This is a genomic window from Streptomyces sp. V4I23 (genome assembly GCF_030817975.1).
Classification (GTDB): domain Bacteria; phylum Actinomycetota; class Actinomycetes; order Streptomycetales; family Streptomycetaceae; genus Streptomyces.
Window position 1 is genome coordinate 4960563 of record NZ_JAUSZW010000004.1, and the last position, 912991, is coordinate 5873553.

Here is a 912991-nt window from a genome sequence, read left to right on the forward strand (position 1 = left end):
AACAGCGAATTCGGCCAAGACCTGAAGGAATCCATGCGCATCGGTTACGGAACCGGCAATGACCGGGAGAACCAGCAGGGCAACGACCCCGAGACCGGCTGACGTCGTCGTGGGCAACGAGGGAGAAGGTACGTGGGATCTGCGTGGATGAGCCGCCGCTCGCTGGGAGCCGTCGGGTTGGTTCTGCTGCTCGGGGCCGGGACCGCGGCGTGCGGTGAGGAGCCCGAGGAGAAAAGCCCCTATGTCGCCACCAACGAGCTGTGCGACGGGCTGTTCGAGGGGGCGGCGGCCGGGGCGGTGGAGACTGTCATGGGTGCCACCTCATTCGATCGCACGGGGCCTGGCGGCATGGGCCGTGTCGTCGAGTCTCTCGAGGAGGGCTACGCGAGCGACCGCAGCTGGTCCCGCGCAACGGAGCTCTGCGAGCTGAGCCCCAGGGGGAGCGGCGGCATCGGCGGCGACGGCAAGCTCAGTTTCTCGCTGTACGCACCGGGTGACATCGGCACCGGTCGCCTGGCAGCGGGTGAACGGGCCTACGGCATGGGCACGGAGGCGGAGGCGGGCCCGCGAGGAGCCCGGCTGTACTTCGAGTGCGTCAGCCCGACGTTCAAGGGCTCTCAGGGACGTCCCGCACGGGTGCACGGCTCTCTGCGCCTCGAAGGCGACCTCGAGAAGGATTCGAAAGAGCACCGCGAGGCCGGGCTGACCGTGGTGCATGCCGCGTCACTCGCCGTCGCGAAGCAGCTCAAGTGCGAGGACAACGGCGGACTGCCCGAGAAGCCCGTTCTGTCGGAGTCCGGGTCTTAGCCCGTACGCACGGCGGTGGCCGCCCCCTCTCGGGGAGCGGCCACCGCCCATCCGTGCGTACGGAGGCCGTGACCGGAATCGAACCGGCGTAACTCGCTTTGCAGGCGAGCCCCTCAACCACTCGGGCACACGGCCGTGCGTTCCAACTCCTCGACCGTAGGCGGATTTCGGGCGGTCGCTCAAGCATGTGGCCGGGGCCGCAACGCGACTGCCATACGCCGTTCACGGTCGCGCGCCCGGTCGTACGGGGTCGTACGACCGAGGGACCAGGCGGGTCCCGTCGAATGACAGGGCCCAAGGTCTGCCATGCCCCTTACTCTGGAGCCCATGACCGCCCCCGAACCGCGTGACACCGATGTCACGCACCTGCCCGCCGACCCAGCCCACAGCCCCGGGGAACCGGACGGCGGGGGCGTTCTCGGTCCGTCGTACCGTGCGCTCAGCATCGGCATCGTCTCCGTCGTCTTCCTGATCGCCTTCGAGGCGACCGCCGTCGGCACGGCGATGCCCGTGGCCGCGCGCGAACTGCACGGCATCCCGCTGTACGCCTTCGCCTTCTCCGCGTACTTCACCACCAGCCTCTTCGGCATGGTCGTCGCCGGGCAGTGGGCCGACCGCAGAGGTCCGCTGGGCGCGCTCGCCGGCGGGATGACCGCCTGGGCCGCCGGGCTGCTGCTGTCGGGGACGGCGGGCGCGATGTGGGTGTTCGTCGTGGGCCGTGCCGTCCAGGGGCTGGGCGGCGGTCTCGTCATCGTCGCCCTGTACGTCGTCGTCAGCCGCGCCTATCCCGGAAGGCTCCAGCCGGCGATCATGGCGGCCTTCGCGGCGAGTTGGGTGGTCCCGTCCGTGGTGGGCCCGCTGGCCTCCGGCACCGTCACCGAACAGCTCGGCTGGCGCTGGGTCTTCCTCGGCATCCCCGCGCTCGTCGCCGTACCGCTCGCCCTCGCGCTGCCCGCGATCCGGCAGCGCGCCTCGGGGCCGGCGGACGCCGCCGCGCCCCTGCCGCCGTTCGACCGGCGCCGGATCAGGCTGGCCCTCGGGATCGCGCTCGGTGCGGGGCTGCTCCAGTACGCGGGCCAGGACCTGCGCCCGCTGTCGTTGCTGCCCGCGGCGGCGGGCGCGGTGCTGCTCGTCCCGTGCGTTCTCGGCATCCTGCCCAAGGGGACGTACCGGGCGGCCCGCGGGCTGCCGTCCGTCGTCCTGCTGCGCGGCATCGCCGCGGGGTCGTTCATCGCCGCCGAGTCCTTCGTGCCGCTGATGCTCGTCACCCAGCGCGGGCTGTCCCCGACCCTGGCGGGCCTGTCGCTCGCGGTCGGCGGAGCGACGTGGGCGCTCGGTTCGTACGTGCAGTCCCGGCCGCGGACCGAGCCCTACCGCGAACCTCTGGTCGTCTTCGGCATGCTGCTGGTCGCCGCGGCGATCGCGACCGCGCCGAGCGTGCTGATCGGCGCCGTCCCCGTGTGGATCGTGGGCGTGGCGTGGGGCTTCGGCTGCTTCGGCATGGGGCTCGTGATCGGCTCGACGAGCGTGCTGCTGTTCAAGCTCTCGGCCCCCGAGGAGGCGGGCACGAACTCGGCCGCGCTGCAGATCTCGGACGCCCTGTCGAACATCATGCTGCTGGCGGCGGGCGGTGCGGCGTTCGCCGCACTCGGCGGCGGCGCGGTGGGCGCCCACGCTGCCTCGGCCGCGTCCGCGTCACACCCGGCGGCCTTCGCCGCGGTGTTCCTCCCGATGGCGGGGGTGGCGCTGGTGGGGGCGTGGGTCGCGACGCGGTTGCGGGTGAAATCCGCGTGAGGCCGCGATCCGAGCTCTCTACGATCACGGCATGCAGTCGAAAGACGAGTTCGCCGTCCGCCTGACCGAACCCGAGCAGCAGGCCGTGCGGGACCTGGCCGACGCCCGCGGCGCCGCTGTCGAGGACCTGCTCGCCGAGGCCGTCCGCCACTACCTGCACGCCGAGGGCGAGCTCGTGCGCGCCGTAGCGGCGCGGTACGCGGCGGACCACGCCGATCTCCTGAGGAGGCTGGGCGAGTGACACGACACCTCACGGTCGCCGAGGTGACCGGCATCGCGACGCTCGCCTTTGGCGGGACGCCGCCGGGGCTGCGCGCACCGGGCCTGCTCGAATCCGCCGTACTCCGGCCCAGGGCCCGGATGTTCGGCGTGTCCGCGCACCAGGGCCTGTACGAGCAGTCCGCGGCGCTGCTGCACGCGATCGCCGCCAACCATCCCTTCGTCGACGGCAACAAGCGCACGGCCTGGCTCGCCGCCGTCACGTTCCTCGCCCTCAACGGCGCCGACCTCGCCGACGCCGACCAGGACACGGCGTACGACCTCGTCGTCGACGTGGCCTCCGGAGCGGCGGACGACCTGGCCGGCATCGCGGGCCGGCTGCGTCAGCTCGCGGCGCGTGCTGTGAGCTGAGTCGCACCCGGCGTGGTCACGGCGTCGCGTCGTCCGGACGACGGCCGGGCCACCGATAGGGTGGCCCGGTTGTCGTACCAGAGCCCCCCCGTCCCGTGAACCGGAGACCGTGACTACTACCGCCTCCCACCACCTCTCACCCGCCTTCCCCGGCCGTGCCCCCTGGGGCACGGCCAGCAAGCTGCGTGCCTGGCAGCAGGGCGCCATGGAGAAGTACATCCAGGAGCAGCCGCGCGACTTCCTCGCCGTCGCCACGCCCGGCGCCGGCAAGACGACCTTCGCGCTGACCCTCGCCTCCTGGCTGCTGCACCACCACGTCGTGCAACAGGTGACGGTCGTCGCGCCGACCGAGCACCTGAAGAAGCAGTGGGCGGCCGCGGCGGCGCGGGTAGGGATCAAGCTGGACCCGGAGTACAGCGCCGGCCCGCTGAGCAGGGAGTACCACGGGGTCGCTGTCACCTACGCCGGTGTCGGCGTGCGGCCCATGCTGCACCGCAACCGCTGCGAGCAGCGCAAGACGCTCGTCATCCTCGACGAGATCCACCACGCCGGTGACTCCAAGTCCTGGGGCGAGGCGTGTCTGGAGGCGTTCGAGCCGGCCACCCGGCGGCTCGCGCTCACCGGCACGCCGTTCCGCTCGGACACCAATCCCATTCCCTTCGTGACGTACGAGGAAGGGAACGACGGGATCCGGCGCTCCGCCGCCGACTACACGTACGGCTACGGCAACGCGCTCGGTGACGGCGTCGTCCGGCCCGTGATCTTCCTCAGCTACAGCGGCAACATGCGCTGGCGCACCAAGGCCGGCGACGAGGTGGCCGCCCGGCTCGGCGAGCCGATGACCAAGGACGCGATCTCGCAGGCGTGGCGTACCGCGCTCGACCCCCGCGGCGACTGGATGCCCAACGTGCTCCGCGCCGCCGACCAGCGGCTGACCGAGGTCCGCAAGGGCATCCCGGACGCGGGCGGGCTCGTCATCGCCTCCGACCAGGACTCGGCCCGCGCGTACGCCAAGCTGATCCGCGAGATCACCGGCACCAGGGCCACCGTCGTGCTCTCCGACGAGGCCGCGGCCTCCCAGCGCATCGAGGAGTTCAGCGGCAACCAGGACCGCTGGATGGTCGCCGTCCGCATGGTGTCCGAGGGCGTCGACGTGCCGCGCCTGGCTGTCGGCGTGTACGCGACGACCATCTCGACGCCGCTGTTCTTCGCGCAGGCCGTGGGCCGTTTCGTACGGTCCAGGCGCCGCGGCGAGACCGCGTCCGTGTTCCTGCCGACGATTCCCAACCTCCTCGGTTTCGCCTCCGAGATGGAGGTCGAGCGCGACCACGTGCTCGACCGGCCGAAGAAGGACGGCGAGGAGGACCCGTACGCCGAGTCCGAGAAGGAGATGGCGGAGGCCGAGAAGCAGCAGGACGAGGACACCGGCGAGCAGGACATGCTGCCCTTCGAGGCGCTGGAGTCCGACGCCGTCTTCGACCGGGTGCTGTACGACGGCGCCGAGTTCGGCATGCAGGCCCACCCGGGCAGCGAGGAGGAGCAGGACTACCTCGGCATCCCCGGTCTGCTCGAACCCGACCAGGTGCAACTGCTCCTGCAGAAGCGGCAGGCGCGGCAGATCGCGCACAGCCGCAAGAAGCCCGACGAGGAGGCCGACCTGCTGGAGCTGCCGGCCGAGCGGCGCCCGGTGGTCTCCCACAAGGAGCTGCTGGAGCTGCGCAAGCAGCTGAACACCATGGTCGGCGCGTACGTGCACCAGAGCGGCAAACCGCACGGCGTCATCCACACCGAGCTGCGCCGGGTGTGCGGCGGGCCGCCGAGCGCGGAGGCCACGGCCGGGCAGATCCGCGAGCGGATCAAGAAGGTGCAGGAGTGGGCGACGCGGATGCGGTGACCCCGCTCACAACCGCAACGGCAACCGCACCCTCGCCCGTACGCGCAAAGGCGATCGACCTCGCCCGCACGCGCAGCCGCGACCGCAACGGCGCCCGCACGCGCACTTTCACCGCCCCGGCCCCCCGGGGCCGCCGCCTCCACCTTTCCCAGGTCCCGTATGGGGACCAAAAGCCCGTCGTCGGCGGAAGATCGCCCGGATTCTGGACGAGCCCTTCCGCTGAGCGGTGCCGGTCGCTAATGTCCCCGCAATGCAAACGCCCCGTGGCAGCGCCGCCGCGGAGCGCAGTCGGTGCGCCATGGCCTGCCGGCGGCCTCTGGGTGCGTCGCCGATGGGACCGGTGTCGCGACATCTCTTCGAGGACCGCCGTCACTCACTCCGAAAGAGAGGGCGTCGTGACCGCGGAAACCTCCCAGACGCTCGACAGGGGACTTCGTGTCCTCAAGCTGCTCGCCGATACCGACCACGGGCTGACCGTCACCGAGTTGTCCAACAAACTCGGCGTCAACCGCACCGTCGTCTACCGCCTGCTCGCCACCCTCGAGCAGCACGCCCTGGTCCGACGTGACCTCGGCGGCCGGGCCAGGGTCGGCCTCGGCGTGCTCCGGCTCGGCCGGCAGGTGCACCCGCTCGTGCGCGAGGCGGCGATGCCCGCGCTGCGTTCGCTCGCCGAGGACATCGGGGCGACCGCCCACCTCACCCTGGTCGACGGCGCCGATGCCCTCGCGGTCGCCGTCGTCGAACCGACCTGGACCGACTACCACGTCGCCTACCGGGCGGGCTTCCGGCATCCGCTGGACCGCGGGGCGGCCGGCAAGGCCATTCTCGCCGCGCGCCAGAACGGTCAGGCGGAGCCCGGCTACACCCTCACGCACGGCGAGCTGGAGGCCGGCGCGTGCGGCGCGGCCGCGGCGCTCGTGGGCGTGACCGGGATAGAGGGGAGCGTCGGTGTGGTGATGCTGGCCGACGCCGTTCCGGAGCGGGTGGGTCCGCGCGTACTGGACGCGGCGCGCGAGGTCGCGGACGCCCTGCGCTGACGGACCTTCCCCAGGGGCGTCCCCGCCCGGCGGGGGCGGGGGAGCACGGGCAGATAGATTGGCACCGTGCTCTCCAGTCTCACGCGCCCCCGCGCCCTCGCCGTCTGCGCCTTGCCCGTCGTCGCGCTGCTCGCCGTCGCCGGGCTCGCGCCGCTGCCGTACGTCGTCGCGCAGCCCGGGATGACCGCGGACGTGCTCGGCAAGGACCAGGGGCGGCAGATCATCACGATCTCCGGCGCTCCGACGCGCGAGACCGAGGGCGCCCTGCGCATGACGACGATCGTGGCGAGCGGTCCGTCCGCCGACGTCGGTATCGGCGATGTCGTCGACGGGTGGTTCCGTACGGACCGCGCGGTGCTGCCCCGCGACGCCGTCTACCCGGCGGGCAAGTCCGACCGGGAGATCGAGCGGCACAACGTCCGCGACATGGAGCAGTCGCAGAACGTCGCCACCCGCGCGGCCCTCGGCCATCTCGGTGAGGACCCCGCGAAGGTGAAGGTCTCGCTGCACCTGGCCGACGTCGGCGGGCCCAGCGCCGGGCTGCTGTTCTCCCTCGGCATCGTCGCCAAGATCGACGGCGACGGCGCGGGCGGCGACCTGACCGGCGGCCGGAGCATCGCCGGTACGGGCACGATCACCGCCGACGGCAAGGTCGGCCCGGTGGGGGGCGTGTCGCTGAAGACCCAGGCGGCCAAGCGGGACGGCGCGACCGTGTTCCTGGTCCCGAAGGACGAGTGCGCGGACGCCCAGGCGGAACTGCCCTCCGGGATGCGTCTGATCCCCGTCACCACGCTCAAAGGCGCGGTGAACTCCCTGCGGGCGCTGGACCGGGGCGGCAAGGTCCCGAGCTGCTGACGCCCACGGCGTCGTCCGTCACGGCCCCGCCCGGTCCGTCCGAGCCCGGTCCGTCCGAGCCCGGTCCGTCCGTGCCCTGTCCCGTGTCCTTGTCGCCCGCGTCCGCGTCCGTTCGGTCCAGCTCCCGCCAGGACGGGAACACGGCCGGTGCCAGCGTCGCCAGGAAGTACAGCCCGCCGAGGGCCAGCAGCGCCGTCGCGAGTCCGGCCCGCTCGACCAGGTAGCCGGCCGCCAGACCGCCGAGCGGCATCGTCATCAGCACCCCGGCCGTCGTCGTGCTCGCGACCCGGCTGCGCAGCTCCTCGGGGATCCGCTCGTAGATCACGGTCGTCAGGATCGGGTTGAGCATGCCCGCCCCCAGCCCGCCGACCGCCATCGTGGCGGCGAGCGGCGGAGTCCCGTCCACCAGCGCGGCCACCACGAACCGCGGCAGCCCGCACAGCAGGAACGCGACCGTGAACAGGACGCGCCGCGGGAAACGGTGCCCGACCGCTGCGTACAGCAGGGCGCCGAGCAGCGCGCAGCCGCCGAAGACGGCGACGAGCAGGCCGAGATCGCGTGCGCCGCCCAGATTCTCGCGTGCGTGCACGGGCAGCAGGACCGAACTCCAGCCCTGGTCGAGGCCGTTGGTGAGCATCACCATCAGGACGACGCCGAGCAGCAGCCTGCTGCGCAGCAGGAACGCGTACCCCTGCCGCAGTTCGGCCCGGTAGGCGGCGAAGGAGATGCGGGGCGCGTTCCGCAGGGGCTCGGCGGCGCGCAGGCCGCGCAGGCCGACGGAGACCAGCAGCGCCGAGCCGCAGAACGTCGCCGCGTCCACGTAAAGGACGGCCTCCGCGCCGATCAGCGCGATCAGTACGCCGGCCAGCGCCGCCCCGGTCATCCGCGCGCCGCGCGAGACCGCGTCGAACAGGCTTGCGGCCCGAGACAGGCTCGTACCGGCCCGCTCGGCGAGGTCGGGCACCAGGACATGGCGCGCGGTCTCGCCGGGCGCGTGGAACAGGCCGGTGACGGCCATCAGCGCGCACAGCATCCAGAACCGCAGCGCGCCCGCATGGTGCAGGAGCGGGATCGCGGCGAGCGCGACGGCGCAGACCAGGTCGGTGGCGACGCTGACGCGGCGGCGGCCGACGCGGTCGATGACCGGGCCGCCGGTGATCGCCGAGACGACCACCGGGAGGGTCGCGCAGAAGGCGACCAGTCCGGCCTTCGCGGGGCTGCCCGTGGTCTCCAGGGCGAACCACGGGACCCCGATGAGAGTGAGTGAATTGCCGCTGATGGACACGGCGTTGGCCGCCAGGACGGCGGCCAGCGGCCGGCGGTCGCGCCGCCGGCCGGCTTCTGTTCCCCCCTGCCCGCTCATGCGAGACGGGCCCTCGGCCCGGTGCAGCCGGGCGGCTGGCGCAGCAGTCGCAGCCCCAACTCGACTAAGACCCAGCCGAGTTGCGTCCGCAGACGCTCGCGCGGCACATGGCGGGCGGCTTCCGCGCGCAGCTCCTCGGCGCGCAGGTCGTGCAGTCTCAGGTGTATGTCGGCGTGCATGTCCTTCGGTCCCCTCAGTCGGTGGCGCGTGGGAATGCGTGCGTGTGCAGCCGGACCTGGGCGACGCCCTCGGTGCCGGGGGGCGGTGCGAGGTCCCGGTAGTTCTGGATGAGCGCGTGGATCTTCTCGTTGAGCTCGACGGCCTGCGCGGCGGTCAGCCGCAGCGTGAAGTCGCTGAGGTCGGAGCCGCGCCGCCACTCCTCGGGCCAGTCGCGCCGGGTGCCGAGCCAGGTGGCGACCTCCTGGGTGTGCTGGGTCGCGACCTCGTGGATGAACAGGTCGGCCGCGCCGCGCACCGCCGGGTCCGGATCGGCGAACAGGGTGTCGTCGAAGCGTGTCCCGTCCTCCGCCGCCTTCCACCAGCGCTCCCGGCCCTTGCCGCGCCCCGGGTCGTCCTCGACGAAGCCGTGGGCGGCGAGCTGGCGCAGGTGGTAACTGGTGGCGCCGCTCGACTCGCCGAACTTCTCCGCCAGCTGTGACGCGGTGGCCGGGCCGTCGTGCCGCAGCGACGACAGCAGGCGCATACGCAGGGGATGGGCCAGACCGCGCAGCGAGTGCGGGTCGAGGGTGCGGACCTTGGGTGCCGGGGGCTCGCTCATGCATGCAAAGGTAGCGTTGCAAAGAAATCCTTGCAACGCTTTTTTTGCAATGACTCCTTTGCAGCGTCGGCGCCGTGCCCCGGGTCACCTGTCGGCCGGGTCCTCCGCCGCCTGCTCCACCAGCGGGATGATCCGCAGCGGCACCGGGTTCTCCATGACGATCGCCGTCGACGCGCGCACGATCCCCTCGAAACCCACGACCCGGTCGATCACCCGCTGGAGGTCGGCGTTGGAGCGCGCGACGAGCCGGCAGAGCATGTCGCCGTGGCCCGTGGTCGTGTGCAGTTCCAGGACCTCGGGGACCGTCGCCAGATGCGCCCGTACGTCGGAGCCCTGTCCCTGCTTGATCTCCAGCGTGGCGAACGCCGTCACGGGATAGCCCAGCGCCGCGGGGTCGACGTCCGGCCCGAAGCCCCTGATCACGCCGTTCGCCTGGAGCCTGTCCATGCGCGCCTGCACGGTGCCGCGCGCGACCCCCAGCCGCCGCGATGCCTCCAGCACCCCGATGCGCGGCTCCCGTGCCAGCAGCACGATGAGCCGCCCGTCCAGATGATCGATCGCCATGACGCCTCCCCAATGGTCATCCTGTACACAACGCCCGACAGTCGGCCCGATCGGCTGGTCAGATTGTCCAGTCGATACGCAAACTATTGCGCACCTTGCGGCCCAGGGGGAGCCTGCTGTCATGGCAGATAACTCGATGACCATCGATCACACCCCGGAGACCGCGCGCAAGGCAGACCCCTTCCCGGTGAAGGGAATGGACGCGGTCGTCTTCGCCGTCGGCAACGCCAAGCAGGCCGCGCACTACTACTCCACGGCCTTCGGCATGAAGCTCGTCGCCTACTCCGGTCCGGAGAACGGCAGCCGCGAGACCGCGAGTTATGTCCTCGCCAACGGCGCCGCCCGCTTCGTCCTCACGTCCGTGATCAAGGCGTCCACTGACTGGGGCCGCTTCCTCGCGGACCACGTCGCCGCGCACGGCGACGGTGTCGTCGACCTCGCCATCGAGGTTCCGGACGCGCGTGCGGCCTACGCGTACGCCGTCGAGCACGGTGCGACGGGCATCGCCGAGCCGTACGAGGTCAAGGACGACCACGGGGTCGTCGTCCTCGCCGCCATCGCGACCTACGGCAACACCCGCCACACGCTCGTCGAGCGCAAGGACTACGACGGGCCCTACCTGCCGGGCTTCGTGGCCGCGGACCCGATCGTCGAGCCGCCGGCGAAGCGCACCTTCCAGGCGATCGACCACTGCGTGGGCAACGTCGAGCTCGGCCGGATGAACGAGTGGGTCGCGTTCTACAACAAGGTCATGGGCTTCACCAACATGAAGGAGTTCGTGGGTGACGACATCGCCACCGAGTACTCCGCCCTGATGTCGAAGGTCGTCGCCGACGGCACGCTGAAGGTGAAGTTCCCGATCAACGAGCCCGCGGTCGCGAAGAAGAAGTCGCAGATCGACGAGTACCTGGAGTTCTACGGAGGCGCCGGCGTCCAGCACATCGCGCTCGCCACGAACGACATCGTCGCCACCGTGCGCACCATGCGGGCCGCCGGTGTCCAGTTCCTCGACACGCCCGACTCGTACTACGACACCCTCGGCGAGTGGGCCGGCGAGACCCGGGTGCCGGTCGAGACGCTGCGCGAGCTGAAGATCCTCGTGGACCGCGACGAGGACGGCTACCTGCTGCAGATCTTCACGAAGCCGGTCCAGGACCGCCCGACGGTCTTCTTCGAGATGATCGAACGACACGGGTCGATGGGCTTCGGCAAGGGCAACTTCAAGGCGCTGTTCGAGGCGATCGAGCGCGAGCAGGCGAAGCGCGGCAACCTGTAGCCCACGCCCGGCGCGGCGGCGCGCCCCCGCGCCGCACGCGCCGGGCTGCCCGGTTCCGAGCCCTGTCAGGGCCGGGCAGCCGGTTCAATGGCCGGACTCGGCATGAGCGCCGTGGTCGCCGAGCTGGGCTTCGAACCAGTCGTGCAGGGCGTCGACCGGCACGGGATCCTGCGTGGTGTAGGTCACCCCGACCGGGGAGGCGGTGCTCATCACGACGAGGGCGTCCATGGCCCGGCAGCGCAGTGAGCACCCCTCCCAGGCAGTTTTCAGCCCGTCCGGCGTGTGAGGACACCGCGCGGAGCGCGGTACGGGGGTCCCGGGGCCTGCCCCGGTTTCGGGATCGGGGTACCGCCCACGGCCGCCAGGCCGTAGGGGGATGGCGGGGTGGGGGAGATCAACCCGCCCCGGACACCCGCGGCGAGGGCTCCACCGACACCACCCCCGGCGAGGCCGACGCCGACGCCGAGGGTGACCACGAGGGCGAGGCCGGCGCCGGCACCGACGGCTGCGCCACCGGCTGCGAAGGCGCCACAGACGCCCCCGCGGACGGACCCGTGGACGGCCCCGCCGACGGAGCGGAGGACGGACCCGCCGACGGCACCCCCGTCCCCGCGGCCGCAGCCGGCGGCACCGCCGGCGGCTCCCACGGCTCCTTGTCCGGCAGCCCGTCCCCGTCCACGTCCACCGGACCCCCCGCCGACGGCTCGCCCAGCGCCTCCAGCGCCTCGCGGGCCGCCGGCGCGTACAGGGGCGAGAAGTCCGGGTTCGTGCGCAGCGCCTCCTCCATGTACCGGCGCGCCCGCCCCTCGTCGCCGAGTGCCTGCTCGATCTCGCCCCGGTGGTACGAGAACAGCGCGTTCCGCGCCTCCTGCCTCGTCGCGAGCTTCGCGAACGGCAGCGCGTCCTCCGCCCGGTCCGCCCGGTACAGCGCCCAGCCCATCGCGTCCGCGACGTGCACGCTGCGGTGGCCGCGCCACCATTCGTCCTGGAGGCGCCGCACCGCCGACTCCGGGTCGCCGTGGTCCGCCTCGTACCGCGCCAGCACCAGGTCCCCGTCGACCCCGTGGGCGTGTGCCTCCTCGACCAGGGTCCGCACCCGGGCGTACTGGGTCGCCGCGTCCCCGTCCATGCCGAGCGACTCGGCCAACTCGCCCGCCTCCAGCGCGTACTCCGGCAGCGGCGCCATGTCGAGCGCCTCCTCGTAGTCCCGCTGCGCCTCATCCGTGCGGTCCAGTGCCACCAGGGCGCGGGCACGTCCCGCCAGGGCCCGGTGGCTGCCGGGGTCGGCCGCCAGCGCCGCGTCGTAGTGGTCCACGGCCTCGGCCGCCTCGCCCCGCTCCCAGGCCAGATCACCCTGCCGCACGAGCGCCACGGCCTTCTCGTGGCGCGTGCCGGCCCGAACCGTCGCGTCGTACGCGAGGGCCGCGGCGTCCTCGCGCCAGCCCCTGTCCCGGTAGAGCTGCGCCTCGCGGTCCTTCACCTGAGGCCCCGAGTGCAGTTCCTGCAGCGTGTCCATCGCCTTGCCGGCGGCCTCGAGGTTCCCCAGCCCGGTGTAGGCGTCGACGAGCACCGGGTACACCGTCCACGCCTTCGGGGCCTGGCTGCGGGCCCGCTCGCCCCAGGTGCGTGCGGTCACGTAGTCGTGCCGGGCGTTGGCGAGCGCCGCCGTCCCCACCAGCGCGCGGACGTCGTCCCGCTCCTTCGCCGTCCTGAGCTCCATCGAGCGTCTGAGCGCCTTCTCCGCCTTCGAGAAGTCCTGCGGCCGCGCGAACCGCGTGCCCCGCTCCACGTAGGCCGCGCCGAGCGCCGCCCATGACGGCCCGTCACTCGGATAGCGGCGCAGCCAGTTCTCGTAGTCGCTGATCAGCGCCTTCAGATCCGCCGGCGCGGCCGGCGCGCCCGCACCGGCAGCGGCCACCGCGCGGACCGCGGACCGCTGGGTGACCGGCCCGGTACTCGTCTCCTCCCCCCACCCGGGCGCGAGCAGGATCACCCCGGTGACCAGCGTCGCGCCGACCAGCGTGCTGACAGCGGCGTTTTTCAGGGTTTCGCTCTTCATGGCGCTCACTGTGCGTCAGCGGGCAGCTCATACGAAGTACACACTCGGTTGTGCGAAGGGGAACGCAGACGGGTTCACACCGATGGCCCCCGGTGCGACGCTGGGATCATGGACGATCTCCTGGAACGGCTGCGTGCCGGACTGCCCGCCGAGGCACTGATCACGGACCCGGACGTGACCGCTTCGTACGGGCGTGACATGGCGAGTTTCTGCGACGCGGGCAGTCCCGCCGTCGTGGTCCTGCCCCGGACCGTCGAGCAGGTCCAGCACGTGATGCGGACCGCGACCGCTCTGCGCGTGCCCGTGGTGCCGCAGGGCGCCCGGACGGGCCTGTCGGGCGCGGCCAACGCGTCGGACGGCTGCATCGTGCTGTCGCTGACCAAGATGGACCGGATCCTGGAGATCAACCCGGTCGACCGGATCGCGGTCGTCGAGCCGGGGGTCGTCAACGCGGTGCTGTCCCGCGCGGTGAACGAGCACGGCCTGTACTACCCGCCGGACCCCTCCAGCTGGGAGATGTGCACCATCGGCGGCAACATCGGAACGGCGTCCGGCGGACTGTGCTGCGTCAAGTACGGGGTGACCGCCGAATACGTGCTCGGGCTGACGGTCGTCCTCGCCGACGGCAGGCTGCTGACCACCGGCCGGCGCACCGCCAAGGGCGTCGCGGGCTACGACCTCACGCGTCTGTTCGTGGGCTCCGAGGGCAGTCTCGGCATCGTTGTCGAGGCGGTGCTGGCGCTCAAGCCGCAGCCGCCCGCCCAGCTCGTGCTCGCCGCCGAGTTCCCCTCCGCGGCGAGCGCCTGCGATGCCGTCTGCGCGATCATGGAGCGCGGCCACACTCCGTCGCTGCTGGAGATCATGGACCGCACCACCGTCCGGGCGGTCAACAAGCTGGCCAACATGGGTCTGCCGGAGACCACCGAGGCCCTGCTGCTGTGTGCCTTCGACACCCCCGACCCGGCCGCCGACCTCGCCGCGGTCGCGGCGCTCTGCGAGGCGGCGGGTGCGAGCGAGGTCGTGCCCGCCGACACGGCCGCCGAGTCCGAACTGCTGCTCCAGGCGCGCAGGTTGTCCCTCACCGCGCTGGAGACCGTCAAGTCGGCGACGATGATCGACGACGTCTGCGTCCCGCGCTCCAAGCTGGGCGAGATGATCGACGGCACGGCGGCGATCGCCGACAAGTACGACCTCACCATCGGCGTCTGCGCGCACGCCGGTGACGGCAACACCCATCCCGTCGTCTGCTTCGACCACCTCGACCCCGACGAGTCGCGGCGGGCCCGCGAGTCGTTCGACGAGATCATGGCGCTCGGTCTGGAGCTGGGCGGCACCATCACCGGCGAACACGGCGTCGGCGTGCTGAAGAAGGAATGGCTGGCACGCGAACTGGGGCCGGTGGGTCTGGAGTTGCAGCGCGGCATTCGCCGCACCTTCGACCCGCTCGGGATCCTCAATCCCGGCAAGCTGTTCTGAGACCTCACCCTCTCGCTCCGCTACGCGTCCTCGGTCCTGGTGGGGGAGAGCAGCTCGGCCAGGCCGTCGTCGATGCCGAGCTGCTCCGTCTCCGAGCCGGGCGGCACCACCTTCAGGGTCCGCTCCAGCCACCCGGACACCACCGCCGAGGACGCCTCCAGCAGCGCATCGCCGTCGGGTGAACTGAGCGCCATCAGGACGACGCTGCGGCCCCCGGACTTCGTCGGCCACACGCGTACGTCACCGCCGCCGCACGGCCGGAACACCCCCTCGACGAGGAGGTCGCGGGCGAACGTCCAGTCGACGGGGTGGTCCGAGCCGATGTGGAAGGTGATGTGGACGGCGTACGGGTCGTCGGCGCGGTAGGTCAGCCGGGCCGGCACGGGCACGCTGCGCTCCGGCGACAGCACCAGATTCACCTGCAGTTCGCGTTCCACCACGGTCTTCTTCATCGTCGTCTTCCTCTCTCCTGTGCTGCGGTCGGGCCCGCCCGGAGCGGCCCTCACAGGAGGAGAGGGGCTTCGCCCGCGGCTCTTACGCGACTTCGGGTGACAACTTTCCGTGACCGCCCCCTTACCGGAAAGTGGTCGTTACCGAAGGACCGGCCCAGGTGCGGGCGAGGGTCTGATAGATGTGGAGCCTTGAATTGAGGCCTCGAAGAGATACGGGACCACGGTGATGAGCGCGCCAACCCCGGCAACCGGCGACAGCAGCCCCACGCCCGGCTACTACCCGGACCCTTCCATCCCCGGATATGTCCGGTACTGGAACGGTGCCGCGTGGGTGCCCGGTACGAGCAGGCCCGCCCCCAAGTCGGGCGAGGAGATGCCCGCGCCGCCCGCGTCGGCGGCGCCCGCGCCCGCCCGTGCGACGCCCGCGCCCCCGCCGGCGGCCGTGGAGGAGACCGGCCCGGTCTTCCTCGACGAGGAGCCCGACGCCGAACCGTCGCGCCCCGAACCCGCGTCCGCCTGGCACGCGGACGCCGCTCGCCAGTCCGGCTTCGGCGGCGACCTGGACAACCGCGTCTCGTGGGGCGGCGCCCAGGACCCGCGTGCCGCCGACCCCTCCGGCGCGGGCGCGTCCGACCCGCGCCGGCCGGCCGAGCCCTCGGGAACCGTCGACCCGAGCGGCGGCCAGTTGCCCGGCATGCGATCGGTCACGCCGCAGAGCGGCACCGGCCGCGGCGACGCTCCCGGCGACGCCCGCCCGCTCGCTCCGTCCGCGGCCGACGGGCCCCTGACGGACGGCACCGTCGGCATCGGCGCCCCGCGCCCCGGCGCCGACGACTCCGGCGACGCCCCTGCGAGCCGTCAGCCGGCCGAGCACACGGTCACCATCCGCGCGCAGCGGCCGGGCGGACCGGCCGCCGGCGGAGAGCCCGACGGCACCATGACGATCCGCTCGCTCGGAGCCGGAGCCGGAGCCGGAGCCGGAGCCGCCGCGCCCGCCAAGCAGCCGCAGCCGGGCGTCCCCGCCCCGTCCCCGTTCCCTTCCCCGTCACAGCCACAGCCCCAGGCCCCGTCGCCCGCACCGCAGCAGCGGTCGCCGCAGCCGCAGGCACCGGCCGTCCAGGCCCCCGCCGCACAGACGCCCGTCACCAACGGCCCCGGCGGCGGCGCCGCCTCGTGGGCGCAGCAGGTCCACCAGCTCGCCCAGTCGGCCCCGGCCTCCGACGCCGGACAGCCGGTCCTGCCGTGGAAGCCCCCGGTCGACGACCCGTTCCTGGCGGCCGCGCAGGCCCAGGCGAACGCCCGGCCCGCGTCCCTCGGCAAGCGGTTCGCCGCCCGGCTGATCGACACGCTGGTGCTCGGGGCGCTGGTCGGCGCCGTCGCGGTCCCGGTCGTCCTGAGCGCGCTCGCCCACATCGACGAGAAGATCGAGGCGGCGAAGCTGTCCGGACAGACGGTCACGGTCTGGCTGATCGACGGGACCACCGCGGGCCAGCTCGGCATCGTCCTCGGCACGCTCCTCGTCCTCGGCGCGCTGTACGAGGCGCTGCCGACCGCCAAGTGGGGCCGCACCCTGGGCAAGAAGCTGTGCGGGGTGAAGGTGCTCGACATCGAGTCCCACGAGCCGCCGACGTTCGGTGCGGCGCTGCGCCGCTGGCTGGTCTACAGCGTGCTGGGCGTCCTCGTCCTCGGTGTGCTCAATGTGCTGTGGTGCCTGTTCGACCGCCCGTGGCGGCAGTGCTGGCACGACAAGGCGGCGCACACGTTCGTGACCGGCTGATCCGCTTCGTACGCCGTGTGGCGCGCGTTCCCCCGAACGCGCGCGAGCCGTTGCGAGGCCCTTTGTGCCGGTATGCACTGCCCCCATGAGCAACGATCAGCCGCCGCCCGGCCCGCCGCCCGATGACGACCCGTTCCGCAAGAGGCCGCAGGAGCCTTCGCCCGGCGAGGGCGGCGGCGAGGGGCAGGGGCCGCCGCCCGGTTCTCCGTACGGCGGGGCCGGGGGGCAGGGCGGCCCGCCGCCCGGTGGCGGCTCCCCGTACGACACGCCCGGCGGTGGCGCGGGCGCGCCCGGCGGCCCCTACGGCGGCGGCGGTCCGTACGGCGGCGGCGGTCCGTACGGCGGCGGCGGTCCGTACGGCGGCGGTCCGTACGGCGGCGCGGATCCGCTCGCGGGAATGCCGCCGCTCGCCGAGTTCGGCAAGCGCTTCGTCGCACGGCTCGTCGACATCCTGATCATCGCGATCCCCCTCGCGGTGATCTCTCTGCTGACCGGCGGCTGGGATGTGACCACGCAAGGCGACGACTGGGAGGAGATCACCGACCAGGTCAACACGGGCCGGCAGTGGCTGTGGACGCTCATCTCCCTGGTCGCGTACATCGGTTACGACACGATCATGACGAAGAGGAACGGCCAGACCGTGGGCAAGCGGCTGATGAAGCTGCGGGTCGCGATGCTCGACGACGGGCGGACGCCGGACACGAGTTCCGCGCTGATGCGTGCCATCGTGCTGTGGGTGCCCGCACTGGTGTGCTGCTACTGCATCTGGTGGCTCGTCATCCTCATCACCGTGCTGACCGACAAGCCCTACAAACAGGGCCTGCACGACAAGGCGGGGAAGACGATCGTCGTCTCAGCGGCGTAGCGAGTGCCCGGCGACCCCTGCCCCGGCTCGGGGCGCCGGCATGCGGGTGGTCAGACCGTCGGCGGCGGCCGAGGCTGTCGGCTCGGGCCTGCGGCCCGCCGCGACGAGGTCCGCCGCACGGGACGCGGCACGCTCCCCGGACGGCCCGGTCACACGGCGCACGGGAAGGGCGAGCGCGACCGCGAGGCCGAGAGCGAGGGCGAGGACGCCGATCGCGGCGACGGCGATGCCGTCCGTCGTGCGGGTCAGCAGCAGCAGGGCGACGGTCGAGAAGACGACGGTGGCCGAACCGTAGGCGTACTGTGCGGCAGTCGGACGCGGCATCACGGTATCCGTCCTCGGGGCAGGGGCGGGGAGAGACTTGGGGCCGGTAGTCGCACCGCCGCAAGACTCTACGATCCTGAATGCCCGTGAGGAACCGGCAGTAAGCGTGACCTAACCCACGGTGCCGGTGCATGGGGGGCGCACGGAGTCATTCCTCCCGGCCGAGGGGCTGGAAATCCGCGCCCCTTGTCCAGAATCGCCACTGTCCGGATAGCGGAACTCCGCTCCTGCATAGTGCAGTTGGTCTGTTCAAGTCAAGGTCTGTCTTTTCTTCTCCAACTCCGGTCAAATGTCGTCACTTGAGACGCGTACACCGCGCGCGCGGACGACCCCACACTCCTGTCCGCAGCGGCGACGGGACGCGGGGGAGGAACCATCAAGTGACCAGCAAGCGACGGACGTTCAGAGCGTCCGCGGTCGTCGTCGCGCTCGCCGCCACGACCGCGACGGCCTCGGCGTTCACCTTCGCCCAGGCCGACCAGAAGTCGTCGGACCCGGCCGCCATCGAGCGCCACGACCCGGCCGCGCACAAGGCCCATGTCGACCACGACCTCGAAGGCCCCTTCAGCAAGCAGCAGGAGGCGCAGCGCGACGCTGCGATGGAGCAGCTGATAACCGGCGACGCCACCGTGCAGAAGCGCGGCGGCTCGAATGTCGTCAAGCTCGACGACAAGAAGTATGTCGAGCTCGCCCGGGAGAAGACCGACAAGATCTTCACCATCCTCGTGGAGTTCGGCGACAAGGTCGACGACACGACGATGTTCGACCCGGACGGCGCGGACGGACCCAAGCCCCCGGTCAAGAAGTACGGCGGCACACCCGGCCCGCAGCACAACAAGATCGCCGAGCCCGACCGGTCGCAGGACAACTCGACCGCCTGGCAGGCCGACTACAACCAGAAGCACTTCGAGGACCTCTACTTCGGTACCGGCAAGGACGAGAACGGGCAGCCGAAGCACTCCCTGAAGACCTACTACGAGAAGACCTCCTCGGGCCGCTACTCGGTCGACGGCATGGTCTCCGACTGGGTCAAGGTCGACTACAACGAGGCCCGTTACGGCTCCAACTACTGCGGCCAGTCCAACTGCGCCAACGCCTGGGACGCCGTCCGCGACGGCGTCAACGCCTGGGTCGCCGACCAGAAGGCCAAGGGCGCGTCGGACGCCGAGATCAAGGCGACGCTCGCCGAGTACGACAAGTGGGACCGTTACGACCACGACGGCGACGGCGACTTCAACGAGTCCGACGGCTACATCGACCACTTCCAGTTCGTCCACGCCGGCGAGGACGAGTCCGCGGGCGGCGGCGCCGAGGGCCCGAACGCCCTGTGGGCCCACCGCTGGTACGCGTACGGCACCGACGCGGGCAAGACCGGCCCCGCGAACAACAAGGCGGGCGGCACCCAGATCGGCGACACCGGCATCTGGGTCGGCGACTACACCGTGCAGCCAGAGAACGGCGGCCTCGGCGTCTTCGCCCACGAGTACGGCCACGACCTCGGTCTGCCCGACCACTACGACACCTCGGGCAAGGGCGAGAACTCGACCGGCTACTGGACCCTGATGTCGGCCGGCTCCTGGCTGGGCACCGGCAAGGACTCCATCGGCGACCTCCCCGGCGACATGACCGCCTGGGACAAGCTGCAGCTGGGCTGGCTCAACTACACCAAGGCCAAGGCGGCGACGAAGTCCACCCACACGCTGGGTGTGGCCGAATACAACACCAAGAAGCCGCAGGCGCTCCTCGTCGAGCTGCCGAAGAAGAAGGTCACCACCAATGTCGTGAAGCCCGCCGAGGGCTCCCGGCAGTGGTGGAGCGACATGGGTGACGACCTCAAGAACACCCTGGCCCGCACGGTCGACCTCTCCGGCAAGTCCAAGGCCACGCTGGAGCTCACCGGCTGGTGGGACATCGAGGCGGACTACGACTACCTCTACGCCGAGGTGTCGACGGACGGCGGCGCCAACTGGACGCCGGTGGACGGCACCGCCGACGGCAAGGCCATCACCCGCGACGCGAGCGACAAGCCGGCGCTGACCGGCCCGTCCGAGGGCCACAAGAAGCTCGTCTACGCGCTGGACGCCTACGCGGGCAAGAAGGTCGACGTCCGCTTCCGCTACCAGACGGACGGCGGCGTCGCGGGCAAGGGCTTCGCGGCCGACTCCATCGTGATCAACGCCGACGGCGCCCCGCTGTTCTCGGACAACGCCGAGGGCGAGGTCCCCGGCTGGACCGCGAAGGGCTTCTCCCGCATCGGTGAGGGCTTCACCAAGGAGTACGAGCAGTACTACATCGCGGAGAACCGCCAGTACGTCTCGTACGACAAGACCCTCAAGGTCGGCCCGTACAACTTCGGCTGGAAGGCGCCGAAGGACGGCTGGGTCGAGCACTACCCGTACCAGAACGGTCTGCTGATCTGGCAGTGGGACACCTCCCAGAAGGACAACAACACCAGCGCCCACCCGGGTGAGGGGCTGGTCCTTCCGGTCGACGCCCACGCCAAGCCGCTGAAGTGGGCCGACGGCACGCTGATGCGCAACAAGATCCAGACGTTCGACTCGACGTTCAGCCGTTACCGGACGGACGCCTTCCAGCTGCACAACGCGGGCGTCCCGTTCTCGCTGGCGTCGCAGCCTGGCACCTCCGTCTTCGACGACCGCAAGGGCGTCTACTGGTACGCGGAGAACCCGACGGCGGGCGTCAAGGTAACTGACACCAACACCAAGATTTCGATCGTCAAGGGGCCGCGCAGCGGCCGGACGATCACGGTCCAGGTTGGTCCGTCGACCAAGTAATTCGTAAAACTGCAGGTCACAGGGGTATCGGCCGTCGCCCTCTAGCGGGCGGCGGCCGATCGTGTTTAGGTGCGGAGGACGAAGCCCTTATTGACAGTGAACTCACGGGGGAGTGGTTCCGCATGCCCGGTGGAGGTTTTTGCAAGCTGCCCAACGGCAGCGTGGTCGTCGCGCTCAGCCTGCCCAGCCCGGCCGGCGACGGGACCACCGTCAGGTTCCTCGTGCACGCCGCGAACCGGGCCAGGGCGCTGACGCGGCTGCGCAATCTGGGTCTCCGCGCGGTCTACCTGCGCGGCAACGCCGAGCCGCCGACGCCGGACGAGGTGACCGCCGTGCTGCACCACCCGGACGGGCTGCTGTGGCGCGCGGACCAGGGCACGGCCCAGGGGCTCTGGCACCCGATACGAGCCCTGCTCAGAACCGCACGCCCCGCCTGACCGGCGGCCACGACCCGGCGGGGTCAGACGACCACCGGCTTCCCGCTCAGCTCCACACCCGCCGTGCGCAGCTCCTCCAGGGCGCGCTCGGTCGTCTCCTTCGCGACCCCTGCGGTCAGGTCGAGCAGCACACGGGTCGTGAAGCCCTCGCGGGCTGCGTCCAGCGCCGTGGCCCGCACGCAGTGGTCGGTCGCGATGCCGACGACGTCCACCTCGGTGACGCCGCGGGCCCGCAGCCACTCGGCCAGCGTGGAGCCGTTCTCGTCGGTGCCCTCGAAGCCGCTGTACGCCGCCGCGTACGCGCCCTTGTCGAAGACCGCGGCGACGGCGCCCGAGGCGACGGCCGGCGCGAAGTTCGGATGGAAGCCGACGCCCTCCGTGCCCGCGACGCAGTGCCGCGGCCAGGAGTCGACGAAGTCGGGGTGGTCGGAGAAGTGGCCGCCCGGCTCGATGTGGTGGTCGCGCGTGGCGACCACGTGGCGGTAGCCCGGCTGGGCCTGGCCGATCAGTTCGGTGATGGCGGCTGCGACGTCGGCGCCCCCCGCCACCGCGAGGCTGCCGCCCTCGCAGAAGTCGTTCTGAACGTCCACGACGATCAAGGCGCGGTGCATGACGGGTGTCCTTCGTGGCTGGGTGGCGGTCGGCGCGGTGGCCGGCGGACTCGTCCTGCCGGGCGGGCCGGACGACTGGCGAGGGTTCAACTACTCAGCGTAGAGACTCGCAAGGCCCTGCGGGAGGGGGCGTCGGACGCTCTCGCCCCGCCCCCCTTCGCACGGATCTACGCGTACTCGGTCGGGATCACCGGCTCGCCGCGCGAGAGCTGCATCGCCGACATCGGCAGCCCGGCCCGTGCCGCCATGTGCCGCTCGCGCGCCGCGTCCAGTGGCTCGCGGGCCACGATCTCGCCGCCCTTGACCAGCTCCGCCAGCAGCTGCCGGTCCACCAGCGCGGGCGGTACGTCGCCGAGCCCGACGACCTCGGCCTCGGCGACTCCGTGCTCGTCCAGCCGGCGCGCGGCCCACTTGCGGCCGCCGATCGACAACTTCCCGCCGAGCGACTTCTTCGCCACCGGCTCCAGCGGGGCCTTCGGGTCCGCCGAGCGGGCCCGGGCGACGAGCTTGTAGACCATCGAGCAGGTCGGGTGACCGCTGCCGGTGACCAGCTGGGTGCCCACGCCGTACGCGTCCACCGGGGCCGCGGCGAGCGACGCGATGGCGTACTCGTCCAGGTCGGAGGTGACGACGATCCTGGTGTTCACCGCGCCCAGCTCGTCCAGCTGCTTGCGCACCCGGTGCGCGACGAGCAGCAGGTCGCCCGAGTCGATCCGTACGGCCCCGAGCTCGGGGCCCGCGATGTCGACCGCGGTGCGCACGGCCTCGGCCACGTCGAAGGTGTCGACCAGCAGGGTCGTGCCGCGGCCCAGCGAGTCGACCTGGGCCCGGAAGGCGCCGCGTTCGCTGTCGTGCAGCAGGGTGAAGGCGTGGGCGCTGGTGCCGACCGTGGGGATCGCGTAGCGGAAGCCGGCCGCCAGGTCGGAGGTGGAGTCGAACCCGCCGACGTACGCGGCGCGGGAGGCCGCGACGGCGGACAGCTCGTGCGTGCGGCGGGCGCCCATCTCGATCAGGCCGCGTCCGCCGGCGGCCGCGGACATGCGCGAGGCGGCCGCCGCGATCGCCGAGTCGTGGTTGAGGATCGACAGGATCACGGTCTCCAGCAGCACGCATTCGGCGAAGGAGCCCTCGACCCGCAGGATCGGCGAGCCGGGGAAGTACACCTCGCCCTCCGGGTAGCCCCAGATGTCGCCGCGGAAGCGGTAGCCGGCGAGCCATTCGAGGGTGGGCTCGTCGACGATGTGCCGCTCGCGCAGGAAGCGGAGCACGCCCGCGTCGAAGCGGAAGTTCTCCACGGCGTCCAGGACGCGGCCGGTACCGGCGACGACACCGTAGCGACGGCCCTCGGGCAGCCGGCGGGTGAAGACCTCGAAGACCGAGCGCCGCTCGGCGGTTCCGGCCTTGAGCGCCGCCTGGAGCATCGTGAACTCGTACTGATCGGTGAAGAGCGCGGTCGACGGCACGTCCACCGGCAGCCCAAGGTCTGCAGTGTTCATGACCGCGATGCTAGCGCACATTTCGTCAGTCTGACGAGATGTCGTTTTTCCCGGCGGGGTCGTTTGTGCGACGAGGGGGCTCAGGTGGCAGCATGGGTGGAGTGACTGTGCCACTGGAGATCGAGCAGACAGAGTCGGCCGAGGAGAGTGCGGCCGTTCCCGAGCCCGATGTGCCCTGGGTGACCCTGGTGCACAACGACCCGGTCAACCTGATGAGCTACGTCACTTACGTCTTCCAGGCCTACTTCGGCTACTCCAAGGACAAGGCGCACAAGCTGATGCTCGACGTCCATCACAAGGGACGCGCCGTCGTCTCCAGCGGCAGCCGCGAGGAGATGGAACGGGACGTGCAGGCGATGCACGGATACGGACTGTGGGCCACGCTCTCCCAGGACCGTGGCTGATGAGCTCTCACTTCGAGCCGCTGAAGGGCGGCGGCGCCGCCGTGGCGCTGGACGAGGTCGAGATCTCCATCCTGCGCTCCCTGGTCGTGCAGATGCTGGAGCTCATCGGCCCGGGTGACGAGCCGGCCCAGGGCGAGGACCCGCTGGCCGCCCTGTTCGTCCAGGGGCCGAGCGAACCACCCGCCGACCCGGCGCTCGCCCGCCTCTTTCCCGAGGCGTACGCGGACCCGGAGGCCGGCCCCCAGGACGAGGAGATGCGCGCGGCCTCCGCCGAGTTCCGCCGCTTCACCGAGAACGACCTGCGCACCCGCAAGCGGGACGACGCCCTCGCGGTCGTCCGCAGCCTGGACTCGCTGACCGCCGCGGGCGACGGCGGCGCCGTGCTGGAGCTCGGCGCCGAGGACTGCCTGCACTGGCTGGGCGCGCTCAACGACCTCCGGCTGACCATCGGCGCCCGGCTCGAGGTCACCGACGAGGACGAGAACGACGACCTGTACCGGCTGCCGGACTCCGACCCGCGCAAGCCCATGGTGATGGCCTACCTCTGGCTCGGGGCGCTTCAGGAGACGCTCGTCGAGACCCTGATGCCCTGAAGACCCGCCCTCCGGAACCGCTGTGTCCTGGAACGTTGGCATCCGCCCCTGTGGAGCGTTCGCTCAACGGACGCTCAAATCCGGATAACGATCGCGTCACCACGACGCGACACTTCGAGGCTTCGCATGCCCTTTGTCCCCTTCTTCCTGTGGGGTGCGTCACTCTCGCCTTAGTGGATCACTGTTGCGGCCGTGATAAATCTTCACGACCGCTCGGGGACGCCACCCCTGTCCCCGAGGGCGCTTGAACCGGCAGACCGCCGGTAGCACTCCATCCATATCCGGGGGGATCAGGACCTGATCCGTTACCGCGCAGCGGTCGCGGCGGATCAGCATGGAGAAAGGGCGCATCACCATGACCTCGGTGCAGGTCGACAAGCACACCGGCGACGAGGCCGGGGGCAACACTTCGCAGGAAGGCTACGAGCGCGGGCTCGGCAGCCGGCAGGTCCAGATGATCGCCATCGGCGGAGCCATCGGCGTCGGACTCTTCATGGGGGCCGGCGCGAACATCGCCAAGGCCGGTCCCAGCATCATCCTGATGTACGCCCTCGCGGGCGTCGTCATCTTCTTCATCATGCGCGCGCTCGGAGAGCTGCTCCTCTATCGTCCGGTCTCCGGTTCCTTCGCCGAGTACGCCCGTGAGTTCCTCGGCCCGTTCTTCGGCTTCGTCACCGGCTGGACGTACTGGCTGATGTGGATCGTCACCGGCATGGCCGAGCTGACCGCCGCGGCCATCTACATCCACTTCTGGTTCCCCGAGATCCCGCAATGGGTCAGCGCCCTGGTCTTCCTGGTGGTGCTCTTCGGCGTCAACCTGATCTCGGTGAAGATCTTCGGCGAGGTCGAGTTCTGGTTCTCGATGATCAAGGTCACCGCGATCATCGGCATGATCGTGATCGGTCTCGGCGTCCTCACCCTCGGCTTCTCCGACGCCGGTGACACCGCCTCCGTCTCCAACCTCTGGTCCTACGACGGGATCTTCCCCAACGGCATCGGCTCGAGCCTGATGACGCTCCAGGGCGTCATGTTCGCCTACCTCGCCGTGGAACTCGTCGGTGTCACGGCCGGCGAATCCGAGAACCCCGAGAAGACCCTGCCCAAGGCGATCAACACGCTGCCCTGGCGCATCATCATCTTCTACGTCGGCGCCCTGGTCGTGATCCTCTCCGTCGTCAAGTGGACGGAGTTCTCCGCGGGCGAGAGCCCCTTCGTGCACGCCTTCGAGAAGATCGGCATCCCGCTCGCCGCAGGCATCGTCAACTTCGTGGTCCTCACCGCGGCCCTGTCCTCCTGCAACTCCGGCATGTACTCCACCGGCCGGATGCTGCGCGACCTCGCCTCCAACGGCGAGGCCCCCCAGGCCCTCGGCAAGCTCAACGCCCGTCGCACCCCGGCCGTCGGCATCGCCGTCTCCGTGACCCTGATGGGCATCGGCGTGGTCCTCAACTACATCGTCCCGGAGAAGGCCTTCGGATACGTCGTGTCCGTGGCCACCGCGGCCGGCATCTGGACCTGGATGATGATCCTCGTCAGCCACATCCGCTACCGCTCCGCGGTGGACGCCGGACGGCTGCGCGCCTCGTCCTTCCCGGCACCGGGCGGCGCGCTCTTCAGCTGGGTCGCCCTCCTCTTCCTCGTCGGTGTGACCGGCATGGTCGCGCTCGACGAGGCGGGCCGGATCTCGCTGTACGTGGCGGCCGTCTGGGCCGTCGGCCTGGTCGTCGGCTGGCAGGTGCTGAAGCGGAGCAACCCGCGGATCGCCGAGCACACGCAGCGGGAGTACGCGACGAAGTCCGACTGACGCGGCGGTGGTGTCCACCACCCGTCTCACGTGATGGCCTCCGGATCTCGGATCCGGAGGCCGTCTGCCTATCCTGTCGCTCATGCTGACCATCACCCGGGCCCTGTTCGACCAGATCGTCGCCCACGCCCGCGAGGACCACCCCGACGAGGCCTGCGGAGTCGTCGCGGGCCCGGAGGGCTCCGGCCGTCCCGAGCGCTTCATCCCGATGCTCAACGCCGCCCGGTCGCCCACGTTCTACGAGTTCGACTCGGCCGACCTCCTCAAGCTCTACCGCGAGCTGGACGACAACGACGAGGAGCCGGTGATCATCTATCACTCGCACACCGCGACGGAGGCGTACCCCTCGCGCACCGACGTCAGCTACGCGAACGAGCCCGGCGCCCACTACGTCCTCGTCTCCACCGCCGACACCGACGACGCGGGCCCCTTCCAGTTCCGCTCGTTCCGCATCGTGGACGGCGAGGTCACCGAAGAGGACGTCAAGGTCGTCGAGGCGTACTGAGACGTACGGGGCAGTGCACGGGCGGGCCGTCCGACAAGGGGTTCCGCCCGTGCGGTTCACATCCTGAGCGACTCCCGTCCGATATGCGAGATCACACTCAAGGATCGGGACCGGGAATCGATACGATGACCGCATGGTTCTTCACGACGTGAGCGACAAGACGCCGGGCACCCTGCTGCTCGTTGCGCGGCTGCACGTCGACCTGTGCCGCCTCGCCAGCGCGATGTGTACGGCCCGCGCTGCGTTCTGACGTACGAGCGCACCACGCCAGCAGCACCCCCTCGCGCGGGGGCCACAGCCGCGCGCCCCTACGCCACCTTCCGACAGGAGCCCACGTCATGGCCATCGAGGTCCGCATCCCGACCATCCTCCGCACCTACACCGGCGGAGCCAAGGCCGTCGAAGGCAGTGGAGACACCCTCGCCGAGCTGTTCGCAGACCTCGAGTCCCGGCACAGCGGCATCCAGGAGCGCATCGTCGAAGGCGACCAGCTGCGCCGCTTCGTCAACGTCTACCTGAACGACGAGGACGTCCGCTTCCTGGACGGCATCTCCACCAAGCTCTCCGACGGCGACAACGTGACGATCCTGCCGGCCGTCGCCGGCGGCATGGTCTGATCCTGATGCGTTACGACTCCCCGCTCGCCGCCGTCGGCAACACGCCGCTGGTGCGGCTCCCGCGGCTGTCCCCGTCCGAGGACGTCCGCATCTGGGCCAAGCTGGAGGACCGCAACCCGACCGGCTCGATCAAGGACCGCCCCGCGCTCCACATGGTGGAGCAGGCGGAGAAGGACGGCCGGCTCACCCCCGGCTGCACCATCCTCGAACCGACCAGCGGCAACACCGGCATCTCGCTGGCGATGGCGGCCAAGCTCAAGGGCTACCGCATCGTCTGCGTCATGCCGGAGAACACCTCCCAGGAGCGCCGGGACCTGCTCGCGATGTGGGGTGCCGAGATCATCTCGTCCCCCGCGGCGGGCGGCTCCAACACGGCGGTACGCGTCGCCAAGGAGCTCGCCGAGCAGAACCCGTCGTGGGTGATGCTCTACCAGTACGGCAACCCGGACAACGCGGGCGCGCACTACGCGACGACCGGCCCCGAGATCCTCGCCGACCTGCCGTCGGTCACCCACTTCGTGGCGGGCCTCGGCACGACGGGCACGCTGATGGGCGTCGGCCGCTACCTGCGCGAGAACAAGCCGGACATCAAGATCGTCGCCGCCGAGCCGCGCTACGACGACCTCGTCTACGGTCTGCGCAACCTGGACGAGGGCTTCGTCCCCGAGCTCTACGACGCGTCCGTGCTGACCACCCGCTTCTCGGTCGGCTCCGCGGACGCGGTCACCCGCACCCGCGAACTCCTCCAGCAGGAGGGCATCTTCGCGGGCGTCTCCACGGGCGCGGCCCTGCACGCCGCGATCGGCGTCGGCAGGAAGGCCGTCAAGGCGGGAGAGCAGGCGGACATCGTGTTCGTGGTGGCGGACGGCGGGTGGAAGTACCTGTCGACGGGCGTCTACACGGCGAAGACGACGGAAGAGGCGATCGAGACGCTGCAGGGCCAGCTCTGGGCCTGACCGGGGCCTCGCCCGGGGCTTTCGGGGGCTCCGCCCCCGGGCCCGCGGGTCTCGGTCGTGAGGGCTCCGCCCCCTGGGGCCCGCGCCTCAATCGCCGGCGGGGGCTGAGATCGACCGACCCGCTTGTGGGGGCTTCGCCCCTCGCCGGCGGGTCCGGCTTGTGCGACGCGTTGGTCGGGCTGCGCTGAGGTTGCACGTCGGGTTCGGCGGGGCCCGGCTGGGACTGCCCGTCGCTCGTCGAGGCTCGGTTCGTCGGGGCTTCGCCCCCGCCTGCGGGTCTGCGGTTGTGGGGGCCTCGGCCTCTAGGGCCCGCGCCTCGATCGCCGGCGGGGATGAGCTGCCGGACCCGTTCGTGGGGCTCGGCCCCTCGTCGGCTCGGCTGTACTGAGACGGTCATCGGGTTCGGCGGGGCTCCGCCCCGGGGCCCGTGGCTTGCGGGGCGCGCCGCCCCTCAGGATCCCGCGCCGCAATCGCCGACGGTGCTCAGCGCGTCGCCGCGCTCGTCGGGGCTTCGCCCCGGTCGGCGCGGGTTCACCCGTCGGGCTCGGGGGGCTGGCCGCAACCCAGGCCGGGTTTGCCCGACGCGCCCGTCAGGGCTGTGGCGCGACATCAGTCCGGCCAGGGCATGCCCACGGCCGTCAGGCCGTGGGGGCGCTCGGAGACCGCGCGAGCGCGGAACGGGCCCGGGGGCTGGGGCGGAGCGCCAGTTGAGGGAAGGGGCGGGGCGGGGGCTCACACCGCCAGGTGCCGGACCTGGTCCCAGACCGCCGGATCCACCGTGCCCACCCGCCTGCGGAACTCGCCCACCCGCACGTCCCGCAGCTCGTCCGTCTCCAGGAAGCTCGGCCGCCCCCGCGCGTCGCCCACCGTGCCCGGCGGCAGCGCGATCATCCCGGGGCTTTCGTCGCGGTACCGGCTCGTGATCTTCGCGACCAGCGCCGTCCCGCCCCGTACCGACAGCACCAGGCACGGGCGGTCCTTCGACCCTGGACCGTCCTCGTAGGGCACATCCGCCCACCAGATCTCGCCCGGCGACGGTCGCCCCTTCGGCCTGCCTACGCGCTCGCGTACGCGCTCGCCCGGTCGCGCCGGTGGCCGCCTGCGACCGGTCGGCCGCCGCGTGCCGCGGCCGAGCCCGTCGGAGACGGCGACCACGAGAGCGACCACGACGACGGCGATCACGGCGAGCCACCACGACGTGTCCATACCGGAGACGTTACCTGCGCCCCCGTGCCCCCGCCCGCGCCCCCGCGAGCCTGCGCCCGCACCGGTGTTCGGGGCCCCGGATAAGGGTGAGTTCTCCCACAACACAGCGCTGCTGAGGAGCGACCGGCCCTTTCGCGCCTTACGCTCGACGCACCGCACGACCTTCCCCCAGCCCTCCTTCGTCCACGGAGGTTCCAGCTCAATGAAGCTCACCGTCGTCGGATGCTCGGGGTCGTTCCCGTCCGCGGATTCGGCCTGCTCGAGCTACCTCGTAGAGGCCGACGGCTTCCGGCTGCTTCTCGACATGGGCAATGGCGCCCTCGGCGAGCTGCAGCGCCACTGCGGTCTCTACGACCTCGACGCCATCTTCCTCAGCCACCTCCACGCGGACCACTGCATCGACATGTGCGGGTACTTCGTGGCCCGTTACTACCGCCACGACGGAGGCCGCTGCGCGCCCATGCCCGTCTTCGGCCCCGAGGGCACCGAGCAGCGGCTGACGACGGCCTACGCGGACACCCCCTCCGCGTCGTCGATGAGCGAGGTGTTCGACTTCCACACGCTGAAGTCCGGCAATTTCGAGATCGGCCCGTTCTCCGTGCGTACGGAACGGGTGGCGCATCCCGTGGAGACGTACGGGATCAGGGTGGAGCACGGCGGGAAGGTGCTGACGTACTCGGGTGACACGGGCGTGTGCGACGCGCTGGACGAACTCGCCGCCGGTGCGGACCTCTTCCTGTGCGAGGCGTCGTTCGTGCACGGCAAGGAGGACATCCCGGACCTCCACCTCAACGGCCGCGAGGCGGGCTCCTGCGCGCAGCGGGCGAACGCGCGCCGGCTGGTGCTGACCCACATCCCGCCGTGGACGGACGGCGGGCGGAACCTGTCGGACGCGCGCGCGGTGTACGACGGTCCGGCGGAGATCGCGGTGCCGGGCGCGGTGTACGAGATCTGAGCCGGCCGCCAGACGCGGGAAGCCCCCGGACAAGGGCGGGGGCTTCGGCGTGGGCGAGGGGCTACTTGGCCTCGGCCTTCTGCAGTTCGGCGAGCTCCTCGTCGGACTCGCGGCCCGGCGTCGGGAGGTCGAACTTGGTGATCGCGAAGCGGAAGACCGTGTAGTAGACCGCCGCGAAGCACAGGCCGACCAGGGCCAGGCCCCACGGATTGGACGCGATGCCCAGGTTGAGCACGAAGTCCACCGCGCCGGCCGAGAAGCCGAATCCGTCCTTCATGCCGAGCGCCCAGGTCAGGGCCATCGAGACACCCGTGAGCACCGCGTGGATCGCGTACAGGACCGGCGCGATGAACATGAAGGTGAACTCGATCGGCTCGGTGACACCCGTGACGAAGGAGGTCAGAGCGAGCGAGAACATCATGCCGCCGACGACCTTGCGGCGCTCGGGGCGGGCGCAGTGCACGATGGCGAGGCAGGCGGCCGGGAGCGCGAACATCATGATCGGGAAGAAGCCGGTCATGAACTGTCCGGCGGACGGGTCACCGGCGAGGAAGCGGGCGATGTCGCCGCTCTTGCCCTCGTAGGAACCGGCCTGGAACCACGGGAACGAGTTGAGCAGGTGGTGCATGCCGACCGGGATCAGCGCACGGTTGGCGACACCGAAGATGCCGGCTCCCACGGCCCCGGAGCTGACCAGGCTCTCGCCGAACCAGTGCAGACCCGAGCCGAGCCACGGCCAGATCAGGCCGAAGACGATGCCGGTGAGCAGACCCGCGAAGGCCGACAGGATCGGGACGAGGCGGCGGCCGCCGAAGAAGCCGGCCCAGTCCGGCAGCTTGGTGCGGTAGAAGCGCTGGTAGAGCAGGGCCACGATGAGGCCCATGACCACGCCGCCGAGCACCTTGGCGTCGACCGCCTGCTCCACCATGACGATCTTGCCGTCGACTATGGCTTCCTTCTTGGGCAGGCTGCTGTCCGTGAAGGTGCCGAGCACGCTCTTGAAGACGAGGTAACCGGCCACCGCCGCGAGGGCCGTCGATCCGTCCGACTTCTTCGCGAAGCCGATCGCGATACCGACGGCGAACAGCAGCGCCATGTTGTCGAGCAGGGCGCCGCCACCGGCCGCCATGTACCCGGCGATCTTGGTGACGAAGGTCGGGAACGACTCCCTGCCGAGCATGTCGGGCTGGCCGAAACGCACGAGCAGCGCGGCCGCGGGCAGCACGGCGACCGGCAGCATCAGGCTGCGGCCGATGCGCTGCAGGACAGCCATCGCACCCGCGCCCGTCTTCTTCTTGTCCGCCCCGGGGGCGGCGCTGGCCGTGGACATCAACTTCCTCCTGGGGGTCCCCCCGGCGGGAGGCCGGGGGAGGGCAAGGCGCCGCCGAGACAGAAAAGAGGGGGAGGGCGGCGTCTCAGGGGAGAGCGGCCGTGGTCTGGACCGCGTGGTCTACACCACTGAGTGGTGTAGACCTGTTGTAGCACGGTGAGGGTTGGATAAGGAACCTGCGAAATTCGCGGGCCCGGTAACAATCCGGTGAATGCGCACAAACGCCCCCGGGCTGCTGGGGCCGGGGGCGTCGCGTCCTCGTTCGCTACGGCGTCATTTCGTCGCGTCCCGCTCCAACTCCTCTTGGACCTCCTCGGGCTCGCGGCCGGGTGTGGGGATGTCGAACACCGTGATCACCACGCGGAACACGAGGTAGTAGACGACCGCGAAGCACGCGCCGATCGGCAGGATCAGCCACGGTTTGGTGTCCAGGTGCCAGTTCACGACGTAGTCGATCAAGCCCGCCGAGAAGCTGAAGCCCGCGTGGACGCCGAGTGCCCACGTGATCGCCATCGAGGCGCCCGTGAGCAGCGCGTGCAGCCCGTACAGCAGCGGTGCGGCGAACATGAACGAGAACTCGATCGGCTCGGTCACGCCCGTCACGAACGACGTCAGACCGACGGAGAACATCAGGCCGGCCACCCGCTTGCGGTGCTCCGGGCGGGCGCAGTGCGTGATGGCGAGGGCCGCCGCCGGCAGGCCGAACATCATGATGGGGAAGAAGCCGGACATGAACTGGCCGGCGGACGGGTCCTCGGCGAAGAAGCGCGTCAGGTCGCCCTGCACCACCGTGCCGTCCGGCTTGGTGTACTCGCCCGCCTGGAACCAGAAGAACGTGTTCAGGAACTGGTGCATGCCGATCGGGATGAGCAGCCGGTTCGCGACGCCGAAGATGCCCGCGCCCCAGGCGCCGAGATTGATCAGATGCTTCGAGAACGAGGTCAGCGCGTCGCCCACCGGGTCCCACAGCAGCCCGAACAGCACGCCCAGGACGCAGCAGACGAAGGCCATGATGATCGGCACGAGCCGCCGGCCGTTGAAGAATCCGAGCCAGTCCACCAGCTTCGTGCGGTGGTAGCGCTGCCAGATGACCGCCGTCAGCAGGCCGATCAGGATGCCGCCGAGGACCCCGGGGTTCTGGGGCGTGCCCTCGGGCATCTCCTCGGTGACCGACCCGTCGACGGGAAAGGCCTTGAGGACGTTGTGGTAGACGAGGAAGCCCGCCACGGCGGCGAGCGCGGTCGAACCGTCGGACTTCTTGGCGAAGCCGATCGCGACGCCGATGCAGAAGAGCAGCGGGAGGCCGAGGTTGCCGTCGAGGATGCCGGTGCCGCCCTTGATCAGGACGTCGGACGTCTTGTCCCAGAAGTCGCCGTCGAGATACGCGGCGAACAGGTTGCCGAGACTCACGAGCAGGCCGGCGGCGGGCAGGACGGCCACCGGGAGCTGGAGGCTGCGGCCCACCTTCTGGAGCCCCTGGAAGAGTCCGCTCCGCCACTTGTGCCGCGGCGCGGCCGCGCTCTCGGTGCTCATCGGCGTCCTCCCGGAACAGCCCCTGTTTGGCAGGCGTCGCAGACTGGTGTAGACCAGTCGCCATGCGGTTCCGGCGCCTCGCGAAGGGCAGGGCGCCGGTGATCGTCATCATTCGGTACGAGACGGTTACTCGCCCGTGAAGATGGGCCAACCGTGCGTTACCGTGACAAAGCGGACCGACGAGGCTCAACGGTGGGCCGAGACAGCGCTCAGCGCGCTCGAACGCAGGGAGAATCACATGGCCAGCAAGGCTGAGAAGATCGTCGCCGGGCTCGGCGGGATCGACAACATCGAAGAGATCGAGGGCTGCATCACCCGTCTCCGCACCGAGGTCGCCGACCCCAGCCTGGTCGACGAGGCCGCGCTCAAGGCCGCCGGCGCGCACGGCGTCGTGAAGATGGGCACCGCGATCCAGGTCGTCATCGGCACCGACGCCGACCCGATCGCGGCCGACATCGAAGACATGATGTGAGCGACGCACGCGAGGCCGCCGGGCGCGGTTGACGACGATGCCCGAGGCTTCGCCGAGCGGGCGGAGAAGCGAACGGGGGCACGGCGCGAGCGACGCACGCGAGGCAGCCGGGCGCGGTTGACGACGATGCCCGAGGCTTCGCCGAGCGGGCGGAGAAGCGAACGGGGGCACGGCGCGAGCGACGCACGCGAGGCCGCCGGGCGCGGTTGACGACGAGGCCGCCGGTGCTGGAGCCGCGCTGTCCCGGGCCGCCCGGCGCCGGACCCCGAGGGGCCTGATCCGCACCACCGGAACGGGCCCCTCACTCATGTGCCGATAGGCTCGGCACCATGTCACGCATCGACGGCCGAACCCCCGAACAGCTCCGCCCCGTCACCATCGAACGCGGCTGGAGCAAGCACGCCGAGGGCTCCGTCCTCATCTCCTTCGGCGACACCAAGGTCTTCTGCACCGCCTCCTTCACCGAGGGCGTGCCCCGCTGGCGCAAGGGCAGCGGCGAAGGCTGGGTCACCTCGGAGTACTCGATGCTCCCGCGCTCCACCAACACCCGCGGCGACCGCGAGTCCGTGCGCGGCAAGATCGGCGGACGCACCCATGAGATCAGCCGGCTCATCGGCCGCTCCCTGCGCGCCGTCATCGACTACAAGGCCCTCGGCGAGAACACCGTCGTCCTCGACTGCGACGTCCTCCAGGCCGACGGCGGCACCCGTACCGCCGCGATCACCGGCGCCTACGTCGCCCTCGCCGACGCCGTCACCTGGGCGCAGGGCAAGAAGCTGATCAAGCCGGGGCGCAAGCCGCTCACCGGTACCGTCGCCGCCGTCAGCGTCGGGATCGTGGACGGCACCCCCCTGCTCGACCTCTGCTACGAGGAGGACGTGCGCGCCGAGACCGACATGAACGTGGTCTGCACCGGTGACGGACGCTTCGTCGAGGTCCAGGGCACCGCCGAGGCCGAGCCCTTCGACCGCAAGGAGCTCAACGCCCTCCTCGACCTCGCCACCGGAGGCTGCGCCGACCTCGCCGCGCTCCAGACCGAGGCGCTCGGAACCGGACAGCCGGCGTAGCACTTCGCGTAGCGCCTTTCTCCCGGTGGCGCAGCAACCGGGAGCGCCCGCCGGGCGTCGTTAGAGTCACGGGCGCACGGCCGAACCGTGCGCCCGTCCGTACCTGGGAGGACCCGCATGTCTGCGCGCCGCCGCATAGCCATCACGATCGCCACAGCCGCTCTGCTGGTGCCCGCAGCCGTCGGCTGCAGCGCACTCAACACGGCGATGGACTGTGTCGAGACCGCCGACGCCATCGCCACCAGCGTGGACAAGCTCCAGCAGGCCGCCTCCAGCGCCGCCGAGGACCCCACCCAGGCGCGGCAGGCCCTCGACGACATCGACCGCGAGCTGGAGAATCTCGGCGACAAGACCGACAACGCCGACCTCAGCAAGGCCGTCGACGACCTCGCCGCCGGTGTCGACAACGTCCGCAAGTCCATCGACGGCGGCGACACCACCCCCGACCTGAAGCCCGTCACCGACGCGGCCGCCGAGATCGGCAAGGTCTGCACCCCGTAGATACTGGGGTCATGACGCGCCTGATCCTCGCCACCCGCAACGCCGGGAAGATCACCGAACTGAAGGCCATCCTCGCCGACGCGGGCATCACCCACGACCTCGTCGGCGCCGATGCCTACCCCGACGTCCCCGACGTCAAGGAGACCGGCGTCACGTTCGCCGAGAACGCGCTCCTCAAGGCCCACGCGCTCGCCCGCGCCACCGGCCTGCCCGCCGTCGCCGACGACTCCGGCCTCTGTGTCGACGTCCTCGGCGGCGCGCCCGGCATCTTCTCCGCCCGCTGGGCCGGCACCCACGGCGACGACAAGGCCAACCTGGACCTGCTGCTCGCCCAGCTCGCGGACATCGACGCCCCGCACCGCGGCGCCCACTTCGCCTGTGCGGCCGCGCTCGCCCTGCCGGACGGCACGGAACGCGTCGTCGAGGGCCGCCTCCGCGGCACCCTGCGCCGCTCCCCGCACGGGACCAACGGATTCGGCTACGACCCGATCCTCCAGCCCGAGGGCGAGACGCGGACATGCGCGGAGCTGACGCCGGAGGAGAAGAACGCGATCAGTCACAGGGGGAAGGCGTTTCGCGCGCTGGTGCCGGTGGTGAAGGAACTGCTGGGCTGAGCCCGGTCACAGCCGAGGGGCGCGCCACCGATCCGGTGTCGCGCCCCTCGCGTATGTGCGGCCGGAGGGACTCGAACCCTCACGGGTGTTACCCCACTGGGACCTAAACCCAGCGTGACTGCCAGTTCCACCACGGCCGCGTGTGCGCTCATCGTAGTGGGCGACGACCGGGCGCCCGCTGTCCGGTCAGAATTTCGGCTCCGCGGCCGTCTGCGCGATCGGGGCATCCGCAAACCGAAGCCCCGGGCGCATGGGGCTTCGGTCACACAGCGTGCGAGGGCGGAAAAGGGCCGCGCCTCAGATGCCGAGATCCTTGATGATCTTCGCGACATGGCCGGTCGCCTTGACGTTGTAGAGGGCGCGCTCGACCTTGCCCTCCTCGTCGACGACGACCGTGGAACGGATGACGCCCGTCACCGTCTTGCCGTAGAGCTTCTTCTCGCCGAAGGCGCCGTACGCCTCCAGGACCTCCTTGGAGGGGTCGCCGACCAGCGTGACCCTGAGGCTCTCCTTCTCGCGGAACTTCGCGAGCTTCTCCGGCTTGTCGGGCGATACGCCGATGACGTCGTAGCCGGCGCCGGCGAGCAGCTCCAGGTTGTCGGTGAAGTCGCAGGCCTGCTTGGTGCAGCCGGGCGTGAGCGCCGCCGGGTAGAAGTAGACGATCACCTTGCGGCCCTTGTGGTCGGCGAGCGACACCTCGTTGCCGTCGGCGTCGGGCAGGGTGAAGGCGGGGGCGGTGTCGCCGGGCTGGAGTCGCTCGCTCATGGTTCTCCTCGTCAGACACGTGGGTGTACGCCGTCGAGCGTAATGGGGGTGCCGTGGGGTGCCGGCGACGGCGAGCTGACAGACTGTCGATGAAGGACTACCGGACACGACGACGGAGGCGGCGCGGTGTCGGACACCAGGACCCCAGCGCAGATCGAGGCGGACATCGTCCGCCGACGCGAGCAGCTCGCCGAGATGCTCGACGAGATCGGTGTGCGCATGCACCCCAAGACGGTCATCGGCGACGCGAAGGCGAAGGTCGCCTCCAGCGTGGACCGTACGGCGGGTCGTGCCTTCGTCGCCGTGAACCGCGCCGTGTCGGACGTGAAGGCTCAGTTCGTCACGGACGACGGCGCGCCGCGGCTGGAGCGTGTGGTGCCGGTGGCGGTCGTCGCCGTGGGCCTGGTGGGACTGCTGGCCGTGTCGGCCCGCAGGCGACGGGCGTGACCCTGCGGCGCACGAAGGGCTGAGGGGCAGGTAGGTTCGAGGCGTGAGCACCAACAGTCATGAGCACAGCACCCAGCACGACAAGCTTCCGATCCGGATGCTGCACGACCGCGTGCTGGTCAGGACGGACATCCCGGAGGGCGAGCGGCGCTCCAGCGGCGGCATCGTGATTCCGGCCACCGCCGCGGTGGGCCGGCGGCTGGCCTGGGCCGAGGTGGTCGCGGTGGGACAGAATGTGCGCACGGTGGAGCCGGGCGACCGGGTGCTGTACGACCCGGAGGACCGGGCCGAGGTCGAGGTGCGGGGCGTGGCGTACGTCCTGATGCGCGAGCGCGACCTGCACGCGGTGGCGGCGGACCGGTTCCAAGGGTCGGAGGACTCGACGGGCCTGTACCTGTAGGCGACCGGAGCCCCGGACGGGGCCGCAGGGGCTGGTGGCGGAGGTCACCAGCCCTTTTTGTACGCCCTTTGCTACGTTGGAGGGCCCGACGAGACGCGCCGTACCGGGTTACGCAAAGACGACGCACCCCGTGTTGTTCCGCGTCTCGGAGGTGCCGTCATGGCCTGGGTTCTGCTTGTTGTCGCCGGTCTGCTCGAGGTCGGCTGGTCGATCGGGATGAAGTTCACCGACGGGTTCACCAGGCTCTGGCCGAGCGTGTTCACCGGTCTCGGGATCGTCGCCAGCATGGTGCTGCTGTCGCATGCCGCGAAGACGCTGCCCATCGGTACGGCCTACGGCGTCTGGGTGGGCATCGGCGCCGCCGGCGCGGCCGTGGTGGGCATGCTGGTGCTGAACGAGCCGGTGACGGCGGCCCGGATCTTCTTCGTCTGTCTGCTGCTGGTGGCCGTCGTGGGGCTGAAGGCCACCTCGGGTCACTGAGGCGCGCCGGAGGGGCGGACATCCGTGGGGCTGCCGGGGGCGGAGGTCCCGCCCGGGCCGCCCGCGGTGGGGCCGCCGGGGCCGGGGGTGCCGCTCGGGGTCTCGCCCGGGCTGCCCGCGACGGGACCGCTGGGGCTGGGCGGAGCGCTCGGGGTCCCGCTCGGGCCGCCTGCGGTGGGGCTCGTCGTGACCGTCCCGCCGGCGCCCGGGCCGGTGGTGCCCGTCACCGGCCCGCCCGTCACGGGCCCGCCGGCGCCCGGGCCGCCCGCCGAGGGGCCGGGGCTCGCCGGGCCGCCGCGCCCCCACGACCCGCCCTCGCTCCGGCCGTCCGTGCCTCCGGGGCCTCCGGGGTCCCGGGGCCCGGTCGGATCCTCGCCGTCCTGCGGGTCGAACGGGGGCCGGTTCCTCTCGATCTCCTCAACCACCTTCAGCTCGAAGTCCCGTGCCGGGCTGCCCTGCAGTGCCGCGGCCGTGTACCGGGCCCAGATCTCGGCGGGAGCGCCGCCGCCGTTGATCCGGCTCTGCCCCAGCGCCCCGTACAGCGGCGTCTGCGCGCCGGTGTCGGGGTTCTGGCCCATCACGGCGACGACGGTCACCAGATCGGGCGTGTAGCCCGCGAACCAGGCGGCCCGGTCCTCCTCGGCCGTGCCGGTCTTGCCCGCCGCCGGCCGGCCGGCCGCTCCGGCCGCCGTCCCCGTGCCGCCGTCGACGACGCTGCGCAGGATGGCGGTGGTGGTGTCGGCGGCCTCACGGGAGACGACGCGGCGCATCCGCTGCGCGGGCAGATCGAGCTCGGTGCCGTTCTTGGTGACCTTTTCGACCAGCGTGTACGTGCTGTGCCTGCCGTGGTTGGCGAGCGTGGCGTACGCCTGCGCCATGTCGAGGACGCTGGCGGTCGCCGTGCCCAGCGCGATCGACGGCGCGGCCGTCAGGTCCGGCGTGTTCGCGGGCAGGCCGAGGGCGACCGCCGTCCGCCGGACCCTGGCCGGGCCGACGTCCACGGCCATCTGCGCGTAGACGGCGTTGACGGACTCGTCGGTGGCGCGGCTGACGGTGACCCGGCCGTAGGACACGTCGTCCTCGTTGGCGGGCGCGTACGGCGCTCCGGTCCAGCCCTGGACGCGACGCTTGTTCGTGCCGTCGTAGACGGTGTTGGGGGTGATGGGGCGGCCCTCCTGGGTGGTGGAGCCGTTCTCGACGGCCGCGGTGAAGACGAACGGCTTGAAGGCGGAGCCGACCTGGTAGTCGCGGCGGGTGGCGTTGTTGACGAACTGCTTGGTGTAGTCGACGCCGCCGTACATGGCGAGGACCTTGCCGGTGGCCGGGTCGATGGAGACGCCGCCGACACGGACGTTGCGGTCGGCCTCGCGGGCGGTGTCGAGCCGGGAGGTGACCTGCTCGTCGACGGCGTCGGTGAGGGCGTCCTGCTTGCCCGGCTCCAGGGTGGTGGTGATCCGGTAGCCCCCGGTGGCGAGGGTGTTCTCGTCGACGATCCCCTTGCGGGCGAGGTACTCCTCGACCGCCTGGACGACGTAGCCGCGCTGTCCTGACAGGCCGTCGGCGGCTCTGTCGCGCCGCGGCGCGGGGAAGTCCATCACCGCTCGCGCGGCCGGGCTCAGCCACTTCTCCTTGACCATGCCGTCGAGCACGTAGTTCCACCGGCCCTCCGCCGCGGGCCGGTTGCCGGGGTGGGTGGCGACGTCGTACGCGCTGGGCGCCTTGAGGAGAGAGGCGAGGTAGGCGCCCTCGGCGGTGTCGAGGTCGGTGACGTCCTTGCCGTAGTACGCCTGGGCGGCGGCCTGGATGCCGTAGGCGTTGCGGCCGAAGTAGCTGGTGTTCAGGTAGCCGCGGAGGATCTCGCTCTTGCTCACCTCGCGGCCGAGCTTCACCGCGATGAAGAACTCCTTCACCTTGCGGGTGACGGTCTGTTCCTGGCCGAGGTAGTAGTTCTTGACGTACTGCTGGGTGATCGTGGAGCCGGACTGCTTGCCCTTGCCGGTGACGGTGTTCCAGGCGCCGCGGAGCATCGCCTGGGGATCGACCGCCGGCTTGGAGTAGAAGTCGCGGTCCTCGGCGGCGAGGACCGCTTGCTGGACGCCGAGCGGGACCTGGGAGAGGGAGACGTTCTCCCGGTTGATCTCGCCGTCGCGGGCGATCGGCGTGCCGTCCTTGTAGAGGTAGACGTTGCTCTGGGCGACCGCGGAGGCGTTGGCCGGGGGGATGTCGACGAGCAGGTACCCGGTCAGGAACCCGCCGATGAGGAGGAGCGCGCAGAGCAGGAAGGCGCCGAGCGTCATGCGCCAGGTCGGGATGACGCGGCGCCAGCCGGTGCGTCGGCGGCGGCTCTTGCCGCGGTCCTCCGTTTCCTCCGCCCTCTCCGCCCTCTCCGCCCTCTCCGGCTTCCCCGCCTTCTCCGTCTTCTTCGCGGGTGCTGCCGGCGTCGGAACTGTCGCGTCGCGGGGTGTCCAGCCCTGCTGCGGCTCGTCGCTCATTCCCTCATAGTGCCCTTTTTGTCCCGATAATCATCGCAACCCGGTGCTTCCGGCCGAAAAAGCACTCGCACCCCGCCGGCGAGCTCGGCTAGGGTCGTGCGCTTTGGCGTCCGGAGGGGCAGGACGCATCGTCCGCGTGGGGAGGAGCTGTTGTGCGGCTGTACGCGGTCGTCGCGGCGGGTGGGTTCCGGCGCTATGCGACGTACCGGGTGGCGACGGCGGCGGGTGTGTTCACCAACACCGTCTTCGGCTTCATCGTGGCCTACACCTATATCGCCCTGTGGGACGAGCGTCCTCAGCTCGGCGGATACGACCTCTCCCAGGCCCTCACCTATGTGTGGCTCGGCCAGGCGCTGCTGATGACCTGCGCCATGATGGGCGGCGGCTTCGAGGACGAGCTGATCGAACGCATCCGCACCGGCGACATCGCCGTCGACCTCTACCGCCCCGCCGACCTCCAACTGTGGTGGCTCGCGGGCGACGTGGGCCGGGCCGCCTTCCACCTGCTGGGACGCGGCATCGTGCCCATGGTGCTCGGCTCGCTCGCCTTCGACCTGGTGATACCCGCGTCCCCGCTGACCTGGCTGGCCTTCCTCCTCGCGGTCACGCTGGGCGTGATCGTGAGCTTCGCCGTCCGCTTCCTCGTGGCCCTGTCCGCGTTCTGGCTGATGGACGGGGCGGGGGTCATGCAGATCTGCTGGCTGGCGACGCTCTTCTTCTCCGGGATGCTGCTGCCCCTCAACCTCTTCCCCGGCGTCCTCGGTGAGGTGGCGCGGGCCCTTCCCTGGTCCTCGCTGCTCCAGGTCCCCGCCGACGTCTTCCTCGGCAGGTACACCGGCTGGGACCTGCTGGGCGCGTACGCCTTCCAGGCCGGCTGGGCGCTCGCGCTGCTCGCCGCCGGACGCCTGCTGCAGTCGGTCGCGACACGACGGGTGGTGGTCCAGGGTGGCTGAGGCGCTGCGGGCGTACGGCCTGATCGTGGCCATGTGGGTCCGCTCCACGATGGCGTACCGCGCCTCGTTCGCGATGACGACGTTCGGCAACTTCGCCGCCACCGGCTTCGACTTCGTGACGATCCTGCTGATGTTCTCCCACGTCGACGCGCTCGGCGGCTACTCGCTGCCCGAGGTCGCGTTCCTGTACGGGACCACCAGCGCGGCCTTCGGCCTCGCCGACCTGGTCATGGGCTCGATGGACCGGCTGGGCCGGCGCGTGCGCGACGGCACGCTGGACACGCTGCTGGTGCGGCCCGTGCCCGTCCTCGCCCAGGTCGCGGCCGACCGGTTCGCGCTGCGCAGGCTCGGCCGCGTCACCCAGGGGCTGCTGGTGCTCGGCTACGGGCTCGCGTCCCTCCAGGTCGAGTGGACGGCCGTGAAGGTGGCGATGGTGCCGCTGATGGTGCTCAGCGGCGGGGCGATCTTCGCGTCCGTGTTCGTGGCGGGCGGAGCGTTCCAGTTCCTCGCGCAGGACGCCTCCCAGGTGCAGAACTCCTTCACGTACGGCGGGAACACCCTGCTCCAGTACCCGCCGTCGATCTTCGCGAAGGACCTGGTGCGCGGCGTGACGTTCGTCGTGCCGCTGGCCTTCGTCAACTGGGTGCCGTCGCTGTACGTGCTGGGCCGCGAGGACCCCCTCGGGCTGCCGGGCTGGCTGGCGTTCCTACCGCCCCTGGTGGCCGCGGGCTGCTGCGGGCTCGCGGCACTGGCCTGGTGTGTGGGCCTTCGTTCGTACCGCAGCACGGGAAACTGAGGGGCTGGTCAGGTCATGGATTTCATCGAACTCGACGGGGTCGAGAAGGTCTTCGACGTACGCCGCAAGGTGGGGCGGCTGCGCCGCGAGCGGCACCGGGTGCGCGCCGTGGACGGCATCAGCTTCACCGTGCCGCGCGGCGAGATGGTCGGCTACATCGGCCCGAACGGCGCCGGGAAGTCCACCACCATCAAGATGCTGACCGGGATCCTCACCCCGAGCGGCGGACGCCTGCGGGTCGCGGGCATCGACCCCTCGCGGGAACGCACCCGGCTGGCACAGCGGATCGGCGTGGTGTTCGGGCAGCGCACCACCCTGTGGTGGGACCTTCCGCTGCGCGACTCGTACCGGCTGATGCACCGCATGTACCGGGTCCCGGACGCCGTCTTCCGTGAGAACCTCGACCGCTGCGTCGAACTGCTCGATCTGGGCGAGCTGTTGGACGTGCCGGTGCGTCAGCTCTCCCTCGGCCAGCGGATGCGCGGCGACATCGCGGCCGCCCTCCTGCACGACCCCGAAGTGCTCTACCTGGACGAGCCGACCATCGGTCTGGACGTGGTCTCCAAGGCGAAGGTGCGGGAATTCCTGCGTGACCTGAACGCCGAGCACGGCACGACGGTGCTGCTGACCACGCACGATCTCACCGACATCGAGCAGCTGTGCAAGCGTGTCATGGTCATCGACCACGGAAAGCTGATGTACGACGGCGCGCTCGCCGGACTGCACGAGGTGGGCGAGAGCGAGCGGACGTTGGTCGTCGACCTGGAGCGGGAGCTCCCGCCCATCGCCCTGGACGCGGCGCGGACGGTGAAGGTGGAAGGCCCCAGACAGTGGCTGGCGTTCCCCGCCTCGATGTCGGCGGCGCCCCTCGTCGCGGCCCTGGCGGAGCGGTATCCGCTGGTCGACCTGTCGGTACGGGAGCCGGACATCGAGGCCGTGATCGCGAAGATGTACGCGGATCGATCCGCCTGACTAGTCTGGCGACATGACGAGCGAACCCTCCGAGATGCGTGCGTCCGACTCCGAACGGGAGCGCGTGGCCGAGCGGCTGCGCGAAGCCGTGGCCGAGGGGCGGCTCGACATGGAGGAGTTCGGGCAGCGCCTCGAGGCCGCGTACAGCGCGCGTACGCACGGCGAGTTGGTGCCGCTGGTGCGCGACCTGCCCGCCCCCGGGACGGTCGTGCCGGTCGGCGCGGCCGCTCCCGCCACGGCCTCCTCCGGCGGCTGGGCGGAGCGCATCGGAAGGCCGGCGACCTCGAGGGGGGCGTTCGCCTTCTGGGGCGGGTTCGGGCGCAGGGGGACCTGGACCGTCGGCCGCCGGTTCACCGCGGTCACCCTCATGGCAGGCGGCGAGCTCGATCTGCGGGAAGCCCGGTTCGAGGACCGCGAGACGGTGATCACCTGCTTCGCGATCATGGGCGGCGTGCAGGTCGTCGTCCCGCCCGACCTGCACGTCGAGGTCAAGGGCATCGGCCTGCTGGGCGGCTTCGGCGAGCACGGCAGCGTCGACGGCGCACCGGACCCGTCCGCGCCGCGCGTGATCGTCAAGGGGCTGGCCCTCATGGGCGGCGTCGGGGTGGAGCGCAAGCGCACCAAGGCCGAGAAGCAGCGCCTGAAGGCCGAGCGGGCCGAGCGCGCGCGGCTGGAGAAGGACAGGAAAGGCCGAGGCCACCTGGGGCACCACGGCCACCAGCGCCGCAAGGAACTGGGCGGCTGACGGCTCCCCGCGCGGGGCCACGGCGACCGGGTCACCAAGCCCGCGCGGGTCAGCGTGTCCGCGCGGGCGTCGCGTCGTCCCCGTCCGGCGCCCGGGTCACAGCGCCTTGACGTCCACCGAGGCGCCCATCCGCGCGTAGCCCGCGTCGCTCGGGTGCAGGTGGTCACCGGAGTCGTACACCGGGCGGAGCCGCTGCGGTGCGTACGGATCGCGCAGCGCCCGGTCGAAGTCGACGACCGCGTCGAAGATCCCGCCCGCGCGGATCGCCGCGTTCACCTTGAGGCGCTCGGCCTCCACGGCCGGGGTGCAGCGCAGGTGTCCGGCGCACGGCAAGAGGGTCGCGCCGATCACACGCAGCCCCTGGGCATGGGCGCGGCGGGACAGCTCGGTCAGGCCGGTGACGACGCCGTCGCCGGGCGGCGCGTACGGCGCGCGCAGCAGGTCGTTGATGCCGATGGCGACGATCACGGTCCTGGCGCCGGAGCGCGAGAGCACGTCGCGGTCGAAGCGGTCGAGGGTGCTGGGGCCCCGGTCCTGGCTGAGCAGCCGGTTGCCGCTGATGCCCTCGTTCAGTACGCCGTACCGTCCGGCCAGCCGGTCGGCGAGCACGTCGGGCCAGCGGCGGTTGGTGTCGGGCGTGGACGACACCCCGTCGGTGATCGAGTCCCCGACGGCGACGACGGCGCCGCGCGCCTCCGCGGTGAGGACGTCGACGGCGGTGACGTGGTGCCAGGAGCGGGTCTCCGTCCGGTACGCGCCGCCCGCCTCGTCCCGCGTGTGGTCGCCCTCGGCGACGTAGGAGGTCTGCCGGGCGTGGGTGTGGGAGGTCACGGGTCCGCCCGGAGCGGGCGTGTGGACGGTGACCAGGAGATCGCCGTCGTAGGGGATGCGGAGTACGACCGGGTCGCTGACCAGTTGCCCGCCGGGGGCGACGGTGGCGCCGGTCGCCCGGCCGAAGGTGACGGGCCGCAGGGTTCCCCGCACGGCTTCCGGGCCGTCGTCGCCGGCACGCACGGCGAGGGACACGGCGGAGATGCGCAGCGGCAGGGTGCCGTAGAGGTTGGAGACGGTGACGCGCGCGGCGGTGCCGCCGATGCTGGTGTGCACGACGTTGCGCACGGACCGGCCGTGCGGCCCGCTGGGTGCGCCGGCAACGGTGGCGACGGGCGCGATGCCGACGGGGCTCGCCGCCCAGGTGCCGATCCACAGGGGCGTGGCCGCCGGGGGTTTGCGAAGGGCCGGCTTGGCCTTGACGGCGCCGACCCCGAGGTAGATAGCGCCGCAGATCAGGACGACTGCGGACACGAGGGCAGCGAGACCCGCATACCCCGAACGCTTGCTCATGAACACATCATCGGGCATGCCCCGGGAACTCGACGTGCCGCCCAGGAGTACACGAGGTAGGGACAATGCGTACGGTACGCACGCGCGGACGGGTGGAGCGGATGGAACGTACAGAACCGGATGAGCCGGACGGCTCGGAGCGCGCCGGAGGCGTGAGGCCGGGGGACGCGGCCGGGTCCGGCGCCTCGGGCCCCGGGCACCGCGGGCCGGACGCTTCGGGTGCCGCCTCCACGCCGGGCTCCGGCGGGGCTTCGGGAGCCGTGCGAGCCGGCGACGGTGCGGATGCCGCGCTGCCGGACGCTTCCGGCGGCGCCGGAGCGGCCGCGGCCGCGCGGGCCGACGGGGTGCGGACGGCCGTCTCGCCTCCGGCACGGACCGCCCGGCCCGAGGCCCGCCCCCGCGCGGGGCTGCCCGGCTTCGCGTACACCGCCGCCGACGAGGAGAAGCGGCGGGGCGTGCGGCGCATGAAGGCCACCGCCACCGGCCTGCTCCTCCTCGTCGCGCTGATCTTCGTCCTCGCCACCTGGGCGAAGAACGAGGGACTCGGCCCCTGGGCCGGATACGTCGCGGCCGCGGCCGAGGCCGGCATGGTCGGCGCGCTCGCCGACTGGTTCGCCGTCACCGCGCTCTTCCGCCATCCCCTCGGCCTGCCCATCCCGCACACCGCGATCATCCCGAACAAGAAGGACCAGCTCGGCACGGCGCTCGGCTCCTTCGTCGGCGAGAACTTCCTCTCCGAGGACGTCGTACGCGCCCGCCTGCACGCCCTCGGCATCGGCGGCCGCCTCGGCACCTGGCTCGCCGAGCCCGCCCACGCCGACCGCGTCACCGCCGAACTGTCCACCGCCCTGCGCGGCGCGCTCACCGTCCTGCGCGACGCCGACGTCCAGGCGGTCGTCGGCGAGGCCATCACCCGCCGAGCGGAGGCCGCCGAGATCGCGCCCGGCATCGGCAAGACGCTCCAGAAGGTCGTGGCCGACGGCGCCCACCACCGGGCCGTCGACCTCATCTGCGTCCGCGCCCACGACTGGATGGTCATCCACTCGGACTCCGTCATGGACGCGATCGAGGGCGGCGCCCCCGGCTGGACGCCCCGGTTCGTGGACCGGAAGGTCGGCGAGCGCGTCTACCGGGAGCTGCTGCGCTTCGTCACCGAGATGCGCGACATGCAGGCCCACCCGGCGCGCGGCGCGATCGACCGTTTCCTCGGGGACTTCGCGGCCGACCTCCAGTCGGACACGCAGACGCGGGAGCGCGTCGAGCGGATGAAGTCGGAGATGCTGTCGCGCTCGGAGGTGCAGGACGTGATCGCGTCGGCCTGGTCCTCCGTACGCGGCATGATCATCTCGGCGGCCGAGGACGACCGCAGCGAACTCCGGCTGCGCGCCCGCGCCTCCCTGCTGTCGCTGGGCGCCCGACTGGCGACGGACAGCAGGCTCCAGGCGAAGGTGGAGGGCTGGGTCGAGGACGCGGCGGTGTACCTGGTCACCACCTACCGCACCGAGATCACGTCGCTGATCTCGGAGACGATCGCGAGCTGGGACGCGGAGCACACCTCGCGCAAGATCGAGGCGCACATCGGCCGTGACCTTCAGTTCATCAGGATCAACGGCACGGTGGTCGGCGCGCTCGCCGGTCTGCTGATCTACACCGTCGCGCATGCGCTGGGCGCCTGACGGTGCGTCTGCGCCGTGGGCCGGATGCCTGACGGGGCCGTCTCCGTCGTGCGGATGTGCGGGGGGCTTACGTGGCTCGTCTCCGTCGTGCGGATGTGCGGGGGGCTTACGTGGCCCGTCTCCGTCGTGCGGACGTGCGCTGGGCGCGTGACCGGTCCCTGCCGACGGTCACGCGCCCAGCGCTTCTAGGGGAGGTGTCAGGTAATACGTACGGCGGGCCGGAAGCGTTCAGCGCTCCCCTCACCGGCTCCGCGGGCTCAGCGGCTCCGGCGGGTGACCGCCACGGAGGCGAGGGCCACACCGGCCGCGACGGTGAGGACGGCCGGCCAGGCGCCCACCTTCTTGGCCAGGGGATGCGACCCGGCGAAGGCGGCGACGTACGCGGCGCTCAGCCCGACGGCGGCCTTCGGCCCGGCGTCCTGATGCCACTGGCGGGCGGCGAGGGCACCGGCCGCGGCGAGGGCGACGCCGCCGAGGGGACGCTTCCCGCTGAAGCGGGCCACCGAGTACCCGCCCACGAGTCCGCCTGCCGCCACCGCTGCCGCGGGAACCTTGGCCATGGTGCTGCCGCCTTTCACTGTCGATCACTGATGCACCGAGCGTAGAACGTCCCCGTCGCGAGGGCCTGCCTCCTCAGTGGAAGAGCTGGCCGCGCACCGCGCCGTCCGGGAACTTCTTGGTGTGGATGTTCGAGTAGAACGCCCACGGGTTGTGGCGTATCTCCTTCAGCAGCCCCTTGTGCTGGTCCTCCAGCCGCCCGGAGACGGCGAACAGGCCCTCGGGGACGGGCTTGTTCAGGAGCCCCAGCACCACGTCCCCGTTCTTCCCGAAACCGCCCTTGTGGATGTGCGCGGCCTGGGGCGCCTGGATGTCGACCCAGGCGAGCGAGAAGTCGACGCTGCGGCCGGCGGGGTGCAGGAAGGTCACCGCGTACCCGTCGTCGTCCCCCACCTTGTGCGGGTCCGTGACCGGCACCTCCTGTGCGCCGTTCGCCAGGGCCCGCAGCTTGCCGCCCTTGATGATGTGGAGCGGGTTGATGTTCCGCTTCAGGCGTTTCAGCTGCCCGCGCACGGCGCCGCCCGGGAACTCCTTGCTGTGCAGGTTCAGGTAGAACCCCGACGGGTGCTCGCGGATGCTGTCGGCGAGCGCGGCGTCGGTGAGGACCGTGTGTCCGGCCGCCGAGTGGATGGTGTCGGGCATCTCGGTGCCGAACAACGGGACCTTGACGTCGCCGTTCTGTCCGGCGGCGCCCTCGTGGATGTGCCCCTGGCTCGGCACGAACCCCTTCCACTGCATGGCGAAGACGACGCGGTCGCCCTTCACCTTGACGAGCGCGACGGCCTGGCCGTCGGGGTCGTTCACGGCGGGCCCGCCCTTCTCGGCGACCTCGTGCGCGCCGGTGAGGACGGCGGCGAAGGTGACGGCGTGGCCGTGGGCCGGTTTCGTGAACGTCACCGCGCCGCCCTTCGCCGTGCCGCCTCCGTGGCTGCCGTGCGCGGATGCGGGGACGGCGCCTGCCGCGGCGGCGAGCACGAGGGCGGCGGCGGCCGAGACGGAGACATGACGCTTCTGCATGACGGATGAACCTCCCGTTGGGGGCCGACCCGGTCGTGGCCGGTCGGCGTCAAGTACGGGGTTCCCCGGCGCCCCGTTCAATGGAAGTCACCGCCAATCGGAGTGAACAACCGGTCGGTCGGGCCCGTACATCCCGCCGTACGTTCCTTCCCGCAGACCGGAATCCGAGGGGATCTCACCATGCGCGGCACCCGCACCACAGCCCGGACCAGAACTCTGCTCGCGGCCCCGCTGATCGCGTTGGCGCTGCTCACGGTGACGTCGTGCGAGGACTCCGGCGGTTCGGGCTCCGGGTACGGGGCGGGGCCGGTGTCCCCGAGCGCCGAACAGCCGTCGCCGGAGCAGCCGCCCGCCGACGCACCCGCCGGTACGGAGGCCCCGGCCGACGCCGCCCCCGACCCCGCGCCGGAGCCCGCCCCCGCGACCGTCACGGTCAAGACGGCGGAGTCCGAACTGGGCACGATCCTCGTCGACGGCAAGGGCCGGACGCTCTACGGCTTCACCAAGGACAAGCCGGGCCAGGCCACCTGCGACGCCGACTGCATCGCGGTCTGGCCGGCCCTCATCTCCGCGACCGACGTGACGGCGGGCCCGGGCACCGAGGCCGCTCTCCTGAAGGAGACCAAGCTGGGCACGGGCGCCGAACAGGCGGTGTACGGGGACTGGCCGCTGTACTACTACGTGGGCGACGTGACCCCCGGGGACGTCAACGGCCAGGGCCTGGACGGCGAATGGTTCGTGATCGCGGCGGACGGCAAGCTGATCAAGAAGGAGGCCGAGACGGTGGTCTGAGCCGATCGCCCCGCCCCGCCGCGCCCTAGGATCGGATCGCCGCTGATCCAGGGGGAGTTGTGCGCACGAACCGAAACGGACCTACCCGGCTCGTACGTGCCGTGACGGGGGCCGGGGCGCTCGTGGCGGGGCTCCTCCTGCTCGCCGCGACCGTCTGGTACCTGCCGGGCGTCGTCGTGGACCACGACCTCGCGGGCGCGCGCGTGGAGCCGAAGGAGCGGCTGAGCGCCGTCAACAACGTCCGCACCACGCTGCTGCAGGCCGTGGGCGGGCTCGCCATCTTCGCCGGTGCGTACGTCACGTGGCGCCAGATGCGGGTCGGGCAGGACTTGTCCGGCGCCCGAGCGACCCGGACAGCCTTCCACCGTGCCGACCTGCGCCTGGCCGACCTCCGCGACGCGGACCTGAGCACCGCGGACCTGCGCGAGACGCGCCTGGAGGGGGCGCACGCGAACGCCGCGACGCGCTGGCCCGAGGGCTTCGACCCCGAGGCCCGGGGAGTGACGCCGACCGGGGACCCGGGGGACGACGGGCCCACCTCCGCGACCGTGTCGGGCTTCACCCTCCGTACGGATCTGCCGGAGCTGCGGTCGTACCCGTGAGGCGGGCCGGGTGCCTCACAGGCGCAGGCTGCCCAGGAAATCCCGTACCGCAGCGCCGAATCCCGCCGGGTCCGTCTCGTGCACCGTGTGTCCGGCAGGGAGCCGGACGAGCGTGGTGCCGGGGCGGCGCGCGGCCATCTCCTCGGCGTGTGCGGCGCTCAGGACGTCGCTGCGGGCGCCGTGGACCAGCAGCGCCGGGCAGTCGCTCGCCAGCCAGTCCTCCCAGTGGTCGCCGACCAACTGCTGCTGCGAGCGCACCAGTCGGCGGCCCAACCGGCGCGCAGCGCCGCCTCGATGTCGGTCAGCGTGATCGCGGTCATGGCAGCCAGCATGCCGGTACCCACTGACAACGGCCCCGCCGTGTGGACGTCGCCAGGTCCGCCCCCCAAGGGCGCCGGCGTCCGACCTCCCTTCAGGCCGCCGTGATCGCGGCCGCGCCGCTCATGACCTGCACGCTCTCGTCGAGTACGTCCGTGGCGGGGATGCGGTCCGGACGGTAGCCGGCGAGTTCCTCGCAGGCGCGTCCGCCGACGATTTCCTGCGCGGCGAGCAGGCCGAGCGCCGGTGCCAGGGTGACACCGCTGTGCGTGACGACCGTGTAGAGGCCGGGAGTCGCCTCTGCGCAGCCGACCAGGGGCAGCCCGTCCGCGGGCACCGGACGCACTCCGAGCCGTACGCCCGCCATCCCGGCGGCGCGCAGCGGCGTGAACACCTCCCGGCCCAGGCGGTGCAGCTCCTGCTCCAGCGCCGGGCCGGCCCGCCGCGCCGCATCCGCCGTGTCCTTCGTGTCCGCCGCGCCCTCCGCATCCGGCGGCAGCATGGCGTCCACCGGCCACGAGATCGACACGACCCGGCCGTCCGGCGCCGGCCGCAGGTCGACACCGGGCGCGGCCAGGATCGCGCCGAGCTGGTCGTGTTCCGGCAGCCGCGTGCTCTCGCCCACGAGCCCGGGCACCCGGTTCAGCGGCAGCGACGCGCCCGCCAGCGCGGCGACGCGCCCCGCGTCCGGGCCCGCGCAGTTGACCACCCAGTCCGCCTCGAACCGGCGCCCCTCGGCCATCACGCCGGTGATCCGCTCGCCCGTGCGCAGCACCTCCGTGACACGCAGCCCGAAGCGGATGTCCGCGCCGCCCAGAGCCGCCCGGTCGAGCAGCCGCCGCGTGAACAGCGGGGCGTCGTACCAGCACGCGTGCTCATGGACGACGAGTTCGTCGGCCCGGCAGGCGTCCGGGGAGACGCCCGGCGCCAGTTCGGCCAGTTCGGCGGGGTGGGCGGAGCGGCAGACGTGGCCCCAGCCCCGCAGCCGCTCGGCCCGCTCGCGGATGACGCGCTGCTCCTGCTCGGTGTGGCCCCACTGCACGAGCGGAGCCGGGTGGCGCCAGTCCGCTCCGCCCAGTTCCTCGCCGAGCCGCTGGTGCAGTTCGGCGCCGCGCCGGTTCAACGCGTAGTAGCTGAACGGCGTCTTGAGGTGGGAGACGTCGATGGAGAAGGTGGCGCTGGACGTTCCGGCGGCCGGGCCGCCGGCGTCGATCACGGTGACATGGGCACCGGCCTGAACCAGATGGTGCGCCACGGAGGCGCCGAGCACGCCGGCTCCGACGACGAGGACACGAGGCATGGGTCTTTCCTTTGCGATACGGGAAGGAAGGGCGGCCGCCGGGCAGCGGGCGGTACCGGGCAAGGGGCGTACCCGAAGCGGGCGGCAGCGGAGAAGGGCGGCACGGCAGAGGACGGCGGTATGGGGAGGGCCGACCGGCGCGGGAAGAGCGGGCCGGTGCCGGAAGAGCGACCGGCGCCGCACGAGCCGACCGGCACCGGACAGCCGACCGGCGCCGGACGAGCCGGTCGGCGTCAGAAGAGCCGACCGGGGGAAGGGCGCGGTACCGGTCAGCGGACCTTGCCGAGAAATGCCCGGGTGCGGGCGTGACGTGGGGAGCCCAGCACATCGGCCGGGTCGCCCGACTCGACGACGACACCGTCGTCCATGAACACGAGCGAGTCGCCCACCTCGCGGGCGAAGCCCATCTCGTGAGTGACGACGATCATCGTCATGCCGTCCTCGGCGAGCCCGCGCATCACATCGAGGACCTCGCCCACGAGCTCGGGGTCCAGCGCGGAGGTCGGCTCGTCGAACAGCATCAGATCGGGCCGCATCGCCAACGCCCGGGCGATCGCCACCCGTTGCTGCTGGCCGCCCGACAGCTGCGACGGGTAGGAACCGGCACGATCGGCCAGTCCGACCCGGGCGAGCAGGGACCGCGCACGCTCCCCGGCCTCGGCCCTGGACTCCTTCCTGACCTGGACCGGCGCCTCCATCACGTTCTCCAGCGCCGTCATGTGCGGGAACAGGTTGAAGCGCTGGAAGACCATGCCGATCCCACGCCGCTGCCGCGCGATCGCCGCGTCGGTGAGCTCGTGGACGCGACCGTCGCGCTCCTCGTAGCCGATGAGCCTGTCGCGCACGTACAGCCGTCCGGCGTCGATGGTCTCCAGGTGGTTGATGCACCGCAGGAAGGTCGACTTGCCGGATCCGGACGGGCCGACCAGGCACATCACCTCGCCGGCGGCGACGGTCAGGTCGATGCCCTTGAGCACCTCCGTCCGGCCGAAGCTCTTGTGGACACCCTCGGCTCGCACCACGGGTGATGCGGTGGTCGTCGTCATCGGTCCTCCTGCGGCGCGGGCTTCGGGCGTACGGGCTCCTGCGGCGAAGTCCTGCGACCGGCGAGGGTGCGTACGCGCTGCAGCGGTGTCGGCGGCAGATCGCGGCTCGCGCCGCGTCCGTACCGGCGTTCCAGGTAGTACTGGCCGACGCTGAGCACCGAGACGGCCAGCAGGTACCAGGCACAGGCCACCGTCAGCAGCGGGATCTGCTGGAAGTTCCGGGAGTAGATCGCCTGGATGGAGGTGAGCAGTTCGGGCACGGCGATCACCGAGACCAGAGACGTGGTCTTCAGCATGGAGATCACCTGGTTGCCCGTGGGCGGGATGATGATGCGCAGCGCCTGCGGCAGCACGATGCGCCGCAGGGTCTGCCGGCGCGTCATGCCGAGCGCGTGCGCCGCCTCCGTCTGTCCGTCGTCCACGGAGGCGATGCCGGAACGGACGATCTCCGCCATGTACGCGGCCTCGTGCAGCCCGAGGCCGAGCAGCGCGGCCGACGTCTGGGTCACCAGCGTGTTCGTGTCGAACGCGACGAACGTCGGCCCCCACGGCACCCCGAGTCCGACCTCCGGCACGATCGCGGCGAGGAAGTACCAGAACAGCAGCTGGACCAGGAGGGGTGTGCCGCGGAACGCCCAGACGTAGACCCAGCTCAGCCGGGACAGCAGCGGGTTGGCGGACCGGCGCATCACGGCCAGGACGACGCCCCCGGTGACGCCGATGGCCATGGCGGCCGCCGTCAGCCAGAGTGTCGTGGCCAGGCCTTCGAGGACGACGGGGGCGAAGAGATGGTCGCCGACCGTCGCCCACTGCATCCGCTCGTTCGCGGCCCACCCCTCGAGGAGGAAGACCAGGAGGAAGACGAGCGCGGCGGAGGCGAACCAGCGGCCCGGCCGGCGCACCGGCACCGCGTCGATCTCCCTGCGCCCCGCGCTCGTCTTGATCACAGGGGCGGTGCGGAGCGTGGACTCGCTCATGCCGTCGCGCCGCCGTTCACCGTGACCCGGTCGAGAGCGCCCGACTCGACGTCCCAGCGCCCCAGGATCTCGCCGTACGCACCGTTGTCGATGAGCTTCTGCAGGGCCTGCCGCACGGCGTCGACCAGGTCCTTGTCCTGCTTGTTCACCAGGATTCCGTACGGCAGGAAGCGGTACGGCTCGCCGACCTGGCGCAGCTGGCCGTTCGACTGCCCGGCCTGGTACGCGACGGTCGGGGTGCCGCCCACGAAGGCGTCGGCGCGGCCGGTGGACAGCGCCTGGAAGCAGCCGACGGAGTCGGGGAAGACCAGCGCCTTCGCGGCGGGCTTGCCCGCGGCCTCGCACTTCTTCGCCTGCGCCTCGATGTCCTCGACCTGGGCGGTGCCGTTCTCGACGGCCGCCGTTCTGCCGCACAGATCGTCCAGGGAGCCGATCGACTTCGCGTTCTTCTGCTGCACCAGGATCGCGCTGCTCGTCCTGAAGTAGTCGACGAACGTGACGTGCTGCCGGCGTTCCGGCTTGTCGAGCATGGCCTGGATGGCGAGGTCGTAGCGGCGCGACTGGACGCCGCCGATGATGCTGTCGAAGCTGGCCTTGGAGAACTTCACCTCGACGCCGAGCACCTGCCCGATCGCCCGCATGAGTTCCGGCTCCATGCCGACCAGCGTCTTGTTGTCCGGACCGAGGGACACCAGAGGCGGATAGTCGTCGCCCTCCGCGACGACCAGCTCGCCGGAGTCCCGCACCTTCTTCGGCAGCAGCGCCGCCAGCTCCGGGTCCTTCTCCTGCGCGGCGGCCTGGCCGGATGCCGCTGCGGATCCCGGCCCGGTCGCACCGGCCGACGTCGTGCCGCCGCACGCCGCCAGCAGCGGAAGAAGTCCGGCCAGCGCCACGCCTGCAGCTGCGGCGCGCCTCGTCCGGTGGGCTCGGAGCCCCGGGAGCCGTATGTCCATGGCAGTGCCTTTCGCTGGTGGGACGGCCAGATTCGTGGCCGGTTCCTGCCGCTCGATGCCGCTCAATCTGCGACAGTCGAACCGGCGACACAAGATGAAACAGAATGAACATTGCCGCACACATCGTTCAGTTGACCTGTTGCTCGGCTCCGTCGGCGCACCCCCGCCCACCTGCGCAGCGAACCGCCGGGCGGCCGACACGCCCGCACAGCAGGGAACTTCGTCGAGGGCGACCTCTGGCGGCGACACCGGAGCCGTTGTTAAGTTCGGCTGATGCTGACCCCGACGCAGTTGCAGGCGATCCGCGATGTGGTCGCCACCGGTTCACTGCGCACCGCCGCCCGCCGCCTCGGCTACTCCCCGTCCGCGGTCTCCCAGCAGATAGCCTCGGTGGAACGGGCCCTCGGCGTGCCCCTCTTCGAGCGCTCGCCACGCAGTGTCAGGCCGACTGCCGCCGGCGCCCAACTCGCCCGGCGGGCAGCACGGCTGCTCGCCGACCTGGAGGCCGCCGAGGACGAGATGCGGTCCTTCGCGGCGGCCGAACGCGGCCGGCTGCATCTCGGCAGCTTCTGGTCAGCGGGCTTCCGCCTGATGCCGGCCGTGCTCACCGAGTTCCTGCGCGACCGCCCGCACGTCGACGTCCGCTACGAGGAGGGCGACCCGCCGGTCACCCTGCCCGCCGTCGCGGAGGGCAGGCTCGACCTCGCCGTGATCTTCGAGTACGGGACGGTGCCGCGCAACGACCCGCCCGACCTGGAGCGGACCCTGATCCTGGAGGAGCCGCTGTACGTTCTCGTGCCCAAGAGGCACCGGCTGGCCCGCCGCAAACGCATCCAGGTCAGCGACCTCTCGGCGGAACGCTGGATCTGCTACCGCGAGGACACCGACGCGGCCCGCTCCCTCTTCCACATCTGCGCGGCGGGAGGCTTCCGTCCCGAGGTCATCTTCCGCACGAACGACTACAACCTCCCGTTCGAGCTCGTACGGAACGGGCTCGGCGTCGCGATCGTCCCGGAACTGGCGCTCAGCAAGTCGGAGGACGTCCACCTGATCCGTCTCGCCAACCCCACGCACGTACGCCGCGTGTTCGCGGTCCGCCGCTCGGGCGACCCGAACCCGTTCCTGGACCAGGCGGTCGAGGTACTGCGGGCGGCGGCGACGACGATCGACGAGGAGCTGTCGGAGGCGGGGGACCTGCCGACGGCGGTGTGAGCGCGCTGCTGCGGGGGCGTCGGAGGCAGGTTTCGCTTCACGTGGAGTCGTAGTGACCGTGCGCCGGATCGTCCCCGTGTCCCAGGCGAGCTTCGCGACCGGCGACCGCACCGCGCCGGTCACCCCGGACAGGAGCATCGAGGTGGACGACGTGGACGCGGCGTACGCGGTGATGCGCGAGAGCGGGGCCGAGATCGTGTACCCGCTGAACGACGAGGAGTGGGGCGTACGCCGCTTCTTCGTACGGGACGCCAACTGGCGGGTAGTCAACGTGCTGAGCCACCGGGGCGCCGGGAGCGCCGGCTGACTAGTTCACGCCGGGGCCCTGGTCGCCGAGACGCCGCCTTTCGTGGCTGATCGCCCTCTTACTGGCGCAGCTATCGTGGGCGATGCCTCTACTTCGAGGGAGGGCGCACATGCGTGGGCTCGGAGATCATCTGACCGTCGGTGAGCGGATCGCATTCCACCGGAGGCGACGCGGCTACACACAGCAGGTCCTGGCGGGCCTGGTCGGGCGCAGCACCGACTGGTTGGCGAAGGCGGAGTCGGGTCGGCGGAAGCCTCCTCGTATCGACATGCTCGCCGAGCTGGCCCGTGTGCTCCGGGTGCCGCTTGGCGACCTGCTTGGTAAACCGGTCCTGATGGAGGACGAGAGGCAGCAGGACGACGTACCAGCGGTCCGGGACGCGCTGATGAGCCCGCGCCGCCTGTCGCGGCTGCTGTTCGGGCCTGAGGCCGAGAGCCAGCTTCCGAGTCCCGGTCCAGTGGCTCTGCATGTCGAAGCGGCGTGGGACGACTACCAGGCAGGTCGGCTCGGCAAGGTGATCGCTGCGCTTCCAGGACTCCTTCAGTCCGCGCAGGGGCTGGAGGATCACGCGGTGCGTTCCGCCGCGGAGCGCATGGACTCCTGGGCAGTCTCAGCACGTGTCCACCATCTTGCCGCCACGGCCCTCGCCAAGGTGGGCGAATCCGACATCTCGTGGCTCGCCGCGGAGAGGTCCATGAGGGCTGCCGACGAGTCGGGGGACGCGCTGGTATTGGCCTCCGCCGCGCGGTCCGGCACTCATGCCCTGCTGGCCAATGGCCGGTATGACGATGCACTGGAACTGGCGGTCACGGCGTCGAGATGGCTCTCCAGCCGGATCGAGCAGAGCGATCCGGCTGCACTGAGCTTGCTGGGCATGATCCATCTTCGGGCGGCCATTGCCGCGGCCCGGCACCAGGACCGCTCGACAGCCATGAGTCTGCTGGGCCGCGCCGGCGAGCTGGCCGACCAGCTCGGCTCGGACGAGAACTACTGGCATACGTGCTTCGGCCCCACGAACGTGCTGCTGCACCGGCTGTCAGCAGAGTTGGACCTCGACAACGTCTCGTATGTCATAGAACACGGCGAGATCGATGTGGATCACATTGCGGCCGAGCGAGGCGTCTCCCACCGTATCGATCACGCCCGAGCGCTGTCCCTGGCCGGGCGGGTGGACGACGCGTTCGCGGAGCTCCGCACGGCCGAGTCTGCGTCACCGCAGCTCGTGCGGAACAATCCTCGTGTCCGTGACACGCTACGAGACCTGATCAAACAATCTCCGGTCACGGGCGGCGCTCGTTCGTCGGAGTTGTTCGTGATGGCCCAACGGTGTAGGGCGGTGCAGTGAGCATAGGCAAAGACCGGACCTTGGGAGTGGTGGGTTCTGGTGCCGGAGGTGTTGAGACCTTGCGGACCGGGCTCGTGGAGCCGGCTCTCGCTCGGGGGTGGCGGGTGGCTGTGACACTCACGCCGACCGCCGCGCACTGGCTTCGCATGAGCGGCGAGGTCGACCGCTTGGAGGAGCTGACCGGCCTGCCCGTCCGATACGAAGCACGGTTGCCCGGTGATACGAGTCCACATCCGAAGGTGGACTGCTACGTGGTCGCCCCTGCGAGCGCTAATACGGTGGCCAAGCTGGCGACCGGCATCGCCGACAACCAAGCACTGACGCAGGTCGGGGAAGCCATCGGCACGCTCGGTCTGCCCGTCGTCGTGTTCCCCCGGATCAACGCGGCACACGCCAGGCACTCCGCATGGAAGCATCACCTTGCGGCACTGCGAGACGCCGACGTCCGTCTCGTCTACGGGCCGGACGTCTGGCCGCTGTACGAGCCCCGGGAAGCGCCCGCAGGGCGTGAGTTGCCGTGGGCGGCTGTGTTCGACGCTGTCGACCGAGCCATGCAGCGCGGGCCCGGCAGGGGCTGAGCGTGACGTGCTCCAGGGTGCACCGTCGCGGAGCTCGGCGGCGGTGCGCTCGTTGAGGGCAGCAACCTGAGGTCAGCGTTTGACACGGCCCCGGACGGCGAGCACGGCGAGACCGAGCAGCACAGGCTCGGCGAGGCGGGAGACCATCTCGGTGTAGGTGCCGGTCGTGGTCAGGTTCTGCCCGGAGGACCGGAAGATCACCGAGTTGACCACGACCCGCAGGCTCTTCTCGAACCTGTCGGACGAAAGCCGGTCCACGTAGGCGCTGTCGGGGTTGACCGGCTTGGGGGTGTCGGTGATCAGCCGGACGTCCTGCCCGGTGACCGTCCCCGTCGACTCGGGTTTCGGGTCGTCCTTCGGCAGCCCCCAGAGCATCATCACGACGAGGGTGATGGCCGTCGACAGAAGCAGCCAGCTCATGGCCCGCAGCGCCCGAAGCCCGTAGCCGGACAGCGCCCAGTAGGCGTGGAGCAGGCCGCGTTCAGCGCTAGGGGTTTGCGGATCGTGGCGGCGCATCTCCATCTCGCCGTAGTAGAAGTCGGCGGCGCCGGGCTCGTTCTTGCTGTCCTCGAAGGACTTCCGGAGCTGGCGGTAAACCGGTGCCAGCGACGCCGGCCGGGCGTCAGGCGCGCCACACACGGACACGTCCCAGCCTCGGGTCGGCGACCGATGACCGGCGCGCCAGTGCTGTTCTTCGGCGAGGGTGCGGCGTGGAGTGAATGTCATGGGCCGCCAGGGCCGCCACGGGCGCGAGGGGACCTCGGCGAAGGTGCAGCTGCCTTCCAGACGTATCTGGTCCAGGTGCACGGTCCCGGTCAGCAGGCAGCGCGACAAGTCGATGTTGGCGAGGACGAGGTGGGCTGCGTCGACACCGCGGAGGGAGGCGATGCGCACTGCCGGTCCCGCCCCGCCGTCGAGCACGGACTCGTCCACCGTCGTGCCGCTCGGTAGCACGAAGGGCTCGGTCTCGGCGGAGATGCTGAGCGGGTACTCGAACACGGCATGAGAAAAGTCGACTGTCGCGTACCTCAGTTGTAGTGCGGCTGTCGACGACCACCGCGTCCGCCTGCACACCAGCCGACGGGCCGCGACCGCGATGGTCACGGGGCTGTCGAACATGGCCCCTGACATGTCCACATGGCCCGCACACACTAGCGGCCCCAAGCTCGCAGCCTCTGTGAACCTCGCCGACTCGAACTCGACGTCGCCCTTGAACATCGCTGAGTCGAACCCGGCGTTGCCGTTGAACGTCGCCGACTCGAACAGGGCAGAGGCGTTGAACGTCGCCGACCCGAACCAGGCGTCGCCGTTGAACGTTGCCAACTCCCACCCGCCATAGCCGTTGAACGTCGCTGAGTCGAACCCGGCAAAGCCGTTGAACGTCGCCAACTCCCACCCGGCATAGCCGTTGAACGTTGCCTCCTCGAATCCGGCGTCGCCGGTGAACCTCGCCGACCTGAACCCGGCGTCGCCGTTGAACGTCGCCGAGTCGAACCGGGCGATGCCGGTGAACGTCGCCGAGTCGAACCAGGCACCACCGGTGAACGTCGCCGAGTCGAACCGGGCGATGCCGTTGAACGTCGCCGACCCGAACCGGGCGTAGCCGAAAGAAGGATCACCGGATGACTGATCGCGTACAGCATCGAGAAGTCGCCGTAGCAGCGCTTCGTCGAACGTCGTGCCCTGGTGGTACACGTCGCTGCCAGCGCTGAGGGTGGCGAAGTAGGCGGCGCGGTCGGAGTCGGCAAGGTGCGCGAGACACGGGGTGTGCGGGTCGACGGAACGGCCGATGCATCCGACCGGATCGGCCGCATCGGCGCCGTGCCCGCAGCGGGGCCAGGACGGGGGCGAGGGGACGGGTGCCATGCCGGACATGATCCCCGACGCCGGTCGGGTACTGGGAGGGCTTCGGTCTCTGACGACGGAACCGGGGACCCGGACAGTTTGTCAGGGCTCTTGGCCCTTCGGGCATCGAAGCTTCTTGCCATATTGCAGGTGCCCTGGAACCGAAGCGTGGGAGCAACGCTCAGACACGGCAGCGATTCGCTTCTTGAGACAGCAGGCGATGGGCATTTGAAGCGCTCGTCGGAACTGCTGCTGGTCTGATGCTCTGCCGGCCAACCGATCCTCGATCGGGACCTCACAGGGCAGCGTGACGTCACCACGTGCCGAGCGGGGCACGGTTCCCCGCCGGAGTCCGGCGGATGCAATGGGTTGTGTCAGGACGTACAGCACACAGGAAGGATCAGCCATGCCGCAAGCCAGGCGAGAGAAGAAGGACCACTTGATCTACGCAGACGTCGTGGACTCCAAGGCCAAGGCGGGCGTCTGGATGGGGGAGCGCGCCTCGTTCCAGGAGAAGCAGGACCGCATCATTGAGGCGCTCAAGGAGCGGACCGACTGGGTCGCGCTGAAAGACGCGATCATGGTCATCGGTACCGACCCGGCCGGCATCACGGTCATTGCGCCGAACCCGACACTGCCCGGTGTGATCGTCCTCGCTGACGGCGGCTCCCCGGCCACCTCCACGAAGCTCCAGGCCGCCGCCGAGGAGAAGGTCCGCGCTGTCATGGGTGAACTCGGTATTGCCGAAGAGGAAACGGCGGCCTGAGCACCATGGCCGTCCCCCGGATGCTGTGGGGGAAGTACTTCCAGTTCGAGCGGGACGGGGAAGCGGTTCTCCTGGACCCGGTCGCACTGGACAGTGTGTTCATCGACCCCGGCGAGGTCCGCGACCTCGCCGGGGTCCCCCCGACCGCGACCCACGAAGCCCTCGCAGGGCTCGGCTTCACCCCAGACTGCCCCGCGGCCGACCGGCGCGAAGCGCTCCGTGACCGTCTGCACCACCTCGGCCTCGATGCCGCCCCTCGCCGCATCAGCGGCCTGCGCGTGGTCCTCACCGACCGCTGCAACATGGCGTGCACCTACTGCTTCGTCGATACGAACACCGGCAAGCCGGACATGACGAAGAAGGAGCTGTCGGAGGGCCTGGAGTTCCTGTTCGAGCAGAACGCCGGGCAGGACGAGGTGTCCATCCAGTGGTTCGGCGGCGAGCCGGCCATCCGCTTCGACCTCATGCGGTACGGCGATCAGCTTGCCGACACCCTCGCCGACCGCTACGACGTGGCGCGGGTGCGGCGCACGGTAGTCACCAACGGCGCCCGCCTGACCGACGAGGCCCTCGACCACTTCATCGCGTACGAGTACGGGGTCGGCATCTCCGTCGACGGCCCGCCGGGCATCAACTCGGCGAACCGCCTCCTGCTCGGAGGCCAGCCCGCCGACGACCGGATTCGCCGTAACGTCGCCCGGTTCGTCGCGGCAGATGGGCTGCACGTGGGCTGCAACCTCACGCCGACGGCAGCGAACATCGGACGCCTCGCCGAGACCGTCCGATGGATCATCGACGACCTCGGGCTGGGGTTCATCTACGTCAACACCCCCATCCCGACCGGGGGCCGCTGGCAGGTCGACGGCGCTGACCTGGCCCGCGAGCTGTACGGGGCACGCCTGGCCGCGCTCGGACGGGGCGGGATGCTGTTCTCCGTCCTGGACCGTGCCTTTCAGGCCCTCGACACCCGTCGACCGATGCTCTTCGACCACATGCAGGGCGACCGCAGCCTGAACGCGGCTCTCCTGCCAGGCAACCAGGTCAGCCTGTGCGACATCAACTTCACCGAGCCGTCGTTTCTGCACACCCTCGATGAACTGCGTGCCGATGCCGGCCTCCTGGCCGGCGTGGCGAAGAGGGTCGCTCCGATCCCCGAGTGCGGCAACTGCCCGGCGCTCGCCATCTGCGGGGGGCCGTCGCGCAACGAGCAGGCACTCGTCGGTGGCAGCACCCCGGACCCCGAGATGTGCGCGTTCTACACGAGCACGGTGGAGATCGCAGTGTGGGACAACTCGGGGGTGCAATGAGTACCCACGTCCGTACGGCCCTGGTGTCCACGGCTGGACACTGCAAGGTGGCCTGCGGCTTCTGCTTCCGGGCCGACCGTGCCCACGGCTTTCTCGGCACCGCGACCTATGCCCGCACTCTGTCGCGGCTGAAGGAGGCAGGGGTGGAGGGAGTGTGCCTGACCGGCGGCGAGCCGACCCACCACCCACAGCTCAGGCAGCTCATACGGCTGGCCCATCAGTTCGGCATGTCGGTGTCGATGGTGACCTCGGCGCGCACCCGGGGAGAGGTCATCGCCCTCTCCCAGGTGGCTCATCTGCTGGCCAACGTGACCGTCTCTGCCGACTCGCAGGGCGCCATGATGCTGGGGCGCACCGCCCGCACCGCGGCCTCGGGCGTCGACACCCTGCGCGCTATCAGCACCGAGACGAAGATCCTGCATCTCACCTGCTGGGACTTGAACGACGACGAGTGCCATGACCTGGCTTGCCTCGTCTCCGGGGCAAGGGTGGAGGTTCAGTTCAGCCCCGTCGTCCTTGACGAGCGTGCCCTGCACCGCAACGGGATGGTGGTCCAGGACTACCTGGTGCAGCAGCACCTCGACGCTGATCGGCTGGGGCACTATTTCAACGTGTCCGGCAGGTACCGGGCATACCTCGGTGAGCTGCGGGATCTGCAGTTCCCCGCGACCGGGGGCGAACGGTGGTCGTGCCGCTCGGGCGCTGCGTACATAACTGCCGACGGCCACATACGGCGTTGCCCCTACAGCCAGGCATCGGTCAGCGTCCACGCGCCCCGTGCCGCGATCAGGCACTTCCTGACCGCCCCGGCGCAGGACCGGGTGACCCCGGACTGCGCCGCCATCTGCCGCCCCTCGGCCACATCCGACGACCGCAGCACGTCGTGCGCCGCGCCGGCGTGAGGGCGGCTCGACACACGCCAACCCCATGGACCGCTTTATGACGATCACGACACCAGACGACTTCACCCAGCGTTGGCGCCAGCCACCGAACTTCCCCCTGGACGTCCTCTTCGACTACACGTTCCTGCCGGCCGTCGACATCCTCGACCACATCCGCAGGGATGAGGAGGTCCGGTTCACGATCCTCGGGGACGACGACTGGCAAGTGCGCATGGACCGCACTGCCGCCTTCCGTACGGCCCCGCTAGAGGAGCTCGTCACCTGGCCGTTCCGGCTGGTGCACTTCAATCTCAGCCGCTTCTACGACCTCCTCCTGGACGGCTTCCAGGAGGAGGTCATGGTCCCGTGGCGCACGCACCTGTCCGTCAAGGGCTTCACCTGGCACCGCCTCGCGCCGATCCTGTTCCTGTCCACTGAGGGCGCCTCGTCGACGTACCACAACGACAACTCGCACGGCCTGGTCTGGCAGGTCCACGGCGTCAAGACCTTCCACAGCTACCTGGACCCCGACAAGCATCTGCCAGCAGATGCGGCGGTCATCGGCGAGACCACTGGCGAGGACCCGCCCGAGCATGATGAGACCGATCGCCAGTCCGTCACCATGCAGCCCGGAGACCAGCTCTGGAGCCACGCGCTGACACCCCACTGGGTCACCACCGAGTCGGCACTCGCCATGAGCGTCACGCTCTCCCACGGCGGCCTGTGCCACCAGGGTGGCTTCTCCGAGCGGGAGCTGGCGCTGCGCGCCTACTGGGACAAGAACCCCGGCGAGGCGTGGATGCATGACTTGCGGAATGTCCGCTACTGAGACCGCGTCCCACGACACGAGGCACTGGCCCGTGTCGTGGGACGCAAATCCATAGCGGTTACGGAGTGAGCCGGTTCGGCCCACGGAACAGGAAGGTGGCCTCGCGGATGGAGTCGAGGCCGAGCATGACCATCAGCACCCGCCCGAGCCCCATGCCCAGCCCGCCGTGCGGCGGGCACCCGTACCGGAACGCGTTCAGGTAGTCCTGCAGCGGCGCCGGACTCATGCCCTTCTCGGCGGCCTGCTTCAGCAGCACGTCGTACCGGTGCTCACGCTGGGCGCCTGTTGTGACCTCCAGCCCGTTCCACAGCAGGTCGAAGCTCAAAGTCACGCTCGGGTCGTCGGCCGGCCGCATGTGGTAGAAGGGCCGGATGCCGACCGGGTAATGCGTGATGAACACGAACTCGTGCCCGGTCGCCTCCTTGATGTGAGCCGAGATGCTCCGCTCGCCCTCGGGGTCCAGGTCCTCCTTGATCCCCGCCGGGTCCCAGCCGCCCCTGCGCAGGATCTCGTGCGCCTCGGCCATGGTGACCCGGGGGAAAGGCGTCGTGGGGACTGTGACCTCGACGCCGAAGTATGCGGTGATCGCCTCACCGTGCGCGTCGGCGACCTTGGCGATCGCGTACGCGAGCATGTGTTCCTCGAACGCCATCACGTCCTCGACGCCGTCAATCCAGGCCAGCTCCACGTCGACGCCCGTGAACTCGGTGGCGTGCCGGGAGGTGAACGACGGCTCGGCGCGGAAGACTGGCCCGATCTCGAAGACCTTGTCGATGCCGGCAGAGATCGCCATCTGCTTGTAGAACTGCGGCGACTGCGCCAGATAGGCGCTGCGGTCGAAGTAGCCGAGCTTGAAGACCTCCGCGCCGGACTCCGAAGCGGTGCCCATGAGCTTGGGGGTGTGCATCTCCGTGGCGCCCTGCGCGTAGGCGTACTCGCGCATCCCCTGCTCCAGGGTGGTCTGCACGGCGAACATCAGCTGCGTGGCGGGTCGGCGGCGTACATCCAGGAACCGCCAGTCCAGCCGCTGCTCCAGGCCGGTGTGCTCGTCGATCGGCAGAGGTGTGGCGGCCGGGTTCAGGACCTCGACCTGCTCAGGGACGATCTCCAGACCGCCGAGTTTCACCTGGGCGGCGTCGACGACGCGGCCGGTGATACGGACGGCGGACTCGGGAGTGAGGGCTTCGAGCTGGGCTTCCAGGGGCCCGCCGTCGCGCTTGTGGGTCACCTGGGCCATGCCGGTGCTGTCCCGCACGATGACGAACTGCATCTTGCTCTGCAGGCGGAGAGCGTTCACCCACCCGCAAACGGAAACGGTACGGCCGACGTGTTCTCGCAGGTCGGAGACGTGTACGCGGCTGTGGATCATTTCGGTCCTCCGAAGGACATCGTCATGATCCCTTGGGAGTGCGGGCGAGAAGGGCAACTCGCGGTACCACCGCACTTTCGCCGCCACCAGGTGGCGGCCTCATTCGAGCCCGGTGACGGGGGCCGGCCGGCGGGGCATTGGAACCCCTAGCGGGGCCGTTCCTCCCCGCGCTCGGGAGGGTCTTCACCAAGGGGCGCGAGACCGCCTTTCCAGCTTCCGGCGGCTCTCTCGGCTCGCGAGATCCCTGGCTACTCGTCTCCGTCAACGCGTTGCCCAGCAGGATACGGAGCGTGTGGCGACGGTGGCAATCAAGAAACTCATTCCTGCATGGGAGAACCTGCTGTGAGCGTGCCCGTCGGACGGGCGGTGGCCGCCAATGCACGGGCTGGAATTCCGGGAAGCTCTCCCGGTCATCGCGCCCTGCGCGATGACCGCCCCGAACATGGCCGCGATGGTATGCCCCGGCACCTCAGCCGATCCGCTCGGGTCGCGTACTCCCGGCCCCGCCTACGAGGAGGCATGGATGCTGATCGGAAAATCGATCTTCGGGAGGGCAGGCGGCAGCATCCGGGCCGCTTGCGGACCGGATGTCGGGATGGGGTCGGTCAGGCGGCCGCGGGTTCGAAGGTGACCTGGTGGCCGAGGGCCTGGAGCTGGCGGACGAGGTCGCGGGTCTTGCGGGCGGGGTTGAGATGGCGCTGGTGCCAGTCGGAGCCGAGTTCTTGGTAGGAGGCGTCGGGGTCGTTGATCAGGTGCCAGGAGATGACGAGTATCGAGCGGGCGACGGCGACCAGGGCTTTGGCGTGGCCACGGCGTTTGACGATGCGCCGGTAGCGGGCGCCGAGGAAGGTGTCGGTGCGGGCGGCGGCGTTGGCGGCCTCGCCGAGGGCGCCCTTGAGCCAGGGATTGCCCTGCCCGGCCGGGCCTGTGGTGTTCTTCGCGCCGGACTGGACCGTGCGGGGGCACAACTTGGCCCAGGACACCAGGTGTTCGGGGGTGGGGAAGTGGCGCATGTCCGCGCCGATCTCGGCGAGGATGATCTGCGCGGTGGCCGGACCGATCCCGGGGACGGCGTCCAGCTTCTCGGCCAGGGCGCGGGCGCTCACGCCACCGGCGGACGATTCTGCTCCTGGGCCGTCGTGGGGGGTGGTGATCTCTTCCAGCGTGCAGGCGATGAGCCGGTCGAGTTCCTGGATCTGTGCGGTGAGATGGTCGACGGTGCCCAGCAGCACCCTGAGCAGCCGGGCGTGGTGGTCTTCGAACTGCCCGGTCAGGGCCTCGATGAGGGCGGCCTTCTTCTTGACCAGGTTGCCCTTGGCGAGGTCGGCAAGGGCGCGGGGGTTGCGTTCACCGGCGACCAGGGCGTCGAGCATGGCCCGGCCCGACCTGCCGAACAGGTCCGAGACGACGTCGGACAGTTTGATCTGCGCGTCCTGGAGGGCCTTGTCCACCCGGTGCTTGTGGCGAGTGCGTTCCTGGACGAACACGGTGCGGGTGCGGGTGAAATCCCGCAGTTGCCGGACGGCCTTCGGCGGGACGAACGAGGCCCGGACCATTCCGCGTTCGGCGAGCTTGGCCAGCCAGACCGCATCCAGCTTGTCGGTCTTCGGGCGTCCGGGGACGTTCTTCACATCGCGCGCGTTGACGAGCCAGCAGTCCAGGCCGCGGGCCTCCAGCAGGTAGAAGAACGGGCGTCAGTACGATCCCGTCGCTTCCATGACGACCCGTTCGACGCCCTGGCAGACCAGCCGGTCGCCGAGTTCCAGGATCGCGTTGGTGGTCGAGGCGACCGTCCAGACCTGCTGGACGCGCCGGCCCTCGATGGTGTCGTGCGGGACGCGCAGGCAGACCATCCCGGATGCCTTGGCGATGTCGATCGCCGCGACCCGCGCGACCGTCCCGTCGTCGTGGTCTTCTCTCAACTCCTCCATCAGGTGCCCCCCTGTTGTGCTGGTTCGGGCAGGGGCTGCCCGGGGAGCCTGAGGGGATCGGAGAAGCTGATCGGCGTGCTCAAGACGACAGTGTGCGGCCCCTCGGACGGCTCCCTCACCAGACTCCTATGCGGGCTCGCAGCCCAAACATCAAGCGGCGTCGGCGGACAGCCCCTGTACCGATTTTCACGCCCGCGGGGCGTCACCGCAGGTGAACGGTCGACTCCTATAAGGTCACAAACGCCCGTCCGGCCGCGTGCGTGATGACGCCCGGCGGGCCGACAAATCCCAAACAGGACAGTCGAAACGTCAGTCAGTCGATGGGTCAGACCCACCCGCAGCGTCACCACGTCACATCCTCACTGTCAGTCGAGGCGCTGCCTGGCCACCGCGGCAACGAAGCCTCCCCAAGCCGGCGCGGAGAACGCAAGGCGCGCCCCGTGTGGATCCTTGCTGTCTCGCACCACCGTGGTGGCGGCCATGCGCGCAGTCTCAACGCACTCGGTACCGCTGCCGCCGCTGTACGAGGACTTGATCCAGTGGAGGTCGTCGCCGCTGACCATCACAACTCCTTGCAGGCCCGATTGAGGAGCGCGACCGACGTAGGCATGTCCAACGCCTGGGCGCGCAAGTAGTCGAACGCCAATTGATAGCGTTCCAGTTCCTCGGGTTTCTCCATGAACAGGCCGCCTCCGATGATGTCCACGTACACGACGTCGAGTTCAGGACTTGGACCACCAAGGACGACGAAGCTGCCAACGGCTGCCGCATGAGCGCCGCTCGCGAACGGCAGGATCTGGACGGTGATGTGCGGTGATTCTGTCAGCGAGATCAGGTGCTCCAACTGCTCGCGCATGGCCGCGCGGCCTCCGACCACACGTCGGATGACCGCCTCGTCGATCACCGCCCAGATGTGGGGCGGGTCCTCGCGGGACAGAAGTTCCTGCCGCTTCATGCGGATGTCGACCATATGCGCGATCTCCGTCTCGCTGCACCGCATCTCAGAGGCGCGGTGAACGGCCTCCGCATACGCACGTGTCTGCAGCAATCCGGGGACGTACATGCATGCGTAGTGATCCTCGCGTACGACCTCGTCCTCAAGGGTCAGCATGAGGTTCATCGACTCGGGGATCGGGTCTGCGAGAGATCGCCACCAGCCCTGAATCTTTGCCCCCTTGGCGAGACCGACGAGCGTTAGCCGTTCCTCGTCGGTGGCCCCGTACTCGCGGCACAGGGCTTCCACGGCAGGCCACTTAACTGAGCCTTCCTTCCGTTCGTAGCGGCTGAGTGTGGCCTTCGAGATGCCGACCCGCGCTCCTGCCTCCTCGAGGGTCAGCCCCTTGCGCTCTCGCAGACGCCGGAGGTCCGCCCCCAACTGCCGCCTACGGGTGGTCGGTCCAACTGCCATGGTCAAGCCTCCGTGTCGGTATGTGAGAGAGCTTGCATGTGACGTGACATGCCGGACAACCCGGCGTGCGCCCCTGGCGCGCGGACTAGGTTCATGCTCCCGGTGGAGCCTTCTGAGAGTTTCATTTTGAGAGTTTCACTGCCACTCTCAGTATCGGTGCGACTACGTATGGAGTGGTTGCATGTTCAGGAGGAGGCTTCGTGAGCACAAGTGCGTGCCGAGTGGAAGTGATGCGCAAGTCGTGGGAACTCCCGTTCCTGGCCGAAGCGGCAGAAGTGGCGACAATCCGTAGGGTCCTGCACAACCGCTTGAGCCTCTGGGGCCTGCCGAACGTCGTCGAGACGGCACAGCTCTGCGTCACGGAGCTGGTCGCCAATGTGATCCGCCATGTCGGCGACGGAACCCCGGCCACGCTCGCGGTGTCCATGAGCGGTTCCTGTCTGCGCATCGAGCTGCGCGATCCCGACAGCCGAGCGCTGCCCACCCTGCTGCGCGCCCAGGAGTACGACGAGACGGGCCGAGGCATGGCTCTGGTGGACGCGATGACCGAGCGATGGGGTGTGCTCCTCCGCGGCGACTCGAAAGTCACGTGGTGCGAACTGGAGACCGGACTTGCGTCGGACGACGGGCACATCGGTGGCGAGAGTGTGGAGCGGGCCGAGGCCCTGCTCGGGCTCTGCGGCCTCACCCGCGGTCTGCACGCCCGCGCCGGCGGCCCGCTCGTTGTGGCCGTAGCCGAGGAGGTCGCTATCGACATGATCGCCGACCTCCTGCTGTGGCTGCGTGCGCACGGGTGTGATCCGGACGAGGCTCTCGACCGGGCGCAGATGAACTTTGAGGCGGAGGCGGCGTGCTGATCGGATCGGGGGAGCGCGGGTCGGGAGTGAGGCCGGCGTGGATTGTGAAACCTGCAGACGAGCGAGGCGAATCGTGCGAGGCTTCCAGTCGGGGCGGCGACGTGCCGGCGAGTGGGCGACAGTCCGGTGGCTTGAGGGGCTCGCTGTTGCAGGGTCCCCCCGCGGGGAATGCTCGTGACAGTGCCCGCTTAGGTCGGAGGCGGCGTGTGAAGGATCGTGCCGGTGGGGGACCGGTAGGTGCTCCTGCCACCCCCCACGCCCACGGGCCATCGACGACGGTAGACTTCGCCGAGCCCGTTCCCCGTCGCGTTTTCGCCCTGCAGCCGAGAGAGCACGTGTCCGAAATCAACATTGTTGATCTGTTCGCCGGTCCCGGCGGGCTCGACATCGCCGCGGTCAAGCTGGGCCTCTCGGTGACTGGCATCGAGAAGGACGCGAACGCCTGCGCCACACGTGCTGCTAATGGGTTGATCACCTGGCAGGGCGACGTCCGCGGGTACGCCCCGCGCGAGTTCTCCGGAGGCACACGGGTTCTCACCGGGGGGCCGCCGTGCCAGACGTACACAGTGGCCGGGTCGGGTGTCGGGCGTCATGCTCTCGATGACGTACTGCGCTGCGTGGACCTCATGGCCGCGGGGAAGCAGCTTTCGTCGTCGGAGCTGGACGAGCTCGGGGACGAGCGAACGGGGCTGGTGCTGGAGCCTCTGAAATGGGTATTGCAGGCCCTGAAGGACGGGGATCCGTACACGGCGATTGTCCTGGAGCAGGTGCCTGCGGTGCTTCCCGTGTGGCAGGCCTACAGAGAGGTCCTGGCCGACATCGGCTACGAAGTGAAGTGCGGAGTCCTCCGTGCCGAGCAGTACGGAGTGCCGCAGACCCGCAGGCGTGCCATCCTCGTGGCCCGACTTCACGGGAAGGTCGAACTTCCGGCCCCCACGCACCGCTCCTACCGCAAGGGTGTCCCTCGCAACGAGGGTGACCCCGGTCTGAAGCCCTGGGTGAGCATGAGTGACGTGCTCACGGAACGCGACACGCCGTATGTCGTGGTCTCGAACTACGGGAGCGGCGGCGACCCCAAGGCACGCGGGCGTCGGCGTCACGATCAGCCGGCCGCCACGGTGACGGGCAAGGTATCTCGCAATCGTGTGGTGGGCCCGGGTGGCCGGGAGGGGCGATTCACCAACGAGGAGGCGGGGATGCTGCAGACCTTCCCTGCCGACTTCAAGTGGTCCGGAAGCGATGTCGCCCAGCAGATCGGCAACGCCATTCCGCCGGTTCTGGCCGCTCATGTCCTCAGCGCCGCGCTTGAGCTCGGCCGGGAGAGGCTTGCCGACGCCGTGAAGTCACTGTCCGGCGGCACGATCACCGTCTGATTCTCAAGCGCATGTCCGAATCTGTGGGCCGCTCGTCGTCGGCCCACAGAATCGCGGGTTACGTTCCCTGCCCCGTGGAGACGCCGGTTCTCAGCTCCCGAGTGCAGCTGCGATCGCCCGCCCGACGGCTGCCGCGAGAGGCGGAGGCATGGCATGCCCGATCTGGCGGTAGCTGGAGGTCTTGCGGCCGGAGATGTGCCAATCGGCGGGGATCGACTGGATCATCGCGGCCTGGTCGACGGTCAGTTTGGGCACACCGTCCGCGGGAAAGTCCGCGCCGGGCGGCTCGTCGCCGAGGCTGTTGCCGTCCACTCCGAGCGACGCCCACGCCTTCTTGCTCCCCGTGGGGCCGAGGTCCGCGCCACCTCTCCTGTCCGAGCCCCCGACGAGCGCGGGCGCGATGCGATCGGCGTTCTTGATCCAGCGCTCCGCGCCGGTCCAGCCGCGCTCGGACATGGAGGTGCCGAGCACCTGACCGACGGTGGGAGGCGGTGTCCCGTCGGGCTCGGGCCAGGAGAACCGGGAGAAGGCGCTCTCCTGCATGGCGACCAGGAAGCCGCTGCTGCGGTTCTGCGGCACCCCGAAATCCGCTGCATTCAGAACACGCCAGGCCGAGCGGTAGCCCGCCTTCCCGAGTTCGTCCTCGACCCAGGACCGGTCGTCGTCGAAATGCGGGCTCTCGACAAGGTCCGGAACGTTCTCGAGCAGCAGGGCCCGCGGTCTGATGGCGAGTGCCAGGGCGATCGCAGCCCTGAGGACGCCACGCTCCTCGCTGTCCTCGTCCCGACCGACGGTTGCCGAGGACTTCACACGGGGAAGGCCGCCACTCAGGAGGTCGACGCCCAGGATGTCGGGGCGCTGACCCGGATCGAAGTGCACGAGATCCATGCACACCACATTCCAGTCCGGCCTGTTGCGGTCGATCGTGAAGCAGGCGTCGGCCTTGCTGTCGATGAGCAGTACGGGGTCGAATCCTGCCTGCTCGAGCCCGAGGGCCTGTGCTCCTGCCCCGGCACATATCTCCACGGACCTGAATCGCCCGGGGCGGAGCGACTCGGCCGGAGCCGTCGTCGTCGCTTCCACCAAATGCGTCGCTTCCACCGACGGCGGTACGACACTCTCGACGGCTGGGCTCCCCGTCTTCCCGTCGTGCCCTGCAAGTGAGTCGACGCCAATGGCAGCCTGCTGCGACGGGCCGCGCTGCGCATCGACGGACTCCTGGGCGACCGCGCGGAGTTCTTCGTCCAGGGACGCCTCCTCGACTCCGTCGAAAAGCACGAACGGGGCGAGACGGAGCAGGCGCTTCAGGAAGTCTTGAAGGGTCTCGCGCTTGTTGAGCCCCTTCAGGTCGAGATCGTTCCAGACACGGAGAATCGACCTCACCAGATGAGGGCTGCCCCCGAGCGCAGCACGCCGCGCATAGATCTGGTCGAAGGCGCCCTCCCCGAGAATGCTGAGCGCGTCGTACGGGGCCGACGGGTCGGAGGAGCGCACGAGCTGTGCCCGCCACCACAGCCTGCCGAAGACGTGTCGGGTGAGGTCGGTGCCGAGGACCCGGTCCTTCGGCGGCTGGGGATAGCGCCAGAAGGCCACGTCCGGGAGCAGGACGAGCGCGAGGAAGGCCCATACGTCACGAGAGGCGGCCTCGGCCGGCACCATTCCCATCTCGCCGTGCAGCAGTGCGGCGAGCTCGAGGTCGAAGTCGGCATTGCGCGCGCGGTCGGAGTCATGAGGGAAGCCTGCGCGCTTCGCCAGCGCCAGGACGCCTTCCCGCAGTTCACGGAGTTGCTCGGCGGACACCCGATCTCCACCGGTGGCCACGTACACCGCGGACTCGTGGGCCGTGTCGAATCGGCCCGTGAGCTCGGTGACCGGCAGATCCCTGTACTCGGCGAAGAGCGGTGCCGCCTGCGCGGCGAGCAGCCGGGGATAGAGGAAGCTCATCACGAAACCTCGAAGATCTTGACAGCCGCCTGCAGATCCGAGGCGAAAAGAGCGGGGGACCGTTCTCGGCGCAGTCGGACATCCGTGATCGACTGCTCCGGGAAGAGTTGGTCGAACAGACTCATGAGCGTGGCGCCCAGCGAGCCGTCGGGAAAGTCGGCGCCGTCGGCGAAGTCGTCGGAGGCAAGGGCGTGTTCAAGCATGATGCGTGCGGCATCCGCGTACACGGCGGAGAGCACGATGTGGTCCACCACCCGTGGCTTGCCCGCGTTCTGGAACGCAGTGGCGGTGACCGTGTTCCGCTCGTTGACCAGCAACAGAAGTGCGCCCATGGTGGCGCTCTCCAGGCCTCCGCTGATCTGCAGGTGCCAGGCCGCGTTGTCGGGAAACGACGTCCTGCTGAAGTCGATCACGGCCATGGGGAACTGAGGCGCGTCGCCCTGGAGCCGAAGGGACTCGCGATCGCTCCACAACACCGAGCCGGCGCGCCGAGGAGACGAGGGGCGGGCATCGGTCCGGCGCTCGGCCAGGACCAGCGCCGTGTCAAGGAGGAGGAGCCCGCCCAGATCGGCTCCCGGCAGGCTCACATCCAAGATCACGGCGGCCATGCCGTCGCCGGTCAGGCGCAAATGCTGTGCCGGTCCGCTGAGGTTTGACCCGGTGGCCGTCCACACAGCGGAGAGCATCAGTGCCGCGCTCGGGGGAAGTCCCGACTGCGATCGTGCGCGATCCAGGTCGACCCGGACGGTTCTGCGCAGATGCACGTCCATGCGATAGTCCCAGTCCGGCAGGGCGTCCGGCAGGGGAAGTTCCCCGTCCTCGGTCACCAGAGACCAGGCTTCAACCTCGACCACGTCCTCGGACGGGACGCGGTAGGGGAGAACACGACGGGTCACGAGGCCTTCACCGCCTCGACCTTGATGCCGATCTCGGTCATGGTGTCCGGTGCCGGACGCACCAGCGCACGCCAGACGGACTCGCCGCCCTCGACCACGCACGCATCGGAGTCGTACAGACGGCCGTGGTCGTCCTCCCAGCCGATGAGGACGGGCATGTCCGCCCCGATCGGTGGATCCGTCTCCCGCCCCCCGCTGCCGGGAAGGGTGACGGCGAGGTCGATGCGGATCCGCTGTGGCCCGGGCACCGGCAGTCGGAACTCCTGGACGAGGACGTCCGAGTCCTGGCGTTCCTCGTAGTACGGGTCTCCGACGTACTGCACCCGTGGGCGACGGCGGGGTGTGTGCCCCGGTGTACCCGCGGCCGCGAGCCCGTCTGTGGCGAAGTCGTCCCCACCGGCCACAGGAGACCGCGTGCCCGAAGTCGTGCCACGAGCGTCAACGCCCGAGGAAGTACGGGACGCGTCCTCGTCGACGGCATCGTGCTTCCGCGTGCGTGCAGCAGTGCTGCCCGGCTTGGAGTACGCCGTGGCTCCGCCGATTCCCCAGGCTCCGCCCACGAGTCCGGAGAAGAGCGAGCTGGCCGCCCCCAGCGCAACGGAGCTGGACCCGGCGCGGGCGACGCCACCGAGGGAGAGCAGGGCGTCCAGGGACTCGTCGATGCGTCGGAATGTCGTCTGCACGAAGGTGCTCTCCGGCCGCTCGAGCGACTGGGGGTGCCAGGCGTCGTGCGTGGGCGGCTCGGCCTTCGCGTAGATCTCGTCCATCGATGTGTCCGCTCGGAACACGCCGGCGTAGCCCTGGTTCGCGCTCGGGGGCTTCGGTCCCGCGTAGTAGGTGACGACGAGTTCGGCAGGTCGCATCAGACAGACGTGATGGACGACACTCTCGATGTCGAGCATGCGCGATGCACGAGTCGGTTCCAGAGGCGGCATGATCCGTTTCACCAGCCCGATGCGGCCCAGATGGCGCATGGGCCTCATGCAGTGAAGGTCTTTCCCGTTCTGGCCGGTCATCGCCTCGTGCGCGGCGACGAACAGGTTGAGCGGGCGGGTCTCGCGCGGATCCGGCACGGGGTGTCGGACACCGTCGCAGGTGACCGTGAAGCGCATGGCCGGCGGTCTGCCGTCAGTGGAGATCATCTTCGGCCAGAGATGCCAGGTGATCGTCTCCGCCAGGTAGTCGGCAGCGTCGGACGGCTCGAGTTCGTCCAGGTGGGGATCCACGACGACGACGGTCGTCCCGGTCTCGTCCGGGCCGAAGGGCGCGAGCCCAAGTCGGCGCGCCACGGACTCCGCCTCCTTCCCCACGAGGGGCTCGACGACGTCTCCCCAGGTGTCGCCCCACCAGTGGCGACCGGTGTAGCGACGGTCGCCGTCCTGCTCGGCGGACGTGTAACTTTTCCACAGGGCGCAACCGATGAGGCGCGTCTCGAACTCCCCGTCTGCCGTCCGGCATCGGGAGTGCACGAGGATGGTTCCCGACTGGGACATCAGGTAGAAGATGCCCTTGCCGAAGCCGTAGGTTCCGCCTCCCAGCGGGGTGTCCCGCGGTTCACCGATGTTGCGGATGAACGAGACGAAGTCGCGCTCCGGTCCCACTGCCTTGTCGGCGCGGGTGGGCCCTCCCAGTCCTCGGGTGCCACGGTCGGAGACGGCGAGGAGCCGGACGGAGCCGCGCCGCAGCGTGCTGTGCAGGGGGAAGTTCTCCGCCCGCGTGGGCGCCCCGTCGAGAAGGAGCTCCCGCCATGCACCCGTGTGCGCGGGGCCCACCGTCCACATGTCTATGCGGTAGTCGACGGGAGCGGAGGCGTCCTTGAGACGGGCGTCCCAACTGTTCTGCGCGGACTCGCGCACCAGCATGGTGAGCAGGTCGAGTTCCGGGCGTCCGAGCTGATTGCGGATGCCCTCGGCGGCGCTTGCGCCCTCCGGAGGATAGGGCTGGGAGAACCAGCGGGGTGCCGTCACGCGGACTCCTGGATCAGGGATTCGACGAACTCTGCCGCCTGCCCGGGGGTGATCGGCGCGGGCGCCTCGCCGGACAGGTCGATGGTGTACTCGACGTCCATGGCCGATACCGGCACCCCTGCTGCCGTCAGGGCCCGACCTGTCAACCCGGGGAAGTCCGGGCCGACTCGGTACCACCTCTCCTCGCCGATGACGAACCGCACATCGTGGTAATGGTCGGCGTCGGAGAGGCGATATCCGGCTTTCGCGAGCAATTCGAGGAGCGCACCCTCGTCGTCGCAGAGGCGAAGGGCCAGCTCGACCTGTTCGAGAAATGACGTGCCCGCCCTCGAGTCGGAGCGGTTCAGGCGGAACCAGGCGAGGCAGAGCGTCCCACCCTCCGGCGCCTCGAGTTGATCAAGCCCGTGGATGCGAGGCCGGCGCCCTTCGCCGGCCGTGCTCGACTTCACCTCGACTGCCGTCACTCCGGCACCGAAGTCGTGACGGTGCCCCTCCGGGCCGTGCCACAGGCGGTGCGCGCTCGAATCCTTCTCCAGAAGCCGGTTGAGCAGGAGCAGTTCACCGAAAAGGCCGGCGAGTTGATCCGGCCCGAGTGGTGCTCCCTGCGCCCGGAAGAGCGCCTTCCACCGGTCGAGAACACGGTAGAGAGCCTTGATCGGGTTCTCGGGTAGATCTTCAGCGGCTTGCAGCACGTCCACGCAGAGCTTCGTGAACAGATCGCTCACGTCGTCACGGAGACAGACCAAATCGGCGTAGTTCTGGTACGTCTCCTCGTCCTCCAGCGCCCGTTTGCGCAACTGGAGCACCGGCCCGTCCAGGCCGGGACGTACCTTGCGGTTCGCAGGTATCGGGAGCAACACATGGCGGTGTCCGTCATGGTCGACAGCCACGGCCAACGAGCCGTGGACCGTGACGACCGGCAACGAGGACACCCGGAAGCGACGTTCACTCGTCGTGTGCTCGGCCTCCAGTGCGGTCCAGCGTTCCTCGATGCACTCGCGGAGCGATCGGTCGTTCATGCGTCCTCGCTGACGAGAAGGCTGAAGTCCTCTTCCTCGAGTCGAACGTTGGACAGGTCGGCGGAGATGTAGCCCTTCACCGTGGAGTCCGCGTCAGGGGGCTCGGGGAACACCAGACCGACACCGATCACGTGTTCCTCGGCGTGCAGCGGAGCACGCAGGTTCCCCGCCTTGTTCGAAGCGCTCGGTTCCGACACCTTGTCGATCGGATACAGCACCAGAAGGCCCGTGTCCGGAAGCTGGAGGCGACGAGCGGCCTTGATCTCCTTCTCGGTGAGCTTCGACGTGTCTCCGCTCAAGTCCACCGCTGCATCACGACGGCTCATCAGAGTCTTGATGTCCGCGAAGTTCGCGGACGGGTTCGTGAGTGAGAGACGGGCGCGGATGTTGCGTCCGACGGTCACACCGGTGGCGAAGGTGAAGGTGTCCCTGTTGTTGGGGTTGCCGACGATCGCGACGTTCCATCGGCGCAGGGAGCCGGCGCTGGAGATCCGTTTCCGGATGTAGTCGATGATCAGGTCCGCGTCGTTCTCCGGGGACTTCTCGTGGAACCTGTACCGCGACAGAAAGTCGGTCACGACGTCGTGCGGTACCCCGCGGAATACGAACCGGCCTTCGGCGGAGCGGTCCGACACCTGGACCGCGGTCGCGACGGAGTCCGCGACCAGAGCACGCGCGGCGTCGATATTGCCACGCAGCCACTCTGCATCGGTGCGGAAGTAGTGGGTCTGGACCCTCATGCCGCCGTACGACGAGGCCGCTGTGACGGCATCACGCATCTTGGCGGCGGCGGTCACCCGCAGCGCCGGGTGTGTACGCAGGCGAACGGCGAACGTGAGGGGGGTCTCGTCCTCGGTCATGTAGATGTCGATGTCGCGACGCATCTCGGTCTCTACGGTGGCCAGGTGTCGGAACCACTCGGCCAGTTCGTCCGTCATCCAGATCCGCGGCAGGTCGGCGTAACCGTTCCTGAAGCCGAACCAACGGCCCATTTGCAGGAGCGTGTCGTAGGCCGACACGGCACGGACGAAGTAGCTGACCGACAGGCCTTCGAGTGTCAGTCCTCGCGAAAGGGTGTTGCCGCCCACTGCGATCGCCACGACGGGGCCGTTCTCGTAGTCGAGTCGGTCCTCACTGCTGGAGTTGTCCATGATGACGCGGCAGCTGTCGAGGACGCCCGGCAGCTCGGGCATGAGCTGCTCGAACGGAACCTTTGTCTCGCCGAAGTCCTCGGCCGGCACGCGGGTGGTCTCGTGGTCCCACAGACGACGCAGGCGGGCGAGGGAGTCTGCGTCCTGCAGTGACCGCGCGAGTCGGTCGCGCAGATGCTTCAGCGGCCTCTCGAAACTGTTGTGCACAGCGGTGTTGACACTGGTGTGGATCAACATGGTGTTGTGCGGATTGCCGGCACCGCGTACCCGTCGGGCAGCAGTGACCAGCCAGAAGTATTCGACTGCCTTGCGGAGGGTCTCGGTGATGACAGGCTCGAAGCCTTCGACGTCGGCCCTTGTGTCGGGTCGTACGCAGGGTATGTCGTCCTCGGGGATCGATCGGACCATGTCGTAGCCGTCGTCGACCTGCTCCGGGTCCTCACCGTCGAGTGCGTAGCGCCCGAAGAGCACCTCGGTCCCGAAGTGCCCGACGGGCTTTGGGAGGTTGACGACGAAGTCCTTGGGATACAGATCCTCGGCGCTCGGGTCGATGAGGAGATTCGCGAACGGTGAGGCTGTGTATCCGACGTAGGCACTCCGGGGCAGGCTGCCCATGATGTCGAGGATCAGGGGATTGATCGAGTTCGTGGCCACAGTTGCCTGATCGGCCTCGTCGTCGATGATGAGGGCGGGGCAGTCCTTGAGGTAGTCGGACGCCTTGTCCAGCCATCGGGCCAGCTTCCGCAGCACGGTGGCGTTCTTCTTCACCACGCACAGGACGCGGGTCCTGTTGCTCTTGCCGAAGTAGGACGCGGGGTTCTCCTGCGGCGTGAAATCCTTGTCGAGCCCGGTCAGTTGGGACCACATCGACGGGTTGGGTTCCACGAGTTGCTGGACCAGCCGGGCCTGCGTCTGGCGCCGGAGCCCGTTGTGGATGCCTGCCAGGACGATGAACAACTTGTATCCGCGGTCTGCCGCCTTGGCCATGACCGAGGTGAAGTTGGTCGTCTTTCCGGACTGGACGTATCCGACGACTAGGCCCCGGGTGGAGAACGACTTCTCCTTCGGGTGGTTGAGCAGCGAGACGACCCGAGTGGAGGAGTCGTCCAGGCTCTTGATCGCCGGATCCTCCGGCCAGCCGTCCTTTCGCAGCAGGTCGACGATCGCGGGCCAGCATTTGTCCTTGAGGTGTGGACCCGTGTACCAGGTGTCACGGTTGCCGAGAACGACTGCGTGCGGCTCCTCGAGCTCCTTGATCCGGACGGTCTGTTCCTCGTGGCGACCACGGATCCGCTCGACGAACTCGGGGTTGGTGCCGAGCTGTTCGAGTCGCTTGACGGCCTCGGCCGGCGGGAAGGCATCCAGGAGAGCCTGGAACGTCTCGTACACATCGTCGAATTCTTCGGTCATGGAGTCGACCGTCTCCCACCCTCGCTAGCCGAGACCGTCCCGTAGAGCTGTGCGTCCCCGTGGGGGTACGCACGCATCCGCGGGCCGACCCACCCCTCAAATGCACTGCCTACACACTATCTACACACTTGGGTGATGCCTGTACCAGTACGGAATCGAGGCGACGGGCTGTTGTTCCGCAGCGAACGGCGACGCGTCACCCCTGATCTGCCCGTACGGGTCCGGCGGCCCGGTATTGAGCCTGCCCACGGCCTTTCAAGCCGAACCGGTCGGGAGCGACCTCCGGCGCGCGACGATATCTGTGATTCGGAGTGCCACGGCCTCGGCCGACTCGTGTTCCCAGAACCTCAGGACCGTCCAGCCCTCGGACTCGAGGCGCTCCGTCGTCTCCCGGTCGCGGGTCATGTTCTTGTCCAGCTTGCTCCGCCACCATTCGGCGTTGACCTTGGGCTGTGTCGCGTGCTCTGGGCATCCGTGCCAGAAGCAGCCGTCCAGGAACACGGCGACCTTGGTTCGGCTGAACGCGATGTCGATCTTCCGGCGCGCCATGCCCGGGACCGGGTAGTGCACGCGGTACCGAAAACCCTGCGCGTGGAGAATCCTGCGCACTGCGACCTCGCACCCGGTGTCCTGGGACGCCTGCCGACTCATACGCGCCGAGACGGCGGCGGAGGAAGGAACGGGTCCTGGGGCCGGATTGCTCATGAGGCGTTCTCCACCCCGTGACACTCCCTGTACGCCCGCCCCGACCCGCACCAGCACCCCGCCCCCCGCGCCGGCGGCCACGCCACCGCACGCCCCCGGGCCGCCAGCGTCGTGGCGTACTGGGGGAGCAGGGAGGCGTTCGACGGGGAGGACGCCTCCGAGGCCGCGAAGGCCTCGTAGGAGGGGACTGTGGCCGTCACGATGCCCAGGTTCTCCGTGCCCGTGGCGGCGAGGTCGCGCAGAGAGGACTCGATCGTCGCGAGGTGCGTCTCGTGCGAGGGGTACTCCGCGGTGAGGTCGGGATACGCCTCCGCCAGTTCGGCCAGTTCGTCCGCCGGCCAGTGCAGGACCGCCACCGGGAACGGGCGCGACAGGGCCGAGCGGAACGAGCCCAGCTCCGAGCGCAGGCGGGCGATCTCGGCCTTCAGTTCCGCCGGGTTGTCCGAGCCCAGCGCCCACAGGCGGTTCGGGTCGTGGAGTTCGTCGAGCGTCACGTCCGGGGTGTGGGCCGTGTGGACCCGGTCGGCGAGGGCGTCGTGGTCGTCGTGGGGCAGGCCCAGCAGGCGGCGTACGCGGTGGCGGCCCGCGAGGAGCGAGCGCGTCGCGTACGGGACGTCGTCGTCCTCGGGCAGCAGCAGGGTCAGCGCCTCGGTGAAGCACTCGTGGGACGCCTCGAGCTCGTCGTGCGACTCCAGCGTCTCGGCGATGATCTCCCACGGCGCGGCCTGCTCCGGGGCCGCGATGCGGATGCCGGCGATCAGGGCGCGGGCCTCCGCCTCGTGGCCGTACTCCCACAGGTTGGCCGCCTGGAGGGCCTTGATCAGCTGCGGGTGCTCGGGCTCCGCGGCCAGGAGGCGGTCGTAGAGGCCGGACGCGCGGTCGCGGTCGCCGGCCAGTTCCAGATGGGCCGCTGCCTGGAGCAGCAGCTGTTCGTCGTCCTCGGGATACCGCGCTGCGGTGCGCAGCAGGCGCTCGGCTTCGGCGGTGTGGTCGGCAGGCGTGTCGGGGCGCATGCACCACACCGTACTGCGGTCGGGTGTACGTGCGGTGTGCCGTATCGCGGCAAGCGGTACGGAGTCGCCCTCGGTACTGGTGAGTTGACGCCCCCGGCCCTACTCTGCGCCCGTGCGGCAGAGGCGCGGGGCAGGACGGCGGCGGGCGCGGGCGGCGCTCGCCCGCGGGCTGTGGGCCGCCGCCGAGGTGACCGTCACCCTCGGGGTCGTCGTCCTCCTCCTCGTGGTTCACCAGCTCTGGTGGACCAACCAGCAGGCCAGGCAGGGTGCGGAGCGCCAGGTCCGGGCACTGGAGCGGGACTGGGGGCGGGAGGCCGCGGCTCCGGGCGGGGCGCCCGCGCCGGCGCGACGAAACCCGCAGGAATCGCCTGAACCGCGCAAAACGCCCCGCTGGGACCAGGCTTACGCCGTGCTGCGCATTCCCCGCCTCGGCGTCGTCGCCCCCGTCGCGCAGGGCATCGGCAAACGAGGCGTCCTCGACAAGGGGTACATCGGGCACTATCCCGGGACGGCGCAGCCCGGTCAGGCCGGGAACTTCGCCGTCGCCGGGCATCGCAACACCCACGGCGAGCCCTTCCGGTACATCGACCGGCTGCGCTCCGGCGACACCGTCCGGATCGAGACCCGTGAGGGGGTCTTCAACTACGCCGTGGACCAGCGGCTCCCGCAGACGACGCCCCGCGACACCGGCGTCGTCGCGCCGGTGCCGCGCAGCCTCGTGCGGCCGTCCGCCGGGTACGGCGAGCCCGGTTACTACCTCACCATGACGACGTGCACCCCTGAGTTCAGCTCCCGGTACCGGCTGGTGGTCTGGGCGAAGCTGACCTCCATGCGGCCCCGCTGACGGGGTCGGGGCGGGGCGGGTCCCGGCGTCGGTACGCCGGGCCCCGGGCGTCGGCCGGTACGCCTCCCGGTACGCCGGGCTCGCGTCGGCCGTACGCCTTCGGTACGCCCCCGACGTCAGCCGATGGCCAGCTCCGCGCACGCGGCCGCGAACTTCGGGGTGCAGATCTCCTCGGCCGTGTAGATGCCGTCCCTGATGACCGTCTCCTCGATGTTGGCCTGGGTCAGGGCGATGACCGGGACCAGGACGGAGGGGATGTCCTTGGTGGTCGGGCTGTCCACGTGCGTCTGGGCGACGGTGTGGAGCGACTCGCCCTTGGCGAGCGCCACGGCCATCTCGGCCGCGGCGGCGGCCTCCGGCGCGTACGGCTTGTAGACGCTCATGTGCTGCTCGCCGGAGATGATGCGCTGTACGGCGGCGAGCTCGGCGTCCTGGCCGGTGACCGGCGGGAGCGCGGTGACGCCCGCGGCCTTGAGGGCGGCGATGGCGCCGCCCGCCATGCCGTCGTTCGCGGAGTAGACGCCGTCGATGGCGTCGGCGCCGAGTTCGTCGATGGCGGCCTTCATGTTGGCCTCGGCGTTCTCGGGGCTCCACTCCTCGGTGTCGTACTCCTTGCCGACCGTGACCTTGCCGTCGAGTTCGGCGTGGGCGCCCTTCTTGAACAGCGCGGCGTTCGGGTCCGTGAGGGCACCGTTCACCATGACGATCCGGCTGTTCCCGGCCTTGTCGCCGAGGGCCTTCAGGAGGGCCTTGCCCTGGACGTGGCCGACCTCTTCGTTGTCGAACGAGGTGTAGGCGTCGATCGGTCCCTCGGCCAGGCGGTCGAAGGCGACCACCGGGATGCCGGCCTCCTCGGCCTTCTCGACGCTGCCGGCTATGGCCTTGGCGTCGACGGCGTCCAGGATCAGCACGTCGACCTCGTCCTCGATCATGTTCTCGACCTGGAGGGCCTGGAGCGAGGCGTCCTGGTTGGCGTTGGCGTAGACGACCTTGCCCTCGCCGATCGTCAGCCGGTCGACCTTGTCCTCGATGACCGGCCGGTCGAACTTCTCGTAGCGCGCTGCCTCCCGGTCCGGGAGGAGCAGGCCCACGACGATGTCGTTGCTGATCACACCGCTGTGCTCCTCGCTGCCGCAGCCGGACAGCGAGAAGGCGAGGACAGAGGCTGAAGCGGCCGCCACGGCACTACGCACACTTCTGTTCATTTGTGGAAACCAACCTCCAGAACAGGCCGCCAGTTTTCGGCCGAGGTGGCGCAAAGCCAACTCTCTGCCACTGCTGGGCGTCAAGAGCCGCACACGTAACGTGATGGCAACGGTGTTGCGTGTTGAACAAGTGGCGAAGGTGTGGTGAAAGCGCTGTCCGTCGGCTTTCGGGGCGGGCGGGAACCGAGCCGCGCCGCCGCTCGTGTAGAAGTACGGAAGAGTCGGACGTCAGGTACAGGAGAAGGGGGAACGCATGCCCGGTCGCACGACAAGCGTGTTCCGTCCCGCCGTGCTCCTGCTCTTCCTCCTCGTCGAGGTGCTCGTCGAGGCCGTTCTCGTCGACGGCGACGGCCTCACCGCAGCCCTCGCGCTCGCCGCGACCGCCACCGCCGCGGCCGGTTCCGCGCTCGTCGTCTGCGCTGTCATCAGCGCGCGCTGCGTGCCCGCCGTGCCGCGCACCCGGGTGCGCACGGCGATCCGCGACCGCGAACAGCGCACCGCCTTCCTCCCGCAGCGCGATCCCGACGCCCGGGGCCGCACGCGCCCCCGCGCCCCCGGCCGCCTCCTTCCGGCGGCCGTGTAGCGACAGATCCCTGCGAGGTCCCTCCACGGGCCGTCATGCCGCCATGCCCCGCATGACCCGTTCCCCGGCACGACACGACCCCTGGAGGGGGCCCACCCATGTCCGTATTCGCCGATCTCGTCGAGCGCCTCGCCGACCTGCTCCACCCGCTGTTCGCCGCCTCGGCCACCGCCGCCGCCATCGTCGTCTTCACCGCGCTCGTACGGCTCGCCGTCCATCCCCTGTCCCGCTCCGCCGCCCGGGGTCAGAAGGCCCGCGCCCGGCTCGCGCCCGAGCTCGCCGCGTTGCGCGAGAAGCACGGGGGCGACCGGGAACGGCTGCAGAAGGCCACGATGGAGCTCTACGCGCGGCAGAAGGTGTCGCCGCTCGAAGGCTGCCTGCCGTCCCTGCTCCAGCTGCCGGCGTTCTTCCTCATGTACCACCTGTTCTCCAGCGCGCGGATCGGCGGCGAGCCGAACGGGCTGCTCGACCACACCCTCTTCGACGCCGCGCTCGGCGGGCGCTGGGCGGACGCGCTGTCCGACGGCGGCGTGCTCGGCGGCGCCGGGCTCGTGTACCTGGCCCTCTTCGGGATCGTCGCCGCCGTGGCGACGTTCACCTACCTGCGCACCAAGCGGCAGATGGCGGCCGCGCCCACGGCGGCGGGGGAGCAGATGCCGGGCATGGGCGCGATGCTCAAGGTCATGCCGCTGATGCCGTTCGCCACGCTGATCACCATCGCTGTCGTGCCGCTCGCGGCCGCGCTGTACGTCGTCACGAGCACGACGTGGTCGGCGGTGGAGCGGGTGTTCCTCTACCGGGACATGCCTGCGGCGGGGGCGCTTGCTACCGCCCCGTAAAGGTCCAGGTTGTGAACAGGGTCTTGCAGGGTGGTCGGATGTCTTGGAGGATCAGCCAACCCTCCGATCCTCCGACGGCCGCACCTGTCGGGCCGGGTCCGCACTCGACGCACTCGACCAGGGGAGACAAACCATGAAGCTGCTGCGTGTCGGTACGGCGGGCGCCGAGCGCCCCGCCCTGCTCGACGGGGACGGGCTGACCCTGCGCGACCTGTCCGGTCTCGTCGCGGACATCGACGGCCCGCTGCTCGCGGACGCCGCCGCCCTCGACCGGATCCGCGCCGCGGCCGAAGCCGGTGACCTGCCCGTACTCGACGCCGCCGGGCTCCGGATCGGGCCGCCGCTGGCCCGTGTCGGCAAGGTCGTGTGCATCGGGCTGAACTACCACGACCACGCCGCCGAGACCGGCGCCCAGCCCCCGGCCGAGCCCGTCGTGTTCCTCAAGGCGGCGGACACCGTCGTCGGCCCGGACGACACCGTGCTCGTGCCGCGCGGCAGCCGCAAGACCGACTGGGAGGTCGAGCTCGCGGTGGTGATCGGACGTACGGCGCGCTACATCGCCGACGACGAGGACCCGCTGTCGTACGTCGCCGGGTACGCGGTCGCCCACGACGTCTCCGAGCGCGAGTTCCAGATCGAGCGCGGCGGCACCTGGGACAAGGGCAAGAACTGCGAGACGTTCAACCCGCTCGGGCCCTGGCTCGTGACCGCCGACGAGGTGGCCGACCCGCAGGCGCTGCGGCTCAGGCTCTGGGTGAACGGCGAGCTCAAGCAGGACGGCACCACCGCCGACCAGATCTTTCCGGTGGCCGATGTCGTCCGCTACCTGAGCCGGTTCATGACCCTGTACCCGGGCGACGTCATCAACACCGGTACGCCGGCGGGTGTCGCGCTCGGGCAGCCGGAGCCGAAGCCGTTCCTGCGCGCCGGCGACGTGGTGGAGCTGGAGATCGACGGGCTCGGGCGGCAGCGCCAGGAGCTCAAGGACGCGTAGCGGCCGACCGGGGCCGGCGGCATCGGTGAGTGCCGCCGGCGGCGGGTTTCCGCGCGGCTCGCCTCGCGCTGCCGGGACGGACGGCTGCCGGGACTGTCGCGGCGGGCGGTGCGGCGGGTCAGGAAGGCGGCCCGGCCGTACCGCTCGAACCGTTGGCGTGCGCGGCGAACCGCTCCAGCGCCTCGACCACCATCGCGTGGTCGTCGGCCTGCGGCAGGCCCGAGACCGTGACCGAGCCGACGACGCCGACCCCCTCGATCGTGATCGGGAAGGAGCCGCCGTGGGCCGCGTACACGTCCGGGTCCAGACGCGAGGACTCCTCGAACGTCGTGCCCTTGGCGCGGTGGCGTGCCCCGACGAGGTACGAGCTCTCGCCGTAGCGCTCGACGACGCGTCGCTTGCGGTCGATCCACGCGTCGTTGTCTGCGCTGGAGCCCGGCAGGGCGCAGTGGAACAGCTGCTGGGCGCCGCGCCGGATGTCGATGGCGACGGGCGCGTTGCGCAGGTGCGCCATCTCGACGAGCAGGCTGCCCAGCTTCCAGGCGTCGTCGTGCGTGAAGCGGTGCAGCGTCAGCCGGCGCTCCTGCTCGACGATCTCGTCGACGGTGAGGTGCTGGCGGTGGGTGCTCATGCGGTGATCTCCACGGTGACGCCGTCGCGGGCGGAGCGGCGGGCGGCTTCCAGGACGTCGAGGGTGGCGGCCGCCTCGAGCGCGGTCACCGGCGGGGCTGTCTTGTCGCGCACGGCGGCGGCGACGGCCGCGTAGTAGGCGGGGTAGTCGCCGGGCAGGGTCTCGACCGGGGCGCCACTGCCCGTGACCGGGGACTCCCCGGCGCCGATACGGCCCCACAGTGCCTCCGGCTCCACGCCCCAGGGCTCGCCGGCGGTCGGCAGCCTGCCGTCGCGCAGGTCGGCCTCCTGCGGGTCCAGCCCGTACTTCACGTACCCGGCCTTCGAGCCGAGAACCCGGAAACGGGGACCGAGCTGGGCGGTGGTCGCGCTCACGTACAGGTGCGAGCGGACGCCGCCCTCGTGCGTGATCGCGATGAAGGTGTCGTCGTCGGCCGCGGCGCCGGGGCGGCGCACATCGGACTCCGCGTACACCCGCGCCGCGGGGCCGAACAGGGTCAGCGCCTGGTCGACGACGTGGCTGCCCAGGTCGTACAGCAGGCCGCCGATCTCCGCCGGGTCGCCCGACTCGCGCCAGCCGCCCTTGGGCTGCGGGCGCCAGCGCTCGAAGCGGGACTCGAACCGCTGGACGTCGCCGAGCTCGCCGTCGGCGACGAGGCGGCGGAGGGTGAGGAAGTCGTTGTCCCAGCGGCGGTTCTGGAAGACGGAGAGCATCAGGCCGCGCTCGTCGGCGAGAGCCGCCAGAGCGCGCGCCTCGGCGGCGGTGCCGGCGACCGGCTTGTCCACGACGACGGCGAGACCGGCCTCCAGGGCGGCGGTCGCGATCGGGACGTGCGTCTTGTTCGGCGAGGCGACGACGACGAGGTCCAGCTCGTCCGCCCGCTCCCACAGCTCGTCGGGGGCCGCCGCGAAGCGCACGCCGTCGCCGAGGGCGGCGCGGGCCTGCGCCCGGCGCTCCTCGCTCGACGTGACCACCGTGTCGACGACGAGTCCGTCGGTGGTGGCGATCAGCGGGGCGTGGAAGACGGAGCCCGCCAGGCCGTAGCCCACGAGTCCGACGCGGAGGGGGGAGCCGGATCCAGTCATGGCTCCACTTAAGCAACGCTGTTGCCAAAGTGCAACCGCTGCGGAGAATGGGAGGGTGACGAGGGTGGAGGCGGGCATGAAACGAGGCGACGGCGCCGATCCGAGGGGCAGTGGGGCCGGAGTGAACCTTCCCGCTCTGCGCAGCCACAACGCGGCGCTGGTGCTCGACCTGCTGCGTACGGCCGGAGAGGCGGGCATCAGCCGTATCGAACTCGCCGAGGGCACCGGGCTGACCCCGCAGGCCGTCAGCAAGATCGTCGGGCGTCTGCGCGAGGAGGGCCTGGCCGCGGAGGCCGGCCGGCGCGCCTCCACGGGCGGCAAGCCGCGCACGGTGCTGCGCCTGCTGCCGGCGGCGGGCCACGCGGTGGGCCTGCACCTGGACCGCGACGAGCTGACGGCGGTCCTGCTGGACCTGGCGGGCGCGCGTGTCGCGGCGCGCACGGCCCCGCTCGACCTGGGCGCGGACGCGGACGCGGTGCTGGCGGGGGCGGCCGGGGAGGTACGGGAGCTGATCACCGGGGCGGGGCGCCGCGGCGGCGGGCCCCGGGTGCTCGGCGTCGGCGTGGCCATGCCCGGGCCGCTCGACCACGCCACGGGAGTGCCGCACCGCGTCACCGGCTTCCCCGAGTGGGACGGCTACCCGCTGCGCGACGAGCTCGCCGCGCGGCTGCGGCTGCCCGTGGTCCTCGACAAGGACACCAACGCCGCCGCGCTGGGCCTGGCGCTGCGCGGCCCCGGCGACTCCTTCGCCTACCTCCACCTCGGTACGGGACTCGGCGCCGGACTGGTGCTCGGCGGCGAGCTCTACCGGGGCGCGCGGACGGGGGCGGGGGAGTTCGGGCACCAGGTCGTCCAGCTCGACGGGCCGGAGTGCGGCTGCGGCAACCGCGGCTGCGTCGAGGCGCTGTGCCTGGCCGCCGTCGCCCGCGGCGACATCGCGGGCGCGGCGCGCGTGCTCGGCGTCGGCGCCGCCAACCTGGTCGAGCTGCTCGACATCGACCGGGTGGTGCTCGGGGGCCGGGTGGTGGACGCGGCGGAGGAGGAGTTCGTCCGCGGGGTGGGCGCGGTGCTCGCGGCGCGCAGCCGGGTGCCGGTGACGACGGCGGGCGGCGGGGGGCGCACGGTCGCGGAGGGGGCGGCGCAACTGGTGCTGGCTCCGGTGTTCGGCCGGGCGCGGGCGGCGTTCGCCGCGAACGAGGGTGAATGAGAAAGCGCTGACGGGAGGGGTGCGGGGCCGCTGTTCGGCGGTACGCGACCGTACACAGCGGGCCGCCGCGGGCAACGATGGCAGAGCCCGCGCCACGGCGCAGGTGTCCCCCGGCGGTACGCGAGCAAGCAAAGGCCTCTCATGCGACTGCGCAACGCCCTCGCCCTCACAGTCTCGGCAGCTGCGCTGACGGCCGTCTGCCCCGCGACGGCCCTCGCCGCGTCCGCCGCCCACCACGCGGCACAGACCGCTCCGGCGGCGGCCGCTCCCGTACGGGGCGTGCCCCGCGCCGAGGACGCCGCTCGCGTCGGCGGCGCGCCCGTGGGGGAGGACCGGTCCGGGGAGCTGCCCGCCGACCAGCAGCCCACCTGTGGCAACGAGGCCGACCCCGACTTCCCCATCCGGACCCGGATCCACGGCGGCCCGCGCACCGTCCACCCCGGGGGCGGATTCCAGAGCGTCGGGCTCGATCTCACCAACACCACCCCGGAGTTGTGCCACCGCATCCACCCCGTGGTCGTTCTCACCGGCCGCGGCCCCGGCCTCACCGCCGACAAGGTCCGCGTCCAGTTCCGCGACGAGGACGCCGGACGCTGGCGGCCCGTCACGCTGGAGCGCTCCAGCGAGGACGAGATCATCGGCGCCTTCGACGACGGCTTCCGCGGCTTCGTCGTACCGGCCGGGAAGACCGTCACCGTCAAGGTCCGCCTCGCGCTCGCCGCCGGCACCGCGCCCAACACCGTCATCGTGAACGCCGCCGTCGTCCAGCGCAGGGGCAGCGACGGCGACTGGGTCGGCGCGTCCGGCGACTACCGCTTCGACGTCACGGAGGCCCCCGAGGACTCGGTCCTCGCCCGCTCCCTCGACCAGCTCGCCACCACCGGCTCCCGGACAGCCGTCCGCGTCGCCGCCGCGGGCGCGGTCATCGCGCTCGGCACCGGGCTGTTGCTGCTGGTGTCCCGCCGCTTCCTGACCCGTCGGCGCTGACCGTTCACCCACGTCCGCAAACACCCGTACTACGCCGTCGAGGCCCGTATCTCGCAGGTGATGGACGCATTGGGCGAGGGCGGGCCGGTGCCCACCGAGCGTGATCTCGCCGTGCGCCAGGAGGTCTCGACGAGACGGCCCGTCAGGCGCTGCCGCCTCCGACGTGAGCTTCCGCTTCCACCGCACCGGTTCCGACAACTGGTACCGGTGCATCGACGGGGTCAAGATCCAGGCTTCCTGATTAGGCTGGGGGGCCGTCGCCACAGTGCTGTCGCGGCGCCCCCAGCACGCACGTTTGCACGGCAGGAGTCCGCCACATGGCAGAGCGCAAGCCGATCGAATCCTGGCTCACCGACATGGACGGTGTCCTCATCCACGAGGGCGTGCCGATCCCGGGCGCGGACGCCTTCATCAAGAGGCTGCGGGAGACCGGGAAGCCGTTCCTGGTGCTCACCAACAACTCCATCTACACGGCGCGCGACCTGCACGCCCGGCTCGCCCGTATGGGCCTCGACGTACCGGTCGAGAACATCTGGACCTCGGCGCTCGCCACCGCCCGGTTCCTCGACGACCAGCGCCCCGGCGGCACCGCGTACGTCATCGGCGAGGCGGGCCTGACCACGGCGCTGCACGACATCGGCTACGTGCTCACCGACCACGAGCCGGACTACGTCGTGCTCGGCGAGACGCGCACGTACAGCTTCGAGTCGCTGACCAAGGCGATCCGGCTGATCAACGCGGGCGCCCGGTTCATCTGCACCAACCCGGACAACACCGGACCCTCCACCGAGGGCCCGCTGCCGGCGACCGGCTCCGTGGCCGCGCTGATCACCAAGGCGACCGGCAAGGAGCCGTACTTCGCGGGCAAGCCCAACCCGCTGATGATGCGGACAGGGCTCAACGCGATCGGCGCGCACTCCGAGACAAGCGCCATGATCGGCGACCGTATGGACACCGACGTGCTCGCGGGCCTGGAGGCCGGCATGGAGACGTTCCTGGTCCTCACCGGGTCCACGACGCCCGCCCTGGTGGAGCAGTACCCCTTCCGGCCGTCGAAGGTCGTCGACTCGATCGCCGACCTCGTGGATCGTGTCTAGGCAGGTCAAACGCCCCTTCGGGTATCTGGCGACCACCTCTGCGGATGCGGGATCGGCCCGCGCGCGTGACTCTTGGCCTATCAGGAGGTTCACGATGCGTGCAGGTTCGATTGCTCTCCGTTCCGCCGGGGTGGCCGCCGCGCTGATCCTGGCCCCCGCACCGGCGGCCGTCGCGGACGACTCCGCCAAAGCGGTCCTCGCCCCTGCCACGACGGTGCCCGGAGCCCGGGTCGGCATCAGCGCCACCGGCTGCACGGGCTCGACCGCCACCGCGAGATCCGACGTCTTCGTGACGGACGTGGAGCTGACGGCCCGACGGGGGTCCCGTGGCCTGACCGGTGAGGCGAGCGTGCGGTCGGACGTCCGGCCCGGCGCCTACGACGTCCGCGTCCGCTGCGACGGCCGCGAGTACCCCTCCTCCGGCCGCCTGGAGGTCGTCGGCCGGCTGCCGGGGACCGCCGAGCCCGTGAAAGCGGTGCACGCGTCCCCCGTGGCGCCCGTCCGCGCGGGCGGCGGCGGGACGGTGGCGATCGCCGCGCCCGTCGCCGCCGTCGACCAGGAGGACGCCGGTCCCAGCGCCACCCAGACCGTGATCGGCCTCGTGCTCGCGGGCGCCGCCGCCGTCGCGGTCGCCGTCCGCAGCGTGCGCCGCCGCCGTACGGACTCCGACTGAGATGTCCGGCACACGGCCGCGCGCACGGCTCGCCATCCGAGGCTCGGGCACCGTCCGGGCGGTCGTCGGCGTGCTGTGGGCGTTCCTCGTGCTCGTCCTGTGGCTCTGGGGCGGCGGGGCCCCCGGCGGAGCGGCCGGCAGGTCGGCGCTCACCACGGGCGACATGGCGGCGGTCGGCCGTCCGCCCGGTGTCCCGATGCCCCCCGCGCACGCCCCGCTCGACGCCGCCGAACCGCGCCGCGTCGAGATGCCCGCTCTCGGCCTGTCCGCCCCCGTCGTCGTGCGCGGTCTCGACGAGCGGGGCGCCGTCGCACCGCCGCCCCTGGAGGCGCCGGACACCGTGGGCTGGTACGGCGGGGGCGCGCGGCCCGGCGAGCGGGGCGCGGCGCTGCTCGTCGGTCATGTGGACACCGAGACACGGCCCGCCGTCTTCTACGACCTGAGCACGGCCAGGCCCGGCGAACTGATCCGGGTGACGGGGGCGGACGGCAGGATCGCCGAGTTCACCGTGGACGACGTGCGGGTCTTCGGCAGCGAGCGGTTCGACGCGCGCGCGGTCTACGGGCCCCGCGAGCAGGGGCGGGCCGAGCTGCGCCTGATCACCTGCGGCGGCGCCTTCGACCGGGCGACCGGCAGCTACACGGCGAACGTCGTCGTCTCCGCGTACCTGACGGGCACGCGCTAGCGACGCGACAGGCCCCCGGCGTCACCGTTGGTTCTAGTGGTCGTTGCAACACCCCAGTTCAAGGGGTGCGATGGACTTCAAGATCCGCAAGGACCGTATGACCGGGGGCAGGAAGCTGACCGCTGAGCGGGCCGCATACTTCCAGCTCATGGAGCAGGGCTACAGCACCCGGGAAGCGGCCCGGATCGTCGGGATCAACCTCCGCACGGGCAAGCGGTGGCGCAATGGACGCGCCGCCTCGGGCAAGGACAAGGCGGCACCACCAGTGAATGCGGTGGTGCCGCTGTCCGTTGGGACGACGCCTTTCGTGCCCTCGCGATACCTGGGCGAGGCAGAGCGCATCCACATCGCCGACCGGCTGCGTGAGAAGGCATCCATCCGGCAGATCGCCGCCGAGCTGGGCCGCAGCCCTTCCACCATCAGCCGCGAGATACGCCGCAACCGCCGGGCCATGCCCAAGGGAGGATGGACCTACCAGCCCTTCCATGCCCACCGCCGTGCCGGACGGCGCCGCCCCCGGCCCAAGGTCGGCAAGATCGGCCAGAACCCCGAGCTGCGGGACTTCATCCAGGACCACCTGACGATGCGGTGGAGCCCCGAGCAGATCTGCCAGGCTCTGCGGGCACGCTTCCCCGACCGGCCGGAGATGCACGTGACCCACGAAACGATCTACCAGGCCCTCTACGTCCAGGGCCGCGGTGAACTGCGCCGGGAGCTGACCCGTGCCCTGCGCACCGGACGTGCCATGCGCCGCCCGCACCGCCACGCGGCCAAGCGGATCTCCCGGCCGATCAAGAACATGGTCATGATCAGCGACCGGCCGGCCGAAGCGGAGGACCGTGCCGTTCCCGGCCACTGGGAAGGCGATCTCATCATCGGCAAGGACGGCCGCTCCGCCATCGGCACCCTCGTCGAACGCTCCACCCGCTACGTGATGCTCGTGCATCTGCCCCACGGCCACAGTGCCCTCGCGACCCGCAACGCGCTCGCCACCACCGTCCAGACCCTCCCGCCGCACCTGTGGCGATCCCTGACCTGGGACCAGGGCTCGGAGATGGCCGCCCACCGCGCATTCACCGTCGCCACCGACATCCCGGTCTACTTCTGCAACCCCGCCAGCCCCTGGCAGCGCGGCTCGAACGAGAACACGAACGGCCTGCTGCGGCAGTACTTCCCCAAGGGAACCGACCCTGAGCAGCCACACACCCGAGCACTTGGAGACCGTGGCCGCCGAACTCAACAGCCGCCCACGCAAAACACTCGGCTGGGAAACCCCAGCCGAGCGCCTCGCTAAGCTACTGGGCCTAGCCAGCTGACCAGCAGTGTTGCAACGACCCCTCGAATTCGCCTGATCGGCTGGGGGCCTGCGGTCACACGGTCACACGGTCACGCCGTGCGGACGGTGAAGCCGCACCAGGCGGTCCACTGCGAGACGGCGTCGCCGTCCTGGACCCGTACCCGCCAGCGGTAGTCGCCGTCGGCGAGCCGGCCCTCGGCCACTTGGAGCGCGGCGTTCTGGCTGGTCTCGCTGACCGTCTGCCGGCGCAGCACCGGCTTTCCGTCCGCCTCCTCGACCTCGAAGACCACCTTCCGGCCGGGTGCCGCCTCGCCGGGCTTCTCGACCGTTCCGGGCGGGGCCACCGACTCCAGCGTCGCGGCGAGCGTCGCCGAGCCCGAGGTGACGACCGGCTGCTGCGGCGCGCCGCAGAACTGGAAGCCCGCGTACGGGCCGTCGGACACGCGCGGGTTGTCCGGGGTACCCAGCAGGTCCCCGGGCGTACCGGCTTCCGCGCCGGCGGCGGTGGTCCGTGTCGCCGGGTTCGGGTCGGCCATGGACAGCGGCGCCGCGACCGCGGCGGCGGCCAGCGCCGCCACGACCGCCGTGACGAGCCGCGTGGGCCGCACGCCGGACACTGTGTTGAACAGACGCATCGCTTCTGTCTCCTCCTCGGCTACTTGACGTAGAGCACGTGGTCGGGGCTGGTGGCGGGCGAGACCGCCACGCACTGGTACGCGTTCCAGCGGTGCTCGGCCACGAGCCGCTTGCCGACCGCTTCACAGCCGCCGAGGTTGTGCAGATCCGCGAACTTCACCCAGTCCGCGGCCGTGTTGGCCTTCAGCCTGTTCGCCGCGACCTGCTCGGCGATCTGCCGGCCGGAGGCGACTCCGTCCGTACCGTCCCACCGGTAGTGGACACCCAGCCACACGCGGCCGACGGCGTTCTCCTCGGCGGCGGCGGAGAAGCTGGTGAAGGTGCGGGTCACGCCGAGGGCATTCGGGTCCTCGGTGGTCGCGGTGAAGGTCATGTTGTCCGTGCCGAACCACTTCTCCATGGCCTTGGCCCACGCGCCGCCGAAGGTGGCGTGCCCGGAGACGTACGCCGGGAAGTTGGGCGAGAAGTGCGTGCCGGTCCGGTCCTGCGACAGAGGCTGCCAGTTGGGATCGGCGACCGTCCCCGCGTTGCCGTCCCCGTCGACCCGGATCGCGGACTCGGGCCGCCACAGGTCGATGTCGGTCCGGTACTTGGCGTCCCAGGCCGAGACACCGGCATCGGCCATGGAGAAGGCGGCGAGCGCGAACAGCTTGGCGTTGCCGGCCACGGTCAGGCGCTGGTCCCGCGAAAGGATCTGGGTCAGCTCGAAGAGCTGGCCCGGCGGCTTGTAGGTGCCGTCGAGGTCGTTCGCCCAGAACAGGGCGGCCTCGCGCTGATCGGCCGTGCGGACGGTGGAGTCGCTCTTGCCGAGGTCCTTCACGTCCTTGACCTGGGTGGCGTACGCGGTGCTCTTCAGGAGGCTGTCCATGACCGTGTGTCCGGCGGGCCCGGCGGGCCGGAACTGCGAACCGGAGGTCATGGCGAACGGCTTCACGAGGCCCCAGTCGGGCGTGGCACCGGGCTTGCCGTCCGTCGGACGCCAGTAGCCGGGGGTCTGGCTGCCGGTGTACTGCGTCGTGGACGCCGAGCCGTCGCCCTGGCGGGCGCTGATCATGGCCGCCGCGGCCTGCTGCCCGACGGACGTGCCGGCCGCGCGCTGTTCCGCGCTCACCGCGGCCGGGATGGTGGCGCGCGCCGCGGCGATCTCGTCGTCGAAGTTCGCCCCCGGGTAGACACTGCGCAGCACGTCGAAGGCCGCGTGGTCGATGGCGCTGTTGACGTCGGGCACGGCGCCGTTGCTCGCGGTCGCCTTGATCAGATAGGGGTCGCCGAGGCACTGGACCGAGCCCTCGGCGCACTTGGCCGAGTTCACCGCGTCGTAGATCGCGCCGTGCATCATGGCGCCGGCCCGGGCCAGCGGACCGGGGGCGCCGCCGACCTCACGGAAGGTCTGCTGGAGGACGTCGTTCCAGTACACGACGTGGTCCTTGACCGGGTCGGCCGGGGTCTCGTACGTGACCAGGACCGACGGCGCGTGGGCGGCGTCATCGGCGGACGCGAAGATCTTGAACGCCTTGTAGTCGGTCTCGTCCGTGGCGCGCAGGCCGACGGTGTCCACCGTCCGGTCCACCTGGGACCACTGCTTGACGATCGGGGTGATGTCCTGGGAGACCCAGCGCGGTCCGCAGTCGGTGTGGCCGTGCGTCGCGGTGGAGGTGCCCGCCTTGGTGCGCCAGGCCGGCTGGTTGCTCCAGCGGGTGGCGGTGGAGACGGTCCCGGTGTCCCACACCTCCCAGGCGCGGGCCTCGCACGAGTCGGACCACACCGCGTAGAGGTTCAGCTCGGCGTTGAGGATGTCCTGGCCGGTGACCGAGGCGTCGCGCGGGAACTGGACGAACGAGCGCGCCTCGTTCTTCTGCCACTCGCGCCCGACCCGCAGGCCGACGTCGCCGGAGAGGTCGGCGGTCCCGCCGTTGACAACGGTCGTGTCGAAGTTCGTGCCGAAGTAGATCGCGGGGTCGATGGTGACCGGGTACGTCGTGTCCTTGTCGGCCAGGAAGCCGCGGTCGGCGCTCACGTCGAGCCTGTAGCCGCCCTTGGCGGCGCTCAGGTCGAGACCGACCGGTGCCCGGTTGCTCGCGGACAGACCGCGCGCGTCACGCGAGGCGTCCCACATCACGGGCGTCGGCAGCTTGCCCACGGTCCTGTTCGTCGCCGTGTCCGTGAAGGTGACCGAGGTGTCGGCGCCCTTCTCGGCCTTCAGGCCCTCGGTCCGCAGCGGCATGCTGACGTCCGCGGCGCGCTCGGCGGCCGCCCGGTTCTTGACGACGAGGAACTGCTCGAACCCGGTCCGGGTGGCCTCGACCACGAGGTCGGTGCCCGGCAGCGCGTCGGCGTAGGTGGCCTTGCCGCCCTTGAGTACGGGCCGGGGCAGGGCGCCCTGCCACCCGAGGGCGACGGACCGGTCCGTGCCGCCGAGGGTGACCAGGGTGCCGCCCTGTGCGCCGGCGCCGCCCGCGAGCCGGAGCCCGCGCGGATGGGCCTTCGGGCTCACCGAGCCGTCGGCGTTGCGCACGAGCGTGGTGTCCACCGCGACCCACGCACCGTTCTTGCGGAAGCGGACGGGGCCCGAGTGGGTCTCCAGCGACATGGTCCCGTCGGGGTTGGCCCACAGGGTGGTGTTCTCCGTACGGGCCCCGGTCACCTCGATCCGGCGGTCCTGCGCGGCGGCGGTGAGCCGGGCCGCGGCCTCCTCGGTGATCCGTGTGTCGTTCTGCTGTGAAGGAGCGGCCTGGGCGGCCGCGGCGGGCGGTTGGGGTGCGGCTTCGGCAGGAGAGACGGCCGCTGCGATCAGGCCCGCCTCGGCGACAAGGACCAGGGACAGCGGGACGGCGAACCGTCCGGGCCGCTTGCGGGAGCCGGCGCGCCTCCCTGTTCTGCCGTCGGGCAGGTGGGTCGATCTGTGCACGTGGTTCAGCCTCCAGAACAGTTGCTGCATGAGAACTGCCTTAGAACTGGCATACGAATCGTGACAGTCGACGCCTCGCCGTGTCCCGGATCTTCACGAGTGGGGGATGTGAGGGTGATCATGGCCGGAATGAGGAACTCCGGTGCCCGCGGCGGCAGTTGAAAGAAGATCATTTTCGGTGGTGGTCACGTGCCGGCCGAGCGCGCCGCGGGCTCCCGAGGGGGAGTGGCAGCACGAGGCCCTCGTCCGTCGGACGAGGGCCTCGTGTGTGTCGGTGCGCCGCCAGGGACTCGAACCCCGGACCCGCTGATTAAGAGTCAGCTGCTCTAACCAACTGAGCTAGCGGCGCCTGCTGACCTGGAGAACTCTACCCGATTCCCCGGGGTGCTCCGTGCGTCGCACTCTCGTTCCCTCGCCGCGCCCGGCCTGTCGGATCATCGCTTTTACCCTTCTATCGGTCAAAATGCATCAGGTCATGTCATTGAGGACACTGTCCCCGTGAGGGACGGTCAGAAGATCTTGTCGACTGCAGCTGCGGAGGGGACGCGTATGGCCGTGCCGGTCTTCGAGGAGTACGAGCCCGCCGGTGACTGCGCCTGCGCCGGATGCGTCGCTCGGCGGCGCAGGGCGCCCGCCGCCGGAGCACACCGGTCCGCCCACGGCTGCCGCCGCGCACTGGCGCTGATCACCGCACTCGGGCTGGTCCTCGGCGGAGCGGGGACGGCGGCGGCAGCCGAGTACGTCCCCGGGGCCGCGCGGTCCGCGCCCTCCTTTGAGCCCGGGCCGTCGACCGAGCAGGGGGCCGAAGGTCCCCTGTACGGGCCGTCGGGCAAGCCCGCTCGGGGGCAGGCCCTGCGGGCGTCGACCCGGGCGCAGATCATCAACCGCGCGAAGAAGTGGGTCGGCGCCAAGGTGCCGTACAGCATGTCGAAGTACTGGTCCGACGGCTACCGCCAGGACTGCTCCGGCTATGTGTCCATGGCCTGGAACCTCGGGAGCAACGAGTGGACCGGCAGCCTCGCCGAGTTCGGCGACCGCATCCTCCGCGAGGACCTGCAGCCCGGCGACATCCTGCTCTTCCACAACCCCGAGAACCCCACCAAGGGTTCGCACGTCACGATCTTCGGCGGCTGGACCGACTACACGCACTCCTACTACGTCGCGTACGAGCAGACCAAGCCGCACACCCGCAAACAGGCCACACCCATGGCGTACTGGAACAACTCCGCGAGCTACGTCGCCTACCGCTACAAGGGCGTCGTCACCTCGGCGCCGACACGGGGCTCCGCGAGCTCGGCCACGCCCTACCCGGGTGATGCCTCCTTCGGCCCCGGCGCCGTCAACAAGTACGTCACCGAGCTCGGGAAGATGCTGATGGCGCGCGGAGGCAAACGCTTCTACGCCGACGGCCCAGGACCGCGCTGGTCCGACGCCGACCGGCGTGCCACCGAGGCGTTCCAGCGGGCCCAGGGCTGGCGGGGCGCCGAGGCGAACGGACTGCCCGGCCCCCACACCTGGCGGCTGCTGGCGAAGACGCAGGGCAAGGACATTCCGGCCGCGGTGACCGGCGGCTCCAGAGCGGCGCGGCCGCCCGCCTTCCCCGGGCGCGACCACTTCCGCCCCGGCCGGTCCAGCGGTCACATCAGCCTGCTCGGCAGGCAGCTCGTCCAGCGCGGCTACGGCAGGTACGACACCTCGGGCACCTCGTCGCGCTGGAGCGAGGCCCACCGGCTGGGCGTCCAGGCGTTCCAGCGCGCACAGGGCTGGCGGGGCGGTGAGGCGGACGGCTACCCGGGCCCCGATACCTGGCGGCGGCTCTTCGCCGCCCGCTGACCGGGCGGGCCGGTCCCGCCACCGATGCGTCATGAGTACGAGCTGACACGAGCAACGAGCGAAAGCCGAGGCGGCATGAACAGCACGATGTCGGAGCCGGAGGGCACGGTCCCGTCCGACGGCCAGCGGCGCAGCCCCGTCATCGCGGGCGAGACGACGACCGAGATCCCGGTGCACCTGCTCTTCCGGGACGACAACGGGCCGCTCAAGCTGCCCCCGGACCTCAGACCCGCCGTCGTCCCCCGGCGGCAGGGCACCGGCGAGCAGCCGAGGATCGGCCGCTCCACGCCGCCGCCGGCACCTCAGCCGCCGGCTCCCGAAGCGTCCGTGCCGCCGGTCGACCCGTCCCTGGCCGAGCGTCCCGGACCCGTGCTGCCCGGCTGGACCGGGCTCGTCGCCGGGACCTTCTCGCTCGCCGGGATCGGCGCGGTTCTGTGGGGGACGGGGGCGGTGCCGGATGTGGTCGCGGCCCTGTTCGGAGTGACCCCGCCGCCGTACCGGGGCATCGGCATCGGCCTGTGGTGCCTGCTCGCGCTCGGTGTCCTGCTCGCGCTGTTCGGGCTCGGCGGACTCGGCCGCGGGAGCGTCGGCCACGCCTGGGTCCTCACCCTCTGCGGCGACTACCGGGGCACCGTGCGCCGTACGGGACTGTTGTGGATGAGCCCGCTGGTGCTGCGCCGCCGCGTCGACGTACGGCTGCGTCACTGGCGCAGCGAGCCGATGCCCGCCCGCGACGCCGAGGGCACGGCACTGCGGGTGGTGGTGCTCGTCGTGTGGCGCGTCAAGGACGCCGCGCGGGCGGTCCTCGGTGTCGAGGACCACGAGGCGTACCTCAGGGAGCAGGTAGAGCTGGCCACCACCCGGGTGCTCTCGCAACTGCCCGCCGACGCTCCCCCTGTCTTCGACGAGGGGACCCCCATCGGGGAGGCGGTCCCCACGCTGCGCGACGCCGAGAAGGTGGGGGCCACGCTGACGAAGGCTCTCGCGGCCGAGTGCGCCCCGGTGGGCATCGAGATCTTCACGGCCCAGCCGACGGCGATCGACTACGCACCCGAGGTGGCGGACGCCATGCAGCGCCGCCGGATCGCGGCGATCGACGAACGCCACCGCGACAGCGTCCTCACCTCGGTGGTCGACGCGGTGGACGACACGGTGAGCCGGCTCACCTGCCGGGGGCTCATCGAGCCGGACGACTACGAGCGCAAGGCGCTGGTGAAGGACCTGACCGTTGCCTTCTACACAGGCCGGGCCGGGGGCGCGGACCGGTGGCACGCCTCTTCGTGATTGGTCTGGACATGGCGAACTCGCGTCAATACATTGGGACTTGGTCTAGACCGGAATAGGTACGACCGCGCGCGTGCCGTACGTCCCACGGAACTCCCCCACGTTCTTCCTGGAGCCAGCATGCGAAAGAAGATAGGCGCGGCCGTGGTCGGCCTCGCCGTGACGGGCGCCACCCTGCTCGCCACCGGCAGCGCCAGCAGCCACGGCTACACCGACTCACCCATCAGCCGCCAGAAGCTCTGTGCCAACGGCACCGTGAGCAACTGCGGTCCCATCCAGTGGGAACCGCAGAGTGTCGAGGGCCCCAAGGGCTTCCCCGCCGCCGGCCCCGCCGACGGCAGGATCTGCTCGGCGGGCCTGTCGCAGTTCGCCCAGCTCGACGACCCGCGGGGCGGCGCCTGGCCCACGACCAGGGTCAGCTCCGGCCAGAACTACACCTTCCGGTGGCAGTTCACCGCCCGGCACCGCACCACCGACTTCAAGTACTTCATCACCAAGCCCGGTTGGAACCCCGGCCAGCCGCTGACCAGGGCCGCCCTCGAGTCGCAGCCCTTCCTGACCGTGCCCTACGGCGGTCAGCAGCCGCCGGCGACGCTCTCCCACTCCGGCAACCTGCCCCAGCGCAGCGGACGCCATCTGATCCTGGCGGTGTGGACCGTCCACGACACGGCCAACGCGTTCTACGCCTGCTCCGACGTCCAGTTCTGAGGGCCGGACGCCGCCTGACGGTCCGTCACGGGGGTAGGGCAGGCCCTACCCCCGTACACCCCCTGGGCACATGGCCCGCGCCGCCGCGCCCCGCCTACCGTGTGCGCCATGGACGGTGTGCGCACCCCTGGCAGGCCCTGAGCCGGCGGGACTTCCTGCTGAGCGGATGGCCCGGGCGGGCCGCCGCGTACCTGGCGAGCAGCGCCGTCACCGGCGTCGTCGCCCTCACCGTCCTCGTCGTGCTCGCCGCGTTCTCGCTCGTCCTCGTCGGACTGCCGCTGCTCGTCCTCGGCGGGACCGCCCTCGCCGTCGTCGAGCGGCGCAGACTGCGGATCGCCGACCGCGAGAACGCGCCCAGCCCGCACCGCACTCCCGGTGCGCCCGGCCTCGCCGCCTGGCTGCGGGTGCGCCTCGGCGAACAGGCGACCTGGCGGGAGCTCGCCTACGGGCTGCTGCACGCCCTGGTCCTGTGGCCGCTCGACGTGCTGGCCGTGTGCGTCGGGGTCGGCTCCCCGCCGGACTGGCCGCGGCGCCCCTGCAGCTGGCGCTCGACGGCGAGGAGGCGCGCGTGGTGAAGACCGTGCTGGTCACCACCTACCCGCAGGCGTTCGCGGCGGCCGCCGCCGGGCTGCTGCTCCTGCCCGTCCTGCTGTACCCGCTCGCCGCACTCGCCGGGGCGCGCGCCCAGCTCACCCGGCTGCTGCTCGCCCCGAGCGAGGGTGAGCTGCGGGAGCGGCTGACGGAGGTGACCCGGTCGCGGGCCCGGCTCGTCGTCGCCTTCGAGGCACTCGCCAACGTCGGCAGGCACAGCGGCGCGTCCCGCGCCCGCGTGGACGCGCGGCACACCGGCGAGCGGCTCGTCGTGGAGGTGCACGACGACGGCCGCGGCGGCGCCGAGCCCGTGCGGGGCACCGGACCGACCGGTCTGGCAGACCGGCTCGCCGTCCTCGATGGCACACTGACCGTCGACAGCCCGGAGGGCGCGCCGACCATGCTGCGAGTGGAGATCTCTTGCCGAGCGCTCTCCGGATAGTCCTGGCCGAGGACGGTGTCCTGCTGCGCGAGGGGCTGATCGCGCTGATCGGCCGCTGCGGCCACGAGGTCGTCGCCGCGGTCGGGGACGCAGGCGCGCTGCGCGACGCGGTCGCCGACCATGATCCGGACCTCGTCGTCACCGACGTCCGGATGCCTCCCGGCTTCCAGGACGAGGGACTGCGCGCCGCCGTCGCCCTGCGCGCCGAACGCCCCGCCCTGCCGGTGCTGGTGCTCAGCCAGTACGTGCAACGGGAGTAGGCGGCCGAGCTCCTCGGCACCGGCGACGGCTCGGGCGTGGGCTACCTGCTCAAGGACCGCATCGGCCAGGTCGAGGAGTTTCCTGGCTGCCCTGACACAGGTCGCCGCGGGCGGCACGGTCGTCGACCCCGAGGTCGTGCGGCAGCTCCTGCGCCGCCGCCGTGATCCGCTCGCCGCTCTCACGCCGCGCGAGCGGGAGGTCCTCGCGCTGGTCGCGGAGGGGAAGTCGAACGAGGCGATCGCGCGGCAGCTCTTCGTCACCGAGGCGGCCGTCGGCAAGCACATCGGCAACATCCTCGCCAAGCTCGACCTGCCGCCGGCCGAGGACACCCACCGCCGGGTGCTCGCGGTGCTCGCCCACCTCCGCTGACGCCGCGTCCCGCCCCTTCCCGAACAGCCCCCGCGTGACGGCCGTCGGGCGAAGTTCACCCTTTCGACCGGCGCGTACATGCTGTGCGGGACGTGCGTCGAGCGGGACTCTGGATCCGCCGTGGACAGGCCACGTGCGTGCATCAACTCCCGCTCCTCGCCCGGAGGTTCTGCATGCGTCGCCGACTTGCCCCTTCCCTCGTGGCCACCGCTCTCGCGGTGCCCGCCGCGCTCCTGCCGGCATCCGCCGCGTCGGCAGCGCCGGCCGACAAGCCCCAGGTCCTCAGCGCCTGGACGCAGACCAGCCTCACCAGCCACCACGCCTGGGCGGCCGCCCGGGCGAACCAGAGCGCCTGGAGCGCGTACGGATTCAACTGGTCCACGGACTACTGCTCCTCGTCCCCGGACAACCCGTTCGGCTTCCCGTTCAGGGCGGCCTGCGCCCGCCACGACTTCGGCTACCGCAACTACAAGGCGGCAGGCACGTTCGCGGCCAACAAGACGCGCCTGGACTCTGCGTTCTACGAGGACATGAAGAGGGTGTGCGCCCGGTACGCGGGCGCGACGCGCACCTCGTGCCGTTCGACCGCCTGGACGTACTACCACGCGGTGGCCGTCTTCGGCGTGACGGCGCCGGCCGGCGCCCCCGTGACCTGAGCATGCCGAAGGACCCCTCGCTTGGGCGAGGGGTCCTTCGGCATGTGTGCGCCGCCAGGGACTCGAACCCCGGACCCGCTGATTAAGAGTCAGCTGCTCTAACCAACTGAGCTAGCGGCGCCTCTTTGCCTGCCGCTCGGAGCGGCTGACTCATTAATAGTACCTGGTCCCGGGGGGTGCTCCTGACCACCTGGGACCGGAGGCGGGTCGCGGCCCTAGATCGCCAGCGAGAGCACCACCGGAGCGGCCCTGCGGTTGAGCGTGTACGCCGCCGAGCGCAGCCGGTGGGCGTGCTCGATGGGCAGGGAGAGCGCCAGGCAGCCCACGGCCGAGCCCGCCGTCAGCGGCACCGCGGCGCAGACCGTGCCCACCGCGTACTCCTGCAGGTCGAGGACGGGGACCGTCGGCGGCTGGGCGTCCAGCTTCGAGAAGAGCAGCCGCTCGCTGGTGATCGTCCGCGAGGTCAGACGCGCGATCTTGTGGCGCGAGAGGTGGTCGCGGCGGCCGTTCACGTCGAGCTGGGTCAGCAGGCACTTGCCGACCGCGCTGGCGTGGGCGGCCGAGCGGAAGTCCACCCACTCGTTCACCTTCGGCGTGCGCGGGCCGTCGGCGAACTGGGTGATCTTGACCTCGCCGTCGATGTAGCGGCTGATGTAGACGGCGGCGCCCACCGAGTCGCGCAGCTCGGTCAGGGTCTCCTGGAGCTTGGCCTCCAGGGCTTCCTTGCGGGTGGCGCCGGAGCCGAGCAGGACCAGGGAGTCGCCGATCACGTACGCGCCGTCGGTGACCTGCTCCACGTATCCCTCGCGGCGGAGCATGGCGAGCACGGGAGCGAGATGACCGGCGGGCAGGCCGGTCTCGCGTGCGATCTGGACGTCGGAGACACCGCCACCGTGCTTGGAGACCGTTTCCAGGACGCGCAAGACGTATTGCACCGAGTGGAACGGCGCGGTCGGCTCAGGCTTCAGCGCCACGGTTTCCCCCTAGCAGGTTGTGACCGCAAGCTTCGGTACCACGATACCGGCCAAGAGCCGTTTCGGACTGGGCTGTTGGCGTAAATGCCGGGGCGCCCCAGCGGCCTGTGCTGGGGCGCATCACTTTGGCATATGCCAGAGTCAAGCCTCACCGACAGAGTGAATGGTCAGAGCACCGCACCGAGGAATTCGCGCGTGCGTTCGTGCTCCGGGTCGGAGAAGATTTTTTCCGGCGGGCCCGACTCGATGACCTTGCCGGAGTCGAACATCAGGACATCGTCAGAGATGTCCCGGGCGAAGTTCATCTCGTGCGTGACGCACACCATCGTGATGTCCGTCGTGCGGGCGATGTCCCGCAGGAGATCCAGTACGCCGGCCACGAGCTCGGGGTCGAGCGCCGAGGTCACCTCGTCCAGCAGGAGCACCTGCGGCCGCATCGCCAGCGCGCGGGCGATCGCCACCCGCTGCTGCTGGCCGCCCGACAGCTGCGTCGGCTTCGCGTCGGCGCGGTCGCCGAGCCCCACGAGGTCCAGCAGCTCCCGGGCCCGGGCCTCGGCCTCGTCCTTGGACAGGCCGAGCACCCGCACCGGCGCCTCGGTGATGTTGCGCAGCACGGTCATGTTCGGGAACAGGTTGAACTGCTGGAAGACCATGCCGATCTTCTTGCGCGCCTCGCGGCGCTCCTTCTCGGCGGCCGGGAAGAGCCGGCTGCCGTTCACCTGGATCGTGCCCTCGTCGGGCGTCTCCAGCGTCATCAGCAGCCGCAGGATCGTCGTCTTCCCGGAGCCGGACGGGCCGATCAGGGTGACGTGCCTGCCGGACCTCACCGAGAAGCAGAGGTCGTCGAGGACCGTGGTGTCGCCGAATCTCTTGGTGACGTTCTCGAAACGGATCAGTTCTTCGGGCGTGGTGTCGTGGGTGTCAGCGGACAAGGCGGCGCTCCAGGGCTCGTACGAGAAGAGATGCCGGATAGGCGATGAGGACGAAGGCGAGACCGATCACGGTCAGCGGCTCGGTGTACTGGAACGTCGAGGCGCTCTCCAGCCGCGACTGCTGGAGCATCTCCAGCACGCCGATGGCGGCGAGCAGCGGAGTGTCCTTGAGCATCGCGATCACGTAGTTGCCGAGCGCGGGGGTGATCCGGCGGACCGCCTGCGGCAGGATCACGGCGAACCAGGTGCGGTGGGCGGGCAGGCTCAGGGCCGTCGCCGCCTCCCACTGCCCGGGCGGCACGGCGTCGATACCGGCCCGGTAGACGTGCGCGGTGTACGTCGAGTAGTGCAGCCCGATCGCGATCGTGCCGGTGGTCAGGGCGGAGAACTGGATGCCCCACTCCGGCAGCACGAAGTACAGGAAGAACAGCTGCACCAGCAACGGGGTCGTGCGGATGAACTCGGTGACGAGATTCACCGGCCACCGCACGAAGCGGCTCGGCGCCCGGAAGGCGATGGCCCACACGAGGCCGAGCGTGAACGAGATCAGCGAGCCGAGCACCAGCACCTGCAGGGTGACCAGCACACCGTCCCAGAAGCGTGGCATGAAGTCCGCGACCGCGGACCAGTCCCAGGTCACTTGGCCGCACCCCCCGTCACCGTGGCGCCGGCGGTCTCGGCCCCGGCGCGCCGGGAGAGCATGCCGCCCAGCAGACCGGGTTCCGGCTCGATGCCGATGTTCCGCTTCGTCCTGCGTTCCAGGGCCTTCATGGACCGGGTCACCGCGAGCGCGAGCAGGAAGTAGATCACCAGGCTGATCGTGTAGATCTGCGCGCTCTCCTGGGTGGCGAGCCGCACCAGATACGCGGCGAACGACACGTCGCCCACCCCGAGCAGCGACACCAGGGCGGTGCCCTTGAGCAGCTCGATCAGCAGGTTGCAGAACGGCGGGATCATCTCGGGCACCGCCTGCGGCAGCAGGATCAGCCGCATCCGCTCCCAGGGCGTGAGGCTGAGCGCGACCCCCGCCTCGCGCTGCGCCTTGGGCACCGCGTTCAGCGCGCCGCGCACGATCTCGGCGCCGTACGCGCCGTACGACAGGCCGAGCGCCAGCACCGCGGCCCACATGGGCACCAACTGCCAGCCCATGAGCGGCGGCACCACGAAGAACAGCCAGAACATCAGCACCAGCGCCGACGTCCCGCGGAAGATCTCGGTGTACGCGCCCGCCAGGAAGCGGACGGTGCGCGAGCGGTGCGTGCGGGCCGCGCCGACGCCGAAGGCCACGACCGCGGCGAGCACGGTGCTGTAGACCAGGAGTTGAACGGTGATCCAGATACCGGGGAGCACCCAGTTCTGCCAGAGTCCGGCTGTCATTTCTCGCACAGCTCCTCGGCAGTCAAGGTGGTCATCTCGCTCTCCGTGAAGCCGAAGGGCTTCAGGATGCGGAGGAGTTCACCGCTCTTCTTCATCTTGTGGATCTCGACGTTGAACGCGTCGCGCAGGTCGCTGTCGGTGGGGCGGAAGGCGAAACCGCCGCCGTCGATCTGCTTCTTGCCGTCCACGACCGCGGCGAACGGCTCGGTGGCCTCCGCCCGGGTGCTCTTGCGGACCACCTCGCGGGCGGTGAGCGCGGTCCCGGCGAAGACGTCGACGCGGCCGGACTCGACGGCGTTCAGCCCGGCCACCTGGTCCTGAAGGATCACGATGTCCTTCTCGGGTATGCCGGCCGCGACCGCGTACCCGATCTCCGCGTAGCCCGTACCGGACGCGAGCCTCGCCTTGGCCCGCACCACGTCCTCGTACGTCCGCAGGTTCTTGGGATTGCCCTTGCGCACGATGAACGAGTCGAGCATCTGGTACTCGGGGTCGGCGAAGACGACCTGCGCGCACCGTTCCTTGTTGATGTACATCCCGGCCGAAACCACGTCGAACTGCTGGGAGTTCAGCCCGGGTATGAGGGAGGCGAAGTCGGTGGCGACCGGCTGCACCCGGTCGATGCCGAGCCGCTTGAAGATGACCCGGGCGAGCTCGGGCGCTTCGCCCGTGAACTCGCCCTGGTCGTCCACGTAGCCGTACGGCACCTCCCCGGCGATGCCGAGGCGCACCGTGCCCTGGGACTTCAGGCGGGCCAGCGCGTCGCCGGACGGCACGCGGCCGCAGCCCGCGGCGCCGACGGCGGTGAGCGCGCCCGCCGCCGCGGTGCCGAGCAGCAGGGAGCGTCTGCTCATCGATCGTGGTTGTCTTCTACGAGCCATGGGCGCGCGGCTACCCGGGCCGCTCGTGGGTATGCGTAGGAAATGGCCGACCGATACCTGACCGTTGCTCTGGACCGGCGCGGAGTGCGGTGCACCGCCCGGCTCCTGACCGACAAGGCTCCGCTGACCTGCGCGGCGGTGTGGGACGCGCTTCCGCTGTCCGCGGACGTGTACCACGCGAAGTATGCGCGCAATGAGATCTATGCCCTTTTCCCGGCTTTCGCGCCCCAGGAGCCGCCGTTGGAGAACCCGACGGTGACGCCGATCCCCGGCGACCTGTGCTACTTCACCTTCACCGACGTGCAACTGGGCACGTCGTCGTACGGCTACGAGAGCCGCGCCGCCCCCGTGACGGTGGACCTGGCCCTGTTCTACGAGCGCAACAACCTGCTGCTGAACGGGGACACGGGGTGGGTGCCGGGGATCGTGTGGGGCACGGTGGTGGAGGGCCTGGAGGAGATGGCCTCGGCCTGCCAGGACCTCTGGCGCACGGGCGCGTCGGGGGAGACGCTGAGCTTCCGGCGCGCCTGACGCCCGGGGCGCTGCCCCTACCCCAGGGCCCCCGGCCCCGGGACCCCTGCCGCGCCCGACTCGTACAACGCGTGGGCCACCCGCAGCACCAGGCCGTCCGCGTACCGCGGGCCCACCAGCTGCGCGCCGATCGGCAGCCCCTCCGCGTCCAGCCCGCACGGCACCGTCGCCGCGGGCTGCTGCGTCATGTTGAACGGGTATGTGAAGGGCGTCCACCCCGTCCACCGCCGGTGGCCCGACCCCGACGGGACCTCCACGCCGGCCTCGAACGCCGTAAGCGGCAGCGTCGGCGTGACCAGCAGGTCGTACGCCGTGTGGAACCGCGCCATCCGCCGGCCCAGCTCCGCCCGGACGTCCACCGCCGCCAGGTACTCCAGCGCGCTGCGCCGCGCGCCGATGTCGCAGATCTCCCGCAGGCCCGGGTCCAACTGCTCCCGCTGCCGCGGGCCGAGGTGCTGCACCAGCCGGGCCGCGCCGGTGAACCACAGGGTGTGGAAGGCCTCGACCGGGTCCGTGATGTCCGGATCGGTCTCCTCGACGTACGCGCCGAGGTCGGCCAGCGCCGCGACCGTCCGCCGCACCGCCGACGCGACCGCGGGGCGGACCGCGACCTGACCGCCGAGCGTGGGGGAGTACGCGATCCGCAGGCCCTTCACTCCCTCGCCGAGCCCGTGCCGCACCTCGCGTGCCGGCCCCAGATGGGACCAGTCCCGCCAGTCCTCGCCGCTCATCACGTCGAGCATGAGCGCCGCGTCCGCCGCGTCCCTGGTCATCGGTCCGATATGGGACAGGCTGCCGAAGGGGCTCGACGGATACAGCGGCACGCGCCCGTACGTCGGCTTCAGCCCGAAGATCCCGCAGAAGGACGCCGGGATGCGGACCGACCCGCCCCCGTCCGTGCCGACCGACAGCGGGCCCGCGCCGAGCGCCACCGCCGCCGCGCCGCCGCCGCTGGAGCCGCCCGCGGTGCGCGAGGGGTCGTACGGGTTGCGCGTCACGCCGTGCCGCGGCGAGTCCGTGACCCCCTTCCAGCCGAACTCGGGCGTCGTCGTTTTCGCGAGGAACACCGCGCCGTGCTCCCGCAGTCGTGCGACCGACGGGGCGTCCTCGTCCCAGGCCCGGTCCGCGCGCACGGTCAGGGAACCGCGCAGCGTGGGCACACCGCGCTGGAGGACGAGGTCCTTCACGGTGACGGGCACCCCGTCGAGCAGCCCCTGCGGCTCTCCCCGGCGCCAGCGTTCCGCCGACGCCGCGGCCGCGGCGAGTGCCGCGTCGGCGTCGGTTCGTACGAAGGCGTTGACCAGCGGCTGAACGCTCTCGACGCGTTCCAGCGCCGCGCGGGTCGCGTCGACGGGGGAGAAGTCGCCCTGTGCGTAGCCGGCCAGCAGTTGACGAGCGGTGAGGTCAGTCAGGCGAGTGGTCATGCATGGGGACGTACCCACGTTTCTTGTCGACCACGTTCGGCAGGGGCTCTCCGGCCGCCCACAGCTCGTACATCCCGACGAACTGCTCGCTCAGCCGGTCCCGCCAGCCGATCGTGTCACCGCTCATGTGCGGGGAGACGATCAGCCCCGGAGCTTCCCACACCGGGCTGTCCGGTGCGAGCGGCTCCGACTCGAAGACGTCGAGGGCCGCGCCCGCGATCCAGCGCTTGTGCAGGGCGTCGAGGAGGTCGGCCTCGACGACGAGCGGTCCCCGGCCGACGTTGACGAAGCGGGCCGAGGGCTGCATCAGGCCGAAGCGGCGTGCGTCGAACATCCCCGCGGTCGTCTGGGTGAGCGGCGCCGCGCAGACCACCCAGTCGGCGCGGGCGAGCAGCGGGTCGAGGTCCTGCTCGCCGTGGATGCCGGGGCGGGCCTGACGGCCCACGACCGCCGTGGTGGCGCCGAGCGCCCGCAGGGCGCCGGCGACCGCCCGCCCGATGGGCCCGGCGCCGACCACCACGGCGCGGCTGCCCGCGACCGCGAGGCCCTCCCGGTGCCGCCACTCGTGGCGGCGCTGGAGCTCCAGCGTCACCGGCAGGTCCTTCGCCATCGCCAGGACGAGCGCCGCCACGTACTCGGCAATAGGCTGCTCGAAGATGCCGCGCGCATTGGTCACCACGGTGTCGGACACGGCAAGTGCTGGACAAAGGACGCGGTCGACGCCGGCGCTCGGGGTGTGCACCCACCGGGGCCGGGGACCTTCGCCGGGCCAGGCCCGACGGACCGCGTCGGAGGCGAAGTCCCACACCAACAGGACGTCCGCGTCGCGGAGTCGGGCCGCGAGCGTCTCCTCGTCGGCGTACTCCACCCGCACCTTGCCGGTCAGGCGGCCGAGGCGCGGCGGGGGGTCCGCGTTCAGCACGAGCAGAGTGGGTTCGGCCATCGGTCGGAGACCACCTCGTCACGTCGTAGATGTACGGATTGACCCACGCTCGCACCGGAACCTACCGTCGTCAACAAGACGCCAAGGGGGCTGAGCGCATGGATGTCGTCTCCTTTCTCGCCGGGCCGCAGCCGCAGCACGGCATCGGTGTGGTGGCACCCTTCGACTTCGCTCTGGACCGGGAGCTGTGGCGCTGGGTCCCCGACGACGTCTCGCTGCGTCTGACGCGCACCCCCTTCGTGCCCGTCGGGGTCTCCCTGGACCTGGCGCGGCTGGTGAGCGAGCACGAGACGCTGCGGGACGCGGTGCGGGCGCTGGGCGCCTCCGAGCCGGAGGTCGTCGCCTACGCGTGCGCATCGGGCAGTTTTGTCGGCGGCCTCGCCGGGGAACGCGCTCTGTGCGAGGTGATGCGCACGGCCGGCGACGTGCCGGCCCTGACGACGTCCGGCGCGCTCCTCGAAGCGCTCGGCGAGCTGGGGGCCCGGCGGATCGCGCTGCTGACGCCCTACACGGAATCGGTCACCCGGTCATTGGAGGACTATCTGGCGGAAGCGGGAGTGACGGTGGTGGGCCGGGCCTTCCTCGGGCTGACCCGGCACATCTGGAAAGTGCCGTACCGCGCGGTGGTCGACATGGCACGGGAGGTGTCGGTCGAGGGCGCCGACGCGCTGTTCATCAGCTGCACGAACCTGCCGACGTACGACGTGATCCCGCAACTGGAGGCCGAGCTGAGGGTGCCGGTGGTCTCCGCCAACCAGGTCACGATGTGGTCGGCCCTGCGCGCCGTCGGCGCCTCGGCGGTCGGCCCCTATCAGGCTCTGCTGATGGACGCCACGGCGGCGACGGCGGAGCCGGAAGGACAGGAGGGCGTGACATGACGACGGTGGGCCTGCTCTACCCCGGGCATGCGGCCGAGGACGACTACCCCCGTATCGAGACGCTGCTGACCGGTGTCAACCTGCCGGTCGTCCACACCGACATCGGCGAGGACGCGCACCGCGAGGACGCTCTGCGTGAGATGGGCTCGGCCGAGCGGCTGGCGGCCGGCGTGGAGGAGCTGAGGCTGTCGGGCGCCGAGTCGGTGGTGTGGGCCTGCACCAGCGGCTCGTTCGTGTACGGGTGGGAGGGGGCCCATGAGCAGACCCGGGCCCTGGCGCTGGCGGCCGGGCTCCCGGCCTCCAGCACGTCGTTCGCGTTCGCCCACGCCGCACGGGAGGTCGGGGCCACGCGGGTGGCGATCGCCGCGACGTATCCCCAGGACGTGACGGACCTGTTCGCCCGCTTCCTCGAGGCGGCGGGGCTCGAGGTGGTGGCCGCGCGGGCGAGCGGGATCGTGACGGCGGCCGAGGTGTCGACCTGGGGGCGCGAACAGGTGCTGGAGCTGCTGCGGAAGGGGGACGACCCGAGGGCCGACGCCGTCCTGCTGCCGGACACCGCCCTGCACACGGTGGCCCACCTGCCGGAGCTGGAGGAGGTGACAGGCAGGCCCGTGCTCACGGCGAACCAGGTGACGGTGTGGGAGGGGCTGCGGCTGGCGGAGCGCAGGGGCGCCTGGTCGGACGAGCTGGGCAGGCTGTTCGCCCGCAAGGACTGACCGCCCGTCGCCCGCAAGGACTGACCGCCCGGTTCACGGGTCTGCCGGGAATAAAACGGAGATGGCCTCCTGTTTTGGGTCGGGACACGTACGACTCATCCAGGAGGGCCCCACCCGTGAACGCAGTGGACGAGATCCGAGGCACGGCGGCCGGCACCGCCCCCGTCCCCCTGTCCGTGCTCGACCTGGTCACGGTCGGCAGCGGCCGCACGGCCTCCGACGCGCTGCGCACCAGTGTGGCCATCGCCCGCCTCGCCGAGAGCCGGGGCTACCACCGGCACTGGGTCGCCGAGCACCACTCCATGCCCGGCGTCGCGTCGTCCTCCCCGGCCGTGATCCTCGCCCACCTCGCCGCCCACACCGAGCGCATCCGCCTCGGCTCCGGCGGCGTGATGCTGCCCAACCACGCCCCGCTGGTCATCGCCGAGCAGTTCGGCACCCTGGAGGCGCTGGCGCCGGGCCGCGTCGACCTCGGCCTCGGCCGCGCGCCGGGCACGGACGGTGCGACGGCAGCGGCCCTGCGCCGTTCCGACACCCTCCACGAGGGCGCCGACGACTTCCCGCAGCAGCTCGCCGAGCTGATCCGGTTCCTCGACGACGACTTCCCGGACGGGCACCCGTACGCGCGCATCCACGCCGTGCCGGGACCGGTGCAGGCCACCGCGCCCGGCGGCGTCCAGTCCCCGGCCCGCCCGCCGGTCTGGCTGCTGGGCTCCTCCGGGTTCAGTGCCCGTCTCGCCGGGGCGCTCGGGCTGCCGTTCGCCTTCGCCCACCACTTCTCCGCGCAGAACACGCTCCCCGCCCTGGAGCTGTACCGGGAGAGCTTCCGGCCCTCGGCCGTGCTGGACGCTCCCTACGCCCTGATCGGCGTCTCGGCCCTCGCGGCGGACGACGAGCGGGAGGCCCGTCGCCAGGTGCTGACCGGAGCGCTGTCGATGGTGCGGCTGCGCACCGGCCGGCCCGGGCTGATCCCGACGCCGAAGGAGGCGGAGGAGTACGCCTTCAGCACGATGGAGCGGGAGTTCGTCGACAGCTGGCTGGCGAACATCGTCCACGGCACGCCGGACGCGGTGCGGGCGGGGCTGGACGACCTCCAGAAGCGCACCGGGGCGGACGAGCTGATGATCACGGCCAACGCGCACGGCGGTGATGTGCGCCTGCGCAGCTACGAGTTGATCGCGGACGCGTACGGTCTGCCCGCCTGAGTGGTTCGCCGGTGAACCTCTCGCGCGTGGCTCATTAAGGAGGACTTAAACCGCTCGTCACCCCGTGTGGCGAGCGGTTTTTCGCAACCGGCGCAGGTCCGGGGCGATTTCCGTAGCGGGGCCGGCCCCCGGTGCGTACCACGCTCCGCGCGGTGTCCCGTTCGGGGTTCCGCCCCGGGTCCGTGGTCCTGCGCCCTGGCGGGCTCGGGCTTCGGGGTCCGGCCCCGGGCTCCGCCCGGTTCTCCCTGCGCCTGCGCGCGTGCGGGGACCCAGCACCTCAATCGCCGGCCCGTTCGGGGACTTCGCCTGGCTTCGCCGACGGGGACCACACCCACGGCGGCCAGGCCGTAGGGGAGCTCGAGGACACCGCGCGAAGCGCGGTACGGAGTCCGGGGCTTGCCCCGGTCCCGGGGTGGGGTATCGCCCACGGCCGCCAGGCCGTAAGGGGAGGGCGGGGAGGGGAACGGCCGCGCGCGGCGGCCCCGTCACCCGGCGGCGTCCCCTCAGCCCGACGCGCCCGCAGGCTCCGCGCGCGTACCCGTGCCGAGCATCTCCGCGATCCGCTCCGGCGCCACCGCCCGCGAGTACAGCCAGCCCTGCCCCGTGTCGCAGCCGATGCGCCGCAGCCGGGACGCCTGTCCCGAGGTCTCCACGCACTCGGCGGTGACCGTGAGCCCCAGCCGGTGGGCCAGTTCGACCAGCGCCTCGACGATCGTCTCGTCCGCCGGGTTCGCGTGGGCCTCGTCCTGGAACCCACGGACAAACGTTCCGTCGAGCTTCAGTGCGGACACCGGAAGCCGGCTCAGGTACGCGAGGTTCGAGTAGCCGGTCCCGAAGTCGTCGATCGCGATCTGGACGCCCATCTCGCTGAGCGCCTTCAGCGCCTGGAGCGGCCGGCCCGCCGAGCCCATCACCGCCGACTCTGTGAGCTCCAGCTGGAGCAGATGCGGCGGCAGTCCCGTCTCGGCCAGGATCTCCGCGACATCCGCCACCAGGTCGGAGTCCCACACCTGCCGTACGGCGACGTTGACGCTCACGAACAGCGGTTCCACGCCGGGGTGGTCGAGCTGCCAGCGGCGCGCCTGACGGCACGCGGTGCGCAGCACCCACCGCCCGAGCTGCACGATCGAGCCGTCCTCCTCGGCGATGGCGACGAACCGATTCGGCGTCAGCGTGCCGAACTGCGGGTGGTTCCAGCGCACCAGCGCCTCCACTCCGCGCGTCACCCCGTCCGCGAGTCCCACCAGCGGCTGGTACTCCAGCGCGAACTCGCCGCGTTCCACGGCCGGGCGCAGCGTGGAGGAGAGCGCCTGGCGCGTCATCCGGTGCGCGTTGCGCTCGGGATCGAAGAGGGTCCAGCGGGCCCGGCCGTCCTCCTTGGCCCAGTACAGCGTCGTGTCCGCGGCCTGCATCAGCCCGGTGGCGCTCGTGCCGGTCACCGCGCGCTCCACGACGCCGATGGAGGCCGACACCGACAGACGCCGGCCGGCCAGGTCGAACGGCTGCTGGAGCGCCGCCAGTACGGCCCGTGCGAGATCGGCGAGCTGCTCGGTGCCCGTGGAGTCCTCGACCAGGATGGCGAACTCGTCCCCGCCGAGCCGGGCGACGAGGTGGCCGCAGCCGCGCGCCCCGCTGTTGTCGGCGCACTCGGTCAGGCGGTCGGCCACGGCGGCCAGGAGCCGGTCGCCGACCCGGTGCCCGAGCGTGTCGTTGACGGCCTTGAACCCGTCGAGGTCCAGGTAGCACAGCCCGATCCGGCCGGTGGAACCGTGGTCGTACGGTGAGGACTCCAGCGCGGCGGTGAGCCGTTCGAAGAACAGCGTCCGGTTGGGCAGCCGGGTCACGGGGTCGTGCAGCTGCAGATGGCGCAGCCGTGCGTGCAGCTCGCGCCGGTCGCTGATGTCGGCGACGGACAGCAGCACGTCGCCGGTTCCGCACACGGGGGCGACGGTGACCTCGGCCCAAAGAGCCCGCCCGTCGGGGTGCTTGAGCCGCCGGGTGCAGCGGAACCGCGAGCGCCGGCCGCGCAGCACCTCGCGGTAGGCGTGCCAGGTGCGGGCGTCGGAGGCGAGGTCGATGAGGTCGGCGGCGCACTGGTCGCGCAGTTCGGCGGGACGGGTGCCGAACAGGGCCGCGAACGCCTCGTTGGCGCCGACGACGAGTCCTTCGTGGTCGACGACGGTCATGGCGAGCTGTGCGGCGTTGAAGGCGGCACGGTAGTCGCACAGCTCGGCGGAGCTCCGGCCCACGCCGTTACGCTCGGTGACGGACTCTCGGACGTTTCCGGGGACTGCGACGCCCGCGGGCCCTTGTCCCTCGGAGGTTCCGCTCACCGCTCACTCCCGCATGCAGTGTGTCGTACAGGGTCGTGCAAATGTGGTCGGGGGCTGGCCGCCCGAGACATTCACCGAAGAAATCCCGCAAGGACTCGGGGAAAGTGTGCCGATCATAGAGGCTGGCGCGGCGGCCGTTCCAGCGTCACCGACCCGGCGCGGGCCCCCGCACACCGCGGCCGATCGTTTCTGCGCGGGTGGCGACCGGTGTCGGAACCAACCTGACCGGATGTGACGTTCCGTGAACCTTCGGAGTGTCGCCGCATCTCGGGTCGGCATCGGGCCGGTGTCAGGTCGGTCACCCGAGTGGGGCACCGGAACAGGGCAAACATCCGTAAAACATCACAAGGTGGGTGAGGCATCCAGCATTCCCGAGCCGGAGGTCTACGTGGAGGGTCAGCAGTCGCCCGAGGGAACACCCGTGAGAGTGGAAGGGGCACGCCTGCGCAGTGTTGCCGCGGGGCTCACCTCTCTCGTGGCGTTCACGGCAACGTCCCTCGTGGCCGGGCCCGCCGTGGCCGTCTCCTCCGCCGGTCCCTGCGCCCTGCCCCGCACACAGGCCCACCACTCCCTCGGCCTCGACTCCTGGAACTCCGCCTATCCGCAGCCCGTCGACCGGCTCGACGCCGTCATGATCTTCCTGTCGTTCCCGGACTCCGTCCCGCTGAACAGACCTCAGGAGCTCGCCGCCGACCACTTCCCCGCCACGAGCGACTTCTTCCGGCGCGCCTCGTACGGCAAGTTCCTGCTGCACGCGCACCCGCAGAAGGAGTGGGTGCGCATGCCGAAGGCGTCCGTCGTCTACGACATAAGGCGTGACTGGGACCCCGAGCGGCGCGCCACCTACCTCCAGGACGCGATCGACGCGGCCGACGACGACGTCGACTTCTCGCGCTACGACGTGGTCTACCTGGTCGCGGACCCGGACGCCCCCGGGGTCGACTCCGACGCCACCAAGGTCGTCAACTTCGACCGGCCGCTGTCCGCGGACGGCGCCGAGATCCGGCGGGTCGTCACCGTCTTCGAACGCCACCCCCCGGACCGCAACGTCCTGGCCCACGAGACCGGGCACGTCTTCGATCTGCCCGACCTCTACCACCGGCCCGAGGACGGCGGCTACGGCGACTGGGACACCCACGTCGGCGACTGGGACGTCATGGGCAGCCAGTTCGGCCTCGCGCCCGACCTGTTCGGCTGGCACAAGTGGAAGCTCGGCTGGCTCGGCCGGGCGGAGGTCCGGTGCGTGAACGGCGCGGACGAGGCGCCCGCCTCAGCCGGCCCACCGGGCGGCGCGGAGATCGTCACCCTGGAACCGCTCGCCGCCGCGCCCGTGCGCGGCGGCAGCGTCGGTACGCGACTCGCGGTGGTGCGCACCGGCCACAACAGCGTGCTCGCGATCGAGGCGCGCAGCGCCACGGGCAACGACGAGCTCACCTGCACCGAGGGGGTGCTCCTCTACCGGGTCCGGGGGGAGGCCGCGTCTGGGGACGGGCCGATCGAGGTCGTCGACACGCACCCGGAGACCGAGGCGTGCGGCGACGAGTCGGTCTACCCGCCGCTGGCGGACGCACCGCTGCAGGTGGGTGAGACGTTCACGGTGCCCGGTCCGCCGGGCGGGCGGGCCCGGGTGGAGGTGGCGGACCGTACGGCCACCGGGGCGTGGACGGTCAAGATCACGACCGCGTGAGGGCGCGTGCGGGTGGGGCTGCGCGGCGCGTGCGGGTGGTCTGCGTGGACGGATACGAAAAGCCCCTCGCTCTCGCGAGGGGCTTTTCCCGTCTGTGCGCCGCCAGGGACTCGAACCCCGGACCCGCTGATTAAGAGTCAGCTGCTCTAACCAACTGAGCTAGCGGCGCCTGCTGACGTCGTAGACCTTAGCACCCTGGTCGGCGGGAGGAAAAATCGATATGCGGACACCCGGCCGCGCCCCGTCGCGAGCGGCCCGGACACAGGCCCAGAGCAGCACCTCGGGCCCCGGCAGCCAGGGGCGACGTGTGCCGGGGGCCACAAGCCAGCGCGGCGCCGAGGGGGTGGCGGAGGGCGTCAGGGCCGGGACGGTCACGGCGTCGCCGATGCCGTGGCAGATGAGCGGCGGGACGGCCTCGCCCCACTCCTCCCAGTCGAGCAGCGACGGCAGGCGCTGGGCTGTGCCGGGGGCGGTGAAGAGCATCATGCGCCCTCGGTGCATGGCGACGGGCCCGGAGCCGGGGCCCTCGTCCCACAGCCGGCCGAGCATCCGGCGTCCGAAGACGGTGGGCACGTTCACGACGTCGAAGACGGTGCCGCACGGGAGGACGGCGGGGGCGGTGGGCCGGTCCTCCCACTGCGCCAGCGCGGAGCGGGGATTCGCCTGGGCGGAGGCGAGCCACCCGGCGCCGGGCGGGGTGACCTCGGCGACGTGATCGCGGCTCTCCTCGCGCAGGAGGGCGAAGATGTCCGTGGTGTGCTTTCGGTCTCGCGGCCATGCGCTCATGTGTCCAAGGTCTACCGGCAGTAACGATCCGGTTCCCCAGGGTTGGTGAAATCGGGGACAGGGTGGGGCGGAGGGGAGTATCTTGCGCCTGGCCGCGTGTGGCTGGCATATGCGGGGCCGTGGCGCACGCGGACGTGCGGGCCCGGACCGGGGGCCTTTCCCTCACCCCGCCCCTCCCCGAAACCGGGGCTTCGCCCCGGACTGCGTGCGGGCCGGGGGAGCGTAGGGGCTGACGCCCCCACGCCCGTTAGCGGCAGCTTCGCGCCGCGGGATGGCGGGCACGCCCCCGGGGCGCGGCTTCGCGCCCTGGATGGCCGCATCCCCTACGCGGCACCTTCGCGTCGAGGGCATGGGGCCCGCTGGAGGCGGCAGCTTCGTGCTGCCGGCGCGGGCACGCGCCCATGTGGCGGCTCCGCGTCGCGGCATGGTGCGCCGGAGCCCGCCATCTCCACGGGTCGCGGCGAGGCACCCCGGGGCGCAGGGACACGCGAGCGTCAGCGAGCCCCGCGGAGGAGGTCGCGGCCGAAGTCGATCATTTTCTGCGCGTAGTCCTCCGTCCAGCCCGCCCGTTCCCCGACCTCCGCCGGCGTCAGCCGGTCGAAGCGGCGGGGGTCCGCCAGCTGGGCCGCGGCCATCGCCTGGAACTCCATCGCGCGGTCCGTCGCCGCCCGGAAGGCCAGCGTGAGCTCCGTCGCGCGGGACAGCAGCTCCTGGGGGTCCTCCAGGGACTCCAGGTCGAAGAAGTGCTCGGGGTCGGCGGCAGCCTCCGAGGGCTCGAAGAGCAGCGGGGCCGGCCGCATCCTGCGCTCGGTCGTCCGCTCCGGTTCTGCCATGTCCGTTCTCCTCCTCGCACCACGGCCCGGGCCCCGGGCCGTCATCCATTGTCCCGCTCGCCGCAAGAGGGCCTCACGGCCGCCAGCTCACCCGGTGCTCGGCCAGGTGCGCCAGCACCGCGTGGTTCGCCTCCCAGCCGTCCGGGAACTTCACGGTCACGCCGAGCTGCACCGGCTCCGTCGAGGGGTGCTCGTCCAGCAGATCGCCCACACCCGCGCGGCACACCACGATGCACGCGTGCCGGTGGCGCGAGGCGAGGACGCACAGGCGGCCCGTCTCCAGGTGGAACGCCGTCGCGTCCGGGCGGCCCGACAGCGGGTGCAGCACGACGGTCACGTCGTACTCGCGGCCCTGCAACCGGTTCGCCGTGTCGACCGTGACGCCCGAGACCCCCAGGCCCCCCAGCGCCGCGCGGACCGCCGCCGCCTGGTCGCGGTGGGCGGTGCCGACCGCGATCCGGTCGGCGGTCAGCGGCATGGGCTCGGCGGAGACCTCGGAGACCGCCGCCCCGCCCCGGTCCAGCAGCCGCCGCACCACCAGCGCGACCGCCCCGACCGCCTCCGGGTCCGTACGGGGCGTGCGGCGCGCGGGCAGCTCCAGCAGGCCCCAGCCGGACTCGGCCGCCTCGTCCAGCACCCGGTCCGGGCCCGAGCCGTCGGAGGGGACTCCGAAGGCGAGCCGCCGGTCGCCCGCGCCGGTGCCGCTGCGGAAGGGCGTGAACGGGTAGAAGGCGTCGGACACCAGCGGCGCCGCCGACGCCGGCAGCCGCCACGAGACGGGCAGCCGGTGCTGCGGCAGGTCCGGGTTGTGGGCGAGGAGCGTGGAGACCGCACTCGCCGACGGGTCGTACGACAGCCCCGCCCACTGCTCGGAGCCGACGATCGAGAACGGGTCGAGCTGGCCGGGATCGCCGACGAACAGCGCACGCTCGAACAGTCCGGCGACGGCGAGCAGCGCGTCCGAGCGCATCTGGTAGGCCTCGTCGACGATCGCGTGCCGCCACGGCTCGGCGTTCTGCACGTGCGCCCACTTCGCCGCCGTCGAGATGACGACGTCCAGGCCGGCGAGATCGGCGGCCTTCGCCGACGTACGGACGTTGTCCAGGGCGTCGAGCGCCTTGTCGTACGGGTCGGAGTCGTTGGAGTGGAGGCGGCCGACGGGCAGCTCCGGCTCCTTGTCGGCGAGACGGAGCACCAGGTCGTCCACCTGCGCGTTGGTCTGCGCGACGACCATCAACGGGCGTCCTGCTCCGGCCAGTTCGAGCGCGGCCCGCACCACGAGCGTCGACTTGCCCGCGCCGGGCGGCGAGTCGACGACGACGCCCCGGGCGTCCCCGTGGAGGGTGTCGTGCAGGATGCCGGCGGTGGCGCGCGCGGCCTCCGCCGAGGGGTCGAACGTCACGGGAGACGTCACAGGAGATCCTCCGGGGTGACGAGGTCGGGGCTCTCGGCGCTGTCGGAGCGGGGAGGTCCGCCGTGTGTCCACGGCGTCTCCTCCGGGTCGGGCAGCTTCGGGCCGCCCCGCTGGTCGTGCTCGAACAGGGTCCAGTCGATCAGATCACCCTTGGCCGGCACCGACCCCTCGGCGGGCTCCTTCGCGCGGCCCATGCGGTCGGTGACGCGCAGTACGAGGACGCCGTCCCCCTCGTACCGCACGAACTCGGCGGTCTGCGGCTTGCCTTCGAGCGAGCGGTACACCTTCGCCCGCTCGCCGAGGTGCGGGCGGTCGTCCGTGCGCACGGTGACCAGCGGGCGCGGGCTCGGGCGCTTCGACTCGGACCAGGCCATCTCCACGTCGAGCACCTCGGCGGTGAACGCCTGGCCCGCGAGCCGGTGACCGGCCAGCACCAGCGGATCGTCCAGCGCCTCGTGCGCGTCCAGCTGGGCCTGCGCGCTCTCCCGTGCGGCGAGCTTGTGCGCGGCGGTCACCGCGTCGTCGCGCCTGGGCTGCGGAGGCTCCCCGGCCCGCACCCGGTCGCGATGCGCGGTGAACGACCAGCGGTCGCGGGTCCAGCGGTCTGCCACCCGGGCGCCCTCGGGCAGCTCGCGCATCAGCTCGACCATCCGCCACACCGCCTCCCACGTGGGCCGCAACTGGCTCGCGATCAGGCGGCGGATCTCCCGCTCGGCGTCGTGCAGTTCGCCCAGGCGCTCGTCCGCGCTCGCCCCGTCCTCCGCGGCCGCCAGCAGCTGCCGCGCCCGGTCGAACCGCTCCATCGCGGGCGCCAGCAGCCGGTTGTCGAACGCCGGGTCGGTCGCGGGACCGGCCGGCGGACACAGCAGCTGCCCGTCCCGGCCGCGGGCCAGCTCCGCCCGCAGCGCGGCCTCGGCCCCCGACTCGCCCTCGCCCGCGTCGATCCACGCGAGCACGGCGCCCAGGTGCTGGTCCTCCAACGAGGACTGGCCCGTCGCCCAGTGCCGGTTGAGCAGGTCGGTCGCCGCCAGCAGCAGCGAGGAGCCCGGCACGCGGGCCCGCTCCCCGTAGTGCGTGAGCCAGCGGCCCAGCAGCGGGACGCGCGGCGGCGCGGGGTAGGGGGTGTCGGGGTCCTGCTCGGCCGTGCGCCGGAAGCGCATCGAGCGGCCCAGGAGCCGCACGTACTCGATGCCCGCGCGGCTCGGCACGATCAACTGCGGGGCGTCAGCGCACAGTTCGACCTCGACGGTGACCTTCTTGCCGGTCTCCGCGTCGGTCTCCTTGCGTTCGACGTGCTCGACGTCGTCGCCGAACCCGTCCATGTACGGAAGGACGGCGTCGGCCAGCTCCGTGAGGAAGGCCGACCGCAGGTCGCGGTCGCGCGGCTGGGCCACGACCAGCAGCCGCGGCCGGCCGGGGTCCGTGCCGACCAGTGCCCCGAGCGGGGCGCCGGCCTCGCCCGCGGTCGTGAGCGGGACGAACACCAGGGGCCGCTGCGACAGATGGCGGTGGCGGACCGTCGCGAGGGGCTGGGCCCGCCCGGACTCGACGGCCTCCAGCCGCGCGAGGGTCGAGATCAGCGACATTCGACGCCCTCCTCGGCCAGGGCCCCGCGCGGCGCGGCCAAGCTCGCGCGCGCGGCGTCGGCCTCCCTCACGGGGGCGGTCTCGCGGCCGGCGGCAGCCGCCTCGGCCACGGCGGGCCTGTCGGCGGCGGTCCGGCCGGTCGTGGTGGGACGGCCGGCCGCGCGGTGAGTCCCCGGACCCGGGACCCGGTCGGCGGCGGTCTCCGTCACCGCGGCGCTCCGGCCGGCCGTCCGCAGGGACTCCGCCGCCCGCAGCGACTCCGCCCGCAGGGCCGCCGCCCGGCGCAGCGCGCCGACCGCCGGGTCGTCGGGGTCGCCGGCCTCACCACGCGCGGCGGCGAGGACGTCCCCGATGGTCGTCAGCCCGCCGAGCTCGCCCCGCACCGACCGGCCCAGCGCCTCCACCGCACCCGCGAGCCGGGCGCGGTCGCGGCAGTGGAACGCCAGCTCGCAGGCGGCCAGACACTCGGGCGCGTACGCGTGCGGCACCTGCTCGACGGCGTCGGCCAGCTCCTCGGCCGAGCACGACTCCACGTCGAACGTCACGCCGTCGGGCAGCTCCGCCGCGATGTCCTCCAGCCGAGCCAGCCGGGTCAGCTGGCGCCGGGTCACCGACAATTGCTTGCGCACGTCCACCACGGACGCGGTCGGCATGTTGGTGAAGTCCTTCGGGCAGACCAGCAGAACACTGTGGGACACGGAGGCGCCCTCGGTCAGCGCCGCGAGCCGCTCCAGCGCCAGCACGTACACCGCGGCCTGCCGCGCCGCCGCGCCCACCTTCGCGGCGTCCGCGGCCGCGTCGATCATCGGGAACGACTTGATCTCCACGACCGTCCACCGGCCGTCGGGGTGCACCACGACCGCGTCCGGCTCCAGATACGCCGGGGAGCCCGCGACGTCCAGCGCCAGCATCGGGTGGTCGAGCAGCGCGAAGCCCCCGGCGCCGGTCGCCTCGCGCAGCGCCAGCGCGGTGCGGGCCGTGCGGCCCTCGGGGCCCGTCGCCGAGAGGTCGGGAACATGCACCTCGTGCGGATCGTCGAGACCGAGCAGCCGCATCAGCTCCTTGCCGCCGTCGGCCTTGACCTTGGCCTCGAAGGCGTTGCCCCGCATGAACGCGAACTGCGACTGGCCGAAGGACGCCGGAGAGCCGAGCGCCGAGGCCAGTGCGGCCTTGTCCACGCCGGCGCCGTCCAGCAGGGCGCGCCGCTTGCAGCCGGGGTTGGCGGCGAGGGCCGCGAGCGCGCGGGCGTCCAGCGGGTGGGGCTGCGCGGCGGGGCCGCGCAGCTCAGCGAGCCGCTGCCTGAGTGCTGTCGTCGGCGCCTTCGGAGGAGGTGCGCTGTCCGGGGATTCGCTCACCCGCCGAAGTCTCGCATCCGCCACCGACAACGGGGGGAACGGCGGGCGTCGCGTGATGCGCGAAGCGGCCGGTGACCCGGTCGGCGAGCCGCATCGCGTACGGCCCGAGCAGCGCGCCGACGCCCATCACGGCGGCTCCGGCGACGGCGTCGAGGAAGTAGTGGTTCGCGGTGCCCATGACGACGACCGTGGTCAGCAGCGGGTAGGCGACGCCGAGGGCCTTCATCAGCGGCGTACGGCCGTGCCGCCAGAGCATCACACCGCACCACAGGGCCCAGCCGACGTGGAGGCTGGGCATCGCCGCGTACTGGTTGGTCATGCCGCCGAGCCCGCGCGGCGCGCTCGCCTCCCCGCCCCACCAGCCGTACGCGCTGTACTGGGCCATCGTGTCGACGAAGCCGTGGGCCGCGTCGAGCAGCCTCGGCGGACAGGTCGGCATCAGCGTGAACCCGGCCAGGCCGAGCAGGGTGGAGACCATGAGCCAGGTCCGGGCGGCCCGGTAGTGGGCGGGGCGGCGGCGGAAGAGCCAGACGAGGATCGCCGGGGTCACGAGGTAGTGCAGGGTCGCATAGGCGAAGTCGGCGGGTATGCCGATCGCCGGGGTCTCGGTGAAGAGACGGTTCAGCGGGTGCTCGGCATTGACGAGGAGCGCCTTCTCCACGCGCAGGATCGCCAGTCCGTGGTCCACGGCCGTCGACACGTCGCCGCGGGCGAGGAGCCGTCCTGCGGAGTATGCCGCGTACACCACGGCGATCAGCATCAGTTCGGTCCACCAGCGGGGCCGTTGGTGCTGCGCGGGGAGCGGCATCCGGTCGGTCTCCGTCTTCAGTTCGAAGGATCACTCGTCCTGGAAGGGGACGCCTTCCCCGTCCCGGAGGTTGCCTCCCGATGGGGTGCGGGATGATGGGACGACAAGCACTCGTGAACACCAGGGAGCGCCCATGGCACCGCGGATCCTCCTCGCACGGCACGGTCAGACCGAATGGTCGCTGAGTGGCCGGCACACCGGCAGGACGGACATCCCGCTGCTCGACGAGGGCAGGCGCGGCGCCAAGCTGCTGGGCGAGCGGCTGCACCGGGCTCCGTGGTCCGGGCTCCCCGGTGTCGAGATCCGCACCAGCCCGCTCGTGCGGGCGAGCGAGACGTGCTCCCTGGCCGGCTTCGGAGACCGGGCGCAGCCGTGGGACGCGCTGATGGAGTACGACTACGGGGCGTACGAGGGGCTGACCCCGCCCGAGATCCAGGCCCGGCAGCCCGGCTGGCTGCTGTGGCGCGACGGCGTCCCGGAGGGAGAGACGCTCGCCCAGGTCTCCGCCCGCGCGGACGAGGTCGTCGAGTGGGCGCTGTCCGCGGACCGTGACGTGCTCGTCTTCGCGCACGGCCACATCCTGCGCGCGATCGGGGCGCGCTGGCTGGGACAGGACATCTCGTTCGGCGCGCGCATCCGCCTCGATCCGACGAGCCTGTCGGTCCTCTCGTGGGCGTACGGGGAGCGCGCGTTCGAGCGCTGGAACGACCTGGGGCACCTGGAGGTCTGAGCAGCGGCCGGAGTCCTACGGGTGTCCGGCCGTCCTGCGCACCTCCCGCGGGCCCGCGCCTTACGCGCGGGCCACCACTCGGGTCGCCGCCGCATGGTGGTCCAGGAAGGCCGCGACCCCCTCGGCACGCCGGTGCGGCGCCAGCACCCGCGCGGTGTCCGCCAGCATCGTCCGGATACGCGACGACCGGACGTCCCCGAGCAGCGCGAGCACCTGCTCACCTGCCGCGGCCGCCTCGTCCGGGACGCCGGCGCGCGCCAGGTCGGCGGCGAGTTCCGCGCGGTAGAGCGCGAGGTTGCGGGTGAAGCGGTGGTCCTGGAGCGCCGCCGCGCGGCGCGCGTGGTGCGCGGCGCGCGTGAAGTCGCCGAGCGCCGCCCAGCACTGCGCCTGCAGCGCCTCCCGTTCGGGCTCGGCGAAGAACGACATCCACTCCGGGTCGTCGGGCGACGCGCCCTGCTCGAAGTACGTGTGCGCGCGGGCGAGCGACTGCTCGCAGCCCGCGCGGTCCCCGAGCCCGGCCCAGCCGCCCGCCTCCCGCAGCGCGAGCAGCGACAGCAGCCGCGGCGAGGCGACCTGCCGGGCCGCGCGCCGGCCGGCCTGCGCGGTGCGCACCGCCTCCCGGAACCGGCCGGCATCCCTGGCCAGGAACGACGTGTTGCAGAACGCGTGCGCCTCCAGGGCCGGGTCGCCCGCCACGCGCGCGGTGGCCAGCGCCTCCGCGTAGTGCGAGCGCGCGTCGTCGAAGCGGCCCGAGTCATGGGCCAGCCAGCCGACGGAGATGGCCAGTTCTCCCGCCCCGGCGTGCAGCCGGTCCGCCGTGGACCTGCGGGACCACGTCCCGGCGTCGAGCAGCGCGTACGCGGCGCGCAGGGGCTGGGCGGCCCGCCGGTAGAGCCCGTCGGCGCCGTGCCGGTCGTCGAGGAGGCGGATGCGTCGCACCGCCTCCTCCACGGCGCCGACCTCGGCCTCGCCGACCCGGCGCTGCGCGGGCACGGAACCGGATCCGGAACCGGATGCGAAACCGAGTCCCAGGGAGGCGGCCGCCACCGTGACGGAGCCGCTCGTCATGAATGCGCGACGCAGCACGTCGCTCTCCTCGTCGATGTCACTGTCGCTGCTGGGCCGGCCGCCGCCGAAGGGACGGCACGGCGGGAACGGGGGTGCCGGGGGGCGGGACTCCGGCGCATCGGCGGCCGCGCGGCGGCCGCGGCCGCGCACGTCCTCCCGGGCGGTGAAGCCCAGATCGGTCAGGGTGAGACCGGGGAACATGTGCAGGAACACCCGCTCGTAGGCGTAGTTGGGGCAGCGGATCTCGCCCGCCTCGACCCGGCCGATGTAGCGGGCGTCGCACGAGACCTGCTCGCCGATCTCGCGGGCGGCCCTGCGGACGGCCGCGGCGAACTCGCCCGCGGAGCGAGATCCGCGCAGTCGGCGGAAGGCCAGGTTGGGGTGCGCGGGGTGCGCCCTCGATGCCTGTGACGACGACGCCATGGCCGAGCCCTCTCTTGGTGCAGCCGTGTTCCGGCGGAGCAAGAACGTACCTGCTGTGACAGGGAACTCACACAGGGTTTGGCTACAAAAGGGACATGTCGTCGGCGATCTGCCATGAACTGCCATCCTTTGCGGCGGCGTGCCGCCGTAGCCGTTGACGCGCGCGGCCGTTGAACCGTAAGGAGACCGGCTACGTGTCTCCCTATGGGACTCGGCGAGGAGGGGGATCCCCTTGTTGGAGGTCGGCATGGAGACCGGTGCGACGCCCGCGACCACGGTGGCCCACGGGCCCACCCCGGACAGCAGCGTGCCGCCTGCCGCGCCGTGCGACCTGGTGACGGTGCCCGCGCGCCAGGGCCTGGAGGCCGTCGACATCCTGCGCCGCGCGGCGGCGGCACCGGGGGTGGGGCCGGTGCTGCACGACGGGGCGTGCGACACGCTCGGCTTCCTGGTGCCGCCGGGCACGGCCGACGGGTGGGACGTGCCGGGGAGTGCGTGTACGCAGACGTCGGGTCGGGGCCTGCGGATCCCCGGCGTTCCCGCCGTGCCGCCGGTGCTGGGCTCGGGCTGGCTGCTGCCGCCGGAGGGGGCGGAGGCGGTGACGGACCCGGCGGTGCTGAGGGAGGCGCTGGGGGAGGCGGCGCGGCTGATCGAGGCGGCGGACAACTGCTGCTGAGGCGCGCGCAGTGCGGGTCGTCCGCGGGGGGATGCCCCCACCCCGCCCCTCCCCGAAACTCTGCCGAGAGCTGGGGCGCTGCCCCTGCGCCTGCCGCGCGGCGCGAGGACGGACCGGGGCTCCGCCCCAACGCACCTACCGCGCCTGCTTCGCGGCGCGAAGAAGTGCGAACGCACTCCCGCCGCCTGCTGCTCGGCTCCGCCCACGCACCTGCCGCGCTCGCTTCGCGGCGCGCGAAGGCATCCTCGGGCCGGTGCTCCGGCCATGCGTCTGCTGGCCGGTGCGGCGGGTCCACCCCCGAGACCGGCCCTGCTGCGCCTGCCGCGCCTGCGGGGCGCGAGGAAATGCGGACCGGGGCTCCGCCCCACGCACCTACCGCGCTCGCTTCGCGGCGCGAAGAAGTGCGGTCGCAAACCCGCGGCCTGCTGCGCGCGCGGCCCCGACCCTGCCGCGCTCGCTTCGCGGCGCGAAGAAACGCGGACCGGGGCTCCGCCCACGCACCCCTGCCGCGCCCGCTTCACCGCGCGCGAAGGCGCCGTCGGGCCGGTGCTCGGGCCATGCGTCTGCTGGGCCGTGCGGCGGGTTCACCTCCCGGGTCGGGTATTTCGCGGCGCGGTGGGGCACGCGCTTGGACCGGGCCCACGGGCGCCTGCCGCGCGGCGCCGGCGACCACCGTTGTGAGCGGTCGTTCCGCGGGAGGGGGCACAACCTCACGAGGGCGGGCGGGGGAGGCCCCCGGCGCGCTCGTGTGGGCGCCGCGGCGATAATGGAGGCGTGGGCAGGCGCAGACAGCGGGAGCGGGACGGCGGGGGGCTCGTCGAGCGCGTGGACGGCGGCGTCGCCGAGCTCGTCGAGGACCGCGAGCGGCCCCGTGGCTGGACCCTCCTCATCGACGGCGCGCCCCAGTCGCACGTCGACCTCGACGACCCCGGCCACCTCTCCTTCGAGTACCAGCGCAGACTCGGCCACGTCATCGACCTGACCGCCCCACCCGGCCGCCCCCTCCGCGTCGTGCACCTCGGCGGCGGCGCCTTCACCCTCGCCCGGTACGTCGCCGCCACCCGGCCCCGTTCCACGCAGCAGATCGTCGAGGTCGACGCCGCCCTCGTCGAACTGGTGCGCACCCGGCTCCCGTTGGACCCCGGCGCCCGGATCCGGGTCCGCGCGGCCGACGCCCGCGCCGGACTCGCCAAGGTGCCGGACGGCTGGGCGGACCTCGTCATCGCCGACGTGTTCAGCGGGGCCCGCACGCCCGCCCACCTGACCAGTACGGAGTTCCTCGCCGAGGTGAGAAGGGCGCTGCGCCCCGGCGCGTACTACGCGGCGAACCTCGCCGACGGCCCCCCGCTCACGCATCTGCGCGCCCAGATCGCGACCGCCGCCGCCGTCTTCCCCGAGCTCGCGCTCGCCGCCGATCCGACCGTGCTGCGCGGCCGCCGCTTCGGCAACGCCGTACTCCTCGCCTCGGACTCCGAGCTGCCGGTCGCCGAGCTGACCCGCCGCGTCGCCGGCGACCCGTTCGCGGGGCGCGTCGAACACGGCCGGGCGCTCGCCGACTTCACCGGAGGAGCGGCGCCGGTCACGGACGCGAGCGCCAAGGACTCGCCCGTACCGCCGGCCGCCGTCTTCAAGAGCTAGTGCGGTGACCGCAGTTCACCGGGTTGTTGATCCAGTAGAGCTTGCGGGGACGGGAAGAAGGCGACGATGCCGGCTGGGATCGCCAAGGCACTGCAGGGCGCCAAGAGCTACGTCTACCGCTGGTCCGCCGACTGTCGACGTGTGCGTCGGACGAGCATGACCACGGTCGCCATACCGAGGACGACGAACCCGAGTGCCCCAGCCACCCCGGCTTCGAACGGCGGGCCGGAGATCGGCACGACGAGGGTCTCACCAGAAGTCGTTGTCACCTCACAACCCCGCCCGGTGATCGTGGCACCGTTGAAGTCCGGATGCAGCTGCCCCTCCAGGCACTGTTTCGCCTTGCGCCCAGCCGCCGCCGCCCAAACGAACAGACCGCCGCAGAGCAGCATCCCGATAAGCAGGACTCTGCCGATCGGTAGTTTCATGGCAAGAACCTTTCCCATCGGGGGCGCGATCGCAGCATACGTTTGCGGAGCGGCCTGGCCTGGCCTGGGGTGAGGTCGGCGAGGCTGCTTCCCGCTCTCCACGGTGCGACGCGCCTTTGGACCCTGACAGGCTCTCTACCGCTCGTCGAACTGGACCATCGGCGGGTGTCCGTTCCAGGTGCAGAACACCGACACCTCGTGGCCGTCCCGTGTGAACGTCACCCGGATCCACGCCGGTTGCGTCCACACCTGCATCTGCCAGCCCGACGCCGGGGTCGCCGAGACCAGTTCGGCCGAGCTCTCGCCGATGTCGAAGACGACCCGGCCGCCCTTGACCGTGTAGCCCTTGACGTTCCCCGCGGAGGCGGAGGGCGACGGAAGCTTCGACGGCTCGGCCGGCGACGGCCGCGATGGCGGGGGCGTGGCGGACGGCTTCACCGGCGACGGTGTGGGAGACGGGCTCGGCGGCGGCGTCGGCTCCGGCGACGGAGCCTGCGGGGCCGAGGTCTGCGCCGTGATGGGCAGCGCGCGCGGGCGGTCGTACGCGGTTCCGGCCATGACCGTGTGGACGCCCCACCAGGACAGCGTCACCGCGGCTCCGGTGGACAGCGACCATGCCAGGGCATGCACCAGTCCTCTGCTCATCCGGGCCATAGTGCACCACTCGGTCCCCGGCTGTCCCGCCTGCCCGTCCACGGGGCCGGTGTCCTCCGGATGGCGTACGGTGCGGCCCATGGCAAGTGTGCTCGTGGTCGAGGACGACCAGTTCGTGCGTTCCGCCCTCATCAGGCACTTGACCGACGCCTCCCACACGGTACGGAGCGTCGGCACGGCCCTGGAGGCCCTGCGTGAGGTCGCCCATTTCCGTTTCGACGTGGTCATTCTGGACCTCGGTCTGCCCGATCTGGACGGCGCCGAGGCCCTGAAGATGCTGCGCGGCATCACCGACGTACCGGTGATCATCGCGACCGCGCGGGACGACGAGGCCGAGATCGTGCGGCTCCTCAACGACGGCGCCGACGACTACCTCACCAAGCCGTTCTCCGTGGAGCACCTGTCCGCGCGGATGGCCGCCGTGCTCCGCCGGGCGCGCGCCGGCACCGGTGACGCCCCGCCGAGTCGTGTCCTCCAGGTCGGCGGGCTGTCCATCGACCCGCTGCGCCGCCAGGCGGAGTTGGACGGGGCCCCGCTCGACCTCACCCGCCGCGAGTTCGACCTGCTGGCCTTCCTCGCCGGCCGGCCCGGCGTCGTCGTCCCGCGCAAGGAGCTGCTGGCCGAGGTGTGGCAGCAGAGTTACGGCGACGACCAGACGATCGACGTCCATCTGAGCTGGCTGCGCCGCAAACTCGGCGAGACGGCCGCTCGCCCCCGGTACCTGCACACCCTGCGGGGAGTGGGAGTGAAGCTCGAGCCGCCGAAGGCCGTGCGGCCATGAGATGGGCCCTGGTCAAGGTCTCCCTGGCCGTCACGGTGATGGTCGTGCTCGCCTTCGCCCTGCCGCTCGGCATGGTGATCAAGGAGATGGCGCGCGACCGCGCGTTCTCCAACGCCGAGCGGCAGGCCGCCACCATCGGCCCCACGCTCACCGTCACCACCGAACGCGGGCCGCTGGAGCGGGCCGTCGAGTCCACGCCCGCCGGCGCGGCCGGCCGGATGGCCGTGCACATCCCCGCCTCCGGCGAACTCCGCGGCGTGCCGCTGGAGATCGGGAGCCGGCGCGCGGCCGCCAAGGACCTCGCCACCGTGCAGCGCATCGGGCGTGCCTCGATCACCGAGGTGCCGGGCGGTTCCGCGCTGCTGCAGCCCACCGCCATCGGCACCGGGCAGATCGCCGTCGTCGAGATCTTCGTGCCGGAGGGCGAGGTGTCCAACGGCGTCGACACCGCCTGGCTCGTCCTCGCGGGCGTCGGTGTCGCGCTCGTCGTCGGGTCGGTCGCCGTCGCCGACCGGCTCGGCGTCCGCATGGTGCAGCCCGCCCAGCGGCTCGCGGGTGCGGCGCAGGAGCTGGGGGAGGGCAGGCTCGGGACCCGCGTCCCCGAGGAGGGGCCGCCCGAACTGCGCTCCGCGGCCGTCGCGTTCAACTCGATGGCCGACCAGGTCGTCCAGCTCCTCGCCAACGAGCGCGAACTGGCCGCCGACCTCTCGCACCGGCTGCGCACCCCCCTCACGGTGCTGCGCCTCAACGCGGCCTCGCTCGGCGAGAGCGCCGCCGCCGAACAGACCAGGGCGGCCGTCGCCCAGTTGGAACGCGAGGTCGACACCATCATCCGTACGGCCCGGGAGGCGAAGCCGCAGACCGCGGCGGCCGGGCCCGGCGCGGGCTGCGACGCCTCGGAAGTGGTGCGCGAGCGGATGGAGTTCTGGTCGGCGCTCGCCGAGGACGAGGACCGCACGGTGCGGCTCGCGGGCGTGGACCGGCCCGTGCGCATCCCCGTCGCCCGCCCCGAACTGGCCGCGGCCCTCGACGCGCTGCTCGGCAACGTCTTCCGGCACACCCCGGAGGGCACCGCGTTCTCCGTCGACGTCCACAACAGCGACGACGCCGTCATCGTGCTCGTCTCGGACGCGGGCGGGGGCATCGCCGACCCGGCCGCCGCGCTCGCCCGCGGCAACAGCGGGGTCAAGGAGGGTTCTACCGGTCTCGGCCTGGACATCGTGCGCCGGGTCGCGGAGTCGACCGGCGGTGACGTGCGCATCGGCCGCTCGGTGCTCGGCGGTACGGAGGTCCGCGTGTGGATCGGGCTCGACCCGCGCGAGTCGGCGCGTGGCGAGCGCCGGCGCAGCCACCGCGGGCGGGTGCAGCGGCGCCGCAGGGCGACCGTCTGAGAGCGCTCCACGCCCGGCCGGGCCCTGATCATTAATCGGCCCCGATGCCGTCCTTAAGCGCGTCCTAAGGAACCCGACGCCCGCCTGTGATCGGACGATTGTCCGTTTCACGGTCGCTAGCGTGCTGCCGCATCCACCCCCACTTCCGTAACGCAGAGGCAGGACGCGATGGGCAGCAGTACGCACCGGCGCAGGGCGAGCGTCAGGACCAAGGCCGTCGGCGCGGTCGTCGTGGCGGCCGTGATCGGAGGCGCGGCGGTCGTCCTCACGGGCACCGCGCAGGCCGCGGCGGTCGGCGCCGCGTACACCAGGACCAGCTCCTGGGACGGCGGTTACACCGGTCAGTACGTCATCACCAACGAGACCGGCACGGCACGGTCCGGCTGGACGCTGGAGTTCGACCTGCCCGAGGGCACCACCATCGGCTCCCTGTGGAACGGTGAGCACACGGTGGAGGGGCGGCACGTCACCGTGAAGCCCGCGAGCTGGAACAAGGAGCTCGCGCCCGGCGCCTCCGTCACGGTCGGCTTCGTCACCTCTGCGACCGGCAAGGCGGCCGACCCGGCGTCCTGCCTCATCGACGGGGCCGTGTGCTCGGCCGACGGCGGCCCGACGCCGCAGCCCAGCGGCCGTCCCACCGAGCAGCCCACACCGACGCCGACCCCCACGCCGACCCCGAGCGTCCCGAGTTCCACGCCCACCCCGACGCCGACGCCGACGCAGACGGGTGCGCCCAAGCCGGACGCGTCCGCGCGGTTCGCGCCGTACATCGACACCTCGCTGTACCCGGCGTACGACATGCTGGACACCGCCGCGAAGACGGGCGTCGAGGAGTTCCACCTCGCCTTCATCACCGCAGGCGGCGGCTGCGTGCCGCTGTGGGGCGGCGTGACCGGACTCGGCGACGACAAGGTCGCGGCCCAGATCGGCGACCTGCGCGCCAAGGGCGGCGACGTCCGCGTCTCCTTCGGCGGCGCGGCCGGCCGCGAACTGGCGCTGAACTGCGCGACGGCGGACGAGCTGGCGAAGGCGTACGGCAAGGTCGTCGACACGTACGAGTTGACCAAGGTCGACTTCGACTTGGAGGGCGCCGCACTTCCGGACACGGCCGCCAACTCCCGGCGTGCGCAGGCCATCGCGCAGCTCCAGAAGTCGCACCCGGACCTGGACGTCTCCTTCACTCTGCCGGTCATGCCGGAAGGGCTGACCCAGCCCGGCGTGGACCTGATCGCCGACGCGAAGAAGAACGGTGTGCGCATCGACGCGGTCAACATCATGGCGATGGACTACGGGCCGGCGTACAGCGGCGACATGGGCGAGTACGCGATCCAGGCCGCCACGGCCACGCAGGCGCAGATCAAGGGCGTCCTCGGGCTGTCGGACGCGGACGCGTGGCGGACCGTTGCGGTGACGCCGATGATCGGCGTCAACGACGTCGTCACCGAGATCTTCAGGGTGGAGGACGCGACCCAGCTCGTGCGGTTCGCCGAGTCGAAGAACCTGGGGTGGCTGTCGATGTGGTCCTCGACGCGCGACAAGCAGTGCGCGGGCGGGGAGAAGCCGGCGGCGGACGCGACGTGCAGCTCCATCCTCCAGGACCCGCTGGCCTTCACGAAGGCGTTCGCCGCCTACAAGTGACCCCGGGGCCCGCCCCGGGGAGCCCCGTGCCTCAGAGGCCGGCGGGGCTTCCCGGGGCGTGGTGCCGCCGTTGGGGCTCCGCCACAAGCCCCGCGCCTCAAACGCCGACGGGGCTGAATTGCACTCCGGGCCGTCCGGGGCTCCGGGATGGGGCGCCTTCCACGGCAGCCAGGCCGCAGGGGAGTTGGAGGACACCGCGCGAAGCGCCGTATGGGCCCAGGGGCGGAGCCGCCCCTGGCCCCGCGCAGGACATGATCGGCGGCCCGCCCGCCGCATGGATCCGGCGCTGACGAGTGTGCGCCGGCGCACGGAGGAGGGCCCGCGCCCTGCTGCACCGGATCGCCGAGCCGGACGCCGGACGCCCGCCGATCGTGCTGCCGACGCGCCTGGTGGTCCGGGAGTCCTCGTAGCCGCCCCGTGTGGGGCACGGCACACAGGACCCGGCAACGCCAAGGGCCCCGGTCCGAAGACCGGGGCCCTTGATCATTCAGGGTGAGTGACGGGACTCGAACCCGCGACATCCTGGACCACAACCAGGTGCTCTACCAGCTGAGCTACACCCACCACGACCGGTCTTTTTCCCGACCGGCCGAGAAAAAGTGTACAGGGTCCCGGAGGGTGCTCGCGCCAGGGTTTCGGGGGCCGCCCACGGGGGGGGTGCTGCTAGGTCGCGGGCTCCGCCGGCTCCGCGGGCAGCACGTGCTTCGCCGCGATCGCCCGCGCCGTGTCCGAGTCCGGCCCGGGCTGCGGGACGAAGACCGCCTCGCGGTAGTAGCGCAGCTCGGCGATCGACTCGCGGATGTCGGCGAGCGCCCGGTGGTTGCCGCTCTTCTCCGGACTGTTGAAGTACGCCCTCGGGTACCAGCGGCGCGCCAGTTCCTTGATCGAGGAGACATCGACGATCCGGTAGTGGAGGTAGCCCTCCAGCGTCGGCATGTCACGGGACAGGAAGCCGCGGTCGGTGCCGACCGAGTTCCCGCACAGCGGGGCCTTACCGGGCTCCTTGACATGTTCGCGGACGTACGCGAGGACCTGCTCCTCGGCGTCCGCCGGCGTGGTGCCGCCGGCGAGCTCGTCGAGGAGGCCCGAGGCGGTGTGCATCTGGCGCACGACCTCCGGCATCGTCTCCAGCGCCGCCTCCGGCGGGCGGATCACGATGTCCACGCCGTCGCCGAGCACGTTCAGTTCCGAGTCGGTGACCAGTGCGGCCACCTCGATGAGTGCGTCGTCCGTCAGCGAGAGCCCGGTCATCTCGCAGTCGATCCACACCATGCGATCGTTCATGCGCCCTACCTTATGGGGCGCGTGAGGATCGGGCCCCGGGCGTGCGCACACGCGACCGGGCCGGGCGCTCACGCGCCCGGCCCGGTGCTCACGAACAGTGCCGTGCTAGCCCATGCTCCGCTGCCCCGGCACGCCGGCGCGGCCGTACATCTCGGCCCCGCCCCGGACCGCCTCGGGCGGCGCGGAGGCGGTGGCCGTCGGTCCCGGCAGGCCCGCGGCCGCGCGGCGCATCCCCGCCGTGGCCTGGGTCGGCATGACCGCGTCCACCATCGACGGCTGGCCCGGCTCGGCCTGGGGCCTGCGTGCCCGGTACGCGGCCCGGTAGGCCGCCGGGGAGGACCCCAGCTGCCGCCGGAAGTGGCCGCGCAGTGCCACCGGTGACCGGAATCCGCAGCGGCCCGCGACCTCGTCGACCGAGTAGTCGGAGGTCTCGAGCAGCCGCTGCGCCTGCAGCACCCGCTGGGTGATCAGCCACTGGAGCGGCGCCGAGCCCGTCAGCGAACGGAAGCGGCGGTCGAACGTCCGGCGGCTCATGTACGCCCGGGCAGCCAGCGTCTCCACGTCGAACTGCTCGTGGAGGTGCTCCAGAGCCCAGGAGACGACCTCGGCCAGCGGGTCGGAGCCGATTTCCTCAGGTAAAGACCTGTCGAGGTAGCGCTCCTGCCCGCCGCTGCGGCGCGGCGGCACGACCAGCCTGCGGGCGAGCGCTCCGGCCGCCTCGGCGCCGTGGTCGGTGCGCACTATGTGCAGACAGAGGTCGATGCCTGCGGCCGTGCCCGCCGACGTGAGGACGTCGCCGTCGTCGACGAACAGCTCCCGCGGATCCACGTGCACGGACGGATAGCGCTTGGCCAGCGTCGGCGCGTACATCCAGTGGGTGGTCGCCGGGCGGCCGTCGAGCAGGCCGGCCGCGGCGAGGACGAACGCCCCGGTGCACAGTCCGACGATGCGGGCGCCCTCCTCATGTGCCCGGCGCAGCGCGTCGAGCGCCTCGGGCGGCGGCGGCGAGGTGATCGAGCGCCAGGCGGGCACCACGACGGTGCCTGCCCTGCCGATCGCCTCCAGGCCGTACGGCGCGGTCAGTTCCAGGCCGCCGGTGGTCCGCAGCGGCCCCTCCTCACCACCGCACACCAGCAGGCGGTAGCGGGGAACTCCGGCGTCCTGACGGTCAATTCCGAACACCGAGAGCGGGATGGAACTCTCGAAAATGGGGCCGCCGCTGAACAGCAGCACCGCGACGACTTCCCGGCGCCGGCGGCCGGAAAGTTTCCGTGCTGCCTCCGGTGCAGCGGAGTCCTGACTCATGACGCTAAGCCCCCCTCGAAGTGCGCGTCTCCCCGTTCTTTTCGGGCCTTTCGCTCCTGCACGTTTCCCCTCGGTTCTGCACGAGTCCCCCGGCCTTCGATACTCATGATCGAATCTACTGCGTCGCGCGGTGCCGCCGTGACAAGTTCGGCATGCCCCGCTATGTCGACTTGGCAACTTGGCGCGATGCTGTCGATCACGAAGCGTTCCACTCGACGGGCCCGCAGGGAAGTCCGCATTCCGGGCATGGCCCGTCCCCGTAGGGTGCGAGCGCCGTCTGCGGTCCTTTCTTGCCTGGTGAGCAGCGGGTTGGCGGGCGCTTTCGGCAAGGTCGGGCCCGTTGTGTGAAGTTGGCTGAAAACTGCCGGTGCGGGGATACGAACTCGTCAGTTGCCAGGCGTACTTACCGGACCGCGGTGAGTGCCCCGGCGCGTCCCCTCGGGGCAGCGGACGCGCCGGCCTGCCTGCGGTGCGCCGCTCCGGGCGCGCGCGTGGGCGGCCTCCCGCTCCGAGTGGCGCAGCAGCACCTGGCACGCGGCCGTCATGGCCGTGAGCCCCAGCGCTGCGGCCGCCGCCCCGCCGACGGACGTCCCGTACACCACGAGCACGACCGGGACCAGCAGGCACGTGAAGGCCGCCCAGCGCACGACGTCGCTCACCGCGTCGGCCGCCGGACGGGGGGCGGGGACGGGCAGCGGGGCGACCCGGCCGGGGGCGGCGGCCGGATTCGGGATCCGGCGCCGTCCGCGCCGTGGGACCGAGGGGGGCGCGGTGTCACGGACGGGCGGACGTGCGGGCACTCGGAACTGCGCTCGGAACTTCGGGCGTGCGGGCACTCGGGACTCCTGGGGCGCGGCGGGAGGTCGGGTCCGGTCCGGCGGATCCGGTGCCTTTCCGGCGGATCTCGACCGGCCTGTGGGCCAACGAGCAGCGCAGTCGTCCGGTCACTGTACGCAGCGGCAGACGGCTGTAGTGGCCACCCGGCATTGCCATACGGGTCGGGCTGGGGCATGCTCCCTGGAACGCCGCGCATGGCACGGCGAGGCCTGGGCAGGGAAGGAGTGCCGCCGTACCCTTGGGGGTATGGGCTTGGGAAGATGATTCCCGGACACGGCTCCGCACCCATCCCAACCGACGCACCTTCTCAGACCCCTCCCAAGAGGATCTTCTTCGCCGAGACATCGATGGCCGGTCACGAATTCCCCGATCCCGCGGACCGCAAGCAGGTAGCCGATCCACTGTCGGACCTGCGGGCGGCCGAAGAGTCATGCCACTCCTGCGATCCCGCCTTCCGGCACGGAGTCGTCGTCGGATTCGACGGATCGACCTCCAGCGAGCGGGCGCTCGCGTACGCCATCGGAATGGCCCGCAGATCCGGTTCGGGCCTGATCATCGTGCATGTCGCCAACCGGCTGCCGACCACTGTCTGGGCCGGCTGTGAGCCCCCCGTCTTCGTGGACGTCCCCGACCACCGCACCGAGGTCCTGGGTCTGGAACTGGCCTGTGCCGACTACCTGACCGAGGTCCCCTGGATCCTGGTCGAGCGCGGCGGCGACATCTGTCATGAACTGGAGGAGGTCGGCCGCGAGTACTCGGCCGACGCCATCGTCGTCGGCTCCACGCACGGCATCGTCGGCCGGATCTTCGGCTCGGTCGCCGGCCGGCTCGCACGGCGCGCCCAGCGCCCGGTGATCGTCATCCCGTGACCCCGCGGGGCACGCCCCACACGTCACTCCACTTCCCTCTGTCTCCGCAGGTGAGGCGTCGTCAACTCGCCTCGCACATACGGAAATCTACCCATCCGTAGCAGGTGGATTGTGTGCTTGTGAAGGGTACATAACGGTCGCTGGGTCCGCAGCACTGGGCAGCACCACTGCAGCACAACTGCACAGACAGGAAGGGAGCCCGCCGTGGACAACGGAGTCTCTGCGGGAAGCGCCGGATCGACCAACACCCTCGGCCGTCTCGCACTCGGACTGACCCTGCTGGCGTTCGGCGTCGGCAACACCCAAGTGATCGACAATGTCACCGCGGCCGACGCCGCGGCCCTCGCGACCTGGGTCGGCGGCGTCGCACTGTTCGTCGTCGGTCTGCTCGAGTACCGGGCGGGCGACGGGGCTTCGGGCACGGCGTTCGCCGGGCTCGGCGCGTTCTGGTTCACCTGGGGCACCGGCGTGGGCAGCGAGGTGTCGGCCGAGGCGGCGGGCCTGTTCCTGCTGCTGTGGGCCCTGCTCGCGCTGACGCTGACGGCCGCGTCCTCCGGCAGCGGGATCCTCGGCCAGGGCGTGTACGGCCTGCTGTGCCTGTCGCTGCTGCTCGGCGCCATAGCCGCCTTCGCGGGCAACGAGGGTCTGGCCAAGGCGGGCGGCTGGGTCGGCGCGGTCGCGGGCCTCGTCGCGTGGTACGGGGCGACGGCGGCGCTCGCCAAGTGGCCCACGTTCAGCGGACGCGCTGCCGGCCGGGGAGTGACGGCCACCGGCTGAGCGGCCGGGGGTGCCCCGCGGGAGGCGTCAGGCACCCCCCGAGGCCGGCGTGACGGGTTGCGCGCCGGCCGGCACCACAGAACGCCCCCTGTGCGCCGGTGGCACGCACAGGGGGCGTTCTCTCCGCATTTTTTGGCTCGGTTCGCCCCGACGGGCGCAGGCGGACCTACTCGACGGTGACGGACTTCGCCAGGTTGCGCGGCTTGTCGATGTCCCGGCCGAGGGCCAAGGCCGTGTGGTAGGCGAGGAGTTGCAGCGGGATGCCCATCAGGATCGGGTCCAGCTCGTCCTCGTTCTTCGGCACGACGATCGTGTGGTCGGCCTTCTCCTGCTCGCGGTGGGCGACGGCCAGAATGCGGCCGGAGCGGGCCTTGATCTCTTCCAGCGCGGCCCGGTTCTTCTCCAGCAGCTCGTCGTCCGGCACGATGGCGACGGTCGGCAGCGCGGGCTCGATCAGCGCGAGCGGGCCGTGCTTGAGCTCGGAGGCGGGGTACGCCTCGGCGTGGATGTAGGAGATCTCCTTGAGCTTCAGGGAGGCCTCGAGCGCCACCGGGTAGCCGCGCACCCGGCCGATGAACATCATCGACTTGGCGTCCGCGTACTGCTCGGCCAGCTTCTTGATCTCGGCCTCGGACTCGAGGATCTCGCTGATCTGTGCAGGCAGCTTGCGCAGGCCGTCGATGATCCGCCGTCCCTCGGAGACGGACAGGTCGCGGATGCGGCCCAGGTGCAGGGCGAGCAGCGCGAAGGCGACGACCGTGTTGGTGAAGCACTTCGTGGAGACGACGCAGACCTCGGGGCCGGCGTGGACGTACGTGCCGCCGTCGGCCTCGCGGGCGATCGCCGAGCCGACGACGTTCACCACGCCGAGGACGCGGGCGCCCTTGCGCTTGAGCTCCTGGACGGCCGCGAGCACGTCGTAGGTCTCACCGGACTGCGAGACGGCGATGTAGAGCGTGTCGGGGTCCACGACCGGGTTGCGGTAGCGGAACTCGGAGGCCGGCTCGGAGTCCGCGGGGATACGGGCCAGGGACTCGATCAGCCCGGCGCCGATCAGGCCCGCGTGGTACGAGGTGCCGCAGCCGAGGATCTTCACGCGGCGGATGCCACGGGCCTCGCGGGCGTCCAGGTTCAGACCGCCCAGGTGCACGGTGTTGAACCGGTCGTCGATCCGGCCGCGCAGCACGCGGTCGACCGCGTCGGGCTGCTCGAAGATCTCCTTGTGCATGTACGTGTCGTGACCGCCCATGTCGTAGGAGGCGGCCTCCCACTCCACGGTCTCCGGGGTGGCGGTGGTGGACGCGCCGGAGGTGGTGTACGTGCGGAAGTCGTCGGCCTTGAGGGTGGCCATCTCGCCGTCGTCGAGGGTGACGATCTGGCGGGTGTGGGCGACCAGGGCGGCGACGTCGGAGGCGACGAACATCTCCTTCTCGCCGATGCCGAGGACGACGGGGGAGCCGTTGCGGGCCACCACGATGCGGTCGGCGAAGTCGGCGTGCATGACGGCGATGCCGTACGTGCCCTCGATCACCTTGAGGGCCTCGCGGACCTTCTCCTCCAGGGTGGTGGCCTGGGAGCGGGCGATCAGGTGGGTGATGACCTCGGTGTCGGTCTCGGAGGCGAAGACGACGCCGTCGGCCTCCAGCTTGGCGCGCAGCTCGGCGGCGTTGTCCACGATGCCGTTGTGGACGACGGCGACCTTGTTCTCCGGGTCCAGGTGCGGGTGCGAATTGATGTCGCTGGGCGCGCCGTGCGTGGCCCAGCGGGTGTGGGCGATGCCGGTGGTGCCGGCGAAGCGCTTGGGGACGCGGGCCTCCAGGTCGCGGACGCGGCCCTTGGCCTTCACCATCTTCAGGGCGGCGGCCTTGGGGCTGTTGATCACCACGCCCGCCGAGTCGTATCCCCGGTACTCCAGCCGCTGCAGACCCTCCAGCAGCAGCGGAGCCACGTCACGCCTGCCGATGTAACCGACAATTCCGCACATGAAGTCTTGCCCCTCCGTAGATCAGATGTGTGCCCGGTGCGAACGACCGGCCGGTCAGCCGTAGACCATGCGGCGCAGCTGGCGGAGCGAGAGCTCCGGCGGCGCCACGGCGCGGTGCGGCAGCTCGGCCGCGATGCGCTCGAAGATCGCGGCGTTCACGGCGCCACCGGACTGAAGCTCGCGGTGGCGGCGGCGAACGAATTCCTCGGTCGTCTCGTCGAAGTACGCCAGCACGTCGAGCACCACCCGGACCGCCTCACCGCGCTGGAGCGCGGTGCTGCGCACCAGATGGTCGACGAGGTCGTCGTGGGACGACGGGCGGTGTTCGAGCACCCGTAGATATTGAGGGGTGAAGGAGCGGCTTTGCAAGAATCCTGCCCGATTCCGGGCAGCGGGCCCCTTCGCCGGTGTGATGCGGGTCGTCTCGGCGCCGAACGCCCGGCCCCACCTTTCTGATGATTTCCGGCGGGGGAGGGGATTCTTTCCCCGCTCGGGACGAGTAAGTGGTCTACACCTTGACCGCAGTTGAGGCACGAGGTACGCATGGTGACAGTTCGGTTGCTCTGCGCACAGTCGAGAACCCCATCGAAGGGACCCCTGTGAGTCAGCCCAGACCGATTCCGCGACTGCTCGGTTCGTTGTTGCTTCTCGCGGCGGCCGCCTTGTCGGGCGTCGCGGCCTCCGGGCTCGCGGCCACGCCCGCCGAGGCCGCCGAGGCCGCCGTCCGCCCGCTCGGCCAGACCGTCCCCGTCCCCGCCTCCGTCGAGCCGGGCGGCACGCCCTTCACGCTCACCGCCCGGACCGCCATCCGCACCGACGGCTCCGCCGCGGCACGCGCCGTCGGCGACCGGCTCGCCGAGGTGCTGCGCCCCTCCACCGGTTACGCCCTGCCCGTCACCGACCGTCCCTCGGCCGGCGCCATCCGGCTGCGGCTGAGCGGCGGGGACACCACGCTCGGCGAGGAGGGCTACCGGCTCCAGTCCTCGCGCGGCTCGCTCACCATCACCGCCCACCGCCCCGCGGGCCTCTTCCGCGGCGTGCAGACCCTCCGCCAGCTGCTGCCCTCGCGGGTGGAGAAGGACACCCGCCAGCCCGGTCCCTGGCAGGTCGCCGGCGGCACCATCACCGACAGCCCGCGCTTCGCCCACCGCGGCGCCATGCTCGACGTCTCGCGGCACTTCCTCACCGTCGACCAGGTCAAGCGCTACATCGACAACATCTCCCTGTACAAGATCAACAAGCTGCACCTGCACCTCTCCGACGACCAGGGCTGGCGCATCGCCATCGACTCCTGGCCCCGCCTGGCCACCTACGGCGGCTCCACTCAGGTCGGCGGCGGTCCGGGTGGCTACTACACCAAGGCCCAGTACAAGGAGATCCTGCGGTACGCGGCGGACCGCTACATCGAGGTCGTGCCGGAGATCGACATGCCCGGCCACACGAACGCCGCCCTGGCCTCGTACGCCGAGCTCAACTGCGACGGCGTCGCGCCGCCGCTCTACACGGGCACGGCCGTCGGGTTCAGCTCCCTGTGCGTGCCCAAGGCCGTGACGTACGACTTCGTGGACGACGTCATCCGGGAGCTCGCCGCGATCACGCCCGGGAAGTACCTCCACATCGGCGGCGACGAGGCCCACTCCACGAGCCACGCGGACTACGTGACGTTCATGAACCGGGTGCAGCCCATCGTCGCGAAGTACGGCAAGACCGTCATCGGCTGGCACCAGCTGACCGGCGCCACTCCGGCCGAGGGCGCGCTCGCCCAGTACTGGGGCCTGGACGGCACCAGTGCGGCGGAGAAGGCGCAGGTCGCCAGGGCCGCGCAGAACGGCACCCGGCTGATTTTGTCGCCCGCCGACCGGATCTACCTCGACATGAAGTACAACAAGGACACCGAGCTGGGCCTGTCCTGGGCCGGGTACGTCGAGGTCCGGCGCTCCTACGACTGGGACCCGGGCACGTATCTGCCGGGAGCCCCCGCGAGTGCGATCGCGGGCGTCGAGGCGCCGCTGTGGACGGAGACGATCTCCACGAACGCGCACATCGACCACATGGCGTTCCCGCGCCTGCCCGGTGTGGCCGAGCTCGGCTGGTCGCCCGCGGCGACGCACGACTGGGAGGACTACCGGCTCCGGCTCGCGGCGCAGGGGCCGCGGATGGAGGCGCTCGGGATCGACTACTACCGCTCGGCGCAGGTTCCCTGGCCGGCGGAGTAGCGGACAGAAAAGGGAGCGGCGGCGCGTGTCGTGGGGGTACCCCCACGACACGCGACCGCCCGGTCCGTTCGGGCCGAAGTGCCGCGCCCTCGGCGCCTACGCGGAGTCGGCCTGCTCGCGCAGACCGTCCTCGCTCAGGCCCTGCTTCCAGTAGCCGACGAACGTCACGCGCGTGCGGTCCATTCGAGGATCGCCGCGGCGGCGGGCAGCGCCGTCTCGTCGCCCGACACGAGCACCCAGTCGGTGTCCTCGGGCGGGCGGCAGCGCACCGGCGTGTTGTCCGCGACGGCCGGTCCGAGCACCATCACGCGGTGGCCCGGCTCGGCCGCGAGCGCCCAGCGGCACGCCGGGCCGCCGTCCTCGTGGACGGCGAAGTCGATGTCGACCTCGCCGGCGTCCGCGCGCTGCTCCCGGACGGTGTACGAACGCATCACGGCCCGCACGTCGTCGGGCAGCGCCCGCCACGCGGCGAAGACCGCGCTGGCGTCGCCCGCGTCGACGGGGACGACAGGGGCGTCCTGGCCGGGGTGGGGGAGGAAGAGCGAGAGGGACTGGTCACGGCCGCCGGCCGTGAAACCGTCGAGACCGCCGTCGGCTCCGGTGAAGGTGACCCGGACGAACGACGAGCCGAGCCGCCGGGTCCGTACGACCTTCAGGCCGAAGAAACGGAAAGGGGCGGACTCGGCCTGCGTCGTCATCGTCAGGAGACCTTCTCGGCGTTCTCGATCGCCTTGGCCAGGTCCTCCAGGATCGGCGCGCACTTGGCGTACGAGTAGATGGGCTCGGTGACGCGCGGGATGACCTGACCGGCCTTGACGGCGGGGAGCTTCGCCCAGGTCGGCTTGGACTTGTCGAGGTCCGCGGGCTGCAGCGTGCCGGTGCGGTTGTCCATCATGATGATGTCCGCCTCGTACTTGGCGGCGTTCTCCCAGCTGAGCTCCTCGAACCAGCCGGTCGTGTCGAGCTTCGACGGCGTGATGATGTCGACGCCGAGCCCGAGGGCGCCGCCGGCGGCGAGGATGCCGCGGCGAGTGAGGTGATGCGCGCGGGCGTTGGGCATGATGGTGTCCGCTTTCGTACGTGCTGATTCGGCCACTGGCAGGTTCGAAGGTAGGTTAGCCTAACCTCAGTACGTATCCAGGTCCCCTCCTCGTACGGCATCGGGCGAGGGCGTGATCCTGGACATGACGGACCGGCGGCCGATACGCGAACGCGCGCGGCCCGCCGTCCGGCAGGTCGCGCGCGCTCGGCGCGGCGGGTCAGCCGCCGAGGCCCAACTCCCGTGCGATCAGCATCCGCTGGACCTCGCTCGTGCCCTCGCCGATCTCCAGGATCTTGGAGTCGCGCCACATCCGGGCGACCGGGTACTCGTTCATGAAGCCGTAGCCGCCGTGGATCTGGGTCGCCTCGCGGGCGTTGTCCACCGCCACCGTCGAGGAGTACAGCTTGGCGAGCGCCGCCTCCTTCTTGAACGGCTCCCCCAGCACCAGCCGGGACGCCGCGTCGCGCCACCCGACCCGCGCCATGTGCGCGCGCATCTCCATGTCGGCGATCTTGAACTGGATGGCCTGGTTGTCGCCGATCGGCCGCCCGAAGGCGTGACGTTCCTTCGCGTACTTCACCGACTCGTCGACACAGCCCTGCGCGAGACCCGTCGCCAGCGCCGAGATGGCGATGCGGCCCTCGTCGAGGATGCGCAGGAACTGGGCGTAGCCCCGGCCCTCCTCGCCCAGCAGGTTGGAGAGCGGGACGCGGACGTCGGAGAACGACAGCTCGCGGGTGTCCGATGCGTTCCACCCCACCTTGGAGTAGGGGGCGGCCACCGTGAAGCCCGGCGTGCCGGACGGGACGATGATGGACGAGATCTCCGGACGGCCGTCGGGCTTGCGGCCCGTCACGGCCGTCACCGTCACCAGGCCCGTGATGTCCGTGCCGGAGTTGGTGATGAAGCACTTGGAGCCGTTGACGACCCACTCGTCGCCGTCGCGCACGGCCGTCGTCCGGGTGCCGCCCGCGTCCGATCCGCACTCCGGCTCGGTCAGGCCGAACGCGCCCAGCATTTCGCCCGAGCACAGCCGCGGCAGCCACTCCCGCTTCTGCTCCTCGGTGCCGAAGCGGTAGACCGGCATGGCGCCCAGCGAGACGCCGGCCTCCAGGGTGATGGCCACGGACGAGTCGACGCGGGCCAGCTCCTCCAGGGCGATGCCGAGGGCGAGGTAGTCACCGCCCATGCCGCCGTACTCCTCGGGGAACGGCAGCCCGAACAGGCCCATGCGGCCCATCTCGCGGACGATCTCGTAGGGGAACTCGTGGCGCTCGTAGAAGTCGCCGATCTTCGGCGCTATCACGTCGTGCGCGAACTCCTCGACCGTGCGGCGGAGTTCCTCGTGCTCGGCGGAGAGCCGGTGGTCCAGGGACATCAGGGAGTCACTCCTTGTGGGAGAGGGCGCGGACGGTACGGGACGGGCTGGGACGGCCCAGCTGTTCGGCCATCCACACGCTGGTGGCGGTGAGCCGGCCGAGGTCGACCCCGGTCTCGATGCCGAGGCCGTCGAGCATCCACACGAGGTCTTCGGTGGCGAGGTTTCCGGTGGCGCTCTTCGCGTACGGGCAGCCGCCGAGGCCGCCCGCCGAGGCGTCCACCGTGGTCACTTTGCACTCGAGCGCGGAGAGGGTGTTGGCGAGGGCCTGGCCGTAGGTGTCGTGGAAGTGCACCGCGATCCTGGTGCTCGGCACGCCCTTGTCGTTCAGCGCGGTGAGCAGCGCGCGCACGTGGCCGGCGGTGGCCACGCCGATGGTGTCGCCGAGGCTGAGCTCGTCGCAGCCCATGTCGATCAGGCGCCGGGACACCGCGACGACCTGGTCGACCGGGACCGGGCCCTCCCACGGGTCGCCGAAGCACATCGACAGATAGCCGCGCACCCGCAGGCCGTGCTCGACGGCCCTGGTGACGACCGGCTCGAACATGGCGAGCGCCTCGTCGACCGTGCGGTTGAGATTGGCCTTGGCGAACGACTCCGTGGCGCTGGCGAACACGGCGATCTCACGGGCCCCGAGGCCCAGGGCCCGGTCCAGGCCGCGGTCGTTCGGCACGAGGACGGGCAGCCGCACCCCGGGGAGGTCGGCGACCATCGGGAACAGCTGCTCCGCGTCCGCCAGTTGGGGCACCCACGTGGGACGGACGAAGCTCGTCGCCTCCACGGTGGTGAGACCGGCGCCGGCCAGCCGGCGGATGAACTCCGCCTTGACCTCGACCGGAACCACCGACTTCTCGTTCTGCAGGCCGTCGCGGGGGCCGACCTCGTGGATGCGCACCCGCGGCGGCAGGCCGGGGGCTCGCACCGTCATCGGCAGTCCTTCGGTGCCGGTCATGCCCGCGCCTCCTCGTCGGTCTCGTCCGGGGTGACCACGGCGAGCACCTGGTCCATGGCGACGGTCGAGCCCGCGGTGACGTCGAGCTCGGTGACCGTGCCCGCGTGCGGGGCGGAGATGACGTGCTCCATCTTCATCGCCTCCACCACCAGCAGGCTCTGACCGGCCGCCACCACGTCGCCCACCGCCACCTTGACGACGGTGACGGTGCCGGGCATCGGCGCGGCCAGGGTGTCCACGCCGCTGTGCGCGGTCCCGCTGAGGGCCGCCTCGACGGGGTCGTGGTCCAGCACGTGCCAGGAGTCGCCGTCCCGGCCGAGCCAGTCGCCCGCGCGGTGGAAGGTGTGCGCGACGCCGTGCACCTCGACGGCGACCGTGTCCTCCTCGACCCGGGGGGCCGCCTGGCGCCTCACGGTGTGGGTGACGGGGCCGAGTCCCGGCACACGCAGCGAGAAGGCGAGCGGGGCCGCCTCGCCGCCCATCCGCCAGCCGCTCGGCACCGAGAACGGGTCCGTCCAGCCTCCCGTCGCCGGGGGCGCCAGCTCGGCGGCCCGCACGGCCGCCGCCGCCTCGTACACCTCGTCCGGCACCCCGTCGGGAACGAGCGCGTCCGCCTCCCGCTCGACCAGGCCGGTGTCCATCTCGCCGGAGACGACCGCCGGATGGGCGAGCAGCCGGCGCAGGAACCCGGCGTTGGTCGGGACGCCCAGCGTCACCGTCTCCGCGAGGGCCGCGCGGAGCTTGCGCAGCGCGGTGGCCCGGTCGGGGCCGTACGCGATGACCTTGGAGAGCATCGGGTCGTAGAGGCTGCCCACCTCCAGGCCCTCGGTCAGGCCGGAATCGGTGCGCACTCCGTCGCCCTGGGGCTCGTGGAGGCGCAGCACCGTGCCGCCGGAGGGCAGGAAGCCGCGCGAGGGGTCTTCGGCGCAGACACGCGCCTCGACGGCGTGGCCCGTGAGGGTGATGTCGTCCTGGGCGAACGGCAGTCGCTCGCCGGCCGCCACCCGCAGCTGCCACTCCACCAGGTCGAGACCCGTGATGAACTCGGTGACCGGGTGCTCGACCTGGAGACGGGTGTTCATCTCCATGAAGTAGTACCGCGAAGGGTCGGTGCCCGGGACGATGAACTCCACCGTGCCCGCGCCCCGGTAGCCGCAGGAACGGGCCGCCTGCACGGCCGCCTCGCCCATCGCGGCCCGCGTCGCCTCGTCCAGCAGGACGGACGGCGCCTCCTCGATGATCTTCTGGTGCCGGCGCTGGAGCGAGCACTCGCGCTCGCCGAGATGGACCACGTTGCCCTGCCCGTCGGCCAGCACCTGGATCTCGATGTGGCGGGGGCGGTCGATCCAGCGCTCGACGAGCAGTGTGTCGTCGCCGAACGAGGCGCGCGCCTCGCGCCGGGCCGCCGCGATCTCGTCGAGCAGCGCCGACTCGACGCGGGTGAGGCGCATGCCCTTGCCGCCGCCGCCCGCCGAGGGCTTGAGCAGCACCGGCATGCCGATCTCACGGGCGGCCGCGGCCAGTTCGTCGTCGGTGAGCCCGCTGCCCGAGGACCCGGGGACGACCGGGACGCCGGCCGCCCGCACGGTCTCCTTGGCGCGGATCTTGTCGCCCATCAGCGAGATCGCGGACGAGGGCGGGCCGATGAAGACCAGGCCGGCCTCGGCGCACGCCTGGGCGAAGCCCGCGTTCTCCGCGAGGAAGCCGTAGCCGGGGTGGACGGCCTGGGCGCCGGTGCGCACGGCCGCGTCCAGCAGGCGGTCGATCGAGAGGTAGCTCTCGGCGGCCGGCGCGGGCCCGATGCGCACGGCGGTGTCCGCCTCGCGCACGTGGCGGGCGCCGGCGTCCGCGTCGCTGAAGACGGCCACGGAGCGCACGCCGAGGGACCGCAGGGTGCGGATCACGCGTACCGCGATCTCGCCGCGGTTGGCGACCAGAACGGTGTCGAACATCGTCATCGTGGAAGGTCCCTCACATCCGGAAGACGCCGAAGCCGGGCTCACCCAGCGGGGCGTTGGCACACGCGGTCAGGGCCAGACCCAGCACCTGCCGGGTGTCCATCGGGTCGATCACGCCGTCGTCCCACAGGCGGGCCGTCGCGTAGTAGGCGTTGCCCTGCTGTTCGTACTGGGCGCGGATCGGGGCCTTGAAGGACTCCTCCTCCTCGGCGGACCACTCCTCGCCGCGGCCCTCCAGCTGGTCGCGCTTGACCGTGGCCAGCACGGACGCGGCCTGCTCGCCGCCCATCACCGAGATCTTGGCGTTGGGCCACATCCACAGGAAGCGGGGGCCGTACGCCCGGCCGCACATCGAGTAGTTGCCCGCGCCGTACGAACCGCCGACGACCACCGTCAGCTTGGGCACACGCGTGCACGCCACGGCCGTGACCATCTTGGCGCCGTGCTTGGCGATGCCGCCGGCCTCGTAGTCCTTGCCGACCATGAAGCCGGAGATGTTCTGCAGGAAGAGCAGGGGGATGCCGCGCTGGTCGCACAGCTCGATGAAGTGGGCGCCCTTCTGGGCGGACTCGGCGAACAGGATGCCGTTGTTGGCGACGATGCCGACCGGGTGCCCGTGGATCCGGGCGAAGCCGGTGACCAGCGTCTGCCCGAACTCCGACTTGAACTCGGCGAACCGGGAGCCGTCGGTGATCCGGGCGATCACCTCGCGGACGTCGTAGGGCGTGCGCGAGTCGACCGGGACCGCGCCGTACAGCCCGGCCGGGTCGGCCTTGGGCTCCTCGGCGGCCTCGACGGACCACGGGAGCGGCCCGCGCTCCGGCAGGGTCGCCACGATGTTCCGCACGATCCGCAGCGCGTGCGCGTCGTCCTCGGCGAGGTGGTCGGTGACGCCGGAGATCCGCGAGTGGACCTCGCCGCCGCCGAGCTCCTCGGCGGTGACGACCTCGCCGGTGGCGGCCTTCACCAGCGGCGGGCCGCCGAGGAAGATCGTGCCCTGATTGCGCACGATCACGGCCTCGTCGCTCATGGCCGGCACATACGCCCCGCCGGCGGTGCAGGAGCCGAGCACCGCGGCGATCTGGGGGATGCCCGCGCCGGACATGCGGGCCTGGTTGTAGAAGATCCGGCCGAAGTGCTCGCGGTCGGGGAAGACCTCGTCCTGCATCGGCAGGAACGCGCCGCCGGAGTCGACCAGGTACACGCAGGGCAGCCGGTTCTCCAGGGCCACCTCCTGGGCGCGCAGGTGCTTCTTGACCGTCATCGGGTAGTAGGTGCCGCCCTTGACGGTGGCGTCATTGGCCACGACGACGACCTCGCGGCCGCTGACCCGGCCGATCCCGGCGATCACCCCGGCCGCCGGCGCCTGCCCGTCGTACATCCCCTCCGCGGCGAGGGGCGCGAGCTCCAGAAACGGTGAGCCGGGGTCGAGAAGGGTGTCCACGCGGTCGCGCGGAAGCAGCTTCCCGCGCGCGGTGTGGCGGGCGCGCGCCTTCTCGCCGCCGCCGAGGCGGGCCGCCGCCAGGCGTGAGCGCAGACCGTCGGCGAGCTCCTGGTGTGCCGCCTCGTTGGCCTGCCAGGCCTCGGACGCCGGGTCCGCGGCGCTCGCCAGCACTGGTGCCTGCTGCATTGCTCGAGCTCCCTTGCTCGGTTAATGAGCGTTAACGTGTTTCTCCAAGGTTAACGACCGCTAACAGCCCTGTCTAGAATGAATTCCCATGAGCACCAGGACCTCGGCCCCGACGCGCCGCGAGCAGATCCTCAAGGAGGCCGCGCGCCTCTTCGCCGAGCGCGGCTTCCACGGCGTGGGCGTCGACGAGATAGGGGCCGCGGTGGGCATCAGCGGACCCGGTCTCTACCGCCACTTCCCCGGCAAGGACGCGATGCTCGCGGAGCTGCTCGTGGGCATCAGCGAACGGCTCCTGAGCGGTGGCCGCCTGCGGGTCGAGGAGGCGTCGGCGGGCCCGGACGCGGTCCTGGAGTCCCTGATCGACGGCCACATCGACTTCGCGCTCGACGACCGCCCGCTGATCACTCTGCACGACCGCGAGCTGGACCGCCTGCGGGACAGCGACCGCAAGCTGGTCCGCCAGCTGCAGCGCCAGTACGTGGAACTGTGGGTGACGGTGGTGCGCGAGCTGCACCCGGCCGTGGCGGAGTCGGAGGCGCGGGCCGCCGTGCACGCCGTGTTCGGCCTGCTCAACTCGACCCCCCACCTCGGTGCGAACGGGGGAGGCCCGCTCGGCCGCGCGGCCACCGAGTCACTCCTGCGGCGGCTGGCGCACGGGGCGTTCGCGTCCCTGGGCGGCTGAGGGCACTCTCCGGGCGGCCGGCCGAAGGCCCGCAGGCTCCCGTCGCCCGGACGGGCGCCACGTCCGCAGGACAAGACGGTGCGTACGCTCCGCGCACCCCACGGCACAATGGGCTCATGCCGATACCCAGCCGCGCCGCTCTGGTCGACCACCTCGTCCGCTCACGTATCGCCGGAGACGTCGCCACCCCCCGCGACAACAACCTCTCCCACTACCGCAGGCTCGCCAACGGCGACCGTCACTACTGGCTGGGGCTGGAGCTCGGCGACCGCTGGAGCGACGAGCAGGACGTGCTGGCCGTCATGGCCGAGCGGTGCGGCGTCAACGACGACCCCGAGCACCGGCAGGGCCAGGACACCATCGACCCCGAGCTGACCGTCGACGCCCTGGAGCGCATGGCCGCGCGCCTGCGCAAGGCCGCCGACGCGCAGGAGCGCGTGCTGTTCGCGACCGGGCACCCCGGCGGCCTGCTGGACGTGCACCGGCAGACCGCGGAGGCGCTGCGGGCCGCCGGATGCGAGATCGTACGGATCCCGGGCGGGCTGATGGCCGACGAGGGCATGGTCTTCCAGTTCGCCGACGTCGCCGTGCTGGAGCGGGGCGCGACCCTGTGGCACACCCACTCGCCCGCGCCGATGGCCGCGATCCTCGACGGTCTCGCGCGCGAGGGCCGGCCGCTGCCCGACCTGGTGGTGGCCGACCACGGCTGGGCGGGCTGCGCGGGCCAGCGCGGCATCGACGCCGTCGGCTACGCGGACTGCAACGACCCGGCCCTGTTCATCGGCGAGGCCGAGGGCACGCTCCAGGTGACGGTCCCGCTGGACGACCACGTGACCGACCCGCGCTTCTACGACCCGATGACGGCGTATCTGCTGGACGCGGCCGGGCTCGGCCCGGCCGCGTGACGCCGGGGCCGCGGGCGCTCAGTCGCGCCAGGTGCCGCGCACGACGCCGTACGCGCCGCCGAGCAGCATGACCATCAGCGCGCCCCGCACCGCGAGTCCGAGAGCGTGACGGACCCCGCCGGTGAGACCGGCGGACCAGTCACGCAGGACCATCAGGAGCACCACCGCGCCCAGGATGAGCGTGCCCCCGCCGACGGTCCACAGCACCCGTGCGGCGGGAGACGCCGTCGCCCATCCGGTGGTCCCGGCCGCGTCGTACGACGGTTCGTCGTACGACGGTTCCTCCTCGGCCGGCGGCTGAGCGCTCACGGTGTCCGTTCCCTTTGACGGTCCCGGCGCGCTGCCCGGGCAGGCATGGTCCCGGGGGGTGGTCGGCCCCCGGGGATCCGCACCGGGCGCTTGTGGCGCCCCGGGGCAGTGACCGCGAGCCGCCCCGTGCGTGTGGGGCGCACGGGGATGCCCTGCGGGTACTGCCTAGGATCTGCATCCAGACTCCCAGCAGCCGCTGCCGCATCGCTCAGACCACAGGACGACCTTTGCCCTACGACTTGAGGCCGGTGCGTGTCCTCGTCGTCGACGACGAGGAACTCGTACGCACCGCGCTCCAGCAGGTTCTCGGCTCGGCCGACGGCGTGACCGTCGCCGGGACCTGCGACGGCCCGGACGCCGTCGACGCCGTGCGCGCGCTCGTGCCCGACCTGGTCCTGCTGGACATCGACATGCCGTCCGCGCACGGCTTCGACGTGCTGCGCGCCCTGAAGGCCCTGCCGCGGCCGCCCGCCGTCGCGATGCTCACCGCCCTCGACACCGCGGCCGACGTGGAACGCGCGCTGCGCGAGGGGGCGTCGGGCTTCCTGCTCAAGACCACCGAGCCGCGGATGTTCACCGAGGCGGTGCGGCTCCTGGCGGCGGGCGGGGTGGTCTGCACACCGTCCGGCAGCGCCGAGGCGCTCTCCCGGTACGCGGCCGCGGCCCCGGCGCCCGCCCCCTGCGCGCCCGAAGCCCTCGACCACCTCACGGCCCGCGAACGCGACGTCCTGGCACTGATCGCGGCCGGCCTGTCCAACGCCGACATCGCGGCCCATCTCGGCATGGGCGTGACGACGGTCAAGACCCACATCGGCGCCCTCAAGCGGAAGCTGTCGGTCGGCAGCCGTGTCGCGCTGGCGACCGTGGTCCACCGGTCGGACACGCCATGAGCGCGGGCGCGCGGGGACGGGGGCGCGAGGGGGTGACGCGTCCAGGGACCGACGGGCCGGGATCCGACCGGCTCTCGTCCGGCCGTGCGGGGGCCGGCGGCCGGGGATCCGACCGGGCCGGGGCCGGCCGCCCGCGGCTCCGCCTCCCGCGCCCCGGCCGTCCCCGGCGCGGGCCCGAGCCGGGGACCGTCGCCGTCGAGGCCCTGGTCGTGGCCGCCGCCCTCGCCGAAGCGCTGGCCACCGGGCACTGGCTCCCCGGCTGGGCGGTCTGGGCCGCGCCGGTCGTCGCGTGTGTGCTTCCGCTGCGGCGGCGCTTCCCCCGCGCCTTGATGCTCCTCGCCCTGCCGACCCTGGCCACCGGCGTGCTGTGGATCCCGGCGATGGCCGCGCTGCACGCCGTCGCCGCGTCCGAGCGGCGCCGCGTCGAGGTGGTCGCCTCGGCGGCGGCCGTGGCCGTCGTGTCGTTCGTGCCGTGGCAGAACATGGACGACTATCCGTGGTCCCTCCCCGACGTCACCCTCGGGGTCCTGCTCTCGGGGCTGCTGGCCGTCGCTCCCGCCGCCCTGGGCCTCCTCGGCCGGGCCCGCCGGGAACTGGCCGCCCGCCTCGCCGAGTTGGCCCTGTCGCGGGAGCGTGAACGCCTGTACGCCGCCGAACAGGCCGCGCTGCGGGAGCGGGAACGGCTGGCCCGCGACGTGCACGACACCGCGGCCCACCATCTGAGCCTGATCAGCCTGCGGTCGTCGGTGCTCGCCGCGTCCGTGGAGTCCCCCGCCTGCCGGGAGGAGGCGGAGACACTCGGCGAGCTGGCCCGGCGGGCCGCGGCCGACCTGCGCCGGACGATCCGCCGCCCCGGCCAGGGTCTCGCGCAGCTCCCGGAGCTCGTCGAGGCGGCAGGCGACGGTGTGCGGGCCGAGCTGGACCGGCTGGAGGCGGCCGAGTGCCCGCCGGAGGTCCAGCACGCCGCGTACCGGATCGTGCAGGAGGGGCTGGCGAACGTCCGCCGTCACGCGCCGGGGGCCGAGGCCACGGTCTCGGTCCGCCGTACGGACGACGGCCTGGGCATCACCGTCCGCAACACTCCGCCCGCCGGGCCGCCCCGCCCGGCTCCCGACCGCGGCGGCCAGGGTCTGCCGGGTCTGCGCACCCGCGTGGCGGCGCTGGGCGGCACGCTGTCCGCGTGCCCGACACCGGACGGCGGCTACGCGCTCGACGCGCTCCTGCCCCTGCCCGGCCCGTCCGGTTCGCCGGCTCGGGACGCCTGAGAGCGCATCCGCGCTCCAAGCTGGAACTCGGCGGCACCATGCCGACGTTGCCGCTGCTCGCCCGCCTCGCGCGGGCTCTCGACGCCGTGCTCAGCCTGGAGCTGGACGGCGACACCTCGCGTGTGGCGTTCCACGCACACACGCCCGCTGCCTGAGCAGCGGGCGTGCGAGTGGGGTCGCTCTCAGTCGCGAGGGACGCGGACCACGCCCTCCTGGATGACCGTGATCGCCAGGCGCCCGTCCTGCGTCCAGATGCGGGCCTGGCCCAGACCGCGTCCGCCCGAGGCGGACGGCGACTCCTGGTCGTACAGCAGCCATTCGTCCGCGCGGAACGGCCGGTGGAACCACATCGCGTGGTCCAGCGAGGCGCCGACCACGTCGCCGACCGCCCAGCCGCCGCGCCCGTGCGCGAGCAGGACCGAGTCCAGCAGCGTCATGTCGGAGACATACGTGGCCAGGCAGACGTGCAGCAGAGGGTCGTCGGCGAGCTTGCCGTTCGCGCGGAACCATACCTGGGAGCGTGGCTCGCGCGGCCGGCCCGCAGTGGCGTACGGCGGCTCGTCCACATACCGCAGGTCGACCGCCGCCCGCGCCTCGAGCAGCCGGTCGACCACGCCCGGGTCGACGAACCGGTCCGCGTACCGCGGCAGCATCTCGGCCGCCGTGGGCAGCGTCTCCGGGTCCGGGGAGTCCGGCATCTCCTCCTGGTGCTCCAGGCCCTCCTCGTACGTCTGGAACGACGCGGAGAGGTGGAAGATCGGCTGCCCGTGCTGGACCGCGACCACGCGGCGGGTCGTGAAGGACCGGCCGTCGCGGATGCGGTCGACCGTGTAGACGATCGGCGCGCCCGGGTCGCCCATGCGCAGGAAGTACGAGTGCAGGGAGTGCGCCGTGCGGTCCGCCGGGACCGTACGGCCGGCGGCGACCAGCGCCTGGGCCGCGACCTGACCGCCGAAGACCCTGGGGACGACGGCGGACCGGGAGCGCCCGCGGAAGATGTTCTGCTCGATCTGCTCCAGGTCGAGCAGATCGAGCAGACCTTCGAGTGCTGAGCTCATGTCAGGAACGTACAGCTCCGGTTCTGCCGGCCTCTTACAGGCCCATGTCCTTCGCGATGATCGACTTCATGATCTCGCTGGTACCGCCGTAGATGCGGTTGACGCGGTTGTCCGCGTACAGGCGGGCGATCGGGTACTCGTTCATGAAGCCGTAGCCGCCGTGCAGCTGCAGGCAGCGGTCGATCACCCGGTGCGCGACCTCGGTGCAGAAGAGCTTCGCGGACGCGGCCTCGGCCGGGGTCAGCTCGCCCGCGTCGAGGGCCTCCAGCGCGCGGTCGGCGACGGCCTCGGCGGCGTCCACCTCGGCCTGGCAGGCGGCCAGCTCGAACTTGGTGTTCTGGAAGGCGGCGACCGGCTTGCCGAAGACCGTGCGCTCCTGGACGTACTCCTTGGCGAACCGCACGGCGGCCTTGGCCTGCGCGTAGGCGCCGAAGGCGATGCCCCAGCGCTCGGAGGCCAGGTTGTGGCCGAGGTAGTAGAAGCCCTTGTTCTCCTCGCCGAGCAGGTCCTCGACCGGGACCTTGACGTCGACGAAGGCCAGCTCGGCGGTGTCGGAGGTCTTCAGGCCGAGCTTGTCGAGCTTGCGGCCGACGGAGTAGCCCTCGGACTTGGTGTCCACGGCGAACAGGGAGATGCCGTGGCGGCGGTCCTCGGCGCTGGGCGCGTCCGTGCGGGCACAGACGATCACGCGGTCGGCGTGCACGCCGCCGGTGATGAAGGTCTTGGCGCCGTTGAGGACGTAGTGGGTGCCGTCCTCGGAGAGCTTGGCGGTGGTCTTCATGCCCGCGAGGTCGGAGCCGGTGCCCGGCTCGGTCATCGCCAGTGCCCACATCTCCTCACCGGAGACGAACTTCGGCAGGAACCGCTTCTTCTGCTCGTCGGTGGCGAGCATCTTGATGTACGGCAGGCCGAGCAGCACATGCACGCCGGAGCCGCCGAACTGGACGCCGGCACGGGAGGTCTCCTCGTACATCACGGCCTCGAACTTGTACGAGTCGATGCCGGCGCCGCCGTACTCCTCGTCGACGCGGATGCCGAAGACGCCGAGCTCGGCGAGCTTGTAGTAGAAGTCGCGGGGCGCCTGGCCCGCCGCGAACCACTCGTCGTAGACGGGGACGACCTCGGCCTCGATGAAGGCGCGGATGGTGTCCCGGAACGCCTCGTGGTCCTCGTTGAATACGGTCCGGCGCACGGACGCCTCCTCGTGACTGGGTACGACAATGTCTAAGCGCTTGCTCAGGCACAAGTTACCGGGCGGTTGTTGAAACTGTCCAGAGTGATGCTGCGCACGCAGAGGGCCCGCCGTCGGCCTCGCCCCCCGAAGGGGGGCTTTGTCCCTGGTGGCTACGCTCGAACCGGAACGCCTTCGCGGCCCCGGCCGCTCAGGCCGACGGCTCGTCGCCGTCGTAGGCCGCCAGGGCCGCCTGGCGGTACTCCAGCAGTTCGGCCAGGTCCTCGTGGGTCAGGTGTTCCTGCGTCAGCTTCACCGTGGCCCGGCCCTCCGTCGCCGCCCACGCGTGGCGGGCCCGCTTGTTGGCTCTGCGGCGGTGGTCGCTGCGGAGGAAGCCCGCGCCCGCCGCGAACCCGGCCGCGGCGAGGGCCGCCAGCGCCGCGGGGATGCGGGCGTTCGCCGTGGCCAGCCCCGTGGCGCCGGCCGTCGCGGCGAGGAGGGCCGCGGGGAAGCCGAGGGCGATGTCGACCTTGGTCCAGAACTCCGCCCTGCGGTGGGCGAGCCTGCGCTGCCGCTCCGCCTCCTCGCGCAGCCGCGTGATCTCGGCGCGCAGACGGCGGGCGGGCTCGTCCGGTGTGGACCGGGTGGTGCCGTCAGGGGCGATGGTCATGCAGAAATTCCAACACACTTGACCCTCAAGGGACTTGGCTTTGTCCCGACAGTCCTGGCAGGGGTTCGTGGTGGGCTTCCCACCCATCCGTGGACGTCCGGCTTCTCACCCGTGCCGCAGTGCGAACCACAGCTCCATCCGGACGTCCGGATCGTCCAGGTCCTCGTCCAGCAGCGTGCCGACGCGCGCGATGCGCTGGCGGACGGTGTTGCGGTGGATCTCCATCGCCGCCGCCGTCCGGTCCCAGTTGCCGTGCAGCGAGAGCCAGGTCCGCAGCGTCTCGACGAGCGCGGGGGAGCCCGCGAGCGGGGCCAGGCGCGCGCGGGCGGCGTCGGCGGAGAACGGGCCCGCGTCGCGGTGGCGCACCAGGGGTTTGCGGGTCGTCAGCGCACGGCGCACGGCACGGGCCGCCTGCGTGTCGGCGGCGGCCAGGTCCCGCGCCTCGACGGGGGCGCTGATTCCGAGCGTCCAGTCCGGCTGGGCCACGACGGCCGTGCTCGCCGGCAGCAGCAGCCGCACCGCCGTGGCCTCCGGTGTCTCGAACAGGGGGGTGCCCAGCGCCGCCGCCAGCGCCGCCGCCGCGAACGGGGTCCCGTCGCCGCCCCGGGCGTGGACCACCGTCCAGGGGCCCGGATCCAGGATGCGCGCCGTGTCGGCCGGGGAATCGCCGAGGAGCAGACGGACCAGGGCCGCGTCGCGTACCGCCGAGTCCGCGGCCTGTCGCGGGGCCGTGAGCAGGGAGAGCAGAACGACCGCCACTCCAGCGATCGTGTGGTTCCCGGGCTCGTGGTGCTCGGACGCCACCCCGAGCGTGAGGGCGTCGGCGCCGCCGAGTGCGTACGCGGCGAGCCGCAGCCCGCCGCTGTTCCCGCTCGCCGTCGCCGGTCCGCCCGGGCGCGGGCCCACCACGCCCGCCAGATCCGCGAGGGCCCGGCTCGCCGCGTCGGGGATCGGTCGGCCCGCCGCCGCCGACTGAGTACCGTCCGGGGCGAAGAGCACGGCACGTCCGCCGAGCCGCGAGGCCAGTGCGCCGAGCACCGCCGGGACCGGGGCGGGCCGGGCCGCCGCCGTCGCCAGTGACTGCTGGGCCTCGGTCACCCGGCGCAGCTCCTGGAGGCGGGCCTGTGCCATCAGCCGCCACAGCGCCCTGGCCACCGCCGTGAACGGCGTCTGCGGCGGCACCTCGATCAGCGGCAGGCCGTGCCGTGTGCACGCCTCGACGAGCTCCGCCGGGACGGTGTCGTACACCGGTGTCACGCCGAAACCGAGTGCCGCCGCGCCCGCCTCCACGACCCGTTCCACGTACCGAGCCGGGTCGCTGAGCTGCACGCCCGCCGTCATCAGCAGCTCACCGCCCAGGAGGTACGGATAGGGGTCCGCCATCTCGGAGGTGTGCACCCAGTGGAGGGCGGCGTCCTCGGGACCCGCGAGCAGGCGCAGCCCGAGGTCCCGGCGGGCGAGCAGTGCGGCGAGCGGGACCGGTGGCGCCGGTGGGGTGGATGCGGGCTCCTGTGCGGACATGACCGTGGACCCTTCGTACATCCATCGTAGGAACAGTGGAGGAAACGTACACTTCAGCGTCGCTTTCCGGCCACCTACTGTCGTGCCATCCAGCGGCAGCGGGTACGGGCGGATGTCCCCGCGAACGGCCCTGGCACCTTTCCCCGCACGACACGCCACCGAGGTGAGCAGAGGAGGGCCCCATGGCCGTCGACTACACAGTGATCGTCCTGTATTTGGCCAGCATGCTGGCGATGGGCTGGTGGGGCATGCGCCGCGCCAAGTCCAAGAGCGAGTTCCTGGTCGCGGGCCGCCGCCTCGGACCCTGGATGTACTCCGGGACCATGGCCGCCATCGTCCTCGGCGGCGCGTCCACCATCGGCGGCGTCGGGCTCGGCTACAAGTACGGACTGTCGGGCGCCTGGATGGTCTTCACCATCGGCCTCGGCCTGCTCGCGCTGTCCGTCTTCTTCTCCGCGCGGATCGCCCGGCTCAAGGTCTACACCGTCTCCGAGATGCTCGACCTGCGCTACGGCGGCAAGGCCGGTGTCATCTCGGGCCTCGTCATGTGGGCGTACACGCTGATGCTGGCGGTCACCTCGACCATCGCCTACGCCACGATCTTCGACGTCCTCTTCGACCTGCCCCGCACCGCCGCGATCGTCCTCGGCGGCACGATCGTCGTCGCCTACTCGACCCTCGGCGGCATGTGGTCCATCACCATCACCGACATGGTGCAGTTCGTGGTGAAGACCATCGGCGTACTGCTGCTGCTCCTGCCCATCGCCGTCGTCAAGGCGGGCGGCTTCGCCGAGATGAAGGCCGCGCTGCCGACCGCGTACTTCGAGCCGCTCGGCATCGGCGGCGAGACGATCTTCACCTACGTCCTGATCTACACCTTCGGCATGCTCATCGGTCAGGACATCTGGCAGCGGGTCTTCACCGCCCGCACCGACAAGGTCGCCAAGTGGGGCGGCACCGTCGCCGGTACGTACTGTCTCGCGTACGCCCTGGCCGGCGCCGTCATCGGCACGGCCGCCAAGGTGCTCTACCCGAAGCTGCCCAGCGCCGACGACGCCTTCGCCACCATCGTCAAGGACGAGCTGCCGATGGGTGTGCGGGGCCTCGTGCTGGCCGCCGCGCTCGCCGCCGTCATGTCCACCTCCTCCGGCGCGCTCATCGCCTGTGCCACCGTCGCCAACAACGACATCTGGTCCCGGTTGCGCGGTCTCACCGCGAAGAAGGAGGAGGGCGAGCACGACGAGGTCAAGGGCAACCGCGCCTTCATCCTGATCATGGGTGTGGCCGTCGTCCTCATCGCCATCGCCCTCAACGACGTCGTCCAGGCCCTCACCGTCGCGTACAACCTGCTCGTCGGCGGCCTGCTGGTGCCCATCCTCGGCGGCCTGCTGTGGAAGCGCGGCACCGTGCAGGGCGCGCTCGCCGCGGTGACCGTCGGTGGTCTCTCGGTCGTCGGCCTGATGGCGACCTACGGCATCCTCGCCAACCAGCCCGTCTACTACGGCCTGCTGGCCTCGCTCGCCGCGTACGTGGTCGTCAGCCTGGTCACCCGGCCCACCGACCCGGCCGTGCTCGCCAACTGGCGTGAGCGGCTGGCCGGCCGCGGTGGCGACGAGGCCGAGCCGGAGACCCCGGCCGCCGAGCCCGCCCCGGTCCACAGCTAAAGTCGCACAAACGTCCTCAAACGGATGAATACGCAACGAAGCGCAAGAAGGAAGGCATCACACATGAGCAGCAACGAGCAGCCGCGCGGTCCGATCGACTCGTCCCGCATCCCGCGGTACGCCGGACCCGCCACGTTCGCCCGGCTGCCGCGGCTCGACGAGGTCGGCACCGCCGACGTCGCCGTGGTCGGCGTGCCTTTCGACTCCGGGGTCTCCTACCGTCCCGGTGCGCGCTTCGGCGGCAACGCCATCCGTGAGGCGTCGAGGCTCCTGCGCCCCTACAACCCGGCGCAGGACGCCTCGCCCTTCGCGCTCGCCCAGGTCGCCGACGCGGGCGACATCGCGGCCAACCCGTTCAACATCAACGAGGCCGTCGAGACGGTCGAGGCCGCGGCCGACGACCTGCTCGCCACCGGCGCCCGGATGATGACGCTCGGCGGCGACCACACCATCGCGCTGCCGCTGCTGCGCGCGGTCGCCAAGAAGCACGGCCCGGTCGCCCTGCTGCACTTCGACGCGCACCTGGACACCTGGGACACCTACTTCGGCGCCGAATACACCCACGGCACGCCGTTCCGCCGCGCCGTCGAGGAGGGCATCCTCGACACCGAGGCGCTGTCCCACGTCGGCACCCGCGGCCCGCTGTACGGCAAGCAGGACCTGACCGACGACGAGAAGATGGGCTTCGGCATCGTCACCTCGTCCGACATCTACCGCCGTGGCGCCGACGAGGTCGCCGACCAGCTGCGCCAGCGCATCGGCGACCGGCCCCTCTACATCTCCATCGACATCGACTGCCTCGACCCGGCGCACGCGCCCGGCACCGGCACCCCCGAGGCGGGCGGCATGACCTCCCGCGAACTCCTGGAGATCCTGCGCGGCCTGTCCTCCTGCAACCTGGTCTCGGCCGACGTCGTGGAGGTGGCCCCGGCGTACGACCATGCCGAGATCACCGCGGTGGCCGCCTCGCACACGGCGTACGAGCTGACCACGATCATGTCGCGCCAGATCGCCGCGAACCGCGCCTCCGGCGCGGAGCAGACCGCGAAGTGACCGCGCCGCCGGTCCCGTCACCGGGACCGGCACCGGCCTGTCGGCCGGGGCGCGCGTAACGTCGAGCCGGGAGGCCGTAAGGCCCCGACGCCGGGCACACACGCCCGGAGGCAGACGTACGCAACGATCGAGACGCTAAGGACGCCACGGTGACCCACGACCACGACCTCGTCCTGCGGCCCACCGCCGCGCAGACCGAGGCCGCGCTGAACCCGCCCGCCGGGCGCAACGGCGGCGACCTCGTCGTCGAGACCCTGCGGGGCCTCGGGGCGACGACCGTCTTCGGGCTGCCCGGACAGCACGCGCTCGGCATGTTCGACGCGCTGCGCCGCTCGACCCTGACCTACGTCGGGCTGCGCGTCGAGAACAACGCGGGCTTCGCCGCCGACGCCTACGGCCGCGTCACCGGCGAGGCCGCGCCGCTGCTGCTGTCCACCGGCCCCGGCGCGCTGATGTCGCTGGCCGCGCTCCAGGAGGCCGCCGCGGCGTCGGCGCCCGTGCTGGCGATCGGCAGCCAGATCCCCGTGGCCGGGCTCGGCGGCGGACGCCACGGCTACCTGCACGAACTGCGCGACCAGCAGGCGTCGTTCCGCGACATCGTGAAGTCCGTGCACACCGTGCGCACCGCCTCGCAGATTCCGTCGGCGATCGCGGCGGCGTGGGAGTCGGCGCTGACCGCACCGCACGGACCCGTGTGGGTCGAGATCCCGCAGGACGTCCTGCTCGCCGAGACCGCTGTGCCGGTCGTCACGGCGGTGGACGCCACGCCCGAGGACGTCGTGCCGCGCCCCGAACTGACCGCCGTGGCCGCCCACCTGCTGTCCACCGCCGAGCGCCCCGTGATCATCGCCGGCGGCGGCGTGGTGCGCTCCGACGCCTCGGGCAAGCTGCGCGCGCTCGCCGAGAAGATCGACGCGCCGGTCGTCACCACCTTCGGCGGCAAGGGCGCCTTCCCCTGGGAGCACCCGCTGTCCCTCCAGTCCTGGCTGGAGGACCGTCACACGACCGACTTCCTGGAGTCGGCCGACGTGCTGCTCGTCGTCGGCTCGGGCCTCGGTGAACTGTCCTCGAACTACCACACGTTCGCCCCGCGCGGCCGCGTGATCCAGATCGAGGCCGACCTCGGCAAGCTGGAGTCCAACCACGCCGGCCTCGGCATCCACGCCGACGCGCGCCTCGCGCTGTCCGCCCTGCTGGAGACGGTGGAGGACCGCCGCGACCCGTCGGCGGCCGACGCCGTGCGCGAGGTCCTCGCGGCGGTCCGCGCCCGGATCGACTCCCAGGAACTGACCCTGGAGCAGCAGGTCCTGGCCTCCGTGCGCGAGGCCCTGCCGGACGACTCGCCCAGCTTCTGGGACATGACGATCCTCGCGTACTGGGCGTGGTCCGCCTTCGACGCCCGCCGGCCCAACACGATGCACTCCGCCCAGGGCGCCGGCGGCCTCGGCTACGGCTTCCCGGCGGCGCTCGGCGCGGCCGCCGCCGACCCCACCCGCCCGGTACTTGCCGTCTCGGGCGACGGCGGCGCGATGTACTCGATCGCCGAGCTGGCCACGGCCCGCCAGTACGACCTGCCGGTCACCTGGCTGATCGTGGACGACGGCGGCTACGGCATCCTGCGCGAGTACATGACGGACGCGTTCGGGCAGGCCACGGCGACGGAACTGGCACGCCCGGACTTCGTCGCGCTGGCGGAGTCCTTCGGCGTCCCGGCGACCCTGACGAGCCCCGAGACGCTGTCCGAGGACCTGGCCAAGGCCCTGGCGCAGCCCGGACCCTCGGTGGTCGTGCTCCCCGCCCTGCTGCGGATGTTCGCCCCGACGCACCTGTGATGCGCGCGGCGTGACCCGCGGCTCCCGGCCCCGCCGCCCACCCTCCCCGGGCGGGGCCGGGCTCGTCTCCGGAGCGCCCGTCAGGTCGTGCCGGCGAACGAGTGGTGCTCGTGCGCCACCGCCCAGCGGACCCGCTCCTTGCGGAGCCCGACGGTGAGCCGCAGCCGCGTCTCGGGACGCTCGGCGAGTTCGGACCCGGCCGCGAGCCGGATCCCATCGCTCACGCCGGTGTGACGAACCCCGACTCGTACGCCGCGATGACCGCCTGCGTCCGGTCCCTCGCACCCAGTTTGGGCCGTACAGGAGGCATGAACCATGTCCGTCGTTCCCGCCCCGACCGCCCCGAGCGCCTCGGCCACCCTGTCCGTCCGGCCCGTCCTGCGCTCCGAGCCCGGGTTCGACCCCGTCCACTCGTCGTTCTTCGGTCTCAACTTCGGCCGGATCGCGGCGATCTGCTTCGGATCGATCGCCGTCGCGGGTGAGTACCGCGACGGCGGCATCCGCGTCTCGCTGGCCGCCGTTCCGCGCAGGGGAGTCTTCTGGGCGGGCAAGATCGCGGTGGTCGGACTGCTGTCGCTCACGGTCGGCCTGGCCACGGGCGCGGCCTGCTTCGCGCTGGGCCAGACGCTCCTCGGCGACCACGGCGTGGACATCGGCGCCCCCGGGGCGCTGCGGGCGGTCGTGGGGTGCGGGCTCTATCTGGCGCTGATCACCCTGTTCGCCGCCGGGCTCGCCGCCCTGCTGCGCAGTGCCCCCGCGGTCATGGGCATCCTCATCCCGTTCCTGCTGATGCTGTCGTTCGTCCTCGGTGACGTGTCGCAGGGCGGCAGCTGGGTCGACTTCCTGCCCGACAGGGCCGGGCAGCAGATCCTCCTCCAGGAGCCGGACGGCCCGCTGGGCCCCTGGACCGGTACGGGCGTCCTGGTGCTGTGGGTGGCGGCGGCCCTGAGGGCGGGCGGCCGGCGGCTGATGCGCCGGGACGCGTGAGGCGCTCCCCGGTCACTCCAGCAGTGCGCCGTGAGCGGCCGTGTACGCGGCCATCCGCAGCCGGTACCCCTCGTCGAACCTGTCCGGCTCCCCGTCCTGGAGGAAGCCGGGCAGGTTTCCCTTGGGCGGCAGGCAGTCCGGTATGGCCCGGAACAGCTCGTCGGCCGCCGCGCCGTGCGCGGGTCCCCGGCCCCGGGCCCTCACCAGGTGCTCGCCCGCCTTGCGCAGCATGTCCGGCAGCCACTTCAGCGGGCTGGTCCGCACCTTGTCGTTCGGGCGCAGGTCCTCCAGCTTCCGGTGGGCGGCGCCGAGGGCCTCCAGCGCCCGAAGGGTCGCGTACAACTGGCCGCAGAGATGACCACGGCTCGGCGGAGCGTCGGGCATGTCCCCTCCCTCGCAAGGGCCCGGGCGATGCCCGCCCGCGCCGTCAGTGACTACCCACGGCCGCGTCCGGCGAACCGGCGCCCGCCCGCGGGCCCAGTCCCTCCGGCAGGCGCGGCGGGGTCCCCCGCGTCCACACGACGCGCAGGGCCGTCGCCGAGATGCGCCAGCCGTCCGCCGTCCTGACCAGCTCCGTCTCCGAGAGGCCGGCGGAGACGAAGACGTCCTTCGAGCCGTCCGCCAGGACGTGGGTGCTCAACTGCGGCCCGCGGGCCGTGGCCCGGTCGCCGGCGATCTCGATCACGGGGCTGCCGCCCAGGTGCACCGTCCGGTCGAACAGGGCCATGGCACGGCCGACCGTCGCCGGCACGGCGTCGCGTCCGTGGACCGTGCCCACGGGCATCTCGGCGGTGACGTCCTCGGTGTGGAAGGCGCGGGCCCACTCCTCGTCGAGGGCGTCCTCGTCCAGGGAGCGGAGGTAGCGGGCGAGGAGGTCGGTGATCTCGGCCCGGTCGGTCAGCGTGCGCAGCTCGAGCCGCATCTGGGTGATGTCCATGACCGCGATCCTGGTACCTCGAGCATGATTGAGGTCAAGGGTGGCGCCGGCGCCCTTCGTGGCGTGGGCGCGCCCGTCCCGCATCCGGTCGGTCCTGGGACCAGGGACGGGGATTTGTTGCGGAGGGATGAAATCCGTTCCGGTCCGCGTTGGTGCCTTCCGGAAGATCAGATCGTCGGGATCAGCGGGATCCGAGTATGCGGACGGGGAGGCCCAGGTGGCTGCGGCGGCTCGAAAAGAGGACGGCTGGGCGCGGCGTCTGGCCGGTTACGCCTGGCGTTACCGGCGCAATGTGGTGCTCGCGCTCGGGTCCTCGCTCGGCGGCATGGCCGTCATGGCGCTCGTACCGCTCATCACCAAGGTCGTCATCGACGACGTCATCGGGGCCAAAACCCTCCCCCAGACTCCGTCCGGGGGTGCCCCCAGGCTCGCCGTGTGGACCGGTCTGCTGATCGCCGCGGCCGTCGCGGTGTACGTCCTCACCTACATCCGCCGCTACTACGGCGGCCGGCTCGCGCTCGACGTCCAGCACGACCTGCGCACCGATATGTACGGCACGATCACCCGGCTCGACGGGCGGCGCCAGGACGAGCTGTCGACCGGCCAGGTCGTCGGACGGGCGACCAGCGACCTCCAGCTCATCCAGGGCCTGCTCTTCATGCTGCCGATGACCATCGGCAACTTCCTGCTGTTCGCGATCTCCCTGGCCATCATGGCGTGGCTGTCGCTGCCGCTCACCCTGATCGCCCTCGCCGTCGCCCCCGCCCTGTGGATCATCGCCAAGCGCAGCCGTACCCGGCTCCATCCGGCCACCTGGTACGCGCAGAGCCAGGCCGGGGCCGTCGCCGGAGTCGTCGACGGGGCGGTGTCGGGCGTGCGGGTCGTGAAGGGGTTCGGGCAGGAGGACCAGGAGACCGGGAAGCTGCGCGAGGCGAGCCGGAAGCTGTTCGCGGGCCGGCTGCGGACGATCCGGCTCAACGCGCGGTACACGCCGGCCCTGCAGGCCGTCCCCGCGCTCGGCCAAGTGGCCATGCTCGCGGTCGGCGGGTGGCTGGCGACGAAGGGCGAGATCACGCTCGGCACGTTCGTCGCCTTCTCGACGTACCTCGCGCAGCTCGTCGGGCCGGTCCGGATGCTGGCCATGGTGCTCACCGTCGGTCAGCAGGCACGGGCCGGTGTGGAGCGGGTGCTGGAGCTCATCGACACCCGGCCGTCCCTGAGCGAGGGCACGAAGGAGCTGCCGGCGGACGCCGAGGCGAGCGTCGAGTTCGACGACGTGAGCTTCGCGTACGCGGACGGCAGGCCGGTCCTGGACGGCTTCTCGCTGGAGATCCGGCCCGGCGAGACCGTCGCGGTCGTCGGGGCGTCCGGCAGCGGCAAGTCCACCGTCTCGCTCCTGCTGCCGCGCTTCTACGACGTCACCCGCGGCGCCGTCCTCGTCGGCGGCCACGACGTGCGCGAGCTGACCTTCGACTCGCTGCGTGCCGCCATCGGAATCGTGCCCGAGGACAGCTTCCTGTTCTCCGACACCGTCCGCGCGAACATCGCGTACGGGAAGCCGGACGCGACGCAGGACGAGATCGACCGGGCCGCCCGCGCCGCCCAGGCCGACCGGTTCATCGCCGAGCTGCCCGACGGCTACGACACCAAGGTCGGCGAGCACGGACTGACCCTCTCGGGCGGCCAGCGCCAGCGCATCGCGCTGGCCCGCGCGATCCTCACCGACCCGCGCCTGCTTCTCCTGGACGACGCCACCTCGGCCGTCGACGCCCGCGTGGAGCACGAGATCCACGAGGCGCTGCGGCAGGTCATGGCCGGCCGGACGACCCTGCTCATCGCCCACCGCCGCTCCACTCTGGGCCTCGCCGACCGGATCGCCGTCCTGGACGGCGGCCGGCTCGCCGACATCGGCACGCACGAGGAGCTCCAGGAGCGCTCCTCGCTCTACCGCCGGCTGCTGACCGACCCGGACGAGCTCGGCGGCGTCTCGCCCGGCCACGTGCTTCCGCAGCCCGCGCCCGATCCGGATGAGGACCGCACCGTGCGGGACGAACTGGACGCGGAGTTCGACGCCGAGCGCGGCATCACCCGTCGGCTGTGGGTGCGCGACGAACGAGCCGACGAGGCCAGGGAGGCCAAGGAGGACGCGAGCGCCACTCCCGAACTGCTCGCCCAGGTCGAGGCGCTTCCCCCGGCCACGGACACGCCCGACATCGACGAGGCACGGGCCGTACGGGCGGAACCGGCCGGCGCCCGCGCGGGGGAGGGCGGCCGGCTCCGATCGCTCCTGCGCGGCTTCGGCCTGCCCCTGCTGGTCAGCCTGCTGCTCGTCGCCGTCGACGCGGGCATGGGCCTGCTGCTGCCCGTGCTGATCCGGCACGGCATCGACGAGGGCGTCGAACAGGTCGCACTCGGCGCGGTGTGGACGGCGTCCCTCCTCGCGCTCGGCACCGTCGTCGTCCAGTGGGCCGCCCAGACCGGCGAGATCCGCAAGACGGGACGCACCGGCGAGCGGGTCCTGTACGCCCTGCGCCTGAAGATCTTCGCCCAGCTCCAGCGGCTCGGCCTCGACTATTACGAGCGGGAGCTGACCGGCCGGATCATGACCCGGATGACGACGGATGTGGACGCGCTGTCCACGTTCCTGCAGACGGGCCTTGTCACCGCGTTCGTCTCGGTGGTCACCTTCTTCGGCATCATGGTCGCGCTCGTCGTCATCGACGTGCAGCTGGCGCTCGTCGTGTTCGCCACCCTGCCGGTCCTGATCGTCGGCACGTACTTCTTCCGCAGGAAGAGCGTGAAGGCCTACGAACTGGCCCGTGAGCGCATCAGCGTCGTCAACGCCGATCTCCAGGAGTCCGTCTCCGGGCTGCGGATCGTGCAGGCGTTCCGGCGCGAGCGCGACGGCGTGGCCGACTTCACGGCGCGCAGCGACAGCTACCGCGAGGCCCGTGTCCGCGGCCAGTGGCTGATCTCCGTCTACTTCCCCTTCGTCCAGCTGCTGTCGTCGGTGGCGGCCGCGGCCGTGCTGATCGTCGGCGCGGGGCGGGTGGAGGCCGGGACCCTCACCACGGGTGCGCTCGTCGCCTACCTCCTGTACATCGACCTCTTCTTCGCGCCCGTACAGCAGCTCTCGCAGGTCTTCGACGGCTACCAGCAGGCCTCCGTGTCGCTGGGCCGGGTGCAGGAGCTGCTGCGGGAGCCGACGTCGACAGCCACCGCGGAACGGCCGCGGGAGGTGCGCAAGCTGCGCGGCGACATCGCCTTCGAGAACGTGTCGTTCGCCTACGGTTCCGGCGGCGACGAGGAGGAGGCGCTGACCGGCATCGACCTGCGCATCCCGGCCGGACAGACCGTCGCGTTCGTCGGAGAGACCGGTGCGGGCAAGTCCACGCTGGTCAAGCTCGTGGCCCGGTTCTACGATCCGACCGACGGCCGTATCTCGGTCACTCTCGACGACTCCTCCCCGGGCGACCAGGGCGACGGCCCCGGGGGAGGCCATGACCTGCGCGAGCTGGACCTGACCGCCTACCGGCACCGGCTCGGCGTCGTCCCCCAGGAGGCGTACCTCTTCACCGGCACGGTCCGCGACGCCATCGCCTACGGCCGGCCCGGCGCGAGCGATGCCGAAGTGGAGGCCGCGGCCAGGGCCGTCGGCGCGCACGACATGATCGCCACCCTCGACGGCGGCTACCTGCACGAGGTCTCCGAGCGCGGGCGCAATCTCTCGGCCGGACAGCGCCAGCTGATCGCCCTCGCCCGCGCCGAACTGGTCGACCCCGACGTGCTGCTGCTCGACGAGGCGACCGCCGCCCTGGACCTGGCGACCGAGGCGCAGGTCAACCAGGCCACGGACCGGCTGACCGGCCGCCGCACCACGCTGGTGGTCGCGCACCGGCTCACCACCGCGGCCCGTGCGGACCGGGTCGTGGTGATGGACCACGGGCGGGTCGCCGAGGACGGCACGCACGACGAACTCCTCGCGCGCGACGGTCACTACGCCGCCCTGTGGCGCACCTTCATAGGGGAGGACGAGCCCGCGACCGTGTGAGGGGCGGGTGCGGGGCACGTACAACCTTTCGGTGCGGGCGGTTGTCCTGTGTACCGAACGCGTTCAACGGCGCGTTCTCGTCCGTTCACCGTCTTGTGCAGAGGGACCCCATGCCCACATCTCGTGCCCGCCGCCGTGCCGTCCTCGGCGCGGCGAGCGCCGTCGCCCTGATCGCCCTCGGTTCCGTGCCCGCCGCCGCGGAGGGCGGCGAAGGACTCGTCCTGGGGCCGATCGCGCCCGTCGAGGGGGTGAAGCCCGGCAGCGGCTTCGAGCTGCCGGTCACCTTCCGGAACGAGGGCACCGAAGCACTGGACAAGGTCTGGCTCACGTACGCCGTCACCCAGGGCCTCGCCCACACCGAGCTGCCCTCCAACTGCGTGCGCTACGACATCCCTTCGGCCGACGAGTCGCCGCGGTACTCCGAGGCGCAGTGCGAGTACGTGCAGCCGATCGAGGCGGGCGCCGTGTACACGCCCGAGAAGCCGCTCGGGCTGAACGCCCTGGACTGGGCGCTGCACGACGTGGTGCACGTGTCCGTCGCGCGCTACGGCGAGGGGCCCGGCGACAGCGGCGCCCAGCCCGTGCGGGGCACGGGACCGGCGCAGAAACTCGTCAAGCAGACGTCCGACGGGGCCGGCTTCTCGCAGCGCGTGGTCACCGTGCCGGTGAACACGGACAGCACGGCCGACTTCCAGGTGACGGGTGCGCGGCTGAAGGCCCGCGCGGGTGACACGGTCCCCGCCGAGCTGTCGTTCCGCAATGCCGGGCCCGGCTGGGTGCTGGGCGAGGCGGGCATTCCCGCGCACGAGGTCACCGTCACCCTCCCCGCCGGCACGAAGGCCGCGAGGGTCGCCGACCTCTGCACGGCCACCGACGATCCGCGGCGCTTCACCTGCGGCAGCTGGAACCACTGGGTGGAGGTGGACCGCGTCGAGCGGCTCACCTTCCAGCTGAAGGTCGAGAAGCTGGTGCCCGGGGCCAAGGGCACGGTGGCGCTCACCGGCGGACCGCGGCCGTTCGACAAGAACGCGGCGAACGACACGGCGGAGATCGTCGTCGAGGCGGCGGACGGGAGTTCGGGCGGAGGCTCGTCCACGGGCGGATCGGCCACGGGCGGCTCCGGCGGCAGCGGCGGCTCCGAGTCGGGCGGCGGCTCCGCGACGGGCGGCTCCGGCGACGCGGGCGGTTCCGCCTCGTCGACGGGCGGCAGCACCGGATCGGCCTCGGCGGGCGGTTCCGCCTCGTCGACGGGCGGCAGCACGGGATCGGCCACGACCGGCGGCAACCTGGCCTCCACCGGCTCCGGTTCGGCCCTGCCGGTCGCGGTCGGCGCGGCAGCGGCTGTGGTCGCGGGCGCCGGCGTCGTCGTCGCGATGCGCCGCCGCGCGGCCCGCACGCAGTAGCCCGCGCGAGGCCCGACGCGGAGGTCCGCGCGGTTGCCCGACGCGGCGCCTCGCAACCAATCCCGCCATGTGTGCGTCGTACGCGTGTACGGAGCAGTGGCAGTGGGGAGCGGACGTGGTCGATCGGGTGGGGAACGGGAACGAGCACACACGGCGGGCGGCCCGGGCACTCGTCCGGGCGCTCGCCGTCCTGGCGGCCGCGTCCGCCATGGCGCTGGCGGGCCCCGGCCTCCAGAGCGCCCAGGCGGCGGCGCCGTGCGCCGGACGCCTGGCGAAGTCCCTCTCCTTCGCCACCGGGGAGCTGAGGGTCTATCAGAACAGGCAGCAGGTCTGCGCCGTCACCCTCGCCAGGAACCCAGGCGCCAGGCGGCCCATGTCCGTCTCCCTCCAGGTGCGCGGCGACCGTGCGGAGACGGACAGCGGGAGCTTCAGGCGCCAGGCCGGACCGGTCGCCGTGCCGGCGCGCGGCCGCTGCGTGAAGGCCACCGGTTCCGTCTCCGGCACCTCCCGCTCGACCGGCTGGATCCTGTGCTGAGCGCTCCTCCGTCAGCCACGCCGTGGCCAACTGGGGGTGGTGGGACGGGGGTTGGCACCGCTAGGTTCACCGCGACCGTTTGATCTCAAGGGGAGATCTTCAGGGGAGGGTGAATGCGCAAGGCGTTCAGATGGCTGCTGTCGCTGGTGGTGCTCATAGGCACCGTGAGCGCGGCCGGAGCGACGGCCGGTGCGGCGACCGCCGCCGAGCCGACGGCCGGCACGGACATCAAGGACCGGATCCTGGCGATTCCGGGCATGAGTCTCATCGAGGAGAAGCCGTACCCGGGTTACCGGTTCTTCGTCCTCAACTACACGCAGCCGGTCGACCACCGGCACCCGGACAAGGGCACCTTCAAGCAGCGGATCACTCTGCTGCACAAGGACACCAACCGCCCCACCGTCTTCTTCACCTCCGGCTACAACGTGTCCACCACGCCGCGCCGCAGTGAGCCGACGACCATCATCGACGGCAACCAGGTCTCCCTGGAGTACCGTTTCTTCACGCCGTCGCGGCCCGCTCCCGCGGACTGGTCCACGCTGGACATCCGGCAGGCCGCCAGCGACCAGCACCGGGTCTTCGCCGAGCTGAAGAAGATCTACACCAAGAAGTGGCTGTCCACCGGCGGCTCCAAGGGAGGCATGACCGCCACGTACTACGAGCGCCACTACCCGCGCGACATGGACGGTGTTGTCGCCTACGTCGCGCCCAACGACGTCGTCAACAACGAGGACAGCGCCTACGACCGCTTCTTCGAGAACGTCGGCACCAAGGAGTGCCGCGACAGGCTGAACGCGGTGCAGCGCGAGGCCCTCGTGCGCCGTGAGCCGCTGGAGGCCGTGTACGAGAAGTACGCGGCGGACAACAAGCTCACGTTCGACACCGTCGGCGGCCTGGACCGCGCCTTCGAGGCCGTCGTCCTCGACTACGTGTGGGCGTTCTGGCAGTACAGCCTGCTCGCCGACTGCGACTCGATCCCGGCCGCGGCCACCGCCACGGACCAGGAGATCTGGGACAGCATCGACGCGATCTCGGGCTTCTCCGCCTACGCGGACCAGGGTCTTTCGACCTACACGCCGTACTACTACCAGGCGGGCACCGAGCTGGGCTCCCCCGACATCGAGCAGCCGCACCTCGACGGCCTGAGCCGCTACGGCTACCAGCCGCCGCGGAACTTCGTGCCGCGTGACATCCCGATGCGGTTCAAGCCGTGGGTCATGAAGGACGTCGACACCTGGGTGCGCCACAACGCCACCCGGATGATGTTCGTCAACGGCCAGAACGACCCGTGGAGCGCCGAACCGTTCCGTCTCGGTGCGGGCGCGCGCGACAGCTACGTCTACACCGCGCCGGGCGCCAACCACGGCGCCAGTGTCGCCCGTCTCGCCGCTGACGAGAAGGCGAAGGCCACCGCCACGATCCTGACATGGGCGGGTGTCGCCTCGGCCGCCGTCCAGGAGGACCCGACGAAGGCCAGGCCGCTCGCGAAGGCGGACGCCAAGCTCGACAAGCGGGACACGGAGCGCACGCTGCGTCCGTGACCCCCGTGCGACAGGAGGGGCTGTGTCCGCGGTACGGCGGACACAGCCCCTTCGTGCGTCAGCTGTACGACAGCCCGTGGCCGATCGGGAACAGCACCCGCGACGGGTCGTCGGCGCGCTGCACCGGGACCGGCAGCCGGCCCTGTGGTTCGGCCGGGCCCGCGACGACCCGGGCGGCGGCGCGGAGTTCGACGTCGGTCCACGAGTAGCTCGTGAGCGCCGCCTTCACCCCGCTGAGCCGGGCGATGTCGTACGGATTGCGGATCGCGAGCGCGACGACCGGCACCCCCGTGGCGACCAGCCGGTCCACCAGCGTGCGCTGCGAACTGGTCGCCGAGACGTTGTAGGTGCCCACGACGACGACGTCCTTGCCCTGGGCGGCGGCCACCGCCTCGGCGATCCTGGCGCTGCTGGGTGCGGTGCCCGTGGACAGGGCGCTCGCCCGGAAGCCCAGCTCGGTGAAGGCGTTCGCCAGCACGGTCGTCGGCGGGCCCGTCGTGCCGCTGGGGGACGCCGGGTCGGCGCCGACGACCAGCAGGTTCGGCCGGCTGCGGCGGCTGAGCGGCAGCAGCCCGTCCGGGTTGGTCAGCAGGGTGGTGGTGCCCTCGGCGATCCGGTCGGCGGCCGCCAGGTGCGGGGCCGTGCCGACGGCGAGGTCCACGCCCCGGTGGGTGACGAACGGGTCGCGGAACAGCCCGAGCTTCTCCTTGAGCAGCAGGATCCGCAGGATCGATTCCTCGATGCGGGCGACGCTGAGCTCGCCGCTCCTGACCGCGCCCATCACGCCGTGCCAGGCGACCGCCAGATCCGGCGGGTTGAGGAGCTGGTCCACGCCCGCGAGCAGCGCGAGCACCGGCACCCGGTGGTCGCCGTACTTGTCCCGCACGCCCTGCATGTTGAGCGCGTCCGTCACGACGACGCCGTCGTAGCCGAGCTCCTCGCGCAGGATGCCGGTGAGGATCGGGCGGGAGAGCGTGGCCGGGTCGTTGCTCGGGTCCAGCGCGGGGAACTGGATGTGCGCCGTCATGATCGAGTCGATCCCTGCGTCGATCGCCGCCCGGAAGGGCGGTGCGTCGATCCGCTCCCATTCCTCACGGGTGTGGGTGATGACCGGGATGCCGGTGTGGCTGTCCACGGTGGTGTCCCCGTGGCCCGGGAAGTGCTTGGCCGTCGCGGCGATGCCCGCTGCCTGGTAGCCCGTCACCTGTGCGGCGGCCATCCGGGCGACGGCGGCCGGATCGGCGCCGAAGGACCGTACGCCGATGACCGGGTTGGCCGGGTTCACGTTCACGTCGGCGTCGGGCGCGTAGTTCTGCACGATGCCCATGGCGGCGAGCTCGGTCCCGGCGATGTGCGCGGCGGTACGGGCTGCCGACCGCGAGCCGCCGGCCCCCAGCGCCATCGCGCCCGGCATCAGCGTGGCCGGCTTGCCGACGCGGGCGACGATCCCGTGCTCCTGGTCGGTGGAGATCAGCAGCGGCACGGGCGTGGGCTGGGCGAGCCCGGCCCGCTGGATCCCGTTCGACAGGTCTGCGATCTGGTGCGGGTCACGGGTGTTGTGCGCCCAGACGAAGTAGATGACGCCGCCGACGTGGTACCGGGCGACGAGTTCGGCGGCCGTGCGGACACCGATCTCCTTGAGGTTGGCGTCGATGTCGGCCTGGTCGGGCGCGGTGGCGGAGTGCCCGTAGACGCGCATCACGAAGAGCTGGCCGACCTTCTCCTCCAGGCTCATCCGGGAGATGAGGCGCTTGAGGCGGTCTCGGGTGCCAGAGGCGGCGGGCGACGCGACGGCGGGCGACGCCACCGCCACCGTCCCGGCGGCGACCGCGGTCGCGGTGAGAAGGGTGCGTCTGGAGAGGTTCCGGTCGTGCACTGGTGCTCCTTCCGGCCTTGCTCGACAAGGGAGTTGCACAAGGGGGGTTGAAGGAAACTTCCAAGGTGCCACGGATATCCGGAAAGTAACTGCCAGGTCAAGGCCCCGCGCAGAACCGGCACGAATGGCGCCTCCGGCCGCGGCTGCACCGCCTGCGGCGGATCGCCCGGCTCCCGCCGCCCGGCCGGCTGCTCACCCCTGGGCGGCGACCCGCGGCCACAGCCGCTGCAACGTGCGGACCGTCTCCGTGATCGCGGGCCGCCTTGCCGCCCCCGCACGCCACAGCGCGCACAGCCGGCGTCTCGGCACCGGTTCCAGCCGTACGGCCGTTACCTGGGGCGGAAGCGGCCCGCGGCCGAGCCGTGGCACCAGTGCGATGCCGAGCCCGGCGGCCACCAGGGCGACCTGAGTGTGGTTCTCCTCTGCCTGATGGGCGATCAACGGCTCATGGCCCGCTGCCCGCAGGGTGCGCATCAGCCAGTCGTGGCAGACGGTGCCGGGCGGCTGGGTGATCCACCGTTCGTCCGCGAGATCCGCACGGCGTACGGACTCCTCGGCGGCCAGCGGATGACCCGCCGGGACGAGCACGTCGCACAGGTCGTCACCGATCACGGCCTGCTCCACGCCGGGCGGGGCCGGCATCGGGGCGATGTCCCAGTCGTGCGCCACGGCCAGGTCGATGGCGCCGCGGGCGACGAGGTCGACCGACAGGTGCGGATCGAGCTCCTGCAGCCGCGCGTCCAGGGCGGGATGGCGGCGGGCGAGATCGGCGAGCGCGAGGGGCATCAGGCCCCGCGCCGCACTGGCGAAACAGGCGACGGCGAGCCGCCCGGACGGCACGCCGCGCTGCTCCTCGAGGCGCACCTCGGCCTCCTCGACGAGGGACAGCAACTGCTGTGCCGTCGCCGCGAGTTGCTGTGCCTCGTCGGTCAGCCGCACGCCGCGGCCCTGCCGCTCCAGCAGCGTCGTACGGGTCTCCCGCTCCAGTTTGGCGATCTGCTGGGAGACCGCCGACGGCGTGTAGCCGAGCGCCGCGGCGGCAGCGCCGACCGTGCCGTGGACGGAGACGGCGTGCAGGGCGCGCAGTCGGCCGAGATCGAGCACAGCGCCTCCTTTCGTAAGCAGCGCTTCATCCAACCATGAAGAAATCCGCGCTGGTCCTGCACGGTCCCCGGCGGCGATGCTCGATGCCATGCCTCCCGCTCGGGTCATGCCACCCGCCCACATCGCCCTCGCCGCCCTGGTCGCCGCCGTCTGGGGCGTCAACTTCGTCGTCATCGAGATCGGTCTCGACCACTTCCCGCCGCTCCTCTTCTCCGCGCTGCGCTTCCTCGCGGCGGCCCTGCCCGCGGTCTTCTTCGTCGGCCGGCCCAAGGTCGCCTGGAAGTGGATCATCGGCGTGGGACTGGTGCTGGGCGTGGCCAAGTTCGGCCTGCTCTTCACGGGCATGGACCAAGGGGCGCCGGCCGGTCTGTCGTCGCTGATCCTCCAGGTGCAGGCGGTCTTCACGGCGCTGTTCGCCTTCGTGGCCCTCGGCGAACGTCCGGGCCCCGTACGGATCGTCGGCATGGCCGTCGCTCTCGGCGGCATCGCGGTCGCGGCGGTCGACGAAGGCGCGTCGGGCCCGCTGCTGGGCTTCCTGCTCTGCATCGCCGCGGCCGCCTGCTGGGGCGTCTCCAACGTCATGACCCGCAAGGCGTCCCCGCCCGACTCCCTGAACTTCATGGTGTGGGTGAGCCTCGTCCCGATCCTCCCGCTGCTCGGGCTCTCCTTGCTCATGGAAGGCGTGGACCGCGACATGGCGGCCCTCCGCTCCCTGGACTGGACCGGCGCCGGCGTCGTGATCTACGTCGCCTGGATCACCACGATCTTCGGCTTCGGCGCCTGGGGCTACCTGATGCGCCATCACCCCGCGTCCTCGGTCGCGCCGTTCTCCTTGCTGGTCCCGGTGTTCGGCATGTCGTCGGCGGCCCTGTTCCTCGACGAGTCGGTCAGCCCGTTGCGCTGGTGCGCGGCGGCGCTGCTCGTGGGCGGTGTGGCCCTGACGTCGCTGTCCGGCGGCCGCAAGGCGGTGCGGTCGAGCCGACAGGGGGAGGCGGAGCCGGAGCCGGATCCGGTCGCGGCCGGCCGGACCTGAGGTTCTAAGGTGTCCTCCGGCTGACCAACCGGGGGAGTACATCGTGTCCATGCCGCCGCCCCACCATCAGGGCTTCGTCCAGCAGGGCCCCACCGCCCAGCACCTCTACCAGGCGCACACGGGCGCGGGTCCGCGAGGCGAGACACCGTGCCAGGTGTGCGGATCGCTGCCCGCCGTGCGCGCGGTGGTCCGCGGGCACCAGGGACTCTTCCTGATCATGCGGTTCCTCAGGCGCGAGGGAGTCTTCTGCCGCTCCTGCGGCACCGCGACCTACCGGCAGATGACCACCGACACCCTGTGGCAGGGCTGGTGGGGCTTCCTCTCGCTCTTCATCACCCCAGTCACCGTCCTGACCAACCTCGGGCCGCGCGCCCGGTTCCGCAGGCTGGCGCAGCCCTACGGGGGCTGGCGCCCGCCGCTGGATCCGGGCAAGCGGGTACTCGCCCGTCCTCCCGCCCTGGTGGTCTTCGTCCCGATGGTGCTGTCGGTGAGCGTGATCGCCTTCGGCATCATCCGCGCCGCGGTCTCCGACGACGGCGCGGGCCGTCCGGTCATCGGCGTCGGGGACTGCGTGCGCAACCTGAGCGCGTGGCCGGAGCAGAACATCCAGCCGGTCGACTGCGGTTCACCACTGGCGCAGTACCGCACGGCGAGGATCGAGGACTGCACGGGCGACGAGTACCTGATGCGCGTCGAGGACGCGCCGGACGCGGTGGCCATGTGCCTCAGGCCCCTGAGGAACCGGTGACATGGTGACGGCAGGCATGTCGGCGGGCGGCTGGCTGGCACCGACGGACGTCGAACGCAGGCTCTACGAGGCGAAGATGCGGGGCGACTGGGCCGCGTTCTTCGACGTGCTCGCCGGGACGTATCTCTACTGGCCCGTGTCCCGCGCCGAGGCCGAGGCGGGCAGGACGCCGCACGTCCCCTTCCGCAGCCCGGTGACCGGCACCTGGTGCTTCGCCTACTACACCGAGGGCGTCCTCCCGGTGCCGCAGCCCGACCCCGTGTTCGAACCGCGGCCTTTCTCCTACGTGGTGCGCACCTGGGGCAACGACAACCGCTGGCTCGCCATCAACCCCGGCACACCGGGCGAGGCGTACTTCCCCGCGAACCCGCAGACGCTCCACCTGTGGCGGCAGCACGCGGAGCGCATTTCGCCCGCCGAATGCGGCACGCTCCGCACCCTGCGGGTCGGCGGGCCTCTCCAGGGGGCGGTTTGCTCACGGACTGGGCTGCGGAGCCCTCTTCGCGGTGAAGAACGGCGAACTGTGGAACGCCTTGGCCTTCCACGGCTCCGGCTTCGTCGACGAGCGGAACTCGCTCGAGAAGTGGTGGGGGGTGAAGAGCCCCGAAGACTGGCGGGAGGCCCTGCACTCCCTCCTGAACGCGGAGTACGTCAGCCGGGTCTGGGAGTTCGCCCTGTCCGTCCGCCAGTCCCTCGCGCGGCAGTACGGTGGGACGGTCGACACCTCGCTGTGGCGGGAAGCCGCGGCCCGCGTCATGCGCCGCAACGCGGAACCCGAGACGGTGCCCGAGTCGGCCCTCAACGGTGTGCAGCAGTTGATCGGCCGCATCATCCGCTACGAGGCCCGCTTCCGCGCGGACGGCCTGCTGCCGGAGGGCCGTCATGTCCGTTCCGTCCTGGCCTGGGACTACGGCCGGGCGGTCAGCATGGCCCGGTGGGGAGTGGCCGCCCGCTTCGGCGACGTGGCGGAGGCGGAAGCCGCGGTCCTGCGCGGCGGCCAGGCCGCCCAGGTCGCGTACCGCTCCTGGGAGGACTTCGGCGCCGGGTTCGTGCTGGGAAGGTGTCTCCACTTCGACGAGGAGGAGTTCGGCCCCTGGTACAGGGAGGTCGCGGAGAGCTACAAGGTGCTCACCTCCGACCCGGAGAGCCCCTGGCTCACGCTCCCGTGGCGATAGCCGACCCGGGACGCGGGTAACGCGCCCGCATCGCGTCGATGCACACGTCACGCGAGGTGGGGCCGCCGAAGCGGAGGCGGTCGTAACCCGTGAACGCCGGCTCCAGCGCGTCCAGTTCGTCGATGAGCGCGTGCAGCCGGGCCGTCCACCCGGCCGATCCCGCGTCCGGCGCGGACGGGGCCGCCGTGATGGCCGCCGTCAGACGCTCCTTGCGCCGGATCGTGGCCGGGCTCACCTCGTGCAGGCACACGTACTGCCCGCTCAGGTACGCCTCCCACTCCCGCCGTCCCGTCGCCCTGTCCGTCCAGTGCGCCGTGAACCACGCCTCCAGCCGCTCCGGCCCGCCGGCCCGCTCCGTCAGAGCGAACAGGTCCCGGGGGACCATCTGCGCGCCGTCGGAGCGCAGGTAGCCGGGCAGCGGCAGCAGTCCCGCCAGCATCGTCAGGCTTACGGCTCCCAGATCGCGGCCCTCGGTCGCGCACAGCTCGTCCAGTACGGCGAACTGCGCGGTGACATACGCGTCGTCCGCGGGTGTCATCGGATGGTCGCCGTTGATCCGCCGGAATCGGTCGGCTACTTCCTGCTCGTACATGGGACCTCGTTCCTCGGTGAGACGCCGTCCCCCACATGCTGGGCGCTCATCCCTTCGGCCCCGGCCGAACCGTCCTCGCGCGCCCCCTCAGATCAGTCCCTGCAGATGCTCCCGGCCCGCCGCGAGCAGGCCCGGCAGCTCGGCCGCCCCCTCGTACCAGCGCTTCTCGTACTCCCAGCACACCCAGCCGTCCGGGTCGGCCAAGGACAGGCACTCGGCGAGCGGAAGCAGACCGGCGCCGAGCGGGAGCGGGGTGAGGTCGCCGCGCGAGGCCACGTCCTTGACCTGGAGGTAGCCGAGGAACGGGCTCAGGCCGGCGTGCGTCGTCCGGGGATCCTCGCCGCCGAGCCACGGGTGCATCACGTCCCACAGCGCGCCCGCGTGCTTGTGGCCGACGGTGCCGAGGACGCGCGAGACATCGGCGCCTGTGCGGTGCGAGTCGTGCGTCTCCAGCAGGATCCGCACCCCCGCGCTCGCCGCGGTCTCCGCGGCTGCGCCCAGCCGCCGCGCCGCGATCGCGTCGGCCTGCGACGGGTCCTGGTCGCCGCCGCCCGGGAACACCCGGACGAACGCGGCCCCCAGGTCGCCGGCCAGGCGGACCAACTGGTCCAGCTCCTGCAGGACGGGACCGTCGTCACCCGCCGCCGCGACCCGCGCATACCCGGCGACGGTCAGGATCTCGACACCCGCTTGCCCGAACTCCTTCACCACCGCCTGCCGTTCGGGCGTGGTGAGGCCCAGGTGCACCGGCTCCTCGGGGTGCGTGCGCAGCTCCACGCCCTGGTATCCGGTCGCGGCGGCGAGCGCGGCCACGTCCGCGACGGGCATGCCGGGAACGCCGAGGGTCGAGAAAGCGAACTTCATGGGGTCTGTCCTTCCTGCAGGAGCGGTTCGCGCAGGGGCAGCCGCCAGTCCTGGCCGACCAGCTCCGCCCCGTACGAGCGATGCGGTATCTCCGCGACGAGCGTGAAGCCCGCCCGCTGGTATATCCGGCGGGCGCTGTGCAGCACGTCGTTCGTCCACAACACCATGTCCCGATATCCGGCCCCCCGCGCGAAATCCACGGCCGTGCGCACGAGCCGGTCGCCCAGGCCGTGCCCGCGGGCCTCCGGCTCGACGAGCAGCAGGCGCAGCCGCGCGGTGGCCGGGGCGTCGTCCCGTACACACATCACGGAACCCACCGGACGGCCGTCCAGCTCCGCTATCCACACCCGCTCCCGGCTCGGGTCGTGGCCCTGCGCGAAGTCGGCGACGATCTTCGCGACGAGGCCCTCGAACTTGGTGTTCCACCCGTACTCCGCCGCGTACAGCACGCCGTGACGCTGCACGATCCAGCCGAGATCGCCGGGGCCGGGGTCGCGCAGCACGGGCTCCGGGCCGCCGTCGGGCCGGGTGTCGGACAGCACCTCGCGGACCGTGCGCATCGCCTCGGCGAGCCGCTTGCGCTCCGGCTCCGGCACCCCGTCCAGCAGCGTCCCGACGGCCCGGCGCGACCGCTCGTCCAGCAGGGCCGCGGCCTCCCGCCCGCGCGAGGTGAGCGTGATCCGCTGCCGCCGCGGATCGGCCTCGGACGGCGCCCGCTCGACGAGCTCGTCCCGCTCGAACTTGCCGAGCAGCCGGCTCAGATATCCCGCGTCGAGCGACAGCTCCGCTCGCAGGTCGGCGGCGTCGGTGCGAGGGCTGTGGGCGAGCTCGTAGAGCACGCGGGACTCAGTGAGGGTGTACGGCGTGTAGAGGTGCTTGCCGTAGTCGAGGGCGCCGATGAGGTTCGTGTAGAAGCGGTTGAAGGCGCGGATTTCGTGGACGGACATAGCGGCCTCCGGAGGCGTACCTTTGACTGAGTCAAAGCTATGCCCGCGCCGTGACCGGCCGCAAGAGCCTGCGGGTGGTGCGGACGGGGCGCGCGAGTCACGGGGCGGCTTGCGCCCGCCGCCCGTGCGCGCCCCCCTGTGCCGCCGCTCCTGACGTGCTGCAGGCTTCCCCCGGGTGCCCCGACTCCGCCCCGGGCTCACCCCGGTCCGCGCCTCACCCCGCAGCCGCAGCCCCCACCCGCCGCCCGCCCGAGTCCCCGGCCGGGGTGGACCGTCGACTCGCCCGCCGTCAGCCCTCGTCCGCCGTCCGCCCCAGGCCCCCGCCCGGGCGGGCCGTCGACGCGCGCACCATCAGCTCCGCCGCGATCGTCGCGATGCCTCCCGGAGGCGGGGCCTCGTTCCCCATCGCCAGCCGCCCCGCGCGCGCCCCCGCCTCGAACAGCGGCAGCCGCACCGTCGTCAGCGCCGGCACCGCGTCGATCGAGAACGGCAGGTCGTCGAAGCCCGCCACCGAGATGTCGTCCGGTATGCGCAGACCCTGGTCGCGCAGCGCCGCGCAGGCGCCCAGCGCCACCGTGTCGTTCGCGGCCACCACGGCCGTCAATGCGGGCTCCCGCCGCAGCAGTTCGAGCGTGGCCTCGTATCCCGAGCGCCGGTCGTACGGTCCGTGCACCGTCAGCCGGTCCTGTTCGGCCTCCCCGCCGGCCAGCCCCGCCGCGGTCATCGCCGCACGGTGCCCCTCCAGCCGGTGCCGGGTCGTCGTGCGCTCCACGGGCCCGGCGACGTATCCGATCCGCCGGTGCCCGAGCGAGATCAGGTGCTCGGTGAGGCGCCGCCCGCCGCCCCGGTTGTCGAAGGCGAGGGCCGCGAGGACCGCGTCGCTCCCGGGCAGCGGGGGCCGCCCGCAGAGCACCACGCGCGTCCCGGCGTCCGCCAGCTTCGTCAGCTTGGCGCTCATCGCCGCGATGTGCTCCGGGTCCTCGATCGCCCCGCCGGTCAGGATCACCGCCGCGGCCCGCTGGCGCTGGAGGAGGGTCAGGTAGGTCAGTTCACGCTCCGGGGAGCCGCCGGTGTTGCACACCACGGCCAGCTTCTCGCCGCCGGCCCGCCCCGAGCCCTCCTGTCCGCCGATCTCGGTCTGGGCCGCCCCGGCCATGATCCCGAAGAAGGGGTCGGCGATGTCGTTGACGAGGATGCCGACCAGGTCGGACGTCGCGGCGGCGAGCGAGCTCGCCGGGCCGTTCAGCACATAGTCCAGTTCGTCGACCGCACGCAGGACCCGTTCCCGGGTCGACGCCGCGACCGGGTAGTTGCCGTTCAGCACGCGAGAGACGGTCGCCGGGGACACCCGGGCGCGCGCCGCCACATCCGCCAGGGTGACTGTCATCGCTTCCTCCGCAGGAGATGAACCGGCCCCCCTTGTCCGGGCCGCTGTCGGCAGGCTAGCTTCATACCGCGTAGAAAGCGCTTGCTACGCTCATATCGGGGATCTCGGGAAAACCGAGCGGAACATGGAGGTACCTTCGTGACACGCAGGACAGTGCGGATCGCCATGAACGGCGTCACCGGACGGATGGGCTACCGCCAGCACCTGGTCCGGTCCCTCCTCGCGATCCGCGAACAGGGCGGTCTCGACCTCGGGGACGGCGACGTCCTGTGGCCCGAGCCCGTCCTCGTCGGCCGCCGCGAGCACGCGCTGCGTGCCATCGCCGACCGGCACGGACTGACGGAGATCTCCACCGACCTCGACGCCGTACTCGCCGACGACACGATCGACGTCTACTTCGACGCCCAGGTCACCTCCGCCCGGGTGGAGGCGCTCAAGAAGGCCGTCGCCGCCGGCAAGCACCTCTACACGGAGAAGCCCACCGCCACCGATCTCGCGGGCGCCCTCGAACTGGCGCGTCTCGCCGCCGCCGCGGGCATCAAGCACGGCGTGGTCCAGGACAAGATCTTCCTGCCGGGCCTGCTGAAGCTGAAGCGCCTGATCGACGGCGGCTTCTTCGGCGAGATCCTGTCCGTGCGCGGCGAGTTCGGCTACTGGGTCTTCGAGGGCGACTGGCAGGAGGCGCAGCGCCCGAGCTGGAACTACCGCGCCGAGGACGGCGGGGGCATCGTCGTCGACATGTTCCCGCACTGGGAGTACGTCCTGCACGAGCTGTTCGGCCGGGTCACCTCCGTCACCGCGCAGGTCGCCACGCACATTCCGCGGCGCTGGGACGAGGACGGCAAGCCGTACGAGGCGACCGCCGACGACGCCGCGTACGGCGTCTTCGGGCTGGAGGGCGGCGCGATCGCCCAGATCAACTCGTCCTGGGCGGTCCGCGTCAACCGGGACGAGCTGGTCGAGTTCCAGGTCGACGGCACCCACGGATCGGCGGTCGCGGGCCTGCGCAACTGCCGCGTCCAGCACCGTTCCGCCACGCCGAAGCCGGTGTGGAACCCGGACCTGCCCGTCACCGAGTCCTTCCGCGACCAGTGGCAGGAGATCCCGGACAACACCGAGTTCGACAACGGCTTCAAGGCCCAGTGGGAGCTGTTCCTGCGCCATGTCGCGCTGGACGAGCCGTACCACTGGGACCTGCTGGCCGGCGCGCGGGGCGTGCAGCTCGCCGAGCTCGGACTGCGCTCGTCCGCGGAGGGCCGCCGCATCGACGTTCCGGAGCTCGCGCTGTGACGATCCGGCTCCCGCACCCCGACGGCACGCTCCGCGCGTACGAACCCCGCACGGAGCCGCTGACCTTCACCACGGGCGCGCCTCTCACCTCCCGTACGGTCTTCTCCGCCGCCCATGTGGTGGCCGACCCGTACGCCGACACCACCCCCGACGCTCCCGCCGCCGTCGACTGGGACGCCACCCTCGCCTTCCGCCGCCACCTGTGGTCGCACGGTCTGGGCGTCGCGGAGGCGATGGACACCGCGCAGCGCGGGATGGGTCTGGACTGGTCGGGCGCGGCCGAGCTGATCCGCCGTTCGGCGGCCGAGGCGAAGGCGGTCGGCGGCACGATCGCGTGCGGGGTGGGCACGGACCAGCTGACCGGGCCCGCGACGCTCGGCGAGGTCCGCGCGGCGTACGAGGAACAGCTCGCCCTCGTCGAGTCCACCGGCGCCCAGGCGATCCTGATGGCCTCCCGCGCGCTGGCCGCCGCGGCCCGGTCGGCCGACGACTACGTCACCGTCTACACGCACCTGCTGCGCCAGGCGTCGGAGCCGGTGATCCTGCACTGGCTGGGCCCCATGTTCGACCCGGCCCTGGAGGGCTACTGGGGGTCTTTGGACCTGGACGCGGCCACGTCGGTCTTCCTCGACGTGATCGCCGCCCACCCGGACAAGGTCGACGGCATCAAGGTCTCCCTGCTGGACGCCCGGCGCGAGGTCGACCTGCGCCGCCGTCTGCCGCAGGGCGTGCGCTGCTACACGGGCGACGACTTCAACTACCCGGAACTGATCGCAGGCGACGAACAGGGCTTCAGTCACGCGCTGCTCGGCATCTTCGACCCGCTGGGCCCGCTGGCGGCGGAAGCGGTGCGGGTGCTGGACACGGGCGACACCGCGGGCTTCCGCAAACTCCTCGACCCCACGGTCGAGCTGTCCCGCCACCTCTTCCAGGCGCCGACGCGCTTCTACAAGACAGGCGTCGTGTTCCTCGCCTGGCTGGCCGGCCACCAGACGCACTTCTCGATGGTGGGCGGCCTGCAGTCCGCGCGCTCGCTGCCGCACCTTGCACGGGCGTACGAACTGGCCGACGGCCTCGGGCTGTTCCCCGACCCCGCGACGGCCGAGTCCCGCATGAAGTCCCTGCTGACGGTCTACGGAGTCCCGCGGTGAATGCCCTCTCGCGCTTCAGCATCAACCAGATGACGGTGAAGCAGCTGTCGCTGCCGTCGCTCGTCGAGGCCTGCGCCCGCCTGGGCGTGCCGGCCGTCGGCCTGTGGCGTGAACCGGTCGCGGCGTACGGCCTGGAGGCGACGGCCAAGCTGGTACGCGACGCGGGCCTGACGGTCACGTCTCTGTGCCGCGGCGGCTTCCTCACCGCTTCGGACCCGGCCGAACGCACTCGCGCCCTGGACGACAACCGCGCGGCGATCGACGAGGCGGCCGCCCTGGGCACGGACACCCTGGTCCTGGTCTCGGGCGGCCTCCCGCCGGGCAGCCGCGACCTGGTCGCGGCGCGAGAACGGATCGCGGACGCGCTCTCGGTGCTGGCGCCCTACGCCGGCGAACGCGGCGTCCGCCTGGCCATCGAGCCGCTCCACCCGATGTACGCGGCGGACCGCTGCGTGGTCTCGACCCTGACCCAGGCCCTGGACCTCGCGGAACGCCTCCCGGCAACGCAGGTGGGCGTGGTCGTGGACACGTACCACATCTGGTGGGACGACCGGGCCCCCGCCGAGGTCGCCCGCGCGGGCGCACAGGGCCGCATCCACTCCTTCCAACTGGCGGACTGGACGACCCCCCTTCCGGCGGGCGTCCTCAACGGCCGTGGCCAACTGGGCGACGGCGCCATCGACATGCGCGAGTGGCGCGAGCGCGTGGAGGCGACGGGCTGGACGGGCAGCATCGAGGTGGAGCTGTTCAACGACGGGTTGTGGGCGCGGGACGGGGTGGAGGTACTGGAGGAGACGGTGGCGAGGTTCGCGGGGGAGGTGTTCTGAGCGCCGGGCCGCGGGGGAAACCCCGCGGCCGGCACGTGGTCGGCGGGTGCCGGCCGGCGAACGGGGTGTCGAGCGGTGGCGTGGCGTCGAGCGGGCGTTCCCGCGAGCGGCGACGGACGACGGCGCGGACCCGTGAACCGCGCAGTTGTCCACAGGCCTCCCGCGCTGTCCGACCCCGGCGATACGGTCGCCTCATGTCCAACCAGGTCATGCCACGCCTCGCCGTCCTCGAAGGCGTTCTCGAGCGGATCACGTACGCCAACGAGGAGAACGGCTACACGGTCGCCCGCGTCGACACCGGCCGGGGTGCCGGTGAGCTGCTCACCGTCGTCGGGTCGCTCCTCGGCGCGCAGGTCGGGGAGTCGCTGCGCATGGAGGGGCGTTGGGGATCCCACCCGCAGTACGGCAAGCAGTTCACCGTGGAGAACTACACCACCGTCCTGCCCGCCACCGTCCAGGGCATACGGCGCTACCTCGGCTCCGGGCTGATCAAGGGGATCGGGCCGCGCATCGCCGAGCGGATCGTCGACCACTTCGGCGTCGACACGCTCGACGTCATCGAGCAGGAGCCGAAGCGGCTCATCGAGGTGCCCGGTCTCGGGCCGAAGCGGACGAAGCTGATCGGGACCGCCTGGGAGGAGCAGAAGGCCATCAAGGAGGTCATGGTCTTCCTCCAGGGCGTGGGCGTCTCGACGTCCATCGCCGTGCGCATCTACAAGAAGTACGAGGACGCCTCGATCTCCGTCGTCAAGAACCAGCCGTACCGCCTCGCCGCCGACGTGTGGGGCATCGGCTTCCTGACCGCGGACAAGATCGCGCAGGCGGTCGGCATCCCGCACGACAGCCCGGAGAGGGTCAAGGCGGGCCTGCAGTACGCGTTGTCCCAGTCCACGGATCAGGGGCACTGTTTCCTGCCGGAGGAGCAGTTGATCGCGGACGCCGTGAAGCTGCTCCAGGTGGACACGGGGCTGGTCATCGACTGTCTCGCGGAGCTCGCGGCCGACGAGGAAGGGGTCGTCCGGGAGCAGGTGCCCGGTCCCGACGGCGGTGAGCCGCTCACGGCGGTCTACCTGGTGCCCTTCCACCGGGCCGAGCTGTCCCTCGCGGGCCAGCTGCGCAGGCTGCTGCGCGCCGAGGAGGACCGGATGCCGGCCTTCCGGGACGTCGACTGGGGCAGGGCACTGGCCTGGCTCGCGGAGCGTACGGGCGCCGAGCTGGCGCCCGAGCAGGAGGCCGCGGTCAGGCTGGCGCTCACGAGCCGGGTGGCCGTACTGACCGGCGGCCCGGGCTGCGGGAAGTCGTTCACGGTGCGGTCGATCGTGGAGCTCGCGCGGGCCAAGAAGGCGAAGGTCGTGCTGGCGGCGCCCACCGGCCGGGCGGCCAAGCGGCTCGCCGAGCTGACCGGGGCCGAGGCGTCGACGGTGCACCGGCTGCTGGAGCTCAAGCCGGGCGGGGACGCGGCGTACGACCGGGACCGGCCGCTCGACGCGGACCTGGTCGTCGTCGACGAGGCGTCGATGCTCGATCTGCTGCTCGCCAACAAGCTGGTCAAGGCGGTGGCGATGGGCGCGCACCTGCTGCTCGTCGGGGACGTGGACCAGCTGCCGAGCGTCGGCGCGGGGGAGGTGCTGCGCGATCTGCTGGCGGACGGCGGGCCGGTGCCGAGCGTGCGGCTGACGCGCATCTTCCGGCAGGCCCAGCAGTCGGGCGTCGTCACCAACGCCCACCGGATCAACTCCGGTATGCAGCCGGTCACCTCGGGGATGACGGACTTCTTCCTCTTCGTGGCGGAGGAGACGGAGGACGCGGGCAGGCTGACCGTGGACGTGGCGGCGCGGCGGATTCCGGCGAAGTTCGGGCTCGACCCGCGGCGGGATGTGCAGGTCCTCGCGCCGATGCACCGCGGTCCGGCCGGCGCGGGCACGCTCAACGGGCTGCTGCAGCAGGCCATCACCCCGGCCCGGCCGGACCTGCCGGAGAAGCGGTTCGGCGGGCGGGTGTTCCGCGTGGGCGACAAGGTGACCCAGATCCGCAACAACTATGACAAGGGGCGCAACGGCGTCTTCAACGGCACGGTCGGGGTCGTCACCTCGCTCCAGACCGACGACCAGCGCCTGACCGTCCTGACGGACGAGGACGAGGAGGTGCCGTACGACTTCGACGAGCTGGACGAGCTGGCGCACGCGTACGCGGTCACGATCCACCGCTCCCAGGGCAGCGAGTACCCGGCCGTGGTGATCCCGGTCACCACCGGGGCCTGGATGATGCTCCAGCGGAACCTGCTCTACACGGCCGTCACCCGCGCCAGAAAACTCGTCGTGCTGGTCGGCTCCCGGAAGGCGATCGGGCAGGCCGTGCGTACGGTTTCCGCAGGCAGGCGCTTCACCGCGCTGGACCACCGGCTGGCGGGCGGACCGCCGGTCGGCTGAGCGGCCCGGCAGCGGTTCGGGGGCCTCGCCCCGAGGGAAGGTGCCGGTAAGGGTGGGAAACACCACGCCTGCCCCGCCCCGGCTTTCAGAACCAGGGCGAAGGGGGCAAGATGAGCAGGTTGGCGGCACTGAGTGCCGCCGATGGGCCCAATGGTCGACCCCGAGTGCACTCTCCTGAGCCAAATGGGGGATGGTAGAGACAGTCAGGGCACCTCGAAGTAGAGGCACTACGTCGGTGAGGGATGACGTGAGCGACAACTCTGTAGTACTGCGGTACGCGGACGGTGAATACACCTACCCGGTGGTCGAGAGCACCGTCGGTGACAAGGGCTTCGACATCGGGAAGCTCCGAGCCCAGACCGGTCTGGTGACCCTGGACAGTGGATACGGCAATACCGCCGCCTACAAATCCGCGATCACCTACCTCGACGGCGAGCAGGGAATTCTGCGCTACCGCGGCTACCCGATCGAGCAGCTGGCCGAGCGCTCCACCTTCCTCGAGGTGGCGTACCTGCTGATCAACGGTGAGCTTCCCACGGTCGACCAGCTGGCGGGGTTCAAGGGCGAGATCACGCAGCACACCCTGCTGCACGAGGACGTCAAGCGGTTCTTCGACGGCTTCCCGCGCGACGCCCACCCGATGGCCATGCTCTCCTCCGTGGTCAGCGCGCTGTCGACGTTCTACCAGGACAGCCACAACCCGTTCGACGAGAAGCAGCGCCACCTGTCCACGATCCGGCTGCTGGCCAAGCTGCCGACGATCGCGGCCTACGCGTACAAGAAGTCGATCGGCCACCCCTTCGTCTACCCGCGCAACGACCTCGGGTACGTCGAGAACTTCCTGCGCATGACCTTCTCGGTCCCCGCCCAGGAGTACGAGCTGGACCCGGTCGTGGTCTCCGCGCTCGACAAGCTGCTGATCCTGCACGCGGACCACGAGCAGAACTGTTCCACCTCGACGGTGCGCCTCGTCGGCTCCTCGCAGGCGAACATGTTCGCCTCGATCTCCGCCGGCATCAGCGCCCTGTGGGGCCCGCTGCACGGTGGCGCCAACCAGTCCGTCCTGGAGATGCTCGAGGGCATCCAGGCAGGCGGCGGCGACGTCGACTCCTTCATCCGCAAGGTGAAGAACAAGGAGGACGGCGTCCGCCTGATGGGCTTCGGCCACCGCGTCTACAAGAGCTTCGACCCCCGGGCGAAGATCATCAAGGCGGCGGCGCACGACGTCCTCTCGGCCCTCGGCAAGTCCGACGAGCTGCTGGACATCGCCCTGAAGCTGGAGGAGCACGCGCTCTCCGACGAGTACTTCGTCTCGCGCAACCTCTACCCGAACGTGGACTTCTACACGGGTCTGATCTACCGCGCGATGGGCTTCCCGACGGAGATGTTCACCGTGCTCTTCGCCCTCGGCCGTCTGCCGGGCTGGATCGCCCAGTGGCACGAGATGATCAAGGAGCCCGGCTCCCGCATCGGTCGTCCGCGTCAGATCTACACCGGCGAGGTCCTGCGCGACTTCGTCCCCGTCGAGGCCCGCTAGCCGCGCCGAAGGCGCGCGCAGACCGGTCGCCGCGGGCGCCCCTTCCCGGACCGGGCCCGGCCCGGTCCGGTGGGCTGCGCCCCGGTCCGGAGTCTGTTCCTCGGGCCCCGCTGCCCCTCAGGGGGGCCGGGTGTGTCCCCCGGATGAGCGAGCCACCAGGCGAGCAAGCGCGGAAAGCGCCCCGCTGCCGATCCCCCCACGGGTCGGCGACGGGGCGCTTCCCATATCCCCGAGCGGATTCCCCCCACGGGATCCGGCCGGGCGTCTGCTGGGCAGCAGAAGCTCCTCGTGCGGTCTGCCGGGGTACGTACGCACGGGAGGGCCGCTCAAAGCTCCCCGGGCACGTGCCCCGGCCAACGCTTGCCTGGAACGTCCCCCAAGACATTCCATGAACGTCCCCCAAGACGTTCTCGGCATCGCCCACTTAGACTCGCGAGGAGCCTTAATGGTTACCCCCAAATATCTGTGATCTAGGTCTCCTTGTGAAGGTCTTGTGACCTGTTTGTAGTCACGAGAAGGAGCGCAGGCGCAGGCTGTTGGTGACGACAAACACGGACGAAAAGGCCATGGCGAACCCCGCGATCATGGGGTTGAGCAGGCCGAACGCCGCCAGAGGCAGGGCCGCGACGTTGTAGCCGAAGGCCCAGTAAAGATTCCCTTTGATCGTCGCCAGAGTCCGACGGGCGAGACGGATCGCGTCCGCGGCGACCCGCAGATCACCCCGCACCAGGGTCAGGTCCCCGGCCTCGATCGCCGCGTCCGTGCCGGTGCCCATCGCCAGGCCGAGATCGGCGGTCGCGAGCGCCGCGGCGTCGTTCACACCGTCGCCGACCATCGCGACCGTCCGGCCCTCGGCCCGCAGCCTCTCGACGACCCGCACCTTCTCCTCGGGCAGGACCTCCGCGTACACCTCGTCCACGCCCACCTCGGCGGCCACCGCCTCCGCCACGGCCCGCCCGTCGCCGGTCAGCAGCACCGGGGTGAGCCCGAGGGCCCGCAGCTCCCGTACCGCCTCGGCGCTGGTCTCCTTCACCGCGTCCGCGACGGTGAGCACCCCGAGCGCCTTGCCGTCCCGGGCGGCGTAGACGGCGGTACGGCCCCGGTCGCCGGCCGCGGCCGTCACGAGCGCCTCGGGCAGCTCCACACCGGCGTCCCGCAGCAGCGCCGCGCGCCCGACGAGCACCTCATGGCCCTCGACCGTTCCGCGGACCCCGAGGCCGGGGACGTTCGCGAACGTCTCGGCGGCGGGCAGCGGGCCGACGCGCCCCTCGGCGCCCTCGGCGACGGCGCGTGCGATCGGGTGCTCGGAGGCGTGCTCCAAGGCGCCCGCGAAGCGCAGCAGTGCCGACTCGTCGGCGTTTTCGGCGGGGTGCACGCCCTGAAGGGTCATCCGGCCGGTGGTGACCGTTCCGGTCTTGTCCAGGACGACCGTGTCGACCGTGCGGGTCGACTCCAGGACCTCGGGCCCCTTGATGAGGATCCCGAGCTGCGCGCCCCGGCCGGTGCCCACCATCAGGGCCGTCGGGGTGGCGAGGCCGAGGGCGCAGGGGCACGCGATGATCAGTACCGCGACGGCGGCGGTGAACGCGGCGGTCGCGTCGTCGGTCGCGAGCAGCCAGACCACGAGCGTCGTCAGCGAGATCAGCAGCACGACGGGCACGAAGACCGCCGACACCCGGTCCGCGAGACGCTGGACCTCGGCCTTGCCGTTCTGCGCGTCCTCGACGAGCTTCGCCATGCGGGCGAGGCGGGTGTCGGCGCCGACACGGGTGGCCTCGACGACGAGCCGGCCGGAGGCGTTGAGGGTGGCGCCGGTGACCTGGTCGCCCGCGGTCACGTCCACCGGCAGGGACTCGCCGGTGAGCATCGAGACGTCCACGGCCGACGCCCCCTCGACGACCGTGCCGTCGGTGGCGATCTTCTCCCCGGGGCGTACGACGAAGCGGTCGCCCACCGCCAGACGGTCGACCGGAACGCGTACCTCCGCGCCGTTCCGCAGCACGGCCACGTCCTTCGCGCCCAGCTCCATCAGCGCGCGCAGGGCGGCACCCGCCCGGCGCTTGGAGCGGGCCTCCAGGTAGCGGCCGAGCAGGATGAACGTGATCACCCCGGCGGCCACTTCGAGATAGACCGCCGAGCTCCCGTCCGTGCGGGAGACGGCCGGATCGAAGGCGTGACGCATGCCCGGCATGCCCGCCTGCCCGAAGGACAGCGCCCACAGGGACCAGCCGAACGCGGCCAGTGTGCCGGTGGACACCAGCGTGTCCATGGTGGCCGCGCCGTGCCGCAGGTTCGTCCAGGCGGCGCGGTGGAAGGGCAGTCCGCCCCAGACCACGACGGGAGCGGCGAGGGTGAGCGAGAGCCACTGCCAGTTGTCGAACTGCAGGGCGCCGATCATCGACATGAGGACCACGGGCGCGGAGAGGGCGGCGGAGACGACGAGACGCTGCCACAGGGCGCGCTGCTCCGTGTCCGTCCCGGCCTCGTTCCCTTCGCCGGTCCCGGCCGACGGGGTCGCGTCCTGCGGCTCGGGGGCCGGAGGCGGCGGCTCCGCGGCGGTGTAGCCGGTCTTGACCACGGTGGCGATGAGGTCGGCGACCGGCATGTCCGGCGGGTAGCTGACGTGGGCCTTCTCGGTCGCGTAATTGACCGTGGCGCTCACGCCGTCCATGCGGTTCAGCTTCTTCTCGACGCGGGCCGCACAGGAGGCGCAGGTCATCCCGCCGATGGTGAGCTCCACCTGGACTGTTTCCACGTTCGGGACTCCATGCGTACCGAGGGCCGGGCCTTACCCGACCAGTATCGGACCGATCGGGAGGGACCCGGTCCCCGGTACGTACGGTGCGACGCGCCGACAGCTCCTGGCGCGCTCGGTTCCGGCGGCGTTCAGGCCCGGCCGACCAGCTCGTAGCCCGCCTCGTCGACGGCTGCGCGCACGGCGGCCTCGTCGAGCGGCGCGTCGGAGACCACGGTCACCGTGCCGGTGGCCGCGACGGCCTTCACCGAGCTGACCCCCGGGATCTCGGAGATCTCGCTGCTGACCGCGCCTTCGCAGTGGCCGCAGGTCATGCCGGAGACCTGGTACACCGTGGTGACGCCGCCGGCCTGGGCGTCCGCCCCGGTGTCGTGGCAGGAGCCGTCGGCCGAGCAGCAGGAACCGGAGCCCTGGACGGTCTCGATCTCGATCTTCGTCTCGGTGGTCATCGCGTTCTCCTCATGAGCGGAACGTACACGTGCATGATGCGCCAGGAGTCCACGGGAAGGCCGAAGCTCCCTGACACAGAGCACTTTATACCCCTAGGGGGTATGACGCCAACAGGTCGGTGACACCTTGCCGGGGAATCGGTGGGTCCGGGCTCCGAACCGCTTGCGGGAGTCTCACCTTCTGCGGCCTCTGTTCCCGGGCCTGTTGGCCACCCAGAGGCGGATGGTGTCGGCGAACCAGTACGGTTTGCCGGCCTCCACATGGTCGGGGGGCGGAAGAAGGCCGTGCTTCCGATAGGAACGGACCGTGTCCGTCTGCACCTTGATGTGCACGGCGATGTCCTTGTAGGACCAGAGCTTTCTGTCCGTCATGTGTCCGGCACCTCCCTGCGCGCAGCAGCGGCCGGCGGGATGCCGTCGGGGGTGCTGCCGCGCGGACGCTTGGCGACGCTGAGCCTTTGCCCCGTGAACGACGGTGGGAGGGGGAGGGGCAGGGCTGTCGACCGCCTGTGACATAACGCGTGCGTAATGGCGACATGCGTGATCAGGCGGTGACAACCGTGACAGATGTGCAGCAGGCGCTCAGACGCCGCAGGACCGCAGGAATCCGCGCGTGCGTTCGGCGATCGGGAAGGGTTTGTCCGGCGGGCAGGGGTACATGTCCTGTTCGACGATGGCGAAGAGTTCGACCCCGAGAGCCGAGGCCGCGTTCAGGACGGGCTCCAGCGCGGGCACGCCGGCCGGGGGTTCGCACATGACACCGCGGCCGACCGCCGGGCCGAAGGGCACCTCGTCGGCCACCACTTGGGCGAGCACCGCGGGGTCGACCTGCTTGAGGTGGAGGTAACCGATCCGCTCGCCGTACGTCTCGATGAGCTTCACGCTGTCACCGCCGCAATAGGCGTAGTGGCCGGTGTCGAGGCAGAGGGAGACGAGGTCGGGGTCGGTGGCGTCGAGGAAGCGGCTGACGTTCTCCTCGGTGTCGATGTGGGTGTCCGCGTGCGGATGGACGACGATCTTCAGCCCGTGGCGTTCGCGCACCTCGCGGCCGAGGCGCTCGCTCTGGGCGGTGAGGTCGCGCCACTGCTGAGAGGTCAGCGTGCGGTCCTCCAGCACCCGGCCCGTCTTGTCGTCGCGCCAGAAGGAGGGGATGACGACCAGGTGCTCCGCGCCCATGGCGCGGGTGAGCGCGGCGATGTCCGAGACGTGGGCCCACGTCTGCTCCCAGACGGCGGGGCCGTGGTGCAGTGCGGTGAAGACGGTGCCGGCCGAGACCTTCAGCCCCCTTCGGGCGGTCTCCTCGGTGAGCCGCGCGGGGTCGCTCGGGAGATAGCCGTAGGGGCCGAGCTCGATCCACTCGTAGCCGGCCCGGGCGACCTCGTCGAGGAAGCGCTGCCAGGGGACCTGCTGGGGATCGTCGGGGAACCACACCCCCCAGGAGTCGGGGGCCGAGCCGACCCGGATGCGGTTCAGGGCGGGGACGGAGGAGGTCATGCCGGTCAGCTTTCCGGCCGCCGGAGAAGGGTGTCAAGGCTTGGTCCGAATGTCCGGACAAAACATTGACAGGGTTCATGGGTGAGGGCTAGACCTGAGGGCACCCCCTGACCGAAGGGACGCGCATGTCTTTGCCGTACGACGTGATCACGATGGGCCGGATCGGGGTGGACCTCTATCCACTGCGTACCGGGGTCCCGTTGGCGCAGGTCGACACGTTCGGGAAGTTCCTCGGCGGCTCGGCGACGAACGTCGCGGTCGCGGCGGCCAGGCTGGGCCGGCGGACGGCCGTGATCACCCGGACCGGGCAGGACCCCTTCGGCGAGTATCTGCACCAGGCGTTGCGCGAGTTCGGCGTGGACGACCGGTGGGTGACGCCGGTCGAGGAGTACCCGACGCCGGTCACCTTCTGCGAGATGTTCCCGCCGGACGACTTCCCCCTCTACTTCTACCGGCAGCCCAAGGCGCCCGACCTGGAGATCCGGGAGAGCGAGCTGGAGCCGGAGCCGATCCGGGCGGCGCGGATCTTCTGGATGACCGGCACGGGACTGTGCGCGGAGCCCAGCCGGACGGCGACGCTGGCCGCGCTCGCGCACCGGGCGAAGTCGGGGACGACCGTGTTCGACCTCGACTGGCGGCCGATGTTCTGGGCCGACCCGCAGTCGGCCGGCCCGCACTACGCGAAGGCACTCGCCCTGGCGACCGTCGCCGTGGGCAATCTCGAGGAGTGCGCGATCGCGACCGGCGAGCGTGAGCCGGACGCGGCCGCCGAGGCGCTGCTGGCCGCCGGCGTCGAGCTCGCCGTGGTCAAGCAGGGCCCCAAGGGGGTGCTCGCCGTGCACCGGGACGGCACACGCGCCGAGGTGCCGCCCGTGCCCGTGGAGGTGGTCAACGGGCTGGGGGCGGGGGACGCGTTCGGCGGGGCCCTGTGCCACGGGCTGCTCGCGGGCTGGGAGTTGGACCGCGTGATGCGCTTCGCCAACGCGGCGGGAGCGGTGGTCGCCGCGCGACTCGCCTGCTCGACGGCCATGCCGTACGAGGAGGAGGTCGCCCAAGTCCTCGCTGGCGGCCCCGTACCCCCGGACCCCAGCCACATCGACCAGGCGCGGGGGGTGTCGTGAGCCGCGTCGACATCGGCGAGCTCGTAGGGATCCGGACCCGGCACCCCGAGGCCGTCGCCGAGGCCGCCACGCGGCGGCGCAGACGCACGCGTCTCGTCGGCGACAGCGGACGGCTGATGATCGTCGCGGCCGACCACCCCGCCCGCGGCACGTTCGCCGTCGGCGACCGCCCGCTCGCCATGGCCAACCGGCTCGACCTGCTGGAGCGGCTCTGCCTCGCCCTCTCGCGCCCCGGGGTCGACGGCGTCCTCGCCACCTCCGACATACTCGACGACCTGCTGCTCCTCGGTGCGCTCGACGACAAGGTCGTCATGGGCTCCATGAACCGCGGCGGGCTCGCGGGCGCGTCGTTCGAGCTCGACGACCGGTTCACCGGCTACCGCGCCCGCGATCTGGACCGGCTCGGTTTCGACGCGGGAAAGCTGCTGCTGCGCATCGACTACGACGACCCGGCCTCGCTCGACACCCTGGCCGCGGCCGCCCGCGCGGTCGACGAGATGGCAGAGCGTCAGCTCCCCGTCTTCGTGGAGCCGTTCCTCTGTCACCGGATCGACGGCCGGCTGCGCAACGATCTCGGAGCCGAGGCCGTGACCCGGTCCATCGCCATCGCCTCCGGGCTGGCCGGCACCTCCGCGTACACCTGGCTCAAGGTGCCCGTGACCGAGGACCCCGACGACATGCGATCCGTGATGGAGACCTCCACCCTCCCCGCGGTGCTGCTCGGCGGCGACGCGGGCAAGGATCAGGACAGGGCGTACGAGAGGTGGCGCGCCGCACTGCAACTGCCCACGGTCCAGGGACTGGTGGCCGGCCGCGCGCTGCTCTATCCGGTCGACGGCGACGTGGCGGGCGCGGTCGATACGGCCGTGGGCCTGCTGTAGGGGGTACGGAGAAAGCATGAGCCACGACCAACCGCACCGGGGCACACCCCACGAGGGCGCGCCGGGCGCCGGCGCCGCACCGCGCAACGGCACACCGCGCGGCGGCGGGACGACGGCCGGCAAGCTGCCCGGCCTGCACGTCCCCGCGGGCAGCGCCGCCCACGGACCGTACGCCCTGAGCATCACCCCCGAGCAGGCCGGCTGGGGCTATTCCCAGCTGCGCGTGCTGGAGCTGGAACCGGGCGGTTCGCATCCGCTCACCACCGGCGACAGCGAATGGATCGTGCTGCCCCTCAGCGGCGGTTGCACGGTGCAGACGCAAGGCGAGATCTTTGAACTGCAGGGGCGGGACGGCGTGTTCGGCGGAGTGAGCGACTTCGCGTACGTGCCGAGAGACGCCCATGCCCAGATCGCCTCCGGCGCGGGAGGCCGCTTCGCCCTGGCAGGAGCGAGGTGCGAGCGCCGACTCCCCGCTCGCTACGGCCCCGCGCCGGAGGTACCCGTCGAGGCCCGCGGCAGCGGGATCCAGGCCCGCGAAGTGCGCAACTTCGCGGCGGCCGGCGCGTTCGCCTGCGACCGGCTGATCGCCGTCGAGGTGCTCACCCCCGGCGGCAACTGGTCCTCCTACCCGCCGCACAAGCACGACGAGCGGGTCCCCGGCGAGGAGAGCGAGCTCGAGGAGATCTACTACTTCGAGATCGACGGCGGCGGCGTCGGCTTCCAGCGGGTGTCGCCCTCGCGTCCCGGTGGCGCCGATGTGCTCGCCGAGGTCCGCAGCGGCGACGCGGTCCTCGTCCCCGACGGCTGGCACGGGCCGTCCGTCGCTGAGCCGGGCCACGCCATGTACTACCTCAACGTGATGGCGGGACCGGCCGCCGAGAGGGAATGGCTGATCCGCTTCCACCCCGACCACGCGGAGGGTTACCGATGACGCGGCTGACCACGGCCCAGGCTCTGGTGCGCTTCCTGTCCCACCAGTACACCGAGCGCGACGGCCGCCGCCGACGGCTGATCGCCGCCACCTGGGGCATCTTCGGGCACGGCAACGTGGCGGGCATCGGCCAGGCCCTCGTCGAGTCCTGCGCGGACATGCCCTTCGTCCAGGGCCGCAACGAGCAGTCCATGGTGCACGCCGCCGTCGGCTACGCCCGCCAGTCCCGCAGGCTGTCCGCGCACGCGGTCACCACCTCCATCGGCCCCGGCGCCACGAACCTGGTCACCGGCGCCGCGCTCGCCACCGTCAACCACCTGCCGGTCCTCCTGCTGCCCGGCGACGTCTTCGCCACCCGGCCCGCCGACCCCGTGCTCCAGCAGCTCGAAGTGCCGTACGCGGGCGACGTGTCGGTCAACGACTGCCTGCGCCCCGTCTCCCGCTGGTTCGACCGGGTCACCCGCCCCGAGGCCCTGGTCCCGGCCGCGCTCCAGGCGATGCGCGTCCTCAGCGACCCCGCGCAGACCGGCGCCGTCACGCTCGCGCTGCCGCAGGACGTGCAGGCGGAGGCGTACGACTGGCCGGAGGAGTTCTTCACCGACCGGGTGTGGCACGTGCGCCGCCCCCGCCCCGACACGGACGCGCTCGCGCAGGCCGCGGACGCGGTGCGCCGCGCACGCCGGCCGCTGATCGTGGCGGGCGGCGGCGTCCGCCACAGCGAGGCCGAGCAGGCGCTGCGCGCGCTCGCCGACGCCACCGGCATCCCCGTCGCCTCCACCCAGGCGGGCAAGGGATCGCTGCCCCACGACCATCCCTGCGACATCGGCGGCATCGGCCACACCGGCACCGCCACCGCCGACGACCTGGCCCGCACCGCCGACCTGGTGATCGGCGTCGGCACCCGCTGGACCGACTTCACCACCGCGTCCTCGACCCTCTTCGCCGCCCCCGGCGTCCGCTTCGTCAACATCTCCGTCGCCGCCTTCGACGCCCACAAGATGTCCGGCCTCGCACTCGTCGCCGACGCCCGCGCCGCACTCGCCGAGCTGGCCGCCGCCCTCGCGGGCCACCGCGTGGACGCGGCGTACGAGAAGGAGTACGCGCGGGGGAAGGAGCGCTGGGAGCAACGGGTCGACGCCGCGTACGCGGCGGGTGACGAGGACGCGGCGCCCACCCAGCCCCAGGTCCTCGGCGCCCTGGACGCCCTCGTGACCGAGGACGACATCCTGATCAACGCCGCCGGCTCCCTCCCGGGCGATCTGCACAAGCTGTGGCGCACCCGCTCCGCCGACCAGTACCACGTCGAATACGGCTACTCCTGCATGGGCTACGAGATCCCGGCCGCGATCGGCGTGGCGATGGCCGCACCGGGACGCCCGGTCTGGGCGCTGGTGGGCGACGGCACGTATCTGATGAACCCCACCGAGATCGTCACCGCCGTGCAGGAGGGCGTCCCGATCCGGATGGTGATCCTGCAGAACCACGGGTACGCGTCCATCGGAGGCCTGTCCGAGACGGTCGGCGCCGAGCGCTTCGGCACGGACTACCGGCAGCGGACAGGCCCCGGCCGCACGTACACCGGACCGCCGCTGCCCGTCGACCTGGCGGCGAACGCCGAGTCGCTGGGCATGCGGGTGATCCGCGCCAGAACGGTGCGTGACCTGCGCGAAGCACTGGCCGAGGCACGGGCGGCGGACGCCCCCACATGTGTCTACGTGGAGACCGGAACGGCAGACATTGTGTCGGGCGCGCCCGGGGCACAGGCGTGGTGGGATGTTCCGGTGGCCGAGACCGCGACCCGCCCGTCGGCGGCCTCGGCCCGGGAGGAGTACGACCGGCAAGTCGCATCCCGACGCCGCCATCTCTGAAGGAGTTTTTCGCCATGACGAAGACCGTCAACCACTGGATCGGTGGCAAGACCGTCGAGGGTGCGTCCGGCAACTGGGGCCCGGTGACCGACCCGGCGACGGGAGAGGTCACGACCCGGGTCGCCCTGGCCTCCGTGGAGGAGGTCGACGCGGCCGTCTCCGCGGCCAGTCAGGCGTACGCGACGTGGGGCACGTCGTCGCTGGCGCAGCGCACTGCGGTTCTGTTCCGGTACCGTGCGCTGCTCGACGCCCGCCGCGACGACATCGCCGCCCTGATCACCGCCGAGCACGGCAAGGTCCACTCGGACGCACTGGGCGAGGTGGCCCGCGGTCTGGAGATCGTCGAGCTGGCCTGCGGCATCACCACCCAGCTCAAGGGCGAACTGTCGACCCAGGTCTCCCACCGTGTCGACGTCGCCGCCATCCGCCAGCCGCTCGGCGTCGTCGCCGGCATCACGCCGTTCAACTTCCCGGCGATGGTGCCGATGTGGATGTTCCCGCTGGCGATCGCCTGCGGAAACACCTTCGTCCTCAAGCCCAGCGAGAAGGACCCGTCCGCCGCGAACCTGCTCGCGGAGCTCGCCGCCGAGGCCGGCCTGCCCGACGGCGTGCTGAACGTCGTCCACGGCGACAAGGTCGCGGTCGACGCGCTGCTCGCGCACCCCGACGTGGCCGCGGTCTCCTTCGTCGGCTCCACCCCGATCGCCCGCTACATCCACACCACCGCCTCCGCCAACGGCAAGCGCGTCCAGGCGCTCGGCGGCGCGAAGAACCACATGCTGGTCCTGCCGGACGCGGACCTGGACGCGGCGGCCGACGCCGCGGTGTCGGCCGCGTACGGCTCGGCGGGCGAGCGCTGCATGGCGATCTCCGCGGTGGTCGCCGTCGGCGCGGTCGGCGACGAGCTGGTCGAGAAGATCCGCGAGCGCGCCGAGAAGATCAAGATCGGCCCCGGCAACGACCCCGCCTCCGAGATGGGCCCGCTCATCACCGCCGCCCACCGCGACAAGGTCGCCTCCTACGTCAAGGGCGCCGCCGACCAGGGCGCCGAGGTCGTCCTCGACGGCACGGGCTTGCGCGTAGACGGCTTCGAGGACGGCCACTGGATCGGCCTGTCCCTGCTCGACAAGGTCTCCACCGACTCCGACGCCTACCGCGACGAGATCTTCGGTCCGGTGCTGTGCGTGCTGCGCGCAGAGACGTACGAGGAGGGCGTGGCGCTGATCAACGCCTCGCCGTTCGGCAACGGCACCGCGATCTTCACCCGTGACGGCGGCGCGGCCCGCCGCTTCCAGCTGGAGATCGAGGCCGGCATGGTCGGCGTCAACGTGCCGATCCCGGTCCCCGTCGGCTACCACAGCTTCGGCGGCTGGAAGGACTCGCTCTTCGGCGACCACCACATCTACGGCAACGACGGCGTGCACTTCTACACCCGCGGCAAGGTCGTCACCACCCGCTGGCCGGACCCGGCCGACGCCCCGGCGGGCGTGGACCTGGGCTTCCCGCGCAACCACTGACGCACAGCACCGAGGGCGGGCCCGTCGCCGGGCCCGCCCTCGGTGTGCTTACGGCTCGTTCAGGGCGCGCCTAGAACAGCGAGTACAGCAGCTTGTTCGGGGAGCCCGTGAGCGCGTTCTGGACCTTGCCGCTGGTCGCGTTGGCGACCAGGGCGTCCCTGACCTGGGCCGGGGTCGCCGTGGGGTGGGTGGACAGGTAGAGCGCGGCCGCGCCCGTGGTGTGCGGGGCCGCCATCGACGTGCCCGAGATGGTGTTCGTGGCGGTGTCGTTGTCCTTCCACGCCGAGGTGATGGACACGCCCGGTGCGAACAGGTCCAGGCAGGTGCCGTAGTTGGAGAACGACGCCCGGCGGTCCGCGTTGTCCGTCGCGCCGACCGTGATCGCCTCGGGGACGCGGGCGGGCGAGTAGTTGCAGGCGTCGGCCGGCAGGCCCAGGACGGGAAGGCCGTTGCCCGCGGCGATGGAGTAGCTGACGCCGGAGGCGATCGACTTCTTCACCGCGTTGTCGAGCGAGGTGTTCACCGAGCCGCCGAGGCTCATGTTGGCGACGGCCGGCTTCCTGGCGTTGGCGGTCACCCAGTCGACGCCCGCGATCACACCGGCGGTGGTGCCGGAGCCGTTGCAGTCCAGGACGCGTACGGCGACCAGGTTGACGTTCTTGGCGACGCCGTAGGTCCTGCCGCCGACCGTTCCCGCCACGTGCGTGCCGTGGCCCTGGCAGTCCTGGCCGTTCTGGCCGCCGCCCACCGTGTCCGTGCCGACGCGTGCGCGTCCGCCGAACTCGCTGTGCGAGGTCCGGATTCCGGTGTCGATGATGTACGCGTTCACGGTCGACGCGGTCGTGTTGTACGTATATGTCTTCGACAGCGGCAGGCTGCGCTGGTCGATGCGGTCGATGCCCCAGGTGGCGTTCGGCTGGGTCTCGTTGAGGCGGACGATCGAGTTCTGCTCGACGTACGCCACCCGCGGGTCGGCCGCGAGCTCCTTGGCCTTCTCCACGGACATGGAGGCGGAGAAACCGCTCAGGACGCTGCGGTAGGTGTGCTTGGGCGTGACGCCGAGATCGGCGGCACGTGTGCTGCCGTCCTTCAGGACGACGATCCAGCTGTTGTGTACGGCGGTTGCAGTGGGGGCGAGACGAAGATCGCCGAGGGTCACGCTCTGCGCGGTGGGGGATATGGCGAACTGGAGACCGGTCGCGGCGGCGACTGCTGATATCAGCGCCGCCGCGCGACGGGCAGTGGGTCCCATCTCGTGCACCTGTACCTTTCGTTGACCGGTTACGGGCAAGTACGGGCGTGCATGGTGCCAGGACGTGCGGTTCCGTCCACCAGAGTCGTGTGACGTGACCTGCGACACAAGGGAGCGGGAGGTGGATGGCCCCGCATGAACAAAGGGATCTGACTACCAGTCAGTAAGTGTGGGTCTTGTGTACCCCTGTCTCGTGCCCGGAATGTCCGGTGCTCGTACCGCGTCCGGTGTACGCGGACCAGCCGCGTACTCCTCAGGAAGGTCCGTGAGTTCCGCCTGGCGGCAGCCGAGCTCGCACAGGCTGTCCGCTTAGGGTTTTCCCCATGGAGATCCGACTTCCCCGGTCCCTGGGCCGGCTCAGGACCGGACCACGCGGCCGATGGCTCGCGGGTGTCGCGGCCTTCGCCGTCCTCGCGGGCGCGGGCACCTGGACCGCGGTCGCCGACGACGGCCCGCCCGCCGTGCACCGCGAGGACCGGGCGCTGGACATGCCCGGGGCGCAGATCGACACCTCGTACTTCACCGCCGGCGGTGACGGGCGCCGGCCCGCCGTGCTCATCGGCCACGGCTTCGGGGGCAGCAAGGAGGACGTACGGGCCCAGGCGGAGAAGCTGGCCCAGGACGGGTACGCCGTCCTGACCTGGTCGGCACGCGGCTTCGGGAAGTCCACCGGACGCATCGGCATCAACGACCCCCAAAAGGAGGTCAAGGACGTCTCCCGGCTGATCGACTGGCTGGCGCGGCGGCCCGAGGTGCGGCTCGACGAGGACGGCGACCCGCGCGTCGGCATCACCGGCTCCTCGTACGGCGGCGCGATCTCGCTGCTCGGCGCCGGGTACGACAAGCGCGTCGACGCCATCGCCCCCCGGATCACGTACTGGAACCTCGCCGAGGCCCTGTTCCCCGACGACGTGTTCAAGAAGCTGTGGGCCGGCATCTTCTTCTCCACCGGGTCGGCACCCGACCCCGGCCGGCGAGTGGCCCCGCCGCCCGCCGGGGAGGCCCCCGCGGGCGAGGCCGGCGAGCAGGGCGCCGCGGACGCCCCCGGCGGCCGCAGCGCCGCCGGCCCCGTGAACCCGGCCGGCTGCGGCCGCTTCGAGCCGCGGCTGTGCGCCATGTACGAGCGCCTCGCCGTCGCCGGGAAGCCCGACGCCGAGGCCCGGGCGCTCCTCGAGGAGCGCAGCCCCTCGGCGGTGGCGGACCGGATCGCGGTTCCCGCGCTCATCGTCCAGGGCCAGTCCGACTCGCTTTTCACGCTCTCCCAGGCCGACGCCATGGCCCGGGCCGTCAGCGGCAACGGCGCACCCGTCGCGGTCGACTGGACCGCCGGCGGGCACGACGGCGGAGACCGTGAGACGAGCCGCGTGGAAGCGCGGATCACCGCCTGGTTCGACCGGTACCTGGGGCAGGACAAGGGCGCGGACACCGGGCCCGCCTTCCGCGTCAGCCGCACCGGAGGCGTCGACTCGACCGACGGGCAGGCACTGCTGCGCGGCGCGACCGCGGACCGCTACCCGGGCCTCACGAGCGGCCCCCGCACGTTCCCGCTCTCCGGACCCGAACAGCGCATCGCCAACCCGGCGGGCGCCAACCCGCCCGCCATCTCCGCCGTCCCCGGACTCGGCGGCGGGGCCGGATCGCTGTCGTCGCTGGGCGTCGGACTCTCCCTCGACTTCCCCGGCCAGTTCGCGAGCTTCACCTCCGCGCCGCTGGGCCGCGCCACCCGGATCACCGGCTCCCCGCAGGTCACCGTCGAGGTGGCCGCCGACCGGGGCGACGCCGTGCTGTTCGGGAAGGTGTACGACGTCGGGCCCGACGGCAGGCAGCAGGTGCTGCCCGCCCAGCTCGTCGCGCCCGTCCGGGTCGAGGACGCCGCGCGGGCGCAGAAGGTGACCCTCACCCTGCCCGCCGTGGACCACGAGGTCGACGCGGGACACCGGCTGCGTCTCGTCCTGTCCGCGACCGACCTCGGCTACGCCTCCCCGGACGAACCGGCCACGTACACCGTCTCGCTCGCCGGAGCGCTCACCGTGCCCACGGCCCCCGCCGTGCGCACCCAGGCCGCCGGTCTGCCCTGGTGGGTGTGGGCGCTGCCGGCCGCCGGAGCCCTTGTCGCGGCTGCCCTGCTGTTCACCGCCCGCCGCCGGGCCGTCGCACCGGCGCCCGACCCGGAGCGCGCCGGCGTACCGCTGGAGATCACCGGACTGACCAAGCGCTACGCGAAGTCCGCGGACCGGTACGCCGTACGGGACCTCTCCTTCCGCGTCGAGAAGGGCCAGGTGCTCGGACTGCTCGGGCCCAACGGCGCCGGCAAGACGACCACCCTGCGCATGCTGATGGGCCTGATCCGGCCCGACGACGGCGAGATCCGCGTCTTCGGCCACGCCATCAGGCCCGGCGCCCCCGTGCTCTCCCGGGTCGGCGCGTTCGTCGAGGGCGCGGGTTTCCTGCCGCACCTGTCGGGCCGCGAGAACCTGGAGCTGTACTGGCGGGCGACCGGCCGCCCGGCCGCCGACGCGCACATCGAGGAGGCGCTGGAGATCGCCGGCCTCGGTGACGCGCTGGCCCGCGCCGTACGCACCTACTCCCAGGGCATGCGACAGCGTCTCGCCATCGCCCAGGCCATGCTCGGCCTGCCGGATCTGCTGATCCTCGACGAGCCGACCAACGGGCTGGACCCGCCGCAGATCCGCGAGATGCGGGACGTGATGATCCGGTACGCGGCCGGGGGCCGGACCGTCATCGTCTCCAGCCACCTCCTGTCGGAGGTCGAGCAGTCCTGCACCCACCTCGTCGTCATGGACCGCGGCCGGCTCGTACAGGCCGGTCCCGTCGCCGAGATCACCGGCGAGAGCGACACCCTTCTCGTCACCACGGCGGGCGAGGTGCCCGAACCGGTCGTCGAGAAGATCGCCGCGCTGCCGGGCATCGGCTCGGCCGTGCGCACGGACGAGGGCCTGCTCGTACGGCTGGACGGCGCGAGCGCCACGGCGATGATCACCGAACTGGTCCGTCTGGACGTGCCGTTGACGGGCGTCGGACCGCACCGCCGCCTGGAGGACGCGTTCCTCACCCTGATCGGAGGCTCGGCATGAGCGCGCCCGTGCAAGACGCCACGCCCGTCGGGTCGGCCCCCGGCTACCGGGCCGGACGCACCCTGCCCCTGCGGGTGGAGGCGGTCCGGCAGCTGAGGCGGCGCCGGACCCTGGTGATGGCCGGGATCCTGGCCGCGCTGCCGTTCGTCCTCATCGCGGCGTTCGCGATCGGCGGCAGCCCGGACGGCCGCGACAACGGCCGCATCACCCTGATGGACACGGCGACCGCGTCCGGCGCCAACTTCGCCGCCACCTGCCTGTTCGTCTCGGCGGGCTTCCTGCTGGTGGTGCCCGTGGCGCTGTTCCACGGCGACACCGTCGCCTCGGAGGCGAGCTGGTCGTCGCTGCGCTACCTGCTCGCCGCCCCCGTGCCCCGGACGCGTCTGCTGTGGTCCAAGCTCGCCGTGGCGCTCGGCTTCAGCGCGGCGGCGATGGTGCTGCTGCCGCTGGTGGCGCTGGTGGCGGGCACGGTCGCCTACGGCTGGGGGCCCCTCGAACTGCCCACGGGCGGATCGCTCGGCGCCGGGACGTCACTGGGGCGGCTGGGGCTCGTGGTGGCGTTCGTCTTCGTCTCCCAACTGGTCACGGCGGGCCTGGCGTTCTGGCTCTCCACCAAGACCGACGCACCGCTCGGCGCGGTCGGCGGCGCGGTCGGTCTGACCATCATCGGCAATGTGCTGGACGCCGTCACGGCGCTGGGCGGCTGGCGCGAAGTGCTCCCCGCGCACTGGCAGTTCGCCTGGATCGACGCGCTCCAGCCACAGCTGGAGTGGACGGGCATGGTGAAGGGGGCGTCCGTGTCCCTCACGTACGCGCTGGTGCTGTTCGCGCTCGCCTTCCGGAACTTCTCCCGCAAGGACATCGTGTCGTAGGGGTCCGCCGGCCCTGCGCCGTTGCCGCATTGAGATCCTTCCGCAACCCCTTCGTCTGCTCCTTCCGGCGGTCTCGGACGTCACATTCACAAGTGCCGTTCGATGCGAGGGGGAGAACCGGATGACGTTCACTGCATGGGGCAGTTCCCGGGGGAGAAGGGGCGGACGGGCGGCCAGGGCGGCGGTCGTCGCCGTGCTGGCCGGCGGCGTGCTGCTGACGTCGGCCTGCTCCGGCTCCGGGAACATCGCCACCGACCAGGCCGACAGCCGCAGGCCGGACGGCGCGCTGCCCGCCCCGGCCGTCCCCGACGGCGGCCAGGGCGCGCCGGGCGAGGGAGCCGCCGAGGGAGAGGCGGACAAGGTGCGCGAGTCCGCACCGCCCGCGGACTACCTGTCCACATTCGCCCTCGACGTCGACACCGCCTCCTACGGCTACGCCCGCCGCACCCTGAAGGAGGGGCGGCTGCCGCAGGCGAACGAGGTGCGGCCCGAGGAGTTCGTCAACAGCTTCCGCCAGGACTACGAACGCCCCGAGGGCAACGGTTTCTCCGTCACCGTCGACGGCGCGCGGCCGCAGGCCCCGGAGGGAGAGGTGCACGGGGACGGCGGCGGCGAGGACTGGTCGCTGGTCCGCGTGGGACTGTCCACGGCCGCGCCCGCGCGCACGAGCGAACGGCCGCCCGCCGCGCTCACGTTCGTCATCGACATCTCCGGCTCGATGTCCGAGCCCGGCCGCCTGGACCTCGTCAAGAAGTCGCTCGGCACCCTCACCGACCAGCTGCGCGACGACGACTCGATCGCCGTCGTCACCTTCAGCGACGAGGCGGAGACCCGGCTGCCCATGACGCGGCTGGACGGCAACCGCGACCGGATCCACGACATCGTCGACGAGCTGGAGCCCACCGACTCGACCAACGTGGAGGCCGGGGTCACCACCGGCTACGAGGTGGCCGTCGAGGGCCGCAGGAAGGGCGCCACCAACCGGGTCGTGCTGCTCTCCGACGCGCTCGCCAACACCGGGCGGACGGAGGCCGACGCGATCCTCGACCGCATCGACGACGCCCGCCGCGAGCACGGCATCACCCTCTTCGGCGTCGGTGTCGGCAGCGACTACGGCGACGCGCTGATGGAACGCCTCGCCGACAAGGGCGACGGGCACACGACGTACGTCTCCGACGAGGAGGAGGCGAGGAAGGTCTTCGTCGACCAGCTGCCCGCGCACGTGGAGCTGCGCGCCCGCGACGCCAAGGCCCAGGTCGCCTTCGACCCGCAGACCGTCAAGCAGTTCCGGCTCATCGGCTACGAGAACCGGGCCGTCGCGGACGAGGACTTCCGCGACGACCGCGTCGACGGCGGCGAGGTCGGCCCCGGCCACACGGTGACCGCGCTGTACGCCGTATGCCTCCGGGAGGGCGCGAGCGGCCATGTCGCCACGGCGACCGTGCGCTGGCTCGACCCCGCGACGCGGGCGCCGCACGAGCGGTCGGGCTCGGTGGAGACCGGCGCGATCGACGGGGCGCTGTGGGACACGGCGTCCAAGCGGCTGCAGGTGACGGCCGTGGCGGCGTACTTCGCCGACGAACTGCGCGACGGCTCCGTGCCGGGCTCACCCGGCCTTGCCCAACTGCGCGACCGGGCACGGGCGCTGGCGGACTCGACGGAGGACACGGCCGTGCGTGAGCTGGCGGACGCGATCGGCCGGGCCGTGCGCCTGAAGGGCTGACGGCGGAGCGCCTGAAGGGCCGAGGGAAGGGGCGGCGGGGCCGGCGAGGGGCGCGGGAGCGTCCACTCGGCTGCACCGCCCACCCCGCCGCGCCATGATGTGGCCCATGCCGACCCTCCTGCTCGCCCTCGCCGTCATCTCCACCGGTCTGTACGCGGGCTTCATGCTCATCTTCCTGACCGGCATCATGCCCGGCTTCGCCAGGTTGTCCGACGAGCAGTTCGTGGCCGCGATGCGCCGCGTCAACGAGACCGTGCCGCGGGCGGTCTTCCTCCTCGTCTTCGTCGCGATCGTCGCGTTCCCGGCCGCCGCGCTCGCCGTCCCCGTCGAGGGCCGCACCGCCACCGAGCGGTGGCTGATCGTCGCCGGGCTCGTCTGCGCCGTCCTCAACCACCTCGTCACCGTCGCCGGCAACATCCCCCTCAACAACGCGCTCGCCGCATCCGAGAACGCCACCCCGCCCGTGTCCGACAGCCGGGTCCGCGCGGCTTTCGAGACCCGGTGGAACCGGCTGCACCTGGTCCGTACGCTCCTGACGCTGGCGGCCTTCGTCCTGCTGGTGTGCGCCGCACTCCCCTAGCCATCGGGCCCGACGCCGCGGAAGCAGGCCGGCCCGGAGTCCGCGTCCCGCGCCTGACCGGGGACCGGCGATGGCGCGGCCGGGACCGCGCGGTAGAAAGATGGCATGAACCAACCAGCGCGGTCCGCAGGGGACATGGACGACGTCGACGCCGTGACCCGCGCGGTGCTCACCGCGTCAAGGCTCCTCGTCGCGGTCTCCGCCCGCTCGCTGGCCGCCGTGGAGGACCGGGTCACGCTGCCCCAGTTCCGGCTCCTGGTCGTGCTGTCCACGGAGGGGCCCGCGAAGCTCGTCGTCCTGGCCGAGCGGCTCGGGGTGAACCCGTCGACCGCGCTGCGGATGATGGACCGGCTGATCGCCGCCGGTCTGGCGGACCGGCAGGTCAACCCCGACAACCGCCGCGAGACCGTGCTGCGGCTGACGGACGACGGCCGGCGCATCGTCGAGGACGTCACCGGCCGCCGCCGCGAGGAGATCGCCGCGATCGTGTCCCGGCTCGACCCGCAGCAGCGAGCGGCACTCGTCGACGCACTGGGGGCGTTCACCGAGGCGGGCGCGGAACCCGCCGTCGGGGGCCGCGAGGCGGAGCTGTATCCGCTGGGCTGGTCGGACATGCCCCAGGGCGGCCACCGCTGACGCCGGCCGCGGCGCCCGCGCGGGCCACGCACATGGCGGTGAGCGCGGTGACGAACGCCGCGGCCACCAGCAGGGCGCTGCCCCACAGGGGTGAGCGGCAGCCGAAGCCGGCCCCGATCGCGGCCCCGCCGAGCGACGGGCCGAGCGACGGGCCCACGTTGAAGGCCGCGGTCGCGCAGGCGCCGCCCAGTGCGGGGGCGCCGACCGCCTCGTACAGCACGCGGGCGATCAGGGTCGAGGCGACGGCGAACGACAACGCCCCTTGGCGAGCTGTTGACGCTGGCGATCCAAATCGCTCCTTACGCTGGCCTGTTGGGCGGGTAATCAACGCCACCGTCTTCTGCCTGAAGCGCCGCATGCTGGCGTCAGTTTCGATCGAGTTGGGAGGAGATCGCCTTGAACTTCGCGGCCCGTGGTCGCAGGACAAGCAGGCCGTGATCGATAAGTGGATCGAAGCTCACTCCAACGGAGTTGAAGAAGACGAAGAAGCCGACTGACGCAGATCATGGGCAGGAAGCGCGCGCTACTGATTGGGGTAGCCGACTACGATCCGGCCGGCGGCTTCACCAAGCTCAAGGCCCCGCTGAACGACATTCGCCTGCTCCGCACCGTCCTGGAAGACCCAAAGCTCGGCAATTTCGATAGCGTCACATCATGTGACAACCCTGACCGCAAAACGCTTGAATTGGCGATCGAGCAGTTCTTTCGAACGGCAGATGCAGACGACTTATGCCTACTGTATTTCTCGGGACATGGTAAATTCCCGCAAGAGGCTGAGGATGCCCATCTGGCTGCCGTCGACACGCATCAAGATTGGATGCAGTCGACGGGAACCTCCGCAGGTTTCGTGCGTCGCCAACTCGCAACAGCAATCTGCGAATCCAAGGTGGTAATCTTGGATTGCTGCACATCTGGCGCTTTCGCCAAGGATATCCTATCGAAGTCCGGGGTCAATCAGCCGAAGATCACCGAGCGGCATTTCGGCAAGGGTACGTGGGTCCTTTCCGCGTCATCGGCATTTAAGAACGCATACGAGCGCCCCACAGATACGGGTTCATCCTCAGATTACGTCTCATATTTCACCGAAGCTATAGTTCATGGGATTCGCACGGGTGCAGCTGACGTAGATGGGGACGGTCGCGTCACCGTCGGCGAGTTGTTCAACTACGCCAATAAGCGAGTGCTCAAGGAAACCCGGTCTTCGGTAGGAGTTCGCCAGAAACCGACCCTATCCCGCGTCGCATCCGACGGGGAACTCCTCCTCGCTGCAAACCCCTCTCCTCCGCCCGTCGAAGAGATGCTTTCAGTGCGGACCGGCGCGAGCAAGAAGATGGCGCGCGCCCTGATCTCAGTTACGGCTGCCGTCGCGGTAATCGCTACTGCTGCGACGGTGGCCGCCCTCAATTGGCCAGGCGCCTCTAAGAAGTCACCATCCTCGCCTCCCACATCATCTAATACGCCGGTAAAGATGCGGTCTTGGAAACGGGACACTGGGACCTCGGTTGGGCCTTGTGCCGCACAATCGGGATCCATTTATTGCGTCGGTCATTCGGAAGAGAAGCTGTACGCTTTCAATGCCGACAACGGAAAGATGAAGTGGGAATATGAGCTTGACGGCCGCCCTTCAGTCGAGGGTGTCCCGTTGCTGGCCGAAGGTGCAGTCTATATTGGCGTGAGCGTCCCAAAGGTCGAGACGAGCCGCATCCATGCGATCGATGCAGCATCAGGGAAGCGTCGCTGGGTGCGCCCACTCGGGAGGCTTGCACTGGAAGCATCTGCAACATACTCCGACGGAATGATCTTTACTTCCGATGCCAGTAATGCTTACGGAATTAGTTCGAAGACCGGCCGGATTGCATGGAAACGGCAAATCGGGGGCGGAAACATGGCGGCCCCAGTCACCGACGGCGGCGGCTTCCTGTATGTCGCAAGCGGAGACGGAACCATGTACGCCTTGGATTCAAGCGACGGCGCGGTGCGGTGGAAGAAAAAGGTGACCGGCGGCGTTCCCACCACTGCCGCTATCGCAAACGGGGACGTGTACGTTGGCGCCTCAAATGCGCTGGGAAATGGAAAGATCCACGCGCTCGACTCCACCACTGGGGCACAAAAGTGGTCGTACTCGCTGGGCGAAGTCGAAGACACCCCTATCGTCGTTGGGGACTTGCTGTATACCCGCACCGAGGACGGCAAGGTGTACGCAATCAGCACTCAGACGCACAAGCCGAAGTGGGTATATCAATCGGGTAAGGGCTTCGGCCCTCGTCTAACTTTCTCCGCGGAGTCCCTGTACGTCAGTGGTGACGACCGTACGGTCCGCGCCATCGACTTTCAGTCTGGTAAGGAGAAGTGGACTTTCCGTGCTGCCGAGGCTGCTGACTTGCCAACTGTCTGGGATGGAACGGTCTTTTTCGGTGCGAGTGGAACGTTGTATGCGGTCAATGCCTCCGACGGGAAGCTTAGGTAGGGGACTACAGACTGAGGTGGCGCCAGCTTTCATTTCAGTTTGACGCTGTGTTGAGAACCTGCAATGCACCTTGCAAGCCAATCTCTCTGACCTACGTCCCGGAACGCGGGCCGTACTGCCAGTTCTGTCCCGAGCCCCTGTACTCGGCCACCGAGATCGTGCTGTCGCCCGGCGCCATCCGGGCGACATACAACATCCCTTCCAAGTGATCGACTTCGTGTGCGACCAGCCGGGCGAGCCCATCGGTAAAAGTGGTCGTCCGCAATCCCCTTGCCGAATGTGTGCACAGATGTCGCACGGTCCGCAGCCGCATAGAGCGCCGCCACAACCTCCCGCGCCTCCGCAGCATCTCGTGGCAGCCTCATGTACCTGATATCGCCGCACCGATCCACCTGCGCAGATGCTTGACAGCTGTAGATAAGGCCGGTGCCCCGATACTCGGAAACCGGGATGGGCTCGGCATCGGGACGCATGCGGGCTGTGTAGACAACGCCCTCCAGGTGGTCGATCTCGTGGGCCACGAGCCGGGCCCTGCATCCGCGAAGGTGGTGGTGCCGCGATTCCCATCGATGTCCTGGTGCTCCACGCTGATGCTGAGCGGTCGGGGCACCATGCCGCGCACGTCGAAGAAGCTCCAACACCCCTCGTACTGCTCGTCGGTCTCGCTGGACCGCTCGATGACCCTTGGGTTCAGGAGGGTGATGATTTCTCCCTCGGCAGTGCGGACGATGGCTGCTGCTCGATCGATGCCAAGCTGAGGTGCGGCCACTCCCATGCCCTTGCTGAACTGGTGGATGTCCTCTGCCCGTTTGGCTGCTGAGTTCAACTCTGCCACGACTCGCCGCGCGTCCTCGGCTTCGCTGGGCAGGTCGAACGTTCGCGCTGTCTCGGTGAGGATCGGGGTCGCCCGCCTGGACGACCCCGATGGATCGCACCTTGTCGCTGGCGCTGGTGGGCATGGTCGGTGCGGGTCTCCTCGTGCTCAGGTCGGGGCCGGGGCCCGCCGTGTACCGGTGCCCTACGTGGCTGCTGTAAGTCGCCGTCGTCCGTGGTCGTTGATGTCAATGTTGGAGGTCAGCGAAACAGTTTCGGCACAGACTTGCTATGGCTCGCTTGGCCGGCGGCCCAGCCCCACCAGACATGCCGACCGGCGCACATCCACAGCAATCGACGGCTCTGCGGAAGTGCGCTTGCGGCGATCTGCTTGGATGCCGCGATGACGACGAGTTCTCCTCTCACCCGCGCGGATGACGCCGATTCCGACCGCCTGAGGGCCCTGCTGGAACGTGCCGCCAAGGGGCGGGACAGTCAGGCCTGGAGCGACCTTTGGACCGAGCTTTACCACAACGGTTCCCTGGATGTTGCCAATCCGTTGGTGCTGCACACGCTGACCGACATGGCGGAGGGCGACCATGCCGACACGGCAGCTTCGGCCCTGTTCCTGGCCGGCGCACTTCTCGTCCAGGCGGATCAGCGGTACGAGACCCGGGACCTGCGCGACCGGCATGCGCCGGAGGTCGCACGCCTGCTGGCCGCCGCACACCGGTGGCGGCAGGTCACCGCCGACCGGAATGACTACTGCCACCTGCTTGAGGCGGTCCTGAACCTGGAGGGCGACATCCACTGGGCACAGGACTTGATCTGGGGCGTCGTCAACGAGGAATACGAACTCGAGTGCCCCGATCCCGACGGGTGCGCGTCGCTGTGGGTGATCACCGGAGAGCGGGGCTTCTTCAGCGCGGCGGAGGACAACGCCCTCTCCGACGACGTCGAAACCTACCCTCTTCATCCGGCCGACCCCCGCGCCCTGGAAGGTGTCGGCCGCCGTCTCTACGACCTTGCCCTGGCCGACGGCCACGAGGACGTCGCGCGCGCCCTGACTTACGCCTTCGGCGAGGCGACCTGCCCGGAGTACGAGCAGCGCCTCTCCGTCGTCGGGCAGGTCATGGCCAGTTCTGGCTGATAACCGCGTCGGGGTGGCGGGGCCGGGTATTTGTGCGATCGAGTCGCGCCAGCGGCGGTCTCCGTCGGATCGGGCACGCGACGGACACGGCAGGTCGGCCGAGGAGGGGACGTGCTGGGTCACTGCCCCGCCGTTGCCGGGCCGATCAATGCCGACAGTAGGGTCTTCCCGGGAACGAACCGATCGACAGGGGGGCCATGTCGGGACAACTGTTCACGTTGATAGGCGTGCTCGTCGGCGCGGCAGCGTCGTACGTGGGCGGAGCCCTCATGGAAAGGTCGCGCTGGCGTCGCCAACTCTCGACGCGATGGGATGAACGTCGCCTGGAGTCCTATCTCCGGTACGCCGACGCGATCAAGAGATTCACCTCCTTGGCAGGGCGCTTGGCGGCAGGCAAAGGGCTGTTCGATCTCCCTCAGCCACTCGCGCAGGAAGACGGCTTGACGATGTTGGCTGACGCCGAACTGGAGCGCGGCTACGCGTTCGAGGCTGTCCTCCTCGTGGGAGACGCTGAAACCATCTCGGCGGCCAGGGCGCTGCAGCGCCACGCCTGGGTCCTGGAGCAGTTCGCTCGTGACCAGCGCTCGGGAACGCCGGAGGACTGGACGCAGGCCTTCAGGCAGTTTCAGGAGAAGCGTGACGTGTTCTACCTCGCCGCTCGAAAGAGCTTGGGCGTAACCGCAGAGTTTCGACTCCGGACCGAGGACCCGGCCCTCCTGGGGGCAGATCCGCGGCAGGTGTAGAGGTCGCTGAGACGAGCGTGGCCGGCCGGGGGCTGGAGCACTTGTTCGGAAGACGCCGTATGCGGATGCCTGACGGCTCGCGTCGGAACACCAGGGCGACGATGCCGCGTGTCGTGTTCTTCAAATCCCGGTGAGTTCGTCGGCCTCGACCCGGATGCCGGTCTCTTCCCGGACCTCGCGGGCTACGCCGGCCTCCGGGGCCTCGGTGAGCTCGAGTACGCCGCCCGGGAGAGTTCGGCGGCATGCTGGCCGGCTCGGTCTTCCGTCGAGCCTGGCGAACGGCGCGACAAGAGGTGCTGACCCCCGAGGACGTCGCCTCACCGCTCGGCAAGCGGGTGTACGACCTGCGACACACCTGCCTGACGACACGGCTCGACGCGGGGATCCCGCAGGTCGCCGAATGGGGGGCAACAGCGTGCCGGTCCTGCTCGCAACCTACGCTCGCTGCATCTCGGGTCAGCTCAAGGATCACCAGCGGCGGATCGAGGCCGGGGGAGACCTGCCCGACCTGTCACAAGATCGCTGACCCGCCCCGCGAAACTTCGACACGTATGCGACAGGGCCGCCCGCAGAAAACCCGGTGACCGCGTACAGCGCCGGATCCTCCTCGTGATCGTCCGAGGGCGGTCCGGCGCTTACGCGCCCTCTACGCCCCGCCCGCTAGCCGCCCCCGGCAGGATTCGAACCTGCGGCCAAGCGCTTAGAAGGTGTCAGGGGTTGAGCGACGTGCTCACCTGCGTCTTCGCTGGTCGCTCTCGCACGAATGCCGTCAAAGCGCTTGCTGTCATTTCCGGGGGTCTTTGGCTGATGACCGCCCCTCGTGCCTTCGCTCTGGCTCATGAGGGCAGGGCGAAGGCACGTTCGCGGCCTCTCAGTCGATGCAGAACTCGTTGCCCTCGATGTCCAGCATCGGGATGCACGAATCATTGCCGTCGTACAGCGTGCGCACGTGCACCGCACCGAGCGGGACCAGTCGCGCGCATTCCGCCTCAAGGGCGGCGAGGCGCTCTTCCCCCACGAGTCCGGTGCCGACCCGCACATCAAGATGCAGCCGGTTCTTGGGGGCCTTCCCCTCGGGGACACGCTGGAAGTACAGCCGCGGGCCCACCTTTGAGGGGTCGACGCAGGCGAACCAGGAATCCCGCTGCTCAGGTGGCTGCGAGCGCTTGAAATCGTCCCAAGTGGCAAACCCCGCCGGCGGCGGCGGTTGACGTACCCCAGCACCCCACACCAGAAACGAGCGAGCCGCTCGGGTTCTGCGCAGTCGAAGGTCACTTGGAACTTCTTGATCGGCGTCATCGGGTAACTGTACGGGCGCGTGCCGGCACCGAGGCTCCGGGCGCCATCTCCGCGCCATCGAGGTCTCGCGTGACGTGAGTTGGTGAAGAGCGGTGGTGTCCGCGACCGGGAGTGGAACCACCCTGGCTTCCGGCGCAGGGCGGGACCGACGGGTACTACCGGTCGTGCAGGATCTCGGGCCGGGTGACGGGCACGATGGTGATCAAGTCGTCGAGGCCCTTGAAGTCGTCGGGGTTGGTGGTGAACAGGGGGAGTCCCTCGGCGGCCGCGACGGCGGCGATCATCAGGTCGGCCACACGGCGACGGGGCTTGCGGCCTGTGGAGACGACGGCGGCGCAGATTCTGCCGTAGATGCGGGCCGCCTCCACGTCGAAGGGGATGGGGTCGAATTCGTTTTCGGCGCGCTGTAGCACGTCCATGCGGCGGGCCCGCTCGGCGTGTTCGTCGTAGTCGCTCTGCTCGCCGCCGCGCACCTGGTGGGGGCCTGCGGAGAGTTCTGCGAGGGTGATGGCGCTGATGGCCATCTCGGCAGGTAGCTCGTCGGCGTCGATCCACTTGCGCAGGATCATGATGTTGGTGTCGAGCAGGCCTTGCTCGTGCTCAACGGGCATACGGGTCGTCCAACTCCTGCTCGACGACGGCGTCCTGGTCGTCGCGGAAGGCGTCCAGCGAGATGTCAGGGGCGGTACGTGACATGGCCGCGAACTCGGCGCGGGGTACGAAGCGGCGACGGCGGCGGAGCGGGATCAGCTCGCCGACACGATGCCCGTCGCGGGTGACGGTGAACGCCTGTCCTCCCTGGACGGCGTCCATGATCTCTTTGGAGCGGGTGCGCAGATCGCGCTGAGTGATCTCCGGCTGCGCTGTCATGCTATCCACGATAGCGAAGGTGTGCTACCCGGTGCTACACCGTTACCCGCGATGGCGGACAGGCGAAGGTGCCTGCTCTAGAGCGATGTGCATCCGGACGCGAAAAAGCCCCTCACGCGTTTCCACTGGTGAGAGGCTGTATGCGCCCCCGGCAGGACTCGAACCTGCGGCCAAGCGCTTAGAAGGCGCCTGCTCTATCCACTGAGCTACGGGGGCCGGAAGCGGCCTTGCGGCCAGAGCCCCGTTCGGGTGTCCGACCTGCCGGGGTCAAGGATAGGGCTCCGATCGCCTTGGCCCGGTTGCCTCACCTGCGTGGCACGATGTGGAGGTTCGGTGAAGCGAACCGATAATCGCAGGCAGGTGCGATTCGTGCACCGCTTTTGACGCCTGGCGTCCCGGGTGTTGTGCACTCGTTATGCCTGCGTCCCACTCGTCCCATGTGTTCCGTCTGTCCTACCGGCGCGCAGAGAGGCCCATACGCTTCAAAAAGCCGATCAAATTGGGCATTCTTCGCATGTGGTGACCTTGGATGCACGGCCTCAGCTGATCGACGCACTTTCCGCCCTGCGCGACCGTGTCGCCGCCGTGCGTCTGCCGCTTCCCCTTCCCGGCGCGCCCCGCGCCCGGCAGACGCGTGTCGAGCTGCTCGCGCAGCTCGACGACTATCTGGTGCCCCGCCTCAAGGACCCGGACGCCCCGCTGCTCGCCGTGATCGGCGGATCCACCGGTGCCGGGAAGTCCACCCTCGTCAACTCCCTTGCGGGCAGGAAGGTCAGCGAGGCCGGTGTGCTGCGGCCCACCACGCGGACGCCTGTCCTCGTCTGCCACCCCGACGACCACCACTGGTTCGCCGGTATGCGGGTGCTCCCGGAGTTCACCCGTGTCTGGATGCCCCCCGCCGAGGAGCAGGGGGAGCGGGACGGGGCCGGGCGGCACGGCAGTCGCGGGAATCAGGCCGCGGACGAGAAGGCGCTGCGGATCGAGACCGCGTCCACCCTCCCGCGGGGCCTCGCCCTCCTCGACGCGCCCGACGTCGACTCGCTCGTCGTGGAGAACCGTCTGCTGGCCGCCGAGTTGATCTGCGCCGCCGACGTATGGGTCTTGGTGACCACCGCCTCGCGTTACGCGGACGCCGTTCCGTGGCATCTGCTGCGTACGGCGAAGGAGCACGACGCCACGCTGATCACCGTGCTGGACCGGGTGCCGCACCAGGTCGTCGACGAGGTCTCGCGCCAGTACGCGGCGCTGCTGACCAAGGCGGGGCTCGGCCATGTGCCGCGCTTCACCATCCCCGAGCTGCCCGAGTCCGCGGGCGCCGGAAACGGGCTGCTGCCCACCACCGCCGTCGCGCCCCTGCTGTCCTGGCTGGCCCACCGGGCGCAGGACCCGGCCGCCCGCCAGCAGGCGCTCGGGCGCACCGCGGGCGGCGTTCTCGCCTCCCTGGACGCGCGGATGCCGGAGCTCGCGAGCGCGGTCGCGGCCCAGTACGCGGCGGCCGTACGGCTCACGGGCGCGGTGGAGGAGGCGTACGAGAAGCAGCGCGAGCGCGTGCGGGAGCAGCTGCGTGCCGGTGCCGTGCTCGCCGGGGACGCGCGCACCCGCTGGCGCGGCTACCCCCGCGACAGCACGGCGGCCGAACTGCTCGACGCGCTCGTCGCCAGCCTGTCCGCACTCCTGCAGTGCGCCGTGGCCGCCGCCGACGAGCAGGTGCAGAGCGCCTGGCGGCGCGAGCCCGCCGCGGCGGCCTTCACCCCGCACCGCCGCGTCGACCTGGAGACGAGCGAGCGGATCGGGATGGCCGTGCGCCGCTGGAGACGGGTGCTCGAGGAGATCGCCGAGGAGGAGGTACGGGGGATGGAGCGCAACGCCGCCCCCGACGCCGAGACCGTCGCCGCGCTGCTCGCCACCGCGCTGCTCGGCGGCCGCCGCGCCCGCGGTGCGGGGGAGCGGCTGGCCGAACGGATGGGCGCCCAGGGTGCGCTGAGGCTGCGTGACAAGGGCGGTGAGCTGGTCTCGACGTCCATCGACGCCGTACTGCACGGCGAACGGGACCGCCGCCTGGCGCCCCTGGACGCCCTGGAAGTGACCCCCGAGCCGCAGGCCGAGCTGATCGCCGCGCTGTCCCTACTGCAGAAGGAGAGGTGAGCGCGGGTGACCGCCGTCACCGACGACCACAACGAGACGGGGAACGAGGCCGTCGCCGGAACCCCGAACGGGGCTGTGCACGAGAAGGCGGGCAGCGCTGCGGAGGGGGCAGGGGCCGCAGGCGGCAAGGAGGCCGGTGACCGCTGGGACGACGGGCTCATCGCGCGCCGTGCCGAGCCGAGGTCCGACGCACCCGACCCGGACGATGCGGAACCCGCCGAGGACGAGCCCGGTCATCGTGGCGGTGCCGCCTCGGGGGAGGGGCACCTGCCGATCGGCGGAGCCTACGGCGGACCGCTGCGCGACCGCCTGAACGCGCTGCGTGAACTGCTGGGGCTGTCCCAGACCCGCCTGGACGGCCGCACCCTCGCGGAGGCGGGCCGGGTCCTCGACGAGGCCGCCGCCCGCCAGCGGCTCTCCTCCCGTCACACGGTGGTCGCCATCGCCGGCGCGACGGGCAGCGGCAAGTCGACCCTCTTCAACGCGCTCGCCGGAGTGCGCATCGCGGAGACCGGGCTGCGCAGGCCGACCACGTCGGCTCCCATCGCCTGTACCTGGTCGGACGGCGCCGCCGGGCTGCTGGACCGGCTCGCCATCCCGGGCCGGCTGCGCCGCAGGCCGCTCGCGGGCGGCGACGGCGACGAGCAGTTGCATGGGCTGGTGCTGATCGATCTGCCCGACCACGACTCGGCTCTCGTGCAGCACCGGGAGCAGGTCGACCGGGTGCTCGCACTCGTCGACGCCGTGATCTGGGTCGTCGACCCCGAGAAGTACGCGGATGCTGCCCTGCACGAGCGCTACCTGAGGCCGCTCGCCGGGCACGCCGAGATCACGTTCGTGGTGCTCAACCAGATCGACCGGCTCCCCGGCGAGGCCGCCGACCAGGTCCTCGACGATCTGCGGCGGCTCCTGGACGAGGACGGCATGGCTCTGGGAGAGCACGGGGAACCGGGCGCCCGGGTCCTGCCGCTGTCCGCGCTGACGGGCGAGGGCGTGGGCGAACTGCGCGAGATGATCGGTGAGTTCGTGCAGGGGCGCGAGGCGGCGGCGCTGCGGCTGTCCGCGGACGTGGACGCGGCAGCGGCGAAGCTGCGCCCCGTGTACGTCGCCGAGGGCCGGACGGGTCTGGGCGAACGCGCCCGCGACGACTTCTCGGCTCGGCTCGCGGACGCGATCGGCGCGACGGCGGCCGGGGAGGCCGCGGAGCGGGAGTGGCGCAGGAACGCGTCGCGGGCGTGCGGGACGCCCTGGCTGCGGCTGTGGCGCTGGTACGAGCGCAAGCGCATGCCGGGGGCGGCACTGGAGCCGCGCGCCACTCCGGTGGAGGAGGAACCGACCGCGCGCCAGCGGGTCGAGCAGGCGGTCCGCACGGTCGCCGGCGAGGCGTCGCGCGGGCTGCCCGCCCCGTGGGCGCAGGCGGTGCGGGAGGCGGCGGTACGGGGCGCGCAGGGGTTGCCCGAGGCACTGGACGAGCTGGCGACGCGCGAGGCCGCGGCGACGAGCGGGCGGCCGCAGCGCCCGGCGTGGTGGCCGGCCGCGGTGCTGGCCCAGGCGTCGATGACGCTGCTTCAGATCTTCGGCGGCCTGTGGCTGGTGGGCCAGATCGTCGGCGTGCTGGAGCCGGGGCTGATCCCGCCGGTGCTGGTGATGCTCGCGGGCATCGTGGGCGGCCCGCTGGTGGAGTGGGCGTGCGCGGCGGCCGCCAAGGGGCCGGCCCGGAGATACGGCCAGGACGTCAGACGCGCGCTGCAGGAGGCGGCCGCGGGCTGCGGCAGGGCCAAGGTGCTCGACCCGATCTCGGCGGAGCTCATGCGCTACCGCGAGGTGCGGGAGCAGTACGCGACGGTGTCGGGGACGACACGGCCGGGGGCGGGGCACGGAAGGGTGCGCACCCGTATCGGGTGACGGAGTTGTCCACAACGGGACGCCCGTCCACAGGCGTCCGCGGGTCTTCTCCGTCCGGTCCAGCATGGAGCCCGGAAGACAGCGATCGGGCAATGCGACCGGACGGGGAGGTGACCGTCATGAACGACACCATGGTGACGGTGGTCGGGAATGTGGCCACGAATGTGGAGTACCGGGAAACGGCGACGGGAGGGATGGCGCGATTCCGTTTCGCGGTGCCGTCGCGGCGGTGGGACCGGCAGAACGGCACCTGGACGGACGGGCCGACGAGCTTCTACACCGTCTTCGCCTGGCGGTCGCTCGCGGCGAATCTGGCCGGTTCCGTTTCGGTGGGTGAACCGCTCGTGGTGCACGGCAGGTTGAAGGTGCGCGAGGAGGACGGGGACGGCAGGCGGCGGACGTTCGTGGACATCGATGCGCTGGCGGCGGGGCACGACCTGACGCGCGGGACGGCGGCGTTCCGGCGGGTGGCGAGGGGCGAGCCGGTGCCGGCGGCCCGGCGTGGCGAGCCGGAGGAGCCGGGCGCGACCGGGCGGGCGAGGGAGCCGGTCGCCGTCCCCTGAAAGGGAGTTGGGGGCGGGCCGACTACGCCGCGCAGGGGCGCGGCCCGGTAAAACGGGTGATCAGGGGGTGAATTGACCGACCGTGATAACGATTACGAGTCGGAATGGTTATCTGATGACATGACGGGGGACCGGGCTGCGCGCCGTCCATAGGATTCCCGCGTACTCACGGGGCACTTGAGTTAGCTGGCGAGACACTTCCCCCACGCGTCACACGCGAAGTTCTCGCCCAGAGGGGAATTCTGCTGTGTTTGCTGTGTTCTCTGCGTCTGCTGTACGCAGGCGGCGCGCCGCGCGTCTTGCCGCGGCGGCCCTCGTCTCGGGCCTGATCGCCACAGGCTCCCTCGCCGGCGCGGGCATGGCCGCCGCCGACGACGGCACCCAGCACCAGGGGGGCGCCGTCGCCACCCTCGACGGGCTGAAGACGTTCGACAAGGCTCTTCTGCACAACGACGGCAAGAACGAGGAGATCTCCGCCGGGCTCTTCGAGATGACCGTCGACGGCGGCGGTCAGCTCAAGACGTACTGCATCGACATCCACAACCCGACCCAGTCCCAGGCCAAGTACCTGGAGACCCCCTGGGACCAGACGTCGCTCCGCACCAACAAGAACGCGGGCAAGATCCGCTGGATCCTGCAGCACTCCTACCCGCAGGTCGACGACCTGGCCGTGCTGGCCAAGGGTGCGGAGGCCGGGTCGCTGACCGCCGAGACCGCGGCGGCCGGCACTCAGGTCGCCATCTGGCGCTTCTCGGACGGCGCCGATGTCACGGCGGTCGACCCCGCGGCCGAGAAGCTGGCCGACTGGCTGGAGGAGTCCGCCGAGGACGTCGCCGAGCCCACGGCCTCGCTGAGCCTGGAGCCGAACGCGGTCTCCGGCAAGGCGGGCAGCCGGCTCGGCCCGGTGACGGTGCGTACCGACGCCGGCCAGGTCACCGTCACGCCGCCGGTCGACGCCGCCGCCAGCGGCGTCAAGATCACGGACGAGGCGGGCAAGCCGCTCACCTCCGCGGTCGACGGCAGCAAGCTGTACTTCGACGTTCCCGCGGGCGCGGCCGACGGGACGGCCTCGCTGACCGCCCAGGCGACCATGTCGGTTCCGGTGGGACGCGCGTTCGCCAGCGCGAGCAAGAGCCAGACCCAGATCCTGGCCGGCTCCAGCCAGTCCACGGTCTCCGCGACCGCGACCGCGACGTGGGCGAAGACGGGCGCGATCCCGTCCGTCACCGCGGAGAAGAACTGCGCCAAGGGCGGCGTGGACATCACGGCGGGCAACAAGGGCGACTCCCCGTTCACCTTCGAGCTGGCCGGCATCAAGCACACCATCCCGGCCGGGGAGTCCCGGACCGTGACCGTGCCGGTCGCCGAGGACCAGGCGTACGACTTCACGATCACCGGCCCCGGTGGCTTCGAGAAGAACTTCAAGGGCGTCCTGGACTGCAAGACCACGGGCACGCCGCAGCCGGGCACCGAGACCCCGTCGTCCCAGCCCAGCCCGGCGTCGGCCGGCGGCACGTCCGCGGGCTCCGAGGGCCCCGAGGGCGACCTGGCCGAGACCGGCGGCTCCAGCGCCACGCCGATGATCGCGGGCATCGCGATCGTGCTGGTGCTGATCGGCGGCGGTGCGGTGTTCTTCCTCCGCAAGAAGGCGTCGGCCGCCGGCGAGTGAGTGAACGACCGCGCACTGTGACACAGCGCTGAGGAGGGGCCCGGCACGGGAGACGGACGCTGCGTCCGGGGAGACGTGCCGGGCCCCTCGCGCGTCGCGGGCGGGGGCCGTCTCCCGGCGTGTGCCGGGGCCTTCCCGCGTCGGCCGGGGCGCGGTTTCCGTCCGGGGGGCGGCGTACGGCAAGATGGGTGTATCTGCCCACCCACTGCTTGCCGGACGGTTTCTCTTGGCTGAGTACATCTACACGATGCGCAAGACGCGCAAGGCGCACGGCGACAAGGTCATCCTCGATGACGTGACGCTGAGCTTCCTGCCCGGTGCGAAGATCGGTGTGGTCGGCCCCAACGGCGCCGGTAAGTCCACCGTGCTGAAGATCATGGCGGGTCTGGAGCAGCCGTCCAACGGTGACGCCTTCCTCTCGCCCGGCTACTCCGTCGGCATCCTCCTGCAGGAGCCGCCGCTCGACGAGTCCAAGACCGTCCTGGAGAACGTCCAGCAGGGCGTCGCCGAGGTCAAGGGCAAGCTCGACCGCTTCAACGAGATCGCCGAGCAGATGGCGACCGAGTACACGGACGAGCTGATGGAGGAGATGGGCAAGCTCCAGGAGGAGCTGGACCACGCAGGCGCGTGGGACCTCGACGCCCAGCTCGAGCAGGCCATGGACGCCCTCGGCTGCCCGCCCGCCGACTGGCCCGTCACCAACCTCTCCGGTGGTGAGAAGCGCCGCGTCGCCCTGTGCAAGCTGCTCCTGGAGGCCCCCGACCTGCTGCTCCTCGACGAGCCCACCAACCACCTCGACGCCGAGTCGGTGCAGTGGCTGGAGGCGCACCTCGCCAAGTACGCCGGCACTGTCGTCGCCATCACCCACGACCGCTACTTCCTCGACAACGTCGCCGAGTGGATCCTCGAGCTGGACCGCGGCCGCGCCCACCCGTACGAGGGCAACTACTCCACGTACCTGGAGAACAAGTCCGCCCGTCTCAAGGTCGAGGGCCAGAAGGACGCCAAGCGGCAGAAGCGTCTCAAGGAAGAGCTGGAGTGGGTCCGCTCCAACGCGAAGGGGCGGCAGGCCAAGTCCAAGGCACGTCTGGCGCGTTACGAGGAGATGGCCGCCGAGGCCGACAAGATGCGGAAGCTGGACTTCGAGGAGATCCAGATCCCGCCGGGCCCGCGTCTGGGCTCCGTCGTCGTCGAGGTCGAGAACCTGAACAAGGCGTTCGGCGACAAGGTCCTCATCGACGACCTGTCCTTCACGCTCCCGCGCAACGGCATCGTCGGCGTCATCGGCCCGAACGGCGCCGGCAAGACGACCCTGTTCAAGATGATCCAGGGCCTGGAGAAGCCGGACTCGGGCACGATCAAGGTCGGCGAGACCGTCAAGATCTCGTACGTCGACCAGAGCCGCGCCAACATCGACGCCAAGAAGACGCTGTGGGCCGTCGTCTCCGACGAGCTGGACTACATCAACGTCGGCCACGTCGAGATGCCGTCCCGCGCCTACGTCAGCGCCTTCGGCTTCAAGGGCCCGGACCAGCAGAAGCCGGCCGGGGTCCTCTCCGGCGGTGAGCGCAACCGCCTGAACCTCGCGCTCACCCTCAAGCAGGGCGGCAACCTGCTCCTCCTCGACGAGCCGACCAACGACCTCGACGTGGAGACCCTGTCCTCTCTGGAGAACGCGCTGCTGGAGTTCCCCGGCGCGGCCGTGGTCGTCTCCCACGACCGCTGGTTCCTCGACCGAGTCGCCACGCACATCCTGGCGTACGAGGGCGACTCCAAGTGGTTCTGGTTCGAGGGCAACTTCGAGTCGTACGAGAAGAACAAGATCGAGCGTCTCGGCCCGGACGCGGCTCGTCCGCACCGTGCCACCTACAAGAAGCTCACCCGGGGCTGAGGCAGCGCATGGCTCGCCACATCTACCGCTGCCCCCTGCGCTGGTCGGACATGGACGCCTTCGGGCACGTCAACAACGTCGTCTTCCTGCGGTATCTGGAAGAGGCGCGGATCGACTTCATGTTCCGGCTGGCGCCGGGGGACGGTTCGCCGTCCTTCTCCGGCGGATCGGTGGTCGCCCGCCACGAGATCGACTACCTGCGGCCGCTGGTCCACCGGCACGAGCCGGTGATCATCGAGTCGTGGGTGACCCGGATCGCGGCCGCGTCGCTGACCATCGCCTACGAGGTGAAGGAGGCGGACGACCCCGCGCAGGTCTACGTGCGGGCCTCGACCGTCGTCGTCCCCTACAACCTGGCCGAGGGCAGGCCGCGCCGGATCAGTGCGGAGGAGAAGTCGTTCCTCCAGAAGTATCTCGACGACGGCGCCCGGAGCGACACCGCCCGGAGCGACACCGCCCGGAGCGACGCCGCCGGGGACGCTCGGGACGAGAAGCCCGAGGACGCCCTCGTCGTATGACCGTGCCCATGTCCGTACCCGTGCAGAGCCTGCACCTCGCCGACGCGAGGGAGGCGGACGATCTCGCCGCCTTCCTCGCCCGGCTGATCCACTACGATCGCGCCGCCGCGGTCAGGCTGCAGGCCGGCAGCGGTGCGCTCGCCGTCTTCGGACGCCCGCCCTCCTTCGAGGTGCTCGCGATCCGTACGGCGCGGCTGGCCGAGCCCGTCGAGCTCGACGTCACCGTGTCGGCGGGGGAGCTGCTGGAGTCGCTGGGCGGCGCGGAGTTCACGGTGCCCGGCGCGGTGACCGGGCCGCCCTGGGCCGGCGTGCTGCCGCCGCGCGGCGGCTGGCGCGAGCTGGCGGGGCTGCCGGACGTGCAGGCGATGCGGGGCGCGGTGGCCGCGGCCGTCGCGGAGTTCCGCGCGCGGGACGAGGCGCTGCCGGCGGAGCGGCGCACGCGCGCCGAGCGGGACCGTATCGGCCGCGAGATCTGGTCGCGGACGGTGGGCGGCACGGGCCTGACGCTGCGCGCCGTGCACGCGGCGCAGGCGCTCGGCTTCCTGCGCCCGGGAGTGCCGGTGGCGCTGCTGTCGGCGGGTACGTGGCTGAGGCTGCGGACGCCGTTCGGGTCGGTGGCGGTGCGGACGAACGGGCTGGGCGGGTTGAGTGTGACGCCGGTGCGACCGACGTCCTGACGCCGGGGTCGTCCCTGACGGGACCGGGGGCCTGGCCCCCGTGACGCGCCCCGGGGCCCCGCTGCGCGCCGCGTGGGCAGCACTGGGGCGCTGTGTGGTGCGTGTGGTTTCCCCCGGCCCGCCTCTTCCCGAAACCCTGGCGGGCCCCGGGGGCTTGGCCCCCGTGACCCCCGGTCGCGGCCGCTTCGCGGCGCGTGGGCTGCCCAGGGGTGGGCCCTTCCTCGCGTGCCCGCTGTGCCGGCGCGGGCGCCGGCTTCGCGTGGCCGCGGCGCGGCACAACCTCTCCCCGCGTGCCCGCTGTGCCGCTGCAGGGGCGCCGCCCCGCGCCCGCTTCGCGGCGCGTGTGCGTCAGGGGGTTGGCGTCGTGTCGTCCGGCCAGATGGCGATGTGGTCCCGTTCGAGCTCCAGGGCCACGCGGTCCGCCATGCCCAGCGCCGACGTGTACTCCGCGGGGAGCTGGAGGCGGCCGGCGCGGTCCAGCGTCGCGTATTCGCGGGCCACCACCGATTCCTCGCCCGTTGCCGCGTCGACCTCTGTGCGGCGCAGCACCTCGGAGGAGGTGCGGCCGTCGCGGATGGCGACCGTGCGGCGGACCTCGCTCGCGACGGCCTGGTCGTGCGTGACGATCACGATCGTCGTGCCCAGCTCCTCGTTCGCGCGGCGGAACGCGGCGAAGACCTGTTCGCCGGTCGCCGAGTCGAGCTCGCCCGTGGGCTCGTCCGCGAGCAGGACCGAGGGGGAGTTCGCGAGCGCCACGCCGATCGCGACACGCTGCTGCTGGCCGCCGGACAGCTGTTGCGGACGGCGGTCCGCGCAGTCGGCGACGCCCAGCATCGTCAGAAGCTCCTGGACGCGCTCCGCCTTGCGCCGGCTCCGGCCCCGCAACTGCATCGGCAGGGCCACGTTCTGCGCCGCCGTCAGGTACGGCAGCAGGTTGCGGGCCGTCTGCTGCCACACGAAGCCCACCACCTCGCGGCGGTAGCGCAGCCGGGCCCCGGCGTCCATCGCGAGCAGGTCGCAGCCCGCGACGCGCGCCGCGCCCGCGGTGGGCACGTCGAGACCGGCGAGGATGTTCATCAGGGTCGACTTGCCGCTGCCCGACGCGCCGACCAGGGCCATCAACTCGCCCTCCTTCACCAGGAGGTCGAGCCCCTGCAGGGCCTGCACCTCGACGCCGTCCGTGGAGAACACCCGGACCAGCCGGTCGCAGGTGATCAGCGCGTCGTGTCCGTACGAGGGCCTCTCGCGCCGGGCCGCGACCCGGCGTTCGAGTTCCTCCAGGGTCGTGTCGGTCATCGCATGTCTCCTGCCCTGAGTTCGTTGACGGATCCGCGGCGCCCCGTCCACCAGGCCTGCGTCCCGGCGACCGCCGCGGTCAGCAGCACCACACCGGCCGCGGGCAGCGCCAGCGACCAGGCGTCGGCCCGCAGGGTGGCGCCGTCCACCGGCGCGACGCCCGGTGCGGCGGCCAGCGCCAGGCGGACCAGGTCGACGCCGGGAGCGAGCAGCCGGATCGTGGCCAGGCCGACGAGTACGCCGCCGGACGCGGCGAGCAGCGCCGGGGGAAGCGCTTCGAGGCCCAGCAGCTGCCGCCCCTGCCGGGTGGTCAGCCCCATGGTGCGAAGCCTGGCGAGGAGCGTGGTGCGTTCCGGTGCCGACTGCAGCAGCGACAGCAGCAGCGCGAGGACGGCGTATCCCGCGCCCGCGCCGATCGCGGCCGCGTAGATGCGCTCCGCGCCCGACTGCAGGGGCGAGTCCGTGAAGGAGGCCCGTGCCTCGGCGCGCAGCCGTACGGTGAGGTCCTCGTCCAGGTCGCGTACGGCGGCCCTCAGCGCCCGTCCGTCCACCGCGTCGCCGGTGGCGAGCAGGGCGGTGGGCGCGCGGTGGGCCAGCCGGGAGCCGTCGACGATCAGGAAGTCCGCCGACGCCACGGCCGGCGTGCGCTCCCGTACGGCCGCGACCTCCACCGTGAACTCGCCCGCCAGCGAGTTGATCCGGTGCGGTCCCCTGCCCAGCCACTCGGCGACGCCCGGGGAGGCGACGGCCCGCAGCACGGGCGACGCGCCGCCGGTGGCGCGCAGCGTGTCCGCGGGGAACGGGCCGAGGTCCAGCCCGTGGGAGAGCGCCGCGTATGCCTTCGGCTCCACGCCGACGAGCGACGCCGCGGGCGGGGCCGTCAGGGCGTCGTCCCTGGCCGGCAGCCTGAGCGCGTGCTCGATCTGCACGGCGGTCACCGTCCGCACGCCGGACACCTCGCGCACGGCCCGCTCCGCGCCCTCCGGCAGCGCCACCGCGTCGCCGTCCCCGGAGATCCGGGCGTCCGCGCCGGTGGCCAGCAGCGCCGCCCGCGCCCGCGCGTCGTCGACACCCGCGAGCACCGAACCGCCGAAGCCCGCCGTCGTCAGTGCCACCAGCAGCGCGAGCAGCGGGAGCGCGCCGATCGCCGACGAACGTCCCGCACGGGCCAGCGACAGGAACCCGACCGCGCCGCGCAGCCGTGCGGCGGGGCGCGCGGCCCAGCGCAGCGGCAGCGGACACAGCCGTACGAGAACGAGCGCGGCGATCAGGGCGACCAGGACCGGCGCGGCGCTGACCAGGTGGTCGCCCGCGTCGGAGGTGCCGCGGCGGCGCAGCGCGACCACCGCTCCCACCGCCAGGACGAGCAGGGTCACCTCGGCGACCTTGCGGCGGCCGGAGGGCCGCGCCAGCACCAGGTCGTCGCGTCCCCCGTGGGCGCGCGCCACCCGGTGCTGCGCCATCGCGCGGACGGGGAGCGCGGCGCAGGCGACCAGGGCGACGGCCCCGGAGCCGAGCGCGGCGTACGGCAGGCGGGCGTCGTCGACCGCGAGGACCGCGGCCAGGAGTCCGGCGGCCGCGGCGGGCACGGTGACGACGGCGGTCTCGGCGAGCAGCCGGCCGCCGATGCCCCGCAGCGATCCGCCGCGCGAGCGCAGCAGGGCGATCTCACTGCGTCGGCGGGCGGCGAACAGCCCGCCCGTCATGAGCACCACGACCGTGGCGACGGCGCCGACGCCGATCGCGGCGACGGCGACCACCGGCGCGATGGCGGACCGCATCGAGCCGTAGGACGCGAGGATGCCGTCCAGGTCCGTCGTCAGCTCGGCGTTATTGTCCACGGCCTCCTTGAGTCTCAGCAGATCGGGGCCGTCCTCCAGGGAGGCGACACGGCTGGTCAGCCGGGGCACGTCGGCGGCGGTGAGATGCGCGGTGGCGGGCGCGATCCGCCAGTAGGGCTGCGGATCGCCGGTGGTGCCGAGCAGTGCGGGCGCCGCCTCGGGGGCGATCAGGAGCGCGCCCTTCCAGTAGACCTGGGGCAGGGTGGTCGGCGTGGAGTCGAGTCCGGGGGTGCGCAGCAGCGAGTCGTGGGACCAGTAACCGCCCCCGGGCTCACGGGGTTCGACGATTCCGGTCACCCGTGCCGACAGGACCGTCCCGGCCGGGTCGCCGAGATGGACGACCGAACCGGTCCTGATGTTCAGCGTCTTCGCCGTCTGCACGGTGACGGCCGCCTCCACCTCCCTCGTCGCGGCGGTCACCTTGCCCGTGACGCGGGGCAGCCGGCCCTCGCGCACGGTGGCGTGCTCGGCGACGCCGCTGTGCGCGGCCAGCGTGAACTCCGGGTCCTTGGTGTCGGGGCGCGGCAGCCACCGGTCGCTGGCGACCAGGGTTTTCGTGGTCCGCACCCCGTACGCCGACTGGCCGGGATCGGCGCGCAGCGGATCGGGGAGCAGACCGAGCACCCGGCGGTGGAGGGGGCCGAGCCGCGTGGGAAGCAGTGACGCCTCCCGCGCGGCCTCGGGCAGTTCGATGGGAGGCGGGGGCGTGGTCAGTTCCAGTCCGCTCCGGGACGGCGCGGCCGCCGTGACGTCATGGCGCAGCCCGCGGTTCTCGTAGGCGTCCACGGCACGGGGGAACGCGGCGGCCAGGAACGACGTGAGCAGCACGAGGAGGCCGAAGGCGAGGGCCGCCCCGGGTGCTGTGCGCAGCCGGGTCCTGACCCAGGGGGCGACGAAGCGGCGCTGCGGGCCCACGGGGGATGTCTCCTTCGGCTGCGTCCCGGGCGGCCTGCCGACGGGGTTCGTGGTCATGTCAGTTGTCCCCCCTGGTGGCGCAGCGTCACCGCGGGATCGGCGCGGCGCAGGGCGATGACGGCGACGGTCACCAGCGGCAGCGCGGCGACGGCGGCGAGCAGCAGACCCACCCGGTCCGCCGGCAACTCCACCAGGACCCGCGGAACGGGCTGCGTGGCCTGCGCGGTCAGGACCAGAAGGGGCACCACCGCCCGGGTCAGCACCGTGCCGAGGGCCAGGCCCACCAGCAGCGCGATGCCGATCAGCACGCTCTGCTCGGCGGCCACCAGCCGGGCCGGCCGGCGTCGCGGCGTGCCGAGTGCGCGGAGCACGGCGAACTCCGCCGCCCGCTCGCGCAGCGACCCCGCCGCGCTCACCGCGAAACCGACCGCGGCCAGCGCCACCGCCACCACGGCGACCGCGAGCAGAGCCGACCGCGGCCCGGCGCCGAGCGGGTCGCCCAGCAGTTCACCGGCCGTCTCGTCGCGTACCAGCACCTGGCCCGGCTCCGCGTCGGGGCGGGCCCGCAGCTCCGCGGCCGCCGGGGCGGCCTTGCCCGCAGCGGTGCTCAGCCACCACTCGGTGGGCCGCAGCGACGTGCCCGAGAGCCGGGCGAGGGCCTCATTGACCGTACGGAGGTCGAGCAGCAGCCCGCCGCCGTCCGCGGCCCGGTCTCCGTCCTGCCCGGACGGGACCCGGCCGCCGGCCGTCACGGCCGCTGGACCGGTCGTCGGCAGCTGCCGCACGGCCCGGATGATCGTCACGCGGACTTCCTCACCGCCCAGGGTGACGTCGACGCTGTCGCCGCGTCTCGCACCCGACGCGTCGAGGAACGCGTCCGTCGCCACCGCCGGGATCCGCTGCGGCGCCGCCGGGCGCATCGCGCCGACCTGGACGGCGAATTCGGCCACGGGACTCCATTGGTCGTCGGTCACCGGTTCCGGGCCGGCCCCGTACACCACGCTCAGCGGCTTCGCCCCCGGCTCGTCGGCGCGCACCGGAACCGGCTTCCGCGCCTCGCCGCCCCATGTCTCGGTGTACGTGCCCGCCCAGCGCAGCCCCGAGGGGACCTCGACGGGGCGGAAGCCCCCTTCCGGGCCCGCCGCCAGGACCCGTTCGACGTTCAGGCGGTGCCGCTCGGCCTTCGTCGGGACCGGGGCGTCGAGCAGCCGCAGGCCGGTCAGCGCGAGCGGCCCGGCGGGAGCGGCCCGCCCGCCCGAGGCGGTCCCGTCCAGGTCCAGGGTCACCGGATGGACGCGGCCGTCGACGGGCAGTTCGCCGGCGGACGTCCGGTAGGCCGTCCCGTGACGGTCCTCGAAGACCGCGACGGCCCTGAGCGAGAGACCGCCGGGCGACGTCCCGGACGGCGTGTCCTCGTTCGTGAGACGCAGGTCCAGCGTGACGCGGCGGGTGTCGTCCGGCAGGAGCAGGCCCGCCCTGGCGCGCTTCGCGGGGGCGAGGGCGGCCAGCAGCGCGGCTGGTTCCTCTTCCGCCAGGTCGCCGCGCATCAACAGCCCCTCGTCCGCTCCGGCCGTGTCCAGCGCGAGCACGGTGGCCGTGCGGTCGCCGGACAGCGGGAGCGCCGCGCGGTGCGCAGGAGCGGCCGCACGCACACCGGCCAGGGATGCGTACCGGCCGGCGTCCCCCGGCCCGCCCGTCCCGTCGTCCGTCACACGGACCGACGCGCCCGCCCGGAAGTCGGCCTGGTCGCGCTGCGAACGGTCCCACGACGCGCTCTGCCCGACCGCCAGCATGCCCATCGCGACCGCCAGCACCAGCAGCAGGACGGGGCCCGCGCCGCGCAGTGGCCTGCGGCTGAACTGCCAGCCCGCCAGCGCCACGGACAGACCCCGGCCGCCGGCCGCCCGGCGTTCGGCGAGCCTCGCCACGGGCGGCAGCAGACGCAGTGTCAGCACCGTGCCCGCGAGGAGCGCGAGGGCGGGCGCCGCCACCAGCAGCGGGTCGACGCCGAGGTCGCCCTCACGGTCGCCGCTGAGCGCGCCCCCGCCGGTGGCGCCGGTCCGGCGGTCGAGCTGCCAGTACGCCACCACGGCGACGGCCAGCAGCGCCACATCGGCTCCGGCCCTGACCGGCGCGGGCAGTGCGCGGCCGCGCCCGCGCCGCGGCCCGTCACCCGTCGCGGCCAGAGCGGGGGCGACCACCGCCGCGGCACAGCACACCGCGACCGCACCGGCCACCAGCCAGACCTGCGCGGTCGGGGCCTCGCCGAGGCGCAGTCCGGCACGCGTCAGCGCCGAGTGCTCGGCCAGCAGCCGCGTCAGGGGGCCCGCAAGCAGCGGCGCGCAGACCGCGGCGGGCAGCGCCAGCAGTGCCGCCTCGATCGCGGCGAGCGCCGCGATCCGGCCCCGGGACGCGCCCCGGGCGCGCAACAGGCCCGTCTCGCCCGCGCGTTCGCTGCTCAGCGTCCGGGCCACCAGCAGCAGGGTGTACCCGGCGAGCACCACCAGCTGCACGGCGACGATCAGCAGGGTGGAACGCGCCACCAGCAGCGCGCGCTCGCTCTGTGCCAGGACGGTCGGCAGCTCCGTCCGCACGGTCGGCGCGCCCCCGAACGCCGGGGCGTGGGCGAGCTGGTCGGGTCCGCGCTCGGCCGCCGAGCGCAGAGCGCCGATCCGGTCGGTGCCGACCGTGCGGAAGTCCGCGGTGGCCAGCCACGCCGTCTCCCCGGCGGTGGCGCGGCCGGAGGCGAGCACCGACGGGTCGGCGAGCAGGGGCCCGTAGGTCGTGAAGACGACGGTGCGCACGCCGCGCCCGCCGAGCGAGTCGAGCTGCCAGTACGGATCGGCCGGATCCGTTGCCCGGTACACGCCGGTCACCCTGACCTTCAGCGGCTTCTCCGTGAGCCGGTCGGTGAGCGTGAGCAAGGCCCCCGGCCGCACATCCAGCAGCTCGGCGGCCGTCTCGGGCAGCGCCACCGGGGCAGGGCCGTCACCGGCGGGGCCGGGCAGCGCACCGGCCACCGCCCTGACGCGGGTCGCGTCGAGGGCGGCGAAGTGCGTCAGGTCCGGTTCGCCCTTGCGGGCCTCGGGCGCCTGGAGCGAGCGCGGCAGCGCGTACGGCCCCGAACGCTCCAGCTTCCGTACGGTGACCGGCAGCCCGCCGAACGACGTCCGCGCGCCGCGGACGACGGCCTCGTGGGCGGACGCGCGCCGTTCGCCGGGGACCGGGGCGGTGACGACGAGCGAGGCGTTCGCCGCTTGCCGGCCGCCGAGCGTGTGGCGCAGCGCGGCGTCGCCGACCGAGCCGGAGAACGCGGTGAGCGCGGCGAGGACGCAGGTCGTCAGGACGACCGCGAGCAGGGCCGCGGCGAGAAGCAGACGGTGTGCTCCGACGCGCAGTAGTACGAACCCCGTCACACGTCCCCCACCCAGCCGGATTCCCCCGAAGCCACCCTTGGCGAAATGCTTTCAGAGGACACCGGCCCGTGGAAACCGCTTGCAGCCCGACCTTGATCTGATCGTGACCGTTATCCGGCGACGGACGATCGGATTCCGCGCGGAAAGGACCCCCGGTGGCTCGGTGAGTTACTGGTCCGGCGTGTTGACCATGGAGGCCGCGGCGTAGGCGAGGTAGCTCCAGAGCTGCTGCTCGTGCTCCTCGGACAGGCCGAGCTCGTCGACCGCCACCCGCATGTGCCGCAGCCACGCGTCGTGCGCCGCCCGGTCGACGGTGAACGGGGCATGCCGCATCCGCAGCCGGGGATGGCCGCGGTTGTCGCTGTAGGTGCGCGGCCCGCCCCAGTACTGGATCAGGAAGAGCGCGAGCCGTTCCTCGGCGGGACCGAGGTCCTCCTCCGGGTACATCGGACGCAGCAGCGGGTCCTCGGCGACGCCCTGGTAGAACCGGTGGACGAGGCGCCGGAAGGTCTCCTCGCCGCCGACCTGCTCGTAGAAGGTCTGCTCCTGAAGCGTCCCGCGCGGAATCTCGTTCACCTGGATGAGCCTCGCAATGTGTCTCTGGCACGCCCCGAGTGGTGTCGGCCGGGGGCCGGGGGGCCGTCCCCCGGAGAATGCGGCACCGTCCATGCTCTCAGACGCACCGGCCGAGGACGGAGGCCCTAGGTCCGCCCCTTCCGGCCCGCTCGACCGTGCGGGACCCGCCGCCGCTCGACCGTGCCGGACCCGCCGCCGCCCGACCGTGCCGGACCCGCCGCGTCCTTGCGGGCAGCGCGAACGCGCCGGGTCCGCGACGCCGCGCCCGGCCGGGACGCTCGCCTCGCCGCCACGGGCGCAGGACAGTGGAGGCATGGCTGCACACGCGGACCGATTCGCCGAGCCGGGCGCCGAGGCGCGCTCCGCTCTCGTGCGCCGCATCGTGGCCGCCGGCGAGCTGACCGATCCCGCCTGGCGGACCGCGTTCGAGGAGGTGCCGCGGCATCTGTTCGTGCCGTACTACTTCATCGGCCGGACCGGCACGTACGAACGCCTGTGGTGCGAGGACCCCGACCCCGAGCAGCAGGCCCGCTGGCTCCGCGGGGCCTACGCGGACCAGCCGCTCGCCACCCGGGTCCGGGACGGCGAACTGGTCTCCTCCTCCAGCCAGCCCTCGCTGATGGCCGAGATGCTCCAGGCCCTCGGCGTACGCGACGGGGACAGGGCCCTGGAGATCGGCGCGGGCACCGGATACAACGCGGCCCTGCTCGCGCACCGCCTCGGCGACGAGGCGGTCACCACCGTCGACCTGGACCCCGAGATCACCGAGGCCGCCCGCACGCATCTGGCGGCGGCCGGCTACCGGCCCACCGTGGTCACCGGCGACGGAGCGAGGGGGTGCCCGGAACGCGCGCCCTTCGACTGCGTCATCGCGACCTGCACGCTGCCGTCGGTGCCGCGCGAGTGGCTGCCGCAGTGCGACCCCGGCGCCCGGATCGTCGCTCCGCTGTCGACCGGGGTCATCAGGCTGCGGGTGCGCGAAGGTCCGGAGGGGCGCAGCGCCGAGGGGCGCTTCCTGCGGACGTCGGCCTTCTTCGTACCGCTGCGCGGCGGGGCGGCGCCGCCGGAGACGCGAGCGGGCGGACTGCCCCGGCGCGCGATCGAGAACGATTTGTTCCGCTTCCTGCTCAGTCTGACCGCGAACAGCCTGGACCCCCGCGAGGCCATGTCGCTGTGGGAGCGCGAACGCCGCCCTGAGCGCAACCGCTTCGGGATCACCGTCACCGCCGACCACCAGTGGGCCTGGCTGGACGACCCCGAGGGCCCGTACGTCTGGCCGCTCGGCCCGTCCGCCTGACGGCAGGGGACCGGCAGCACGTGGCCGCCCCCGGACCGGTGGCCCGGTCCGGGGGATCTGCACCGGGCGCACTAGCTGATGACACGCTTCATGATCCGGGCCACCTATGGTGACGTGAACGACGCCCAGCAGGCCGGCCTCCTGGCCCGTAACCGCAGGATCGGGGTCGGCCGCCTGGGCGTGCAGGGCTTCCTCGCCAAGCAGGGCATCCGCTACTCGAAGGCCCCGTACAACGAGGCGTTCCACGCCCCGCTCATGGACCTGTACGACACGGTCCGTGAACAGGCCCGCAAGTACGCCTTCGAGCTGCGCATCCCCGAGCCGGTGAAGGTCACCACGGTCGCACTGACCGGCTCGATCGCGAAGCTCCCCGGAGTGAGCGAGGGTATCCACCCGATCTACGCCCGGCACTTCATTCGCCGAGTCCGCTTCTCCATGCCGGACCCGGCGCAGGCCAAGACGGTCAACGGCGCCATGCTCGCCGGCCACCTGGTCGAGAAGTGCGTCTGCGACCAGAGCGGCAACACGATGGTCGTGGCCTACCCGACGAAGGAGAAGCTCGTCGCCGAGGCCGAGTCCCTCGGCCTGGACCCGGCCATCGTCGAGTCCGCCGACGAGCTGGACCTGCACCAGACGCTCGCCTTCCAGGCGATGTACCAGGAGTGCTGGGCCGAAAACGCCGTCTCGTTCACGGTGAACTTCCCCGAGGGCAAGTACGCCGTCGAGGAAGCCGCCGAGATCATCAGGCGCTGGCTGCCCGAGCTGAAGGGCGCCACCCTGATGCCGGATGGCACCCGCCCGCAGAGCCCCTACGAGCGGATCACCGAGGAGGAGTTCAACTCCTACGACGTGCCCTCGATCGAGGACTCCACGGACGAAGACTGCGCAACCGGAGCCTGCCCGGTGCGCTGAGCGGTAGTGCGGGCACTGCCGAGCCGCAACATGAGCGAAGCCCCCAGCGAGCCGACTGGGGGCTTCCTCGCGTTGCCAGGCGCTCAGTTCAGGGCAGCTGCTGCAACGAACACGCCCATAAAGGTCCCGCTTACCAGCAGGCTGGCGACGAACGCCTTCCCCCGTACGTCGCTATTTCCTTCTTGTCTCCGCCCATGGTGAAGCCCACGAGCACGGCTATCCAGGTGGAGAGCAGTGCGGCGGCAAGAGCGGCCACCCACACGTATGGATTCACTTCCAAGGCTCCTCGCCAAGTCAGGGGGTGACTCGGCCAGGTCCAGCAGACGTCGACCGGCCACCCCAACTTCGGGTGGTCACACGCACTCCGGCCACGGGGACAGACGCTCCCCGCATGTCCGTGCCGGGAGCACCCCTGGTGAGAGGAGTCGTGCGGTCGAGGTCTGCCGATCGGCCCACAGCAGCACTCTCGCGTAGCAGATATCAGTGCGATGCGACGAGTTAAGGCAACGAGCTGTCAGACGGCGGGCCGATAACCGTCCGACACATACAGTGAAAAACCAAAAAAAGGGACAAACTTCATCCCATAGATTCGTGACTACACGATACCTAGACGGGCGCGCACCTGCGCACTGTCGAAGTTGCCGTCGCAGCACGGCGGTTGAGCGCACCACGAAGATCCCCAGGCCACAGGGCTGGGGATCTTTCGTGCGTTACGGGGCCTACTTCAGGCTGTCCTCGACGGCCTCGAAGATGTCCGAGTCGGTCTCCTTCTGCCAGTCCGGCAGGTCGGGCCAGTCCGCCACGTACCCCGGCTTCGGGTCCTCGAAGTGCTTGAACATCTGCGCCGTCCAGCTCGTCGCGACGAAGCGGCCCTTCTGCTCGCGTGTCAGGCGGGAAGCGTGACCGCCGCTCAGTTCGAGGAACTGGCGCACCTGCTCGAACACCGCGCCGGCCGCCGCACGTTCCCAGTCGGGCGTCTCTTCCCACGGGGTCACGTAGCTCGGCTTCGGCTCGCCGGGGAAGTGCTTGTGCACTCCCGCGATCCACGCCTCGCGGAAGACTCGAGCGCCCTCGGTGGTCATGCCATCCCCTCTCGTCATACCGTCAGGGTGCCGATCTCGGCCCTCAACTCGGCTACACGCCGGTCGCGCCCGAAGGAGCCCAGCTCGGCAGTCAGGGTCTGGAGTCTACGGGCGACGTAGCCGGACCCGGAGGCCCGCGCCAGACGGATAGCTTCGCCCCCGTAGTGCATGACCTGCTCGGAGTCCTTCTGCTTGGCACCGATGGCCGCTAGGCCGGCGAGCACAGCACCACGACGCCGGAAGGAGTGTCCAGGAGCGAGCGGCGCAAGCGTCAACGCATCCTTCAGAGCAGCCTCTGCCAGGTCCAGCCGGTCGAGCTGCAAGTACCGGGCCCCGCGCTCCTCCGCCAGACGTGAGCCATCGAAGCGCAGCCAGCCGCCGTTGGACACCTGCCCCCCGATGTCGGCCACCTTCTCGGCCTCGTCGAGCGCCTCTTCGCAGGCATCGAAGTCGCCGAGCCACGCGTACGCCTCGGCCTGGACTGCGGCAGCCCAGTGTTTCGTCGCAAGGCTGCCATCCCCGCGCAGCGCGACGCGGCGAGCCGCTCCGAGGGTGTCCGCGGCCTGCTGGTAGCGACGCTCCGAGAGGTCTACATAGGCACTGCGGATCAGGGCGCAGGCCCAGAGGTCGTACGCGCCGGCCTCCTTGCTCGCGCTGGCCGCCAGCGAGTACGAGGCGGCGGCATCGTCGTACCGGTTGGCGTCGAAGGCCAGCTCGCCCGCGAGCTGGAACAGGTCGCCGGCTGCGATGCACAGCGGGCTGGTCTGGGCTCGCCCGTCGCGCAGCGCATCGTTCAGCGCGGTGAGCTGAGACTGGACCACGGGATACACCGAGTGCTTGGCCCGCGAGAGCTGGTAGACCTGCCACAGGTGGCTGTTCATGCGCCCGAAGTCATCGGGGCCTCCCTGGGCGTCCGCCTCGTCTATCGGGACGGCGGCGAGCGCGCCCGCGACCGCCATCAGGCGCAGAAACTCGCGTCGGATCATCTTGTCTGTGTCCCCTGGGCCGTCGTCGGCGCTCGACCCTAACTGCTCTGGCTTCAGCGGCACCTGGGCCGGGGCGAGCAAGGCGTCGAGTTCTTCGAGGTCCATCTGTAGCACCTCGGCAACTCTCGGCCGCTGGGGAGGCTGGGGTCTGGACGTACCCCGCTCCCAACGGCCCACGGTGCGCCGGTCGACGCCCACCGCGAAGGCGAACCCCTCTTGGGTGAAGCCCAGAGCCCTGCGCCTCTCGGCGATGCTCATACAGGCCCCCTTCCCCTGACCGTGCCGCTCTCAACCATGGTGCTGTCCCATGTCCCAGAGGTGTCCCAACACTGACCCATGAACGCCGTGGCCCACACGCCTTTCGCGCGGAACGCTTGTCTCCATTCGGTGAAACCGCCGTCAGCCAGCGAGGGAAACGCCGTGAAGACCGAGACGAGCAGATTTGAAGTGACGAGGGCCGAACACGGTGACGGACCGATCGACGTCGAGCTGATCACTGACAGCACCGACGCAGCGCTCGCCATGAGGCTGGGCACTTCGACCCGCGAGCACATCGACGCCAAGACGCCGGTCCTGGTCGGGCACCTACAACTGCTCCTTGCCGAAGAACTGGGCTCTGACGAGGACGAGATGGTCAGGCAGCAGTGCCGCAAGGCGTACAGGGTGCTCGACCTGAAGAACCGTCCCACCGAGAACGCCCCGACCTTCACGGCCTACTTCTTCATGCGCGAGGTCGCCGACCTGACGCGCCGGCTGCTGTGGATCTACACCCAGAGGAGCGGGACGGGTGCAGCGTGAGCCCCAGAGCGCAACAGGTGGTTTACGTACTCACCCTGCTCGGCCTCATCGTTGCTCTGGCGGTCGGCCTCCTCACCGGCCAGGAGGTCGGCACAGACGCCCGCCCGGCTGGCGTCAGTGCGGGCTGCGTCGACTTCGCCGCCATCCCCGGCGCGGCCGACTCGTTCATCGTCCGCGACTCCAAGCCCGAGGGCGCTGGCAAGGAGCTGCGCTACACCGGGTCCGAGCTGGACGACTTCGCCCTCGGCTGGGTGAAGCGGCGGGGCCTGACCGCCTGACCCTGCTACACATCTCAACCCCGGTGGGTCGTCCTCGAACTGGCGAGGGCGGCCCGCCTTCTCTCCCAGGAAGGCGCGCATGACCTGGACAGGACACTTCCACGCCTACGGCCCGTGGATCGGATCGCCCGACAGCTACCACCGGGAAGGTGACCGGCGGCCTCCGCATCCTGACCCTCCCGAGCCTCCTGCTTCCGACGAGGACAAGACGGCCATCCGCATCCTTCAGCGGTATCGCGAGGTCGCAGCCGAGTTCCCGGCCTCGAACCTGCCGCCCATGATGTCGGGGTACTGGCTTTTGAAGCGCAAGCAGGCGTCGCATGAGCGGACGTGGACTGACACCACCGCGCCCCTCGACTGGATGACGAAGCACTTCCTCGACAACCCGCCGATGGAGCGCGACGACGGGCAGCAGGCGTACGCGAGTCTGGAGACGAAGCGGGAGTATGCGCTCGAAGTCCTGCCGGTCGGCGTCGACGTGAGCTGGGTGTACTACAACCGGTCGGGCAGCATCGTCTCGCTGAACGTGGTGTGCTGCCCCAACCGGCACCATCCCGATCTTACCTGCCCGCTCGCCCGACCTGCGGTTACGCGTCGAGCGTTTGAGGCTCAGGATAGGCCGTCACCACAAGGGTCGGTGCCTCGGCAGACGCGAACTCGTCGAGGTCGCTGGGCGGGGAGGGGGCGGGCGTGGGGGCGGCCGGCTCGGGGTCCATGAATCGAGGGGTGATACAGGTCACGTTGGGCCTGAAGTCGAACGCGCGGGAGCGAAGGAGAAACAGGTCGGACGGAAGAAGTCGATGAAGTCGTCGAGGTGGTCCAGGACGCCCCCTCCTTGGGCTTCGACGCGCCTGGCGCCTTGCTGCCCTTCCCGCTCTCACCGGGCTCGCCCTGGAGGATGGTGGGCAGAGGCTCGGGCTGGACTCTGTACCTGTCCGCCTCGGGCGTGGCCAGCCCCGGACCGGTGGCCCGGTCCGGGGCGGGGGGACTTCAGCCGCGGTGGACCCTGATCGTCGTCCACGCGCCGACGTGGACCCGGTCACCGTCGTTCAGCGGGACCGGGACATAGGGCTGGATCGGGTCCTCGGCGCCGTTGAGCGTCGTGCCGTTCGTCGAGTTCTGGTCGACGACGGCCCAGGAGCCGTCCGGCTGCTGGACCAGCACCGCGTGCTGGTGCGAGACGCCCGGGTCCTCCGGCGGCACGGACAGGTCGATGTCCGGGGACTCGCCCGTCGAGTGCCTGCGGCGGCCGATGGTGACCTGCGTGCCGGTGAGCGGCAGGCGCTGCTCGGGGGAGTACGCGGGCAGGTTGAGCCCCGTGGCCTCCGGGCCGCTGCGCTGCATCATCGCCATGAAGTACTCGCGGTCCGGCCCGATCACGGCCGTCCAGCCCATCGGGGCCGGCCCGCCCGGGAACTGCGGAGACTGCCCGCCCTGCTGCTGGAACGGCGCCGGCCCCGGTGACCCTTGGGGTGGCTGCGGGCTCGGGGGCGCCGGCGGCGGGGGCGACTGCGTGCGCGACGGCGGCGGCAGCATCCAGTCGTCGCCCCCGCCCGTGTGCCGAGGCTGCGGCGGCGCGGGGGGAGCCGGGGGACCGGACTGCTGGAACGCGGGCGGAGCGGGGGGACCGGACTGCTGGAAGGCGGGCGGCGGGGGCGGCGGACCGCCCTGCTGGAACGCCTGCGGAGGCTGCTGCGGCCCGGACGGCTCCTGGCCCAGCGGCTCGGCGGGCCGGTTCATCTGCGACGGCCGCGAGCCCTGGTACTCGAACGGGTCACGCTGCTGCGGCGGAGGAGGCGGCCCCTGGTGGGGCGGCGGGCCTTGATGCGGCGGCGGGCTTTGATGCGGCGGCGGCCCCTGGTGCGGCGGCGGCGCGGGCGGCCCGGGCTGCGACTGGAAGCCGGGCGGGAGGTTCAGGCCGGGCTGCTGAGGCGGCGACAGCGGCGTGTACGACGTGGCCGTGTTCGTGAGGAAGTTGTACCGGCACTCCTCGCAGAACGGGGCCATGGCCTCACGGGGCGTACGGCACTGCGGGCAGAGCTCGGCCTGGGCCGTGGCGTTCGGATCGCCGCCGGGGCCCGGGTAGCCGTAGGACGGCGGTGGCGGAGGCGGTGGCGGAACGGCTCCCCGGGGAGCGCCAGGACCGGCCATGCGGTGGCCACAGACCTCGCACCAGTCGTCGGAACCCGACTGGTGTCCGTTCGGGCAGGTCGGCATGTCGGCGCGTCCCCCTCTCCCTCTCCGGCCCAAGGGCCGATCACGTCTGCTCGTGCGTGCTGTTCGTGTCTACTTCTTCACGCGAACCGTCTTGGTGGAGCGCGTCTCGAGAGTCATCTCGTCCGCCTCCGCGACCTTCGCCTTCAGTCGCACAGTACCGGTCGCCACGTCGACGACGTCCACCACCTTCGAAAGCAGTTTCGCAGTGTCCTCGTTTCCCGAATGCGCCGCGAGCTGCACGGCACGCCCCAGTTTCGCCGTCGCGCCGTCGACGTCGCCCGCCTTGCGGGCGTCCAGACCCTGCTGGATGACCTGGGCCAGTTCCGCCTGGCCGGTGTAGTGCGCGACCTGCGGGTTGATCGAGGTCGACGCCGCCATGTCGTCCGTCCAGACCGCCCGTACGAGCCCCTGGGACAGGACCTCGGGAGCGCCGCCGTCCGCCGCCGGGACGATCAGCGAGACGCGGGCCGCCAGCATCTCCTGGCCGATTCCCGCCTCCGGGACTCTCACGCAGACGTGGTAGTCGCGCGACTCGTCGCCCCAGGAACCGGTCGGATAGTCGCCGGCCCGGGGCCCGGCCTCCGTACGCCGCCCGGTGAGGTCCTCGACCGTCGGCGCGACCTGCTTGACGAAAGCGATCTCCACGCCGACGGGCGTCCACAGCCGCAGCGCCACGTCCGCGACCCCCTTGCCCATCGCGTTCTCCATCATCCGCGTGAAGTCGGCGGTCAGGCCGCTGGGATCGGCGACGATGTCGGCCGTGCCGAGCAGCGCGGAGGCGATGCCGGTGACCTCCTTGACCTCCCAGTCGGTGCCGACGCCGCGGGCGTCGCAGGTGAACCGTCCCGCGCACGCCTCCAGCGCGGCCCGCAGGTCCTGGGGCGACTCGTGCTCGTTGCGGCCGTCGGTGAGCAGGATGCCGTGGCGGATGGCCAGGTCCGCGGAGGAGAGCAGCCGGTCGGTCAGCCGCAGCCAGGTGCCGATCGCGGTGCCGCCGCCCGCGCTCAGCCGGCGCAGCGCCTCCTTGGCCTGGGCCCGGGTGGCCGGATCGGCGACGGCGAGCCGCCCGCCGCCCGGGTAGACATCGACGGCCTTGTGGGTGCCCGCGACCACGGCGAACGCGACGCCGTCGCGCAGCGTGTCGACGGCGGCGGCCGTGGCGTCGCGGGCGTTGCGCATCTTCGTCGGCGGGTAGTCCATGGAGCCGGAGCAGTCGACCATGATCACGACTCCGGCGGCCGGCGCCGCCCGGTCCGGTACGGACGAGGGCGTCGACGTCGCCCGGGGCAGCGGCACGCCGCCGGTGGTGCCGCCACCGGTCGCGGTCACGGTGACGATCGCGTTGACCTCGCGGCCGCCCTCCGGAAGGTATTCGTTCTGGTAGACGTCGACCGAGAACTGCGGCACCTGGGACTTGGAGAAAACGGCCATCTGTATCGGCTCCTCGGGGCTCCACCTGGGCAGAGAGTCGGGACAGGTCAGGACGGTCGGGACAGGTCGGGCCGGGGCGCGAGGCGCGGCCCGGTGGACCGTTGCGGCCTGGTAGTGAGGACGGGGCGGTCGGAGCGGTCAGGGCGTGGTCGACGGGGGAGCGGGCAGGGGCCGGGCGGCCACCGCTCAGGCCGGTGCCGCCCCTTCGGCCGGGACCGCGAACGGCAGCACCGCCACCGTGACGTTGTCGTGGCCGCCGCCGTCGAGGGCGTGGCCGACCAGCACCTGGGCGCTGTGCAACGGCCGTTCGGCCGCGTCGGCGGGGACGGCCCGGGCCATCTCGTCCGCGCCCTCCGCGTAGTTCCACAGGCCGTCTGTGCAGACCACGACCACGCCGGAGCGGTCCGGCTTGAACGACGCGGTGTGCGGCTCCAGTTCGTACGCGTCGGCGCCCAGCCAGCCTGTGATCGCGTGCGCGCGCTCGTCCGCGTACGCCTCGGCCTCGTTCATCAGGCCGGCGGCGACCATCTGCGCCGCCCACGAGTCGTCCTCGGTGAGCCGCGCGGGCGGGCCGCTGCGGTCGTCGGGCACCCAGTAGGCGCGGCTGTCGCCGACCCAGCCGACGACCAGCAGTTCGCCGGCCGCGACGGCGCTGACGATCGTGCACGCCGGCGCGTTCTGCCGGCTGCCCTGGTCGGGCTCCTCGCTTCCGGCGTCCGCGGCAAGGGAGTTGACCGCCGTGGCGGCGGCGACGATCGCCTCGTGCATGGCCTGCTGGGGGTGGGTGCCGCGCGGCAGCGAGTCGAGCAGCTGCTCGCTGGCCGTGCGGGCGGCCGCCGCCGACGCCTCGTCCGGGCGGGTCGCCGACGAGACGCCGTCGCAGACGACCGCGACGACGGCGGGCGAACCGTCCGGCAGGGAGGTGGCGGCGACCGCGAACGCGTCCTCGTTGCGGTGGTGGCGCAGGCCGCGGTCGCTGACGGCGGCGACCGACTCGAGCTCCTGCTCCATGTGGTCGCGTTCCCGTGGCTGGGCGTGGCCGCAGTGCTCGCAGTAGCCGTCGGGATCGACGTGGCCCGACCGGCAGGCCACGCACAGCTTGCCGCCCGACGCCCCCGGCGCCCCCGACGCCCCACGGGTCCCCGAGGCCGGCGGGAGCTCGGCGGCGCGCGGGTCGGCCGGCGCGGCCCTGGCGGGGTCCGGGGCCGCCAGCTCGAAGTCGCCCGAGGGCGGGGTGTCGTAGCGGACGCCGGGGCCCGACAGCTCACCGCCGTCGGAGTCGGTGCCGGGCAGGTCCCCGGGCTGCTGTGTGCGCGGCGACAGGCCCGACGTGTCGGCGCCGGTGGCGGCCGGCCACTCCACGGGTGTCCCGATGGCCAGGGTGGGGCGGTCCGGCGACGGTACGGGACCGGCCGACAGGTCGTACCCGCAGGCTCCGCAGAACCGGTCGCCGGGCTCCACCGGCTCCTCGCAGCTGGGGCAGGCCGTGCCGTCGGCCGGCTGGTGCATCTGCGCCATCAATCACACCCACGTCCGGGGGCGGTAGCGGTTGGCCCGCTCCACCAGCTCTATCCGCTCCTCACCGCGTTGGGCGAGCCGGGCCAGGACCCGGTAGGAGCGCTCCAGGCCGAAGCGCAGGCCGCGCTCGTCCAGTTCGCTGCCGAGCAGCACGGTCGGTGTGCTCCCGCTCGGCGCGGGGGGTGCGGTCGGAACGGACGACAGGGCTCCGGGACTTCCGGAGAGTACCCAGTCGAGCGCCGTCCCGAGCACCTCGGTGGCCAGCTTCTCGCGTCGCACCGGGTCGAGACCGAAGCCTCCCAGAGCCTCCACCTGCGCGGCGGCCGCCGACAGGTCACCCAGAAGCGGCTCGTGCGCGGCGCGCCGGCGCAGTCTGGCCCGCACGGCGGCCACCCGCGCCGCCGTGTAGTGGATGGACACCTCCGGCACCGACTCCAGCGTCCGTACGGCCCCGGCACGGTCGCCCGCGGCGATCCGCACACGGGCGAGCCCGAACGCGGCGCTGACGAAGCTCGGGTCGGTCGTCCACACCAGGCGGTAGTACTCCGCGGCGTTGTCGAGCTGGCCGAGCACCTCGGCGCACAGGCCGAGCGCGAGCTTGGGCGCGCTCTCGCCCGGGAACGCGTCGTAGACCGCGTCGAACGACAGCGCCGCCGCCTCGTGGTCGCCCGTCACCAGCGAGGTGACGCCCCGGTACCAGACGACGCGCCAGTCGTCCGGCCGCGCGCCCTCCAGGGTGGCGAGCGTCCCGGCCGCGGATGCGACATCGCCCATCTCCAGCCGGGCGCGCAGCTCCCGCAGCTGCGTCTCCGGCGAACTCGCCGCGGCCGCGTGCAGCGCGGCGATCAGCTCGGCGGGGGCCGAGGCCATCAGACCGGCGAGGAAGCCCGCGTTCGGGTCGTTGGGGTCGACACGGGGGACCGGCAGTGCGAGGGCGGCCCCGCGCGTGTCGAGCACGGCGAGGTGCGGGGCGAGCGCCGGAAGCGCGGTCGCGCCGTCCGGTGTGCGCGGGGCGGGCACCGGGGCAGGGGCCGCGGGGCCGGGGAGGCCGGCCGGAGGCGGGGGCGCGCCGGGCAGCGACGGCGTCGGTGGTGCTCCGGGCGGCACGGCTGCCGGAGAGCTCCTGTGCGCCGTGACCTTCGGGCGGCGCGCGCCCGGGGTGCGACGGGCGCCGAGCACGGAGACGTCCTCGTCGAGCTCCGCGAACAACTCGGTGTCGGTCACGCGCACTTCGGGTCCGAACAGCGTCGACAGGGCCGGGCGCGGCCGGCCCGTCTGCATCGCGACGACTTCCCGCAGCACCCCGGTCAGCTGCTCGGCCATCTCCTGGGCCGAGGCGAACCGGCGCCCCGGATCCGGGTCGGTGGCGCGCACCAGCAGCCGGTAGAACGACTCGTAGGTGCGGAAGACCTGGATGTGCTCCGGGTCGGGCAGGGAGTCCACGAACACGTTCGTGTAGCCCTGGAAGTCGAAGGTCAGCACCGCGAGCGTGCGCGCGACCGTGTACAGGTCGGAGGCCACCGACGGGCCGACCTCCGCGACCTCGGGGGCCTGGTAGCCGACGGTCCCGTAGATGGCGGACTCGTCGTCGTCCATCCTGCGGACGGCGCCCATGTCGATCAGCTTGAGCTGGTCCTGCTGCTGGATGGCGTTGTCGACTTTGAAGTCGCAGTAGAGCAGGTTCCTGCTGTGCAGGTGGCCGAGCGCCTCCAGCGCCTCGATGCCGTACGCGCACGCCTGCTCGACCGGCAGCGGGTCGCGCCGGCCGTCCGGGCCGCGGCGCTCGTTGGCGATCTCCTTCAGCGACTTGCCGCCCACGTACTCCATGACGATGTAGCCGTCCAGGGAGCCGGTGCGCTGGTCGAGGTGCTCGACGAAGTTGTAGATGCGGACGATGTTGGAGTGCTCGATCTCGGCGAGGAAGCGGCGCTCCGAGATGGCCGCGGCCATCGCGTCCTGGTCGCCTGTGTCCAGCAGGCCCTTGAGGACCACCCACCGGTCGGACACCGCGCGGTCCACCGCCAGGTACACCCAGCCGAGACCGCCGTGCGCCAGGCAGCCCACGACCTCGTACTGGCCGTGCACGATGTCGCCGCCCTTGAGCTTGGGCACGAAGGAGTACGGGTGGCCGCACTTGGTGCAGAAGCCCTCCGTGCGCCCGGGGCGGTCACCGCGCGCGCGGCCCACCGGCGCCCCGCAGTCCGAGCGCGAGCAGAACCGCTTCCGCTCCGGCACCTCGGGGTCGGCCATCACCGCCGTACGCGGGTCCGGCCGCGGCACCTCCGGCACGGCGACCAGGCCGGCGCCCAGCCTGCCGCGTCCCGAGGAGGCGGTGGACGAACCCGAGCTGCGCACCGAGACGGAGCGCGACGACGTGCTGCTGCCGCTCAGCGACCGCGACAGCCTGCCCGACACCGAACGGCGCGAGGACGACGACCGCGACGACGCCCGTGACGACGCCCGTGAGGAACGCGAACCGCCGCGCGCCGACGAGGAGTCGCGGCCGCCGCCGGCGATGCCGGTGGGCTGCGAGCCGACCATGCCGGTGGGGGACACGACGGGCGCGAGACCGCACGTGTCGCAGTACATCTCACCGCCGCCCATGTCCTCGTACGAGCCCTCGCAGCCGGGCCGCTGGCAGTTCGTCGTCCCGCTCATGAATCCCCCCTGCGGTCCTCGGGCTCCGCTCCGCCCTGTCTCGGCACCAGCACCTCGGCGGCGGCCTGCTGGTAGCGCAGCACCGCCTGCTCGGCGGCCCGCAGATCGCACGGCGCGCTCCACAGCATCCGCCGGGCCGCGTCGTACCGCTCGATCAGCAGCGGGTCCTCCGCCATGCCGTGCCGGGCGACCTTGGCCTTGTAGGCGTCGAGCCGGCCGCGCAGCTCGGCGCGCACGGCCAGCGGCGCGGTGACGGCCGTCAACGACTCCCTGGCCCGGTGCAGTTCGTCCTCGGCCTCACGCTCCAGCGACTCCAGCAGCGGCGACAGCCGGTGCCACTGGGAGTGCCGCCGGTATTCGGCGGCCGTGGCCAGCCGCTCCTGGAGCGCCGTGGGCGGCCCGCTGACCGCGGGCACCTCGGACGCGGCGATCTTCGCCAGCACCTCGCCGCGCGCCGAGCGGGCCTCGGTCAGCGTCCGGTCGGCGCGCGAGAGCACGTCGCGCAGCCTCATCAGCCGCTCCTCCGAGTCCTGCCGGACCTGGAGGACGGCCTCGATCTCCCGGCGCACGTCCTCCAGGGCGCGCGCCGCGCGGTCGTACCGGTCGGTGTCAGGGCGGCCGCCGCCCGGCGCCGAACTGCCGGGTGCGGGCCGCCAGAAGGCGAGCGGGTCGGACACCACCTGGGCACGCAGCGCGGACAGCTCGTGGGTGATGTCCTCCAGGTCGTCCCCGGAGGGGTGCTCCCCGGGCCGGACGCCCACGGAACGGGCGAGCGAACGCGTGCGCTGCAGCTCGGCGGAGAGCAGGTCGATCCGGGCGGGCAGCGCCGACCACACCGCGTCCGCGGCGACGACCATGTCGAGCGCGGCCGCGTACAGCTCGTTCATCCGGGCGACCAGCTCCTCGAGCGTGAACTGCTCGGAGAGCCTGGCGCGTCCGGTGAGCGACGGAGCCGGCGCCGCGGCCTGGCCGGCCACCGTCACGCTGCGGCCGCGCAGCCGCTCGGTGAGCTCGGCCAGGTCCTCGCGACTGGACCAGCGGCGGCGTGCGCGCAGTTCACGGATGTCCGTCAGCGCGTCGGTGTACGCGTCGAAGTAGTTCCACAGCAGCGTGATCGACTGCTCGGCGGCCGCCCAGCGCTCCTTGGTGACGCCGGTCAGCTCGGCCCCTTCGAGGAGCCGTCGCCCGGCGTGGTCCTGGAGGGCGAGGAGCGAGGTCTCGACCGCCTCGTGCTCCGCGCCGAGCCGCGCCAGCGCACGGTCCACCTCGTCCCGGTCCATCACCGGCCCGTGCGGCGTCCCCGCCGAGCCGGGGAAGGGTCCCGCGACGCCCATCGATCACCTCTCCGTTCGTCTCCGAACTGTTCCGAACTGTTGCGAACCGGTCCGGGACGCGTCCCGGACCGTGTCCGTCCTGCCGTCGTGCCGTCGTGCCCGGCTCGCCCCCGGGGCCGCCGCCCGGCGGTCCTCACCGGCGCCGGCCTACTCCGCCCGGTACTTCGGCTCCGGCGGCGCCGTTATGCCGGGCAGATCGGCGGCCAGCCACTTGTTGTACGACTGCATCCAGGGTCCTCTGCGGTAGTCGACGAGCACCTGGTTCACCCGGCGCACGAGGTCGTCCTTGCCCAGCTTGGTGGCCACGCCGTAGTACTCGGTGGTGAACGGCTTGCCGCCCTTGAGCTCGACCGCCGGGTCCTGGGCGGCCTGGCCCGCCGCCAGGGCGTTGTCCGTGACGATCGCGTCGACCAGGCCCTGCTGGAGCCTGACGAGGCAGTCCAGCTGGTTCGGCACGGTGTACAGGTCCTCGTCGGCCGGCTGCCCGTCGTGCTCGTCCTGGAACGTGGCGCCGAAGCTGTTCTTCTCCAGCGCCTCGTACGCCGTCGAGCCCTCGGCCGAGCACACCCGCTTGCCCGCCAGGGACGTGTCGTACCCGGTGATCGGCGAGCTCTTCGGCGCGAGGACCTGTTGACCCGCCTGGAAGTACGCCGTGGAGAACGCGACCTGCTCGATCCGGGCGCAGTTGATCGTCATGGTGCGCACGACGATGTCCACCGCGCCGCTGTCGAGCGCGGCGATGCGCTGGTTGGTCGGGATCGCCCGGAAGATGACGGCGTCCTTGCTGCCGAGGATGTTCTCGGCGATGGCGCGGGCGAGGTCGATGTCGAAGCCCTCCAGGACGCCGCCGGTCCGATTGCCGGAGCCCTCGGAGCCGTCGCCCGCCGGACCGTCCGCGTCCTCCTGGTCGCCGCCCGGGTTGCGGTAGCCCCAGCGGTAGCTGTTCTGGTCGACGCCGACGATCAGCTTGCCCCGCTCCTTGATCGCGTCGATGTTCGGTCCGCCGGCCGTGGACGGGCGCAGCGACGCCTCCGGGTCCTTGCAGTCGTCCGCCTTGCCGGAGACCGCCATGCCCTGACCGGCGGGGTGCGGGCTGAGGGCGTCCGCGCCGCCATGGGCCAGCGGCAGCAGTGTGACGGCCGCGGTCAGCGCGCACGCGGCGGCCATGCCCGCGACACCGCCCCAGCCGCGCAGGCTGATCGGGCGCCGTGTGCGCCTCGGACGCGAGCCCGGGCTGGTGTCCGCCATCTCTCCCCCTCTCACCGGTACTCCGAAAGCCTGCGGTTGATACCCAGGATCGCGGCCACGGCCCCGAGCAGGGCCAGCAGCGCCGCTCCGGCCGGCAGCCCGCCGAGCGCCCCGCGCCCGTCCTCCGCGGCCTCGGTGAACTCCCGCTGCTCGTGCGCCAACGCCTTCTCCAGCGCCTTGTCCACCTGGTCGAACGACTCGTCCGTGGAGCCCTTGCCGCCGATGACCTTGTGCACCGCGCCGTCGTAGTCGCCCGCCCTGTCGGTGGCGGTCACGTCCTTGTGGCGGGTCTGCCACTGCGACACGCTCCGCACGGCGTCCTCGACCGGACCGCGCCCCTCGCCGTCGTCGGCCAGCCGCTGCGCACGGCCCAGTTGCTCGCCGAGCCGTGCCATGCCGCCTGCGTACTCCGTCTCGTACTTGTCGCTCTTGCCGTCGTCGGTCAGCACCGCGCCCCGGGCGACCAGCGTCAGGTTCTCGTTGGCCCGGGCCTTCAGGGAGTTGATGCGGGCGTCGCCCAGGACCTTGAGGGACTGCTGGCCGTGCGCCTTGGCGTCGTTCAGCTGGGCGCGGGCCACTGTGTGCCCGACCGCCAGCCACAGCAGCAGCACGGTGGACGCGGCGGTGGCGGCGAGGAGTCCGTGGTTGAAGACCCGGTTCGTGCGGCGGTAGTTGCGCCGCTGGGCCCACACCAGCACGGCCAGGGCGGCCGCACCGGTCGCGAGCGAGAGCACCGGCCAGAAGCGCGCGTCCTCGTCGTCCTGCTCCAGCCGCGCCGTCTCCGCGTCGTACAGTCGCTGGGCTGCGGGCAGGAGCTGCTTGGTCATCAGCTCGTTGGCGAAGCGCAGATACGCGCCGCCGAGCGGCCTGCCGAGCCTGTTGTTCGCGCGGGCGGTCTCTATCAGTCCCGTGTACCGCGGGAGCTGCTCGTTCAGCTCGGCGATCTGACGGCCCGACTCGCTCGAACTGTCGGTGTTCGTCGCGGCCTTGACCAGCAGCCGTGACGCGAGCGCGATGTCCTTCTCGTACCTCTGGTGGACGTCGCGGGGTTCCTCGGCGCCTGCCAGGAAGCCGCTGGACGCCGCCGTGTCCGCGTCGGCCAGCGAGCGGTAGATGGAGGCGGCGTCCGCGCTGAGCGGCTGGCTCCGGCTCACCACGTCGTCGGCGGAGGCGGCCCGGTCGGAGACCTCCAGGGCCGTCACCGCGCCGAACAGCACCACCAGGCCCGCGAGCACGGCCCCGATGATCTGCAGCCGCCCCGGCTCGGTCGTCGCCGCCGCCCGCAGCCGTCGCTTCCCCTCGGCCCAGGCGCCGCCGTGCGCCGGTCCTGCCGGAGGCCGTGCGGGCACGGGCGCCGCGGCCGGCCGGGGCGCGGTGCGCACATTCGGCGGGTGTGTCACGTGACCTCCCCCTCGGTCGCCGACGGCCCGCCCCCCGGCGGGTCCTGGGACAACTCCCGGCCAGCAGTATGGCCGCAGGGGACTGCTTCACACCACAATTGACTGGATCTTGTTCGACTCTTCGCGCCCCGGGCCCTCCGTCGGCGTCGTGCCAGGCCCGTCCCCCACCCTTGTCCCCCCAGTGAATACGCTTCCCGGCCCGGCCCGGTTCCCACCGAACGGGTGAACGTGCGGCCACCGGGCCGGGCCCACGGCCGAAAATGTGTGCGCCGCCCGTCCGGGCCAGGGGAGCGGACGGCGGTACATGCCCGCCGGGTGTCTCAACCTCCGTACCGGGCCCGCAGCGTGCGATGCGCCTCGGGCGGTGCGGCGACGTGGTCGAGTCCGAGCAGCGCCGCTCCCAGCACCGGCGCCGCCGTCACCACGCGCACCACTGCCTTGGGGGCCTTGACGGCCAGCAGTTCGGCGAGGTCCGCGTCCAGTTGGGGGTGCCGGGCCGCGAGCACGCTGCCGCCCAGCACCAGCGGCGCCTCCTCGTCCAGAAGGTCCAGCCGTCCCAGTGCCACCGCGGCCATGGCGACCACCTCCTCCGCGAGCCGGCGCACCAGACCGCGCGCCACCGGGTCGCCGTTCGCGCCGGCGGCGAACAGCAGCGGAGTCAGCTCGTGTTTGCGCACGGCCGCGATGCGGCCCAGGTGCAGCGCCTCGATCAGCGCGTACATGGAGTCGAGACCGAAGTGCGCGGGAAGCGTACGCGCCAGCGCCGTCGGCTCGCCCCGCCCGTCCTCGGCGCGCGCCGCGAACCACAGTGCCTCGTCGGCGAGTCCCGCCCCGCCGCCCCAGTCACCCGAGAGCTTCCCGATGGCCGGGAAGCGCGCTGTGCGGCCGTCCGGCAGCATCCCCACGCAGTTGATGCCCGCGCCGCACACCACGGCGACACCCCGCGGCTCGTCGACCCCGGCGCGCAGAACGGCGAAGGTGTCGTTGAGCACCTGCGTCGTACGCCCCCATCCGCGCTCGTGCAGGGCCGCCGTCAACTGCGCCTCCTCCACCGGCAGATCGGCGTTGGCGAGGCAGGCCGAGACGTGCTCGGCGGCGTCGATCGGCGTGCCGCGGGCCCGAGCGGTGGCGAGCGCCTCGCCGACCGTCGACGCGAGCGCGTCGACAGCCGCGGTGACGCCGACCCTCGGCGGCTGGAAGCCGGGCCCCCTGGCCGAGGCCAGGACGGACCCGTCGGTGCCGACGCAGGCGACGTCCGTCTTGCTGTTTCCCGCGTCGATGGCGAGGACCACGCCGCAGGGTGCACGGGAGCTCCCCCCGGCCGGTCCGGTGGACGGGGCCCCCGACGGGCCCGCGGGACCGGGGCGGCTCACGGGGATGCCGGTCATGCCCACGCCAGGTGCTCCCGGTTGTGCGCGATCAGCTGGTCGGTGAGCTTCTCCGCGTAGGCGTACTGGCCGATCAGCGGGTGCGCCAGCAGAGCCTTGAAGACCCGGTCGCGTCCGCCGCGCAGCGCGGCCTCCAACGCCAGGTCCTCGTACGCCGTCACATCGGCGATCAGCCCCGCGTACAGCGGATCGAGGTCCGGCACGGCCAGCGGTGCGGCGCCCTCCGTGCCGACGCGGGCCTGCACCTCGACGACGGCGTCGTCCGGCAGGAACGGCAGCGTGCCCTTGTTCCAGGTGTTCACCACCTGCACCGGGCTGCCCGCGCCGCCCAGCAGCGACGCGGCGAGGTCGACGGCGGCCTCGGAGTAGAAGGCGCCACCGCGCTTGGCGAGCAGCTCCGGCTTCTCGTCGAGGGCCGGGTCGCCGTACATCTCCAGCAGCCGGCGCTCCATCTCCGCGACCTCCGCCGCCCGCGACGGCTTGGTGCGCAGCTCCCGCACGACTTCGTCGTGGGCGTAGAAGTAGCGGAGGTAGTACGAGGGGACGACGCCGAGCCGGTCCAGCAGCGGGCGCGGCAGCCGCAGATCGTCGGCGATGGCGTCGCCGTGCTCGGCGAGCAGCTTGGGCAGCATGTCGGCGCCGTCGGGGCCGCCGAGGCGCACACCGGTCTCCCACGTGAGGTGGTTGAGCCCCACGTGGTCGAGGTGGACGCCGGCCGGGTCCACGTCGAGGAGCCTCGCGAACTTGCGCTGGAGCCCGATGGCGACGTTGCACAGGCCCACGGCGCGGTGACCGGCCTGGAGCAGAGCCCGCGTCACGATGCCGACCGGATTGGTGAAGTCGACGATCCACGCGCCGGGGCTGGCCCGGCGGACGCGCTCGGCGATGTCGAGCACCACCGGAACGGTGCGCAGCGCCTTGGCGAGGCCGCCCGCGCCCGTCGTCTCCTGGCCGACGCAGCCGCACTCCAGGGGCCAGGTCTCGTCCTGTTGGCGGGCGGCCTGGCCGCCGACGCGCAGCTGCAGCAGGACCGCGTCCGCGTCGGCGACGCCCGCGTCCAGGTCGGAGGTGGTGACGATGCGTCCGTCGTGGCCCTTTTTGGCGAAGATCCGTCGGGCCAGGCCACCGACGAGTTCGAGCCGGCCGGCGGCGGGGTCGATCAGCACCAGTTCGGAGACCGGCAGCGTGTCGCGCATCCGCGCGAAGCCGTCGATCAGCTCGGGGGTGTAGGTGGAACCGCCCCCCACAACAGCGAGTTTCATGGATCAGCCCTTTACTCCGGTCAGGGTGACGCCCTCGATGAAGGCCTTTTGTGCGAAGAAGAAGACCACGATCACCGGTGCCATGATCAGCACCGTGGCCGCCATGGTGAGGTTCCAGTCGGTCTGGTGGGCGCCCTTGAAGGACTCCAGGCCGTAGCTCAGGGTCCAGGCGGCCGGGTTCTCGGAGGCGTAGATCTGCGGTCCGAAGTAGTCGTTCCAGCAGAAGAAGAAGTGGAACAGCGCGGCCGCGGCGATCGCCGGCCTGGCCATCGGCAGCACCACGCGGACCATCGCGCGGAACTCCCCGCAGCCGTCGATCCTGGCCGCCTCGGTGTACTCGCGGGGAATCGTCAGCAGGAACTGCCGCAGCAGGAAGATCGTGAACGCGTTGCCGAAGGCGAACGGGACGATCAGCGGCCACAGCGTGCCCGCGAGATCCATCTGCTTCGCCCAGAACAGGTACATCGGCACGACGATCACCTGCGGCGGCAGCATCATCGCCGCGATCACCAGCATCATCATCACGTTGCGCCCGCGGAAGCGGAACCTGGCGAGCGCGTACGCCACCGGGAGGCTGCTGGCCACGGCGAGCACCGTGCCGAGCCCCGCGTACAGCAGTGTGTTGCGCCACCAGGTCAGGAACCCGGGGGTGTTCCACACGGTGGCGAAGTTGCCCCATTCCCAGGTGCGCGGCCACAGGTCCCGGGTCAGCGCCTGGTCGTCGCTCATCACGGCGGTCAGGAACACGAAGACGAACGGGAGCACGAAGAACAGCGCGGCGGCGATGCCGAGCGCGTGGACGGCGACCCATTCCAGAGCCGCCCTGCGGCGCGCGGTGCGCCGGGCCGCGGTGCCCCTCCGGGTCACGGCCGCCGGCGGGACGGGCGGGCGCACGGTTGTTGTCGTCCGGGTCATCGCTCAGTCCTCCGGCGACATGAAGCCGCTGCGCCGGCGCATCAGGAACGCCGTGAACACCATGGCCAGGGCGAACAGCACCAGCGCGACCACGCACGCCGCTCCGGTGTCGAAGCGCTGGAAGCCCAGGTTGTAGACGACCTGCGGGACGGTGAGCGTGGACTTGTCGGGGTAGCCGGGTTCGAAGTGCTGCCCGGAGCCGCCGATCACGCCGCTGGCGACCTTCGCGGCCACCAGGGGCTCGGTGTAGTACTGCATGGTCGCGATCACTCCGGTGATCACCGCGAAGAGCACGATCGGCGAGATGGTGGGCAGCGTCACGAAGCGGAAGCGCTGCCAGGCGCTCGCGCCGTCCAGCTCGGCCGCCTCGTACTGCTCCTTGGGCACGTCCAGCAGCGACGCCATGAAGAGGACCATCAGGTCGCCGATGCCCCACAGCGCGAGCAGCGTGAGCGAGGGCTTCGACCAGGCCGGGTCGGTGAACCACTCGGGCTGCCCGAGCCCGAGCGCGCCGAGGACGGTGTTGGCCGGGCCCGTGCCGGGGTTGAGCAGGAACACGAACGACATCGTCGCCGCGACCGGCGGGGCCAGGTAGGGCAGGTAGAACAGGGTGCGGAAGACTCCCGCGCCCGTTCTGATCCGGGTGACGAGCAGCCCGATGCCGAGCCCGAAGGCGACACGGAGCGTCACCATCACCAGGACGAGCCACAGGGTGTTGGCCAGGGCGGGCCACAGATGCGGGTTGTCCCGGAAGACGTACACCCAGTTCTTCAGGCCCACGAAGGCGGGCGGGGCGAACCCGTCGTACTCCATGAAGGAGAAGTAGACGGTCGCGATCAGCGGGTAGGCGAAGAAGACGCCGAACCCGACGAGCCAGGGGGACAGGAAGCCGAGGGTGCGCAGCGCGGAGCGGCGGCGCTTGGACCTCAGTCCCGGTGCGAGGTGGGCCGTGGTCATCAGCGGGCCTGCTCGTTGTCCTTGTCGACCTGGATGTCGTTCTTCTTCAGCAGGGCGTCCAGGTCCTTCTCGGTGCCCTTCTCGTACTTCTGGGCGTGGTCCTGGAGGGTGAGCAGGAAGGCGCCGCCGTTGACGGACGAGGGGGCGTGCGAGCTCTTGGGGTGCTGCGCGATGTCGACGAACGTGCGGTACAGAGGGTCGTCGCTCAGCTTCGGCGACTTCAGGGCCGCCACGGTGGAGGGCACGTTGTGGATGGCGTTGGCGAAGGAGACGACCGCGTCGGTGTCGGTGGACAGGTACTTCACGAGCTCCCACGCGGCGTTCTTGCGCGGGCTGTTGCTCGCGATGCCGAGGATCGTGCCGGAGAGATAGCCCTTGCCGTAGTCGGCCGCCTGGTCGTCCGGGACGGGGAAGGGCGCCGCGCCGATCTCGAAGGGGAGCTTCGCGTCGGAGGCCATCTTGCCGCGCCACTCGCCGTCGAGCTGCATGGCGACCTGGCCGGTGTGGAACGGGTGCTTGGGGCCCCACTCGTCCCCGAGCGCCGTGCGGAACCGGTTGAGCTTCGCGAAGCCGCCGAGGTCGTCCACGAGCTTCTTCTGCCAGGTCAGCATCGCCTTGACGGCCGGGTCCTTCGCCGTGTTCGACCTTCCGTCCGCGTCGGCGTACTGGATGCCGAACTGGCCGCCGTAGTGCTCGACCGTGGTCTCGTAGCCGAGGTACAGGGGCATGAAGCCGAGCCGTTCGAAGCCGTCGCCCCTGGGCCTGGTGAGCTTCTTGACCGCCGTGTCGAACTCGGACAGCGTCTTCGGCGGGGCCTTGATGCCGGCCTCCTCGAACGCGGTCCTGTTGTAGTAGAGGCCGTACGCGTCTCCCAGCAGCGGCACGGTGCAGCGGGTGCCGTCGTGCTCGGTGTACTCGGCCATCTGCGGCAGGAACGTCTTCCGCGGGTCGATCCCGGACTTGTCCAGGAACGGCTTCAGGTCGGTGAGCGCCTTGGAGGAGCAGAACCGCCCGACGTTGTCGGTGGTGAAGGACGAGACGACGTCCGGGGCGCTGGAACCGCCCGCGCGCAGGCCCTGGTTGAGCTTGTCGTCGGTGATGCCCTTGACGACCTCGACCGTGATGCCGGGGTGCTTGTCCTCGAAGGCCTTGATGTTGGCCTCGATCGCCGCGACCTCGCCGGGCGCGGACCAGCCGTGCCAGAAGGTCAGTGTGGTCTTCGCGTTCGGGTCGTCGGCGGCGCCGTTGCCGGCCGAGCCGGTACAGGCCGACGCGAGGAGCGATATCGCGGCCGCCGCCGCGAGCGCGGCGGCCGTGGTCCGGCGGTTTCTGGGCATGGCGGTGTCTCCCTGTGACGAGGACGGAGTCGACGAGGACGGAGTCGGGGGGAAGGGGAGAAGCGGAGACGAGGGATCAGCGGGAGGTGTCGAAGACCTCGTCGCGGGTCGTGGCCAGGGCGCTTTCCAGCGCGCCCCGCAGCACCGGGCTGCGGCGCACCGAGCCGAGCACCAGCCGGGGCCGGGAGGCCGCCAGTTCGGTGAGCTCGGCCTGGACGCGCTCGCGCAGCGGCTCCCCGCCCGCGACGATCGCCTCGCCGGACAGGACGACGAGCTCCGGGTCGAGCACGGCGACCATGGAGGCGAGGCCGGTCGCGAGCCCGGTCGCGTACGCGTTGAGCAGCTGCCGGTACGGCCCCGAGTCCGCCTCGGCGGCACGGGCGACCAGCGCGGTGGCGACCTTGGTGTGCGGGCCGCTGCCGACACCCTCGATGCCGAGCTCCCGCGCGAGCCGGGGCAGCGCCTGGGCGCCGGCCAGTTCCTGGAAGCCGCCGCTGTTCGCCTTGGTCACCTGGCGGACCAGCGGGGTCCCGGGCACGGGCAGGAAGCCGACCTCGCCGGCGCCCCCCGTGAAGCCGCGGTGCAGCCGGCCGCCGATGACGACGGCGGCGCCGAGGCCCTCCTCGTTCCACAGCAGGACGAAGTCCTCGTGGCCGTGGGCGGCGCCGCCGCGCTGCTCGGCGACGGCGACGAGGTTGACGTCGTTCTCGTACTCGACGGGCATCGGCAGCGCCGCGGCGAGTTCGTCCAGCAGGGTGGGGGAGTGCCAGCCGGGCAGGTGGGAGGCGTAGCGCAAGCGGCCCGTCGAGGGGTCGAAGGCGCCGGGCGTGCCGACGACCATGCGGTGGACGTCGGCGCGGGTGACGCCTGCGGCCTTGACGGCGCCGTCGAGCGCGTCGGTGACCTGCCGGACGACGCTCTCCGCGCGCCGCCCGGGGGTGGGCAGCTCGAACTCGCCGACGGTCGCGCCGGTGATGTCGGCGACGGCGGCGCGGATGCGCTGCGGGGTGACGTCGAGCCCGGCGGCGTAGGCGGCGCGGGCGTTGACGGCGTACAGCTGGGCGCTCGGGCCCGGCCGTCCCGCGGTGGTGCCGGTCGCGACGACGAGGCCCGCCGCCTCCAGCCGGGCCAGCAGCTGGGAGGCGGTGGGCTTGGACAGGCCGGTCAGCTTGCCGATCCGGGTACGGGAGAGGGGGCCGTGCTCCAGCAGCAGATCGAGTGCGGCACGGTCGTTCATGGCGCGCAGCACACGCGGGGTTCCGGGCGTCGTTCCGGCCACGACGTTGCACCTGCCCTTCGATCTGTACTGTTAGGAAACTTTCCTATTCTGTAGAGGAAAACTAGGCCGCCGCTCAGCGGATCGTCAATGGAAAACGCCCCCCGGGCAACCAAAGCGTTACCGAGGGGGCGCTGCGAACGGCGCGGCCGGGCGTCCGGGGCCCGGCGGGCGGCTACTTCGTCAGGTTGGCGGGCGGCGGGATCGGGGACGCGGCCAGCGACTGCGGCGACGTCGTCGACGCGTAGGCGGACGGCGCCGCCATGCCGGCGGACGGGTCGGCGGCCGCCTCCGTCGCCTGCTGCGGCAGACCGCCGACGATCCGGATGCCCGCGGCGTCGAAGGCCCGCTTGATCCGCCAGCGCAGCTCGCGCTCCACGCCGAACGACTTGCCCGGCATGGTCTTCGCCGACACGCGGAAGGTCATCGACTCCAGCAGCACCTCGGTCAGGCCCAGCACCTCGACCGGGCCCCAGAGCTGCTCGTTCCACGGCTCGTCCTTGGCGAGGTCGTCCGCCACCTCCCCGATCACGGCCTTGACCTGGTCCAGGTCCTCGGACGAGCGGACGGTGACGTCGACGCCGGCGGTCGCCCAGCCCTGGCTGAGGTTGCCGATCCGCTTGATCTCGCCGTTGCGGACGTACCAGATCTCGCCGTTGTCGCCGCGCAGCTTCGTGACGCGCAGGCCGACCTCGATCACCTCGCCGGAGGCCACGCCCGCGTCGACCGAGTCCCCGACGCCGTACTGGTCCTCCATGATCATGAAGACGCCGGAGAGGAAGTCGGTGACGAGGTTGCGCGCGCCGAAACCGATCGCAACACCGGCGACACCGGCGGAGGCGAGCAGCGGCGCGAGGTCGATCTTGAACGCCCCGAGGATCATCAGGAACGCGGTGCCGAGGATGACGAACGACGCGATCGAGCGGAGCACCGAGCCGATGGCCTCCGAGCGCTGCCGGCGCCGCTCCGCGTTGACCAGCAGACCGCCGAGCGTCGTGCCCTCCACCGCCTGCGCGGAGCGGTTCATCCGCTCGATCAGCTTGGTCAGGGCCCGGCGCACGAGCATGCGCAGGACCAGGGCCACGACGAGGATCAGCGCGATGCGCAGCCCGGTGTTCAGCCAGGTCGACCAGTTCTCCTCGACCCAGCCGGCGGCGTCGCCGGCCTGCTTGGCGGCCTCGTCGAGCGTGACGGGTGCGGGCGCGGGATCGGCGTCCGCGCGGACGGCGGACCAGAACGCGGTCACGGGGGAGAACCTCCAGGCGTGCGATGAGACCCAACCACCCTAACGGGGGACGAAGGCTGTCACCCCGTGGTCGGTCGGGGGAGAGACAAGGCTCACCCGGGGGAAGAAAAGGGGAGGAACGTCCCGAGGCCTGTGGCGGAAAACACCTCCAGCCCGTTACGCGCACGTGGTGGCGCCGGGACCGGCCATGAGGACAAACTGAAGACAGATCGTCCCGGCGCGAGCCACGCGCCGCCGGCGTACAAGGAGGCATCCACCGTGCCGCATGTCCTGGTCCTCAACGCGTCGTACGAGCCGCTCGGCGTCGTACCGCTCCGCCGCGCGCTCGTCCTCGTCCTGGAGAACAAGGCAACCTGCCTCGAGGAATCCGGCGCCTTCATGCACAGTGCGACCCGTGTCGTCGCCGCTCCCAGCGTGGTGCGGCTCAAACGGTTCGTGCGGGTCCCTTACCGGGGGCCCGTTCCTCTCACCCGCAAAGCGCTCTTCGCCCGCGACGGCGGGCGCTGTATGTACTGCGGTGGCGTCGCAACCAGCGTCGACCATGTCGTTCCGCGCAGTCGCGGGGGACAGCACGCCTGGGACAACGTGGTGGCCGCCTGCCGCCGCTGCAACCACGTCAAGGCCGACCGGCACCTGCGCGAACTGGGATGGCGCCTGCGCCACCAGCCCGCGCCGCCGAGCGGACTGGCCTGGCGCATCATCGGGACCGGACATAGGGACCCGCGCTGGCTGCCCTACCTGCAGCCGTACGGCGCGGACGACGCGATGGCCCGGATCGACGGCATTTCCGCCTGACGACCGCAGGCCATTTTTTGTGCCCCTCCCCGCGCGAGCGGGGAGGGCGCCGCACGCTCCCGCGCCGCCGGCCGCATGCCACTTTGCGGCCGTGCCCGCGCGTCACTCCGCGACCGCGTAGGTCTCCACCGAGAACAGCGAGTACCCGAACTCGGTGACCCGCTCGTCGCCCTGCACGCGGACGAAGCGAGTGTCCCTGGCGTCCATGCGGACCGCCTCGCGACCGCCCCTGCCGTCCGTGACCGTCGCCGCCGTGCGCCAGACCCGGCCGTCCGGCGAGACCTGGATGCGGTACCTCGTCGCGTACGCCTCCTGCCAGTGCAGCACCACCAGGCCCACCCGCTCCGGCCGCGGCAGCTCCAGCTGCCACCAGGCCGTCGGGCCGAGCGTCGACGACCAGCGGCTTCGCGGGTCGCCGTCGACGGCCGCCGCGGCCGGGTAGTTTGCGGTCTCGTCGCCGGACGAGGAGGCGCGCACGCCGGCGCCGCGCGCGAGGTCCGTGGTGCCCGTCCTCGGGAAGGCGCGCACCGTCAGCGTGCTCTCCTGCCCCGCGAAGGACAGCGGTACCCGGTACTCGCCCGCAGGCGTGTCCTCGGGGACCGTCACCTCCACCGGGACCGTGGTCCGCAGCCCGCGAGGCACCGTCGTCTCCTTGGGCACCTTCACCTCGATGCCCGCCGGCGCCTTCGCGGTGAGCGCGCCGCGCACCTCACCGGGCCGCTGCGCCGTCAGGCGCACCCCGGCACGCTGCGGAGCACCGCCGATCTCGGCGCTGGTCTGGGTGCGGACGAGGTCGAGCCCCGCCGCGGGCTCGTCCGCGAACCACGGCACCACCGAACGGACCGGGACCGGCTCGTCCCCGTCCGGCGACACCCGCAGCGCGTCGACCTTCACGCCCCTGGCGTCCGTCTGCGTCCAGCCCCCGGCCGACAGCGGCCCCAGCACGCGCCAGCCCTCGCCGGGCACGTGCACCTCGAGACGCCCGCGCGGGGAGGCGGTGGGCCGGGTCATCGCCGTGACCGCCGTCAGCGGACGCGGCCGCCCCAGCCGGACGGTGTCCTCGCCCCCCCGGACCCGGTCGGCGCCCGTCCACGCCCGCGACTCCTTCACCACGCGGTCGAGGAACGGGCCGAGCACGCCCTTGCCGACCGTGGCCCGGCTCGCCCGCAGTTCCTTCTGCCGCGCCTCCAGGTCGAGAGACGCCCGCCAGGCTGCCTGCCCGTCCCCACGCGCCTGTGCCTGCAGCATGTCGACCGCCAGCTCGCCGGCCCGGCCGTAGCGGGCCAACTGGTCCAGCCACGGCCGCACTTCGCCGGCCAGCCGCCCGTCGGCCGTGTGCTCGAGCCGCTCGGGCGCGAGGCGCATCCCCGTGAACGCCGAACGCAGCGCCGCCGCCGCCCGGTCCCGCGCCTTGGCGTCCGTCGTGGCGCGGGAGCTCCAGAACGCGTCCATCAGCGGCCGCAGGTACGCCGACTCGCTCTCGGGGCTGAGGATCGACGACGAGTCGTTCCCGGCCAGGACCGCCAGCGCCTCCCGCGTGCGCGGGTCGCCGCCCGCGAGGTCGTCCAGCGCGGCCTGCCAGGACTGCTCGGGGCGGTAGCCCTTGGGGTTCCAGGCGTAGTCGGCCGCGGTGAACAGGGGGATGCGGGAGGCGGACGCCTGCTCCATCGCGTTGGCCAGCAGAGCCGCCGAGCCGGTCGCGACCGCCGGCTCCCGGCCGGTGTACGGGCCGAGGAACAGCCGGTCCTGCGCGTAGTCGTTGACCGGGTAGTTGTCCATCGTGACCAGTGGATGGTCGAACGCGTCCCGCGCGCCCGCCAGTTCACGTCCCGTGATCGTGCGCGGCACGACGCCGACACCGGTCCACGCCACACGCACCGCCCCGTCGAGCTCCCTCGCGAGCGCCGTGCGGTACTCCGTGGCCCCCTCCTGGTAGAACTCGGTCGGCATCACCGACAGCGCCTCGGCGCCCGGGTGGCGGTCGGCCAGGTGCCGCGAGACGGCGTCCGCGACCCGTGCCTGGGCCTTCGCCGCGGCCTCGGGACCCGAGCCGTACGCCTCCGCGTCCTTGTCGCAGTGCCATTCGCTGTAGCTCACGTCCTGGAACTGCAGCTGGAAGGCGCGCACCCCCAGCGCCCACATCGCGTCGATCTTGCGGGTCAGCGCCCGTACGTCCCCGTCGTCGGCCAGGCACATGGACTGCGCGGGCGCGACGGCCCAGGCGAGGGTGACGTGGTTGCGGCGCGCCCGTTCGGCCAGTTCGCGGAACTCGGCGCGCTGGGCCGCCGGGTACGGCTCGCGCCACATCGACTGCCGGTAGGGGTCGTCACCGGCGGCGTACAGGTAGCGGTTCTGCTTGGTGCGCCCCATGAAGTCGAGCTGCGCGAGCCGCTGTTCGTGCGACCAGGGCTCACCGTAGAAGCCCTCCGTCGTGCCCCGCACGGCCGTTCCGGGCCAGTCGCGCACGACGACGCCCGCGACGCGGCCGTCCGTCACGAGCTGCCGCAGCGTCTGCACCCCGTGGAACAGGCCGTCGCCGCCCACGCCGTCGAGCGCGACCGTGTCGCGTCCGCCGGTGCGGCCGGCCGCCAGACGGTAGCCGCCCGCCGGGAGGTCGGCGCGCTCCGCCGCGCGCAGGGCGCGCAGCGCCTCGTGCGCGCCCGCGCCTCCGATCCGGAACACCGGCCCGCGGCCGGGCAGCGCGGTGTGCACGGTCCGTACGCCGGCCTCGCGCAGCAGGTCCTTCAGCAGCCCGACCGCGTGCGGGTCGGCGGCCGGGTCCGCGACGACGGTCGCCTCGTCGCCGAGCGGGACCGCGCCGCCCGTCGTACGCAGCGACTGGGGGCGCGGCCACACGGAGGGCGCCGCCGCGGCGCCCTCGGGGTCCTGCGCGGAGCCCGCCGGTGCGCCGGGGTCCGCGGGGGCCGCGACGGCCCCCGGCGCCCCGCCCAGCAGGCCGCCGATGACGGCGACGGCGACGGCCGCCGCTGTACGTCTTCCGCCCCCGAGCCGCACGCCGGTCTCCCCTCGTTCTCCCCTGCCGTTCCGGTCGGTTCGAGCCCACCACCCCCACCGCGAGAGTGTCAATGCGCCTGGCCGTTGTGTGCCTTTTGCCTGGCGTGGCGGACGATCGGGGCGAGTCCGCAGACCTCCGGAGCGGATCGGCGCGTCGCCGTGGCCGACCGACGGAAGGGCAACACCATGTGACCCGGAACACGTTGGCCGATCGTTTACGTCTGCGGTCGTGCCCACGGGGTAGGGCTGCTGTGACCCGTTCACGACCGTTCACGCCCGCTTGGAGTGATTTACCGTGGCCGCATCCGCGCACCTGCTGCTCTCCGCCTTGTCCAAACAGGTCCCGGCGCAGCCGGCGCATGCCCCGGCAGGCTGCCCGCTCACACACGAGGCACAGCTCACCGGCGAGCCCCCGCTCGCCCACGACGTGCCGCTCACGAGCGAGCCCCCGCTCGCTCACGCCGCCCCTCTCACCAGCGAGCCCCCGCTCGCCGACATCGCGCCCCTGACGAGCGAGCCGACCGCCCACGGCACGGCGGGCGGCGCCGAGTCACCGGGGGTCTGAAGGAGTCCGCATGGGCCTTGCCCGGCTCGCCGCGCTGCACGGAGTCGCCACCGCCTTCCAGCCCTCCGAGGGCGTGACCGTGGCGGTCCCCGACACCACCGTCGTCGCCGTCCTCGCCGCGCTCGGCATCGACGCGTCCACCCCGCGGGCGGTCAGCGCCGCCCTGGACCGTGCGGAGCGCGCCGCGGCGGCGCGGCTGCTGCCGCAGACGGTCGTCGTCTGGCAGGACGGCGCGCGGACGCAGCCGCCGTCCGCGCTCGGTGACCTGCCCGGCGGCACCCGGCTGCGCGTCGAGACGGAGGACGGCGGGGAGGTCGTCCCCGGGACGGGACGGCCCGGCGGCTGGGACCGGATGCCCCACGGCGTGCACCGGCTCTGCGCCGAGACCCCCGACGGCCGCACCGCCGCCGCCACTCTCGTCGTCGCGCCCCGTGAGGCGCCGCGGCCCGAGGGCCGGTCGTACGGCTTCCTGGTGCAGCTGTACTCCCTGCTGTCCGCGCGGTCCTGGGGCATGGGGGATCTGGGAGACCTCGCCGAGCTCGCCTCCTGGTCCGGCCGCGCGCTGGGCGCGTCCTTCGTCCAGGTGAATCCGCTGCACGCCTCGGTGCCGGGCGCCCCCGCCGACCCCTCCCCGTACCGCCCCTCGTCGCGCCGCTTCCCCGACCCCGTCCATCTGCGTGTCGAGGACGTCCCCGAGTACGCGTACGCGGACCCCGCGCGGCGCGCGCGGCTGGAGGAGCTGCGGGACAAGGGTGCCGAGCTGCGTGAATCCGTCCTCGCCAAGGGCGCCCTGATCGACCGGGACGCCGTGTGGGAGCTGAAGCGCGAGGCACTGGAGATCCTGCACACCGTTCCGCTCGGGCCCGGCCGCCACGCCGCCTACTGCGCCTTCCTCGCCGAGCAGGGCCGGGCCCTGGAGGACCACGCGACCTGGTGCGCGCTCACCGAGGTGCACGGCTCCGCGTGGCACAGCTGGCCGGCCGCGCTGCGCGACCCCCGTTCCCCCGAGACCGCGCGGGCGAGGAGCGAGCTGATGGACCGGGTCGACTTCCACAGCCGCCTCGTGTGGCTGACCGACACACAGCTGGCCGCCGCGGGCCGGGCGGCGCGCGAGGCGGGCATGGGCGTCGGCGTCGTGCACGACCTGGCCGTCGGAGTGCACCCCGGCGGCTCCGACGCGTGGGCCCTGCAGGACGTCTTCGCCGCGGGGATGTCGGTCGGCGCCCCGCCCGACGCGTTCAACGCCCGCGGCCAGGACTGGGGCCTGCCGCCCTGGCGCCCCGACGCGCTGGCCGCCACCGGGTTCGCGCCGTACCGCGGTCTGCTGCGGGGCATCCTGCGCAACGCGGGCGCGCTGCGCATCGACCATGTGATGGGCCTTTTCCGGCTGTGGTGGGTGCCGCAGGGCGCCCCGCCCACCGAGGGCACGTACGTCCGCTACGACGCCGAGGCGATGCTGGCGGTCCTCGTTCTGGAGGCCCACCGCGCGGGCGCCGTCGTCGTGGGGGAGGACCTGGGCACGGTCGAGCCGGGCGTGCGGGAGGTGCTCGCGGACCGTGGCGTGCTGGGCACCTCCGTGCTCTGGTTCGAGCGGGACTGGGCGGGCGACGGCTTGCCGCTGCCGCCGGAGCGGTGGCGGGAGGGATGCGTCGCCACCGCCACCACCCACGATCTGCCGTCCACGGCGGCCCGGCTCGGCGGCAGTCACGTGGAGCTGCGCCACCGGCTCGGGCTGCTGACCCACGGCCTGGAGCAGGAGCGGACCGAGGACGCGGCCGATGTGCGGGAGTGGCTGGGCCGGCTGGAGAGCCTCGGCCTGCTGCCCGAGGGCGCGGGCGACGAGGAGGCCGGCATCCGGGCGGTCTACCGCTTCCTGCTGCGCACGCCGGCGCGCATGGTCGGGGTGTGGCTGCCGGACGCGGTCGGCGACCTCCGCCCGCAGAACCTGCCGGGCACGTGGGACGAGTACCCGAACTGGCGCCTTCCCGTCGCGGACGGCGAGGGCCGGCCGGCGTCCCTGGAGGACCTCGCCGCCTCGCCCCGCCTGCACCGGCTGATGACGGTCTTCGCACCTCCGGAGAACGGCGACGCCCCGCGTACGGCGCCCCCGCCGACCGGCTCGGGGTCGCGTACGGCGCCCCCGCCGACCGGCTCCCGGTCCCGTACGGCACCCCCGGGCGCGCGGTCCTGAAAGGCGTTCGCTACGTTGGCACCGTGGACAAGAAGAACGCCTTGCGCGCCGGCGCCGTCGCAGCCGGTACGACGCTGATGATGCTGCTGATGTCGTCCCCCGCGCTTGCGCTCACCCCGGACGACGGCGACGACCCGGGTCCGGGCCTGAGCGTGGCCGAGACCCTCGGCCTGTATGTCGTGGCGCCGATCGCCCTGTTCGTGGTGATCGCCGGTCTGGTGATGGTGTTCGACAAGTCCAGGAAGCAGAGCTGACTCCGCGCTGAACGCAGCTTTCGAGGCGCCCCGGACGCTGACGCGTCCGGGGCGCCTTTGTCGTGCCGGGGCCGATCGTTCAGATCTGCTGAAAAGAATCGTCGTAAGTATTCGATGGACCTGACGAGTCTTCCCGCGCGACGGTGGACGCACCGGCCCACCCCGACAGGAAGGCACAGGATGCCCGTGACGGCCCCGGAGCACGTTCGCACCACCGGGAGGACGACCGCCGCGCGATGGGCGCGGCGTGGAGCGGCGCCGGGGCTGCTGTTCGCGGCGGTGGCGACCGTCGTCTGGTCCGGCAGCTTCGTCACCTCACGGGCCCTGCACGACTCCGTGCCGCCGGTGCAGGCCGCCTTCTGGCGCTGGATGGTGGCCGTCGTCGCGGTGGCGCCCTTCGCGGTGCGCGCCGCCTGGCGGCAGCGCGCGCTGATCCGCCGCCATCCGCGCTTCCTGCTCGCCGCCTCCCTGCTCGGCGTCACCGTCTACAACACCCTCGTCAATCAGGCCGGACTCACCACGTCCGCCGGCAACATGGGCATGATCATGGCCGCCTCGCCCGTGGTGATGGCGCTGTACGAGAGGCTGGGCGGGACACGGCTCGGCGCGCGCCGCACCACGGGGATGCTGGTCGCCTGCGGGGGTGTGCTGCTGCTCGTCGGTGACGGCTCCCTGTCGGCGGACTTCTCCGCCGGAGACCTGTGGATGTTCACCGCGGCGCTCAGCTTCGCCTCGTACAGCGCGCTGCTGCGACGGCGTCCCGCCGGGATCGACGGGCTGGTCCTGCTCTTCGTCACCTTCGTGCTGGGCGTGCTGCTGCTCGCGCCCGTCTTCGCCGTCAGTCTCGCCCTCCAGGGCGGCTTCGCCCCGACGGCGGGAACGGTGGGTCCGCTGGTGTACGTCGGCGTCTTCTCCTCGGCGGTCGCCTTCTTCGCCTGGAACCGCGCCGTCGCCCTGATCGGCGCCGCCCGCGCGGGAGCTGTCTACTACCTGCAGCCCGTGTGCGTGGCACTGCTGTCGTACGCCGTGCTGGGCGAGTCGATGGGGCCGGCGCAGTTCGTGAGCATGGGGCTGATCCTCGGCGGAGTGATGCTCGCGGCGGCGAGAGGCGCGACGGCCGCCACGTGACCGCCGGGGAAAGGGCCGTGCCGCACCGGGAAGCGGTGGCCGCGCCCGGCCCGGATAGCGTGCGGGCATGACCGGTACGCGGGAGTGGGACATCAGGAAGCTGCGGATCCTGCGCACGCTCAGCGAGCGGGGGACCGTGACGGCGACGGCCGAGGCGCTGCTGATGACGCCCTCGGCCGTCTCGCAGCAGCTGTCGAACCTGGCCTCGCAGCTCGGCGTCCCGCTCCTTGAGGCGCACGGCCGCCGCGTCCGGCTCACCGACGCCGCCCACCTGGTGCTGCGTCACGCGGAGTCGGTGTTCGCCCAGTTGGAGCGCGCGGACGCCGAACTGGCCGGGTACCTGCGGGGTGAGACGGGCACGGTGCGCGTCGGGGCGTTCTCGACGGCGGTGCCCGCGCTGGTCGTGCCCGCCGTGCGGCGGCTGCGGGCCGCGTATCCGGGGCTGGAGGTCCGCGTCAGGGAGGCGGAGGCGGCCGAGGCGTACGACCTGCTGTCCTCGGGCCGGGTGGACCTGGCGCTCTCGTTGGCCGCCCAGGCGCCGACGGCCCGCGATCCCCGCTTCGCCCTGGTGCCCCTGCTCGCCGACCCGCTGGACGTGGCGCTGCCGGCGGACCACCCGCTCGTGGGGCGGGACGGGCTGCGGCTGGCCGATCTGTCGGACGAGCCCTGGATCTTCGGCGGCAGCGGCCCCTGGTCGGAGATCACACTCGCGGCCTGCGAGAGCGCCGGTTTCGTCCCCGAACAGGCGCACAGCGCGGCGGGCTGGACCGCCATCCTGGCGATGGTCGAGGCCGGGATGGGCGTCGCGCTGGTGCCGCGCATGGCGGCGGAGCGCCGGGGCGGCGTGGTGATGCGCGTGCTGGAGCGGGACCAGCCGCGCCGTCACGTCCTGGTGGCGGTACGGCGCGGCTCGGAGACGTCCCCGGGCATCGCGCGGGTGCTGTCGGCCCTGCGTGAACCGTCACGGGGGAACTGAGCCGCGGCGGCCGGCCGTCGGCGTGAGGGCCCGCGCCCGGCTCACGCGTCCCGGGTGTCTGTGTGCCCGCTCTAGGCGGCGCGCGCGGCGTGCCGCCCGTGCACGAGGGGGACGGCGCCGGGCACGAGGTCCCACCACCAGGCGACGGCGGGGATGTCCAGCGGCTCGTGGCGGTCGTCCGTCGGGGTGTCGCTGAAGACGGGCTTCAGGTTCGCCGGGTCGTCGGGGGTGGTGTAGCGCACCGAGCTGATGCCCCAGTCCTGGGCCCCGCGTATGAAGCTGGACAGGCTGCGCAGGTACCGGCGCAGCTGGGGGCTGCCCTGCTCGGACAACTGCCCGCACAGGCGCATGTACAGGCACATCACCCGGTCCCGCTGGGCTATCGCGGTCGTGAGCGCCTGTTCGGTGCTCATGCCCTGCCGCTCCAGCACGCGCAGGGCGTTGAGGTAGTGACCGGGGGCCCTGCGCTCCTTGTGGTGGGAGAAGATGTCGTTGTCCCAGGTGATGACGAACGACGCCATCTCGGCCGCGGCGCGCACCGCGGTGCGGTCCCGCTCGTGGGGCTGGAGCTCGTAGCCGTAGCCCATCTCCAGCAGGGGCAGGACGACCGAGGTCGCGCCGTACAGCCGCAGCAGGGTGTAGTCGTTGAGGTCGGGCACGGTGCCGGCCCGGCGGTGGGCGGCCTCCCACACCACCGAGAAGAAGTATTCGCGCAGGGCGTCCACCCAGCGGGCCGTCTGGCCCGCCGTGCCGTACCGGTCGACGCGCATCCGCAGGTCCCGCAGGCCCGCGGCCAGCGGGTCGTCCTGCATCATCGGCGCCTCGGGGTTCTGCGCCACCCGGATCAGGCGGTGCCGCAGGCCGGCCAGGTCGCCCGGCCGGTGCCCCAGTTCGCCCTCCTCGCAGTGGCCGTCGTCCACTCCTAAGAGCCACAGGACGAAGTCCGCGAGGAGCGAGACGACCTCCTCGCGGCCCTCGGGTAGGATCCGCGCCGAGAACGTGCCGATGTCCTGCACCACCAGCTTGGCGCGCAGCGCCTCGGAGCCGATGCGGTACGTCTCGGCCCAGGCCGCGGTCTGGACGTCTATGTCCGCGTGCCGCGGGTGTATCGCCGGTGGAATGGGCGAGAAGATCGGGGGAACGGTCAGCTCGGACTCCACTGCGGCCTGCCTCTCGATGCGGGTGCGGCACGTCAACTCCGTTGTCACACGCGCAACTTGCACCTCAGGGTGATCATCTAGCCGCATCGTACTCAGCCGGATTGGCTGATCCAATGGGGCGAATCCCCGGCATACCGGAGCGCAACGGTCCATCGATGGCCGGATCCGAGGCGTGAACACCACCACCGGTGGCCGCCTGCGCGAGACCCTCGCCGGCCCCGGCCGCACGGGGCCGGCGACCGGTTACGACGCCGCCTGGGCCTGGGCCAGGGACCGCAGGTAACGCATCAGGGCCATCAGGACGTCCCGGCTGGACGCGCGCTGCCGCGCGTCGCACAGCACGATCGGCACCGACTCGGGCAGGTCCAGCGCGGCGCGCAGCTCCTCCACCGGGTAATCCGGAGCGTCCGGGAAGGAGTTGACCGCGACCACGAACGGGACGCCGCGCTCCTCCAGCCGCCCGATGACGTCGAAGCTGACCTCCAGCCGGCGGGTGTCGACCAGCACCACAGCGCCGAGCGCGCCCTCGAACAGCCCGCGCCACAGGAACCAGAAGCGCTCCTGACCGGGAGTGCCGAACAGGTACAGCACCAGTTCCTCGTTGATGCTGATGCGGCCGAAGTCCATCGCGACGGTCGTCGCCGTCTTGCGTTCCACGCCCTGGGTGTCGTCCACGCCGACCCCGGCCTGCGTCATCGTCTCCTCGGTCGTCAGCGGCCTGATCTCGCTGACCGAACCGACCAGGGTCGTCTTGCCGACACCGAAGCCACCCACGATGACCACCTTGACGGCGGCCGTGGCGGTCGACGGCAGCACGTCCTCGCCCCGCGGGCCGAGAGCCTGCTCAGAGCTTCTGAAGTCCATCGATCACTGCCTCAATCAAAGCGCGGTCGGGGAGGTGAGCGGCCCGGACGGGTGCGCGTGCCAGCACCTTGTCCTCGGCCAACAGGTCGCTGAGCAGCACGGTGATCACACTCACCGGCAGGCCCAGATAGGCGGATATCTCGGCCACCGAGAGCGGCGCCTGGCAGATGCGGATGATGGCCGCGTGCTCCGGCTGCATTCCGGGTTTGGGTCCCGACCTGGCCACGATCAGTGTGACCAGGTCTAAGGCGGTCGGCGCGAAGGATCCGCTGCGGCCGCCGGTGATGACGTACAGCCGCTCCGGACTGGTCGGTTCCCAGCCCTCGTCCGCTTCGCTCACGCGGTCTGCCCCTCGTGCCGCGGCGGCGTGCTCAGGTGCTCTCCGATCCGCAGCACGAGGTCCCGCATGCGCTGGCCCATCAGCCCGGCGTCCACGCCCTCGTCGGCGAGCACCGCGAGGTAGGCGCCCGCGCCGGCCGCCATCAGATAGAAGAAGCCGCCGTTCATCTCGATGACGACGAGCCGCATCCGGCCGTCGCCGTGCGGGAGTTCGGAGGCGACCGCGGCCGCGAGGCTCTGCAGTCCGGCGCAGGCGGCGGCCAGCCGGTCTGCCGTGTCCGTGTCCGCGCCGTACTGCGCCATGCGCAGTCCGTCGGCGGACAGCACGACGACGTTTCGGGTCTGCGGTACGCCCTCTGCCAGGTCCTTGAGCATCCAGTCCATGTTGCTCTGGTGGGACTGCCGCTGAATCATGGCTGCTCGTTTCCGTTGTTCGTCGGGGGGGTGTCGCCGGACAGGCCGCTCTGGAAGGCGGCCAGCCACATGCCGGGCTGCACCGCCGGTGCGGCGTCCGCCGCGGCGCCCGGCCCGGTGGCGGGAGCCGCAGGGGTCGTCGCCGCCCCGGCCGCGGAGACGGCGGGAGCGGTCACCCGGTTCTTGCGCCGCCGCTGGGGCAGGCCGTTCGCCGTCCGCTCGGTCACCTGCGGTGCGTCCTGCGCGGGCAGGGGCGCCGTGGGGCCGGTGACCGGCCGCGGCAGCCGCTCGTGGGTGTCGGAGCCTGCGAGGCGGGGCCCGGAGGCGGCGCCGATGCCGTGTGCCAGACCGGTCGCCGACGCGGACGTGGTGATCAGCGCCTGGGGGACGACGAGAACGGCGCGCACGCCGCCGTACGCCGAGGAGCGCAGCGACACCTGGAAGCCGTAGGCCTGCGAGAGCCGGCCGACCACGGCGAGGCCGAGGCGCGGGGTCTCGCCCAGGTCGTTGACATCGATGCCCTGCTGCGCCTGGCGCAGCATCCGCTCGGCGCGCATGCGCGCCTCCTCGCTCATGCTGACGCCGCCGTCCTCGATCTCGATGGCGATGCCCGACTGCACGTCCACCGCGGTCAGATGGACCTTGGTCTGCGGCGGCGAGTAGCGGGTGGCGTTGTCCAGCAGCTCGGACAGGGCGTGGATCAGCGGTTCGACGGCGGTGCCGACGACGGCGACCTCGGAGACCGAGTGCAGTTCCACACGCTGGTAGTCGATGATCCGGGACATGGCGCCGCGCATCACGCTGTAGAGCGGGACGGCCTTGCTCCACTGGCGGCCCGGGCGGGCACCGCCGAGGACGGCGATGGAGTCGGCGAGCCGGCCGATCAGCGCGGTGCCGTGGTCGATGCGCAGCAGGTCGCCGAAGACCTCCGGACTGCCGCCGTGCCGGTCCTCCATCTCCCGCAGTTCCTGGGCCTGCTGGTGGACGATGGCCTGTACGCGGCGGGCGATGTTCACGAAGGCGCGCTGCGCGGACTCGCGCAGGTCCTCCTCGGCGCTGACCGCGTCGACGACGGAGCGGAGGACCGCGTGGTGCTCGGCCGGCGCGTCGACGGCGGCGAGCACGTCCTCGGGAAAGCCGCCCTTGCGCAGCGCCTCGACCACCTGGGGCAGCAGCTCGCCCGCGAGGCGGCCTGTCTCGGCCGCGCGGCGGGCGAGCAGCGCGTCCTGGGCCGCGACCCGCTCGCGCAGCTCGGCCACCAGTGTGTTCCGGCGCGCCACCACGGCGCAGGCGACGGCGACCATGGCGACGGCCACGGCGGAGACGATCAGTACGGGGGTGCGAGCCGACGCGGAGACCAGGAACGCGGCCGCGATCGCGGCCACGGTGGTCACGGCGACGGGTAGCTGCCAGACGAGGCTCGCCCTCGGCGGACTTCCGGTCGACGTTCCCTGTCGAACCATCAGCATCCTCAGAATCGAACGGCAAAGATCACATGAAGCGACGGGCGGGAGCATATCCCGGGCGGAGCACGGTTGTTGACTCAGGGCTTGGGTCTGGCGCGTTGTCGACGGCCGAAAATACAAGGAGGCGCGCCGGGCCGAACGGGCCCCGGCGCGCCGCCAGTTGGAGAGGTTTCTATTCCTCTTGTGTCACTCCGCTGCCGCTGCCGCGTCCGCCGCCTGCGCCTTCAGCGCACGCTCGACGCCCGCACGCGACTCCGAGACGAGCCTGCGCAGCGCCGCGTTGGGCTCGGTCGCCTTCAGCCAGGAGTCGGTGGCGTCCAGCGTGTCCTGCGAGACCTGGAGCGAGGGGTAGAGACCGACGGCGACCTGCTGCGCCATCTCGTGGCTGCGGGACTCCCACACGCCCTTGACCGCCTCGAAGTACTTCTCCGTGTAGGGAGCGAGCAGATCGCGCTGGTCGGTCTGGACGAAGCCGCCGATCACCGCCTCCTGCACGGCGTTCGGCAGCGCTGCCCCTGAATCGGACGCAGGGGACTCGACGACCGACGCCCATGCCTCCGCCTTGGCCTCCGGCGTCGGACGCGCGGCCCGCGCGGTGGCCGCGTGCCGCTCACCGGCCGCGGTCCTGTCCCGCTCGTACTCGCCGGCGATCTCGTCCTCGTCGAAGACGCCCGTCGCCGCCAGCCGCTCCACGAACGCCCAGCGCAGCTCCGTGTCGACGGCCAGGCCCTCGATCGTCTCGGTGCCGTCGAGCAGCGCCTGGAGCAGGTCCAGCTGCTGCGGCGTGCGCGCGGTCGCGGCGAACGCCCGTGCCCAGGCCAGCTGGTGGTCACTGCCCGGCTCCGCCGCCCTCAGGTGCGCCAGCGTCGCGTCCGTCCACTGGGTCAGGCCGGTCTCGCGCCAGGCGGGCGCCGCGTACAGGTCGATGGCCAGCTTGACCTGGCGGTGCAGCGACTGGACCACACCGATGTCGGACTCCTTGCCGATCCCGGACAGGACCAGCGCCAGGTAGTCGCGGGTGGCGAGCTCGCCGTCGCGGGTCATGTCCCAGGCCGAGGCCCAGCACAGCGCGCGCGGCAGGGACTCGGTGAAGTCGCCCAGGTGCTGGGTGACGTTCCGCAGGGACTCCTCGTCGAGACGGACCTTCGCGTACGACAGGTCGTCGTCGTTGAGCAGGACGACGGCGGGGCGGGTCCTGCCCACCAGGTCCGGGACCTCGGTCAGTTCACCGTCGACGTCCAGCTCGACGCGCTCGGTGCGCACCAGCTTGCCGGACCCGTCCAGGTCGTAGAGGCCGATCGCGATCCGGTGCGGCCGCAGGACGGGCTCGCCCTTGGCGCCCGCGGGAAGCGCCGGGGCCTCCTGCTTCACCGCGAAGCCGGTGACGACTCCCGAGCCGTCCGTGGCGATCTCGGGCCGCAGGATGTTGATGCCGGCCGTCTCCAGCCACGCCTTCGACCAGGTCTTCAGGTCCCGGCCGCTGGTCTCCTCCAGCGCCCCCAGCAGGTCCGACAGCCGCGTGTTGCCGAAGGCGTGCGCCTTGAAGTACGCCTGCACGCCCCGGAAGAACTCGTCCATGCCGACGTAGGCGACGAGCTGCTTGAGAACCGACGCACCCTTGGCGTACGTGATGCCGTCGAAGTTCACGAGAACGTCGTCGAGGTCGCGGATCTCGGCCATGATCGGGTGCGTCGACGGCAGCTGGTCCTGCCGGTACGCCCAGGTCTTCATCGAGTTCGCGAACGTGGTCCACGAGTGCGGCCACTTCGAGCCCGGCGCGTACGCCTGGCACGCGATCGAGGTGTAGGTGGCGAACGACTCGTTCAGCCACAGGTCGTTCCACCACTCCATGGTGACGAGGTCGCCGAACCACATGTGGGCGAGTTCGTGCAGGATCGTCTCCGCCCGCACCTCGTACGCCGCGTCCGTCACCTTCGAACGGAAGACGTACTGGTCGCGGATGGTCACCGCGCCCGCGTTCTCCATCGCGCCCGCGTTGAACTCCGGCACGAAGAGCTGGTCGTACTTCGCGAACGGGTAGGCGTAGTCGAACTTCTCCTGGAACCAGTCGAAGCCCTGCCGCGTGACCTCGAAGATCGCGTCCGCGTCCAGGAACTCGGCCAGCGAGGGGCGGCAGTAGATGCCGAGCGGGACGGACTGCCCGTCCTTCTCGTACGAGCTGTGCACGCTGTGGTACGGCCCGGCGATCAGGGCCGTGATGTACGTCGAGATGCGCGGCGTCGGCTCGAAGCGCCAGATGTCGCCCTGCGGCTCCGGCGTCGGCGCATTGGAGATCACGGTCCAGCCCTCGGGCGCCTTCACGGTGAACCGGAAGGTCGCCTTGAGGTCGGGCTGCTCGAAGCTGGCGAAGACGCGGCGCGCGTCCGGCACCTCGAACTGGGTGTAGAGGTAGGCCTGCCCGTCGACGGGGTCGACAAAGCGGTGCAGGCCCTCGCCCGTGTTGGTGTACGAGCAGTCGGCGACGACCCTCAGCTCGTTGTCGCCCGCCTGCAGGTGCTTCAGCGTGATCCGCGAGTCCCGGAAGACCGCGGCGACGTCGAGCGACTTCCCGTTCAGCACGACCTCGTGCACGGCGGGGGCGACCAGGTCGATGAAGGTCTCCGCACCGTCCTCGGCGGACGCGAAGCGCACGGTGGTCTCGGACCGGTAGGTCCCGCCGTCCTGCGCCCCGGAGAGATCGAGATCGATCTCGTACGAGTCAACGGTGAGCAGGCGCGCCCGCTGCTGCGCCTCTTCACGGGTCAGGTTTGTGCCAGGCACCCGGTCATCTCCTCGGTCTGCGATGTTTGCGGCCATCCTTCCACGCGCCCAAGGGGCTCCGCCCAGGAGATTTCGACCCGGTCACCGCGCCGCCGCACAGGGTGCCGGCCATCGGCGGTGATCTCCCGCTCCGCCCGCGCCCGGCCTCTGACCAGGGACGTCACGGCGGCAGCCCGCCATGGCACGCACAAGGGGGCGATCACCTTCCGGTGATCGCCCCCTCGGCTCCGATCAGGGCCTTCAGCCGCGCAGCTCGTCCGCGACCAGCTCCGCGATCTGCACGGCGTTCAGCGCCGCGCCCTTGCGGAGGTTGTCGTTGGACACGAACAGCGCCAGGCCGTTGTCCACCGTCTCGTCCACGCGGATGCGACCCACGTACGAGGCGTCCTTGCCGGCCGCCTGGAGCGGGGTCGGGATCTCGGAGAGCTCGACGCCCGGCGCGTCCTTCAGCAGCTCGTACGCGCGCTCCACGCCGATCGGACGCTCGAAGCGGACGTTGACCTGAAGCGAGTGGCCCGAGAAGACCGGCACGCGCACACAGGTGCCCGAGACCTTGAGCTCCGGGATCTCCAGGATCTTGCGGGACTCGTTGCGGAGCTTCTGCTCCTCGTCCGTCTCGTGGGAGCCGTCGTCCACGAGGTTGCCGGCGAGCGGCAGGACGTTGAAGGCGATGGTGCGCTTGTAGACGCCCGGCTCGGGGAAGACGACGGCCTCGCCGTCGTGCGTCAGCTCGGCGGCACGGTCGGCGACCGCCTTGACCTGGTCGTCCAGCTCCGCGACGCCCGCGAGACCGGATCCGGAAACGGCCTGGTAGGTGGTCGCGACCATCGAGAGGAGGCCGGCCTCCTGGTGCAGCGGCTTGAGGACCGGCATCGCGGCCATGGTGGTGCAGTTCGGGTTGGCGATGATCCCCTTGGGGCGGTCCTTGATCGCGTGCGGGTTCACTTCGGACACGACGAGCGGCACCTCGGGGTCGCGGCGCCAGGCCGAGGAGTTGTCGATCACGACCGGGCCCTGCGAGGCGACCTTCTCGGCGAGCGCCTTGGAGGTCGCGCCGCCGGCCGAGAACAGGACGATGTCCAGTCCGGTGTAGTCCGCCGTGGAGGCGTCCTCGACCGTAATCTCACGGCCCTCCCACGCGATGGTGGAGCCCGCCGAACGGGCGGAGGCGAAGAGCCTGAGCTCGTCGACCGGGAACTTCCGCTCGGCAAGGATCTTGCGCATGACCGTGCCGACCTGCCCGGTGGCTCCGACGATTCCGACCTTCACGGGGACTCCTCCGTACGTTTGTGCACCTTCTTGCGGCATGGGGTGCCGCTCCATGATGCGTATGTCCCCGGCCGCCTTGTCCAATCGATTGTCCGCGGAACGGGACGCACGCCACACACACGGAAGGGCGGGCACCCTCTCGGATGCCCGCCCTCCCACGGCATCACACCGTTATGGTGTGACCTTCCCGATCACGACGCTGCCGGTGCCCGCGGCCGTGCCGCGCGCGTTCAGCAGCCGCACCTCGCCGAAGAACTGCCGTCCCTCGGGAGCCGCGCTGTTCACCAGGACCTCGGCGGCGACCTGCGCGGTCGCGCCGTTGGCGAGCTTCACGGGGTCCGCGCCGACCTTGACCTGGCCGAGCGAGGGCGCGAAGTAGACGTCGCGGTAGTCGTACGTCGTGGTCTTGGCCGGGACCGAGTAGCCGTCGACCTCGATGGTGTACGTACCGGCCGCCGGCTTCACCAGGCTGACCGCCTCCTCCGAGTCGCCGTCCGCGGACGAGCCGACCGTCACGCCGTCCTTCTTGACCGCGAGGTCGAGGTCGGCGGCCTTGTCGGAGACGTTGCCGATGGCGACGTCGAAGCGCTCGACGCCCTCGCCGATGACGACCGTGGTCGTCTGCTTCTCGCGGTGGGCGATCGTCGGCTTGGCGACCTTCGAGGAGCCGAGCGAGCCGCCGGCCAGCTTGCCGTCGATGGCGGCGAAGCCGTTGGTCACGTTCCACCGCACCGCGGCCGGGGTGCCGATCTTCGCCTCGGCCAGGGTCTGGACGGCCGGGTCGAAGGAGGCGCCGAGCACGGCGACGTCCAGCCGGTACGGGTTGTCGAGCAGCGGCGACGTACGGCGCGACTCGACCTCGACCTCCCAGACGCCCGGCTGCGGGTTCGCGTACGACCGCAGGTCGGGGCGGCAGGTGTTCGCCGGGTTGGTGTAGTTCGGGTAGCAGTTCACCGTCGACGTCGGGTCCGACGGCACACCGTACGGGTGGAGGGAGACGAACCGGGTCTGGCTGCCCGCCGCGAGACCGCCGAGCGCGATCTCCAGGCTCTTCGCACCCTTCGGAACGGTGACGAAGTAGGACTTGTGGCTGTTGCGCTGCACCGAGCCGGACGCGGACAGCGTGTACGAGGGCCGCGCCAGCTCGTGCGAGGCGACCACCGTGGTGAGGACCTGCTTGTCGATGCCCTCGGTCCGGTGGTCGTCGACCTCCAGGATCGCGCTGTGCACACCGGCGGACCGGGGCGCCGCGGCGACCTTGACGGTGACCGGCCGGTTCAGCGGGAGCGCCACCTCGTCGTCACCGACGATCCTGAAGGTGCCGTCGTTGTTCTCGAAGTGCAGCTCGTGCCGCACCGGACGGTCCGGGCCCGTGGTGCGGGTGACGACGACGTCGTACGTCTTCTTCCCGCCGGCCTCGAGGCCGCCCTCACGGTCGTACAGACCGGTGCCGAAGCCCGGGGTCTTCAGGAACTGGTCGATCGCGGTGTCGACCGGGGCCTTGACGCTGTACTCGTGGGCGGTCGCACCGTCCTCGATGGCGTCCCAGGCGTCCACGATGTTGATCAGGCCGGCGCCTTCCTCGTGCGCCTGCGTGCCGCGGATGTGGTCGGCGGTGCTGACGAGCGCCGTGCGCAGCTTCGCCGGGGTCAGCTCGACGTCGTTCTGCTTGGCCGCCGAGATCAGCAGCGCGGCCGCGCCCGCGGCCTGCGGGGAGGCCATCGAGGTGCCCTGGAGCATCGAGTAGCCCGGCGGGAGCCGGTAGCCCGCCTCGGCGACCGGGCCGCCGGGCGCCCAGGTCTGCGTGGTGTTGATGGCGGCGCCGGGCGCGCTCAGGGTCGGCGTGAAACCGCCGTCCTCGCGCGGACCGCGGGAGGAGAAGGGCAGCATCGCGTACTTCTTCTCCACGACCGAGCCGTAGTTCGCGGCCCAGGTCTCACGGGAGATGGTGGCGCCGACGCTGATGACCTTGTCGGCCAGGGACGGGTCGCCGATGGTGTTGACGCCGGGGCCGCTGTTGCCGGCCGAGACGACCAGCTGGACGCCGTAGGTGTCGATCAGGCGGGTGTAGAGCTCCGCGCGGGCGTTGTTGCCGTCGTTGAGCGCGGGCAGGCCCCCTATGGACATGTTGACGATGTCCACGCCGCGATTGATGACCAGGTCGGCCATGCCCTCGGTCAGGGCCACGTTGGTGCAGCCGCCGGACCAGGTGCACGCGCGCGAGGAGACGAGCTTGGCGCCGGGCGCGGCGCCGTTCATCTCGCCGCCGAAGAGGCCGTGGGCGGCGGTGATGCCGGCGACGTGGGTGCCGTGCGAGCCCTCGATCACTCCGATGCTGACGTAGTCGGCCTTGGCGCCGGCGGCGTTGTGGACGACGTCCTTGCGGACCTCGATCACGAACGGGATGCGCTCGACGACGTCGGTCGCCGGGTTGTCGGTGCCGAAGTAGCCGACCTGGAAGCCGTTCTTGTACGGCTTCATGACGGTGTCGTTGGTGAAGTCGCCGTCGCTGTTCAGGTCCACCCGGGCGGTGCGGGTGCCCGCGTCGTACAGCACACCCCACTTGTCCGTGGTGTCGCCGTCACGGTTGAGGTCTCCGGCCATGTCGCCGCCACGGGTGGCGGACTCGGCGAAGGTCTGGAAGCCGTACGACCCGGCCGGGGCGGACCAGGTGCGGCCGCCGGCGGTGAACGTCGGGCCGCTGACGGAGGTGTCCATCCGCAGCCAGGTGCCGTCGCCGTCGGCCACCGGGTCGGTCGCCGTGACCCAGTCGACGATCTTGCGCTCGCCGGTGGTGGTCTTCTGCAGCGCGGGGTGCCCGAGGTCGACGCCCGAGTCCAGGATGCCGATGGTGACCCCTCGGCCGTCGGCCTCGGGATTGTCCTCGACGAACTCGACCGCACCCGTCTCGAAGGACGGGTTGTACGGGTTCTCGGCGGGCGTGTCCTTGCCGGGAGCCGGGTAGGTGCCCGCGGCCGCGGTGGCCGCTCCCTCGGCGCGGTCGCCGGCCGGCGTCGGGTCGTCCAGCTCGATCTCGTGCTTGAGGTCGATGCCGTGGACGCTGGAGAGCTTGGCCACTGCCGTTAGGGCGTCCTCGGCCTCGGCGGTGGGCAGCGTCGCACGGACGTAGCCGAGCTTGTCGAACGTCCTGCCGACCGTGGCGCCCTCGACCGCGTCGAGCCGGCCGGCGACCTGCTCGGTCTCCCCGGGGGCGGTGGCGACCATGACGGTCACGGTCTTGCTGCCGTCGGCCTCGGCCTCGGCGAGCAGTTCGGCGTCGGCCGTGCCGAGCTTGTCCGTGGGGGACGCCGCGGTCCTGAGGCCCTTGGTGGCCGAGGGGTCGTCGACGGGCGCCGAGGCGACGGCCGGGACGACGCCCGCTGCGGCCAGTGCGGCCACGAGCGAGGCGGCCGCCGCCACCCGGGCGGCGCGTCTGTGCCCGGGTACGGAGCGCTCTGTGCTGGAGCTCTGGGGCTGGGGGGTCATCTGCATCCCTGTTCGTGGAAGAGAGGGTCCGGAATTCGGTACCGGATGACCGCTCAGCCTTTCGTAAAGAACAGCGGTTTGTGGAGACTTGATCGAGTCGTGAAGCCGACGTGGCGGAGATCCGCCAGCGCGCCGGATGCGTCAGCGCGGTCAAATCAGGCGATGCCGCCCGCCGTTCACCCCTCGCGGGTCCGCGCGTAATGGCGCGAGGCCTTCGCCCGGTTGCCGCACAGGGCCATGGAGCACCAGCGGCGGGTGCCGTTGCGCGACGTGTCGAAGAAGTGCAGGACGCAGGCGTCGTGCGCGCAGGCGCGGATCCGGTCGGGCGCGGTGCGCAGCAGGTCGAGGTGGCCGCGGGCCGCGATCCAGCCGGGCCCCCAGGCCGGGTCGGTGAACTCCGCCTCCTCGCCGGGGCCTTCGTCCGTCAGCGTGGCGCGGATGCGGCCGTGTGCGAGGACGGCGTCGACGCGTGCGGCGGCCTTCGCGTCCGTGCGGTCGACCAGCGCGGCCAGTGCGTCCCGGGCGACGAGGGTGTTCTCCAGCGTGGCCGCGTCGGCGGCGAACCGGTCCGCGAGACCGTTCGTCCGCAGCCAGATCTCCAGCCCGCCGGTGTCCTCGAGCAGGTCCTGGAGCTCGCCGTCCTGCATCCAGCGGGTGTTGAGGAGGTCGAGCGAGACCGGCTCGCCGAGGAGGGGGCGTGGGTCGGCGGCGGTCATGCGTGTTCCTTCGCTCCGTTGCGTCTAACCCCTCAAGGGTACGTGGCCGGTTGCACCTCTCGACCCTAACCGTTAAATTGACTCTGAGCGGTTAGCCATCGAGGCGGAACCGCACGACGCAGAGAGGTCTTCCATGACGTCCAGCAGCGCGCTTGCCAGCGGCCACATCGGCCTCAACGTGACCGACCTCGGCCGGTCGCTCCCCTTCTACGCCGACACCCTCGGCTTCGACGTCATCGGCGAGGGCAAGGAGGACGGCCGGCGCTTCGCCTTCCTCGGCCGCGACGGCACCCTCGTCCTCACCCTGTGGCAGCAGGCCGAATCCGCCTTCGAGGCCACCCGCGCGGGGCTGCACCACCTCGCCTTCGAGGCCGCGTCCATCGACGAGGTCCGTGCCGCCGAGGCGCGCCTGAAGGACCTCGGCGTCGACTTCGCCCACGACGGCGTCGTCGCCCACCGGGAAGACGCGGCGTCCGGCGGCATCTTCTTCCACGACCCCGACGGCACCCGGCTGGAGATCTACGCGCCGTCAGGCGCCGAGGAGGCGCCCGCACCCAGTGCCGCAGCGCCCACCTGCGGCTTCTTCTAGGCCGTCCGCCGCCGCCCTCAGGAGCTGACTCCCATGGACCTCGCACCGGGCCCCTACCACCACGGCTCCCTCGCCGTGCAGCGCCGCGTCGGCGTGCGGGAGCAGGCCGCGCACGTCGGACGCTCGATCGGCTCCGGCATCAAACCGGTCGCCGCGGCCTTCCTCGGCCTGCAGCCCATGCTCGTGCTCGGCGCGGCGGACGAGGCGGGCCGGATGTGGGCCTCGCTGCTCACCGGACCGCCCGGGTTCCTGCGGGCCACGGGAGCGCACCACGTCTCGATCGCCGGGAGCGTGCCCGGCCACGACCCGCTCGCCGGCACGCTGGCAGGCCCTCCCGTGGCGGCCGGCGCGATCGTCCTGGACCCGCGCACACGCCGGCGGATGCGGATGGGCGGCACCGTCCGCCCGTCCGCCCGCGGGCTGCTCGTCGAGACCGAGCGGGTCTTCGCCAACTGCCCCAAGTACCTCCAGAAGAGGGAGCTGTACGAGACCGGCGCGGACACACCCCCGGCCGGTCCCGTGCGGCGCGGCGAACGCCTCGACCCCGACCACACGGTCTTCGTACGCGCCGCCGACACCTTCTTCGTCGCCACGGGCACACCCGACGGCGCCGACGCGAGTCACCGCGGCGGGAACCCGGGCTTCCTCCGGGTCGTCTCGCCTACCGAGCTGAGCTGGGAGGACTATCCCGGCAACGCGATGTTCCTGACCCTCGGCAACCTGGAGCGCGACCCGCGGGCCGGACTGCTGCTGCTCGACTGGAGCACCGGGACCACGCTCCAGCTCACCGGCACGGCCCGCACCGAGCACATGCCGGACGGCGGCCGCACCGTCCGCTTCACGGTGTCCGGCGTCGTGCACGCCGAGGCGGCGTCGCCGCTGCGCTGGTCCGGCCCCGAGTTCTCCCCGGCGAACCCGCCCGTCCCCGACGACCCGCCGGTAGCCTCACCGGATGAACAGGGAGCTGAGGGTGGCGGCGTACGCCGTGTGCATACGGGATGAACAGATCCTGCTCGCCCGTTGGGTGGCGGGTGACGGCACCAGGAAGTGGACGCTGCCCGGCGGCGGGATGGACCACGGTGAGGACCCCCTGGACACCGTCGTCCGCGAGGTCGAGGAGGAGACCGGCTACGCGGCGGAGATGACCGCCCTGCTCGGCATCGACTCGATGCGCCGTCGCTACCCGCGCAAACTCGGCATGTTCGCCGACTTCCAGGGTCTGAGGATCGTCTACGAGGGCCGCGTCACGGGTGGTGAACTGCGGTCCGAGACGAACGGGTCGACCGATCTGGCCGCATGGCACGCCCTGGGCGCTGTACCGGGACTCGACCGGGTCACCCTGGTCGACATCGGACTCGAACTGTGGCGCTCCCGGCCGGCGCTCGGTCACGTCCCTCAGCGCGGCAGCGCCATCACATAGGCCGCGGGCTCCCGGTCCGCCGCCGCCATCAGGGCCGTACGCACCACGACCGCCTGCTGCTCGGGCGCGTCCCGCAGCTTGCGGGGCGTGATGTGGACGACCGTGATGCCCAGGCGTTCGAGGACGTCCCGCTTGTGGGCGTACTCCGACCGCAGGGCGTCCTCGTCGTGCCGGGGCGCGCGTGTGTCCAGCTCGACGGCGACGGCCTGGTCCGGCCAGTACGCGTCGACCCCGCCGAGGTGGGGGCCGCCGGGCAGCCGCAGATCCACGTTCCACAGCGGCTCGGGCAGGCCGCTCGCGCGCACCATCGCGTAGAGCCGGCCCTCGGCCAGCGCCCGGCCCTCGGCGAGCAGCAAGTCGACGGCGTCCATGACGTGGGGCTGGTCGAGCAGCCGGGCGTCGCTCAACTCCCTCACGACCGCAGCGGGTTCGCAGCCGCGGCGGACGGCCTCCGTCAGCAGCAGCCGTACCCGCCGGGGGGCGTCGGTCAGCCCGGCGACGGCGTCGGCGAGGGCGCGCGCCACCGGGGCGACCGGCACGCCGCCGGCCTCCTCGGCGATCGGCAGCACCTGCCCGCGCACCAGCCGGACGCATCCGGTGGACCGCAGACGCCGCGTACGGGGCACGAGCACGTCGATCACGTCGAGCGTGCTCAGCGGGGGAACGCCGGAGAACCCGTGCAGCGCGAGCGCGGCGAGCCCGGTGACCATCGCCTGGCCGTACGGCGCCGAGTCATTCCGCTGGGCGGGGACCGCGGGCCGCCCGGCGTACAGGAGCGCGGCGCGCAGCCGCTCCTCGCCGGTCACCGGCCCGGATCGCAGGAGGTACACCCCGGGCAGCAGCACCTGCCAGGGCCCACCGGCCCTGCACTGCTGCGCGGCCCGCCCCGGCGTGACACCGCGTGAGCGCAACTCGGCGCCGGACACGACGAATTCGGGGAGGTGGTGGGGGTGGAGGGGGAGAGGGAGGGGAGTGTCGCACTGTTCCATGCGGAGGGAATGCCCGGGGGTGAGCGGGTCCCTAACCCCTGTTACACGCTCGTCGGAATTTCGGGACAAGACCGCACTAAAGTACGCGCGTTCGAGTGCCGATGGAGGCGCCGGTGGAGGCCGCTGCGCGGGCTTGTCCCCTACCCGCCCCTTCCCGAACCGGGGGCTCCGCCCCCGGACCCCGGGAAACGGCCCCGCGCAGCGCCACCCCTCCCCTACGACCCGTCCCGCTCCTGCGCGCGCAGCGCCCTCGCCAGGTCGTCGCGGGCCTCGAGGACCAGTCGGCGCAGCGCCGGCGCCGCCGACTCGTGCGCGGCGAGCCACTCGTCCGTCGCCGCCAGCGTGCCCGGCGAGTCCTGGAGCGACGGGTACAGGCCCCGCACCACGTCCATCCCGATCTGGATCGACCGCTCCGACCAGACCCGCTCGATCGCCTCGAAGTACTTCGGGGCGTACGGCGCCACCAGGTCACGCTGCGAGGGCTGGGCGAAGCCCGCGATCGTCGCCTCCACCAGCGCGTTGGACAGCTTGTCCGACTCCACCACCGCGGCCCACGCCTGGGCCTTCACCGCAGCGGACGGCCGCGCCGCCAGGCAGCGCACCTCGTGCCGCTTGCCCGACGCCGTGTCGTCGCGCGCCAGCTCCGCCGCGATCACGGACTCGTCCGCCCGGCCGTGCGCGGCCAGCGGCCCCAGGAACGCCCAGCGCAGCTCCTGGTCCACGTCCAGGCCGTCGATCTTCTCCGTACCGTCCAGCAGACCGGACAGCAGCCGGAAGTCCTCGTCCCGCGCCGCCACCGACGCGAAGAACCGCGCCCATGTCAGCTGGTGCTCCGTGCCCGGCTCCGCGCGCCGCAGCTCACCCAGCGCGCCCTCGGCCAGCAGCCGGGAGCCCGCCTCGCGCCACGCGGGGGCCGCGTAGTGCACCAGCGCCGCACGGGTCCACGCGTGCAGCATCTGCAGGACGCCGATGTCCGACTCGCGCCCGGCGAACCGCAGCACCAGGTCCACGAAGTCCCGCGCCGGCATCAGCGCGTCACGCGTCATGTTCCACAGCGCCGACCAGGCGAGCGCCCGGGCCAGGGGGTCCTCGATGTCGCCCAGGTGCGCCCGCAGCGTCGCCAGCGAGTCCTCGTCGAAGCGGACCTTGCAGTACGTCAGGTCCTCGTCGTTGACGAGGACCAGCCCTGCCCGCTCCGTGCCCGCCAGTTCGGACACCACCGTGCGCGCCCCGACGACGTCCACCCCGGCGCTCGCGTACCGCACGAGCTTCCCGTTCTCGATCCGGTACAGGCCGACCACCACCCGGTGGGGCCGGAGCGTGTCGCCGTCCTGGGCGATCGCGAGCTCGGTGATCCGGCCGTCCTCGCCGTACGAGACCTCCGGCGTCAGCGAGTCGACCCCGGACGTCTCCAGCCAGGAGCGCGACCACTCCTTCATGTCCCGTCCGGAGGTCTCCTCCAGCACGGACAGCAGGTCGTCGAGGCGGGTGTTCCCGTACGCGTGGCGTTTGAAGTAGCGCCGCGCCCCCTCCAGGAACGCCTCCCGGCCCACGTACGCCACCAGCTGCTTGAGCACCGAGGCACCCTTGGCGTACGTGATGCCGTCGAAGTTGAGCTTGGCGTCCTCCAGGTCACGGATGTCGGCCGTGATCGGGTGGGTCGACGGCAGCTGGTCCGCGCGGTAGGCCCACGCCTTGCGGTTGTTGGCGAAGGTGACCCAGCCGTTGGTGAAGCGGGTCGCCTCCACCATGGAGAACGAGCCCATGAAGTCGGCGAACGACTCCTTGAGCCACAGGTCGTCCCACCAGCGCATGGTGACCAGGTCGCCGAACCACATGTGCGCCATCTCGTGCAGGATCACGTTCGCCCGGCGCTCGTACGACGCCTGCGTCACCTTGCCGCGGAAGACGAACTCCTCGCGGAAGGTCACACAGCCGGGGTTCTCCATGGCGCCCAGGTTGTACTCGGGCACGAACGCCTGGTCGTACTTCCCGAACGGGTACGGGTAGTCGAAGTGGTCGTGGAAGAAGTCGAGGCCCTGCTTGGTGACGAGGAAGATGGCGTCGGCGTCGAAGTGCCTGGCCAGAGCCTTGCGGCACATAGCGCCCAGCGGGATCCGCAGCACCGTGCCGCCCCCGGAGCCTTCGGCCCGGGAGGCGCCCTCGGGGAGCTCCCGCTCGTACACATCCGTCTCGTAGTGGTACGGGCCGGCGACGACCGCCGTGATGTACGTCGAGATCGGCCGCGTCTCGGCGAAGTGCCACACTCCGTCCTCGGCGCGGGCGCCCTCCCCGTTGCTCCACACGGTCCAGCCCTCGGGCGCGGTCACCTCGAAACGGAACGGCGCCTTGAGGTCGGGCTGTTCGAAGTTCGCGAAGACGCGGCGCGCGTCGGCCGGCTCGTACTGCGTGTAGAGGTAGACCTCGCCGTCCTCCGGGTCGACGAAGCGGTGCAGGCCCTCGCCGGTGCGGCTGTAGGCGCACTGCGCGTCCACGACGAGCACGTTCTCGGCGGCCACGGAGTCGAGCGCGATCCGGGAGCCGTCGAAGGCGGCGGCGGGGTCGAGCTCCCGGCCGTTGAGTGTGATGCTGCTCACGGACGGGGCGATCAGGTCCACGAAGGTCGGCGCACCCGGCTCGGCGGCACGGAAGCGGATCGTCGTCACCGAGCGGAACGTGCGCGGCCCGGCCGCCTCCTCGGCGTCCCCGACCGCGGACCGTACGTCGAGGGCGACTTCGTACCCGTCGACGGTCAGCAGCTCGGCCCGGGTGCGGGCCTCGTCGCGGGACAGATTCTCACCGGGCACGGGCACTCCTTCGTGTCTCGTTCGAACAGGAGCGATCCTCCCATGTGCTCCTGGCAGCCGGTACGGGGGAATCCCTCGCGGGCGGGTCGCGTTGCCCCTAGGCAGGCAGGGCGCCGCACCTTCGCGAGGAGTGACATGTCCGACAACGGCAAGACGCCAGTCGACTTCTGGTTCGATCCCCTGTGCCCCTGGGCATGGATGACCTCCCGCTGGATGCTGGAGGTCGAGAAGGTCCGCGACGTCGAGGTCCGCTGGCACGTGATGAGCCTCGCCGTGCTGAACGAGAACAAGCTGGACGAGCTCCCTGAGGAGTACCGGGAGATGCTCGCGACCAAGGCCTGGGGCCCGGTGCGGGTCGTCGTCGCCGCCGCGCAGGAGCACGGCGAGGAGGTGCTCGGCAAGCTGTACACCGCGCTCGGCACCCGCTTCCACAACAAGGGCGAGGGGCCGACCCAGGCGGCGATCCGCGAGGCGCTGGAGGACGTCGGCCTGCCCGTCTCGCTCGCCGAGTACGCCGACAAGGACACGTACGACGCCGAGCTGCGCGCCTCCCACGAAGAGGGGATCAGCAAGGTCGGCCAGGAGGTCGGCACGCCGGTCATCGCGGTCCCGGGCGCCGACGGCGAGCAGATCGCCTTCTTCGGCCCGGTCGTCACTCCCGCCCCCAAGGGCGAGGAGGCTGCGAAGCTGTGGGACGGCACCCTGCTGGTGGCGTCGATCCCGGGCTTCTACGAGATCAAGCGCACCCGCACGCAGGGGCCGATCTTCGACTGAGACCGGACACCGGAGGACGGCCCCCGCGCGTCATTCCCCCAGAGCTTCGCCTGGGAGGGACCTCCACGGGGGCCGTCCTCCTTCCACCTGTCCGGTGAGGGCCGGGCCGTGATCAGCCCCTGGCCCTAGGACCCGGCGGTGAACTCCTCGCGCGCGGCGACCGCGAGGTCCGGGAAGTCGGTGACGACGGCGTCGACGCCGAGCCCGTAGTGCAGGGCGTACTCGGCGAACGCGTCGCCGAAGCCGTTCGGGTCCGTCCCCCGCCGCAGCTGCGCGGGCAGGAACTGGTTCTCCGCGCGGAACGTGTACGCGCCGACGCGCAGCCCGGCCGCGTGCGCGTCCGCCAGCAGCGTCGACGGCGCGACGACGGACGACTTGTCCGGGCCGATCCAGTCGGCGTATCCGGCGATCTCGCGCAGCCCCTCGGGCGTCATCATCTGCGCGTAGGTCTTGTCGTGCCCGAACGGGCCGCCCCGGGTGCCGAGCGCCTGCCACAGCGGGACGCGCAGCTCTGCCTCGGCCACGCGCAGCAGGCTGGACGGTTCGAAGGACTGGACGACGCACTCGCGCCCGTCCAGCCGGTTGCGCCGCACCAGGCGCACCAGCTCCTCCTCCAGCGGCAGCCCGACGGAGCGGAAGTAGCTCGGGTGCTTGGTCTCCGGGAACACGGCGATCGTGCGGCCGTGCTCCTTGGACAGGGCGCGGGCGAGGTCGACGACCTCCTGGAACGTCATGACGGTCTCCCGGCCGTCGAAGACGGTGTTGCGGTTGCGCACCAGCGGCAGCCGCTCGACCGCCCGCAGCGTCTTGAGCTCGGCGAGCGTGAAGTCCTCGGTGAACCAGCCGGTCACCGCGCGCCCGTCGACGGTCTTGGTGGTGCGGCGGTCCGCGAACTCGGGGTGCTGTGCGACGTCCGTCGTCCCCGATATCTCGTTCTCGTGCCGCACCACAAGCACATGGTCCCTGGTCGGTACGAGGTCGGGCTCGATCCAGTCGGCTCCGGCCCGGACGGCCGCGGTGTACGAGGCGGCGGTGTGCTCGGGCCGCCAGCCCGCGGAGCCGCGGTGGCCGATGACGAGCGGGCCCTTCGGCCGCTTCCCCGTCTGCGTCGCAGCGGCGGGCGTGGCGGCGAAGGCGGTGGCGGCGGCCGCCCCGGCGGCGAACAGTACCGAACGGCGTCCTGGAATTGCGGACATACGGATCTCCCTGTGAGAACTGCTCGGGCACGAGTGGGGGGCGCTGTGCACACGCTGGTCACACGAGGTTGCGGCGGGGCGGCGGCGAGATGGCCCCCTGATGGCCGGTCAGGTCCTGCGGGCACGGGCCCGGGCCGCCGCCAGCCGGTCCAGGTGCTCCTCGTACGCCTTGGCGTAGTACGCGGCCCGTTCCGGGTCGGGCGCGACCACGGACGTCGGGGCCGTCCAGGACGCCACGTCCAGCTCCACGCCGTGCCGTGCCGCCGATGCCAGGACCGCGCCCCTGGCGCCCACCTCACCCTCCACGATGCGCAGTTCGCGTCCGAGGGCGTCCGCGAACAGGCGCATCCAGGCGGGGGAGCGGGTGCCGCCGCCGCAGATCGCGAGGGTTCCGGTCAGCCCGGCGGCGTCCAGACAGTGACGGGCGGCGAAGGCGATCCCCTCGCAGGTGGCGCGGATCAGATCGGCCTTCGTCGACTCCAGGCTGACACCGGACAGTTCGGCGCGCAGCCGGGGCTCGACGAAGGGCGCACGTTCACCGGAGGGCGCGAAGTAGGGCAGGACGTGCACCCCGTGCGCGCCGGGCGGGGTGGCGGCCAGCAGGGCGTCCACCTCGGTGTGGCGCACGCCGGTGGTGGCGAGCACCCAGTCGAGGGCGGCCGTGCCCACCATCGCCGGCATGGCGCGCAGGAAGTCGCCGGGCCGGTCGGTCGAGATGTACAGGCCGGCGGGCTCGCCGGCGAGGTCGACGTCGCGGGTGGCGACGAGCGACGCCAGACAGGTGCCGACGATCAGCAGACCGTCGCCGGGCGCGGTGACGCCCGCCCCGAGGGCGCACGCGGGGAGGTCGTAGGGGCCGTTGGCGATGGGGGTCCCGCAGGGCAGGGTGCCGGTGGCGAGGGGGTCGGCGACCGGCGGGAGCAGGCCGCTGCGGTGCGACAGCCCGAGCGCGTCGACGACGTCCGGCGCGTAGCTGCGGGTGTGCGGGTCGAGGAAGGGCATCGACGCGTCCGACACGTCGGTCGCCCGCAGCCCGGTCAGCCGCTGGAAGACCATGTCCTTGCAGTACAGGGCGGTGGCCGCGGCGTCCAGCGACTGCGGCTCGTGCTGCTCCAGCCAGGCCAGCACGGGGCCGGGGCAGCCGGGGAACATGGCGCTGCCCGTGCGCCGGAACACCGACTCGAAGACGCCCGAGGCCAGCCATTCGCCGACCATCTCGTGGGCCCGGCCGTCCATCCAGGAGATGGCGGGCCGCACGGGCCGGCCGCTCTCGTCGACCAGCCACACGCCGTCGCCCTGCCCGGTGAGCCCGACGAGGGCGACCTCCTCGCCCACGGTCCTCAGCGCGCCGAGGACGTCGACGACCGCGTCGTACACCTCGTCCATGTCCTGTTCGACATGGCCGCCGCGGATGTCCAGGGCCACGGGGCGGGACTCGACGGCCAGCGCCGCCCCGCTCGCGTCGAAGGCAGCGGCCTTCACCACGGACGTGCCCACATCGATGCCGATGAACATCGCCATTGCCGCAGCCTCCTCGGCTCGGGTGTCAGGTCAGTGCGTGAGCGAGCGGTTCACCGCGGACGTGGCGCGCCACCTCCGCCGCCGCGATCGCCGCCGCCTTGTGCGCCACGGCCCGGCTCGCTCCGCCCAGATGCGGGGTGAGCACCAGGTTCGGTGTGGTGAGCAGCCGTGATCCCGGCGCGGGCGGCTCCTGTTCGTAGGTGTCCAGCGCGGCCGCGGCGATATGGCCGCGCTCCAGCGCGTCGCACAGCGCCTCCGTGTCGAGGAGGCCGCCGCGGGCCGCGTTCACCAGGACCGAGCCCTGCGGCATCAGCGCCAGTTCCCGGGCGCCGATCAGGTGCCGGGTCTCGGGCGTGAGCCGGGCGTGCAGCGTCACCACGCGCGAGCGGGTGAGCAGCGCGTCCAGCGACGAGGCGCGCATCCCGTGCACGTCGCCGCGCACGTACGGGTCGTACACCTCCACCTCGGCGCCGAACGCGCACAGCACCCGGGCGACGCGGCTGCCCACCGCGCCGTAGCCGACCAGACCGACCGGGGTGTCCTCCAGCTCGGGTCCGCACCGCTCGTACGTGTAGTACGAGGCGTCCCAGCGGCCCTCGCGGGCGAGGGAGTCGTGCGCCTCGGGGATGCGGCGCAGCGCCGAGATCATCAGCCCGATCGTGAACTCGGCCGTGGCCGCCGCGTTGCGGCCCGGTGCGAAGCAGACGCGCACCCCGCGGGCGCGCGCGGCCTCGGCGTTCACGTTCACCGGCCCGCCGCGGCAGACGGCGATCAGACGCAGGGCGGGCGCCGCGGCGAGCACCCGCTCGGTGAACGGCGCCATCTGGGTCACGCAGACCTCGACGCCGTCGAGCGCCTCGATCAGGGCGTCCTCGGCGTCGCTCGCCTCGTCGACCTCGGCCACCTTGCCGAACGGCTCCAGCGGCCAGGGCAGGGCCAGTTCGGTCAGTTCGAAGGGATGGCCCTCGAGGTCGTGGCGCAGCGCCGCCGCGATGAGGGCGTTGCGTACGAACAGGTCACCGGCGGCCAGGATCTTCATCGCAGGGCGTCTCCCGTATCGGCGTCGAAGACATGGGTGAGCTCGGCGTCGGCGGCGACGTGGACGGTCGCGCCGCGTTCCGGGCGCACATCGGGTGCGGTCTGCACGACCAGCGGGCGGTCCACGCCCTCCAGGGCGAGCGTGGCGATCCCCGCCTCCAGGAGCGGTTCATGGGCGCTGACGGTCGCCCGTACGCCGACGTCCGTCAGCCTCAGGTCCTCCGGCCGCACGCCGAGCACCACCCGGCGGCCCGCCGGGAGCGGCCGGGGCAGAGGCACGCGCACGGTGGGGGACAGCCGCAGCAGGCCGCCGTCCTCGACGGTGCCCCGGAGCAGGTTCATCGCGGGCTCGCCCACGAAGTCCGCGACGAAGAGGTTCGCGGGCGCGTCGTAGATCTCGTGCGGGGTGCCGAGCTGCTGGATCACCCCGTCTTTCATCACCGCGATCCGGTCTGCCAACGACAGCGCCTCCTCCTGGTCGTGTGTGACCAGGATCGTGGTGTGCCCCAGATCCCGCTGGATCCGCTTGAGCTCACGGCGCGTCGTGTCGCGCTGGGCCGCGTCCAGGTGGGACAGGGGCTCGTCGAGCAGCAGGACGTCGGGCTCGCGGATGAGGGCCCGGGCGAGCGCGACCCGCTGCTTCTGGCCGCTGGAGAGCCCGGCGGGACGGGCGTCGAGCAGCCCGGAGATCCCGATGCGCTCGGCCATCTCCGCGACCCGCCGCGCGATCTCCGCCCGGCCGGCGCTGCGCCGGGCCGCCAGCCCGAAGGCCAGGTTCTCGGCGACCGTGAGCGGCGGGTAGAGCGCGTAGTTCTCGAAGGCGACACCGATGTTGCGGCGCTGGGCGGGCAGGCCCACCACGGAGGTGCCGTCGACGAGGATGTCGCCGCCCGTCACCTGCTCCAGCCCCGCGATCATCCGCAGTGTCGTGGACTTCCCGCAGCCGGACGGGCCGAGCAGCCCGAGCAGCTCGCCGGACTCCAGCCGCAGATCGATCCCGCGTACCGCCTCCACGGCCGGCCGCCCCCGGGCGGCGTACGTCTTGCGCAGCTCGCGCAGGGCCAGTTCGGTCACCCGCCCACCTCCCGTTCAGTCACCGGCGGCCTCGCAGACCTGGTAGGGGACCTTGTGCTCGTCCAGTTCGCGCAGAGCCTCGGCCGGCGCCCCGTCGTCGACGAGCACCAGGTCGAAACGGGAGAGCGGGGCGAGGCGGTGCAGGGCCACCCGCCCCAGCTTGGAGTGGTCGAGCAGCAGGACGTTGCGCGCCGCCGAGTCGAGCATCGCCCGCTTCACGGACACGATGTGCTGCTCCTGGTGGTACGCGAAGCCCCCGGAGGCCGCCGACGTGGAGGTGAAGCAGATGTCGACCTGGAGCGACTGGACGGCCTCCACGCACGACACGCCCAGGAACGAGGAGTGCAGCGGGTCGTAGTCGCCGCCGAGCGCCATCAGGTGGATGCCGCGCTCGGCCGACAGCAGGGTCAGGGCCTCGAGGAAGTTGGTGACGACCGTCAGCGGGGTGATCGGTGAGAGCCGGCGGGCGATCTCCAGTGTGGAGGTGGAGTCGTCGAGCATGACGGCCATGCCCGGTTCGATCAGGGTCAGCGCGTGGGCCGCGACGGCCGCCTTCTCACGGCGCATGGTCTTGAGCCGGTAGGCGACGTTCGACTCGAACACCCCCGAGGGCTGGGCGGTCACCCCGCCGCGGAACTTGCGCACGATGCCCTGCCTCTCCAGCTCGTCGAGGTCGCGGTGGATGGTCATCAGACTGACGTCGAACCGCTCGGCGAGCTCGGCCGCCGTCCCTTCGCCCTGGGCGAGGACGTACTCGGCTATCGCCGCCTGGCGGAGTGCGGGGCCGCGCTGCGCTGGGGTGCTCATGAGGTGTTTCCTTCGATCCTTCGTCCTGGTCCCTGCGGCCCGTCGGCCTCGAACAGCAGCAGGGTCTCAGGCCGGGCGGTCAGCCGGACAGGATCGTCGGGACGCAAGCAGGCGGCCTCCGCGCGCGGCACGACGAGCGAGACGTGCCGGCTGCCGACGCGGACGGTCACCTCGACGGACCGGCCCAGTGTCTCGGTGACGTAGACGGTCCCGGTCAGCACGCAGCCGGCGCCGCCGCCGAGGGTGAGGTCACGCGGCCGCACGCCGAGCTGCACCGGGGTGCCGGGCGCGGCGGCCACCCGGGGAGCCCGCTCGCCCTCGCCCTCCAGCAGCCGGAACGTGCCGTCCTCGCCCGCGGTCCCCGGCAGCAGGTTGATCCGCGGCCGCCCGAACGACCGTGCCACGAACGTGTCGTACGGCCGGTGCCACAGCTCCTCGCGGGTGCCCGTCTGCACGATCCGCCCGTCCCGGATCACCCCGATCCGGTCGCCCAGCGCGAGCGCCTCCACCGAGTCGTGCGTGACGTACAGCGTGGTCGTGCGGCGGACCGCGCCGATGGCCTTGAGCTCGGCGCGCATCGCCTGGCGCAGCTTGGCGTCCAGGTGGGACAGAGGCTCGTCGAGCAGGAACGCCCGCGCCGGCCGCACCAGCACCCGCCCGAGCGCCACCCGCTGGCGCTGCCCGTTGGACAGTTCGCCCACGGGCCGCTCCAGCAGGGCCTCGATGCCGAGCAGGCCGGCGATCTCACCGATCCGCTCGCGCGCCTTGTGTGCGGGGAGGCGGTGGCGCGGCGAGCGGAGCGGGGAGGCGAGATTGTCATATGCCGAGCGGTGTGGATAGAGGGCGTACGACTCGAAACACATGGCGACGCCCCGGTCGTACGGCTCCACTCCCGTCATGTCCTCGCCGTCGAGTTCGACCGTGCCCGCGGTGGGCTCCTCCAGGCCCGCGATCGTCTTGAGGGTGGTCGTCTTGCCCGCCCCGGACGGCCCGAGCAGACAGAAGAACTCGCCCTCGGCCACCTCCAGTTCGATCCCGTCGAGCGCGGTCGTCCGCCCGAACGTCTTGGTGACGCCCCTCAGCGCGATGGCGGCCGTCATGACTTCACCGCCCCGAAGGACAGACCGCGCACCAGGTACCGCTGGATCGTCAGGGCCAGGAGCAGGGGCGGGACGACGGAGACGAGGGCCGCGGCCGCGGTCAGGTTGTACTTGGGCCGGTCGCCGCCGAGGAACGACAGCGCGCCCACCGTCACGGTCTGCGCGTCGGAGGAGGTGAGGATGAGCGGGAAGACGAAGTTGTTCCAGGCGAAGATGAACGCGAGCAGCGACACGGCCGCGACGCCGGGCTTCACCAGCGGCAGCGCCACCGTGAAGAACGCCTGCTTGCGGGTGTAGCCGTCCAGCAGCGCCGCCTGCTCCAGCTCCGGCGACAGGTCGGAGAAGTACGAGCGCATGATCCACACGATCAGCGGCAGCGTGACGAGCTGGAGCACCCACACCATGCCGAGGTACGTGTCGAAGAGCCCGAGCTGCTGGTAGAGCACGAACAGCGGGATGATCACGGTCAGTTCGGGGGCGAAGCGGAACGACAGCAGCGTGAACATCAGGTTCTCGGAGCCCTTGAAGCGCCAGCGGGCGGCGGCGTAGGCGGCGGGCAGTCCGATCGCCAGCGACAGCAGGACCGCGCCCAGCGACACGACCAGGCTGTTGAGGAAGAACCGTACGAAGGGCACGCCCTGGTCGTCGCCCGCGCCCAGCACCGTGCGGTACGAGTCGAGCGTCGGCGTGAAGGAGAAGTACGTGCTGAACAGCTGCTCGGCCGGCTTCAGCGACAGGATCATCATCCAGGCGACCGGGAACAGCGCGAAGAGGAAGTAGAGGACCAGCGCGCCGTCCGCCGCGACGGCGATCACCCGGCGTTTCACGGTCCCCGGGCCGGTGGTCCCCGGGCCGGTGGTCATCGGGGCACCTCCGCGGCGCGGTTGTTGATACGGCCGAGATAGCGCACGAGCACCATGGCGGCCAGGTAGACCACGGCCCACAGCACGATCGTGTAGCTGATGCCGAACGAGTAGCGCTGGAAGCGGATGGCCTCCAGGTAGGCGCGGATCTGCAGCACCACGGTCGAGTCGCCCGGTCCGCCCTCGGTGAGCGCGTAGATGATGTCGAAGACCTTCAGCGAGTCCATGAACCGGAAGATCACCGCGACCAGGACGTACGGCCACAGCATCGGCAGGGTCAGCTTGCGGAAGGTGAACCACCAGTTCGCCCCGTCCACGGCGGCCGCCTCGAACGGCGAACCCGGCAGCGAGCGCAGTCCCGCGAGGGCCAGGATCGCCACGAACGGCGTGTACACCCAGGCGTCCACGGCGATCGAGGTGAGCAGCGCGCCGGTGGGCGTGTCCGTCCACTGCACGCCGCCGAGCCCGAACGGCTTCAGCAGGTGGTTGACGACGCCCACGGACGGCTGGAGCATCAGCTTCCACATGATCGCCGCGATGACGGGCGCGATCATCAGCGGCAGGATCAGGATCTTCTCCAGGACTCGGCCCACCAGGGTGGAGCGGTGCAGCAGCAGGGCGACGCCGACCCCGAGCACGGTCTCGACGGCCGCGGCCCCCACCGCGTACATCAGGGTGACCCGCGCCGAGTCCCAGAACGCGGGCTGGGTGAAGATCCGCCGGTAGTTCTCCAGGCCCACCACATCGGGCACGGGCTTGCTCGCGGCGAAGTCGAACAGCGTGTAGTACAGGCCCAGTCCGAAGGGGTAGAGGATGCCGCCGGTCAGCAGCAGGGCGGGCACGATCAGCAGATAGGGACGCAGCGAGCGGCGCCAGGGGGGCACGCCGCGCGCCGCTCGCTCCACCTCCTCGCGTGAGGCCGCCCCGTGGTCGGTCTCCGTCTGCGAGGCCACCCTCAGCCCACCTTGGAGGCCAGGTCGCCCGCGAGGCCGTTCAGGACGGACGAGGCGTTCTTGCCGCCGTAGATCTCCTGGAGGGCCGCCGCCCAGCTCGTCGTGGCGTCGAAGAACTGCTCCTGCGGGGTGAACTGGATCTTCGTCTGGTCGACGACGGCCTCGAAGGTGTCGATGAAGCCGGGGATCGCCTTCATCTTGTCCTTGTACGCGGCGTCCTGGCTGACCGACTGCCTCACCGGGTCGATGTGGTTGTACCGCACCGCGCTCTTGAGCAGGTGCTCCTTGCCGGTGGCCCACTGGAGGAACAGCCAGGCGGGCAGCTTGTTCTTCGACTTGGCGTTCATCCCGAGCGACCAGATCCACATGTTGGTGGCCAGTGAGCCGCCGGGGCCCTTGGGGCCGGGGTGGAAGGCGATCTTCCCGGAGGCGGGCGACGCGCCCTCGACCGCCTGGAAGTACGCGGCCGTGTCGGCGTCGAAGAGCATCCCCGCCTTCTTCGCCCCGAGGTCGCTGGAGCACTGGTACCAGGTGTACGAGGTCCAGGACGGCGGGCCGCCCTTCTTCACCATGTCGGCCCAGTCGCGGGTGAAGGCGATCGCCTCGGGCGAGTTCATCGCGGGCTTCACCGTGCCGCCCTCGACGGTGAAGTCCTTGAGACCGTTGCGGGCGTACATCGTCATGAAGCCCGGGTGGATGGTGGCCCAGCTGCGCGAGCCGCGCACCGCGACCCCGTACATCCCGTCGAAGCCGGCGCCCGGCGCCTTGCGCTTGATGGTCCCGGCCAGTTCGCGCAGTTCGTCGAAGGACTCGGCGGGCTTCAGGCCGAGCTTGTCGAACACCTCGGTGTTGTAGGCGACGACGTTCGTCTCCCAGCCCCACGGCAGCGCGTACTGCCCGCCCTGGCCGAGCGGGGCACCGGGCTTCAGCGACCACTGGTCGGCCTGGAGCAGGTTGGGGAAGAAGTCGGCCTGGTCCCATTCGGCGCCGGTGGCGGCCGCGTTGCGCATCCAGGGGCCGAGGTCCTCCAGCCAGCCCGGCGGGCCGTACTGCCACACCATGTAGGCGCCGAGCATGAACACGTCGTACGAGGCGCGGCCGCTGGACAGGTCGACGGTGAGCTTGTCGAAGTAGTTGTCCTCGGGGAAGACGTCGTACTCGACCTTGATGCCGGTCTTCTCGGTGAACGACTTCAGGTCCGCGATCAGCGCGTCCGTGTACGGGTGCTTGTTCAGCAGCGCCTTGACCGTCTTCCCGTCGGCCCGCTTCCAGTCGAAGGAGCCGGTGACGTCGTCGGCCGCCGAGCCCCCGCCCTCCTGCGCCCCGTCGCCGAAGCCCGAGCCGCAGGCGGTGAGCAGCGGGGCCGCGGACGCCGCCGCCGTGAGGGCGAGGAACCGCCGCCGGTCGTATCCGCGCATGTCCATCCCGACCTCCGCTGTGTCCTTGGGGGCTCGCCCCCGGCCCCGCGGGGGGCCACGGTTCTCACACGTTCAGCCGACTGGTTAACAGAGCTTGGAACAGGGCCAGTTGGGCGTCAATCCCTCGCGCGAGGGAAATTCTCGGTGCACAGTGAGAAGTTCACAGAAGGAGCCGGTATGTGGATGGGAATCGATCTCGGCACACAGGGCGCCCGCGCGGTGCTCGCCACCGACGACGGCGACGTCATCGGCAGCGGCTCGGCCCCGCTGACCGGCAGACGCGACGGCGTGCGCCACGAGCAGTCGCCCGAGGACTGGTGGACCGCCGTGTGCGCCGCCGTCCGCCAGGCGCTGCGCGGCCGGCCGGGCCCCCGCGCGCTGGCCGTCTGCTCCACGTCCGGGACCGTGCTGCTCGCCGACGCGGCGGGGGTCCCGCTGACGCCGGCGCTGATGTACGACGACGGCCGCGCGCCGGGACGCGGCCCCGGCCGGGCGCTGTGGCTGCTGAAGGAGTACGGCTGCGGGGGCGGCGCGCGCGTGATGCACCAGGCCGATCTGATCGTCGCCCGGCTGGCCGGGCGCCCGCTGCCCACGGACTCCAGCCACGCGCTCAAGACCGGCTACGACCCCGAGAGCGGCGCCTTCGGCGAACAGAGCCTTCCGGACGGGGTGTTGCCCGACGTGGTGCTGCCCGGCAGCGGCCTCGGCCAGGTGTGCCGGGCGGCGCAGGAGGAGACCGGCATCCCTGAAGGCACCCTGATCGTGGCCGGGATGACCGATGGCTGCGCCGCGCAGATCGCCTCCGGCTCGCTGACCATCGGCTCCTGGAACTCGGTGCTCGGCACCACCCTCGTCCTCAAGGGGGTCGCCGCCGAACCGCTCCACGACCCCGCCGGGGTCGTCTACAACCACCTGTCGGCGGACGGGAGGTGGCTTCCGGGCGGCGCCTCCGGTGTCGGCGGCGGGGCCCTGCGCGCCGCGTTCCCGGGCGCGGACCCGGGGGCCCTCGACCGCCGGGCGCAGCGCTACGACCCGGCCGGGGCGATCGCGTACCCCCTGGCGTCCCGCGGCGAGCGCTTCCCCTTCCTCGCCCCCGACGCCACCGCGTTCCTCCTCGGCACCCCGGCCTCCGACGCCGACCACTGGGCCGCGCTCCTGCAGGGCGTGGGCCTGGCCGAGCGGCTGTGCCTGGACTACCTCGACCATCTCGGCGCCCCGCTGCACGGACCGCTCACCTTCACCGGCGGCGCGGTGCGCAGCGACCACTGGAACCAGCTGCGCGCGGACATCCTCGGCCGCGAGGTCCGCATCCCGCGTGCCGCGGAGCCGGCCCTCGGCATGGCCGTGCTCGCGGCGTACGGAGCGGGCGGCGCGGCCACCCTGAGCGGGGCCGCCGCGCGCATGGTGCGCCTGCGCGGGACGGTACGGCCGCGCCGCGGCGAGCGCTTCACCGAGCCGTACCTGACGATGGTGGGCGAACTGGAGCGGCGCGGCTGGCTCCCGGAGCCGGTCGCCGCGCACGCACGCGCCCGTACGGAGGAGACCCGATGACCGCCACCCTGCTGCTCGCCCGCCACGGGCAGACCGTCTGGCACGAGGAGAACCGCTACGCGGGCGTCAGCGACGTCGCCCTGACCCACGAGGGCCGCCGCCAGGCGGAGGCGCTCGGCTCCTGGGCGAAGGTGCACCCCGTCGACGCGGTCTGGACCTCCACCGTCTCCCGGGCGATCGAGACCGCGGAGCCGGCGTGCCGGGCCCTCGGGCTCGTACCTCGGACCGAACACGCCCTGCGCGAATGCGACTTCGGCGCGGTCGAGGGCCGCACGCTCGCCGAGTTCGCGGCCGCGGACCCGGCCGGCGCCGACGCCTTCCGCGCCGATCCGGTGGCCCACCCGTTCCCGGACGCGGAGGACCCCCGGGCCGCGGCGGCCCGGGGGTCCGAAGCGCTGCGCCGGATCGCCGGCGCGCACGAGGGGGAGCGGGTGCTGGTGGTCGCCCACAACACCCTGCTGCGGCTGGTGCTCTGCGAGCTGCTCGGCATCCCGCTCGCCGACTACCGCAGGGTCTTCCCGCACCTGCGGAACGCGGCGATCAGCGAACTGCGCCTCGCGCCGGACGCCGAGCGGGCCGCGCTGATCAGCCTCAATCTGCCGTGCTGACCTCGGCGGCCCGGTCCTCGGCGCTCTCGGTCCCGGGCGCCGCGACGCCGGCACCGGCGGTCGCGGCACGCGACGCGCGCACCTTCTGGAGCGTGAAGCCGGCCGCGGCGAGCACCAGGGTCAGGATGCCGGTCCCGAGCAGCTGGAGCCGGGTCTCCTCCTGGCGCAGCATCAGCACGAAGACCGCCACCATGCCCAGCAGGGCGATCCAGGTCAGCACCGGGAACAGCCACATCTTCACGACCAGCGTCTCGGGCGCCTCGCGCTCGGTGCGGCGGCGCAGGATCAGCTGGGAGACGGCGATGAAGATCCAGACGACGAGGATGATCGCGCCGATGGTGTTCAGCAGCCACATGAACACGTCGTCCGGCCGCCAGTAGCTCAGCAGCACGCACAGGAAGCCGAAGACCGAGGAGACGAGCACCGCGACGCGCGGCACGCCGCCGAAGAGCCGGCCGAGCGCCTTCGGGCCCTCGCCGCGCGCCACCAGCGAGCAGGCCATGCGGGAGGCGCCGTAGATGTTGGCGTTCATCGCCGAGAGCAGCGCGACCAGCACGACCACGTTCATGATCTGCCCGGCCGCGGGGATGCCGAGGTGGTTCAGGGTCGCGACGTACGGGCCGACCTCGACGACCTTCGGGTCGTTCCACGGCACGAGCGTGACGATGACCGCCATCGACCCGATGTAGAAGAGCGCGATGCGCCACATCGCCGTGCGCACGGCCTTGGCGACACCCTGCACGGGGTGCTCGGACTCGGCGGCGGCGATGGTCACCGTCTCCAGGCCGCCGTAGGCGAAGACGGAGGCGAGCAGACCGACGACGAGCCCCTCGGAGCCGTTCGGCATGAAGCCGCCGTCACCGGTGAGGTTGCCCGTGCCGGGCGCCTCGGTGCCGGGCAGGACACCGGCGATGGCGAGCACGCCGATGCCGAGGAACAGGACGATCGCGCCGACCTTGAGCGCGGCGAACCAGAACTCGAACTCGCCGAAGTTCTTCACGGCGGCCAGGTTCGTGCCGCAGAACACCAGCATGAACAGGGCGACCCAGGCCCACTCCGGGGTGCCCGGCAGCCAGCCTGTCATGATCTTGGCCGCGCCGATCGCCTCCAGGCCCACCGCCACGCAGAGCAGGAACCAGAACGCCCAGCCCGCGGTGAAGCCGGCCCAGGGGCCGATGGCGCGCTCGGCGTGCACGGAGAAGGAGCCGGAGGCCGGGTTGGCCGCCGACATCTCGCCGAGCATGCGCATCACCAGCATGACGAGCAGGCCGGAGAGCGCGTAGGCGATGACGATGGACGGGCCGGCCGCGGCGATGCCGGCACCCGAGCCGACGAACAGCCCGGCGCCGATGACGCCGCCGAGGGCGATCATCGACAGATGGCGTTGTTTGAGCCCGTGCGTGAGGGAGACGTCGGCCTTCTGGTCGACGGGCGCGGGCGCGGAGGTCCGGGACATGGGCGGCCCTGTTCATGAGCTGAGACGGGGGAGCAGCCGACAGTCTGGGTGCATGTCCCCTTACAGGGAACGACTGTCCGCTATACGGTCACGATCTTCACACAAGGTCAACACGCCGACACGCTGCGCCCGGGGGCCTCTGGGTGCGGAGCGGCAGGGAGTCACCTCAGCCATTCGCGTTCTTGATCGCCGCCGGTTCGCTCGATGCAGTGAACGATGGAGAACGTGCGTCGGCCTCTCGTGCAGGTGTGTACGTTCAGTGATCGTGAAGCTGGTGGTGCAGGTCAGGCTGCTGGAACTTACGGGCATCCGCGAGCGGGTACGGCTTCGCAAGCCCCAACGGGCCGCCCTCCACAGCTGGGCGTTCGCCCAGCTCGGAGAGTTCATCGCGTACAAGGCCCGCAGGGCGGGGGTGCCGGTGGTGTATGTCGATCCGGCGTACACCTCCCGCACCTGCGCCGAGTGCGGGTGCATCGACAAGGCGAACCGGGCCTCCCCGGCCCGATTCGCGTGCCGGTCCTGCGGATTCGTTGATCACGCAGATCGGAATGGCTCCCGCAACCTCCGCGCAGAGCGTGGCAGTTGTGGCGACGCGGGGCCCTGTCGACGGCCCCTGCTCCACCCCAGTGGTCCAGAGGTGGAGCTGGACGCAGACGCAGCATCACGGCCAGTGATGCCCGTTGTGCAAGCCCTGTCGCCCAAGCGGCAGTTGACATGACGCTGCTTGAGCCCGTGTTCGAGAGGTTCGGCCTTGGCGGTCAGGGGCGTGGGCGGCGCGTCGTGCATGGCGGGCAGTGCTCTCGTCTCACTCTGTGCGAGTTATGGGGACCCTACAGTCTCTCCGAGCGCCGGCCCGGGACGCAAAACGGGCTGTGTGCCCCGGACCTCAGTGACGAGCGTCACGCGGCGGCATGCATGGCACCGGCTCTTTGTCCACACTCCACCAATGGGTCAACCGCCGCTTTGTGGGCGGCTGCGGGTGATACGGCGATTTCCCTGGGCTACCGTCACCGTGTCCCCCGCTGCCCTCACCCCCGTGGAGCCCCGATGAGCACTGCCGTCGCCCCCGTCCGACCCGGAGCCGTACTGGCCGACCTGCTGCCGGCGTCCCGTGTCCGCGACATCGCCCTCGTCGCCGGCGGCGCCGCCCTCACCGGCGTGGCGGCCCAGATCTCCGTCCCGGTGCCCGGCTCCCCGGTCCCGGTCTCCGGCCAGACCTTCGCCGCCCTGCTCGTCGGCACGGCACTCGGCGCCCGCCGCGGCTTCCTCGCCCTCGGCCTCTACGCGGTGGCCGGCGTGGCCGGCATGCCGTGGTTCGCGCAGGGCGCCTCCGGCTACGCGATGCCGTCCTTCGGCTACATCCTCGGCATGCTGCTGGCCGCGACCGTCGTGGGCGGCCTCGCGCGCCGCGGCGCCGACCGGACCGTGCTGCGCACGGCGGGCGCGATGGCCGCCGGCTCCGCGATCATCTACGCGGTCGGCGTCCCGTACCTGGCGCTGGCCACCGGCATGTCCTTCGGCGAGGCGGTCGCCGCGGGCCTGGTCCCGTTCCTGATCGGCGACGCGCTCAAGGCGGCCCTCGCGATGGGCGCGCTGCCCACCGCCTGGAAGCTGATCGGCCGCCGGGGCTGAGTCCGCCCGTACGAACGCCGCAGCCCCGGTCCTCCCCCTACGGCCTGGCGGCCGTGGGTGGGGGTCCCCCCGGCGAAGCCAGGGGGAGTGCCCCCATCGCGACCGGGGCTGCGGCGTTGTGGCGTGTCAGCCGGAGACGGAAGCGGCGGCCGCCTTGCGCTTGCGCACGACGTCGAGCACCACGCCGATGGACACGACGATCGCGGCGACGAGCACCGACAGGAGCGCGACCTCACGATTGGCGTCGTCGTAGAGCATGTAGCCCAGCACGAACACGATCATCGCGGCGGTCGCCCAGGTCAGGTACGGGAAGAGCCACATCTTCACCGTCACCTTCTCGGGCGCCTCGCGCAGCAGGATCCCGCGCATGCGCAGCTGCGTGAAGCAGATGACCAGCCAGACGAACAGGGCCACGGCGCCCGAGGAGTTGAGCAGGAAGAGGAAGACCGTGTCCTTCCACATGTAGTTGAAGAAGACGGCGACGAAGCCGAAGACGACGGAACCGAGGATCGCGGCGGTCGGCACGCCCTTCGCGTTGACCTTGGCGAAGGCCTTCGGCGCGTCACCGCGCTCGCCCAGCGAGAAGGCCATGCGGGAGGCGGTGTACAGGCCGGAGTTGAGACAGGAGAGCACGGCCGTCAGGACGATGACGTTCATGATCTGGCCCGCGGCCGGGATGCCGATCGAGTCCAGCGCGGCGACGTACGAGCCCTTCTCCGTGATCGACTTGTCGTTCCACGGCAGCAGTGTCAGGACGACGAAGATCGAGCCCAGGTAGAAGACCGCGATCCGCCAGATCACGCTGTTGGTGGCCTTGGTGACCGCGCGCCGGGGGTCCTCCGACTCGCCGGCGGCCAGCGTGACGATCTCGCTGCCCATGAAGGAGAAGACCACCATCAGCACACCGGTGAGGATGGCGCCCGCGCCGTTGGGCAGGAAGCCGCCGGCGTCGGTCAGGTGCGCGAAGCCGGCGCCCGGGTTGTCGGAGCCCGGCAGCACGCCGAAGACGGCCAGCAGGCCGATGACGACGAAGGCGCCGATGGCGACGACCTTGATGCCGGCGAACCAGAACTCGAACTCGCCGTAGGAGGCCACCGAGGCCAGGTTGGTGGCGGTCAGCACGACCATGACGATCAGCGCCCAGGCCCACTGGGGAACGGCCGGTATCCAGCTCTCCAGGATCACGGCGCCCGCCGTGGCCTCCACGGCGAGGACCACCACCCAGAAGAACCAGTACAGCCAGCCGATCGAGAACCCGGCCCAGCGGCCGAGCGCCCGGTCCGCGTACGCCGAGAAGGACCCGGAGTTCGGGCTGGCGGCGGCCATCTCTCCCAGCATCCGCATCACGAAGACGACCAGCAGGCCGACGAGCGCGTACGACACGAGGATGGCGGGCCCCGCGGCCGCGATACCGGAAGCGGAGCCGACGAACAGGCCGGCTCCGATGACTCCACCAATGGCGATCATGGACAGGTGGCGGTTCTTGAGACCGGCCTTGAGACCGTCGGAGGAAGGCGGCTGCCCTGGGGTGAGGGACTCGCCGCCTTCCTTTGTGAGGGTCGTCTGCGACGTCATACGCGGATCCTTATGTTTTGGTGCCGCTCGGGTTACGAACCTCGGAATTGAAACCCAGTACCCCGCAGTACGGAAGAGCCGATTCCGATTCGTTGCTTTCGTCACGTGGCCCAAGCCCGAGCCGGGCCCCGGGCCGGTGTGCGCCTGCCCCGCATGCCACACTCGAACCATGCGCGTGTACCTCGGCTCCGACCATGCCGGCTTCGAACTCAAGAACCACCTCGTCGAGTGGCTCAAGGCCCACGGCCACGAGCCCGTGGACTGCGGGCCCCACATCTACGACGCCCAGGACGACTACCCGCCGTTCTGTCTGCGTGCCGCCGAGAGGACGGCAGCGGACGAGGGCAGCCTCGGCATCGTGATCGGCGGCTCCGGCAACGGCGAGCAGATCGCCGCCAACAAGGTCAAGGGCGTCCGTGCGGCCCTCGCCTGGAGCGAGCAGACCGCCGCGCTCGGCCGCGAGCACAACAACGCCAACGTCGTCGCCATCGGCGGCCGCATGCACTCCCTGGAGGAGTCGACGAAGTTCGTCGAGATCTTCCTGAACACCCCGTACTCGGGTGAGGAGCGTCACACGCGCCGCATCGAGATGCTCTCCGCGTACGAGACCACCGGCGAGCTCCCCCCGATCCCGGCGCACCACCCGCAGGAGCCGACCGCCTGATGCCCGAAGGGCACACCATCCACAGACTGGCCGCCGACCACTTCGAGAGGTTCGGCGGCCGGTCCGTGCGCGCCACCAGCCCCCAGGGCAAGTTCTCCGACTCGGCCGCCCTCGTGGACGGTCAGGTCCTCGAGACCACCGAGGCCCACGGCAAGCACCTCTTCCTCGGTTTCGGCCCGCTCGGCTGGGTCCACATCCACCTCGGCCTGTTCGGCAAGGTGCACTTCGGGGACACAGCCGGCGCCCCCGCGCCGCCGCCCACCGACACAGTGCGGCTGCGCCTCGCGAACCAGGACGCGTACGTCGATCTGCGCGGCCCGACCGCCTGCGCGCTGCTCACCGACGGGGAGAAGCAGGCGATCCACGACCGCCTCGGCCCCGATCCCCTGCGCCCGGACGACGGGCCGGAGAGGGCCTGGGCCCGGATCTCCCGCTCCCGGACGACGATCGCCGCCCTGCTCATGGACCAGAAGATCGTCGCGGGCGTCGGCAACGTCTACCGTGCCGAGGTCCTGTTCCGCCACGGCATCGACCCGTACCGCGCGGGCAGGGACCTCACCCGGCGAGAATGGGACGCGATCTGGGACGACCTGGTGGCCCTGATGCGTGAGGGCGTGCGGAACAACCGCATCGACACGGTCCGTCCCGAGCACACCCCCGAGGCGATGGGCCGCCCGCCGCGCGTCGACGACCACGGCGGCGAGGTCTACGTGTACCGCCGGGCGAACCTGCCGTGCCACATCTGTGGCGGCGAGATCCGCACCGCCGGTCTCGCCGCCCGCAATCTCTTCTGGTGCCCGTCCTGCCAGGGCAACTGAAGCCCCGCCGAAGGCACATCCAGCCCCGTCGGCGTTCAGCCCTCGGTTACGGGAAGGGGCGGGTGGGGAACGGCCCCCGCGCAGCGGCCCGCGCCCGCCCGGCCCCGCCCCGCCCCGACGCTCCCGCCCGCTAGAACCCGTGCGGCAGCCACGGCGCGACGTCGGAGCCGAACGCCGACGACGCCTGAGCCAGCGCCCCCTCCCGCAGCTCCCGCACCCGCCCGGCTCCCGCGAGCGACGACAGCGACACGCCGCCCAGGTACGCCGCGCCCAACTCCCGCACCGACAGCGACAGTTCGGCGGCGTCCTCGGTCCGCTCGCAGGACGCGCCCTTCGCGTCGCCCGACAGCCGCCAACGGCCGCTGTTCCAGGGGCAGAAGGCGTCCTCGACGTCGAGCACCACATCGACCGGCGCCGCGTACGTACGTGCCTCCAGCGCGGCGCCCACGTCCACCAGCCGCACATGCAGCGAGTCCCGCAGCCGCACGTTGCACCGCCGGATGTCCGAGACCAGGTGCAGCAGCGGGTCGTCCACCGGCCGGTTGCGGGCCTGCACGGTCGAGGTCAGGTCGATCTCGCACAGGAACCGCCACAGCGCCGCGTACGCCGCCGGGTCCAGCGCGTCGATGTGGCGCACGGAGACCGAACCCTCCGGGCCCGCCGGCGACCACTGCGGCTTGTTGTGGAAGCGGACGTACCCCACGACCTCGCCGTCCCGCTCGGCGAGGACGCACTGCATCGCCGACGCCCCCTCGCGTTCGCCGGGCGGATCGAGCAGCGGCAGGCCCTCCCAGCCCGGGGTGCGGGCGAGCATGCCCGGCCGTGAGCCGATGGTGCGCACATAGACGCGTTCGCAGGCCTCCGCGCCCTCCTCGACCGTCACGAAGCGCAGGCGTACGTCATCCGCGCCCGGGGGCACGGCGATCCGCACCCGCGAGGAGTCGACCTCCACGGACATCTGGTGGGTGGCCGTGCCGTACCCGAAGCGTCCGTAGATGGCGGGCTCGGAGGCGGTGAGGACGGCGAGCGGCTCGCCCAGGGCACGCACGTCGTCGAGCTGACGGCGCATCATCGAGGTGAGGACGCCGCGCCGCCGGTGCGTCGCCGCGACGCTCACCATCGTCACGCCCGCCGCGGGCGCCATCGCGCCGCCGGGAACCGAGACCTGGAACGTGAACGCGCCCGCCGTACCGACGCATTCGTCGCCGTCCCAGGCGGCGAGCGACCGGTCGATCTCGGTCAGCGACTCGAACAGCTTGCGCTCCTGCTGGGAGTCGGGGACACCGCCGAAGGCGCGTTCCAGCTTCCCGTACCACTGGTCCCACTCGGACCGCTGCAACACCCGCAGTTGAGTCGTCATATGCCATGCCTACCAGCCGCGAGCGAGCCGTCGCGACCCGATTTCGAACGCAATGTCGCGGGGTCCCCCTGCACGCCGGGCGGGCGGGTGGATAGGGTCCTGCGCAATGGCCCGCGGCGCAGCAGCAGACTCGTTCACGGCCCGGCAGCGGAAAGCCGTGTACCGGGTCCGTACCGCCATGCGCCGGTCCGCCGTCGACTACTTCCGCGGGGGCGGCTCCGACCGGCTCGCGCTCGCCGGCCTGCTGCTGACGATCCCGGCCATCACCTGGGGCACGATCGTCTCCGCGGTGTGGTTCTCGCCGACCGCCCTGGTGCTGCCGATCGTCGCCGGCGGCCTCCTGCTGCGGCCCGCCAGCCTCCTTTGCCTGTACGCGGTGGCGGCGGCCGCGCTGATCGTGGAGTCCATAGCGCTCGGGCCGTACGCCGAGGGTCCGGCGAGGGTCACTCCCGGCACGGTCCTGGTCGTGGCCGCGTGCGGCTTCTTCGGACTGCTCATCGCGCAGTTCCGGGCCCGGGTCGGCGTGCCGTGGCGGCGTGGCGGCACCATGCTCTTCGACCTGCGCGAACGCATCCGGGTCCAGAGCGCCCTGCCCCGGCTGCCGCAGGGCTGGCACCGCGAGATGGCCCTGCGCCCGGCCGGGGGCCAGTCCTTCTCCGGCGACTTCGTGGTCGCGGCCCGTACGAACGGCGGCCGCACGCTGGAGGTCGTCCTGACCGACGTCTCCGGCAAGGGCATGGACGCCGCGTCCAGGGCGCTGCTGCTGTCCGGCGCGTTCGGCGGACTGCTCGGCTCGCTGCCGCCGCACGGCTTCCTGCCCGCGGCCAACGGCTACCTGCTGCGCCAGGACTGGGACGAGGGCTTCGCCACCTCGATCCATCTGGTCCTCGACCTGGACTCCGGCGACTACGAGCTGCTGTCCGCGGGCCATCTGCCCGCGCTCCAGCTGAACGCGGGCACCGGCCGCTGGGAGGAGAAGGCCGCCGAGGGCCCGCTCCTCGGGGTCTACGACGGGGCGCAGTTCGACCCGGTCAAGGGCACCCTGCGTCCCGGCGACGTACTGATGCTGTTCACCGACGGCCTGGTGGAGGCTTCGGGCCGCGACATCAGCGAGGGCATCGACCGCCTGACCGGCGAGGCCGACCGCTATGTCGCCCCCGGTTTCGAGGGCGCGGCCTGGCACCTGATCGAGGCGGTCGCCAAGGACGTCAACGACGACCGGGCGCTGCTCCTGCTGTGCCGCCGGCCGTGAGCGCCGGACCCGCCGCCCCTGCCGCCCGGCAGGAAGCGGGCCGGCCAGGGGGAACGTCCCGCCGCGGGCGGAGCGAGGACGGCGAGGAGATTGCCGAGGTGCGACGGTCCCAGGAGCCGTAGAGTCGAGCCATGCCGCAGCAGAATCTGAGCCTGGCCGAGATCGAGGCCGTCGCCCGCGAGGCCCACGCCGGCCAGACCGACAAGGCCGGGCGCCCGTACGCCGAGCACATCGCCGCCGTGGCGGAGGGCGTACGCGTACGGGGCGGGAGCGACGAACAGGTCGCCGCGGGCTGGCTGCACGACGCGGTCGAGGACGACGTCCTGAGCCGCGAGTGGCTGGAGGGCGCGGCGCTGCCGCAGCCCGTGAAAGACATGGTCCTCGCCCTCACCAAGGGTGAGGACGAGGACCTGGAGTCCTACACGCGGCGCATCCTCGCCACGCCCGGCGCGCTCCTGATCAAGGAGGCCGACCTGGCGCACAACTCCGATCCTGCGCGCCTCGCCCTGCTGGACGAGGAGACACGCGACAGGCTGACCGAGAAGTACGCGAAGACGCGGCGCCTGCTGGGCATCGAGGACGCCGGCGACTAGGTCAGGTCACGTCAGCGGCGCGCGCCGAGTTCGGTGGCGTCCGTGCGGAACGCCCATCGCATCTCGGGCTCGGTGACGGGCCGCAGGGCCCGCCGGACCGGCGGCGTGCACAGCAGCGTGACGGCGCCCGCCGCGAACAGCGAGACGAAGACCAGGCCGAGCGGGCTGCCGAGCCAGGAGTTCTCCTCGAAGACGCCGAAGTAGTCGCCGCCCTTGACCAGGAAGCCGTGCAGCAGATAGCCGCAGATGGTCCCGGCGCCCAGCGCCGTCATCCAGCTCCTGCGGCCGGGCACCCAGGCGAGGAAGGCGGCCGACAGGACCAGCGCGCACACGAACAGGCCGAGGAAGACCACGACTCCCGACCACCACGGCGCGCCGAGCTCCTGCACACTGCTGGACCGGTAGAACCAGTTGAGCCTCATCCGCGGCGCGGCCCAGTACGCGAACAGCGCCGTGCCCGCGAGCAGCGGCAGCGTCAGCAGGCGCACCTCGCGCCGCCGCACCAGTTGGAAGTGCTCCGGCCGCAGGCACAGGCCGAGCACGAAGAACGGCAGGAACTGCAGCACGCGCTGGAGGTTGAGGTCCGCCCCGATGTCGGGCGTGAGTGCCGCGAGCGTGGCGATCCCCAGCGCGATGGGCAGCGGCCGGCGCACGATCCGCCACAGCGGCGTGGTCAGCCGCCAGATGAACAGCGCGGCCAGGAACCAGGTCAGGTAGAAGGGGTCGAGCAGGCTGACCGGATGCCCGGGGTCGTCGTTGGCGTACCGGGCGAACAGGGAGTACGCCACCTCGAAGACGACGTACGGCAGCGCGATCCCGGTCAGCAGCCTGCGCAGCTGGTGGGGCTTGCCCCGGTAGCTGCGCGAGAAGTAGCCGGAGACGATGATGAACGCCGGCATGTGGAACGTGTAGATGATCATGTACAGCGCCCGCGCGGCCCGGCTGCCGTCCATCACCGGCTCCCAGGCGTGCGCCACGGCCACCAGCACGATCGCCAGGTACTTCGCGTTGTCGAAGTACGCGTCGCGGCCGGCGGGCTTCTTGGGCTCCGGGGCCGGTCCTGGGGCGGACTTCCGGCCGGTCGCCGCGGGGGCGGCAGCGGTCGCCGTCCGCGTGGCAGGGGTGGGTCCCGACTCCGGAGCCTCGGGGAGCGGAGCCCTCTGATATCCGTGCGCAGCGTGGAACATTCAAGGCACCTTAGCCGCGCGGATTCGATTTCGTAAAACACCGGGGGGTGCGGTCCATTCGAATCTGAAACCGCCACCAACCGCCCGCTATGCCCCAATTAATCCCCCTTAAATAGGGCATATCGCGGCACCGGGAAGGTGACATGAATTACGTCGCCGACGGCCTTCGAATTTCGTGTGACCAAGATGTGGGGACATGGAAACGATCACGTCGTATTCCTTCTCCTATTTCACTCCGCCGGCCTAGCGGCCCCGCCGCGCCGCCTCGCCGGGCCGGGCGGGGGCGGTCCGGCTTGGCGTGATCTTGACGGCGACGATTCGTCACCCGGCAGCAGGGGCAGGGAGGTTGGTGGCACGATGGTGCAGGCGGGGGTGTGCTGGGCCGCACGTCCCCAGGCCGGCAAGGCGGACCGACCGAGGGTGTGATCAGTTGTGGCCATTTCACTGTCTGTGGTGCTGCTGTTGGCGATCGTCCTCGTGGTACTGATCCGCAGCGGCTCCATCAAGCCGGGGCCCGCCATCGTGGCGGCGCTGTTCGGGTTCTTCCTCGCGTCGACGGGCATGGCCCCGTCGATCAACAGATTCATGAACTCGATAGCGGAGACGATCAACCAGATCAGCTTCTGACCGGCTTCCGCGCGCCCGGCCGCCGGGCGCACGAAACGACTTCGGGCCCTGCCCGGTGGGAATCCACCGGGCAGGGCCCGAAGTGCAGCAGAGCGGGCGACGGGAATCGAACCCGCGTAGCTAGTTTGGAAGACTAGGGCTCTACCATTGAGCTACGCCCGCACGGACCGCGCCGCAGGTCACGACCGCGCGGCACGAAGAGCATCGTAGCGGGTCCCTGCCGCCGGGTGCACACCCCATTCCGCGCACCGCCGAAGACGCCCCGGAAACGGACCGGCCCACCGGCCCCGGGGCATGTACCCTACGGTTCGCACCGACGGGGTGTGGCGCAGCTTGGTAGCGCGTCCGCTTTGGGAGCGGAAGGTCGTCGGTTCGAATCCGGCCACCCCGACCAGCAAGATCACGTTGTGAGGCTCCTCCTGCTTGCCGTTACTATGCAAGCTGCGTGCCCGTGTGTCTGATGTACCGGGCCCGATGCGCTGAACCGCTGAATCGCAGCGTCAGCGAACCCCAAGAAGTCAGCCACCAAGGAGACCGAACCGTGAAGAGCGCCGTGGAGACCCTGAACCCGACCCGGGTTCGGCTCACTGTCGAGGTGCCCTTCGAGGAGCTCAAGGCCAGCCTCGACGCGGCGTACAAGAAGATCAACCAGCAGGTCACGGTCAAGGGCTTCCGCAAGGGCAAGATCCCGGCGCGGGTCATCGACCAGCGGTTCGGCCGGGGTGCGGTGCTGGAGGAGGCCGTCAACGACGCCCTCCCGAAGTTCTACACCGAGGCGGTCAACGAGGCCGAGATCAACCCGCTCGGCCAGCCCGAGGTCGACATCACGGAGCTGAAGGACGGCGAGACGCTGAACTTCACCGCCGAGGTGGACGTCCGCCCGGCCATCGAGATCCCGGACTACTCCGGCATCGAGGTCACCGTCGACGCCGTCGAGGTCACCGACGAGGACGTCGAGAAGTCCGTCGAGCAGCTGCGCGAGCGCTTCGCTTCCACCAACCCGGTCGAGCGCGCCGCCGCCGAGGGCGACGTCGTCACGATCGACCTCGAGGCCAAGGTCGACGGCGAGGTCCTGCCCGACGGTGTCGCGAACGGCGTGTCGTACACCATCGGTTCCGGCGAGCTCCTCGACGGCATCGACGAGGCCGTCACCGGCCTGGAGGCCGGCGGCGAGGCGACCTTCACCTCCCAGCTGAAGGGCGGCTCCGCCGAGGGCAAGGACGCCGAGGTCACCGTCAAGGTCACCGCCGTCGCCGCCCGTGAGCTCCCCGAGCTCGACGACGACTTCGCGCAGATGGCGAGCGAGTTCGACACCCTCGAGGAGCTGAAGGCGGACAGCCGCAAGCGCCTCGAGAACATGAAGCAGTACGACCAGGCCACGCAGGCCCAGGAGCGCGTCCTGGAGAAGCTGCTCGAGCTGGTCGAGGTCCCGGTCCCCGAGAAGCTGCTCGAGGACGAGATCAACACCCGTAAGCACAACCTCGAGCACCACCAGCTCGGTCAGATGGGTCTGACCCTCGACAAGTACCTGGAGATCCAGGGCAAGACCGCCGAGGAGTTCGACGCCGAGACCAAGGAGCAGGCGGTCAAGGGCATCAAGACCCAGTTCGTCCTGGACGAGCTGGTCAACCGGGAGAAGCTCAACGTCAACCAGGAGGAGCTCACCGAGCACCTCATGCGGCGCGCTGCCTCCTCCGGCATGAGCCCCGACCAGTTCGCCCAGGCCGTCGTCGAGGGCGGCCAGGTGCCGATGCTCGTCGGCGAGGTCGCCCGCGGCAAGGCGCTGGCCGTCGTCGTCGAGGCCGCCACGGTCACCGACACCAACGGTGAGGTCGTCGACCTGGAGGACGAGGACGAGACCGAGGCCGCCGCCGAGACGGTCGAGGCCGTCGTCGAGGGTGACGCCGAGGGCGACGAGAAGTCCGAGGCCTGAGCCTCGCGCCCACTCATGGACGGGCTCCGGACGCCGCAGGGCGCCCGGAGCCCGTCGGCGTAGACGGCCGGGGCCGCGGGCGCCGCCGGGGGCCAACTACCTTGCGCTCCGAGCGAACAGTTCGGGAACCGGGATGGCTATGTCCGACCTGCGCGTTAGGGTCCATGAATACGAGGGCAGGGGAGTCCCCGCCCCCAGTACCAAGACGCTGAGACGGCCGAAGCCGTCAGAGACGAGCAGGTGGACACGTGACGAATCTGATGCCTTACGCCGCCGGTGAGCCGTCCATCGGTGGTGGCCTCGGCGACCAGGTCTACAGCCGGCTGCTCGGCGAGCGCATCATCTTCCTCGGCCAGCAGGTCGACGACGACATCGCCAACAAGATCACGGCGCAGATGCTGCTCCTGGCCGCCGACCCCGACAAGGACATCTACCTCTACATCAACAGCCCCGGTGGCTCGGTGACGGCCGGCATGGCGGTCTACGACACCATGCAGTACATCCCGAACGACGTCGTGACCATCGGCATGGGCATGGCGGCGTCCATGGGCCAGTTCCTGCTGACGGGCGGCGCCCCCGGCAAGCGCTTCGCCCTGCCGAACACCGACATCCTCATGCACCAGGGTTCGGCCGGTCTCGGCGGTACCGCCTCGGACATCAAGATCCAGGCCGAGTACCTGCTCCGCACCAAGAAGCGCATGGCGGAGATCACCGCCCAGCACTCCGGTCAGACCGTCGAGACGATCATCCGTGACGGTGACCGGGACCGCTGGTTCACCTCGGAGGAGGCCAAGGACTACGGCCTCATCGACGAGATCATCTCCGCCGCATCGGGCGTCCCGGGCGGCGGCGGCACCGGCGCCTGAGCCGCAGAGCCCCCACCCGAGCCCGCAGAACGCCACCAGGATGGTGAACACCCACATGAGCAACTTCTCCGCGAGCGGTCTCTACACCGGCCCTCAGCCGGACAACCGCTACGTCGTCCCGCGCTTCGTCGAGCGCACCTCGCAGGGCGTGCGCGAGTACGACCCGTACGCGAAGCTCTTCGAGGAGCGTGTGATCTTCCTCGGCGTGCAGATCGACGACGCCTCCGCCAACGACGTGATGGCGCAGCTGCTGTGCCTGGAGTCGATGGACCCGGACCGCGACATCTCGATCTACATCAACAGCCCCGGTGGCTCCTTCACCGCGCTGACCGCCATCTACGACACGATGCAGTTCGTGAAGCCGGACATCCAGACGGTCTGCATGGGCCAGGCGGCGTCCGCCGCGGCCGTGCTGCTGGCCGCCGGCACCCCCGGCAAGCGGATGGCCCTGCCGCACGCGCGCGTGCTCATCCACCAGCCGTCCTCGCAGACCGGCCGGGAGCAGCTGTCGGACCTGGAGATCGCGGCCAACGAGATCCTGCGCATGCGCGAGCAGCTGGAGGAGATGCTGGCCAAGCACTCCACCACACCGATCGAGAAGGTCCGCGACGACATCGAGCGCGACAAGATCCTGACCGCCGAGGACGCCCTGGCGTACGGCCTCGTCGACCAGATCGTCTCGACCCGTAAGAGCACGGCCGCAGCGGCCGCCTGACGGATCCGGCAGCACCCTTGGTGCGGTACACGACAATGTGAACCGCGCCAAGGGGGGCCCGAACGGGGGGCCAGGCAAGGTACCGTCGGATATGAGGCACCAGGAGCCGGCTGAACCAAGCCGCTCCCAGGCGAAGGGGAAGCACCTCGTGGCACGCATCGGTGATGGCGGCGACCTGCTCAAGTGCTCGTTCTGCGGAAAGAGCCAGAAGCAGGTGAAGAAGCTCATCGCAGGCCCCGGGGTGTACATCTGCGACGAGTGCATCGACCTCTGCAACGAGATCATCGAAGAGGAGCTCGCGGAGACGAGCGAGGTGCGCTGGGAGGAGCTTCCCAAGCCGCGCGAGATCTACGAGTTCCTGGAGAGCTACGTGGTCGGCCAGGAGCCGGCCAAGAAGGCGCTCTCCGTCGCGGTGTACAACCACTACAAGCGCGTCCAGGCCGGCGAGAACGGCGGCGCGCAGGGGCGGGACGACGCGATCGAGCTCGCCAAGTCCAACATCCTGCTGCTCGGGCCCACGGGTTCGGGCAAGACACTGCTCGCGCAGACGCTGGCCCGCATGCTGAACGTGCCGTTCGCGATCGCCGACGCGACCGCGCTGACGGAGGCCGGCTATGTCGGTGAGGACGTCGAGAACATCCTGCTCAAGCTGATCCAGGCGGCCGACTACGACGTCAAGAAGGCCGAGACCGGGATCATTTACATCGACGAGATCGACAAGGTCGCCCGTAAGAGCGAAAACCCGTCGATCACCCGGGACGTCTCGGGCGAGGGCGTCCAGCAGGCACTCCTCAAAATCCTTGAGGGCACCACCGCTTCGGTCCCCCCGCAGGGCGGCCGCAAGCATCCCCACCAGGAGTTCATCCAGATCGACACGACGAACGTGCTCTTCATCGTGGGCGGCGCGTTCGCCGGCCTGGAGAAGATCATCGAGTCGCGTGCGGGGGCGAAGGGGATCGGCTTCGGCGCCACGATCCGCTCGAAGCGGGAGATCGAGGCGAGCGACCAGTTCCAGGAGGTCATGCCGGAGGACCTGGTCAAGTTCGGCATGATCCCGGAGTTCATCGGCCGCCTTCCCGTCATCACCTCGGTCCACAACCTCGACCGCGAGGCGCTGCTCAAGATCCTGGTCGAGCCGCGCAACGCGCTGGTCAAGCAGTACCAGCGCCTGTTCGAACTCGACGGCGTGGAACTGGACTTCGACCTCCCGGCCCTGGAGGCCATCGCCGACCAGGCGATCCTGCGCGGCACGGGCGCGCGTGGCCTGCGGGCCATCATGGAGGAGGTCCTGATGTCGGTGATGTACGAGGTCCCGTCCCGCAAGGACGTGGCCCGCGTGGTGATCACGGAGGACGTGGTCCACAACAACGTGAACCCGACGCTGGTGCCGAGGATCGTGAAGGACGAGGGCAACGGGCGGCACGAGAAGAGCGCGTAGTCGCGTGCAGCGCGTGTGAACGACGAAGAGGCGCCTGGCCAGTTGAGGAAATGGCCAGGCGCCGCGCCGTTGGAGCAAGTGCCTCCCTGCCTGGGGCTCTCGCCACTGATCACATGGCTCACCTCACAGGCGTAGATCGGCCGACTGGCGAAAAGTACCGGTCGCTTGTTCGGGAATGCTGCGTGAATCCGTGTCAGGCCGGGGCATGCCACGAAGGCGTGCCTGCGCGCTTAGCCGCCTCTGAGGCCGAGCCTGCTGAAAGTTCGAGGGCGTTTGACCAGGATATGACCTGGTCAAACGCCCTCTGCGGTGTCAGCAGCCTGTCAGGACTTGACGCGAATCGCCTCGCGGAGGTCTGCCGCGATGGACGCGGTGGCCTCAACGCCGAGGCCCTCGGCCTTGTCAGCAGCAGAGACGAGGGCCACGGTGCTGAAGTCGGCCCAGATGCAGAACGCCTGCTTCTGTACCTGCTTGGTCTGCGCGTTCTGGCCCTCGACGTTCTGGCACTTCATGAGCGCCCCGTCGAGCCCGTCCGGCTCCACGGACTCCGGCGAACCGATGAACTTCGTCTTGCCCTTGTCGTCCTTCTCGGCTTCGAGCTTGATCGCTGCAAAGAGGTTGTCGATGACCTTCTCCGGGTCGTCCACCGTGCCGAAGGCGCCGCTGAAGTTGAGGCCCTTCGACGCCTTGATCTTCTCGGCCGAAGTCGGGTCGGTGAGGTCCAGGTCCTTCATGTCGATGGTCGAGTAGGCGCCCATGACGCTCGTGCCGTCCTTCACGCCGGCAGCGGCGAAGTCCTTGGCCGCGGCCTCGTCCTTCGCGCCGTCCTTCGTGACCCGCTTGTACTCCGTCAGCACGGTTTCGGGCGTGCTGAGCTTGTGCGGGCCATCGTCCTCGAGGCTCCCTCCGCTGCCGAACAGGAAGTACGCACCGCCGCCAAGTACGGCGAGAGCCACCACAACCGCGCCGATGATCAGACCCGTCTTCTTGCCGCCGCCCTGGGCCGGCGGAGGCGGCGGGTAGGCGCCGTACTGAGGCTGCTGGCCGTACTGGGGCTGCTGGCCGTAGGGGCCCGGCTGCTGCGGCTGGCCCCACTGGCCCGGCTGCTGCTGCGGCGGCACGCCCTGCGGGGCCTGTTGCGGATACCCGTAACCGGGCTGCGGGGCCTGCGGCTGCTGGCCGTAGGGGCCCGGTTGCCCCTGCGGCTGGCCGTAGGGTCCCGGCTGGCCGTACGGGCCCGGCTGCTGCGGCTGGCCGCCGTACGGACCCGGTTGGTTGTAGCTCATTACGGGTGTTCCCCTCGTGATGTTTATGTGTTCCCGACATCCTGGCGCAAGCGGCCCACCCCCGGGGCGGCGGGGGTCACACCGTTACCGAACAATCGCGTTTCAGCACCGCCCCGTGACACCCCTAAACTGGCCCCGTGACCGAGAACACTCAGCATCAGCCAGCCAGCACCCCCGAACTGCCGACCCAGTACGCGCCGGCCGACGTAGAGGGGGCGCTGTACGAGCGCTGGGTAGAGCGCGGGTACTTCGAGGCGGACGCGAAGAGCGAGAAGCCGCCCTTCACCGTCGTCATCCCGCCGCCGAACGTCACGGGCAGCCTCCACCTCGGCCATGCCTTCGAGCACACACTGATCGACGCCCTGACCCGCCGCAAGCGGATGCAGGGTTACGAGACGCTGTGGCAGCCCGGCATGGACCACGCCGGCATCGCCACGCAGAACGTCGTCGAGCGTGAGCTCGCCAAGGAGGGCAAGTCCCGTCACGACCTCGGTCGCGAGGCCTTCATCGAGCGCGTCTGGCAGTGGAAGAGCGAGTCCGGAGGCCAGATCTCCGGGCAGATGCGCCGCCTGGGCGACGGCGTCGCCTGGTCCCGCGAGCGGTTCACGATGGACGAGGGGCTCTCGCAGGCCGTTCAGACCATCTTCAAGAGGCTGTACGACGACGAGCTCATCTACCGCGCCGAGCGCATCATCAACTGGTGTCCGCGCTGTCTGACGGCCATCTCGGACATCGAGGTCGAGTACCAGGACGACGACGGCGAACTCGTCTCCATGAAGTACGGAGACGGTGACGACACCATCGTCGTCGCCACAACTCGCGCCGAGACGATGCTCGGTGACACCGCCGTCGCCGTCCACCCCGACGACGAGCGCTACAAGCACCTGGTCGGCAAGCAGATCAGGCTGCCGCTGACGGACCGTACGATCCCCGTCGTCGCGGACGAGCACGTCGACCCCGAGTTCGGCACCGGTGCCGTCAAGGTGACGCCGGCCCATGACCCGAACGACTTTGAGATCGGCCAGCGGCACAACCTGCCGTCGCTCGCCGTCATGGACGAGCGCGCGGTCATCACCGCGCACGGCCCCTTCCAGGGACTGGACCGCCTGGAGGCTCGTTCCGCCATCGTCGCCGCGCTGCGCGCCGATGGCCGGATCGTGGCCGAGAAGCGCCCGTACGTCCACTCCGTCGGCCACTGCTCGCGCTGCAAGACCACCATCGAGCCGCGCCTGTCCATGCAGTGGTGGGTCAAGGTCGGCCCGCTGGCGAAGGCGGCCGGCGACGCCGTGCGCGACGGCAAGGTCAAGATCCACCCGCAGGAGATGGAGAAGCGGTACTTCGACTGGGTCGACAACCTCCACGACTGGTGCATCTCGCGCCAGCTGTGGTGGGGCCACCGCATCCCGGTCTGGTACGGCCCGAACGGCGAGACCGTCTGCGTCGGCCCGGACGAGGAGGCGCCGAGCGGCGAGGGCTGGCACCAGGAGACCGACGTCCTGGACACCTGGTTCTCCTCCGGCCTGTGGCCGTTCTCCACGCTCGGCTGGCCCGATCGGACCGAGAGCCTCGCGAAGTTCTACCCGAACTCGGTCCTGGTCACCGGCTACGACATCCTCTTCTTCTGGGTCGCCCGGATGATGATGTTCGGCATCTACGCGATGGACGGCACCCCGCCGTTCCACACCATCGCCCTGCACGGCATGGTCCGCGACCAGTTCGGCAAGAAGATGTCCAAGTCCTTCGGGAACGCGGTCAACCCGCTGGACTGGATGGACAAGTACGGCTCCGACGCGCTGCGCTTCACGCTCGCCCGCGGTGCCAACCCCGGCGTCGACGTGCCGATCGGCGAGGACTGGGTCCAGGGCTCGCGCAACTTCGCCAACAAGATCTGGAACGCGACCCGCTTCGCGCTGATGAACGGCGCGACGGTCGAGGGCCCGCTGCCCGCGCCCGAGCAGATGTCCTCCACCGACCGGTGGATCCTGTCGCGCCTGAACAAGACGGTCGCCGAAGTCGACGCGTACTACGAGGACTACCAGTTCGCGAAGCTCTCCGAGTCCCTCTTCCACTTCGCCTGGGACGAGGTCTTCGACTGGTACGTCGAGCTGTCGAAGACGACGTTCTTCGAGGGCGGCGAGCAGGCCAAGGTCTCCGGCCGGGTCCTCGGCGAGGTCCTGGACGTGATGCTGCGCCTGCTGCACCCGGTCGTCCCCTTCGTCACGGACACCCTGTGGACGACGCTGACCGGTGGGGAGTCGCTCGTGGTCGCCGACTGGCCGAGTGACAGCGGCTTCCGCGACGAGGCCGCCGAGCGGGAGATCGAGCTCGTCCAGCGGGTCGTCACCGAGGTCCGCCGCTTCCGCAGCGACCAGGGGCTTCAGCCCGGTCAGAAGGTTCCGGCCCGGCTCACCCTGGACGGCACCGCGCTCGCTCCGCACGAGCCCGCGATCCGTCAGCTGCTCCGGCTCCAGCCGGAGGGCGAGGGCTTCCAGGCCACCGCCTCCCTTCCGGTCGCGGGCGCCACGGTCGCGCTGGACCTGTCGGGCACGATCGACGTCGAGGCCGAGCGCAAGCGCCTGACGAAGGACCTGGCGGCGGCCGAGAAGGAGAAGGCGCAGGCCACGGCGAAGCTCGGCAACGAGGCGTTCCTCGCCAAGGCGCCGGACAACGTGGTCGACAAGATCCGTAAGCGTCTGGCCACGGCGGACGAGGACGTCGCCCGCATCACGGCCCAGCTGGACCGCCTTCCCGAGGCCCGGTAGGCCCGGTAGGCCCGCGAGTCTCCGCAGGCGCCCGGCATCCCGCTCTCGGGCGATGCCGGGCGCCTGCGCGCACCCTCCGTCACCCCTGCGGGCCTCTTCTACAATTCAAAAGTAGGGGTATGACCCTTAGTGTCCGATTCTTTGCTCTGTGGCGAGAGTGGGCGCCCGCATGCTGCGTCGAGGCCGACCGGGTATGTCTCCGCGATGGGGACTTGTCCCCCTGACGGCTGCTGCGGGCGGCCTTCTCGCCGTGATCATCGGCATCGCCTTCGGGGTGGTGCTGTGGGCGATCAATGATGCGCGGGAGTCGATGCTTGCGACCCGGAATGCCCGGGTGGCGCTGACCCGGGTAGGGATGGTCGAGGAGGCCGTCCTCGATCTGGAGAGCGGGCAGCGCCGCTTCCTCATCACCCGGCAGGAGCAGTTCCTCGAGCCGTGGCGGGCCGCACGCTCTTCCTTCCCCGGTCGGGCGCAACAACTCGTGGACGTCAGCACCTCCCCCGCCCAGAGGGAGCTCGCAGAGCAGATCCGGCAGGTCGGCCGGGCCTTCATCGACGACTACTCGGTTCCGCTCGTCGACGCGGCACGACGAGGCGAACCCGGTGTGAGCAGCGTGACGGTGACGTTGCGGGGCGTGCAGCGCATCGACGAACTCATGGGCCTGTCCGCCCGCTACACCGCCGCCGAGCGGTCTGGGATCACCACCCGCGAGGCCGGCGTCGCCGCCGACCTGCGCAGGGCGACCGTCGCGGGGTCGATCGGTGTCGGGGTGTCGATCCTTGTGATCGTCGCCTACGGCGGATGGGTGACGCGGACGGTCGTCTGGCCGGTGCGCAGGGCGGCCGGTCTGGCGACCCGGCTCGCCGCGGGGGACTTGAGCGCACGCATGCCGCGCACCGGCAAACGCGAGATCGGGCAGCTGGAGACGGCGTTCAACACCATGGCCGGCTCCCTGGAGAACACCCTTGAGCAGGCAGAGGCCGCGCACCGGAGGCTCAGACTGCTCTACGACGCCGGCATGGCCGTCGGCACCACCCTCGATGTGAGACGGACGGCTGACGAACTGGTGAAGGTGTCCGTCCCCCGCTTCGCCGACTTCGTCACCGTCGACCTGGACGTATCCGTCCTGCGAGGCGGCGAGCCGGCGCAGGCCGACGGCGTCGCCATGCGGCGCGTCGCCCGGGGAGGCGTCTGGGACGACGCCCCGCTGGACCCGGTCGGCGCACTGCTCGAGCCCGTCGCGCCGTTCTCGACCAACCGCCGCACGGGCGCGGCTCTCCTGCCCGATCTGCGTTCTGCCCCTACATGGTGGGCCCCCGATCCGCAGCAGGCGGACAGGTTCCTCGAGTACGGCATGCACTCGCTGATCACCGCGCCGCTGTTCGCGCAGGGCGTCCTGATGGGGGCCGTCACCTTCTGGCGGTCCCACCGTTCCCCGCCGTTCGCGCAGGACGACCTGTCCGGTGCCGAGGAATTGGCCGCGAAGGCCGCCGTCGCCACCGACAACGCGCGGCGCTACACCCGCGAGCGCGAGACTGCGCTGACGCTGCAGCGCAGCCTGCTGCCGCAGCGGCTGCCCGAGCAGCCGGCTGTCGACTTCGCCTACCGCTACCTGCCGACCGGGACGGAGGCCGGGGTGGGCGGCGACTGGCTCGATGTGATCCCGTTGTCGGGTACCCGGGTGGCCCTGGTCGTCGGGGACGTGGTGGGCCACGGCGTCCATGCCTCTGCCGCCATGGGACGTCTGCGCACCGCGGTTCGTACCCTGGCGGACGTCGACCTGTCACCCGACGAGCTCCTCACCCACCTCGACGACCTGGTCATCCACCTCACCGAAGGCGACAGCACACCGACAGGAGAGGTGGGTTCGACCTGCCTGTACGCGGTCTACGACCCGATCTCCCGCCGTTTCTGCCTCGCCAGTGCCGGCCATCCGCTGCCCCTCTTGATCACTCCCCAGGGAGCGGTGGAGCCGGTCCCCGGAGACACCGGCCCCCCGCTAGGAGTCGGTGGCCTGCCCTTCGAGACGACCGAACTGGACCTTGCCGCGGGCAGCACTCTCGCGCTGTTCAGCGACGGTCTGGTGCGCTCCAGGCATTTCGACCTGGATCACGGCCTCGAACGGCTTCGCCGCACGCTGGCGTTCGCCGGGGAGTCGCTGGAAGCGACGTGCGACCGCGTGGTGGAGACCTCGCTCACCGACCATCCGGACGACGACGTCACCTTGCTGCTCGCCCGGACCCGCGCCCTGCCGACCGACCAGGTCGTCACCTGGGACGTTCCCGTCGACCCCGAACATGTCGGGATGGCCCGGACGTTGGCCACCGAGCAGCTCGATGCCTGGCAGCTGGCCGAGTTGTCGTTCATCACCGAACTGGTGGTCAGTGAGCTCGTGACCAATGCCATCCGCCACGGTGGCTCCCCCATCCAGCTGCGGCTCATCCGCGACACCGCTTTGATCTGCGAGGTCTCCGACGGCAGCAGCACCGCTCCCCATCTGCGGCGGGCCCGCGTCTTCGACGAGGGCGGAAGGGGGCTGCTGCTGGTGGCCCAGCTCACCCAGCGGTGGGGCACGCGGTACACCACCGCCGGCAAGACGATCTGGTGCGAGCAGACGCTTCCGGCGGCCGAGCCCTGATGACGGGACGGCATGCGAGACGGCATGACCTACGGCATGACCTACGGCATGACGGGACGGCGTCGCGAGTGCGCGTGCGCCGAGGGCGGTGGCCAGGCCGGGGCGGCCGGCAGGGCTCCGTAGACTGGACCCGTGAGTGAGCACCCCGATCCCTTCGACGAGTCCGACGCCTTCGACGAGATCGTCGATGCCGAGACCGACCGTGACCCCGACCTGGCGGTGATCGAGGCCGGCAGCCGCACCCTGCGCGCGCAGGCCGGGGCGCCGCAGACCGACGCCGTGCCCGCCCGGCCCGCGGACCCGGAGGTGGACAAGGCGCTGCGCGAGGTCGAGGCCGACCTGGCGACGCGCTGGGGCGAGACCAAGCTGGAGCCCTCGGTCTCCCGGATCTCCGCCCTGATGGACGTGCTGGGCGAGCCCCAGCGGGCGTACCCCTCGATCCACATCACGGGAACCAACGGCAAGACGTCCACGGCCCGCATGATCGAGGCGCTGCTCGGCGCCTTCGATCTGCGCACCGGGCGGTACACGTCGCCCCACGTCCAGTCGATCACGGAGCGGATCAGCCTGGACGGCGCCCCCATCGAGGCCGAGCGCTTCATCGAGACGTACCGCGACATCAAGCCGTACGTGGAGATGGTCGACGCCGGCCAGGAGTACCGGCTCTCCTTCTTCGAGGTGCTCACCGGCATGGCGTACGCGGCGTTCGCCGACGCGCCGGTGGACGTCGCCGTCGTCGAGGTCGGCATGGGCGGCAGCTGGGACGCGACGAACGTGATCGACGGCTCGGTGGCCGTGGTCACGCCCATCGATCTGGACCACACCGACCGGCTCGGCGCCACGCATGCCGAGATCGCCGGCGAGAAGGCCGGCATCATCAAGCAGGGTGCGACGGTCATCCTGGCGCAGCAGCCGGTGGACGCCGCCCAGGTGATGCTGAAGAAGGCAGTGGAGGCCGACGCGACCGTCGCCCGCGAGGGCATGGAGTTCGGCGTGGTCTCCCGGGAGATCGCGGTCGGCGGCCAGCTCCTGACGCTGCGCGGGCTCGGCGGCGAGTACGACCAGATCTTCCTCCCGCTCTACGGAGCCCACCAGGCGCACAACGCGGCGGTCGCGCTCGCCGCGGTCGAGGCCTTCTTCGGCGTGGGCGCCGAGCAGACGCGTGCGCTGGACATGGACACCATCCGCAAGGCGTTCGCCTCGGTCTCCTCCCCGGGCCGTCTCGAGGTCGTGCGCCGCAGCCCCACCGTCGTGCTGGACGCCGCGCACAATCCGGCGGGCGCGCGGGCGACCGCCGCCGGCATCACGGAGTCGTTCGGCTTCTCCCGCCTCATCGGCGTGGTCGGCACGAGCGACGACAAGGATGTGCGGGGCCTGCTGGAGGCGTTCGAGCCGATCTTCGCCGAGATCGTCGTCACGCAGAACTCCACGCCCCGCGCCATGAACGCGGACGAGCTCGCGGCGATCGCCGTCGAGGTCTTCGGCGACGAGAGGGTGGTCGTCGAGCCGCGTCTGGACGACGCGCTGGAGGCGGCGATCACGCTGGCGGAGGAGGAGTCGGAGTTCGCTGGCGCGGGCGTGCTGGTGACCGGCTCCGTGATCACGGTCGGCGAGGCCCGGCTGCTCCTCGGGAGGGGCTGACACCCGATGCGTACGCTCTGTGCATCCACCCTGATCGGCGAGTTCTTCGTGATCGGCTTCGCCGGTCTTGTCGCGATGAAGTCGGACGGCGCGTCGATGGCCGCGGTGTGGACGGTCTGCGGGATCGCGATGCTGCTCTCGGTGCTGCTGTGCGGCATGATCACACGGCCCGGTGGGATCCAGCTGGGCTGGGCGCTCCAGATCGCGCTCATCGCGAGCGGTTTCGTGGTGCCGGCCATGTTCTTCCTCGGCGCGCTGTTCGCCGGTCTGTGGTGGGCCTCGGTGTTCTACGGTCGCAGGATCGACGAGGCGAAGGCCCGGTGGGAGGAGCAGGCCTCGGCAGGGCCTGACGCTGCGTAATCGCGGGCGGCTTTCGCCCTGTAGCCTCGTCAGTGCCTGCTGCCCGGTTGGGACGCGGCAGGCCCTGAATCCGCACCTGAAGGAGCCCGTACCGTGAGTCAGCGCACGCTCGTCCTGCTCAAGCCCGACGCCGTACGACGCGGCCTGATCGGCGAGATCATCGGCCGCATCGAGGCCAAGGCGGGCTGGACCATCAGCGCGCTGGAGCTGCGCACGCTGGACCAGGACACCCTGGAGCAGCACTACGGAGAGCACAAGGGCAAGCCGTTCTACGAGCCGCTGGTCGCCTTCATGTCCTCCGGCCCGGTCGTCGCACTCGTCGTCGAGGGCGAGCGCGTCATCGAGGGTGTACGCCAGCTGGCGGGACCGACCGACCCGATCGCGGCGGCTCCGGGCTCCATTCGTGGCGACTTCGGCACCATCGTCCGGGAGAATCTCATCCACGCCTCGGACTCCGAGGAGTCCGCCATTCGGGAGCTGAAGATTTTCTTTCCCGGACTTTCCTGACGCGACGTCAGCCGAACAGCGCTCATGACCTGGGGCGACCGAAGGAATTTCGGTCGCCCCTTGGCATAGGCCGGGCCATTGCGGGAACGCATCGCTCCGACACATCGTCACGATAAACAGAGGTGGACCAGCGCGCGGTGTCCGCGGGGGCGGCACTACGATGTAAGCCTCACGCCACAGCACCCACCTCGCCGTCCTGAAAAGCCATCAACGCTCGATTTGGGAAGGCCAGACGAATCCTCATGGGGAACAACATGTCGTTCATCGGCCGTGACATGGCTGTCGACCTCGGGACCGCCAACACGCTGGTGTACGTCAGAGGCCGGGGGATCGTTCTCAACGAGCCGTCCGTCGTCGCGATCAACACCAACACGGGCGGCATTCTCGCGGTCGGCGCCGAGGCGAAGAAGATGATCGGCCGGACGCCGGGCAACATCGTTGCCGTCCGGCCGCTGAAGGACGGCGTCATCGCCGACTTCGAGATCACCGAGCGGATGCTCCGCTACTTCATCCTGAAGATCCACAAGCGCCGGTACCTCGCCCGTCCGCGCGTCGTGGTCTGTGTCCCCTCCGGTATCACGGGTGTCGAGCGCCGTGCGGTGATCGAGGCGTCGACGCAGGCCGGCGCACGCCAGGTGCACATCATCGAGGAGCCGATGGCCGCGGCCATCGGCTCCGGACTCCCCGTCCACGAGGCCACCGGCAACATGGTCGTCGACATCGGCGGCGGCACCACCGAGGTCGCCGTGATCTCGCTCGGCGGAATCGTCACGGCACAGTCCATCCGCGTCGCCGGCGACGAGCTGGACAACGCGATCATCCAGCACATCAAGAAGGAGTACTCGCTCCTGCTCGGTGAGCGCACCGCCGAGAACATCAAGATCACCATCGGCTCGGCGTACGAGATGGACAAGGAGGAGCACACCGAGATCCGCGGCCGCGACCTCGTCTCCGGTCTGCCCAAGACCGTGGTCATCTCCGCCGCGGAGGTCCGCAAGGCCATCGAGGAACCGGTCAACGCGATCGTCGACGCCGTCAAAACGACGCTCGACAAGTGCCCGCCGGAGCTGTCCGGCGACGTCATGGACCGCGGCATCGTCCTCACCGGCGGTGGCGCACTGCTGCGCGGCCTCGACGAGCGGCTGCGCCGCGAGACGGGCATGCCGATCCACATCGCCGAGGACCCGCTGGACTCGGTGGCGCTCGGATCCGGCAAGTGCGTCGAGGAGTTCGAGGCGCTCCAGCAGGTGCTGGACGCCCAGCCGCGTCGTTGACCGGGAGGCGGCGCCCGGCAGCGGCCGGGCCCGCATCCGCCGTTCGGGGGCCCGCGGGGCCCCCACAAGGGGGTCCTTCCGCCTCCGCCCCAGGCGAAGGACCGTTGCTCCACCGACATCACCATTCCGACGAGGAAGGCACGGCCGCCGCACGTGAGGGACACACGAGAGAGCCGGCTGCTCCTGGTGCTGCTGATCGCCATCGCGTTCGCCTTGATCACGGTGGACATCCGCGGCGGTGAGGAGTCACCGGTCGACGGAGCCCGGCAGGCCGCGGCCACGGTCTTCGGCCCGGTCGAGAGCGGTGTCGCGGCGGCCGTCGCACCGATCGGCAACGCCATCGGCGCCGTACGCGACTCCGGCGAGCGTCACGACCGCATCAGCGAGCTGGAGCGGGAGAACGCCGAGCTCAAGCAGCGGCTCGGCAGCGACGACCGCAACCGCAGCCGGCTGCGCGAGCTCGACGGCCTGATCAGGACCGCGGCGGCCGGACAGTACGGGATCAAGGGCGCCGAGGTCATCGCCATAGGAGCGGCGCAGGGCTTCTCCTGGACGGTCACGATCGACATCGGCGCCCAGGACGGCATCAGGCGCGACATGACCGTCCTCAACAGCAACGGACTCGTCGGCCGCGTCACCACCGTCGGCCCCAGCACGTCCACGGTCCTGCTCGCCAACGACCCCGACTTCACCGTCGGCACGCGGATGGAGAAGACCAACGAGCTGGGCTTCGCGACCGGTCAGGGCGACCGGCCGCTCCTGGTCCAGCTGCTCAACGGCAAGTCCAAGGTCAAGAAGGGCGACCGGCTGGTCACCTTCGGCTCGCAGGGCAACAAGCCGTTCGTGCCGGGCGTCCCGGTCGGCGAGGTCATCCGCGTCGACCCGTCGGGCGGCGACCTCACCCGGAACATCTACGTCCGCCCGTACGCCGCCTTCAGCAGGCTCGACATCGTCGGCGTCGTCGTCCAGGCGCCGAACAGCGACCCGCGCGACATGGTGCTCCCGCCGAGGCCCGCGAAGCCCAAGCCGACGCCCACCGTCACGGTGACCGTCACACCCGGTGCCGACGGCGAGACGGAGGACAGCCAGGCCCTGGACGAGCAGACGCAGGACAGCGGGCAGGCGCAGGACACCGGACAGGATCCACCGGGCGACAACGCCGCCGATGTCCCGGACGACGAGTAACAGGAGCTGATCCGCCCATGCGCTTCAACCGGATGCTGCTCTCCACGACCCTGGTCGTGGTCGCCCTCGTCATCCAGGTCACCGTCCTGGCCCGCCTCCAGCTGCCCGGCGCGGTCCCGGACCTGATGCTGCTGACCGTCCTCGGACTCGCCATGGTCTACGGCCATGTCGCGGGCGCCTTCATCGGCTTCGGCGCCGGCCTCCTCGCCGACATCGCGCCGCCCGCCGACCACGCGGCCGGCCGCTACGCGCTCGTCCTGTGCGTCATCGGCTACCTCGCCGGCCTCATCCGGCCCGACAACGGGCAGCAACTGCGCTCCGCCACCGGCCCGATGGTCGTGGTCGTCGCCGCCGCGATCGGATCCACCCTGCTGTACGCGGGAGTGGGCGCCCTCGTCGGCGACACCGCGGCCCGCCATGTCGGCCTCGGCAGCCTGCTGTTCACCGCAGCCGTCTACGACCTGATCCTCGCGCCCTTCACCGTGCCGCTGATCATGTGGCTCGCCAGACGCAGCGACAACGACCCGCTCGCCGAGAGCCAGAGCAGCAACGCCACCGACGTCGCCTCCGGCTGGCTGACGTCGGGCACCGGCCTGCGGATCGGCTCCCAGCGCGGCGGACTGCGGATCAGGGCGGCGAGGACGCGGGCGGCACGAGCCGGACGCATCAAAGGTGTGAAGCGACTGTGACCGAGGGGGCAGCAGCGTGAGCAACATTCCGGAGACCGGGCGGACCCCCCGTGTCCAGATCCGGCTCGTCATCATCCAAGTACTCGTCTTCTCCCTCCTGCTCACCCTCGGCGGCCGGCTCTGGTACCTCCAGATCCGCAACGGCGACGAATACGCCGACGAGGCCAGCGGCAACCACGTGCAGCGGGTCGTCTCACCCGCCGTGCGCGGCTCGATCCTCGACGCCCGCGGCGTCCCGCTCGCCGACAACGAGACCCGCCTCGTGGTCTCCGCGTCGCGCACCGAGCTGATGAAGATGAAGGACGACGGGAAGGCCGTCCTGACCCGGCTCGCCGGTGTCCTCGGCATGAAGCCGAAGGAGGTCATGGACAAGGTCAGGCTCTGCGACTCCAAGACGCCGCAGCCCTGCTGGAACGGCTCCCCGTACCAGCCGATCCCGGTCACCGACGAGGCCACCACGCAGCAGGCGCTGCGGATCCGGGAGAGTTCCGAGGACTTCCCCGGCATCACCGCCGAACCCACCGCTGTGCGCCGGTACCCCGCACCGGCCAAGGCCCGCACGTCGCAGGTGCTCGGCTACCTCTCGCCGGTCACCGACGAGGAGATCCAGAAGGCCAAGGACACCGACTCGCCGCACCTGCGCTCCGACCAGGTCGGCCGCTCGGGCCTGGAGCGCACCTACGACAAGCAGTTGCGCGGCAAGGCAGGCGTCACGTCGTACGAGGTCGACAAGCTCGGCCGGGTCATGGGCCAGACGGAGTCCGACCCGGGCATCCCCGGCTCCAACGTGGTCACCAGCATCGACGCCCGGGTCCAGGGCGTCGCCGAGCACGAGCTGCACCAGGCGATGAAGACCGTCCGGCAGGAGACCGACAAGGTCACCGGCCGCAAGTACGAGGCCGACGCGGGCGCCGTGGTCGTCATGGAGTCCAAGACCGGCCGCGTCATCGCGATGGCCTCCCAGCCCGACTACGACCCCAACGCGTGGGTCGGCGGCATCTCCGCCAAGGACTACGCCAAGCTCACCGGCAAGGGCTCCAACTACCCGCTGCTCAACCGGGCCATCCAGGGCCAGTCACCCGCCGGCTCCGTCTTCAAGGTGGTGTCGGCGAGCGCGGCCGTGCGGGCGGGCTACGCCTTCGACGACCGTTACAACTGCACCAGCTCCTACAGCATGGGCAACCGGAGCTTCGCCAACTTCGAGTCCAAGGGGCACGGCCCCATCACCCTCGGCGACGCTCTCAAGTTCTCCTGCAACACCGTCTTCTACCGTCTCGGCCACCAGGAGTGGCAGCGCGACGGCGGCCTCAACCCCAAGAAGAACGCCCACGACTGGTTCTACCGGACCGCCCATGACTTCGGATTCGGCTCCGAGACCGGCATCGACCTGCCGAACGAGGTCGTCGGCCGTATCCCGGACCGGCAGTGGAAGAAGAGCTTCTGGGAAGCCAACAAGGACGCCTGGTGCAAGCAGGGCAAGAAGGGCGGCACCTACGTTCAGCAGATCGCCTATGAGAGCTGCCTCGAGGGCAACCAGCTGAAGGCCTTCGACAGCATCAACTTCGCCATCGGCCAGGGCGACGTCCTCATCACGCCCATCCAGCTGGCCACCGCCTACGCCGCCATCAGCAACGGCGGAACCCTCTACAACCCCACCATCGGCAAGGCCGTCGTCAGCCCCGACGGCAAGAAGATCGAGGAGATCAAGCCCGAGCCCCACGGCAGGCTGCCGGTGGACGCCGAGACCATCAGCGACCTCGACAAGGGACTGCGCTCCGTCGTCGAGCCCGGCGGCACCGCCGCCTGGCGGTTCGGCGGCTGGCCGCAGGACAAGATCCCGATGCGCGCCAAGACCGGCACCGCCCAGGTCTACGGCAAGCAGACCACCTCGTGGTTCGCGACCTACACCGACGACTACACGATCGTCATGACGATCTCCCAGGGTGGTACGGGCTCCGGCGCGTCGGGCCCTGCCGTGCGCAACATCTACGACGCGATGTACGGCCTGGACAAGGAGGGCAACCAGGACCTGAAGAGGGCCCTGCTTCCCCAGCCGCAGAAGGGTCTGCCCAAGATCTTCCCGGACGGCTCGATCGACGCCCCGGAGATCAGGCCCTACGTTCCTCCGAAGCCGAAGGACCCCGAACCAGCGCTCGCGGGCTCGCCCGCACGGAGGGACTGAGAGATGACAGGCGCAGGCGGTTTCTCCGTCTCCGGATACGGCCCCGAGCGCGGAGGTCTGTGGACCCGCCTGAGTGCGCGCGACTCGATGGCGCGCAGGCTCGACTGGCCGCTGATGTGCTCGGCGATCGCCCTGTCCGTCATCGGCACCCTGCTGGTGTGGTCGGCGACCCGCGGGCGCACCGAGCTCAACCAGGGCGACCCGTACCACTTCCTGGTCCGGCACAGCCTGAACATCGGCATCGGCTTCGCGCTGATGGTGGGCACGATCTGGCTGGGCCACCGCATGCTGCGCGGCGCGGTGCCCGTGCTCTACGGACTGTCCGTGGTGCTCGTGCTGCTGGTGCTCACCCCGCTCGGCGCCACGATCAACGGCGCCCACGCCTGGCTCGTCATCGGCGGCCTGTCGCTCCAGCCGTCCGAGTTCGTGAAGATCACGATCATCCTCGTGATGGCGATGATGCTCGCCGCCCGTGTGGACGCGGGCGACCAGCTCCATCCCGACCACCGCACAGTCGCCAAGTCGCTCGGCCTCGCGGTCGTGCCGATGGCGATCACCATGCTGATGCCGGACCTCGGCTCCGTGATGGTCATGGTCGTGATCGTGCTCGGCGTCCTGCTCGCCTCGGGCGCCTCCAACCGCTGGATCCTCGGCCTCATCGGCGCGGGCGCCGCGGGCGCGGCCCTGGTGGCCGCGCTCGGACTGCTCGACGAGTACCAGATCAACCGCTTCGCCGCCTTCGCCAACCCGGAACTCGACCCCGCCGGCGTCGGCTACAACACCAACCAGGCGCGGATCGCGATCGGTTCCGGCGGACTGTACGGAGCCGGGCTGTTCAACGGCCACCAGACCACGGGGCAGTTCGTGCCCGAGCAGCAGACCGACTTCATCTTCACGGTCGCCGGCGAGGAACTGGGCTTCCTCGGCGCCGGCCTGATCCTGGCGCTGCTCGGCGTCGTGCTGTGGCGTGCCTGCCGCATCGCGCGGGAGACGACCGAGCTGTACGGCACGATCGTCGCGGCCGGGATCATCGCCTGGTTCGCCTTCCAGTCCTTCGAGAACATCGGCATGGCGATGGGCATCATGCCGGTGGCCGGCCTGCCGCTGCCGTTCGTGTCGTACGGAGGCACGTCCATGTTCGCGGTCTGGATCGCGGTGGGCCTGCTCCAGTCGATCCGGGTCCAGCGCCCGATAAGCGCGTAGCCCGATGCGGGGGGTCGGCCCCCCGTGGTTCCCGGCCCGGCAGGTCCGGGGAGGTGCCGGGGGCGCGCGTTCACCGGCGGTCTGCCGCCGCGGGGCGCGGGCGACTAGATTCGGGGCATGGCGGACACCAAGCGCGAGATCGAGCGGAAGTACGACGCCAGCCCCGACACCCGGCTGCCGGATCTGACACAGGTAGCCGGAGTCGCCGGCGTCCGGGACCGAGGCGTCGACGAGCTGGACGCCGTCTACTACGACACCGGTGACCTGCGGCTCGCGGCCGCCTCCGTCACCCTGCGGCGCAGAACCGGCGGAGCCGACGCCGGCTGGCACCTCAAACTGCCCGTCGCCCCCGGCGTCCGCGACGAGATCAGCGCGCCCCTCTCCGACGACGTCCCGGGCGAACTCGCCGCGCTCGTCCGCGTGTACACGCACGAGGCCGCGCTCGATCCGGTCGTCCGCCTGCGCTCCGTCCGCGCCGTGCGCCATCTGCTCGACGCCGACGGCGCCCTCCTCGCCGAGCTCAGCAGGGACAAGGTGCACGCCGAACGGCTGCCGGGCGGCGACGGCGTCGTCCGCTGGGACGAGATCGAGGTCGAACTCGCGGACGGCGGCGACCCCGCGTTCCTCGACGCCGTCGACAAGAAGCTCCGCAAAGCCGGACTGCGCAGGTCCACGGCGCCGTCCAAGCTCGCCAGGGCCCTCGCCGACACCGGCGCCGCTCCGGCGCCCCGCCCCGAAGGGCCAACCCCGCGCACCGCCGGCGACCACATCCTGCGCTACCTGCGGGAACAGCGCGACGCGCTCGTCGCCCACGACCCCGGCGTCCGCCGGGACGTACCCGACGCCGTGCACCAGATGCGCGTCGCCACCCGGCGACTGCGCAGCGCCCTGCGCACGTACCGGAAGATCCTCGACCGTGATGCCACCCGGCCCGTGATCGACGAGCTCAAGTGGCTCGCCGCGGAACTCGGCGTCGCACGTGACCAGGAGGTCCTTGCCGAGCGGCTCCGGTCCGGCGTCGGCGCGCTGCCCGACACCCTGGTGCTCGGACCGGTCGCCGCGCGCCTGAAGGCATGGTCGGTCGCCGGGGAGGCCGACGCCCGCGGCACGGCGGTCGCGGCCCTCGACAGCGCGCGCTACCTGGCCCTCCTCTCCTCCCTCGACGCCCTGCTCGCGAGCCCTCCGCTGCTGAAGGCCGCCGGCAAGGCGGCCGACGCCGTGCTGCCGGCCGCGGTGCTGAAGGACTACGACCGGCTGTCCCGCCGCGTCGAGCACGCCCTCGCCCTCCCCGCCGGCCAGGAGAGGGACGTGGCCCTGCACGACGCGCGCAAGGCCGCCAAGCGGGCCCGCTACGCGGCCGAGGCGGCGACGCAGGCGCTGGGCCGCCCGGCGCGGCGGTTCGCCAAGCGGATGAAGGCCGTGCAGAAGGTTCTCGGCGACCACCAGGACAGCGTCGTCGCCCGCCGGGCACTGCGCGACCTGGCGGTCGCGGCGAACGCGGCGGGCGAGCCGTCGTTCACCTGGGGCCTGTTGTACGGCCAGGAGTCGGCCCGCGCCACGGAGCGCGAGACCGAGCTGCCGCAGGTGTGGGAGCGGGCGACGGCCCCCGGACTGAGGGCGGATCTGACCGGCTGAGCGTCGGGGTACGCTTGATGGTCACCCCCTGTCCGCTCACGAGAGACACCACGATGCCTGTCGAGTCGGTCTTCCCACGCCTGGAAGCGCTTCTCCCGCATGTCCAGAAGCCGATCCAGTACGTCGGCGGAGAACTCAACTCCACCGTCAAGGACTGGGACGCCTGCGACGTCCGCTGGGCGCTCATGTACCCCGACGCGTACGAGGTCGGACTCCCCAACCAGGGCGTCATGATCCTCTACGAGGTGCTGAACGAGCGCGAGGGCGTGCTCGCCGAGCGCACCTACAGCGTGTGGCCGGACCTCGAGGAGCTGATGCGCGAGCACCGGGTCCCGCAGTTCACCGTGGACAGCCACCGCCCGGTCAAGGCGTTCGACGTCTTCGGGCTCAGCTTCTCCACCGAACTCGGCTACACCAACATGCTCACGGCGCTCGATCTCGCGGGCATACCGCTGGAGTCGAAGGACCGCACGATCGACGACCCGATCGTGCTCGCCGGCGGACACGCCGCGTTCAACCCCGAGCCGATCGCGGACTTCATCGACGCGGCGATCGTCGGCGACGGCGAGCAGGCCGTGCTCGACATGACCGAGATCATCCGTGCCTGGAAGGCGGAGGGCCGGCCCGGCGGCCGCGAGGAGGTCCTGCTCCGCCTCGCGAAGACGGGCAGCGTCTACATCCCCGCGTTCTACGACGTCGAGTACCTGCCCGACGGCCGCATCGGCCGTGTCGTGCCGAACAGGTCGGGCGTGCCGTGGCGGGTGTCCAAGCACACCGTCATGGACCTCGACGAGTGGCCTTATCCCAAGCAGCCGCTGGTCCCGCTCGCGGAGACCGTCCACGAGCGGATGTCCGTCGAGATCTTCCGCGGCTGCACCCGCGGCTGCCGCTTCTGCCAGGCCGGCATGATCACGCGCCCCGTACGGGAGCGAAGCATCACCGGCATCGGCGAGATGGTGGACAAGGGCCTCAAGGCGACGGGCTTCGAGGAGGTCGGCCTGCTCTCGCTGTCCTCCGCGGACCACAGCGAGATCGGCGACATCGCCAAGGGCCTCGCCGACCGGTACGAGGACGACAAGATCGGCCTGTCCCTCCCCTCGACCCGTGTCGACGCGTTCAACGTGGACCTGGCCAACGAGCTGACGCGCAACGGCCGCCGGTCCGGCCTCACCTTCGCCCCCGAGGGCGGCTCCGAGCGCATGCGCAAGGTCATCAACAAGATGGTCTCGGAGGAGGACCTGATCCGCACCGTCGCCACGGCGTACGGCAACGGCTGGCGTCAGGTGAAGCTGTACTTCATGTGCGGCCTGCCGACCGAGACCGACGACGACGTGCTCCAGATCGCCGACATGGCGGCGAACGTCATCGCCAAGGGCCGCGAGGTCTCGAAGTCGAACGACATCCGCTGCACGGTGTCGATCGGCGGCTTCGTGCCCAAGCCGCACACCCCCTTCCAGTGGGCGCCGCAGCTGTCCGCCGAGGAGACGGACGCGCGGCTGGAGAAGCTGCGCGACAAGATCCGCGGCGACAAGAAGTACGGCCGCTCGATCGGCTTCCGCTACCACGACGGCAAGCCGGGCATCGTCGAGGGCCTGCTCTCCCGCGGTGACCGCCGCGTCGGCGCCGTCATCCGCGCCGTCTACGAGGACGGCGGCCGCTTCGACGGCTGGCGCGAGCACTTCTCGTACGACCGCTGGATGGCCTGCGCCGAGAAGTCGCTGCCGCAGTTCGGCGTCGACGTCGACTGGTACACGACGCGTGAGCGCACGTACGAGGAGGTGCTGCCCTGGGACCACCTGGACTCCGGTCTCGACAAGGACTGGCTCTGGGAGGACTGGCAGGACGCGCTCGACGAGACCGAGGTCGAGGACTGCCGCTGGACGCCGTGCTTCGACTGCGGTGTGTGCCCGCAGATGGACACGCACATCCAGGTCGGTCCGACGGGCAAGAAGCTGCTGCCGCTGACCGTCGTCAAGTAGCGCTCGATCCCCCCGACTCGGGGGAGGGCCCGGCCACAGGGGAGACCCTGCGGCCGGGCCCTCGTTCGTTGCGGGCGGGAAGCGGGGGCCGGTGGACCGGATCCGGACGGGGCCGTGCTGCGTCCTGTCCTGCATGGAGTACGAGAGGCCGCCGACGGCGGATGTGCGGCAGCGGTACGGCGCGGTCGAGGAGTACGAGCCCGGGGACGGCTGCCTCGCGCAGGTCATCCGGATTCCGCTGCGGATCGTCGTCGTGCTCCTGGTCGTCCCCGTCCGCATGGCCTGGGACGTCCTCGCCGTCTGCGGGCGGGCGCTGCACCGGACTTTGCTGCGGCCGGCCGGCCGCGCGCTCGCGCGGATCGGCAGCGCCGTCCTGCGCCAAGTGCTGATCCCGGTCGGCAAGGCGCTGTTCGTGTGGCCGTGGGTGGCGCTGTGGCGGTACGTGGTCGTGCCGGTGGTGACGTACGGGCTCGTCGCCCCGGTCGTGTGGCTGTACCGGCACGTGCTGGCCCCGCTCGGCCGCGGCATCGCGTGGGCCGTGGCGAACTTGCTGGTCGCGCCGTTGGTGTGGATGGTGGCGAACCTGCTGGTCGCCCCGCTCGTGTGGCTGCACCGGCACGTTCTCACCCCGCTCGGGCGCGGCGTCGCGGCCGTCCTCGGGTGGCTCGGCAAGGCGCTGTTCGTGTGGCCGTGGGTGGCGCTGTGGCGCTATGTGGTCGTGCCGGTGGTGACGTACGGACTCGTCGTCCCGGTCGTGTGGATCTGCCGGTACGGGCTGGTCCTGCCCGCCGTGTGGCTCTACCGGAACGTGCTCACACCGCTCGGGCACGGCATCGTTCGGCTCCTCGTCCACCTGGTGGTGGCGCCGGCGGCTTGGGTGTACCGCTGCGTCCTCGCGCCGATCGGCAGGGAGACCGTCGCGGCCCTCCGGCTCGCGTGGCAGTTCGCCGGGTACGTGTCGCGTGCCGTCGGCCGGGGGCTGAAGTGGCTCGCGTGGAACCTCGCGGGCCGTCCGGCGCGCTGGTTCTACCGCGGTGTGTGCACGCCCGTCGGGCACTTCGTGCGCGACGCCGTCTGGCGCCCGGTCGCACGGGCCGCCGTCGAGGCCGGACGGACCGTGCACGCCGCGTTCGCCTCGGCGCGTCTGACCCTGCGCCGGGCCCGCCGCGACGCATGGCGCGCCCTGGGCGGCGGGACCGTGTACCCGGAGCCCGCGACTCCCATGACGGGTGCGGCGCGCCGGGCGCGTAACCTGGGTGATACGCAACAACCACAGACCGTTCCCGGCGTGGCGGCCGAGACCGAGATCTCCCTGCGCAAGCAGGGGTGAGCCGGCCGGCCCCGAGGGAACCCCCCACGTCCGAGGGCGGCGCGCCACCCGCGCCCGCTCCGCACCGAGGAGAAGAACCACTGGGCAAGCGACAGCCCGAAGGCCCGCCGCCCGCACCTGCGGTGCAGCGCATCCGACTGCGCTACACCAAGCGCGGCCGCCTCCGGTTCACCAGTCACCGTGACTTCCAGCGCGCCTTCGAGCGTGCGCTGCGGCGCGCCGAGGTGCCCATGGCGTACTCGGCGGGCTTCACCCCGCACCCGAAGGTGTCGTACGCCAATGCCGCACCCACCGGCACGGGCAGCGAGGCCGAGTACCTGGAGATCGCCCTCACCGAGCACCGCGACCCCGACAAGCTGCGCGAGCTGCTCGACGAGTCGCTGCCGGACGGACTCGACATCACCGACGCCGTCGAGGCCCGCACCTCGGGTCTGGCCGACCGGCTCACCGCGTCCGTGTGGGAGATGCGGCTGGACGGCGTCGAGCCGCAGACAGCCGAGAATGCCGTGACCGCGTTCCTCGCCGCCGAGACGGTCGACGTCCAGCGGAAGACGAAGAACGGCATGCGGACCTTCGACGCGCGGGGTGCCGTCGCCGACCTGCAGGCGGGTCGTCCCCAGCCTGATAGGCCGGGAGAGGGGCCCTGTGCGATACTGCGGCTGGTTGTTCGGCACGTGACACCTGCCGTACGACCCGACGACGTCCTGTCCGGTCTCCGAGCTGTGGCCGACCTGGCGCCGCCGGTCCCCGCAGCGGTGACCAGGCTGGCGCAGGGGCTCTTCGACGAGGAGTCCGGCACGGTGACCGACCCGCTCGCGCCCGACCGCGAGGCAGCCCCGGCCGCTCCACCCACGGCCGCCGGGACAGCCCCTGCGACGGCGCCGGAAGGTCCCGCCGCGTAAGGACGGTCGTCGTAGCGCGGCTCTGGACACTCGGGAGCCACCTGAGCCGGGCCGCGCATTGACACAGAAGACTTTCGCCAGGCCGTACGTACATCGCGTAGGGAACCGGCGAGCCAGACATCAGCTCCCGTGCGGCGCCCGCGCCCCGGACGGCGGCACCGCGCACATCACGCGGGCCGCGGCCGGACCGGACCAGGCGCGGCGCCCGGGAGCGCGACGGGAGAAACGCCCGCATGCTCGAGCCGATCGGATCCGGCGCTGCCGGAGACAACAACCAAGAACACATCACCCCCAGCGACACGCTGCCGCCGCGCCGCAGGCGCGCCGCGGCGCGTCCTGCCGGGCCGCCGAGCGCGGCGGACACCGCCGCCCTGAGCGAGGCCGCCGCGCCGGAAGCCGCCGTTACGGCGGAGAGCACCGAGGCCGCTGCCCCAAAGGCCGCCGCCCCGACCGCCGAGGCCGTAGAGGCGGCCGCGCCGCGCACCCGACGCCGCGCCACGCGCAAGGCGACCGCTCCGGCGGGCGCGCCCGACGCCGCGGAGCCGGCCGCGGACGAGTCCGAGGAGACGCCCGCGCCGCGTACGCGCCGCCGCGCCACCCGTAAGGCCACCGCGCCTGCTGCCGCCCCGGTGCAGGCGGAGGCCGTTCCGGCCGAGGCCGAGGAGACCGCCGAGGCCGCCGAGACCCTCGAGACCGAGGAGACCGCCGAGGCGGTCGTCACCGCCGAGGCCGCCGCTCCCCGCCGTACGCGGCGCCGCGCGTCCGCCCCGGCCGGTGCGCCCAAGGCCGCCGAAGCGCAGGAGGACCAGCCCACGCAGGTCGAGGCCGCCCAGGCCGTCGTGCCCGCTGTTGCGGGCGTCTCCGCAGTAGTGGGCGAGAGCGCCGAGGCCGAGGCCCCCGCGCCGCGTACCCGTCGGCGTGCGACGCGCAAGGCGACGGCTGCGGCCGGTGCGCCGCAGGTCGAGGAGACCGAGTCGGCGGAGGCTCCGCAGGCCGCGGACGTCGACACGGAGGCGGAGGCCCCCGCGCCGCGTACCCGCCGCCGTGCGACGCGCAAGGCGACGGCTCCGGCCGGCGCCCCGGAAACCGCCGAGGCCGCGGACACTGCTGCCGCCGTTCCGTCGGCGGAGGCCGCCGAGCCCGTGGCCGCTGAGCCCGTGGCCGCTGAGCCCGAGGCCGCCGAGCCCGAGGCCGCCGAGGTGGCCGCGCCGCGCCGCCGCCGTCGTGCGTCCGCCCCGGCGGGCGCCCCGAAGGCGATGGCCGCCGAAGAGGTCCGGGCCGAGACGGAGGAGGCCGCCCCGCGTACGCGCCGCGCCGCCCGTAAGGCCACCGCGCCCGCCGGTGCCCCGGCCGCCGCCGAGGCCGACGAGCAGGCCGCCGAGGCGGGCGAGAGCCTGCCCGAGAGCGCCGTCGAGCAGATCGCCGCCGCCGAGGCGCAGGTCGCCGCCGCCGAGAAGGCCGCCAGCCGTGGCCGCACGCGCCGTCGTGCCGTGTCGCCCGAGTTCACCACCCCGCAGTCGCGGGCCGCCGCACCGGCCGAGAAGGCCGAGGCGCCCGCGCGCGGCCGCCGTGCGCGACCCGCCGTGCCCACCTTCCAGGCCCCGGTCTTCGCCGAGCCGATGTTCCAGACCCCGGAGACCGCCGCGGCCGCCGCTGCCGCTGCCGCGAGCGCCCCGGAGCCGGAGGAGGAAGAGGAGTTCGCCGAGGCGGTCACCGAGACCGCGGCCCCCGAGCAGCCCGCGGGCCGCCGTCGCCGCCGTCGTCGCGGCGAGCCCGTCGAGACCCCCGCCGCCGAGGCCGTACCGGTCGAGGAGGAGGCCGAGCCCGAGCAGGCGGAGGCCGCGCAGGGCGAGGAGGCCGACGAGTACGAGGACCGGCCGTCGCGCCGTCGCCGCCGCGGGGGCCGTCGCCGCCGCCGTGGTGAGGCCGCCGACGTGGACGAGTCCGTGGAGGAGGAGGCCGAGGAGGCCGAGGCCGCCGCCGAGGAAGCGGAGGAGGAGGCCGAGGACGAGGACGAGACCGGCACGACGTCCGCCGCCGGGACCAGCAGCAGCCGCCGTCGCCGTCGCCGTCGCCGTCGCAGCGGTGACGCGGCCGGCGAGCCCGAGGCCGCCGACGAGGACGGCGTCCCCACGGTCGTCAAGGTCCGTGAGCCTCGCAAGAAGGAAGAGCCGAGCGACGAGGTCCAGTCCATCAAGGGCTCGACCCGTCTGGAGGCGAAGAAGCAGCGCCGCCGCGAGGGCCGCGAGCAGGGCCGCCGCCGGGTGCCGATCATCACCGAGGCGGAGTTCCTGGCGCGCCGCGAGGCCGTCGAGCGCGTGATGGTCGTCCGCCAGAGCGGCGAGCGCACCCAGATCGGCGTCCTCGAGGACAACGTGCTCGTCGAGCACTACGTCAACAAGGAGCAGGCCACCAGCTACGTCGGCAACGTCTACCTGGGCAAGGTGCAGAACGTCCTGCCGTCCATGGAGGCCGCCTTCGTCGACATCGGCAAGGGCCGCAACGCCGTCCTGTACGCGGGCGAGGTGAACTTCGAGGCGCTGGGCATGGCGGGCGGCCCGCGCCGTATCGAGGCCGCCCTCAAGTCCGGCCAGTCGGTGCTGGTCCAGGTGACCAAGGACCCGATCGGTCACAAGGGCGCCCGCCTGACCAGTCAGGTCTCGCTGCCCGGCCGCTACCTTGTCTACGTGCCCGAGGGCTCGATGACCGGTATCAGCCGCAAGCTCCCCGACACCGAGCGCGCCCGGCTGAAGACGATCCTCAAGAAGATCGTTCCCGAGGACGCGGGCGTCATCGTGCGCACCGCCGCCGAGGGGGCGAGCGAGGACGAGCTGCGCCGCGACGTCGAGCGTCTGCAGGCGCAGTGGGAGGAGATCCAGAAGAAGGCGAAGAGCGGCAACGCCCCGACGCTGCTCTACGGCGAGCCGGACATGACCGTCCGGGTCGTCCGCGACATCTTCAACGAGGACTTCTCGAAGATCATCGTCAGCGGTGACGAGGCGTGGGAGACCATCCACGGCTACGTGTCGCACGTGGCGCCCGACCTGGTCGACCGCCTGCAGCGGTGGACCAGCGAGGTCGACGTCTTCGCGGTCAACCGGATCGACGAGCAGCTGATGAAGGCCCTGGACCGCAAGGTCTGGCTGCCGAGCGGCGGCTCGCTGGTGATCGACAAGACCGAGGCCATGGTCGTCGTCGACGTCAACACCGGCAAGTTCACGGGACAGGGCGGCAACCTCGAGGAGACCGTCACCAGGAACAACCTGGAGGCGGCCGAGGAGATCGTGCGCCAGCTGCGGCTGCGCGACCTGGGCGGCATCGTCGTCGTCGACTTCATCGACATGGTGCTGGAGTCCAACCGGGACCTGGTCATGCGCCGGCTCCTGGAGTGCCTGGGCCGCGACCGCACCAAGCACCAGGTGGCCGAGGTGACGTCGCTGGGCCTGGTGCAGATGACCCGCAAGCGAGTCGGCCAGGGGCTGCTGGAGTCGTTCTCGGAGACCTGCGTCCACTGCAACGGGCGCGGTGTGATCGTGCACATGGAGCAGCCGTCCGCCGCCGGTGGCGGTGGCGGCAAGCGCTCCAAGAAGCGCGGCCGCGGTGGTGCGGCCGCGGAGCACGAGCACGTCGAGCCGCAGGCCGTGGCGGTCGCGGAGCCGGAGATCGAGACGGAGGCGGAGGTCGCCGCCGAGGCGGCCGCCCCGGTCGCGCTCGAGGAGCCGGCCTTCGCGCCCGACGAGGAGCTGTACAGCAGCGTCGCGGAGGCCGAGGCCGCCGCGTCGCGCGGCCGTGGCCGCCGCCGGGCGACCCGCAAGGTGTCGGCTCCGGCGGGTGCGCCGAAGGCGCCGAAGGCGGCGGAGCCGGCGGTGGTGGCGGTGTCCGAGCCGACGCCCGAGCCCGCGCCCGCGGCCACGCCCGAGCCGGAGCCGGAGGCTCCCGCCGAGCCGGCCCCCACGGGCCGTACGCGCCGCCGCGCCACGCGTCAGGTGTCGGCCCCGGCCGGCTCCCCGGCTCCGGCCGAGGTGACGGTGGCCCCGGCGGTGAAGCCGGAGCCGGAGCCCGAGCCCGAGCCGGAGGCCACGGCCGTGGTCGCCGAGGAGGCGCCGGTCGCGGCTCCGCCGCGTGCCCGCCGCCGGGTGACCCGCAAGGTCACCGCCCCGGCCGGTTCGCCGTCGGGCGCCGAGGAGGCCGCGATCGTCGTGGTCGCCGCGGAGCCGAAGGCCGCCGAGCCCGAGCCGAAGGCCGCCGAGCCCGAGGCGGAGGAGCCGGAGGCCGCACCGGTGGCCAAGAAGGCGGCCCGCAAGACGGCCAAGAAGGCCACGGCGAAGAAGGCCGCGACCAAGAAGACGGCCGCGAAGAAGACGACGGCCAAGAAGGCCACGGCGAAGAAGGCCACGAAGAAGACGGTGGCGGCTGAACAGACGTCCCCGTCGGTCTCCGCGACCACGTCCGAGGACTAGCCACCTCCCGACGCGGCCCGCCCCGGTTCGACCGGGGCGGGCCGCGTCGGCGTTTGCGGGGAGCGTGCCGCATGACCTGCGAGGGCGGAGGCTGAGGGCGCGCGCGTGCACCGGTGCGGTGCGGTTGCCCGCTCCTGTTCGCGCACGCCCTCTGTGCACGCCACGAGGGCCGTGGGCGCGAGGGCCGAGGTGCCCGCCGCCCGCGGAGACCGCGTGTGCCCCCGTTGAGGGCGCGCGCATGCGCCGGTGCGATGCGGGTGTGCCCGCTCCTGGGCGCGCAGCTCTCTGTGCAGCCACGAAGGGCGCGGGAACGAGAGCCGAGGTGCCCGCCGCCCGCGGAGACCGCGTGTGCCCCCGTTGAGGGCGCGCGCATGCGCCGGTGCCATGCGGTCACCTGCCCCTCGTCGCGCACGCTCTGCGCACGCCACGAGGGCCGAGGCGGCGCCCACGGTCCCGGTCCGGCCGGGTCTCAGGGGCCGCTCGGCCGGCGCGCGGGCGCCGCGTCACGCAGTACGCACGCAGAAGGGCCCGTGGCACCGGTCTCCCGGTGGCACGGGCCCCTGCGCGTACGACGGGCGCGCCGTCGTCGGGTCAGCGCTTGCCGGACGTCAGCGCCTTGAGGCGCTTCAGCACCGCCTTCACGATCGCCACTCGGCCCACACGCAGCACCAGCTTGTTCCGCTTCTTCGCCACGGCCGCGTAGCGCGGGACGCCGCGGCTGATCCAGCGCGTGTTGGTGAGGGAGGACTGCGGCCCCACCGGCTTGGACCAGCCCTTGCCGCGCTGGGACGGCAGCCACAGCGACACTGTCCAGGAGCCGGTGGCGAGTCCCTCCAAGGAGACGCTGGCCGTGAAGGCGCTGTCACCCGTCGGAGTGACCGGCACCGTCACGGACCTGCCGCCGTCGCCCTCCAGCCGTACGCCCAGCGCGCCCGCCGGCATCCCGGCGAGCTTCCAGCTGCCACTGACCTCCAGCTGCGAGGGGATCGTGGTCGACCAGCGGGTGCCCTCGATGCGGAGCTTGTCCGCGACCTTGTGCTTGTTCTCGCCCACGTCGAGCGTCAGGTTGCTGTACGGCTGCGTGTAGTACAGCGCGGCCGCGAAGTTCTCCTCGCCGTCGGCGACGACGTACGTCTGCGGCGTGGTGGCCACCTCGGGCAGGCGCTTGTGGCCGAAACGGATCTCCTTGACGACGTCCTCGACCCGGACGGCGACGAAGACGTCCCACAGGCCCTTGGGGAGGCGGCCGCCGTCGACCGCCTTCGTCAGGTCGATCTCGGCGGCGAAGCCGGCCTGCGGGTAGCGGTACTTCCCGGCGTCCTCCTTGCCGGCGCCGAGCTCAGGCGTGGCCACGACCGTCGTCGGGAAGCGGTGCTCGGCCTTGGTGTCGCGCTCACGCAGCACCAGCTCCGTGCTGGTGGGCACGTCCTGCGGGACGCGCCGCAGGTAGGCGTGACCGGTCATCCTCAGCACGCCGTCCTCGATGCCGACCGAGTCCAGCCGGTGGCGGTCCTGGAGCGCCGCCGTGACGTCGTAGATCTCGTCCGGGATGCCGCGCTCGGCGTCGCGGAAGAACGGCAGCAGGGTGTAGGCGCGGTCGCCCTCGACGAGGATCCCGGGCTGCTCGCCGCTCGAGCGGTGCCGCCGGTCGACCTTCTCCAGCTCGATGGACTCCTGGAGCATCCCGCGCTGGACGAGCTCGCACCGCAGCCGCGTGATCGCGTTCACCCTGGCCTTGAGCGAGTCCGGGTAGGACCGCTCCAGCAGGGCGCGCAGCTGCTCGTAGTTCTTCCGCTGGAGCTCCGGGTCCGACTCCCTGGCCAGGTGGATCAGGGCGTGGAACATGTCGATCGACAGATGCCGGTTCATCAGGCCGTCGCGGTCGGGCCCGGCCGGGACGTGCTTCTCGACCAGGTCGACCATCAGCTCCAGCACCTTGATGCGGCTGTCGGCGCCGCGCGTGGAGGTGGTGATGTTGCCGCCGTCGTCGCGCTTGACGATGTACAGGCAGTCGTAGTCGGCGACGACCGAGATGCCGTCGGCCTTGAGGTAGAGCATGCCGGTGAAGAGCTGATCTTCACAGGTCTTGTACCCGAGGGGGAAGCGCAGCTGGTGCTTCTCGATCAGCTCGCGCCGGATGAGCTTCAGCGGGTTGAGCGCCCAGTAGACGCGGGAGTTGAAGACGTCCGTGCGGGGCTGGTTGCGTACGAACATCGAGGCCGGAGCGCCCCGCCCGTTGACGCCCTTCATCTTGCCGAGCACCACGTCGGTCTTGTTCTTCTCGGCCATCGCGAGCATGCGCTCGAGGGCTTCCTCGCCGAGGTAGTCGTCGGCGTCCAGGAAGAACACGAACCTGCCCCGCGCGTGGTCCAGGCCCTTGTTGCGAGGGGCCGAGGGGCCGCCGGAGTTCTCCTGGTGGAACACCTGGAACAGGCCGGGGTACTCCTCGGCGAAGCGTTCCAGTTCCTTGCCGGTACCGTCGGTGGAGCCGTCGTTGACGGTGATGATCTCCAGGCGGTCGCGCCCGATCGACTGCTCGACCACGGAGGTCAGGGTCTTCGTGAGGTACGGCATGGCGTTGTAGGCGCCGATGATCACCGAGATGTCAGGCGTGGTGGTCAAAGCTCGTCGTCCGTTCCGCGTGCAGCCCGAGCGCTGGTCGCTGCTCAGCCGCAGCCCCCCCGGTCGACTCGATGGCCGTTATTGAGGTGTTCAGAGGAAAGTCCGCACCAATGCTACAAACGCTGCATGCATGTGGAGGCACTGTAACCGTCACGTTTCGGTGACAGGTGGGTGCCAGAGGGTTTGAACAGGGCCGGTTTGACCCGCCGCAGGCAGGTCCGTAACCTTGTCCTTCGGCGTGTTTCCCTATGCGTCCACCCCTGAGCACCTTCCTCCCGGTCCGCCGGGAGAGGCCGCTCGTCCATTCCGGATCGTCTCGGGCCCCGCGCCCGTGTGAGCGGCTGGCATCAGGGGTTCCGTTCCGAGCGAGAGAGAGATCCGCGTGTACGCCATCGTGCGCAGCGGTGGTCGCCAGCACAAGGTTGCTGTCGGCGACATCGTTGAGGTTGACAAGATTTCCACCGCCAAGGTTGGCGACACGGTCGAGCTCTCGACCCTGCTCGTTGTCGACGGCGACGCCGTGACCAGCGACCCGTGGGTGCTGGCCGGTATCAAGGTCACGGCCGAGGTCGTGGACCACCACAAGGGCGCGAAGATCGACATCCTTCGCTACAAGAACAAGACCGGCTACCGCCGTCGCCAGGGTCACCGTCAGCAGTACACGGCGATCAAGGTCACGGGCATCCCCACGGCTGCGAAGTAAGGGACTGAGGAGAGATGGCACACAAGAAGGGCGCATCGTCCACCCGGAACGGTCGCGACTCCAACGCTCAGCGGCTCGGCGTGAAGCGCTTCGGCGGTCAGGTCGTCAACGCCGGTGAGATCCTGGTCCGCCAGCGTGGCACCCACTTCCACCCCGGTGCGGGCGTCGGTCGTGGTGGCGACGACACCCTGTTCGCGCTGCTGGCCGGGCGCGGTGGAGTTCGGTACCCACCGTGGCCGCAAGGTTGTGAACATCGTTCCGGTCGCCTGATCGGATCTTTCGCGAGGGGCGGACCTCACTTCCCGGACCGGGAAGCGGGTCCGCCTTTCGTGTGTTGAGAGACAGACATTCCGTACACACGTCACCGGCGTCACCGTCGTCGGCGGCACCCCGTCATCACTGGAGGCACTTCCATGACCACCTTCGTGGACCGCGTCGAGCTGCACGTCGCCGCGGGTAACGGAGGCCACGGCTGCGCCTCCGTGCACCGAGAGAAGTTCAAGCCGCTCGGCGGGCCCGACGGCGGCAACGGCGGCCGCGGCGGCGACGTCATCCTGGTCGTCGACCAGTCCGTGACCACGCTGCTCGACTACCACCACAGCCCGCACCGCAAGGCCACCAACGGCAAGCCCGGCGAGGGCGGCAACCGCTCCGGCAAGGACGGCCAGGACCTGGTCCTGCCCGTGCCCGACGGCACCGTCGTCCTCGACAAGAAGGGCAACGTGCTCGCCGACATGGTCGGCCAGGGCACCACGTACGTCGCCGCCGAGGGCGGCCGCGGCGGTCTCGGCAACGCGGCGCTGGCGTCCGCGCGCCGCAAGGCCCCCGGTTTCGCGCTGCTCGGCGAGCCCGGCCGCTCGGGCGATGTCGTCCTGGAGCTGAAGACCGTCGCCGACGTCGCGCTCGTGGGGTACCCCAGCGCGGGCAAGTCCTCGCTGATCTCGGTGCTCAGCGCGGCCAAGCCGAAGATCGCGGACTACCCCTTCACCACGCTCGTCCCGAACCTGGGCGTCGTGACCGCCGGCTCGACCGTGTACACGATCGCCGACGTCCCCGGCCTGATCCCGGGCGCGAGCCAGGGCCGCGGCCTGGGGCTGGAGTTCCTGCGCCACGTCGAGCGCTGCTCGGTGCTGGTGCACGTGCTGGACACCGCGACGCTGGAGTCCGACCGCGACCCGGCCACCGACCTCGACGTCATCGAGGAGGAACTCCGGCAGTACGGCGGCCTGGAGGACCGGCCGCGCATCGTCGTCCTCAACAAGGTCGACATCCCCGACGGCCAGGACCTGGCCGACATGATCCGCCCGGACCTGGAGGAGCGCGGCTACCGCGTCTTCGAGGTGTCGGCGGTGGCGCACAAGGGCCTCAAGGAGCTGTCGTACGCGCTGGCCGAGATCGTGGCCGCGGCGCGGGCCGCCAAGCCGGTGGAGGAGGCGACCCGGATCGTCATCCGTCCGAAGGCGGTCGACGACGCGGGCTTCACGGTCACGCAGGAGGAGGACGGCCTGTTCCGCGTGCGCGGCGAGAAGCCGGAGCGCTGGGTGCGCCAGACCGACTTCAACAACGACGAGGCCGTGGGCTACCTGGCCGACCGCCTGGGCCGCCTGGGCGTCGAGGAAGAGCTGATGAAGGCCGGCGCCCGCGCGGGCGACGGCGTGGCGATCGGCCCCGAGGACGACGCGGTCGTCTTCGACTGGGAGCCGACGATGATGGCGGGCGCGGAGATGCTCGGCCGTCGTGGTGAGGACCACCGCTTCGAGGCCCCGCGCCCGGCGGCGCAGCGCCGCCGCGACCGCGAGGCGGAGCGCGACGAGGCGCTGAAGGAGTTCGAGGGCTTCGACCCGTTCTAGGACGGGGCAGCCGGTCGTTCCCGGCCCGGTCAGGCGCGCGCGCCTGACCGGGCCGGACTGCGTCCTGGCTCCGCGGTGCCGGACCGGGTGCTCCCGGGCCCGGTGCCCGGCCGGGCCGGCGGTACGAAACGGGCCCCGGCGGGGCCCGCCGGTGCTCCGCGCAGGTCCTTCGGGGGCCCGGCGCGCCCCGGCATGGCGCCCGGGCCCGAATCCGGCGCGGTCACCGGGAGGGCGGGTGCTCGGCTGCCGCGCGGGAGGCGGTCGAGGCCGCCACCAGCCGCCGGTGCAGCCGCGTGCCTGCAGCCGCCCCGCCCGAAAACCCGAGAAGCGGACCGCCGGATCCCCGCCCCCGCGGCGACGCGACCCGTCGTCACGGCCCCCAGCGCAGCCCGCGCGGCCGGGCTCGCAGCCGACGGGGCGGTGTGCCCCTGGGCGCCCGAGGCGCCGTCGGCAGGCGAGCTTGCGCGCGGCCGCTCCGTTTCAAGGAAACGCACAACCTCTCACCCGCCTTGTCCGTCTGACCTGGTTGATGGCGGGGCGTTCACCTGGAATAGGTTCAATCATGGCCAATCGGTCGACATCGGGCATACGGTGAACTGTGGTCCGGGCTGCTGCCCCGTCAGGTCAGGGGTCGTCTGCATCCGGCAGCCGCAACGGGGCTACCCGTTCGTCCCGGAGCAGGCCGGAGCAGAAGTGAACGGAGCACCATGAAGATCTCCTTCCTCATCCACACGATTTACGGGATCGGCGGAACCATCCGCACGACGCTGAATCTGGCGGAGGAACTGGCCAATCGCCACGAGGTCGAGATCGTCTCGGTCTTCCGGCACCGCGACGACTCCGCGTTCGCCCTGGACCCGCGCATCACCGTCGTGCCCCTCGTCGACACCCGTCAGGGCAGCGCCGACCGGCAGGAGCCCCTGTTCGCCGAGCCCGCCGTCGCCTTCCCGCGTGCCGAGGCCCGCTACAAGGAGTACAATCGCCTCGTCGACGAGCGCGTGCGCGCCCACTACGCCGCGTCCCACGCCGACGTCGTCATCGGCACCCGTCCCGGCCTCGTCGCCTACGTCGCCCAGTTCGCTCCGGCCACCGCCGTCCGCATCGGCCAGGAGCACATGACGCACAACCACCACAAGGCCGCGCTGCGCGAGGAGATGTACGAACACCTCGACACCGTCGATGCGTTCGTCACCGTCTCCGAGGGCGACGCCAAGGTGTGGCGCGAGAAGATGCCGCTGCCCACGACCCGCGTCCTGTCGATCCCCAACAGCGTCCCCGAGCCGTCCGTCCCGCCCTCCGACGGCACCGGAAGGACCGTCGTCGCGGCCGGGCGGCTCGCCGCCGAGAAGCAGTACCACGTCCTCGTCGACGCCTTCGCCGAGGTCGTCAGGCAGCGGCCCGACTGGTCTCTGCGCATCTACGGCTCCGGCGACCAGCGCGACAGGCTGCGCGCACGCATCGACGAGCTCGGCCTGTACAACGAGATCCACCTGATGGGTCCTCACTCGCCCATCGAGCCGGAGTGGGCCAAGGGGGCCATCGCCGCGTCGACGTCCCGTCACGAGTCGTTCGGCATGACCCTCGTGGAGGCGATGCGCTGCGGCGTGCCGATGGTGAGCACCGACTGCGACTACGGTCCGCGCGAGATCATCGAGGACGGTGTCGACGGCCTGCTCGTCCCCGTGGGCGACGCGCACGCCGTCGCCCGGGCGCTCCTGCGGCTGATCGACGACGAGGACCTGCGCCGCCGCATGGCCGCCGCCGCCGTGCGCAACGCGCGCCGCTTCGACCCCGGTGTGGTCACCAAGCAGTACGAGGCACTCTTCGACGAACTCGCCGCCGAGGCGGCGCAGCGCGCGCACATCCCCGGGATAACCCCGGTCGCGGACTGCTCGGTCGCCGTCGACGGCTCGGTGGACGTGAGCCTGGTCCCGCCGCTGCCGGAGGGCATCGAGAACGGAGCCCGGCTGGTGTGCACCCGGACCGGAGCCCGTACCGAGGTGCGGACCTTCGACTTCGACGAGCGCGGCTGCGCGACCGTCCCGGCCGACGAGGTCTTCCCGGAGGGCGTGTGGAACGTGTTCGTGGAGCTGGCCGGTGCCGGCGCCCGGGGCCGGGTCACGGCTCGCGTGGTCGACCAGCGCGGCGCCCTGCACGCGGCCGAGCGGTTGAGCCCGGGCGGCCCGGTGCGCAACCTCGTCCCGTACGAGGACAAGGCCAAGGGCGGAGCGCTGATGCTGCGCGCCTGGCACCGGCCGGTCCACGCCGAGGCCGCGGACGTCCAGGTCCACGGCTCCCGGGTCACCCTGGAGGGCAGCATGCTCGGCACGGCGAGGGTGGCCGGCGATCCGGCGCTGGTGCTGCGCCGCCGCGGCAGGCCCACGGACGAGATCCTGTTCCCCGGCGAGCGCGTCGGCGAGGACGGCTTCCGTTTCTCCTTCTCCTCCACGGTGCCCGCCGCCTCGCAGACCACCGCCCACGACGTGTGGGACGCCTTCATCCGCTACGCGCCCGACGCCAGGCCGGTCAGGATCGGCCGGGTGCTGGACGACGTGGTCATGAAGCAGCGCATCTACGTCTACCCCCACACGGTGATGGCCAAGAGGCGCCAGGGGAGCATGGCCCGCGCCGTGGCCAAGCGGGTGCTCGGCCGGCCGCGCAAGAAGGTCCGTGTGCGCGTCTACTACACGCTCTCCAACGACGTCGCACTCAATGTGGTGGATCTGTAGCGGAGCGCCTTGTCCCGCTCAGGAGTGGTTCATGCCACTCACATGTGTGGCGTCAGTCACTCGTCCGGATGAGCGGTTCTCGGCCAACACCCCTGATCACCCGGTGAACAGCAGGTTTCCCCCTCCCGTGGGCGCGGCGTCACCCGCCTTGCGGGACGGTAACGGAGAGTGCAACCATCAGTTTTGTTCCCCAGCCCTCGCAAGGTAGGTCGTCTGTGTCTGTGCAGCACATAGCCAAACCCCGAACCACAGCTGTCGTGCTCGCCGGTGGTACCGGCCAGCGCGTGGGTCTGTCGATTCCCAAGCAGCTGCTGAAGATCGCAGGCAAGGCCGTCATCGAGCACACGCTGGCGATCTTCGAGCAGGCGGAGTCGATCGACGACATCATCGTCCTGATGGCGCCGGGCTATGTGCCGGACGTCGAGAAGATCGTCGCAAAGGCCGGACTGACCAAGGTCACCAAGGTCATCGAGGGCGGCTCGACGCGCAACGAGACCACCGAGCGCGCCATCGCGGCGCTCGGCGAGGGCCTGGCCGAGGGGGAGGACCGCAACGTCCTGTTCCACGACGCCGTCCGCCCCCTGCTCTCCGAGCGCGTCATCAAGGACTGTGTCGACGCCCTGGACCGCTACCAGGCCGTCGACGTCGCCATCCCGTCCGCGGACACGATCATCGTGACCCGCACGCACGGCGAGGACGGCGAGTTCATCACCGACGTCCCGGACCGCTCCCGGCTGCGCCGCGGCCAGACCCCGCAGGCCTTCAAGCTGTCGACGATCCGCAGGGCGTACGAGATCGCGGCCGGCGACCCCAACTTCCAGGCCACCGACGACTGTTCGGTCGTGCTGAAGTACCTGCCGGACGTGCCGATCTACGTCGTCGCGGGCGACGAGTACAACATGAAGGTCACGCAGCCGGTCGACGTCTTCATCGCCGACAAGCTGTTCCAGCTGGCCTCCACCGCCGCTCCGGCACAGGCCGACGAGGCCGCCTACCGCGAGCTGCTGGCGGGCAAGACCCTGGTCGTCTTCGGCGGTTCCTACGGCATCGGCGCGGACATCGCCAAGCTGGCGGAGTCCTACGGCGCCAAGGTCTACGCGCTCGGCCGCTCGACCACCGGCACCCACGTCGAGAACCCGGAGCACGTCGACGACGCGCTGTCCACGGCCTACGCCGAGACCGGTCGCGTCGACTACGTCATCAACACCGCGGGCGTGCTGCGCATCGGCAAGCTGGCCGAGACGGACAACACGACCATCCAGGAAGCGCTGAACGTCAACTACCTGGCCCCGGTGCAGATCGCGCGCGCCTCGCACAAGTACCTCGCGGAGACCAAGGGCCAGCTGCTGCTGTACACCTCCAGCAGCTACACCCGCGGCCGTGCCGAGTACAGCCTCTACTCCTCCACCAAGGCCGCCATGGTGAATCTCACCCAGGCCCTGGCCGACGAGTGGGCCGCCGACGGTATCCGCGTCAACTGCGTGAACCCGGAGCGCACCGCCACCCCGATGCGCACCAAGGCGTTCGGCACCGAGCCGGCCGGTTCCCTGCTGTCGTCCGAGGCCGTGGCCCGTACCTCGCTCGACGTGCTGCTGTCCGCGCTGACCGGTCATGTCATCGACGTACGGCAGCAGGATCCGACCCGCGGCGCCTCCGAGGCATCCGGGTTCGAGCAGGCCCTGGCGTCCGTCCTGGACCGTCAGGAAGATGTGTAATACTTCTGGACATTCGAACATTCGGGCCTCTGTAGTCGCCGTACAGCGCACTGCGGGGGCCCGAGTCTGTGGAGCCGGTCCTTCACACCTCCTCCGCAGAGCGGTTTCGCAAGGAAAACAGTCGGCACCCCCTGGAGCAGGTTCTTCGTGATTTCGAAAGCCATTCGCATGGCTCGCGTGGGCAGCGGATCGGAGCTGGCCGCCGCGATTCTCCTGATGCTCGGATTCCCGTGCGTCATGCTCGCGGCGATAATCCCCAGTCTCTGGTTCTTCACGGCTGCCGTCGCCGTGACCTACCTCGCCGACCAGTACCTGCACCAGCGGTCCAGCTATCTGGTCAACCGGCTGGCCAAGGTCCGTGCGGGCCTGTCGATCCGCTTCCTCGTGCGCCAGCTGCTGCTCGTGCTGCTGCTGGCCCGCATGGGGTACGCGGAGGAAGCCGTCTTCTACGTGACGGTCGCCTGCCTTCTCGGCTTCTACGGTCTCCAGGCGCCGCACGGCGCGATGGTCACGCTGATCCGGCTGCGCCGGAAGCTGCCGGTGGTCACCCGCAACATCGACCTCTCGCACGTGCGCATTCCCGACGCCCCGAGGCGCGGCCTGATCAACCGTTCCGCCGAGAAGATGCTGCATCTCGACGTCTTCTCCTTCGTCGGCGTGATCGTCGCCATCGAGACCGGCGCCAATGCGTTCGCATACGCGGGTCTGGGTCTGACGGTGCTGCTCGCCGTCGGTTATCTCGCTGTGCTGCTGCCCAGTCTCCGTGCCGCCCGGCTGCCGGCCTCGCCGGAGAAGGTGCTCGAGGGCATCGACGCCTGGCTGCGCGAGTACAAGCCGACCGTAATGCTGTACTTCTCCGGCTCCAAGGACTCGGCGTACCAGGTCAACATGTGGCTGGAGACGATGGCGCAGCTCGGCGGCCGGCCGCTGATCTTCCTGCGCGAGCGCAATATCGTGCCGCAGCTCGGCAACACCTCGGTCCCGGTGCTCTGCGTGCCGGGCGGTGTGCACCTGATGAACCTGGACCTGTCGTCCGTGCGCGTCGCGCTGTACGCGGCCAATGTCGGCAAGAACATCCACATGCTCCGCGTGCCGACCATGAAGCACGTCTTCATCGGTCACGGCGACAGCGACAAGCTCGCCAGCGTCAACCCGTTCAGCAAGGCGTACGACGAGGTGTGGACCGCGGGTCGCGCGGGCCGCGACCGTTACGCGCTGGCCGACGTCGGTGTCCTCAGCGAGGACATCGTCGAGGTCGGCCGTCCGCAGCTCGCCCCCATCGAGCACTGGACGGGCAAGCCGCGGGGCCCGATCCCCACGGTGCTCTACGCCCCCACCTGGGAGGGCTGGGACGACAACCCCGGCAACACCTCCCTGCTGCTGGCCGGCGAGAACATCGTCAAGCGGCTGCTGAACTCCGAGAAGCCGGTCCGCCTGATCTACAAGCCGCACCCGTTCACCGGCACCCGCGACCCCAAGGCCAGGGCCGTGCACCTGCGGATCACCGCCATGGTCGAGCAGGCCGCCGCGGCGCGGGCGAGCGAGCCGAGGTGGGTCGAGGAGGCCGCGGCGCACGCCGAGGAACAGGCCGCCGCCCGTGCCGAGCTCCAGCGCATCGAGGGACGGCTCACCGAGCTGTCGGGCCAGACCCGTGTCGGCCGGGACGAGGCCGAGGAGTCGCGCGACTCCGTGGCGGACCCGGCGCGCGAGGCCGAGACCGCGAAGCTGGCCGAGGAGTGGAACGCCGCGTACTGGCGCTCCTTCGGCTGGTGGGAGCACAAGGTCATCACCGGTCCGCAGCCGCGTCTGTACGACTGCTTCAACCAGTCGGACGGCATGGTCTCGGACATCTCCAGTGTGGTCTCGGACTTCATCGCGAGCGGCAAGCCGTACGCGGTCACGGACTCCGCCGGGCTGGGCGAGGCCGAGTTCAAGCGGCAGAACACCGCGGTGCGCGCCGCGGTGATCCTCTCCAACAGCGCGGTCGAGCTCGACGAGCTGCTCACCGCCGTCGCCGACCGGGACGCCGACCCGCGTGCCGCGGCGCGGCAGGAGCTCAAGGAGTACCTGCTCGGCCCGGACGAGCCGACCTCCATCGAGCAGTTCGACGCGGCGGTGCAGGCCCTGGCGGCCAAGGCCGAGGCCCGCAACGCCGGTGTGCTGCAGCGTCTGTCGGAGGCGGAGCAGTCGCCCGGCCTGGACGACACGCCGGTCGGCTGACCCGCCCGCGCGAGCGGCCCGGTGGCATCCCCGGAAGGGGGCGCCACCGGGCCGTTCCCGTTCCCGTTCCCGTTCCCGTTCCCGTTCCCGTTCCCGTTCCCGTTCCCGTCCCGGCGCCGGTGCGGGCGAGGTGCACCTTTTTGCCCGGTGGGTCATGAAGGGCAACCAATAGGTGTTTCCGGTTGTCTTGGGTGCGTGAATGACAATCTCGTGCCCGACGTCACGGTTGTCGTCGGCGCCTACGAAGCCATGCCCTACCTCGTCCGCTGCCTGGAGTCGGTGGAGTCCCAGACGCTGGGTGCCGATCGCATCGAGCTCGTCGCGGTCGACGACGGGTCGACCGACGGCACGGGGGAGTACCTGGAGGAGTTCGCCGCCCGGTCCAAGGTCCGCACCACGCTGATCAGGCAGCCCAACTCCGGTGGCCCGAGCGGCCCGAGGAACATCGGTCTCTCCCACGCCCGTGGCCGCTACGTCTTCTTCCTCGACGCCGACGACTTCTTCGGGGACGAGGCCCTGGAGCGGATGGTCGCCATGGCCGACCGGGCGGGGACGGACGTCGTGCTCGGACGGATGGCGGGATGCGGACGGGGCGTGCCGCGGTCGATGTTCGTGAAGACGCTGGAGCACGCGGACGTCTACACCTCCCGCGTCATCTACGCGCTCAGCGCGCAGAAGCTGTTCCGCCGCGAACTGCTGTGCCGGCTGGGCCTCCGGTTCGACGAGACCCTCCTGACCGGGGAGGACTCGCTGTTCACCATGGAGGCGTATCTCAGCGGCAACGGGGTGTCGGTCGTCGCCGATTACGACTGCTACTACCTGGTCGGGCGCGAGGACGGCAAACACGCGACGAGGCGCGGCGGTTACCAGCCCCGCTTCGAGGCGCTGACCGCCCTGGCCCGGCTGATCGCCCGGCTCGAACCGCCCGGTCACGGGCGGGACCTGCTGATGGTCCGGCCCTTCACCGTCGGGCTGCTGCAGCAGTTCGGGCCGGCCCTGCTGCGCGCGCCGGAGTCCGAGCGGCACGACCGGCTGCGGCTGGCGGCGGCGATGACGGATCCGTACTGGACCAGGGGCGTCGCCCGGCACATCAAGGTGGGGGAGCGGCTGGTGCTGGAGTGCGTGGCCCGGGGGCGGCTCGATCTGCTGAAGGACGTACTGGAGTTCACCGCCGCCAAGAAGGCGCCGGAGGTCGTCCGAGGCCGCGCGGGCCGGACCTACCTCGCGTACCCGCACTTCGGCGACCGCCGCAGCGGCCTGCCCCGGTCCGTCTACGAGGTGACCGTGCCCGACTGGTCGGGCAGCCGGCGCGTCCTTCCGCCGAAGGTCCGGAGCCTCCCGCGCAGGGTGCTCGGCAGGATTCGCAGGAGCGCGGCGCGCGCCCGCCGGGCACGCGTTTTGCGAGGCGGGAAAGCAAAGGGTGAGACATAGGTAACATCGAAGTGCCGGAGCGGCATCCCCTGGGGAACGCTCTTCCGACTTCTTAGGGCAGGGATAGTGAAGGCACTCGTACTCGCCGGAGGAGCCGGGACACGACTCCGGCCCATTACGCACACATCCGCCAAGCAATTGGTGCCGGTCGCCAACAAGCCGGTGCTCTTCTACGGCCTGGAGGCGATTGCGGAAGCCGGGATCACCGAGGTCGGTGTCATCGTCGGGGAAACGGCGCCGGAGATCGAGGAAGCGGTCGGCGACGGATCCCGGTTCGGCGTCAAGGTCACCTACATTCCGCAGGAGCGGCCGCTCGGGCTCGCGCACGCGGTGGTCATTTCCCGGGAGTTTCTGGGAGAAGACGATTTTGTCATGTATCTCGGTGACAACTTCATCGTCGGCGGCATCAGCGGACTCGTCGACGAATTCCGCGCCGAGCGCCCGGACGCGCAGATCCTGCTCACCAGGGTCCAGGACCCGACCTCCTTCGGCGTCGCCGAACTCGACGGGCAGGGCCGGGTCGTGGGCCTGGAGGAGAAGCCGCAGCAGCCCAAGAGCGATCTCGCGCTCGTCGGCGTCTACCTCTTCACCCCCGTCGTGCACGAGGCCGTGCGCGCCATCGAGCCGTCCTGGCGCGGCGAGTTGGAGATCACGCACGCCATCCAGTGGCTGATCGACCAGCAGCGGGACGTGCGGTCGACGACGATCGCCGGCTACTGGAAGGACACCGGCAACGTCACCGACATGCTGGAGGTCAACCGCTCGGTGCTGGAGACCGTGGAGCCCCTGGTGGAGGGCGTGGTCGACGGCGACAGCGAGATCATCGGCCGGGTCCGCGTCGAGGAGGGCGCCCGGATCACCGACAGCCGCATCGTCGGCCCCGCGGTGATCGGCGGCGGCACGGTGATCAGCGGCTCGTACGTCGGCCCGTTCACGTCCGTCGCCGAAGGGTGCCGGATCGAGGACAGCGAGATCGAGTACTCCATCGTCCTGCGCGGCGCCTCCATCACCGGTGTGCGGCGCGTGGAGGCGTCACTGATCGGCCGGGACGTCGAGGTCACCCCCGCGCCCCGTACCCCCTCCTCCCACCGACTCGTGCTCGGCGACCACAGCAAGGTGCAGATCTCCTCATGACCACAAAGATCCTGGTGACCGGCGGCGCCGGATTCATCGGTTCCCACTACGTGCGCACGCTGCTCGGCCCCGGCGGGCCCGGCGGCGTCGCCGTCACCGTCCTCGACAGGCTCACCTACGCGGGCAACCCCGCGAACCTCGACGAGGTGCAGGGCCGCCCCGGCTTCGACTTCGTGCACGGCGACATCTGCGACGCCGGACTCGTCGCCAAGCTGATGGCCGAGCACGACCAGGTCGTGCACTTCGCCGCCGAGTCGCACGTGGACCGCTCCATCGACGGCGGCGCCGAGTTCGTCCGTACGAACGTCGTCGGCACGCACACGCTCGTGGACGCCGCGCACCGGGCCGGTGTCGGGACGTTCGTGCACATCTCCACCGACGAGGTCTACGGTTCCATCGACGAGGGCTCCTGGCCCGAGACGCACCCGCTGCAGCCCAACTCGCCCTACTCGTCGGCCAAGGCGTCCAGCGACCTGATCGCCCTGTCGTACCACCGCACCCATGGCCTGGACGTGCGGGTGACCCGCTGCTCCAACAACTACGGGCACCACCACTTCCCCGAGAAGGTCATCCCGCTGTTCATCACGAACCTGCTGGACGGCCGGAAGGTCCCGCTCTACGGCGACGGCGGCAACGTCCGCGACTGGCTCCACATCGACGACCACGTCCAGGGCATCGAACTGGTCCGCACGAAGGGCCGCCCCGGCGAGGTCTACAACATCGGCGGCGGCACCGAGCTGTCCAACAAGGAGCTCACCCGCCTGCTGCTCGACGCATGCGGCGCCGACTGGGACACCAGCGTCGAGTACGTCACCGACCGCAAGGGCCACGACCGCCGCTACTCGGTCGACTGCACCAAGATCCGCGAGGAACTCGGCTACGAGCCGCGCAAGGACTTCGCCACCGGCCTCGCCGAGACCGTGCGGTGGTACCGCGACAACCGCGCCTGGTGGGAGCCGCTGAAGGAGCGTGCGGCCCTGTGAGCACCTGGCTCGTCACCGGCGCCGGCGGCATGCTGGGCCGCGACGTCCTCGGCCGGCTGGCTGCGGCCGGCGTCGCCGCCGCGGGGCTTGCCCGCCGCGACCTGGACATCACCGGCCCCGACGGGGTGCGCGCCGCCCTGGAGGCGCACCGGCCGGACGTGGTGGTCAACTGCGCCGCCTGGACGGACGTCGACGGCGCCGAGGAGCACGAGGAGGCCGCGCTCGCCGTCAACGGCACCGGCCCCCGGGTGCTCGCCGAGGCGTGCAAGGAGAGCGGCGCCGTCCTGCTGCACGTCTCCACCGACTACGTCTTCGCCGGTGACGCCCGCGAGCCGTACGCCGAGGACGCCCCCACCGGCCCGCGCAGCGCCTACGGGCGCACCAAGCTGGCCGGGGAGCGCGCCGTGCTGGACCTGCTCCCGGAGACCGGCCACGTCGTGCGCACGGCCTGGCTCTACGGCGCGGGCGGTCCGAACTTCGTGCGCACCATGATCCGGCTGGAGGCCGCCCGGGACACCGTGGACGTCGTCGACGACCAGCGCGGCCAGCCCACCTGGAGCGCCGACCTCGCGGACCTGCTGGTGCGGCTCGGACGCGGCGCACTGGCCGGCACCGTGCCCGCCGGGATCCACCACGGCACCAGCGCGGGGGAGACGAGCTGGTACGGATTCACCCGCGAGATCTTCCGGCTGCTGGGCGCCGACCCGGAGCGCGTACGCCCGACGACCAGCGCCGCATTCGTGCGGCCGGCGCCCCGTCCCGCGTACAGCGTGCTGGGACATCAGGGGCTGTGGCGCAGCGGTGTCGAACCGATTCGCGACTGGCGGGAAGCGCTCGCAGAAGCGTTCCCGGATGTCGTCGCCGCAGAGCGCGGAATGGGTGCTACCGGCCGGTAGACGTTTACGTCCAGGCCGCGTACACGCTAACTTCGCTGGGAATCAATCCATTTGATTCCCAGCGAAGGGCTCCATCAGTGGACCGCCATGGCTTCCTGCGCCAGCTGCACCGCATCTACAAACCTCGCAACTATCTCGAAATCGGGGTCAACGACGGGCGCAGCCTGGCGCTTTCCCGGGTTCCCTCGGTAGCGGTCGACCCGGCATTCCGAGTTGTGACGAGCATCAGTTGTGATGTGCACCTGGTCAGAGCCACGAGTGACGATTTCTTCGCCCGCAAGGACCCCTTGGTCCATCTGCGCACCGGTCGCAATCCGTTTCGCGCGCTCGCCCGCAAGGACCCGATGAACGTCCTCGGCGGCGAACCCCGGCTCGAGCTGTCGTTCATCGACGGAATGCACCTGTTCGAGTACGCGCTGCGCGATTTCATGAACGTCGAACGGCATTCGCGCTGGTCCAGTGTGATCGTTCTCGACGACATGCTCCCGAGGAGCGTGGACGAGGCCGCCCGCGACCGGCACACCAAGTTCTGGGCGGGCGACGTCTACAAGGTCGTCCAGGTGCTGCGGAAGTACCGCCCGGACCTGGTCATCGTCGAGGTGGACACCGCGCCCACCGGTGTCGTCGCCGTCTTCGGCGCCGACCCGGAGAGCACCGTCCTCAAGAACGCGTACGACAAGATCATCGAGGAGTACGTCGTCCCCGACCCCCAGGACGTCCCGGAGGAGGTGCTGGTACGGAAGAACGCCGTGCAGCCCGAGGCGCTGCTCGGCGCCGACTTCTGGCCGGGGCTGATCCGGGCCCGCACGCTGCGCAGGTCGCGCGCCTCGTTCGCACCGGTACGCCGCAGCATCGAGAAGATCACCGGCTGACCCTGCCCCAGGTGGCGCGGAAAGGCCCCCGGGTCCTGGGCGAATTCGAGCCTGACCCGGGGGCCTCTCCGCGCGTGTGCTCAGCCGACGGGCGCGTCCGCGGCCCTCAGCTTCAGGTAGTACGCCTCGCACTCCTCGTACGACGGCAGCAGTCCCTGCCGCTCCGCCTCGGCCAGCGTCGGCGCGGCGGCGTCCTTCTCGGACAGCAGCGGAGTGACACCTTCGGGCCACTCGATGCCGAGGTCCGGGTCGAGCGGGTGGATGCCGTGCTCGCGCTCAGGGGCGTAGCCCTCCGAGCACAGATAGATCACGGTCGTGTCGTCGGTGAGGGCCATGAAGGCGTGGCCGAGGCCCTCGGCGAGGTAGACGGCGTGGTGGTCGGCGTCGTCGAGGCGCACGGCCTCCCAGCGGCGGTACGTCGGCGAGCCGACCCGGATGTCCACGATCACGTCGAGGACCGCGCCGCGCACGCACTTCACGTACTTGGCCTGGCTCGGCGGCACATCGGCGAAATGGACGCCGCGCAGCGTGCCCCGGGCCGAGACCGAGCAGTTGGCCTGCTCCAGGCGGAGCCGGTGCCCTGCCGCCTCGGCGAGGTCCGGTGCCCTGAACCACTCGTGGAAGCTCCCGCGGCTGTCGGGGAAGACCTTCGGCTCGTGCACCCAGGCTCCGCCGATCGAGAGCTGACGCATCTGTTCCACTCCTCGCTGTCGTGATCGTTCCCTGAAGCCGTGTGCCCGCCGGGCCGTCCGTCAGCCCAGCACCCGGGCCGCCAGCCGGCGCGCCTTCTTACGGCCCGCCGACGGCAGCCGGCGCACCACCGGACCGGCCACGGCCCGGGCCGCCCGACGCAGCGCCGACCGTCTGCGGTGGGCGGCCAGCTTCCGCAGCAGCACGGGGTCGGCCACGGGGAGGCCGTCGTCGGGCCGGAGCCGTCCGGCGCCGTCCACGCCCACCCCGCACAACGGCAGCAGCGGTCCCTTCGCCCCGTCCAGCCGTACCCAGAGCTGCCAGTCCCCCTCCGGCGCACCGGGGACACGCCGGGGGACATCCAGGTGGGCCCGCCCCAGCTCGGGCCGCAGCGCCCCGGAGAAGGTGTGCACGGGCTCGGGCGCCTCCTCGGACTCCGTGGGCTTGGTGAGCACGAGCTCCGGCGCACCCGTGCCCACGCCCGTTCCCGGGCCGGTGCCGTCCGTCGTGAACAGGTCCAGCCGCAGCTGGATCCCGGCCCCCGGCATGCGCAGCACCGTGCGGCCCGCGAGGTAGGGGGCCACCTTCTTGCCGCGCCGGGCCACGTCGAGCGTGAGGTTGCTGTGCGGGTCGGTGAAGTACGGGATCACCGAGCGGGGCTGGGACGACAGCAGCGCCGGCAGACAGCGGCCGTCGACCTTCGGGTCGCGGTCGGCGCCCAGGCGCGCCCTGCGGACCAGCCCCAGGCCGCGCACGGTCACCCAGGCGTCCCAGAAGCCGCGCGGGAGGCTGCCCCGGCCCTTCTTGCCGCCCTCGGACGCCAGCCGGCCCGTGCCGCGCAGCACAACCTCGCAGCTCCCGTCCTCGCGGTCCTCGACCTGTGCCGTGAACGTGGCGGGGCACAGCCACTCGACGGCCGTCTCGCGGTCGCGCAGCGAGAGCTCGGCGGTGAAGCCGCCCAGGTCGTCGGTGACGTCGACGAGCTCGTCGGCGGGCAGGAAGCGGCCGGTGAGGTCCGGGTGCAGATACAGCCGGCCGTCACGGCGCAGCAGCGTCAGCGGCTCGCGGTCGTCGCCGTGCACCAGACGCGCGGCGAAGCCGATCGCGATGCGGCCGTCGTCCTGCCAGGCGAGGTCCTCCAGCCGCACCGTGCCCTTGACGGTGGACGCGAACCGGGCCAGCCGTACGAGCCCCTCCGCGTCGTCGTTGCGCAGCAGGGTCGAGCGCAGCCGCAGCAGCGGGCCGAGGCCGTCGTGCACGGAGTCGGTCATGAAGTCGAGCGCGAGGGGGCGCACCGCCTCGGTCATCTCGCGCAGGTACGTCTCGTCGTACTTCAGGACGGCGGGCTCGCTGAGCCTGCTGAGCATCTCGACCCGGTAGAAGCGGCGCAGCACCCGGTCCCGCAGCGGCCCCGGCTCGGTGCCCGCCACGACCACGTCGAGGACCTCACGGAGATTGCCGTAGTAGCCGGCCGGCACGAGCTTCGCCGACCCGGCGTTCTTGCCGTCGTCGCGCTTCGAGTAGTAGTAGCAGGTGTAGGTGCCGAGGATCGAGACGACCTTGGCGGGGATGTACGCCTTCATCATGTACAGCTGGTCCTCGAGGCGGCGCTTGCCCTCCGGGTAGGCGATGCCGTGCTCGCGCAGGAACTGCGTTCGGAACATCTTGTGCGGCGTGAGGCTGTCGTACAGCGGGGCGTTGCGCAGGGTGCACTTGTCGCGGTTGTTGCGGAACACGCCGTGCGGGACGCCCCGGAAGTTGCTGGCGACCTTGCCGATGACGATGTCCGAGCCGTTGCGGCGGCCCATGTCGTACAGCCGGCGTAGGGCGTCGGTGCCGAGGTGGTCGTCCTGGTCGAGGAACTGGACGTACTCGCCCTTCGCCTCCGCGACGCCGATGTTGCGCGGCTTGCCGGGCCAGCCGGAGTTCGGGATGTGGATCACCCGGAAGTGGGGGTGCTCGGCCGCCAGCTCGTCCAGCCGCGCGGGGGTGTCGTCGGTCGACCCGTCGTCGACGAACAGGACCTCGAACTCCTCGGCGGGCAGGGTCTGCCCGAGCAGCGATTCGATGCACGGATCGATGTACTTTCCGGGGTTGTACACCGGGATGACGACACTCACTTTGACCGACACTATGTGCCCCGTCTCTTGTGGGAACCCGAGTCGAAGGTGGGGGCCGGAGGCAGGGCGATGCGGGCGCGCGCCACCGCCCACCAGCACCCTAGCGGTTGTCCGGATTCTGTATCAGCGACCCGCTCAGCTCGTGTTATGGGAAAGCGGTTACGGCGTGCCACGGCGTGGCGCGCGGGACGGGGCGTCCGGCCCGGACGGCCGGAACCGGTCGGTGCGAGCCGGCCGGGCGCGGCTGTCCAGCGGACGGAATGCGCGCGCACCCGGCAGGCGCCCTGGCATAGATTCGGCGTGTGACAGTGGCAAGACAACAGGTGACCCAGGCCAGCAGGATCGTCGTCAAGGTCGGTTCGTCGTCGTTGACGACCGCCGCGGGCGGCCTCGACGCCGACCGGGTGGACGCCCTCGTCGACGTCCTCGCCAAGAGCCGCAGCGGCGGCGAGAAGGAGATAGTCCTCGTCTCCTCCGGAGCCATCGCAGCGGGACTCGCCCCGCTCGGCCTGACCCGGCGCCCCAAGGACCTGGCCCGCCAGCAGGCCGCCGCCAGCGTCGGCCAGGGACTGCTCGTCGCCCGCTACACCGCCTCCTTCGCCCGGTACGGCGTCCGCGTCGGCCAGGTGCTCCTGACCAGCGACGACACGAGCCGCCGCGCCCACTACCGCAACGCCTATCGCACCCTCGACCAGCTGCTCGACATAGGCGCCGTCCCGGTCGTCAACGAGAACGACACGGTCGCCACCGACGAGATCCGCTTCGGCGACAACGACCGGCTCGCCGCCATCGTCGCCCACCTCGTCCGTGCCGACCTGCTGGTCCTGCTCTCCGACGTCGACGGTCTCTACGACGGCGACCCCGCGCGGCCGGGCGCCTCGCGCATCGACGAGGTGCGTGGTCCCGAGGACATCGCCCACGTGCAGATCGGCAGTGCCGGCAAGGCGGGGGTCGGCACCGGCGGCATGGTCACCAAGGTCGAGGCCGCCCGGATCGCGGCCGCCGCCGGAGTGCCCGTCGTCCTCACCTCCGCGACCCGCGCGGCCGACGCCCTCGCGGGGCGCGCCACCGGCACCTTCTTCCACGCCACCGGACGCCGCTCGGCCGACCGCCTGCTGTGGCTCGCGCACGCCTCCACCCCGCAGGGCTCGCTCACCCTCGACGAGGGCGCGGTGCGAGCCGTGGTCAAGGGCCGCAAGTCGCTGCTGCCGGCGGGGATCGCCGCGGTGGACGGCGAGTTCAGCGCCGGTGACCCCGTCGAACTGCGCGACACCGGCGGCCGCGCCGTCGCCCGCGGTCTCGTCAACTTCGATGCCAAGGAGATCCCGCAGCTGCTCGGCCGCTCCACACGCGAGCTGGCGCGGGAGCTGGGCCCGGCGTACGAACGGGAAGTCGTACACAGGGACGATCTCGTCGTTCTGGAGCCCTGACCGGGCCCTGAAAGGGCGGAAAGTCCCGGCATCTGGCAGAGACCTTTACCAAAACGGCCCCACACACCGCCGCGGGCTGGTCCACTTTGTTGCGGGGGTTGGCGGGGAACGGCAACGACGCAGCAACAGGAGGCCGCCGGTGAATCGACCGCGCCCTGGGGACATGCCCCGAGGCAAGGGGAGGACCACCTCTCCTGCCCGCCGGTCAGTGGGCGAGGAGCGAAACCTGACCAGTGTCGGCGGGGCCGCGGATCTCGACGACGGGTTCGACGACGCATTCGGTGACGGGCTCGGCGCGGCCGACGGTCCCGCGGGAACCGGAGCCGGAGCTCCGGCGCATCCGGCGGCCGGTACGGCTTTCCCATCCCGGGTGCGGGGCGTCGCCGAGGCGCCGGGCCGGCCGGACGAGCAGACGCTGTCCAAGCTGTGGCACATCACCCTCAGCGTCTCCGGGCCGGAGGCCCCGCTGAAGGAGGTCCGCCGCGGCCTGGAGCAGCTCGCGCACGACCACCCCTTCCTGCTGACCAGCCGCTACGCCAATGATCATGCGGAGATCCGCTACTGGGAAGAGGCCCGCGACCTGCACGACGCGGCGGCCGTGGCCCTGCGGCTGTGGGGCGAGCACCGCTCGACCGCCCAACTGCCGCCGTGGGAGATCGTCGGCCTGGAGGTCATCGACCGCCAGACGTACCACCAGCGGATCGCCGAGGGCTACGGCCCGCCGCCCGCCTCCCCGGTGGGCGTCCACCCCTTCTGAGGCATCTGTCTCGCAGTGCGGGATACGTTCCGGACTGCCAGGCGGGCGCACTACCCTGCGGGTATGACGTCGCTCTCTTCGGTCTCGCCGTACGACAACATGTCCCCGGTCGCCCAGGTCGCCTACCGGGCCCGGGCCGCCGCCGCCGACCTCGCGCCGCTGCCGCGGTCGGCCAAGGACGACGCGCTGCTGGCGATCGCCGACGCGCTGGAGGTCCGCACCAGTGAGATCGTCGAGGCCAATGCCGAGGACATCGCGCGGGCACGCGAGGCGGGCACCAGCGAGGCGATCATCGACCGGCTCACGCTCAACCCCGAGCGGGTCCGCGCCATCGCCGCGGACGTGCGGGACGTGGCGGCGCTGCCCGACCCGGTGGGCGAGGTGGTGCGCGGCTCGACCCTGCCCAACGGCATCGACCTGCGCCAGGTGCGCGTCCCGCTCGGCGTCGTCGGCATCATCTACGAGGCCCGGCCCAATGTGACCGTGGACGCCGCCGCGCTCTGCCTGAAGTCCGGCAACGCGGTGCTGCTACGTGGCTCCTCCTCCGCGTACTCCTCCAACACCGCCCTGGTGAGGGTCATCCGCGACGCGGTCGGCGGCTCCGGACTGCCGGCCGACGCGGTGCAGCTGGTGCCCGGCGAGAGCCGCGACTCCGTACGGGAGCTGATGCGCGCCCGGGGCATGGTCGACGTCCTCATCCCGCGCGGCGGCGCCTCCCTGATCCGCACGGTCGTCGAGGAGTCCACGGTCCCCGTCATCGAGACCGGCACGGGCAACTGCCACGTCTACGTCGACGCCGAGACCGACATCGACATGGCGGTCGAGATCCTGATCAACTCCAAGGCGCAGCGCCCCAGCGTCTGCAACGCCGCCGAGACCCTCCTCGTCCACAAGGACGTCGCCGCCGCCTTCCTGCCCCGCGCCCTCGACGCGCTCGCCGAGGCGGGCGTGACGGTGCACGGCGACGAGCGCGTCGTGGAGTACGCGGACGCCACCAAGGCCACGATCGTGCCGGCGACCGCCGAGGACTGGGAGACCGAGTACCTCTCCTACGACATCGCCGCGGCCGTCGTGGAGTCGCTGGAGGCGGCCGTCGCCCACATCCGGCTCTGGTCCTCCGGCCACACCGAGGCGATCGTCACCACCTCGCAGGCCGCGGCCCGCAAGTTCACCCAGCTGGTCGATTCGACGACGGTCGCCGTGAACGCGTCCACCCGTTTCACCGACGGTGGTCAGTTCGGTTTCGGCGCGGAGATCGGCATCTCCACGCAGAAGCTGCACGCGCGCGGGCCGATGGGCCTGCCCGAGCTGACCTCCACGAAGTACATCGTGACGGGCGACGGTCACATCCGGTGACCGTCAGCGACGTCCTCCGGGGCGTCACCCGGGCGGGGAGAGTTCGCCCTCTCCCTGCCCAAACCTCCCGGCCCGGTCTACTCTGAGATCGTGCCGGACGACGTGGGGGGCAAGCCGTTCCAGGACGGCGGGGACCCTGAGGACTCTGTCGACCGCGGGGGCGCGGACCAGGACTTCGCCTCCGTGGTGTTCGACGAGGACTTCGTCCGGGCCGCCGAGATCCATGAACCGAGCGCGGTCGAGCGTCTGCTCGCCGCAGCCGAGGCGCGCGCGGAGGCCGAAGCCGCCCGCTCCGGCCCGCGCGGCGTGCCCACCGACGACGACCGCTACGACGAGCTCCACGGCCCCGACGGCTACGCCCCCGGGCGCGAGTACGGGGACGAGGACGATCTCGACGCCGGGAGCCCGTACGGCCCCCACGGCGGCGCTCTGCGGCCCTACCGCGGCACGGCGCGCTGGCACCGGCCGGTGGCCTGGGTCCTGGCTCTGGTGATGGGCATCGGCATGATCGCCCTCGCCTTCACCGCCGTCTACCGGGGAGCCTCCGGCAACCGTGAGGACCAGGTGCCGCAGCCCGCCCGGACGGGGGTGGACGCCCCGCCGACGGGCGCGACGGTCAGCGGCCGCGGAGGCGGCCCCACGGCCGCCGCCGACCGCCCGGCGCCACGGGTCCCCGCGGAGCCACGGACGCCGTAGGCACCGGCCCGCACCGTTTCCGTTCGAACGCCGGCCCGCCGCCACGACTCCCGGGACGACGGCCTCGTAGCGCCTGGATGCCGGACTGTGCCTGCCCCGGCCCCGCGCCGCCCGAACTCCCGTCGCCGCAGCGTCTGAACCCCGGGCCCCGCATGCCCCTGGCGACGCCCCCGCACCTCCCGAACCCTTCCTCCGCAACCGCTGGACAGCGGCGTGCGGCCATGTGGCCGAGCGCGTGAGAACTCGTCAGAACTTGTCGTGTACCAGCGCGTTTATCGTGCCCGCGTCAGACCTACCCTGAAAGTATGGCTCGGCGCGGAGACCCGCCGGAGGGGACACCCGAGGGGCTCCCAGGCGGTGAGGACGAGTACCGATCCGTCGTGTTCGACGAATCGTTCGTGCGGGCTGCCCGGGTCCAGGAGTTCTCCGCCGAGGAGCGCATGGGCGAGCACGCCCCCGCGGTGCGCAGCGTCCCCGGCGGCGGGCGCAGCCCGTCGAAACAGATCCTGCTGCTCGTCCTCGTCGTCGCCGTGGCATTCGGCACCGCCGTCTACCTCGGTATCCGCCAGCCGCACCAGCCCCCCGCGGCCAGGCCGGCGGAACAGCTCCGCATCACGCTCGTCCCCCTCGCGCCGCAGGGCCCGGTGCCCGGCGGCACGCCCACCGAGCTCTTCGCGCACAGCCCCGCCGCCCAGTACCGCAGCGGGGCCGCCGGAATCACCCTGCCCGCGGTCCGCCGCACCGCCCATTTCACCGAAGGCCAGGTGCTGATCGCGCTGGCCACGGCCAAGGACTACCTGGTGGAGTCGTCGCTCGACCCCGACGTGCTCACCGGAGGCGTGGTGCGCCCGGTGCGCGCGCTGCTCCACCCCGACCAACTGGCCCAGTTCGACCGGAGCATGGCCGCGCCGACGGCCGACGGCCGGCACGTCGCTGCGGGCTGGCTGGTGCGCTTCGACCCGTCGAAGGTGGCGCTGGCGGATCCCACTGTGCGGGTGGAGGGCACGCTGCTCGTCACGGAGGCGGGGGCCGACGCGCTGGAGGTCACGTCCGACCACACCTTCGTCTACGCGCTGCGGTCCGCCTCCACGGCGGGGCCGGTGAGCGACGAGGCGTCGCTGTTCACCGTGCGGCGCGAGATGCGCTTCCGCGTCGACCGCGACGACCTGCGCCACCACCGGCTGGAGGTGCAGGCCAGCGCGGTCCAGGCCGGGCCGCAGGACTGCGCGTCCGACGCGACGGGCACGCTGCAACCCCTGCTCGCCAGCCGGCGGTCCGGCACGGACGGTCCGGCGGTCACCGACCCGTACGCACCGGGCCCCGCGGTCGCCGCCCTGTGCGGGGCCCTTTCCCCCGAGGCTCAGCCGTCCCCGTGACACCGCCGTCCCCATGACGCCGCCGTCCCCGTGACGCCCCGGGGCATCGCCGTCGGACCGGTGCGGGTCAGGCGCCCGGCGACCCGTTGCCGCCCGTCCCACTGCCGCCGCCCGCGAACTTGTCGCGCAGCTTGCTGCCCAGGTCGCCCGCGCCGCCGGCCAGATCGCCGACCAGCTTCATGAGCGGGTCCTTGCTCGTCCGCACCGACTCCGCGTAGTGCGACGCCGACTCGCGGAACGAGTCGCTCACCGAGGTGTCCTTGTCCTCCGTGCGGCGCGGGTAGTGGCCGTCCATGATCCGCTGGTAGTCGCGGCTCTCCGCCCACTTCTTCAGCTCGGCCGCCCGGACGGTGGTGAACGGGTGCGAGCGCGGCAGCACATTGAGGATCTTCAGCACCGAGTCGCGGAGGTCACCCCCGGCCTCGTACTCCTCGGCCTGCGCCAGGAACGCGTCCACGTTCATCTCGTGCAGGTGGTTGCCACCGGCGATCTTCATCAGGCCGCGCATCGACGCCTGAAGGTCCTGGCCGACCAGCAGGCCCGCGCGGTCCGCCGAGAGCTCCGACTTGCGGAACCACTCCCGCAGCGCCGTGACGATCGCCATGATCGCCATGTTGCCCAGGGGGATCCAGGCGACCTTCAGGGCCAGGCTGGTGAGGAAGAGCAGGACCGTGCGATACACCGAATGACCGGAGAGGGCATGGCCCACCTCGTGGCCGACGACCGCGCGCATCTCCTCCTCGTCGAGCAGCTCCACCAGTCCGGTGGTGACGACGATGATCGGCTCGTCCAGGCCGATGCACATCGCATTGGGACGCGGGTCCTGCGTCACGTACATCGCGGGGACCTTCTCCAGGTCCAGGATGTAGCAGGCGTCCCTGAGCATGCTGTGCAGATGTGCGAACTGGGCGTCGCCCACCCGCACCGAGTCGGAGAGGAAGAGCAGTCGCAGACTGCGCTCGGGCAGCAGGCCGCTGAGCGCCTTGAACACGGTGTCGAACCCGGAGAGCTTGCGCAGCGCCACCAGCGCCGAGCGGTCCGCGGGATGTTCGTAGGCCCGTGAGGAGATCTCCGGGAACCGCTCGCGCCGCCTGCTCGGCGCGTTCCCCTGGCTTTCGGTCATGGTGCCCCCTGGTCTTGTTGCGTGCCGTGCTCGTCCCCCTTCAGGACCCCCAGACTAGGTGCTGAGGTTGCGACGCGGCGGGGGCTGTGGACAACCACAGTTGCCGAGCTGTGGACAGCACAACGACCGAGTCGGCGTGAGCGTGCCCGAACGGCCCGCATACGATGTGCGCGAAGTCCCTCCGCTCCGACTCCGATCGATAGGTCCTGCAGAAGATGAGCCTCACCAGCGCTGCCGCCGCCAACCTGGTCACTCTCGCCGAGGGCGCCGAGCACGGTGGCAACCACGCAAGCCTCAACCCGTACATCACCGGCGGCGGCGCCCTGCTCGTGCTGCTCCTGCTGCTGTGGGTCACCACCCGCTTCAACCGCGACCGCTGAGTCCGGTCCGGCCGCCCGTGCCAGTAGGCTCTGCACGCATGGGAGAGCAGAACGTGGCCACGGGTTCCGGTACCGGCAAGCGCCGGCTCGGTGTGATGGGCGGGACGTTCGACCCGATCCACCACGGGCACCTGGTGGCCGCCAGCGAGGTGGCCGCCCTGTTCCACCTCGACGAGGTGGTGTTCGTGCCGACGGGGCAGCCGTGGCAGAAGACCCACAAGATCGTGTCACCGGCAGAGGACCGCTATCTGATGACGGTCATCGCCACGGCTTCCAACCCCCAGTTCTCGGTGAGTCGCATCGACATCGACCGGGCCGGGCCGACGTACACGATAGACACGCTGCGTGAACTGCGTTCCCTCAACGACAACGCGGATCTCTTCTTCATCACGGGCGCCGACGCGCTCTCCCAGATCCTCAGCTGGCGCAACGCCGAAGAACTGTTCTCGCTCGCCCATTTCATCGGTGTGACCCGGCCGGGCCACGACCTGACCGACGACGGGCTCCCCGAGGGAGGCGTCTCCCTGGTGGAGGTCCCCGCGCTCGCGATCTCGTCCACCGACTGCCGTGAGAGGGTCGCCCAGGGCGACCCGGTCTGGTACCTGGTGCCGGACGGTGTGGTCCGCTACATCGACAAGCGCCAGCTGTACCGCGGCGAGTGAGCCACGGAGAGGGGCACCGGTGAACGACCAGCAGAATCCTTACGACCCGTACTACCAGCAGCCGCAGATCGTCGGCTACGACGAGTACGGACAGCCGGTCTACCAGCAGCCCCAGCCGTACGACCCTTACAGACAGCAGCAGTCCCAGCACCCTCAGTCCGGGGCTCAGCAGACGGACGGGCAGGGCTACGGCTACGACCCGTACCCCCAGCAGGGCCAGGACGCGGCGGGCCGCCCGGACCAGTACGGGCAGTACGACCCGTACGGCGCCCAGCAGTACGCCGCGCCCCCGGGACAGCAGGGCTACGGCTACGACGGGTACGGCTACGACACGGGCACGCAGCCCGCGACCGTCGACACCACCCAGCAGTGGAACATCCCGAACCAGCAGCCCGCCCCCGCGGAGCAGCAGGGCCGCCACGACGGCCGGCAGGCCCAGGCCGCGCCCGATCCGGCGGCAGTGCCGGAACAGCGGCGCGGCGGGGACGGCGACGACCGCGACTACCGCACCGAGCAGTTCTCCTTCATCGAGGAGCCGGACGAGGACTCCGAGGACGTCATCGACTGGCTCAAGTTCACCGAGAGCCGTTCCGAGCGCCGTGAGGAGGCCAAGCGCCGCGGCCGCAACCGCGTCGTCGCGCTCGTCGTCACGCTCGCGCTCGTCCTCGTCGGCGGGGCCGGCTACCTCTGGTACGCGGGCAAGCTGCCGGGCCTGTCCGGCACCGAGAGCACCGGCGGCACCGCGGCCGGCCCGCAGAAGCGCGACGTCATCGTCGTGCACCTGCACAACACGAAGAGCGAGCGGACCTCGACGGCGCTCCTCGTCGACAACGTGACCACGGGGCAGGGCACGACCGTCCTGCTCCCGAACACCCTCTCCGTCGCCAACGACGACGGCACCGCCACCACGCTCGGCAAGTCGGTCGAGGACGACGGGTCCACCGGGACCCGCGAGGCGATCGGGACCCTGCTCGGTGCGAAGATCTCCGGCACCTGGCGGCTGGACACCCCGTACCTGGAGAACCTCGTCGAACTGGTCGGCACGATCGACCTGACCACCGACACCGAGGTGCCCGGTGCGAAGAAGGGCGACGAGCCGCTGGTGAAGAAGGGGGAGAACCAGACGCTCGACGGACGTGCCGCCGTCGCCTACGCGACGTACTCCGGTCCCGGCGAGGCCGAGGAGAAGCAGCTGCAGCGCTTCGGTCAGGTCATGCAGGGCGTGCTGAAGAAGCTCCCGGACGACGCAGAGTCGGCGACCGTCGTCGTCGAGACCCTCGCCCAGATCCTCGACCCCTCCCTGAACGAGAGGGACCTCGGCAGCTCGCTCGCCCAGCTCGCCGAGCACGCCAAGGGCGGCGACTACAAGACCGCTCTGCTGCCCGTGCAGCAGGACGGCACCCTCACCGAGCAGGCGGCGAACAGCGTGGTCAAGGACGTGCTCGGCGGTTCGGTCAGCGCACCGGAGCAGGGCGCGGCCGTGCGGGTCGGCGTCAAGAACGCCACCGGCGACGACAAGGCCACGGAGACGGCCCGGATCTCGCTCGTCAACGGCGGCTACACCGTCATCGACGGCGGCAAGGCGGACCCGGCCGCTGCCTCGCAGGTCACCTATGGTGACGAGGCGCAGAAGGCGAAGGCCCAGGAGGTCGCGAAGACGCTCGGTCTGTCCGCGGACGCGGTGAAGAAGGGCAAGGCCGCCGCGAACGCCGATGTGTCCGTGGTCCTGGGCTCCGACTTCGAGGGCGACACCGGGGACTGATCCGGGGCCCGGCGCCCGGCGCCGGGCCCCCGTGCTGACGCGTCCCCAACAATCACGGCGAGGTCTGTCGGCGGTCCGTGAGACCCTTGGAGAGTTCCTGACCGCCGACGAAAGCCTGCTTGTGACCGCTACGGACCGTTCCATCGAGCTCGTCAACACCGCCGCCCAGGCGGCCGCCGACCGGCTCGCGCACGACATCATCGCGTACGACGTCAGCGACGTGCTGTCCATCACGGACGCCTTCCTGCTCGCCTCAGCTCCCAGCGACCGCCAGGTCAAGTCGATCGTCGACGAGATCGAGGAGCGGCTGAACAAGCAGCTCGGCGCCAAGCCGGTGCGCCGCGAGGGCGACCGCGACGCCCGCTGGATCCTGCTCGACTACGTCGACATCGTCGTCCATGTCCAGCACAGCGAGGAGCGCGTCTTCTACGCCCTGGAGCGCCTGTGGAAGGACTGCCCGGAGCTCCCGCTGCCCGAGGACGCCATGAAGACCCGCGGCAAGGCCGAGGAGCACGCCCGCCTCGCCGGGAAGGAAGCGGAAGGGGAGCTGAGCTGAACGGCATCAACGGCGGGGGTGCGGCCGGTGACGGCCGCACCAGCAGGAAGCGGGGCCGTCGTGTGGTCCTGTGGCGCCACGGACAGACCGCTTGGAACCTGGAGCGCCGCTTCCAGGGCTCCACGGACATCGAGCTGACAGAGGACGGTGTCGCTCAGGCGCGCCGCGCGGCCAGGCTGCTCGCGTCGCTGAAGCCCGACGCGATCGTGGCCTCCGACCTCAAGCGTGCCGCGGCGACCGCGGGTGAGCTGGCCACCGTCACCGGCGTCGACATCTCCTACGACGCCGCGCTGCGCGAGACGTACGCGGGTGTCTGGCAGGGCCTGACCCACGACGAGATCGTCGCGCAGTACGGCGACCAGTACGCCGCCTGGAAGCGCGGCGAGCCCGTGCGCAGGGGCGGCGGCGAGCTGGAGACCGAGGTCGCGGACCGGGCCGCGCCCGTGGTCCTGCACCACGCGGACAAGCTGCCCGACGACGGCACGCTCGTCGTCGTCAGCCACGGCGGCACCATCCGCACGACCATCGGCCGGCTCCTGGGCCTGGAGGCCCGCCACTGGGAGAGCCTCGGCGGTCTGTCGAACTGCTGCTGGTCGGTGCTGGGCGAGGGTGCACGCGGCTGGCGGCTGCTGGAGCACAATGCCGGGACGCTGCCCGAGCCGGTGCTCGGCGACGACACCTGAGACCGCACCGCCGTCCCGGCAGGTCCTGTTCTGCCGCGCGAAAGGTGCCGGTCCGGGCACCGGCCACGCCCCGGCGACCACCGCCGGGGCGGCCCCCGGACCCGGATTTCACTTTCCGGCAGGTCGCAGGCTAAAGTTCTTCTTGTTCGCAGCGCGGAGCGCGAAGAACGCGCGGGGCTATAGCTCAGTTGGTAGAGCGCCTGCATGGCATGCAGGAGGTCAGGAGTTCAATTCTCCTTAGCTCCACAATCAGGATCCCGTCCCCGGCAGGGGGCGGGATCTTCGCGTCGGTACCGGTGGTCCCCGCAGAGTGCCGGAACCGGCGGGCGCAGCCCCCTAAACACGCCGTCAGTCCCGCCTCGCGCGCAGCGTCCGTATGCGCGCGCCGCTCTCCTCGTCGGCCGGTGTGTACGCCACGATCCGGCACTCCGGCATCCCGTTGATCGACAGCGACACCGACGTCATCCGCACCTCGCCGACCGCCCGGTGACGGAACGTCTTGACCCGCGGCCCCGGCGGAACGACGTCGCCGCTCTCCCAGAGCCGCGCGAAGAACGGGCTGGCCGCCGACAGGCGCTCGACGAACGACTCCCAGGCCGGCTCGCCCACATGGCGTCCGTAGGCGCCGCGCAGCTGCGCCACCATCAACGGCAGCTCCGACTCCCGGAAGACGACCGGGCAGGACGCCTCGGACACCGTGAACAGCGCCCACAGCACGTTGCCCATGCCGAGCGCCTCCGGGCGGTCCAGCTCGAAGAGGTCGCGGTAGGCGGGGTTGGTGGCCAGGATGTCGTAGCGGGTGTTGTAGACGACCGCGGGGTGGGGGTCCAGCGCGTCGATCAAGCCCTGGATCTCCGGTCCGACGCTCTGCTCCTCGTCCGCAAGGTCCGGCGCGTACGGGACCTCCGCGAGGTGGTAGAGGTGCTCGCGCTCGGGCTGGTCGAGCCGCAGGGTGCGGGCCACGGCGTCCAGCACCTGCGCCGAGGCGTTGATGGGGCGGCCCTGCTCCAGCCACGTGTACCAGGTGACGCCGACGCCCGAGAGCTGCGCGACCTCCTCACGGCGCAGACCGGGCGTGCGCCGCCGCAGGCCCGGTGGCATGCCGACGTCGGCCGGTGTCACCCGGGCCCGGCGGCTGCGCAGGAACGCGGCGAGCTCCGAGCGGCGCCGCGGGTGCGCCGCCCCGCCCCTGATCCCCGTCGTCACCGTGGTCACACCCCCATCGTCGAAGCAGCGGTCCGCCGTTGCCAGGTGCTGTCAGTACCAGCATCGACGGGCTCTCGTCACCCGTATCCGGGGCGCGGCAGTCTCACCGCCATGACGACGACCGTTCCCCGTGCCCCGCGATCAAGTAAAGACCCCGCCACTGACAGCGGCGGCCCCCGGCTGCTGCTGACCGCCGTGCTCGCCGCCCAGTTCATGGCGCTCCTCGACACCTTCATCGTCAACGCGGCGGCGCCCACGATCCGTGCCGAACTCCGCACGTCCGGCGCCGACCTGCAGCTCGTCGTCGCCGGATACACCATCGCCTATGCCGTCCTGCTGATCACCGGCGCACGCCTCGGCGCGATGCTCGGCCACCGCCGCGTGTTCCTCGGCGGCCTGGCGGCCTTCACCGCCTTCTCGCTCGCCTGCGGACTCGCTGCCGGCACCGGGCAGTTGATCGCGTTCCGATTCCTCCAGGGAGCCGGAGCGGCCCTGATGATCCCTCAGGTGCTCAGCCTCGTCCAGCGCAACTTCACCGCGGAGGGCCGGGTCCGGGCGCTCGGGGCCTACTCCGCCGTCCTCGCGAGCGGCGCAGCCGCCGGTCAGGTGGTCGGCGGGATCCTGGTCAGCGCCGACCTGTTCGGCACGAGCTGGCGGCCGGTCTTCCTCGTCAACGTGCCCATCGGCCTCGCCCTCCTGCTCCTGGGCGCGAAGGTGCTGCCCCGGGACCGTCGCGAGGCCGGGGTGCGCGCCGGCGGTCTCGACCTGCCCGGTCTGGTGCTGCTCGCGGCGGCGGTGTCGCTGTTCACCGTCCCGCTGGTCCTGGGGCAGGAGCGGGACCGGCCCCTGTGGTCCTGGCTGTCGCTGGCCGCGGCGGCGGTGGTCCTGGGTGGCCTTCTGTCGCACGAGGCGCGGCTCGCGCGCCGGGGCGGTGCGCCCCTGATCTCGCCGAGGGTGCTGCGCAGCCCCGGAATCGGCCTCGCGGCGCTGAGGATCGCGGTCGTCATGGCGGTGAACGCCGCCTTCCTGTTCACCGTCACGCTCCACGTCCAGGGCGGTCTGGGGTACAGCGCGCTGCGTGCGGGGGTGATGTTCGCGCCGTCCGCCGTCGTGTTCGGCGCCGTGGCGATGACCTGGCGGCGCTGGCCGGCCGGATGGCAACCGGCCCTGGCCCCGGCCGGGTTCGTGGTGACCGGGCTCGGGATCGCCGCCGTGGGCGCGCTGCTGCGGGACGGCGGGGGCGGCGGTCCGCTGCTGTACGCGGCCTTCGTGGCCAGCGGGGTGGGCATGGCGGCCGCCTACAGCCCCACGCTGACCGGCGCGCTGGCGAAGGTCCGGCAGGAGGACGCCGCGGACGCGAGCGGGCTGCTGGTGACCGTCACCCAGCTGGGGCAGATCATCGGCGTAGCCGTGTTCGGCACGCTCTTCCTCGGCCGGCTGACCGAACCGGGTCCCCAGGGATCCGCGAACGCCCTGTGGGTGACCGCGCTCGCGCTGTCGGCAGCCTGTGGGCTGGGGGCCGTGGCCGGTCTCGTTCGCAAACGCCGCTGACCTCCTTGCGTGGCCATGGCAGAATCGGACGGCCGGAGGGCCACCGGCGGTACGGGAGGGAGCGCACGATGTCCGCCAGCGGCGAGGAAGCCGGGGAGGCTGCCGATGACCTGCTTGCCACGGCGGAGGCACGTGCTCGCCTCAGCTGTCCTTCCTGCGGTTCCGCCCATGTCGCCCAGGTCCTCGGGGACAACGGAGGGGTTTCCTACGTGTGCACGGCCTGCGGCCACAGCTGGAGCTGAATGATGGGTGCCCACAGGCGGAAATGCGACTGGTGCGGCAGCGGTACGCCGATCGTCAGGGACATGGATCCGGTCAATCCGGAGTACCAGTACTGGTGCGAGGAGTGCGCGCGGGCGCTGATCATAAAAGGCGACCCCATCGAGACCTACCGGGAGCTCGAGGGGGAGCCGATCTACGGCCGGCTGCTGGACGAGCACTGCACCCTCAAGCGTTTCTACTCGTTCGCGACCGCTTGACCCCTCCCTGCCCCACCCGCCCCCGAAGCGGACAATCCGGGAGTTGTCGGGCTCGAAGGAAAACGATTTGGAGATGCGCCGACGAGGGCGTTAATGTTCTCTACGTCGCCGCGGGGGAGACCCGGAAGTGACACAGAGCAAGGGGCTATAGCTCAGTTGGTAGAGCGCCTGCATGGCATGCAGGAGGTCAGGAGTTCAATTCTCCTTAGCTCCACAGAAGAAGAAGCGGGCCACCCGGATCGGGTGGCCCGCTTCTTCGTGTCGGTGCGTTCGGTCAACTCCGGCCGCTGCCGAGGGCCTTGCGGTTGCTGCTGGGCAGCGCGGGGCGCGACGGCTCCGGCGCGGGGGCGGCCACCTGCTCGATCCGCATCGCGAGCGCCGGGCAGCGGCGCACGGCACGCTGCGCGCGCCCCCGCATGTGCATCGGGACCACCGCGTCGGCCACCGACGGGTAGCCGTCCGGGTTGAGCCGGATCAGCTCCGGGATGATGTCGGCGCACAGGCCGTGCCCCTGGCAGAGCGTCCAGTCGATGAAGACCTTCTCGCCGCTGGGAATGGACTCCTCCGCCTCCTCGTAACCGGGCAGCGGCAGAGGCAGCACACCGGTCACCGGCCGACCGCAGCCGCCGTCCAGCACATGGGCCGCGAGGTCGTCGGTGAACGCGGACAGGGTGGACGCGAAGAAGCGGGCCGATCCGTCGGGGTGCTTGCACGCACCACGGCCCTTCACCGCTCCCGTCACCTCCCGCAGCGCCTCCAGTGCCGCCGGGCCACCGCCGTTGATCACGTCGGCCAGACCGCCCGCCGCGGCCGGCAGGCCGAGCTTGCAGGGGCCGCACTGGCCCGCGGTCTCCGCGGCGAGCCAGTTGGCCACCCTCAGCGACTCGCCCAGGGGGCAGGTCTCCGGGCCGATGGGCAGGATCGCCCCCGCGCCCAGGGCACCTCCCACGGACGCCAGGGACGCCTTGGAGACGACCGCCTCGTGCACGGCGACCGAGTCGATCCAGTTGCCGTGGTAGCCGCCCGTGAGCACGCCCTGCGGCAGCGGCGGCGCACCGGCCAGCTGGAGCACGTACCGCAGCGGGACGCCCGTGGGCACCTCGACGACCATGGGCCGCGAGACCGCGCCGGAGATCGTCAGCATGACCGTGCCGGGCTCGGAGTCCAGGCCCGTGTGGGCGTAGCGGCGTGAGCCGATGCGCGCGGCGACGGCGAGCTGCGCGAACGTCTCGGCGTTCGACAGCAGTGTGGGCGCGCCGCCGACGCCGGAGTCCGCGGCGCGCACCCGGCGGCCGGGCGGCAGCGCGGGGCCGCCGTTGACCGCGCGGATGACGGAGGACGCCTCTCCCGAGACCATCCGCTCCGGCGTGCGGACGACTCTGGCGCGCAGCTGCTGACCGCGCCGGTCGTTCAGGCCGCGTTCGGCGAGCGCGGCGCGCATCGAGACCTCCGTGGAGTTGCGGGTGACCGCGACGACCAGGGTGCGTGCGCCGAGCGCCTCGGCGGCCAGCAGCGCACCGTCGAGGATGAGGTGCGGCGCGCGGTTGAGCAGCACCGTGTCCTTGCGGCAGGCCGGCTCGCCCTCGCTGCCGTTGACGACGACGACGGGCCGTACGCCACGCCGGATCGCCGACTTGGCTACGGCGCGCAGCTTCTTGCCGAACGGGAACCCCGCGCCGCCGCGGCCGGTCAGCGATATCTCCTCGGCCAGCTGGGCCAGCCGCTCGCCGCTGACCGGCTCCAGCGGCCCGTGGACCTTCAGGTGCATCTGCAGGTCGAGGCGTTCGACCAGGTCGAAGCCCTGCGTCAGCTGGGGGAGCCCGACGACGCGGACCTCGGGGACGTCGGGGAGCGGGGCGTTCACGGTCGGTCTCCTGCGGGTGCGTTCCAGGGCTCTCCGGCCGGTGGCTGGAACAGGGGCCCTGGCATCGGCGCTGTCTCGTCGTACGCGGCGGGGCCGCCGGTTCCGTACGCGGAGCGGTCGTCGTACGGGGGCGGTGACGCGGCCTCATCCGCACCGCCGGCGCCGTAGGAGGCGGCGGTGGTGTCGTAGGCCCCGGTGGTGTCGTAGGCCGCCGTGGAGCCGTAGGACGGCGTGGTGGCGCCGTACGCGGGCGGGGTGTCGTAGGAGGTGGCCGGATCGAACAGTGGCGGGGGCGGGGTGTCGTAGGAGGGGGCCGGGTCGGACCCTGGCGGGGGCGGGGTGTCGTGGGAGGGTGCCGGGTCGAACGGCGGCGGGGGCGGGGTGTCGTAGGAGGGGGCCGAGTCGAACAGTGGCGGGGGCGGGGTGTCGTACAGCGGGGATGCCGGCTCCGGGCGTACGGCCTGGGCCGGCGGAGGCGGCGAGGGGGTGGGCCAGGTGCCCGGACGGGGTCCCGTCTCGGACACCACGGGTATCTCCTCGGTCATCGGCACGCGCTCGGCGAGCGGGGCGGCGGCGTCGGCCGCCAGGGACACGGCCCGGTAGGCCGCGGCCATGCCGGGGCCGCGTCCGGTGCCGGAACCGCTGGGGACCACTGTCGGCTCGGCGTCCGGCGGCGGAGGGGCCTCGTAGAGCTGCGGCGAGGGTGCGGCCAGCCGGGGCGGCTGCGCGCGCGCCTGTCCGAGCGGCGGCTGGAAATCCTGCTCGTACGGGCGCTGCGACGGGATGCCGTTCGCCCTGTCCATGCGGTCCATGCCGGCGGATACGGGCGAGCGGCCCGTCCCGTTCAGTCCGCCCGCGCCGGGCAGCGGCGACATGATCGGATCGCGCTGTGCCTGCTCGTCGGCGGCGGGCGGTCCGCCGTCGCCGACGCCGGTCAGGGACATGATCCGGGCGGCGACGCGTCGCTGCACCGGCCGCGGCAGCAACCGGACCGACACCGCGGCCGCCACTCCGAGCAGGGCCAGGCAGTACATGGTGACGACCCAGGTCGCCGCCGGGCGACCCGCGTAGAGTCCGTGGACGAGGGCGAAGCACCAGGCCGGATAGGCCAGCATGTGCAGCGGCCGCCAGCGGCCGGCGACACGGATGTTGCCCGCCAGCGCGCTGCGCAGCGCTCCGGTCGTGGCGGCGACCACCATGAGGAAGCCGGCCAGCGAGCCGAAGCCGATGAGGGCGGAGGTGCCCGTGACCCCGAGCCCGAACGGGATCAGCGCGCCGATCACCGCCACGTGCCCGAGCGAGACCTTCACGGTGGCGTGCAGCAGCAGGAAGCCGAGCGAGGCGACCGCGGTCGTCCGGTGGATGCCCTGGGCGAGCAGACGGTGGCGTGGGGAGAGGAGGACCCGGTCGGTGGCGATCAGACCCCACGCGACGGATGCGGTCAGCGACACCAGGGACAGAACCCCGGTGGTGAAGTCGAGCGCGGCGCGAAAGCTGTCGCTGCCCCCGATGGCGAGCACGGGGATGAGGATCAATGCGGCTGCGTAGAGGCCGCCTTGCACCGGGCGGCCGAGTCCGGGCCCTGGGCCCGGCGACAAACGCTGTTTGATACGAGGGTTCATGGGGCGACTCCGAATGGTGCGGGAAAGCTGTCCCGTTGACGCACTCTAGGTCGACCCATACCGCCCGGTACGAGGTTTCAGGGTTATTCGCGGGGAAGCAGCGGCAACTGACCCGGGGGTTGCCCTGTATAGGGTCGATACGCGGAGTAAGGCGGATCCAAGATCGCTCGCGAGCCGCCGACCGGCCCGGTCACGGGCGCCGTGGACGGCGAATGCGGCCACTTCCCCCGCTGCGGTACCCTGACGCCATGCGTGCCGTACGCCTTCTGCTTAGCGGGCCGCGCTGATCAGTCCCGACGGATGAAAGACCCGTCGGAATCGGCGCGGCGTCCCCTCCTGTGCGAGGGGATTTTTCATTTCGTCACCGGATGAATCAGCGGCAGCTGGCAGAGACGATCGATGGAGCTTTTAAGGATCATGACCGAGATGACTTCTGCTGCCGAGGCAGCAGCCCCGCATCGTTATACGGCTGCCATGGCGGCCGACATCGAGGCACGCTGGCAGGACTTCTGGGACGCCGAGGGGATCTACGAGGCGCCGAACCCGAGCGGTGACCTGGCCGGCGACCCGGCCGTGGCCGCTCGCCCCAAGAAGTTCATCATGGACATGTTCCCGTACCCCTCGGGTGCGGGCCTGCACGTCGGTCACCCCCTGGGCTACATCGCCACCGATGTCTTCGCCCGCCACCAGCGCATGACCGGGCACAACGTCCTGCACACCCTGGGCTTCGACGCCTTCGGCCTGCCGGCCGAGCAGTACGCCGTGCAGACCGGCACGCACCCGCGCGTGTCGACCGAGGCGAACATCGTCAACATGAAGGCGCAGCTGCGCCGGCTGGGTCTGGGCCACGACAAGCGCCGTTCGTTCGCCACGATCGACCCGGACTACTACAAGTGGACCCAGTGGATCTTCCTGCAGATCTTCAACTCCTGGTACGACGAGGAGGCGAAGAAGGCCCGCCCGATCGACGAACTGGTCGCCCTGTTCGAGAGCGGTGAGCGGTCCGTGCCCGGCACGCGCGCGTGGAGCGAGCTGAGCGCCAAGGAGCGCGCCGACGTCCTGGGCGAGTACCGCCTGGCGTACGCCTCGGAAGCGCCCGTCAACTGGTGTCCCGGCCTGGGCACGGTGCTGGCCAACGAGGAGGTGACGGCCGACGGCCGTTCCGAGCGGGGCAACTTCCCCGTCTTCAAGGCCAAGCTGCGCCAGTGGAACATGCGCATCACCGCCTACGCCGACCGGCTGCTGGACGACCTGGACGCGCTGGACTGGCCCGAGGCCATCAAGCTGCAGCAGCGCAACTGGATCGGACGCTCCGAGGGCGCCCGCGTCGGCTTCTCCGTGGTCGGCCACTCGGACGCGAAGATCACCGTCTTCACCACCCGCCCGGACACGCTGTTCGGCGCGACCTACATGGTGCTGGCCCCCGAGCACGGCCTGATCGACTCGATCCTGCCCGCCGAGTGGCCCGAGGGCGTCAAGGAGTCGTGGACCGGCGGCGCGGCCACGCCGGCCGACGCCGTCGCCGCGTACCGCAAGCAGGCCCAGACGAAGAGCGACGTCGAGCGGCAGACCGAGCACAAGGACAAGACCGGTGTCTTCACCGGCGCCTACGCGCTGAACCCCGTCACCGGCACCCGCATCCCCGTGTTCGTCGCCGACTACGTGCTGATGGGCTACGGCACCGGCGCCATCATGGCCGTGCCCGGCCAGGACGAGCGCGACTGGGAGTTCGCCGAGGCCTTCGAGCTGCCGGTCATCCGCACCGTGCAGCCGCCCGAGGGCTGGGAGGGCGAGGCGTTCACCGGCCAGGGGCCGGCGATCAACTCCGCCAACGACGAGATCTCGCTGAACGGTCTGGCGGTCGCCGAGGCCAAGAGCCGGATCATTGAGTGGCTGGTCGCCAAGGGCATCGGCGAGGGCACCATCAACTTCCGCCTGCGCGACTGGCTGTTCAGCCGCCAGCGCTACTGGGGCGAGCCGTTCCCGATCGTGTACGACGAGGACGGCGTCGCGCACGCCCTGCCGGAGTCGATGCTGCCGCTGGAGCTGCCGGAGGTCGACGACTACTCGCCGCGCACCTTCGACCCGGACGACGCCGACACCCAGCCCGAGACGCCGCTGTCCCGCAACGGCGACTGGGTCAACGTGACGCTGGACCTGGGCGACGGCCCGAAGAAGTACCGCCGCGAGACCAACACCATGCCGAACTGGGCGGGTTCGTGCTGGTACGAGCTGCGCTACCTGGACCCGCACAACAGCGAGAAGCTGGTCGACCCGGCCACCGAGCAGTACTGGATGGGCCCGCGCGAGGGGCAGCCGCACGGCGGTGTCGACCTGTACGTGGGTGGTGCCGAGCACGCCGTGCTGCACCTGCTGTACGCCCGGTTCTGGTCCAAGGTGCTGTTCGACCTGGGGCACGTCTCGTCCGCCGAGCCGTTCCACAAGCTGTACAACCAGGGCATGATCCAGGCGTACGTCTACCGGGACAGCCGCGGCTTCCCCGTGACGGCCACCGAGGTCGAGGAGCGCGACGGCAAGTTCTTCTTCGAGGGCGAGCCCGTCAAGCGCGAGCTGGGCAAGATGGGCAAGTCCCTGAAGAACGCGGTCACTCCGGACGAGATCTGCGCGGAGTACGGCGCCGACACCCTGCGGCTGTACGAGATGGCGATGGGCCCGCTGGACGTGTCGCGTCCCTGGGACACGCGTGCGGTCGTCGGCCAGTACCGGCTGCTGCAGCGGCTGTGGCGCAACATCGTCGACGAGTCGACCGGCGAGGTCACCGTCGTCGACGCCGAGCCCGATGAGGACACCCTGCGTGCCCTGCACAAGGCCATCGACGGCGCGGGCCAGGACCTGGCGGCCATGCGGTTCAACACGGCGATCGCCAAGATCACCGAGCTGAACAACCACCTGACCAAGACCGCCGGCCCGCTGTCGCGCTCGGTAGCGGAGCCGCTGGTGCTGCTGATCGCCCCGCTGGCCCCGCACATCGCCGAGGAGCTGTGGCGGAAGTTGGGCCACACCGACTCGGTCGTGCACGCCGACTTCCCGGTCGCCGACCCGGCGTACGTCGTGGACGAGACCGTGACCTGCGTCGTGCAGATCAAGGGCAAGGTCAAGGCGCGCCTGGAGGTCTCCCCCTCGATCACGGACGCGGACCTGGAGGCGCTGGCGCTGCGCGACGAGGCGGTCGTCGCGGCGCTGGGCGGTGCGGGCATCCGCAAGGTCATCGTGCGGGCGCCGAAGCTGGTCAACATCGTTCCCGCGTAGCGGGACCGGGGTTCTCCCCTAGGGGCAGGTCGAGGGTTGTGGTGGAACCCTCGGCCTGCCCTTTCCGTTTACCGTGGGAAGAACCAGAACCGATGCCGGAGGGCGTTCATGGATGCCGGAGCCGTAATCACGATCCTGGCGCTGCTTTTCTTCGCCTTCGTGGCATTGGGGGTGTATGTCGCCGCCAAGGCGGTGGGCGCGGCCAAGCGCGGCGTCGAGCGCACGGTCACCCAGGCGCGGCGCACCGTCGAGGACACCACACTGCGGGCGAAGAGCTACGGACAGGGCGGCGTGAGCGGCGAGCTGGCGCAGCTCCGGCTGGCGCTGCGCACATCGATGCGGGCGACGCAGGAAGCGCTCCAGGCGGGTGTGACGGAGGACGCGTCGCTCTCCGAGTCGCTGGCGCTGTTCCGGCGGCTGAGCGCCCACGGACAGGAGCTCGACGCCGAGCTCAAGCGGCTGGAGCGCGAGCCCGACCGGGCGACGGTCGCCTCGCTCCTGCCGGGCCTGCGCGACCGCACGGAGCGGATCACGCATTCCGCGGAATCACTGCGCTGGGCGGCGAGGGACCGTGCGAGCAAGTTCGCCGAGGACGAGCTGGACATCCTCAGCGCGCAGATCGACATGGAGGCCGGGGCGCTGCGGCACTGGTCGGCCGATGCCCCGGCCTCCGGTCCGGACCACGACGCGGGCCGCGCCGCGGACGTCGGCGGCGCCGCATCGCGCGCCCCCGGTGCGCCGGCCGAGCAACACTGGGCGGAGCCGGACAAGGCACCGGAGCAGTCGGCTCCGGGGCAGCCGCAGGCCATCACGGCACGGGACCCCCGGCAGCAGACCGCCTATCCGTGGCAGAAGTCCGCCCGCCGCGAGACCTCCAACTGATCAGGGACGGCCGGCCGAGCCGCCCTTCGGGCCGGTCTCCTGCGCGCCTCGGAGGAATGCCGGGCAGGGCCGGGCTGCCGCCCGGCACCTGCTGCGGGTAACCTCCCGCTCATGTCCCGCCATGTCGCTATCGTCACCGATTCAACGGCCTACCTGCCGCCACAGATGATGGAGCGGCACAGCATCACCACGGTCCCCCTGACCGTCGTGCTCGGCGATCAGGCGCTGGAGGAGGGCACCGAGATCTCGGCGCGCTCGCTGGCTCTCGCGCTGCAGAAGCGCCGGCCGGTGACCACGTCCCGGCCCAGCCCAGAAACGTTCGTGCGGACGTACCGGGCCATCGCCGAGACCGGTGCGACCGGGATCGTGTCGCTGCACCTGTCGTCCGAGTTCTCCGGGACCTACGACGCCGCGGTGCTCGCCGCGAAGGACTCACCCGTGCCGGTGCGGGTCGTCGACACGGGCATGGTGGCCATGGCGCTCGGCTTCTGCGCGCTTGCCGCAGCAGAGGCGGCGGAGGCGGGCGGTTCCCTGGACGAGGCCGTCGCGGCGGCCGAGAAGCGCGCCGAGGGCACGTCCGCCTACTTCTACGTCGACACCCTCGACTATCTCCGCCGCGGCGGCCGGATCGGCGCGGCGCAGGCCCTCCTGGGTTCCGCGCTCGCCGTGAAGCCGCTTCTGCAGCTCGAAGGGGGCCGGATCGAACCGCTGGAGCGGGTCCGGACCGCCTCGCGCGCCATCGCCCGGCTGGAGGAGATCGTCGCCGAGCGGGCCGGTGCGGCTCCGGTGGACATCGCGGTCCATCATCTCGCGGCACCCGAGCGGGCGGCGGCGCTCGCGGACCGGCTGCGCGACCGGGTGCTCGGACTGGCCGACCTGCATGTGAGCGAGGTGGGCGCAGTGATCGGTGCCCATACCGGGCCGGGCCTGCTGGGAGTTGTGGTCTCGGCTCGTTGAGGGACCGGCGCCGTATGCGCCGAGGCGGCGGTGCCCTAGGCGAGTTGCCGGTGGTGGTGACCGCGCTGCCGCAGCGGTGGTCACTCGGGGGAGTGGCCGAGATGTCCACAACTGGTGCTCTGTCCACAGGAATTGGGCCTGTTCAGCGGATTCGGGCACATGTGCCTACCGTCCTGTGGCATGACTCTTCGATCACGTTCCGCGACGAGTGGACCCGGCCGTGCCCCGGCCTCCGACGGGCGCACGCGCCACGGGCACCACGGCCGCCTGCGCCTCGCCCCGAGGGGCCGTCACCGCGCCACGGGAAGCCCTGACGCACGAACCTCCGGAGCCGACCCGGCCGGCAGGGCCGGGCCGCTGACGGACTGGTTTCCGGAGGCGGGTGCGGGGCCGCCCGGCGGGGTGCGTCCGGTGATGGGGCGTCCGACGGTGGGAGCGCGTGCGGATTTTGGTGGCACGCCGACCGGGGTGGTGCGTTCCGGTTCCGGCCTGGGCCCCGGGGCAACCGGGGGATGGGGCACCGTGGGCGGGGCCGCATCGAGGGCGGGTGAGCCGATCGCTGCCGCGGACCGCCGTCTTCTGCGGCCCGGGCGGCTGAGGGGCGGCCGGGCGTCGACCGCCGGCGCCGACGCCGTCCGCCGGAGGGCCGACGCACTGTTCGCGGGAGCCCGGCCCGCCGCGGGGCCGGACCCCGCGACGCGCACCATCACGTCGGCTCCCGACCCCCCGGCCCGTCCAGGCGTCCCGGCGAGGCGTGCCCCGTCCCCCGGCCCCGACACTTCGGCGTACCGGCCCGTCCCCGTCGCGGCGGCCCGTGCCGCCGCGGCGGAGCTGCGCGCACCGTCCCATGGCGGCGGACGGCGCGGCCCCGGCGCGGACGGCCAAGCGACAGGGGTGGGCGACCGGGCCGACGACGGCCGCGCAGCCACAGGACCGCGCAGCGCAGCACGGTGGCTCGCGCTGCGCGAGCGTCTGCCCGTGTGGGTACAGCTCAGGTGCGGGCTCGAACCGCGGACGCTCGCCGCCCTGGCCGTCGTTCTCGTGGTCGGCGCCGTCTTTGCGGCCCAGCACTTCTGGGCGGGGCGGCCGCAGGCCGTACGGGCCCCGGAGGTGGTCCAGCAGGGCGCCGCGCAGCCGCCGCCGGACCCCGTGGCGGAATCCGCGCCCACGCCCGGTGTCCCCGCCCCCGCCGAGGTCCGGCCGTCCGCGCGGATCGTGGTGGACGTGAGCGGCAAGGTCCGCAGGCCGGGCGTGCTGCGCCTCCCCGCCGGTTCCCGCGTGGCCGACGCGCTGGAGGCGGCCGGGGGAGTGACGACGGGGACGGACGTGACGGGCCTCAACCGGGCACGTGTGCTGATGGACGGGGAGCAGGTGGTGGTCGGTGCGCCGCCGTCCGTCGCCGGGGCGGGGCCGCCCGGCCCGACGGGTACCGGCCCCGTCGGGGCGGCGACCGGACCGATCAGCCTCAATACCGCAACCGCCGAGCAGTTGGAGACGCTGCCGGGCGTGGGCCCAGTTCTGGCCCAGCACATCATCGACCACCGCACCAGAAACGGAGGCTTCCGCTCGGTCGACGAGCTGCGCGAGGTCAACGGGATCGGCGACCGGCGGTTCGCGGATCTGCAGAACCGGGTGCGTCCATGACACGGGCGGCCGTTCACGCCGTGTCGCGGAACCGGCTGGGCGCTGCGGCACCGCGTCAGGAGGGACCCGCCGATCTGCGTCTCGTCCCTCCCGCCCTGGCGGCCTGGGCAGCGGCGGCGCTCGCCGTCGCCGCTCCGGGCCGGTGGACGGCGACGGGTGTCGCCGTATGCATCGTGACGGCGGGCACGATCCCGCTCGTGCTGGTCGCACGCCGGCGGTGGAGGGCCCGAGCACCGTCGTCGCATGGCTCCGGGGGAGACGGCACGCCTGCGCTGCTCGGCGCGGAGGGCTCGTGCCGGTGGCCCCAAGAGGAAGGTTTCTCGCAGCGGTTGGCCGCGGACGGCTCGCGCCTGAGGCTCGATGGGGAGGGTTCGCGCGGGCGGCTCGACGGGGAGGGTTCGCGCGGGCGGCCCGACGGGGACGGCTCGCGCCTGCGGCTCAACGCCACTGCCGTCGTCGGCGTGCTGCTGTGCGCCGCCGCCGCGGCGGCCTCGGCGGGGCTGCACAGTGCCGACGTGCGCTGGGGGCCGCTGCCCGAGCTCGCCCGTCAGCAGGCTCACGTGACACTGGAGTTGACCGTCACCTCGGACCCGAGACCCGTGCGGCCCAAGGTCGTCGGCAACCGGATGGCGCCGGGAGTGACCGTGCTGAACGCCGAGGCGACGCGCGTGACGGGACCGGGCGGCGTCACCACCGGCACACGGACACCGGTCCTCGTGATGGTGCCCGCGGGCGGAGCGGTCGCGGACTGGCGGCGGCTCCTGCCCTCGACCCGGCTGCGGCTCGCCGGCCGGCTCGTACCGCCGCTCCGGCCGGACGACCCCATCGCCGCCGTGGTGCGCGCCCAGGGCTCCGGGCCACCGCGGATCACCGGACCACCCACCGCCCTCCAGCGCATGGCGGGCGACCTGCGCGCCGGGCTGCGCGCGGCCACCGACGATCTGGCGCCGGACGCCCGGGCCTTGCTGCCCGGCCTGGTCGTCGGCGACACCTCCCGCGTGCCGGAGGACCTGCACGAGGCGTTCGAGGCGACGGACCTGACGCATCTGCTGGCCGTGTCCGGCAGCAACCTCACGATCGTCCTCATCCTGCTGATCGGCCCACCCGGTAGGGCACTGCTCGCGGAACGAGGCGGCCTCGCACCCCGTTTGGGCATCACCCTGCGCGGCACGGCCCTGCTCGGAGGCGCGCTCACGCTCGCGTTCGTCGTCGTGTGCCGGCCGGAGCCGAGCGTGCTGCGGGCAGCGGCCTGCGGGCTCGTCACCCTGCTCGCCGTCGGGACCGGCCGCCGCAGATCGCTCGTCCCCGCGCTGGCCGCCGCCGTGCTGCTGCTCGTGCTGTACGACCCGTGGCTGGCGCGGAGTTACGGCTTTGTGCTGTCCGTGCTCGCCACGGGGGCGCTGCTCACCGTCGCGCCCGGGTGGAGCGCCGCTCTCCAGCGGCGGCGCATGCCGCCACGGCTCGCCGAGGCCCTGGCCGCGGCCGCCGCGGCACAGGCCGTCTGCGGACCTGTGGTGGCGGTCTTCGCCGCCCGCGTCAGCCTGGTCGCGATCCCCTGCAACCTCATCGCCGAAGTCGCCGTCGCGCCGGCCACGGTCCTCGGCTTCGCCGCGCTGGCGGCGGCGCCGGTGGCGATACCGGTCGCGGAGGTGCTGGCTCGCTGCGCGGGGTGGCCGGCCGGCTGGATCGCCTCCGTGGCGCGGACCGGCGCGGCGCTGCCCGGTGCGGACGCCGGCTGGCCGCGCGGCTGGACCGGCGGGCTGCTGCTGGCGGCGGTCACGGCCGTGGTGCTGCTCCTGGTCCGGCGGCTGCCACGCCATCCGCTGGCAGGCGCGCTGTGCGCACTGCTGCTGCTCCTGGTGGTGCTGCGCCCGCCGCCGGTCACCGGGGTCATCAGCGGCTGGCCGCCGCGGGAGTGGGACTACGTGATGTGCGACGTCGGGCAGGGAGACGCCACCGTCCTCGCGGCCGGGAGCGGTACGGCCGTGGTCGTGGACGCGGGCCCCGACCCGGAGCTGGCGGACCGCTGCCTGCGGGAGCTCGGCGTGACAAGGATCCCGTTGCTCCTGATCACGCATTTCCACGCCGACCATGTCGCCGGGCTGCCCGGCGCGCTCAGAGGAAGGAGCGTCGGGATCATTCAGACGACAACCCTTCAGGAGCCTGCCGGGCAGGCAGAGTTCGTCCGGCGCATCGCCGCGACGGCCGGGGTGCCCGTCGCGCGCGCCGCACCGGGCGAGCGCCGCCGCACGGGCGGCATCGACTGGCAGGTGCTGTGGCCGGACGCCGGGGCGGGCCTGAGGCCGCAGGGCCCGAACGACGCCAGCGTCGCCCTGCTGGTCCGCGCGGCGGGCGGTCTGTCACTGCTGCTCCTCGGCGACCTCGAACCGCCCGCCCAGCAGGCGCTGATGCGGGCGCATCCGGTGATACCGCGAGTGGACGTGCTCAAGGTGGCCCATCACGGCTCGGCGTACCAGCACCCCGCGCTGCTTGCCGGGGTCCGGCCGAGGCTGGCGCTCATCAGTTGTGGCCGCGACAACCCGTACGGTCACCCGGCGCCAGGGACCGTCGGGCTACTGCGGTCCCAGGGAGCGATGGTGCTGCGTACGGACCGGGACGGGGCGATCGCGGTGGCCGGAGCGGGCCCGCGCCTGCGGGTCACGACCCGCGCGGGGCCCGGTGGGGCCTAGGCCGGGTCCGGTCCGGACGGGCGCGGCGGCGGCTCCGGGCCGGCGGCGGCTCCGGGGTCGGGGGCGGCCAGTGGGGTCCTGCAGGCAGCGAAGGCCACGCACCGGCCGCGCGGGTCCAAGAAGCCCTGGGTCCGGAGACCGACGCGTTCCGCCGGGAGGCCCGGGACCGTACGCCGCCGGGGCTCCGACCTGCGGCGCATGGCATTGCGGCGCGCGACCGACGAGACTGCCGACATGGGAACACCAGGACAGGAGCGGCAGCCGCCGCCCGTGCTCTCGCCGCAGACCGTGGACGCGTACCTGCGCCGGATCGGCGCCGGCCGACCGGCGCGGGCCGACGCGGCGGCCCTGCGCGAGCTCCAGCTGCGGCATCTGCGCACGGTGCCGTTCGAGAATCTGTCGATCCACCGGGGCGAGGACATCGTCCTCGCCGACGAGCTGCTCGTCGCCAAGGTGGTGGAGGCCCGGCGGGGCGGCTTCTGCTACGAACTCAACGGCGCGTTCGCGGCGTTGCTGCGCGCTCTCGGCTTCACCGTGACGCTCTACCAGGCGCGTGTCTTCGGGGACGGCGGGCGGCTGGGGATTCCGTACGACCACCTCACCCTGCGCGTGGAGACGGTCGACGGCACCGGGCCGTGGCTGGCGGACGTCGGGTTCGGGGACCACAGCCATCATCCGCTCGCGCTGGACGACAGGGAGGACCAGCAGGACCCGGCCGGTGTGTTCCGGATCGTGGCCCGGGCGCAGTACGGGGACCTCGACCTGCTGCGGGACGGCAGGCGGCAGTTCCGGATCGACACCCGGCCGCGTGACCTCACCGACTTCGAGGCCGGGGCCTGGTACCACCGCACGTCGCCGGCCTCGCAGTTCACCCGCTCCCTCGTCTGCTCGCGGCTGACTCCCGAAGGCCGCGTCACCCTGAGCGGACGCAAGCTGGTGGTCACCGCCCACGGTGAGCGGCACGAGCGGAAGCTGTCCGGCGACGCGGCGGTACTGGCCGCGTACGAGGAGCATTTCGGGCTGGTGCTCGACCGGCTTCCGCCCGATCCGGCAGCCGGCTGAGGCGATGCCGCAGGTCCGATCCGGACCTGCGGCGCACCGTCCCGCTCGAGGGGTCCTGCGCGGCCGGCGCGGAGGAACTCAGGCGGGCCGCCGCCCGGCCTCCGCGCCCTCGGTCACGGCGCCTCGAGCCAGCCCTCGTACCCGGCGGCGAACTCGTCGAGCGCGCTCGCGTCCAGGCGTCCCTCGGGGTCCTCCACCACGACGAGCCACTGGGCGTCCTCGGCGTCGTCCTCGCCGGCCAGCGCGTCCCGCACCAGCTGCGGTTCGTCCGTGACGCCGAAGCGTTCCGCCAGCTCCTCGGCCGCTTCCTCGGCGGCGTCACGGTCGGGCAGCACCAGTACATGTCGTTCGTTCACCGGCCCATTCTCCGGTATGCCGCGGGACGCGCCGGAGGGTGTCAGTGGCCCGTGGGATGCTTGACCGCGATGGCCAGGAAGAATTCGACAGACGACCCGCTCGCCCCCGTCACTCTCGCCGTGGGCCAGGAGGACCTGCTCCTCGACCGCGCCGTGCAGCAGGTGGTGGCCGCCGCGCGGGCCGCCGACGCCGACACCGACGTGCGCGACCTCACCGCCGACCAGTTGCAGCCCGGCACGCTCGCCGAGCTGACGAGCCCTTCACTCTTCGCCGAGCGCAAGGTCGTGATCGTGCGCAACGCGCAGGATCTGTCGGCCGACACGATCAAGGACGTCAAGGCGTACCTCGACGCCCCCGTGGAGGAGATCACGCTCGTGCTCCTGCACCCCGGCGGTGCCAAGGGCAAGGGGCTGCTCGACGCGGCCCGGAAGTCGGGCGCGCGCGAGGTCGCCTGCCCCAAGACAACCAAGCCGGCCGAGCGGCTCACCTTCGTCCGCTCCGAGTTCCGGGCGCTGGGACGGTCCGCGACGCCCGAGGCGTGCCAGGCCCTGGTCGACGCCATCGGCAGCGACCTGCGGGAGCTGGCGAGCGCGGTGTCCCAGCTGACCGCCGACGTCGAGGGCACGATCGACGAGGCGATCGTCGGGCGTTACTACACCGGCCGCGCCGAGGCGTCGAGCTTCAACGTCGCAGACCGGGCCGTCGAGGGCCGGGCGGCGGAGGCGCTGGAAGCGCTGCGCTGGTCGCTGTCGACCGGTGTCGCCCCCGTGCTGATCACGAGCGCGCTGGCGCAGGGTGTGCGCGCGATCGGAAAGCTGTCCTCCGCGCGGGGCGGCAGGCCGGCCGACCTCGCGCGCGAGCTGGGCATGCCGCCGTGGAAGATCGACCGGGTCCGCCAGCAGATGCGCGGCTGGACCCCGGACGGCGTCGCGATGGCGCTGCGGGCGATCGCGGAAGCCGACGCGGGGGTGAAGGGCGGCGGCGACGACGCGGAGTACGCCCTGGAGAAGGCGGTCGTCACGATCGCCCGAGCGGCCCGCCTCCGCCGCGCCTGACATCTGGGGCATGGCAAAGGCCCCGTCCGGTCCTGGGGAAGGGCCGGGGCGGGGCCTTGGCTTTGGGATGGGTGCGCCGCACCCGCGTGGCGAACGCAGGCCGCGTGCGGCGCGAGGGGTGCCGGTCGGGAGCGGATGAGAGGGCCCGCTTGATCCCTAACGGCGATCAGTCACGTGCTCAGCCCTGGAGGGAGGACACCTTGGAGGCCAGCGCCGACTTCTTGTTGGCGGCGGCGTTCTTGTGGATGACACCCTTCGAGACGGCCTTGTCGAGCTGACGCGAGGCGGCACGGGCAGCCACGGTCGCCTTCTCGATGTCGCCGGCGGCGACGGCCTCACGGGCCTTGCGGATCGCGGTCTTGAGCGACGACTTGACGGCCTTGTTGCGCAGGCGCGCCTTCTCGTTCGTCTTGTTCCGCTTGATCTGGGACTTGATGTTCGCCACGAAAAGCCCTTTTCTGGGGTTCACCCACGCCCATGGGGCGCAGGAGGAGTTCGATGATCTTCAACTTCGTGTCCCTCCCCCCTCGCCCTTCGGACACGGGAGGTGCCCCCGGAGAGGGCACGAGACACAGCTGCTCAGGCTACCAGTCGCCCCACGGGTGGCCCAAACCGGGCACAGCTCCTCACGCGTGGGACCATGGAGCCTACGTATCGATCCGACACGGACCCGAGCTCACCGACCCGGCGTCTGCCAAAGAATCAGGACCCTGCGTGCCCGCGACTCCTACCCACGTGCCCGAGCCGAGCCGTACCGACCCGGCGCTGATCCGCAATTTCTGCATCATCGCGCACATCGACCACGGCAAGTCGACGCTTGCCGACCGGATGCTCCAGCTGACCGGCGTGGTCGAGCAGCGGCAGATGCGTGCCCAGTACCTCGACCGTATGGACATCGAGCGCGAGCGCGGCATCACGATCAAGTCCCAGGCGGTCCGTCTGCCGTGGGCGCCCACCGAGGGTGAGGACCAGGGCAGGACCCACATCCTCAACATGATCGACACCCCCGGGCACGTCGACTTCACCTATGAGGTGTCGCGGTCGCTCGCCGCCTGCGAGGGCACGGTCCTGCTCGTGGACGCCGCTCAGGGCATCGAGGCGCAGACCCTGGCCAACCTGTACCTGGCCATGGAGAACGACCTCACGATCGTCCCGGTGCTGAACAAGATCGACCTGCCGGCCGCGCAGCCGGAGAAGTTCGCCGAGGAGCTGGCGAACCTCGTCGGCTGCGACCCGGACGACGTCCTGCGCGTCTCCGCGAAGACCGGTCTCGGTGTCGAGGCGCTGCTCGACCGGGTGGTCAAGGACGTCCCGGCCCCGGTCGGCGTCGCCGACGCCCCCGCCCGCGCGATGATCTTCGACTCGGTCTACGACTCGTACCGTGGTGTGGTCACGTATGTACGAGTGGTCGACGGCCAGCTCAACAAGCGCGAGCGCATCCGGATGATGTCCACGGGCGCCACCCACGAGCTGCTCGAGATCGGCACCAACTCGCCCGAGATGCTGCCGGCCGACGGCCTCGGAGTCGGCGAGGTGGGTTATCTGATCACCGGTGTGAAGGACGTCCGCCAGTCCAAGGTCGGTGACACGATCACCAGCCTGCACAAGGGCGCCACGGAGGCCCTCGGGGGCTACAAGGACCCGAAGCCCATGGTCTTCTCGGGGCTGTATCCGCTGGACGGCTCGGACTACCCCGAGCTGCGCGACGCGCTCGACAAGCTCCAGCTCAACGACGCGGCCCTGGTCTACGAGCCCGAGACCTCCGCGGCCCTCGGCTTCGGGTTCCGCGTCGGCTTCCTCGGCCTGCTGCACCTCGACGTCATCCGTGAGCGGCTCGAGCGCGAGTTCGGCCTCGACCTGATCGCCACCGCCCCGAACGTGGTCTACCGCGTGACCATGGAGGACGGAACCGAGCACACGGTCACGAACCCGAGCGAGTTCCCCGAGGGCAAGATCGACGAGGTGCACGAGCCGGTCGTGCGGGCCACGATCCTCGCGCCGAGCGAGTTCATCGGCTCGATCATGGAGCTCTGCCAGACCCGCCGCGGCACCCTGCTGGGTATGGACTACCTCTCCGAGGACCGGGTCGAGATCCGCTACACCCTGCCCCTCGCGGAGATCGTCTTCGACTTCTTCGACCAGCTGAAGTCCAAGACGCGCGGTTACGCCTCTCTCGACTACGAGCCCACCGGCGAGCAGGCCTCCAGCCTCGTCAAGGTCGACATCCTGCTGCACGGCGACAAGGTCGACGCCTTCTCCGCCATCACCCACAAGGACCAGGCGTACGCGTACGGCGTCCGGCTCGTCGCCAAGCTCAAGGAGCTCATCCCGCGGCAGGCGTTCGAGGTCCCGGTCCAGGCGGCCATCGGCTCGCGCGTCATCGCCCGTGAGACCATCCGCGCCATCCGCAAGGACGTTCTCGCCAAGTGCTACGGCGGTGACATCTCCCGTAAGCGGAAGCTGCTGGAGAAGCAGAAGGAAGGCAAGAAGCGCATGAAGATGGTCGGCTCCGTGGAGGTGCCGCAGGAAGCCTTCATCGCGGTGCTGTCCAGCGACGAGGGCGGCAAGAGCAAGAAGTAGGCAGGAGACCGGGCGGGCGAGAGCGGGAGCGGGAAGCAGCCGTTCCTCCCTCGGCCGCCCGGTCCGTCCGCTTCCGCTTCCCCCGCGTACCGAAAAGCGCCCGTCCGGCCCAGGACGGGCGCTTTTCGGCCACCGGACGGGCAGGAATCGTTACATGTACACAGCACCGACCGGTTGCTCCAGAGAGCGGACCTGCGCTCCGTTCGTTATGAAGCGGCAGCCCGCAGGCTCTTACGCGCCGCCCATGTGCGCTCTACCCTGATCACGGCTCAATGGTTACTCGCCAGTTAAACAACCAGCCAGTCGTGCATGTTGCCGCAGGCCCGGAGGACGTCGTGAGCGAAACCCAGACCCAGATCGAGAACCGACCGCCATCGGTGGCGACTCTCTTCACCGAGCGCGTGGCCGCCACGCCGAACGGCGAGGCCTACCGCTACCCGGTGCCCCCCGCCTCGGGGACGGGCCCCGACGACTGGAAGTCCCTGAGCTGGGGGCAGGCCGCCGAGAGGGTCTACGCCATCGCGGCCGGCCTGATCGACCTCGGCGTCAACCCCGAGGAGCGGGTCGCGCTCGCCTCCTCCACACGGGTGGAGTGGATCCTCGCCGACCTCGGCGTCATGTGCGCGGGCGGCGCGACCACCACCGTCTACCCGTCGACCAACGCCGAGGAGTCGGCGTACATCCTCGCCGACTCCGAGAGCCGGGTGCTGATCGCGGAGGACGCCTCCCAGCTGGCCAAGGCGCGCGAGAGGCGCGCCGAACTGCCCGAGCTGAAGCACGTCGTCGTCATCGACCCCGCCGGTGTCGAGCCGGACGCCGCCGAGCCGGAGGGCTGGGTCCTCACCCTGGCCGACCTGGAGGCGCGCGGCGCGGAGTACCTCGAGAAGCACCCCGAGGCCGTCAAGGAGCGGGTCGCGGCCATCACCGCCGACCAGCTCGCGACGCTCATCTACACGTCCGGCACCACGGGCCGCCCCAAGGGTGTGCGGCTGCCGCACGACAACTGGTCGTACATGGCGAAGGCCACCGCCGCGACCGGGCTCGTCACGCAGGACGACGTCCAGTACCTGTGGCTGCCGCTCGCGCACGTCTTCGGCAAGGTGCTGACCTCAGGTCAGATCGAGGTCGGACACGTCACCGCCGTCGACGGCCGGGTCGACAAGATCATCGAGAACCTGCCGGTGGTCCAGCCGACCTACATGGCCGCCGTGCCCCGCATCTTCGAGAAGGTCTACAACGGGGTCGCCGCCAAGGCGCGGGCCGGCGGCGGCGCCAAGTACAAGATCTTCCAGTGGGCCGCCGGCGTCGCCCGCGAGTACGCCAAGGTCTCCCAGGACAACTTCCGCCGCACCGGCAAGGCCTCGGTGCCCTTCGGCCTCGGCGCCAAGCACAAGGTCGCCGACGCCCTCGTCTACGCCAAGCTCCGCGACGCCTTCGGCGGCCGGCTGCGCGCCGCCGTCTCCGGCTCCGCCGCGCTCGCCCCCGACATCGGCTACTTCTTCTCCGGCGCGGGCATCCACATCCTGGAGGGCTACGGCCTCACCGAGTCGAGCGCCGCCTCCTTCGTCAACCCCGGCGAGGCGTACCGCACCGGCACGGTCGGCAAGCCGGTGCCCGGCTGCGAGGTGCGCATCGCCGACGACGGCGAGATCCTGCTGCGCGGCCCCGGCATCATGGAGGGCTATCACAAGCTGCCCGAGAAGACGGCCGAAGTCCTGGAGCCCGACGGCTGGTTCCACACCGGCGACATCGGCGAGCTGTCCGCGGACGGCTACCTGCGGATCACCGACCGCAAGAAGGACCTGATCAAGACCTCCGGCGGCAAGTACATCGCACCGGCCGAGGTCGAGGGCCAGTTCAAGGCCGTGTGCCCGTTCGTCTCGAACATCCTCGTCCACGGCGCGGACCGGAACTTCTGCACCGCGCTCATCGCCCTCGACGAGCCCACGATCCTCGGCTGGGCCGAGGAGAACGGCCTGGGCGGCAGGTCCTACGCGGAGGTGGTCGCCTCGCCGCAGGTCGAGCAGCTCATCGACGGTTACGTGAAGCGGCTCAACGAGGGCCTGCAGCGCTGGCAGACCATCAAGAAGTTCCGGCTGCTGCCCCGCGACCTGGACATCGAGCACGGCGAACTGACGCCCAGCCTCAAGCTGAAGCGCCCGGTCGTCGAGCGGGAGTACAAGGACCTCATCGACGAGATGTACGCGGGGTCCCGCGAGGACTGATCCGTCTTGACGCGGGGATACGCCGCACGGCCGGCGACACGGGCGTGCGGCGTGATCCTCGCAACACACCCTCGCGACCAGCGAGAACATAAAACGGCTCCACCCAGTTCGGTGACTCCGTGCTTATGAACGGGCTCTGTCTGTCACCCTGTCGGTGTCATAGCGGCGTACACAGCACCGACCAGGAGCCGCACGTGGGGTCCATTCCGTTGCAGCGGGACACCGGCAACCGGCCCGCACCCATGTCCGCCGGATGGCCGGACGCCGACGGCGCCGGGGTACGCGTGAGCCTGCCCGGAAGCCTTCTGGCGCCCGGCACCGCGCGGCGTCTCGTCCGCACGGCCGTCGCCGAGTGGTCCGGACTCGGGCTGTTCGACGCATGCTCCTGCTGCGACGGCCCGGCCGGCGGCTGCCCGCCCGGCACCTTCTGCCCCGAGCGGCTCGCGGACGACGCCGCACTCGTCGCCGGCGAGCTCGTCACCAACGCCGTCGTCCACGCGGGCACGGCCGCCGAGCTCGTGTGCCGGTACGAGCGACCCGTCGAGGACACCGCAGACGCCGGCTGCGAGTCCGCCGCCGTGATCATCGAGGTCTCCGATCACCATCCCGACCGGCCCGTCCACAGCCATCCGCACGGCTTCGACCAGTCCGGCACCCTCGACTACGGACGCGGCCTCCATCTCGTCGCGGCCCTCGCCGAACGCTGGGGCATCACCTACCGTGCCGCGCTCAAGACCGTATGGGCGCGGCTGCCGCTCGACGGCCGCGGCAGCCGGCCGCGGACCGGCGACGAGCCCGCGGACCTGCACGGGCCCGCGTCCGTCGGCGGCACCGCCCCCGAGGCGCCCGCCCAGGGGCGGGACAACCACGAATGGCTCGCCCGCGGAGGGGCCGCCTCCTTCCTGGCCGAGGCGTCCGATCTGCTCGCCGGCCAGCTCGACGAGAACATGGTCGCCGCCCTCGCCGGACAGCTCCTCGTGCCGCGCCTCGCCGACTGGTGCGCCGTCTGGCTCGACGACGAGACCGGCCGGCACGGGCTGCGCGAGCCCGGCCGCACGGCCCCCGCGCCGCGTCTCGCCGGTGTCTGGCACCGCGACGAGTCCGCCGTGGAGCACCTGCGGGCGGCTCTCGGCACGGAGGCGCCCAAGCCGCCCGACCCCGGCTTCCAGGGCTCCGTACCCGTCCCGTGGCCGGCCGCGTCCCGGGACGGCGTCCCGGCTGCGGACGGGGGCGGCCACGGGAGCAGCGGGGCGGCCCTCGCGTACCGGCTGGCCGCCGGCGGGCGCGTGCTCGGCGTGCTCGTCGTCGCGCAGCAGGACACCGCCCGGCTGCCGGACGAAGTGACCGCGCTCGTCGAGGACTTCGCCCGCCGGGTCGCGCTCGCGATCAGTGCCGCCCGCGAGTACACCCGGCAGGCGACCATCAGCCGCGTCCTCCAGCGCGGGCTGCTGCCCAGCAGGGTCGGGCAGATCCCCGGCGTCGACACCTGCCTGGTGTACGAGCCGAGCGGCGACGGCGTGGCAGGGGGCGACTTCTACGACGTCTTCCCCGCCGGGTCGAGCGGCCGCTGGTGCTTCGTGCTCGGCGACGTCCAGGGCAGCGGCCCCGAGGCCGCCGTCGTGACCGGGCTCGCCCGCCCCTGGCTGCGGCTCCTCGCCCGCGAGGGCTACCAGGTCGGCCAGGTGCTCGACCGGCTCAACGGCCTGCTCCTCGACGACGCCATGGAGGCCGCCGAGGCCGCCGCCCTGCTCGTCACCGGCGGCCACGGTCCCGGCCTGCCGGACGGACACCACTCCCGCTTCCTGTCCCTGCTCTACGGCGAGGTCGTGCCCTCCCCGGACGGCCGCGGCGGTGCCCGGTGCACCCTCGCGAGTGCCGGTCATCCCCTGCCGCTGCTGCTGCGCCCCGACGGCACGGTCACCGTGATCGCCGAGCCGCAGGTGCTCCTCGGGGTGGTCGACGACGTCGCGTACCGGAGCAGCACGTTCGACCTGGCACCGGGCGAGACGCTGCTGTGCGTCACGGACGGGGTGACCGAGCGGCGCTCCGGCCCCCGGATGTTCGACGACGAGGACGGTCTCGCGACCGTACTCGCCGGATGCGCGGGGCTGTCGGCGAAGGGCGTGGCGGAACGGATCAGGGCCGCCGTGCACGCGTTCGCGCAGACGCCGCCCGGGGACGATCTGGCGCTGCTGGTGCTCCAGGCGGGATGACGCCGCGGGTGACGGACAATGGGGGGCATGCCTTCCGTACTGCCCGACGGTGAGCCCGTGCCCGAGGACGGCTCGCTGCCCGCGTCCGCCCTCGACGGCGCGGGTGACCGGCCCCTCGCCTTCTACCTGCACGTGCCGTACTGCGCGACGCGCTGCGGCTACTGCGACTTCAACACCTACACGGCGACCGAGCTGCGCGGCTCGGGCGGCGTGCTCGCGTCCCGCGACAACTACGCCGAGACGCTCGCCGACGAGATCCGGCTGGCCCGCAAGGTCCTCGGCGACGACCCCCGCCCGGTGCGGACCGTGTTCGTCGGCGGCGGCACACCGACGCTGCTCGCGGCCGGCGACCTCGTACGGATGCTGGACGCGGTACGGGAGGAGTTCGGGCTCGCCGACGACGCGGAGATCACCACGGAGGCGAACCCGGAGTCGGTCGGCCCGGAGTATCTCGCGGCCCTGCGGGCCGGGGGCTTCAACCGGATCTCCTTCGGCATGCAGAGCGCGCGGCAGCACGTGCTGAAGGTGCTCGACCGCACGCACACGCCGGGCCGGCCGGAGGCATGCGTCGCGGAGGCGCGGGCGGCGGGCTTCGAGCATGTCAACCTCGACCTGATCTACGGCACGCCGGGCGAGAGCGACGACGACTGGCGGGCGTCCCTGGAGGCGGCGGTCGGCGCGGGACCGGACCATGTGTCGGCGTACGCGCTGATCGTCGAGGAGGGCACGCAGCTGGCGCGGCGCATCCGGCGCGGCGAGGTTCCCATGACCGACGACGACGTCCACGCCGACCGCTACCTGATCGCGGACGAGGTGCTGTCGGGCGCCGGATACGAGTGGTACGAGGTCTCCAACTGGGCCACCTCGAAGGCCGGCCGCTGCCTGCACAACGAGTTGTACTGGCGCGGCGCGGACTGGTGGGGAGCGGGCCCGGGAGCGCACAGCCACGTGGGCGGGGTGCGCTGGTGGAACGTGAAGCACCCCGGCGCGTACGCGGCGGCGCTCGGGCAGGGGCGGTCGCCGGGTGCGGGCCGCGAGGTGCTGACGCCGGAGGACCGCCGGGTGGAGCGGATCCTTCTGGAGCTGCGGCTGCGGGACGGCTGCCCTCTCGATCTCCTGCGGCCCGCAGGCCTGGCCGCGGCGCGCCGCGCCCTCGCCGACGGGTTCCTGGACCCCGGCCCCTACGCGCGGGGCCGCGCGGCGCTGACCCTGCGGGGACGGCTGCTGGCGGACGCGGTGGTGCGGGACCTGGTGGACTGAGGGGCCAGGCCGTAGGGGGGCGGGGTGGGGAAGAACTCCCGCTCACACCCCCGGCGCCGTCACGAAGTCGATCAGTTCCTCCACCCGTCCCAGCAGCGCCGGCTCCAGGTCCTTGTAGGAGCGCACGTGGGACAGGATGTGCTGCCACGCAGCCCCCGTGCCGGACGGCCAGCCCAGGGCCCGGCACACCCCCGTCTTCCAGTCCTGGCCGTGCGGGATCCTCGGCCACGCCGCGATGCCCAGCGACGACGGCTTCACCGCCTCCCACACGTCGATGTACGGATGGCCCACGACCAGCACGTGCGGGTTCGTCACCGAAGCCGCGATGCGGGACTCCTTGGAGCCGGCGACCAGGTGGTCGACCAGCACGCCCAGGCGGGCGTCCGGGCCCGGGGCGAACTCCGCGACGATCGACGGGAGATCGTCGATGCCCTCCAGGTACTCCACGACCACGCCCTCGATGCGCAGGTCGTCTCCCCACACCCGTTCCACGAGCTCGGCGTCGTGGCGGCCCTCCACGTAGATCCGGCCGGCGCGGGCGACCCGGGCGCGGGCGCCGGGGACCGCGACCGAGCCCGAGGCCGTACGCGCGGGGCGGGCCGGCGCCGGCGCGGACGGGCGGACCAGCGTGACGACCTTGCCCTCCAGCAGGAAGCCCCTCGGCTCCAGCGGGAAGACCCGGTGCTTGCCGAAGCGGTCCTCCAGCGTCACGGTGCCCGCCTCGCAGCGGATCACCGCTCCGCAGAAGCCGGTCGCGACCTCCTCCAGCACGAGGTCGGGCTCCGCGGGGACCTCCGGGACCGGTGCCGACCGCTTCCACGGAGGTGTCAGGTCAGGGCTGTAGCTGCGCATGTCGGATGACGATACGACCGGTCGCCCTACGACACGCCGAAGCGCGCGGCGAGCTCGTCACGCTGCGTCCGCACGAACGCCGCGTCCACCGCCGCCCCGTGCCCCGGCACGTACAGCGCGTCCTCGCCGCCGAGCGCGAGCAGGCGGTCGAGCGCCGCCGGCCAGCGCGAGGTGATCGCGTCCGGGCCCGCCTGCGGCTCGCCCGACTCCTCCACCAGGTCGCCGCAGAAGACGACCTCCGGCTCGCCGGGTACGAACAGCGCGAGGTCGTGGCCGGAGTGGCCCGGGCCGACGTTGGCCAGCAGCACCCGGCGGCCGCCCAGATCGAGCGTGTACTCCCCGCTCACCAGGTGGTGCGGCAGCGCCAGCAGATCGGCCGCCTCCGCCGCCGCGGCCGCCGGGACCCCGTGCCGCACCGCGTCGGCGCGGATCGCGTCGCGTTCGCGGCGCAGCAGCGCGTCCATGCCGACCGCCCCGTAGATCTCCGCACCGGCGAACGCCGCCGTGCCCAGCACGTGATCGAAGTGCGGGTGGCTCAGTGCGATGTACGTCACGCGGCGCCCGCCCGCCAGCGCCTGCGCCTGTACGCGGAGCTCGGCGCCCTCGCGGATCGTCGAGCCCGTGTCGTACAGCAGGACGTGTTCCTCGCCCAGCACCAGGCCGACGGTCGCGTCCCAGGCCGGCATCCTGCGCTGGCCGACTCCGTCGGCCAGCCGTTCCCACCCGAAGTCTTCCCAAGCGGCGTCCATACGGCGACGCTATCCGCATCGACCAGCACAGGTCTCGCGGTAGCGTGGTCGGCCGCCCTTGCTAGGGGCGTACCCCGCCGCCGTACACTGGCCGGGGGGAAGCTGGCACTCGGCCGTATCGAGTGCCAGGACACACACCGAGACCGGCAGCTGGAGGTGCGCGAGATGCTCAGCGAACGCAGACTCGAAGTCCTGCGCGCCATCGTCCAGGACTACGTCGGCACCGAGGAGCCCGTCGGTTCCAAGGCGCTGACGGAGCGGCACAAGCTCGGTGTCTCCCCCGCCACCGTCCGCAACGACATGGCCGTGCTGGAGGAGGAGGGCTACATCGCCCAGCCCCACACCAGCGCCGGCCGCATCCCCACGGACAAGGGCTACCGGCTGTTCGTCGACAAGCTGGCCGGCGTCAAGCCGCTGTCGTCCCCCGAGCGCCGGGCCATCCAGAACTTCCTGGACGGAGCCGTCGACCTCGATGACGTCGTGGGCCGCACGGTCCGCCTGCTCGCGCAGCTGACCCGGCAGGTCGCCGTCGTCCAGTACCCCTCGCTGACCCGCTCGACGGTCCGGCACGTGGAGCTGCTGTCGCTGGCTCCCGCCCGGCTGATGCTCGTGCTGATCACGGACACCGGCCGGGTCGAGCAGCGGATGGTCGACTGCCCCGCGCCGTTCGGCGAGACCTCGCTGGCCGACCTGCGGGCCCGGCTCAACAGCCGCGTCGTCGGCCGCCGCTTCGCGGACGTGCCGCAGCTCGTGCAGGACCTGCCCGAGTCGTTCGAGACGGAGGACCGCGGCACGGTCTCCACCGTGCTCGCGACCCTGCTGGAGACGCTGGTCGAGGAGACCGAGGAGCGGCTGGTGATCGGCGGCACCGCCAATCTCACCCGCTTCGGACACGACTTCCCCCTGACGATCAGGCCGGTGCTGGAGGCGCTGGAGGAGCACGTCGTGCTGCTCAAGCTGCTCGGCGAGGCCAAGGAATCGGGCGTGACCGTGAGGATCGGGCATGAGAATGCCCACGAGGGACTGAACTCCACGTCCGTCGTCTCGGTCGGCTACGGTTCGGGCGGCGAGGCAGTCGCCAAACTCGGCGTGGTCGGACCGACCCGCATGGACTACCCCGGAACGATGGGAGCGGTACGCGCAGTGGCACGTTACGTCGGACAGATCCTGGCGGAGTCGTAAGTGGCCACGGACTACTACGCCGTACTCGGCGTGCGCCGCGACGCATCGCAGGACGAGATCAAGAAGGCCTTCCGCCGCCTCGCGCGCGAACTCCACCCGGACGTGAATCCGGACCCGAAGACGCAGGAGCGCTTCAAGGAGATCAACGCCGCGTACGAGGTGCTCTCGGACCCGCAGAAGAAGCAGGTCTACGACCTCGGCGGTGACCCTCTGTCCCAGGCCGGCGGCGGTGGCGCGGGCGGCTTCGGCGCGGGCGGCTTCGGGAACTTCTCGGACATCATGGACGCCTTCTTCGGCACGGCGTCGCAGCGCGGACCCCGTTCGCGTACGCGGCGCGGCCAGGACGCCATGATCCGCCTGGAGGTCGAGCTCAACGAGGCGGCCTTCGGCACGACGAAGGACATCCAGGTCGACACGGCCGTGGTGTGCACGACGTGCTCCGGCGAGGGCGCGGCGCCCGGCACCTCCGCGCAGACCTGTGACATGTGCCGCGGCCGCGGTGAGGTCTCGCAGGTGACGCGGTCCTTCCTGGGCCAGGTCATGACGTCCCGTCCGTGTCCGCAGTGCCAGGGCTTCGGCACCGTCGTGCCGACCCCGTGCCCGGAGTGCGCGGGAGACGGCCGGATCCGGTCGCGTCGCACGCTCACCGTGAAGATCCCCGCGGGTGTCGACAACGGCACGCGCATCCAGCTGGCGGGCGAGGGCGAGGTCGGCCCGGGCGGCGGCCCCGCCGGTGACCTGTACGTCGAGATCCACGAGATCGCGCACCCGGTCTTCCAGCGGCGCGGCGACGACCTGCACTGCACGGTGACGATCCCCATGACGGCGGCGGCACTGGGCACGAAGTGCCCGCTGGAGACGCTCGACGGCATGGAGGAGGTCGACATCCGGCCCGGCACGCAGTCAGGCCAGTCGATCCCGCTGCACGGGCGCGGCATCACGCACCTGCGGGGCGGCGGCCGGGGCGACCTGATCGTCCACGTCGAGGTGACGACGCCGACGAAGCTGGACCCGGAGCAGGAGCGGCTGCTGCGGGACCTGGCGAAGCTGCGGGGCGAGGAGCGGCCGACGGGTCAGTTCCAGCCGGGGCAGCAGGGGCTGTTCTCGCGCCTGAAGGACGCGTTCAACGGGCGTTAGCCCGTGGGGGTTTCCCCACCCCGCCCCTTCCCGCCCCGGGGCTCCGGTCCCGGTCCCGGTCCCGGTACCGCGCGCCGCGTGAGCCGAGGGGCGCCGGTTCGGGCCCCTGCCCCGTCTCGTACCGCGCTGCGCGCCTGGCGGGCGCGAGGCCCCGCCGCGGGCCTGTGGGGGGCTCCGGCATCGGCGCACACTTCGGTGCGGGCGCTTTCGGGGCTCCGCCCCGGACCCCGCGCCTCAACGCCGGCGAGGCTGATTTCGCGGAGCGAAATCAGCCCCGCCTGGGGCCCCTCCCACGGCCGCCGGGCCGTAGGGCAGGGCGGGAGGGCAGCCCCGCCGCAGGCGCCGCCGTGTGCGTCCCGGCGGGGCGGAATCCTGGATTCGGTCGGGGGGCCGGGGCATGCGACGATGCCTGCATGTCGTCCGCGCTGACCGGTCTTTGCCGTTATCCGATCGTGCAGGCCCCCATGGCCGGCGGTGCATCCTGTCCGGAGCTCGCCGCCGCCGTGTCCGACGCCGGCGGGCTCGGGTTCCTCGCCGCCGGGTACAAGACGGCGGACGGCATGTACCAGGAGATCAAACAGATCCGCAGCCGCACGGCGAGCCCCTTCGGCGTCAATCTGTTCATGCCGCAGCCCGGCACCGCCGACCCGGCGGCCGTCGAGGTCTACCGGCATCAGCTCGCCGGTGAGTCCTCCTGGTACGACACCCCGCTGGGCGACCCCGACGCGGGGCGGGACGACGGCTACGAGGCCAAGCTCGCGATCCTGATCGACGACCCCGTCCCGGTCGTCTCCTTCACCTTCGGCTGCCCTTCGCGCGACGCCCTCGCCGCCCTGTCCGCCGCGGGCACGATCACGGTGGTCACCGTCACCACGCCGGAGGAGGCGCAGGTCGCGCAGCGGGCCGGTGCCGACGCCGTGTGCGTGCAGGGCATCGAGGCGGGCGGCCACCAGGGAACGCACCGCGACGACCCGGCCGCGGACGGCTCCGGCATCGGGCTGCTCTCCCTGATCACCCTCGTGCGCGAGGCGGTGCACCTTCCGGTCGTCGCGGCCGGCGGCCTGATGCGGGGCGCGCAGATCGCCGCGGTGCTGGCGGCGGGAGCGAGCGCCGCGCAGCTCGGCACGGCGTTCCTCGTCTGTCCCGAGTCCGGGGCGAACGCCCTCCACAAGCGGGCCATGACCGATCCCCTGTTCGCCCGCACCGCGTTGACCCGCGCCTTCTCCGGGCGGCCGGCGCGCGGGCTGGTGAACCGCTTCATGCACGAGCACGGCCCGTACGCCCCCGCCGCCTACCCCGAGGTCCACCACCTGACGAGCGGGCTGCGCAAGGCGGCGGCGAAGGCCGGGGACCCGCAGGGCATGGCGCTGTGGGCCGGGCAGGGCCACCGGTTGGCCCGCGAACTGCCCGCGGGGCGGCTGGTGGAGCTCCTCGCCGCGGAACTGGACTCCGCGCGGGCCGCGCTGGCGCTGGGCGGTGCGCGATGACCGCCCCCGTGTTCGTCGTCGAGTCGCTCGAAGGCGTCGCGCCGGGCGGTGTCGTCACCCTGGACGGCCCCGAGGGACGGCATGCCGTGTCCGTACGGCGGCTGCAAGCGGGCGAGGAGATCGTCCTGACGGACGGTCAGGGGCGTGGCGCGGCGGGCTCGGTGCTGGCCACCGAGGGCAAGGACCGGCTGACTATCGAAGTGCGGGAGTGCCCGGCCGAGCCGGAACCCGCGCCGAGGATCACCGTCGTCCAGGCGCTGCCCAAGGGTGACCGCGGCGAACTCGCCGTGGAGACGATGACGGAGACGGGCGTGGACGCCGTCGTGCCGTGGGCGGCCGCGCGCTGCATCACGCAGTGGAAGGGCGAGCGCGGGGCCAAGGCGCTGGCCAAATGGCGTTCCACCGCGCGGGAGGCGGGCAAGCAGTCCCGCAGGCTGCGCTTCCCCGAGGTCGCGGAGGCGGCGACGACCAAGCAGGTGGCGGCGCTGCTGGCGGCCGCGGACTTCGCGGCCGTGCTGCACGAGGAGGGCGCGGAGCCGCTGGCCACCGCCGAACTCCCCGCACAGGGCTCGATCGTGCTGGTCGTCGGCCCGGAGGGCGGCGTGTCCCCGCAGGAGCTGGAGGCGTTCGCGGAGGCGGGCGCGAAGCCGTTCCGCCTGGGCCGCAGCGTGCTGCGCACGTCGACCGCCGGAACCGCGGCGACGGCACTGTTGCTGGGCCGCACGGGCCGCTGGTCCTGACGGGGAGGTGCAGCGCGTCGGCACGGGTGGCCTTCCCGGTCATGGGCCGACCGTAACGCGCACCACGCTGGCCACAACCGTCCTTTTCCCGCGCCCTCGTGGATGGCACCCTGCCACCCATGAGTGTGCTCAGAACCGTGGTCGCCGCCGGCGCCTGCGGAATCGCCGTCGCGAGCCTCGCCGCCTGCGAGCCGGCGGCCGGCGGGCTCGACTCCGCCGCCGTGGCCGTCACCACCGACCGGACCGCGACCGCCACGCTGGAACGGCTGACCTTCGACGTGGCGTGGCTCAGCTGCACCGCCGTCGTGAACAGGGGCGCGAGCCCGTCGGGCGCCACCACGGCACCGGGCAGCGCGACGGTCGACTGCCGGGGAGAGACCGCATCCGGCCAGACCATCACCATCAAGGGCGAGGTGACCGACGAGCGCGCCGGACAGTGCGTACGCGGTGATCTGACCGCCCGGATCGACAGGAAGGTCGTCTTCCAGGCGACCATGCTCGGCGACTGCTCCGCCGTGCCGAGCAGCACCGCGCCCGGCACGAGGGGGCCCGGGACCACCACCCGGCCCGGGCCGGGCCCCACCGTCACCGTCACCGTCACCGAGACCGTCACCGTGACCGCCGTTCCGGCCAAGTGATCCAAAGCCCCCCGCGCAGGGCCTCCACCTGCCTAGGGTGACGGTGTGACGCACCCTGCCTACCTCCGGTTTCCCCATCTGCACGGCGAGTCGATCGCCTTCACCGCCGAGGACGACGTCTGGGTGGCGCCGCTCGACGGCGGCCGCGCGTGGCGCGTCAGCGCCGACGACGTGCCCGTGAACCATCCGAGAATCTCGCCCGACGGCACGCGCATCGCCTGGACCTCGTACCGCGACGGCGCGCCCGAGGTGCACGTCGCGCCCCTCGACGGCGGGCCGTCGGACCGCCTGACCCACTGGGGCAGTTACAAGACCTCCGTACGCGGCTGGACCCCGGACGGCCACGTCCTCGCGCTCACCAGCCACGGGCAGGCGTCGTTGCGCCGCACCTGGGCGCAGGCCGTGCCCCTCGACGGCGGCCCCGCCACCACCCTTCCGTACGGGCTCGTCGGCGACGTCGCCTTCGGCCCGCAGACGCTGCTGCTGTCGGCGACGATGGGACGCGAGGCCGCGGCCTGGAAGCGCTACCGGGGCGGCACCGCGGGCAAGTTGTGGATCGACGCGGCGGGCGACGGAGAGTTCGTACGCCTCCACGAGGACGTCGACGGCAACATCGAGTACCCCCTGTGGGTCGGCGACAGGATCGCGTTCCTGTCCGACCACGAGGGAGTCGGCGCGCTGTACTCCTCGCTGCCCGACGGCTCCGACCTGCGCCGGCACACCGGCGTCGAGGGCTTCTACGCCCGCCACGCCGCCACCGACGGCACCCGCGTCGTCTACGCCTGCGCCGGCGAACTGTGGATCCTCGACGATCTGGCCGGCGCCGAGCCGCGCCGGCTCGACATCAGGCTCGGCGGTCAGCGCACCGATCTGCGGTCCCGGCCCGTCGACGCCGACCACCACCTCGGTGACGCCGCCCCCGACCACACCGGCCGCGGCAGCGCCGTCGAGGTCCGCGGCGGCATCCACTGGGTCACCCACCGCGGCGGGCCCGCGCGTTCGCTCGCCGTGGAGCCCGGCGTGCGCTCCCGGCTGCCGCGCACTTTCCGCGTGGACGGCGAGGAGCACGTCGTCTGGGTGACCGACGCCGAGGGGGACGACGCGCTCGAGTTCGCGCCGGCGACCGGCCCCGCCGCGGGCGCCACGCCCCGCAGGCTCGCCGCGGGCCGGATCGGCCGCGTTCTCAGCCTCGCCGTCGCGCCCGACGGCAGCCGCGCGGCCGTCGCCTCGCACGACGGCCGGGTGCTGCTCGTCGAGCGCGAGTCCGGCGAGGTCCGCGAGGTCGACCGCAGCGAGCACGGCGACGCCACAGGGCTCGTCTTCTCACCCGACTCGGGCTGGCTCGCCTGGTCGCACCCCGGCCCCAGCCCGCTGCGTCAGATCAAACTCGCCAACACCGGTGATCTGACGGTCTCCGAGGCGACACCGCTGCGGTTCAAGGACTTCCAGCCCGCCTTCACGCTCGACGGCAAGCACCTCGCCTTCCTCTCCGAGCGGTCCTTCGACCCGGTCTACGACACGCACGTCTTCGACCTCGCCTTCGTCGGCGGCTGCCGGCCGCACCTGATCACGCTCGCCGCGACGACGCCCTCGCCGTTCGGCCCGCAGCGGCACGGGCGGGCCTTCGACCCGGACAAGGACGGTGCGTCCGACTCCGCGGCGGACGAGGGCGCCGCGCCCGTCACCCGTATCGACCTCGACGGACTCGCGGACCGCATAGTGCCGTTCCCCGTCGAGGCCGCCCGTTATTCGACGCTGCGCGCCGCGAAGGACGGGCTGCTGTGGCTGCGGCACCCGCTGCGCGGAGTCCTCGGCGCGGCCCGTGCGACGCCCGACGACCCCGGCCCGAAGACCGCGCTGGAGCGGTACGACCTGGCCCAGCAGCACATGGAGGAACTCTGCGGGGACGCCGACTACTTCCGTGTCAGCGGTGACGGCAAGCGGATCCTGCTCCACACCGACGACACGCTCAAGGTCGTCCCCAGCGACCGGCGCGCCTCCCGCGACGAGGACTCCGACACCAACATCACCGTCGACCTCAGCCGCGTGCGCCGGACGATCGACCCGGCCGCCGAGTGGCGGCAGATGTACGACGAGGCCGGGCGGCTGATGCGCGACCAGTTCTGGCGCGCCGACCTCGGCGGCGTCGACTGGGACGGGGTGCTGGAGCGGTACCGGCCGGTGCTGGCCCGCGTCGCCACCCATGACGACCTGGTCGACCTGCTGTGGGAGGTGCACGGCGAACTCGGCACCTCGCACGCGTACGTCATGCCGCCGGGCGGCTACGGCAGCGGCGCGACCCGGCAGGGGCTGCTCGGCGCGGACATCTCCCGCGCGGAGGACGGGTCCTGGCGGATCGACCGCATCCTGCCCTCGGAGACGTCCGACCCGCACGCCCACTCACCGCTCGCGGCGCCGGGCGTCGCCCTGCGCGCGGGAGACGCGATCGTCGCCGTGGACGGGCGGCCCGTCGACTCCGTGAGGGGCCCCGGGCCGCTGCTCGTCGGCTCGGCGGGCAAGCCCGTCGAACTCACCGTGTCCCCGGCGGGCGGCGGCGACCCGCGCCACGCGGTGGTGGTGCCCCTCGCCGACGAGGAGCCGTTGAGGTACCACGCCTGGGTGGCGGACCGGCGGGCGTACGTGCACGAGAAGTCGGGCGGACGTCTCGGCTACCTCCATGTCCCGGACATGCAGGCGCCCGGCTGGGCCCAGATCCACCGTGACCTGAGGGTGGAGGTGGCGCGCGAGGGTCTGGTCGTCGACGTACGCGAGAACCGCGGCGGCCACACGTCGCAGCTCGTCGTCGAGAAGCTGGCCCGCCGCATCGTGGGCTGGGACCTGCCGCGCGGGATGCAGCCGTCCAGCTACCCGCTGGACGCTCCCCGGGGGCCGGTGGTGGCCGTGGCGAACGAGTTCTCCGGCTCGGACGGCGACATCGTGAACGCGGCGATCAAGGCGCTCGGCATCGGCCCGGTGGTGGGCACGCGGACCTGGGGCGGTGTGGTGGGCATCGACAGCCGCTACTCCCTGGTCGACGGCACGCTGGTGACCCAGCCCAAGTACGCGTTCTGGCTGGAGGGTTACGGCTGGGACGTGGAGAACCGCGGCGTGGACCCGGACGTGGAGGTGGTGCCGACGCCTCAGGACTACGTGGCGGGGCGGGACCCGCAGCTGGACGAGGCGATCAGGATGGCGCTGTCGGCGCTGGAGGAGACGGCGGCGAAGTCGCCGCCGCGGCTGCCGTGACCGGGGGCGGTGGCACCTGCGGCGGGCTCTTCCCGGTGTCCTCGATCGCCGGACGGGCTGCCGTGCAGCCCCGCCGGCGATCGAGGCGCGGGGGTCCGGGGGCGGAGCCCCGGTTACGGGATGGGGGTACCTCCCACGGCCGCCAGGCCGTCGGGGGAGGGCGGGTGGGGAAAGGCGCCCCGCAGCGGCCCCGCCCTCGCGCGGGGCCAGGGCCGCGCGCCTCCGCACGGCCGATAGCATGCCGTCAGCAGTGACACCCACCCGCGAGGAGGCGCCCCCGCATGGCCGGAGAACCGCAGGCGGACTGCCTGTTCTGCAAGATCGCCTCAGGGGAGGTCCCCGCCACCATCGTGCGCGAGACCGCGACCACCGTCGCCTTCCGGGACATCAACCCCCAGGCCCCCACCCACGTCCTGGTCATCCCCAGGGCCCACTACCGCGACGCCGCCACCCTCGCCTCCGCCGCGCCGGAGCTCGCCGCCGACGTGCTGCGGGAGGCCGGTGAGGTCGCCGCCGACGAGAAGGCCGACGCGACCGGCTACCGCGTCGTCTTCAACACCGGCGCCGGTGCGGGGCAGACCGTCTTCCACGCCCACGCCCACGTGCTCGGCGGCCGCGGTCTCGAGTGGCCCCCCGGGTAGGGGCGGGGCAGCGCAGTGTCCGTACGTGAACTGGTGGTGCTCGGAACCGCCAGCCAGGTCCCGACCCGGCACCGCAACCACAACGGCTATCTGCTGCGCTGGGACGGCGAGGGCATCCTCTTCGACCCCGGCGAGGGCACCCAGCGGCAGATGTTGCGCGCCGGCGTGTCCGCGCACGACATCGACCGGATCTGCGTCACGCACTTCCACGGCGACCACTCCCTGGGCCTGGCCGGGGTGATCCAGCGGATCAACCTCGACGAGGTCCCGCACCCGGTCGTCGCCCACTACCCCGCGAGCGGGCAGCGCTTCTTCGACCGGCTGCGGTACGCGACGGCCTACCGCGAGACCGTGCCGCTCGTCGAGACGCCCGTCGCCGCCGACGGCGTCCTCGCACGGGCGGGCGCGTACACCCTGGAGGCGTACCGGCTGTCCCACCCCGTCGAGTCCTACGGTTACCGGCTCGTCGAGCCGGACGGCCGCCGGATACTGCCCGAGCGGCTCGCCGCGCACGGCATCAAGGGCCCGGACGTCGGCCGGCTCCAGCGCGACGGGGCGTTCGGCGGCGTCACGCTGGACGACGTCAGCGAGGTCCGCCGCGGGCAGCGGTTCGCCTTCGTCATGGACACCCGGCTCTGTGATGGCGTCCACGCCCTCGCCGAGGGCTGCGACATGCTGGTCATCGAGTCCACGTTCCTCGACGAGGACGTGCGGCTGGCCACCGAGCACGGTCACCTGACCGCAGGTCAGGCCGGCCGGGCCGCCCACGAGGCGGGCGTACGGCACCTCGTCCTCACGCACTTCTCGCAGCGCTACACGGACGCCGCCGACACCTTCGAGCGCCAGGCCCGCGCCGCCGGGTTCGAGGGCGAGATGACCGTCGCCCGGGACCTGTGGCGCATCCCCGTGCCCAAGCGCTCCTGAAGGCGCTGCGGCCTAGAATCGGGTCATGCCCCTCCCCAAGGCCGAACTGCACCTTCACATCGAAGGCACCCTGGAGCCGGAGCTCGCCTTCGCCCTCGCCGCGCGCAACGGCGTCGAACTCCCCTTCGCGGACACCGCCGAGCTGCGGAACGCCTACGACTTCAAGGACCTCCAGTCGTTCCTCGACCTGTACTACGGGCTGATGGCCGTGCTGCGCACCGAGGACGACTTCGCCGAGCTGGCGGACGCCTATCTCGCGCGCGCAGCCGACCAGGGCGTACGCCACGCGGAGATCTTCTTCGACCCGCAGGCGCACACCGCCCGCGGTGTCCCGATCGGCACGGTGATCGAGGGCCTCGGACGGGCGCTGGACGGAGCCCGCGACCGGCACGGCGTCTCCACGCGCCTGATCATGTGCTTCCTGCGCGACGAGCCGGCCGAGTCCGCGCTGGCGACGCTGCGGGAGGCGGAGCCGTATCTGCGCCGGATCACGGGCGTCGGTCTCGACTCGGCGGAGGCCGGGCATCCGCCGTCGAAGTTCCGGGAGGTCTACGAGGCGGCGGCCGCCCTCGGGCTGCGCCGGGTCGCGCACGCGGGGGAGGAGGGCCCGGCGGCGTACGTCCGCGAGGCGCTGGACGTCCTCGGCGTCGAGCGGATCGACCACGGGCTGCGCTCCATGGAGGACCCCGACCTGGTGGCGCGGCTGGTGCGCGAGCGGGTGCCGCTGACGCTGTGCCCGCTGTCCAACGTCCGGCTGCGGGCCGTCGACACGCTCGCGGACCATCCGCTGCCCAGGATGATGGCCGCCGGCCTGATGTGCACGGTCAACTCCGACGACCCCGCCTACTTCGGGGGCTACGCAGGCGACAACTTCCGTGCGGTGCGCGAGGCGTTGCCGCTCGGGGACGAGGAGCTGCGCGAACTGGCCCGCAACTCCTTCCTGGCGTCGTTCCTCGACGACGAGGAGGAGCTGCGGGCCCGGTATCTGGCCGAGGTGGAGGCCTACGACTTCGGGCTGGGCTGACGAGCCGTCAGCGGCTCGCCGGTCCCGTCCAGTCCGCCGGGACACGGGCGATGCGGACCCGCTGCGGATGGTCGCCTACGGCCACGGTCGCGACCTTTCGGCCGGTCGCGAAGTCGATCGCGGTGACGGCGTCCGCGCCGCTCTCCGAGATCACGCACGAACTGCCGTCGCCGCTCACCGTGGCCCAGTACGGCTTCGAGGCCAGCACCGGCGGGCTCTCCCGGAGTGTGGCGCGGTCGACGATCGTCGCGTAGTCGTCCATCGTCCCGGCGACGCAGAGCCTGTCGCCCCGGGGGCTCATCGACATGCCGTGGTGGCGTGAGTCGTTGACCCAGGTGGTGCGGTCCTCGCTGGTCGCCGGGTTCTTCGGCAGTTCCTTCACGCGGGTGACCTTGTCGGCGGCGACGTCGTACTCGACGAAGCCGTTGAAGAACGACACCTGGAAGTACAGCCGGGACTCGTCCGGCGTGAACGCGACGGGACGGACCGCGTCGGACAGGTCCCGGCGGCCGAAGGCGTCCAGGCGCTGACGCATGTCGATCACCTTGACCTGCTGATACGTCCGCGCGTCGACGACGGTGATCCGGCGGTCGCCCTTCGTCCAGTCCAGCCAGGGCGCGTCGAGCGCGGTGGTGACCTCGCCGATCGACATGTTCCACAGATACCTGCCGCCGTCGGTGAAGACGTTCTCGTGCGGCTTGTCACCGGTCGCGAACGAGCCGACCTGTCGGCCGGTGGTGATGTCGAGGACGTGCACGGTGTTGGACGTCGACGCGGAGACGGCGACGCGGGTGCCGTCGGGGGAGACCGCCATGTGGTCGGCGCGGAAACCGGACACCGGGAAACGCCAGTTGAGCCTGCCGGTGGCGAGGTCGATGGAGACGACGTCGGCGAAGCTCGGCCGGGAGACGACCATGGCCCTGCCGTCCGGCGTCGCGTACATGTCGTCGACGAACTGGTCGTGCCCCTCACCGGGGCCCTGCCGGACGCCGAGGAAGAAGGCGAGCCTGACGGGGTCGAGGTAGATCTCCCGCAGCCGCTCCTCCTTGTCCGGGACGACGTTCACCCGGCCGATCCGCCCGAAGTCCCCCTCGGCCTCGATGACATCGGCGGTGCCGTCCCAGTTGTTGCCGACGAACATGACCTCGCGCAGCGCGACCCCGCCGGCCGCGTGCTGCGTGTGCGTCGTATCGGTCGTGCCCTCCGCGTGGGCCGGGAGCGCGGCGCCGGCCGCGAGGGCCAGGGCGGCGGCGATCGCGCCTGCGGTCCGCCTGGTGCGGGACAGAGACATGGTCCTTCCTTCCGGGCGGGCGGCCGGTCCGAGCACCGGCGCAGTCTGAAAACAAGCGCGTTCAGATCGGGGTACTGGAAAGTAACGAGTGGTGGGAGACTCCACAAGACTGTGGACACGACAAAATGAGCCAGGTCTACGAGGGAGGGTCATTGGCGGGCAGACTCAAGGCCCCGAGGGGCCGTTACGGGGGCAGGTCGGCCGAAGAGCGCCAGGCCGAACGGCGGCAGCGGTTCCTCGACGCGGGCCTGCGGCTGTTCGGCGACAGCCCCGGCTACCGGGCGACGACGGTCGCGGCGCTCAGCGAGGCGGCGGGCCTGTCGACCCGGCAGTTCTACGAGGAGTTCCGCACGCTGGAGGACGTGCTCGCGGCGCTCCATCTCCAGGTCAACGACTGGGCCGAGGAGGCGGCGCTGGCCGCGCTCGCGCAGGCGGAAGGGCTGGCGCCGGCGGAACGGGCGACGGCGGTCTTCCGGGCCTACGCGGCGAACGTGACCGGTGATCCGCGGCGTATCCGCATCACCTTCACCGAGATCGTCGGAGTGAGCCCGGCGATGGAACGTCAGCGGCTGGCCCGCCGCGCCCGCTGGGTGGACTTCATCTGCGCCGAGGCGGCGCGGGCGGTGCAGCGGGGCGAGGCCGAGCCGCGTGACTACCGGATCGCCGCGGCGGCGTTCATCGGCAGCGTCAACGGCCTGCTGCACGACTGGACCGCCGGATGGGTGGACGCGACGCTCGACGAACTGGTCGACGAACTGGTGCGGATGCTGCTGGGCATTCTGCGTCCCATGCCGCCGCTCTGACGTCGTTCACTTATCTGGACATCGCGCCGGTAAGTCGGGCCCATTGACCACCATGGTTCGCGTATCTAATCTCTGTTCTCATACATGTACGCCATATTCATGGGGAGACAGCATGGGCCCGGACCTGACCATCGCCGAGGTGCGGCTCACACCGGTGCTGGTGGCAGATCCGCCGCTCCTCAACACCCAGGGCGTGCACCAGCCGTACACCCCGCGGCTGATCGTCGAGATCGTGACCGCGGACGGCGTGAGCGGCGTCGGGGAGACGTACGGGGACACCGCGTACCTCGCGCTCGCACGGCCGTTGGCCGAGGCGCTGGCCGGCAGTCGGGTCTGTGACGTCAACGCGCTGCCCGCCCTCGCCGCGCGCGTCTGCGGCGACCCGCCCGAGGTGACCAGTGCGGACGCCGTCGACGCGGGAGGACTGCGCGGCGCCCAGACCGCCGGAAAGCTCCGCCTCTCCGTCGTCTCCGCCTTCGAGGTCGCCTGCCTCGACGCCCTCGGCAAGGCGCTCGGACTGCCCGTGCATGCGCTGCTCGGAGGCAGGGTGCGCGACGAAGTGGACTACAGCGCCTACCTCTTCTACCGCTGGACCGGACACCCCGGCGGCGCGGGCGAGCCCGACGACTGGGGCGCCGCCCTCGATCCGGCCGGCATCGTCGCCCAGGCGCGCCGTTTCGTCCGCGAGCACGGCTTCACGTCCTTCAAGCTCAAGGGCGGCGTCTTCCCGCCCGATCAGGAGGTCGCCGCGATCCGCGCCCTGGCCGACGCCTTCCCCGGCCGCCCGCTGCGGCTCGACCCCAACGGCGCCTGGTCCGTGGAGACATCCCTGAAGGTCGCCGGAGAGCTCGACGGCGTCCTCGAGTACCTGGAGGACCCGACCGGCTCGACGGCGGGCATGGCCGAGGTCGCCGCGGGCACGGACATGCCGCTCGCCACCAACATGTGCGTCACCCGCTTCGCCGAGATCCCGGAGGCCTTCCGCCGGGGCGCGGTACAGGTCGTCCTCTCCGACCACCACTACTGGGGCGGGCTGCTCGCCACCCGTGAACTGGCCGCCGTCTGCCGGACCTTCGGGGTCGGCCTGTCGATGCACTCCAACACCCACCTGGGCATCAGCCTCGCCGCGATGACGCATGTCGCGGCCGTCGTCCCGAACCTCGACCACGCCTGCGACAGCCACTACCCGTGGCAGACGGAGGACGTGATCACCGAGCGGCACGTCTTCGAGGACGGCCGGCTCGCGGTGAGCGATCTGCCCGGCCTCGGCGTGGAACTCGACCGCGACCGGCTCGCCCGCCTGCACCGGCGGTGGCTGGACGACGACGGCTCGCTGCGCGACCGCGACGACGCGGCGGCCATGCGGGCCGCAGAGCCGGACTGGTCGCCGGGCCGCTGGTAGCCGCCGCCGACGGCCGGGGGCTCGGGCCGGCCGGGCGCGGCCGCCGGGCCGGCGAAGCCCCCGCCCCCTTGGGGACGTGAACCACGTCCCCGGGAACGTCAACGCGCCGCGTCGTTTCGGGCAGACTGGCCTGATACTGCACCACGTACTCGGAGCGCGCACGGTGACCATTCGCGACGGACAGCACCTGTACTCGGCGGCCGGCCTGGACCCTCTGGCCGCCCTGCGCACGCCTGCCGATCCGCCTTGCGACGTCTACCTCACGGGCAGCGTCTTCCTCGACATCATCTTCACCGGCCTCGACTCCGCGCCTGTCCGGGGCACCGAGTCCTGGGCGAGCGGCATGGGCTCCAGCCCCGGCGGCGTCGCCAACATGGCCACCGCACTCGCCCGTCTCGGGCTGCGGACGTCACTGGCCGCGGCCTTCGGCGACGACCACTACGGCGAGTACTGCTGGGACGCGCTGGAACAGGGCGAGGGCATCGACCTCACGCTGTCCCGCACCGTCCCCGGCTGGCACTCGCCCGTCACCGTCTCTATGGCCTACGAGGGCGAGCGCACCATGGTGTCCCACGGACACGAGGCGCCGCCGGCCGAGTCCGCCCCGGAATGCCCGCCGCCCGCGCGCGCGGCGATCGCCTCCCTCGCCCCCGACCGCGCCGAGTGGATCGCCCAGGCCGCCCGCAAGGGCACCCGGGTCTTCGCGGACGTCGGCTGGGACGAGAGCGGCCGCTGGGACCCGGCCGACCTCGCCGACCTGGAGCACTGCGAGGCGTTCCTGCCCAACGCCGACGAGGCGATGCGGTACACCCGCACCGAGTGCCCGCTCGCCGCCGCCCACGCCCTGTCCGAGCACGTCCGGCTCGCGGTCGTCACGCTGGGTGCCGAGGGCGCGTACGCCGTGGACGGCGCGACCGGCGAGAGCGCGCAGGTCCCGGCCATCGAGGTGGAGGCGCTGGACCCGACCGGCGCGGGCGACGTGTTCGTGGCGGGCTTCGTCACGGGCACCCTCGCCGGCTGGCCGCTCGCCGACCGTCTCGCCTTCGCCGGGCTCACCGCGGCGCTGTCGGTGCAGGAGTTCGGCGGTTCGCTGTCCGCGCCGGGCTGGTCGGAGATCGCGGCCTGGTGGCAGTCGGTGCAGGGCCTCCCGGACCAGAACCCCGCCGCGCTGCGCCGCTACGCCTTCCTGGAGGACCTGCTGCCGGCCGCGGCCCGGCCGTGGCCGCTGCGCCGGGCGGTCCCCACGATCGGCTTCGGCCGCAACGGCTGAGCACGGTCCGGCCCCGATCCCGGCCCGCTCCGGGCGGAAAAGCCCTCGGTCCTGTCAGTGACAGGTCGTACCCTGGATGGTCCAGAGGTTGTCGAGCAGCGAGAACCCTGCAACGGGAGGTATGCGCAGGCCACAGAGCCGGCCCATGACTCAGACACCCACAGCCCAGACCCCAGCGCCGGGCCAGGCGCGAGCCCACTTCACCGTCCCCGCCAAGCATCCGATGGTGACGGTCCTCGGCTCTGGCGACGCCCTGCTGCGCGTGATCGAGAAGGCCTTCCCGGCGGCGGACATCCATGTCCGCGGCAACGAGATCAGCGCGGTCGGTGACGCCACGGAAGTCGCTCTGATCCAGCGCCTGTTCGACGAGATGATGCTCGTGCTCCGCACCGGGCAGCCGATGACGGAGGACGCAGTGGAACGCTCCATCGCCATGCTCAAGGAGGAGACCGGGGGCAAGGCCGTCGAGACGCCTTCGGAAGTGCTCACTCAGAACATCCTCTCCAGCCGCGGCCGCACCATCCGCCCCAAGACGCTGAACCAGAAGCGGTACGTCGACGCGATCGACAAGCACACAGTCGTGTTCGGCATCGGCCCCGCGGGCACGGGCAAGACCTATCTCGCCATGGCCAAGGCCGTGCAGGCGCTGCAGTCCAAGCAGGTCAACCGCATCATCCTGACCCGGCCCGCAGTCGAGGCCGGTGAGCGCCTCGGCTTCCTGCCCGGCACGCTGTACGAGAAGATCGACCCGTATCTGCGCCCGCTCTACGACGCGCTGCACGACATGCTCGACCCCGACTCGATCCCGCGCCTGATGGCCGCGGGCACCATCGAGGTCGCGCCCCTCGCGTACATGCGCGGCCGCACGCTCAACGACGCGTTCATCATCCTCGACGAGGCCCAGAACACGAACCCCGAGCAGATGAAGATGTTCCTCACACGGCTCGGATTCGACTCCAAGATCGTGATCACCGGTGACGTGACGCAGGTCGACCTGCCGGGCGGCACCAAGAGCGGTCTGCGTCAGGTCCGGGACATCCTGGACGGGGTCGACGACGTGCACTTCTCGTTGCTCACGTCGCAGGATGTCGTACGGCACAAGCTGGTCGGCCGTATCGTCGACGCGTACGAGCAGTACGACAGCCGCAACGGGAAGTAGAACAGCCGCACCATGTCGATCGACGTCAACAACGAGTCCGGAACCGAGGTCGACGAGCAGGCGATCCTCGACGTCGCCCGCTACGCGCTCGCGCGGATGCGTATCCACCCGCTCTCCGAGCTCTCGGTGATCGTCGTGGACGCCGAGGCCATGGAGCAGCTGCACATCCAGTGGATGGACCTGCCGGGTCCGACCGATGTCATGTCCTTCCCCATGGACGAGCTGCGTCCGCCGGCCAAGGACGAGGAGGAGCCCCCGCAGGGGCTCCTCGGTGACATCGTGCTCTGCCCCGAGGTCGCCAAGAAGCAGGGCGAGGACGCACCGACGCAGCACTCCATGGACGAGGAGCTCCAGCTCCTCACCGTCCACGGGGTGCTGCACCTGCTCGGATACGACCACGAGGAGCCGGACGAGAAGGCGGAGATGTTCGGGCTGCAGGCCGCGATCGTCGACGGCTGGCGGGCGGAGAAGGGCCTGACCGGCCCGTCCCCGGCGCCGACCGTCTCATGACCGGCCAACTGCTCGCGGGCGCCGTCGCGCTGGTCGTCGTCGCCTGGCTCGCCGCCTGCGCGGAAGCCGGACTCGCCCGGGTCTCCAGTTTCCGCGCCGCCGAGGCCGTACGGTCGGGGCGGCGCGGCGCCGCCAAGCTGGAGCAGGTCGCCTCCGACCCCACCCGCTATCTCAACGTCGCCCTGCTCGTGCGGGTCGCCTGCGAGATGGCGGCCGGCGTGCTCGTCACGTACGTGTGCCTGGAGGAGTTCGAGGAGACCTGGTCGGCGCTGCTCGTCGCCATCGCCGTGATGGTGCTCGTCAGTTACGTCGCCGTAGGCGTCTCCCCGCGCACCATCGGGCGCCAGCACCCGCTCAACACCGCGACCGCCGCGGCGTACGTCCTGCTGCCGCTGGCCCGGGTCATGGGGCCCGTCCCGCAGCTGCTGATCCTCATCGGCAACGCGATGACCCCCGGAAAGGGCTTCCGCAAGGGCCCGTTCGCCTCCGAGGCCGAGCTGCGGGCCCTGGTCGACCTCGCCGAGCAGGAGTCGCTGATCGAGGACGACGAGCGCCGGATGGTGCACTCCGTCTTCGAACTCGGCGACACCCTGGTCCGCGAGGTGATGGTCCCGCGCACCGACCTCGTGTCCATCGAGCGGTTCAAGACCGTGCGGCAGGCGCTGACTCTGGCGCTGCGCTCCGGCTTCTCCCGCATCCCCGTCACCGGGGAGAACGAGGACGACATCGTCGGCGTCGTCTACCTCAAGGACCTGGTCCGCAAGACGCACATCAACCGCGACGCGGAGGCCGACCCGGTGTCCACGGCGATGCGGCCCGCGATGTTCGTCCCGGACACGAAGAACGCGGGCGACCTGCTGCGCGAGATGCAGCAGAAGCGCAACCACGTCGCCGTCGTCATCGACGAGTACGGCGGTACGGCGGGCATCGTCACGATCGAGGACATCCTGGAGGAGATCGTCGGCGAGATCACCGACGAGTACGACCGCGAGGCGCCGCCGGTCGAGGAGCTCGGCGAGGGCCGCTTCCGGGTCACCGCGCGCCTCGACATCGGCGACCTCGGCGAGCTGTACGGCCTCGGGGCCGACGAGCTCGACGACGAGGACGTCGAGACCGTCGGCGGTCTGCTCGCCAAGGCACTGGGCCGCGTACCGATCGCGGGCGCGCGTGCGGTGGTGGACCTGCCGGACGGGCGCGCCCTGCGGCTGACCGCCGAATCGCCGGCGGGCCGCCGGAACAAGATCGTCACGGTGCTGTCGGAGCCGGCGGAACAGCCGGCGGAGAAGGGGGCGGCGGGATGAAGGCGCAGGACTTGCGGGCGTTCTGCCTCGGGTTCGACGCGGCGGTCGAGGAGTTCCCGTTCGGTCCCGAGACGTCGGTGTTCAAGGTGCTGGGGAAGATGTTCGCCCTCAGCGCGCTGGATGCGGAGCCGCTGACGGTCAACCTCAAGTGCGAGCCGGACCTGGCGGTCCAGCTGCGTGCGGAGCACGCGGCGATCGTGCCCGGGTGGCACATGAACAAGCGCCACTGGAACACGGTGACGGTGGGAGGGCTCCCGGACCGGATGGTCCGGGAGCTGATCGAGGACTCCTACGACCTGGTGGTGGCGGGCCTGCCCCGATCGGAACGCCTCCGCCTGGACCGCGCCTAGCGGGCCCGCCCTGCGGGCCGGGGCCCGCCCCTGCGGCCCCCGGCGGGGCGAGGCGCAGGTCCCCTGGCGGGCTCCTGCGTCTCGATCTCCCCCTACGGTCCGGCGGGCGTGTGTTGGGGTCTCCCGGCGAAGCCGGGGAGCGTGCCCTCGGCCGGACCCCCGCGTCTCGATTTCCCCTTGCGGCCTAGGGGGCCTGGGTTGGTGTCCCTTGGCGAAGCCCGGCAAGGTGCCCCGGCGGGGCGAGGCACACGGCCACTGGCGGGCCTCTGCGTCTCGATTCCTCCCTACGGTCCGGCGGGCCTGGGTTGCGGGTCTCCCGGCGAAGCCGGGGAGCGTGCCCTCCACGGGTCCCGCGTCTCCATTTCCCCTGCGGCCTAGGGGCGTGGGGTGGGGCCCCTGGCAGCCAGGGAAGGCGCCCCGGCGGGGCGGGGAGGAGTGCCGCACCTGCGTATCGCACTCCTCATGCGGCCCGGCGGACGTGGGTTGGGTCTCCCGGCGAAGCCAGGGAAGGTTCCGTCGGCGGGGCTGGATTTCGCGGAGTGAGATCAGCCCGTCCGGTGATTGAGGACACCGCGCGCAGCGCGGTATGGGTCCGGGGCGAAGCCCCGGAGACCGTGCCCGCCAGGGCACAGGGCCAAGGGGGGCTGGGGCGGAGCCCCAGTTGTGGGAAGGGGCGGGGAGGGGAGAAGTCACCCCCGCCGCGACGCCCCCCGCAGCCCCGCCGCCACCACCAGCCCCGCCACCAGCACCACGCCCGCGTCGACCGACAGCACCAGCCGGACGCCCTCCAGCAGTGACGGGCCCGTCGTCGCGAGGACGCCGAGCAGGGGGATGCCCACCGTGACGCCCACCTGCTGCGTCGTCGTCACCAGGCCGGTCGCCAGTCCCTGTTCCTCGTCCGGTACCCCGGACGTCACCGTCACGCCGTACGAGATGATCGCGCCCAGGTGGCACATGCTCGCCAGCGAGACGCCGACCCCGGCCAGCAGCGCGCCCGACTCCGCGCCCACGCCCAGCAGGGCCGCGACGAACACGCCCTGGCCCAGCAGCGAGAACACCAGCGTCCGGTGCGCTCCGATGCGGCCGATCACCTTCGGCACCAACGCGCCCGCAAACACCGACACGACGCCCTGCACGCCGAAGACCAGGCCCGTGCCGAACGCCGAGAGCCCCAGCGACTCCTGGAGGTAGAGGGTGAGCACGAACACCACCGTGCTCATCATCGAGAAGGTCACGAGGCCACCCAGGTTGCCGAACGCGACCGTGCGGCGGCGCAGCATCGGCAGGGACACCAGCGGCGCGTCGCTGCGGGACTCGACGACGGCGAACGCGATCAGCAGCGCGACGCCCACGGCCAGCGTCACCAGGACGTCCGTGCCGCCGAAACCGCGGTCCGCCGCCGTGGACAGGGCGTAGATCACGGCGAGCAGGCCGCCGGTGACCGTCACCGCGCCGGGCACGTCGAGCCGGGGCCGCTCCGGCGTCCGCGACTCCGGCAGCAGGCGGGGCGCGAGCGGCAGGACGACCAGGGTGAAGAGCGCCAGCAGGCCCATCGTGGAGCGCCAGCCGAGCGTGTCGGTCATGACGCCGCCGAGCACCATGCCGATGGTGAAGCCCAGGGACAGCAGCGTGCCGCTGATCCCGAGCGCCCGGTCCCGCAGCGGCCCTTCGGGGAACGTCGTGGTGAGCAGCGACATGCCCGTCGGCACGATGACCGCCGCGCCCAGCCCCTGCAACGCCCGCCCGGCGAGGAACGACGCCGGGTCCCAGGCGAAGGCCGCGAGCAGCGAGGCGGCGCCGAAGACGGAGAGGCCCGCCAGGAAGAGCCTGCGTCGCCCGTACAGGTCGGCGATCCGCCCGAACAGCAGGAGGAAGCCGCCGGACGGCAGCGCGAAGGCGGTGACCGCCCACTGCAGGGCGGACCGGCTCAGCCCGAGGTCCTGGCCGAGGACGGGTAGTGCCACGTTCAGTACGGAGAAGTCGAGGGCGACCATGAACTGCGCGGCGCACAGGACGAAGAGGATCAGCCGGGACCGGCGGTCGAGTCCGGGTGGTGACGCGGTGCCGCGGGCCGTGGGGAGGGAGGTGTCGGTAGCCATGGCCCCACCCTCGGGCGGCCGGAACAGACGTGGGGAGCGGGAACTTATCCTGTTGGCCGCACCACCATGCTTACGGACAGGGGGAGTTGTGTGGGTACGTCGGTCGAACAGGACGCGATGAAGGCGCACCGGCTCGCCGAGCTGCGCGAGTTCCTGATGAGCAGGCGCGCGCGGATCAGCCCGGCCGAGGCGGGTCTGCCGGACGGCGGCGCCCGTCGCCGCACCCCGGGGCTGCGCCGGGAGGAGGTCGCGGTCCTCGCGGGCGTCGGCATCTCCTGGTACCAGTGGCTGGAGCAGGGCCGGGACATCACCGTCTCCCCGCAGGTGCTCGACTCGGTGGGCCGGGTGCTGAGGCTCAGCAGCACCGAGCGCCGCCACCTGTACGCCCTGGCCGGCCTCAACCCGCCCCCGCCCGAAGTGGATCCTGGCGACAAGGACATGTGCGCGGGTCTGCGGCGGCTGATCGACGCGTGGATGCCGAACCCCGCGCACATCATGGATGTCTACTGGAACACCGTGCTGTACAACGACGCGGCGGGCGCGGTGCTCGGCATGCGTCCCGACGTCGTCCAGAACTGCCTGCTCGCGTTCTTCACGGATCCGGTCTACCGGGCCCGCAGCTGCGGTTGGGAGGAGGTGGCCCCGCGACTGGTCGCCCAGTTCCGGGCCGCCTGCTCCGAGTGCCCGGACGACGAGGGCTTCCAGGAGGTCGTGGCGCAGGCGAAGGCGGTCAGCCCCGAGTTCACCGAGCTGTGGGAGCGGCGTGACATCGCGCCCGGCGGCCAGATCCGCAAGGAGATGGAGCACCCGCTGGTCGGCCGGCTGGTGCTGGAGTCGACCCAACTCCGTGTCCCCGCCCGCCCGGACCTCGTGATCGTGATGCACACCCCCGTACCGGACGCGACGGCGGACACGGCCGCGAAACTGGAGTGGCTGGCGAGCCCGGAGGGCCGGCGCGGTGCGATGTATCCAGTGGCGGGATGACCTCCGGTTCTGTGTATGGTCTGTGCGTCAAAGGGGAGGGGGGAAGCTCCCCGCGAGCTGTTTTCACCAGGGGAGATGACGCAATGCGTACCCGTATCCGCCGTAGCGCCGCCGCCGTTCTGACCGCTTCCGCTCTGTGTCTCGCGGGCACCGCCTGCGGTGCGGAGGACGACAAGAAGCCGAGCGCTTCCGCGGACAAGAGCGGCGAGAAGCAGGACGGCGCGAGCGCGCCGGCCGTGAAGCCGTTCACCGCCGAGCAGTTGAAGGCCGCCACGCTGGTGGCCGGCGACCTGCCCGACGGCTGGAAGGCGACCAAGACGCCTTCTTCCGGCGACCCGGCGCCGAAGGCCGACAAGCCGGAGTGCCAGCCGATCGCGAACCTGCTCGCCGACGACGTCGAGGGCGCCACCATGGGCGAGCCGGCCGACTTCGAGACCGCGGGCAGCGAGAAGGCCCTCAGCCAGGCCGTCTTCACCCTCGAGGGCACCGGCGCCGCCGACTTCACCAAGGCCCTCGGCACCGCGTTGGACGCGTGCCCGCAGCTGACGTTCACGCAGGACGGCGAGAAGAACGACGTCAAGATCGAGAAGGTGGCGGCCGGGAAGGTCGCCGAGGACTCCCAGACGTTCTCGATGACGATGAAGCTCCCGGGCCTCGGCGTGGACTACAAGGTGTACCTGCTGGTCGCCTCGCAGGGCACGGCTGTCTCCCGCGCCGCGTACATCCCGGGTGAGGACCCGGCTGCGGTGAAGGCGTTCGACGGCCTCGTCAAGGTCATCGGCGACAAGCTCGTCAAGGCCGCCCAGGGCTGACGTCGGTGTGTACTCGGGGCCGATCTATGCTCGGGAGCATGACGCAGAGCACCGACCTCGGCCCCGAGGACCGCAAGATCATCACGCTGGCCCGCAGTGCCCGGGCCCGCAACGGTGTGCCCGAGGGTGCCGCCGTGCGCGACGAGACCGGGCGGACGTACGTCGCCGGGACCGTGGCGCTGGACTCGCTGAACCTCAGCGCCCTGCAGACCGCGGTCGCGATGGCCGTGGCGTCCGGCGCGAAGTCCCTGGAGGCCGCGGCCGTCGTCTCCGAGGCGGACACCGCGTCCGACGCGGACCGCGCCGCCGTACGGGACCTGGGCGGCGCGTCCACCCCCGTGCTGCTGGCCGGGCCCGACGGCGAGCTGAAGTCCTCGGTCACGGCGGGCTGAACGGCCCATTCCGGCCCGTTCGTACGGCGTCACCCCCTCCGGGGTGGCGCCGTCGCGCGTCCCCGGCGGGTGAGCGCGTACCCGGGAGCACCTGGCATCAGGGACAATGGGCGCCATGAGCGCTCGTACCCAGTCCTCCGAAGCCCCCCACAGGGCCGGCTTCGCCTGCTTCGTCGGCCGCCCGAACGCGGGCAAGTCCACTCTGACGAACGCTCTGGTCGGCCAGAAGGTGGCCATCACCTCCAACCGGCCGCAGACCACCCGGCACACGGTGCGCGGCATCGTGCACCGCCCCGAGGCGCAGCTGATCCTGGTGGACACCCCCGGCCTGCACAAGCCGCGCACCCTGCTCGGCGAGCGGCTCAACGACGTGGTGCGCACGACCTGGGCCGAGGTCGACGTCATCGGTTTCTGTCTGCCCGCCGACGAGAAGCTCGGCCCCGGTGACCGGTTCATCGCCAAGGAGCTCGCCGGGATCAGGAAGACCCCGAAGGTCGCGATCGTCACCAAGACCGACCTCGTCGACTCCAAGACGCTCGCCGAGCAGCTCATCGCGATCGACCGGCTCGGCAAGGAGCTGGGCATCGAGTGGGCCGAGATCGTCCCGGTCTCGGCCGTCGGGGACAAGCAGGTGCAGCTGGTCGCCGACCTGCTGATCCCGCTGCTGCCCGAGAGCCCGGCGCTCTACCCGGAGGGCGACCTCACGGACGAGCCGGAGCAGGTGATGGTCGCGGAGCTGATCCGCGAGGCCGCGCTGGAGGGTGTGCGCGACGAGCTGCCCCACTCGATCGCCGTCGTCGTCGAGGAGATGCTCCCGCGCGAGGACCGCCCGGCGGACCGCCCGCTGCTGGACATCCACGCGAACGTCTACATCGAGCGGCCCAGCCAGAAGGGCATCATCATCGGCCCGAAGGGCAAGCGCCTGAAGGAAGTGGGCATCAAGTCCCGCAAGCACATCGAGGCGCTCCTGGGAACGCCGGTCTTTCTCGACCTCCATGTGAAGGTCGCCAAGGACTGGCAGCGCGACCCGAAGCAGCTCCGCAAGCTCGGATTCTGAGCCCCGGACTCGATTCCGGCGGCCGGAGGCCGAGGCGGTCGTCCGAGGCCGGTGAGGCCCCCTCGGGGCCGAGGCGTGCGAGGGCGGCCTATCGGAGTGGGGCCTTGAAGCAGCTCCGCGCGCTCGGATTCCGGCCCCGTGGCCTCCGCGTGGTGTGCCGGCTCCGTGTCCGGGCGCGGCAGGCCGGCCCGTCCTGTCAGCGGCATGATCCCCGCCGCCTCGGCGTAACGCTGTTATCCCCCATAACAGCGTTACGCTGCTGCCGTGTCAACCGCAGATTCCGTCGCCGGTCCCGCCTCCCCGCCCGGCTCCGTCCGACGCCGGCTCCTCGACGAGGCCGCCCGTGTCCTCGCCGAGCAAGGGCCCGCCGCGCTCAGCGCCCGCCGCCTCGTCAAGGCGGTCGGAGCCTCGACCATGGCCGTCTACACCCACTTCGGCTCCATGCCGAACCTGGTCCGCGAGGTGATGCGGGAGGGGTTCGAGCGCTTCCGCGCCCGGGCGCTGGCCGTGCCGCAGGGGGAGGACCCGGTCGCAACGATCGCCGCCCTGTGCCGCTGCTACCAGGACTTCGCGCGCGACGAGCCGCACGTCTACGCGGTGCTGTTCGGCGGCTCGACGCTGGCCGGTTTCGAGCTGGACGACGACGACCGCCGCATGGGCGTGTCCGTCCTGCGCTTCCCCCGCGACGCGATCCGCCGCAGCGTGGACAGCGGCCGCTTCCGGGCGGGCGCGGACGCGGACCTGCTGGTGCGCCAGCTCTTCGCGCAGATGCACGGGATCGCCCAGCTGGCCCGCGCGGGGTACATCATGGGCGGCTACACGGCCGACGACGTCCTGACCGGTGCGCTCGTCGACTTCGCCGTCGCGGCGGGCGACGAGCCGGAGCGCGCCGCCCGCTCGGTGATCGCAGGCCTCCGGCCGACCGGCGTCACGAACCTTCCTTGAGCACCAGCGAGATCAGGTCCCGCTGGGCCTCGGACAGCCGCGGATCGGAGCAGTACACCGTCCGCCCGTCGACCGTGATCTGGTAGCTGAACCCGTCGGGCACCCCGACCGGGGGCGTGTCCCGGCCGTCGGCCATCGCGCGCTCGGCCAGGCCCTGCACCTCGCCCGCGTCGTCGCGCCCGTCGGTCTCCACCTCGGCGAGCCGCTCGATCCCCGCGAACCCGCCCGTACGCCTTACCTGGATACGCATGGCAACCGTTCTAGTACGGATCGTGCGCATGCGACAGCGGGACGGCACACGGCCGCCCGCCGCTCCGCGCCCTCCGGCTCACCCGGCGGTCCCGACCCCGACCTGCGACCATGCCTTCAGCACCGCCTCGAGCTCCTCGCCCGCACCGAACCGGTCACGGGCGGCCGCGACCGTCAACCGGGCGAAACTGGCGAAGTCCGCGTCCACGCTCAGATCGCCGCCGGTCAGCACGTCGAACCAGATCTGCCCCGCCCGCTCCCAGGCCCGGCCGCCCAGGCGGGTGGCGAGCAGGTAGAAGGCGTGGTTGGGGATGCCCGAGTTGATGTGGACACCGCCATTGTCGCGGCCGGTGCGGACGTAGTCCGCCATCGTCGCGGGCTGCGGGTCCCTGCCGAGCACGTCGTCGTCGTACGCGGTCCCCGGTGCCTTCAGCGAGCGCAGCGCCACCCCGCTGACCCGCGGCGCCAGCAGGCCCGCGCCGATCAGCCAGTCCGCCTCGTCGGCCGTCTGCCCGAGGGTGTACTGCTTGACGAGTGAGCCGATCACGTCCGACACGGACTCGTTGAGCGCGCCCGGCTGGCCGAAGTAGCTGAGGTTCGCCGTGTACTGGGTCAGGCCGTGGGCCAGCTCGTGCCCGATGACGTCGACCGCGACGGTGAAGTCGAGGAAGATCTCCCCGTCCCCGTCGCCGAACACCATCTGCTCGCCGTTCCAGAAGGCGTTGCCGTACTTCTCGTCGTAGTGGACGGTCGCGTCCAGCGGCAGGCCCTCGCCGTCGACGGAGTCGCGCCCGTAGGCGGTCCGCAGCAGCTCGAAGGTGGCGCCCAGGCCCGCGTAGGCGCGGTTGACGGCGGCGTCGGCCACCGGCTCGTCGCCCTCGCCGCGCACCTTGGCGCCCGGCAGCACGGTGCCGTTCTGCGCGTCGTAGAGCGTGCGGCGCGGGCCCTCGGCATCGCCGGGAGCCGGCCGGGCGGCCGGGCCGAGAACGGTGGTCAGCCGCCGGCCGGTGCGCTGTGCGGCGTCCGCCTGCAGCGTGCGGCGGGCCGGGTCGGAGAGGGCGGGATCGCCCGACCGGGCGAGCTTGTCGAGGATGTGCGGCGGCACGATGCCGCAGAAGACCGGGGTGGGAATGTCCATGTCCGGCAATGTGGCAGTGTGTGCGGAGACTGTCACGGGATGCGACAGCGGTTAATGAAATGGAGTGATAGGACACATTTGACCGTTACTGATCGGTCGTCCCGCATACTGAAACGGGACGCACGCTCCCGCCGAGGCTCGGTTAGTCTTCTTCGCATCATGCGTTTCGGGCTGCTTCTCCTTAGCTGCCGCGGCGAGGGCCTGTAGTCGTAGGCCGACCCCCTCCCCGCGGAGTCTGGTGCTGCTTCGACACAGTCGGCCTCCCCCATAGGCCTCCGGCCATGGGAGGTACCCCCATCATTGATGGACCCGAGGAGCCCTACGCAATGTCTCAGTCGCAGTGGATCGGCCGCCCCACCCCGATCACCAACACGACGCACACGCAGAAGCCGTCCGGGATGCCGATCCACAAGTACGGCCGCTACGAAGCCGTCGACATCCCCGACCGCACCTGGCCCGAGCAGCGGATCACCAAGGCGCCGCGCTGGCTGTCCACCGATCTGCGCGACGGCAACCAGGCGCTGATCGACCCCATGAGCCCCGCCCGCAAGCGCGAGATGTTCGACCTGCTGGTACGCATGGGCTACAAGGAGATCGAGGTCGGCTTCCCCTCCTCGGGCGAGACGGACTTCGCGTTCGTGCGCTCCATCATCGAAGAGGGCGCGATCCCCGACGACGTCACCATCTCGGTGCTGACGCAGGCCCGTGAGGACCTGATCGAGCGGACCGTCGAGTCGCTGGTCGGCGCCAAGCGCGCCACCGTCCACCTGTACAACGCCACGGCTCCCACGTTCCGCCGCGTCGTCTTCCGGGGCTCCAAGGACGACATCAAGCAGATCGCCGTCGACGGCACCCGCCTGGTCATGGAGTACGCGGAGAAGCTGCTGGGCCCGGAGACCAGCTTCGGCTACCAGTACAGCCCCGAGATCTTCACCGACACCGAGCTGGACTTCGCCCTGGAGGTCTGCGAGGCGGTCTGCGACGTGTGGCAGCCCGGCCCCGGCCGCGAGATCATCCTCAACCTGCCCGCCACCGTGGAGCGTTCGACGCCGTCCACGCACGCCGACCGGTTCGAGTGGATGTCGCGCAACCTGACCCGGCGCGAGTACGTCTGCCTGTCCGTCCACCCGCACAACGACCGCGGGACCGCCGTCGCCGCCGCCGAGCTGGCCATCATGGCCGGCGCCGACCGCATCGAGGGCTGCCTGTTCGGCCAGGGCGAGCGCACCGGCAACGTCGACCTGGTCACCCTGGGCATGAACCTGTTCTCGCAGGGCGTCGACCCGCAGATCGACTTCTCGCAGATCGACGAGATCCGCCGCACCAGCGAGTACTGCAACCAGATGGAGATCCACCCGCGCCACCCCTACGCGGGCGACCTGGTCTACACCGCCTTCTCCGGCTCCCACCAGGACGCCATCAAGAAGGGCTTCGACGCGATGGAGGCCGACGCGGCCGCCGCCGGGAAGACCGTCGACGAGATCGAGTGGGCCGTGCCGTACCTGCCGATCGACCCCAAGGACGTCGGCCGCTCCTACGAGGCCGTCATCCGCGTCAACTCGCAGTCCGGCAAGGGCGGCATCGCCTACGTCCTGAAGAACGACCACAAGCTGGACCTGCCGCGCCGGATGCAGATCGAGTTCTCCCGGATCATCCAGGCCAAGACCGACACGGAGGGCGGCGAGGTCACCCCGGCCGCGATCTGGTCCGTCTTCCAGGACGAGTACCTGCCGAACCCGGACAATCCGTGGGGACGCATCCAGATCCGCTCCGGCCAGACCACCACCGACAAGGACGGCGTCGACACCCTGACCGTCGAGGCGGTCGTCGACGGCGCCGAGACGGTGCTGACCGGCTCCGGCAACGGTCCGATCTCCGCGTTCTTCGAGGCGCTGAACGCCATCGGCGTCGACGTACGCCTGCTGGACTACCAGGAGCACACCATGAGCGAGGGCGCGTCCGCGCAGGCCGCCTCGTACATCGAGTGCGCCATCGACGGAAAGGTGCTGTGGGGCATCGGCATCGACGCCAACACCACCCGCGCCTCCCTGAAGGCCGTCGTCTCCGCCGTCAACCGCGCGGCCCGCTAGTCAGCCCAGCAATCGGTCGCATCGCCGGTCGTGCTCGTATCCGAGCACGACCGGCGATTTTGCGCCGTTGTGCGCCCGATTGGGCATCGAGCGGATCCGGCCATGTCCGCTCGTACTCCGGTCGGGGTGCTGACGCCGCCTCAATCGTGTGGCTAACATCACGTCCACGCGGCAGCGTTGCCGCAGGGGGCACCGCCCGTGCCCGAAGGGCTACGGGGGAATGACGGAGGTGCGACGTGCTGCCAGCCCGAGGAATGTTCGGCCGCAAACTGCGGGTCTGCGGCATTCAGAGGGTGTGCGGCATTCATACGTCGTGGAGCACCGTCGGCGACGGGGAGTTCTTCTGCCCCGGCTGCGGAGGCGACCGGAACTACCGCCGCCGCACCGGCCGCCGCCGCTTCACCTTCCTCGGAGTGCCCCTGCTGCGCCGCGGTCTCGCCGGTCCCGTCGTCGAATGCGCCGCCTGTCACTCCCGCTTCGGCCCCGACGCGCTGGACCACCCGACCACCAGCCGGTTCTCGGCCATGCTCCGGGACGCCGTGCACACCGTGGCCCTCGCCGTCCTCGCCTCCGGCGGCACCTCCTCCCGCTCGGTTCGCGAGACCGCCGTACACACGGTCCGCGCCGCCGGGCTCGCCGACTGCACCGAGGACCAGCTGACCTCCCTCATCGAGGCGCTCGCCGCCGACACCGGTCGCTTCGTCGCCGACACCACCCCCTACGGCGCGGCCCTCGCCATCGAACTGCACGAGGCGCTGGAACCGCTCGCCCCCCATCTCGCCCCCGCCGGGCGGGAGTCGATCCTGCTGCAAGGCGCCCGTATCGCCCTCGCCGACGGCCCCTACACGCCGGCCGAGCGCGAGGTGCTGACCACCGTCGGCGCGGCACTGCAGCTCGGCGAGGACGACACCACGCGCCTGCTGGAAACGGCCCGCGCGCCCTTCTAGGTCCTCTCTTCCGGATCAGGCCGGCTCGCGTCGCCCAGGTCCTGGCGCACTCCTTCGGCCGTACTCCCCGGGGAGTAACCACGGGACCGGGCCGACCACGGCAGTAGCCCGCATCTCGCCCCCGCGCGCGACGAAAGCGCCCCCGGCCGCCGGGAGTCTGGTGACGCATCCAGCCACCGGACCCGTGACGAAGGGGAGGCGCCCATGGGAGCCGTACGGAGCGCAACAGAACCACCGCAGGTGAAGCCGCCCGCGCGCCACCGGGCCGTGGCCTGGGCGATCGTCCTGCTCTGGGTGGCTGTCGTCGCCCTCGCCGGCCCGTTCGCGGGCAAGCTGGGTGACGTCCAGCGCGACAACATCGTCGACTACCTGCCGGCGAGCGCCGACTCCACGCAGGTCGCGAAGATCCAGCAGGCCCTGCCCGGCGGCGAGTCCACCGACCTCGTCGTCGTCTTCCACCGCGACGGCGGGCTGACGGACGCCGACCGTGCCGACGCGCAGCGTCGGCTCGACGGGATCGCGGACGCCCACCCGCTCGCGAGCGGCCCGCCCCGGGGCGTGCCCTCGCAGGACGGCAGCACGCTGATGTTCCCGGTGTCCAGCAACGAACCCGGGACCGACAACGAGGCGCGCGCCGCGTTCGTCGAGGACGTGCGCGAACGGCTGGGCGACGGCGCCGGGGTGAGCGGGGGCAGGGAGGGCCTCACCGTCGAGGTGGGCGGGTCCGGCGCCCTGCAGACCGACATGGAGGCCGTCTTCGAGACCATTGACGGCACCCTCATGATCGCCACGGTGAGCGTGGTCGCCGTCCTGCTGATCCTCACCTACCGCAGCCCGTTCCTGTGGCTCGTGCCCCTGGCCGTCGTCGGCGTCGCCGCACTCACCTCGCGGGCCGTGATCTACGGTTTCGTCCAGGGCTTCGACCTCACCGTCACCAGCCAGAGCGGCGGCATCATGACCGTCCTCGTCTTCGGCGCCGGCACCGACTACGCGCTCCTGCTCGTCGCCCGCTACCGCGAGGAACTGCGCCGCGTCCAGCGGCCGTACGACGCCATGCTCGCCGCCCTGCGCGGCTGCGGACCCGCCGTCCTCGCCTCCTCCGGCACGGTCGCCGCGGGACTGCTCTGCCTGCTGGCCGCCGACCTCAACAGCGCGAGGGGGCTCGGGCCGGTCGGCGCGGTCGGCGTCGTCTGCGCGCTGGCCGCCATGCTCACGCTGCTCCCGGCCGTCCTGGTGCTCCTCGGCCGCCGCGTGTTCTGGCCGCTCGTGCCCGCGTACGGCTCCCGGCTCAAGCAGCGCCGCTCGCTGTTCACCGCGATGGGCGGCTCCGCAGGGCGCAGGCCCGGACTCGTCCTCGGCTCAGGCGTCGTCCTGCTCTGTGTGCTCGCCCTCGGTGTGCTCGGCCTGCCGGGCAGCCTGAGCCAGGAGGACGGCTTCACCGACCGGCCCGAGTCCGTCTCCGCGATGCGCACCCTCGCCGACGCCTATCCCGAGCGCAGCGCCCAGCCCATCAGCGTCGTGGCGCCGGCGGACCGCGCCGACCAGGTGCTCGCCGAGGCCCGCGCCACCGACGGCGTCGCCGCCGCCGAGGCCGGGCGCACCGGCGACGGCTGGACCGAGATCGCCGTCTTCGCGAAGGACGGGCCGGACACCGCCGGGGAGAGGGCCACCATCGAGGCGCTGCGTGCCGGCCTCGACGGCAGCCACGTCGGCGGGCCCAGCGCCCAGCAGCGCGATCTCGAGGAGACCAACACCCGTGACAGCCTCGTGATCATCCCCCTGGTGCTCGTCGCGGTCCTGCTCGTCCTGATCGCCCTGCTGCGCAGCCTCGTCGCCCCGCTGATCCTCATCGCCGCCGTCGTCGCCGTGTGGGGAGCGGCGCTGGGGCTCGGCGGTCTCGTCTTCGAGGGGCTCTTCGGCTTCGACGGCATGGACCCCGGACTGCCGTTGCTCTCCTTCGTGTTCCTCGTGGCGCTGGGCGTCGACTACGGGATCTTCCTGATGCACCGGATGCGCGAGGAGGCCCTGTCGGGCGCCGACCCGGCCGCGGCGGCGCTGACGGCGCTGCGCACCACGGGCGGGGTGATCGCGTCGGCGGGCCTCGTGCTGGCGGCGACGTTCGCGGTGCTGATGAACCTGCCGCTGGTGGCGCTGGTCGAGATGGGCTTCGTGGTGGCGGTGGGAGTGCTGCTGGACACGTTCCTGGTGCGGACGTATCTGGTGACGTCGGCGAGTGTGCTGCTGGGGCGGCGGGTGTGGTGGCCGGGGGCGCTGAGCCGGCGACCGGGCGTCGCGCCGATGGCGCCGGAGGCGCCGCAACCGGCAGGCCGGTTGTAAGGACCCCACCCCGCCCTCCCCTAGGGCCGCCAGGCCGTAGGTGGAGGGCGGGGTGGGGAAAAGGCAGGCAACGCGACCAGGATGGAGCCGTGCAGGATTCACACACCGCCCCGCGCCCCCGCCTCGGCGAACGCGTGCTCACCGCGGTGAGCCGCGACCCTCTCACCGCACCCCACCGCGCCCGCAACGACGCGATCCTCGCCGCCGTCGTCGGGCTCGTGTCGTTCCTCCTCGCCCTGTTCGTCGACGAAGGGCGCAGGCCCGACGCCCTGGGGTGGGCGCTCCTCGCGGGGACGGCCTTGCCCCTCGTGTGGCGGCGGTCGCGGACCGGCCTCGTGCTCGTCGCCGTGCTGCTGTGCGTCGCGCCGTACCACGCGCTCGACAACGCCCACGCCGCCCCCGTCCCGGCATCGCTGCTCGCCCTGTACACGTTCGCCGCCACCGCCCGCCCGCTGCACACGCTGCTCGTCGGCGTCGGCGTCATCGGCATCATGCTCACCGTGATGTTCGGCGTCGGGGCCCACGAGGGGCTGGAGGCCCTGAGAACCTCGGGCTGGATCCTCGCCGTCCTCGTCCTCGGCGTCGACGTGCGTGTCTACCGCCTCTACATCGCCTCCGTCGTCGGCCGTGCCGAGCGTGCCGAACGCACCCGCGAGGAGGAGGCGGCCCGGCGGGTCGCGGAGGAACGGCTGCGCATCGCCCGGGACCTGCACGATCTGCTCGCGCACTCCATCACCCTCATCGGCGTGCAGACCTCGGTCGCGTCCCACGTCCTGACCGTCGACCCCGACCGCCTCGACCGCGCCCAGATCGCCAAGGCGCTCGACGACATCGCCGAAACGTGCCGCACGGCGCGCGGCGAACTGCGCGCCACGTTGGAGGTGCTGCGCGCCGACGGACCCGACGGGGACGGGCCGTTGCCCGGCCTCGCCGCGCTGCCCGGTCTCGTACGGGCAGCCGGGGCGCGGCTGACCCTGGACACCGGGGAGGGGGCACTGCCGCCCGCGGTGGAGGCCGCCGCGTACCGGATCGTGCAGGAGTCGCTGACCAACGCCGTACGGCACGGCGGCGCGGGGGCCTGTGTCGACGTCGCCCTGGAGCGGCGCGGAGAGGAACTGCGTGTCACGGTCACCGACGACGGCTCATCGTCTCCCGCGGCCGAAAAGCCGTACGGGTCCTCCGGCTTCGGCATCATCGGGATGCGGGAGCGTGCCCGCAGCGTCGGAGGGACGCTGTCGGCCGGCCCGCGCACGGACGCGGCCGGCTTCGAGGTCGCCGCGATGTTGCCCCTGCAGCCCACGGAGGCCGCCGCATGATCCGCGTACTGCTCGCCGACGACCAGACCCTCGTACGCGCCGCGTTCGCGATGCTCGTCGAGTCGGCCCGTGACATGGAGGTCGTCGGTCAGGCCGGGACCGGTGCCGAGGCCGTCGAACTGGCCCGCAGCGAACGGGCGGACCTCGTCGTCATGGACATCCGCATGCCCGAGCTGGACGGCATCGAGGCCACGCGGCTGATCGCCGCCGACGAGGATCTCGCGGGCGTGAAGGTCCTGGTGCTCACGACGTACGACACGGACGAGCACATCGTCGAGGCGCTGCGCGCGGGCGCGTCGGGGTTCCTGGTGAAGGACACCAGGCCGGCCGATCTGCTGGCCGCGATCCGGACGGTCGCGGCGGGGGAGTCGCTGCTCTCGCCGGGGCCCACGTCCCGCCTGATCGCCCGTGTCCTGAGCGCGCCCCGGCTGCCGTCCACGGGCGGCCCCGACGGTCTCACGGACCGCGAGCGCCAGGTCCTGACCCTGGTCGCCCGCGGCCTCAACAACACGGAGATCGCCGAGTCCCTGGGCCTGAGCCCGCTCACGGCCAAGACGCACGTGAGCCGGATCATGGGCAAGCTGGGCGCCCGCGACCGGGCCCAACTCGTCATCGTCGCCTACGAGTCGGGCCTGGTGACGCCGGGCGGCGAGTAGCGCCGCGACGAGCGGGCAGAGGTGCTCACGGCGCGACGTTGTGGTTGAGCCGGAACAGGACACCGACGTCTCGCTGTACCAACTCACCAGCACCTACGGGCAGATCGAGTCCCGCTACGGCCTCAGGGCGCTGGAGCTGAACGACGCCCGTCCGGCCGCGGGCACGGCCATCAAGGTCGTCTCGGGCTACTGGAAGCGGATCTACAGCTGCGACATCGACGGCTTCGCCCACCTTCTCAAGGAAGGCGCCTGGACCTGGAAGGACTCGATCCGTTACACCTCCAGCTGCGACACCATCGGCGGAACCTCCGGCTCCCCGGTCGTCGACGCCGCCACCGGCAAGGTCGTCGCCGTCAACAACACGGGCAACGAGGACGGCGGACGCCGCACGGACAACAACCCGTGCGAGGTCGACGAGAGCGGCAACGTGACGGTGCGCGAGGGCATCAACTACGGGCAGCAGACCCACACGCTCGGGCCCTGTATCGGCCCCGGCAGCCGGATCGACCTGAACCGGGCGGGCTGCGCGGTCCCCAAGCCGTAATGCGCAGGACGGCCGGTTCCGGGGCCGCGAGCCCCGGAACCGGCCGTCCGCACGGTCCGCGCGCGTTACGCGCCGCTCGCCCTGAGCATGTCCTCGCGCTCGACGATCTTCACGCGCTCGCGGCCCTGCGGCTCACCCAGCGCCTTCTCGGCCTCGTCCAGCCGGTACCAGCCGTCCCACGTCGTGTAGCGGACGTTCCGGTCCGCGAGGAAGGACTCGACAGCCTCCGGGTCCGGCGAGGCCGGCGTCTGGAGACGGCCGTTCGCGTGGTCGTCCAGCAGGTTCGCGACGGTCTCGTTCGCGTCGCCCTTCGTGTGGCCGATCAGGCCGACCGGGCCGCGCCGGATCCAGCCGGTCACGTACGTCGACGACAGGTGCTCGCCGGACTCCTCGACGACCCGGCCGCCCACGTCCGGGACCGTGCCCGACTCCACGTCCCAGGGAAGCTTGGGCAGTTCGTCCGAGAGGTAGCCCACCGCGCGGTAGACCGCGGTGACGTCCCAGTCCTTGAACTCGCCCGTGCCCTTCACGTTGCCCGTGCCGTCGAGTTGCGTGCGCTCGGTGCGCAGGCCCGTGACCCTGCCGTCCTCGCCGAGGATCTCGGCCGGGGACTCGAAGAAGTGCAGGAACAGCTTGTGCGGGCGGTCGCCGGTGTCGCGGATCGCCCAGTTCTCCAGGGTCTTCGCGACCATGTCCGCCTGCTTGTTGCCGCGGCGGGTCTCGATCGAGCCCTCGTCGTAGTCGATGTCCTCGGGGTCGACGATGACCTCGATGTTCGGCGAGTGGTCGAGCTCGCGCAGCTCCATCGGGCTGAACTTCGCCTGCGCGGGGCCGCGCCGGCCGAAGACGTGGACCTCCAGGGCCTTGTTGGCCTTGAGCCCGTCGTAGACGTTCGGGGGGATCTCGGTCGGCAGCAGCTCGTCCGCGGTCTTCGCGAGGATGCGGGCCACGTCGAGCGCGACGTTGCCGACGCCGAGCACCGCGACCTTCTCGGCCTCCAGCGGCCAGGTGCGGGGTACGTCCGGGTGTCCGTCGTACCAGGAGACGAAGTCCGCCGCGCCGTACGAGCCGTCGAGGCCGATGCCGGGTATGTCGAGCGCGCGGTCCGCGGTCGCGCCCGTCGAGAAGATCACCGCGTCGTAGAAGGAGCGCAGGTCGTCGAGGCTGATGTCGTTCGGGTAGTCGACGTTGCCGAAGAGCCGGATCTGCGGCTTGTCGAGCACCTGGTGCAGGGCCGTGATGATGCCCTTGATCCGCGGATGGTCGGGGGCGACGCCGTAACGGATCAGGCCGAAGGGCGCGGGCATCCGCTCGAAGAGGTCGATGGAGACGCCGGGCTCGGCGGCGGCCACCTCGGACTTCAGCAACGCATCGGCGGCGTAGATCCCGGCGGGGCCGGCTCCGACGATGGCTACCCGCAGGGGGCGGGGCATGTTCAGGTTCCCTTCGAGCGGCGACAACTGGCTCGTCGGCCACCCTAAACAAAGGCTTGCCTAAGTCTGTACTCACCCCTGGTCTATGACCTCATAAGGTCGGCTTATGGGTGCTCAAAGGTCTGCTTGATGACGGGCCGCGAGGGAGTGGCGCCGAGGAGCGCGGTGCACCCGGCCTCGGCCATGGGGCAACCACCTTGCCCCGCTCCTTGTTTGGCGTGGGCACAGGCTTGTCCAGCGTACTCGCTCAGCGTGACGCTCCGCATGCGAAAGGTGAATCCGGAGCAGAATGGGAACGCTCGGGACACGCCGTGTCCGCTCGTCGAATCGGGGTGCCGCGCGGTGGACACTGTCCGCCTGATCGCGGCAGCTCTGCCCAGGGAAGGGGGCCGTACGCCATGACCCTGCCCATCGGTACGTACGTCGTCGACACCCGCACCGGCCGGGTGGGCCGGCTCATGGGGCCGGCCGGTCCGTTCCTCTCGCTGAGACCCGTCGGCGGTGGCCGGGAGTGGGAGTGCTCCCCGGAAGAGGTGCGGCCCGCGACGGCGGCGGAGCGGATCAGCGCGACGACGGCGTACGTGAACGCCCGCAGCCGGGGCGAACTGCCCTGAGCCGGTTCAGTAGTAACCGGTCGCGCCATCCAGGAGCTCCCGGATCGTGTCCATGTGTCCCGCGTGCCGGGCGGTCTCCTCGATCATGTGGATCAGCATCCAGCGCAGCGATGCCTGGGCGGAGGTGAAGTCGGGATGGCGTCCCACCTCGTCGAAGCCGTGGGCGGCGATGATCTCGTCCGAGACCGCGCACTGCTTCTCGTACTCGTCCAGGAGCTGCGCCAGTGGGATGCCCTCCGCCCGCATGTCCGCGTCCTCGGGCTCGTCGACGAACTGCGGTCCCTCGGCCGGGCGGCCGAGGAACAGTACCTCGAACCAGGCGTGCTCGACCCAGCGCAGGTGGGAGACGATCCCCGCCATGGTCATCAGGGGCGAGGAGGGCAGGACCGCGCGGTGGGCGTCCTCGTCGGACAGGCCCTCGCACTTGTAGTGCACGATCGCGCGCTGCATGTCGAACCAGCCGAGGAGTTGCGTCCGTTCGTCCGCGGAGAAGGGGGGCCGTATGCGGGATGGCGTCATGGCCACGGACGCTAGCGCGGCGCCCGTCGCGGCCGCATCACGTTTTCCGGCCGGTGGAAAGGTGACGGTCAGGCCCGGGCAGGCGCCGTGCGACGCGACAGTGCGACATGGGACAGGACGCCGAACAGCAGGCCCCAGAAGGCCGATCCGATGCCGAAGAGGGTGAGGCCGGAGGCGGTGGCCAGGAACGTGATCAGGGCCGGCTCGCGGTCCTTCGGCTCCTGAACGGCTCCGGCGAGACCGCCCGCCAGGGCCCCGAAGAGGGCCACTCCCGCCACCGCCGCCACGAGTTCCTTCGGCAGCCCCGCGAACAGGACCACCAGCGTCGAGCCGAACGCCCCGACCAGCAGGTAGAACGCGCCGCACGAGACGCCCGCGACGTAGCGGCGGCGCGGGTCGTGGTGGGCCTCCGGGCCCGTGCAGATGGCCGCCGTGATCGCCGCCAGATTGACCGCGTGGGAGCCGAAGGGCGCGAGCGCCGTGGACACGAGGCCGGTGGAACCGATGAGGAGGCGGTCGTTCGGCGCGTAGCCGGACGCGGAGAGCACCGCCATGCCGGGCGCGTTCTGCGAGGCGAGCGTCGCCAGGATCAGCGGCACCGCGATGCCGATCAGGGAGGCGAGGGAGAAGTCGGGCGCGGTGAACACCGGGCGGGCCAGCTCCACCCGGTCGAGGCGGATGTCGATGCGCGAGGCCGCGGCGCTGACGGCGATGCCGGCGGCGAGGGCGACCAGCACCGCGTACCGGGGCAGCCACCGCTTGGCGAGCAGATAGCCGACGAGGACCGCACCGGCGATCCACGGGCCCGTCCGCAGCGACGTGAAGACCCCGGCGCCGAACGAGAAGAGGATCCCCGCGAGCATCGCGGCCACGACAGCGCCGGGGACCTGGCGTATCAGCCGGCCGAAGACCCCGGTCAGTCCGACCAGCGTGATCACCGCTCCGGTCACGAGGAACGCGCCGACGGCCTCCGCGTACGAGTACGCACCCAGGCTCGTGACCAGCAGGGCGGCACCCGGCGTCGACCACGCGGTGATCACCGGCATCCGGGTGCGCAGGCTCAGACCGATGCACGTCAGGCCGCTGCCGATGGAGATCGCCCAGATCCAGGAGCCCGTCTCGGCGGTGGACAGGCCGCCCGCCGTGGCGGCGGTGAGCACGATCACCAGTGGGCCCGAGTAGGAGACGACGACGGCCACGAACCCGGCCAGCACCGCCGACAGGGAGGCGTCGCGCCACAGCCGGGACGGCTTCCCGGCGGAAGCCGGAGCGGAGTCCGGGTGCTGGGTGGGGGCCTGGGTGTCGGTGGATGTGTCGGGGCTCAACGGGTCCTCCGCGGCCCGGGTCGGGGCCTGGTCGGGTCGGCAGCGCGGTTCGTCCAGGATTCTCCGCCGGGCCGGGGGACGGCGGGCGGGAGTTTCAGGATGCGAGAAGACCGGGGCGGGTCCGGCCGTGACGTCCAGCGCCCCGCGCCGGGTCCCCGGGCGACACCGCCACCGCGCGGCCGAGGAGCGGCCGGCGGATCGACCGGCCCGTGCCCGGCGGCCCCCGGGGTACGGGAGAATGGGCCCATGAGCCTGTTCCGCGATGACGGCGTCGTCCTGCGCACCCAGAAGCTGGGTGAGGCGGACCGCATCATCACGCTGCTCACTCGCGGCCACGGACGGGTACGGGCCGTCGCGCGCGGCGTGCGGCGCACCAAGTCCAAGTTCGGAGCCAGGCTGGAGCCCTTCTCGCACGTCGACGTGCAGTTCTTCGCCCGGGGCAGCGAGCTCGTGGGTCGCGGGCTGCCGCTGTGCACCCAGTCGGAGACCATCGCGCCCTACGGCGGCGCCATCGTCACCGACTACGCCCGCTACACCGCCGGCACGGCGATGCTGGAGACCGCGGAGCGGTTCACCGACCACGAGGGCGAGCCGGCCGTCCAGCAGTACCTCCTGCTCGTCGGCGCCCTGCGGACCCTCGCCCGGGGCGAGCACGCGCCGGGGCTCGTGCTCGACGCCTTCCTGCTGCGGTCCCTCGCGGTCAACGGCTACGCCCCCAGCTTCGACGACTGCGCCCGCTGCGGACTGCCCGGCCCCAACCGCTTCTTCTCCGTCGCCGCGGGCGGCGCCATATGCGGCGACTGCCGGGTGCCGGGCAGCGTCGTACCCTCGGCGGAGGCCATCGGCCTGCTCAGCGCGCTGCTCACCGGCGACTGGGCGACGGCGGACGCGTGCGAGGCGCGTCATGTCAGGGAGGGCAGCGGACTCGTGTCCGCCTATCTGCACTGGCACCTGGAGCGCGGCCTGCGCTCGCTCAGATACGTAGAGAAATAGGAGATGTGAGCCGCATGGCACGACGCGGAATCCTGGGCCGGTCCCGCCGCGAGTACAAGGTCCCCGAGCCGCACCCGTCGGGGGCGCGCCCGCCGAGGATTCCCGGCGAGCTCGTGCCGAAGCACGTGGCGATCGTCATGGACGGCAACGGCCGCTGGGCCAAGGACCGCGGCCTGCCGCGCACCGAGGGCCACAAGGTCGGCGCCGAGCGCGTGCTGGACGTGCTGCAGGGCGCGATCGAGATGGGCGTCGGAAGCGTCTCCCTGTACGCGTTCTCCACCGAGAACTGGCGGCGCTCGCCCGACGAGGTGCGCTTCCTGATGAACTTCAACCGGGACTTCATCCGCAAGACACGCGACCAGCTCGACGAACTCGGCATCCGGGTGCGCTGGGTGGGCCGGATGCCCAAGCTGTGGCGGTCGGTGGCGAAGGAGCTCCAGATCGCCCAGGAGCAGACCAAGGACAACGACCGGCTGACGCTGTACTTCTGCATGAACTACGGCGGCCGTGCCGAGATCGCGGACGCGGCACAGGCGCTGGCGGCGGACGTGAAGGCCGGGAAGCTCGATCCGGCGAAGGTCACGGAGAAGACCTTCGCCAAGTACCTGTACTACGCGGACATGCCGGACGTGGACCTGTTCCTGCGGCCGAGCGGCGAACAGCGCACCTCCAACTACCTGCTCTGGCAGAGCGCGTACGCCGAGATGGTCTTCCAGGACGTGCTGTGGCCCGACTTCGACCGCCGCGACCTGTGGCGCGCCTGCCTCGAGTACGCCCAGCGCGACCGCCGCTTCGGCGGCGCGATCCCCAACGAGGAGCTGCTGGCCATGCAGGGCCGGCCGGACGGGGAGACCGGCTGACCGGCGCGGACCGGCAGCCGTTAGGGTCCCGCCCATGGATCACCAGGGGCGGGACACCGAACACACGACGGAAGCGGTCGAGCTGGTCCACCGGCCGACGCGCGCCGACATTCTGACCGCGGTCCGTGTGCGCGAGAGATACCGGCGGATGACGTGGGTGCGGTGGATCGTGACCGCCCTTCTCCTGGCCTGGGGGATCCTGCCGGCGTTCGCTCCCGCCTCGCGCGGGCCGGCCGTGGTGCCCGTGCTGCTCGGCGTCTTCGTGTGGGCGATCCCGCACCTGTACGCCTCGCAGGTGCTGCGCATCGTCGGGTGGCAGGGCGACTACCGCACGACGGTCACCGAGGACGGCGTCACGGCCGTGAACGACCACTGCGCGCTCACCCAGCGCTGGACGCTCTTCCGCGGCCACCGCGAGACTGCCGACAGCTTCGTCCTGCTCAGCCGGGACCGGGGCGTCATGTGGGTGGAGGTCCTGCCCAAGCGCGGCCTGCGGGATGCCGGGGACGCCGACCGGCTCCGCGCGACGCTCGACCGGCATCTGCCGAGGCTGTGAGCAACGCCCGCACCCCGCGTAGGAATTGAGTGTGTCCGCCGATACGATCACGGCTCGGCAGTCGCGTACAGGAGGGACCGTGGCAGAGGTGCAGCAGCAGGACGGACAGACGGTGGCGCTCCGCTACGAGCCCACCGTCGCTGACATGGCGGGCGCACTGAACGCCCGGATGCGGGCCACCCCCTCCGGCCGCCGCACCCGCCGCCTGCTGCTCTTCACCGGTGTCATGGGCATCGGCGTCGTCGCCCTGCAGACCGTCGTCGGCGACGGTGACCTCACCGTCCTCGTCGCCGGTGTGGCCCTCACCGTCCTCGCCTTCGGCAGCCTCTATCTGCTGCCCTCGCTCCAGGCCCGCCAGCTCCACCCGCTGGCCGCCCGGCAGGGCGAGTTCGGCGCCACCGTCGACGACACCGGCATACGCCTGACCACGCGCGACAGCACGAGCACCACCAACTGGGAGATGTACCCCCGCTACGCCGAGACCGACGAGCTGTTCGTGCTGTTCACCGCCGACAAGCACAGTGTCGGTGTGATGGTCCTTCCCAAGCGGGGCGTCTCCGCCCCGGACGACGTCGACCGCCTTCGCGCCCTGCTCGACGAGCACGTCCGGCGGGTGTGACCGTCAGGACCAGCGGCGGCAGGTCTGGGGCACGAACACGCCCGCCCCCGGCGGCGGTCGCCTGCATGACGTACGGGCGGCACATGTGTCCGTTCTCCCATATCGGACACGGTGGCGACGGCCGGGGATCAACCCCGGCGATCACGAGGCGGGGCCGTACGGCGCGGCCCACGCGACGGGGGGTCTACGCGGCACGCCATGGGGCTGCGGATGCCGCGCGGGGTGCGCGCGGGCGGTCAGTTCGCCTTCGCCGCGCACTCCGCGCACGTGCCGAAGATCTCGACCGTGTGCGCCACGTTCACGTATCCGTGCTGGGCGGCGATCGTCTCCGCCCACTGCTCCACGGCCGGGCCCTCGACCTCCACCGCCTTGCCGCACATCCGGCAGACCAGGTGGTGGTGATGGTCGTCCGTCGAACAGCGCCGGTAGACCGACTCGCCGTCGCTCGTGCGCAGCACGTCCACCTCACCCGCGTCGGCGAGCGACTGGAGCGTGCGGTAGACCGTCGTCAGGCCCACCGAGTCGCCGCGGTGCTTGAGCATGTCGTGCAGCTCCTGCGCACTGCGGAACTCGTCCACCTCGTCCAGCGCCGCCGCTACCGCGGCACGCTGCCGGGTGGACCGGCCTCGCACCGGGGCGGTGTTCCCGCCGGTTGGCGCCGTGGTCACAGGAGCCTCCTTGCCTCGCCCGCACAATGTGTCGGGCCATTCTGCCAGGCCCGCGCTCAGACCTTGACGTCGTCACTCGGCCGTCGCGTACCCGGCATGTCCACTGTGCACTCGGCGCCGCCCTCCGCCGGTTTCGCCCGCAGGCGCGCCAGTGGCAGCGCCAGCGCGGTGAGCACGACGAAGACGGCGATGGCCAGCAGGACAATCGTCGCTCCGGGCGGCACGTCCTGGTAGTAGGAGGTGCTGGTTCCGGTCAGGGCCACGGTGACCCCGATCCCCACCGCGAGCGCGAACGTCGCCCGGAACGAGCGCGTCACCTGCTGCGCGGCCGCCACCGGAACCACCATCAGCGCGCTGACCAGCAGCAGGCCCACGACGCGCATCGCCACGCTGACCGTGACCGCCGCCGTCACCGCGACCAGCAGATTCAGCGCGCGGACCGGCAGGCCGGTCACCCGCGCGAACTCCTCGTCCTGGCTGATCGCGAACAGCTGCTTGCGCAGCCCCAGCGAGACCAGCACCACGAAGCCGGCCAGGATCGCGATGGCCGTCAGGTCCTCCGGCGACACCGTGGACAGCGAGCCGAACAGGAACGAGCTCAGGTTCGCCGTCGACCCCGTGTCGGAGAGGTTGACGAGCATCACGCCGCCGGCCATGCCGCCGTAGAACAGCATCGCCAGCGCGATGTCGCCGCGCGTGCGCCCGTGGGCACGGATGAGCTCCATCAGCACCGCGCCGAGCACCGACACCAGCGTCGCCATCCACACCGGGTTGGTGGACAGCAGGAAGCCGAGGCCGACGCCCGTCATCGCGACATGGCCGATTCCGTCGCCCATCAGCGCCTGCCGGCGCTGGACCAGATGAATGCCGACCGCCGGGGCGGTGATGCCGACCAGCAGCGCCGCGAGCAGCGCCCGCTGCATGAAGGGGGTGTCCAGGATTTCCATGATCAGGTCAGCAGTCCCGTGCGGAGCGGCTCGTCGGCCGCGTGCGGATGTACGTGGTCGTGGCCCGGCAGGGCGTGCTGGCCCACCGCCGTCGGCGGCGGCCCGTCATGCACCACACAGCCGTCGCGCAGCACCACGGCCCGGTCGATCAGCGGCTCGAGCGGCCCCAGCTCGTGCAGCACGAGCAGCACCGAGGTGCCGCCCGCGACCTGGTCGCGCAGCGTCGACGCGAGGATCTCCTGGCTCGCCAGGTCCACTCCCGCCATCGGCTCGTCCATGATCAGCAGTTCGGGCTCGGAGGCCAGCGCCCGCGCGATCAGCACCCTCTGGTGCTGGCCGCCCGACAGCGCGGTCACCGAGTCCCCGGCCCGGTCGGCGAGACCCACCAGAGCGATGGCCCGCCCCACGGCCGCCTTGTCGGCGCGCGAGGAGAAACCGAAACGGGTGCGGGAGAGGCGGCCCGCGGACACGACCTCCCGCACGGTCGCCGGCACGCCGCTCGCGGCCGTCGTCCGCTGCGGCACGTAGCCGACCCGCGCCCACTGCCGGAAGCGGCGCAGGGGCGTGCCGAACAGCTCGATGGAGCCGCTTGTCAGCGGCACCTGGCCGATCACGGAGCGCACCGCGGTCGACTTGCCGGAGCCGTTGGCGCCGAGCAGCGCCACGACCTCACCGCGCCCGACGGTGAGGTCCACGCCGCGCAGCACGGGGCGCGTGCCGAGCGTGGCCCGGGCACCGCTGACGGATATGACCGGATCGACGGCCGGGTCCGTGACGGGCTCCATGGCGTGTGCCTCCGTTGCGTGCGGGGTGGGTGTCGCGTCGTGCGGGATCACTTCGCGCCGAGAGCCTTCTGCAGCGCGGCGAGGTTGGAGCGCATGACCTCCATGTAGTCATCGCCCTTGGACCTGTCGGTGATTCCCTCCAGCGGGTCGAGGACGTCCGTCCTCAGGCCGGCGTCGGCCGCGAGCGTCTTCGCCGTCCTGTCGCTCGCGAGGGTCTCGAAGAAGACGGTGGTGACCTTCTCCTTCTTCGCGATCGTCTGCAGTTCCTTGATCCGCGCCGGGCTGGGCTCGGACTCGGGGTCGACGCCCGCGATGCCCTCCTGGTCGAGGCCGTAGCGCTCGGCGAGGTAGCCGAAGGCGGAGTGCGTGGTGATGAACGTCTTCGTGGACGAGTTCTTCAGGCCCTGCTCGAAGTCGGTGTTCAGGCCGTTCAGCTTCGAAACCAGGGCGTCGGCGTTCTTCGTGTAGTCGGCGGCGTGGTCCGGGTCGGCCTTGCCGAGTGCCTTGCCCACGCCCTTGGCGACCTCGGCGTACTTCACCGGGTCCAGCCAGATGTGCGGGTCGGCGCCCGCCTCGCTCTCGCCCTCCTGGCCGTGCTCGTCCTCGTGGGCGGCCTCTTCGTGGCCGCTCTCCTCGTGCCCGTGGTCGTGGCCGGCCCCGGTGCCGTGGTTCTCCAGCGTCGTCAGCGTGGTGGCGTCGACCTTGTGTTCCACGCCGGACTCGGCGATCGCGTCGTCGACGGCGGGCTGGACGCCCTTGAGGTAGAGGATCAGGCCGGAGTCGTTCAGCTCGGCGGTCTGGCGGGGCTTGAGCTCGAGGTCGTGCGGCTCCACGCCGGGCTTGGTGAGCGTGGTGACGGAGACGTTGGCGCCACCTATCTGCTCGGCGAGATACTGCATCGGATAGAAAGACGCCACGACCTTCAGCTTGCCGTCGCTGCCGCCCTCGGCAGCGCCGGAGGAGGAGCACGCGGAGACGGCCACGAGGCCGAGCGCGACGGCTCCGGCGACGGCGGTGGTGGGTATGAGGCGTCGTACGTTCATGACAGTCATTTTCAACAAAATCGGAAACGATTGTCAATAAACCTTGTGGCCTGGCCATTCACCGGACCGATTTGATCCGGGGGGTGCGGCCGCCGGTAACCTGAAGCATTCTCCGTTCGTCGTCGTCGTAATGAAGAGAGCACCGTGGCCGCCGACAAGATCGACACCATCGTCAGCCTGAGCAAGCGCCGTGGCTTCGTCTACCCGTGCAGCGAGATCTACGGCGGCCAGAAGGCCGCCTGGGACTACGGACCGCTGGGTGTCGAGCTCAAGGAGAACATCAAGCGCCAGTGGTGGCGCTACATGGTCACCTCCCGCGAGGACGTCGTCGGTATCGACTCGTCGGTGATCCTGGCCACGGAGGTGTGGGAGGCCTCCGGTCACGTCGCCACCTTCACCGACCCGCTCACCGAGTGCACCTCCTGCCACAAGCGCTACCGCGCCGACCACCTGGAGGAGGCCTTCGAGGCGAAGCACGGCCGCCTCCCGGAGAGCCTCGCCGAGGTCAACTGCCCCAACTGCGGCAACAAGGGCCAGTTCACCGAGCCCAAGCAGTTCTCCGGCCTGCTCTCCACCCACCTCGGTCCCACGCAGGACTCCGGCTCCATCGCCTACCTGCGCCCCGAGACCGCCCAGGGCATCTTCACCAACTTCGCCCAGGTCCAGCAGACCTCGCGCAAGAAGCCCCCGTTCGGCATCGCGCAGATGGGCAAGTCCTTCCGGAACGAGATCACGCCGGGCAACTTCATCTTCCGCACCCGCGAGTTCGAGCAGATGGAGATGGAGTTCTTCGTCAAGCCGGGCGAGGACGAGCAGTGGCACGAGTACTGGATGGAGCAGCGCTGGAACTGGTACACCGGCCTCGGCCTGCGTGAGGAGAACATGCGCTGGTTCGAGCACCCGGCCGAGAAGCTCTCCCACTACTCCAAGCGCACCGCCGACATCGAGTACCGCTTCCAGTTCGGCGGCAACGAGTGGGGCGAGCTCGAGGGTGTCGCCAACCGCACCGACTACGACCTCTCCGCGCACTCCAAGGCGTCCGGCGCCGACCTGTCGTACTTCGACCAGGAGGCCGGCGAGCGCTGGACCCCGTACGTCATCGAGCCCGCGGCCGGTGTCGGCCGCACCATGCTCGCCTTCCTCCTCGACGCCTACAACGAGGACGAGGCCCCCAACGCCAAGGGCGTCATGGAGAAGCGCACGGTCATGCGCCTCGACCCGCGCATCGCGCCCGTCAAGGTCGCCGTGCTCCCGCTGAGCCGCAACCCGCAGCTGTCGCCCAAGGCCAAGGGCCTCGCCGCCGACCTCCGGCAGAACTGGAACATCGAGTTCGACGACGCCGGCGCCATCGGCCGCCGCTACCGCCGCCAGGACGAGATCGGCACCCCGTTCTGCGTCACCGTCGACTTCGACACCCTCGACGACAACGCGGTCACGGTCCGCGAGCGCGACACCATGAAGCAGGAGCGCGTCTCCCTGGACCAGATCCAGGGCTACCTGGGCAGCCGCCTGCTCGGCTGCTGACGTTCGTCCGACGTTCGTCACGAAGCCCCCGGTTCCGGGTACGGAACCGGGGGCTTGTGTGCACACTGGGGCCCATGGTGTCGATGACCACCAGCAAGGTCAGCAGATGGGACGGGCACGGCAGGGAACACGTCGTGCGCGTCCAACGGTCCGGTGTGCAGCGTCAGTTGCGCTGCGACACCTGTGGGTGGCGCAAGAGCGCCCAGTTTCTTCCCTGGCTGAAGGCGGAGGAGCATCTGGTCCGGGAGCATCAGGCGACGGTCGACCCGACGGCCTCCTAGCGGACACCGTCAGGCGCGCAGGCCGCGCAGCAGGAGGCCCACCACGGCGTCGAACTCGGCGTCGACGGTGGGCTTCCGCCACTCCGGCGCGTACGCCGGGTCGTGGAAGCGGGTCGTCGCGTCGAACAGCGCGCGTGCGGTGGCCGCCGGGTCGTCGGCGGTGAAGTCCCCGGCGCGGACGCCCTCTTCGACGATCTGCCGCAGCTGGCCGATCAGGACCTGCAGATGCCGGTCCACCACGCCGCTGTTCTCGTCGATCAGCACGCCGTACGTGGCGAACAGCTCGGGGTCGTCGCCCGCCTTGTGGCGCTTGGCCTCGAAGAGCGCGGAGAGCCAGTCGGCGACCTTCTCCGGGGCGGTGCGGTCCTTCGCCTCGGTGAGCGCGGCGAGAGCGACCTCGGCACGGGCCAGCCAGCGGTCGGTCACCGCCTCGCGCAGCGCCGCCTTCGTGCGGAAGTGGCGGTAGACGCTGCCGTGGGAGACCCCGAGCGCCCGCGCGACGTCGACGACCGTGGCCTTGGCCGGGCCGTAGCGTCGCAGCACCTCCTCGGTGGCTTCGAGGATGCGCTCGGCGGTCAGGGTCTCGGTGGGCATGGTGTGACAGTACCCGGCGTGGCAGCGGGGTCAGCGCTCGCTGTCCAGGTGGGCCATCTGGGCCGCGGGGTAGCGCTCGCCGGCCGCGGCACCGGCCGGAACCGCCTGCTCGACGGCCGCCAGGTCGTCGGCCGACAGCTCCACGTCCAGCGCGCCCAGCGCCTCGGCCAGGCGCGTACGGGTACGGGCGCCGATCAGCGGCACGATGTCCTCGCCGCGCGAGAGCACCCAGGCGATCGCCGTCTGCGCCACGCTCACACCCTTGTCGTCGGCCACCTTGCGCAGCTGCTCCACCAGGTCCAGGTTCCGCTGGAGGTTGTCGCCCTGGAAACGGGGGCTCATCCCGCGGAAGTCGCCGGGGGCGAAGGAATGGTCACGGGTGAAGTGGCCGCTGATCAGCCCGCGTGAGAGCACGCCGTACGCCGTGACACCGATGCCCAGTTCACGGAGGGTGGGCAGGATCTCCTCCTCGATGCCGCGCGAGATCAGGGAGTACTCGATCTGGAGGTCGGCGATCGGGGCGACGGAGGCGGCCCGGCGGATGGTCTCCGCCCCGACCTCCGACAGTCCGATGTGGCGGACATGGCCGGCCTCGACCAGCTCGGCGATGGCGCCGACGGTCTCCTCGATCGGCACGTCCGGGTCCACGCGGGCGATCCGGTAGATGTCGATGTGGTCGGCGCCGAGGCGCTGGAGGCTGTACGCGGCGAAGTTCTTGACCGCGGCGGGCCGGCCGTCGTAGCCGCTGAAGCCGCCCTCGACGGTGCGCAGCGCGCCGAACTTGACGCTGATCAGGGCCTGTTCGCGCGCGGACGTGCCCGCGCTGCGCAGGGCCTCGTTGATCAGCAGCTCGTTGTGGCCCATGCCGTAGAAGTCGCCCGTGTCGAGGAGCGTGACGCCGGCGTCGAGGGCGGCGTGGATCGTCGCGATCGACTCGGCGCGGTCGGTCTCGCCGTAGAGGGCGGACATGCCCATGCAGCCGAGGCCCAGGGGGAAGAGGCGCGGGCCGGTGGTGCCGAGGGGGCGGAGGGCGTGCGGGACGGAGGTCATGAGGGGCTCCCGTTCGTCGGATCTCGTGCTGACGACTATGGCATGACGGCTGACAGATTTCAATATCTGTCATTCCGAGTGGTGTGCGGAAATTCGGGTGCTCCGGAGCCGGCCGCGCGCTACCGTCCGTGCCATGTCTTCGTTCTTCCAGATCTACGAGTGAGACGGCGGCGGCCTGCCCGCCCCCCGGAATCCGAGTCACTTCTCACCCTTCTCACCCCGACGGGAGAACCCCATGGCCAAGAGCCGGAACAACCTGCTCGGCGTGGGCGGACAGCGCAAGAAGCTGTCCCGCGCCGACCAGCACGGAAACGGGCCCGCGCGCAGCGCGGACCGCAAGGCGGCCGCCGACCAGAAGCAGGAGCTGCTGCGCAAGATGCGCGAGCGCGCCCAGGGCGGCCAGGAGCAGCCGCAGGAGGACGCGTCCTGATCGCATGAAGAGGCCCGGGCCGCGCGCTGGCGCTTTCTAGGGGTCGTCGCAACACGTGGTCGTGTTGATCAGGCCGCGAGCAGTTTATGCAGGCGCTCGGCTGGGGTTTCCCAGCCGAGCGTTTTGCGTGGCCGACCGTTCAGTTCAGCGGCGACGGCGGCCAGGTGCTCACGACTGTGGACGGACAGGTCGGTGCCCTTGGGAAAGTACTGCCGCAGCAGGCCGTTCGTGTTCTCGTTCGAACCGCGCTGCCAAGGGCTGGCCGGGTCGGAGAAGTAGACCGGGATGTCGGTGGCGACGGTGAACTCCCGGTGCCGGCCCATCTCGCTGCCCTGGTCCCAGGTCAACGACCGCTTCAGGTGAGCCGGCAGCGTCTGGACCGTCTCGACCAGGGCGTCGCGGACCAGCTCGGTGCCCCGGCCGTTCGGCAGGTGCACCAGCAGCACATAGCGGGTGGAGCGTTCGACCAAAGTGCCGATGGCTGAGGCGCCGTCCTTGCCGATGATCAGGTCGCCTTCCCAGTGGCCGGGCACCGCCCGGTCCTCGGCCTCTGCGGGACGGTCGCTGATCATCACCATGGGATCGCGGAAGCGGGGCTGGCGCTGCTGGGCCTGGCGACGGGGCTTGCGCCGGACGCGGCCGGTGCGCAGCGCTTTGGCCAGCTCTCGGCGCAGCTCACCCCGGCCCTGGACGTAGAGGGCCTGGTAGACGGTCTCGTGGACCACGTGCATCTCCGGCCGGTCGGGGAACTGGGCGCGCAGGGCCTGGCAGATCTGCTCAGGGCTCCACCGTAGGTCCAGGCGGTCCTGGACGAAGGCGCGCAGTTCGGGGCTCTGTTTGATCTTCCCTGGCTTTGGGCGAGGCCGGCGCGCGTCGGCGCGGGCCTGAGCGGCGAAGGGCCGGTACTGGCCATTGGTGGGGTGCCGGTTGCGGCGGACCTCGCGGCTGATGGTCGACGGGCTCCTGCCCAGCTCACCGGCTATCGCACGGACCGTGGCCTTCTCCCGGAGCCGGTCGGCGATGTAGACCCGTTCGTCCTCGCGCAGGTACCTGGACGTGTCAGAAGGCGGCACCACCGGCCGAACCGGAGGTGCCGCCTTCTGCTTGCGGTCGGCACTGCGACCGTTACGCCATCGGCGGCCCGTCTTCGGGTTGATGCCGACGATCAGGCACGCCTGGTTGTTGCTCAAGCCCTGCTGCATGAGCCGGAAGTATGTCTCCCGCTCACGCAGCAGCTTCTTCGGCCCCTGAGCCGTCCGGATCTCCCGGATCTTGAAGTCCATCGCCACCCCTGAACTGGGGTGTTGCGACGACCACTAGAACGGAAGGCTGCGCGGTCCGGGCCTTCGCGTGTCCGGTCTCAGGCCGCCGAGCGCGGCAGGCTCAGGCTGAGCAGTGTCGTCGGCACGACGACGCCAAGCTGCGCCGGCGGCGTGACCTACGGCCGCCTGCGCTGCGACCCGTGGCGGGTCACCGGTGGGCGGGGGCCTCCTCCTCGGTGGGAGGCGCGAGGAGCCGGGCCGTACGGCGAGCGGACTCCTGCGCGCGACGGCCGCTGGTGAGCGCGCCGACGACCAGCACGCACAGGCCGCAGCCCGCGATGATCCACCAGGCGGGCCGGCTCGCGGCGACGAAGCCCTCGCTGGGCGCGGTGGCGGGGACTTTGGCGGCGAGTACGGCCCCGATGACGGCGACGCCGAGCGTCTGGCCGATCTGGCGGCTGGTGGAGGCGACGGCGGCGGCGACTCCGGCCTGGGCGCGGGGCATGCCGGCGACGGCGGTGTCGGTGATCGGCGTGTTGACCATGCCGAAGCCGAGGCCGAACAGCACGAAGCCGGTGAACATCAGCACCTGTGAGGTCTCGGCCTCGAAGGCGGCGAACAGGATTCCGCTCGCGGCCATGGTCGTGCCCGCGATCAGCAGCGGCAGGCGCGTGCCCCGGCTGCCGACGAGCCTGCCCGACAGGGGCGCGGACACGAGGGTGAGGCCCGCCATCGGCAGCATGTAGAGGCCGGTGTGCAGGGCGGAGTAGCCGCGCACGTCCTGCAGATAGAGGGTGTTGACGAAGAGGAAGCCGGCGAGCGCCGCGAACGCGCACACCGCGATGACGGTGGCCCCGCTGAACGGCGTGCTGCGGAAGAAGCGCAGGTCGATGAGGGGATCGCGGCGCCTCGGTTCGTAGAGGAGGAGGCCGGCCAGGGCCGCTGCCGAGAGCACGGCGAAGGCCGGATCGGTCTCGATGATCGCGTACGTGAGCGAGCCGAGCAGCACGATCACGAGGAGCTGGCCGACGGGGTCGACGCGGCGGGGCCGGGGAGCCCGGGACTCCGGGATGTAACGCCAGGTGAGCAGGAGGGCGGCGAGGCCGACGGGCAGGTTGACCCAGAAGATGGACCGCCAGCCCACGGAGTCGACGAGCACGCCGCCGACCAGCGGTCCCGCGGCCATGGAGATGCCGACGACGCCGCCCCAGAGACCGATGGCGCGGGCACGTTCGCGCGGGTCGGTGAAGGTGTTGGTGATGATCGACATGGCCACGGGGTTGAGCATCGAGCCGCCGACGGCCTGCACCATGCGGAACGCGACGAGCAGGTCGAGGCTGGGGGCCAGCGAGCAGAGCAGGGACCCGAGGGTGAACAGCACGAGCCCCGCCTGGAAGACCCGGCGGCGGCCGATGCGGTCGGCGGTGGAGCCGGCGAGCATCAGCAGAGAGGCGAGGACGAGGGTGTAGGCGTCGATCGTCCACTGCATCCCCGCGACGGAGGCGCCCAGCTCGTCGCGCAGGGAGGGGAGGGCGACGTTCAGGACGGTGTTGTCGAGGCTGACGATCAGCAGGCTGGTGCAGCAGATCGCCAGGATCAGGATCCGGTGCCGGCGGCCGATCTCGTCCATGGGCGCATAGTACGGCTGACTGAGGGCCGTGCCGGTGAGCGACAATGGGGCCCATGACCACGCTCGCCCCTGCCGCCGCCGCCACGCTCCGGATCGGGCCGCACACCGTGCAGCCGCCGGTGGTGCTCGCTCCCATGGCCGGAATCACCAACGCCCCCTTCCGCACCCTCTGCCGCGAGTTCAGCGGGGGGAAGGGACTGTTCGTGAGCGAGATGATCACGACGCGGGCACTGGTCGAGCGCAACGAGAAGACGATGCAGCTCATCCACTTCGACGCGACCGAGACCCCGCGCTCGATCCAGCTGTACGGAGTGGACCCGGTCACCGTCGGCAAGGCCGTGCGCATGATCGTGGACGAGGACCTGGCCGACCACATCGACCTGAACTTCGGCTGCCCGGTCCCCAAGGTGACCCGCAAGGGCGGCGGCTCGGCCCTGCCGTACAAGCGGCCGCTGCTGCGGGCGATCCTCCACGAGGCCGTGACCAACGCGGGTGACCTGCCGGTCACGATGAAGATGCGCAAGGGCATCGACGACGACCACATCACGTATCTCGACGCGGGCCGTATCGCGGTCGACGAGGGTGTCACGGCGATCGCCCTGCACGGGCGCACGGCGGCGCAGCACTACGGCGGCACGGCCGACTGGGACGCGATCGCGCGTCTCAAGGAGCACGTCCCGGAGATCCCGGTGCTCGGCAACGGCGACATCTGGTCGGCGGACGACGCGCTGCGGATGGTGCGCGAGACCGGCTGCGACGGGGTGGTCGTGGGGCGCGGCTGCCTCGGGCGGCCGTGGCTCTTCGGCGACCTGGTGGCGGCCTTCGAGGGGCGCACGGACGCCTACGCGCGGCCGTCGCTGCGCGAGGTCGCGGACGTGATGCTGCGGCACGCGACGCTGCTGGGCGAGTGGATCGGCGACGAGTCGCGCGGGGTGATCGACTTCCGCAAGCACGTGGCCTGGTACCTCAAGGGTTTCTCGGTCGGTTCGCAGATGCGCAAGAAGCTGGCGGTCACGTCGTCCCTCGACGAGCTCGGCGCTCAATTGAGCGAGCTCGATCTGGACCAGTCGTGGCCGGTGGGCGCGGACGGGCCTCGGGGCAGGACGTCGGGCAACAACCGTGTGGTGCTGCCGGACGGCTGGCTGAAGGATCCGTACGACTGCGCGGGGGTCACCGCCGACGCTGAACTGGACACTTCGGGCGGCTGAGCGCTCGTCGGCAACCTCCCGTGCCGGTCCGGATGATGGAATTCCGTCAGGTTCCCCGGCGTGATTCTCGCCACCCCTGATAGGGGGTGCGCTCAGATGAGCGATATTCGGACGGCTGCACCTTTCAAAGGGTGGCACTCAGTGCCACCCTTTTGGTCTTCGCCTCCTGGATCCTTCACTCGCTCTCCGTCCATGGTGATGGTAGAGACTGTCACTCATTGTGCTGATGGCTTCAGGACTTGAAGTTATCCGGCTGTATCTCAGGAGCCCGCGGGCACTTTCGATCTGCTGGCGGACGAGTGGTTAAGGCCGTATGACGCGCAAGTGGACGTACCGAGGTGCCTTCGATCTGGGTATGTTCCTCGCCGTCAGGGCAGCCACCGAGTCCTCGAGGAGTCGAGACCCGTGTCGGAAAACAAAGATCAGAAGTTCGTCTACGACTTCACCGAGGGCAACAAGGACCTCAAGGACCTGCTCGGCGGGAAGGGTGCGAACCTCGCCGAGATGACCAACCTCGGTCTTCCGGTCCCTCCGGGCTTCACGATCACCACCGAGGCCTGCAAGGTCTACCTCGAGAGCGGCGAGGAGCCCCCCGCGCTCCGCGACGAGGTGACCGCCCACCTCGAGGCCCTGGAGCAGTCCATGGGCAAGAAGCTCGGCCAGGCCGACAACCCCCTGCTGGTATCCGTACGCTCGGGCGCCAAGTTCTCGATGCCCGGCATGATGGACACCGTCCTCAACATCGGCCTCTCCGACGAGTCGGTGGCGGGCCTCGCCACGCAGGCCGGCGACGAGCGCTTCGCCTGGGACTCCTACCGCCGCCTCATCCAGATGTTCGGCAAGACCGTGCTGGGCGTCGACGGCGAGCTCTTCGAGGACGCCCTCGACGAGGCCAAGGCCGCGAAGAAGGTCACTGTCGACACCGACCTCGACGCCGCCGACCTGAAGAAGCTGGTCAAGCAGTTCAAGAAGATCGTCAAGGTTGAGGCCGGCCGCGACTTCCCGCAGGACCCGCGCGAGCAGATGGACCTCGCCATCCACGCGGTCTTCGACTCCTGGAACACCGACCGCGCCAAGCTCTACCGCCGCCAGGAGCGCATCCCCGGCGACCTCGGCACCGCGGTCAACGTCTGCTCCATGGTCTTCGGCAACCTCGGCCCGGACTCCGGCACCGGCGTCGCCTTCACCCGTGACCCGGCCTCCGGCCACCAGGGCGTCTACGGCGACTACCTGCAGAACGCGCAGGGCGAGGACGTCGTCGCCGGTATCCGCAACACCGTGCCGCTCGCCGAGCTCGAGTCGATCGACAAGAAGTCGTACGACCAGCTGATGCAGATCATGGAAACCCTCGAGACGCACTACAAGGACCTGTGCGACATCGAGTTCACCATCGAGCGCGGCCAGCTGTGGATGCTGCAGACCCGCGTCGGCAAGCGCACCGCCGGAGCCGCGTTCCGCATCGCCACGCAGCTCGTGGACCAGGGCCTGATCGACGAGGCCGAGGCGCTCCAGCGCGTCAACGGCGCGCAGCTCGCGCAGCTGATGTTCCCGCGCTTCGACGACACGGCGAAGACCGACCTGCTCGGCCGCGGCATCGCCGCCTCCCCGGGCGCGGCCGTCGGCAAGGCCGTCTTCGACTCCTACACCGCGGTCAAGTGGTCGCGTTCCGGCGAGAAGGTCATCCTGATCCGCCGCGAGACCAACCCGGACGACCTGGACGGCATGATCGCCGCCGAGGGCATCCTGACCTCGCGCGGCGGCAAGACCTCGCACGCGGCCGTCGTGGCGCGCGGCATGGGCAAGACCTGTGTCTGCGGCGCCGAGGAGCTGGAGGTCGACACCAAGCGCCGCCGGATGACCGTGGGCGACCAGGTCATCGAGGAGGGCGACGTCGTCTCCATCGACGGCTCCACCGGCAAGGTGTACCTCGGTGAGGTCCCGGTCGTGCCGTCCCCGGTCGTCGAGTACTTCGAGGGCCGCATGCACGCGGGCGCCGACGACGCCGACGAGCTGGTCGCCGCCGTGCACCGGATCATGGCCTACGCGGACCGGGTCCGCCGGCTGCGGGTGCGGGCGAACGCGGACAACGCCGAGGACGCGCTGCGCGCGCGGCGGTTCGGTGCGCAGGGCATCGGCCTGTGCCGCACGGAGCACATGTTCCTCGGCGAGCGCCGCGAGATGGTCGAGAAGCTGATCCTCGCCGACACCGACGACGAGCGCGCCGAGGCCCTGCGGGCCTTGCTGCCGCTGCAGAAGAAGGACTTCGTCGAGCTGTTCGAGGCGATGGACGGGCTGCCGGTGACGGTGCGTCTGCTCGACCCGCCGCTGCACGAGTTCCTGCCCGACATCACCGAGCTGTCGGTGCGCGTCGCGCTCGCCGAGGCCCGCAAGGACCCGCACGAGAACGACCTGCGTCTGCTCCAGGCCGTGCACCGGCTGCACGAGCAGAACCCGATGCTGGGTCTGCGCGGTGTACGCCTCGGCCTGGTCATCCCCGGCCTGTTCACCATGCAGGTGCGGGCGATCGCGGAGGCCGCGGCCGAGCGCATCGAGGCCAAGGGCGACCCGCGCGCGGAGATCATGATTCCGCTCGTGGGCACGGTCCAGGAGCTGGAGATCGTCCGCGACGAGGCCGAGCAGGTCATCGCGGAGGTGCAGGCGGCGACGGGCGTCGAGCTCAAGCTGGCGCTCGGCACGATGATCGAGCTGCCGCGCGCCGCGCTGACCGCCGGTCAGATCGCGGAGGCCGCCGAGTTCTTCTCCTTCGGCACGAACGACCTCACCCAGACGGTGTGGGGCTTCTCGCGGGACGACGTGGAGGCGAGCTTCTTCACGGCGTACCTGGAGAAGGGCATCTTCGGGGTGTCGCCGTTCGAGACGATCGACAAGGACGGTGTGGGCTCGCTCGTGCGCAGCGCGGTGGCGGCGGGCCGGGCCACGCGCCCGGACCTGAAGCTCGGCGTGTGCGGCGAGCACGGCGGTGACCCGGAGTCGGTGCACTTCTTCCACGAGGTGGGCCTGGACTACGTCTCCTGCTCCCCGTTCCGCATCCCGGTGGCCCGCCTCGAGGCGGGCCGGGCGGCGGCCCAGTCGACGGGCAGCGACTCGCGCTGACGCGGGGCGGTGCTCGGCCGATGGCGTCCGAGCACCCCACGCGTCCGAGCGCGGACACATACTTCCGGGGCCGTCATCCGGGAGCGGGGCACGAAAACCCGCAGTCCGGAACCTCGACCCTCACCGGCGTCCCGGTGACGGTCCCGGAACTCCAGCGGAAGGGGCAGGCGCCCTGTGCGAGGCGCCTGCCCCTTCCGCGTTGTCCGTCCGACCGCTTCGACCGCCGAGAGCTGACCGCCGAGCGGCTTGCCTCCGCCGAGGGCTGACCTTCGGGCCGCTCGCATCCGAGAAGCGCGGTCCGTGCCGCAGGGATCCGCCCCTGCTGACCACTCGTTCAGTTGAATTTCGTACGTCCAACGGGAATCGAATTCCCGTCATTCTCCGCACGAAGAAACCGGCGGAGAGCGGCCGGCGGATCCCCACCCGCCGACCGCACTCCATTACCCGTGCCGGACACGGAGCCGCAACCTCCGCCACCGCCGCCGGACGCGAAGGCCCCCCACGGTCCTTGCTGCGTCACATCGGTGAAGTAGGTTTCATGCCCGACGCCGTACAGCCTTTCGGTTGCCCCCGTGCTCCCGCGAGGCGTTTCAACTGTGGCTGAAACACCGTGGTAACAACCTGTGATTGCATGCATATCTCAGTGGTGGGGGCGATTGCAGGTGCAACAAGTGGGGGTTCGGTGCTTCGAATTCATTTCAATGCGGACGACCTGGCGAAAGTGCGTATGGCCGCCAGGCCCGACGCGTTGTGGGAATCCATTCTCAGTTTTCACCGATTGCGCGACCGCAGAGGCGCACTCACCTTCGGTGAATGGCGCTCCGAAGCCCGCGCCCGGTTGAAGGGTGAAACACGCCTGCTCGCCCAGCTCGTGCCGCCGCGGGGCTATTTCCCCGACTTTCTGACGCCCGCTGAGGGCCGTGACGGCCTCGAAGCCGGGCTGGAGGCGCTCCGCGCCACTCCGCCCGCTCGGCTGCACACCGAGCTGGCCCTCGCGGTCGCCCACCGCTCGCCGCTGCGCGTGCTGCCCGCCCGGCTCCTCGCCCTCGCCGAGGGCCGCGCGGAGGCCGTCGCCCGTCTCGTGGCCGCCCTGCGCGCCTACTACCGGTCCGCCGTCGAGCCGTACTGGCCCCACATCCAGGCCCGCGTCGAGGCGGACCGCGCCGTGCGCGGCCGCGCGCTGCTCGACGGGGGCGCGGGAGAGCTCCTCGCCTCGCTGCCGCCCGTACTGCGCTGGCGTGCCCCCGTGCTGGAGGCCGACTACCCGGTCGACCGCGAACTGCGCCTGAACGGGCGGGGAGTGCTGCTCCAGCCGTCGTTCTTCTGCCGCGGCACACCGGTCGTGCTGCGCGACGCCTCGCTGCCGCCGGTGCTCGTCTACCCCGTCTCGCACGGGGCCGAACCGGCCTTCGGCGAGTCGGCCGGCCCCTCCCTGGGCCGCCTCGTCGGCCACACGCGCTCCGCCGTGCTCCAGGCCATCCGCAACGGCTGCACCACCAGCGAACTGGCCCGCAGGGCAGGGGTCTCCCTCGCCTCCGCGAGCCAGCACGCCGCGGTCCTCCGCGAAGCCGGACTCGTCGTGACCCTGCGCCACGGCAACGCGGTCCTGCACACGCTCACCCCGCTGGGCGCCGCCCTGCTGCGCGGCGGCGCCTGTGCGGAGCCCTCGGGGGCGGGCGGCGGGTCCTGACCGGCCCTGAGCCGCCGGACACCCCCGAGCCCTACGCGCGGAACGGTCCGGTCACCTCGTAGGTGATGCCGCCCGAGGAACTGCCCGTGGTGCCGCGCTGGCTGGAGAAGTACAGCCGGCGCCCGTCGGGCGAGAAGGCCGGGCCGCAGATCTCCGACCCGGACTGCCCGGTGATCCGCAGGAACGGCGCGACGACGTCGTCCGGCGTGATCACGCAGATCTCCATGTTGCCGCCGTCCTCGGCGACGAAGAGGTCGCCGGAGGTTGCCCCGGTCACGTTGTCGACACCGGTCAGCGGGGCGCCGCCGCCGACGACGAGGGAGTCGTCGTAGGCCAGCTCGTAGGTGCTGTTGAGCAGGTTCAGCTGCCACAGGCGGTTGTCGCCCTTGGTGGTGAACCACACGGTGTCGTTGGCGTAGTGGCAGCCCTCGCCGCCGTTGAACAGCTTGGCGCCGGACACCTGGTCCCGGGTGGGGGTCGGGGAGCCGTCGGGGTCCGGCACGGTGGCCCATGTGAAGGAGCCGGAGGTGCCCGTTCCGGCCTTGAGCACCTGGAGGGTGCCGGAGGACAGGTTGCCCCAGGTGGTGGGGACGAACCGGTAGAGGCAGCCGTCGGACGCGTCTTCGGTCAGGTAGATCACCTTGCGCACGGGGTCGGCCGCGGCGGCTTCGTGGTTGAAGCGGCCCATCGCGTCGCGGCGTACAGCGGCGTTCACGCCCCACGGGTCCGTCTCGTAGACATAGCCGGTGCTGACCTCCTCGCAGGACAGCCAGGTGTTCCACGGGGTCGCGCCGCCCGCGCAGTTGCGGTTGGTGTCGGACAGGATGCGGTACGCGCCGGTGATCACGCCGGTCGAGGAGAACTTCACGGCGCTCGCGCCGCCGGTGGAGGAGATCTCCGAGTTGGAGACGTAGATCCAGCCGCTGCCGTCCGCGAAACAGGCGCCGCCGTCCGGGGCGTTGTGCCAGACGTACGACGTGGAACCGACCCTCTGGCCGGACCGGGCGATCACCCGGCTGGTGAACCCGGACGGGAGCTGGATGCCGTTCGCGTCGGCCGCACCGAGCGCCCCGTACGGGCCGGCGCCGGGCTGCGCCGGAGCCGCGGACGCGGCGCCCTGCCACAGGGTGAAGCCGAATGCGGCGGCCGACGTGCCGACGACCGCGCCACGCAGGAAACTACGACGTTCCACTTGTCACTCCAGGGAGGGGATGACCGCCCCGTGGTGCCGGCCGGCGCCACGGGGTCGCGCAGTCGGAGAACCTAGGAGGGGTGAATTGACGCCACGGCAACGGACAGTGACACGGAGGCGTCGACTCCAGGGAGTACCGGCGCGTTCGTTCCCGGCCGTCACAGGAGCCCCAGGAGATGGCCGGAACTTTTCCGCGCCCGAGCGATGAGTACGGACCACCGTCCCCGTCTACCCCTTCGAACACACCGCACGGCGGAGCACCCGACGAGAGCGCACGAGAGAGAGACGGCCATGCCCCAGATGATCTTCGTGAACCTGCCCGTGAACGACCTGGAGACCAGCAAGGCCTTCTGGAGCAAGCTCGGCTACTCCTTCAACCCGCAGTTCACCGACGAGAACGCCGCGTGCCTGGTCATCAGCGACACCATCTACGCGATGCTGCTGACCAAGCCCCGGTTCAAGGACTTCACCAAGAAGGAGATCGCGGACGCCGCCGGCTCCACCGAGGTGATCCTCGCGCTGAGCGCCGAGAGCCGGGAGAAGGTCGACGAGTTCGTGGACGCGGCCCTCGCCGCCGGCGGCTCGCCGGCCAACGACCCGCAGGACTACGGCTTCATGTACGGCCGTTCCTTCCAGGACCCCGACCACCACCAGTGGGAGGTCATCTGGATGGACGAGGAGGCCGCCAAGAAGGCCATGGCACAGGGCGAGTGACTTGGGCGGGGGAGGCGGCGGGCCGGTCGTGACGGACGCGTCACGACCGTCCCGCCCGCTGGTACAGCCCCGGTGTCACGCCGAAACAGCGCACGAACCACCGGTGGAAGTGGCTCTGGTCGGTGAATCCCACCGCGACGGCCGCGTCCGCCGCCGGCGTACCGGCCGCCAGCAGCCCGCGCGCCCGGCGCAGGCGCACCAGCCGCTGCCAGTCCGCGGGTGACATCCCGTACTCGGCCCGGAAGGCCCGGTACAGGGCGAACCGGCTGCAGCCCGCCGCCTCGGCGAGCGCCTCGGCCGTCACCTTCTCCGCGTACGCCTCCTCCAGCAGCGCCCGTGCCCGGCGCGCCGCGAACCGGGCCGGGCCGTCGCGTCCCGGGACGCGTGCCCGCGGCGGGCGTGCCGTGCCACGGGCGACCATGGCGGTGACCGCCGCCGTCAGCCGCTCGTCGCGCACCAGGGGGTCCGCGTCGCCGACGAGCGCGGTGTGCAGCCGCAGCAGGGCCTCGCGCAGCACCGGGTCGCTCAGCGCCGGCTCAGGGAACAGCGGCATGACCGCCCGCCCGCCGGCCATGTCCGCCAGCACCTCGCGCACGACATCGGGGCCGATGTGCACGATCCGGTACTGGTACCCGAGGTCGGCCGCCGCCCGCCCGTCGTGCGGATCGTCCGGGTTGAACGCCATCACCATGCCCGCGCCGCTGGTGTGCGCGCCGCCCCGGCAGCTGAAGCGCTGGGCGCCCGCCTCGGTGATCCCGAACGAGTACGCGTCATGGCTGTGCGGGTGGTAGACGTGGTCGAAGAAGTGGGCGTGCATGGCCTCCAGCGGACGGTGCGGGTCGCGCCAGTAGCGTGCCCATCCGTCGCCGTGCGTGCCCGGTGAGCCGTGAGCGGTGTCCACCCCCTCATTGTGGGGCCGCACGAATGTACAAGACGGGAGAGGGCGCGACGGGCGACGCTGGGCCCATGAACTCGGCGAAGACGGCGCACCCGGTCAAGGGCGAGGACAACCCGTATCTGCTGCTGACGGTGACGATGGTGCTGTGGGGCAGCGCCTTCAGCAGCTCCAAGGTGGTCGTGGAGCAACTGCCCCACGGTGTCGCGGCGTTCCTGCGCTTCGGCGGCGGCGCGCTCGCCCTGCTGGTCGCCGTGCGCCTCTTCGGCCGGCGCGGCGCACGGGTCGCCCCGCGCGACCGGGGGAGGGCGGCGCTCGCCGGGCTGCTCGGCGTCTTCGCGTACAACCTGAGCTTCTTCTGGGGGCTCTCACTGGCGCCCTCGATGGATGCCGGCGTGATCGTCCCGGTCATGAGCCCGGTCCTGACGACCGCGTTCCTGCTGCTCACCCGCAGGGAGTCGGCGTCGCCCGCGCGTATCGCGGGGCTCGGCCTGGGCGTGGTGGGCGCGGTGGTCTTCTTCGTCGGAGCGGGCACCGGCGGCGGGGGCGCGACGCGGCTGACCGGGGATCTGCTGTTCCTGCTCAGCGCCGTCTGCTGGGCCTCGTACACGCTCGCGGGACCGCGCGTGCTGGCCGGCATCGAACCGCTGCGGGCCACGACGTACGCGACCTGCGCCGGAGCCGTGGCCCTCGGCCTGTTCTCGGCTCCCGAGCTGGGCGACGTGAGCTGGGGCGAACTGCCCGCCGGGACATGGCTGAACGTGGTGTTCCTCGCCGTCGGGCCGACGGCCCTCGCCAATCTCCTCTATTACCGCGGAGTCGGCGCGGTCGGCCCCGCCTCGGCCTCCGTGATGATGTTCCTGGTGCCCGTCCTCGGCAGCTCGGCGGCCGTGGTCTTCCTGGGCGAGTCCTTCGGCGCCGTCCAGGCGGCCGGCGCCGTGGTGCTGCTCGCCGGCGCGGTGCTCGCCGTCACCCAGGGGCGCCTGCCGGGCCGCCGGGGCCCGGCAGGAGGGGGTGGTGCCGCTCACGCGTCGCGAAGAGTCAGGGCAGTGACAGACGACGCGTGAGCGGAGCCGGGTGTGCCCGCCGTCAGTGGAGGCGGACCTCGTAGGCGGTCACCGAGACCGTCTCGTCGTCCAGGCAGCGCCCGGACTCCAGGTCGAACCGCTGCTTGAGCAGCGGGGAGGCGACGAACGGCCGGCCCGCCGCCGTGCCGATCAGGCCGCGCGCCAGCACCTGCGCGCCGGTGAACGGGTCGCGGTTGTCGATCGCGTACGGCACGCCGTCACGGTCCAGGAACAGCCCGGCCTGACGGCCGTCCGGCAGCAGGGCGGCGACCCCGCGGCCCGGCGTGAGCCGGGACAGCGGGCACACGGCCAGCCACTCGTCGCCGATCCGGAGCTGGATCTGCGTGTCCGTCGACAGCTGCGTCTTCTCAGGGGCGATGGTCATCGGGCGGCAGTACCTTCCAGGGCTTCGTCCAGGGGACGGATGGACAGCAGCGGCAGGTCGGGCTTGACCTGATCGCGCTCGGGCACGAACTTCACCGTCGGGTCCGGCACGTCGGGCGCGTTGACGAACGACACGAACCGCAGCAGCCGCTCCGGGTCGTTCAGCGTCTCGGCCCACTCGTCGCGGTAGCCGGCGACGTGGTCGGCCATCAGGGACTCCAGCTCGGCGCAGATGCCCAGCGAGTCGTGCACGACGACGTCGCGCACATGGTCGAGGCCGCCCTCGATCCGCTCCAGCCAGGTCGAGGTGCGCTCCAGCCGGTCGGCGGTGCGGATGTAGAACATCAGGAACCGGTCGATGAGCCGGACCAGTTCGGCGTCGGACAGGTCCTGCGCCAGCAGGTCGGCGTGGCGCGGGGTCGCGCCGCCGTTGCCGCCGACGTACAGGTTCCAGCCGTTGGCCGTGGCGATCACGCCGAAGTCCTTCGACTGGGCCTCCGCGCACTCGCGCTGGCAGCCGGAGACCGCCGACTTCAGCTTGTGCGGGGATCGCAGGCCGCGGTAGCGCAGCTCCAGGTCGATCGCCATGCGGACCGAGTCCTGCACGCCGTAGCGGCACCAGGTCTGTCCCACACAGGACTTCACGGTCCGCAGCGCCTTGCCGTACGCGTGCCCGGACTCGAAGCCCGCGTCCACCAGCCGCCCCCAGATCTGCGGCAGCTGGTCGACCCGCGCGCCGAACAGGTCGATGCGCTGGCCGCCGGTGATCTTCGTGTAGAGGCCGAAGTCGCGGGCCACCTCGCCGATGACGATCAGCTTCTCGGGGGTGATCTCACCGCCCGGGATGCGCGGCACGATCGAGTACGAGCCGTTCTTCTGCAGGTTGGCGAGGAAGTGGTCGTTGGTGTCCTGGAGCGCCGCCTGCTCACCCTCCAGCACGTAGCCGGAGGCGCCGATCGTGGGCGCCAGCGAGGCGATGATGGAGCCGACGGCCGGCTTGCAGACCTCGCAGCCGTTGGTGCCGCGCGCCGCCTCCCGGCCGTGCCCGTCCAGCAGCTCCTGGTACGAGGTGATGCGCAGGACGCGCACGATCTCGTACAGCTCCTGGCGGGTCTGGGCGAAGCAGCCGCACAGGCCCTTGTCGACCTCGACGCCCGCGGCCTCCAGCTCGGCGTTGACCAGCTGGCCCAGCACCTTGACGCAGCTGCCGCAGCCGGTGCCCGCCTTGGTGCACTTCTTGACCTCGGGGACGGTGGTGCAGGAGTGCTCCGTGACGGCGCCGCGGATCGTGCCCTTGGTGACGTTGTGGCAGGAGCAGACGACCGCGTCGTCGGGCAGGGCGGCCGGGCCGAGTGCGACCGGCGCACCGGAACCCGCGGGCAGCACCAGCTGCTCGGGGGAGATGGGCGGCACGGAGCCGGTGAACGCGCGCAGCGTGCCGTACGCCTCCGCGTCGCCCACGAGGATGCCGCCGAGCAGCGTGCCCTCGGGGTCGATGACGAGCTTCTTGTAGACACCGGCGCGGGAGTCCGAGTAGACGACGTCGAGGCAGCCGTCGGCCGCGCCGTGCGCGTCGCCGAAGGAGGCGACGTCGACGCCGAGCAGCTTCAGCTTGGTGGAGGTGTCGGCGCCGGTGAACGAGGACACCTCGCCCTCCAGCGCGGCCGCCGCGGTCTCGGCCATCTCGTAGCCGGGCGCGACCAGTCCGTAGACCCGCCCGTCCGAGGCGAGCGCGCACTCGCCGATGGCGAACACGGCCGGGTCGGAGGTGCGGCACTGCTCGTCGACGACGATGCCGCCGCGCTCGCCGACGGCGAGACCCGCGTCGCGGGCGAGCTGGTCCCTGGGCCGTACGCCCGCGGAGAAGACCACGAGGTCGGTGGGGAGGACCGAACCGTCCGACAGGGCCATGCCGTTCACGGCGCCGTTCTCGCCGGCGGTGACCTCCTGGGTGCCGACGCCGGTGTGGACGGTGAGGCCCATGTTCTCGATAGTGCGCAGCAGCGCGGCGCCGCCGCCCTCGTCGACCTGCACCGGCATCAGGCGCGGCGCGAACTCCACGATGTGGGTCTCCAGGCCCAGCCCCTTGAGCGCGCCCGCGGCCTCCAGGCCGAGCAGACCGCCGCCGACGACCGCTCCGACGCGGGCCGTCTTCGCGTACTCCTCGATCGCGAGCAGGTCCTCGATGGTGCGGTAGACGAAACAGCCCTCGGCGTCCTTGCCGGGCACCGGCGGGACGAACGGGTACGAGCCGGTCGCCAGCACGAGCGTGTCGTACGAGAGGGTCAGGCCGGAGCGCGCGGTGACCGTGCGGGCGGCGGTGTCGACCGACTCGGCCGGGTCGCCCAGGTGCAGTTCGATGCCGTGCTTCTCCATGAAGCCGTCCTCGACCATGGACAGGTCCTCGGGCGTGTTCCCGGAGAAGTACGAGGTGAGGCGGACTCGGTCGTAGGCCGGGCGGGGTTCTTCGCACAGCACGACGACCCGCGCCCGGTCGGTGACGCCACGGTCGGCGAGGGCCTCCAGGAATCGCTGGCCGACCATGCCGTGGCCGACGACCACGATGGTGGGGGTGATCGCGGGGGTGGACATCGCAGCCATGTTCAGAGGCCTCCATCATTGGTGAGCAGGTGGAGCAGGGGCACGGAGTCGGGAAGGGCCTCGTCGCCCTCCCAGGCCCGGGCGAGTGCGCCGACCGAGGCGAGATCCCCGAGCAGCACTCCGCCGACGAGTCGGTCCCCGCGGACGACGACCTTGCGGTACGCGCCGCGGGTGGCGTCGGCGAGCTGGACGACGTCGTCGCCGGGACGGGGGGTCGGGTCGCCGAAGGCGGCGAGGTCGAGCGGGCTCGTCGCCGAGGCGAGCGTGAGACGGGTCAGGGCACGGGTGCCGGTGTAGCGGGCGGTGGCGCCGGACCTGAGCACCGACGCGAGGACGTCGGCCTGTTCGAGCGCCGGGCCCGCGAGTCCGTGGACCACGCCGTTGTGCTCGGCGCAGTCGCCGATGGCGTGGATGTACGGGTCGGAGGTGCGCAGCTCGTCGTCGACGACGATGCCGCGGCGCACCGTGAGCCCCGCGTCCGCCGCGAGCCCGACCCGGGGGCGTACCCCGCAGGCCAGCACCACGAGCTCGGCGTCGAGGGCGAAGCCGTCGGCGAGCACCACGGCGCTGACCGCCTCGTCGGCGTCGGTGCGCAGTCCGCGCACCCGGCACTCGGTGTGCACCTCGACGCCCATGGCCTCCAGGTGGCTGCGCAGCAGCGTCGACGCGGAGACGTCGAGCTGGCGTTCCATGAGGTGCTCGCCCTGCTGGGCCAGCACCACCTTGGCGCCGCGCTCGGCGAGCGCCCGGGCCGCGGAGACGCCGAGCAGCCCGCCGCCGACGACGACGGCCCGGGTGCCGGGACGGACGGCCCGCGACAGGGCCTCGCAGTCGTCCATGGTCCGGAAGGGGTGCACGCCCTCGGGGAGGCCGGGGCCGATGCCGCGCAGTGGCGGCAGCACCGGGTTGGAACCGGTCGCGAGGACCAGCCGGTCGTAGCCGACCTCCGTGCCGTCCGCGCAGTGCACGAGCCGGCGTTCGCGGTCGATGGACGTCGCCCGCACGCCGCGCCGCACAGGCACCTCGGGCAGGGCGATCACCTCGGGCCCGTACCGCCCGGCGAGCACCTCGGCGAGCAGCACCCTGTTGTACGGGGCGTGCTGCTCCTCGCCGATGACGGTGACGCGGGCGCCCGCGCCCAGCTGCCGCGCGAGCCGCGCGCCTGCCGTCCCGCCGCCGATCACCACGATGTCCGAAGTCATGCAAGCAGCGTGCGTCGTCGGTGTTACCCGGCAGGTTCCCTTCTGTTTCCCGTGAGGAACGCTGCCCTCAGCGGGGGCGCCGGGCGGGTGTGAGGGGCCGTCGCTCACAGGCGGCTGCGCACCGGTCACCGAAAGCTCAGGGGACGCTCAAGAAACAGAAGCTCGTTGGACGGTGCACGCACCCCCTCCGTAGGGTCGCCACCGTGCCCGACATATCACTGACCATGCTGGTCGCCCTGTGTCTCGCCGCCGCCGCGGCCGGCTGGATCGACGCGGTGGTGGGCGGCGGGGGACTGCTGCTCCTGCCCGCCCTGCTGCTCGGACTGCCGAACGTCTCGGCCGCCAACGTCCTCGGCACCAACAAGGCCGTCGCGATCGTCGGCACCACGGGTGCGGCCGTCACCTATGTACGCAAGGCGCCCGTCCAGGTGAGAACCGCCGTGCGGATCGGGCTCGCGGCCGTCGCGGGCTCCATGGGCGGCGCCTTCTTCGCGGCCGGGATCAGCAGCGACGTCCTGCGCCCCGTGATCATGGTCGTGCTGCTCGGGGTGGCGGCCTTCGTGATGCTGCGGCCCACGTTCGGGACGGTGACCGACGAGGCGCGGCGTCGCGTGAGCCGGGCCCGCACCGTCGCGGCGATCGTCCTCGTCGGCGGCGGCATCGGCTTCTACGACGGCCTGTTCGGGCCGGGCACCGGCACCTTCCTGGTCCTGGCGCTGACCGCCGTGCTCCACCTGGACCTGGTGACCGCCTCCGCGACCGCCAAGATCGTCAACGTCTGCACCAACGCGGGCGCGCTGGCGATGTTCGCGTACCAGGGCACCGTGCTGTGGCAGCTGGCCGCGGTGATGGCCGTCTTCAACCTGGCCGGCGGCATGATCGGCGCCCGCATGGCCCTGAGGAAGGGCAGCGAGTTCGTGCGCGGTGTCCTGCTCGTCGTCGTCTTCTCCCTGGTCGCCAAGCTCGGCTTCGACCAGTGGAGCGCGTAGGACGGGCCCTCCTCAGGAGCGGGCGGCGGTCTCCGCGAAGACGGCGTTCGCGCGCTCGGTGATCTGCAGCAGGACGCGGGCGGCGACGGCCAGGTCCTCCTCGGGGACGGTGCCGTAGACGCGGGGCGCGACCTCGGCCGCGAACGCGGCGAGCCGGGACTGCAGGGCCCGGCCGTCCTCGGTGAGCTGTATGCGGTCCTCCGCCGAGGCGGACGTCCCGACCAGGCCGGATCCGGCCAGCTCCGCCAGGGCCTTCAGCGCCTCGCTCTCGCCGATCTTCGCGGTGAAGGCCATCCGCTCCACGATCGCCCGGCGCGCGGCCGTGCCGCCCTGGGCGGCCAGGGTGTTCAGCGCGATGGAGTGGAAGAAGGTGTTGCCGGTGCGGGCCAGCTCGCGCTCCAGCAGGGCGCGGGCGGCGTAGTGGGCCTGGCCGAGTATCTGGCTGTTCAGCAGGGGTGCGGCGGACATGGCTGCTCCTGGAGGGCTCGACGAAGGTTCGACGGAGGGCGCATCGGGTGCGCCCGGGAGTAATAACGTACATGGCTACTATGTCCATGGCTAGCTTTTTCTGTCGCGCCCCGCCTCGCCCGGTCGCACCCCGATCAGGTGCGCGTACGCCACCACGTTGCCCTGGTAGCCCGTCTTCTCCGAGAAGCCCCCGCCACAGGTGATCACCCGCAGTTCGGCGCGGTCGCTGGGGCTGTAGACCTTCTCGTCGGGGAACGCGTGCGCCTCGTAGACCTCGATCGCGTCGATGGTGAACACCGCGGTCCGGCCGTCCCCCCGCGTGATCTCGATCCGGTTGCCCTTCTTGAGCGCGCCGAGTTCGTAGAAGACGGACGGGCCCTCGGCGTTGTCCACATGGCCCGCGACGATCGCCGTGCCCTTCGCGCCCGGCGCGGTGCCGTCCTCGTACCAGCCGGCGAGATTGCGGTCGGCGGTCGGCGGCGCCTGGAGGCTGCCGTCCCGCGCCAGACCGAGACCCCTCACCGGGGCGTCCACGTCGATTACGGGGATGCGCAGTCGCAGCGGCGGGGAGGCGGGAAGGGGATCGGCGGCCGCGTCGGTGTGCTGGTCGGGACCGGCGGCGAACGCCTCGGCGGCCGACGGCATCGGCGGGGTCACGTCCCGCGCGCCGTTCTGAATCAGCCACAGGCCCGCGCACACGGCCAGGACGACACCGAGGCCCTTGGCCCTGGTGCTCAATCTCTCCTCCGGAAGGTGGTGGGGAGCCGGATACGGCTCGCACCCCGCCCCCGTCGGCTCGGGGCCGGACGGGAGCGGGGGCTCGGGCGGTGCGGGATCCGGTAGAACCGGCCCGTCAGCTGTCCTGCGCGCCGCTCGCCCGGCGACGCAGGAGCAGGGTCCCGCCGACGGCGGCCGCGGCGATGATCGCCGTGCCCGCCGCGATCTGGGTGGTGTCCGGTCCGACGCTGCCGCCGACACCGGTCCTCACATGGCCGCTCGGGCCGCCGTGACGGATGGTCACGTCGCCGTGGGCCTCCTTGCCGTTCTTGCACCGGACGCCGATCTCGTACGTCCCGGGCCGGGCGTCCTCGGGCACCGTGAACTGGCCCACCGCGAGCTCCTTGTGCGTGCCCGGCGACAGCTTGAACTCGCCCGCGCCCAGATCCCGCGCGTCGCCGGTGCCGCGCCCGTTCCTGCCGCAGGCCTCGGTGCTGACGGTGACCGTTCCGCCCGGTTCGGCCGTCGACGGGTGGACCTCCAGGGAGCCGGAGTCCCCGGCGAAGGACGCCGGGGAGCCGAGACCTGTCGAGGCGATGACCAGCGCGGAGCCGGTCGTCAGGCGGGCGATCCTGCGCATGGGGGTCCTCCGGGAGCGCGTAATGCGTGGGTCCTCTGTTTCGAGGAAAGGGCCGGGCCGCGCCGCATGCCTGCTGATGACACATCAGATTCACCGGCCCGGAGCGGCGTGTCGTGCTGGACGCGGGGCGTTGCGGCAGGTCATCGCGGGTGATGGCGCATTCGGATGCCGTGCGCTCCGGACGGTGCCGAACGGGTGACCGTGTATGGGCGCTTGACCTCAACCAAGCTTGAGGTACCACGCTCTTCCCCATGGACCTCACCACGCATGAGAACACGACCGTCACCCCTGCCGACCGGGCCCCGCTGAAGCTCGCCGTCATCGTCGGGAGCAACCGCGAGGGACGCTTCGGGCCCGTCGTCGCCGACTGGTTCCTCTCCCGCGCCGCCCGTCGCGAGGACTTCACCGTCGACCTCGTCGACCTCGCCGAGACGGACCTGCCCACGTCCCTGTCCTACAAGCCGTCGCCCGCCGTCACCGCCGAACTCGCCAAGGTCACGCCCCGGCTGGCCGCCGCCGACGCCTTCGTCGTCCTCACCCCCGAGTACAACCACTCCTTCCCCGCCTCCCTCAAGTCCCTCATCGACTGGCACTTCGGCGAATGGCAGGCCAAGCCGGTCGGCTTCGTCTCCTACGGCGGCATGTCCGGCGGGCTGCGCGCCGTCGAACAGCTGCGTCAGGTCTTCGCAGAGCTCCACGCCGTCACCGTCCGCGACACGGTCTCCTTCCACAACGCCGGCGCCCACTTCGACGACGAGGGCAACCACCGCGACCCCGCCGGCCCCGACGCCGCCGCCAAGACGATGCTCGACCAGCTCGCCTGGTGGGGCACCGCACTCCGGTCCGCCAAGGCCGCGCACCCCTACGCGGCCTGAGGAGCGGCCCGGCGTCGCGGGCGGGCGGCGCGAGGGGCCGGGAGGTGCGTACCGTGGCGGGCACGGGCCCCGTCCCCGTGCCCCAGTCGCCTACCGAAGGAGCCCCGCCGTGGAGCAACAGCCCGCCGCGCCTCCGCTGCTCGCCGTGCTGACCACCACCGACAGCGCCGAGAAGGCGCACGAACTCGCGCAGGGCGCGGTGGAGGCAGGACTCGCCGCCTGTGCGCAGGTCTCCGCGCCGGTGACCTCCGTGTACCGCTGGCAGAACGCCATCGAGCGCGCCGAGGAGTGGCAGATCCTCTTCAAGACCACCCCGGCCTGCTACGACGCCCTGGAAGCACACCTGACCGCCGCGCACGACTACGACACCCCGGAGATCATCGCCCTCCCGGTGGTGCGCGCGGGCGCCGCGTACGCGGCGTGGGTACGGGCGGAGACGAAGACTCCGTGACCGAGCAGCTGCCCCTCTTCGTCTACGGCACCCTGCGGCCCGGCGGGCACAACCACGACCTGTTCCTCGCCGGGCGCACGTCCGCCGAGGAGCCCGCGACACTGCCGGGCGCGCTGCTGTACGACGGACCGGGCTACCCGTACCTGGTCGAGGACGTGCGGGAGGGCGGCGCCGTCGCGGGCGCGTGCGTGACCCCCGCGCCCCGCGAGTACGCCCGCCTGCTGAGGACGCTCGACCAGCTGGAGGACTTCGTCGCCCCCGGCCACCCGCGCAACATGTACGAGCGGGTGGCCCGCGAGGTGATCCTCGCGGACGGCACCGCGACACGCGCCTGGGTCTACGTCGCCGCCGACGGCCTGGCCCGCGACCTCGCGGCACGCGGGCGGCGCATCGCGGGCGGCGACTGGTGCGGCCGTGCGGGAGCGGCGGGGGTGTGAACGGGAGCCGGTCGGCCGGTCGGGCGGCCGGTTGTCCGCGGACCGCGCGCACGGTGGCCGGTCAGGCGGCCGGTTCCACGCGGACCGCGCACACCTTGAACTCCGGCATCCGCGAGGTCGGGTCGAGCGCCGGGTTGGTCACGGTGTTCACCCGGCCCTCGCCGGGCCAGTGGAACGGCATGAACACCGTGTCCGGCCTGATCCCGTTGGTGATCCGGGCCGGCCCCACCGCACGCCCACGCCGCGAGACCACCGCCACCGGGTCGCCGTCCGCGGCGCCGATGCGCTCGGCCAGCTGCGGATGCAGTTCCACGAACGGGCCCGGCGCCGCCGTGTTCAGCTCGTCGACGCGGCGCGTCTGCGCTCCCGACTGGTACTGGGCGACGACCCGACCGGTGGTCAGCAGCACCGGGTACTCGGCGTCCGGTTCCTCGGCGGCGGGCCGGTGCGCCACGGGCACGAACCGCGCCCGCCCGTCGTCCGTGGCGAACCGGTCGAGGAACAGCCGCGGCGTCCCCGGATGGACCTCCGCCCCGTCCTGCGACGCGGGCGCGGGGCACGGCCAGAACACCCCGTCCTCCTCGGCGATCCGGCGGTAGCTGATCCCCGAGTAGTCAGCGGGCCCGCCCGCCGACGCCCGGCGCAGCTCGTCGAAGACCTCCTCCGGGTCGGACGAGAAGCCCTTCTCGTGACCCAGCAGCCCCGCGAGGGCGCCGAGCACCTGAAGATCGCTGCGCACGCCGGGCGGCGCGTCGACCGCGCGGCGCCTCAGCAGCACCCTGCCCTCCAGGTTCGTCGTCGTGCCGGTCTCCTCCGCCCACTGCGTCACCGGCAGCACCACGTCCGCGAGCGCGGCGGTCTCCGACAGCACCACGTCCGCCACGGCCAGGAAGTCCAGCGACTTCAGCCGTTCCTCGATGTGCGCGGCGCGCGGCGCCGACACCACCGGGTTCGAGCCCATCAGCAGCAGCGACTTCACGTCCGTGCCGAGCGCGTCCAGCAGCTCGTAGGCGCTGCGCCCCGGGCCGGGCAGCGCCTCGGGCGCCACGCCCCACACCGCGGCGACATGGGCCCGCGCGGCCGGGTCGTCCAGCTTGCGGTAGCCCGGCAGCTGGTCGGCCTTCTGGCCGTGCTCCCGGCCGCCCTGCCCGTTGCCCTGACCCGTCAGGCAGCCGTAGCCGGACAGCGGGCGGCCGGCCCGGCCGGTGGCCAGGCACAGGTTGATCCAGGCGCTGACCGTGTCCGTGCCCTTGGACTGCTGCTCGGGTCCGCGCGCGGTGAGCACCATGCCCGTGGGCGCGTCGCAGAACATCCGTACCGCCTCGCGCAGCTGGGGCACGCCGACGCCGGTGAGCCGCTCGACCAGCTCCGGCCAGTGCGCCATCGCCGCGGCGCGGGCGTCCGCCCAGCCGCTCGTCCGCTCCTCGATGAACTGCTCGTCCGTCCTCCCCTCGGCGACGACCAGGTGCAGCAGCCCGAGGGCGAGCGCCAGGTCGGTGCCGGGGCGGGGCGCCAGATGGAGGTCGGCCTGCTCGGCGGTCCGCGTGCGCCGCGGGTCGACGACGATCAGCGTGCCGCCGTTCTCCTTCAGCTCCGTCAGGTACCGCAGCGCGGGCGGCATGGTCTCGGCGAGGTTGGAGCCGACGAGGATCACGCACCCGGTCCGCGGGATGTCCTCCAGCGGGAACGGCAGGCCGCGATCCAGACCGAACGCCTTGTTGTGCGCGGCGGCGGCCGACGACATGCAGAAACGGCCGTTGTAGTCGATCTGCGAGGTGCCGAGCACGACCCGGGCGAACTTCCCCAGCGTGTACGCCTTCTCATTGGTGAGTCCGCCGCCGCCGAAGACGCCCACCGCGTCCGCGCCGTGCGTGTCCCTCGTGCGGCGCAGCCCGTCGGCGATCGTACGCAGAGCCTCCTCCCAGGTGGCCGGCTCGAGCCGGCCTGTGGCGTGGGATCGGATGAGCGGCTCGGTCAGGCGCACCCGGGAGGAGAGCAGGGCGGGGGAGGTGCGGCCCTTGCCGCACAGCGCCCCCCGGTTCACGGGGAAATCGGGGCGTTCCACCACCTCGACGACCGCATCGGCCGCCTTGCCGCCGCGCAGATTCATGCCGCACTGCAGGGCGCAGTAGGGACAGTGGGTCGGGATGGTCTCGTCGCGCATGACGCCCAGCGTGGAACATCCGTGTTACGTCGGCGGGCGCGGCGCATTACAAGCGGGGTACGCCGCCCTCCGCGCGCGCCGCCGTCCCCGGTGAGGCCGGGGGCGCCGACGCGCCACTGGCGGGGCGCTGACACGCGGCGTCGCGGCACGCTCGCATCCGCGTCCCCGGCGCGCGAGAGTGAGCCGCATGACGAACGACGACGCGGCAGACCTCCTCGCCCGGCACTCCGAGGCGCTCGCCCTCTTCACCGACCGGGTGCACGCGGTGCGCACGGACCAGTGGGACGATCCGACGCCGTGCACCGAGTGGACCGTACGCGACCTGGTCAACCACCTCACGGCCGAGCAGCTGTGGGTTCCCGACCTGGTCACGGGCGGGGCGGCCGTCGCGGACGTCGGCGACGCCCACGACGGCGACGTGCTCGGCGCACGCCCGCGCGCCGCGTGGGATGCGGCCGCGCGCGCGGCCCGCAAGGCGTTCGCCGCGGACGGCGCGCTGGAGCGGACCGTGCAGCTCTCGTACGGCGAGACACCGGCCGTCGCCTACTGCGCGCAGATGACCGCGGACGCGGTGGTGCACGCCTGGGACCTGTCCCGGGCGATCGGCGCCCCCGAGCGGCTGCCCGACGCGCTCGTGGCGTTCGCGCTGGAGGAGGTCACCCCGTACGCGGACCAGCTGGCCGAATCGGGTCTGTTCGCGCCGCCGGTCGAGCCGCCGCCGGGCGACAGCGCCCAGTCCCGGCTGCTGGCGATGCTGGGCCGCCGGGCCTAGGAGCTCTCGGCTCAGTGGGCGGTGCCGGAGCCGTAAGATCACGCCCTCTCCCGAGAGGGCGCTAGTTCCCGAGAGGGCGCTGCTGACCGTGGTGGGCCGACTCGAGGGCGTCCCGTACGCCCGGCTCCTTCGCGCCGAGGAACCTCGGGTCGGGCCGCAGCAGGGCGTCGAGCGACCCCTTGCCCGCCGCGAAGACCTCCCGGACCCCGCCGTAGTACCAGGTCGCGTCGTGCGGCTCGGCGACGCCGACCCCGTACGACTCGACCCCGGCGGAACGGCACAGGGCGACGGCCCGGCGGATGTGGAAGCCCTGCGTCACCAGCACCGCGCGCTCCACGCCGAAGATCTCCTTCGCCCGGACGCAGGAGTCCCAGGTGTCGAACCCGGCGTAGTCGCTGACGATCCGCCCGTCCGGCACGCCGCGCTCCGTCAGATACGTGCGCATCGCGTCGGGCTCGTCGTACTCGACACGGCTGTTGTCGCCGGTGACCAGGACGACCTTGACCTTGCCCGCCCGGTAGAGCTCGGCGGCGGCGTCCAGGCGGTGCGCGAGGTACGGAGTGGGCCGGCCGTTCCACAGTCCGGCCCCGAAGACGACGGCGACGTCCTGCGCGGGCACGTCCGCGACGGCGCGGACGCGGCTGTCGGCGACGGCGTGCATCCACGTCGCGGGCGCGAGCGCGAGCACGCAGCCGAGCATGACGGCCTGGACGGTTCGCCGCTGTCCGCGACGCGAGATCTTCCCGAAACCCCTCACGGGACCTCAGACGCGGTGCCCGGGAAATCGGTTCGTCGCCGTGACCCTCCTGTTGGCATGATCACTGCCGTGACGAACGACTGGGCGCTGCGAGCGGCCCGCAACAACGCCGCGTGGTGCGAGGCCATGTGCCGCGCACACGGCCGGCCGGGCGCCTTCGCTCCGCGCGCCTGGACGAACCCCCGCCGGACGCCGCCGCTGTATCCGGACGCGGTGACGCTGACCCCCGACGCGTCCCCCGCCGACGTCCTCGCCGGCATCGACACCTCGGCCGCGGGCGCCTCGGTCAAGGACAGCTTCGCGTGCCTGGACCTGACGGCGGCGGGGTTCGAGGTGTCTTCGAGGCGCAGTGGCTGTACCGCCCGGCGGGCCTGCCCGCGCCCGCGGCGCCGCAGGGCCCGGAGCCCGTGCCGCCGGGGCACAGGAGCCCCGGGCGCCGGGCCGACGCCCCGCGATGCGGGCCGCGGCCGCCAAGCCGTAGGGGCACCGCGCGAAGCGCGGCAGGGCGCCCGTGCCCGCCGGGCACAGGGCCACGGGGTCTGGGGCGGAGCCCCAGTTCCGGGAAGGGGCGGGGTGGGGAAACGGCCACGCGCGGCGGCACCCGCCCACCTGCCGGGCGCCCCCGCGCAGCGGCCACCCGCCCACCTCCCGGGCGCCGCCACGCACCGCCCGTACCCCCAACCGTGAGCCCGGCGAAAACACCCGTCACCCCCGCGCAACACACCGGCAACCTCCGCCCGCCACCATCGGTCCATGACGGAGCCGGAACACCTTCGTGAGTCCCTGCCCCTCCAGCCCGCGATGCCCCACGACAGCGCCGCGCAGTTCGACACCACCGCTCAGCTGCTGACGCGCATCACCGCTCAGCTCGGCACCCAGCTGAGTCACGTCCGACTGAACGGAACCCGCAGCGCATGCCCCAGGCCCACCACCGCCCGCCCCACTCCCACCCGACCCACCGCAGGCCGGCCCTCGTCGCCGTAGCCCACGGCAGTCGCGACCCGCGCGCCCTGCGCACCGTCTCCGCTCTCCTCGAGCGGGTCCGTGAGCTCCGGCCCGGTCTCGACGTCCGGCTCGGGCACATCGAGCTGAACGAGCCGCTGCTCGCCGACACCCTCGCCGGGCTGCGGGGCGCGCCCGCCGTGCTCGTGCCGCTGCTCCTCAGCCGCGGCTACCACGTGAAGCACGACCTGCCGCAGACCGCCGCGGCCGCGCCCGGCGGCGGCGCGGACATCCGTATCGCCCGCCCCCTCGGCCCGCACCCCCTGTTGGTCGAGGCCCTGTGCTCGCGGCTCACCGAGGCCGGCTGGCGGGACGCGGACGGCAGCAGCCGCAGCACCGGCGTCGTCCTCGCGTCCGCCGGGTCGCGTGACCCCGAGTCCGCCGAGGACACCCGCCGCATGGCGGAGATGCTCGGCGAACGCCTCGGCGGCGTGCCCGTCGTCGCCGCGTACGCCTCCGCGCTCGCGCCCACCGTCCCCGCCGCCGTCCGCGCGCTGACCGCCCGCGGCCGGCACCGGATCGCCGTCGCGTCCTACTTCGCCGCGCCGGGGCTCTTCGCGACCCGCAGCGCCGCCGCCGCACCCTGGATCGCCGCCGACCCGCTCGGCACCCACCCGGCGCTCGCCCGCCTTCTGCTCCACCGTTACGACGAGGCGCGGACGCGCCCGTACGCCCTGCGCGAGCAGGAGCTGTCGGCCGCCTGAGCAACCACCGGGGCCGCCTGCGGCCTTCCTGGTCCCCACTGTCGGCCCCGCCGGTTACCTTCGGTGCATGGATGGCACTGGCACCACCGGCACCGACGGCATCACCTGGCCGCCCGACCCCGAGGCACCCACCCCGCACGCCCGTGAGACGTCCGCTCCCGGGACCAGGACCCCCGAGTCGTACGCCTCGGACCCCTCCGCACCCGACGGCTACGGCGCCGCGGACGCCGAGCGCTTCGCGCCCGAGCCCGACAAGCGGCCCGGCCGTACGGCCTTCCAGCGCGACCGGGCCCGCGTCCTGCACTCCTCGGCGCTGCGCCGCCTCGCCGGCAAGACGCAGGTCGTCACCCCCGGCACCCGCAGCCACGCCTGGGACGCCAGCCCCCGCACCCGGCTGACGCACTCGCTGGAGTGCGCCCAGATCGGGCGCGAGCTCGGCGCGGCGCTCGGCTGCGACCCGGACCTCGTCGAGGCGGCCTGCCTTGCCCACGACCTGGGCCACCCCCCGTTCGGCCACAACGGCGAGCAGGCGCTCAACGAATTCGCCGAGGACTGCGGCGGCTTCGAGGGCAACGCCCAGTCGCTGCGGCTGCTCACCCGTATCGAGCCCAAGCGGTTCGTCCCCGTGGCCGGCCACGACGAGCCCGTCAGCGTCGGGCTCAACCTCACCCGGGCCGCGCTGGACGCCGCCACCAAGTACCCCTGGCCGCGCGGCGGGCACCCCACCGACCCGTCCTCGGGGAAGTTCGGGGTGTACGAGGACGACCTGCCGGTCTTCGCCTGGGTGCGCCGCGGCGCACCCGCGCACCGCAAGTGCTTCGAGGCGCAGGTCATGGACTGGTCCGACGACGTGGCGTACTCGGTGCACGACTTCGAGGACGGGCTGCACGCCGGGCACATCGACCCCAACTGCCTGCTGTCCCCGGCCGAGCGCGAGGGGATCTGGGCCGTCGCCGTGGGCCGTTACGTGCCGAAGGACACCGCTCCCGAGGAGCTGTCCGAGGCGCTCGACCGGCTGATCGACGCGCCGTGGTGGCCGCACCACTACGACGGCTCGGCCGTCGCCCAGGCCCGGCTCAAGGACGCGACCAGCCAGCTCATCGGCCGGTTCGCGCTGGCCGCCGAGGGCGCCACCCGCCATGCGTTCGGCAGCGGCGGGCTCACCCGGTACGAGGCGGAGCTCGTCGTCCCGCGCGCCACGCGCCACGAGTGCGCCGTCCTCAAGGCCGTCGCCGACCGCTATGTGATGCAGCGTGCCGAGCAGGAGGCGCTCCGCGCCGACCAGCGCATCGTGCTGGCCGAGCTGGCCGACGCGCTCACCGTGCGGGCGCCGGAAGGACTGGAGCCGCAGTTCCGGGCACTGTTCGAGGCCGCGCCCGACGACCGGGCCCGCAAGCGTGTGATCGTCGACCAGATCGCCTCGCTCACCGACGCCTCCGCGCGCACCCTGCACGCCCGGCTGCTCCTGCGCCGCTGACTCCCCGCACCCGGTCCGCCGGGTACGGTGATCGTTTGTCGATTCGTCCGGTTTGACATGCCCGAGGGGCACTCCCTCTTCCGCCGCCACGCTCCGTGCGGGACGCTCGCTGAAGGCCGAGCGGCGCAGAGACAAACAGTGCAGGGACTCGCAGAGACAAACAGTGCAGGACTCTAGGAGGCATCACGTGGTCGACGCACATCGGACCTTCGTCATCGTCGGCGGTGGACTGGCCGGGGCCAAGGCCGCTGAGACCCTCCGTGCGGAGGGGTTCACCGGGCGAGTGATCCTCATCGGCGACGAACGCGACCACCCGTACGAACGTCCGCCGCTGTCCAAGGGCTTCCTCACGGGCAAGGAGGAACGCGACAGCGTCTTCGTGCACGAGCCGGGCTGGTACGCGCAGGCGGACGTCGAGCTCCACCTCGGCCAGCCGGTCGTGTCCATCGACCGCGCGGCCAAGTCCGTCCGCCTCGGCGACGGGGCCGTCGTCCACTACGACAAGCTGCTGCTGGCCACCGGCGCCGAGCCACGCCGTCTCGACATCCCCGGCACCGGCCTCGCCGGCGTCCACCATCTGCGCCGCCTCGCCCACGCCGAGCGGCTGCGCGGCGTCCTCGCCGCGCTCGGCCGGGACAACGGCCACCTCGTCATCGCGGGCGCCGGCTGGATCGGCCTGGAGGTCGCCGCCGCGGCCCGCGCATACGGCGCCGAGGTGACCGTCGTCGAACCGGAGGCCACCCCTCTCCACCAGGTCATCGGGCCCGAGCTCGGCCAGGTCTTCGCCGAGCTGCACCGGGAGCACGGCGTCCGCTTCCACTTCGGCGCCCGCCTCACCGAGATCACCGGCCAGGACGGCATGGTGCTCGCCGCGCGTACGGACGACGGCGAGGAGCACCCCGCCCACGAGGTCCTCGCCGCGATCGGCGCCGCCCCGCGCACCGCGCTGGCCGAGGGCGCGGGCCTCGCGCTCGCGGACCGGGCGCACGGCGGCGGCATCGCCGTCGACGCGAGCCTGCGCACCTCGGACCCCGACATCTACGCGGCCGGTGACGTCGCCGCGGCCCAGCACCCGCTGATCGGCGCCCGCCTGCGCGTCGAGCACTGGGCGAACGCGCTGAACGGCGGCCCGGCCGCCGCCCGCGCCATGCTCGGCCAGCCCGTCACCTACGACCGCGTCCCGTACTTCTTCTCCGACCAGTACGACCTGGGTATGGAGTACAGCGGCTGGGCGCCCCCCGGCTCGTACGACCAGGTCGTGCTGCGCGGCGACGTCGGCAAGCGCGAGTTCATCGCGTTCTGGCTGAGCGGGGGCCGGGTGCTGGCGGGGATGAACGTCAATGTGTGGGACGTCACCGAGAACGTCCAGCAGCTCATCCGCTCCAAGGCGCGCGTGGACGCCCAGGCGCTGGGCGACCCGAGCGTCCCGCTCACGGAACTCGGCGGCTGAGGGCGCTGTCCCCGCGCCACCGTAGACTTCACGCGTGGCAGGCAGGATCAACGATGACGACGTGAAGGCGGTGCGGGACGCGGTCCCGATCGACGCCGTCGTGTCCGAGTACCTCCAGCTGCGCAACGCGGGCGGCGGCAACCTCAAGGGGCTGTGCCCCTTCCACGACGAGAAGTCACCCTCCTTCCAGGTCAGCCCCAGCAAGGGGCTGTTCCACTGCTTCGGCTGCCAGGAAGGCGGCGACACCATCGCCTTCGTGATGAAGATCGACCACCTCTCCTTCTCGGAGACGGTCGAGCGCCTCGCCGCCCAGGCGGGCATCACCCTGCGCTACGAGGAGGGCGGGTACAACCCCACCCACCAGCGCGGCGAGCGGATCCGCCTCGTCGAGGCGCACAAGATCGCCGCCGAGTTCTACGTCGAGCAGCTGGACGGCCCCGAGGCCGAGATCGGCCGGAAGTTCCTCGCCGAGCGCGGCTTCGACCAGGCGGCCGCCCGGCACTTCGGCGTCGGCTACAGCCCGGCCGGCTGGGACCACCTCACCCGTTACCTGCGCGGCAAGGGCTTCAGCGACAAGGAACTCGTCCTCTCCGGCCTCTCCCAGGACGGCCGCCGCGGTCCCATCGACCGCTTCCGGGGCCGGCTGATGTGGCCCATCCGCGACATCACGGGCGAGGTCGTCGGCTTCGGCGCCCGCAAGCTGCGCGACGACGACAACGGCCCGAAGTACCTGAACACCCCCGATACCGCGATCTACAAGAAGTCGCACGTCCTGTACGGCATCGACCTCGCCAAGAAGGAGATCGCCCGCACCAGCCGGGCCGTCGTCGTCGAGGGCTACACGGACGTGATGGCCTGCCACCTCGCGGGCGTCACCACCGCGATCGCGACCTGCGGCACGGCGTTCGGCGGCGACCACATCAAGATCCTGCGCCGGCTGCTGATGGACAACGCCACCGCCGAGGTGATCTTCACCTTCGACGGCGACGCGGCCGGTCAGAAGGCCGCGCTGCGCGCCTTCGAGGACGACCAGAAGTTCGCCGCCGAGACGTCCATCGCGATTACCCCCGGCGGTATGGACCCGTGCGAGCTGCGGCTCGCCGAGGGTGACGCGTCGGTGCAGAAGCTGGTCGAATCCCGCACTCCGCTCTTCGAGTTCGCGATCCGGCAGATGGTGGCCCGGCACAACCTGGAGACCCCCGCCGGGCGGGCCGCCGCCCTCGACGAGGCGGCCCCCGTCGTCGCCGGCATCAAGAACATCGCGATCCAGCACGAGTCGGCCGTTCAGCTCGCCGGCATGCTCGGGATCCTCGACACGCAGTTCGTGGTCAAGCGGGTGGCGCAGCTGGCCCGTTGGGCCCGTGAGCGCGGAGGGCGCGGCGGCCCGGAGAGGCCTGGCGCCGCGCGTTCGCAGCAGCAGGTCCAGGCAGCGCCGGCGCCTCAGTACGCGTCCGGGCCCGCGCTCAATCTGCGCAGCCCCGCCCACCGCACCGAGCGCGAACTGCTCAAGCTCGCGCTCCAGTACCCGGCCCTGGTCTCGCCGGCCTTCGACGCCTACGGCGTCGACGAGTTCACCGCCCCGCCGTACGCGGCCGTCCGCCAGACCATCGAGGACGCCGGCGGTGCCGAGCAGGGCGTCGGGGACACCTCCGGCTATCTGGCCCGCGTCCGCGACGCCGCGCCGAACGACACGGTGCGCGCGCTCGTCACCGAGCTGGCGGTGGAGGCGGTCCACGGCAGGACCGTCGACGAGGCGTACGCGGGCGAGCAGCTCGTCCAGGTCCGGCTGCGCGCGGTGGACCGCCGTATCCGCGACATCCAGGGCACGATGGCCCGCCTGGGAAGCAACGCCGACCCCGAGCGGTACGCGGCCGTGGCCAACGAGCTCTGGGTGCTCCAGCAGTACGCCCAGTCCCTGCGCAACCAGGGCGCGGCGGCGCTGTAGCGCTCGGCTCGGCCCGGCTCAGCGGGACGCGAGGGCCGGCGCGAGGCCGATGAGCGGTCCCTCTGGGACGGTGGGAAGGACGGCGATGGTTCTTGAGTTGCTGCCGGAGGTGGGGGTTGCCACGCTCCGGCTCGGCATGTCGGCCGAGGAGGCGGTCGGGGCCGCGCGCGAACTGGGCTTCGTCCCGTCCGACGCGGACTACGGCGACGCGCCCGGGCAGGTGTTCTGCGAGCACGTGGAGTCCGAGACGGCGTTCACGCTCGGCTTCACCAAGGGCGCGCTGACCGACATCCACGTGTACCGGTTCCGGATCGAGGACGCGGATGTGACGGTCGTCCTCGACGGGCTCGACGTCTTCCGCGCTCCCAGCGACGAACTGCTGGAGCGCCTCCAGGAACGGGGCCACACGGTCGAGCAGAACGACGACGGGGTGGACACCCTTCCCGACCTCAAGGTGATCCTGTCGAACGAGAGCAGCTTCGAGTACCCGATGGACGAGGAGGGCGACCCGATTTATTTCGACTACGCCCTCGTCACCTCGGTGGACTTCCGGGGGCCGCGCGGGGACTGACCCCGGCGGCCGTCGGCGTTCCCCGCCGGACCGCGCCCCCAGGAGTCACCGCTCGTCCGCGAAGGTCGGGGCGATCGCCGTCAGCAGCCGTTCCGCGTACACGCGCTCGTCGTCCGCGAACTGCGGGTAGTCCGCGGCGAAGTGGTCCCACTCGGCGTACCCGACGGCCTCCACGACGTCCTCGAACAGGACCGTCTCGCGGTACGGGTACGGCCACTCGCCGGTCAGCCGGAACACCTCGTCGAGCAGCTCGTACGACAACGGGTGGCGCTCTGCGAGCAGGGCGGCGTCGTAAAGGTCCTTGCCCTGCGTGTAGACGTCGGTGAGCAGCCACTGGAGCTTCCACGCCAAGGACAGTTCCGGGCTCGCCGCCTGCAGCTCGGTGCCCGCGACCGTGGTGCGGACCGCCTCCCTCGGCAGCCGCTCGTTGAAGACGAAGTCGAGCTGGACCTGACCACCGGGCAGGCCCGGAACGGACCACGGCAGCACCATCCGCCGCCCCGGCACCCGGTCGTACGTCCAGATGTACTCGGACTCGGCGCCGCTCGCGTCGATCGTCAGCGGGCCGCCCCGCTCGTCGGCCGCGCGCTGCGCGGCCGACGCGATGCCGGCCAGCATGGTGCCCGTGCGCTCCTCCTCGATGTTCCAGTCGGCGGGCACGACCACGAAGTCGAGATCCTTCGGCTCGCGTGCCTCCCCGGGGAACCAGGCCGCCATCAGCATGCTGCCGCGCAGCACCAGCGAATCGGCCCACCCCGATCGCGAGACGGCGTCGAGGACCGTGTCGAGCGCGGTGCGCCGGGCCGACTGCCAGGCCGCGGTATCGGCCGTGACAGCGTCCAACGGCCGGAACGCCTTGCTGAAGTGCTTGAGCGCAGGGTCGAAGACCTGGTGCCGCGCACCCTTGTGGTCCATGCCCACCCGCAGGGTGCGCGGCAGTTCCGTGGTGCGCCGCTCGATGTCCGCCCTGGACTCGGCCAGATCTTCCGGCCCGCCCGGAATCGGCCGCCTGCCTGCCTGCGTCACTGTGCCGCCCCCTCCTCGATCCATCCGTCGTCGACCGACAGATCACTGTCGTACAGCACGAACTCCCGCTCCTGTGACCGGATTTCGTAGCCCTGCTTCGTCAACTCCGCGACCAGCGCGTCACACGCCACGCCCGCTTCCGCCGCGGAGACCCGGTGGCAGCGCTGCGTCACGAACCGTTCGTGCCGTCCGCCGCCGGACACCCTCCGCGCGTTCCACGACAGGTGCGCCCCGTGCCGCACGGCCAGCGCGGCGAGCGCCTCGCGGTCGAAGTCCCGGCCCAGCAGCAGCTTCACGTGGTGCTCGAAGTACCCGTCCGCTGTCGCCGCCACCTCCGGTGACCAGGGCGTGGTCTCGATCTTCACGCGCACCGGGTCGAAGCCGGCCGACCGCAGCCGTTCCACCAGCCGCTCGGCGGCGGCCCGTTGGGCCGCGAAGCCGTCGCGGCCCTTCAGGGTCAGCATCGGCTGGGAGACCATCCGGCCCCGGGCCAGCTCGATGTGCGTCACCTTCAGCCCGGCCGCGTGCGCCCAGGCGTCCAGCCGCTCCTCCCCGCCGGCGCCGCAGCGCACGGTCACATGGGTCTCGTACTCACTGCTCTTGTGCACCGGCAGATATTCCCAGACTCCCGCACGCCGGGCATCCGAGTAACCGACCGGTCACGCACGGGTCGCAAAAAGTCACCGCACGCCCCTCGTGGCAGGGATGTGTCGTACCCCACACTGGGGGCGGTGCCTGAGCCCTCGGAGTTGCCGCACGCCCCCGACCGGCAGCGATCACCCTGGAGGTCGCCCCCGTGCAGACCCAGACCCTGACCGAGACCGACGCGGCCGTGGCCGTCGCCACGGCCGCCGTCGAGCAGGTGCCCGCGCAGGGCCCGCCGGCGGGGCACCCGGAGGCGGTGCCGGACCCCGTGGAGGCGAGCGCGGCCGAGGACGAGGCCGCCGACGAACTCGAACTCGAAGTCCCCGAGCCGCCCCGGCCCGTGGCCCGCGCCGCCGAGGGATCGGGGCCGTCCTCCGACCTGTTCCGCCAGTACCTGCGCGAGATCGGCCGCATCCCGCTGCTCACCGCGGCCGAGGAGGTCGAGCTGGCGCGGCGCGTCGAGGCGGGCCTCTTCGCCGAGGAGAAGCTGGCGAACACGCCCGACCCGGACTCCCGGCTCGCGGTCGACCTCGACCGGCTGGTGGTCATGGGCCGGCTCGCCAAGCGCCGTCTGATCGAGGCCAACCTCCGCCTCGTCGTCTCGGTCGCCAAGCGCTACGTGGGCCGCGGGCTCACCATGCTCGACCTCGTCCAGGAGGGGAACCTGGGCCTGATCCGGGCGGTCGAGAAGTTCGACTACGCGCGCGGCTACAAGTTCTCGACGTACGCGACGTGGTGGATCCGCCAGGCCATGTCCCGAGCGCTCGCCGACCAGGCCCGCACGATCCGGGTGCCGGTCCATGTCGTGGAGCTGATCAACCGCGTGGTCCGCGTCCAGCGCCGGATGCTTCAGGAGCGGGGCTGCGAGCCGACGCCCGAGGAGGTCGCCGCCCAGCTCGACCTGCCGCCCGAGCGGGTCGGCGAGGTGCTGCGCCTCGCGCAGGAACCGGTGTCGCTGCACGCGCCGGTGGGCGAGGAGGACGATGTCGCCCTCGGCGACCTGATCGAGGACGGCGACGCCGCGTCGCCGGTCGAATCGGCGGCCTTCCTGCTCCTGCGCGAGCATCTGGAGGCGGTGCTGTCCACGCTCGGCGAGCGCGAACGCAAGGTGGTCCAGCTCCGCTACGGCCTGGCCGACGGCCGCCCCCGCACGCTGGAGGAGATCGGCCGCCTCTTCGGCGTGACGCGCGAACGAATCCGCCAGATCGAGTCCAAGACCCTGACCAAACTCCGCGACCACGCGTTCGCCGACCAACTCCGCGGCTACCTCGACTGACCCGCACGCCGCCGGCCGGGGGACCGGCCACGCCCCGAGACCACCGCGCCCCGCCGGGTGCGGCCCCCTCCCGGCCGGGGCCGTGGGCAGCCGCCGGCCGGGTCCGGGGCGAAGCCCCGGCTCCGTGAAGGGGTGCGTGAGCTACTCCACCTCGACCACCGCCTGCGCGAACTGCGCCGCGTACAGCCGCGCATACGCCCCCTCCGCCGCCAGCAGCTCCTCGTGCGTCCCCTGCTCGACGATCGACCCGTCCTCCATCACCAGGATCACGTCCGCGTCCCGGATCGTGGAGAGCCGGTGGGCGATCACGAAGCTCGTGCGGCCGTGGGCCAGGCGGGCCATCGCCTTCTGGATCAGCACCTCCGTACGCGTGTCGACCGAGCTCGTCGCCTCGTCCAGCACCAGGATCACCGGGTCGGACAGGAACGCCCGCGCGATGGTGATCAGCTGCTTCTCGCCGGCGCTCACGCCCGAGCCCTCGTCGTCGATCACCGTGTCGTAGCCGTCGGGCAGCGTGCGGATGAACCGGTCCGCGTGCGCCGCGCGCGCCGCCTCCTCGATCTCCTCACGGGACACCTTCCGCGAGGCGCCGTACGCGATGTTCTCCGCGATCGTGCCGCCGAACAGCCAGGTGTCCTGCAGCACCATGCCTATGCCAGACCGCAGGTCCTCACGGGACATCTTCGCGATGTCGACCCCGTCGAGCGAGATCCGCCCGCCGGTCACCTCGTAGAACCGCATCAGCAGATTGACCAGCGTCGTCTTGCCCGCGCCCGTCGGGCCGACGATCGCGACCGTGTGCCCGGGTTCGACGGTGAGCGACAGGTCCTCGATCAGCGGCTTCTCCGGGTCGTAGCGGAACGCCACCTTCTCCAGCGACACCCGGCCCTCGGACCGCTCGGGCCGCTCGACGGACGGAGCGTCCGGCTCCTGTTCCTCCGCGTCCAGCAGCTCGAAGATCCGCTCGGCGGACGCGACACCCGACTGCACCAGGTTCGCCATGGAGGCGACCTGCGTCAGCGGCATCGAGAACTGGCGCGAGTACTGAATGAACGCCTGCACGTCGCCGATGGACAGTGAGCCGGACGCGACCCGCAGCCCGCCGACGACGGCGACCAGCACGTAGTTCAGATTGGAGACGAAGAGCATCAGCGGCTGCATCATCCCGCTGTTGAACTGAGCCCTGAACCCGGCCTCGTACAGCGCCTCGTTCTGCTCGGCGAAGCCCTGCGCCGACTCCTTCTGGCGGCCGAAGACCTTCACCAGCGCATGACCGCTGTACATCTCCTCGACATGCGCGTTCAGCGCGCCCGTCGACTTCCACTGGGCGACGAAGTGCGGCTGCGACCGCTTGCCGACCCGCGTCGCCACGAACACCGACACCGGCACGGTGACGAGCGCGACCAGCGCCAGCAGCGGCGAGATCCAGAACATCATCGCCAGCACGCCGACGATCGTGAGCAGCGAGTTGATCAGCTGGCCCATCGACTGCTGGAGGGTCTGCGAGATGTTGTCGATGTCGTTGGTGGCGCGGCTGAGCACCTCGCCGCGCTTGGCCTTGTCGAAGTACGACAGGGGCAGCCGCGACAGCTTCGCCTGCACGTCCTCGCGCATCCGGTACACGGTCCGGTTGATCACCTTGATCGACAGCCGCGTCGACACCAGCATCAGCAGGCCCGCCGCCACGTACACGGCGAGGGCCACCAGCAGCACGTTGCCCACGGCGGTGAAGTCGATGCCCTCGCCAGGGATGAAGTCCACTCCGGAGAGCATGTCGGCGAGTCCGTCGTCGCCCTTCGCCCGCAGGCCCTCGACCGCCTGCTCCTTGGTCGTGCCGTCGGGCATCTCCCGGCCGACGACGCCGGCGAACACGAGGTCGGTCGCTGTTCCGAGGATCTTGGGCCCGATCACGTTCAGCGCGACGCTGAGCACACCGGCCGCCAGCATCCACCACAGCGCGGCCCGCTCGGGCGCCAGCTGCCGCAGCAGCCGCTTGCCGGAGCCCTTGAAGTCCATCGACCGCTCGCCGGGACTCTGGCCCGCCATCATCCGTGCAGCAGGTCCCCCGCTCATGCGGCCTCCGCCTCCGTCAGCTGCGAGAGCACGATCTCTCGGTACGTCTCATTGCCCTGCATCAACTCGTGGTGGCTGCCCGCCCCCACGACCCGCCCCTCGTCCAGCACCACGATCCGGTCCGCGTCACGGATCGTCGACACCCGCTGGGCGACGATCACGACCGTCGCCTCGGCGGTCTCGCGCGCCAGCGCGGCCCGCAGCGCCGCGTCCGTCGCGTAGTCCAGCGCGGAGAAGGAGTCGTCGAAGAGGTAGATCTCCGGACGCTGCACCAGGGTGCGCGCGATCGCGAGCCGCTGGCGCTGGCCGCCGGAGACGTTCGTCCCGCCCTGGGCGACGGGCGCGTTCAGACCGCCCTCGAGTCCGCGCACGAAGTCGGCCGCCTGCGCCACCTCCAGCGCCTGCCACAGCTCGTCGTCGGTCGCGTCCGGATTTCCGTAGCGCAGGTTGGTCGCCACGGTGCCGGAGAAGAGGTACGGCTTCTGCGGCACGAGCCCGACCGTGCGGGCCATCAGCTCCTGGTCCAGCTCCCGCACGTCCACGCCGTCGACGAGCACCTCGCCGCCCGTCGCGTCGAACAGCCGCGGCACCAGCCCCAGCAGCGTCGACTTGCCGCTGCCGGTCGACCCGATGATCGCGGTGGTCTCGCCCGGCCGCGCCACCAGATCGATGCCGCGCAGCACAGGCTCCTCCGCGCCGGGGTAGCAGAAGTCCACGCCGCGCACCTCCAGATGACCGCGGGCGCGCAGCTCGCGCACGGGTGCGCTCGGCGGAACCACGCTGGAGTCGGTGTCCAGCACCTCCTGGATGCGCTCGGCGCACACCTCCGCACGCGGCACCATCATGAACATGAAGGTGGCCATCATCACGGCCATCACGATCTGCATCAGATACGCGAGGAAGGCGGTCAGGGCGCCGATCTGGATGGCCCCGCTGTCGATGCGGTGCGCGCCGAACCAGACGACCGCGATGGACGACACGTTCACCACGGTCATCACGGTGGGGAACATCAGCGCCATCAGCCGGCCGGTGGACATCGACACGTCCGTCAGCTCGTCGTTCGCCCCGCGGAAGCGCTCCTGCTCGTACGTGTCCCGGACGAAGGCGCGGATCACGCGGTTGCCGGTGATCTGCTCGCGCAGCACGCGGTTCACCGTGTCGAGCCGCTCCTGCATGGTGCGGAACAGAGGGCGCATCGTCTTGACGATCAGGGACACGGCGATGCCGAGCACCGGCACGACCGCCAGCAGCACGACCGACAGCGGCACGTCCTGCCCGAGTGCCATCAGAATGCCGCCGACGCACATGATCGGCGCCGACACCATCAGCGTGAACGCCATCAGCACCAGCATCTGGACCTGCTGGACGTCGTTCGTCGTCCGCGTGATCAGAGACGGCGCACCGAAGTGGCCGACCTCGCGGGCGGAGAAGCTCTGCACCCGAGCGAAAATGTCGGCCCGCACGTCCCGTCCGAGGGCGGCGGCGGTCCGGGCGCCGTAGAAGACGGCCCCGATGTTGCACAGCACCTGGACCACGCTGATGCCGATCATCAGCGCGCCGACGGTCAGGATGTGACCGGTGTCCCCGGTGACGACACCGTTGTCGATGACGTCGGCGTTGAGGGTCGGCAGATAGAGGGTGGCGCTGGTCTGCAGCAGTTGCAGCACCACCAGCAGGGCGATCGGTTTCTTGTACGGACTCAGGTAGGTCCGCAGCAGTCTTATCAGCACGTGCGGTCTCTCGGGCTCGGCAAGATCGGCGGTCACCTCATCTTCCGGCACCCGGCCGCCGAACCCCCAAGGGTTTTCCCCAAGCCCGAGTCAAAAGCAGATCGTCATACCGCGGGGCCGAACGCCCCCGGGTGGATCTGGTCCCGCGTCGCCCCGTACTGCTGACGCACCGCCTTGCCCACCGCGGCATCCTCGCCCGGCTCGAAGACCTGGGCGGCGGCGCCCTGCCAGGCCGGCGGCGCCTGCGGGGACAGCGTCCCCCGCGCGGCACCCAGCGCCCACGCCGCCTGCCGGGCCGCGCCCAGGGCCGCGTAGTCCGCCGGCTGCGGCACGACGACCTGCGTCCCGAAGACGGAGGGGGCGATGGCCTGGACGGCCGGCAGTTCGGCGGCCGCCCCGAGCAGGAACACGCGGCGCACGTCGACCCCGCGCCCGCGCAGCACGTCGAGCGCGTCGGCCAACGAGCAGAGCATGCCCTCGAACGAGGCGCGCGCCAGGTGCTCGGGCTTCATCGACTCACGCCGCAGCCCGCTCAAGGTGCCCGCCGTGTGCGGAAGTTGGGGGGTCCGTTCGCCCTCCAGGTACGGCAGCAGCACCAGGCCGGACGAGCCGGGAGTGGACTTCAGGGCGAGCGCCGACAGCTCGGCCAGGTCGGCCGCGCCCAGCAGATCGGCGGTGCCGCGCAGCGCCCGTACGGCATTGAGGGTGTGCACGACCGGCAGGTGCATCCCGGTCGCGTCGGCGAAGGAGGTGATCATTCCCGTCGGGTCGGCCAGCGCCTCGTGGTGCACGGCCATCACGGAACCGGAGGCCCCCAGCGACACCACCGCGTCGCCGGTGCCGACGCCGAGCCCGAACGCGGCCGCCATGGTCTCCCCGGTGCCCGCCGAGATCAGCAGCCCCTCCGGCGTCATCCCGGCGGCGTCGGCGGGGCCCAGCACCTCGGGCAGCGCACACGGGTGCCCGAGCGCGAGCTCGACGAGGTCGGGACGGTACGAGCCGGTGCCGGCCGACCAGTAGCCGGTGCCGGAGGCGCCGCCGCGGTCGGTGGTCCGGCGGGCGGGGCGGCCGAGCAGCTGCCACACCAGCCAGTCGTGCGGCTGCATCACGGCCGCCACCCGCTGCGCGGCCTCCGCCTCGCTGCGGGCCAGCCAGCGCAGCTTGGCCACGGGCTGGGCGGCCTGCGGAACCGATCCGACGGCCTCCGCCCACGCCTGGCGCCCGCCGAGCGCGTCGATCAGATCGGCCGCCGCGACCTGAGCCCGCTTGTCGTTGCCGAGCAGTGCGGGCCGCACCAGGCCGCCCTGCGCGTCGAGCGTGATCAGGCCGTGCTGCTGGGCGGAGACGCCGATGGCCTCCACGCCCTCCAGCAGACCGCCTCCGGCCGCCTCGCCGAGCGAGAGCAGCCACGCCTGTGGATCGATCTCGGTGGCCTTGGGCTCGACGGGATGCGGCGCGTATCCCTGGCGCAGCACTGCGCCTGTGTCCGCGTCGCAGACGACGATGCGTGTGAACGCGGACGAGCTGTCCAATCCGGCGACTATCCCCATGTCCGGAATTCTGCCGTACGCCGGGGGCGGTCTCGTCACATGTGCCGCCGGCAGGCGCCGGAAAACGGCGCCGCCGCCGGTTCACCGGCGGCAGCGCGTGTCAGGTGTTGCTCGTTCCCCATTCGTCCTCGGTGCCGGAGCCCCGCTCCCGCAGTGCGCGGACCCGTTCCGCGACCGACTCGGGCATCCGGTCGCCGACCTTGTCGCTCACGGCGTGGAACGCCTTGCCCGCCGCCTCGCGTCCGTTGTGGGCGGCCGACTCCGCGGCGTTGCGCACCGCCGGGTTCTGGGAGAACTGCCGCGCGGACTTCTTGAGCTGCTCGTAGCGCTCTCGGCCGGCCCGTGTGCCGATCACGTAGCCGATCGCCAGTCCCACGACGAACGTGAGCTTGTACCGCATGGGTGTCACCTTCCGTTGCGTCGGTGCTGCCCGCCTACCCGTCGAGGCCCGTGATCACGCGGTGCCGAACCGATTGGCGGAGCACCCCCCTGCTTGCGCTAATGTATGTGTCGCAGCGAGCGCACGCCCCCCGGGAGCACCCCGGCAGGTGCGTTCGGTGCACACGCAGCAATCCCCTGTAGCTCAATTGGCAGAGCAGCCGGCTGTTAACCGGCAGGTTACTGGTTCGAGTCCAGTCGGGGGAGCGCGATCCCCTGTAGCTCAATTGGCAGAGCATTCGGCTGTTAACCGGAGGGTTGCTGGTTCGAGTCCAGCCGGGGGAGCAGAGGCGGAAGAGGGCCCCGATGAGGGTCCTTTTTCGCGTTCCGGGGGGTCTTCCGTATGTTCTGCGCGACATCCGGAACCGGGCGGCACACAGGGAAGTCCTCCTGGTCGAGCGTTGCCGACCGTGCGAGGCAGGAGATCGTATGACCGGCTATGCTGCGGCAGACGGCGCGCACAAATGTGCGCGACGCGCCGTGAGGGGCGGTAGCTCAGCCGGTTAGAGCAGCGGACTCATAATCCGTCGGCCGTGGGTTCGAGTCCCACCCGCCCCACTCCAGAGGTCTCCCAGAGAACCGTTTCTACCTGCTGAAACGTGAGTACGGGGGGCACCACTCCGGAGTGGTGCCCCCCGTTCATGCGTTCAGACCAAGATCCAGTGGACACGTAGTGGACGCGGTGTGTCCGAAATGTCACCGATGCCTGACGTGCCTTGTATGGCATGAGATGTGATCGCGAACGAGCGACTTGTCGCCCGCAGTGGGCGGAGCCTGCGGGTCTCGAATGCGTCCGGCGACTCGTGCGTGCGTCGATCTTGCTCGAAGGGTGCCGCGTGGCGAATGTTGGTGATGTACCTTGGGTATGTACATCATGGACACGTGGGATGGGGTGGTCGGTATGTCGGTTACCCAGATTGACCTCGATGACGAGGCGCTGACTGAGGCGATGCGCCTGATGGGCGCGTCCACGAAGAAGGAGACCGTCAACGCTGCCCTGCGGGACTACGTTGCCCGTATCAGGAGGCTTGAGGCGGCCGAGAAGCTGGCCGCAAGGGGCGAGCGGGGCGAGTTCGAGGCTGCGGCGGCCGCGCATGAGGCTGCAAAGCGCGCGCGGCGGGCGGCCTTCGAGTGATCACGTATCTCCTCGACACGTCGGCTCTGTGGCACCTGTTCCGTACGCCGGGAGCCTTGCAGCCATGGGAAGGGCACATCGCCGCTGGCGTGTTTCATGTCTGTGAGCCCACGAGGGCGGAGTTCCTCTACTCGGCCACCAGTCCGACTCACCGGGACGAGCTCGCCGAGGAGTTGGACGCCCTGTGTCAGCTCTCGCCAGTCCCGAAGAACGCGTGGCGCTGGGTCGACACCGCCCAGTACAAACTCACTCAACGCGGGCAGCATCGCGCCGCCGGCGCAATCGATCTCCTGGTGTGCGCGACAGCGATGCACCACGGGCACACCGTGCTCCACGTGGACAACGACTTCGCCGCGGTGTCGGCGGTCCTGAAGGAAGTGCAGGAGCGGGACGTGCGTGCCTGACTTGTGCCCACAGCACGACCGAGGCGGTCCGTGCTTCGGACTGAGTTACAAGCATCCCAGCCGACTGCGCTGCTCGCCTGCATGCATGAGTGGATCACTCTCGTGGATCCGACGCTGGCGACTGCCGCGACGATCCACTACTGCCTTTCCTGGGCGGTTTCGTCGAGCAAGGAAACTCACCACAGAGGAGTTGGCGCCGTACGCGGGGATGCGCGAGGTGGGGACGTTCCTCGTTGCCGAAGTCGCGCACGGCAACAACGCCGCAGGCGTGAAGACGATCGCCATCTACGACCGCGCCACCTTCTTCACGCTCCACACCCCTGCAACGCACGGTGCCACCGCCCAACGGCGGGTGTGACGATTCCGTGGATCGCTGTCGCCGCCTCGCGTGGTGTCCTGCGTAGGCCAGAGGACTCAACCGAGCGAGCGGAAGCCTCCCAAGCTCAGGACGGCAGGTTGAAGGAGAGGACCTGTAGGCCTCGGTCGAGCCCTACGGCAAGGAGCCCCTTGTGCCATGCCACCCCAAGGCCGACATGGCGAACTGGCACCTCCATGACCCGCGTTGCGGTGGCAGGGTCCCACAGGCACACCGTCCTGTCGCTGCTCGCAGTGACCAGGAGCGTACGACCAGCGTGTTCGACGGTACAGAGGGCGTTGATCGCGCTGGTATGGCGCAGGCCGGGCTCCTCAGGGTCGTGGACACGCTGCCCAGTGGCGGCGTCCCAGAGCCATGTCTCGCCGTCAATTGTCGCGGCGGCGATAACTGATTGCTTGCCGATGTGCAAGGAGCACATGGCAAGAACCGCCGTCGAGGCGCGCCACTGGTGTCCGATGCGTTCGCCAGTTGTGGGATCCCACAGGTGAACCCGGCCATCAGGCCCACCGCTGGCAGAAGCCAGAAGTTGGACTCCATCGACATTGACGGCGCACACCGCGTACACGCCGTAGGGATGCCAGAGGGTGTGGACGGTCTCTGCCGTTTCGGGATCCCACACGCGTACGCTGCAGTCGGCGCCGGCACTGGCGAGAAGCGTGCGTCCGTCTACCCTCAGAGAGCAGACGGCGTGAACAGCAGCCGCGTGTCCCCGGTACTCCCCGAACACATCCGCTGATCCCAGGTCCCACAGAACGACGGAGTGGTCATCGTCGGCAGCGGCCACGAGGATGCGGCCGTCGACGACCAGTGGACACAGGGCGCGTACGCAGTCGCTCGGGCCCTCCAGAGACCGTTCGGCTTGGCCTGTGAGAACGTCTCGCACCTGCACTCCGTCATCGCCACCAGTCACCAGGACCGTGCGTCCGTCCACAGACACCGCGCACACCGCGTGAACGGCATGGGCTTCCTTGACCTGCACCCTTGCCGGGTCCCAGAGGCGCACCGTGTGGTCGAGGCCACCGCTCGCGAGGAACATACGTTCGTGAACGGGGAGCGTGCACAGCGCCCCGATATCGTCGCTGTGCCCACGCAGGGTGATGACGTTATCGTCAGAAGCGGCATCCCACAGTTGGATGGCATCGCCTGTCGTGCAGGCGGGAAGTGACTGGCCTTCCACCTCCAGCGGGCACAGCCTGAGCACCGGCTCCGCACGGCGACTGAGGGTCCGCACGGCTTCCCCTGTCACGGGGTCCCATAGTCGTACGGTCGCATCCGAGCTGCCAGTGGCCAGCAGCACGTGACCGCCGACCTCGATCGCGCACATGGCGTTGATCGCGTCTTCGTGCCCGGTCAGCAGGCGCAGTGGCGTCTCACTCGAGAGCGGGTTCCAGAGGTGCACGGTCGCGTCGACGCCTGCCGAGGCGAGTAGGTCACCGTGGGGCGACGGGATGCTGCACACAGCGTTGACCCAGTCGGTGTGCCCCGTGATCACCCGCACGCAAAGTCCAGTGGTGGGATCCCAGAGACGTACGGTCTTGTCTGCACCGGCGGTGGCCAGATAAGTACTGTCCCCGGCCTGAAGTTGGCAGAGGTCGTACACGGTGCTGCCATGTCCCTTCAGGGCAAGGAGTTGCCCGGCACCGGTCTCTGTCGCCGGATCCCACAAGCGCACCACGTCTCCGGTGCCGAGGGCCAGGTGCGGGCGATTGTCGATCGTGCAGTTCCACAGCGCCCTGATTCCACCGAATCGGGGCTGCAGGACTCGTGTCACCCGGGCCAAAACCGGATCCCACAGACGCAGAGTGCCGTCCTCGGCCGCGCTGGCGAGCACGGAACGTCCCCTGGCGACGAGGCCGCACACGGCACGGACCTCTTCCGTGTGCCCCTCCAGTACCGCTTCCTCGGCCTGCGGAGTGACCAGTGCCCACGCGGCCCGATAGGGACTGCCGGCCGCGTGCTCCTTATAGGAACGGCCGAGCCCCTCCTGGGCTTCGGTGACACTGAACAGCGCCGCACGCTCCGCAGGCCCGGCATCGATGGCCAGGGGCGTCTGACGCAGAATCAGCGCAGGTCCTCGCCCCTCGGGTGTCTGCGCTTGCCCCACCACTGGTATCAGTCGGCGCAGGTCAGCATGGAGGGGATATGTCATGTCGGCGAGCAGGTCGTCCACGACCCGGCCATGCAGTGCGTGCCGCGGCAGCGAACGCAGGAGATACGCAGGTGCATCATCCCAGCCGCAGGTCTGTCCGTGGGCGATGAAAGCGCGAGTGAGAGCCCGCTCGTCCTCCTCCTTGGCTCCGTTTTCGACGCGGGACTTCTTGAGCGCGTCGTCGAGTGCCTGGTGGAAGAGACGGAAGACCCCGGCGTTCTGGTCGTTGACACCGGTCTCGATCAGGAAGTTGGCCGCCGCGGAACGCGCGAACGCGCGCAGATGATTCTCCGTCGGGCAGGTGCCGTGCAGCGCCGTGATGGCGACGCCCCAGAGGGAGAGCGGTAGTCCCGGGGCTTCGGCGTAGGCGAGCGCAGTGAGCACCGTTTCCGCTGCAATGCCGTCGATCGAGGGCAGTCGTGCCAGGTATTCGGGCAGCGCCGCGGCGACCGTGGGGTAGAACGAGATGTCCGCCGGGGCCACCGCTACCGTGTCACGCAATCCGCGGGTACGTGAGGTCAGCCCCGCCACCAGGAAGTTGCCATCGGCCAACCGGGCAATACGAGCGGCGACGGGGCGGGCCACACGGTCGTCGGCGTAGGGGTTGCCGAGTCTCTCATCACCGAGCAGTTGCAGTGTTGCCTGCGCGTATGCCGCGAGATCGATTTCCTCGAAGTACGCGGGGTTGTCCAGGTCGATCACGCGCGCGGCCTCACCGAAGGCGGCGAGCAGGTCTCCTCCATCGTCTCGGCGCCTGCTGCCGACCATGACGCGTACATGCAGGTCCGCGCATGTTTCGGCGAGGGGAATGGCGATCTGGCGGGCGATGAGCCGAGCCTGCTTGGCGTTGGTGGCCTCGTCGAGCGCGTCGATGACGACGGTGAAGGGTGGCCCTGAGGCATCGGTGAGTGCCGCGCGCAGGCTGGGAGCGAGATCGCTCACAGTCTGCGGAATCGCCGCAGACGCGGCGCGGGCAATCTCACGGGCGACTTCGAGCGCGATCTTGCCCTTGGCGTGGACGGCGCAGGACACCGAGCCCAGAGGGGCGCGTACGGCGTCGTCCGCCTGGGGCAGAGTCGCCGCGATGGCGGTGTCGGCGGACGTCACGACCCGCCCGAGCACGGCCGACTTTCCCACCCCGGGGGATCCGGTGACCACCAGTACATGCCTGGGGGCCTCGTCAGCGGTGATCCACTCGACGATCTCGGTCAAGGCCGCGGTGCGACCTCGAAACCGGAAACCCCGCTCCGCGTCCGTGCTGACGCCGCGCGCCCGCGGCTTCCAGTGCCGCCCGGCCTCGGGGTCGTCCTCCAGGGTCCAGCCCCAGGCGGCGAGTGCGCTTTCACCTGCGTCTTGAGCCGACCACTCCGTCAGGGCGGACAACTTCTCGTCAGGAAGGCACTTGTCTGCCTGGAACAGCGTCAGTGCAAGGGCGTCGCCACGGCTGTTCGCCTGGCCCACCATCCCGACCACCGCCTGATAGGTGGGCGACCACAGGGCGGCGCCGCTGTAGCCGGGGCGCACCAAATACCGCGAGGCGGTGTCCAGCCGGATCCAGCCGTGAGCCAGCTTCTCTCCCACCTCCCCGTCGGAGGAACTGCCGAAGACGTCGTCGGGGAAACCGAAGGACCACCAGGGCTCGCCCACGAGGTTTCCTGCCGTGGGACGGCGCAAAGGTGCCGCCGACTCGCCTGGAACGCTGTCTGCGAGGACCAGGATCGCGACGTCCTGTGTGTGCCGCTTGCTTTCCGGGCTCGGGGCGATCACCTCACTCACCGGCAGCCGCCGGTCCATGAGTTGGTCGAAATTGGGAAAGGCCACCCACAGGGCGGCGTCCTTGTCCCATGGGGGACAGGCGACGTGGGCACAGGTCATCACGCGCCGGCTGTCGATGAGGAACCCGGATCCCAAAGGACGGTTGTCATACTTGTCGGCGTGCACCGCCGCGACCCAAGGATCGTTGCCCGGGCGCAGGGACGCGTTCACGAGCTGTCGGGGGCCGCGTTCGAAGTCTCGCCCGGTCTCCAGATCAGGGTGATCTCGAAGTTCGCCTCGGTGGCGGCCTTGGCCACCAACCACTGCGCCGTGCCGGTCGCCTTCACACCGAACTTGACCTCCACCTCGGCGGGGCGCACCTCCCGCACTCGGTCCAGGACAGCGCGTGCGGCCTCCACGGCCGGCCGCACGGCTTCGCGGACCCTGCCCACTACTTCCTCCGCCCCCACCGGTCGGAAGGTGTCCGTCTCCTCGATCTCGAATTGCACAACGGTCTCGTCGTCAAGTACGTACGAGACCTGCCGCGTTGACACGTTAACTCCCCCTGGCTGCCGATCGGTTGACTGGCATTGTGCCCTTCGGGACCGACCGCTGGGCGAATCGTGGGAGGCGGTCAGCCCGCCGTCGAGCTTGGTCCCCTGATCACCTTCGGCTGCCTGGACCGGTAGAGGAGTGGTCCCGGAGCACGGACACCTCGGGCCCCCGCCACCGGCCCAGCCCTGCGTCGAAGGAGTGACTGGGGCGGGCCAGTGGCCGGACGGCCAGCAGTCGTGGTCGCCGATCCCGCGTTACGCCCAGACCCGGAAGGCACTGAGACAGAACCGGGCGCCACTTGAGTGTGCCCAGCAGCGGCTCGCCGCCGAGATCGCCGCAGGCATTGAGCAGGCTGAAGGCGCGCTTCGCATCAGTCCCGTTGGGGCCCCGATCGGCGGGCGTTGGGTCAACTTGCAAGTAAGCGGCTGACCTGCAAAAAGGTCACCAGCTAAACCCCGGGCGCAGGGGGTGAGCGGTCTCTGCGCCGGTAAGGCACTCCGCTGCACCATAGTTCAGCTCCCCTCCCTCTCGATGACCTCGACCTGCGCGGACGGCTCACCATGCCGTTCGCGCTGGGCGTGAGGACCGGTGCCGGTGGAGTCGTAGTGGACGCGCAGTGGACGGAAGGACCCGGAAGGATCAGGAAGCAGCCGAATGGGTACCACTTGCACCAGCGGTCTGACCTGCGGAAACAGGAAGATCTCGGCAGAGTCGGGAAGATCACGGACGATCCTCAAAGGACTCATAATCCGTCGGCCGTGGGTTCGAGTCCCACCCGCCCCACACAGGGACCACGTAGCGGAACCGTTTCTACCTGCGGGGACGTGCGAACCGGGGGCCGCCGCACCGATGCGCGGCCCCCTTTCATCCGTTCAGACCAAGTGCCAGCGGACACGCGGGGGACAAGGGGCAATGGCGTCGGCCTTGCCGTCGTCGGCCAGGTCACCGCATGCCGCTCAATGGTGGGGAACCGAGGCGGTCACCAGGTGCGGCCCGCGTCGAGGAGGAGGTCGCGGACCCGGTTGACGTCGGGGTTGGCGGGCCTGCCGGGGCGCTGGACGAGATAGCCGGTGTTGATGGGCGGGTCTTCTGGTTCGTGCAGGGGCACGAGGGCGCCTGAGGCGAGTTCGCCCTGGCACAGGAAGCGGGGCAGGACGGTGAAGCCCGCTCCCGCGGCGACCGCGGCGAGTACGCCGCGCAGGTCGGGAACGGTGACGGCGGCGGGGCAGGACAGCCGCGTGCCGAAGACGTGGCGCCAGTAGCGGCGGGCGATGGGCAGGTCCTCGGCGTAGGTGACCAGGGGGACGGCGTGCAGCGCGGCCGGGCCGTCGGCGGCCAGCCGTTCCTTCAGACGGCCGGCCCAGGCGGGCGCGGCGACCAGGACGAACTCCTCGTCCATCAGCGGCACGGCGGCCAGCGCCCTCCCGCGCGGCCGGACGGTGGCGATCACCAGGTCATAGCGTCCGGCGCGCAACTCCTCCAGGAGCGGGTCCGTCAGGCCCGTGGTCACGCGCAGCCGTACACCGTCGGCGGCCAGCGGGGCGAGCGTCGGCAGGACCCGGGTGCACAACAGCTCGGCAGGCCCTGCCAGATGAACGGGGGCGGCCGGCTTGTCCGGTGCGGTGCCCTGCCCGGCGACGGCGGCGAGCGCGTCGAGGGGCGCGGCCACGCCGGCCGCGAGATCGTGGGCGACGGGTGTCGGGGCGACGCCGCGCGGCAGGCGCTGGAACAGCTCGCGGCCCGTCTGCCGTTCCAGGGCGCGGATCTGGGTGGTCACCGTGGGCTGGGACAGGCCCAGCAGTCCTGCGGCGGCGGTGAAGGAACCGGAGCGGTACACAGCCAGGAAGGTGCGCAACAGGTTCAGGTCCGGTTGGGGTACCGCAGCGGACTGCCGTACCCCGATCGGGCCATCGAGATCCTTATGTCTCACGAAGGAATCCTATCCGCTCCCTATGGCAAGGCGGGCCGGGGCGGCGTCCGGAGCCTTACGCCCGGAACGCGGACGGGCGCTCGGGGGACGCCTCGGCCAGGGCCTTCGTCACCTCGGCGACGCCGCGGCGCAGGCCGTAGACGGGGGTGGCGGGCTGCTGGCGCCAGGAGTCGTCGATGCCGCCGGCGTCCACGGTGTCGAAGCCGAGTTCGTCGATGAGGCCGCGGACGACGTTCTTGGCGGCCTCGTCGTCGCCCGCGACCGGCAGCGCCATCCGCTCGGGGTCGTCCTTCGGGCGTGGCTTGTCGAGGATGTCCTGGGCGTAGGTGCCGTTGAACGCCTTGATCACCGGGTGACCGAGGTGCTGCTGGGTCCAGCGGCTCTCGGTGAGCCCCTCGTCCTCGATGGCGGCGATCCTCCCGTCGCGCTCCTTGGGGTAGTAGTTGCCGGTGTCGATCACGGCGAAGCCGTCGGCGGCCCCGTCGAACAGGCCGGGCGGAAGGTCGGGGATGTTCTTGAGCGGGATGGTGACCACGACGACCTCGGCGCCGCGGGCCGCTTCGGTCACGGCTACCGGGGTGGCGCCGGTCTCCTCGGCCAGCGCGGTCAGGGTGTGCGGGCCGCGGGAGTTGGCGACGGACACGTCGTGCCCGATGGCCGTCAGCCGCCGGGTGAGGTTGCCGCCGATGTTGCCGGCGCCGATGATGCCGATCTTCATGGGGAGTCTCCTTGAGTCGGGGGTGCGTGGGGAGGGCGGGGTGCTGTGCGGGCCGTGTCACACGGCGTCGAGCGTCCCTTTCATGGTGAGCCGGATGGGCTGAACCGGGGGCCGGAATGGGCCTGTTCAGGGAGAGGGATGTGCGGACCGTCGAGGTCAGTTGCCGACGGTGTTCAGCGGAGCGGGTTGGGGCGGCACCGACGGAGTGTGGAGGCTGTTGGCCTGCTGCCGCACGATGCGGCTGGGTGCCGTGCCGTTGAAGTTGAGGCCGGTGAGGGCGACCAGGGCGATAAGGGCGAAGGCCAGGGCGCCGAGGGTGAAGACGACGCTGTACTGCGTCTCGGCCGGCAACGCCGGGGTGCCGGGCGGGAGATGGGGCAGGGTGTTGGCGGCCAGCAGGATGGTGATGACGGCCGAGCCTGCGGAGCTGCCGACCGAACGGGCGATGGAGTTGATGCCGTTGGCGATGCCGCTCTGGTGGGCAGGCACGCCCGCGGCAATGAGCGCGGGAAGGGCGGCGAAGCCGAAGCTGACGGCGATGCCGGTGAGGATGCCCGCGGTGACGACGGATGCGGTGCTGTCATGGGCGAGGGCAAGCCAGACGAAGCCGGCAACGCCCGAGGCGGCGCCGGCAGCAAGGGTGACGCGGGCGCCGATGCGGCGCACCAGGGTGCCGCCCAGCTGTGCGGCGATCAGTGAGGCGAGGGTGCTGGGGAGCAGGTAAGTGGTCGCGGCGCCCAGCACGGAGGCGGAGAAGCCGTAGCCGGCCAGTTCCCTGGGGGTCCGGGCCAGGAAGGCGATGCCGATGAACTGGGTGAACATGCCGAAGCCGAGCAGCACACCGGCGATGTTGGTGAACAGCACCGGCCGGAACACGAACATGGTCATGTCCACCAGGGGCTCGCTGACGTGTCGCTCGACGACCACCCAGACCGTGGCCAGGACGGCCGCGGCGGCGAACAGGATCAGGGTGCGCGGGGAGGCCCAGCCCCAGGTGCTGCCCTGGGAGACGGGCAGCAGGAACAGGACGAGGGCGGCCGCCAGGGTGGCCGCGCCGACCCAGTCGGTGCGGCCGCCAGTGGTCTCGCGGGAGGGCGGGACGGTGGCGACGACGCCCACGAGAGCGATCACGGACAGGGCGGTGGCCATCCAGAAGACGCGGTGGTAGTCGGGATCGGTGCCCTGGGTGAGCAGACCAGCGCCGACCAGGGCGAGCCCGGCGCCGGCCGCGAGGGTGCCGCTGATCAGGCCCATGGCGCCGGGCAGCCGGCGGGGCTCCAGTTCGTCGCGCAGCACGGACAGGGCCAGCGGGAAGATCGCGGTGGAGGCGCCCTGCATCGCCCGGGCGGTCAGCAGCAGGGGCAGGGAGCTGGTGGTGGCTCCGAGGACCGAACCGGCCACGGTGACCAGCAGGATGCCGATGAGGACGGGGCGCTTGCCGCGCATGTCCCCGAGCCGTCCCAGCAGCGGGGTGAAGACGGCTGCGGACAGCAGCGTGGCGGTGGTCAGCCAGCCGGCGGCGGAGGCGGTCAGGGACAACTCGTCGCGGATGACGGTCAGGACGGGCACGACCAGGGTCTGCATCATGGCCACGACAGTGGCCGCGAGACCGAGGATGTAGACGAGTCCGTATCCAGCGCCGGCAGGCGCGGTCAGGGCACGGTGCTTGGACGGCATGAGGGGGTCTTTCGAGAAGAGCTGTTCGGCGGGGTCGAAGTGGGTGCTGCGGTGGTGCCGCCGGGGAATCCGGGCACGGTGACCGGGGCAGGCTGGGGCGGTCCGCGGGGGGTGGGCGGTCAGTGGGGCGCGACCGGGGCGCCCAGCAGACCGGACAGGAGCGCGTCGGTCGCGGGCCCCAGCAGCAGCCTGCCGTCGCCCACCGACTCCAGCCCGATCACCAGGGCGATCGCGATATCGGCCGCCTCGCCGGGCTCGACACCGCCCACGGTGCCGGCCTCGGTGAACAGGCCGATCAGCAGGCGGCGCAGGTCCGCGGTGAAGGTGGTGCAGATCCCGCCGAACAGCCGGGCCTCTTCGTCCAGGAGTTCGGCGGTGTGCGGGGAGTCCCCGGCGAGCTGGAGGACCAGGTCGAGCTTGGCGGCCAGGACGCCCCGGACGCGCTCGGCGTACGGGACGTCCTCGGCGGCCGCCGCCTGCCGGGCGCGCTCCAGTGCCTGGGTGTGCAGGCGGTGGGCGAGCTGCCGGAAGGCATCGTCCTTGCTGCGGACGTACTGGTAGACCGCTGACCGGGAGACGCCCATGGTGGTGGCGATGTCGTCCATGGTGGTGCGCCGCACGCCGTACCGGGTCAGGCAGTCGTACGTGGCGTCCAGGACCTCGCCCAGCCGGTCAGAGCCCATGGCTCAGGCCAGCTTCTTGAGCAGTTCCGCGGCGACAGGGGCGGAGGAGACCGGGTTCTGGCCGGTGACCAGGTTGCGGTCGACGACCACGTTCGGCGCCCACGGCTCGCCCGCCTGCACCTGCACGCCCGCCTCCGTCAGGCGGGTCTCCAGCAGCCACTTCGCCTTGTCGGCGAAGCCGGCCTGCGCTTCCTCGGAGTTGGTGAACGCGGTCACCCGGTAGCCCGCGAAGGCGTTGGACCCATCAGTCCTCACGGCCGCGAGCAGAGCGGCCGGGGCGTGGCAGACCACACCCAGCGGCTTGCCCGCTTCCAGGGTGTCGATCAGCAGCCTGCCGGAGGTGGCATCGACGGCGAGGTCCTCCATCGGGCCGTGACCGCCGGGGTAGAAGACCGCGGCGTAGTCGTCGAGGTCCACGTCCTCCAGCTCGATCGGGTTCTGCAGCTCGGTCATCGCGGCGAGCGCGCTCGCGATCTTGTCGGCGTTCTCCTGGCCGCCGTTGACCTCGGCGGCAAGGCTGGCCTTGTCCACCGTGGGGACGACGCCGCCCGGGGTGGCTACGACGATCTCGTGGCCGGCGGCCCTGAACGCCTCGTACGGGGCGACGGCCTCCTCGGCCCAGAAACCGGTCGGGTGCTTGGTGCCATCGGCCAGCGTCCAGTAGTCGACGCCGGTCATCACGAAAAGGATCTTCGACATGGTGTTTCTCCGAGGGTACGGGCCCGGCTCGCCGGGACCCGGAGGGGTGGGTTGCGTATCGCGCGCTCCGAGGTGCTGCGTCCGCTGACACTTTGCGATCGCTGACACATTGCGTGCAGATCGTCAGAGCGGCGATGTCCTCGACAGTAGGCGGCTGTGCGATAGGTATCCAATGAGGAACGCAATGCCTGCCATTGGAACTCCAATGGCTCTCTGGGAATAGGGAGCAGCCGGTGTATCCGACCTCCCAGCGGCGCGGCGGGCGCCCGCATTGCCGGCTCCGTGCAGGGGCCGGGCTCTGGGCCCGTTGGCGTATCGGTGGTTGCGCTGGGGGCTGGCCGGGACGCCGGCGACAGGCAGTGAGCCGACCGGGTCCTCGATGAGCGGGGCTGGGCACTACTGGGAGAAGCTCCAAGAGGGCCGGCGTGATCTTGTCCATCTCGCAGGGTCCGGAATAGTCTGCAACTAGTCAATGTTTTGACCGTCAAGTTACTGACTAACTGGCGAGTGACCGCCCCCTACGCAGGAGAAGCTTGATGAGTGAGAACCTCTCCCCGACCGGCCGCTTCCACGAGCCGCTGACCCGCGACAACGCGGCCCTGCTGCTCGTCGACCACCAGATCGGCCTGTTCACCGGAGTCCGTGACGTCGGCGTCGCCACGCTCAAGCACAACGTGGTCGCTCTGGCGAAGGCGGCTCAGGTGCTCGACATCCCCACCGTGGTGACCACGACCATGGCGGACGGCATGTGGGGCCCGCTCGTACCGGAGCTGGCCGAGGTCCTCCCCTCGGATCTCGAGGTGATCGACCGCGGCACCGTCAACGCGTGGAACGAGCCGCGTGTCCGCCAGGCCGTGGAGGCCACCGGCCGCAAGAAGCTGATCATCGCGGGCATCTCCATCGAGGTGTGCCTCGCCTTCCCGGCGATCTCCGCCACGGCCGCCGGGTATGACGCGTACGCGGTCATCGACGCCTCCGGCACCTTCAGCGAGACCAAGCGCACGGCGGGTCTGCTGCGGATGCAGCAGGCGGGCGTCATCGTCACCGACTACGCCACCACGATGGTCGAAGTCCTCGCCGACAACGCCGACCCGAAGGCCTACGAGGTCTATGGGGCGCTGGACATGCCGTTCGCCACGCTGGTCGGTCAGCTGTCCTCCGCGTACTCCAAGAACGGCTGACCCGTCCAGCCCGTGAACCGCTCCTGCGGCGCCTGTCCCCCGTAACGGCACCGCAGGAGCTCCCCGGGTACCGGGCCCTGTCCCCCCGCAGGGGCCGGTGCCCGGACCAGGACTCCCGGCATCCCGCCCCTAGGGGCGCGCCGCGCACCCGCGGCTTCGAAGGAGAAGGACCATGCCCGCAGTAACCGCCGACTCACCCCTCACCCTGCCGCGCATCCCACGCCCGGGAGAAGCCGCCCGGCAGCGCCCCGTCCTCGCCGTGACCGACGCCCCCCAAGGCTTCGAAGGCGAAGGATTCCCCGTGCGCCGCGCCCTGGCGGGCATCCACCTGCGCCACCTCGATCCCTTCCTGATGATGGATCAGATGGGCGAGGTGGAGTACAGCCCCGGCGAACCCAAGGGAACACCGTGGCACCCTCACCGGGGATTCGAGACCGTCACCTACATGATCGATGGCGTCATGGAGCACCGGGACTCCAATGGAGGCGGCGGTGTCATCACCAATGGGGACACCCAGTGGATGACGGCCGGCTCAGGCATGCTCCACATCGAAACGCCCCCCGAGCACCTGGTGATGAGCGGTGGACTGTTCCACGGCTTCCAGTTGTGGGTCAACCTGCCCCGCGACCGCAAGCTGTCGGCACCCCGCTACCAGGACATCCGCGGTTCACAACTCGAACTCCTCGCCAGCGACGACGGCGGAGCCCTGGTCCGGCTGATCGCCGGTGAGCTGGCCGGAAAGCACGGCCCCGGAGCGACGCATACGCCGATCACCCTCCTCCACGCCACCCTCAGTCCCGGTGCGCGGCTGACCCTTCCCTGGCGCCAGGACTTCAATGCCCTCGCCTATGTGCTGGCAGGCCGGGGCGCCGTCGGTGAGGACGCGCGACCGGTGCGCTCCGGTCAGCTCGCCGTCTTCGGCCCGGGCGACGCGCTCGGCGTCCAGGCCGACGAGAAGCAGGAGAGCCGGTTCCCGGCGCTCGACGTGGTCGTGCTCGGCGGTCTGCCGATCCGTGAGCCGGTCGCCTGGAACGGCCCCTTCGTCATGAACACCCGCAGCGAACTCCTGCAGGCGTTCGACGACTTCCAGGCCGGACGGCTCGGCCGGATCCCGGCCGCATGACCCCGTGCCCGACCGCTCGGGGGCAGATCGCGCGCTTCGCCCGCGAGGTGGTGCCTGCCGTACGGGACATGCTCGGCCAGGCGTCGCCGTCGGCCGGCAGCTGATCCGGCCACTGCCGTTCCCCCGCCAACAGGCCTTCACGAAGGCTTCCAACAGGAGTGATCACAGCCATGACCTTGTGGAACGTTACCGCCCCGACCTTGCGCATCGTGGGCGGCGAGGAAGTGCACGGCACCCAGACGTGGGTCGTCCAGGCGCCGCGCAGCGTCGAGGCGGTGCGACAGGTGGCCGCTCGTGTTGCCGCTGAGGACGCCGTCCGGCACCGCCGGGGTGCCGCCATCGACTCCACCGCATTCACCACCACCCGCTGGACGAGTCCAGACGGGCCGCTGGCAGCCACGGTTCCCTGCCCACTGGACCCGCGGGACGGACAAGGCCGGTGGGACCAGGGTGCGGACACTTCCTCGTCCGCACCCGTTCCGGCCGAGTACGGGACTACTGCTGCCTGACCGCCTCGATCTCGGCGCCCCCGATCAACGCGCGCCCGCCGGCCAGAGGCGCATTGCCTGCTGGACGCATCGCCGCCGCTCACTGCGCGAGCTGCTGGGCGGTGATCTCCCGGAACGCGTCCTTGAATGCCGCGTATCTCCGCTCGCCGATCGCCTCTGCGTGCCGCTGCTCGATGGCGGCCATGATTGCGTCCGACTTCTCCATCTGTTCCCGGCCGCGGGGGGTGGGGACGACCAGCTTGGCCCGCCGGTCCCGGGGGTCGGGCCGGCGCTCCACGTACTCCAGGGCCTCCAGCTCGTCGATCAGGTTGCCGATGACCTGCTTATGAGTGCCCGACTGTCGCGACAGCTCCGTCGCCCGGGTGCCCTCCTCGTCGAGAAAGGCCAGCACGGCGCCGTGCTGCGGCCGCAGCTCCGGATGCCCCTGCTCGGCCAGCGTCTTGAAGAGCTCCTTCTGGATCGAGAAGATCAGTCGCGTGGACAGATTCCTGAGATCCGGATCCTTGAGCTTGCGCCGCACTGCGACACCATCCTCGTCACCGTTATGGACTGTCACCATTCGTAATAATAATGGGCACAGAGAGACAGTCCGGGCTGCCGTCGCGGATTCGGCGCGGATCCGACCCCTCCCTGACCGGTCATGTGCCGCACGCCGGCCGTGAACCCCTGGTCGTGCAAGTCGATGAACATCTTGGGGCACTGTGCGGCGATGACCGCGGTTCCGCCGCCAGGGCCGGCGGAACGCAAACCGAGGTGCCGGGCGGTCCGGTGCCGGAGAGGGAGCGTCATGGCGGATTACGGCAGGCCGGTGGAGTTCGGGTACTCCACCGAGCCCGGGCGATACGACGAGGTGCTGACTTCGGTCCTGCTGGCGGAGCGGCTGGGGCTCGATCTCGTGGGTATCCAGGACCACCCCTATCAGGGGAGGTTCCTGGACACATGGATGCTGCTGAGCAGTCTGGTGGCCCGCACCGAGCGGATCCGCTTCTTCCCGGACGTGTCCAACCTGCCCCTGCGTCATCCGCCGCTGATCGCCAAGTCGGCCGCCACTCTGGACGTCATCAGCGGTGGCCGGTTCGAGCTGGGGCTGGGGGCGGGCGGCGCGTGGGAGGCGGTCGAGGCGTACGGCGGCGTGCGGCGTACCGCGGGTGAGGCGGTCGCCGCGCTCGAAGAAGCGATCGAGGTCATCCGGCTGCTCTGGAGCGAGCGGCGATCGGTGCGCCACGAGGGGCGGTTCTATTCGCTGCGGGGTGCCCACCCAGGCCCGCTCCCCGTCCACGACATGGGCATCTGGCTCGGTGCCCTCGGGCCGCGCTCCCTGGAGCTGACCGGACGGCTGGCGGACGGCTGGGTCCCCTCGTCGCCCTTCCTGCCCCCGCCCCGGCTGCCGGAGGCTCATGCCCGGATCGACGACGCCGCCGGGTCGGCGGGTCGGCGTCCGGAGGGGATCCGTCGCTTGTACAACGTCAACGGCGTGATCACCGACGGTCCTGGCCAGGGCTTTCTCGTCGGGCCAGTTGAGCAGTGGGTGGAGGAGTTGACCGGCCTCGTCGTCGAGGGTGGCATGGACACCTTCGTCTTCTTTCCCGGGGGTCCCGTCGACCGTCAGCTGCCGCGGTTCGCCGAGGAAGTGGTGCCCGCCGTCCGGGAGTGTGTCGCCCGCGAGCGGGGCGATGGTCCCGTGGCCCCGCGCTGACGGGCGGGTCGGCGACGAAGGCACCGTACTGTCGGCTTCCGGCGGCGGTGCCGGCCGGGGCCGGCACCTCTACGGCCCGGAGAAGGACGCGGCCGCCCGCCGCTGAACGACCCACCGGCCCGCGACACCGCAACGGAACAGAGGAAGCAATGGACAACGCATTCAAGGACGTTCCCCCCACCACCCTCGCCGAACTGCTGGGCCGAGAGCAGGTCATGGACATCGGCATCCGCCCGCTGTGGGACTCGCCGCGCGTCGCGGGGCCCGCGTACACGGTCCGGTGCGAGCCCGGCGACAACCTGATGCTGCACGCCGCCATCTATCGCGCCGAGCCGGGCTCGGTCATCGTCGTGGAGTCCGGCGACGTGGACTACGCGCTGGCCGGCGGCAATGTGTGTGCCGTCGCCCGGAGCCGGGGCGTCGCGGCCTTCGTGGTCGATGGCGTCATCCGCGACCTCGGCGAGGTGCGAGAGGCCGGCTTCCCGGTCTTCTCGCGCGGCGTCATTCCGATCCCGGGCACCAAGAAGAAAGTCGGTGCGCTGGGTGAGCCGGCCCGTGTCGGGGGTGTGCTGGTACATCCCGGCGACATCGTGGTCGCCGACGAGGAAGGAATTGTCGTCACCCCGGCCGCCCGCCAGGAGGAGATTCTCACGGCCGCTCAGGCAAAGCTTGCCGAGGAGGCGGATGAGTCCCTCGATGCGTGGGAGAAGAATCATCGCGCCCGCGTGGAGAAGGCGCTGAGAGAACAGGGCTTCACCGGCTGACCTGACCACCCTCCGCACACAGACCCTTCAGCAGAACGCCCTTTTCTCGCGAGCTGCTGCGGGGCCTGCGGATGCGTCGCCCGGCAGGACGAAGGCGCCGGGGACGGCCGGGGCCTTCGGGACCGGGAGGCTCGGGGCGGGTCAGCCCTGCCCGCTGATGTTGACCATCCACGCGACGCCGAACTTGTCCGTGCACATACCGAAGACGTCGCCCCACATCTGCTTCTCCAGCGGCACCTGCACGTTGCCGCCGTCGGACAGCTTCTCCCAGTAGCCGCGCAGCTCGCCGGCGTCCTCCCCGCTCAGGCTCACGGCGTAGTTGTTGCCCGGCTTGTACTCCATGCCGGGCGGGTTGTCCGCGCACATCAGCGTGAAGCCCTTCTCGGTCTCCAGCATGCTGTGCATGACCTTGTCGCCGTATCCGGGGGGCGCCTCGGAGCCGAAGTCGCCGTACGTGTGGACCGACAGGTTGCCGCCGAAGACGCCCTTGTAGAAGTCCATGGCTTGCTTCGCTTCACCGGAGAAGCTGATGTACGGGTTGAGACGAGAGGCCACAGCTTGATCCTTTCATGGCGGTTTGTCAGGAGTGCAGACTAGTCCCGGACCGCTTCTGTGGCAGGGGCGAACCGTTCGTGTCCGCGGCCGTTCCGGAAGTGGCGATGTTTCGCGCGGTAACGACGGTCGGGGCGGACCGATTTCGGGCATGCGTCAAGGAGTCGTGCGGCAATGGCTCGTCATTGTTGTACTTACTCGTGTTCCAGAAAGCAGTGTCGTCCGGCCGGCGGATGGCTCGACTCCGCATCCCTAATCGCGGGACGATGCGGAACTCTTGTTCCTCGCAGGGGAGTTGTGCAAGGGTGAGCCCTCTCATGTCCGAACAAACGCCATTCTGATCAACCGTTCGAATTCTCTGTGGTCGATCCCTTCCAAAAGAAGCAGTGTCGCCACCGGATGGTATGGACCAACAGGTCCGCTCCTTGTCGACCGGCTGTCGGCATCCACCGACCGGAGCCGAAGCCACTCAGCAACCCCCCACCGCAATGCCATGGATGGAAAGAGCCCATGCAGCACCCCAGCACGCCCGGAAACGTGCCCTCTTCGCAGGCCGGCCGTATACCCGGGGTCTCCGACGAGGAGCTTGCCGCCACGCTGCGCGCCGGGGGAGCGGGCCAGAACGCCCACTCCGTCGCCGCGCTGCTGGCCCGGCACTGGCAGCCCGTGTTCGACTACGCGACCCTTTGCGCGCCCTCGGCCAAAATCGCCTCGATGCTGGCGACGGCCGCATTCGCGCAACTTCTGGAGAATCTCGCGGGAGGCGGCTCGGCCGGTGGGCTGCGGCCCCATCTGCTGGTGACCACCCGTCATATCGTCAAGGCCTGGGCCGGTGACCAGCGGATCACCGCGATGCTGCCGGGGCTGTCGATTCCCGAACCCCCGGCCGAGAATAGGCAGCTGATCTCCCGGGCTTTCCACGCAATGCCGACGACCGCCCAGGTGCTGCTCTGGCATGCCGATGTCGAGGCCGAGGGGATATCCATACCGGCCGGTTTGCTGGGTATTGATCCGCGCGTCGCCTCCGACCAACTCGACCATACGCGCGAACAGTTCCGGCAGGTCTGCGTACGCGTGCACCGGGAGCACGCTCCCACCGGGGAATGCCGCCACTACAACCGCCTCCTCGACATATCGCTGCGCCGTGGCGGGGCGCTGATACCCGACATCCAGGTGCACCTGTCGGAATGCCCTTACTGCCGTTACGCAGCCGACCAGTTGCGGCAGTCCGAGGGCCGGCTCGGCGTTCTGATCGCCGAGGCGCTGCTGGGGGGCGCCGCGCAGCCCTATCTCGCGTCCCGGCCGGGCCGTCGCCGCCACGCCCGCCTGAGGGAAGGCCGGCCGGGGGCGCCCGGTGGCCGGGGGGCCGGGCGGCACTCCCGGGGCGGCGGCCGGGGCCTGGCCCTGCCGGCCCTGGTGCTGCGCGGCAGGCGGGCCGCCGTGGAGAGGGCGACACCGGCCGCCCTCGGCCTCGGCGCCGCCGTCGCCGCCACCGGGGTGCTGGCCGTCGCCCTCCTGGCCACCCTGTGGTCCGACGACAGCGACCACGCGGGACCGACCGTCCCCAGCGGGGCGGTCACCGGCACGGCTCCGTCCGCGCCCGGCGTGAGCGAGGCCGCGCCGACCGTGCCGACCGCACCGGGCACACCGACGCCGTCCGCGTCCCTGCCGGCCGCACCGGCCCCGCAGCCCTCGGCCACCTCGGCAGGCCTTCCGAGCGGTCCGCTCACCACGAGACTGCGCAACGTCGAGGCCGACCTCTGTGCCGACTTCGCCGGCAGCAAGGCGAAGAAGGACGTGGACGTCCTGATGGCGGCGTGCTCGTCCTCGTCCCCGACCCAGCAGTGGGTGTACGAGAGTGACGGCAGGCTGCGCAGCGCGGCCGCGCCCGAGCTGTGCCTGAACTCGCGCGGGCTCGACGGCGTCGTTGTCGCCGGCGCCTGCACGGGCCGCACGGCACCCGACTCCGGCGACGTCCGGTACGACCTGACCATCCAGGGGCACGTCGTCCCGCGCTGGAACGAACGGCTCGCGGTCGTCCCGGCATCGACCGACCCGGGCTCGCCCCTGGTCGTGAAGGTACGGGACGACTCGCCCGGCCAGGTCTGGGCGACGGACGGCGTCCGCCCCGGCCCCACTCAGCAGTCGGCGCCCTACGCGGAGGAGGTGGGCGGTCCGCCGCCCGGCGGTGAGCGCTGCGTCCCCGAGACGTGCGAGGCGCCCCCGTCGGCCCCGGGGCCTTCGCTGCCCGCCGAGACGCCGGAGACGCGCTCCGAGGGGAGCCTCCGCCGTGCGAGCGACGACGCACCGGACACGAAGGAGCGTTCCCGCGGGGCCGTGATCCCGGTGCTGCTCCCGGTGCCGGAGGCCACCCGGCCTCCGGCCGCGGACGAGTCGCCGACCGAGGGGCCCTGACCAACGGGCCGGGACCCGGCCCTGGCTCCGGGCCGCCTGCCGGAACGGCCTCGGCCGCACCGCGACCGACGGGCCGGCTTGCTCCGGCGAAGTGGCGCGGTGAGCCCGTCCGCACCCGCTTGCTGACGCCTGCCGCACCCGGCGGCGGGCGCCCGCAGGGCCTCCTCCGCGTCGACGACGCGTGCGGACGGGCAGCCACCGGCCCGCAGGTGAGTCCGCTGCGGTCGGCGGGGGAACGGCCCCGGGGCCGGGACGACGGCAGCATGGGGCCCACCGCCGACGCGACCGTCGAAAGGCCCCGCCGGCCGTCAGGTCCCCGCCGGGCCCACGATGCCGCGGACGACCGACAGGTCCACGAGGTCCTGCGGGCGGAGGCGGAGTTGGCCGGCCGTGCGGGGGACTTCGGCCGGGTCGCGTTTGAGGATCGCGGCGGCGAGCTCCGGGGCGATCACCGAGAAGTAACTGTCCGGCGTCGCCCACGTGTTGCCCGGCGCCGCCAGCGCCAGCGCGCCCCCCGATCCGCCCTCGCCGATCAGCAGGCTCGTCAGCGGCGTGCGGGCGGCCGCCATCGCCGTGAACAGCTCCGCGATCGCCGCGCCCGCGCCCGCCCGCTCCGCCTCGGCGTCGTTGGCCGCGCCGGGGGTGTCCACGAGCGTCAGCACCGGCAGTCGGAAGCGGTCCGCCAGCCGCACCACGCGCGCGGCCGTGCGGTAACCGGCCGGCCGGGTCGCGGTCCCGGTCTGGGCCGCGTACGCCACCGGCCGGCCCTCGCGCAGCCCGACGCCGCACAGCATCCCGGGGTCGTCGCCGCCGCACCGGTCTCCGCGCAGCGGTTCGCGCCGGGTGAAGTAGTCGTCGAGGTACGCGGCCGCCCGTGGCCGGTCCGGGTTCCTGGCCGCTCGCACGGCGTCCCAGCCGGAGCCCGGCGGTCGCCCCGCCCCGCCCAGCGCGCGCGGCGGGGGAGCGGCCTCGGCCGGCGCCTTTGATCCGAGAGCCGCCGCCCAGAAGGCGACCGTGTCGCGCAGCGCCTCGGGCCGTACGACGGCGTCGATCTGGCCCGCCCCGAGCTGCCCTTCGGCCGTGTACGCCGCCGGGTCCGCGTCCATGGGCCGTATGCGCGAGCCCGCGAAGCCGACCTGCGCGCCGGGCAGCGCCAGGATCACGTCGGCGCCCGCGCCGAGCGTCGCCCACCCGCCGCCCGTCGTCGGATCGCGCAGAACCGCGATGTGCGCGACACCGGCCTCGCGCAGCAGCACGGACGCGCGTGCCACCCGCTGGAGCTGGGACAGCGCGATCATCCCCTCCTGCATCCGGCTGCCGCCCGTGGCGATCAGGGAGACGAGCGGGCGGCGGCTCTCGCGGGCCAGGGCGTACGCGGCCTCCAGCCGGTCCCCGGCGCTCTGGCTCAACGACCCGCCGAGGAAGCCGAATTCGAAGGAGATCAGCACACAGGGGCGCTCCCCGAGCGTCGCCCCGCCGTAGACGACCGACTCGGCCGAGCCGGTGCGCCGCGCCGCCCGTTCGCGTGCCGCGCCGTACCCCTCCCAGCCCAGCGGGCCGTCGCCCGCGCGGGGCGGCTCGGCGGCCTCGTGCTCGGTGAAGTCGTCGCAGAGCAGCGCGATCGCCTCACGGGCGGTCAACCGCTCAGCCATGGAGGGCCCGCTTCATGATCTTGCCCATGTCGTTGCGGGGCAGGACGTCGAGGAACCGCACCTCGCGCGGCCGCTTGTGCGGGGCGAGCTGGGCCGCCACGTGCGCCGCCAACTCCTCGGCCGACGGCGGCTTTTGGGGATCGGCCGCCACGATCCACGCGACGATCCGCTCGCCCAGGTCCGCGTCCGGCTCGCCCGTGACCGCGGCCTCGCGCACCGCCGGATGGTCCAGCAGGACGTTCTCGATCTCCCCGGCGCCGATCTTGTAACCGCCGCTCTTGATCAGGTCGGTCGCCTTGCGTCCCACGATCCGCACGTATCCGTCCGCGTCGCGCACGGCCATGTCCCCGGTGCGGAACCACTCACCGTCGAACGCGGCCGCCGTCGCGTCGGGCCGGTTCAGGTACTCGGTGAACAGATGGTCGCCGCGTACCTGGATCTCGCCGATCGTCTCCCCGTCCGATGCCGTGATCTCCGTGCCGTCCTCCTCGACCAGCCGCAGCGAGACCCCGCGCAGCGGCACGCCGACCGTCCCCGGACGCGCCTGGCCGTCGACCCGTACGCTCGTGTTCATCAGCGTCTCGGTCATGCCGTACCGCTCGATCACCCGCCGCCCGGTCGCCGCGGCGATCCGCTCGTGGTCCGGCAGCGGCAGCGCGGCCGACCCCGACACCAGCAGGCGGGCGCCCGCCAGCGCCTTCGCGAGTTCGGCGTCGTCGTCCAGCGCCTCGGCGAGCCGGTGGTACATGGTCGGTACGCCGAACAGCATGGTGCCGCCCCGCCCGAGCTCGCGGGCCACGCCCTCGGGGGTGAACCTGCCCAGGTGCCGCACCTCGCCGCCGCGCCGCAGCGGGCCGACGACGCCGAGGATCAGGCCGTGCACATGGAACAGCGGCAGCGCGTGCACCAGGACGTCGTCCGCGCTCCACTGCCAGGCGTCCTGGAGCGCGTCCAGCGTCGTGGTGACCGCGCGGCGCGGCAGGACGGCGCCCTTGGGCGGGCCGGTGGTCCCCGAGGTGTAGACGACGAACGCGGGCGCGCCGGGCCCCGGTTCACCGGACGGCACCTCACCGTCGCCCGCCACCGGCACGTCGACGCGTTCCAACGAGCCGAGGGCAGCGGGCAGTTCGTCGCCCGGAGCGGCCAGCACCAGTGATGGTGCGCTGTCCGCGAGGATGTGCGCGAGTTCCCGCTCCCCGGTCTTCGGGTTCAGCGGTACGACGGGTACGCCGGCGAGCAGCGCCGCGACCGTGCCGACCGCGGTCTCCAGCGCCGGTGCGGCCCACACCGCGACCCGCCCGCCGGCCGCGGCCGAGCCGATCCGGGCCGCGAGAGCTCCGGCGGCACCGGCCAGCTGCCCGTAGGTCAGGGACCGTTCCCCGAACCGCAGGGCGACCCGGTCGCTGTGGTCAGGGCGGGCCGTGGCTGTCAGCGCCGGGAACAGGGAACTCACTCGTCGACCTCCTGGTGTCGCGTGCCGTGCACGGCAGGCTCATGGCAGTGCTTCCCGTCGCATCATTGTCTCCCCGTGGAGAGGCGGCGGCCTGAGCCTGCCTCGAACCGGACGGCCCTATCACCGGGAGGTGACCGGATGCGCGTTCCGGGAACCGGCCTCCGGCGCGCGCGGGACGGTCCGCATCCGGCCGTACGCGTACACGCAGCCCGCGAGGGCCAGGTCCGACAGCAGCATGAAGCCGATCGCGTACGAGTCCTTCGCGCTGTAGATCGCGCCCATCACCAGCGGCGGCACGAAACCGCCGAGACCGCCCATCGCGCCGACGATGCCCGTCACACTGCCCACCTGCGCCTGCGGGGTGACCTGCGAGACCAGCGCGAACACGCTGCCGCTCGCCGAGCCGAGCCCCGCCGCCGTCACCAGCAGCGTGATCGTGCCCACCGGGTACAGGCCGGGGTCGAAGGCCTGCACGATCGCCGACAGCGCGACGACGGCGAGCGCGCCGGCGGTCACGGCCGCGGGGTGCGCCCGGTCCGAGAGCCGGCCGCCGATCGGCCTGGCCGTGATCAGGTTGCGGTACGCGGCTGCGGAGGGCTTCGCGGGGGTGTCCACGCGCCCAGTCAAGGCGTCCACCAGGGGCAGGGTCGCGCGGAACTGCTCCGTACGGGCGGTGGGCGACAGGGGTGCTCAGGGCAGCGGGAGCGCGATCTTCACGGCGTAGACGGCGACGAGCCCGAAGCCGATCCGGAAGGTCCACGCGCGGGTGGTGCCGGAGATCCGGGCCCCGGCGTAACCGGCGGCCGCCACGAGGAACTGCTGCCACGCGAGCGAGGCGACGAGCACGCCGCCGACGAACACGGCCCCGGCCGTGCCGCCTCAAAGGGCCGCGCCCTGGGCGGTGGTGAGGCGGCGAAATAGAGGGCGGTGGTCGGATTGACGGCGGTGAGTGCGGCGAACCGTGCGAACACCCGCGCGGGCCGCGCCCGCGCCACAGCCTCGTCCGCCCCGCCCCGCGTGACCCCGTCCGCCGGGCCGTCGCGCGGCTCCCGCCCGGACGACCACAGGCCGTGCGCCGCGATGGCGCCCAGGATCAGGGCCGATGCCAGGCGCACCCATGCCTCCACGCCCGACAGCGCCGACGCCACCAAGGGGCCCAGGGCCGTGGCCACCGCCGCGTACGACATGTCGACCACCGCCACCGCGGACGCCGCCGCCACCGCCGTGGCGCGGTCGCGCATCGCCTCCTGGACCAGCAGCACGCCGATCGCGCCCACCGGTACCGCCACGCCCAGTCCGGCCACCGCTCCCGCGCCGGCCGTCGTCAATATCTCGTTCATGGGCACACCGTGGTGCGTCCGCCGGTCCTCTCGCGGTCGTATTACGGCGTCGGCTGCGACAATCGCGGTATGGACGGCCTCGACAGGGAGATCCTCGGCGTGCTCCGCGAGGATGCGCGGATCTCCTACCGCGATCTCGGCGTCCGGGTCGGCCTGAGCGCCAACGCCGCCGCCGACCGGGTGCGCCGGATGGTCCGGGACGGGACCATCCGCGGCTTCACCACGATCGTCGACCCGACGGCCGGTCCCCGCCCCGGCCTCGTCGTCTTCATCGACATCACGCTGCGCCTCGACACGACGAACGAGGAGTTCGAGCGAAGCGAGATGGAGGTCCCCCCGGCCGAAGGCTGGGGGAGGGTCGTGCTCAAGCTGCCCGGCATCACCGAGGTCGTCCACGTCACCGGCGCGCACGACTACCTCGTACGGGCCACGGCGGCCGACGCCGCCGAGCTCGACGCCCTGCTGCGGACCCTCAAGCGGGAGGCCGGGGTCGCCCAGTCCAGCACCCGTATCGCCCTGCGCGACGCGCGTGCGCCTGCCGGCGGGACGCCCAGGTGACCGTGCTCAGCCGGCCGCCGTCCGCGCGCGGCCCGTCGTCGGTGATCCGCCTTCGCACGCTGCGGCGCCATCGGCCCCCGCCGGGGCCGCGACGTCCTCGTCACCGGGGCTCATGCGCCGCTTCCGAGCGGTCGTGGTCGTCAGGGTCCGGACCGGCGCCCGGCGCGTCGTCCTCGCCCCCCGCCCCGGACGGGGACACGGCCCCGAAGGACGACAGGCCGTGTGCGTACCCCGTCCCGTCGGAGGACTCGTCGAAGTCGGAGTCGTCGGCGAGCGGGTCCAGCCCCATGGGCTGGATACTGCCCTCCAGCATCGCGCCGAGCCCGAGAATCGTGCAGGTGTCGGGCCGTTCGGCGATCCGCACCGACATACCGGTGGCGTCCCGCAGCATCTGGTCGAGTCCGGGGAGCAGCGCGCTGCCGCCGACCATCACGATGCCGCTGTCGACGAGATCGGCCACCAGGTCCGGCGGGCAGTTGCGCAGCACCTTGCCGATGCCGTCGATGACCGAGGTGAGAGGCGTGTGGATGGCCTCCCGTACGGCGGCGGTGTCGACGCGCACCGAACGGGCGAGTCCGGTGGCCACGTCCCGGCCGTGGATCTCGGTGGACGTCGGGCCCTGCGAGGTGAGGCCGTTGCCGCGCAGCGCCAGTTGCAGGGGTCGCACGGACTGGCTGGGCAGCATCAGTGCGTGCTGGTGCCGCAGGTGCTGGATCACCGCGTGGTCGATCGCGTTGCCGCCGATCGGGATGCGTTCGGCCGTGACGATCGAACCGAGCGAGAGGACCGCGATCTGGGTGGTCGCCGCGCCGCACACCATGATCATGTTTGCGGTGGGCTGTTCGACCGGGAGCTTGCAGCCGACGGCCGCGGCGATCAGCGTGTCCACGAGCTCGACCCGGCGGGCGCCGAGACCGACCAGCGTCTCCACGGTGGCGCGCTGCGCGAGCGGGTCGGAGTCGTGCGGGGTGCTCGCGGCGGCGCGCAGCCGGGGCTTGCGGCGCAGCTGGCGGCGGAGTTTCTCGCCGAGCAGGTGCCGCAGCATGCGCTGCGCCATGTCGATGTCGACGACGGTACCGCCGCTGACGGGCCGTGTGACGCGGATGTAGTCGGGCGTCCGGCCCGTCATCTTCTCGGCGAGCGTGCCGACCGCGATCAGCGCGCCGGTACGCGTGTTCACGGCGGCGACGCTGGGCTCATCGACGACGAGGCCCGCGCCCTTGACGAAGACACGGGTCCTGGCCGCCCCCATGTCCACGGCGACATGGCAACGGCGCAGCTGCTCAAGGCTGACGGTCACGGCAGATCCTCCCGAGTGCGGTACGTGTTCGCATCGTGCGATCGCCCGGGGCCGTGCGCGCGCTGGGCTGCGCCGGTTGGGGGCACTGAGGTCTGACACTCCGCCAGATGAGCAGGACGCACCCGGGCGGCGGCGCGTGCGTGCGTCAGGCACGCAGTCCCGGCCGGTGCTCACGCCCCGTCAGATGAGGCGCTGCAGAAGCCCCCAGGTGAACTCCGCGATCCGCTCGCCCTCGCCGGGCGGCGTGAACGCCAGGCGCCATCTCGTCGGCGCCGATCCCTCCAGTGGCCGGGCCGGCGCGAACGCCCGTGCCACCTCGTCGACCGTGCACAACCAGGGCCGCAGGTCCGCCGTCGTCCGCAGCTCGGGGCCGGCCGCCCCCGGGGCCCGTACGAGCCATTCGTTCCACACCGCCCCGTTCTTCGCGGCCAGGACCTCGAAGCGCAGGTCGGGCCAGAGCGGCACCGGCCACAGCAGCGCGTCGCACTCCAGGTCGCCGATGCGCCGGTGCTCGACCGACTCCGGTGTGCCGAGCACCGAGCGGTAGCGGGTCAGGGCGCCGCGCGCCCGGGGCGAGCGCACGATCGCCTGCCAGCGGCGGTTCGCCTCCCGCATCTGCGCGAGCGAGACGCCGAGCTCGCGCCGGGCGTCGTCGACGAGGTCCGGCTGGTGGTCGGCCATCCGGCGCAGCAGCACCAGCTGGAAGTCGAGCGGTCCGAAGGGGGCGGTGGCAGCCATGCCCGACATCCTGCCCCGGGGATGCGACGGCACAAGCGAGCGGGCACGCCGGGGAAGTGGCGATTCCACACAGGATCCTCACACTCCGACCCACCGCCCGTACCCAGGCGCCGCATACTCTCCGGGGGCCATGGATTACTGCCACCCGTGCGGACGGCACCTCAACGGCGCGCTGGCCTGTGCCGGGTGCGGCACCCCCGTCGAGGAGCTCCGTCGCCACTCCACCAGCGCGCCCGACACGGGCCACGTCTACGAACTGGACGTGGAGCCCGAGCCGGCGCGGCCCGGGCCGCGTGCCGCGCGCCGTCAGGCGCAGTCGCGCCGCAAGCCCGCGTCCGCCGGCCGCCGGGGGCGCAAGAGGCGTGGGCGCAAGGTGGTCCTGGGAACGTTCGGCCTGGTGCTGGCCGCGGGGGCGCTGAGCCTCGCGGAGCTGGCGACCGAGGGGTCGGGCGGTGACGGGGCAGCCACCACCGTGAAGGAACAGGACGTCGTCGAGACGGAGACGATCGAGCCGTCGGCCGCCGAGGACACCCCGGACGGTCCGGGCGAGGTGAGCGAGAAGCCGGTGATGTCGTCCGGCTCCCCGCGCCCGGCCGGGAGCGCCACCGGGACGAAGAAGGACGGGGGTGCGCCCGCGACGGGCGCGGGCACGGGGAGCGGCGACGGCCCGGCGCCTTCCGCCTCCGCGCCGGCCGGTGACGGCGCCTCCCCGTCCGCGACGGACGGACCTCCAGGCGACGCCGATCCCAGCGGGAGCGGCCGGCCGACCTCCGGTCCGGGCGATCCGGGTGATCCGGAGCCGCCGACGGAGGAGGAGCCCCCGCCGCCGGAGCCCTCGCCCACACAGACCTGCGACCGCTTCCTGTGGTGGTGTCTGTGACACCCCCGCGGTGCCGGTGACGCCGGCCCGTCCCGCGTCCCGCGTCGCCGCCGGGGCTACTGCTCGGGGCGCTCGCCCAGCATCCGCCTGAGCAGGTCCCTCAGCGCCGTCCGCTCCTGTGCGGACAGCTCCGCCAGCGGCTCGCGCGCGAAGTCCAGCGACTCGCGCAGCCGCTTCGCCGTGCCGCGCCCCTCCTGAGTGGCCGCGGCCAGCTTCACCCTGCGGTCGCCCGGGTCGGGGCGCCGCTCCACGAGGCCGCGCGTCTCCAGGCGGTCCACGATCCCGGTGATGTTCGACGGCTCGCACTTCAGCTTGTTCGCGATCCGGCGCATGGGCAGGGGCTCCAGGGAGAGCAGCCCCAGCACCCGGGCCTGGGCGCCGGTGAGGGAGTGCTCGGCCGCGGCGCGCTCGTACTCGTCGTGGTAGCGGGCCACGACGGAGCCGATGAGCTCGACGACTTCGAGGGTGAGGGGGTCTGCTCCTGGGATGGCCATGGGGCTCAGGATACCCAGATACTTGACAACCTTAAATATCGAGGAGCATGGTTGTTTGAGGTAGTGAAGCATTTCTAGGAGGAAACCAGCATGTCCGCTCTTCCCGCGTCCGGCCGCGAATGGCACCTCGTCGCCCGCCCGCACGGCTGGCCCAAGCCCGAGGACTTCGCCCTGCGCGAGGCGGAGGTCACCGAGCCGGGCGAGGGCCGGGTCCTCGTGCGCAACCTGTACTTCTCGGTCGACCCGTACATGCGCGGCCGGATGAACGACGTGAAGTCCTACGTCCCGCCGTTCCAGCTCGACCACCCCATGGAGGGCGGCGCGGTCGGCGAGGTCGTCGCGTCGAACGCCGAGGGCTTCGCGGTCGGCGACCACGTGCTGCACGGCCTCGGCTGGCGGGAGTACGCGAGCGTGCCCGCGCAGCACGCCGTCAAGGTCGACGCGTCGCTGGCACCGCTCTCCGCCTACCTCGGCGTGCTCGGCATGACCGGCCTCACCGCCTACGCGGGTCTGTTCGAGGTGGCGTCCTTCAAGGAGGGCGACGTGGTCTTCGTCTCCGGCGCCGCCGGCGCGGTGGGCAGCCAGGTCGGCCAGATGGCCCGGATCAAGGGCGCCTCGCGGGTCATCGGCTCGGCGGGCTCCGACGAGAAGGTCAAGCGCCTCGTGGAGGAGTACGGTTTCGACGCCGCGTTCAACTACAAGAACGGACCGGTGGCCCAGCAGCTGAAGGAGGCGGCCCCCGACGGCATCGACGTCTACTTCGACAACGTCGGCGGCGACCACCTGGAGGCGGCCATCTCCTCCTTCAACGTCGGCGGCCGGGCGACCATCTGCGGAATGATCGCCCAGTACAACGACACCGAGCCGGCCCCCGGCCCGCGCAACCTCGCCCTGATCATCGGCAAGCGGCTGCGCCTTCAGGGCATGCTCGTGAACGACCACTCCGCCCTCCAGCCGCAGTTCGTCCAGGACGTCGCGGGCTGGATCGCCTCCGGCGAGCTGAAGTACGACGAGACCGTCGTCGAGGGCATCGAGAACGGCTACGACGCCTTCACGGGTCTGCTGCGCGGCGAGAACACCGGAAAGATGATCGTTTCTCTGGCCTGAGTCGTCACCCGTTAGGCTCTTCCCCAGCCGTCGCGATCGTGGGCGCGAGTCGCGGCGAACCAGCAGGAGGAAGACGTCATGTCCATCCAGCAGTCCGAGGTGCTCTACACCGCTGTCGCCACCGCGGAGAACGGCCGTGACGGCCGAGTCGCCACGAACGACGGCACCCTCGACTTCGTCGTGACCCCGCCCAAGGAGATGGGCGGCAGCGGCGCCGGGACCAACCCGGAGCAGCTGTTCGCCGCCGGCTACAGCGCCTGCTTCCAGCAGGCCCTCGTCGTCGTCGCCCGCCAGGAGAAGGCGGACATCACCGGGTCCACGGTCACCGCCGAGGTCGGCCTGGGCAAGAACGACGACGGCTTCGGCCTCATCGTCAAGCTCTCCGCGAGCATCCCGAACGTGGACGCCGCCACCGCCAAGGACCTCATCGAGAAGGCCCACCAGGTCTGCCCGTACTCCAAGGCCACCCGCGGCAACATCACGGTCGACCTCACCGTGTGACACGCAGGACCGAGGGCCGCACCCCGCGCACGGGGTGCGGCCCTCGTCGCATGTCCGGCGGTCGGCCGCCGGTCGTGTTCAGCGGGTCAGCAGCGCCCGGCCGATCTGTGCGAACACGCCCTTGGGGTGCGCCCGGAACAGCGGCTCGGTGCCGAACAGCACCACCGGCGCCCCGGCCTTCGACGTCCCCGAGACGACCGACGCACGGCCCGCCGCGTGCTGCGGGCCGCCCTTGCCGTCCTCCGTCGCACGCCAGTGGCCGGACACGAGCGGGTTCCCGGAGCCGTACGACTGCTCGACGCGCACGCCGCTGCCGAGGCCGGTGAACCAGCCCGGCGAGTAGACGAACGTGTGCGCCGGGGCGCCGCCCGTGATCGGGCCGTCGGCGTTGGTCACACGGACCACGCCGTTGGCGTCGCCGTTGCCCGCCACCGCGGTCACGTCCAGCAGCGAGGCCGCCGCGTTGAACGCCGCTCCCTGCTCACCGAGCCCGACCACGCCGACGCCGCTCGCGCCGAACGCCGCCCGGGCGGCCGGTGTGAGCTTCGCGTGGTCCAGGCCGGACGACACGAACAGGGCGTCCACCGTGGACCAGTCGAAGCCCGCGTTGAGCGCCTGCGTCGAGACCGGCACCACTGCGAAGCCCATCTCCCGCAGCGCGAACAGCTCGCCCGGGGTGACGGCCGCGGCGACCCGGGTGCGGTGCAGCGGCGCCGTGCCCTTCTCCTTCGTCGCCTCGAACGCGACCCCGAGCCGGTCCGCCAGCACCCGTGCGACACCCCGCGCCGAGCCCGGCACGACCGCCGCGCCGTCCGCCGTCCGCCGCACCTGGACGCCCTGCGCCAGCAGGGAGTTGAGGGCCGCGATCTCCTTCGGGTCGTCCAGACGCAGCCGCAGGTCGCCGTACGGGGCGACCCGGCCGGTCGGCGACGCCGCGTGCACCGTGCGCGTCGGCACACGCGGCGCGTCCGAGACGGACTTGTCCACCGTCGCGCCCCACAGCAGCCCCAGGCTCCAGCCCGAGATGTCGTACATGACCGAGACGTCCGCGCTGATGTCGCGTCCCTCGGCGAGGATCACATTGGCCAGACCGCGCTTGGGCTGGTGCATGTCGACGACGTACGAACCGGCCGGGTAGGAGCGCCCCTCCAGCCGGAACGGCAGGCGCGCCTGCTCCACGCGCACGTCGTTGGCGACCAGATGGTCCACCAGCCGGCCCGCCGCCACCGCCGACCTCTGTGAGCCGCCGGCCGGGATCACATAGGCCCGCGGGAAGGTCGCCGTGTACACGTCCTCGGGACCGATGCCCGGCACGCCCGGCACGGTCTCCTCCGACACCGGCCGCTGCGCCTCGCCCGCCGCGCCCCGCCGGAACGTCTCGATCTGGTCGGCGATCACCGACGTGCGGTGCTCGTGCGTGTAGGTGAGCGTCGCCCGCATCGCGGCGCCCGCGATGTCGGTGTTGACGACGGCACGGCGGCGCAGCTCGGCGACGGGCAGTGCGTCGTAGTCGCGGTTGTTGACCCGCATCGGGAACTCGATGGTGTGCGAGGCCACCGTGCCGTGGAACGGCATGTACTGCGGGGTGAAGACGGGCGGCCAGTCGTCCCAGCCCTCCTTCTCGTCCCGGAACGGGATCACGGCGGGCCGCACCCCGTCCTCGTCGAACGTGTAGCCGAGGCCGTTGACGGCCTTCTCCATGCCGAGGGCGTTGGCGTACGCGTTCTTCAGGAAGAGGTCGTACTCGTAGTTCTCGCCGTGCGGCGGTGTCGTCGGCTCGATCAGCGTGCCGTTGACGTAGCCGTGCAGATCCAGCATGACGGCCGGCTGCTTGTCGATCGCGATCTGCCGGATGGCGCGCGACTCGGGCTGGGTCGCGGTGATGAAGTCCCGGTTCAGGTCGAAGCCGCCGGAGTTGGCGCGGGTGCCCGCGATCCGGCCGTCCGGATTGGCGGTCACGTTGAGGTAGACGCGGTTCTTCGCGAGCAGGTCGGCGGTGCGGGCGTCCTTCGCCTTCGCCAGCTCCTCGATGAGCTTCAGCGCGGCGTCCGTGCCCTCCCACTCGTTGCCGTGGATGTTGTTGTTGATGAACACGGGCGTCTTGTACGCCGCCTTGATGCGCGGGTCCTTGGCCGCGGCCGCCGGCGCGTTCTCGATCCGCTCGCGCATCCGCTCCTGCTCGCGCGCCTGCGCCGCGCTCTCCGGGGCCGTCACGGTGACGAGGTACAGCTCGTGGCCGCCCGCCGAGTGCCCGGCGACCTCGACGCTGACCCGGTCGCCCAGCTGCTGCAGGGCGTTGAGGCGCGGTGCGATCCCGTGGTACGGGACCAGGCCCAGCTTGATGGACTTGTCGTCCGGGTTCGCCGGCGGGACGTCGAGCGTCGTCTCGCGCGGGTAGCCGCCGGTGCGCGTCCGCGGGCCGGACGCCGGGCCGCCCAGGGCATTGGCGGTGGCCGACGCCGGCGCCCGGGCTGCGCCCGTGTCACGTCCGCCGCCCTCCCGCAGGGGATGGGGCCGCGGATCGTCCCTGCCCGGGGCCCCGGTGGCGGCCGGCGGTACGAGCAGAGCGCCCGCGAGCGCGGCCGCGAGGCTGGCGGTGATCAGTACGGGTCGGGATGATCCCATGCGGTACGGACCTTTCCAGTGCCGGAAGAATCGATACGTGATCAGTACACGATCAGTACGCGAGGTCTACCGGTTCGGCTCCCGAACAACAAGAGCCACACCGATAAGCTGTGCGTATGCGTGATCTCGGGGTGGGCTTCGGCTACTTGATGAAGGGCCAGCGCTGGGTCGGCGGGCACGGCCGCTGGTTCGGCTTCGGGCTGCTGCCCGGCCTGGTGACTCTGGTGCTCTACGCGGCGGCGTTCGCCGGCCTCGCCTGGGGCGCGGACGACCTCGTCGCGTGGGCGACGCCGTTCGCCGACGACTGGTCCTCGCCGTGGCAGGGCTTCCTGCGCGGCACGCTGACGGCCCTCTCCTTCGCCTTCGGCCTCTTCCTCGCCGTGATCACCTTCACGGCGGTGACCCTTCTGGTCGGCCAGCCGTTCTACGAGTCGCTGTCCGAGCACGTCGACCGCACCGAGGGCGGCGAGGTGCCGACGTCCGGCCTGCCGCTGTGGCGCGAACTGTGGATCTCCGCACGCGACTCGGTGCGGATCCTGCTGCGCGTCGCGTTCTACGGAGTGCTGCTCTTCGTCTGCGGTTTCATCCCGGTGATCGGTCAGACGGTCGTACCCGTGGTCGGTTTCTGCGTCTCGGGCTTCTTCCTCACCGAAGAGCTGACCGCCGTCGCGCTCCAGCGTCGCGGCATCGAACTGAAGGAGCGGCTGGGCCTGTTGCGCGGCCGCCGGCTGCTGACGCTCGGCTTCGGCGTGCCGCTGACGCTGGCGTTCCTCGTCCCGTTCCTGGCGGTGTTCCTGATGCCGGGCGCGGTGGCGGGCGCGACGCTGATGGCACGCGACCTGGTGTCCCCGCGGGGCGAGGACGACACCGCGGGGGCGGCCCCGGCGGCGCCCGCTCCTGGGCAGCCCCCGTACGGCTTCACCAAGTCCTGACCGCGGCCCGGCGTCGTTCGTTCCAGCGCGCGGCCGCGTCCGCGGGGAGCTCCAGCAAGGCGAGTCCCCGTCCGCCGTCACCCGCGTCCGCGAGCAGCGTGCCGTCCGGGCCCCACACCGCGCTGCCGCCTCGGCACTCGCCCACCTCGCAGGTGCCGACGTGGTTGGCGAGCAGCACGTACAGGCCGTTGTCCCGGGCCCGCACCGGACAGACCTTCTCGAACGAGTCGTTGCCCGCCTCCAGTACGGAACTGGCCACGTACACCCGGCAGTCGTCCGCCGCGGCGGACGCGGCCACCTCGGGGAGCCGGTTGTCGTAGCAGATCGCGACCGAGAAGCGGACCCCGTCGAGCTCGAAACGGCCCTCCACGGTGCCCGCCGTGAAGACCTCCAGCTCCTCGCCGTACAGGTGCGTCTTGTCGTAGCGGGCGAGCGGTTCGCCGTCGGGGCCGATCACCAGTGCCGAGATCGCCGGCCGGTCGCCGTCCGTGCGGGCCGCGCAGCCGATCAGGGCGGCCGTCCTGGTCGTACGGCACGCCTCGCGCACCGGTTCGAGCCGGGGGTCGTCCTCGGCCAGCCACAGGCCGGGGTCGGCCGCGATGGGGGCCAGGGCGTAACCCTGGGCGGCGAGTTCGCAGAAGGCCACGAACCGGGCGCCCTGCCGGGCCGCTTCGCGGATCAGGGCCGCCATGCTGCCGATGTTGGCCTCGACGTCGCCGAGAACGGACGGGAACTGTGCTGCTGCGATCTTCATGCGGCCATCATCACCGTCTCGTCATCCGGGAGAAAAGCCCGGACGGCTCACCAGCGGGCCGCCCCTCGTGCCAGCATCGCCGTATGACCGAAGTGATCGCAGTGGCCGTCATCACCGTCCTCGCCGTCATCAGCCCCGGCGCCGACTTCGCCATGGTCGTGCGCAACAGCTGCCTGTACGGCCGCACGACGGGCCTGTTCGCCGCCGCCGGTGTCGCCGCGGGCGTGCTCGTGCACGTCACGTACACGATGCTCGGCGTCGGGCTGCTGATCGCCTCGTCCACCGAGCTGTTCACCGCCATCAAGATCGCCGGTGCCGCGTATCTCGTCTACATCGGCCTGCGGACCTTCACCGCCCGCACCGAGATCACCGTCGACCTGGAGGGGCGGAAGGAGGGGCTGACGCCGCTGGGTGCGCTGCGCGGCGGCTTCCTCACCAACGTCCTCAACCCCAAGACGACCCTCTTCGTGGTCTCCACCTTCACGCAGGTCGTCGGACCGGACACGGCCACCTGGCAGCAGGCCGGGTACGGGCTGTTCATGTCGATGGCGCACCTCGGCTGGTTCGGGCTCGTCGCGCTCTTCTTCTCGCAGCCGCGGCTGCGCGCCGCCCTGCTGCGCCGGCAGCGGGCCCTCAACCGGGCCATCGGCTCGGTGCTCGTGGGCCTCGGCGTCAGCCTGGGCTTCGCCCGCTGACCGCGAAGGCCCCGCCCGGGACGACGCCGGACGGGGCCCGAAGCAGCGGTGGTCAGCTCACCTGGAGGGCCGTGTCGTCGATGACGAACGCCTGCCGGGCGGCAGGGTCTTCAGCGCGCCCCGGCACACAAGCGGGCGGCCTTTGGTTGAACGGTGCATGTCCAATAGGGGCCCGGCAACGGCCCCGGCCCGCACCCCGGACAGCGGCGGTGCGGGCCAGACGGCGGCCGGCGATCAGCCGGTGGATTCCGCCGTCACGCGGATGATCGCCCGCACCTGCGTGATGATGTCCAGCCGGTTGCGTACGAACTCGGGGTCGGTGACCTCCGTCGTGTTCCCGGCCCCGAACTGCAGCACCGGGGTGTGCACGTGGCCGCCGGGGACGGCCAGGCCCAGCCGGTCCCGGAGCAGCGTCGCGCGGTAGGCGATCTCGTTCGAGAGGTAGTTGCCGCCGCCCCCGGCGCGTGCCGCCGAGCCGGGGGTCGGCCCCTCGGGCCGCACCACCGCGGGGCCGCCGCCCGCCGGGACCTCGGTCACCGACGTGTTGTCGTAGACCGGGAAGCGGCCCGTGTCCGCCGCCGTGATCGCCGCGTACGGGAGCGTGGTCGTCGTCCACTGGGGCTGCGTGGCCGGGTCGTCGACCGGCACCGTCCCCGTGCGGGAGACGTTGTCGTTGTCCGGGAACCCGCCACGCCAGGCGCCGTTGAACCGCTCGATGTCGACCCGGCCCACCCGGCCCTGGCTCACCGTCGTGAACAGATCCGCCTCCGGCAGCCGGGGCCGCAGCGTCCGCTCGACCGTGCCGTCGGCGAAGTCCTGCCAGCGCACCGGGAAGACGGCCGTCTCGATCCGGGCCGGCCCGTCCGCCGTACGGATCCAGGAGCCGTCCAGCGCGAGCGCGGTGGCGCCGGACGGGTTGCTGATCCGGATGTCCCGGTCCAGCGTGAACGGGTCGAAGCCCGTCATCACGATGCGCCTGATCCCCTTGCCCGCGGGGAAGTCCATCGAGTCCTGGCCGCGCGAGCTGCGCTCCAGGCGGTCCAGCAGGCGCGCCCGCTGCGCGTCGTCGAGACCGAACGACGGCTCCCACTGGCGCAGATGCGCCGTCATGCCGAGCCGGGCCCAGTACAGCGGCCGGTCGTCGTCGCGGCTCAGGTCGCCCCGCGCGGGCCCGCGCCCCTGCGCCCGGTCCACGGCACGCTCCCACAGCGCCGCCCCCTGCCGGACGACGGTCCGCTCCGCCTGCCCGTAGGACCCCGCCCCGGCGAGCGCACGGGTGAAGGCGGGCGCCACGCCGTCGAATCCGCTGCGCCGCAGGATCTCCTGCGGCACCCCGCTCCAGGCGCTGCTCCTCGACGGTGAGAGGCCGCGCGTCCGAGGCCCGCGCCGCGTCGGCGGGTTGCGCCGCGGCGGTCGGCGACACGGTGAGGGCGAGCGATGCGGAGGCGAACAGGGCGACGCCGAGCACGTCCAGGCGGGCGCGTATCCGGGACACGGGAATCCTTCCGTCGGGTGGGCGGAAGTATCGCGGGCGGGGCGCTGCCGTCGCTACCGCGCGCCGCCGTCGGCCTGCCCGGCCGGCGGCTTCGCGGCCGTGACGTTGCGGTACGCGATCTCGGCCAGCCGCTCCTGACCGTCCCGGCTGGGATGGAACCAGTCCCAGCGGCTCAACTGCTGCCCGCTGAAGCGGTAGTCGAACACCGCGCCGCCGTCGTAGCGGCAGCGGTCGTCCTCGGCGCAGACGTCCTCGAGGACCTCGTTGTACGCGACGATCCGCTGCCGGACGGCGTCCCGGCGCTGCTGCGCCGACAGGCTGTCGTCCTCCGCCTCGCCCAGCATCGACGCACAGATGCCCAGCTTCCAGATCTGACTGCCCACCGGATCGGCGCGGCCCGTCGACCACAGGCGCTTGAGGTCCGGCACGCTCGACACGTACACCTGGGCCTTGGGCGCGTCCTTGCGCAGCCGGGCCATCGACGCCTCGAACGACGCGCGGAACTTTTCGACGGGCGTCATGCGCTCCATGGTGTCGGCGCAGGCGTCGTTCGCGCCGACCATCACCGTGACCAGTTCCGGCTTGTGCGCGGCCGCGAGGGCCATCTGTGCGGGCAGATCCGCGACGTCGGCGCCGGAACGGGCGTGGTTCCAGCTGCGGGCGTCGGCGCCGGCCGGTCCGAGCAGGCGCAGCGCCAGGCTGTTCACCCGGGCGTCCGTGCCGGTGGCCCACGACACTTCGGGGCAGTCGGTGAAGAGCGAGCAGGCGTCGAAGCCGCGCGTGATCGAGTCGCCGACCGCGGCGAGGGAGCGCGGGGTGCGGTCCCAGGGAGGAGTCGGGCTGGGACTCGGCGTGGGCCGGGAAGAAGCGGAGCCAGGTCGTCCGCCCTGCTGTGACGAGGAGTCACATGCCGTCAGCACGGCGGCCGACAGGGTGACGAGCGTCACGGCGACGATCCCTGCCCCACGCCCGCGGTACGTCCTCGCGCGCTGCCGCATCCCCGTGTTCCCCTTCTGCGACCCGGCGGTCGGACTCCTGCCGGGTGAAAGCTTCGTGCGTACGGGCCCAGGACCGACAGTACGCCATCCCTCCCGGGCCCCCGCACGGTAGCTTTTTCCCGTCGACCCAGAGGCACCCCGCCCATCGGCGCCAGTAAATTACATCACGTCACATGTTGTCCCTTTTGCGGAGTTCCGCTCCCGATGCTGTTTACTGAGGCCGCTGGGAAGGTGATCCTCGTCCCACACTGGAGGTCCCGGTGACGACACGTGGCGTTCTGTACGTTCACTCCGCACCGCGCGCGCTGTGCCCCCACGTCGAGTGGGCGGTCGCGGGAGTGCTCGGCGTGCGGGTCCAGCTCGACTGGGTCCGCCAGCCCGCGTCGCCCGGGACCTGGAGAGCGGAGTTCTCCTGGCGCGGCGAGGCCGGGACGGCCTCCAAGCTGGCGTCGGCGCTGCGCGGCTGGCATCTGCTGCGCTTCGAGGTGACGGCGGAGCCGTGCGCGACGGCCGAGGGCGAGCGCTACAGCGCGACGCCGGAGCTGGGCATCTTCCACGCGGTCACGGGCATGCACGGCGACATCCTGGTCCCCGAGGACCGCCTGCGCGCCGCGCTGGCGCGGTCGTCGCAGGGGGAGACGGAGCTGGAGGCGGAGATCGCGAAGCTGCTGGGCAAGCCGTGGGACGACGAGCTGGAGCCCTTCCGCTACGCGGGCGAGGGCGCGCCGGTCCGCTGGCTCCACCAGGTGGTGTGACCGGGGGTTTGTTCCCCCCCGCCCTCCCCCTACGGCCTGGCGGCCGTGGGAGGTGCCCCCATCCCGTAACCGGGGGCTCCGGCCCCGGACCCCCGCGCCTCAATCGCCGGCGGGGCTGATTTCGCTGCGCGAAATCAGCCCGTCCGGCGATTGAGGACACCGCGCGAAGCGCGGTACGGGGTCCGGGGCTTGCCCCGGTTACGGGAAGGGGCGGGTAGGGGAAATGCCGAGGCCCGCCCCCATCAGGGGCGGGCCCGAAGCATGTGCGCTGTGCGCGTCACACCGTGCGGAACGCCAGCACCACGTTGTGGCCGCCGAAGCCGAACGAGTTGTTGATCGCCGCGATCGTGCCCTCCGGCAGCGCCCGCGGCTCGCCGCGGACGATGTCCGCGTCCACGCTCTCGTCCAGGTCGTCGACGTTGATCGTCGGCGGGGCCGTGCGGTGGTGCAGCGCGAGCACCGTCGCCACCGTCTCGATACCGCCCGCGCCACCCAGCAGGTGACCCGTCATCGACTTCGTGGCGGAGACCGCGACGTGGTCGAGGTCGTCGCCGAGGACCGACCGCAGCGCCTTGATCTCCGCGACGTCACCCTGCGGCGTCGAGGTGGCGTGCGCGTTCAGGTGCACGACCTCGGACGGCTTGAGGTCCGTCGTCTCCAGCAGGTTCCGCAGCGCGGCGGCGATACCGCGGCCCGTCGGCTCCGGCTGCGCGATGTGGTGGCTGTCCGCGGACAGGCCCTGGCCCAGCACCTCGCAGTAGACCTTCGCGCCGCGTGCCGCCGCGTGCTCGGCCGACTCGAGGATCACGACGCCCGCGCCCTCGCCGAGGACGAAACCGTCCCGGGCCGTGTCGTACGGGCGCGAGGCCTTCGTCGGCTCGTCGTTGTTCTTGGACATCGCCATCATGTTGGCGAACGCGGCGATCGGCAGCGGGTGGATGGCCGCCTCGGTGCCGCCCGCGACGACCACGTCGGCACGGCCGGTACGGATCATCTCGACGGCGTAACCGATCGCCTCCGCGCCCGACGCGCACGCCGAGACCGGGGTGTGGACGCCCGCCTGGGCGTTCACCTCCAGGCCGACGTTCGCGGAGGGGCTGTTCGGCATCAGCATGGGGACGGTGTGCGGGGAGACGCGGCGTACGCCCTTCTCCTTGAGCACGTCGTACTGGTCGAGCAGCGTCGTGACGCCACCGATGCCGGAGGCGATCACGGTGCCCAGCCGGGACGGCGCGACGGCGGCGTCCTCGCCCGCGGGGGAGGTGAAGCCGGCGTCGGCCCACGCCTCGCGCGCCGCGATCACGGCGAACTGCGCGGAGCGGTCCAGCTTGCGGGCCAGCGGGCGGGGCAGGACCTCGCCCGGGTCGACCGCGGCCGCGGCGGCGATGCGCACCGGGAGGTCGGCGAAGCGCTCGCCCTCCAGGAGCTGCACTCCGGAGCGCCCGGCGATCAGGCCCTCCCAGGTCGATGCGCTGTCGCCACCCAACGGTGTGGTTGCGCCGATACCGGTGACGACCACGGTGCGATTGGTCGAGTTCACAGGAATTCTTTCTCCACGTGTAGGGGGTGCGGAATGTGCACGGCGCCACCGCTGGGCGGCGACGAGCGCGTCAGTCTCAGGCCTGGTGCTTGAGGATGTAGTCCGCGGCGTCGCCGACGGTCTTCAGGTTCTTGACGTCCTCGTCCGGGATCTTGACGTCGAAGCGCTCTTCGGCGGCGACGACGACCTCGACCATGGACAGCGAGTCGACGTCCAGGTCGTCGGTGAAGGACTTGTCCAGCTGGACGTCCTCGGTCGGGATACCGGCGATCTCGTTGACGATCTCGGCGAGACCTTCGACGATCTCTTCCTGCGTGGCGGCCATGTTGGCGCTCCTTCGGTGTGTATCAGAGGGTGTGGCTGTATCCGTCCGGAAGATCCGTACGGGTGCCTAGGGGAGGGTAACGACCGTCGCGGCGTAGACGAGACCCGCCCCGAAGCCGATGACGAGCGCGGTGTCGCCGCTCTTCGCCTGTCCGGTCGCCAGGAGCCGCTCCATGGCGAGCGGGATCGAGGCGGCCGAGGTGTTGCCGGTGGTCTCCACGTCACGGGCGACCGTGACGTGCTCCGGCAGCTTCAGCGTCTTCACCATCGAGTCGATGATCCGCATATTGGCCTGGTGCGGGATGAAGACGTCCAGGTCGGCCGCCGAGATGCCGGCCGCGTCGAGCGCCTGCTGGGCGACCTTCGCCATCTCGAAGACGGCCCAGCGGAACACAGCCTGGCCCTCCTGCGTGATGGCGGGGAACTTTTCGACGGACCCCTCGCGGTAGTCCGTCCACGGCACGGTCTGCTTGATGGTCTCGGACTTGTCGCCCTCCGAGCCCCACACGGTCGGGCCGATCGCCGGCTCGTTCGCGGGGCCCACGACGACCGCGCCGGCGCCGTCGCCGAACAGGAAGGCCGTCGCACGGTCCTCCAGGTCGGTGAGGTCGCTGAGGCGCTCCACGCCGATCACGAGCACGTACTCGGCGGAGCCTTCCACGATCATGCCCTTGGCGAGGGTGAGGCCGTAGCCGAAGCCCGCGCAGCCCGCGGAGATGTCGAACGCCGCCGGCTTGACCGCACCGATGCGGTCCGCGATCTCCGTGGCGACGGCCGGGGTCTGCTTGAAGTGCGACACGGTGGAGACGATCACGCCGCCGATCTGCTCCGGGGTGATCCCCGCGTCGGCGATCGCCTTGCCGGACGCCTCGACCGACATCGCGGTCACGGTCTCCTCGGGGGAGGCCCAGTGGCGCGTGGCGATGCCCGAGCGCGAGCGGATCCACTCGTCCGACGAGTCGATCGTCTCGAGGATCACCTCGTTGGGCACGACCCGGGTCGGACGGTAGCCGCCGACGCCCATGATGCGTGCGTACGGGGCGCCCTTGCTGGGCTTGATCTTCGACATGCGCTACGGCTCCTAGTCAGCTGCTGAGCCCGCCGCGTCAGCGGCAGATGTATGCGTGGCGACGAGCGTGCGGGCCGCGTCGAGGTCGTCGGGGGTCTTCAGCGCGAGCGTCTGGACACCCTTGAGGGCACGCTTGGCGAGACCGGTGAGGGTGCCGCCGGGGCACACCTCGATGAGGGCGGTCGCCCCGAGCTCCGCGAACGTCTCCATGCACAGGTCCCAGCGCACCGGGTTGGCGACCTGGCCGACCAGGCGCGAGACGACCTCGGCACCGGTGTCGACGGTCCGCCCGTCCTTGTTGGAGACGTAGGGGAAGGCCGGGTCGGCCGGGGACAGCTCCTGCGCGGCCGCCTCCAGCTTGGCGACCGCGGGCGCCATGTGGTGGGTGTGGAACGCGCCGGCCACCTTCAGCGCCACGACCTTGCGGACGCCTTCCGGCTTGTCCGCCTCCAGCGCGGCCAGCTGCTCCATCGTGCCCGCGGCCACGATCTGGCCGGCGCCGTTCACGTTCGCCGGGGTCAGACCGAGCTTCTCCAGGTGCGGGACCGTCACCTCGGGGTCGCCGCCGAGCAGCGCCGACATGCCGGTCTCGGTGACCGCGGCGGCCTCGGCCATCGCGAGGCCCCGGGCGCGCACGAGACGCAGCGCGGCGGTCTCGTCGACGACGCGGGCGAACGCGGCCGCGGTGATCTCACCGACGCTGTGGCCGGCGACCGCGCCGGGGGAGACGTCCCCGAGCGCCGAGGCGGACAGCAGTCCGGCGGCGACGAGCAGCGGCTGGGCCACAGCGGTGTCGCGGATCTCGTCCGCGTCCGCCTTCGTGCCGTAGTGGGCGAGGTCGAGCCCGATGGCGTCGGACCAGGCCGCGATGCGGTCGGCGGCGCCGGGGAGTTCGAGCCAGGGAGTCAGGAAGCCGGGCGTCTGGGCGCCTTGGCCGGGAGCGACGAGTACGAGCACCCTCACACTCTCTCTTGTGGACGGCCGTACCCGCCCGTGGGGACAGGGACGAAGAACCGTCAGGGGAATTGTCGGTGTTCCACAAAAGTCTATGGCTGGCTGTCCCCGTCGGCCAGACGCCCGAGAATCAGGGCGATCCGCAGAGTGAACGCCGAGCGGACATCAGAGGGTGACCAACCGGTGACGTCCGTCACACGTCGGAGCCGGTAGCGCACGGTGTTGGGATGGACGAACAGCATCCGCGCGGCGCCTTCGAGGCTGCTGGCCTGCTCCAGATAGACACTCAGAGTCTCCAGCAGCGCCGAGCCCGCCTCCTCCAGCGGTCTGTAGATCTCCTCCACCAACTGCTCGCGCGCCGCAGGGTCCGAGGCGATCGCGCGCTCCGGCAGCAGATCGTCCGCGAGAACGGGCCTCGGCGCGTCCTGCCAGGCGGAACACGCCTTGAGGCCCGCGGCGGCGGCCTGCGCGGACCGGGTCGCGGCCAGCAGGTCGGGCACGATGGGGCCCGCGACCACGGGCCCGGCCGCGTACGGGCCGATCAGCGCCTTGGCGACGTGCAGCGGATTGTCGCTGCCGCCCGCGATCACGACGAGCCGGTCGCCGAGCACACCGGTCAGCACCTGGAGCTTGGCGTGCCGGGCGGCCCTGCGGATCGCCTCCACCGTCAGCTCGCTGTCCCCGTCGGGCGCGGTGCCGAGGATCACGCACACGTGCTCGGGCGAGTTCCAGCCGAGCGCGGCGGCCCGGGAGACCGCGCCCTCGTCGGCCTCCCCGGACAGCACCGCGTTCACGACGAGGGATTCGAGCCGGGCGTCCCAGGCGCCCCGGGCCTCGGCGGCCTGCGCGTACACCTGGGCCGTGGCGAACGCGATCTCCCGCGCGTACACCAGCAGCGCCTCGCGCAGCACCGACTCGTCGCCGGGGGCCGCGACCTCCTCGATCGCCGCCTCCATGACCTCGATGGTGGTGCGCACCATCTCCACGGTCTGGCGCAGCGTGATCGCCCGGGTCAGCTCGCGCGGGGCCGTGCCGAAGACGTCGGTCGAGATCGCCTGCGGGGTCTCCGGGTGCCGGAACCACTCCGTGAACGCGGCGATACCGGCCTGCGCGACCAGTCCGATCCACGACCGGTTCTCCGGGGGCATGGCCCGGTACCAGGGCAGCGACTCGTCCATGCGGGCGATGGCGTTCGCGGCCAGCCGGCCGGACGACTGCTCAAGGCGCCGCAGGGTCGCGGAGTGCGGATGGGAGGAGTTCGCTGCAGGTTCGGGCACGGGGACAAGACTGCCTTATCAGGACGCGTGGTCTAAGTGCCGGGGTTCCCCTCATCACGGCGTGTACTGCGGCGGCCCCGCTACGGTGGTCCGCGTGACTGCCATCCGGACCTCCATCCGGCGCTCCGCCGACCGCTACCCGGGAGGCGACCCGGCGGCCGGGATCGAGTCCCTGCACGCCTTCTCCTTCGGGCGCCACTACGACCCCGACAATCTGCGCTTCGGCGCGATCCTCGCCTGCAACGAGGAGCGCCTCGCGCCCGGCGCCGGGTTCGACGAGCACCCGCACAGCCACACCGAGATCGTCACCTGGGTCGTCGAGGGCGAGCTGACCCACCGCGACTCCGCGGGCCATGCCACCCTCGTGCGTCCCGGCGACGTCCAGCGCCTCAGCTCGGCGGGCGGCGTCCGGCACGTCGAACGCAACGCCGGGCCGGACCCGCTGGTCTTCGTGCAGATGTGGCTCGCGCCGAAGGACCCGGGCGGCGAGCCGTCGTACGAGATCGTGCGCGGCATCGCCGACTCCACCCCGTACGCGCTCCCCGAGGCCGGGGCGATGCTCCACGTACGCCGCCTCGCCCCCGGCGAGCGCACCGCCGTCCCCGACGCGCCGTTCGTGTACGTGCATGTGGCGCGGGGCGAAGTGGCGCTCGGTGGCGAGGAGTTGGGTCCGGGGGACGCGGCGCGGATCACGGACGCGGAGGGGCTGGAGATCGTGGCCGAGGGGGCGGCGGAGGTGCTGATGTGGGAGATGGCCGCCGGCTGACGCGTCCGGTCCGGTCCGGCCAGCGCGTCCCGCACGGCGGGGGCAGCCGGGTGTCGGACCTGCCTGCCATGATCCGCGCATGGATCTCGCACACGCACTCGACGGTCTCGACACACACCCATGGGCCGACACCACCCATGCCTACGGCAGCTCCGAGGACCTGCCGGAGCTGCTGCGGGCGCTCGCCGGGGACGACGAGGAAGCCGCGGACGAAGCGGTGTCGGAGCTCTACGGCAGCGTCCTGCACCAGGGGACCGTCTACGCGGCCACTGCCGACGTGGCGCCCTTCCTCGCCCGGATCGCGGCGGCCGGACACAAGTCCGCCGATCTGCTGAGGCTGCTCGGCGACATGGCCGGGAGCGATGACGAATGCGGGGTGGAGCCGGGCACCGTGCGCAGGGCCGTCGCCGCGCAACTGCCACTGATCACGCCGACGTTGGATGATCCCGATCCCGCGGTGCGTCAGGCCGCGGTGTGGGCCGTTGCGCGGACGCGGGCTGCCGACACGGTGCTGCCCGCGCTGCTGAGCCGGTGGGACACGGAGCGCGAACCGCTCGTGCGGGCCGAACTCCTCGGTGCGGTCGCAGGGCTGGACCCGGCGGCCGGTGCCGCCCTCGCGCAGGCGGCCCTTGGGCCGGAACAGCCCGCGCACCTGCGGCTCGCCGCCGTGTTCGCCCGCCTGGACGCGGGCGAGGCGTGGGACGCCGCACACCACCGGGCGATGCTGTTGTCGCTGCCCGCGAGCCCGCTCGGCCGGGAACGGCTCGACCTGGACCGGGCTGAGCCGTTGTGCGCCGTCGTCGAGGAACTGCTGCGGCGGGGGACCGACGCGGACGCCACGGCGGCCGGGGACCTGCTCGACGCCGCCCTGCGGGACGAACGGGCCGATGTGCGGGCCGAAGCCGCGTGGGCCGCCGACCGGGCCTGCCAGATGTCCCGCAGTGCCCCGGAGCGGCTGCTGCCCGCACTGCTGCCGCTGGTCACGGCGGGCGACGCGCGGGGCGTACTGTCCCTGCTCGGGAAGCTGGGACCGAGCGCGGCGGAGGCCGCGCCCGCCCTGGCCGCACTCGCGGAAGCCGGCCACGACGACGATCTCGCGGACCGCGCGCTCGGCGTGCTTGCCCTGGTGGCGCCGGACCGGGCGGCCCCGCTGCTCGCCCGCGGCCTCGGGAAGCGCCCCTGGGGCCTGGACGCCGCCGCCGGGTTCCGGGCACCGCAAGACGTGCCCTTCCCGTTCCACCCCGAGCTGTTGACCGCGGTCCGGGCCAGGCTGGCGGAGGACGACCTCACCGGGAACGAGCCCATCCAACTGATGCGCCTGCTGCGGCAGTGGGGCGGACGGGCCGCCGAGGCGCTGCCCGAGCTGTACGAACTGCTCACCCGGTTCCCGCTGCCGGCGGCCCCGGCCGTCGCCGCGATCGCCGCCGAGTGCCCGCCCGGCGAACGTCGGCGCGCGGCCGAGGCGTTGCGGGCGCAGGCCCCCGACGGGCCGCTCCCGGTGGCGGAGGCCCACTTCGACCTGACCGGTGAGACAGACGTTCTCCTGGCGCGGCTCGCCAAGGAGCTCTCGGACGCATCAGGCGACGCGGCCTGGGCGGCCCAGGTGGCGGGCCGGCTGGGTGCGGCCGCAACGGGGTTGGCGGAGGCGCTGCGCGGAGCCCTCAGCGGCGCGGACGCCCCGGACACCTCGCCCGTGCTCGACGCGGACGTGGCGCTGGCCGACGCCCTGTGGCGGATCACCGGGGACGCCGAGACCGTGGTCGCCGTGCTGGACTCGGTGTTCGCCCGCACGTCCGGCGAGCACTGGTTCCGCTGGACCGCGATACGCGCCGCCCGCGCGGCCGCGCTGCTCGGCCCGGCCGGCCGGCCCCTGGTGCCCCGGCTCACAGCGCTGCTCGACGATCCCGAGCAGGCGCCGGCGGCCGTGCTCGCTCTGGCGGCCGTCGCCGGCCCGGACACCCTCGACCGCCCGGCCCTGGCCGACACCGTGCTGACCTCCGCCGAGCAGAAGGCGGGCGCGCTGGAGGCGTGCGACGCCCTGCTCGCCCTGGGCGCCGACGCGTTGTCCGCCGATCACGTGCGCCGGCTGACGGACCTCGCGGAACGGGACCTGCGGGTGATCCGGTCGGGTATCGAGAGCGAGATCGTCCGCGCCGACGAACGGCTCCGCGCCCGCGCCCGCGAGGTGCTCGCCGCGCTCCGCCCGGACCGGACCGGCTGAAAGCGCGGCCGGCCGCGGTCGTGGCGGCGCTACCGCAGGCCGTCCACGAACGCCCGCCACGCGCCTGCGCCGACGACGACCACCGGACCGTCCGGGTTTTTGCTGTCCCGGACGGGGACGGCGCCGTCGGGGCAGCCGTCGGCGACCTCGACGCACTCGCCGCCGGTGTTGCCGCTGTACGAGGACGTCCGCCACGTGGCGCCGCCGGTGACGGTGCACTCGACGCAGTCGCCCCCGTTGGTGCCGCTGTAGGACGACTTCCGCCACCGCGCGCCGGTCAGGTCATGACTGGTCCCCATAGCGTTCCTCCATCACACGAGCGATCAGGGCCGCCGAGTCCTCGGGGGAGAGGGCCGTGGCTTGCAATCGAGCGTATCCGACCGAACGCTCCCTGATCACTTGCGGATTGGCGGTCATGTGCCCCTGGTCGTAGCCATCTGTGTAGAGCAGGTCGGGGTCATCGTCGAACCTGAGCAGGTTGAACGACCCCATCATCCCGGTGTGCTGGCCGACCGAGAAGGGGAGCACCTGGATCTGCACCCACGGGTCCTCGCGGAACCGCAACAGGCGGGCCAGTTGCTCGCGCATGACCTCGCGCCCGCCGACCTCCTGGAGCAGAGCCGCCTCGCTCATCACGGCCCAGAGGGCGGGCGGCTCCTCGCGTGCCAGGATGCGCTGGCGATCCAGTCGGGCCGCCACCATCTCGTCGACCCGGCGCGGGTGGTCGACACTCAGCAGGGCCCGCGCGTACTCCTCCGTCTGCAGCAGCCCGTACACCAGCTGCGCCTGGTACGTGGAGATGTACTCCGCCTTCGCCTCCATCTCGGCGTACGGCTGGAACCAGTTCGGCAGTTGGCTGCGCAGCACCAGGCCGATCAGGCGCGAGAACACCCCGTCCGTCCCGAGCGCCGCGTCCACCCGTTCCGAGAAGTCGCGGGTGGGGACCTTCTTCGTGGTCTCGATCTGGCCGATCAGCGAGCCCGTGCAGTAGATGATGTCGCCGAGCTGGCTCTGTTTGAGGCCGTGGGCCTCTCTCTGGCGGCGAAGTTCCCAGCCGTAGTAGTCCAACGGGGATGCGCTGGGGTCGAGTGACTGGACGTTGGCCACGGTCGGCACCTCCGGTTTCCGGTACGTAGCCGAGCGTAACCGTCCCGTCGCAGGGTGGTGACGGAAATCACGTAACTGGCGTGTGCAGCGCGCTCTTTGCCTTCCACTCCTCCCAGGAGAGGTTCCACGCGCCGAAGCCGTTGCCGGGTGCGGGGACGTCCTTGGTGTCCTTGCCCGTGATCTCGAACGGGTCGCCGGGGCGGACCTGGGCGTAGAACCAGGCGGCGTTCGCGTCGCTCATGCCGATGCAGCCGGAGCTCCTGTTGGCCTTGCCCATCCACTTGTCGTTCCACGGCGCCGCGTGCGCGTACATGCCCGACCAGGTCAGGCGCATCGAGTAGTCGACCATCTTGTCGTAGGCGTCCGCGAGGCCGACCGTCTCGGAGTTCATGTTGATCGTTCCCTCCTTCGACATCAGCACCGCCGTGCCGCGCCAGGAGCGCTTGTCGCCGCCGGGAGTTCCGCCGGAGACGGGGATGGTCCGCACGGTCCGGCCGTCCCGCTCCAGCGTCAACCTGTGGTGGTCGAGGTCGACTTCGACGATCTGGCGGGCGCCGACCGTGAACGACGTCGCGTAGTCGCGGACGAACCAGCCTCCGACCGTGCCCGAGTCGGTGCCGTTCAGCCGGGCCTCCAGGGTGACCTTCGTGCCGGGCTTCCAGTACGCCTTCGGCCGCCAGTCGACCCTGTCGCGGCCCGACCAGTCCTTCATCCAGCCCCAGGAGCCCGCGGTGCCGTCGTAGGTGGTGACCCTCAACTGCCGCTCCACCTCCGCCTTTTCGGACACCGGGTTGTCGAAGACCAGGGACAGGGGCTGGGCGACGCCGACGGTGGTGCCCGCGCCGGGCCGCCAGTCCACCTTGTTGACCTTGCCGGCCGGGGCGGTCGTGAACGACGTGGACGTGGTGCGCTCCGTGCCGCTCGCGGTACGGGTCGTGGCCTTCACCGTGTACGTGGCGCCGGGGACGGCCTTGCGGTCGGACTGCCAACTGTCGTTGTCCCCCGAGCCTTTCAGCGCGCGGCCCTCGGTGTCGGTGACCGTGACGGAGGCGAGCGTGCCGCCCGAGGCGGTCACCTTCACCGGCTGCCCGGCCCGGACCGCGCGCCCGCTCGGGGACACCGTCACGGTCGCCGGACGGTCGTCGGCGGCGCGGGCACCGGGCTTGGCGTCGTCGGCCTGCGCGTCCGTGGAGCCGGGGGAGCAGGCGGCGAGCGGGGCCAGCAGCACGGCGGCCGCCGCGACGCGCACGCGTATACGGGGAGCGGGTGCGCGTCTCACAGTCATGGGCGCAGGCATGGGCAGGTCCTCCGTCGTCGCGGAACGATGTGGGATGCGACGAGCGTAGGACGGAGAAATCGCAGGTGAAGGGCTGTAGGGCCGTGTGACGGCGGTTGGGGTCGAACGGTCGTCGTCCGGTCACATTCACCGCGTGGACCGGTCACGGACGGCTGTGAGCATCCACGGCATTCCGCGACCACAGGGAGGTCCCACACCGTGTCTGCGCTGCTCGTGCCGGCCGACCGCGGCCAGGAAACACCGCTCGGTCCCCTCACCGAAGAGGCTTACCGCGTCTTCCTCGCGTCCCGTGCCGGGATTGCCCTCGGGCCCGGCTTCCTCCAGTGCCCGTCCTGGGCCGAGGTGAAGGAGGGATGGCGTCCGCTGCTCGTCGGCTGGGGGCCACGGCCGGAGGCGGGGGAGCTCAGTGGCGTGGCCCTGGTGCTGCTGCGCCAACTCCCGGGCACGCGCAAGTACTTCGCGTACCTGCCCGAGGGGCCCGTCGCCGACTGGGCCGATCCCGGCATGGACGCCTGGCTCACCCCGTTGCTGCGACTGCTGCGCACCGCGGGCGCGTTCGCCGTACGGATCGGTCCGTCGCCGGACCACCGCAGCTGGGACGCCGCGCGGCTCAAGGCAGCCGCGGGGGCGGACCGGCGGCTCGCGGACGTGCTCGCCCGCGAGGTCGACCCGCTGGGGACGGCCGTCGCCGAACGGCTGCGCGCCCGCGGCTGGCACAGGTGCGGGGGCGAGGAGGACGGGGACGCGCAGCCCCGGTACGTGTTCCGCGTGCCGCTCGTCGGGCGGACCGTCGAGGACCTGTGGTCCGGCCTGAACCAGGAGTGGCGGCGCAATGTGCGGCGGGCGCGGAAGGAGGGCGTGGAGACGGTGGTCGGCAGCGCGGCGGACCTGCCCGAGTTCTACCGGCTGCTGCGGATCACCGAGGAGCGCGACGGCTTCCGGCTCGGCCGCTCGCTCGCGTACTACGAGCGCCAGTACGCGGCGCTCAACGCCGAGGAGCCGGGGCGGATGACGCTGTACCTGGCCCGGCACCAGGGGGAGATCCTCGCCGCGCACACCATGATCCGGGTGGGCCGCCGCGTCTGGTACCAGACCGGTGCGTCGGCCGACCACCGCCGTGAGGTGCGGCCGTCCAACCTGTTGCAGTGGAGGATGATGCAGGACGCCCACGCTCTCGGCGCCGACGTCTACGACATGCGCGGGGTACCCTCCACCCTCGACCCCGGCGACCGCGGGTACGGACTGCTGCGCTGGAAGCTCGGCACCGGGGGAGAGGTCGTCGAGACCCTGGGGGAATGGGAGAGACCGTTGGACGGCACCGCCAACCACGCGCTGTACCGGGCGTTCCAGGCGTACCTGGCCCGCCGATGACGCCGGAGCGCGCCGCGTCGCCCGGCGTCGCCGGTTCGGGGCCCGTCGGCCTTGAGGCCGGCGACCGGGCCGGATGCGAGTCGGCCGTTCCGGCCGACTCGGCCGGCTCCGCGCCCCCCGCCGACGCGACCGCGCCCCCCGCCGACGCGACCGCGTCCCCCACCGGCGCGACGGCGTCCCCCGCGCGCAGCGGTGCCGTCATGGCCGCCGGGTCCGTCGTGTCGCGGGCCACCGGGTTCGTGCGGTCCGCCGTCGTCGCCGCCGGGCTCGGGGTCGGGGCCGCCGCCGACGGGTACGCCGTCGGCAACTCCGTCCCCACCATCGTCTACATGCTCCTCCTCGGCGGCGCCCTCAACGCCGTCTTCGTGCCCGAACTCGTCAAGGCCGCCAAGGAGCATCCCGACGGCGGCGCCGCCTACACCGACCGGCTGCTCACCGTCTGCGTGCTCGCCCTGCTCGGCCTCACCGCCGCCGCCGTGTGGGCCGCACCCGCGATCGTCGACGCGTACACGGACTACCGCGGCGAACAGGCGGCCATGACCGTCGCGTTCGCCCGGTACTGCCTGCCGCAGATCTTCTTCCTCGGCGTGTTCACCCTGCTCGGGCAGGTGCTGGGCGCCCGCGGCCGGTTCGGCGCCATGATGTGGACGCCCGTCCTCAACAACCTCGTCGTCATCGCCGTCTTCGGCCTGTACCTCGCGGCCGGCGACGGCGGCACGCTGACCCCCGCCGAGACCGCCCTCCTCGGCTGGGGCACCACCGCGGGCATCGCCGTCCAGGCGCTCGCCCTGCTGCCGTTCCTGCGCGCCGCCCGGTTCCGGTTCCGACCCCGCTTCGACTGGCGCGGAAGCGGACTCACCCGCCCCCTGCGCTCCGCGGGCTGGCTCGTCCTGCTCGTGCTGACCAACCAGGCCGCGTACTGGGTCACCACCAGACTCGCCACCGCCGCCGGCGCGCGGGCCACCGCCGCGGACATCGACGGCGCCGGGTTCAGCGCGTACAACAACGCCTACATGCTGTGGGCCGTGCCGCACGGCATCGTCACCGTCTCCCTCGTGACCGCGCTCATGCCCCGTATGAGCGGCTCCGCCGCCGACGGCGACACCGCCGCGGTGCGCCGGGACGTCGCGTACGCGCTGCGCACCAGCGCCGCCCTGATCGTCCCCGCCGCGTGCGCGCTCCTCGCCCTCGCGGGGCCCGTGATGACGCTCGTCTTCCAGTACGGCGCCGTCGAGGCCGACGACATCGCCGTCATGGCGGGCATCCTGATGGCGTTCGCACCCGGACTCGTCGCCTTCTCCGGCCAGTACGTCCTCTCGCGCGCCTTCTACGCCCTGTCCGACACCCGCACCCCCTTCCTCCTCAACCTCGTGATCGCCGGGCTCAACGCGGCACTGTCCGCGACCGCGTACGCCCTGCTGCCCGCGCGCTGGGCCGTCACCGGTATCGCCGGGGCGTACTCGCTGGCCCTGTTCACGGGCTGGGCCGTCACGGCGTACGTCCTGCACCGCAGGCTCGCGGGCGGCAGCGGCGCCCTGTGGCGTTCGGCGACCCTGCGCGGGCAGCTGCGGCTGCTCGCCGCCGCCGCGCTCGCCACGGCCACCGCTCATCTCGCCGCCCGCTGGGCCGCCCCGGCCGGCGCGCTCGCCGCCACCGCCGCGGGCGTCCTCGCGATCGCGGCCGTCCTCGTCCTGCTCGCCCGGCCCCTGCGGCTGGACGGGACCACCGCGCTGCTGTCCGGGGCCACGGCCCGGCTCCGCCGCCGCACCGTCCGACGCTGACCACGACCTGGAGACACCCCGCCCATGCCACGCGTCCTCCTCATCGAAGACGATCCCTCGGTACGCGAAGGGGTCGAACTCGGGCTGCGCCGCCGGGGCCACGAGGTCCGCACCGCCGCCACCGGCGAGGCCGGACTCGACGCCCTGCACGCCTTCCGGCCCGACCTGCTGCTGCTCGACCTGATGCTGCCCGGCATGAACGGCGTCCAGGTCTGCCGCCGCGTACGGGAGAACAGCCAGCTGCCCATCATCATGCTCACCGCCCGCGGCGACGACTTCGACGTCGTCGTCGGCCTGGAGGCGGGCGCGGACGACTACATCGTCAAACCGGCCCGGACCGAGGTGATCGAGGCCCGCATCCGGGCCGTGCTGCGCCGCATCGAGGGGCCTGGGGCCGGTAAGCCCGCCGTCGAGTCCCACGGCGAACTCGCCATCGACCGCGCCGGTCTCACCGTCACCAAGGCCGGCCGGCCCCTCACCCTCGCCCCCTCGGAGCTGAAGCTGCTGCTCCACCTGTCCGCGGCCCCGGAGCAGGTGTTCAGCCGCCAGCAACTGCTGGAGCACGTGTGGGAGCACAGCTACCACGGCGACGCACGGCTCGTCGACGCGTGCGTACGGCGGCTGCGGACCAAGATCGAGGACGGCTCGGGCGCCCCGCGGTACATCCAGACGCTGCGGGGCTTCGGCTACCGCTTCGGGCCCCTGTGAGACGCCCGGGGAGCGGTGGCCGGGGCCGTATCGCCGCCTTCGGACTGCGCACCCGGCTGGTCATCGCGTTCCTGCTGGTGGCCGTCGTCAGCGCCGGGACGACCGCCGCGCTCACCTACCGCGAGGCGCGCAACGCGGTCCTCGCCAGCGCCCAGGACACGGCGGTGGAGTCCTTCCGCGAGCAGGTACAGACACTCGGCGTCGGGCTGCCCATGGACCGCACCGTGCTGCAGGAGCTGCTGCGCGGCATCGCGCGCAAGGCCAAACCGCACCCCTGGGTCGTCTTCGCCGAGTACGGCTCGCTGCGGGTCTCCTCCGGCACGAGCCCCACCTCGACCGTGATCACCGAGGAGCTGCGCCGCACCGCCCGCGAAGGCTCCCCGCACGCCAGCTTCGAACGCGTCGTCAAGGACGGCGTGCCGTACCTGACCATCGCCATGCCCGTGGTGGTGAAGGTCGGCGCGGGCGGAACGCTGCCCACCGGGTTCGTGCTGTACGCCGTGATGCGGATGTCGGACGAACAGGCGAACATCGGCGCCCTGGTCGCCGCGGCCCGGGACGGCGCACTGCCCGGCCTCGCCATCGCGCTCGTACCCGCGCTGATCGCCGCGCGCAGCGTCCTGCGGCCGGTCCGCGAACTGCGGGAGGCCGCCCGCTCCATGGGCAGCGGCCGGCTCGACACCCGCATCCACGCCCGGGGCCGCGACGAACTCGCCGACCTGGCAAGCACGTTCAACGAGTCGGCGGCCCAACTGGAGAGATCCGTCGACGAACTGCAGAAGGCCGAGGCGCGCGCCCGCCGCTTCGCCTCCGACGTCTCGCACGAACTGCGCACCCCGCTCGCCGGGATGCTCGCCGTCACCGAGGTCCTCGACGAGGACGCGGACGCCCTCGACCCGGACACCGCGCGGGCCGTGCGGCTGATCAGCGCGGAGACGGGCAAGCTCGCCGTCCTCGTCGAGGACCTGATGGAGATCTCCCGCTTCGACGCCCGCGCCGCCGAGCTCCACACCGACGAGGTCGACGTCGCGGAGACCATACGCAAGACCCTGCAGAACCGGCACTGGACCGACCGGGTCCGCACCGATCTGCCCGACGGCATCCGCTTCCGCCTCGACCCCCGCCGCTTCGACGTCGTCGTCGCCAACCTCGTCGGCAACGCCCTGCGCCACGGCTGCGCGCCCGTCACCGTGGCGCTTCGCACCACGACGGCGGCGGACGGCACACCGCTGCTGGTCACCGAGGTCACCGACAGCGGGCCCGGTATCCGCCCGGACGCGCTGCCGCACATCTTCGACCGCTTCTACAAGGCGGACGCGGCCCGTACCCGGTCGGGGGGCAGCGGACTGGGGCTCGCGATCACCCAGGAGAACGTACGGCTGCACGGCGGCACGATCCGCGCGGCCAACGGACCCGGGGGCGGGGCGGTGTTCACCGTCGAGATCCCCGCGGACCACGGAAGGCGGGGGTGAGGGCATGAGCACGAGGAAGCGCGTACGCGCCGCTCTGGCGGGCCTGGCGGCCGCGGTGTCGCTCACGGCCTGCGGCATCCAGGAGTCCGACGTCATCGAGGCCGGCGGCCCGGCGACCGTCGACGTGCTTCCCGCGCGCGAGGTGCGGATGCTCCTGTTCTTCTACTCGCCGGAGGGCACGCTGATGCCGGTGAGCCGTTACACGGGCGAGGCCTTCGGCGACTCCGCCGTCGAGCGCACCCGGCCGTCGACCGCCAAGACCGTCGCCGCGCTGCTGAACGGACCGAACGCGGAGGAGGACGGGTACGGGCTCCGCAGCGCCGTCGCCCTGCCGGCCCTCGGTTCCGCGCCGAAGGTCGAACCGGGCCGGGGCACGGTGGTCGTCACGATGGCCGCCCCCGTCCGGGGCCTGACCGGGCCCGCGCGGCGGCAGCTCGTCTGCACGATCGCCTATGCCGAGGACGCCGAGGGGCAGACGGCGGTGACCCTGCGCGGGGTGGACGGCACGCTCGATCAGGCCCGCTGCGACGCAGGGTCGGGCCCCGTGCCGACGGACGTGCCGCGCCGGGCGGACCCGGAACCGGAGAAGGACCCCTGGGGCTCGGTCCGCCGGAGCACTCCTGCCGGCGAGACCCCCGCGGCCACCTCTAGCGACGCACCTCCGCGAGCACCGCGTCCGTGAACGGCGGCCACGCCTCGATCGCCCAGGGCCCGAACGCCCGGTCCGTGAGCGCCACGCACGCGGCCCGCGCGTCCGGGTCGATCCACAGGAACGTGCCGGACTGGCCGAAGTGGCCGAAGGTGCGCGGCGAGGACGAGGCGCCCGTCCAGTGCGGCGACTTGGCGTCGCGGATCTCGAAGCCGAGGCCCCAGTCGTTGGGCTTCTGGTGGCCGTAACCCGGCAGGATCCCGGACAGCCCCGGGTGCACGACCGACATGGCCTCCAGGACCGTCCGCGGATCCAGCAGCCGCGGCGCCTGCACCTCGGCCGCGAACCGCACCAGATCGTCGACCGTCGAGACGCCGTCCTTGGCCGGCGAGCCCTCCAGCGTGGTGGACGTCATGCCGAGCGGCTCCAGCACGGCCTGGTGCAGGTACTCGGCGAACGGGATCTCGGTCGCCTTGGCGATGTGGTCGCCGAGCACCTCGAACCCCGCGTTCGAGTAGATCCGGCGCGTGCCGGGCGCGGCCATCACGCGGTGCTCGTCGAAGGCGAGCCCCGAGGTGTGGGCGAGCAGATGACGGACGGTCGCACCGTCGGGCCCGGCCGGCTCGTCGAACTCGATCGCTCCCTCCTCGTACGCCACCAGCGCCGCGTAGGCCGCGAGCGGCTTGGTGACGGAGGCGAGCGGGAAGCGGCGGTCGGTCGGGCCGTGGAATCCGGCCACGGTCCCGTCGGCGCGCACGACGGCGGCCGCCGCGGTCGGTACCGGCCAGTTCTCGATCATCGCCAGGCTCTGCATGCGTACGAGCCTAGACGGTGCTACATGCTCAGCCGCATGGCCGGGTCCGGAGTGCGGACGAAGCCCAGCGACGCGTACAGCGGCTCGCCGTCCGAGGAGGCGCGCAGGTCGATCCTGCGCACGTCCCGCTCGCGGAACCAGCCGAGCAGGCCCTCCATGCAGGCGCGGGAGAGCCCGCGCCGGCGCATGTCCTCGTCCGTGGCGACGCTGAACACGTAGCCGGTGGTGCCCTGTGGGTTGCCCGGACCGCCCAGCCGGTACTCGATCGTGCCCACCGCACAGGCGGCGAGCCCGCCGCCGGGCCGGTCGACGACGTACGCGGCCAGGTCGCCGGACCGGTCCGCCAGCCGGTCGCGCAGCGTCGCCACGGCGGCGGGCTGCCAGCTCACATCCGGGTTCGGGCCGTGGCAGGAGTCCTGCATCACCTTGCGGAGGCGGACCAGTTCTTCGGCGTCGGCGGGGACGGCGGGGCGTGCGGGGCTCATGGTCCGGGAGGCTAGTCCGGGCTCCTCCCGGATCGCCACGGGATTGTGCTTGCTTCGAGTGCACTCCAGGGTTTTAGCGTGGAGCGCATGACGGTGATCGAGAGCACGACCGCGACCGCCCGGACCGATCTCTGCAAAGCCGCACCCCGCGCGCATCCGCGCCCCGAGGGCCAGGACCGCTACACGATCAGTGAGGTCGTCGCCTTCACCGGACTCAGCGCGCACACCCTGCGCTGGTACGAGCGGATCGGACTGATGCCGCACGTCGACCGCTCGCACACCGGGCAGCGCCGATTCAGCAACCGCGACCTGGACTGGCTCGCCTTCGTCGGCAAGCTCCGGCTGACCGGGATGTCCGTCGCGGACATGGTCAGGTACGCCGAGCTGGTCCGCGAGGGCGAGCACACCTTCGAGGCCCGCGCGGAGCTGCTGGAGCGCACCCGGCGCGACGTCCTCGACCGGATCGCCGAACTCCAGGACACGCTCGCGGTGCTGGACCACAAGATTCACTTCTACGCGGACGCCCGCGCGGCGTCGGAGAGGGACTGACCCCGATGAGCAACAACAGGATCCCGCAGGTGCCGCTCGGGACGGACGGCCCGCCGGTCGGCGTCCAGGGCCTCGGCTGCATGGGCATGAGCGAGTTCTACGGCGACACGGACGAGGCCGCGGCGCGGCAGACCCTGGAGGCGGCGCTCGCCGAGGGCGTCACGCTCTTCGACACGGCGGACGTGTACGGGCGGGGCGCCAACGAGGAGTTCCTCGCGCCGTTCGTGGCCGCGCACCGTGACGAGATCACGCTGGCCACGAAGTTCGCGATCGAGCGCAGCGACGACCCGCACTACCGGGGCATACGCAACGACCCCGCGTACATCCGGCGGGCCGTCGAGGGCAGTCTGCGCCGGCTCGGCGTCGACGTCATCGACCTCTACTACATGCACCGCCGCGACCCGGCCGTGCCGCTGGCCGAGTCCGTCGGCGCGATGGCGGAGCTGGTCGAACGCGGCCTCGTCAGGCACCTCGGCCTGAGCGAGGTCACCGGTGCCGAGCTGCGCGAGGCGCACGCCGTGCACCCCATCGCCGCGCTCCAGTCCGAGTGGTCGCTGTTCAGCCGGGACGTCGAACGCAGCGCGGTCGGCGCGGCGGCGGAGCTGGGTGTGGCGCTCGTGCCGTACTCGCCGCTGGGGCGGGGCTTCCTCACGGGCGCCTTCACGGACGCGGGCGCGCTGTCGGAGGGTGACTTCCGCCGGCACCAGCCGCGCTTCACCGGCGAGAACGCGCGGACGAACGCGGCACTGCTGGAGCCCGTCCACAAGATCGCCGCCGCGCACGGGGTGACGGCGGCGCAGGTGGCCCTGGCCTGGGTCCACCAGCGCGCCCAGGTCCACGGACTGACGGTGATCCCGATCCCCGGCACGCGCCGGACCACGCGCCTGCGGGAGAACCTGGCGGCGGTGGGGCTGACGCTCGGTGCGGAGGACCTGGCGGCGCTGGAGCCGATCGCGGGGCGGGTGGCAGGGGACCGCTACCCGGACATGTCGTCGACGGCGACGGTACGGGAGTGACGGGGGGCGCTTTCCTGGGGCATGTCCCAGCCCCCCTGTGAACTCAATCGGCTGCCGGCGCCCCCAGCCACTCCAGTCGGGGGGCCAGCAACTCCGCTGCCCTGCGCCCCTGTTCGCCACTGAGAGCCAGCGAACCGGGCAGCCATGCGCGGTCGCCCCACCGGAAGCCGGGGTCGCCCGCGCCGGCCAGTTCCTCCGGGGTGAAGGGGCGGGCCAGCGGCAGGGTGGAGCGGCCCAGCGGGTCGGAGTCGTACGGATAGGCGCCCCAGGCAGCGGCCTCGGCATGGGTCGGACGGGTCCAGAACCCCCTGAGCACGGACGAGAGGATGGGGCGGATGTCCTCGGTCGCCGACTCGGTCTCCAGGGCCTCGGTGAAGGCCCGGACCGTGGCCCGGTAGACGTCGAGACCCCACTTCGTCACCGCCGTGTTGCTCTCCTTCAGCTCCGCGGTGAGCGTCCCGTCCGCGGTCTCCCGGTAGCCGGACACGATGCTGTGGTCGGACATGCAGAAGGTCTCGATGATGTAGGGGCAGTCCGGAACGCGCCACTGGACGCCTGGCTCGCCCGCGGTGTTGTACATGTAGGGGCTGACATGCTCCGGGGCCACGCCCCCCGCCTTGCGCCGCTCATGCCCCCAGAAGTAGGCGTGAGGGAGGGGAAGTCCCGCACTGTCGAGCACCGAGTGCAGGGCCGCGACCATACGTCCTGTCCAGCCCGCGTCCACCAGCCCGGTCGCGGCGGAGGCCATGCCTTCCTGGCGGGCGTAGGCCAGCACCAGCTCGCGCATCCGGCCGATGCGCGGGGCGATGGTACGGGCGACCTCGGGGAGGGCGACGAAGCGGCGCAGCGCGGCGTTCTGGGCGGGTGAGTCCGCCCGGTCGGCGGGGTGGGAGGAGGCGCCGACGCGGGCGAGGAGCGGGGGCGCGATGTCGGGATCGAGGCCGAGCCGGGCGCATACGTCGGCCGCGTTGGAGCGGATGAAACTGTTGAAGAGCCAGTCGGCCTGGTCCAGGCGGTTCGGGTCGGAGGCGGAAAGGCTCCAGGTGCGGCGGCTGCTGTAGACGTAACGCAACTCGATGTCCGTACCCAGCCGGGGTGCCAGTGTGCGGGCGATCTCGTGGATCACCTGGGCGTCCCGGGAGAGGAAGCAGAGCCGGTCGAGGCCTCGCTCGCGCGCCTCCTCGAGCAGCCACAGCACATATCCGGTGAGCACGGGCGCCGCGACTCCGGCCGCCACGTCGCGGATGGCCGTCTCGTGCTCGTCGGCGACCGGCACGGCCTCCCGTGCCGCGCGGGAGGCGCGGCCCATGGCGGCGGCCAGCCCACCGCCGTTCGCCAGCGCCGCCTCGTAACGTGTTTCCTTCACTGCGCTTCCCTCCAGCGACCCCGTGCTTCTGTGCCCGTCACCAGGCGGCCAGCCACAGGGCCGCCTCTGCGTCGTCGCGCGCGCCGTGGCTGAGGCATCCGGCCGTCGCCGCGAGCTGTGTCTCCCGCCATGACCTGTCGCCTCGCGCCTTTCTGACCTCGGCGGTCCGGGCGAGTGCGCGCAGGGCCCATATCTGGTCGTCGAAAGCGGCGCGGGACTCGGCGAACGCCTCCTCGGCCCGCTGCCAGTCGCGCTGGTCCTTGTAGAGCAGCCCCCGGCAGTAGGTGACCCGGGTCTTGCCCGGCGGATACTCCATCGCCTCGTAGATCTCCGCCGCGCCGTCCAAGTGCTGCGCTGCCTCGTCCCAGCATCCCTTGGCGCGTAAGGTCTCCGCCAGACTGATCCGCGTGCGGGCCTCCCAGCGTCTGTCGTGGAGCTCCTGGAAGCCCGTCAGTGCGTCCTGGAGACGGTCGAGCGCCTTGCCCCGGTCGCCATGGCGTCGGTAGGCGTCTCCGAGGTTGCGCTGTACGACGGCGATGCCCCGCCGGTCGGAGAGTTCCTCGAAGATGGCCAGCGCCTCCTTGAGGGTGCTCACCGCCTCGCGCGTGCGGCCCATGTTCCGCCACAGGACGCCGAGATGACGCAGAGCGCGGGCTTCCCAGCGCCGGTCGCCCTCCTCGCGCAGAACCCTCAGCCCCTGCTGGTAGAGCGGTTCGGCCAGAGCGTAGTGGCACCGGTCGCGGTGGACGATGCCGAAGCGGATGCGGGCGCAGGCCGCGGCGTGCCGGTTGCCGAGCTCGTCGTAGATGCGGACGCACTCGGTGAATCCGTCGATGGCCTCCTGCCAGCGGCTGCAGCCGCGGTAGAGGTCGGACAGGCCGTTGAGCACCCAGGCGAGGTACGAAGGCAGGTCCCGCGACCGGAACTCCTCCAGTGCGCGCAGGAAATGGGCGATGCCTTCCTCCAGTTTGCCGGTGTAGCGGCAGGTGTCGCCGAGCATCGCCGCGGTGACGGCGGCCCCCAGACCGTCGCCCTCCTCCGCGAAGATGGCGGCTGCCGTACCCAGCTCGCGCTCGGCGTCGTCGTACTCGCCACGGTCGCGGTGGAGCGTGCCGAGGTTCCGCCGCAACGTGGCCTCGCCCACGCGACTGCCCTCCGCGAGGGCGGCCTCGAGCCCCAGTCGTTGCACACGCGTCCAGTCGGCCCAGTCGGTGGGCCAGTGCGGAAGGCGCGCGATCACGTCGGCGAGCCGCCAGGCTTCGGCGTCGAGGCCGTGTTCCCGGGCGAGTTCCACGGCGGACAGAAAGGTGAAGCGTTCCCTGCGGACCCAACCGAGCGGATCGGCGGTCAGCACCTCCAGGGCGCGGGGCTCGGCCGGCACCTGGCGGTCCACGCCGCCCTTCGTCAGCAGAGCGGCGGCGTTGACCGTCAGGGCCGTGTACAGGGAGACCACGCGGGCGGCCGCCTCCTTTCGGGCGGCAGCTGTCTCGTGCGTCTGAAGGCGCTCGCGCGCGAAGACCCGCAGCAGGTCGTGGAAGCGGTAGCGGTAGTTGCCCAGCGGGTCGACGCCCGCCGTCTCCAGCAGCTCCAGGTCCAGCAGGCCTTCCAGGTACCGCTCCGCGCTCTCGGTGGGCAGATCGGCGAGGGCGCCGAGGGTGACGGCTGAGAAGTCCTGGGTCTTGACGGTGCCGAGCAGCCGGAAGCAGCGTTTCAACTCGTCGCCGCAGGCCTCGTAGCCGAGTGAGAAGTTGGCGCGGACGGCGAGGTCGCCCACCTCGAGCAGGTCCAGTCTCCCCCGCTCGTCCCGCAGCCTGGTGGCGAAGGTCTCGATACGTTCCATGGGACGGGAGGAGAGGCGCGCACCGGCTATCCGCAGGGCGAGCGGCAGCATCCCGCACAGGTCGGCGACCTCTTCGGTGTCCCGTGGCTCGGCCCGCGCCCGTTCCGCGCCGACGAGGGTCTTCAGCAGCGCGACGCCGTCCTCGCGGGTCATCACGTCGACCTGATGCATATGTGCTCCGGACAGCCCGGTCAGCCGTGCACGGCTGGTGATCAGCACCGCGCACTCGACACCGCCGGGCAGCAGCGGCCGGATCTGGGCCTCGCTGCCGGCATTGTCCAGCACCACGAGCACCCGACGCTCGGCGAGCTGTGCCCGATAGATCCTGGCCCGGTCGTCCACCGATTCGGGGATGCTGTCGGAGTCGACGCCGAGTTCGTTGAGGAAGCGGGTCAGCGCAACAGCGGGATCCAGCGGGCGCGACTCGGCTCCGCGGAGGTTGACGTAGATCTGCCCGTCGGCGAAGTGCGAGCGCACCCGGTGGGCGACGTGCACAGCCAGCGTCGTCTTGCCCACCCCGCCCTTGCCGTACAGGGCGACGATCGGCACGGCCGTGTCGCTGAGCCTGTTCAGCAGGGTCGCGGCGAGTTCGGCGGCCTGCTCGGAGTGGCCGGTGAAGTCCTCGATGTCCGGCGGGAGCTGGAAGAGGTTGCTGGTTCCGGGGAGGTTGCGCGCGTTGCTGTCGCGGATGCCCGCCGGCCGCGGCGAGTCGATCTGCGCCTTGACCTGCCAGTAGGCGAGTCCGCCCGACAGGACACCGGCCAGTGTGGCGAGAGAGAGCTGCATCGGGGTGAGCTCCTCGCCCGAGCCGCTTCCCGCGATGATGCCGAAGAAGATCGCCGCAGTGGTGACACAGAAGGCGACTGTCGGGATGGCGTAACGGAAGCGCTGTGTCGAGGTCACCGCGGGGGATCCGTCCCTCCGTGTCCTGGCCAGGTAGCAGGATCATACGTGAACGCCCCTGTGGCGAACGGGGGTTTACGCGATGCCGGACGCGTCAACTTCGGCCATTCGAGGGGAGGTTGCTGCCCCGACGGTGCCACCTGTGCGTGCGGCGATCGATGGCTACACCGGCTCGCCGAGGAGCGTGCGGGGCAGCTGTGCGAGGGTGCTGATCCGCGGTATCCCGGTGGGTGCCGGGACGGCTCCGCAGCGGTCGAGCCAGATGCCGGTGAGCCCTGCGGTGGTGGCGGCCAGGGCATCGGTGTCCGGACGGTCACCGACGTACGCGGCTTCGTCCGGCCGTACGCCCAGTGCCTCACATGCGGCGTGGAAGGCTTCGGGGGCGGGTTTGGAGAGTCCCAGTTCATCGGCGCACAGCACGGCCTCGAAGCGGTCGTGGATGCCGAAGGCGCGGAGCTTTCGTTCCTGGTCGCGCAGGCCCGAGTTGGAGAGGATGCCGTGCCGGTAGCCGGGGGTGAGGGCGTCGAGGGCGGGGAGGACGTCGGGGAAGATCCGCCAGGCCGCCTCGTAGCGCAGTTCGTAGCGGGCGTACCACTGGTCGGCTTCCTCGCCGGTCAGCCGCAGGCCGGGCCGGGCCACGGCGAGAATTGTGCGGACACGTTCGCGGCGGTGCTCCGCGAACGTGATCTCGCGGGCGAGGAAACGGCCGAACACCCGCTCCATGACGTCCCGCCAGTGCGTGAAGGCCGCCTCGGGCGAGGCATACGCGGCGAGGCAGCCCTCGGCCTCCAGATGGCCGAGGGCCGCCTCGCGGTCCGCGCTGTCGTAGTCGAAGAGGGTGTCGTCGATGTCCCAGATCACGGCGCGGATCGGCATACGGCAAACCGTACGTCGCCCGGCCACCGAGGGCCCCGGTGACGTCGGGATCGCTTCACCGGTTTGGCGGTCCGGGCCCCCAGACCGAGAACCGCGGCCACGCCCGGGGGCGGCACGCTCAGAGCTCCGCCAGCAGCTCCGCCTTCTTCTTCGTGAACTCCTCGTCCGTCACCAGCCCCGCCAGGTGCAGGTCCCCCAAGTGCCGTATCCGGTCCGCGATGTCCGCCGGGTCGCGGCGGGCAGGGGGTGCCGTCAGGACGGGGGCGGGGGACTGGGCGCGGACGGACTCCAGTACCGCCGCCGCGAACGGCAGCGACTCGTGCACCGGGCCGTAGCCCAGCCCGAACACCACCGCCGCCGGATCCTGGTCCGCCTGCGAGGCGGGCGTGGCCGCGGGCGCGCACGCGCCGGGGCGCGGCAGCAGGCGCAGATAGCCGTCGAACGCCTCCGGGGAGCGCCACTCCACCCCCGTCAGCTCGGACACCGCGAAACTCTGGTCCCCCGCGTTCCACTTGGCCGTCGACGCCGCCGTGCGCGACCAGCGGAATCTCACGCGCGAGCCGTCGAAGGACGCCTTCCCGTCGTACGCCTTGAAGCCCAGCGGCGCCGGGGGCGCGGCGACCGTGTACCGCTCGGCGGGACGGTCCCCGTCCGGGCCGAGCGCGTCGCGCAGCGCGTCCGCGTAGTACTCGGCGAGCGTCTCGCGCTCCGCCGGCAGCACCAGCCGGTACGGATCGCTGGCGTCCTTGAGCTGACCCGCCGCCGCGTCCATCAGCGGGTCGGCTCCGGGTCTCGGGACGGCGTGCAGGACGACGGTCCCGGCCTTGCCGGGCGTGAGTGTCACCGCGGTCAACGCCTCGTGGGGGACGCGCCGTTCACGCAGGGCGGAGAAGAGCCTCGGCCTGCGGATCCCCCGATCGAAGCGGATGAGCACGGAGTCGGTCTCGAACTCCCAGGTGGCTTGAATACCCGCCAGCACATCACCCATGTGCCTCATCGTATGCGGCCGACGCCTGTCCGTCGCCCCTCGGTCACAAGCCCGTTCCCCGACGCTCTACGCGCGTTGGCCCGCGTCCTCGCCGTAAATACCACTGCGGCACGTGTCGGTGTCGCCTGCGCAGCTGATGCCCTCGTACGAGCCCACGCCGATCTCGGCGAAGTTGTCCACACTCTCCGTACCCGGCTCGAAATAGCCGGTGTGTCCCATAGCGCGCTCCGCGGAGACGACCCGCGCCCCGAACTCCGGCGTCACCGGGTCCTCACCGTGCCCGAGCCCGCCGACCGCCAGGTGCGGCACGTCCTGGATCCAGTCGTCGCTGTCGCGCGTGGCCCAGACGCGGGCGCTGGTCCCGAGCTCGGAGACGTTCTGGGCGCGCATCCCGGGGCTGCCGGCGACCGCGATGTCCTCGACCCGCTCGGGCAGGTTCCGGGCGGCGACCCCGCAGACCACGGAGCCGTAGCTGTGGCAGAAGAGCGCGACCCTGGAGTCGCCGGGCAGCGCTTCGGTGAGGGCGTTCAGCCGCACGGCGCCGCTCTCGGCGAGCCGCCCGATCGCGGAGTCCATGCCGACGCCGACCGGCGAGGTGTAGTCGGCCCAGGCGATGACGGCGGTACGCACGCCGGGCGCGGCGGCCCGTTCGGCGGCGTACAGCGACTGCGCCATGCCGACCGGCGCGGTGTACTTGCGGGCCGTCTTCTGGAACGTGAGCAGGTTGGTGTCGACGCCGGGGACGATCACCGACACCCGTTCGGCGCGGTCGAGGTCGCCGAAGACCTCGGCGACCCTGCCCGGACCCGTCGGGTCGAAGGCCAGGATCTGCCGGCCGGTGTCCATCAGCGCGCGGAACCGGTGCATCCGCCGGACCGCATCGTGATGGCCTTCCGCGGTGAGGTCCGGGTCGGCGACCCGCCGCCGTTCGGCGGCGAGGGACGTGGCGAGCGCCTGCCGGTTCGCCCGGTAGCGCAGGGTGACCGGCGCGCCGTTGAGGTTGCCCACCACATGGGGGAAGTCGGCGGCGAGCCGCTTGCCCCGGGCGCTGCCGATCGACGCGAAGAACGCGGCGAGCCGGGCGGGCGCGGAGTCCGGCGCGGGCAGCGCCTCGGCTCCGATCCGGGCCTTGCGCCAGCCCGCCAGTTCGGCGGCCAGTGCGGTGCGCGGGCCGCCCTGATCTCGTATGGCGGTCCATCCGGTGGTCGCGAGCATCATGAGGACCACCGTCAGGGCGAGCAGGGCACGCCAGACGGTCGGAGCGGGGGAGGCGTCGAAAGAAGTCACTGCGGGACACCCTAGGAGAAGGGTGGCCGCGGACGCGAAGAGGGTGAGGCAGATCACGTGTGAAGGGGGAATGAACGGGCAGGAGGGTGACGTTCCGTGCGCGCGGCGTACGCATCGACGCAACTCGTGCGCCTCCGCGCCGCGTTGAGCGCCCCGCGCCGGGTCCGACCGGGCCTGACACCGTGCCCCGCGCCCGCGCGTGCCGCCGGACACCCGCTGTCCTGCCGGGCGTTGCGCGCGTGTCGCGCCGAGCGACACGGCACCGCTGTCCCGCCGGCCGTGTGCCCCCGGGTGCCGCGAGCCGCCGCCCGCCGGGCCCCGCTGTTCCGTCGGTGGCGCGTGCACCCATCTGCCGCCCGCTGCCTCCGCCGGCCTCGTGCGTGCGCCGGGCGTCGCACCGCGAGCCGCCGCCCGTGAGCCGCCGCCCGCGGGGCGCCGATCCGCCGCCCGCCGGGGTCGCGCCGTGCCCGGCTGGCGTGGGCCGCCGCCAGGTGCACCTGGGCGCCCGTGCGAGCAGCCCGCGTCGTCAGGCGCCGGCGCGCCAGTCGCCCGCCAGGGACGGGCCCAGGTGGTCGAGGTAGGCCTCGGTCAGCGCGCGGATCGCCTCCACGCTCGGGTCCTCGCCCCGGCCCCACAGGCGGCCGGTCACCCGCATGACCCCGCCGAACGCCGCCACCGCCACCCGTGGCCGCGGATCGGCGTCCACGTCCAGGCCCTCGCGTTCGGCGATCAGGCGCGCGAGCAGGTCCTCCATGTCCGCGGAGCGCCGCAGGTGCGCCGCGAGCAGCGCCGGGGTCGACTCGATCATCAGGAAGCTGCGCATGTACAGGTCGAGCGGGACGATCTCCTCGATGGCGACCCCGATGGTGTCCCAGGACGCGGAGACGGCGTTGCGCATCGCCTCGAACGGGCCTTCCTCGGCCGGCCGTTCGCGCAGGGCGGCGACGTAGTGCGACTCCGCCAGCTCCTGGACGGCGAACGCGACCTCCTCCTTGCTGGCGAAGTACCGGAAGAAGGTGCGCTGGGACACCTCGACCGCGTCGACGATCTCGTCGACCGTCGTCCTCTCGTATCCCTGCGTGGTGAACAGCTCGAGGGCCACGCGCACCAGGGCGTCGCGGGTGCGCTGCTTCTTGCGGGCGCGCAGTCCGGTCGGCTCGACCGTCACGTCATCGTCCTCTTTCCCCAGCATTCGTCCAGCTCAGCGTACCTGCGAGCGGCGTGACAGTTACTGACTGGTGAACTCGTTTGTCAACTGTCAGTCGCTGACATTAGCCTCGCGGTATGACTAGTCAGACCACCGTCGCCAAGGCGCCGAGAGACCCCGGAGGTCCCCAGGACTCCGCCCCGGCGCCCGTCAAGGGGCTGCGCGGCCACCCCTGGCTGACCCTGTTCGCCGTCGCCATCGGTGTGATGATGGTCGCGCTCGACGGCACGATCGTCGCGATCGCCAACCCGGCGATCCAGAAGGACCTCGGCGCATCCCTGTCCCAGGTCCAGTGGATCACCAACGGCTACCTGCTCGCCCTCGCCGTCGCCCTGATCACGGCGGGCAAGCTCGGTGACCGCTTCGGCCACCGCCAGACGTTCCTGATCGGCATCGCGGGCTTCGCCGCGGCCTCCGCGGCGATCGGCCTGTCCGACTCCATCGCCCTCGTCATCCTGTTCCGCGTGTTCCAGGGCCTGTTCGGCGCGCTGCTCATGCCGGCCGCGCTCGGCCTGCTGCGCGCCACGTTCCCCGCCGAGAAGCTGAACATGGCCATCGGCATCTGGGGCATGGTCATCGGCGCCTCCACGGCGGGCGGCCCGATCCTCGGCGGTCTGCTCGTCGAGCACGTCAGCTGGCAGTCGGTGTTCTTCATCAACGTGCCCGTCGGCGTGGTCGCCCTCGTCTTCGGCCTGGTGATCCTCAGGGACCACCGCGCCGCCCTCGGGCGGAGCCCGATGAACGAGCACAGCGCGCCGCGTTCGTTCGACATCCCCGGCATCGTGCTGCTCTCGGGAGCCATGGGCGCGCTGGTCTACGGCCTGATCAAGGCGGGCGAGTCCTGGGGCTGGGGCGGCGGCCGGACCTGGCTCTGCCTCGGCGGCGCGATCCTCCTCTTCGTCCTCTTCGCCCTCTGGGAGACGAAGGTCGACGAGCCGCTGATCCCCCTCGGCCTCTTCCGCTCCGTCCCCCTCGCCGCGGGCACGGTCCTGATGGTGCTGATGGCCTTCGCCTTCATGGGCGGCCTGTTCTTCGTGACGTTCTACCTCCAGGGCGTCAAGGGCCTCAGCCCGGTCGACAGCGGTCTGCGGCTGCTGCCCCTGACGGCGATGATGATCGTGTCCTCGCCGCTGGCGGGCGCGCTGATCACCAAGTTCGGCCCGCGCGTCCCGCTCGTCGGCGGCATGGTCTGCACGGCGGTCGCGATGTTCGGCATGACCGCCCTGACCGAGGGCACCGGCACGTTCGTGATGTCCCTCTGGTTCGCCCTGCTGGGGCTCGGTCTCGCGCCGGTCATGGTGGGCGCCACCGAGGTCATCGTCGGCAACGCGCCGCTGGAGCTCTCCGGTGTCGCAGGCGGCCTCCAGCAGGCGGCCATGCAGGTCGGCGGCGCGCTCGGCACCGCCGTACTGGGTGCCGTCATGTCCTCCAAGGTGAGCGCCGAGTTCGCGGACAACTGGCAGGACGCGGGCATCCCCGTCCCGCCGGACCCGCGGCTGGAGGAGGCCGCCGAGTTCGGCGCCGTCCCCGCGGAACTGGCGAAGGCGCCCGGCATGACGCCGGATCTCGTCACCAGGATCGGTGACGTCATCCATGACACGTTCATGTCCGGCATGGGCCTGGCGTTCACCGTCGCCGGTGTCGTCGCGGTCGTCGCCGCCCTGGTCGCCACGCTCACCAAGCGCGGCGAGAACGCGGAGGCCGGTGCGGGCGGCGCCCACATCTGACGTCAACGCAGCGCCCGCGAGAGCCCCGACGGACAGCCCCGTCGGGGCTCTCGCCTATCCGGGTGATCATGCGGCCGCCCTCTTCCGCGGCCGTGTCACCGCAGGTCAGGCTGCGGCCAAGTGATCCACACGACACGGGGGACGATCCGTATGCGTACGACTGTGTTCGCGGCGGCCGCGCTGGCCGCCACCGCCCTGCTCGCACCCGCCGCCGCGTCCGCGGCCCCGGCGGCAGCGCCACCGCGCCTCGGGGCCTGCGCCGCCGGTGAGTTGTGCCTCTGGGCGAAGAGCGGCTTCCAGGGCGCCCGCGCGGCCCACGAACTCGCCGGCACCGACATCGACAGCTGTGTGCCGCTCCCGGCCGGCACCACCGCGGTCTCGCTCGCCAACCGGACGGGCCGCCCGGTGACCACGTACCAGTCCGCGGAGTGCGCGGAGACGGGCGAGTTCGAGACCTACCCCGGCGGCGGCACGTGGGTGCCCGAATCGCCGTACCGGGTGCGGGCGTTCAAGATCTGGGAGAACTAGGGGGAGCGGCTGCCTGCCCGGGCACGGAAGCACCCGCCTCCGTGCCCGAGAGCCGCGCCACCTCCGCGCGGAGGTGCTTCACCTCGGTCGTCAGCGCTTCCAGCAGCGCGGTCTGCCGGCGTTCCTCGGCGTCGTCCCTCTCGAAGCGGGCGATGAACCAGGCCGCGATGTTCGCCGTCACCACACCGAGCAGGGCGATGCCCGAGATCATCAGCCCGACCGCCAGCAGCCGGCCGAGGCCCGTCGTCGGCGCGTGGTCCCCGTAGCCGACCGTCGTCATCGTCGTGAACGACCACCACACCGCGTCGCCGAGCGTCTTGATGTTGCCGCCCGGCGCATCCCGCTCCACCCGCAGCACGGCGAGCGAGCCGAACATCATCAGCCCCACCACCGCTCCGCCCACATAAGTCGTCAGCGTGATCTGCGGGGCCATCCGGGCCCGCCGCCCCACCAGCAGCAGCGTGGAGACCAGCCGCAGCAGCCGCAGCGGCTGCACCAGCGGCAGGGCCACCGCGAGCAGGTCCAGCGGGTGGCTGCGCACGAACAGCCACCTGCCCGGCGCCAGGGCCAGCCGTACGAGATAGTCCGCCGCGAACGCCGCCCACACGGCCCATTCGGTCACCGTGCACAGCCTGTGCACCCACGCGTCCGCGCCGGGCGCCACGATCGGCACCGCGTACGCGACGGCGAACGCCACGGCGAGACCCAGCAGCGGCCCCTGGGTGCGCGCCTCCCAGCGCATCTGCGCCGTTCGTTCCTTCATGGGGCGCATCGTAAAGGGGGTGTGCGGGGACGAACCCCGCACACCCCCCAGTACGGGAGCGGCTACGCGTCGCCGCCGGCCGCGCCGGGGTCCGCCGCCGACACGTCGAGCAGCTGGTAGCGGTCCACCGCCTGCTTCAGCACACTGCGGTCCACCTTGCCCTCACGCGCCAGCTCGGTGAGCACCGCCAGCACGATCGACTGCGCGTCGATGTGGAAGTACCGGCGGGCCGCACCGCGCGTGTCCGCGAAGCCGAAGCCGTCGGCGCCCAGCGAGGTGTACGTGCCAGGCACCCAGCGGGAGATCTGGTCCGGTACGGAGCGCATCCAGTCCGAGACCGCGACGAACGGGCCCTCGGCGCCGGACAGCTTCTGCGTCACGTACGGAACGCGCTGCTCCTCCTCGGGGTGGAGCAGGTTGTGCTCCTCGGCCTCGACGGCGTCGCGCCGCAGCTCGTTCCACGAGGTCGCCGACCACACGTCGGCGCGTACGTTCCACTCCTCGGCGAGGATCCGCTGCGCCTCGACCGCCCACGGCACGGCCACCCCCGACGCCATGATCTGCGCCGGGATCGCGCCCTGCTCGCCGCGCCGGAAGCGGTGGATGCCCTTGAGGATGCCCTCGACGTCCACGTCGGCCGGCTCGGCCGGGTGCTGGATGGGCTCGTTGTAGACGGTGAGGTAGTAGAAGACGTCCTCGCCGTGCGGGTGCTCGGCGTCGCCGCCGTACATCCGGCGCAGACCGTCCTTGACGATGTGCGCGATCTCGAAGCCGAACGCCGGGTCGTAGGCGACACAGCCCGGGTTGGTGGAGGCGAGCAGCTGGGAGTGGCCGTCCGCGTGCTGCAGGCCCTCGCCGGTCAGCGTGGTGCGGCCGGCCGTCGCGCCCAGCACGAAGCCGCGCGCCAGCTGGTCGGCCATCTGCCAGAACTGGTCGCCGGTGCGCTGGAAGCCGAACATCGAGTAGAAGACGTAGACCGGGATGAGCGGCTCGCCGTGCGTCGCGTACGCCGAACCGGCCGCGATCAGGGAGGCCGTGCAGCCCGCCTCCGAGATGCCGTCGTGCAGCATCTGTCCGGTCGGCGACTCCTTGTACGCGAGCAGCAGCTCGCGGTCCACGGCCTCGTACTGCTGTCCCAGCGGGTTGTAGATCTTCGCGCTCGGGAAGAACGAGTCCATGCCGAAGGTGCGGTACTCGTCGGGCGCGATCAGTACGAACCGCTTGCCGATCTCCTTGTCCCGCATGAGGTCCTTCAGCAGCCTGACGAACGCCATCGTGGTGGCGATCGACTGCTGGCCGGAGCCCTTCCTCACAGCCGCGTACGTCTTGTCGTCGGGCAGCACGAGCGGCTTGGAGCGCACGACGCGGGTGGGCACGTAACCGCCGAGCGCCTTGCGGCGGTCGTGCATGTACTGGATCTCCTCCGACTCCGGGCCCGGGTGGTAGTACGGCGGAAGGCCGGACTCCAGCTGGGCGTCGGTGATCGGGATGTGGAGGCGGTCGCGGAAGCGCTTGAGGTCGTCGACCGTCAGCTTCTTCATCTGGTGCGTGGCGTTGCGGCCCTCGAAGTTCGGGCCGAGCGTCCAGCCCTTGACCGTCTGGGCGAGGATCACGGTCGGCTGGCCCTTGTGCGCGCGCGCCGCCGCGTACGCCGCGTAGATCTTCCGGTGGTCGTGCCCGCCGCGGCCCAGCATGAGGATCTGGTGGTCGCTCATGTTCTCCACCATGGCGCGCAGCCGGTGGTCGTCACCGAAGAAGTGCTGCCGGATGTACGCGCCGGTCTCGGTGGCGTACGTCTGGAACTGGCCGTCCGGCGTGGTGTTCAGCTTGTTGACCAGCACGCCGTCGCGGTCCTGCGCGAGCAGCGGGTCCCAGGTGCGGTCCCACACCAGCTTGATCACGTTCCAGCCGGCGCCGCGGAACTGCGACTCCAGCTCCTGGATGATCTTGCCGTTGCCGCGGACCGGGCCGTCGAGGCGCTGCAGGTTGCAGTTGACGACGAAGGTCAGGTTGTCCAGGCCCTCGCGGGCGGCGATGGACAGCTGGCCCAGCGACTCGGGCTCGTCCATCTCGCCGTCGCCGAGGTAGGCCCACACGTGCGAGTCGGAGGTGTCGGCGATGCCGCGGGCCTCCATGTAGCGGTTCATCCGCGCCTGGTAGATCGCGCCGAGCGGGCCGAGGCCCATGGAGACGGTCGGGAACTCCCAGAAGTCCGGCATCAGCCGCGGGTGCGGGTAGCTGGACAGGCCGTACGGCGCCTTCGACTTCTCCTGGCGGAACGCGTCGAGCTGCCGCTCGGAGAGCCGGTCCAGCAGGAACGCGCGGGCGTAGATCCCGGGGGAGGCGTGCCCCTGGAAGAAGATCTGGTCGCCGCCCTTGCCGTCGTCCTTGCCGCGGAAGAAGTGGTTGAAGCCCACGTCGTACAGGGATGCGGAGGACGCGAACGTCGCGATGTGGCCGCCGACGCCGATGCCGGGGCGCTGCGCGCGGGAGACCATCACCGCGGCGTTCCAGCGCGTGGCGTTGAGGATCTTGCGCTCGATCTCCTCGTTGCCGGGGAAGAACGGCTCGTCCTTGGTGGCGATCGTGTTGACGTAGTCCGTGCTGCGCATCTCGGGCACGGCCACGCGCTTCTCGCGCGCCCGCTCGATCAGGCGGAGCATCAGGTAGCGGGCGCGCTCGCGGCCCCGCTCGTCGACGGCGGCGTCGAGAGAGTCCAGCCATTCCTTGGTCTCTTCGGGATCGAAGTCCGGGACCTGGCTGGGAAGGCCGCCAATGATGATCGGGTTGCGATCGGATCCGGAAGCCACGCTATTCCTTCGCTGTTCGGGGGTCTGCCGCGACGAGATCACGGGAAGACGCGCTGACGTGATGTCGGGGAAGCTGTCGCACCGCCTCCATCGTGTACCGCAGGGAGGCGTACGTCACCTCTACCGAGGGGTAACCCCCGGACTTCGTGACATCGGGCCAGGACCCCGGGTACCGGTCCGGCCAAATCGCAACCATACGCTCAACCCGTCCATGCGTTTCGTTCGGTCGTTCGGTTCCGATTGAGGGATGGAGGGTAGGTATGCGGCAAAGATGGCCAAAAGGCGTGGCGCTCTTCACGCATGGGTCACCGGGTGCTGCCTGGAGTTGCGCCGAGACGGCCCCAAACGTCACCGTTTCGGCGGTCCGTACGGCCGGGTACTTGCGCGATCCGTCCCGCCCGTGTGGACTACGGCCAATGCCACGCGTGCGCGCGTGGCCTCAAGGCATTCCCAAAGAACAAGATCAGGAGGCAAGCCGTGAGCGCGACCGCGGACCACGCGGAGACGAACCTGGCCGCAAGGCTGGGTTTCCAGCCCGACCAGGTGGTCCAGGAGATCGGCTACGACGAGGATGTCGACCAGGAGCTCCGCGAGGCCATCGAAGAGGTCACCGGCACCGAGCTCGTCGACGAGGACTACGACGACGTGGCCGATGCCGTGGTGCTCTGGTTCCGTGAGGACGACGGGGACCTGACCGATGCGCTGGTGGATGCCATCGCGTACATGGAGGAAGGCGGCCAGATCCTGCTGCTGACGCCGAAGACCGGCCGCGACGGCTACGTCGAGCCCAGCGAGATCGGCGAGGCTGCGACCACCGCGGGCCTGTCGCAGACCAAGAGCATCAGCGCCGGCAAGGACTGGGCGGGCACCCGTCTCGTGACGCCGAAGGCCGCAGCGAAGAAGCGCTAGCCGCGAAGTGGCGCCGGCCGCAGCGCCGGGTGCGATCCGACAGCATCGCGAGGCCCCCGTCGACGCCTCCCACCACCCGGTGGGAGAAGTCGGCGGGGGCCTCGCGCATGGGGCCCGCGCCGTCTGCGTAGGGTGGTCGTTCACCTGACCGGCTCACAGAAGGGATGCGTTTTCCATGGCCATCGAGGTCGGTGACAAGGCTCCGGAGTTCGAGCTCAAGGACAACCACGGGCGCACCGTCACGCTGTCCGAGTTCCGCGGCGAGAAGAACGTGGTGCTCCTCTTCTACCCGTTCGCCTTCACCGGCGTGTGCACGGGCGAGCTGTGCGCCCTGCGCGACGAGCTGCCGACGTTCGTCAACGACGACACCCAGCTCCTCGCGGTCTCCAACGACTCGATCCACACCCTGCGCGTCTTCGCCGAGCAGGAGGGCCTCGAGTACCCGCTGCTGTCCGACTTCTGGCCGCACGGCGAGACCTCCCGGGCCTACGGCGTCTTCGACGAGGAGAAGGGCTGCGCGGTGCGCGGCACCTTCATCATCGACAAGGAGGGCGTCGTGCGCTGGACCGTCGTCAACGCCCTGCCCGACGCGCGCGACCTGAACGAGTACGTCGAGGCCCTCCGCGCGCTCTGAGGCTCCCGGCGCACCGGCCGCCGCGAACCGCGGGGGTTTCCCGGGGATCGCCCGGAAATAGCACAGCGGCCGGGAACCGGTCACTAGGATCCTTTCGTTGATCCCAACAGCAACGAACGACGGGGGCGCTGCCCCTGAACATCCAATGGAGGGACTCGTGGGAGTCAGCCTCAGCAAGGGCGGCAACGTCTCGCTGACCAAGGAGGCCCCTGGCCTGACCGCCGTCACCGTCGGTCTGGGCTGGGACGTCCGCACCACCACCGGCACCGACTTCGACCTCGACGCCAGCGCCATCCTGGTCAACGCGGAGGGCAAGGTCCGCAACGACCAGGACTTCGTGTTCTTCAACAACCTCAAGAGCGCCGACGGCTCGGTCGAGCACACCGGTGACAACCTCACCGGTGAGGGCGAGGGCGACGACGAGCAGGTCAAGGTGAACCTGGCCGGCGTCCCCGCCGACGTCGACAAGATCGTCTTCCCGGTGTCGATCTACGACGCCGAGACCCGCCAGCAGTCCTTCGGCCAGGTCCGCAACGCGTTCATCCGCGTCGTGAACCAGGCCGGCGGCGCAGAGATCGCGCGGTACGACCTCTCCGAGGACGCCTCCACCGAGACGGCGATGGTCTTCGGCGAGCTCTACCGGCACGGTGCGGAGTGGAAGTTCCGCGCCGTCGGCCAGGGTTACGCCTCGGGCCTGCGCGGCATCGCGCAGGACTTCGGTGTGAACGTCTGAGCCCAGCAGTTCCCATGCCCGGCGCCGCACTCCTTCTGGTGCGGCGCCGGACGTGCCTCGCAACCAAGCCCAGCCAGGGGAGGACTCACCATCATGGGCGTCACGCTCGCCAAGGGAGGCAATGTCTCCCTCTCCAAGGCCGCACCCAATCTCACCCAGGTCCTCGTGGGGCTCGGCTGGGACGCACGCTCCACCACGGGAGCACCCTTCGACCTCGACGCCAGCGCCCTGCTCTGCCAGAACGGCCGCGTCCTCGGCGACGAGTGGTTCATCTTCTACAACCAGCTCACGAGCCCCGACGGCTCCGTCGAGCACACCGGGGACAACCTCACGGGTGAGGGCGACGGCGACGACGAGTCGCTCCTGGTGGACCTCTCCAAGGTGCCGGCCACGGTCGACAAGATCGTCTTCCCGGTCTCCATCCACGACGCCGACAACCGCGGCCAGACCTTCGGCCAGGTGAGCAACGCCTTCATCCGCGTGGTCAACCAGGCCGACGGCCAGGAGCTCGCCCGCTACGACCTCAGCGAGGACGCCTCGACGGAGACCGCGATGATCTTCGGCGAGCTCTACCGCTACGGGGGCGAGTGGAAGTTCAGGGCGGTAGGACAGGGGTACGCGTCGGGCTTGCGGGGCATCGCTCTAGACTTCGGGGTCAACGTTTCGTAAAGCCGCGTGCGGCGCGGGGGAGACCCTCCCTCGGGCATCGCCCGGGGGACCATTACACGATTGGGTAGCCAGTGGTTCTGAAAACCTTCGGCTGGTCGTTCGCCGTCACGGCGCTCGGCCTCGCATTCGCCGCCTGGCAGTGGGGCTGGGAGGCGTTCGGGATCGTACTGATCCTGTCGATCCTCGAGATCTCGCTGTCGTTCGACAACGCGGTCGTCAATGCCGGAATCCTCAAGAAGATGAACGCCTTCTGGCAGAAGATCTTCCTGACCATCGGCATTCTGATCGCCGTCTTCGGTATGCGACTGGTCTTCCCCGTCGTGATCGTCGCCATCAGCGCCAAGGTAGGACCGATCGAAGCGGTCCAGCTCGCCATGGACAACCCCGGGCGGTACGAGGACCTCGTCACCGACGCGCACGCGGCCATCGCCGCGTTCGGTGGCATGTTCCTGCTGATGATCTTCCTCGACTTCATGTTCGAGGAGCGCGAGCACAAGTGGCTGGCCTGGCTGGAGCGCCCGGTGGCCAAGCTCGGCAAGGTCGACATGCTGTCGGTCTGCATCGCGCTGATCGTCCTGATGATCACCGCCATGACCTTCGCCACCCAGGCACACACCAGTACCGGGCACGCCGACAAGTCGGCCACCGTGCTGCTGTCCGGTGTGGCGGGTCTGATCACGTACCTGGTCGTCGGCGGCCTCTCCGGCTACTTCGAGGACAAGCTCGAGGAAGAGGAGGAGCGCGAGCACGAGGAGGAGGAGCAGGCCAAGCGCGAGGGCAAGCAGGTCTCCGCGGTAGGCCTGGCCGGCAAGGCGGCGTTCTTCCTCTTCCTGTACCTCGAGGTGCTCGACGCGTCCTTCTCCTTCGACGGCGTCATCGGCGCGTTCGCCATCACCAACCACATCTTCTGGATGGCGCTGGGCCTCGGCATCGGCGCCATGTACGTCCGGTCGCTCACCGTCTACCTGGTGCGCCAGGGCACGCTGGACGACTACGTCTACCTGGAGCACGGCGCGCACTACGCGATCGGCGCGCTCGCGGTCATCCTGCTCGTCACCATCCAGCACGAGATCAGCGAGATCATCACCGGCCTCGTCGGTGTGTTCCTGATCGCCGCCTCCTTCTGGTCCTCGCTGCGGCGCAACAAGGCGCTCGCGGCGGCCGAGGGACAAGCTGACTCGGGCGACAAAGCCGGAGTGTCGTCCGGGGTGTGACACCCTCCAGGGGGAGGGAACGCTCTGAACGGGGCGGTCACGAGGTTCTCGAGCCTCGGGACCGCCCCGCGGCATGACGCGGGGACTTGGCGACCGAGTGTGGGGTGGGGCATGGCCTTCTGGGACAACCTGTTTCGGGGGAGCGCGGCGCAGTTCGATTCCGGTAGCGCCGCGACCAACTCCATAGAGCTGACCAAACGGCGCCCGACGGTCTCGCTCACCAAACAGGGCGCTGCCACCGGCAATCTGCGCGTCAACCTCTCCTGGCGCATGCGCACCTCGGACATCGAGGGGCGCTCACGCCAGGGCGGCCGGCTCCTGCGCCACCCGTTCAAGCTCTTCCAGCCCGACGTGGTCCAGGCCCACACCCAGGGCGTGGTCAACGTGGACCTGGATCTCGGCTGCCTGTACGAGCTGACGGACGGCAGCAAGGGCGTCGTCCAGCCGCTGGGCAGCTTCTTCGGCAGCCTGAACGAACCGCCGTACGTACGCCTCAGCGGCGACGACCGGTTCGGCGCCCCCTCCGGCGAGACGATCTTCGTCAACCTCGACCACCGGGACGAGATCAGGCGCCTGCTCTTCTTCGTCTACATCTACGACCAGACGCCCGCCTTCGACCGCACGCACGCGCACTGCACGCTCTACCCGAGCAACGGGCCGCGCGTGGAGATCGAGCTCGACGAGCGCGCGCCCCAGGCCCGCTCCTGCGCGGTGTTCTCCGTGGAGAACGTCAAGGGAGAGCTGGTCGTGCGCCGCGAGGTGAAGTTCGTGTACGGCTTCCAGGCAGAGCTCGACCGGCTGTACGGATGGGGGCTGCAGTGGGGCCGGGGCTACAAGAGCCGGGTCTGACGCAGGCGCCGGGCGGCCGCGCCCGGCGCCGGTGAGCACCTCGTACCGGGCCTACGGCGTACCGGGCCTACGGCGTACCGGGCCTACGGCCGCAGGAACTGCGGGCCCATCGGAGGCAGCCGGAAGTTCGGGTCGGGCGCGTGCGCGGCCAGGGGAGCGGGCTGCGGATAGCCGTATCCGGAGGCGGGCGGCGCCGTCTGCGGCGGGGGCGGGGCGGTCTGGGGGTAGCCGTACGCGGGCCGGGTCGCGTCCGACTGGGGATAGCCGTAGGCGGGCGCTGGCTGCGCCGGCAGGGGCGGGGCCGCCTGGGCCGCTGCCCCGGGCTCCGCGGAGGGCTCGGCGGACGGCTCCGCGGCCGCCTCCGCCTCGTCCACCGAGATGCCGAACGCGGTCGCGAGCCCCACGAGGCCCGTCGGGTAGCCCTGCGCCACCGCGCGGAACTTCCAGCCGTCCCCGCGCCGGTACAGCTCGCCGCAGATGATCGCCGTCTCCTCGCCGGTCTCCGGCTTCACGTCGAAGACGGCCAGCGGCTCCGCGCCGGGCGCGGCCGCGTCGTGGAGCGATATGCGCAGATCCCGTACATGCTCGAAGGTGCCGCCGTCGGAGGAGGCGGCGATCACGACCTGATCGACGGAGGTGTCCAGTGCCCCCAGGTCCGCCTCGACGGTGTCCGTCAGGTGCTCGGCGATCCGCTTCTTCGGCAGCCGGCGCACCAGACCCGAGGGATGGCGCGGCTGGTTGTAGAAGACGAAGTCCTCGTCGGAGCGCACACGGCCGTCGGCGCCGAGCAGCAGCGCCGACGCGTCCACGTCCGGCACCCCGGTGCCCGGGGTCCAGCGCAGCACGGCCCGTACGGCCGTGGCATCGAGAGGGACGTTCGAGCCCTTCAGCATCGCGTGCGTCATGCCCGTCATCCTGCCTGCCCGAGCCCGCGCGGGACAACGCGGGGCCCTGTTGCGGGCCCTTGTGCGTGCCTGTCCGGCAGGCCGGACGGCACGGGTGCGAAGCGGACGAGTTACCTGCATTTCATGCACATGGGGAACTCTCGACACCCGCGCTTACGTACTATTACCGGCCACATGTTGTCAGGGCCGTCGAGGCAGTACGGGGGATGTAGATGCGTCATTTCGGGCAGGTCCCGCCCGCGGTCCAGGCGAGACTCTTCCACCGGCAGCCGTGCGAATTCGACGCCGGCTCTCCGGCCAGGATGCTCGCCGCCGCCCTCGGCGCCACGCTCTACAGCCCGGCCACCCGCCCGCGGCTCGCCGACGACGTGGTCAAGCAGGCCGGCCGCGGCGTCGTGTCCATGGTGCTGTGCCTGGAGGACTCCATCGACGACGCGGACGTGGAGGCGGCCGAGGCCAACCTGGTCCGCCAGTTCGCCGACCTCGACGCACGCGGCGACGAACTGCCCCTGCTGTTCATCAGGGTCCGCTTCCCGGACCAGATCACCGACCTCGTGAAGCGCCTGGGACCCGCGGGACGGCTGCTGACCGGATTCGTACTCCCCAAGTTCACCGAGGAGCGCGGCGTCCCCTTCCTGGAGGCCCTCGCCACCGCCGAGGCCGCCTGCGGGCGCCGGCTGTTCGCGATGCCCGTCCTGGAGTCGCCCGAGCTGCTCTACCTGGAGAGCAGGACCGACACGCTCGTCGGCATCTCCCGCACCGTCGACAAGTACCGCGACCGCGTCCTCGCCCTGCGCCTCGGCGTCACCGACTTCTGCTCCGCGTACGGACTGCGCCGCTCGCCCGACATGACGGCGTACGACGTACGGATCGTCACCTCCGTCATCGCCGACGTGGTCAACGTGCTCGGCCGCTCCGACGGCACCGGCTTCACCATCACCGGCCCCGTGTGGGAGTACTTCCCCACCCAGGAGCGCATGTTCAAGCCCCAGCTGCGCCGCAGCCCCTTCCTCGAAGGGCGGGCCGAGGAGCTGCGCACCGCGCTCATCGAGCACGACATGGACGGCCTGCTGCGCGAGATCGAGCTCGACCGGGCCAACGGCCTGCTCGGCAAGACCTGCATCCACCCCTCCCACGTGCTGCCCGTCCACGCCCTGTCCGTGGTCAGCCACGAGGAGTACAGCGACGCCTGCGACCTCCTGCGCCCCGAGCGCGGAGGGGGCGGCGTACTGCGCTCCGCGTACACGAACAAGATGAACGAGGTGAAGCCGCACCGCGCCTGGGCGGAGCGGACGCTCCAGCGCGCCGAGGTCTTCGGCGTCGCCAAGGAGGACATCGGCTTCGTGGACCTGCTGCGGGCGGGAGTCGCGGACTCATGACGAAGGAGGAGGACGGCGTGGTGTGGTCGGGCAGCTGGGTCGCGGACCGGCTCGGAGTCGGACTCGACGGTGACGAACGGCTGCCCGAGCTGCTGGGTCTCGCCCTGCGCCGCAACCCCAAGCGGGCCCACCTGCTCGTGTCCAACGTGCTGGGCAAGCACGTGCCGCAGAACCCGCGCGTGGTCTGGCAGTGCGGGTACGACCTCGGCCGCCGCGTGCGCGAGCTGCTCGGCGACGCCGCGTCCCGCCGCGCGGTCGTCCTCGGCTACGCGGAGACCGCGACCGGCCTCGGCCACTCCGTCGCGGACGGTGTGGCCCTCGCGCCCTATCTGCACTCCACCCGGCGCCCCGTCGACGGCGTCGCCCGCGCCGGCGGGTTCGAGGAGTCCCACTCGCACGCCACCACGCACCTGCTGCTGCCGGAGGACCCGCGGCTGCTGGCGGGCGACGGCCCGCTGATCCTCGTCGACGACGAGTTCTCCACGGGTAACACCGTCCTCAACACCATCCGCGACCTGCACGAGCGCTTCCCGCGCAAGCAGTACGTGATCGTCGCGCTCGTCGACATGCGCGCCGAGGCGGACCGGCGGCGCTTCACCGCCTTCGCGGAGGAGATCGGCGCGCGCGTCGACCTCGTGTCCCTCGCCTCCGGCACCGTCCGACTGCCGGAGGGCGTCCTGGAGAAGGGCCAGGCGCTCGTCGCGGAGCACGAGCCCACGGCCCCCGCCACGAGCCCGGCCCCGGCGGCCGCCGGCCGCCTGACCCGCATCGACCTGGACTGGCCCGCCGGCGTCCCCGACGGCGGACGCCACGGCTTCACCCCCGAGCACCGGCGCGCCCTGGAGGCCGAACTGCCCGCCATGGCGCTGCGGATCGCCGACGCGCTCGGCGAGGCCTGCGGCACCGGCCGCCGCGTGCTCGTCCTCGGCTTCGAGGAGCTGATGTACGCGCCGCTGCGGATCGGCGTCGCCCTGGACCAGCACGCCGACGCCGACGTGTCCTACTCCACCACCACCCGCTCGCCGGTCCTCGCCGTCGACGACCCCGGCTACGCGATACGGACCCGGCTCGTCTTCCCGGCCCACGACGACCCCGCCGACGGCCCCGGCGAGCGCTACGCCTACAACGTGGCGGGCGGCGGCTTCGACGCCGTCGTCGCGGTGATCGACTCCACCGCCGACACCGCCGAGCTGCACGGCCCCGACGGGCTGCTCGCCCGCCTCGCGGCCCACACACCGCACGTGCTGCTCGCGGTGGTCCCCTCGTACGTCCCCCCGGCACCCCCGGCACCCGAAAGGGCCTCCATGCTGCCCGAGCCGCTCCGCGGACCCGCCTTCTCGTCCTACGCGCCCGAGGAGGTCGGCTGGCTGCTCCAGGACCTGTCGGACGTCGAACTGGAGGCGCCCACGGAGGAGCGCGAGGAGGCCATCCAGAGCGGCGGCGCGCACTACGCCGAGTCCCTGCCCGTCGAGTACCAGCCGAGCGAGGAGTACCAGGCGCTGTTCAAGGCCGCGCTCGAGACGTCCGCGGCCCGGATCGCGCGGGCCGTCGGCACCGTCACCGAGACCGTCCTCGCGGAGTTCCCCCAGCGCCTTCGGCCCGGGAGGCACTCCCAGGAGCGGCCTGGGGGGCACCCCCACGAGCCCCGCCCCGTCCTCGTGTCCCTCGCCCGCGCCGGCACGCCCGTCGGCGTCCTGATGCGCCGCTGGGCGAAGCACCGGCACGGCCTCGACCTCCCGCACTACGCCGTCTCCATCGTGCGCGGCCGGGGCATCGACGCCAACGCGCTGCGCTGGCTCGCCGCCCACCACGACCCGGCCGACGTCGTGTTCGTCGACGGCTGGACCGGCAAGGGCGCCATCACCCGCGAACTGGCCGAGGCGCTGCGCGAGTTCGACGGCTTCGACCCCGAGATCGCCGTCCTCGCCGACCCGGGCGGCTGCGTGCGCACCTACGGCACCCGCGAGGACTTCCTCATCCCCTCCGCCTGCCTCAACTCCACCGTCTCCGGCCTCATATCCCGCACCGTGCTCCGCGCGGACCTGGTGGGACCCGACGACTTCCACGGCGCGAAGTTCTACCGCGAACTGGCCTCCGCCGACGTCTCCGGCCACTTCCTCGACACCGTCGCCGCCCGCTTCGACGAGGTGACGGACGCCGTCGACGCCGACGTCAAGGAACTGCTGGCCGCCGACCGCGCCCCCACCTGGGAGGGCTGGGCGGCCGTCGAGCGGATCAGCGAGGAGTACGGCATCCACGACGTCAACCTCGTCAAGCCCGGCGTCGGCGAGACCACGCGCGTCCTGCTGCGCCGCGTCCCCTGGAAGATCCTCGCCCAGCGCGGCGCGGGCGCCGACCTCGACCACGTACGGCTGCTCGCCGAGCAGAGAGGCGTACCGGTCGAGGAGGTCGACGACCTGACCTACACCTGCGTGGGGCTGATCCACCCCAAGTACACGCGGGGCGCCACCGGCGCCGACGGCAGGGCGGTGACCGGCCAGTGAGCGTCCTCGTCGCCAGCGACCTCGACCGTACGCTGATCTACTCCAACGCGGCCCTCGCGCTGACCATGCCGGATGCGGAGGCGCCCCGGCTGCTGTGCGTCGAGGTGCACGAGCGCAAGCCCCTGTCGTACATGACCGAGACGGCGGCCGGTCTCCTCGCCCGTCTCACCGAGGACACGGTCTTCGTGCCCACGACGACCCGCACCCGCAAGCAGTACCAGCGCATCAGCCTGCCCGGTGCCGCGCCGCGGTACGCGATCTGCGCCAACGGCGGGCACCTGCTCGTCGACGGGGTCAGCGACCGCGACTGGCGCGATGCCGTCGACGTGCGGCTCGCCGACGAGTGCGCGCCGCTGGCCGAGATCCGCGCCCACCTGTCCGCCGCGTCCGACCCCACGTGGCTCAGGAAGGAACGGGTCGCGGAGGACCTGTTCGCCTACCTCGTCATCGAGCGCGCGCTGCTGCCCGAGGGCTGGCTCAAGGACCTGAGCGGCTGGGCGGAGGAACGGGGCTGGTCCGTGTCGCTCCAGGGCCGCAAGATCTACGCGGTTCCCAAGCCGCTCACCAAGAGCGCGGCGGTCCGCGAGGTGGCCCGCCGCACCGGCGCCCGCCTCACCCTGGCCGCGGGCGACTCCCTGCTCGACGCGGACCTCCTCCTGTGCGCCGACCGCGCCTGGCGCCCCGCCCACGGCGAACTGGCGGAAGCCGGCTGGACGGCCCCCCACGTGGAGGCGCTCCCCGAGGAGGGAGTGGCGGCCGGCGAGGAGATCCTGCGCCGCTTCGGGGGACACGCCCGGCTGACGGCCGGGTAGGCGTGAACGCCGGGTGCCGGCGGTGCCGGGGCTCGCAGGGGGCCGGGAGCGCGGCCCTGACGCCTGGGCCGGGAGGGCCCGTTGGCGCCAGCCGGGGCGACCGGCGTCGTGGATCGTCTCGGCGTCAGCCGCAGCAGCCGCCGCCGCAGCACCCACCGCCGCCGCCCGCGCCACCGGCGCCGGGCGCCGGTCCCGCGGACCTCGTGCCGCCCACGGCGACCGCGGACAGCAGCTTGACCGTGTCGTCGTGCCCGGCCGGGCAGCTGGCGGGAGCGGACGACTCTGCCATCGGCCGGCTCACCTCGAACGTGTCGTCGCAGGACCGGCAGCGGAATTCATAACGCGGCATGCGCTCAGGTTACCGGGGCCCCCGGAGCGGTGGCTGCGGCCGCCGCTCAGCGAGTTCACGGCGGCGCCTCGCCCGCTGTTCCCGCTCGGCCTCCTCCGGGTGGCGGGCCTTCCAGTACGGGTTGTCGTGCGGCAGGGTCGCGCTGACTCTTCCGTACATCCCGAAGAACATGAGCATCACGCCCACCACGAAGCTGAACATCACGTTCTGGATGCGGAAGGCGAGCGGGTTGAAGCTGCGGTCGAGGAGGGCGAGGTTGACGAACCCGCTGGCGATGAAGAGCACGCCGAGGACCATGTTCACGGTCGAGGCGAAGTTGCCTCCGACGACCATGCCGACGAAGAGCAGCAGCCCGACCGCGATGGACAGCACGCTCAGCGCGCCGTTGGTGTTCAGACCGGCGACGGTGTCCCCGCGGGTGTCGAAGAAGCCGATCCGGTCGATCAGCCCCAGGATGCCGAAGGCGACCAGCAGGAGACCCATGAGCCCGGCGCCGATGCGGTAGAAGCGGCTCAGCCGGTGGTCGACGGGCAGATGCTCGTCGAGCTTGATGCGGTTGCGGCGGCGGGCCCGGTCTCCGGCTCTCGGGTGCAGTACGTGTCCTGCGGCCATCACCGGCCTCCTTCGTCCGTACGCGTGCCCCGGCTTTCAGGATCCGCCCGGGTCGCGGGCCCTACAAGCCCGGGCCTCGGGGCGGGCGCGTACGTGGCCGGGCCCCTTCCGCCGCCGACCGTGGGCGAGCGCCCTCAGATCAGACGCGTCCGGTGTCGGGCCCCTTCCGCCACCGCCGGTGCCGGTCGTGGGCGAGCGCCCCGCGGATCAGACGCGCCCGGTGCCGCCGCCGCGCTCCTCGCGGATCCGCTCGACGACATGCGCGACCGCGCGCCGCACCGCCTCCGTCTCCTGCAGGAAGTGCCAGTAGTCGGGGTGGCGGCCCTCCAGCCCGGACACCGCCCGCTCCAGGCGGGCTACCGAGTCGTCCAGGGGCCGGGCGTGGCGCGGGTCCGGGGTGTTCCGCCCGGTCATGGCCAGCCGCTGGGCGTCACGGATCGCGAACCGGGTCCGTTCGATCTCCTGCTGCGGATCCTTGGCGACGGCGTTGAGCCGCTGAAGACGGCCGCCGGCCGCGGAGACGGCCTCGTCCGTGGCGTTGAGCAGGGCGCGGACCGTGCTGAGCAGGGCGGTGGCGTCGGGCCAGCGCTGCTCCTCGCGCGCCTTGGCGGCCTCCTTCAGCTTCTCCTCCGCCCGGCGGATGCCGACCGCGGCCTGCTCGGGAACGGGCTGGAGGTCCTGCCAGCACTCCGCCGAGAAACGCCGCCGCAGCTCGCTGAGGACGGGCTTCACGGAATCGGCGCGGGTGCTCAGGGCCTGGGCACGGGTGCGCAGGGACACCAGGCGCCGGTCGATCTCGGCCGCGCGCTCGGGCAGCCGCTCGGCCTCGGCCCGTACGGCCTCGGCGTCGCGCAGCACGCGGTCGGCGCGCTGGAGCGTCTCGGTCACGCCGTGCCGGCCGGCGCCCTCGTTGAGCTTGGTCAGCTCGGGGCCGAGGGCGGCGAGACGGCCGGCGAGATCGTCCGCTCTCAGTCCGGATCCGCGCACCGAATCGAGAGCATTGCTCGCCGAGAGGAGCGCCTGTCGCGCACGCTCCACGGCGGGCGCGAGCCGGGCGAGCTGCGTCTCCGCCTTGTCGAGCAGCGGCCCGAGCCCCTGCGCGAACCGGTCCAGTTCGCCCTTGACCCGTACGAGCTCGTCCTTGGCCCGGTGAAGCTCGGTACGCGCCCGTGCGGCGACCGACGCCTCCAGATCGTCCCGGTCGAGATCATGCGCGTCGACGGCGGTGATGTAGGTGTGGCTCACCTCGTCGATACGGCGCCCCAGCGAGGCGAAGTCGTCCACCGCGCGGCGGGCACCCGGCGAACTGTCCACGGCGCTGATCGTCTCGATCGAGATCCGCAGATCGCGCTGGGCGCTGTCCAGCTCGTAGAACGCGGCGGCCGCCGCGTCCTTCGCGGCCTGGGCGTCGGCCCGCTGGCTCTCGCCGCGCCCGCCGAACCAGCGCCGCGTGCCGCCCGCGGCGAAGGCCGCCGGCAGCGCGGCGGCGAGGAGCGGCAGCGGGAGCAGCACCAGCACGAGGGCGTCCCGCACGTCCCGGACGGCGCTCGCTCGCGCCTTGCGGTGCGGCCGCGCGTGTCTCGCCGTCACATGCCTCTCCCGTGCCGTGTCCGCCGTGCCCGTTCCGGTCAATACTCCCACCAGAAGGACGAACACACGGGCCTGTTAGTTCATGCTGCGCACCACGACTTTCCCGTTGTCGCTGCGTGCCGTGACGATGTGCCTGCTGTCGTCGTCGGTCGGCACGGCGATGTCCACGTCGCCGTTGCGGCTCTCGGCCCTGACGGCGTACGGAGCGCCGGAAGCGGGCAGCTCGATGTCGATGCGCCCGTTGTCGCTCACGGTCTCGACCCGCTCGGGCACGGCGCCGAGCCCGAGCCGTACGGACCCGTTGTCGGACGTGGCGGTGACGGTCCTGGAGGTGACACGCTCCGTGACGATGCTGCCGTTGTCGCTACCGAGCGTGAGAGGCCCGCTGGAGTCGCGTACAGTCACGCTGCCGTTGTCGGAGGTGATCTTCAGCGGGGTGGTGAATCCGGCGGCGGTGACGCTCCCGTTGTCGTCGACGACGGTGACGGCGACGTCACGGGGCACCTTGACGCGGTGCCGCGCCTCGCAGTCACTGGCGACGGCCTCGCAGGTCACGTCCAGTTCGGCGTCCCGTCCCGCATGCCCCCACGAGGCCGAGGGCCCGCTGCCGAACATCACCCACCCGTCGACCTGCCGGGTGACCTGCACGTCGTCGATGTCGGCGGGCACGATCTCGAGTGCGGAGTCGTCGGCGTCGATGGTCAGCGCCTTGCCCCCGAAGGCGAACGCCTTCCGCTCCACGGGTGCCCCCTGCGCATCGGCGCTCCCGCACCCACTGACCCCGAGGACGCCGACGAGAACGGCGGCGCCGGCGAGCGCGACGCGGGCAGGGCGATGACGGATGACGGACATGACGATCGTTCCCCCAGGTGGTACGGCTGATGCGCCCACGCTACGAGCCCTCCGACCAGGTCTCGATACGGCGACCCACCGCTTGGGGGGCGGGGCATGCCCCCGGGTCGCCCATGGGTTTGGAGGTGGAGGGTGTGCGCAAGGTAGGCTGTGGCCTCATCCACGGGTGCGTAGCTCAGGGGTAGAGCGCTGCTCTTACAAAGCAGATGTCGGCGGTTCGAAACCGTCCGCGCCCACCAGTGCAAAGGCCCCCAGCCGATCATGGCTGGGGGCCTTTGACATCCGCCTTGGCTGTGGCGGCGGTGGTCCCGTCTGGTCATTGACATGCTGGGCGGAGCCTTTCAGCGGCTCCCGATGTATCCAGCGCAGGGCTCCCTGATCAGCCAGGGTGTTTCTGCCGATGTCACGGCAGCCTACGAGCGCCTGTGCGCCCGAGGGTTCAGGAGTCGGCTCGTGCCCCAAGCCGCTCGGGATGTGTCTAGTCCCAGGTGATGGCTGACGTTCTGGTCCCATGAGGTTCCCCCGCAGTGCGGGAGTGGCTGACTAGTAGTGCTTGGTCAGGTTCATTCGTCGGTGGCGTGTCCCGTTGAGGGGCTGCGTCGTTGACCGGGTGTGACACCTGAGGAGTTGGATGAAGTCCGGTGCCGTCTGGAGGACTTCGCGGCGGATGTGTTCGAGCCGTTCGCGCGGGCGGATCAGCGTCGGTGGGGCGGGGTCTATCTGCGGGGACTGCTGCTGGACGGGCAGCGCAAATCGGTGGAACCGATGGCCGCCCGGCTGGGTGAGGACGGCAACCGGCAGGCCCTGGCCCACTTCATCACCACCAGCCCGTGGGAGGCGGCGCATGTCCGAGCCCGACTCGCATGGAAGATGGCTCCAGCGATTAACCCGACCGCGCTGATCATCGATGACACAGGCTTCCTCAAGGACGGTGACGCCTCGGCCTGTGTGTCTCGGCAGTACACCGGCACCGCAGGCAAGGTCACCAACTGCCAGGCGGGCGTGTCCTTGCACCTGGCCTCGGACACCGCCTCGGCGGCAATCGACTGGCGCTTGTTCCTGCCCAAGAGCTGGGATCCCGCCTCGCCGCAGGCCGACCCGGGCAAGGTGGCCCGTCGCGAGCGGTGCGGCATCCCGCCGGATGTGGGCCATGTCGAGAAGTGGCAGCTGGCCCTGGACATGATCGACGAGACCCGGTCCTGGGGCATCGATGTGCCCCTGGTCGTGGCCGACGGCGGCTACGGGGACACTGCGGCCTTCCGGCTCGGCCTGGAGGAACGCGGGCTGCACTACGTAGTGGGCAGCTCGACCACCGTCACTGCCCACCCACACGACGCGACGCTTCACATCCCGCCCCACAGTGGTCGCGGGCGCCCGCCCCAGCCGGCTTACCCCGAGGCGCCGAAGAGCGTGAAGGAGCTGATCATCGCTGCGGGGAAGCAGGCGGCCCGGCCGGTGCAGTGGCGGGAGGGCTCCCGCCCAGGCAGCGGCCGCAGCGGGTTCAAGCGGATGTACTCGCGGTTCGTGGCACTGCGGATCAGGCCCGCCGGACGCGAGATCCGCAAGGCCGTCGGGGGAGCCGAGTTGCCCGCGTGCTGGCTGCTGGCCGAATGGCCCGCCGCCGAGCCGGAGCCGGTGCAGTTCTGGCTCTCCAACCTGCCCGACGACACTCCACTCACCACGCTGGTGCGGCTGGCCAAGCTCCGCTGGCGCATCGAGCACGACTACCGCGAGATGAAGCAAGCCCTGGGCCTGGCCCACTTCGAGGGCCGCACCTGGAACGGCTGGCACCACCACGTCACCCTCGTCTCCGCCGCCCACGCCTTCTGCACGCTCCAGCGACTGGCCCGGACCCCAAAAGAGACGGCGCCGGCCTGAGCCTCTACCAGGTCGTCCGCGAGATGCAGATACTCCTCGCGGTCTGGACCGGCGCCTGCCCCACCTGTCACCGCGACATACCCACAGCGATACCAACCTGACCAAGCACTACTAGCTGGTCAGAGCGGGTTGACATGGTTTCAGGTTCACTTGTTCGGTCGCTGCCTGGTCGGCGTAGTGCTTCTCCTCGTACTCGATCGGGCTGAGGTAGCCGAGCCGTTTCTGGATGCGGCGGGGGTTGTAGAAGCCGTCGATGTACTCGAAGAGCGCGAGGTTCGCTTCGGCCCTGGTGGCGAAGACGCGGCCGCGGATGCACTCGGTCTTGATGACCATCCACAGGTTCTCCGCCAGGGCATTGTCGAACGAGTCGCCGACCGAGCCCATGGACGCCTGGATACCGGCCCTGACCAGGCGCGTTGTGAGCTTCACGGACGTGTAACCGACAACGCCAAGAGCTACCGGCTTTCGCACGACTTCCAGGCAGCCTGCCAAGCACTCGGCGCACGGCAGAAGTCCACCCGCCCCCACTGTCCGTGGACCAACGGAAAGGTCGAACGCTTCAACCGAACCATGCAGACCGAATGGGCCTACCGGAAGGTCTTCACCAGCAACGCCCAACGCGCCCGAGCACTCGCGCCCTGGCTCGAGTTCTACAACACTGGCCGCCGACACACCGCGCTCGGCGGCCAGCCACCGATCAGCCGACTGTCACCAACGTCATGACCGAGTACAGCTAGCGCTGCGGGTGGATCGGCCGGGCACAGCCGCTGACAAGACGTGCCCGCTCCTGCCGACGGCCGAAGACCCCCTCTCGAACAGGCTTCATCACGAGCCGTGCGCCCGCCGCTCGATGCGCTCCACCAGGTCGGCCGCCATCGTCTTGATGGTCTCCAGCCCCTGTTGACCCCAGGGATGCGGATCTTGGTCCACCACGCAGATCGTGCCCAGCACCATGCCCGTGTTGTCGATCAGCGGAGCGCCCAGGTAGGAGTGGATCCCAATGGCGTCGACCACGTGGTTCCCGGCAAAGCGTGGGTAGTCGCGGACATCCTCCAGCACCAGAGCCTTGCGCCGCTTGACCACATGCGGGCAGAAACCAATGTCGAAGGCACGAGGCATCACCCGGCCGGGCACGGGATCGTCGAGAAGGGGGGACTCCAGGTTCACGGTCGTGTCGGCGGCCGCGCTGTACAAGCCCGCGTAGTACTGACGGCTCTCGTCGACAAGGAAGTTGACCCCCGCGTAACACCCCCCAGTGCGCTGCGCGAGTTCACGCGCGAAGTCATCGAACTCCGGAACGGGCTTGTCCTCGATCCCCAGTTCCCGAAGCCGGCGTGTCCGCGCCTCTGCCTCAGGGTCCTCCGGAGGGAGAAGCAGATGACGCACGGCGATCGCTATCTCCCCTCCGAAGGGAGACTTGTACACCATCTCAGCCATGCGAACTCCTTGAAGTGATCAGATGCTCCACGAGGGAAAGCAGAACCCGAATACCCGAGCTGGACAGGCGGGCATCACAAAGGACCACTGGGACCTCCGGCTTGAGGTCCAGCGCCGCCCGCACCTTTTCCGGCTCATAGCGGTGCGCCCCGTCGAACTCATTGACCGCGACGACGAAGTTGATGCCTCGCGCTTCGAAGAAGTCGACCGCCGCGAAACTGTGGTCAAGCCGACGGGTGTCGGCGAGCACTATCGCACCGAGCGCACCGGCGGACATCTCGTCCCACATGAACCAAAAACGCTCCTGACCCGGCGTGCCGAACAGATAGAGCACGTGGTGGGGGCTGAGGGTGATCCGGCCGAAGTCCATCGCGACCGTGGTGGTGGCCTTGTTCTCCACCCCCTCCAACCTGTCCGTGGCAGCACTGACCTCGGTCAGCAGTTCTTCCGTGCTCAGCGGCTCAATCTCGCTCACTGCTGCCACGAAGGTGGTCTTGCCCACCCCGAAACCCCCGGCGACCAAAACCTTGATCCCCATCGGAAGGGAGTCGGCGCCGGGTGCCTCAGAGCCGTTTGAGGAGCCCATCCCGCAACGCCTCCAATAGATCTCGATCGGGGGGAGAATATGACCCCGGTGTTCCCATGTCGAAGCGCCGTGTGACGACCGCCCCACGCTCCATCAAGTCGGACAGCAGCACCTTGATCACTGCTGCCGGCATCCGCGTGTGTCCCGCGATCTCAGCCACCGTGACCGGCGTCCGGCACAGGTCAAGCACATGTCCGTGATCCAATCCGAGGTTGGTCCGCAGCACGGTACCCGTGGCCACCACCATGGTCATCAAGTCGAATTGGCAGGTGGGTCTGGTGCGTCCGTCACTGACGGTGTACGGCCGAACCAGCCGCCCCAGGGCATCATCGAGCAACGGCCTATGCGGATCGTCCGGGTCATCCGGCATCTCTCACTGCCCCGCCGGCTGACGGGGAGCGGCCCCCAGGTGGCTGCGGACGCTCTTCACCATCATGGTCATCTCGTAGCCCAGCACCGGCACATCCGCCTCGCGTCCGGCCAGCACTGCCAACAGGGCGCCCTGCCCGGCCGCGGAGACAAAAAGCATCGAGCTGCTGAGTTCGGTCACGACCTGTCGCACATCACCGCCGTCATCGAATCGCTTGCCGGCACTGCGCGCCAGAGAGTGGAGCCCGCTGGCGAGGGCCGCCAGATGATCCGCCGCGTCTTTGTCCAGTCCATCCGAGGCCATCACCAGACCGTCCGAGGACAACAGCAGTGCACTGCGCGTATGCGGTACGCGCTGCACAAGGCCGCTCAACAGCCAAGAGAGATCTTCACTCACCACAACTGCCCACTTCTCCTCAATGACGTGAAACTGCTAGGGGGCCGGGTCCGGTCGGATCTCCCCGCCGAGGGACGGGGAGGTGTCGGTTTCCTGGGAGTCCTCAGCCAGGCGGACGCCGCTCTGAAACGCGGCCATCAGGCCGGGATCGTGATCGTCTTCCTTGGGCGCCACGGCAGTTTGGGGAGACTGCCGCAATTCCGGGGCGAGGTGTTCCTGACGGCGCCGCTGGGGCAGCACGGGGGGAGCATCTCCCAGCGTGGGGGCCGCGACGGGGGCGTGTAGTGGTTCGGCCGCCGGTGCCGGATCCCGAGCGACAGACGTGTCCGGCTCAAGCGCCTGCTCCGTCGCGTCGTCGGCGTGTCCATGAGCGGCGGCAGGAGTGAGGTCCGACTGTTGTTGCTGTGCTTCCACCACGTCCGGGCCCCGGCCCAGCAGCTCGTGCGGCAGCACCACCACCGCCTGTGTACCGCCGTAGACATTGCTTTTGAGTTGGACGACGATGCCGTGCCGCCGGGCCAGGACAGAGACCACATACAGGCCGATGCGACCGTCCTGGAGCAGCTCGCCCAAGGCGATCCTCTCAGGGGAGGCGAGCAGGGCGTTCATCTGGTCCCGCTCGGTGGAGGTCATGCCCAGACCGCGGTCCTCGACCTCGATCGCCAGCCCGGCGGTGACGTGCTCCGCACGCAGCAGCACCTGGGTCTGGGGACGGGAGAACACCGTGGCGTTCTCCACCAGCTCCGCCAGCAGGTGCACCACGTCGACGACCGCGTGCCCGCTCACCGTCCCGTCCACCGGAGGCACCATCTTGACCCGCGAGTACTGCTCGATCTCGGCAGCCGCGGAACGCATCACATCGGCCATGCTGACCGGTCGGGTCCACTGGCGGTAGGAGGCGTCGCCGCCGAGCACGGCCAGATTCTCGGCGTATCGCCGGACACGCGTGGCCAGGTGGTCCACATGGAACAAGCCTTTGAGCAGGTCCGGGTTCTCGACCTCGTTCTCCAGGTCGTCCAGCAGCCCGATCTCGCGGTGCACGAGAGACTCCAGCCTTCGGGCCAGATTGGCGAAGACCTCGAAGTGCTCGCCGCCACGCTCCCGCGCCCCGAGCTCCACCGCAGTCGCCCCGGCCACGCGCTGAGCGGATGCGATCTCTTGCCCCGGCTGATCCAGCGCATCACCCGTCCGCTCGGGCAACGGGCCTGGCTGATGGCGCTGATTTTCTCCAAGCTGTTGGCCAGGCCCCATCTGCCGTCGCAACGTGGCCAGTTCGGCCTGGCTCCGTGCCGCGAACGAGCTCAACTCGATATGGCTGCGAGCCACGGCCCGCGCCTTCCCCGCGGCGATGAACGCTGCGCCCGAGAGGATCACGCAGACGAGCGACAGCGTGCCATTGAGCAGACCCCAGAAGGCGCTCTTGTCGACGTGGCCCACGCCTGCGGTGAACAGGAGAGCAGCGCCGGCGGCTCCGATGATCGCGACCAGCACGGCCGGCAACACCGCCAGAAGCACCATGTGGCGCTCAACTGCCTTGCCACGCCCGCCCATAATGTCAGGAACATGCCACGTCTGGAGGTCGGCGGGCGCTATCTCCTGATGGGCTTGAGCGGGCAACATCAGACGTTCCTGCATCACAGTCCCTGGTTGTGTATCGGCCAGCAGGCTGAAAAGTGTACGGCGCACGTTACCCCTAACGGTGCCTCACGTCACGCGTGGTGACGTCATGGGGATTGATTCAAGGTCCTCACGTCCCTGAACTGGCCCCAGTGCCGTGGCGCACTCCTGGCTGAACGTGCCAGAACGTGCCGATCCATGCCAGAACGAGCGGGCACTCACGAGCAGTGCCGACAACTCGAGGGCGGTGACAGCCACGAGCTGTGCGGAGCGTATGCGCAGACCAGCGGGCCGCGGACGATCCGTTGCGACCTTGTGATTCCGAATCTCAGAGCGCGGATTCGATTCCCGTCACTCGCTCCACAGTGAAGGGCCAGGCCAGGGGGTGATCCCCAACCGGCCTTTGCGTTGTCCAGACCCTTCTAGGGCAGCGCGCCCGGCCGCCAAGGAGGTGGACGATGGGCGCATCAGGGCTCAGTGGTGCGGAATCAGTGGTGCGGAAGTGGTGTGCAAGCAGCTGTTCCCAGCGCGGTAAGAGAGATTCTCCACTTCATCAAGGCGCTCCTGCCGCGCACGGCTCGGGCGCGCGCCGCATCGACGGCGCGGCCCGGCCAATTTCTTCACCCGGCCTGGCCGCGCCAGGCGGCGCGCCGCGTGCTGTGGCGATGGCGGTTGGGGTGACGGTGGCGCCTTCCGTCCCCCGGCGGGGAGGCGCCGTCGAAGCGTTGTCCGTAGTTCACCTTGCGGTCTCCCTCAGTTGAGGGAAGCGGCGAACCCTGGCCGCCGTCACGACCTTCCGTCCCAGGAGGCCCGATGTTCCCGCACGCCGCCGGTCGGCGCCGCGTCCGCCGTTACGTTTCCGCAGGTGTGCCACTCGCCGTGATCGCCGCGGTAGCGGTGGCCGGCACAGCGACAGGAGCGCAGACCAAGGACCGCCCCACGGAGCCACGGGTCACCACCACCGCCGCACTCGGCGACATTCCACTCGCCGAGTTCAGCAACTCCCTGCTGCCCGGCACGGTGGACGGCGATCGCGGAGTGGATCTCGGCGGGATCGGCAGTGACATCTACCCCGCCGACCGGGAGGGAGAGTTCTGGACGGTGACCGACCGTGGGCCCAACGGCCTGATCACCGTGGACGGCACCAAGCGCCGCACGTTCCCGGTCCCCGGTTTCGACCCGTCCATCGTGAAGATCCGGGTCTCCGGAGCCACCGTGAAGGTGATCGACGCGATCCCGCTCACCACATCCTCCGGAAAGCCCGTCACGGGCCTGCCCAACCAGGAGGGGCGCGACGAGGCCCCGTACACGTACGACGCGAAGGCACCCCTCAGGTATGACGCGAACGGCCTCGACACCGAGGGAATCGTGCGCGCCAAGGACGGCAGTTTCTGGCTGGTCGACGAGTACGGCCCCTCTCTGGTCCATGTCTCCGCGCACGGGAAGATCCTCACGCGCTACGTTCCGCACGGACTGCAGCTGCGCGGCGCGGACTATCCGGTCGTCGAGGCACTGCCCGGGATCCTGTTGCACCGGAAGCTCAACCGCGGCTTCGAAGCGCTCGCCCAACTCCCCGGCGGCGACCTGGTGATGGCCGTACAGAGCCCCCTCTCCGTGCCGGACAAAAACGCCGGCGATGCGTCAGTCACGGCGCGTCTGCTGCGCTTCTCGCCAATGAGGCAAGCGGTCACCGCGGAGTACGCGTACCGCTTCGACTCGGTGAACGTGGTCGACCCCAGCGAGGACGACACCAGCGAGCTGAAGATCTCCTCCGTCGTCGCGCTGAACGGCGACACCCTCCTCGTCGAGGAGCGCACCGACAAGGCAGCGCGGCTGCAGCGCGTTCCGCTGACCCCCGACGCCAACATCCTCGGCACTGCATGGGACGACGCGGCCACCTCTCCCTCGCTGGAGCAGCTCGACGACCCGGCAGCGTCCGGAGTTCCGGTCCTGAGGAAGCGTCTGGTTGTGGACCTCGGCACGCTCGACGGCATCCCCGGCAAGATCGAAGGCATCGCCGTCACGGGTCGGGACACCCTGGCGATCATCAACGACAACGATTTCGGCATGACGGACGGCGTCGGGGCCTTCGGTGCGGACGGCCGCCTGGTCGACAGCGGGGTGGAGACGAGGGTCACGTATGTGCAGGTGCCGAAGGGTCTGTAAAGGCCCCGTCGCCGTTATGGACAGCGCGGGTTCGATTCCTGTCATCCGCTCTCGAAAGAAGGCCCGTTCAGCCACCTGGGGCTTTGGTTGTCTAGACCTTTCGGGGGGGTCACCGCACGCGCCGCGCGTCACAAGCGGCCGACCGTCGCAGCGAGTTCGGTCAAGCCATCAATTCCCGGCGTCCGGCGACACGGGGGCACCGGCGGCGAAACGCCCGATCGTGATCGACGAAGTCCCTCATGGACCGGATCGACGCCTTCGCTGCAGCGGGCGTGGGACCGGCTGCTCAGCCGCAAGCCGGTACTCCTGCTGCTGGTCGGCTCCGATCTGTCGATGATGGCGGCGCTGAACAGCTACGACCGGCCCTTCCACCAGCGAGGGCCGGGGCGGCGGGCAGGACGCTGCCGGACTGGGCCCTACCCAGCCGCCGACGTCTCGGCGGTCGCCAAGATCCGGTCCAGGTGGTGACGGAGCACCGCGAGGGCAGCCTGGAGGAACTTGGCGGCACCTGCGATGCCGTGTTGCAGGATCGAGCGAATGCGGCTCACGCGCCCTCCCACAAACTCATCCCCACCCGTGTACGGCAGAAAGTACAGCAACCACTGCGACCGCGGCCGACCGCCACCACTCCCAGGCACACGGCCGGCGAGCCAGGGGGGACCTCAGCGACCGTCCCGCCTGTCCGCGCCCACTCGCTTGATGCACGACAGGGGCCCAGGTCACCGGTAGCGAACCGGCAGCCTGGGCCTTTTCCGTTCCTCGGCCGCGTGGTGGGGGAGAGGCGTCGTGCCAGTTGCGTGCCAGATTCCTCGTCGGCCTCTGCCGGCCGGACCTTCCTGATCTGCGTCGTCGACGCGCTCTATGTCGCAGGAACAGACCGCGTCTCCTTGGCGACGATCGCCGGCTCACAGCGACGGTTCGCCGTCTTCCTCTGGGAAGACCCCATGCGCTGCATCGCCTGCATGGGCTGACCAGCGACCCCATCGGTGTTGGCCGTTGTCGGCAGTTCTCAGGGATGGCAGGAGATGCGAGCCGACGGCTCTGAATGCTCATTGCCCGCTGCGCAGCTTGTCGAGCTGCTTCTCGAAGGCCTTCGTCTCCGCGATCAGCTGGTCGCGTGCGTTCTCCTGCGTCTTGTCGCCCTGGTCCCTGAATGCCTCGCTGAAATGTGGCTCGAGTTGGGTCCACCAGCCGAAGTCCAGCATCGCCCATGCCTGCGGACACCACGGGGCGCGGGTTTTCGGCAGGTAACCTGCACCGACCAGGGGCCCGTGGAACCTCTTCGGGTCGCTCCCCTCGAGGTAGCAAAGGAAGTCGAAGACCCGTTGCTGGGTGACAGGGTGATCGCTCGAGAGCCCCTCCAGCGTCAGCTTGCCCTCCTCGCGGGCGAGCTCGTCGAAGAGGATTGCGGCTGCCAGCGACGGACCCGGCCCGACCTCGTTGACGGTATAGAACGACGCGAACCCGTCGGCGGCGTCTTCCTCGAGGCCGAGGTTCGGAAGCAGAAGCTGACGCTGCAGAGCATGGCCCATCTCGTGGCCGAAGATGAACTGGGTCGACAGCGCAGTCAGGTCGTCGGCGTTGAAACTTGCCTTGGGGAACAGGGCGGGACGCTTGACGGTCTTGACCACGTTGCTGAGCACCCCTTCGATCCGGGTCAGGAACGACGGGGGCACAAAGAGTCCTGCCGTCGGGCTGGGTGACCGCGTCCGTAAGCCCCGGTGGGACCTTGTCGGTGACTTTCACATCCAGGTCATGCGGGAGGGCGACCGACTTGTTCACCCAGTCGGCGAGCTGCTCGAGCACGCGGACTTCCGGACCACCGCTACGGCCTGCCGGTCCTTCGGCTTGACCGCGTTGTCGTACACGACTGTGACCTTGCCGTTCGTGTCAGCCTTGGCATTGTCGCCGCCACTCGAGGCGACTGCCAGGCCGGCGACGAGCAGCGCTCCCGCGAGTGCAGTCCTCAACAAGGCCGAGTGGCCACCACTGTTCAGCACACTGGTTCCTTGGTCCAGACGTTGGGACCATCCCGCTGGTCGATGCCTGGTTCGACAACGCATACCGCCACCATCGCTGCGCCTCCCGCGGGCCACGGCTCAGTGGGCGAGGAGCATGTAGGTGTTCTCCAGTTCGTCCTGCACGACGTGGGCGTCTCCCGCGACAGTCCGCACGACAAGGTCGTCGTCCGGGATATGGACCCGGTACTGCCAGCCTTGCGGGAGTCGCAAACGCTGGCCGAGCGTGGCCAGGGAGTCCAACGTCTGGCTGTCGTCCACGGTGTGGGAGTACGCCTGCAGGACATATGTGCGGTCGCCCGGGGCGAGCAGCGCGTGCACCGGTTTGCCGCCGGTCAGGACGTACTCGGTGTCCCGTTTCACCGTGGAGTCGATGTAGAACTTCTTGGCCGTCGCCCCGGTGAGGTCGATCTCCGCGGGGATGCGGACTTCCGCCACGCAGCGGGCCTCGAGACCGTCGAACATCGCCGTGTCCCCCCACTCGAATGCCGTGACCTCGTCGATCGTCCAGAAGCGGGGTCCGTTCAGGAACACCATCGGCACCTTGAACTGCTCGGCGAGCGCGCGGGGGTCGAGCGCGTTCCACCGCTCCGGCGGGCAGTCGTTGAGACCGAAGGTGTTGTATACGGCTGCCTTGAGACGACCTTCCTCGTCCGGCGAGATGAGAAGGACTTCGCCATAGCGAGCGTTCCGCAGGCCGCTCAGGTGCCGTGCCGATTTCGTCTCGGACATGGCTCCTCCTTGTCACAGCCCGTCTCCGCTTCTGCGCGGAGACCGCCTGTGGGGAATGGCCCGCCAAGGGTCGGGCCGGGGTGGTGCCTCGGGTCTGTCCACTCCATCAAGCGCATCACACGCGTCGTGAAGCCGCACGTCGTCCCCGGTGGCGTCGAGCGACGGCCGAGCGGGCGTGCGTGCCGGGGTCTTGTGCTGACCAGCGACACTGCTGGCAGTCGAGGGGCCCGGAGCCGGTCGTCTGCGGCAGCTCGCATGCGACACGCTCCTGCTTCATGGAGACTCCAGCGAACGAACTCCGGCGGATCCGGAACGGGCCGGAGCCCGACGAGCAGGCGTTCGTGGTGCGCGTGCACTTCTCGGCCGACGAACCGGACTCGGTGATCGAGCGGGCTCGTGACGTGCTCGGGCGGGTGACCGAAAGCCGGGGCATCATGACGGTCGGCACCCAACGACACCGAGGAGGTGCAGCGCAGTTACGGAAGGCTTGAAGTGGATCGGGCAGCACACATTCGATAAGTCGGCGGCTGACGGGATGCTCGGCGGGATCTCCATGACCGCGATGCGCGGGGTCCCTGTCCGGGATCTGCTGCTCAGGCTGGGCGCGGATGAGGAGGAGATATCGAGCGCTACGCCGTACCGGGACTTCCACCCGACACGGGACGCACCCTGCATGTACGACACATCTGGTGAGTGGGCATACGTTCTGGAAGACCGAGGGTCGTGCACCTGGTGCGAATGGTTCTTCGAGGACGAGGACAAGACGACTCCCGCGGCCGGGGAGGAGCTGATCTGCCTGAACGCGAATGCAGCGGTCAACCCGAGCTATCTCGTCTACGCGCCCGGCGACGGGAACGTGTACCTGAACAACTTCGGCGACGATCTGACGGACCGCCCGCATGCGGTAGAAGGCAGCAAGCTGCGAGGCCTGAAAGCCGCCGGGGCGACCTGCCCGGAGGGCTACGCCGTCCCACAGTGGCATGACCTTCTCGACGCGCAGGAGGGTGGTTTGCGCGGCGTGGTGTGGCAGGCCGTCGGCGACATCCTGGGTATCCGCATCCCCCGGGCGGACGTGGAGCAGGGCCGCTTGCCCGCAGCCAGGCTGACCGGCCCCTATACGTAACTGCGGGGCGGCACGGATGGGTTCCGTGCCGCCCCGCAGTCGTGGGTGTGCGGGTTGCTTAAGACGTCGTTTCTTATGGGCGTGATCGTTCGTTGATCCGTGCATGACGGATCTCGTTGAGCGGTTGGTTCCGGACGAGTTGTGGGTGTTGTTCAGGCGGGTGGTGCCACCGACAGTGGTGGTACGTCCGCAGGGTGGGGGCCGGCGCCGGGTCGGTGACCGTGAGGCCCTGGCCGCGATCATCTTCGTGGCGACGTCGGGCTGTACCTGGCGGCAGCTCCCGCCGATGTTCGGTCCTGCCTGGCCCACGGTCTACCGCCGGTTCGCTCAGTGGAGCCGGGACCGGGTCTGGGCCAGGCTCTACCGGGTGCTCCTCGATGAACTCGGAGCGCGGGGTGAGCTGGACTGGTCGCGGTGCGCGATCGACTCGGTCAGTCTGCGGGCGGCTAAAGGGGGCCACTGACGGGACCGAATCCGACCGACCGCGGCAAGCTGGGATCGAAAATCCACCTGATCACCGACCGGAACGGACTGCCACTGTCTCTGGGCATCTCCGGCGCGAACATGCGCGACAGTCAGGGCCTGGAGCCGCTCGTGCGAGGCATCCCGCCCATCCGGTCCCGCCGCGGGCCCCGGCGCCGGAGGCCAGCGAAACTGCACGCGGACAAGGGCTACGACTACGACCACCTGCGCCGATGGCTCCGCAAGCGGGGCATCCGCCAACGCATCGCCCGCAAGGGCGTCGAGTCCTCACAGCGGCTGGGCCGACATCGCTGGGTGGTCGAAAGAACCGTGTCCTGGCTGGCTGGCTGCCGAAGGCTCCACCGCCGCTACGAGCGCAAGGCCGAACACTTCCTCGCCTTCGTCGGCATAGCCGCAACCCTCATCGGCTACCGTCGGCTCATCAACCAAACCAGTGTCTGACCCATTGAGATGCCAGCCCCATCACAGGGCGTCGTCAGGTCCGGCGACGGCTGGGCCGAGCCCCACTGGAAGGTGAGCAGTTGCCAGAGCAACAGCCTCATCAGCCGTTTCGGCTTCACCGATCACGCCGCCGTCGTGAACGAACTCCTGAACCCGATAGGGGCGGCCGTTGCACGCGGGGACGACAGCGACCTCCACCTTGGACGAACGACCAGTGCTGGCGCTGAAGCCCAGCGTCCAGTGACTGGAGAACGCCGACAGCCGCCTGAGCCGCGGCTCGGCATACGCCGCTTCCACCAGCAGGCCGAACTCTGGGAACCCAGGCTCACCAGCTGCCTGTTCCCTCAACAGCCGCCACTGGAGGTCCACCACCGCCGCTGGACCGCGTTCATGCGCCTTCGCGCGCTCGTCCGAGGACATGAAGGGAAAGAGCTCGTGCAGTTCGCTCAGGCTCCTGCCCTCCCCCCAGGCCACTGCCGCCAGTACGACGTCCCTGAGGTCTGTTGTCGATCCGCTGATGAGTTCGACCCCTCGGCTCCTGCCCCACAGCAGGAACATGCGCTCCTTCGCTCCGAGAGCAACGGACAGAGGCCGACGGAACGGCACAGGCGGCGGATTGACCGCCGAGACCGACGTCCCCCAGCCGTCGGGCACCACGTTCACGTCCACGGCCAGTTCGACTGCCACGCGTTCCAGAGCGGCGGCCAAGGTGCCCGCAGCCGCCAGATCGGGATAAAGGTCAGGGTTCACCTCAGCAGTGTGGCGTCTCGGGACAACGAAAAGAAACGGTGTCCAAGGGTCATCGTGCAGCGCCAGGTGTCACTGTTCGCGCTGGCGCAATGCCAACGCCCGTCACCCCGACGTGCTCGCCGCGCAACGCAAAGAAGGCATGCGCATCCGCATCCGCATCCGCAGCGAGAAGGGCATCCACTGGGGCGGACGCGCCCCCTTCGAGCCGCAGCCTGATGGGCTGGCCGGTGCAGACGAGAGTGCCGTCCGCGCGCCTCTTGCCGGCCCGGCGCCGCATCAGCGGGCACCGGGATGCCGCCGAACGACGCACGTGAACTGTGACGCCGGGCACACCTTGGAAAAACTCACGGGCGGCTGTCGATCCGGCCACGTCCCGTTCGACGCCCTGATGTAGGCGCATTGCCGTACGAGGAATGTGAGAGGACCTGATGAGGAAACACGTGGATCAGCTACTGAGAGTCATGAACTTCAGCGTCTCAAGTGACGGAATCGGCGCCGGTGAGCACCAGAGCCTCGAGAGCCCGTTCGGCCACGCCAATCCCGAGAGGCTGTTCGCCTGGGCCGGTGCCACGGCGAGCTGGCCCATGCGCACCGACTCCGGAGGGAGTCGCGGCCTCGACGACTACTTCACGCGAGACTTCGCACGCAACATCGGCGCCGAGATCATGGGCCGCAACAAGTTCGGCCCCCAGCGGGGGCCCTGGCACGACCATGACTGGCGCGGCTGGTGGGGTGACGAGCCCCCGTTTCACACCCCGGTGTTCGTCATGACTCACCACAAGCGCCCTTCGATCACGCTCTCCGACACCACGTTCGACTTTGTCGACGGCAGCCCGATCACGGTCCTGGAACGGGCGCGGGAAGCGGCGCAGGGCAAGGACGTCCGACTCGGCGGCGGGGTCACCACCATCCGGCAGTTCCTTGATGCCGACCTCGTCGACACCCTGCACGTAGCTGTCTCGCCGGTGAAGCTCGGGTCCGGACTACGTCTCTGGGAGTCGCCCGATGAACTGCTCGACCGGTTCCATCTCGAGGTCGTGCCCAGCCCGAGCGGCGTGACGCACCACCTGTTCTGGCGAAAGTGACCCGAGGGACCACTCGGGAATCTCAGCACGGCCGATGCGAGCGTTTCAGCGAAGGAACGCGTAGTTGTGGGCGAGTCACCACTGCACACCGAGGTACTCGCCTACAACCACCGACCAGCCACATGGGCAACGGACCTGCTTGGCTGCCGCGCGCCTCAAGGGCAGCACCCAACTGAACAGGTCGGGATACGGCCAACGCTGATCACGACCTGCTGCAGCGGAACATGACCGCCAACCCGGCGAACCTTTCCGGTCACAGCACTATGTGGGACACGAGGCCAGGACCGTGCCGGTTCCATGCCGGACAGAGCGGGGAATCACGGTGAACCGCGGCCAGCCTGCGACCGGACGGACCACGCACTCTTCCGGGTTGAGGGCTCAAGCCCCCGCACCGACACCCGCCCTCCCCTCCACGGAGCTGTCCCGCCGCCCCAATCCGGGGCCGCGCGGCGCTACGTGACCGCCGTGGTCATGCCGCGGGCAAGGGAGCCGATCGCTGTATTTGACCTACCCGTGATCAGCGAAACGCCCTTGTTCCGCTAGCATGTTCGAGCTCATATTGGTCATATTGAAATAACACAAAACGGCTGAAGAATTGATATCCACACTAGCGCGAGGGTCTTCGCGGCGAGGCGGCAGCCCTCGGTTGGCTGCATGGCGTCAACCACGCGTCATGCTGTGGGGCGCGGTGGGTGCGGTGGGCCTCGTATTCCTCATCGCACTGGAGATCACCGCGCGTCGGTACGGCGAGCGGGGGCCGATCACCGACCAGGCGCGAGAGGTGATATTCGCCCCCAAATCGGGGACGGTGCTGTACGTCAGCATGGCGTTGATGATGGTGGTGCTCACCTGGCGGCAGCGGTTCATCGCGCTCGGCGCCGCGGTCGGCATCGACGTCGTCTTCTGGCTTGTGCGGTGGGCTGTCGACGCCAAGATGATGATCGGCAACGGCGCGTTGTGGGTGACTTTGGCCTGTGCCGTCATCGCCGTCACGCGCCGCACCGGCCGTGACCGCGTCCTGCTGTTGAAAGGCGTCGGACTGGCCCTGCTGCTGGTGGCCGGCCGCAAGACCGGATACACCTGGCTGCTGATCACGTCGAAGACGCGCCCGACGGTGCTCGACCAGTACGTGGCAACCGCCGATCACGCGTTGGGCGACCCGTCATGGGTGGTGGGCCGGATTGTCGAGGCCACCGGCTCGGTCGGCGCCCACGTCCTCGACTGGGTCTACGTCCAGCTCGCGGTGGCTGCGGTAATCGTCGCGCTGTACCAACTGCGCAACGTGGCGGTAGAGCGCCGCTTCCCGGGCCATCATCTGGTGCGCACATTTCTGGTCATCGGCCTGCTCGGGCCGGGCATCTACATGATCTTCCCGGTGGTCGGACCGATCTTCGTCTACGGTGCCGACGGGGGGCACTGGGCGGTGGCCGACCTGTGGCCGGGCACGCCGCCGCCGGTCGGCACCCCGCACCCGATGCCCTTCGACGGGATCACCCCGCGCAATTGCATGCCCAGTCTGCACACGGCGTGGGCCACCGCGATCTTCATCCACTCCCTCAAGGGCCCGTGGGCTCTGCGCTTCCTGGGCGCGTTCTGGCTGATCGCCACGCTCGGCGCAACACTGGGCTTCGGCTACCACTACGGCGCGGACATCATCGCCGGTGTGGTCTTCACGCTCACGATCGAGACGGCGCTGCGCGCGCTCGACCGCGGCTGGGACCGGCCGGGTATCCGGATGGTCGTCTACGGCACCGTGGTCTTCGCTGCGCTCTTGGTGTCGTATCGCTATCTGTCGGTGGAGATGGCCGAACGTCCGTGGGTGTTCGGGCCGCTGCTCGTCCTGGCGATGACCTCAGTGGTCTACGGCTACGTACGGACCACCAATCTGTGGGATCGGAAGGCCGCGTCGGTGCATCTGCCGGAACCGCGACGCGAACCGCGGCCCGAACTGGTGGAGTCGAGTGCGGCCGGTATGGTCGCCGCCGACCGAGCGGGCCGGAGCTGAGGACCAGGAGGCGCGACGTGCCCGATCCGTGCCTGATGCCTGACGGCCACGGGGTGAGCTCATGTGTGGAGTCCGGTCATGGAGGGCGAGCCGCCGGGCCCGGGCGCGGGGAGGTGTCCCCGGATCTGCCTGGATCTTCGAATTGTGATGAAGAAGTGGTCGAATCATGGGGCATCGGTGTGACTGTGTAAGTACCATCAGTATCCGATGAGTTGACTCCTCGCCCTTCCCCACCGCCTGTGAGCCGTGCCCCACGCATGGCCGGCAGGCAGGGGTGAGGACACGTGCAGACACGTTCCATATCCACTCGCCCCTCCCCCCACGGCGAGCGGGACGGGTCACCTGTCCACATCGTCCATCCAGGAGCAGCACACATGAACTACACAGGGGGGAGCGGCAGCCTCGCCGCTACCGGAGCCGGAGCCATCACCGTGGGTGGGATCGCCTTCCAGCAGCTGTGGCTGCTGGCCTTGGCTGTCCTGATCGTCATCGGTGGCGCCGTCCTCGTCCGAACGAGCTACCGCAGGAACAAGGGGGTTTCTGAGGTATGAATCTGATCCGAGTACGCCGTACTCGGACCCGCATTCTGGCAGGGGTCGCCCTCTCGGGGGCGGCCCTTTCCGTCTGGCTGGTCCGCCACATCCACTCCGGCATCACCACCTGGCAGGGCCAGGGGCAGCACTTCGCCACCGTCTACGCGCTCGCCTTCCTCATGCTGATGTGGCAGTGCGTCCTGTACTTCTCCGAACGGCCGAAGAAGGTCACCCCGCGGCAGCAGAAGCAGCTCGAACAGCTGCGGGTCACCGTCCCCATCCCGGTCCGCAACGAGGGCCCCAACGCGTTCAGGGAATGCCTCGCCTCCATCCTGCGCCAGTCCCGCCTGCCGCAGTGCATCATCGTCATCGAGAACGACAACTCGGTGGACTACTCCGCTGTCGAAGCCTGGTTCGAGAAGCAGTGCTCAGCGCTGGGGATCCCCCTCATCTGGGAGTCCACTCCCACACCCGGCAAGCGCCACGCCCAGGGTCTTGCTGTCACCGGCGCCCAGCAGGCCGGCGTCACCACGGACATCTACGTGACGGTCGACTCGGACGCGAACCTGGACGAGCACGCCTTCGCGGAGATCCTCAAGCCGTTCGCGGACAAGGACATCCAGTCGGTAGCCGGGATCGTCCTCGCCTCGAACCTGCGCGGCAATGTCAACGGCCAAGGGCGGCAGCGCAGGTGGAGGGACATGCTCGTGCGCATGACCGATCTGTGGTTCGTCGTGGGCCAGTTGGTGGACCGGTCGGCGCAGAGCGCCCTGGGTGGTGTCCTGGTGAACTCCGGCGTTCTTGCGGCCTACCGTGCGGGCATCCTGGACGACAACCTGGACGGCTACCTCAACGAGACCTTCCTGGGCCGCAAGGTCGAGTTCTCCGACGACTCCATGCTGACCATCTACGCCCTTCAGCGGGGCAAGGCAGTGCAGCAGCCCACCGCCTTCGCCACCACCTTGATGCCCGACAACTTCAGCCAGCTGTTCCGGATGTACACCCGGTGGATGCGAGGAGCCTTCATCCGCACCTTCTGGCGCTTCCGATACCTGCGCCTGGACAACTACGCGTACTGGGGGCACCTGCTCGGCTGGATACAGATGGTGCTGTCCACCGTCATCTTCGTGGTGTTGTTCGTCTATCTGCCCGCTGTGGAGCAGGCGTGGATGTGGGAGCTGCTGCTCATCCCGGTGCTCATCGGGTACGGACAGGCCCTCCGGTACCTCGGCTTCAAGCGCAGCGACGACCCGTTCTGGTCCCACTTCCTGACCTTCCTGGCCGCCCCCGTCGCCCAGATCTTCGCCTTCACCGTCTTCCGGGTCGTGCGCTGGTACGCCATGGCGACGTGCTACAAGACCGGCTGGGGCACCCGGCAGAAGGTTGAGCTCGACCTCGCCGGATAGACGAGGGGCCAGGGCGGTGCGCCCCGCCGCAAGGCCCTCTCGGCCCGGTGGGTCCTCGCCCGTGAGGCCGTCGACCGACTCGCGGATGAGGTCCGCGTGGCCGACGTGGCGGGCGTACTCCTCGATCAGGTCGATCAGGATGCGGCGAAGGCTGGGGGATTCGTCACGGGGCGTGGTGAAGCGGCCCAGTTGCTCGGGTCCCGCGGTGGTCAGCGCCTCCCGGACGAGGGAGCGCGAGCGGGACACGGCCTCCTGCCAGAGCGCGACGAGCTGCTCGGGGTGTCCTCGGCGGCCGAGCGCCAGGCCCAGTCCGGGTCGGACTCCCGGTCCACCGTGTCCCACGGCGGTCCCGGATGCTCCTTGCCGAGCAGCAGACGGGAGAAGTTCGCGTCCTCGACGTGGGCCACGTGCTTCAGCAGTCCGCCCAGCGTCATCGCGGACGCGCCGACCCTCGCCCGCATTCCGGCCGCGTCCAGCCCCGAGCACTTCCACAACAGGGTCGCGCGCCGGCGTTCCAGGGAGCCCAGGAGGGTGGCGGTCTCGTCGCCCGCGAGGGGAGGCTCGGCTGCTGGCATGGCCGGGAGTGTACTGGCAGTACCAGCAGGGGAGTTGGGCCGCCGCCCCGCCGGCCGGTGCGGCGGCGGGGCGTGGGCGCCTGGGCTACGGCTTGCGGCCCACCCCGCAGTACGCGTCCACCGTCGGCGCATCGTCCTCGGTGCCGGACGGGCGCCACTGCGTGACCTGGACGACGCCCGGGGACGTCAGCTCCAGGCCGTCGAAGAAGCCGGCGATCTCCTCCACGCCGCGCACGTAGTAGGGGATCGCGCCGCTCTGGTTGTACGCGTTCGACGCCGCGATCATGCCGTCGCTCGTCGAGGTGCTGTCGCTGATCACCAGGTAACTGCCGGACGGCAGACCCGCCATGAGCCGCGCGACCAGGTCGCGCGCCTCGGCGTAGTCGGCGACATGGCCCAGTGTGTTGAGGATCATCAGTGCGACGGGCTCGGAGAAGTCGAGCGTGGACTCCGCCGCCTTCAGGATGTCGTCCGGCGCGTACAGGTTGGCGTCCAGGTACGCCGTGCGGCCCTCGGGCGTGCTCGTGAGGAGGGCGCGGGCGTGGGCGAGCACCATCGGGTCGTTGTCGACGTAGACGATGCGCGAGTCCGGCGCCACCCGCTGCGCCACCTCGTGGGTGTTGTCGGCGGTCGGCAGGCCGGTGCCGATGTCCAGGAACTGCCGGATGCCCTGCTCGCCCGCCAGGTGCGTCACCGCCCGTCCGAGAAAGTGCCGGCTCGTGCGCGCCACGTCGACCAGGCCCGGGAAGATCTGCTTGATGTGGTCGCCGGTCTGACGGTCGACCTCGTAGTTGTCCTTGCCGCCGACGAAGTAGTTCCAGAAGCGGGCGGAGTGCGGCCTGCTCGTGTCGATCCGGGCGCGTATCTCCGCGGCAGCGTCAGACATGGGGTGGTGTTCCGACACGAGAAACCCTCCTGGGAAGCGGTTCGTGGGGCGGTACGGGGCGCCGACCAGCAAGTCCGGGGGCAGGCCGGGTCCCGGGCTGATGCAACCGGTCGTCAGCGTAAGGGATTTACGCACCCGAGGAAGGGGAGAGGCGTTTCTCAGGCCGTCGCCGGCCCCGCCCCGACACAGAATTCGTTGCCCTCCGGGTCCGCCATCAGGACGTGGTGCCCGTCGAAGACCTCCACGACGCTGCCGCCCGCCGCGACCAGCCGCTCCGACTCCGCCCGGATCCGCTCCCACCTCTGCTCGGGTGTGCCGTGCCCCGGGACGCGGACGTCCATGTGGAGCCGGTTCTTCGCCGTCTTGGGCTCGGGGACCTTGAGGATGGACAGCCGCGGGCCGACGCCGTCCGGGTCGCAGAGCCAGGCGCCGTCGGCCTCCGAGTCGTCGTCCGGCAGGTCGAACTGGGCGAGCCACTCCTCGCGTGTCGTGAACGGGGGCGGCGGGGGCTCGTCGATGTAGCCCAGCGCCGTCTTCCAGAACCCGGCGAGGAGTTGCGCGTCCGAGCAGTCGAGGGTCAGGTCGATTCTCGCTGTCATGGCAGGACCGTACCGGCGGGCACGGACAGCGCCCACCGGACCGGCCTACTCGTCCGCCCCGTCCTCCAGGTCGCCCTCCGTCTCGAGGAACACCTGCCGCAGGCCCTCCAGCACCGCCGGGTCCGGCTTCTCCCACATGCCGCGGGACTCCGCCTCCAGGAGGCGTTCCGCGATGCCGTGCAGGGCCCAGGGGTTGGCCTCCTGGAGGAAGGCGCGGTTCACCGGGTCCAGGACGTACGTCTGGGTCAGCTTGTCGTACATCCAGTCCGCGACCACGCCCGTCGTCGCGTCGTAGCCGAAGAGGTAGTCGACGGTCGCCGCCAGTTCGAAGGCGCCCTTGTAGCCGTGGCGGCGCATCGCCTCGATCCAGCGGGGGTTGACCACACGGGCGCGGAAGACGCGGGACGTCTCCTCGACCAGAGTGCGGGTGCGGACCGTCTCCGGGCGGGTGGAGTCGCCGATGTACGCCTCGGGGGCCGTGCCGCGCAGGGCGCGGACCGTGGCCACCATGCCGCCGTGGTACTGGAAGTAGTCGTCGGAGTCCGCGATGTCGTGCTCGCGCGTGTCCGTGTTCTTCGCCGCGACCGCGATCCGCTTGTACGCCGTCTCCATCTCGGCGCGCGCCGGGCGGCCCTCCAGACCGCGGCCGTACGCGTAGCCGCCCCACACCGTGTAGACCTCGGCCAGGTCCGCGTCCGTGCGCCAGTCGCGGGAGTCGATCAGCTGGAGGATGCCGGCGCCGTACGTGCCGGGGCGGGAGCCGAAGATACGGGTCGTGGCGCGGCGTTCGTCGCCGTGTTCGGCCAGGTCGGCCTGGGTGTGGGCGCGGACGTGGTTCTCGGCGGCCGGCTCGTCCAGGGAGGCCGCCAGGCGCACCGCGTCGTCCAGCAGGCCGATGGTGTGCGGGAACGCGTCCCGGAAGAAGCCCGAGATGCGCAGGGTGACGTCCACGCGCGGGCGGCCCAGCTCCGCGAGCGGGACGGGCTCCAGGCCCGTCACGCGGCGCGACGCGTCGTCCCACACCGGGCGGATGCCCAGCAGGGCGAGTGCCTCGGCGATGTCGTCGCCCGCCGTGCGCATCGCGCTCGTTCCCCACAGGGACAGGCCGACGGACGTGGGCCATTCGCCGTTGTCCGCGCGGTAGCGCTCCAGGAGGGAGTCGGCGAGCGCCTGGCCCGTCTCCCAGGCGAGGCGCGAGGGGACGGCCTTCGGGTCGACGCTGTAGAAGTTGCGGCCCGTCGGCAGGACGTTGACCAGGCCGCGCAGCGGCGAGCCGGACGGGCCCGCCGGGACGAAGCCGCCGTTCAGCGCGTGGACCGCGTGGGTGATCTCGTCCGTCGTACGGGACAGGCGCGGGACCACTTCGAGCGCCGCGAAGCGCAGGATCGCCGCGACCTGCTCGCCGTGGGAGGCGGGCACCGCGTCCGGGTCCCAGTCCGCCGCCTCCATCGCCTCGACCAGCGCGCGGGCCGTGGCCTCCGCCTCGTCGGCCGTCGTCCGGGTCGCCGCGGACTCGTCGAGGCCCAGCGCCTCCCGCAGGCCCGGCAGCGACGTCGTACCGCCCCAGATCTGACGGGCGCGCAGGATCGACAGGACCAGGTTGACCCGCTCCGGGCCGGTCGGCGCGCCGCCCAGGACATGCAGACCGTCGCGGATCTGCGCGTCCTTCACCTCGCACAGCCAGCCGTCGACGTGCAGCAGGAAGTCGTCGAAGCCGTCGTCGTCCGGGCGGTCGTCCAGCCCGAGGTCGTGGTCCAGCTTCGCCGCCTGGATCAGCGTCCAGATCTGCGCGCGGATCGCGGGCAGCTTGGACGGGTCCATGGAGGAGATCTGGGCGTACTCGTCCAGGAGTTGTTCGAGGCGCGCGATGTCGCCGTACGACTCCGCCCGCGCCATCGGCGGCACCAGGTGGTCGACCAGCGTGGCGTGCGCCCGGCGCTTGGCCTGGGTGCCCTCGCCCGGGTCGTTGACGAGGAACGGGTAGACGAGCGGGAGGTCGCCGAGTGCCGCGTCCGGGCCGCAGGCCGCGGACAGGCCCGCGTTCTTGCCCGGCAGCCACTCCAGGTTGCCGTGCTTGCCCAGGTGGATCATCGCGTCCGCGCCGAAACCGCCGTCGTCGGCCGACGCGGCGATCCAGCGGTAGGCGGCCAGGTAGTGGTGCGAGGGCGGCAGATCGGGGTCGTGGTAGATCGCGATCGGGTTCTCGCCGAAGCCGCGCGGCGGCTGGATGAGGATCAGCAGGTTGCCGCGGCGCAGGGCCGCCAGCACGATGTCGCCCTCGGGGTTGCGGGACCGGTCCAGGAACATCTCGCCGGGCGCCGGGCCCCAGTGCTCCTCCACGGCCTCGCGCAGTTCGGCCGGGAGCTCGGCGTACCAGCGCTTGTAGTCGGCCGCCGGGATACGGACCGGGTTGCGGGCGAGCTGCTCCTCGGTCAGCCAGTCCTGGTCGTGGCCGCCGGCCTCGATCAGCGCGTGGATCAGCTCGTCGCCGTCGCCGGAGACGAGGCCCGGGATGTCCGCCTCGGGCCCGAAGTCGTAGCCCTCGGCGCGCAGGCGCCGCAGGAGGGCTACGGCGGAGGCCGGGGTGTCCAGGCCGACCGCGTTGCCGATGCGGGAGTGCTTGGTCGGGTACGCGGACAGGACCAGCGCGATGCGCTTGCGCGCGTTCGGGATGTGGCGCAGCCGGGCGTGGCGCACGGCCGTCCCGGCGACGCGGGCGGCGCGCTCGGGGTCGGCGACGTACGCCGGCAGGCCGTCCTCGTCGATCTCCTTGAACGAGAACGGGACCGTGATCAGCCGGCCGTCGAACTCCGGCACCGCCACCTGGCTGGCCGCGTCCAGCGGGGACAGACCCTCGTCGCTGTCCTCCCACGCCGAGCGCGGGCCCGTCAGGCACAGCGCCTGGAGGATCGGCACGTCCAGGGCCGCGAGCGCGCCCGCGTCCCACGACTCGTCGTCGCCGCCGGCCGACGCCTCGGCCGGGCGCGTGCCGCCCGCCGCGAGCACCGTGGTCACCAGGGCGTCGGCGCTGCGCAGTTGCTCCAGCAGCTCCGGCTCGGGGGCGCGCAGCGACGCCACGTACAGGGGCAGGGCCCGGCCGCCGGCGTCCTCGATCGCACCGCACAGGGCGTCCACGAAGGCGGTGTTGCCGCTCATGTGGTGGGCGCGGTAGTAGAGCACGGCGATCAGCGGGCCGTCGGTCTCCCGGCGCGGGGTGCGCGCCAGGCGGCCCCAGGTGGGCGCGGCCGCCGGGGGCTCGAAGCCGTGGCCGGTGAGCAGCACGGTGTCGGACAGGAAGCGGGCGAGCTGCTCCAGGTTGGCAGGGCCGCCGTGCGCGAGGTACGCGTGGGCCTCGGCCGCGATGCCGATCGTGACCGTGGAGGTCTCCATCAGCTGGGCGTCGGGGGCCTGTTCGCCGGTGAGGACGACGACCGGGCGGTCCTGGGCCAGGAGCAGGTCGATGCCCTCCTGCCAGGCGCGCAGCCCGCCGAGGAGGCGTACGACGACGAGGTCGGTGCCCTCCAGGAGGCCGGGGAGGTCCTCGACCGGGAGGCGGGAGGGGTTCGCGAAGCGGTACGCGACCGGTCCGGCTGCCGCGCGGGCGCTGAGCAGGTCGGTGTCGGACGTCGACAGAAGCAGGATGCGGGGCTGCGAGGGCAGTCCCTCGGAAGAGAGCGGCATGCGACGTCTGGCCTTCCTCGGGGTTTCCGCGCCCCGGGCGGTGGAAAACGGCGGGAGTTCCTGGCTCACCCGGTCGCGTGCGCGTGCTGCGCTGCTGCCGGGCTCACAGTGGCGGGACCGCGCCGGGATCTCACCGGGCTTCCTCCCCTGACGCCGTCTTCGGCGGTGACGGACCGTGTGGCCCGCCGTTCAGCATAGTAAGGGCCGTCACGTCTCCGGCAGCAGGTGGCCTGTGTGATGGTCGGTATGCTCGCCGCCATGCCATCGGCCCCCTCGAACCGCCCGGACCGGGACGAAACTCCCGTACGGGACCGCGGTGATGCCTGCCCCGGCGCGCTGCGACTGCACACCGCGGACGACGGTGCGCTGGCGCGCGTCCGCGTGCCCGCGGGGGTGCTGAGCGCCCGGCAGGCGTACGCGCTGGCCGACGCGGCCGAGCGGCTCGGCGACGGCGCGCTCGACATCACGTCCCGCGGCAACCTTCAGCTGAGGGGCCTTGGCGGGGGCTGCGGCGGGGAGTTGGCGGCACTGCTGGACGCGGCGGGTCTGCTGCCCGCGCCCGCCCACGAGCGCGTGCGCAACGTCGTCGCCTCGCCGCTGTCCGGGCTGGACGGCCGCGGACACCTCGACGTGCAGCCGCTCGTACGCGAACTGGACGCGCTGCTGTGCGCGAGCGAGCGGGCCACGGCGCTGTCGGGCCGGTTCCTGTTCGCGCTGGACGACGGCCGCGGGGACATGGCGGGGCTCGGCGCGGATGTGATGTTGCTCGCAGAGCCGGGCGGGACGCGGGTGCGGGTCCTGCTCGGCGAGCAGACGCTGACGGTCGGCAGGCAGGACGGCGCGCGTGCGCTGCTGCTCGCGGCCGAGGCGTTCCTGGACGCGGCGGACGCCGGCGGCACGAGGGCGTGGCGGGTGCGGGAACTCCCTCCGGAGTACGCGGTGTCGCGCCAGGAACTCGCGCGCCGGCTGGGCGACGCGGGTATCGCGGCGGGTGCGGGTGCGGGTGCGGGTGCGGGTGCTGACGCGTCGCCCGGTGCGTCCGTGTTGCCCCGGTCCGGGCCGGGACCGGACGCCGTCCCGGCCGCGCGCGGCCAGGACGCCGACGTGGCCGCCGGGCCCGGACGGGGCGGCGAGCCCGCCACCCCCGTGCCCGGTGTCGTCCACGGCGCGCGAGGCGCCGCCTCGCTCCACGTCGGCGTCGCCCTCGGACGGATGCGTGTCGCGCAGTGGCGCCTGCTCGCCCGGACCGCCGAGACGTACGGCACCGGCGAGTTGCGCGTCACGCCCTGGCGCGGCGTCGTCCTTCCCGGCGTTCCCGGCGCACTCCTGCCCGGCCTCGCCGACGCGGGCCTCGTCACCGGGCCCGACTCGCCCTGGACCGGCGTCGGCGCCTGCACCGGACGGCCCGGCTGCGCCAAGTCCCTCGCCGACGTACGGGCCGACGCCACCGCGCGCATCGCCGCCGGCGCGGGCGGGCTGCCTGTGTACTGGTCCGGCTGCGAACGCCGTTGCGGGCACCCCCAGGGCGCCTGGGTGGACGTCGTCGCGACCGGCGACGGCCGCTACGACCTGACCGCACCCGGAGTACCGCGGCACACCGTCCCCCTGACCGAGCTCGCCGACGCCCTCGCGGCGGCGCGCACCGACCCCACCGACCCCACCGAACGACCGACGAAGTGAGCGAGAGCACAGTGTTCGACTACGAGAAGGACGGCGCGGAGATCTACCGCCAGTCCTTTGCCACGATCCGCGCGGAGGCGGACCTCGCCGGGCTGCCGGCCGAGGTCTCCCAGGTCGCGGTCCGCATGATTCACGCCTGCGGGATGGTCGACCTCGTCCGCGACCTCGCCCACTCCCCGGACGTCGTCCTGCACGCCCGCGCCGCCCTGCGCGCCGGCGCGCCGATCCTGTGCGACGCGCAGATGGTGGCGAGCGGCGTCACCCGCAAGCGGCTGCCCGCCGACAACGAGGTGATCTGCACGCTCTCCGACCCGTCCGTGCCCGCGCTCGCCGCCGAGATGGGCACCACGCGCAGCGCCGCCGCCCTCGAACTGTGGCGCGACCGGCTGGAGGGCTCCGTCGTCGCCGTCGGCAACGCCCCCACCGCGCTGTTCCGGCTCCTGGAGATGATCGAGCAGGGGGCGCCCCGCCCCGCCGCCGTCATCGGCGTTCCCGTCGGCTTCATCGGCGCCGCCGAGTCCAAGGACGCCCTGGCCGCCCACCCCCTGGGCCTCGAGCACCTCGTGGTGCGCGGCCGCCGCGGCGGCAGCGCCATGGCCGCCGCCGCCGTCAACGCGATCGCGAGCGAGGCGGAGTAGTGAGCGACGACCAGAAGACGACGGGGCGCCTCTACGGCGTCGGGCTCGGCCCCGGCGACCCGGAGCTGATGACCCTGCGCGCCGCGCGCATCATCGCCGAGGCGGACGTGATCGCGTACCACTGCGCGCGCCACGGCCGTTCCATCGCCCGCTCCATCGCCGCCCCGCATCTGCGCCCCGACCACATCGAGGAGCGCTTGATGTACCCGATCACGGTCGAGACGACCGACCACCCCGGCGGGTACCGCGGCGCGCTCGACGACTTCTACGAGGAGGCGGCGGCCCGGCTCGCCGAGCACCTCGACGCCGGGCGGACGGTGGCCGTCCTCGCCGAGGGCGACCCGTTCTTCTACGGCTCCTACCAGCACATGCACAAGCGGCTCGCGCACCGCTACCCGACCGAGGTCGTGCCCGGCGTCACCTCCATCAGTGCCGCCGCGGCCCGGCTCGGGACCCCGCTGTGCGAGGCGGAGGAGGTCCTCACGGTCATCCCCGGCACGCTGCCGGAAGAGGAGCTGACCGCCCGTCTCGCCGCGACCGACTCGGCCGTCGTGATGAAGCTCGGCCGCACCTTCCCCGCCGTACGCCGCGCGATGGAGACCTCGGGCCGGCTGGACGAGGCCCGGTACGTGGAGCGGGCCACGATGAACGGCGAACGGACCGGGCGACTGGCCGACATCGATCCGGAGTCGGTGCCGTACTTCTCCGTCGCCGTCGTGCCGAGCCGTATCGCCAACCCGCGGCCGGAGCCGGAGCGCGGCGAGGTCGTGGTCGTCGGCACGGGGCCCGCCGGCCCGTTGTGGCTGACGCCCGAGACGCGCCGCGCGCTCGCCGACGCCGACGAACTCGTCGGTTACACCACGTACCTGGACCGCGTCCCGCACCGCCCCGGCCAGATCCGGCACGGCTCCGACAACAAGGTGGAGTCCGAACGCGCCGAGTTCGCCCTGGACCTGGCGCGGCGCGGACGGCGGGTCGCGGTCGTCTCGGGCGGCGACCCGGGCGTCTTCGCCATGGCCACGGCGGTACTGGAGGTCGCCTCCCAGGAGGAGTACCGGGACGTGCCCGTACGGGTGCTGCCGGGCGTGACCGCCGCGAACGCGGCGGCGGCCGCCGCCGGCGCCCCGCTCGGCCACGACTACGCCACGATCTCCCTGTCCGACCGGCTCAAGCCCTGGGAGGTCATCGCGGAGCGCCTGCGCGCGGCGGTCTCGGCGGACCTGGTCCTGGCGATCTACAACCCGGGCTCCCGCTCCCGTACCCATCAGGTCGCGGCCGCCCGTGACCTGCTGCTCGAACTCCGTTCGCCCGAGACCCCGGTGGTCGTGGCGCGGGACGTGGGCGGCCCGGAACAGTCGGTGCGGGTGGTGACCCTGAAGACGCTGGAGCCCTCCGAGGTCGACATGCGCACGCTGCTGCTGATCGGCTCGTCCCGGACCCAGGCGGTCGAGCGTGGCGACGGCCGCACGATCGCCTGGACGCCGCGCCGCTACGGGTGAGGGCGCCGAGGCCGTGAAACGCCGTGGTGGCCGTGGGCGGCTGGGGGAACTCCTCGCAGCGGACGACGAGACCGTTGAACTGGGTCCAGCTCACCGAACTCGGCGCTCCCGCCGCGAGCTGAGGCACCCGCGAACGAGGCCGCAGCACCCCGCGAGGGGGCGGCGGCCTCAGCCGTGCACCCAGGCCGCCGCTTCCTCGACCGTCGCGGCCACCCGCACGCCCTCGGGCACCGGCGGTCTGCGCACGACCACCACCGGGATGCCCGCATCGCGGGCCGCGCGGAGCTTCGGGGCGGTCGCCGCGCCGCCGCTGTCCTTCGTCACCAGGACGTCGACGCGGTGGGTGCGCAACAACTCGCTCTCGCCGTCGAGGGTGAAGGGGCCCCGGTCCAGGAGGATTTCGGTGCGGGCCGGCATCGGGGCCTCCGGCGCGTCCACCGACCGGACGAGGAACCACTGCGGGCAGTCCGCGAAGGCGGCGAGCCCCATCCGCCCGGTCGTCAGGAACACCCGCTCCCCGAGGCCGTCCAGTGCGCGGGCCGCCTCCGTCAGCGAGCCGACCGGGTGCCAGTCGTCGCCCTCGACCGGGACCCAGCCGGGGCGGCGCAGTGCCAGCAGGGGAACATGGGCTGTGGCGGCCGCCCGGGCCGCGTTGAAGCTGATCCGCTCGGCGAAGGGATGGGTGGCGTCGATGACCGCGTCCACGTGGTGTGCGCGCACCCAGTCCACGAGCCCGTCCACACCGCCGAACCCGCCGACCCGTACCTCGCCCACCGGCAGCCGGGGGCTCGCGACGCGCCCGGCGAGTGAGCTGGTGACATGGACCTCGGGATGCAGGGTCGCGGCGAGGGCGCGGGCCTCGGTGGTCCCGCCGAGAATGAGTACGTGCACGGGAGTCCTTTCATGAGTTCAGGCGGCGGGCGGGACGCCCAACTCAAGCACACCGGTCTGCGGCCCGGATGGACGACCGGGGCGTGCGCCACGGCGGCGACCACGGCCGCGTACACGGCGCTGCTCACCGGGGAGTTCCCGGACCCGGTGACGATCACGTTGCCGAAGGGCCAGACGCCCTCCTTCGCCCTGGCCGTCGAAGCCCTGACCGGCTCGTCGTCCGCCATGGCCGGGATCGTCAAGGACGCCGGCGACGACCCGGACGTGACGCACGGCGCGCTGGTCCGGGCGACGGTCCGCCTGCTGCCGGCCGGTTCCGGAGTCGTCTTCCGGGCCGGACCCGGCGTCGGCACGGTCACGCTGCCCGGCCTGCCCCTGGAGGTGGGCGAACCGGCGATCAACCCGGTTCCGCGCCAGATGATGCGCGACCACGTCGCGCTCGTGGCGGGCCGGCACGGCGGCACGGGGGACGTCGAGATCACCGTCTCCGTCGACGACGGCGAGGAGATCGCCCGCTCCACGTGGAATCCGCGGATCGGCATCCTCGGCGGTCTGTCCGTCCTCGGGACGACCGGCATCGTCGTCCCGTACTCCTGCTCGGCCTGGATCGACTCCATCCGCCGCGGTGTGGACGTGGCCCGCGCGGCGGGCCTGACGCACGTGGCGGGCTGTACGGGTTCGACCTCCGAGAAGACGGTGACGACGCTCTACGACCTGCCGGAGATCGCCCTGCTCGACATGGGCGACTTCGCGGGCGCGGTGCTGAAGTATGTGCGGCGGCATCCGGTCGACCGGCTCACCGTCTGCGGCGGCTTCGCCAAACTCTCCAAGCTGGCGGCCGGTCACCTGGACCTGCACTCGGCCCGCTCCCAGGTCGACAAGGGCTTCCTCGCGGATCTGGCCCGCGCGGGCGGCGCGTCCGAGTCCCTCGCCGCGGAGATCGCCACGGCCAACACGGGCCTGGCGGCGCTGCGCCTGTGCGAGGCGGCGGGCGTCCCGCTCGGCGACCTCGTCGCGGCTAGGGCCCGCGACGAGGCCCTGTCGGTCCTGCGGGGGGCGCCGGTGACGGTGGACGTGGTGTGCATCGACCGCGCGGGGACGGTGGTGGGCCGGTCGGCCCCGGCGGGGCCGTGAGCCGTTTTCCCGGCTGCGCCGTACGCGGGTCTGGGGGCTGCTGTGCCCCGAGGGCGCGGGTTGTGGCGCATGGGGTGATGTCCCCACACCCCGCCCCTCCCCGAAACTCTGACGAGACCCGGGGCTTCGCCACGGCCCCGGCCGTGCGCGGGCTGCGCCGCGCGGGATCTGGCCACCGTTGTGGGTAACTGTTCCGCTGGGCGATGGGGCACCCGGACGGAGTCCGGGGGAGGGTGGGCACAACGCCACGGGGGCGTCGCACGGTTCGGGGCGCTCTCGGCCCGGGGGGCCTGCGCTGGGCCCTGTACCGGGCGCATCCCGGGGCGGCCCCGTCAGCAGGTGTGGCGGTCGCGTTCCGGGGAGTACAGATGGCTGTCGCGGAACTGCGTCGCCGCCAGCGTGCGGCCCACCAGGATCACCGCCGTCCGCGTCACCCCCGCCGACTTCACCTGGTCCGCGATGTCCTCCAGCGTGCCCCGCAGGACCAGTTCGTCCGGGCGGCTCGCCATCGCGACGACCGCCGCCGGGCAGTCCTTGCCGTAGTGCGGGACCAGTTCGTCGACGACCCGGTCCACATAGCGCGCCGCCAGGTGCAGCACCAGCAGCGCCCCGCTCCTGCCCAGCGTCGCCAGGTCCTCGCCCTCCGGCATCGGCGTCGCCTGCTGGGCGATACGCGTCAGGATCACCGTCTGGCCCACGGTCGGGACCGTGAGCTCCCGCTTCAGCGCCGCGGCCGCCGCCGCGAACGCCGGTACGCCCGGGACCACTTCGTACGGCACGCCCGCCGCGTCCAGCCGCCGCATCTGCTCGGCGACCGCGCTGAAGACCGACGGGTCGCCCGAGTGCAGCCGGGCGACGTCGTGGCCCTCCTCGTGGGCGCGGACCAGCTCGGCCGTGATGGCGTCCAGGTCCATCCGGGCCGTGTCCACCAGGCGCGCGTCCGGCGGGCATTCGGCCAGCAGTTCCGTGGGGACCAGGGAGCCCGCGTACAGGCAGACTCCGCACGACGCCAGCGTGCGCGCGCCGCGCACGGTGATCAGGTCGGCGGCTCCGGGGCCCGCACCGATGAAGTACACGGTCATGACAGTTCTCCGCTCTTGGTGACGGACCATTGGGTGACCGGCATCGCCTGGCGCCAGCCGGTGAACCCGCCGACGGGCACGGCGTGCGCGACCGCGAGCCGTACGAGCTCGCCGCCCAGCGCGCGGTACCGCTCGGCGAGCAGCGCCTCGGACTCCAGCGTCACGGTGTTGGCGACCAGCCGGCCGCCGGGCGCCAGCGCGTCCCAGCAGGCGTCCAGCAGGCCGGGGACGGTCAGCCCGCCGCCGATGAACACGGCGTCGGGCGCGGGCAGCCCGGCCAGGGCCTCGGGCGCCGCTCCGCGCACGACGCGCAGGGCGGGCACGCCGAGGGTGTCGGCGTTGCGGGCGATGCGCTCGGCGCGCACCGCGTCGCGTTCGACGGTGACCGCGCGGCACGACGGATGCGTACGCATCCACTCGATCGCGATCGACCCCGACCCGCCGCCGATGTCCCACAGGAGTTCGCCGGGCGCGGGCGCGAGCGCCGCGAGGGTGGCGGCGCGGACATGGCGCTTGGTGAGCTGGCCGTCGTGCTCGTACGCCTCGTCCGGCAGACCCGGCGCGGCGGACAGCCGCAGGGCGCCGGGCGCGCGGCGGCAGTCGAGGGCGATGACGTTCAGCGGGTCGACGGCGCCGGCGGCGTCGGTGTCCCAGGTGTCGGCGGTGCCGTCTACGTGCCGTTCGGCGTCGGCGCCGAGCTGTGCGAGCACACGCATCCGCGTCGGGCCGTAGCCGCGCTCCCGCAACAGGGCGGCGACCTCGGCGGGCGTGTCCGCCCCCGTGCTGAGCACCAGCAGGCGGCGCCCGTCGTGCAGCGCGGCGGCGAGGCGGGCCGCCGGGCGGCCGACGAGTGTGACGACGCCGGTGTCCTCGACGGGCCAGCCGAGCCGGGCGCACGCGTACGAGACGGAGGACGGATGCGGCAGCACGCGCAGCGCGTGGGGCCCGAGCTCGTCGGCGAGGGCGCGCCCGATGCCGTGGAAGAAGGGGTCGCCGCTGGCGAGGACGGCGACGCGGCGTCCGGCGTGCGCGGCGAGGAGCCCGGGGACGGCGGCGCGCAGGGGGCTGGGCCACGGCACCTGTTCGCCGCCGCACTCGCCGGGCAGCAGCGCCAGCTGCCGCGTACCGCCGATGATCACCTCGGCTCCGCGCAGGGCGTCCTGGGAGGCGAGGGCGAGCCCCGGCCAGCCGTCCGCGCCGATCCCGACGACGGTCACTGCAGGTGGGGGCGGTGCGGGGGTCACGGAGTCGGGTACCTCGGGAAGCGGGGGAGGGGACGGAGCCGCACTCTACTGTCCGCCCGGGACCGTCCTGACGGGCCCCCGCCGCTTTTCCTCCCCGGGACCCGACGCTCGCGGCCTGTCAGTGGCGCGCGGCACACTGGACGCATGTGCCGCAGCATCAAGACCCTTCGTCCGCCCGTGCTCCCCGAGGAGGCCACCGAGGAGGACATGCGCGCCGCCGCTCTGCAGTACGTGCGCAAGGTGTCCGGCTTCCGGGCGCCCGCCGCGCACAACCGGGAGGTGTTCGAGCAGGCCGTCGACGACATCACCGAGGCCACCCGCAGGCTCCTCGAAGGGCTCGAGGTGCGCGGCGGGGCCGTCAGGCGGCCGGCGCCGGACGCCGCATGACGTAGGCGGCCAGCGACCCGGCCGCGAACAGCGCCAGCACCGACACCGCCGCGCCGACCCAGCTCGCGCCGAGCCACTGGCCGCCGAAGTAACCGAGGCCGACGCTGTAGCCGGCCCAGGCAAGGCCGGCCAGGGCCGACCACGGGAGGAACTCCCTCACCGTGCGTCGTGCGGCGCCCGCGCCCAGCGAGACCACCGACCGTCCGGCGGGCGCGAAGCGGGCGATGACGACGAGCGCTCCGCCGCCGCGGCTGAGCGCGGCGCCGAGACGTTCCTGCGCTCTGGTCAGGCGGCGGGAGCGGGCGATGGCCCGGTCGAAGCGGTCGCCGCCGCGCCAGGCGAGCCGGTAGGCGACCAGATCGCCCAGCACGGACGCGGTCGCCGCGCAGAGCACGAGGACGAGCAGGGAGGGGACTTCGCGCTGCACCTGCCCCGCCGCGTCCGCGACGGCCGCCGTGGAGCCCGCGGCGGCAGCGGTCGCGGCCGTGATCACCAGCACACCGCTGGGCAGGACGGGCAGGAAGACGTCGAGGAGGACGGACAGGGCCACGACGGCGTAGATCCATGGGCTGCCGGTCAGCGACCCCACACTCTCCAGCACCTTGTTCTCTCCCCGGTTCCGGTGACAAGGCCGCTGTGTCGCGAGGGGCGCCAGGGGGCGGCTTGACAGCTGTACAGCGTACGCCCGGGTGACGCGCGGAGATCGGGAGGGGGCGGGAGGGGAGCCAGATGTCGTACACCGCGTGAACCCCCAGGGGGCGCGTACGACAGGCGCGCGGAACGCGAAGCGCCCGGCCCCTCGTGACGAGGGACCGGGTGCCGCCGCACTCCGCGCGCGAGGCGCCCGGCTGGGACACGGGCGGCCCAACGGCCGGTGCGGGAAAGAGCGGTTGGGACGTCAGGCGGTCACGGCCGCCTTCTCCCCGCGGGCGCCCTCGCCCTCCCGCTCCGCGCCGCGCGCGCCGAACAGGCCGTCGAGCGCGAGCGCGCCGGGGCCGGTGAAGACCAGCAGCAGGAACGCCCAGCAGAACATGGCGGACGCCTCGCCGCCGTTCTGGAGCGGGAACAGCGACTCCGGCTGGTGCACCGAGAAGTAGGCGTACGCCATCGAGCCGGACGCGAGGAACGCGGCGGTGCGCGTGCCGAGGCCGAGCAGCACCAGCGCGCCGGCGACGAGCTGGATGACCGCCGCGTACCAGCCGGGCCAGACGCCGGTCTCCACGGTGGTGCCGTTCATCCCGCCGAGCACGCCGAACAGGGATGCGGCGCCGTGGCACAGGAACAGCAGGCCGACGACGATGCGGAACAGCCCGAGCGCGTACGGCTGCGCCTGATGCAGCCGACCGGAAAATGTGGGGGTTGCCATGGGACTCCTTCGGTCATGGGGGACGGAACCGATGAGGAGGCCAGGTTAGGCGGACCTAATTCATACTTGCAAGTTCAACATTCTGCCGCCGTCCGATTTCCGCCCCGCTCTGGATGCCGGCCTCGATGTCCCTGCGCGGGCCGCGGCCCGCGCCCGCGAGCGGCGGGGCGAGCGAACGCAGGGCCGCGCGCGCGACCGCGTCGGCATCCGACAGCGTCACCGAGTCCACGCCCGGCCGGGCGCCCGCCGCGGTCACCCAGTGCACGCCCTCGGTGGGCACGCCGAACGCGAACCGCCGTGGATGCGCCCGCCCCTGACGGTTGACCAGACGGTACGGGCGCGGTGTGACATCCAGACCTCCGGTTTCGTAACCGTCGATGGCGTGAGGGCGGCACTGGCCTGTCTTCAGCAGCCGGCCGAGCAGCTCGTCGCACGTCCTGCGCAGATCCGGCTCCGGCAGCCGCGCCTCGATGAGCGTGGTGAACGTCACGGCCGATCCCGGCACGTCCGGCGACTGCGCCGTGAACAGCCCGGCCTCGGTGCCCACCGACATCCGCGGCCCCACCACCTCCAGGACGCCCGCCTCGATCAGCGCCGTCATCTCCTCGATCCTGCGCCGGGGCGGGCCGATGGAGAGGAACGCGTTCAGCGGCGTGTACCAGCGGTCGAGGTGGTCGCGGCGGGACGTACCGGTCAGGCCTCCGTGGTCGACGATCAGGCGCAGCTCGTTGCGGACGTCGCGCAGCACGTCGAGAGCCGCCTTCACCGGGCCCTCGACGTTGCCGAGCCCGGCGTGCGCGGCGTCTGCGCGCAGATACGCGAGGAGCCAGGCCCGGTGACCGGCGCGGGAGGTGAAGACCTCGCCCCGGTGCGGGCGTGCGAGGCGGTCCCACGACCAGCGGTCCGCCTCCGCCACGCCGAACGCCTCCAGCGTCTCGGCCTCCTCCGCACTGCCGTGGCCCGCCGCCAGGAACCGCTCACGGAAGGAGCCCGCGCCCGCGCCCCCGCCCGCGGTCTCACGCTCCCGGACCGCCGGCAGGGACGCGTAGTAGACGGTCTCCACCTCCTTGGCGACCAGCGGCCAGATCTCCGAGAGGAAGTCGGCCGGGTGCCCGGCCTCGGCCCGCTCGCGGAAGCCGGCGATCACCTCCGGAGTCAGCACCAGCGGTTCGTGCCGTCCCGACGGGCCCTTCGCGTTGTCGCCGCGCGCCTGGTGGGGCACGCCCCGCCGCGAGCCCGCGTAGAGCTTCGGCTCGCGCCCGGACGGACGGTAGACGAGCCCCCGCTCCCCGTCGCGGACGAACGAGCCGCCGCGGCCGGTCGTCAACAGGGCCAGGTGGTCGAAGAAGCTGAGTCCCAGGCCGCGCAGCAGCACCCGCTCCCCGGCGGCGATGCCCGACAGGTCGAGGTCGGCCGGGTTGGCGGGCGGGAAGTGGCGCAGCCGCGGGCGGCGGGCCGCGTAGTCGGCGAGCTGCGCCGTGGACTGGCGCGAAACCACCGGCAGATGGCCCTGCGCGAGCACGACCGCGCTCAGCCCGGACAGCAGCGTGCCGTCGTCGAGCCGGAGCGACTGCAGCGGGTCCCGTACGTCGGCCGGGGCGTCCCGGTCGTCCTCCAGCCGTACGGCGAGGGCCCGGTGCACCCGTACCCGCACCGCCTCCGGTGCCGAGCCCACCGTGCGGGCGAAGGCCCATTCCAGGTAGCGCCCGTAGCAGGCGCGGGTGGGGTAGTCGTCGGGGCCGAGTCGCTCGCCGGGCCGGCCGGCGGCCCACTCGTACAGGCTCGGCCCCGGGCGTATCGGCCCCTCGCAGGCGACGCTGTCGTCCGTGAACACCGTCACCTGCGAGGCCACCGTGTTCATGAGCAGCTCGGCGTTCTGGTCGGTGCGCCACACGCGGCCGGCGCCGGGCGCGGCGGGGTCGACGACATGGACGGTCAGGGGCGTGTCCGGGGCGAGGTCCGGGACGGAGGCGCAGAGCCGTTCGAGGAAACACGTGCCGCGGGGGCCTGCTCCGACGAGGGCTATCGCAAAGGGGCGGGGGGACTGCGCGGAACCTGCGGACAACACTGACTCCCGGGGCATGTGGGGTGCGCGACGGGCGCTGGAAGCGGATCGTCCACCTCATCATGCCGGTGTCACGCCGCAGGCCGCCGGGCCGGGTCCGCGTCACACGCCCCGCACGGCCGGAACGCGACGCCCGGTCAGGGGCCGTCCGTCAGGGTCCGCTCCAGCACGGTCGTCAGCCGCGGGGCCGCTCCGCCCCGCACCTCCTCTTGGCCCTCCGCCTTCTGGAGCCGCAGCGCGGCGGAACGGCCCCGCAGCGTCAGGGTCATCAGCTGGTTGCCGAACCACGGACCGCCCGTACGCCGCCAGTTCACGGACGGGGCGCCCGTGCGGCCGTGCCGGGCCAGCGCGCGGCCCAGCAGCCTCCCGAACCGGCTCCAGCCGAACCGGAACCCGACCCGGATCGCCGCGGGCACCGAATTGTGCAGGGGCGAGCACGTCAGCTGGAGCACCCGTGCCGCGGGCCGCCCGGCCGCCGGCCACACCGGCTCCGCCACATACGCGTGGTGCACGTCGCCGGAGAGCACGCACACCGTCGCGGGGGCGCCCTCACCGGCGCCCGCCTCCGCGATCATGCGCGTCAGCTTCTCGAACGACGCCGGGAACGCCGCCCAGTGCTCCAGGTCCGCGCCTTGGCGCACCCGCTCGCTCAGCCGCGCCCAGCGCGCGCCGCGCCCACCCCGGCACAGCGCCGCGTTCCACTCCTCCACGTCGTGGATCAGGGGCGGCAGCAGCCACGGGAGCGAGCTGCCGACGAGCAGGTGGTCGAGCGAGCCCCGGCCGTCGAGCGCCTGGTCCCGCAGCCACGTGGCCTCCTGCGGGTCGAGCATCGCCCGGGCCTGCTCCTCCAGCACGCGGCCGGCCCGCGTGTCGACCATCAGCACCCGGGTGCGGCCGAAGTCGCGGCGGTAGCTCCAGCGGACCGAGGCCGGGTCGGCATCCGCCCGCAGCGCGAACTTCCGCAGCGCGTCGGTCCCGTCCCCGGCCGCCCGCACCTGCCCGTACAGCTCGTCGGCGTCCAGTTCGGCGGGGGAGAGGTTGCCCAGGTGCTGGTACACCCAGTACGACATGAGTCCGCCGGTCACCCGCTCCTGCCACCACGGCCTCGCCCGCATGTCCGCGAGCCAGGACGCGCTGGTGTTCCAGTCGTCGACCAGGTCGTGGTCGTCGAAGATCATGCAGCTGGGGACCGTCGACAGCAGCCAGCGCAGCTCGGGGTCGAGCCAGGACTCGTCGTACAGGCGGGTGTACTCCTCGAAGTCCGCGACCTGCTCCGCCGGCGCCGAGGAGCCCGTGCCTGCCGCGGCCCGCCGCCCGGCGATCCACCGGCGGGTCGTGTCCGACGTCTCGTCCGCGTACACCTGGTCGCCGAGCAGAAGCAGCACGTCGGGCCGCCGGGCGGTGGGATCGGCGGCCAGCGCGGCGGCCAGGGTGTCCAGCACGTCGGGGCCCACCGGGTCGTGCCCGCCGGCGGGCGGCGCGGCCCAGCGGCAGGAGCCGAAGGAGACGACGACGTCCGCCGAGTGCGCCTCGGGCGTACGGATCGTGCTGGGCGGGAAGCGCGAGTCGGGCAGCGGCCACACCCGCTCGCCGTCGAGCAGCACCTCGTACGCCGAGGTCGTGCCCGGCGTGAGACCGGTCACGACCACGAGCGCGTAGTGGTGGCCCGCGACGGCGAACGTGCGCGAGGAGCCGTGGCCGCCGCCTTCGCAGCGCACCTCGGCCGTGCACGGGCGGTCCGCCTCGACCCAGACGGTCGCGCTCGTGCCCGTGTCCCAGTCCACGTACCGCAGCAGCGGCCCCAGGCGCAGCCCGGCCATGTGTGCCCCTTCCGTCGCCCCGTACGGTACGGAACGACGGGAGGGGCGGCCTGGTTCCATCCGGCGGGCCCGGGCCCGGGGCCTGCGGTCAGCAGCCGTTGAGTATGGACTGGAGCGCGCTCTTCTCGGCGGAGTCGACCTTCAGGTTCCAGTAGTACTTGGTGTGCACCCACATCCGGGCGTACATGCAGCGGTACGAGGTGACCGAGGGCAGCCACTCGGCCGGGTCCTGGTCGCCCTTGGCCTGGTTGACGTTGTCGGTGACCGCGATCAGCTGCGGGCGGGTCAGGTCGTTGGCGAACTGCTGGCGCTTGGAGGTGGTCCAGCTGTTCGCGCCGGACCGCCACGCCTCGGAGAGCGGGACGATGTGGTCGATGTCGACGTCGGAGGCCGCGTACCAGGTGGCGCCGTCGTACGGGGAGTACCAACTGCCGCTCACGGCCGCGCAGCCGGAGTCCTGGACGACGTTCGAGCCGTCGCGCTCGAGGACGACCTCGCGGGTGTTGCAGGCGCCCGACTGGGTGATCCAGTGCGGGAACAGGTCACGGCTGTAGCCGGTCGAGGAGCCCTCGGGGGCGACGGTCAGCTGGCTCAGGTAGCTGCGGGCGGTGGAGGCGCTGACAGGAGTGGGCGGGGCGGCCTGCGCGGCGGGAGCGGTCGCCAGCAGGCCGGTGGCCGCGACGGCGGAGGCTGCGGCGAGGACGGCCGCCCGGCGGGCGTGACGCGCGTAGACACCAAACATGCGAACTCCTTTGGAGTGGGGGGATCGTGGCCACCCCTGCGCCCTTCGGTGCGGGAGGGGCCCAGGCGTGGCCATGCTGGCGGCGCCAGGTTGCTCGGGGATGGGCGCCAGGTAACAGAGTGACGACATGAGCACGTCACATCAAGGGTTCTGACGCACCGGCACCGTCCGCCCCGCGGGCTAGGGTTGCCGCGTGCTGCTGCCGGTCAACCTCACCCTCGGGGCCGTACTGGCCGTCCTGCTCGCCGTCGCGGCGACCGTCGCCGCCCTCGCCCACCTGGGCCGTTCCCGCGCGATCGCCGTCGCGGGCGTGCGCGCGGCGGCCCAACTCGCCGTCGTCTCCCTCGCGATCGGGTGGGTCGTCCAAGCCGTACCGCTGCTCCTCGCCTTCCTGCTGCTGATGTACGCCGTAGCCGTGCGCACCGCCGGGCGCCGCATCACCGTCAACTCCACCTGGTGGTGGGCAGCGCTCCCGATCGCCGCCGGCGTCCTCCCCGTCGTCGCGGCCCTGCTGCTGACCGGGCTCGTGCCCGTGAAGGGCATCACCCTCGTCCCCGTGACCGGCATCCTCATCGGCGGTGCGCTCACCGCGACCGTCCTCGGCGGCCGCCGGGCCCCTGGACGAACTGGCCCAGCGCCGCGGCGAGGTGGAAGCGGGCCTCGCCCTCGGTCTGCCGGACCGGGACGCCCGCATGGAAGTGGCCCGCGAGCCCGCCTCCGACGCCCTGCTGCCCGGTCTCGACCAGACCAGGACCGTCGGACTCGTCACGCTGCCGGGCGCGTTCGTCGGCATGCTGCTCGGCGGCGCGTCACCGGTGGAGGCGGGCGCGGTGCAACTCTTCGTGCTCGTCGCCCTGATGGCGGTCCAGGCCGTCGCCGTCGCGGTGGTGCTGGAACTCGTCGCCCGGGGCCGGCTGCACCGGGACGGCACGGACACTCCCTGACCGCGGCGGCGCGGCCCGTCGCCGGCCGGACCATCGGCTCGGCGGCGCTCCCCTCCCGCCGGCCCCGTGCACCGCGACGCCGCCCGTGCCCGGTGTGACGAAGGCCCCGGAGGCCGGGACCAAGGTCCCTGACAGGCCGGCCGGGCGGTCACGTATGCTGGCGGGACCGTAAGGGGAGTAGCTCTTCGCCGGAACGTCGACATACTGCCGGGCCTCGTGCCCGGCCGGCGCCCGGAGGCGGACTCGTCCGAGACCGCCAGCGAGACCTTCGGCCGCAGTGTCCATGTCATTCATGGCGCTGCCGTGCCGAAGCGACCCCTGAAACGCTCAGGACTCTCGGCAGGGCCGCGCCCGACCGATTGAGGTTTTCCCTCCATGATCAGCTTTACCGTCATGGCGATCACGTTCGGTGTCGTCTTCCTCGCCGAGCTGCCCGACAAGACCGCCCTGGCCGGTCTGATGCTCGGCACCCGGTACCGCGCCTCGTACGTCTTCGCCGGGGTGGCCGCCGCCTTCGCCGTCCACGTCGGGCTCGCCATCGCGGCCGGCAGCGTGCTCACCCTGCTGCCGCACCGGCTGGTGCAGGCCGTCGTCGGCCTGCTGTTCCTCGCCGGTGCGCTGATGCTGCTCCTGAAGAAGGACGACGGCGACGAGGAGAGCATCAAGGCTCCGGCGGACCAGTCCTTCTGGAAGGTCTCGGGGGCCGGGTTCATGCTCATCCTCGTCGCCGAGTTCGGTGACCTGACCCAGATCATGACCGCCAACCTCGCGGCCCGTTACGACAACCCCGTCTCCGTCGGCCTCGGCGCCGTGCTGGCGCTGTGGGCCGTCGCCGCGATCGGGATCCTCGGCGGCCGGACGCTGATGAAGTACGTGCCGCTGCGGCTGATCACCAGGATCGCCGCCGCGCTGATGCTGGCCCTGGCCGCGTTCAGCCTGTACGAGGCCCTCGCGGGCTGACCGCCTCGGCGGTCGCCCCCGGGCGGGCCGGGCGGTTCGCCGGCCGTGGCCGTCCGCACACGCCGGACCTTGCCCCTGCGGGCAAGGCCCGGCGCGGGAAGGCGGACGCCGTCAGGCGCTGAGTGCGATCGTGCCGTCGGGGCGGGCGGTCACCGTGAGGTGCGTCAGATCCGGCACGTACAGGTCGGGGGCGAAGGCGGCGGCCCTCGGGCCGACGCCGACGACGCGCATGCCCGCCGCTCGGGCCGCCGTGATCCCGGCCTCGGAGTCCTCGAACGCCACGCAGTCCGCGGGGTCGTACCCGAGCTCGGCCGCGCCCTTGAGGAAGCCCTCCGGGTCGGGCTTGCTCGCGCCCACGCACTCGGCGGTCACCCGCACCGCGGGCATCGGCAGTCCTGCCGCGTTCATCCGGGCCGTGGCCAGCGCCTCGTCCGCCGAGGTCACCAGGGCGTGCGGGAGGCCGGCGATCGCGGCCAGGAAGGCGGGCGCGCCCTCGACGGGTACGACGCCGTCCGTGTCGGCGGTCTCCTGGGCGAGCAGGACGCGGTTGTCCGCGTAGTTCTGCTCCATGGGCCGGTCGGGGAGGAGGACGGCCATGGTCGCGTAGCCCTGGCGTCCGTGGACGACCTTGAGCGCCTCGTCGGGGCCGAGCCCGTGCTCGACGGCCCAGGCGCGCCAGCAGCGTTCGACCACGGCGTCCGAGTTGACGAGGGTGCCGTCCATGTCCAGGAGCAGGGCACGGGCGGTCAGGACGGGCGTGGTGGTGGCCGGCATCGGCGTGGCTCCAGGGCGGGGGGAAGGAGACAGAGCGGTTCCGCCCGCCGGTCAGGGAGTACGGGCGGAACCACTTTGTTCCTACACGATACAAAAGAGGGGCGGTGCGCGCCACCCCGCCTCCGCGTCGGCCTCGTCACGGCTCGCTCGTCTCCGCCTCCAGGGACCGGCGCGTCTTCTGCCCGTAGACGCCGAGGGCGTCGCTCTTGATGCCGCGTGCCCACTGGTACCGCGCCACGGCGTCCTCGACGCTCTCGCTGTACTGCCCGTCCGCGGGGCCTTCGTACAGCCCGATCTCCGCCAGCCGCAGCTGGAGCTCGGTCACGGCGGGTCCGCTGTCGCCCTTCTGCAGGGTTTTCGCCGAGGACCGCCCCGGCTGCTCCTCCGACACGCCGCCGGTCGCCACAGCGGTCGACGGCGGCGCGCTCGGGGCCGGGGCCGCGGGAGCGGACCCGGCGGGTGCCGTGCCGTCCGCCGAGGCCGATGCGGAGGAGCGCCCCGACGAGGACGCCGACGCGGAAGGGGACGCCGACGCGGAGGAGGAGTCGGAGGGCGAACCGGTCACGGACGGGGGAGCGGACGGCGCGTCCGGGCCGACGTTGAGGCTGGGGCCGCTCGTGTCCCGGTCGGGCATCGACACGTGGTCCGGTTCGCGCTCCCCGGAGAACAGGCCGCCGGCGAACGCGACGGTCCCCGCGACGGCGAGAACGGCCGCGCCGACGACGACGGCGACGGCCGCGCGCCGCCGTGGCGCGCGCCCGGCGGGCGGGGCGGCGTCAGGGGCGTGGCCGTCGAGCGGAGGCAGCTCGTGCGCGTCGTCGTCCCACGCCGCGCCGGGCGCGCCGGGGGCTCGTACGACCCCGAAAGCCATGGTGGCGGCGTCCTCCGGCATGGCCTGCGGTACGGGAACGTGGTGCGCCCCGGGTCCACCCGGCGCGAGCGCCGGCCCGGCGGTCGCCTGCTCGGCTGTCTCGGGCCCGTCCACGCCGGGGGGCACAGCCCCGGCCGGACCGACCGGCCCGGTCGGCCAGGGCTCGCCGCGTGTCCCGACCGCGCCCACGCCGCCCGCGGCCCCCGCGTTCCCGGAGCCGATGACCCCGGCCCTCGCTCCGTCCGGCGCCTTCGGGCCCGCCGGCCTGACGGCTGCGGACCCCGTCGCCCCCGGCGTCATCCCGCCCGCAGGGCTGACGGCGCCGACGGTCGCGGTCGCGGGGCCGACGGCCCCCGCTGCTCCGGCCGCGGGCGGGAGCGGGCCGGCGGGCGGGAGCGGGCCCGCCGGCCGGACGGCCTCGGCTCCGGCCCCCGGCACGGTCCCGTCCGCGGGGCGGACGGGCTGCGGTCGCGGTGCCTCGCGGGGGAGCGGGGGCGGCGGGGGCGGCGGAGCCGTGTCGGGGAAGTCCGGGTCCGGGAGCGCCACATAGGGGCGTATCCGCAGCGGATCGTAGTCCTCCGCCGCGGCGGCACGCGCCTGGCGCTCCGCCCTCATCGCCTCCACCGCTCTCCGCGCGCAGTCGCATCCGGATCCGGCGCTGCCGTCCGCGCTCCGCGGTCTGCCGCACTCGGGACAGCTGTTTCCGGTCATGGCCGGTCCCTCCCCTAGGAATGCCGCCGATTATGCAGACGCCCGGTGCGCCACCGCACGGCACCACCCCGCCTGTCCCAGCCCCAAAGCCGCTCGGCAGGCCATAACCGGACACACCCACCACGATGGAAGGGAACGCAAAGGAGATCCGCATGGCCCAGGAAGTGAGCACCGCGCACGCGCCCTCGGCCCCGGGAGGGGGCCGGAACCGCCGGACCGTACTCGTCGCCATCGGAGCCCTGCTGCTGGGCATGCTGCTCGCCGCGCTCGACCAGACCATCGTCGCCACCGCGTTGCCGACCATCGTCAGCGAACTGGGCGGCATGGAGCACCTCTCGTGGGTGGTCACCGCCTACCTGCTGGCCTCCACCGCCGCCACCCCCCTGTGGGGCAAACTCGGCGACCAGTACGGCCGCAAGAAACTCTTCCAGGCCGCCATCGTCATCTTCCTCTTCGGCTCCGCCCTGTGCGGCATCGCGCAGAACATGCCCCAACTCATCGCCTTCCGCGCCCTCCAGGGCCTCGGCGGCGGCGGGCTCATGGTGCTGTCCATGGCGATCGTCGGCGACATCGTCGCGCCCCGCGAACGCGGCCGCTACCAGGGCCTGTTCGGCGCCGTCTTCGGCGCGACCAGCGTCCTCGGCCCGCTCCTCGGCGGGTTCTTCACCGAACACCTCAGCTGGCGCTGGGTGTTCTACATCAACCTGCCCATCGGCGTCGTCGCGCTGCTCGTCATCGCCGCCGTCCTGCACATCCCGGCCCGCGCCACCCCGCACACGATCGACTACCTCGGCACGTTCCTCATCGCCTCCGTCGCCACCTGTTTCGTCCTCGTCGCCTCCCTCGGCGGCACCACCTGGGCGTGGGGCTCGGCACAGATCATCGCGCTCGCCGTGCTCGGGGCCGTCCTGCTCGTGGCGTTCGTCGCCGTCGAGCGGCGCGCCGCCGAACCGGTGCTGCCGCTGAAGCTGTTCCGCATCAGGACGTTCAGCCTCGTCGCCGTCATCAGCTTCGTCATCGGCTTCGCGATGTTCGGGGCGATGACGTACCTGCCGACGTTCCTCCAGGTCGTGCAGGGCGTGTCGCCGACCATGTCCGGTGTGCACATGCTGCCGATGGTCCTCGGCATGCTGATCACCTCCACGGCGTCCGGGCAGATCGTCAGCCACACCGGCCGCTGGAAGGTGTTCCCCGTCGCCGGAACGGCCGTCACCGCGCTCGGGCTCGTCCTGCTGCACCAGCTGAAGGAGTCCAGTTCCCCCTGGCAGATGAGCGCGACCTTCTTCGTCTTCGGTGCCGGACTCGGCCTGGTCATGCAGGTGCTGGTGATCGTCGTGCAGAACGCGGTCAGTTACGAGGACCTGGGCGTCGCCACGTCCGGTGCGACGTTCTTCCGGTCCATCGGGGCGTCGTTCGGCGTCGCCGTCTTCGGCACGATCTTCACCAACCGGCTGGAGGACAAGCTCGCCGGCGCCCTCGCCGGACAGCAGGTGCCGCCCGGCGCGGGCGCGTCCGAACTCGCCGCCGACCCGCGCGCCATCGCCGAACTCCCGCCGCCGCTGCGCCCGTCCGTGCTCCACGCGTACGCCACGTCCATCACGGACGTCTTCCTGTACGCGGTGCCGGTCGTCCTCGTCGCGTTCCTCGTCTCCTGGTTCCTCAGGGAGGACAAGCTGCGCGGCTCGGTCACCGCGCCCGAGCCCAGCCAGACGCTCGCCTCCAACCCGGTCGAACGCTCCTCGCGCGACGAGGTGGCCCGCGCGCTGTCCGTCCTGGGCTCCCGCGAGGGGCGCCGGCACATCTACGAGAAGATCACCGCGCGCGCCGGGTACGACCTGCTGCCCGCGTCCAGCTGGCTCCTGCTGCGCATCAGGCGGCACGGCATGGTGGAACCGGCCCGCCTCGCCGAGACCACACCGGTGCCGCTGCGCACCGTCACCGAGGCGGCCCGCGAGATCGAAGGGCGTGGGCTCGCCCGCCGCGAGGGCCTGGACCTCCTGCTCACGGACCGGGGCGCGGAGGCGGCGGCCCGGCTGTCGCAGGCCCGGGAGGAGTCGCTGGCGGAGCTGCTGGGCGACTGGTGGGGGCCGGACCGGCCGACCGACCTGATCCAGCTGGTGCGCGAGCTCAACAGCGAGCTGTGCGGATCGGACGCGGAACGGCCCCACGGCCCCGAGCCGCGCGGCGACCACGAGCGGCCCGCGGTGGAGTACCCCCACCGGCACTGAGCGCTAGAGCTTCTTGCCGTACCAGATCTCCATGTACGGGCCGGTGCAGTACGCCGGGATCTCCTCGTACCCGTGCCGTACGTACAGGGCCCGGGCGGCGAGCAGATCCAGCCGGGTGTTGAGCACCATGCGGCGGGCGCCCAGCGCGCGGGCCTCGTGCTCCAGGAGGTCCATGAGCAGCCCGGCGCCCCCGAGGCCGCGGAAGGCGGGGCGGACGAACACGCGGGTGAGCTCGGCCCGTTCCGCGTCCAGCATCAGCACGCCGCCGCAGGCGGCGGGCGCGCCCCCGTACCGCCCGACGACGAACTGGCCCGCGGGCGGGACGAGTCGCTCGGCGCCGTCCCCGGTCAGGCCCTCGTCGATCTCGGCGTCGGTCGCCGGCCGCTTCCAGTAGCTGCCGGCGACGTCGCCGTAGTAGGCGCGGCGCAGGGCACAGGCGTCGTCGGTGTCGACGGCCTCCGGGGCGAGGGTCCACTCGGTCATACGGACCTCTGTATCCCCCGGCGGGTCCTTCCGGCCAATGAATTACGGGCGCGGGGCCGCGGGTCAGGCCTTGGGGGCGGCCTGCTGGACGACCTCGAAGGACCACAAGGTCGACCCGCTGGCGGCGGGCTTCGGCCGCTCGCCGCCGCCTTGGTGCGCGGCCTTCATGGGGCCCTCCATCCACGCCTGGAACGACGCCTCGTCGCGCCAGCGGGTGTACACGAGGTACTGGTCGGTGCCCTCGACGGGCCGCAGCAGCTCGAACCACTCGAACCCGTCGGACGACTCGACGGCGCCGGCGCGGGAGGCGAAGCGCTTCTCGAGGGTGTCGCGCTGGTCGGCGGGAACGGTGAGGACGTTGATCTTCACGATGCTCATGCCCCCATCCTGCCGCACGCCCCCCGCCGGGGACGCGACGCGCTCGCGAGCCTCCGCCCCACGCCGCGCGCCCCTGCCCGTCCGGCGCTTGAGGACACCGCGCGTAGCGCGGTACCGGGGCGGAGCCGGGAACGGCGGCTGGGGCGCAGCCCGCGCCCGCGCTACCGGGGCGGAGCCGCGAAGCCGCAACCGGGCCTGGGGCAGAGTCCCGAGGCCCGCGCCTCGCAGGGCGCGAGGCCCATGGGGCCTGGGGCGGAGCCCTCAGGCCGTGGCACGGCCCGGAATCCGGGCCGGCGCGGCACACGGGGGCTGGGGCGGAGCCCCAGTTCGGGAAGGGGCGGGGTGGGGAGAAGTCAGCTCACCACGCGCGCCACCAGCAGCCCGTCCCACCCCTTCACGCCCACCGTCTGCACCACCGTCGCGTCCAGCCGCGGCTCCTCCGACACCAGCCGGTACATCTCCCGCGTGCCGACAATCGCCGGGTCCTCGCTCGACGGGTCCCTCACCCCGCCGCCGCGCACCACGTTGTCCACCACGATCACGCTTCCCGGGTGCGTCAGGCGCAGGGCCCATTCCACGTAGCGGGCGTTGTTCGCCTTGTCCGCGTCGATGAAGACCAGGTCGAACGGGCCGGCTCCCGGCTCCGCCGCCAGGCGGGGGAGCAGGTCCAGCGCGGCGCCCGTCCTGACCTCGGCGACCTTGTCGCAGCCCGCGCGGGCGAGGTTCGCGCGGGCCACGTCCGCGTGGGCCGGGTCGTATTCGAGCGAGATCAGCCGGCCGTCCGCGGGCAGCGCGCGGGCCAGCCAGATCGTGCTGTAGCCGCCCAGCGTGCCGATCTCCAGCGCCGTGCGCGCTCCCTGGATCCGGGCCAGCAGATGCAGCAGTTTGCCCTGGTTCGGGGCGACGTTGATCGCCGGGAGCCCCGCCGCCTCGCTCGCGGTCAGCGCCTCCGTGAGCGCGTCGTCCTCGGGCACGAGAAGCTCGCCGACGTAGCGGTCGACGGCGTTCCACCGGTCCTGCAGTCGGTCCTGCGCAGCGTCATCAGTCATACGGGTCACGCTATTTCACGACACGCGCGGCGGCACACGCATTGGCGCGGGCGGCTCGACCGGTCGCCCGCGCCGCCGTGCCCGTACGCCCCGCAGCACCGCCGCCGACGCCCCGGCGGCGACCGCGACGAACGTCAGCAGCCACACCGGTACGCCCCCGAGCGTCAGCAGGTCGTCGTCCCACACCACCCGCCGAAAGGGTGTGTCTTCGGCGGCCGCCCGCAGCTCGTGGTCCCCGCTGATCCGGGACGGGTCGGGAAACTCCTGGTCCAGGACGGTGAGGAAGCGTTCCTTCCCTCCCGTGAGACGGCCCAGCTCCCCACCCGGGGCCGTCACCCGCCCCGCGAACGTCACCTCCGGCTCACTGCCGCCGATCGCCGAGCGCGGCTCCATGCGGTGGTCGGCGAGCACGAACAGGCCGAGGGACTGGGCGGTGTCCGCGCGCCGCGACAGCCGCATCGGATAGACGAGTTCGTCGCTCGCGAACCGCAGCCGCAGGGGGTCGAGCGTGCCCGTCAGCACCGCGCCCTCCTCTCGCGGCGCGAGCCGTACGGCGACGTACTCCCAGCCCCGTTCGACGTACGGCTCCAGGTCGCCGGTGAGGCCGGCGGGCATCTCGAAGCCGTTCTCGTCCAGCCAGTCGCCCAGCGCGTCCGGGTCGGTCGCCGTCAGCCGGGCGACGTCGAAGTCACCCAGCCGTTCGCGGCCGACCACGCCCACCCCGTCGTCCCGGGCCGCCGCACCCGGCGGCGCGGCCCCCGCGCCGTCCACGTCGTCGAACGGCCAGTCGCCGCCGCGCGGCCAGAAGTAGTGCCGCTCGCGGTACTCGGGCGCGGCGATGCGCACCAGTTCGTCGAAGAGCGCCCCGTCCGCGAGGTCGACCGTGGCGCGCCCCGGCACCGGCATGATCCATGCCGCCCGCGGCGTGTCGGACGTGACCGTGAAGCGCATGACGATCTGCTCGGTGCGGCCGTCCCAGTCGACCACCGACGTCTCCCGGCCCACCGAGATGCGCGCGTTCCGGTCGGGCACCATCGCGCCGCAGCCGCAGGCATGGGCCGGTGCGACAAGAGCCCCGAGCTGGAAGCCGAGCAGCAGCAACAGGACGACGAGCGCGCGCGGGCGCGGCCCGCGTTCTTGTATGTTCCCCCGCATGCCTCCTGTGACGGTGCCGGACGCCTCGGCGGTTCCGGCTGGTCAGGGCCTCCCGGGTGAGACCGGGTGGCAAAAATCGGACAGTGACGGGGTGACAGTCAGGCGAAGAGGGGGTTGCCGGGGTCTTTCCGACAGGGCAGTGCGACGCTCTGCCGACGCCCTGTGAGGCCGGAACCGGACGGCAGGACCGCAGGACCGGGACGACACGACGTACCAGGACGACACGACGGCGGCAACGGTGGGGAGGCACGGCGCGACGTGGCGAACGCGGAGGGCAGCGTGCGCGGCAGCACGGCGACGGACTCGAGGATCGGGGCGGCCAGGGCGACGCTGTGGCTCGTCGCCGCCGTCCTCGCCGTACGCCAGACGGCGGCGGTGCTGCGGCAGCCGCCGGGTGAACGGCTCACCGACCTGGAGACCTGGATCGGCCCCAGCGGCGTGCTGCACGTGACGGGCGGCCTCTACGCCGCCGACCGGTTCACCGGCACCCCGTTCGCCGGGCTCGTACTCAAACCGTTCGCCGGCTCCGCCGAGCAGAGCCTCGGCGTCGCCTGGACGTTCGGCACCCTGCTGCTCGTGGTCGCCCTCGGCCTCGTCGTCTCGCGCGCCCTGCCCGTGCCCGTGTCGCGCCGCAGCACCCTGCTGGCCGCGCCGGTCGCCATCAGCCTGTTGATGCTGTCCCTGCCGGTGCGCAACAGCTTCCACCTCGGCCAGACCAGCATCATCCCCGTCCTGCTCGTCCTCCTCGGCTGCTTCGCCGCGCGCGGCGAGCGATCCTCCGGCCTGCTCATCGGTCTCGGCGCGGCCCTCCAGCCCACCGTTCTGCTCTTCGCGCCGCTGCTGTGGTTCACCGGCCGCAGGCAGGCCGCCGCGACCGCCACGGGCGCCTTCGCGGGACTCTCCGCCCTCGCCTGGGCCGCGCTGCCCGGCGACTCGTGGACGTACTGGGTCCACCATGTCGCCGGAGCCGGGCTCGGCGCCCGTCCCGACAGCCTCGCCAACCAGTCCCTGCACGGCGCCCTGCTCCGCCTCGGCCTCCAGGGCCCGCTGGAGATCGCCCTCTACCTGGCCCTCGCCGCCGCCGTCGCGTTCCTCGGCCTGCGCCGCGCCGTCCACTACGCCCGCGACGGCCAGGTCCTCCTCGCCGTCGCGCTCACGGGCTGCGTCGCCGTCGCCGTCTCCCCGACGGCCTGGCAGCACCAGCTGCTGTGGGTGCTCCTCGCCGTCGTCGGCCGGGTCGGCAAGCGCGCCCGCGACCGCATGCTGTGGCCGGTCCTCGTCGTCCTGGTGACGACCCTCCCGGGCACGATGCTGCTGCCCGACATGGCGGTGCTGCACCCGGTCCGCGACAACGCCCTGCTCATCGCCGCGCTCGCCGCGGCCTGCGCGGTGCCGTTCCTGTCGCTCGAATCACCGTACTTCCGGCGCCCCGTCCCCACGCGGTACGCCCGGCCCCTGCCCGCGCGCTGGAGCCGCGTACCGCTGCTCCCGTTCTGGCGGCGCGTGCTCAGCCGCCCGAACCTGCTCCTCGAACTGCTGGTGATACGCGTCGGCTACTCGGTGTACTCGCACATCCGCGCCGCCGCGACCGGCAGCGTGGACGCGGCGGAGTCCCACGCCCGGCAGATCCTTTCCTTCGAGGGCGCGCTCGGCATCGACATCGAGCACTGGGTCAACCAGGCGGTGGTGCGGACGGACTGGGCGGAGGCGTTCTTCGACTTCTACTACACGTCCTTCCACTTCGTGATCCCGCTGAGCATCCTCGGCATCCTGTACGTCCGCCGCCCCTGCGACTACCGCTGGGCCCGCACCTCGCTGGCCTTCGCGACGCTGCTCGCGCTGCTCGGGTTCTGGCTGTACCCGCTCGCGCCGCCGCGCCTGATGCCGGGCATGGGCTTCGTCGACACGGTGCACGGACCGCAGGATCTGTCCAACCCCGACTACGGCGCGATGACGGCCGTCACCAACCAGTACGCGGCCATGCCGTCGCTGCACTTCGGCTGGTCGCTGTGGTGCGCACTGGTCGTGCTCGTGCTCGCACCCAAGCTGTGGATGAAGCTCGTCGCGCTCCTGCACCCGCTGTTCACGGTGTGCGCGATCGTCGCCACCGCGAACCACTGGGTGCTCGACGCGGTCGGCGGCGCGGCCGTGGTCGGCGCGGGCTTCGGCCTCACGTACGTCCTGGCCGGACGCCGTCAACTCCAGATCCCGGCCCATGCCGTTCCGCCCGCCAGGGCGGCCGAGGCCAGGGAAGTCGCCGTCACCCATGCGTGAGCCCCGGGAGGTACGGGACGTGCGTCCCGCACCCTCCGGGGTGGATCGTCGCGTTCAGCCATCCTCCGACAGTTCGGCCGGTTCCGCCACTTGAGCGACGGCCGGGGCGACCTCGAACCAGACGGTCTTGCCGACACCGCCCCGGCCGCTCTCCACGCCCCATTTGTCGACGACGGCGTCGAGCAGCGCCAGTCCGCGCCCGTTTTCATCGTCGTCGCCGGCGTGCCGGAGCACCGGCAGCCGTTCGTCGCTGTCCGACACCTCGACGCGTACGCCGTCGGGATGCCGCAGGATGAGCAACCCGCAGCGCCCGCCGGGCACATGGCGCACGACGTTGGCCAGCAACTCGGTGACCGCGAGTTCGACGGAGTCGATGAGCTCGCGCAGTCTCCACAGCGTCAGGTAGCAGCGGACGATCCGCCGGACGTGTCGCGCGGAGTGGGCGCCTGCGGTGAGGCGCATACCGTACTGGGGAATGTCTTCGTTCACGGTACGAGCCTGGCCTGCGGTGACTACGCTGGGCTACCGAACGTACGCAACGTGCTTGGCCGTTGCGGCAGTTGAGCGAGTCGAGCAGGGGGTACCGCCATGTCCGTCGTCCGCCACATCAACGCCCTCGATCCGAGCGCGTCGCCGCTCGACTACTACGGCTACGAACTGCGCCGTCACCGCGAGACGGCGGGCCTGACGCAGAAGCAGCTCGGCGCGATCGTCAATTACACGGGTTCGCTGGTGGGCCAGGTGGAAACGGCCCGGAAGCTGCCGACGGCGGAGTTCAGCGAACGCGTGGACGCGGCGCTGGGTACGGGCGGGCTGCTGTCGCGGCTGCTGGGGCTGGTGCTGCGCAGCCAGCTCCCGGCATGGTTCCAGCAGGTGGCGGAGCTGGAGGCGCGCGCGACGGAGATCTGTACGTTCCAGACGCACATGGTGCACGGCCTGCTCCAGACGGAGGGCTACGCCCGCGCGGTGCTCGGCACGATGGACCCCACGCGGCTCGACGACCGCACCGCGGTCCGCCTTGCGCGCCAGCGCATCCTGGAGAAGGATGAGCCGCCCGTGCTGTGGGCGATCCTGGGCGAGGCGGCGCTGCGACAGGAGATCGGCGGCGCGGGGGTGATGCGCGGTCAACTGGCGTGGCTGTTGTCGTACGAGGGCAATCCCCGGGTCAACGTGCAGGTGTTGCCGTACGCGGCCGGTGCTCACGCGGGGCTGCAAGGCTCGTTCACCCTCTTCCAGTTCACGAGCGACCCGACGATCCTCTACACCGAGGGCTACGGGATGGGGCATCCGACCGCCAACCCGGCCACGGTCAAGGACTGTTCGCTTCGTTACGATCACCTGCAGGCCGCAGCCCTCTCGATCAAGGACTCGGCGCAGCTGATCCGAGACGTCCTGGAGGAGCGATATGGGGAGCAGCACGACACAGTGGCGTAAGTCCAGCTACAGCGGCGACCAGGGCGGCGAATGCGTCGAGTGCGCCCCCCTCGGCGGCGCTGCCTGGCGCAAGTCCAGCTACAGCGGCGACCAGGGCGGCGACTGCGTCGAGTGCGCCGTGCTCACCCACGCCGTTGCCGTCCGCGACTCCAAGGACACCACGCGCCCGGCCCTTCACCTCTCCCGCGCGGCGTTCGCCGCGTTCGTCGATTCCTTGCGGTGATACGGGAGCAGTAGCGGATCGGTTATTCACCGTCATCGCCAGGACAGCGGCCTCCTTCCCTCGACGGGAAGGAGGCCGCACTGTTTGTGATCGCGCCAATCCGCCTGGTATAAAAAGGAAGTTGACGGATATTCAAAAATGCGCCGATCCATATTTCGATCAGATTACGACATCCTTAAATGGGACTAGACCATGAGGAGTCGACGCGCGTAACTCCCTTGCGGGGAAGGTGAGTTGACTGTTCATCAGTTCAAGAGCGTTGATAACAGAACGACTTCGGAAAAGTCGATCCCATTTGTCTGAATTTTCCGATCATTTGGTCTGGCAAGCTTTCGCGCACCCATCCCCTGACCAAGGAAGAGGTGCAGTTTGTCCGGACGCAGAAGACTCAAGAAGCCTCCGCGTCGTAAGTCCCGCGGGCTCATACTCGGCACGGCCGCGGTCGCCGTCATGGCGGTCGTGGCCGGAGTGGCCTACCAGGCGATCCAGCCGGGGTCGGAAGCAACCCGACCGCTGTCGATCGCCCAGGGGGAGGCGCTCGCGGCGACCCCGGTGCCGGCCAAGGAGCCGGCTCGCGACAAGGACCCCGAGCCGCTCGAGGAAGTGCCCGAGAGCGAGCCCGAGCGGGGCATGATCTACGAAGGGCTGAAGCCCGCGCACGAGGGGGATCCGTGCGCGGGGGTGTACCGCACGGCCGGCGGTCACTGCACTCATGGCCCTGACGCCCCTCCGAAGGGCGTCGACATCAAGAAGGACACCCCGCCCGCGGTGAAGGCCGCCGCACCCGCGGAGGATCCGACCAGGACGGGGAGCGCGAAGCCTTCCGGGGGAGAGCTTCCGCGCAAGGCACCCGCACTAGACGCCGCGGCCGGCAAGGCGAGCAGCCCTCCCGCTTCCGAGGGTTCCGCCTCGCAGGCCCCCGCCGCCAACGGGCCCGCAGGTCAGACCGTGCGCTGCGACGGCGACGGCAACAGCGGCAACCGTGTCCAGGTGGTGTACGTGCACGCCCCCGGCCGGGACCGGTACGCGGAGTACCTCCCGTCGTTCCGCAAGTGGGCCGCCGACGCCGACCTCATCTACTCGGAGAGTGCCAAGGACACCGGCGGTGTGCGCAACATCCGCTATGTGACGGCCGCCGACTGCACGCCGACCGTGCTCAACATCGAGCTCCCGGCCTCCGCGCTGTCCGAGTTCAGCGCCACGAACAGGGCGCTCGCGGCCAAGGGCCTCGACCGCCGTGACCGCAAGTACATGATCTTCGCGGACACGCAGGTCTACTGCGGCATCGGCAGCTTCGCCGGGGACGAGCGTCCCGGTCAGAACAACCTCAGCAACTTCGGCCCGTCCTACGGCCGTACCGACACCGGCTGCTGGGGCGGACACACCGCGGCGCACGAACTGGGCCACAACCTCGGCGCGGTGAACAACAGCGCGCCCAACACCAGCCGGGGTGCGCACTGCACGGACGAGTACGACGTCATGTGCTACTCGGACACCCCGTACTACCCGAGGATGCGCTACGTCTGCCAGGGCCAGGACTACGAGAACCGTCTGGACTGCAACCACGACGACTACTTCCACACCAACCCCAGGCAGGGCAGCTATCTCGCCACGCACTGGAACATCGCGGACAACCAGTTCCTGATCAAGGGCAACACCGGGACCGACCCGAACCCCAGTCCCACGCCGACGACCCCGACGCCCAAGCCCACACCGACGAACGGCTCCGGCACCGGGCCCGCCGTCACCGTCGGGCAGATCGGCCCGGACTCCGCAGTCGCCGGCTGGAACGCGGTCAGCGGTGCCGCCTGGTACCAGATCTTCCTGAACGACCAGGCCATCGGCTGGGTGCAGGCGACCAGCGCCCGGATCTACAACCTGAAGCCGGGAACGAACTACACCGTTTCCGTCTCGGTGCGTGACTCCTCGGGCCGCGACAGCGGTCGGGGCAAGGCGGCCTCGTTCCGCACCTCCGGCGGTGGTGACGGCGGTGGTACGACGCCCACGCCCAACACGCGCTATCTGCTGACCAACGGCGCGACCGGCAACGCCGCCGAGATCTGGGGTGGCAGAAGCGGTGACGGCACCGTCCTCGTCGGCTCGCAGCACAACGGATACGCCCAGCAGCAGTGGTACTTCGACAGCGCGGGCAACGGCTACACCCGTCTCCGTTCCGCCGTCTCCGGCAAGTGCCTCCAGGTCGGCGGCGCACCCTCCGCCGGCATGTATGTGGCACAGCAGCCCTGCGCCGACACCGCTGCCCAGCGGTGGAGGATCGCCCGGAGCGGCAACGGCGTGACGGTGACGGCCGGTGACAGCCGCTACGTACTCGGCGTCAGCAACCGCCCGTACTACGGGTCGTGGCTGATCGAGCTGCAGAACGCGGCGGGCGCGCCGGCTCAGGTGTGGACGGTCCAGAAGGCCGCCTGAGCCCGAGGACCCCGCATCGGTTCCCATGACGGCCGGCGGGCCTGTGGCCCGCCGGCCGTTCCCGTTCCACCCCCCACATCTCATCCATGGAGGACATCGTCATGCGCCGAGCCCTCGTCCCGGCCGTCGCCACCGCGTTGGCGGGCGCGGCCCTGTCCCTGACCACCGCCACCGGCGCCCTGGCCCACGGCGACACACTGAAGGTGGAGATCACCGGACACGACTTCGGTCGCGTGCGGACGACCGTCACCTGGGAGAACGACAACGACCCGGTCGACGAGCGGGTCGCTGCCACGGTGAACGCGGTCAGCGCCGACGGGAGCGGGGCCCTCGGCCCCTGGAAGCTCGTCCGCGACCCCGCCTCGGCGACCGGTCACACCACCGCGGAGGCGCTGCCCCCCGGGCGCTGGAGGGTCACCGTGGAGGCGGGCCATCCGGGGCTCGGCCGGGACGAGGAGGAGATCACGGTCTCTCCCGGGACCCCTGCGTCGCCCACGGCCGGGCCGGGCACGGTACGGCCCACGGCCGGACCCGGCACGGAGCGCCCCACGGCCGGAGAAGATACGGCAGGGCCCGCGTCCGCCCCGCCCGCCGAGTCCGCGGGACGCGACGGCAAGGGGCGGACCATCGCGGCTGCCGCCCCCGACACATCCGCCCGTTCCGGTACGGGGGGAACGGGCACCCTCCTCGTGGCAGGGGGAGTCCTGTTGGCGTGTGCGGCCGGTGCCGGCGTCGTCTGGCGCATCCGCAGCGCCGGAGCGCGCGGCGAGCGCTGACCCGGGTTCCGTCGAAGATGAGTTCTATCTCGTGGATGGCGAGGGACTTGCCGAGGCAGAAGTGCGGGCCTCCGCCGCCGAAGCCCAGGTGGGGGCTGAGGTCGCGGGTGATGTCGAAGCGCTCGGGGGTCGCTGTTGGCGGAGGAGTAGAACAGGCCGACCCGGTCGCCCTTCTTGATCGGCGGCGCGGTAGATCTGGCGCGGATTGACGTCCGGCAAGCTGTGATCCAGCGGTCCACCGACAGGGATGACGGCGAAACAGGGGAGGTGGGGGACCGACACCGTGTCGATCCCCCACATCTTTGTGTTGCCGTTCAGCCCAAGGTCTTCAGGGCTGCCCAGCCGCTCTCGCCGGCAGTGAAGCGGGTGCCATGAGTGGTTGCCTTGCCCGGGTAGAAGTAGAGCGCCCCGCCCGTGGTGACGGCCCAGAAGTCGGGGATGGTGTCTCCGTCTGCGTCGGGCGTGCCCTGCAGCATGGGAAACGCACCGCGCCCCCATCCGCTCGTTCCGTATACCACCTCGGCCCCGCCGGCCCCCGAGGTCGCGGAGGCGAATGACGCGAAGTCGACGCCGCCCCCTGGTGCAGGCTTGCCCTTACGGAGCAGAAGTCCGCGATCGGTGTCCGGTCCGCGCATGAGGAGATCCGCTATGCCGTCGCCGCTGATGTCCCGGGCGCTGATCACGTCATAGTTGGCCCAGCCGCTCAAACCGATCAGCTGAGCCGTCCTGAAGCTGGCCCCCGTGTATCCGGTGAATGCCCAGAGCTGCTGGCCCACCAAGGCGACGGCATCGGGTTTTCCGTCTCCTGTGATGTCTTCGGTGGCCGCAATCTGCGTGAGGGCGGACGGGGCAGGCGCGCCCTCAGGGAGCAGGACCTCCAGGCGAGCGGATACGTCAACGGAGCCGTAGCCGTCTCCGGGGTAGAGGTAGAGCTTGCCGTCGGGCATGCGAGCCAGGACGTCAGTGATGCCGTCGCCGGGGTACCAGTCCGTGGCGTGGCTGATCAGCGCGGCCTTGCCGGCTTCCGCCCAGTAGCTGTCCGCAACCGGCCGGTTGTTGTCGTGGGCTCCAGGCGCGTGAATGTTGACGTTGCCCTTGTCGCTGGCATAGCTGCGCAAGTTTCCGGCGCCGTCAACGGCGAGGAGGTCGGGATAGGCGTCACCAGTGAGGTCGCCAGGTCCGTCCCCGGTGTCGCGAGGGGAGACGTAGAACAGGTACTTGGTGGGGGTGGGAGACGAGTTGCCTGCCGAGTCCACGGCTTTGACGTAGAGGACGTTAAGAGCGGCTGTTGGAGGCTTGAGAGTGACAGTGGCAGAGGCGCCCGCGCTGACACTGACGCTGTTGCCGTATTCCAACGAGTTGAACGAGTAAGAGTACTTCACTGTGTCCGTCGAGCCGTCCGCGCTGAACGTAAAGGCCCCGGCGGTACCGAATTTTGCGTCGCTCCAGATCTCGCCGGTTCCGTCGTCCTCAGGAAACTTGGTGGAGGTCACCTTTGGCGAGTTGGGTGCCGAAGCGTCATAGATGAAGCCGCAGTTGAGAAGGCCGGGTGGCGCATAGGCGGAGGCGGCACCCGTGGAGTCGATGGCTCGGACAGCCCAGAAATATGTCTTTCCGTTGTAGAAGTTGGTGCTGGTTCCGTCGCCGCCGTCCAGCGTAATGCTGGCATTCCCCAAGGAATCGACGGGTCTATTGCCGTCGTAGATCCGCGTGCTGCTTCCGGACTGCCACACGGCGAAGTGGAGGTACTTCAGGTCGAGGTACCCCGGGGCATCGTCCGGGTCGGAACTGTGTGCCGCGAACGTCAGGTCGCTCTTGCTGACAGAGGCGTACCCGGCCAACGACACGAAGACGAAGTACGCGTACGGCGACGCCGGGAAGCAACCGCACACGCTGACCGGAATGACGTCGGAGTACACCACGGACAAGGGGGCGAGGGTCACCGAGGCGTCGACCCGCACATACGACGACGCCGGCAACATGGTGTCCCGTGTCGACGGCGGCGACGAGCAGTCACTGTCGTGGACCTGGGACGGCAAGGTCGAAAAGGTCACGGGCTTCGGCGACAAGGGCGCCGGCGCGTGGACCGGTGTTGACGGTAAGTGCCTCGACCTGTCCTTGGCCTCCACGGCCCCCGGGACGGCGCTGCAACTGTTCACGTGCAACGGCTCGCGAGCCCAGAAGTTCCGGATCGAGGCATTCTCGGTCACGGACTCGTCCAAGGGCGCGCTGAAGGTACTCGGCAAGTGCGCCATGCCGAAGGACGCCGGTACGGCTGACGGCACCGCGGTCGTGATCGCGGACTGCACGGGCGCAGACGCCCAGCACTGGACCGCCGTGGCGGCGGGCAACAAGCTCAAGCACGTGACATCGGGCAAGTGTCTGGCCGTGCCGGGAGCGACTCCCGCGAACGGCACCGACCTTGTGCTGTCTGCCTGCGACACGAGTGGCGCGGTCCAGTCCTGGAAGCCGGCCAACGAGACCACCTACGTCTACGGACCCGGTGGCGAGCGCTTGATGGCACTCACTTCGAGTGAGCGGATCCTGTACCTCGGGGACACCACCATCTCGATCGGCGTGAACGGCGCGCATTCCTACAGCGAGCGCTACTACGCCCAGCCCGGCGCACCGACCGTGATGCGGCATGTTCAGGGAACGGGGGCCGCGGAACTGTCGATGCAGGTGTCGGACCAGACCGGCACCGCGTACGTCAACGTGAAGCTCGGCGCCGGCAACGCGGTGAAGTTCAACAAGCTGGACCCGTTCGGCGTGAAGCGGTCCGAGCACGCGACCTGGCGTTCCGCTCGGGGGTTCATCGGGGGCGACGAGGACAGTGCCACCGGCTTGGTCCACCTCGGCGCCCGCGAATACGACCCGTCCACGGGACGGTTCATCTCGGCGGATCCGGTTCTGGACCTGGCCGACCCGGTCCAGATGAACGGGTACGTGTACTGCGAGAACAACCCTGTCACCTTCGCCGACCCGACGGGTCTGGCGTCGGACGGCGGCGGTGTGAGTGACAGCTACTACGGCACCACCTCCGAGGAGGCGTGGGCGAACCAACAGCTGAACATCTCCCTGGGCGACATCATCCTCAGTGTCGGGTGGGGTGTGCTCAAGGAATTCGTCGGCTGGAACGATGTCGTGGGCTGCTTCTCACGGGGCGACCTGTGGGCCTGCGGAAGCCTCTTCGCCAATGCGATCCCGGTGTTGAAGCTTTTCAAGATACCCGCGGTCATCGGCGCGGCGATGAAGATCGCGGGCGCGGTCAACGCCTGGATAAAGGCCAAGGAAAAGGCCCGCAAGATCATCGCGGCGGCCAAGGCTGCGAGGGAGGCCGCTCGGAAGGCCGCAGCCGCGAAGAAGGCGGCGGCAGAGAAGGCGGCGCAACTGGCCAAGCAGGCGCAGGAGGCGGCGACCAGAGCCGCAAAAAAGGCGGCACAGAAAACAGGCAACGCCGTACAGAAGACTCAGAAGGCCGCTGCACGGAAGTCCCAGAACAACGCGCCGGCGAAGAAGTCCGCGGGCTCTCAGCCCAAGAAGACTGCAGAGCCGAAGGCAGCGGACAGAGACGGTGGCGATGGCGGCAGCTGTGCGACCGACAACAGTTTTACGCCTGGCACGCTGGTCCTGATGGCAGACGGCTCCACCAAGCCGATCGAGGACGTCAAGAACGGCGACAAGGTCCTGGCCACCGACCCGGATACGGGCGAGACCAAGGTCGAGACGGTCACGGCCGAGATCAAGGGCAAGGGCGTCAAGCACCTGGTCAAGGTCACGATCGACACGGATGGCGACAAGGGAACCAGGACGGCGACGGTCACGGCGACTGAGGGCCACCCGTTCTGGGTGCCTGAGCTGGGCGAGTGGCTGGACGCCACGGATCTGAAGAGGGGCCAGTGGCTCCGTACCAGCGCCGGCACACACGTCCAGATCTCGGCGATCGAACGGTGGACGGCCCAGTCGGCAGCGGTTCACAACCTGACTGTCAGTGACCTGCACACGTACTATGTGCTGGCGGGGGCAACCCCGGTACTCGTTCACAACAGCAACTGTGGTGACGTAATTCTAGGGCCGGGTGAGGGAACTGCTGACGCCTTGAGGGCTTTCACCTCAACGAAGCCGGAGACTGAGTTCGTGTTTGATTCCGGTGCCGGAAGGTTTCTGGCGGGAGATCGTGAAAGAATTCCCGGAGGCCTCAGCCCCCACGAGCAACTAGCAGAAAAGGCGGGCATGGACAGAGGAACAGTGTTGGGTGGCACACTCTTCCGAGATAACGGCCGCCTAGTGTTCACGGAAAATAGTGGTCACTATGGCCACAGGTGGACGGACGCTACACGCCAGCAGTTCCAGAAGTTTATGAGCGATCAAGGGATTGACTTCGACTACAGGCCGTGGGGTTGAGATGGGAAACTGGACTCCAGTGGTGTATCGGGGAGACGGGGCGTGGATTGGGGTCATGCCTGATGGTCGGATCGGCGTAGGCGTGGAGTCAGAAGGCCGGTCTTCCCTTGTGGGATCGGGATTCGTTCCCATGTGGCCATATTTGGAGCGTAACCTCTCTGCATGCCTGGCCGATTTTTCCCGATCGTGGGAGCATCTCGGTCAGGGTGGCGTTCCAACCCCTGAGAAGCTCATCGAACTGACAGTGGAGACGGCATGGAAGTCCGGCCGGTCATACTGGATGGAGCTAGCCGCGAATTGGGCTATCGAGATGGTTCGGCAAGAGGGTTTTGATCAAGAGGCCACCCGAATGCTTCTCCTCGAAATGGCCGCCTCGGAGGCGTTGTCGCCAGAATTGCGGGATCGAGCTCGGGGTGCTGGCGGGTAGGTGACCCGGTACCCGAAAGGATCCCAAGGCTGGGATTGATCAGCCCTGAACGCATCTCGAAGCTTTTGCTTCGGAAAACCTGAAGCCCCACCAAATGTGACTGGTGGGGCTTCAGGGGCATCTGACGGCAGTAGTTGACGGCAACGTCAGCGGACGAGGGCGACGCAGGGCGGCGGTTCGTCGCCGTCGGAGCGTGCCTTCTTGGTGTTCTCCGGGCTGCCGAGTGTGGTGCTGAGGGTGTCGATGGCGTCGCGTTGGAGGCGGAGCCTTACGTGGGCGTAGACGGTGGCGGTGACGCCGATGTGGGCGTGCCCGAGGAGTTCCTTGATCACGACGAGTTCGACGCCCTGCTCCAGGAGCAAGGTCGCGGTCGAGTGCCGGAGGTCGTGAAATCGGATGCGGCGGAGGCCGGCCTTGCGGAGGAGCGTGATGAAGGCGCGGGTGAGGTTGGTCGGGTCGATCGGTCTGCCCTGCTCAGTGGTGAACACGTGCCTGTCGTGCAGCCACGTCGTGCCCGCGGCCTCACGCTCGCGCTGCTGCTGCTCGTGGTGGAGCTTCAGCGACTGGACGCAGCGGGTGGGAAGGGCGATGCGGCGCTCGGAGGCCCGTGTCTTGGTAGGCAGCGTGGTGAGCCCGCCTGCGGCAGTGCGCTGAAGGGTGCGGCGGATGGCGGCGGTGCCTGCGTCGAGGTCGAGGTCTGTCCAGTGCAGGCCGAGGAGTTCGCCCTTGCGGAGTCCGGTGTGGAGGGCGAGTTCAAACAGGGCGTGCAACCGGTGTCCGCGCGTGGCCGCGAGGAACTGGCGGGCTTCGTCGGCGGTGAGAGGTTCGAAGCGGCGGGGCCGGGGCGTGCCGGTGCGGACGTTGCGGGCGACGTTGCGATGGATTTCTTCCTCGCGGACGGCGTGTTCCAGGGCGGACTTGAGTACGGAGTGGATGTAGGTCAGCGTCAGCGGCGAGAGCAGCTTGCGGCAGCACTGGCCGACGGCGCAGCAGCGGGGCTGGTCGCGCCGGGCGGTTGATCAAGGCGGCCCGCTGACGCGGGCCGCGCGCGCTCCGGCCCTGCGGGGCCGCCGCCCGCTCCTGTCTCCGCCCCGCTTGCCGTCGGCCCCGCCGGTCTGGGCGCGCAACTGCCAGCACAGCAAGCCACCTGGGGCTCTGCCCCAGCCCCCGGCCCTTCCTCCGAGGGGCAGGGGGCCGAATCTCGGGTGCGGTTTCGTCGTGGTGAGTGGTCGCGGGGCGCGGATGGGGGTCCCTCGCCGCCCGGTCACCGGAGGCGTACCAGGAACCCCCGGGGGCCGCCAAGGCCGAGCGCACGCGTCACGAGGTGAGCCTTGGCTGCCCCCGAGGAACCCTGGCACGGCGAAGCTGCCCGACCGACGAGGGACCCCCACCCGCTCAGGTCCGGAATCTGCCGGAGGCTGACTCTGGCCGGCGGACGGCCAGCTCCGAGGGCGCTCAGGACGCCAGCAGTTCGGCGACCTCGGGCACGTCGCGATAGGCCCGCAGGCGATCGAGCACGATCCTCGTGCGTTCCGCCGTGCGTTCGCTGCCGCTCTGCCCCAGGGCAAGCATCCGCCAGGCTGTTCCCGCCGCGGCCTCGGGCTCGTTGGCGTCGGCGTAGGCCACGGCCAGCCAGGAAAGGTACAGCGCCAGCTCCCGGGCGTGGCTGGCGTCGTAGCGTCCGAGCACGTCCGTCAGCAGCGGCACGGCCCGCAGCGGGCGCCGCAGTTCGGTGTAGACGCGGGCCTCCATGACCTGCAATTCCCCTGCGTCCATCCAGTACAGGTACGACGGAGATTCGGTGCCGGCCGAGTCCTCGGACAGCGCCTCGGCCGCTTCCCCGAGGGCGGTCATCGCCGACCGGTCCTGCCCGGCACGGGTATACGCCCAGGCCAATCGGTCCAGGTACAGCGCGCGAGCCTTCGCCGGGGCGTGCGGACCCGCGTCCTTGAGCGCGGCGCGGGCCAGTCCCACTGCGTCCGCTGTCCGGCCGGTGTTGCTCCACTGGTAGGCCAGCGAGCCCGCCACGTTCCCGGACAGCACGCCGTCCTCGGCGGCCTGTGCGGCGCTCATGCCGAGCCGGTAGATGCGCTCCGCCTCGGCATGCTCCCCGGCATCGGAGGCCACCCACCCGGCGATCTGCGCCAACTCTCCAATGGCCCGGAGGAGTTCGCGGCCCACTTCTTCGGTGTGTGTGCCCTCGCGGTAGAGCTTCACCGCCGCTTGCAGCTCGCGCAGCGCGGGCCCGATCAGGTCCTTGCCGTAGACCACATCGTCAGCCAGCCGCAGCCCGTGGACCCGCTGGGCCAGGTCGGCCACCTGTTCGGCCCCGATCCGGCGGCCCATACGAGCACGCAGCGGGGCCAGTGGGTCGCCCTCGGGCAGGAAGTCGGCGACGGACCGGACACGCGGCACGGACTCGACCGGCTGAACGGCCTTCGCCCTCTCCAGCATCTCGCGCGGCACCTGAAGCACCTGCGCGAGGATGGGCAGCCACTCGCGCGGCGACCGCGTCCCGATTTCCCAGCGGGACACGTCATTTCGCGTCGGCGGAACGCGCCCAGGAGCAGCCTCAGCCAGTGCCTCGGCGAGCCGCCGCTGACTCCACCCACGCGCCAGGCGCAGCCGCCTGACCAGTTCCCCGACTGTCTCCCGCACCCCACCAGCTTGGCAGACAGCAAGGCAGACACGCTGGCTACTCCCAAAGGCTCACACCAGCGAGACGGTGATCCGTAGCCCCGAGCCGAACCGAGGAGAGGAAGTCAGGATGGCCGAGCAAGCGACACGACGGCCCGGAGGTACCCGTGCAGAAGGACCGCGACTGCTGCCGTGGACCACTCAGGACGGGCACCCCTGTTACCTGAGCACCGACGGCCAGGGCTACCTCGCCAACCTCGCCGACAACATCGAAGCCATACAGCTGGGCATGGGCGAGGACCTGTTGGAGTACGCCCGCGACGCCGTGGCCCCTGACGCGAAGGTCTTGTCGGCGACCGAATACCGCTGGCTGGCCCGCCGGCTGACCGAAGCCCTCTCCGACGCGCTCAGGGTGGCCGACTCGCGAGGTCAACGCCTCCCCGCCCCGGAAGAGGGTGACCGCGGAGGCCTGACTCCATGAACACCGACGCACAGTCCCGTGATGGTGCGCGAGGGCGCTACCGATTCCGCGAGTACCACGTGACCACCGTCCCCGACCCCATGGCGCTGCCGGCCCTCACGGCGCTCTGCGTCACCGGCGAGGAACGCAACTGCGGCGCCACATCCGGCACCCTGCACACACCGGACGAGCTGACCCGTTGGATCGCCGGACACTGCGCCGCCACCGGCCACCAGGACTACGAGCAGACCGTCCGAGCCATACTCCGTGCCGAGCCCGGAGCATGGCAGTAAAGTCCCCCTGCGCCGACACCGCGTCAGCGGCAGCACCGCCGCCCGGCCCCTGACGGCAGTAGCGACGGCAACACCCACGGATTTCCCCGCACAACCACGGACGCCAGCGGAACGCAAATCACGTGCTGACCAGCGAAGAAGCAGGTAGAGGGGTCCGCGTAGCACACGTACCATGTGCTGGCGGGGGCTACGCCGGTCCTGGTTCACAACTGTGGCAAGAAGCTCACCGATGTTGCCCTCGGAACGTCGGACAACGGGCTGGAGGACTGGGCGAATGATAACGGATACACCCATTTCATGGGTGAGACGCGTGATGGTTCCATCTCGAGCGCCGCAGATGCGATGAATTACCACCCCGAGGCCACCATCCACGTACGTCTTGACGGATTCACGCTGGAGAACAGAGGGTCGGGCAATCCGGCGGAGGTATTCGACTACGCAGTGCAGCAGGGGCACGGCGACAACTGGCTTACGACGCAACGGGAGATGGCGTTCCTGGAGCGAGCCTTCCGGGTGGGGAACCTTGACAGCAGTCGACTCAGGTTCTACCTGGGGGGGTAGTAACATCACATCGGAGGTCCTCAAGGGTTCCAAGTACCTAGGAGGTTCGTAGTGACCTTGGTCGCGGCCTGGGAGAGGCCGTTCCGAATGTGGCATTTCTCGGTGAGCTTCAACTCGCTGCTGCTTCGCAGCCTCCGCGATGACGCCTCTCCGGCTCGAGTGGATGTTCTTTTCTCGAACGTCTTCTTTCTCCAGATGCCCACGACGTGTTCGCGACTTGAGATTCGTACGGGAGAAGGCCTTGCTCCGCCGAAGGTGGAGATTCCGGCCGGTACTCGTGGGCAGTGGTACACCATCAATTCAGGGAAGGGGTACCTCTATGCCACCCATTGCGAATGGCACGAGGACGAAGGCACCGCGATGTCCCCGTCCCGCTTCGGTCCTCTGAGGAGGACGGACTGAACTGAGTCTCCCGAAGTCGCCTCGATCAAGAGGTGAGTAAGGGGGTCTGTGAAACGGGCCGCATCATGTCAGCAATGACATGATGCGGCCAGTCGGGCTTTGGCCTGCTGGTTCCGGGGTGGTCGGATTCGGGTGTCTGTCGTGATCCGTTTTCGGTGAGCCGAATGGGCGTGAATCCATTACCGGATTCAGGGATTTCGCTCGTGGGAACGCGGGCCGGACTATCAGACGGAAACTTTCCGACCCGCTCAGCAGGCCGGGCGGGCGCCCGAGGGGCCGTCCGGCGGACCGAGCTGCCGTTCCGGACGCGTGGGCCTGGTGCCTGGCTGGGGCGGTGACGATGGAGATAACTGGGCTGATGCCGGTCTGAGGTTGAGCGAGACACACGTGGCGGGTGGTCGGTCGGCGCGCCCGCCGTCGTGGCTGACTTTCTGTGGCAGAGGCCAGAACCCCCACAGCCATGGGTACGGCACGTACGTGAGGGCCCCGTCCCTGCCGGGGCTGACGAGGACGCGGGAGCCTCGATCGGCCACGCCCGGCAAGGACGGGAGTCGGGTAGGTCAGCGCGGTGCGGTGCCTGGGCCTGCGGGGCGGGTCACGTCTGGCGCCAGGCCCGCCAGGGCCGGGTGATGATCTCCCGGTAGGTGTGGTGGGACGGGTTCTGGCCGCAGTGCCGCAGCACCCAGTTCTGCGGTTCGGCGAAGTCTTCGCTCGTCGGTGAGATCTCTCCGTCCACGGCGCACTGCATCGCGTACAGGACCGGTTCCGCGTCCGGCTCGCGGTCGGGCTGGAGCGTCCAGGTCTCGTAGCGCAGGACCGAGCGAGGGGTCACCGTCCCCACCTCCGGTTGGCCACGGCGACCTTGGCGCTCAACTCCTCCGTCGGAGTCGTCGGACGTACGTCCTCGGGTGGTACGTCCCACTCCCGGCCACCGTGCGGTGGGCGAAGCTGCACGTACGGCCCTACATGCCCCATCACCACGCCCACGCGGCCGTTCCGCCGGTCGACCATCACGGCGCCCACAGCGGGCGAAACGGTGTGCTGGCCCGTGTCAGGGTTGCCGTCCGTCAACGTGACCACCCCGGACAGGCGGGCCGCGACCGGGCATCCAGTCGCAGGGCGAGAACACATCGGGTGGCGCTCACTGGCACGTTGAGGCTCCTCGGCGGCGTGAATCCGTGCCCCTGGGCCTGTCGGTGCCGCAGGGTCGGCACCGATCCTCACGCCGGTCGCCAGGACGAAGGAACCTCCACCAAACCCCACTTCGGGACGTCCCGCACCATGTAGAACGTCCCTGGTGCCGTCCCGAGACCAAGAGGGAGACTCGTGCCGAACGAGAGACTACGAGTCGTCATGGCAGCCGGAGGGTGGACGTACGCGACCCTCGCCCAGGAGGTGGAGGTCGACCCCAAGTCGGTCGAGCGCTGGGTGAACCTCGGCCGCACCCCACGCCGTGCCACAGCCCTGCAGGCGGCCAAAGCCCTGGGAGAGGACGTGCATGCACTCTGGCCGGCGCTCCGCCAGGCCCGCCCCGCCCGCGCCATCAGCCCCGAGCTGGTAGCGCTCTACGAGCAGCGGGCCGACATCCCCGTCGCGACGTTCACGGACCTGATGGCCCAGGCCCGGGAACGGATCGACATCCTCGTCTACGCGGCCGTCTTCCTCCACGAGGCGTACCCGCGGCTGAACGAACTCCTCACCGAACGCGCCGCCGAAGGCTGCACCGTCCGCATCGCGATCGGGGACGCCGACAGCTATAACGTCCAAGCCCGCGGCCAGGAGGAGCGGTTCGGCCACGGCATCGAATCCCGCTGCCGCCTCGCGCTCATGCACTACAGGCCGCTCGCCGGCACCCCAGGCATCGAAGTTCGCACCCACGGCACCACGCTCTACAACTCCCTCTATCGCGCCGACGACGAGCAACTCGTCAATGCCCATGTCTGGGGCGTCAACGCGTACGCCGCCCCCGTATGGCATCTTCGCCGTCACCAGGAGAGCCGCATGTTCGACACCTACTCCGAGAGCTTCGACGTCGTGTGGACGACGGCAACCCCCGTACGAGAGGAAGGCTGACCGTGGCCCGCACCGAGTACTACGACGACCCGAACGCGCCCAAGCCGAACAGCATGGTCGTCGCCGCCTCCGCCGTCGTCACCGACGACCACGGGCGCATTCTCCTCCAGCGCCGCCGCGACAACGACCTGTGGGCACTGCCCGGTGGCGCCATGGACCTCACCGACTCCCTGCCCGGCACGGCCGTCCGCGAAGTCAAGGAAGAGACCGGCCTCGACGTCGAGATCGCTGGCCTGGTCGGCACCTACACCGATCCGAAGCACATCATCGCCTACACCGACGGCGAGGTCCGGCGGCAGTTCAACGTCTGCTTCACCGCCCGCATCACCGGCGGCCGGCTGGAGATCTCCGACGAGTCCACCGAACTACGGTTCGTGCCCCCAGAAGAGATCGAGCAGTTGCCGATGCACCACACCCAACGGCTCCGGCTCCAGCACTTCCTGGAACAGCGCGAGAAGCCGTACCTGGGCTGAACCGCCTGACGGCAGTAGCGACGGCAACAAGCCCGCACAACCACGGACACCCACGCACTTCACCGGACCAGCAAACCGGCTTGACCTGCGAAAAAGCAGGTAGAGGGCACCGCGTAGCACACGTACTATGTGCTGGCGGGGGCCACGCCGGTTCTCGTTCACAACTGCAACGAGAACATAATTTCCAATGCGGACGGGTTCGACAACTCGGCAGAACTTTCCCAGGCTGCAACGGGGGATGTTTACAGCGGAGTCTACGATCCGAATAGTGGGGTGTTTTATGCCCGCCTGAGCATCGACGACAAGGATCCCTCGAGGTTCCCGAATGCTGTCCTGTCGCAAGGGGGGCACGGGGAGGTCAACTTCTGGCACTTCAGGGGCTCCAAGGAGACCATCGCATTCAACATCTTCTTTGAGAAGGACGGTATATCCGTGGCCTGGTTCTCTCGAAGTGTGAATCGGAGAAACCATGGCGATCCCATGGCTCCTCTCGAAGGAAGGCAGGGGATTATGAACGCGATAGCCGGTGCCACGGGCAGGCAGGTGAGGTCCAGATGAACGGCGACGTAGAATTCTGCGAGTCGGTTTTCGATATGCCTCTCCCTGCTTGTCTGGTCGAATCGATCAAAGATCGCAGCTGGATGGACCTGGCCAATTCCCCCAGGATCGAAGCGGTGTTCGGCCAGGCCCCCGTCCGCCCCGGCTTCCATTCGATTTCTGGCATGACCGGAATGACGAAGTGGTGGCGCGAAGAGCTCGATGAAGAAACTTTGCAGTGCTACTTCGGTACATCCGAGGAGTGTGCCGCCCCCGGCTATATGTCACGGATGAAGACCGTGATAATCGGGAATCTTGGACCAGATCTTCCTTTCGTTCTGGATTACAGGGAATCTCCTGTCGATCCAAGCGTGGCCTTTCTGGGGGAAGGGGATTCCTGGCAGAAGATTTCCGAGAACGTGTGTGACTTGATTCTCGCGCTCGACCCGCAGCGGGCCGATTCCTGACCTTGGATGAAGACCGCTGAGTCATGACTCAGATAACGCGCTTCACACCCTCGGAAATCGAGGCTCTCGGGCGAGAGAGAAATTTCCTCCGGGACCAGCCAGAGTGGCTTTGCCCTTCATGCGGAGAGGTTTCTGTTCGCACCTACCTCAGAAATACGCAACACGCGGATCGTCCCGCTGTGATCAGCTATGCATGGTGTGGTGCTTGCCGCAAGATGTCCGGCTCAACTGGTCCTCTGCCGCCCGGCCTGATCCTCTCCGATCCGTGGCGGGAGTTGGATCGGGCAGCGTGGGAAGAGTTCGACGTGAGCCTGCCCAAGCTCTTCTCTAAGCTTGACCGCCTTTGGGAAGACGGAGTGCTGCCACAAGGCATCAGCTGGACGCAGCAGTAGCGCGTCGATGACGCTGTAACGCGAGCAAATAGAAGCCCCGCCTGGTGACGACGGTTTCCAGTGGTCGTCGCAACACGTGATCACTGACGTGTGGCGGCGAGCAGTTTAGACAGACGCTTGGCTGGGGTTTCCCAGCCGAGCGTCTTGCGTGGGCGGCTGTTGAGTTCGGCAGCAACGGTGTCGAGGTGCTCACGGGTGTGCCGGGACAGGTCGGTGCCCTTGGGGAAGTACTGCCGCAACAGGCCGTTCGTGTTCTCGTTCGACCCACGCTGCCAAGGGCTGCCGGGGTTGCAGAAGTAGACCGGAATGCCGGTGGTGACGCTGAACGTGTGGTGACCGGCCATTTCGGAGCCCTGGTCCCAGGTCAGGGACCTCTTCAGGTGCTCCGGCAAGGTCTGGACAGTATCCGCCAGGGCGTCGCCGACAGCGACCGCGCCGCTGCCCTGGGGCAGGTGTACCAGCATGAGGTAGCGCGTGCTGCGCTCCACCAGCGTGGCGATGGCCGAGCGGTGGTCCTTGCCGACGATGAGGTCGCCCTCCCAGTGGCCGGGCACGGCCCGGTCGTTGGCCTCGGCCGGGCGGTCGCTGATCAGCACCATGGGGTGTGTGAACCGCTGCTGGCGGCTGTGGGCCTGGCGTTGAGGGCGGCGCATGGCGCGTCCTGTCCGCAGGGCCAGGGTCAGTTCCCGGCGGAGCTCTCCGCGGCCTTGGACGTAGAGGGCCTGGTAGATCGTCTCGTGGACCACGTGCATCTCCGGCCGGTCGGGGAAGCGCCTGCGCAGAGCGTGACAGATCTGCTCAGGGCTCCACCGCCTGGTGAGGTGGTCCTGGATGAAGTCGCGCAGCTCGGGGTTCTGACCGATCTTGCCGGGCTTGGGGCGCGGGCGGCGCTGTTGGGCCCGGCGCTGGGCGGCATGGGGCCGGTAGGCCCAGCGGAAGCGGTCGCCGCGCAGGGGCATGCCGTTTCGGCGTATCTCCCGGCTGACGGTGGACGGGCTGCGGCCCAGCTCGGCGGCGATGGCACGGACTGTCGCCTTCTCCCGGAACCGGTCGGCGATGTGGATCCGCTCGTCTTCCGTCAGGTACCGGGACGGCCCTGAGGCCACCCGCACGGCATTCGCGGGTGGCCTCGGACGCTTCTTCCGGCCCTCGGGCCGGCCGTTGCGCCACTCACGACCGGTCCGAGGGTTGACCCCGACTCGTCTGGACGCCTCAAGATTGCCGAACCCGAGCTGCATGAGCCGGAAGTATTCCTCCCGCTCCCGTTGCAGCTTGCGGGGCCCTTGCTCCTTGCGGCTCTTCCGGATCTTGAAGTCCATCGCATCCCCTGAACTGGGGTGTTGCGACGACCACTAGAACGGAAGGACCCTGGCGGGGCTTCTGTGTGGGGTGACGGCAGTAGTTGACGGCAAGGTCAGCGGACGACGGTTCCGCGCAGTGGCGGGTCGATGCCGTCGTCGCGGGGAGGTTCGTGGCCGGAAGGACCGTCGAGAGCGGCACTGAGGGTGTCGATGGCGTCTCGCTGAAGGCGGAGGCGTACGTGGGCGTAGACGGTGGCGTAGACGCCGATGTGGGCGTGGCCGAGGAGTTCCTTGATGACGACGAGTTCGACGCCTTGTTCCAGGAGGAGGGTGGCGGTCGAGTGGCGGAGGTCGTGGAAACGGATGCGGCGAAGGTCGGCCTTGCGGAGGAGCGTGTTGGGGGTGCGGGTGAGGTTGGTCGGGTCGATCGGTCTGCCCTGCGCAGTGGTGAACACATGCCCGTCGTGTTGCCACGTCGTGCCCGCGGCCTCACGCTCGCGCTTCTGCTGCTCGTGGTGGAGCTTCAGCGACTTGACGCAGCGAGCGGGAAGGGCGATGCGGCGTGCGGAGGCCCGCGTCTTGGTGGGCAGCGTGGTAAGCCGCCTGCGGTGGAGCGCTGCAAGGCTCGGCGGATTGCGGCGGTGCCAGCGTCGACCAACTAACAATCAGCGCGGGGCCGGTGGTGCTGACCCGCCGTGTTTTCATGGCAGGGTACGGAAGAGGGTCGCTCACCCCACTCTCACCCGCAGTTCCTTGATGCCGTTCAGCCACGCCGAGCGCAGGCGGCGGGGGTCGCCCGCCAGGTGGAGGCCGGGGAGGGTGTCGGCTATCGCCTGGAAGATCAGGTCGATCTCCATCATCGCCAGCGACTTGCCCAGGCAGAAGTGCGGGCCTCCGCCGCCGAAGCCCAGGTGCGGGTTGGGGTCGCGGGTGATGTCGAAGACCTCGGGACGGTCGAAGACCTCCGGGTCGTTGTTGGCGGAGGAGTAGAACAGGCCGACCCGGTCGCCCTTCTTGACGCGGGCGCCGCCCAGGTCGACGTCCTGGGTCGCCGTGCGCTGGAAGGAGACCACCGGGGTCGCCCAGCGGACGATCTCCTCGGCCGTCGTCACCGGACGTTCGCGCTTGTAGAGCTCCCACTGCTCGGGGTGGGTCAGGAACGCGTGCATGCCGTGGCTGATCGCGTTGCGCGTCGTCTCGTTCCCGGCCACCGCCAGCAGGATCACGAAGAAGCCGAACTCGTCGGAGGACAGGTTTCCTTCGCCCTCCGCGGCGACGAGTCGGCTCACGATGTCCTTCGCCGGACACTCCTTGCGGGCGGCCGCCAGGTTCATCGCGTACGAGACGATCTCCATCGCCGCCTCGGTGCCGACCTCCTCCGTGATCGCGTACTCGGGGTCGTCGTAGGCGGCCATCTTGTTGGACCAGTCGAAGATCTTGGAGCGGTCCTCCTGGGGGACGCCGATGAGTTCGGCGATCGCCTGGAGCGGGAGTTCGACGGCGATGTTCGTGACGAAGTCGAAGCCGCCGTCGTCCCCGGCGCGGGCGAGCGCCGTCTCCACGATCGAGCGCGCCCGGCGGCGCAGCGCGTCCTCCAGTGAGCGCACCGCGCGCGGGGTGAAGCCGCGCTGGACGATCTGGCGGACGCGGGTGTGCTCCGGCGGGTCCATGTTCAGCATGATCAGCTTCTGGACCTCGATCTGGGCGCGGCTGATCGACCCGTTGAAGCGGATGACCGCCGTGTTGGTGTTCGACGAGAACAGCTCCGGGTGCGTGGAGACGTGCTTGACGTCCGCGTGCCGGGTGACGACCCAGTAGCCCTCGTCGTCGAAGCCCGAGACGCCGGCCGGCTGCGCGCACCACCACACCGGGGCCGTGCGCCGCATCTCGGCGAACTCCGGGTGGGGGACGCGTGTCTGGAGGAGGTCGGGGTCGGTGAAGTCGAACCCGTCGGGCAGATGGGGGCAGGACATCGGCAGCTCCGCGTTCGGGTCGGACGGTCTGACAGCCCATCAGAAGGTGTCCGAAAGGTAGTAACGAGTTCTACAAGTGGCAAGGGTCGCGGCTGCAGGAGTTGCCCGGAAAGGGTGCACTGGGGGCGTGCAGGACTCTTGCGTACCGGCGGTAGCACTTACGACACTTCACGTGGAACTAGAACGCGTACCAGTTCGTGAGTGTGAGGCGCAGGCACAGACAGAGGCACAGGCCCAGGGCGCCGGGACGCCCGGAGGCCGCGCGAGGAGAGGACGAGCTCATGGCCGCGGAACCCGTCATCGTCGAAGCCGTACGCACCCCCATCGGCAAGCGGGGAGGACTCCTCGCCAACCTCCACCCCGCCTACCTGCTCGGCGAGACCTACCGTGAACTCCTCGGCCGCACCGGCATCCCCGCCGACTGCGTCGAGCAGATCGTCGGCGGCACCGTCACGCACGCCGGCGAGCAGTCCATGAACCCCGCCCGCACCGCCTGGCTCGCCATGGGCCTGCCGTACGAGACGGCCGCGACGACCGTCGACTGCCAGTGCGGCTCCTCGCAGCAGGCGAGCCACATGGTCGCCAACATGATCGCCTCCGGCGTCATCGACATCGGCATCGGCTGCGGCGTGGAGGCCATGTCGCGGGTGCCGCTCGGCAGCGGGTCCAAGCACGGGCCCGGCAAGCCCTTCCCGGACGAGTGGAACGTGGACCTGCCCAACCAGTTCCACGCCGCCGAGCGGATCGCGCGGCGCCGCGGGCTGACCCGCGAGCGCGTGGACGCCCTCGGGCTCGTCTCGCAGGAGCGGGCCGCGATCGCCTGGGGCGAGGAGCGGTTCAAACGCGAGACGTTCGCCGTGCAGGTGCCGACGACCGAGGAGGAGCAGGCCGCCGGCCAGGGCATGTGGCGGCTCGTCGACCGCGACGAAGGGCTGCGGGACACCTCGATGGAGGCGCTGGCACGGCTGAAACCGGTCATGCCGAACGCCGTGCACACCGCCGGGAACTCCTCGCAGATCTCCGACGGGGCCTCCGCCGTCCTGTGGGCGTCCAAGCGGATGGCGCGGGCACTGAAACTGAGGCCCCGCGCGCGGATCGTCGCGCAGGCCCTCGTCGGGGCCGACCCGCACTTCCACCTCGACGGCCCGATCGACGCCACGCGCGCGGTGCTCGGCAAGGCGGGCATGTCGCTGAAGGACATCGACCTGGTCGAGGTCAACGAGGCGTTCGCGGCCGTGGTGCTGAGCTGGGCCCAGGTCTTCGACCAGGACCTGGACAAGGTGAACGTCAACGGCGGCGGTATCGCCCTCGGCCACCCGGTCGGCGCGACGGGTGCGCGGCTGATCACCACCGCCCTTCACGAACTCGAGCGCTCGGACAAGGAGTTCGCGCTGATCACGATGTGCGCGGGCGGCGCGCAGGCGACCGGCACGATCATCCAGCGGCTGTGAGCCCGCGCGCCTTGACCTCAAGCGCGGTTGAGGCAGCACGCTTGCCGTCATGACCGCACAGAGGGATCACCACGACATCAGCACGCTCGTCAGCCGCCTCTTCAGGGCCCTGGACGCCCGCGAGTTCGCGGACGGATGGGCCAACGGCTACTTCGCAGACGACGTGCGGACGACTACCCCGGTCGGCGACGCCGGAGGCGCCGACGCCGTACGCCATGCCGAGGTCGCCGTCGGCCGGTTCGCCCGCACCCAGCACATCGCCTCCGACGTCCTGGTGGACGTCGGAGGCGACGGGGAGAGGGCGACCGCCTCGTGGAACGCGCTGATGGTGCACGTCCACCACGACTCGACCCTGCGGGAGCGCGGCGAAGGGGCGAACCCGCTGTTCACCGTGGGCGGGGTCTACGAGACGGAGCTGCGGCGCACGCCCGGCGGCTGGCGGATCAGCCGTATGGACGTGCGGGCCGTGTGGACCACGGGCGAGCCGCCCGTGGTCACCGGGTAAGGAGGGACGGTTCGCCGGGCACGAAGCCGAGGCCCGGCCCGGCCCGGCCCGAGGACGCGGCTCACACCGCGACGTACCGTGCGGGCGCGCTGCCGGGCACCGCCTCCGCCCGGCCCAGCTTCACCAGCCGCCGCAGATGCGACTCGGCCTCGGAGACCGCGATGGTGCGGGAGCCGTACGGGATCTCGGCCCAGGGCCTGTTCCACTCCATCAGCTCCGCGACCTGCCAGGGCGTGAGCGGCGTCGACAGCAGACGCAGCAGCCCGGCGAGCCGCTCCTCGTGGTGGGCGAGCAGCGCCCGCACACGGCCCGTCGCGTCGGCGAAGGCGTGCTGGTGGGCGGGGAGCACCTCGGCGACGCCGAGCCGGCCGACGCGTTCGAGGGAGTCGAGGTAGTCGCCGAGGGGGTCGGTGACGGTGTCGTCGTCCGGGTCCTCGTACAGCCCGATGTGCGGGGTGATGCCGGGCAGCAGGTGGTCTCCGGAGAACAGCCGGCCGTGCCCGGGGCGCTGTGCCGGGTGGTCCTCCTCCAGGTGCAGGCAGACGTGGCCGGGGGTGTGGCCGGGCGTCCACACGGCGCGCAGCCGGCGGCCCGCGAGGTCGAGCAGCTCGCCGGGGACGATCTCGCGGTCGGGCAGGGCGGCGCGCAGTCCGGGCAGCCGTCCGCCGCCGGTGGCCCGCGCGGCGCGCAGCGGGGCCAGGTGGTCCTCGGGCGCCCCGGCCCGCTCCAGCTTGTCGGTCAGACAGGCGAGCCACACGCCCGGTTCGGCCTCGCGGGTGCGGCGGACGACGGCGGCGTCGGCGGCGTGCATCGCGATCCACGCCCCGGACGCCTCACGGACGCGTCCGGACAGGCCGTGGTGGTCGGGGTGGTGGTGGGTGACGATCACGCCGTGGATCTCAGCGGCCGAGGTTCCGCAGGCTTCGAGCCCGGCGGTGAGGGTGTGCCAGGAGCGGGGGTCGTCCCAGCCCGTGTCGACGAGCACCGGGCCCCGGTCGGTGTCGAGGAGGTGGACCACGGTGTGGCCGAGGGGATTGTCGGGAATCGGGACACGGAGGGACCGTACGCCGCCTCCGTGGTCGGTCACCTGCGTCATGGAGTGCTCATCTCCCGTCCGCCCAAGGGCCGTTGCCCGTCCGTCGACTATAACGAGAACCGGTTCTCATGGTTGCCCTGGTCTCCTGCCTGCGGGGGGGATGGGTGCCGGCCGGCGTGGCGGCAGGTGGCCGGTCCTCACCCGTGGACTCCTGGAACAGGAACTGGTATCAGTTCTGAAACACCGTCAGATACGGGTGGGTCACGGCGCCGGACACGGCCGGCCCAGCGGGAGGCAGCGGTCATGACCGACTTCCAGGAGTACCGACAACTGTTCATCGGCGGCCGGCCGGCCGATCCGCTCGGGAGCGACACCATCGACGTCGTCTCCCCGCACACCGAAGAGGTCATCGGCCGCGTCCCGCACGCCTCGCGCGCGGACGTCGACAGGGCCGTCGCCGCGGCGCGCCGCGCCTTCGACGACGGGCCCTGGCCCCGGATGTCCCTGACCGAACGCATCGAGGTCGTCTCCCGGATCAAGGACGCGATCGCCGTACGCCACGAGGAGATCGCCCGCTGCATCAGCGCGCAGAACGGCTCCCCGTACTCCTGGAGCGTCCTCGCCCAGGCCCTCGGCGCGATGATGGTGTGGGACGCGGCCATAGCGGTCGCCCGCGGCTTCGTGCACGAGGAGCACCGCGACGGCGTCCTCGGCCCGGTGCTGGTGCGCCGCGAGCCCGTCGGTGTCGTCGCGGCCGTCGTCCCGTGGAACGTCCCGCAGTTCACCGCCGCCGCCAAACTCGGCCCGGCGCTCCTCGCCGGCTGCACCGCGGTCCTCAAGCCGTCGCCCGAGTCGCCGCTCGACGCCTACCTCCTCGGCGAGATCGCGCAGGAGGCCGGGCTGCCGGAGGGCGTGCTGTCGATCCTGCCCGCGGACCGGGAGGTGAGCGAGTACCTGGTCGGCCACCCCGGTGTCGACAAGGTGTCCTTCACCGGCTCGGTCGCGGCCGGCAGGCGCGTCATGGAGGTCGCCTCCCGCAACCTCACCCGCGTGACCCTGGAGCTCGGCGGCAAGTCGGCGGCCGTGATCCTGCCGGACGCGGATCTCGCGGACGCCGTCGCCGGGATCGTCCCGGCCGCGTGGATGAACAACGGACAGGCGTGCGTGGCCCAGACCCGTATCCTCGTGCCGCGCAGCCGGTACGACGAGATCGCCGAGGCGTTCGCCGCGGCGGCCTCCGAGCTGGTCGTCGGCGATCCGCTGGACGCGGCCACCCAGGTCGGGCCGCTGGTCGCCGAACGCCAGCAGCGGCGCTCGCTCGACTACATCCGCGTCGGCCAGGAAGAGGGCGCCAAGATCCTCAGCGGCGGCGGCCGTCCGGCCCACCTGGACCGCGGCTGGTACGTGGAGCCGACCCTCTTCGGCGGCGTCGACAACTCCATGCGCATCGCCCGCGAGGAGATCTTCGGCCCGGTGATCTGCCTGCTGCCCTACGGGGACGAGGACGAGGCCGCCGCGATCGCGAACGACTCCGACTACGGGCTCAGCGGCAGCGTGTGGACCTCCGACGTCGAGCACGGCATCGACTTCGCGCGTCGCGTCAGGACGGGCACGTACAACGTCAACACCTTCAGCCTCGACATGCTCGGACCGTTCGGCGGCTACAAGAACTCCGGCCTCGGGCGCGAGTTCGGGCCCGAGGGGTACGGGGCGTACCTGGAGCACAAGATGATCCACCTGCCCGCCGGATGGGAGGCACGGGCCGATGGGTGACCGCTGGCGCGTCGAGGTGGACCGGGGCGTGTGCATCGGCTCGGGCATGTGCGTGGGCCACGCCCCGGACGGCTTCCGGCTCGACACCGCGCGGCAGTCGCATCCGCGCGCCGAGGCGGCGGACGCGAGCGAGGAGGTCCTGGCCGCGGCAGAGAACTGCCCCGTCGAGGCGATCACGATCACGTTGCTGGACAGCGGCGAGACGGTCTTCCCGCCGGAGGACTGAGCGCCGTGTCCGGGGGTGCCCGGCGGATCATGGCAGGGACCCGGCCCGCTTCCCGGAGTCCGCCCGCGAGGTGTTCCCACCCGGCCGTCCGGCCCCGCTCCGCCGGAATCCCGCTGGGTAGGGTGGGCGCGACACCACACCGTGAACCGGAACGAGGAGCAGACGTGAGCGAGCCGGCGTCCATCGCCCTGCAGCAGGAGATCGCCCGGGAACTCGAGGTCGCCGAGACCTTCGAGGCCGAGCGGGAGATCGAACGCCGGGTGGCCTTCCTCGCCGAGCGGCTGACCTCCACCGGTCTGCGCTCCCTCGTGCTCGGCATCAGCGGCGGCGTCGACTCCACCACCACCGGCCGGCTGTGCCAGCTCGCCGTCGAGCGGGCCCGGGCGGCCGGTCACGAGGCGCGGTTCTACGCGATGCGCCTGCCCTACGGGGTCCAGGCCGACGAGCACGACGCCCAGCTCGCGCTCTCCTTCATCCGGGCCGACCACGTGCTGACCGTGGACATCAAGCCGGCGAGCGACGCCGCGCTCGACGCCGCGCTGGCCGCCGGGGTGAGCTTCCGCGACGCCCACCACCAGGACTTCGTGCACGGCAACATCAAGGCACGCCAGCGCATGATCGCCCAGTACGCGGTGGCCGGCGCGCACGACGGCCTGGTCGTCGGCACCGACCACGCAGCCGAGGCGGTCTCCGGCTTCTTCACCAAGTTCGGCGACGGCGCGGCCGACCTGGTCCCGCTGACCGGCCTGACCAAGCGCCGGGTGCGCGCCGTCGCGGACGCGCTGGGCGCACCTGCCGAGCTGGTGTGGAAGACCCCGACGGCCGACCTGGAGACCCTCGACCCGGGCAAGGCCGACGAGGACGCGCTCGGGGTCACCTACGACGACATCGACGACTTCCTGGAGGGCAAGCCGGTGGACGAGCGGGCCTTCGGGACGATCGTCGGCCGCTACCGCCTCACCGACCACAAGCGCCGGCTGCCCATCGCCCCCTGAGAACGTCGCGAGGCCTTGCGCCCCGCGACCGTGCGAAACTTCTGATCCATGATCACGGGGGCAACGGGCCCCCGTACACGTCGGATTGGGAGAACTGTGCGCAAGGCGAGGTGGGCGGCCGCGGCTGCCGGTGTGGTGCTCGTGGTGACCGGCTGCGGCAGCGAGGGCGGCTCGGACGAGGGCAAGGGCGGCGGATCCGGCTCCTCGTCGCAGGCTCCGGCGGAGGCGGGCGGCACCCTCGACGCCGCCACGGTGACCAAGGAGATCGCGGACGCGGCCACGGCGGCCGGTTTCACCGAGAAGCCGTCGGACGACGTCCCGCCGGCCCTCAAGAGCTGCATGGTCTCGTGGCAGCCCGACGACAAGAAGGCCGCCGACCCGAAGACGTCCTACGACGCGACCGTCGCGGCCCTCGGCAAGGGCGGCTGGAAGGAGTCGCAGAACTTCGACCAGCAGGGCTCGGTCATCAAGTCGCTGGACAAGAGCGGCTGGACCGTGAAGGCGAGCTACCAGGGCCAGAAGGACACGTTCCTGCTGATCACCTTCATCGCCACGGACAACGGCCCCGCGTGCGAGAAGCTCTTCCGGGAGGACCTGGAGAAGAACAAGGACTCCTGACAGCCCGCCCGGGGAACCGGCGCACCGGCGGCGAGCGGCTACCGCGCCGTCCGGCCGCGTCCCTTCGGGGGCGCGGCCGCCGCGTCCGGCGCCGTCAGGTCGATCAGCCGGCACACCGTCTCGATGTCGATCTTCACCTGCGCGATCGACGCCCGCCCCGACAGCCACGTGATCAGCGCCGAGTGCCACGTGTGCTCGATCACCCGCACCGCGGACAGCTGCTCCGGCGTCGGATGCTCCAGCCCCATCGCGTCCAGGATGATCGCCGTGGTCTGCCGCGAGACGGTGTCCACCTCCGGACTCACGCTGCGGTCGGCGAAGGTCAGCGCCCGCACCATCGCGTCCGCGAGATGCGGTTCGCGCTGGAGCGCCCGGAACGCCCGCATCAGGGTCTCCGCCACCCGCTCGGCCGCGCCCTCGCCGCCCGGCGGACGCTTGCGCAAGGTGGTGTGCAGACGCTCCAGCTGGTCCTGCATCGTCGCGACCAGCAGATGGATCTTGGAGGGGAAGTAGCGGTAGAGCGTGCCGAGGGCGACTCCGGCCGCCTCCGCGACCTCCCGCATCTGCACGGCGTCGAAGCCGCCTCTGCAGGCCAGCTGGGCGCTGGCGTGCAGGATGCGACGGCGGCGCGCCTCCTGGCGCTCGGTCAGGGGCGGTGACACAGGCACCGCCGGCTTGGCTTCCGCTGTCATAGGTCCCGTTCCCCGCACGCGTCCGGATCGTCCGGCACGGCCCGCACGCCGTGGCGCGAATCACCTGATCCGCCGGTCACAGTTGCGCTACCTGCCGGTAGATTCGAAGCTCCTCGAACGATCAAGTCTGTAACTTGTTCTAGATTAGCGCGACCGATTACGCTCCGGCGAAACGCAGTGAGAAGGGGGCCGTGGGTGACCGCAGAGGCCATAGAGATCGGCCCCCGTGCGGGCGCGTCCGGCGACGGCGACTCCCCGCTGCGCATCGCGCTCCTGACCTACAAGGGGAACCCGTTCTGCGGCGGCCAGGGCGTCTACGTGCGTCATCTGTCGCGCGAGCTCGCCCGCCTCGGCCACCACGTCGAGGTCATAGGCGCCCAGCCCTACCCGGTCCTCGACGAGGGCGTGCCGCTCACCGAGCTGGCGAGCCTCGACCTGTACCGCCAGCCCGACCCATTCCGCACCCCGAGGCGCGGCGAGTACCGCGACTGGATCGACGGCCTCGAGGTCGCCACCATGTGGACCGGCGGCTTCCCCGAGCCCCTGACCTTCTCCCTGCGCGCCCGCCGCCATCTGCGGGCCCGGCGCGGCGAGTTCGACGTCGTCCACGACAACCAGACCCTCGGCTACGGGCTCCTCGGCGACCTCGGCGCCCCCCTCGTCACCACGATCCACCACCCGATCACCGTCGACCGGCAGCTCGACCTGGACGCCGCCGCCGACTGGAAGCGCCGGGCATCGGTACGCCGCTGGTACGCCTTCACCCGTATGCAGAAGCGCGTCGCCCGCCGCCTCCCGTCCGTGCTCACCGTCTCCGGTTCCTCGCGGCAGGAGATCACCGACCACCTCGGCGTACGCGGCGACCGCATCCACGTCGTCCACATCGGCGCCGACACCGACCTCTTCTCGCCGGATGTTTCGGTCGCCGAGGTCCCCGGCCGGATCGTCACCACCTCCAGCGCCGACGTGCCCCTCAAGGGCCTCGTCCACCTCGTCGAGGCCCTGGCGAAACTGCGCACCGAGAACCCGGACGCCCACCTCGTCGTCGTCGGCAAGCGCGCCGAGGACGGCCCCGTCGCCCAGCTCATCGAACGGTACGGACTCGCGGACGCCGTCCGGTTCGTCAAGGGCATCACCGACGCCGAACTCGTCGACCTCGTGCGCAGCGCCCAGATCGCCTGCGTGCCGTCCCTGTACGAGGGCTTCTCGCTGCCCGCCGCCGAGGCCATGGCCACCGGCACCCCGCTCGTCGCCACCACGGGCGGTGCGATCCCCGAGGTCGCGGGCCCCGACGGCGAGACGTGCCTGGCCGTGCCGCCCGGCGACGCCGAGGCCCTGGCCGCCGCCCTGCTCCGCCTCCTCGGCGAGCCGGACCTGCGGGCCAGGCTCGGCGCGGCGGGCAGGGCCCGGGTGCTCGCCCGCTTCACGTGGAAGCAGGCCGCGATCGGCACGGCCGAGCGCTACCGGGAGGCCATCGCCGCCTCGCCGGCACCCGTCCGTACCCGTACCTCCTGACCCCCCGCACCCCAGCTCCGCCCCCAGGAAGGCAGACCCCCGTGCTGACCGTCGACTTCTCCCGCTTTCCGCTCGCCCCGGGCGACCGCGTGCTCGACCTGGGCTGCGGCGCAGGCCGGCACGCGTTCGAGTGTTACCGGCGCGGCGCGCAGGTCGTGGCGCTGGACCAGAACGGCGAGGAGATCCGCGAGGTCGCCAAGTGGTTCGCCGCGATGAAGGAGGCGGGTGAGGCGCCCGAGGGCGCCACGGCCACCGCGATGGAGGGCGACGCGCTCAACCTGCCGTTCCCCGACGAGTCCTTCGACGTCGTGATCATCTCCGAGGTGATGGAGCACATCCCCGACGACAAGGGCGTGCTCGCCGAGATGGTCCGCGTGCTGCGGCCCGGCGGCCGGATCGCCGTCACCGTGCCGCGTTACGGCCCGGAGAAAATCTGCTGGGCGCTGAGCGACGCGTACCACGAGGTCGAGGGCGGCCACATCCGCATCTACAAGGCCGACGAACTGCTCGCCAAGATCCGGGAAGCCGGCCTCAAGCCGTACGGCACCCACCACGCGCACGCGCTGCACTCGCCGTACTGGTGGCTCAAGTGCGCCTTCGGCGTGGACAACGAGAAGGCGCTGCCGGTGCGGGCGTACCACAAGCTGCTGGTCTGGGACATCATGAAGAAGCCGCTCGCGACCCGGCTCGCGGAGCAGCTCCTCAACCCGGTCGTCGGCAAGAGCTTCGTGGCGTACGCGACCAAGCCGCACTCCCCCTCGCTTCGCGGCGGGTACACCCAGCCCAAGGCCGAGGCGTGACGACCTCGCGCCGCCCGGGCGCCACCCCGGGGAAACCACCCACCGGGCAGCAACCTCCGACGCCCCCGGCCAAGACGGACCAACTCGTCCTGCCGGGAGTCCTGACGGCCGAGCAGGCCGCGCAGACCGTCGCGGGCATCCTCGCCGCGCAGCGCGAGGACGGCGCGATCCCGTGGTTCCGGGGCCACCACCTCGACCCGTGGGACCACACCGAGGCGGCGATGGCGCTGGACGCGGCGGGCGAGCACGAGGCGGCGGCCCGCGCCTACGCGTGGCTGGCCCGCCACCAGAACGACGACGGTTCCTGGTACGCCGCCTACCACGACGGCGACGCGGACGCCGTGACCGACCACGGCCGCGAGTCCAACTTCTGCGCGTACATAGCGGTCGGCGTCTGGCACCACTACCTGGCCACGGGCGACGAGGCGTTCCTCGACCGCATGTGGCCCGCGGTGTTCGCGGCGGTCGAGTTCGTGCTCGGCCTCCAGCAGCCGGGCGGCCAGATCGGCTGGAAGCGCGAGCCGGACGGCACGGCGGTGAACGACGCGCTGCTGACCGGGAGTTCGTCGATCCACCACGCGCTGCGGTGCGCTCTCGCGATCGCGGAGGAGCGGGAGGAGCCCCAGCCGGACTGGGAACTCGCCACCGGCGCGCTGGCCCATGCGATCCGCCACCACCCCGAGCGTTTCCTCGACAAGGACCGCTACTCGATGGACTGGTACTACCCGGTCCTCGGCGGCGCGGTCACGGGCGCGGAGGCCAAGGCGCGGATCGAGTCCCGCTGGGACGACTTCGTGGTCCCGGCCCTGGGCGTGCGCTGCGTCCTGCCGAACCCGTGGGTCACGGGCGGCGAGAGCTGCGAACTGGCGCTGGCGCTGTGGGCGATGGGCGAATCCGACCGCGCGCTGGAGATCCTCCAGTCCATCCGGCACCTGCGCGCCGAGGACGGCATGTACTGGACGGGCTACGTCTTCGAGGGTGACCGCGCGATGTGGCCGGAGGAACTGACCACGTGGACGGCGGGCTCCCTGCTGCTGGCGGTGGCGGCGCTGGGGGGCGACGAGGCGACGACGGCGGTGTTCGGGGGGGAGCGGTTGCCGAGGGGGTTGGCGGGGGACTGCTGCGGGTTGCTGTGACCGGGGGTTTGTCCCCCGTCCCGCCCTCCCCCTACGGCCTGGCGGCCGTGGGCGGTATCCCCACCCCGAAACCGGGGCAAGCCCGGACCCCGCCCCGCGCCCCGCGCGGCATTCCGGGGGCTCCGCCCCCGCACCTCGCGCCTCAATCGCCGGCGGGGCGGATGTGCCCTGCCGGGCAGGAAGTTCCCGGTGGCGGGGCTGGGTTGCCGCGTAGCGGCAATTCCAGCCCGTCCGGCGATTGAGGACACCGCGCGGAGCGCGGTACGGGGCCGGGGCGGAGCCCCGGTTTCGGGGAGGGGCGGGGTGGGGAAGGCGCTACCGCTTGCGCAGCTGGCCCGCCACGCCATGCCCAACGAACAGGTACACCAGCGCCGCCAGGCCGTAGCCCGCCACCACCCTCGCCCATTCCTTGTCGAAGGTGAACAGGTCGTGCGACCAGCCGGAAAGCCACCGTGCCACCCCGCGGACGAACTCCACAAGGTCGTTCGCGCGGTTGGCCTCCAGCAGGTACATCAGGATCCACAGGCCGATCACGAAGGCCATCACGTCCGCGACGACGACAACGATCCGCGCCGCCACCGCGGTGTTTCTCGCGTGTGTTGTCATGACCAGCGTCTTGCCGCTTGTGCGTGCGTGAAACCCCTTCGGGCCAACCCTGTTGGCAACCGGGGCGCTCCCAGGGGGACGGCTACGCGTTCAGTTCCGCGAGCACCCGCAGCGTATGCGGGTCCGGAGCCGTCACCAGCAGGTCCGTCACCGGCCCCTTGCGCCACAGCTCCAGCCGCTCCGCGATCCGTTCCCGCGGCCCGGTGAGCGAGATCTCGTCCGCGAACGCGTCCGGCACGGCCAGCACCGCCTCCTCGCGGCGTCCCGCGAGGAACAGCTCCTGCACCCGGCGGGCCTCCTCCTCGAAGCCCATCCGTGCCATCAGGTCCGCGTGGAAGTTGCGCGCCGCGTGCCCCATGCCGCCGATGTAGAAGCCGAGCATCGCCTTCACGGGCAGCAGTCCCTCGGCGACGTCGTCGCAGACGCGGGCGCGGGCCATCGGCGCGACGACGAAACCCTCGGGCAGAGAGGTGAGTGACGCGGCGTGGACGTCCGTCCGCAGCGGCGACCAGTACAGCGGCAGCCAGCCGTCGGCGATCCGCGTCGTCTGCGCGATGTTCTTCGGCCCCTCCGCACCCAGCAGCACCGGCAGGTCCGCCCGCAGCGGATGGGTGATCGGCTTCAGGGGCTTGCCCGTGCCGGTGCCGTCCGCGCCCGCGTACGGATGCGAGTGGAACCGTCCCGCGAGCTCCACGGGCCCCTCGCGGGCGAGGACTTGGCGAACCACGTCCACGTACTCGCGCGTCGCGGTCAGCGGGCTCGCCGGGAACGGGCGCCCGTACCAGCCCTCCACCACCTGCGGCCCCGACAGGCCGAGCCCCAGCATCATCCGCCCGCCCGACAGGTGGTCGAGGGTGAGCGCGTGCATCGCCGTCGCCGTCGGGGTGCGCGCGGCCATCTGCGCGACGGCCGTGCCCAGCCGGATACGGGAGGTGTGCGCGGCGATCCAGGTCAGCGGCGTGAACGCGTCCGACCCCCACGCCTCGGCCGTCCACACGGAGTCGTAGCCGAGCCGCTCGGCCTCCAGGGTCAGTTCGAGGTGGGCGGGATCGGGGCCGCGGCCCCAGTAGCCGAGGGCGAGTCCGAGTCGCATGCGCGCCGCCTCCACTGCTTTCTGACGGAGCGTCAGGGTACGGCAGCGGCCCCCCGCCCGGAAGGGCGAGGGGCCGCGAAGGCGTGCGCGACGTCAGCCGCGCTGGATGCCGGAGGTGTCCTGCAGGACGCCGCGACGGCCGTCCTGGGTCTGGGCGACCAGGCCCGGACCGCGCTGCTCGACCGCGAGGTACCAGGTGCCGGGCGCGAGTTCGGCGATCGGCGTCGGCGAACCGTCCTCGCCGTACAGCGGCCGGGCGACGGGCACGGCGAACCAGAACGGCGAGAAGTCGGGCGCGGCACCGCCGTGCGAGGCGTCGGCCGGGGCCGGAGCGGCCTGCTGACCGGCCTGCGGAGCGCCGGTCTGGGCGCCGTACGGCTGCGGCTGACCCGGCTGCGCGCCGTAGGGCTGCTGCTGGGCGCCCGGGTAACCGTAACCACCCTGCGGCTGCATGCCGTACGGCTGCGGGGCGGCCGGGCGGGGGGCGCCGATGAGCGGGGCCTTGAGAGCGGGAACCAGCAGGGAGCAGACGGCACCGGCGGCGAGCGCGAGCGCCGCGATGAAGCCGAGGATGAGCCCGGTGCCGGAATCGGGGCTGAAGCCCTCGGCGTTGAGCGAACCGGCCGGGTCGAAGATCGCGCCGAGCGCGGACCAGGCCGTGAAGAGCGTCAGGGCGACACCGAGCTGGCCGAGGTCGAGCCCGATGACCTTCGGGGGCTGCGGCAGCGCGCGGGCCAGGACGATCAGGGCCGCACCGATGATGCCGGCGAGGTAGAAGCCCAGGAGCAGGGATCCGTTGTCCCAGGCGGTCGGCACGTCGTCGCATTCACTGCCGGAGCAGTCGAACGTGTCGAGGAACGAGGCGATGAACAGCAACACCGCTGCTCCGATCACCACGCCATCGCCTCGAGTGAGGGAGCGGATGTTCACGTGTCAGTCCTTCGTAGGTCGTCTCATCGGGGCGGTCGTCGCTGCCGCCTGGTCGGGCGGGTACACGGACGCGGAGCTCGGGGGTGACTCCCCATCGTAGAGGCGAATCTATCGTCCGCCGGTTCCGGCCGTCCTCCCGGTATCGCAGTTGTCCGGGTTACTTCCCGAGGTAGCTGCCGATCCCGTCCGCCATTCCCTGGGCCGCCTTCTGGCGCCAGTCCGGACTGGTCAGCAGAGCGGCGTCCTTGGGATCACGCATATTGCCGCATTCGATGAACACCTTGGGAACGGTGGACAGGTTGAGCCCGCCGAGATCCCCCCGCTCGTCCAGTCCCGTACCGCCGCCCACGTAGTTGGACGGCGCGCTTCCGGTCGCGCGCAGGAAGTGGCCCGCGATACGTTCCCCCAGGTCACGGGAGGGTCCGACGATCTTCGATGTGTCCGCGGCACCACCCTTGACGAGCGCGGGCAGGATGACGTGGAACCCGCGGTTGCCGGTCGCCGATCCGTCCGCGTGCACGGAGATCACGGCGTCGGCCTTCGCTTCGTTGCCGAACCGTGCCCGTTCGTCGATGCAGGGACCGAACGGACGGTCGCTTTCATGGGTGAATTCGACCCGTGCGCCCTGCTTTTCCAGCAGAGTGCGAAGACGTCGTGAAACATCGAGGGTGAAATCGGCTTCGCGGTATCCACCGACCGTCGCCGTGCCCGTGGTGTCGCATTCCTTGCGGTTCGTCCCGATGTCCACGAGCTTGTTGATCTCGCTCGGGTGACGGAAGTTGCCGGGGTTGTGCCCGGGGTCGACGACGACCACCTTCCCGGCGAGCGGCCCCTTGCCCCCGGGCCGCTCGGCAGGCGCGGAGCGCGTGGCCGACGCGCTGGGGGAGCCGGAGGGGGATGCCGAGGCGGTCGGGCCGGTGTCACCCGGCTTGCCCGCGGACGACGGCGTCGAGGCCGCCGCGGGTCCAGGGGCGCCGTCGCCGCCCGCCCCTTGCCAGATCAGCCATCCGGCGAGGCCCACGGGCACGAGAGCGGCGACAGCGACGAGACCACGCCGGGAGCGGCGCGGTCCGGTGGGGGGATGCTGGTTCTCGTCGTACGACACGGTGGCGATGCTAACCGGGCGGCCCGCCGGAATCAGATCCCCGCGCCCGTGCGCCGCAGCACCCGCAGCGACCCCGTCGCCGCCACCTCGGTGAACGCGCCCGACCCCAGCGCCCGCAGGTACACGCGGTACGGCGCCTGGCCGGTGAATTCGTCCACCAGGTCCGGGAACACGTCGTGGATCACCAGCAGACCGCCCTCCGCGAGGTGCGGGGCCCAGCCCTCGTAGTCGTTCGTCGCGTGCTCGTCCGTGTGGCCGCCGTCGACGAAGACCAGGCCGACCTCGCCGGCCCACACCTTCGCCGCCTGCGGCGACCGGCCGACGATCGCGATCACGTGGTCCTCCAGGCCCGCGCGGTGCAGTGTGCGGCGGAAGGTGGGCAGCGTGTCCATCAGGCCCACCTCCGGGTCCACCACCTCCGGGTCGTGGTAGTCCCAGCCCGGCTGCTGCTCCTCGCTGCCCCGGTGGTGGTCCACGGTCACCGCCACCGTCCCGGCCTCGCGGGCCGCGTCGGCGAGCAGGATCGTCGACCGTCCGCAGTACGTCCCCACTTCGAGCAGTGGCAGCCCGAGCGCCCCCGCCTCGGCAGCGGCCGCGTACAGGGCCAGCCCCTCGTCCACGGGCATGAAGCCCTTGGCGGCCTCGAAGGCGGCGAGAGTCTCCGGCTTTGGGGTGGCGGGCGGCATGCGGTCCTCCGGGCGGGTGTGCGGATCGGAGGCCATCGTGCCTTACGGGCCGGTAGCTTCCCCCTTCGCGGCCAGTTACCTCATTCACATCACTCATGCGCGTCCGCATGGTTACGCTCGGCTACATGGTGCACATCCGCAGCCTTGACCCCTCTGCGTCGCCCCTGGACTACTACGGCTCCGAACTCCGCCGCCGACGCGAGGAAGCGGGCCTCAAACAGAGTCAGTTGGGGGCGTGCATCTTCGTCACCGGCTCGCTGGTCGGCCAGATCGAGACGGCGAAGAAGGTCCCCACACGGGACTTCAGCGAACGGGTGGACGCGGCGCTCGGCACGGACGGGATGTTCTCCCGGCTCGTGGGCCTGGTGCTGCGCAGCCAACTGCCGCACTGGTTCCAGGCGTACGCGGAGATGGAGGCGAAGGCGGCGTACATCTCCACGTACCAGGCGCAGTTGGTGTACGGGCTGTTGCAGACCGAGGAGTACGCGCGGGCGGTGCTCAGCGTCAGGGACGAGGCGAACCTCGACGCCAGGGTGGCCGCGCGGATGGAGCGCCAGCGCATCCTGGACCGGGAGACGCCGCCGCTGATGTGGGTGGTGCTCAGCGAGGCCGTGCTGCACCAGGAGGTCGGCGGCCCCGAGGTCATGCGGAACCAGCTCGCCCACCTGTTGGAGCTGCGCGGGCGTGAGTGGGTGAAGGTGCAGGTCCTGCCGTTCGCGGTCGGCGCGCATGCCGGACTGCCAGGTACGTTCAACCTGCTGCGGTTCGAGGATGACCCGGACCTCGTCTACACCGAGGACTTCGTCCAGGGCCATATGACGGCCAATCCGTCCGCTATCAGGGAGGGTTCGCTCCGTTACGATCACCTGCAGGCCGCCGCGCTGTCCGTGGAGGACTCCGCGGCACTCATCGCCCGCGTAATGGAGGAACGTTATGGACACCGACCAGGGCCTGACGGGCGCACGCTGGCGTAAGTCGTCGTACAGCTCCGACACGGGCGGGGACTGCATCGAGTGCGCCCCCCTCGGCGGCGCCACCTGGCGCAAGTCCTCGTACAGCGGCGACACCGGCGGTGAGTGCGTCGAAGTCGCCCACCTCGCCCCCCACGTCGCCGTCCGCGACTCCAAGAACCCCGACGGTCCCGTCCTCACCCTCACCCCCGCCGCCTTCGCGGCCTTCGTGGGAGCCGCCGCCGTGCTCTGACCGGCCGCCGCGTACCATCGCTGCGTTTGCTCTGACTTAGCGGGTTCGCAAGGGGGAAAGTCATGGCCGGCAGCAGACGGAAACGCCTCGGTGTCACAGCCGGGGTGCTGGCGGGAGCGGTCTTCGCGACCGGGATCGGATTGTGGGCCACGGACAGCGGGCCCTTCAAGGACGCCTACTGCTGGGGCGCGTGGCAGCAGAACAGCGGCCCGCACCTGCTCGGCGACGAGGCCGTGGACGAGTCGGGCGCCGAGCGGCGGGCGACCGAGTCCGCGCCGCCGTCCGCCGGGCGGCCGCAGGGCACGTGCACCGTCGAGGTGGCGTCGGACGACGACGAGGACAAGGTCACGGTGACCTACGGCCCTCTGCCCGCCGCCGCGGACAAGCGACAGGAGTGGATCACCCACTACCTGCACGGCTCCGTCTCCTTCCTGCCCGACGGCCTCGACGGCCTCGTCGGCGGTGACCGGGGCATGCTCGTGCTGCCCGAGGCGTGCGACGTGGACGGCAGGCCGTCCGTCGTGACGATGCACAACGAGAACTGGAGCGAGGGCCGCGAGGGCCGGGTCACCGGAGGCATGGGCGTGATCGGCACGCGCGCCGAGGTCGCCGAACTGCTCCTGGCGGTCGCCGACACCGGGATGCGCGCTGCGGGGTGCGCCCCGAAGGAGCCGCTGCGCGCCACCTCGCCCATGGCGACCGTCGCCGAGGACAGAGAGGACGCGGACAATCCCGTCTGCCGGATTCCCGGCGTGGTCTTCGACCTGCCGAAGCAGTCGAGGTACCGGCAGCAGGTCGGTGTCGTGGGCGACCGGCTGCAGACGTGCTCCGTGGCGTGGCTGACCGAGAGCTTCGACGAGGAACCGGCCGCGCAGTACGTGATGGCCTCGGCGCCACGTCTCGCGGCCCTGTTCACGGGCCTGCCCGAGGGGCCGGACAAGGGGCTCGTGCGGGTCGAGTGCCAGGGACGCGAGACCGTCTTCTACGGAAGCACCCGGCTCGGGCTGACCGGCATCGCGAAGCCCAGCGCGGAGCGGGTGTTCACGAACTTCGTCGACTCCGTTGGCAAGCGCATCGGATGCAAGGCGGACGGGGGCACGGCATGACGACGACCGAGGAGACGCCGGAGCAGGAGACCGCGTCCGCCGCCGAGCCGCGGCCCTCGCTGCTGCGGAGGCTCCTGCACAGCCGTACGGCCAGGGCGGTCACCGCCTCAGCCGTCGCCGGCGCCCTGCTGGGCGCGGGCGTCGTGGCCTGGCGTACGGACACGCTGCCGCTGCTGAAGGCGGACGCCTGCTGGGACTCGCTCGACGACGCGACGCTCTCCGCGCTGTTCGGCGACCGCCGGATCGAGGCGGAGGAGCAGGAGCTGCGGCGCGATCCGCAGACCGCCTCACGCTCGTACGGGCAGTGCCGGGTCACCAGCTTCGACGACCGCAGCACGGGGCGTCGGCAAGCCGTCATCCGCGTCCACTACCTCGACGGGCATTACGGCGAGGACTCGCGGCGGTGGCCGGAGGAGTTCCTGTCCGCCCGTATGGTCGGACTGGGTGAGGGGCTGCCCGGGATGGTGTCCCCGAACCGCGCGTGGCTCGCCGTGCCGCAGCAGTGCACGGGGCGGCCCAAGGACGGCGACGCCTCGCTCGTCGTCGATGTGGCCCTGGGGGAGCACGACTTCGACTCGGAAGGCCCGCACGACCGGGAGGACCGGGAGGCGCTGGCGCGCACCGTGGTTGCCGCGACCAACGGCGTCATCCGCGAGCTGGGCTGCACCGGCACGTACCGCGCGCCGCGCGACCTTGCGCCGCTCCCTCAACGGACGAGTGTGCGGCCCGGAGACTTCTGCGGCGTGGACGGGCTGGCGCTCCCTGCCGCGCACCGGAAGAACCTGACCTGGGTCCGCGAGGGAGGTGGCGACGGCGCCGTCGCTCGTGTCTGCGAGGCAGGCTACGGCTCGCTGGGGACCCACGTGCGCATGATGACGCTCGTCGATCCCGGCATCACCGAAATCTTCGGCAAAGAGACCCTCGACGGCGTCAGGTTCCATGCCGACGGCAACAGCGGCTACGGATCCGCGGGACTGATGCGCGCGGTGTACGGGGCGAACTGCCAGACCGGGCGCGTGATCTTCTTGATGGAGCAGACCCGCTCCTACGAGAACGATCCCCGCATCGTCGCCGACCTGATGCCGGCCTACGTCGCGGCCGAGGCGGAGCGCATCGGCTGCGGCCGGCTGAAGATCGAGCTGCCGCGCGCCTGAGCCCGCGCCTCGGCGCGGGCTCAGCCCGGAGGCGTAGGACCAACGGCGAGGTGACACGTACACCGGTGTCCTGATGTACGGGCCGCAGGGCGTTTGCGACCATGACACGCATGGCCGCAGCCCGTTCGCACACACAGACGTCCCTCCCGCCGTCCGCCGCCTCACGGTCGGCACGCACCTGGGCGGTGATCCTCGCCGCGTGCGCCGGGCAGTTCCTCGTCGTGCTCGACGTGTCCGTCGTCAACGTCGCGCTGCCGTCGATGCGGGCGGACCTCGGGCTGAGCGCCACCGGGCTGCAATGGGTGCTCAACGCGTACTCGATCGCCTTCGCCGGGTTCATGCTCCTGGGCGGGCGTGCGGCCGACATCTTCGGGCGGAAGCGGATGTTCCTCGTCGGGCTCGGGCTGTTCACGGCCGCGTCGCTGGCGGGCGGGCTCGCGCAGGAGGGCTGGCAGCTGCTCGCCGCCCGTGCCGTGCAGGGCCTCGGCGCGGCCGTCCTCGCCCCGGCGACGCTCACGCTCGTCACGGCGGCCGTCCCGCCCGGCCCCGCCCGGACGCGCGCCATCGGCACCTGGTCGGCCGTCGGGGCGGCGGGCGGCGCGGCCGGCGGCCTCGTCGGGGGCGTCCTCACCGACCTGCTTTCCTGGCGCTGGGTCCTCCTGATCAACGTGCCCGTCGGGGTGCTCGTCCTGGCCTGCGCGGTGGCGTGGCTCAGCGAGAGCCGCGTGGCCGAGGGCCGCCGCCTCGACCTGCCGGGCGCGGTCCTGGTCACCGGCGGCCTCGCTGCCGTCGCGTACGGCATCGTGCAGACGGAGGAGTCGGGCTGGGCCGAGAGCGGGACGCTGCTGCCCCTGCTCGGGGGCCTCGTGCTGCTGGGCCTCTTCGTGGCCGTGGAGGCGCGCACGGCCGCACCCCTGATGCCGCTGAAGGTCTTCCGCTCGCGCGCCGTGTCGGCCGCGAACGTGGCGATGACGGTCACCGGTTCGGTGTCGTTCGCCATGTGGTTCTTCATGACCGTCTACGCGCAGAACGTTCTCGGCTACACGCCGCTGGAGGCCGGACTCGCCCTGATCCCCAGCTCGTTGAGCATCGTGATCGGCTCCAAGCTGGCCCCCCGCCTGATGGTGCGCGCCGGCGCGCGGAACGTCGCGGTCCTCGGCGCGCTGATCGCCGCCACCGGATTCGGCTGGCAGTCGACGATGGGGGCGGACGGCTCGTACCTGACGACCATCGCGCTGCCGGGCGTGCTGATGATGACCGGAGTCGGCCTCGTCGCGACGCCGCTCGCCTCCCTCGCCACCTCGGGCGCGGCGCCCGGCGACGCCGGTCTGGTCTCCGGCCTCGTCAACACCTCCCGCACGATGGGCGGCGCGCTCGGCCTCGCGATCCTCTCCACCGCCGCGGCCTCCCGCACGGGCGGCGCGACCACGGCCGAGGCGCTGACGTCCGGCTACGCGCTGGCCTTCCGCACGGGCACCGGGGTGCTGCTGGGCGCCGCGCTCCTGATGCTGCTGTGGCTGCCGCGCCCGGAGCGGGCCGCGGGCCCGGAGTCCTAGCTCACGGATCCGGATACCCGTCGCGCCGGGCGTGGACGTCGGTCGGTCACGGCCGGCCCTGCTCCCCGGCCGCCGCCGCGGCCAGCACCGGATCGATCACTGTCTCGCCGGTCAGGGCCCGGCGGATCGCCTCGGCCAGTTCCTCGGCCGGGCCGTCCTTCACCAGGAGTCCGGCCGCCCCGGCCTCCAGAGTCGCGCGCAGGAGCCCGGGCCGGCCGAAGGTCGTGAGGATCAGCACCCGGCAGTCCGGCACCTCCTTGCGCAGTTCGGCCGCCGCGTCGAGGCCGCTGAGGCCGGGCAGTTCGCAGTCGAGCAGCGCCACGTCGGGCCGCCGGGTCAGCGCCGTGTCCACGATCTCGTCACCGCGACCCACCTGGGCGACCACCTCGATGTCGTCCTCCATGCCGAGGAGTAACGCGAGCGCGCCGCGTGTCGTGTTCCGGTCCTCGGCGATGAGCACCCGTACGGACTTGGCGGGTCTGTGCTCCCGCGGCATTTCGTCCACGATGTCAAGGGTATGACCGGCCGCGCCGGCGCGCCTGTCACGGCCGGACAGGGGAAGCCGGAAGCCCCGTCGGAGGCGCACCGGGTCGACGTCCCTCGGGCGGCGACCCCTGATCTGACAAGTCGTCAGCCGTCTTCCCAATGCCCGGTGGCTGCGTTATACATAGGCCCATCGGCCTAGAACGCGTTCTAGAACCGTCTGGGCCCTGTCCGGGCGACCTCGGTGCGGCCGACGGTGCGGACGGCCGTGCCGAGGTCTTCGAACCGTTCGAGGAGCAGCAGCCCCATGCCCATTGACCCTGCCAGGGCCCTCGCCGCCGAACCCCGCCCGACCACGATCCGCTGGGACCACAAGGACGTCCAGCTCTACCACCTCGGCATCGGGGCGGGCGTCCCGGCCACCGACCCCGACGAGCTGCGCTACACGCTGGAATCCAGGCTCCACGTCCTGCCCAGCTTCGCCACCGTGGCGGGCGCGGGCATGGGCGTCGTCGGCGGACTGTCCGCGCCCGGCATCGACGTCGACCTCGCCGCCGTCCTGCACGGCGGCCAGCGCATCGCCCTGCACCGCCCCCTGCCCGTCAGCGGCACGGCGACCTCCACGTCACGCGTCGCCGCCGTGTACGACAAGGGCAAGGCGGCGGTCCTCGTCCTGCGCACCGAGGCGGCCGACGACGACGGGCCGCTGTGGACCAGCGACGCCCGGCTCTTCGTCCGCGGCGAGGGCGGATTCGGCGGCGAACGCGGCCCCTCCGAGCGCCTCGCCGTCCCAGGTCGCGCACCCGACAGGACCGTCGAGCGCGTGATCCGTGAGGACCAGGCGCTGCTCTACCGGCTCTCCGGCGACTGGAACCCGCTGCACGCCGACCCCGAGTTCGCCAAGCTCGCCGGCTTCGAGCGGCCCATCCTGCACGGGCTCTGCTCGTACGGCATGACGCTCAAGGCCGTCGTCGACACGCTCCTGGGCGGCGACGTCACCAAGGTCCGCGCGTACGCCACCCGCTTCGCCGGCGTCGTCTTCCCCGGCGAGACCCTGCGCATCCGCATGTGGCGGCACGACGACGGCGTCCAGGCGGCGGTGACGGCGGTGGAGCGGGACGACGCCCCGGTGCTCGCGGACACGATCGTCGAACATTCGTGACCTTCCGAAGGGATCCGCCATGCGCGCAGCCGTTCTGCACGAGACAGGCCAGGACAAACTCGAAGTCCTCGACGACGTCGAGGCGGTGGGCTTCGGCCCGGGCAAGGTGCGGATCCGCGTCCGGGCGACCGGACTGTGCCACTCGGACGTCTCCGCGATGACCGGCGTCCTGCCGCAGCCCGCCCCCTTCGTCCCCGGCCACGAAGGCGCGGGCGAGATCGTCGAGGTCGGTGACGGCGTGGCCGGCCTGGCACCGGGCGACCGGGTCCTGCTGTGCTGGCTGCCCGCGTGCGGCACCTGCCCGTCCTGCCGGCGCGGGCAGCCGCACCTGTGCCTGGCGGGGTTCATGAACGCGGGCACCCCCAACTTCGCCCGCCCCGGCGGTGACGTCTTCGGCTTCGCCGGCACCGGCACGTTCGCCGAGGAGGTCGTCGTCGGCGCGGGCTGCGCCGTGCCCATCCCCGACGACGTGCCCTTCGACATCGCCGCGCTCATCGGCTGCGGCGTCACGACCGGGCTCGGCGCGGCGATCAACACCGCCCAGGTGCAGGCCGGTTCGTCCGTCGCCGTCATCGGCTGCGGCGGGGTCGGCATCTCCGCGATCCAGGGCGCCCGACTCCAGGGCGCGGCCGAGATCGTCGCGGTCGACCCGGTGGCCTCCCGGCGCGAGGCGGCCCTGCGGTTCGGCGCGACCGAGGCCGTGGCCCCCGACGGACTCGCCGACGCCAAACAGCGCGTCACCGCGGGCGAGGGCTTCGACTACGTCTTCGAGGTGGTCGGCCGGTCGCAGACGGCGCGGACCGCGTACGAGACGACCCGGCGCGGCGGAACGCTGTGCGTCGTCGGCGCCGGCGCCATGGACGACCACCTCCAGCTCACGATGTTCGAGCTGTTCTTCGACGAGAAGCGCATCCTGCCCTCCCTGTACGGAGGCGGCGACGTGCTGCGCTCCTACGAACGGGCCATCGCGCTCTGGCGGGCGGGCAGGATCGACCTGGAGTCGCTGATCACCCACCGGGTCCCGCTGGCCGGGATCAACGACGCCCTGGCGCAGATGCGCAGCGGCGAGGCCCTGCGCACGTGCGTCGAGATCTGAGGGGGCCGCGATGACACTCCCTCTGGCGGGCCTCACGGCCGTCGTCACCGGCGCGGGCCGGGGGATCGGCCGCGCGGAGGCACGGGAACTGGCGCGGCTCGGTGCGGCCGTCGTCGTCAACGACTACGGGAAACCGGGCCATGGGGGTACCTCCCATGCCGAAGGCCATGGGGGAGGCAGCGGCGACGCGTCGGCCGCGCCCGCCGAGTCGGTCGCGGCCGAGATTCGCGCGGCGGGCGGCCGGGCGGTCGCCCACCTCGGCGACGTCGCCGACTTCGAGACGGCCCGGGGGCTGATCGACCTGGCCGTGGCGGAGTTCGGCAAGCTCGACATCCTCGTCAACAACGCGGGCATCCTGCGCGACCGCATGATCTTCTCGATGTCCGAGAGCGAATGGGACGCAGTGGTCCACGTCCACCTGAAGGGCCACTTCACCACGACGCGCTTCGCCTCGGAACACTGGCGCGCACGAGCCAAGGCGACGGGCGCGCCGGTGTACGGCCGGATCGTCAACACCTCGTCGGAGGCGTTCCTGGCGGGCTCGGCGGGCCAGCCCAACTACGCGGCGGCCAAGGGCGGGATCGTCGGCCTGACGACGTCGTCGGCGCAGGCGCTGGCGAAGTACGGGGTGACGGTGAACGCGATCTGCCCGCGGGCGCGGACCCGTATGACGGCGGACGTCTTCGGCGACGCCCCGCCCCCGGGCGCGGCCGACCCTCTGTCCCCGGAGCACGTGGCGCCGGTGGTGGGCTACCTCGCGTCCCCGGCGGCGTCGGTGGTCACCGGCCAGGTGCTGGTGGTGCACGGGGGCATGGTGGCGGTGATGGAACGCCCGAGGGTGGCGGCGAAGTTCGACACGGCGAAGGACGTGTTCACGTACGAGGAACTGGAGTCGCTGCTGACGCCCCACTTCGACGGGGAGTCGTTCGCGGCGCGCGAGGTGCTGTCGCTGAGGAGGGGGTAGGGGGCGGCGCGGCGCTTGATGCGGGGTCTCTGCCCTCGTGTGTCGCCGCGCCTCAATCGCCGGCGGGGCTGGGCGTGCGCCTCGACGGCCGACGGGGCTTGTGCGCTGCGGTCTTGTCGGGGCTCTGCCCCGAACCCCGCGCCTCAATCGCCGGCGGGGCTTGATTCGCCCCCGTGCCTCAAGCGCCGGCTGGGCTGGGTGTGCGCCTCAACGGCCGGCGGGGCTGGTGTGCGCTGCGGTCTTGTCGGGGCTCTGCCCCAGGCCCCCGTGCCTCAATCGCCGCCGGGGCTTGATTTGCCCCCGCGTCTCAATCGCCGGCGGGGCATGATTCGCCCCCGTGCGCCTGAGGCGCCCCCGCGCGGCTCGTGGGGGATGAGCCCGGGGGCCGGGACGGCCGACGGGCTGGGTGCCGCGGCAGCGGCAGTCCAGCCCGTCTGGAGGTCCCCACGGCCGCCAGGCCGTAGGGGGAGCGGCGGTTACAGGGGTCCGGGGCGGAGCCCCGGTTACGGGAAGGGGCGGGGTGGGGAAAACACCCCCACGCTTCAGGCGCCCCCGCCCTCCGACGCCCCCGGACGCCGGTGGCGGCCGTGCGTCGGCGCCGCCCCGTCCTCCGCCGTGGCCGCCCCACCACGATGCTTCCCCGCGCCGCCGGCGTCAGCCCCGACCGCGTCCGCCGGCTGCGGGCGCTCGTGGGCCGTGTCGGTTCGGACTTCAGACATGTGAGAACTTCACCCCGTCGCAATCGCTGATTCACTGTCACAGGGCTCCGGCAGCAAGCTCCGTAGACCCGTCACCGTCGGCGCACGGGCGGTGCGGCTGCGTAGCCCCGGCCGCAGAGTTTAACCACGGGCCGCACGGCCGGTGAGGGGTGCCTGCTGCAAGGGAACCGGCTTGCACACCACAGGACTCCCTGACGCCTCGCACGGTTCCCCACCTGCGTGTTCCGCTTGTGCCGGTTCTGTGGCAGGGCCCTCGCCGGGACTCCGCACACCGTTCGCATCCGGCAGGCCGAAGGTTTCTGCGCACCCGGCCGCACGCCCAGCCGCACGCCCGGCCCCACGCCCGGCCTCGACGCCGCCCGCACCGTCCCTCGGCGCCTCCATCCGCGCCACGCCGCACGGCACTTCGCCGGTCGCGTACGGCAGTCGGAGCACCCCGTCCCTGCTCCACGTCCCCGAGCCCGCCAACCACCCGGGGGGAGGCGCCAGTTGGTGGAGGCGGCGGCCCGCCGGGCGCCATACCCCCAGCCAGCTGCCCGCCGCCCCGTCGATCCGCAGCGCCACCGCGCAACTCTCCGGCGCCAGCATCTGCCCCGGCTGCACGGCGAACGGCGTCACCAGCGCGTCCGGCAGCCGCAGGCTCTCGGGGAACCGGACCGGTCGCAGGCTGCCGAGCACGCCCCAGCCGAGCCGGTCCCGGCCCTCGCCCGGCGCGTTCGAGCGGATCAGCAGCAGGCCGCTGTCGGCGTCCGCGAGCAGCAGCCGGTCGTCGCTCTCGTCGGTGATCTCCAGCAGCGGTGTCACCACCCCGCCGAGCGCGAGATCCACCGCCACCGTCTTCACGGGTCCGCCGGGCTGCTGCCGGTCCAGGGCGAGCAGCCGTCCCGTACGGTCGAGCCACGCGCCGCCCGAGCAGCGGCCGGGCACGTCCGCGACGCGCTCGGGGCCGAACGCCCCGCCCGCCACGAGCCACACGGCCGTCGACGTCTCCCCGGGCGCCAGGGCATAGGCGTACGCGCCGTCCGGTGCGGGTGGAAGCAGGGTGAGCTCCGCGGCCTCGACGGCGCCGAGGGCCAGTTCACCGGTCCCCGGACCGGCCGGGTACAGCAGCGAGAACGTGTGCCGCTCGCCCGCACGACGGTTGATCAGGACCCGTCCGTCGGCCAGCGGTAGCACCTCCGCATCGCGCTCCTCGGGCTGGTCCAGCGGCAGCGGGACGGCGTACGGCTCGGGGCCGTCGAGCGTCCAGCGCTCCGGGAACAGGGCATCGCCGGTTCCGGTGAGCCGGGCCGCGTACGTACCGTCCGCGGTGATCGTGAACCCCGTACGCGCCACCGCCTCTTCCTTCTTTGCGGCGGTCTCGATGGCACAAGCAGTCATCGATACGTCACCTCCGTCCATCGACGCTAGGTATCGCACTTCCTGCCGAACACCGCGAGACATGGCACTTCACACATAAGGATGGCGATGCCCGGATTTGCCTGAGACGAAGGGGGTGGTTGTGCTCGGTGACGGAGGCGTGCTTAAGGTAAGGCACCCCTAAGTTCGTCCCCAGGAGTCACCATGTCCCTACGCCGCCGCGGCGCCGCCGCAGCCATCGCTCTCACCGCCGCACTGTCCCTTGCCGCCTGCGGCGCCGAAGGGGGCGGGGGCGACGCCGGGAAGGGCAAGGACAGCGGAAGCCAGGGCGACGCGGGCGGCAAGAAGTCCGTCGCACAGGGCGGCGAGGACTTCGCCGACGCGGCGAAGAAGACGGCAGCCATGGGCACGGACGCCCGGCCCGGCCAGTTCCCGCGCACCATCACCCACGCCCGCGGCACGACGGAACTGAAGTCCGCGCCGAAGCGGGTCGTGGTCCTCGACGTCGGCGAGCTCGACAACGTCGCCTCCCTCGGCGTCGAGCCCGTGGGCTACGCCGCCCACCGAGGGCGACGACGGCATCCCCGGCTACCTGAAGAAGCAGGCCGGCAGCCCGAAGAGCGTCGGCACGATCAACAGCCTCAACCTGGAGGCCATCGCCGCGCTGAAGCCCGACCTGATCCTCGGCAGCGAGCTGCGCGCGGCCGACAAGTACGACGAGCTGTCCAAGATCGCCCCGACGGTCTTCTCCATCCGCCCCGGCTTCACGTGGAAGGAGAACTACCTCCTCAACGCCGCCGCGCTCGACAAGACGGCCGAGGCGAAGGAGCAGCTCGGCGCGTACGAGAAGAAGGCGAAGCAGCTCGGCACGGACATCGGCGAGAAGAAGCCGACCGTCACCATGCTGCGCTACATGCCGGGCAAGATCCGCCTGTACGCCCAGGCGTCCTTCATCGGCACGATCCTGCGCGACGCGGGCGTCCCGCGCCCCGCGAACCAGCAGATCGAGGACCTGGCGGTCGAGATCAGCCCGGAGAAGATGGACCAGGCCGACGCGGACTGGATCTTCACCGGCGTCTACGGCGACCCGGCCAAGACCCAGCGCGACACCGCCCGCTCCAACCCGCTGTGGAAGCACCTCGAGGCGGTCAAGGCCGGGCAGGCCAAGGACGTTCCGGACGAGACCTGGTACCTCGGGCTCGGCGTCACGGCGGCCGACGAGGTCCTGGACGACCTGCGCGGCTACCTCGTCAAGTAGCCCCCGCCGACCGGAGGACCGCGGCGCCCCCAGCGGTGGGGCGCCGCGGTCGTCCGCCGGGCGCCGGGCGGCGTCGCGGGCCCAGACCGGTGTCCGGGTCCGGGCAGGTAGCCTTTCCCCCGTGCCCCGTCTGTCTGAAGTCATCACCGCCCTCGACGCCCTCTGGCCGCCCGAGCGGGCCGAACAGTGGGACGCGGTCGGCACGGTGTGCGGTGAGCCCGACGCCGCGGTCACGCGCGTGCTGTTCGCCGTCGACCCCGTCCAGGACGTCGTCGACGAGGCGGTGCGGCTGGGCGCGGACCTGCTGGTCACCCACCACCCGCTCTACCTGCGCGGTACGACGACCGTCGCCGCCGGCCACTTCAAGGGCCGTGTCGTGCACACGTTGATCAAGAACGACATCGCGCTGCACGTCGCCCACACCAACGCGGACACCGCCGACCCCGGCGTCTCCGACGCCCTCGCGGGCGCGCTCGACCTGCGGGTCGTACGGCCCCTGGTGCCCGACGCCTCCGACGCGAACGGGCGCCGCGGCCTCGGGCGCGTCTGCGAACTCGACCGCCCCGAGACGCTGCGCGACTTCGCCGCGCGCGCCGCGAAGCGGCTGCCCGCCACCGCACACGGCATCCGCGTCGCGGGGGACCCGGACGCCCTCGTACGGACGGTCGCGGTGAGCGGCGGTTCCGGCGACAGCCTCTTCGACCAGGTGCGGGCCGCCGGAGTGGACGCCTTCGTCACCGCCGACCTGCGCCACCACCCTGCTTCGGAGGCGACACAGCACTCTCCGCTCGGACTCGTCGACGCCGCCCACTGGGCCACCGAGTGGCCCTGGTGCGAGCAGGCGGCGGCGCAGCTCGACGAGATCTCCGACCGGCACGGCTGGGACCTGCGGGTCCACGTCTCGACGACGGTCACCGACCCCTGGTCCTCCCACCACGATTCCCCTGGAGCCCCCAACTGAACGCAGCGCCCGCCGACCAGATCCGACTCCTCGACGTACAGGCCCTCGACATGCGCCTGTCGCAGCTGGCCCACAAGCGCAAGTCGCTGCCCGAGCACGCCGAGATCGAGTCGCTGAACAAGGACCTCACGCAGCTGCGCGACCTGCTCGTCGCCGCGCAGACCGAGGAGAGCGACACCGCCCGCGAGCAGATCAAGGCGGAGCAGGACGTCGACCAGGTGCGCCAGCGCGCCACCCGCGACCAGCAGCGCCTCGACTCCGGCGCGGTCAGCTCGCCCAAGGACCTGGAGAACCTCCAGCGCGAGATCGTCTCGCTCGCCAAGCGCCAGGGCGACCTCGAGGACGTGGTCCTGGAGGTCATGGAGCGCCGCGAGTCCGCGCAGGAGCGGGTCGCCGAGCTGACCGAGCGCGTCTCGTCCGTGCAGGGCAAGGTCGACGCGGCGACGGCCCGGCGCGACGCCGTGCAGGCGGAGCTGGACGACGAGGCCGCCTCGGTCACCAAGGAGCGCGAAATCGTGGCCGGTTCGGTGCCCGCCGACCTGCTGAAGCTCTACGAGAAGCTGCGTGTGCAGCAGGGCGGTGTCGGCGCGGCGCGCCTGTTCCAGCGCCGTTGCGAGGGCTGCCAGCTGGAGCTGAACATCACCGAGATCAACGAGGTCCGCGCGGCCGCGCCCGACACGGTGCTGCGCTGCGAGAACTGCCGCCGCATCCTCGTCCGTACGTCCGAGTCGGGGCTGTAGTGCCCGCAGTGCGCGAACTGGTGGTCGAGGCCGACGGCGGCTCCCGGGGGAACCCGGGCCCGGCCGGCTACGGCGCGGTCGTCCTCGACCCGGCCACGGGCCTGACGCTGGCCGAGGCGGCCGAGTACATCGGCGTGGCGACCAACAATGTCGCCGAGTACAAGGGCCTGGTGGCCGGGCTCAAGGCGGCCCGGGAGCTCGACCCGGAGGCGGTCGTCCGCGTCCGGATGGACTCCAAGCTCGTCGTCGAGCAGATGTCCGGCCGCTGGAAGATCAAGCACCCGGACATGCGGCCGCTGGCGGCCGAGGCCGCGTCCGTGTTCCCGTCGTCGCAGGTCACCTACGAGTGGATCCCGCGCGAGCGGAACAAGCACGCGGACCGGCTCGCCAACGAGGCGATGGACGCCGGACGCAAGGGCAGGCAGTGGGAGCCGTCGCGCTCCACGGCCGAGCTGGACACGCAGGCGGCGCGGGTCGTCGGGGACGCGGCGGCCGGCGCGGCGAAGGCGCGGGCGGCACTTGCGGGTGCGGGTGCGGGTGCGGGTGCCAGTGCCGGTGCCGGTGCGGTGCCGGTGGCCTCCCCGCCTGTCGCGGCGACGGTGACCCAGGCGGCCGCCGCTCCCGCGCCCGTGCCCAGCACGGGCTGGGGCGTGTCGGCGGACCTCGGCACGCCGTCCACGTTCGTGCTGCTCCGCCACGGCGAGACGGCGCTGACCCCCGAGAAGCGCTTCTCCGGCAGCGGGGGCAGCGACCCCGTCCTGTCGGAGGCGGGCCGCCGCCAGGCGGAGGCGGCCGCCACGGCCCTGGCGGCGCGCGGCACGATCCAGGCGGTCGTCACCTCGCCGCTGCGCCGCTGCCGCGAGACCGCCGAGGTGGTCGCGGCCCGGCTGGGCCTCCACGTGATCGTCGACGAGGGGCTGCGGGAGACGGACTTCGGCGCGTGGGAGGGGCTGACGTTCGCGGAGGTCCGCGAGCGCTACCCCGACGACCTGGACGCCTGGCTGGCATCCCCCAAGGCCGCCCCGACGGGCGGCGGCGAGAGCTTCGCGACGGTGACGCGCCGGGTGTCGTCGGCCCGGGACCGGCTGCTGGCGCGCCACCAGGGCCGTACGGTGCTGCTGGTCACGCACGTGACGCCGATCAAGACCCTGGCCCGTCTGGCGCTGGGGGCCCCGCCGGAGTCCCTGTTCCGCATGGAACTCTCGGCGGCGTCGCTGTCGGCGCTGGCGTACTACGCGGACGGGAACGCGTCGCTGCGTCTCCTGAACGACACGTCCCACCTCCGCTGACCGTTGGCTCGGGGGCCCCGCCCCCGCGCCCCTGCGCCCCCGCGCCCCCGCGCCTCAGTCGCCGGCGGGGCTGGGGGTGGCGGCGGGGCTGGGGGTTCCCGGGGCACTGCTCCCGGAACCGCCTCCTACGCCCCGCGGGCGTGGGGATCCCCACCCACGGCCTGCAGGCCGTAGGGGGAGATTGAGGACACCGCGCGGAGCGCGGTACGGGGCCGGGGCGGAGCCCCGGTTCGGGAAGGGGCGGGGTGGGGGAGATCAACCCCATGACCTGGCAACTCACCCACGACCTCGACGAGTTCCACCACCACGCCGGCCCCCACCTCGCCGCCGACCCCGTCCGCAACACCGGACTGCTCACCGTCAGCGAGACGGTCCGGCGCCACGGGCCGGGCGCGTACGGCGACAGCGGCGGTCCGCCGCCCCGCTTCGGCTGGTGGAGAGAGGGCGACGGCGTCACCGGAGCCTTTCTCCAGACGCCTCCGCACCCGCCCCTCCTCGGGCAGGTCACCCCCCACCAGGCCCGTGAACTCGCCCGCGCCCTGCGGGCCGACGGGGCCGTGGTCACGGGCGTCAAGGGACCCGACGGCAGCGGCCGGGCGTTCGCGGACGAGTGGGCCGGGCCGGGGCAGTGGTCCGTGGACGTGCGGCTGCGGCTGTTCCGGCTCGGCGAGCTGTGCCCTCCCGAGCAGCCGCCCCCGGGCCGTGCCCGCAAGGCCACCACCGCGGACGTCGCGCAGGCGGCCGCGTGGATGACGGGCTTCGCCGCCGACACCGGGGCGAGCACCGATACGGACTACACCGCGAACGTGTCCCGCCGCATCGCCTACGGCGGCCTGTACCTCTGGAAGGTGGAGGGCCGGCCCGTCTCCATGGCCGCCCACTCTCCGGTGCTCGCTGGCCACGCGAGGATCGCGCCCGTCTACACCCCGCCCGGGAGCCGCGGCCGCGGATTCGCCGGCGCGGTGACCGCCGCGGCCAGCCAGGGGGCCCTGGAGGCGGGCGCCCGGCAGGTGCTGCTCTTCGCCGACGTGGACGACCCGGTCCCCAACCGCCTCTACGAGCGCCTGGGTTACCGCCCGCTCGCCCCCTACGTGGAGCTGGACTTCGGCCGGTAGGACACCGGGCGGGACGTCAGGCCGACAGCGCGCGGCCGGCGTCCTGCCCGCGCAGCCCCGCCGCCTCGCGCGCCAGCGTCTCGACCCGGCCCCAGTCCCGGGCCGTCAGCGCGTCGGCCGGCAGCATCCAGGTCCCGCCGACACAGCCCACGTTCGGCAGCGCCAGGTACGCGGGGGCCGAGGCGAGCGAGACGCCGCCCGTCGGGCAGAAGCGGGCCCCGGGCAGCGGGCCGGCGAGCGACCGCAGGTACGCGGTGCCGCCCGCCGCCTCCGCCGGGAAGAACTTCATCTCGTGCACGCCGCGCTCCAGCAGCGCCACGACCTCCGAGGCCGTCGAGACGCCCGGCAGGAACGGCACGCCCGACCCGCGCATGGCCGCCAGCAGCGTGTCCGTCCATCCGGGACTGACCAGGAAGCGCGCCCCGGCCGCCACCGCCGCGTCGACGCCGTCCGGCGAGACCACGGTGCCCGCGCCGACGACCGCGTCCGGTACCTCCGCCGCGATGGCCCGGACCGCGTCGAGCGCGGCGGGCGTACGCAGCGTCACCTCGATCGCGGGCAGCCCGCCCGCGACGAGGGCACGGGCGAGGGGCACGGCGTCGGCAGCGTCGTCGATGACGACGACGGGCAGGACGGGCGCGAGGTCCAGCACGGACGGGGCGGAAGTCATGCGCCCCATCCTGCCCAGGACAAGCATCCAGCGCAACGAGCGTTGCGCCCTGTGCAATGAGTCAGTGGATCTCCGACACGAGCACGTCGAGCTTCCCCGCCGCCGGTGTCTCCACCACGTACCCGAGGTCCCGCAGCGCCTCCACCAGTTCGCCCGGCGACCCGGGCGCGGTCCCCGCCTCCAGCAGGCTCCGTACGATCCGCCCCTTCGTCGCCTTGTTGAAGTGGCTCACCACCTTCCGGGTCGGCGCGTGCAGCACCCGCACCGTCGCCGTACGCGCCGCGATCTCCCCCTTCGGCTTCCACGCCGCCGCGTACGCCGACGACCGCAGGTCCAGGACCAGCCCGTCCCCGGCCGAGTCCGGCAGCACCGACGCCATCGGGCCCCGCCAGTACGCACCGAGCGCGCCCAGCCCCGGCAGCTTCACGCCCATCGAGCAGCGGTAGGAGGGGATGCGGTCGCCGAGACGCACCGCGCCCCACAGCCCGGAGAACACCAGCAGGGACTGCCGGGCCCGCCGGCGGGCGGCCGCGTCCAGCGTGGCCAGGCCCAGCGCGTCGTACAGCACGCCCGTGTAGATCTCGCCGGCCGGACGCGTACCCGCCGTCCGCAGCCCGGCGTTCTTCGCGACCTCGCCGCGCAGCCCCTCGCTCAGACCGAGAACCTCCCGGGCCTTCGTCTCGTCCGCGGCGCACAGTTCGACCAGCTCGTCCAGGACGGCGGCGCGTGCCTCGGCGAGCCCGGGCAGGGACAGCGACTCGGGCTTCAGGGGCGCCCCGCGGCCGGAAGCGGCCTTCCCCTCCGACGGCGGCAACAGCACGAGCACGGCAGATCTCCTTCATGACGTACGGGGGGAGGGGGTGCGGCCCCCGAGCCAGCCTACAAAGCGGGCGGGCCGCCGAAATGCCACGGCCCCCGCCCCGCCATACGCTCGGTCCATGCCCCGCCGCCCCATCCGTCTGACCGGCGCAGCCGAGGCCCCGCCGCTGCGCGCCGCCCTGCGCGAGCTGCGCGCGACGATCGGCGTCGGCGAGGACTTCCCGGCCGCGGTACTCGCCGAGGCGGAACAGGCCGCCCGCGCACCCCGCCTGCCCGGATCCGACGAGACCGGCATCCCGTTCTTCACCATCGACCCGCCGGGCTCGGTCGATCTCGACCAGGCGATGCACCTGACCCGGCGCGAGGGCGGCGGCTTCCGCGTCCACTACGCGATCGCCGACGTCGCCGCGTTCGTCATGCCCGGCGGGGCGCTGGACGCCGAGTCCCACCGCCGGGTGCAGACCCTGTACTTCCCCGACGGGAAGGTCCCGTTGCACCCGCCGCTGCTCTCCGAGGGCGCAGCCAGCCTGCTCCCCGGCCAGACCGCGCCCGCACTGCTGTGGCGCATCGACCTCGACGCCGAGGGCCGCGCCGTGACGACGGACGTACGCCGGGCCCTCGTCCGCAGCCGGGCCAGGCTCGACTACGCGGGCGCGCAGCAGCGGATCGACGCCGGCACGGCCGAGGAGCCGCTCGCCCTGCTCAAGGAGATCGGCGCCCTGCGCGAGGCGCTGGAGGTCGAACGCGGCGGGATCTCCCTCAACGTCCCCGAGCAGGAGGTCGTCCAGCAGGACAGCACCTACGCCCTCGAATACCGGGCCCCGCTGCCCGCGGAGGCCTGGAACGCCCAGATCTCCCTGCTGACCGGCATGGCCGCGGCCGACCTGATGGTCGCGTACGGCACCGGCATCCTGCGCACCCTGCCCACCGCCCCCGACGGTGCGGTGGCCCGGCTGCGCCGCTCGGCGACCGCGCTGCACATCGACTGGCCGCACCACGTCTCGTACGCGCAGCTCGTCCGCTCCCTCGACCCGCACGACGGCCGGCACGCGGCCTTCCTCCAGGAGTGCACGACGCTGCTGCGGGGCGCGGGGTACACGGCGTTCACCGGAGGCGTGCTGCCCACGCCCGCCGTGCACGCGGCCGTCGCGGACGAGTACACGCACTGCACCGCGCCGCTGCGCCGGCTCGTGGACCGCTACGCCGGTGAGCTGTGCCTGGCGGCGGTGGCAGGGCAGGAGCCGCCACCATGGGTGAGCGAGGCGCTGGAGGAGCTGCCCAGGGAGATGGCCGAGGGGTCCCGGCGGGCGGGCACGGCGGAGCGCGGGTACGTCGACATCGTGGAGGCGGCCGTGCTGCGCGACCGCGTCGGCGAGGTCTTCGACGCGGTGGTGGTCGACGTCAAGGAGAACGAGCCGTCCGTCGGCACCGTCCACCTGGAGGACCCGGCGGTGGTGGCCCGGGTGGAGAGCGACGGCGCCGGCCTGCCCCTGGGGGAGCGGCTGCGGGTACGGCTCACCCAGGCCGACCCGGTCCGCGCGAAGGTGCTGTTCGCTCCCGCGTGACGGCCTCGCGCAGGGCCGCGGCGAAGGCGCGGGCGTCGTCGGCGTGGACCCGGACCGTCTGCAGCCGGCGCTCCCGTCCCAGCAGCCCGGTGTGCGTCACCGGCCCGGACAGCTCCAGCGTCACCGACGTCTGCGCCGCGACCTTCAGATCGAGGACGCCGTCCGTCTCCTCGTGCGTGAACAGCAGCTCGTGCCGTACGGAGGCGATCCGGTCCAGCGGTATCAGCAGGTCCACGTGGCCGGCCTGGCGCAGCCGCAGTGCGTCGGCGGAGAGCACGTGGGGGCGGGTCACGGAGGCGGCGTGCAGCCCGAGCACGAACAGGACGGTGTACACGTCCAGGAAGAGCACCACGGCGTGCACCGTCGGCCAGCTCTTCACCAGATACGAAAGGGCCACGGTCTCCACGACGCACACGAACGCGAATCCGTACATCAGCGCCGCCTGGTCCCGCGCGTGCCCGAAGGGCCGGTCGTCGGGCCCGACGCCGTTGCGCCGCCGCGCGGCCCACAGCGCCAGGGAGAGCATCAGCCGCAGCTCGTGCCCCGCGAGCCGGCGGACCACGGCCACCTGCCGCTTCACCGACCACGCTCCACGACCAGGCGCAGCGCGCGGGTCACGACGGCGGCCTGCGCGGGCGAGAAGTCCGCGAGGAACGCGTCCATGAAGGCGTGCTCCGGGGCCCGGCCGCCGAGCTGCTCCGCCACCTCGTCGGGGAGGAGGGCGGCCAGCGCCCGCGCGGCCTCCTCGACCCGGGCGTCTGCCCGGTCCGCGTCCACGAGCGCGTCGAGCTGTTCGTACACGGCGTACGCGCGCTCCATCGCCCCCGGCGCCTCGGTCATCCGGCGCATCGCCCCCATCAGCCGCTCCTGCTCGGCATCGGGCGCCACGGTGTCCAGAAGCGCCAGCAGCTCCCGGTCCTTGGCGGCGATCGCGGGTTCGGGTCCGGGCAGCCGGGCGGACGCGCGGGCCATGTCCCCGAACAGCTCGGCCAGCCGCGGCGAGACCGGGCCCTCGGCGGTGAGGCTCCCGTCCCGCGCCTGGCCGAGGAGTACGGCGAGCCGTGCGCGCCGCTCGTGGATGAGCGCTTCCTGCCGTCCGAGATCGGCGTCGAGCTCCTCCAGCACCTCGACGAGATCGCGCCCGGCGTCGTCGGCGAGTACGTCACGGACCTCGTCGAGCCCGAGCCCCAGCTCGGTGAGGCGCCGGATCCGGGCGAGCAGGACGGCGTCGCGGACGGTGTAGTCCCGGTAGCCGTTGGCCCGCCGTACGGGCTCGGGCAGCAGCCCGAGATGGTGGTAGTGCCGCACGGCCCGCGGGGTCACCCCGACGAAGGCGGCGATCTCTCCGATACGCATGCGGCCAGTAGAAACGTTGACGCTGCGGCATGGTCAAGCGCCGTCCGGCGCGACGTCTCGATCACATGCCACGATCGAAGGAAGGACCCCGATCTCACGGACGGCGGGTGCCTCGAGGTCCGACGCTGACGACGTGATCGACACGTACGAAGCGCACACGCAGGCCGACTTCCTGCTCGAGGGGTTCCTGGCGCTGGAGACGCCCGAGGGCTTTCGCGCGCAACTGATCGAGGGGGAGATCGTTGTGACACCGCCCCCGAACGGGGACCACGAGCACTGCATCAGCGAGATCGTCAGGCAGGTGTACCGGCGGTCACTGACTGACATGGACTTCTCCGGGCACAAGGGCCTGACCCTGGAGGAGGTCCCTGGCCGGCCGAGAGACCACGTCATCCCGGACGGCACGTTCGCGCCGGGCGACCTCAGCCTCTACACCGGCGCGGCCCCCTGGATGCCTTGTGCCGGGGTGTCCATGGTGCTGGAGGTGACCTTGTCCCGTCCGGACATCGACCGTGAGACCAAGCGGCGCTGCTACGCGCGTGGCCGTATCCCGCGCTACCTCCTTGTCGACCGGGACTCCTCCACAGTGACGCTCTTCAGCGAGCCCGAGGACGGCGACTACCGCCGGCACAACCTGGCGCCCTTCGGCAAGCCCCTCACCCTCCCTGAGCCCTTCGGCTTCGACCTGGAGACCGCCGGGTTCCTCTGAAACGCCAGGTAGCATGGTCGCCACGGCAGACGAGCCGGGCGGGCGGCCGCGTGGGGGTCCTGCGAAGGATCTTCCCGAGGAACGTCCGGGCTCCACAGGGCAGGGTGGTGGGTAACGCCCACCCGGGGTGACCCGCGGGACAGTGCCACAGAAAGCAGACCGCCGGGGACCTCGGTCCTCGGTAAGGGTGAAACGGTGGTGTAAGAGACCACCAGTGCCCAGGGTGACCTGGGCAGCTAGGTAAACCCCACCTGGAGCAAGGTCAAGAGGGGCCATTTCGGTGGCCCTGCGCGGACGTTCGAGGGCTGCCCGCCCGAGTCCGCGGGTAGACCGCACGAGGCCGGCGGCAACGCCGGTCCTAGATGGATGGCCGTCACCCCGACGACCGCGAGGTCCCGGGGGACAGAACCCGGCGTACAGCCCGACTCGTCTGCCCCCTCAGGCTTCTGACCTGCGATATTGCAGGTCAGGGGCCTTTTCTCGTGGAATCGTGGGCGTCGCCTCACTCCGTTCCGTACCGGTTCGGACCGAACCTCGCCGCTACGAAGGTAGCCATGAAGGTAGCCACGCTGGGCGGCGGCGTCGGCGTCGGCTGAGCATGGGAGGCCCTCCGCGCTATGCGTCTACGCCTCAGTGTCTCCCGTTGCTGTCCCGGGGTCGGTTGAATTCTGCTCGTCAAGCCAGACTTGAATGCCGCCCATGTTCTGCGCGGGCGCGTCGAACGGGATGATCGGAACAGGGGGGAGGTGGCCAGAAGAGCCGCCACCTCAGCGGGGAGTGCGGCCGTTGAGGGCTCAAGTTCCTCGATCTTGGTCAGGAGTCGCTGAAGTTCCGCAGCCATGAAACGCAGATCCAGCTCCGCGCCGGCGACTTGGATCGTTCCTGCCTCTACGTTTATGAAGCGCATGGGAGGAGCCGGGAACATCGGCTTGGTGCCTGCCTGCCACTCCTCGACGGTGGGGCGAGGCATGCTGACGATCCACTCGTCAAGGCGCTCATCGAAGTGCTCGCTTCCGTTACGGACCTCGCGGGCCTTCAGTGGGGACGAGTTCTCCACCTCAAGGATCTTTCGCAGAAACGGGCCTCGCTTCGTCCGCCACTCCAGGCCTTCGTCGGTCCCGCTCGGACCCTTTCCTGGGGCAGGCCACAGAGTCCGGGAGACCTTTCCGAGGAAGGAAAGGAAGTCCTCGAAGCAGACCCAGGCGGCTGGCGGGACCGGAGTGGTCTGCGCATAGCCGATCAGGGCGTCCAGGGCTGCCAGAGCATAGCGAGTGTCGCGGGCCAGCCACGTCAAGTACACCCGCTGGGCCCACGGGTCATCGGATATGTCGTCGCTCACGGGCGCCAGTGTGCCGCAGGTGGCCTACCGGGTGGGAGCCGGTTTCTGAGGCATGGCATGGGCCAGCGCTCCAGCAGAGTTGTCAGGGCGCCAGAGGCTTCCGATGCCTGCCGGTCCCGGGGCCGAGCTTCGGTGTTGCCTCAGGCGCGGAGGCAGCCTCGGCGTGGGGAAACAGGATGCGCCTTGCTTCCGCGAGGTTCGACGCGAAGCCGTGCGGCTCCCACATATGGCCGTTCCACCGCTGGATCGCGCGGGGCGCCTCGGGGTTCAGATGCGATGCCTGCGGGCCGTCGCCGGTCACGAGGGGTACGGCGCGAAGCTGCCCGATCCTCGCATCCCGGCGCTCGGCCCACTCGGCGAGCGGCTCGTCGTCCATGCCCGGAGCGTAGTGGGTCAGGTGATCCGGTGCTCCCAGCGCAGGGAAGGGGCCCGGTCGATCCAGTACCGGTGGGACGCGGGCGTCACGCGGAGCCGTACGGAGTCGATCTCCGGTGCTCCTGCGTCCCGCCAGGCGAGGAGAGAACGTTCCACGTCGTCCCACAGTGCCACCGGGCCGCCTTGACGGACGATCCAGCTCTCGCCGTCGGCGAGGAACTCGGCGAACGACTCCCTCTCTGGATCGAACAGGTACAGCAAGGGTGAGCCTTCACCGCTCGTCGCGCGGACGAACTGAGCCCCGGGCGCGGCCAACTGGGAGAGAAAGGCGGGCATCCACTCCTCCAGGACGAGAGGGGACACTCGAACGTGTCGCTCGCTGTCCGCGTACGCGGTCCGGGCGGAGAGGTCGCCCGCCACGGGGGCAACTGCCTGGGCCCGTGCCTGCATGAAGGAGGAGCGCCCCACGATCGCGCCCCCGGCGGTGCCGTCGTCGCCGACGGTGAGTTTCGCCAGGCCGGTTCCCCACGGCCACGAGCCGACCGTGCCGAGGACGATGCCTCCGGGCCTCGTCTGCCGGATCCAGGCGTACGGGACGCGGCGGACCGCGCAGGTGGCGATGACGCGGTCGTACGGCGCTCGGTACAGGTGGCCGAGGAGCCCGTCGCCCGTCACCGTCCACGTCGAGAAGCCGACGGCTTCGAGAGCGGCATCTGCGCGTGCCGCCACCTGTGCGTCGACCTCCATCGTGGTGACGTTGTCCTCGCCGAGGTAGTGGCACATCAGGGCTGTGGAGTAGCCGGTGCCTGTGCCGATCTCCAGGACCCGGTGGCCCGCCGCAAGGTCCAGGGCCTCGATCATGCCCACGACGGTGGCCGGTTCGGTCGAGGAGGACTTGGGCACGCCCACGACGGGCTCGCCGGCCTGGTCGGCGGTGAGGCGGCCGTCGAGTTGGGTGGTGAGCGTGTCGACGCTGTACGCGATCTTCAGCCACTCGTCCGGGGCCATGTCGGCGGCGATGACGGGCTGCCAGGTCCGCCCCTCGTCCAGGAAGACTCCTGGGTGGAGGAACTGCTCACGAGAGACGGACTCGACGGCCGTGCGCAACCAAGGGGACTTCAGGACACCTTTGATCACGAGCACGGCCGCCATGCGGCGTCGCTCGGATGGCGGGTCGGTCATGGGCGGTCTCCTTGTGCGAGTAGGTCGGCGAAGGCCGCGGACATCGGGAGGCCGGTCTCGGTCTCCAGCCATGCCCACTGTCCGTTGGGATTGAGCTCCAGCCACCAGTAGTCCCCCGCTCGGTCGATCGCGAGGTCGAAGCTTCCCGATACCAGCTCCATCCGGTCCAGGAAGGCATGCAGCGCTTTGTCCACCCGGTCGGGAAGGTGCTCCACGGTGTAGGTCAGGGCGCTGTAGTCCTTGCGCCAGTCCAGCAGTTCGGCCTCGATGCGTACGGCGAACGTGTGCCGGCCCACGAGCAGTACGCGAACGTCGGCGACCTTGTCCACACGGGCCTGGAACAGGTGGGGCGCGACCCGAACGCTGTCGTCGATCTCGTCGGGGGTGACGGGGTCGGCCCATCCGGTCACTGGGACGCCGTCACGCGCGTAGGGGGTCCACCGCAGAGTCTTGAAGATCGCGTCGCCTTGGATGCGGATGAACTCGCGTGCCTCGGCCGGATCGACTTCGAGATCCGCACCGGGCCCGGCAGCGACATCGACCCGCTGCCGTACCTGCGCCGCCACGACGCCGCCCCCTGACCGGCCAGAACACCCCCGCGGCACCGACAAGACCTTCGCGGATCATGTGGTGCAGATCTTGTCCGGCAGCTGGCCGGGCAGGCCGCGGCGCTCGTCGTCGGTGAGGCCACGGCCGATCACCTTGCACAGGTGCCGCTTCCACAGGATGGGGTCCAGCCGGGTCAGGGAGAGGGGAGATTTCCCCAGCGCATCGAGTGAAGACTCCGGGGTGGGAGAGCCGAACAGTGCCTTGCCATCCCTGGTGGCAGAGATGACGCTCTGGTTCTCGGCGAACTCGTAGGTCTCCCGATACGACGGATCGTCTGCTTTCAGGAAGGTCACAGAACTGTCAGCGGCCAGAAAGTAGTCTGCGCCACTGGGGTTGCCCGTTGCCCACTCGCCAGGTCGCAGCGGCTTGGGGAAGGCTGCCACTCGACGTGGTCGTTGTCCCGGCTCGACGGACCACAGCTCCAAGATGCGTCCCGAGGTCAGTACGGCCATATAGCGCGTGTCCTTGAGGAAGTACGCGGTGAGGAAGTCGTCGGCGAATCGGATGCGGAGGTCTTTCCTCTCCCGGCTTGTTCGCAGGTCGACGGCGTGCAGGTCCGGTTCGTCGTTCACGCTGACCGCCAGCAGATCCGGGTCGCGGTGGGGAGTCACGTGGTACTTTGGCCGGTTCTGGGAAGTGAGTCGAAGGCCGTTCAGATCGATCGAGGTAAGGCGACGTCCCTTGCGGGTATCCCACTGTTCGACGCGGGAACCAACGACTGTCACGAGCCGATCACCGGGCAGGAAGACGAGGTCAATGGGTTCCAGCTCACCTTTGTCGCCGGGCGGGGTGAAGAGGTCGTGGGGGTCCCAGTCGACGACGGGTGGTTCGGTGGCTGTGGTGAACTCTGATACGTGGCGCAAGGACGGCAGTTGGCGGACCGTCACCCGGTTCTTGTCCGACACATCTGCCATCAGTGTCTCGGCGCTGTTGATCGCGATGACCTGTTCCTTGGCCGGCGGTGTCTTGGCCTTGACGGACACTTCGGCCAGGTCGCGGTTGTCGCCCTCGGTCTCCATGACGCGCAGGGAGTCGCCTCTCTCGCCGAGGCGGACCACCATCGTGTTTCCGTCCCCGAGTAGTCTCGGCACGCCGTAGGCGGTGGCTCCATCGGCGCTCACCAGGGTGTGTCCGGAGACCGAACTATCGTCCTTGAAGGCCAGGACGGGCTCCCGTTCGGAGCCGAGCAAGGGTAGTTCCGGAGTGAGGTCGAGTAGGCGTACAGAAGGAGCTATGACTTTTCGCGGTCGATCGTTGCCGTTGGCGTTGACGATTTCCCAGGTGTCTCCGTAGCCGGTCAGGGCAAACCGGTCGCCTTTGGCGTCAAGGACCGTCTGTTCGCACGAGATGTCGTCGGGTCGGTAACTGCGTAGGATCCGCCGGTCCGCCACTCGTATCGTCTGGTACAGAGCGTTGGTCGAAGACTCGCTGTCCCCTTCATGGCACGTGATGGCCACGCTTCCGTCTCCCGACACACCGCTGTATTCGCCATCCGTGACGAAGCGCCGTCTCGTACCGGTCCGGATGTCGACCGTGTCCATCATCTCGGTCTGGGACGAGGTGGTCCCCATGGCCACCAGTGTGGTGTCGTCCGGGCCGAACCAGATGGACTTGATCCCGGGGATGTTTTTCGGCAGGTCGTGCCGGCGCCCCGTCTCCAGATCCCAGACACGTACCGGGAACGTCGTGGAATCGACCGCTGCTTCGACGAGGTAGCGGGAAGTGCGCGAGAAGTCGATCAGCTTGCGCAGATTGCCCCAGTCATCCGGCTTGGCCTTCACCGGCGGACCTTCGAGCAGATGCGCAGGCCCTACCGGGTCCTTCGCCGTGGGTGTGACATCGTGCCAGACAACAGCTCGGTCCTCGTCGCGCACATAGGCGATGCGCCGCCCGTCCAGGCTGACCGTGGGCTCCAGGACGTTGGGACGGAGGCGGAGGTTGACCTGACGCACCTTGCCCTGCTTCGTACGCAGGAACAGGGTCGCGCGCCGGGTGTCGGAGGTCGCCAGAGTCACCGCGCCGTTCGCGCTCATGGCGACGCTGTCGATCTTTCCCTCGACTCCCGACAGGATCCATGCCCTTTCCTTGACCGAGGTGTACCGGCGCAGCAACGCGTTGCGGGCTTCCTGAGTCGGGGAGATGTCGTAGCCCGCTATCGCGGCAAGAGCGGCCTGGGCGGGATTGGTGTCGGCCAGTTCGTCCGCCTGCACGGCCAGCGACCTGGACCTGCCTTCCGCTTCCCGCTCCTTGCTCACCCGGGACTCCTGGACGAAGAACCCGATCAACGTGGCGATGAGCGCGAGAGCGAGGCTGCCGGCCGCCCAGGCCCACCGGATGCGCCGCTGCCGGAGACGGCGCTGTCGCTGTTTCGCGCGGCGCTGCCGGTCTGCGAGGTCAAGGAAGTCGGTCTCGCCCTGCGTCAGTTCGTCGGTGCGCCCGGCGAGACGGCTCTCGAGGGCGATGAGTTGGGCCCCTCGCGGCAGGAGATCGTCGGCACGGCCCGCTCTCTCCCAGCGTTCCCGGTCGTGCTGCAACTCCGTGCGCGCGGCGAGGAAGTCCTGGTCCTCGCGCACCACTTCGGACAGAGTCGGCCAGGCCGTGATGAGGGCTTCATGGGCGAGTTCCACGCTCTCCGGTTCACCGGCGCCGCCGTGGAGCACCAGCAGGCGCTCGTCCTTCCCGGCGAACAGCACGGCCAGGCGCCATCGCTGCTCGCCGGCCTCCGCCCGGGTCAGCACCCGCCGCAGTGCGGGCGTCCGGCTGCCCGGCACCACGCGCACCAGTCCGGCGAGGAGCCGCCGCGCGTGCGTGACGGCTTCCATGGGGTCAGGGGTCTCCGGGGCGTCTGCGGGGTCCGGGGAGCCGGTCTCGGTCACGGACGGGACGTATTTCCGCCATGCCTCCTCCGCGTGCCTGCGCAGTGCGCCGGAGACGCCCCCGGCCCTCTCGTACGCCTCGACCCTCAGACGGCCGCCCGACTGTTCCTCCCACAGGTGCCGCAGGACGAAGGAGAGGAGAGGGAGGACGCCGGGCTCACTGCCGGCGTCCTCGAGGATGCGGCGGGCCAGCCCCGGTTCGTAGGAGACACCGGGGACGCGGTCCACGGGGCGGGTGATGACGGCTTGGAGCTGCTCCCGGGTCATCGGGGTCAGCGGCAGGACGGCTCCCCGTTTCAGCACCGGGCCGAGGTGCTCGTGGCTGAGGGCGGCGTCAATGAAGTCGGCGCGCAAGGTGAGCAGCACCCGCACTCCGGCGGTGCGCCGGGCGGGGAAAAGCACCGACAAGAGGGCCGTGAGGTCCTCCTCGGGCAGGTCGAGCAGAGCCTCGGCCTGGTCCAGTACGACGAGGAGGTCGGTGGTGGCACTGCCGGTGAGCCGGTGGACGGTGTCCGTGAGGCCTGCCCCGGTCAGCCAGGTGAAGACTCGCTCGACGCCGATGGCGCGCGGGGGCCCGAACCGTTCCTGGCGTGCCAGTTCGAGGAGTTCGACCGCCAGGGCGCCCACCGGACGGGAGGTGCGGCCGCAGTGGACGACCACCACCTCGTGGCCGGCACGGCGCATGACGGGCGCCACCCCCGCGAGGGCGAGGGAGGACTTGCCGCACCCCGAGGGTCCGCACAACGTCACCGCTGCACGGTCACCGCGCAGTGCGGTGACCACGGTCTCCGTGTCCTCCTCGCGGCCGAAGAAGACGTCGGCGTCCTCCTCGCGGAAGGGCTCCAGGCCACGGAAGGGCGTCGGGGCCAGGAACGTTCCGGTGAGAGCGGGGATCTCGTCGGCGAGCGCCCCGAGGTGCAGCATGTATGCCTGCTGGTCGTCCCGTACCGGCTCCGCGGCCACGATCATGCCGACGACGGCGCCGAGGGCGTTGTCCCAGACCGGGCTGCCGCTGAACCCGCCGGTGACACGGACCGTCTGCCCGTCGGCCCGGGACAACTGCACCCAGCCCTTCCCAGCAGGGCCGAGGAGACTGCCCCGCTGCCACACGGGCCGGTCGGAGCGACCGGTGAAGCCGACGATGCGGGACCCGTGTTCCCACAGACGCCGGGACAGGCTGGTCGGCAGCGGCCGCGCCCCCGGTGCCGGTGCGAGCAGCCGAAGCACGGCCACATCGCCGCTCCGGTCCTCCCGGATCGGCACCCAGTGCGCCACCTCTGCTTCGATGTCATGCCCCGGGGCCCCCGGCCCGGCGAGGAGCGGCATATCGAGGGTGACACGGGCCCCGGCAAGCACCTTGGTGTCGCGGGGTTTCCCGAGCGCATCGCACACCACATGGGCGCAGGTGAGGACGAGCCCGTCACCGACGAGGAATCCGGTACCGGCAGAGTCGCCGTGCCCGTCCCGGAGGCGGACCGTCCCGGAGGCGAGGACGGTGTCGGCGTCCTCGTGTTCACCGTGCCCGGCTCCGGCCGCAGTTCGGCCGGATTCGCCCTGGTCGTGCATGGGACCTCCTCGGAGCGGTGAGGGGAGCGGGAGGGTGCTGGCAGTGCGACGGCTGGTCCCGGTCTGCCCCGCGCGACTCAGCCACTGGAGGCGGGGCCGCCCGCCGGGCCTCGGCCCGCGGACTCCGGGCCGGGTACGGATTCCGGCACCGAGTCCGAACCGGCGGGGCTGCTGTGCCAGGTTAGGCTGACGGAGAAGTTGGCCTCCGCAGAGGAGCCCGCGACGAGGACCTTCGCGTCGGCGGAAAGCGACATGCCGAATTCGAGGGTCGCCTCGTCCGGCGGACGGAGCATGCCACGGCAGCGGCCGACGAAGGCGTCCGCAACCGGCCGTACGACATCCAGCATCTGTTCCAGGGACTGCTCGGCCCGGGCCACGGCACGGCTGCCGCGTCCGACGCGCACGACGTCCTCCCCGGCGTCGTTCACCTGCACTCGTACGACCTCGCCGCCGCTCCCCAGCGGCACTTCGACTGTGTACAGGGCCTGACCTTCCGACAGCGGCATGAAGTTCCCCGATCGTGAACTGATCCTCCGGGCCTCTGAGTTAGGCGGCTCGTGAGGTGCACGGAGAGGCTATCCGGCTGTGTGCCGGGAGTCACAGGGTCGACCGGGGTGGTGTGTCGGCGTCCCGTTGCCCATGCCCGGGACCTGGCGCCGTTCCGGGCCGGCTCACCACCCGCGACGTCAACGTCCGCGACGTCAACTTCGCCCGCTACCGCGAGGAGTGCCTGCGCGAAGGCATCGATCCGCACACCGTCGTCGAGGGCGAAGCTCTCCGCACGGGGCTGCTGCGGCAGCGGCTCGACGAAACGATCGAGGGCCTGGTCGACGACGTTCGGCAGAGGAACATCGAGGCCGGCACCGAAGAGGCCGAGCGGGAACTTTTGCGCTCCCTGCAAGGATCGGTGCAGAAGGTCGTCCAGCGCACCGCAGACAAGCTGCCTGCCGCCGACGACGACAACCAGTAGGACCCGTGCACCACACGTGTTGCATCAGCTACAGTGCTCGCAACCGCTCCTGAGCTGCGGAAACCCCATCCGCACACTCGCGGGGCCCCGGAGAATGGTCGGCGACCTCGACCTCAGCGGCGTACGCATCCCGCTGAAGGCCTCCCACACGGCGTCGCAACTCGGCCTGCCCGCCGTGCAGCCCACCGAAATGTTGTACGAAGCGCTACTGGGTCTGGGCCGGCCCCGTCGTGCCAAGGAAGCTCCGGCCAATGCGGCGGAGGCTTCACAACTGGCGAGCTGGCTTCCCGTACAGCACCGGGCGGACACCGTGGGCTTGCTCGTGGAGGGCAAACGGCTTGCCCAGGAATGGGTCGGATACCGCTACCTGAGACGGACCGCTGACTGGTACGCGGACATTCGCTGACTGGTTCGGTCCCTGCGGCGCTCCTCCCCGCCCGACCGAGGGGATACAAGAGCGTCCGTGACCACGCTAGGGTCGGGTGCCGTCCGTACGGCACCGCGGCTGGGGCGACTCGTTGCGTAGCCGTCAAGGTAGCCGCGAAAGTGCCCTCCCTGCACGTTCGTGCAGGTCATAGTGATGTGGTGACTCTCCCCGGCGTACAGCCCGACTCGTCTGCCGCCCAGGTCTCTGACCTGGGCATACGCCCCACATTCCTTGCGTCTCCTTGAAGCGGCGAGCCCCGCAGCCCGCACTCCGACCGAGGTTCTCGCGGCTTCCCGCAGCTGGCCGACGGCGAGCCCATCACCTTCACCACAATCGCCCGCACCGCGAAGGTCTCAACCTGGCTCGTCCATGCCGAAGGCGTACGCGAGCACGTTGAAGCGGCCATCCGCCAGCAGGAACACGAACTGTCGTCGCACGATCAGACGGTCGCCAGGCCAGCCCGGCCAGCCTGAAGTCCGACCTCCTCATGGCTCGCGAGGAGATCACCGCCCTCCGCCAGGGAACGTGACCGCCTTCGCGAAGCCGTCCGCCAGCAACTCGACCAGGTCGGCAACCAGCAGCTGACCGCGCGCATCTCCGAACTCACCAACGCCAACAGCCGACTTGAACAGGAGATCGCCCAGCTTCAGCCATTGAATGAGCGGGTCGACGAACTGGAGAAGGACCTGGCAGCTGCCCGCAGCAGCCTGCGCAAGATGATCCGCGCAGAGAACGCCTGACCCACCTATCCGTCTCTGCGACGGGGGCCTGACCAGCAGCCTTCTACGCTGGTCAGGCCCCTACTCGGTCAGTAGCCGTTGGCCAGTGTGCGGTCGAGGAGGGGTAGCAGGCGGTCCCAGTGGCGCTGTAGTCCGGCGGGGTCGAAGGCGTCGGTGTCGGACATGGTGAACCCGTGGACGGTGCCGGGGTAGATCTCGGAGGTGTAGTCGACCTTCGCGGCGTCCAGGGCCCGGTTGAGCTCGCCGAGGGCTTCGGGCGTCAGGTCGCTTTCAGCGTGGCCGAAGTGGACCTGGGCGGTGATCTCGGCGAGGGCGTCGGACCCGTCCGCGCCCACGGGGCCGTGGAATGCGGCGAGGGCGGCCACTTGGCCGGGGTGGGCCGCGGCGGTGCGCATCGCCAGGAGGCCGCCTATGCAGTAGCCGGTCACCGCGACCGGTCCGGCGCCGACCTCGGGCTGGGTGGTGAGGAACCTGAGGTAGGCGTCGGCGTCGCTCAGGACACGTTCGGCGGTGTGCGCCTCGATCAAGGGCATCAACTGGGCCATGAGCGCGGGCCGGACCTCTTCTCCGATGTGCTCGGGAAGTTCGATCACCGGTGCCGGGCCGTGCCGGTAGAAGAGGTTGGGGACGAGCACGTAGTACCCGTGCCCGGCCAGTTCGCGGGCCATCTCCCGCAGCACGGGCCGGATGCCGAAGCCGTCCGCGTACATCAGCACCCCTGGGTGCCGCTCGCCGCGGTCGGGGAAGGCGGCGAACGCGTCGGCCTGGCCGTCCGTGGTGGGAATCTGCAACGCCTTGGTGGGCATGAATTCTCCCGTCGTGGTTGATGTATCAAGCCTGTGATCAACACGACGGAGGCGGAGCCCGCGCAGCAGCGCGAGATCCTCGATCGAACAGCGGGCCCGCACCGGCCCGTACGGCGCTCAGAAGAGCACCGGGTCACCAATCCGTGTGTGGCGCAATGCCGTCCCGGTATTCATGGCCGCACAGCGTAGCCCACCGGGCAAAAGGCAACGCCGGCACCCCAGTCCACAGTGCAGCGCGACATCCCTGGCCTCGGCCAGGAGCCGGCGTCTCTTCCCATCGGCCGTCTACGCGACCCTCACCGCAGCCTCGCCCAGCCTCTGTCGCTGCGCCGCCGCGCCGCTGTACTGAGCGACCTTGCCGTCCTCGGGGTCCACCGGCGCGATGTCGACCAGGTCGTGCACTGCGCGGAGACCGCGATCAGTTTGGCCGGCCAGTCGAATTCGGGATTCATCGGTAAGAAGCTGGACGGGCTCCGAGGGCGTCTCGCCCCGCTCATGTCCGATGGCCGAGTCTCGAATCTGGATCACCGAATCGCGACGCTTTCGCGTACCGCATGACGAGAGGGACACGTGCATGAGTGACGGTCGGATCTTCCGCGAGGCGTGGATCGCCGGTGTGACCAAGCACTACTCCGGTGAACCGAAGCCCAGCTACGTCACCATGGCCGAGGGGCCCGCGACCTGGTGTCGCGGGCCCCTCGCCGTACATCCCCGCCCTGGTCAGAGTGCCGCCGACACCGTCTTCGTCCCGTCGGCGGCAGGGACCGCGGCGTTCCGCGACCGCATGGCGCGCAGCCGCGCCGTGCACCAGATGCCCATCACCGAGATGGCCATCAGCAGGGCGGCGGCAGGCCAGTAGTGGCCGCCGGCCAGGGCGGTGAGGGAGACCGCCGCCAGCGAGGCGAAGCCGCCGAAGATCATGTTGCAGATCTGGTAGGACAGCGAGATCCCGGTGTAGCGGACGCGGGGTGCGAAGCCCTCGGCGAGTATCGCCGCGATCGGGCCGTACAGCGCCGACATCACGAACCGCATCGCCAGCATCATCGCGTAGATCAGGAAGACGCTCCCCGTCCCCATCACCAGGAACTGCGGCACGGCCAGGACCACCACACCGACCAGGCCGCCGATCACGACCTTGTGCGGGCCGATGCGGTCGCCGAGCCAGGCCAGGCCGGGGGTGACGGCCAGTTCCACGAAGGCGGCCAGGGTCAGGCCGTTGAGAAGCATCGACTCAGAAAGGTGCAGTCCACCGGTGCCGTACGTGAGCAGGTAGCTGGTGACGACGTAGTAGCCGCCGGTGGCCGTGGCCAGGGCGAAGACTCCGACGAGCACCGTGTGCCAGGACGTCTGGAAGACCTCCAGCACCGGCAGCTTGTCCTGCTCGGTGCGCTGGGCGCGGATCTCCTCCATGACCGGGGCCTCCTCCAGCTTGAGCCGGATGACGAGGCCGATGACGACGAGCACGGCGGACGCGAGGAACGGCACGCGCCAGCCCCAGGCGGTGAACGCCTCGTCGCCCCACAGGCTCATCAGCGAGAAGGCGCCGGTCGACAGCAGGGCGCCGACCGAGGAGCCGAGCTGGGCGAACGAGCCGAAGAAGGTGGCCCGGCCCGTGGGGGCGTTCTCGACGGCGACGAGCACCGCGCCGCCCCACTCGCCGCCGATCGCGATGCCCTGGATCAGGCGCAGGATGATCAGCAGGGCGGGGGCGAGGGCGCCGGCCTGGGCGTAGGTGGGCAGCAGGCCGATCGCGAAGGACGCGATGCCCATCATCAGCAGGGTGATGACCAGGGTCTTCTTGCGTCCGACCCGGTCGCCCATGTGGCCGAAGACGATGCCGCCGAGCGGCCTCAGCAGGAAGCCGACGGCGAACGTGCCGAACGCGGACAGGGTCTTGAGCAGCGGCGGCATGTCGGCCGGGAAGAACACGTCGTCGAAGACGATCGCGGCCGCGGTGGCGAAGGCATAGAAGTCGTACCACTCGATGGACGTGCCCACGAGTGCGGCGAAGGCGGCTCTCAGGGGGTTCTGCGGCTTCGTGGGCGTGGCTGGCTGGGACACGGGGCCTCCGGCGAGGAGCGGGGAGCGGGGAGCGGGAAGGGCGAGCGGGGGAGGCGGCGGGTCAGCGGCCGGGGGCGGCCCAGGCCCGCGTGCCGCCGATCCAGGTCTCGCGCACGCCGATCGAGGCGAGCTCGGAAGGGTCGGCGAGCAGCGGGTCGCGGTCCAGGACGACGAAGTCGGCCAGCATGCCGGGCGCGAGCGAGCCCACTGCCGCCTCCCGGTGCAGGGCCCTCGCGGCCGCGGCGGTGTGGGCGTGCAGGCCGTCGGCGACGGACAGGCGCAGCGACTCGTCGCCGAGCACCGTGCCGAGCACGGTCCGCCGGGTCGCGGCCGCCGAGACGGCCTCCAGCGGCGCGGGCGGTGCGACGGGCGCGTCGGAGGAGAACACCACGGGCACACCGGCGGACAGGCACGGCCCCGCGGGGTTGTAGCGGTGGCCGAGGTCGCCGACGGCGGTGAGCGTGCCGTCGCCGGTGCGCAGATGGTGCTGCGGCTGCATGACCGGTACGACCCCGAGGCCCGCCATGCGGGTGATCTGCTCGTCGGTGGGCAGCCCGCAGTGCTCGATGCGGTGACGCATGCCGGCGCGGGGGACGTCCGCCTGCGCCTTCTCGACGGCGTCGAGCACCATGCCGATGGCGAACGGCGACTGGGCGTGGGTCGCCGTCTGCAGTCCGGCGCCGTGGGCGCGCCGGACGATCTCGGCGTACTCCTCGGCCGAGTGGTAGAGCTGCCCGTGGTGGCAGTAGTCGGCGGCGTACCCGTCGGGGAAGTAGGCCGTCCAGCCGCCGAGCGTGCCGTCCGCGTAGAACTTCACGCCCTGCACGCGGAAGAGGTCGTCGCCGAAGCCGTGGACCACACCGAGTTCGAGGGCCGTGTCGAGCAGGGCGGAGGTCAGGTACGCCGAGACGCGCATCCGCAGCGCCCCGCGCTCACGGGCCCGCAGGTACGTCTCCATCTCGCGGCGCGAGGCCTGGGCGTCGCCGACCGTCGTCACACCGGCGGCGAGGAAGGTCTCCTGGGCGCGCAGCAGGTGGTCGGCCATGATGTCGTCCGGCTCGGAGAGGTGGAAGTTCGGGCCGTGGTTGCCGATCTTCACCCCGCCGGGGCCGGTGAGCCGGTCGCAGGCCGCGTCCCACAGCTGTCCGTCCGGCTCCCCGTTCTCGAAGCGGCCGATGGAGCCGCCGTCCGGGTCGGGGGTGCCCGCGGTGATGCCGCAGGCGTGCAGAGTACGGGTGTTGACGACGCCGCCGTGGCCGGAGGCGTTCATCACGTACACCTCGCGGTCGGTGGCGATCCGGTCGAGGTCGTGGCAGGTGGGGTGGCGGCGCTCGGCGAGGCGTCGGTGCTCGTAGCCGAAGCCGCGCACGGGTACGCCCGCGGGCAGCTCACGGGCGGCCTCGGACAGCACCGCGACCAGGGTCTCGATGTCGGGGACGCGCTCGGGGCGGCAGTCGACCCAGGCCAGCGCCTGCCCGTGCATCACGGGGTGGCAGTGGGCGTCGACGAAGCCGGGGTGGACGAGGCCGCCGTCCAGGTCCAGCGTCTCGTCCACCCGGCCGCCGAGGGCCGCGCGGGCGTCGTTGGCGGTGCCGACGTGGACGATCCGGTCGCCGCGCACGGCGAGCGCCTCCGCACGGGCCGCGCTGCCGGGGGCGGCCACGTCGGCGCCCGTCACCAGCAGCGTGCGGTCGGCGGAGGCATCGGCGAGGGGGTGGTGCATGGGGGTCCTGCTTTCGGCCAAGGAGGAGGGTGCCGGGGTCGGGAGACGACATGCATCGGCTGATTCGTTCGTCAGGACGATAGATAACGAACGACAAGTTGGCCAGACCCTGAATTGAATAACTCTTCGGAAGTTTTCCGATCTCTCGCTTACGGATCGTCTGTCGAGGATGTCGCTCTGGGGTCAGGCGGCCGGAGCGCCCAGGTCGTACCGCTCCTTCACCAGCTCCAGGTGCACCCAGCTCTCCACCCCGCGCACGCCCGGACGGCCCCGCATCTCGTCGAGGGTCGCGCGCACCGCCGCGAGCGACTCCGCCGTGATCGTGCCGACGAGCTCCGCCCGGCCGACGCACGCCGACAGGAACGACACCCGCTCCAGGCCGGCCAGGGCGGTGGCCACCGGCTCCCGCGCGCCCTCGACCCGTACCGCGAAGCCGCAGAGGTAGCCCATGCCCAGCAGTTCGGGGCGCACCAGGGCCAGCACCTTCACCACGCCGCCGTCCAGCAGGCGCAGTGTGCGCGAGCGCGTGGCGCCGGGGGACAGGCCGACGCGCTCGGCGAGTTCCGCGAAGGGCAGGCGCCCGTCCCGCTCCAGCTCGTCGAGGATCTGCCGGTCCGTCACGTCGAGTTCGTTCACGCCGGGTGTGGTCGCGAGGAGATACGGGTCCTTCAGGTGCTCGATGCTGATGAGCAGGTCGACGGCCGAGACGCCCGGAAGCGACCGGACCTGCTCGATGGCCCGGTCCAGCGCGTCGAAGTCCTCGGTGCGCAGCTCGGCCATGACGGCGCGCTGCCCGGCGGTGAGCGTGACGAACGGCGCCTGGGGCATCGCCGCGATCTCGCGGGCGACGGTCTCCGCCGGTCCGTGGGTGTCGATGGACAGGTGCGCGGAGGCCGTCAGCCCGCGCACGGCCGGGTGGACCACGGCGACGACCCGTACGGCCCCGGACTCGAGCAGCCGCTGCACGCGTGCGCGGGTCGCCGGCCTCGACAGGCCCACGCGCTGCGCCAGCGTCTCGTAGGTGAGGCGGCCGTCGGTCTGCAGTTCGCGGACGACGGCCAGGTCGATGCGGTCCAGATCCACCTGGGCTGATCCCCTCGGCTCGGTGGCCCCGGCGCGTGCCGCGCCGAGGTCCGCTGACATTCTCGGGCACCGCGGGTGCCGGGGGTCCCGTCGGTGACGGGCCTCACTGACGTCCGCAGCGGACAGGTGTGGACAATCGAGGGGGACGAATCGTAAGTTTGATGCGTCACTGACCGACGAATCATCTGCGGAGGATCGTATGGGGCGGCCCGTCGTCGTCTTCACCGACACCGAGGACCTCGATCCAGGACCCGGTGCCCGGCTGCTGGCCGACGCCGGCTTCGACGTACGCGTCGCCGGCAGCCGCGACCCCGATGTCATCGCCCGGGCCGGAGCGGACGCCGTGGCGCTGATCGTCGGCTACGCGCGCATCGACGCCGCGCTGCTCGACCGCCTGCCACAACTGCGGATCCTGGCCACCATGTCCGCCGGCTTCGACATGGTCGACACCGCGGAGGCCCGGCGCCGCGGCCTGTGGGTGGCCAACCTGCCGGACGCGGCCACCGAGGACGTGGCCGTCCACGCCCTCGCGAGCGCCCTGTCGCTCGTCCGCCGGCTCCCGCAGGCCGACGCCGTCGTCCGGTCCGGCGGCTGGAACGCGGAGTTCGCGGCCGCCGAACTGCCGCGCCGGGCCAGCGACCTGACCCTGGGCCTGGTCGGTCTCGGCCGCATCGCCCGCCACCTGGCCGCTCTCGCCGCACCGGTGTTCGGCCGGATCGCCGCGTACGACCCGCACGCGGCGGACGGGCACTGGCCGGCCGGCGTCCGGCGGTACGCCGACCTCGACACCCTCGCGGCGGACTCCGACGTGCTCTCCCTGCACGTCCCGCTCACACCGCGGACGCACGGGCTGGCCGACGCGCGGCTGCTGGGACGGATGCGGCCCGGCAGCTTCCTCGTCAACGTCGCCCGCGGCGAACTCGTGGACCCGTCCGCCCTGCTGGACGCCCTCGACAGCGGGCGGCTCACCGGCGCGGCGCTCGACGTCTTCCCCGTCGAACCGCCGCCCGCGGGCGACGCGCTGCGCCGCCACCCGGGCATCCAGCTGTCGCCGCACAGCGCCTACCTCTCCGACACCTCGCGCCACGCGTACGTGTGCAAGCCCGCCGAGAACGTCATCGCCTGGCTGCGCACCGGCCGCCCGCTGACCCCCGTGGTCGACCCGTCCACCGCCGTCCCCGCCTGAGGAGCCACCGCATGACCGCCGACCTGGCGACGACCACCGTCCCCGCTGCTTCCGCCGCTGCCGCCGAGGAACTGCGGCTGCGCCGCGAACTCGCGGCCGTGTACCGGCTCGTGGCGCACTTCCGGATGACCGACCTGATCTTCACCCACATCTCGCTGCGGCTGCCGGGCCCCGAGCACCACTTCCTGATCAACCCCTACGGGCTGCTCTTCGAGGAGATCACCGCCTCCAACCTGGTGAAGATCGACCTGGAGGGCAACCCGGTCGAGCCCACCCCGTACCCGGTGAACCCGGCCGGATTCGTCATCCACAGCGCCATCCACGCCGCCCGCGCGGACGCCCACTGCGTCCTGCACACCCACACCAAGGCGGGCTGCGCCGTCGCCGCACAGGAGGGCGGGCTGCTGCCGCTCAACCAGATGTCGATGGAGTTCCACAACCGCGTCGGCTACCACGACTACGAAGGCGTCGCCCTCAATCTCGACGAGCAGCGGCGGCTCGTCGCGGACATCGGCGGGCACCCGGCGCTGATCCTGCGCAACCACGGTCTGCTGACGGTGGGTGAGAGCGCGGCTCAGGCGTTCCTGCGCATGTACTACCTGGAGAAGGCGTGCGAGATCCAGGTCACCGCGCAGGCCGGCGGCGGCCCGCTGGTCCTGCCGCCCGCCGAGGTGTGCGAGTACACCGCGCGGCAGCTCGCGGGCGAGGCGGACGCGGACTTCCAGGACGACGACGCGTACGACCTGGCGTGGGCGGCGATGCTGCGGCTCCTCGACCGGATCGCCCCCGACTACCAGGACTGATCCGCCCCGACGAGCGGGCCGACGCCCGGGTGGCCGCCGCCGGAAGGTGCCGCGCGGCGGGGCGGTGTACCGATGGAGGCGACCCACCCGTGAGCGGAAGGACCACCGCCGTGCCCATCGCCGTCAGCAAACTCACCGAGCCCGCCGTCCGCGCCTTCGTCACCGCGGTCAACGCCCACGACCGCGAAAGCTTCCGTGCCGCGCTCACGCCGGGCGCCACCATGTCCGACGACGGCAGCGAGCGGGACGTCGACGACTGGACCGAGAGCGAGATCTTCTCGTCGAACGGTCACATGGACGTCGAGAAGCAGACCGCCGACGGGCTCGGCCTGGTCGCCCGCTACCGCAACGACACCTGGGGCGAGATGCGCACCACGTGGCGTTTCACCGTCGAGGACGGGAAGGTGGGCCGCTTCGAGACCGGGCAGGCCTGAGCGGCTACCTCGCGGCCCGCCGGGACGGCGCGGACCGGTCCCGCCCTCAGCCGTCGGGGCCGGCTCCCGGCCCGCCGGGCCGCGCGACCGGCTCCCAGCCGCGCCCCCGCGGCGGTCACCCGCGGCCGATGAACGGCATGTTCGTCGCCAGCACCGTCGCGAACTGGACGTTCGCCTCCAGTGGCAGCTCCGCCATGTGCCGTACGGTGCGCGCCACATCGGCCGCGTCCATCACCGGTTCGGCCGCCAGTTCGCCGTTCGCCTGAAGGATGCCCGCCTGCATGGCCTGGGTCATCTCCGTCGCGGCGTTGCCGATGTCGATCTGGCCGCAGGCGATCGAGTACGGGCGCCCGTCGAGTGAGATCGACTTCGTGAGCCCGGTCAGCGCGTGCTTCGTCGCCGTGTACGGCGCCGAATGCGGGCGCGGCACCTGCGCCGAGACCGAGCCGTTGTTGATGATCCGGCCGCCCTGCGGGTCCTGGTCCTTCATGTGGCGGAACGCCGCCTGCGCGCACAGGAAAGCACCCGTCAGATTGACGTCCACCACCTTGCGCCATGCGGAGTAGGGCACGTCCTCGAAGGGGATGCCGCCGGGACCGAACGTGCCCGCGTTGTTGAACAGCAGGTCCACCCGGCCGTAGCGGTCGCGGACCGCCGCGAACAGCGCGTCCACGGCGGCCGGGTCGGTCACGTCCGTCGGCACGCACAGGACGTCGGCGTCCGGGCCCGCCAGGGCCGCCGTCTCCTCCAGCGCCTCGGCGCGCCGGCCCGCCAGCGCGACCGCCCATCCGGGGCGGGCGCCCGTGTCCTTCGCGGCGGCCGCCAGCTCCAGCGCCACGCTCCGGCCGATGCCCGAGCCCGCGCCCGTCACCACCGCGATCCTCCGTACAGCGTTCATGGGGCGCAGCGTACGCGCCTGTGTCCTACACGGAACTCATCCGACCGCCATACGGATGTTGTGTCCTCGACAACGTCGATTCGTCACCGGCCACTCCAATGCGACTGACAACAGCCGTAAGGGGAGGGCCACATGACACCCGCGTCGCACCGGAATCACGCACCCGAGCTCAGAGCGGCGGCCGTACGGCACCTGGGCCGCCGCACCTTCCTCACCGTCACCTCCGCGGCGGCAGCGCTCGCCTTCAGCGTGGGCCTGCCCGGCACCGCGCACGCCGCCGAGGCCGACGCCCGGAAGATCGCCGCGGACCCGTTCACCCTGGGCGTCGCCTCCGGCGACCCGCAGCCCTCCTCCGTCGTGCTGTGGACGCGTCTCGCGCCCAGTCCGCTGGAGCCCGGCAGCGGTCTGCCGCAGGCCCGCTTCCAGGTCCGCTGGGAGCTCGCGCACGACGCGCGCTTCACCCGGATCGCCAAGCGCGGCAGCACCACCGCCCACCCGGAGTTCCACCACAGCGTCCACGTGGAGGCCACCGGCCTCGACCCGGACCGCGTCTACTACTACCGCTTCCGCGCCGGGAACTGGATCAGCCCGGTCGGCCGCACCCGCACCGCGCCCGCCCGCGGCGCCCGGATCGGCGAGCTGAAGCTGGCCGCCGTGTCCTGCCAGGCGTACCACGACGGCTACTTCACCGCGTACCGGCACCTCGCCGACGAGGACCTCGACGTCGTCTTCCACCTCGGCGACTACCTCTACGAGTACCCCGTCAACGCCGTCGGAGGCGCCCGCAACTACACCGACCGCCGGCTGCCCGCCCACGTCAACCGCGAGACGGTCACGCTGGAGGACTACCGGCTGCGGTACGGCCTCTACAAGTCCGACCCCGACCTCATGGCCGCGCACGCGGCCCACCCCTTCGTCGTCACCTGGGACGACCACGAGACCGAGAACAACTACGCGGACGAGACGCCCGAGAACGACGTGCCGCCGGAGGAGTTCCTGCTGCGCCGGGCCGCCGCCTACCGCGCGTACTGGGAGAACCAGCCGCTGCGCGCCCCCCAGCAGCCCACCGGCCCGGACATGACGCTCTACCGCCGGCTGCACTTCGGGCAGCTCGCGCAGTTCGACGTCCTCGACACCCGCCAGTACCGCTCCGACCAGGCGTACGGCGACAAGGCGCACGCCCCGGGCCCCGAGTCCGAGGACCCGTCGCGCACCATGATCGGCGCGACGCAGGAGCGCTGGCTCATCGACGGCTGGCGCGCCTTTGACGCCGTGTGGAACGTCGTGCCGCAGCAGGTCAACTTCTCGCAGCGCAAGCTGGACCTGATCGAGCCGGCCAGGGTCAGCATGGACGCCTGGGACGGCTACCCGGCCTCCCGCGACCGCGTCCTGGACGGCGCCGAGGCCGCCGGCGTCGAGAACCTGATGGTCCTCACCGGCGACGTCCATGTCGCGTACGCCTACGACATCAAGCGCGACTACGAGACGCCCGGCGCGAGGACCGTCGGCACCGAGATCGTCGCCACGTCCGTCTCCAGCGGCAGGGACGGCGCCGACCGGCCGGCCACCTGGGAGACCTACACCAAGGCCAACCCGCACATGAGGTTCTACAACGGGCGGCGCGGCTACGTGACCGTCACCCTCGGCGAGCAGCAGGCGCGCGCCGACTTCCGCTCGATGGACTTCGTCACCAGGCCGGGCGGGTCGATCGCCACGTCCGCGTCGTTCGTGACGGAGGCCGGCGACCCTGGTCTTCAGCAGGTCTGACGCTCACTCACCCGGGAACTCGCCCGGGAACTCATCCAGGAACTCATCGGGGAAGCGGACGCCGATGCGGTCACGCACCGCGTCGAGCGTCCGCATCACGGCGAGGGTGCCGCCCAGCGGGACCGCCTGTCCGGCGGATCGGGACCGGCACCGGAGCGTCCGAGTGACGAAGTCCACTGCTTCCGGATCCACTGCGAACGAACGAGCTGAGAACATGGTTCGTTGAATCAAGGAACGGAGCTGTCGATGCCGGAGAGCGGCCAGAGCCCCCAAGGACCCGTCCCCGAAGCCGATCCGGCACTTTCGTCTCCCGCCACCGGGCCCCGTGCGGAAGCCGCGGCCACCCGCCGCACCGGTCTGCTGGTCACGCTCGTGCTGGGCGGACTCACCGCACTTCCACCGCTGTCCATGGACATGTACCTGCCCGCGCTGCCGCAGGTCACCGACTCCCTGCGCGCACCCGCCGCGACCGTGCAGCTCACGCTGACCGCGTGCCTCGCCGGCATGGCGCTGGGACAGCTCGTCGTGGGCCCGATGAGCGACAAGTGGGGACGCAGGCGGCCGCTGCTCATCGGCATGACCCTGTACGTCGTCGCCACCGTGGTCTGCGCGCTCGCCCCCAGTGCCGGACTGCTCATCGGCTTCCGCCTGGTGCAGGGACTCGCGGGCGCCGCCGGCATCGTCATCGCCCGCGCCGTGGTCCGGGACCTCTACGACGGCATCGAGATGGCCCGGTTCTTCTCCACCCTGATGCTGATCTCCGGGGCGGCGCCGATCATCGCGCCGCTGATCGGCGGCCAGGTGCTGCGGCTGACCGACTGGCGCGGCATCTTCGTCGTCCTCGCCGCGGTCGGCCTCGTGCTCACCCTCGTCGTGGCGAAGTGGCTGGGCGAGACGCTGCCCGTCGAACGGCGCCACGGGGGAGGGGTCGGCGAGGCGCTGCGCACGATGCGCGGACTGCTCGGGGACCGTGCCTTCACCGGCTACATGCTGGTGGGCGGACTCGCCTTCGCCGCCCTGTTCGCGTACATCTCGGCGTCCCCGTTCGTGATGCAGGAGATCTACGGGGCCTCGCCCCAGCTGTTCAGCCTGCTCTTCGGCCTCAACGCGGTCGGACTGATCACGGCCGGGCAGATCAACGGCAAGGTGCTCGTCGGGCGGGTCGGCCTCGACAAGGTGGTCGCCGTGGCGCTGACGGTGCTCACGCTCGCGGCTGCGGTGCTGCTGCTGATGACGGCGGGCGTGTTCGGCGAGGTGGGCCTGGTGCCGGTGGCCGCGGGCCTGTTCGTGCTGTCGGCGGCGATGGGCTTCGCCTCGCCGAACACCACCGCGCTGGCGCTGCTGCGCACGCCGCACGCGGCCGGTTCGGCCTCGGCCCTCATCGGCACGTCGTCGTTCCTCGTCGGCGCGGTCGCGTCCCCCCTGGTGGGCATCGCGGGCGAGGCGACGGCGGTCCCGATGGCCGTGGTCCAACTGTGCTGCGGGGTGGCGGCGCTGGCGTGCTTCGCGGTCCTGTGCCGTCCCTGGCAGCGCGACCGGTCCGGCCCGGCCGCGGCTGCCGCCGAGGGCTGAGAACCCACGCCCTGCGGCGGGGACGGCCGAGCAGGTGGCGCCCGCCCCGGGGGTCCTTCCAGGTGAAGCGGCCCACGTCCGAGATCTCCGCCTCCGGCACGCGTACGTGCGCGGCAGCGGCTCGGGGCCTGCGGCGGCCGGTATGACGCGTCAGCATGGCAAGGGCCCACGGACGGGGGGCAGTTCGCCGCAGGGCGCGGAGGTGCGCCGTCCTGGGCCGTCCGTGCGCCCCGCTCCGGCAGGCCGGACGTGCCTAGAATCTCCCGGTGAACGCCTCCGCCCCCACCGCCGAGACCCTGCGCGGCGCCCTCGCCGGGCTGCTGGACGGCCTGCCGCCCCGGCAGGCCGCGCAGGCCGTCGAGCGGCTGATCGCCAACTACCGGGGCACCACCCCGACCGACGCCCCCGTGCTCCGCGACCGCTCCGACGTCGCCGCCTACGCCGCGTACCGGATGCCCGCGACCTTCGAGGCCGTACGGTCCGCTCTCGCGGCGCTGCGCCGGGCGGCGCCCGCGTGGACGCCGGCCACGCACACCGACATCGGCGGCGGCACGGGCGCGGCGAGCTGGGCGGTGGCCGACGCGTGGGAGGAGCCGGCGCCGGAGACGACGGTGCTCGACTGGGCGGAGCCCGCGCTGGAGCTGGGCCGCGAGCTGGCGCTCGCCTCGCCTCTCCCCTCGCTGCGGGCCGCGCGCTGGCAGCGCTCTCGGATCAGCTCGGCGCTCCGCATCGAGAGCACCGATCTCGTGACGGTGTCGTACGTCCTGAACGAGCTGTCCGAGGCCGACCGGGCCGCCGTGGTCGCCGAGGCGGCGCGTGCGGCGCAGGCCGTCGTGATCGTCGAGCCCGGGACGCCCGACGGCTACGAGCGGATCATCGAGGCCCGCGACGCGCTGATCGCGGCGGGCCTCACCGTCGCCGCCCCCTGCCCCCACAGCGCGGCGTGCCCCATAGAGCCCGGCGCCGACTGGTGCCACTTCTCGGCCCGCGTCTCCCGCTCGTCCCTGCACCGGCAGGTCAAGGGCGGCTCGCTGGCCTACGAGGACGAGAAGTTCAGCTATGTCGCGGCCGTGCGCTTCCCCGCCGCTCCGGCGGACGCCCGGGTGGTCCGCAAGCCGCAGATCCGCAAGGGCCTGGTCCTGCTGGACCTGTGCGCGAAGGACGAGGCGCTGCGCCGCGAGACGGTCACCAAACGGCACGGCGACCGGTACCGCGCGGCGCGCGACGCGGCGTGGGGCGACACGTGGCCGCCCCACGCCGGTGACGGGGCGGACGGTTCAGGGGCGTAGCTCCTGGGTGCAGCACTTCACACTGCCGCCGCCCTTGAGCAGCTCGCCCAGGTCCATGCCGATCGGCTCGAAGCCTCTCGCGCGCAGTGGCGGGAAGAGGCCGACCGCCGCCTGCGGCAGCAGCACGTGGAGGCCGTCGCTCACCGCGTTCAGGCCGAGGGCCGCCGCGTCGCTCCCGTCGGCGACGAGAGCGTAGGGGAACAGCCGGGCGAGCACCGCACGGCTGCCGGGCGAGAACGCGCCCGGCCAGTACATGATCTCGTCGGTCCTGTCGTCGAGGACGGCGAGCGCGGTGTCCAGGTGGTAGTGGCGCGGATCGACGAGGTCGAGCCCGATGACGGGCCGGCCGAAGACCTCCTGGGCCTCGGCGTGCGACAGCGGACTGGACCGGAAGCCGCGCCCGGCCAGGACCCAGGAGGCGGTGACGGCGAAATCGCCCTCGCCCTCGTTGACGTGCCGGGGCTCGTGGACGTCGGTCCAGCCGTTCGCCCGGAACCAGTCCAGGTGGTGCGCGGCCTCGGCGGCCCGCTCGGCATGGGCGAAACGGGCGCCGAGCACGCGGCCGTCGACGACGGTGGCGCCGTTCGCCGCGTAGACCATGTCCGGCAGTCCGGGCCGGGCCGGAAGGACGTCGACGCGATGGCCGAGCGAAAGGTAGCGGTCGCGCAGGTTCTCCCACTGGAGCCGCGCCAGCGGCCGGTCCACCGGCTTGGTGGGGTCCATCCACGGGTTGATGGAGTACGTCACATCGAAGTGCGCGGGTGGGCACATCAGGTAACGGCGTGGCGAGGCGTCACGAGGCAATGCGGGCTCCTCACGGCGGCGGGGCGCACGGTTGTGCGTGGAGCCATGGTGCGGCCTGGGCGGGCGCGCCGCCCTCTGCCGAAGGGGTGGTTCGGCGGCGGCTCCGGCGGGGTGGGTCGGCGGCGGCTCCGGCGGCATGCACCGGCGCGCAGACCTAGCCGAGACGTCTCGTCTTCCCGGTTGGTAGGTTGACGGCATGACCGAGGCCAGGACACCCGACTCCTCCCGCCGCAGCGAGCGCTCCCGCCGCGCGATCTACGAGGCCGCGCTCGCCCTCGTCGGCGAGGCGGGCTACGGGAAGACGACCATCGAGGGCATCGCCGCCCGCGCGGGCGTGGGCAAGCAGACCATCTACCGCTGGTGGCCCTCCAAGGCCGCCGTCCTGCTGGAGGCGTTCCTCGACCTGGCCGAGCAGGCCGCCGAGGAGGCGGGAGGGGGAGAGTACGAGATCCCCGACACCGGTGACGTCGAGGCCGACCTGCGCCTGGTGCTGCGCGCCACCGTGGACGAGATGAACAGCCCCGCCTACGACGCCCCCGCCCGCGCCCTCACCGCCGAAGGCGTGGTGAACCCCGAGGTCGGCGCCCAGTTCGTGGAGAAGCTCCTCGAACCGCAGCTCCAGCTCTACGTCACCCGGCTGCGCGCCGCCCAGGACGCGGGCCAGGTGCGGCGGGGCATCGACCTGCGCATCGCTCTGGAGCTGTTCACCGGCCCCCTCGCGCACCGCTGGCTGCTGCGGACCCTGCCGCTCACCCACGACTACGCCGACGCGCTCGTCGACTACGCCGTCAACGGCCTCGCGCCGCGCCCCTGAAGCACCGCGCCCCCGGTGCGGTCGTACCCCCGAAGCACCCCTGAGCCGCCGTGCGCCGGGGCCCCGCACCGGCGCGCCCGGCGCGCGCCGGGAACACATGAGCAGGCACCCCGGTTGGGGACAGTGGCCACCGGCAGCGCAGGATGGTGGGACCATGGCATTGTCCGCATGGGGCGAGCGTGAGGTGTGAGGGGATAGATGGGCGACGGTATCGGCCGCTTCCGCGGCACGGAGGGCAGGACGTCCCGGGAGAGCAGGCTGGCCCAGTGGTTGCGCCGCCGCACCGGGAACACGGAGGCGGAGGGCTCGCAGCGCGAGGCCCTGCTCCTGGCCACCGCTGATGCCGGACTGCCGCTCGCGCCCGCCGCGTATCCCGTGGGTCCCAGCTGTTCCTGCGAGCGCATCGGCTGTCCCATCCCGGCCACGCATCCCGTGTCCTTCGCCTGGCAGACGCAGTCCACCACCGACCGGCAACAGATCGAGCGCTGGGCCCGCAACCAGCCCGAGGCCAACTTCATCACCGCGACCGGCATGGTCCACGACGTCCTGGACGTTCCGTTGGATGCCGGTCGCAGTGCTCTGGAGCGGCTGCTGGCGCAGGGCGTGGACGTCGGTCCCGTGGCCGAGTCCGGCGGCGCCGGCGCGCGGGGCCGGATGCTGTTCTTCACGGCGACGCGCGGCACGCCGGAGGACGAGGACGAGTGGTGGCCCTGCGAGCTGGACTGCCATCCCGAGACCATGGACGAGCACCCGGGCCTGCGCTGGCACTGCCGCGGCAGCTACGTGCTGGTGCCGCCCGCCCGCCTGCCGGGCGAGACCGAAGTGGTCTGGGTGCGCGGCGTGGAGCATCCGCTGCCCGACCCGCTGACCCTCCTGGAGACGCTGACGGACGCGTGCGCGCGGTACGCGGCTGCCGAGGACGAGTACGCCGGCCGCCACGAGGCCGCCTGGCCGATGGGGCGCTGACCCCGGGCGTCGGCCTTTCGCGCCGAGCGCATACGGGCGCGTCCTTGCGCGCGCCCGACTCCCCTGTGGCAACGGCCCGTTGGCTCCGAGTGCCATGCGCCCGCGGGCACCGCCGTACACGGTCCCCTGGCGCGGGCGCCTCGTGTTCGTACCGCCGGACACGCCGGCGGTACGCCGCACCGCGTGGTCCCCTACGAGCCCTTGGCCGCCGTCAGGCCGGTCAGCCTGCCCAGTATGTCCGGCTGTCCGCCGCCGCTGCCGACGGGCACCGTGACCACCTGGCTGGAGACCCGCTCCTTGGTGATCGTGGACTTCACCTCGCCGGTGAGCAGCGCCTTCACATCCGGGATGACCTTCAGCCGCACGCCCTTGGCGGCGGTCTGACGCTCGAAGTTCTTCACCGAGAAGAACACCAGCGCGCCGCCGTCCTGGGTGACGAGCCCCAGCGGCGCGAAGGCGCCGGTGTCCAGCGGCTGGTCGATGTACTGGGTGGACATGCCCAGCACGGACGCGTTCTTCTTGCGCGTCTCGCGCCAGCCCGACGTGTGCGGGCCCGCCTTGAAGTGCTCCGGTGCGCCGCTTTGCAGGTACGAGGCGTAGTCCTCACTGAGGTTGCGCGGCGCGACCGCGAGCGCGGCGTCGTCCGGCGAGACCGGCTCCGCGTGGCCGTCCTGGTCCCGCTTGAAGGCCGGGATCTGCTTCGGCGACATGATCGCCAGGTACGCGGCCTTCCACGTGTCCTGGACCCCGCCCTTCACGAAGACGACGAGCCAGCGGTTGTCCTGGACGCCGCCGTCGTCCCGGTCGCGGTTGGAGTCCGTGTCCGCGACGAACCAGCGCGGCCAGCCCGCCTTCTTCGGGATGACGTACGTGGCGTCCGCGAGCTCCAGCGGGACGTGCTGCGGGTTGCCGTCGGGGAAGTTGACCTGGCGGGCCTTCAGGCCCGCCTGGTTGATGGCGCCGAGCGCCCCGGTGACGTGCTGCGCGTCGAGGGCGGGGTCGTAGGCCTTGTCCGCCTTGTTGTACGCCGCGGTGAAGTCGGCGAGCGCCTTCGCGGCCTCAGCCTCCGTCGCCGACGGGACGACTTCCAGCTCCCCGTGAATTGTCACGCACGCGCTCGCCGTCAGGGACAGCACCGCTGTCGCCGCGAGCCCCGTCGCCGCCCGATCCAGCCTTCTCATCGGTTGCCTTCTGCTCCTCGCCCCGCACTGACCGTCCGAACCCTACCGGGGCCGGGAACAGGCCGAGCGCCGGGACCGGATACAGCACCCACACCGTGACCTGGAGGACGGCCGGGTGCGGCTGGAAGGTGAACAGGCCCTTCAGCAGCGTCCCGTACGAGCTTCCGGCCGGATCGGGGTGCTGATGTCTCGACGACGACGAGGAGGATCCCGCCCGTACAGGTGAAGAACTTCGCCGGCCGCGGATGCTTGAATGCCCGCGTGAACCAACGCGACGTGTCCGATGTCATCGACGTCCTCCAGGTCTTCTGTGCCGGCGACGGCCGGTTCGGCAACGCCCTCGGCGTCGTCCGCGACGCGCGCCGCTACCCGGACCAGGTGTCCCGGCAGGCGCTCGCCGCGGAACTCGGCTACAGCGAGACCGTCTTCGTCGACGACGAGGAGCGTGGCGTCGTCGACATCCACACGCCGGGTCTGCGGCTGCCGTTCGCCGGTCACCCGCTCGTCGGCACGGCCTGGCTGCTGGACCTCGACGCGGTCCGCCCGCCGGCCGGCGAGGTGTGGGCGCGCCACGACGGCGAGTTCACCTGGATCACCGCCCGTGCCGAGTGGGCGCCGCCGCGGCAGCTCGTGCAGTACGCGTCCGCCGCCGAGGTCGACGCCCTGCCGGCGCCGCCGCCCGGGGAGGGCCGGCTCTACGCCTGGGCGTGGGAGGACGAGGCGGCCGGACGGGTGCGGGCGCGGGCCTTTCCGCGGTCACGCCCCGGGGAAACCCACCACCAGGAGCAACCGTCAACGGCCCCTGCCCTGGTGAACCACGGCCCGGGCAGGCGACGCGACGACACCCTCGTGGAGGACGAGGCGACCGGCGCGGCGGCCCTGTTGCTCACCGACCGGCTGGGCCGGGCGCTGAACATCACCCAGGGCCGGGGCTCGCAGATCCTGACCGCGCCGGGACCGGACGGCATCGTCGAGATCGGTGGTCGCGTGCGCCTCGCACGGCCCGCGTCCGAGGGGCAGTCGGCGCGCGGGAGCGTGGGCCGTATCGCGCCTCTGCGGCGCGTCGAGCGGTCCCGCCTTCCGCACGCGGTGACGATGCCCTGACCGTACCCCCGGGGTCCGGGACCGGGGGATCACGCGCTGAGCGGGAACTCCGCGTCGAGCTCGCGGAACACGGCGCAGTTGTGGTCGTACGCCCGCCTGCACTCGTCCACGATCCGCTGTTTCTCCAGGTCGTCCGCGTCGACCGCGTCCAGCAGCGCGCGGTAGGTCCGCTTGAACGCCGCAGGGTTGGGGACTGCCTCGAAGACGTAGAACCGCACGCCGTCGCCCTTGTGCGCGAAGCCCCACGCCTTCTCCGCCCGGTCGCGGACGACCTGCCCGCCGGACAGGTCCCCCATGTAGCGGGTGTAGTGGTGGGCGACGTACCCGGCGGGCCAGTCGCGGGCGCATTCGGTGATCCGCGCGGCGTACGCGGCGGTCGCCGGCAGCGCGCGCACGCCCGAGCGCCAGCCGGGGCCCCGCAGATGCGCGAGATCGCGCTCCAGCTCCGGCGCGCGCATCAGCTCGGGCCGGACGAAGGGGCCCGCGACGCGATCGTCCCGCAGTGTCCCGGCCGCGTCCTCCAGGGCCCGGTAGACGAACCACAGCTGCTCGGTGTAGCGCGCGTACGCCGCGACGCCGAGCCTGCCGCCCAGCAGACCGCTCATGAACGAGGAGGTCCCGACCCGGGTGTGCTGCTCGTGCGAGGCGACGCGGATGAGCGTCGAAAAGGGTGTGCCGGTTGCGTCCACGGCGTGCCTCCAGGGCCGAAGGGCTGCTCAGGTCCGTCTGAGTCAACCTGTTCCCGACGTCCTGTCGGTAAAAACGCTACCCGCCTGTCGGGTCACGGCAACGTGAGAATCTCCGCGCCCGTTTCCGTCACCACCAGTGTGTGCTCGAACTGCGCCGTGCGCTTGCGGTCCTTCGTGACGACCGTCCAGCCGTCCGCCCACATGTCGTACTCGTACGTCCCCAGCGTCAGCATCGGCTCGATGGTGAACGTCATCCCCGGCTGGATGACCGTGGTCGCGTGCGCCGCGTCGTAGTGCGGGATGATCAGACCGGAGTGGAACGACGAGTTGATGCCGTGGCCGGTGAAGTCGCGCACCACCCCGTAGCCGAAGCGCTTCGCGTACGACTCGATGACCCGGCCGATGACGTTGATCTGCCGGCCCGGCTTGACCGCCTTGATGGCGCGGTTGAGCGACTCCCGCGTCCGCTCCACCAGCAGCCGCGACTCCTCGTCGACGTCACCGCACAGGTAGGTGGCGTTGTTGTCGCCGTGCACGCCGTTGATGTAGGCGGTCACGTCCAGGTTCACGATGTCGCCGTCGCGCAGGACGGTGGAGTCCGGAATCCCGTGGCAGATCACCTCGTTGACCGAGGAGCACAGCGACTTGGGGAAGCCGCGGTAGCCGAGCGTGGACGGGTAGGCGCCGTGGTCGCACATGAACTCGTGCGCGACGCGGTCGAGTTCGTCCGTCGTCACGCCGGGCGCGATGTGCTTGGCGGCCTCTTCCATCGCCTGCGCGGCGATGCGCCCCGCGATGCGCATCCGCTCGATGGTGTCGGAGTCCTGGACCTCCGGTCCGGTGTACGGGGTCGGCGCGGGCTTTCCGACGTACTCGGGACGGGCGATGGAGGCGGGGACGGAACGGGTGGGGGAGAGCACCCCGGGAACGAGCAGCGACTGGCCAGACATGCCGCGAGTCTAACCGGGGGCGTCCTGCCCGCCGCCGGGCGTAGGCCCAGGCCCATGGGGCAGCATGGCCCTGGAGGAAGGAGCCGACGATGGCCCTGTTCAAGAAGCGCACAGTGGGCAAACCGGGCGAATGGTACTACTGCCTGCAGCACAAGAAGGTCGAGGAAGGCCCGGAGTGCCCGGCGAAGGACCGCTTCGGGCCGTACACGACCCGCGCCGAGGCGGAGCACGCGATGGAGACGGCGCGGGAACGGAACCTGGAGTGGGAGAACGACCCGCGCTGGCACGACGGGGCGTCGCGCCCGGAGGGCGAGTAGGGGGCAGGGGCGGGGCCGCTGCGCGGGGGGTTCTCCCTGCCTCTTCCTGATGCGCGGGGCGACCGGACCACCTCCGCACGGACGCACCGCCCCGCCGCGCTACCAGCGCGCCGGCGGCGGCTCGGTCAGCTGGTCCGCCAGCCGCGAGAGCCGGTCGCGGAAACGCAGGCGCCCCCGCCGCATCGGCCCGCCGTTCTCCCCGGCCGCCGCGCTCACCAGGTGCTGCACCATGTCCATGTCGATCTCGGCGGTCGTGTCCTGCGGCCCCGCCGCCGGGACCGTCAGCGCCTCGTGCGCCAGCCCCTGCACCTCCGGCTCGCCGCCGTCCAGCGCGAGCACCGTCGCACCGGCCCGCCGGGCGTCGTGCACCCGCTCCAGCAGGCCCGCGTCGGGCAGCTCGGGCGCCACGACCAGCAGCGTCTCGCCCCGACGGGCCGCCTCCAGCCTGCCGAGCCCGACGGTCAGATGAACCGGGTCGCCAGGGCGCACCCGGTGGCGTACGAGCGTCGGCTCCAGCTCCGGAAGACCCGACCAGGCCGCCTCGTCCACCAGATGCGCGGCCAGATGCCACGGTTCGTACTCCCGCGTGCCCACCAGCAGCAGCCCGCCGCCCCGCTGCACCACGGACGTGCGCAGCACCGCGGCGAAGTGCCGGGTCGCGGCCGGCCACTCGGTCCCGGCGAGGACTTCGCGCAGCAGCGCGACGCGTACGGCATCCATGGAGCCGCATCCTGCACCACGGACCCGCGGCCGCGGGCGGGGTCGGTCCCGGCTCACCCGTTCGAGAGCCGTGTACCAGGAAGTAAGGTCGGGCCATGACTTCGAATGACAGCACCGGCACCGCGCCGAAGGCCCCCGCCAAGGACCCCTGGGACCTCCCCGACGTCTCCGGCCTCGTCGTGGGTGTCCTCGGCGGCACCGGCGACCAGGGCCGCGGGCTCGCCTACCGGCTGGCCAAGGCGGGCCAGCGCGTGATCATCGGCTCGCGGTCCGCCGAGCGCGCCGAGGCCGCCGCGGCGGAGCTCGGCCTCGGCGTCGAAGGAGCCGACAACGCCGAGTGCGCCCGGCGCAGCGACATCGTGATCGTGGCCGTGCCGTGGGACGGCCACGCCAAGACGCTGGAGACGCTGCAGAAGGAGCTCGTGGGCAAGCTCGTCGTCGACTGCGTCAACCCGCTCGGCTTCGACAAGAAGGGCGCGTACGCGCTGAAGCCGGAGGAGGGCAGCGCCGCCGAGCAGGCCGCCGCACTGCTGCCGGACTCGCGGGTGACCGCGGCCTTCCACCACCTGTCGGCCGTGCTGCTCCAGGACGAGTCGATCGACGAGATCGACACCGACGTGATGGTGCTCGGCGAGACCCGCGCGGACACCGACATCGTCCAGGCGCTCGCCGCCCGCATCCCCGGGATGCGCGGAGTGTTCGCCGGCCGGCTGCGAGGCGCGCACCAGGTCGAGTCGCTCGTCGCCAACCTGATCTCGGTGAACCGCCGCTACAAGGCACACGCGGGGCTGCGCGTCACCGACGTGTGACCGGCGCCGCGACCGGGTCCCGGACGCGACCGGGGTCCGGGAGCCAGGGGGCATGGGGGACACTGGAGGGACTCACCCCCTCCGAAGGACCCGACAGGAGCCGCACCCCATGCCCCGCCTCGCCCTCTACTCCCTCGTCGTCTGCGCGCTCTCCGTCGCCGCGGCGGTGCTGTCCTTCACGCAGGGCATGTGGCTCGGGATCATCTGGGTGCTGCTCGCCGGCCTGTCGTCGAACATGGCCTGGTACTACGTCCGCCGCGCCAGGGCGCAGCGCGGGGCCGACGCCCCTTCCGTCTGACGCCTCTTCCGTCTGACGCCCGGCGCCCGCCCGACGTCTGTCAGCCGGCGACGCAGAAGTCGTTCTCGCCGTCCCAGAAGGTGAACAGGTCCCGGCCGCAGTAGATCTCGATCCGCTGCACGCCGAGCGCGTCCATGACGCCGTATATCGCGTCGAAGAACACGCCGTTGACCTCGGGGATCCACAGGATCACGAAGACGGCGAGCAGGCCGAACGGCGCGAACGGCTCCACCTGGCGGCGCACCTTGTACGACAGCCAGGGCTCGATCACCCCGTAGCCGTCGAGGCCGGGCACCGGCAGGAAGTTCAGGATCGCGGCGGTGACCTGGAGCATCGCGAGGAACGCCAGGGCGAGCCGGAAGGGCAGGGGAACCCCGTCGAGGGCGCCCAGCCAGAACGGCGCCGTGCACACGGCGGCGAACAGCACGTTCGTCAGCGGGCCCGCCGCGGAGACCAGGCTGTGCTTCCAGCGCTGCCGGATGCGGTGCATCTCGATGAAGACGGCGCCGCCGGGCAGGCCGATGCCGCCCATGATCACGAAGATGACGGGCAGCACGATGCTCAGCAGGGCGTGGGTGTACTTCAGCGGATTGAGCGTCAGATAGCCCTTCGCGCCGACCGATATGTCACCGCCGTGCAGCGCGGTGCGGGCGTGCGCGTACTCGTGCAGGCACAGGGAGACGATCCACGCCGAGACCACGAACAGGAAGACCGCGAGACCGGGGCTGGCCGCGAAGTCCGTCCACACGGCCCAGCCCGTCACCGCCGTCACCGCGGCGATCCCGATGAACACGGGACTGATCCTGCGGTCGCTGTGGCGCCTGGCAGCGGTGGTCATGGGGGCGGCTCCTGGGACGCGGGCGTGCGGGACCGTGGGACGGGGACGGCGGTGCGGAGTAGACCGTACCGGTGACACGGGGGACAACGTCGCCGGGGGCCTCCCCCGTTCCTGCCCGCTCCCGGCCCGCGGGATGCGCTCGACCCCACCGGGGACAATGACCCGGTGCGCTTCTGTCTCCTCGGCACCACCCAGGCCGTCCGCGCCGACGGCACCCCGGTCGCGCTCGGCGGGGCGCGGCTGCGTGCCCTGCTGACCGTGCTCGCCCAGCGCGCCGGGCGCACGGTCCCCGTCGCCGTACTGGTCGACGAGGTGTGGGACGGCGACCCGCCGGCCGACGCGCACGGCGCCGTACAGGCCCTCGTCGGCCGGCTGCGCCGGGCCGTCGGGCATGAGGTGATCGCCTCGGCCGACGGCGGCTACCGGCTGAGCGCCGACCCCGACGCCGTGGACCTGCACCGCTTCGACCGGCTGACGCGGGAGGGCGCGCAAGCGCTCGCGGACGGGGACGCGGCCGGGGCGGCCGCGCTCCTCGACGAGGCGCTCGCGCTGTGGCGCGGGCCCGTGCTGGCGGACCTGCCCGACCGGACGGCCGCCGAGGCGCGCTGGGAGGCAAGGCGGCTGGAGGCCCGCCGTACGCGGCTGGCCGCCGCGCTCGCCCTCGGCCGCGCCGGCGACGCCCTGCCGGAGCTGGCCGCCCTGTGCGGGGCGCACCCGCTGGACGAGCCGCTCCATGCCCTGCGGATCCGCGCCCTGCGCGACACGGGACGGGCGGCGCAGGCGCTCGCCGCGTACGAGGAGGTGCGCAAGGAACTGGCGGACCGGCTCGGCGCGGACCCCGGTGCCGAACTGCTCGCCCTCTACGGGGAGTTGCTCACCCCCGCCGCTCCCGTGGCGCGCGGCAACCTGCGGGCGCGGCTCACGAGCTTCGTCGGCCGCGAGCCGGAACTGCGCGACATCAGGGCCGACCTGGGACGGGCCCGGCTCGTGACGCTGATCGGGACCGGCGGCTCGGGCAAGACCCGGCTCTCGCTGGAGGCCGCCGAGCACGCGGCCGCCCACGCCGACCGGCCCTGGCCGGACGGCGTGTGGCTCGCGGAACTCGCGCCCGTGGACGACCCGGAGACCGTGCCCGAGACGGTGCTCACCGCGCTCGGCGGCCTTCAGACCGTGCTGCGCGGCGCGGGCGCGGAGGAGCTGCGCGCCGCCGAGGGCCACACGGACGACGCGGTCGCGCGCCTCGTGGAGCACTGCGCGCGCCGTCGCATGCTGCTGGTCCTGGACAACTGCGAGCACGTCGTGGAGTCGGCGGCGAGGCTGGCCGAACGGCTGTTGGAGAGCTGCCCCGGCCTGACGATCCTGGCAACGAGCCGCGAACCGCTGGGCGTGCCGGGGGAGTTGGTCCGTCCCGTGGACCCGCTGCCCGCTCCGGCGGCGTTGCGCCTGTTCGCCGAACGGGGGGCGTCGGCGCGGCCGGGGTTCCGCGTCGACGCGGACGAGGAGACGGAGAGGGCCGCGGTGGAGATCTGCCGCCGCCTCGACGGGCTGCCGCTCGCGATCGAACTGGCGGCGGCGCGGCTGCGGATGCTCACGCCGCGCCAGATCGCGGACCGCCTCGACGACCGCTTCCGCCTGCTGACGAGCGGCAGCCGCACGGTGCTGCCCCGCCAGCAGACGCTGCGGGCGGTGGTGGACTGGTCCTGGGACCTGCTCACCCCACAGGAACGAGCGGTCCTCCGCCGCCTGTCGGTCTTCGCCTCCGGCTGCGCGCTCCCCTCCGCGGAACACATCTGCGCGGGCCCACCCCCCTCCGAGACCACCCCCGCGCCGGGCGGCCCGATGGCTCCTCCGAGGGCGGGGGCATCGGCCCCTGGGCACGCCGCCCCCGCCCGGGTGAGCGCCGCGCCCCGCGACGGCGGCCCGGTGGGCGCCACCCCCGCGCGAGCGGAGGCGTCTGCCCCTGAGGAGGCCACCCCCGCGCCCGGGGGCGTACCCCACGAGATCCGGGTCACCGACGTCGCAGACGTCATCGGCGCGCTCGTCGACAAGTCGCTCGTCGTCGCCGAGCCCGCCGCCGACGGGTGCATGCGGTACCGGCTGCTCGAGACCGTCGCCGAGTACGCCGGCGAGCGGCTCGACGAGGCCGGCGAGCGGGAGAGCACCGAGCGGCGACACCTCGTGCACTACCGCGAACTCGCCCGCACCACCGACCCTCTCCTGCGCGGGGCCGGGCAGCGCAACGCCCTCGCGCGGCTGCAACTCGAGTACGAGAACCTCCGCACCGCCCTGCGCCGCGCCGTCGCCGCCCGCGACGAGCACGAGGCCCTGTGCCTCGTCCTCTCCCTCGCCTGGTACTGGCACATGCGCGACCTGCGGACGGACGCCCGACACTGGTCGGAGGCCGTCGCCGCGCTCCACCCCGACCCCTTCGCCCCGCCCGCCCGCCCCGCGCCCCCGCTCGCCGAGCGGTGCACCGACGCGCCCCCGCCCATGACGCCCGAGCTGCTCGACGAGGCCCGCCGCCAGGTCGCCCTCGTACGGATGGTCAGCATGGACCACACGGCCGAGGACTGGACCACCCCCGGCAAGCAGGACTGGCTGCGCCGTGTCGTCACCGTCTACGGCCCCGGCCTGCCGCAGACCTGCCGTTTCCCGGCCTCGCTCCGGGTCTACGCCGTCCTGATGACCGGCGACGGCGACGAGGTGCTGCGCGCTCTCGACGAGACGGTGCGCACGGCCGAGGCCGCCGGCCACGACTGGGAACTCGCCACCGCCCTCCAGGCCCGCGCCAACATCCTGGCCAACCGCAGCGTGTGGGCCGGCGACGCCCGTCGGGACGCCGACCGCAGCCTGCGCATCCACCAGCGGCTCGGCGACGTGTGGGGCTCGGCCGAGGCCCTGTCCTCGCGCGGGGAGGCGTCCGAGCGGCGCGGCGCGTACGAGGACGCCGCCGCCGACTACCGGGCCGCCGTCGAACTCGCGAGGACCCTCGGCGCGCAGAGTCAGGCCGCCGTACTGCGCACCCGCCTCGCGAGCGTGCTCCTGGAGACGGGCGCCGACGCCGAGGCCGAGGCGAACCTGCGCGACGTCGTGGCGGCGGGCCCGGACGCCGGGCACGAGGCGGTGCCGATGGCCAGAATGGTGCTCGCGCTGCGGCTCGGCCGCACCGGCCGCACCGGCGAGGCCCGCCATCAGCTGGAGCAGGTGCGCACGGACCTGCGCGGCAACACCCTCGCCCTCTTCGAGGGGATCGTCATCGGCGCCCTGGCCTGGCTGGACGTGCTCGACGGCCGTCACACAGAGGCGCTGGCGGGGGCGCGCCGGGCCCTCGCGTACGCCACGGAGCCGCTGTCCATGACGATCGCCCCGCAGATGCCGGCCGTGCACGTGCTCACCGCGGCGCGCGCGGTCGCCGGCCTCGGCGGACCGGAGCGCGCACGGGTCGCGGCCCGGCTCATCGGGGCTTACGAGGGTCTGCTGCCGGCCGGCCACGTGCCGCCGTCGGTGGAGCGGGACAGCCGGGAGCAGGCCGAGCGCGCCGCCCGCGCCGCGCTCGCCGACGAGGACTTCGCGGCCGCGTACGCGCAGGGCGGCGGCCTCACCGTCGAGGAGGCCGCCGCCCTGATGTGACCGGGGGCGCGCGTCACGTCTTCCGGCGGAACCTCGCGACCGCGAGCGGCGCCGTGACCAGCGTGATGCCCGCCGCCCACGCCAGCGTCATCCACACCGAGTGGGCCACCGGCCCGCCGTTGACCAGATTCCGTGCCGCATCCGCGAGGTTGGACAGCGGGTTGTAGTCGGTGAAGGTCTCCAGCCACCCCGGCATCGACGACGTCGGTGCGAAGATCGACGAACCGAACTGCAGCGGCATCAGCACCATCATCGCCACCCCTTGGACGGCCTGGGCGGACTGGACGGTCAGCCCGACGAGAATGAAGATCCACATCAGCGAGACGCCGAACAGCAGCGACAGGCCCACCGCGCCGAGCAGGTGGAGGACGGACGTCTGCACCTCCAGGCCGAGCACGAAGCCCATGCCCAGCAGAATCGTGATCGCGACGACCATCCGGCCCACCTCGACGACGATCTTCGCGACGAGGACGGACGACCGGGCGATGGGCATCGTCCGGAACCGGTCCATCACGCCCTTCTTGACGTCGTCGTTGACCCCGATGCCGACGGCCATCGCGATGTTCAGGCCCGTCATGGCCATCAGCCCGGGCACCAGGTAGTCGACGTACACGTCCTGGTTGCCGCTGCCGGAGATCGCGCCGCCGAAGACGTACACGAACAGCAGGATGAAGACGACGGGCATCAGCAGGGCGTCGAACATCGACTGCGGATCCTGCTTGATCTGCAGGACGTTGCGGCGTACGAGCGCGCCGATGTGCCGCAGATCGGCGCGCAGCCCGATCCGTCCCTCCCCCGCGGGGACGGTGGAGGCGGCGGGTGCGGTCAGTGGTGCCGCGCTCATGCCGCGACCTCCTCGCGAATCGTGCCGGACGCACCGGCCTCGTCGGTGGCCGGCGGCGCCTTCGCGCCGGTGACGGCGAGGAACACCTCGTCCAGGCCGGGCAGATGCGTGCCGATGTGCGCGATGCCGTAGCCGCCCCCGCCCAGCAGGCCGACGACCGCGGTCAGTTGCTCGTCGCTGAGGATCGGCACGGTGAGCCGCCCCTCGTCGGCGAGGATCTGCACACCGCCGACGCCGTCCAGCCCCGCCTCGCTCACCGCCCTTGCCATGCCGGTCAATTGGGCCGGGTCGCTGGGCCTGATCTCCAGGGTGCGGCCGCCGACCTTGGCCTTCAGTTCGTCCACCGCGCCGTGCGCGATGACCTGCCCGCGGTCGATGACGGTCAGCTCGCTCGCGAGCTGCTCGGCCTCCTGCATGTACTGCGTGGTGAGCAGAACGGTCGCCCCCTCGGCGACCATGTGCCGTACCTCGTCCCACACTTCGTTGCGGGTGCGCGGGTCGAGGCCGGTCGTCGGCTCGTCCAGGTACAGCACGGCCGGCCGGTTGATCATCGAGGCGGCGAGGTCGAGCCGGCGGCGCATGCCGCCCGAGTAGGTCGCCGCGGCCCGCCCGGCGGCCTCGGTGAGCGAGAAGCGCTCCAGCATCTCGTCGGCCCGCCGGCGCGCCTCCCGGCGCGGCAGGTCCAGCAGCCGCCCGATCATGTACAGGTTCTCCCAGCCGGACAGCTTCTCGTCCACGGAGGCGTACTGGCCGGTGAGACCGATGGTGCGGCGCAGCTGCCGTGACTGGCGTACGACGTCGTAGCCCGCGACGGTCGCCCGCCCGGCGTCGGGGACGATCAGGGTCGACAGGCAGCGTACGAGGGTGGTCTTGCCGGCGCCGTTGGGTCCGAGGACGCCGAGGACCGTGCCCTCGCGGACGTCGAGGTCCACCCCGTCCAGCGCCTTCGTCTCGCCGTAGTGCTTCACGAGGCCCCGGACCTCGACGGCGTTCTTGTCGGTGCGTGTCATGCGGTCCACGGTGGCGGGAGGCACCGACAGACCGCCGACAGAAAGCCGACACGTGGCCGGCATACCGCCGACGGCCGGTGTGCGCGCAGGTCAGGCGCCGGACTTCGCGTAATCCCCGAAGCCGACCCAGTCGAGCATGACGCACGGCTCGTCGCCGACGACGTAGGCGTCGTGCCCGGGGGCGATGGTGACGAACTGGCCCGGTTCCGCCTCGGTCGTCTCGCCGTCGTCCATGGTGATCTTCATCCGGCCGCTGACGACGTATCCCACATGGGACGCCATGCAGCTGTCCGTCCCGGCGAGGGGCTTGACGTGGGTGGACCAGCGCCACCCCGGCTCGAAGACCGCCCGGCCGACCGGCCCCTGGTCCGTGTTGAGGAGGTCGAGCCTTCCCTTGCCCTCCGTGAATTCCCGTGTCTCGTCGGCCTTGTCGAACGTCCTGCTCACAATTCCGGCCATGGTCATCCGCCTCCTGGCGGCTTTACGGCATATCCCCGAGACCACTTTCCACAGTACGCCGAAGGCCCCTGCCGCAGCCTCACCCGGACATGCCGACAGCCCGCCGACGGGGGAAGATCGGCGGGCTGTCGTCCGTACCGGCAGTGGTCAGTGGAAGGTGTGCTCCTCGGCGGGGAACGCCCCGCCCTGGACGTCCTCGGCGAACGCCTGCGCCGCGTCGCCCAGGACGCGGCGCAGGTCCGCGTACTGCTTGGTGAAGCGCGGCACCTTGCCGCCCGTCAGGCCCGCCATGTCGGTCCACACGAGGACCTGGGCGTCCGTGTCCGGTCCCGCGCCGATGCCGACGGTCGGGATGTGCAGGGAGCGGGTGACCTCGGCGGCGAGCTCGGCAGGCACCAGTTCCAGCACGACGGCGAACGCGCCCGCGTCCTGCGCCGCCTTGGCGTCGCGGATCAGCCGGTGGGCGGCCTCGTCGCCGCGGCCCTGCACGCGGTAGCCCATGGTGTTCACGGACTGCGGGGTCAGGCCCAGGTGGGAGACGACCGGGATGCCGGACTCGACGATCAGCTCGGTCTGCGCGAGCGAGCGCTCGCCGCCCTCCAGCTTGACCGCGCCCACGCCCGCTTCCTTGACGAGCCGGGTCGCGTTGCGCAGGGCCTGGACCGGGCCCTCCTGGTACGAGCCGAACGGCAGGTCGCCGACGATCAGGGCGCGCTTGGTGCCCCGGACGACGGCGGCGGAGAGCAGCGTCATCTCGTCCATCGTCACGGGGACGGTGGTCTCGTAACCGAGGTGACAGTTGCCCATCGAGTCACCGACGAGCATGACCGGGATGCCGGCCTCGTCGAAGACGGACGCGGTCATCGCGTCGTACGCGGTGAGCATGGCCCACTTCTCGCCGCGCTCCTTGGCGGCGGTGATGTCGTGGACGGTGATGCGCCGCCTCTGCGAGCCGCCGTAGAGCGCCTTGCTGTCGGAGGGGCGGGCGGCGGGCTGGGTCTGCGCAGCCTGAAGCGTCATGGCTGATCCGGCTCCTTGTTGTCATCTCGAGGCGCCCTGACGGCGTCCCCGGACCGCCTCCATGGTGGCACTACGTGCCGCCCGGACGGAAGAGGACCCGTTCGCGGAGTTTCTATACGAGACGGTGTCGTATCCAAATGGTTAGGGTGGTTCCATGACCAGCCCCTCCGGGGCCGCCACGGCGCCCCGCGTACCCGAGGCCGTCCACCGCAGACGGTGGGCGACCCTCGCCGTCCTGATGCTCAGCCTGCTGATCGTGGTACTGGACAACTCGATCCTGAACGTGGCGGTGCGGACGATCGCCGCGCCACCGCCCACCGGCCTCGGCGCCACCCAGGGGCAGCTGGAGTGGGCGATCAACGCGTACACGCTCGTCTTCGCCGGACTGCTCTTCACGGCGGGACTGCTCGGCGACCGCATCGGCCGCAAGAAGGTGCTGCTCTTCGGCACCACCGTCTTCGGCGTGGGGTCGGCGCTCGCCGCGTTCTCCGCCTCTCCCGTCGAGCTGATCGCCTACCGGGCCATGATGGGCCTCGGCTCGGCCTTCGTCATGCCGGCCACGCTCGCCGTCCTGATGAACGTCTTCGAGCGCGACGAACAGCCCAAGGCGATCGGCATCTGGACCGGCAGCGTCGGCGTCGCCGTCGCGATCGGCCCGATCACCGGAGGACTGCTGCTGGAGCACTTCTGGTGGGGCTCGATCTTCCTGGTCAACGTGCCGGTCGTGATCATCGCCCTGGTGGCGATGGTCCTGCTGGTCCCCGAGTCGAAGGACCCGGATCCGGGCCGTATGGACCCGCTCGGCGTCGTCCTGTCCATCATCGGCCTCGTCCTTCTGGTGTCCGGCATCATCCACGGCGGCGAGCTCGCCGACTTCACCGCCCCCTCCGTGGTCCTCCCTCTCCTGGCCGGCGTGGTGGTGCTGGCCGGCTTCGTGCTGCACGAGAAGCGGAGCGACCACCCGGCGATCGACATGTCGTACTTCGGCAGGCCGGCGTTCGCCGCCTCCATCGCCGCGGGCGCCCTGGGCTTCTTCGCGCTCATGGGCGTGACCTTCATCTCCGCGTTCTACCTGCAGAGCGTGCGGGGCCACAGCGCGCTGGAGGCCGGGATGCTGATGGTGCCGCTGGCGGTGACGCAGGTGGTGTTCGCCCCGCGGGCCCGCCTGGTCGTGGACCGCTACGGCGCACGTGGCGTGTGCGCGGTGGGCATGCTGATGGTCGCGGCGGGACTCGGCTCGTTCGGGTTCTTCGACGCGTCGACGCCGCTGTGGGTGCTGGAGGCCGTCTTCTTCGTCCAGGGCACGGGCATGGCGCACGTCATGACGCCGGTGACGGTGGCCGTGATGCAGACGCTGCCGAGGGAGAAGGCCGGTTCGGGCTCGGCGATCAACAACACCTTCCGGCAGGTGGGCGGCGCCCTGGGCGTCGCTGTGCTCGGCTCGGCGCTGTCCGCGCACTACCGGGGCGAGATCGAGCCCTACCTGACCGGCCTGTCGACCGGGGCGCGGGAGGCGGCGGGCGAGTCGGTCGAGTCGACGCTCGCCGCGGCGCAGCGCCTGGGCCCCGCGGGCAAGGCGCTGACGGCCCCGGCGCACGAGGCGTTCCTGAGCGCGATGCACCTGACGGCGCTCGGTTCGGCGGGCGTGGCGGTGATCGGCGCGGTGGTGGTGGCGTTGTTCCTGCCCGGCCGGGTCGGGCCACGGGCGGAGCAGCCCGAGCCCGAGCAGGTGCCGGTGAGGACCGAGCCACCAGGGGAGTGAGCAGCGTGGGGAGCCTGCGGGAGAATGGCCGGATGGCGGCGAGAGGCGGAGCGACGGTGCCACCCGGGCAGCAGCACGGCACGCACGGGCGGGACGGGCGGGGGTCGGACGCGCGCGGGTCCGGCCCCGGCGCGCATGCCCACGGAGGGGACGCGCGGGGGTCCGGCTCCGGGGCACACGCGCACGGGCCGGACGCGGGGAAGCCGGGCACCCAGGCGCACACCCACCAGGCCGCCGCGCCGCCGGCCCGCCGCGGGCGGCCCCGCAGCGAGGCCGTCGAGCGGTCCATCATCGACGCCGTCGTCCGCCTCCTCGAAGAGGGCGTGGCCATCTCCGACCTCTCCATCGAGCGCATCGCCCGCACCGCCGGGGTCGGCAAGGCCACCATCTACCGCCGCTGGGAGGGCAAGGAGTCCCTCCTCGTCGACGTCGTCCGCTCCATGGAGCCCGTGGACCCGCCCCTTCCCGGCACCTCCGTACGCGACGACCTCGTGGCCCTCGTCGAGATGCTGCGCCGGCGCGGCCTCGCCAAGCGCTCCTCCGCCCTCCTGCACAACGTCTTCGCGCAGATGCAGAGCTATCCCCGCCTCTGGGAGATGTATCACCGCATCGCCGTCACTCCCCGCCGCGAGCGCATGGACGCCGTCCTGCGGCGCGGCGCGGCGTCGAGAACGGGGAGATACGCGACGACGTCGACTTCGACCTGCTCGGCGACATGTTCGTGGGCCCCATGCTCGTACGCACTGTGCTGCGGCCCGAGTCGACGCCCGGACCGGGCAGCGCCGAGCGGATCGTGGACACCGTGCTGCGCGGAGTGCGGCCGCCCGGCTGAACGCGGCGTGTGAATGTGCGCGTTCTGTCACAGCCGCCCCACCTGGGCCGATACCAGGAACCCCGGATACGGGCCCGTCGTCATCGTCGCAGTAGGGCCGTCCGCGGACGGCGGAGTGACCACCGGTCATCCCCTAGGGTGCCGAGGGGGCCCACGGGACCCCGGACTGCCCGACGGCCTAGGGTCCTTCGAGGAAAGGGGCCCGAGGCCCGGGGGAGCGGCGCGGCGCGACCACCGGTGTGACAGCAAGGCAGTGAGGACAGCTTCTATGGCGCAGGCGTACACGGCGGAGACGGGGAACGGCACGGTGGGGACGCGGCCATCCGGACCCCGCTTCCGGAGCGAGCGCTGGCGCGGCGACCAGGGCATCTGGCGGCGGGGCATTTTGCTCGCGCTGTTCGCCGTACTGGTGGCGTTCCTGATGATCCTGCACGCGCAGATCCCCAACCGGATCGGCAACCTCGGCAGCCTCACCGAGACGTTCCTGCCCTGGCTCGGCCTGTTCGTGCCGCTGATCCTCGTCGGCGCGCTGGTGCGCCGCTCGGCCACGGCGCTGATCGCGCTGCTCCTGCCGCTCGTGGTCTGGCTCAACCTGTTCGGCGGCCTGCTCACGGGCAAGTCGTCGGCGAGCGGCGGCGATCTGACGGTCGCCACCCACAACGTGAACGCCGGCAACCCCGACCCGGCCGCCACCGCCTCGGACGTCGCGGCCTCGGGAGCGGACGTGCTCGCGTTGCAGGAGCTGCCGGGCGGTCAGGTGGCGGCGTACGAGAAGGCCCTGGCGAAGACGTACAGGTACCACGCGGTCGAGGGCACGGTCGGGCTGTGGAGCAAGTACCCGCTCTCGGGTACGGCGCCGGTGGACATCCGGCTGGGCTGGACCCGCGCGATGCGCGCGACGGTGGCGGCGCCGGGCGGCGAGGTGGCCGTGTACGTGGCGCACCTGCCGTCGGTGCGCGTGAAGATGAACGCGGGCTTCACGGCCAACCAGCGGGACAACAGCGCGGACGCGCTGGGGGAGGCGATCGCGCGGGAGGGCCTCGACCGTGTGGTGCTGCTCGGCGACCTCAACGGCACGATGAACGACCGCTCCCTGAACGCGGTCACGTCGCAGATGCGCTCGACGCAGGGGGCGGCGGGGGACGGCTTCGGCTTCAGCTGGCCGGCGGCGCTTCCGATGGCGCGGATCGACCAGATCATGGTGCGGGGGGTGGAGCCGGTGTCGTCGTGGACCCTGCCGAGGACGGCCAGCGACCACTTGCCGATCGCGGCCCGCGTCAGTCTGTGACGTTCCCCACCCCGCCCCTTCCCTGACCCGGGGCTCCGCCCCGGACCCGGCACGGCCCTGCCGGGCCGTCCTGTCGGGGCTCCGCCCCGGGCCCCGCGCCTCAAGCGCCGGCGGGGCTGGATTCGGCGGTCTTGTCGGGGCTCCGCCCCGGACCCGGCACCGGCCTGGGCGTGCGGTCTCGTCGGGGCTCCGCCCCGGACCCCGGCCTCAAGCGCCGGGGGGCTGGAGTGGGGCGGTCCTGTCGGGCTGCGCCCCCGGCCCCCGCCGGCCTGGCGATGTCCCGCGCGGGCGCCCCGCTCACGACCGCCGGGCGTCGCGGTACGGGGTCCGGGGCCTGCCCCGGTTGCGGGAAGGGGCGGGGTGGGGGAGGAAAACCTCGCGCAACCCACCGTTCACCGCCGGGAACAAAACATCTGAGACCATTTGTTCCGAGAACGAACTTACTCGGAAAGGCTCTCCCCTCATGCCCTTGGCGCTACTCGCCCTCGCCGTATCCGCCTTCGGCATCGGAACCACCGAATTCGTCATGATGGGCCTCCTGCCCAACGTCGCCGACGACCTCGGCACCTCCGTCCCCACGGCCGGCCACCTCGTCTCCGCCTACGCCCTCGGCGTAGTCATAGGAGCCCCGCTTCTGACCGCCCTCGGCTCCCGCGTGCCCCGCAAGCGGATGCTCCTGCTGCTCATGGCGCTCTTCACCCTGGGGAACCTCGCCTCCGCGCTCGCCCCCGGCTTCGGCACCCTCCTCGCGGGCCGCGTCCTCGCCGGGCTGCCGCACGGCGCGTTCTTCGGCGTCGGCGCCGTCGTCGCCGCCCGGCTGGTCCGTGAGAACCGGCAGGCCCGCGCCGTCGCCACGATGTTCCTCGGACTGACCGTCGCCAACGTCGTCGGCGTCCCCGCCGCCACCGCACTCGGCCAGCACCTCGGCTGGCGCGCCACGTTCCTCGTCGTCACCGCCATCGGCCTCCTCGCGATGGCCGCGCTCGCCCGGCTCGTCCCGTACATGCCGCTCGACGCCCACCAGAGCGTCGGCCGGGAGCTGCGCGCACTCGGCGACAGGCAGGTCGTCCTCGGCCTGCTGACCGCCGTCTTCGGGTTCGCCGGCGTCTTCGCCGTGTACGCGTACCTGGCCTCGATGACCACCGAGGCCATGGGCCTCGCGGAGGCGTCCGTCACACTCGTGCTCGCCCTGTTCGGCATCGGCATGACACTGGGCGCGCTCGTCGCGGGGCCGCTCACCGACCGGGCGCTGCGCCCGACCCTGTACGGCTCCCTCGCCGCGCTCGCCCTCGTCCTGGTCGCGTTCCCCTTCACCGTGCACACCACGTGGCTCGCGCTCACGGCCGTCGTCGTCCTCGGCGCGGTCGGCTTCCTGACCACCACCCCGCTGCAGATGCTGGTGATGCGCAAGGCGCAGGACGCCCCGACGCTCGCCTCGGCCTCCAACCACTCGGCGTTCAACCTCGCCAACGCGGGCGGCGCCTGGCTCGGCGGCGCGGCCATCGCGGCCGGCTGGGGCTGGACGTCGCCGGCCTTCGTCGGCGCGGTCCTGGCCGTCGTGGGTCTCGCGATCGCCGCCGCGGCCGGACTGCTCGACCGCGACGGAAAGGGGGCCTCCCGCGTGATCGCCGCAGGAAGCCCCGGTACAGCGGAGCCGGTCAGCTCGTCGTCTCGCGCCACCGGTTCGTGATCGGCAGCCGCCGGTCCTTGCCGAAGCCCTTGGCCGAGATCTTGGTGCCCGGCGGGTACTGGCGCCGCTTGTACTCCGCCGTGTCCACCAGCCGCAGCGTCTTCGTCACCAGCTCCTCGTCGAAGCCGGCCGCGACGATCGCGTCCTTGCCCTGGTCGCGGTCGACGTACAGCTCCAGGAGGCGGTCCAGCAGGTCGTAGTCGGGCAGCGAGTCGGTGTCCACCTGGCCCGGACGCAGCTCGGCGCTCGGCGGCTTGGTGATCGACGCCTCCGGGATCGGCGGGGTCTGGCCGCGTTCCTCGGCGGCGCGGTTGCGCCACTGCGCGAGCCGGAAGACGGACGTCTTGTAGACGTCCTTGATCGGCCCGTACGCCCCGACCGAGTCGCCGTACAGCGTCGAATAGCCCACGGCCAGCTCGGACTTGTTGCCCGGCGCGAGCACGATGTGGCCCTCCTGGTTGGACAGGGCCATCAGCATCGTCCCGCGCAGCCGCGACTGGAGGTTCTCCTCGGCCAGCCCGGTGAGCCCCAGCGAGCTCATGTACGCGTCGAACATCGGCTCGATCGGCACGGTCCGGAAGTTCAGCCCGGTCCGGCGCGCGAGCTCGGCGGCGTCGCCCTTGGAGTGGTCGGAGCTGTACTTGGACGGCATCGAGACGCCGTACACGTTCTGCGCGCCGAGGGCGTCGCACGCGATGGCCGCGACGAGGGCGGAGTCGATGCCGCCGGAGAGGCCGACGAGGACGGACCGGAAGCCGTTCTTGGCGGCGTACGCGCGCAGGCCGACGACCAGCGCGGAGTACACCTCCTCGTCGTCGTCGAGCCGGTCGGCGTACCCGCCGGTGAGCTCGGCCTCGTACGCGGGAAGCGGCTCCTCGGACAGCACGACGCGGTCGACGGTCAGGCCGTCGTCCACGACACCGGTGGGCGCGTCGGCGGCGGCCGCGGGCAGGTCCAGGTCCAGTACGACGCAGCCCTCGGCGAACTGCGGGGCACGGGCGATCACTTCGCCGTCGGCGCCCACGACGATGGAGTCGCCGTCGAAGACGAGCTCGTCCTGCCCGCCGATCATGGCCAGGTACGCGATGGTGCAGCCGGCCTCCTGGGCGCGCTTGCGCACCAGCTCCAGGCGGGTGTCGTCCTTCTCGCGCTCGTACGGCGAGGCGTTGATCGAGACCAGCAGGCCGGCCTTCGCACTGCGGGCCGCCGGCACGCGGCCGCCGTCCTGCCACAGGTCCTCGCAGATCGCGAGCGCGACGTCGACGCCGTGGACGCGGACGACCGGCATGGTGTCGCCCGGCACGAAGTACCGGAACTCGTCGAAGACGCCGTAGTTGGGCAGGTGGTGCTTGGCGAAGGTCAGCACCACCTCGCCGCCGTGCAGCACGGCACCGGCGTTCTGCGGAGCGCCGGCGGGCTGGCCGTACTTGGGCTGGGCCGTGTCGGAGCGGTCCAGGTAGCCGACGACGACCGGCAGGTCCCCGAACCCCTCGGCGGCGAGCCGCGAGGCGAGCGCCCGCAGCGCGGCGCGGGACGCCTCGACGAAGGACGAGCGCAGGGCCAGGTCCTCGACGGGGTACCCGGTGAGCACCATCTCGGGGAACGCGACGAGGTGCGCCCCCTGCTCGGCGGCGTGCCGGGTCCACTGGACGATGGCCTCGGCGTTGCCGGCGATGTCGCCGACGGTCGAGTCGATCTGGTTCAGAGCGATGCGTAGTTGAGGCACGCGGCTCAGTGTAATCGTCTTTCTGACGCGATGTCTCGGGACGGGGGCGAGCGGCTCGTGCCGGCAGGCGCCGTACCGACAACCACCCGCACCCCGCGGCGAGGGGCCGCGGGTGCGGGTGGTCGTCCGGCCGCCGGACCGCACCCCGCGCAGTCGTCCGGCCGCCGGGACCCGCGGCGCGCAGCGCACGCACAGGCCCGGGGCGTCGGTGCGGCACGAGCGCGCCGCACCGACAGGCCGCTACGAACGAGGTCCGGTCGCCGCGTACACGCGTTCCGCCCAGCCCGCGATCTGGTCCTCGTTGAGGTGCTGTGCCAGATCGGCCTCGCTGATCATGCCCACCAGCCGCTTGTTCTCGATCACCGGCAGGCGGCGGATCTGGTGGCCCTGCATCTCGCGCAGCACCTCCTCGACGTCGGCGCCCGCGTCGATCCAGCGCGGCGTGCCCTTGGCCATCTCGCCCGCCGTCACCTTCGACGGGTCGTGCCCCATGGCGACACAGCCCACGACGATGTCACGGTCGGTGAGGATGCCGCAGAGGCGTTCGTCGGCGTCCGCGATGGGCAGAGCGCCCACGTTCATCTCGCGCATCATCTGTGCGGCGCGGTCGAGGGTCTCGTGCGCGGGAATCCACTGGGCCCCCGCGTGCATGATGTCTTTGGCCGTGGTCATCGAACGTGCCTCCTGGATGCCGAAAGACCCCGAGCCATCCCATTGTGGTTGCGCCTTTCGGCGTACGCGACCGCACGCGCCCCCGGCCGCGAAGCATGCGGGCCCGGCCCCGTCACCACGCGGGCCCGGCCCCGTCACCACGCGGGCCCGGCCCCGTCACCACGCGGTGACGGGCCGGGCCCGCGGTCTTCCGTACGGTCAGGCGAGCGGCTCGGCGCCGCGCTTCTTCAGCAGGCCGACCATCAGCTCGATCTCCGAGCGCTGCGCGTCCACCATGCCCTGCGCCAGATCGCGCTCCGTGCCGACGGTGCACAGGTCCACGCAGCCCTGGGCCATGGCCACACCGCCGTTGTGGTGGTTGATCATCAGCTGGAGGTAGAAGACCTCCGCCTGCCGGCCGCTGAGCCCGCCCAGCCGCTCCAGCTCGTCCTTCGTCGCCATGCCCGGCATCAGCCGGCCGTCCTCCGCCGCGCCGCCGGCGTGGCCCGAGCCGTGTCCGCCGTGGGCGGAGCCGTCTTTGGACGAGGCGGCGTCCGTGCCCTGGTGCATCCATTCCATCGGCTCGCGGCCGGCGACGACCTTGGGCAGCTCCCACAGGTCGAGCCAGCCCAGCATCATGCCGCGCTGGTTGGCCTGCGTGTTGGCGATGTCGTACGCGAGCCTGCGCACCTCCTCGTCCTTCGTCCGGTCCCGGACGATGAACGACATCTCCACCGCCTGCTGATGGTGGACCGACATGTCCCGGGCGAAGCCGGCATCCGCCGAATCCCCGGTGGGCGTACGCGCGGCGGACGTGTCCCCGCCCGCGGAGGCCACCGTGGCGGCCCCGGCGAACAGCAGCGCGAGCACGACCGCGGTGATCGCGGCCCAGTGCGTGCGCGTCATGCCGCTCACTTCCCGCTCAGCCCGCCCGTGCAGGCCGCACCGGGCTCGGGCGTCTGCGGACCCTGCACGTACTTGGTGAAGAACTGGTTCACGCGCGGGTCGTCGGCCGAGTCGACCGTGACCTGCTTGCCCCAGGCGCTCAGCATGATCGCGCCCTTCTGGTCCTTGTACGGGCTCATCAGCGAGTACGGGGTCTTCTTGACCTTCTCGCCGAGCTTCTTCACATCGGCCTCGGCGGCCTTGTCGGTGTACGTCACCCAGACCGCGCCGTGCTCCAGCGAGTGGACGGCGTTCACGTCCGCGACGGGCTCGGTGTAGACGTCGCCGTTGCAGTTCATCCACACCTGGTGGTGGTCGCCGCCGACCGGCGGGGCCATCTCGTACGTCACCTGGGCCTCGACGTGGTTGCGGCCCAGCTTCTTGGCGTCCCAGGTCTGCTCGCCGGTGACCGGGGCCTTGGCCGCGGCCACCTCCTGGTCCTTCTCGTCGGACTTCTTGTCGAGCACGAAGGCGCCGAAGCCGACGAGCGCGGCGACGACGACGGTGCTGAGAGTGATCGTGATGATGCGGTTGCGGCGCTCGCGGGCCTGCTCGGCGCGGCGCATCTGCTCTATTCGGGCCCGGCGGTCGTTGGTCGTGTTGCGGGAAGCCATCGTGGGTCGTCCTTCGTGAGGTCTGCGGGGGGTGTCTGTCGGTGCGCGGGAAGTGAGCGGGCGGACTACGCCCGCAGCACTTGAAGGACGTGCAGGTCGGGGGCCCGGGGCAGGGCACCGGTCCGAGGCGGTCCGCCGCCGTCGGCCGGCGCCGCCGTGTACGGGAGCCCGACGGCCGCGGCCAGGGGGGCGTCGAGCGGGGGCGCGGTGAGCACGGCCGGACTCAGCACCGGCAGCAGACCGCAGTCGCCCCGGTCGTACGGACAGCCGAACACGGCCGAGGGCTCGGGGCCGCCACCGGTGGCACCGGGTGCCCGCACGGCCGCGGCCTCGTGTGCCACCCCCTGGTGGGGCGCGGGCGCCGACGGGCCCAGGCAGATGAAGAGCGCACCGAGCAGCGTCGCCACGCAGCTCAGCAGAGCCGTGGGACGCGCACTGCGCGAGACGCGGTCGCTCCGCGAACCCCTCATGGCCCGAGATCGTAGTAGGCGCACGGGCGGTGCAGGCCGGACGGGGAGGGAAACCTCACGGGTCGGGGCGGACAACCGGCGCGAACCGCTCGAAGGCCCCGGCGCACGAAGCGACGGGCCACTCAAGGCGCCCGTGAGGACCTTCACAGGGGCCCGGGAGGAGTGAGGCACCCCCTCAGGGTCGTCTCCGGATGTGCCCTGGCCCACAATGGGCACAACCGCCCTGCGCAACCTGCCCGAAACCCGTGAGTGGCATCCTCGGAGCGGGTAGGCAGGCGGCAGACAGGCGGCGGGACCGGCAAGGAATGGTGGAAATGGATAAGCAGCAGGAATTCGTGCTCCGCACGCTCGAGGAGCGCGACATCCGCTTCGTGCGCCTGTGGTTCACCGACGTGCTCGGCTTCCTCAAGTCCGTCGCCGTGGCCCCCGCCGAGCTGGAGCAGGCCTTCGACGAGGGCATCGGCTTCGACGGCTCCGCGATCGAGGGCTTCGCGCGCGTCTACGAGTCGGACATGATCGCCAAGCCGGACCCCGGCACCTTCCAGATCCTGCCGTGGCGCGCGGAGGCGCCCGGCACCGCCCGGATGTTCTGCGACATCCTGATGCCCGACGGGTCGCCGTCCTTCGCGGACCCGCGCTTCGTGCTGAAGCGCATCCTCGCCAAGACCTCCGACCTGGGCTTCACCTTCTACACGCACCCGGAGATCGAGTTCTTCCTGCTGAAGGACAAGCCGGTCGACGGCAGCCGCCCCACCCCCGCGGACAGCTCCGGCTACTTCGACCACACCCCGCAGAACGTGGGCATGGACTTCCGCCGCCAGGCCATCACGATGCTGGAGTCCATGGGCATCTCGGTGGAGTTCAGCCACCACGAGGGCGCGCCGGGCCAGCAGGAGATCGACCTGCGCTACGCGGACGCGCTGTCGACGGCCGACAACATCATGACGTTCCGCCTGGTCATGAAGCAGGTCGCGCTGGAGCAGGGCGTCCAGGCCACGTTCATGCCCAAGCCGTTCTCGGAGTACCCCGGCTCCGGCATGCACACCCACCTGTCGCTCTTCGAGGGCGACCGCAACGCCTTCTACGAGTCGGGCGCCGAGTACCAGCTCTCCAAGGTCGGCCGCTCGTTCATCGCGGGCCTGCTGCGGCACGCCGCCGAGATCTCGGCCGTCACCAACCAGTGGGTCAACTCCTACAAGCGCATCTGGGGCGGCTCGGCCCGCAGCGCCGGCGCCGGCGGCGAGGCCCCCTCGTACATCTGCTGGGGCCACAACAACCGCTCCGCTCTGATCCGCGTCCCGATGTACAAGCCGGGCAAGACCGGCTCGGCCCGTATCGAGGTGCGCTCGCTGGACTCCGGCTGCAACCCGTACCTGGCGTACGCGGTCCTGCTCGCGGCGGGCCTGAAGGGCATCGAGGAGGGCTACGAGCTCCCCGCGGGCGCGGACGACGACGTGTGGGCGCTCTCCGACGCGGAGCGCCGCGCGATGGGCATCGCCCCGCTCCCGCAGAACCTGGGCGAGGCGATCGACCTGATGGAGCGCAGCGAGCTCGTGGCCGAGACGCTGGGCGAGCACGTCTTCGACTTCTTCCTGCGCAACAAGAAGCAGGAGTGGGAGGAGTACCGCTCCGAGGTCACGGCCTTCGAGCTGCGCAAGTCGCTGCCGGTGCTGTAGGGACCTTCGCGGATCCTCGGCGCGTTCCCGGCGGCTCCCGGCCGCCGGGCCTGCGGGGACCGGCCCTCTCCTCCTGCGGATGCGAAGTCCGCGGGGTGCCGTGACCCTGGGAGGGACGGGGGACCCTGCGCCGAGGAGGAAAACCCCATGTCCATGATGGACAAGATCAAGAACATGCTCAAAGGCCACCCTGAGCAGACGAACAAGGGCATCGAGAAGGGCGGCGACTACGTGGACGAGAGGACCCAGGGCAAGCACAGGCGCCACGTGGACACGGCCCAGGACAAGATGAGGGAGCAGTTCGGCAGCGGTGAGGGCGGCCGGCCCGCCCCCGGCCCCGGCCCGGACCGCGGCCCGGACGAGCCGCCGCGGGCCTGACAGCGACCCGCCGGCCCGGACCGGGGGCGCACGTCCCCGGTCCGGGCCGCTGTGTGCCGGGGGCCGTCAGGGACCGGTGAGGCGGTCCACCACCGTCGCGGTGTCGGTCACGCCGCCGATCCGCGGAAAGCCGAGCGTGACCGAGGCGCGGTGCTCCCCGGCGGTGAGCCCGGCCATCGTCCTCGGCGAAGACCAGGTCGTACCCGTGGTCGCACGCGACACGATCCGGCCCATCGGCACGAGGGCGGCACGGGAAGCGTCGATCGTCGTCATGCCGTCACGACAGGCGGCGGGCGAGGAGATGGGCCTGCGGCGTCTTCTCACCCGGTTCCGCCTCCCGCACCATCCGCGCCCGCACCTCGAAGCCGGCCGACTCCAGCTGCTCCGCGACCTGTTCGGGCATCAGCCGGTGGAAGTCGAGCGAGATCTCGTGCCCGAACCCCTCGGTGTGGCGCACGGGCTCGTGACCGACCTGGAACCCCATCAGCAGATACCCGCCGGGAGCGAGGACGCGGTGGAACTCGGCGTACACGGCGGGCCGTTGGGCGGGCGGGACATGGATGACGGAGTACCAGGCGACGAGCCCGCCGAGTGAGCCGTCGTCGAGGTCGAGCGCGGTCATGGACCCCTCGTCGAACCGCAGCCCCGGAAACGTGCGCCGGGCGAGGGCGACCATCGCGGGAGACAGGTCGATCCCCGAGATGTCCACTCCTCGCCCATCGAGATACGCGGTCGTCTCCCCCGGCCCGGACCCGACCTCGACGACGCGGCCCTCGACCAGCTCGGCGAACGCGGCGAGCGTGGCGCGGTCCAGTGGCTTCGCCTCCAAGTAGGCGCGGAACATGCCGGCGTAGTCAGCGGCGATGGCGTCGTACGAGGCGCGGGTGTCGGTGAGGAAGGCGGGCTCGTCCTCCCGGGGGCCGGTGGCGGCCTCGTTCGTCTGAGGTCCGTTCCTCTGAAGTCCGTGCGCCTGGGGCCGGCCCGTCTCGGATTCGATGGTCATGGGACGACCTTAACGGCCGCGTCGGACAGCGCGTCCTTTGTGCGGAAGCGGCCCCGCAGATGTCCTGACTGGTTCTCAATTCCCCTCTTTCGCCGAGCTGTTCCGTGGAAAACCCCATTTCGGAAGCAGTGCGATACGCAAGACATTAAGTGCTGGTGTCCGGGCGTGCCGAGCCGCTTCGAGGTCGGCCGGCGCCAACACGGTGAACGGCGTCTGACGTCATCAACGGCGCCAACACAGTGAACGGCGTCTGACGCCGGATCCGCCGGAGCCGAGAACGACCGTGTGGGCCTTGGTGCCGTCCGGCATAGGGGCCCACGCGCATGTTTCCTCGCGCCCACCTCACCAGCAGGAGGGCAGCAGCATCTCCCACCCGTCGCATGCGGGCATCATGGGCATCTCCGCCGGGGTGGCGTACTTCATCATGGCCGCGTAATGGCCCTCTTCGATCTCTTCCGTGGTCATCGTGCTGACATCCGGCAGCTGTTCACCATTCCCTTCCAGAATCTCCTTCCACATGGCGATTTTCTTCGCACGTGTGTATTTCTTCTCCTCCTGGACCATCACGCCATTGCCGCTGTCCGTCGCGCCGTAGGCCACCGTGGTGCCGGATATGGCGATCAGCGCGACTGCGCCGAGTGTGAAAATCCTGAGCCCTCGCGACCGGCGTGATGGTCCGGCTGCCTTCTTCCGTCCTGGCAACGTGCTTCCTCACTTTCGCGGATTCCCCACCCGGATCTCGATCTCGGTGGGTGTGGCCCCGCGTGGCCCCGTGCGGCAGCACGCTGTGGGCTGGGGCGGCGGCTACAGCCCGGGGCCGTTGTACGCGCCGCGGTGCGGCTTCGTGGTCGCGGACACGGGATTCGCCCAGTAGTCGCGGCCGCCGTTGCCGCTGATCACGGATCCGTTGTTCAGGGCGGGGGAGGTGGACCGCAGCTTGTAGCCGTCGACCGAGTGGATCGTGTCGCCGCCGGTGCCGGGGCTCACGAAGTGCGGGTCGCCCACGATGCCGTTGGCGGTCGGCCGCGGCACGCCCTGGAAGACGTTCCACAGCCACTGGATGCCCGGGCCCGTGGGCAGCCGGGAGTCGCTGGTACCCACCCAGATGTTGTTCTCGACCACGCTCTCCTCGGGGAGCGTGATGCTGAACTTCCTGTCCGTGCAGTAGACGACGTTGTTGTACATGTGCAGCGCGGACCGGCCGGCGGTGACGCTGCTCATGCGGCAGTCGTTCTCGGAGATGTTGTAGCGGATGACCTGCTTGGCGCCGCCGATCGTGCCGCACCCGTCGCAGTCGAGGAAGAAGCCGCCGATGTTGTCGCGGCTGAAGTTGTACTGGATGGTGCAGGTGCCGGTGTTGCCCCAGTCGCAGTCGAACGCCTGGCTGTCGGCCACGGACATGCGCGTGATGCCGTACACGGCGTTCTTCTGGATGGTCGGGTTGTGGTCGCCGAGCACCCAGATGCCGGCGAAGTTGCCGCCGGAGAACGGATACACGCCGTTGCCGACGCCGGAGGCGTTGTTGTACTGGATCATCGGCGCGTCGGCGTAGCTGGCGATGATGCCGTCGCCGCCGACGTCCTTGATGACGTTGTGCTCGATCAGGACCCCGGAGCCCTTGACCGCCATGGCCCCGACACGGATCTTGAGGCCGCCGCCGCCCGTGTTGCTGATCTGGTTGTGGTGGACGTGGACGTCGTTGAGCGTCGAGTTGGTGCCGCTCGCCCCGGTGACGATGCCGGCGGACTGCACGAAGTCCTCGGTGGTCGGGCTGGTCTTGTTCGTCTGACCGGCGACGCGGTCGACGACGAGATGGCCGATGTCGAACCCGCGGTGCGCCGTGCCGTCGGTGGCGGAGATCCGCAGTCCGGTGCGGCGGGCGAGGGAGGAGGCGGGGTTCGTCAGCTTGAGGTTGCTGATCCGCCAGTGGTCCTGATTGGTCAGGGAGACGGCGTCGGCGGCCCCGTTGCCGTCGATCACGGGCAGCGCGCCGGTGCCGTAGCTGGTGAGGGAGATGGGGGCGGAAGCCGTGCCGCTGCCCTTGGGGGCGAGGGAGCCGGTGCAGGTGGTGCCGGACGCGAAGGCGAGGGTGTCACCCGGGGCGTACGTCTTTCCGTTGGCCTGGCCGATGCTGTTGAACGGTGAGGTCTGGCTGCCGTCGCCGGCGGCCGGGCGGGAGCAGTCCACGTACGTGGTGCTCCCCGCGGCCGAGGCGGGCGTGTCGGTGAGGGCGACGGCGCCGGTGAGCGCGAGGGCGGCGGCGACGAGCCCGCGGCCCATCGCCCGCCGCCCTCCGCATGCTCCGATGGTCATGACGCAACACCTTTCTGGCGGTCTGGTGCCGCCAGAAGCTAGGTGCGGTCGGTGATCGAGTCAATGCGCTTTTGTCGATTGATCGAATTTCGATCAGAGGGTGGGTGATTGGTCGGATTCCTGCGGGGATCCGTTCCGACGGAACAGGGCCGTCCAGAGGAAGGACTTGCCGAAGTGCGCGGACTCCGGGGACTGTTCGCGCATCCGGCGCAGCTCTACCTCCTCCAGGTCGGAGAAGACCCAGCGCAACTCCTCGGGCGTGTACGCGAGTCCGCCCTCGAGGCGGGCCCGCCCGTAGAACTCGGCGTCCGGCAGCTCCGACCCCATCCCGCCGCCGGCGAAGCAGGTGAGGAAGAGATGCCCGCCGGGCGCGAGGACGCGGTCGAGCAGGGCGAGGTAGCTGACGCGGCGGTGCGGCGGAAGGTGGTGGAACATGCCGGAGTCGAGGACCAGGTCGTACGGTCCGGTCAGTTCGGCCGTGAACGCGTCCCCACAGATGAACCGGACGTCCACGCCCGCCTCCCGGGCGCGCTCCTCGCCCCACGCGACGGCGGTCGGCGACAGATCGACGGCGTCGACCCGGAACCCGGCGGCGGCGAGCCGGACCGCGTTCCGCCCCGGCCCGCACCCCAGATCGAGGACCCGCCCGCGCGCCGGGACGAGCCCCCGGTCGAGATACGAGACCAGGCTCTCGTCCGGCTTCGAGACGAAGAACGGCACGGACTTGTCACGGTCGGCGTAGAAGCCGTCCCACCAGTCGGCCCCCTTGACGGTCCATCGATCGGCCTCGGGCGCGAACAGGCCGTCCAGGAGTGCGAGTACGTCGTCGACGCTGCGGATGTTCCGGTGCATCAGATCCCCTTCCCTCGGGGACCACGCTATGCCGGATGGAGATGAAATCCCAGGTCAGGCGGGTATATAGAGGTTGCGGGCGGCCATGTGCGGGCCGCTCACCACTCTTCGGACCCGGCCTGTCCGCCTGCCCCCGCGCCGCCGCCCGGCACCCCGTGAAGGGCCGTGACGGGGCCATTGCGGGCCGACCCGGAGCAGGTTTTCGCGGCGATTTTCCTTCGGCTCAGCGGGCGGCGTACGCGACGAACTCGCTCGACCGACGGCTGCGCGGTTCGGGCGACGCGTCACGCACGGGCCGCCCGGTCTGTCAGCGCTCCGACAGCGGTGACGGCGCCTCCTGCACGCACCACGTGTTGCCGTCCGGGTCCTTGAAGAACATGAACGCGTTCCACACGTCGCCCGGGCCGTCCTCCCAGCCCGTCGCGCCCACGTGCTGGATCGGCGTCACCGGCACCCCGCGCGACATGAGCTCCGAGTGCGCCTTCGCGATGTCCGTCACGCACAGCTGGAGCGCGTGCAGGGAGCCGGGGGCCATCTCGGGCTGGTCCGGGTGGCGCGGCATTCCGGTCATCAGCGCGATGGAACAGCGCGAGCCGGGCGGCGTGAGCTGGACGATGCGCATGCCCGGGGCGACCTCGTCGTCCAGGTCGACCTTGAACCCCAGGGCCTCCCCGTAGAACGTCTTCGCGCGGTCCAGGTCCGTGACGGGGACCGTGACGACTTCGAGGGTCATTTCCATGGCGGGTCCTTACGTTGTCGGAGGAGCGAGGAGCGAAGCCGGGAAGCGGATCAGCCGGTGAAACTCCAGCGGGTCTGGCCGTACGGCTCTCCCCTGTGGAAACCGAACGCCTTCCGCGGCGCCACCCGGAATACCAAAGCCTCGCCGGCCGTGTGCGCGAACACGCCGTCGCGGACCTCGAAAGTCCAGTTCTCGCCGTACTTCTCGGTCCACAGCCGCGCCAGCGTGCGCAGCGTCGCCTCGTCCGTTACCCGGACCGCCTCGCCCTCCACCACCACGTCGTCGCCCTCGCTCAGCGAGTTCGTCGACCCGGTCGTGAGGACCACGTGCGGGTTGGCGCGCAGGTTCAGTGCCTTCTGCTCCCCGGGGCCCGTGCAGAAGTGCAGGGCGTCGTCGTGCCACACGGCGATCAGCGGCGTGACATGCGGGCGGCCGTCGGCACGTACGGTCGTCAGCCAGAAGACCTCGGCCGCCGCGATCCGGGCCGCTGCCTCGGGCCAGGACGCGGCGACCGCCTTCGGGTCGCTGAAGCGGGGATCGAGCTGTGCAACGGGGTCGGCCACGGACATCGCTCTGTCCTCTCACGTCGTGTGCCTTCGAAAGGCTGCACAGAGACATACCCGGCGCGGCGCCCGTACTCATCGCTCGCCCCGGAACGAGCTCCGGGCTCGCTCAGCCCACCGGCTGCCACGCCTCCGGCGCCCCGGGACCGGACCAGTACAGCCGCCCGTCCTGGCCGATCGCGCCCACGCCGGTCTCCGTGCCCGACGGAGCCCCCACGAACAGCGGTCCGCCCGCCCGCCACCGCGGCGTACCGGCCGACCGGCCCGCCGTGCCCGTGCCGCCCGGCGCCGGCAGGTAGGTGCCCGGTACGCCTGTCCGGGAGCGGACCGCCAGCAGCGCGTGACCGGGGCCGGACGCGCTGACCGGGCCGAAGCCCGCGACGCCGCCGAGCTCGGTCACGGGCGACGCCAGGGGGCCCGAGAAGTGGACCGTGCGGACCGCGCCGGACGCGGGCCTGCGGAACCAGAGCCGTACGCCGTCGCCCTCCGGCGCCGCGCTCAGCGTGAGCGTCGTCGGCGGCAGGCCCGTCGGGGTGGGACCGCTCAGCGGGGCGCCCGGCCTCGCCTGCGTCCAGGACCGGACCGACAGCGGGGTGCTGACGAAGACGTGCTGGCGACCGCTCGCGTCGGACGCCACGGCCGGATCGCCGTGCAGGTTCTCGCCGCCGCGCTCGCGCCACGCCGTCCAGGAGCCGTCGAGGCGCTGGGAGACCGAGCTGAGCGAGTAGTGGCCGTTGCGCAGGTAGACCGTGATCCGGCCCGCCTTGTCGACCGTCGCCGCGGGGGCCGAGATGTCGGAGAGACCGGACGCGTCGTCCTTCTCGGGCGTGCCGAGCGAATGCCACCGCCCGAAGGCGCCGCCCGGCGTGCGCTGCACCGCCGTCACCACCTCGCGGCGGTAGTCGGCGGGCCCCGCGCCCAGGGTCGTACGGGTCGCGAAGACCGCGATCCGGCCGTCCGCGAGCCGCACCGACGTCACCCCGCTGTCGAGCCCGGTACCGGGCAGCAGCTCGGGACCGGTCCAGGCGCCCCGCGCGCCGCGGTGCCAGACCGCGAGGCGCGTGTCGAGGACCGAGAAGGCCCACAGCTCACCGCCGCGTCCGGGCTGCACCCAGGATGTCGACTCGCCCCGGGTGTAGCGGACGGACTGCGTCCAGCCGTGGCCGCCGGGACGCGCCGCCACCTTGCGGTCGCCGCAGCCCGCCTCGGCGCCGCAGTAGTTCCGGTCGTCCGTCCACGCGTACGTGTGCATCGTGCGCAGCTTGGCCGCCGCCGTTTCCGGGTCGAGCGTGCGCGGCAGGCCGCTGGTGAAGTAGCCGAGGTAGTTCTGGACACTGAACGCCGGGTGGCCGGACGTCGCCGCGTACCGCGCGAGCGCCGCCTGCGCGAACCGCGCCCCGAAGAGGTGGTCCTGGTGGTCGGTGGGCCGGTCCGTGCCGGCGACCAGGCCCGGCGTCGGGTCCTGCATCCGTACGTGCGTGGGCGCGAACCGCTGCAGCAGCCCCGCGACCGTCTCGACGACCTGCGCCTTGCTGTACGCGAAGTCCCGCTTCACCGGGGAGGCCGACGCCAGCTGCGAGGGCAGCTCGGAGACCCGGCCGTCCCACAGACCGTGCAGGCTGACGGGCCGGTCGCCCGCGATGGAGCCCGCCTCGCGCAGCTGGACCCACACCAGGGACAGCTCCGGACGGGCCACGAGCACGTCCAGCTCGGCGGTGCCGCCGCCGGCCGTCGGTATCGCGGTGCGCCGCCACGGGCTCGTCCGGTCGCCGGTCGCCATCTCCGCGTACGCGGCGCGTATGCCGTTCTGCCGGGCCTCCGCGTACCGGGCCTTGTCGGCGGCGGGTCTGACCGAGGGGGCGAGCGGGCCGGTGCGGGCCGCGTTGACGCCGTCGGACTCGCCCGCCGTGAGGTAGACGGAGGTCAGCCGGGAGCGGGAGTCGACCGACTGGCGGGTGTCGGGGTTCATGAAGAACAGGTCGTCGTCCGGGTGCGCGACGATCTGCACCACGGAGGTGGGGGCGGGCTCCGCGGGGGCCGGGCTCTCCTGGACGGCCGCCGGCCGGGCCGTCTGCATTTTCGGCGGGTTGTGCGTCGCGCCCGAGCCGGCGGCACCGGCGCCGTAGAACCAGCCGGCCACGGCGACCGGGGCGATCAGCAGGGCCGCCGTCGGGCCTCGGCGGGCGAGCAGGGTGAAGCGGCGGCGGGGCCCGGACGAGCGCATTGCGGTGGTGCCTTCGGTGTTCAGGGTTTCCAGCGGACGAGGTTCCGGCCGGCGCGCGTCGTGTGCGGCCCGTCGCATACGGGCACGAAGATCGGCACCGGCCTGCTGTGAAGACGGAAATACCGAGCATGCGGTTCATCGCGGGCGTTGTGCGCCGAACATGGCGAATCTCACGCGCCTCGTACGTCACGTCCGGCACGTACCGCGCGCGCTCCGCGGGGCCGGGGCCGGGCGGTGGGGACTAGGCTCGATGCGGCACGCTGATCAGGGCGAGGACGGGAGACCGGGATGACGGCGCCGGGGCGCAGAAGCAGCACCTTCACGCGACTCCTTCGGCACGGATTCACCGACCCCTCCGCCGCCGAGCGGCTGCTCGACCTCCCCGACATGGCCCCGGTCCGTGCCGACCCCGTGCTGCTCGACGCGTTCGCCGCCGCCGCCGACCCCGACCTCGCCCTGCGCGGCCTGGTGCGCGTGGTGGAGGCCCACGAGGACGGCGAACGCCGCCGCTTCCTCGACACCCTCGCCACCGCCAAGCCCCTCCGCGACCGGCTGCTCGGCGTCCTCGGCGCCTCCGAGGCGCTCGGTGACCACCTGGCCCGCCACCCGCGCGACTGGCAGGCGCTGTTCACGTACGAGTCCGCCGACCTGCACCCGGGCGTGGCCGAGTTCGAGGCCGGGCTCGCCGGGGCGGACGACCCCGTGTCGCTGCGCGTCGCCTACCGCCGCTGCCTGCTCGCCATAGCGGCCCGCGACGTCTGCGGCACCACCGACGTCGCCGAGGCCGCCGCCGAACTCGCCGACCTCGCCACCGCGACCCTGCGCGCCGCGCTCGCCATCGCCCGCGCCGCCGCACCCGACGACGCCGCCGCCTGCCGCCTCGCCGTCATCGCCATGGGCAAGTGCGGCGGCCACGAGCTGAACTACGTCTCCGACGTCGACGTGATCTTCGTCGGCGAACCGGCGAACGGCACCGACGAGAGCAAGGCCCTCCAGGCCGCCACCCGCCTCGCCTCGCACCTGATGCGCATCTGCTCCGAGACCACCGTCGAGGGCACCATCTGGCCCGTCGACGCCAACCTGCGCCCCGAGGGACGCAACGGCCCGCTGGTGCGCACCCTGTCCAGCCACCTCGCCTACTACCAGCGCTGGGCCAAGACCTGGGAGTTCCAGGCGCTGCTCAAGGCGCGGCCGGTCGCCGGGGACCTGGCACTCGGCGAGGAGTACATCGACGCCGTCTCCCCGCTCGTCTGGCAGGCCGCCGAACGCGAGAACTTCGTCGCCGACGTGCAGAAGATGCGCCGCCGCGTCGTCGACAACATCCCCGCCGCCGAGATCGAGCGCGAGCTCAAGCTCGGACCCGGCGGGCTGCGCGACGTCGAGTTCGCCGTCCAGCTGCTGCAGCTCGTCCACGGCCGCAGCGACGCCTCCCTGCACAGCGGCAAGACCCTCGAGGCGCTCCAGGCGCTCGCCGCCGGCGGGTACGTCGGCCGGGCCGACGCCGCCCAGCTCGACGACGCGTACCGCTTCCTGCGCGCCATGGAGCACCGCATCCAGCTCTACCGGCTGCGGCGCACCCACCTCGTGCCCGAGCAGGAGGCCGACCTGCGCCGCCTCGGCCGCTCCCTGGGGCTGCGCACCGACCCGGTCGCCGACCTCAACCGGGAGTGGAAGCGGCACGCCTCGGTGGTACGCCGGCTCCACGAGAAGCTGTTCTACCGGCCGCTGCTCGACGCCGTCGCCCAGCTCGCGCCCGGCGAGATCCGGCTCAGCCCCAAGGCCGCCGGACAGCGCCTCGAAGCCCTCGGCTACGCCGACCCCGTCGCCGCCCTGCGCCACCTGGAGGCGCTGTCGTCGGGGGTGTCCCGCAAGGCCGCCATCCAGCGCACGCTGCTGCCGGTGCTGCTCGGCTGGTTCGCCGACTCCGCCGACCCCGACGCGGGCCTCCTCGGCTTCCGCAAGGTCTCGGACGCACTCGGCAAGACGCCCTGGTACCTGCGGCTGCTGCGCGACGAGGGCGCCGCCGCCGAGAACCTGGCCCGGGTGCTGTCCGCCGGCCGGCTCGCCCCTGACCTGCTGCTGCGCGCCCCCGAGGCCGTCGCGATCCTCGGCGACCCCGAGGGCCTCCGGCCCCGCGGACGCGACCACCTCGAACAGGAGGTGCTCGCCGCCGTCGGGCGCGCCGACAGCGCCGAGGCCGCCGTCGCCGCGGCCCGCGGCGTGCGCCGCCGCGAGCTGTTCCGTACGGTCGCCGCTGACCTCGTCGCCTCGTACGGCACCGAGGACAGCCCCGCCGAGGCGGACCCCGGAGCCCTCGTCGACCGGGCCGGCACGGCGGTCACCGACCTCACCGCGGCGACGATCGCGGGCGCGCTCAGGGCCGCCGTGCGCGACCAGTGGGGCGACTCGCTGCCCACCCGGTTCGCGGTCATCGGCATGGGCCGCTTCGGCGGCGGCGAGCTGGGCTACGGCTCCGACGCCGACGTCCTGTTCGTTCACGAGCCGCGCGACGGCGTGGACGAACAGGAGGCGGCGCGCGCCGCGAACACGGTCGTCGCCGAGATGCGGCGGCTGCTCCAGTTGCCCACCGCCGACCCGCCCCTGCTGATCGACGCCGACCTGCGGCCGGAGGGCAAGAGCGGACCCATGGTGCGCACGCTCGCCTCCTACGAGGCGTACTACCGCCGCTGGGGCCTCGTGTGGGAGAGCCAGGCCCTGCTGCGCGCGCGTCCCATGGCCGGCGACGCCGAACTGGGCGCCCGGTTCGTCGAACTGGCCGACCCGCTGCGGTACCCGGAGAACGGACTCGGCGAGGACGCCGTACGGGAGATCCGCCGGCTCAAGGCGCGCATGGAGTCCGAACGCCTGCCGCGCGGCGCCGACCCGACGCTCCACGCCAAGCTGGGCCGCGGCGGTCTGAGCGACGTCGAGTGGACGGTCCAGCTGCTCCAGATGCGCCACGGCAGCAAGGTGCCGGGCCTGCGCACCACCCGTACCCGCGAGGCCCTGGCGGCGGCGCGGCAAGCCGGTCTGATCTCCGCCGAGGACGCCGCGACGCTCGACGAGGCATGGGTGCTCGCCACGCGGGTGCGCAACGGCGTGATGGTGGTGCGGGGCCGGGCGGGCGACACGTTCCCGTCGGACGGCCGGGAGCTGGCGGCGGTGGGCCGTTATCTCGGCTACGGGCCGGGCCACGTGGGCGACATGCTGGACGACTACCGCAGGGTGACGCGGCGGGCGCGAGGCGTGGTGGAGGAGCTGTTCTACGGCGCGTAGCGCGCGCCGGGCCTAGGCGCGCGTCGGCAGCAGGCGCCGGAAGCGCTGGGGCCGGTTCGGGTCCTCAAGCACCAGCCGGGGCAACCGGTGCGGCAGTGCCCGGTACCACGCGTACGACACCCCGAAGCCGAACGCCAGGCAGATCATGCCGCCCACCGCGTCCAGCCAGAAGTGGTTCGCCGTCGCCACGATGACGACCAGTGTCAGCGTCGGGTACAGCACGCCGAGGATCCTCGCCCACGGTGCCGTCGCCAGCGCGCAGATGACGAGGCCGCACCAGAGCGACCAGCCGATGTGCATCGAGGGCATGGCCGCGTACTGGTTCGACATGTTCTTGAAGTTGCCCGAGGCCATCGAACCCCAGGTCTCGTGGACGAGAACGGTGTCGATGAAGTGCTGCCCGTTCATCAACCGGGGCGGCGCGAGTGGATACAGGTAGTAACCGACCAGTGCCACACCGGTGGTGGAGAAGAGGACGAGGCGGGTGGCGGCGTAACGGCCGGGGTGTCCGCGGTAGAGCCACACCAGCACACCGATGGTCACCACGAAGTGCAGTGTCGCGTAGTAGTAATTCATGGACACGATCAGCCATGTCACCGAATTCACGGCGTGGTTGACCGACTGCTCCACCGCTATGCCGAGGGTCTTCTCGGCCTCCCAGATCCAGTCCGCGTTGCGCAGGGCCTGGGTCCGCTGCTCCGGTACCGCGTTGCGGATGAGCGAGTACGTCCAGTAACTCACCGCGATCAGCAGGATTTCGAACCAGATGCGGGGGCGGCGCGGCGACCGGGGAGCGCGCCGGACTTGTCCGGTGTGGACCGATTCGGCGGTGGTCTCGTCGTCCACCATGGGTGACGGGGTCGCCGTCCGGCTGTCGAGAGTCTTCACGGTCGCTTCACCCATGGGTCGAGAGTCTGCCAGATACACGGCCCAGACTGATCATCCCTCGGACGGGTTCGCGCCGCACGCGGTACACCTTAAGGACGAGCGGTCCGTCAGGGCGAGAGTCGGGGTGCCCCGAATGCGATGCGGGCGGCCGGCAGGTGCTTCTCCAGCAGCAGCACCCCGTACAGGCTTCCGTCCGCCGCCCGCTTCGCGGGCTCCTCGCCGACCACGGTGCAGCCCGCGTCCGGCCCCGGATCTCTCACGCCCAGGCCAGCCGCGCTCTCTGCGCCCAGTAGGCTTCGGCGGGCTCGGCCAGCCCGGCCAGTCGTTCGAGCTGATCGGGATTGAGGTGTAGGCAGGCCGCCGTGAGATTGCTGGTGAGTTGATCGACCGTGGCCGCTCCGGAGAGAACGATGTCCGCCCAGGGCCACGCTGCGACCGCCGCCAGTGCCAGGGCGTCGCACGACGCGCCGGCCTCCCGTGCGATCTCGCGCAGGGCGGCGGTGTCCGGGCCCGTGGCGTGGCGATCGGCCAGCCTGCCGTTGGCCATGGCCTCTTTGACGATCACTGTGCGGCCGGTGTCGTGCGCCTCGGCGAGCGCTGGGCCCGCTGACGGTTCCATGAGGTTGTACGTGGCCTGCACACTGCCGAACAGCGCCTCGCCCGCCACCGTGATCTCGAGCGCCGCGCGGATGGCTTCCGCCTGGGCCGGTCCGCTGGTGGACAGCCCGATCGTCACGCCCTCGGCGGCGAGCGCCGCCAGCCGCTCGTGCAGCGCCGGATCGGTCAGCGCCGGGCTGTCGGAGGTGACGGAGTGGATCTGGTAGAGGTTGAGCCGGGTGCCCAGCAGCGCGCGTGTCTCCGCGAGTTGCCGGTCGTACGTGAGCGCGCTGTGGTCCTTGACCTCGTGCACGTCGGCGTCGGTGTGCCAGTCGGCGGTATAGGTGTATCCCCACTTGCTGCCGATCACCACATCCTGCGTGTCGTGCCGCCCCTCCAGCCAGGTGGCGAGGAACTCCTCGGCCCGGCCGTAGGAGCGGGCGACGTCGAAGTACCGCACGCCCCGGGCGTAGGCCGCGTCCAGCAGCCGGTGGGCATGGGCGCGCAGCACGGTGGCCGAGCGGTCGGCGGGCAGGTCCGCGTCCCGACCCAGATTGATGTAACCGGGACGGCCGACGGCGGCCAGGCCCAGGCCGAAGCGCGCGATCGGCGAGCCAATGGGGCGTTCAAGGTGCATACGGGGTGTCCTCCGGGATCCGTTCCTCGCGACCTGCCGCTGTCCGTCGGACGAGACGGTGATCGCGTCCCGGCCCGCGGTCTGCTCCGTGAGGGTCGCGACAGCGCTTACGCCCTGCCGGCCGAGCGTGCGCCACCCTGACGTCGTGCCCGGTACGCACGTTTGGTCAGCGTGCTCTCGTCGGGTTGCTCGGTCGTGTCGTAGTTGCGCCAGCCGGTGAGGCGTCCTTCCGAGTTGTACCTGGCTGACAGCCCGGGAGGATCCATGTGATCTCCGTGTTCCCGGACCAACTTCTGGGGCAGTAGGACCACTGCTGTGATGCCGCGGGGGGATGGCCTGCGGAGCTGGACGCAGATGCCGTGGCGGCCGGAGAGCTGGCCCACGACGAACATACCCATGCGCCGCGCAACCGAGACGTCGACGACTGGCGGGTTCAGGAGCCTGTCGTTGGCCTCCTCAAGGTCCTTTGTGGTCATGCCGATGCCGCTGTCCTGGATGTCGATTCTCGCGCCGCCGCCGGACAGTAGCCGGCTCGTGACGAGCACCTTCGTGTCCGGTGAGGAGAAAGTGGTCGCGTTCTCCAGCAGCTCCGCGATGAGGTGAACGATGTCGTTCACCGCCCGGCCGTCGACGTCCGCGGTTACCAGTCCGCGTAGCTGCACACGTTGGTACTGCTCGATCTCACTGGTGGCGGCCCGGAGGACGTCCACGAGCCGGACCGGGGCGCTCCAGCGGCGGCCCGCCTTCTCGCCCGCGAGGACGAGCAGATTCTCCCCATTGCGACGCATGCGGGTGGCCAGGTGGTCGAGCTTGAAGAGGCTGGCGAGCAGGTCGGGGTCCTGCTCGCCGTTCTCCAGATGGTCGATCAGCTCCAGCTGCCGTTCCACGAGGATCTGGCTGCGCTGCGAGAGGTTGACGAACGTCGCGTTGATGCGGTCTCGCAGCTGCGCTTGCTCGAACGCCAGCCGTACGGAGTCGCGATGGACGTCGTCGAACGCGTGGGCGACACGGCCCGTCTCGTCGGTCGAGTTGATGCCCGTGGGCTCGAACTCGGTGGTCTCCAGTTGTGCGTTGCTGGAGCCCCGCAACTGCCGGACCACCTCGGGCAGGCGGCGTTCCGTGATATCGAGCGCGGAGTCGCGCAGGGTGTGCAGCGAGCCAACAATCGACTGCATGACGACGTGCGTCACACCGAACGTGAGCAGGAGGATCAACAGCACGACGAGCGAGGTGATGAACACTGACCGCTCGGCCTGGTGCTGCTCGCGCGAGCTCTCGTCCTCGACCGATCCGACGAGCCGCTTCTCGACGAGACGCATCATCTCGAGCTTGCTCGTCATGGTGTCGAACCACTCGCCGGCGTCGAGGCGGAGGCGGCTGGTGCCCTGCCGGGCGAGCACCTGTTTCTGGAGCACCTCAGCCTTGTTGACGTCCCTTCCGGTGACGGTGCGCTCGTAGAACTGACGCTGGGCCGGCGGCGCACTGGAGCGGAACTCGTCGGTCAACGCCTGTTGCTGCCGGTCGGCGAGCGTCATGCCCTGGGCTTCGTTCGAAGTGAAGTATCCCTGGGCCAGCACCCCACCGAGCAGTGCGCGTTGCCGTGAGGCTGCCTCCGTGGCCTGTGCGAAGGTCTCGAGCGCACCGGCCCTCGTGGCGAGTGTCTGGTGGGCGATGTCCGGCGTGAGAACGTCAAGGGCGTCGGTGAGCCCGGCGATCAGTGCCGTGTATGCGTTGACCACGGACAGGAAGCGCATTTTCGAGTGGGCTACCGTGTGGCGCAGTGACGCCACCTCCCCGCCAAAGGCGTCGAGCACCGCGAGGCGGGTGGCCAGGACGGGGTTCGTCCCGCGGTGGACATGGGCGGCCTCTGCACGGACCTGGGCGAGCGCCGCGTCGACCTGGGAGCGCTGTGCGTCCAGCCGGCTCGTGTCGCCCGTAGGCCCGGCCGCAACGTGGAGCGCGGTGAGATCGCGTTCGTCCTCGAGCTCCTCCAAGAGCCCCGTGCCCTTGTCGACGAGACGGACGAGCTGACGGATGTTGTCGATGTCCTGGGCGTTCTGCACGGCCGAGCCGATCCGCAGACCGCCGAGTACGAGCGCGGTGATGAACGGGACGAGCACCACAGCCAGCAGCTGGGTGCGCACACTCCAGTTACTCGGGGGGAACACCTTCCGGTTGCTGCCCCGGTACGGGCGACGCCCTCCCCCTGAAGGCGCGGGGCCCGGATCGGAATGGCCCTGCTCGGTACCGCCGGGCTCGGTACTGCCGTTGTCGGAACCGTTGCTGCTCGTCCGGGGCGTCTGCACCGGTTCCGTGCCGCAGCGATGCACCGCGGGTTGTGTCCGCACTTGCCTTCGCACCTTCTCCCCGCCATTGAACGTGCGCGATTCAGGGGCCGCGTGCACGTGTCGCGGACGCTCCACTCATCGCGCGAGTGCGCGTGTCGTGATGTCGCTGCATGAGGCCATGGCCCCATGCGTCCCCTGGCAGGTCCCTGGGGCAGTGAACTACGCGTCGGTCTCGGAGCTGTTCAGGATCGCAACCACTTCGTCGGCAGAGGTCGCTGTGGCGAATGGCTCGGTACCGGTGCCCGGCCGTGCGTCGTCTGTGCCCTCTGCGACGCCGCGACGGCCGTGCCGGGAGCAGCCACCTCGGTGCCGGCCCACCGGCTGGGTACCACCCTCATGACGCCGCCCCTGAGTCTGGCCGCTCGCTCTTCCGCTCGCCCGCCGAGCTGACGGTCGCGAGGGCAGTCAGAATGAGCACGGTCGACGCCGCGCCGGGGTCCTCGTGACCGATGGTGCGGGCGCCGAGATAGCTCGCGCGGCCCTTCCGGGCCTGCATGCCGACGGTCTGCTTCAGGCCCCGCACGGCGGCGTCGGACGCCGCTTGGGCGGCGTTGGCCAGGTCGCCGCCGGTGTCGATGACGGCCTGGTAGGCGGTCACAGCCGGGCTGAGGGCGTCAATCATCGTCTTGTCACCCTCGAGCGCCGCGCCGATCCGCTGGATGCCGGTGAGGGCGGCCGTCAACGCCGCCCCGAGTTGTGCCGCGGACACGTCGGGATCCTCGCCGAGGGTCCGGGCGGCCTGCCGGAACCCGGTGCCGTACAGCGGCCCCGAGGCGCCGCCGGTCTTGCTGATCAGTGCCCGGCCGACGGTGGCGAGCACCGCACCGGGGGTGGACGGGTTGGTTTCGTCCAGCATTGCCACCGCCGCCTGCAGGCCACGGCGCATGTTGATGCCGTGGTCGGCGTCGCCGACAGCGGAGTCGAGGCGGGTCAGATGATCGGTGTTGTCGACCACCAATCGGGCCGCCTCATGGATCCAGGCCCGGAACATGCTCGCGTCCATCGTCGTCCTTCTCCCTCGTGGTGTCCGTCGCGGTGTCCGAGGCCGTTCAGCGTCCCCAGCGCAGCGCGGGGGTCTCGACGGGGGCATCCCACAGATAGGTGAGCTGCGGCGTGAGAGGGCACACCGTGATCGTGCAACCAGCCATGTCAAGGCTGGTGATGTAATTGCCGACCAGGTTGCGGGTGATCCACACGCCATGGCCGGCGAGCCACTCGGCAACCGCGGCATACACCACGTACAGCTCAAGAAGCGGGGTGCCACCCAGGCCGTTGACCATCACGAGCACGTCGCCCGACAGCGGCATGTCGGCGTGGATGGCGTCCAACGCGACACCGACGATCTCCCTGGCGGAGACGAGCCTGCCACGGGCGCGACCGGGCTCGCCGTGGATGCCGACGCCCAGCTCGATCTCGTCCTCGCCCAGCTCGAAACCGGGTTTGCCCGCCGCGGGCACCGTGCACGGCGTGAGCGCCACCCCGAACGAACGGGACCGGTCGTTGATCTCCCGGCCCAAAGCCGCAGCCGAGGCCAGGTTCGCGCCAAGCTCGGCAGCCGCACCGACGATCTTCTCCACGAACACGGTCGCCCCGGTACCCCGTCGGCCGGCCGTCCACGTACTGTTCTCCACGGCGACATCGTCATTGACCACGATGCCCTCCACCCGCACGCCGTCGTCGGCGGCCAAGTCGGCGGCCATCTGGAAGTTCAGCACGTCGCCGGTGTAGTTCTTCACGATGTGCAGCACCCCCACCCTGCCGTCGACGGCCCGCGTGGCAGCGAGGATCTGGTCCGGCACAGGAGAGGTGAACACCTCACCGGGACAGGCCGCATCCAGCATCCCGTACCCGACGAACCCGCCGTGCAGCGGCTCGTGACCGGAACCGCCGCCTGACACCAGGCCGACCTTCCCAGGGGTCGGCCCGCCCGCGCGGATGATGTAGCGGTCGAACGTGTCGACCGTCAGCGACGGGTGCGCGGCGGCCACGCCGACGAGAGCATCGGCAAGCACCTCATCGGGCGAGTTGATGAGCTTCTTCACGGTTCAGGCCCCTTCACGACTGGACAGGAACATCAGCAGAAAGCCGTCAATGGTCTGGATCTGTGGGATTTGTGAGGACGCAACGTTCACCTACACACAAGTCCTCTGTGGGGCGGTCCGGTCGAACCTGCCCGCGCTCGAGCAATCGCGCCATGTGCGCGGCTCGGGTCAGGGCAGCGACGGGAGGCAGCACTGCTCGACGAGTCGCCAGACGTCCTCGGGGGTTTCGCGGGTGAGGGCGATGGCGGCCAGGGAGGCGCAGGTGTCGTGGCGGAGCCGGCGGATGCGGGCGCGGACCTCGTCGAGGGCGGCGGGCGCGACGGAGAGGATGTCGCAGCCGAGGCCGATGAGGAGGGGGGTGACGAGGGGGTGTGCGGCGGCGTCGCCACAGACGGAGACCTGGCGGTGGTGGCGGTGTGCCGCGGTGACGACTTGGGCGATGGCGCTGAGGACGGCGGGGTGCGCGGCCATGGCCGGGGTGGCGGCGGGGTCGCGCCGGTCCAGGCCCAGAATCTGGCAGGTGAGGTCGTTGCTGCCGATGGAGAGGAAGGCGGCTTCGCGGGCGAGGTCGTCGGCCGCGGCGACGGCCTCGGGGAGTTCCACCATGATGCCCAGGGGCGGCGTCGGGACACCGGCTTCGGCGGCTGCTGCCTGGAGAAGGCGTCGGCAGGCATGCAGTTCGTCGATGCCGGCGACCATGGGGATCATGATGCGCAGGTCCGTGTCGGCTCCCGCGCCGAGCAGGCTGCGGAACTGGTCGGCGAAAGCATCGGGTTGGGCGAGCATGAGGGGCAGGCCGCGGCCGATCCGCGCGCCCTGGAGGCGGGACAGGAACGGCGGCAGTTTGTCGTCGGCGAAGTCGAGGGTGCGGACTGTGACGGGCTGTCCGGCGAGCGCCCGCAGGATGGGGACGAGGACGGCGGCGTGCTGGTTCCGGGTGGGCCAGGCGGGATGGTTGAGGAAGGGCAACTCGGTGCGGAGCAGGCCTATGCCGTCGGCGCCCGCGGTCAGTGCTGCGCGGGCTTCGGCCGGGGTGGCCACGTTGGCCCGCAGAACCATGGGGTGGTGGTCGAGTGTCCGGGCGGGTAGGTGGCGCTCCTCGGCGAGTGCGAGCCTGCGCGTTCGGGCGGTCTCCATGGCGTGCAGGGCCCTGGTGCGTTCGTCGTCGTCGGGGTGGACGACCGCGCTGGCCCGGTCGGTGTCGAGCAGGATCTCCTGACCGTCCGGCAGCTCGAGCAATTGGCGGTCGACTGCCAACAGGAAGGGGATGCCCAGGGATCGGGCGACGATGGCGGCGTGGGAATTCGGGCCGCCGGTCACGGAGATGGCGGCTGTCACTGTACGGCCGGGTTCCAGCAGGTCGGCGGCGCCGATCTCGTGGGCGACGAGGACGAGGGGTTGGTCGGAGGCGGGGCCGATGTCGCCGTGCAGGTGGGCCAGTACACGGCGGCCGACCTGGCGGACGTCGGCGGCGCGTTCGGCGAGGGTGGGGTCGTCCAGGGCGGCGATGGTCCCGGCGTAGGTGTCGACGGCCTGACGGACGGCGACGGGTACCGGCAGCCCCTGGTGCGCTCGCTTGACCGTCTGTTCGCGCAGGTCGTTGTCCTGGGCGATGTAGCCGTTGACCTCCATGATGTCTGCCTGTTCGTCCTTGCCCTGTGCGCGCAGCGAGGCGGAGAGATCGAGCAGGCGGGCGGCGACGGCGTCGAAGGCTTCGGTGATCTGGCCCGCAGCGTCGCCACTGGTGCGGTGGGGAAGCGCGGTGCGGGTGAGCGGGCGGTCGGTGCGATGGAAGAAACCCAGGGCGACACCGTCTGAGGCAGCCTGACCGGTGTAGGCGCGGCGGGTCATCGGGCCTCCACCGTCTCGGCGAGGGTGCGGAAGATCAGGGCCGTGGAGGTGGCGCCGGGGTCCTGATGGCCGATGCTGCGGGCGCCGAGGTAGGAGGCACGGCCCTTGCGGGCCTGCATCGGGGTGGTCGCGCGCATGCCCTCCTCGGCAGCGTCGGCGGCGGCCAGGGCCGCGGCGGCGAAGTCGGCTCCGGCGCCGGCGTGCTGCCGGAAGGCGGCCAGCGCGGGAGCGTAGGCGTCGATCATGGTCTTGTCGCCGGGTGCGGCCGCGCCGAGCTTCTGGACACTCTCCAGGCCGGCGGCGAGGGCGGCGGCGAACTGTTCCGTGTCGGCGGTGGCTGCGTCAAGGGCCTTGCCCATGGCGCGGAAGGCGCTGCCGTAGAGGGGGCCCGAGGCGCCTCCGACGCTGGAGATCAGGGTGGTGCCCGTCTTGAACAGCACGGCACCCACGGTCTCCGGCTCGAAGTCGGCGAGTACGGCGGTGGCGGCGGAGAAACCGCGGTGCATGTTGATGCCGTGGTCGGCGTCGCCGATGGCTGAGTCGAGCTGGGTGAGGTGGTCCTTGTGCTTGTCCACGGCGGCGGCGGTGGCCCGCACCCAGGTGCGGGCGAGGTCGATGTCCACGGAGTCTCCGTTCATGGTTGGTGCATGGCTGGCTGGCGGTTGGGTGAGCCGGGGGCGGGGGCGGATGCGCGGGGGGTGCGGTCCGGGCGAGCCGGCGCGGGAGGGCTCCGGCCCGGTCCTCGCGTATCGCGCGGCCCCGCCCCCGGCTCGGTTCAGGCGCCCCAGCGCAGGGCTGGGGTGTTCACGGGTGCGTCCCACAGGGACAGCATGTCGGTATCGGCCTTGCAGACGGTGAGGGAAACACCCGCCATGTCCAGGCTGGTCACGTAGTTCCCGACGAGGTTGCGGGCTATGACGACGCCCTTGTCCGCGAGTGCGGCGGCGACCTCGTTGAAGACCACATACAACTCGATGAGCGGTGTGCCGCCCAGGCCGTTGACCATGACGATGGTCTTGTCGCCGACGCCGAGCGGCTGGTCGGCGAGGATGGCGTCCAGGGCGTTGGCCACGATCTCCTTGGCCGGGTGGAGCTTCTCGCGCCGACGGCCGGGTTCGCCGTGGATGCCGACGCCGACCTCGATCTCGTCCTCGGGCAGGTCGAAGCCGGGCTTGCCGGAAGCGGGAGTGGTACAGGCGGTCAGTGCCACGGCGAAGGACCGGGAAGCGGCGTTGACCCGCTTGCCCATCTCCGCGACGGCGGTCAGGTCGGCGCCCTGCTCGGCGAGGGCCCCGGCGATCTTCTCGACGAAGACGGTGGCCCCCGTGCCCCGGCGCCCCGCGGTCCAGGTCGAGTCCTGAACCGCCACATCGTCGTCGACCAGGACGGTGTCCACCGTGATGCCTTCCTCGGCGGCCAGCTCGGCGGCCATCTGGAAGTTGAGGACGTCACCGGTGTAGTTCTTCACAATGAACAGCACGCCCGCGCCGCCGTCGACGGCCTGGGCCGCGGCCAGCATCTGACCGGGGACGGGCGAGGTGAACACCTCCCCAGGACAGGCCGCGTCCAGCATGCCCCGTCCCACGAAGCCGCCGTGCAGCGGCTCGTGACCGGAACCGCCGCCGGAGACGAGGGCCACCTTGTCCGGTCTGGCGTCGCCGCCCCGGGTGATCACCTTGTTCTCCGCGTCGACCTTCAGTTCGGGGTGAGCGGCGGCGATCCCGGACAGGGCCTCGCCCAGGACCGCCTCGGGGGCGTTGATGAACTTCTTCATGACAGGGCTCCTTCGGCAGTGGCCGGTTTGCCCGCCTGGTTCGCGGCCGCGGCTGCGGCGGCTGCCTCGCGGTGGGCGTTGAGAGCGGTGTAGAGGAGGCCGGCGGCGATGGCGCCGATGACCTCGGCGGCCAGGTAGACCGGCAGCTGGTCCCAGTGGACCGTGCCCCCGAACAGCTCGCCCGTGATCATGGGGCCGAGTGTCCTGGCGGGGTTGATGGACGCCGCGGTGGCCGGCGCCACCGGAATGATGATCGCGAAGACGCCGAGGCCGATGGCCAGGCCCGCGAAGCCGCCGGGCGCGCGCCGGTCGATGGCGCCGAACACGATGAACGCGAGGAGGAACGTGCCGACCGCTTCGGCGAAGAAGGCCTGCCCGGCGCCGACACCGGTGCCGTAGGCGGCGATACCGAGGCCGACGTCGACCGCCTTCTTCCCCAGGACCCCCACGATCGCGAGCGCTCCCAGCACCGCCCCGGCCACCTGGGCCGCGATGTAGCCGGGGACGTCCCGCCAGGGCATCTTCTTCGTGGCGGCCAGGGCCAAGGTGATGGCCGGGTTGATCTGGCAGCCGGAGATATGGCCGATCGCGTAGACCATCGCGATGACCGCTGTGGCGAACGCGAGCGAGATCATTCCCAGCTGCGCCATGGTGAAGGGGGCATCGCCGCCGACGATGAGCGTCGCGGGGACCGATCCGACGCCGATGAACACCAGCACGGCGGTGCCCAGCATCTCGGCGAGAAGTTTCTGTGGGTAGGTGTTTTCTTCCATTGATGGCGCCCAGGCCGAGCTGCGGCTTGGGCGTCTCACCTCCTCCGCGTGGAGCGGGCTGTGAAGGGAGGGGGCCGCCAGGTGGTCAGGGTCGGGCAACCTGGCGGCCGGCTCAGGGGAACCGGATAACCTGCAGAATCCGGCAAGGCGTTCACTATTGATGAACGTTGTTCCGGAAGTTAAGCCCGCGTTTCACACCTGTCAAGGGGTTCGGCGACTATCGGGGCACTGTCGACACGGGAAAGGCCCCACGGCGGCGTGCCGTGGGGCCTGGGAAGGGCAGGGAGGGCGAATGCGGCCGCTGCTGCCGGGCTGGGAGTGGGTGCGGAGCGAGCAGGTCAGGTGCTTGTGACGCGGGCGGCCCCGCGGGGGGCGCCCAGGTCGCGGGAGAGGTTGCGGGCGGTCTCCCGGACTGCGACGGCCAGCTCCTGACGTGCCGATTCGGCCAGTAGGCGCTCGACGGGGCCGACAATGCCGATGGCGCCGACCACCTCGCCGGAACGGTCGAAGACAGGGGATGCGATGCCCGCGTCCCCGATGGCGGACTCCTGATCCTCGATCGCGTACCCCGTCCGGAGGATCTCCGTCAGTTGACCGGCCAGCTCCTCCGGGTCGGTGATACTGGCGCCGGTGAGCACCGCCGGCTCGCCCGCGAGCAGCCGCTCCCGCTCGGAGGTCGGGGCGAAGGCCACGATGGCCTTGCCCAGAGCGCACGTGCCCCACGGGATGCTGGCGCCCACCTCAAGGATCTGCACCGCTCCCTCGGGCCGGAAGGCATGGTGCACCACCAGGACGTGGTCGCCGGTGAGCGCGGCCACCCACACCGCCTCGTTCGCCCGGGTGGCCAGCTGGTCCGCCCAGGTCAGCGAGCGGGTCCGCAGCTCCTGGGTGTCCAGGTAGGCGTTGCCCAGCTGCACCAGGTCCGGGCCGAGCTGGTACTTCGAGCTGTCACGGTCCTGCACCACGAGCCCCTCGCCCTCCAGCGTGCGCAGCAGCGCATGCACGGTCGGCTTGGCCACGCCCAAGCGGTCGGCCAGTTCGGTCACACCCAGCCGGGGCCCAGTGGACGCGAGCTCCCGCAAGATCTGCACCGCCCGATGCACCGCTTGCACCATCGAAGAATGCTCCTTGTTCAGTATTGATGAACAGTGTTCTGAGATATAGCGTGGTTGTTCATGAGCAACCTTGTCGGCATCGTACTCGTGTCCCACAGCGCCGAGCTCGCCGCGGGCCTTCGCCTGCTGGTAGAGCAGATCGGCTCCGACACCGTCCCCCTCGCCACCGCCGGAGGAACCGACGACGGCCGGATCGGCACCAGCTACAACCTCGTCCTCGCCGCCGTCCAGCACGCCGACCGCGGAGCCGGCGTCGTCGTCCTTCCCGACCTCGGCAGCTCCGTCCTGACCGCCCGCACCGTCCTGGAAGACCATCCCCGCACCGACGTCACCCTCGTCGACGCGCCCTTCGTCGAAGGAGCCGTCGCCGCCGTCGTCACCGCCGCATCCGGCGCCGACCTGAAGACCGTCGTCACCGCCGCCAAGGAGGCCCGCAATGTCCTCAAGCTCTGAGACCACCACCACGACCACGGCGAGTCACGAAATCGCCGTTGTGCTGCCCGCCAACCTGCACGCCCGCCCAGCAGGCCAACTCGCCCGCGCCGCAGCCGGATTCACCAGTGCCATAGAGCTGGAGCACAGTGGCCGGACCGTCAACCCGACTGGCGTCCTCGCCGTGATGGGGCTGGGCGCCACCGCCGGCAGCACCGTGACCGTCCGCGCCGAAGGCCCCGACGCAGAACAGGCGGTCACGGCACTGACCGACATCCTGGCCGCCGCCGAATAACCCGGCGTCCGGCCACCGCACCGAACGAGCCGCCGATTCCGCCATGAGGATCCGAGACGAGTGGAGGTGGCCGAGGATGACCACCCCGGCCATGCCCACGTCCGACACCGACGTGGACCCGCCCCCGCGGACCGAGCATGTTTGCCCGCTGCCGCATATCCCCGAGGCCGTCTCCGCCGCGCGCTGCCGCGCACGCACGGTGCCTCGGCGGACCACGGCACGGGCAAGACGGACGGCTCCTTGCGCCCGGCTTCGGCCCCGGTCAGCCCCTGCCCCGGTGGGGGCGCTGGGCGGGCACCTGCGCCAGCGCGGGCGCGAGTGTCATCAGGCGGCCGACGAGGTCGCCGAACGGGCCCTCGACAGGCTCGTCCGCGAGCATGGCCACCAGGATCCGCGCCATCTCCTCGTCGTACGCCGCGCTCACCGCGGTCAGCGCCGCGAAGTCGTGCACGAGCTGGAGCTCCAGTTCGGCGCGCGGGATGCTGCGGCCGTCCAGCCACAGCAGCGCGGTCGACTCGGCGAGCGAGACCCAGGAGCGGACGACCAGTTCCAGCCGCGGCGACGGCGTCCCGATCCCCAGGTGCGCGAGGATCTGGTCGAACGCGGCCTGCCGCACCTCGTCGATCATCGCGTTGGTCGTGGACGAGCCGACGGCGGGGCCGCCGCGCATCAACGCCGAGAAGCCCGGGCCGTGTTCGTCGACGAAGTCGAAGAAGCGGCCCATCACCCGCAGCAGCCGCGCCCCCAGCGGGCCGTCGTGCGGCTCCTCGAACCGCCGGGCCAGCTCGTCGGCCGCCCGGCGCAACGCCGCCTCGTACAGGCTCTGCTTGCCGGGGAAGTAGTGATAGACGAGCGGCCGCGAGATGCCCGCGGCCGCAGCGATCTCGTCGATGGAGACGTCGTCGGGGGAGCGGTGGCTGAACAGCTCCAGCGCCACACCGATCAGCTGCTGCCTGCGCTCCTCGACGCCCATCCTGCGCCGCACCCCGGTCGTCATGCCGACACCCTACAGACCGGGGCGGAGCGCTCCCTTCCTGGTCCCTGTGCGCGGACCACCGCTCAGTGCAGCGGGCTGACCCGGGTGCCGTCCGCGAGACGGCCGTTCAGCTCCGCCCGCGTTCCCTCCCGCGCCCGTACCGCCAGCACGCGGCCGGCGCTCTCGCCCGTGGCCCCGCCCGAGACGGTCAGCGAGGCGAACTGTCCGCTTCCCGCGGCGAGTACGTACCACTGGCCCGCCTGCGACTTCCACAGCACGCCCGCCAGCGCCCGGGGCTCGCGCACCCCGCACGACGGCGCGTCCTCCGCCCGCGCCACCACGGTGCCCGGTGCCCCGGGGCGGTCGGCCGGGGGGTGGAACTGGGCCATCACGCGGCCGCCTCCGCCCCGCCAGGTCTCGGCCCGCGTGCACAGCCAGGCGGCCGTTCCGTTGGCCTCCGGCAGCTTCTGGCGGGCGTACTCCCAGGCGTTGACGCTGCGCACACCGTGCGCGCGCACCCCTGCCAGCGAACAGGCCGTACGCGCCCAGGACGCACGGGCCGCCGGTCCGGTGGCGTCCTGGGGGGCGGCGGGCGGGCCGAAGGTGAGCCGCGCGGGCGTCAGTTCGCCGAGGTCGGTCAGCACCCGGACCGCGCCATCCGCCTCGACGGCCTCCAACGTGTGCCACGCACGGCAGACACGCGCCTGCGCGGGGCTGGGGAGCGGGGCGGTGAGCCCGTCGGCGTCGCGCGGCAGCGGGCGCGGCGGGGCCGCCGGCGCGAGCAGGTCCCGTACGGACGCCTGTCGGACCCACGGCGCCGTCAGATAACGGACGTCCGCGCCCGCGCGGGCCACGACGAGCGCCGCCGCGGAGGCCGTGTCCGCGCCGTCCGTCCGCGCGAAGTCCAGCGCCGCGCCGGGCGAGCCGTCGCGCGGCTCGGCGTAACGCGCCACTCGCAGGCCGTCGTGCAGGAGCACCACCTTCGCCGCGTCCACCTCACCCGCGAACAGCAGGTGCGGCGGTCCCATGGGCGGGCCGGACGGTGTGCCCGGCGTCGCCGAGACCTGGACCGTCGCACCTGGTCGCGCCCACACCGCGAGCGCCCGCCGCAGCAGGCCCCGGTCGCCCACGAGCGGGCCGCGCGCGGGCCACACCGAGAAATCCCGCCGTGTGGAGTGCTGCCAGGCTCCGGGCTCGGCCCGCGTCAGCCTGTCCGGGTCGAGCGCGGCCTCGGCCGCCGGATTGCGGGCGTAGAGCGGGGCCGCCGCGTCCGCCCCCCACCCGTCGCCCGGCAGCCCCAGCAGCGCCCCGCACACCGCGAGCGCCGCGACGGCCACCAGGCCCGCTTTGGCATGCTGGCGGCGGCGCATGAGGTCCGTGGGCCGCACCTGAAGGGAGCACGGGTCGAACTCGGGCGAGCCGAGCAGCGCCGCCGCCTTCTTCCCGCCCGGCACCGCGTCCGCCTCCGCGAGCGCCGCGTCCGGGTCCGCCGCGCCCGCGGCGGCGAGGACGTCACGCACCTGCGTGTCCGGGAGCCGTTCGAGGCCGCGCAGCACGTAGGCCGCGCGCGCGGGTCCGTCGAGCGCGGACAGCCGCTGGTCCAGGGCGAGTTCGTCCGCGCCGCCGGAGCGGGGGAAGACCCGCAGGCCCCAGATGTGCGGCAGCAGAGGCGGCAACTGGGCGCGCCGCGGCCGCGCCAGGCGCCGCAGCGGGAGCCCGGCCTCCAGCGCCTGGCGCAGCACCCGGTCGCGTACGAAGGCGTAGCCGGGGTCCGCACTGCCCGCCGGGCGCCGTGCCCGCGGCACGGCGGCCCCGCCGGAGACCGCCCCACGGCCGCGCGGCAGCGACCGCTGCGCGATCGCGTGCGCTGTCAGCACGCGGCGGTTGCGGCCGAGAGTCGGCGGCAGTACGAGGTAGGCGATCCGCACGAGCCGCGGATAGTGCTCGACGAGCGCGGCCTCCGCCTCGTCCACACCGACCTCGCCCCCGAGGGGGACGGGCGGTGGGGAGACGGCGGAAGTGTCTGCTTCGGTGACGGCATCCTGTGGTCGCACGTTCAACAGAACGAGCGAATCGTCCTATGGTCACAAGGCGCGGTCGCGGACCGGTGAGGGGCCGCCGCGCCCGCTTCGACCCGGCGCGCGAGGCCGGCCGCACCCCTGGGTGGCGCCTGGCCGGTGCAGGCCGCACGCGGAGTGCGGTGCGTGCCCGCCGCGGTCCGCGCGCACCGCGGCGGGTCCCCCTCACCGTGACGTGAGGTGTTCGCGGAGGCGGGCCAGTGTCGACGGGGTCACGCCCAGGCCGTCCGTCACATACGCCTCCATCGAGCCGTACCGCGCGTCGACCTCGTCCAGGGCCGCCGCCAGGTACTCCGGAGCCACGCCGATGATGCCCAGCGCCGTCTCCGGGCGGCCGCCCTGGAGGGTGAAGCCCTCCACCAGCGGCGCGAACGCCTCCCGTACCGCCGCGTTGACCGACAGGTACTCCGCCCGCACCGCATCCGGCGACGCCCCCAGCAGGCTGAGCACGATCGTCGCCGCCCAGCCCGTGCGGTCCTTGCCCGCCGTGCAGTGGAACAGCAGCGGCGTCGCGCCCGGCTCCGCCAGCTCGTTCAGGAACGCCCCGTAGGACGCCCGCGCCGAGTCCGTGGTCACGAACGCCCGGTAAATCGACTCGAACATCTCCCGGCCCCGGCTGCCGCCGAGCTCCTGCTCGGCGGCGGCCGGGTCGGCGAGCAGCTGACGCAGCCGGGCCGCCGCCGGCATCCGGCCCGCGGCGACCTCGTCCGCCAGCACGTCGGCGAGCAGGAGCCGCCCGCCCGGCGGCACCTTGTCCGGGCGGGCGTCGCGCTCGGCCGCCGTACGGAAGTCGACCACCGTACGCACACCGAGCGCGGCGACCGCCGGATCCGCCGCCGGGTCGAGCCGGTGCAGCTGACCGGAACGCAGCAGCACACCGCTGCGCACCGTGCCGCCGTCCGCCAGCCGGACACCGCCGAGATCGCGGAGATTGGCGACGGTGGTGGACGGGATCGCGTTCATGGAGCGGAATGTATGCGCCCAGAGCGTCAGCCGGCGGGCGCGACACCTTCCCGCAGCGACCACCCGCCGAACCGCACCGTCCCCCGCGCCCCGCTGCCGCCGTTCACCGCGCTCATGAAGAACCCGGCGTCCTGCCGCGCCGCCGTGCCCGGCACCGTCACCGTCGCGACGGTCCGCCACGTCGTCCCGCCGTCCGTGGAGCACGCACCGGTGAACGAAGCACCCGCGTTCCTCGTCAGCCGCAGCATGACCGGCGCCCTGACGCCGGTGATGCGCCGGTAGGTGTCGAGCGTGCCGTCGCCGTTCGTGTCGTACGACAGCACGACACCCTGCCCGGGCGTCACGGCCAGGTTCACGAAGCCCGCGTCGCCCGGCTTCCCGAGCGCGTTGCGCACGACGATGCCCGCCCGCGCCCAACTGCCCGTCACCTCCTGCGCGTCCACCCGCAGCAGCACACTGCCCCCCTCGCCCAGCGCGCCCTCGCGGTACGCGGTGCCGAACTGTGTCGTGCCCCGCCACAGGTCGTTGCCCGCGCCGTTGATCGCCAGCCGGTCACCGAGCTGCCCGAACACGGCCGCGTTGGACGTGAACGTGCGCCACTCGGGGTCCAGCGGCGCCGCCAGGTGCACACTGCTGCGCTGGGTGACCGCCACCCGCTCCTCGCCGGCGGGTCCGTACCGCGTCGTCAGCGCGTACGGCATCGGCACCAGCGGCTCGGTCAGCGGCTCGTCCGGCGCCGTCACCCGCCAGGCCACCTCGCCGCTGCCGCCAGCCGCCACGCTCTCCAGATACGCGGCGCCCTGCGGCTCGGCGTCGAGCCCGGTGAGCTCCAGGTCCACCCGGCCCGTCGCCCGCAGCCCGTTGAGGTTGCGGAACGAGGCCGTCACCGTGCCCGTGCTGCCCGGGCTGAACGCCGACGGCTCCACGCGCACCGAGACGAACCCCTGGTACGGCGCGGCGGCCAGGGTGTCGTACACCCGCCGCGCCGTGCGGTACGCGTCGCCCGTCGGCCGCACCGGGTACGCCCGCCGGTCCTTCGTCCACGCCTCCTCGGCCGGGTACCAGTCGAACGACCGCGGCGCCCTGCCCTCCGCCATCGCGTCTGCCTGCTCGGTCAGGTACGCCTCCCACTGGGGCACATGGACGTCGGCCATCAGCCCCTGCCAGTCCCGGTTGGCGTAGTTGCTGAGCTGGCCCGCGGCCGCCCGGTCCGCCCAGGTGGTGATCAGCGCACGGGCCGTGCGCTCCAGCGCCACCGCCTCCTCGGGGCTTGTGGCGAGCCTCTTGGCGTCCTCCAGCCACGGCCCCAGCAGGAACGCGCGATGGCAGCCCGCCATCGTGTCGCTCAGCCGCATCAGCTTCACCCACAGCGCGGCGATCGCGCGGAAGGTGTCGACGTCCTTGTCCAGGTACGCGGCGCGCAGCGGCAGCTGGAGCGTGCGCGAGCGGTTGGCCAGCGCCTGCCGCGCCAGGTCGGTCAGATCGTGGCGGTACGCGTCCGAGTCCCGCAGCGGCGGCCGCACGTCCAGCAGCGCGGCGAAGGCCCGGTCGAAGCCCGCCGGGTCGAAGGCCGTCCCGATCGAGGAGGTGAGACTCGGGCGGCGGCTGAACAGCGAGTCGTACGGCCGGCCGTCGGTGCTCGTGAGCTTGTACGCGGTCGCCGCCAGTGCGGCGAACGCGGACCTCGCCGAGCGGTCGTCACCGCCGTAGCGGATGTGCGCGTACTCGGCGAACCACGCGTCCCGGTCGATCTTCTCCTCGCGCCAGGCCAGTTCGCTGAACAGCTCCAGCGCCGCCGGGTCCCGCTCCGCGGCCTCCGGCATGTACGCGGTGCCGACCAGCGCGCTGCCCGGCTTGTCGCGCCAGGCGGTGAACTTCTCCGTCCACCGGTCCGTGTTCGCGCCGATCGTCGTCCGGCCGCCGAAGTTGGGGATGGTGCCGAAGGCGTACGGCGCGCCGCCCCACTCGGCCTCCCGGTCGGTGACCGTGTCCAGGTCGGACAGGCCGTCCACGATGAGCACCCGGTCGGTGTCGATGGCGTCCAGCAGCGCCGGGCGCGGATTGGCCTGCCAGCCGAGGATCACCCACGTCGCGTCGGGCCGGGCCGTGTGCAGCGCCGTCTCCACGGCGCGGGCGGCGTCCGGGACCGGTACGTCGCCCGCCGTGCCGCCCTCGTGCAGCAGGTCCATCTTGAAGTACGAGACCTCGCCGAACAGTTCCGCCTGGTGCCGGTAGAAGGCCGCGGCGACGTCGGCGAAGGCCCGCGTGCGCGGGTCGAGCCAGTCAGGGCGGCGCAGGCCGTTCCAGGTGCCCTGCGGGATCACGCGCGCGTCGCTGTCCGGATTGCGGGCCGGGAAGTCGTCGGGGACGGTGCCGAAGTATCCGGGCAGCACCGGACGCATGCCCAGCTCCCGCATCCGGTCGGCGATCCTGCGGCCCAGGTCGGTGCGGCGCTCGATGAGGGCGGTGGACATCGGGCCGCCGTACTCGCTCATGTTCTGCAGCAGCCACCACGGCTGGTGCGAGGGCGCGGGCAGCCAGGTGCGCGCCTCGGTGTCCGAGTAGCCGAAGTCCCTCAGCAGCCGGTGGTAGACGGCCTCCTGGCCGGGCGTCACCAGCACCTCGTTGCAGCCGTGCAGGGCCAGCACGTCCAGCAGCCGCTCCCAGCGCGGCCAGTCGGCGTAGGGGGCGGTGTAGCCGTCGTGGGTGTCGTTGTACGCGAACCGGTGCGCGACGGTCGCGGCACGTTCCAGCGGCGCGTGCGGCGCGGGCAGCCGGCGGGGCAGGTCCAGCTGGGAGCCGGACCACGAGATGTGCGCCCGGCAGACGTACTTGAGGTACCAGTGGACGCCGGTCAGCAGCACGGCCGCACTGGTTCCCGCCACCTCGATGCGCCCCGTCGAGCCGGTGACACGGAACCGCTCCGCGCCGCCCAGCACCCGCAGGCGGAACTGCTCCGCGTGCTCGGGCAGCAGTCGCCGCAGCGCCGCGTGCGCGGCGGCGACTGCTGCCTCGGGCTGCGCCGCACGGGTGGCGGGGACCGCCGCGGGGCCCTCGGACGCGACGGCCGGGGTGTGCGCGGCGAGTACCGCGCCTGCCCCGACCGCCCCTGCCGTGCCCAGCAGCGTACGTCTCGACAGCTCGTTCATCAGCGCTCCTTTGTGTTGCTCCAGCGACAACAGGTGCGTGCGCAGCGCACGTTACCCGCGGTTTTGCCGCGCGCAGAGAGGGCGGGAGGGCACCATGGCCGGATGCGGACGAGTAAGAACACCAGTACGCGGCGAGCGGCCCGGACAGGACTGGCGGTTGTGGTCCTCGCCCTGGCCGCCGCCTGCTCATCGGGAGGCGACGACGACGGGCGTGTCGGGGCCGGCGGGGACGCGAAGGAGCCCCGGACGGCGACCGGCAGCCTGGAGGAGATCGCACGCCAGGCCGAATGCGAACCGAACATCCAGACGGACGCGGCCGAGCTGCGGCAGGCCAACTGCGCGACAGCCGACGGCCGGTACGTCCTCGCGACCTTCGCCACCGACCGCGGCCAGCGCGAATGGATCAACGAGGCCAACGACTACGGCGGCACGTATCTGGTCGGGCGCAAGTGGGTCGCGGTCGGCGACGAGAAGGTGGTGGCAGCGCTGCGCGGCCGGCTCGGCGGCACGGTGGAGACGGGCACCGAGCACGGCTCGCACACCGGCGGCAAGAGCGGCGAGGGCGGCCACGAAAGCCACGAAGACCATGAAGGCCGCGACGACAAGGAGCACGAGGGGCGCCACGGGGGCTGAGGCCCCACGACCATCGGTCCGTACCGCGGGCCGGCCGGGATCTCCCGGCCGGCCCGGGAAGGCCGCGCACGACAGTGTCCGCAGACACGGTGAGGCCGGTTCCGCCTGGAGCACTCCAGGCGGAACCGGCCTCGTCCGTTCAGCGGGTCACTGGCACCTGCGCCCGTCGTTGATGCAGTCCACCACCTCGTCCATAAGGTTCTCGTCGAAGACGTTGATGAAGTCACCGTGGTCGGTGACCGGCTTGTGCAGCTGCTCCGGGAAGGAGTCGACGGCGAACACCGAGGCGTTCTGACCGTCGAACACCGGGGGCGGCACGTCGTAGACGATGCGCTGCACCAGCTGCGGAATCGCCTGGAAGCCGTTGGGGCAGTTGCCGTCCTCGTCCGCGAAGGCCACATGGGTGCGGTGGTTGGCGCTGTCCGTGTTCTGGCCGTCCCAGCAGCTCTGGAACTTGAACGAACGCACCACCTGGCTGCCCTCGGGACAGATCGGGTACTTGTCCTTCAGCTGACGGTCCTCGAATCCGGTGCAGCTCCACGAGGCGTTGGCATTGGCGTCGCCGTTGACGAACGCCTTCGCGTCACCGGTGATGATGCGAAGGAACCTCGGCATCGCCGTCACCTTGCTGACCGGGCTGCCGACGAACGTCATCGTGACCTGTGACGGTGTCTGGATCTCACCGACGTTCTGGTCGTTGCCGCCGCCGTCCGCATTGGCGTCGTTCTCCTGCTGCCCGTTCTGCAGGCGCAGCACCGGCCAGAAGTACGTCGACTTGTCGCCCTGGTTGCGGCACGTGGTGTCACCGGCCGCCAGGTCGTCGTCGCTGGCGAAGGCGTCGTTGGCCTGGTTGCCGACGTAGTCGTGCATATGGTGGGCGCCATTGCTCACGCCCGGGGCGACGATGACGTTGTCCGGGTTGAACTTGCCGTTGGCGTTCACACCGCAGTCCGTGGTGAACGTGCCTTGGGAGGAACCGTTCTGGTTGCGCGGCTGCTGGACGTTCGGCTGGACGTTCTGGATCTCGACGAAGTCGCCCGCCTCGGGCCCGTTGCCGGCCTGGCCGGCGCCGCCCTGGTTGCCGTTGCCGTCGTCGCCGTCCCCGTCGTTCTGACCGCCGCCGTCGTTCTGGCCGTCGTTCTGGTCCTGGCCGTCGTTCTGGTCGCCTCCGTTCTGGTCGTCTCCGTTCTGGTCCCCGTCGTTGTTCTGACTGTCGCCGTCAGCGTTGCCGTCGCCGTCGTTGTTGCCGTCGTCGCGCAGGGTGCACGGAGCCATCTGCTCCAGCCCCTGCGGGCGCTCGGCCGAGCGGTCGATCATCGCCACGATCCGCTGGATGACCACCAGGCGTTCGTTGCGCAACGGGGACAGGATCTGGTTCTCGGCGAAGGACCGGTCCGACTGCACCCGCTCACGGTTGTCGGCGAACCGCTGGTACGCCGTGGTGATCTGGGTGTCGAGCGTGGCCAGTTCACGGTCGACCGCCAAGCGCTGCTGGTCGGGCACCTCCTGGAGCGAGTTGCCGACGTCGGGACAGTCGATGGTGGACACCTGCTGCCCGGCCGTGGCCTTGGTGCTGCTCTGCTGTCCGTCGTTCCGCCCGCCCGGCCACCAGCCTTCGCCTGCGGAGGCATACGTATTGGCCGCTACCAGCCCGCCCCCGCCCAGGATCAATGCGGCCGAGGCGGCGATCGCCCGATTGGCCAGCGTCGAGCGTTTTCTTGATGTGCGTCCCAATGGAACTCCTCTGCTTGTTGCCGGGGGGTGTGTGGGTTAAGGGGGGTCCCGGCAGAGGGAGAAGCGCGTCGTCTCATACGGGAGTGGCGCACGGGGTGTTCACCGCCACCATTGATTCGTAGCAACCTCCAGCGTCAAACCGGGCACAATGGGTGCATGACCGAGATCCTCACGCCCCGCCTCCGCCTGCGCCGCTGGACGGATGACGACCTCGTGCCCATGGCCGAGATCAACGCCGACCCCGCGGTGATGCGGTGGATCGACGACGGCTCGGTCCGCGACCTCGAGCAGACGGCGGAGGGCATCGAGCGCTGTGAGGAGGAGTGGGACGAGGAGGGGTTCGGGCTGTTCGCCGTCGAGCTCCTCGCCTCGGGCGAACTGGCCGGATTCGCCGGCCTGTCCGTACCGGACTTCCTGCCCGAGGTGCTTCCGGCCGTCGAGATCGGCTGGCGCCTCGGCCGCCCCTTCTGGGGACAGGGCTACGCCTCCGAGGCCGCTCAGGCCGTTCTGGAGTTCGCCCTTCAGGACCGGGGCCTCGACCGGGTCGTCAGCATCTGCCGCACCGGCAACACCGCCTCCGAGAACGTGATGCGCAAGCTGGGCATGTCGCCGGAGCGCGAGACGGTCCACCCCGTGTACGGGTACCCGCTGCGGGTCTACGCGATCGACCTGACCGAGTACCAGGGCTGACCGGCCCGCGGCCGGCGGGACCCGGCTACGCCCCCGGACGCCCCGCCAGCAGCGCCGCCTCCAGCTCGGGCGGCAGGCCCACCCGCGGCCGGTCCGGCCGCAGCGGCGCCGGCCCGCCGAGCGACAGCAGCCACGACCATGTGTCGCGCACCGTCTCCCGCACCGGCCGGCACCGCAGGCCGGCCGCCAGTGCCCGGGACACCCCGGCCCCGTGCAACGCGCCGTGCATGTCCGGGCGTTCGGCCGCCGGGACCCAGACGGGGAGCTGGGACCACGGCTCGGCGCCCGCCGACAGCACCACGTCCGCAGGCGTCCACCGCAGCCGTGCCGACGACCCTGTCACCGCCACGCACTCCTCCAGCAGCTCGCCCATCGTCGTGTGGCCCGGCTCGCTCACCAGGTTGTACGGGCCCTCCAGGCCCGCCGCCGCAGCGTCCAGCGTCCACTCGGCCAGGTCGCGGACGTCGATGTACTGCAGCGGTGTGTCCCGCGGCCCCGGCGCGACGACGTCACCGCCGCGCGCGATCCGCTCCAGCCACCACGGCAGACGGCCCACGTTCTCCCACGGACCGAGGATCAGGCCCGAGCGCACCAGCAGCGAGCGGGAGGCGCCGAAGGCGTCGAGGACGGCCAGCTCGCCACCCCGCTTGGCCTGTGCGTACGGCACGTCGCCCGCGTCCGGCGAACCGTCGACCAGCAGCGCGCTCTCGTCGTACCCGGCCGCCGGCGGCCACGCGTACACCGAGCAGCTCGACACGTAGACAAAGCGCCCCACTCGGCCCGCCAGCAGCCGCGCCGCGTCCCGCACGGCCGACGGCGCGGCCGACCAGGTGTCGACCACCGCGTCCCACTCGCCGTCGTGCAGCGCGGCGAGGCCGCCGGGGGCCAGCCGGTCGCCGATCAGGTCGGACACCCCGTCCGGAGCCGGGTGCCTCCCGCGGTGGAACACCGTGACCTGCCATCCGCGTGCGAGCGCCCCTTCCACGACCGCGCGCCCCACGAATTCCGTCCCGCCCAGCACCAGAAGTCTCATGGTCACGACTGTGCCCGGCACCGGCCGCCGTCCTCAGGGATTCCGCTGCCAGGAGAAGCCCGGCCCGGAATGGTCCCTACCGGCGGTCACTCTCCCGGTCCGGGCGCGGGGATGGCAGCATGTGCCGACGATGACGGATGCCCGGTCGCCGATGCGCGCCTTGCGGGCCGCGCTTTTCGCGGCGGTGGCCGTCACGTTGGCGGCGATAGGGCATTCGTCCCTGTCTGCGCACGACATCCCCGCTTCCGGACTGCTCGCCGCGCTCGGCGTGACCGCCGCCGCCGGCTGGTTCGCGGCCGGCCGCCGCCGGAGCGCGTGCTCCATCGGGGCCGGACTGCTCGCCGTGCAGGGCGGACTGCACCTGCTGTTCTCCGGTGAGGGACCCACGGCACCCCACCACCACGGGCGGCACGAGCACTACGACACCGCGCAGACCGCCGCCGAGAGCATCGGCACCGGCATGCTCGCCGTCCACCTCCTCGCCGCCGCCGGCTGCGCCCTGTGGCTGGCCCACGGCGAGGCGGCGTTCTTCCGGCTCGCGCACGCCGCGCTGTCCTTCGCGTTCACACCGCTGCGGCTGCCGCTGGGCGCCGTACGGCTGCCCGAGCCGGACGCCGCGCCCCGGCCCGCCGCCGGCGCGGCCGACGAGCGCCGCCACTGCGTCGTCCTCGCGTACACCGTGGTCCGCCGCGGCCCGCCCGCGTACCCCGTCCCCCGTGCCACGGCCCCTGGAGCCGCTGTCTGACCTGGGGCCGATTCCCCATGTCAACACCGACCCTTGGGACCCTCATGTCCATCGACGCCCCCAGCAAGGGCACCTCGTCATCCGGCGCGAGCACCGCTCCCGAAGCGCGCGGCGCGCTGCGTCCCCTCCTGCTCCGTCTCCACTTCTACGCCGGGCTGCTGACGGCCCCGCTCCTCCTCGTCGCCGCGGTCAGCGGCCTGCTGTACTCGCTGTCCTTCCAGGCGGAGAAGTTCGTCTACCGCCACGAACTGCGCGTCCCCGTCGGCGAGCGGTCCGTCCCGCTCTCGGCACAGGTCGACGCCGCGCGCGCCGCCCACCCCGAGGGCACGGTGACCGCGGTGTGGCCCTCGTACGAGGACGGCGCGACCACCCGCGTCCTGATGACCTCCCCCGACGTGGCGGAGGACAAGTCCCTCGCCGTCTTCGTCGACCCCTACACCGCGGACGTACGCGGTGAACTCCCCTCGTACGGCAGCTCCGGCGCGCTCCCGCTGCGGGCCTGGCTCTCGGAGTTCCACGCCGATCTGCACCTGGGCGCACTCGGCCGGCACTACAGCGAGCTGGCCGCCAGCTGGCTGTGGATCGTCGCGCTGGGCGGGCTGGTGCTGTGGTTCGGACGCCGACGCCGTACCAAGCGCGATCTGGTCCTGCCCGAGCGCGGCGCGAAGGGCCGCCGCAGGACCCTGTCCCGGCACGGCTCCGTCGGCCTGTGGGCCGTCACCGGTCTCGTCCTGCTGTCGGCCACGGGGCTGACCTGGTCCCGCTACGCGGGCGAGAACATCGACGCGGTGCAGTCCCGGCTCGGCGGGTCCACCCCCGTCGTCACGGCCGCCCTCGCACCGGGCGGCGGCAGCGGCGGCGGCCACGAAGGCCACGAGCGCCACAGCGGCGGAGGCGGCGGCGGCCACGAAGGCGCCGACATCGGTATCGACAACGCCGTGGCGGCGGCCCGCGGCTACGGCGTCGACGGCAGGATCTCCGTGACCCTGCCGGCCGACGGCGACGGATACGTCGTCAAGGAGACCGACACCCAGTACCCGGTCCACCTCGACTCGGTCGCCGTCGACCCGGCGGACGGCCGGATCATCGACGAGCTCCGCTTCGACGACTACCCGTTGCTCGCCAAGCTGACCCGGTTCGGCATCGACGGCCACATGGGCGTCCTGTTCGGTCCGGTCAACCAGCTCGCGCTCGCCGCGCTGATGGTCGCCCTGATCCTGCTGATCGTGTGGGGCTACCGCATGTGGTGGCAGCGCAGGCCCACGAAGGAACGCACCCTGTCGGTGGGCCGCCCGATGCCGCGCGGCGCCTGGCGCAAGGCGCCGCTCACGGCGCTGCTGCCGCCGGCCGCCGCGACGGCGCTCGTCGGCTGGTTCGTGCCGATGCTCGGCATCAGTCTGCTGGTGTTCCTCGCGGTGGACGTCGCGCTCGGCGCGGTGGCGAGGGCCCGGTCCCGGGCCTGACCGGTCCCGGGCCTGACCGGTCCCGGGCCTGACCGGGACCGGACCCGTGCCTCAGGGCGCGTACTTGTAGCCGACCCGCCGCACGGTCTGGATCGTGCGGCGGTGGTCGGCTCCGAGCTTGCGCCGCAGCCGGGCGACATGGACGTCCACCGTCCGGCCGTCGCCGACGTGGCCGTAGCCCCACACGGTGGTCACCAGCTGGTCGCGCGTGTGCACCCGGTGCGGGTGTGCCACCAGATGGGCCAGCAGCTCGAACTCCAGGTAGGTGAGGTCGAGTTCCCGACCGTCCACGCTGGCGGTGCGCCGGACCGAGTCGATCGCCACCGGGCCCTCGCCGGCCGGCCGCTCCGGCGCGGCGGCGGCCGCCGGGGGCGGCTGCTCGTCGGCCGGTACGAGGACGAGGTAGCCGACCATCGGGGGGCGGCCGGGCAGCGTGGGCAGGGTGTGCGGAGGGGCGGGCAGCCACGTGGCGCCCGGCGGCAGGAGGTCGGCGACGTCCACGACCTCGTCCCGGTCGACGGCACGCAGCCGGTGCCGGCCCGAAGGCGCTGTCCGGTCGGTCGTGACGCGTCCCTGGGGGACGGGGGAGGAGACGGCGGAAGCGGCGGAAATGGTCGAGAAGGAACGGCTGTTCGCCATGGGAGGTCAGCTCTTTCGCGCGGAGGAAGTCGTCGATGCGTCGTGAGGACGGACGTACGTCGTGCGCGCTGGCCGAAGGCCGGGAAGAACGGTTTTAGAGGGCCCGCGCGTTCACCGCGGGGCAACACACCCGGTCGAAGTCGTGGTGCTGACGGGAAGGCCAGAACGGCTCGAGGTCGCTGCGACCCTGCGCGTCGTTCCGGTAGTCGGCCATGTGCCTATTGAAGCAGACCCGCAACGACCGCAGCAGGCCTCTTCCACCTGTCGATACGTGATCTTTCCTACGTGCGCGGTGTTTCGGCCACACGGACCGGAATTGGCGACCCGTACCCTGCGCGCGACCCTACGCGAGAGGGGCGCCCGCCTGGTCGGCGGGCGCCCCTTGGGTCACGCGGGTGATCAGACCTGGCCGGCCTTCTCCAGGGCCGAGCAGCAGGTGTCCACCAGCAGGCGGGTCACCACGTACGGGTCGACGTTGGCGTTGGGACGGCGGTCCTCGATGTAGCCCTTGCCGTCCTTCTCGACCTGCCACGGGATGCGGACCGAGGCGCCGCGGTCGGAGACGCCGTAGCTGTACTCGTTCCACGGGGCGGTCTCGTGCAGACCGGTCAGGCGGTCGTCGATGCCGGCGCCGTAGTTCTTGACGTGGTCCATCGGCTTGGAGCCCTCACCGAGCGACTCGCACGCGGTGATGATCGCGTCGTAGCCCTCGCGCATCGCCTTGGTGGAGAAGTTGGTGTGCGCGCCCGCGCCGTTCCAGTCGCCCTTGACCGGCTTGGGGTCGAGGGTGGCGGCGACGTTGAAGTCCTCGGCGGTGCGGTAGAGCAGCCAGCGGGCCACCCACAGCTGGTCGGAGACCTCCAGCGGCGCGAGCGGGCCGACCTGGAACTCCCACTGGCCGGGCATGACCTCGGCGTTGATGCCGGAGATGCCGAGGCCCGCCGCGAGGCAGTTCTCCAGGTGCGCCTCGACCACGTCACGGCCGAAGATCTCGTCCGAGCCGACGCCGCAGTAGTAGCCGCCCTGCGCGGCGGGGAAGCCGCCCTCGGGGAAGCCGAGCGGACGGGAGCCCTTGAAGAAGGTGTACTCCTGCTCGATGCCGAAGATCGGCTCCTGCGCGGCGAACGTCTCCGCGACCTCGACGAGCGCGGCACGGGTGTTGGACTCGTGCGGCGTCATGTCGATGTTGAGGACCTCGTTCAGCACGAGGATGTTGTCGCCGCCGCGGATCGGGTCCGGGCAGACGAAGACCGGCTTCAGCACGCGGTCCGACGCGTGGCCCTCGGCCTGGTTGGTGCTGGACCCGTCGAAGCCCCAGATGGGCAGGTCGGCGAGGGCCGTGGAGGAACCGGCGGCCAGGATCTTCGTCTTCGAGCGAAGCTTGGCGGTCGGCTCGGTGCCGTCGATCCAGATGTACTCAGCCTTGATGCTCACGGACCTCATCCTTTGCGGGTGCAGCGGTATGCCGCGCAGCTTGGCAACGCGCGATTTCCCGGCCGTTGCCCGTTTGTGAACCCCGTGTTACGCGGAACATTTCACCGTTATGCCCGGCGTGTCGCGCGTGCGCGACGGGCCGCCTCGTGCGCGTTCGGCAGCGACCCGGAGCGGCCGCGGTCCGGGATGCGCCCGACCAGCGCCTCACCGGCCGTACCCAGGGTTTTCGCGGCACCTCCGAGGTGCCGGTCGTGGTCGTGGAGCACCTGGAGCAGGCGCCCGCGGCCGATCCGCGCCTCCGGCAGACGGAACGTCCTGAGACATGCGGCACATCCCGTGGGGTCCGTGATCGCCTCGCCGATGTGCTGCTCCGCCACCCCGCGCCGGAACGGGGCAGGAACCGCCAGCGTGTACCCGTCCGTCCGGTACACGCGCTCGAAGGCGTACGAGGGATCCGGCACCCGTCCGGCGAACAGCGTGTCGTGCTGCTCGGCCCACAGCCGCTTCTGCGCCCGCGCGGCGGCCCGCGGATCCGCGAGTCCTCAGGGCGCGGGCTGTCGCGAGCGCGGCCGTGAACTCGCGCACGGCGGCGCCGTAGTGCGCGTCCTGGTGCACCAACTCCCCGTACGGGTCCTCGCCGGCGCCGGGTGCGGGGCCCGGTCGTCGCCGGCCGCCCGCGTCGTATACAGGGCTCTTTTTCGGCCGGACGCCCGCATCCATGGGGGCGGACGCGCCGCACGAGGGCCGGGTCGCGCAGCCGTCGCGCGGGCACACTGGTGTCCATGACCAAGCACCTGCGTATCGGACTTCTCGGCGCCGGCCCCTGGGCCGCGATGACCCAGGCCCCCGCGCTCTCCGGCCACCCGGACGTCGTCCTCGGCGGGGTGTGGGGGCGGCGGCCGGAGGCGGCCGCCGCGCTCGCGGACGCCCACGGCACGACGGCGTTCACCGGTGAGGACGGCATCGACGCGCTGTTCGCCTCCAACGACGCGATCGCCTTCGCCGTGCCGCCGGACGTGCAGGCGCCGCTCGCGGCCCGGGCAGCCGCCGCCGGCTGCCATCTGCTGCTGGACAAGCCGGTGGCGACGACGGTCGCCGCCGCCCGGGACGCCGTGAACGCCGTGGAGGAGGCGAAGGTCGCGTCCGTCGTGTTCTGCACGCTGCGCTTCTCCACCGACACCGCGCGGTGGATCGCGGAACAGGCGGCGGTCGGCGGCTGGTTCACGGCTCATGCGCAGTGGCTCGGCGCGCTGTTCTCGCCGGGAGCGGAGAGCCCGTTCGCGGCGTCCCCGTGGCGGCGGGAGAAGGGCGGCCTGTGGGACGTCGGCCCCCACGCGCTCTCCGCGCTGCTCCCGGTGCTGGGCGACGTGGTGGAGCTGACGGCGGCCCGCGGGCCTTCGGACACGACCCACATGGTGCTCCGGCACGCCTCGGGCGCCTCCAGCACGGTGACGCTCGGCCTCGCCGCGCCGCTCAACGCGGCGGGCGTGAGCCTGGTGCTGCTGGGGGAGCACGGCAAGGCCGAACTGCCGGACGGCTGGGGCAATCCGGTGGACTCGTTCCGCACGGCGGTCAACGAACTGATGGGCGTGGTACGGACGGGGCGGCCCCACCCGTGCGACGTGCGGTTCGGACTGCGGATCACGGAGATCCTCGCGGAGGCCGAGCGGAAGGCGTCCGGGGCGGGGCGCTGACGCGCGTGCGTGGGCGCGGCCCGGCGGTGCCGGGTGTGGCGGTGGCCGGCCGGGTGGTGCGGGTGTGCCCGGCCGGGCGGGAAGGACGGGACGGTGCCGTCCGGTGCGCTCCGAGTGTGCGGCTCGGAGGCGGGCGCTCCGCCGGGGGACAGCGGGGAGGGGAGCGCGGACGGCACCGTCCCGGGGGTCCGCAACGGCCGGGCCCGCCGGAGTGGGGGATGCGGGCCCGGCCGTGCGGCGTCAGCCGACGCGCTCGATCCGCGCGTTGCGGATCAGGAACTTGCCGGCCTCACGCACCTGCTCGAAGGCCGCGTTGTTCAGCAGCGCGCAGCTGCCGGACACCGACGTCACCTCGACGGTCGTGGACTTGTTGTTGTCCAGGTTGGTCACCTTCAGCTGGGTGCCGACGGGGAACTGGTTGCTGGAGGCGGCCGGTGCGCCGCCCTCGCCGGAGAGCGTCACGGTCGAGCCGGCGCAGACGACCTCGCCCGCGGCGCCGCCGCCCGCGTTCCCGCTGCCGGCGTCCTGGCCGCCGTCGTCAGCCGCGGGGGGCGCTTCCTCGGCGGGCGGTGCCTCTTCGGCGGGCGGTGCCTCGGCCGGGGGCGCCGCCTGGTCGCCGCCACCCGCCCCGGCGTCGCAGCCCGCCGCCTCCTGCTGGACCCTGATCTGCGCGATCACCGCCTCCCGGTTGGCGATCCGCGCCGCCGACTGCGCGTCCGCATTGGCTCGTTGACCGGCGATGAAGTTCTCGTTGTTGCTGATCGCCTGGGCGAGACCGTCACAGGCGACCGATGCCTGGCTCGTGCCGGTCATGACGATCGCAGTGCCGCCGACCAGCGCTGCGGCGCCGGCCAGGAGGGCGATCTTCTTCTTGCCGCTGAGGGTCTTCTTGCGTGACACGAAAGGGCTCCTGTCCCCGGCCGCGGGGGCAGCCGGTTGGTTCCTTGTGCCCTTACGTACGAGTAGCCGTCGGCGCCTGCTCACCGATCACGGCCGTCTCTTCCTTAACTTTCTTTAAGGAACCCGCAGTTGGCCCTTCGCCGCCGCTCACCCCGGCGGCAGCGCGCGGCACAGAGCGTCCAGTGCTTCCTCGTACACGTGCTCCGGCGGCGTCGCGTACCCCACTGGCCCCGAAGGCGTTCCGCGCCGTCAGCACCTGGAACCGCGCTGGCGACGTCGAAGGTGGCGGTCACCGACGAACGCTGACAGCACCGGCACCGGCACCGGCACCGGCACCGGCAGGCGCGCGGACCCGGCCGCGCGCCGCGGCGCACCGGGGCGTCAGCCCCGGCCGATCGCGTCCCGCACCGCCTCCTCCGTACGCCCCACCACCGCCGTGCCGTCCTCCGCCGTGATGATCGGCCGCTGGATGAGCTTCGGGTGCTGCGCGAGGGCCGCGATCCAGCGGTCACGTGAACTCTCGTCCCGCGCCCACTCCTTGAGCCCCAGCTCCTTCGCCGCGGCCTCCTGCGTACGTGTGATGTCCCACGGTTCGAGGCCGAGCCGGCCCAGCACCTCCCGGATCTCGTCCTCGGTCGGCACGTCCTCCAGATAGCGCCGCACGGTGTAGTCGGCGCCCTCGGCGTCGAGCAGCGTGAGGGCGCTGCGGCACTTGGAACAGGCGGGGTTGATCCAGATCTCCATGCCGCACACCGTACCGCTCACGCTGCCTCAAACGCCTTCTGGCCAGCGGCGATTGTCAGTGCCCGCCGGTAGAATGAACAGCAGTTCGGGATGGTCCCGCCACCGCGCCAGGAGGTTGCCGATGGCCGTTGCCACACTCACGACGAAGCCCCTGATCCCCCATCAGAAGAAGCCGCTCCCGGCCGGACAGCCGCGCGAGTGGTACGTGTCGCACAACCGCCGCCTGAAGGCGATGCGCCTCACGATCGCCCTGCTCGACTCCGGCGTCTACCACCCGGCGACCGCCGACAACCGCCGCATACGGGCCACGGCCGAGCGCATCGGCGTGCACGTCCCGTCCGACACGACGTGCCGGATGGTCCGGGCCCTGATCCGCTACGGCCGCTGATCCGACGGGTTCAGGAGACGGGGCGCCTGGGATCGGGCGCCCCGTTCTCGTACCACTCGGCGCGCACGGTGTCCCCGACGGACAGCGTGCCGCCGCGCAGCACCGCCACCTTCGCACCGAAGCTGACCTTGTTGTCGTACGCGGGCTCCCGCCGGTACGTCGCGAGGGTGCGCACCGGCTCGGGCCCCGCCCGCCGCCCGGTAACCTGGTCCACCAGCGGCACGGAACAGCGCATCGCCCGTACGGAATGGGCGAGCAGGGCGGTTCCGATCTCCAGCCGCCGCATGAGGTCCTCGTCGTGCGGCGCGGCGCACCCGTCGAGGACGATGTTGGCCCGGAAGCGGTCCATGGGCACCGGCGTCCCGCCCGCGGCCTCGATCCGTGCGTTGAGCCCGTCGAGCGAGGCCTGCGAGACGACGGCCACGGCATGCGCGTCGGCGAAGGCGACCTTGCCGGGCGTCTCCCCCCACCCGTCCCGGTCGAACCCGTCGCGCACGCGTACCAGCCGCGACTTGATGCCGAGCACCTCGGAGAGCCACTCGGCGACGGCGTCGCCCTGGTCGATCGCGTGCCCGACCGGCTTGTCGAACAGGCTCACCAGCCGTGGCGCGCCCTCGGGGTCCACGTCGACCAGGAGATCCTCGACCCCGCCCGCCCGCAGCGTCACCGTGCGCCCGCCCTCGCCGACCCGGGGCCGTACGGCGGCCAGGGCGGGGTGTGTCCGCTGACTGCGGAACGACCCGTCGACGGCGTCGACCACCATGAACGTCCGATCGTGCTCGAGCCCCGCGTCCCCGGCCACGGCGGACATCACATCGGTCCCGGCGCAGCCCTTGACCGGGTAGTACGTCAGCTTCTGCACAGTGATCCCCATGGACATGGATCGTAGAGGGGCCACGGGGCACGCGGATGTCTCAGGGTGACTTGCAGGTGGCGGTGTCGTGGGGCCCGGAGGCAGTGGCGGTCCGCACCGGCTCGTCGCCGACCCGCACCCGGCAGGTGGCCTTGCCGCCGGCCGCGCCGACCGTGACGACGAGCGTGCTGCTCATCTCCTGCCCGGACGTCTCGATCTCCCTGCGCCACGGCAGACCCGTCACCTGCTCCAGCTCCTGCTCGGTGCGCAGGTCCCCCGTGCCCTGGACGGAAAAGGACACCGTGACATCACGGGCGTCGCCCGTGACCTCATAGGTGACCGTGACGGTCCTGGCCCCCGCGTCCTCGTCGGACACCTCGCTCACGACGAGACCGACAGCGGCCAGGCACCCTCCGACGACCAGCATCAGGACGACGAGTACGACCCAGAGCCACTTCCGGCGCTTCCTGACCGGGTGCTGCGGCGGCACGGGCGCGTTCCACCGCGGGTGGTTGCTCGGCTCGCTCATGTCCCCAGATTCGCCCCGCGCCGGGCGGCCCGCGACCGGGGGAGCGCCGCCGTGGCGGAGCCGGGCCGGGTACGGGAAAGGCCGTCGGCCGTGCCTTCCGGTGAGGGAAGGGCACGGCCGACGACCCACAGACGGCTCAGGTGAGCGGAACCCGCTCTGACCTGCGGCGATCTTAGATGTCGAAGTAGAGCTCGAACTCGTGCGGGTGCGGCCGCAGCTGGATCGGGGCGATCTCGTTCGTGCGCTTGTAGTCGATCCACGTCTCGATCAGGTCCGAGGTGAACACGCCGCCCGCCTGCAGGTACTCGTTGTCCTCCTCCAGGGCGTCGAGGACCGCGGGGAGGGAGGTCGGGACCTGGGGGACGTTCGCGTGCTCGTCGGGGGCGAGCTCGTAGAGGTCCTTGTCGATCGGCTCGGCCGGCTCGATCTTGTTCTTCACGCCGTCCAGGCCCGCGAGGAGGAGCGCGGAGAAGGCGAGGTACGGGTTCGACGACGGGTCCGGCGCGCGGAACTCGACGCGCTTGGCCTTCGGGTTCGAGCCGGTGATCGGGATACGCATCGCCGCCGAGCGGTTGCGCTGCGAGTACACCAGGTTGACCGGGGCCTCGAAGCCGGGGACGAGGCGGTGGTAGGAGTTCACCGTCGGGTTGGTGAAGGCCAGCAGCGACGGGGCGTGCTTGAGGATGCCGCCGATGTAGTAACGGGCGGTGTCCGACAGGCCCGCGTAACCGGCCTCGTCGTAGAAGAGCGGGGAGCCGCCCTGCCACAGCGACTGGTGGACGTGCATGCCCGAGCCGTTGTCGCCGAAGATCGGCTTCGGCATGAAGGTCGCGGTCTTGCCGTTGCGCCAGGCGACGTTCTTCACGATGTACTTGAAGAGCATCAGGTCGTCGGCCGCGGCGAGCAGCGTGTTGAACTTGTAGTTGATCTCCGCCTGGCCGGCGGTGCCGACCTCGTGGTGCTGGCGCTCGACCTGCAGGCCGACGTTCTCCAGCTCCAGGGAGATCTCCGCACGCAGGTCGGCGAAGTGGTCGACCGGCGGGGCCGGGAAGTAGCCGCCCTTGTAGCGGACCTTGTAGCCCCGGTTGTCCTCGACCGCGCCCGTGTTCCAGGCGCCGGCCTCGGAGTCGATGTGGTAGAAGCCCTCGTTCGCGGCGGTGTTGAAGCGCACCGAGTCGAAGACGTAGAACTCGGCCTCGGGGCCGAAGTACGCGGTGTCCGCGATGCCGGTGGAGGCGAGGTAGGCCTCGGCCTTCTTGGCGATGTTGCGCGGGTCGCGGCTGTACTGCTCACCCGTGATCGGGTCGTGGATGAAGAAGTTGATGTTCAGCGTCTTGTCGCGGCGGAACGGGTCCAGACGGGCGGTCGACAGGTCGGCGCGCAGCGCCATGTCGGACTCGTGGATCGCCTGGAAGCCGCGGATCGACGAGCCGTCGAACGCCAGCTCGTCCGAGGGGTCGAAGGCCGTCGCCGGGATCGTGAAGTGCTGCATGACGCCAGGAAGGTCGCAGAACCGGACGTCAACCATCTTTACGTCGTTGTCAGCGATGTACTTCTTGGCCTCGTCGGCGTTCTGGAACATCCAACTCCTCCTACTCCCACCCGGGGAGGGGCGGGGTTGCAGCTCGTCCGTGCGGCCAGTGCGGTGGCACACGCTGGACCCGACCATAGGCAGACCGGATTTCTCAAGCATGACCCATTTGTTTCGACGAAGTTAACCGCCACGGGTGCCGAGTGCACCCGTGGCCGGCGCGGGGACCCGGGCCGAAGTGATCCAAAGCGGGCGCAGTACCGTGGTCGGGTGGACAACAGGCAAGCAATCGGATCGTGGCTTTCCGGGCCCCGCGCGGCGGCCGAGGACATGGGTGTCGACTTCGGTTACCGGGGCCGGCGGCTCGGTCTGCCGGAGACGGGGCCGGGCTCCGTGGCGCCCCTCGGACGTCGCTTCGGAGCGCTGTTCCTCGACTGGGGACTGTGTTTCCTGATCGCATACGGACTGTTCGCGGGCAGTAACCAGCAGGCGACGTCCAACCGCACCCTGATCGTCTTCCTGGTGATGAGCGTGCTCACCGTCGGCACCGTCGGGTGCACCCCCGGCAAGCGGCTTCTCGGACTGCGCGTCGTCTCCGAGAACGGCGGCCGTCTCGGCTTCGGCCGGGTCGTCGTCCGCAGCGTCCTGCTGTGCCTCGCCGTGCCGGCGCTCGTCTGGGACCGCGACGGCCGCGGCCTGCACGACCGTCTCGCCCGCGCGGTCCAGGTCAGGATCTGAGCCGCGCAGGACAGCGGAGAACGAGAGAGGCGGCCGGGACATCGTCCCGGCCGCCTCTCTCGTGTCCTGGATGCGTCAGCGCATCTTTCCGCCGCGCGGCATCCGCATGCCCTTGGGCATCGGGCCCTTCGGCAGCGGCATGTTGCTCATCAGGTCGCCCATCGCGCGCAGCCGGTCGTTGGTCGAGGTGACCTGCGGGCCGCTGAGGACGCGAGGCAGCTTGAGCATCGTGGTGCGCACCTTCTTCAGCGGCACCTGGCCCTCGCCGTTGCCGACCAGGATGTCGTGCACCGGGACGTCCACGACGATCCGGTTCATCTTCTTCTTCTCGGCCGCGATCAGCGTCTTGACCCGGTTCGGGTTGCCCTCGGCGACCAGCACGATGCCGGCCTTGCCGACCGCGCGGTGCACCACGTCCTGGTTGCGGTTCATCGCCACCGCGGGAGTCGTGGTCCAGCCGCGCCCCACGTTCTGCAGGACCGCCGCGGCGGCGCCCGGCTGGCCCTCCATCTGCCCGAAGGCCGCCCGCTCGGCGCGGCGTCCGAAGAGGATCGCCATCGCCAGGAAGGCCAGCAGGAAGCCCAGGATGCCCAGGTAGATGGGGTGGTCGATCAAGAAACCGATCGCGAGGAAGACACCGAAGGTGACGATTCCCACAGCCGCGACGACAAGACCGACCTTGGGGTCGGCCTTACGGGTCATCTTGTACGTCAGGGCGATCTGCTTCAGTCGCCCGGGGTTCGCAGCAGCGTCAGCGCTGTCTGAGTTTGCCTTCCTCGCCATACCTGAAGTTTACGTGGCCTAAGAAGTGCGGGCAGCCACGGCCTCCAGAACGTGCTGGACCTCGACGCGGTCCTTGGCCCGGCGCCGGTCCTCCAGCACCGCGGACCAGGCGTTGCGGCGGGCGGTGCGCTGGCCGCCGCCGAGCAGCAGGGACTCCATGGCGCGCAGGGCGTCGGTGACGGACGGGATGGCTGTGGCGATCACGGGACGTACCGGTGCGGCCTGCATGCTGGAGGTCGGCATCGTGAAGGTCCCCCCTCGGGGCGGGAGTCGATGAGTGGGAGCTGTGCGTGCATTCAGCGTCACTGTTCGGTGTTACCAGGGCATGACCAGGTGGTCAAACGCCGATGAAACACCGATGGGTGCCCTGCGAAGCCGTCCTGAACGCGGACGCGGCCCGCACCACGTCCCCGACCTGCGGGGAGGATGCGGGCCGCGCCCAACTGGCCTTTACTGGCCGGTAGTTGCTTGTGCCTGAATTCACACGGCCTGGGCGGCCTGCGCGGAGTCGGTGGCCGTCGCGGTGCCCCGGGCCTCCATCGCCTGCTGGAAGAGGCGGCCGGCACGGTACGACGAACGGACCAGCGGACCGGACATGACACCGGAGAAGCCGATCTCCTCGGCCTCCTCCTGCAGCTCGACGAACTCCTGCGGCTTCACCCAGCGCTCGACCGGGTGGTGGCGCACGGAGGGGCGCAGGTACTGGGTGATCGTGATCAGCTCGCAGCCCGCGTCGTGCAGGTGCTGCAGCGCCTCGCTGACCTCCTCGCGGGTCTCGCCCATGCCGAGGATCAGGTTCGACTTGGTGACCAGGCCGTCCTCGCGGGCGCGCGTGATGACCTCGAGCGAGCGCTCGTAGCGGAAGCCGGGGCGGATGCGCTTGAAGATGCGCGGCACCGTCTCGACGTTGTGCGCGAGCACCTCGGGGCGGGAGGAGAAGACCTCGGCCAGCTGCTCGGGCACGGCGTTGAAGTCGGGGATCAGCAGCTCGACCTTGGTGCGGCCGGCCTCGCGGCCGGCGGTCTGCGCGTGGATCTGGCGCACGGTCTCGGCGTACAGCCAGGCGCCGCCGTCCTCCAGGTCGTCGCGGGCGACGCCGGTGATGGTGGCGTAGTTCAGGTCCATCGTGACGACGGACTCGCCGACGCGGCGCGGCTCGTCACGGTCGAGGGCCTGCGGCTTGCCGGTGTCGATCTGGCAGAAGTCGCAGCGGCGGGTGCACTGGTCGCCGCCGATGAGGAACGTGGCCTCGCGGTCCTCCCAGCACTCGAAGATGTTGGGACAGCCCGCCTCCTGGCAGACCGTGTGCAGACCCTCGCTCTTGACCAGTTTCTGCAGCTGGTTGTACTCGGGGCCCATCTTCGCCCGGGTCTTGATCCACTCGGGCTTGCGCTCGATGGGGGTCTGGCTGTTCCGGACCTCCAGGCGCAGCATCTTGCGTCCGTCGGGTGCGACTGCGGACACGACCGGCTCCCTACAGCTTCGATTCTTCGGCGAACACCAGAGTACGCCCGTTAAAAGTGCGGCCTTACGTGTGGCCAACCCGTGGCCAGAGGGACGCATTCCCCAGGGCCGCCGGCAGCCGTCAGGCGGACGCCTTCTCGATCACGCGGGGCCGCGGCTCCGCGTTCTCCAGGACCTCGCGCAGATGCCTCTCCAGGACCGGGAGCACCTCCTCGATCGTGATGTCACGGCCCAGCTCGTTCGCGAGCGAGGCCACGCCCGCGTCGCGGATGCCGCAGGGCACGATCCGGTCGAACCAGGTGTTGTCCGGGTTCACGTTCAGGGCGAAGCCGTGCATCGACACGCCCTTCGCGATCCGGATGCCGATCGCGGCGAGCTTGCGGTCCTCGCGGCGCTGGCCGGCGTTGGAGGGGGCGTATTCCGGCCCGTTCATGCGCGGGTCGAACTCCTCGTCGTGCAGTCGCGGGTCGAAGTCGAGCGAGAGCCCTCCGAGCGAGGGACGCTCCTCCACGGGGTCCCCGAGCACCCACACCCCGCTGCGGCCCTCCACCCGGCTCGTCTCGACGCCGAACTCCGCGCAGGTGCCGATCAGCGCGTCCTCCAGGCGGCGGACGTGCGCGATGACGTCCACCGGGCGCGGCAGCTTCAGGATCGGGTAGCCCACCAGCTGGCCGGGGCCGTGCCAGGTGATCTTCCCGCCCCGGTCCACGTCGATGACGGGCGTGCCGTCCAGGGGGCGCTCGCTGTCCTCCGTGCGCCGCCCGGCCGTGTAGACCGGCGGGTGCTCCAGGAGCAGACAGGTGTCCGGGATCTCGTCCGCGAAGCGGGCGGCGTGGACCTCGCGCTGCTTCTGCCATGCCTCCTGGTAGTCGACGGCGTCCTCGCCGAACCCCAGTCGGACGAACCGCAGCTCACTCACGGCTGTGCCTCCTCGAACCTTCGCCCAGCAGTAATCCGGGCCCATGCCACTGTACGGCGGCCCGGAAGCAGGTGACCGGGCAGGTGGCTCCCGCCCCGCGTCCGTCAGCGCAGCTGTCACTGCCGCCGCCAATCCTCACACGATCGGATGAATGTGGGGCGAAGGCGGCGGAATGGGCCGGGCGGGCCGCTAAATTCGCGCCGTTCCTCCCCCAGGGCTTCTCCCCCAGAGCTACGCCTGGCGGGACCCCCAGGAGGTACCCCCATGGGCTGCTCCCGGCCCGGAAGGCAGGAGACCCGACAGCAGATGACGGAACGAGCCCCACAGCGCACCCCCAACCGGCAGCTCGCCGCGCTCATCGCGGAGGCGGGCTTCTCCCATGCCGGGCTCGCCCGCAGAGTCGACCAGCTGGGCCTGGAGCACGGCCTCGACCTGCGCTACGACAAGACCTCCGTCACGCGCTGGCTGCGCGGTCAGCAGCCGCGCGGTACGACCCCGGCGCTGATCGCCGAGGTGTTCACCCGGCGGCTCGGGCGGCGGCTGTCCGCCCAGGACCTCGGCCTGGACGCCTGCGCGCCGGTCTACGCGGGCCTGGAGTTCGCGGCCACGCCCGAGGAGGCCGTGGACATCGTCAGCGGGCTGTGGCGCAAGGACTCCGGCAGCCACGCCGAACTGCGGAAGATCGCGTTCACCCCGGCCGGTCTGGTCGTGCCGAGCCGGGACTGGCTGATCGGCCGCGCCGACGAGCGGGTGGGCCGCGGCGAGACGGCGCACGGCGGACCGGGCCGGGTCCCCCTCCAGGGCGGCCGCGTCATCGTGCCCCGGCAGCGCGGCACCGATCGCGGACCCGGCCAGAAGGTCTCCGGCGGCGACATCTCCGCCCTGCGCTCCGTCGGCGAACTGTTCCGCGCCCTCGACAACGCCTACGGCGGCGGCCACGCCCGGCAGGCCCTCGTGCGCTACCTGGAGCACGAGGCCGAGCCGATGCTGCGCGGCACGTACGGGGAGGCGCTGGGCCGCCGGCTCTTCGCCGCGGCCGCCGACCTGACCCGGCTCGCCGGGTGGACCTCGTACGACATAGCGGCACACGGCCTCGCCCAGCGGTACTTCGTCCAGGCGCTGCGGCTCGCGCAGGCGGCCGGGGACCGGGCGTACGGCTCTTACGTGCTCGTCACCATGAGCCGCCAGGCCGTCTACCTCGGGCACGGCCGCGAGGCGGTCCAGCTGACCCGGGTCGCGCAGCAGGGCGTGGGCTCCTCGGCACCGCCGCTGGTGCAGGCGCTGCTGAACGCCGCCGAGGCGCGGGCCCACGGGGTCCTCGGCGAGGCGCGGGCCTGCAACGCGGCCCTCGCCCGCGCGGAGCGCGCGCTGGAGTCGGCCAGGCCGGGCGACGACGTGCCGCACTGGGCGAGCTTCTTCGACGAGGCGCAGCTCGCCGACGAGATCGGGCACTGCCACCGAGATCTCCAGCAGTACCGCACGGCGGTCCAGCACGCGGAGCGCTCGCTCCGGCTGCGGGCCCCCGCCTTCGCCCGCAGCCGGCTGTTCTGCCGTGTGGTCCTCGCGACGGCGCGCCTGGGTCTGGGGGAGCTGGAGCAGGCGTGCGCGCTGGGGGCGGAGGCGGCGCTGCAGGCGTCGGAGATGCGGTCGGCGCGGGCGTCGGAGTACGTGCGGGAGTTCGAGCGCCGCCTGGAGCCGTACCGGGACGCGAGCCCGGTCCGCACCTACCGCGACCGGGTGGCGGCGCTGGGGTGACGTCCCGCCCCGGGCGGGTGACGCCCGCGGCGGGCGTGCCCCCCACTCGCCCTCCGCCCACGGCCTGGCGGCCGTGGGCGGTAGCCCCATCCAGGTCAGGGGCGCGATCCCCGGACCTGGACCTCCGCGAGGGACAGCGGACTCGTGGGCGACGCCAGCTGCACCCGCACGTAGCGCGCGTCCGTGCCCGGCGGCAGCGTCACCGTCGTCGGGCGGCCCGCCTGGGACGTGACGTGGACCGCCGTCACGCCGGGGGCGCTGCGTGCCGCGTCCAGACCGTCCGCCGTGATCGGGTTCGCCGAGGCAAGCACCCAGAAGTCCTTCAGCCGGTCCGCGCAGCAGTCCGTGCGGTTCCACACCTGCACCTGGTCCACGCGCGCGCTCGTGCCCAGGTCCACCTGCCACCACGCCTGGTTCGACGGCTCCGCGGTGTGCGTCACGGAGCCGCTGCCGAAGGCGCCGTCCGTGTCGCCGTCCACGGCGCGTGAGGCGGGCGCGTCCCAGGCCGTCGACTTCTGCGTCGCGGGCCGGCCCTGCGCCAGGTTCTCCCGGGCGACGGTCACCTTCACCTTCGTCGTCGTGGTCAGCAGCCCGTACCGCAGAGTGATGTCCAGCGCGTACGTCCCCGGCTCGGCCGACGCGGGCGGCGTGAGCGTGAACGGGACCTTCGCGTCCGCTCCCGGGCCGAGCGGGCCGATCCGGGCGGAGGACGGCGTGACGGTCCAGCCCTCGGGGGCGCTCAGCCGCAGCCGCGTCGAAGGCGCCGAGCGGCGGGCCGTGTTGGTGACCGTGAGGTCACCGTCCGCCGCGCGCCCCGGGTTCAGCTCCCGAGGCAGCTCCGTGCGCGTGCGCACCAGGTTGTTCACGCCCGGCGTGGTCACCTTGAACACGTACGCGTGCTCGCCCGCCCGCGCCGGGGTCGAGACCACGACCCGGCCCTGTGCGTCCCGCTTCCACGGCAGCGGCCCGGCGTCCGAGCCGAGCAGGGTGATCCCGGAGTCCGCCGTGACCGGGGTGTCGGAGCCGAGCGTCAGCTCCTCGCCGGGCCACTTCAGCGCCGTCGCGTACAGGGCGCCGTCCTTGGCGGTGTAGCGGATGTCGTCGTCGCCGGACGGCTCCTCCGCGTGGTGCCAGTACGTCGTCCCGTAGATCGCCTCCCCGTTGGTCTTCAGCCACGCCCCGATGTCCAGCAGCCGCTGCCGCTGGATGTCCGGGATGGTGCCGTCGGCGCGCGGGCCGATGTCGAGCAGCAGGTTGCCGTTCTTGCTGACGATGTCGGCGAGGGAGTCGACGAGCTGGTCGGAGGTCAGGTGGTCCTCCTCCGGCTCGTTCTGGTTGTAGCCGTAGGAGTGGGCGATACCGCGGCTGGCCTCCCACTTGTCGGGGTCGATGTCCGCCTTGACCGTGTACTCGGGCGTCTGGAAGTCCAGTTCGCGGGAGTCCAGTGCGCCGGTCTCGATCTTGCAGCGGTTGGCGACCGCGACCTCCTTCGGCTCCGGGCGGTTCTTCGCCTGGTTGTAGTAGTCGGCGAGGACGGGAGCGGTCTTCCAGTAGGAGGCGGGCTTCTCCCACTGGCCGTCGCACCAGATGATGTCGGGGTCGTACTGGTCGATGAGCTCTCGCATCTGCGGGGCCATGTAGTCGCCCACGTAGTCGCCGACGGCAGGCGCGCCGGTGTAGGGGACGGGCGCGCCGGTGTACGGGTTGGTCGCCGGGCGGCCGGTGTAGGACGGGTTGTACCACTCGTACAGCGAGTAGTAGAAGCCCGCCTTCAGCTGCTCGCCCGGGCGGTCCTTGCGGGCCGCCGCGAACAGTTCGCCCGCGAGGTCCCGCCTCGGGCCGAGGCCGACGGTGTCACGGCCCGACACCTTGCTGTCGTACAGGGCGACGCCCTCGTGGTGCTTGGAGGTGAGCACGAAGTACTTCGCGCCGGCGTCCTTGAACAGCTTCACCCAGTCGTCCGGGTCGTACTTCTCCGCCTTCCACTGCCCGATGAAGTCGTCGTAGCCGGCGTCCGCGCCGTAGGTCTGACGGTGGTGCGTGTGGGTCGCGCTGCCACGCGCGTTCATGTAGTTCCAGTACCACTCCGCATAGCTGCCGCGCGGACCCCAGGCGGGCACGGAGTACGCGCCCCAGTGGATGAAGATGCCGAACTTGTCGTCCTCGAACCACTGGGGAGTGGGGTGGCTGTTGAGCGATGCGACGGTGGGTTCGTAGTCGGGCACGGGCTCCTTGTCGTCGGCGGCCGTGGCCTGCGGGGTCAGGAGCAGTGCTGTGCAGGCGGCCAGGGCCGCCGCTGTCGCGGTGCGTCTCACTGTGCATCCCTTCGGAAGAGGTCGCGGACCTGTTCGGGACTCAGTGCCTCGTCCCAGGTGAGGAGTTCGTCGAGGTCGCCGCGCAGGCCCACCTTCTCGGTGCCGATGGAGCGCAGCGGCAGCGGCACCGACGCCTCGACGGCGCCGACGCGCTCGCCGTCGGCGTACAGCGTGGTGCGGCCCGGCTCGGTCACCCACGTCAGCCGGGTCCAGCGGTCGAGCGGGAGCGTGTACGGGAAGGAGTGGTCGGCGCTGCCGTACCGGGTGATGCCGACGCGTCCGGTGCCGTACTGCATCAGCTTGAGTGCCCCGGCCTTCGAGCTGAGGAGCACCTGGTCGGCGGTGCGGGCGGTGGGGCGTACGCGCACGGACACCGTCCACGGCTCGGCCGCGTCGAGGCCGCCGAAGCCGACGCCGTCGCGGTCGTGGTCGAACCGCCAGGCCCCGCCCTCGGCGCCGCCGCCGGTGACGGGCGACGGGTTGTTGATGATGTACGAGGTGCCGGGCAGGTCGCCCGCCGTGTCCTCGGCGTACAGCGTGTTGCCTGGGCTGCCGGCGTACGTCCAGCCGCTCGGGTACGGCGCCGGGTCGAACGTCCAGTGGTGGCTCGGCCGGCCGTCGTCGGTGCGGGGCGCGGCAGGAGCGGTGTGCAGGCCGGCCGGGTCGCCGACGCGGGCCGCGCGGGCGCGGAAGCCGTCGAGCGCGTCGGGGGCGGCGGTGGCGTTCCAGGTGCGGTCGGCGAGGATCGCGCGGGGGCCGGCCATGTGCTGCTCGAAGTACCCGTCCCGCGACCAGAAGTTGTAGTCGGCCCAGTTGACGAGGCCGGAGCCGAGCATGTCGGATGCGGTGCTCGGGGCCCAGGCGCCGTACATCCAGGGCTCGTTCGGGTACTTGTTGTGGTAGTTGTTCGGCGTCACGTAGAACGGACCGATGGCGATCTCGTCGTGGCCGGGGACGGCCGGCCGGTCGCCGGTGCCCTCCCAGGTGAGGAAGACGACCGGGCCGTCGACCCTCTGCTGCGGCGCGGTCATGTGCTCGGAGCCGTTGTAGACGGCGGTGCGCTTGCCGTGGGACGTGACGACGTCGTCGAGGGTGTTGATGTAGCGGTTGAGCAGGTCGCCGAGCGTGGTCACCTCGGGGTCCGCGGCCAGGAACTCCTTGACGCGCGGGCAGTTGGCCAGCTGACCGGGGACCTCCTCGGCGCCGATCGAGAACAGCGGCGCGTCGAACCAGCCCGCGAACTCGTCGACGATCTCCTTCGACTTCTCGACCGCCTTCCGGCTGGTCATGTCGACGATCCAGTCCGGCGTGAGGTGCGAGTGGGTGTGGGCCCCGGTGCAGGGGTTCGCTCCCGCGCCGAAGCCGATGCCGAACGCCTCGCTGATCACGGTCGCGTGCCCGGGTATTTCGAGGCCCGGCATCAGCTGGACGTGGTGGCGCGCGGCGAACGCCTTGAGGTGCTCGATGTCGGCGCGGCTGTAGCTGTGGTCCGGGTCGGCGAGGCCGGGGAACTTCGGGCTGTACAGCCGGAAGCCCTCGGACTCCGACAGATGCAGGAAGAGGGTGTTGAGCTTCTGGTCGCCCATCCTGCGGATGAGGTTCTCGAGGTAGGGGATCTGCCAGTACTTGCGGCCCGCGTCGAGGTGCACCAGGCGCACGGGCTGGGACGGCCGGTCCGTGGCGCGGGCGCGCGGCAGCGAGCGGTGGCGGGCCTCGGTGGCGCGCAGCAGTTGGAGCAGGGTGCGGGTGCCGTAGTACAGGCCGTGGGTGGACGCGGCCTCGATGCGTACGGCTCCGCTGCTGTCGAAGCGGTAGCCCTCGGCGCCGAGCGGGGAGCCGGGGGCGGTGCCGGCGGCGGTGTCGGTGGCCTCGGACGGTTCGGAGGCGAGGCGCAGCACGATGTCGCCGGCGGCGGCCTGTTCGGTCGCCGAACCGATCCGGGGTGTGAAGCCGCTGGTGCGCGTGATCTCGCCGCGCAGCTGCTCGGCGAGCTCCCGCACCGACTGGCGTGCGGGGCCGGGGAATTCGGCCCGCCCTGCGGGAAGCGCGCTCAGCGCGCGGGAGTGCGGGTCGACGAGGATGCGGGTGTTCGGGGTGAGGGCCGTGGTGCCGCCGAGATCGGACCACTCGGTCGGGCGCGGGACGACGTTCGGGGGTGGTCCGGCTGATTGCGGCTGGTCGGCAGCCGTGGCACCCGAGGGAGCGATAGCTCCGATGACTAGGCTCAGGGTGAGAGTGAAAATGGGCGTGAAGCGTCGCACTACTGCCTCCCGGCATCAAGGGACACCGGGAACGTAGTGCGGGGTCGGACCTCTGACAAGGGAGAGGTCGGATGTATCGCTTGGACTTCTGGAGCGAGTCGTCCGAGGGCGGCGGCGGCCGCCCCGGGGGACTCAGGCCGCCGCCTCCAGCGCGGGCGTCACGCGGCCCGGCCGGATGCCGAGGTCCGACAGGAGCGCGTGCGCGGCCCGGCGGCCCGAGAACAGCGCGCCCTGGACCGTCGCCGTGTCCCGGTGGTCGCCGCAGACGTAGAGCCCCGCCAGCACACGCACCGGGCGGCGCAGGTCGTGCGGCGGTTTCATCTCCGCTATACCGGACGCATCGTGATGGACGCTCAGCAGCTCCCAGTCGTTCGTCGGCGTCCCGTACAGCGTCGCCAGGTGGCGTCGCACCTGCCGGTCCACGTCGTCCGGCAAGCCTCCCACCACCGTGGAGGAGATCAGTGCCCTGCCCTCGGGGGCGCGGGACGGGTCGACCTCGCTCATCACCGCCGTGTGCGAGACGGGCCCGACGCGGTCCGCGTCCAGGACCAGCGACGGATCGGTCAGCGGAGGCTCCGGCGCGGTGTGGTGCACCACCGTCACCGGCCGGAACGAGGGCACCCGCAGCCCCGGCAGCAGATCCGCCGCCGTCCGCGCGTCCGTGGCGACCACGACGGAACGGCAGCGGAACTCGCCGTGCTCCTCGGTCGTGACCCTGTTGGTCGCGATGTCCGTGACCCGTGTGCCCGTGCGGACCGTCCCCTCCGGCAGCGCGGCGGCCAGCAGTTCGGGCAGGGCGGACGCCCCGCCCGCCGGGACGCACAGCCTGCCGCGCGCGTAACCGCGCAGCACCAGGTCGGCGCACCGGCTGGAGGTGGTCAGCTCCGGGTCGCACAGCAGCGCGGCCAGCAGGGGGCGCAGGAAGCCGTGCACCGTACGGGCGGGCAGTCCACGGCTGTGGAGGGCGTCGACGGCGGCGCGTTCCGGCCGGGCCAGCACCCGCCGTACGGAGGTGCCCGCGAGCCGCGCCAGCGACGCCCCCAGCCGGGCCTGGTCGAGATGCCGCGGCCGAGGGGCGCTCGCGAGGGCGCGCGCGACGGTGAATGCGACCCCTACGCCCCGGGCGGCGTGCGGCGACGTCCCGACCTCTCCGGTCCGCTGGAGCCGCCCTTCGGCGTGCACGAGCACACCGGGCGAGAACAACCGCAGTTCGGCGTCGCGCAGCGCGGTGCGCCGCAGCTCCGGGAACGCGGTACTGAGCAACTGACCTGCGCGGTCGAGCCGGAATCCGTCGACCCGCTCGGTGGCCATGCGCCCGCCCACGACCGGGGCGGCCTCCAGGACCCTGACCGTCACCCCTGCACTGGTGAGCCGATGAGCTGCCGAGAGTCCGGCGATCCCGGCCCCGACGATGACGACGTCCGCGTGATCCGCATGCTGAGCGGTGCTGAGCACGTGCCCCTCCCCGAGGTCGGCGCGGCTGGTGGGAACCTCATGCCCCCATCAGGCCCGTGGAATACCCGAGTTCGCACCGAGACTAGGAACCGGGACCCCGACCTGCAGTCGCGCACACGACGGAGCACCGGAGCGCGGGGGCGCACGGCGTTCGTCGTCCGGGAGCGTCTCGGTGCGCAACCCGGTCGGTGAGCCGCACGGCGCGCTCCAGGCCCAGCGCCGGGATGCTCTTTCGGACGGTGTGTCCGAGTCGGCTCCGGCCGGTATCGGCCGACGCGTTCACCACGTCGGCCGATACCGGCAGTTCGGCATGGGCGAGGTCAGGCCGACACCTCCGCCCGTGCACGGCTCGGGGTCTCCTGCCGTACGACACGCCGGCGCCGGGACGGCATGCCCGCTGTCGGGTTGGCGACGCCCCAGGCCGCGCCCTTGCAGATCAGTTCCTTGTAGAGGGAGGCCACACGGCCCGTCAGGGCCCTGTCGACCGCTCGGTCGTCGGCCGTGACGAACTGGACCAGGCCCTCCTTGCGGCCGAGGGAGACGCACTGCTGGAAGTAGCGGATCGAGACGTGGGGGACCTTGGTGCCGGCGAGGCGGGCGGCGATGGCGTCGGCGGCCTGCCAGGCCATCGGGACGCCCGAGGCGCAGGACATCCGCAGCGGCTTGTCGTTCGGACCGATCGCCATCGCCGCGTCACCCACGGCGTACACGTCCGGGTGGGAGACCGAGCGCATCGTGCTGTCGACCACGATCTGGCCGCGGTCGGTGACCTCCAGGGTGGTGGCCCGCGCGATCGGGTGGACGGCGAAGCCGGTGGTCCACACCGTGACCTCGGCGGGGACGGTCCGGCCGTCGGCCGTCGTCACGCCGTCCGCCTCCACGGCGGTGACCGCGGCGTGTTCGTGGACCGTGATGCCGAGCTCGTCCACCACCTTCCGCAGGTGGGCGCGGCCCTTGTCCGAGAGCCAGTCGCCGAGGGCGCCGTGGGCGGCCAGGGCGACGTCGAGGTCCGGGCGGGTCTCGGCGATCTCGGTCGCGGCCTCCAGGCCGGTCAGGCCGCCGCCGACCACGACCACGGGCCGGCCGGCGTCCAGGGCGGCCAGGCGGTGGCGGAGGCGGAGAGCGCCGGGGCGGCTCGCGACCTCGTGGGCGTGTGCGGCGACGCCGGGGACGCCTCCGTCGTTCCAGCCGCTGCCGAGGGCGTAGACCAGAGTGTCGTACTCCAGCTCCTCCTGCTCGGGGCCGCTCACGGCGGTGACCGTCACCGTCTTGCGGTCCACGTCCACGGCGGTGACCTTCGCGAGCTCCAGCGCCACGCCCGTGCCCGCGAACATCTCGCTGAACGGCCGGGGCCTGAGGTCCTGGCCGGCCGCGAGCTGGTGCAGCCGGACGCGCTCGACGAAGTCGGACTCGGGGTTGACGAGGGTGATGGCGACGTCATCGCGGTGCAGCCGCCGGGCGAGGCGGCCGGCGGCGACGGCTCCGGTGTAGCCGGCTCCGAGGACGACGATGCGGTGCTGCATGGGCCTGCTCCTGTCTGCGAGGGTTCCGCCGCTGTCCTGCGCGGTTTCGCCACTTGAACCGGGCAGCCCTGCGATTCCTGACAGGCTCGGGATGTGAAGCACGTCACATCGACTCAGAGGGTGTAGAGCGGAGTGCCCCCGTGGTCCGCGGCGGCCCACTGCTCGGTCGCGCGGACGAGCTTGTCGGGGTTGACCTGGCTGCGGATCGCGGTGATGCCGTCCGCGGTGACCTCCAGGCACGTGATCCCGACGACCCGGCCGTCCACGACCGCCACGATGGCGGGCTCGCCGTTGGCGGTCGTGGCGTAGATCTCGGGCGCGCCGCCGACGTAGGCCCGCTTGGCGTCGCTGGGCTTGAACAGGCCGCGCAGGAACTTCGCGACCGCGAGCGCACCCTCGAACGCCTTCGCGCGTGCCGGCACCTTCCCGCCGCCGTCGCCGACCGAGACGGCGTCCTGGGTGAGCAGGCGTACGAGGGGTTCGGTACGGCCGCTGGTCGCCGCGGCCAGGAACTCCTCGACGATCCTCCGGGCGGCGGCCGCGTCGATCTCGGTGCGCGCCCTGCCGTCCGCGACGTGCTTCTTGGCCCGGTGGTAGATCTGCTGGCTGGCGGCCTCGGTGACGTCCAGGATCTCGGCGATCTCCCGGTGCGGGTAGTCGAAGGCCTCGCGCAGCACGTACACCGCCCGCTCGTTGGGCGACAGGCGCTCCAGCAGGACGAGGACGGCGTACGACACCGACTCGCGCTGCTCGGCGGTGTCGGCCGGGCCGAGCATCGGGTCCCCGGCGAGCAGCGGCTCGGGGAGCCACCTTCCCACGTACGTCTCACGCCGGGCACGTGCCGAAGCGATCATATTGAGGCAGAAGTTGGTGAGGACCTTCGTCAGCCAGGCCTCAGGCACCTCGATCCGCTCGACGTCAGCCGCCTGCCAGCGCAGGAACGTCTCCTGCACGGCATCCTCCGCCTCGCTCGCCGAGCCGAGCAGCCGGTAGGCAATGGCCTCCAGCCGGGGCCTCGCAGCCTCGAACCGGTCCACGTCACTCATGATCAGGGCCATGTTCGCGATCCTAGCCGCCGCCAGGGCGGAACGGCAGGCGGGACAGCGCGCCCCGGTGAACATCCGGGCCCGGTCCAGGAGTTGTCGTCAGACCCACCGGCCGAGATCACATCGACGACAGACCCCGGCTAGCGCAGGGCCGCGCGGATGGCGTCGTCGATGTGAGGGAACGCGAACGAGAAGCCCGACTCCAACAGGCGGACCGGCAGAGCGCGTTGGCTGCTCAGGACATCCGAGGCCATCTCGCCCAGCACCAGCCGCAGCACCGGCGTCGGGACCGCGAAGAGCGCCGGGCGGTGCAGGACCCGGCCCATCGCCTCCGTCACCTCGCGGTTCGTCACCGGCTCCGGCGCCGTCAGGTTCACCGGGCCCGACAGCGACTCCGTGTCCAGGATGTGCCGCAGCGCCGCCACCTCGTCGTGCAGCGCGATGAAGCTCCAGTACTGGCACCCGCTGCCGAGCCGTCCCCCGAGCCCCGCCCGGAACAGCGGGAACATCCGGCCCCACGCGCCGCCCTCCCGCGCCACCACCAGGCCGGTGCGGGCGAACGCCGTACGGACGCCCGCCTCCTGCGCGGGCGCCGCCGCCTCCTCCCACTCCACGCACACGCCCGGCAGGAAACCTTCCCCCGGCGGCGCGTCCTCGTCCACCGGGCGGTCCCCCGTATCGCCGTAGAAGCCGACCGCGCTGCCGCTTACCAGCACCTTCGGCGGGGTGTCCAGCGAGGCCACCGCCTCGGCGATCGCCGCCGTGCCGAGCACCCGGCTGTCGCGTATCTCCCTGCGGTACGCCTGCGTCCAGCGGCGGTCGCCCACCCCCGCGCCGGCGAGGTGCACGACCGCGTCGCAGCCCACGAGGCCCGCGACGTCGACGTACTGCCGCCGCGGGTCCCACTCGACCTCGTCCCCCGCCCTGGACGGGTGCCGCACCAGCCGCACCACCTCGTGCCCGTCCGCGCGCAGCGAGCGCACGAGCGCCTTGCCGATGAGCCCCGAGGCGCCGGTGACGGCGATACGCGATCTCTGCATGGTCCCCATCCTGCCCCGCCCGTACCGCATGGCACAGTTGCCCCCATGCCCGAGTCGCACACACGTCCCGCGATAGCCCCGGCGATACGTTTCGCGCGCGCCGCCGACGACACGGCCCTCGGCGAAATCGACCGGGCGACCTGGTCGCCCCTGCACGCCGTGCAGCCGCGGCCCGAGCCCCCGTACGGGCCGTTCTTCGACGCCTCCCACCGGCCCGAGGACTTCCTGGTCGCCGAGGACACCGACGGCACGCTCCTCGGCTACATCCGCCTCGTGCGGCCGACGCCCCTCGCCTGCAACCGGCACGTACGCCAGATCCAGGGCCTCGCCGTGGCCGACCGGGCGCGGGGCCGCGGCGTCGGCCGGGCCCTGCTGCGCGCGGCGTGCGACGAGGCGCGCCGCCAGGGCGCCATCCGCCTCACCCTGCGCGTCCTCGGCCACAACGCCCCGGCGCGGGCGCTGTACGAGGCGGAGGGCTTCAGGGTCGAGGGCGTGCTGCCGGGCGAGTTCCTGCTGGAGGGGCGTTACGTGGACGACGTCCTGATGGGCCGTTCCCTGAAGGCGTGACCCGCGCGGACGTACTGCCGGGCGGTCAGCCGCCGAAACGCTCCCACAGGCGCGGGAGGCGCCGCGCCAGCGCCGCATCGTCGTCGAAGGCGAACGGGACGCCCGCCGGCTCGGTCGCCTGCACCGGAATGCCGAGGTCCGGCGCGTCGACACCGGTCAGCTGCTCGTACGCCTCGTCCGCCGCGTAGCCCAGCTCCTCGCCGTCTCCGTCGATGTCCTCGTCGAAGTCGTCCAGCAGCTCCGCCAGCGAGTCGGGGTCGTGCACCGCGCCCTCGAAGACCTCGCGGCCCTGGCCGATGAGCCAGCAGCGGAAGTAGTCGAACGCGTCGTCGCTCGCGCCGCCGAGCAGCACGGCCGCCGCGCCCCACAGGTCCCATGTGTACGCGCGGTTGTAGCGGGCCTCGAAGTGCCGGGCGAAGTCCAGCACGGAGTCGGGATCGAGCTGCAGCAGCCGCTCGACGAGCAGCTCGGCATGGTCCTCGGGGTCGCCCTCGGCGGCCTCACGGGTGCTGTCGACGATCTCCCAGAACTCCGTCTCGTCCATCACGGGACAAGCATCGTGTCTGGGGGAGGGCGGCGCACGCGGAGCCGGGGAAAGCGGCCGTATCGAGATGAGCGGTCCATCGGGGCGATGGGCGGCAATGCCGGACAGAAGGTGTCGGGATTCCGTGCGACGGTCGCTCCATGACGACGAACGAGCCGTTGAACGGATCCGTGGACAAGCCCCTGCACCACCCTTCGCAGGAGTCGCCGGCAGGCCCTCCGGGCCGGCCGCTGCACGGCAGGATCGCGCTGGTCGCGGGCGCGACCCGGGGCGCGGGCCGCGCCATCGCCGTGGAACTCGGCGCCGCGGGCGCCACGGTCTACGTGACCGGCCGCACCACCCGCGAGCACGTCAGCGAGGTGGGCCGCGCAGGGGAGACGATCGAGGGGACCGCCGAACTCGTCACCGCCGCGGGCGGGACGGGCATCGCCGTCCCCACCGACCACCTGGAGGCCGACCAGGTCCGGTCGCTGGTCGGACGCATCGACCGCGACCACGGACGCCTGGACATCCTGGTGAACGACGTCTGGGGCGGGAACTTCCTGCTCGACTTCGACACCAGGATGTGGGACGTCGGCCTCGAGCGCGGCCTGCGCATGATCGACCTGGGGGTGCGGACGCACATCATCACGAGCAGCATCGCGCTGCCCCTGCTGGTACGGGAGCCGGGCGGCCTGGTCGTCGAGGTGACGGACGGCACCGCGGAGACGAACAGGGAGCGCCGCGAGAACTTCTACTACGACCTTGCCAAGAACGGGCCGATCCGCATGGCGTACCTCCTCGGCGAGGAACTGAAGGAGGTGGGCGCGACGGCGGTGGCGGTCACCCCGGGGTTCCTCCGCTCCGAGGAGATGCTGGACATCTTCGGCCTCACGGAGGAGACCTGGCGGGACGGCATCGCCAAGCAGCGGCACTGGGCGCTGTCCGAGTCCCCGGCGTACCTGGGCCGCGGCGTGGCGGCCCTGGCCGCCGACCCGGACCGGGCCCGCTGGAACGGCGCATCGCTGGACAGCGGCCGGCTGGCCAAGGAGTACGGCGTCACGGACACGGACGGCAGCCGCCCGGACGTCTGGGGCTTCATGCTGGCGGAGAAGGCGGGCGAGAGCCCGCGCGTGGACGCGTACCGCTGACCCTCGGCGCGGGGCCCGGGGGCATCGCGCCTCTCGGGCCCCGCCCGCGCGGGCGCCCATGTCCACGGGCGGCGTGCCTGCTTCACCGCCCCGTGGCCGGTGCCGGGCGCGCCCGGGGGTCTGCCTCGGCGGCGCGGTGGCGTCGGGCGGGGGTCCGGGCACGGGCGCGCCCGGGGGTCTGCCGCGGCGGCGCGGGGCCGTCAGGCGTACAGGTCGCGCAGCCGTGCCGCCGTCGTCGCGAAGCGCTCCCGGAGCGCCGCCGGCGCCAGGACCTCCGCCTCCGCGCCCAGCGTCAGCAACTGCGAGTACGCCACGTCCAGGGACTCCACCGGGAGCGTGAGCGTCACGCGGCCCACGGCGTCCGGCGGGGGCGCGGCGGCGAGCGCCTCCTCGGCCGCCGAGCGGTCCGTCACGTACGGCAGGCGCTCCGCGCCCGCCTCGGTCACCCGCACTACCACCTCCGCGCGGAGGATGGAGCGCGCGAACTCGGCCGCGCGCTCCGCCCAGAAGCCGGGCAGGTCGAAGTCCTCGTCCCGTTCGAAGACCTCCCCGTCCGCCTCCGCCGCCGAGAACCGGTCGATCCGGTACACCCGGAACGACCCCTGCGCGCGGGCGCACAAGTACCAGACGCCCGCCTTCAGCACGAGACCGTACGGCTCCAGCTCCCGCTCCACCTCGGTGTCCCGGCGGCGGTACGACGCCCGGATCCGGTGGTCCGCCCACACCGCCTCCGCGATCAGCGGCAGCAGCTCCGGCGTCCGCGGCTCCTGGTACCACCCGGGCGCGTCCAGATGGAACCGCTGCGCCGCCGAGTGCGGGGCGTCCCGCAAGGACGGGAGCAGCGCCGCGGACACCTTCAGGCGCGCCGCGGACGCCGCGTCCTGAAGGCCCATGTCCCGCAGCGCGCCCGGCAGTCCGGACAGGAACAGGGCCTCGGCCTCGTCGCGCCCGAGGCCGGTCAGCCGGGTGCGGTACCCGCCGATCAGCCGGTAGCCCCCGCTCCGCCCACGGTCCGCGTAGACCGGCACCCCCGCCTCGGAGAGCGCGAGCGCGTCCCGTGTCACGGTCCGCTCGGACACCTCCAGCTCCCGTGCCAGCTCGGCCCCGGTCATGGAGGACCTGGCCTGGAGCAGCAGCACCATCTTGATCAGCCGGGCAGCGCGCATGCAGGCATTGTCGCGCAGCTCAGGCCAGCGGCTCCTGGAGCTCCGTCACCCACTTCTCCTTGTCCTGAGGGCACTCCAGGTAGACCTCCCGGGCGTACCCCGCCGAGCGGTGCCCGCCCGCCTCGATCCACTGCGCCAGGTTCTGCGCGGTGGGCACGATCGCGTCCATCGGACCGCGGTGCACGATCGTCGCCGCCCGCTCGACGGCGGGGAGATCGACGACGGTGAAGTCCGTGCCCGGTGCCTGGCCGGCCGAGACGGTGCACCCGGCGTGCACCAGGATCGCGCCGTCGCCCTCGGGCGCGTCCTCGTAGTGCGCGATACCGGGCCCGGTCGGAGTGACGCCCGCCGCCTTCAGGCGGCGGAACAGCTCGTCGTACAGCGGGCTGATCACGGGGCCGATGTGCTCCGGCCCGTAACCGGCGGCGACGGCGGTCAGCTCGGCGACCCGCACCGCGGGGCTGCTCTTGATCATGACGTCCTGGGTGGGCATGCGGCCCTCGCTCTCGATCGACCGGAGCCTCGCCTCGACCTGCGCCAGCCGCGCGGCGGCCGCCGCCATCGACTCCTCGAGTTCCGCCTGCCGCAGTTTGAGCATTCCGCGCAGCTCCTCCGTGCTCACGCGGTCCTCCAGGATCTCCCGCACCTGTTGCAGGGTGAAGCCGAGATCCTTGAGGGCGACGAGACGGTTGAGGCGGGCGAGCTGGGCCGCGGAGTAGTAGCGGTAGCCGGTGAAAGGGTCGGTGTGTTCCGGCCGCAGCAGCCCGATGGCGTCGTAGTGGCGCAGCATCCGGGCCGACACACGGCCGTGCCGGGCGAAGTCTCCGATGGTGAACATGACGTCTCCCAGTGCACGGCTTCACACGGTGTCAGGGTCAAGCATCACGCAGAGGCCCCCGGCGACAGCGGTCGCCGGGGGCCTCGGAGCCTGCCTTACAGGGCCTGCCTCACAGGCCGTAGCGCTCGCGCGCCTCCTTCACGGCCGAGGCCGGGACCTCGCCGCGCCGGGTCAGCTGGGCCAGCGCCGCCACCGTGATCGACTGCGCGTCGACGCCGAAGTGGCGGCGCGCGCCCTCACGGGTGTCCGACAGACCGAAGCCGTCCGTGCCGAGCGACGACCAGTCCTGCTCGACCCACTGGCTGATCTGGTCGGGCACCTGCCGCATCCAGTCGGAGACGGCCAGCACCGGACCCGGAGCACCCTCCAGCGCCTGGGTCACGTACGGCGTGCGCTGCTCGCCGCGCAGCAGGGCCTCGTCGGCCTCCAGCGCGTCGCGGCGCAGCTCGCCCCACGAGGTCGCGGACCACACGTCGGCGGCCACGTTCCAGTCGGCGGCCAGCAGTTCCTGGGCCTCGAGCGCCCAGTGGATGGCCGTACCGGAGGCGAGCAGCTGCAGGCGCGGCGCGTCCGCCTCGGCCGAGCCCTCCTTGAAGCGGTACAGGCCCTTGACGATGCCCTCCTCGATGCCCTCCGGCATGGCGGGCTGCGGCTTGGGCTCGTTGTAGACCGTCAGGTAGTAGAAGACGTCCTCCGCGTCCGGACCGTACATCCGGCGCAGACCGTCCTTGACGATCACCGCGACCTCGTACGCGAAGGCCGGGTCGTAGTTCAGCGACGCCGGGTTCGTGGCGGCGATCAGGTGCGAGTGGCCGTCCGCGTGCTGGAGGCCCTCACCGGTCAGGGTCGTACGGCCCGCCGTCGCGCCCACGATGAAGCCCTTGCCGAGCTGGTCGGCGAGCTGCCACATCTGGTCGCCGGTCCGCTGCCAGCCGAACATCGAGTAGAAGATGTAGAACGGGATCATCGTCTCGCCGTGCGTCGCGTACGACGTCGCGGCGGCGATGAAGTCGGCCATGGCGCCGGCCTCGGTGATCCCCTCGTTGAGGATCTGGCCGTCCTTGGCCTCCTTGTAGTACATCAGCTGGTCGCGGTCGACCGGCTCGTACGTCTGGCCCAGCGGCGAGTAGATGCCCGCGGACGGGAACAGCGACTCCATGCCGAAGGTGCGGGCCTCGTCCGGGACGATCGGCACCCAGCGCCTGCCGGTCTCCTTGTCCCGCATCAGGTCCTTCATCAGCCGGACGAAGGCCATGGTCGTGGCCATCTCCTGCTTGCCGGACCCCTTGTACAGGGCCTTGAACGCGCGCTCCTCCGGCTGCGGGAGCGACGCCGCGTGGACCCGGCGGGCCGGGGCGGGGCCGCCGAGGGCGGCGCGGCGCTCCTGGAGGTAGCGGACCTCGGGGGAGTCGGCGCCCGGGTGGCCGTACGGCACGAGGCCGTCGGCGAAGGCGCTGTCGGCGATCGGGAGCCCGAGCAGGTCGCGCATGCCCTTGAACTCGTCGATCGTCAGCTTCTTCATCTGGTGGTTGGCGTTCTTGGACTCGAAGCCCTTGCCGAGCGTGTAGCCCTTCACCGTCTGGGCGAGGATCACGGTCGGCGCGCCCTTGTGCTCGACGGCCGCCTTGTACGCCGCGTACACCTTGCGGGCCTCGTGTCCACCGCGGGAGGTGTAGAAACACTCGGCGATCTTCGCGTCGGTGAGCAGCTTGGCCAGCTCGACGAGCGCGGGCTCGGCGCCGAAGAAGTGCTCGCGGATGTACGCGACGTCGCGGGTCGCGTACGTCTGGAACTGCGCGTCCGGCACCTCGCGGAGGCGGCGGACGAGGGCGCCGGTGGTGTCGAGCCGGAACAGCTCGTCCCAGGCCGAGCCCCACAGCGATTTGACGACGTTCCAGCCGGCTCCGCGGAACTGGGCCTCCAGCTCCTGCACGATCTTGAAGTTGGCGCGGACCGGGCCGTCGAGACGCTGCAGGTTGCAGTTGATGACGAAGGTCAGGTTGTCGAGCCGCTCGCGGGAGGCCAGGGCGAGGGCCGCGGTCGACTCGGGCTCGTCCATCTCGCCGTCGCCGAGGAACGCCCAGACGTGGGAGTTCGCCGTGTCCTTGATGCCGCGGTTGTGCAGATAGCGGTTGAAGCGCGCCTGGTAGATCGCGGAGAGCGGGCCGAGACCCATGGAGACGGTGGGGAACTCCCACAGCCAGGGCAGGCGGCGCGGGTGCGGGTAGGAGGGGAGGCCGTTGCCGCCCGCCTCCTGCCGGAAGTTGTCGAGCTGCTGCTCGCTCAGCCGGCCGTCGAGGAACGCGCGGGCGTAGATGCCCGGGGAGGCGTGGCCCTGGATGTAGAGCTGGTCGCCGGAGCCGTCGCTCTCCTTGCCGCGGAAGAAGTGGTTGAAGCCGGTCTCGTAGAGCCAGGCCGCGGAGGCGAAGGTGGCGATGTGGCCGCCGACGCCGAAGCGGGAGCCGCGGGTCACCATGGCGGCCGCGTTCCAGCGGTTCCAGGCGGTGATGCGCGCCTCCATCTCCTCGTCGCCCTCGAAGGCGGGCTCGGCGGAGGTGGGGATGGTGTTGACGTAGTCCGTCTCCAGCAGCCGGGGCAGGGCGACGCCCGCCTTCTCGGCGTGCTGGAGAGTGCGGCGCATCAGGTACGCGGCGCGGTGCGGGCCGGCATGCTCCGCGACGGCGTCGAGGGACGCCGCCCACTCGGCGGTTTCCTCGGCGTCACGGTCCGGGAGCTGGTCGAGCTCGCTCGGAAGCTTGCCTACGGGGTCGGTCATGATCGCCGCCTTCCGGACAGGAGGGGGGTGGAGAAAGGGGGTGCCGTGTCTGGCAGGACAGGGCGAGGGTTGGTGAACCCGTCGACGACTGTAAGTCTCTGATCGATGATCGATCAAAGCCTGGGGAGAAATTGGCATCCCGTGCCGCAAAAGTGGGCACCCTGTGCCGCGACGAATAGGTCTTTTCCGGGCGCCCGGCACCCGGCCCCGGGCAGCGTGACAATCGACCGCCACCTACCGCCCGGCGGGGGCAGGGGCGCGCAGGGGTCGTGGTCGGGACGCAAGGCGTCGTCGGTCACCGCGACGCATGTTCGTGAAAGCAGTCCCGAATGCGAGCCCCGGAGCGGCCCGACGCTGCGGCCACGGATCAGGTCATGCCCGAGAGGCCCGTCGGGCCATGCGGGGTGGCCACACCCGAGGGCGTGCCCGCGCCGTCAGGCGCGAGGGGCGCAGCCCAGCACGTGGGACTTCACCAGCGTGCCGATCGACGGGTCGCGCCTGCGGAACGCCTCCACCAGCTCCTGGTGCTCCTCCGCGTACGACTTCTGCACCGTCCCCAGCCACCGGATCGACAGCGCCGTGAAGACCTCGATCCCGAGCCCCTCCCAGGTGTGCAGGAGGACCTTGTTGGACGCGGCACGCACCAGCTCACGGTGGAACGCCACCGTGTGGCGGACCTGGGCCGCCGAGTCGCCCGTGCGGTCCGCCTCGTACAGCGCCGTGACGTGCGGCTCCAGCGCCGAGCAGTCGTCCGCGAGCCGCTCCGCGGCCAGTTCGGCCGCGATCTGCTCCAGGCCCGCCCGGACCGGGTAGCTCTCCTCCAGGTCGGCGGCCGTCAGATTCCGCACCCGCACACCCTTGTTGGGCGCCGACTCGATCAGCCGCAGCGACTCCAGCTCGCGCAGCGCCTCGCGCACCGGGGTCTGGGAGACCTCCAGCTCGGTCGCGATACGGCGCTCGACGATGCGTTCCCCGGGCTTCCAGCGGCCACTGACGATCCCCTCCACGATGTGCTCGCGGATCTGATCGCGCAGCGAATGGACGACCGGGACGGTCATGGAGCGCTCCTTAAAGCCGCGTCGACCTGTGACCCCTAGACAATACGGCGGCGCCCCCGCCGGAATGTACTCCCAGCGGGGGCGCCGTTCGTGAGGCTGGTTACAGACCGAGTTCGACCTCGAACTCGCCCGCCTCCAGGACCGCCTTGACGGCCGTCAGGTAGCGGGCCGCGTCGGCGCCGTCCACCAGACGGTGGTCGTAGGAGAGCGCGACGTACGTCATGTCGCGAACGGCGATCGTCTCGCCGAGGTCCGGGTGGTTCACGACCACCGGACGGCGGACCGTGGCGCCGATGCCCAGGATGGCGACCTGGTTCGGCGGCACGATGATCGTGTCGAACAGCGCACCGCGCGAGCCGGTGTTGCTGATGGTGAACGTCGCACCGGCGAGGTCGTCCGGCGTGATCTTGCTGGCGCGCACGGCGCCGGCGAGCTCGGCCGTCTTCTTCGCGATACCGGCGATGTTCAGGTCGCCCGCACCCTTGATGACCGGCGTCATCAGACCCTTCTCGGAGTCCACGGCGATGCCGATGTTCTCCGAGTCGAAGTACGTGATGGTGCCCTCGTCCTCGTTGATCCGGGCGTTGATGACCGGGTGGGCCTTCAGCGCCTGGGCCGCGGCCTTGACGAAGAACGGCATCGGGGAGAGCTTGACGCCCTCGCGCGCCGCGAACGCGTCCTTCGCCCGGGCGCGCAGCTTCATCAGCTTGGTGATGTCGACCTCGACGACCGAGGTCAGCTGGGCCTGGCCGTGCAGCGCCTTCATCATGTTGTCGCCGATGACCTTGCGCATGCGGGTCATCTTGACGGTCTGACCGCGCAGCGGGGACGCCTCCAGCTTCGGAGCCTGCGGCGCGGCCGGGGCGGCAGCGGCGGCGGGCGCCGGGACGGCGGCCCTGGCGGCCTCCGCGGCGGCGATGACGTCCTGCTTGCGGATACGGCCGCCGACGCCGGTGCCCTTGACGGTGCCGAGGTCGACGCCGTTCTCGGCGGCGAGCTTGCGGACCAGCGGGGTGACGTACGCGTCGCTCGCCTCGACGGCGGCGGGCGCGGCGGGCGCGACCGGGGCAGCAGGCGCCGGAGCCGGAGCCGCGGGGGCGGCCGGGGCAGCGGCGGCCGGAGCCGGAGCCGGAGCGGCAGGCGCCGGAGCGGCCGGGGCAGCAGGCGCGGGAGCCGGAGCCGCGGGGGCGGCCGGAGCCTCGGCGGCCGGGGCCGGGGCGGCGGGAGCCGGGGCAGCGGCCGGAGCCGCCCCCGGAGCGCCGATGACGGCCAGCTTGGCGCCGACCTCGGCGGTCTCGTCCTCGCCGACCACGATCTCCAGCAGCACGCCGGAAGCCGGGGCCGGGATCTCGGTGTCGACCTTGTCGGTGGAGACCTCGAGCAGGGGCTCGTCCTCCGTGACCTCCTCGCCGACCTCCTTCAGCCAGCGGGTGACGGTGCCCTCGGTGACGCTCTCGCCGAGCGCGGGGAGGACGACGTCGGTGCCGGAGGCGGAACCGCCGCCGGACGCGGCCTCGGCCGTCGGGGCCGGAGCCGGAGCGGCGGCCTCGGTGGACGGGGCGGCCTGCGGGGCCTCCTGGGCGGGGGCCGGGGCCGGGGCCGGGGCCTCGGCGGCGGCCGGAGCCGGGGCGGCAGCAGGCGCGCCCGTGCCGTCGTCGATGACGGCCAGCTCGGCGCCGACCTCGACGGTCTCGTCCTCGGCGACCTTGATGGAGGCCAGGACACCGGCGGCCGGAGCCGGGATCTCGGTGTCGACCTTGTCGGTGGAGACCTCGAGCAGCGGCTCGTCGGCCTCGACGCGCTCACCCTCGGCCTTCAGCCAGCGGGTGACGGTGCCCTCGGTGACGCTCTCGCCGAGCGCCGGAAGGGTTACGGAAACCGCCATGGTTTCAGTTGCTCCTTACGGTGGGGTCTCCCCAGCTCGTGCGAAGCACGAGCGAGGGGAGGGTGCGGAAGTGGTCGTCGCGCCCGGACTGATCAGTCGTGGGAGTGCAGCGGCTTGCCGGCCAGGGCCAGGTGGGCCTCGCCGAGGGCCTCGTTCTGCGTCGGGTGCGCGTGGATGAGCTGCGCGACCTCGGCCGGCAGAGCCTCCCAGTTGTAGATCAGCTGCGCTTCGCCGACCTGCTCGCCCATACGGTCACCGACCATGTGGACGCCGACCACGGCACCGTCCTTGACCTGGACGAGCTTGATCTCGCCCGCGGTCTTGAGGATCTTGCTCTTGCCGTTGCCCGCGAGGTTGTACTTCAGGGCGACGACCTTGTCCGCACCGTAGATCTCCTTGGCCTTGGCCTCGGTGATACCGACGGAGGCGACCTCGGGGTGGCAGTACGTCACCCGCGGCACGCCGTCGTAGTCGATCGGGACGGTCTTGAGACCGGCCAGCCGCTCCGCCACCAGGATGCCCTCGGCGAAGCCGACGTGCGCGAGCTGGAGCGTCGGGACCAGGTCGCCGACCGCGGAGACGGTGGGAACGTTGGTCTGCATGTACTCGTCGACCAGGACGTAGCCGCGGTCCATCGCGACGCCCTGCTCCTCGTAGCCGAGACCGGCCGAGACCGGGCCGCGGCCGATGGCGACCAGCAGCACCTCGGCCTCGAAGGTCTTGCCGTCCGCGAGGGTGACGCGCACACCGGTCTCGGTGTACTCGGCCTTCTCGAAGAAGGTGCCGAGGTTGAACTTGATGCCGCGCTTGCGGAACGCGCGCTCAAGAAGCTTCGAAGAGTTCTCGTCCTCGACCGGGACCAGGTGCTTGAGGCCCTCGATGACGGTGACGTCGGTGCCGAAGGACTTCCACGCCGAGGCGAACTCGACGCCGATGACGCCGCCGCCCAGGATGATCGCGGACTGCGGGACGCGGTCCAGCTTGAGGGCGTGGTCCGAGGAGATGATGCGGTTGCCGTCGATGTCCAGACCCGGCAGCGACTTCGGCACGGAGCCGGTCGCCAGCAGGACGTGGCGGCCCTGGATGCGCTGGCCGTTGACGTCGACGGAGGTGGGGGAGGACAGGCGGCCCTCACCCTCGATGTAGGTCACCTTGCGGGAGGCGACCAGACCCTGCAGGCCCTTGTACAGGCCGGAGATCACGTCGTCCTTGTACTTGTGGACACCGGCGATGTCGATGCCCTCGAACGAGGTCTTGACACCGAACTGCTCGGCCTCGCGAGCCTGGTCGGCGATCTCACCGGCGTGCAGCAGAGCCTTGGTCGGAATGCATCCGTTGTGCAGGCAGGTGCCGCCGAGCTTGTTCTTTTCGATCAGTGCGACGTCCAGGCCCAGCTGAGCTCCGCGCAGCGCCGCAGCGTAACCGCCGCTACCACCGCCGAGGATCACTAGGTCGAAAACGGTGCTGGCGTCGTTCGCCACGTCACGTCCTCCATGCATGTGCGCCGTTCGCCGTCGTCGATGACGGGCGGCGGCTGGTGTTCGGCCGCTTAGTCTTCGGCCCTGTGGTGGGGGCCCTGTCCTGCCGAGAACCCATCTTCGCACTTGTCGGCGGACGGCGGGACGCGGGGCCGGAGCTTGAGATAGTGAGCTTGAACGCGTTGTGCGGATACCGGGGGGCAGGGGGCGCGCCCGACCGTACCGGGCTTCGCGCCGTGTCCTCGAACCCTTCCACGGCTTGGCGGCCCTGGGCGGGGGACCCCCTACGCCCGCCGGACGAAGATGGGGGTCCCCTCCCACGGCCGCCAGGCCGTAGGGGGAGGGTCCGGGGGCAGAGCCCCCGGGCACACACGTCAGCCCAGGTCGCCGTCGGCCGTGCGCTCCGCCAGCTTGACCAGCGTGCGGACCGCCGAGCCGGTGCCGCCCTTGGGCGTGTAGCCGTACGGCGCGCCCTCGTGGAACGCCGGGCCCGCGATGTCCAGGTGCGCCCAGGTGATGCCCTCGCCCACGAACTCCTTCAGGAAGAGGCCGGCCACCAGGCCGCCGCCCATGCGCTCGCCCATGTTGGCGATGTCGGCGGTCGGCGAGTCCATGCCCTTGCGCAGGTCGGCGGGGAGCGGCATCGGCCAGGACGCCTCGCCGACCTCCTCGGCGATCTCGTGGATGGCGGTACGGAAGGCGTCGTCGTTCGCCATGATGCCGAACGTGCGGTTGCCGAGCGCCAGCACCATCGCTCCGGTCAGCGTCGCCACGTCGACGATCGCGTCGGGGTTCTCCTCCGACGCCTTCGTCAGCGCGTCGGCGAGCACCAGGCGGCCCTCGGCGTCGGTGTTGAGCACCTCGACCGTCTTGCCGCTGTACATGCGCAGCACGTCACCGGGGCGGGTGGCCGAGCCGGACGGCATGTTCTCGGCGAGCGCCAGCCAGGCGGTGACGTTGACCTCGAGGCCCAGGCGGGCGGCCGCGACGACGGCGGCGAACACCGCGGCGGCGCCGCTCATGTCGCACTTCATCGTCTCGTTGTGGCCGGCCGGCTTCAGGGAGATGCCGCCCGAGTCGTACGTGATGCCCTTGCCGACCAGGGCCAGGTGCTTGGCGCCCTTGGAGTGCGTGTAGGAGAGCTTCACCAGGCGCGGCGGGTTCTGCGAGCCCTGGCCGACGCCGAGGATGCCGCCGAAGCCGCCCTTGGCCAGCGCCTTCTCGTCGAGCACCTGCACCTTGATGCCGTGCTCCTTGCCGGCCGCGGTGGCGATGGCGGCGAAGGATTCGGGGGTGAGGTCGTTCGGCGGGGTGTTGATCAGGTCGCGGGCGCGGTTGATCTCCTCGGTGAGGGCGATCGCGCGCTCGGCGGCGGCCTTGAACGCCTTGTCGCGCGGCTTCGCGCCGAGCAGTGCCACCTCGGCCAGCGGCTTCTTGCCGTTCTTGCCGTTCTCCTGGTAGGCGGTGAACGCGTACGCGCCCAGCAGCGCGCCCTCGGCGATGGCCTCCGCGTCCTCGACCGCCTCTGTCGGCAGCGCGAAGGCGGCCTTCTTCGTGCCGGTCAGCGCGCGGGCCGCACTGCCGGCCGCACGCCGCAGCGCCTCGGTCTCGTACGCCTCGTCCTGCTCGGGCGCCGCGCCGAGCCCGACCGCCAGGACGACCGGCGACTTGATGCCGGCGGGGGCGGGGAGCTTGGTCACTTCGCCCTCGGCACCACTCGCGCCGAGGGTCTCCAGGACGGCGGCGAGCCTTCCGTCGAACGCCTGGTCCACGGCCTCCGCGCCCGGTGCGACCACCGGGCCCTTGGCCCCCTTGGCGACACCGACGACGACGGCGTCGGCGCGCAGCGTCGCCGCGCCGGCAGTGCTGAGAGTGAGAGCAGTCACGGTGGTGAAATCTCGCTTCCGTTGAGTTCCGAGGCCGCAGCGGCCGTACACGGGGATGGATCGGCATCCCCACGCCGGGGAAGAGCCTACGCGCGGTCGTACGCCTCGCTCACGGCGACGGCGCTTCACTCGTCCGTGGTGTCTCTTTCATCTTTGAGCCAAAGGCCGTGAGAGGTCAGCCACACTCGGGCCGTTCGGGCAAGGGGACGCCGTGTTCCTTTGCATCATCTCCACAGATCCTCCTCGCGACCGACCGTGCCGGGGAGGGCGTGCAAGGGGGGAATCATGGAGTTGCGCGGATCACGCATGGGCAGAGCCGCCGCGGCGGTCGTCGCCGCCGCCTCGCTGGCGACGGCGTTCCCGGCGGCCTCGGCCGCCGCCGCACCGCTGCCCCGGATCGATCTGACCGTCCTCGTCGTCGACGACGGCGGCGGCGCGGTCGACGCGATCGTCTCGGAACTGCAGAGCACGGGGGTGCCGTACCGGAAGGTCGACCTGACCGACCCCGGCCGGCCCGTCGTGGACGCCGCGTTCCTGAGCGACACCCTCGACGGCCGGCCGCGCGCGAAGTACCAGGGCGTGGTCGTCCCGGACGAGGACCCGTTCGGCGCGGACACGGCCCGCGGGGCGGCCGAGAACGCGGCGCTTTTCGCGTACGAGAAGACGTTCGGGATTCGTCAGGTCGACGCCTACACCTGGTCGCATCCGGGGGTCGGCCTGGAGTACGTGGACGCCGGCGGATACGCGGGCGCCCTCGACGGCGCCCCGAGCGCCCTCACCGCGGCCGGCCGCTCCGGCCCCTTCCGCTACCTCGACGGGCCCGTCGCCTTCGAGGACAACTCGCCGACGGTGATGGAGAGTTACGGCTATGCCGGCCGGCCGCGGGAAGGTTTCACCAGCTACCTGGACACGCCCGTCGGCGACGGAACCGCGCGCGGCAGCCTCATCGGCGAGTACGCCCGCGACGGACGCCGCGAGCTGGTGGTGACCTTCGCCTACAACCGGCACCAGCGGCAGTTCCGGGTCCTGGCCCGCGGCATCGTCGAATGGCTCACCCAGGGCGTCCACCTCGGGCAGAGCCGTCAGTACTTCTCCGTGCACGTCGACGACGTCTTCGCGCCCGACGCCCGCTGGGACACCGACCGCAACTGCACCCCCGGCGACTTCGACTGCACCGGCGCCGCCGAGGAGACCGCCCCCATCCGTATGACCGCGGACGACGCCGCGTACGCCGCGGCCTGGCAGCGCACCGCCGGCTTCACGCTCGACATGGTGCACAACGCGGGCGCGGGCGAGGAGTGGAGGGCCGAGCACGCAGGCAGCGATCCGCTCACCGACCGGCTCCTCGCCGACAAGGCGCAGTACCGCTGGATCAACCACACCTACACCCACCCCTTCCTCGGCTGTGTCCAGGACGTGTCCGTCGTGCCGTGGCAGTGCGCGAAGGACGCCGCGGGCAACACGCGCTGGACCAGCCGCGCCGAGATCTCCGCGCAGATCCGCGACAACCACGACTGGGCCGTGCGCAAGGGCCTCGCCGTCGACCGCGCCGAGCTCGTCACCGGCGAGCACTCCGGTCTCAGGACGCTGCCGCAGCAGCCGGCGGACAACCCGAACCTCGCGGGCGCCCTCGCCGACAACGGCGTCACATGGATCGCGAGCGACAACTCCCGGGAACCGCAGCAGCGTCCCGTGGGCTCAGCCCGGACCGTTCCGCGCCACCCGATGAACGTGTACTACAACGTGGGCACCGCGGCCGAGATGACGGACGAGTACAACTGGATCTACACCTCGGCGGCCGACGGGGGCAGCAGCGTCTGCGCGACCGACCCGGCCTCCACCTGCCTGCCCGAGCCGCTCGACACCGCCACCGGCTACGCGTCGTACATCGTGCCGCAGGAGGCCCGCACCGCGCTGGGCCACGTCGTCGCCAACGACCCCCGCCCGCACTACGTCCACCAGTCCAACCTCGCGGAGGAACGTCTCCTCTACCCGGTGCTCGACAAGGTGCTCGCCGACTATCGCGCCCTGTTCGCGCAGAACACCCCACTTGTCAACCCGCGCCAGCGGGACACCGGCACCGAGCTCGCGCGGCGCGCCGCCTGGAGCAGGGCGCTCGCGCAGGGCAGGGTCACCGCGTACCGCATCGGCGGCACCGTGACCGTCAAGGCGCCGTCGGGCGTGGCCGCACCCGTCACCGCGCCGGACGGCACCCGCAAGCAACTCCTGTTGACCACCACGGCGTTCGGCACCGCCTACGCCGGGGCGCGGTCCGACTGGACCACGCCCGCACCGCTCCAGTCGGCGATCACGCTGAGGCTCCCGTCCTGAGCCGCTGAGCCCTCGACGTATCGACCGCTCGCCGACCGCTGTCCTGGGGGGACGAACCATGCTGAGCTGTGGCCGCCATGTCACCATGCTCACCGAAGGCACCTATCCGCACGTCCACGGGGGCGTGTCCACCTGGTGCGACCAGCTCGTACGCGGCATGCCGGAGGTCGACTTCCAGGTCGTCGCCCTCACCGGCAGCGGGCGCGAGCCGGTCGCCTGGGAACTGCCGCCGAACGTCTACCGGCACACCTCCTTCCCGCTGTGGGGCCCAGAGCCCGCCCCCCGGCGGCTCCCACGGCGGGAACGCCGCCGCTTCCTCGACATCTACGAACGCTTCCTGCTGTCGCTGCTCGACCCGGCCGCCGGCTGCGACTTCGGCGCGGCGCTGGACGAACTCACCGGCTACGCACGCGACGGCCGGCTGACGGCGGCGCTGCGCTCCGAGTCCGTGCTGCGCTCCCTGATGTGGATATGGACGATGCCGCACCTGGAGATCTCCGCGGCCAGGCCCACCGTGCACGACGCGCTCACCGCCACCGACCTGCTGGAGCACGCCCTGCGCCCGCTGGCGGCGCGGATACCCGACGACGCGGTCGCGCACGCCGTCAGCGCCGGGCTCGCCACGCTCCCGGCACTCGCCGCCCAGCACGTCGACGGCGTGCCCTTCCTGCTCACCGAGCACGGCATCTACCTGCGCGAGCGCTACCTCGGCTACCGCGCCCAGGCGCAGCGCGCGCCCGTGAAGACGCTGATGCTGAGCTTCTACCGGGAGCTGAACTCGCTCGGCTACCGGCGGGCGGACCTGATCACCCCCTGCAACCGGTACAACCGGCGCTGGGAGGAGCGGGGCGGCGCGCCCGCGGAGCGCATCCGCACCGTCTACAACGGCGTCGACCCGCACGCCTTCCCCGACGCCGGGCCCGAACCGGACGTGCCCACCCTCTCCTGGGCCGGCCGGATCGACCCCATCAAGGACCTGGAGACGCTGATCCGCGCGTACGCGATGGTGCGCGCCGAACTGCCCGCCGTACGGCTGCGCTTGTTCGGCGGCGTGCCCGCGGGCGGGGAGGCGTACCGCGTCCGGCTGGAGAAGCTCGCGGCCGAACTGGGCGTCGTGGACGGGATCGCGTGGGAGGGCCGGGTCCGCGATGTGGCGCGCGCGTACGCGGCGGGCAGCGTGGTGCTGCTCTCCTCGATCAGCGAGGGGTTCCCCTTCTCGCTCATCGAGGCGATGTCCTGCGGGCGGGCGACCGTGTCCACGGACGTGGGCGGCGTGCGGGAGGCGGTCGGGGACACCGGCCTCGTGGTGCCCCCGCGCGAACCGGCGTTGATGGCCGAGGCGACGCTCGGCCTGCTGCGGGACGCCGGGCGGCGCGCGGAGCTGGGGCGGCGGGCCCGGCAGCGGGTCGTCGACCGGTTCACGCTGACGCGGTCGGTCGACGGCTTCCGCCGCATCTACCGCGAACTGGCCGGCTTCCCGGAACCCGTGGCGCAGCCTCGGTACGCCGAGGCGGTGGCCGGGTGAGCGGTCCCCTGTGGCAGGGGCCGGGGCCGCGGGTCGACGCCCTGCCCGTCCTGCCGCGGCAGCGCGGCGGGACGGCGGCCGACCCGGTGGACGCGCTCGCGGAGCGGCTGCACGACGTGGTCGCCGCGGCCGTGCACCCCGACGAGATCGCGGCGGTGCTCGAGTCCGACGGCATGACGGACGACCACATCCGGCTCACCTACGGCCGCCCGGACTCCTTCACGCTGGCGGAGGAGCTGTACGCCAAGGTTCCCCGCGCCCACCCCGAGCCTCCCGGACCGCCCGCCGACCCCTGGCAGGTGGGCCTGCTCGGCTGCCTGCTGCGCGGTCTCGTGTTCGCGCTGCCCGGCCTCGCCCACGTCCTGGCCGCGCCGCTCCTCGCGGGAGCGGCCCTGGCGCCGCTGCTCGCGGGCGCGCTGACGGGCTGGACGTGGAACCAGGCGCTGTCCCACCGGGCCTACGCGTGGCTCGGCCTCGGCGACCGGGCCTCGGCCGTCCGCTGCCTGCGCGCCGGCGCCCCGGCGGGGGCCGTGCTCGGCACGGCGGCGGCGCTGCTGTGCACCGGAGCGGGCCAGTGGCCGTCCGCGGTGTTCGCCGCGGTCCAGTCGCTCTACCTGGCGGCGGCGACGCCCCTGCTGGTCCTGGACCGCGAACGGGCCCTGCTGTGCTGCCTGTCGCCCCTCCCGGCGGGTACGGTCCTGGTCCTGCTCCACGAAGCGATACCGCTGTGGGCGCGCACGGGCCTGCTGCTGGCGTCGCTGACGGCGGCCCTGGCGACGGCGACGGCGGTGCTGCGCCCGGCGGCCGGGGCGGGCACGCGTCTGCGCGGAGTGCTCGGGCGCGTCCGGCGCGGGCCAGGACGGCGGGACGCGCGCCCCCCGGCGGGGCAACGGCCGTACGGGGATGCGGGGCCGGCCGCCGGTGACGGCGGCACGGCCGGGGCGCGGTCCGCGTTCGGCACGCGCCCGGCCACCGGCACGGTGACGCGGCTTCCGGGCGGGAGGCCACGCGGGGCGCTGCGCGGTTTCCGGCACGGGTGGCCCACCCGCCGGGCCGGTGCGGAAGGAGGCCGTCCCCGTCCTGTCGCCGTGGTGGCGGGCAGGCTGTGCTCGATCGCCGGTCGGGCGCCCGTCTCCGAGCGCGCGGGGGACGGCGGAACGGCGGGCGTGCGGCCCGTGTCCGCCGCCGGCGCGCGCCCGGCTCCCGCCGGGGTGCCGCGGGCTTCGGGCGCAGGGCGCCTCTGCCTGCTGAGAGCGGCCCGCAGGAGGCGACCGCCGCTCGCCGCGCCGCGGCTGGTCGCGTCCGTGCCGCACGGGCTGTCCGGGCTCGGCGTCGGAGCCCTCGTCCTGTACACGGCCCTCGGTGACGTCCTCGGCGGGCTGACCGGCGCCGCCGTCGCCGCGCCGTCCGCCGTCGCGCTCACCCTCAGCATGGGGCCCGCCGAGTGGCTGCTGCACCGCTTCCGCAGCGAGACCCTCGCCGGGCTGCGGGCCAGCACCACGGCCCGCGCCTTCTGGCGCGCCGCCGCCGCCGTGCTCGCCGAGTGCCTCGCCGGCTACCTCGCCGTCCTGTTCGCGCTCGCGCTCGCCGGGACCCTGCTGTGGCCCGGCGCCCCGGCGCTCGGCGGCGTACGGCTCGCGACGCTGCTCCTCATCGGCACGGTGCTGTGGACCGGGCTGCTGCTCCAGTCGTTCGGGGCGGTCACCGTCGCGGCCGGCGTGTGCTGCGCGGCGGCGCTCGTCCAGACCGCGGCGCTCGTCACCGGCACGGGCAGCCCCCGGGCGGCGGGGCTCGCCGTCGCGGCGACGGCGGCGGCCGTCCTCGCCGGACTCGTCTGCGCCCTTCTGGGCCGGGCCACGGCACACCGCGTATGAGCGGACTCCTCGTCCCGTACTACGAGCACCCCGCCGACCGCCCCGCCGCCTGGGACGCCGTCGTCGCGGCCGCGCCCCGCCTCTACGGGGTCGTCCTCAACCCGGCCAGCGGCCCGGGCGCCGCACCCGACGCCGAGTTCGCCGCGGTCGCGGCCCGGCTGCGGGACGCCGGGGTGCGGGTCGTGGGCTACGTGGACACCGACTACGGCCGCCGCCCGCACGCCGCCGTCCTCGCCGACCTCCTGCGTCACCGCGACTGGTACGCCACGGACGGCGTCTTCCTCGACCAGGTCGCCTCCGGCCCGGAGGCCCTGCCCCACTACGGTCGCATCGCCGTCGCCGCCCGCGCTGCGGGCGCCACGACCGTCGTCCTCAACCACGGCGTCCACCCCGACCCCGCCTACGCCGAACTGGCCGACCTGCTCGTCACGTTCGAGGGCCCCTGGGACGCCTACCGCACGGCGGGCGTCCCGTCCTGGACGTCCACGCACCCGCCGGAGCGGTTCTGCCATCTGGTCTACGCGGCCCCGCCCGACGCCCGCGCGGGCGCGGCGATCCACTGCGTCGTCCCGGGCACGGGCGCCCATCCGTGGGGCACGCTCCCGCACGCGCTGGCGCCCTGCGCCTACCGGCCGAGCGGGTGACCCAGCGTCAGTACGATCAGAGCGGCCGTCGCCGCCGTTTCCGCCAGGGCGCCGAACACGTCGCCCGTCACCCCGCCGAAGCGGCGCACGCAGTGCCGCAGCAGCACCTGCGCCGCGGCCAGGGCCGCGAGGACCGCGAGCGCCGCGTGCGGGGCGCCGTACGGGCCGGTCAGCGCGCCCGCGCCCGCCGCGCACCCCGTCACCAGCACCGCCACCGCGAACGCGAGGCGCGCGGGGACGGACTCCGCGACCGCCGCGCCGAGGCCCTCCGGGCGCGCCGCCGGGACGCCCGTGCGGGACGCGAGGGTCAGGGCCAGGCGGGCCGTGACCGCCGACAGGGCCGCCGCGCCCGCCCCGAGCGCCCAGCTCTGCGCGTACAGCGCGCTCAGCGCCGCGACCTGCGCCAGCAGCACGAAGAGCAGTGTGATCACGCCGAACGGGCCGACGTCCGACTGCTTCATGATCCGCAGCGCGTCCTCGGCGGGCTTCCCGCTGCCCAGGCCGTCCGCCGTGTCGGCCAGCCCGTCCAGGTGCAGTCCGCGCGTGAGCACGGCCGGTACCGCGGCCGTGGCGACCGCGGCGAGCAGCGGCCCCGAGCCGAGCAGGAGCAGGACGCCGCCGAGCGCCGCGGCGCCCAGGCCCACGACCAGGCCGGCGAGCGGCGCGCACAGCATTCCGGTGCGTGCGGCGTCGCGGTCCCAGCGGGTCACCCGCACGGGGAGCACGGTCAGCGTGCCGAAGGCGAAACGCACGCCATGCAGAGCAGTCACCGCGCGAGGGTAGCCCGACGCCTGAGAAGCTGAATCGCCTATAACGCGCAAACCGGAAGGGGGTGGCATGGGTCACTGGTTCTACAACAACTTCGTCGAGCCGGGAAAGCTCCCGATGCTGCTCGCGCTGGCCTCGTTCGTCATCACGTTCCTCGTCACGCGCACGGTGACCCGGATGATCCGCGCGGGTCGCGGGCCCTTCAAGAACGTGGCTCCGGGCGGCATGCACATCCATCACGTCGTGCCCGGCGTCATCCTCGCCGTGGTCGGCGGGTTCGTGTCCCTCGGCGGCGACCGGCGCAGCGTCACCGCCTGCGTCGGCGCCGTCATCTTCGGGGTGGGCGTGGGGCTCGTGCTCGACGAGTTCGCGCTGATCCTCCACCTCGACGACGTCTACTGGACCGAACAGGGCCGCCAGAGCGTCGAGGTCGTCGTGCTCGCCGCGGCCCTCGCCCTCCTCGTGCTCGCCGGTTCGTCGCCCCTCGGTGTCAACGAACTCACGCCCGACGAACGGCAGAACCGCGCCTCGCTGATCCTCACCCTGGTCGGCAACTTCCTCCTGGTCATCGTCACCCTCTTCAAGGGCAAGCTGCGGATGGCCATGATCGGCGTCCTCGTCCCCTTCGTCGCCGTCGTCGGTGCGGTACGGCTCGCCCGGCCCGGCTCACCGTGGGCCCGCCGCGTCTATCGCCGCCGGCCCCGCGCCCGCGCCAGGTCCGTGCTGCGCGCCACCCGCCACGACCGGCGCTGGGGCGGACTGCGCCGGCGGTTTCAGGACCTGATCGGCGGCGCGCCCGACCGGCTGCCGACCCGCAGACACTGACGGCGCCGCCGCAGCAGCGCGTCCGCCCCGCACACCACCAGCACCGCACCGATCGCCGCCAGGTGCTCCTTGCCCGCCAGGTTCGGCTTGACGATCACTTCTACGATCATCGCCACGACGACCAGACCCGCCGTGAGCCATGCCCCGTAGCGGTAGCAGACGAACACCGCGAGCCCGACCACCGCCGCCGACGGCCCCGTGTCCACGATCCGCGCGTCCGAGGCCGGCAGCCCGAACGCCCCGTCCGGGCCCACCGCGACACCGATCCGCGCGTACGTCGTCCCGGCCAGCGTCGACACGTACGCGACGACCAGCGTGCGCCACCGCCCCAGAGTCAGCTCCGCGATGCCGAACACCAGCAGGATCTGCGCCAGCGCACCCCACACGGGCAGGTCCAGCGCCGGCACGAACAGCGACAGCGGTGTACGCAGCAGGGCGAGCCACAGCGGGTCCTCCGCCCGGACGAAGCCGACGTCGTGGGCCAGCCGCAGCCCCCCGGGCCGGTGCTGGAGCACGTAGAAGAAGGCGGTGAGCCCGACGGAGACGAGGGTGAGCGCGATCGCCCGCCACCGCCCCCGGACGAGTGCGGCACGGACCGTCGCGTACAGCGCGCCCCACTCACGGCGCGCGAACGCGGCAACGGACGCCGTGCTCACCGGCCGCTCTCCGGACGGCGGCGGTGCAGCCTGCTCCAGACTTCGCCCGGCCCCAGCGGTCCCGGGGCCTTCAGGAACCCCTCGGCGCGTGCGGCTGCGACGCCGATGCGCAGCAGGTCGGCGCTCTTCTCGAAGAGCATGAATCGCGGCTCCCAGATCGGTCGGTACTTGGCGTTGGCCCGGTAGAGGGACTCGATCTGCCACCAGCGGGAGAAGAAGCCGAGCAGCGAACGCCACAGCCTCAGCACCGGTCCCGCACCGAGCTTCGAGCCCCGTTCGAAGACCGACCTGAACATCGCGAAGTTGAGCGACACGTGAGTGATCCCGATCTCTTCGGCGCGCTGGAGGAGTTCGATGACCATGAACTCCGTCAGTCCGTTCTCCGCCTCGCGGTCGCGCCGCATGAGATCCAGTGACAGCCCCTTCGGCCCCCAGGGCACGAAGCTCAGCAGCGCCTTGAGCTCGCCCTCGCCGTCCGTGCACTCGAGCATCACGCAGCGCCCGTCCGCCGGGTCGCCGAGCCGCCCCAGCGCCATCGAGAATCCGCGTTCGGTGGCGCCGTCGCGCCACTCGTCGGCACGCCGCAGCAGCTCGCGCATCTCCGGCTCGGGGATGTCCTCGTGGCGGCGGATCCGCACCCGGTACCCGGCGCGGCGGACCCGGTTGTAGGCCTGGCGCACGGAGCGCATCGCCCGGCCCTCCAGCATGGTGCGCTTTCCCGGGAGCTGACCCCCGGACCCCCAGTCGGCCGTTTCGACGATCGCCTCGTCGCCGAGTTCGAGGGCGTCCATGCCGTGCCGGGCGTACACGGTGCCCGCTTCCTCGCCCGCTCCCATCACCGCCGGGATCCAGCCGTGCTCGCGGGCCTCGGCCAGCCAGGGCTCGATCGCGCCGGGCCACGCCTCCGGGTCGCCGATCGGGTTGTCCGACGCGAGCGAGACCCCGCCCACCACGCGGTACGCCACGGCCGCCTTGCCGGTCGGCGACCACACGACGCTCTTCTCGCGGCGCAGCGCGAAGTAGTCGAGCGAAGCGAGATGGGGGTACCCCCGGCCGAAGGCTGAGGGAGAGTCCCGCTCGCCGTGCCGCTCCAGCAGGGCGCGCAGTCTCGCCTCGTCGTCCTCGGTGAGCGGGTCGACGGCCCGGCGCGAACGGAACGCCGCGTACAGCACGGCGAGAAGCAGCAGCGTGGCCATGACGTTGATGACGACGTCCACCCAGCCGGGCGTGGTGATCTGGGGGAAGCGGTCCTCGTCGACGGCGATGGACACGAGCCGCATCGCGCCGTAGCGCCAGCGCTCCAGGAAGGTCGAGCTCTGGGGGGAGGTGTTGGTGACGGTGACGAGACCGGTGGCGAGCAGGGAGGTCACCAGCAGTCCGCCGACGGCGACGGCTGTGGCCAGCTTCGGGTTGGAGCGGTCGCCCTTCGCGTAGAACTCGCGGCGGCCGAGCAGCAGCGCGGCCATGAAGGCGGCGCTGAGTGAGAGGGAGATCCAGTTCTGGGCGTGCTGCCGGATCTCGGGGAAGGTCATCGCGACGGCGAACAGCAGCAGGAACACCCCGACGAGGACGAGGTTCAGGATCCACGCGGCCCGTTTGCGGCGCCGCATGGTGATGGCCAGGAAGAGGGTGAACAGGCCCGAGGCGAAGCCCGCGGTGAGCAGGTAGGGGGTGAAGTAGTTGTCGGTGTTGTGGCGGCGCAGGTCCTGGCCGAAGGCCACCCACACGGCACTCAGGAAGTTGAGGAACGCCACGACCCGCAGGTACCAGACGGCGCATGCCGCGCTGCGCCGTGTGCGTGCGGTACTGCGCCTGGACTCTTCACCGGACGAACGGACTTCTCCCATGAAACGGGATCATATGGGGCATTGCGGGGCATGCGGGGTCGTGCTGCGGCCGCCGTCCTGCCGGCGGCCGCGTCCGCCGGTCCGTCAGTCCGTCCCGCTCGTGTCGTCGTCGCCGTCCGCCGCGCCCGTCCCGGGCTCCCGCTCGGGGAGCTCCGCCGCGAAGGCGGCGGCCGCCTGGACCAGGGGGAAAGCGAGCAGTGCTCCCGTTCCCTCGCCGACGGTGACGCCGTGGTCGAGCAGCGGGGTGAGCGCCAGCCGGTCCAGTGCCTTCGCCTGCGCCGGCTCGCCGCTGAGCTGACCCGCGAGCCACCAGTCCGGCGAACGGAACGCCGCGCGCTGGCCCACGAGAGCGCACGCCGCCGCCACGACACCGTCCAGGACGACCGGCATCCGGCGCACCGCGCACTGCAGGAGAAAACCGGTCATCGCGGCCAGGTCGGCGCCGCCGACGGTCGCGAGCAGCTCCAGCTGGTCGCCCAGCACCGGCCGCGCCCGGCGCAGCGCGTCGCGGATCGCCGCGCACTTGCGCATCCAGGCCAGGTCGTCGATCCCGGCCCCGCCGCGACCGGTGACGACGGACGCGTCCGTGCCGCACAGCGCGGCGATCAGGGTGGCGGCGGCCGTGGTGCCGCCGACGCTGAGGTCGCCGAGGACGACGAGGTCCGTGCCGGAGTCGGCCTCCTCGTCGGCGATCGCCATGCCGAGGCGTACGGCCTGCTCGGCCTCCTCGGCGGTCAGCGCGTCCTCGATGTCGATACGTCCGCTGCCGCGCCGCACCCGGTGCTTCACGACGTCCTCGGGCAGCAGCCCGGGATCGCAGTCCAGTCCGGCGTCGACGATCCGCACGGGCACGCCGGAGTGGCGGGCCAGCACGGCGACGGGGCTCACGCCCTCCAGCACGGCCCGTACCAGCTCGTGCGCGGTACCCGACTCCCGCCCGGACACGCCCAGTTCGGCGACGCCGTGGTCGCCGGCGAACAGCACGACGCGCGGCTGCTCGATGGCCCTGACGGGGACGGCGGCCTGCGCGGCCGCGAGCCACTCACCCAGCTCGTCGAGCCGCCCCAGCGAACCGGGCGGCACGACCAGCCGCTCCCGCCGTTCCTCGGCGTCGCGCCGGATGCCGCTGTCGGGGCGCTCGATCAGGTCGGAGAAGTCGTCGAGATTCAGCCTGCTCATTCGCCGAACAGTACCGTTTCCCCACCCCACCCCACCCCGCCCCTTCCCGTACCGGGGGCGCTGCCCCCGGACCCGCCCCCTACGCCCTGCGGGCGTGGGGGGACCCCCAGCGCCTCAAGCGCCGGCGGGGCTGGATTTGCCTGCGGCAAATCAGCCCGTCCGGCGTCTGAGGACACGGCCGAAGGCCGTACGGGTCCGGGCGGAGCCCGGTACGGGAAGGGGCGGGGTGGGGAAAGGCGCCCCTCGCCGCAGCGGCGCACACGCCGGCCCGCCCGGCGTCCGGGGCGGAGCCCCGGCAGGGCTCAGCCCCGCAGGGGCAGCACCTGCCCCGCGACCACCAGCAGCACATGCTCGCACTCCTCGGCGAACGCCGCGTTCAGGCGGCCCAGTTCGTCGCGGAACCGGCGGCCCGACGGCGTCGCCGGGACCACGCCCGAGCCGACCTCGTTCGTGACCGCCACCACCGTCCGGCTCGTCTCCCGCACCGCGGCCACGAGTTCGGCCGTCCGCGCGCGCAACGTCCGCTCGCCGTGCGCCGCCCACTGCGCGTCGTCCCACGCCTCCGCCCGGTCCATCGCGTCGGTGAGCCACAGCGACAGACAGTCGATCAGCAGCGGCGGCCCGTCCTCCCCGAGGAGCGGCGCCAGGTCGCACGTCTCGGTCGTACGCCACGAACCCGGCCGCCGCTCGCGGTGCGCGGCCACCCGCGCCGCCCACTCGGCGTCACCGTCGCGGCGCCCGCCGGTCGCGACGTAGAGCACGTCCGGGAAAGCCTCCAGCCGCCGCTCCGCCTCCAGCGACTTGCCCGAACGGGCCCCGCCGGTCACCAGCGTGCGCCGGGGCACGTCCGGGACCGCGTGGTACTCGCCGACGATCAGGGTCGTCCCGTCCGGCACCGCCCGCGCCCCCGCGGCCGCCAGCCGCCGCTCCAGCTCGGGACCGCCGGGCACGTCGTGGTCCAGATGGACGGCGATCACGTCGGTCGTGGAGCCGATTGCCCCCGCGGCCCGCAGCCGCGCCACCGCGTCGGGCCGCCCCACGACGTCCGCGACGACCATCTCGTACGCCGCGAGCCCCTCGGCCAGACCGGCCGACGCCGCGCCCGGCGGCAGGTACAGGAGCCGCTCGCCCTCCGGCGACGTCACCTCGTATCCGGTGCCGGGATGGTCCACCGGCACCGCCCGCACCCGGTGACCGCTGATCAGCGTCAGCTCCCGCCCGTCCGGGACCCGGCCGGCCGCCGGCAGCCCGGCCGGGAGGTCGACGGCGGGCCCGTCGTGCGGATGGGTCAGCAGCACCTGGCGTACGCCGACGAGCGAATGCCCCGCCCGTGCCGCCGCCAGCGCGGCGCCGGGCGTGAGGTCGAGCAGCAGTGCGCCGTCCACGAGCAGGGCGGTGGCGGCCCGTGCCTCGGTGCCGCGAGCGGTCGCGCAGACGGCACAGGGGCAGTCGGGACGGGGGAGTCCGGCGGGCGCGCCGGTGCCGAGCAGAGTCAGTTCCACGTCCCTGATCCTCCCGCGTCCCCCCGGCGGGTGCGCGCCCGGCTACGCTGCGGGCAGCAAACCGATCAGCTGCCAGGACCCGGAGGCGCACATGGCATGGACGTGGCGGTTCGAGAAGTCCGACGGTACGGAGGTGCAGCCGGCCGTGGAGCCGGAGGAGTTCACCACCCAGGGCGACGCCGAGTCGTGGGTCGGTGAGCACTGGAAGGAGCTCCAGGAGGGCGGAGCGGACCAGGTGGTGCTGTCGGAGGACGGGTCGAAGATCTACGGCCCGATGAGCCTCCACGCGTCGTAGCCCCGTAGCGGACGGCGCACCGGGCCCCGCCGAGGGCGTGGCCCGGCACGCACGTGTCGGCCGTCGCGCGGCCTCCGGGCGGGCCCGACGTCAGATCTCGCCCAGCGTGACCTCCGCCGTGCGCTGCGACCCGCCCCGTTCGTACGTCACCGTCACCTCGGCGCCCGGCTGCTGCGAGGCCAGCGCCTCCGCCAGCGACGTGATGGTCGTGATCTCCTCGTTCCCGAGCTTGGTGATGACGTCGCCGGCCCGCAGCCCCGCCTGCTCCGCGGCGCCGCCCGCCACGACCTCGACCACCGCCACACCGGCCGGCGTGTAGTCGTCGTCGAGGACCGTACGGCCCGTGATGCCGAGCGCGGCCCGGCCCGAGTCCGTGACCCGGCCCGTCCTGATGATCTGGTCGGCCACCGTGCGCACCGTCGAGACCGGGATGGCGAAGCCGATGCCGGGCGCCTGGCCCTCGCCCAGCGCGGGATCCGTCGCGGCGAGCGTGGGGATGCCGATGACCTCGCTCTCCATGTTGACCAGCGCGCCCCCGCTGTTGCCCGGGTTGATCGCGGCCGAGGTCTGCACCATGTTGGCGATCGTCGCCCCGATCCCGCCGTCCCGGGTGGTCTCGCTCACCGTCCGGCCGACCCCCGAGACGATGCCCTGGGTGACGCTGCTGGACAGACCCAGCGGCGAGCCCATGGCCAGCACGATGTGCCCGACCTGGACCGTGGAGGAGTCGCCGAACTTCGCCGCCTTCAGTCCGTCGGGCACGGACTGAAGGCGGATGACCGCGAGATCCTGTTCCGGGTACGAGAAGACCAGCCGCGCTGTCGCCGGCGCCTCGCCCGTCGCCAGCGTCACCCGGAACGACCGGGCATCGCCCACCACATGCGCGTTCGTGACGATGTGCCCCTTGCCGTCGTAGACGACCCCGGAGCCGAGACTCTCACCCGCCTCGATCTGCACGACCGACGGGAGCACGTTCCTGATCACGGCCAGATAGTCGTCCTCCAGCTCGTTCGCGGCCGTCGGAGCCATGGCGTGCGCCGTATCCCGGGCCGACGGCGCGGACGGCTGCGGCGGTGACGCCTGCGAGCAGCCGCCGACGAGCACGGCCACGCAGAGCACGACCACGCAGAGCACGGCCGTGGCGGGCAGCCGAAGGCGGCGTGGCGGACGGCGGTGCGGGGATGCGCTCATGCCCGGAGTATCCCTTTTGCCACTCCGGGGGTGCCCGCCGGGAGCCGCCGATCAGGGGCGTCGGCCACGGCGCTCAGGCCCGCGGCGCGCAGGGCCGAGGCACCCGCGGCGTACGGCCTGCGGGGCTCGAGGGCCCGCGGGCCCCGCTGGAGGCCCGTCGCCCTCAGGCCCGCCGCACTCCGCACAGGTGCAGCAGCGCCGCCACCCGCCGGTACGGGTCGGCGCGCCCCGCCCGCTCCTCCACGGCGAGCAGCTGCTGGAGCTCCTCCGCCGGGGGCAGTTCGACGTCGTTGCCGACGCTGTCCGTGAAGACCCGCACCCCGTACCACGCGTGCAGCGGGGCGTTGATCCCCTCGAGCGTCTCCGTCAGCGCCGCCAGCCGGTCGGCCCGTACGGTCAGTCCGAGCCGGTTCGTGTACATGTCCGTGTCGAACGCGGCCCTGGCGGCCGGCCAGTCACCGGAAAGCCCCGGCCGCATCGCCAGCGCGTCGCCGTTGCGCACGAGCAGGGACAGCAGACCGCCCGGCGCCAGCATCCGCGCGAGGCCGGCGAGCATGGCGTCCGCATCGGCGACGTACATGAGCACGCCGTGGCACAGCACCACGTCGAAGCTGCCCGGCAGGAAGTGGACGCCGGTGTCGCGCCCGTCGCCCTCGATCAGCCGGACCCGCTCGCGGATCCCGGCCGGTTCGCCGACGAGCGCGCCACGCGCCGCCTTCAGCATGACCGGGTCCGACTCCACGCCCGTGACCGTGTGCCCGGCCCGCGCCAGCCGCAGCGCCTGCGTTCCCTGGCCCATGCCCACGTCGAGCACCCGCAGCCGCTGCCCGACCGGGTAGCGGCCGGAGATCTGCTCCTCCAGCTGACGGGCGACGAGCTCCTGTCGCACGGTGTTGCGCAGTCCGCCCGCACCCGCGAGCCACTCGGCCGACGCCCCGGCGAACCCCGAGGGCTCGGCGGAGTAGGTGCTCAGGGCCGCTCTCCGCGCTTGACCTGCGGCTTGGGAAGGCGCAGCCGGCGCATCTGGAGCGTACGCATCAGGCCGTACGCGACAGCGCCGCGCTTCGGCTCGTTCGGGAAGCGCTCGCGCAGCTGCTTCTTGAGCCGGATCGCCAGACCGATGGAGTCGATGACGATCAGCACGATCACACCGAGCCACAGCAGCAGAGCGATGTTCTGCAGCTGGGCGACCCGGATCATGCTCAGCACGAGGATCACCACCGCGAGCGGCAGGAAGAACTCGGCGATGCAGAAGCGGGAGTCGACGAAGTCGCGCACGAAGCGCCGCACCGGGCCCTTGTCACGGGCCGGCAGATAGCGCTCGTCACCGCTGGCGAGGGCCTCGCGCTGCTTGGCCAGGTCCGCACGGCGGGCCTCGCGCTGGCGCTTCATCGCCTCCTTGCGGTCCAGCGGTGGGCTGGACGCACGGCGGCGCTGGCCCTGGGCCTCACTGCGCTTGGGCGTCGGGCGGCCCTTGGGGGCCTCGGGGTCGCGGGGCTGCTTGGAGAGGTCCGCCGTCACCTTTTCGGTGGGGGCCTTCTCTTCCTTGGAACGGCTACGGAACACAAAGCCCAAGGGTACGGGGTGCCAGGCATGGACCCCACCCCCGCGGGGAACGATCCCGCAACGGCATGCGTCCGTAAAGGACACAAGCACCACAGAGCGGACGGCGCATGACGGGCCCCTGACGATCACCTACTCCCTGGGCCGGATCGGAGCCGTTCGCAGTCGTCCTTGGGGAGGAGCGCATCCGCGCTCGAACAGTGCGGTAATGGATGCAGGGCCCGTACTGTGGGTTCTGTTGAGTGGTGGAAGCCGAGTCCGTCAGAAGGGGGCGCGCGAAGCCCATGAGCGGTGTCATGAAGCGTATGGGGATGATCTTCCGCGCGAAGGCGAACAAGGCCCTTGACCGGGCCGAGGACCCGCGCGAAACCCTCGATTACTCGTACCAGAAGCAGCTGGAGCTGCTGCAGAAGGTCCGCCGCGGAGTCGCGGACGTCGCCACGTCCCGCAAGCGCCTCGAGCTCCAGCTCAACCAGCTCCAGGGCCAGTCCGCCAAGCTGGAGGACCAGGGCCGCAAGGCGCTGGCGCTGGGCCGCGAGGACCTGGCGCGCGAGGCGCTCTCCCGCCGGGCGGCGCTCCAGCAGCAGGTGACCGACCTGGAGACCCAGCACCAGACGCTGCAGGGCGAGGAGGAGAAGCTCACGCTCGCCGCGCAGCGGCTGCAGGCCAAGGTCGACGCCTTCCGTACGAAGAAGGAGACGATCAAGGCGACGTACACCGCGGCCCAGGCGCAGACCCGGATCGCGGAGTCCTTCTCCGGCATCTCGGAGGAGATGAGCGACGTCGGTGTCGCCATCCAGCGCGCCGAGGACAAGACCGCGCAGCTCCAGGCGAGGGCGGGCGCGATCGACGAGCTGCTCGCCTCCGGCGCCCTTGACGACCAGTCGGGCCTGGCGAAGGACGACATCCAGGCCGAGCTCGACCGTCTCTCCGGTGGCACGGACGTCGAGCTGGAGCTCCAGCGCATGAAGGCCGAGCTGGCCGGCGGCCCGGCGCAGCAGCAGGCGATCGAGGGCGGCGCGGGCCGTCAGGACGCGACGCCGCAGCAGCAGAGCACCCCGAAGTTCGACAAGCAGTAGTCCCACACGAGACGAGGACTCGTCATGATCGTACGGATCATGGGGGAGGGACAGCTGGAGGTGGCGGACAGCCACCTCGCGGAGCTGAACAAGCTCGACGACGAGCTGCTCGCGGAGGTGGAGAGCGGTGACGGCACCGGCTTCCGCCGGACGCTGCACGCCCTGCTCGAAAAGGTCCGCGAGCTCGGCGAGCCGGTGCCCGACGCCTCCCTGGAGCCGTCCGAGCTGATCCTTCCCACGCCGGACGCGACGCTGGAGGAGGTCCGGGAGCTGCTGGGCGACGACGGTCTGATCCCCCCGCCCCCGGAGCCGGAGTCCCCCCGTACGGCGCCCTCCGACAACCCGGCCCCGGTGGAGCCTCCGGACTGACGGGCCACTCGCGGCTCCGTAAGCGCGTCGTGGGGTGTGGGGTCCCGGGGCCGAGTCCCGGGTGACCGGCCCGCCCACCCCGTAACGTAACCGGACGTGACCTCACTCGCCGACCGGGTCTCCCGGACCCAGCACTGGCTGCGCGCCCACCCCCTGGCGTTCGACGCCGCGCTGGCCGTCGCCGTGCTCATCTGCATGGTCACCGGGTCCTTCGCCGACCCGCACGGCCCCCACGGCCCCACCTTCGGCACCCGCACCCCCGAGGTCCGCAGCGCCGTCCTGATGGTCGTCGCGGCGGGAGCCCTCGTCTTCCGGCGGCGCGAGCCGATGGCCGTGCTCGGCGTGACCGGTTTCGTGTCCGTCGTCGAGCTCGTGGCCGGCGACCCCGCCGCGCCCGTCGCGATGAGCGCCGTCATCGCCCTCTACACCGTCGCGTCCACCACCGACCGGCCCACGACCTGGCGCGTCGGACTGCTGACGATGGCCGTGCTCACCGGCGCCGCGATGTCCTTCGGCTCCACGCCCTGGTACACCCAGGAGAACCTCGGCATCTTCGCCTGGACCGGCATGGCGGCCGCCGCCGGCGACGCGGTCCGCAGCCGCCGTGCCTTCGTGGACGCCATACGGGAGAGGGCCGAGCGCGCCGAGCGGACCCGCGAGGAGGAGGCCGGGCGCCGCGTCGCCGAGGAGCGGCTGCGCATCGCCCGCGATCTGCACGACGTCGTCGCTCACCACATCGCCCTGGTCAACGTGCAGGCCGGCGTCGCCGCCCACGTCATGGACAAACGGCCCGACCAGGCGAAGGAGGCCCTCGCCCACGTTCGCGAGGCCAGCCGCTCCGCGCTCAACGAACTGCGCGCCACCGTCGGCCTGCTGCGCCAGTCCGGCGATCCCGAGGCGCCCACCGAACCGGCCCCCGGCCTCGCCGTCCTCGACCAACTGGTCGCCACCTTCCGTCAGGCCGGGCTGCCCGTCGAGCTCGCCCGCGCCGACGACGGCGTCACGCCGCCCGCGGCCGTCGACCTCGCCGCGTACCGGATCATCCAGGAGTCGCTGACCAATGTGCAGAAGCACGCGGGCCCGGAGGCCAAGGCCGAGGTGAGCGTCGTGCGGGTCGGCTCCACGCTGGAGGTGACCGTGATCGACAACGGCGCCGACGGCCCGGCGCCGTCGGACGGCGGCGGCCACGGACTGATCGGCATGCGCGAGAGGGCCATCGCGCTCGGCGGCGCCCTGACCGCGGGCCCCCGCTACGGCGGCGGCTTCCGGGTGCAGGCGATACTGCCCCTGCATGCGCGGGCGGCCCGCGCGGGGGAGGACCGATGACCATCCGGGTGCTGCTGGCCGACGACCAGACGCTGCTGCGCAGCGCGTTCAGGATCCTTGTGGACTCCGAGCCGGACATGGAGGTCGTCGCCGAGGCCGCCGACGGCGCGGAGGCCGTCGCCCTCACCCGTTCCGCACGCGCCGACGTCGTCCTCATGGACATCCGCATGCCCGGCACGGACGGGCTCGCCGCGACCCGCATGATCAGCGCGGACCCGGACCTGTCGCACGTACGGGTGGTCATGCTGACGACGTTCGAGGTGGACGAGTACGTCGTCCAGTCGCTGCGCGCCGGCGCCTCCGGGTTCCTCGGCAAGGGCGCCGAGCCCGAGGAGCTGCTGAACGCGATCCGCGTCGCCGCCGCCGGAGACGCGCTGCTGTCCCCGGCGGCGACCAAAGGACTGATCGCGAAGTTCCTTGCGCAGGGAGGCCGTTCGGACGACCCGGCCGAGCCCGGCGCGTACTCCGAGCGGCTGTCCGCCCTCACCGGCCGCGAGCGCGAGGTGCTGGTGCTGGTCGCCGGCGGGTACTCCAACGACGAGATCGCCGACCGTCTCGAGGTCAGCCCGCTCACGGTCAAGACCCATGTGAACCGGGCCATGGCGAAGCTCGGCGCCCGCGACCGGGCCCAGCTGGTGGTCACGGCGTACGAGTCCGGCCTGGTACGTCCGCGGGTGGAGTAGCCCGCCCCCGCCGGGCGCAGGGACCGCCGCCGAACCTGAACGGGTCCGGAGGGCAGCGGCCCGGGGCACCGGAAACGCGCCGAGGGGCGCTCCGCCATCCGGCGGGGCGCCCCTCGGCGTACGGGCGAACGGCTACGGCAGCGCCAGCATCCGCTCCAGCGCCAGCTTCGCGAAGCTCTCCGTCTCCTTGTCGACCTGGATACGGTTGACCAGATTCCCCTCGGCCAGCGACTCCAGCGCCCACACCAGGTGCGGCAGGTCGATGCGGTTCATCGTGGAGCAGAAGCAGACCGTCTTGTCGAGGAAGACGATCTCCTTGCCCTCGTCCGCGAAACGATTCGCCAGGCGACGGACCAGGTTCAGCTCCGTACCGATGGCCCACTTCGAGCCGGCCGGGGCCGCCTCCAGCGTCTTGATGATGTACTCGGTCGAGCCCACGTAGTCCGCGGCCGCGACGACCTCGTGCTTGCACTCGGGGTGCACCAGCACGTTCACGCCGGGGATCCGCTCGCGCACGTCGTTGACCGAGTCCAGCGAGAAGCGGCCGTGCACCGAGCAGTGCCCGCGCCACAGGATCATCTTCGCGTCCCGCAGCTGCTCGACCGTGAGTCCGCCGTTCGGCTTGTGCGGGTTGTAGACCACGCAGTCGTCCAGGGACATCCCCATGTCGCGGACGGCGGTGTTGCGGCCCAGGTGCTGGTCCGGCAGGAAGAGGACCTTCTCGCCCTGCTCGAAGGCCCAGTCCAGCGCCCGCTTCGCGTTCGACGACGTACAGATCGTGCCGCCGTGCTTGCCGGTGAACGCCTTGATGTCCGCCGAGGAGTTCATGTACGACACGGGAACGACCTGCTCGGCGATGCCCGCCTCCGTCAGCACGTCCCAGCACTCGGCGACCTGCTCGGCCGTGGCCATGTCGGCCATCGAGCAGCCGGCCGCCAGGTCGGGCAGCACGACCTTCTGGTCGTCGGTGGTCAGGATGTCCGCCGACTCGGCCATGAAGTGCACACCGCAGAAGACGATGTACTCGGCCTCCGGCCGCGCCGCGGCGTCCTTGGCCAGCTTGAAGGAGTCGCCGGTGACGTCCGCGAACTGGATGACCTCGTCACGCTGGTAGTGGTGACCCAGGACGAAGACCTTGCTGCCGAGCTTCTCCTTGGCCGCGCGGGCGCGCTCCACCAGGTCCGGGTCGGACGGCGAGGGCAGGTCGCCGGGGCACTCGACGCCGCGCTCGCTGCGGGGGTCGGCCTCGCGGCCGAGCAGCAGAAGGGCGAGCGGCGTCGGTTGGACGTCGAGCTCGGGGCGGGTTGGGGCGGTGGTCACGACACGCACCCTTTCTTCGTCTGACAGAGGGCTTCTCGTCTATTTGACGCTATCTATCATAACCGGTTCACGTCACTTTGACGATGTCCATAGCGTCGATGTGACGCACCCCCTCTCCACAGGCCGGTGCCTTGCGCCGACCAGGTGTGCGAGCATGAAAGGGAAAGACTAGGGCTCGCCCGGAATGAATCCGGGACCCGGCCGGTTGCACCCGTCGGCAAGCAGTCTCCGTACTACCCGGGAGAGAAGCAGATGTCCGTATCGGACGAGACCACCACCGTGAGCGACGGCATCCTCCTGTCCGACGCCGCCGCGGCCAAGGTCAAGGCCCTGCTGGACCAGGAAGGCCGTGACGACCTGGCCCTGCGCGTCGCTGTTCAGCCCGGCGGCTGCTCCGGTCTGCGCTACCAGCTGTTCTTCGACGAGCGTTCGCTCGACGGCGACGTCGTCAAGGACTTCGGCGGCGTGAAGGTCGTCACGGACCGCATGAGCTCCCCGTACCTGGGCGGTGCGTCGATCGACTTCGTCGACACCATCGAGAAGCAGGGCTTCACGATCGACAATCCGAACGCGACGGGTTCCTGCGCCTGCGGCGACTCGTTCAGCTGAGACATCCCGTCCTCGCACGGCGAAAGGCGGCGGCTCCGATTCCGGGACCGCCGCCTTCGCCGTACGCAGGCGCTGCTTTCTCCGGTCGCTTATCCCTTGCGGGGCAGCGCCTTGCCGGTGCTCGCGTCCACGACCTTCCGGCCGTCCAGGGGCGCGTCCAGCGTCACCGACTCCGTGAGCTCCTTGGCCATGGCGATGCACACCCGGTCCGGGTCCGGATTCGGTTCGACGATCTCGACCCTCACCTCGTCGGGGCTCTCGGTCGCCCGCGCCTCGTAGTCGCTGCAGACGCCGCCCCAGAACGTCACCTTCAGCGTCCTGCCGTCGGCGCTGTACGAGATGGCCGGCGGCGACGGCACCTTCTTCTCCGGGTCGCTCGGAGTGATGTCCTTCTGCGGGGGCTCCGCGGCCTTGAGATAGGCCGGCTCCACCGCGGGATGCGTGACCGTGAACGGCTCGGCCTGGCCCTTGGCCGCCACCTGGAACAGCCAGGACGGCACCAGCGCCTGCCGCCCGTCCACGTACTGCGCCGCCAGACCGAAGACGGCCTTCTCGATGGTCAGCTCCTGCGGCGCGGGCGCGTCGCCCGCCCGCTCGCACGGAGCGGCGGGCTGCTCGCCCGTGCGCATGTCGTCCTTGTGCGGTACGGGTGTCGCGCAGCCGCCGATGCCGATCGGGCCGCCCTTTCCGGCCTCGTTCAGCGCCTTCACCGCCTCGTCGGCGGAGATCACCGGATAGCTGTGGGACTTCACGGGCTTCTTCAGCTGGCCGCTGCCGCCCACCACCTGGCCGTCCGCGCCGACCTGGATGCCGGTGGTCCAGCCGTACGTGGGCAGGCCGCCCACCACCGGGTCCGCGTTCACCACCCGCACCGCGCCCATCAGCTGGCGGGCGTCGAGCTTCGCGTCGGCCTGGCCGACCGCGGCCAGCACCGGCGCCGCGGCCTTCCTCGCCGCCGCCTCGTCGACCGCCGGTCCGGGCTCGCCCGGCGCGACGGAGCCGCCCGCCGGGCAGTCCTTGCCCTTCAGACAGTCGTCGCCGCGCGCGGCCCCGTAGCGGGCGAACGTCCAGGTGCCCGGAGCGTCCTTGTTCACCTGGAGCAGGGGGCCCGCGCCCTCCTTGTCGGACCCGATCTTCCAGGCCGCACCGGCCTGCCGCGGTGAACCCGCCACACCGAGCGCCTTCGCCAGCCGCGCGACCTCGGCCTCCGTCACCGAGCCGGCCGCCCGGTGCACGGCTGCCCGCTCGGGCCCCTCGGGCAGGTCGCCCGCGGCCCGGTAGACCACGCCGCCGCCGTTCGGGTCGGGCTCGCCAGGAGCGATGGAGCCCGTACCGCCGTCGACGCTCCCCGGCATGTCCAGGGAGAGCAGCGGAGCGGGCCCGCCCTTGCCGGCCTCGCTCTTCGCGTCCGCCGCCGTGTCGCTGCCGCTGCCCACGCCGGTGGTCGCGACGTACGCCCCGCCTCCGCCGGCGACCAGCACCGCCGCCGCCACCGAGGCGACGACGAGCGGGGAACGCCGGTGGCGGTGGCCGTCGTGCGTCTTGTCCGTGCTGCTCACCGCATCGCTCCTTGTCTCGTGCCTCCTGCTGCGGAGGGCACGGATGGGACGGAGCGGGGGAGCGTGTGGTTCCCTCGCGTCGCTCGGCCGAGTCGCCGGATCAGTCGCCGTAGTCGGACATCGCGTCCACGAGCCGGGCCGATGCGGGCGGCACCACGACCCCGTGGATGAGCGAGTGGTGCACGGGCGCGGGCGCCTTCACCGCGGGGACGACCCAGTGCGGCGCCATGCGCGCGCAGTCGCCGCGCAGCTGGTCGAGACTCATCTCGGACTCCCGCGACTCGCGCGCGGCGATGTGCTTCGTCATAGCGGCACCGTACGCACCTGGGACTGACGGAAAAAAGCCCTACTATCGGGTAGTTTCCGCACGTGGAAAGGGTCCGGGACCCGGTAGCGTGGACTGACACTGCCAGCCCGCCCCAGGAGCGCCTCACCGTGCGTATCGCAGTCACCGGCTCCATCGCCACCGACCACCTCATGACCTTCCCCGGCCGCTTCGCCGACCAGTTGGTCGCGGACCAGTTGCACACGGTCTCCCTGTCCTTCCTCGTCGACAACCTCGATGTGCGCAGGGGTGGTGTCGGGGCGAACATCTGCTTCGGCATGGGCCAGCTGGGCACCGGGCCGATCCTGGTCGGCGCGGCCGGCTCGGACTTCGACGAGTACCGCGCCTGGCTCGACCGCCACGGCGTGGACACCGCCTCGGTGCGCATCTCCGAGGTCCTGCACACCGCCCGCTTCGTGTGCACCACGGACGCCGACCACAACCAGATCGGCTCCTTCTACACGGGCGCGATGAGCGAGGCCCGCCAGATCGAGCTCAAGTCCGTGGCCGACCGGGTGGGCGGCCTGGACCTGGTCCTGATCGGCGCGGACGACCCCGAGGCGATGCTGCGCCACACGGAGGAGTGCCGCTCCCGCGGCATCCCGTTCGCCGCGGACTTCTCGCAGCAGATCGCGCGCATGAACGGTGACGAGATCCGGATACTGCTGGACGGCGCCGCGTACCTGTTCTCCAACGAGTACGAGAAGGGCCTCATCGAGTCCAAGACCGGCTGGACCGACGCGGAGATCCTGGCGAGGGTCGGCCACCGCGTCACCACGCTCGGCTCCCAGGGCGTCCGCATCGAGGCGGCGGGCAAGGAGACGATCGAGGTCGGCTGCCCGGAGGAGGAGGCCAAGATCGACCCGACGGGCGTCGGTGACGCGTTCCGGGCCGGCTTCCTGTCGGGCCTGTCGTGGGGTGTGGATCACGAGCGGGCGGCGCAGGTGGGCTGCATGCTGGCGACGCTGGTGATCGAGACGCTGGGCACGCAGGAGTACACGCTGCGGCGCGCGCACTTCATGGAGCGCTTCACGAAGGCGTACGGCGACGAGGCGGCCGCCGAGGTCCACGCCCACCTGTCCTGACCCCCGGGGCTCCTCCCCCCACGCCCTACGGGCGTGGGGGTACCTCCACCGGACTCACCTCTTACGCCCTGCGGGCGTGGGGACCCCAGCGCCTCGATCTCCTCCTACGGCCTGGCGGCCGTGGGAGGTGCCCCGGCGAGGCTGCATCAGCCTGTCCGGCGATTGAGGACACCGCGCGGTACGGGGTGCGGGGCTTGCCCCGGTTTCGGGGAGTGGGAGTCCCCACGCCGCCAGGCGCAGGGGGAGGGCAGGGAACAGCCCGCCGCAGGCGCCCCGCCGCCGTGCTACGACAGACGCCGCACCACGTACGCCACGCCCCGCTCCGCCTCCCGTTCCCCCACGTACTCCTGGCCCCGCATCCCGCACCACGCCGGGATGTCCAGCCGGGCCGCCTCGTCGTCCGAGAGCACCGTCACCGTCGCGCCGACCGGCACGTCGCCGATCACCTTCGCCAGTTCGATGACCGGGATGGGGCACCTTCTGCCCAGCGCGTCCACGACGAGCGACGCGTCCGAGCCGGACGGCTCCACCGCCGAGGGCACCGGCGCGCCGAGCCGCTCGCGGACCGACGACACCACCCGCGGCAGCACCTCCAGGAAGCCGTCCACCTCCTCGGACGTCGTACCGAGCGGCAGCGACACCCGGACGTTCCCCTCCGACAGCACCCCCATCGCCCGCAGCACATGGCTCGGTGTCAGCGTGCTGCTCGTGCACGACGAACCGGACGACACCGAGTAACCCGCCCGGTCCAGCTCGTGCAGCAGAGTCTCCCCGTCGACATAGAGACAGGAGAAGGTCACCAGATGGGGGAGCCGCGCTACCGGGTCGCCCACCACCTCCACGTCGGGCACGAGCTCCGGCACCCGGGTGCGGATCAGGTCCACCAGGGCCCGCAGGCGTACGGCCTGCTCCGCCGCCTCCGCGCGGACCGCGCGCAGCGACGCCGCCGCCGCCACGATCGCCGGGATGTTCTCGAAGCCCGGCGCGCGCCCCGACTCCCGCTCGTCGGCGGGACCTTGCGGGGCGAACCGGACACCCTTGCGCACCGCGAGCAGCCCGACCCCCGCCGGCCCGCCCCACTTGTGCGCGCTCGCGGCCAGCAGCGACCAGTCGCCCTCCACGGGCCCCCACGGCAGGGACTGCGCCGCGTCCACCAGCAGCGGCACGCCCGCGTCCCGGCAGGCGCCGGCCACCGCGCCGACCGGCTGTTCGGTGCCCACCTCGTGATTGGCGGACTGGAGACAGGCCAGTGCCGTCCCGGCGCCGAGGGCGGCGGCGAACTCGTCGGCGGACACCGAGCCGAGCCGGTCCACCCTCACCTCCGTCACCGATCCGCCCGCCGACTCCCACGAGGCCGCCGAGTGGAGCACGGCGGAGTGCTCGACGGAGGACACCACGAGGTGGCGGCCGACACGCCGACGCGCGGCGAGCGCGCCGGAGATCCCGGAGTGCAGCGCGTGCGTCCCCGATGGAGTGAAGACGATCTCGTCCGGGCGGCATCCGGCGGCCTCCGCGGCCGCCTCCCGGGCGGCGTCCAGGAGCAGCCTCGCCCGCCGCCCTTCGCGGTAGAGCCGGGCCGGGTCGGCCCAGCCCTCGTCGAGCGAGGCCTGCAGGGCCTGCCGTGCGACGGGGTGCAGGGGGGCGGAGGATGCGGCATCGAAGTAGGGCACGTACTCACGCTAACTCCGGACAGGAGAGGGGACGTCAGATGGGGGCCGGAGCGGGGCATTCCGGGCCTCCGGGCTGGGCTTTCCATCCCTTCGGGGTGTCGGACGGCGCGTTGGGCACCCTCCCCGCGCGACCCCAAATGGCGTCCAGTAGGGTTTGGTCCGCATAAACATCCAAACCCCTGCCCGCGTCAGGGCCGGCGACCGACCAGCGAGACGGCCGCAGCCGGTCGCGCGGGCCGAGACTCTCGGGAAGGCGCTACGTGAGTCCCAACGGCTCCGACCTCCCCCGCAGCCAAGGCGCGGGTGGTACCCCCACGTCGCGGCGCCCGATGCGGCGGAAGCTGCCGCAGGTGCTGACTGCGGGCCTGATCCTGGCTACCGCCTCCGGTTGCTCATACAACTGGGAGGACTTCCCCCGGCTGGGCATGCCCACCCCGGTGACGGAGGAGGCCCCGCGGATCCTCTCCCTCTGGCAGGGCTCGTGGGCGGCAGCGCTCGCCACGGGCGTGCTGGTGTGGGGACTGATCCTGTGGAGCATGTTCTTCCACCGGCGCAGCCGCACCAAGGTGGAGGTCCCCCCGCAGACCCGGTACAACATGCCGATCGAGGCGCTGTACACCGTGGTCCCGATCATCATCGTTTCGGTGCTCTTCTACTTCACCGCGCGTGACGAGTCGAAGCTGCTCGCCCTCTCGGAAAAGCCCGCCCACACCATCAACGTGGTCGGCTACCAGTGGAGCTGGGGCTTCAACTACGTCGAGAACGTCGACGGCGACGCCAAGACCGGAGTCGAGGTCCCCAAGGAGCTCGACGCCGTTCCGGACAAGTACCAGGAGAGCTTCCCCGAGGGTGCCGAGGGCGTCTACGACGCCGGTATCCCCGGCACCCGGAACCCGCAGACGGGCAACCCGGGCCCGACGCTGTGGCTCCCCGAGGGGGAGAAGGTCCGGTTCATCCTGACCTCTCGCGACGTCATCCACTCCTTCTGGGTGGTCCCCTTCCTGTTCAAGCAGGACGTCATCCCCGGCCACACCAACGTCTTCGAGGTCACCCCGAACAGGGAGGGCACCTTCCTGGGCAAGTGCGCCGAGCTCTGCGGCGTCGACCACTCCCGGATGCTCTTCAACGTCAAGGTCGTCTCCCCGGAGCGCTACCAGCAGCACCTGAAGGAGCTTGCCGAGAAGGGGCAGACCGGCTTCATCCCGTCGGGCATTGAGCAGACGGACCCGGCCAGGAATGCGGAGAAGAACCAACTGTGAGCATCCTCAACGAACCCCAGGGTGCCGCCGCGGCAGATGAAGACTCGTACGAGAACGAGCTGCCGGTCCGGCGCAAGCAGCCCGGCAACGTCGTCGTGAAGTGGCTGACGACCACCGACCACAAGACGATCGGCACGCTCTACCTCGTCACCTCGTTCGTCTTCTTCTGCATCGGTGGCCTGATGGCGCTCTTCATGCGCGCCGAACTGGCCCGTCCCGGCACGCAGATCATGTCGAACGAGCAGTTCAACCAGGCGTTCACGATGCACGGCACGATCATGCTGCTGATGTTCGCGACGCCGCTGTTCGCCGGATTCGCGAACTGGATCATGCCGCTGCAGATCGGCGCGCCCGACGTGGCGTTCCCGCGGCTGAACATGTTCGCGTACTGGCTGTACCTCTTCGGTTCGCTGATCGCGGTGGCCGGCTTCCTCACCCCGCAGGGTGCGGCCGACTTCGGCTGGTTCGCCTACTCCCCGCTGTCGGACGCCGTCCGCTCGCCGGGCGTCGGCGCCGACATGTGGATCATGGGCCTGGCCTTCTCCGGCTTCGGCACGATCCTCGGCTCGGTCAACTTCATCACCACGATCATCTGCATGCGTGCTCCCGGCATGACGATGTTCCGGATGCCGATCTTCACCTGGAACGTGCTGCTGACCGGTGTGCTGGTCCTGCTCGCCTTCCCGGTCCTGGCGGCCGCGCTGTTCGCCCTGGAGGCGGACCGCAAGTTCGGATCGCACATCTTCGACGCCTCCAACGGCGGCGCCCTGCTGTGGCAGCACCTCTTCTGGTTCTTCGGCCACCCCGAGGTGTACATCATCGCCCTGCCGTTCTTCGGCATCGTCTCGGAGATCATCCCGGTCTTCTCCCGCAAGCCGATGTTCGGTTACATCGGTCTGGTCGGCGCGACCATCGCGATCGCCGGTCTGTCCGTGACGGTGTGGGCGCACCACATGTACGTCACCGGCGGCGTGCTGTTGCCGTTCTTCTCCTTCATGACGTTCCTCATCGCGGTCCCGACCGGTGTGAAGTTCTTCAACTGGATCGGCACGATGTGGAAGGGCTCGCTGTCCTTCGAGACTCCGATGCTCTGGACGATCGGCTTCCTGGTCACCTTCACCTTCGGTGGTCTGACCGGCGTCATCCTGGCTTCCCCGCCGATGGACTTCCACGTCTCCGACTCGTACTTCGTCGTCGCGCACTTCCACTACGTCGTCTTCGGCACCGTGGTCTTCGCGATGTTCGCCGGATTCCACTTCTGGTGGCCGAAGTTCACGGGCAAGATGCTGGACGAGCGGCTCGGCAAGATCACGTTCTGGACGCTGTTCATCGGCTTCCACGGCACGTTCCTGGTGCAGCACTGGCTCGGTGCCGAGGGCATGCCGCGGCGTTACGCGGACTACCTCGCCGCCGACGGCTTCACCGCGCTGAACACGATCTCCACGATCAGCTCGTTCCTGCTGGGCCTGTCGATCCTGCCCTTCATGTACAACGTCTGGAAGACGGCGAAGTACGGCAAGCAGATCGAGGTCGACGACCCCTGGGGCTACGGCCGTTCGCTGGAGTGGGCCACGTCCTGCCCGCCGCCGCGGCACAACTTCCTCACGCTGCCGCGCATCCGCAGCGAATCTCCCGCGTTCGACCTGCACCACCCGGAGATCGCGGCTCTCGACCAGCTCGAGCACGGCGGCATCCCGGCCGGCGTGACGGCCGGTGGCAAGGAGGAGAGCAAGTGAAGATCCAGGGCAAGATGTTCCTCTGGCTGAGCGTCTTCATCCTGGCCATGGCCGTCCTGTACGGCGTGTGGTCGAAGGAGCCTGCCGGAACCACCGCGCTCTTCCTGGCCTTCGGCCTGAGCGTCATGATCGGCTACTACCTGGCCTTCACGGCCAGGCGGGTGGACGCCATGGCCCAGGACAACAAGGAAGCCGATGTGGCCGACGAGGCCGGCGAGGTGGGCTTCTTCTCCCCGCACAGCTGGCAGCCGCTCTCGCTGGCGATCGGCGGTGCGCTCGCCTTCCTTGGCGTCGCCATCGGCTGGTGGCTCCTGTACTTCTCCCTGCCGCTGATCCTGATCGGCGTCTTCGGCTGGGTGTTCGAGTACTACCGCGGCGAGAGTCAGAACCAGTAACGCCGCGTCAAGCGCGACACGTCGGGCCCGGATCCCCTTCACTCCAAAGGAGGCGGATCCGGGCCCCTCGTTTGGAGTCATCCAGCGCGCCGCTGGTGACAAGCGTTCATAGCGTGTGCTCATGAACCACACGCCGCACTTCCGCACCGTTCTCAGCTGCACTCTGGTGGTCGTGACCCTCGGGGTGGTCGCGACAGCGTGCGGCGAGCCCGACGGCCATCCCCTCGCCGCACAGCCCTACGACGCGGCGCGGCAGGTCAGCTTCAACGCCGACGCCGGGGACCACAAGGTGGACCCCGACAAGCCCCTCGAGGTCACCACCAAGAGCCGCACCGGCCGCATCACCGACGTCACCGTCACCGACGACGCCCGGCGCTACCTCGCCGGAGAACTCGCCGCCGACGGCCTGCGCTGGCGCTCCACCGCGCCCCTCGCCGCCGGCGCCCGCTACACGATGCGGGTCGCCACGGAGGACGAGGACGGCGCGCCCGGCCTGCGTGTGCTCACCTTCGAGACGAAGCCCGCCAAACGCTTCCTGACCGCCGAGTTCGGCCCGAAGTCGGGCACGTACGGCGTGGGCCAGCCGGTCACCGCCAAGCTCAGCACGGCCGTCAAGGGCAACGAGGCGAGGCGGGTCGTCGAACGCGCCCTGAAGGTCAGCTCCAAGCCCGCCGTGGAGGGCTCCTGGTACTGGGTGGACGACAAGACGCTCCACTACCGCCCGAAGGATTACTGGCCCACAGGAACGGTCGTCAACGCGACCAGCAACCTCGCGGGGGTGAAGGTCGAGAACAAGATCTACGGCGGCCGCTCCGAGCCGCTGAGGCTCACCATCGGCGACCGCATCGAGGCCATAACCGACGCCGCGTCGCACTCCATGGTGGTCAAGCGCAACGGAGAAGTGATCAATACCATGCCGGTGACCACCGGCAAGCCCGGCTTCGCCACGCGCAACGGCATCAAGGTCGTGCTCGGCAAGGAGTCGTTCGTCCGGATGCGCAGCACCACCATCGGCATCGCCGATGGCAGCTCGGAGTCGTACGACCTGCCCGTCTACTGGGCGACCCGCGTCACCTGGAGCGGTGAATACGTCCACGCGGCGCCCTGGTCCGTCGGATCACAGGGCTTCGCCAACGTCAGCCACGGCTGCACCGGGATGTCCACCGCCAACGCCGCCTGGTTCTTCAATACGGTCCGGGAGGGCGACATCGTCGAGGTCGTCAACAGCTACGGCGACATAATGGACACCTTCGGGAACGGCTTCGGCGACTGGAACCTGTCCTGGGACAAGTGGCGCGAGGGCAGCGCCCTGACCGGTGGCACGCCCCAGGAGACCGGCAGCGCCGCCGTAGCCGCCCGCCTCAGGCCGGCTGTCTAGAAGGTGGTCCCGTTCTGCGTCCGGAGCTCGGGCGGCGCCGGCGGCCCGCTCAGGCGGCGTGGTGGGAGAGCCGGCGGCGCAGCAGCGACGCCAGCGCCTCGGCGAACTCCACCGGCTCCACCGGGAGCGTCACCGCCGCCTCAGCGCGGCTCCAGGTCGCCAGCCAGGCGTCCTGCGGGCGGCCGATGAGCAGCAGCACGGGCGGGCAGTCGAAGATCTCGTCCTTGATCTGCCGGCACACGCCCATGCCGCCCGCGGGAACGGCCTCGCCGTCCAGCACGCACACGTCGATGCCGCCCTCGTCGAGCGCCTTGAGCACGGCGGGCATGGTCGCGCACTCCACGAACCGCACCGGCGGCACGTCGGCGGCCGGCCTGCGACCCGTTGCCAACCTGACCTGCTCGCGGGTATTGGCATCGTCGCTGTAGACCAGGACCGTGGCGCTCGACTGCATGGTTCCTCCGCCTCGTACGAACAGAGCTTGTGGCGCGGATGCTACTCCTCCCGACTGGCTGTCAACACCGGTTCGGACATGGCTTCGATGGGCCGTTCGGGCTGGACAAGTGCCACTGACACACCGAACGGCACCCCCCGGAGTGAGGGCGGGATAAGCGACCGACATAATGTCGGCGTGGCGACAGCAACGACAGTAGAAACCGGGCACGCGCACCCGTCGGTCAATCGGCCGAACCTCACCAGCGTCGGAACCATCATCTGGCTGAGTTCCGAGCTGATGTTCTTCGCGGCCCTCTTCGCGATGTACTTCACCCTGCGATCGGTGACGGGTGCCGAGTTCTGGGCAGAGAAAGCCGATGCGCTGAACTTCCCGTTCTCGGCGACGAACACCACGATCCTGGTGCTCTCCTCCCTCACGTGCCAGCTCGGCGTCTTCGCCGCCGAGCGCGGCGACGTGAAGAAGCTCCGCACCTGGTTCGTGATCACCTTCGTGATGGGTGCGATCTTCATCGGCGGTCAGGTCTTCGAGTACACGGAGCTGGTCAAGCACGAGGGGCTCTCCCTCTCGTCCGACCCGTACGGCTCCGTGTTCTACCTGACCACCGGCTTCCACGGCCTCCACGTGACGGGCGGTCTCATCGCCTTCCTGCTGGTTCTCGGCAGGACGTACGCGGCCAGGAGATTCACCCACGAGCAGGCAACCGCCGCCATCGTCGTGTCCTACTACTGGCACTTCGTCGATGTCGTCTGGATCGGCCTCTTCGCCACGATCTACATGATCAAGTAATCGGCGCGGGCGGCACGCACCGAGCGGAAGCCGCCTGAAGCAGACATAGTCCAGAAGCATCGACGCAGAAGATCCTGACACCGGGGTAATCCGTGAAAAAGCTCTCCGCACGACGACGCCATCCGCTGGCGGCGGTCGTCGTCCTACTCCTCGCGCTGGCGGCCACTGGGGGGCTGTACGCCGCGTTCGCACCCGCGGACAAGGCGCAGGCCGATGTAACCGCCCAGTCCCTCGCCATCAAGGAGGGCCAGAAGCTCTACACCGTCGGCTGCGCCAGCTGCCACGGAACCGGCGGTCAGGGCACCTCCGACGGCCCGCCTCTGGTCGGCGTCGGCTCCGCCGCTGTCGACTTCCAGGTCGGCACCGGACGCATGCCCGCCCAGCAGCCCGGCGCGCAGGTGCCGAAGAAGAAGGTCATCTACACCCAGAAGGAGATCGACCAGCTCGCTGCGTACGTCGCCTCCCTGGGTGCCGGCCCGATCACGCCGACCGAGAAGGACTACAGCCCCGAGGGCGCGGACATCGCCAAGGGTGGCGATCTGTTCCGCACCAACTGTGCGCAGTGCCACAACTTCACCGGTGAGGGCGGCGCCCTGACCGACGGCAAGTACGCCCCGAGCCTCGAAGGCGTCAGCGCGAAGCATCTCTACGAGGCCATGCAGACCGGCCCGCAGAACATGCCGTCCTTCCCCGACACCACGATGCCCCAGCAGCAGAAGCGGGACATCATCGCGTACGTCAACTCCGTGAACGGTGACGAGACCCCGACCCCCGGCGGCTTCGCCCTCGGTGGCCTCGGCCCCGTGAGCGAGGGTCTGTTCGGCTGGATCTTCGGTCTGGGTTCGCTGATCGCTGTTGCCGTCTGGGTTGCGGCCCACACCGCTAAGGCCAAGAAGTCATGAGTAGCCAAGAGAATTCAGAAGAGAACCTGCCGGCAGGGCAGGGCACCGCGCACGACGCGGCTCACGGAGGCGGCACGGCCGTCGCACAGCGTGACGAGGACCCGTTCGCCGACCCCGGACTGCCGGCCCACAAGCCGCGCGTCCAGGACATCGACGAGCGTGCGGCCAAGCGCTCCGAGCGCACCGTCGCCTTCCTGTTCACGCTGTCGATGCTCTCCACGATCGGCTTCATCGCCTCGTTCGTGATCTTCGACGTCAAGACGATCGTCTACATCTGGCCGCTCGGTCACATCAGCGCGCTGAACTTCGCGCTGGGTGTGACCCTGGGTCTCGCGCTCTTCTGCATCGGCGCCGGCGCCGTGCACTGGGCGCGCACCCTGATGTCCGACGTCGAGGTCGCCGACGACCGGCACGCGATCGAGGCCGCGCCCGAGGTCAAGGCCAAGGTCATGTCGGACTTCGCCGACGGTGCGCGTGAGTCCGCGATCGGCCGCCGCAAGCTGATCCGCAACACCATGTTCGGCGCGCTGGCCATGGTGCCGCTCTCCGGTGTGGTGCTGCTGCGCGAGCTCGGCCCGCTGCCCGAGGACAAGCTCCGCCACACGCTGTGGGCCAAGGGCAAGACCCTCATCAACATGAACACGAACGAGCCGCTCCGTCCCGAGGACGTCGCGGTCGGGTCGCTGACCTTCGCCATGCCCGAGGGCCTGGAGGAGAGCGACCACGAGTTCAACACCGAGATCGCCAAGGCCGCCCTGATGCTCGTCCGCATTCAGCCGGAGGACATCAAGGACAAGCGCGAGCTCGAGTGGTCGCACGACGGCATCGTCGCCTACTCGAAGATCTGCACCCACGTCGGCTGCCCGGTCAGCCTGTACGAGCAGCAGACGCACCACGTCCTCTGCCCGTGCCACCAGTCCACCTTCGACCTCTCCGACGGCGCCCGCGTCATCTTCGGCCCGGCCGGTCACCCCCTTCCGCAGCTGCGGATCGGTGTGAACGCCGAGGGCAACCTCGAGGCGCTCGGCGACTTCGAAGAGCCTGTCGGTCCTGCCTTCTGGGAGCGCGGATGAGTACACAGACGGATACGCAGAAGAAGGCGCCCGCCGGCGAGCGGGTGGCCGACTGGGCGGACGGCCGGCTCGGGATCTACTCCCTGGCCAAGGCCAACATGCGGAAGATCTTCCCGGACCACTGGTCCTTCATGCTGGGTGAGATCGCGCTCTACAGCTTCATCATCATCATCCTCACGGGTGTGTACCTGACGCTGTTCTTCCACCCGAGCATGAACGAGATCGAGTACCACGGCTCGTACGTGCCGATGCAGGGCATCCGCATGACAGAGGCGTACGCCTCGACCCTGGACATCAGCTTCGACGTCCGCGGTGGTCTGCTCATCCGGCAGATCCACCACTGGGCCGCGCTGATCTTCCTCGCCGCCATGTTCGTGCACATGATGCGCGTGTTCTTCACCGGCGCGTTCCGCAAGCCGCGTGAGATCAACTGGCTGTTCGGCTTCCTGCTGTTCGTCCTCGGCATGTTCACCGGTTTCACCGGTTACTCGCTGCCCGACGACCTGCTCTCCGGCACCGGTGTCCGCTTCACGCAGGGCGCGATCCTGTCCACGCCGATCGTCGGCACGTACATCTCGATGTTCCTGTTCGGCGGCGAGTTCCCCGGCCACGACATGGTGGCCCGGTTCTACTCGATCCACATCCTGCTGCTGCCGGGCATCATGCTCGGCCTCGTGGTGGCGCACCTGATCCTGGTCTTCTACCACAAGCACACGCAGTTCGCGGGCCCCGGCCGCACGAACAAGAACGTCGTCGGCATGCCCCTGCTGCCGGTGTACATGGCCAAGGCCGGAGGCTTCTTCTTCCTGGTCTTCGGTGTCATCGCGATCATCGCCGGCCTGTTCACGATCAACCCGGTGTGGGCGCTCGGCCCGTACCGCCCGGACCAGGTGTCCACCGGTGCCCAGCCCGACTGGTACATGGGCTTCGCCGAGGGTCTGATCCGTGTGATGCCGGGCTGGGAGATCAACCTGTGGGGTCACACGCTCGTCCTGGGCGTGTTCATCCCGCTGGTCCTCTTCGGTCTGGTCCTCGGGGCGATCGCCGTCTACCCGTTCATCGAGTCCTGGATCACCGGCGACAAGCGCGAGCACCACATCCTGGACCGCCCGCGCAACGCGCCGACCCGTACCGCCCTGGGCGTCGCCTGGGTCACCGGCTATGTGATCATGCTGCTCGGCGGTGGAAACGACATCTTCGCCACGCACTTCCACCTGTCGATCAACTCGATCACCTGGTTCGTCCGGATCACCTACTTCGTCGGACCGGTTCTCGCCTTCATCATCACGAAGCGGATCTGCCTGGGTCTGCAGCGGCGTGACAAGGAGAAGGTGCTGCACGGACGCGAGTCCGGCATCATCAAGCGCCTGCCGCACGGTGAGTTCGTCGAGATCCACGAGCCGCTGTCGCAGGCCGACCGGTACAAGCTGACCGCGCACGAGCAGTACAAGCCCGCCGAGATCGGCCCGACGGTCGACGAGAACGGTGTGCGCCGCAAGATCGGCCGTATGGAGAAGCTGCGCGTCAAGCTCAGCAAGGGCTACTACGGCGGCGACAACCAGGTCGCCAAGCCCACGGTCGACGAGTACAAGGAGATCACCAGCGGCCACGGCCACCACTGATCACCTGACCTGTCGGTCGCCACAGCGCGGGCCCCGTCCATCGAATGGACGGGGCCCTTCGCTGTGCCCCGGGGCTGGATAGGGTGGGTGCCATCCTTATCGGCTTGTGGACCCAGGAGTGGACCATGAACGTTGTGACCCCGGTTGGCGGCGACAGCGTGGCGGCCCACTCCTGGCCGAGCGTGCTGAACGCCCTCCTCGACAACCGCGACCAGAGTGCCGACGCCACCGCGTGGGCCATGGACCGCATCCTCAGCGGCGAGGCCACCGACGCGCAGATCGCCGGCTTCGCGGTGGCCCTGCGGGCCAAGGGCGAGACCGTCGAGGAGATCTCGGGCCTCGTACGGACCATGTACGAGCACGCCAACCTCATCGAGGTCCCCGGCCCCAGTGTCGACATCGTCGGCACCGGCGGCGACGGCGCGAAGACGGTCAACATCTCCACCATGTCCGCGATCGTCGTCGCCGGTACGGGCGCGAAGGTGGTCAAGCACGGCAACCGGGCCGCCTCGTCGGCGAGCGGGGCCTCGGACGTCCTGGAGAAGCTCGGCGTCAATCTGGAGCTGACCCCGCAGCGCGTGGCCGAGGTCGCCGAGGAGGCCGGGATCACCTTCTGCTTCGCGGTGAAGTTCCACCCGGCACTGCGCCATGTCGCCATGGCCCGCAAGGAACTCGGCATCCGCACCGTCTTCAACTTCCTGGGCCCGCTCACCAACCCGGCCAAGGTCAGGGCCCAGGCCACCGGCGTCGCCGACGCCCGGATGGCGCCCATCGTCGCCGGCGTCCTCGCCGAGCGCGGCTCCTCCGCGCTGGTGTTCCGCGGCGACGACGGGCTGGACGAGCTCACCACGACCGCGACGTCCCGCGTGTGGAGGGTCCGGGACGGCGAGGTGACCGAGGAGGCGTTCGACCCGCGGGACCTCGGTATCGACCTGGTGCCCGTGGAGGCCCTGCGCGGCGCCGACGCCTCGTACAACGCCGACGTGGCGCGCCGCCTGCTCGGCGGCGAGACCGGCCCGGTGCGGGACGCCGTCCTGCTCAACTCGGCGGCAGCGCTGGCGGCGCTGGAGCCGACCGACGGCACGCTGAACGAACAGCTGGCGGCCGGTATCGCGCGGGCGGCGCAGTCGATCGACTCGGGCGCGGCGCGGGCGGCGCTGGAGCGCTGGGTGACGGCGAGCAACGCGTGACGTCCGGCGGAACGACGCACCACGGGTGAGTCCGGCAAGGGCGCGGTCCACTATGCGGACCGCGGCCTTGCGCCATCCGAGACGTATGGCAGGATGCTCTCCAAGGTCATGAGTGACAGCGATTACGGCCCCGGCCCGCTGTCCGGCAACCCTCCGTCCGTGGCGGGGTGCCCCGGGTGAAGACCAGGCCGCAGGCAGCGAGGTCTGTGGCAAGCGCGGACCCCTTCCAGCCCTGGGGTCCTGGTCCTCGAGGAGCTGTCTCGTGAGCAAGCGAATGCGATAGGGCGTTCCGCCCCTTCTTCACCACACCTCCGTGCGGGATGTCCGCGCGTCGAGGTCTTTCCCCGTACGCCGTTGCACAGCTGCGCTGTTGCGCCGTCGCGGGGCCTGTCGAAGCCAACTCGCCTTTTCCTGCCGGGAGATACCGTCATGTCCGCACGCCCTGTCGCCGCCGCCGCCACCGCCACCGCCTCCGCCGCCGCCACCGCCTCCGCCGCTGCCGCCGCCGACTGCGACCCCTGCTGCTCCGCGCCGCTGCCCGTCCTCGGCCGGGACGTCACCGTCCCGCTCGTGACCGGCGGCGAGGTCACGTACGCCGCCCTCGACTACGCGGCCAGCGCCCCGGCGCTCCAGCGCGTGTGGGACGACGTCGCCGCGTACGCCCCCTACTACGGCAGCGTGCACCGGGGCGCCGGATACCTCTCGCAGCTGTCCACCGACCTGTTCGAGAACAGCCGGGCCACCGTCCACTCCTTCCTCGACTGCCGGGACGGTGACCAGGTCGTCTTCACCCGCTCCACCACGGACTCGCTGAACCTGCTCGCCGCCGTGCTCCCCACCGACTGCCAGGTCTTCGTCTTCGAGACCGAGCACCACGCGTCGCTGCTGCCGTGGAGTGATGCGCGCGTGACGTACCTGAATGCGCCGCGCACCCCGGAAGAGGCGGTACGGACGCTGGAGCACGCGCTCGCCGAGCGCGACCCTTACGGTCCGGCGCTGGTGTGCGTGACCGGTGCGTCGAACGTGACCGGTGAGCTGTGGCCCGTGAAGGAACTCGCCGCCGCTGCCCATGCGCACGGTGCGCGCATCGTGCTGGACGCCGCCCAGCTCGCGCCCCACCACCTCGTGTCCGTACGGGAGTTGGACGTCGACTGGGTCGCGTTCTCGGGGCACAAGCTGTACGCGCCGTTCGGTTCCGGCGTGCTGGCCGGCCGCGCCGACTGGCTCCAGGACGCGGAGCCGTACCTGGCGGGCGGCGGCGCGTCGCGGAAGGTGGCGCGGCGCGCGGACGGCGGCGTGGACGTCGAGTGGCACACGACGGCCGCGCGCCACGAGGCCGGTTCGCCGAACGTGATCGGCGTCTACTCGATCGCGTCCGCCTGCAAGGCGCTCACGGAGGCCGGCTTCGACACGCTGGTCGAGCGCGAGCAGCACCTGATCGCGAAGGTGCGCGAGGGGCTGGCGGAGGTGCCGCAGGTCCGCGTCCTGTCGCTCTTCGGCGACGACGCGCCGCGCGTCGGCGTCATCTCGTTCGTGGTGGACGGCTGGAACAGCTCGCACTTCGCGGCGGCGCTGTCGGCGGAGTACGGGATCGGCGTCCGGGACGGCCTGTTCTGCGCCCACCCGCTGGTGCGCACGCTGCTCGGCAGCGACCCGCAGGAGGTCGGCGAGTGCGGTGCGCCGGAGGCGGAGCCGGGGGAGCAGTCGCTGAACGCGATCCGCGTGAGCTTCGGCGCGGGCACGCCGGACGAGCATGTGGAGCGTTTCGTGGGGGCGGTGCGGGAGCTGGTGCGCGAGGGCGCGAAGTGGACGTACCGCACGGAGGACGGCCGCTGCGTCCCCGCGGTCTGAGTCAGGGGGCGGCGCAGCCGGGTGCGCCGCCCTCCCCCATAGCCCTGCGGGCATGGGAGGTGCCCCCAAGCGCTACGCGTCGAGGCCGATCGCGAACGCAGCCTCCAGATCGTGCTGCGAGTACGTGCGGAACGCCACGTGCGTGTCCGTCGCCTCGACGCCCGGGATCTTGCTGATGCGGCCCGGAATCACGTCCGCCAGGTCGTCGTGCTTCGCCACGCGCACCATGGCGATCAGGTCGTACGTGCCGGTCACGGAGAAGACCTCGCTGACGCTGTCCAGCGCCGCGATCGACTCGGCGATCTCGGGGATGCGGTCCACACTGGTCTTGATGAGCACGATCGCGGTGATCACGGTTGGCTTTCTCCCTCGGTGGCCGCTGCAGATGTCCTCACTCTAGTCCCACCCCGGAATCGGCCCCAGGCGTAGAGGAAGCCCGCCGAGAACCCCGCGAGGTGCGCCAGGTACGCGACCCCCGGGCCGCTGCCGCGCCTTCTGGGCCGCCAGCCACTGAAGGACGAACCAGAAGATCAGCACCGCCCACGCCGGGAATCGCAGCGGCAGGAAGAAGAGGAACGGGTACAGGCTCGTCACCCGCGCCTTCGGGAACAGGAACAGGAACGCGCCCAGCACTCCCGAGATCGCCCCGGACGCGCCCACCAGCGTCTGCGCGGATTCCGCGTTGGCCACCGCGTACGCGAGCAGGGCCACGTAGCCGGCGCCCAGGTAGAAGAGGGCGAACTCCGCACGCCCCATGCGTTCTTCGGCCATCGTGCCGAAGACGTAGAGGAAGAGCATGTTCCCCAGCAGGTGCAGCCAGCTGCCGTGGATGAACAGGGCGGTGAAGGGCGTCAGGAGCGCGCGGGGCGATCCGGTCAGGAGGTCCGCCGGGATCACGCCCCAGCGTTCGAAGTACGCCTCCTGCGCCGCGAGCAGGGCGTCGCCGAGCCCGTGGGAGGGGTCGAGGCCGGAGACCGGGCTGACGACGAAGATCGCGCAGCACAGTGCGATCAGGCCGTAGGTGACGACCGGCCCCTTCGCCGCCTCCCGGACCATGTCCCGTGCCCTGCCCCACCTACTGATCATGGACAGAGCATGGCGTAGCGGGACCGAACGGTACAGAGTGCCTCGCCGTGACCACGGCGCCCTCCCTCGAGCTCCGGTCCGCGTGAGCATCGGGTGCCCCCATGCCCGTAGGGTTACAGGCAGTACATCCGCAGTTCGAGGGCGCACCGCGGCACAGGACCCGCACGACGGAAGAGGACGGCACGATGACGACGGTTCCCTGGCCTACCGCCGAGACCAGGTGGCGCTGCACACTCTGCGGCAACCTCACACGCTTCGACGTGACGCGCTCGTCCAAGGTCGTCGAGTACGTCCATCTGGACCTTGCCGGCGAGCCGACCGTCGAGGAGCGCGAGGTGGTCAGTGAGACCATCGAGTCGGTCCGCTGCCGCTGGTGCAACGCGGTGGACCAGATCGAGCTGGTGGACAGGCCGGGCGCCGCTTCCTGAGGGAGAGCGGCCCGCAAGGGTGGTAGGGGTGACGGATCGTGGAGCAGCCCGCGAGTGGCGCGGAGCCGGCCGGTGCGGCCGGTGACGCCGCCGAGGCGCTCGACCGCCCGCTGCCCGAAGGGGTGCGGCGCCGCGTCGTCGCGCTCGTCTCGGACGCGTTCGGCGGCCTGACCGTCGCCGAGCTGCCGCCGCAGCTGAGGCAGTACGCCCGGTTCACCCCCACCCGCCGGGGCAAGTTCGCCGGCAACGCGATGGCCGCCGCGCTGGAGAGCGACACGCTCTTCAGGCAGCGGATCGCCGAGCGGCTGGCCAAGGCGGAGCCCGAGCTCGCCCGGGCCCTGGAGTCCGGAGCCCCGCCCGCCGCCGCCGACCCGGTCGACGTGGCCGCCGCCGCGTACGTGCTGCGCCCCACCGGATGGGTGAAACTCGTCGCCGCGGCCGGCGAGGAGGCCCAGCGTGCGGACGCCGAGCGCGCCGACGAGGCCGGCCGGCGTGAACTGGAGCGGCTGCGCGAGGAACTGGCGGCGGCGCGCGGCCAGATCAGGGCCGAGACCGAGCGGCTGCGCGCCGAGCTCGACGGCGCCCGCAAGGAGAACGACTCCCTGGGGCGCAAGCTGCGCAGCGCGCAGGCCGATGTGAAGCGCGGCGAGGCCGCCCTGCGCCGTACGGTCGCCGAGATCGACGCGATCAGGGCGCAGGCCGCGGCCCAGGTGTCGGCGGCGGAGAGCGAGAGCCGCCGGCTCAAGGCCCGCCTGGCCGAGGCCGAGGCGGCGGTGGAGGCCGGGCGGCGGGCCGCCCGCGAGGGGCGTTCCATCGAGGACATGCGGCTGCGGCTGCTGCTCGACACCGTGCTGGACGCGGCCCAGGGGCTGCGCCGCGAGCTGGCGCTGCCGCCCGCCGGGGTGCATCCCGCCGACACGGTCGACGCCGTCGAGCCGGGGCGGATGTCGCCCAAGGACATCGCGGCCCGTGCCCTCTCGGAGACCGACCCCGCGCTGCTGGACCAGTTGCTGGCGCTGCCCCAGGCGCACGTCGTCGTCGACGGCTACAACGTCACCAAGACCGGCTATCCGACGATGCCGCTGGAGAAGCAGCGGCTGCGGCTGCTCGGCGGGCTGTCGGTGCTCGCCGCGCAGACCGGCGCGGAGGTCACCTGTGTGTTCGACGGCGCCGAACTGGCCGCGCCGGTGCTGCTGGCGCCGCCGCGCGGGGTGCGGGTGCTGTTCTCCAAGCCGGGGGTCACCGCGGACGAGCTGATCCGTCAGCTGGTGCGCGCGGAGCCGCCGGGCCGGCCGGTGGTGGTCGTGTCGACCGACCGCGAGGTCGCCGACGGCGTGGCCAAGGCGGGTGCCCGCCCGGTCCCGTCCGTCTTGTTGCTGAAGCGGCTTTCGCGGCTGTCGTAACTCCCGTCGCAAATGACCGAATTGAATCGGTACTGCTGGGACGGTGTGTCAAGTGACCATTACTACGCGTGTGATGTGAGTAAAGAATGCGCGCGGCGGCCGAGTTTTTCCGATGAGGATTTGAACTGATCACAAGAAGGTCACTAGGGTCGGGCCTCGAACCTTCGCGCGGTTGATCGTCCACCCGGGACGACAGCGAAGGAACCGCCGAGTTCGCATAGTTCGCCCCTTTTCCCCCAAGGGATCCGATGTGCGGACGCCGGGGATTGAACCCCCCACAGCCCGGTAGGCGGCTGAGGAAGAAGGAGCTCGCCTCCGTGGCGTCCCACCGTCGTCCCAAGCAGCCGAGCCGCACCCGTGTGACCGTGCTCACCGCGACCGCCGCTGCCGCTGTCGCGCTGACCGCCCAGACCGCCCATGCCGAACCGAAGCCGAGCAAGAGCGAGGTCAAGGCGAAGGTCGACAAGCTCTACGAAGAGGCGGAGCACGCCACCGAGCAGTACAACGGGGCCAAGGAGAAGCAGGACAAGCTCGACGACCAGATCGACGCGCTGCAGGACAAGGTGGCGCGCGGTCAGGAAGAGCTCAACACCCTGCGGGACAGCCTGGGTTCGGTCGCGAGCGCCCAGTACCGCTCCGGCGGCATCGACCCCTCGGTCCAGCTCTTCCTCTCCGGCGACCCGGACACCTACCTCGAGAAGGCATCCGCGCTGGACCAGCTCGGCGCCAAGCAGACCGAGGCGATCCAGGAGATCCAGGCCAAGCAGCGCGCGCTCGCGCAGCAGCGCCAGGAGGCCCAGGGCAAGCTCAAGGACCTGGCGGAGACCCGTCAGGAGCTCGGCGCCAAGAAGAAGGAAGTCCAGGGCAAGCTCGCCGCCGCGCAGAAGCTGCTCAACACCCTCACCGCCGCCGAGCGCGCCGCGCTCGCCGCCGACGAGACCCGCGCCAACCGCGCCAGTGCGCGCGCCGACCTCGGCAACGCCGTCCCCGCATCGCAGCGTGCCGCCGCCGCGTTCTCGGCCGCCCAGTCCAAGATCGGCTCGCCGTACGTCTACGGCGCCTCCGGCCCGAGCTCCTTCGACTGCTCCGGCCTCACCTCCTGGGCGTACGCACAGGCCGGTGTCTCCATACCGCGCACCTCGCAGGCCCAGGCCAGCGCCGGTACGCGCATTTCCTCGCAGAGCCAGCTCCAGCAGGGCGACCTGGTCTTCTTCTACGGCGACCTGCACCACGTCGGCTTCTACGCCGGCAACGGGCAGGTGCTGCACGCGCCCAAGCCGGGTGCCAGCGTGCGGTACGAGTCCATCAACAACATGCCGTACATGTTCGGCGTGCGTATCTGACCCGCGCGCAACCATGACGAATCGTTCGACGGGCTTTCACACCCGGCCGAACGGGGGAATTCCGTCATAACCCGCTGACACTCCGCCCCGCCGGTGACCTGTGCTCTCCGGCGGGGCGTCACTGTGTGTGCTCGCAGTCGGCGTTGGCCGCCTCGGGGCCGCACGGCTACTCTCTGCCGCGCAAGATTCCCAGTCCTTCGAGCTCTGCGAAGTGTGCGGAAGGGAGCGCGGCACGTGGTGTCCCACCGCCGACCCTCACAGACCGGTCTCACCGCGAGTGCCCGGATCACCGCCCTGTCCGCCGCGGCGGCGACGGCGGCCGCGGCCTTCGGAGCGGCGCCCGCGGGCGCCGATCCCCAGGAGTCCCCCCAGGCCACCCGGGCCGAGGTCGACCAGCTCTACGAGGAGGCCGAGAAGGCCACCGAGCGCTTCAACGAGGCGGGCGAGAGGGTCGAGCGGCTGCGCGAACGCGTGGCGCGAGCCCAGGACAGCGTCGCCCGCGGCCAGGAGCGCATCAACCGCATGCGCGAGGCACTCGGCTCCGTGGCAGGCGCCCAGTACCGCTCCGGCGGACTCGACCCGGCGGTGGAGCTGTTCCTGTCCGCCGACCCGGACACCTACCTCGAACACGCCGCCGTCCTGGACCGCGTCGGCGAACGCCAGTCGGCCGCCCTGGAGGACCTGCGCGGCGAACAGCGCGACCTGGGGCAGCAACAGGCCGAGGCCGCCAGGGACCTCGCCGAACTGGAACGCAGCCGATCCGCCGTGGCCCGCCACAAACGCGTCGTCGAGCGCAAGCTCTCCGAGGCGCGCAGGCTGCTGAACGCCCTGCCGGACGAGGAGCGCGCCGACTTCGACCGCGCCTCGCGAGCGGGCCGCGACGGCGCCCTGCCGGAGCTGACGGGCCTCGCACCCGCCTCGGCGCATGCGGCCCTCGCCGCGCTCGCCGCCCGCGGTGCGGTCGGCCGGCCCTATGTGTGGGGCGCCAACGGCCCTTCGGGCTTCGACTGTTCGGGCCTTGTGCAGTGGTCGTACGCACAGGCCGGGGTCGGCCTGCCGCGCACCTCGCAGGCGCAGGCGAACGCGGGCCGCCGCGTCCCGCTGTCCGAGGCGCGGCCCGGCGACATCGTCACCTACCGCGGCGACGCCAGCCACGTCGGGATGTATATGGGAAACGGCCAGGTGGTCCACGCCCCCTACCCGGGCGCGACGGTGCGCTACGACCCCGTCGGCATGATGCCCGTGCACGCGGTCACCCGGGTCTGACGCCGCACTCCCCGTACCGTTCCGGCGTGCGTTCCGTACGATCGGCAGGGTGGCAGGTCAGGGGCGCGCACAGCGCACACCGGCAGGGCGCACGGCGGGCCTCGGGCTCGCCGTGCTCGTGCTCGCGTCCGCCTGCACGATCGCCCAGAGGCCGGTGGACCCCACCGTGGACGCGATCCAGCAGACCCTGGACGACAGGGGCGAAGCCGTCGTCGAGGGGGACCGCACCGGCTATCTGGCGACGCTGGACCCCGGCGCGACGGCCCTGCGGGAGCGGCAGGGCAGGGAGTTCGCCAACATGGCCGACATCCCCTTCCACTCCTGGGAGTACCGCATCAAGGGCGTACGCCATCAGGGGGACCGTGCCGTCGCCGACACCGAGCTGCACTACCGCGTCGACGGCTACGACAGCGCCTCCGTCGCGGCCGACCGCATCCTGGAGCTCGTCGAGCGCGACGGCCGCTGGTACGTGGTCGCGGACGAGCCGGGCACGGGCGCCCCGCAGCAGCTGTGGCAGCAGGGCGACGTGCGCGTCGTGCGGGGCAGCCACAGCCTGGTCCTCGGCGTCGGCCAGGACGACAAGCGGCTGCGGGAGCTCGCGGCGGCCGCCGACCGGGCCGTGCCCGCCGTCAGGAACGCCTGGCCGTCGAAGTGGACCGGCCGGGTGGTCGTCCTCGTCCCGTCGTCCGTCGAGGCCATGGGCCGGCTGCTGGGCGCCCCGGCCGCCGGATACCGGGGCATCGCCGCGGTCACCACGGGCGAGACGGGCCGCGAGGACGGCTCGGCCGCCGACCGGGTGATCGTCAACCCGGAGGCGTACGGCCTGCTGGGCGACTTCGGGCGGCGCATCGTCCTCACCCACGAGACCACCCATGTGGCGACCCGCGCCGACACCTCGGCCGCCACCCCGATGTGGCTCTCCGAGGGCTTCGCCGACTGGGTCGCCTACCGGGGAACGGGCCGCACGGCCGAGGAGACCGCGCCCGAGCTGCGGGACGCGGTGCGCGGAGGCGACGTTCCCGGGGCCCTGCCCGACGACGAGGGCTTCGCGTTCGGCGGGGAGGCCGACGCCCTGGCACGGGCCTACGAGGGCGGCTGGCTGGCCTGCGACCTGATCGCGGACCGCTGGGGCGAGGACGAGCTCAGGGAGTTCTACCGGACCGTCGGCGAGGCGGAGCACCGGGAGGGCGCGGTCGAACGGGCCCTGGGCGAGGTGCTGGGCGTCACGGCGGACGAGTTCACCGCGCGGTGGCAGAACCATCTGCGCGAGCGCCTGGGCTGACGGCGACGCCCCTCGCCTGCCGGGCCGGGACGGTGGCCCGCCACAGGCGCCGGCAGGCGACGAGCGTCGCGGCCACCAGCAGTCCGTTGCGCAGGAGGAGCAGCGCGATGCCGACGCGGTCACTCGCCACGACGTGCGCGAACCACACGGGGAACTCCAGCGCCGTGACCGCGGTCGCGGCGAGTGTGAGCAGCGCGGGCCGCACCATCCGGGTCTCGCGCCGCACCAGGCACACCGCGGCGAGCCCCACCAGCCAGACCAGGTACTGCGGGCTGATCACCCGGCTCGTGACGGTGAACAGCAGAACGGCCGCGAACGCGGCGTCGCACGGCGTCGCCGGGTCCCACTCCCTGGCCCGCAGGCGCCACACCACCAGCCAGCCGAGGGCGAGGACGCTCAGCGCCAGCGAGAGCCCGCTGACCAGCGGGACATGGGGGCCGACGAACTCGACCGAGCCGTAGTTCAGCAGCACCTGTCCCTGCCAGCCGAAGTGCCGGGCGACATGGAAGACGAGCGCGCCCAGTGACTCGACCTCGGTGCCCCGGTCGCGCTGGTACGTCAGGAAGTCCAGTGCGCCCGGCAGGGCGGCGGTGAACGCCAGCGCCAGGCCCGCGCCCGTCGCCGCCGCCGTGCCCCAGGCGCGCCGCGCCGCGCGCCCGCGCGGCACGCCCACGAGCAGCAGCACCGGCCACACCTTGAGCAGCGCGCCGAAGCCCGCGAGCGCCCCCAGGGCGCACGGCCGGCTGCGGCCTTCCCCCAGAGCCTCCGGCCTGGGAGGTGCCCCCAGCAGAGCGGCGACGGCGACGGCGGTGACCATCAGGTCGTAGCGGGCGTAGGCGGTCGGCCCGAGCAGGGGCACGCCCACCACCCACACCCAGGTGCCGCGCCGCTCGGTCCCGCCCCTCTCCGCGTACCGCAGCAGCCCGAGGACCAGCAGGTCGCACACCAGGACGAGGACGAAGAAGGAGGTGGCGTAGCCGAGGCCCGGCACGAGACCGGGCGCGAGGACGGCGAGCGCGGCGGCGGGCGGGTACTGCCAGGTGACGTCGTCCCGCGGAAACGTCCCGGTGCGCAGCACCTCGTGCCAGCCCTGGTAGATCACCGAGACGTCGCTCGTGACATCGGGCCCGGGCAACGTGATCACCTTGAGGACGCACAGCAGCAGCGCCGTACGGGTCAGGACCCACACCGCGAGCGGGGCGCCCGAGCCCCGTGCCGCCGCCTTCGGCATCGCGTCCCCTTCGTCGGCAGTGGCTGCCCATCATGCCGCGCGGGGCCGTGCGGGACGCGGAGGAGACCGTTCGGTACTGTCGGCGGCGATGCACAAGACGCTGATCGTGACGAACGACTTCCCGCCGCGGCCCGGCGGCATCCAGGCATTCCTGCACAACATGGCGCTGCGGCTCGACCCCGGGCAGCTCGTCGTCTACGCCTCCACCTGGAAGCGCGGGCGGGAGGGCGCGGAGGCGACCGCCGCCTTCGACGCGGAGCAGCCGTTCACCGTCGTACGCGACCGTACGACGATGCTCCTGCCCACGCCGCGGGTCACCCGGCGGGCCGTCGAACTGCTGCGGGAGCACGGCTGCGAGTCGGTGTGGTTCGGTGCCGCGGCCCCGCTCGGCCTGATGGCGCCGGCCCTGCGCAGGGCCGGCGCGCGACGGATCGTGGCCACCACGCACGGACACGAGGCGGGCTGGGCGCAGCTGCCCGCGTCGCGGCAGCTGCTGCGACGGATCGGCGAGGGCACGGACACGATCACCTATCTGGGCGAGTACACCCGCTCGCGGATCGCCCGGGCGCTGACGGCGGAGGCCGCCGGGCGCATGGTCCAACTGCCGCCCGGCGTCGACGAGAAGACCTTCCACCCCGGCTCGGGCGGCGACGAGATCCGCGGCCGGCTCGGGCTGAGCGACCGGCCCGTGGTCGTCTGCGTCTCGCGTCTGGTGCCCCGCAAGGGGCAGGACACGCTGATCCTCGCGATGCCCGCGATCCTGGCGAGGGTCCCGGACGCGGTGCTGCTGATCGTGGGCGGCGGCCCGTACGAGAAGGACCTGCGCAAGCTGGCCGCCGAGACGGGTGTCGCCGACTCGGTGCGCTTCACCGGCGCCGTGCCGTGGTCGGAACTCCCGGCGCACTACGGGGCGGGCGACGTATTCGCCATGCCGTGCCGTACGCGCAGGGGCGGCCTCGACGTGGAGGGTCTCGGGATCGTCTACCTGGAGGCGTCGGCGACCGGACTGCCGGTGGTGGCCGGGGACTCCGGCGGCGCGCCGGACGCGGTCCTCGACGGCGAGACGGGCTGGGTGGTGCGCGGTGGCTCACCCGAGGACGCGGCGGAACGGATCACGACGCTGCTCGACGACGCGGAGCTGCGGAGGCGGATGGGGGAGCGGGGCCGTGCATGGGTGGAGGAGCGGTGGCGCTGGGATCTGCTGGCGGAGAGGCTGAGGGCGCTGCTCTGAGGCGCGGGCGCTTCGTTTCCCCCACCCCGCCCCACCTCATCCCGAACCGGGCTCCGCCCGGACCTGTACCGGGCTCCGTGCGGTGTCCTCAATCTCCCCCTACGGCCTGGCGGCCGTGGGAGGGGGCTCCGGACAGGCTGAGTTGCCGCTGCGCGGCGGTCTCTCTGTGCCGCGCTTCGCGTGGTGTCCTCGAACGGTGGAGTGGCTGCTTTGCCGCTGTCCAGCGCTGCTGGCTGCGCCGGGCACAACCAGCTCCACTGGGGGCACTTCCCACGGCCGCCAGGTCGTAGCGGAGTTCGAGGAGCGGGGTTCGGGGCGGAGCCCCAACGGCCGGGCCGCGCAGGGTGATTGACGTGCGAAGCGGGGGTGCGGATCTGCACGGGTCGCGCCGGGCAAACCCAACCCCGCCGCTGTCTGAGGCGCGCGGTCAGGGGTGGAGGCCCCAATGGCGTACCGGGCAATTCAGGCCCCGTTGGGGGGCCTCCTCACGGCCGCCAGGTCGTGGGAGGAGTCTGAGGCGCGGGGTTCGGGGCAGAGCCCCAACGGCCGGGCCGCGCAGGGTGATTGACGTGCGAAGCGGGGTGCGGATCTGCACGGGTCGCGCCGGGCAAACCCAACCCCGCCGCTGTCTGAGGCGCGCGGTCAGGGGCGGAGGCCTAATGGTGCGCCGGGCAAACCCGGCCCCGCTGGGGGCCTCCCACGGCCGCCAGGCCGTAGGGGGAGTTCGCGGCGCGGGGCTTGGGGCAGAGCCCCGACAGGCGCGCCCCCGGGCGGGGGCCCGGCGGCAAGGCGCCCTCGTCAGGAGGCGTAGATCGCTTCGATTTCGTCCGCGAAGTCCTTCGCCACCACATTCCGCTTCAGCTTCAGCGACGGCGTGATGTGCCCCGCCTCCTCCGTGAACTGCGTGGCCAGCACGCGGAACTTCCGTACCGACTCCGCCTTCGACACCGCCGCGTTGCCGTCGTCCACCGCCCTCTGGAGCTCCGCCAGCAGGTCCGTGTCGTCCCGCAGCGACGCCGCCGTCGAACCGGCCGGCTTGCCGTGGTCGGCGGCCCAGCGGGCCAGGAACTCCTCGTCGATCGTGACCAGCGCGCCCACGAACGGGCGGCCGTCGCCGACGACCATGCACTCCGCGACCAGCGCGTGCCCCCGGATACGGTCCTCTATCACCGCCGGGGCGACGTTCTTGCCGCCCGCGGTGACCAGGATCTCCTTCTTGCGGCCCGTGATCGCGAGGTAGCCGTCCTCGTCGAGGGTGCCGATGTCGCCCGTGTGGAACCAGCCGTCCGCCAGCGCCTCCGCCGTGGCCGCCTCGTTGTTCCAGTAGCCCGAGAAGACGTGCTCGCCGTGCAGCAGCACCTCGCCGTCGTCCGCGATCCGGACCACGGAACCGGGCAGCGGCTGACCGACCGTGCCGATCTTCTGCCGGTCCCACGGGTTGAACGCGGTCGCCGCGCACGACTCGGTCAGGCCGTAGCCCTCGAGCACCGTGAAGCCGATGCCGCGGAAGAAGTGTCCGAGCCGCTCGCCCAGCGGCGCGCCGCCGGAGATCGCGTACTCGCCGCGGCCGCCCAGCACCGCGCGCAGCTTGCTGAAGACGAGCTTGTCGAAGACCTTGTGCTTGACCCGCAGACCGATAGAGGGGCCCGAGGGCGTCGCCAGCGCGCGGCTGTACGCGATCGCCGTCTGCGACGCCTTGTCGAAGATCTTGCCCTTGCCGTCGGCCTGCGCCTTGGCACGCGCCGAGTTGTAGACCTTCTCGAACACGCGCGGCACGCCGAGGATCAGCGTCGGCCGGAAGGAGGCCAGCTCGTCGGTGAGGTTCTTGATGTCCGGCACGCAGCCGAGCTTGATCGGGGCCATCACGGAGGCCACCTCGACCAGCCGGCCGAAGACGTGCGCGGCGGGCAGGAACAGCAGCACCGAGCACTCACCCGTACGGAACAGCGGCTTCAGGCGCTCCACCACGTTGCCGCACTCGGCGAAGAACGCGCGGTGCGTGAGCACACAGCCCTTGGGGCGGCCGGTGGTGCCGGAGGTGTAGACGATGGTCGCCGGGTCGTCCGCCTTCGCGGTCGCGCCGCGCTCCTCGACCAGGTCGTCGGAGACGTCCGCGCCGGCCGCGGTCAGCTCGTCGACCGCGCCCTTCTCGATCTGCCAGACGTGCCGCAGCTCCGGCAGCGCCCCCCGTACCGACTCGACGGCGGCGGCGTGCGCGTCGCTCTCGACGACGACCGCGACCGCACCGGAGTCGCCGAGGATCCACTGGACCTGCTCGGGCGAGCTGGTCTCGTACACGGGCACGGTGACCGCGCCCGCGCTCCAGATCGCGAAGTCCAGCTGCACCCACTCGTACCGGGTGCGGGACATCAGCGCCACGCGGTCGCCGGGCCGGATGCCGGCGGCGATCAGGCCCTTGGCGGCGGCCACCACCTCGGCCAGGAACCGGGTGGCGGTGACGTCCGTCCACGTACCGGCGACCTTGCGGCCTATGACCGCGACATCGGGGTGCTGCGCGGCATTGCGGCGGATGAGATCCGTCAGATTGCCGTCCGTGGGGACCTCGTACAGGGCCGGAAGGCTGAACTCGCGCAAGACTGCTGCTCCTCATCGGGCGCCGGTGCCACGGCTCTGTGTGATGCACCGGTTGCGGTCCAAGATCGGGCAGGTGCTCGTGGGGGGGCGAGCACGACTGGACTGCCCGGACGTTACCCATCAGTACGCAGTTCCCGATAGGGGTTCCCGGCCAATGTTCCCTGCGTCACACGGCAATGGCTGGACACCGGGCAGACTATTCCACTCCGTCCCTGCCCCGAAAGTAACCGCAGCTCCGCCCCCTCTACCCGCGTCCCGCAGGGCGCTCTAGGGTGATCGCCATGCGAGGCATGCGAGTCAACGTGGTCAGCGACGTGCACGGCAATGCCGGAGATCTCGCCATCGCGGGCGACGGAGCCGACGCCCTCGTCTGCCTCGGCGACCTGGTGCTCTTCCTCGACTACGCCGACCACTCGCGCGGCATCTTCCCCGACCTCTTCGGTGTCGAGAACGCCGACCTCATCGTCGAACTGCGCACCGCCCGCCGCTTCGACGAGGCCCGCGACCTGGGCCGCAGGCTCTGGGCCGAGCTCGGCATCGACCGCGAGAGCGCCATCGAGTCCGCGGTGCGCCGCCAGTACGCCGACATCTTCGCGGCCTTCCCCACGCCGACGTACGCCACATACGGAAATGTCGACATCCCCGCCCTGTGGCCGGAGTTCGCCCGTCCCGGCACCACCGTCCTCGACGGCGAGCGGGTCGAGATCGGCGGCCGCGTCTTCGGCTTCGTCGGCGGGGGACTGCGCTCCCCGATGCGCACCCCCTACGAGATCTCCGACGAGGACTACGCCGCCAAGGTCGAGGCCCTGGGTGAGGTCGACGTCCTCTGCTCCCACATCCCGCCCGACGTCCCCGAGCTGGCGTACGACACCGTCGCCCGCCGCTTCGAACGCGGCAGCCGGGCCCTGCTCGAGGCGATCAGGCGCACCCGGCCCCGCTACGCCCTCTTCGGCCACGTCCACCAGCCGTTCGCCCGCCGGATGCGGATCGGCGCGACGGAGTGCGTGAACGTCGGGCACTTCGCGTCCACCGGCCGGCCCTGGTCGCTGACCTGGTGACCGGCCGGCGAGCCGGTGCGCCCGCACCGCGCGGCATGCCCCGCGCCGTCGGCCGGGCCCGCCGCCGCCGGGCGTTCCGCTCGCGATAGCCTGCTCACCACCACACCACCCCGGTCATCACCGCACTGTTGAGGAGCCGCAGCGATGGCGGAACACACCAGCTCGAGCATCACGATCGATGCGGCGCCGGCCGATGTCATGGGCGTGATCTCCGACTTCGCCCGCTACCCCGAGTGGACCGGCGAGGTGAAGGAGGCAGAGGTGCTCGCCACCGACGCCGAGGGCCGCGCCGAGCAGGTCCGCCTGGTCCTCGACGCGGGCGCGATCAAGGACGACCACACCCTGGCGTACACCTGGCACGGCGCGAACGAGGTCAGCTGGACCCTGGTGAAGTCGCAGATGCTGCGCTCCATCGACGGCTCGTACAGCCTCGCCCCCGTCGGCGGCGGCGACCGCACCGAGGTCACCTACCAGCTCACCGTCGACGTCAAGATCCCCATGCTCGGCATGATCAAGCGCAAGGCCGAGAAGGTCATCATCGACCGCGCCCTGGCCGGCCTGAAGAAGCGCGTCGAGAGCGGCGCGGGAGCCTGATGCGCCGGGTCCTCGTCACCGGGCTCGGCGGCGCGGGCCGCACCACCGTCGCGGCGGCCACGGCCCTCGCCGCGGCCGCGACGGGCCGCCGCACGCTCCTGCTGTCCGCGGAGGCGGACGCCGTCCTCGGCGTCCCGGTCACCGGCACGCCCGCCCGTCCGGCGCGGATCGCCGACGGACTGTGGGCCGGCCTCGTCGACGCCGGCGCCGACTTCCGCGCCGAGTTCCTCGACCTCCAGGAGCGCGCCTCGGCCGGACTCGACCTGCTCGGAGCGGCACGGCTCGAGGACGAGGAGCTCACCGAACTTCCCGGCAGCGACCAGTTCGCACTGCTGCGGGCCCTGACCGTCGCCTCCCGCGGCGACTGGGACGTCCTCGTCGTCGACATGCCGCCGCTGCGCGAGACCATCGCGCTGCTCGCCCTGCCCGAGCAGCTGCGCCGCTACCTGCGCCGCCTGCTGCCCGCCGAACGGCAGGCCGCCCGCGCGCTGCGCCCCATGCTCGCCCAGCTCGCCGGCGTGCCCATGCCCGCACAGTGGCTGTACGAGACCGCCGAGCGCTGGGACACGGAACTGGCCGGCGTCCAGTCCGTGATCGAGTCCGGGAACACCGCCCTCACCCTCGTCGCCGAGCCGGGCCCCGCGGCCGCGGACGCCCTGCGCACCGCCCGCGCCGGACTGGGCCTGTTCGGCCACCGTGTCGAGACAGTGGTGGCCAACCGCTGCGTCCCGGAAGGGGCCGAGGACCCGTTCGTGGCCTCGCTCGCCGCCCAGCAGGAGCGGTGCAGGAAGGAATGGGTGGCCACCTGGATACCGGCCGGCTCGGTCTGCCTGCTGCCGCACCTGGGCCGGGACCCCCGCGGCCTCGACGACCTCGCACGACTGCAGAAGGAGGCGAACCGCTGCTCCTTCGCGCACGCGTTCACCGAGAACCCGGAGGGCTACGACCTCGACGGACTCGTGGCGGCCCTGCACGGGGACCGGGAGGGACCCCGGCCGGGCCCGGGGCGGGTGGAGAACGTGTACGAGGAGGCCGTGCGCCGGCAGGAGTGGATCACCCCGCTCGCGGACACCGACACCATCTGGCACGACCGGGACGGCGAGATCCCGAAGGAGCCGGAGCCCGCCGACGACGGCACGCTGGTCTGGCACCTCGGCCTGCCCGGCGCCGTCAAGGAGCAGCTCACCCTCGTACGCCGGGGGGATGAACTCCTGATCACCGTCGGACCGTTCCGCCGGATCCTCCCGCTGCCGTCCGCGCTGCGCCGCTGCACGGTCGCCGGCGCGGGACTCAAGGACGACACCCTGAGCGTGCGGTTCACGCCGGACCCCGCCTTGTGGCCGCGGGCACGATGAACGCGGTACCGCCGTTCGGGTAACGTCGAGTACACGAACCCCTCAGCCCTGCCGCAGGAGTACGCCATGAGCGATGCCACGGAGCGTCCCGACACCGACGCCGACGCAGACGCCTGGGCAACGGCGTGCGAGGAGGACCTCAAGGCCGAGCAGGCCCGTCGCAGCGCGCAGTACGGGGCGCCGCCCGGTTCCGCGGCCGAGGAACTCCGCAAACTCTTCGACGTCGTCGCCGACAAGGTCACCGCCTTCCAGACGTCGCTGCCCGGCATGGCCGCACAGAACGCCGTGCAGCAGTTCGTGAACCAGGCGAAGGCCGCCGTGGAGCCCGTGATCGAGCGAAACCCGCAGGTCTTCGACCATCTCGCGGCCGCCGGGGGCGAGCTCCTGGCCGCCTACCGCTCCGTAGTGGAGAACCAGGAGCGCCGCTGGACCCAGCGCTCCCACACCGCCAAGGACACCGACGACCCCCGCGACGACGGGCCCGGGCCGAGCGAGCACATCGACCTGGACTGACCAGCGTGTGCCCGCCCTCGGGTACGGTTGGCGTAGCGGGGCTCGACCGAATACTGAGGGACACATGGGACTCACCATCGGCGTCGACATCGGCGGCACGAAGATCGCAGCGGGCGTGGTCGACGAAGAGGGCGCCATTCTCGAGACGCACACCGTGCCCACCCCGTCGACTCCCGAGGGCATCGTGGACGCGATCTGCGCGGCCGTCGCGGGAGCCGGCCAGGGGCACGACATCGAGGCCGTCGGCATCGGTGCGGCCGGATACGTCGACGACAAGCGCGCCACCGTCCTGTTCGCGCCCAACATCGACTGGCGCCACGAACCGCTGAAGGACAAGGTCGAACAGCGCGTCGGCCTCCCCGTCGTCGTCGAGAACGACGCCAACGCGGCGGCCTGGGGCGAGTACCGCTTCGGCGCCGGCCAGGGCCACGAGGACGTCATCTGCATCACCCTCGGCACCGGCCTCGGCGGCGGCATCATCATCGGCAACAAGCTGCGCCGCGGGCGCTTCGGCGTCGCCGCGGAGTTCGGCCACATCCGCGTCGTCCCCGACGGTCTGCTGTGCGGCTGCGGCAGCCAGGGCTGCTGGGAGCAGTACGCGTCGGGCCGCGCCCTCGTGCGCTACGCGAAGCAGCGCGCCAACGCCACCCCGGAGAACGCGACCGTCCTGCTCGGTCTCGGCGACGGCACGATCGAGGGCATCGAGGGCAAGCACATCAGCCAGGCCGCGCGGCAGGGCTGCCCGGTCGCCGTCGACTCCTTCCGTGAGCTGGCGCGCTGGGCGGGAGCGGGTCTGGCCGACCTGGCCTCGCTGTTCGACCCGTCGGCCTTCATCGTGGGCGGCGGTGTCTCGGACGAGGGCGACCTGGTGCTCGACCCGATCCGCAAGTCCTTCCGCCGCTGGCTCATCGGCGGCCAGTGGCGTCCGCACGCCCAGGTCCTCGCCGCCCAACTGGGCGGCAAGGCGGGCCTGGTGGGCGCGGCCGACCTGGCCCGCCAGGGCTGAGCCCGTACGGCCATGTGCCCGTCGCGTCCTCGTGGGATTGCGGCGGGCACCGTCGTATCTTGATCCACATGGCCATCAGCATGCTGCCCGCCCTTCCCAACTCCCGTACCGAACCGGACGGTTCGGCCGTGATCCGGGTGCTGAGCTACAACATCCGGTCGATGCGCGACGACGAGGAGGCACTGGCCCGGGTCATCCGCGCCTGCGAGCCGGACCTCGTCCTCGTCCAGGAGGCCCCGCGCTTCTTCCGCTGGCGCAAGCACGCGGCGCGGCTCGCCGCCAGGACGGATCTGGTGATGCTGTCCGGCGGCGCGACGGCCGCCGGGCCGCTGCTGCTGTGCTCGCTGCGGGCGACCGTGGAACGCACCGAGGACGTCCTGCTGCCGCTGACCCGAGGCCGGCACCGGCGCGGCTTCGCCACGGCGGTCGTCCGGTTCGCGGGGGCCCGGCTGGGGGTGGTCAGCTGCCACCTGAGCCTGCAGACGGACGAGCGCTACGCCCAGGCGGGGATGCTGCTGGACCGGCTGGCCGCGATGGGCACGCCGCACGCGGTCGCCGCGGGCGACATCAACGAACGCCCCGGCGGGCGTGGCTTCGGCCGCCTCGCCGACTCGCTGCAGGACTGCTGGGCGGTGCGCCCCTGGGGAGACGAACACACGTCGACGCCGGCGGATCCGCACCAGCGGATCGACGCGATCTTCGCGACGCGGGGGGTGGAGGTGCTGGGCTGCGGCGTCCCGCGGGGCCTGCCCGGCGTGACGGACCCGGACCTCCGAGCGGCCTCGGACCACCTCCCGGTCCTGGCGGCCCTGCGGCTGCCGGCGTCGTAGGCCCCGGGGGCGCGGTGCCCCGGCGTGCGCGTGCTGCCTGCGGCCGTTTCCCCACCCCACCCACCCCGCCCCTTCCCGAACCGGGGGCGCTGCCCCCGGACCCTCCCCCTACGGCCTGGCGGCCGGGGGGACCCCAGCGCCTCAAACGCCGGCGGGGCTGCGTATGCAGCCCGTCCGGCGATTGAGGACACCGCGCGAAGCGCGGTCCGGGGTCCGGGGCTTGCCCCGGTTACGGGAAGGGGCGGGGTGGGGAACAAGCCCGCCGCAGGTGCCACGCACCCGCCCAGGCTCATGGCCGCCGGGCCGAGCCCCGGGCCTCCGAGCGCCTCACCGCGCGCAGCGCGGTACCGGGTCCGGGCGGAGCCCGTTACGGGACAGGGGATAGCGCGCACGGCCGCCAGGCTCAAACGCCCCCGTCACACCACCGCGCCCCGCCCCGGGTCGTCCTGGTCGTCGTCGTCGTCGTCGCCCGACGACATCCGCGCCACCAGCGTCGCGAACCCGCCCAGAAAGCCTCCGATGCACAGCGTCGTCAGCCACCACGTCATGTCCCACTGCAGCAGGACCGCGACGAGCATGAGCACCGGGCCGCCCACCACCGCCAGCCACGCGAACTTCGCCGTGACGTCCGCCTCCGGAAGCGGCGGCGGCTCCGGCGGGACGAAATGGCCCTCGTCGCTCTCGTCGAAGTCGTCGTCGCTCGGCTCGGCGACCTTGTAGTCGCGGGGGCCGCCGCCCCCGACCCCCGGCGCGAAGGTGACCGAGCTGCCCAGCGCGGGCTTGTCGTCGGCAGGGTCCTCCGGAGGCCGTGACGACGGCGACTCGTTCACCCCGCTCTCCAGGCCCGCCAGGTCCTCGACGGACTTGAAGGGCTTGGCGCCCGGCGGGTCCGCCGGCTCCTCGCCGTACCCCGCGACGATGGCCGCCCACGCGGCCTCCTCGTCTATCGGCTGCGGCTCGCGGTCCGCATCGTGCTGCTCAGCCACCGGTCGTGCTCCCTCCCAGGGACTCCGTCGCGGGGGACCCCGTGGTCCCGGCCTCCGGAGCGAGCCGGCCGATGAACGCGTAACTCTCCTCGAAGATCTGCTCCGCATCATGGTCCAACGTCGCCACGTGGTAGCTCTGTTCCAGCAGGATCTCCGTGACGTCCGTCGAGGAGACGCGGCTCAGGATCCGCGCCGAGTCCGCGGCCGGCACCACATGGTCGTCGGGGCTGTGCATCAGCAGCATCGGCTGGGTGACCTGCGGCAGCTCGCCGTCCACGAGCCGGAAGAACTGCCGCACCGAGTGCGCGGCGTGCATCGGCACCCGGTCGTACCCCACCTCCTGCACCCCCGGCTTGGCGATGTCGCTGGTCAGGCCCTTCGTGGACGGCACGAGGTGGCGTACCACGGGCAGTAGCGACGCCATCGCGCCGTGCACCTTGTTCGCCGGGTTGACCAGCGCGATGCCGCGGACCGCGTCCCCGTGCTTGGCGGCCAGGCGCAGGGTGAGCGCGCCGCCCATGGAGAGGCCGAAGACGAAGACGCGGCTGCACCGCTCCAGCAGGGAGCGCAGCTCGCGGTCCACCTCCGCGTACCAGTCCTGCCAGCCGGTCACCTGCATGTCCTGCCAGCGTGTGCCGTGTCCCGGCAGCAGCGGCAGGGACACCGTGAGTCCGCGCTCCGCCAGGTATTCGGCCCAGGGGCGCAGCGACTGCGGGCAACCGGTGAATCCATGACAGAGAAGGACGCCGACCTCGCCGCCTTCGTGGCGGAAAGGCTCGGCTCCAGGAAGGACCGGCACCGGGGTCTCCTGTTCGTGAGGTGTGCACGTGTGTTGGACGAGGGGCGCGTGTGAGGCCCGCAGGTGTACTTCACGGTACGCGACCGGACCGACACCGACCAGGGCCGTCACGGCGCGAGCGGCACCGGAACGGGGGACGGGGGGTCACCAGGGGTTAAGGTCTGTTCGAGAACACACAGGAGGATTTCGAGTTGATCTACGGTGCCATGAAGTTCTCCATCGGGGGATCGCTGAAGCTCGCCTTCAGGCCCTGGGTGGAGGGCCTGGAGAACATTCCGGCCGAGGGCCCCGCGATCCTCGCGAGCAACCACCTGTCCTTCTCGGACTCGTTCTTCCTCCCCGCCGTGCTCGACCGCAAGGTCACCTTCATCGCCAAGGCGGAGTACTTCACCTCGCCCGGCGTCAAGGGCAGGCTGACCGCCGCGTTCTTCAAGGGCGTGGGCCAGCTCCCCGTGGACCGCTCCGGCGCCCGCGGCGCGGGCGAGGCGGCGATCAAGGCCGGCATCGACGTCATCGAGTCCGGCGGTCTGTTCGGCATCTACCCGGAGGGCACCCGCTCCCCGGACGGCCGGCTCTACCGCGGCAAGCCCGGCGGGCTCGCGCGCGTGGCGCTGGCGACCGGCGCGCCCGTGATCCCCGTCGCGATGATCGACACGGAGAAGATCCAGCCGCCCGGCAAGATCGTCCCCAAGCTGATGCGCCCGGGCATCCGGATCGGCAGGCCGCTGGACTTCAGCCGGTACTACGGCATGGAGGGCGACCGCTTCATCCTGCGCTCGGTGACCGACGAGGTCATGTACGAGATCATGAAGCTGTCCGGCCAGGAGTACGTCGACATCTACGCGGCGGCCGCCAAGCGGCAGATCGCCGACGCGGAGAAGGCCGAGAAGGCCGCCAGGGCCGAGGCGGAGAAGGCGAAGAAGGCGCAGCGTCCGGCGGCCTAGCCGACCGGACACGGCTTCAGGGGTGGGGGAGATGGCCAGGCGCGAGCGCGTCGTACGGATGTCGGTCGAGCTGCCGCTGTGGCGTGCGCTGGCCGGCTACCGCGTCCTGACGATGGTCTACGCGGTGCTGCTGTTCGTGTTCCAGCAGGACAAGTTCGAACGCCCCGCCGTCGCGGTCGGCTTCCTCGCGGTGATGGTCGTCTGGACCCTCGCCACGCTCCCCAAGGTGTCGAACGCGGCCCGCTGCACGCGTGGATTCCTGATCGCCGATCTCACCCTCGCGCTGACCGGCATCCTGCTCACCCCGCTGGCCGACGCCCAGGCGCAGACGCAGGACGGCCCCACGCTGCCGTCGATATGGACAGCGGGCTCCGTCCTCGCCTTCGCCATCAAGGGCGGCTGGCGCTGGGCCGGGTTCGCCTCCTCACTCGTCGCCGTGGCCAACATCATCGAGCGCGGCCAGCCCAGCCGGGACACCTTCCACAACGTGCTGCTCGTCTGGGTCGCCTCCATCGCCATCGGCTACGTCGTCGAGGTCGCCCGCGCCTCCGAGCGCACCCTCGCCCGCGCCCTGGAGATCGAGGCCGCGACCCGCGAGCGCGAGCGGCTGGCACGCGACATCCACGACAGCGTGCTCCAGGTGCTGGCGATGGTGCAGCGGCGCGGCACCGCGCTCGGCGGCGAGGCCGCCGAGCTGGGCCGGATGGCGGGCGAGCAGGAGGTCGCCCTGCGCAGCCTGGTCGCGGGCGGCCTGCTCCCGTCGCCGCGTTCCGTGGCGGACGGTGCTCCGTCGAACGGGAGCGCCGGTCCCGCGGACGACGCGGCGCCGGCCGCTGGCGGCACCCGCACCGCCCTGGCCGGCCGCCTCCCCGAGGACCCGGACGAGCCGTGCGACGTGCGGACGCTGCTCGCTTCCTTCGTGAGCTCGCGCGTGACGCTCTCGGAGCCGGGCGCCCCGGTGCTGCTTCCCGCCCACGCGGCGGCGGAGGTCGCGGCCGCCGCCGGCGCCGCTCTGGACAATGTGCGCCGGCACGCCGGCACGGACGCCCAGGCGTGGATCCTGGTCGAGGACTGGCCGGACGAGGTGATCGTCACGGTCCGGGACGACGGCCCCGGCATCCCGGAGGGCAGGCTCGCGCAGGCCGAGGGGGAGGGACGGATGGGAGTGGTCCTGTCCATCCGCGGCCGCCTGCGGGACCTGGGCGGCACGGCCGAGCTGGTCTCGGTCCCGGGGCAGGGCACGGAAGTCGAGTTGAGAATCCCACGGGGGAAGGCGGAGAAATGACCGGAGAACAGCCGATCAAGGTGATGGTCGTCGACGACCATCCGATGTGGCGGGACGCGGTCGCGCGCGATCTGGCGGCGGCCGGGTTCGACGTGGTCGCCACGGCAGGGGACGGCGCGCAGGCCGTGCGCCGCGCCAAGGCCGCCGCTCCCGACGTCCTCGTCCTCGACCTCAACCTGCCCGAGCTGCCCGGCGTGCAGGTGTGCAAGGAGCTCGTCGCGGCCCTGCCCGGCCTGCGGGTGCTGGTGCTGTCCGCGAGCGGAGAGCACGCCGACGTCCTCGAGGCGGTCAAGTCCGGCGCCACCGGCTACCTGCTGAAGTCGGCGAGCACCGAGGAGCTGACGGACGCCGTGGGCCGCACCGCCGCGGGCGACCCCGTCTTCACGCCGGGCCTCGCGGGTCTCGTCCTCGGCGAGTACCGCCGCCTCGCCTCCGACCCCGCCCCCTCACCGGGCGCCGACGCCCCGAAGGCGCCGCAGCTGACCGACCGGGAGACCGAGGTGCTCAGGCTGGTCGCCAAGGGGCTGTCGTACAAGCAGATCGCCGAACGCCTCGTCATCTCGCACCGCACCGTGCAGAACCACGTGCAGAACACCCTCGGCAAGCTCCAGCTGCACAACCGTGTGGAGCTCGTGCGGTACGCGATCGAGGCTGGTCTCGACGACGCCTGAGTCACCGTCACCCCCGCCGTGCTACCCGTACGGGTGAATGCCCGCCCTCAACCTCCCCGAGAAGCACAGGAATTGTCCGTTCGCCCCATCCCTGAGTGACCTGGATCACCATTAGCGTGACGGTCCTAGGGCCCATCCCAGGCGAAGGGAAGTTCCATGCGTGTCGGAGTACTGACCGGAGGCGGCGACTGCCCCGGCCTCAACGCGGTCATCCGCGGCCTCGTCCGCAAGGGCGTCCAGGAGTACGCGTACGAGTTCGTCGGCTACCGCGACGGCTGGCGCGGACCGCTCGACGGCGACCACGTCCCGCTCGACATCCCCTCCGTCCGGGGCATCCTGCCCCGCGGCGGCACCATCCTCGGCTCTTCGCGCACCAACCCGCTCAAGGAAGAGACCGGCATCCGCCGCATCAAGGAGAACCTCGCCAAGCACGAGGTCGACGCGCTCGTCGCGATCGGCGGCGAGGACACGCTCGGCGTCGCGGCTCGGCTGTACGAGGAGTACGGCGTCAAGTGCGTCGGCGTGCCCAAGACCATCGACAACGACCTGTCCGCCACCGACTACACCTTCGGGTTCGACACGGCCGTCGGCATCGCCACCGAGGCCATCGACCGGCTGCACACCACGGCCGAGTCCCACATGCGCGTCCTGGTGGTCGAGGTGATGGGCCGGCACGCAGGCTGGATCGCCCTGCACTCCGGTCTCGCGGGCGGGGCGAACGTCATCCTCATCCCCGAGCAGCGCTTCGACGTCGACCAGGTCTGCGCCTGGGTGACCTCGCGCTTCCGGGCCAGCTACGCCCCCATCGTGGTCGTCGCCGAGGGAGCCATGCCCAAGGACGGCGACGCGGTCCTCAAGGACGGCTCCCTCGACTCCTTCGGCCACGTCCGGCTCTCCGGGGTGGGGGAGTGGCTGGCGAAGGAGATCGAGCGCCGTACGGGCAAGGAGGCCCGCACCACGGTCCTCGGCCACGTCCAGCGCGGCGGCACCCCGAGCGCCTTCGACCGCTGGCTCGCCACCCGGTTCGGGCTGCACGCCATCGACGCGGTGCGGGACGGCGACTACGGAAAGATGGTCGCGCTGCGCGGCACCGACATCGTGCGGGTGCCGATCGCCGAGGCGACCGCCAAGCTCAAGACGGTCGACCCGGCGCTCTACGAGGAGGTCGGCGTCTTCTTCGGCTGAGCCCCCGCCGGACCGGGCGCCGCGAGGACGGGCACGTCCCCGCGGCGCCGCCGGCCGCTCAGGCCAGGTGGGCCGGGACCGCCGAGAGCAGTTCGGTGACGAGGGAGGCGCCGTCGAGCGTCAGCACCGACTCCGGGTGGAACTGCACCGACGCGAACCGCGGTGCTCGCAGGGCGTGCACCTCCCCCGTCGCCGTGTCCCTGGCGACCTCCACCCCGCGGTCCGCGAGCAGGGCCGCCGCGCCCGCATCGTCGCAGCGCGCGGTGAAGCTGTTGTAGAAGCCGACCGTCTCCGCCCGTCCGAAGAAGTCGATCCGCTCCTGAGCGCCCTGGTACGGCTCGTCCTTGCGGACGATGTCCAGACCCAGCTCGGCCGCGATCAGCTCGTGCCCGAGGCACACCCCGAGCAGGAAGGTGTGGTCCGAAGGACCTCGATGAGGGGCGGTGGTCGGGTGACGGGCGGGCCCGTCCCGGTGCCCGCGCAGCAGATCGGCGGCGAGCTGCCGCATCAGCCGCATCTTCGGGTCGCCCGCGTCGGCGGGATCACCGGGGCCCGGCCCCAGCACCACCGGCCCCCGGTGACCGAGCACCCGCTCCCGCAGACTCGGCTCGTCGTACCGGCGCACCGACACCTCCAGGCCCGAGGAACGCAGCAGGTGCGCCAGCATCGACGTGAACGTGTCCTCGCCGTCGACGACCAGGGCATGCCCGGACAGCCGCCCGGACGGCTCCTGCATCCGCAGCCAGAACGGCGCGAGGTCCGCGCGCCGGGCGTCCAGCGCCGCCCGTACGCGCGGGTCGTCGGCGAGCCGGGGCCGCGCGGCCGGCTCCTCCGCGCGCCCCGGCACCACCCCCAGGGCGGCCAGCACGGCCGCCGCCTTGGCGTGCGTCTCGGCCACCTCGCCCAGCGGGTCCGAGTGCCGCACGAGTGTGGCCCCGACCGGGACCCGCAGAGCTCCTCCCGGGTCGATGTCGGCGGTGCGGATCAGGATCGGCGAGTCGAGGGTCTGCGCGCCCGTGCCGTCCCGGCCGATCAGCGCCAGCGCGCCCGCGTAGTACCCTCGGCCGCCCACTTCGTGGCGCTCGATGACCCGGCAGGCGTTCTGCACCGGCGAACCCGTGACCGTCGCCGCGAACATCGTCTCCTTCAGCACCTCGCGCACATCGAGGGACGAACGCCCCCGCAACTCGTACTCGGTGTGGGCGAGATGGGCCATCTCCTTGAGCCGCGGCCCCACGACGACACCGCCCATGTCGCCGACGGTGCACATCATCTTCAGCTCCTCGTCGACGACCATGGACAGCTCCTCGCGCTCCTTGCGGTCGTCGAGGAAGCCGAGCAGCGCCTCGGCGCTCGGGCCCTCGGGCGGATACCGGAACGTGCCGCTGATCGGATTCATCACGACCGTCCCGCCCGCCCGTCTCCCACCACCATCCTCGAACGAGAGCGCTTCGCGCTCGCCCCCCTCGCCGGTCATCCGCACATGCACCTCGGGGCTCGCGCCCACCAGGGTCCGGGTGCCCGTGTGGACGACGAAGGTCCAGTACGCGCCCCGCTCACCGGCCAGCAGACGCCGGAACAGGGCCAGGGCGTCGGCGCGCGAGAAGCCGGGGATCCGTCCGGTGAAGGTGCGCCGGATCACGAAGTTCGCGCCCTCGCCCTTCCCGATCTCGTCCTCGATGACCCGGCGCACGATGTCCGCGTACTCCTCGTCGCCGGTGTCGAAGGCCCCGCCCTCGACCCGTACGGAGTGCGCGGGGAGCGCCGCGAGGACCTCGTCCAGCGCGAGCTCGTGGCTCTCGTCGGCGACCAGCACGGTGAGCGGCGTCCCGTCGTCGCGTACGTCGAAGCCGCGCTCCGCGATCTGCCGGAACGGGACCAGCGCGAGTGCGGGGCGCTCGCCCCCGGGGAGAGCGGCGAGGCGTTCGACGTCGTGGACGTCCCCGATCAGCACCTCGACGGTGCCGTGGTCACGGCCGGGAGTACGGCGGTGCAGCACGGCGAACGGCGGGCAGTCGTCGTCCAGGAGCCGGCTGATGAGGCTGTCGGTCATGCGGGGGTTCCTTCCGGGTGGGAGAGGAACGGCCGCTGGTCCGCAAACGCCGAAGGCCGCCCCTCGGGCGGCCTTCTCGATCCGGTGCTGCGCGCGATCAGGAGGTGGGCCGCCGATGTGCGGTCCACCACCAGTTCTGGATCTGCTGCGCGAACATGACGCCGACCCTAACGCATCCGCCCGCGGCGCCGCGGCACGTCCCACGATGAGGACGGCCGCCGCGCCGCGGGCGGGGTGCCTGCGGATGCCGTACGGGTCAGATCAGCAGGTTGTAGATCTGCCAGCCGTCGCCGATCTTCGTCCGCGCGGCGAACGGGGCGGCCGGGTCGCCGGTGCCCCTGTACAGGTACAGGGCGCCCGCCGACTCGCGGGCGATCATGTCGGCCTTGCCGTCACCGGTGAGGTCCCCGGTGCCCGCGAGGGTGTTGAACCGTCCCCATCCGTCGCCGATCTTCGTCCGTGCGGCGAACGGGACCGTCGCGCTGCCCGTGCCCTTGTACAGGTACAGCGCACCGGCGCCGTCGCGCGCGACGATGTCCTTCTTGCCGTCGGCGTTCAGGTCGCCCGTGCCGACCAGGGCGTTGAACTTGCCCCAGCCGTCGCCGACCTTGAGCTTCGTCAGGAACGGCACCGCCGGGTCGCCCGTGCCCCGGTACAGGTACAGGCTGCCGGTCGAGCTCTGACGGGCGATCATGTCGGCCTTGCCGTCACCGGTCAGGTCACCGGTGCCGACGAGCATGTTGAACTGCCCCCAGCCCGTCCCGACCTTGAGCTTCGTCAGGAACGGAGCGTTCTTGTTGCCGCTGCCCCGGTAGTACCAGAGCGTGCCGGAGGAGTCCCGGGCCACCATGTCGCCGGTCCCGTCGGCACGCAGGGTGTCGAGGTTGGTGAGGGCGTTGAACTGCTGCCAGCCACCGCCCACGCGGTACCGGGCGTAGAACGGCGCGGAGGCGCTGCCGGTGCCCTGGTACTGGTACAGATTGCCGCCGGAGTCCCGCCCGAGGACGTTGAACCGGGTGGTGCCGGCGTCGGGAGCCGTGGGCGTGGCCTCGGTGACCTCGGTCGACTTCACCCAGGCCAGGCGGTGGTTGTAGCGGATCGGGATGTAGGTGTCCGTCTTGCCGACGACCCGGACCTGCGAGGAACCGAAGTAGTCGTCACCGAGGACCGCGTCGCCGGCCTTCGCGTATGCCTGACCCGTCGCGACCGTGTACTTGGACAGGTAGTTGGGGTTGTCCGTCGGGGCCGTCTGACCGGTGCCGGTGTAGGCCGACGCCTCCGGGAAGGACCGCCCGTACAGCTTGGCTCCGGTGATGGGCTTCACGAGCGTTCCACCGGTGACAGGCGCCGCGTACTGGCCGCCGGGGTTGCGGAACCACGCCTTCTTTCCGGCGTACCAGATCGCGGTCCAGTCCTTCTGCGCCTCGGCGACGACGTAGGTGCCGCCGGCGACGGCCTTGTTCCCCCAGTTCGGCCCTTCGGACCACAGGTACGAGGGGAAGTAGGGGTCGGTGATCGTGGCCGAGGACGTGGACGGCGACGTGTAGAGGTAGAGGAAGTTCGACGGGCGGGGGTCGACCGGCTTGGTCGCGCCGCCGTAGGTCAGCGTGGGCTGGTTCGCCGTGGTGAACGGCGGCACGACACGCACCAGCTGGCCGGCCTTCAGCGGTCCGCCCGCGCCGCCGGCACCGGTGGGAGCGCCCATCAGCGACATGTAGTGGTTCCAGTCCCAGTACGGACCGGCGTCCCAGTGCATGCCGGCGACCTTGGCGTCCAGCTGTCCCGGCACCTCGTCGTGGCCGATGATGTGCTCACGGTCGATCGGGACGCCGTACTTGGCCGCCAGGAACTTCACCAGGGCCGCGGAGGACTCGTACTGGGGCTCGGTGTACCAGCTGCCCGCCTTGATGGCGTAGCCCTCGTGCTCGATGCCGATGTCGTGCATGTTCGCGGTCCAGTTGCCCGCGTGCCAGGCGATGTTCTTGTTCTCGACCATCTGGGTGACCAGACCGTCGGAGGCGCGGATCAGGTAGTGCGCACTGCCCCTGGCCGTGGAGCTCTGGAAGGCGCTGATGGTGCCGGCGTAGCTGCCCTCGGTGTCGTGGACGACGATCCGGCGGATGTCGAAGCCGTTCACCGCGCGGCTCGCCAGCGTGTAGTTGCGCTGGCCGGTGCTCGGGACCTCGGCAGGGATGTAGTTGCAGTTCAGGCCGGCCGGGCACTCGGGCGTCGGAGTCGCCGTCGTGCTCACGGTCGTCGCCAGCGGCAGTTTCGACGGCTTGACCGGGGTCACGGTCGGGTCGGCCGGCAGGGTGACCTGCTGGCCGTCCGTCGTGAGCCTCTGCTCACCCTTCCGGATCGACTCGAAGACGCGCTTCGCGAAGAGGTCGGCGCCCTTCTTGTCGGGCGACTGGCTGTAGCGCGCCACAGCCGCGTACCACTCGTCGGCCTCTTCGGGCAGGTCGCCCGTGGCCTCCTTCTGGTACTCGGCGAGCAGCGCGGCGCCCGCGCGGATGCTTGTCCCGGCGTCCGCCTTCACGGACTCCTCGGAGCTGTCGATCAGCTCGGCGGCCTCGTCCAGCGTGTGCAGACGGGGGTCGTCGGTGTCGACCGTCTCCTTCGGCAGGGCCGCCAGCGCCTTCTCGGCGTCGAAGGTCTTCTCGATCTCCGGGTTGCCGCTCGCGTTCAGGTGCGCCAGGCGCTCCTTGGCGTCGTGCTGCTCGACGTCCCCCGGCTGGACACTGGTCAGCCCCATGACGTTGTACGCGCCGGTGACGCTCGGCTCGCCGCGGTGCGACTCCCAGCGCGTCTGGCGGTACGAGACCGCCATCAGCACGCTCTGGGGAACGTCGAACTCCTCGGCGGCCTGTGCGAACTCGGCCTGGAGCTGAGCCCCCGGTGCCACCGCTGCCGTCTCGCCGTCCCCGCCCAGCAGGTCCGGCGACGCGACGGCGACCGTGCCGGCGACGGCCGACGCCACGACGGCGGCGGCCACTCCGTACAGGATCGATCGTTTCTTACGGTTTCTCCGATGTCTCGGATTCACGCCCCACCCCTGCTCAAGGCCCACCCCTGCGGGCTCCGAAGTGATGGCGACCGCGGCTCCCCGCCCGGTCGCAAGCGCCTGAGGCTAACACCGGGGCATGACAACGATGGGCCCGGGGCGTCTCATCTGCTGAGCGGCGACATGGACAGCGCTCCCGACCACGTACTGTTGACGGCGTGACCGTGAACGCTAAGACCACCGCTACCGGTGGCAACACCTGGCGAAACCTGCCCGCGGCGCAGCAGCCCGAGTACCCCGATGCCGAGGCTCTGCGCGATGTGATCGCGGACCTCGAGTCGTATCCGCCGCTCGTCTTCGCGGGCGAGTGCGACCAGCTGCGCGCCCGGATGGGAGCCGTCGCCAAGGGCGAGGCGTTCCTGCTCCAGGGCGGCGACTGCGCCGAGGCCTTCGACGCCGTGTCCGCCGACCACATCCGCAACAAGCTCAAGACGCTGCTCCAGATGGGCGCCGTGCTGACGTACGCCGCCTCCGTGCCGGTCGTCAAGGTCGGCCGGATCGCCGGGCAGTACTCCAAGCCCCGCTCCAAGCCGACCGAGACCCGCGACGGCGTCACCCTGCCCACCTACCGGGGCGACTCCGTCAACGGCTTCGACTTCACCGAGGCGGCCCGGGTCCCGGACCCGGAGCGGCTCAAGCGCATGTACCAGGCGTCCGCGTCGACGCTGAACCTGGTGCGCGCCTTCACCACCGGCGGCTACGCCGACCTGCGCCAGGTGCACGCCTGGAACCAGGACTTCGTGAAGTCGTCGCCGTCGGGCCAGCGCTACGAGCAGCTCGCCCGCGAGATCGACAACGCGCTGAACTTCATGAAGGCCTGTGGCACCGACCCGGCGGAATTCCGCACGGTCGAGTTCTACGCCTCCCACGAGGCGCTGCTGCTGGACTACGAGTCGGCGCTGACCAGGGTCGACTCCCGGACCGGGCAGCTGTACGACACCTCGGGCCACATGGTCTGGATCGGTGAGCGCACCCGCCAGCTGGACGGGGCGCACATCGAGTTCGCGTCGAAGATCCGCAACCCGATCGGCATCAAGCTCGGCCCGACGACGACGGTCGACGAGGCGCTGACGTACATCGACCGCCTGGACCCGGAGCGCGAGCCCGGCCGGCTGACGTTCATCGTCCGCATGGGCGCCGACAAGGTCCGCGACAAGCTTCCCGAGCTGGTCGAGAAGGTGACCGCGTCGGGCGCGACCGTGGCCTGGGTGACCGACCCGATGCACGGCAACACCTTCGAGGCGGCGTCCGGCCACAAGACCCGGCGCTTCGACGACGTGCTCGACGAGGTCAAGGGCTTCTTCGAGGTCCACAAGGCGCTCGGCACCCACCCGGGCGGCATCCACGTCGAGCTCACCGGCGACGACGTCACCGAATGCGTGGGCGGCGGCGACGAGATCTTCGTCGACGACCTGCACCAGCGCTACGAGACGGCGTGCGACCCGCGGCTCAACCGCAGCCAGTCCCTGGACCTGGCGTTCCTGGTGGCGGAGATGTACCGCGACCAGTAGTGACGGCCCGACGACGGTGGGGCGCGGATCGATGTGATCCGCGCCCCACGGTCGTATCCCGGGCTTTTGCGACCCGCGGGCGGCGGGTAAGGTTAGGTTAGCCTCACCGATCAATCGGGACGGCGCCCCTTATCGATCCCGTTCGATCTTCCGGGAGGTGAACCGCGTGTACGTCTGCTCGTGCTTCGGCATCACGGAGAAGCAGGTCAAGGAACACGCGGAGGCCGGTGCCTGCACCCCCCGCCAGATAGCGTCCGTGTCCAAGGCCGGGACGGACTGCGGTTCGTGCGTGCGCCGGATACAGGGGCTGCTCGGCCGCGGGGCGTGCCCCCGCCGCGAGCTGCTGGAGAACGGCAGCAGTGCCGCCGTGCTGGCCGCCGATCCGACGGCGGGGACCCGTCCCGCTCTCGACGAGGCCGCCTGAGTCCGCCGGGCCCGCGCGCGGATGTGCGCGGACGCCGCCCTCAGCTGTCCGGCTGCTCGATCAGCTGGGCGATGTAGAGCGACTCGCCGAGCTTCTCGACCAGCTCCAGCTGGGTGTCGAGGTAGTCGATGTGGTGCTCCTCGTCCGCGAGGATCGACTCGAAGATGTTCGCCGAGGTGATGTCGCCCTTGGTGCGCATGACCTCGATGCCCCGCTTGAGGCGGTCGATCGCCTCGACCTCGATCTGCCGGTCGGCCTGGAACATCTCGGTGACCGACTGCCCGATCCGTACGTGGAACAGGCGCTGGTAGTTCGGCAGGCCCTCCAGGAAGAGGATGCGGTCGGTGAGGACTTCGGCGTGCTTCATCTCGTCGAAGGACTCGGCCCGGGTGTACTTGGCGAGCTTCGTCCAGCCGAAGTTCTCCTGCATCTTCGCGTGCAGGAAGTACTGGTTGATCGCGGTCAATTCGGCGGTCAGCTGCTCGTTGAGAAACTCGATGACCTCGGGGTCGCCCTGCATCGCAGAGGCTCCTTCCGCGCGTATGACTGGGCAGGTGGGCGCATCCTTGCATCGAGGCAAGGGGTCGTCCAGTAAGTGCCTCCTTAGTAGGAGTTGCCCGAATCGGCCCAGACCTGGTCATGACCACCCCTCCCGGTCTGTCACCATTGGAGGCATGGGTCAGCCGGAGAGCCGGGAATACCGCGCACCAGAGGAGTCCGAGCTTCCGCCGGGACAGCGACTGCAGCGCGGCTGGCCGGTCACCCACTACGGCCCCGTCCCCAAGTTCAAGCCGGACCGCTGGGAGTTCAGGGTCTTCGGCGCCACCGCGGACGGCGACAAGCGCTGCTGGAACCACGAGGAGTTCTCGGCGCTGCCCTTCTGTACCGTCGTGGGCGATCTGCACTGCGTGACGAAGTTCAGCATGCTGGCGGCCGAATGGGGGGGTGTGTCCGCCCGTACGATCGTGGAGCTCGCCCCGCCGGCGCCTGCCGTCACCCATGTCATGGTCTGGGCCGAGTACGGCTTCAGTGCGAATCTGCGGCTGTCCGACTTCGTCGCGGAACGCACGATCTTCGCCACGCACAAGGACGGTGAGCTCCTCACCGCCGAACACGGCTTCCCGCTGCGGCTCGTCGTGCCGCATCTGTACGCCTGGAAGGGGCCCAAATGGGTCCGTGGCGTGGAGTACATGACCGCCGACCGCCGCGGCTTCTGGGAGGAGCGCGGCTATCACAACGTCGGCGACCCCTGGAAGGAACAGCGCTACTCCTACCAGGAGGAACCGGGAGACGGCCCCGAGTTCTGAGGACTCCGGGCCGTCCTGGACGCCGCGGGGCGGCGGCGTCAGTGGTGGTACTGGTGGACCACCGCGTGGCCCTTGCCGCGGCCGATCATCCACTTGTTCACGGGGGTCGTGACCAGGAAGGCGATCAGGAACGCGAAGGCGAGCGCGCCCCAGAACAGTCCGTCCGCCAGGTGGGCGTCCATCGCGCCGGGCACCAGCAGCAGGACGCCGTTGTCGACGATCTCCATGACGGTGATGGACAGCGTGTCGGCCGCCAGCGCCACACCGATCGCGGCCTTCAGGCCCAGACCCGCGCGCACGACGGCCCACAGGGTGAGCGAGTAGCCGAAGAAGAAGGCCAGGACGATGGCCAGCGCCATGGTGGGGGCATTCCCCCAGCCCAGGGACGTACCGATGATCATGCCGAGGACCTCGCCGATGGCGCACCCCGTGAGGCAGTGCAGCGTGGCCTTGGCCGCCATGGACCAGCTGACCTTGCCACCGCCGTGGTGGGCGTGAGCGGACTGGTCGTGCCCGTGGTGGGCGGCGTGGTCGTGGTGGCCGCCGTGCGGGTCCTGGGCGGCCTGGCCGTGGGTCGCGTGATCGTGCCCGGTGTGGTGTGCGTGCGTCTCGTGCTGCATGGCGATGCCCCCAACGTCAGGTAGCGGTTCCTGCCGACAGAAACAACCGTATACCCCCTAGGGGTATTCCTCAATGGCTCTCGGAAAAGCCGTCAGCGAAGTTTCTTCAGCAGCGCCACGTCCGCCGCGTGCCCCTCCTTGCCGCCCGGTGTCTCGATGATCAGCGGCACACCGTCGGTGGCGGGATGGGCCATGAGCTCGCGGAACGGCTCCTCGCCGATGTGTCCCGCGCCAATGTTCGCGTGACGGTCTTTGTGTGCCCCCACCACATCCTTCGAATCATTGGCGTGGATCAGCCTCAGCCGGCCCTCCCCGACCGTCGCCACGAGCTCGTCCAGCGTCCGCGCTACACCCTGCGGAGCGGCCAGATCATGCCCCGCCGCGAAGATGTGGCAGGTGTCCAGGCAGATCCCCAGCCTGGGGTGTGCGTCGAGCGCCTCGAAGTAGGGTCCGAAGTCCGAGGCCAGGTAGCAGAGCGACGAGCCCTGGCCCGCCGTGGACTCCAGCAGCAGATACGGGTCGTCCTCGTGCGTCAGCTCGTCCAGCAACGGCAGCATCCGCTCCCGCACCTGCGCCAGGGCCACCTCGCGGCTGCGGCCTCCCCCGTGGCCTCCGGCACGGGAGGTGCTCCCAGTCGCCGAACCCGTGTGCACGACGACACCCCGGGCACCGATCTGCCGCGCCCGGCGCAGCGAGTGACGCAGCGAGATCACCGACTGCTCGACGGTGGCCTCGGTGTGCGAGCCGAAATTGATCAGATAGGGGGCGTGCACCCAGGCCGAGAGCCCGTCGGCAGCGCACTCCGCGCGGAACTTCTCGTCCTGTGCGGGATTCCCGACGGGCGTGGCCCAGCCCCGCGGATTGGCCACGAAGACCTGCACGGCCTCCGCCTCCAGTTCCCGCGCGTAGGCAAGGCCGGTCGTGGCCAGGCCGCCGGCCACGGGGACGTGGCCGCCGACGGGGTTGCGCATGAGCACTTAAAGTCCCTTGATCTTGATGGTGACCGTGCTGCCCTCAGGGGCCTCGTCGCCGCCCGCCACCGACTGGCTCTCGACCGCCTCGCCGAGGAACGGGAAGCTCTTCTCCACGTCCACCACGAAGCCCGCCGCCTCCAGATCCGCGGTGGCGTCTTCGATGCTGTCGCCCACCACGTCCGGAACCTCGACCATCCGCGGTCCCTTGGACACCGTGAGCGTGATCGTGTCACCGGCGGCGAGCCGAGTGCCCTCGGCGGCGGACTGCCGCGCGACCGCACCCGCCTCGTGCGGCGAGTTGATCCGCCTGGCGGCCACCTTCACCTTCAGGCCGGCCTCTTCGAGCTCGGCGGTGGCGTCCTCCACGGAGTCCCCGGTGACGTCCGGGACGTCGATCGGCGCGCCCTTGCTGACCACGAGCGACACCGCGCTGTCCGGGCTGCGGCTGCTGCCCGGCTCCGGATCGGTGCTGATCACCGAGCCCTGGGGGACGGTGTCGTCGAACTCCCTGGTCACCACACCCGGCGCCAGGCCCACCCTGCGCAGCTCTCGCTCCGCCTCCGCGAGCGGCCTGCCGGCGACGTCCGGCACCTTCACGATCTTCGGGCCGCGCGAGACGATCAGCGTGACCGAGCCGTTCCCGCGGATGCGCTCGCCCGCGGCGGGATCGCTGTTGATCACCGAGCCGCGGGGAACCGTCTCGCTGAAGTCGTGGCGGACCTTGCCCGCTTCGAGACCGGCCCGGTCGAGCTGCCGGCGGGCGTCCTTCTCCGTCTTGCCGATCAGCGCCGGGACACGGGTGAACTGGCCGGAGTTGATGTACCAGACGCCCGCGCCGATGCCGAGGAACGCGACGACCACGACGACCAGGGCGAGCACGCCGCGGCGGGCGAGCGGGCCTCGGGCGGGACCGGGCCTCTCGGGCGGCCGCGAGGAGGACGGCGGCATGGTCAGCCGTGCGGTGTGGTGGACCCCGGGCTCCTCGCGGGTCAGCGCGCGGAGGATCACGTCCGTGGGCGCGTCCTCCGGGGCGGTGTCCGCTGAAGCGCCCTCGCCGCGGGCCTGTGGCGGCACCGCGTCCAGCTGCTCGTCATCGAGCGCGGCACGCGCCTCACGGGCCTGCGCCAGGAGCGCGACAGCGTCGTGCGGCCGGATGTCGGGGTTGCGGGCGGTCGCGCTCGCCACGAGGTCGTCGAGCTCGACGGCGAGGCCCGGTACGAGGGCGGAGGGAGCGGGGACGTCCTCGTTCAGGTGCTGGTAGAGCACCTGGGCAGGGGTGTCGCCGGAGTGCGGCTTGCCGCCCGTGAGCATCTCGTACAGCACGACACCGCACGCGTACACGTCGGCGCGGGTGTCGGCCGTGCCGTACTCGATCTGCTCCGGCGCGAGATACGAGACGGTGCCCAGCACGGTGCCGGAGGTGTTGGTGACCGAGCCGACCGCGCGGACCAGCCCGAAGTCGGCGACCTTGACCCGGCCGTCGTCCCCTATCAGGACGTTCTCGGGCTTCATGTCCCTGTGCACGAAACCGGCCCGGTGCGCGGCGCCGAGCGCGGCGAGCACGGGCTCCAGGATGTCGAGCGCGGCCCGCGGCTGGAGCGCGCCGCGCTCGCGCAGGACGTCGCGCAGGGTGCAGCCGGCGACGTACTCCATCGCCAGATAGACGTACGCGCCCTCGGCCCCCTGGTCGAAGACCCCGACGACATTGGGGTGCGCCAGCCGGGCCACGGACTTGGCCTCGCGGATGAACCGCTCCACGAACGTCGCGTCGGTGGCGAGCTCGGGGTGCATCACCTTGAGCGCGAGGACCCGGTCGAGCCGGGTGTCGACGGCCCGGTAGACCGTGGCCATGCCGCCGACGGCGATACGCGCGTCGACGCGATAGCGGCCGTCGAGCACCTGCCCGACGAGGGGGTCTGAGAGGGTCGTGTCCACCCGGCGATTCTACGAGGCGGGACCGTTCGCCCTGTCCGCGCCGGAACCGCTTGCAGCGCACCTGTGACGGTTGTCGTGAACCTGCAGGGGACTTTCCCCGTCGGCCCTCCCCTACGGCCCGGCGGCCGTGGGCGGTACGCCCGTCCCGAACTGGGGCAGGCCCAGGCCCCCGCCCGCCTGCGGCCGTGCCCTCGATCTGCCCTGCGGCCGGGCGCCGTGGATACCCCCGCCCCGCATCGGGCAAGCCCGCCCCCGACTGGGCCAAGCCGGCCCCGTACGGTCGGCGATCGTGCCCGCAACCTCCACCTGCGGCCTGCGGCCGTGGGCTGCCCCGTCCCGCATGGGGGCAGCCCTCGGGCCCGTCGGCTTCGCGCAGCGGATTCCCGCCCCGTCGGCGTTTGAGGCGCGGGCGGGGCGGAGCCCCGGTTCGGGAGGGGCGGGGGAACATGCCCGCGCAGCGGACCACGCCCCCGCCGGCGTGTGAGGCGCAGGGGCCGGGACAGCCCCAGAAGACGGCCCCGACCCCCGTCGGACTCAGAACGCCGGGCGTTCCGGGTCCAGGGACGCCCGGCCCTCCGTCGGCGACGACGCCTCCGCGAAGTGGCGGCGGGGGATGCGGCCCGCCCGGTGTGCCAGGCGGCCCGCCTCCACCGCGTGCCGCATCGCCTCCGCCATGAGCACCGGCTCCTGCGCCCGCGTCACCGCCGACGCCAGCATCACCGCCGCACAGCCCAGCTCCATCGCCAGCGCCGCGTCCGACGCCGTGCCCGCGCCCGCGTCCAGGATCACCGGGACGCCCGCCTGCTCGATGATCAGCTGGAAGTTGTGCGGGTTGCGGATGCCGAGCCCGGACCCGATCGGCGAGCCCAGCGGCATGATCGCCGCGCAGCCCACGTCCTCCAGCTTCCGCGCCAGCACCGGGTCGTCGTTGGTGTACGGCAGGACAGTGAAACCGTCGTCGACCAGCGTCTCGGCCGCCTCCAGCAGTTCCACGCCGTCCGGCAGCAGCGTGCGCTCGTCCGCGACGACCTCCAGCTTGATCCAGTCCGTTCCCAGCGCCTCCCGCGCGAGCCGCGCCGTCAGAACGGCCTCGCCGGCGGTGAAACAGCCGGCCGTGTTCGGCAGGACCTGGATGCCCAGCCTGGTCAGGACGGAGAGGACGGAGCCCTGCACCGTCGGGTCGAGACGCCGCATCGCGACCGTGGTGAGTTCCGTGGCGCTCGCGATCAGCGAGCGTTCCAGGACGTCGAGGCTGGGCGCCCCGCCCGTACCCATGATCAGTCGCGACGTGAAGGTGGTGCCGCCGATGGTGAGACGGTCGTCGGCCATGGCGCTCAGCCCCCCTGCACGGCGGTGAGGATCTCGACTCGGTCGCCGTCGCCGAGCCGGGTGCCCGCCCACTGGCTGCGCGGGACGACGGTCTCGTTGACGGCGGCGGCCACACCCGAGGGGGCCGCCGTGAGGGCCGCCACCACGGTGTCCAGGGTGGTGCGGTCGGCGAGCTCGCGGGTCTCGCCGTTGACGGAGACGTTCATGCGGGCTGCTCCTGTCGTACGCGTGCGCCGGCGGGGGCGAACCGGCGGGGGCTGAACGGGCCGGCGAGGTCCGGTAGCCGCCCGCTGGTGAGCGCGTCGGCGAGCACGTCGCCGGTCACGGGCGTGAGCAGCACGCCGTTGCGGTAGTGGCCGGTCGCGAGCAAGAGCCCCGGCAGCTCGGTGAATCCGAGCATCGGCGCGTTGTCGGGGGAGCCGGGGCGCAGCCCGGAGCGCGTCTCGGTCAGCGGCAGTTCGGTGATGCCGGGCACCAGCTCGTGCGCGTCCCGCAGCAGTTCGTACACGCCGCCGGCGGTGACGGTCGTGTCCCAGCCCAGCTCCTCGGTGGTCGCGCCGACCACGAGCTCGCCGTTCTCGCGCGGCACCAGGTAGACGTGGCTGCCGCGCACCACCGCGCGGACCGTGCGGGACAGGAACGGCGCGTACGAGCCCGGCACCGTCAGCCGCAGGACCTGGCCCTTCACCGGCCGTACGGGAGGCAGGACGTCGTCCGGCACCCCGCCGAGGCGGCCGCTCAGGCTGCCGCCCGCCAGCACCACCTGGCCGGCGGCGACTTCCGTTCCGTCGTCCAGGACCGCACCCGCGGCGCGGTCGTGCACGACGAGCAGCCGCTCGGCCCAGGCGCGGCGGAAGCCGACCCCGGCGCGCTCGCAGGCGATGACCAGCGCCGCGGCGAGCCGCCGCGGATCCACCTGGTGGTCCCCGTCGACGCGCAGACCGCCGCGGACCCCCGGCGCGAGCATGGGCTCCAGGCGGCGGCACTCGCGACCGGTCAGCCACTCCGACTCCAGGCCCGAACGGCGTTGCAGGGCGTGCAGTTCCCGCAGGTGCGCGCGGTCGTCGGCGTCGAGGGCGACGGCGAGGGTGCCGCACGCGCGGTAGCCCACCGACAGCCCGCTCGCCGCCTCCAGCTCGGCGGCGAACGCCGGGTAGCGCCGGGCCGATTCGAGGTTCAGGCCGAGCAGTGTCTGCTCGCCGTAGTGGAGTTCGGTGACGGCGGCCAGCATGCCCGCCGCGACCCGCGCGGCCCCGCCGCCGGGCTCCGGATCGGCGACGGTCACGCTCAGCCCGCGCTGCGCCGCGCGCCAGGCCGTGACCAGGCCGATGATCCCGCCCCCGACGACGAGGACGTCGGGTGCGTCTGGTGTACGAGACATGGGCGTCCAGCCCCTCCCTTCGCCGGCATGACCCGGATCAGGTTCGTACGGTCGGAGGCCGGCCAGCCTCCCTCTCAGCCCGGTGCGTCCGGGCTCCCGCGAGTGCCTTACGGTGGCCACCCTAACCCCACGCCCAGGCGCGCAGTAAGGGAGCCGCCGTCCCCCGGCGCGGGTGCGCAGGAGGTGGACGCAGTGGCGATCTCGCTCGACGGACTGGTGCTCGCGCCGGTGGCCGACCAGGCCCCGGGCCAGGTCGGCACCCGCACCCGGTTCCTCTACCACGAGCGGCAGGGGCGGATCTGGGCCGAGTACGAGGGCGGCGACGTGGTACGCGGCCACCTCGTGGGCACGCGTGAGGGGGACCGGCTGGACTTCCGTTATGTCCAGTTGAAGACGGACGGCGGGACGTCCAGCGGCCACTGCCTGTCCACCGTCGTCGAACTCCCCGACGGGCGGGCGCGCCTGGAGGAGACCTGGGAGTGGGAGTCGCAGGAGGGCAGCGGGACCAGCGTCGTCGAGCAACTGCTGCCTGATGATGCGTCAGAAGCTTAAGGTGGCCCGGTGAGCGAGCACACGCACGAGCAGGCCGGGGACGGGCGACGGGTCGTCGTGGTCGGCGCGGGCATGGCCGGGGTGCAGACCGCGGTCGCCCTGCGCGAACTGGGCTTCACCGGACCGGTCACCCTCATCGGCGCCGAACCGCACCAGCCGTACGACCGGCCGCCGCTCTCCAAGGCGATCCTCCTCGGCACGGCGGAGGGCTCCGCGTTCGACATCGACTTCGACGCGCTCGACGTCGACCTGAGGCTGGGCTGTGAGGTGACCGGCGTACGCCCCGGGGCGCACGAGGTCGACACCGCCGCCGGACCCGTCCCGTACGACGTCCTCGTCCTCGCCACCGGTGCCGAACCCGTCGCCCTGCCCGGGGCCGCGGGCGTCCCGGGCGTCCATCTGCTGCGCACGCTCGACGACGCGGACCGGCTGCGGCCCGTGCTCGCGCGGCAGCACGACATCGTGGTGGTCGGGGCCGGCTGGATCGGCGCGGAGTTCGCGACCGCCGCGCGCGAGGCGGGCTGCGCCGTGACCGTCGTCGAGGCGGCCGACCGTCCGCTGGCCGGGTCGCTGCCCGCCGAGGTCGCGGCGCCCATGGCCCGCTGGTACGCCGAGGCGGGTGCCGAGCTGCTCACCGGCGAGCGGGTTGCCGCCGTCGAGCCGGGCACGGTGGTGCTGGCCGGATCGGGACGCAGGATCGCGGCCGGCGCCGTCGTCGTCGGCATCGGCGCCAGGCCCGCGACCGCCGCTCTTGTCGGCAGCGGCATCGAGCTGGGCCAGGACGGCGCAGTCGTCGCCGACCGGCATCTGCGTACCTCCGCGCCCGACGTGTACGCCGTGGGGGACTGCGCCTCCTACCCCTCGGGCCGCTACGGCACCCGGCTGCTCGTCCACCACTGGGACAACGCGCTGCAGGGTCCGCGCACGGTCGCGGCCAACATCCTCGGGGCCGCCCCGGAGCCGCAGGTGTACGACCCGGTGCCGTACTTCTGGTCGGAGCAGTTCGGGCGTTTCGTGCAGTACGCGGGCCATCACCCGGCGGGCGACACGCTGCTGTGGCGCGGCGACCCGGCCGTGGACGCCGACTGGTCGGTGCTGTGGCTGCGGGAGGGCGTGCTGGTCGCGCTGCTCGCTGTCGACAGGCCGCGTGACCTGGCACAGGGCCGCAGGCTCGTGGCGTCGGGCGCGCGGCTGGACCCGGGCCGGGCCGCCGACCCGTCCGTCCCCCTGAAGGCGGCGACCGCGTAGGAGTCGGCTACCGGCTGTCAGTCCAAGATGGCAGGCTTGTTCCTGTGACCGAGATTGACGCAAAAATTGATGCTCTCGTCCCCGCCTGGCTCCACCTGCCCGACATCGCGGAAATGCTCGATGTCGAGGTGACGCGTGTGCGGCAGCTGGTCAAGGAGGGCCAGCTGATCGCCGTCCGCCGTGGTGAGAACAGGACACTGCAGGTGCCTGCCGCCTTCATCGACGGCAACAAGGTGGTCAAGGGCCTCTCCGGGACCCTGACGCTGCTGCGGGACGACGGCTTCACCGACGAAGAAATGCTGGAGTGGCTGTTCACTCCCGACGCGACCCTGCCGGGGACCCCGGCGCAGGCCCTGAGCGAGAATCGCGGCACGGAGGTGAAGCGCCGGGCTCAGGCGCTCGCCGTCTGACGTCCGTCGCGACGTCCCCGTCCTGACAGGACGGCCTCGTACGAACCATCGAAGCGCGCGGTGCGGGCGGGAGCCGAACGGCTCCGTCCCGCACCCGCGCGCCGCTCATCACCCATCCAGCGGGGGGAAGCATCATGTCCACGGCTCGCGAACTGCTCGGCGACGCCCGCCTGTATCTGTGCACGGACGCCCGGAAGCGCCAGGGCGACCTGGCGGCGTTCCTGGACGCCGTGCTCGCCGGCGGCGTCGACATCGTCCAGCTGCGCGACAAGGGCATGGAGGCGGGCGAGGAGCTGGAGCACCTCCAGGTCTTCGCCGACGCCTGCCGGCGCCACGGCAAGCTCCTCGCGGTCAATGACCGGGCGGACGTGGCCCACGCCATTGGCGCGGACGTGCTGCACCTGGGCCAGGGCGACCTGCCCGTCCCCGCCGCGCGGGCGATTCTCGGCGACCGGGTGCTCATCGGCCGCTCGACGCATGCCGAGGCCGAGGTGGACACGGCCGCCGCCGAGCCGGGCGTCGACTACTTCTGCACCGGCCCCTGCTGGCCCACCCCCACCAAGCCCGGCCGCTTCGCCCCGGGCCTCGGTCTCGTGCGCTACGCGGCCTCGCTCGGGAGCGACCGGCCCTGGTTCGCGATCGGCGGCATCGACGCGTCCAACCTGGACGAGGTGCTGGACGCGGGGGCGCGCAGGGTCGTGGTCGTACGGGCGATCACGGAGGCCGACGATCCTGCTGCGGCGGCCGCCGATCTGGCGAAGCGGATCAGGGAGCGCAGCGCCTGACCGGGCGGGCGGGCCCGGGCACCGAAGGCCGTCGGCACCGCCCGGGCGTCTCACGAGTGTCCAGAGTGTGGACACTAGACGGACAAAAGGCGACAAAATCCCCTGATCTGGTTGGGTGACCCGCTGGGCCTGGCTAACCTGCCCGTATGGCCCTCGGCACTGCTTCCACCAGGACGGATCGCGCACGCACCGTGCGCGACATGCTCGCGACAGGCGAGACGACGTACTCCTTCGAGTTCTTGCCCAAGACGGACAAGGGCGAGAAGAACCTCTGGAACGCGCTGCGCAGGGTCGAGGCGGTCGCGCCCGACTTCGTCTCCGTCACCTACGGCGCCGGCGGCTCCACCCGCGCCGGCACCGTGAAGGCGACGCAGAAGATCGCCGCCGACTCCACCCTCACCCCCGTCGCCCACCTCACCGCCGTCGGCCACTCCATCGCCGAACTGCGCAACATGGTCGGCCAGTTCGCCGACGCGGGTATCCGCAACATCCTCGCGTTGCGCGGCGACCCGCCCGGCGACCCGATGGGCGAGTGGGGCAAGCACCCCGAGGGCGTGACATACGCCGCCGAACTGGTCCGGCTCATCAAGGAGTCCGGCGACTTCTGCGTCGGCGTCGCGGCCTTCCCGGAGATGCACCCGCGTTCCACCGACTGGGACACGGACATCCGGCACTTCGTCGACAAGTGCCGCGCGGGCGCCGACTATGCCATCACGCAGATGTTCTTCGAGCCCGAAAACTATTTCCGGCTCCGCGACCGCCTCGCCGCGGCGGGTTGCGAGACCCCGATCATCCCCGAGGTCATGCCCGTGACCAGCGTGAAGATGCTGGAGCGGCTCCCGCAGCTGAGCACCGCCGCCTTCCCCGAATCACTCCGGGACCGGATCCTCTCGGTCAAGGACGATCCGGCCGCTGTACGCTCCACTGGCATCGAGTTCGCGACGGAGTTCTGCGCACGGCTGCTGTCCGAGGGTGTCCCGGGACTGCACTTCATCACGCTCAACAACTCCACGGCGACGCTCGAGATCCACGAGAATCTCGGACTGCACCAGCAGTCGTGACCGGCCACACCCGCCACAACCCCGGGCGGCGGCCGCAGGAGAGGGGCGGGCATGGGCTGGACGGTCCTCTACATCGCGTTCGGCATCGTCGCGCTGTGGCTGCTCGGTGAGGTGCTGCTGCAGTACAAGGCGCGACTGCGCTGGCGCGTTCTGGCCTTCGCAGGGTTCCTCGGCGTCGTCGTGGGCGTGCTGCTGCCCTCCGTCGTGGTGATCGCGCTCGGTGCGGCCGCCTTCGCCGTCGGTCAGACGTACGTCACCCTCTCCTTCCGGCGCGGCTTCTCCACGGGCTGGGCGCTGGGCGGCAGTCCGGGGGTCAGCAGGCGCCGCAGGTCCGCCCCGGCGGACACCGAACGCGAGCCGACGCTGGAGGTCTCGGACCTCTCCTACGAGCCCTCCGAGCCGCCGTACGCCCCCGAGGCGCCCGAGGTCTACGAACCCCAGCCGCTGCCCGACGAAACCGGTCAGTACGGCATATACACCGAAGAGGCCTACGCGGCACGGCAGCAGGAACAGGAACCGCATCAGCCCTACGCCCCGTACGGCGCCGCCCCCACCGGCTACGACGCGTACGGCGACCACGGCCAGCCCCAGCAGCCCGCCGACGGCAGCCACTACGACTACGGATCCGGCCAGCAGTACCCGGCGTACTCCGACCCGTACGCGGGCGGACAGCAGTACGCGGCCTCCTACGGCGGCTACGACGCCTACGGCGCGCAGCAGCCCTACGCCGATCCGTACGCGCAGCACTACGGCGACACGCCGCCGGGCGGGCTCTGGGTCCCCCAGCAGCGCGACGGCGACCAGCAGATCCCCCCGATGCCGCAGGAACAGCCGTCGCCGTACGGCTACGACGCGGGATCCGGCCACAACGAGCAGCAGTACCGCTACTGAGTCGCCCGCGCGGCCACGGGCCGGCGGTCATTCCGGCCCTGTCGCACGCTCCGTCTCACTGCGAACCGCGGAACTCCGCGCCTTCCACGATCAGCCCGGCCACCAGTGCCCCCGACATCCCCGCATGCGCCAGCCCGCCGCCCGGGTGCGCCCAGCCCCCGGCGACGTACAGGCCGGGCAGGTCCCCGGCGTTCGCCGCGGGCAGGAAGGCGCCGGACGCGCCCGCGAGCGCCGGGGCCGGGACCCGGTCCGTGCCGGTGGCGTGCCGGGTGTCCTCGGGGCTGCGCACCTCGCGCCACAGGATCCGCTCGCGCAGGTCCGGCACCGCGGCCCCGGCCGCCTCCACCATCCGGTCGGCGGCATGCTCGGCGGCCTCCGCCCAGGTCTGCCCGCCGTGCAGGCCGTTCGGCACGGTGGAGACCAGCGTGACGCTCTCGTGGTCGCCGTCCGGCCGCAGCAGCGGGTCGTCGGGCCGCAGGACCGTCACCGTCGGGCGGGGGGCAGTGCGCCCGGCCGCGATCGCGTCCCACTCGGCCGCCGGGTCCGGCGCGTGCACCACGGTGCGGTGCACGGCAGCGGCCTCCCGACCGCCCCGCAGGGCCAGGTGCACGCTCACCCGCCCGGTCCGCACCCGTGGCTGCCAGTGCGGCCACTCCTCCCGGTGGCTCGGCCGCCCGATGTGCTCCTCGAACAGGGACGGCAGCAGAGCGCCGCAGACCACCACATCCGCCTCGACGGGGCCGCCGGAAGCGAGCTCCAGGCCCGCCGCCCGGCCGTCCTTCTCCCGCACGCCGGTCACCGCCGCCCCGAAGACGAACTCCACCTTCCGGGCCAGGCACCGCTCGTACACCGCGTCCGCGAGCGCGCGCAGGCCGCCCTTCACGTACCACGAGCCGAAGGTCTGCTCCATGTACGGCAGGACGGCGGCCGACGCCGGCGCGGTGCGCGGGTCCAGCCCGTACGCCACCGCATGGCTGCCCAGGAGAGCCGCCAGGCGCGGATCGCGCAGCTCCCGCTCGCCGATCTCGCCGAGCGTGCGGGCCGGACGCCGGAACAGGCCGCGGCGCAGTGCCGGATAGGGATCCCGGGAGAGCGGCGAGCGGTCGGCGGGCAGCGGCTCCTCGAGCAGCGGCCGCCGTGAACGCTCCCATGTCTCGCGGGCCCGCCCGAGGAACTCGCCCCAGCGCTCACCGGCACCGGACCCCAGGGCGGCGTCGAGCGCGGAGACGATGCCGGACCGTGAGGCGTTCGGCAGGGACACGTCCGTGCCGTCGGGGAAGACGTGCCGGCTCGCCGGATCGACCTGGACCAGCTCGACGCACCGCTCCAGCGGCTCCTTGCCCGTCTTGACGAACAGATCGCGCCACACGGCGGGCAGGTGGAGCAGGCCGGGCCCGGTGTCGAAGGCGAAGCCGTCGCGCTCGAGGCGGCCCACCGAACCCCCGTGGGTCGCCGACCGCTCGTACACCGTCACCCGGTGGCCCGCCGTGGCCAGCCGGGCAGCAGCCGCCATCGCGCCCATGCCGGCGCCGATCACCGCAATTCGTGCCATGCGGCCGACTTTATCGACCGCCGCCGACACTCATTCCCGTGGCCTGTGGACCACACCCGCGGCCGCCCTGCGCTTCGGCCGCTGTGACGATGCCCAGCGTTGATCCCGCCGGCCCAGCCGCTGGTGAAGCCGAGGGGGAGTACGGACACGGACGTGATCGTGACCAGGCCGAGGCGGTGCCGGGTGGGGATGAGCACACAGGGCTGAGTATCCGTACCTAGGTGCTGAGATGAGTACCCGCGCGGATGGGCTCCCACCTGCGCGGACGGAAGAGTGGGGACCACGGGAGGGGCGCGGCGCCGGCACCGACGACACGGGGCTTCGGAACGGCGCGGCACCCCTGCCGGAACGGGGAGAACGCCGGAGAGCCCACGACCACGGGGGAACGACGGGGGACGGGCTCTCCGGACCACGGGGGACGCGGGGGACAGGGGAAACGGGGGACAGGGGGAGGAACGGGGGACACGGGGGACGTACGCGAGGGCCCGGGCCGGAACATCCGGCCCGGGCCCTCGCGCTCAGTCGCGTCGTCCGCTCACCCGTCCGTGCAGCAGCAGCGACAGCGCCCCGTGCACGTCGTCGAGCGACCGCTCCCGCTGGAACGCCTGCCAGTCGAGCGCCGCCACCAGCACCATCCCGACCAGAGCGGCGGCCGTGAGCGGGACGTCGATCTCGTCGCTCAGCTCACCCGCCTCGACGCCCTCCCGCAGCACCCTCTCCACGACGGCCACCGCCTCCTGCCGGACGACGAGCAGGGTGGACTGCCAGGCCCGGTTGGTGCGCCACAGCTCGGCCACGTACAGCTGGGTGAAGGCCGGGTAGCGGTCGATGAACACCAGACCGGCCCTGATCATCGCGTCCAGCGCCTCGACCTTGGTGCCGCCGCGCTCGGCCGTCTCGTCCGCCGCCCGCTGAAGCGAGGAGGTCAGCAGGCCGACACCGAAGCGGAGCAGCTCCTCGAAGAGCTCGGTCTTGCTCTTGAAGTTGTAGTACACCGTGCCCTTGGCGACCCCGGCGCGCTCGGCGATCTCGTCCACCGTGGTGGCGGAGAACCCCTGCTCGGCGATGAGGGTCACGGCGGCCTCGTAGAGCTTGGCACGCGTCGCCCGGCGTCTGGTGCTCGTGCTGTCCATGGCGTCGATTCTCACAGGTCGCACCGCGGTCACAGACTCAGCTCCGGGTGCAGCCGGTCGAGTGTCCACACCTGCTTGCGCCGGGCGGAGACCGCGGTGAGTGCGAGGGCGCCCGCTGTGAAGGCGGTGAGGACGACGCTCGCCTGCCAGACCGGGCCGAGCCCGCCGCCCGTGATGAGCCGGCGCAGCGCCTCCACGACGTAGCTCATGGGCAGGAACGGGTGGACGGCGCTGAAGAACGCCGGGCTCGTCTGGACCGGGTAGGTGCCGCCCGCGCTGGTCAGCTGGAGCATCAGCACCGCGAGGACGAGGATCCGGCCCGCCGCGCCGAAGCGGGCGTTGAGCCACTGGATGATCGCGGCGAAGCAGCAGGTGACCAGCGCCAGGAAGGCGACGGTGCCCGCGGCCCGCGCGGCACGCAGCCCAAGTCCCCAGTGCAGCACGGACATCAGGGCGGCGACCTGGAGCAGACCGATCGCGGCCACCGGCAGCCAGCCGGCCAGCGCGATCCGCCAGGCGGAGGCGCCCGCGGCGAGCGCCCGCCGGTTCAGCGGCTGGATGATCATGTACGCGACCATCGACCCCACCCAGAGGGACAGCGGGATGAAGTAGGGCGCGAAGCCGGTGCCGTAGTTGGGCGCCTTGTGCAGCGACTGGGCGGCCAGTTGGACCGGGTCGGCCATGACTTCCGTTCGCCGGTCGCGGTCCTTCTCGTCGTAGTCCGGAATCCTGCCGACGCCGTCGTGCAGCCCGCCCGCCAGATCCTTGGAACCTCCGGACAACCGGAACAGCCCGCCGTCCAGTTCGCCCGCGCCCTTCTTGAGCCGGCCGACGCCGGCGTCGAGATCCGTGGAACCGGTCTTCGCGGTGGTGAGGCCGGTGTGCAGCTGGTCCGCTCCGCGGGCCACCTTGTGCGCGCCCTTGTTGAGCTCGTTGATCTTGCCGACGGCGTACTCCAGGTCCTCGTCCAGCTCCGGGGAGCGGGCGGCGAGGTCGTCCGCCTGCTTCTCGAGCTTCTTGAGGTGACCGGTCATCGCCTTCAGATCGCCGTTGTTGTCGGCGACGAGCGCGTTCACGTCGTCGGCGATCGCCGCCACGTCGGCCGCGGTGACCTCGGCGCGCTTCAGGGCGGGGCAGAAGCTGGGGTCGGGGAGCGGGTTCTCCTCGCAGCGCGTGCGGTACATCTCGCTCAGCTCGTCGGCCGACTTGTGGGCCAGCCGGGCCGTGGCCGGGGCGTGCTTCGCGAGGATGTCCAGGTTGTGGCGCACCGCGCGGGAGGAGTCCGCCACGAGGCGGGCGGTGTCGCCGATCGTCCTGCCGTTGTCCTTGAGGTACGGACGGACGTCGGCGGCGATGCCGTTGACCTTGTCGGCCAGCTCCTGGGTGCCCGCCGCCACCTGCCGGGAACCGGTCTCCAGCTCGCCGGCGCCCTTGTTCAGTCTGGTGATGCCTCCGGCGAGCTTCCCGCTGCCGGCCTTCGCGTCCTTGAGGCCGTCGGCGAGGTCCTTCGAGCCCTTCTTCGCCTTGCCGACACCGTCCTTCAGCTTGTCGGCGCCCCTGGCCGCCTCGGCGGTTGCGTCGTGGATGTCGGAGAACGAGATGAAGATGCGGTCCAGGAAGCCGCGCGAGGTGTTCGTCGACGCGGCCGTACGCACCTCGGAGAACACCGTGCGGGAGATCTGCCCGACGATGTAGTTGTTGGCGTCGTTCGTACGGACCCGGAGCGCGCTCGTCTCGGGAGAGTCGCCCGAGCTGGAGGAGATCCGCCGGCTGAAGTCCTCGGGCATGGTGAGCGAGAGGTAGTACGTGCCGTCTTCGACGCCCTCGCGGGCCTCGGCGTCGCTCACCTCGTGCCACTCGAAGACCTCGCTGTCGCGCAGGCCCTCCGTTATCTCGTCACCGGCACGGACCTTCTTGCCGTCGGCGGTCGCGCCCCTGTCGTCATTGACGAGGGCGGCGGGGATCTTGTCGAGACGGCTGTACGGGTCCCAGAAGGACCACAGGTACAGCGCTCCGTACAGCAGCGGCAGCAGCAGTACGGCGACGAGAGCGGCGCGCGGCAGCTTTCCCCTGCCGAAGCGCCTCAGCTCAAGCGCGGCCAGTTTCGGCGAGCGCATCGGCCGCCCCCTCCTCGGTCGTGTCCTTGTGATCGCCGCGAGGCATGGCTTCGGCGGCGTGAGTGGCCTCGGCGGGCTCGCCGGCGTCCCCGGCCTGGGCCTGTGCCACAGCGGCGGCGCCCGGCGTGCCCGCGGCGGCGTCGGCGACCTCGGCGGAGCCGTCGGCAGTGGCCGCGCGGGTGGTGCCGGGCATGGGCGAGGACTTCTCGGCCGGGGCCCCCGCCGCGCCCGGCCCGTCCCCGGCCTGGGCAGGGGTCGTGCGGACGACGGTCGCGTCCTGGGGGGCCTGGCTGCACACCGCCAGCACGGTGGTGCCGCCCCCGGCGACCGTGCGCAGCAGCGCCCACGCCTCCGCGCGGTCGGCGTCCGAGAGCTTCAGGTCCATGTCGTCGACGGCGAGCAGCCGAGGGCGGCCGATCAGCGCGAGCGCGACGGACAGGCGCAGCTCCTCCAGCCGTTCCAGGTCGCGCACGGCCGTCCGCTCCTGCTTGGGGAGCGTGGCCATGTCCAGCCCCGCCATTTCCAGGGCGCGGTCGACACGGCCGCGCGCCTTTGCGGCCCGCTCGGCGCGCGGACGCAGCAGCGCGCGCAGCGAGCCGTCGAAGCGGCGCTGCAGCAGCGCGCGCTCACGGAGGTGCTCGGCGACGGTCAGCGCGGGATCGAGATCGCTGACGCCCGGCACGGGTCCGAGCGCGCTGATCCGCCGCACGGCGGCCATCCTGCGCGGCAGCTCCAGCCCGCCGACCTCGGCACGGCCCTCGGAGGGGCGCATCCGGCCGGTGAGCGCGAGCAGCAGGCACGTGCGCCCCGACCCCGACGGGCCTTCGATCGCGACGAGCGACCCGGGCGCGGCCTCGATGCCGACCCCGCGGAAGGCCCAGCCGCGTGGCCCCTTGAGTCCGAACCCATCGGCGGCCACTGCCGCCCCGTGCGGGCTCTCCACGGCCCCCACTCCCTGTTCGCCCACTGCCGCCCATTCTTTGAACTGACTGGTCAGTTCAAAAGTACCCCGAACCCGTGATCGAGGCAAAGTCCCAGGTCGGGGCCGACTGTCAGTGGTGGCCCCCACGATGGACACATACGGCCACAGTGCCGTCACACGACGACAGGAGGCTCGTCATGGCCAGCCACTCCGCAGCTGCCGCGTCCCGGCGCCGCGCCACCGGCCCTGCCCCCTCACTGACCGGTCCCGCCCACGACGTCCACCCCGTCCTGCGACGGGCCTCGGCGCCGCCCGCCGCCCTCGATCTGCTCGCCCAGGCGCGCGCAGGTCTCGAGGAGGCCGCCGTCCTGGACGTGCCGAACGAGCGCTATGCCACAGCCCATCTCGCCGCCCTGCGCACTGCCGCCGCCGTGCTCGCCGCCCGTGGCCGACCGGAGACCAACCCCCGCCGCCGGCAGCGCATCCGCAGCGCCTGGGAGGTCCTGCCCGAGATAGCGCCCGAGCTGGCCGAGTGGAGCCTGCTCTTCGCCTCGGGGGCGGAGCGCCGGGCCCGGGCCGAGGCGGGGATACGAGGCGCGGCGAGCACCCGTGACGCCGACGACCTGCTGCGCGACGCCGCGATGTTCCTGCGTCTCGTCGAGCGGCTGCTGGTGCTGCAGCCGGTGCTGCCCCAGCCGAGGGCGGAGCACCCGCATGAGCGGTCACAGGCGGTGCAGCGGCCCGGTGCGACCGGCGGGCCGGCGGGACCGGCCGGGAGGGAGGGGTCATGAGCCGGGAGGAGCCGTGAGACGGGACGGAGCGCTGCCGGACCGGTGGAGGCAATAGGGTGGACGGCGTCTCACCAGCACATCGCCCGAGGAGTCAACTGCCGTGCCGGATCCTTCCCCTGCCTCCGGTGGGGAGACCCCATCGCGACCCTCCCGCGCCTCGCTCCGCACCGCCGTGGTGTGGGAAGTCCTCAGGGACGCCATCGACCGCCGGGTCAAGGCGGTCGGTACGGACTCCCTGGACGTCCTCGACACCGGCGGCGGCACCGGTAAGTTCGCGGTGCCCCTCGCCCGCCTCGGCCACCGCGTCACCGTCGTCGACCCCAGCCCGAACGCGCTGTTCGCCCTCGAGCGCAGGGCGGCCGAGGCCGGGGTCGCGGACCGGGTGCGCGGCGTTCAGGGAGACGTCCACGGCGTGTTCGACGTCGTCGAGCGCGGCAGCTTCGACGCCGTGCTGTGCCACGGCGTCCTGGAGTACGTGGACGACCCGGCCGAGGGCGTGCGCAACGCCGTGGACGCCCTGCGTCCGGGCGGCGCGATCAGCCTGCTCGCCGCCGGACTCGGCGGGGCGGTCCTGGCCCGGGCGCTGGCCGGTCACTTCACGGAGGCGCGCCAGGCACTGAGCGACCCCGACGGGCGCTGGGGTGCGGGCGACCCGGTGCCGCGCCGGTTCACCGCCGACCAGCTCACGGAGCTGGTCGCCGGTGCCGGAGCGGAGGTCTCCGCCGTCCACGGCGTGCGGATCTTCGCCGACCTGGTCCCCGGGGTCCTGGTCGACACGGAGCCCGGGGCCCTGGAAGCGCTCCTGAAGCTGGAGGAGGCGGCCGCCGAACTCGCCGCCTTCCATTCCGTGGCCACCCAGCTGCACGTCCTGGGAGAGAAGCGCGGCTGATCAGCGGCGCAGCCGCAGATGGACTACGGCACAGACCCCCGATCGTGGGCTTCGCCCCGTATGATCGGGGGACACCGTCCGGCATGACGGATCGGAGGTTGGGGAATCAACGCCTCAGTAGCTTCGATCGGGCATGGCGGCCCGGACTGGTTTGGTGAGAGGGCGGGTTTCACGGGGGCGAATCCCTGCCTATCCTGAAAGGGCCGCATACCGGTCGCCCCCGCGACCGACGACGAGGAGGACTCCGTGCCGCTCTCGGAGCACGAGCAGCGAATGCTCGAGCAGATGGAGCGAGCGCTGTACGCCGAAGATCCCAAGTTCGCTACAGCGCTCGAGGGAAGCGGGCTGCGTACGTACACCCGGCGACGGGTCTACCAGGCAGTCGCAGGCTTCCTGGTGGGTATCGCGCTCCTCATGGCCGGAATGGTCGCGCAGCAGATCTGGATCAGCGTCGTGGGTTTCCTCGTGATGCTCGGCTGCGCGGTTCTCGCGGTCACCGGGTGGCGCAAGGCGCCCAAGCCGGGCGAGCAGCAGGCTCCCGGAGGTTCGGCCGGGCGTCGGCAGTCCCACCCGCGAAGGTCGATGATGGACAGGATCGAACAGCGGTGGCAGCGCCGCCGGGACGAGCAACAGGGCCAGTGATCCGGCGGCTGCCGGACCTGCACGCACGGATGAGGGGCGACGCGCAGAGCGTCGCCCCTCATCCGTGCGTGCACCGCATTTTGGTCTGCGCCGATGCCCTCGGGTGCCTGCCCCGCGAGTCCGCAGGGCCGAGTCTGAGCCGAGGCCCGCGGGTGACCTGGCCCTGGCCCAGGCCCAGAGGTCTGGCCCGTGCCGACGCCTTCAGGGGGCGGCCGCGGGCCCTTAGGGTGCCCAAGGGCCCGCGGCCGCCCCGGACCCCAGCCTGAGCCGAGGTCTGCGGGAGGCCTGACCCCCGACGAAATCCAGGGCCCAGGCCTCCTCTTCGTCCGAGAGGCGACGGCTCAGCCCCGTTGGCGGGTCGGGCGGGGGAAGCGCGTCAGCCAGTCGGGGAGGGCGAAGCGGGGGCGCAGGGACTCCCAGCGGGACGACAGCGCCCAGATCACGCGTACCGACGACCGGGGCAGCAGCAGCGCCCGCAGCCGGGTCCGCCGGTTCACGCCCTCCCGCAGGCCCGCGCGGATGAGGTGGGCGTCGTCCGCCAGTCCCGTGGCCGGGCGCGGAACGGGGGCGTACAGGACCTGTTCGAGCGCCCGGGCCGTGCGGTGCATCGCCGCCGCAGGCTCGTCCGTCAGCTTGCCCAGCCGGACGATGCGGGCCGCGGCCTTCCGCGGCGTCTGCGACTCGTCGGGCAGGATGCCGAGGTCCCAGGCCGTGTCCGTGATCTCTTGCCAGACCGCCAGCGTCCCCGCCGGATCGTCCAGCGGCGCCACGGAACCGGCGCCTGCGGGAGCGGGAGCACCGTCACCGACGGGATCGACGGCCCCGGAGCCCTTCCGACCCGACTTCGGCGGCGCCTGGCCCGCCACGCTCAGCCGCCGCGTCCGCGTGGTGATCCGCCACAGCAGCGGCAGCAGGAGCAGGACCAGCACCGCGACCACGCCCAGGACCGTGAGGAGCACCGCCTGCCACGGGAAGCCCGCGTCCGTCTCCGGCTCGATGTCGCGCGGCGCGGCCGCCCCGCACTCACCGAGACGGCGCTCATGCTCCGGGCAGGTGTCCGGGGCGACCGGCTGCGCCGACGGCTCGGCCGTGTCACCGGCCTCCGGCCGCGCCGGGTCGGTGGCACCGCCCGACGGCGCCTGCTCCTGCGCGTACTCCGGAACCGAGCCGCGGGTCGGGGTCGGCTCGAACCTGGTCCAGCCCACGCCCTCGAAGTACAGCTCGGGCCAGGCGTGGGCGTCGCGCAGACCGACCGACATCGTGCCGTCGGACTGCGGGCTGCCCGGCGTGAAGCCCACCGCGACCCGCGCCGGGATGCCCAGCGTCCGGGCCATCGCGGCCATCGAGAACGAGAAGTGGACGCAGAAGCCCTCCTTCTGCTTCAGGAAGCGGCTGATCGCGGCGACGCCGGTACCCGAGCGGACCTGCGTGTTGTACGTGAAGCCGCCGTCCTCGGCGAACCACTCCTGAAGCTTCGTCGCCCGCTCGAAGTCGTTGGCGGAGCCCTTGGTCACCCGCAGTGCGGTCTCCTCGACCGACTCCGGCAGGACGTCGGGCACCTGGGTGTACTCGCGCTTCAGCTCCGACGGCGGCGCCATCGCCTGCGCGAGCTGCTCCCGGGTGGGCCGTATGACCAGGCTGTTCACCGAGTACTGCACGCCGCCCGTCGTCTGGCCGCGGTCGCCGACCAGGGTCCGCCCGGCCGGCTCGAAACGCCAGCGCCCGCCGATGGCCACCTTCGTCGCCGGATAGGGCATCGGCAGCCAGCTCTGCTTGTACGAACCCGCGGCCGAGAGGTTCGTCTTGATCTCGGTGACACCGACCGCCGGACTCAGCCCGTCCGGCTCCGGCAGCCGATCCGGCACGCCCTGCACCTTGCGCTCGGAGGAGCGCCACGCGGTGCCGTCGAAGCGGTCGAGGGCGACGATGCGCAGGTACATGCCCTGGGTGTCGGGCGCGTTGGTGCGGTAGCGCAGGACCTCGCGGTCCTGCGGCTGGTTGAGGCTGTCCTGAAGCGAGACCAGCGGGTTGACCGCGGAGATCGTGCCACCGCCGCTCCCGCCCCGGCCCGGACCGCTGCCCGTCCCGTCGAACAGGCCGCCGTCCAGAGCGGGCAGCGCGGCCGGTACGACGAGGGCCACGCCCAGCGCGACCACGCCGATGCGCCGGCCGGTGCGGACCGGGGCGTGGGCCGCGCCGCCGGACTCGAGCGGGCCGCCCGGCCGCGCCCGGTTGGGCGGGGGTCCGCCGAACACGCGTCCCCACTGGGAGAGCCTGTCGCGGCCCTCGGCCAGCAGGAGCAGCAGATAGCCGGAGGCCCCCAGCAGGAACCAGAGCCAGCCCGCACCGCCGTCGGACAGACCCGCCGCGACCGTGTAGAGCGCGAGCAGCGGCAGACCGGCCGGGGCCGCGCTGCGGTACGTGACGGCCAGCGCGTCGACCGCGAGACCGATCACCAGCACCCCGCCGATGAGCATCAGCCGGATGCCGTCGGTGGCCGGCGCGGGGATCGCGTACCGGCTCACGTCGTCGTAGCCCGCGGCGAACAGGTCTCCGAACCGGGCGAACGCCTCCGGGCCCGGAATCAGCCAGAGGATCGCCGCCTCGCGGACGAACACCACGGTGAGCGCCAGCAGGGTGACCAGCGCCTGCACGCCGATCGTCAGCGCTCCGGCCAGCGGCACCCGCCGGGCCAGCGCGCCGACGCCGCTCTGCAGCGCCAGCAGGAACGCCGCCTGCAGCATCCAGCCGGCCGGATCGACCAGCGGCAGCAGCGCTCCCGCCGCCATCAGCGTGGCGGCGTAGGAGCACAGGGCGAGCCGCGCCCGACCGCTCATGACCAACCCCCCGAGAACCCGTTCGTACCGCCGGGAGCCTGGGTACGCTCCCGGCCCGCCTGCTGCCACAGATCGGTCAGCGGTGTGCCCGGCCGCACGGGCAGCGCCGTCCAGCCCGCCTCGCGCAGCTGCCGCAGCCGCTCGTCGACCGCACCCGGCACCGCGCCGCCGGTCACCCACGTCCCTCCGTCCAGGACGAAGGCGACCGCGGCGCCGCTGCGCTGCCGCATCCGGGCGGCGAGCGCCGCCTGTTCCTCGTCGAGGTCGCCGAAGAAGGCGACGAGCAGTCCTTCGCCGCCGCCACCGTCGCCGCCGCGCAGGACGTCGATCGCGCGGGACAGGCCCGCCCCGTCGGAGTGGTCGACGACCGCGAGCGTGTCGAGCATCAGCCCGGCGGAGTCCGCGGACTCCTGGGAGCCGGCGAAGCCGTCGGCTCCGGCGCCCGGCACCGAGCTGCCCGTGTCCGTCAGCAGCCGGACCGCGAAGCCGCGCTCCATGAGGTGCACCAGCGCGGACGCGGCTCCCGAGACGGCCCACTCGAAGGCCGAGTCCGGGCCCGCGCCCTGGTAGGCGATCCGGCGGGTGTCCAGCAGCACCGTGCACCTGGCGCGCTGCGGCTGTTCCTCGCGCCGGACCATCAGCTCGCCGTAGCGCGCGGTCGAGCGCCAGTGGACCCGGCGCAGGTCGTCCCCGTAGCGGTAGGCGCGCGGGATGATGTCGTCGTCACCGGCCAGCGCCAGCGTGCGCTGGCGGCCGTCGCCGTAGCCGGACGCCTCGCCGGCCAGCCGCACGGCGGGCAGCACCTCGGTGCGAGGGATGACGGTCAGCGTGTCGAACGCGCTGAAGGAACGCGTCAGTTCGCACATGCCGAACGGGTCGCTCAGGCGCAGCTGGAGCGGGCCGAGTGGATAGCGTCCCCGCAGGTCGGACCGCACCCGGTAGGACACCTCGCGGCGGCCGCCCGCCTCGACCCGGTCCAGCACGAACCGGGGCCGGGGGCCGAGCACGTACGGCACGTGGTCCTGGAGCATCAGCAGACCCGTCGGCATCCGCGAGACGTTGTCCATGCGCAGATGCACGCGCGCCTCCGCGCCGGCCGGCACCCGTGAGGGGGACAGCCGGCGGCTCGCCGCGACCCGGTAGCGGGTGCGGTAGAGCACGGCGACGCAGATCAGCGGGAGGGTGGCCAGGAGCAGCCCGACCCGCAGCAGATCGCTCTGGCCCAGCACGTACGCGCAGGCCGCGGCGGCCACTCCGGCGGCGAGGAAGGAGCGGCCGCGCGTGGTGAGCCCGCCGAGCGCGGCCCGTACTCCGCCCTTGTCCTCGCCCTCCGGGCCCGGGGGAGCGGCGGGCATCACAGCCGCCGGGCGCCGGGCTGCTGCCCGTACAGCGGCGGCTGACCCGCCGGGCCCGTCACGTAGGCGCCGTCGGCGCTGCCGGTCGTGGGCACGGGGGTGCGCTGCACGATGTCCAGGACGACCTGCTCGGCGGTGCGCCGGTTGAGCTGGGCCTGGGCGGTGGGCAGCAGACGGTGGGCCAGCACCTGCACGGCGAGCGCCTGGACGTCGTCCGGCAGGGCGTACTCCCGGCCGCTGAGGGCGGCGGACGCCTTGGCGGCGCGCAGCAGATGCAGGGTGGCGCGCGGGGACGCGCCTAGTCTCAGGTCGGGGTGGCTGCGGGTCGCCGCGACGAGGTCCACCGCGTACCTGCGGACGGACTCGGCGACGTGCACCGCGCGCACGGCCTCGATCAGCTTCACGATGTCGTGGGCGTGCGCCACCGGCTGGAGGTCGTCCAGCGGCGAGACGCCGCCGTGCACGTCGAGCATCTGCAGCTCGGCGGCCGCGCTCGGGTACCCGATGGACACGCGCGCCATGAAGCGGTCGCGCTGGGCCTCCGGCAGCGGATACGTGCCCTCCATCTCCACCGGGTTCTGCGTGGCGACCACCATGAACGGGTCGGGCAGCTCGTAGCTGTGCCCGTCGATGGTGACCTGGCGCTCCTCCATGGACTCCAGCAGCGCGGACTGGGTCTTGGGCGAGGCGCGGTTGATCTCGTCGCCGATCACGATCTGCGCGAAGATCGCGCCCGGCTTGAACTCGAACTCGCGCCGCTGCTGGTCGAAGATCGACACACCGGTGATGTCCGAGGGCAGCAGGTCGGGCGTGAACTGGATGCGCCGCACCGAGCAGTCGATGGAGCGCGCCAGCGCCTTGGCCAGCATCGTCTTGCCCACGCCGGGGACATCCTCGATGAGCAGATGTCCCTCGGCGAGCAGCACTGTCAGAGAAAGCCGTACGACCTCAGGCTTGCCCTCGATCACGCTCTCCACCGACCTGCGGACACGCTCCGCCGTCGTGGTCAGATCCGTGAGGCTCGCTCGATCGTCATAGGTCGTCACCCGGCCCTCCTCGGCCCGTTCATAGGGCCTGTGCGCACGACACGGCACGGCCCACCCCGAAACACGGACACCGCCTCCGGAAAGTTCCGGACGGCGTCACACCCGCATTCTTGTTGGCGTCACCGTGCCGTGTCACTCGCCTGTGGACAACTGAGAGGGATATGCCGGGGTTGACCCATTTATCGGGTGGCCGACCGGTCACGCAGCAGGGTCGATCTCCCTGAGCAGACCCGTCGTGACGTCGAAGACGAAGCCGCGGATGTCGTCCGTGTGCAGCAGGAACGGCGACGTGCGCACCCGCTGCATCGACTGCCGCACGTCCTGGTCGACGTCGCGGAACGCCTCGACCGCCCACGCCGGTCGCTGGCCGACCTCCTCCTCCAGCTCGATCCGGAAGTCCTCGGTGAGGCTCTCCAGACCGCAGCCGGTGTGGTGGACGAGTATCACGCTGCGGGTGCCGAGGGCGCGCTGGCTGATGGTGAGCGAGCGGATGACGTCGTCGGTGACCACGCCGCCCGCGTTGCGGATGGTGTGACAGTCACCGAGTTCCAGGCCGAGCGCGGCGTGCAGGTCGAGCCGGGCGTCCATGCAGGCCACCACCGCGACCTGGAGGACCGGACGGGCGTCCATTCCGGGGTCGCGGAAGTCGGCGGCGTAGCGCTGGTTCGCCTCGACGAGACGGTCGGTGACGGTTCCGCCGGCGCGGACGGCCTCGGCGGGGGACTGCTGGGCAGAAGTCGACATGGCTCGAAGGTAACGGTCACGCGGCGTGCGAGCCCGCTGTGAGGCCGGACAAAGAACGTCAACGAGCCTTGTTGTGAGGTAACCCACAAGCGGGCAATCGAGGCGGGTGCGACGCGCTGGCCGGTTGATTGACCGGGCGTACCAGTGGACTAAAGTGACGCGCAGTTCACGGACGCCACCAGCACATTCGGTGGCATCCCGCACATTTCCCCACACTTCCCCGCGTGCGCGGCGTACGCACGGCCCGGCCCTGCCCCGCCCGCGCCGGACCTGAGAGGGCGCATGAGCCAGACCCGACACGTCCCGGTGATGCTCCAGCGGTGCCTGGACCTGTTGGCCCCGGCCCTGCAGAGGCCCGGTGCGGTCGTCGTCGACTGCACCCTCGGCCTCGGCGGACACAGTGAGGCCCTGCTGAGGCAGTTTCCCGAGGTACGGCTGATCGCCCTGGACCGGGACAAGGAGGCCCTGCGGCTGTCCGGCGAGCGGCTCGCCCGATTCGGTGACCGCGCCACCCTCGTCCACGCCGTCTACGACGAGCTGCCCGGCGTCCTCGACCGTCTCGGCGTCCCACGCGTCGACGGCGTCCTCTTCGACCTCGGCGTCTCCTCCATGCAGCTGGACGAGGCCGACCGCGGCTTCGCGTACGCCCAGGACGCCCCGCTCGACATGCGCATGGACCAGACGACCGGGATGAGCGCCGCGGAGGTGCTCAACACCTACCCGGCCGGCGAGCTCGTGCGGATCCTGCGCGCGTACGGCGAGGAGAAGCAGGCCAAGCGGATCGTGTCCGCGATCGTGCGCGAGCGGGAGAAGGAGCCGTTCAGCAACAGCGCCCGGCTCGTCGAGCTCATCCGCGACGCGCTGCCGCAGGCCGCCAAGCGGACCGGCGGCAATCCGGCCAAGCGCACCTTCCAGGCGCTGCGCATCGAGGTCAACGGGGAGCTGAGCGTGCTGGAGCGCGCCGTTCCCGCCGCCGTCGCCGCGCTCGGCGTCGGCGGGCGCATCGCGGTCCTGTCGTACCACTCGCTCGAGGACCGGCTGGTCAAGCAGGTGTTCGCGGCCGGCGCCGCCAACACCGCGCCCCCCGGCCTGCCCGTCGTCCCGGAGGAGTACCAGCCACGGCTGAAGCTGCTGACCCGCGGCGCCGAACTGCCCACCGACGAAGAGGTCGCCCAGAACCGCCGCGCGGCACCGGCGCGTCTGAGAGCGGCGGAGCGCATCCGCGAGGACGTCGCGTGAGCGGGGCCCACAGGCGCGGTTGAGCGGCACACCCGGGTGAACGGCGGCACGGAAGCGATGCGGAGGACACCTTGAGCACAGCGGCCAAGCAGTTGAAAGGGAGGGCCGCACGGCTCACGCGGCTGATGCCGTCGGGGCCGAGCACCGCCGCCCGCACCCCCTTCGTCCTGCTGGTCGTGCTGCTCCTGTCCGGCGGGCTGATCACCCTGCTGATGCTCAACTCCTCCCTCAGCCAGGGCTCCTTCGAGCTGAGCGAGCTGAAGAAGAAGACCACCGAGCTCACCGACCAGCAGCAGGCGCTCCAGCGCGACGTCGACAGCTACTCCGCCCCCGACGCCCTCGAGCGCCGCGCCCGCGAGCTGGGCATGGTCCCCGGCGGCAGCCCCGCCTTCCTCGGCCCGGACGGCAAGGTCCGCGGCGTCCCCGGCAAGGCCACCGCCCTGCCCTCGCCCGACCCGCAACCGCAGCAGGTCCCCGGGACGGCGGACCCCTCCGTCACGCCCTCGGCGTCGCCCACGGCCGCGCCCCCGGCGTCCCCGGCCCCCTCCGCCCCGACCGTGCCGGCCCCGGCCGCGTCGTCCCCCGTGTCGTCCTCGCCACAGGGCGCCCCTCAGGGGACCGACCCCGCCGCCGGCCCGTCCCGCACGTCCCCGCAGCCGAACCCGACGACCACCGGCAGGTGACGCAGTGCCCTCCAAGCAGCCCCCGCGGCGGCGCGTGCCGGGCTCCGCCCGGCGTCCCTCCGCTCCGCCCTCCGCCCGGCCCGCCCGGCCCGCCCGGCCCGCCCGGCGCCCAGCGCCCCGCGGCGTAGGCCCCGCCCCGCGCACCATCACGCTGGGCAGCCCCCGGCCCCGCCTGCGGCTGGTCAGCCTGGGCCTCACGCTCGTGATGCTGGCCTTCGTCGTGCGGCTGCTCCAGGTGCAGGCCGTCGACGCCAGCGCCTACGCCGCCAAGGCCGAGAAGAACCGCTATTTCAGCTACACACTCGCCGCCGAGCGCGGCGAGATCACCGACCGGGCCGGGATCGCGCTCGCCACCTCCGTCGACGCGCACGACATCACCGCGGACCCCAAGATGTTCACGCCGAAGGAGAGCAAGGCCCCCGACGCGCCCGAACAGGCAGCCGCGCTGCTCGCCCCCATCCTCCAGACCGACGCCGCCCGGCTAGCCGAGAAGCTCAGGAAGCCGGGGTCCCGCTACGCCGTCCTGGCCCGCCGCCAGACCCCGCAGGTGTGGAACCAGATCAAGGACCTCAAGAGCGTCTACGCACAGAAGGCCGCCGCCGACAAGCGCAGGGGCGGCCGCGGCGCCAATGTCCTGGCGGGCGTCTTCCAGGAGCCCAGCAGCAAGCGCGTGTACCCGAACGGCGATCTCGCCGCCGGGATACTGGGTTACGTCAACGGCGAGGGCCGCGGCGGCGGTGGCATCGAGTCCATGCTCGACAAGACGCTCGCGGGCAAGGACGGCACGGTCACCTACGCCCAGTCCGGCGGCCGGCGCGTCCCGACCGCCGGCTCCCGCGAGGTGCCCGCCGTCCCCGGCTCGGACATCGAGCTCACCATCGACCGGGACATCCAGTGGGCCGCCCAGAAGGCCATCGAGGACCAGGTCGGCAAGTCCCGGGCCGACCGCGGCTATGTGATCGTGCAGAACACCCGCACCGGCGAGATCCTCGCCATGGCCAACGCCCCCGGTTTCGACCCGAACGACCTCGGTCAGGCCAACGCCGCCGCCATGGGCAACGCCGCCCTCCAGGACGCGTACGAGCCGGGCTCCACCGCCAAGGTCATGTCCATGGCCGCCGTGCTGGAGGAGAAGAAGGCCACTCCGGGCACCCATGTCGTCGTCCCCAACCGCCTGCACCGCGGCGACCGGCTCTTCAAGGACGACATCGACCACCCCACCTGGTACCTCACGCTCAACGGCGTCCTCGCGAAGTCCAGCAACATCGGCACCATCCTCGCGACCGGACAGCTGGGGAAGACCCAGCGCGAGGCCAACCAGGTGCTCCACTCCTACCTGCGCAAGTTCGGCATCGGCAGCACCAGCGGCCTCGGCTACCCCGGCGAGACGGCCGGCATCCTCGCCGAGCCCGCCGACTGGTCCACCTCGCAGCAGTACACGATCCCCTTCGGCCAGGGCCTGTCCATCAACGCGATGCAGGCCGCCTCCGTCTACTCGACCATCGCCAACGGCGGCGTACGCATCGAGCCCACACTCGTCCGCGGCACCAGGGGGCCCGACGGGCACTTCACGGCGGCTCCCGAGCCGGGGAAGAACCGCGTGGTCAGCGAGAAGACCGCGAAGACCCTCGCCACCATGCTCGAATCCGTCGTCGACGACGAGGAGGGCACCGGCACCAAGGCACGCATCCCCGGATACCGCGTCGCCGGAAAGACCGGAACGGCCAACCGCGTCGACCCCGAACTCGGCCGCTACAAGGGCTACACCGCCTCCTTCGCCGGTTTCGCCCCCGCCGACGATCCGGAGATCACCGTCTACTGCGCCATCCAGAACCCCACCAAGGGCAGCTACTTCGGCGGCCAGATCTGCGGCCCCGTCTACCAAAAGGTCATGGAGTTCGCGCTGAAGACCCTGCAGGTCGCACCGACCGGCAAGGCCCCCGCACGACTGCCCGTGACCTTCGACCCCGGCGAGTGACCGGAGGAACCACCAGTGACAACGATCACCCCGCGACCCGGGAACCGAGCCGGGGACGCCCCCTCTTTTTCCCCCTGGCCGCCCGAGCCCGGTACGCTCACCGCCGTGCCACACGCTGATCAGTACCGAACCACCCAGCAGGACGACCCCGCGAAACACCACCCGGGGGCGCCCCGCCCGACGCGGCCTCGCCCGACAGACCTCGGGGACCTGGCCGCCCGGCTCGGGGTGCAGACGCAGGCCCGGGGAGAGATCACCGGCATCACCCACGACTCGCGGGCGGTGCGCCCCGGTGACGTGTACGCGGCCCTGCCAGGCGCCCGGTTCCACGGAGCCGACTTCGCTGCGCAGGCCGCCGACCTCGGGGCCGCCGCGATCCTCACCGACGAGGCGGGCGCCGAAGGCGCCGCGGCCACCGGACTGCCGGTCCTGGTCACCGACAACCCGCGCGGCCGGATGGGCGAACTCGCCGCCGAGATCTACGGCCGGCCCGGCGAGGGCCTGCTCCAGATCGGCATCACCGGCACCTCCGGCAAGACCACCACGGCCTACCTCGTCGAGGGCGGCCTGCGCGCGGCCGGCCGCGCCACCGGGCTGATCGGCACGGTCGAGATGCGCATCGGCGACGAGCGCATCAAGTCCGAGCGCACCACCCCGGAAGCCACCGACCTCCAGGCCCTGTTCGCCGTCATGCGCGAACGCGGGGTGGACTCGGTCGCCATGGAGGTCTCCAGCCACGCCCTCGTGCTCGGCCGGGTCGACGGCTGCGTCTTCGACGTCGCCGTCTTCAACAACCTCAGCCCCGAGCACATGGAGTTCCACTCCGGCATGGAGGACTACTTCCAGGCCAAGGCGCAGCTGTTCACGCCGCGCCGCAGCCGGGAAGGCGTCGTCAACCTCGACGACGAGTACGGCCGCAGGCTGGCCGGGGAGGCGACCGTGCCGGTCACCACCTTCTCCGCCGAGGGGCACCCGGACGCCGACTGGCGCGCCGAGGACGTCGAAGTCACCGCCGTCGGTTCGACGTTCACCGCCGTCGGTCCCAAGGGCGAGCGGGTGCGCGCCGAGGCGCCGCTGCCCGGCCCGTTCAACGTCGCCAACACGCTTGCCGCGATCGTCACGCTCGCCGTGGCCGGAATCGAACCCCAGACCGCCGCCGACGGCATCGCCGCCGTCCCCGGTGTGCCCGGCCGGCTCGAGCGCGTCGACGCGGGCCAGCCGTACCTCGCCGTCGTCGACTACGCCCACAAGACGGACGCCGTCGAATCCGTCCTGCGCTCCCTGCGCAAGGTCACCGAGGGCCGGCTGCACGTCGTCCTCGGCTGCGGCGGCGACCGGGACGTGACCAAGCGCGGACCGATGGGCGCCGCTGCCGCGCGCCTGGCCGACACCGCCGTACTGACCTCCGACAACCCGCGCTCCGAGGACCCCCTCGCGATCCTCGCCGCCATGCTCGCCGGCGCCGCCGAGGTTCCGATCCACGAGCGCGGCGACGTCCTGGTCGAGGCCGACCGCGCCGCGGCCATCGCGGCCGCCGTCGCCCGTGCCCAGCCGGGCGACACCGTCCTCGTCGCCGGCAAGGGCCACGAGCAGGGCCAGGACATCGCCGGAGTGGTCCGCCCGTTCGACGACCGCCAGGTACTGCGCGAAGCAATCCAGAACAGTCAGGGATGAAGTAGTGATCGCCCTCTCCCTCGCCGAGATCGCCGAAATCGTCGGCGGGCAGACGTACGACATACCGGATCCGGCCGTCCAGGTCACCGGCCCCGTCGTCCGGGACTCCCGTGAGATCGAACCAGGCAGCCTCTTCGTCGCCTTCGTGGGCGAACGCGTCGACGGACACGACTACGCGCGCCAGGCCGTCGACGCGGGCGCGGTGGCCGTCCTCGCGACCCGCCCGGTCCAGGCGCCCGCCATCGTCGTGGACGACGTCCAAAGGGCCCTCGGCGCGCTCGCCCGCGCCGTCGTCGAACGGCTCGGCACCCACGTCGTCGCGCTGACCGGCTCCGCCGGCAAGACGAGCACCAAGGACCTGATCGCCCAGGTGCTCCAGCGCAAGGCGCCCACGGTCTGGACCCCGGGCTCCCTCAACAACGAGATCGGCCTGCCCCTCACCGCGCTGACCGCCACCGAGGAGACCCAGCACCTCGTGCTGGAGATGGGGGCGCGCGGAATCGGCCACATCCGGTACCTCGCCGGGCTCACCCCGCCCCGGATCGGCCTCGTCCTCAACGTGGGGACCGCGCACATCGGCGAGTTCGGCGGCCGCGAGCAGATCGCCCAGGCCAAGGGTGAACTCGTCGAGTCCCTGCCGAAGGACGGCGTCGCCGTCCTCAACGCCGACGACCCGCTGGTCCGCGCCATGTCGTCGCGCACCGAGGCCCGTGTGCTGCTCTTCGGAGAGGCCGCCGACGCCGCCGTACGTGCCGAGAATGTCCGGCTCACGGAGCACGGACAGCCCTCCTTCACGCTCCACA

794 protein-coding genes, 15 tRNA genes, 1 other RNA gene, 30 pseudogenes and 4 riboswitches (2 of these 844 only partly in view) are annotated in these 912991 nt (G+C 71.7%); of the genes and pseudogenes, 438 read left to right on the plus strand and 402 right to left on the minus strand.

The genetic code is table 11. The features are described 5' to 3' along the window. A protein-coding gene (locus QFZ82_RS24800; protein WP_307715257.1) for a DUF6571 family protein crosses the window boundary here: on the plus strand, window positions 1-102 show its 3' portion. It extends 2223 nt beyond the left edge of the window; only the last 102 of its 2325 coding nucleotides appear in the window; the start codon falls outside the window, past its left edge; it ends in the stop codon at window positions 100-102. A gap of 30 nt (window positions 103-132) precedes the next feature. Next, a complete protein-coding gene (locus QFZ82_RS24805; protein ID WP_307715258.1) occupies window positions 133-807 on the plus strand; it encodes a hypothetical protein in 675 nt (224 codons plus the stop codon). 63 nt (window positions 808-870) lie between these two features. On the opposite strand, the gene QFZ82_RS24810 is transcribed toward QFZ82_RS24805, so the two are convergent. Continuing rightward, window positions 871-942 (minus strand) — tRNA-Cys (locus QFZ82_RS24810). Between the two features lie 192 nt (window positions 943-1134). Between QFZ82_RS24810 and QFZ82_RS24815 the strand changes: the two genes are divergently transcribed. From QFZ82_RS24815 to QFZ82_RS24840, 6 genes are all read left to right on the plus strand, one after another. Next, the gene (locus QFZ82_RS24815; RefSeq protein WP_307715259.1) at window positions 1135-2601 is read left to right on the plus strand and encodes an MFS transporter; all 1467 of its coding nucleotides are present in this window, start codon (window positions 1135-1137) and stop codon (window positions 2599-2601) included. 31 nt (window positions 2602-2632) lie between these two features. Continuing rightward, window positions 2633-2842 (plus strand): hypothetical protein, encoded by a 210-nt coding sequence (locus QFZ82_RS24820; RefSeq protein WP_307715261.1) that lies wholly within the window; start codon window positions 2633-2635, stop codon window positions 2840-2842. Beyond that, complete coding sequence (locus QFZ82_RS24825; protein WP_307715262.1) at window positions 2839-3231, plus strand: type II toxin-antitoxin system death-on-curing family toxin; 393 nt, start codon at window positions 2839-2841, stop codon at window positions 3229-3231. The genes QFZ82_RS24820 and QFZ82_RS24825 overlap by 4 nt, the downstream gene beginning before the upstream one ends. 109 nt (window positions 3232-3340) lie before the next feature. Beyond that, on the plus strand, window positions 3341-5125 hold the full coding sequence (locus QFZ82_RS24830) for a DEAD/DEAH box helicase (protein WP_307715263.1): 1785 nt from the start codon (window positions 3341-3343) through the stop codon (window positions 5123-5125). A 395-nt stretch (window positions 5126-5520) separates the two neighbouring features. Further along, complete coding sequence (locus QFZ82_RS24835) at window positions 5521-6162, plus strand: IclR family transcriptional regulator (RefSeq protein WP_177152586.1); 642 nt, start codon at window positions 5521-5523, stop codon at window positions 6160-6162. A gap of 66 nt (window positions 6163-6228) precedes the next feature. Next, window positions 6229-7017, plus strand: coding sequence for a S16 family serine protease (locus QFZ82_RS24840; protein ID WP_307715264.1), 789 nt, complete (start codon window positions 6229-6231; stop codon window positions 7015-7017). On the opposite strand, the gene QFZ82_RS24845 is transcribed toward QFZ82_RS24840, so the two are convergent. The 4 genes from QFZ82_RS24845 to QFZ82_RS24860 form a co-directional block, all read right to left on the minus strand. Continuing rightward, window positions 6956-8380, minus strand: a complete 1425-nt coding sequence (locus QFZ82_RS24845; protein ID WP_307715266.1) for an MFS transporter — start codon at window positions 8378-8380, stop codon at window positions 6956-6958. The two genes, QFZ82_RS24840 and QFZ82_RS24845, sit on opposite strands and share 62 nt — an antisense overlap. Further along, window positions 8377-8559 (minus strand): hypothetical protein, encoded by a 183-nt coding sequence (locus tag QFZ82_RS24850; protein WP_307715267.1) that lies wholly within the window; start codon window positions 8557-8559, stop codon window positions 8377-8379. Before QFZ82_RS24850 ends, QFZ82_RS24845 begins: the two co-directional genes overlap by 4 nt. A gap of 14 nt (window positions 8560-8573) precedes the next feature. Then, a complete protein-coding gene (locus tag QFZ82_RS24855; protein ID WP_307715268.1) occupies window positions 8574-9158 on the minus strand; it encodes a transcriptional regulator in 585 nt (194 codons plus the stop codon). Between the two features lie 84 nt (window positions 9159-9242). Further along, window positions 9243-9722, minus strand: coding sequence for an Lrp/AsnC family transcriptional regulator (locus QFZ82_RS24860; protein WP_177152582.1), 480 nt, complete (start codon window positions 9720-9722; stop codon window positions 9243-9245). A gap of 121 nt (window positions 9723-9843) precedes the next feature. Between QFZ82_RS24860 and hppD the strand changes: the two genes are divergently transcribed. Next, the gene (gene hppD, locus QFZ82_RS24865) at window positions 9844-10998 is read left to right on the plus strand and encodes a 4-hydroxyphenylpyruvate dioxygenase (RefSeq protein ID WP_373429317.1); all 1155 of its coding nucleotides are present in this window, start codon (window positions 9844-9846) and stop codon (window positions 10996-10998) included. 84 nt (window positions 10999-11082) lie between these two features. Here the strand turns inward: hppD and QFZ82_RS24870 are convergent, their stop codons facing one another. Next, window positions 11083-11226: a hypothetical protein gene (locus tag QFZ82_RS24870; protein WP_307715269.1), complete on the minus strand. Its 144-nt coding sequence runs from the start codon at window positions 11224-11226 to the stop codon at window positions 11083-11085. A 166-nt stretch (window positions 11227-11392) separates the two neighbouring features. Beyond that, window positions 11393-13057 (minus strand): lipopolysaccharide assembly protein LapB, encoded by a 1665-nt coding sequence (locus QFZ82_RS24875; protein WP_307715270.1) that lies wholly within the window; start codon window positions 13055-13057, stop codon window positions 11393-11395. 108 nt (window positions 13058-13165) lie between these two features. On the opposite strand from QFZ82_RS24875, the gene QFZ82_RS24880 reads away from it, so the two are divergent. Then, the gene (locus QFZ82_RS24880) at window positions 13166-14533 is read left to right on the plus strand and encodes an FAD-binding oxidoreductase (RefSeq protein ID WP_307715271.1); all 1368 of its coding nucleotides are present in this window, start codon (window positions 13166-13168) and stop codon (window positions 14531-14533) included. Between the two features lie 20 nt (window positions 14534-14553). Here QFZ82_RS24880 and QFZ82_RS24885 read toward each other — a convergent pair whose 3' ends face one another. After that, the gene (locus QFZ82_RS24885) at window positions 14554-14985 is read right to left on the minus strand and encodes an SsgA family sporulation/cell division regulator (RefSeq protein ID WP_307715272.1); all 432 of its coding nucleotides are present in this window, start codon (window positions 14983-14985) and stop codon (window positions 14554-14556) included. A 226-nt stretch (window positions 14986-15211) separates the two neighbouring features. On the opposite strand from QFZ82_RS24885, the gene QFZ82_RS24890 reads away from it, so the two are divergent. Next, window positions 15212-16762 carry an RDD family protein gene (locus tag QFZ82_RS24890; RefSeq protein WP_307715273.1) on the plus strand — a complete coding sequence of 517 codons (1551 nt, stop codon included), beginning with the start codon at window positions 15212-15214 and terminating at the stop codon, window positions 16760-16762. An 85-nt stretch (window positions 16763-16847) separates the two neighbouring features. After that, window positions 16848-17627, plus strand: a complete 780-nt coding sequence (locus QFZ82_RS24895) for an RDD family protein (protein WP_307715274.1) — start codon at window positions 16848-16850, stop codon at window positions 17625-17627. Here QFZ82_RS24895 and QFZ82_RS24900 read toward each other — a convergent pair. Next, a complete protein-coding gene (locus QFZ82_RS24900; RefSeq protein WP_307715275.1) occupies window positions 17616-17951 on the minus strand; it encodes a hypothetical protein in 336 nt (111 codons plus the stop codon). The genes QFZ82_RS24895 and QFZ82_RS24900 overlap by 12 nt on opposite strands. Before the next feature lie 380 nt (window positions 17952-18331). Between QFZ82_RS24900 and QFZ82_RS24905 the strand changes: the two genes are divergently transcribed. After that, window positions 18332-20746: an immune inhibitor A domain-containing protein gene (locus tag QFZ82_RS24905; RefSeq protein WP_307715276.1), complete on the plus strand. Its 2415-nt coding sequence runs from the start codon at window positions 18332-18334 to the stop codon at window positions 20744-20746. Window positions 20747-20868: 122 nt separating this feature from the next. After that, entirely contained in the window at window positions 20869-21183 is a 315-nt protein-coding gene (locus QFZ82_RS24910) for a hypothetical protein (protein WP_307715277.1), read from the plus strand. Window positions 21184-21206: 23 nt separating this feature from the next. Here QFZ82_RS24910 and QFZ82_RS24915 read toward each other — a convergent pair whose 3' ends face one another. Both QFZ82_RS24915 and QFZ82_RS24920 read right to left on the minus strand, forming a co-directional pair. Beyond that, the gene (locus QFZ82_RS24915; protein WP_307715278.1) at window positions 21207-21794 is read right to left on the minus strand and encodes an isochorismatase family protein; all 588 of its coding nucleotides are present in this window, start codon (window positions 21792-21794) and stop codon (window positions 21207-21209) included. Window positions 21795-21961: 167 nt separating this feature from the next. Then, on the minus strand, window positions 21962-23290 hold the full coding sequence (locus tag QFZ82_RS24920) for a nicotinate phosphoribosyltransferase (RefSeq protein ID WP_307715279.1): 1329 nt from the start codon (window positions 23288-23290) through the stop codon (window positions 21962-21964). Window positions 23291-23382: 92 nt separating this feature from the next. Between QFZ82_RS24920 and clpS the strand changes: the two genes are divergently transcribed. The 7 genes from clpS to QFZ82_RS24950 all read left to right on the plus strand — a co-directional run bounded on the left by clpS (window position 23383) and on the right by QFZ82_RS24950 (window position 28169). After that, window positions 23383-23694: an ATP-dependent Clp protease adapter ClpS gene (gene clpS, locus QFZ82_RS24925; protein ID WP_177152571.1), complete on the plus strand. Its 312-nt coding sequence runs from the start codon at window positions 23383-23385 to the stop codon at window positions 23692-23694. Further along, window positions 23694-24287: a DUF2017 domain-containing protein gene (locus QFZ82_RS24930; protein WP_307715280.1), complete on the plus strand. Its 594-nt coding sequence runs from the start codon at window positions 23694-23696 to the stop codon at window positions 24285-24287. The genes clpS and QFZ82_RS24930 overlap by 1 nt, the downstream gene beginning before the upstream one ends. Window positions 24288-24642: 355 nt before the next feature. Next, window positions 24643-26091 carry an amino acid permease gene (locus tag QFZ82_RS24935; protein WP_307715281.1) on the plus strand — a complete coding sequence of 483 codons (1449 nt, stop codon included), beginning with the start codon at window positions 24643-24645 and terminating at the stop codon, window positions 26089-26091. Between the two features lie 82 nt (window positions 26092-26173). Next, window positions 26174-26596 carry a M67 family metallopeptidase gene (locus tag QFZ82_RS24940; protein ID WP_307715282.1) on the plus strand — a complete coding sequence of 141 codons (423 nt, stop codon included), beginning with the start codon at window positions 26174-26176 and terminating at the stop codon, window positions 26594-26596. Between the two features lie 133 nt (window positions 26597-26729). Next, entirely contained in the window at window positions 26730-26846 is a 117-nt protein-coding gene (locus QFZ82_RS39805) for a putative leader peptide (protein ID WP_373429318.1), read from the plus strand. Window positions 26847-26934: 88 nt separating this feature from the next. Further along, window positions 26935-27213 carry a MoaD/ThiS family protein gene (locus QFZ82_RS24945; protein WP_307715283.1) on the plus strand — a complete coding sequence of 93 codons (279 nt, stop codon included), beginning with the start codon at window positions 26935-26937 and terminating at the stop codon, window positions 27211-27213. Between the two features lie 5 nt (window positions 27214-27218). Beyond that, a complete protein-coding gene (locus QFZ82_RS24950; RefSeq protein ID WP_307715284.1) occupies window positions 27219-28169 on the plus strand; it encodes a PLP-dependent cysteine synthase family protein in 951 nt (316 codons plus the stop codon). A gap of 732 nt (window positions 28170-28901) precedes the next feature. Here the strand turns inward: QFZ82_RS24950 and QFZ82_RS24955 are convergent. Beyond that, on the minus strand, window positions 28902-29375 hold the full coding sequence (locus QFZ82_RS24955) for a type II toxin-antitoxin system PemK/MazF family toxin (RefSeq protein ID WP_307715285.1): 474 nt from the start codon (window positions 29373-29375) through the stop codon (window positions 28902-28904). Between the two features lie 202 nt (window positions 29376-29577). Here QFZ82_RS24955 and QFZ82_RS24960 point away from each other — a divergent pair, with 202 nt between their 5' ends. Further along, window positions 29578-30330 carry an MBL fold metallo-hydrolase gene (locus QFZ82_RS24960; protein WP_307715286.1) on the plus strand — a complete coding sequence of 251 codons (753 nt, stop codon included), beginning with the start codon at window positions 29578-29580 and terminating at the stop codon, window positions 30328-30330. A 61-nt stretch (window positions 30331-30391) separates the two neighbouring features. On the opposite strand, the gene QFZ82_RS24965 is transcribed toward QFZ82_RS24960, so the two are convergent. Together QFZ82_RS24965 and QFZ82_RS24970 are read right to left on the minus strand one after the other, a co-directional pair. Continuing rightward, entirely contained in the window at window positions 30392-31660 is a 1269-nt protein-coding gene (locus tag QFZ82_RS24965) for a PTS transporter subunit EIIC (protein WP_307715287.1), read from the minus strand. 273 nt (window positions 31661-31933) lie between these two features. Continuing rightward, on the minus strand, window positions 31934-33193 hold the full coding sequence (locus QFZ82_RS24970; protein WP_307715288.1) for a PTS transporter subunit EIIC: 1260 nt from the start codon (window positions 33191-33193) through the stop codon (window positions 31934-31936). A 238-nt stretch (window positions 33194-33431) separates the two neighbouring features. Between QFZ82_RS24970 and QFZ82_RS24975 the strand changes: the two genes are divergently transcribed. The 4 genes from QFZ82_RS24975 to rdgB all read left to right on the plus strand — a co-directional run bounded on the left by QFZ82_RS24975 (window position 33432) and on the right by rdgB (window position 35847). Continuing rightward, complete coding sequence (locus QFZ82_RS24975) at window positions 33432-33665, plus strand: glucose PTS transporter subunit EIIB (protein WP_177152560.1); 234 nt, start codon at window positions 33432-33434, stop codon at window positions 33663-33665. 329 nt (window positions 33666-33994) lie between these two features. Then, complete coding sequence (rph, locus tag QFZ82_RS24980) at window positions 33995-34732, plus strand: ribonuclease PH (protein ID WP_307715289.1); 738 nt, start codon at window positions 33995-33997, stop codon at window positions 34730-34732. 117 nt (window positions 34733-34849) lie between these two features. Beyond that, on the plus strand, window positions 34850-35233 hold the full coding sequence (locus QFZ82_RS24985; protein WP_307715290.1) for a hypothetical protein: 384 nt from the start codon (window positions 34850-34852) through the stop codon (window positions 35231-35233). An 11-nt stretch (window positions 35234-35244) separates the two neighbouring features. Continuing rightward, complete coding sequence (gene rdgB, locus QFZ82_RS24990) at window positions 35245-35847, plus strand: RdgB/HAM1 family non-canonical purine NTP pyrophosphatase (RefSeq protein WP_307715291.1); 603 nt, start codon at window positions 35245-35247, stop codon at window positions 35845-35847. Window positions 35848-35903: 56 nt separating this feature from the next. On the opposite strand, the gene QFZ82_RS24995 is transcribed toward rdgB, so the two are convergent. Both QFZ82_RS24995 and bcp read right to left on the minus strand, forming a co-directional pair. Next, a tRNA-Leu gene (locus QFZ82_RS24995) sits at window positions 35904-35987 on the minus strand. A gap of 157 nt (window positions 35988-36144) precedes the next feature. After that, complete coding sequence (gene bcp, locus QFZ82_RS25000) at window positions 36145-36612, minus strand: thioredoxin-dependent thiol peroxidase (RefSeq protein ID WP_307715292.1); 468 nt, start codon at window positions 36610-36612, stop codon at window positions 36145-36147. A gap of 126 nt (window positions 36613-36738) precedes the next feature. On the opposite strand from bcp, the gene QFZ82_RS25005 reads away from it, so the two are divergent. The 3 genes from QFZ82_RS25005 (at window position 36739) to QFZ82_RS25015 (ending at window position 37939) form a co-directional block, all read left to right on the plus strand. After that, the gene (locus tag QFZ82_RS25005; RefSeq protein WP_307715293.1) at window positions 36739-37059 is read left to right on the plus strand and encodes a DUF3618 domain-containing protein; all 321 of its coding nucleotides are present in this window, start codon (window positions 36739-36741) and stop codon (window positions 37057-37059) included. Between the two features lie 43 nt (window positions 37060-37102). Then, entirely contained in the window at window positions 37103-37459 is a 357-nt protein-coding gene (locus QFZ82_RS25010; protein ID WP_177152552.1) for a co-chaperone GroES, read from the plus strand. A gap of 59 nt (window positions 37460-37518) precedes the next feature. Continuing rightward, window positions 37519-37587: riboswitch (guanidine-III (ykkC-III) riboswitch) on the plus strand. Window positions 37588-37618: 31 nt separating this feature from the next. Continuing rightward, window positions 37619-37939, plus strand: coding sequence for a multidrug efflux SMR transporter (locus tag QFZ82_RS25015; protein ID WP_177152551.1), 321 nt, complete (start codon window positions 37619-37621; stop codon window positions 37937-37939). Here the strand turns inward: QFZ82_RS25015 and QFZ82_RS25020 are convergent. Next, the gene (locus QFZ82_RS25020; RefSeq protein ID WP_307715294.1) at window positions 37933-40431 is read right to left on the minus strand and encodes a transglycosylase domain-containing protein; all 2499 of its coding nucleotides are present in this window, start codon (window positions 40429-40431) and stop codon (window positions 37933-37935) included. The genes QFZ82_RS25015 and QFZ82_RS25020 overlap by 7 nt on opposite strands. 152 nt (window positions 40432-40583) lie before the next feature. Here QFZ82_RS25020 and QFZ82_RS25025 point away from each other — a divergent pair, with 152 nt between their 5' ends. Genes QFZ82_RS25025 through QFZ82_RS25040 form a run of 4 tightly spaced genes read left to right on the plus strand, consistent with a single transcriptional unit; the run spans window position 40584 to window position 43897 of the window. After that, window positions 40584-41384 (plus strand): ABC-2 family transporter protein, encoded by an 801-nt coding sequence (locus QFZ82_RS25025; protein ID WP_307715295.1) that lies wholly within the window; start codon window positions 40584-40586, stop codon window positions 41382-41384. After that, a complete protein-coding gene (locus QFZ82_RS25030; protein ID WP_307715296.1) occupies window positions 41377-42180 on the plus strand; it encodes an ABC transporter permease in 804 nt (267 codons plus the stop codon). The genes QFZ82_RS25025 and QFZ82_RS25030 overlap by 8 nt, the downstream gene beginning before the upstream one ends. Before the next feature lie 15 nt (window positions 42181-42195). Continuing rightward, window positions 42196-43152 (plus strand): ATP-binding cassette domain-containing protein, encoded by a 957-nt coding sequence (locus QFZ82_RS25035; RefSeq protein WP_307715297.1) that lies wholly within the window; start codon window positions 42196-42198, stop codon window positions 43150-43152. Between the two features lie 13 nt (window positions 43153-43165). After that, the gene (locus QFZ82_RS25040) at window positions 43166-43897 is read left to right on the plus strand and encodes a DUF1707 domain-containing protein (RefSeq protein ID WP_307715298.1); all 732 of its coding nucleotides are present in this window, start codon (window positions 43166-43168) and stop codon (window positions 43895-43897) included. 96 nt (window positions 43898-43993) lie between these two features. Here QFZ82_RS25040 and QFZ82_RS25045 read toward each other — a convergent pair whose 3' ends face one another. After that, complete coding sequence (locus QFZ82_RS25045; RefSeq protein ID WP_307715299.1) at window positions 43994-45241, minus strand: SGNH/GDSL hydrolase family protein; 1248 nt, start codon at window positions 45239-45241, stop codon at window positions 43994-43996. A gap of 101 nt (window positions 45242-45342) precedes the next feature. Here QFZ82_RS25045 and QFZ82_RS25050 point away from each other — a divergent pair, with 101 nt between their 5' ends. Beyond that, a complete protein-coding gene (locus QFZ82_RS25050) occupies window positions 45343-46917 on the plus strand; it encodes a DUF445 domain-containing protein (protein ID WP_373429319.1) in 1575 nt (524 codons plus the stop codon). A gap of 257 nt (window positions 46918-47174) precedes the next feature. Here QFZ82_RS25050 and QFZ82_RS25055 read toward each other — a convergent pair whose 3' ends face one another. After that, window positions 47175-47477 (minus strand): hypothetical protein, encoded by a 303-nt coding sequence (locus QFZ82_RS25055; RefSeq protein WP_307715300.1) that lies wholly within the window; start codon window positions 47475-47477, stop codon window positions 47175-47177. 73 nt (window positions 47478-47550) lie between these two features. Then, the gene (locus tag QFZ82_RS25060; RefSeq protein WP_307715301.1) at window positions 47551-48492 is read right to left on the minus strand and encodes a CHRD domain-containing protein; all 942 of its coding nucleotides are present in this window, start codon (window positions 48490-48492) and stop codon (window positions 47551-47553) included. Window positions 48493-48672: 180 nt separating this feature from the next. Here QFZ82_RS25060 and QFZ82_RS25065 point away from each other — a divergent pair, with 180 nt between their 5' ends. Together QFZ82_RS25065 and QFZ82_RS25070 are read left to right on the plus strand one after the other, a co-directional pair. Beyond that, on the plus strand, window positions 48673-49284 hold the full coding sequence (locus QFZ82_RS25065) for a hypothetical protein (protein ID WP_307715302.1): 612 nt from the start codon (window positions 48673-48675) through the stop codon (window positions 49282-49284). 59 nt (window positions 49285-49343) lie between these two features. After that, on the plus strand, window positions 49344-49886 hold the full coding sequence (locus QFZ82_RS25070) for a pentapeptide repeat-containing protein (RefSeq protein WP_307715303.1): 543 nt from the start codon (window positions 49344-49346) through the stop codon (window positions 49884-49886). A gap of 15 nt (window positions 49887-49901) precedes the next feature. Here the strand turns inward: QFZ82_RS25070 and QFZ82_RS25075 are convergent, their stop codons facing one another. From QFZ82_RS25075 to QFZ82_RS25095, 5 genes are all read right to left on the minus strand, one after another. After that, the gene (locus QFZ82_RS25075) at window positions 49902-50159 is read right to left on the minus strand and encodes an alpha/beta fold hydrolase (RefSeq protein ID WP_307715304.1); all 258 of its coding nucleotides are present in this window, start codon (window positions 50157-50159) and stop codon (window positions 49902-49904) included. Between the two features lie 139 nt (window positions 50160-50298). Further along, window positions 50299-51504: an FAD-binding oxidoreductase gene (locus QFZ82_RS25080; protein ID WP_307715305.1), complete on the minus strand. Its 1206-nt coding sequence runs from the start codon at window positions 51502-51504 to the stop codon at window positions 50299-50301. 269 nt (window positions 51505-51773) lie between these two features. After that, on the minus strand, window positions 51774-52550 hold the full coding sequence (locus QFZ82_RS25085; protein WP_307715306.1) for an amino acid ABC transporter ATP-binding protein: 777 nt from the start codon (window positions 52548-52550) through the stop codon (window positions 51774-51776). Next, the gene (locus QFZ82_RS25090) at window positions 52547-53527 is read right to left on the minus strand and encodes an amino acid ABC transporter permease (protein WP_307715307.1); all 981 of its coding nucleotides are present in this window, start codon (window positions 53525-53527) and stop codon (window positions 52547-52549) included. Before QFZ82_RS25090 ends, QFZ82_RS25085 begins: the two co-directional genes overlap by 4 nt. Beyond that, window positions 53524-54480, minus strand: a complete 957-nt coding sequence (locus QFZ82_RS25095; protein WP_307715308.1) for an ABC transporter substrate-binding protein — start codon at window positions 54478-54480, stop codon at window positions 53524-53526. Before QFZ82_RS25095 ends, QFZ82_RS25090 begins: the two co-directional genes overlap by 4 nt. 273 nt (window positions 54481-54753) lie before the next feature. Between QFZ82_RS25095 and QFZ82_RS25100 the strand changes: the two genes are divergently transcribed. From QFZ82_RS25100 to QFZ82_RS25115, 4 genes and pseudogenes are all read left to right on the plus strand, one after another. Next, window positions 54754-55692, plus strand: coding sequence for a LysR family transcriptional regulator (locus QFZ82_RS25100; RefSeq protein ID WP_307715309.1), 939 nt, complete (start codon window positions 54754-54756; stop codon window positions 55690-55692). A 97-nt stretch (window positions 55693-55789) separates the two neighbouring features. Further along, window positions 55790-55999, plus strand: a pseudogene (locus tag QFZ82_RS25105) (VOC family protein); the annotation flags it as partial. A gap of 109 nt (window positions 56000-56108) precedes the next feature. Beyond that, on the plus strand, window positions 56109-57344 hold the full coding sequence (locus QFZ82_RS25110) for a helix-turn-helix domain-containing protein (RefSeq protein ID WP_307715310.1): 1236 nt from the start codon (window positions 56109-56111) through the stop codon (window positions 57342-57344). Between the two features lie 29 nt (window positions 57345-57373). After that, a complete protein-coding gene (locus QFZ82_RS25115; RefSeq protein ID WP_307715311.1) occupies window positions 57374-57922 on the plus strand; it encodes a flavoprotein in 549 nt (182 codons plus the stop codon). 72 nt (window positions 57923-57994) lie between these two features. Here the strand turns inward: QFZ82_RS25115 and QFZ82_RS25120 are convergent, their stop codons facing one another. Continuing rightward, window positions 57995-59788 (minus strand): pentapeptide repeat-containing protein, encoded by a 1794-nt coding sequence (locus QFZ82_RS25120; protein WP_307715312.1) that lies wholly within the window; start codon window positions 59786-59788, stop codon window positions 57995-57997. Window positions 59789-60173: 385 nt separating this feature from the next. Between QFZ82_RS25120 and QFZ82_RS25125 the strand changes: the two genes are divergently transcribed. Genes QFZ82_RS25125 through QFZ82_RS25140 form a run of 4 tightly spaced genes read left to right on the plus strand, consistent with a single transcriptional unit; the run spans window position 60174 to window position 63550 of the window. Beyond that, entirely contained in the window at window positions 60174-60533 is a 360-nt protein-coding gene (locus QFZ82_RS25125) for a hypothetical protein (protein ID WP_307715313.1), read from the plus strand. 5 nt (window positions 60534-60538) lie between these two features. Beyond that, window positions 60539-61840 (plus strand): radical SAM protein, encoded by a 1302-nt coding sequence (locus tag QFZ82_RS25130; protein WP_307715314.1) that lies wholly within the window; start codon window positions 60539-60541, stop codon window positions 61838-61840. Continuing rightward, window positions 61837-62742 (plus strand): radical SAM protein, encoded by a 906-nt coding sequence (locus QFZ82_RS25135; protein WP_307715315.1) that lies wholly within the window; start codon window positions 61837-61839, stop codon window positions 62740-62742. Before QFZ82_RS25130 ends, QFZ82_RS25135 begins: the two co-directional genes overlap by 4 nt. A 37-nt stretch (window positions 62743-62779) precedes the next feature. Further along, window positions 62780-63550, plus strand: coding sequence for a hypothetical protein (locus QFZ82_RS25140; protein WP_307715316.1), 771 nt, complete (start codon window positions 62780-62782; stop codon window positions 63548-63550). 58 nt (window positions 63551-63608) lie between these two features. On the opposite strand, the gene aspS is transcribed toward QFZ82_RS25140, so the two are convergent. The 5 genes from aspS to QFZ82_RS25165 all read right to left on the minus strand — a co-directional run bounded on the left by aspS (window position 63609) and on the right by QFZ82_RS25165 (window position 68258). Beyond that, on the minus strand, window positions 63609-64919 hold the full coding sequence (gene aspS, locus QFZ82_RS25145; RefSeq protein ID WP_307715317.1) for an aspartate--tRNA(Asn) ligase: 1311 nt from the start codon (window positions 64917-64919) through the stop codon (window positions 63609-63611). Window positions 64920-65524: 605 nt separating this feature from the next. Continuing rightward, window positions 65525-66598 (minus strand): IS110 family transposase, encoded by a 1074-nt coding sequence (locus QFZ82_RS25150; protein WP_307717834.1) that lies wholly within the window; start codon window positions 66596-66598, stop codon window positions 65525-65527. A 15-nt stretch (window positions 66599-66613) separates the two neighbouring features. Continuing rightward, the gene (locus tag QFZ82_RS25155) at window positions 66614-66850 is read right to left on the minus strand and encodes a hypothetical protein (RefSeq protein WP_307715318.1); all 237 of its coding nucleotides are present in this window, start codon (window positions 66848-66850) and stop codon (window positions 66614-66616) included. Between the two features lie 365 nt (window positions 66851-67215). Further along, on the minus strand, window positions 67216-67413 hold the full coding sequence (locus tag QFZ82_RS25160; RefSeq protein ID WP_307715319.1) for a DUF397 domain-containing protein: 198 nt from the start codon (window positions 67411-67413) through the stop codon (window positions 67216-67218). Then, complete coding sequence (locus QFZ82_RS25165; protein WP_307715320.1) at window positions 67413-68258, minus strand: helix-turn-helix transcriptional regulator; 846 nt, start codon at window positions 68256-68258, stop codon at window positions 67413-67415. Before QFZ82_RS25165 ends, QFZ82_RS25160 begins: the two co-directional genes overlap by 1 nt. Window positions 68259-68458: 200 nt before the next feature. Between QFZ82_RS25165 and QFZ82_RS25170 the strand changes: the two genes are divergently transcribed. Then, window positions 68459-69115: an ATP-binding protein gene (locus QFZ82_RS25170; RefSeq protein ID WP_307715321.1), complete on the plus strand. Its 657-nt coding sequence runs from the start codon at window positions 68459-68461 to the stop codon at window positions 69113-69115. 206 nt (window positions 69116-69321) lie between these two features. Further along, window positions 69322-70488 carry a DNA cytosine methyltransferase gene (locus QFZ82_RS25175; protein ID WP_307715322.1) on the plus strand — a complete coding sequence of 389 codons (1167 nt, stop codon included), beginning with the start codon at window positions 69322-69324 and terminating at the stop codon, window positions 70486-70488. A gap of 90 nt (window positions 70489-70578) precedes the next feature. On the opposite strand, the gene QFZ82_RS25180 is transcribed toward QFZ82_RS25175, so the two are convergent. From QFZ82_RS25180 to QFZ82_RS25210, 7 genes are all read right to left on the minus strand, one after another. After that, a complete protein-coding gene (locus QFZ82_RS25180) occupies window positions 70579-72432 on the minus strand; it encodes a DNA cytosine methyltransferase (RefSeq protein WP_307715323.1) in 1854 nt (617 codons plus the stop codon). Next, window positions 72432-73106: a hypothetical protein gene (locus tag QFZ82_RS25185; protein WP_307715324.1), complete on the minus strand. Its 675-nt coding sequence runs from the start codon at window positions 73104-73106 to the stop codon at window positions 72432-72434. Before QFZ82_RS25185 ends, QFZ82_RS25180 begins: the two co-directional genes overlap by 1 nt. 218 nt (window positions 73107-73324) lie before the next feature. Then, window positions 73325-75295, minus strand: coding sequence for a hypothetical protein (locus tag QFZ82_RS25190; protein ID WP_307715325.1), 1971 nt, complete (start codon window positions 75293-75295; stop codon window positions 73325-73327). Continuing rightward, window positions 75292-76314 carry a PD-(D/E)XK motif protein gene (locus QFZ82_RS25195; RefSeq protein WP_307715326.1) on the minus strand — a complete coding sequence of 341 codons (1023 nt, stop codon included), beginning with the start codon at window positions 76312-76314 and terminating at the stop codon, window positions 75292-75294. The genes QFZ82_RS25190 and QFZ82_RS25195 overlap by 4 nt, the downstream gene beginning before the upstream one ends. Then, window positions 76311-78875 (minus strand): Z1 domain-containing protein, encoded by a 2565-nt coding sequence (locus QFZ82_RS25200; RefSeq protein WP_307715327.1) that lies wholly within the window; start codon window positions 78873-78875, stop codon window positions 76311-76313. The genes QFZ82_RS25195 and QFZ82_RS25200 overlap by 4 nt, the downstream gene beginning before the upstream one ends. 255 nt (window positions 78876-79130) lie before the next feature. Next, on the minus strand, window positions 79131-79580 hold the full coding sequence (locus QFZ82_RS25205; RefSeq protein WP_307715328.1) for a very short patch repair endonuclease: 450 nt from the start codon (window positions 79578-79580) through the stop codon (window positions 79131-79133). Further along, window positions 79577-80593: an SEC-C domain-containing protein gene (locus QFZ82_RS25210; RefSeq protein WP_307715329.1), complete on the minus strand. Its 1017-nt coding sequence runs from the start codon at window positions 80591-80593 to the stop codon at window positions 79577-79579. Before QFZ82_RS25210 ends, QFZ82_RS25205 begins: the two co-directional genes overlap by 4 nt. Before the next feature lie 112 nt (window positions 80594-80705). On the opposite strand from QFZ82_RS25210, the gene QFZ82_RS25215 reads away from it, so the two are divergent. Next, a complete protein-coding gene (locus QFZ82_RS25215; protein WP_307715330.1) occupies window positions 80706-81437 on the plus strand; it encodes a class E sortase in 732 nt (243 codons plus the stop codon). 116 nt (window positions 81438-81553) lie between these two features. Here QFZ82_RS25215 and QFZ82_RS25220 read toward each other — a convergent pair whose 3' ends face one another. Further along, entirely contained in the window at window positions 81554-82642 is a 1089-nt protein-coding gene (locus QFZ82_RS25220; protein ID WP_307715331.1) for a sugar ABC transporter substrate-binding protein, read from the minus strand. Here QFZ82_RS25220 and QFZ82_RS25225 point away from each other — a divergent pair. The 4 genes from QFZ82_RS25225 (at window position 82533) to QFZ82_RS25240 (ending at window position 85058) form a co-directional block, all read left to right on the plus strand. Next, the gene (locus QFZ82_RS25225) at window positions 82533-82790 is read left to right on the plus strand and encodes a hypothetical protein (RefSeq protein ID WP_307717993.1); all 258 of its coding nucleotides are present in this window, start codon (window positions 82533-82535) and stop codon (window positions 82788-82790) included. The genes QFZ82_RS25220 and QFZ82_RS25225 overlap by 110 nt on opposite strands. 105 nt (window positions 82791-82895) lie before the next feature. Further along, a complete protein-coding gene (locus QFZ82_RS25230) occupies window positions 82896-83225 on the plus strand; it encodes a DUF6412 domain-containing protein (RefSeq protein WP_307715332.1) in 330 nt (109 codons plus the stop codon). 98 nt (window positions 83226-83323) lie between these two features. Further along, entirely contained in the window at window positions 83324-84064 is a 741-nt protein-coding gene (locus QFZ82_RS25235) for a YidC/Oxa1 family membrane protein insertase (RefSeq protein WP_307715333.1), read from the plus strand. A gap of 133 nt (window positions 84065-84197) precedes the next feature. Beyond that, window positions 84198-85058 (plus strand): fumarylacetoacetate hydrolase family protein, encoded by an 861-nt coding sequence (locus QFZ82_RS25240; protein ID WP_307715334.1) that lies wholly within the window; start codon window positions 84198-84200, stop codon window positions 85056-85058. A 118-nt stretch (window positions 85059-85176) separates the two neighbouring features. Here the strand turns inward: QFZ82_RS25240 and QFZ82_RS25245 are convergent, their stop codons facing one another. After that, on the minus strand, window positions 85177-85689 hold the full coding sequence (locus tag QFZ82_RS25245) for a heme-degrading domain-containing protein (protein ID WP_307715335.1): 513 nt from the start codon (window positions 85687-85689) through the stop codon (window positions 85177-85179). After that, window positions 85686-86774 carry a Gfo/Idh/MocA family oxidoreductase gene (locus QFZ82_RS25250; protein WP_307715337.1) on the minus strand — a complete coding sequence of 363 codons (1089 nt, stop codon included), beginning with the start codon at window positions 86772-86774 and terminating at the stop codon, window positions 85686-85688. Before QFZ82_RS25250 ends, QFZ82_RS25245 begins: the two co-directional genes overlap by 4 nt. Window positions 86775-86850: 76 nt before the next feature. Between QFZ82_RS25250 and QFZ82_RS25255 the strand changes: the two genes are divergently transcribed. From QFZ82_RS25255 to QFZ82_RS25280, 6 genes and pseudogenes are all read left to right on the plus strand, one after another. Continuing rightward, window positions 86851-87981 carry an ROK family transcriptional regulator gene (locus tag QFZ82_RS25255; protein WP_307715338.1) on the plus strand — a complete coding sequence of 377 codons (1131 nt, stop codon included), beginning with the start codon at window positions 86851-86853 and terminating at the stop codon, window positions 87979-87981. A gap of 141 nt (window positions 87982-88122) precedes the next feature. Continuing rightward, on the plus strand, window positions 88123-88968 hold the full coding sequence (locus QFZ82_RS25260; protein WP_307715339.1) for a hypothetical protein: 846 nt from the start codon (window positions 88123-88125) through the stop codon (window positions 88966-88968). 317 nt (window positions 88969-89285) lie between these two features. Continuing rightward, window positions 89286-90065, plus strand: a complete 780-nt coding sequence (locus QFZ82_RS25265; RefSeq protein WP_307715340.1) for an HAD-IIA family hydrolase — start codon at window positions 89286-89288, stop codon at window positions 90063-90065. A 94-nt stretch (window positions 90066-90159) separates the two neighbouring features. After that, window positions 90160-90738: a hypothetical protein gene (locus tag QFZ82_RS25270; RefSeq protein ID WP_307715341.1), complete on the plus strand. Its 579-nt coding sequence runs from the start codon at window positions 90160-90162 to the stop codon at window positions 90736-90738. Between the two features lies 1 nt (window position 90739). Further along, window positions 90740-91423 (plus strand): class F sortase, encoded by a 684-nt coding sequence (locus QFZ82_RS25275; protein ID WP_307715342.1) that lies wholly within the window; start codon window positions 90740-90742, stop codon window positions 91421-91423. Window positions 91424-91571: 148 nt separating this feature from the next. Continuing rightward, window positions 91572-92739, plus strand: a pseudogene (locus tag QFZ82_RS25280) (IS30 family transposase). A 70-nt stretch (window positions 92740-92809) separates the two neighbouring features. Here QFZ82_RS25280 and QFZ82_RS25285 read toward each other — a convergent pair. From QFZ82_RS25285 to QFZ82_RS25295, 3 genes are all read right to left on the minus strand, one after another. Further along, window positions 92810-93355: a hypothetical protein gene (locus QFZ82_RS25285; RefSeq protein WP_307715343.1), complete on the minus strand. Its 546-nt coding sequence runs from the start codon at window positions 93353-93355 to the stop codon at window positions 92810-92812. A gap of 20 nt (window positions 93356-93375) precedes the next feature. Beyond that, window positions 93376-96264: a DNRLRE domain-containing protein gene (locus QFZ82_RS25290; RefSeq protein ID WP_307715344.1), complete on the minus strand. Its 2889-nt coding sequence runs from the start codon at window positions 96262-96264 to the stop codon at window positions 93376-93378. A 275-nt stretch (window positions 96265-96539) separates the two neighbouring features. Beyond that, window positions 96540-96613, minus strand: a tRNA-Lys gene (locus QFZ82_RS25295). A 200-nt stretch (window positions 96614-96813) separates the two neighbouring features. Between QFZ82_RS25295 and QFZ82_RS25300 the strand changes: the two genes are divergently transcribed. The 6 genes and pseudogenes from QFZ82_RS25300 (at window position 96814) to QFZ82_RS25325 (ending at window position 102408) form a co-directional block, all read left to right on the plus strand. Then, entirely contained in the window at window positions 96814-98097 is a 1284-nt protein-coding gene (locus QFZ82_RS25300) for a peptidoglycan-binding protein (protein ID WP_307715345.1), read from the plus strand. Between the two features lie 75 nt (window positions 98098-98172). Continuing rightward, window positions 98173-99381 carry an SPFH domain-containing protein gene (locus QFZ82_RS25305; RefSeq protein ID WP_307715346.1) on the plus strand — a complete coding sequence of 403 codons (1209 nt, stop codon included), beginning with the start codon at window positions 98173-98175 and terminating at the stop codon, window positions 99379-99381. Window positions 99382-99501: 120 nt separating this feature from the next. Beyond that, on the plus strand, window positions 99502-100089 hold the full coding sequence (locus QFZ82_RS25310) for a lytic polysaccharide monooxygenase (RefSeq protein WP_307715347.1): 588 nt from the start codon (window positions 99502-99504) through the stop codon (window positions 100087-100089). 137 nt (window positions 100090-100226) lie between these two features. After that, window positions 100227-101122 (plus strand): annotated as a pseudogene (locus QFZ82_RS25315) (sensor domain-containing protein). Then, window positions 101101-101752 (plus strand): annotated as a pseudogene (locus QFZ82_RS25320) (LuxR C-terminal-related transcriptional regulator). The pseudogenes QFZ82_RS25315 and QFZ82_RS25320 overlap by 22 nt, the downstream one beginning before the upstream one ends. Window positions 101753-101925: 173 nt before the next feature. Further along, window positions 101926-102408 (plus strand): phospholipase, encoded by a 483-nt coding sequence (locus tag QFZ82_RS25325; RefSeq protein WP_307715348.1) that lies wholly within the window; start codon window positions 101926-101928, stop codon window positions 102406-102408. A 47-nt stretch (window positions 102409-102455) separates the two neighbouring features. On the opposite strand, the gene QFZ82_RS25330 is transcribed toward QFZ82_RS25325, so the two are convergent. The 6 genes from QFZ82_RS25330 to ehuB form a co-directional block, all read right to left on the minus strand. Further along, window positions 102456-102529, minus strand: a tRNA-Lys gene (locus QFZ82_RS25330). 94 nt (window positions 102530-102623) lie between these two features. Next, on the minus strand, window positions 102624-103382 hold the full coding sequence (locus tag QFZ82_RS25335) for an IclR family transcriptional regulator (protein ID WP_307715349.1): 759 nt from the start codon (window positions 103380-103382) through the stop codon (window positions 102624-102626). Window positions 103383-103549: 167 nt separating this feature from the next. Continuing rightward, complete coding sequence (gene ehuA, locus QFZ82_RS25340) at window positions 103550-104314, minus strand: ectoine/hydroxyectoine ABC transporter ATP-binding protein EhuA (protein ID WP_307715350.1); 765 nt, start codon at window positions 104312-104314, stop codon at window positions 103550-103552. Next, a complete protein-coding gene (ehuD, locus tag QFZ82_RS25345; RefSeq protein ID WP_307715351.1) occupies window positions 104304-104954 on the minus strand; it encodes an ectoine/hydroxyectoine ABC transporter permease subunit EhuD in 651 nt (216 codons plus the stop codon). The genes ehuA and ehuD overlap by 11 nt, the downstream gene beginning before the upstream one ends. Continuing rightward, window positions 104951-105691 (minus strand): ectoine/hydroxyectoine ABC transporter permease subunit EhuC, encoded by a 741-nt coding sequence (gene ehuC / locus QFZ82_RS25350; protein ID WP_307715352.1) that lies wholly within the window; start codon window positions 105689-105691, stop codon window positions 104951-104953. Before ehuC ends, ehuD begins: the two co-directional genes overlap by 4 nt. Continuing rightward, complete coding sequence (gene ehuB, locus QFZ82_RS25355; RefSeq protein ID WP_307715353.1) at window positions 105688-106545, minus strand: ectoine/hydroxyectoine ABC transporter substrate-binding protein EhuB; 858 nt, start codon at window positions 106543-106545, stop codon at window positions 105688-105690. The genes ehuC and ehuB overlap by 4 nt, the downstream gene beginning before the upstream one ends. Window positions 106546-106614: 69 nt before the next feature. Between ehuB and QFZ82_RS25360 the strand changes: the two genes are divergently transcribed. Then, a complete protein-coding gene (locus tag QFZ82_RS25360) occupies window positions 106615-107103 on the plus strand; it encodes a DUF3830 family protein (protein ID WP_177153754.1) in 489 nt (162 codons plus the stop codon). Between the two features lie 17 nt (window positions 107104-107120). Here QFZ82_RS25360 and QFZ82_RS25365 read toward each other — a convergent pair whose 3' ends face one another. Both QFZ82_RS25365 and QFZ82_RS25370 read right to left on the minus strand, forming a co-directional pair. Next, window positions 107121-108527, minus strand: a complete 1407-nt coding sequence (locus QFZ82_RS25365) for an amidase (protein WP_307715354.1) — start codon at window positions 108525-108527, stop codon at window positions 107121-107123. After that, window positions 108508-109470, minus strand: coding sequence for a D-2-hydroxyacid dehydrogenase (locus tag QFZ82_RS25370; RefSeq protein ID WP_307715355.1), 963 nt, complete (start codon window positions 109468-109470; stop codon window positions 108508-108510). The genes QFZ82_RS25365 and QFZ82_RS25370 overlap by 20 nt, the downstream gene beginning before the upstream one ends. Before the next feature lie 98 nt (window positions 109471-109568). Here QFZ82_RS25370 and QFZ82_RS25375 point away from each other — a divergent pair, with 98 nt between their 5' ends. The 3 genes from QFZ82_RS25375 (at window position 109569) to QFZ82_RS25385 (ending at window position 112269) form a co-directional block, all read left to right on the plus strand. After that, window positions 109569-110348, plus strand: a complete 780-nt coding sequence (locus QFZ82_RS25375; protein ID WP_307715356.1) for an aspartate/glutamate racemase family protein — start codon at window positions 109569-109571, stop codon at window positions 110346-110348. Further along, window positions 110345-111064 carry an aspartate/glutamate racemase family protein gene (locus tag QFZ82_RS25380; RefSeq protein WP_177153758.1) on the plus strand — a complete coding sequence of 240 codons (720 nt, stop codon included), beginning with the start codon at window positions 110345-110347 and terminating at the stop codon, window positions 111062-111064. Before QFZ82_RS25375 ends, QFZ82_RS25380 begins: the two co-directional genes overlap by 4 nt. A gap of 116 nt (window positions 111065-111180) precedes the next feature. Further along, window positions 111181-112269, plus strand: a complete 1089-nt coding sequence (locus tag QFZ82_RS25385; RefSeq protein WP_307715357.1) for an LLM class flavin-dependent oxidoreductase — start codon at window positions 111181-111183, stop codon at window positions 112267-112269. A gap of 503 nt (window positions 112270-112772) precedes the next feature. Here the strand turns inward: QFZ82_RS25385 and QFZ82_RS25390 are convergent. Beyond that, window positions 112773-114602, minus strand: coding sequence for a bifunctional diguanylate cyclase/phosphodiesterase (locus QFZ82_RS25390; RefSeq protein WP_307715358.1), 1830 nt, complete (start codon window positions 114600-114602; stop codon window positions 112773-112775). A 388-nt stretch (window positions 114603-114990) separates the two neighbouring features. Here QFZ82_RS25390 and QFZ82_RS25395 point away from each other — a divergent pair, with 388 nt between their 5' ends. Continuing rightward, the gene (locus QFZ82_RS25395) at window positions 114991-116289 is read left to right on the plus strand and encodes a M6 family metalloprotease domain-containing protein (RefSeq protein ID WP_307717835.1); all 1299 of its coding nucleotides are present in this window, start codon (window positions 114991-114993) and stop codon (window positions 116287-116289) included. 95 nt (window positions 116290-116384) lie between these two features. Here QFZ82_RS25395 and QFZ82_RS25400 read toward each other — a convergent pair. The 7 genes from QFZ82_RS25400 to QFZ82_RS25430 form a co-directional block, all read right to left on the minus strand. Next, window positions 116385-116458: transfer RNA gene (locus QFZ82_RS25400), tRNA-Lys, on the minus strand. Next, a complete protein-coding gene (locus tag QFZ82_RS25405; protein WP_307715359.1) occupies window positions 116449-117075 on the minus strand; it encodes a bifunctional DNA primase/polymerase in 627 nt (208 codons plus the stop codon). The genes QFZ82_RS25400 and QFZ82_RS25405 overlap by 10 nt, the downstream gene beginning before the upstream one ends. Window positions 117076-117569: 494 nt before the next feature. Next, a complete protein-coding gene (locus QFZ82_RS25410) occupies window positions 117570-117908 on the minus strand; it encodes a hypothetical protein (protein ID WP_307715360.1) in 339 nt (112 codons plus the stop codon). A gap of 73 nt (window positions 117909-117981) precedes the next feature. Beyond that, complete coding sequence (locus tag QFZ82_RS25415; protein WP_307715361.1) at window positions 117982-119322, minus strand: AAA domain-containing protein; 1341 nt, start codon at window positions 119320-119322, stop codon at window positions 117982-117984. Next, entirely contained in the window at window positions 119319-120908 is a 1590-nt protein-coding gene (locus QFZ82_RS25420; RefSeq protein ID WP_307715362.1) for a hypothetical protein, read from the minus strand. The genes QFZ82_RS25415 and QFZ82_RS25420 overlap by 4 nt, the downstream gene beginning before the upstream one ends. Continuing rightward, window positions 120899-122263, minus strand: a complete 1365-nt coding sequence (locus tag QFZ82_RS25425; protein ID WP_307715363.1) for a hypothetical protein — start codon at window positions 122261-122263, stop codon at window positions 120899-120901. The genes QFZ82_RS25420 and QFZ82_RS25425 overlap by 10 nt, the downstream gene beginning before the upstream one ends. Further along, a complete protein-coding gene (locus QFZ82_RS25430; RefSeq protein ID WP_307715364.1) occupies window positions 122193-123071 on the minus strand; it encodes a phosphatase PAP2 family protein in 879 nt (292 codons plus the stop codon). The genes QFZ82_RS25425 and QFZ82_RS25430 overlap by 71 nt, the downstream gene beginning before the upstream one ends. Window positions 123072-123204: 133 nt before the next feature. On the opposite strand from QFZ82_RS25430, the gene QFZ82_RS25435 reads away from it, so the two are divergent. Then, window positions 123205-123801, plus strand: coding sequence for a histidine phosphatase family protein (locus QFZ82_RS25435; RefSeq protein ID WP_307715365.1), 597 nt, complete (start codon window positions 123205-123207; stop codon window positions 123799-123801). Between the two features lie 60 nt (window positions 123802-123861). Here QFZ82_RS25435 and QFZ82_RS25440 read toward each other — a convergent pair whose 3' ends face one another. Continuing rightward, complete coding sequence (locus tag QFZ82_RS25440) at window positions 123862-125292, minus strand: tetratricopeptide repeat protein (protein ID WP_307715367.1); 1431 nt, start codon at window positions 125290-125292, stop codon at window positions 123862-123864. A 247-nt stretch (window positions 125293-125539) separates the two neighbouring features. Here QFZ82_RS25440 and QFZ82_RS25445 point away from each other — a divergent pair, with 247 nt between their 5' ends. Further along, complete coding sequence (locus QFZ82_RS25445) at window positions 125540-125968, plus strand: hypothetical protein (protein WP_307715368.1); 429 nt, start codon at window positions 125540-125542, stop codon at window positions 125966-125968. Between the two features lie 774 nt (window positions 125969-126742). After that, window positions 126743-127606, plus strand: a complete 864-nt coding sequence (locus QFZ82_RS25450) for a spermidine synthase (protein WP_307715369.1) — start codon at window positions 126743-126745, stop codon at window positions 127604-127606. 113 nt (window positions 127607-127719) lie between these two features. On the opposite strand, the gene QFZ82_RS25455 is transcribed toward QFZ82_RS25450, so the two are convergent. Both QFZ82_RS25455 and QFZ82_RS25460 read right to left on the minus strand, forming a co-directional pair. After that, window positions 127720-128034: a hypothetical protein gene (locus tag QFZ82_RS25455; RefSeq protein WP_307715370.1), complete on the minus strand. Its 315-nt coding sequence runs from the start codon at window positions 128032-128034 to the stop codon at window positions 127720-127722. Between the two features lie 135 nt (window positions 128035-128169). Further along, window positions 128170-128679: a hypothetical protein gene (locus QFZ82_RS25460; protein WP_307715371.1), complete on the minus strand. Its 510-nt coding sequence runs from the start codon at window positions 128677-128679 to the stop codon at window positions 128170-128172. Between the two features lie 88 nt (window positions 128680-128767). Here QFZ82_RS25460 and QFZ82_RS25465 point away from each other — a divergent pair, with 88 nt between their 5' ends. From QFZ82_RS25465 to QFZ82_RS25475, 3 genes are all read left to right on the plus strand, one after another. Then, window positions 128768-129469: a response regulator transcription factor gene (locus QFZ82_RS25465; RefSeq protein ID WP_177153711.1), complete on the plus strand. Its 702-nt coding sequence runs from the start codon at window positions 128768-128770 to the stop codon at window positions 129467-129469. Continuing rightward, window positions 129466-130860, plus strand: coding sequence for a HAMP domain-containing sensor histidine kinase (locus QFZ82_RS25470; protein WP_307715372.1), 1395 nt, complete (start codon window positions 129466-129468; stop codon window positions 130858-130860). Before QFZ82_RS25465 ends, QFZ82_RS25470 begins: the two co-directional genes overlap by 4 nt. Window positions 130861-131028: 168 nt before the next feature. Further along, entirely contained in the window at window positions 131029-132498 is a 1470-nt protein-coding gene (locus tag QFZ82_RS25475; protein ID WP_307715373.1) for a cellulose binding domain-containing protein, read from the plus strand. Between the two features lie 491 nt (window positions 132499-132989). On the opposite strand, the gene QFZ82_RS25480 is transcribed toward QFZ82_RS25475, so the two are convergent. From QFZ82_RS25480 to QFZ82_RS25495, 4 genes are all read right to left on the minus strand, one after another. Then, window positions 132990-133062: transfer RNA gene (locus QFZ82_RS25480), tRNA-His, on the minus strand. Window positions 133063-133161: 99 nt separating this feature from the next. Continuing rightward, window positions 133162-133782, minus strand: a complete 621-nt coding sequence (orn, locus tag QFZ82_RS25485; RefSeq protein WP_307715374.1) for an oligoribonuclease — start codon at window positions 133780-133782, stop codon at window positions 133162-133164. A gap of 105 nt (window positions 133783-133887) precedes the next feature. After that, complete coding sequence (locus tag QFZ82_RS25490; RefSeq protein WP_307715375.1) at window positions 133888-135087, minus strand: helix-turn-helix domain-containing protein; 1200 nt, start codon at window positions 135085-135087, stop codon at window positions 133888-133890. 386 nt (window positions 135088-135473) lie between these two features. After that, the gene (locus tag QFZ82_RS25495) at window positions 135474-135923 is read right to left on the minus strand and encodes a hypothetical protein (RefSeq protein WP_307715376.1); all 450 of its coding nucleotides are present in this window, start codon (window positions 135921-135923) and stop codon (window positions 135474-135476) included. A 348-nt stretch (window positions 135924-136271) separates the two neighbouring features. Between QFZ82_RS25495 and QFZ82_RS25500 the strand changes: the two genes are divergently transcribed. Then, window positions 136272-136793 carry a universal stress protein gene (locus tag QFZ82_RS25500; RefSeq protein WP_177150970.1) on the plus strand — a complete coding sequence of 174 codons (522 nt, stop codon included), beginning with the start codon at window positions 136272-136274 and terminating at the stop codon, window positions 136791-136793. A 204-nt stretch (window positions 136794-136997) separates the two neighbouring features. Further along, window positions 136998-137570 (plus strand): acetate uptake transporter, encoded by a 573-nt coding sequence (locus tag QFZ82_RS25505; protein WP_307715377.1) that lies wholly within the window; start codon window positions 136998-137000, stop codon window positions 137568-137570. Window positions 137571-137736: 166 nt separating this feature from the next. On the opposite strand, the gene glmS is transcribed toward QFZ82_RS25505, so the two are convergent. Beyond that, the gene (gene glmS / locus QFZ82_RS25510) at window positions 137737-139554 is read right to left on the minus strand and encodes a glutamine--fructose-6-phosphate transaminase (isomerizing) (RefSeq protein WP_307715378.1); all 1818 of its coding nucleotides are present in this window, start codon (window positions 139552-139554) and stop codon (window positions 137737-137739) included. 54 nt (window positions 139555-139608) lie between these two features. Continuing rightward, window positions 139609-139887 carry a hypothetical protein gene (locus QFZ82_RS25515; protein WP_307715379.1) on the minus strand — a complete coding sequence of 93 codons (279 nt, stop codon included), beginning with the start codon at window positions 139885-139887 and terminating at the stop codon, window positions 139609-139611. Window positions 139888-140153: 266 nt separating this feature from the next. Between QFZ82_RS25515 and QFZ82_RS25520 the strand changes: the two genes are divergently transcribed. After that, window positions 140154-141770 carry a beta-N-acetylhexosaminidase gene (locus tag QFZ82_RS25520; RefSeq protein ID WP_307715380.1) on the plus strand — a complete coding sequence of 539 codons (1617 nt, stop codon included), beginning with the start codon at window positions 140154-140156 and terminating at the stop codon, window positions 141768-141770. Between the two features lie 179 nt (window positions 141771-141949). Here the strand turns inward: QFZ82_RS25520 and QFZ82_RS25525 are convergent. The 6 genes and pseudogenes from QFZ82_RS25525 to QFZ82_RS25550 form a co-directional block, all read right to left on the minus strand. Next, a pseudogene (locus tag QFZ82_RS25525) lies at window positions 141950-142468 on the minus strand (siderophore-interacting protein); the annotation flags it as partial. 2 nt (window positions 142469-142470) lie between these two features. Next, window positions 142471-142764 (minus strand): annotated as a pseudogene (locus tag QFZ82_RS25530) (ABC transporter substrate-binding protein); the annotation flags it as partial. A gap of 265 nt (window positions 142765-143029) precedes the next feature. Beyond that, window positions 143030-144190, minus strand: a complete 1161-nt coding sequence (locus tag QFZ82_RS25535) for an acyl-CoA dehydrogenase family protein (RefSeq protein WP_307715381.1) — start codon at window positions 144188-144190, stop codon at window positions 143030-143032. 7 nt (window positions 144191-144197) lie between these two features. Continuing rightward, the gene (locus tag QFZ82_RS25540; protein ID WP_307715382.1) at window positions 144198-145142 is read right to left on the minus strand and encodes a hydroxymethylglutaryl-CoA lyase; all 945 of its coding nucleotides are present in this window, start codon (window positions 145140-145142) and stop codon (window positions 144198-144200) included. Further along, the gene (locus QFZ82_RS25545) at window positions 145139-147094 is read right to left on the minus strand and encodes an acetyl-CoA carboxylase biotin carboxylase subunit (RefSeq protein ID WP_307717836.1); all 1956 of its coding nucleotides are present in this window, start codon (window positions 147092-147094) and stop codon (window positions 145139-145141) included. The genes QFZ82_RS25540 and QFZ82_RS25545 overlap by 4 nt, the downstream gene beginning before the upstream one ends. A 19-nt stretch (window positions 147095-147113) precedes the next feature. Further along, entirely contained in the window at window positions 147114-148730 is a 1617-nt protein-coding gene (locus QFZ82_RS25550; RefSeq protein WP_307715383.1) for a carboxyl transferase domain-containing protein, read from the minus strand. A gap of 88 nt (window positions 148731-148818) precedes the next feature. Here QFZ82_RS25550 and QFZ82_RS25555 point away from each other — a divergent pair, with 88 nt between their 5' ends. Then, window positions 148819-149412, plus strand: a complete 594-nt coding sequence (locus QFZ82_RS25555; RefSeq protein WP_177150940.1) for a TetR/AcrR family transcriptional regulator — start codon at window positions 148819-148821, stop codon at window positions 149410-149412. A gap of 116 nt (window positions 149413-149528) precedes the next feature. Beyond that, window positions 149529-150317: a phosphatase gene (locus tag QFZ82_RS25560; protein WP_177150939.1), complete on the plus strand. Its 789-nt coding sequence runs from the start codon at window positions 149529-149531 to the stop codon at window positions 150315-150317. A gap of 18 nt (window positions 150318-150335) precedes the next feature. Here the strand turns inward: QFZ82_RS25560 and QFZ82_RS25565 are convergent, their stop codons facing one another. Beyond that, window positions 150336-150626 (minus strand): hypothetical protein, encoded by a 291-nt coding sequence (locus QFZ82_RS25565; RefSeq protein WP_307715384.1) that lies wholly within the window; start codon window positions 150624-150626, stop codon window positions 150336-150338. A gap of 227 nt (window positions 150627-150853) precedes the next feature. Between QFZ82_RS25565 and QFZ82_RS25570 the strand changes: the two genes are divergently transcribed. Next, complete coding sequence (locus QFZ82_RS25570) at window positions 150854-151516, plus strand: response regulator transcription factor (RefSeq protein WP_307715385.1); 663 nt, start codon at window positions 150854-150856, stop codon at window positions 151514-151516. Window positions 151517-151548: 32 nt separating this feature from the next. Next, window positions 151549-152781 (plus strand): sensor histidine kinase, encoded by a 1233-nt coding sequence (locus QFZ82_RS25575; RefSeq protein ID WP_307715386.1) that lies wholly within the window; start codon window positions 151549-151551, stop codon window positions 152779-152781. Between the two features lie 182 nt (window positions 152782-152963). Here the strand turns inward: QFZ82_RS25575 and tesB are convergent, their stop codons facing one another. From tesB to QFZ82_RS25595, 4 genes are all read right to left on the minus strand, one after another. Continuing rightward, window positions 152964-153839, minus strand: coding sequence for an acyl-CoA thioesterase II (tesB, locus tag QFZ82_RS25580; RefSeq protein ID WP_307715387.1), 876 nt, complete (start codon window positions 153837-153839; stop codon window positions 152964-152966). A gap of 34 nt (window positions 153840-153873) precedes the next feature. Then, window positions 153874-155031, minus strand: coding sequence for an acyl-CoA dehydrogenase family protein (locus tag QFZ82_RS25585; protein ID WP_307715388.1), 1158 nt, complete (start codon window positions 155029-155031; stop codon window positions 153874-153876). Between the two features lie 190 nt (window positions 155032-155221). Further along, entirely contained in the window at window positions 155222-155680 is a 459-nt protein-coding gene (locus QFZ82_RS25590) for a hypothetical protein (RefSeq protein ID WP_307715389.1), read from the minus strand. Window positions 155681-155785: 105 nt separating this feature from the next. Beyond that, the gene (locus QFZ82_RS25595) at window positions 155786-157201 is read right to left on the minus strand and encodes a PucR family transcriptional regulator (RefSeq protein WP_307715390.1); all 1416 of its coding nucleotides are present in this window, start codon (window positions 157199-157201) and stop codon (window positions 155786-155788) included. Between the two features lie 182 nt (window positions 157202-157383). On the opposite strand from QFZ82_RS25595, the gene QFZ82_RS25600 reads away from it, so the two are divergent. From QFZ82_RS25600 to QFZ82_RS25610, 3 genes are all read left to right on the plus strand, one after another. Next, on the plus strand, window positions 157384-158865 hold the full coding sequence (locus tag QFZ82_RS25600; protein ID WP_307715391.1) for a sodium:solute symporter: 1482 nt from the start codon (window positions 157384-157386) through the stop codon (window positions 158863-158865). Window positions 158866-158928: 63 nt separating this feature from the next. After that, the gene (speB, locus tag QFZ82_RS25605; protein WP_177150929.1) at window positions 158929-159918 is read left to right on the plus strand and encodes an agmatinase; all 990 of its coding nucleotides are present in this window, start codon (window positions 158929-158931) and stop codon (window positions 159916-159918) included. A 149-nt stretch (window positions 159919-160067) separates the two neighbouring features. After that, entirely contained in the window at window positions 160068-161750 is a 1683-nt protein-coding gene (locus QFZ82_RS25610) for a thiamine pyrophosphate-binding protein (RefSeq protein WP_307715392.1), read from the plus strand. Window positions 161751-161830: 80 nt separating this feature from the next. Here QFZ82_RS25610 and QFZ82_RS25615 read toward each other — a convergent pair whose 3' ends face one another. Both QFZ82_RS25615 and QFZ82_RS25620 read right to left on the minus strand, forming a co-directional pair. After that, window positions 161831-161974, minus strand: a complete 144-nt coding sequence (locus tag QFZ82_RS25615; RefSeq protein WP_373429320.1) for a hypothetical protein — start codon at window positions 161972-161974, stop codon at window positions 161831-161833. After that, a pseudogene (locus QFZ82_RS25620) lies at window positions 161971-162051 on the minus strand (DNA-binding response regulator); the annotation flags it as partial. The pseudogene QFZ82_RS25620 and the gene QFZ82_RS25615, both read right to left, overlap by 4 nt. A gap of 14 nt (window positions 162052-162065) precedes the next feature. Between QFZ82_RS25620 and QFZ82_RS25625 the strand changes: the two are divergent. Next, window positions 162066-162737: an ABC transporter permease subunit gene (locus tag QFZ82_RS25625; RefSeq protein ID WP_307715393.1), complete on the plus strand. Its 672-nt coding sequence runs from the start codon at window positions 162066-162068 to the stop codon at window positions 162735-162737. Between the two features lie 12 nt (window positions 162738-162749). Here the strand turns inward: QFZ82_RS25625 and QFZ82_RS25630 are convergent, their stop codons facing one another. After that, the gene (locus QFZ82_RS25630) at window positions 162750-163121 is read right to left on the minus strand and encodes a hypothetical protein (RefSeq protein ID WP_307715394.1); all 372 of its coding nucleotides are present in this window, start codon (window positions 163119-163121) and stop codon (window positions 162750-162752) included. A 43-nt stretch (window positions 163122-163164) separates the two neighbouring features. Further along, window positions 163165-163674, minus strand: coding sequence for a nuclear transport factor 2 family protein (locus tag QFZ82_RS25635; protein WP_307715395.1), 510 nt, complete (start codon window positions 163672-163674; stop codon window positions 163165-163167). 127 nt (window positions 163675-163801) lie between these two features. On the opposite strand from QFZ82_RS25635, the gene QFZ82_RS25640 reads away from it, so the two are divergent. From QFZ82_RS25640 to QFZ82_RS25655, 4 genes are all read left to right on the plus strand, one after another. Further along, the gene (locus QFZ82_RS25640) at window positions 163802-167725 is read left to right on the plus strand and encodes an ABC transporter ATP-binding protein (protein WP_373429321.1); all 3924 of its coding nucleotides are present in this window, start codon (window positions 163802-163804) and stop codon (window positions 167723-167725) included. Between the two features lie 110 nt (window positions 167726-167835). Then, complete coding sequence (locus QFZ82_RS25645; RefSeq protein ID WP_307715397.1) at window positions 167836-169128, plus strand: hypothetical protein; 1293 nt, start codon at window positions 167836-167838, stop codon at window positions 169126-169128. Between the two features lie 115 nt (window positions 169129-169243). Continuing rightward, window positions 169244-169663 (plus strand): hypothetical protein, encoded by a 420-nt coding sequence (locus QFZ82_RS25650; protein WP_373429322.1) that lies wholly within the window; start codon window positions 169244-169246, stop codon window positions 169661-169663. A gap of 113 nt (window positions 169664-169776) precedes the next feature. After that, window positions 169777-171204, plus strand: coding sequence for a S28 family serine protease (locus QFZ82_RS25655; RefSeq protein WP_307715398.1), 1428 nt, complete (start codon window positions 169777-169779; stop codon window positions 171202-171204). A 58-nt stretch (window positions 171205-171262) separates the two neighbouring features. Here QFZ82_RS25655 and QFZ82_RS25660 read toward each other — a convergent pair whose 3' ends face one another. Then, the gene (locus QFZ82_RS25660) at window positions 171263-173080 is read right to left on the minus strand and encodes a glycoside hydrolase family 3 protein (protein ID WP_307715399.1); all 1818 of its coding nucleotides are present in this window, start codon (window positions 173078-173080) and stop codon (window positions 171263-171265) included. A 192-nt stretch (window positions 173081-173272) separates the two neighbouring features. Further along, window positions 173273-174184, minus strand: a complete 912-nt coding sequence (locus QFZ82_RS25665) for a LysR family transcriptional regulator (RefSeq protein ID WP_307715400.1) — start codon at window positions 174182-174184, stop codon at window positions 173273-173275. Window positions 174185-174290: 106 nt separating this feature from the next. Here QFZ82_RS25665 and QFZ82_RS25670 point away from each other — a divergent pair, with 106 nt between their 5' ends. The 3 genes from QFZ82_RS25670 to QFZ82_RS25680 all read left to right on the plus strand — a co-directional run bounded on the left by QFZ82_RS25670 (window position 174291) and on the right by QFZ82_RS25680 (window position 177140). Further along, a complete protein-coding gene (locus QFZ82_RS25670; RefSeq protein ID WP_307717838.1) occupies window positions 174291-175217 on the plus strand; it encodes an EamA family transporter in 927 nt (308 codons plus the stop codon). Window positions 175218-175266: 49 nt separating this feature from the next. After that, entirely contained in the window at window positions 175267-175965 is a 699-nt protein-coding gene (locus QFZ82_RS25675) for a hypothetical protein (protein ID WP_373429441.1), read from the plus strand. 506 nt (window positions 175966-176471) lie between these two features. After that, a complete protein-coding gene (locus QFZ82_RS25680; protein WP_307715402.1) occupies window positions 176472-177140 on the plus strand; it encodes a DUF1266 domain-containing protein in 669 nt (222 codons plus the stop codon). Here QFZ82_RS25680 and QFZ82_RS25685 read toward each other — a convergent pair. The 4 genes from QFZ82_RS25685 to QFZ82_RS25700 all read right to left on the minus strand — a co-directional run bounded on the left by QFZ82_RS25685 (window position 177121) and on the right by QFZ82_RS25700 (window position 180930). Continuing rightward, complete coding sequence (locus tag QFZ82_RS25685) at window positions 177121-177732, minus strand: DUF6058 family natural product biosynthesis protein (RefSeq protein WP_307715403.1); 612 nt, start codon at window positions 177730-177732, stop codon at window positions 177121-177123. The two genes, QFZ82_RS25680 and QFZ82_RS25685, sit on opposite strands and share 20 nt — an antisense overlap. Window positions 177733-177819: 87 nt before the next feature. Continuing rightward, entirely contained in the window at window positions 177820-178596 is a 777-nt protein-coding gene (locus QFZ82_RS25690) for a sugar phosphate isomerase/epimerase (RefSeq protein ID WP_307715404.1), read from the minus strand. Beyond that, window positions 178593-179543 (minus strand): bifunctional helix-turn-helix transcriptional regulator/GNAT family N-acetyltransferase, encoded by a 951-nt coding sequence (locus tag QFZ82_RS25695; protein ID WP_307715405.1) that lies wholly within the window; start codon window positions 179541-179543, stop codon window positions 178593-178595. The genes QFZ82_RS25690 and QFZ82_RS25695 overlap by 4 nt, the downstream gene beginning before the upstream one ends. Window positions 179544-179832: 289 nt before the next feature. After that, window positions 179833-180930, minus strand: coding sequence for a LacI family DNA-binding transcriptional regulator (locus QFZ82_RS25700; protein ID WP_307715406.1), 1098 nt, complete (start codon window positions 180928-180930; stop codon window positions 179833-179835). Between the two features lie 138 nt (window positions 180931-181068). On the opposite strand from QFZ82_RS25700, the gene QFZ82_RS25705 reads away from it, so the two are divergent. From QFZ82_RS25705 to QFZ82_RS25725, 5 genes are all read left to right on the plus strand, one after another. Then, window positions 181069-182220 carry a Gfo/Idh/MocA family protein gene (locus QFZ82_RS25705; RefSeq protein WP_307715407.1) on the plus strand — a complete coding sequence of 384 codons (1152 nt, stop codon included), beginning with the start codon at window positions 181069-181071 and terminating at the stop codon, window positions 182218-182220. Beyond that, the gene (locus QFZ82_RS25710; protein ID WP_307715408.1) at window positions 182217-183371 is read left to right on the plus strand and encodes a dihydrodipicolinate synthase family protein; all 1155 of its coding nucleotides are present in this window, start codon (window positions 182217-182219) and stop codon (window positions 183369-183371) included. The genes QFZ82_RS25705 and QFZ82_RS25710 overlap by 4 nt, the downstream gene beginning before the upstream one ends. Then, on the plus strand, window positions 183368-184198 hold the full coding sequence (locus tag QFZ82_RS25715; RefSeq protein WP_307715409.1) for a sugar phosphate isomerase/epimerase: 831 nt from the start codon (window positions 183368-183370) through the stop codon (window positions 184196-184198). The genes QFZ82_RS25710 and QFZ82_RS25715 overlap by 4 nt, the downstream gene beginning before the upstream one ends. A gap of 209 nt (window positions 184199-184407) precedes the next feature. Then, window positions 184408-186627 carry an ATP-dependent RecD-like DNA helicase gene (locus tag QFZ82_RS25720; protein WP_307717839.1) on the plus strand — a complete coding sequence of 740 codons (2220 nt, stop codon included), beginning with the start codon at window positions 184408-184410 and terminating at the stop codon, window positions 186625-186627. 247 nt (window positions 186628-186874) lie between these two features. After that, window positions 186875-188164, plus strand: coding sequence for a citrate synthase (locus tag QFZ82_RS25725; protein ID WP_307715410.1), 1290 nt, complete (start codon window positions 186875-186877; stop codon window positions 188162-188164). Between the two features lie 508 nt (window positions 188165-188672). Here the strand turns inward: QFZ82_RS25725 and QFZ82_RS25730 are convergent. The 4 genes from QFZ82_RS25730 to QFZ82_RS25745 form a co-directional block, all read right to left on the minus strand. Further along, complete coding sequence (locus QFZ82_RS25730; protein WP_373429442.1) at window positions 188673-190883, minus strand: heavy metal translocating P-type ATPase; 2211 nt, start codon at window positions 190881-190883, stop codon at window positions 188673-188675. Between the two features lie 167 nt (window positions 190884-191050). Further along, window positions 191051-191368 (minus strand): heavy-metal-associated domain-containing protein, encoded by a 318-nt coding sequence (locus QFZ82_RS25735; protein WP_307715412.1) that lies wholly within the window; start codon window positions 191366-191368, stop codon window positions 191051-191053. A 174-nt stretch (window positions 191369-191542) separates the two neighbouring features. Next, the gene (locus QFZ82_RS25740; RefSeq protein ID WP_307715413.1) at window positions 191543-191740 is read right to left on the minus strand and encodes a MarR family transcriptional regulator; all 198 of its coding nucleotides are present in this window, start codon (window positions 191738-191740) and stop codon (window positions 191543-191545) included. Between the two features lie 210 nt (window positions 191741-191950). After that, entirely contained in the window at window positions 191951-192862 is a 912-nt protein-coding gene (locus QFZ82_RS25745; RefSeq protein WP_307715414.1) for a sugar phosphate isomerase/epimerase, read from the minus strand. 125 nt (window positions 192863-192987) lie between these two features. On the opposite strand from QFZ82_RS25745, the gene iolC reads away from it, so the two are divergent. From iolC to mmsA, 5 genes are read left to right on the plus strand one after another with little or no spacing between them, the layout of a single operon-like run. Beyond that, window positions 192988-193983 carry a 5-dehydro-2-deoxygluconokinase gene (iolC, locus tag QFZ82_RS25750; RefSeq protein ID WP_307715415.1) on the plus strand — a complete coding sequence of 332 codons (996 nt, stop codon included), beginning with the start codon at window positions 192988-192990 and terminating at the stop codon, window positions 193981-193983. Beyond that, window positions 193980-194864 carry a deoxyribose-phosphate aldolase gene (locus tag QFZ82_RS25755; RefSeq protein WP_307715416.1) on the plus strand — a complete coding sequence of 295 codons (885 nt, stop codon included), beginning with the start codon at window positions 193980-193982 and terminating at the stop codon, window positions 194862-194864. Before iolC ends, QFZ82_RS25755 begins: the two co-directional genes overlap by 4 nt. A 16-nt stretch (window positions 194865-194880) precedes the next feature. After that, entirely contained in the window at window positions 194881-195795 is a 915-nt protein-coding gene (gene iolB, locus QFZ82_RS25760) for a 5-deoxy-glucuronate isomerase (RefSeq protein ID WP_307715417.1), read from the plus strand. Beyond that, window positions 195792-197663, plus strand: coding sequence for a 3D-(3,5/4)-trihydroxycyclohexane-1,2-dione acylhydrolase (decyclizing) (iolD, locus tag QFZ82_RS25765; RefSeq protein WP_307715418.1), 1872 nt, complete (start codon window positions 195792-195794; stop codon window positions 197661-197663). The genes iolB and iolD overlap by 4 nt, the downstream gene beginning before the upstream one ends. A gap of 14 nt (window positions 197664-197677) precedes the next feature. Next, window positions 197678-199180, plus strand: coding sequence for a CoA-acylating methylmalonate-semialdehyde dehydrogenase (gene mmsA, locus QFZ82_RS25770; RefSeq protein ID WP_307715419.1), 1503 nt, complete (start codon window positions 197678-197680; stop codon window positions 199178-199180). A gap of 70 nt (window positions 199181-199250) precedes the next feature. On the opposite strand, the gene QFZ82_RS25775 is transcribed toward mmsA, so the two are convergent. Next, window positions 199251-200441 (minus strand): S8 family peptidase, encoded by a 1191-nt coding sequence (locus QFZ82_RS25775; RefSeq protein WP_373429323.1) that lies wholly within the window; start codon window positions 200439-200441, stop codon window positions 199251-199253. Between the two features lie 314 nt (window positions 200442-200755). On the opposite strand from QFZ82_RS25775, the gene QFZ82_RS25780 reads away from it, so the two are divergent. The 7 genes from QFZ82_RS25780 to QFZ82_RS25810 all read left to right on the plus strand — a co-directional run bounded on the left by QFZ82_RS25780 (window position 200756) and on the right by QFZ82_RS25810 (window position 209805). Then, a complete protein-coding gene (locus QFZ82_RS25780) occupies window positions 200756-203527 on the plus strand; it encodes an alpha/beta fold hydrolase (RefSeq protein ID WP_307715421.1) in 2772 nt (923 codons plus the stop codon). Then, entirely contained in the window at window positions 203524-204399 is an 876-nt protein-coding gene (locus tag QFZ82_RS25785; RefSeq protein ID WP_307715422.1) for an ABC transporter permease, read from the plus strand. Before QFZ82_RS25780 ends, QFZ82_RS25785 begins: the two co-directional genes overlap by 4 nt. Window positions 204400-204520: 121 nt before the next feature. Next, window positions 204521-206122: a von Willebrand factor type A domain-containing protein gene (locus QFZ82_RS25790; protein WP_307715423.1), complete on the plus strand. Its 1602-nt coding sequence runs from the start codon at window positions 204521-204523 to the stop codon at window positions 206120-206122. A 106-nt stretch (window positions 206123-206228) separates the two neighbouring features. Next, entirely contained in the window at window positions 206229-206702 is a 474-nt protein-coding gene (locus QFZ82_RS25795) for a DUF1772 domain-containing protein (RefSeq protein ID WP_307715424.1), read from the plus strand. Window positions 206703-206807: 105 nt separating this feature from the next. Then, window positions 206808-207338, plus strand: coding sequence for a MarR family winged helix-turn-helix transcriptional regulator (locus QFZ82_RS25800; protein WP_307715425.1), 531 nt, complete (start codon window positions 206808-206810; stop codon window positions 207336-207338). Window positions 207339-207376: 38 nt separating this feature from the next. Then, window positions 207377-207835 carry a hypothetical protein gene (locus QFZ82_RS25805; protein ID WP_307715426.1) on the plus strand — a complete coding sequence of 153 codons (459 nt, stop codon included), beginning with the start codon at window positions 207377-207379 and terminating at the stop codon, window positions 207833-207835. A gap of 8 nt (window positions 207836-207843) precedes the next feature. After that, window positions 207844-209805, plus strand: a complete 1962-nt coding sequence (locus tag QFZ82_RS25810; protein WP_307715427.1) for a PQQ-binding-like beta-propeller repeat protein — start codon at window positions 207844-207846, stop codon at window positions 209803-209805. A 91-nt stretch (window positions 209806-209896) separates the two neighbouring features. Here QFZ82_RS25810 and QFZ82_RS39810 read toward each other — a convergent pair whose 3' ends face one another. Together QFZ82_RS39810 and QFZ82_RS25820 are read right to left on the minus strand one after the other, a co-directional pair. After that, on the minus strand, window positions 209897-210154 hold the full coding sequence (locus QFZ82_RS39810) for a peptide deformylase (protein ID WP_373429324.1): 258 nt from the start codon (window positions 210152-210154) through the stop codon (window positions 209897-209899). Window positions 210155-210329: 175 nt separating this feature from the next. After that, window positions 210330-210703 (minus strand): annotated as a pseudogene (locus QFZ82_RS25820) (peptide deformylase); the annotation flags it as partial. Window positions 210704-211021: 318 nt separating this feature from the next. Here QFZ82_RS25820 and QFZ82_RS25825 point away from each other — a divergent pair. Next, window positions 211022-211768 carry a hypothetical protein gene (locus tag QFZ82_RS25825; RefSeq protein ID WP_307715429.1) on the plus strand — a complete coding sequence of 249 codons (747 nt, stop codon included), beginning with the start codon at window positions 211022-211024 and terminating at the stop codon, window positions 211766-211768. A 197-nt stretch (window positions 211769-211965) separates the two neighbouring features. Beyond that, window positions 211966-212511, plus strand: a complete 546-nt coding sequence (locus QFZ82_RS25830) for a hypothetical protein (protein ID WP_307717994.1) — start codon at window positions 211966-211968, stop codon at window positions 212509-212511. Window positions 212512-212578: 67 nt separating this feature from the next. Here QFZ82_RS25830 and QFZ82_RS39815 read toward each other — a convergent pair. From QFZ82_RS39815 to QFZ82_RS25855, 5 genes and pseudogenes are all read right to left on the minus strand, one after another. Beyond that, window positions 212579-212832: pseudogene (locus QFZ82_RS39815) on the minus strand (NUDIX hydrolase); the annotation flags it as partial. 550 nt (window positions 212833-213382) lie between these two features. After that, window positions 213383-213810 (minus strand): annotated as a pseudogene (locus QFZ82_RS25840) (VOC family protein). 155 nt (window positions 213811-213965) lie between these two features. Continuing rightward, window positions 213966-214421 (minus strand): type II toxin-antitoxin system VapC family toxin, encoded by a 456-nt coding sequence (locus QFZ82_RS25845; protein WP_307715430.1) that lies wholly within the window; start codon window positions 214419-214421, stop codon window positions 213966-213968. Continuing rightward, window positions 214411-214680 carry a type II toxin-antitoxin system Phd/YefM family antitoxin gene (locus QFZ82_RS25850; RefSeq protein ID WP_062145112.1) on the minus strand — a complete coding sequence of 90 codons (270 nt, stop codon included), beginning with the start codon at window positions 214678-214680 and terminating at the stop codon, window positions 214411-214413. Before QFZ82_RS25850 ends, QFZ82_RS25845 begins: the two co-directional genes overlap by 11 nt. Window positions 214681-214823: 143 nt before the next feature. Further along, window positions 214824-214896 (minus strand) — tRNA-Arg (locus tag QFZ82_RS25855). 309 nt (window positions 214897-215205) lie between these two features. Between QFZ82_RS25855 and QFZ82_RS25860 the strand changes: the two genes are divergently transcribed. From QFZ82_RS25860 to QFZ82_RS25890, 7 genes are all read left to right on the plus strand, one after another. Beyond that, window positions 215206-216825, plus strand: a complete 1620-nt coding sequence (locus tag QFZ82_RS25860) for a dynamin family protein (protein ID WP_307717840.1) — start codon at window positions 215206-215208, stop codon at window positions 216823-216825. A 6-nt stretch (window positions 216826-216831) separates the two neighbouring features. After that, window positions 216832-218730: a GTP-binding protein gene (locus tag QFZ82_RS25865; protein ID WP_373429325.1), complete on the plus strand. Its 1899-nt coding sequence runs from the start codon at window positions 216832-216834 to the stop codon at window positions 218728-218730. A 119-nt stretch (window positions 218731-218849) separates the two neighbouring features. Next, complete coding sequence (locus QFZ82_RS25870) at window positions 218850-219293, plus strand: single-stranded DNA-binding protein (protein ID WP_307715432.1); 444 nt, start codon at window positions 218850-218852, stop codon at window positions 219291-219293. 256 nt (window positions 219294-219549) lie between these two features. After that, entirely contained in the window at window positions 219550-220962 is a 1413-nt protein-coding gene (locus QFZ82_RS25875) for a Cys-Gln thioester bond-forming surface protein (RefSeq protein WP_307715433.1), read from the plus strand. A gap of 226 nt (window positions 220963-221188) precedes the next feature. Next, window positions 221189-222853: an energy-dependent translational throttle protein EttA gene (gene ettA, locus QFZ82_RS25880; protein ID WP_307715434.1), complete on the plus strand. Its 1665-nt coding sequence runs from the start codon at window positions 221189-221191 to the stop codon at window positions 222851-222853. An 8-nt stretch (window positions 222854-222861) separates the two neighbouring features. Further along, complete coding sequence (locus QFZ82_RS25885) at window positions 222862-223371, plus strand: thioesterase family protein (RefSeq protein ID WP_307715435.1); 510 nt, start codon at window positions 222862-222864, stop codon at window positions 223369-223371. An 8-nt stretch (window positions 223372-223379) separates the two neighbouring features. Next, a complete protein-coding gene (locus tag QFZ82_RS25890; protein ID WP_307715436.1) occupies window positions 223380-224048 on the plus strand; it encodes a hypothetical protein in 669 nt (222 codons plus the stop codon). 348 nt (window positions 224049-224396) lie between these two features. Here QFZ82_RS25890 and QFZ82_RS25895 read toward each other — a convergent pair whose 3' ends face one another. The 4 genes from QFZ82_RS25895 to QFZ82_RS25910 all read right to left on the minus strand — a co-directional run bounded on the left by QFZ82_RS25895 (window position 224397) and on the right by QFZ82_RS25910 (window position 232092). Next, window positions 224397-225344: an ABC transporter ATP-binding protein gene (locus QFZ82_RS25895; protein WP_307715437.1), complete on the minus strand. Its 948-nt coding sequence runs from the start codon at window positions 225342-225344 to the stop codon at window positions 224397-224399. Next, complete coding sequence (locus tag QFZ82_RS25900) at window positions 225341-228157, minus strand: ABC transporter permease (protein WP_307715438.1); 2817 nt, start codon at window positions 228155-228157, stop codon at window positions 225341-225343. Before QFZ82_RS25900 ends, QFZ82_RS25895 begins: the two co-directional genes overlap by 4 nt. After that, window positions 228154-231516 carry an FtsX-like permease family protein gene (locus QFZ82_RS25905; protein ID WP_307715439.1) on the minus strand — a complete coding sequence of 1121 codons (3363 nt, stop codon included), beginning with the start codon at window positions 231514-231516 and terminating at the stop codon, window positions 228154-228156. Before QFZ82_RS25905 ends, QFZ82_RS25900 begins: the two co-directional genes overlap by 4 nt. A gap of 168 nt (window positions 231517-231684) precedes the next feature. Further along, window positions 231685-232092 carry a globin gene (locus QFZ82_RS25910; protein WP_307715440.1) on the minus strand — a complete coding sequence of 136 codons (408 nt, stop codon included), beginning with the start codon at window positions 232090-232092 and terminating at the stop codon, window positions 231685-231687. 313 nt (window positions 232093-232405) lie between these two features. Here QFZ82_RS25910 and QFZ82_RS25915 point away from each other — a divergent pair, with 313 nt between their 5' ends. Continuing rightward, window positions 232406-233389 (plus strand): methyltransferase domain-containing protein, encoded by a 984-nt coding sequence (locus tag QFZ82_RS25915; RefSeq protein ID WP_307715441.1) that lies wholly within the window; start codon window positions 232406-232408, stop codon window positions 233387-233389. Window positions 233390-233467: 78 nt separating this feature from the next. Next, on the plus strand, window positions 233468-234301 hold the full coding sequence (locus tag QFZ82_RS25920) for a hypothetical protein (RefSeq protein ID WP_307715442.1): 834 nt from the start codon (window positions 233468-233470) through the stop codon (window positions 234299-234301). Between the two features lie 130 nt (window positions 234302-234431). Here the strand turns inward: QFZ82_RS25920 and QFZ82_RS25925 are convergent, their stop codons facing one another. The 3 genes from QFZ82_RS25925 to QFZ82_RS25935 form a co-directional block, all read right to left on the minus strand. After that, window positions 234432-234575, minus strand: coding sequence for a hypothetical protein (locus QFZ82_RS25925; RefSeq protein WP_307715443.1), 144 nt, complete (start codon window positions 234573-234575; stop codon window positions 234432-234434). A 445-nt stretch (window positions 234576-235020) separates the two neighbouring features. Then, the gene (locus tag QFZ82_RS25930) at window positions 235021-235383 is read right to left on the minus strand and encodes a hypothetical protein (RefSeq protein WP_307715444.1); all 363 of its coding nucleotides are present in this window, start codon (window positions 235381-235383) and stop codon (window positions 235021-235023) included. 14 nt (window positions 235384-235397) lie between these two features. Then, window positions 235398-236627, minus strand: a complete 1230-nt coding sequence (locus QFZ82_RS25935) for a helix-turn-helix transcriptional regulator (RefSeq protein WP_307715445.1) — start codon at window positions 236625-236627, stop codon at window positions 235398-235400. Window positions 236628-236789: 162 nt separating this feature from the next. On the opposite strand from QFZ82_RS25935, the gene QFZ82_RS25940 reads away from it, so the two are divergent. From QFZ82_RS25940 to QFZ82_RS25950, 3 genes are all read left to right on the plus strand, one after another. Next, a complete protein-coding gene (locus QFZ82_RS25940) occupies window positions 236790-237167 on the plus strand; it encodes a hypothetical protein (protein WP_307715446.1) in 378 nt (125 codons plus the stop codon). A 17-nt stretch (window positions 237168-237184) separates the two neighbouring features. Further along, entirely contained in the window at window positions 237185-237445 is a 261-nt protein-coding gene (locus QFZ82_RS25945) for a DUF397 domain-containing protein (protein WP_307715447.1), read from the plus strand. Between the two features lie 79 nt (window positions 237446-237524). Continuing rightward, the gene (locus QFZ82_RS25950; RefSeq protein WP_307715448.1) at window positions 237525-238163 is read left to right on the plus strand and encodes a hypothetical protein; all 639 of its coding nucleotides are present in this window, start codon (window positions 237525-237527) and stop codon (window positions 238161-238163) included. A gap of 272 nt (window positions 238164-238435) precedes the next feature. Here QFZ82_RS25950 and QFZ82_RS25955 read toward each other — a convergent pair whose 3' ends face one another. The 14 genes from QFZ82_RS25955 to QFZ82_RS26020 all read right to left on the minus strand — a co-directional run bounded on the left by QFZ82_RS25955 (window position 238436) and on the right by QFZ82_RS26020 (window position 257632). Further along, entirely contained in the window at window positions 238436-239662 is a 1227-nt protein-coding gene (locus QFZ82_RS25955; protein WP_307715449.1) for an FHA domain-containing protein, read from the minus strand. Window positions 239663-239731: 69 nt separating this feature from the next. Next, window positions 239732-241093, minus strand: a complete 1362-nt coding sequence (locus QFZ82_RS25960) for a VWA domain-containing protein (RefSeq protein WP_307715450.1) — start codon at window positions 241091-241093, stop codon at window positions 239732-239734. Between the two features lie 186 nt (window positions 241094-241279). Continuing rightward, entirely contained in the window at window positions 241280-242611 is a 1332-nt protein-coding gene (locus QFZ82_RS25965) for a PP2C family serine/threonine-protein phosphatase (protein ID WP_307715451.1), read from the minus strand. 3 nt (window positions 242612-242614) lie between these two features. After that, window positions 242615-245269: a serine/threonine-protein kinase gene (locus tag QFZ82_RS25970; protein ID WP_307715452.1), complete on the minus strand. Its 2655-nt coding sequence runs from the start codon at window positions 245267-245269 to the stop codon at window positions 242615-242617. Further along, on the minus strand, window positions 245266-246603 hold the full coding sequence (locus QFZ82_RS25975) for a hypothetical protein (RefSeq protein WP_307715453.1): 1338 nt from the start codon (window positions 246601-246603) through the stop codon (window positions 245266-245268). The genes QFZ82_RS25970 and QFZ82_RS25975 overlap by 4 nt, the downstream gene beginning before the upstream one ends. 147 nt (window positions 246604-246750) lie before the next feature. Next, the gene (locus QFZ82_RS25980) at window positions 246751-247851 is read right to left on the minus strand and encodes a glutamate ABC transporter substrate-binding protein (protein WP_307715454.1); all 1101 of its coding nucleotides are present in this window, start codon (window positions 247849-247851) and stop codon (window positions 246751-246753) included. Between the two features lie 11 nt (window positions 247852-247862). Continuing rightward, complete coding sequence (locus tag QFZ82_RS25985; RefSeq protein WP_373429326.1) at window positions 247863-249251, minus strand: hypothetical protein; 1389 nt, start codon at window positions 249249-249251, stop codon at window positions 247863-247865. A 320-nt stretch (window positions 249252-249571) separates the two neighbouring features. Next, window positions 249572-250543 (minus strand): N-acetylglucosamine kinase, encoded by a 972-nt coding sequence (locus tag QFZ82_RS25990; RefSeq protein ID WP_307715455.1) that lies wholly within the window; start codon window positions 250541-250543, stop codon window positions 249572-249574. A gap of 92 nt (window positions 250544-250635) precedes the next feature. After that, window positions 250636-251901: a 6-phospho-beta-glucosidase gene (locus QFZ82_RS25995; protein ID WP_307715456.1), complete on the minus strand. Its 1266-nt coding sequence runs from the start codon at window positions 251899-251901 to the stop codon at window positions 250636-250638. Window positions 251902-251904: 3 nt separating this feature from the next. Further along, window positions 251905-252816 carry a carbohydrate ABC transporter permease gene (locus QFZ82_RS26000; protein WP_307715457.1) on the minus strand — a complete coding sequence of 304 codons (912 nt, stop codon included), beginning with the start codon at window positions 252814-252816 and terminating at the stop codon, window positions 251905-251907. A 3-nt stretch (window positions 252817-252819) separates the two neighbouring features. After that, window positions 252820-253773: a carbohydrate ABC transporter permease gene (locus QFZ82_RS26005; RefSeq protein ID WP_307715458.1), complete on the minus strand. Its 954-nt coding sequence runs from the start codon at window positions 253771-253773 to the stop codon at window positions 252820-252822. Then, window positions 253773-255110, minus strand: a complete 1338-nt coding sequence (locus QFZ82_RS26010; RefSeq protein WP_307715459.1) for an ABC transporter substrate-binding protein — start codon at window positions 255108-255110, stop codon at window positions 253773-253775. The genes QFZ82_RS26005 and QFZ82_RS26010 overlap by 1 nt, the downstream gene beginning before the upstream one ends. 76 nt (window positions 255111-255186) lie before the next feature. Continuing rightward, window positions 255187-256389, minus strand: coding sequence for an ROK family transcriptional regulator (locus QFZ82_RS26015; protein ID WP_307715460.1), 1203 nt, complete (start codon window positions 256387-256389; stop codon window positions 255187-255189). 172 nt (window positions 256390-256561) lie between these two features. After that, window positions 256562-257632 carry a mechanosensitive ion channel family protein gene (locus QFZ82_RS26020; protein WP_307715461.1) on the minus strand — a complete coding sequence of 357 codons (1071 nt, stop codon included), beginning with the start codon at window positions 257630-257632 and terminating at the stop codon, window positions 256562-256564. A 258-nt stretch (window positions 257633-257890) separates the two neighbouring features. Here QFZ82_RS26020 and QFZ82_RS26025 point away from each other — a divergent pair, with 258 nt between their 5' ends. Next, the gene (locus QFZ82_RS26025; RefSeq protein ID WP_177150873.1) at window positions 257891-258427 is read left to right on the plus strand and encodes an HNH endonuclease; all 537 of its coding nucleotides are present in this window, start codon (window positions 257891-257893) and stop codon (window positions 258425-258427) included. Between the two features lie 102 nt (window positions 258428-258529). On the opposite strand, the gene QFZ82_RS26030 is transcribed toward QFZ82_RS26025, so the two are convergent. Continuing rightward, entirely contained in the window at window positions 258530-261442 is a 2913-nt protein-coding gene (locus QFZ82_RS26030; RefSeq protein WP_307715462.1) for a beta-N-acetylglucosaminidase domain-containing protein, read from the minus strand. A gap of 295 nt (window positions 261443-261737) precedes the next feature. On the opposite strand from QFZ82_RS26030, the gene QFZ82_RS26035 reads away from it, so the two are divergent. The 5 genes from QFZ82_RS26035 (at window position 261738) to QFZ82_RS26055 (ending at window position 266556) form a co-directional block, all read left to right on the plus strand. Then, window positions 261738-262007: a hypothetical protein gene (locus QFZ82_RS26035; RefSeq protein ID WP_307715463.1), complete on the plus strand. Its 270-nt coding sequence runs from the start codon at window positions 261738-261740 to the stop codon at window positions 262005-262007. 10 nt (window positions 262008-262017) lie between these two features. After that, entirely contained in the window at window positions 262018-264198 is a 2181-nt protein-coding gene (gene malQ, locus QFZ82_RS26040; protein WP_307715464.1) for a 4-alpha-glucanotransferase, read from the plus strand. Between the two features lie 23 nt (window positions 264199-264221). Then, window positions 264222-264452 carry a hypothetical protein gene (locus tag QFZ82_RS26045; protein WP_307715465.1) on the plus strand — a complete coding sequence of 77 codons (231 nt, stop codon included), beginning with the start codon at window positions 264222-264224 and terminating at the stop codon, window positions 264450-264452. A gap of 180 nt (window positions 264453-264632) precedes the next feature. Further along, window positions 264633-265580: a DMT family transporter gene (locus QFZ82_RS26050; RefSeq protein WP_307715466.1), complete on the plus strand. Its 948-nt coding sequence runs from the start codon at window positions 264633-264635 to the stop codon at window positions 265578-265580. A gap of 67 nt (window positions 265581-265647) precedes the next feature. After that, complete coding sequence (locus tag QFZ82_RS26055; protein WP_307715467.1) at window positions 265648-266556, plus strand: LysR family transcriptional regulator; 909 nt, start codon at window positions 265648-265650, stop codon at window positions 266554-266556. Window positions 266557-266627: 71 nt separating this feature from the next. Here QFZ82_RS26055 and QFZ82_RS26060 read toward each other — a convergent pair whose 3' ends face one another. From QFZ82_RS26060 to QFZ82_RS26100, 9 genes are all read right to left on the minus strand, one after another. Further along, window positions 266628-267716 carry a selina-4(15),7(11)-diene synthase gene (locus QFZ82_RS26060; protein ID WP_307717843.1) on the minus strand — a complete coding sequence of 363 codons (1089 nt, stop codon included), beginning with the start codon at window positions 267714-267716 and terminating at the stop codon, window positions 266628-266630. 243 nt (window positions 267717-267959) lie between these two features. Further along, a complete protein-coding gene (locus QFZ82_RS26065) occupies window positions 267960-268580 on the minus strand; it encodes an ATP/GTP-binding protein (RefSeq protein ID WP_307715468.1) in 621 nt (206 codons plus the stop codon). Beyond that, complete coding sequence (locus QFZ82_RS26070; RefSeq protein ID WP_307715469.1) at window positions 268561-268920, minus strand: DUF742 domain-containing protein; 360 nt, start codon at window positions 268918-268920, stop codon at window positions 268561-268563. The genes QFZ82_RS26065 and QFZ82_RS26070 overlap by 20 nt, the downstream gene beginning before the upstream one ends. Then, window positions 268917-269333 carry a roadblock/LC7 domain-containing protein gene (locus QFZ82_RS26075; protein WP_307715470.1) on the minus strand — a complete coding sequence of 139 codons (417 nt, stop codon included), beginning with the start codon at window positions 269331-269333 and terminating at the stop codon, window positions 268917-268919. Before QFZ82_RS26075 ends, QFZ82_RS26070 begins: the two co-directional genes overlap by 4 nt. Continuing rightward, entirely contained in the window at window positions 269330-270796 is a 1467-nt protein-coding gene (locus tag QFZ82_RS26080) for a sensor histidine kinase KdpD (RefSeq protein WP_307715471.1), read from the minus strand. The genes QFZ82_RS26075 and QFZ82_RS26080 overlap by 4 nt, the downstream gene beginning before the upstream one ends. A 189-nt stretch (window positions 270797-270985) precedes the next feature. Next, entirely contained in the window at window positions 270986-273580 is a 2595-nt protein-coding gene (gene pepN / locus QFZ82_RS26085) for an aminopeptidase N (RefSeq protein WP_307715472.1), read from the minus strand. 240 nt (window positions 273581-273820) lie between these two features. After that, window positions 273821-274849 carry an aspartate-semialdehyde dehydrogenase gene (locus QFZ82_RS26090; protein WP_307715473.1) on the minus strand — a complete coding sequence of 343 codons (1029 nt, stop codon included), beginning with the start codon at window positions 274847-274849 and terminating at the stop codon, window positions 273821-273823. A gap of 171 nt (window positions 274850-275020) precedes the next feature. Then, window positions 275021-278335 (minus strand): S8 family serine peptidase, encoded by a 3315-nt coding sequence (locus QFZ82_RS26095; RefSeq protein WP_307715474.1) that lies wholly within the window; start codon window positions 278333-278335, stop codon window positions 275021-275023. 176 nt (window positions 278336-278511) lie between these two features. Further along, window positions 278512-279051: a CGNR zinc finger domain-containing protein gene (locus QFZ82_RS26100; protein ID WP_307715475.1), complete on the minus strand. Its 540-nt coding sequence runs from the start codon at window positions 279049-279051 to the stop codon at window positions 278512-278514. 133 nt (window positions 279052-279184) lie between these two features. On the opposite strand from QFZ82_RS26100, the gene QFZ82_RS26105 reads away from it, so the two are divergent. Genes QFZ82_RS26105 through QFZ82_RS26115 form a run of 3 tightly spaced genes read left to right on the plus strand, consistent with a single transcriptional unit; the run spans window position 279185 to window position 281060 of the window. Then, entirely contained in the window at window positions 279185-279640 is a 456-nt protein-coding gene (locus QFZ82_RS26105; protein ID WP_307715476.1) for a VOC family protein, read from the plus strand. A gap of 33 nt (window positions 279641-279673) precedes the next feature. Beyond that, the gene (locus QFZ82_RS26110) at window positions 279674-280642 is read left to right on the plus strand and encodes a pyridoxamine 5'-phosphate oxidase family protein (protein ID WP_307715477.1); all 969 of its coding nucleotides are present in this window, start codon (window positions 279674-279676) and stop codon (window positions 280640-280642) included. Further along, on the plus strand, window positions 280593-281060 hold the full coding sequence (locus QFZ82_RS26115; RefSeq protein WP_307715478.1) for an NUDIX hydrolase: 468 nt from the start codon (window positions 280593-280595) through the stop codon (window positions 281058-281060). The genes QFZ82_RS26110 and QFZ82_RS26115 overlap by 50 nt, the downstream gene beginning before the upstream one ends. Here QFZ82_RS26115 and QFZ82_RS26120 read toward each other — a convergent pair. Together QFZ82_RS26120 and pepN (QFZ82_RS26125) are read right to left on the minus strand one after the other, a co-directional pair. Next, window positions 281036-282049 carry a hypothetical protein gene (locus QFZ82_RS26120; RefSeq protein WP_307715479.1) on the minus strand — a complete coding sequence of 338 codons (1014 nt, stop codon included), beginning with the start codon at window positions 282047-282049 and terminating at the stop codon, window positions 281036-281038. The genes QFZ82_RS26115 and QFZ82_RS26120 overlap by 25 nt on opposite strands. Before the next feature lie 215 nt (window positions 282050-282264). Then, on the minus strand, window positions 282265-284856 hold the full coding sequence (pepN, locus tag QFZ82_RS26125; RefSeq protein WP_307715480.1) for an aminopeptidase N: 2592 nt from the start codon (window positions 284854-284856) through the stop codon (window positions 282265-282267). Between the two features lie 135 nt (window positions 284857-284991). Here pepN (QFZ82_RS26125) and QFZ82_RS26130 point away from each other — a divergent pair, with 135 nt between their 5' ends. Beyond that, window positions 284992-285630: a DsbA family protein gene (locus QFZ82_RS26130; RefSeq protein WP_307715481.1), complete on the plus strand. Its 639-nt coding sequence runs from the start codon at window positions 284992-284994 to the stop codon at window positions 285628-285630. A gap of 125 nt (window positions 285631-285755) precedes the next feature. Here the strand turns inward: QFZ82_RS26130 and QFZ82_RS26135 are convergent, their stop codons facing one another. From QFZ82_RS26135 to QFZ82_RS26175, 9 genes are all read right to left on the minus strand, one after another. Next, window positions 285756-286826, minus strand: coding sequence for a glycerophosphodiester phosphodiesterase family protein (locus QFZ82_RS26135; protein ID WP_307715482.1), 1071 nt, complete (start codon window positions 286824-286826; stop codon window positions 285756-285758). Window positions 286827-286934: 108 nt separating this feature from the next. After that, window positions 286935-288341 (minus strand): FGGY-family carbohydrate kinase, encoded by a 1407-nt coding sequence (locus QFZ82_RS26140; protein WP_307717844.1) that lies wholly within the window; start codon window positions 288339-288341, stop codon window positions 286935-286937. Window positions 288342-288372: 31 nt separating this feature from the next. Next, entirely contained in the window at window positions 288373-289386 is a 1014-nt protein-coding gene (locus tag QFZ82_RS26145; protein WP_307715483.1) for a 2-hydroxyacid dehydrogenase, read from the minus strand. Beyond that, window positions 289383-290459, minus strand: coding sequence for an ABC transporter ATP-binding protein (locus QFZ82_RS26150; protein WP_307715484.1), 1077 nt, complete (start codon window positions 290457-290459; stop codon window positions 289383-289385). Before QFZ82_RS26150 ends, QFZ82_RS26145 begins: the two co-directional genes overlap by 4 nt. Before the next feature lie 15 nt (window positions 290460-290474). Beyond that, window positions 290475-291266, minus strand: coding sequence for a DeoR/GlpR family DNA-binding transcription regulator (locus tag QFZ82_RS26155; RefSeq protein WP_307715485.1), 792 nt, complete (start codon window positions 291264-291266; stop codon window positions 290475-290477). Next, window positions 291263-292366, minus strand: a complete 1104-nt coding sequence (locus QFZ82_RS26160) for an ABC transporter ATP-binding protein (RefSeq protein ID WP_307715486.1) — start codon at window positions 292364-292366, stop codon at window positions 291263-291265. The genes QFZ82_RS26155 and QFZ82_RS26160 overlap by 4 nt, the downstream gene beginning before the upstream one ends. Continuing rightward, window positions 292363-293229, minus strand: coding sequence for a carbohydrate ABC transporter permease (locus QFZ82_RS26165; RefSeq protein ID WP_307715487.1), 867 nt, complete (start codon window positions 293227-293229; stop codon window positions 292363-292365). The genes QFZ82_RS26160 and QFZ82_RS26165 overlap by 4 nt, the downstream gene beginning before the upstream one ends. Then, on the minus strand, window positions 293226-294182 hold the full coding sequence (locus QFZ82_RS26170; protein ID WP_307715488.1) for a carbohydrate ABC transporter permease: 957 nt from the start codon (window positions 294180-294182) through the stop codon (window positions 293226-293228). The genes QFZ82_RS26165 and QFZ82_RS26170 overlap by 4 nt, the downstream gene beginning before the upstream one ends. 2 nt (window positions 294183-294184) lie before the next feature. Beyond that, on the minus strand, window positions 294185-295606 hold the full coding sequence (locus QFZ82_RS26175; protein ID WP_307715489.1) for a sugar ABC transporter substrate-binding protein: 1422 nt from the start codon (window positions 295604-295606) through the stop codon (window positions 294185-294187). Between the two features lie 171 nt (window positions 295607-295777). On the opposite strand from QFZ82_RS26175, the gene QFZ82_RS26180 reads away from it, so the two are divergent. Next, complete coding sequence (locus tag QFZ82_RS26180; protein WP_307715490.1) at window positions 295778-297151, plus strand: FGGY-family carbohydrate kinase; 1374 nt, start codon at window positions 295778-295780, stop codon at window positions 297149-297151. Further along, window positions 297148-297759, plus strand: a complete 612-nt coding sequence (locus QFZ82_RS26185) for a histidine phosphatase family protein (protein ID WP_307715491.1) — start codon at window positions 297148-297150, stop codon at window positions 297757-297759. Before QFZ82_RS26180 ends, QFZ82_RS26185 begins: the two co-directional genes overlap by 4 nt. Here QFZ82_RS26185 and QFZ82_RS26190 read toward each other — a convergent pair. Then, a complete protein-coding gene (locus QFZ82_RS26190) occupies window positions 297743-299215 on the minus strand; it encodes an amino acid permease (protein ID WP_307715492.1) in 1473 nt (490 codons plus the stop codon). The genes QFZ82_RS26185 and QFZ82_RS26190 overlap by 17 nt on opposite strands. 289 nt (window positions 299216-299504) lie before the next feature. Here QFZ82_RS26190 and QFZ82_RS39820 point away from each other — a divergent pair. Then, window positions 299505-299908 (plus strand): annotated as a pseudogene (locus QFZ82_RS39820) (zinc ribbon domain-containing protein); the annotation flags it as partial. A 354-nt stretch (window positions 299909-300262) separates the two neighbouring features. After that, window positions 300263-300847, plus strand: a complete 585-nt coding sequence (locus QFZ82_RS26200; protein WP_307715493.1) for a biotin transporter BioY — start codon at window positions 300263-300265, stop codon at window positions 300845-300847. A gap of 126 nt (window positions 300848-300973) precedes the next feature. On the opposite strand, the gene QFZ82_RS26205 is transcribed toward QFZ82_RS26200, so the two are convergent. Beyond that, on the minus strand, window positions 300974-302422 hold the full coding sequence (locus QFZ82_RS26205) for an amino acid permease (protein WP_307715494.1): 1449 nt from the start codon (window positions 302420-302422) through the stop codon (window positions 300974-300976). Window positions 302423-302591: 169 nt separating this feature from the next. Between QFZ82_RS26205 and QFZ82_RS26210 the strand changes: the two genes are divergently transcribed. Both QFZ82_RS26210 and QFZ82_RS26215 read left to right on the plus strand, forming a co-directional pair. Next, window positions 302592-303086, plus strand: coding sequence for a ribose-5-phosphate isomerase (locus QFZ82_RS26210; protein ID WP_177150839.1), 495 nt, complete (start codon window positions 302592-302594; stop codon window positions 303084-303086). After that, a complete protein-coding gene (locus tag QFZ82_RS26215) occupies window positions 303086-303904 on the plus strand; it encodes an Fpg/Nei family DNA glycosylase (RefSeq protein ID WP_307715495.1) in 819 nt (272 codons plus the stop codon). The genes QFZ82_RS26210 and QFZ82_RS26215 overlap by 1 nt, the downstream gene beginning before the upstream one ends. A gap of 130 nt (window positions 303905-304034) precedes the next feature. Here QFZ82_RS26215 and QFZ82_RS26220 read toward each other — a convergent pair whose 3' ends face one another. Further along, a complete protein-coding gene (locus QFZ82_RS26220; protein ID WP_307715496.1) occupies window positions 304035-305264 on the minus strand; it encodes a GNAT family N-acetyltransferase in 1230 nt (409 codons plus the stop codon). A gap of 106 nt (window positions 305265-305370) precedes the next feature. Between QFZ82_RS26220 and QFZ82_RS26225 the strand changes: the two genes are divergently transcribed. Further along, complete coding sequence (locus QFZ82_RS26225; RefSeq protein WP_307715497.1) at window positions 305371-306516, plus strand: PP2C family protein-serine/threonine phosphatase; 1146 nt, start codon at window positions 305371-305373, stop codon at window positions 306514-306516. 131 nt (window positions 306517-306647) lie between these two features. Next, entirely contained in the window at window positions 306648-307109 is a 462-nt protein-coding gene (locus tag QFZ82_RS26230) for an HD domain-containing protein (RefSeq protein WP_307715498.1), read from the plus strand. An 11-nt stretch (window positions 307110-307120) separates the two neighbouring features. Here the strand turns inward: QFZ82_RS26230 and QFZ82_RS26235 are convergent, their stop codons facing one another. Continuing rightward, window positions 307121-308296, minus strand: a complete 1176-nt coding sequence (locus QFZ82_RS26235) for an acyltransferase family protein (protein WP_307715499.1) — start codon at window positions 308294-308296, stop codon at window positions 307121-307123. 432 nt (window positions 308297-308728) lie between these two features. Between QFZ82_RS26235 and QFZ82_RS26240 the strand changes: the two genes are divergently transcribed. After that, window positions 308729-308923 carry a hypothetical protein gene (locus QFZ82_RS26240; protein ID WP_177150833.1) on the plus strand — a complete coding sequence of 65 codons (195 nt, stop codon included), beginning with the start codon at window positions 308729-308731 and terminating at the stop codon, window positions 308921-308923. A 91-nt stretch (window positions 308924-309014) separates the two neighbouring features. On the opposite strand, the gene QFZ82_RS26245 is transcribed toward QFZ82_RS26240, so the two are convergent. Next, window positions 309015-309085: transfer RNA gene (locus QFZ82_RS26245), tRNA-Gly, on the minus strand. A 155-nt stretch (window positions 309086-309240) separates the two neighbouring features. On the opposite strand from QFZ82_RS26245, the gene QFZ82_RS26250 reads away from it, so the two are divergent. The 5 genes from QFZ82_RS26250 (at window position 309241) to clpX (ending at window position 313875) form a co-directional block, all read left to right on the plus strand. Beyond that, window positions 309241-309317: transfer RNA gene (locus QFZ82_RS26250), tRNA-Pro, on the plus strand. A 147-nt stretch (window positions 309318-309464) separates the two neighbouring features. Then, window positions 309465-310856 carry a trigger factor gene (gene tig, locus QFZ82_RS26255; RefSeq protein WP_307715500.1) on the plus strand — a complete coding sequence of 464 codons (1392 nt, stop codon included), beginning with the start codon at window positions 309465-309467 and terminating at the stop codon, window positions 310854-310856. A 260-nt stretch (window positions 310857-311116) separates the two neighbouring features. Further along, a complete protein-coding gene (locus QFZ82_RS26260) occupies window positions 311117-311722 on the plus strand; it encodes an ATP-dependent Clp protease proteolytic subunit (protein WP_307717845.1) in 606 nt (201 codons plus the stop codon). A gap of 40 nt (window positions 311723-311762) precedes the next feature. Next, window positions 311763-312437, plus strand: a complete 675-nt coding sequence (locus QFZ82_RS26265; protein ID WP_177150825.1) for an ATP-dependent Clp protease proteolytic subunit — start codon at window positions 311763-311765, stop codon at window positions 312435-312437. 148 nt (window positions 312438-312585) lie between these two features. After that, window positions 312586-313875: an ATP-dependent Clp protease ATP-binding subunit ClpX gene (gene clpX / locus QFZ82_RS26270; protein WP_177150824.1), complete on the plus strand. Its 1290-nt coding sequence runs from the start codon at window positions 312586-312588 to the stop codon at window positions 313873-313875. Between the two features lie 323 nt (window positions 313876-314198). Here clpX and QFZ82_RS26275 read toward each other — a convergent pair whose 3' ends face one another. Further along, window positions 314199-315161: a hypothetical protein gene (locus QFZ82_RS26275; RefSeq protein WP_307715501.1), complete on the minus strand. Its 963-nt coding sequence runs from the start codon at window positions 315159-315161 to the stop codon at window positions 314199-314201. A gap of 137 nt (window positions 315162-315298) precedes the next feature. On the opposite strand from QFZ82_RS26275, the gene QFZ82_RS26280 reads away from it, so the two are divergent. The 15 genes from QFZ82_RS26280 (at window position 315299) to QFZ82_RS26350 (ending at window position 339908) form a co-directional block, all read left to right on the plus strand. Continuing rightward, window positions 315299-317923, plus strand: coding sequence for a valine--tRNA ligase (locus QFZ82_RS26280; RefSeq protein WP_307715502.1), 2625 nt, complete (start codon window positions 315299-315301; stop codon window positions 317921-317923). A gap of 193 nt (window positions 317924-318116) precedes the next feature. Further along, entirely contained in the window at window positions 318117-320561 is a 2445-nt protein-coding gene (locus tag QFZ82_RS26285) for a SpoIIE family protein phosphatase (RefSeq protein ID WP_307715503.1), read from the plus strand. Between the two features lie 132 nt (window positions 320562-320693). Then, window positions 320694-322202, plus strand: coding sequence for a folylpolyglutamate synthase/dihydrofolate synthase family protein (locus QFZ82_RS26290; protein ID WP_307715504.1), 1509 nt, complete (start codon window positions 320694-320696; stop codon window positions 322200-322202). A 6-nt stretch (window positions 322203-322208) separates the two neighbouring features. Beyond that, entirely contained in the window at window positions 322209-322562 is a 354-nt protein-coding gene (locus QFZ82_RS26295) for a DUF4233 domain-containing protein (RefSeq protein ID WP_177150820.1), read from the plus strand. A gap of 93 nt (window positions 322563-322655) precedes the next feature. Further along, a complete protein-coding gene (gene ndk, locus QFZ82_RS26300; RefSeq protein ID WP_177150819.1) occupies window positions 322656-323069 on the plus strand; it encodes a nucleoside-diphosphate kinase in 414 nt (137 codons plus the stop codon). 254 nt (window positions 323070-323323) lie between these two features. Further along, on the plus strand, window positions 323324-324343 hold the full coding sequence (locus QFZ82_RS26305) for a rod shape-determining protein (RefSeq protein ID WP_307717846.1): 1020 nt from the start codon (window positions 323324-323326) through the stop codon (window positions 324341-324343). Window positions 324344-324496: 153 nt separating this feature from the next. Further along, window positions 324497-325528, plus strand: coding sequence for a rod shape-determining protein MreC (gene mreC / locus QFZ82_RS26310; RefSeq protein ID WP_307715505.1), 1032 nt, complete (start codon window positions 324497-324499; stop codon window positions 325526-325528). A 17-nt stretch (window positions 325529-325545) separates the two neighbouring features. Then, window positions 325546-326217: a rod shape-determining protein MreD gene (mreD, locus tag QFZ82_RS26315; protein ID WP_307715506.1), complete on the plus strand. Its 672-nt coding sequence runs from the start codon at window positions 325546-325548 to the stop codon at window positions 326215-326217. Window positions 326218-326233: 16 nt separating this feature from the next. Further along, a complete protein-coding gene (mrdA, locus tag QFZ82_RS26320) occupies window positions 326234-328399 on the plus strand; it encodes a penicillin-binding protein 2 (protein ID WP_307715507.1) in 2166 nt (721 codons plus the stop codon). A 3-nt stretch (window positions 328400-328402) separates the two neighbouring features. After that, complete coding sequence (gene rodA / locus QFZ82_RS26325; protein WP_307715508.1) at window positions 328403-329602, plus strand: rod shape-determining protein RodA; 1200 nt, start codon at window positions 328403-328405, stop codon at window positions 329600-329602. Window positions 329603-329719: 117 nt separating this feature from the next. Continuing rightward, window positions 329720-331237, plus strand: a complete 1518-nt coding sequence (locus QFZ82_RS26330; protein ID WP_307715509.1) for a CYTH and CHAD domain-containing protein — start codon at window positions 329720-329722, stop codon at window positions 331235-331237. Window positions 331238-331290: 53 nt separating this feature from the next. Next, window positions 331291-333216: a TIGR03960 family B12-binding radical SAM protein gene (locus QFZ82_RS26335; protein WP_307715510.1), complete on the plus strand. Its 1926-nt coding sequence runs from the start codon at window positions 331291-331293 to the stop codon at window positions 333214-333216. A 133-nt stretch (window positions 333217-333349) separates the two neighbouring features. Beyond that, a complete protein-coding gene (locus tag QFZ82_RS26340) occupies window positions 333350-334546 on the plus strand; it encodes a hypothetical protein (protein WP_307715511.1) in 1197 nt (398 codons plus the stop codon). 122 nt (window positions 334547-334668) lie between these two features. Next, window positions 334669-335448 (plus strand): TIGR03936 family radical SAM-associated protein, encoded by a 780-nt coding sequence (locus QFZ82_RS26345; RefSeq protein ID WP_307715512.1) that lies wholly within the window; start codon window positions 334669-334671, stop codon window positions 335446-335448. 233 nt (window positions 335449-335681) lie between these two features. Next, entirely contained in the window at window positions 335682-339908 is a 4227-nt protein-coding gene (locus QFZ82_RS26350; protein WP_307715513.1) for an Rne/Rng family ribonuclease, read from the plus strand. Between the two features lie 591 nt (window positions 339909-340499). Here the strand turns inward: QFZ82_RS26350 and QFZ82_RS26355 are convergent. Next, window positions 340500-342530, minus strand: a complete 2031-nt coding sequence (locus tag QFZ82_RS26355; protein ID WP_307715514.1) for a glycosyltransferase — start codon at window positions 342528-342530, stop codon at window positions 340500-340502. 382 nt (window positions 342531-342912) lie between these two features. Here QFZ82_RS26355 and rplU point away from each other — a divergent pair, with 382 nt between their 5' ends. From rplU to QFZ82_RS26410, 11 genes and pseudogenes are all read left to right on the plus strand, one after another. Beyond that, the gene (rplU, locus tag QFZ82_RS26360; RefSeq protein ID WP_114036861.1) at window positions 342913-343233 is read left to right on the plus strand and encodes a 50S ribosomal protein L21; all 321 of its coding nucleotides are present in this window, start codon (window positions 342913-342915) and stop codon (window positions 343231-343233) included. Window positions 343234-343247: 14 nt separating this feature from the next. Beyond that, window positions 343248-343503 (plus strand): annotated as a pseudogene (gene rpmA / locus QFZ82_RS26365) (50S ribosomal protein L27). 143 nt (window positions 343504-343646) lie between these two features. Beyond that, the gene (gene obgE / locus QFZ82_RS26370; protein ID WP_307715515.1) at window positions 343647-345083 is read left to right on the plus strand and encodes a GTPase ObgE; all 1437 of its coding nucleotides are present in this window, start codon (window positions 343647-343649) and stop codon (window positions 345081-345083) included. A 707-nt stretch (window positions 345084-345790) separates the two neighbouring features. Next, window positions 345791-347812 (plus strand): glycosyltransferase family 4 protein, encoded by a 2022-nt coding sequence (locus tag QFZ82_RS26375; RefSeq protein ID WP_307715516.1) that lies wholly within the window; start codon window positions 345791-345793, stop codon window positions 347810-347812. A 215-nt stretch (window positions 347813-348027) separates the two neighbouring features. After that, entirely contained in the window at window positions 348028-349527 is a 1500-nt protein-coding gene (locus QFZ82_RS26380; RefSeq protein ID WP_307715517.1) for a bifunctional cytidylyltransferase/SDR family oxidoreductase, read from the plus strand. A 168-nt stretch (window positions 349528-349695) separates the two neighbouring features. Beyond that, window positions 349696-351747: a hypothetical protein gene (locus tag QFZ82_RS26385; protein ID WP_307715518.1), complete on the plus strand. Its 2052-nt coding sequence runs from the start codon at window positions 349696-349698 to the stop codon at window positions 351745-351747. Between the two features lie 195 nt (window positions 351748-351942). Continuing rightward, entirely contained in the window at window positions 351943-353178 is a 1236-nt protein-coding gene (locus tag QFZ82_RS26390; RefSeq protein WP_307715519.1) for a glycosyltransferase family 2 protein, read from the plus strand. A gap of 66 nt (window positions 353179-353244) precedes the next feature. Next, window positions 353245-354312 (plus strand): glucose-1-phosphate thymidylyltransferase, encoded by a 1068-nt coding sequence (locus QFZ82_RS26395; RefSeq protein WP_307715520.1) that lies wholly within the window; start codon window positions 353245-353247, stop codon window positions 354310-354312. Beyond that, complete coding sequence (rfbB, locus tag QFZ82_RS26400; RefSeq protein ID WP_307715521.1) at window positions 354309-355295, plus strand: dTDP-glucose 4,6-dehydratase; 987 nt, start codon at window positions 354309-354311, stop codon at window positions 355293-355295. The genes QFZ82_RS26395 and rfbB overlap by 4 nt, the downstream gene beginning before the upstream one ends. A gap of 29 nt (window positions 355296-355324) precedes the next feature. Continuing rightward, complete coding sequence (gene rfbD / locus QFZ82_RS26405) at window positions 355325-356191, plus strand: dTDP-4-dehydrorhamnose reductase (RefSeq protein ID WP_373429443.1); 867 nt, start codon at window positions 355325-355327, stop codon at window positions 356189-356191. 77 nt (window positions 356192-356268) lie between these two features. Further along, window positions 356269-357063: a class I SAM-dependent methyltransferase gene (locus QFZ82_RS26410; protein WP_307715523.1), complete on the plus strand. Its 795-nt coding sequence runs from the start codon at window positions 356269-356271 to the stop codon at window positions 357061-357063. 80 nt (window positions 357064-357143) lie between these two features. Here QFZ82_RS26410 and rfbC read toward each other — a convergent pair whose 3' ends face one another. Together rfbC and QFZ82_RS26420 are read right to left on the minus strand one after the other, a co-directional pair. Further along, window positions 357144-357755, minus strand: a complete 612-nt coding sequence (gene rfbC / locus QFZ82_RS26415) for a dTDP-4-dehydrorhamnose 3,5-epimerase (protein ID WP_307715524.1) — start codon at window positions 357753-357755, stop codon at window positions 357144-357146. Between the two features lie 60 nt (window positions 357756-357815). Further along, entirely contained in the window at window positions 357816-359873 is a 2058-nt protein-coding gene (locus tag QFZ82_RS26420; protein ID WP_307715525.1) for a glycosyltransferase family 2 protein, read from the minus strand. A 302-nt stretch (window positions 359874-360175) separates the two neighbouring features. Here QFZ82_RS26420 and proB point away from each other — a divergent pair, with 302 nt between their 5' ends. The 5 genes from proB to QFZ82_RS26445 all read left to right on the plus strand — a co-directional run bounded on the left by proB (window position 360176) and on the right by QFZ82_RS26445 (window position 365488). Further along, window positions 360176-361303: a glutamate 5-kinase gene (proB, locus tag QFZ82_RS26425; protein ID WP_307715526.1), complete on the plus strand. Its 1128-nt coding sequence runs from the start codon at window positions 360176-360178 to the stop codon at window positions 361301-361303. A 208-nt stretch (window positions 361304-361511) separates the two neighbouring features. Beyond that, window positions 361512-362060 carry a hypothetical protein gene (locus QFZ82_RS26430; RefSeq protein ID WP_307715527.1) on the plus strand — a complete coding sequence of 183 codons (549 nt, stop codon included), beginning with the start codon at window positions 361512-361514 and terminating at the stop codon, window positions 362058-362060. Window positions 362061-362123: 63 nt separating this feature from the next. Beyond that, window positions 362124-363416 (plus strand): glutamate-5-semialdehyde dehydrogenase, encoded by a 1293-nt coding sequence (locus QFZ82_RS26435; protein ID WP_307715528.1) that lies wholly within the window; start codon window positions 362124-362126, stop codon window positions 363414-363416. Window positions 363417-363506: 90 nt separating this feature from the next. After that, the gene (locus QFZ82_RS26440) at window positions 363507-364112 is read left to right on the plus strand and encodes a hypothetical protein (protein ID WP_307715529.1); all 606 of its coding nucleotides are present in this window, start codon (window positions 363507-363509) and stop codon (window positions 364110-364112) included. A 305-nt stretch (window positions 364113-364417) separates the two neighbouring features. Next, window positions 364418-365488, plus strand: a complete 1071-nt coding sequence (locus QFZ82_RS26445; RefSeq protein WP_307715530.1) for a hypothetical protein — start codon at window positions 364418-364420, stop codon at window positions 365486-365488. 67 nt (window positions 365489-365555) lie between these two features. Here the strand turns inward: QFZ82_RS26445 and QFZ82_RS26450 are convergent, their stop codons facing one another. Next, window positions 365556-366611 (minus strand): M48 family metallopeptidase, encoded by a 1056-nt coding sequence (locus QFZ82_RS26450; protein ID WP_307715531.1) that lies wholly within the window; start codon window positions 366609-366611, stop codon window positions 365556-365558. Window positions 366612-366826: 215 nt separating this feature from the next. Here QFZ82_RS26450 and QFZ82_RS26455 point away from each other — a divergent pair, with 215 nt between their 5' ends. The 6 genes from QFZ82_RS26455 (at window position 366827) to QFZ82_RS26480 (ending at window position 370900) form a co-directional block, all read left to right on the plus strand. Beyond that, complete coding sequence (locus QFZ82_RS26455) at window positions 366827-366991, plus strand: hypothetical protein (RefSeq protein WP_177153505.1); 165 nt, start codon at window positions 366827-366829, stop codon at window positions 366989-366991. A 38-nt stretch (window positions 366992-367029) separates the two neighbouring features. Then, window positions 367030-367653 (plus strand): nicotinate-nucleotide adenylyltransferase, encoded by a 624-nt coding sequence (gene nadD / locus QFZ82_RS26460; protein WP_307715532.1) that lies wholly within the window; start codon window positions 367030-367032, stop codon window positions 367651-367653. Between the two features lie 19 nt (window positions 367654-367672). Then, window positions 367673-369415 carry an LCP family protein gene (locus QFZ82_RS26465; RefSeq protein ID WP_307715533.1) on the plus strand — a complete coding sequence of 581 codons (1743 nt, stop codon included), beginning with the start codon at window positions 367673-367675 and terminating at the stop codon, window positions 369413-369415. Between the two features lie 121 nt (window positions 369416-369536). Continuing rightward, a complete protein-coding gene (rsfS, locus tag QFZ82_RS26470; protein WP_307715534.1) occupies window positions 369537-369971 on the plus strand; it encodes a ribosome silencing factor in 435 nt (144 codons plus the stop codon). 5 nt (window positions 369972-369976) lie between these two features. Next, window positions 369977-370654 (plus strand): histidine phosphatase family protein, encoded by a 678-nt coding sequence (locus tag QFZ82_RS26475; protein WP_373429444.1) that lies wholly within the window; start codon window positions 369977-369979, stop codon window positions 370652-370654. Window positions 370655-370827: 173 nt separating this feature from the next. After that, window positions 370828-370900, plus strand: a tRNA-Ala gene (locus tag QFZ82_RS26480). A gap of 102 nt (window positions 370901-371002) precedes the next feature. Here the strand turns inward: QFZ82_RS26480 and QFZ82_RS26485 are convergent. Next, window positions 371003-371869 (minus strand): helix-turn-helix transcriptional regulator, encoded by an 867-nt coding sequence (locus tag QFZ82_RS26485; RefSeq protein ID WP_307715535.1) that lies wholly within the window; start codon window positions 371867-371869, stop codon window positions 371003-371005. 102 nt (window positions 371870-371971) lie between these two features. On the opposite strand from QFZ82_RS26485, the gene QFZ82_RS26490 reads away from it, so the two are divergent. The 3 genes from QFZ82_RS26490 to QFZ82_RS26500 all read left to right on the plus strand — a co-directional run bounded on the left by QFZ82_RS26490 (window position 371972) and on the right by QFZ82_RS26500 (window position 374104). Then, window positions 371972-373411, plus strand: coding sequence for an MFS transporter (locus QFZ82_RS26490; RefSeq protein ID WP_307715536.1), 1440 nt, complete (start codon window positions 371972-371974; stop codon window positions 373409-373411). Window positions 373412-373716: 305 nt separating this feature from the next. Beyond that, window positions 373717-373890: a hypothetical protein gene (locus tag QFZ82_RS26495; RefSeq protein WP_018846673.1), complete on the plus strand. Its 174-nt coding sequence runs from the start codon at window positions 373717-373719 to the stop codon at window positions 373888-373890. Window positions 373891-374031: 141 nt separating this feature from the next. Beyond that, a tRNA-Ala gene (locus QFZ82_RS26500) sits at window positions 374032-374104 on the plus strand. Between the two features lie 60 nt (window positions 374105-374164). Here the strand turns inward: QFZ82_RS26500 and QFZ82_RS26505 are convergent. Next, window positions 374165-375754, minus strand: coding sequence for an NADH-quinone oxidoreductase subunit NuoF family protein (locus QFZ82_RS26505; RefSeq protein WP_307715537.1), 1590 nt, complete (start codon window positions 375752-375754; stop codon window positions 374165-374167). After that, entirely contained in the window at window positions 375751-377274 is a 1524-nt protein-coding gene (locus tag QFZ82_RS26510; protein ID WP_307715538.1) for a hypothetical protein, read from the minus strand. The genes QFZ82_RS26505 and QFZ82_RS26510 overlap by 4 nt, the downstream gene beginning before the upstream one ends. A gap of 519 nt (window positions 377275-377793) precedes the next feature. On the opposite strand from QFZ82_RS26510, the gene leuS reads away from it, so the two are divergent. From leuS to QFZ82_RS26540, 6 genes are all read left to right on the plus strand, one after another. After that, window positions 377794-380646, plus strand: a complete 2853-nt coding sequence (leuS, locus tag QFZ82_RS26515; protein WP_307715539.1) for a leucine--tRNA ligase — start codon at window positions 377794-377796, stop codon at window positions 380644-380646. Between the two features lie 108 nt (window positions 380647-380754). Continuing rightward, window positions 380755-381528 (plus strand): hypothetical protein, encoded by a 774-nt coding sequence (locus tag QFZ82_RS26520; RefSeq protein ID WP_307715540.1) that lies wholly within the window; start codon window positions 380755-380757, stop codon window positions 381526-381528. A 111-nt stretch (window positions 381529-381639) separates the two neighbouring features. After that, window positions 381640-382485: a DegV family protein gene (locus QFZ82_RS26525; protein ID WP_307715541.1), complete on the plus strand. Its 846-nt coding sequence runs from the start codon at window positions 381640-381642 to the stop codon at window positions 382483-382485. A 522-nt stretch (window positions 382486-383007) separates the two neighbouring features. Then, window positions 383008-384129 carry a ComEA family DNA-binding protein gene (locus QFZ82_RS26530; protein WP_307715542.1) on the plus strand — a complete coding sequence of 374 codons (1122 nt, stop codon included), beginning with the start codon at window positions 383008-383010 and terminating at the stop codon, window positions 384127-384129. Next, window positions 384126-386819, plus strand: coding sequence for a ComEC/Rec2 family competence protein (locus QFZ82_RS26535; RefSeq protein WP_307715543.1), 2694 nt, complete (start codon window positions 384126-384128; stop codon window positions 386817-386819). The genes QFZ82_RS26530 and QFZ82_RS26535 overlap by 4 nt, the downstream gene beginning before the upstream one ends. A gap of 234 nt (window positions 386820-387053) precedes the next feature. After that, on the plus strand, window positions 387054-387881 hold the full coding sequence (locus QFZ82_RS26540) for an arylamine N-acetyltransferase (RefSeq protein ID WP_307715544.1): 828 nt from the start codon (window positions 387054-387056) through the stop codon (window positions 387879-387881). Between the two features lie 113 nt (window positions 387882-387994). On the opposite strand, the gene QFZ82_RS26545 is transcribed toward QFZ82_RS26540, so the two are convergent. Beyond that, a complete protein-coding gene (locus tag QFZ82_RS26545; RefSeq protein WP_177152413.1) occupies window positions 387995-388237 on the minus strand; it encodes a hypothetical protein in 243 nt (80 codons plus the stop codon). A 69-nt stretch (window positions 388238-388306) separates the two neighbouring features. Here QFZ82_RS26545 and holA point away from each other — a divergent pair, with 69 nt between their 5' ends. After that, window positions 388307-389293, plus strand: a complete 987-nt coding sequence (holA, locus tag QFZ82_RS26550; RefSeq protein ID WP_307715545.1) for a DNA polymerase III subunit delta — start codon at window positions 388307-388309, stop codon at window positions 389291-389293. A gap of 178 nt (window positions 389294-389471) precedes the next feature. On the opposite strand, the gene rpsT is transcribed toward holA, so the two are convergent. Then, on the minus strand, window positions 389472-389738 hold the full coding sequence (gene rpsT / locus QFZ82_RS26555; protein ID WP_307715546.1) for a 30S ribosomal protein S20: 267 nt from the start codon (window positions 389736-389738) through the stop codon (window positions 389472-389474). A 269-nt stretch (window positions 389739-390007) separates the two neighbouring features. Here rpsT and lepA point away from each other — a divergent pair, with 269 nt between their 5' ends. The 4 genes from lepA (at window position 390008) to hemW (ending at window position 397571) form a co-directional block, all read left to right on the plus strand. Continuing rightward, window positions 390008-391873: a translation elongation factor 4 gene (gene lepA / locus QFZ82_RS26560; RefSeq protein ID WP_177152416.1), complete on the plus strand. Its 1866-nt coding sequence runs from the start codon at window positions 390008-390010 to the stop codon at window positions 391871-391873. A gap of 335 nt (window positions 391874-392208) precedes the next feature. After that, the gene (locus QFZ82_RS26565) at window positions 392209-394098 is read left to right on the plus strand and encodes a long-chain fatty acid--CoA ligase (RefSeq protein ID WP_307715547.1); all 1890 of its coding nucleotides are present in this window, start codon (window positions 392209-392211) and stop codon (window positions 394096-394098) included. A gap of 209 nt (window positions 394099-394307) precedes the next feature. Continuing rightward, complete coding sequence (locus QFZ82_RS26570; protein WP_373429445.1) at window positions 394308-396311, plus strand: SpoIIE family protein phosphatase; 2004 nt, start codon at window positions 394308-394310, stop codon at window positions 396309-396311. Window positions 396312-396338: 27 nt separating this feature from the next. Next, window positions 396339-397571, plus strand: a complete 1233-nt coding sequence (hemW, locus tag QFZ82_RS26575) for a radical SAM family heme chaperone HemW (protein WP_307715548.1) — start codon at window positions 396339-396341, stop codon at window positions 397569-397571. 42 nt (window positions 397572-397613) lie between these two features. On the opposite strand, the gene QFZ82_RS26580 is transcribed toward hemW, so the two are convergent. Together QFZ82_RS26580 and QFZ82_RS26585 are read right to left on the minus strand one after the other, a co-directional pair. Continuing rightward, complete coding sequence (locus QFZ82_RS26580; protein WP_307715549.1) at window positions 397614-398423, minus strand: DUF3097 domain-containing protein; 810 nt, start codon at window positions 398421-398423, stop codon at window positions 397614-397616. A gap of 26 nt (window positions 398424-398449) precedes the next feature. Then, a complete protein-coding gene (locus QFZ82_RS26585) occupies window positions 398450-399172 on the minus strand; it encodes an MBL fold metallo-hydrolase (protein WP_307715550.1) in 723 nt (240 codons plus the stop codon). A gap of 165 nt (window positions 399173-399337) precedes the next feature. Here QFZ82_RS26585 and hrcA point away from each other — a divergent pair, with 165 nt between their 5' ends. The 9 genes from hrcA to QFZ82_RS26630 all read left to right on the plus strand — a co-directional run bounded on the left by hrcA (window position 399338) and on the right by QFZ82_RS26630 (window position 410191). After that, window positions 399338-400354: a heat-inducible transcriptional repressor HrcA gene (gene hrcA, locus QFZ82_RS26590; RefSeq protein WP_307715551.1), complete on the plus strand. Its 1017-nt coding sequence runs from the start codon at window positions 399338-399340 to the stop codon at window positions 400352-400354. Beyond that, entirely contained in the window at window positions 400355-401491 is a 1137-nt protein-coding gene (gene dnaJ, locus QFZ82_RS26595; RefSeq protein ID WP_307715552.1) for a molecular chaperone DnaJ, read from the plus strand. A gap of 413 nt (window positions 401492-401904) precedes the next feature. Next, a complete protein-coding gene (locus QFZ82_RS26600; RefSeq protein ID WP_307715553.1) occupies window positions 401905-402978 on the plus strand; it encodes a nitronate monooxygenase in 1074 nt (357 codons plus the stop codon). Beyond that, window positions 402975-403718 carry a 16S rRNA (uracil(1498)-N(3))-methyltransferase gene (locus QFZ82_RS26605; protein ID WP_307715554.1) on the plus strand — a complete coding sequence of 248 codons (744 nt, stop codon included), beginning with the start codon at window positions 402975-402977 and terminating at the stop codon, window positions 403716-403718. The genes QFZ82_RS26600 and QFZ82_RS26605 overlap by 4 nt, the downstream gene beginning before the upstream one ends. Before the next feature lie 119 nt (window positions 403719-403837). Beyond that, a complete protein-coding gene (locus QFZ82_RS26610) occupies window positions 403838-404356 on the plus strand; it encodes a hypothetical protein (protein ID WP_307715555.1) in 519 nt (172 codons plus the stop codon). Between the two features lie 45 nt (window positions 404357-404401). Further along, window positions 404402-407602 (plus strand): S41 family peptidase, encoded by a 3201-nt coding sequence (locus QFZ82_RS26615; RefSeq protein ID WP_307715556.1) that lies wholly within the window; start codon window positions 404402-404404, stop codon window positions 407600-407602. 281 nt (window positions 407603-407883) lie between these two features. Then, on the plus strand, window positions 407884-408243 hold the full coding sequence (locus QFZ82_RS26620) for a histidine triad nucleotide-binding protein (RefSeq protein ID WP_307715557.1): 360 nt from the start codon (window positions 407884-407886) through the stop codon (window positions 408241-408243). 15 nt (window positions 408244-408258) lie between these two features. Next, window positions 408259-409167, plus strand: coding sequence for a ribonuclease Z (locus QFZ82_RS26625; RefSeq protein ID WP_307715558.1), 909 nt, complete (start codon window positions 408259-408261; stop codon window positions 409165-409167). A gap of 25 nt (window positions 409168-409192) precedes the next feature. Next, window positions 409193-410191 (plus strand): adenosine deaminase, encoded by a 999-nt coding sequence (locus QFZ82_RS26630; protein WP_307715559.1) that lies wholly within the window; start codon window positions 409193-409195, stop codon window positions 410189-410191. 7 nt (window positions 410192-410198) lie between these two features. Here the strand turns inward: QFZ82_RS26630 and QFZ82_RS26635 are convergent, their stop codons facing one another. Beyond that, the gene (locus tag QFZ82_RS26635; RefSeq protein ID WP_307715560.1) at window positions 410199-411482 is read right to left on the minus strand and encodes a YncE family protein; all 1284 of its coding nucleotides are present in this window, start codon (window positions 411480-411482) and stop codon (window positions 410199-410201) included. Window positions 411483-411634: 152 nt separating this feature from the next. Between QFZ82_RS26635 and QFZ82_RS26640 the strand changes: the two genes are divergently transcribed. From QFZ82_RS26640 to QFZ82_RS26670, 7 genes are all read left to right on the plus strand, one after another. Continuing rightward, window positions 411635-412285 carry a TetR/AcrR family transcriptional regulator gene (locus QFZ82_RS26640; protein WP_307717849.1) on the plus strand — a complete coding sequence of 217 codons (651 nt, stop codon included), beginning with the start codon at window positions 411635-411637 and terminating at the stop codon, window positions 412283-412285. A 112-nt stretch (window positions 412286-412397) separates the two neighbouring features. Continuing rightward, window positions 412398-413687 carry a glucarate dehydratase family protein gene (locus QFZ82_RS26645; protein ID WP_307715561.1) on the plus strand — a complete coding sequence of 430 codons (1290 nt, stop codon included), beginning with the start codon at window positions 412398-412400 and terminating at the stop codon, window positions 413685-413687. A gap of 163 nt (window positions 413688-413850) precedes the next feature. Then, on the plus strand, window positions 413851-414957 hold the full coding sequence (locus QFZ82_RS26650; RefSeq protein ID WP_307715562.1) for a carbohydrate kinase family protein: 1107 nt from the start codon (window positions 413851-413853) through the stop codon (window positions 414955-414957). Window positions 414958-415102: 145 nt separating this feature from the next. Then, complete coding sequence (locus QFZ82_RS26655; protein ID WP_177152432.1) at window positions 415103-416116, plus strand: PhoH family protein; 1014 nt, start codon at window positions 415103-415105, stop codon at window positions 416114-416116. A 12-nt stretch (window positions 416117-416128) separates the two neighbouring features. Beyond that, on the plus strand, window positions 416129-416626 hold the full coding sequence (gene ybeY, locus QFZ82_RS26660; protein ID WP_307715563.1) for an rRNA maturation RNase YbeY: 498 nt from the start codon (window positions 416129-416131) through the stop codon (window positions 416624-416626). Next, the gene (locus tag QFZ82_RS26665; protein ID WP_307715564.1) at window positions 416623-417927 is read left to right on the plus strand and encodes a hemolysin family protein; all 1305 of its coding nucleotides are present in this window, start codon (window positions 416623-416625) and stop codon (window positions 417925-417927) included. The genes ybeY and QFZ82_RS26665 overlap by 4 nt, the downstream gene beginning before the upstream one ends. Beyond that, window positions 417924-418277 carry an MmcQ/YjbR family DNA-binding protein gene (locus QFZ82_RS26670; protein WP_307715566.1) on the plus strand — a complete coding sequence of 118 codons (354 nt, stop codon included), beginning with the start codon at window positions 417924-417926 and terminating at the stop codon, window positions 418275-418277. The genes QFZ82_RS26665 and QFZ82_RS26670 overlap by 4 nt, the downstream gene beginning before the upstream one ends. Window positions 418278-418966: 689 nt before the next feature. Here QFZ82_RS26670 and QFZ82_RS26675 read toward each other — a convergent pair. After that, entirely contained in the window at window positions 418967-420376 is a 1410-nt protein-coding gene (locus tag QFZ82_RS26675) for an MFS transporter (RefSeq protein ID WP_307715567.1), read from the minus strand. 66 nt (window positions 420377-420442) lie between these two features. Between QFZ82_RS26675 and QFZ82_RS26680 the strand changes: the two genes are divergently transcribed. The 5 genes from QFZ82_RS26680 to QFZ82_RS26700 all read left to right on the plus strand — a co-directional run bounded on the left by QFZ82_RS26680 (window position 420443) and on the right by QFZ82_RS26700 (window position 424566). Continuing rightward, window positions 420443-421360: a helix-turn-helix transcriptional regulator gene (locus tag QFZ82_RS26680; RefSeq protein WP_307715568.1), complete on the plus strand. Its 918-nt coding sequence runs from the start codon at window positions 420443-420445 to the stop codon at window positions 421358-421360. An 83-nt stretch (window positions 421361-421443) separates the two neighbouring features. Continuing rightward, complete coding sequence (locus QFZ82_RS26685; protein WP_307715569.1) at window positions 421444-422172, plus strand: hypothetical protein; 729 nt, start codon at window positions 421444-421446, stop codon at window positions 422170-422172. Between the two features lie 38 nt (window positions 422173-422210). Continuing rightward, window positions 422211-422564 carry a cytidine deaminase gene (locus QFZ82_RS26690; RefSeq protein WP_307715570.1) on the plus strand — a complete coding sequence of 118 codons (354 nt, stop codon included), beginning with the start codon at window positions 422211-422213 and terminating at the stop codon, window positions 422562-422564. Between the two features lie 106 nt (window positions 422565-422670). Next, complete coding sequence (gene era / locus QFZ82_RS26695; RefSeq protein ID WP_307715571.1) at window positions 422671-423621, plus strand: GTPase Era; 951 nt, start codon at window positions 422671-422673, stop codon at window positions 423619-423621. Window positions 423622-423885: 264 nt separating this feature from the next. Then, window positions 423886-424566, plus strand: a complete 681-nt coding sequence (locus QFZ82_RS26700; RefSeq protein WP_307715572.1) for a TetR/AcrR family transcriptional regulator — start codon at window positions 423886-423888, stop codon at window positions 424564-424566. Here the strand turns inward: QFZ82_RS26700 and QFZ82_RS26705 are convergent. Continuing rightward, window positions 424550-424816 (minus strand): protealysin inhibitor emfourin, encoded by a 267-nt coding sequence (locus QFZ82_RS26705; protein WP_177152441.1) that lies wholly within the window; start codon window positions 424814-424816, stop codon window positions 424550-424552. The two genes, QFZ82_RS26700 and QFZ82_RS26705, sit on opposite strands and share 17 nt — an antisense overlap. Window positions 424817-424894: 78 nt before the next feature. Beyond that, window positions 424895-425953 carry a M4 family metallopeptidase gene (locus QFZ82_RS26710; RefSeq protein WP_307715573.1) on the minus strand — a complete coding sequence of 353 codons (1059 nt, stop codon included), beginning with the start codon at window positions 425951-425953 and terminating at the stop codon, window positions 424895-424897. A gap of 326 nt (window positions 425954-426279) precedes the next feature. On the opposite strand from QFZ82_RS26710, the gene leuA reads away from it, so the two are divergent. The 6 genes and pseudogenes from leuA to QFZ82_RS26740 form a co-directional block, all read left to right on the plus strand. Beyond that, window positions 426280-428043 (plus strand): 2-isopropylmalate synthase, encoded by a 1764-nt coding sequence (leuA, locus tag QFZ82_RS26715; protein ID WP_307715574.1) that lies wholly within the window; start codon window positions 426280-426282, stop codon window positions 428041-428043. Between the two features lie 236 nt (window positions 428044-428279). Beyond that, entirely contained in the window at window positions 428280-428990 is a 711-nt protein-coding gene (locus QFZ82_RS26720) for a TerB family tellurite resistance protein (protein WP_373429327.1), read from the plus strand. Window positions 428991-429194: 204 nt separating this feature from the next. Beyond that, complete coding sequence (locus QFZ82_RS26725; protein ID WP_307715575.1) at window positions 429195-431327, plus strand: MMPL family transporter; 2133 nt, start codon at window positions 429195-429197, stop codon at window positions 431325-431327. An 89-nt stretch (window positions 431328-431416) separates the two neighbouring features. Continuing rightward, on the plus strand, window positions 431417-432643 hold the full coding sequence (locus QFZ82_RS26730) for a sensor histidine kinase (protein WP_307715576.1): 1227 nt from the start codon (window positions 431417-431419) through the stop codon (window positions 432641-432643). Further along, complete coding sequence (locus tag QFZ82_RS26735) at window positions 432640-433299, plus strand: response regulator transcription factor (protein ID WP_307715577.1); 660 nt, start codon at window positions 432640-432642, stop codon at window positions 433297-433299. The genes QFZ82_RS26730 and QFZ82_RS26735 overlap by 4 nt, the downstream gene beginning before the upstream one ends. Then, window positions 433295-433843, plus strand: a pseudogene (locus QFZ82_RS26740) (serine protease); the annotation flags it as partial. The gene QFZ82_RS26735 and the pseudogene QFZ82_RS26740, both read left to right, overlap by 5 nt. 65 nt (window positions 433844-433908) lie before the next feature. Here QFZ82_RS26740 and QFZ82_RS26745 read toward each other — a convergent pair. After that, entirely contained in the window at window positions 433909-435276 is a 1368-nt protein-coding gene (locus tag QFZ82_RS26745) for an FAD-dependent oxidoreductase (protein WP_307715578.1), read from the minus strand. A gap of 398 nt (window positions 435277-435674) precedes the next feature. Between QFZ82_RS26745 and QFZ82_RS26750 the strand changes: the two genes are divergently transcribed. Then, window positions 435675-435890, plus strand: coding sequence for a hypothetical protein (locus QFZ82_RS26750; RefSeq protein ID WP_177152450.1), 216 nt, complete (start codon window positions 435675-435677; stop codon window positions 435888-435890). A gap of 6 nt (window positions 435891-435896) precedes the next feature. On the opposite strand, the gene QFZ82_RS26755 is transcribed toward QFZ82_RS26750, so the two are convergent. Both QFZ82_RS26755 and QFZ82_RS26760 read right to left on the minus strand, forming a co-directional pair. Continuing rightward, window positions 435897-436409, minus strand: coding sequence for a DinB family protein (locus QFZ82_RS26755; protein ID WP_307715579.1), 513 nt, complete (start codon window positions 436407-436409; stop codon window positions 435897-435899). 68 nt (window positions 436410-436477) lie between these two features. After that, window positions 436478-437734, minus strand: coding sequence for a benzoate/H(+) symporter BenE family transporter (locus QFZ82_RS26760; protein ID WP_373429328.1), 1257 nt, complete (start codon window positions 437732-437734; stop codon window positions 436478-436480). Between the two features lie 246 nt (window positions 437735-437980). Between QFZ82_RS26760 and recO the strand changes: the two genes are divergently transcribed. The 4 genes from recO (at window position 437981) to QFZ82_RS26780 (ending at window position 440762) form a co-directional block, all read left to right on the plus strand. Then, window positions 437981-438727: a DNA repair protein RecO gene (gene recO, locus QFZ82_RS26765; RefSeq protein ID WP_177152452.1), complete on the plus strand. Its 747-nt coding sequence runs from the start codon at window positions 437981-437983 to the stop codon at window positions 438725-438727. A 14-nt stretch (window positions 438728-438741) separates the two neighbouring features. After that, window positions 438742-439587 carry an isoprenyl transferase gene (locus QFZ82_RS26770; protein WP_307715580.1) on the plus strand — a complete coding sequence of 282 codons (846 nt, stop codon included), beginning with the start codon at window positions 438742-438744 and terminating at the stop codon, window positions 439585-439587. Between the two features lie 34 nt (window positions 439588-439621). Then, the gene (locus QFZ82_RS26775) at window positions 439622-440143 is read left to right on the plus strand and encodes a YcxB family protein (RefSeq protein ID WP_307715581.1); all 522 of its coding nucleotides are present in this window, start codon (window positions 439622-439624) and stop codon (window positions 440141-440143) included. Window positions 440144-440222: 79 nt separating this feature from the next. Continuing rightward, window positions 440223-440762 carry a YcxB family protein gene (locus tag QFZ82_RS26780; protein ID WP_307715582.1) on the plus strand — a complete coding sequence of 180 codons (540 nt, stop codon included), beginning with the start codon at window positions 440223-440225 and terminating at the stop codon, window positions 440760-440762. Window positions 440763-440998: 236 nt separating this feature from the next. Here QFZ82_RS26780 and QFZ82_RS26785 read toward each other — a convergent pair whose 3' ends face one another. Genes QFZ82_RS26785 through QFZ82_RS26800 form a run of 4 tightly spaced genes read right to left on the minus strand, consistent with a single transcriptional unit; the run spans window position 440999 to window position 444205 of the window. After that, window positions 440999-441430: a Fur family transcriptional regulator gene (locus QFZ82_RS26785; protein WP_177152456.1), complete on the minus strand. Its 432-nt coding sequence runs from the start codon at window positions 441428-441430 to the stop codon at window positions 440999-441001. A 56-nt stretch (window positions 441431-441486) separates the two neighbouring features. Further along, the gene (locus QFZ82_RS26790; protein WP_307715583.1) at window positions 441487-442377 is read right to left on the minus strand and encodes a metal ABC transporter permease; all 891 of its coding nucleotides are present in this window, start codon (window positions 442375-442377) and stop codon (window positions 441487-441489) included. 2 nt (window positions 442378-442379) lie between these two features. Beyond that, window positions 442380-443162, minus strand: a complete 783-nt coding sequence (locus QFZ82_RS26795; RefSeq protein ID WP_307715584.1) for a metal ABC transporter ATP-binding protein — start codon at window positions 443160-443162, stop codon at window positions 442380-442382. 47 nt (window positions 443163-443209) lie between these two features. Then, window positions 443210-444205: a metal ABC transporter substrate-binding protein gene (locus tag QFZ82_RS26800; RefSeq protein WP_307715585.1), complete on the minus strand. Its 996-nt coding sequence runs from the start codon at window positions 444203-444205 to the stop codon at window positions 443210-443212. Between the two features lie 144 nt (window positions 444206-444349). On the opposite strand from QFZ82_RS26800, the gene QFZ82_RS26805 reads away from it, so the two are divergent. Next, on the plus strand, window positions 444350-445729 hold the full coding sequence (locus QFZ82_RS26805; protein WP_307715586.1) for a glycine--tRNA ligase: 1380 nt from the start codon (window positions 444350-444352) through the stop codon (window positions 445727-445729). Window positions 445730-445803: 74 nt separating this feature from the next. After that, entirely contained in the window at window positions 445804-446010 is a 207-nt protein-coding gene (locus QFZ82_RS26810) for a hypothetical protein (protein WP_307715587.1), read from the plus strand. Between the two features lie 9 nt (window positions 446011-446019). Here QFZ82_RS26810 and QFZ82_RS26815 read toward each other — a convergent pair whose 3' ends face one another. Further along, the gene (locus tag QFZ82_RS26815; RefSeq protein ID WP_307715588.1) at window positions 446020-446604 is read right to left on the minus strand and encodes a TetR family transcriptional regulator; all 585 of its coding nucleotides are present in this window, start codon (window positions 446602-446604) and stop codon (window positions 446020-446022) included. Window positions 446605-446634: 30 nt separating this feature from the next. Continuing rightward, the gene (locus tag QFZ82_RS26820) at window positions 446635-447654 is read right to left on the minus strand and encodes an aldo/keto reductase (RefSeq protein ID WP_307715589.1); all 1020 of its coding nucleotides are present in this window, start codon (window positions 447652-447654) and stop codon (window positions 446635-446637) included. Between the two features lie 235 nt (window positions 447655-447889). On the opposite strand from QFZ82_RS26820, the gene QFZ82_RS26825 reads away from it, so the two are divergent. Continuing rightward, on the plus strand, window positions 447890-448084 hold the full coding sequence (locus QFZ82_RS26825) for a DUF6243 family protein (protein ID WP_307715590.1): 195 nt from the start codon (window positions 447890-447892) through the stop codon (window positions 448082-448084). A gap of 68 nt (window positions 448085-448152) precedes the next feature. Here QFZ82_RS26825 and QFZ82_RS26830 read toward each other — a convergent pair whose 3' ends face one another. Then, window positions 448153-449286, minus strand: coding sequence for an IS30 family transposase (locus QFZ82_RS26830; protein ID WP_373429446.1), 1134 nt, complete (start codon window positions 449284-449286; stop codon window positions 448153-448155). 268 nt (window positions 449287-449554) lie between these two features. Further along, the gene (locus QFZ82_RS26835; RefSeq protein ID WP_307715593.1) at window positions 449555-450976 is read right to left on the minus strand and encodes an MFS transporter; all 1422 of its coding nucleotides are present in this window, start codon (window positions 450974-450976) and stop codon (window positions 449555-449557) included. A 53-nt stretch (window positions 450977-451029) separates the two neighbouring features. Here QFZ82_RS26835 and dusB point away from each other — a divergent pair, with 53 nt between their 5' ends. The 3 genes from dusB to QFZ82_RS26850 all read left to right on the plus strand — a co-directional run bounded on the left by dusB (window position 451030) and on the right by QFZ82_RS26850 (window position 456988). Further along, a complete protein-coding gene (dusB, locus tag QFZ82_RS26840) occupies window positions 451030-452184 on the plus strand; it encodes a tRNA dihydrouridine synthase DusB (protein WP_307715594.1) in 1155 nt (384 codons plus the stop codon). A gap of 405 nt (window positions 452185-452589) precedes the next feature. Continuing rightward, a complete protein-coding gene (gene ppdK, locus QFZ82_RS26845) occupies window positions 452590-455298 on the plus strand; it encodes a pyruvate, phosphate dikinase (RefSeq protein WP_307715595.1) in 2709 nt (902 codons plus the stop codon). Between the two features lie 682 nt (window positions 455299-455980). Next, window positions 455981-456988 carry a helix-turn-helix domain-containing protein gene (locus tag QFZ82_RS26850; RefSeq protein ID WP_307715596.1) on the plus strand — a complete coding sequence of 336 codons (1008 nt, stop codon included), beginning with the start codon at window positions 455981-455983 and terminating at the stop codon, window positions 456986-456988. Between the two features lie 31 nt (window positions 456989-457019). Here QFZ82_RS26850 and QFZ82_RS26855 read toward each other — a convergent pair whose 3' ends face one another. Beyond that, the gene (locus QFZ82_RS26855) at window positions 457020-458180 is read right to left on the minus strand and encodes an alkaline phosphatase PhoX (protein WP_307715597.1); all 1161 of its coding nucleotides are present in this window, start codon (window positions 458178-458180) and stop codon (window positions 457020-457022) included. A 291-nt stretch (window positions 458181-458471) separates the two neighbouring features. Here QFZ82_RS26855 and QFZ82_RS26860 point away from each other — a divergent pair, with 291 nt between their 5' ends. Continuing rightward, window positions 458472-458894, plus strand: a complete 423-nt coding sequence (locus tag QFZ82_RS26860) for a VOC family protein (protein ID WP_307715598.1) — start codon at window positions 458472-458474, stop codon at window positions 458892-458894. Between the two features lie 40 nt (window positions 458895-458934). Here the strand turns inward: QFZ82_RS26860 and QFZ82_RS26865 are convergent, their stop codons facing one another. Continuing rightward, window positions 458935-459711: an AraC family transcriptional regulator gene (locus QFZ82_RS26865; protein ID WP_307717852.1), complete on the minus strand. Its 777-nt coding sequence runs from the start codon at window positions 459709-459711 to the stop codon at window positions 458935-458937. 149 nt (window positions 459712-459860) lie between these two features. Between QFZ82_RS26865 and QFZ82_RS26870 the strand changes: the two genes are divergently transcribed. Continuing rightward, a complete protein-coding gene (locus QFZ82_RS26870; RefSeq protein ID WP_307715599.1) occupies window positions 459861-460856 on the plus strand; it encodes a DMT family transporter in 996 nt (331 codons plus the stop codon). Window positions 460857-460878: 22 nt separating this feature from the next. Here QFZ82_RS26870 and nirD read toward each other — a convergent pair whose 3' ends face one another. From nirD to QFZ82_RS26885, 3 genes are read right to left on the minus strand one after another with little or no spacing between them, the layout of a single operon-like run. Then, complete coding sequence (gene nirD / locus QFZ82_RS26875; protein ID WP_307715600.1) at window positions 460879-461241, minus strand: nitrite reductase small subunit NirD; 363 nt, start codon at window positions 461239-461241, stop codon at window positions 460879-460881. Then, window positions 461238-463841, minus strand: a complete 2604-nt coding sequence (gene nirB, locus QFZ82_RS26880; RefSeq protein WP_373429329.1) for a nitrite reductase large subunit NirB — start codon at window positions 463839-463841, stop codon at window positions 461238-461240. Before nirB ends, nirD begins: the two co-directional genes overlap by 4 nt. Window positions 463842-463843: 2 nt before the next feature. Next, window positions 463844-465043, minus strand: a complete 1200-nt coding sequence (locus tag QFZ82_RS26885) for an NAD(P)/FAD-dependent oxidoreductase (RefSeq protein WP_307715601.1) — start codon at window positions 465041-465043, stop codon at window positions 463844-463846. 203 nt (window positions 465044-465246) lie between these two features. Here QFZ82_RS26885 and QFZ82_RS26890 point away from each other — a divergent pair, with 203 nt between their 5' ends. Continuing rightward, complete coding sequence (locus QFZ82_RS26890) at window positions 465247-466032, plus strand: TSUP family transporter (RefSeq protein ID WP_307715603.1); 786 nt, start codon at window positions 465247-465249, stop codon at window positions 466030-466032. A 12-nt stretch (window positions 466033-466044) separates the two neighbouring features. Here QFZ82_RS26890 and QFZ82_RS26895 read toward each other — a convergent pair whose 3' ends face one another. The 3 genes from QFZ82_RS26895 to QFZ82_RS26905 form a co-directional block, all read right to left on the minus strand. Further along, complete coding sequence (locus QFZ82_RS26895) at window positions 466045-466500, minus strand: hypothetical protein (RefSeq protein ID WP_307715604.1); 456 nt, start codon at window positions 466498-466500, stop codon at window positions 466045-466047. Between the two features lie 90 nt (window positions 466501-466590). Then, window positions 466591-467238 carry a class F sortase gene (locus QFZ82_RS26900; protein ID WP_307715605.1) on the minus strand — a complete coding sequence of 216 codons (648 nt, stop codon included), beginning with the start codon at window positions 467236-467238 and terminating at the stop codon, window positions 466591-466593. A gap of 115 nt (window positions 467239-467353) precedes the next feature. Beyond that, window positions 467354-467857 (minus strand): hypothetical protein, encoded by a 504-nt coding sequence (locus QFZ82_RS26905; RefSeq protein WP_307715606.1) that lies wholly within the window; start codon window positions 467855-467857, stop codon window positions 467354-467356. A 251-nt stretch (window positions 467858-468108) separates the two neighbouring features. Here QFZ82_RS26905 and QFZ82_RS26910 point away from each other — a divergent pair, with 251 nt between their 5' ends. The 3 genes from QFZ82_RS26910 to QFZ82_RS26920 all read left to right on the plus strand — a co-directional run bounded on the left by QFZ82_RS26910 (window position 468109) and on the right by QFZ82_RS26920 (window position 469620). Continuing rightward, window positions 468109-468732, plus strand: a complete 624-nt coding sequence (locus tag QFZ82_RS26910; protein ID WP_307715607.1) for an NADPH-dependent FMN reductase — start codon at window positions 468109-468111, stop codon at window positions 468730-468732. A 109-nt stretch (window positions 468733-468841) separates the two neighbouring features. Further along, complete coding sequence (gene cutA, locus QFZ82_RS26915; RefSeq protein ID WP_307715608.1) at window positions 468842-469183, plus strand: divalent-cation tolerance protein CutA; 342 nt, start codon at window positions 468842-468844, stop codon at window positions 469181-469183. Further along, a complete protein-coding gene (locus QFZ82_RS26920) occupies window positions 469180-469620 on the plus strand; it encodes a gamma-glutamylcyclotransferase family protein (protein ID WP_307715609.1) in 441 nt (146 codons plus the stop codon). The genes cutA and QFZ82_RS26920 overlap by 4 nt, the downstream gene beginning before the upstream one ends. Before the next feature lie 61 nt (window positions 469621-469681). Here the strand turns inward: QFZ82_RS26920 and QFZ82_RS26925 are convergent, their stop codons facing one another. Continuing rightward, a complete protein-coding gene (locus tag QFZ82_RS26925; protein ID WP_307715610.1) occupies window positions 469682-471784 on the minus strand; it encodes a molybdopterin oxidoreductase family protein in 2103 nt (700 codons plus the stop codon). A gap of 187 nt (window positions 471785-471971) precedes the next feature. Between QFZ82_RS26925 and QFZ82_RS26930 the strand changes: the two genes are divergently transcribed. Beyond that, window positions 471972-472556, plus strand: a complete 585-nt coding sequence (locus QFZ82_RS26930; RefSeq protein ID WP_307715611.1) for a TIGR03086 family metal-binding protein — start codon at window positions 471972-471974, stop codon at window positions 472554-472556. Window positions 472557-472617: 61 nt separating this feature from the next. Here QFZ82_RS26930 and QFZ82_RS26935 read toward each other — a convergent pair whose 3' ends face one another. After that, a complete protein-coding gene (locus tag QFZ82_RS26935) occupies window positions 472618-473256 on the minus strand; it encodes a vancomycin high temperature exclusion protein (RefSeq protein ID WP_307717855.1) in 639 nt (212 codons plus the stop codon). Window positions 473257-473382: 126 nt separating this feature from the next. On the opposite strand from QFZ82_RS26935, the gene QFZ82_RS39825 reads away from it, so the two are divergent. The 6 genes from QFZ82_RS39825 to QFZ82_RS26965 all read left to right on the plus strand — a co-directional run bounded on the left by QFZ82_RS39825 (window position 473383) and on the right by QFZ82_RS26965 (window position 480462). Beyond that, window positions 473383-474000, plus strand: a complete 618-nt coding sequence (locus tag QFZ82_RS39825; RefSeq protein ID WP_373429330.1) for a hypothetical protein — start codon at window positions 473383-473385, stop codon at window positions 473998-474000. A 227-nt stretch (window positions 474001-474227) separates the two neighbouring features. Then, on the plus strand, window positions 474228-475019 hold the full coding sequence (locus QFZ82_RS26945; RefSeq protein WP_373429331.1) for a sirohydrochlorin chelatase: 792 nt from the start codon (window positions 474228-474230) through the stop codon (window positions 475017-475019). 67 nt (window positions 475020-475086) lie between these two features. Further along, window positions 475087-476496: a deoxyguanosinetriphosphate triphosphohydrolase gene (locus QFZ82_RS26950; protein WP_307715612.1), complete on the plus strand. Its 1410-nt coding sequence runs from the start codon at window positions 475087-475089 to the stop codon at window positions 476494-476496. Window positions 476497-476683: 187 nt separating this feature from the next. Then, the gene (locus QFZ82_RS26955; RefSeq protein WP_307715613.1) at window positions 476684-477946 is read left to right on the plus strand and encodes an NAD(P)/FAD-dependent oxidoreductase; all 1263 of its coding nucleotides are present in this window, start codon (window positions 476684-476686) and stop codon (window positions 477944-477946) included. A gap of 34 nt (window positions 477947-477980) precedes the next feature. Next, entirely contained in the window at window positions 477981-479891 is a 1911-nt protein-coding gene (gene dnaG, locus QFZ82_RS26960) for a DNA primase (protein WP_307715614.1), read from the plus strand. 85 nt (window positions 479892-479976) lie between these two features. Next, the gene (locus tag QFZ82_RS26965) at window positions 479977-480462 is read left to right on the plus strand and encodes a hypothetical protein (protein ID WP_307715615.1); all 486 of its coding nucleotides are present in this window, start codon (window positions 479977-479979) and stop codon (window positions 480460-480462) included. Between the two features lie 45 nt (window positions 480463-480507). Here QFZ82_RS26965 and QFZ82_RS26970 read toward each other — a convergent pair whose 3' ends face one another. Then, window positions 480508-481488: a nucleotidyl transferase AbiEii/AbiGii toxin family protein gene (locus QFZ82_RS26970; protein WP_307715616.1), complete on the minus strand. Its 981-nt coding sequence runs from the start codon at window positions 481486-481488 to the stop codon at window positions 480508-480510. Next, window positions 481485-482096, minus strand: a complete 612-nt coding sequence (locus QFZ82_RS26975; RefSeq protein ID WP_307715617.1) for a hypothetical protein — start codon at window positions 482094-482096, stop codon at window positions 481485-481487. The genes QFZ82_RS26970 and QFZ82_RS26975 overlap by 4 nt, the downstream gene beginning before the upstream one ends. Before the next feature lie 167 nt (window positions 482097-482263). On the opposite strand from QFZ82_RS26975, the gene QFZ82_RS26980 reads away from it, so the two are divergent. Beyond that, entirely contained in the window at window positions 482264-483409 is a 1146-nt protein-coding gene (locus QFZ82_RS26980; protein ID WP_307717856.1) for an RNA polymerase sigma factor, read from the plus strand. 141 nt (window positions 483410-483550) lie between these two features. Here QFZ82_RS26980 and QFZ82_RS26985 read toward each other — a convergent pair whose 3' ends face one another. The 4 genes from QFZ82_RS26985 to QFZ82_RS27000 all read right to left on the minus strand — a co-directional run bounded on the left by QFZ82_RS26985 (window position 483551) and on the right by QFZ82_RS27000 (window position 489162). Beyond that, window positions 483551-485482, minus strand: coding sequence for an ABC transporter ATP-binding protein (locus QFZ82_RS26985; protein WP_307715618.1), 1932 nt, complete (start codon window positions 485480-485482; stop codon window positions 483551-483553). Beyond that, window positions 485479-487212, minus strand: a complete 1734-nt coding sequence (locus tag QFZ82_RS26990; RefSeq protein ID WP_307717857.1) for an ABC transporter ATP-binding protein — start codon at window positions 487210-487212, stop codon at window positions 485479-485481. The genes QFZ82_RS26985 and QFZ82_RS26990 overlap by 4 nt, the downstream gene beginning before the upstream one ends. Window positions 487213-487316: 104 nt before the next feature. Beyond that, on the minus strand, window positions 487317-488762 hold the full coding sequence (locus QFZ82_RS26995; RefSeq protein WP_307715619.1) for an FGGY family carbohydrate kinase: 1446 nt from the start codon (window positions 488760-488762) through the stop codon (window positions 487317-487319). Window positions 488763-488862: 100 nt separating this feature from the next. Then, a complete protein-coding gene (locus QFZ82_RS27000) occupies window positions 488863-489162 on the minus strand; it encodes a YtxH domain-containing protein (RefSeq protein ID WP_307715620.1) in 300 nt (99 codons plus the stop codon). A 172-nt stretch (window positions 489163-489334) separates the two neighbouring features. Between QFZ82_RS27000 and QFZ82_RS27005 the strand changes: the two genes are divergently transcribed. The 6 genes from QFZ82_RS27005 (at window position 489335) to QFZ82_RS27030 (ending at window position 491097) form a co-directional block, all read left to right on the plus strand. After that, a tRNA-Asn gene (locus tag QFZ82_RS27005) sits at window positions 489335-489407 on the plus strand. Between the two features lie 5 nt (window positions 489408-489412). Continuing rightward, a tRNA-Asn gene (locus tag QFZ82_RS27010) sits at window positions 489413-489485 on the plus strand. Between the two features lie 199 nt (window positions 489486-489684). Next, window positions 489685-489758: transfer RNA gene (locus tag QFZ82_RS27015), tRNA-Ile, on the plus strand. 343 nt (window positions 489759-490101) lie between these two features. Beyond that, window positions 490102-490335: a type II toxin-antitoxin system VapB family antitoxin gene (locus QFZ82_RS27020; protein WP_307717858.1), complete on the plus strand. Its 234-nt coding sequence runs from the start codon at window positions 490102-490104 to the stop codon at window positions 490333-490335. Then, entirely contained in the window at window positions 490332-490739 is a 408-nt protein-coding gene (locus tag QFZ82_RS27025) for a PIN domain nuclease (protein ID WP_307715621.1), read from the plus strand. The genes QFZ82_RS27020 and QFZ82_RS27025 overlap by 4 nt, the downstream gene beginning before the upstream one ends. Window positions 490740-490929: 190 nt before the next feature. Beyond that, window positions 490930-491097 carry a hypothetical protein gene (locus tag QFZ82_RS27030; protein WP_307715622.1) on the plus strand — a complete coding sequence of 56 codons (168 nt, stop codon included), beginning with the start codon at window positions 490930-490932 and terminating at the stop codon, window positions 491095-491097. 85 nt (window positions 491098-491182) lie between these two features. Here QFZ82_RS27030 and QFZ82_RS27035 read toward each other — a convergent pair whose 3' ends face one another. The 7 genes and pseudogenes from QFZ82_RS27035 to QFZ82_RS27065 form a co-directional block, all read right to left on the minus strand. Then, entirely contained in the window at window positions 491183-495250 is a 4068-nt protein-coding gene (locus QFZ82_RS27035; protein ID WP_307715623.1) for an AAA family ATPase, read from the minus strand. Next, window positions 495247-495573, minus strand: coding sequence for a CU044_2847 family protein (locus QFZ82_RS27040; RefSeq protein WP_307715624.1), 327 nt, complete (start codon window positions 495571-495573; stop codon window positions 495247-495249). Before QFZ82_RS27040 ends, QFZ82_RS27035 begins: the two co-directional genes overlap by 4 nt. 980 nt (window positions 495574-496553) lie before the next feature. Further along, window positions 496554-497504 (minus strand): LysR family transcriptional regulator, encoded by a 951-nt coding sequence (locus QFZ82_RS27045; RefSeq protein ID WP_373429332.1) that lies wholly within the window; start codon window positions 497502-497504, stop codon window positions 496554-496556. Between the two features lie 55 nt (window positions 497505-497559). Next, a pseudogene (locus QFZ82_RS27050) lies at window positions 497560-498228 on the minus strand (NADPH-dependent F420 reductase); the annotation flags it as partial. 150 nt (window positions 498229-498378) lie between these two features. Then, window positions 498379-499899: an MFS transporter gene (locus tag QFZ82_RS27055; protein ID WP_307715625.1), complete on the minus strand. Its 1521-nt coding sequence runs from the start codon at window positions 499897-499899 to the stop codon at window positions 498379-498381. A gap of 119 nt (window positions 499900-500018) precedes the next feature. Then, on the minus strand, window positions 500019-500582 hold the full coding sequence (locus tag QFZ82_RS27060; protein WP_307715626.1) for a TetR/AcrR family transcriptional regulator: 564 nt from the start codon (window positions 500580-500582) through the stop codon (window positions 500019-500021). A 3-nt stretch (window positions 500583-500585) separates the two neighbouring features. Then, the gene (locus tag QFZ82_RS27065) at window positions 500586-501281 is read right to left on the minus strand and encodes a type 1 glutamine amidotransferase domain-containing protein (protein WP_307715627.1); all 696 of its coding nucleotides are present in this window, start codon (window positions 501279-501281) and stop codon (window positions 500586-500588) included. A 536-nt stretch (window positions 501282-501817) separates the two neighbouring features. Here QFZ82_RS27065 and QFZ82_RS27070 point away from each other — a divergent pair. The 3 genes from QFZ82_RS27070 to QFZ82_RS27080 all read left to right on the plus strand — a co-directional run bounded on the left by QFZ82_RS27070 (window position 501818) and on the right by QFZ82_RS27080 (window position 504094). Next, window positions 501818-502462: an isochorismatase family protein gene (locus QFZ82_RS27070; protein ID WP_307715628.1), complete on the plus strand. Its 645-nt coding sequence runs from the start codon at window positions 501818-501820 to the stop codon at window positions 502460-502462. Between the two features lie 172 nt (window positions 502463-502634). Beyond that, on the plus strand, window positions 502635-503585 hold the full coding sequence (locus tag QFZ82_RS27075; RefSeq protein ID WP_307715630.1) for a pirin family protein: 951 nt from the start codon (window positions 502635-502637) through the stop codon (window positions 503583-503585). Between the two features lie 170 nt (window positions 503586-503755). After that, window positions 503756-504094 carry a hypothetical protein gene (locus QFZ82_RS27080; RefSeq protein WP_307715631.1) on the plus strand — a complete coding sequence of 113 codons (339 nt, stop codon included), beginning with the start codon at window positions 503756-503758 and terminating at the stop codon, window positions 504092-504094. A 79-nt stretch (window positions 504095-504173) separates the two neighbouring features. Here QFZ82_RS27080 and QFZ82_RS27085 read toward each other — a convergent pair whose 3' ends face one another. Next, on the minus strand, window positions 504174-504653 hold the full coding sequence (locus QFZ82_RS27085; RefSeq protein WP_307715632.1) for a MarR family winged helix-turn-helix transcriptional regulator: 480 nt from the start codon (window positions 504651-504653) through the stop codon (window positions 504174-504176). A gap of 228 nt (window positions 504654-504881) precedes the next feature. Here QFZ82_RS27085 and QFZ82_RS27090 point away from each other — a divergent pair, with 228 nt between their 5' ends. Beyond that, window positions 504882-505790, plus strand: coding sequence for an LLM class flavin-dependent oxidoreductase (locus QFZ82_RS27090; protein ID WP_307715633.1), 909 nt, complete (start codon window positions 504882-504884; stop codon window positions 505788-505790). Between the two features lie 149 nt (window positions 505791-505939). Continuing rightward, window positions 505940-506554, plus strand: coding sequence for an RraA family protein (locus QFZ82_RS27095; RefSeq protein ID WP_307715634.1), 615 nt, complete (start codon window positions 505940-505942; stop codon window positions 506552-506554). A gap of 141 nt (window positions 506555-506695) precedes the next feature. Here the strand turns inward: QFZ82_RS27095 and QFZ82_RS27100 are convergent, their stop codons facing one another. Further along, window positions 506696-507109 carry a VOC family protein gene (locus tag QFZ82_RS27100; protein ID WP_307715635.1) on the minus strand — a complete coding sequence of 138 codons (414 nt, stop codon included), beginning with the start codon at window positions 507107-507109 and terminating at the stop codon, window positions 506696-506698. Between the two features lie 507 nt (window positions 507110-507616). Between QFZ82_RS27100 and QFZ82_RS27105 the strand changes: the two genes are divergently transcribed. Continuing rightward, window positions 507617-509521 carry an RICIN domain-containing protein gene (locus QFZ82_RS27105; protein WP_307715636.1) on the plus strand — a complete coding sequence of 635 codons (1905 nt, stop codon included), beginning with the start codon at window positions 507617-507619 and terminating at the stop codon, window positions 509519-509521. Between the two features lie 308 nt (window positions 509522-509829). Here the strand turns inward: QFZ82_RS27105 and QFZ82_RS27110 are convergent, their stop codons facing one another. The 4 genes and pseudogenes from QFZ82_RS27110 to QFZ82_RS27125 form a co-directional block, all read right to left on the minus strand. Beyond that, on the minus strand, window positions 509830-511173 hold the full coding sequence (locus QFZ82_RS27110) for a carboxyl transferase domain-containing protein (RefSeq protein ID WP_307715637.1): 1344 nt from the start codon (window positions 511171-511173) through the stop codon (window positions 509830-509832). After that, window positions 511166-512626, minus strand: coding sequence for an acyl-CoA synthetase (locus QFZ82_RS27115; RefSeq protein WP_307715638.1), 1461 nt, complete (start codon window positions 512624-512626; stop codon window positions 511166-511168). Before QFZ82_RS27115 ends, QFZ82_RS27110 begins: the two co-directional genes overlap by 8 nt. 120 nt (window positions 512627-512746) lie before the next feature. Then, window positions 512747-513190 (minus strand): annotated as a pseudogene (locus QFZ82_RS27120) (nitrate/nitrite transporter); the annotation flags it as partial. Between the two features lie 126 nt (window positions 513191-513316). Beyond that, a complete protein-coding gene (locus QFZ82_RS27125) occupies window positions 513317-513487 on the minus strand; it encodes a hypothetical protein (RefSeq protein WP_307715639.1) in 171 nt (56 codons plus the stop codon). Between the two features lie 548 nt (window positions 513488-514035). On the opposite strand from QFZ82_RS27125, the gene QFZ82_RS27130 reads away from it, so the two are divergent. Beyond that, complete coding sequence (locus QFZ82_RS27130; RefSeq protein WP_307715640.1) at window positions 514036-514524, plus strand: Lrp/AsnC family transcriptional regulator; 489 nt, start codon at window positions 514036-514038, stop codon at window positions 514522-514524. A gap of 100 nt (window positions 514525-514624) precedes the next feature. On the opposite strand, the gene QFZ82_RS27135 is transcribed toward QFZ82_RS27130, so the two are convergent. Both QFZ82_RS27135 and QFZ82_RS27140 read right to left on the minus strand, forming a co-directional pair. Beyond that, the gene (locus QFZ82_RS27135) at window positions 514625-515824 is read right to left on the minus strand and encodes a rod shape-determining protein (RefSeq protein ID WP_307715641.1); all 1200 of its coding nucleotides are present in this window, start codon (window positions 515822-515824) and stop codon (window positions 514625-514627) included. Between the two features lie 180 nt (window positions 515825-516004). Next, window positions 516005-516571, minus strand: coding sequence for a hypothetical protein (locus QFZ82_RS27140; RefSeq protein WP_307715642.1), 567 nt, complete (start codon window positions 516569-516571; stop codon window positions 516005-516007). 121 nt (window positions 516572-516692) lie between these two features. On the opposite strand from QFZ82_RS27140, the gene QFZ82_RS27145 reads away from it, so the two are divergent. Beyond that, complete coding sequence (locus QFZ82_RS27145) at window positions 516693-517442, plus strand: hypothetical protein (protein ID WP_307715643.1); 750 nt, start codon at window positions 516693-516695, stop codon at window positions 517440-517442. 56 nt (window positions 517443-517498) lie between these two features. On the opposite strand, the gene QFZ82_RS27150 is transcribed toward QFZ82_RS27145, so the two are convergent. Beyond that, the gene (locus tag QFZ82_RS27150; RefSeq protein WP_307715644.1) at window positions 517499-517936 is read right to left on the minus strand and encodes a MarR family winged helix-turn-helix transcriptional regulator; all 438 of its coding nucleotides are present in this window, start codon (window positions 517934-517936) and stop codon (window positions 517499-517501) included. 90 nt (window positions 517937-518026) lie between these two features. On the opposite strand from QFZ82_RS27150, the gene QFZ82_RS27155 reads away from it, so the two are divergent. Both QFZ82_RS27155 and QFZ82_RS27160 read left to right on the plus strand, forming a co-directional pair. Continuing rightward, complete coding sequence (locus QFZ82_RS27155; RefSeq protein ID WP_307715645.1) at window positions 518027-519043, plus strand: NADP-dependent oxidoreductase; 1017 nt, start codon at window positions 518027-518029, stop codon at window positions 519041-519043. 78 nt (window positions 519044-519121) lie between these two features. Beyond that, window positions 519122-519544, plus strand: coding sequence for an organic hydroperoxide resistance protein (locus QFZ82_RS27160; RefSeq protein WP_307715646.1), 423 nt, complete (start codon window positions 519122-519124; stop codon window positions 519542-519544). Window positions 519545-519622: 78 nt separating this feature from the next. Here QFZ82_RS27160 and QFZ82_RS27165 read toward each other — a convergent pair whose 3' ends face one another. Continuing rightward, the gene (locus QFZ82_RS27165; protein WP_307715647.1) at window positions 519623-522169 is read right to left on the minus strand and encodes a M14 family zinc carboxypeptidase; all 2547 of its coding nucleotides are present in this window, start codon (window positions 522167-522169) and stop codon (window positions 519623-519625) included. Window positions 522170-522285: 116 nt separating this feature from the next. Between QFZ82_RS27165 and QFZ82_RS27170 the strand changes: the two genes are divergently transcribed. Further along, window positions 522286-523101, plus strand: a complete 816-nt coding sequence (locus QFZ82_RS27170; RefSeq protein WP_307715648.1) for an EI24 domain-containing protein — start codon at window positions 522286-522288, stop codon at window positions 523099-523101. Here QFZ82_RS27170 and QFZ82_RS27175 read toward each other — a convergent pair. Beyond that, window positions 523088-523855 carry a carbon-nitrogen hydrolase family protein gene (locus QFZ82_RS27175; RefSeq protein ID WP_307715649.1) on the minus strand — a complete coding sequence of 256 codons (768 nt, stop codon included), beginning with the start codon at window positions 523853-523855 and terminating at the stop codon, window positions 523088-523090. The genes QFZ82_RS27170 and QFZ82_RS27175 overlap by 14 nt on opposite strands. A gap of 83 nt (window positions 523856-523938) precedes the next feature. Between QFZ82_RS27175 and QFZ82_RS27180 the strand changes: the two genes are divergently transcribed. Then, window positions 523939-524550, plus strand: coding sequence for a LysE family translocator (locus QFZ82_RS27180; protein WP_307715650.1), 612 nt, complete (start codon window positions 523939-523941; stop codon window positions 524548-524550). Window positions 524551-524784: 234 nt separating this feature from the next. Here QFZ82_RS27180 and QFZ82_RS27185 read toward each other — a convergent pair. Both QFZ82_RS27185 and QFZ82_RS27190 read right to left on the minus strand, forming a co-directional pair. After that, window positions 524785-526045 (minus strand): annotated as a pseudogene (locus tag QFZ82_RS27185) (pyroglutamyl peptidase). 53 nt (window positions 526046-526098) lie between these two features. After that, entirely contained in the window at window positions 526099-527043 is a 945-nt protein-coding gene (locus QFZ82_RS27190; RefSeq protein ID WP_307715651.1) for a GDSL-type esterase/lipase family protein, read from the minus strand. 260 nt (window positions 527044-527303) lie between these two features. Between QFZ82_RS27190 and QFZ82_RS27195 the strand changes: the two genes are divergently transcribed. Then, window positions 527304-527798, plus strand: coding sequence for a DUF3145 domain-containing protein (locus QFZ82_RS27195; RefSeq protein WP_177153428.1), 495 nt, complete (start codon window positions 527304-527306; stop codon window positions 527796-527798). 277 nt (window positions 527799-528075) lie between these two features. Here QFZ82_RS27195 and QFZ82_RS27200 read toward each other — a convergent pair whose 3' ends face one another. The 5 genes from QFZ82_RS27200 to QFZ82_RS27220 all read right to left on the minus strand — a co-directional run bounded on the left by QFZ82_RS27200 (window position 528076) and on the right by QFZ82_RS27220 (window position 532962). Next, the gene (locus tag QFZ82_RS27200) at window positions 528076-529338 is read right to left on the minus strand and encodes a beta-ketoacyl synthase (protein ID WP_307715652.1); all 1263 of its coding nucleotides are present in this window, start codon (window positions 529336-529338) and stop codon (window positions 528076-528078) included. A gap of 76 nt (window positions 529339-529414) precedes the next feature. Further along, window positions 529415-529663, minus strand: a complete 249-nt coding sequence (locus QFZ82_RS27205; protein ID WP_010987188.1) for an acyl carrier protein — start codon at window positions 529661-529663, stop codon at window positions 529415-529417. A 66-nt stretch (window positions 529664-529729) separates the two neighbouring features. Beyond that, window positions 529730-530731 (minus strand): ketoacyl-ACP synthase III, encoded by a 1002-nt coding sequence (locus tag QFZ82_RS27210; protein ID WP_307715653.1) that lies wholly within the window; start codon window positions 530729-530731, stop codon window positions 529730-529732. 12 nt (window positions 530732-530743) lie between these two features. Further along, window positions 530744-531688 carry an ACP S-malonyltransferase gene (locus QFZ82_RS27215; RefSeq protein WP_307715654.1) on the minus strand — a complete coding sequence of 315 codons (945 nt, stop codon included), beginning with the start codon at window positions 531686-531688 and terminating at the stop codon, window positions 530744-530746. 89 nt (window positions 531689-531777) lie between these two features. Continuing rightward, on the minus strand, window positions 531778-532962 hold the full coding sequence (locus tag QFZ82_RS27220) for a CdaR family transcriptional regulator (protein ID WP_177153422.1): 1185 nt from the start codon (window positions 532960-532962) through the stop codon (window positions 531778-531780). 94 nt (window positions 532963-533056) lie between these two features. On the opposite strand from QFZ82_RS27220, the gene QFZ82_RS27225 reads away from it, so the two are divergent. After that, a complete protein-coding gene (locus QFZ82_RS27225) occupies window positions 533057-533728 on the plus strand; it encodes a pirin family protein (protein ID WP_307715655.1) in 672 nt (223 codons plus the stop codon). A gap of 79 nt (window positions 533729-533807) precedes the next feature. After that, window positions 533808-535949, plus strand: coding sequence for a HEAT repeat domain-containing protein (locus QFZ82_RS27230; RefSeq protein ID WP_307715656.1), 2142 nt, complete (start codon window positions 533808-533810; stop codon window positions 535947-535949). 29 nt (window positions 535950-535978) lie between these two features. Here QFZ82_RS27230 and QFZ82_RS27235 read toward each other — a convergent pair whose 3' ends face one another. The 3 genes from QFZ82_RS27235 to QFZ82_RS27245 form a co-directional block, all read right to left on the minus strand. Continuing rightward, the gene (locus QFZ82_RS27235) at window positions 535979-536248 is read right to left on the minus strand and encodes a DUF397 domain-containing protein (RefSeq protein WP_307715657.1); all 270 of its coding nucleotides are present in this window, start codon (window positions 536246-536248) and stop codon (window positions 535979-535981) included. Next, the gene (locus QFZ82_RS27240) at window positions 536232-537056 is read right to left on the minus strand and encodes a helix-turn-helix transcriptional regulator (RefSeq protein WP_307715658.1); all 825 of its coding nucleotides are present in this window, start codon (window positions 537054-537056) and stop codon (window positions 536232-536234) included. Before QFZ82_RS27240 ends, QFZ82_RS27235 begins: the two co-directional genes overlap by 17 nt. A gap of 67 nt (window positions 537057-537123) precedes the next feature. Continuing rightward, window positions 537124-538341, minus strand: coding sequence for an Ig-like domain-containing protein (locus tag QFZ82_RS27245; RefSeq protein WP_307715659.1), 1218 nt, complete (start codon window positions 538339-538341; stop codon window positions 537124-537126). A gap of 210 nt (window positions 538342-538551) precedes the next feature. Here QFZ82_RS27245 and QFZ82_RS27250 point away from each other — a divergent pair, with 210 nt between their 5' ends. From QFZ82_RS27250 to QFZ82_RS27270, 5 genes are all read left to right on the plus strand, one after another. Further along, complete coding sequence (locus QFZ82_RS27250) at window positions 538552-539724, plus strand: peptidoglycan bridge formation glycyltransferase FemA/FemB family protein (protein ID WP_307715660.1); 1173 nt, start codon at window positions 538552-538554, stop codon at window positions 539722-539724. Between the two features lie 200 nt (window positions 539725-539924). Further along, on the plus strand, window positions 539925-541505 hold the full coding sequence (gene murJ, locus QFZ82_RS27255; protein ID WP_373429447.1) for a murein biosynthesis integral membrane protein MurJ: 1581 nt from the start codon (window positions 539925-539927) through the stop codon (window positions 541503-541505). 24 nt (window positions 541506-541529) lie between these two features. Beyond that, window positions 541530-542213: a response regulator transcription factor gene (locus tag QFZ82_RS27260; protein ID WP_307715662.1), complete on the plus strand. Its 684-nt coding sequence runs from the start codon at window positions 541530-541532 to the stop codon at window positions 542211-542213. Beyond that, a complete protein-coding gene (locus QFZ82_RS27265) occupies window positions 542210-543685 on the plus strand; it encodes a HAMP domain-containing sensor histidine kinase (RefSeq protein WP_307715663.1) in 1476 nt (491 codons plus the stop codon). Before QFZ82_RS27260 ends, QFZ82_RS27265 begins: the two co-directional genes overlap by 4 nt. Before the next feature lie 4 nt (window positions 543686-543689). Continuing rightward, window positions 543690-544367, plus strand: coding sequence for a hypothetical protein (locus QFZ82_RS27270; protein ID WP_307715664.1), 678 nt, complete (start codon window positions 543690-543692; stop codon window positions 544365-544367). Here QFZ82_RS27270 and QFZ82_RS27275 read toward each other — a convergent pair. Continuing rightward, entirely contained in the window at window positions 544333-545148 is an 816-nt protein-coding gene (locus QFZ82_RS27275) for a serine hydrolase (RefSeq protein WP_307715665.1), read from the minus strand. The genes QFZ82_RS27270 and QFZ82_RS27275 overlap by 35 nt on opposite strands. A 20-nt stretch (window positions 545149-545168) precedes the next feature. Further along, a complete protein-coding gene (locus tag QFZ82_RS27280) occupies window positions 545169-545633 on the minus strand; it encodes a GNAT family N-acetyltransferase (RefSeq protein ID WP_307715666.1) in 465 nt (154 codons plus the stop codon). A gap of 87 nt (window positions 545634-545720) precedes the next feature. Between QFZ82_RS27280 and QFZ82_RS27285 the strand changes: the two genes are divergently transcribed. Next, window positions 545721-546182 (plus strand): MerR family transcriptional regulator, encoded by a 462-nt coding sequence (locus QFZ82_RS27285; protein ID WP_307715667.1) that lies wholly within the window; start codon window positions 545721-545723, stop codon window positions 546180-546182. Window positions 546183-546187: 5 nt separating this feature from the next. Then, entirely contained in the window at window positions 546188-547198 is a 1011-nt protein-coding gene (locus tag QFZ82_RS27290; RefSeq protein ID WP_307715668.1) for an aldo/keto reductase, read from the plus strand. A 43-nt stretch (window positions 547199-547241) separates the two neighbouring features. On the opposite strand, the gene QFZ82_RS27295 is transcribed toward QFZ82_RS27290, so the two are convergent. The 6 genes from QFZ82_RS27295 to QFZ82_RS27320 form a co-directional block, all read right to left on the minus strand. Then, entirely contained in the window at window positions 547242-548564 is a 1323-nt protein-coding gene (locus QFZ82_RS27295; protein WP_307715669.1) for a hypothetical protein, read from the minus strand. A gap of 37 nt (window positions 548565-548601) precedes the next feature. Then, window positions 548602-551307: a tetratricopeptide repeat protein gene (locus tag QFZ82_RS27300; protein WP_307715670.1), complete on the minus strand. Its 2706-nt coding sequence runs from the start codon at window positions 551305-551307 to the stop codon at window positions 548602-548604. A 162-nt stretch (window positions 551308-551469) separates the two neighbouring features. Further along, the gene (locus tag QFZ82_RS27305; protein WP_307715671.1) at window positions 551470-552183 is read right to left on the minus strand and encodes an HAD family hydrolase; all 714 of its coding nucleotides are present in this window, start codon (window positions 552181-552183) and stop codon (window positions 551470-551472) included. A gap of 118 nt (window positions 552184-552301) precedes the next feature. Continuing rightward, window positions 552302-553171, minus strand: coding sequence for a DUF4429 domain-containing protein (locus QFZ82_RS27310; protein ID WP_307715672.1), 870 nt, complete (start codon window positions 553169-553171; stop codon window positions 552302-552304). 66 nt (window positions 553172-553237) lie between these two features. Next, window positions 553238-554458 carry an alpha/beta hydrolase gene (locus QFZ82_RS27315; protein WP_307715673.1) on the minus strand — a complete coding sequence of 407 codons (1221 nt, stop codon included), beginning with the start codon at window positions 554456-554458 and terminating at the stop codon, window positions 553238-553240. 526 nt (window positions 554459-554984) lie between these two features. After that, window positions 554985-555650: a TetR/AcrR family transcriptional regulator gene (locus QFZ82_RS27320; protein ID WP_307715674.1), complete on the minus strand. Its 666-nt coding sequence runs from the start codon at window positions 555648-555650 to the stop codon at window positions 554985-554987. A 92-nt stretch (window positions 555651-555742) separates the two neighbouring features. Between QFZ82_RS27320 and QFZ82_RS27325 the strand changes: the two genes are divergently transcribed. Both QFZ82_RS27325 and QFZ82_RS27330 read left to right on the plus strand, forming a co-directional pair. Next, window positions 555743-557392 (plus strand): MFS transporter, encoded by a 1650-nt coding sequence (locus tag QFZ82_RS27325; protein ID WP_307715675.1) that lies wholly within the window; start codon window positions 555743-555745, stop codon window positions 557390-557392. Between the two features lie 150 nt (window positions 557393-557542). Further along, window positions 557543-557920, plus strand: coding sequence for a peptidase inhibitor family I36 protein (locus QFZ82_RS27330; protein WP_177149973.1), 378 nt, complete (start codon window positions 557543-557545; stop codon window positions 557918-557920). On the opposite strand, the gene QFZ82_RS27335 is transcribed toward QFZ82_RS27330, so the two are convergent. Together QFZ82_RS27335 and aceE (QFZ82_RS27340) are read right to left on the minus strand one after the other, a co-directional pair. Then, on the minus strand, window positions 557901-558683 hold the full coding sequence (locus QFZ82_RS27335) for a potassium channel family protein (RefSeq protein WP_307715676.1): 783 nt from the start codon (window positions 558681-558683) through the stop codon (window positions 557901-557903). The two genes, QFZ82_RS27330 and QFZ82_RS27335, sit on opposite strands and share 20 nt — an antisense overlap. Window positions 558684-558745: 62 nt before the next feature. Beyond that, complete coding sequence (aceE, locus tag QFZ82_RS27340; protein WP_307715677.1) at window positions 558746-561493, minus strand: pyruvate dehydrogenase (acetyl-transferring), homodimeric type; 2748 nt, start codon at window positions 561491-561493, stop codon at window positions 558746-558748. A 477-nt stretch (window positions 561494-561970) separates the two neighbouring features. Here aceE (QFZ82_RS27340) and QFZ82_RS27345 point away from each other — a divergent pair, with 477 nt between their 5' ends. The 6 genes from QFZ82_RS27345 to QFZ82_RS27370 all read left to right on the plus strand — a co-directional run bounded on the left by QFZ82_RS27345 (window position 561971) and on the right by QFZ82_RS27370 (window position 566501). Continuing rightward, entirely contained in the window at window positions 561971-562402 is a 432-nt protein-coding gene (locus QFZ82_RS27345; protein WP_177149976.1) for a DUF3052 domain-containing protein, read from the plus strand. Between the two features lie 175 nt (window positions 562403-562577). Beyond that, entirely contained in the window at window positions 562578-563036 is a 459-nt protein-coding gene (locus QFZ82_RS27350) for a peroxiredoxin (protein ID WP_307715678.1), read from the plus strand. Between the two features lie 157 nt (window positions 563037-563193). Continuing rightward, on the plus strand, window positions 563194-563769 hold the full coding sequence (locus QFZ82_RS27355) for a TerD family protein (protein WP_177149978.1): 576 nt from the start codon (window positions 563194-563196) through the stop codon (window positions 563767-563769). A gap of 93 nt (window positions 563770-563862) precedes the next feature. Then, on the plus strand, window positions 563863-564438 hold the full coding sequence (locus tag QFZ82_RS27360) for a TerD family protein (RefSeq protein ID WP_177149979.1): 576 nt from the start codon (window positions 563863-563865) through the stop codon (window positions 564436-564438). Between the two features lie 71 nt (window positions 564439-564509). Further along, window positions 564510-565652 carry a DUF475 domain-containing protein gene (locus QFZ82_RS27365; RefSeq protein WP_307715679.1) on the plus strand — a complete coding sequence of 381 codons (1143 nt, stop codon included), beginning with the start codon at window positions 564510-564512 and terminating at the stop codon, window positions 565650-565652. Between the two features lie 111 nt (window positions 565653-565763). Further along, window positions 565764-566501 (plus strand): Tellurium resistance, encoded by a 738-nt coding sequence (locus tag QFZ82_RS27370; protein WP_307715680.1) that lies wholly within the window; start codon window positions 565764-565766, stop codon window positions 566499-566501. Between the two features lie 83 nt (window positions 566502-566584). Here QFZ82_RS27370 and QFZ82_RS27375 read toward each other — a convergent pair whose 3' ends face one another. After that, window positions 566585-567406: a TerD family protein gene (locus QFZ82_RS27375; RefSeq protein WP_307715681.1), complete on the minus strand. Its 822-nt coding sequence runs from the start codon at window positions 567404-567406 to the stop codon at window positions 566585-566587. Window positions 567407-567618: 212 nt separating this feature from the next. On the opposite strand from QFZ82_RS27375, the gene QFZ82_RS27380 reads away from it, so the two are divergent. The 3 genes from QFZ82_RS27380 to QFZ82_RS27390 are packed head-to-tail and all read left to right on the plus strand — an operon-like array spanning window position 567619 to window position 572101. Further along, entirely contained in the window at window positions 567619-568785 is a 1167-nt protein-coding gene (locus QFZ82_RS27380; protein WP_307715682.1) for an HpcH/HpaI aldolase/citrate lyase family protein, read from the plus strand. Next, window positions 568782-571289, plus strand: a complete 2508-nt coding sequence (locus tag QFZ82_RS27385) for a phosphoribosyltransferase (protein WP_307715683.1) — start codon at window positions 568782-568784, stop codon at window positions 571287-571289. The genes QFZ82_RS27380 and QFZ82_RS27385 overlap by 4 nt, the downstream gene beginning before the upstream one ends. Then, window positions 571286-572101: an HAD family hydrolase gene (locus QFZ82_RS27390; RefSeq protein ID WP_307715684.1), complete on the plus strand. Its 816-nt coding sequence runs from the start codon at window positions 571286-571288 to the stop codon at window positions 572099-572101. The genes QFZ82_RS27385 and QFZ82_RS27390 overlap by 4 nt, the downstream gene beginning before the upstream one ends. Window positions 572102-572225: 124 nt before the next feature. Here QFZ82_RS27390 and QFZ82_RS27395 read toward each other — a convergent pair whose 3' ends face one another. From QFZ82_RS27395 to QFZ82_RS27410, 4 genes are all read right to left on the minus strand, one after another. Then, window positions 572226-572450, minus strand: a complete 225-nt coding sequence (locus QFZ82_RS27395; protein ID WP_307715685.1) for a zinc ribbon domain-containing protein — start codon at window positions 572448-572450, stop codon at window positions 572226-572228. 9 nt (window positions 572451-572459) lie between these two features. After that, the gene (locus QFZ82_RS27400; RefSeq protein ID WP_307715686.1) at window positions 572460-573062 is read right to left on the minus strand and encodes a DUF4383 domain-containing protein; all 603 of its coding nucleotides are present in this window, start codon (window positions 573060-573062) and stop codon (window positions 572460-572462) included. 207 nt (window positions 573063-573269) lie between these two features. Further along, a complete protein-coding gene (locus QFZ82_RS27405) occupies window positions 573270-574652 on the minus strand; it encodes a hypothetical protein (RefSeq protein WP_307715687.1) in 1383 nt (460 codons plus the stop codon). Between the two features lie 75 nt (window positions 574653-574727). After that, entirely contained in the window at window positions 574728-575504 is a 777-nt protein-coding gene (locus tag QFZ82_RS27410) for a DUF4097 family beta strand repeat-containing protein (protein WP_307715688.1), read from the minus strand. 164 nt (window positions 575505-575668) lie between these two features. Between QFZ82_RS27410 and QFZ82_RS27415 the strand changes: the two genes are divergently transcribed. Together QFZ82_RS27415 and QFZ82_RS27420 are read left to right on the plus strand one after the other, a co-directional pair. Then, window positions 575669-575743, plus strand: a tRNA-Val gene (locus QFZ82_RS27415). 373 nt (window positions 575744-576116) lie between these two features. Continuing rightward, on the plus strand, window positions 576117-577382 hold the full coding sequence (locus tag QFZ82_RS27420; RefSeq protein WP_307712235.1) for an IS701 family transposase: 1266 nt from the start codon (window positions 576117-576119) through the stop codon (window positions 577380-577382). 111 nt (window positions 577383-577493) lie between these two features. On the opposite strand, the gene QFZ82_RS27425 is transcribed toward QFZ82_RS27420, so the two are convergent. Then, window positions 577494-577811 carry an IS3 family transposase gene (locus QFZ82_RS27425; RefSeq protein WP_307715690.1) on the minus strand — a complete coding sequence of 106 codons (318 nt, stop codon included), beginning with the start codon at window positions 577809-577811 and terminating at the stop codon, window positions 577494-577496. Between the two features lie 6 nt (window positions 577812-577817). Here QFZ82_RS27425 and QFZ82_RS27430 point away from each other — a divergent pair. Continuing rightward, window positions 577818-578105 (plus strand): annotated as a pseudogene (locus QFZ82_RS27430) (integrase core domain-containing protein); the annotation flags it as partial. Between the two features lie 102 nt (window positions 578106-578207). Here the strand turns inward: QFZ82_RS27430 and QFZ82_RS27435 are convergent. Genes QFZ82_RS27435 through QFZ82_RS27455 form a run of 5 tightly spaced genes read right to left on the minus strand, consistent with a single transcriptional unit; the run spans window position 578208 to window position 581806 of the window. Beyond that, window positions 578208-578819 carry a GAF domain-containing protein gene (locus tag QFZ82_RS27435; RefSeq protein ID WP_307715691.1) on the minus strand — a complete coding sequence of 204 codons (612 nt, stop codon included), beginning with the start codon at window positions 578817-578819 and terminating at the stop codon, window positions 578208-578210. Beyond that, entirely contained in the window at window positions 578812-579405 is a 594-nt protein-coding gene (locus QFZ82_RS27440) for an ATP/GTP-binding protein (RefSeq protein ID WP_177153609.1), read from the minus strand. Before QFZ82_RS27440 ends, QFZ82_RS27435 begins: the two co-directional genes overlap by 8 nt. After that, the gene (locus QFZ82_RS27445; RefSeq protein WP_177153608.1) at window positions 579383-579775 is read right to left on the minus strand and encodes a DUF742 domain-containing protein; all 393 of its coding nucleotides are present in this window, start codon (window positions 579773-579775) and stop codon (window positions 579383-579385) included. Before QFZ82_RS27445 ends, QFZ82_RS27440 begins: the two co-directional genes overlap by 23 nt. 3 nt (window positions 579776-579778) lie before the next feature. Next, window positions 579779-580174, minus strand: a complete 396-nt coding sequence (locus tag QFZ82_RS27450; RefSeq protein ID WP_177153607.1) for a roadblock/LC7 domain-containing protein — start codon at window positions 580172-580174, stop codon at window positions 579779-579781. Between the two features lie 33 nt (window positions 580175-580207). After that, window positions 580208-581806 (minus strand): sensor histidine kinase KdpD, encoded by a 1599-nt coding sequence (locus tag QFZ82_RS27455; protein ID WP_307715692.1) that lies wholly within the window; start codon window positions 581804-581806, stop codon window positions 580208-580210. A 795-nt stretch (window positions 581807-582601) separates the two neighbouring features. Between QFZ82_RS27455 and QFZ82_RS27460 the strand changes: the two genes are divergently transcribed. Together QFZ82_RS27460 and QFZ82_RS39830 are read left to right on the plus strand one after the other, a co-directional pair. Further along, window positions 582602-583954, plus strand: a complete 1353-nt coding sequence (locus QFZ82_RS27460) for an esterase-like activity of phytase family protein (RefSeq protein ID WP_307715693.1) — start codon at window positions 582602-582604, stop codon at window positions 583952-583954. A 236-nt stretch (window positions 583955-584190) separates the two neighbouring features. Beyond that, window positions 584191-584335, plus strand: a pseudogene (locus tag QFZ82_RS39830) (ATP-binding protein); the annotation flags it as partial. Window positions 584336-584370: 35 nt separating this feature from the next. Here QFZ82_RS39830 and QFZ82_RS27465 read toward each other — a convergent pair. From QFZ82_RS27465 to QFZ82_RS27480, 4 genes are all read right to left on the minus strand, one after another. After that, window positions 584371-584502: a hypothetical protein gene (locus tag QFZ82_RS27465; RefSeq protein WP_307717995.1), complete on the minus strand. Its 132-nt coding sequence runs from the start codon at window positions 584500-584502 to the stop codon at window positions 584371-584373. Between the two features lie 501 nt (window positions 584503-585003). After that, window positions 585004-585630: a DUF4344 domain-containing metallopeptidase gene (locus tag QFZ82_RS27470; protein WP_307715694.1), complete on the minus strand. Its 627-nt coding sequence runs from the start codon at window positions 585628-585630 to the stop codon at window positions 585004-585006. A 102-nt stretch (window positions 585631-585732) separates the two neighbouring features. Next, window positions 585733-585954: a hypothetical protein gene (locus tag QFZ82_RS27475; protein ID WP_307715695.1), complete on the minus strand. Its 222-nt coding sequence runs from the start codon at window positions 585952-585954 to the stop codon at window positions 585733-585735. Window positions 585955-586053: 99 nt separating this feature from the next. Then, window positions 586054-586704: a hypothetical protein gene (locus tag QFZ82_RS27480; RefSeq protein ID WP_307715697.1), complete on the minus strand. Its 651-nt coding sequence runs from the start codon at window positions 586702-586704 to the stop codon at window positions 586054-586056. 275 nt (window positions 586705-586979) lie between these two features. On the opposite strand from QFZ82_RS27480, the gene QFZ82_RS27485 reads away from it, so the two are divergent. The 3 genes from QFZ82_RS27485 (at window position 586980) to QFZ82_RS27495 (ending at window position 588751) form a co-directional block, all read left to right on the plus strand. Beyond that, window positions 586980-587195: a hypothetical protein gene (locus tag QFZ82_RS27485; RefSeq protein WP_307715698.1), complete on the plus strand. Its 216-nt coding sequence runs from the start codon at window positions 586980-586982 to the stop codon at window positions 587193-587195. Further along, on the plus strand, window positions 587192-587827 hold the full coding sequence (locus tag QFZ82_RS27490; RefSeq protein WP_307715699.1) for a hypothetical protein: 636 nt from the start codon (window positions 587192-587194) through the stop codon (window positions 587825-587827). The genes QFZ82_RS27485 and QFZ82_RS27490 overlap by 4 nt, the downstream gene beginning before the upstream one ends. Before the next feature lie 103 nt (window positions 587828-587930). Then, window positions 587931-588751, plus strand: a protein-coding gene (locus QFZ82_RS27495; protein ID WP_307715700.1) for an IS5 family transposase whose coding sequence is annotated in 2 segments (ribosomal slippage) — window positions 587931-588278 and window positions 588281-588751 — 819 coding nt in all. Because the reading frame shifts where the segments join, the coding sequence is not laid out codon by codon here. 21 nt (window positions 588752-588772) lie between these two features. Here QFZ82_RS27495 and QFZ82_RS27500 read toward each other — a convergent pair. Continuing rightward, the gene (locus tag QFZ82_RS27500; protein WP_307715701.1) at window positions 588773-589501 is read right to left on the minus strand and encodes a DUF6193 family natural product biosynthesis protein; all 729 of its coding nucleotides are present in this window, start codon (window positions 589499-589501) and stop codon (window positions 588773-588775) included. 139 nt (window positions 589502-589640) lie between these two features. Here QFZ82_RS27500 and QFZ82_RS27505 point away from each other — a divergent pair, with 139 nt between their 5' ends. The 5 genes from QFZ82_RS27505 to QFZ82_RS27525 all read left to right on the plus strand — a co-directional run bounded on the left by QFZ82_RS27505 (window position 589641) and on the right by QFZ82_RS27525 (window position 594530). Next, complete coding sequence (locus QFZ82_RS27505; protein ID WP_307715702.1) at window positions 589641-589895, plus strand: hypothetical protein; 255 nt, start codon at window positions 589641-589643, stop codon at window positions 589893-589895. Window positions 589896-589941: 46 nt separating this feature from the next. Then, window positions 589942-590586: a dihydrofolate reductase family protein gene (locus tag QFZ82_RS27510; protein ID WP_307715703.1), complete on the plus strand. Its 645-nt coding sequence runs from the start codon at window positions 589942-589944 to the stop codon at window positions 590584-590586. 673 nt (window positions 590587-591259) lie between these two features. Beyond that, entirely contained in the window at window positions 591260-592591 is a 1332-nt protein-coding gene (locus QFZ82_RS27515; RefSeq protein ID WP_307715704.1) for a phosphatase PAP2 family protein, read from the plus strand. A 374-nt stretch (window positions 592592-592965) separates the two neighbouring features. Beyond that, entirely contained in the window at window positions 592966-593142 is a 177-nt protein-coding gene (locus QFZ82_RS27520; RefSeq protein ID WP_177150028.1) for a hypothetical protein, read from the plus strand. Beyond that, complete coding sequence (locus QFZ82_RS27525; RefSeq protein ID WP_307715705.1) at window positions 593139-594530, plus strand: glycosyltransferase; 1392 nt, start codon at window positions 593139-593141, stop codon at window positions 594528-594530. Before QFZ82_RS27520 ends, QFZ82_RS27525 begins: the two co-directional genes overlap by 4 nt. Window positions 594531-594656: 126 nt before the next feature. Here the strand turns inward: QFZ82_RS27525 and QFZ82_RS27530 are convergent. The 4 genes and pseudogenes from QFZ82_RS27530 to cobN form a co-directional block, all read right to left on the minus strand. After that, window positions 594657-595237 (minus strand): annotated as a pseudogene (locus QFZ82_RS27530) (DUF664 domain-containing protein); the annotation flags it as partial. Beyond that, the gene (locus QFZ82_RS27535) at window positions 595191-595991 is read right to left on the minus strand and encodes an SAM-dependent methyltransferase (protein WP_307715706.1); all 801 of its coding nucleotides are present in this window, start codon (window positions 595989-595991) and stop codon (window positions 595191-595193) included. The gene QFZ82_RS27535 and the pseudogene QFZ82_RS27530, both read right to left, overlap by 47 nt. 158 nt (window positions 595992-596149) lie before the next feature. Continuing rightward, on the minus strand, window positions 596150-596590 hold the full coding sequence (locus QFZ82_RS27540) for a VOC family protein (protein WP_307715707.1): 441 nt from the start codon (window positions 596588-596590) through the stop codon (window positions 596150-596152). Window positions 596591-596635: 45 nt separating this feature from the next. Beyond that, the gene (gene cobN / locus QFZ82_RS27545) at window positions 596636-600271 is read right to left on the minus strand and encodes a cobaltochelatase subunit CobN (protein ID WP_307715708.1); all 3636 of its coding nucleotides are present in this window, start codon (window positions 600269-600271) and stop codon (window positions 596636-596638) included. A gap of 54 nt (window positions 600272-600325) precedes the next feature. Further along, window positions 600326-600416, minus strand: a riboswitch (cobalamin riboswitch). A gap of 113 nt (window positions 600417-600529) precedes the next feature. Between cobN and cobG the strand changes: the two genes are divergently transcribed. The 3 genes from cobG to QFZ82_RS27560 all read left to right on the plus strand — a co-directional run bounded on the left by cobG (window position 600530) and on the right by QFZ82_RS27560 (window position 604088). After that, window positions 600530-601951 carry a precorrin-3B synthase gene (gene cobG / locus QFZ82_RS27550; RefSeq protein WP_307715709.1) on the plus strand — a complete coding sequence of 474 codons (1422 nt, stop codon included), beginning with the start codon at window positions 600530-600532 and terminating at the stop codon, window positions 601949-601951. Window positions 601952-601962: 11 nt separating this feature from the next. Then, entirely contained in the window at window positions 601963-602589 is a 627-nt protein-coding gene (locus tag QFZ82_RS27555; protein ID WP_177150061.1) for a precorrin-8X methylmutase, read from the plus strand. A gap of 68 nt (window positions 602590-602657) precedes the next feature. Then, entirely contained in the window at window positions 602658-604088 is a 1431-nt protein-coding gene (locus QFZ82_RS27560; protein WP_307717860.1) for a precorrin-2 C(20)-methyltransferase, read from the plus strand. A 168-nt stretch (window positions 604089-604256) separates the two neighbouring features. Here QFZ82_RS27560 and QFZ82_RS27565 read toward each other — a convergent pair whose 3' ends face one another. Beyond that, complete coding sequence (locus tag QFZ82_RS27565) at window positions 604257-604979, minus strand: cobalt-precorrin-6A reductase (protein WP_307715710.1); 723 nt, start codon at window positions 604977-604979, stop codon at window positions 604257-604259. A gap of 12 nt (window positions 604980-604991) precedes the next feature. Between QFZ82_RS27565 and QFZ82_RS27570 the strand changes: the two genes are divergently transcribed. Continuing rightward, window positions 604992-606113, plus strand: a complete 1122-nt coding sequence (locus QFZ82_RS27570; protein WP_307715711.1) for a cobalt-precorrin-5B (C(1))-methyltransferase — start codon at window positions 604992-604994, stop codon at window positions 606111-606113. A 332-nt stretch (window positions 606114-606445) separates the two neighbouring features. On the opposite strand, the gene cobM is transcribed toward QFZ82_RS27570, so the two are convergent. Both cobM and cbiE read right to left on the minus strand, forming a co-directional pair. Next, on the minus strand, window positions 606446-607195 hold the full coding sequence (gene cobM / locus QFZ82_RS27575) for a precorrin-4 C(11)-methyltransferase (RefSeq protein WP_307715712.1): 750 nt from the start codon (window positions 607193-607195) through the stop codon (window positions 606446-606448). Beyond that, complete coding sequence (cbiE, locus tag QFZ82_RS27580) at window positions 607192-608439, minus strand: precorrin-6y C5,15-methyltransferase (decarboxylating) subunit CbiE (RefSeq protein ID WP_307715713.1); 1248 nt, start codon at window positions 608437-608439, stop codon at window positions 607192-607194. The genes cobM and cbiE overlap by 4 nt, the downstream gene beginning before the upstream one ends. Before the next feature lie 144 nt (window positions 608440-608583). Between cbiE and QFZ82_RS27585 the strand changes: the two genes are divergently transcribed. Continuing rightward, a complete protein-coding gene (locus QFZ82_RS27585) occupies window positions 608584-608826 on the plus strand; it encodes a DUF2277 domain-containing protein (protein WP_307715714.1) in 243 nt (80 codons plus the stop codon). On the opposite strand, the gene QFZ82_RS27590 is transcribed toward QFZ82_RS27585, so the two are convergent. From QFZ82_RS27590 to QFZ82_RS27610, 5 genes are all read right to left on the minus strand, one after another. Further along, entirely contained in the window at window positions 608798-609427 is a 630-nt protein-coding gene (locus QFZ82_RS27590; protein ID WP_307715715.1) for a DedA family protein, read from the minus strand. The two genes, QFZ82_RS27585 and QFZ82_RS27590, sit on opposite strands and share 29 nt — an antisense overlap. A gap of 297 nt (window positions 609428-609724) precedes the next feature. Then, complete coding sequence (locus tag QFZ82_RS27595; protein ID WP_307715716.1) at window positions 609725-610192, minus strand: DoxX family protein; 468 nt, start codon at window positions 610190-610192, stop codon at window positions 609725-609727. Window positions 610193-610247: 55 nt separating this feature from the next. Next, window positions 610248-612275, minus strand: a complete 2028-nt coding sequence (locus QFZ82_RS27600) for an FAD/NAD(P)-binding protein (RefSeq protein WP_373429333.1) — start codon at window positions 612273-612275, stop codon at window positions 610248-610250. Window positions 612276-612394: 119 nt separating this feature from the next. After that, window positions 612395-614077, minus strand: coding sequence for an alkaline phosphatase D family protein (locus QFZ82_RS27605; RefSeq protein ID WP_307715718.1), 1683 nt, complete (start codon window positions 614075-614077; stop codon window positions 612395-612397). Between the two features lie 88 nt (window positions 614078-614165). Next, entirely contained in the window at window positions 614166-614819 is a 654-nt protein-coding gene (locus QFZ82_RS27610) for an HNH endonuclease family protein (RefSeq protein WP_307715719.1), read from the minus strand. Window positions 614820-615012: 193 nt separating this feature from the next. On the opposite strand from QFZ82_RS27610, the pseudogene QFZ82_RS27615 reads away from it, so the two are divergent. After that, window positions 615013-615763, plus strand: a pseudogene (locus QFZ82_RS27615) (ABC transporter permease). Between the two features lie 375 nt (window positions 615764-616138). Continuing rightward, window positions 616139-616723: a TMEM165/GDT1 family protein gene (locus QFZ82_RS27620; protein WP_307715720.1), complete on the plus strand. Its 585-nt coding sequence runs from the start codon at window positions 616139-616141 to the stop codon at window positions 616721-616723. 111 nt (window positions 616724-616834) lie between these two features. Here QFZ82_RS27620 and QFZ82_RS27625 read toward each other — a convergent pair whose 3' ends face one another. Together QFZ82_RS27625 and QFZ82_RS27630 are read right to left on the minus strand one after the other, a co-directional pair. Beyond that, on the minus strand, window positions 616835-617497 hold the full coding sequence (locus tag QFZ82_RS27625) for an HAD-IA family hydrolase (protein WP_307715721.1): 663 nt from the start codon (window positions 617495-617497) through the stop codon (window positions 616835-616837). 136 nt (window positions 617498-617633) lie between these two features. Further along, window positions 617634-618983, minus strand: coding sequence for a peptidoglycan-binding protein (locus QFZ82_RS27630; RefSeq protein WP_307715722.1), 1350 nt, complete (start codon window positions 618981-618983; stop codon window positions 617634-617636). A 248-nt stretch (window positions 618984-619231) separates the two neighbouring features. Between QFZ82_RS27630 and QFZ82_RS27635 the strand changes: the two genes are divergently transcribed. Next, window positions 619232-621307: an MFS transporter gene (locus QFZ82_RS27635; RefSeq protein WP_307715723.1), complete on the plus strand. Its 2076-nt coding sequence runs from the start codon at window positions 619232-619234 to the stop codon at window positions 621305-621307. Between the two features lie 3 nt (window positions 621308-621310). Here QFZ82_RS27635 and QFZ82_RS27640 read toward each other — a convergent pair whose 3' ends face one another. The 4 genes from QFZ82_RS27640 to QFZ82_RS27655 all read right to left on the minus strand — a co-directional run bounded on the left by QFZ82_RS27640 (window position 621311) and on the right by QFZ82_RS27655 (window position 624372). Then, window positions 621311-621790 (minus strand): GNAT family N-acetyltransferase, encoded by a 480-nt coding sequence (locus QFZ82_RS27640; protein WP_307715724.1) that lies wholly within the window; start codon window positions 621788-621790, stop codon window positions 621311-621313. Window positions 621791-621853: 63 nt separating this feature from the next. Then, the gene (locus tag QFZ82_RS27645) at window positions 621854-622168 is read right to left on the minus strand and encodes an antibiotic biosynthesis monooxygenase (protein WP_307715725.1); all 315 of its coding nucleotides are present in this window, start codon (window positions 622166-622168) and stop codon (window positions 621854-621856) included. A gap of 353 nt (window positions 622169-622521) precedes the next feature. Further along, the gene (locus QFZ82_RS27650) at window positions 622522-623217 is read right to left on the minus strand and encodes an O-methyltransferase (protein WP_307715726.1); all 696 of its coding nucleotides are present in this window, start codon (window positions 623215-623217) and stop codon (window positions 622522-622524) included. Window positions 623218-623232: 15 nt separating this feature from the next. Beyond that, window positions 623233-624372, minus strand: a complete 1140-nt coding sequence (locus QFZ82_RS27655) for a DUF2330 domain-containing protein (RefSeq protein ID WP_307715727.1) — start codon at window positions 624370-624372, stop codon at window positions 623233-623235. 258 nt (window positions 624373-624630) lie between these two features. Between QFZ82_RS27655 and QFZ82_RS27660 the strand changes: the two genes are divergently transcribed. Beyond that, a complete protein-coding gene (locus QFZ82_RS27660; RefSeq protein ID WP_307715728.1) occupies window positions 624631-626646 on the plus strand; it encodes a bifunctional glycosyltransferase 87/phosphatase PAP2 family protein in 2016 nt (671 codons plus the stop codon). A 54-nt stretch (window positions 626647-626700) separates the two neighbouring features. Here the strand turns inward: QFZ82_RS27660 and QFZ82_RS27665 are convergent, their stop codons facing one another. Beyond that, window positions 626701-627135 carry an ATP-binding protein gene (locus QFZ82_RS27665; RefSeq protein ID WP_373429334.1) on the minus strand — a complete coding sequence of 145 codons (435 nt, stop codon included), beginning with the start codon at window positions 627133-627135 and terminating at the stop codon, window positions 626701-626703. A 99-nt stretch (window positions 627136-627234) separates the two neighbouring features. Between QFZ82_RS27665 and QFZ82_RS27670 the strand changes: the two genes are divergently transcribed. From QFZ82_RS27670 to QFZ82_RS27685, 4 genes are all read left to right on the plus strand, one after another. After that, complete coding sequence (locus tag QFZ82_RS27670; protein ID WP_307715729.1) at window positions 627235-628080, plus strand: helix-turn-helix transcriptional regulator; 846 nt, start codon at window positions 627235-627237, stop codon at window positions 628078-628080. Continuing rightward, window positions 628052-628303 (plus strand): DUF397 domain-containing protein, encoded by a 252-nt coding sequence (locus tag QFZ82_RS27675; protein ID WP_307715730.1) that lies wholly within the window; start codon window positions 628052-628054, stop codon window positions 628301-628303. The genes QFZ82_RS27670 and QFZ82_RS27675 overlap by 29 nt, the downstream gene beginning before the upstream one ends. A gap of 369 nt (window positions 628304-628672) precedes the next feature. Then, entirely contained in the window at window positions 628673-630733 is a 2061-nt protein-coding gene (locus QFZ82_RS27680; protein ID WP_307715731.1) for an RICIN domain-containing protein, read from the plus strand. Window positions 630734-630819: 86 nt separating this feature from the next. Then, entirely contained in the window at window positions 630820-631509 is a 690-nt protein-coding gene (locus tag QFZ82_RS27685; protein WP_307717996.1) for a hypothetical protein, read from the plus strand. On the opposite strand, the pseudogene QFZ82_RS27690 reads toward QFZ82_RS27685, so the two are convergent. Next, window positions 631460-631688: pseudogene (locus tag QFZ82_RS27690) on the minus strand (steroid C27-monooxygenase); the annotation flags it as partial. The gene QFZ82_RS27685 and the pseudogene QFZ82_RS27690 sit on opposite strands and share 50 nt — an antisense overlap. Window positions 631689-631823: 135 nt before the next feature. Beyond that, window positions 631824-633437 carry an FG-GAP repeat domain-containing protein gene (locus QFZ82_RS27695; protein ID WP_373429335.1) on the minus strand — a complete coding sequence of 538 codons (1614 nt, stop codon included), beginning with the start codon at window positions 633435-633437 and terminating at the stop codon, window positions 631824-631826. Between QFZ82_RS27695 and QFZ82_RS27700 the strand changes: the two genes are divergently transcribed. After that, on the plus strand, window positions 633412-635913 hold the full coding sequence (locus QFZ82_RS27700) for a polymorphic toxin-type HINT domain-containing protein (protein WP_307715732.1): 2502 nt from the start codon (window positions 633412-633414) through the stop codon (window positions 635911-635913). The genes QFZ82_RS27695 and QFZ82_RS27700 overlap by 26 nt on opposite strands. A 573-nt stretch (window positions 635914-636486) precedes the next feature. Here QFZ82_RS27700 and QFZ82_RS27705 read toward each other — a convergent pair. Together QFZ82_RS27705 and QFZ82_RS27710 are read right to left on the minus strand one after the other, a co-directional pair. Next, a pseudogene (locus QFZ82_RS27705) lies at window positions 636487-637353 on the minus strand (tyrosine-type recombinase/integrase); the annotation flags it as partial. A 442-nt stretch (window positions 637354-637795) separates the two neighbouring features. Then, complete coding sequence (locus QFZ82_RS27710) at window positions 637796-638998, minus strand: helix-turn-helix domain-containing protein (RefSeq protein WP_307715733.1); 1203 nt, start codon at window positions 638996-638998, stop codon at window positions 637796-637798. Window positions 638999-639107: 109 nt separating this feature from the next. On the opposite strand from QFZ82_RS27710, the gene QFZ82_RS27715 reads away from it, so the two are divergent. From QFZ82_RS27715 to QFZ82_RS27725, 3 genes are all read left to right on the plus strand, one after another. Next, on the plus strand, window positions 639108-639458 hold the full coding sequence (locus QFZ82_RS27715; RefSeq protein ID WP_307715734.1) for a hypothetical protein: 351 nt from the start codon (window positions 639108-639110) through the stop codon (window positions 639456-639458). Next, window positions 639455-639730 (plus strand): hypothetical protein, encoded by a 276-nt coding sequence (locus QFZ82_RS27720; RefSeq protein WP_307715735.1) that lies wholly within the window; start codon window positions 639455-639457, stop codon window positions 639728-639730. Before QFZ82_RS27715 ends, QFZ82_RS27720 begins: the two co-directional genes overlap by 4 nt. Window positions 639731-639904: 174 nt before the next feature. Continuing rightward, complete coding sequence (locus tag QFZ82_RS27725) at window positions 639905-640291, plus strand: hypothetical protein (RefSeq protein ID WP_307715736.1); 387 nt, start codon at window positions 639905-639907, stop codon at window positions 640289-640291. A gap of 997 nt (window positions 640292-641288) precedes the next feature. Here QFZ82_RS27725 and QFZ82_RS27730 read toward each other — a convergent pair. Both QFZ82_RS27730 and QFZ82_RS27735 read right to left on the minus strand, forming a co-directional pair. Continuing rightward, window positions 641289-641534: a hypothetical protein gene (locus tag QFZ82_RS27730; RefSeq protein ID WP_307715737.1), complete on the minus strand. Its 246-nt coding sequence runs from the start codon at window positions 641532-641534 to the stop codon at window positions 641289-641291. Next, window positions 641522-641773 (minus strand): hypothetical protein, encoded by a 252-nt coding sequence (locus QFZ82_RS27735; RefSeq protein WP_307715738.1) that lies wholly within the window; start codon window positions 641771-641773, stop codon window positions 641522-641524. The genes QFZ82_RS27730 and QFZ82_RS27735 overlap by 13 nt, the downstream gene beginning before the upstream one ends. A gap of 273 nt (window positions 641774-642046) precedes the next feature. On the opposite strand from QFZ82_RS27735, the gene QFZ82_RS27740 reads away from it, so the two are divergent. The 5 genes from QFZ82_RS27740 to QFZ82_RS27760 all read left to right on the plus strand — a co-directional run bounded on the left by QFZ82_RS27740 (window position 642047) and on the right by QFZ82_RS27760 (window position 644635). After that, window positions 642047-642766, plus strand: coding sequence for a helix-turn-helix transcriptional regulator (locus tag QFZ82_RS27740; protein WP_307715739.1), 720 nt, complete (start codon window positions 642047-642049; stop codon window positions 642764-642766). A gap of 2 nt (window positions 642767-642768) precedes the next feature. Further along, window positions 642769-643239: an NUDIX domain-containing protein gene (locus QFZ82_RS27745; RefSeq protein ID WP_307715740.1), complete on the plus strand. Its 471-nt coding sequence runs from the start codon at window positions 642769-642771 to the stop codon at window positions 643237-643239. Between the two features lie 129 nt (window positions 643240-643368). Further along, window positions 643369-643797 (plus strand): hypothetical protein, encoded by a 429-nt coding sequence (locus QFZ82_RS27750; RefSeq protein ID WP_307715741.1) that lies wholly within the window; start codon window positions 643369-643371, stop codon window positions 643795-643797. Then, a complete protein-coding gene (locus QFZ82_RS27755; protein WP_307715742.1) occupies window positions 643794-644243 on the plus strand; it encodes a hypothetical protein in 450 nt (149 codons plus the stop codon). Before QFZ82_RS27750 ends, QFZ82_RS27755 begins: the two co-directional genes overlap by 4 nt. Before the next feature lie 179 nt (window positions 644244-644422). After that, entirely contained in the window at window positions 644423-644635 is a 213-nt protein-coding gene (locus tag QFZ82_RS27760; protein WP_307715743.1) for a hypothetical protein, read from the plus strand. 80 nt (window positions 644636-644715) lie between these two features. Here the strand turns inward: QFZ82_RS27760 and QFZ82_RS27765 are convergent, their stop codons facing one another. From QFZ82_RS27765 to QFZ82_RS27775, 3 genes and pseudogenes are all read right to left on the minus strand, one after another. After that, window positions 644716-645873: an IS30 family transposase gene (locus QFZ82_RS27765; RefSeq protein WP_307717863.1), complete on the minus strand. Its 1158-nt coding sequence runs from the start codon at window positions 645871-645873 to the stop codon at window positions 644716-644718. Window positions 645874-646049: 176 nt separating this feature from the next. Further along, window positions 646050-646591 (minus strand): annotated as a pseudogene (locus QFZ82_RS27770) (site-specific integrase); the annotation flags it as partial. A gap of 73 nt (window positions 646592-646664) precedes the next feature. Continuing rightward, window positions 646665-647909: a cytochrome P450 gene (locus QFZ82_RS27775; RefSeq protein WP_307715744.1), complete on the minus strand. Its 1245-nt coding sequence runs from the start codon at window positions 647907-647909 to the stop codon at window positions 646665-646667. Window positions 647910-648190: 281 nt separating this feature from the next. On the opposite strand from QFZ82_RS27775, the gene QFZ82_RS27780 reads away from it, so the two are divergent. Together QFZ82_RS27780 and QFZ82_RS27785 are read left to right on the plus strand one after the other, a co-directional pair. Next, complete coding sequence (locus tag QFZ82_RS27780; RefSeq protein ID WP_307715745.1) at window positions 648191-649360, plus strand: steroid 3-ketoacyl-CoA thiolase; 1170 nt, start codon at window positions 648191-648193, stop codon at window positions 649358-649360. A 49-nt stretch (window positions 649361-649409) separates the two neighbouring features. Then, complete coding sequence (locus QFZ82_RS27785) at window positions 649410-649865, plus strand: nuclear transport factor 2 family protein (protein WP_307715746.1); 456 nt, start codon at window positions 649410-649412, stop codon at window positions 649863-649865. A 61-nt stretch (window positions 649866-649926) separates the two neighbouring features. On the opposite strand, the gene QFZ82_RS27790 is transcribed toward QFZ82_RS27785, so the two are convergent. Beyond that, the gene (locus tag QFZ82_RS27790) at window positions 649927-650961 is read right to left on the minus strand and encodes an MBL fold metallo-hydrolase (protein WP_307715747.1); all 1035 of its coding nucleotides are present in this window, start codon (window positions 650959-650961) and stop codon (window positions 649927-649929) included. A gap of 243 nt (window positions 650962-651204) precedes the next feature. Here QFZ82_RS27790 and QFZ82_RS27795 point away from each other — a divergent pair, with 243 nt between their 5' ends. The 4 genes from QFZ82_RS27795 to QFZ82_RS27810 all read left to right on the plus strand — a co-directional run bounded on the left by QFZ82_RS27795 (window position 651205) and on the right by QFZ82_RS27810 (window position 654513). After that, entirely contained in the window at window positions 651205-652674 is a 1470-nt protein-coding gene (locus tag QFZ82_RS27795) for an aldehyde dehydrogenase (RefSeq protein WP_307715748.1), read from the plus strand. After that, window positions 652667-652900 carry a ferredoxin gene (locus QFZ82_RS27800; RefSeq protein ID WP_307715749.1) on the plus strand — a complete coding sequence of 78 codons (234 nt, stop codon included), beginning with the start codon at window positions 652667-652669 and terminating at the stop codon, window positions 652898-652900. The genes QFZ82_RS27795 and QFZ82_RS27800 overlap by 8 nt, the downstream gene beginning before the upstream one ends. A gap of 164 nt (window positions 652901-653064) precedes the next feature. Next, on the plus strand, window positions 653065-653895 hold the full coding sequence (gene nadE / locus QFZ82_RS27805; RefSeq protein WP_307715750.1) for an ammonia-dependent NAD(+) synthetase: 831 nt from the start codon (window positions 653065-653067) through the stop codon (window positions 653893-653895). A 96-nt stretch (window positions 653896-653991) separates the two neighbouring features. Next, window positions 653992-654513 (plus strand): hypothetical protein, encoded by a 522-nt coding sequence (locus QFZ82_RS27810; RefSeq protein ID WP_307715751.1) that lies wholly within the window; start codon window positions 653992-653994, stop codon window positions 654511-654513. 38 nt (window positions 654514-654551) lie between these two features. Here the strand turns inward: QFZ82_RS27810 and QFZ82_RS27815 are convergent, their stop codons facing one another. Continuing rightward, window positions 654552-655205: a TetR family transcriptional regulator gene (locus QFZ82_RS27815; protein ID WP_307715752.1), complete on the minus strand. Its 654-nt coding sequence runs from the start codon at window positions 655203-655205 to the stop codon at window positions 654552-654554. 195 nt (window positions 655206-655400) lie between these two features. Here QFZ82_RS27815 and QFZ82_RS27820 point away from each other — a divergent pair, with 195 nt between their 5' ends. The 3 genes from QFZ82_RS27820 (at window position 655401) to QFZ82_RS27830 (ending at window position 658656) form a co-directional block, all read left to right on the plus strand. Then, window positions 655401-656720 carry a glycosyltransferase family 4 protein gene (locus QFZ82_RS27820; RefSeq protein ID WP_307715753.1) on the plus strand — a complete coding sequence of 440 codons (1320 nt, stop codon included), beginning with the start codon at window positions 655401-655403 and terminating at the stop codon, window positions 656718-656720. 41 nt (window positions 656721-656761) lie between these two features. Then, window positions 656762-657520 (plus strand): class I SAM-dependent methyltransferase, encoded by a 759-nt coding sequence (locus QFZ82_RS27825; protein ID WP_307715754.1) that lies wholly within the window; start codon window positions 656762-656764, stop codon window positions 657518-657520. Window positions 657521-657609: 89 nt separating this feature from the next. Then, a complete protein-coding gene (locus tag QFZ82_RS27830) occupies window positions 657610-658656 on the plus strand; it encodes a prenyltransferase (protein WP_307717864.1) in 1047 nt (348 codons plus the stop codon). A gap of 315 nt (window positions 658657-658971) precedes the next feature. Here QFZ82_RS27830 and QFZ82_RS27835 read toward each other — a convergent pair whose 3' ends face one another. From QFZ82_RS27835 to QFZ82_RS27855, 5 genes are all read right to left on the minus strand, one after another. Then, entirely contained in the window at window positions 658972-659262 is a 291-nt protein-coding gene (locus QFZ82_RS27835; protein ID WP_307715755.1) for a hypothetical protein, read from the minus strand. Between the two features lie 82 nt (window positions 659263-659344). After that, window positions 659345-660355, minus strand: coding sequence for an LLM class F420-dependent oxidoreductase (locus QFZ82_RS27840; protein ID WP_307715756.1), 1011 nt, complete (start codon window positions 660353-660355; stop codon window positions 659345-659347). Window positions 660356-660448: 93 nt separating this feature from the next. Next, window positions 660449-661285 carry a hypothetical protein gene (locus QFZ82_RS27845; protein WP_307715757.1) on the minus strand — a complete coding sequence of 279 codons (837 nt, stop codon included), beginning with the start codon at window positions 661283-661285 and terminating at the stop codon, window positions 660449-660451. Window positions 661286-661442: 157 nt separating this feature from the next. Continuing rightward, window positions 661443-662390 (minus strand): N-acetylmuramoyl-L-alanine amidase, encoded by a 948-nt coding sequence (locus tag QFZ82_RS27850; protein ID WP_307715758.1) that lies wholly within the window; start codon window positions 662388-662390, stop codon window positions 661443-661445. 32 nt (window positions 662391-662422) lie between these two features. Then, window positions 662423-663076, minus strand: a complete 654-nt coding sequence (locus QFZ82_RS27855) for a class I SAM-dependent methyltransferase (RefSeq protein ID WP_307717865.1) — start codon at window positions 663074-663076, stop codon at window positions 662423-662425. A gap of 125 nt (window positions 663077-663201) precedes the next feature. On the opposite strand from QFZ82_RS27855, the gene QFZ82_RS27860 reads away from it, so the two are divergent. The 5 genes from QFZ82_RS27860 (at window position 663202) to QFZ82_RS27880 (ending at window position 668095) form a co-directional block, all read left to right on the plus strand. Beyond that, entirely contained in the window at window positions 663202-664050 is an 849-nt protein-coding gene (locus QFZ82_RS27860; protein WP_307715759.1) for a helix-turn-helix transcriptional regulator, read from the plus strand. Beyond that, window positions 664010-664279, plus strand: a complete 270-nt coding sequence (locus QFZ82_RS27865) for a DUF397 domain-containing protein (protein WP_307715760.1) — start codon at window positions 664010-664012, stop codon at window positions 664277-664279. Before QFZ82_RS27860 ends, QFZ82_RS27865 begins: the two co-directional genes overlap by 41 nt. Before the next feature lie 62 nt (window positions 664280-664341). Then, window positions 664342-665385: a hypothetical protein gene (locus QFZ82_RS27870; RefSeq protein WP_307715761.1), complete on the plus strand. Its 1044-nt coding sequence runs from the start codon at window positions 664342-664344 to the stop codon at window positions 665383-665385. Further along, a complete protein-coding gene (locus tag QFZ82_RS27875; RefSeq protein ID WP_307715762.1) occupies window positions 665382-666539 on the plus strand; it encodes a hypothetical protein in 1158 nt (385 codons plus the stop codon). The genes QFZ82_RS27870 and QFZ82_RS27875 overlap by 4 nt, the downstream gene beginning before the upstream one ends. A gap of 110 nt (window positions 666540-666649) precedes the next feature. After that, the gene (locus QFZ82_RS27880; protein WP_307715763.1) at window positions 666650-668095 is read left to right on the plus strand and encodes an MFS transporter; all 1446 of its coding nucleotides are present in this window, start codon (window positions 666650-666652) and stop codon (window positions 668093-668095) included. A 49-nt stretch (window positions 668096-668144) separates the two neighbouring features. Here the strand turns inward: QFZ82_RS27880 and QFZ82_RS27885 are convergent. Next, window positions 668145-668600: pseudogene (locus tag QFZ82_RS27885) on the minus strand (response regulator); the annotation flags it as partial. A gap of 285 nt (window positions 668601-668885) precedes the next feature. On the opposite strand from QFZ82_RS27885, the gene QFZ82_RS27890 reads away from it, so the two are divergent. Genes QFZ82_RS27890 through QFZ82_RS27900 form a run of 3 tightly spaced genes read left to right on the plus strand, consistent with a single transcriptional unit; the run spans window position 668886 to window position 671800 of the window. Continuing rightward, window positions 668886-669740, plus strand: a complete 855-nt coding sequence (locus tag QFZ82_RS27890) for a MaoC/PaaZ C-terminal domain-containing protein (RefSeq protein ID WP_307715764.1) — start codon at window positions 668886-668888, stop codon at window positions 669738-669740. A gap of 19 nt (window positions 669741-669759) precedes the next feature. Then, complete coding sequence (locus QFZ82_RS27895; protein WP_307715765.1) at window positions 669760-670836, plus strand: Zn-dependent alcohol dehydrogenase; 1077 nt, start codon at window positions 669760-669762, stop codon at window positions 670834-670836. A 10-nt stretch (window positions 670837-670846) separates the two neighbouring features. After that, the gene (locus QFZ82_RS27900; protein ID WP_307715766.1) at window positions 670847-671800 is read left to right on the plus strand and encodes a 3-oxoacyl-ACP reductase; all 954 of its coding nucleotides are present in this window, start codon (window positions 670847-670849) and stop codon (window positions 671798-671800) included. Between the two features lie 839 nt (window positions 671801-672639). Here the strand turns inward: QFZ82_RS27900 and QFZ82_RS27905 are convergent. After that, window positions 672640-673899, minus strand: coding sequence for a hypothetical protein (locus tag QFZ82_RS27905; protein WP_307715767.1), 1260 nt, complete (start codon window positions 673897-673899; stop codon window positions 672640-672642). A 183-nt stretch (window positions 673900-674082) separates the two neighbouring features. Between QFZ82_RS27905 and QFZ82_RS27910 the strand changes: the two are divergent. From QFZ82_RS27910 to QFZ82_RS27930, 5 genes and pseudogenes are all read left to right on the plus strand, one after another. Beyond that, a pseudogene (locus QFZ82_RS27910) lies at window positions 674083-675136 on the plus strand (ABC transporter substrate-binding protein). 121 nt (window positions 675137-675257) lie between these two features. After that, on the plus strand, window positions 675258-676097 hold the full coding sequence (locus tag QFZ82_RS27915; protein ID WP_307715768.1) for a Nif3-like dinuclear metal center hexameric protein: 840 nt from the start codon (window positions 675258-675260) through the stop codon (window positions 676095-676097). Further along, window positions 676094-676837, plus strand: coding sequence for a zinc ribbon domain-containing protein (locus tag QFZ82_RS27920; protein WP_307717866.1), 744 nt, complete (start codon window positions 676094-676096; stop codon window positions 676835-676837). Before QFZ82_RS27915 ends, QFZ82_RS27920 begins: the two co-directional genes overlap by 4 nt. 8 nt (window positions 676838-676845) lie before the next feature. Further along, on the plus strand, window positions 676846-678126 hold the full coding sequence (locus tag QFZ82_RS27925; RefSeq protein ID WP_307715769.1) for a bifunctional RNase H/acid phosphatase: 1281 nt from the start codon (window positions 676846-676848) through the stop codon (window positions 678124-678126). 263 nt (window positions 678127-678389) lie between these two features. After that, window positions 678390-679241, plus strand: a complete 852-nt coding sequence (locus QFZ82_RS27930) for a GNAT family N-acetyltransferase (protein ID WP_307715770.1) — start codon at window positions 678390-678392, stop codon at window positions 679239-679241. A 16-nt stretch (window positions 679242-679257) separates the two neighbouring features. Here QFZ82_RS27930 and eda read toward each other — a convergent pair whose 3' ends face one another. Continuing rightward, entirely contained in the window at window positions 679258-679911 is a 654-nt protein-coding gene (eda, locus tag QFZ82_RS27935) for a bifunctional 4-hydroxy-2-oxoglutarate aldolase/2-dehydro-3-deoxy-phosphogluconate aldolase (protein WP_307715771.1), read from the minus strand. A 61-nt stretch (window positions 679912-679972) separates the two neighbouring features. Further along, window positions 679973-680737, minus strand: coding sequence for a peroxide stress protein YaaA (gene yaaA / locus QFZ82_RS27940; protein ID WP_307715772.1), 765 nt, complete (start codon window positions 680735-680737; stop codon window positions 679973-679975). Window positions 680738-680849: 112 nt separating this feature from the next. On the opposite strand from yaaA, the gene QFZ82_RS27945 reads away from it, so the two are divergent. Next, window positions 680850-682295, plus strand: a complete 1446-nt coding sequence (locus QFZ82_RS27945) for an RNB domain-containing ribonuclease (protein ID WP_307715773.1) — start codon at window positions 680850-680852, stop codon at window positions 682293-682295. Here QFZ82_RS27945 and QFZ82_RS27950 read toward each other — a convergent pair. After that, window positions 682246-682875, minus strand: coding sequence for a hypothetical protein (locus QFZ82_RS27950; protein ID WP_307715774.1), 630 nt, complete (start codon window positions 682873-682875; stop codon window positions 682246-682248). The two genes, QFZ82_RS27945 and QFZ82_RS27950, sit on opposite strands and share 50 nt — an antisense overlap. Continuing rightward, on the minus strand, window positions 682872-683651 hold the full coding sequence (locus QFZ82_RS27955; protein WP_307715775.1) for a MerR family transcriptional regulator: 780 nt from the start codon (window positions 683649-683651) through the stop codon (window positions 682872-682874). The genes QFZ82_RS27950 and QFZ82_RS27955 overlap by 4 nt, the downstream gene beginning before the upstream one ends. Before the next feature lie 133 nt (window positions 683652-683784). Here QFZ82_RS27955 and QFZ82_RS27960 point away from each other — a divergent pair, with 133 nt between their 5' ends. Further along, window positions 683785-684360: a Uma2 family endonuclease gene (locus QFZ82_RS27960; RefSeq protein ID WP_307715776.1), complete on the plus strand. Its 576-nt coding sequence runs from the start codon at window positions 683785-683787 to the stop codon at window positions 684358-684360. 30 nt (window positions 684361-684390) lie between these two features. Then, window positions 684391-684793, plus strand: an RNA gene (gene rnpB, locus QFZ82_RS27965) — RNase P RNA component class A. Between the two features lie 69 nt (window positions 684794-684862). On the opposite strand, the gene QFZ82_RS27970 is transcribed toward rnpB, so the two are convergent. The 6 genes and pseudogenes from QFZ82_RS27970 to QFZ82_RS27995 all read right to left on the minus strand — a co-directional run bounded on the left by QFZ82_RS27970 (window position 684863) and on the right by QFZ82_RS27995 (window position 692813). After that, on the minus strand, window positions 684863-685699 hold the full coding sequence (locus tag QFZ82_RS27970) for a hypothetical protein (RefSeq protein WP_307715777.1): 837 nt from the start codon (window positions 685697-685699) through the stop codon (window positions 684863-684865). Between the two features lie 82 nt (window positions 685700-685781). Continuing rightward, window positions 685782-686075 carry a DUF6087 family protein gene (locus QFZ82_RS27975; protein WP_307715778.1) on the minus strand — a complete coding sequence of 98 codons (294 nt, stop codon included), beginning with the start codon at window positions 686073-686075 and terminating at the stop codon, window positions 685782-685784. Between the two features lie 17 nt (window positions 686076-686092). Further along, the gene (gene tgmC / locus QFZ82_RS27980) at window positions 686093-687256 is read right to left on the minus strand and encodes an ATP-grasp peptide maturase system methyltransferase (RefSeq protein ID WP_307715779.1); all 1164 of its coding nucleotides are present in this window, start codon (window positions 687254-687256) and stop codon (window positions 686093-686095) included. After that, window positions 687253-687759, minus strand: a pseudogene (locus tag QFZ82_RS27985) (ATP-grasp ribosomal peptide maturase); the annotation flags it as partial. The pseudogene QFZ82_RS27985 and the gene tgmC, both read right to left, overlap by 4 nt. A gap of 120 nt (window positions 687760-687879) precedes the next feature. After that, window positions 687880-692307 (minus strand): trypsin-like peptidase domain-containing protein, encoded by a 4428-nt coding sequence (locus QFZ82_RS27990; RefSeq protein WP_307715780.1) that lies wholly within the window; start codon window positions 692305-692307, stop codon window positions 687880-687882. Between the two features lie 77 nt (window positions 692308-692384). Further along, a complete protein-coding gene (locus tag QFZ82_RS27995) occupies window positions 692385-692813 on the minus strand; it encodes a CU044_2847 family protein (protein ID WP_307715781.1) in 429 nt (142 codons plus the stop codon). Window positions 692814-692926: 113 nt separating this feature from the next. On the opposite strand from QFZ82_RS27995, the gene QFZ82_RS28000 reads away from it, so the two are divergent. Both QFZ82_RS28000 and QFZ82_RS28005 read left to right on the plus strand, forming a co-directional pair. Continuing rightward, entirely contained in the window at window positions 692927-693277 is a 351-nt protein-coding gene (locus QFZ82_RS28000) for a hypothetical protein (protein WP_307715782.1), read from the plus strand. Between the two features lie 94 nt (window positions 693278-693371). Further along, window positions 693372-693683, plus strand: coding sequence for a hypothetical protein (locus QFZ82_RS28005; protein ID WP_307715783.1), 312 nt, complete (start codon window positions 693372-693374; stop codon window positions 693681-693683). An 829-nt stretch (window positions 693684-694512) separates the two neighbouring features. Here the strand turns inward: QFZ82_RS28005 and QFZ82_RS28010 are convergent. The 4 genes from QFZ82_RS28010 to QFZ82_RS28025 all read right to left on the minus strand — a co-directional run bounded on the left by QFZ82_RS28010 (window position 694513) and on the right by QFZ82_RS28025 (window position 700177). Continuing rightward, entirely contained in the window at window positions 694513-695250 is a 738-nt protein-coding gene (locus QFZ82_RS28010; RefSeq protein ID WP_307715784.1) for a dienelactone hydrolase family protein, read from the minus strand. A 720-nt stretch (window positions 695251-695970) separates the two neighbouring features. After that, window positions 695971-697311: an MFS transporter gene (locus tag QFZ82_RS28015; RefSeq protein WP_307715785.1), complete on the minus strand. Its 1341-nt coding sequence runs from the start codon at window positions 697309-697311 to the stop codon at window positions 695971-695973. 61 nt (window positions 697312-697372) lie between these two features. Continuing rightward, window positions 697373-699034, minus strand: a complete 1662-nt coding sequence (locus QFZ82_RS28020; RefSeq protein WP_307715786.1) for an amidohydrolase — start codon at window positions 699032-699034, stop codon at window positions 697373-697375. 183 nt (window positions 699035-699217) lie between these two features. Next, a complete protein-coding gene (locus QFZ82_RS28025) occupies window positions 699218-700177 on the minus strand; it encodes an Lrp/AsnC family transcriptional regulator (protein ID WP_307715787.1) in 960 nt (319 codons plus the stop codon). A gap of 139 nt (window positions 700178-700316) precedes the next feature. On the opposite strand from QFZ82_RS28025, the gene QFZ82_RS28030 reads away from it, so the two are divergent. The 3 genes from QFZ82_RS28030 to QFZ82_RS28040 all read left to right on the plus strand — a co-directional run bounded on the left by QFZ82_RS28030 (window position 700317) and on the right by QFZ82_RS28040 (window position 702540). Then, window positions 700317-701303 (plus strand): C-terminal binding protein, encoded by a 987-nt coding sequence (locus QFZ82_RS28030; RefSeq protein ID WP_307715788.1) that lies wholly within the window; start codon window positions 700317-700319, stop codon window positions 701301-701303. A gap of 11 nt (window positions 701304-701314) precedes the next feature. Then, window positions 701315-702106, plus strand: coding sequence for a class II aldolase/adducin family protein (locus tag QFZ82_RS28035; RefSeq protein ID WP_307715789.1), 792 nt, complete (start codon window positions 701315-701317; stop codon window positions 702104-702106). An 89-nt stretch (window positions 702107-702195) separates the two neighbouring features. Next, complete coding sequence (locus tag QFZ82_RS28040; protein ID WP_373429336.1) at window positions 702196-702540, plus strand: nuclear transport factor 2 family protein; 345 nt, start codon at window positions 702196-702198, stop codon at window positions 702538-702540. A gap of 115 nt (window positions 702541-702655) precedes the next feature. Here QFZ82_RS28040 and QFZ82_RS28045 read toward each other — a convergent pair whose 3' ends face one another. Then, a complete protein-coding gene (locus tag QFZ82_RS28045; RefSeq protein ID WP_307715790.1) occupies window positions 702656-703438 on the minus strand; it encodes an SDR family oxidoreductase in 783 nt (260 codons plus the stop codon). Between the two features lie 132 nt (window positions 703439-703570). On the opposite strand from QFZ82_RS28045, the gene QFZ82_RS28050 reads away from it, so the two are divergent. Next, a complete protein-coding gene (locus QFZ82_RS28050; RefSeq protein WP_307715791.1) occupies window positions 703571-705205 on the plus strand; it encodes an alkaline phosphatase in 1635 nt (544 codons plus the stop codon). 3 nt (window positions 705206-705208) lie between these two features. Here the strand turns inward: QFZ82_RS28050 and QFZ82_RS28055 are convergent, their stop codons facing one another. Then, window positions 705209-705382: a hypothetical protein gene (locus QFZ82_RS28055; RefSeq protein ID WP_307717997.1), complete on the minus strand. Its 174-nt coding sequence runs from the start codon at window positions 705380-705382 to the stop codon at window positions 705209-705211. A gap of 69 nt (window positions 705383-705451) precedes the next feature. Between QFZ82_RS28055 and QFZ82_RS28060 the strand changes: the two genes are divergently transcribed. Next, window positions 705452-706777, plus strand: coding sequence for a multidrug effflux MFS transporter (locus tag QFZ82_RS28060; RefSeq protein ID WP_307717868.1), 1326 nt, complete (start codon window positions 705452-705454; stop codon window positions 706775-706777). A gap of 266 nt (window positions 706778-707043) precedes the next feature. Further along, a complete protein-coding gene (locus tag QFZ82_RS28065; RefSeq protein ID WP_307715792.1) occupies window positions 707044-708066 on the plus strand; it encodes a small ribosomal subunit Rsm22 family protein in 1023 nt (340 codons plus the stop codon). On the opposite strand, the pseudogene ddaH reads toward QFZ82_RS28065, so the two are convergent. Next, window positions 708055-708897 (minus strand): annotated as a pseudogene (ddaH, locus tag QFZ82_RS28070) (dimethylargininase); the annotation flags it as partial. The gene QFZ82_RS28065 and the pseudogene ddaH overlap by 12 nt on opposite strands. A gap of 169 nt (window positions 708898-709066) precedes the next feature. On the opposite strand from ddaH, the gene QFZ82_RS28075 reads away from it, so the two are divergent. Together QFZ82_RS28075 and QFZ82_RS28080 are read left to right on the plus strand one after the other, a co-directional pair. After that, window positions 709067-709684 carry a TetR/AcrR family transcriptional regulator gene (locus tag QFZ82_RS28075; RefSeq protein ID WP_177150107.1) on the plus strand — a complete coding sequence of 206 codons (618 nt, stop codon included), beginning with the start codon at window positions 709067-709069 and terminating at the stop codon, window positions 709682-709684. A 198-nt stretch (window positions 709685-709882) separates the two neighbouring features. Continuing rightward, window positions 709883-710650, plus strand: a complete 768-nt coding sequence (locus QFZ82_RS28080) for a bifunctional DNA primase/polymerase (protein ID WP_307715794.1) — start codon at window positions 709883-709885, stop codon at window positions 710648-710650. A 191-nt stretch (window positions 710651-710841) separates the two neighbouring features. On the opposite strand, the gene QFZ82_RS28085 is transcribed toward QFZ82_RS28080, so the two are convergent. After that, window positions 710842-711831, minus strand: coding sequence for a hypothetical protein (locus tag QFZ82_RS28085; protein WP_307715795.1), 990 nt, complete (start codon window positions 711829-711831; stop codon window positions 710842-710844). A gap of 261 nt (window positions 711832-712092) precedes the next feature. On the opposite strand from QFZ82_RS28085, the gene QFZ82_RS28095 reads away from it, so the two are divergent. Further along, window positions 712093-712935, plus strand: a complete 843-nt coding sequence (locus QFZ82_RS28095) for a PhzF family phenazine biosynthesis protein (RefSeq protein WP_307715796.1) — start codon at window positions 712093-712095, stop codon at window positions 712933-712935. Window positions 712936-712964: 29 nt separating this feature from the next. Here QFZ82_RS28095 and QFZ82_RS28100 read toward each other — a convergent pair whose 3' ends face one another. Together QFZ82_RS28100 and map are read right to left on the minus strand one after the other, a co-directional pair. Beyond that, the gene (locus tag QFZ82_RS28100; RefSeq protein ID WP_307715797.1) at window positions 712965-713624 is read right to left on the minus strand and encodes a heme oxygenase (biliverdin-producing); all 660 of its coding nucleotides are present in this window, start codon (window positions 713622-713624) and stop codon (window positions 712965-712967) included. A gap of 92 nt (window positions 713625-713716) precedes the next feature. Next, window positions 713717-714574, minus strand: coding sequence for a type I methionyl aminopeptidase (gene map / locus QFZ82_RS28105; RefSeq protein WP_307715798.1), 858 nt, complete (start codon window positions 714572-714574; stop codon window positions 713717-713719). A gap of 89 nt (window positions 714575-714663) precedes the next feature. Between map and QFZ82_RS28110 the strand changes: the two genes are divergently transcribed. Further along, window positions 714664-714891 carry a hypothetical protein gene (locus QFZ82_RS28110; RefSeq protein WP_307715799.1) on the plus strand — a complete coding sequence of 76 codons (228 nt, stop codon included), beginning with the start codon at window positions 714664-714666 and terminating at the stop codon, window positions 714889-714891. Between the two features lie 99 nt (window positions 714892-714990). On the opposite strand, the gene QFZ82_RS28115 is transcribed toward QFZ82_RS28110, so the two are convergent. Next, window positions 714991-715611 carry a hypothetical protein gene (locus QFZ82_RS28115; RefSeq protein ID WP_307715800.1) on the minus strand — a complete coding sequence of 207 codons (621 nt, stop codon included), beginning with the start codon at window positions 715609-715611 and terminating at the stop codon, window positions 714991-714993. Window positions 715612-715706: 95 nt separating this feature from the next. On the opposite strand from QFZ82_RS28115, the gene npdG reads away from it, so the two are divergent. After that, on the plus strand, window positions 715707-716420 hold the full coding sequence (npdG, locus tag QFZ82_RS28120; protein ID WP_307715801.1) for an NADPH-dependent F420 reductase: 714 nt from the start codon (window positions 715707-715709) through the stop codon (window positions 716418-716420). A 109-nt stretch (window positions 716421-716529) separates the two neighbouring features. Then, window positions 716530-716718, plus strand: a complete 189-nt coding sequence (locus QFZ82_RS28125) for a hypothetical protein (RefSeq protein ID WP_307715802.1) — start codon at window positions 716530-716532, stop codon at window positions 716716-716718. Between the two features lie 40 nt (window positions 716719-716758). Here the strand turns inward: QFZ82_RS28125 and QFZ82_RS28130 are convergent, their stop codons facing one another. Further along, complete coding sequence (locus QFZ82_RS28130) at window positions 716759-717556, minus strand: site-2 protease family protein (protein ID WP_307715803.1); 798 nt, start codon at window positions 717554-717556, stop codon at window positions 716759-716761. Window positions 717557-717721: 165 nt separating this feature from the next. Here QFZ82_RS28130 and QFZ82_RS28135 point away from each other — a divergent pair, with 165 nt between their 5' ends. Beyond that, window positions 717722-721186, plus strand: a complete 3465-nt coding sequence (locus tag QFZ82_RS28135) for a BTAD domain-containing putative transcriptional regulator (protein ID WP_307715804.1) — start codon at window positions 717722-717724, stop codon at window positions 721184-721186. 13 nt (window positions 721187-721199) lie between these two features. Here QFZ82_RS28135 and QFZ82_RS28140 read toward each other — a convergent pair whose 3' ends face one another. From QFZ82_RS28140 to panB, 4 genes are all read right to left on the minus strand, one after another. Beyond that, the gene (locus QFZ82_RS28140) at window positions 721200-722030 is read right to left on the minus strand and encodes an ABC transporter permease (protein WP_307715805.1); all 831 of its coding nucleotides are present in this window, start codon (window positions 722028-722030) and stop codon (window positions 721200-721202) included. Then, window positions 722027-723040, minus strand: a complete 1014-nt coding sequence (locus QFZ82_RS28145) for an ATP-binding cassette domain-containing protein (RefSeq protein ID WP_307715806.1) — start codon at window positions 723038-723040, stop codon at window positions 722027-722029. The genes QFZ82_RS28140 and QFZ82_RS28145 overlap by 4 nt, the downstream gene beginning before the upstream one ends. A gap of 90 nt (window positions 723041-723130) precedes the next feature. After that, window positions 723131-723499: a cupin domain-containing protein gene (locus tag QFZ82_RS28150; RefSeq protein WP_307715807.1), complete on the minus strand. Its 369-nt coding sequence runs from the start codon at window positions 723497-723499 to the stop codon at window positions 723131-723133. A gap of 147 nt (window positions 723500-723646) precedes the next feature. After that, on the minus strand, window positions 723647-724519 hold the full coding sequence (gene panB, locus QFZ82_RS28155) for a 3-methyl-2-oxobutanoate hydroxymethyltransferase (protein ID WP_307715808.1): 873 nt from the start codon (window positions 724517-724519) through the stop codon (window positions 723647-723649). Window positions 724520-724673: 154 nt separating this feature from the next. On the opposite strand from panB, the gene QFZ82_RS28160 reads away from it, so the two are divergent. From QFZ82_RS28160 to QFZ82_RS28175, 4 genes and pseudogenes are all read left to right on the plus strand, one after another. Then, on the plus strand, window positions 724674-726281 hold the full coding sequence (locus QFZ82_RS28160; RefSeq protein ID WP_307715809.1) for an MFS transporter: 1608 nt from the start codon (window positions 724674-724676) through the stop codon (window positions 726279-726281). Between the two features lie 287 nt (window positions 726282-726568). Continuing rightward, a pseudogene (locus QFZ82_RS28165) lies at window positions 726569-727113 on the plus strand (TetR/AcrR family transcriptional regulator). Between the two features lie 268 nt (window positions 727114-727381). Beyond that, window positions 727382-728401 (plus strand): endonuclease/exonuclease/phosphatase family protein, encoded by a 1020-nt coding sequence (locus QFZ82_RS28170; protein ID WP_307715810.1) that lies wholly within the window; start codon window positions 727382-727384, stop codon window positions 728399-728401. Window positions 728402-728864: 463 nt separating this feature from the next. Further along, on the plus strand, window positions 728865-730091 hold the full coding sequence (locus QFZ82_RS28175) for an MFS transporter (RefSeq protein ID WP_307715811.1): 1227 nt from the start codon (window positions 728865-728867) through the stop codon (window positions 730089-730091). Here QFZ82_RS28175 and QFZ82_RS28180 read toward each other — a convergent pair. The 5 genes from QFZ82_RS28180 to QFZ82_RS28200 all read right to left on the minus strand — a co-directional run bounded on the left by QFZ82_RS28180 (window position 730060) and on the right by QFZ82_RS28200 (window position 734497). Then, window positions 730060-731817, minus strand: coding sequence for an NAD+ synthase (locus QFZ82_RS28180; RefSeq protein WP_307715812.1), 1758 nt, complete (start codon window positions 731815-731817; stop codon window positions 730060-730062). The genes QFZ82_RS28175 and QFZ82_RS28180 overlap by 32 nt on opposite strands. 240 nt (window positions 731818-732057) lie before the next feature. After that, window positions 732058-732489: a CBS domain-containing protein gene (locus QFZ82_RS28185; RefSeq protein ID WP_307715813.1), complete on the minus strand. Its 432-nt coding sequence runs from the start codon at window positions 732487-732489 to the stop codon at window positions 732058-732060. Window positions 732490-732687: 198 nt separating this feature from the next. Next, window positions 732688-733374: a DUF305 domain-containing protein gene (locus QFZ82_RS28190; RefSeq protein ID WP_307715814.1), complete on the minus strand. Its 687-nt coding sequence runs from the start codon at window positions 733372-733374 to the stop codon at window positions 732688-732690. 5 nt (window positions 733375-733379) lie between these two features. Beyond that, entirely contained in the window at window positions 733380-734027 is a 648-nt protein-coding gene (locus QFZ82_RS28195; protein ID WP_307715815.1) for a DUF3105 domain-containing protein, read from the minus strand. Window positions 734028-734092: 65 nt separating this feature from the next. Further along, the gene (locus QFZ82_RS28200; RefSeq protein WP_307715816.1) at window positions 734093-734497 is read right to left on the minus strand and encodes a hypothetical protein; all 405 of its coding nucleotides are present in this window, start codon (window positions 734495-734497) and stop codon (window positions 734093-734095) included. A gap of 314 nt (window positions 734498-734811) precedes the next feature. On the opposite strand from QFZ82_RS28200, the gene QFZ82_RS28205 reads away from it, so the two are divergent. Beyond that, window positions 734812-736173, plus strand: coding sequence for a glutamine synthetase family protein (locus tag QFZ82_RS28205; protein ID WP_307715817.1), 1362 nt, complete (start codon window positions 734812-734814; stop codon window positions 736171-736173). A gap of 147 nt (window positions 736174-736320) precedes the next feature. Next, a complete protein-coding gene (locus tag QFZ82_RS28210) occupies window positions 736321-736551 on the plus strand; it encodes an antitoxin (RefSeq protein WP_307715818.1) in 231 nt (76 codons plus the stop codon). Window positions 736552-736617: 66 nt separating this feature from the next. Here QFZ82_RS28210 and QFZ82_RS28215 read toward each other — a convergent pair whose 3' ends face one another. From QFZ82_RS28215 to QFZ82_RS28250, 8 genes are all read right to left on the minus strand, one after another. Continuing rightward, on the minus strand, window positions 736618-736824 hold the full coding sequence (locus tag QFZ82_RS28215; RefSeq protein WP_307715819.1) for a hypothetical protein: 207 nt from the start codon (window positions 736822-736824) through the stop codon (window positions 736618-736620). 4 nt (window positions 736825-736828) lie between these two features. Continuing rightward, a complete protein-coding gene (locus QFZ82_RS28220; RefSeq protein ID WP_307715820.1) occupies window positions 736829-737554 on the minus strand; it encodes a class I SAM-dependent methyltransferase in 726 nt (241 codons plus the stop codon). A 342-nt stretch (window positions 737555-737896) separates the two neighbouring features. Further along, window positions 737897-738256 carry a hypothetical protein gene (locus QFZ82_RS28225; RefSeq protein WP_307715821.1) on the minus strand — a complete coding sequence of 120 codons (360 nt, stop codon included), beginning with the start codon at window positions 738254-738256 and terminating at the stop codon, window positions 737897-737899. A gap of 102 nt (window positions 738257-738358) precedes the next feature. After that, window positions 738359-739867, minus strand: coding sequence for a right-handed parallel beta-helix repeat-containing protein (locus QFZ82_RS28230; RefSeq protein WP_307715822.1), 1509 nt, complete (start codon window positions 739865-739867; stop codon window positions 738359-738361). A 93-nt stretch (window positions 739868-739960) separates the two neighbouring features. Next, window positions 739961-740719, minus strand: a complete 759-nt coding sequence (locus tag QFZ82_RS28235) for a cyclopropane-fatty-acyl-phospholipid synthase family protein (protein ID WP_307715823.1) — start codon at window positions 740717-740719, stop codon at window positions 739961-739963. 307 nt (window positions 740720-741026) lie between these two features. Continuing rightward, window positions 741027-741458: a VOC family protein gene (locus QFZ82_RS28240; protein ID WP_307715824.1), complete on the minus strand. Its 432-nt coding sequence runs from the start codon at window positions 741456-741458 to the stop codon at window positions 741027-741029. Window positions 741459-741508: 50 nt separating this feature from the next. Next, window positions 741509-742027 carry a pyridoxamine 5'-phosphate oxidase family protein gene (locus tag QFZ82_RS28245; RefSeq protein WP_307715825.1) on the minus strand — a complete coding sequence of 173 codons (519 nt, stop codon included), beginning with the start codon at window positions 742025-742027 and terminating at the stop codon, window positions 741509-741511. 103 nt (window positions 742028-742130) lie between these two features. Further along, on the minus strand, window positions 742131-744245 hold the full coding sequence (locus QFZ82_RS28250) for a PIG-L family deacetylase (protein WP_307715826.1): 2115 nt from the start codon (window positions 744243-744245) through the stop codon (window positions 742131-742133). A gap of 288 nt (window positions 744246-744533) precedes the next feature. Here QFZ82_RS28250 and QFZ82_RS28255 point away from each other — a divergent pair, with 288 nt between their 5' ends. Next, the gene (locus QFZ82_RS28255; RefSeq protein WP_307715827.1) at window positions 744534-747521 is read left to right on the plus strand and encodes a bifunctional [glutamine synthetase] adenylyltransferase/[glutamine synthetase]-adenylyl-L-tyrosine phosphorylase; all 2988 of its coding nucleotides are present in this window, start codon (window positions 744534-744536) and stop codon (window positions 747519-747521) included. A gap of 12 nt (window positions 747522-747533) precedes the next feature. Here the strand turns inward: QFZ82_RS28255 and QFZ82_RS28260 are convergent, their stop codons facing one another. From QFZ82_RS28260 to QFZ82_RS28310, 11 genes are all read right to left on the minus strand, one after another. Next, complete coding sequence (locus tag QFZ82_RS28260) at window positions 747534-748424, minus strand: phosphatase PAP2 family protein (protein WP_307715828.1); 891 nt, start codon at window positions 748422-748424, stop codon at window positions 747534-747536. 92 nt (window positions 748425-748516) lie between these two features. Next, a complete protein-coding gene (locus QFZ82_RS28265; protein WP_307715829.1) occupies window positions 748517-748669 on the minus strand; it encodes a hypothetical protein in 153 nt (50 codons plus the stop codon). Then, on the minus strand, window positions 748666-749643 hold the full coding sequence (locus QFZ82_RS28270; RefSeq protein ID WP_307715830.1) for an aldo/keto reductase: 978 nt from the start codon (window positions 749641-749643) through the stop codon (window positions 748666-748668). The genes QFZ82_RS28265 and QFZ82_RS28270 overlap by 4 nt, the downstream gene beginning before the upstream one ends. 107 nt (window positions 749644-749750) lie before the next feature. Beyond that, on the minus strand, window positions 749751-751811 hold the full coding sequence (locus QFZ82_RS28275; protein WP_307715831.1) for a nitrate- and nitrite sensing domain-containing protein: 2061 nt from the start codon (window positions 751809-751811) through the stop codon (window positions 749751-749753). Window positions 751812-752325: 514 nt separating this feature from the next. Beyond that, the gene (gene dhaL, locus QFZ82_RS28280) at window positions 752326-752994 is read right to left on the minus strand and encodes a dihydroxyacetone kinase subunit DhaL (RefSeq protein ID WP_307715832.1); all 669 of its coding nucleotides are present in this window, start codon (window positions 752992-752994) and stop codon (window positions 752326-752328) included. 46 nt (window positions 752995-753040) lie between these two features. After that, window positions 753041-754033 (minus strand): dihydroxyacetone kinase subunit DhaK, encoded by a 993-nt coding sequence (dhaK, locus tag QFZ82_RS28285; RefSeq protein ID WP_307715833.1) that lies wholly within the window; start codon window positions 754031-754033, stop codon window positions 753041-753043. 168 nt (window positions 754034-754201) lie between these two features. Next, window positions 754202-755884 (minus strand): phosphoenolpyruvate--protein phosphotransferase, encoded by a 1683-nt coding sequence (locus QFZ82_RS28290; protein ID WP_307715834.1) that lies wholly within the window; start codon window positions 755882-755884, stop codon window positions 754202-754204. Beyond that, entirely contained in the window at window positions 755881-756522 is a 642-nt protein-coding gene (dhaL, locus tag QFZ82_RS28295) for a dihydroxyacetone kinase subunit DhaL (protein ID WP_307715835.1), read from the minus strand. The genes QFZ82_RS28290 and dhaL (QFZ82_RS28295) overlap by 4 nt, the downstream gene beginning before the upstream one ends. A gap of 137 nt (window positions 756523-756659) precedes the next feature. Beyond that, complete coding sequence (gene dhaK / locus QFZ82_RS28300) at window positions 756660-757658, minus strand: dihydroxyacetone kinase subunit DhaK (RefSeq protein ID WP_307715836.1); 999 nt, start codon at window positions 757656-757658, stop codon at window positions 756660-756662. Then, entirely contained in the window at window positions 757655-758431 is a 777-nt protein-coding gene (locus QFZ82_RS28305) for an MIP/aquaporin family protein (protein WP_307715837.1), read from the minus strand. Before QFZ82_RS28305 ends, dhaK (QFZ82_RS28300) begins: the two co-directional genes overlap by 4 nt. Window positions 758432-758769: 338 nt before the next feature. After that, window positions 758770-759546 (minus strand): IclR family transcriptional regulator, encoded by a 777-nt coding sequence (locus tag QFZ82_RS28310; protein WP_307715838.1) that lies wholly within the window; start codon window positions 759544-759546, stop codon window positions 758770-758772. A 60-nt stretch (window positions 759547-759606) separates the two neighbouring features. Between QFZ82_RS28310 and dhaM the strand changes: the two genes are divergently transcribed. Then, window positions 759607-759999: a dihydroxyacetone kinase phosphoryl donor subunit DhaM gene (dhaM, locus tag QFZ82_RS28315; RefSeq protein WP_307715839.1), complete on the plus strand. Its 393-nt coding sequence runs from the start codon at window positions 759607-759609 to the stop codon at window positions 759997-759999. After that, window positions 759983-760273 carry an HPr family phosphocarrier protein gene (locus tag QFZ82_RS28320; RefSeq protein WP_307715840.1) on the plus strand — a complete coding sequence of 97 codons (291 nt, stop codon included), beginning with the start codon at window positions 759983-759985 and terminating at the stop codon, window positions 760271-760273. Before dhaM ends, QFZ82_RS28320 begins: the two co-directional genes overlap by 17 nt. Before the next feature lie 262 nt (window positions 760274-760535). Here QFZ82_RS28320 and QFZ82_RS28325 read toward each other — a convergent pair whose 3' ends face one another. The 4 genes from QFZ82_RS28325 to QFZ82_RS28340 all read right to left on the minus strand — a co-directional run bounded on the left by QFZ82_RS28325 (window position 760536) and on the right by QFZ82_RS28340 (window position 767439). Then, complete coding sequence (locus QFZ82_RS28325; protein WP_307715841.1) at window positions 760536-761270, minus strand: TetR/AcrR family transcriptional regulator; 735 nt, start codon at window positions 761268-761270, stop codon at window positions 760536-760538. 62 nt (window positions 761271-761332) lie between these two features. Beyond that, entirely contained in the window at window positions 761333-763312 is a 1980-nt protein-coding gene (locus QFZ82_RS28330) for a hypothetical protein (protein WP_373429448.1), read from the minus strand. A gap of 180 nt (window positions 763313-763492) precedes the next feature. Continuing rightward, on the minus strand, window positions 763493-764290 hold the full coding sequence (locus QFZ82_RS28335; protein ID WP_307715842.1) for a tyrosine-protein phosphatase: 798 nt from the start codon (window positions 764288-764290) through the stop codon (window positions 763493-763495). 26 nt (window positions 764291-764316) lie between these two features. Continuing rightward, window positions 764317-767439, minus strand: coding sequence for an alpha-N-acetylglucosaminidase (locus QFZ82_RS28340; RefSeq protein ID WP_307715843.1), 3123 nt, complete (start codon window positions 767437-767439; stop codon window positions 764317-764319). A gap of 102 nt (window positions 767440-767541) precedes the next feature. Here QFZ82_RS28340 and QFZ82_RS28345 point away from each other — a divergent pair, with 102 nt between their 5' ends. Continuing rightward, the gene (locus tag QFZ82_RS28345) at window positions 767542-768072 is read left to right on the plus strand and encodes a hypothetical protein (protein WP_307715844.1); all 531 of its coding nucleotides are present in this window, start codon (window positions 767542-767544) and stop codon (window positions 768070-768072) included. Between the two features lie 147 nt (window positions 768073-768219). On the opposite strand, the gene QFZ82_RS28350 is transcribed toward QFZ82_RS28345, so the two are convergent. Then, window positions 768220-769806, minus strand: a complete 1587-nt coding sequence (locus tag QFZ82_RS28350) for a DUF1996 domain-containing protein (protein WP_307715845.1) — start codon at window positions 769804-769806, stop codon at window positions 768220-768222. Window positions 769807-769962: 156 nt separating this feature from the next. Between QFZ82_RS28350 and QFZ82_RS28355 the strand changes: the two genes are divergently transcribed. After that, the gene (locus tag QFZ82_RS28355) at window positions 769963-770496 is read left to right on the plus strand and encodes a GNAT family N-acetyltransferase (RefSeq protein ID WP_307715846.1); all 534 of its coding nucleotides are present in this window, start codon (window positions 769963-769965) and stop codon (window positions 770494-770496) included. A gap of 25 nt (window positions 770497-770521) precedes the next feature. Here QFZ82_RS28355 and QFZ82_RS28360 read toward each other — a convergent pair whose 3' ends face one another. Further along, entirely contained in the window at window positions 770522-771529 is a 1008-nt protein-coding gene (locus QFZ82_RS28360) for an NAD-dependent epimerase/dehydratase family protein (RefSeq protein ID WP_307715847.1), read from the minus strand. A gap of 130 nt (window positions 771530-771659) precedes the next feature. On the opposite strand from QFZ82_RS28360, the gene QFZ82_RS28365 reads away from it, so the two are divergent. Both QFZ82_RS28365 and QFZ82_RS28370 read left to right on the plus strand, forming a co-directional pair. Next, window positions 771660-772274 carry a hypothetical protein gene (locus tag QFZ82_RS28365; RefSeq protein WP_307715848.1) on the plus strand — a complete coding sequence of 205 codons (615 nt, stop codon included), beginning with the start codon at window positions 771660-771662 and terminating at the stop codon, window positions 772272-772274. Window positions 772275-772318: 44 nt separating this feature from the next. Then, on the plus strand, window positions 772319-773737 hold the full coding sequence (locus tag QFZ82_RS28370; protein ID WP_307715849.1) for a PepSY domain-containing protein: 1419 nt from the start codon (window positions 772319-772321) through the stop codon (window positions 773735-773737). A gap of 51 nt (window positions 773738-773788) precedes the next feature. Here QFZ82_RS28370 and QFZ82_RS28375 read toward each other — a convergent pair whose 3' ends face one another. From QFZ82_RS28375 to QFZ82_RS28385, 3 genes are all read right to left on the minus strand, one after another. After that, entirely contained in the window at window positions 773789-774376 is a 588-nt protein-coding gene (locus QFZ82_RS28375) for a winged helix-turn-helix domain-containing protein (RefSeq protein ID WP_307715850.1), read from the minus strand. A gap of 399 nt (window positions 774377-774775) precedes the next feature. After that, the gene (gene glnII, locus QFZ82_RS28380) at window positions 774776-775810 is read right to left on the minus strand and encodes a glutamine synthetase (protein WP_307715851.1); all 1035 of its coding nucleotides are present in this window, start codon (window positions 775808-775810) and stop codon (window positions 774776-774778) included. Between the two features lie 107 nt (window positions 775811-775917). After that, window positions 775918-776271 carry a hypothetical protein gene (locus QFZ82_RS28385; protein ID WP_307715852.1) on the minus strand — a complete coding sequence of 118 codons (354 nt, stop codon included), beginning with the start codon at window positions 776269-776271 and terminating at the stop codon, window positions 775918-775920. Window positions 776272-776592: 321 nt separating this feature from the next. Between QFZ82_RS28385 and QFZ82_RS28390 the strand changes: the two genes are divergently transcribed. Beyond that, window positions 776593-777504 (plus strand): Gfo/Idh/MocA family protein, encoded by a 912-nt coding sequence (locus QFZ82_RS28390; RefSeq protein WP_307715853.1) that lies wholly within the window; start codon window positions 776593-776595, stop codon window positions 777502-777504. A 240-nt stretch (window positions 777505-777744) separates the two neighbouring features. Here the strand turns inward: QFZ82_RS28390 and QFZ82_RS28395 are convergent, their stop codons facing one another. Then, the gene (locus tag QFZ82_RS28395; RefSeq protein ID WP_307715854.1) at window positions 777745-778404 is read right to left on the minus strand and encodes a hypothetical protein; all 660 of its coding nucleotides are present in this window, start codon (window positions 778402-778404) and stop codon (window positions 777745-777747) included. 381 nt (window positions 778405-778785) lie between these two features. Further along, window positions 778786-779148, minus strand: coding sequence for an arsenate reductase family protein (locus QFZ82_RS28400; RefSeq protein WP_177150160.1), 363 nt, complete (start codon window positions 779146-779148; stop codon window positions 778786-778788). Window positions 779149-779269: 121 nt separating this feature from the next. Between QFZ82_RS28400 and QFZ82_RS28405 the strand changes: the two genes are divergently transcribed. Then, on the plus strand, window positions 779270-779536 hold the full coding sequence (locus tag QFZ82_RS28405; protein WP_177150161.1) for a hypothetical protein: 267 nt from the start codon (window positions 779270-779272) through the stop codon (window positions 779534-779536). Between the two features lie 10 nt (window positions 779537-779546). Here the strand turns inward: QFZ82_RS28405 and QFZ82_RS28410 are convergent, their stop codons facing one another. From QFZ82_RS28410 to glnA, 3 genes are all read right to left on the minus strand, one after another. Next, entirely contained in the window at window positions 779547-780410 is an 864-nt protein-coding gene (locus QFZ82_RS28410; RefSeq protein ID WP_307715855.1) for an MOSC domain-containing protein, read from the minus strand. Window positions 780411-780450: 40 nt separating this feature from the next. Beyond that, window positions 780451-780918 carry a hypothetical protein gene (locus QFZ82_RS28415; RefSeq protein ID WP_307715856.1) on the minus strand — a complete coding sequence of 156 codons (468 nt, stop codon included), beginning with the start codon at window positions 780916-780918 and terminating at the stop codon, window positions 780451-780453. A gap of 172 nt (window positions 780919-781090) precedes the next feature. Next, window positions 781091-782500 carry a type I glutamate--ammonia ligase gene (gene glnA, locus QFZ82_RS28420; protein ID WP_307715857.1) on the minus strand — a complete coding sequence of 470 codons (1410 nt, stop codon included), beginning with the start codon at window positions 782498-782500 and terminating at the stop codon, window positions 781091-781093. A gap of 219 nt (window positions 782501-782719) precedes the next feature. Here glnA and QFZ82_RS28425 point away from each other — a divergent pair, with 219 nt between their 5' ends. Then, window positions 782720-783187: an RDD family protein gene (locus QFZ82_RS28425; protein WP_307715858.1), complete on the plus strand. Its 468-nt coding sequence runs from the start codon at window positions 782720-782722 to the stop codon at window positions 783185-783187. A gap of 75 nt (window positions 783188-783262) precedes the next feature. Here the strand turns inward: QFZ82_RS28425 and QFZ82_RS28430 are convergent, their stop codons facing one another. From QFZ82_RS28430 to lipB, 4 genes are all read right to left on the minus strand, one after another. Continuing rightward, window positions 783263-783970, minus strand: coding sequence for a DUF4191 domain-containing protein (locus QFZ82_RS28430; protein ID WP_307715859.1), 708 nt, complete (start codon window positions 783968-783970; stop codon window positions 783263-783265). Window positions 783971-783988: 18 nt separating this feature from the next. Continuing rightward, the gene (locus QFZ82_RS28435; protein ID WP_307717870.1) at window positions 783989-784198 is read right to left on the minus strand and encodes a hypothetical protein; all 210 of its coding nucleotides are present in this window, start codon (window positions 784196-784198) and stop codon (window positions 783989-783991) included. 252 nt (window positions 784199-784450) lie between these two features. Then, window positions 784451-785434: a lipoyl synthase gene (lipA, locus tag QFZ82_RS28440; RefSeq protein WP_307715860.1), complete on the minus strand. Its 984-nt coding sequence runs from the start codon at window positions 785432-785434 to the stop codon at window positions 784451-784453. Between the two features lie 121 nt (window positions 785435-785555). Continuing rightward, the gene (gene lipB / locus QFZ82_RS28445) at window positions 785556-786353 is read right to left on the minus strand and encodes a lipoyl(octanoyl) transferase LipB (RefSeq protein WP_307715861.1); all 798 of its coding nucleotides are present in this window, start codon (window positions 786351-786353) and stop codon (window positions 785556-785558) included. A gap of 306 nt (window positions 786354-786659) precedes the next feature. Between lipB and QFZ82_RS28450 the strand changes: the two genes are divergently transcribed. Next, window positions 786660-788108 carry a regulator gene (locus QFZ82_RS28450; protein WP_307715862.1) on the plus strand — a complete coding sequence of 483 codons (1449 nt, stop codon included), beginning with the start codon at window positions 786660-786662 and terminating at the stop codon, window positions 788106-788108. A gap of 95 nt (window positions 788109-788203) precedes the next feature. On the opposite strand, the gene QFZ82_RS28455 is transcribed toward QFZ82_RS28450, so the two are convergent. The 6 genes from QFZ82_RS28455 to QFZ82_RS28480 all read right to left on the minus strand — a co-directional run bounded on the left by QFZ82_RS28455 (window position 788204) and on the right by QFZ82_RS28480 (window position 797748). Further along, window positions 788204-790423: an alpha-L-fucosidase gene (locus tag QFZ82_RS28455; protein ID WP_307715863.1), complete on the minus strand. Its 2220-nt coding sequence runs from the start codon at window positions 790421-790423 to the stop codon at window positions 788204-788206. After that, window positions 790420-792684 carry a family 20 glycosylhydrolase gene (locus QFZ82_RS28460; protein WP_307715864.1) on the minus strand — a complete coding sequence of 755 codons (2265 nt, stop codon included), beginning with the start codon at window positions 792682-792684 and terminating at the stop codon, window positions 790420-790422. Before QFZ82_RS28460 ends, QFZ82_RS28455 begins: the two co-directional genes overlap by 4 nt. Window positions 792685-792816: 132 nt before the next feature. Further along, window positions 792817-794139: an NAD(P)/FAD-dependent oxidoreductase gene (locus QFZ82_RS28465; RefSeq protein ID WP_307715865.1), complete on the minus strand. Its 1323-nt coding sequence runs from the start codon at window positions 794137-794139 to the stop codon at window positions 792817-792819. Between the two features lie 320 nt (window positions 794140-794459). Beyond that, window positions 794460-795662, minus strand: coding sequence for an NAD(P)/FAD-dependent oxidoreductase (locus tag QFZ82_RS28470; RefSeq protein WP_307715866.1), 1203 nt, complete (start codon window positions 795660-795662; stop codon window positions 794460-794462). Between the two features lie 113 nt (window positions 795663-795775). Next, window positions 795776-796720, minus strand: coding sequence for an RNA polymerase sigma-70 factor (locus QFZ82_RS28475; protein ID WP_307715867.1), 945 nt, complete (start codon window positions 796718-796720; stop codon window positions 795776-795778). A 128-nt stretch (window positions 796721-796848) separates the two neighbouring features. Next, window positions 796849-797748: a TIGR01777 family oxidoreductase gene (locus QFZ82_RS28480; RefSeq protein WP_307715868.1), complete on the minus strand. Its 900-nt coding sequence runs from the start codon at window positions 797746-797748 to the stop codon at window positions 796849-796851. A gap of 45 nt (window positions 797749-797793) precedes the next feature. Between QFZ82_RS28480 and QFZ82_RS28485 the strand changes: the two genes are divergently transcribed. Then, the gene (locus QFZ82_RS28485) at window positions 797794-798315 is read left to right on the plus strand and encodes a GNAT family N-acetyltransferase (protein ID WP_307715869.1); all 522 of its coding nucleotides are present in this window, start codon (window positions 797794-797796) and stop codon (window positions 798313-798315) included. A 25-nt stretch (window positions 798316-798340) separates the two neighbouring features. Here QFZ82_RS28485 and QFZ82_RS28490 read toward each other — a convergent pair whose 3' ends face one another. After that, window positions 798341-798859 carry a DUF4240 domain-containing protein gene (locus tag QFZ82_RS28490; RefSeq protein ID WP_307717871.1) on the minus strand — a complete coding sequence of 173 codons (519 nt, stop codon included), beginning with the start codon at window positions 798857-798859 and terminating at the stop codon, window positions 798341-798343. A 140-nt stretch (window positions 798860-798999) separates the two neighbouring features. Between QFZ82_RS28490 and QFZ82_RS28495 the strand changes: the two genes are divergently transcribed. Then, window positions 799000-799989 carry an SDR family oxidoreductase gene (locus QFZ82_RS28495; protein ID WP_307715870.1) on the plus strand — a complete coding sequence of 330 codons (990 nt, stop codon included), beginning with the start codon at window positions 799000-799002 and terminating at the stop codon, window positions 799987-799989. 200 nt (window positions 799990-800189) lie between these two features. On the opposite strand, the gene QFZ82_RS28500 is transcribed toward QFZ82_RS28495, so the two are convergent. The 7 genes from QFZ82_RS28500 to QFZ82_RS28530 all read right to left on the minus strand — a co-directional run bounded on the left by QFZ82_RS28500 (window position 800190) and on the right by QFZ82_RS28530 (window position 811076). Then, complete coding sequence (locus tag QFZ82_RS28500; protein WP_307715871.1) at window positions 800190-801155, minus strand: YafY family protein; 966 nt, start codon at window positions 801153-801155, stop codon at window positions 800190-800192. 19 nt (window positions 801156-801174) lie between these two features. After that, window positions 801175-801993 (minus strand): MerR family transcriptional regulator, encoded by an 819-nt coding sequence (locus QFZ82_RS28505; RefSeq protein WP_307715872.1) that lies wholly within the window; start codon window positions 801991-801993, stop codon window positions 801175-801177. 109 nt (window positions 801994-802102) lie between these two features. Next, window positions 802103-804769, minus strand: a complete 2667-nt coding sequence (gene aceE / locus QFZ82_RS28510; protein WP_307715873.1) for a pyruvate dehydrogenase (acetyl-transferring), homodimeric type — start codon at window positions 804767-804769, stop codon at window positions 802103-802105. Between the two features lie 434 nt (window positions 804770-805203). Beyond that, window positions 805204-805827, minus strand: a complete 624-nt coding sequence (locus QFZ82_RS28515; protein WP_307715874.1) for a GntR family transcriptional regulator — start codon at window positions 805825-805827, stop codon at window positions 805204-805206. A 100-nt stretch (window positions 805828-805927) separates the two neighbouring features. Then, window positions 805928-807712 carry a 2-oxoglutarate dehydrogenase, E2 component, dihydrolipoamide succinyltransferase gene (sucB, locus tag QFZ82_RS28520; protein WP_307715875.1) on the minus strand — a complete coding sequence of 595 codons (1785 nt, stop codon included), beginning with the start codon at window positions 807710-807712 and terminating at the stop codon, window positions 805928-805930. Between the two features lie 92 nt (window positions 807713-807804). Beyond that, complete coding sequence (gene lpdA, locus QFZ82_RS28525; RefSeq protein ID WP_307715876.1) at window positions 807805-809193, minus strand: dihydrolipoyl dehydrogenase; 1389 nt, start codon at window positions 809191-809193, stop codon at window positions 807805-807807. 371 nt (window positions 809194-809564) lie between these two features. Further along, window positions 809565-811076, minus strand: a complete 1512-nt coding sequence (locus QFZ82_RS28530; protein ID WP_307715877.1) for a leucyl aminopeptidase — start codon at window positions 811074-811076, stop codon at window positions 809565-809567. A gap of 306 nt (window positions 811077-811382) precedes the next feature. Here QFZ82_RS28530 and QFZ82_RS28535 point away from each other — a divergent pair, with 306 nt between their 5' ends. From QFZ82_RS28535 to QFZ82_RS28550, 4 genes are read left to right on the plus strand one after another with little or no spacing between them, the layout of a single operon-like run. Then, a complete protein-coding gene (locus QFZ82_RS28535; RefSeq protein ID WP_307715878.1) occupies window positions 811383-813407 on the plus strand; it encodes a hypothetical protein in 2025 nt (674 codons plus the stop codon). Between the two features lie 58 nt (window positions 813408-813465). Next, window positions 813466-814932 (plus strand): GT4 family glycosyltransferase PelF, encoded by a 1467-nt coding sequence (gene pelF, locus QFZ82_RS28540; RefSeq protein ID WP_307715879.1) that lies wholly within the window; start codon window positions 813466-813468, stop codon window positions 814930-814932. Further along, window positions 814929-816806, plus strand: a complete 1878-nt coding sequence (locus tag QFZ82_RS28545) for a hypothetical protein (protein WP_307715880.1) — start codon at window positions 814929-814931, stop codon at window positions 816804-816806. Before pelF ends, QFZ82_RS28545 begins: the two co-directional genes overlap by 4 nt. Continuing rightward, window positions 816803-817450: a spherulation-specific family 4 protein gene (locus QFZ82_RS28550; protein ID WP_307715881.1), complete on the plus strand. Its 648-nt coding sequence runs from the start codon at window positions 816803-816805 to the stop codon at window positions 817448-817450. Before QFZ82_RS28545 ends, QFZ82_RS28550 begins: the two co-directional genes overlap by 4 nt. Here QFZ82_RS28550 and QFZ82_RS28555 read toward each other — a convergent pair. Beyond that, on the minus strand, window positions 817432-818220 hold the full coding sequence (locus QFZ82_RS28555) for an adenosylcobinamide-GDP ribazoletransferase (protein WP_307715882.1): 789 nt from the start codon (window positions 818218-818220) through the stop codon (window positions 817432-817434). The two genes, QFZ82_RS28550 and QFZ82_RS28555, sit on opposite strands and share 19 nt — an antisense overlap. Window positions 818221-818287: 67 nt before the next feature. On the opposite strand from QFZ82_RS28555, the gene QFZ82_RS28560 reads away from it, so the two are divergent. Beyond that, window positions 818288-819043 (plus strand): hypothetical protein, encoded by a 756-nt coding sequence (locus QFZ82_RS28560; RefSeq protein WP_307715883.1) that lies wholly within the window; start codon window positions 818288-818290, stop codon window positions 819041-819043. On the opposite strand, the gene QFZ82_RS28565 is transcribed toward QFZ82_RS28560, so the two are convergent. The 4 genes from QFZ82_RS28565 to QFZ82_RS28580 all read right to left on the minus strand — a co-directional run bounded on the left by QFZ82_RS28565 (window position 818992) and on the right by QFZ82_RS28580 (window position 824227). Further along, entirely contained in the window at window positions 818992-819699 is a 708-nt protein-coding gene (locus QFZ82_RS28565) for a hypothetical protein (RefSeq protein ID WP_307715884.1), read from the minus strand. The two genes, QFZ82_RS28560 and QFZ82_RS28565, sit on opposite strands and share 52 nt — an antisense overlap. Continuing rightward, window positions 819696-821546 carry a phosphatidylglycerol lysyltransferase domain-containing protein gene (locus QFZ82_RS28570; RefSeq protein WP_307715885.1) on the minus strand — a complete coding sequence of 617 codons (1851 nt, stop codon included), beginning with the start codon at window positions 821544-821546 and terminating at the stop codon, window positions 819696-819698. The genes QFZ82_RS28565 and QFZ82_RS28570 overlap by 4 nt, the downstream gene beginning before the upstream one ends. Window positions 821547-821630: 84 nt before the next feature. Further along, window positions 821631-822725 (minus strand): nicotinate-nucleotide--dimethylbenzimidazole phosphoribosyltransferase, encoded by a 1095-nt coding sequence (cobT, locus tag QFZ82_RS28575; protein ID WP_307715886.1) that lies wholly within the window; start codon window positions 822723-822725, stop codon window positions 821631-821633. A gap of 302 nt (window positions 822726-823027) precedes the next feature. Next, window positions 823028-824227, minus strand: coding sequence for a bifunctional adenosylcobinamide kinase/adenosylcobinamide-phosphate guanylyltransferase (locus QFZ82_RS28580; RefSeq protein ID WP_307715887.1), 1200 nt, complete (start codon window positions 824225-824227; stop codon window positions 823028-823030). Between the two features lie 91 nt (window positions 824228-824318). Between QFZ82_RS28580 and QFZ82_RS28585 the strand changes: the two genes are divergently transcribed. Then, window positions 824319-824522: a hypothetical protein gene (locus QFZ82_RS28585; protein ID WP_307715888.1), complete on the plus strand. Its 204-nt coding sequence runs from the start codon at window positions 824319-824321 to the stop codon at window positions 824520-824522. 90 nt (window positions 824523-824612) lie between these two features. On the opposite strand, the gene QFZ82_RS28590 is transcribed toward QFZ82_RS28585, so the two are convergent. The 3 genes from QFZ82_RS28590 to QFZ82_RS28600 all read right to left on the minus strand — a co-directional run bounded on the left by QFZ82_RS28590 (window position 824613) and on the right by QFZ82_RS28600 (window position 827279). Continuing rightward, window positions 824613-825713: a S1C family serine protease gene (locus QFZ82_RS28590; protein WP_307715889.1), complete on the minus strand. Its 1101-nt coding sequence runs from the start codon at window positions 825711-825713 to the stop codon at window positions 824613-824615. 163 nt (window positions 825714-825876) lie between these two features. Beyond that, a complete protein-coding gene (locus tag QFZ82_RS28595; RefSeq protein ID WP_307715890.1) occupies window positions 825877-826602 on the minus strand; it encodes a bifunctional 2-polyprenyl-6-hydroxyphenol methylase/3-demethylubiquinol 3-O-methyltransferase UbiG in 726 nt (241 codons plus the stop codon). Window positions 826603-826682: 80 nt separating this feature from the next. After that, window positions 826683-827279: a DUF3043 domain-containing protein gene (locus QFZ82_RS28600; RefSeq protein ID WP_177153582.1), complete on the minus strand. Its 597-nt coding sequence runs from the start codon at window positions 827277-827279 to the stop codon at window positions 826683-826685. 281 nt (window positions 827280-827560) lie between these two features. Between QFZ82_RS28600 and QFZ82_RS28605 the strand changes: the two genes are divergently transcribed. The 4 genes and pseudogenes from QFZ82_RS28605 (at window position 827561) to QFZ82_RS28620 (ending at window position 830733) form a co-directional block, all read left to right on the plus strand. Then, window positions 827561-828355, plus strand: a complete 795-nt coding sequence (locus QFZ82_RS28605) for a PspA/IM30 family protein (RefSeq protein WP_177153581.1) — start codon at window positions 827561-827563, stop codon at window positions 828353-828355. Between the two features lie 24 nt (window positions 828356-828379). Then, window positions 828380-828652: pseudogene (locus QFZ82_RS28610) on the plus strand (hypothetical protein); the annotation flags it as partial. A gap of 168 nt (window positions 828653-828820) precedes the next feature. Beyond that, window positions 828821-830050 carry a sensor histidine kinase gene (locus tag QFZ82_RS28615; RefSeq protein WP_307715891.1) on the plus strand — a complete coding sequence of 410 codons (1230 nt, stop codon included), beginning with the start codon at window positions 828821-828823 and terminating at the stop codon, window positions 830048-830050. Then, window positions 830047-830733 (plus strand): response regulator transcription factor, encoded by a 687-nt coding sequence (locus QFZ82_RS28620; RefSeq protein ID WP_307715892.1) that lies wholly within the window; start codon window positions 830047-830049, stop codon window positions 830731-830733. The genes QFZ82_RS28615 and QFZ82_RS28620 overlap by 4 nt, the downstream gene beginning before the upstream one ends. Before the next feature lie 132 nt (window positions 830734-830865). On the opposite strand, the gene nadA is transcribed toward QFZ82_RS28620, so the two are convergent. Continuing rightward, entirely contained in the window at window positions 830866-832062 is a 1197-nt protein-coding gene (nadA, locus tag QFZ82_RS28625) for a quinolinate synthase NadA (RefSeq protein ID WP_307715893.1), read from the minus strand. Between the two features lie 243 nt (window positions 832063-832305). On the opposite strand from nadA, the gene QFZ82_RS28630 reads away from it, so the two are divergent. Continuing rightward, entirely contained in the window at window positions 832306-832662 is a 357-nt protein-coding gene (locus QFZ82_RS28630; RefSeq protein ID WP_307715894.1) for an iron-sulfur cluster assembly accessory protein, read from the plus strand. 89 nt (window positions 832663-832751) lie between these two features. On the opposite strand, the gene QFZ82_RS28635 is transcribed toward QFZ82_RS28630, so the two are convergent. Both QFZ82_RS28635 and QFZ82_RS28640 read right to left on the minus strand, forming a co-directional pair. Beyond that, window positions 832752-834221, minus strand: coding sequence for a hypothetical protein (locus QFZ82_RS28635; RefSeq protein ID WP_307715895.1), 1470 nt, complete (start codon window positions 834219-834221; stop codon window positions 832752-832754). 100 nt (window positions 834222-834321) lie between these two features. After that, the gene (locus QFZ82_RS28640; protein ID WP_177153576.1) at window positions 834322-834528 is read right to left on the minus strand and encodes a hypothetical protein; all 207 of its coding nucleotides are present in this window, start codon (window positions 834526-834528) and stop codon (window positions 834322-834324) included. A 128-nt stretch (window positions 834529-834656) separates the two neighbouring features. Between QFZ82_RS28640 and QFZ82_RS28645 the strand changes: the two genes are divergently transcribed. After that, window positions 834657-835631: a carbohydrate kinase family protein gene (locus tag QFZ82_RS28645; protein WP_307715896.1), complete on the plus strand. Its 975-nt coding sequence runs from the start codon at window positions 834657-834659 to the stop codon at window positions 835629-835631. A 284-nt stretch (window positions 835632-835915) separates the two neighbouring features. Here the strand turns inward: QFZ82_RS28645 and QFZ82_RS28650 are convergent, their stop codons facing one another. Then, window positions 835916-837301, minus strand: a complete 1386-nt coding sequence (locus QFZ82_RS28650; protein WP_307715897.1) for a cysteine desulfurase/sulfurtransferase TusA family protein — start codon at window positions 837299-837301, stop codon at window positions 835916-835918. 260 nt (window positions 837302-837561) lie between these two features. Between QFZ82_RS28650 and coxB the strand changes: the two genes are divergently transcribed. The 4 genes from coxB (at window position 837562) to QFZ82_RS28670 (ending at window position 842069) form a co-directional block, all read left to right on the plus strand. Further along, window positions 837562-838560: a cytochrome c oxidase subunit II gene (gene coxB / locus QFZ82_RS28655; RefSeq protein ID WP_373429337.1), complete on the plus strand. Its 999-nt coding sequence runs from the start codon at window positions 837562-837564 to the stop codon at window positions 838558-838560. Continuing rightward, window positions 838557-840296, plus strand: a complete 1740-nt coding sequence (gene ctaD / locus QFZ82_RS28660; protein ID WP_307715898.1) for a cytochrome c oxidase subunit I — start codon at window positions 838557-838559, stop codon at window positions 840294-840296. Before coxB ends, ctaD begins: the two co-directional genes overlap by 4 nt. Further along, on the plus strand, window positions 840293-840691 hold the full coding sequence (locus QFZ82_RS28665; protein WP_177152831.1) for a cytochrome c oxidase subunit 4: 399 nt from the start codon (window positions 840293-840295) through the stop codon (window positions 840689-840691). The genes ctaD and QFZ82_RS28665 overlap by 4 nt, the downstream gene beginning before the upstream one ends. A gap of 121 nt (window positions 840692-840812) precedes the next feature. After that, the gene (locus tag QFZ82_RS28670) at window positions 840813-842069 is read left to right on the plus strand and encodes an Ig-like domain-containing protein (protein ID WP_307715899.1); all 1257 of its coding nucleotides are present in this window, start codon (window positions 840813-840815) and stop codon (window positions 842067-842069) included. A gap of 49 nt (window positions 842070-842118) precedes the next feature. Here QFZ82_RS28670 and QFZ82_RS28675 read toward each other — a convergent pair whose 3' ends face one another. Then, the gene (locus QFZ82_RS28675; RefSeq protein WP_307715900.1) at window positions 842119-842523 is read right to left on the minus strand and encodes a hypothetical protein; all 405 of its coding nucleotides are present in this window, start codon (window positions 842521-842523) and stop codon (window positions 842119-842121) included. A 177-nt stretch (window positions 842524-842700) separates the two neighbouring features. Between QFZ82_RS28675 and QFZ82_RS28680 the strand changes: the two genes are divergently transcribed. The 6 genes from QFZ82_RS28680 (at window position 842701) to QFZ82_RS28705 (ending at window position 849950) form a co-directional block, all read left to right on the plus strand. Beyond that, window positions 842701-843312, plus strand: a complete 612-nt coding sequence (locus QFZ82_RS28680; RefSeq protein ID WP_177152828.1) for a heme-copper oxidase subunit III — start codon at window positions 842701-842703, stop codon at window positions 843310-843312. A gap of 92 nt (window positions 843313-843404) precedes the next feature. Further along, window positions 843405-844214 carry a c-type cytochrome gene (locus QFZ82_RS28685; RefSeq protein WP_307715901.1) on the plus strand — a complete coding sequence of 270 codons (810 nt, stop codon included), beginning with the start codon at window positions 843405-843407 and terminating at the stop codon, window positions 844212-844214. Continuing rightward, window positions 844211-845287 (plus strand): ubiquinol-cytochrome c reductase iron-sulfur subunit, encoded by a 1077-nt coding sequence (locus QFZ82_RS28690; RefSeq protein ID WP_307715902.1) that lies wholly within the window; start codon window positions 844211-844213, stop codon window positions 845285-845287. The genes QFZ82_RS28685 and QFZ82_RS28690 overlap by 4 nt, the downstream gene beginning before the upstream one ends. Continuing rightward, a complete protein-coding gene (locus tag QFZ82_RS28695; RefSeq protein WP_307715903.1) occupies window positions 845284-846909 on the plus strand; it encodes a cytochrome bc complex cytochrome b subunit in 1626 nt (541 codons plus the stop codon). Before QFZ82_RS28690 ends, QFZ82_RS28695 begins: the two co-directional genes overlap by 4 nt. Window positions 846910-847034: 125 nt before the next feature. Continuing rightward, complete coding sequence (gene trpD, locus QFZ82_RS28700; RefSeq protein ID WP_307715904.1) at window positions 847035-848099, plus strand: anthranilate phosphoribosyltransferase; 1065 nt, start codon at window positions 847035-847037, stop codon at window positions 848097-848099. A 104-nt stretch (window positions 848100-848203) separates the two neighbouring features. Continuing rightward, a riboswitch (SAM riboswitch) is annotated at window positions 848204-848321 on the plus strand. 207 nt (window positions 848322-848528) lie between these two features. Further along, window positions 848529-849950, plus strand: coding sequence for an aminotransferase class V-fold PLP-dependent enzyme (locus QFZ82_RS28705; RefSeq protein ID WP_307715905.1), 1422 nt, complete (start codon window positions 848529-848531; stop codon window positions 849948-849950). Between the two features lie 72 nt (window positions 849951-850022). On the opposite strand, the gene QFZ82_RS28710 is transcribed toward QFZ82_RS28705, so the two are convergent. Together QFZ82_RS28710 and QFZ82_RS28715 are read right to left on the minus strand one after the other, a co-directional pair. Beyond that, on the minus strand, window positions 850023-850304 hold the full coding sequence (locus QFZ82_RS28710; protein ID WP_031069742.1) for an Lrp/AsnC family transcriptional regulator: 282 nt from the start codon (window positions 850302-850304) through the stop codon (window positions 850023-850025). Beyond that, window positions 850301-851036: pseudogene (locus QFZ82_RS28715) on the minus strand (rhomboid family intramembrane serine protease). Before QFZ82_RS28715 ends, QFZ82_RS28710 begins: the two are co-directional and overlap by 4 nt. A 185-nt stretch (window positions 851037-851221) precedes the next feature. Between QFZ82_RS28715 and QFZ82_RS28720 the strand changes: the two are divergent. From QFZ82_RS28720 to QFZ82_RS28740, 5 genes are all read left to right on the plus strand, one after another. Further along, on the plus strand, window positions 851222-851464 hold the full coding sequence (locus tag QFZ82_RS28720; protein WP_177152820.1) for a hypothetical protein: 243 nt from the start codon (window positions 851222-851224) through the stop codon (window positions 851462-851464). 38 nt (window positions 851465-851502) lie between these two features. Further along, on the plus strand, window positions 851503-852867 hold the full coding sequence (locus QFZ82_RS28725; protein WP_307715906.1) for an NYN domain-containing protein: 1365 nt from the start codon (window positions 851503-851505) through the stop codon (window positions 852865-852867). A 317-nt stretch (window positions 852868-853184) separates the two neighbouring features. Further along, window positions 853185-854210, plus strand: coding sequence for an NlpC/P60 family protein (locus QFZ82_RS28730; RefSeq protein ID WP_307715907.1), 1026 nt, complete (start codon window positions 853185-853187; stop codon window positions 854208-854210). 234 nt (window positions 854211-854444) lie between these two features. Then, the gene (locus tag QFZ82_RS28735; RefSeq protein ID WP_307715908.1) at window positions 854445-855476 is read left to right on the plus strand and encodes an NlpC/P60 family protein; all 1032 of its coding nucleotides are present in this window, start codon (window positions 854445-854447) and stop codon (window positions 855474-855476) included. A 49-nt stretch (window positions 855477-855525) separates the two neighbouring features. Further along, complete coding sequence (locus QFZ82_RS28740) at window positions 855526-856758, plus strand: hypothetical protein (RefSeq protein WP_307715909.1); 1233 nt, start codon at window positions 855526-855528, stop codon at window positions 856756-856758. On the opposite strand, the gene QFZ82_RS28745 is transcribed toward QFZ82_RS28740, so the two are convergent. Continuing rightward, on the minus strand, window positions 856715-857989 hold the full coding sequence (locus tag QFZ82_RS28745) for a glycosyltransferase 87 family protein (RefSeq protein WP_307715910.1): 1275 nt from the start codon (window positions 857987-857989) through the stop codon (window positions 856715-856717). The genes QFZ82_RS28740 and QFZ82_RS28745 overlap by 44 nt on opposite strands. Before the next feature lie 88 nt (window positions 857990-858077). Between QFZ82_RS28745 and QFZ82_RS28750 the strand changes: the two genes are divergently transcribed. Beyond that, window positions 858078-859220 carry a glycosyltransferase family 4 protein gene (locus QFZ82_RS28750; protein ID WP_307715911.1) on the plus strand — a complete coding sequence of 381 codons (1143 nt, stop codon included), beginning with the start codon at window positions 858078-858080 and terminating at the stop codon, window positions 859218-859220. Between the two features lie 798 nt (window positions 859221-860018). On the opposite strand, the gene QFZ82_RS28755 is transcribed toward QFZ82_RS28750, so the two are convergent. Continuing rightward, window positions 860019-861815: a long-chain fatty acid--CoA ligase gene (locus QFZ82_RS28755; protein ID WP_307715912.1), complete on the minus strand. Its 1797-nt coding sequence runs from the start codon at window positions 861813-861815 to the stop codon at window positions 860019-860021. Between the two features lie 302 nt (window positions 861816-862117). Here QFZ82_RS28755 and QFZ82_RS28760 point away from each other — a divergent pair, with 302 nt between their 5' ends. From QFZ82_RS28760 to QFZ82_RS28785, 6 genes are all read left to right on the plus strand, one after another. Beyond that, on the plus strand, window positions 862118-862873 hold the full coding sequence (locus tag QFZ82_RS28760; protein ID WP_307717872.1) for a metallophosphoesterase: 756 nt from the start codon (window positions 862118-862120) through the stop codon (window positions 862871-862873). A 144-nt stretch (window positions 862874-863017) separates the two neighbouring features. Next, complete coding sequence (locus tag QFZ82_RS28765) at window positions 863018-863467, plus strand: SRPBCC family protein (RefSeq protein ID WP_307715913.1); 450 nt, start codon at window positions 863018-863020, stop codon at window positions 863465-863467. After that, on the plus strand, window positions 863467-864822 hold the full coding sequence (locus tag QFZ82_RS28770; RefSeq protein ID WP_307715914.1) for an ArsA family ATPase: 1356 nt from the start codon (window positions 863467-863469) through the stop codon (window positions 864820-864822). Before QFZ82_RS28765 ends, QFZ82_RS28770 begins: the two co-directional genes overlap by 1 nt. 66 nt (window positions 864823-864888) lie before the next feature. After that, on the plus strand, window positions 864889-865335 hold the full coding sequence (locus QFZ82_RS28775) for a DUF5304 domain-containing protein (protein ID WP_307715915.1): 447 nt from the start codon (window positions 864889-864891) through the stop codon (window positions 865333-865335). A gap of 64 nt (window positions 865336-865399) precedes the next feature. Then, window positions 865400-866341 (plus strand): ROK family glucokinase, encoded by a 942-nt coding sequence (locus tag QFZ82_RS28780; RefSeq protein ID WP_307715916.1) that lies wholly within the window; start codon window positions 865400-865402, stop codon window positions 866339-866341. Between the two features lie 68 nt (window positions 866342-866409). After that, the gene (locus tag QFZ82_RS28785) at window positions 866410-867171 is read left to right on the plus strand and encodes an endonuclease/exonuclease/phosphatase family protein (RefSeq protein WP_307715917.1); all 762 of its coding nucleotides are present in this window, start codon (window positions 866410-866412) and stop codon (window positions 867169-867171) included. Between the two features lie 416 nt (window positions 867172-867587). Here the strand turns inward: QFZ82_RS28785 and QFZ82_RS28790 are convergent, their stop codons facing one another. Together QFZ82_RS28790 and QFZ82_RS28795 are read right to left on the minus strand one after the other, a co-directional pair. Beyond that, complete coding sequence (locus QFZ82_RS28790; protein ID WP_307715918.1) at window positions 867588-868157, minus strand: hypothetical protein; 570 nt, start codon at window positions 868155-868157, stop codon at window positions 867588-867590. Further along, on the minus strand, window positions 868150-868956 hold the full coding sequence (locus tag QFZ82_RS28795; protein ID WP_307715919.1) for a carboxylesterase: 807 nt from the start codon (window positions 868954-868956) through the stop codon (window positions 868150-868152). Before QFZ82_RS28795 ends, QFZ82_RS28790 begins: the two co-directional genes overlap by 8 nt. Window positions 868957-869147: 191 nt before the next feature. Here QFZ82_RS28795 and QFZ82_RS28800 point away from each other — a divergent pair, with 191 nt between their 5' ends. The 4 genes from QFZ82_RS28800 (at window position 869148) to QFZ82_RS28815 (ending at window position 873041) form a co-directional block, all read left to right on the plus strand. Further along, window positions 869148-869900: a 1-acyl-sn-glycerol-3-phosphate acyltransferase gene (locus QFZ82_RS28800; RefSeq protein WP_256356428.1), complete on the plus strand. Its 753-nt coding sequence runs from the start codon at window positions 869148-869150 to the stop codon at window positions 869898-869900. A 31-nt stretch (window positions 869901-869931) separates the two neighbouring features. Further along, on the plus strand, window positions 869932-871185 hold the full coding sequence (gene macS, locus QFZ82_RS28805; protein WP_307715920.1) for a MacS family sensor histidine kinase: 1254 nt from the start codon (window positions 869932-869934) through the stop codon (window positions 871183-871185). Further along, window positions 871182-871856: a response regulator transcription factor gene (locus QFZ82_RS28810; protein ID WP_177152804.1), complete on the plus strand. Its 675-nt coding sequence runs from the start codon at window positions 871182-871184 to the stop codon at window positions 871854-871856. Before macS ends, QFZ82_RS28810 begins: the two co-directional genes overlap by 4 nt. 156 nt (window positions 871857-872012) lie before the next feature. Continuing rightward, window positions 872013-873041 carry a 6-phosphofructokinase gene (locus tag QFZ82_RS28815; protein WP_307715921.1) on the plus strand — a complete coding sequence of 343 codons (1029 nt, stop codon included), beginning with the start codon at window positions 872013-872015 and terminating at the stop codon, window positions 873039-873041. Window positions 873042-873099: 58 nt separating this feature from the next. On the opposite strand, the gene QFZ82_RS28820 is transcribed toward QFZ82_RS28815, so the two are convergent. From QFZ82_RS28820 to QFZ82_RS28825, 3 genes are all read right to left on the minus strand, one after another. Further along, a complete protein-coding gene (locus QFZ82_RS28820) occupies window positions 873100-875094 on the minus strand; it encodes an anthranilate synthase family protein (RefSeq protein WP_307715922.1) in 1995 nt (664 codons plus the stop codon). Window positions 875095-875191: 97 nt separating this feature from the next. Continuing rightward, window positions 875192-875251 carry a trp operon leader peptide gene (locus QFZ82_RS39835; protein WP_177152834.1) on the minus strand — a complete coding sequence of 20 codons (60 nt, stop codon included), beginning with the start codon at window positions 875249-875251 and terminating at the stop codon, window positions 875192-875194. A gap of 99 nt (window positions 875252-875350) precedes the next feature. Beyond that, complete coding sequence (locus QFZ82_RS28825) at window positions 875351-878089, minus strand: N-acetylmuramoyl-L-alanine amidase (protein ID WP_307715923.1); 2739 nt, start codon at window positions 878087-878089, stop codon at window positions 875351-875353. Window positions 878090-878322: 233 nt separating this feature from the next. Here QFZ82_RS28825 and QFZ82_RS28830 point away from each other — a divergent pair, with 233 nt between their 5' ends. Together QFZ82_RS28830 and QFZ82_RS28835 are read left to right on the plus strand one after the other, a co-directional pair. After that, on the plus strand, window positions 878323-879669 hold the full coding sequence (locus tag QFZ82_RS28830) for a class II 3-deoxy-7-phosphoheptulonate synthase (protein WP_307717873.1): 1347 nt from the start codon (window positions 878323-878325) through the stop codon (window positions 879667-879669). 166 nt (window positions 879670-879835) lie between these two features. Further along, window positions 879836-880093 (plus strand): bacterioferritin-associated ferredoxin, encoded by a 258-nt coding sequence (locus QFZ82_RS28835; RefSeq protein ID WP_307717874.1) that lies wholly within the window; start codon window positions 879836-879838, stop codon window positions 880091-880093. 40 nt (window positions 880094-880133) lie between these two features. On the opposite strand, the gene bfr is transcribed toward QFZ82_RS28835, so the two are convergent. Beyond that, window positions 880134-880613 carry a bacterioferritin gene (bfr, locus tag QFZ82_RS28840; protein WP_307715924.1) on the minus strand — a complete coding sequence of 160 codons (480 nt, stop codon included), beginning with the start codon at window positions 880611-880613 and terminating at the stop codon, window positions 880134-880136. Window positions 880614-880767: 154 nt separating this feature from the next. Here bfr and QFZ82_RS28845 point away from each other — a divergent pair, with 154 nt between their 5' ends. Continuing rightward, the gene (locus QFZ82_RS28845; RefSeq protein WP_177152798.1) at window positions 880768-881400 is read left to right on the plus strand and encodes a sulfite oxidase-like oxidoreductase; all 633 of its coding nucleotides are present in this window, start codon (window positions 880768-880770) and stop codon (window positions 881398-881400) included. 38 nt (window positions 881401-881438) lie between these two features. Here QFZ82_RS28845 and QFZ82_RS28850 read toward each other — a convergent pair whose 3' ends face one another. The 6 genes from QFZ82_RS28850 to thiO form a co-directional block, all read right to left on the minus strand. Continuing rightward, the gene (locus tag QFZ82_RS28850; protein WP_307715925.1) at window positions 881439-882020 is read right to left on the minus strand and encodes a DUF4396 domain-containing protein; all 582 of its coding nucleotides are present in this window, start codon (window positions 882018-882020) and stop codon (window positions 881439-881441) included. Window positions 882021-882112: 92 nt separating this feature from the next. Then, on the minus strand, window positions 882113-882991 hold the full coding sequence (locus tag QFZ82_RS28855) for a deoxyribonuclease IV (RefSeq protein ID WP_307715926.1): 879 nt from the start codon (window positions 882989-882991) through the stop codon (window positions 882113-882115). Window positions 882992-882997: 6 nt separating this feature from the next. Next, window positions 882998-884929 (minus strand): Stk1 family PASTA domain-containing Ser/Thr kinase, encoded by a 1932-nt coding sequence (gene pknB / locus QFZ82_RS28860; protein ID WP_307715927.1) that lies wholly within the window; start codon window positions 884927-884929, stop codon window positions 882998-883000. A 534-nt stretch (window positions 884930-885463) separates the two neighbouring features. Beyond that, window positions 885464-886258 (minus strand): thiazole synthase, encoded by a 795-nt coding sequence (locus QFZ82_RS28865; RefSeq protein ID WP_307715928.1) that lies wholly within the window; start codon window positions 886256-886258, stop codon window positions 885464-885466. Between the two features lie 5 nt (window positions 886259-886263). Further along, window positions 886264-886464, minus strand: a complete 201-nt coding sequence (thiS, locus tag QFZ82_RS28870; protein ID WP_177152793.1) for a sulfur carrier protein ThiS — start codon at window positions 886462-886464, stop codon at window positions 886264-886266. Then, entirely contained in the window at window positions 886461-887639 is a 1179-nt protein-coding gene (thiO, locus tag QFZ82_RS28875) for a glycine oxidase ThiO (RefSeq protein WP_307715929.1), read from the minus strand. The genes thiS and thiO overlap by 4 nt, the downstream gene beginning before the upstream one ends. Next, window positions 887637-887749: riboswitch (TPP riboswitch) on the minus strand. Its footprint overlaps the gene before it by 3 nt. 82 nt (window positions 887750-887831) lie before the next feature. On the opposite strand from thiO, the gene QFZ82_RS28880 reads away from it, so the two are divergent. The 6 genes from QFZ82_RS28880 (at window position 887832) to QFZ82_RS28905 (ending at window position 892586) form a co-directional block, all read left to right on the plus strand. After that, complete coding sequence (locus QFZ82_RS28880; RefSeq protein ID WP_307715930.1) at window positions 887832-888191, plus strand: hypothetical protein; 360 nt, start codon at window positions 887832-887834, stop codon at window positions 888189-888191. 9 nt (window positions 888192-888200) lie between these two features. Further along, window positions 888201-889439 carry an NAD(P)/FAD-dependent oxidoreductase gene (locus QFZ82_RS28885; RefSeq protein ID WP_307715931.1) on the plus strand — a complete coding sequence of 413 codons (1239 nt, stop codon included), beginning with the start codon at window positions 888201-888203 and terminating at the stop codon, window positions 889437-889439. Between the two features lie 44 nt (window positions 889440-889483). Continuing rightward, window positions 889484-889849 carry an Rv2175c family DNA-binding protein gene (locus QFZ82_RS28890; RefSeq protein ID WP_307715932.1) on the plus strand — a complete coding sequence of 122 codons (366 nt, stop codon included), beginning with the start codon at window positions 889484-889486 and terminating at the stop codon, window positions 889847-889849. Window positions 889850-889983: 134 nt separating this feature from the next. Then, the gene (thiE, locus tag QFZ82_RS28895; RefSeq protein WP_307715933.1) at window positions 889984-890634 is read left to right on the plus strand and encodes a thiamine phosphate synthase; all 651 of its coding nucleotides are present in this window, start codon (window positions 889984-889986) and stop codon (window positions 890632-890634) included. 146 nt (window positions 890635-890780) lie between these two features. Further along, entirely contained in the window at window positions 890781-891695 is a 915-nt protein-coding gene (gene metF, locus QFZ82_RS28900; protein ID WP_307715934.1) for a methylenetetrahydrofolate reductase [NAD(P)H], read from the plus strand. Between the two features lie 51 nt (window positions 891696-891746). Further along, window positions 891747-892586 (plus strand): hypothetical protein, encoded by an 840-nt coding sequence (locus tag QFZ82_RS28905; protein WP_307715935.1) that lies wholly within the window; start codon window positions 891747-891749, stop codon window positions 892584-892586. A gap of 55 nt (window positions 892587-892641) precedes the next feature. On the opposite strand, the gene QFZ82_RS28910 is transcribed toward QFZ82_RS28905, so the two are convergent. The 4 genes from QFZ82_RS28910 to QFZ82_RS28925 form a co-directional block, all read right to left on the minus strand. Then, window positions 892642-894138: an NAD(P)/FAD-dependent oxidoreductase gene (locus QFZ82_RS28910; protein ID WP_307715936.1), complete on the minus strand. Its 1497-nt coding sequence runs from the start codon at window positions 894136-894138 to the stop codon at window positions 892642-892644. A 518-nt stretch (window positions 894139-894656) separates the two neighbouring features. Beyond that, complete coding sequence (locus tag QFZ82_RS28915) at window positions 894657-895271, minus strand: TetR/AcrR family transcriptional regulator (RefSeq protein ID WP_307715937.1); 615 nt, start codon at window positions 895269-895271, stop codon at window positions 894657-894659. Between the two features lie 29 nt (window positions 895272-895300). Then, a complete protein-coding gene (locus QFZ82_RS28920) occupies window positions 895301-897388 on the minus strand; it encodes a YhgE/Pip domain-containing protein (RefSeq protein ID WP_307715938.1) in 2088 nt (695 codons plus the stop codon). After that, window positions 897360-898331: an ATP-binding cassette domain-containing protein gene (locus QFZ82_RS28925; RefSeq protein WP_307715939.1), complete on the minus strand. Its 972-nt coding sequence runs from the start codon at window positions 898329-898331 to the stop codon at window positions 897360-897362. Before QFZ82_RS28925 ends, QFZ82_RS28920 begins: the two co-directional genes overlap by 29 nt. Before the next feature lie 176 nt (window positions 898332-898507). Here QFZ82_RS28925 and QFZ82_RS28930 point away from each other — a divergent pair, with 176 nt between their 5' ends. From QFZ82_RS28930 to QFZ82_RS28940, 3 genes are all read left to right on the plus strand, one after another. Next, entirely contained in the window at window positions 898508-899101 is a 594-nt protein-coding gene (locus QFZ82_RS28930; RefSeq protein WP_307715940.1) for an SAV_6107 family HEPN domain-containing protein, read from the plus strand. Between the two features lie 172 nt (window positions 899102-899273). After that, a complete protein-coding gene (locus QFZ82_RS28935) occupies window positions 899274-899990 on the plus strand; it encodes a class I SAM-dependent methyltransferase (RefSeq protein WP_373429449.1) in 717 nt (238 codons plus the stop codon). Window positions 899991-900236: 246 nt separating this feature from the next. Then, on the plus strand, window positions 900237-900632 hold the full coding sequence (locus tag QFZ82_RS28940) for a DUF3040 domain-containing protein (protein ID WP_307715942.1): 396 nt from the start codon (window positions 900237-900239) through the stop codon (window positions 900630-900632). Between the two features lie 341 nt (window positions 900633-900973). Here the strand turns inward: QFZ82_RS28940 and QFZ82_RS28945 are convergent, their stop codons facing one another. The 4 genes from QFZ82_RS28945 to QFZ82_RS28960 all read right to left on the minus strand — a co-directional run bounded on the left by QFZ82_RS28945 (window position 900974) and on the right by QFZ82_RS28960 (window position 906614). After that, window positions 900974-903469, minus strand: a complete 2496-nt coding sequence (locus QFZ82_RS28945; RefSeq protein ID WP_307715943.1) for a DUF3488 and transglutaminase-like domain-containing protein — start codon at window positions 903467-903469, stop codon at window positions 900974-900976. Then, window positions 903466-904824, minus strand: coding sequence for a DUF58 domain-containing protein (locus QFZ82_RS28950; protein ID WP_307715944.1), 1359 nt, complete (start codon window positions 904822-904824; stop codon window positions 903466-903468). The genes QFZ82_RS28945 and QFZ82_RS28950 overlap by 4 nt, the downstream gene beginning before the upstream one ends. Further along, on the minus strand, window positions 904824-905870 hold the full coding sequence (locus QFZ82_RS28955; protein WP_177152776.1) for a MoxR family ATPase: 1047 nt from the start codon (window positions 905868-905870) through the stop codon (window positions 904824-904826). The genes QFZ82_RS28950 and QFZ82_RS28955 overlap by 1 nt, the downstream gene beginning before the upstream one ends. Before the next feature lie 198 nt (window positions 905871-906068). Next, window positions 906069-906614: a carbonic anhydrase gene (locus tag QFZ82_RS28960; protein ID WP_307715945.1), complete on the minus strand. Its 546-nt coding sequence runs from the start codon at window positions 906612-906614 to the stop codon at window positions 906069-906071. Between the two features lie 282 nt (window positions 906615-906896). Here QFZ82_RS28960 and rsmH point away from each other — a divergent pair, with 282 nt between their 5' ends. The 5 genes from rsmH to murF form a co-directional block, all read left to right on the plus strand. Beyond that, window positions 906897-907853, plus strand: a complete 957-nt coding sequence (gene rsmH / locus QFZ82_RS28965; protein WP_307715946.1) for a 16S rRNA (cytosine(1402)-N(4))-methyltransferase RsmH — start codon at window positions 906897-906899, stop codon at window positions 907851-907853. A gap of 71 nt (window positions 907854-907924) precedes the next feature. Next, complete coding sequence (locus QFZ82_RS28970; protein ID WP_307715947.1) at window positions 907925-908536, plus strand: septum formation initiator family protein; 612 nt, start codon at window positions 907925-907927, stop codon at window positions 908534-908536. Window positions 908537-908540: 4 nt separating this feature from the next. Then, window positions 908541-910514 (plus strand): penicillin-binding protein 2, encoded by a 1974-nt coding sequence (locus tag QFZ82_RS28975; protein ID WP_307715948.1) that lies wholly within the window; start codon window positions 908541-908543, stop codon window positions 910512-910514. Between the two features lie 15 nt (window positions 910515-910529). Next, the gene (locus tag QFZ82_RS28980; RefSeq protein ID WP_307715949.1) at window positions 910530-912188 is read left to right on the plus strand and encodes a UDP-N-acetylmuramoyl-L-alanyl-D-glutamate--2,6-diaminopimelate ligase; all 1659 of its coding nucleotides are present in this window, start codon (window positions 910530-910532) and stop codon (window positions 912186-912188) included. 4 nt (window positions 912189-912192) lie between these two features. Continuing rightward, window positions 912193-912991: the 5' portion of a UDP-N-acetylmuramoyl-tripeptide--D-alanyl-D-alanine ligase gene (gene murF / locus QFZ82_RS28985; protein WP_307715950.1), read on the plus strand. It continues 629 nt past the right edge of the window; the window shows 799 of its 1428 coding nt (coding positions 1-799); its start codon is at window positions 912193-912195; the stop codon falls past the right edge of the window.

Excerpts from the sequence above, each read along its gene's own strand:
- QFZ82_RS26000 (WP_307715457.1), bottom strand. The coding sequence starts at position 252,816 with ATGACCCGGACGACAACAACCGTGCGCCCGCCCGTCCCGCCGGCGGCC.
- QFZ82_RS24845 (WP_307715266.1), bottom strand. The coding sequence starts at position 8,380 with ATGAGCGGGCAGGGGGGAACAGAAGCCGGCCGGCGGCGCGACCGCCGG.
- iolD (WP_307715418.1), top strand. The coding sequence starts at position 195,792 with ATGACGCGGCTGACCACGGCCCAGGCTCTGGTGCGCTTCCTGTCCCAC.
- QFZ82_RS25300 (WP_307715345.1), top strand. The coding sequence starts at position 96,814 with ATGGCCGTGCCGGTCTTCGAGGAGTACGAGCCCGCCGGTGACTGCGCC.
- QFZ82_RS28850 (WP_307715925.1), bottom strand. The coding sequence starts at position 882,020 with ATGCAGCACGAGACGCACGCACACCACACCGGGCACGATCACGCGACC.
- QFZ82_RS27380 (WP_307715682.1), top strand. The coding sequence starts at position 567,619 with ATGCGTCATTTCGGGCAGGTCCCGCCCGCGGTCCAGGCGAGACTCTTC.
- QFZ82_RS26190 (WP_307715492.1), bottom strand. The coding sequence starts at position 299,215 with ATGTCCCGGACCTCCGCGCCCGCGCCCGTCGACCAGAAGGCCGACGTC.
- QFZ82_RS24945 (WP_307715283.1), top strand. The coding sequence starts at position 26,935 with ATGGCCATCGAGGTCCGCATCCCGACCATCCTCCGCACCTACACCGGC.
- QFZ82_RS25260 (WP_307715339.1), top strand. The coding sequence starts at position 88,123 with ATGCGACTGCGCAACGCCCTCGCCCTCACAGTCTCGGCAGCTGCGCTG.
- QFZ82_RS27460 (WP_307715693.1), top strand. The coding sequence starts at position 582,602 with ATGTTCCCGCACGCCGCCGGTCGGCGCCGCGTCCGCCGTTACGTTTCC.
- QFZ82_RS26735 (WP_307715577.1), top strand. The coding sequence starts at position 432,640 with ATGATCCGCGTACTGCTCGCCGACGACCAGACCCTCGTACGCGCCGCG.
- iolB (WP_307715417.1), top strand. The coding sequence starts at position 194,881 with ATGAGCCACGACCAACCGCACCGGGGCACACCCCACGAGGGCGCGCCG.
- cobN (WP_307715708.1), bottom strand. The coding sequence starts at position 600,271 with ATGCCGCTCTCTTCCGAGGGACTGCCCTCGCAGCCCCGCATCCTGCTT.
- QFZ82_RS28920 (WP_307715938.1), bottom strand. The coding sequence starts at position 897,388 with ATGCGCTCGCCGAAACTGGCCGCGCTTGAGCTGAGGCGCTTCGGCAGG.
- QFZ82_RS26630 (WP_307715559.1), top strand. The coding sequence starts at position 409,193 with ATGCCCCTCCCCAAGGCCGAACTGCACCTTCACATCGAAGGCACCCTG.
- QFZ82_RS28375 (WP_307715850.1), bottom strand. The coding sequence starts at position 774,376 with ATGGCGAACAGCCGTTCCTTCTCGACCATTTCCGCCGCTTCCGCCGTC.
- QFZ82_RS26175 (WP_307715489.1), bottom strand. The coding sequence starts at position 295,606 with ATGGACATGCGCGGATACGACCGGCGGCGGTTCCTCGCCCTCACGGCG.
- QFZ82_RS26330 (WP_307715509.1), top strand. The coding sequence starts at position 329,720 with ATGGCGGACACCAAGCGCGAGATCGAGCGGAAGTACGACGCCAGCCCC.
- dhaM (WP_307715839.1), top strand. The coding sequence starts at position 759,607 with ATGAGCAACCTTGTCGGCATCGTACTCGTGTCCCACAGCGCCGAGCTC.
- QFZ82_RS25325 (WP_307715348.1), top strand. The coding sequence starts at position 101,926 with ATGCGTCGCCGACTTGCCCCTTCCCTCGTGGCCACCGCTCTCGCGGTG.
- QFZ82_RS25430 (WP_307715364.1), bottom strand. The coding sequence starts at position 123,071 with ATGCCGCTCCCCGCGCAGCACCAACGGCCCCGCTGGTGGACCGAACTG.
- QFZ82_RS27860 (WP_307715759.1), top strand. The coding sequence starts at position 663,202 with ATGGTGCACATCCGCAGCCTTGACCCCTCTGCGTCGCCCCTGGACTAC.
- QFZ82_RS27245 (WP_307715659.1), bottom strand. The coding sequence starts at position 538,341 with ATGACTGTGAGACGCGCACCCGCTCCCCGTATACGCGTGCGCGTCGCG.
- QFZ82_RS28115 (WP_307715800.1), bottom strand. The coding sequence starts at position 715,611 with ATGGATGCCGTACGCGTCGCGCTGCTGCGCGAAGTCCTCGCCGGGACC.
- QFZ82_RS28640 (WP_177153576.1), bottom strand. The coding sequence starts at position 834,528 with ATGACGAAGCACATCGCCGCGCGCGAGTCGCGGGAGTCCGAGATGAGT.
- thiO (WP_307715929.1), bottom strand. The coding sequence starts at position 887,639 with ATGTCTCGTACACCAGACGCACCCGACGTCCTCGTCGTCGGGGGCGGG.
- QFZ82_RS26075 (WP_307715470.1), bottom strand. The coding sequence starts at position 269,333 with ATGATTCAGCGGCAGTCCCACCAGAGCAACATGGACTGGATGCTCAAG.
- QFZ82_RS28250 (WP_307715826.1), bottom strand. The coding sequence starts at position 744,245 with ATGCGCTCGTCCGGGCCCCGCCGCCGCTTCACCCTGCTCGCCCGCCGA.
- QFZ82_RS26340 (WP_307715511.1), top strand. The coding sequence starts at position 333,350 with ATGGAGTACGAGAGGCCGCCGACGGCGGATGTGCGGCAGCGGTACGGC.
- nadD (WP_307715532.1), top strand. The coding sequence starts at position 367,030 with ATGGGAGAGCAGAACGTGGCCACGGGTTCCGGTACCGGCAAGCGCCGG.
- QFZ82_RS39810 (WP_373429324.1), bottom strand. The coding sequence starts at position 210,154 with ATGCTGCGGAGGCGCGGGAGGTTGTGGCGGCGCTCTATGCGGCTGCGG.
- QFZ82_RS25310 (WP_307715347.1), top strand. The coding sequence starts at position 99,502 with ATGCGAAAGAAGATAGGCGCGGCCGTGGTCGGCCTCGCCGTGACGGGC.
- QFZ82_RS26385 (WP_307715518.1), top strand. The coding sequence starts at position 349,696 with ATGGCTCGCGTGGGCAGCGGATCGGAGCTGGCCGCCGCGATTCTCCTG.
- QFZ82_RS27795 (WP_307715748.1), top strand. The coding sequence starts at position 651,205 with ATGACCGACTTCCAGGAGTACCGACAACTGTTCATCGGCGGCCGGCCG.
- QFZ82_RS26260 (WP_307717845.1), top strand. The coding sequence starts at position 311,117 with ATGCCTTACGCCGCCGGTGAGCCGTCCATCGGTGGTGGCCTCGGCGAC.
- QFZ82_RS26895 (WP_307715604.1), bottom strand. The coding sequence starts at position 466,500 with ATGTCCGCCGCACCCCTGCTGAACAGCCAGATACTCGGCCAGGCCCAC.
- QFZ82_RS28025 (WP_307715787.1), bottom strand. The coding sequence starts at position 700,177 with ATGTCAGCGGACCTCGGCGCGGCACGCGCCGGGGCCACCGAGCCGAGG.
- QFZ82_RS27155 (WP_307715645.1), top strand. The coding sequence starts at position 518,027 with ATGTCCGCTCTTCCCGCGTCCGGCCGCGAATGGCACCTCGTCGCCCGC.
- QFZ82_RS27150 (WP_307715644.1), bottom strand. The coding sequence starts at position 517,936 with ATGGCCATCCCAGGAGCAGACCCCCTCACCCTCGAAGTCGTCGAGCTC.
- QFZ82_RS26865 (WP_307717852.1), bottom strand. The coding sequence starts at position 459,711 with ATGCACGCCCACTTCTTCGACCACGTCTACCACCCGCACAGCCATGAC.
- QFZ82_RS28200 (WP_307715816.1), bottom strand. The coding sequence starts at position 734,497 with ATGAGGGGTTCGCGGAGCGACCGCGTCTCGCGCAGTGCGCGTCCCACG.
- QFZ82_RS25635 (WP_307715395.1), bottom strand. The coding sequence starts at position 163,674 with ATGGACATCACCCAGATGCGGCTCGAGCTGCGCACGCTGACCGACCGG.
- tesB (WP_307715387.1), bottom strand. The coding sequence starts at position 153,839 with ATGAGCTCAGCACTCGAAGGTCTGCTCGATCTGCTCGACCTGGAGCAG.
- QFZ82_RS27170 (WP_307715648.1), top strand. The coding sequence starts at position 522,286 with ATGCGTGATCTCGGGGTGGGCTTCGGCTACTTGATGAAGGGCCAGCGC.
- QFZ82_RS26115 (WP_307715478.1), top strand. The coding sequence starts at position 280,593 with ATGAACAGGGAGCTGAGGGTGGCGGCGTACGCCGTGTGCATACGGGAT.
- QFZ82_RS25900 (WP_307715438.1), bottom strand. The coding sequence starts at position 228,157 with ATGACCACGAACCCCGTCGGCAGGCCGCCCGGGACGCAGCCGAAGGAG.
- QFZ82_RS27875 (WP_307715762.1), top strand. The coding sequence starts at position 665,382 with ATGACGACGACCGAGGAGACGCCGGAGCAGGAGACCGCGTCCGCCGCC.
- QFZ82_RS26665 (WP_307715564.1), top strand. The coding sequence starts at position 416,623 with ATGACCGGCCAACTGCTCGCGGGCGCCGTCGCGCTGGTCGTCGTCGCC.
- QFZ82_RS27570 (WP_307715711.1), top strand. The coding sequence starts at position 604,992 with ATGAGTTCAGGCGGCGGGCGGGACGCCCAACTCAAGCACACCGGTCTG.
- QFZ82_RS27645 (WP_307715725.1), bottom strand. The coding sequence starts at position 622,168 with ATGAGCATCGTGAAGATCAACGTCCTCACCGTTCCCGCCGACCAGCGC.
- QFZ82_RS27610 (WP_307715719.1), bottom strand. The coding sequence starts at position 614,819 with ATGTTTGGTGTCTACGCGCGTCACGCCCGCCGGGCGGCCGTCCTCGCC.
- QFZ82_RS26275 (WP_307715501.1), bottom strand. The coding sequence starts at position 315,161 with ATGAGCTACAACCAACCGGGTCCGTACGGCGGCCAGCCGCAGCAGCCG.
- QFZ82_RS25735 (WP_307715412.1), bottom strand. The coding sequence starts at position 191,368 with ATGACCACCGAGACGAAGATCGAGATCGAGACCGTCCAGGGCTCCGGT.
- QFZ82_RS25825 (WP_307715429.1), top strand. The coding sequence starts at position 211,022 with ATGACGACGAGTTCTCCTCTCACCCGCGCGGATGACGCCGATTCCGAC.
- QFZ82_RS27330 (WP_177149973.1), top strand. The coding sequence starts at position 557,543 with ATGCGTACGACTGTGTTCGCGGCGGCCGCGCTGGCCGCCACCGCCCTG.
- QFZ82_RS28845 (WP_177152798.1), top strand. The coding sequence starts at position 880,768 with ATGGGTCAGCCGGAGAGCCGGGAATACCGCGCACCAGAGGAGTCCGAG.
- QFZ82_RS25640 (WP_373429321.1), top strand. The coding sequence starts at position 163,802 with ATGAAATCCGTTCCGGTCCGCGTTGGTGCCTTCCGGAAGATCAGATCG.
- QFZ82_RS27455 (WP_307715692.1), bottom strand. The coding sequence starts at position 581,806 with ATGCAGGAACGTCTGATGTTGCCCGCTCAAGCCCATCAGGAGATAGCG.
- QFZ82_RS24895 (WP_307715274.1), top strand. The coding sequence starts at position 16,848 with ATGAGCAACGATCAGCCGCCGCCCGGCCCGCCGCCCGATGACGACCCG.
- QFZ82_RS25885 (WP_307715435.1), top strand. The coding sequence starts at position 222,862 with ATGGCTCGCCACATCTACCGCTGCCCCCTGCGCTGGTCGGACATGGAC.
- cobT (WP_307715886.1), bottom strand. The coding sequence starts at position 822,725 with ATGAGCAGGCTGAATCTCGACGACTTCTCCGACCTGATCGAGCGCCCC.
- QFZ82_RS28405 (WP_177150161.1), top strand. The coding sequence starts at position 779,270 with ATGGCCGTTGCCACACTCACGACGAAGCCCCTGATCCCCCATCAGAAG.
- QFZ82_RS25465 (WP_177153711.1), top strand. The coding sequence starts at position 128,768 with ATGGCAAGTGTGCTCGTGGTCGAGGACGACCAGTTCGTGCGTTCCGCC.
- QFZ82_RS28480 (WP_307715868.1), bottom strand. The coding sequence starts at position 797,748 with ATGCAGAGATCGCGTATCGCCGTCACCGGCGCCTCGGGGCTCATCGGC.
- QFZ82_RS28495 (WP_307715870.1), top strand. The coding sequence starts at position 799,000 with ATGACGACGAACGAGCCGTTGAACGGATCCGTGGACAAGCCCCTGCAC.
- QFZ82_RS28030 (WP_307715788.1), top strand. The coding sequence starts at position 700,317 with ATGGGGCGGCCCGTCGTCGTCTTCACCGACACCGAGGACCTCGATCCA.
- QFZ82_RS26950 (WP_307715612.1), top strand. The coding sequence starts at position 475,087 with ATGGATGGCACTGGCACCACCGGCACCGACGGCATCACCTGGCCGCCC.
- QFZ82_RS28585 (WP_307715888.1), top strand. The coding sequence starts at position 824,319 with ATGGCATGGACGTGGCGGTTCGAGAAGTCCGACGGTACGGAGGTGCAG.
- QFZ82_RS25470 (WP_307715372.1), top strand. The coding sequence starts at position 129,466 with ATGAGATGGGCCCTGGTCAAGGTCTCCCTGGCCGTCACGGTGATGGTC.
- QFZ82_RS25670 (WP_307717838.1), top strand. The coding sequence starts at position 174,291 with ATGCCACCCGCCCACATCGCCCTCGCCGCCCTGGTCGCCGCCGTCTGG.
- QFZ82_RS27275 (WP_307715665.1), bottom strand. The coding sequence starts at position 545,148 with ATGCAGAGCCTGGCGATGATCGAGAACTGGCCGGTACCGACCGCGGCG.
- QFZ82_RS25560 (WP_177150939.1), top strand. The coding sequence starts at position 149,529 with ATGCCGATACCCAGCCGCGCCGCTCTGGTCGACCACCTCGTCCGCTCA.
- QFZ82_RS26140 (WP_307717844.1), bottom strand. The coding sequence starts at position 288,341 with ATGTTCATCGGCATCGATGTGGGCACGTCCGTGGTGAAGGCCGCTGCC.
- aceE (WP_307715873.1), bottom strand. The coding sequence starts at position 804,769 with ATGACCGACCCCGTAGGCAAGCTTCCGAGCGAGCTCGACCAGCTCCCG.
- QFZ82_RS27320 (WP_307715674.1), bottom strand. The coding sequence starts at position 555,650 with ATGCTGGGGAAAGAGGACGATGACGTGACGGTCGAGCCGACCGGACTG.
- rph (WP_307715289.1), top strand. The coding sequence starts at position 33,995 with ATGTCACGCATCGACGGCCGAACCCCCGAACAGCTCCGCCCCGTCACC.
- QFZ82_RS25645 (WP_307715397.1), top strand. The coding sequence starts at position 167,836 with ATGCCCACATCTCGTGCCCGCCGCCGTGCCGTCCTCGGCGCGGCGAGC.
- iolC (WP_307715415.1), top strand. The coding sequence starts at position 192,988 with ATGTCTTTGCCGTACGACGTGATCACGATGGGCCGGATCGGGGTGGAC.
- QFZ82_RS26080 (WP_307715471.1), bottom strand. The coding sequence starts at position 270,796 with ATGGTTCGACAGGGAACGTCGACCGGAAGTCCGCCGAGGGCGAGCCTC.
- QFZ82_RS28205 (WP_307715817.1), top strand. The coding sequence starts at position 734,812 with ATGGATAAGCAGCAGGAATTCGTGCTCCGCACGCTCGAGGAGCGCGAC.
- QFZ82_RS27260 (WP_307715662.1), top strand. The coding sequence starts at position 541,530 with ATGCCACGCGTCCTCCTCATCGAAGACGATCCCTCGGTACGCGAAGGG.
- hrcA (WP_307715551.1), top strand. The coding sequence starts at position 399,338 with ATGCTCAGCGAACGCAGACTCGAAGTCCTGCGCGCCATCGTCCAGGAC.
- QFZ82_RS27635 (WP_307715723.1), top strand. The coding sequence starts at position 619,232 with ATGGCCCAGGAAGTGAGCACCGCGCACGCGCCCTCGGCCCCGGGAGGG.
- QFZ82_RS26105 (WP_307715476.1), top strand. The coding sequence starts at position 279,185 with ATGACGTCCAGCAGCGCGCTTGCCAGCGGCCACATCGGCCTCAACGTG.
- QFZ82_RS27600 (WP_373429333.1), bottom strand. The coding sequence starts at position 612,275 with ATGCCCCGGGAGTCAGTGTTGTCCGCAGGTTCCGCGCAGTCCCCCCGC.
- QFZ82_RS27000 (WP_307715620.1), bottom strand. The coding sequence starts at position 489,162 with ATGCGGTACAAGCTCACGTTCGTCGTGGGACTGGCGATCGGCTACGTG.
- QFZ82_RS26350 (WP_307715513.1), top strand. The coding sequence starts at position 335,682 with ATGCTCGAGCCGATCGGATCCGGCGCTGCCGGAGACAACAACCAAGAA.
- tgmC (WP_307715779.1), bottom strand. The coding sequence starts at position 687,256 with ATGACCGACCCGCCATCCGAGCGACGCCGCATGGCGGCCGTGCTCGTG.
- QFZ82_RS27175 (WP_307715649.1), bottom strand. The coding sequence starts at position 523,855 with ATGAAGATCGCAGCAGCACAGTTCCCGTCCGTTCTCGGCGACGTCGAG.
- era (WP_307715571.1), top strand. The coding sequence starts at position 422,671 with ATGGGCGCCATGAGCGCTCGTACCCAGTCCTCCGAAGCCCCCCACAGG.
- QFZ82_RS25700 (WP_307715406.1), bottom strand. The coding sequence starts at position 180,930 with ATGACAGTCACCCTGGCGGATGTGGCGGCGCGCGCCCGGGTGTCCCCG.
- QFZ82_RS27865 (WP_307715760.1), top strand. The coding sequence starts at position 664,010 with ATGGACACCGACCAGGGCCTGACGGGCGCACGCTGGCGTAAGTCGTCG.
- QFZ82_RS28310 (WP_307715838.1), bottom strand. The coding sequence starts at position 759,546 with ATGGTGCAAGCGGTGCATCGGGCGGTGCAGATCTTGCGGGAGCTCGCG.
- macS (WP_307715920.1), top strand. The coding sequence starts at position 869,932 with ATGGCCAGGCGCGAGCGCGTCGTACGGATGTCGGTCGAGCTGCCGCTG.
- QFZ82_RS25270 (WP_307715341.1), top strand. The coding sequence starts at position 90,160 with ATGCGTGCAGGTTCGATTGCTCTCCGTTCCGCCGGGGTGGCCGCCGCG.
- QFZ82_RS25015 (WP_177152551.1), top strand. The coding sequence starts at position 37,619 with ATGGCCTGGGTTCTGCTTGTTGTCGCCGGTCTGCTCGAGGTCGGCTGG.
- QFZ82_RS25810 (WP_307715427.1), top strand. The coding sequence starts at position 207,844 with ATGGGCAGGAAGCGCGCGCTACTGATTGGGGTAGCCGACTACGATCCG.
- QFZ82_RS25845 (WP_307715430.1), bottom strand. The coding sequence starts at position 214,421 with ATGCCCGTTGAGCACGAGCAAGGCCTGCTCGACACCAACATCATGATC.
- QFZ82_RS28080 (WP_307715794.1), top strand. The coding sequence starts at position 709,883 with ATGGGCGACGGTATCGGCCGCTTCCGCGGCACGGAGGGCAGGACGTCC.
- QFZ82_RS27630 (WP_307715722.1), bottom strand. The coding sequence starts at position 618,983 with ATGAGGGCGGAGCGCCAGGCGCGTGCCGCCGCGGCGGAGGACTACGAT.
- QFZ82_RS25165 (WP_307715320.1), bottom strand. The coding sequence starts at position 68,258 with ATGGCAGTTGGACCGACCACCCGTAGGCGGCAGTTGGGGGCGGACCTC.
- QFZ82_RS27235 (WP_307715657.1), bottom strand. The coding sequence starts at position 536,248 with ATGGGGACCAGTCATGACCTGACCGGCGCGCGGTGGCGGAAGTCGTCC.
- QFZ82_RS28670 (WP_307715899.1), top strand. The coding sequence starts at position 840,813 with ATGAACCACACGCCGCACTTCCGCACCGTTCTCAGCTGCACTCTGGTG.
- QFZ82_RS28905 (WP_307715935.1), top strand. The coding sequence starts at position 891,747 with ATGGGCTGGACGGTCCTCTACATCGCGTTCGGCATCGTCGCGCTGTGG.
- QFZ82_RS28855 (WP_307715926.1), bottom strand. The coding sequence starts at position 882,991 with ATGCGCAACCCCGTCGGCGGCCACGTCCCCGTGGCCGGCGGCCTGGCC.
- QFZ82_RS25795 (WP_307715424.1), top strand. The coding sequence starts at position 206,229 with ATGCCGACCCTCCTGCTCGCCCTCGCCGTCATCTCCACCGGTCTGTAC.
- QFZ82_RS27715 (WP_307715734.1), top strand. The coding sequence starts at position 639,108 with ATGGCCGAGCAAGCGACACGACGGCCCGGAGGTACCCGTGCAGAAGGA.
- QFZ82_RS26670 (WP_307715566.1), top strand. The coding sequence starts at position 417,924 with ATGAAGGCGCAGGACTTGCGGGCGTTCTGCCTCGGGTTCGACGCGGCG.
- QFZ82_RS26580 (WP_307715549.1), bottom strand. The coding sequence starts at position 398,423 with ATGCGCAGCTACAGCCCTGACCTGACACCTCCGTGGAAGCGGTCGGCA.
- QFZ82_RS27815 (WP_307715752.1), bottom strand. The coding sequence starts at position 655,205 with ATGACAGCGGAAGCCAAGCCGGCGGTGCCTGTGTCACCGCCCCTGACC.
- QFZ82_RS27990 (WP_307715780.1), bottom strand. The coding sequence starts at position 692,307 with ATGCACGACCAGGGCGAATCCGGCCGAACTGCGGCCGGAGCCGGGCAC.
- QFZ82_RS26685 (WP_307715569.1), top strand. The coding sequence starts at position 421,444 with ATGCGTACCCGTATCCGCCGTAGCGCCGCCGCCGTTCTGACCGCTTCC.
- QFZ82_RS27095 (WP_307715634.1), top strand. The coding sequence starts at position 505,940 with ATGGACAACGCATTCAAGGACGTTCCCCCCACCACCCTCGCCGAACTG.
- QFZ82_RS27205 (WP_010987188.1), bottom strand. The coding sequence starts at position 529,663 with ATGGCCGCCACGCAGGAAGAGATCGTCGAAGGTCTCGCCGAGATCGTC.
- QFZ82_RS24815 (WP_307715259.1), top strand. The coding sequence starts at position 1,135 with ATGACCGCCCCCGAACCGCGTGACACCGATGTCACGCACCTGCCCGCC.
- QFZ82_RS27360 (WP_177149979.1), top strand. The coding sequence starts at position 563,863 with ATGGGCGTCACGCTCGCCAAGGGAGGCAATGTCTCCCTCTCCAAGGCC.
- QFZ82_RS26435 (WP_307715528.1), top strand. The coding sequence starts at position 362,124 with ATGACGTCGCTCTCTTCGGTCTCGCCGTACGACAACATGTCCCCGGTC.
- QFZ82_RS26820 (WP_307715589.1), bottom strand. The coding sequence starts at position 447,654 with ATGACCTCCGTCCCGCACGCCCTCCGCCCCCTCGGCACCACCGGCCCG.
- QFZ82_RS28335 (WP_307715842.1), bottom strand. The coding sequence starts at position 764,290 with ATGAACGCGATCCCGTCCACCACCGTCGCCAATCTCCGCGATCTCGGC.
- QFZ82_RS27700 (WP_307715732.1), top strand. The coding sequence starts at position 633,412 with ATGACGTCGGAGTACACCACGGACAAGGGGGCGAGGGTCACCGAGGCG.
- QFZ82_RS27285 (WP_307715667.1), top strand. The coding sequence starts at position 545,721 with ATGACGGTGATCGAGAGCACGACCGCGACCGCCCGGACCGATCTCTGC.
- QFZ82_RS28210 (WP_307715818.1), top strand. The coding sequence starts at position 736,321 with ATGTCCATGATGGACAAGATCAAGAACATGCTCAAAGGCCACCCTGAG.
- QFZ82_RS25935 (WP_307715445.1), bottom strand. The coding sequence starts at position 236,627 with ATGAGCATCGCCGAGAGGCGCAGGGCTCTGGGCTTCACCCAAGAGGGG.
- QFZ82_RS25590 (WP_307715389.1), bottom strand. The coding sequence starts at position 155,680 with ATGACCATCGCCCCTGACGGCACCACCCGGTCCACACCGGACGAGCCC.
- QFZ82_RS27210 (WP_307715653.1), bottom strand. The coding sequence starts at position 530,731 with ATGTCGAAGATCAAGCCCAGCAAGGGCGCCCCGTACGCACGCATCATG.
- QFZ82_RS25065 (WP_307715302.1), top strand. The coding sequence starts at position 48,673 with ATGCGCGGCACCCGCACCACAGCCCGGACCAGAACTCTGCTCGCGGCC.
- QFZ82_RS26130 (WP_307715481.1), top strand. The coding sequence starts at position 284,992 with ATGTCCGACAACGGCAAGACGCCAGTCGACTTCTGGTTCGATCCCCTG.
- QFZ82_RS26235 (WP_307715499.1), bottom strand. The coding sequence starts at position 308,296 with ATGTTCCACGCTGCGCACGGATATCAGAGGGCTCCGCTCCCCGAGGCT.
- QFZ82_RS24970 (WP_307715288.1), bottom strand. The coding sequence starts at position 33,193 with ATGAGCACCGAGAGCGCGGCCGCGCCGCGGCACAAGTGGCGGAGCGGA.
- QFZ82_RS26690 (WP_307715570.1), top strand. The coding sequence starts at position 422,211 with ATGACGCAGAGCACCGACCTCGGCCCCGAGGACCGCAAGATCATCACG.
- QFZ82_RS25790 (WP_307715423.1), top strand. The coding sequence starts at position 204,521 with ATGACGTTCACTGCATGGGGCAGTTCCCGGGGGAGAAGGGGCGGACGG.
- QFZ82_RS27840 (WP_307715756.1), bottom strand. The coding sequence starts at position 660,355 with ATGCGACTCGGACTCGCCCTCGGCTACTGGGGCCGCGGCCCCGATCCC.
- murJ (WP_373429447.1), top strand. The coding sequence starts at position 539,925 with ATGGCCGCCGGGTCCGTCGTGTCGCGGGCCACCGGGTTCGTGCGGTCC.
- QFZ82_RS25980 (WP_307715454.1), bottom strand. The coding sequence starts at position 247,851 with ATGGCGGACACCAGCCCGGGCTCGCGTCCGAGGCGCACACGGCGCCCG.
- QFZ82_RS28780 (WP_307715916.1), top strand. The coding sequence starts at position 865,400 with ATGGGACTCACCATCGGCGTCGACATCGGCGGCACGAAGATCGCAGCG.
- hppD (WP_373429317.1), top strand. The coding sequence starts at position 9,844 with ATGGCAGATAACTCGATGACCATCGATCACACCCCGGAGACCGCGCGC.
- QFZ82_RS28570 (WP_307715885.1), bottom strand. The coding sequence starts at position 821,546 with ATGGGAGAAGTCCGTTCGTCCGGTGAAGAGTCCAGGCGCAGTACCGCA.
- QFZ82_RS27055 (WP_307715625.1), bottom strand. The coding sequence starts at position 499,899 with ATGCCGTCCAAGCACCGTGCCCTGACCGCGCCTGCCGGCGCTGGATAC.
- QFZ82_RS25370 (WP_307715355.1), bottom strand. The coding sequence starts at position 109,470 with ATGGCCGAACCCACTCTGCTCGTGCTGAACGCGGACCCCCCGCCGCGC.
- QFZ82_RS27790 (WP_307715747.1), bottom strand. The coding sequence starts at position 650,961 with ATGACGCAGGTGACCGACCACGGAGGCGGCGTACGGTCCCTCCGTGTC.
- QFZ82_RS25225 (WP_307717993.1), top strand. The coding sequence starts at position 82,533 with ATGTCGTTGCTGATCACACCGCTGTGCTCCTCGCTGCCGCAGCCGGAC.
- QFZ82_RS27165 (WP_307715647.1), bottom strand. The coding sequence starts at position 522,169 with ATGGGATCATCCCGACCCGTACTGATCACCGCCAGCCTCGCGGCCGCG.
- QFZ82_RS27335 (WP_307715676.1), bottom strand. The coding sequence starts at position 558,683 with ATGAAGGAACGAACGGCGCAGATGCGCTGGGAGGCGCGCACCCAGGGG.
- QFZ82_RS24940 (WP_307715282.1), top strand. The coding sequence starts at position 26,174 with ATGCTGACCATCACCCGGGCCCTGTTCGACCAGATCGTCGCCCACGCC.
- QFZ82_RS26155 (WP_307715485.1), bottom strand. The coding sequence starts at position 291,266 with ATGAGCACCCCAGCGCAGCGCGGCCCCGCACTCCGCCAGGCGGCGATA.
- QFZ82_RS25180 (WP_307715323.1), bottom strand. The coding sequence starts at position 72,432 with ATGAGCTTCCTCTATCCCCGGCTGCTCGCCGCGCAGGCGGCACCGCTC.
- QFZ82_RS28695 (WP_307715903.1), top strand. The coding sequence starts at position 845,284 with ATGAGTACACAGACGGATACGCAGAAGAAGGCGCCCGCCGGCGAGCGG.
- QFZ82_RS28355 (WP_307715846.1), top strand. The coding sequence starts at position 769,963 with ATGACCGAGATCCTCACGCCCCGCCTCCGCCTGCGCCGCTGGACGGAT.
- QFZ82_RS25020 (WP_307715294.1), bottom strand. The coding sequence starts at position 40,431 with ATGAGCGACGAGCCGCAGCAGGGCTGGACACCCCGCGACGCGACAGTT.
- QFZ82_RS26995 (WP_307715619.1), bottom strand. The coding sequence starts at position 488,762 with ATGGGGATAGTCGCCGGATTGGACAGCTCGTCCGCGTTCACACGCATC.
- QFZ82_RS28345 (WP_307715844.1), top strand. The coding sequence starts at position 767,542 with ATGCGGACGAGTAAGAACACCAGTACGCGGCGAGCGGCCCGGACAGGA.
- QFZ82_RS25140 (WP_307715316.1), top strand. The coding sequence starts at position 62,780 with ATGACGATCACGACACCAGACGACTTCACCCAGCGTTGGCGCCAGCCA.
- cobG (WP_307715709.1), top strand. The coding sequence starts at position 600,530 with ATGCCATCGGCCCCCTCGAACCGCCCGGACCGGGACGAAACTCCCGTA.
- QFZ82_RS28075 (WP_177150107.1), top strand. The coding sequence starts at position 709,067 with ATGACCGAGGCCAGGACACCCGACTCCTCCCGCCGCAGCGAGCGCTCC.
- QFZ82_RS28400 (WP_177150160.1), bottom strand. The coding sequence starts at position 779,148 with ATGGAGATCTGGATCAACCCCGCCTGTTCCAAGTGCCGCAGCGCCCTC.
- QFZ82_RS26830 (WP_373429446.1), bottom strand. The coding sequence starts at position 449,286 with ATGCAGCAGGGCTTGAGCAACAACCAGGCGTGCCTGATCGTCGGCATC.
- QFZ82_RS28215 (WP_307715819.1), bottom strand. The coding sequence starts at position 736,824 with ATGACGACGATCGACGCTTCCCGTGCCGCCCTCGTGCCGATGGGCCGG.
- QFZ82_RS25220 (WP_307715331.1), bottom strand. The coding sequence starts at position 82,642 with ATGAACAGAAGTGTGCGTAGTGCCGTGGCGGCCGCTTCAGCCTCTGTC.
- QFZ82_RS26585 (WP_307715550.1), bottom strand. The coding sequence starts at position 399,172 with ATGGACGCCGCTTGGGAAGACTTCGGGTGGGAACGGCTGGCCGACGGA.
- QFZ82_RS28945 (WP_307715943.1), bottom strand. The coding sequence starts at position 903,469 with ATGAGCGGTCGGGCGCGGCTCGCCCTGTGCTCCTACGCCGCCACGCTG.
- QFZ82_RS27145 (WP_307715643.1), top strand. The coding sequence starts at position 516,693 with ATGGATTACTGCCACCCGTGCGGACGGCACCTCAACGGCGCGCTGGCC.
- QFZ82_RS25995 (WP_307715456.1), bottom strand. The coding sequence starts at position 251,901 with ATGAAACTCGCTGTTGTGGGGGGCGGTTCCACCTACACCCCCGAGCTG.
- QFZ82_RS26835 (WP_307715593.1), bottom strand. The coding sequence starts at position 450,976 with ATGGACGAGATCGGCCGCCGGCACCGGATCCTGATCCTGGCGATCTGC.
- QFZ82_RS25255 (WP_307715338.1), top strand. The coding sequence starts at position 86,851 with ATGAAACGAGGCGACGGCGCCGATCCGAGGGGCAGTGGGGCCGGAGTG.
- QFZ82_RS28690 (WP_307715902.1), top strand. The coding sequence starts at position 844,211 with ATGAGTAGCCAAGAGAATTCAGAAGAGAACCTGCCGGCAGGGCAGGGC.
- QFZ82_RS28060 (WP_307717868.1), top strand. The coding sequence starts at position 705,452 with ATGCCGGAGAGCGGCCAGAGCCCCCAAGGACCCGTCCCCGAAGCCGAT.
- QFZ82_RS25970 (WP_307715452.1), bottom strand. The coding sequence starts at position 245,269 with ATGAGCGGGACGACGAACTGCCAGCGGCCCGGCTGCGAGGGCTCGTAC.
- QFZ82_RS27900 (WP_307715766.1), top strand. The coding sequence starts at position 670,847 with ATGACACTCCCTCTGGCGGGCCTCACGGCCGTCGTCACCGGCGCGGGC.
- QFZ82_RS27755 (WP_307715742.1), top strand. The coding sequence starts at position 643,794 with ATGAACGGCGACGTAGAATTCTGCGAGTCGGTTTTCGATATGCCTCTC.
- QFZ82_RS27505 (WP_307715702.1), top strand. The coding sequence starts at position 589,641 with ATGCGCATCCGCATCCGCATCCGCAGCGAGAAGGGCATCCACTGGGGC.
- QFZ82_RS25265 (WP_307715340.1), top strand. The coding sequence starts at position 89,286 with ATGGCAGAGCGCAAGCCGATCGAATCCTGGCTCACCGACATGGACGGT.
- QFZ82_RS25120 (WP_307715312.1), bottom strand. The coding sequence starts at position 59,788 with ATGGCACCCGTCCCCTCGCCCCCGTCCTGGCCCCGCTGCGGGCACGGC.
- QFZ82_RS28535 (WP_307715878.1), top strand. The coding sequence starts at position 811,383 with ATGGGCAGAGCCGCCGCGGCGGTCGTCGCCGCCGCCTCGCTGGCGACG.
- QFZ82_RS27780 (WP_307715745.1), top strand. The coding sequence starts at position 648,191 with ATGGCCGCGGAACCCGTCATCGTCGAAGCCGTACGCACCCCCATCGGC.
- dhaL (WP_307715832.1), bottom strand. The coding sequence starts at position 752,994 with ATGGACGCGAGCATGTTCCGGGCCTGGATCCATGAGGCGGCCCGATTG.
- QFZ82_RS26495 (WP_018846673.1), top strand. The coding sequence starts at position 373,717 with ATGGATCCGGTCAATCCGGAGTACCAGTACTGGTGCGAGGAGTGCGCG.
- QFZ82_RS28235 (WP_307715823.1), bottom strand. The coding sequence starts at position 740,719 with ATGCACCGGAACATCCGCAGCGTCGACGACGTACTCGCACTCCTGGAC.
- QFZ82_RS26010 (WP_307715459.1), bottom strand. The coding sequence starts at position 255,110 with ATGCCCAGAAACCGCCGGACCACGGCCGCCGCGCTCGCGGCGGCGGCC.
- QFZ82_RS26710 (WP_307715573.1), bottom strand. The coding sequence starts at position 425,953 with ATGGACATTCCCACCCCGGTCTTCTGCGGCATCGTGCCGCCGCACATC.
- QFZ82_RS28325 (WP_307715841.1), bottom strand. The coding sequence starts at position 761,270 with ATGACGACCGGGGTGCGGCGCAGGATGGGCGTCGAGGAGCGCAGGCAG.
- QFZ82_RS26775 (WP_307715581.1), top strand. The coding sequence starts at position 439,622 with ATGGATCACCAGGGGCGGGACACCGAACACACGACGGAAGCGGTCGAG.
- QFZ82_RS28930 (WP_307715940.1), top strand. The coding sequence starts at position 898,508 with ATGGCCAGCCACTCCGCAGCTGCCGCGTCCCGGCGCCGCGCCACCGGC.
- QFZ82_RS27880 (WP_307715763.1), top strand. The coding sequence starts at position 666,650 with ATGGCCGCAGCCCGTTCGCACACACAGACGTCCCTCCCGCCGTCCGCC.
- QFZ82_RS27370 (WP_307715680.1), top strand. The coding sequence starts at position 565,764 with ATGGCCTTCTGGGACAACCTGTTTCGGGGGAGCGCGGCGCAGTTCGAT.
- QFZ82_RS26675 (WP_307715567.1), bottom strand. The coding sequence starts at position 420,376 with ATGGCTACCGACACCTCCCTCCCCACGGCCCGCGGCACCGCGTCACCA.
- QFZ82_RS28450 (WP_307715862.1), top strand. The coding sequence starts at position 786,660 with ATGACGGAACGAGCCCCACAGCGCACCCCCAACCGGCAGCTCGCCGCG.
- QFZ82_RS26230 (WP_307715498.1), top strand. The coding sequence starts at position 306,648 with ATGCCGCAGCAGAATCTGAGCCTGGCCGAGATCGAGGCCGTCGCCCGC.
- QFZ82_RS27560 (WP_307717860.1), top strand. The coding sequence starts at position 602,658 with ATGACCCTGCGCGCCGCGCGCATCATCGCCGAGGCGGACGTGATCGCG.
- QFZ82_RS28370 (WP_307715849.1), top strand. The coding sequence starts at position 772,319 with ATGTCCATCGACGCCCCCAGCAAGGGCACCTCGTCATCCGGCGCGAGC.
- QFZ82_RS25205 (WP_307715328.1), bottom strand. The coding sequence starts at position 79,580 with ATGAGCAATCCGGCCCCAGGACCCGTTCCTTCCTCCGCCGCCGTCTCG.
- aspS (WP_307715317.1), bottom strand. The coding sequence starts at position 64,919 with ATGATCCACAGCCGCGTACACGTCTCCGACCTGCGAGAACACGTCGGC.
- QFZ82_RS39805 (WP_373429318.1), top strand. The coding sequence starts at position 26,730 with ATGGTTCTTCACGACGTGAGCGACAAGACGCCGGGCACCCTGCTGCTC.
- QFZ82_RS27385 (WP_307715683.1), top strand. The coding sequence starts at position 568,782 with ATGACGAAGGAGGAGGACGGCGTGGTGTGGTCGGGCAGCTGGGTCGCG.
- QFZ82_RS24965 (WP_307715287.1), bottom strand. The coding sequence starts at position 31,660 with ATGTCCACGGCCAGCGCCGCCCCCGGGGCGGACAAGAAGAAGACGGGC.
- QFZ82_RS26490 (WP_307715536.1), top strand. The coding sequence starts at position 371,972 with ATGACGACGACCGTTCCCCGTGCCCCGCGATCAAGTAAAGACCCCGCC.
- QFZ82_RS25475 (WP_307715373.1), top strand. The coding sequence starts at position 131,029 with ATGGGCAGCAGTACGCACCGGCGCAGGGCGAGCGTCAGGACCAAGGCC.
- QFZ82_RS26520 (WP_307715540.1), top strand. The coding sequence starts at position 380,755 with ATGGATGCCGGAGCCGTAATCACGATCCTGGCGCTGCTTTTCTTCGCC.
- QFZ82_RS27670 (WP_307715729.1), top strand. The coding sequence starts at position 627,235 with ATGTCCGTCGTCCGCCACATCAACGCCCTCGATCCGAGCGCGTCGCCG.
- QFZ82_RS26525 (WP_307715541.1), top strand. The coding sequence starts at position 381,640 with ATGTCCCGCCATGTCGCTATCGTCACCGATTCAACGGCCTACCTGCCG.
- QFZ82_RS25440 (WP_307715367.1), bottom strand. The coding sequence starts at position 125,292 with ATGGCGTCGTCGTCACAGGCATCGAGGGCGCACCCCGCGCACCCCAAC.
- QFZ82_RS28820 (WP_307715922.1), bottom strand. The coding sequence starts at position 875,094 with ATGACCGACAGCCTCATCAGCCGGCTCCTGGACGACGACTGCCCGCCG.
- QFZ82_RS25720 (WP_307717839.1), top strand. The coding sequence starts at position 184,408 with ATGCCACGCCTCGCCGTCCTCGAAGGCGTTCTCGAGCGGATCACGTAC.
- QFZ82_RS25540 (WP_307715382.1), bottom strand. The coding sequence starts at position 145,142 with ATGACCGGCACCGAAGGACTGCCGATGACGGTGCGAGCCCCCGGCCTG.
- QFZ82_RS28260 (WP_307715828.1), bottom strand. The coding sequence starts at position 748,424 with ATGGGTGAAGCGACCGTGAAGACTCTCGACAGCCGGACGGCGACCCCG.
- QFZ82_RS27480 (WP_307715697.1), bottom strand. The coding sequence starts at position 586,704 with ATGTCCGAGACGAAATCGGCACGGCACCTGAGCGGCCTGCGGAACGCT.
- QFZ82_RS28020 (WP_307715786.1), bottom strand. The coding sequence starts at position 699,034 with ATGCACCACCCCCTCGCCGATGCCTCCGCCGACCGCACGCTGCTGGTG.
- QFZ82_RS27930 (WP_307715770.1), top strand. The coding sequence starts at position 678,390 with ATGACCTGGCAACTCACCCACGACCTCGACGAGTTCCACCACCACGCC.
- QFZ82_RS27190 (WP_307715651.1), bottom strand. The coding sequence starts at position 527,043 with ATGCGGCAGCGCGCGAGGACGTACCGCGGGCGTGGGGCAGGGATCGTC.
- QFZ82_RS27895 (WP_307715765.1), top strand. The coding sequence starts at position 669,760 with ATGCGCGCAGCCGTTCTGCACGAGACAGGCCAGGACAAACTCGAAGTC.
- QFZ82_RS25870 (WP_307715432.1), top strand. The coding sequence starts at position 218,850 with ATGAACGACACCATGGTGACGGTGGTCGGGAATGTGGCCACGAATGTG.
- QFZ82_RS25630 (WP_307715394.1), bottom strand. The coding sequence starts at position 163,121 with ATGCCCGACGCTCCGCCGAGCCGTGGTCATCTCTGCGGCCAGTTGTAC.
- QFZ82_RS26655 (WP_177152432.1), top strand. The coding sequence starts at position 415,103 with ATGACTCAGACACCCACAGCCCAGACCCCAGCGCCGGGCCAGGCGCGA.
- QFZ82_RS25110 (WP_307715310.1), top strand. The coding sequence starts at position 56,109 with ATGCGTGGGCTCGGAGATCATCTGACCGTCGGTGAGCGGATCGCATTC.
- QFZ82_RS25360 (WP_177153754.1), top strand. The coding sequence starts at position 106,615 with ATGGCCGACCGATACCTGACCGTTGCTCTGGACCGGCGCGGAGTGCGG.
- QFZ82_RS27445 (WP_177153608.1), bottom strand. The coding sequence starts at position 579,775 with ATGCCGGATGACCCGGACGATCCGCATAGGCCGTTGCTCGATGATGCC.
- QFZ82_RS25625 (WP_307715393.1), top strand. The coding sequence starts at position 162,066 with ATGTCCGTCGTTCCCGCCCCGACCGCCCCGAGCGCCTCGGCCACCCTG.
- QFZ82_RS26145 (WP_307715483.1), bottom strand. The coding sequence starts at position 289,386 with ATGAAGATCCTGGCCGCCGGTGACCTGTTCGTACGCAACGCCCTCATC.
- QFZ82_RS28305 (WP_307715837.1), bottom strand. The coding sequence starts at position 758,431 with ATGGAAGAAAACACCTACCCACAGAAACTTCTCGCCGAGATGCTGGGC.
- QFZ82_RS27305 (WP_307715671.1), bottom strand. The coding sequence starts at position 552,183 with ATGCCGATCCGCGCCGTGATCTGGGACATCGACGACACCCTCTTCGAC.
- QFZ82_RS28560 (WP_307715883.1), top strand. The coding sequence starts at position 818,288 with ATGGGTCACTGGTTCTACAACAACTTCGTCGAGCCGGGAAAGCTCCCG.
- QFZ82_RS28435 (WP_307717870.1), bottom strand. The coding sequence starts at position 784,198 with ATGCAGGCCGCACCGGTACGTCCCGTGATCGCCACAGCCATCCCGTCC.
- QFZ82_RS24985 (WP_307715290.1), top strand. The coding sequence starts at position 34,850 with ATGTCTGCGCGCCGCCGCATAGCCATCACGATCGCCACAGCCGCTCTG.
- QFZ82_RS27375 (WP_307715681.1), bottom strand. The coding sequence starts at position 567,406 with ATGACGCACGCGATGCTGAAGGGCTCGAACGTCCCTCTCGATGCCACG.
- QFZ82_RS25375 (WP_307715356.1), top strand. The coding sequence starts at position 109,569 with ATGGATGTCGTCTCCTTTCTCGCCGGGCCGCAGCCGCAGCACGGCATC.
- nirD (WP_307715600.1), bottom strand. The coding sequence starts at position 461,241 with ATGACCATCGCCCCTGAGAAGACGCAGCTGTCGACGGACACGCAGATC.
- QFZ82_RS27605 (WP_307715718.1), bottom strand. The coding sequence starts at position 614,077 with ATGGCCGGGCTGCGCCTGGGGCCGCTGCTGCGGTACGTGGACTGGGAC.
- QFZ82_RS27995 (WP_307715781.1), bottom strand. The coding sequence starts at position 692,813 with ATGCCGCTGTCGGAAGGTCAGGCCCTGTACACAGTCGAAGTGCCGCTG.
- obgE (WP_307715515.1), top strand. The coding sequence starts at position 343,647 with ATGACCACCTTCGTGGACCGCGTCGAGCTGCACGTCGCCGCGGGTAAC.
- QFZ82_RS25195 (WP_307715326.1), bottom strand. The coding sequence starts at position 76,314 with ATGAACGACCGATCGCTCCGCGAGTGCATCGAGGAACGCTGGACCGCA.
- QFZ82_RS27065 (WP_307715627.1), bottom strand. The coding sequence starts at position 501,281 with ATGTCGAAGATCCTTTTCGTGATGACCGGCGTCGACTACTGGACGCTG.
- QFZ82_RS26860 (WP_307715598.1), top strand. The coding sequence starts at position 458,472 with ATGCCCCAGATGATCTTCGTGAACCTGCCCGTGAACGACCTGGAGACC.
- QFZ82_RS25545 (WP_307717836.1), bottom strand. The coding sequence starts at position 147,094 with ATGTTCGACACCGTTCTGGTCGCCAACCGCGGCGAGATCGCGGTACGC.
- QFZ82_RS26050 (WP_307715466.1), top strand. The coding sequence starts at position 264,633 with ATGCCCGTGACGGCCCCGGAGCACGTTCGCACCACCGGGAGGACGACC.
- QFZ82_RS26790 (WP_307715583.1), bottom strand. The coding sequence starts at position 442,377 with ATGGAAATCCTGGACACCCCCTTCATGCAGCGGGCGCTGCTCGCGGCG.
- QFZ82_RS27270 (WP_307715664.1), top strand. The coding sequence starts at position 543,690 with ATGAGCACGAGGAAGCGCGTACGCGCCGCTCTGGCGGGCCTGGCGGCC.
- QFZ82_RS26930 (WP_307715611.1), top strand. The coding sequence starts at position 471,972 with ATGACGAACGACGACGCGGCAGACCTCCTCGCCCGGCACTCCGAGGCG.
- dhaK (WP_307715836.1), bottom strand. The coding sequence starts at position 757,658 with ATGAAGAAGTTCATCAACGCCCCCGAGGCGGTCCTGGGCGAGGCCCTG.
- QFZ82_RS25890 (WP_307715436.1), top strand. The coding sequence starts at position 223,380 with ATGTCCGTACCCGTGCAGAGCCTGCACCTCGCCGACGCGAGGGAGGCG.
- QFZ82_RS28365 (WP_307715848.1), top strand. The coding sequence starts at position 771,660 with ATGACGGATGCCCGGTCGCCGATGCGCGCCTTGCGGGCCGCGCTTTTC.
- QFZ82_RS26265 (WP_177150825.1), top strand. The coding sequence starts at position 311,763 with ATGGTGAACACCCACATGAGCAACTTCTCCGCGAGCGGTCTCTACACC.
- QFZ82_RS26120 (WP_307715479.1), bottom strand. The coding sequence starts at position 282,049 with ATGGAACAGTGCGACACTCCCCTCCCTCTCCCCCTCCACCCCCACCAC.
- QFZ82_RS25535 (WP_307715381.1), bottom strand. The coding sequence starts at position 144,190 with ATGTCCCTGGACCACCGGCTCTCCGCCGAGCACGAGGAACTCCGCCGC.
- QFZ82_RS28245 (WP_307715825.1), bottom strand. The coding sequence starts at position 742,027 with ATGTCCGTGGCCGACCCCGTTGCACAGCTCGATCCCCGCTTCAGCGAC.
- QFZ82_RS24855 (WP_307715268.1), bottom strand. The coding sequence starts at position 9,158 with ATGAGCGAGCCCCCGGCACCCAAGGTCCGCACCCTCGACCCGCACTCG.
- QFZ82_RS24860 (WP_177152582.1), bottom strand. The coding sequence starts at position 9,722 with ATGGCGATCGATCATCTGGACGGGCGGCTCATCGTGCTGCTGGCACGG.
- QFZ82_RS27585 (WP_307715714.1), top strand. The coding sequence starts at position 608,584 with ATGTGCCGCAGCATCAAGACCCTTCGTCCGCCCGTGCTCCCCGAGGAG.
- QFZ82_RS26305 (WP_307717846.1), top strand. The coding sequence starts at position 323,324 with ATGTCGTTCATCGGCCGTGACATGGCTGTCGACCTCGGGACCGCCAAC.
- QFZ82_RS25410 (WP_307715360.1), bottom strand. The coding sequence starts at position 117,908 with ATGGCAGAACCGGAGCGGACGACCGAGCGCAGGATGCGGCCGGCCCCG.
- QFZ82_RS25040 (WP_307715298.1), top strand. The coding sequence starts at position 43,166 with ATGACGAGCGAACCCTCCGAGATGCGTGCGTCCGACTCCGAACGGGAG.
- QFZ82_RS28045 (WP_307715790.1), bottom strand. The coding sequence starts at position 703,438 with ATGAACGCTGTACGGAGGATCGCGGTGGTGACGGGCGCGGGCTCGGGC.
- QFZ82_RS27395 (WP_307715685.1), bottom strand. The coding sequence starts at position 572,450 with ATGCCGCGTTATGAATTCCGCTGCCGGTCCTGCGACGACACGTTCGAG.
- QFZ82_RS28085 (WP_307715795.1), bottom strand. The coding sequence starts at position 711,831 with ATGAGAAGGCTGGATCGGGCGGCGACGGGGCTCGCGGCGACAGCGGTG.
- QFZ82_RS25080 (WP_307715305.1), bottom strand. The coding sequence starts at position 51,504 with ATGCCTCGTGTCCTCGTCGTCGGAGCCGGCGTGCTCGGCGCCTCCGTG.
- QFZ82_RS25695 (WP_307715405.1), bottom strand. The coding sequence starts at position 179,543 with ATGTCCGTCCACGAAATCCGCGCCTTCAACCGCTTCTACACGAACCTC.
- QFZ82_RS28915 (WP_307715937.1), bottom strand. The coding sequence starts at position 895,271 with ATGGACAGCACGAGCACCAGACGCCGGGCGACGCGTGCCAAGCTCTAC.
- QFZ82_RS27075 (WP_307715630.1), top strand. The coding sequence starts at position 502,635 with ATGCCCGCAGTAACCGCCGACTCACCCCTCACCCTGCCGCGCATCCCA.
- QFZ82_RS26445 (WP_307715530.1), top strand. The coding sequence starts at position 364,418 with ATGGCTCGGCGCGGAGACCCGCCGGAGGGGACACCCGAGGGGCTCCCA.
- QFZ82_RS28125 (WP_307715802.1), top strand. The coding sequence starts at position 716,530 with ATGCCCCGCCTCGCCCTCTACTCCCTCGTCGTCTGCGCGCTCTCCGTC.
- QFZ82_RS25915 (WP_307715441.1), top strand. The coding sequence starts at position 232,406 with ATGGCTGCACACGCGGACCGATTCGCCGAGCCGGGCGCCGAGGCGCGC.
- QFZ82_RS24920 (WP_307715279.1), bottom strand. The coding sequence starts at position 23,290 with ATGAACACTGCAGACCTTGGGCTGCCGGTGGACGTGCCGTCGACCGCG.
- QFZ82_RS25830 (WP_307717994.1), top strand. The coding sequence starts at position 211,966 with ATGTCGGGACAACTGTTCACGTTGATAGGCGTGCTCGTCGGCGCGGCA.
- QFZ82_RS26160 (WP_307715486.1), bottom strand. The coding sequence starts at position 292,366 with ATGACGGCCGCCATCGCGCTGAGGGGCGTCACCAAGACGTTCGGGCGG.
- QFZ82_RS28785 (WP_307715917.1), top strand. The coding sequence starts at position 866,410 with ATGGCCATCAGCATGCTGCCCGCCCTTCCCAACTCCCGTACCGAACCG.
- dhaL (WP_307715835.1), bottom strand. The coding sequence starts at position 756,522 with ATGAACGGAGACTCCGTGGACATCGACCTCGCCCGCACCTGGGTGCGG.
- QFZ82_RS26945 (WP_373429331.1), top strand. The coding sequence starts at position 474,228 with ATGCCCCAGGCCCACCACCGCCCGCCCCACTCCCACCCGACCCACCGC.
- malQ (WP_307715464.1), top strand. The coding sequence starts at position 262,018 with ATGGGCCTTGCCCGGCTCGCCGCGCTGCACGGAGTCGCCACCGCCTTC.
- QFZ82_RS26645 (WP_307715561.1), top strand. The coding sequence starts at position 412,398 with ATGGGCCCGGACCTGACCATCGCCGAGGTGCGGCTCACACCGGTGCTG.
- QFZ82_RS26985 (WP_307715618.1), bottom strand. The coding sequence starts at position 485,482 with ATGAGCGGGGGACCTGCTGCACGGATGATGGCGGGCCAGAGTCCCGGC.
- QFZ82_RS24875 (WP_307715270.1), bottom strand. The coding sequence starts at position 13,057 with ATGAAGAGCGAAACCCTGAAAAACGCCGCTGTCAGCACGCTGGTCGGC.
- QFZ82_RS25595 (WP_307715390.1), bottom strand. The coding sequence starts at position 157,201 with ATGTCCGCACAGGAGCCCGCATCCACCCCACCGGCGCCACCGGTCCCG.
- QFZ82_RS26925 (WP_307715610.1), bottom strand. The coding sequence starts at position 471,784 with ATGCGCGACGAGACCATCCCGACCCACTGTCCCTACTGCGCCCTGCAG.
- QFZ82_RS25380 (WP_177153758.1), top strand. The coding sequence starts at position 110,345 with ATGACGACGGTGGGCCTGCTCTACCCCGGGCATGCGGCCGAGGACGAC.
- QFZ82_RS26055 (WP_307715467.1), top strand. The coding sequence starts at position 265,648 with ATGACCGGTACGCGGGAGTGGGACATCAGGAAGCTGCGGATCCTGCGC.
- QFZ82_RS25095 (WP_307715308.1), bottom strand. The coding sequence starts at position 54,480 with ATGGACATACGGCTCCCGGGGCTCCGAGCCCACCGGACGAGGCGCGCC.
- QFZ82_RS25955 (WP_307715449.1), bottom strand. The coding sequence starts at position 239,662 with ATGCCGACCTGCCCGAACGGACACCAGTCGGGTTCCGACGACTGGTGC.
- QFZ82_RS26535 (WP_307715543.1), top strand. The coding sequence starts at position 384,126 with ATGACACGGGCGGCCGTTCACGCCGTGTCGCGGAACCGGCTGGGCGCT.
- QFZ82_RS27440 (WP_177153609.1), bottom strand. The coding sequence starts at position 579,405 with ATGGGCTCCTCAAACGGCTCTGAGGCACCCGGCGCCGACTCCCTTCCG.
- QFZ82_RS28765 (WP_307715913.1), top strand. The coding sequence starts at position 863,018 with ATGGCGGAACACACCAGCTCGAGCATCACGATCGATGCGGCGCCGGCC.
- QFZ82_RS26165 (WP_307715487.1), bottom strand. The coding sequence starts at position 293,229 with ATGACCACCGGCCCGGGGACCACCGGCCCGGGGACCGTGAAACGCCGG.
- recO (WP_177152452.1), top strand. The coding sequence starts at position 437,981 with ATGAGCCTGTTCCGCGATGACGGCGTCGTCCTGCGCACCCAGAAGCTG.
- QFZ82_RS28160 (WP_307715809.1), top strand. The coding sequence starts at position 724,674 with ATGACCAGCCCCTCCGGGGCCGCCACGGCGCCCCGCGTACCCGAGGCC.
- QFZ82_RS25045 (WP_307715299.1), bottom strand. The coding sequence starts at position 45,241 with ATGAGCAAGCGTTCGGGGTATGCGGGTCTCGCTGCCCTCGTGTCCGCA.
- QFZ82_RS28775 (WP_307715915.1), top strand. The coding sequence starts at position 864,889 with ATGAGCGATGCCACGGAGCGTCCCGACACCGACGCCGACGCAGACGCC.
- pelF (WP_307715879.1), top strand. The coding sequence starts at position 813,466 with ATGCTGAGCTGTGGCCGCCATGTCACCATGCTCACCGAAGGCACCTAT.
- QFZ82_RS24900 (WP_307715275.1), bottom strand. The coding sequence starts at position 17,951 with ATGCCGCGTCCGACTGCCGCACAGTACGCCTACGGTTCGGCCACCGTC.
- QFZ82_RS25740 (WP_307715413.1), bottom strand. The coding sequence starts at position 191,740 with ATGACGGACAGAAAGCTCTGGTCCTACAAGGACATCGCCGTGCACATC.
- QFZ82_RS25155 (WP_307715318.1), bottom strand. The coding sequence starts at position 66,850 with ATGGAGGAGTTGAGAGAAGACCACGACGACGGGACGGTCGCGCGGGTC.
- rfbB (WP_307715521.1), top strand. The coding sequence starts at position 354,309 with ATGACCACAAAGATCCTGGTGACCGGCGGCGCCGGATTCATCGGTTCC.
- QFZ82_RS28865 (WP_307715928.1), bottom strand. The coding sequence starts at position 886,258 with ATGGCCGACGACCGTCTCACCATCGGCGGCACCACCTTCACGTCGCGA.
- panB (WP_307715808.1), bottom strand. The coding sequence starts at position 724,519 with ATGACGCTTCAGGCTGCGCAGACCCAGCCCGCCGCCCGCCCCTCCGAC.
- QFZ82_RS26815 (WP_307715588.1), bottom strand. The coding sequence starts at position 446,604 with ATGCCCACCGAGACCCTGACCGCCGAGCGCATCCTCGAAGCCACCGAG.
- QFZ82_RS27400 (WP_307715686.1), bottom strand. The coding sequence starts at position 573,062 with ATGGCCGCAGGACACGTACTGCACCCGAGAGCCGGAGACCGGGCCCGC.
- QFZ82_RS27870 (WP_307715761.1), top strand. The coding sequence starts at position 664,342 with ATGGCCGGCAGCAGACGGAAACGCCTCGGTGTCACAGCCGGGGTGCTG.
- orn (WP_307715374.1), bottom strand. The coding sequence starts at position 133,782 with ATGAACGATCGCATGGTGTGGATCGACTGCGAGATGACCGGGCTCTCG.
- QFZ82_RS27675 (WP_307715730.1), top strand. The coding sequence starts at position 628,052 with ATGGGGAGCAGCACGACACAGTGGCGTAAGTCCAGCTACAGCGGCGAC.
- QFZ82_RS26335 (WP_307715510.1), top strand. The coding sequence starts at position 331,291 with ATGCCTGTCGAGTCGGTCTTCCCACGCCTGGAAGCGCTTCTCCCGCAT.
- QFZ82_RS28195 (WP_307715815.1), bottom strand. The coding sequence starts at position 734,027 with ATGGCTTCCCGCAACACGACCAACGACCGCCGGGCCCGAATAGAGCAG.
- QFZ82_RS26605 (WP_307715554.1), top strand. The coding sequence starts at position 402,975 with ATGACCGCCCCCGTGTTCGTCGTCGAGTCGCTCGAAGGCGTCGCGCCG.
- QFZ82_RS27905 (WP_307715767.1), bottom strand. The coding sequence starts at position 673,899 with ATGACTGCTTGTGCCATCGAGACCGCCGCAAAGAAGGAAGAGGCGGTG.
- QFZ82_RS27435 (WP_307715691.1), bottom strand. The coding sequence starts at position 578,819 with ATGGCTGAGATGGTGTACAAGTCTCCCTTCGGAGGGGAGATAGCGATC.
- QFZ82_RS25135 (WP_307715315.1), top strand. The coding sequence starts at position 61,837 with ATGAGTACCCACGTCCGTACGGCCCTGGTGTCCACGGCTGGACACTGC.
- QFZ82_RS28505 (WP_307715872.1), bottom strand. The coding sequence starts at position 801,993 with ATGTTCACCATCGGAGACTTCGCCCGGCACGGCCGTGTGTCGGCCCGG.
- QFZ82_RS26810 (WP_307715587.1), top strand. The coding sequence starts at position 445,804 with ATGGTGTCGATGACCACCAGCAAGGTCAGCAGATGGGACGGGCACGGC.
- eda (WP_307715771.1), bottom strand. The coding sequence starts at position 679,911 with ATGACTTCCGCCCCGTCCGTGCTGGACCTCGCGCCCGTCCTGCCCGTC.
- QFZ82_RS28140 (WP_307715805.1), bottom strand. The coding sequence starts at position 722,030 with ATGAGCGCGGCACCACTGACCGCACCCGCCGCCTCCACCGTCCCCGCG.
- QFZ82_RS26910 (WP_307715607.1), top strand. The coding sequence starts at position 468,109 with ATGGACCTCACCACGCATGAGAACACGACCGTCACCCCTGCCGACCGG.
- QFZ82_RS28815 (WP_307715921.1), top strand. The coding sequence starts at position 872,013 with ATGCGTGTCGGAGTACTGACCGGAGGCGGCGACTGCCCCGGCCTCAAC.
- QFZ82_RS25655 (WP_307715398.1), top strand. The coding sequence starts at position 169,777 with ATGCGCAAGGCGTTCAGATGGCTGCTGTCGCTGGTGGTGCTCATAGGC.
- QFZ82_RS25285 (WP_307715343.1), bottom strand. The coding sequence starts at position 93,355 with ATGCGTCTGTTCAACACAGTGTCCGGCGTGCGGCCCACGCGGCTCGTC.
- QFZ82_RS26100 (WP_307715475.1), bottom strand. The coding sequence starts at position 279,051 with ATGACCGCCGCCGACCCACGCCCCCTCCTCGGCGAGCCGGTCTCGCTC.
- QFZ82_RS28050 (WP_307715791.1), top strand. The coding sequence starts at position 703,571 with ATGACACCCGCGTCGCACCGGAATCACGCACCCGAGCTCAGAGCGGCG.
- QFZ82_RS28005 (WP_307715783.1), top strand. The coding sequence starts at position 693,372 with ATGGTCGGCGACCTCGACCTCAGCGGCGTACGCATCCCGCTGAAGGCC.
- QFZ82_RS26205 (WP_307715494.1), bottom strand. The coding sequence starts at position 302,422 with ATGACGTCGCAGACGACCCTCACAAAGGAAGGCGGCGAGTCCCTCACC.
- QFZ82_RS25090 (WP_307715307.1), bottom strand. The coding sequence starts at position 53,527 with ATGAGCGAGTCCACGCTCCGCACCGCCCCTGTGATCAAGACGAGCGCG.
- QFZ82_RS26620 (WP_307715557.1), top strand. The coding sequence starts at position 407,884 with ATGGCCGGAGAACCGCAGGCGGACTGCCTGTTCTGCAAGATCGCCTCA.
- QFZ82_RS25055 (WP_307715300.1), bottom strand. The coding sequence starts at position 47,477 with ATGGCCAAGGTTCCCGCGGCAGCGGTGGCGGCAGGCGGACTCGTGGGC.
- QFZ82_RS27685 (WP_307717996.1), top strand. The coding sequence starts at position 630,820 with ATGGAGGACATCGTCATGCGCCGAGCCCTCGTCCCGGCCGTCGCCACC.
- rdgB (WP_307715291.1), top strand. The coding sequence starts at position 35,245 with ATGACGCGCCTGATCCTCGCCACCCGCAACGCCGGGAAGATCACCGAA.
- QFZ82_RS27140 (WP_307715642.1), bottom strand. The coding sequence starts at position 516,571 with ATGTCGGGCATGGCTGCCACCGCCCCCTTCGGACCGCTCGACTTCCAG.
- QFZ82_RS27090 (WP_307715633.1), top strand. The coding sequence starts at position 504,882 with ATGGCGGATTACGGCAGGCCGGTGGAGTTCGGGTACTCCACCGAGCCC.
- QFZ82_RS28415 (WP_307715856.1), bottom strand. The coding sequence starts at position 780,918 with ATGAGCGAGCCGAGCAACCACCCGCGGTGGAACGCGCCCGTGCCGCCG.
- QFZ82_RS26800 (WP_307715585.1), bottom strand. The coding sequence starts at position 444,205 with ATGAACGTACGACGCCTCATACCCACCACCGCCGTCGCCGGAGCCGTC.
- bcp (WP_307715292.1), bottom strand. The coding sequence starts at position 36,612 with ATGAGCGAGCGACTCCAGCCCGGCGACACCGCCCCCGCCTTCACCCTG.
- QFZ82_RS27515 (WP_307715704.1), top strand. The coding sequence starts at position 591,260 with ATGCTGTGGGGCGCGGTGGGTGCGGTGGGCCTCGTATTCCTCATCGCA.
- QFZ82_RS28950 (WP_307715944.1), bottom strand. The coding sequence starts at position 904,824 with ATGCCCGCCGCTCCCCCGGGCCCGGAGGGCGAGGACAAGGGCGGAGTA.
- QFZ82_RS25060 (WP_307715301.1), bottom strand. The coding sequence starts at position 48,492 with ATGCAGAAGCGTCATGTCTCCGTCTCGGCCGCCGCCGCCCTCGTGCTC.
- QFZ82_RS27945 (WP_307715773.1), top strand. The coding sequence starts at position 680,850 with ATGCCCCGCCGCCCCATCCGTCTGACCGGCGCAGCCGAGGCCCCGCCG.
- QFZ82_RS25100 (WP_307715309.1), top strand. The coding sequence starts at position 54,754 with ATGCTGACCCCGACGCAGTTGCAGGCGATCCGCGATGTGGTCGCCACC.
- QFZ82_RS25960 (WP_307715450.1), bottom strand. The coding sequence starts at position 241,093 with ATGGCCGTTTTCTCCAAGTCCCAGGTGCCGCAGTTCTCGGTCGACGTC.
- QFZ82_RS28605 (WP_177153581.1), top strand. The coding sequence starts at position 827,561 with ATGAGCGGTGTCATGAAGCGTATGGGGATGATCTTCCGCGCGAAGGCG.
- QFZ82_RS27720 (WP_307715735.1), top strand. The coding sequence starts at position 639,455 with ATGAACACCGACGCACAGTCCCGTGATGGTGCGCGAGGGCGCTACCGA.
- QFZ82_RS28290 (WP_307715834.1), bottom strand. The coding sequence starts at position 755,884 with ATGACCCGCCGCGCCTACACCGGTCAGGCTGCCTCAGACGGTGTCGCC.
- QFZ82_RS27650 (WP_307715726.1), bottom strand. The coding sequence starts at position 623,217 with ATGACTGATGACGCTGCGCAGGACCGACTGCAGGACCGGTGGAACGCC.
- QFZ82_RS26185 (WP_307715491.1), top strand. The coding sequence starts at position 297,148 with ATGACCGCCACCCTGCTGCTCGCCCGCCACGGGCAGACCGTCTGGCAC.
- QFZ82_RS24850 (WP_307715267.1), bottom strand. The coding sequence starts at position 8,559 with ATGCACGCCGACATACACCTGAGACTGCACGACCTGCGCGCCGAGGAG.
- QFZ82_RS27525 (WP_307715705.1), top strand. The coding sequence starts at position 593,139 with ATGAATCTGATCCGAGTACGCCGTACTCGGACCCGCATTCTGGCAGGG.
- rfbC (WP_307715524.1), bottom strand. The coding sequence starts at position 357,755 with ATGCGTCAGCTCTCGATCGGCGGAGCCTGGGTGCACGAGCCGAAGGTC.
- holA (WP_307715545.1), top strand. The coding sequence starts at position 388,307 with ATGGCCAGGAAGAATTCGACAGACGACCCGCTCGCCCCCGTCACTCTC.
- leuS (WP_307715539.1), top strand. The coding sequence starts at position 377,794 with ATGACCGAGATGACTTCTGCTGCCGAGGCAGCAGCCCCGCATCGTTAT.
- nirB (WP_373429329.1), bottom strand. The coding sequence starts at position 463,841 with ATGGCTGCGATGTCCACCCCCGCGATCACCCCCACCATCGTGGTCGTC.
- QFZ82_RS26135 (WP_307715482.1), bottom strand. The coding sequence starts at position 286,826 with ATGTCCGCAATTCCAGGACGCCGTTCGGTACTGTTCGCCGCCGGGGCG.
- QFZ82_RS25785 (WP_307715422.1), top strand. The coding sequence starts at position 203,524 with ATGAGCGCGCCCGTGCAAGACGCCACGCCCGTCGGGTCGGCCCCCGGC.
- QFZ82_RS26005 (WP_307715458.1), bottom strand. The coding sequence starts at position 253,773 with ATGACCACGGCCCACCTCGCACCGGGACTGAGGTCCAAGCGCCGCCGC.
- QFZ82_RS24870 (WP_307715269.1), bottom strand. The coding sequence starts at position 11,226 with ATGGACGCCCTCGTCGTGATGAGCACCGCCTCCCCGGTCGGGGTGACC.
- leuA (WP_307715574.1), top strand. The coding sequence starts at position 426,280 with ATGTCTCAGTCGCAGTGGATCGGCCGCCCCACCCCGATCACCAACACG.
- speB (WP_177150929.1), top strand. The coding sequence starts at position 158,929 with ATGAGCAGCAACGAGCAGCCGCGCGGTCCGATCGACTCGTCCCGCATC.
- QFZ82_RS27800 (WP_307715749.1), top strand. The coding sequence starts at position 652,667 with ATGGGTGACCGCTGGCGCGTCGAGGTGGACCGGGGCGTGTGCATCGGC.
- QFZ82_RS26965 (WP_307715615.1), top strand. The coding sequence starts at position 479,977 with ATGGTTCTTGAGTTGCTGCCGGAGGTGGGGGTTGCCACGCTCCGGCTC.
- QFZ82_RS25950 (WP_307715448.1), top strand. The coding sequence starts at position 237,525 with ATGACCTGGACAGGACACTTCCACGCCTACGGCCCGTGGATCGGATCG.
- QFZ82_RS28590 (WP_307715889.1), bottom strand. The coding sequence starts at position 825,713 with ATGAGCGCATCCCCGCACCGCCGTCCGCCACGCCGCCTTCGGCTGCCC.
- QFZ82_RS28360 (WP_307715847.1), bottom strand. The coding sequence starts at position 771,529 with ATGAGACTTCTGGTGCTGGGCGGGACGGAATTCGTGGGGCGCGCGGTC.
- QFZ82_RS27595 (WP_307715716.1), bottom strand. The coding sequence starts at position 610,192 with ATGGCAACCCCCACATTTTCCGGTCGGCTGCATCAGGCGCAGCCGTAC.
- QFZ82_RS24910 (WP_307715277.1), top strand. The coding sequence starts at position 20,869 with ATGCCCGGTGGAGGTTTTTGCAAGCTGCCCAACGGCAGCGTGGTCGTC.
- npdG (WP_307715801.1), top strand. The coding sequence starts at position 715,707 with ATGACTTCGAATGACAGCACCGGCACCGCGCCGAAGGCCCCCGCCAAG.
- mmsA (WP_307715419.1), top strand. The coding sequence starts at position 197,678 with ATGACGAAGACCGTCAACCACTGGATCGGTGGCAAGACCGTCGAGGGT.
- QFZ82_RS28220 (WP_307715820.1), bottom strand. The coding sequence starts at position 737,554 with ATGACCATCGAATCCGAGACGGGCCGGCCCCAGGCGCACGGACTTCAG.
- QFZ82_RS26610 (WP_307715555.1), top strand. The coding sequence starts at position 403,838 with ATGAGTGTGCTCAGAACCGTGGTCGCCGCCGGCGCCTGCGGAATCGCC.
- QFZ82_RS26750 (WP_177152450.1), top strand. The coding sequence starts at position 435,675 with ATGACCCTGCCCATCGGTACGTACGTCGTCGACACCCGCACCGGCCGG.
- QFZ82_RS27855 (WP_307717865.1), bottom strand. The coding sequence starts at position 663,076 with ATGCCGCCCGCCACCCCAAAGCCGGAGACTCTCGCCGCCTTCGAGGCC.
- QFZ82_RS28720 (WP_177152820.1), top strand. The coding sequence starts at position 851,222 with ATGACGACGGTTCCCTGGCCTACCGCCGAGACCAGGTGGCGCTGCACA.
- QFZ82_RS26455 (WP_177153505.1), top strand. The coding sequence starts at position 366,827 with ATGAGCCTCACCAGCGCTGCCGCCGCCAACCTGGTCACTCTCGCCGAG.
- QFZ82_RS28190 (WP_307715814.1), bottom strand. The coding sequence starts at position 733,374 with ATGACGCGCACGCACTGGGCCGCGATCACCGCGGTCGTGCTCGCGCTG.
- QFZ82_RS27020 (WP_307717858.1), top strand. The coding sequence starts at position 490,102 with ATGTCGGTTACCCAGATTGACCTCGATGACGAGGCGCTGACTGAGGCG.
- QFZ82_RS25435 (WP_307715365.1), top strand. The coding sequence starts at position 123,205 with ATGGCACCGCGGATCCTCCTCGCACGGCACGGTCAGACCGAATGGTCG.
- QFZ82_RS27290 (WP_307715668.1), top strand. The coding sequence starts at position 546,188 with ATGAGCAACAACAGGATCCCGCAGGTGCCGCTCGGGACGGACGGCCCG.
- QFZ82_RS26200 (WP_307715493.1), top strand. The coding sequence starts at position 300,263 with ATGAGCACTGCCGTCGCCCCCGTCCGACCCGGAGCCGTACTGGCCGAC.
- QFZ82_RS27085 (WP_307715632.1), bottom strand. The coding sequence starts at position 504,653 with ATGGTGACAGTCCATAACGGTGACGAGGATGGTGTCGCAGTGCGGCGC.
- QFZ82_RS24955 (WP_307715285.1), bottom strand. The coding sequence starts at position 29,375 with ATGGACACGTCGTGGTGGCTCGCCGTGATCGCCGTCGTCGTGGTCGCT.
- QFZ82_RS26295 (WP_177150820.1), top strand. The coding sequence starts at position 322,209 with ATGCGTACGCTCTGTGCATCCACCCTGATCGGCGAGTTCTTCGTGATC.
- QFZ82_RS27540 (WP_307715707.1), bottom strand. The coding sequence starts at position 596,590 with ATGACAGCGAGAATCGACCTGACCCTCGACTGCTCGGACGCGCAACTC.
- QFZ82_RS28150 (WP_307715807.1), bottom strand. The coding sequence starts at position 723,499 with ATGGCCGGAATTGTGAGCAGGACGTTCGACAAGGCCGACGAGACACGG.
- QFZ82_RS25085 (WP_307715306.1), bottom strand. The coding sequence starts at position 52,550 with ATGACGACGACCACCGCATCACCCGTGGTGCGAGCCGAGGGTGTCCAC.
- QFZ82_RS26885 (WP_307715601.1), bottom strand. The coding sequence starts at position 465,043 with ATGACTTCGGACATCGTGGTGATCGGCGGCGGGACGGCAGGCGCGCGG.
- QFZ82_RS24880 (WP_307715271.1), top strand. The coding sequence starts at position 13,166 with ATGGACGATCTCCTGGAACGGCTGCGTGCCGGACTGCCCGCCGAGGCA.
- QFZ82_RS25930 (WP_307715444.1), bottom strand. The coding sequence starts at position 235,383 with ATGACCACCGAGGGCGCTCGAGTCTTCCGCGAGGCGTGGATCGCGGGA.
- QFZ82_RS27620 (WP_307715720.1), top strand. The coding sequence starts at position 616,139 with ATGATCAGCTTTACCGTCATGGCGATCACGTTCGGTGTCGTCTTCCTC.
- QFZ82_RS27520 (WP_177150028.1), top strand. The coding sequence starts at position 592,966 with ATGAACTACACAGGGGGGAGCGGCAGCCTCGCCGCTACCGGAGCCGGA.
- QFZ82_RS27775 (WP_307715744.1), bottom strand. The coding sequence starts at position 647,909 with ATGTCCTGCCCCCATCTGCCCGACGGGTTCGACTTCACCGACCCCGAC.
- QFZ82_RS28175 (WP_307715811.1), top strand. The coding sequence starts at position 728,865 with ATGCCCTTGGCGCTACTCGCCCTCGCCGTATCCGCCTTCGGCATCGGA.
- QFZ82_RS28340 (WP_307715843.1), bottom strand. The coding sequence starts at position 767,439 with ATGAACGAGCTGTCGAGACGTACGCTGCTGGGCACGGCAGGGGCGGTC.
- thiE (WP_307715933.1), top strand. The coding sequence starts at position 889,984 with ATGTCCACGGCTCGCGAACTGCTCGGCGACGCCCGCCTGTATCTGTGC.
- QFZ82_RS28750 (WP_307715911.1), top strand. The coding sequence starts at position 858,078 with ATGCACAAGACGCTGATCGTGACGAACGACTTCCCGCCGCGGCCCGGC.
- QFZ82_RS27785 (WP_307715746.1), top strand. The coding sequence starts at position 649,410 with ATGACCGCACAGAGGGATCACCACGACATCAGCACGCTCGTCAGCCGC.
- QFZ82_RS25550 (WP_307715383.1), bottom strand. The coding sequence starts at position 148,730 with ATGCAGCAGGCACCAGTGCTGGCGAGCGCCGCGGACCCGGCGTCCGAG.
- glmS (WP_307715378.1), bottom strand. The coding sequence starts at position 139,554 with ATGTGCGGAATTGTCGGTTACATCGGCAGGCGTGACGTGGCTCCGCTG.
- QFZ82_RS26825 (WP_307715590.1), top strand. The coding sequence starts at position 447,890 with ATGGCCAAGAGCCGGAACAACCTGCTCGGCGTGGGCGGACAGCGCAAG.
- QFZ82_RS25125 (WP_307715313.1), top strand. The coding sequence starts at position 60,174 with ATGCCGCAAGCCAGGCGAGAGAAGAAGGACCACTTGATCTACGCAGAC.
- QFZ82_RS28230 (WP_307715822.1), bottom strand. The coding sequence starts at position 739,867 with ATGACCATCGGAGCATGCGGAGGGCGGCGGGCGATGGGCCGCGGGCTC.
- QFZ82_RS28550 (WP_307715881.1), top strand. The coding sequence starts at position 816,803 with ATGAGCGGACTCCTCGTCCCGTACTACGAGCACCCCGCCGACCGCCCC.
- QFZ82_RS25555 (WP_177150940.1), top strand. The coding sequence starts at position 148,819 with ATGAGCACCAGGACCTCGGCCCCGACGCGCCGCGAGCAGATCCTCAAG.
- QFZ82_RS28490 (WP_307717871.1), bottom strand. The coding sequence starts at position 798,859 with ATGGACGAGACGGAGTTCTGGGAGATCGTCGACAGCACCCGTGAGGCC.
- QFZ82_RS26935 (WP_307717855.1), bottom strand. The coding sequence starts at position 473,256 with ATGCTCGGCTGCGTGCTCGCGCTCGCGCCCGCGACGTGGATGCACGCC.
- QFZ82_RS27110 (WP_307715637.1), bottom strand. The coding sequence starts at position 511,173 with ATGGCTGAGCGGTTGACCGCCCGTGAGGCGATCGCGCTGCTCTGCGAC.
- QFZ82_RS28270 (WP_307715830.1), bottom strand. The coding sequence starts at position 749,643 with ATGCACCTTGAACGCCCCATTGGCTCGCCGATCGCGCGCTTCGGCCTG.
- QFZ82_RS28620 (WP_307715892.1), top strand. The coding sequence starts at position 830,047 with ATGACCATCCGGGTGCTGCTGGCCGACGACCAGACGCTGCTGCGCAGC.
- QFZ82_RS25745 (WP_307715414.1), bottom strand. The coding sequence starts at position 192,862 with ATGACCTCCTCCGTCCCCGCCCTGAACCGCATCCGGGTCGGCTCGGCC.
- QFZ82_RS25050 (WP_373429319.1), top strand. The coding sequence starts at position 45,343 with ATGGAACGTACAGAACCGGATGAGCCGGACGGCTCGGAGCGCGCCGGA.
- QFZ82_RS27160 (WP_307715646.1), top strand. The coding sequence starts at position 519,122 with ATGTCCATCCAGCAGTCCGAGGTGCTCTACACCGCTGTCGCCACCGCG.
- QFZ82_RS25160 (WP_307715319.1), bottom strand. The coding sequence starts at position 67,413 with ATGGTCAGCGGCGACGACCTCCACTGGATCAAGTCCTCGTACAGCGGC.
- QFZ82_RS27105 (WP_307715636.1), top strand. The coding sequence starts at position 507,617 with ATGCAGCACCCCAGCACGCCCGGAAACGTGCCCTCTTCGCAGGCCGGC.
- QFZ82_RS28110 (WP_307715799.1), top strand. The coding sequence starts at position 714,664 with ATGGCCCTGTTCAAGAAGCGCACAGTGGGCAAACCGGGCGAATGGTAC.
- QFZ82_RS26795 (WP_307715584.1), bottom strand. The coding sequence starts at position 443,162 with ATGGAGCCCGTCACGGACCCGGCCGTCGATCCGGTCATATCCGTCAGC.
- QFZ82_RS26215 (WP_307715495.1), top strand. The coding sequence starts at position 303,086 with ATGCCCGAAGGGCACACCATCCACAGACTGGCCGCCGACCACTTCGAG.
- QFZ82_RS25685 (WP_307715403.1), bottom strand. The coding sequence starts at position 177,732 with ATGTACGAGCAGGAAGTAGCCGACCGATTCCGGCGGATCAACGGCGAC.
- QFZ82_RS28320 (WP_307715840.1), top strand. The coding sequence starts at position 759,983 with ATGTCCTCAAGCTCTGAGACCACCACCACGACCACGGCGAGTCACGAA.
- QFZ82_RS26220 (WP_307715496.1), bottom strand. The coding sequence starts at position 305,264 with ATGACGACTCAACTGCGGGTGTTGCAGCGGTCCGAGTGGGACCAGTGG.
- QFZ82_RS25850 (WP_062145112.1), bottom strand. The coding sequence starts at position 214,680 with ATGACAGCGCAGCCGGAGATCACTCAGCGCGATCTGCGCACCCGCTCC.
- QFZ82_RS28430 (WP_307715859.1), bottom strand. The coding sequence starts at position 783,970 with ATGGCGAGGAAGGCAAACTCAGACAGCGCTGACGCTGCTGCGAACCCC.
- QFZ82_RS27835 (WP_307715755.1), bottom strand. The coding sequence starts at position 659,262 with ATGACAACACACGCGAGAAACACCGCGGTGGCGGCGCGGATCGTTGTC.
- QFZ82_RS25405 (WP_307715359.1), bottom strand. The coding sequence starts at position 117,075 with ATGAGCGCATGGCCGCGAGACCGAAAGCACACCACGGACATCTTCGCC.
- QFZ82_RS28960 (WP_307715945.1), bottom strand. The coding sequence starts at position 906,614 with ATGTCGACTTCTGCCCAGCAGTCCCCCGCCGAGGCCGTCCGCGCCGGC.
- rsmH (WP_307715946.1), top strand. The coding sequence starts at position 906,897 with ATGAGCCAGACCCGACACGTCCCGGTGATGCTCCAGCGGTGCCTGGAC.
- QFZ82_RS26540 (WP_307715544.1), top strand. The coding sequence starts at position 387,054 with ATGGGAACACCAGGACAGGAGCGGCAGCCGCCGCCCGTGCTCTCGCCG.
- QFZ82_RS25780 (WP_307715421.1), top strand. The coding sequence starts at position 200,756 with ATGGAGATCCGACTTCCCCGGTCCCTGGGCCGGCTCAGGACCGGACCA.
- rodA (WP_307715508.1), top strand. The coding sequence starts at position 328,403 with ATGACAGGCGCAGGCGGTTTCTCCGTCTCCGGATACGGCCCCGAGCGC.
- QFZ82_RS27535 (WP_307715706.1), bottom strand. The coding sequence starts at position 595,991 with ATGTCTGACGCTGCCGCGGAGATACGCGCCCGGATCGACACGAGCAGG.
- QFZ82_RS28255 (WP_307715827.1), top strand. The coding sequence starts at position 744,534 with ATGACGGCGCCGGGGCGCAGAAGCAGCACCTTCACGCGACTCCTTCGG.
- QFZ82_RS25460 (WP_307715371.1), bottom strand. The coding sequence starts at position 128,679 with ATGAGCAGAGGACTGGTGCATGCCCTGGCATGGTCGCTGTCCACCGGA.
- glnA (WP_307715857.1), bottom strand. The coding sequence starts at position 782,500 with ATGTTCCAGAACGCCGACGAGGCCAAGAAGTACATCGCTGACAACGAC.
- QFZ82_RS27060 (WP_307715626.1), bottom strand. The coding sequence starts at position 500,582 with ATGGGCTCTGACCGGCTGGGCGAGGTCCTGGACGCCACGTACGACTGC.
- dusB (WP_307715594.1), top strand. The coding sequence starts at position 451,030 with ATGACCACGCTCGCCCCTGCCGCCGCCGCCACGCTCCGGATCGGGCCG.
- bfr (WP_307715924.1), bottom strand. The coding sequence starts at position 880,613 with ATGCAGGGCGACCCCGAGGTCATCGAGTTTCTCAACGAGCAGCTGACC.
- QFZ82_RS26705 (WP_177152441.1), bottom strand. The coding sequence starts at position 424,816 with ATGCGTATCCAGGTAAGGCGTACGGGCGGGTTCGCGGGGATCGAGCGG.
- QFZ82_RS28675 (WP_307715900.1), bottom strand. The coding sequence starts at position 842,523 with ATGCAGTCGAGCGCCACGGTCCTGGTCTACAGCGACGATGCCAATACC.
- QFZ82_RS27230 (WP_307715656.1), top strand. The coding sequence starts at position 533,808 with ATGGATCTCGCACACGCACTCGACGGTCTCGACACACACCCATGGGCC.
- QFZ82_RS27180 (WP_307715650.1), top strand. The coding sequence starts at position 523,939 with ATGACCGAAGTGATCGCAGTGGCCGTCATCACCGTCCTCGCCGTCATC.
- QFZ82_RS26375 (WP_307715516.1), top strand. The coding sequence starts at position 345,791 with ATGAAGATCTCCTTCCTCATCCACACGATTTACGGGATCGGCGGAACC.
- QFZ82_RS24960 (WP_307715286.1), top strand. The coding sequence starts at position 29,578 with ATGAAGCTCACCGTCGTCGGATGCTCGGGGTCGTTCCCGTCCGCGGAT.
- QFZ82_RS27640 (WP_307715724.1), bottom strand. The coding sequence starts at position 621,790 with ATGACCGAGTGGACCCTCGCCCCGGAGGCCGTCGACACCGACGACGCC.
- QFZ82_RS25455 (WP_307715370.1), bottom strand. The coding sequence starts at position 128,034 with ATGAAACTACCGATCGGCAGAGTCCTGCTTATCGGGATGCTGCTCTGC.
- QFZ82_RS25250 (WP_307715337.1), bottom strand. The coding sequence starts at position 86,774 with ATGACTGGATCCGGCTCCCCCCTCCGCGTCGGACTCGTGGGCTACGGC.
- QFZ82_RS25730 (WP_373429442.1), bottom strand. The coding sequence starts at position 190,883 with ATGACCTGCGCCTCCTGTGCGGCCCGCGTCGAGAAGAAGCTGAACCGC.
- QFZ82_RS27080 (WP_307715631.1), top strand. The coding sequence starts at position 503,756 with ATGACCTTGTGGAACGTTACCGCCCCGACCTTGCGCATCGTGGGCGGC.
- QFZ82_RS28240 (WP_307715824.1), bottom strand. The coding sequence starts at position 741,458 with ATGGAAATGACCCTCGAAGTCGTCACGGTCCCCGTCACGGACCTGGAC.
- ybeY (WP_307715563.1), top strand. The coding sequence starts at position 416,129 with ATGTCGATCGACGTCAACAACGAGTCCGGAACCGAGGTCGACGAGCAG.
- QFZ82_RS27410 (WP_307715688.1), bottom strand. The coding sequence starts at position 575,504 with ATGTCCGTCATCCGTCATCGCCCTGCCCGCGTCGCGCTCGCCGGCGCC.
- QFZ82_RS27655 (WP_307715727.1), bottom strand. The coding sequence starts at position 624,372 with ATGCGGGGGAACATACAAGAACGCGGGCCGCGCCCGCGCGCGCTCGTC.
- QFZ82_RS26905 (WP_307715606.1), bottom strand. The coding sequence starts at position 467,857 with ATGCGCAGGATCGCCCGCCTGACGACCGGCTCCGCGCTGGTCATCGCC.
- QFZ82_RS28185 (WP_307715813.1), bottom strand. The coding sequence starts at position 732,489 with ATGACCACGGCCAAAGACATCATGCACGCGGGGGCCCAGTGGATTCCC.
- QFZ82_RS25235 (WP_307715333.1), top strand. The coding sequence starts at position 83,324 with ATGTCCGTATTCGCCGATCTCGTCGAGCGCCTCGCCGACCTGCTCCAC.
- QFZ82_RS28770 (WP_307715914.1), top strand. The coding sequence starts at position 863,467 with ATGCGCCGGGTCCTCGTCACCGGGCTCGGCGGCGCGGGCCGCACCACC.
- QFZ82_RS26180 (WP_307715490.1), top strand. The coding sequence starts at position 295,778 with ATGTGGATGGGAATCGATCTCGGCACACAGGGCGCCCGCGCGGTGCTC.
- QFZ82_RS24930 (WP_307715280.1), top strand. The coding sequence starts at position 23,694 with ATGAGCTCTCACTTCGAGCCGCTGAAGGGCGGCGGCGCCGCCGTGGCG.
- QFZ82_RS25895 (WP_307715437.1), bottom strand. The coding sequence starts at position 225,344 with ATGACCGACACGACCCTGGAGGAACTCGAACGCCGGGTCGCGGCCCGG.
- hemW (WP_307715548.1), top strand. The coding sequence starts at position 396,339 with ATGCCTTCCGTACTGCCCGACGGTGAGCCCGTGCCCGAGGACGGCTCG.
- QFZ82_RS27890 (WP_307715764.1), top strand. The coding sequence starts at position 668,886 with ATGCCCATTGACCCTGCCAGGGCCCTCGCCGCCGAACCCCGCCCGACC.
- QFZ82_RS28035 (WP_307715789.1), top strand. The coding sequence starts at position 701,315 with ATGACCGCCGACCTGGCGACGACCACCGTCCCCGCTGCTTCCGCCGCT.
- QFZ82_RS25445 (WP_307715368.1), top strand. The coding sequence starts at position 125,540 with ATGGAGACCGGTGCGACGCCCGCGACCACGGTGGCCCACGGGCCCACC.
- mreD (WP_307715506.1), top strand. The coding sequence starts at position 325,546 with ATGCGCTTCAACCGGATGCTGCTCTCCACGACCCTGGTCGTGGTCGCC.
- QFZ82_RS28630 (WP_307715894.1), top strand. The coding sequence starts at position 832,306 with ATGTCCGTATCGGACGAGACCACCACCGTGAGCGACGGCATCCTCCTG.
- ehuB (WP_307715353.1), bottom strand. The coding sequence starts at position 106,545 with ATGAGCAGACGCTCCCTGCTGCTCGGCACCGCGGCGGCGGGCGCGCTC.
- QFZ82_RS25200 (WP_307715327.1), bottom strand. The coding sequence starts at position 78,875 with ATGACCGAAGAATTCGACGATGTGTACGAGACGTTCCAGGCTCTCCTG.
- QFZ82_RS25130 (WP_307715314.1), top strand. The coding sequence starts at position 60,539 with ATGGCCGTCCCCCGGATGCTGTGGGGGAAGTACTTCCAGTTCGAGCGG.
- QFZ82_RS27325 (WP_307715675.1), top strand. The coding sequence starts at position 555,743 with ATGACTAGTCAGACCACCGTCGCCAAGGCGCCGAGAGACCCCGGAGGT.
- trpD (WP_307715904.1), top strand. The coding sequence starts at position 847,035 with ATGAACGTTGTGACCCCGGTTGGCGGCGACAGCGTGGCGGCCCACTCC.
- clpS (WP_177152571.1), top strand. The coding sequence starts at position 23,383 with ATGGGTGGAGTGACTGTGCCACTGGAGATCGAGCAGACAGAGTCGGCC.
- QFZ82_RS28475 (WP_307715867.1), bottom strand. The coding sequence starts at position 796,720 with ATGGCCCTGATCATGAGTGACGTGGACCGGTTCGAGGCTGCGAGGCCC.
- rfbD (WP_373429443.1), top strand. The coding sequence starts at position 355,325 with ATGCTGGGCCGCGACGTCCTCGGCCGGCTGGCTGCGGCCGGCGTCGCC.
- QFZ82_RS27975 (WP_307715778.1), bottom strand. The coding sequence starts at position 686,075 with ATGGACGACGAGCCGCTCGCCGAGTGGGCCGAGCGCCGGGATGCGAGG.
- QFZ82_RS27070 (WP_307715628.1), top strand. The coding sequence starts at position 501,818 with ATGAGTGAGAACCTCTCCCCGACCGGCCGCTTCCACGAGCCGCTGACC.
- QFZ82_RS25500 (WP_177150970.1), top strand. The coding sequence starts at position 136,272 with ATGGCCGGTCACGAATTCCCCGATCCCGCGGACCGCAAGCAGGTAGCC.
- QFZ82_RS24885 (WP_307715272.1), bottom strand. The coding sequence starts at position 14,985 with ATGAAGAAGACCGTGGTGGAACGCGAACTGCAGGTGAATCTGGTGCTG.
- QFZ82_RS25490 (WP_307715375.1), bottom strand. The coding sequence starts at position 135,087 with ATGAGTCAGGACTCCGCTGCACCGGAGGCAGCACGGAAACTTTCCGGC.
- QFZ82_RS26210 (WP_177150839.1), top strand. The coding sequence starts at position 302,592 with ATGCGCGTGTACCTCGGCTCCGACCATGCCGGCTTCGAACTCAAGAAC.
- QFZ82_RS24915 (WP_307715278.1), bottom strand. The coding sequence starts at position 21,794 with ATGCACCGCGCCTTGATCGTCGTGGACGTTCAGAACGACTTCTGCGAG.
- QFZ82_RS25420 (WP_307715362.1), bottom strand. The coding sequence starts at position 120,908 with ATGTCGCTGATCTCGACCCTCGCGCGGCTGGAGGCCGTCGAGTCCGGG.
- QFZ82_RS25600 (WP_307715391.1), top strand. The coding sequence starts at position 157,384 with ATGGCCGTCGACTACACAGTGATCGTCCTGTATTTGGCCAGCATGCTG.
- QFZ82_RS27740 (WP_307715739.1), top strand. The coding sequence starts at position 642,047 with ATGGCAGCCGGAGGGTGGACGTACGCGACCCTCGCCCAGGAGGTGGAG.
- QFZ82_RS26095 (WP_307715474.1), bottom strand. The coding sequence starts at position 278,335 with ATGACCCCCCAGCCCCAGAGCTCCAGCACAGAGCGCTCCGTACCCGGG.
- QFZ82_RS25690 (WP_307715404.1), bottom strand. The coding sequence starts at position 178,596 with ATGAAGTTCGCTTTCTCGACCCTCGGCGTTCCCGGCATGCCCGTCGCG.
- QFZ82_RS28910 (WP_307715936.1), bottom strand. The coding sequence starts at position 894,138 with ATGGCACGAATTGCGGTGATCGGCGCCGGCATGGGCGCGATGGCGGCT.
- QFZ82_RS26065 (WP_307715468.1), bottom strand. The coding sequence starts at position 268,580 with ATGGACTTCAGAAGCTCTGAGCAGGCTCTCGGCCCGCGGGGCGAGGAC.
- QFZ82_RS25230 (WP_307715332.1), top strand. The coding sequence starts at position 82,896 with ATGCCCGGTCGCACGACAAGCGTGTTCCGTCCCGCCGTGCTCCTGCTC.
- QFZ82_RS25365 (WP_307715354.1), bottom strand. The coding sequence starts at position 108,527 with ATGACCACTCGCCTGACTGACCTCACCGCTCGTCAACTGCTGGCCGGC.
- QFZ82_RS24950 (WP_307715284.1), top strand. The coding sequence starts at position 27,219 with ATGCGTTACGACTCCCCGCTCGCCGCCGTCGGCAACACGCCGCTGGTG.
- QFZ82_RS24890 (WP_307715273.1), top strand. The coding sequence starts at position 15,212 with ATGAGCGCGCCAACCCCGGCAACCGGCGACAGCAGCCCCACGCCCGGC.
- QFZ82_RS25675 (WP_373429441.1), top strand. The coding sequence starts at position 175,267 with ATGCCGCCGCCCCACCATCAGGGCTTCGTCCAGCAGGGCCCCACCGCC.
- QFZ82_RS24975 (WP_177152560.1), top strand. The coding sequence starts at position 33,432 with ATGGCCAGCAAGGCTGAGAAGATCGTCGCCGGGCTCGGCGGGATCGAC.
- QFZ82_RS27350 (WP_307715678.1), top strand. The coding sequence starts at position 562,578 with ATGGCCATCGAGGTCGGTGACAAGGCTCCGGAGTTCGAGCTCAAGGAC.
- QFZ82_RS25245 (WP_307715335.1), bottom strand. The coding sequence starts at position 85,689 with ATGAGCACCCACCGCCAGCACCTCACCGTCGACGAGATCGTCGAGCAG.
- QFZ82_RS27955 (WP_307715775.1), bottom strand. The coding sequence starts at position 683,651 with ATGCGTATCGGAGAGATCGCCGCCTTCGTCGGGGTGACCCCGCGGGCC.
- QFZ82_RS25975 (WP_307715453.1), bottom strand. The coding sequence starts at position 246,603 with ATGGGCGTCGCGGGACCCTTCCCCGGCTCGGCGGGGACGCCGCACGGG.
- QFZ82_RS24935 (WP_307715281.1), top strand. The coding sequence starts at position 24,643 with ATGACCTCGGTGCAGGTCGACAAGCACACCGGCGACGAGGCCGGGGGC.
- map (WP_307715798.1), bottom strand. The coding sequence starts at position 714,574 with ATGTCTGGCCAGTCGCTGCTCGTTCCCGGGGTGCTCTCCCCCACCCGT.
- QFZ82_RS28705 (WP_307715905.1), top strand. The coding sequence starts at position 848,529 with ATGTCCGCACGCCCTGTCGCCGCCGCCGCCACCGCCACCGCCTCCGCC.
- QFZ82_RS28810 (WP_177152804.1), top strand. The coding sequence starts at position 871,182 with ATGACCGGAGAACAGCCGATCAAGGTGATGGTCGTCGACGACCATCCG.
- QFZ82_RS26770 (WP_307715580.1), top strand. The coding sequence starts at position 438,742 with ATGGCACGACGCGGAATCCTGGGCCGGTCCCGCCGCGAGTACAAGGTC.
- QFZ82_RS27765 (WP_307717863.1), bottom strand. The coding sequence starts at position 645,873 with ATGCAGCTCGGGTTCGGCAATCTTGAGGCGTCCAGACGAGTCGGGGTC.
- QFZ82_RS27280 (WP_307715666.1), bottom strand. The coding sequence starts at position 545,633 with ATGAGCCCCGCACGCCCCGCCGTCCCCGCCGACGCCGAAGAACTGGTC.
- QFZ82_RS27130 (WP_307715640.1), top strand. The coding sequence starts at position 514,036 with ATGGACGGCCTCGACAGGGAGATCCTCGGCGTGCTCCGCGAGGATGCG.
- QFZ82_RS28170 (WP_307715810.1), top strand. The coding sequence starts at position 727,382 with ATGGCGCAGGCGTACACGGCGGAGACGGGGAACGGCACGGTGGGGACG.
- QFZ82_RS28500 (WP_307715871.1), bottom strand. The coding sequence starts at position 801,155 with ATGCGCGCTGCCCGGCTGATCAAGATGGTGCTGCTGCTCCAGGCCAGG.
- QFZ82_RS27625 (WP_307715721.1), bottom strand. The coding sequence starts at position 617,497 with ATGCCGGCCACCACCACGCCCGTCCTGACCGCCCGTGCCCTGCTCCTG.
- metF (WP_307715934.1), top strand. The coding sequence starts at position 890,781 with ATGGCCCTCGGCACTGCTTCCACCAGGACGGATCGCGCACGCACCGTG.
- QFZ82_RS26110 (WP_307715477.1), top strand. The coding sequence starts at position 279,674 with ATGGACCTCGCACCGGGCCCCTACCACCACGGCTCCCTCGCCGTGCAG.
- QFZ82_RS28145 (WP_307715806.1), bottom strand. The coding sequence starts at position 723,040 with ATGACACGCACCGACAAGAACGCCGTCGAGGTCCGGGGCCTCGTGAAG.
- QFZ82_RS26600 (WP_307715553.1), top strand. The coding sequence starts at position 401,905 with ATGTCGTCCGCGCTGACCGGTCTTTGCCGTTATCCGATCGTGCAGGCC.
- QFZ82_RS25035 (WP_307715297.1), top strand. The coding sequence starts at position 42,196 with ATGGATTTCATCGAACTCGACGGGGTCGAGAAGGTCTTCGACGTACGC.
- QFZ82_RS26680 (WP_307715568.1), top strand. The coding sequence starts at position 420,443 with ATGCTTACGGACAGGGGGAGTTGTGTGGGTACGTCGGTCGAACAGGAC.
- QFZ82_RS26635 (WP_307715560.1), bottom strand. The coding sequence starts at position 411,482 with ATGTCTCTGTCCCGCACCAGGCGGACCGCAGGCGCGATCGCCGCCGCC.
- QFZ82_RS28470 (WP_307715866.1), bottom strand. The coding sequence starts at position 795,662 with ATGCAGCACCGCATCGTCGTCCTCGGAGCCGGCTACACCGGAGCCGTC.
- QFZ82_RS26745 (WP_307715578.1), bottom strand. The coding sequence starts at position 435,276 with ATGCCCCGCCCCCTGCGGGTAGCCATCGTCGGAGCCGGCCCCGCCGGG.
- QFZ82_RS25965 (WP_307715451.1), bottom strand. The coding sequence starts at position 242,611 with ATGGCGCAGATGCACCAGCCGGCCGACGGCACGGCCTGCCCCAGCTGC.
- QFZ82_RS28485 (WP_307715869.1), top strand. The coding sequence starts at position 797,794 with ATGCCCGAGTCGCACACACGTCCCGCGATAGCCCCGGCGATACGTTTC.
- QFZ82_RS28010 (WP_307715784.1), bottom strand. The coding sequence starts at position 695,250 with ATGCCCACCAAGGCGTTGCAGATTCCCACCACGGACGGCCAGGCCGAC.
- QFZ82_RS28130 (WP_307715803.1), bottom strand. The coding sequence starts at position 717,556 with ATGACCACCGCTGCCAGGCGCCACAGCGACCGCAGGATCAGTCCCGTG.
- QFZ82_RS25240 (WP_307715334.1), top strand. The coding sequence starts at position 84,198 with ATGAAGCTGCTGCGTGTCGGTACGGCGGGCGCCGAGCGCCCCGCCCTG.
- QFZ82_RS28745 (WP_307715910.1), bottom strand. The coding sequence starts at position 857,989 with ATGCCGAAGGCGGCGGCACGGGGCTCGGGCGCCCCGCTCGCGGTGTGG.
- QFZ82_RS24820 (WP_307715261.1), top strand. The coding sequence starts at position 2,633 with ATGCAGTCGAAAGACGAGTTCGCCGTCCGCCTGACCGAACCCGAGCAG.
- sucB (WP_307715875.1), bottom strand. The coding sequence starts at position 807,712 with ATGGCGGTTTCCGTAACCCTTCCGGCGCTCGGCGAGAGCGTCACCGAG.
- QFZ82_RS25210 (WP_307715329.1), bottom strand. The coding sequence starts at position 80,593 with ATGCGCCCCGACACGCCTGCCGACCACACCGCCGAAGCCGAGCGCCTG.
- thiS (WP_177152793.1), bottom strand. The coding sequence starts at position 886,464 with ATGAACGTCTCCGTCAACGGCGAGACCCGCGAGCTCGCCGACCGCACC.
- ehuC (WP_307715352.1), bottom strand. The coding sequence starts at position 105,691 with ATGACAGCCGGACTCTGGCAGAACTGGGTGCTCCCCGGTATCTGGATC.
- QFZ82_RS27310 (WP_307715672.1), bottom strand. The coding sequence starts at position 553,171 with ATGGGTGATGTGCTGGCGGGTATTCAAGCCACCTGGGAGTTCGAGACC.
- QFZ82_RS28410 (WP_307715855.1), bottom strand. The coding sequence starts at position 780,410 with ATGGGGATCACTGTGCAGAAGCTGACGTACTACCCGGTCAAGGGCTGC.
- QFZ82_RS28515 (WP_307715874.1), bottom strand. The coding sequence starts at position 805,827 with ATGACCGTCCCGGTCGTCCATTCGCTGCGCGATCAGATCCGCGAGCAC.
- QFZ82_RS27485 (WP_307715698.1), top strand. The coding sequence starts at position 586,980 with ATGGAGACTCCAGCGAACGAACTCCGGCGGATCCGGAACGGGCCGGAG.
- QFZ82_RS28390 (WP_307715853.1), top strand. The coding sequence starts at position 776,593 with ATGACCAAGCACCTGCGTATCGGACTTCTCGGCGCCGGCCCCTGGGCC.
- QFZ82_RS25305 (WP_307715346.1), top strand. The coding sequence starts at position 98,173 with ATGAACAGCACGATGTCGGAGCCGGAGGGCACGGTCCCGTCCGACGGC.
- QFZ82_RS26225 (WP_307715497.1), top strand. The coding sequence starts at position 305,371 with ATGGCCCGCGGCGCAGCAGCAGACTCGTTCACGGCCCGGCAGCGGAAA.
- QFZ82_RS25800 (WP_307715425.1), top strand. The coding sequence starts at position 206,808 with ATGAACCAACCAGCGCGGTCCGCAGGGGACATGGACGACGTCGACGCC.
- QFZ82_RS26870 (WP_307715599.1), top strand. The coding sequence starts at position 459,861 with ATGAACTCGGCGAAGACGGCGCACCCGGTCAAGGGCGAGGACAACCCG.
- QFZ82_RS26285 (WP_307715503.1), top strand. The coding sequence starts at position 318,117 with ATGTCTCCGCGATGGGGACTTGTCCCCCTGACGGCTGCTGCGGGCGGC.
- cobM (WP_307715712.1), bottom strand. The coding sequence starts at position 607,195 with ATGACCGTGTACTTCATCGGTGCGGGCCCCGGAGCCGCCGACCTGATC.
- QFZ82_RS26725 (WP_307715575.1), top strand. The coding sequence starts at position 429,195 with ATGGGAGCCGTACGGAGCGCAACAGAACCACCGCAGGTGAAGCCGCCC.
- QFZ82_RS26755 (WP_307715579.1), bottom strand. The coding sequence starts at position 436,409 with ATGACGCCATCCCGCATACGGCCCCCCTTCTCCGCGGACGAACGGACG.
- QFZ82_RS25275 (WP_307715342.1), top strand. The coding sequence starts at position 90,740 with ATGTCCGGCACACGGCCGCGCGCACGGCTCGCCATCCGAGGCTCGGGC.
- QFZ82_RS25920 (WP_307715442.1), top strand. The coding sequence starts at position 233,468 with ATGACACGCTTCATGATCCGGGCCACCTATGGTGACGTGAACGACGCC.
- QFZ82_RS26450 (WP_307715531.1), bottom strand. The coding sequence starts at position 366,611 with ATGACCGAAAGCCAGGGGAACGCGCCGAGCAGGCGGCGCGAGCGGTTC.